Below are 855,986 nucleotides of genomic sequence, written 5' to 3'. Positions count from 1 at the left end.
TCACCTTCAACATGACCACCGATGAAAATGGAGTGATCACCATCACTGGTGTGGATGGCGATGGTAACCCAGTCCTCGACATCACCATGACACCGACCATGAATGAAAATGGCGATGTCACCGTCGTAACGGATGTGAATCAATACCAACCACTCGATGAGAATGATGGCGTAGGTGATACCACCGGTTTGATCACAAATAATGGTGACACTATTTCAGTGGATTTACCGTTAGAAATCGATGACACCGATGGCGACACGTCGACCATTGATATCACGGTGAACTTTAAAGATGGTGAAGATCCAAGTTTTGGTGAAAACACTGAGATTGCTGAAATCACTGAAAACGACGGTGAACAAACGGCCAATGGCAGCATTGAATTTGACCAAGGCAGTGATCACGTTGATGAAATTGTCTTCGATCCCAATCAGCCGTCTTTAGAAGGCATTACCAGTAATGGTGAAGCGACTCACATTGATACCGCGGCCCTAGCAAGCGATCCAAGTACGCTCACCTTATTGGATGCGGATAATAATCCCGTGATGAGTGTGACCATCGATGCCGATGGTCATTACACCGTGACGCAATACCAGCCGATTGACCAAGATGACAGTGACATCACCAAGATTGCGTTGAATGTTTCTGGTACGGATGACGATGGTGATACTGCGAACGGTACCATCAATATCGTGATTCATGATGGCGCTAATGCTGAGAATGTGACTGATACCATTGATGTCATTGAAGGCGATGTTGATACGGGGGCCGTCGATGGTGATGGCAACCCTGTTCAGACCTACCCAGTAGAAGGCCATGGCTCTGTCACGATTGAATCGCCAAGCGATAACTTAGTCGCCGGCTCACTGCGCTTAAGTGAAGCGGGCAAAGCAGCCCTACAAAACGAGATGTCAGAAGTCACCATCAACGATGGCGATCCGGTCACCTTCAACATGACCACCGATGAAAATGGAGTGATCACCATCACTGGTGTGGATGGCGATGGTAACCCAGTCCTCGACATCACCATGACACCGACCATGAATGAAAATGGCGATGTCACCGTCGTGACGGATGTGAATCAATACCAACCACTCGATGAGAATGATGGCGTAGGTGATACCACCGGTTTGATCACAAATAATGGTGACACTATTTCAGTGGATTTACCGTTAGAAATCGATGACACCGATGGCGATACGTCGACCATTGATATCACGGTGAACTTTAAAGATGGTGAAGATCCAAGTTTTGGTGAAAACACTGAGATTGCTGAAATCACTGAAAACGACGGTGAACAAACGGCCAATGGCAGCATTGAATTTGACCAAGGCAGTGATCACGTTGATGAAATTGTCTTCGATCCCAATCAGCCGTCTTTAGAAGGCATTACCAGTAATGGTGAAGCGACTCACATTGATACCGCGGCCCTAGCAAGCGATCCAAGTACGCTCACCTTATTGGATGCGGATAATAATCCCGTGATGAGTGTGACCATCGATGCCGATGGTCATTACACCGTGACGCAATACCAGCCGATTGACCAAGATGATAGCGACATCACCAATATCGAGCTCAATGTCTCGGGGACGGATGACGATGGCGATACCGCGAACGGTACGATCGACATCGTGATTCATGATGGCGCTAATGCTGAAGATGTAAGCGATGAAGTTACCATTGAAGAAGGTGATCTTGAAAACCCAGCTTCAGGTAATGAATACCCAGTGCATGGTGAATCATCCAAGTTAATTCCAACGCCAAATGATGATCTTGACCCAAGTACCTTACAACTTACTGATGAGGCGAAAGTTATACTCTTTGGTGATGGTACCGAAGCGAACCCAGGGGAGCTATCTGAAATCACCTCAGGTGGTCAACCTGTTGATTTTGCACTGCAAGAAAATCCTGATGGCAGCATGAGCATTGTTGGAACCGTTGATGGTGAAAATGCGATCACGATAGGCTTTGAAGTGGTACAAGGTGAAGATGGCGAGTTCTATATCAACACCACTGTCGACCAAGCTTTACCACTGGATGATATCAATAAAGATGGTGATACTTCTGGCTTAATCACCAATGATGGTGATGTGATTTCGATTGATCTTCCATTGGAAATCTCCGACACCGATGGTGATATCTCTAATATCGACATCACCGTTAACCTAGAAGATGGCCAAGATCCGTCCTTTAGTGATGACAGTGAACCCGTTGTTATTAACGAAACAGATTTTGATAATATTGATCCAGATACGGGAGAAGGAAATCAAACTCCAGGTCAATCCACAGGTAAAATCCCAAGCTTTGATATGGGTTCAGATGAAATAGCATCGATGACCTTTGATGACCCTCAAGGTGAAAATTCAGGCTTAGACGATATTACCTACGATGGCGGTAAAGAAACCGACTATAAAGTGGATGGCAATACCATTACCGTCACCGGTGAAAATGATGAACCAATCTTAAGTATTAGCGTTGATACCGAAGGTAATTACACCGTTACGCAATATGAACCTATCGATCAAGATGCAGGGGATGTTGACCTTAATCTTAGTATTACTGCAGTGGATGATGATGGTGATAGCGCTTCGGGCAGCTTTAACATTGTTATTGTTGATCCAGAGGGGACCGATGCTACTGACGAAATCAATATCACTGAAGGTGATAAAGAAAACTGGGCTGATGGAAACGCTTATCCAGTTTCCGGTAGTAGTTCAGTGGTTATTGATTCTACTAGTGATGATCTACGTCCAGATACCTTACATATTGATCCAGAAGTCTCTACAGCTTTGGAAGCTGAACTTGATGGCTTAACCAGTAATGGACAACCGATTGATTTTGAAATTATTACAAATATAGATGGCACCATTACAATAACGGGTACCGCGGGTGGATCAGATATCTTAACGATGACGATGACCCCAACTGTTGATGCAAACGGTAATGCCACAATTACTACTGATGTTATTCAAAATGGTCCAGTTGATCATGAGGATGGCAATGGTGACAGTGAAGGCTATGTTACTAACAATGGTGACACTATCAGTATTGATGTGCCATTAGTGATTGATGATGCCGACGGAACATCAAATAATGTTGACATTACTGTTAATATTGCCGATGGCCAAGATCCGTCGTTTGGTACGGATACAGGAGTCACTCTTGAAGAAGGTTCTGATGGTATTGATTCTGGTAAAGGCCATATAGATGTGGATACGGGCAGTGATGATGTGGAGGATGTGCGTTTTGCCTCAGATCAATCTCAACTTGATGGTATTACGTCAAATGGTCAAACAACATCTGTGGAGCTTAGTGATGATGGTCATACATTAACAATTGTTGATGAGGATGGTAATCCTGTCATGGAAGTGACTATTGACCAAAATGGTGACTATGAGGTTAACCAATCTCAGCCTATTGACCAAATTAGTGAAGATGATGATATTTCAGATATTCCGATCAATGTTGAAGTCGAAGATGCTGACGGAGATGTAGGTAAAGGAACGATCACCATTCATGATACCGATGGCGTAAACGCACAAGGTGGCGGTGAGATTGATGCTGGAATGGTTGAAGGAGACCTTACTCCAGGTTCTGAATCAGAAGGGTATCCGAAAACTGCACAGAGTGGTTCAACTCATGTTGATGCGGGGTCTGATGACTTAGATCCAAGCACAGTACAAGTGGATCCTAATGTAATGGATGACTTGATTACAGAGCTCAACTCTGAAATTACCACAAAAGGTGGTGGTTCAGTTAAGTTCTCATTTGATCCTGAAACCAATACATTAACGGGAGTGGATGCTAGTGGTAACCCTGTTTTTGATTTTCACTTGATTGCAACACCGACTGAAAATGGTGGTGTTGATATTAGTGTTGATATGACGCAATACCAACCAATCGATCATGTGGATGGTGCTGGTGATACTACTGGGTATGTCCATAATGATGGTGACAACATCACCATCAATATCCCAATCCAAATTCAAGATACTGACGGCGATTTCATGGATGAGTCCATTGATTTCAACGGCACCATAAGCGATGGTAACGATATTGAAATCGATAGTGCTGACAGTATTAGCGTTAATGAATCTGATATTGATAAAGGTGGTGATCATCACGCGGGCTCAACACCTGGACAAAATGGCGAGTCAGCAACTGGTACGATTACTATTGATTCAGGTAGTGATTATGTGGATCACTATGAAATCGATGTTGATGCTTTCAATGAAAAAAATTCAGATAGTGAAGGTAATAGCAACATTACTTCGGGCGGTACCGACGTTATTTTAGTTGATAATGGTGATGGTACATATTCAGGTGTGCTGGTCGATGAAAATGGTAACCCAACGGACGATGATGTCTTTAACATCAGCTTTGATAACACTAATGGTAGCTATACCTTTGAAGTGACAGGCGCGATTGATCAGCCACTTGATAATGGCAATGGCGGTCAATCGACCAATATCATCATTCCTATTCATGGTGTTGATGATGATGGTGATAGCAGTAATACGATTGATGTCAATGTCACTGTTAATGATGATGTACCAACTGCAACTGATATTAATGAGGCGGTAGAAGAAGGCGTAGGATTAACCTACCTTGGTGATGTGCTTACTCAAGCTGGTGAGGGGGCGGATGGCGCTCAAGTTACCGCCATTGTAGTTGATGGTGAAGAGATTGCTTTAGATACTTTACCAACAGAGACCGGCCCTGATGGTAATGAATACTATGTTTATGAAGTTCAAGATTCTGACGATAATCATCAAGATTTAGGTACCTTATACGTCTCAGAATCTGGTGACGTTTATTTCGATCCATCAGCTGATTTAGATCATGATGGTAGTGATCTAAAAGAAAACATTCAATTTATCGTTACTGATGGTGATGGAGATACTGATACGGCTGATGTAAATATAGTCGTGACCGATGAAGGTCCAACCATGGAAGTTTCTGGCGGTACAGGCCAAGAAGAAGATGGTCGCCACACGACTGATGTTACAGATAATGTTGATGATAATACCCGCGAAGGGATTGAAATCAATATGACCGTTAATGTCGGTGATATTGATGAACATGAAGCACTTGGTGAAGTGACGATTACCCCTCAAGGTGAAGCTCATGGTGTATTTGAGTTCAATGGTGAGCCGATCACGCCAAATGAAGATGGCTCGATCACAATACCAAATGCAGCGTTTACTCCAATTGATAATGGCGATGGCACATTAAGCTATGAATTAAATGGGATTACATTTGTACCCGATGAAGACTTCTCAACTGTTGATGGTGATTTAGGTTTCAATGTAAGTGTCGAAGTGACTGATGATGATCATCGCGAAGAAATTGCGAATGGTTCATTCAACATCACTGTTGAAGGTATTGCCGATACACCAACATGGGATATGGATAACACTGATCTCTACTATGAAACAAGTGAAGACAGTGACAATGTGAAATTGAATATAGATGTTGATCTGAATGATAACGACGGGTCAGAAACCTTAGAATACCACCTTCAAATAACAGAAGGTGAAGGGGACATTTATGTTGATGGAGAAAAAATAGAGCCGGATGAAAATGGTGTGTATACCATTTCGGCTGATGATATCGATAAAGTGGAAGTTGATCCTGCGGATAACTGGTCAGGTGAAATGAAAATTGATGCTTGGGGAACCAGTACCGAAAGTGGCGATACTGTTGATGGCAAAGAAACAGCCGATTCCTCTCACCAAACGATTATCATCGATGTTACTCCAGATGCAGATGAAGTCAGCATGAGCACGAATAACAATATCAAAGTCGATGAAGATACTGCTATCCACTTGTCGGATGTGATTACTAAAGTGAATACTTCTGTCGATGATGATGGCTCAGAAAGTTACTTTGTGCGTATTTCAGGTTTACCAGAAGGCGCAACAGTATGGGGCGTAGATGATGAAGGGAATCCTGTAGAATTAGAGCCAAATGCAGACGGTTTCTATGTGATTTCTTTCGATGATATTGATGATACTGTCATCATGCCACCGCCACAAAGTAATGAAGATTTTACTTTTACCGTTGATGGAATGTCGGTTGATAACGCCGATCTGAGTGATACAGATCTGAATGATGAAGATATTTGGGCAGGTCAAGATAGTAGTGAAATCAATGTTGATATGCACGGTGTTGTCGATGATCCAACTATTGTTACAAGTGGAGATTGGGAAGTTTCTGACGATGGTAAAACGATCTCAACCACAGTGGATGAAGATGGTGCAGCCACGATAGATTTCAGCTTTATTTCTGGTGAGTACACAAACTCCGATGGGCATGGAGCGGTATCAGAAGATACAGACACATCTGAAAAAGTCACGTTCACAACATTACAAGATATTCCAGAAGGGGTGTACTTTAGCGATGCGGATGGTAATCCGTTAGAACCGACACTCGTTTCAACCAATCCAGACTTATACCAATTTGATGTTAATTCATTGAACGGTATTCAAATTCATACCAATAGCAATAGTGCGGATGATATTGATATTCCGGTACGTGTTGTGGTGACAGAAGATGACGGTGATTCGCAAGAATATGAATATAATATCCATATTAATGTTAATCCTGTCGTTGATGGTGTCGGTAAAGATGAGAACGGCAACTTAGAGGATTACAACACCACATCAAAAGGTAATGAAGATGAACTAATTAAACTGAATTGGGATCCTACGGCGCAGTTTGTCGATAATGACGGCAGTGAACAAGTTGTAGGCTTAACAGTTAATGGATTTGAGAATTATCCTGATGGTTATGCATTAGTGATTGGTGATGAAGTGCTCACCCCTGATGAAAATGGTTCAATTACCTTAACACCAGAACAGCTAGAGGAAGCTCAGGAAAGCGGCTTGTACCTTAGCATGCCCGAAGATGCAGATAGCGATTTACATTTAACCACGGATATCACTATTCGAGATTCAGATACTGAAAACCCAGATGATAACTATGATGAAACCACAATCCATGGGAATTTAGATGTGGATGTTACCGCTGTCGTTGAAGAAGATGGTGATGGTGTAGATGATGGTGGTAAGTTGGTTATTGATGACGCTGACGGTAATGCGATTGCAGATACTGATGGTGATGGGATTCAGGATATATATGAAGACCCAATTGATGAGGGGTCGAATGAAATTCGGTTATCAGTTAACGATATAGTTAATGGTAGTTCAGGCGGTAATAGCTTGGATTGGGTCAATGATGACACTTCAAGTGATGAAGTGATCAATAAAGTGATCATTACCTTCCCAGATGACTTGCCCGATGGTTTCCAAGTTGAAGGCGCGATAAATAACGGTAACGGTTCGTTTACGATTACTGAAGATAAACTCGATGATATTGTGATTAAAGCACCTATTGGGTTCGATGGTGATGTGACTATACACGTCAGTGTTACCATACAAGATCAGGGGGATGATGCTAACTCGGAAAGTGAGACAGTAATTAAAGAAACCGATATAACTCTTCACTTTACCAATGAAAATGATGGCGGTGACGGTACTTATACTCCACCTGCTGCCGGTGATATTGATGATGCAACTCAAGATCAACAAGTCGATGCTTCTGAAGATCAAGAAGGTGGCGTCAATATAGGTGATTTAATTTCAGATGGCTTTGTGATTAGCACTGATGATACTGATGGTGATGGCGTTCCTGATCTGGATAACGATACCACTTCAATCATTATTAATGCCGATGATTTACCTGAAGGTGCCACGATTGATGGTATGGAATATAACGAGCAAACGGGTGAATATGTCATTAGTGTTACCCCGAATGCTGATGGTTCAATAACGTTACCACCAGATGTGATTCTAAACTTACCACCAGATTATGCTGGTGATATCGATATTCCCGTGAAAGTTGTTGAAACTGATAACGATAGTGGCCTGTCCAATGAAGGCTCAATGAATATCACGGTTAATGTTAACCCTGTTGCAGATGCCCCAGAAGTCACCATTACTGGTGGTGGTGATGAAGATAGCCTAATTGAACTAGATTTAAGTACCGTGATAGGCGACCAAAATAATGGTGGTATAAATAATGGTGGTGATGAAGAAATTACAGATGTGACGATTAAACTAGTTGATCCATCACAAGGTGAATTTGTCGACGAGAATGGTGATGTAATTCAACCGGATGCCAATGGTGAAATTCATGTTGACCCTAATGAGCCAATTTATTTCCAACCTGCGCCAGATTTCAGCGGTACTGTTGATGTTATCGTGACAACGGACGTAACTGATACTGCAATGGTTGATGGCGAAGAAGTGAGTAATAGTGGTTCGTTTGAACAGAATGTGAGCTTTGATGTCAATGCCGTGAATGATGATATTGAAATCAATGGTGAAGTCGCCACTGGTGAGAATCCCGTTCAAGTTACAGGTGATGAAGGAACATCGATTTCATTTGGTGATTTCACCGGAAATGTGACTGATATGGATGGCTCAGAAGAGATTATTTCTGTCAGTATTACCGGCGTACCAGATGGCTTCGTGATTGAAGGCGCTAATAATATGGGAGATGGTGTTTGGTCTCTCCCTAATGTGATCAGCGATGATGGCCAAAGTTTTGATTTATCAGATTTGAGTATTCTGCCACCAAATGATTTTAGTGGTGATATTGACCTAACGCTTAAAGTCTACACAACAGATGATAATGGTGATCCTGTTGAGAAAGACGTACCTGTTAATATTCATGTTGATGCTAAAGCGGATGCAGTTAATACAGATGTAGATGCTTCTGTTTCTGGTGATGAAGATTCGGCGAATGGCATAACGATCAATATCAATGCACATGCAGTTGATGATGAAAATAGCGTAACAGATCCGGCAAGTAATGTTCATGAAGGTGCACCAGAGCAAGTTCAAGTAACCATTTCTAATGTGCCTGATGGTGCAACTTTTGGATTCCCGGAAGGCTCAGATGGTGAAATTATTCAAAATCCAGATGGCACTGTCACGATCATTTCCGATGGTTCAGATCTGGATAGCATCATCTTTTATCCACCAGAAGATGGTAATTCCGATAACATGACCGTTGGTGGTGAAGATTGGGACGGAACCCTTGATCTTGCTATCCAAGGTAATGATAACGGTGATACCTCTGGCCCGGTCGAAAACGTCACGGTTGATATTGATATCAAAGCTGAAAATGATGCTGCGGTGAATACGGCTCCGGATAATGTGTCTGCAAGTCAAGATGGTAGTCCGACACTGATCGAAGGTATTCAAATCAGTGATGTGGATTCCGGTGAGGGTAAAGGTGATTATACAGTGAGCTTTAATGCTCAAGGTGGCACACTGGCTTTACCAGAAGGGACAGATACAACGGGTTTAAATATCACTGATGATGGAAACGGCAATTACACCATTGAAGGATCGATTGATGATATCAACGCGGCATTAAGTGGTGGAGTTGTTTATACCCCAAATGAAGGAACTGAAGGCGATCAAACCATTAGTATCACCACAACAGATAATGGTGATGCAGATGGCAATGATAAACAGACAACCATCAGTGAAATTACGGTCAACGATGTTGTAAGTTATGATCCTGAAGAGGTTGCTGATTCCGAGGTGCCGCCAAGCAGCTACAATGCGGTTTATACTGGGCAAAATAATCCACAAGAGCTTCGTAGTCACTTAGCTTCAGCCGCGGCACAAATTAATACAGCGTCAGTGGTACCTTTAACTGCACTTCTATTAGGAGCAGAGGTTGTAGCAAATGAAGGTGAAACCTTAGAGCTAAACCATTTAGGTGGAGCTCAAGTTGTGGATGAGAATAATCAGCCTTTAGGCATGGCTTCAGATGATGGTTCTGTGACATTAACATCAGACCAAGTTGCAGAGGCTTATGTACAGCAGCAAGTTGAGTCAAAGCACACTGAATTTACGGTAGTAACAAAATCTGCGGATAATCGTATTGTTGGTGAGCATAATGTTTCTACGGCGAGCTTTAATACTACGGGGTTAGATTCACAACGCGATGTTTCGAGTCAAAATAATTCATCAGCCTCTGATAATAACGCTGAGAATGTAAAAGCTGCGGCAGTTGGTGACGCTGAACATGCTATAGAAGCTCAAAATGTGTCTGATTTATTAGCTGCAAACCCTGAAATAGTTGAGCAATTAGCCGAGAATGCTGAGCAATTATCAGATGATTTACATGCTATTGTTGATGAAGTTTCAGCGCTTTCTCAAGATAAGCTTGATGAAGCTATCGTAGATAAAGTATCGGAACTTCAACAAGATATGAATGATGCATCAAGCCAAGATTTATCATTAATGGATAACCCATCTGACCATGCAGATGAGCTAACAAGTAACGAGGATAGTGCAAATTATTACGAGCAATCTCAACAAGATGATGAGATTGCTTTAACGAATGAAGATGCACAAGATTTCGATGATGCAAATCAAGATGACGGATTCTTTGATGAAGATGACAGCTTTGATTGGGATCACCTTGCTGCTAATGGTTTAGATGATGAGCTTAATGATGATGCTTCTGGCATGAAAATAGCGGATGATCTTATGACGATTCACAGCGATACTGATTTCGATGTAGCAGACTTACTTGATCAAGACGATCAGAATGACAATTTTGATATGGATAAATTGCTAGGTGACGCAGCGGCATCCTCGGCAGCCGATATTGGTAAGCCGGAAGAAGCATCTGCGGATGATTTAGCGTCTACTCAGCCCCTTGACCAACCAGATGTATCTGGAATGGGAATGGATTTATCAGGGCTTCATGATACAAGTTCAGCAGGGCATATCATTAATGACTTGTTTGATCCAAACCAAATAAAACCTACAGATAGTTAATATCATTTAGGTTTGCAGCCATATTAATAACCCCACAGAGTCGATCTGTGGGGTTATTTTGTATAACGTACAGACAACGAAATAATTTCATACATTCACCGTTATTGATTGAAAAATGTCAGCTCGATCAAACATTCTATAATCTATTTCATTATGATTTTAGCTTTGCAAGTTATGCATTGTACTTAGATGAAAAACGCCATAGGATTGATAAAAATAGAGAGTAGTCATAGGCTTTCATCGAATTTTAAATACCTTCATCGGAGGTTAAACAACAGGGAATCAACCATATGGTTGCAGTTAAAAAACAACAAATTGCACCTCAAGGACCTGAATTTTCAGATCTAATACAGGGTTATTGGCGCTTAGCTAATTGGGGAATGACACCACAAGAGCGTTTAACGTTTCTAAAGCAACATGTTGAACTCGGTGTAACGACGGTTGATCATGCAGATATTTACGGCTATTACGAGTGTGAGCAATTATTTGGCGAAGGTTTAGCATTAGATAAAAGCATGCGTGATCAAATTGAGATAGTCACTAAGTGCGATATCAAATTGTGTGGCAATAAAAATCCTGACTGGAAAGTGAATCACTATAACACCAGTAACAATCACATTGTTGAATCAGTCAATAATTCATTAGCACGCTTACAAGTTGAAAATATTGATGTGTTATTGATTCATCGCCCAGATGCTTTAATGGATGCGGATGAAGTTGCCGAGACATTTTCTGAGCTAAAACAAGCTGGTAAAGTTAAGCACTTTGGTGTATCTAACTTCACCCCCCGTCAATTTGAGTTGCTGCAATCTCGCTTAGATACGCCGTTAGTGACCAACCAGGTTGAAATTAACCCATTAAATTTTGATGTGGTTGATGATGGGACTCTAGATTTACTTCAACAGTTACGTATTAAGCCAATGGCTTGGTCTTGCCTTGCAGGTGGTACTATTTTTAATGGCTTAAAAGAACAACATGTTCGCGTACGTGATGAATTAGAAGCAATACGTGAAGAAGTTGGTGCTGAAAGTATTGATCAAGTTATCTATGCTTGGGTTCGTCGTTTGCCATCTAAGCCTTTACCAATTATTGGTTCTGGTAAAATTGAACGAGTTCAAACTGCGATTGATGCATTAAATATTGAATTAACTCGTGAGCAATGGTTCCGAGTATGGATTGCGTCGAAAGGTCACGGTGTGCCATAAGCCTATATGCTGTGTACTTGTGACGGTACTTATCGCTCTAATACAACTTCAATTGCTTTGCGTATAGCTCTTACGTAAAAAGGAACTTAGCTCGATCTGAGTTCCTTTTTTACGTTTGTTTTTAATCATCGGTTTATGATGATGAAGCAGGTTGGTATGGTAGTCCGGCCTGTTGAATTGATTGACATATCGTCTCACGTATCCATTGATGGCCTTTATCTTGATTGTTTCTTTCATGCCACAGTAACACATAAGCCATTGGCATAAACTCAAATGGTAATGGTAATTGAGTTAATGGGTAGAGCTTAAGCGCATGGCTAGCGAAACTCGAGGGTAGGGTGAAGATCAAATTGGTATGAGCGCATACACTCGCTGCGCCATAAAAATCAGGCACTGTAGCGTTAATTTTACGATGATGGCCTAAATCTGCGAGGTAGTAATCCAATGCCCACCATTCTTTACCTTCGCAACGAACCTGCACATGTGATAGTGCTAAATAATGATCTAATGTCCAGCCGGCATCTTCAATGACTTTTAATATGGGGTGATCATTTTGTACTAAGCAAACTTGTTTATCCCTAAATAAAGTTTGGTGCTCAATCCCTTCGGGTAACTTACCAACACTAAACTCTGACTGAGGATGCAAATCCCGTCCTGCGATTCCAAAATCAATTTGCCCGTGTTGTAAGTCGTTAAATGATTGGCCAGTCCATAGATAAGAATCAAGTTGAATATCGGGTGCTTGATTGAGTAATGAACCAATAAAAGAGGGAATTAAGGTTTCATAGGCGCTTTCTACCATAGAAAAACTAAATTTACGGTGACTCGTCTCAGGGATAAACGTTGGTGGCTGAGTGATTTGGTATAAGTCTTGAAGTACGCTAGGCAACATTTTGGCTAATGCAAGGGCATGAGCAGTCGGCTTTAACCCATGAGAAGTACGCTGAAACAGAGGATCTTCTAGCGTATCGCGTAGACGGTTTAAACTTTTACTTAATGCCGATTGACTTAAATTTAAACGATTCGCCGCACGAGTAACACTTTGTTCTTCAATGAGAACTTGTAAGATTACAAGTAAGTTAAGATCGATTCTTGCTAGTTTATCTAAATTCACTGTTATTCCTTTAGGGAAATTATCTTTGGCTATTATACCATTTCTATTCATAACATCTAAGCGCTACACTATCGGTCTTATCTGATGTGCCAACTTTTACGAGAACTCGATGCAACGTAACTTATTACCTATGTTAATGGCGATGGTGCTACTTAGCCCATTAGCTATCGATATTTATTTACCTTCTCTTCCTACGATGGCTGAGGAATTTTCGGTTTCCAATAGTGAAGTTCAATCCACTTTAATTTTATTTTTGTTTGCAATGGGGTTAGGCCAGATTGTGATTGGTCCGCTTGCAGACCGTTTTGGTCGCCGACCAGTCGCATTGTTTGGGGTCATTCTATATGGGTTGAGTAGTGTTTTGGCGGGCGTAGCACAAGAGTTTGAACTGTTACAAATTGCCCGAGTACTACAAGGGTTAGCGGCTTGCTCGACATCAATTGTAGTATTCAGCGCAGTTCGAGATTGCTACAGCGTAAAAGAAAGCGCCAAAATATACAGTTACCTTAATGGTGCAATTTGTGTCATCCCTGCATTAGCACCAACCCTCGGTGGGGTATTAGCTTTACACTTTGGCTGGCGTTCAACATTTGTATTTATGACTTGTTACGCTATTTTAATTTTATGCATGGTGACTTTCCGTTTTTCTGAAACTCGTCCGTCTCATACGATAAGTGATGGTGCGTTATATCGTTGGGCTCGCTACAAGCCTGTTTTAATGGATCGTCATTTTCTTTTTTATGCCATTTGTTGCATGACAGGTATGGGGGCCATTTTAACGTATGTGTCTTATTCCCCAGTTTGGCTTATTGGACATTTAGGTATGTCTGAATTGGCATTTAGTGGTTTGTTTGGTATCAATGCTCTGATTAACATTGGTGCTTGCTTTGGTGCGCCTTGGGTGATCAAGAAACTCGGTAATCGTCCAACGGTTATCTTTGCTCTATCGCTATTTGTCGTTTCGGCAGCCTTACAATTTGTCGTTCACCAATGGGGACTTACATCACCACTGGCGGCATCTGCAGGATTCATGCTACCAATGGCATTGCTATGTATTGGTTTTGCTTTGCTGCTAGGGCCTGCAACTAGCATGGCATTATCAGGCTTTGGTGAACGAGCAGGAACTGCGGCGGCAATGCTTGGCTTTATTCAAATGAGCGGTGCGTCCTTATTGGCAGGCTTGATTCAACAAACCTCTTTAACGGCTCCTTATGCGGTGATATGTGTTATGGGCGGTGGGGCAATTATATTGTTGACGATAATGTCGATGAAAAGAATGAACGCATGGCATGTCGAACGACTGGCTCACGATTGATGTGCCATGCTTCTCTTTATGAGTGATTGAAAAGCCAGCCTATTGCTGGCTTTTTTGTTATTTAAATTATTTGTGCGACTGAGGCTTATGAAGGATAGTATGGGTATCAAGTGATTAAACTTTAAATTAGAGGTGTACGAATGAAAATCTCAATGTTCAGCACAAAATCTTACGATGAAAGATCATTTCTCCAAGCAAATGAAAATTATGGTTATGAATGTCACTTTTATAATTTTCAGCTTGATCTAAAAACAGCACCAATAGCTGAAGATTCTCAAGTTGTTTGTGCTTTTGTGAATGACGATTTAAGTCGCCCAGTACTAGAGAAGTTGGCAAAGCAAGGTACTAAACTTATTGCAATGCGCTGTGCTGGTTTTGATCGCGTTGATTTAGAAGCAGCAAAAGAATTGGGGTTACAGGTTGTAAGAGTTCCCGCTTATTCTCCAGAGGCGATAGCAGAGCACGCAGTTGGTATGATGATGTGTTTGAATCGTCGTTTTCATAAAGCTTATCAGCGCACTCGTGACGCTAACTTTTCTTTGGAAGGATTAACTGGATTTAATTTTTATAATAAAACGGCTGGGGTCATTGGTACGGGGAAAATTGGTTTAGCCACGATACGTATTTTAAAAGGCTTAGGCATGAATGTTTTATGCTACGACCCATACCCTAGTGATGCCGTAAATGAAATGGGTGCCACTTACTCCTCGCTTGAAGATATTTATCAGCAATCGGATGTGATCACTCTACACTGTCCTTTAACCCCCGAAAACCGCCGACTTTTAAATGCTGAATCATTTAGTAAAATGAAAGATAAGGTGATGATTATTAATACTAGTCGAGGCGGTTTACTTGATTCACAAGATGCCATTGAAGCGCTAAAAGCTGGAAAAATTGGCGCGTTAGGGCTTGATGTATATGACAATGAAAAAGAATTGTTTTTCCAAGACAAATCTAACGACATTATTACCGATGATATTTTTCGTCGTTTGTCAGCTTGTCATAATGTCTTATTCACCGGGCATCAGGCATTTTTAACTGATGAGGCACTAGCCAATATTGCAGACACGACATTAAGTAATATTAAATTGTTCTCACAACAAAAATCTTCCGGTAATGAAGTAATTTAAGCTAGCTATGATTGGCTAAAATTCGGCTAACATTTGTTGAATGTGTAACTTGCGGCTCATCATGCCAATGTTTAAGTTTATGAAAGGGAATTCATGATTAATTATAAAGTAAATGTGCCGATTACCAGTACACAGTTCATTGATCTTTTACAGCAAACGTCGTTAGGTGAACGAAGGCCTCTTGATGATGAACTGACAATTAAAGGCATGTTAGAAAATAGCGATTTGATTGTGACGGCGTGGGAAGGTGAAACCTTGGTTGGTATAGCTCGTTCAATTACTGATTTTTATTATTGTTGTTACTTGTCTGATTTGGCTGTGTCGGAAAATACGCAGACGAAAGGGATTGGTAAGCAGTTAATTATTGAAACATTTAAGTGCTTAAAATCAGGCTGTAAGATGAATTTACTGGCAGCACCGCTTGCTGTGGAATACTATCCACATATTGGCTTTAAACAACATAAAAGCGCTTGGATCTTAAGCGATTTGAGCGAGTTAAATTAACAAAGAGTACGGTTTAATGATTTCTTTGCAAGCTGGATTAATTTACTGCTTAATCTTGAGTTTTGTCACTTTTATTATTTACTGGAAAGATAAACGAGCGTCAATCAACGGTAATTGGCGAACCTCTGAAAAAACATTACATATACTTGCTTTTTTAGGTGGCTGGCCTGGTGCGTTGTTAGCTCAACGTATTTTCCGTCATAAAACCAGTAAGTTTCGTTTTCAGTTTGTATTTTGGCTATTAGTTGTCCTTAATTGTATTGGTACAGTATTGATCCAAAACCCTAATTTTTATATGTAATGTGAATCAACAAGGATTACTACCATGAACTCTGATTATCCTTTAGTTTCTGCAACTTGGCTCTTCGACCATTTTTCCGATGATAATATCGTTGTTCTTGATGCGACCATTCAACATTCTGTGATAGGTGAAGCTTTAGAAATGCCTCGCCAGTATCTGCCTAATTCACAGCTTTTCGATATTGAAAATGTTTTTGTAGATTTAGCCAATCCGCTTCCGAATACCATGCCAAGCCCTGACTTGTTTACAGAGAAAGCCCGTCAGCTAGGTATAAATCAAGATAGCGTGGTGGTGTTATATGATGCCCGAGGTTTATACTCTGCCCCTCGAGGCTGGTGGATTTTCAAAACCATGGGCTTCGAACACGTTTATGTACTCGATGGTGGAGTGTCATTATGGCAATCATTGGGCTATCCATTAGTTGAATCTTATACGGATATCAATAGGCCGATTGGTAATGTGAATGCGAGTTACCAAGCACATAACGTATTTAATGTTGATGATGTGCTAGCGGCTATTTCAAATGATGATATTCAAATTATTGATGTGCGCTCACAAGATCGCTTTTTAGGTAAAGTAGCAGAACCTCGAGAAGGCATGCGTTCTGGGCATATTCCATCGTCAACCAATCTACCTTTTGCTTGTGTACTTGAAGGGCAGCAGTTCAAAAAAGTAGAGACTTTAGATGCGTTGTTTGAGCAATACCTGAGCGCTTCAAAGCAACAAGTGTTTTCTTGTGGATCGGGTTTAACTGCATGTATTGTCCTGATGGCTGCTTACCTTTGTGGCTATACTAATCTAGCCGTATACGATGGTTCTTGGGCTGAGTGGGGCGCAAACCATAATCTACCGATTGAATAAATAATAAGGAACCGTTATGACGAATGTCAGCTATCCAGTAAAAGGCCAATGTCAGTGTGGTAGTGTTAATTTTATATTGAAAGCTGCACCTAAGGCGATCATTGCTTGTCACTGCAAAGAATGTCAGAAACTATCAACCAGTGCGTTTAGTATCACTTGTGTTGTCGATGCAAAGGATATTGATGTTCAAGGTGAACTAAAGCAAACCAGCCGTATTGCAGATAGCGGTAATGAAAACGTCGGTTATTTCTGTTCTGGCTGCGGTAATCGTATTTATCAATTAAACCCAGCAGCGCCTGAGCTGATCAAATTTAAGGCCGCGGAGAGTTTAGATGATACCCAAATGATTGTTCCAGCGATGCATGTATGGACAAGCGAAAAGCAAGATTGGGTTGTGATACCAGATGGTGTTCAGCAATTTGAAAAACAGCGTTAATCGATAATTGGTAAACATTTAATTACCTCTCCTTATCACAATGATAACTTGCATATAGACCAAATAGGTTCGACACTGAAGCCATCCCATCACAACTTAAGGATGATGTTATGGCTTCAGTTCCTTCCAATACTTTTTACCGTACCGAACATGACAGTATGGGTGAGGTAAAAGTCCCTAAAGATGCTTTATATCAGGCTCAAACTCAGCGAGCGGTTGATAACTTTTCAATTAGCTCTTTGACGATGCCGCCTCGTTTTATTCAATCTATCGCCATGATTAAACAAGCTGCTGCCAAGACTAATGAAGAGCTAGGTCTACTTGATAGTGCGATATCTAAAGCGATTCAAGCAAGTTGTCAGACCATCATAGAGGGTGAGTATTTTGAACAATTCCCAATTGATGTTTTTCAAACGGGTTCTGGCACCAGCACTAATATGAACCTAAATGAAGTGATTGCGACCTTATCTAATCAAATTCTCGCGGAAGAAACGAGCCAAGCACAGCGTGTTGGTCCGAACGATCATGTCAATATGGCGCAAAGCAGTAATGATGTGATTCCTTCTGCTATTCAAGTTAGTGCATTAATGGCGATTGAAGATGAATTGATTCCGGCTATGGAGCACCTAAGTCAAGTGTTGGAGGAAAAGGCGTCCGCACTGTCTCATATAGTGAAAACGGGTCGCACTCACTTGATGGATGCGATGCCAGTAACTATGGGGCAGGAGTTATCAGGTTGGAAGATGCAAATTGATAAAGCTCGTGAGCGTATAGAACAACTCTTGCCTGATTTAAAGCAATTGGCACAGGGCGGAACCGCAGTTGGTACAGGAGTCAATGCACCTCAAGAGTTTGCCCAATTATTGACCCAGCACCTTAGTGCAATAACAGGAAAAGCTATCCAACCAAGTGATAATTATTTCTACAATTTAAGCAGCCAAGATACGAGTGTAGCAGTATCTGGTGAGTTAAAAGCTTATGCAGTAGCCTTAATAAAAATATCTAATGATCTACGTTGGATGAATTCAGGACCGCTTGCGGGAATAGGTGAAATCGAGTTGCAAGCTTTACAACCGGGTTCATCCATTATGCCTGGTAAAGTGAATCCCGTTATACCTGAAGCTGTAGCCATGGCAGCGGCGCAAGTGATAGGTAATGACGCAACGGTTACGGTGGCTGGGCAAAGTGGTAATTTTCAATTAAATGTAATGCTACCAGTGATTGCTTATAATTTACTGCAAAGTATTGAACTGCTTATTAATAGTTCGCATAGTTTAGCGGATAAAGCGATTAAAGGTTTTGTAGTGAGAGAAGATAATTTGGGGTTGGCCCTCGCTAAGAACCCAATTTTAGTTACTGCATTAAACCCTATTATTGGTTATGAAAAAGCCGCTCAAATTGCCAAAAAAGCGTATAAAGAAAAGCGTGCGATTATTGATGTGGCAGAACAAGAAACCAAACTATCACGTGAAGAGCTTGAGAGATATCTCGATCCAAGTAAATTAACGAAAGGCGGGATAGTTTGAATCTCGTGGTGTTGTAGTAGGAAGAGAAATAAATTTTAGTTTAGCTATCGATAAAAGAAAGAAGCCACAAAGTCATGTGGCTTCTTTAAGATATTATATCACTGGATTACTCGTAAAGTACTTCAACGCGGCGGTTATGCTCACGACCTTCTGCTGTACTATTATCTGCAATTGGATCTTCTTCACCTTTACCGATAGTGGTAATACGTGATTCTTCGATACCTTGAGATTCTAGGTAGTCAGAAGCAGATTGCGCACGTTTCTCTGATAATTTTTGGTTGTATTCAGCACTACCAGTTGAATCTGTATAACCAATGACATCTACACGCGTTTCAGGGCTTTCTTTTAGATGAGTGACTACTTGATCAAGAGAGCTTTTTGCTTCAGGTGTTAGTTCTGTTGAATCATGTTCAAATGCACCTTTTGAAAGTGTAACGGCTGGAATTGGATCAGCTGGTGGGGCTGGTTCTACAACTGGCTCTGGTTCTGGTTCTTGAGTGGCAACTACTGCGGCTGTCGTTGCTGCTGCAGCTGTTGCCGCGGCACCATTATCGGAACTACCAAAGTAGTAACTTAAGCCAAGAGATAAATAATTTACGTCAGATCTTCCAGTAGTACTATTTTCACCAACGTTATCAAACCATTGGTATTCGCTCCGGATTCTCCAGTTATGGCTAAGTTGATATTCGACACCAGCACCTAACATTAATGACCAGTTTTCATCGCTATCATTATAAGCGCCTGTTTTCTGATCTACATAATTATAAGAAGTACCTACTTTACCGAATAGGTTCCAAGCACTGGTCAGGTTCCAATCTAGTTTAGCTCCGACCTCACCGTTTTGAATTTGAGTTTTATTAACTTCTGAACCTGCTATGTGTTCTTTAGAGTTTCCTAAGTAGTTATAGCCACCCTCTAAAGAGAACCACTCATTAAACTGGTAACCACCATAGACACTACCAGCCCAAGCATCATCATCAATATCGCCGTCATTCTGACTGAAATCGAAATTAGACCAACCTGTTTTTGCGCCAAGGTAAAATTCACCGGCATTTTCTGCAGCGGCATTGACCTGTGGCGACATAAGAAGAGAAAGAGAAATGATCGACGCGACAGAAGGGTAAAGAGAAATCCGTTTAATATTCATATTGGCACCAACTATAAAGTTATTTTGTCCATACAAGCGATCCACAACTTCGATAAAGGAAACTTGGACCATGATTTTGCTAGTGAGTAATTGAAAACTATAAAGTTATCAAAAACCTGCCTACACAATACTGTTGTAAGAATAGTTTATCAATCTATGAGTGTGAAACTTTTGTAAATTTTAAGTGTCGATGATTGGTTTGTTGAATGACAAGTTAGCAGGTTCACTGATTATGCTATGCATCGTTTTAGAATTTGTTTTTGGCCCTATATAATTATTAAATTTCAATGCATTATGTTGTTTTTTGAGTGTTGAGTGATGCGATAAACTATGAGGTTGGATTGACGTGGTATACTTTTTTACTCTGATTTGTCGAAATGTTGCTTTTTTGTGTTAAAAATGAAAACCAATTATTGTGATGTAGATCTCTATTTTTTGGTGATCTCTATCGCATAAAAAGAGAATTTATTGATTCCTAGTAAAAGAATAGAGTGTAGATTTAACAAGATCTAGGTAGAGGTCATAAAGATTCATAAGGAGTATGAAATGCTTAGTTTAGGCTTGGATATCGGTGGAACAAAAATTGAAGCGGTAGTGTTAGCAGAAGATGGCCAAATAATTTATCAACAGCGAATACCGACGCCAACTAACAGTTACACTGAATTCTTATCAACAGTCACCAGTTTTATTAAGAGCATTCAACAAACACTGCAACAGCCTATGACTATTGGTATTGGCCTACCTGGCGCAATAAGTCCTGACAACCAAACCATAAAAAACTGTAATTGCTTAATTTTGAATGGCCAACATTTGGATAAAGATATTGCCGACATAGTTAAACAGCCAGTATTTATCGCTAATGATGCCGATTGTTTTACATTATCGGAAGCTCAAGATGGTGCAGGAGCAGGGTATCCTACCGTCTTTGGCGTCATTATTGGCACGGGGTGCGGTGGTGGTGTCGTCGTTAATGGTCAATTACTTTCAGGACCAAATGCGATTGCTGGAGAATGGGGACATAATACATTGCCACAATACCATCGAGATAATGATGGACTGGCTCAACAATGTTACTGTGGAAAAATTAACTGCATAGAACGTTTTATTTCAGGAACAGGTTTTTCTGAACGCTATAATCAACAGTATGGAACAGAGTATGACTCTGCCGAAATCATGAGTTTAAAACGCGCTGGGAATACTAATGCAGAGCAGCATTATTTATCGTTTATTGATATGTGTGCTCGTAGTTTGGCATCCGTGATCAATGTACTTGATCCACATGTAATTGTTCTTGGTGGTGGTCTGTCGAATGTAGAAGAAATGTACCCAGATATAAGCGATGCCATTGGAACTTATGTTTTTTCGGATGTGTGTAACACGAAGATTGTGAAAGCTAAGTATGGAGATTCAAGTGGTGTAAGAGGGGCATGTTGGTTGCCTAAAATGCATCAGGTTAATATTTAATTGAATTTTACGCTCTGTACTTGAAGTGGTAATTTTGATGCCAGCATTAACTCACTTGGAATCAGTAAATAGCCACTCATTTTTCTTATAGAGTCAGATGGTTAAAGTGAGTGGCTATTTTTTAGAATCAATCGCAGTTGAAGTTACTGAATATTAATCTTCATTGGTTGAGCTGATTTTGTGGATAGATAAATCGGCGCCATTATATTCTTCTTCTTGGCTCAAACGTAAACCTGACAATTTATGAATGGTGCCATAGACTAGTATGGAACCTAATACGGCTATGGTAATACCTAATAGCGTACCGAGAGTTTGAACGATTAAGCTTACACCACCCATTCCACCTAGTGTTGTCTGTCCAAAGATACCGGCAGCAACTCCTCCCCATGCTCCACATACGCCATGCAGCGGCCAAACCCCTAATACATCATCGATTTTGGTTTTGTTTTGCATGAAAGTAAATAACCATACAAAAACTGCGGCGGCTACAACACCCGTTACTAATGCGCCGATTGGATGCATCAAATCTGATCCAGCACAAACCGCCACTAAACCTGCTAGAGGGCCGTTATGGATAAAACCTGGGTCATTTTTACCAAGAACCATAGCGGCTAATATGCCTCCAGCCATAGCCATTAAAGAGTTCATCGCCACTAATCCGCTAATACCGTTAATGCTTTGTGCCGACATGACATTAAAACCAAACCAACCCACACATAGTATCCATGCGCCTAGTGCAAGAAATGGGATGTTAGAAGGGGCAAAGTTAGTATGTTTTCCCGCTCGAATTCGTCCGTTACGCATACCGAGGAATATCACAGCGACTAGTGCAATCCAGCCTCCTACGCCATGTACAACGACCGAGCCTGCAAAATCATGAAAGCCAGTACCAAAGGTGGTTTCAAACCATGCTTGTAGGCCAAAATTGCCATTCCAAATCATGCCTTCAAATAATGGGTACACCAAGCCAACAATAAAAAATGTACCAACCAAAATAGGGTAGAAGCGAGCTCGTTCGGCGATACCACCAGAGACAATTGCCGGAATTGCTGCAGCAAAGGTAAGTAAGAAAAAGAACTTAACTAGCTCGTAACCATTCCCTGCCGAAAGGTTTGGAGCATCAACGAAAAAAGAATGTCCGTAAGCAACCCAATAACCAAAAAAGAAATAAGCAATAGTAGACACACCGAAGTCGGAAAGTATTTTTACTAACGCATTAACTTGGTTCTTATGCCTTACGGTACCCACTTCAAGGAAGGCAAATCCTGCATGCATAAGAAAGACCATTATAGCTCCGAGTAATAAAAATAAAGTATCAGAGCTTTGGGTCAATGCTTGTACTGAGCCATATACTTGAGTGGTGGATTCATCCATGTCTATGTATCTCCTAAAAATGAACGTATTTAACTTTAATTGGGGCTAGCAATGCACAACGGTGAAGAATGGGCACCGTTTTGATGCAATAACTGTTTTGTTAAGCAAGTACTATGCCATTATTAAAAGTATGGTTAATGAGCGGTTTTGTTAGTTTTATTGGTTGAAGTGGTGATAAAACGAAAACAAAGCGCACCAAAATCGATCCTTATGATCAAAATTGGTGCGATTCATTTTGTGTGAGAGGGATTAAGATGGTGCAGTATTATGATGACATTTCGCTTATACGTTGGTAGTAGGTTCCGTTTTGTCTTCTGTATGTTTCGGAAGGTCACCCTGTTGAAGCTTATCTTTTTTCAAAGTTCTATGAAGTAATTGAGTGTAGATTGGCTGTCCACCAAGCAGCTGAGCCATTATGGTGGCACCTAGTGTCGTGATGATTAAAGGCAAAATCAAATGGTAGTTATTAGTCATTTCTATTACCAATAAAATACCAGTAATAGGGGCTCGTACGGTTGCCGCAAAAAGCGCTCCCATGCCGGCAATAGCAAACATACCAGGGTCAATGTTTAAGCTTGGGTCGATGTAAAGCGCAAGTTGCCCAAAGAAAGTACCAAAAAGAGTACCAAGAGCAAGCATGGGTGCGAAAATCCCCCCTGGCGCTCCAGAGCCGAAACAAACTAAGGTAGTCGCAACACGAGCAAAGAATAAAATGAGCAGTAAGCTGATACTGTAATCACCAGTAGTTGCACCAGGAATCAGTTGAATACCACCACCAGTTAATTCTGGGAGATAAAGTAGCAGTAAGCCAAATGTTCCACCGATGACTGTCCCAGTGATTAAGTAACGTTTTCTATCATTACGGTGAATCAGCACAAACATGTCTTGTGACCACGTAACTAAGCGATTGAAAGTGACACCAAAAATACCGAAGATTAAACCTAAGACGAGAAATAACCACAGCGTGTTGAGGTCTGGCGCAATATACTGCGGCATAGTGATAACTGCTGCTTGACCACTAATTGAACGAAATACAATGGTTGCCACTACCGAAGAGATAATAACCGCTTTAATAGAGAGTAGGTTGTATTTAAAGTGAGGACGCATTTCTTCAACCACAAACATGATCCCAGCTAGTGGTGCATTAAACGCCGCAGCCAAACCACCTGCTGCACCACAAGCGAGTAGTGAATGTTGTCCATTTGGATCTTTTAAGCGAAAAATATCAGAAACCATCCGACCAATATTACCGCCCATTTGTACGGTTGGACCTTCACGGCCCAGCACCATACCGGAACCTAAAGCGCCAAGCCCGCCAAAGAATTTAACAGGGAGAACTCTCCACCAACGAACAGGACGGATATCATCCATTGCCCCTTCAATTTCAGGGATCCCTGAACCTGCTGCTTCAGGTGCAAATCGACTTACAAGGTAATAACCGATAAATGCCAACCCAGCACTGACTAAGATGGCTGAAAGCCATAAAGGAAGTAAGGAGTTCATTTCTTGTTTTAGCCAATCAGTACGCGTTTCAGAGACCCAGTGAACGCCAATTTCAAATAAAGAGCCAACTAAGCCTGCCAAAAGCCCCACAACCACAGAAAGCAACAAGATAGATACTGGTGTCTTATCTCTAGTAAGAATGACACCAACAAACTTTTTAGATTTGTATTGTGATAGGGAGTGTCGAAATGATTTTGAATTGGCCATTAGGTTAGATTTTTCCACCATTGCTGAGAAAATGTTGAGTATCTGTTTAGATGAAGAATAGATACATTGAAAATTAAGGTTCCACCTCATTATAAGATGCAATCACAGTATTACATCAAATTGTTACGAAAAGTTATTTTACTTAGATCATTAAAAGTGTACATATTGAAAATAATAATAATTTGACCAAGTTATGAGGAACTGAATTAAGGAGTGATAGAAGATGCTATTTACTCCCTTGTTATTTGATGTTTTTGTGCCATTCTTATAACTAGATAGAAGAGAGTGAAATTTCATTACGGAGGGAATCATCTTCTATCGACGTAACCGGTTACAGAAGGTTATGTGTTTAGATAATGACACAACAATATGGATGTAAAAATTAAATACCAATTGAAATCCTCGACAATGATCATAGCTCAATAACGCTATATGATTCGCATACTCACGATTGAGTCTCGAGGGGAAAAGCGCACTCTACTGGGTGCGCTTTTTGCGTTTATTTATCTGCTTTGATGTTATCTATTGCATCCTGATATAATACGAAAAAATTTAACCGTAAGGTTCACGGAGCAGGACATGACACAAAGAGTGCCAACTAACATCATTACAGGTTTTTTGGGATCAGGGAAAACCACCACCATTTTGCATTTACTTAAAAATAAGCCAAAAGATGAAAATTGGGCAGTTTTAGTCAATGAGTTTGGAGAAGTTGGAATTGATGGTGCGTTGATGACTGACCAAGGCGCGATGATTAAAGAAATTCCAGGTGGATGCATGTGTTGTACTGCAGGGGTTCCTATGTCGGTAGGAATTAATGCGTTACTCCGAACAAAACCGGATCGCTTACTTATTGAACCAACTGGTCTAGGTCACCCTAAAGAAGTTATTGCTAAGTTACTATCTGAGCAATTTATGCCGTATGTGGATTTAAAAGCCACGATAGCACTAGTGGATCCTAGGCACTTGTCACTTGATAAATACACCGAAAATCAAAACTTCAATGATCAACTCGATTCCGCTCAAATTATCATGGCTAATAAAGTCGATCAGGTTGCTGAAAGTGATTTAGCGCAATTGGCGATTTGGTTTGAATCATTTAAGCAAAAGCATAGTGAGAACGCTGAACAGCTGCATTTAGTTACTGCGATTCAAGGGGAGTTAGATCTTTCTCTACTCGATATAGAAAGAATTGCAACTTACCAAGGTGAAGCCGCGCATGGACACCATCACCATCATGATGATCTAGACCCTCAGTTTGGTTTAAAGCCTGGTGAAAAATTTGTCCGTAAAGAGAATAAAGGGCAGGGTTATTACAGCTGTGGTTGGTTATTTGGCGCAGAGTTCACGTTTAATTTTGACCAACTTTTCTCAATGTTATCGGCTTTAACTGCTGAACGAGTCAAAGCAGTAATGAATACCGACCAAGGTTGTTATGCCTTTAATGTATCGAATAGTGTGGTGTCAGTGAATCAAATCAGTTTGGATGGCTTTGAGTCCCGAATTGAAGTTATTGATAGCCAATTAATGCCATGGCAACAATTAGAAGATGTATTGCTTTCTATTGCTGAAGAAAAATAAACAGATAGAAATGTCAAAGTAGGTTGAGCACGATGCAAGATGATATTTTACAAGGTGCGTTACGTACTGAAATGAGAACGGTGACGGCAATGGTAGAAATTTATTGTCGAGCTCATCATCATGCTGACGGCTCCTTATGCCAGAAATGTTGTGATTTGATTGATTATGCCAGAATGCGCTTAGACCGTTGTCCGTATGGTGAAGGCAAACCAACATGTAATAAATGCCCAATTCATTGTTATAAACCAGAGCAAAAAGAAAAAATGCGCTTAGTGATGCGTTACTCTGGTCCGAGAATGTTACTACCTCATCCACTATTGGCCATTCGACATTTATACAAAGAAAGAAAAAAGGCGGTAGGAAAACCTGCCGCCAATCAATCGAACCGTTCTAAGAGATTACAAAAGTAATACCAATCAAATTAATTAAGTGATTAGAGATTGCGTAGAAAAAATCCTTGAGAACAATGCATCAATGTTGATAAGTAGTTGCTCTACAATCCACATTTAAAACGCAGTTATAATCTGACAGTCACCAACTGAAAAAGTGGGTAACTGTCAGATCAGGTCTGAACTATTACATATAATGTTAACGCTTGTTACGCAGGTAGCGTTTACGACGTTCTTCTTTTTTCTTAATTTGCATTTCTTTTTTACGTTCGGCTTCAATTTCCACTTGAATTAATTCCTCAGTAATCATCTCTGGTAACTCAAGGGTGATTTTTCCTAATGTGCCATTACGAAGCTCATGTAACAGAATTTCAGAAGCTTTGTGTAGGTCAATTCGGCCACCAGCGCGTAAAGCACCACGCTTTCGACCAATTGCTTCCATTAATTCAATTTCAGTTTCTGGTAGTTCGTCAATGTTGTAGCGTTCTTTAAGTAGCTCAGGATATTGCTTAGCTAAATACTCAACGGTATAAAAAGCGACTTCATCGTATTCCATTGCAGTATCTTTTACCGCGCCAGTTGCTGCTAGACGGAAACCACTGTGTGGGTTTTCTACCTTAGGCCATAAAATCCCCGGAGTGTCTGAAAGCACTATACCATTTTGCAAGTTAATGCGTTGCTGGCGACGAGTTACTGCAGGTTGGTTACCAGTTTGTGCGATCATGCGTCCCGCTAGGGTATTGATGATTGTCGACTTTCCAACGTTTGGAATGCCCATGATCATAGTACGAATATCTTTGCCAATGGCTTCACGGTGTGGAGCTAACTTACGACACAGCTCCATGATCTTAAACACTTCTTGAGGATTTTCGGTCGTTATCGCCATTGCCTTTACACCTTGCTCTTTCTCAAAGTGCTCGATCCACATTTGAGTCAGTTCTGGATCAGATAAATCGCGTTTATTCAGAACTTTAACGCAAGGTTTATCACCACGCAATTGCGAAATTAGAGGGTTTTCACTCGAAAATGGAATACGCGCATCTAGCACTTCAATAATGACATCAATTTTAGGAATGACTTCTTCGATTTCTTTGCGAGCCTTGTGCATATGGCCCGGAAACCACTGGATTGCGTTATTAACCATTTGAATTTATTAACCTTGTTTTTGAATTTTTTGCGTATCAGGCTCTTTTGGGGTACTTCTGGTGGGATCAAACATAAAAGTGAAATCACCAAAAATGAGAGCAAATAATGAAATGCATTTTAATGGCGCAGAGTATAGCAGGTATGGATATCGGAGAGAAATTAAGTAATAACCATGATTACCACATTAAGTTACCCCTAACTAATCTTTATCCGAACCGCATCTGGTCGCCAATATTCAAACTCACAATCGATCAATTCACCATCTTGCTTGTAATTGATACGCTGAATTTTGAGTACTGGTTGGCCCTCCGCTAGATTTAAGGCATGCGCTACATGGAGTGGGGCTGCGGTGGGGATGACTTCAAACTGAGACTTAGAAGTTTGATAACCATACTTGTTTTGATAGAGAAGTGTTAACGATGAAGTCAGGTTCTCTTCTAAAATCCCTTCAAATAACCTTTCTTTTAAGACGTTTTCAACAAACAAAACGGCGCGTCCATCAATGAAACGCAAACGCTCAATAATGAGAATTGGTTCAGGTTGATTTAAGGCTAACGCTTGTGTGTAATCATCGGTGGCAAATTCTTCATGTACCTTTATCAATTTGGTTTGTGCCGTACGATTCTGGTCGTTCACCATTTGATGAAAGTGGCAGCGAGAGAGTGGGTTATAGATTAGTCGCTCTGGTGAAACATACCAACCACGGCGCTTTTCACGGTAAATCACTCCTTCCGTTTCTAGTGCCACTAATGCATCTTTTATCGTAATTCGGGTCGTATCAAATAAGGTACTTAACTCCCTTTCCGATGGGATTTTTTGTCCTCGTTGTAATTGCCCTAAGTGAATTTTATTTTTTAATTCCGACTTGATTTTGCTGAGTTGAGTCGTAAAGCGGGGCATATTGTTCACTTGTATTGTTGACCTAGTCCATGAGTAATTCCTATTAAATTTAATCACCAAATGTAACAGAAATATGACAAGTTTCGGTGAGACATCCTGAAATGATTCCGTCATATAAAGTCATTAAAACTGTCAAAAAATTAACACAGAATCGTCATTTTCCATCCATAGCATAAATGCTGAATTTACTGACCTAGTCCAGAAGGATGGAAAACATGAAAACCTTAACAAGTCGTTCAATTCAATTTCCTATAAAACATGTTGTGACTGCATTGATCGCGGTGGGGGTATCTTCATCTGCATTTGCGAAAGAAAGTGACATTGATTCATTAGTTGCTGCAGCAAAGAAAGAAGGTGCGGTATATAGCGTCGGAATGCCGGATACTTGGGCAAACTGGAAAGATACTTGGCAAGATTTGAACGAGAAGTATGGCTTAAAGCACCAAGATACAGATATGAGTTCAGCGCAAGAAATTGCCAAGTTTGAAGCGGAAAAGAAAAATGCTACAGCGGATATTGGTGATGTCGGTTTTGCTTTTGCGCGTGTTGCTGTGAAAAAGGGCGTGACCCAACCCTATAAGCCGACGACTTGGGATGAGATTCCTGATTGGGCAAAAGATAAAGACGGTCATTGGGCACTTGCTTATACCGGTACTATTTCTTTTATCTCAAATAATAACCTAGTAAAAGATGCACCGAAAACTTGGGCTGACCTATTAAAAGGCGACTATAAAGTGACGGTAGGCGATGTGGGTGTGGCGGCGCAAGCTAACAATGCGGTATTGGCAGCGGCGTTTGCGAATGGTGGTGATGAAGGTAATTTAAAACCAGCATTGAAGTTTTTCGGTGAGCTGGCGAAACAAGGCCGTTTATCATTTACTGATCCAAGCATTGCGAACCTAGAGAAAGGGGAAGTTGAAGTGGCGATTTTATGGGATTTCAATGCCCTAAACTATCGTGACAAAATTGACCGTGAGCGCTTTACAGTTAGCATTCCTCAAGATGGTTCTATCATTTCTGGTTACACCACTTTGATCAACAAATATGCGAAAAATCCCAATGCAGCTAAGCTTGCCCGTGAATATATCTTTAGTGACCAAGGGCAAATTAATTTAGCAGAAGGCTATGCGCGCCCAATCCGTAGCAATATTACTTTACCTAAATCAGTGCAAGACAAGCTATTACCTAATGAGCAGTATAAAAATGTTCATCCGGTGACTGATTTTGCAGCATGGGAAAAATCAGCACGTAAGTTGCCACGTCAATGGCAGGAAAGTGTCTTGATTAACCAGAAGTAGGGCTCATGAATATGAACAATAAGGTTATCCTTGTTGTTTTAGATGGCCTAAATAACCAAGTAGCCCGTGATTGTATGGGCTACTTAAATGGTCTACTAGAACAACAACGCGCCACATTTTATACCGTACAAAGTGAGCTGCCTTCAATGTCTCGCCCATTGTATGAATGCATTTTAACTGGGGTTCGTCCAGTCGATAGTGGAATTGTTAGCAATCAAATCGTTCGACGCTCACACCATGAATCGATATTTAGCCTGGCAACCTCACAAGGAAAAACCACAGCAGCAGCAGCCTATCACTGGGTTAGTGAGCTGTATAATCGTGCACCTTATGAACCGATAAGAGATCGATTTACTCATGATACGGACCTCAATATCCAACATGGTTGTTTTTATCATTGGGATAACTACCCAGATGAAGCTTTGTTTTTGGATGCTGAGCATTTAAGACAAACTCATCAGCCTGATTTTTTGTTGATCCATCCAATGAATATTGATGATACCGGTCATAAGTTTGGCCTAGACTCTCGTCAATATAGAAACTCAGCACGTCATGCCGACATTATTGTGTCGCACTACATCGATACCTGGTTACAAGATGGTTATCAATTGATCATAACCAGCGATCACGGCATGAATAATGATTTATCTCATGGCGGTATTTTACCTGAAGAAAGAGATGTTCCATTTGTTGTGATAGGGGATGCATTTTCCCATCAAGAGTGCAGGATTAAGCAAACGGATATTTGTGGCAACGTATGTCAGTTATTGGGTATTCAACACGAAAAAGATGTGACGCAAGGATTATTAGCCGTATGAATTCTCCTATTTCACGCTCAACCCTGGTGACTCAACCAAAACCGACAAAACAGTATGTTCGTCTTTGGTTAAATAAGGCCAAACCGGTCGTTTGGCTTATGCCTTTTGCAGTGGTTTTCTACTTATTTCAACTCGCACCTATGTTATGGGTATTAGTGAATAGCTTTATTTATGATGAAGTTTTTGGATTGGATAATTATCTGGAAGTTCTGGATTCTGCATTTATGAGGCAAGCGTTTGGCAATAGCTTATGGTTGTCGATCTGGTCGAGTTTTATTGGACTTTCGATTGCCGCTTTATTGGTATCCTCACTCAGAAAAGTGGGTGGTAGGTTGCGTGATGCGGTTATCGCTTTTACCAACATGAGTAGTAATTTTGCCGGTGTGCCTTTGTCATTTGCTTTCATTATTATTTTAGGTACCAATGGCGCAGTGACTTTATTGCTTAAACAATATGGCTTGCTGGGGGATTTTGACCTGTATGGACAGTGGGGATTGTTAGCAATTTATATCTACTTTCAAATTCCACTCGCGGTGTTACTGCTTTATCCCGCATTTGATGCTTTAAATGATGATTGGCAATCGGCCGCTTCTTTGCTTGGCGCTAATACCTTTCAATATTGGTGTCGGATTGTGCTTCCGGTGTTATCTCCTGCACTGCTCGGAACCTTTATTATTTTAGTTGCCAATGCGATGGGGGCTTACGCCAGCGTCTACGCATTAACCTCGGGTAACTACAATCTGATCACGATTCGCATTGCGAGTTTGGTGTCCGGTGATCTCTTCCTAGAGCCGAACTTAGCGGCTGCCATCTCAGTCATTTTAATGTGTATTTTAGCTTTCATTACGGTGATTAATCAGTGGCTAATTTCAAAAAGTTATTCAGCGAAAAAAGGAAGTAAGTAGTCATGCAAAATATGAATACTCGGTTTCATAAAACGATTATATTCCATAAAGCAGTGGTGTTTAGCATTGTCACCGTCATGATGATCCCGATTTTAGCGACCTTAGTGTATTCTATTTCATCCCGCTGGGGAGCGACCATTTTGCCTGATGGTTTCACTTTCGATTGGTATGTTCAGCTATTGACGGACCCACGTTTTGTTCATGCATTTGGACGTTCGTTATTTATTTGTATTGCAGCGCTTCTTCTGAGTGTGGTGTTGATTTTACCGGCGATTTTTGTGGTGTTTTATTACTTTCCTAAGCTCGATAAGGTAATGAACATTATGATTTTGCTTCCGTTTGCAGTACCGCCAGTGGTGTCTTCAGTGGGCTTGTTGCAATTGTATGCAGATAGTGATTGGTCGTTAGTGGGGACGCCGTGGATTTTAGTAGGTACTTATTTCACCATCGCAGTGCCGTTTATGTATCGGGCAATTGCCAATAGCTTTGAATCGATTCACTTACACGATTTGATGGACGCTGCGCATTTGCTAGGTGCAAGTACCACAAAAGCATTTTTATTGATTATTTTACCGAATTTGAAAAAAGGCTTAATGGCGTCGTTGTTCTTGTCTTTCTCTTTCTTATTAGGTGAGTTTGTTTTTGCCAATATTTTGGTGGGAACACGTTATGAGACTCTGCAAATTTATCTCTTCAATATGCGACAAACCAGCGGTCACTTTACTTCTTCATTAGTTATTACCTATTTCATCTTTATTTTTGTATTGACTTGGTTGGCAAGTCGTTTCAGCCGAGGAGCAACTGTATGAGCTATGTAACTACAAAGCAATTAACCAAGTCATTTGGTGATAATACCGTATTTGAAAATGTTGATTTTACGATTGATCAAGGTGAGTTTATTACGCTTTTAGGGCCTAGTGGCTGTGGAAAATCGACCTTGTTGCGTAGCCTTGCAGGATTGAATCCTGTCGATCAAGGTGAAATTTGGGTCAATGGTGAAAATATTACTCATCAATCACCACAAGAACGTGGCATTGGCATGGTGTTTCAGTCGTATGCTTTATTTCCTAACATGACAGTGGAAAGTAACATCGCTTTTGGGCTAAAAATGAAAAAAGTGCTATCCGATGAAGTTACTAAGCTAGTGAGCAATGTGATTGAACTGGTAGATTTGAAAGGTAAAGAGAAACAGTATCCTCACCAATTATCTGGAGGTCAGCGTCAACGTGTGGCATTAGCACGCGCTTTGGTGGTTAAGCCGAGAATTTTATTGTTGGATGAGCCGTTATCGGCATTGGATGCCAAGATCCGTAAGCATTTACGCCAACAAATTCGAGATATTCAAAAAGAGATGAACCTTACTACAATTTTTGTCACTCACGATCAAGAAGAGGCGATGATCATGTCTGACCGAATTTTTTTGATGAACCAAGGTGAGATAGTGCAAGCAGGTTCGCCAGAAGAAATCTATACCCAACCAGCTAATGAGTTTGTAGCAGGTTTCATGGGCCACTATAACTTGATTGATTCGAGTGGTGCTAAAGCCTTGTTGGATCTCGATACACCAAATAAAGTGGCAATTCGTCCTGAGTCTATTTATGTCAAAGAGGAAGGACGTCAGTATGCTCAGCATATTTCCTCCCCACGACAAGGTGTGATTAAAAGTCATCAGTTGCTAGGCAATATTATTCGCTACCAAGTGGCAGTGGAAGAGTGTGAATTGACGGTCGATCTATTGAACCGTTCATCTGAGCGATTGATACCTGAAGGTAGTTCACTTGAGCTGCTATTTAACCTAAATGAAATTCAACCTGTGGGGGCTCAAAATGACACAACCTTTGTATGTCTTTGATATGGATGAAACCTTAATCGATGCCGATTGCGCTATGTTGTGGAATGCATTTTTAGTCCGCAAAGGCATCATTGCAGAACCAGGTTTTCTTGAACAAGATCAGCGCCTAATGAGGCTGTATGCACAAGGAAAAATGGATATGGAAGATTATCTTGAGTTCTCCATTGCTCCTTTAGCGAGTTTACCGGTTGAAGAGGTGAATAGGCTGGTGGAAGAGTGTGTGTTGGAAGAAATCTTGGTTAAGCAGTTTACTCAATCGAAAGATTTAATTGAACAGCTTAGGCAACAACAAGTTCAGATGGTGATTATTTCCGCTAGCGTGTCGTTTTTAGTTAGTGTTGTCGGGCATCATATTGGGATTGATAATACTTTAGGTATTGACTTGGTGACTAAGCAAGGTTGCTATACCCCTGAGATTTCAGGTATTGCTAGTTATCGTGAAGGTAAAGTACTGAGATTGAAAGAATGGATTGAAAGCCAACCTGAATGCTTTTCTGAGATTCATTTTTATACTGATTCGATCAATGATTTACCCTTATGTGAGTTTGCCGATTATGCGTATTTGGTCAATCCGTGTCCGGCTTTAAAGGCCTATTCTGATCAAGAAAACTGGCAAGTGTTAGAGTGGAGTGTGCGATAGCTTTGAATTCTGCCTCTTAAAGTCACCTAGGTATATGATGTTTAATTTAAGGAATAAAGAGTCGCCTATTCACGACTCTTTATTTTGGGTATATACCCAAGTAACTTCAAGATGCGAGTTTCAGCAAGAATAAAACAAGCTTTAGGCAAGGCAAATTGAATATGATCATAGTGATTCTATCTCTGCTCAATTTAACGCAGCATAAAGCTTGTTTAACTTGCCCTTCGGGAGCTTCATCCAAACCTTTATACTGCGTCAGATTGGTTTGAAAGGTACTCACATTCCATCGCCAATCTTCCTTGCCTAAAGGGTTGGATGATAGCTCTGAATTCTGCACCTTGAAATCACTTGGGTATATTGGAAGTTTGTCTGTGTCAGCTGGTGACACTAACGCAAAATCAACAATGGCAAATGAGTATGTTCCAACATTTTTAGGGTATTACTGCCCAGAAATATTTGCGCAAGCTTTGAGTGGGAAAAAGCGCCCATCACTAACATGTCTATTTCATGGTCCCTTTTATAATCCATCAAAGCATCAAAAACATTGCCTGCTAAAAGTTGAGACTTAACGTCAAAACCATTTTCGATTAACAAATTTTCAGTTTGTTTGAATTTATCTGCTAAATCATTTTGGTTGCTTTTTACTGTCACTAAATGACAAGTAAGGCCATGCAGTAACCCGCCGTCAATGATACGTTTAACGGCTTTATCTGCGGTTTCACGTCCATCATAGGCCAGCATAAAACTTTTAGGCTCGCTAAATTCCTTATTGGTAATGAGGATTGGAGTGTGAGCTTGGCGAATGATTCTTTCAATGTTTGAACCAAGGTTTTTAAACCCTTTATCATGATCTTCACCAGAACGACCAATGACAATTAGCCTAGCTTCGAACTCTAGATCAAGAATGGCTTCTACAATGTGGCTGTAGCGCTGGGTTTGTTCTACTGTTTGGCAACCTTGTTCTGCTGCAACCTGAGAAGCATGAGTTAGCATATCTTTGCCAACTTCTACCGCGAGTTTGTTTCTTTGTTCATCTAGATATGCCATATCTTTTAATAATGAAGAACGTGCACCAAGACCGATGGCACCACTTAAATCTTCACTGCTGGATTGATTCGTCTTTTCAATGGCATGTAACAGTAGTAGCGTTTTATCGAGTTTATTGGCAGCCCAAATCCCACTTTGGCAGACGGAATTTGCATAAGTTGAGCCATCAATACAGGTAATAATCTTATTCATCTTTCTCTCCTTAATGACCAGCCATCAATTTTTCAACTTCTTTGGGATCGTTATGCACACCAAACTTGTCGACAATGGTTTCGGTTGCTTCACTCATGCCAATGATTTCCACTTCAGCACCTTCACGACGGAACTTGATGACTATTTTATCGAGTGATGAGACTGAAGTAATATCCCAAAAGTGAGCATGAGTAAGGTCTATAACCACTTTATCGACCACTTCTTTGAAATCAAATGACTCGGTTAATTGTTCAGAAGAAGCGAAGAACACTTGTCCAATGACTTGATACTTACGTACGCCATCGTCAGTTATGTCAGACTTTACTACCATAAAGCGCCCGATTTTGTTGGCGAAGAAGAGTGTCGCTAATAATACTCCGGCTAGTACCCCCAAGGCTAAATTATGCGTGGCTACAACCACAATAACCGTCACGATCATCACAATATTGGTGGATAGAGGGTGCTTCTTGAGATCTTTAATCGAGCTCCAAGAGAAAGTACCGATAGAAACCATGATCATTACTGCGACAAGGGCAGCCATTGGGATTTGTTTTAACCAGTCATCTAAGAAAACCACCATGATGATCAAAAACACCCCAGCAGAAAATGTAGACAGACGACCACGACCACCTGATTTTATATTGATCATAGACTGACCAATCATTGCACAACCAGCCATTCCGCCCATTAAACCGGCACCAATGTTTGCAATACCTTGGCCTTTACATTCTTGATTGCGGTTACTTTTTGTGTCGGTTAAGTCATCCACAATGGTGGCGGTCATCATAGACTCTAATAAGCCAACGACGGCTAAACCAACAGAATAAGGTAAAACAATTAATAGAGTATCAAGGTTAAGAGGAACATCAGGCCATAAGAAAATAGGCAAAGTATCGGGTAGTTGCCCCATATCGCCTACGGTACGAATATCAATTCCAAAAGAGATTGCAATCGTGGTTAATACCACAATACAAACTAAAGGAGAGGGAATGGTTTTGCCGACAAAAGGTAGGTAAGGGAAAAGGTAAATAATTGCTAAGCCGGCAGCCGTCATTGCATAAACATGCCATGTCACATTAGTGAGTTCAGGCAATTGCGCCATAAAGATTAGAATGGCTAACGCGTTTACAAAACCGGTTACTACAGAGCGGGAAACAAAACGCATTAAGCTACCAAGCTTCAAATAGCCAGCAAAAATCTGCAATATACCTGTTAAAAGTGTTGCTGCTAGTAGGTATTCCAACCCATGTTCTTTAACTAAAGTGACCATGAGTAGTGCCATTGCGCCGGTGGCTGCAGAAATCATACCTGGGCGACCACCTACGATAGCAATAATGACTGATATACAAAAAGAGGCATATAAACCGACTTTAGGGTCAACACCGGCAATAATTGAAAAGGCGATGGCTTCGGGAATTAAGGCTAGTGCGACAACAATACCAGCCAGTAGATCGCCTCGAATGTTCGAGAGCCATTCTACTTTTATTTTTTCAAGCATAGAAATCCTTATTAGGTACTTGTAATACCAAATCCAATACGTAAATGGTCTAAATTAGCGTAGAAAAAAGCTTGATAACAAGGCATAAAATTTCCGTTAGTAGCGATTCTACATACAAATTTTATAACGCTGTTAGCGAGTTTTTTAACAAGCTAAGATGAGCAGTTGCTTGTTGGAGTTGGTATAAATACAGCATGTGAGAAAAGACAGACATGAGTAGTCTTTCTGCGAGCATGGCAGTATGTACAGTTTTTTGAGATGTTATTTGTGTGTAATAGTGGTGACTCTGATATTTATACCAAAGTACCTACCGTGGAAACGGCATAAAAGTGTCACGCGAAAAGTTGTGACTTTTGGGAGGGCGTACGTCTAGGGCGGCGTAACAAGCAAAGTACTTTACCTTATGTATTGCAAATAGTGTTTGGAATATATAACAGTTTTATTAACTAGGGAATAAAAAATTGCCGCAGAGTTCGTAAGGTTTACCTGAATTAAGATATTCGAATATTAATCAAAGCAATGTACTTGCAAAACATCGCAATGTAGATCGGCGGATAAATCTTTTTCAATGCCACCAAAGAAGTGTGTGAGCTTGTTTTTATGGCCGACGATGACAAGTTTGGCTTCAACTTCATCAATTAAATCTTCTAAGTGTTTGATGACTTCTCCCGCAGCAAAGTGAATATTCTTTACTGGATATGGGCTGGATTGGCTTAATTCATGTAATTGTTGAATGCGGTCTAATTCTTTACCTGGATGAAAGTTAAACAGCCCTTCATCTCGATAGAGGTAATGAATATTAAAAATACCTTTTTCAACATAAGCAAGGTGAAGCTCTGCTTGGTTTTGCTTAGCAATAGTTGCGGCTTTAATGACAAGTTGCTTGGCATGTAAGTCATTGGGGTTAATGGCGACCAAAACAGTAGGGTATAGATACATAAGAACTCCGATAAACAAAAAATGGCCAGTGATTAACTGACCATATTAGCAAGGTAAAACCTAGGTTGTAGGCTTAAAGTTTCGCTTTAATCATGTCTTCTAGTTTACCTTGGTCGACAGCAAAAGCACGGATGCCTTCAGCCAGTTTTTCAACGGCCATAGGATCTTGGTTGTGCTCCCACAAAAACTCAGCATGTGTCATTTTCTTTGGTTGAGCTTGAATACTTTGTGCTGGTTTCAGTTTTTGAACGACTTCACCTTGGCTATCTTCCAGTTCTTGCAGCAATTGAGGGCTGATAGTTAAGCGATCGCAGCCTGCAAGCTCTAAAATTTCACCGGTATTACGGAAACTAGCACCCATTACGACGGTTTCGTAGCCATGTTGCTTGTAGTAGTTGTAGATATTAGTGACTGATTTTACACCAGGATCTTCACTTGCTTCAAAATCACGGCCTTCTTTGGCTTTGTGCCAGTCCATAATACGACCAACAAAAGGTGAAATTAAGTAAACACCGGCTTCTGCACAGGCACGAGCTTGAGCGAAAGAGAAGAGTAGAGTGAGGTTACAGTTGATGCCTTCACTTTCCAAAATTTCGGCTGCGCGAATGCCTTCCCAAGTGGAAGCGAGTTTGATTAAAATACGGTCATTTTTAATGCCAGCATCGTTGTACATTTTGATTAGCTGGCGAGCCTTATTCACACTGCCTTCTGTATCGTATGAGAGACGGGCGTCTACTTCAGTTGAAATGCGTCCTGGAATCACTTTTAAGATCTCTTGACCAATAGTCACCGCTAACATGTCACAAGTATCTTGAACTTGTTGGTTTATATCGGTGCTTTGCGCTTTGGCATAAGCGATAGATTGATCAATTAGGCGTGAATAGTCTTCAATTTGCGCAGCTTTTAAAATCAACGATGGGTTAGTGGTGGCATCTTGTGGTTGGTATTTTGCAATGGCATCAATGTCACCAGTGTCTGCAACAACGGTAGTGAGTTCACGAAGCTGTTCTAATTTACTACTCATGTATAACCCTATCTAATAATTGAAATGAAATAACAGAAGAAAAATAACTCAGCTAAGCGACATCAAGGTGGCAAGCTAAAGTTTGAAAGGTGCCTACATTCCTTTGCCAATCTTCCTTGCCTAAAGGTTTGGATGATAGCTCAGAATTCTGCATCTTGAAGTCACTTGGGTATAGGTATTCATAGTCGAAATATAACGAGTCTAAGTCAAACTAAGTGAGTGAAAAAAGATGCCTAGATCTCACTTTATTTTAAGGAAACGATTGCTAACTTTAGATCTTATCTCTTTTCAAAATAGCGTCTTTTTAGCCAAACGATTGCATTTAATCATTACTATTTTTGCGTGTTAATTTGAAAAAATATGCAACAAACATGACGATGTACATTAATTTTCTTCTAAAAATAACTATAGGTCATAAATTGAAATATTTGGTTCTACGAACTTAATAATTAAGATTAAGTTAACTCAAGAGCATAATTTATTGGGGTTGCCTAATCATGTGCTTAAGGTGCATTTGAACAAGCGTGCATTTTGACTGATCGTGAGTTATTGGGAGATAGAAATGAAAAAGTTAGTATTATCAACATTGATAGGTTCAATTCTTTGTGTGAATTTCACCGCTGCTTCTGCTGCACAAAAGCCGGTTAATACACCAGTTGTTGCTGGCTATTTTGCTGATTGGTTTTATAAAAGTGATATTAATCCATACTCTGTACAAGATATTCCTGCGGACAAATTGACACATATTATTTATGCATTCTTATCTATGTGTGGGCCACACACTGGTGCAGGTGAAGCTGTTCAAGCTCAAGTCGCTCAGCAATGTGAAGGAAAAGAACCCTATACGGCAATTATTGTCGATGAAGAAGCTGCACTTGAACATGATTTCGGGAATGTATCTGTCGATGTGGATTACAAAGGCCATTTTTCTCAATTAGCACAACTGAAAGCTAACCACCCAAGTTTGAAGATTCTTCCGTCCTTTGGCGGTTGGACAATGTCAGAACCCTTTCACGAGATGGCTAAGGATAAAAAAGCCATGGATCAATTTGCACGAACAGCCGTAGAGCTTATTGCTCAATATGATTTTTTTGATGGTATCGATTTAGACTGGGAGTATCCAGGGGGCGGTGGTTTAACGACTTCCCCATGGAATCCAGACACCAAATTAAGCGATGAGCAAAAAGAATTAGAAAAAGAAGCCTTTACTTATTTAGTAAAAACTATTCGGGCGGATCTTGATAAGTTAGAAGAAAAAACAAAGCGTGAGTATGAACTATCAATGGCAGTTGGTGTTGGTCCCAAAACAACCCAAATAGATTTTCAGAACGCAGAGCAATATCTGACGAACATGTTCGCTATGACTTATGATTTTCTTGGCGGCTGGGGCCAACAAACTGGCCATTTAACCAATCTACATGCGACTGAACGTAGCTGGTGGGGTATGGGGGCTGATGTTTTTATCAAACAAATGATCGATCAAGGTATTCCCCCTGAAAAATTAGTGATTGGTGCGACATTCTTTGGACGTGGCTGGGAAGGTACTAAGAACTTTAACGGTAAGCTACCTAGTGCAACATTAACCTCAGAGAAAGGGGCAACGTTTGGTACAACGGAGCCTGGGTTTTTCATGTATTGGGATCTGATGAAGAATTACACCAGCGAACAAGGGTACGAACAAGGTTATGATAAAGCGGCTCAAGCACCATATTTATGGAACCCAGAAAGAAAAGTTTTCATTAGTTATGATAACCCTGAATCGATAAAAGCTAAGGCTGCATGGGCTAAAGCTAATAACTTAGCAGGAATTTTTTCATGGGATTTATCGGGCGATACGAAAGACCATGCTTTAGTTAATGCGATGGCTGATGGAATGAATCAATAATAGAAAAATAGTTGCTTGGGTATAAGCGCCATCCAAAAAGCGATAATTGGGTGGCGCTAATTTTATTTATTCAGTGGCATTAATCGCACTAGGTTCATGCTGTAAGTTAATGTAATCTCTCTGCAACATGTACATGCGGATGGCATTTCTATATTGACCATTCATGAAGAACTCCTCAATCAATAACCCTTCACGCTTAAAACCAAAGCTTTCGTACAAGTAAACAGCTTTCTCATTTTCATCTGAAACCTGCAAGTATAGCTTGTTAATATTCAATATTTTAAAAGCGTAATTGACAGCGCGGTCAATGATTGCTCGTGCATAGCCTTTGCCTTGAAAGTGAGGGGCAATGATGATCTGAAACTCAGCCGTTCGGTGGATATAGTTGATTTCAACTAATTCGACTAAGCCAACATGTTCGCGATCGCCATTCTCAGCAATAAAGCGTCGTTCATTCAAATCATGGATATGCTTAACATAAAGGCTTTCTAACTCCATGAAGGATTCATAAGGTTCTTCAAACCAATATGACATCACACTGCGGTTATTGTTAAGACTATGAATAAACCTAAGGTCGTCTTTTTCTAAAGCGCGAATACGGATAGTGTCCGGCATAATAAACTCTTTAATATTCAATGGTAATAGAACCCAATAAGTAGGTTGGCTTGAGTATAAAGGATTCAAATTACTTTGAAGAACGAGAAATATTGCAGTTATTGATAAGAATTATTGCTTGACATTGTGACGGCGTCACAAATGATTTTACAGTGTAAATAGAGTAGTAATAACTCAACACCGATGCCTGTGATACATTAATGATGAGCTATTAGTTGTTGAAAATATTATAGTTATGATGTTCTCTTGTTTTTTATGTGGTTTATACCCAAGTGACTTCAAGATGCAGGATTCAGAGCTATCCTCCAAACCTTTAGGCAAGGAAGATTGGCGAAGGAATGTAGACACCTTTCAAACCAATCTGACGCAGCCTATCTCTTATAAAAAAGAAGAGATTTGGATGAAGCTCCCGAAGGGAAAGTTAAAATAAGCTTTATGCTGCGTTAAATTGAACAGAGATAGAATAACTATGATCATATTCAATTTGCCTTGCCTAAAGCTTGTTTTATTCTTGCTGAAACTCGCATCTTGAAGTTACTTGGGTTTAAGACAGCATCTTATAGAAAAATGTAGTGCCATCTAATTCGCCGGTGGCACTTAAAGCAAAATCAGGGATATATCCTGCTTCGGTATAATTCATGCGTTTGTATAATTCAGAGGCAATATCACCAACTCGGGTATCGAGGATTAATAATCGACGACCAGCTACCAAGGCTTCTTCTTCTAGGTGTGATAGCAAAGCCTTGCTGATTCCATTACCTCTATAATTCGTGTGCACCATTAACTTTTCAACTTCTGCTCGATGTTTAGCGTTTGATTTATTAGCCAGAGACAACTGTACGCAGCCAACTAATTGCTCGTCTTCAAATGCGGCGATTAATAATCGAGTAGTAGGTTTTGCTGTGAGACTAGTTGCCACATCTTGCCAATATTTTTGCGCCGTTTGAGATTCTACAGGAGGCAAAAAACCAACAGATGCACCGCTCGCAACGCAATCTTGCAATAGCGTAATTAGAGCTGGTAAATGCGAGGTGATATCTATTAAAACTTTGGTTTTCATCGTTATTTCCTTATAACAAACTAGGATGGGGTGCTCGATTATTGATGGTTTGGTAGTTGGCTAATTTGATTTAGCATCTCATCAAGTTGGTTAAAGATCTTTTCACCGTCGACACCAATACCATTGTGTTCATATTCATTGGTCATCCATGCTTGACTGTTAGATATATTCGCTAATGTTTCGCGTGAATAATCGAATTCGACATACATATCTTCAACATAAACAGCGCAAGCAATGGGAACCGTATTATTTTTTAGCTGTTCTAAGTTGTAAAGCGCTGGCCAATTTTGTTTTTCAGCTAGTTTGTTTGCCGCTTCTTTTAATGGTTTTAAACATTGCATTTGTTCAAACATCCACGGGTACACCATCTCTCCAGTAAAGAAGAAAGGTTTTCCAGTTTGATAATTGAATTCAGGGTACATTTCTCGAACACGATGTGCCGACCAAGTCGATTCTGTTTTTCCTGAATCATTTTTAGCAAAAGGTTGGCAATAAATCGATTCATGTAAAATGGCATAGATAGGGTTAGTCTGGTAAGCCTGTTCCGCTAGCATGGCATTCAAAAATGCATAGCTTAAAGTTTCTTTCTTATCGACGGTGATAAAAGCACTTTCAAGCAAGTAATACATAGGAAGCGCGGCATGTCCTCGACCTAGATTAATACCGATCATTTGAAACTGCTCTACCGTAAATAGCTGCCCGTTAGGTAAGTAGGTTTCGTGATTGAGTAAGTAATCTGCGATGCGTTGACATAAAGTTTGTGCTTGTGGGAATTGGCGGAAAAAGGTGTTGTTTTTTTGTTTTACTCGTTGGTAGGTTGCTTGGTAAACCTCATCGGCATGGCGAGTTAAAGAGGGAACGCCGCCAGTGATATAAGATTTCAATAAACTATTAGGATAAAGCGATAGATAAGTTAATGAACAAAAACCGCCAAAGCTTTGTCCAAGAATAGCCCACTTTTCTACATTGAAGTGTTTACGTATAGCTTCTGCATCTTTCACGATACTGTCAGCCCTGAAATGACAGAGGTAGTTTGCTTGTTCATCGCTACTCATACTCTCTAGGGTTTGGTGAGTAATCGGGGAGCTTAGTCCTGTACCTCGTTGATCGAGTAACAATACGCGATAGTGCTGGAGTGCGGCTTTTAACCAGCCTGATTGTCCATCGGCTCTAGGTGAAGGAAAGCCAGGCCCCCCTTGAAAATAAACTAACCAAGGTAGATTTTGCGTTTGTCTATCTAAGCTAACTAACTCGCGAGCGTAGACGGTAATAGTCTGGCTTTGCTTATCATCATGCTTGAGCGGAACTTGAAATTGATGTGCTTGATAAAGTATTCCATTATCAACAAATGATGAAGTAAGCTTATGAGGAACAGGCACTAGAATTCTCCTTAATTCAATAAATTGATTGAGCTTATCACCAAGCGTGAAATGAGTTAATCGAAAGCTATTGGAAAAGTAAAATTTTACATCTTGGTTAAGGACAGATGCTTTTCATTCAGGTTAATATTTAGTTATTAATGCATTACTACTGAGAGTTTTTATGTCATCACTTCGTTTACTATTTTCTACTTCAACAAATCCTCTATTTAACTTAGCGGTAGAAGATACCATTTTCCGTTCGATGAGTGCCGATCAAAAGGTGCTATTTCTGTGGCGTAACGACAATACCGTGGTGATTGGTCGAGCGCAGAATCCTTGGAAAGAATGTAATACTCAACGCATGGAAAGAGACGGCATTACTCTAGCTCGTCGACAAAGTGGTGGTGGGGCTGTATTTCATGATCTTGGTAACAGTAACTTTACTTTTATGGCAGGTAAGCCGGGTTATGATAAAACCGTATCTACTCAAATTGTATTAGATGCATTAAAAGCATTAGGCATAGAAGGCAAAGCAACAGGTCGTAATGATCTTGTTGTTGAAACCGAAGAAGGTGAACGTAAGTTCTCAGGTTCAGCTTATAGAGAAACAATGGACCGAGGTTTTCATCATGGTACGATTTTATTAAATGCGGATATGAGTCGCTTAGCCGATTACCTCAATCCAGATCCGAAAAAGCTACAAGCGAAAGGAATTACTTCGGTACGCTCTCGTGTAATTAATCTTAACCAACTCGATGATACTTTAACCCACGACAGTTTATGTGATGCGATCAAACAAGCATTTTTTGATTACTACGGCGAGACAGTAGAGCCAGAGTTTATCTCCGAAGAATCGATGCCTGAGCTCCCTAACTTTGAAGCGACCTTTACTAAGCAACAAGATTGGCATTGGAATTTTGGAAACACTCCTGAATTTAGTCATCATATTGATGAACGTTTCAAATGGGGTGGAGTAGAGCTACATTTTAACGTTAAAAAAGCACACATTGCAGAAGCGCAAGTGTTTACTGACAGTCTAGAACCTGCACCACTTGAAGCATTGCAAAAGTCTTTGATCGGGCAGCTTTATAATGCAGAAGGGATAACGGCCGCTTTGGATGAGGTATCAACCCAGTATCCAAAGAATGTTGAAGAGTTAGCACAAGTAAAAGAGTGGTTGTTAGTTCAGCTTGCTTAAGTTTGTCATAGAGTAGGCTGAGTTTTGATATAAACTCAGCCTACTAAATATGTGATAAAAAACACAAACAAGATTTATTTTCAATAATATGTACGAAATAGGTGTACATCTCTCTCAAACCCTGTAATATCTACCTCGCTCTGTTGATAAGAGTGATTGATGAAACAATTTAGTAAAAGTAGAATCCTCAAATACAGCTTCGTTTTTGTCTTTGTTATTAGATTTTCCCTTCGCTTAATAAACCATTAAATCGTTCAACGCAGCACCCGTCGCATTTAGCGACATCATTTATGAACTGCATTTATTGCACACAAGATAAGGGACATAATATGTCTAAAACAACTGGTATCGTTAAATGGTTTAACGAAGAAAAAGGTTTCGGCTTCATTACTCAAGACAACGGCGGCGCTGACGTATTCGTACATTTCCGTGCTATCGCTTCTGAAGGTTTCAAAACTCTTGCTGAAGGCCAAAAAGTGTCTTTTGAAGTAGAGCAAGGCCAAAAAGGTCTTCAAGCTGCGAACGTTGTTCCTGCTTAATAATTGATTTTTTAGTATAGAGTTTATCTCTAATACTGGAAGATATAATAAACGCTGGCTTTAGTAGTCAGCGTTTGTTTTTATAAGAAGTAACATAAAAATAAAAAGCCAGACGAAGCACATTACTTAACAAGCTGGCAAGGCAAGCCCAAATAACCCATTTATAAACTTCATTGTTTGAAGTGTGAAAAATTAATACTCGACCCTCTGCTTTAGCATCAAGTCCCGTTGTAATTCTGTTCACCGTACTTTCAATAAAAGAAAGTGTCTTCGAAAAGTCGTTTTATCGATATTTCCTAAAATGAAACTCGAACTTAACGTCAAAATAAATAGGTTAATACCGGCTTATGTACTCATCTTTGAGTATTCGATTAGCATCACGGTTTTTCTCTAAATAATTGAGTAATTTCAGTGATGTAATAGATATATACCTAAGAAATTTCAAGATGCTATTTCTAAATGCTGCGTCTTAAGGTTGCTTGGATATAATTAAGAAGGAAAATAACTATGATTCGTTCAAACGGTAGAAAACGTTTTTGGTTCCAACACCAACGTGATCAATCTCAGTCTCAAATGAAAAACAAATAGATTCTCTCTAGGAATCAACTCTCCCATTAGGGAAATGAAGCACAGCACTGATTCAGTGGTGTGCTTTTTTGATCTAAAAGCCATCCAATAACGTATTAATTAAAATGATTAACTAATCTAGCGATAATGTTATGTGGAAGTGGCTATTTATAGGGTTTTTAGCAATAAGTCAGGTAAGTAACGCGCAAATTAACGCGAGTAATTTACAGCTTGTTGGCGAAGCTCGTATGACATACTTGTTTTGGGATATTTATGATGCTCGGTTATACAGTTCATCGGGAGACTATAGTACTCAACGTTTTCCTGTATTACTTTCATTATCTTACCTAAGAGATTTTAAAGCGAAAGATATCGTTAAGGCGACCAATGAGCAGTGGTTACATCTAGGGAAGGACTCTTTAGTCGGTCAATACGATAAAACTTTAATGTCTTTGTGGCCAGATATTAAGCAAGGCGATACTTTAAGTGTACTTGTCGAGAACAACCAGACTTCCGCTTTTTTCTACAACGGTAAAAAGCTTGGTGTGATCCGCGATGCTAGTTTTACCGAATCATTCATTGCGATCTGGCTTTCACCAAAAACCTCCCATCCCAAAGTACGTCAGCAACTCATTGGACAATAATCATCGTCAATCTCAAGGAAGAACGTTATGAATATGAATTTTATGAAGTCATTTTTTGTTATCTGTTTTGCAGTGATGTTATCTAGTTGCTCATCTCCTGACGTTCAATTTTATCAAGACACTCAACCCAAGTTTGATTTTAAGAGTTTTTTCACCGGTAAATTAAAAGCCTACGGCGTTGTACAAGATTATAAAGGCGAACTGACAAGAAAGCTTGTTGTTGATATGGACGCGAGTTGGCAAGGAAATAAAGGCGTTATCGAGGAAGATTTTGTCTATGATGATGGCGAAACTCAAAAACGCATTTGGTATGTCACCCTTAATGATGATGGTTCAATTTCAGGTGAAGCAAGTGATGTAATAGGTATCGCTTCTGGACGTAGCGCCGGCAGCGTCTTTCATTGGAATTATGATGTCGAGATTCCTTATAAAGACGATACGCTCGAAACTCACTTTGATGATTGGATGTATATGGTTACCCCGACACGTTTGATTAATCGCACCAGCATTTCAAAATTTGGCATTGAAGTAGGGCAAGTGACTTTAATCATAGAAAAGTGATATTGATACTATACTCAAGTAACTTCAAGCTGCTGAAATCCGAACCTTGAAGTCACTTGGGCATAGAAATTATGCTAATGCTATTAATTTTGTGACAGAGCTAAGCACTTTTGACAAAAGCTTATTCGTATTATTTTACTCGCCTTCTCTTTTTGTAATACAATAAGATTAATTTAGTGGTTCAGATAAACTTAATCTTAAAATTTATATAAAGAGAGTGATTATGACAGACCAAAAATCTCTTGATGCGATCAGGAAAATCAAACTAGAAAACGATACATCAGCAGGCAACTTAGTTGATTTACTTCCTATTGAAGTTCAAAAACGTGACTTTGATTTATCATTTTTAGATAGCTTGAGTGCTGAGCGTCCACGTCTTTTAGTGCAAGCAAAAGATCTTGCTGAGTTTAAAGCGAAAGTGAAAGCTGATGACTCATATTGCATGTTTAATGACTTTTATAACAATTCTACAGTTAAGTTCTTAGATGTAGAACCTTATGAAGAACCGCAAGCTTATCCAGAAGAAACGGTAGGTAAAGCATCTCTGTGGCGTCCTTATTGGCGTCAAATGTATGTTGATTGCCAAATGGCGATGAATGCAACTCGTAATCTTGCTATTGCAGGTATTGTAAAAGATGATGAAGATCTGATTGCCAAAGCAAAAGCTTGGACACTTAAGCTATCCACTTACGATCCAGATGGCGTGACTTCTCGTGGTTATAATGATGAAGCTGCTTTTCGTGTTATTGCTGCAATGGCTTGGGGTTATGACTGGCTACACGCTTACTTTACAGATGAAGAACGCCAACAAGTTCAGGATGCACTTGTCGTTCGTCTTGATGAGATTATGCATCATTTGAAAGTCACTGTTGATCTACTGAACAACCCATTGAACAGCCACGGTGTACGTTCGATTTCATCTGCCATTATTCCAACTTGTATTGCTTTGTATCACGATCATCCTAAAGCAGGCGAATACATTGCTTACGCACTTGAGTATTATGCAGTTCACTACCCACCATGGGGCGGTGAAGATGGCGGTTGGGCTGAAGGTCCTGACTACTGGAATACCCAAACTGCATTCCTCGGTGAAGCATTCGATTTATTGAAAGCATACTGTGGTGTAGATATGTTCAATAAGACTTTCTACGAAAATACCGGTGATTTCCCATTGTATTGCATGCCGGTTCACTCTAAGCGTGCTAGTTTCTGTGACCAATCATCTATTGGTGATTTTCCTGGTTTGAAACTCGCTTATAACATCAAGCATTATGCTGGTGTAAACCAAAAACCTGAGTATGTTTGGTACTACAACCAACTTAAAGGTCGTGATACAGAAGCGCATACTAAATTCTACAACTTCGGTTGGTGGGACTTTGGCTATGACGATCTTCGTTTTAATATCCTTTGGGATGCACCTGAAGAAAAAGCGCCATCTAATGAGCCATTATTGAAAGTCTTCCCAATCACAGGTTGGGCGGCATTCCATAATAAGATGACCGAGCGTGATAACCATATTCACATGGTCTTCAAATGTTCTCCGTTTGGTTCAATCAGTCACTCACATGCGGATCAAAATGCGTTTACTCTACATGCGTTTGGGGAAACTTTAGCCTCTATTACTGGTTACTATGGTGGTTTTGGTGTGGATATGCACACTAAATGGCGTCGTCATACATTCTCTAAAAACTTACCGTTATTTGGTGGTAAAGGCCAATACGGCGAGAATAAAAATACAGGCTATGAAAATCACCAAGATCGTTACTGTATTGAAGCTGGTGGTAATATTACCGATTACGATACAGAGTCTGATGTTAAATTCGTAGAAGGTGATGCAACAGCATCTTATAAGTATTTTGTTCCTGAAATCGAATCTTATAAGCGTAAGATCTGGTTTGTGAAAGGCAAAGTATTTGTGATGCAAGACAAGGCAACACTTTCTGAAGAAAAAGATATGACTTGGTTAATGCACACTACGTTTACAAATGAAGTGGCAGATAACAGCTTCACTATTCGTGGAGAGATAGCTCATCTTGATGTGAATTTCATCAATGAAAGCGGTGATAATATTCTGTCTGTGAAAAATGTGGAAGGTTTCGGCGATGTTGACCCTGCGGAATATGAAGATCTAGAAATTCATCGTCATGTTGAGGTAGAGTTTAAATCAGCAAAAGAGCACAACATTTTGACTCTTCTTGTTCCAAATAAGAATGAAGGTGAGCAAGTGGAAGTGTCACATAAGCTTAATGGCAATACTTTAGAGCTTACTGTTGATGGTGAAAGTGTTGTTATTACGCTGTAAAGGATAATTAAACCAAAATGATTGAAAACCACCGATATCGAATTAGATACGGTGGTTTTTTTATTTGGCCTTAGCTTGTACTTCAATTAGTTCAAAAATGTATAAAATATGCGTTATATAGCAATTAATGATTGAAGTTCTGTTTTTGTAGGGATAAGTTAACTAGAAGGAAAAGAAATTAATATATTTTAAGCATCAAAGAATTCGAATTGTTTATCGAATCAAAGCTTGAGATACACACAAAACAAGGACAATGTCGTTATGCAAAAAGTAGATGATGTAAGAATCAAACAAGTTAAAGAACTTTTACCGCCAATCGCTGTTTTAGAAAAGTTTCCTGCTACTGACACCTCTAGTGATACGACATTTGAGTCTCGTCAAAGTATTCATAATATTCTTGAAGATAAAGATGACCGCTTACTCGTTGTTATTGGACCATGTTCAATTCATGACACAGAAGCGGCTCTTGAATATGGTAAACGCCTAAAAGTATTACGTGATGAGCTAAAAGACGACCTTGAAGTGGTAATGCGAGTCTATTTTGAAAAGCCACGTACAACGGTAGGCTGGAAAGGGCTTATTAATGACCCATACTTAAATGATAGTTACCAAATCAATGATGGCGTGCGTATGGGACGTAAGCTGCTTCTTGATTTAACTGATAGTGGCATGCCGACGGCGAGTGAGTTTCTAGATATGATTACACCGCAATATGTGGGGGATTTGATCAGTTGGGGCGCAATTGGTGCTCGTACAACCGAATCACAAGTTCACCGTGAGCTTGCATCTGGTCTATCTTGTCCAGTTGGTTTTAAAAATGGCACCGATGGCAACATTAAAATTGCAACAGATGCTTGTAGTTCTGCTGGTGCATCACATCACTTTTTATCAGTCACTAAATATGGTCACTCTGCGATTGTAGAAACTGCAGGTAACCCAGATTGCCATATTATTTTACGTGGTGGCAAAGAGCCAAATTATAGTGCTGAACATGTTGCTGCTGTGAAATCAGAATTAGCAAGTAATGGGTTACGCCAAAAAGTGATGATTGACTTCAGCCACGCAAATAGCTCTAAGCAATTCCAACGTCAAATGGTAGTTGCAACGGATGTCGCCACTCAAATTGCAGGTGGTGAAGATGCTATCTTTGGTGTGATGATCGAAAGCCATTTAAATGAAGGCCGTCAAGATCTGGTTGATGGTAAAGTTGAAAACTACGGTCAAAGTATTACGGATGCGTGTATTGGCTGGGCTGATACTGAAGCAGTATTGCGTCAACTTGCTAAAGCGGTAGCGGATCGTCGTAAGGCGAAGTAATCAGAATTTGAAATAAGATTAGTTAATTGAATAAAATGCCCAGCAACTTGCTGGGCGTTTTTTTAGGTACTTAACCTCAGCTGCGGATAACTAGAAGTCACTCAATACAGCACTTTAGGCGTCTAACTTCGTTAAAATCAACGCAATAGGCCAGCTATTGACTTATGATTTTGCCTTGTTATCCATCCTAAATTGCAGCATTGAGAGAAAGTCATCAATCCTAGATACCTGACAGATATTTTTATCACTTTTATATCAGTGAGTTAGGTTAATTATTGTGACACTCTTATCCGAAGCTGAGGTTACTTACTTTATCTTTAGAACTACTCGCTTAACTAAAAAACGATTTCTGCTCTAAATTGGTTAAAAAGCTCCATGCTACAAAGCGGCTTATCTTCTGCCCTTGTGCCATTTCTACAACGCGAATATTAGTTGCGCTTAATTTTTTCAACTGTTGCTGCAGTAGCGGCACATTTTCTTTCTTGGATACTAGGCTAGTAAACCAACATACCTGCTTAGCAAAATCTTTACTTTCGATGGCCATTTGTTTCAAGAAAGCAATTTCACCACCTTCATAGCACAGCTCATTTTCAGTCCCTGCAAAGTTTAAAACTGGTTGGCTATTTTTTGATAGCGGATCCGCTTTGCCTTTATTGAGGTTATTCACTTTACGTAAGCTGCCTTCACGCGCTTTTTCCAATGACTCGTGAAATGGAGGATTACACATAGTCAAAATGAAATCGTCGTTCGGTTTTATGATGCCGTGGAAAATGCTGCTTGGTTTAGCTTGCTGACGAACTTTCAGTTTATTCGTCAACCTCTTATTAGCCTGAATTAACAGTTGTGCCGTTTTAACTGAAATCGGATCAATATCGCTGGCAACAAAATTCCAGTCATAAAGGCTTGAGCCTAAAATAGGGTAGATGCAGTTTGCGCCTGTGCCGATATCAAGCACCGTATGCTTATGATTGGCAGAACCAGCATTCGGATCGCGCTCGTCATTCTCAACGACAAGTGTATCGGTTTTCTCTTTGGTTACCGCTAATAGGTCGGCAAGATAATGGATATAATCTGCTCTTCCTGGGATTGGTGGGCATAAGTAACCGGGAGGGATTTGCCAGAACTCTAAACCATAATAGGCTTTTAACAGCGCTTCATTGAGTGCTAACACCGCTTTAGGATCGCTAAAACTAATCGAACGTTCACCACGCGGGTTTAGAATAACAAATTCGGTTAATGCCGGGTTTGAGGCTTCTAATTTATCAAAATCATAACGACCACTGTGTAGATTACGTGGATGTAATCCGGTTGGCTTCTTATGCACCGATGATTTAGAACGATGTGATCCTGTTTTATTATTTCTTGGTTTTTGGGTGCTGGACTTATTAGTTTTTTTTGTTGTTTGAGAGTGGCGATTATTTTTGTTATGAGGTCCAGTGGCCATGAGGGCTCCAAGAAGTCGGTAGAATAAAAACGGCGTGAATAATAACTCACTTCGGCATCATACCCAAGTAACTTCCCAGCTAATATGCTCGGATACTGCTTAGCGTAAATCTGTTAGTTTACTTGGTATTTGATCACGGAATGACGCTCTACCAATGTTGGCTCTAATTGAATCACTTGTTGAGGTGCATTTGGATTTTCAAGGCGTGAGAGTAAGGTATCTACCGCGGTTTTTCCTAGCTGATGTTTTGGCTGGTGGATAGTGGTTAAAGATGGGGTGATGTACTTAGTCAATTGGATATCATCATAGCCAATAATGGAAAGATCCTGAGGGATCTTTATACCATCTTGGTTTGCAGCATTAATTAAACCCAATGCCATCATGTCATTACATACGAATAAAGCGCTCGGTAAAGCTCCGCTGTGTTTCAGAGCTTGGTAAGCATCATAACCACCGTCACATTCAAAATTGCCCTGAGCAATCCAGTTTTTATTTAAAGTTAGGTTATTATCCTGTAGCGCTTGTTTAAAACCATCAAAACGCAGTGATGCTTGGCTACGATGTAGTGGGCCGGTGACACAGCCAATGTTGGTATGGCCATTATCTATTAAATGTTGAGTCGCTAAATACCCACCTTTGAAAGAGTTGTCCTGAATTTTATCACTCGCATATTCCATTGGGCCCCAGTCCATAACAACGACAGGAAGGTCTGGATAACGTTCAAAAATTTCAATTTCTTCGCCCTCAAGGGTGGAACACATTAACATTAAGCCATCGACACGCTTTTGTAACAGAGTATCTATAGAGGCTTTCATTCGTTCGCTATCACCTTCGGTATTGCAAAGTATTAAGTTGTAACCTTTTTCATAACAACGCCTTTCAACGCCTTTAAGCACTTCGCCAAAGAAAGGGTTGGTTGAGGTTGTCACTAGCATGCCAACCGTTTTAGTGCACTTCATCTTTAGACTTCGAGCGAGTGCCGATGGCGCGTAATTAAGCTCTTTTGCTGCTTGCTTTACGCGCTTTTCAATATCCTCACTAACAAATCGTGTTTTATTCAAGACATGGCTAACGGTGGACGTTGAAACCTGAGCAAGTCGGGCTATGTCTTTCATTGTTGCCATGTGATAACTCCCTATTGATTGGGTATAAAGATGAAATTAAACTAAAAACTTATCCGTTTCTTGTCGTGTCGGGATGGAGGTTTGTGCCCCAAACCGTGTAACAGAAAGGGCAGCAGCAGCATGTGCAAATTGAATTGCTTGTGTTGTTGTCATGCCTTCCAGTAGTGCAGTAACAAAAGCACCATTAAAGGTATCTCCGGCAGCTGTTGTGTCTATCGCTTTAACTTTAAATCCTTGAATAATTTTACCTTTGCCATTTTCACTTAGCCATACACCTTTAGCGCCTAGTGTAATAATTACGGTTGAGATACCTTTCTCATGAAGATTATTTGCGGCTTTTTGCGCTGAGATATCATCTGTTACTGAAATACCGGTTAAGACTTCAGCTTCAGTTTCATTTGGGGTAATGATATCAATTTCTTTTAGGATTGAGTCGGGTAACGCTTTGGCTGGCGCTGGGTTTAAAACAACTTTGATATCAGAATTAGAATCATATTTAGCCAGTTTAATTGCCGTTTCAATGCCATCTAAAGGGGTTTCAAGTTGCAGCAGTAAATAATTACATTGCTGAATAGGAGCTTTAAAAGAAGAGACAAGCTCTTGGTTCAGAGCATTATTAGCCTCAGGAGAAAGACAGATACTATTCTCTCCCTCATCAGAGACTTGGATCAACGCTACACCTGTGGGAGTAGATGGAATGATAGAAATATAGTCAGTATTGATACCATCTTGTGCAAAACTTTGAATGATATTTTGCCCAAAGGAATCACTTCCTACACAAGCTATAAACCCAATGTCTGCACCTAAACGTGCAGCAGCCACCGCTTGATTGGCACCTTTTCCACCAGGAATAACTTGATAGTTACGTCCCATGAGGGTCTCTCCTGGACGAGGAAAAGAGGGAACTTGAAGTACATGATCGGCATTAATACTACCTAAAACGATCAGCTTGTTCATATATTATCCTTATGGCGATAACGTTTAAATACGAATTGATATGGCTCAAATACGTCATATCAATGAGCATTCATAGTGAAGAAGGTGGGGGCAGTTCCGCCCCCACATTTATACCCATCGTACTTGAAGCTTGACGGCACTCATTCACCCCAATCACATAGAACGAGCTATGCTCATAGGGCTTCATTCATTTGTCGTCTTACTGCAACTTCAATGACTTTGGGTATAGTGATTATTTAGTAATAACTTTAAGTGGAACCGGAATATTTTTTTCAACCGATTCTCCTTTTAAGACTTTGTCTGCAGTTGCAACACCGAGCTCACCAATTAGAGCGGGTTGCTGTGCAATGGTTGCTCCTAACATTCCACGTTTAACTGCGGCAATACCATCATCGGTACCATCAAAGCCAACAATTAAAATATCTTTTCCTGATGCTTGTACTGCACGTAAAGCACCAAGTGCCATTTCATCATTTTGTGCGAATACGGCTTGGACATCACCATTGGCAGCAAGTAGGTTTTCCATTACATTCAAACCTTTACTTCTATCAAAATCAGCAGGCTGGCTAGCAAGAAGATCAAGTTGTGAATTTTTAACTGCATTCATGAAACCTTCACCACGCTCACGAGCAGCTGAAGTACCTGCAATGCCTTCAAGTTGAATGACTTTAGCTTTCTCACCGACCTTTTCAATAATGAATTTACCCGCCATTTCACCGCCTGCAACATTATCAGAAGCAATATGGCTGACAACGTCACCACGACTTGCGCCACGATCGAGTGTTAATACCGGGATCTTTGCACGGTTAGCAATTCGAATCGCGTTAGAAACAGCGTCTGAATCTGTTGGGTTAATGAGTATTGCTTTTACACCTCGAACCGAAAGATCTTCGACATTAGAAAGCTCTTTACTTGGGTCATTTTGCGAATCTAAAACAATCAGATCGTAACCTAGTTCTTTTGCTTTCGCTTCAGCTCCGTCTTTCATGCTCACAAAAAATGGGTTGTTTAGTGTTGATACTACAATAGCCATTGTATCTTGAGCTTGCGCTGCAACCGACATCGTACTGGTTAACATGGCAGCGGAAAGTAGGGTAGTCAGTTTTTTAAGTTTCATTTTGTTATTCCTTTATCGTAGGGGAGCCTATTGCTGGCTCTTGGTGTCGGTAATGACGGTTATTTATTTTTATTATCAACTAATACGGCTAGTAAAATCACGACTGCTTTAGCAATCATCTGGTAATAAGAAGATACATCAAGTAGGTTTAACGCGTTATTTAAGAAACCAATAATCAATGCGCCAATTAAGGTACCCATAATACGGCCACGGCCACCCATTAAACTCGTACCACCAACTACAACAGCAGCAATTGCATCAAGTTCATATCCCATGCCCGCAGTTGGTTGAGCAGAAGATAAACGTGAAGTCACAATTAGGCCGGCAAGGGCAGAAAGTAAGCCACAAATTGCATATACACCAATCTTTACTCGATCGACATTAATGCCAGATAAGCGAGTTGCAGATTCGTTGCCACCTAATGCGTAGACGTAGCGGCCAAAGCGAGTGTGGTTTAATACATACCAAGCGGCGGCAAAAACAAACACCATGAGCCATACTGGAACAGGAATGCCTAGAGTGTAACCAGTACCAAACCAAGCAAAGTTATCGGCGACATCTGTAAAGCCAGTAGAAATTGGGCGGCCATCGGTGTAAACCATTGTGACACCACGTAAAAGTGTCATCGTTACTAATGTCGCAATAAAGGCTTGAACCTTACCCTTGGCGATAATGACACCACTGATACCACCTAAAATAGCACCCGCTAATAAGGCTGTTGGAACGGCAATTAATACAGGGACTTCCATTGCAATTAAACTGGCTGCAAAAGCACCACACAAAGCGAGAACAGAGCCGACACTTAAATCGATACCTGCTGTTAAAATAACCAGAGTCATACCTACCGCAATAATGGCGCTAACGGAAGTTTGTCGCAAAATATTGAGTATGTTATCGACGGTGAAAAAGTTAGGGTTTAAAAACGAAACCACTACGATTAAGAAGATCAAGGCAATGAGCGATTTTTGCTCAATTAACCACTCTTTACTCAATAAAGGTTTTTTTGGTTGTTCTGGTGTATTAGGTTTATTAATCGTGTTGCTGCTCATGCGACGTCCTTACTGATGTTTTTACCGACTGCACAAGCCAGTAGTAATTCTTGGTTAGCTTGCTTGGCGTCAAACTCGCCACTGATTTTGCCTTCATGCATAACTAAAATACGGTCACTCATCCCCAGCACCTCTGGCATTTCTGAAGAAACAAGAATGATACTCATCCCTTCAGCCTTAAATTTGTTGATTAATTGGTAGATTTCTTTTTTGGCACCTACGTCAACACCGCGAGTAGGTTCATCCAAAATCAAAACATTGGGCCGAGTCATCAATCCTTTAGCAATCGCCACTTTCTGTTGGTTACCACCGGATAAGTTTCCGATGATTTGTGCTCGACTCGGCGTTTTAATATTGAAAAGATCAATAAAATCATCCACCGCCATCACTTCACTTTTATGCTGAATTTGGACGCCAGAACTAAAGTGCTGTAGCGCTGAAAGTGTCATGTTATCTTTAACGGAAAGCCCTAGTACCAAGCCATCACCTTTACGATCTTCTGAGATATAAGCGATACCACAAGCAAGCCCTTCTTGAGGTGAGGTAGGGTGAATTTTGTTACCTTCCAGTAAGATGTCTCCAGAATGGTAAGGTAGAGCACCATAGATCATTTTCATCAGTTCAGTCCGACCTGCACCCATTAAGCCTGAAATCCCTAATATTTCTCCTCGTTTGAGTTCGAAATGGATGTCTTCAATACCTTTACCCGTTAACCCTTTGACTGAGAGGCGAATTTCATCAGATTGCACAGCAATGCGTGGATATTGTTCTTCAAGCTTACGACCTACCATCATCTCAATAAGTGCATCTTCATCGGTATCTTTAACTTCGCATTCACCGATGAATTTACCGTCTCGTAATACGGTAATATCGTCACAAATTTCAAAAATCTCTTTTAAACGATGAGAGATATATACAATGCCACATCCTTGAGATCTCAACTCATTAATGACTTTAAATAGAAATTCAGTTTCTTTATCCGTCAGAGCATCAGTCGGTTCATCCATGATGATAACTTTTGATTCAAATGATAAGGCTTTGGCTATTTCAACCATTTGTTGTTCGCCTAAGCTCAATTCGCCCAATAAGGTTTTGGGGCTACGTTTCACGTTTAATCGAGCAAGAAGCTCAGCTGCTTTTTCGTGCATTTGATTCCATAGAATCTTACCAAATGCATTTGTTATTTCTCGACCAAGGAAAATATTTTCAGCAATACTAATCTCGGGAATAAGATTGAGTTCTTGATGAATAATGCTGATTCCAGCTTGTTGTGAATCTCTTGGCCCTTTAAATGCAACTGGTTGATTTTGATAGTGAATGTTTCCGTTATCTAGCGAATAAATGCCAGTTAGCACTTTCATTAGTGTAGATTTACCTGCACCATTTTCACCCATTAATGCCATGACTCGGCCGGGGTAGACGTTAAGGCTTGCTTTATCTAGCGCTTTTACGCCGGGAAAGGCCTTTTCGATTTGGTTTAGCTGTAAAATAGCTTTTGTCATATTCACATCTCGCCTGCTTTATTTTTAGATCAAAAAGTGACACCAGATTGAAAAATCACATTCGCATAAGGAGTACATTCTCCAGTACGAACGATGGCTTTGCTTTGATGAGTTCTTGATTTAAATGCCTCATGGGTGATGTAACTAATGCTGATTTCTTTACCCGTTAATTTCTTTTCTTGCTCAATTCTTTGCAGTAAAGCTTGATGGTGCTCTGGGCTGAATTGTTCAAATTCTTCTGCCAAAATGACGCCTTCAATTTGTGATTCTTTTAAAAATACATCAACAGTTTGAGCAAAAGTCGGGATGCCAAGTGTCAGTGCTAAATCAATACGATGGGTTGTGCTCGGAATAGGCAATCCAGCATCGCAGATGGTAATTTCATCGGTATGCCCCAATGTGGCAGTTAGATGTGACAGCTCAGAATTGAGAAGAGCACTTTTTTTCATATTGATACACCTAGTTTAATTGATAATTCGACATCAGCGAAACGTTTCGATAAGGATAGTGATTGTTTGAAATAATGCATTCTATAGCTCAATATTTTGTGAAATAGATCATCGAAACGTTTCGATGGTTTTGTGTGAAATTGATCAATGTCACAGTTAGCTTCCATGATGACTATAAAAATATACCTTCCGATGAGTGTTCGATATCTTCATGGCTATAAATCTACGATAGGGGTATCAGGGTGAAGAAGAATAGCCACGCACCAAAACACCGCATTCGCGCAGCAGGGATCATTGTTCAGGATGAACATGTTCTGTTGATTAAAGTAAAAGACTTCACTGGTGAATATTGGATCCCACCAGGTGGTGGCTTAGAAGCTTGTGATTTGCATACCAAAGATTGTGTTAAGCGAGAATGTTTGGAAGAAGTTGGGCTCGAAGTACAGGTAGGGGATCTGTTGTGTGTACGAGAGTTCTTAGAAACGACGAAAAATCGCTATAACGCTGAGTTTTTTTATCATATTGAAAGCTATATAGGACAACCACACACTGATAATTTAGCCGGCTTAAATGATGAAGAATTTATTCAATCGGTGGACTGGGTGCCTGTGACGAGTTTGTCCACTATTCGCACATTTCCCACCGATTTATCTGCGGTGATAGAGTTGGTATCACATAAAGTCGCCAGTATTCATCTTGGTAGCTATATTCAAGGTAACAATGAGACTCAAAATCAATTGAAATGAGCACATCAAGCTTGTTTTAACTTGCCCTTCGGGAGCTTCATCCAAGCCTCTTCTTTTTTATAATAGAAAGGCTGCGTCAGATTCGTTTGAAAGGTGATTACATTCCTGTACGAACCTTTCTTGTTTAAAGACTTGGATGATAGCTCTGAATTCTACATCTTGAAGTCACTTGGGTATATAATCTTGGGTATAAGTGCTATTGAACTACAAAGGAAATGCGATGCCTCGTTTTAAATCACGGCTAACGATATCTCTACTTTTGTCATCGTCTTTTTTCTTATCTTCAGCAGTAAGTGCCGCTTCATTCACGGATCCATTAGATGGAGAATTTGATATGAGTGAAGCGATTGCTGAGAATCCATACGCATTCCTGCCAATTCCGATTGTACTCACAGAACCCGCTATTGGTTATGGTGGTGGTTTTATGGGAATGTTTTTGCATGAATCAAAAGAGGCGCGTGACAAAAGAAAAAAATTAGCTTTGGAGTCGGTAGATGGAGGGGTAAATCTCATTCCGCCTAATTTTACTATTGTCGGAGGGGCTGCGACGGAAAATGGCACATGGTTTGTGGGCGGTGCACATCGTCATACTTGGTTAAATGATCGTATTCGTTACCTAGGCGCTGCAGGTTATGCCAATATTAATATGGATATTTATCATGAATTTGATCAAATCCCGGTTGATAAAAACCTTTCTTTTGAAAGCCAAACAGAAGGCTTTGGTGGCGTGCAAAAATTGCAGTTTAAAGTTGCTAATACCAACTTATATCTAGGGTTTTCTCAGCTTTGGTTCCATACCAAAATAGGTGCGAAAGAAGAGATTGCAAATGATATTTTGCAACGTGTATTAGGTGATGATAGTACCTCTTCAGCGCTTGGTTTGATCGCACAATACGACTCACGTAATAACTTGTTTTATCCTACCAGTGGCGGTACGGCTAAAGCCGAGTATTTATGGTATCGCGATGGTTTAGGTAGTGATTATGAATACGATACTTTTACCTTAGATGGGAAGTATTTTATTCCATTATCTAAAACTTGGACGCTCGGGGTTGCGGGTAACTATCAATCATTAACTAATGCTGATCGAAGCCTACCACCACTAGCTCGTCCGTATATTAATTTACGCGGTATTTCTCGTTATCGTTATCAAGGTGACTATGTTCTTACCGCACAGACTCAACTTATGTGGCAAGTCACACCGCGTTGGTCATTGCAAAGTTTTGTGGGGGCCGGGTCGGCAGCAGAAGAGGCTCATGATTTATATGATGATACTGAAGTTGCTTATGGTGCTGGTTTTCGTTATTTGATTGCCCGTCGCTTTGGTTTGAATATCGGGATGGATTTTGCGTTTAGCGACGATGACAACGCATTCTATTTTAATGTTGGTTCAGGGTTTTAGAGATGGATTTTACTCTATTTCGCCCTTATTGGTTGAAAGCTCCTTATAAGTCAAAAATAATCTCGCATCGAATTCTAATTGGTGGTAGTTCGGTTCCATATGACAGCAGAGGGCATAAAAGGCTTTGTTGTGTTCTTTCTCTTTGATGTGTGCCAATTCATGGACGACTAACATTCTCAGTAATGGTTCAGGAGCGTTTTTGAAAATAGAAGCAATCCGAATTTCATTCTTCGCTTTCAATTTTCCGCCATGGTTACGAGAAACAAATGTATGCAAACCCAGAGCATGATTGATGACGTGAATTTTCGGATCGTAAACGACTTTAGAAAGGGGGGATGATTTTTTTAAATAACGGTTTTTTATTGCCATCGTATAGTCGTATAACGATTTTTCGGTTTTCAGGTTGTGCATTTGTGGGTATTTGTTTTCAACCCACATAGCTAACTTATCTTGTTCAATTAGTGTTTTTACCTGAGATAACACCGCATCAGGGTAGCCTTGCAAATATTTGAGATGAGTTATAGACGTCATATTGAATTACTTTCAGTTTGATAGGCTTATTATCAGGCTAGCTAGCAATCTCCAACCTGAATAGAGTTTGCTAGCTAGTCCAATGAGATTTAAGCTTTGAATTGCGCCTTACGTAAACGATTTAAAACAGCCATTACATCTAGCGTTCTCGGCTTGGCTAGGTCACCATTTTTAGGCATGGCTTGATACCAATCTTGGTTTAGTGCGTGATCAAAGATCTTCGATGGATCTTTGCTCCATCCTGGCTGTTGAGAAAGTTGGAACCATAACCAACCAATTGCATTAAGCTCACTGGTCGATTCAATTTGCTCAAGCGCAGAAACATCAATGTGCTCTTTACCAAAACGTAAGGTATGAGTTCCTTTACCTTGGATACGAAATTTTCCTTCCGCTAAGATTTTGGTTAGACAAGTATTATTAAATGAGCGAGCAGGGTGCTGAACAAGTTCACTTTCTGATTCTAGTTGTCGTTGACTAGGGTGTAGCTTAACCACTTCTTTTGCTTTAGCCGTAACATCTAATGCTTGGTAGTCGTGCATTTGAATCACGGTATCGGCTACATCGAAGTAATCACCTGAGCCTCCCATGACAATAATCGAAGAAACACCCTGCTCATCACGCAATTGGCCAATTCGATCAACCAAAGGGGTGATAGGCTCATCGCCTTTACAGACTAATGCTTGCATGCGCTCATCACGGATCATGAAGTTAGTGGCAGAGGTATCTTCATCGATTAACAACGTAGTTGCGCCAGATTCGAGAGATTCTTGTAACCAAGCTGCTTGAGAAGTGGATCCCGAAGCATCTTGAGTTGAGAAATCTGTTGTGTCTTTACCCATAGGCAAATGGTTGATGTAGTTTGATAAATTTAAATGGTGAACACTACGACCATCTTCTGCACGAATCTTCATGGCTTGCGGATCCGTGACAATATATTCACGACCATCTGTTGGAATATGATCGTAGATGGAACGCTCAATCGCCGTCAATAGGGTTGATTTACCGTGGAAACCGCCGCCGACAATTAGCGTTATGCCTTTTGGAATACCTAGACCGCGAATTTTGCCTTTATGAGGCGTGGTTAACTCAATAGCTAGAGATTCAGGAGCCGAAAACGTAACCGCTTCTTTCATTGGTAAATCGCAATCCCCAGATACCCGAGGAAGCACACTACCATCAGCAACAAATGCCACTAGGTTGTTTTCTGCCAGTTGTTTGCGTAGGGCAACTTGATCTTCAACAACTTCACAATGGCGCTTTAATGCATCCATGTTTATTTCACGTGCAATCGTCGCACGGCGGATAAATTTAGGTAGGTGGAAAGTTAATATGTTAATGGCTTTTTTACCGAGAATTTGGCGACCATCGGCAGGCAGATTGACACGGAAACGTAGTTCGATACCTTCTTGGTCAAATACAACGGCAGTGTGATCAAGCACGCTTTGGCCATTAAAGGCAATATCGACGGAAGCTTCTGGTTGCGCAAGTTGTGAAAAGTAACGTGCAATATAATCACGTGCGGCGCGTTGGTAATCTTCGGATTGTTCCAATAACCATTGTAAATCGGTTAAAGACCAAGCTCTGCGAGCACGTAAGCGAGAGGCGGTAGCATGTGGGTCGCCTTGAACGGTATCGATGAAAAGATCGAAATCAGTAAAATCATACTGCCCCTTGATTTGCTGGTAAGCACGGTAGTTTTGCTTTTCGATATTTTTCAGTTTGAAGATCAAGGTATCCATAGAGTTCCGGTATTGCTTTTGATAAGAATAAAACGAATGGGGATTATATACTGAATTGTGGTGTAGATGGAGAGATGTCGCTATCTAGATGAAAAAAAGCCTCCTTTACACCATGACGAAGTATTTAGTGCGGCAAAGGAGGCGTTGAACCATTACTCCCCTTACAGAGTTCGCGGTTCAGAAAAAATTCTAAACTTAAGTTACTTAACCTCAGCTTCGGATAAGAGTGTCACAATAATTAACCTAACACACTGATATAAAAATGATAAAAACATCTGTCAGGCATCTAGGATTGATGACTTTCTCTCAATGCTGCAATTTGGGATGGATAACAAGGCAAAATCATAAGTCAATAGCTGGCCTATTGCGTTGATTTTAACGAAGTTAGACGCCTAAAGTGCTGTATTGAGTGACTTCTAGTTATCCGCAGCTGAGGTTACTTAGGTCTATTGCTTACACATTAAGGCTGTAATGCGGTTAATGCTTCTAGGTCGATATCTTGTTGGTAATCAACATCTTTAATATCGAAACCATTGAGTTGCATAAATTCTTGTTTGTAGCCCTGATAATCACCAATCTCTTTAAAGTTAGTAGCGTTCATTTGGGTCATTAGTTCAGCCACTCTCTGCTGAATACTTGGTTTCATTTCCCAATCATCCATACGGATCAAACGCTCCGCATCAACAGGAATAGTGTTTTGGTTATAAAGCTTATCGGTAAACAAACGTTGCATTTGCTCAATACAAGTTTCGTGGCTACCATCTTCTTTCATCGCTTTGTATAGTGCGATGATATAAGGCGTGAATGTTGGAATAAACACGCTTGCTTTAGTGACGAGCGCTTTACATACCGTGGCATGAGCAGAACCGTTGAAGTTGGCTAATTTAAGGTTTAAAGAGTGGCTTGCTTGATGCAAATCTACTTTAGCCCAACCTAGTGTACCGTCACGGTAGATAGGGTAGTTGGCCTCAGAACCAATGTATGAAAATGCGATAGTTTTACAGCCGTCAGCAATCGATTCAGCATTAATCAGGGTATCGACCCATGATTCCCAATCAGATCCGCCCATCACTTTAATAGTCGATTCGATTTCTTGTTCAGTAGCCGGTTCAATGGTGGTTTCAATCCACTCATCATTTTCAAGTAGCACGGTAGCACCAGTGACGCTGTCACCAATTGGTTTGATGCTCGATAGCCATTTTTCACCTGTTGTTGGGTTTGGACGAATACCCGTTGCTAGGCTGTAAATGATTAAGTCTACTTCACCTTCAAAATAAGTTTCTATTGCTTCAATAACTTGGTCACGTGTTTCTTGTGCAAATGCATCACCAACAATATTGACTGCAATACGACCGGCTTTTTCTGCTTCTTGTTCAAAGAAAACATTGTTATACCAACCGGCTGTGCCTACGCCTTTTTCAGAAGGGCCACGTTCAAACGAAACGCCGATGGTATCAGCATCACTACCGCCAAAGGTGAGAGCAATGCGAGCGGCTAAGCCAAATCCTGATGATGCACCTAAGATGAGAACACGTTTAGGGCCTGCTTTAATTTGTGGGGCAGATTTAGCGAAATTAATTTGTTGTTGGATGGATGCTTCACACCCGTAAGGATGGGCACTGCGAGCGACCACGCCCTTAATGATAGGTTCAATGACCATACGTTATCCTATGTAATCTTATTTGATGATGGATTAATACTAGGATAAGGGCATCAAAGAAGTGAAATATTGAGCTAAAAGGGTATAAAGGTGAATTTTTTAAGGCTAAATAAGAAAAAATTGTTTCAGATCATGAATGATTACCGACAAAAACAGCAAAGCCAGCCTGTATTTTAGCTGACTTTTTGTGAACTATTCACGAGGGAGAAGAGTGTTGGGAATTATATTCACAAAATAGATTGGAGCTGAGACGCCATAAACTGGGCGATCCAAGGTTGAGCATCGGCTTTAGGATGAAGCCCATCTTTCATCATCCATTCTGGTTTGATGATGACATTTTCCAGAAAAAACGGTAGTAAAGGAATGTCTTGCTGCTTGGCTATCTCAGGGTATAAATTAGAAAAAGCTTGAGTGTAACGTTTACCGTAATTCGGTGGCACCATAATTTGCATAAGTGCAACTTGGCTTCCGGCTTGCTTACTTTGTTCGATCAATTGGTTCAAATTTCTTTGAATGGTCGCAGGAGGGAAACCTCTTAATCCATCGTTAGCCCCAAGCTCTATTAATACCCAATCAGGTTGATGTTGTTTTAATAATGAAGGAAGGCGTTGCAGACCATTACCAGTAGTATCTCCTGAAATACTGCCGTTTATTACTTTTGCTTCAATGCCTTTTTGCTGTAATTCTTTTGGTAGTAGTGATGGCCAGCTTTGTTCAATCGGCATTTGATATCCAGCACTTAAACTATCACCTAAGATTAAAATAGTGGTTTTTACCGCAGCTTGTGTGACGGAAGAAAAGCACAGTACTAATAGTAAGGATAACAATCTCATCATGTCTCAATCACCTATAAAAGATCCATCAATAACCAAATTAGCAGAGAACGAAGGTGTAAACTCGAGTGCAGAGCAAACTTCGTCAGCTACCTCACCTGAATTTCATGATTCGAACAAGATAGTGATCCAAGCTCAATCTTTGTCTAAATCAGTCTCTACCGAGAAAGAACATTTAACCATATTAAAAGAGGTTAACCTAGCCATTCGTGCTGGTGAAAGTGTGGCAATTGTCGGAACCTCGGGGGCAGGTAAATCCACTCTGATGACCTTACTAGCAGGTCTGGATGTTCCAAGCCAAGGAGAAGTGAGTTTGCTCGGTAAGCCTTTATCGACTCTAGATGATGAGCAACGCGCCGCATTACGCAGCGATTCTATTGGTTTTGTGTTTCAAAGCTTCCTACTTATTCCAACTTTAACCGCCTTAGAGAACGTCACACTACCTTGCTTGTTAAAAGGTGAGAAAGAAGACATTGAACGAGCAACCCAATTGCTTACTGAAGTCGGCTTAAAAGATCGTTTAACTCATACGCCAAGTCAGCTTTCCGGTGGTGAGCAACAACGTGTGGCTTTAGCTCGCGCCTTTATGATTAAACCGAGTATTTTATTTGCTGATGAACCGACTGGAAACTTAGATCAAGTGACGGCTGCGAAAATTATCGAGCAACTTTTTGAGCTAAATAAAGCGCATAAAACAACGTTGGTTTTAGTGACTCACGATAATGATTTAGCTAAGCGATGTGATCGAATTTTTTACATGCAAGCCGGTGAGCTGGAGGAAAGGGAATGAATCAAGGATCCAAATCATTGCCTAACCGAGAATTGTTAAGGTGGAGCTGGCGTGAAATCAAACAAGGTCAGCTTTGGCCAATTGCGATTGCGCTGACCTTAATTATTGCTTGTGTGTTTGGTTTAGCCGCATTAGCAGATCGTATGGATCAGGTAATAGAAACCCAAGGTAAGAATGCACTCACGGCAGATACGGTATTTCGCTCATCTAATCCTTTACCAGAAAGTTTAGTTGCGCAAACTTCCCAGCAGCAAGTTGAAACCGCGACATTGACACGATTTGCCACCATGGCATTTAGCGATAACAGCATGCAACTAGTGACAGTGAAAGCGGTGGATAGCCAATATCCTTTACGTGGAGAAATGGTGCTGTCAGGCAATTCTACACAAAACGAATCAACGCAAAGCTCACATGTGCAAGCAAATCAATTGTGGCTTGAGCCTAGGGTTATGCAACAGTTGCAAGTTAAAGTGGGTGACAGTGTCACGATAGGCGACGCGGATTTTGAGGTGACAGGAGAAGTTTTACAAGAGCCAGGACTAGCCTTTAACCCATTTCAGCAAATGCCGAGTGTGTATATTCATCAATCAGATGTAGCAAAAACCGGTGCAGTTCAGTTAGGTAGCCGAGTAAGTTTTCGTCTGTTTATTAATGGTGATGCTCAGCAAATCTCTCAAATTAAACAATCGGTTGAGTTGACTCCAAGTGATCGCTGGGTAGATGAAGACTCACAAAGCCGCACCTCCGAAGTGTTTAATAAAACCAAGCAATACTTGTCGTTAACGGTTGCCATTGTCGTCGTAATGGCGGCGATAACACTGGTATTAACTTGTCAGCATTATGTATCGAGCCGACGTCAAACTATCGCGATGCTAAAAAGTTTAGGAGCGCAACGTCCTTGGCTAATTCGTTGGTTAAGTTTACAAATTGGTAGCTTATTCGCCATTGGTATCATATTGGGTTCACTGATTGGCGTATTACTTGAAATGGTATTGCGCATTCCGTTAACGGATGTTTTACCTGATCCTTTACCTAGTTATGGGTTGATGCCGTTTTTGTTATCCGTTGGAACCTGCTTAGCGATTGGTATTCCTGCGTTAGGTATTCCTTTGATTGGATTATTAAACACCTCGGCCGCATCAGTCATGCAACCGAGCCAAGGTAACATTCCTCAAAAAGCATGGTTATTGATTTTATTGCCTTTTGCTTTATTGATGTCGGTTTACGGTAGCAACATGTTAGTTTGGATAGTGCTAGCGAGTATTTTAGTGCTATTTGCGATCCTCGGTGTTATTAGCTTATTTATGGTTAAAGGTTTGCAGCACTTACCTGCATCGCCGGCATTGAAATTAGCATTAAGTCGCATTAACCGTTCTTCTATCGCTAGTGGCATTCAATTTGGCGCACTGGCTTTGTCATTAATGCTGATTGCAATTATTTGGCTAGTACGTAGTGATTTATTAAGTGATTGGCAGCAAACGCTACCTGAAGATGCACCTAATGTGTTTGCGCTTAATATTGCCTCTTATGAAAAAGAACAATATTTACAAGAGATTGATGCTAAGGCGTTAAACCGTTCAGAAGCTTACCCAATCATTCGAGGTCGTTTAAGTGAAATAAATGGTGTCGAAGCGAAAGAGTATGCTGAAGGTGAAGATAAAAGTGATTCGCTACGCCGTGAATTGAATTTCACATGGGCGGAAACCCTGCCAGAACGTAACGATTTATTAGAAGGTGAATGGGGCGAAGCCGGTACAGTTTCTGTTGAATCTGATGTGGCTAATGATCTTGGCTTAAAAATTGGTGATTCCTTAACTTTTGTGATCAGTAGTCAAACCGTCACCGCCAAAGTGAATACCATTCGTAAAGTCCATTGGCGTGAAATGAAGCCAAACTTTTACTTCATTTTCTCATCAGATGTGCTCAAAGACATTCCAGGAACTTGGCTCGTCAGTTTTAAAGCACCAGAAGGGAATAAAGCTCAAACCGATGCTTTCTTAAATAAAATGGCACGCGATTTTCCAACCGTGAGTTTAATGGATATTCGGACTATGGCTGGCAAAATTCAAGTTCTGCTGACGCAAATCGTGTGGTCGATTACCGTACTTGCAGGTTTAGCTGTGATTGCCGGTTTGTTGTTGATATTCACATTATTGCGTTTAAGCCTGTCACAGCGACAAGATGAAATTCGTTTATATCGAACACTTGGAGCGAGTAAAAAGCGCATTAGTAGAACAGTGTGGTATGAATACGGGATTATGGCTTTGATTGCTGGTTTGGTGGCAAGTTTTGGCGCAGAGTCGAGTGTGGCAAGCTTAATGAAATGGGGCTTTGAACTTGATCCTAATTGGCACTTTGCTTTGTGGGTAACGCTTCCATTGCTTGCATTTTTAACTTTAGCACTAGTACTACAAACGTTGATTAAGCAATTACTTATTCCTGTAAATAAAGCTCTATGAATAAAAAATGCAGTTATCCACAAAAACGGTGGATAAATATTGGGATAACTTCATTGTGAAAAATAACCAATCTGCTTGTAAGCCACGACAGGGTTTACTTAGCGGATTTTGGTTATTCACAACATCGATTTTTGGTAAAAGTGAATAGAATCGGTCAAGCAATTTTTTAGATTTTTTTACGCATAAAATTAGCAGAGTTAGAACCAAAGTGGTGTAGGTAAAACCGATCAACAATTTACTTGTATGATAAGGATATTTCCTATTTTTTAACCAGTTGGTAGCACATGTTTAAAATTTAGCTCGAAATATCCGACTAAAGTGGTAGGGTATTACTCGACTCAAATATATTCAGTTCTTTAGCCTTCTTGATCTGGCATAAAGACGTTTGTTGTAGGAATGATTGATTAGCTATGGCTTCTCCACATATTGGTATTATTGGTGGTGGTATTGCAGGGGCAACAGCCGCACTGCACTTTGCTGACCTTGGGCTTCAAGTCTCTATTTTTGAACAAGGAGCAAGTCTTGTGGATGGCCCTCCTATTTGCCATTTGCATGCTGGTGGTAACTTGTATCGTGAGATTTCACAGCAGCAATGTGTGCAACTTCTGAAAGAATCGATTGAAACGGTTAAGTTGTATAAGCACACGATGAATGTTCGCCCAACCGTTATCGCGGTTCCTACCCAAGATAAAGGCCAACCAGAAGATCTACTTCCTCGTTTGCAAGTGATTAAACAGGCTTATCAATCACTGGTTGAACAAGACGCCAGTAATCAAGTGTTGGGTGATCCGCAGCGCTACTTTAAGTTGTATTCACAGCAAGAATTAGAAGCTCTAGCGCAATGTGACGTACCAGAAGTAGACTCTCTTACCGACCAAAGCTTAGATGAATGGATGATCCCATTTGCTAAAAGCGTAGATCTTAATACTTTAAAATTTCCTGTGGTTTTAGTGCAAGAATATGGGCTTAGTGTGTTCCGTTTATCGGCCACTGTGAACCTTGCGTTAGCTCAGCTTCCAAATTGCCAAATTTATACCAATACTCAGGTTATCGGTGTTCAACCGAAAGACAAACAATGGGTCATCAATTATAAATCCAATAATAAGCATTCAACTGAATTGCCTGAAGCGATAACGGTCGATTATTTGATCAATGCCTCTGGCTATCAAACAGGTGTGGTCGATGATTGGGTTAAAGCGCCACGTTCACGTTTAGTGGAATTTAAAGCGGCTTATGTGACTCATTGGCAAGAAGGGAACGCGTTATGGCCTGAAGTGATCTTTCATGGTGAGCGAGGTACACCACAAGGGATGGCACAGTTAACGCCGTATCCAGATGGTTATTTCCAATTACACGGTATGACAGAAGACATCACGTTGTTTGAAGACGGGATAGCGCATTCTACAGATGAAAGTTCTCAGCCTAAATTGCCTGAATACCTCGTTAATAAGATCATTCATGGTTGGAGTAAAGAGCAGCAAACCATCCGAACTAATAAAGCAATAAAACACATGGCGCAATTTATTCCCAGTTTCGCGAGTGCCACTTTAGGTGGTAAACCATTATTTGGCGCACAACAAATTCCCGGAACCGACATTACGTTACGTGCAGCCAGTGTTTCTTTTGCCGGTGATAATTATGCTCGTATGGAAATTGTTAAGGCTTCATCTGCGCTAGAGGCTGCACAACAAATCGAGCAGCAGATGCGAGAGTGTGGATTTTATGACGAACTTCATCTCACCAAACAAAATATTTCCTCACAACTCACTATTGAGCAAGTTATAGAAAAAGCCTGCACATTAGCTGAGCAAAGAAGCTATCCGACGGCGCTGGCTAAAGTGGGTGGAGTTAAATAACGTCACTAGATGATTTTTGGATTAGGTGATCTTTTGTCTCTATTTGGATATTTTTATATAATTAATCTACAATGAGAGTATTCAATTTGTTGTAGGAGGCAAAATGGATACTCAACTAATCGAAAAGAAATCGAGTACCAAAGCGATGGCTACGGCAGGTTTTAAAGCTGCTGAGCAAATCATGGATGGCTGGGGTTGCACGACCAAAGATAAACAAAAGATCATGCGCATAGCACCGTCGACTTATCATAAGTTTAAGGCTAATCCTGAAACTGTTTCTTTGGATAGTGATCAATTGGAACGATTAAGCTACATCGTAAATATGCATGCTAGCCTTCGAATCGTGTTTGATAACCCTGAAAACGTGAAAGGGTTTATGGCGCTAGAAAACCATAATCCATATTTCAATGGAAGATCACCATTGTCGATTATTCGTGATGGTAAGTTTGCGCATATTTATGAGGTGTTTTGTCGTATAGATTCGTTGCGTTCAGGATTATGGGGGTAAACGTGACTTCTGTCGTTCAAGGTTTTCGTCTTATTCCATCTAAATACCCAACGATTAACCTTTTTGATGATGTTGCGAATGAGGATGAATTTGCAGCATTGTATGAACTGCAAGCATTAACCAATCCACGCCTTGCTAATGAGCTTGGGGATATGTCGCTTTTAGATCAAAAGGAAATTCCATTTCATTGTAAAAGAGGCCGCAGTTACGCCATCGCAGCCTTTACCCATATCAATCGAGATGGCTCACGCTTTGCTAATGGCCAACACGGCATGCTTTATATTGCTGATGATGAAAAAACCGCTACACGAGAAGTTCAATTCCACCAAGCAAAGTACTGGAGTAATGTTATTGGTCTCAAATATGACCGCATTATTTTTAGAACTTTGAAGTTTACTTTTGATGATTCAAACTGCGTTGATATAACCGACAAGGCTATGTCTGATTTAATATACGATCCCGATAATTATCTAGCCGCTCAGAAATTTGGCCTAGAGATCTATATGAATAGGGTTGAAACGACCGGCATTAAATATAATTCTGTTCGATCGGATAAAGGAGTTTGTTGGGCTTTGTCTACCCCTTATGTTGTGCAGGATGTTATTCAATGTTCTCACACAGAAATGGTCTGGAATGGTAGTGACATTAAGCATGTAGATAAAATTAAACCGATGAAGCTTTAACTACAATTTCACTTCACTCACCACCGGACAATGATCACTTAAGTGATCATTCAAAGCTTCTTGTCTCGTAAAGGTTATCTGCTGTGTACCTTGTGTATGGTTGGCTTGGCTCACAATGATGTGGTCAATTAGACTAGGATAGCGATAGAGTTGATTGGGCTTACGGTTTGATTTCACTTGACAGATCGCAGGTGTCATTTGAGTTGCTAGTTTTGCTTGGTCATCCAATCCATAGGTTAATTGTTGCCACATCCAGTCGCCTTTAAAAGCTAGGTTGTGGTTAAAATCGCCCATTACAATGAAACTTTCCTGACGGTTTACTCGCCTTGTTAACCATTGATTTAGCTGCTCTGCTTGCTCAGATAATTGTCGACAAGAACGTGAACGTTTTTTCTTAGTGGGGCAGCCACTTTTTAAATGTACCGACAATAAGTGTATATCAGGTTGGTTGGCCTGTTTTAATACAATATAGGCAGCAAAGCGCAGTTTTGAATTCGGTAGTAGTGAAATATCTTCAGGATCAACAATGTTTGCTTGGTTTTCCATTAGCCAGTTTTTAGATATTGCAAATCCAGTATATTGGTTGATATCGGGAAACTGAAGATTGGAATATTGCGGTTTAGCGCGATCGGATAAATAAACTTGGTATTCATGGCCAACTACTTTTTGAATTGCTTCTATAGAGTCGACTTCTTGAAAGGCAAGAATAGCTGGTGAGATTTGATTAAACTTGTTGTTGAGCCTAGAAAAGTCTTCTGAATCTCTTTTACTTTCTTTGATTGAGTGGCTTGGGTTCGTGGTCAGCCATTCTATGTTCCATGTCGCGATATTGAGAGTACCGTCTTTTAATGAAGCTGCTGGAATAGGTAGAGAAACGAGACTAAAAAGCCAAAGATAAGTGAACCATGTCCATTGTATTTTCATTTATAGATCGTCTCTTACAAGTTTCTAATAACCATTTCACTATGAGCCTAAAATTTAACATAGTTAAATAAATATGAGCATTTATTGCACAGATTATTTTTCATTTTGTGAGCAAAAGGACTTGCAAAAAAAGATCTTTTTATTCCTCCGAGATCTATTGATTTAGATCAAGATTGCTTAGCGAAGAAAATCGATAATGACACAACATATTGTGTTTTTCGATTTATTTTTGTCTATATCATGATTGTTTTTAGGAGGCAAGGTTAGGATGAGTCAGTTAATTGTTATAAAAAGGGATGGCTCACAAGCCTTGTTTCAACAAGACAGAATCGTGGCTGCAGTACTGAGTGCAGCAAATAAAGCTGATGAACAATTAAAGGAGTATGCCGAGCAATTAGCCGCTTGTGTTGAGCAGCGTTTAACTGAGACTCAAGCTGACTTTCCTGATGGTATTCATATTCAAGATATCCAAACCATGGTGGAAAACTATTTGATGCAAGGTGAATACAAATCACTAGCACGCCATTATATTGAATATCGTCATGACAGAGATATTGCTCGTGAGAAAACCAGTTCGCTAAATAAAGAAATTGAAGGTCTTATTGAGCAGAACAACACAGACTTGCTCAATGAGAATGCTAATAAAGATGGCAAAGTGATCCCAACCCAGCGTGATTTGTTAGCGGGCATCGTGGCTAAGCATTATGCGAAACAACATATTCTGCCACGTGATATCGTTCATGCTCACGAATCTGGTGATATTCATTATCACGATCTCGATTATGCTCCATTTTTCCCTATGTTTAACTGCATGTTGATTGACCTAGAAGGTATGTTAACGCGCGGTTTCAAAATGGGTAATGCCGAAATTGATACCCCGAAATCAATCTCTACTGCCACGGCTGTTACCGCGCAAATTATCGCGCAAGTTGCTAGCCACATTTATGGTGGTACTACGATTAACCGTATTGATGAGATTCTTGAGCCTTACGTGCTCGCAAGTCACCAAAAGCAATTAAAACTCGCTCAAGAATGGGATATACCTAATCCACAAGAATTTGCTCGAACTCAGACAGAAAAAGAATGTTATGACGCGTTTCAGTCTTTGGAATATGAAGTGAACACCTTGCATACCGCAAATGGGCAAACTCCATTTGTTACCTTTGGTTTTGGCTTAGGGGAATCTTGGGCGAGTAAACTCATTCAACAGTCTATTTTACGTAACCGTATTGCCGGTCTCGGTAAAAATCGCAAAACAGCGGTTTTCCCTAAATTGGTATTTGCAATTCGTGATGGTTTAAACCATAAACCAAGTGATCCAAACTACGACATTAAACAGCTAGCACTTGAGTGTGCGACTAAGCGTATGTACCCAGATATTCTGAACTACGATAAAGTCGTGGAAGTGACCGGTTCATTCAAAACACCGATGGGATGTCGCAGCTTCTTAAATACTTATGAAGAAAATGGTGAGTTAATTCATGATGGCCGGAATAACCTAGGTGTGGTTAGCCTGAACTTGCCTCGTATTGCAATTGAGGCGCAAGGTGATGAAACGCGTTTTTATGAAATATTGAAGACTAAATTAAAACTTGCTCGACGTGCATTAGATACTCGTATTCATCGTTTAGAAAATGTAAAAGCACGTGTTGCCCCAATTCTTTACATGGAAGGGGCATGTGGTGTTCGTTTAAATGCTGATGATAACATTGCGGAGATTTTCAAAAATGGTCGTGCATCAATCTCATTAGGTTATATCGGTGTACATGAAACGGTTGCAGCACTATTTGGTAGCGAAAATCATGTCTACGATGATGAGAATCTGCGCTTAAAAGCACTTAAGATCATCGACTTTATGAAGCAGCATGTTGAAGCTTGGGCAAGCGAAACGGGATATGCATTTAGTTTGTATGGTACGCCAAGTGAAAACTTATGTAATCGTTTCTGTCGTTTAGATGCTAAACAATTCGGTGTAATAGAAGGCGTGACGGATAAAGGTTATTACACCAATAGCTTCCATTTAGATGTACAAAAGAAAGTGACACCGTACGATAAAATCGATTTTGAGATGCCATACCCTGGAATCTCAAGTGGTGGTTTTATTTGTTATGGCGAGTTCCCTAATATGCAGCACAACATTGAAGCGCTAGAGAATGTTTGGGATTACAGCTATAGCCGCGTGCCTTACTATGGCACCAATACTCCAATTGATGAATGTTATGAATGTGGTTATACCGGTGAATTTGAATGTACCAGCAAAGGCTTTACTTGTCCTAAATGTGGTAATCACGATTCAAGTAAAGTGTCAGTAACGCGTCGTGTATGTGGTTATTTAGGTAGTCCAGATGCAAGACCGTTTAATGATGGTAAGCAAGAAGAAGTAAAGCGCCGCGTGAAACATTTATAACTATACTCACTAACTTCAAAAAGACGCAGCATAAACCCTTAAGCTGCGTTTGTTGTTTTAGATGTGTTATACCCATCGCATTAATTATCTAATCATCTAATTACTTTGATTGGTATTATTTTGAATTTGGAAGCGAATGAACATTTCTCAGTATTATTCTGTTGATGTTATTAATGGCCCCGGCACTCGCTGTACTTTGTTTGTGTCTGGATGTGTGCATCAATGCAAAGGCTGTTATAACCAAAGCACATGGTCGTTGAACTCTGGAATCAGGTTTACCCAAGAAAATGAAGATGCGATTATTCGTGACTTGCAGGATACTCGAATATTTCGTCGTGGGTTGTCGTTATCTGGCGGCGACCCTCTGCATCCACAGAATTTATCGGCGGTATTAAAGCTCGTTAAGCGAGTGAAGTTAGAGTGCCCAGACAAAGATATTTGGATGTGGACGGGTTATACCTTAGCTGATTTAACAGAATCACAAAAAGAAATCGTGGATTACATAGATGTCTTGGTAGATGGTAAATTTGAAAAAGAACTGGCTGATCCTAGTTTGCAATGGCGAGGGAGCAGTAACCAAGTTGTGCATTACTTGACGGAAAAGCGCACTACTTGATGATAAAACAAGCATTAAGTGATATTAGAGTTAGAATATCGACGAGAGTTTTAAAATCTCGTCGATTTTTTTTTGTGTGGGTGGTAATTTAAATTTTTATTAACTGATTAGCACAGGGTTGTGTATTCATGCTTTCTCATCTATCCGCTCCGCAGCAAGATCCTATATTGTCATTATCCGTGGCATACCGTAACGATCCTCGTCCAGAAAAAGTAGATTTAGGCATTGGTGTCTATAAAAATAGCCAAGGTCAAACCCCCATAATGGCGGCTATTAAACAGGCACAAACTCAACAAGCTCAAGAACAAACGACCAAAGCGTATGTTGGCTTAGCAGGTTGTGAAGAGTTCAATCAATGTATGGTAGATCTACTGCTTAAAGATACTTCGGCTTATTCTCGTGTTTCGGCGATTCAAACTCCAGGTGCAAGTGGAGCATTGAGAATGCTGGGTGATCTATTGAAAATTGCAGAGCCAGAAACTACGGTGTGGATCAGTAACCCAAGTTATGTCAATCACCGTCCTGTTATGGAAGCGGCCGGTTTGAAAGTGCGTTTCTATCATTATTTCAATCCTGAAACACGTCAGGTGGATTCTACTAGAATGCTTGCAGATCTTGCTCAAGCAGGGCCTAAAGATGTGGTTTTATTGCATGGTTGCTGCCATAACCCAACAGGAGCAGACATCAGCATAGATGATTGGAAAGCGATTACAGAATTGTCCCAGAGAAATGGTTTCACACCGTTTGTGGATATTGCTTATCAAGGTTTTGGTGATGGTTTAGCGCAAGACATTGTTGGCTTACAACACATGGCTAATAATGTAGAAGAAATGTTGATTACAACATCTTGTTCGAAAAACTTTGGACTATATCGTGAACGAACTGGCGCGGCGATTGTTATTGGTAAAAACTTACAAGAAGCTAATAATGCTAAAGGTAAACTACTGACGTTAGCTCGTTCGACTTATACCATGCCGCCAGATCATGGAGCAGCATTAGTGAAAACGGTATTGCAAAATGAGCACCTGACTCAGCAATGGAAGGCCGAATTAGTTGAGATGCAACAACGTTTAGTTGGTTTAAGGCAAGCGCTGTGTCAAGAATTACTGAATAGTCATAAAAATGATCAATTTGAGTTTATAAAGTCACACAAAGGTATGTTCACTGTGTTAGGCTTTTCGCCTGAACAAATGACGCAATTGCGTGAAGAGTATGGAATTTATGGCGTCGGTGATGGCCGTATTAATATTGCAGGTTTGCAAGAAAAAGACATACAATATGTAGCAAATGCGATAAACACTCTGGCTCAATAGGCCATATGTACAAAAATAAAAGGTTATTAAACATGAAAAAATGGGGCTTTTTTCTTCCTGCACTAATGTCTGTTGTTATGGTTGGTTGTTCAACAACGCCTGAACAACCAGCAGATAAACCAGATACAAGCAAAGCTGAAACGACTCAACCGGAAAATGCGGCAACGACTCAGCCAGCAGAAAAGCCAGAGTCAGAGCTTTCGCCTATGGAGAAACACCCAAATGTGAAACCTAAGCCAATGCCGACGGTGAAGCCAAAGCAACCAAAAGCACCTGAAACGGTTTCTGTTGGTGAAAAAAATGCTGACGGCAAATTAATTTTAGGTCAAAAAGAGTGGGTTCATATTGAAGGTTTAGATGTCAATGTGGTTGCACGTATCGATACTGGTGCAACAACGTCCTCAGTCAGTGCGATTGATATCGTTGCTTTTGAGCGTGATGGAAAAAAATGGGTGAAGTTCAAACTTGCTCATGATGGTAAAGAATCAAAAGAATTAGAGCTACCAGTGATATCAACTAAATTTATTCGTCAATCAAGTTCAGATGAAACGTTTGAACGTTATGTGGTTGAAGGCTGGATCAAAGTCGGTGACTTAAAAGTAAAAACCCCATTTACGCTAGCGGATCGTACTCACATGGATTTTGGATTGTTACTCGGTCGTAGTTTCTTCCGTGATGTAGCGATTGTCGATGTTAGCCGTGAATTTGTTCAACCTAAAGTTTCATTAGACGCGAGCAAGTAATCACTGTATTTCATTATTACTTGTGATGACGAGTTCTAAAGCCTCCAGAGTTGGGGGCTTTTTTCTATCTGTGCTATTTATGAGGAAATGAAATGTTTAATCAAATTGATCATATTGCGATTATTTGCTCTGACTATTTAAAGTCTAAGCATTTCTATTCGGAAGTTTTGCAATTTAAGATCATAGAAGAAACTTATCGTGAAACGCGTGATTCTTATAAGTTAGATTTACAAGTTTCTTCTACCACTCAAATAGAACTGTTTTCTTTTCCTAACCCACCAACACGAGTTGACTATCCTGAAGCTTGTGGGTTACGTCATTTAGCTTTTTCTGTCGATGATATCGAGCAATGTATTGCTTATCTTGAGTCACATAATGTGGTGTGTGAACCGATCCGAATGGATGAGCTTACCGGCAAACACTTTACCTTCTTTAAAGATCCTGATGGTCTACCACTAGAACTTTATCAATCTTAAGCACTGGCGGATCTACTATGTTAAAACCGATGCAAGCGTTAATGGTACAGGGTACAACTTCCGATGCAGGAAAAAGCGTGCTGGTGGCAGGGCTATGTCGCGTGTTGATGCGCAAAGGCATTTCAGTTGCCCCATTTAAATCTCAAAATATGGCATTGAATAGTGCGGTAACAAAAGATGGAGGGGAAATTGGTCGAGCACAAGCATTACAAGCTTTTGCTTGTGGTGTTGAGCCTAGTGTCCACATGAATCCCATTCTCTTAAAACCCAATACTGATATGAAAGCGCAGATTATCGTACAAGGTAAAGCGCTACCAACAGAAGCAATTTTGGGCAACCTATCTTATAAAAATTACACCATGCCTTACGTGTTAGATTCTTTCGCCCAACTGAATCAGAAGTTTGATTGTATCTTGATTGAAGGTGCGGGAAGTCCAGCAGAAATTAATCTGCGAGAAAATGATATTGCTAATATGGGGTTTGCAGAAGAAGCCGATGTTCCCGTGATCATTGTGGCAGATATTGATCGAGGTGGTGTGTTTGCGCACTTGTATGGCACGCTTGCGTTATTATCTCAATCAGAGCAAGACCGGGTGATTGGGTTTGTAATCAACCGTTTTCGTGGCGATATTGAACTGTTAAACCCAGGATTAGATTGGTTAGAACAAAAAACAGGTAAGCCAGTGATTGGAGTATTACCGTATTTACATGGTTTAGAGCTTGATGCAGAAGACGCTGTTGATAGCCAACAAACAAAAAATGAGCAAACTAAGCTCACTGTATTTGTGCCAGTTTTACCTCGCATGAGTAATCACACTGATTTTGATATGTTTAAACATCATCCGGAGATTGATTTTCAGTTTCGTTATCAAGGTCAAAGTCTGACGGGAGCAGATCTGATTATTTTACCGGGTAGTAAATCTGTACGTGCCGATCTGGATTTTTTACAGCAACAAGGCTGGCACAAAGAGATTGAAAAGCATTTGCGTTATGGCGGTAAATTAGTCGGTATTTGTGGTGGTTATCAAATGTTGGGGAAAACTATAGCAGATCCTGATGGCATTGAAGGACCCAGTGGGACTGCCGATGGACTAGGTTATTTAGATATAACAACAGAACTCAAACCCCATAAATCATTAATACAAGTAACAGGCACTATATCTTTAATAGAAGGAAAAGTCGCTCCTATTATTGGTTATGAAATTCATGCAGGTGAGACGCTTGTTGATTTACAGCAACCTATATCAATAAACACTGATTCAGGTGGTAAAAAATATGATGGTGCTATATCGGATGATGGTATGATCTTTGGTACTTATTGCCACGGTATCTTTGACGCACCACAAGCCTTTACACATATTGTTGAATGGGCATGGGGAATTGATTTGCAGCCAATTACTAGCCGTGAGCATCAGCAAATCAAATCGCTGGATCGTTTAGCAGATAGTATTGAGCAAGATTTAAATCTCGCCTTACTTTGGCCGGAACTATTTTCTAGATAAAGTGATGTTAAGATTTTTAAGCCATAATGAATATACTCAAGTGAATTCTGCATTTTGAAGTTACTTGGGTATAAACACCAACGTAGAGACTGCCATGAAAAAAATATTCACGAAAAAACCATTCATGAAAAAGTTAGCACTTTGCACTTTAGGCTTATCGGCTTTGTGTTCATCACTCCAAGTGCTTGCGGCTGACATTAATGTTTATGCGGCATCATCAATGACGGATGTCATGAAAGAGTTAGGGCAAAAGTATCAAGCTGAAACTGGTGATACATTAGTACCTGTGTTTGCCGGCTCATCCACCTTAGCACGTCAAATCGAGCAAGGTGCACCGGCCGATGTGTTTATTTCAGCAAACCCGAAATGGATGACTTATCTTGAAGATAAAGGCATGACGACCAACGATCAAGTTATGGATCTGGTAGGTAATAGCCTAGTTTTGATTGGTTCTGAAGAGGTAAAAAATGCGCAAGTCGATGCGGGCACTTTTAAAGAATTACCCAAGTTATTGGGCGAACATCGCTTAGCAGTAGGGGAAACCCAAAGTGTTCCAGCAGGGATGTATGCAAAAGAAAGCTTTGAAAATATGGGCTTATGGTCAGTTTTGTCTTCTAAAATCGCCCCAAGCAGCAATGTTCGTTTAACGATGTCATTAGTTGAACGTGGGGAGGCACCATTTGGTGTTGTTTATAAAACCGATGCATTGATGAGTAAAAAAGTTTCCATTATTCAAACTTTCCCAGAAAGTACCCATTCACCGATTGTTTATCCAGCGGTCGCGTTGAATGATAAAGCGACGAGCCAAGCTTTCTTTAACTTTTTAAAAAGCCAGCAAGCAAGCGACACATTTATAAAGTACGGGTTTACGCCGCTTGTCGCTCATTAATTCGTGGCCCCATGAGCTAACTACTTCAGAATCAATAGAAGGATAACCAGTGATCTTGTCTGATTACGAAATTAGCGCCTTATTACTTAGCTTAAAAGTTTCCTCAATCGCAGTTCTCTGGTTACTGCCTGTTGGGGTTTTCTTTTCCTGGCTGCTTGTTACCAAGGAATTTTGGGGTAAAAAGTTACTCGATAGTTTGATTCACCTCCCTTTAGTTCTTCCTCCGGTTGTGATTGGTTATATGCTCCTTTTAACCATGGGTAGAAAGGGCGTTATTGGGGAATGGTTGTTCGATACCTTTGGTTTAGTGTTTAGTTTTAACTGGAAAGGTGCCGCATTGGCATCGGCAGTCGTGGCTTTACCGTTAATGGTGCGCTCGATTCGATTAAGTCTTATGAATGTTGATCCTAAACTCGAACAAGCTGCTAGAACGCTTGGAGCATCGCCATTTCGAGTATTCATGACAATCACGTTGCCGTTGGTATTACCGGGGGTGATCACCGGTGCGATGCTATCATTTGCTCGTAGTTTAGGGGAGTTTGGCGCCACGATCAGCTTTGTGGCGAACATTCCTAATCAAACACAAACTTTGCCATTGGCGATGTACAACTTTATCCAAACGCCCGGTGCGGAGTTTCAAGCTGCTCGTCTATGTGTTATTTCGATAGTGATTGCGTTGTTATCTTTGCTTTGCTCTGAATGGTTAACTCAAAAAACACAGAAAAGACTAGGCGTTTCTAGTGCTTACAGTACTCGTACCTCCAAGAATGGAGGCCAAGCATGATTGATTTAAATTTTAAGCAGCGTTTTCCTGACTTTGAGTTAGATATCCAAGCTCAGGTACCGAGTTCTGGAATTACCGCTATTTTTGGCCGTTCAGGCGCAGGAAAAACCAGTATCATCAATGCCATTAGTGGATTGAAAAATCCAGATTCTGGATCGATAAGTATTAACCAACGAGTATTGTTTGACTCACAACAAGCTATCAACCTTGCCATTGAAAAACGAGATATAGGTTATGTGTTTCAGGAATCTCGGTTATTTCCTCACTATAAAGTGAAAGGCAATTTACTCTATGGTGTTAAAAATCAGGCTTATTTGGGCAAGAGTGAGTTACCGCGTAACTTTAATCAAGTGGTTGATCTTTTAGGGTTATCTGAATTATTGGATCGTTATCCAGCTGATTTATCGGGTGGCGAAAAACAACGCTGTGCGATAGCGAGAGCCTTGTTGTCAGAGCCCAAAGTATTGTTGATGGATGAGCCATTAGCATCTTTAGATTTGCCGAGAAAAAAAGAAGTAATGCCGTTTTTAGAATCGTTAGCGCAAGAGATTCAAATTCCAATTTTGTATGTTACGCATAGTCTGGATGAGATTCTTCACCTAGCAGACCACATGCTATTAATGGATTCAGGTAGAGTAGTTGATTCTGGCGATATAGAGAGGATGTGGGCATCAAGTGCATTTAAACCTTGGCATGATGAAGCAGATTTGAGCACGATATTTAAAGGTGTCATTAAGCAACATCACCAACGTTATGCACTAACGTATGTAGAAATTGCGCCAAGTTGTGGTGTTTGGATGTCGGGTATTGACGCTAATGTTGATGAATCCGTTAGAATTCGTATTCACGCCAGCGATGTATCGTTAACCTTATCAAAATCAACAGACACATCGATTCGGAACATCCTGCCTGCACAAGTTATAGAACTCGCGCCAGTGACGGACCCTGCGTTGCCTGTTTCGATTTGTTTAGCGATAGGTGAAAGTGAGGTTGAACATTATCTTTGGGCCAATATTACTGCTTGGGCCTATGAAGATTTACAGCTTGAGATCGGGCAGAAGGTATATGCACAAATCAAGGGCGTGAAAATGACTAACAAAGATATGGCAATTCGAAAATAAACAGCACTACAAAAAACTTAATGGCCTGAATGGAAACGTTCAGGCCATTTTTGTATTTGTAAGGTTAAAATACCAGTGGCACGCTTCTTGAATTACTTTTATTAAGTGTTTAACACAAGGAGCAACAACTATGTGGTTATCATTATATTTTTCATCATTAAATGACGTAATGGATGAACATAAGGTCATTTATAGTGCAAGTCCTTATGGTATGCCGGTTGTTGTGCACCATATTGATGCAAATAAGCAGGCAGGGGCTAAAGTTGACTTGCTTGTAAAGTCAGAGACGTTTAATGCGTAAACTCGACCAGCAACTCATTATCTTTAGCGACTTAGACGGCACCTTACTTGATCATAATGATTACAGTATTGATGCCGTTGTTCCTGTTCTCAACAAGTTAACTCAGCGTAGTGTTGATGTTATTCCAACCACTAGCAAAACCTTTTCCGAACTGCAATTCATCATGCCTAAGTTAGGTTTAAATACTCCTTTCATTATTGAGAATGGAGCTGCGGTGTTTATTCCTAAAACGATACTAATGTCTCAGCCTGAAGGTACTGAATCGATTCAAGACTATTGGCAAAAATCCTTTACTCAGCCACGTAGTCACTGGCAAGCATCTATTGAACAAGCTAAACGCCAATTTGAAGGATGCTTTAGTTTGATGACCGAGATGTCGGCAACTGAAGTTGCGGAGCTAACGGGCTTAACTGAAAAAGAAGCACAACGTGCATTGCAACGTAACTATAGTGAGCCGATTAGCTGGCATGGCAGCGTTGAACAAGAACAGTGCTTTATCGAGTTTATGCAGCAGTGTGGTGCAACAGTATTAAAAGGCGGCCGCTTTTTACACATCGGCGGCTGCGCTCAAAAGGGCATCGCAATGGAGTGGCTTATGAATGTTTATCAGAGAGATCTTTTACAACAAACAGGACAACAGAAAGATTGGTTTAGTATCGCGCTAGGGGATAGCGGTAATGATATCAGCATGCTCGAATCAGCGGATATCGCTGTTCGTATTCGTTCAGAGCATCATGACTTTCCGATTCTTTCTCGTGAACAAGGGGTAATTGATAGTGATAGTTATGGCCCAACGGGCTGGGCAGAGTGTATGAGTAAAATCTTAGAACTGAATCAGTAATATAAATATACCCAAGTATGAAGAATATATACCCAAAGCAATTGGAGTTGCAGTGAGGCGACAAGTGAATGAAGCCCCATGAGAATAGCTTGTCTATGTGATTGGGGAGAATGAACGCCGACAACAAAGCTGCAGCTTCAAGTACTACGGGTATAAACAGACTTTAATTTCGCATGGAATGCAGGAGGCATCATGGCTGACTTTTATCAAAACGGTATCGTGACAACATTACACAACTTGTCTGAACGGCCAGTGGAAGAATTGGAAGCAGAGCTCATGTCATTTGCCGACCAACGTTCCATGGGATTGATTCTACCTTCTTTATTTTCAGAGTTAGAAGGCGAGGCGCTTCCAAAAATTGTCGAAGAATTAAAGAGCGTTCCATACTTATCTCAGATAGTAATTGGCCTAGATAGAGCTGATGAAGCGCAATATAAACATGCTTTATCTTTCTTTAAAGATTTACCTCAGCATCACCGCGTTTTGTGGAATGATGGGCCTCGTTTACAAGCTCTAGATAAAGAATTAGCAGCGTTAGGTTTAGCCCCTAAAGAGCTAGGGAAAGGCCGTAATGTCTGGTATTGCATGGGTTATGTTCTGGCTACAGGGAAAGCTGAATCAGTTGCACTGCATGACTGTGACATTGTCACTTATAAACGTGATTTATTGGCACGTTTGATTTACCCCGTTGCCAATCCGCGTTTTAATTATGAATTTTGTAAAGGCTACTACGCACGAGTCGCCAATGGAAAAATGAATGGCCGAGTGGCACGTTTATTGGTGACGCCATTATTAAAAGCGCTTAAACGAGTGACCGACCAAAATGCCTATCTTGATTATATGGATAGCTTTAAATACTCATTAGCAGGTGAGTTTTCATTCCGCCGAGATGTACTGAGTGATATTCGTATCCCAAGCGATTGGGGATTAGAAATCGGTGTGTTGTCAGAAATGCATCGTAACTATGCTAGCAATCGTCTATGCCAGGTTGATATCGCTAAAACTTACGATCACAAGCATCAAGATTTATCTTTAGATTCCACTGATGGTGGATTATCTAAAATGTCGATCGATATTACCAAATCTCTATTTCGTAAACTGGCGACCCAAGGCGAAACCTTTAATACCGAAGGCTTTCGTTCACTTAAAGCCACTTACTACCGCATTGCGCTCGATTTTGTTGAAGCCTACCACAACGATGCCTTAATGAATGGGTTAACGTTGGATGTTCATCTGGAAGAGAAAGCGGTTGAAATGTTTGCCCAAAATATTATGACCGCAGGGCAAAGCTTTTTAGATAACCCTATGGAAACGCCATTTATTCCGAGTTGGAACCGCGTCGTCAGTGCCATGCCTGATGTCATGGAACGATTAAAAGAGGCGGTAGAATTAGATCAACAAGAATTCGGGGGCTAAGTATGACATCATCAAATCTATTAGCGGATAAAATTTGCCATCATTTAGACGTGATCTACCAAGGTATAGAATTACCAATTGAGCATAAAACATTAGCCAATCAACTAATAAGTACCATGCGTCTATCTCCTAATTTAGAAACTGCTATGCCAATGGCGGTATCGCAATCTCTGTGGACTGAGAAAGATACCATCATGATCACCTACGGCGATAGCTTGCTGCAAAGCGGTGAAACGCCTCTGAAAACCTTAAAATCCTTTCTCAATCAATATTGTCAGCCTCACATCAATGGCGTGCATATTCTGCCTTTTTTCCCATATAGCTCAGATGATGGTTTCTCGGTGATTGATTATTCGAGTGTCAATGAAGGCTTGGGCGACTGGGTAGATATTGAAGCGATTTCCAGTGAGTTTAATTTGATGTCAGATTTAGTGATTAACCACTGTTCAGCAAGGAGTGCTTGGTTTCAAAATTTCATGAAGAGCGAAGGTATTGGTCATGATTATTTTTATACCGCTGCACCCGATATTGATACCAAACAAGTAGTGCGGCCCAGAACCTCTGATTTACTCAAAGAAGTGGAAACCGCGCAGGGTACCCAATATGTTTGGTGTACTTTTAGTCATGATCAAGTCGATTTTGATTTCCGTAACCCAGAAGTATTAAAAGCCTTTGTCGAGATCATTCGTCAATATATCGATCATGGTATCCGCACCTTTAGGCTCGATGCAGTGGCCTTTTTATGGAAAGAACTTGGCACGAGCTGTATCAACCTCGATCAAACCCATGAAGTGATCCGTCTATTACGCAGTTTGATTGAACAAGCCTGCCCGCAAGCGATCATTATTACTGAAACCAACATCCCTAACCATGAAAACCTGACTTATTTCGGCAATGCCAATGAAGCGCACGCCATATATAACTTCTCGTTGCCGCCGCTACTGGTGAATACATTAATTACCGGCAACGGCGATCATCTTAAACGTTGGATGATGGGAATGCCTCCCGCACAGCAAGGTACGACTTACTTTAACTTTATTGCCTCACACGATGGAATCGGGCTTAGGCCAGCAGAAGGGTTATTACAAGAAAATGAAATTAACGTATTAGTCAATACCATGCAATCGTTCGGTGGTTTGGTGTCATGGCGTACTACAGAAAATGGTGATCGTAAGCCCTATGAAATTAATATCGCCTTATTTGATGCCCTGCAGGGTACGCAAGCAGGGCCTGATAAGTATGGTATCGACCGCTTTATTTGCGCGCATGCGATCATGTTGGCAATGGAGGGCATTCCGGGGATCTATATTCACAGCTTGCTTGGTACGGGAAATGATTACGATAAAGTGGAGAACACCAATCAAAATCGCTCGATTAACCGTCATCGCTGGGAATTCTCGCAACTGCAAGATCTACTGTCCCAACCACATACTCAACATCATCAGGTATTAAAACGCTTGATGCATTTAATCGAGCTGCGAACTGAGCAAGCCGCTTTCCATCCCAACGCGGTGCAATTTACACTACATCTAGGTGGACAGCTATTTGGTTTCTGGCGTCAAAGCATGGATAGAAGGCAAAGCATTTTCTGTGTCAGTAATATTAGCCTTGAGACTCAGATATTAAACTTAGCTGATATGAACTTGATCCAAACTGATAATTGGAAAGATCTATTAAGTGGACAAGAAATCACAGAATCTTTAGCTTCGATAGAATTAAAACCCTATCAAACCGTTTGGATTGCCAACTACAAATAAAAATCACTTCGCTGCTGTCTATTGTTGTATTTCATTAACTAGGGTAGCGAAGTGATGCTTAGGGTTGTGGTTTATAAACCTTTATTGATGTGCGATAGCTTCTTATTTACGTTAAAAAATTTCGCGTGAACTTTTTGTACGCCAAATTTTTTTAGGCGAGCTGAGTGCATATCTAAATAAGCTTGTGCAGAAGCTTTATCTTCAAATAAGTATATTCCGCCGGCTTCTTTTTGTTCTTGATTTTCAGTCCAAATTTTACTGATAAAACCTGGCTCTTGATTAATTGATTCCGCTAAGTCTTGGAGCGCGTCAGACATGTCATGGCCAAATGGACCTTCAAAAGAAAAATGAACTTGTAGTAGTGTGGTCATAGATATCTCTTTAATAGAGTTGTAGTTAACTAATAGTTTGTATACGCATATATTAATAGCAAGGTATCTTGATGAAATCTACGTTTATAATTGTTTATCTAAAGGGTCTTTACGGATCTTATCTACCCATTGATTAGGTGTTAAACCAAACATTTTTTTAAAGGCAATTGTAAAATTAGCAGGGTGATGATATTGAGCATCATAAGCGGCTTGGGTCACTGTACAATCAGTCAGCTTTAGCTGCTGTTTTGCAAACTCTAATCTTTTCTGTCGTACATAACTTAAAACTGTTAAACCTAATTGTTGTTTAAATTTAGTTTGTAAGCTGCTTACACTTAATGCGCAATTTTTAGCAATTTTATCTAAGCAAAGTTCCTCATTTAAGTGTGCATTAATGTAGTGAAGAATGGATTTCATCTCATCTTGAAAATTATGTGCAACAGGAAGGTTTGAAGTATGAGAACTTTGTTTATTCAATTGCGGAATCATTACTTCAAATAGTTGTTGAATTAACATTTGAGCTTGCAAGTCAAACTGTTGCAAAGGTAAGAAAGCTTTAGGTGGTGAGGTCGAAATTAAGCGTTGAGCGGCCTCTATGATTTCGTCGGTTAATTGAAATGATTGATGGGCCAAATGTTGTGATAAAAAATGATTTAATTGAGATGCTCCAATTGAATTAACTCGTTGTTTGAACCATTTCGGTTCGAGAATAATATTCAATTTTTCTATATGATTATGTTCATTAATGCGTCGATGAAAGGTAGATTCTTGCTTTAAATTGACGACTAATCCAATACCGTTTTGAGTTTGAGAGGATTGAGAAGAAAGATGAAAGGCTTGATTGTCATAACCAAATGCTAGCTCTCCTTCCAATAATAAGGTGAAAATGACACTTGCAGGGGTACTCGACATGGTATTCATTGCCATCCACTCATCCGTTTTCCCACCATGTAATATGAAGCCAGTAGGGGATTGATAAGATAAAAATTTCCCTGTGACTAAAGGGGTTGTGTGGCGCTCCGAAATAACGGCGTCTTGACCATGCTGAGTCACTAGTTGAGTAAAAACCACATGACTAGGTGTCGTTAAACGATGGTTATTATTCTTACCTAGACCCATTATGATCATCCTTCATGATTTCTTATTCCTCATAAATCAAATGCGATTTTGCATAAGTATATTTTCTTCAATTCCTTGGCATTCACTATATCATCATTGCGAATGATTATCATTTGATTGTTTGTCTATAAAGGAATTTTAAACATGGAAACAACATTCAAACTTAAAGCAAAAACTTTGAGTATAGGCATCACCTCCCTTGGATTCAGTTTTATTTATGGCGTTAATGCCGCAGAGATGAAAGAAGTTGATTCTGAGTCTCAAACACATTTTGAAGAAGTCACGGTCTGGGGAGCAAAAGTATCAAGCAGTAGTCAGCAACTAGGTTCGGATGATCTATCCCTTAAACAAGCTGATCATCTTTCTGACTTATTACGTGATATTCCAGGGGTTGACGTGGGTGGTACTCATTCGGTTAACCAACGCATTAATATTCGTGGATTGAATGAATCAGATTTGGATATTCGATTAGATGGTGCTTCACAACATGCCAATATGTTTCATCATATTGGCAACCTAACCATCAACCCAGACATCATTAAGTCTGCCGATATTCAAGTGGGTGCAAACTCGGTGACATCGGGTGGCTTAGGCGGTTCGGTGTATTTTGAAACCAAAGATGCTAAAGATTTACTTCGCTCTGGTGAGCAATACGGTGCAAGGGTATTCGGAGGATATGGCAGTAATGCTTACTCACAAGGCTCTTTAACGGCTTACGGGCTTTTAGGTGATCACTTCGATGGCATGGTCTATGTCTATGGTATTGATCGAGATAATTTTGAAGATGGAAATGGAGATGAAACAATAGGTTCAGACGGTACGATAGGGAATATGCTGGCAAAAATAGGTTGGGATATCAACGACAGCAATCGACTTGAGTTAAGTTACGATTACTATCGAGATAAGGGTGATTATAGTCCACGTCCTGATATGTCAGGTTCGGCTAACCACGGACTTTCTGATCAAACCTTACTACCAACGAAGTATACTCGTAATACGTACACTCTAGGCTATCAAATTAATAATGGTTCTAGATTCCAGCTTGATTCAACACTCTATTATAACCAAACCGAAATTAATCGTGATGAATCCAATATTACAGTAGGTTGGCCTGCTGATCGTTTGACGGATAATACAGCAACAAACACGAACACTGGTGCGAATGTAAAGGCGCAATCTAATTTCACGGTGTTAGGTTTAGAAAACCAGCTCACGTATGGTGGTGAATATAACCAGCAAAAAAGTGAAAGTGAATATGGCAGTAGCTATAACATGAGCGAAAAAATGACAACATCTGCTTTATTTATTGAAGAAAAACTTTATTTAGTTCCAAGTTTTTCTGTGACTGCTGGTTTGCGTTACGACTATAGCCAACGAGATGCAGTAACTGGTGATGATTCATTTGACCAACTGGGTTGGGGCTTAGGTGCTGAATGGGCGGTAACTGAACATTGGACATTTTTTGCCTCATCTCGTAGCTTGTATGAAGCACCAGAATTACTTGAAACCTTTGTGAAATACCAAGATGTAACAACCTTAGATTCGAATGTTAAACCTCAAACTGGCATGAATACCCAAGGTGGTTTTAAATTCCGTTATCAAGCTGGCAAACATTTTGTTGGCTCAAACTTTACAGTATTTAAAACCCAATTAGATGACTACTTGGTACAAGAATATCAATCTTCTACTAGTGGTTATTTAATTACTAATGATGGTGATGCTGAAATCACCGGGTTTGAAGCAAGCGTGAACTATGGTTATGACATGTTCAACTCTAAACTGTCGTATTCGAAGTCTGATAATGAAAATAAAACCAATGACACACCTATATTATTTAATGGGCGTAGTTCTGATATGGGTGACAGCATTGCACTTAATTTAGATTACCTTGCAGTGGATATTGATACTTTGTTTGGATGGTCATCACAATGGGTGCTTGAAGAGGATAATGTACTCTCTGGTACACCAACGAAAGATAGCTACGATGTGCATAATATATACGCACAATGGGTGCCAACTTACGTTGATGGTTTAACTATTACGGTTGGTATAGATAATATCTTCAATGAAGAATATGCCTCACATGCTTCTAGGACTGGTTATGCTCGTGGTATCGATTTAACCGATTATGAGCCGGGTCGAAATTATAAAATCTCAGCTGCATACCAATTTTAAAACAACATAAAACTAAGAGGTAATGATGTATTTCGTTGCCTCTTAATTATTGATATTAAAGAGATAATTATGATGAAGCTATGGGCAAATGTTGAGACAGTGAAAGCAGAAAAGTATCAAACCGTTATGGCTAGACATTTTCAACGAAAAGTTGAGGTGGTATGGAATGAGAATGAAGCCTGTGTGTATTTTCCAACTGGAATAGGGTATTTAACGGTAACGGACAATTTACTTCAAATCCGTTGTGAAAGTGAAACAGAAGAAAAGCTTAAGATAGTTCAATCTGTTTTAGAAAGTCATTTTCATCAATTTACTCACCGAGAAAATTTAGCCTTGGAATGGCATACTTTAAAGTGACGTAACAAATAAATCGATCGTAAACTTATGTTCATTTTGGTTGTTAAAAGGTATCTTAGCGTCTTTATAAAGAAACATGAAACAAGAGGTTTATTGGAATGAGTAAGGCAAAAATCGGCATTGTTACCGTCAGTGATCGTGCGAGCCAAGGTGTGTATGATGATCTTTCTGGGCAAGCGATTATCGATACTTTAAATGAGTACCTGACTTCGGAATGGCAACCGGTTTACCAAATCATCCCAGATGAACAAGACCAAATCGAAGCGATGCTTGCTAAAATGGTTGATGAAGACGGTTGTAGCCTAGTGGTTACCACTGGCGGTACTGGCCCGGCAAAACGTGATGTGACGCCAGAAGCCACAGAAGCGGTGTGTGATCGTATGATGCCTGGTTTCGGTGAGTTAATGCGAGCGGAATCACTCAAATTTGTTCCTACGGCAATATTATCACGTCAAACGGCCGGCCTACGTGGCAGCAGCTTAATTGTAAACTTACCGGGTAAACCAAAATCAATCCGTGAATGTTTAGATGCAGTCTTCCCTGCAATTCCTTATTGCATCGACTTAATGGAAGGGCCATTCCTAGAATGCGATGAAAGCGTAATTAAGCCGTTTAGACCGAAAGCGAAGTAGTACTACGTAATAAAATTACCCTTTGGATTAATAGTAGAAAATCTATTAGTCCAAAGGGCTTTTAGTAAAGCCAAATTTGCTACCAATCACATGCGTATATAGCTCTTTTTTTACCGCACTTCTTAATTTCTTCTTAAACGCATTTCACAATTAACTCGCTAAATCCTGCTCACGCTTTCTACATCGCATAAAATTTGCTAAATGCTTTAAAAAAACATCATTAGAGTATCTTATGATGATAAATGAATTGATTAGCAGTGAACGTGTTGAAATAACCTGTGGGTTTATCCGTGTTTCTTGCTAATACACTGTTATAAAACCAAGGGAGAGACATGGGGAATCCAATAATAGCAAATGATCCAAACAAACATGTGGCGCCTAAGAATTGTGTTACTCCTCGCAATGTGATCTTTTGTGCATATAAAGCTAATTGGTAAGGCAATAGTCTATAAATAGGCTTACTAATTAAGGATATGTGTCATGTATTTCTGGAACATTGAAGCGCTTAAGCGCCGAATAGGTTCAAATCTCTTAAATGAAACTGATAGGTTTATATACGCTTTCATCAATATTATTTTTGGTGTTATTGCGTTTGAATTTTTTTATGTGTTCATGCCGGAAAATCCTTCAATATATGACCGATTAACGTCACTTTTAAATATATTAATAGTCGCGGTGGGTACTTATTTGGCATACAAAGCAAACGGTGCGGCCAAAGGTGAAGATTTCTTAGGGCGTTTTTTTAGTTTGAGTTTCGTCGTAACCATTCGTTTTAGTGTATTGTTAATGCCAGTTCTTATAGTTTTATCTATTTTTGAATCTTTGCTGTCAGGTTACGGCGAAGGTTTTACGAGCAATCTATTACAAGTGCTAGTATTCGCCTTTTGGACTATCTTATTGTATGCAAACATTATTAAGCACATTATCCAAGTTCGCGCCACATAACAAACTACGCAAGGAGATTCGCAAGTTAGCCATTTGTGGTTTGCATTAAGTTCGGTGATTATGGTGTTATGCGATGAGTAGGTTTGTTGCTCACCTTTTAGCAGGGCGTTGTTAGGCTTCAAGGAGTATTTCGATGAAACCTGTAGATATAGGAAAAGCATATGATCAAATTACTCATCTCTGGGAGAGTAATAGATTTAATATGAATAATGGTATCGAACCGCATAAAAGGGCAATAACCTTTACGAAAGAGCGTGGAAATGCCTTAGAAATTGGATGTGGTTGTACAGGACGTTTTATTGAACTTATGAAAATTGAGGGCTTTAAACCCTTTGGTATCGATGTTTCAGAAAAGATGCTTCGTTTGGCTAGCGCTAAACATCCTGATGTTGAGTTTGTCCAAGCAGATATTTGTGAGTACAAGTTACCTGTAAAATATGATTTTATTACTGCTTGGGACAGTATATGGCACATTCCATTAACTGAACAACAAAGTGTTCTAACTAAAATCATAGATAGCTTAAATGTTGGTGGAGTATTTATTTTTTCGTTCGGTGGTACAGCAGAGGCTGGCTCACATACAGATGACTTTATGGGACCTGAGGTCTATTACTCTTCGCTAGGAACGAGTGGCTTTTTGAAGTTGTTCATAGACCTTAAGTGTAATATCAAGCATTTAGAGTTTGACCAATATCCTGAGTTACACACATACCTTATTGTAGAAAAAACCTAATAAGGGCTATGGCGTCAATAGCTAAATTTTAATTCTATTTTCATCCCACATGACGCCATCTCTAGCATCAAATATAAGATGACAACGATCTTTCTCACATAGGCAATAATTGTATCTAAATCTGTAGTAATAAAAGACGTAGCGCCTTATAGCATTTGCGGTGGTAATCCAGCAGTTCACATTAAACAAATGAAATAATCTAAGTTAGGGATATAGATAGTGGATATATTGATTTATATAGTGACAGGATTGATTGTTGGAGCGACTCTGCTTCCTATATCTCGTCATCCACATTGGATTGTTAGAGGAATGGACTTTCCTCGGATGCAGCTCGCAATCTGTGCCGCATTACTGATATTGCTGCAACTGAGCACTCTTAACCATTCTGAGCCTCAAACTTGGTTAATTATCATCACCACAACACTATGTTTGATTTGGCAGCTTTGGTGGATTTTGCCCTATACCAAACTATGGCCAGTTGAAGTTCATGCAAACCAAACCGTCGATGCAACTCGTCAACTTAGTATCTTAACTGCTAATGTGCTGACTCCGAATAGAGATGCCCATAAACTGGTTGAGCTGGTAAATCAATATCAGCCTGATGTACTGGTGACGCTTGAATCGGATCAATGGTGGGAAAACCAATTAGAATGCCTTGAAGCGGATATGCCTGAAACCATGAAGTGTCCCTTGGATAATCTTTATGGCATGCATGTGTATTCGAGATTGCCATTGCATGAGAAAGAAATTGCTTACCTAGTTGAAGATGATATCCCATCGATGCATACGCTTGTAGAGTTGCCGACTGGTGACTTGGTGCGAATGCACTTTCTACACCCAGCGCCGCCAAGCCCCACTGAAAATCCAGAATCAGCAGAGCGTGATGCCGAATTAATCATAGTCGCGCGTAGTGTGGGAGATAGCGATCAGCCAATCATTGTTACCGGTGACTTAAATGATGTTGCATGGTCTCGAACGACCCGTTTATTTCGCAAACTGAGTGGATTACTTGATCCTAGGGTAGGTAGAGGAATGTTTAATACTTTTCATGTGAAATATCCGTTACTTCGCTGGCCGCTAGATCACCTTTTCCACAGTGAGCACTTTACCGTTCAGAGCATCCAAAGATTGCCGTCTATTGGTTCGGATCACTTCCCGTTGTTTTCTCGTTTGGCTTTCACACCGGTTAAAGGTAAAGGGCAAGATGGTTTGAGTGCCGATCAGGATGATAAGGCATTCGCGACGTCGATTACCCAGTCTCAGAATGTTACTAAGGAAGATGTGCCTACACCCGCAATAAAATAGAGTGGTAAGTTAATAGCCATATTTTTGTGCTATGGCTATTAACTTATTCTTATTCGTTATTTTTTTTCACACTAAATAGCAATGCGGGTAGAACCGTTAGGCTATAAATCAGCAAGAACCCAATCGCAATGGTGAGTAAGAAACCAATACTGAACATACCGCGATGATCGGCCAACAGTAATGAACCGAAAGTCACAATGGTCGTGAGCGAGCTTAATATAGCGGCTTTTGGTGTTGAGGATGAATAGAAGGCTTTTACTGAACCTACCTCACGGAAACGTTCCACAATATGAATACCGTTATCTACGCCTAAACCGAAGATCAATGGGATCACTATGATGTTAGCCATGTTAAGTGAAAAACCACTCCAATGGGCGACAGCCATGGTTGATAGGGTTGTCAGCAGTAGTGGAATAAAACTCAGTACTACATCTCTCTTATGCTTCAAAGCAAACAATAACACTAGCGCAATGAGGGCTAATGAATAGCAAGTGGCCTGAATGAAGGCTTGAGTAATAATTTTGCCGACTTGTTGCTCGGCGACTGGGCGTCCAGTGGCATTAGGTGCAACTGCCTGTACTGCATCAATAAACCTATTTAACTGTTTTACATCTCTCATATCGCCAGATGGATAAGCAACTACCAATGCGTAATCTTGATTGTAATAACGCTGAGCAAGCTGTGTTGGAATGTCATCAAGAGTAGCGGGTGACGCTTGCATCATTTGCATAAAACCTTGCTGCATTTGAGCTAAAGGTTGCAGGGCTTGCAGCGAAATCGCCTGATAAATTTCAGGTTCCTTAGCCGTTTTTAACCAATTCAATGTGTGGCTTGAAAGGGCATCTTTATAAGGTGAGGTTTCTAGGTTTTGTGCAAGCTGTATCGGTGTGATGCCTTTAGCTTCAGGCGATGCCGGTCGATTCATCACTTGTGACAATGTCACCAACTTGCTGTTGCGGTCTTGAGGCAAGAAGGAATTAATTGACAGTGCATTGCTGACTTCAGGGAGTTTGGCAAGTTGTTGTTGCCACTGTTGTGCTTGTGCCGGCGTTTTTGCCAACATCATCATTTGGTAGCTTGAAGTTAAGCCTTGTTGCTGGATTTCTTCTAGGGTGTTTACTGATTCTGATTTTGGTGACTTAAGCACTAAGGTTGAGAAATCGAATTTCATTTGGCTAGCACCAATTCCCGTGATTACCAACAATACTAACGCAATTCCAATCACTAATTTATGATGCTCAACTAGCCAATAACCCTCATCGCTATGCTTTTGTTCCATGACTTTTGGTTTGCTTTTGGGGTAGCCAAACAGGAAGAAAAATACTGGGATAACGGTAAAAGTTGCCACTAAGCCCATCAACATGCCTGCGGCAGAAATAATACCGAGTTCGGCAAGCCCAGTATAAGCGGTAGGGGAAAAGCCTAAAAAGCCGATTGCAGAAGTTAAAGCGCATAAACTGAGTGGGGTTAATGTTTCGCGAATAGAGGTGAGTAAGGTGGCTTGGTTATTTGCATGTAAGCCTTGTTCTTCACGAATGCGTAAACAAAAATGAATAGAGAAGTCGACACCTAGACCGATGAACATGACCAAGAACACAATGGAAATCGTATTGTAGTTGCCAACCAGCCATAAACCTAGAGCAAGCGTCCAAACTAAGCCTACAATCACCGCAACATAACTTGCCGCGATAATGCGCAGTGAGCGAATACCAAAGCCTAAAACCACAATTAAGCCAATTAAAGACATAGTGCCGGCTAGTTTTACACTGTGGTTTGCATCTTTAATTTCATCGAAATCTAAGGCGGTTTGTCCTGTTAAGCGAATTTGAACGCTCGACACATCATTATATTGGCGAATAATGTTCTGCGCGGTTTCCATGATGAAGCGGTTAGGCTCTTTTTGAGAGCGATCTGGTTCGGCATTAATCGAAATGATTTGATAGCTTGTGTGTTTATCTTCAGGAAAAAGTAATGAAAACCAGTTTACACCTTGAGTGGTTGTATCTTGCTGATGATTCACTGGTTGGGTTGAATCAGCGACTTGATTCAATGCTTGTATTAATAAACGTGCAGCATTGTCATCCTTGGACTCTATTGCTTGATTAAGCTGAGCCAAGAGTTGTTGAGCCGATAAATCTGGATCGATTTGTGATTGGCTCATGCTAGCGCGTTGTAGTCTTGGCATTAATGAGGTTAGGTTTTGCGTGAAACTTTTAAATTCCTGGTCGGATAAAAACCATAGCGCTTGTTGTTTTAGCCAAGGTAGTGTCGACGGTGCAAATACATCTTTAAAGCTAGGTTGCTTTGAGAAATCGTTGGTTAAGCTTTCGGTGATTTGCTGAACTTGTTGGCGATCATCGCCAGACACTACCACCACAAGAGAGCTTTCCGAGTCACCAAAGGCTTTGGTCGTTTTATCTAGGTTATCTCGCCAAGGGGCATCTTGTTTGACTAAATGATTGAGATCCGAATCAACGGAAAAGTGTTTTTGGCTGTATATCACACTGATATAAGTAGTAATGCAGATAAGTAATAGGCCAATCCAATAAGGCCACGATTGAAGTGTAAATCTTTTTGTATGAGGATCTGAGTTGGAATGCTGAGAAAGAGTCATGGGCTTCATTAGAGGGTCTTTATTGAGAATAAAAGAGTATACAACCTATTTTGAGCGGAGAAAAATTCGTGATGATTATGTGTTTCTATAAGTTATTGATATGGTGATGGTGTTATTGGTGGGGGGTTATGAAGTTAATAGTGAAGACAATAAAAAACGCTGACATCGGTCAGCGTTATTTTTATCAACTATAGAAGCCTTTTGTAATTAAGCTTGTTCTGCAAAGATTTCCATAAAGTCTTTTTTCAAGATAGGGTCACGGCGTGCTTTTTTAAGCTGCTTAACCATATCTTTTACGCAGTTCTGTAACACTTTATCTAGTAGGCTTGCGCGATACTCTTGTTGCTCTTCTTCGGTCATATCGTCACGCATTTTTAGAGTTTCGAACTCTTGCATGAAATCAATAGCGGCAAAAGTTTGGCCGACAGAAATCAAAGCATGGAATTGCTCGAAATTATCTAAAATGTTCTGAGCACTGCCTGGTAGATCATCCCAAACATCACGAACGGCTTCTTCTGAAACCTCATGAATTGAAGTAACCATAGGTACCGCTTGCTCTGGTACTTGCTCGAATTCGATAAGGTGGCGAAGCTCTGGTGAATAAGTGCTTAGATCAATGGCTTCCACTGACTCTTCTGTAACATTTGCTTCTTGTTGTTCTGACATAAGGAAACCTCATTTAATTCTGCACAATCGTGCTGCTAAGCCTGCATTATGGATAAGCTTGCTACGAAGAGCAACTGATCTCAAGTTCATGTGCCCAAGAAGGCGGCAGATTTGAATATTGATCATACTCTGGCTGATCATCATAAGGGTTTTGTAGCAAGATAAATAATGTTTCTACTTCAGAGTAGTCTCCATCTTCTGCTTTATCGATAGCGATTTGAGCGAGATGGTTGCGAAGAATGTATTTAGGGTTGTGAGTTCTCATTTCTTCGCAGCGTTCAGCATCGCTTTGTGTTTCTAGAGTTAGTCGCTGCTGGTATTGCCCTAACCAGATTTTCGCCGCTTCACGATCTAAGACTAAATCGATTACTGGCTGAATGCCTTGGCTATCAAGCATAGAAAGCTGACGGAAAAAACGAGTGTAGTCGACTTTGTTTTTGGCTAGTAGAGCGAACATCTCACCAAATAACTCAGGATCTTGTTCTTGCTTGGTTTGTAATCCAATTTTCTGACGCATCAAACTGCTGAATTCACGATTGAGTTCTGGCTCATAAAGTGCGAGAGCTTCATCTAAATCGCTTCGCTCAATCAATGGTGATAAGGAGTGAGCAAGGGCAGTTAAGTTCCATAATCCAATATTCGGTTGATTGGCGAAGGAGTAACGACCTTGGTAATCAGAATGGTTGCAGATAAAGCTTGGGTCATAGTTATCTAAAAATCCAAATGGACCGAAATCGAAAGTTTGCCCTAGTATCGACATGTTATCGGTATTTAATACTCCATGTGAAAACCCAAAAGCATTCCATTTGGCAAATAATTGAGCGGTAGAAATAACCACTTGTTGTAGCATGGCCACGTAAGGTTTTTCCTGTTGTTGGCATTCGGGAAAATGATTGCTTAAAGTATGTTCAACAAGCTCTTTAAGTTGTTCGTGTTGACCGGTATAAAAGCAATGTTCGAAATGACCAAACCGAATATGACTTTCAGCTAGGCGAATACAAATTGCACCTGTTTCAGTTTTTTCTCGATAAACTAGCGTTTCACTATTGATTAACCCCAGCGCGCGCGTGGTGGGAATACCTAAGTGATGCAAGGCTTCAGAACACAAATATTCACGAATGCTAGAACGAAGAACTGCTCGGCCATCGCCTTGGCGAGAAAAGGGAGTTAAGCCAGCACCTTTGACATGAATGTCGTAGCGACGCCCATCGTTTGCTTTGATTTCTGCCATCAATAAACCTCGACCATCACCTAGATCGGGGTTGTAATAACCAAACTGATGGCCGGCATATTTCATCGCAATAGGTTTAAATTCTTCAGGAAGTGTAATACCTGAGAAAGCATCAAGCATTTCTGCATTAGGCTCAGTGGGTAGTTGGAGTGATTCAGCAAATTCGCTGTTCCAATGAACCCAATGAGGATTGCTTAACTGTGACGGTGTAACCTGTTGGTGTAAGGATTCAGATAATCCATGAAAATGATAACTAAACTGTGCGCTAGACCAAGATGACATAACGGAATCCCCTTTATTTTGTCTAGATAAATTAGCATACTTACTTGGGTATATAACACCGAGAGAAATTAAGGTTAAGCAATACTCTTCACCTCATTGCCCATTTTGATTGAAATGGGAGCCATTAATTTATTATAAGGATTATCAGTGACGTCAGTTTTATCGGCATGGTTTGTTGGTTCTATTATTTATTTTGCCGTGATTTTATCTGCACAAGCTGATGAGGAGATCCGATCTCGAGCCCAGCAAAATTTTGCCACCGCAGTGGTACTAACTGATAGCGATGCGATTCAATTTGGGGTGCAGAATTTTAACCCTAATTCCATTACACCATTTAATAATGATGATATGGGAGACGATGATTCTCTTGATTTGAGGAACAAAGTTGCCGTCACTAGTTTTCCTTATTCTTGGGAGCTAAATAGCCCAAGCCCACAAGTCAAACATGAAATTGCCGTTCGTGCTTCCTATGTCCATTTTGAAAATAAAATATCTCTAGACAGCCGACCTGATTTGCCTGCCGATAGCGACGTTAATGAAGTTTATGATGCTTTCTTTGAATATCGCCTTATCTACAACATTACCGATTCTTGGAATATTAAGTATGGTTTAGGTAATCATTTTATGTATTTCAAAAATAAGCATTCTTATAACAGCCGAGAAAGTGAGCAGTTAAAACCTTTTTTAGATGGTTATGCCTATAATACATCGAGCCGTTCTTATATTGCTGAGCCGAACATTGAGTTGAATTACGAGTTGAACCGAAAATGGGGCTATTGGAAATACACATCATCCTTTAACTACTTTTACGGAAAAGTTTGGGATAAAAAGCGTGAATATGATTTTGGTAACCCGAAAGGTTGGTACATGGTTAATGGCTTAAAAGCGAATTATAACCTAACCAATTGGGATGGATACATACCCTCAGCTTATACTAGCTTTAAGCGTATTGATTTAAAGGGAGATCCTGAGGCTTCCTTTGGTACGGACAACTATTACGAATTTTCGGTAGGGCTACTGCTGACGCCGCCTATATTTAAAGACTACATCGATAATGTCGGAATCGGGATTAATATGAATTACGGTAGTGCCTTAAAAGGTGGAAGTTTGGTTTTATTTTTTAATGAGTAAAGATCGCATAGTCGATATGTTTGGATTAAGCTCCCAAAGGGTAAGTTCAAACAAATGATGTATAGAGAATTATAAAGAGGATAGAGCATTGGGATTTTTGTCGAAGTTATTTGGCGGCAGCAAAGCGCAAGTCAAAAAAGAAGTGGAGCCAATTGAGTACAATGGCTTTTTAATTTATCCAGAACCTGTCGCAGAGGGTGGTCAATTTCGAATCGCTGGACAAATAACCAAAGAAATTGATGGTGAGGTTAAGAGTCATCGCTTTATACGTTCAGATGTATTGTCTTCTGAATCAGATGCTTGTGAATTAATGGTTAAAAAATCAAAAGTGCTTATTGACCAGTCATCGGGTGATGTTTTTTAATCTAATTGAATGTTTAATAGGCATTATATGGTGTATCACAGGAAAGTTTCCTAAACAAATGCATGGCGTGCATATCAGGTATGACCTGTTATTGTGATCAATCTGTTGTTTTTTTACGTCATAAGAGTGAGAATCGTCAAACTTAGAGTTATATGTCATATAAAAATGTTTTTTTATTACATTGAACTTACGGTTACTATCGTTAACGATTATCTATCAGATACGAGGCCTTTACGGAAAGGTCGTGCTCTGAAATAAGTTAATAATGGTGAACTACAAATTTATCGTGCCAATGTTCAAGGAATAGCTATGCAGATTGGTGTACCAAAAGAAATACTCGCAGGTGAAGCGCGAGTTGCTGCCACACCTAAAACGGTTGAGCAGCTTTTAAAACTAGGCTTTACAGTCGCAGTTGAGTCAGGAGCCGGTGCTCTTGCCAGCTTTGACGATTCAGCCTTTGAAGCCGCAGGTGCTTCAATTGTTAATACTGAAGAAGTGTGGAACTCAGGTTTGATCCTGAAGGTAAACGCGCCTCGTATTAATGATGAAACAGGAGTGGATGAGTTTGAACTTATTCAAGAAGGTGCAAGCTTAGTTAGCTTTATCTGGCCTGCTCAAAATGAAGAATTGCTGAATAAACTAGCGACTAAAAATATTAATGTTATGGCGATGGATTCCGTGCCGCGTATTTCTCGCGCGCAATCGCTAGATGCATTGAGTTCAATGGCAAACATCGCGGGTTACCGTGCGGTCGTTGAAGCTGCGCATCAGTTTGGTCGTTTCTTTACTGGACAAATTACCGCTGCAGGTAAAGTGCCACCAGCGAAAGTATTAGTGGCAGGTGCTGGTGTTGCAGGTCTTGCTGCAATCGGTGCTGCTGGTAGCCTAGGTGCTATCGTTCGTGCATTTGATGTGCGTCCTGAAGTAAAAGAGCAAGTCCAGTCAATGGGCGCTGAATTCTTAGAAGTTGATTTCAAAGAAGAATCTGGCTCTGGTGATGGTTACGCGAAAGAAATGTCTGAAGCATTCAACAAAAAGGCTGAAGAGCTTTATGCTGAGCAAGCTAAAGATGTTGATATCATCATCACAACGGCATTAATTCCGGGCCGCCCAGCGCCAAAGCTTATCACCAAAGAAATGGTTGATAGCATGAAAGCAGGTAGCGTGATTGTTGATCTTGCTGCTGCTAATGGCGGTAACTGTGCATACACTGAAGCTGATAAAGTAGTGACAACACCAAACGGTGTAACAATTATTGGTTACACTGACATGGTAGGTCGTTTACCTACTCAATCTTCTCAGTTGTACGGTACAAACCTTGTTAACCTTTTAAAACTGCTTTGCAAAGAGAAAGACGGCAACATCAATATCGACTTTGATGATGTGGTACTTCGTGGTGTGACAGTTGTCAAAGAAGGCGAAGTAACATGGCCTGCGCCACCGATTAAGGTATCAGCGCAACCACAAGCTGCTGCAAAACCTAAAGCTGCACCAGAACCTAAAGTTGAAGAGCCTAAATCACCGTTTAAGAAAGTGGTGGGAATGGTTGTTGCTGCCGGTGCGTTTGCTTGGATTGCAAGTGTTGCTCCTGCTGCGTTTTTAACTCATTTTACCGTGTTTGTTTTAGCCTGTGTCGTCGGTTATTACGTGGTGTGGAATGTTTCACATTCACTGCATACTCCATTGATGTCGGTAACCAATGCTATTTCTGGCATTATCGTTGTCGGTGCATTGTTGCAAATTGGACAAGGTAATACTTTGGTTTCTATCTTGTCTTTCATCGCTGTATTAATTGCGAGCATTAACATTTTTGGTGGCTTTACCGTAACCAAACGTATGCTTGAAATGTTCCGTAAGAAATAGGAGTAACATATGTCTGCAGGATTAGTACAAGCGGCATACATTGTTGCTGCCGTTCTTTTTATCATGAGCCTTGCTGGTTTATCTAAGCAAGATTCTGCTCGCGCTGGTAACTACTACGGTATTACTGGTATGGCGATCGCGTTGATCGCGACGATCTTTGGACCTGAAACTGGTGGTATTACTTGGATCATCATTGCGATGGTTATTGGTGGTGCGATTGGTATTTTCTACGCTAAGAAAGTAGAAATGACTGAAATGCCCGAGCTAGTGGCGATGCTACATAGCTTTGTCGGTATGGCAGCTGTTTTAGTTGGCTACAATAGCTACTTAGACATGGGTACAATGACGTTAAACCATGCTGAACATGTGATTCACCTAGTAGAAGTATTCTTAGGTGTATTCATCGGTACAGTAACCTTTAGTGGCTCTATTGTTGCCTTCTGTAAGCTACGTGGTTTGGTTTCATCTTCTGCGATGAATATTCCTCATAAGCACAAATGGAACTTACTAGCTTTAGTGGCTTCAACTCTGTTAATGATCTACTTCGTTAACAACGATGGCAGCATGTTAGCGTTAATGGTTATGACAGCGATTGCGTTGGTATTTGGCTACCACCTTGTATCATCAATTGGTGGCGCGGATATGCCAGTTGTTGTGTCGATGCTGAACTCATACTCAGGTTGGGCAGCAGCAGCAGCAGGTTTCATGCTAGCAAACGATCTACTTATCGTAACCGGTGCTCTAGTAGGTTCTTCTGGTGCGATTCTGTCTTACATCATGTGTAAAGCAATGAACCGTTCTTTCATCAGCGTTATTGCTGGTGGCTTCGGTGCAGCGCCAACCTCAACATCAAGTGATGAAGAGCAAGGTGAGCACCGTGAAACAACCGCTGAAGATGTGGCTGAAATGCTGAAAGACTCTAAGTCAGTGATCATCACTCCGGGATATGGAATGGCGGTTGCACAAGCTCAGTATCCAGTTTACGAAATTACTGAGAAGCTACGTGCACAAGGTGTTGAAGTTCGTTTTGGTATTCACCCTGTAGCCGGCCGTTTACCGGGTCACATGAACGTATTGTTAGCAGAAGCGAAAGTGCCATACGATATCGTATTAGAAATGGATGAGATCAATGATGATTTCTCTGAAACGGATACGGTTCTAGTTATCGGTGCAAACGATACGGTTAACCCAGCCGCTCAAGAAGATCCAAACAGCCCAATCGCAGGCATGCCTGTATTGGAAGTTTGGAATGCGAAAAACGTAATTGTCTTTAAACGTTCAATGAACACAGGTTATGCCGGTGTACAAAACCCATTGTTCTTTAAAGAAAACACGCAAATGCTGTTTGGTGATGCTAAAGCCAGCGTAGATGCGATTGCGAAAGCGCTGTAATTAATACTATTTGTTAATTAGCAAGCTTCACAATAAAACCAGTTGCTGAAAAGTGACTGGTTTTTTTATGGACCTTTATACTGCGTCAGCTTGGTTTGAAAGGTGCTTACATTCCTTCGCCAACCTTCCTTGCCTAAAGGTTTGGATGATAGCTCTGAATTCTGCATCTTGAAGTCACTTGGATATATTTACAACTAGGATCTTAAAAATGTAACGGCTGCAAGGCTTGTCACAAAATCAAGCCATCGAACGCATAGAACACGGCAATTGTTAATAAAAAGTGGTATTTTCTTTGCCATCTTTTGGTTGTAGTCGTGTCCTGTCTTAAATAAGGTTGGTGCCGTGATCCAGTGGAACACACTTAATTTTCGTCGACGCTTACTGGTTATTATGACGGTATCAGGCTTATTTGAGCTTTTGGTACTGACTGCCGCAGGCTTTAGTTATATTAAACATACTCAACAAAGTGATTTAGCTCAAAAAGCTAAAGAAGTCTCCGTTTTTCTTTCTCGTTCTCCAGAAGTCATTCAATTAATTCAAACTCGTCAAGTGGGTGAGCAGCAGAAGAAAATGCGAGATCTCACAAGATTGATCGGTGCTGCTTATATTGTGGTGGGAGATAAAAACAGCATTCGTCTTATTCATCCATATGATGATAGGCTCGGCAAGCGCATGGTTGGCGGCGACAATCAAAAAGCACTTCAGCAAGGCCTGAGTTATATTTCTTATGCGAAAGGCTCGCTTGGTCATGCTGTTCGAGGTAAATCAGCGGTACTCGATAGTAACGGCAATATAATCGGTATTGTTTCAGTTGGGTATTTATTGGATAACTTACAAAACCGTATTGAACCTTATCTAGCTTTTTTATTGATCACCGCATTACTGGTTTTAACGCTAAATATCACACTCGCTAACTATGCATCAAGACGCTTTCAAAAAGCTATTTTGGGATTTGAACCAGAAGAAATTGCACGTTTGTACGTTGAATTAGATGTTACGCTGAGCACGATTAAAGAAGGGGTGCTTAGCATTGATGCTCACGGAATTTTACGCTCTATCAACCGTAGTGCTTGCGATATTCTGAAACTTAACCGAGATGAAGTCATTAATAAGCCTTTTTCAACAGTGATGCCCGACAGCGACTTAGAGCGTTTATTGGTGCAGCCTAAACCGGATCATAATATTAATTTGTATTTGAATGGTCAGCAGATTATAGCTAACCGCAGTCCAATTTATATTGATGGCCAAGTAGTCGGTGCGGTATCTAGTTTCCGCCGACGCGATGAAATTACCGATCTGACAGAGAAACTTTCTCAAACTCGTGAATATGCCGATTTACTCCGTTCTCAAACGCATGAGCATCGCAATAAGCTCAATACCATTAGTGGCTTATTACAACTTAATGAAATTGAAAAAGTACAGAGCTTGATTGGTAGAGAAACCGAGCATTATCAGCAGCTTATTGAGTTTTTACGTCAAGCGATTGTAGACCCATTAATTGCGGGGTTGTTACTCGGTAAAACCGAGCGAGCAAGAGAATTGGGAATCCATTTACATATCGAAGAAGGTTGTCATTTAGACATATTACCAGTCGAAATAAACGCTGAAGATCTCGTCACTATTCTAGGTAATTTGATTGATAATGCTTTTGACTCTGTGCTTGCAGCAAAAGAGTCTAAACAGTGTAGTGAACCTGCTGTGATGGTCTCTATTAGTGATTATGGCACCGAAGTCATTTTGGAAGTTGAAGATAATGGTCTTGGCTTACCTGATAAATATCGGCCAGAAGAGCTATTTGAAAAGGGGATTTCAAGTAAAGCAAAAACCAATCGTGGTGTTGGATTGTATTTAGTGAATACCATTACTAAAACCTATCATGGTCAGTTCGATATTATTAATGGGCTGCAAGGTGGCGCACGTGTAACGATTTATTTGCCCAAAGATCAGCATTTTTATCGTAATGGTATCAACTCAGGTGAGATTAAATAGGAAGAGGAAATGACTCAAGAAAGTATTCGAGTGTTGATCATTGAAGATGACATTGCCATTGCTGAAGTAAACCATAAATACCTAAGTCAAATAGATGGTTTTGAAGTCGTGGGGATAGCGACTAGCCAGCATGAAGCAGAGATTCAAGTCGACATTCTTAAGCCTCAATTAGTATTATTGGATGTGTATTTACCTGATGGTAATGGGTTAGATATTTTACGTTATTTACGTCAGCAACAGCATCAATGTGACGTTATTTTAATTACTGCTGCTCGCGATGTGGATACTTTGCAACAAGCAATGCGTGGTGGTGTGGTTGACTATCTATTGAAGCCTGTGATTTTTTCTCGTTTGGAGTCAGCTTTAAATAAATATAAACATAGGTTAACTGGTTTTGAGCAAGCATCGAGCTTAGATCAAGGGTTAGTTGATAAGATGCTTCAAACGTCCTCAGTTGATGGTGAAGGTAATTATCATACATTGCGCCTACCAAAAGGCATTGATGGAGTGACGTTAGATAAAATTCGATGTTTGTTTAAGCAAGAATCGGGTCAATTAACCGCAGATGAAGCAGGAGAAAAAATCGGCGCAAGCCGAACCACAGCACGACGTTATTTAGAATATTTGATCACAACCGGTGAATTAGTCGCTGATCTAAACTACGGCACGGTAGGTCGACCGGAGCGAAGCTATAAAAAAGTGATTCGTTGAGTTCAAGGCAGTTAGCTGAATACCAAGGTAAATTGAATAGCAAAGCCACCCATAAAGGGTGGCTTTGATTTATCTATTAATTAGTGAGTTAAATTGATTATTGTGGAGCTTTACTCGACGATGTATCTACTTTACGGCCTTTAAAATATTTCCACGCCATTGTGAGTAATGGTGCGAAAAGAACCAGTACAGCAATAGAGGTAAAGGCAAGAGTAATAGGGCGCTCCCATAAGAAATTTAATTGCCCATCACTGATCATTAAAGCTCTTCGTAAGTTTTCTTCCATCATTCCTCCTAATATAAAACCGAGTAATAATGGGGCGAGTGGGAAGTTAGCCAAACGTAGTGCAATCGCGACCATTGCAATCATGATCATAATGTACACATCTATAGTATTAAACGAAACCAGATATACCCCTGTGATTGAGAAAAACAGAATCATTGGTAGCAGTACAGTGCGAGGTACCATCAATAGTTTTGAAATATAAGGGATCAGCGGCAAATTCAAAATCACTAACACAATATTACCGAAGTACATTGAAATGATCACCGACCAAAAGATATCTGGATTGTCGACAAATAAACGTGGGCCTGGTTGAATGCCATAAGAAATTAAAGCGCCAAGCATAATTGCAGTAGTACCTGAGCCAGGAATACCAAGTGTTAACAGCGGCACAAAGGAACCACTTGATGCTGCATTATTGGCTGATTCAGGTGCAACTAAACCGCGAATACTACCTTTACCAAATTCTTCTTTTTTATCTTTTGGGGCGAGATTACGTTCCATGCCATAACTTAAAAACGCAGCAATAGTTGCGCCAGCGCCAGGTAATACGCCAGTGAAGAAACCAAGAATTGAAGAACGAATAGAAACAGGGGCAGCTTCTTTAAACTCTTCTTTAGAGATCTTCATACTACCCAATTCATTCATTTTTTGGCTTTCTTGTTGGCTAGTATCTTTTGAGGGTTTAAGGATACCCATTAAAGTCTCACCTAGTGCAAAAGTTGCCATCGCCAGTAATAAAAAACTAAAGCCATCGATTAAGTCAGTTGAACCAAAAGTAAAACGTTCGACACCAATGCCTTTGTCGATACCAACGGTAGACAACATTAAACCGAAGATGGTCATCATCCAGGCTTTTATAACTTGTCCTTTACCAGCAAAGGCTGCAACCGCCGACAACCCCAATAGCATTAATGCAAAATAATCGGATGATTGGAAACTAAGTGAAACAGTCGCTAAAGCGGGAGCTGCAACGAGTAACATGATGGCTGATAAAGTACCACCAGTGAAAGAAGAGTAGGCAGCAAGCGCTAGTGCTTTACCTGCTTGGCCTTTTTGCGCCATTGGGTAACCATCAAAAGCGGTCACAACCGTAGAAGAGCAACCCGGTGCGTTAATTAATATTGAAGAGGTCGATCCACCAAACACCGCCCCATAATAAACTCCAGCCATCAAAATTAGTCCTGAAGAAGGATCTAGCCCGTAGCTAATTGGGATCATTAAGGCTATCGCTGAAATTGGCCCAAGGCCAGGTAACATACCGATAAAGGTACCAACAAAACAACCCACGATAACCATGAAGATATTCATAGGCATAACGGCCGTGGATAAACCGATCAAAATTCCATCTAACATGATTTCTATCCTAGAAAAGGTTGAAGATGTACCCAGGTTCTAGATAAATATCTAACCCTTGAGTAAGTAATAAATAAAACGCAAAAGAAAATGGAAACGACGCGCCAAATAAAATCGACTTTTTACGTTCACCAAGGAGATAAAAACCACCAAGCAAGAAGCCACCTGTTGCAATGACAAACCCTAACCAAGTTAAGCCTAAGCCATAAAGTGCCATTAAAATGAGAAATGCAATGAGCAACTTCCAATCAAAATGACTCGCAAGTCCGCGTTTTTCATCAGGTTGAGCAGTTACGAGCAGTAATAGAGATAAAATCGAACCTATTATTGCTAATGCAAAAGGTAAAGTTCGAGCGGTAAAGGGTTCATATTCATCACCAGGAAAAAGCATGATTTCTGTTGTTTGATAGCCATAGCCTAAGCAAAACAAAAGAAATAATAAGGCGCTAATTCGGTCGGTAGAGATAAATTTGGAGAACATAATTCAACTCCAATAATAAAAGAAATAAGAAAGCCGCATTCAACCAGTTAACCACCTACATTAGTAGAGATGCACAATAGTCATCTGTTAGTTAACCAAAGTGTACAAAGGAGAACGTCTTAAAAAATCAAATGCGGCAAATTATGGATGTGCCTAAAGTTATACCAATTGCACTAATTATATGGTCATTCTGCTTGTTAAAAGTCTCGATAACTGCGTTATAAATTTTGATTGTAGAGCAACTACTTATCGAAAATTTATGATTTGTTCCCAAGACTTTTTCCTTCGCAATTTTTGAGCACCTAATTAATTTGATTGGTATTGTGGCGACAATATTATTTTAAAAAGCCTAGCTCACGCATCAGATCACCGATCTGCTGTTCCTGCTCTTCAAGAAAAGCGGTAAATTCAGGACCGGCTTTGTGTTCATCAATCCAACCATTACGGTCACGAACTTCTTGCCACTCTTTAGTTGAATACATCTTAGTTAAAGCCGCATTCCATTGTGCTACTTTTTCTTCACTAATGCCTGGAGAGGCAAAGAAACCACGCCAGTTAGCAAATACCGTAGGGTTACCCATTTCTTTGAGTGTAGGAATATCCGGTGCACTATCTAGGCGTTTAGGAGCAGTAATTGCAATGATGCGAACCTGGCCACTTTTAGATAGCTCAAGCACTTCACCTAAGCCAGTAGAAAGCATTTGGGTTTCACCAGAAAGTAGGGCAGCCATAGCTTTACCGCCTGCATCATAAGCAATATATCGAACCTTACGAGGATCTTGGTTTTCACCTTTAAAGGCAGCTGCGGCAACAAGGTGATCCATACTACCTCGTGCAGATCCTCCTGCGATTTTTAATGAACGGGGATCTTGCTTAAACATTTCTACCGCCTGCTCCCATGTCTTGATATCAGAATCTGAAGCAACCACAAAAGCGGCATAATCGGCAATAGTTTCAGCGACAGGAGTAAGATCTCGGAAAGATTGTGGGAAAATTCCGGATAAAGAACGAACCACAATAGGGGTAGAGTTAACCATTAATGTATCTTGTTGGCGATCTGCGGTTTCAATCATATAAGCGATCGCCTTACCGCCACCGCCACCAGATAGGTTTTGGTATGAAACGTTTTCAACAATACCAGCCTTTCTCAATGCATCACCAGTACTACGGGCAGTCATATCCCAACCGCCACCCGCGCCACCTGGGACAACAAAATGAATTTCTTTTATATCATTGGCAAATGCTGAGGTTGCAAATGCAGCGGATAATAATGTAGCGGTAATCGAAATGCTTAGCTTTTTCATATTTCACGTCCTTATGTTCTTATTGTTATATCCAAATAACTTGCCCTTCGGGATCTTCACCTTGAAGTCATTTGGGTATATGTATTTCTATAATTGATTAACCAGTACTGTCGAGTTATCTGATCACGTGAATGAATTTAGAAGTTAGAAGCCGGTTTTCCTATAATGGGGACTTAAAAAGGATATTGTTACTTATGTCCATTTTGTTCATAAAAGTCACAGCTCATTCCCTTGGCAGGATAGGTTATGTTTATTTGTGAGATAACTTTTAACAAACGTTACATAAACGTTAATAATGACTTAAAAATGACATGGCAGGTGGTTAGAACTGTTTTTTTGTGTAGTATGATACGCCCAGATATTTGTCAGATAGGATGATTACCTTTTGAAATTAACGCGATTTTTAATTTTGTCGATGACAGTGGTAGCGGGAACAGCAAATGCTAATACGCTGCCTGATCGCATCGAGCAATTTAAAACATCGTTTGATAATAACAAAGCGGTAGCAGTCTATGATTTACGAGTGATTCAAACTGATTACCCTACCAGTTTATTATCACCGGATTCGTTAATTCCTCAGACTGCAAAATATCCTCTACAAGATATGCAACGTTTATATAAATTGGCCACGACATGTAAAGGAAAGTACCCATTAAGTCCTTTAGTGACCGACCCTTTAGTTTTTTCTAGAGCTTTGTGTAATGGTACTAATTTACCAGTTAAATGGTTTTTACGTTCTGGACTGATTCATCCTGGTGGGGGGACTTATGCAGCACGCTATGCAGAAGCTCATCCTGAGAGATATGAACAGCTATTACCTTTTATGCATATTAAAGAACGGCCAATAGCGGATGAGAATACTTTATTAGGTCGTTTACAAATAATGCCTTATGATTCGATTTCTGCGTTGATTTCAGGTTCGGAAACCATTCTCGCCGGAAATGAATTTTGGTTACGCAAAGGCATGCAATACTATGTTTTTGATCAAAAGCTGTTAGATAAAAGGTTACAAGAAACCGAATTAATCGCAACTCCAGCGAGCCAAAGTCAACATTGTTACGTAAAAAGTGGCAACGTATGCTGGGACATCAAAAGTAACTCAGATACTTTATTTTACAGTATCTTAGCTTTAGGTATCGTTAATGTTATTTTAATCTGTGGCTGGGGTTACTCACGTTGGCTCAATAAACGTAAAGAGCTGCGTAGTCGGATGTTAGTACTACAAATTTTAACACATGAGCTTAGAACGCCAATTGCAAGTTTGTCCCTTACCGTTGAAGGGTTTCGCCGTGAGTTCGAGCACTTACCGGATACCGTGTACGATGAATTTCGCCGCTTATGTGAAGATACTCGCCGATTACGACAATTGGCTGAAGCGAGCAAAGACTATTTGCAGTCAGATACTCAAACACTTGCAACAGAGTGGATTCCATCACTTGATGAGTGGCTAGAGTATCGCTATGCGCAAGGCGAGTTTAACATTGCTATTGAATTAAATCAGGATCTAGCCGTCAAAGCTAATATTTACTGGCTCGGAACTTGTGTTGATAATTTAGTAAGAAATGCATGTAAATATGGCGTTGACCCTGTGGTATTAAAGGCAACAACGTATTCAAATAAATTGGTTCTTGAGATAATTGACCAAGGACAGTTGACTAAAAAGGACTGGGCGAAACTGCGTAAACCATTCGTGAGCAAAAGCGGATTAGGCTTAGGATTAACTATCGTTGAATCGATGGTTGCACGAATGGGTGGCTCTTTGAGCTTGAGTGGCCCACCGACAACATTTAAATTGGAGATTCCTTGTGAAACAGACACTGCTACTCGTTGAAGATGATCGCAATCTTGCTGATGGCCTATTGGTCAGCTTAGAGCAAGCTGGTTATGAGTGTTTGCATGTTGAACGTGCAGCCGATGTTGCATCCGTATGGGGGAAAGCAGACTTAGTGATTTTAGACCGTCAATTACCCGATGGTGATTCTGTTACTTTCCTAAATGATTGGAAAAATATTAAATCTGTACCTGTTATTTTATTAACAGCCTTAGTTTCGGTTAAAGATAAAGTATCAGGCCTTGATGCTGGTGCAAGTGATTACCTGACTAAACCATTTGCTGAAGCGGAGCTGTTTGCGCGAATTCGTGCACAATTGCGTTCACCAGATGCTGAGGAAGATGGCAACACTATTATAGTAGGTGATATTTTTATCGATAAAACGACTCGCGATGTAAAATTTGGCGAGGAAATGATAGTGATGACTCGTACAGAGTTTGATCTGCTTGTTTTCCTTGCAAGTAATTTAGGTCGAGTGTTTACGCGAGATGAGCTTTTAGATCATGTATGGGGCTATAACCATTTCCCAACAACTCGTACCGTTGATACACATATTTTGCAGTTACGCCAGAAGATACCTAGCATCAAAATAGAAACTTTGCGCGGTGTTGGCTACAAAATGAAAGCTTAATGAGCATATTCTTTTGAAGTTAAAATACTCATTAATTACACTGTCACTTTTCGCCGCTCCTATTTGGGCGGCGAATGACTGGTTTCTTGAACAAACCTCGCTAACCAATGCTCATAAGTTTTTATTAGAAGGGCATCTTGAAGAAAGCTTTGATTCAATGATTCAAGCTTGGCAACAAGAGCCACAAGAGCACATGAAAGGTCATCTTGATCAGCTGTTATTAAAAGCACTTGATAAAGATTGTGGTCGTTCTTTTGACCATTCAAAATTGCCAACATGGTTGAATAAACTTGCTATCCAACGTCAAGTAATACAAAGCCCAGGACGTTTAAGTTATCGATTAGAAATTGATGCTCAAACGGATAGAGAACTCGATCAAATCCTTTTTGTACAATGGCCCGAGCAAGTATTGATGTCTAATGTTGAGGCGCCTGAAAAAATTGATGATAAATATTGGCAATATCGTCAAAAGGTGGATTTAAATGCGCAGTTAGATACCGGACTCTATAAAGTCAAAATAAAAACAAAAGAGGGAGAAGATTGGGAAAGTTGGGTTTTACTTACTCATACAACGAGTAAACAGACAGTCAGATGGAGTTCTAAGGAGTCTTGGGTTGTCGATAAAACTGCTTTGTTGAATAGATACTGTCCATTACCAGTTATGGATGTAGCACTTTATGGTGATGTGGATGGGGACTATGCAGAGGTTTGGAATAAGCAGTATGAATCTGATTATCCTAGCCAAGTTCCTGAAACTAATCTTCCGATTGACCGCTATTTACTGGGGGTTTCTATTACCCATAAACGTTGGCAAGGTGCGATAACTATTGAAGATAAGCAAATAATAAGTAAAGCATTCGATATTTCTGAATAATTCAAAGCCGATTACTCTAAAAGAGAACTAATATGTTTGATGATTTACCAACACTTAGCCATGCTGAGCAACAAGCTGCAGTCGAAGATATACAAAAACTAATGGAACAAGGGATAAGTACTGCTGAAGCAATTAGGATTGTAGCCCAACGAATTCGTAGTGAAAAAAAAGCAGAAAAAGAAGACTGATTTATAGTAATTATAAGGCACTATAACTAAAAGAATTGACAAAAATATAAGAGGGCATTAATTGCCCTCTATTTCATTACACATTAGTACAAACGGTCTTCGAAGTCCTCTGATCGTGGAAGATGCTTATCTCTATGAGATTTACGCTTTGATTTACTTTTTTCAACCAACTCACCGTCATAATCATCGAAATCTCGTCTGTTCTTCTTACCTGACAAACGAGAGCTATCACTCTTTAACCACTTATCCCAGTTGCTCATGTTCCTATCCAACCATCTAACGTCTTAAAGTATTTTCAGACAACTCAAAGATTATGTAATAACAATGTGACAGTAAAACGAAGTTTTTTTGATGTCAGCATGAAAATTATTAATCGTCAGAAGGTGTCCTTAATTCGAATGGAACTTTAGCTAATTGATTGATTAAATTAACTTTATCGTTGTCTTCGTTCCAGCAGAGGTATAAGGACTGTTCCATAACTGGAGAATCTTCAACAATAAATAATTTTCCATCATCAATATGTTTAGATACCACAGGCTCTGGTAAATAAGCCAGGCCCGCATTGGCACTTAAAAACTTAACAATGACATTGCTCGAAGATGCGTGTAACAGAGGTGTTTTTTGTAACTCGGCAATTCTCGCATGCTCAATAGAAAAACGAGTGCTCCAATCTAAGTAAGCTAATGGAATCGAAGGAAGTTGATTAAAGTTTACATCAGGTTGAGTTGAAACTAACTTAAACTCGAAACTCGCAACCTGCTTCAACTTAAATCCTTCTACTTTAGGTGGGTCACCTAATAGTGCCATATCGATACTTTTTTCTAATAGAGCACGTACAATATCTTGACGACTGACTGACTCCATTCTGAATGCGACTTCAGGTAAAGCTTGATGGCTTTCATTTATCCAATCCGAAATACCTCCTAGCTCCCAGACACTAGAGGAGGCCCCCAAGGAAATCTGCTCCATGTAATTCTCACTCAAAGAGACATCTTGCCTAGCTCGCCCCCAGGTTTGTAAGATAGATTCAGCATAGGGTAACAACCTTTCTCCTGCAGGAGTGAGATGAACATTACCTCGTTGACGTGAAAATAGTGGACTACCTAGTTGCGACTCTAATTGGCGTATACGAAAGCTTACCGCTGATTGAGTTAGGTACAAACTTTCTGCCGCACGACCAAAGTGACGCGTCTTTCCTACTTCTAAAAATGTCCTTAATAGCTCTGTATCCAAAGTTCACCTCAAAGGATTTGAAAAAAGTTTAATTCTTTGACTAATATGAAAGACAAGAATATCGCAAAATGATAAAAAAATTTTATTAAATTGAACAAAATCTTTTGTTGTACAGTTAGACAATAAACACCTATTTTCGCTGAAATACAAGTAACACAGTAAAAGAGTTGAAATATGAGAAATCTAGGAAAGTTTTTTGATAATAAACACTTTGCACGCGGCTTTAGTCGCTCTGGTGAATTTACTATTAATGAAGCACAAATCCTCGAGAATTACGGTCGAACTATGCAGGGGCTATTCGAAGGTAACTTGACTCCTGAAGATGATGACGAGAAAGAGTTTATTACCGCTTTTCAACAAGAAGGAGAAGAGGGGATTGTTAATAAATATGTTCAATGCTGGAAGAAGTATTTAAACAAAACTCAGCGTAAACGAACATATACGCTCTGCAGTACAGTAAAAGGTAGTGCGTCATCGTATGACGATGATGATAGTGATTCGGACGATCTATTATTAGATGATTAAAGTCTATAAAAGCTAAATTGAATTTTACGAATAAGCCCACCTAAGAAGGTGGGTTTTTTTGTGCCAATTACAGTTACCCAACAAGTAACACCGTAACTAATAGTGATATTTTTGTGGAAATTAACCCATTGATTTAACTTGTTATTTAATGTTGACTTCAGGAGGGAGTGTTTTTCTGTAGTACTAACTAACATGTTATCCACAAAATGAAAGTGAGCAACCTGTCAAGTGAGGGTTAAAAATTGACTTGTTATTTTATTACACATAAAAGGTCAGCGATCGTGGATATAATTTTAGATAAACCGCTAGGTGACACTGTGACTTATTTTACTGGAATTAAACTATGATGGGTTACACTGTAACGTTTGTTTCATATAAAAATAGCGAATGTGTTAAATTCGCTATTTCAAATTACATTATTTGGCTTGTTCTTTATTTAGATAAGGTTTTTATTGCATTCGTTAATGAAGCCACATCAGCGCCATTTATTACGTAAGTATTTTCAGTTGTCGCTCCATCGGTTGGCATGACAACTAAAGCTGGTGTACCTTTAAAACCAAGTTGAGAAAATAGTTGTAAGTTCTTTTGGTAGCTTTCGGTTGGTTTAAACTCATCGAATGAAACACCTGCATTTTTGGCTTGAGTGTTCACAACTGCTTTAGTTAATTTACCTTCGTTTAAACCACTGGCATAAATACCATTATGATATTGTTCATATGCCTCAGAGCCTTTTTGGGCAAAGATTTCTAATCCCATTTGTGCAGCATATTTTGATGGTTCCCAACGGTTACCAAAAATGGGGGTTTCTTTAAAGATAAAACGTACATCTGGATATTGCTTCTGCAAAGATTCAATGGTTGAAGAGATCCGATAACAGTAAATACATTGGTAGTCAAAGAACTCGATAACATTAACTTTTGCGTTTTTGGGGCCTGTAAAAGGGGTTGTCTTATCGTTAATTAAAGCATTTTTATTCGCTATAACTGCTGATTTTTGAGCGCTTGCTTGTTCTTCTAACTGCTTCTGCTGCAACTTCTGACTTGCTTTAATTAAAAACTCAGGGTGTTCTGCGAGATATTGGGCTGCTATTTCACCAATTCTTGCTTCTTGTTCTGGTGTAAACGTTTCTGTGTTAGCTGCTGTAGCACTATGCGCCACAGTGGCAAGTACAAGAGGTAAAATAAGCTTTTTCATAAAGTTTCCAATTTAAAAATAAGTGTTAGAGACTTTAGAGCCTTGATTTAACAACAAGTTCCGTAATATGAAGGTTTATCGCAATTATTTCCGTAAAATGTAATAACCTCTTAAATCTGAAGTTAACATGACTAACTATTGAAATAGAGTTGATAATGAGTATTGAAACAGTGAAAACTTTGATTTTATAAATTAATCAAGGTATTAGAACTATGAAACCATTCACCATATTTTTTTGTATACTGATTATTAGTCCATCAGTCTTTAGTTACGATGATAGCCAACGGTATAAAGTTGCGAAGTTTTACAAGGAAAAAGCACAGAAAGCCGTAGATAATTCCGCTAAACACTTAAAAGGTGAATGTAGGATCATGTTATCAATGCATCACCTAGATCAAAAATATGCCAAGCTTAAACGAGTTAGAGCTAATGGAAATAGCTTGGTATGTAAGGCCGCAAAGAAAGAATTGAAGAAGTATAAAAACCAAAAGATAGCCTATGATACACCTGAGAAGTTATTACGTTTAACCATCAGCACAGGCCATTAGGTGGTAACTAAAAGGTGATGGATTAAAATTATAGTTATCGTTCTAATAGGCCGCCATGCAATAAAATCTCCACAACCACTTGATAAGTAACCTACAAACTATTGTCGGCGGTATAGTAAAACTAAGATGAAAGTACCATATGTTAACTTTGTTAAAGGTGATATTACTACTTTGCGCCTACAACTTTAGTGCGTATTACGTAGTCTGGCATTATGTTGAAAGCGTGGTCGTCAGTACCATTGCGCAGCACTGGCGACCGCACGAAGTGCGCCTTTAGCATAATGGCCGTAATGCGAACTATCAGCCCACCCGAATTCTAAAGCTACTGCATAGTAATTACATTCTCATAGTGCTCGGAGGACATCCGTCACTAACCGCACCAAAGCTGGGTATGTTAAAAAAATGACATACCAGTTAGATGAAAAAACCTTCATCCTCTAGAATTCTTTTCTCTTTTAAAATGATTTTTATCTCGACCGGACGATTGCGACGCACAAGCGAAAGCTGAGCGCGGAGGAGCAAGGAGGCAGGGAGAGTACACTATCTTTAATAGTGTACTCTTGTCCGGATTTCGGAATTTACTTTAGATCTTCTGGTTTCAATTCTTTTAAGCATTTATCTAGTACGGCCTTTATTACTTCTGGTACCGTTACAGGTTTTTGTGTCTTTATAGTCATATCAACGGCTTTTTTTTCAATCTCTCGCCATCTTTTTTCATCAAGTCTTAGAGTGGGCATTTTGCCTCCTTAATTTCGAGTCACTTCATAACATTGTAACTTCATCACAAGTTATTTGTATCTTTTCTTGCATTGTCACATGTGATGATGTATTAATTTATAATCTAAATCACTTGTGACAAAGTTACCTTTATGATTGATATGCTTAAAATCTCTATACCGTTTAAAGAAGAATATCTTCTTCAAACTCAACAGACGGCTACTGGTCAGTGCGTTCGTTATGTTGATTTGAAGGAATGTTCTTCTCGTGGTGTAGGTCTTGAAGCTAAATCTGTTCATTTTACTGGCAACGAACGCAATGACGGTTTTGAAGTTACTGACTTGCGTCATCCTTATCAGAGTTTAGCTACTTCCTTTACTGGTATGGCGTTTAAGATTTTTCAAGGAACTCCGCTTCGTGATGCTTGTGTAGAGTTAAAAGCGAGTCCGGCCAAAATTATTCAGGGCCATAATGTTTATGGTTCAACGTCAATTTTGAATGGTTCAACTGAAATGATGATGTGCTTGCTTAATGCTTATTCTGATTTCTATAACATGCTAGATATCCCAAACGCTACTTTGGATTGTGTCGATTGCACTTATTCTGCTCGTGTTAAAAATGAAGATATGTCAAAGCAGGTTATTAATCAGCTTAAGAATATTTCAAATAAACAAATGCGATCTAGTGTTCGTAATGAGTATGAGACTACCGCATATTTTTCTAAGAATTCACGCCATGTTGATAGAAAGGTTTATTTAAAATATTTTGAATTCAAAAGACAATTAGATCAATTGCGCTCACTTAAAGAAAAAGGTTCAAAAGAATACGATAAAGTTATTGATGTAATGAGTGACCCTTTTTTAATTAATTATGCTCGCAATCTTGTTAGGTTTGAAGCTAGTGCAAAGCGTAGATATTTAGATGAATTTGAAGTACCTAAAAAATTAATTGATGCTATTAAGTATCAAGTTAAATATGAAAAAGAAAACAAATCCTGTTTAATTAAAGATATATGGTTAAGAGCGTACAGCCCGTTGTTAGATGCGCTTAAGGGGCAAAAGATGAATATATTTAATGATGATGAAGTTTATACAAATTTAAAGTCAATTTATGTAAAAGTAACACCTAAAGGAAATATGTCATATTCAAAGGCCGATAGAGTTTTTCGTTTTTATCGTTCATTGGTATCTGATGGTTACAATGCAGTTAAAGATACCTTTAGTTCTAGTAGTACTTTTTACGATAATTTAAATCTTTTGCTTAAGGCGGGTTTCTCCAAAGCTCAATTACAGAATTTACAAGGCAATGGAAAAGATAATGTCGTTCCATTACTTCAAGTTATTGAAATAGATTTCGCAAATCAGCGACCGTCTGATTATGTAGAGAAAGTAGGGGATATTTCCCGTTTATATGGTTTTGATGAAAATGTAATCCACTTAGTGGCATAAGGAATTAAAAAATGAATCAATTAATTATCGAAGTATTTAAAGAAAATGAAGTGGTAGACGTTCGCGAACTGCCTGCAAATGATAAACGAGCTGCGATGAAATTATATTCTCAAGTTGCATACGCTCATACTGGCGGTAAATTCCCTGTTGAGTTTCGTCTTCCACTTGAGGAAGGGCAACCTGCATACACTGAGGGTAAATATTATTTTACCCAAGATTCTTTCAAGGTTGGACAGTTCGACCGCTTAGAGTTCGACCGTAACTTAAAATTAGTTCCTGTAAATCAGGCTCAACTTAGTAAGGTTTCGTAATGACTTTATTTGCTTTAAAGGATGATGATTTAGTTTGTACTTGTTGTGATTCATCTTCTATCAATTGGCAGTTATTTAGGTCTGATAATGACTGCTCTTTAATTGGTGATATTTCTTGTGAAGATTGCGGTTCAAACGAAGTCCTTGATTTAAAGCGTGTTCGTGAACTAGGAATTTTTGAGAGTCATATATGAAATGTTTGTTAGATGGTCAGGTCACAACTGATACCTATGACACTTGTCAGGGTTATATTTTGCTTGAACCGTCTGACATTCCCCAAACAAACCTTGTGTTTGATAAAGCTCTATATCTGGAAGTTTCTGGGTATCTTTTACTTTCGTTTGTCGTTGGTCATGGAGCTGGCCGAGTCGTACGATGGATGAGCAAACTTTAATTTTTTTATTTATAGGATATTGATATGAAAACTTTTAAAAACATTGCTCTAAAAACTGGTGCTGTAGTTTCTTCTATTGCTGCTTCATCTACTGCGTTCGCTGCTGATTACGCTACTGATATTAATGCTGCGGTTACAGATTCTTCTGCAAACTATACTCTTGTAGTTGCTGGCGTTATTTCGGTTGCTGCAATCGGCTTTGGTGCGGGTCTTCTTATTCGTTGGTTAAATAAGTAAATGATGGGGTCAATGCCTGTAGAAATCATTTTTGGTATCTCATCCTCCATGAGCTTTATTTATGGTTTTGTTTCAGGCATTCAAACACATTAATTTTTAACTATAGGAGAGGGGGCTTAATTGCCCCTTTTTTTGATCTTATGAAATGGATTTTATTATTTTTCGTTTTTGTATTTTCTAATATTTATACGATTCCCGTTAAGGCTGAAACAGTTGATAAAGTAATTTTAAAAGCCCGTTGTACGTTTTATAAAAGTGAACCTGTTTATTTTGATACTTATCTTTCATCCAAACCACATTCATTATGTTTACCCTATTTATCTTCACTTGATACAGAACTTTGTTTGGATAATCCTCAAGTTGTTTCGAATGGCATTTGGTGCAAAGCTACTTCTGCTAATGTGAGAATAGCAGCCTATGACGGTTCTTTTTCTCCTTTTTCTGGTTGTCCTGCTACTCATCCAGTTGAAACTTCTGATGGTCGATGTCAGATTGAACCAACTTTTTGTTCCGATTCATCTATTCAAAAACAATTTCAAAATGAACAATATTCATGTCAATTAAACAATCCTAATAGTTCTTTTTATGAAACTGTTTTTAATTGGTCTTGTGTTGATAATGAGTCAAATAATTCACCTGATGTTAGTACTTCATGTAATTATGATAAAAAAGATTGCATACAGGGTTTAACTTGTGAATCTGAAACTAATCCAGAAACACCTATTTGTAATCCTGAAAATGAAGAGTGTGCTTTACCTCCAGAAACACCGCCTGAAGAAATTCCAGAAGAATCTACTAATCCTGATGATTTAAATTCAAACCCTAATCCTTGTGAATTAGGTATCGATTTATGTAATAACTCTGATACACCTTTCACGGATGACCCTAATCAAAATCCAGATTCATCAAGTCTTAGCGATAACCCAAATTTAACCGAGGGGGATAATGCACTTTACAAAGAAGCGGTTATTACCAATCAACACCTTGAAAATATGAATCATAAAATGAAAGAGTTTATTACTAATTATGATTCCAAATCTGACCAGAACAATAAACTTTATAAAGCTCAACTTGGTCAACAGACAGAAATCAATAAGAAACTTGGTCAACAACTCTCAGGAACTACGCAAACCAATAAGCACTTAGACAATATAGAAAATGAAATGAATAAATCATTTTGTGATAAAAATCCAGAATACCCAGACTGTAATAAAACACCGTTTGGAGATTTGCCGGACTTCACCCAATCGAATCATTTTTCTACTGTCTTTGATTCTTCAAAGTTCGCCGAGTTATCTCAGAAAAAAGATGATTTAACTCAACAGATTCAAGACAAAATAAATCAGTTTAAAACTGACTTAAACATTGCTCCGTCTTTCTCTGGAGGTTCTTATTCTGATGAAAATATAACTCTATCTGGTAGATGGGGGACTGTTAGCACTTCTAATTCATATTGGTCTGATAATTCAAGCTTAATTTCTACCGCAATCATTGCTCTTTGTTCACTGGTTGCCTTTTCAATTATTATCGTAAGGAGACGATAAGATGAAGATCCTTTTTATTCCGTTTTTACTTTTGTTTTTTTCGTCTGGCACTTATGCAGCTACTCCAGAAGAAGAAAACTCAATCATTGGTTATTTTGTTGATATTGGGGATTATGTTGGTGATTTTTTCAGTTATGCCCCTACATTTTTTCAACAAATGTTCGCTTACATCATTGAATATTGCGTGATTATTAAGCTCAAATTACAGCTTGAATCTATTCAATTTGCTTATGGTGTAGCTATTTCACTTATGCAAAATCTTTCCCTCGATTCACTTCTTAATGATGCTTTTTCAGGTCTTTCAACACAGCAAAAAGGCTTGATGAATCAATATGGAATTTTTGTTGGTTTAACCCGAATCGTTGAAGCAATGGTTACTCGATTTGTTCTAGATTTCATGGGGTCTTAATTATGGCTGTTAAAATTCGTCATGGTGCCAATGGTTCTTACAAGTCAGCTACCGCTGTATGGTTTGATTTACTACCTGCGCTTAGAAATGGTCGTGTTGTTGTCACAAACATACAAGGTATGGAAAGTGTTGAAACTATTGAAAAACGTCTAGGTGAGCGATTTCCACCATCAGCCAAAATTATAAAAATCTATTCGCTTACTGAATCTGGCCGTTATATGTGGCAGAACTTCTACAACTGGATGCCTATGGGCGCTTATATGATCATTGATGAATGTCAGGACATATATTCTAAAACGGTCGGCTTTGATATGGCTAAGAATACATATCAAGGTTTGGAAAAGTTTAAAGAGGGTTTGCCTGACTGGTATCCAGATTTTTATAACCGTGTTTTAGAGGCTTATAAACCAGATGAATCAACTATTGATATTGATGATTCAGGGGAAACTTTATTTGATGATAATGGGCTCATTCGATTACCTCCAACGTTTGAAGAATCGATATCAAGACACCGTCACTTTAACTGGGATATTACTTTCGTTACACCCAATATTAAAAAGTTATCTACTGAAGTTCGTTCATGTGCTGAGGTTGCCATACATCATAAATCTAAAGATTCGTTTTTTTTCACAAAGCGCAAACCTAGATTGTATGAACATGACCCAAACGCAACGAGCTTTAACAGTCCAAAGCCTGAAGAGTGTAGACGGGTTAAAGTTCCTCTTGCGGTTCATCTTCTTTATAAATCAACAGTAACGGGCAAAACAACAAAATCAGGACTTGCTTCTAGTCCATTATCAAATTTCAAATTTGTCTTAGTAATGTTGCTAGGGCTTTGTTCAATTCTTTATGTCATTTATGGGGGCATCGATGCGTATCAACGTTATAATTCTGATGATTCAACACAGGATATCAATTCTAATCAAACCGTTAACCAAACTGGCCAAACCAATAACCAAGTTTTACCAATGGATAAAACCGATTCTAAGATACGTAATGTACAGATTGATGATGTTCATGATAGTCGCCTTTTGTCTGAGAGTGGTGAGCCGTTTTTTAATAATCGCAGCGTAAACACTGTTCCTGAACTTTGGCCATTTGATGTTACCAATGTATATGTAGGCGGCATCAGTTTGAAAATAACAGATACAAAAGTGATACCAACAATCGTATTTAAACAAACAATGACTGATGGCTCTGAATCTTATGTTTATAACTCAATGCTAGAAAAGATGGGTTATCAATTTAAGGTTTTAGATTATTGTTTAGTTGAAATGAATACAGCTGGCGTTCGTAAGTTCCTGACGTGTGACATGAGAAAAACACCAAATGATTTTGGCGACCAGGTTAACAATCCAATCACAGACCTGGCTAATTCAATGCAACCAAATAAATCGAGAAATGACTTACCCAATATGGATGCAATTTTACCAATCTAATAGTGCGCATTACGTATATTATGTTAAATGAAATGTGGCTGTATGTGGAATTTTCCATGATTGTTTTATCAAGTGCCTTATTTTGTATTTTTAGGATGATTAACTAAATGGCCCCTTTTGTATACCAAACAGATATCATTATATGCTCGTTTTCAATCTCAATGATGTTTCGAGATAAATCAATTGTGAATGTTTAAAGTTATCCAGTGTATATCTCCATTTAGTGTCGAAATCGACCAACGTGAGTTATCTATGTCTAACCCCGTTTTGATGTTCATTCGTTGTTCTAGTTGATGATTTTTATTATCAAGTATGACATAAGAATTTAAAGCCAAGTCCTGTAACTGTGTTTTCTTTTTACTATCAATTAATTGAACAGAGATCGTAAGCAAATCATCAGTTTCTCTTTCAAAGAGTATTGAAAGCTCTATATCATCGACTTTTATTGTACAACTTTGGTCTATTTGGCATACCGTATCAGTTTTTTTCTGTGGTTGGTGTTGAAATGTTCGCCACGTAAATGCAGTGGCTAATACACTGAATATGATGAGTATTTGTACAAGTCTTGCTTTGGTGAGTTTCTCTGCTGCCATTACAACTTTATCCTATGCAACTTACTTCAAATTTTTACTAATTTACCTATATAACCTGTTCGCATGTCAGGTATAGTAGGCAACGAAAATGTTACTTTTATTGAAAACCATTGTTATCGACTTATTTTTAATCAGTTGATGATATGTGTTTGGGTGACATTACAACACTATTTTCGTGTTGATGCTATGTAGTTAATTATAATATTGGAAGCATTCAAGATGAGCCAAGAACATCAGCTTGAGCATAATTATAACTACACAGTCGTACGTCAATTCACCCTGGTTACCATACTTTGGGGTATTGTTGGTATGAGTGTGGGTGTATTAATTGCCGCTCAATTAGTTTGGCCACAGCTTAACTTTGATACGCCGTGGTTGACGTACAGCCGTTTACGTCCATTACATACAAATGCGGTAATATTTGCGTTTGGTACAAGTGCCCTATTCGCATGTTCTTATTATGTTGTACAAAGAACGTGTAAAACTCGCCTATTCGGTGGTTTGTTAGTTCCGTTTACATTTTGGGGTTGGCAAGCCATTATTTTGGCCGCCGTGATCTCACTACCTTTGGGCTATACAACCAGTAAAGAATATGCAGAACTAGAGTGGCCTATTGATATCGCCATTGCGATTGTTTGGGTTGCTTATGCAATTGTTTTCTTTGGTACTTTAATCAAAAGAAATACATCCCATATTTATGTTGCTAACTGGTTCTTTGGCGGTTTTATACTAACTGTTGCGGTACTGCATATCGTGAATAGTATGGCTATTCCAGTTTCATTAGGTAAATCTTATTCGATTTATTCTGGTGCTGTCGATGCCATGGTTCAATGGTGGTATGGACATAATGCAGTTGGTTTCTTATTAACTGCAGGCTTTTTGGGTATGATGTATTACTTTGTACCAAAACAAGCTGAGCGCCCAGTTTATTCTTACCGTTTATCGATCGTGCACTTCTGGGGTTTAATTTCCCTTTATATTTGGGCCGGTCCACACCACCTTCATTACACTGCTTTACCTGACTGGACTCAGTCATTAGGTATGGTGATGTCTGTGATCTTATTTGTTCCTTCTTGGGGCGGTATGATCAACGGTATTATGACGTTATCTGGTGCTTGGCATAAACTGCGTTACGATCCAATTCTACGCTTCTTGATTGTTTCACTGTCTTTCTACGGTATGTCTACCTTTGAAGGCCCAATGATGGCTATTAAGACGGTTAATGCGTTATCTCACTATACTGACTGGACAATTGGTCACGTGCATTCAGGTGCATTAGGCTGGGTTGCAATGGTTACCATTGGTTCTCTATACCACTTGATTCCTAAGTTATTTGGTCAAGAGCGTATGTACTCAATCAAACTTATCAATGTTCACTTCTGGCTTGCGACTATCGGCACCGTGCTGTATATCGTGGCTATGTGGATTTCAGGTGTAATGCAAGGTTTGATGTGGCGTGCAGTTAATGCTGATGGCACATTAACTTATAGCTTTGTTGAAACAGTTGAAGCTTCTCACCCATTCTACTTAGTTCGTTTTATTGGTGGTGTGATCATTGTATCTGGTATGTTGTTGATGGCTTACAACACATACAAAACTATTTCTGCGCCAAAGGAAAGCTTAAAAGCTATTCCTCAACCGGCTTTATAGGAGGCTATGAATATGAGTTCGAATAAGAATCGCCATTCAATAGTCGAGAAGAACGTCGGTCTATTGGCAATTTTAATGGTTTTTGGTATTAGCTTAGGCGCATTAGTTGAGATCACTCCGCTAATATTCCAAAAGCAAACGACTGAGCCAGTTGAAGATTTAAAAGTATATTCAGCGCTTGAAATGGAAGGACGCGATATCTACATCCGTGAAGGTTGTAGTGTTTGTCACAGTCAGATGATTCGTCCATTCCGTTCGGAAACTGAGCGTTATGGTCACTACTCTGTTGCAGGTGAGTCAGTATGGGAACATCCTTTCTTATGGGGCTCTAAGCGTACTGGCCCTGACCTTGCTCGCGTAGGTGGACGTTATTCTGATGAATGGCATCGTGTCCATTTAATCGACCCTCGTGAAGTGGTGCCAGAATCGATCATGCCGGGCTATCCGTGGTTGGCAGAAAACAAACTAACCGGCGAATATACTCAACAAAAACTTGAGTTGTTCCGTGATGATTTCGGCGTGCCGTACACTGATGAGCAAGTTGCTAATGCGAAAAAAGATGTTGAAGGCAAAACAGAGTTAGATGCTTTAGTTGCCTATCTTCAATCGCTTGGCCACTCGATGAAATAAGGAGAGAGATATGGATATCGTAACCGTTCATAGTATCTGGACCCTTGTTTTATTCATCAGCTTTTGTGGTGTTGTATGGTGGGCTTATGGAAGCAAAAGCCGCCAGTCTCGTTTTGATGAAGCTGCGAATATCATCTTTGATGATGAGCCGCCAGTTGAATCCGATAAAAAACAGGGAGGAATGCAGTAATGACTACATTCTGGAGTGTTTGGATTACCGTAATTACACTGGGCACAATCTTTGGTATTGCGGCTATTTTAATCTGGTGTCTAAAAGATAAAATGGGCGTAGAAGAAGGTGCGGATATGGGGCATGAATACGATGGTATTCGTGAGCTAAACAACCCACTTCCAAAATGGTGGACTTACTTATTCTTCTCAACATTTATCTTTGCTGCTGTTTATTTAGCTTTGTTCCCAGGTTTAGGTAATTACCCTGGCCTTCTAGGTTGGACGAGCTCTGCGCAGCAAGTTAAATCTGTTGAAGAAATGGAAGCATCAATTAAAGCTTCACAAGATAATCAGCAGTTAGATCAATATGCAAAAGAGTTAGATGATGCCGATAAATTTTACGGTGAGTCGTTTAAGCGCCTAGCTTATAACTCTGAAGGTACTGCATACCGTACATTACCTGAAATTGCTTCAGATCCAGACGCCTTACGCGTAGGACAAAATTTATTTTTGCAAAATTGTTCTCAGTGTCATGGATCTGATGCTCGTGGTTTCAAAGGTTTCCCTAATTTAACCGACGATGCTTGGTTGTACGGTGGTGAGCCTGAGGCTATCTTAACTACTATTCGCCATGGTCGTGTAGGTGCGATGCCTGCATGGGGAGAAACATTTGGTGATGATGGTGTACGTGAAGTAGTAAGTTATGTATTGAGCTTATCTGGACGTAAAGTTAACTCACGTGAAGCTGCAGCTGGTAAAGTACGCTTTGCAGCTTGTGCGGCTTGTCATGGTACTGACGGCAAAGGTAACCCAGCATTTGGTGCACCGGATCTGACGGATAATGATTGGCTGTTTGGCGATTCTCGCGCAGATGTCACTGAATCTGTTCAGTATGGTCGTCAAGGTGTGATGCCTGCTTGGAGTAATATCTTAGGTGATGATAAAGTTCACCTTGTTGGTGCTTATGTCTGGAGTTTGAGTAACCAAACTCAATCAGAGCCTGCCCAATAATACATTAAGTGGTTTAACAGCCCCATTTTGGGGCTGTTTTTTCTTATATCTATTTCGTTTTATTTGTGAGAACCCTATGCAACAGCCCTGGTACAAACAATTCTGGCCTTGGTTTTTAATTTTCCTTCCTATGTGTGCTGTCACAGGTAGTTTCGTTACCCTTGGCCTATTCACGAAAAATAGCGTCGATTTGGTTTCTGAAAATTATTATAAAGAAGGAAAAGGAATTAATGTCGATCTGACTAGAATACATGTCGCAAAAGGTTTCAAACTTAATGCTAGTGTCATTTCAACCCCTAGAGGTGTGAGCTTCAAGTTAGATAAAGGAAAGCTCGAGCTTTACCCAGCTTTAAAGGTTTCATTTACTCATCGAACCCTCCCTGATCGTGATTTCGAACGAACTCTTAGTTCTGATGCTAATGGTAATTATCGACTTAGTTTAGATACACCGTTAGAAGGCCCTTGGTTCATTAAACTAGAGCCACATAACCAAGAATGGATTATCCAAGGAAAAGTCGCATTTCCTAGCAAAACACCAACTGTTTTACTTGATTAAGGCGTAAAAATGTCTGCTTGTTCAACGCATCAAGTGTGTTATCACTGTAATGATGATGTACCTACTAATACCAACTTTAACGTTGAAATCCTGGGGCAGCTTCGCCCTATGTGTTGCCCAGGCTGTCAATCTGTTGCACAGACTATCGTAGAGAGTGGTTTAGTTTCTTATTATCAATATCGTACGACTCCTGCTGAAAAAGTAGACCTTGTCCCTGAGCAGCTACAAAAGCTCATCCATTATGATAATGAAGACGTGCAGAAAGAGTTTGTTCGACAGACTGAAGATACATCCGAAGTTACATTGTCACTCGATGGTGTTTCTTGTGCTGCTTGTGCGTGGCTTATTGAAAAGCAGTTAATGGCCTACTCCGGTGTTATTTTAATTCGAGTTAACATCACTACCAATCGGGCAATATTACGTTGGGATGACTCTAAAATTCACTTAAGTGAGTTATTAAAAAACATCCATCAATTAGGATATAAAGCCGCACCATTTGAGCCTAATCAACATGAAGAAAGCTATCATCAAATGATGAAGCAATATCTTTATCGTTTAGGTGTTGCCGGCTTAGCAACAATGCAAGTCATGATGCTTGCTATCGCACTTTATTTTGAAGTGTTCTCAGATCTTGATAGTGAGTTTAAACAGTTTTTAAGAGTTGTCAGTTTGATCTTCGCAACACCAGTACTACTCTATTCAGCTCAACCTTTTTACATCAACGCTTGGCGAAGTTTAAAGGCCAAGACACTAGGTATGGATGTACCTGTATCTATTGCACTTATTTTTGCTTATGTCTCAAGTTTATGGGCTACCTTGGCAGGCAAAGGTGAAGTGTTTTTCGAATCCATTTCCATGTTCACTTTCTTTTTATTAGTTGGTCGTTTTTTAGAGATGCGAGCACGCCGTAAAGCGGCAACCGCCAGCGCAAATTTATTGAAATTAGTACCAGCGATGGCAAGGAAGTTAGATGGCAGCCAGATCCCGGTCCGAAGTTTAGCCATTGGCGATGTGATTCGAGTGTTACCCGGAGAGCATATTCCTGCCGATGGACAGATTGTCGTTGGTGCTACACAAGTTGATGAATCGATGCTAACTGGAGAATCGATACCCGTGTTAAAGCAGCACCATGATTTTGTTTATGCAGGTACGATGAATGTTGGTGAATCCTTTGAATTGGAAGTCACTTGCCACAAGGCCGATTCTGTCATTTCAAATATTGTTAGGTTGCAAGATGAAGCCCAGCTATCAAAACCTAAAATCGCAGAAATTGCCGATCACGTTGCTAAGTATTTTGTTGCGGTCATTCTTGTAATCGCTGGAGCCACTTGGTTGTATTGGCATCAGCATCGACCAGACGAAGCATTTTGGATCATGCTGTCTGTCCTCGTAGCAACTTGTCCGTGTGCCTTATCTCTTGCCACTCCTACCGCAGTGACTTGCTCAACTTCGAAACTGGGAAGCCTAGGTATTTTATTACGTAAAGGCCATGTCTTTGAAACCTTATGCCAAGTGAAGCATATTGTATTGGATAAAACAGGCACTCTGACAGAAGGTAATATTGAGATTAGTGATACAGAGCTTTTAGATAGTCAGTTTACGAACTCTCAAGTATTAGCGATTGCAGCAGCGTTAGAGCAACATGCTAACCACCCAATCTCAAAAGCATTCCAGAAATATTCATCAGGAAAAGTCATAATAGAAAATGTTTCTAATGTTATAGGCTCTGGTGTCTCTGGACAGTATTTAAATGATAATTGGCATATTGGAACTTTACCCTTTGCCTTAAATACTGACGGAAAAGAATTAGAGCAATCACAAGCGTCTTCAGTTTATTTATCTTGTAATCACCGTTTGATTGCACGTTTTGAGTATACCGACCCTATACGTAAAGAAAGCCTCAGTTTTGTTGAGCAATTACAAGAAGCCAATATTGACATCACCCTACTGACAGGAGATTCAAAGTTAAATACTCAAAAAGTTGCTTTAGCTTTGGGGATTACTCAATATCAATGTTCAGCAAAACCTGAGGATAAGTTAGCTTATCTACAGTCTCTTAATAAAAAAGACGTCACATTAATGATCGGTGATGGAATTAATGATGCACCAACTCTAGCGGGAGCTCACCTTTCGGTTGCTATGGGTAGTGGCTCAGATGTGGCAAAATCATCTGCAGATATGGTTCTACTTGGCGATAGACTAGATAAAGTACTTGAAGCTAGAGAGCTTGCCATTCAAACTCGTAGTATTATTCGACAAAATTTAGCTTGGGCGCTAGGCTATAATGCCTTAATTCTTCCATTGGCTGTCATGGGGTTCATTGCTCCTTATTTTGCCGTTATTGGTATGTCTGCAAGTTCTATTATTGTGGTGACCAACTCACTTAGATTGTTGAAGTAATAAGGTTCTTTAAATGGCCAGCTTATATTTGTTAATTCCAATAGCCATCATATTTGTTTGTATCGCCGTCGCTTTGTTTATGTGGGCGGTAAAAACGGATCAATTTGATGATCTCGATCGTCAAGGGCATAGTATTTTATTTGATGACAACGATGATCTTGATGATAAGGTTGTTGAGCCTGTTGAAAAAAAAGATAAGCCCCTATGAGTTCAGATTGGTTAGCGGCTTTTTTAATCGGTTTATTAGGCGCTGGCCACTGCATGGGAATGTGTGGTGGTATCGCTTCTTTAATGAACCTAGGGCAAGTGTCAACAAAGAGACAATGGTTAAATCCTCTTTTTTATAACATGGGTCGCTTATCTAGTTATGCTTTAATTGGAGCGATAATTGGTGGCTCCATTTCAACCATTTCGTCCTACTCTGGAATCAACTCCCCACTCAATTGGTTACGTCTTTTATCTGCTGTATTCATGTTGTTATTGGCTTTATATATTGGGCAATGGTGGAATGGGCTGATATGGATAGAAAAAGTAGGTCAAAAGCTTTGGAAATATATTGCACCATTCGGTCAAAAGCTACTTCCTATTAAGCATCCTATTTACGCTATTCCATTTGGTTTCATTTGGGGATGGCTTCCATGTGGCCTAGTCTATTCTATGCTAACTTGGTCGGCAGCGGCTGGGAATTCTCTAAATGGCGCTTTGATCATGCTGGCATTCGGCTTAGGTACCCTACCATTGATGTTAGCGGTTGGAGTGAGTGCGACTCAGTTCAATCAACTAGTGCAATCTTTGCTTTTTAGACGTCTTGGCGCCGCAGCTTTACTGGCTTACGCCTTATTCCAGTTGTATCAAGGAGTTATCCGCTTACTGTAATATAACTGTTATGTCTGATGATTTTCTGCTGTCCTTTAGTAGTATGGAGTGATAAAATATTGATGTATATCAATTAAAACTGCTCGGTATTTTATGATTTCAGATAACGCAAAAACGAAACGAGTCCAATCAGGTGGCTGTGCCATCCATTGTCAAGACTGCAGTATCAGCCAATTATGTATTCCGTTTTCATTAAATGAAAATGAATTGGATCAACTTGATGAAATTATCGAGCGAAAAAAGCCGGTTCAAAAAGGCCAAGAAATCTTTAAAGCGGGTGATGAACTAAAATCGCTCTATGCAATTCGTTCTGGTACGATAAAAAGTTACACCATCACAGAGCAAGGTGACGAACAAATTACTGCGTTCCATCTGGCTGGTGATTTAGTTGGTTTTGACGCAATTAATAACAATGCTCACCCAAGTTTTGCCCAAGCATTAGAAACTTCAATGGTCTGTGAAATTCCCTATGAAACTTTAGATGAACTTTCAGGACAAATGCCAAAATTGCGCCAGCAAATCATGCGTTTAATGAGTAATGAAATCAAAGGCGATCAAGACATGATCTTGTTATTGTCTAAAAAGAATGCAGAAGAACGTTTAGCTGCATTCTTATATAGTTTATCAACTCGATTCTCACAACGTGGCTTCTCGCCTCGTGAATTCCGTCTAACAATGACTCGTGGAGATATTGGTAACTACCTAGGATTAACGGTTGAAACGATTAGTCGCTTACTTGGCCGTTTCCAAAAGAGCGATATTCTGAGCGTTAAAGGTAAGTACATTACTATCATCGACCATGACGCACTGCAAAAACTGGCTGGTTTTGCTGAAGAATAAAAAATTCGATAATTAATCAATGATTAAGCCGTTAAGTTTTTATACTTAGCGGCTTTTTTCTTTCCAAAATCAAGCTTATGTCACTAATAATTATCTCCAAATTCAGCTAAAGTTAATCTAGTACCAACGGATTTCTTTTGCTGAAAGAATCAAAATCTAGGCATGTTGTACCCTTGGTATACTTTGATCTATCGTAAGATCAAATGAGTTAAGAAAGGGAGAGCTTATTATGAATTCATACAAAAACATTTTGGTGGTAGCTGATGTTAATAATGTTGAACAATCAGCATTAGCGCGTGCATTTCAAATTGTACGAGACCTGCCCAATCCTGCTCCAATCACTTTTTTTCTATCTATTTATGATTTTTCATACGATATGACATCCATGCTATCTTCTGAAGAGCGGGATGCAATGAGACGTGGCGTTATTCAGCAACGTGAAGAATGGATGAAAGAAGTAGCCCAACCTTATTTGAAAGATGACGTTGAACTTAATATTAAAGTTGTTTGGCACCATCGCCCATATGAAGCCATTATTGGTGAAGTGTTTTCTGGTGGCCATGATATTGTCTTAAAAGCCACTCGTCAGCATGATGCTCTTGAGTCGGTATTCTTTACTCCTACAGATTGGCATTTATTACGTAAGTGCCCATGCCCAGTGCTACTTGTTAAAAATCATGATTGGCCTATCAATGGTAATATCATTGCATCTGTTCATGTTGGTTCAGAAAATACCACCCATACCGCTCTTAATGAAAGTATGGTAGACCAAGGATTGAAATTTGCTAAACAACTGAATGCCGAGCTATTTCTTGTTAACTCCTACCCTGTTACACCTGCGAATATTACGGTAGAACTGCCGGAGTTTGATCCGACCTCTTATACTGACGCTGTTCGTGGTTTTCACTTAACGGCAATGAAAGCGTTACGTCAAAAGTATGGTATTGATGAAGAGCATACGAGAGTCAATGAAGGTTTACCAGAGGATGTTATTCCAAAAGCAACCAAAGAGCTTGATGTTGGCTTAGTTATTTTAGGGACAACAGGTAGAACAGGTCTATCTGCTGTATTTATTGGTAATACAGCAGAGAACGTTATTGATAAGATAAATTGTGATGTTTTGGCATTGAAACCAGAAGGCTTTATTAGTCCACTCGATCCCAATTAAATGTTAATTGTAAGCCATTAAATTGGATACCAAACGGCTAGAGCAACCCTTTCGAGTGTTGCTCTTTTGTCATTTGTGGGTATGATACGGCCTTTATTTATGCAGTGTCTATGAGCTTTAATATAGGCACTTGGCAGCACCATCAAGCATCTCTTGAGATCAGTAAAGGCAAATCACCATGAATTCAGATCAAAATACTGTTGAAGAACTTGAGCAAACAGCAAGAAATAAAGCTGAGCAGTATAATTTCAATAAGTTACAGAAGCGTATTCGTCGTAATACAGGTCAAGCTATTGCTGACTTTAATATGATTGAAGATGGCGACCGTATCATGGTGTGTCTCTCTGGCGGTAAAGACAGCTTTACTATGCTAGAGATCCTAATGAGCTTACAAAAAAGTGCGCCTGTCAATTTTGAGCTTGTAGCGGTTAACCTAGACCAAAAGCAACCAGGTTTTCCTGATCATATTTTACCTGCTTACCTTGAATCTCTAGGTATCGAATATAAAATCGTTGAAGAAGATACTTATTCTATCGTTCAAGATAAGATCCCTGAAGGTAAAACGACTTGTTCTCTTTGTTCTCGTTTACGTCGTGGTATCTTATACCGTACAGCTAATGAGATCGGAGCAACCAAAATTGCACTTGGTCATCACCGCGACGATATCTTAGAAACGCTATTTTTAAATATGTTCCATGGCGGGAAAATGAAAGCAATGCCGCCTAAATTAGTGTCGGATAATGGTGAACATGTAGTGATCCGCCCTCTCGCTTATTGCCGTGAAAAAGACATCATTAAGTTTTCTGCGATGCGTGATTATCCTATTATTCCTTGTAATTTATGTGGCTCACAACCTAACCTACAGCGACAAAACATTAAACAAATGCTTAACGAATGGGATAAGCGTTTCCCTGGACGTATTGAGACAATGTTTAAAGCAGTGCAAAATGTAGTCCCTAGCCACTTAGCCGATTATAATTTATTTGATTTTAAATCTATTGACCGAGATTCCGGCGTAATTAATGGCGGTGATATTGGTTTTGATAAAGAAACATTACCTGAAAACTCAGTACCATCAGAAGATGCCATTGAGTTTGATCCTAGCTTACAGCTTGATATAACGAATATTTAATACCAAATCCTGTACTACTAAAATAAAAAGAGCCGAACAATTTTTGATATTGTTCGGCTCTTTTTTATCTTACAAACTACTTCACTGATTAATCTGAGATTGATTACTTTTCGAGTAAAGGCAATACCCTAAAAGTGGTTTGTGGGAGTAATAAGGATTCATTTTTAGAAAGGTCAGCTAAGTTCACTTTAGCTTTTCCGTTATCTATTGAGAACGTATTGCCTTTAGAGGTTTGGATAGCGCTTTGCTTTACTCCATCAAACTCGAATGTGAGACCTATTACTTTAGGTGCAAACCAACTTGAAAACATCCCACCTAAATCATCAAGCATCTTGCTCATTTGTGGCAATAATTGCTCAATATCTTGATAAGAAACTTCACCGGAAAGCGGCTGTTTAGTCATCACAACCATAGAGAAGTCACAGGTTTTGCCTTGCTCTGCATTCACATAGACTAAAGGGCCAACCTGTCTCAAATTGTCATCAAGTGGCACAATAAGTTCTTGAGATGGTGGAATAACAAATTCTTCGTAATGTTTATCTTTTTCCATCCAAGCTTTATCAATTTTACATAAACGTGAAGTTTTATGCTCTTGAAAAAAGAACGCGACTTTTACATCGGGATGACCTTCTTCAAGATTGTTCTTCATCTGTGTATAGAGCTTAGAGTAATTAAAACGATACTGTTGGGCATACGCAGGTAATGATAAAACGGAAGCACATAACGTTGCGACCAATCCAATACGACGAATGTTAACCATTATTTATCCGTCCAAAACTCAGAGTTATGCTTAATCATCGATTGAAGATCATCGACGTAATCTTGTCCACGCTCTGAGTAACTAAGCAAGCCGTTTGTTAACTCTAGTGCCGTTGCTTCAGATTTTAAATCTTGCTCATTGCCGGATAATTTCGCTCTGATATCACGAAGTTCTTTATAAGCATTATTACGGTTCACATTCATAAAATATGCATGAATAGATTCTTGCGGAGAGTCGAATTTCGCCACTTCATGAGTTGCTCCTTCTACACGGTGCAAAGGTACTAAACCACAACCATCCACATAGCACCATTGTCCAAAAAAGTTATTTCCTTCTTGCGCGAAACGTGACGTTCCCCATGCTGATTCATTCGCCGCTTGAGTTAGCACAAGAGCCTGAGGCAAAACATTAACGCGATTTAACATCGTATCTAACCATGCTTCATTAATCCCTGTTTCAGGAATATCTAATTCATAATCTTCAGCAAGTTTCTTTGCCTTTGATGGCACAGATGTTAGATCACCATCTTCAAACTGTTTTTTAATATCCAATAGGTCATGACGCTCTTTCACAACACGATCATTTTCTTTTATAACCCCAGGGCGAAGCGCATCAAAGAATTTTTGTTTTTTTAGTTGGACATCGTCAACCGGCACTGGCGCTTTAGGTACGCTCTCAGTTGTTTGTTCCTTGCTTGTATCAGGTTGCTGATTGTAGTGGTTTTGAAAATAGTAAACGGCCCAAAACGAAAGAATCGCTAAGGTCATAATGATTTTTTTCTTCATGCGTCAAATACCTGTGATTGTTTATTATTGTTATTAGGAGGCGTCCCGTTACCACCTGAGTTGATTACTTTCATTCTAATTCCAAACATATCGCGGTAGATAATGCCTTTAACATGGAAGAAAAATGGCAATACAAGAATAAAGCCTATCCCATAGAAAAGAGCCGCTGCAAAAAACATTACGAGAATCAATGCATAAACGGCCGCGACGGTTAGAAGCTTCTTATTAACCGCACGGAAAGACAGTAATAACGACCGCATAGGTGTCATTCTTTTTTCACACACGAGAAAAACAGAGTTACTAAAAGCCATTGAAATATATAAAGATAGGAAAGGTAAGATTGCCCCAGCTAACCCTTGAAGTATTAACCCCATCAGAGTGACTAGCATCACAGGGATAGTAAAGTGTAACCCTTTAAAAATATGGTTGGTTTTGGTTTTAAAACCAGTGGCGTGGCTCATCGCCATTAAACAAACACCAGCATACAATGGCGCACTGATAATTTCGTAGCTAAAATTGGCTACGATGACAGATTGAATGATACTTTCAATTTGAGTGGAATCTGCACTACCATCAAGTAAAGTAAAGAGGATGCTGGTATCCCCTAGTTGCAACTTTAAAGCAATCATAAAGATCGCTATTTGTAAGATAATTAAAACAACAATTGTCGGTGAAAATGACAAGAAGTTTTTTGTTGTAAGTTGCCAGGCTTCTTTAATGATGTTGGCTGCTTTTAGTTCGTATTGTCCTGATAGTGCGGTATCTATATTACCACCGACATTAAACTCTTTTTCTACTTTATCATTCATAAAACGGGGATCCAGGATCTCTAACTAGCATAATTGTGGCTCATTATACTCAAGACACCCCAATATGCGAGTTTGTGTCTATTTCATTTTGTAAAAGCGTAGATTAATAAACGATTGTTTTAATCTTGCTGAAACTCGCATCTTGAAGTTAGTTGGGTATATATCAGATCTGAATAGAGGATAATTACTCACTTCATGGCAAAAAATGCTATGAATTACACTTAATGGCGACTATGATTCGCCCTCAAATTTTTGTGTCTAACAGCGCTGTTCTTTACTTGGGAGAAATACAGAAATTGAACGTTGAATCTATTCAAACTTCTACCGTTATCCAACTAACTGGTATCAGCAAAAGTTTTGATGGCAAGTCCATCATTGAAAACCTAGATCTTAATGTTAATCATGGTGAGTTCTTAACTATTTTAGGTCCTTCTGGCTGTGGTAAAACAACAGTATTAAGGATGATTGCAGGGTTTGAAACGGTTGATTCTGGCAAGATTCTCCTGGCAAATGAAAATGTCACAGAGCAACCACCCGAGCAAAGGCACGTTAATACCGTATTTCAAAGCTATGCCCTTTTCCCTCACATGACCGTGTTTGAAAATGTTGCTTTCGGCTTGCGTATGCAAAAAGTGGCACAAACAGAAATTGATACGCGGGTTGAAGAAGCACTCAAAATGGTTCGATTAGAATCAATGGCGCAACGCAAGCCTCATCAACTTTCTGGCGGTCAGCAACAGCGTATTGCGATTGCACGAGCCGTAGTGAATAAACCCAAAGTCTTGCTGTTAGATGAATCATTATCCGCTTTAGATTACAAACTTCGTAAGCAAATGCAGTTAGAATTAAAACAACTGCAACGCCAACTTGGCATTACTTTCATTTTCGTTACTCACGATCAAGAAGAAGCCCTTTCAATGTCTGACCGCATTATTGTCATGCGTGATGGAGTCATTGAACAAGATGGTTCACCTCGTGAAATTTATGAAGAGCCGAAAAACCTTTTTGTCGCAAGCTTTATTGGTGAAATTAATACTTTTGAAGCCACAGTAGTAAAGCGTAATGATGAGAAAACAATTACTGCTTTAATTGAAGATATAGAGTGCTCAGTACATTACAAACACCCTGTCCAATCTGGCCAACATCTTAATGTTCTTCTTCGCCCTGAAGATATACGTATTGAAGAGATAAAAGAATCTGAAGATATTGGTATTGTTGGTCATGTAACAGAGCGTACTTATAAAGGTATGACTTTAGATTCTGTCGTTGAACTTGAATCAGGAATGCGCGTCATGGTCAGTGAGTTCTTTAATGAAGACGATCCTGATGTCGATCACTCTATTGGCCAGAAAGTTTCGATTACTTGGGTAGAAAGCTGGGAAGTTGTTTTGCCACAAGATGACGATTCACATACTACCCACGAAAAAACAGAGTAGATGGAAATGAAGAAATTAAATCTTCAAAACAGCATAGTACTTGTGATTGTTTCATGGCTAATGCTGTTTGTCTTTATTCCAAATTTGATGATTATCATTACTAGTTTTTTAACGCGTGATGAAGCCAACCTAATCGAGTTAACGTTTACCTTAAGCAACTATACTCGCTTACTTGATCCACTTTATGCCAAGGTCATGCTGCATTCGTTGTACATGGCCGTTGTCGCAACAGGTTTATGTTTACTAATTGGTTATCCTTTTGCGTATATCGTCGCAAAGATGCCGGCTAAAATTCGCCCATTTATGCTGTTTATGGTCATAGTGCCATTTTGGACCAACTCATTAATTCGTACTTATGGATTAAAAATTGTCTTAGGTACTCAAGGTATTGTGAATAAAAGTTTGATGGCGATTGGCTTAATTGATCACCCTATGCGCATTATGTATACCGAAACAGCTGTGATGATAGGTTTGGTTTATATCTTACTTCCTTTCATGATTTTGCCTTTGTATTCAGCGATTGAAAAGCTTGATCGCACCTATATTGAAGCGGCAAGAGATCTTGGCGCCAATAAATTCCAAACTCTTTTAAAGGTTGTATTACCACTCACTATGCCCGGTATTATTGGAGGCTGTTTATTAGTGCTACTGCCTGCTTTAGGAATGTTCTATGTTTCTGACTTACTAGGTGGTGCGAAGAACTTACTGATTGGTAATGTGATAAAGAGCCAAGTTCTTAATGCCCGCGATTGGCCATTTGGCGCAGCCACGAGTATCGCATTAACCTTAGTCATGGCATTGATGCTATATGCCTACTATCGTGCGGGTAAATTATTAAATAAAAAAGTGGAGTTAGACTGATGAAAAAGTCATTTGGTGGAACTGCAGCCAAGTCTAGCTTTATGAGTTTAGTCTACCTATTTTTATATCTGCCTATTATTGTTTTGATCGTAAACTCATTTAATGCCAGTAAGTTTGGTATTAAATGGGGCGGCTTTACGACAAAGTGGTATAGCGATTTAATGAATAATGACAGCTTAATTCAAGCGGCTGGTCACTCTATTACGGTGGCAGTTTTTTCAGCTACCGCAGCAACCATTATCGGTAGTTTAACGGCTGTCGCGCTGTTTCGATATCAGTTCAAAGGGAAAGGTGCGGTTAACGGCCTACTGTTTGTTGTCATGATGTCGCCTGATATTGTGATGGCGATTTCACTGCTTGCTTTGTTTTTGGTGGTTGGTTTCCAATTAGGGCTAATTACCCTTCTTATCTCACACATTACTTTCTGTCTGCCTTTTGTTGTGGTGACGGTTTACAGTCGCTTAAAAGGCTTCGATGTTAAGATGTTGGAAGCTGCAAAAGATTTAGGTGCCAGTGAGTGGATTATTCTAAAACGCATCATTTTACCTTTAGCTAAGCCTGCGGTTGCCGCAGGTTGGTTACTGAGCTTTACCCTATCACTTGATGACGTAATTATCAGTTCTTTCGTGACTGGGCCAAGCTATGAAATTTTGCCGTTAAAAATTTATTCTATGGTCAAGGTTGGGATTTCGCCAGAAGTTAACGCTCTGGCAACCGTGATGTTAGTAGTCTCTTTAATGTTGGTTATGTGCTCACAAGCTTTAGCTCGAGATAAAGTTAAGTAAAACCAACAGAAGTTGCCGAATAAAAGCCAGCTAAATTGCTGGCTTTTTAATGAGTAAGTAGTGAATAAATACTTTAAAAAACAATTTATATGACTATACTCACACTATTTTGAAGCTAATGACAATTCTGTAAAAGATAAGCATTAGTTAGAGTTTGTTGATCTTTAAAGGCCAACAGACCATAGAGTGTTAATAAATAAAAATTCCATACTGGGGGATATCAATGAAGACATGGTCTAAGTTTTTTGTCGGTGCAGCACTGGCAGCTACATTTACCACAGGTTATGCGCATGCTGAAGATAAAGAACTTTATTTTTATAACTGGTCTGAGTATATCCCAAATGAAGTTTTACAAGACTTCACCAAAGAAACTGGAATTAAAGTCATTTACTCTACTTATGAATCTAATGAGTCAATGTATGCAAAGCTAAAAACACAAGGTAAAGGTTACGATTTAGTCGTTCCATCTACTTACTTTGTATCTAAAATGCGTAAAGAAGGCATGTTGATGAAAATCGACCACGCAAAGCTTTCACATTTTGCTGATTTAGACCCTAACTATTTAAACAAGCCTTTTGATCCTGGCAATGACTACTCTATCCCTTATGTTTGGGGCGCCACTGGCATCGGCATCAACACTGATATGCTAGATAAATCATCAATCAAAAAATGGGATGATTTATGGGATCCGAAATGGGTTGGTCAATTAATGATGATGGATGATCCTCGTGAATTATTCCAAATTGCTCTAACAAAATTAGGCTACTCAGGCAATACCACCGACCCAGAGCAGATTAAGCAAGCTTACCTTGAGTTGAAGAAGTTAATGCCAAATGTATTAGTATTTAACTCAGACTTCCCTGCTAACCCTTATTTAGCAGGTGAAACATCTCTAGGTATGTTGTGGAATGGCTCAGCTTATATGGCTCGTCAAGAAGGCGCTCCAATTCATATTATTTGGCCAGAAAAAGGCACGATCTTCTGGATGGATAGTTTAGCGATTCCTGCTGGTGCGAAAAATACTGAAGCAGCATATAAAATGATCAACTTCTTACTGCGTCCAGAAAATGCGGCCAAAATCGCAATGGAAATAGGTTACCCTACACCGGTGAAAACAGCCTACCCGTTGTTGCCAAAAGAATTTGCTAATGACGAGAATGTCTTCCCACCACAAAAAGTATTAGATTCTGGTGAGTGGCAAGATGATGTAGGTGATGCTAACGTGCTATATGAAGAGTATTTCCAAAAGCTTAAAGTGGATATGAACTAGTCTTTATACTAAAAATTATAAGTAACAAATGAAAACCGCTGAAATGAATAGTTTCAGCGGTTTTTTACATTAATGGAAGCCGAAATCACATGAGTTGGATTAGAGCTTTAATAGTTCATCAACAAGCTTAGGCACTTCAATACTTGCTTTACCATAACGTTTCTCAGCAAATTCGCTTTCTACAGCACTAGGCTCTAGGTTGATTTCAATAGTATGCGCGCCATGCATTTTAGCATCATGAACAAAGCCTGCTGCGGGATAGACGACGCCAGAAGTACCAATAGAGATAAATAAATCGGCCTCTTCAATGGCAGCATAAATTTCAGCCATTTGTAGCGGCATTTCTCCAAACCATACGATGTGTGGCCTGAGTGGGTTTGGAATTTGGCAACAGTGACATAAGTCATGGACACCTAGATCATCGTAATGCTCAATCACTTGGTTCGACTCCGGACAGCGAACTTTAAATAGCTCACCATGCATGTGAATAATATTGTGGTTTCCACCTCTTTCATGCAAGTTGTCGATATTTTGAGTCACAATTGTTACTTTACCATCGAGTTTGCTTTCTAGTTCTGCCAATGCTAAGTGAGCGAGGTTAGGCACTATATGCTGATCTTGAAGCCCTTTACGGCGTTGGTTATAAAAATTTTGTACCAAATCAGGATTGTCGCTATAACCTTCTGGAGTCGCGACATCTTCAATTCTATGATTTTCCCATAACCCATCTTGAGAGCGGAAAGTTTGAATACCAGATTCTGCTGATATACCAGCCCCTGTCAGGACAACAATATTTTGATATGGGAAGTTCATTCGAATCCTTTTGAGGTAATGATTTGTAAACTTGTACTTAGTGCTATCAAGGTTAATTTATCTTGTCTATTGATGTATACCCAAGTAACTTCAAGTTGCGAGTTTCAGCAAGAATAAAACAAGCTGCAGGCAAGGCAAATTGAATATGATCATAGTTATTCTATCTCTGTTCAATTTAACGCAGCATAAAGCTTGTTTTAACTTGCCCTTCGGGAGCACCTTGAAATCACTTGGGTATAATAACAACGACAAGATAAAAAGTTTTGTGCTGGATCTCTATTTAATATGAATTAATACATTTAACGTAAGTTCATCTCACACTAAAATTTCTTTGTCGAAGAACAAGCACTTAATGACAATAACTCATAGAATAAGTTATGATTTGCGTCGCTATTGTTCTATCTTTAATAAGATATACCCAAGTACCTTCAATGTGCGAATTTCAATACTTTGAAGTCATTTGGGTATATGACCTATCAACTACTTATAAGTGATATCTATGGGTAAAATTTACCAATTCTGTTTGGCCTTTTTGTTTTTGTTCTCATTACATGCACATGCGGAATGGGAACCAACACAACAATCACAAGTAGCAAAAATTACACCACAAGCACAAAGCATCTCAGACAAAGTTGCTCAACTGCCCGATCCTTTATTTATGACGGATGCGGATCATGCAATGGTTGATGAGTTACTTTCTACTACCCTTTATCAAATCGACGAAACAACTAAAGATTTTGATGCATCATTAAAAGAATATAGAAAGCAAGGCGGTCAAAAAACTTGGCTTTCGGCACAAGAAGATTATTTATCCCTTCATAGCTTTAATCGCTCCAAGCAAGACTTACTAAAATTGGTCAATAATCGAGTTTATAATAATTTAACTGGTTTTGGTCCATTTGGAGTCACTCAATTCAAAAATGAAATATATATTACCCAGCTAAATGCTCAATATTTACTTTTCTTTCAAATTCAAAGCTTTAAACAATTCATCAAAGACCTAGCAATATCTCCCGTCCCCGTTATTGTCACTATCATCAAGCTTTTTCTTGTTTATTTAATCTTAAATTGGTGGCTTCGTAATAGCCCTGACATGATCAAGCAATTTCGAAAAGCGAAGTTAGACTCACCAACCACTGCGCCACCAATATGGATTCGTTTATTGTGGTATATCAGTAAAGCTAATAAGCCAATTGCTTGGTTAATTGCTATTACGATTTCCTTAGACATTCTTTCTGGTTTACAAAGCCTGCAACACGTTAAGTTTTTAGATATTTTCACTTGGTGGATTTTGGGTGGCTCTATTGCGGTAAAATTCATCTTAGAATTCGTGTACCGTAATAGTCGCAGTACCTCTAAAGATATCATTGCTATTCGACTATCAACTATTCGCTATTATGTTTGGAGTGTCATTGGTGCCGGCGTTTTACTGCAAATCACTCGCACGACTGTCGGTGAAGGCACTATTTATCATTGGGTTTCTAGCTTAATGTTCCTATGGTTTATCTTAATTACCATTGTGGTATTAAGAAAATGGAAGCCATATGTTTTTAGTGACAATAACGTTAACTTAGACTCTCCTATTTGGGCTCAGTGGGCGATTAATCATAAGGACAGTTTTGCTTTATCAACCATTGCCACAGCGATAATGACATTTTGGATTTTAACTCGTCATTTGAAGCAATTCGTGATTTCAAACTTATCGCAATATGCTTTCTTCAGCCAAGCACTTGCCTATTTATTCCGTATTGAAGTGGCTAAACAAAGTGATAATGGTGGTCAAAATACCAACCTACTTCCTTTATCTGGTGACGAAGTTTTCCAATACGTACTACCTGGTCGAGAAGACAGTGAGTTAATTAGCTATGCTTCTGATGAAATTAGGCAACTCTCACGCTATGTATTAACCGATAGCCCTGCAATGTGTGTCGTTTCCGGTGAGCGTGGTATTGGCACCACAACTTTGTTAAAACAGATTCTTTACCGTGTGAATAATGCTGAGCCGATTTATTTAAACTGTCCTAACTCGGGTTACTCAGAGTTAGTGGCTAATTTAGCAGAACAAATCGGTTTAAGCCGCGAATCTAGTGATATTCAACTATTAGCTCATTTACGCAAAAGTGAGACTTGCTATTTATTTGCAGTAGATAATGCACAAAGGCTAGTAAAACCTATGGTTGGTGGGCTTTCTGGCTTGATGAAATTTGCCAATTTAATGCGCCGTTCTAAGAAAAACCACCGCGTATTATTAGCGATTGAAAAATCAAGCTGGCGTTTTGTCGATCGAGCAAGAGGAGAACGTTTATTATTTGATTTAGTCACATTTATGCCTCGTTGGTCTGAATCACAAGTCACTAACTTACTCGATTCGCGCTTAAATCAAGAATTAGAAAATCCTGTGTCATTCGATGATCTAAATCTACCAAAACAATGGGATCAGGATGATATTTCAGAAGAAGAACGTATGCGTCAAGGTTTCTACCGTATTTTGTGGCACTACGCGGATGGTAACCCTACTGTTGCTCTGCGTTTCTTCCGCTTATCTTTACGTAAAGATCAAACAACCGAAAAAGTCGTTGTGCGCCTCTTCCAAGCCCCAGAATCAGAAGAGTTGGAAAAAATGCCAAAGCCTATGCTGGCTATTTTGCGTTCAATTGTGCAACTTGAAGTCTCGACCCCAGAAGAGCTTTCAGAGTGTACTCAGCTTACTATTCCTGAAGTTATTGGTACATTGCGCTATTTTGAAAGCCGCAATTACATTGAATGGTCAGATGATAAAGCGAAGATTTCAGATCATTGGTATCGATACATTACCAACGCCTTGCACCGTCAACATTTATTGGTGAAGTAATATGAAAAAGTTTCTTAGTTTAATCGTCCTATTGATGGTGAGTTCAACTGCTTTCGCTGCAGATGAAACAACGGAACATTTAGATAATATCGTACAATTTACTAGCCTAATTCGTTGGGGCGGTGTCTTTTTCTCCTTCTTTGTGATCTTGGGTTCTTGGATACTATTACGATTTACCAACCGCTTAGTTGAAACCTTTAGTGCCCAATTTGTACAGTACCGAATGGTGCTACAAAAGTTACAGTCATTCTTCCAGTTTTTCGTTTATATGACAGCCGGTTTAGTTGTCTTTATGATTAGCTTTCGGATTAATGATCAAATTCTTACTTTGATTGGTGGTACTTTAGCGGTTTCTATCGGTTTTGCATTGAAAGATCTGGCTGCATCATTCATCGCAGGTTTAACCGTTATGATTGATAGACCTTTCCAAGTTGGTGACCGAGTGACATTTGAAGGGAACTACGGTGATATCATTACCATTGGCCTGCGTTCAGTACGAATGAGAACCCTGACTGATGACATCATCACCATACCAAATAATAAATTTTTAAGTGAAGTGACCATGAGCGGTAACTACGGTGCACTTGATATGCAATGTGTGATCCCCTTTTATATTGGCATGGATCAAGATATCAACTTAGCGCGTGATTTGATTCAAGAAGCCGCCTCATCAAGCCGTTATATTCACCTACCTAAGCCGGTTGTCGTGTTAGTGAACCAAGAAATTGCTGATAATTATATGGCCATAAAACTCACCTGTAAGGCCTATGTGGTTGATACGGTATATGAAAAGTTATTTGAAACCGATATTACTTTGCGCGTAATGAAAGAGTTTAAACACCATAATATTCAGCCACCAATGATTGCTGTACGCTCAACAGTACAGTAGAAATCATTTGGATAAAGCTCCCAAAGGGCAAGTTAAAACAAGCTTTATGCTGCGTTAAATTGAACAGAGATAGAATCTGATTATATTCAATTTGCCTTGCTTAAAGCTTGTTTTATTCTTGCTGAAGCTCGCACCTTGAAGTCACTTGGGTATATAATCCTTCATAATTAATTTCGAGCAGTAATTTCGGTTACTGCTTTTTCATTTAAGGCGCTTTATGTCTCGTACAATTTTATACACATACAAAAATGAAGAAAAAACCTTAGCGTTTAGCTATCGTGATTTTCATTCTATTCATGAAGCGGTTGCCGCTCATGAAGGCATTGATATCCGTGAGTATCTAAAAATGGAGCAATCCATTGAAGCGGTCTCTGATACTAAAACCGTTCGCAACTACCGTGATGCGCATTTTAAAAAGCTTGGTTTCGGCAAAATAACCTTAATGCCGAAAGAGAACATTGGTATTGGTCAGAAGAAGAAAAATAGCTAACCTACCTTCTACATATAAGCTGCGTTTGTATTCTATACCGAATATCACATCACCTGATGATAAAAAGGCTCGATGAAATATCACCAAGCCTTTTTGTTTTAGGTAATTAACCCCTAGTTATTCAAACTTGAAGAGACTAAAGTGCGATTGGCATTATTGAATATTCAAAAATGCAGCACCACGTACACCACCAGAATCACCATGTTTGGCTTTTAAGATATGCGGTACTTTACCTATAGAAAGTAAATGAGGTTGAATACGCTTTGGTATTTCTTCGTAAATTGCTTCAAAGTTTGATAAGCCGCCACCGAGTACCACGACATCTGGATCAAAAGCAGTAAAAATATTACCTAAACAAATTGCCAATAGATCCATAAAGCGTTCAACATGCTCTACCGCTTTAGGCTCTTTTTGCTGATACTGTTTGATAATGTCGATAGCTTTTACATTCTCATCATAGTAGTAGTGGTAAAGCTGCTCAAAACCACGCCCTGATAAGTAGTTGTCGATACAACCTTTTTTATCACAACCACAACCAAATAATGGTGCATCTTTATCTTTGCAACTATCATTCAAGTAGAACCAAGCATCAATTGGCATACGAGTATGGCCTAGCTCGCCAGCAACATGACTCCCACCAGAGACTACGTGACCATTGACAACAATTCCGCCACCAAAACCAGTGCCAAGTATTAGCCCTAAAACACTTTCTTTACCTTGATGCTCTTCATCCCAAGCTTCTGATAACGCAAAGCAATTGGCATCATTTGCCACTTTTACTGGGCGCTCGACCAACGCTTCAAGATCTTTGCGTAAGAACTTTCCTTTCGCAGCAGGAACATTTGAAGTTAAAACGGCCCCATCTTCCACGCTTTCCATCCCCGGAATGCCAATACCAACAGTGCCTCTTAATTCAAACTGCTTATCATATTTAGCGACTAAACCCGCAAGAGTATCTAATAATGCTTGGTAATCTTCTCCAGGTGTAGGTACTCTTTCAGAAGCCACTCTTTCTAACTTCTCGTTAAAAGCACCAAACTCAATTTTTGTGCCACCGACATCAAAACCGTAATACATTAATTCTCTCCATAAATTAAAATATAAAATCAAATAAAATTATGCTCATTATCCATAAACTTGTTGTACAAACTGTGATGGTTACTCAAGTTAGGCTTCTATTGAGTTTAAGTGCGCATTTTTCCGACACGCTTTGATTATCCTGACTCTATACCCAAGTAACTTCAAAGTGCAGAATTCAGAGCTATCATTCAAACCTTGAAGTTACCTGGGTATATACTGCCACCGCATGAACTGATGAGCATTTACTCATTAGCCATTATCCGATAGCATCTTGTTAACCCACAGATATAAAGCGTGTAGAAATGAATAAAGTACTGACTATTCCATTGATGAGTTTACTATTGTTGGCAGGCTGTGCTTCAAGCCCACCGCCTGCACCACCTCTGCCTTCTACACCTGTCGAGAAAACGGAATTCCAACACTTATACCAATCATGGTCTGGCGTCCCATATCAATTTGGCGGAAGTACCAAACGAGGGATAGATTGCTCAGCCTTTATGCAAGTCACCATGTCGACAATTTATCAATTGCACCTTCCTCGTACGACCGAATTACAAAGTCAACAAGGCTACTTTATTCCAGAAGATGAAGCGGCTTTTGGTGATCTTGTATTCTTTAAAACTGGTTGGAACCAACGCCATGTTGGGATGTATATTGGTAATAATCAGTTTATGCATGCATCAACCTCCAAAGGTGTCATTATTTCACGCTTGGATAATCCTTATTGGGCCAGTAAGTTTTGGCAATTTAGGCGTATACCCAAGTGACTTCAAGATGCAGAATTCAGAGCTATCATCCAAGTTCTTAGACAAGGAAGATTTATGCGGAATGTAAACACCTTTCAATTAAATCTGACACGGGCTAAGAGCTTGGATGAAGCTCCCAAAGGGCAAGTTAAAACAAGCTTTATGCTGCGTTAAATTGAACAGAGGTAGAATCACTATGATCATATTCAATTTGCCTTGCCTAAAACTTGTTTTAATCTTGCTGAAACCTCGCATCTTGAGGTTACTTGGGTATATTAGTTCAAATTAAGCTATACCCTTCGAATAACGTCAGTAAATTAAACTAATTTTTGCGAATCAGCTCTCTAATTTAAAAGTTCAACTAAGCTAATGTCATAGACTGATAACTTTCAGGTTCTGGAGGCAACTATGTGGCATGGTATTGCACAACAGCTATCACAAGTACTGGCATTTGAATTTGTCATTCAGGAGCGAGAAAGTCTGCAAGGTGGCGATTGTAATCAGTGTTATATGATCTCAGACGGTCAGCAGCGCTATTTTGTCAAAATTAATGACCGAGAGTACCTACCCAAATTTGAATCAGAAATAGATAATTTATCAAGCCTTCTTCAGACCAGCACCCTATCGGTTCCCCAGCCAGTCACTTGTGGCGTAGTCAAAGATCATGCCTTCTTAATCTTAAATTATCTACCTACCAAACCTCTCACCGCACCAACTGAGCAATACCACCTAGGGCAACAATTAGCTCATCTCCACCTGTGGGGAGAGCAAAAAGAATACGGTTATGATGCCGACACTTATGTTGGTTTAAATCTACAACCTAATGCTTGGCATAAAAAATGGGGAATCTTTTTCTCTGAATGTCGTATTGGTTGGCAATTACAGTTACTAAAAGAAAAAGGGATTGAGTTTGGTGATATTGAAGAAATTGTAACTTTAGTGAAGCAAAGAATAGGAACGCATAACCCGAAACCTTCCCTTTTACATGGAAATTTAAGTGATAATAACTATGCGCTATCAGTCAATGGCGCTATCTGTTACGACCCTTCAAGTTATTGGGGAGATCCAGAGTGTGACCTAGCGATCATCGAAGAGTTTAGTAACCTAGGGTCAGAGTTTTTTGCCGGTTATGAAGATACCTTATCTATCGAGGATGGTTATGATAAACGTCGAGAACTCTACCAACTCTATTACCTCCTTTGTCGATGTAATCAATATGGAGGAGAATACCTCACTCAATGCATATCAAAGATTCAACTAATACAACAAGATTTAATCTAATTTATTGTTAATTCAATAGGTTAATTAACAAATATTAAAAAGGTGATGTGCGTCGTAATAAAATGTCCTTCATGGACTAGAATTACAATTAACTTCAATATGGTCGACTTTTTCTCATATTGTAAATTTTAAAAAATACAACTTCACGCTGAATAGTAGGTTGAATCAGACAGTTTTTGTCCATTACTTTGCACTAATTCAACCTTTTTGCTTTTTTTCAATCATGAACTAACTTAAAGAACTAATATTGAATTATGCCTAAGTGACCTCAAGATGAAGAATTCAGAGCTATCATCTTGAAGTTACTTGCGTATAAACCAGACCAAGTTCACTACTTGATCTATTTATTTTGTAGTTCATTCAGCTTGGCACAAAGACGTAATAGTGAGGAAAGCAATGATAAAATACACTGAAAAAAGAGTACCCTGCCCACATTGCGGACATCAAATCGGTATGACCGTGGATTCATCGAAGGGTGATCAAGATTTTTATGATGACTGTCCTTCATGCAATCATGCTATCCACTTAGAACTTAAAGTTGACAATGCCCAAGTTCATCTCACCGTGGGAGTTGAAGACCATTCAATCTTTTAGTACTTTCAATAGGTTATAAATATCACTATCCCGAATGATTGCTCCCTAATTGTTCGGGATTTTTTATTGCTTTTTTGTTAATTTTTTATCGCTTATTGTATACAACCAGATATAATTCTTTTCCGCCTTTTCACGCAGTTAGGAATTGATATGCACCGTTATCGTAAGGAAGGATCGATCCTTGTTAAGTTAGCAACCCCCGTGCTATTGGCCTCTGTTGCTCAAACCGGTATGGGATTCATCGATACCGTAATGGCAGGTGGCGTCAGTGCTACCGATATGGCTGCAGTAGCAGTTGCTTCTAGTATTTGGCTTCCCTCTATACTATTCGGTATTGGCTTATTATTGGCCTTGGTTCCAGTCGTCGCTCAACTTAATGGCTCAGGACGACAAATAAGAATTGCTCATGAAATTCAGCAAGGTTTCTACTTGTCGTTTTTGGTGGCAATTCCTATCATTTTAGTATTATCACAAACCAAGCATATTCTCGACATCATGCATATTGAACCTGTGATGGCACAGAAAACTAATGGCTATATGTTTGCCATGATTTTTGCGGTTCCCGCTTTTCTACTCTTCCAAACGTTACGTAGTTTGTCTGATGGTTTATCGCTCACCAAACCGGCGATGATTCTTGGGTTCCTAGGTCTTGCGATTAATATCCCATTAAACTGGATTTTTGTTTATGGGAAGTTTGGTATGCCAGCACTCGGTGCGGTGGGTTGCGGAGTGGCAACCGCCATTGTTTACTGGGTTATGTTTTTATTGATGCTTACTTATGTGTTGGTGGCGCAACGCTTTAAGAACATTCATATTTTTAGTGAATTCCATAAGCCTAACTTGCATTCATTAAAGCGCTTATTCCGTTTGGGATTTCCTATCGCTGCTTCATTATTTTTTGAAGTCACCTTATTTGCAGTGATTGCTTTGCTAATTGCACCACTCGGCCCAATTGTCGTTGCCGCTCACCAAGTTGCGATAAACTTTTCAACGTTGATCTTTATGTTACCGATGAGTATTGGTGCAGCTGTCAGTATTCGTGTCGGACATCAACTAGGTGAAAAGAGTGTGGAGGGTGCTAAAATTTCAACGCATGTAGGGCTCTTATTTGGATTTGCGACCGCGCTTATAACCGCCTTGTTAACTGTAGTATTTCGTCATCAAATTATTGATTTATACACAGAAAACCCAGAAGTAACGATTATTGCATTACATCTTTTAATCATGGCGGCTATTTACCAATGTAGTGATGCCATTCAAGTTGTTGCAGCCGGTGCACTACGTGGTTATAAAGATACCAGTTCTATCTTTAGCCGTACCTTAATTTCTTATTGGGGAATAGGCATGCCGGTTGGTTATATTTTAGGAATGACCGATTGGATAACATCGAAACCAATGGGTGTTACTGGCTTTTGGATTGGTATCATTATTGGCTTAACTACTGCGGCGATTTTACTATCACTTCGCTTATTATGGTTACATAAGCAAGAGGATGATGTTCAATTAGAGTTTGCGGGGCGTTAGATCATATAGGAAATTAATTCCATAACTTACTATCATCTTTAACCCATATATTTCAAGGCTCGCGAACTTTCGAGCCTTGAAGTTGAGGTGAATAATGCTCAAGCCCCATCTTGTCTAATATGTACAAAACGTGCAAAGCGAGGCAATCCGCTTTGTGTATAACCATTAAACCGAAAAGTAACTTTAGAGCCTAAAGCCGGTGGATTTTCCCTTAATTCATCGGTGAGGCCACTGCCAATATAAAAACGTTTCCCCTCTTTCCATTCAACGTACAATGATCCCGTTTTTAATGCATTTCTACCTTTACCAAGTTTATAACCAATCACAACCGCTTCATCATCTTGGTAAGATTTTAGCTTTAAGAGATCCTCACTGCGACCATTTTGATAAAGGCTGCTGAACTTCCTTAGCATTAATCCTTCACCATTTTGCCTTTCAATTTGTTCTAACCTCTCAAATAACGCATCACGGGATGGAATAGTTTCATATTCTACTCGGCCTAAATAAGGTGATTTAGCTTTATAAACAGCGTGATTTAGCCATTCACTTCTAAAGGTAAATCGGGCCTTCTCATGAATTACATCAAATGCCATGTAGCGTATATGCTTCCAATCTTCATCATTAGGAACATCATCAAGAACGGTTCGTTGAACTTTAGAAAACTCTCCTCTGCCAGCCCATAATTCACCATCTAATTTGATACTTGGAAAATCTTTAGTAAACCATTTCGGTGCATTAATTGGGTGTCCATTTCGTGTATAAAATTGTTCACCATCCCAGAATGCTCGTATACCGTCTAACTTTTCACTCATGCAGTAATGTAGAAGATTAATATCGTCTTCATACTCATTAGCGAGCATCAGTTGCACTTTGTCGCCATCTTTAATATTAGTCTCCGCATGTATTGCAAATGCAGTCGGTAGGCAAGAGATTGTTAACATAAAAGATAATGGTGTGAAATATTGATTATTCGTCATAAGCCCTCCTCAACTCAGTGTAAGCAGAATGCTTGATTCAAGGCTTTTTAAAACGAAGAAATGCGATTGGCAGGAAACAAAAAAATAACTGAGCATCATATAAGTTACAAATAATAATGATAAACTCATGCACTACATTTAATAGATGAGAGTTTGTAATGATTAAAGCAGCTGTGTTTGATATGGATGGTCTTATGATCGACTCGGAACCTTTTTGGCGACAGGCCCAACTAGAAGTGTTTCCAACCCTTGGGGTTAAGATCAACTTGCAAGATACCATTGATACTACCGGTATTCGTATTGACCAAATTGTTGAGCAATATTTTCGTCAACAGCCATGGGAAACTCACAGCTGTGATGATGTCTGCTCGATGATTTTAAATCGTGTTATTGAATTAGTGAAAGAACATAAACCATTGATGCCAGGATTGTTTCATTCGCTTGAAACATGCCAACAACTAGGCTTGAGAATCGCACTTGCTTCATCTTCTCCTATGGTTCTCATTCAAGCGACATTAGATGCGTTAGAGTTAGATGGTGTGTTTGAAGCCGTATTATCAGCTGAAGGTCTACCTTACGGTAAACCTCACCCTGAGGTTTATTTGAATGCTGCTAACGAATTAGAGGTGTCACCATTAGAGTGTGTCGCGTTAGAAGATTCTTTTACCGGTTTATTGGCAGCTAAAGCCGCACAAATGAAAACTATCGTGATTCCAGATGCGAATCATGCAAACCAACCACGATTTGTAATTGCTGACCATAAACTCAACTCACTTGAAGAAATCACACCTGAGCTATTACAAGCACTGTAAATAACTCTCTCCCGTTGCTATTACTCAGTGACGGGAGCCCCATCGAGCAGTTTAGCCAGTTGCTCTTTTTGCAGTACCCCGACATAGCCCCCACCTTGATCTATCACGGGTAATATCCCCTTATTGCCAAGAACGGTAGGCATAATGGACTCTATGCTTTGCTCTATATCTATAATAACTTGTTGATGATTTTGTTTATTTAATAACTCACTTATGTGATCACTTGGATTCATCATTCCCTCTAACTGGTGTAGCGTGATATTACCAATGTACTTTTGGCTTGATGTCACTACGGCAATTTCTGCTAGAGCTAACTGTTGCATTTGTTTAATAGCTTCACTGACCGTTAACGTTTCTAGTAATGCTTCTTGTGCTAAATAGGCGTGTTTAGCTGTTAACGCTCGGCCTCTATTAATATCTTGAACAAACGATGCAACGTAATCTGTCGCAGGCTTTAATAATATATCGACAGGCTTACCTTGTTGAATGAGCTCACCATCTTTTAAAATTGCGATTCTATCACCTAAGCGAAGAGCTTCATCGAGGTCATGAGTGATGAAAATAATAGTTTTATGTAGTTTCTGTTGTAGATCTTTTAATTGCTGCTGCATTTCACTACGAATAAGTGGATCTAATGCTGAGAATGCTTCATCCATTAATAAAATATCTGGGTCAGTACACAGCGCTCGCGCTAAGCCGACTCTTTGTTGCTGGCCGCCTGACAATTGATTTGGGTACTGGTTTTCATAACCATTAAGTCCGACGACATCGATCCAATGCTGAGCTTTTTCTTTCCAATCTGATTGATTAATACCTTGAATTTTTAACCCATAAGCAACATTTTGAATCACAGTGCGATGTGGTAATAATCCAAAGCGTTGAAATACCATCGACATTTTATGACGACGTAAATCTTGGATTTGCTTTTTATCTAACGAGCAAATATCAATGCCATCAATTTCAATAGTTCCTTCGCTTGGCTCAATAAGACGGTTGAAGTGTCGTATTAAAGTTGATTTGCCAGAGCCGGATAAGCCCATTACAACAAAGGTTTCCCCTCGCTCAATCTCTAAATTAATGTCACTTAACCCAACACTCAGTTGGTAGCGACTCATCAGCTCATCTTTTGACAATCCTTGCTTTAACTTTGTGACGCCGTCACCTGGGTATTCACCAAATACTTTATAAAGATTCGAAATCTTAATATAGGAAGCAGACATTAAGGCTTACCTCCTAAATGCTGTTGAGTACGTTTAGCATAGCTTTGAGTCACACGGTCAAAAATAATTGCCAATGCCACTATCGCCAAACCATTCAATAAACCCAGAGTGAAATATTGATTAGTAATCGATTTTAATACTGGTTGCCCTAACCCTTTCACACCAATCATTGAAGCGATCACAACCATTGCTAATGCCATCATAATTGTTTGGTTAATCCCTGCCATAATATTAGGCATCGCCAACGGAATTTGGACACCAAATAGTCTCTGTAGTCGATTAGCCCCAAAGGCGGTTGATGCTTCGAGTACTTCTTTATCAACTAAACGAATACCTAAATTTGTTAATCTGATCACGGGAGGAATAGCATAGACAACAACAGCAATTAGCCCAGGGACTTTGCCGATTCCAAGTAACATCACAATTGGAATTAAATAAACGAAAGCCGGCATGGTTTGCATCACATCAAGTAGCGGCATGACTATTTTTTGAATACGATTAGAACTCGCCATGGCAATTCCCGTCGGTACGCCGAGAACAATTGCCACAAAGGTTGAGACGAGAATAATACTCATGGTCCGCATAGTATCTTCCCACATACCTAAGTAACCAATAAAAAAGAAAGCCACCATCACACTTAAGGCTAACTTCCAAGAACGGCTCGCACCATAGGAAAGTAAGGCTAATACGGCGATCACCAACCACCATGGCGTCGCAAGTAGCAATTTTTCAAAATGAACTAAAAAAGATAATAGCGGGTCAAAAAAGGATTCAATGACTTCACCATATTGACGGGAAAAATCGCGATACGATCCATCTAAGGTTCTTCTTAGCCATAGTAAGCTATCGCGATCGAGCTCAGGGAATTCAGTTAACCATTGAGGTGTAGACATATCACTTCCATTGTTCTTTACTACAAGCAGATGCAGGTTTCCCTGTATCCGCTAGACAACATATTTATAACTCATCTACCGCAGCTTGAACGGCGGCTTGTGTTTTCTCATCTAACCACTGAGACCAAATATCTTTATGTTTTAACATAAATTCTTCCATCGCCATATCACCATCAGCTTGATTATCTTCCATCCAAGCAAGCATTTGGTTCATTTGCTTATTGGTATAAGAACGATGAGTCAAATATTTCATTGCTTCAGGAGCGCGATTAGCAAAAGATTCAGTGACCACTGTATCCACTTTAGAAGGTGGCCACATGATTGGTTTTGGAGCTGCACATTCCACCTGGGTAATACATTCTTGGTAATGTTTCGCATCAGTACCTTGTCCAAACTCAACTTTGACCATCGGATACTTACCTAAAACGGATGTGGGGGCCCAGTAGTAACCAAACCAAGGCTGTTTTCTATCGTATGCTTTAGCAATGGTAGCTGCTAAAGCCGCACCGGATCCCGGATCGACTTTCTCAAATCCTGATTGGTCAAGATGGAGTGCATCAAAAATGTGTCCGGCTGAAATTTGGCAAGTCCAACCTGCTGGGCAAGTATAAAACGCTGATTTGCTGTCATCTTCTGGATGGGTAAATAACTGTGCATTAGCTTTTACACCTTCAATAGTTGCTAAGCTAGGGTCTTTATCTACCATATATTGTGGCACCCAGAAACCTTCTTCACCACCATCCGATAAACTCTGAACAGCAAAGCGAAGGCGCTTTTCCTTTACGCCACTTTCTAATAATTCTTTCGCTGAGTTACTCCACAATTCGGGAGCAATATCAGGCTCACCTTTTTCAACCATGGAAGTGGTTGTCGGAACCGTGTCGCCAGGCACAAGCTCTACTTCACAATCGTAGGCATTTTCTAATATAAATTTATCGACGTTGGCCATGAAGGTGGCAGAGCTCCAATTCATATCAGCAATCGAGACTGTACCGCATTCAGATGCCACGGCTGACAATGGGAAAGACGAAGCGAGCAAAAGAGAAGACAACCCTAAATGTTTTTTCTTCATATATATTTCCTTATGTTTTTATACCTTTCGTACTTGAAACTGTCGTTTTTATTCATCCTACTGTAATTGTTTAGAGAGTTAACTATCCATATATAAATAGTAGATATAAGACAAAGTTTTGTTGCATTTAATTAAACTATGGGCAATAAAAAAGCAGCTAAAAACTAGCTGCTTTGATCATTAACATCGGAAAAGATTAGACTTTGGGGTCTTCCACTTTACCCTGAGCTTTCATTTCTTCATACCACAAATCATGATGCTCTTTAGCCCACGTTTCATCTACTTCACCTTTTACCATGCCCTCTAAAGCTCCTTCCATCCCGAATAAACCGATGTAAATATGGAAGATAAAACCACAGATCAAGATCAAGGCTGAAATCATATGCGCTAAGTTAGACACATCCATATCTCGGCGACCTTGACCAAATATAGGGAAATCTAAAATAAAGCCACTGATTGCAGCCACAATACCCATAAAAATCAACATCCAAAAGATGATTTTTTCACCAGCATTGGAAAACTCAGCCGATGGATGTGAGCCTTTATGCTTACCAACCATACCGCCCAGTTTTAAGCACCAATCAAGGTCAATTTTCTTAAAGATGCTTTTTCTCCACCATTTAATTAATACTACAACTAATAAGATGAAGAAGATCGGACCGATATAATTATGGTACTGCTTAGCCCCATAAATAATCATTCCCCACGCATCTGTTGATATGATTGGTTTAAGAAAATGTTTTCCCCAAACTAATGTCATACCTGAGAAAGCGAGACTTAAAAAAGTAAACGCCATCGACCAATGCAGCGCTCGATCCACTCTAGACCAGCGTTTAATCGTACGTCCGGTTCGTGGCTTACTTAGTTTAAGTGGCCCGACAATAATGTATGCCAAAGATACCATTGCTAAGCTGCCTAAAACCGCAATAGCGCCCAGAGGTGACATCCACTTTTCTTTTAAGATATACCAAGCCTCACTTGGGTGGCTGACAAGTACATCATGCTCCATTGATTGTGATGTGGTATAACCTTTTTGACCATCTTGAACTTTTTGATAAAACTCATCCCCCGCTAAGCGAGTCATTTCTTTTTCAGCCGTCGTCGCAGGAGCAACACCGGTTTGCTTATTGTCGTTGTTGTTAGCTAAAGCGGTAAAACTCAAGCACAACATCATTACTGTCACTAAAGAAACAGTAAACGTTTTGAATGATTTCATAAACATGACTATCTCCTTAGTTGTGACTACTTGGCTGTGATGCATCATGAGCAAGAGAGTCATCATAAACGACTCCAGTCACATGGCTGCGATCATCTTTACCACCACGATCATGAACTCGTTTCGCCATGACTTGAGCAATCTTATCCGCAGGACCTGCAATTAATGCTTTGGTCGAGCAAAGAGAAGCACACATTGGTAGTTTGCCTTCTGCGATACGGTTAGCACCGTACTTTTCACGCTCTTCTTGTGAACCCGCTTCCGTCTCAGGACCACCGGCACAGAAAGTGCATTTATCCATTTTGCCACGTTCAGCAAACGCACCATGTTGAATAAATTGTGGTGCCCCAAATGGGCAGGCAAACAAGCAATAACCACAACCAATACATAAGTCTTTATTGTGTAGAACAATATTGTCTTCTGTACGATGGAAGCAGTCAGCAGGACATACCGCCATACAAGGCGCGTCATCACAATGCATACATGCCACTGAAATTGACGCTTCGCCAACTTCACCATCATTAATGGTCACAACACGGCGACGTTGAATCCCCCATTCAAGAGCATCATCGTTTTCGTTTTTACAGGCAGTGACACAACCATTACATTCAATGCAGCGCTCCGAGTCACATAAAAACTTCATTTTCGATTTTTTATCTGTCGTAGACATAACCTACCCCTTACGCGTTTGAAGTGCTGGTGGCTTTGCTGATTTTACAAAGCGTCACTTTGGTTTCTTGCATTTGAGTCACAGGGTCATAACCATAAGTGGTTGCCGTGTTTGCTGACTCGCCAATAACGTAAGGATCCGTGCCTTCTGGGTACTTCTCGGTTAAATCCTTGCCTTGGAACTTACCGCCAAAGTGGAATGGAATAAATGCCAGTCCAGGTAGAACACGGTTAGTTACCATCGCCTTCACCTTAATGCGACCTTGTTCAGCGCCTTCCACCCAAACATCATCACCATCTTGAATACTATTGGCTTGTGCTTCTTGTGGGTTAATTTCCACAAACATTTCTTGCTGTAGCTCAGCCAACCAAGGGTTAGATCGGGTTTCTTCACCACCACCTTCGTACTCAACTAAACGGCCAGAGGTCAAAATAATTGGGTACTCTTTTGAATGGTCTTGATCTTGAATGGATTTATACAAAGTCGGTAGACGATAAATCGCATCGTTATCTTCCCACGTTGGATAGTCTGCAATAAGATCACGGCGTGGTGTATACAGTGGTTCGCGGTGCAAGGGCACGCGGTCAGGGAACTGCCATACAATAGTACGCGCTTTACCGTTACCAAATGGAATACAACCATGTTTAATCGCAACACGTTGAATACCACCCGATAGATCAGTCTTCCAGTTTTTACCTTCAGCAGCGGATTTTTCTTCTGCAGTTAAATCATCCCACCAACCAAGTTGCTTCAATAGTTTGTCGGTAAATTCAGGGAAACCATCTTCGATTTCACAATCCTTAGAGAAACTACCATCAGCCAGTAAACTCTTACCTTCAAATTCAACACCAAAGCGAGTACGGAAGTTACCACCGCCGTTAGCAACACTTTTCGATGTATCATAAAGAATGTGGGTTCCCGGATGTTTCAGCTCTGGCGTCCCCCAACATGGCCAAGGTAGACCATAGGTTTCCCCTTTCACTTCACCTGATTCGGCTTCTAGATTCTCATGACTGAATAAATGCCAATTTTGTTGATGGAATTTCAAACGTTCAGGGCTTTGACCTGTATAACCAATTGTCCACATGCCGCGGTTAAATTCACGGGTAATATCTTCAATAACAGGTTGATTATTTTTGATTTCTACATTTCTAAATAGCTCATCAGCAATGCCAAGTTTCTTAGATAGTAGATACATAATTTCGTGATCAGGCTTTGATTCGAACAATGGCTCAATCACTTGATCACGCCATTGAATAGAACGGTTAGAAGCGGTCACAGAACCATAGGTTTCAAATTGAGTCGTTGCAGGAAGTAGATAAACACCGTCAGTACGATCATTAATAACCGCCGCAACGGTTGGATATGGATCAACAATCACCATCATATCCAGCTTCTGCATTGCTTTTGGCATTTCATGTCCACGGGTTTGCGAGTTCACCGCATGCCCCCAGTAGAACATGGCACGAATATTATCGTTTTGCTCAATACGAGCCTTATCTTCTAGGACACCATCTACCCAACGAGAAACCGGAATACCCATGTTATTCATTGGTAATTTTCCGTTGTATTTGCGTTGATCAAAACGGCCTTTTAGCCAGTTATAATCAATACCCCATACTTTTGACCAATGTTGCCATGCGCCTTCTGATAAACCGTAGTAGCCTGGTAAATCGTGAGATAACACACCAAAGTCCGTTGCACCTTGTACGTTGTCGTGACCACGGAAGATATTTGCCCCGCCGCCCGATTTACCCATGTTGCCAAGTGCAAGTTCAAACACACAATAAGCCCGAGTATTGTTATTACCCGTTGTATGTTGAGTACCGCCCATACACCAAACCACGCAACCCGGTTTATGATGAGATAAGGTCTTGGCTGCTTGGTACACTTCCGCTTCTGAAATGCCCGTTACACGCTCAACTTCCGATGGGTTCCACTTCGCGACTTCTTCACGGATTTCATCCATACCGAATACACGTTGATGGATAAACTCTTTGTCTTCCCAACCGTTATTAAAGACGTGCCATAACATGCCCCAAATAAAGGCAACGTCAGTACCTGGACGTAGAGGCACATGTTGATCGGCTTTTGCTACCGTGCGTGTTTTACGAGGATCCGCAACCACGATCTTACAGCCGCGTTCTTTAGCGATAAGAATATGTTGCATCGCAACTGGGTGAGCTTCCGCAGGATTTGAACCAATAAATAGAATCGACTTACAGTTATGCATATCGTTAAATGAATTGGTCATTGCGCCATAGCCCCAAGTGTTGGCAACACCTGCTACTGTGGTTGAGTGACAAATACGTGCTTGGTGATCAACATTATTGGTACCCCACATCGAGGCCATTTTACGGAAAGTATAAGCTTGTTCGTTACTATGCTTTGCTGAGCCTAAAAAATACACCGAGTCAGGGCCAGATTCTTGACGAATTTTTAATGCTTGGTTACCGATTTCTTCAATCGCGGTATCCCATGAAACTCGTTTCCACTTACCACCTTCCAATTTCATTGGATATTTTAAGCGACGTTCACCATGGCCATGTTCACGTAACGCTGCACCTTTAGCACAGTGACCACCGGCATTAAATGGGTGATCAAAAGCCGGCTCTTGACCTGTCCATACACCATTTTGTACTTCTGCATAAATGCCACAACCAACTGAACAGTGAGAACAAATGGTTCTCTTCACTTCAGTTGGTGCTGAGCGGTCCACTTCTTGAGCTTCGGCTTTTTTCATAATGCTTGGGGCAAACATAGATGCGCCCACAACTGCACCACCGGCAGCGATACCGGTGTTTTTCATGAAATTACGACGGCTTAAACCTAATTGGTTCTCGCTTTTCGAGACGCTATCAGAGCGCTTTGTCAGTTTCATTATCGCTACTCCTATAGAGAATCGAAATAATCACGAATGTGTTGCGTTTCGTGATAGCCCTTTTTTAATTTTGGCTGCTCATTATTTTGAGGCTTTTCTACGGCTGATACTTGCGTTGAAATACCAGCTGCCACTACACCACCAACAACCGCGGCAGTAGTGATTCCCTTGAGTAAATCTCGTCGACTTTCGTTGACGCTCTCTTTATTTAGAGATGTTGTCGTTTTCATACATTGCTCCTTGTCGCTGTATTTTCAGCGTTCGGAAACCATTGTTAAATAAGCGATTTGATGAATAGATTCACCAAATAGCTTATGCGCAAATTTAAATTGCTTTTAGTGGCAATTAAGGTCCATGGTTGAACCTGAAGGCTTTCAGAGGTATTACCCTTAAATGCCTATTCTTCAAATATAGAAATACTTAAAGAAAACTTATTCTTATTGCAGACTCGTTATATCAATTTGATGAGATGATTTTTCGGTGTATCGCGCCTGTTCAATTAAGCCAAAATGACGCAGTACTCGAGAAACGGGCAAATAGAATTGAGCCGACTCAGCCTTCTCTATTTCATTACAAAATGAGATAAACCACGGGCAAATATGAGCATTGAAAAACTGTTGCTGAGATTCAAATTCTTCAAATTGCAGCATAGACATCACCTCTAACAGAGCCGAAATACTGTCTTCTGGCTCGCGAATATCTTCTTGTCTTTCAAAGCCCAAACGCTTGAGATCTTGGCGAATGGCAACCAATGGTTTTTCCATCAAGGTGCCGGCAATGTGCCATGAACTAAATGGCACCACCTCACCGCAACCAATGCCAATAAATAAGTCTTGATACTCATCAGCAACTTGTTGCGTTGTCGTTGCCATAGCGGCTTCTTTTAGCTTAAACCAAGCGTTAGTGATCGCATGCTGCTCGCAAGATTCAACTTCTAATTCACTTAACCATTGTAGAATTTCTGATGATGGCGCCTCACGGAATAAGCATGCCAATAAGCCATATATCTCAGCCGTGATCTGCTCTTCTTGAGTATGTTCTTGTTCATCACTTTCTTGTTGACCAATAAAGTCTTGCTGAGCAATATTTTCATTCGACTGTGACATAATTAAATATCCAATTGTTTTGCAGGGTTGGCAGTAAGGTCTGAGAATAGATCTCGCACTCGACAATCTTCACACATCGCAATACGGCGCAGTTTATCTTCACTGGCAAAATGAGAGTGACCGCGTAACTTGTTTTGTAGCATTTCTATCATTGAAGCTGGTGCGAATGCTTTACCACAACTTAAACAATGTGCTGCTGGCTCTTGGTGCAGCGTAATGTCTTGCGTGCGCTGTTGTTTATCCCAGTTAAATCTAGGTTCTAAATTAATCACTTTTTCAGGGCAAGCGCTTTCACATAATCCACATTGAACACAGTCTTGCTCAGTAAATAACAACGCAGGGCTATCACCTTTGGCATGTAAGGCTCGTGTTGGGCATACTGACACACAGCTCATACATAAAGTGCAATTATCAGAATCACAATTCACGCGGCCAAAAGGTGCTCCACTTGGTACTGGCGCAATATTATTCGTGACTAGATTGCTATCCGGCGTGTAGTGTTCAGCCATCAAATCTAAAGCGTTGAACAAACGATCACGCTTCATACCTGATTGAATATTGTTTGTACTGAACAGCAGTGGTTGTTCGATTAATGTCGGTGCACTGTGACGTAAATCTTCCATGTAAAGAATATCAACACGTTGCTTTTCTAGTCCTAGTTGAGCCAGTAAGCTCTGAGCAATTTCAACTTCGGTTTCTAATACACGAATAATGGTGGCTGGCATATGTCTGCTGGCAGCAAACATCACCTGACACGCACCGTGAACCAACGCACTAAACCAAGTATCAATTCCGACACTTGGCAGTTCATCCAAAGTAATTGGAACCACATTGTCAGGTAGCATTCCTAACATCATTAGGTTGTATTTTTCATGACGTTCACTGCAAAACATCACGATTGGATTTTTCCCACCTTCTGTAAAGTACTTAACAAGTACACGTTCAATAAAGGTTTGGGTTTCTTTCGGTTCCGGAAGTGCGTAACTGATGGCTTCAGTCGGACAAGATGTTGCACAAGTACCAACGCCTTGGCATAAATAAGGATTAATTTCGATTTTATGGCCAGTTTTCTCGCTACCTTGGCTAGTTAATGCTCCAGCAGGACAAGCATCGATACAACGAGTACAACCTTTAACGCCTCGAGAACTGTGGGCACATAATTCAGTATTCAAGCGAAAGAATTTAGGCTTATCAAATGTGCCAATAAGATCTGGAATGGTTTCTAATGATTCATCAAGCGTTGGATAACCACGTCCACTTGGGTAGTAACCAGGAACAGGCACTTCTTCCGTCATGATGCCATCAGAGGTTAAGTCTAAAATCACATCAAAATAGTCGTCCCCCGTCACTGCTCGAGCTAAATTATGTGAAATACCTGAGCGAGTAATACGGACGTCAAAGTGACCGAGGAAACCAGAGATTCGTACATTTTGAGAGAAAAAACATTGAGTAGAAGGAATGATCGCTGAGGTTTGAGTTTCAGCGCCAACAATTAATGCCGTCACCGAATTCATTGCATCAAAGTGACCAAATACAGCTTCAACTTCTTGTCGTTCTCCAACAATAAGTAAGTTGCCACGAGACTCGTAGCTCACGGTTGGTGGGATCAAGTTTTTTAGTTCGACCGTATTTTTTAAGGCAAAATTACGAGCTTTACCATTCGTTGTCGCACTTTGTTGTAAAAATGACGTTAACATTGCTCTTCTTCTATTTTATTTTAATCAAAATCAGCTTCAGCATAAAAACACTCGATGATACCCTTTTTATTTATGTGGCTATAAGACAAATAACTCATTATTTGAAATAAAGCTTATTTAGATCAGTGAGATGAGAATTATTATCTTTTAGTTTGCACTTAATGTTAGGAGTGATTAAAAGCTTAGTCTAAATATGGGTATTAAAAGTGAGTATCAGCCTGATTTTTTATTGTCTATACCCACTTTAACTTTAGCGAACCCACCTTCTTCACCTGTACTAGCTGCATTATTTTTATTTACTTCGTGGCTATTTATTTCGGACTTTACGGTTTCTTCCGTTTCGAAAGGCTCTTGTTCACCTTGTCCTAACTCTAGCTTTTCAGGGTCAATGTCCGTCATTTCCAGAGCTTCATCGTCATCGAATACTTCCTCAACACGCTTATGCCAACTACGCAAAGTTTCCGCTACATCTTTAGATAGGCTTTTTACCTTGGTGTAATCCATGTTGTAACTATCAAGTGGATCGATGCCAGAAAATTCATCAGAATGAAATAGAGCGCGAAGCTGCTGTTGTTTTTCCTGTTTTGAAAAACCATCAGCAAATACATGAGCGATAGTAGTAAGTGACGAATCTTGAGTCGTTTCACCCTCACTACCATCGTCTTGAGAGGTCATAGCATTAGGTTGCTGATTAATAGATATACTCGAATCCGTTTTAGGCTCGATAAAGGTTTCAGCATTCGAATTGGCATCAGTCGAATCTACAACATCCTCAGCCTGTGCGGTAAGTTGTGCCCCTACCTCTTGGCTTCCCTCCAAGCTTTCATTCTTTTTGGTTAACCAGCGTTGAAATCGATTAGTTACCATTTGAACGTCCCGCACCTTGACGCTTTTTCTTGCGTACTTCTAATAATTCACCATGCCTACCTATAAAAGCTTCCATCCAAGCTTGAATCGCCAACGGCATATCGATAGACAGCACCAAATAATCAGTATCCATGTAGCAGGCTATTGCTGCTTGTGAGGCAGTTAAGTGTGAAATTTTAGGTGCAGAATTAGTGTCTAGAAACTCTAACGCAAGAAATAGTTTCGGTTGCTTTGAGCTGAGATTAAAACGGTAATCGGTACGCTCATCTTTATACAATTCGAGTAATTGTAGGTAAGGATGAGGTTCAGAGACATTAGGCGTTAAATTGACACCTTGCCATTGCCAAGATTCAGTTTCCCAGCGTCCAATAAGTTTAATCTGTTTTTCTAATAGACAAAGAATCGGCCAGCTGTGAGTTGTTTTTTTCATCAAAATTGAAATCCTTTTTCTGCATGCACGGATTTTGTTCTACGATAATGTAACAATATTTGATATAAATCATTAAACTTACTGATAATAGGGTAATTCACCCATTTATGGGTAGGCGTTAAGATAATTAATTGGTTTATTATTGATTTTAAGCGTATTTTTTTGCTGTCAGAACTGTCATTCATTCCAGTAAGAAGAGTTCCAAACTCTCAAGGAGATCATGTGTCCGAATACCCAAGTATCATCAGAAGCGGTTCTACCCCTGTCCAAACTGAAACCGTAGAAGTATTCGATGAGTATGGCGAAAAACTTACTAAAGAAATCGCCTGTGAGCGCCCTCTTACTGTTTTGTTGAATTGGAAAGAAATTGTAACCTTGATGACATTAGGTTCTCGCCCTGAATCCTTGGTACTTGGATACTTAAAAAACCAAGGTTTCCTTCATGATCCTAAAGCGATTGAGTCTGTCATTATCGATTGGGAAACCCAAAGCGCTGCGATTGTCACCAAAGAAAACACCGACCATTTAGATAAAGCATTAGAGAAGAAGACCGTTACGTCTGGCTGTGGTCAAGGCACCATGTATGGCAATGTAATGGCACAACTGGAAAATTATCAAGTTCCGCAAGTCGCACTTAAACAATCCGATATTTACGACACACTTGAAGCCTTAACCCATTTTAATGAAACCTATAAAAAAGCGGGTGCGGTTCATGGTTGCGCGGTATGTCGTGGTAGCGAAATATTATCCTTTGTTGAAGATGTCGGTCGTCATAATGCGGTGGATACTTTGGCAGGCGAAATGTGGTTAAAACAAGAAAGTGGTGACGATAAAATCTTCTACACTACTGGTCGTCTAACCTCTGAAATGGTCATCAAAGTCGCGCAAATGGGTATTCCTACGTTATTGTCTCGTTCTGGTGTGACCCAAATGGGGCTTGATCTCGCTAAACAATTTGGTATTACGACGATTGCTCGTGCCAAGGGTTTACGCTTTCAAGTCTTTTCCGGTGCAGAAAAAATTGAATTTGATGTAAAAGGGAATCATTAATCCCTTTTATACCCAAGTAGTAAAACGACCCAACCACTAACAATAAGATGGAATTTCTATGAAAATGCGCTTTTGGGCAACCGCCCTACTTTGCTTAGCTACTCTAGTTCCAACCGCTAACGCACAAGATGCAAAAAATATTCGCCTTGCGACGACGACCAGTACGTACCACTCAGGTCTTTTAGACTACCTATTGCCGAAATTTAAAAGTGAGACAGGCTACACCATTGATGTGATTGCCGTTGGTACAGGTAAAGCTTTAAAAATGGGCGAAAATGGTGACGTTGATTTAGTCATGACTCACGCGCCGGGCGCAGAAGCTGAATTCATCAATAAAGGTTTTGGTGTAGATCCCCATCACTTAATGTATAACGATTTCGTGATTGTTGGTCCGAAGAACGATCCCGCTGGCATCAAAGATGAAAAATCAGCAGCTAAAGCATTAAAAACTTTAGCCGATAAAAACATCACTTTTGTTTCTCGTGGTGATGATTCTGGTACTGATAAAAAAGAAAAAGCAATTTGGAAACAAGATAACATTCAACCTAACTTCCCTGCTTACCGTTCAGTCGGCCAAGGTATGGGCCCAACGTTGAACATGGCATCTGAGCTTCAAGGTTACACGTTAACTGACCGCGGCACTTGGATTGCTTATGAAAGTAAACTCGATCTAGAAATCATGGTGGAAGGCGATAAAGCGCTATTTAACCCTTATCAAGTTATTTTGGTTAATCCTGAGCGTTATAAAGGCCTAAACACTAAAGGTGCACGTGATTTCAGTAACTGGCTAATCTCTAAGCATGGTCAACAATTGATCAATGATTACCAATTACAAGGTCAAAAATTATTTACCGCTAGCTACGATGGCAAATAAATAAGCCGGTAAATAAAAAGAGAGAACAGAATGCAGCTTTGGCAAACGACACTCGATGCACTTCAATTATTAGTCAGTTTTGATGCTGACTTATGGAAAGTGGTGTCTGTGTCTTTTTCGGTTTCCTTTAGTGCCATCCTATTGGTTTTAATACCGGCGTTATTATGCGCATTTATTTTGGCCTATTGTGAGTTTCCCGGACGCTGGATGCTGCTTTCTTTTGTTCATACATTACAAGCCGTTCCAACCGTTGTAATCGGCTTACTTCTATATATGACACTATCCCGTGCAGGCCCATTGGGTGACTGGCAAATGCTATTTACCCAAAAAGCGATGATCTTAGGGCAGATGTTAATTAGCTTCCCTATCCTAGTTTCGTTAATGTATGGCGCATTTCAAAACAGCGATAAACGCTCAATAGAAACGTCTTATACTTTAGGTGTCAGTCGGATACGTATTTTAATGACCTTACTGTGGGAAACTCGCTTTCCATTATTTGCAGCGGTTGTGGCCGGTTTTTCTCGGATCATTACCGAAGTCGGCTGTTCCATGATGGTTGGTGGCAATATTCTCAATTCAACTCGCAACATTCCGACGGCAATTGCACTAGAGAGCCAAAAAGGTGCGTTTGCTCAAGGGGTTGCTTTAGGCATGGTTCTATTACTACTTGCCTTAGTGATGAACTTTATTTTAACGTCTGCCAAGGGTCAGGGACATTTACGGGTTTAGCCCCCTTCGTTCTTGAAGTTGTTTGTAAAATGGAATAAACCATGTTGCCATTACAAGTGTCAAATTTATCAATGCAATTCAAGGATAAGGTTCTATTCCATATCCCTAAATTGCAACTTGCTCCCAATGAAGCAGTGTATTTACGTGGCGACAATGGCGTAGGCAAAACCACATTATTAAAAATATTATCCGGCCTTATTGAGCCTACTGCCGGAAGTTTAAGTCATTCCCAATCTTGGTTATCACGTTGGTTCAACCCTAACAAACACGGTATTGTTTATTTACATCAGTCTCCTTATCTATTTGACGATACTGTTTATCAAAATGTTTTATATGCCATCAAATTTGCTAAATTGTCTCGTCAAGAAAAGCGAGCTCGCGTGATTACTGCATTACGAAAAGTGGGTCTTGAAACACTTGCCGATGAGCATGTGTCGGTATTATCTGGCGGAGAAAAGCAACGCATTGCAATGGCACGAGCTTGGATCATCAAACCCGCTATCCTTTTAATGGATGAGCCAAGCTCTAGTCTTGATCTTGAATCTATCTCACGTCTCACCTTATTAGCCAAAGAACTATTAGAAATTGGTTCAAGTTTAGTGATTACCAGCCATCAACAAAATGAACTGACTCAATTATGTTCAAAGCAATGGTGGATAAAAAATCATACTTTGATTGAATCACCGTTATTACAAGTGATTCAAGATTCATCCGAACCAGAGCAACTACATCAAACCACAGTGCTATAAAGAAAGGGTGCTATAAACAAATGATACTAAAACCACAACATATTGATTGGGTGATCCTTGCAGGCGGCCAAGGCTCTCGTATGGGAGGTGTGGACAAAGGTTTAGTCAAACTCAATGATAAACCACTGATTGAATATGTGATTGAAGCGCTGCAACCTCAAACGTCAAGTATCACAATTAATGCGAATCGTAGTCATGAAATTTATCAGCAATATGCTCCAGTGATCGCGGACACTTTCACCGAGTTTCCAGGCCCACTAGGTGGCATCCATGCCGGACTTAATCACCCAGGTGAAAACCAATGGGTCGGTTTTGTTCCTTGTGATAGCCCGAATATTCCCAGTAATCTCGCACAACTTTTTTGTGGTGCATGGCATGAAGAGGCTGATATTTTAGTGGCCCACGATGGCGAGTTTTATCAGCCGGTCTTTACCCTATTTCATCGTCGGATTCTGAATAAATTGCATGCCTTTTTAGAGCGTGGTGAACGTAAAATTATTTTATTTTATGGTAAGTGCAATACGGTCAACGTTGATTTTTCGAATGCAAAAGACACATTCATCAATTTAAATACACCAGAACAGCTTAAGACGTTTTCTCAACGTTATACTTAAGGTGTATACCCATAATTCAAATATAACGAGAAGGTTTTTCTATGACTTCATTTCCGATCCCTGTACTTGGCTTTGCGGCATACAGCGGCACAGGTAAAACTACTCTACTAGAAGCCTTACTGCCTAAACTCACTGCAAAAGGTTTACGAATTGGAGTATTCAAACATGCTCATCATGATTTTGATATTGACCAACCAGGAAAAGACAGTCATAGATTAAGAAAAGCTGGCGCAACACAAATGTTGATTGCTTCACGTAACCGCCACGCTTTAATGACGGAGACACCAGACAAAGAAGCCAATTTTTTCAAATTACTTGAACAGTTTGATCACAATAACCTCGACTTTATTTTAGTAGAAGGCTGTAAGAACCTGTCTTTCCCTAAAATAGAGTTACACCGAGAAGTGATAGGTAAACCTTGGTTACACCCTCATGATGACAACATATTTGCCATTGCTTCCGATAGTGTTGATGTCCAAACCTCTTTACCACATGTTGATATTAATGATCTCGATGCGATTTGTGAATTGGTAGAAACCTTTGTACTAGGTAACACCCTCACCAAACCTTCAACAGCAGCTTCGTGCGATACATTATCCCCTGCTTTTTTATCCGTTGAACAAGGTTTAGATAAGATTTTAAGTACACTAAAGCATCCCAAAACCTGTGAGCAACAGTCTCTATTCAAAGCGCGCTTAAACGTGCTCGGGCAAGATATTATTTCACCGATTAATGTTCCAGCTTATTGCAACTCAGCAATGGATGGTTACGCGCTACGTGGTCAAGATATTTTAGATGGTGTGATTTCTTTTGAAGTTGTCACTGAAATTTTAGCTGGTCGTGGTTATGCCAGTGAAATTCAAAGTGGCCAAGCCGCCAAGATCATGACAGGTGCTCCTATGCCACAAGGTGCCGACACTGTGATCATGCGTGAACAAAGTCAGTTAATTGAAAGCCAATTAGAGGCAAGCAACATAACCAAGCTCGTAAAATTTAATGTCTATAATAATGAATTTAAGCTCGGCCAGAATGTGCGTCAAGCTGGTGAAGATCTCGCTCAAAATAGCATCGTCTTTAACCAAGGTACGCGCATCACTTCACCAGAACTCGGTATGTTATCTTCTTTAGGTATCAGTAACATTCCTGTCTACCCGCAGTTAAAAGTTGCGGTCTTCTCAACGGGTGATGAAGTGCAAGCACCAGGAGAAGTATTAAACGACCACTGCATTTATGATTCGAACCGCTTTACCGTTATGGCACAACTTGAACGACTAGGTTGTGAAGTGATTGATTTAGGCATAATTGAAGATAGCGAGGCTGCGCTAGAATCCACGCTACTCGAAGCCTCGACACAAGCTAATGCGATTATTTCATCTGGTGGCGTTTCAGTTGGTGATGCGGACTTTATCAAAAGTGTTCTTGATAAAATCGGGCAGATTAATTTCTGGCGAATCAATATGCGTCCAGGTCGCCCATTAGCATTCGGCCATATTAATGAAACGCCATTCTTTGGCCTACCAGGCAATCCGGTTGCTGTTATGGTGTCATTCTTAGCCTTTGTGGAACCAGCCCTTCGTCTTATGCAAGGTGAGCAAAATTGGCAGCCTGTTAAATTAAAAGCTGAAACTGAAAATAAAGTATTTTCACGCTTAGGTAGAACCGAATTTACTCGCGGAATTTACCATTTAGATAAATTCGGGCAATTGAAAGTACGTACAACAGGCAAACAAGGCTCGGGTATTTTGCGTTCAATGAGTGAAGCTAATTGCATCATTGAGATCCCACCACATATTGAGTCCGCTAAAGAAGGTGAAATAGTCACTATTTTACCTTTAGAAGGACGCTTATAAGCTCAACGACTCTCCTCAAGGATCAAGATTGTTAATTTTATCCTTGAGGGTGTCTAAAAAACCGGCACGCAGAGCATAAAGTCAGCAAACAGTCGCAAAGCACTGATTTTCTACTTGCAACCACCTCATTGCATGGTTAATATCTTCTGCGTTCAAAACTGAATCAAACATGATTTCAGCAAGAATATTTTGAAATGTGCGTCCGTAGCTCAGTTGGTTAGAGTACCGCCTTGACATGGCGGGGGTCGGTGATTCGAGTTCACTCGGACGCACCATCTCAAAGTGTTTTCACACTGATATATTTGGGTCCGTAGCTCAGTTGGTTAGAGTACTACCTTGACATGGTAGGGGTCGGCGATTCGAGTTCGCCCGGACCCACCAAATATAAACAAAGCCTGCTTATTATGAGCAGGCTTTGTTGTTTCTGCATCTCTATTTTTCTATCTTTAGCTACCCTTTTCTTGATTATCAAGAAGCACCGCTAAGTATGATGTTTAAACATGATTTATACCCAAGTAACTTCAAGATGCGAGTTTCAGCAAGAATAAAACAAGCTTTAGGCAAGACAAATTGAATATGATCATAGCTATTCTATCTCTGTTCAATTTAACGCTGCCTAAAGATTTGGATGATAGCTCTGAATCCTGCATCTTGAAGTCACTTGGGCATATTAGATACCGACCTTAACCGAACAAAAATGCACAGTATCGCTACTGTGCATTATCATTAGATCTTATTTCGTAGTTTCGCTTGGAGATTAGATCTCGAAACGGATACCTACACTGTAGAAGTTTTCATCCGCATCACCGCCGAAACCAGTGTCACGAACACCACCGCCAGCTAAACTACGGCCATTTTCACCATTACGTAATTCATATGTAGTGTAGATTGAAGACATGTTAGTCAATTTGTATTGAACTTCGAATGTGGTGTCTTTTAGTTCTAGCTCATCACCATCATCGTTTTCCAAGCTACGGTAACCCGCACGGAATGCCCAATCATCATTGAAATCATATACCGCTGTAAATTCCATTACTTTATCAGTACTAGTGCCCGCATAGATACCATCTACTTCATCTTGAGAGTACAACGCACCAAGCATTAATTTATTTAAGTAGTAACGAGTACCCACACCCCAAAATTGATATTCAGCATCAGGGTTAAGGTTTGAATCATCTGCTTTAGTTTTTTGGTATGAAATTACTGGCGCCAATGTCCCTGCATCACCCATATCTAAAGTGTAACGTACCGCTGCGTTGTAACCGTAATCTAACGCTGAAGTATCATTACCAAGGATATAAGCTGCTGATACATCAAAATTACCAATAGTATTTTGGTATTGTAGTGTACCGTCTTGACGGAAAACTTGAACAGCCGTTCTATCAACCATGCCAGCTTGACGCGCCATTGATACATCAGATGTTGCGAAAACATCACCGATATCAGTGAACATGATCAAACCAGAGTCAACACGGCCACCTTTAATTGCACCGTATTCGTGTCCATCAATACCTACCCAGACATAACGAGCGGTAAAATCAGATGAGCCAGCGTCTAATGAATTCGCATATTCAGCCGCACCTACTTGGTATTGCGCCATACCGATCACATCAGCATGCTCGTTAATAGTTTGTGCACCACTTAAACCAATACGACCATCAAATACACCGCGAGTGTCTTGATCGTTTGTACCTTTGTTAGTGATGTTAAAACCTAAACGGCTATACAAGTCGATGTGAGAACCATCTTCTGCTTTATAAAGTTCAGCCGCATTCGTTGCAGCAGAAAAAAGTAGTACAGGGATTAGAGTAGACAGTAGTTGCTTTTTCATCATAAAACCTTCGTTAATATGCGCCATAATTTGGCACTGACTATGACAAACTCGTTGTCATCACCATTATTTTTTATCGTAAAATATCAAGGGCTTTACATTTAAGCGATTGATATTGATAAAAATAAAACAACAAGCACCAATAAAAAACAGTTAATAAAAAATCAGTACTTGTTGGAATGCGCTTAACTTAAGTCAAAAGTTTCATTTCAGCCAAGTATTTTTCAAAAAAATGCTCTAAAAGTGATTAGTAGCAAATAAAATCAAGCCGTAAAACACAAAAAGCAACACAAACGACACGCGCTGTTAACATTTTATCGATTGTTAATTTTTATAATGAATTAACACTTTTAGGATGGGATTCAAAGAAAAGGAAATAAGAAAGGTAAATTTTGCGAGCGAAATTACAAAGCTTCCTTTGATTTATACCAAAGTAATTCAATCAAACGGAAAACATAAGAAACTGACACACAAATGCTTGAAGTGATAATGAAGGATGAAGTGGAAATTTAAATTTGTGAGTTATTCCTTATGGATACGAATAATTTCATCACTTACCCACTGCAATAGTTGCTTAATCGCTTTCGATAAAATCTGATTTTGACGTACTACATACCCTAAAGTAGTCGTCGGGAAGTCAGGAAGTGGTGTCACGATAGAGCTAAGGTTCGTTTTTGATGACACAGAGAAAGCTGGCACAATCGCCACTCCAAAACCGGCTTCAGCCCAATCAATCTGAGCATCAACACTTCCTACTTCCATTATTCGGTAATTTGTAAGTTTTAATGTAGGTAATGCTTCGTCAATCAAATCTCGTGTTCGAGTATCATGACCTAAAAGAATAAGTGTCGGTTCACTCTCAAGTCCATTTAAAGCTCCTGCTTTAGGTTCCTTCGCTTCTTGTTGCCATTGTTGTAGGTTATGTCCTAACGCACACCATTTAATCTGCTGCAATTCAGTGAAATGTAACGGTTGGCTTTGCTTTTGAGCAATAACAAAGCCTAGATCGGCTTCAGCATTCTTAACTAATTCTGAAGCTTGCGATGAAGTAGTATTTAGCAAAGTGAAGTCAATCCCCGGAAACTCAGCTTTAAATAATTGAAACGGCTCAATCAACAGTAATCGGGAAATAATATCACTGGCGGCAATGGTCAATGTTCCTCGGTTTAAATCATTAATCGCATTGAGGTCTGCTTGGCAGATTTGTAGCTCTAACAAAGTACGCTGACTACTTTCAAGTAACCGTTGCCCTGCTTGCGTTAAATGAAATGGATTGCGATCGATTAACTTTACACTGGTCGCCTGCTCTAATTGCTTTAGATGTAAACTGACATTCGGCTGAGTCATATGCAGCGCTGTTGCAGCTTTACCAAAGTGTTTATATTCCGCCAAGGTAACAAAAGTTTTTAACCAGTTAATGTCTAACATAATCCCATCCAGTACTTACCATTTCAATTTATATTATATGAGTTTCTTATCAGTACAATAATTATAATTAATTTCTCTTATTATGTAGGTAGGCATAGCATGATGTCTTAACCAAATTAGGAGAACATAATTATGCCGTCTATTGTTGTTGTAGGTGCAAACTGGGGTGATGAAGGTAAAGGCCGTATCGTAGATTTTTTAGCAGGTGAAGCCGCAGCAAGTATTCGTTTCCAAGGTGGAAATAATGCAGGCCACACTGTGGTAAACGATCATGGAACCTTTAAGTTACATCAACTTCCAAGCGGTATTTTTAATCCTAGTTGCATTGCCGTATTAGGTCCTGGCATGGTGATTAGCCCTGCTGCGTTAAGCGAAGAAATTTTGGAAGTTCAAGCCGCTGGCGTAGAAGTGAAACTATGCATTTCGGATCGTGCGACCTTATGTTTACCTTTACACGCATTAGAAGATACCTTAGAAGAACAGCGCTTAGGTGATGCCGCTTACGGCTCCACTCGCCAAGGAATTGCTCCCGCTTATGGTGATCGCGTAATGAAAAAAGGTATTCTAGTGGGATGGTTAAACCAACCAGAAGTTTTACAAGAGCGTATTCAATTCATGCTCGATTGGAAAATGCCGCAACTTAAAGCGCTCTATCCAAGCTGTGACTTTTCTCAAACCGCCAGTGAAATGACTGAGTGGTTACTTGAAGTCACCGAGGCTTGGCGTCCATTTATTTGCAACGTCACCCAACCACTTAAAGCACTACAAGACAAAGATGCCAACCTATTATTTGAAGCACAACTTGGTGCAGGGCGAGATTTAGTCTATGGCGAGTACCCATACACTACTTCGTCAAATGTCACCGCAGCTTATGCTGGCATAGGGAGTGGTTTACCTGCTCTTCGTCCTGAGCGTATTATTGCAGTAGCTAAATCATTCAGTTCCTCCGTTGGCACAGGTACTTTGGTTACGGCAATGGAAGAACAAGATAATTTCCGCGAAAGTGCTAATGAATATGGCGCAGTAACAGGCCGACCTCGTGATATGGGTTACTTCGATGCAGTCGCTACGCGTAACGGTGTTGAACTGCAAGCCGCTACTGAAATAGCCCTCACTAAGATTGATTGCTTATCTGGTATGCAAGATCTTAAAATTTGTATCGCTTACTCAGGTGAACATACAGAGAACCCAATTTGGCCACAAACCGCTGCATTAAGCCCTGTATATGAAAACATGCAAGGTTGGAATGAAGACATTACAGGTTGTCGCAACTTTGCGGATCTACCACAAGCAGCGCAAGATTATGTAATTCGAATTGAACAACTAATGGGCGTACCAGTAAGTATGGTTTCGGTTGGTCCAGAGCGCGATCAAATGATTATCCGCGCATAATCTACAAGTTCATCCTACAATCAAAACGCTGAGAACTCGGCGTTTTGATTATCACCACAGATAACCTATACCCGAGTGACTTCAAGATGCTGCTCCCGAAGGGCAAGCTAAAACAAGCGTTATGCGGGGGGAATAGTCGAACAAATTATTGTCCAACTATTTTTTGTCTTTAAGATTCACATGCAAATATATAATTGCTTTTTCCCGAATTTTTCACTTTGTACATAGCTTGGTCAGCAAGTGTAATCAATTCTTTTGAATCTTGGCTGTTATCTGGATAAAGAGAAATACCAATGCTTGCCGTTACCATTAATAAATGACGATTAAATTCCACAGGCTCTGCAATTGTATCAATCATTCTTTGCGCCACCATTGAAATGCCATCCTTACCAGCCACATCTCTGAGTAAGATTAAAAATTCATCTCCACCTATTCTCGATACCATGTCTTTATCTCGTACACAGTCGATTAATCGAGATGATATAACTTTTAAAAGTTCATCCCCAGCATCGTGACCAAAAGAATCATTGACTGCTTTGAATCCATCAAGATCGACAAATAACACCGCAACTTTACTACCGCTTTGATTGGAATATTTAATGGCATCATTCAAGTATTCCATCACCATGGTTCTGGTTGGTAATCCGGTTAACGTATCATGATTTGCTATATAGCGAATACGTTGCTTGGCTTTTTTGATATCAGTAATATCTTCTTTAACAGCAACATAATGAGTCACATTTCCAGTTGCTTTTACCATAGGGGCAATTGAAGCAAGCTCCCAAAATTGCTCACCATTTTTCTTTTTACTATATAACTGCCCACGCCAGATTTGCCCATTTTCTAAACATTCTAAAACTTCAAGAACATCGGATACCCAAACCTCTTTAGAATGCAGTAGATCAATACTCCCACCAACAAGCTCTTCCTTGTTATAACCAGTTTTCTTTAGTGACGCAGGGTTAGCATATTCAATAATCCAATCATTATTAACTATCATTATTGAAGAAGCTGAATTCTCGATAGCCAAAAGATAAGATTGAACCTTAGATTCAAGAATAAAATACGTTTGCAAAACCAAAGTAATCGCAAGCCCACAAATGATAAAGATACTACTCAGGTACAATAATGTTTCCGCGGCTCCCCCATTAAGTGGAGCTTTACCACTAGGAGCCAGCATTTCCATAACCCCACGCATAATATGAAAAAATGCAAACAAGCCAAAGATTATGGCAACGGGATAGCTAGACTTCCTTCTAATCTTGTTATTATCGGTTAATAATGTAAACACGATAGCAACCGAAACCATTCCAACAAGGAAAGAATATAATACGGTTCTAATGGTTAAGTTAGGGTCAATATAAAAGAAGTAATAAAATAGAATCGCAATTAAACATGTAATCGCTATATCATAAACTACGAATGCTTTTCGTTCGGTAAAAATACGTAAGCCTTGGAAAATAAGCTGTACTCCTAGCACAATTATCGTATTCACCACTACCACAGAATAAAACATATCGATATAGCCACGCATGGCCGTCAACAAACATCCCATGCCAATTAATAATATTCCTAAAGCCCAATGACCAACTCCGGTCGATTTTGGCCTTATTCTCCATAAAATAGCGAATACAACTGCAGCTCCTATTGTGATAAGGCTAACGATGGCGAATAAAGTTCTATTATCAATAAATATCATGGGGAGAGCCGAATAAAGTAAACTTAAGATTTATGTGGTTTCTATTTTACTGGCTTTCATTCATTAAAAAAATAAATGAATCCGCAACAGGCAGTCATACAACATATGAAAGTAAGTGAATAAATACACATTAACTATTTGAAATGCATAAACTTATCTAACGAACAACAAAGAACTAGTACAGTATTCTTTACACTTAAAGTAAAACAAACATTAATTATTTAACTTAGAAATCAATTCACTGACTAATGAAAGAGAAACTATTGTTCAATTAATAGCCAACCAATTAGAAGTCGCCTAATCCAAATAGTACAAAAATATAAGTCGTAAATATTACAATATGATCAAGCAATAGCACGGCCAGTTTGAATTTGTTATATTTCCAGAATATTAAACAACTAACATGTTTCCCTTTCACACACAAATCCTCCACCAAACGTGATCATCATCACGCAACAAGATCATTTTTTGTTACAACTTAGGAAGATCTTTACCAAGTTCTGCTAATCTCCGATTCACTTTGCAAGTTGTACAAAGTATTCATATGGAGATCAGTTCATGACGAACGATAACAACAAAACCAAACGCTCACTTACGAGCAAAATTCTATTCGGCATGTTTGCCGGTATTCTATGTGGATTTTTAATTCGCACCTTCCTATCCGGTAATGAATTCATTGATGCCTATATCGTCAATGGTTTATTCGATGTCGGTGGCAAAATCTTTATTGCTAGCTTAAAAATGCTAGTTATCCCTCTTGTATTTGTATCTTTAGTTTGTGGTACAAGTTCATTAAAAGACATCACTACACTAGGCCGCCTAGGTGGTAAGACCCTTGCTTTTTATATTACGACAACAGCAGTGGCGATCACACTAGCATTAGTAATGGGTATTTTCTTCCAGCCAGGTTCTGGTGCTGATTTAACATCAGCAGCATCATTTAGTACGGCAGAAGCTCCATCGCTAGGTCAAGTTATCGTTAACATGTTCCCTAGCAACCCAATGGCAGCAATGTCCCAAGGTAATACGCTGCAGGTTATCGTATTTGCAGTACTATTCGGTATTGCGATTAGCCTTGCTGGTGAAGCAGGTCAACGCGTAAGTAACTTCTTCAACGACGTAAATGCTGTAATCATGAAACTAGTGACCATTTTAATGGAAGTTGCGCCTTACGGTATCTTCTTCTTAATGGGAAAACTGTTTACAGGACTTGGTTTAGAGGCAATCGGTAACCTAGCCGCTTACTTCTTAGTTCTCGTTGCGGCTTTACTTATTCATGCATTTGTTACTTATAGTGTGTTACTGAAAGTGCTTTCTGGACTAAGCCCTGTTGTATTTTGGAAGAAGATGAAAGATGCCATTATGTTTGCATTTTCAACCGCCTCTTCTAATGCAACGATTCCAGTGACTATGGAAACGGCAACTCATCGTTTAGGTGTGAGTAATAAAATCGCTTCGTTCACTGTACCGCTTGGCGCAACCATCAACATGGATGGTACTGCGATCATGCAAGGTGTTGCGACAGCCTTTATTGCACAAGCATTTAATGTTGACTTAACCCTTGGTGATTATGTCACTGTTATCTTAACGGCAACGTTAGCTTCAGTGGGTACTGCAGGTGTTCCTGGTGTTGGCCTTATCATGCTAGCAATGGTTCTTAACCAAGTTGGTCTACCACTAGAGGGTATTGCACTTATTATGGGTGTTGACCGTCTACTCGATATGATCCGTACCGCAGTTAACATTACCGGTGACAGTGTTGTGACTTGTATCGTTGCGAAATCTGAAAATGAAATGGATGTTGATACTTTCAACAACCCAAATGCAGGTGAAATTGAGCTAGGCTTACGAACTAAAGCTTAATCTTTCCTCTAATGAATAACCCTTAACCGTTATCATGTAGATAAAACTCGGTTAAGGGTTTTTTACTTTTAAAGTTTCACGCCACCAGCAGACTACCGTATTGAGTGATGCTAATCTGAACACTTACCCTCTTTTATCATGGTGCGCTCTTAATGAATCAAGAAGCCAAAGCAACGATAATATTAATCCTAACCACTATTTTTGCCGGATTAGGTTGGATTTTTTCCAAGCAAGCGATTATGGGTCTCCCTCCTTTTGCTTTTATTGGAACACGCTTTGTCGCCGCATCGTTATTCTTACTACCTTTTTGCTATAAACAATTAGTTGCTTTAACTCGCGGGCAAATTATTAATGCTGCGAGTGTTGGCTTATTAATGTCCTGCGCACTACTCACTTGGGTAACCGCTATTTCTGTTACCGATACCTTGGCAGAGGGCGCCTTTATTTCAAGTCTTGCCATGCTGTTTGCACCACTTGTAGGCTGGGCTCTTTTTAAACAAAAACCAATCCGCATGTTTTGGATTTCTTTGCCATTTGCAGTTTTAGGGTTAGGTTTTCTATCTTTATCTAACGGTTATCAGCATTCTCCTAGCCAAATCTGGTTTTTAATATCTGCTGTATTATTAGCCTTTCACTTTAATTTTAATGCTAAATATGCCCAAAGCGTTCCAAGTTTAGCGTTAGCCTGTATTCAACTTTTTGTGGTCGGTACAGTGGGAACTATCGCTTCACTTTCGCTAGAGCAGTGGCCCGATCAAGTCAGCAATGAAACTTGGATGTGGGTAGCATTAAGTACCATTTTAGCCACCAGCTTACGCTATGTAATGCAAACCATAGGACAAAAGCTCACCACATCGGGCAATGCGGCAATTATTATGATCTTAGAGCCGGTGTGGGCAAGTTCATTAAGTGTGGTCTTTTATGGCGATGATATGCCGATAGGAAAAGTAATTGGTTGCGCTCTGATCCTGTGGTCGCTCTTTGTTTACCGAGGTGGCGCTAAATTATTAGAAAGGCGGCAAAAAAGGCTGCCGCCTGAGCCCAACAAAGAATAATTAAGTCTCTATTTACTCGCTTGGGCATAAAAATGGTGAACGGGACCGGATCCTTTACCCACATTAAGCTCATCGGCATGAGTTAATGCATTTGATAAATACTGCTTAGCATGCCCAATCGCCTCTGTTAGATCAAAACCTTGTGCCAAATAAGAAGCGATAGCAGAAGAAAGCGTACACCCTGTTCCGTGAGTATTTTGGGTTGCAATACGTCGATGAGTGTAGACCGCGGTTTGGTTTCTTTGAATAAGCCAATCTCGGCTTTCCTCACCTCTAAAGTGCCCGCCTTTTAATAAAATATCCACCTTATGCAATTCTGAATGGGCTTTTAACTTCTCAATAAAGCCTTCAATTTCACTCTCTGATTTTGGTTCAGGCTCCCCAATCAACAACCCGGCTTCAGGTAAATTCGGTGTGATTAATTCTACTAAAGGAATAAGCTTTTCTTTCAGTGTATTAATTGCGGCAGGTTGAATTAATGGGTCACCGCTAGTGGCAACCATAACTGGATCTAACACTACATTCATTAAGTTATAGTGCGTTAACTTTTCTGCTATTACTTCTATTACATCACTATCGTTCAACATACCAATTTTAACTGCGGCAATATTGATATCAGAACAGATAGAATCGAGTTGCTGACCAATAAATTCAGCTGAAACAGGAAAGATGGCATCTACTCCTTGAGTATTTTGCGCTGTGAGTGCAGTAATAGCAGAACAGGCAAAACTTCCTGTTGCAGAAATAGCTTTAATATCAGCTTGGATACCAGCTCCACCACCAGAGTCCGATCCTGCGATAGTTAGTACATTAGGAATATTAGAAGTGTGTGGCGATGGGAAAGTTGATTGAGACATGCATTACTTCCTTTTAGCGCACAGAAGTAATACACATGTAGAGATAAAAAAAGCTCAACACGTTGGTACTAGTTCCCTACGCTGATGTTAATCAGATCAGGTTCAACGGGTCTCACATAAGTGATCTCAGCCTTTGCTGGCTCCCCGACTAATATGCTTAATGCTTGGATGTTTATGATTTAAACTATACCGAAAGTAATTTGAATTGCAGTTAGGCAACAAATAAATGAGGGCGAATGAACGACGTCTACAAAACTACAACTTCAAGTACAACGGATATAACCAGGCACCAATGATGGCTTTAATGTAGAGTTAACCGTTCAAATTGTAAAGCCATTCACTCAAAACAAGTGATCATGTTCTTATCCCCAAGTAGCTTCAAAGATACAAAATTCAAAGCTATCATTTAGCCTTTAGACAGGAAAGATTGACACAAAAAATATCGACTTGGGTATATATGAAATTTTTCTTATAAAAGAGCTATCTATTCATTAGCATTTACTGTAATCACGATGAGACCAAACCATGCCAGACCTATTGATGTCACAACAATCACTTATTCGAATTAGTGTATTTACTCTAATTCTGGTAAGCATGGCGATTTGGGAAATCAAAAAACCGAAAAAGCGTCTCACTCAACCTAAGCTCTATCGATGGACCAATAATTTAGGTTTGGTATTACTTAACAGCGTTCTATTACCTTTCACTCTTCCATTTCTAGCAATCAGTTTTGCCTATTTAATGCAGAACAACCACGTGGGTTTATTTTATTGGTTTAACATCCCTGCATGGCTAAATGTAGTATGTAGCTTACTCTTATTAGATATCGTGATTTACTGGCAGCACCGTCTATTTCATAAAATCCCACTGCTTTGGCGCTTACACCGCGTGCATCATGCCGACCAAGATATCGACGTCACCACCGGTTCGCGCTTTCATTTCATCGAGATTTGGCTTTCGATGCTAATTAAACTCGCAACAATTGCCTTGTTAGGAATTTCTCCCCTAGCTGTCTTTGTATTTGAAATCATACTCAACGCCAGTGCGATGTTTAACCATAGTAATGTGTCATTGCCTTATCGCATGGATGAGCGTTTAAGAAAATGGATTGTCACACCAGATATGCACCGAGTTCATCATTCTATTCATCGCAATGAAACCGACAGCAACTACGGGTTTTGTTTATCCGTTTGGGATCGTTGGTTTGGTAGTTATATTAGCCAACCGAAAGGTGGCCATGAAAATATGACCATTGGGATTAACTTATTCCGCTCAACCAAAGAACAATCTCTATTAAAGATGTTGTCACAACCGTTTAGAAATAACACAGACGGCTGAGCTTATGTTCATTACTCTCTGAATATGCGAAAACTAAAAGAACCTCAGCCATCGCAATAAAATAAATTCTAATACAAACGTCACACCAAGCCCTGCACAAAAGATAAAGAACGCCAATGGATTATCAACGCCGGGGATTCCACCAACATTTATACCTAATAAACCAGTTAAAAAGCTGACAGGAAGAAATATCGCCGCAATCACAGTAAACAAGTAGGTGTTACGGTTCATCTTCTCGGCTTGTTCTTGTTCAATATCCGCTTTAATTAACTGGATCTGCTCAATATAAAAATCAATCGATTCATTAATTCGAATTACTGTATCTAATGCATTACGCATTTTTAGTTCAACTTCTTCCATTTCTGGATGACCAACATTTAAGAAATCATCGTGTGCGTAGCGTTGAGGCTTCATAAAGCGACGAAGTTTTAATAAACGTTTATGAATTACATGTAAATCACTGTTTTTACCATCACCTTCTTCAATTTCAAATAACTGCTCTTCTACTTCATTCAAGAAACCCGCGATGTTTTGGTTTAAGCCTTCAATAATCGCTAATAATAAACGAGCGGTATTTTTCGGTCCTTTTTGTTCACGTAATGCATTGCGAATGCCGGTAATGGCTTTAGACGATATTTTACGAGTTGAGATTAACGTGCCTTTATGCCAAAGAATGCGCACACTCAACATATCATCTGGCATTGCACCTTCATTTAAGTTCACGCCACGCATAATAAGTAAAAATGATTGATCATCAAAGATCTCAAAACGTGGACGCGTATCATCAGCAAGCAGACTATCGACCACACCACTTTCGAAATCATTATCTAGCAACCATTCACGTAATGCTCCGGCCTCACGCTGACAATGATACCAATGATTCTCTTGTAGCATATCTAACGGATCTTTAGGTTCAACCAATTGCGCTGGTTGGGTAGAAAAATCCCACTGTTCAATCAAAAAGCTATGTGACATATTGCCTGCTCTCACTTTTCTATTTATTTCATGTTATACCCAAGTGACTTCAAGATGCAGAATTCAGAGCTATCATCCAAGTCTTTAAACAAGAAAGATTCGTACAGGAATGTAATCACCTTTCAAACGAATATGACGCAGCCTTTCTATTATAAAAAAGAAGAGGCTTGGATGGAGCTCCCGAAGGGCAAGTTAAAACAAGCTTTATGCGGCGTTAAATTAAATAGAGATAGAATAGCTATGATCATATTCAATTTGCCTTGCCTAAAACTTGTTTTAATCTTGCTGAAACTCGCATCTTGAAGTTACTTGGGTATATTAACGCAGAGGTTACATTAGGCTGCAAGAACTAGATATGCTAAATGCTGGTTAGATGTAAAATTATCGCTAATCACCACCACTATCCACAAAGTAAACAGGTAAGAGATTTATTAATGAAGAAGCTGATTATTCGAAAAATAAAAATAGGCATGTTGTTTGTCATCCCTTTGGTGATCGCGAGCTGGGTGGTTAACGCTGTTGTTCGGTTTATGGATAAAACGGCAAGCTACTTTTTACCTGAAAGCCTACACCAAACTCTAAGCGATATATGGGGTTTTGGGTTAATAGCAGCCATCGTTTTAATGCTCATCGTTGGAATTATTTTTGATGGCAATTTACAGCAGCGTTTCTACACTTGGTTATCAGAAAAAACCATTAACCGTATCCCCGGCTTCGGTATCATTCATAGCTCTACCAAGCAAATTATGGAAGCATTAACGTCAGAGGAATCACCTTTCAAAAAACCTGCATTTAGCCGCTCTTGGTCTGGTCCCAATTCGAAAGAAATCGTATTTGATCTCGGTCCAACTTGGATGATTCCAAATCAAAGTGGTGAAAAGTTTTTAGGCCCAGATGGCGAATTCTATCCAGTACCAGAAGAAGGCTATCGTGTAGTTTTCGTTCCCCAAGCCATTAACTTATCTAATGGTTATGTTCGCTTTGAAAAAGAAGAAGATTTAATTTACGTGCCTCACCTTGCCGTTGAACAATTAACCGCAACATTGGTTTCATGCGGCTTAACCTTACCGAAAAAACCCGATGATGCCCTAGGTAGAGTGCTAAAGAATGAACAAGACATGCAACAAGCACTAAAAGAATGGAAAGAGAAGCAAAGCTCAGAGTCCGTTGAAGTGAGTTAATCATAAAAGCAATAGTGCACACCTTTAACTAAGTCGTGCACTATTGATTAATCAATAAACCGCTTATTGAAACGCAGGACGCTCCGATACCTTGTTATACCAAGTTTGAATATTTGGATAGATATCTAGCGCTTTGATCTCCAACGCTTTCTCACACACAAAACCGACAAAAAGAAACCCTGTAATATCTACAATGCTAAAACGCTCACCAGCAATATATTGATTCTTAGCTAATTGCTTATCTAATTTCGGTAGAAACTCTTCTACACGTAACTTCGCTTCGTTGCCCCATGCTTCGACGCAACGTTCTCGGTCAGCATAAACACCAGATAAATTACGGAAGGCTTGAAAACCCATATGCAGGCCATCAAGTTCTACAATACGCTGCCACATTTCTACTAAACCCTTTTCAGCCGGAGTCGTTCCAAATAGTGATGTATCATTTTGGTGTTCCGCAAAAAAGCGACAGATCGCGATGGTTTCACTAATACAAGTACCATCATCAAGCTCTAACATTGGCACTTTGCCGTTAACACTTTTTTCCAAGTATTCCGATGTTAAGTTTTCCCCTTCACGAACATTAAGCTGAACACGGTCAACTTCTACTCCTAGTTCCTTCAAAAAAATCCCAACACGGCGTGAGCTTGGGTTCGCAGCAAATTCATATATTTTCATTGTGTCTTCCTTTTCTAAACGTTCGTTTAGTTATAATTTAGCGAATAACTAAACGATCAGTCAACAACTTCTTTAACCTCGATTAAATTCTTGCTACATTCGTAACCATCTTAGGCAATAAATAGGCGAGTCGCTTCGTGGCAAGAAGAAGTAATTTTAATAAAGATGAGAAATTAGTAGAGGCAATGCAGCTGTTTTGGCAGCAAGGTTACGCTAATACCTCTATATCGGATCTTGTTGAACACTTAGCCATCAATCGTTTTAGTCTTTATAATACTTTTGGTGATAAGCATGCTTTATATATCAATGCTCTCAACTATTACCTTGAAAACATATCAAAGCCTGCTGCTAAACCGCTTTTTGCCCCCAACGCAAACTTGGAAACGTTAACGGATTTTTTGCTTAATTTTTCTAATCTTCAAAAAAGCCAAAAATTCGGCTGCTTCATTCAAAATGCCCTACTTGAGCACGCTAACCGAGATCAAGATGTTCAAATAACAGGAAAATGCTTATTTGCTTATTTAAGTGATGGGGTGACTAACTGTTTGAATCATGCCAAAGCGCAAGGACAATTGAGTGAAGGTGTAGAAATATCTAGTCTGACAGATTTAATCCTCACTCAAATACAAGGTATGCGAGTCTTAGGAAAAGCTAAGCAATATAACCGATTAGATAATGCAACAAACATGCTGATCAGCATTCTAAAACACAATTAAAAAGGCAGGTGAAACAGCGCTATTACAAGCTCTGCCTCATCTGCCTTCAATTTAATCATTTTGTTAGATTTGAAAAGTGGGTTACCACATCAAATCATCAGGAACCACGAAATCTGCGTACGGATCATCTTCATCTTGCTCTTCTTGAGTCAGGACATTATTCAATACAATGCTTTCTTCATCACGTTGGAAGATTTTGTCTGCCACACTTGCCGGAATAATCGCATAACCCTCTAGGTAACGAGCAATCGCTAAACGACCTTTGGTTAATTGATCTTGCGTTGGCTTATCGACATAAAGCTTTTTCACTAATGAACCATCAGTAAAGTTATACCCGATATCACCGTCTGCAATTTCAATACGGTTCATTTCAATCAATTGCTTCACTTGCGCTTTCAATTCTTTGGTTAATTGCTGTTTTTTCTGCTCAGCATTTAACGCTTTGTCACGCTCAAGTTGCGCTTTTTTATTCGCTTCAACCGCTTCTCTAGCTTCACGAGCTTGAACGCGAGATTTTTTCGATGATTTCTTCGCTTTCTCTAATTTTTTATTACTCACCAAGCCTGCTTTAAGCATTTGCTCTTGTAGTGTCAGTTTTGCCATGATGCTCTCTTTACGACGTAATCTTTGCGGTGATTATACCCAAGTAACTTCAATATGCGAGTTTCAGCAAGATTAAAACAAGTTTTAGGCAAGGCAAATTGAATATGATCATAGTTACTCTATTTCTATTTAATTTAACGCCACATAAAGCTTGTTTTAACTTGCCCTTCGGGAGCTTCATCCAATTCCCTTCTTTTTGATAAGAGAAAGACTGCGTCAGATTCATTTGAAAGGTGATTACATTCCTGCACAAATCTTTCTTGTTTAAAGATTTGGATGATAGCTCTGAATTCTGCGTCTTGAAGTCACTTGGGTATATACCTTTAAAAAGATCCAATTTGCGAGACAGTTATATGTTAGAATCCGCCGTCAACGCATCTCTTATCAATAACAGTGTGAAAATTCCAATGTCAGCCCCCTCTTCGTCTCTTCCTAGCTATCAAGAAATAGAATCACAAGTGGAACAGTGGTTACTTGATGTCGTGATCGGTTTGAACTTATGCCCTTTCGCAGCCAAGCCGCAACGTAATAAGCAAATTAAGATCATGGTTTCGAAAGCTGAAGTTGAAGAAGCATTATTAGAAGATGTTTTCCAAGAATTCACCACGCTCGTTAATACGCCAGTTTCCGAGCTAGAAACCACATTAGTTGTCATTCCTCACATGCTACAAGATTTTGACGACTATAATTTCTTCTTAGATTGGATTGACGCACTGATTAAACAAGAACAATGGGAAGGCACATTCCAGGTGGCAACCTTCCACCCAGATTATTGTTTCGCGGGTGCTGACCCTGATGATGCTGAAAACTTAACTAACCGAGCGCCCTATCCAGTGCTTCATCTTATTCGTGAAGAAAGCATGGAAAAAGCGGTAAAACATTATCCAAACCCAGAAATGATTCCAGATACCAATATCGCTCGGGTAGAAGGCTTAACGGAAGAAGAAAGGCAACAGCTTTTCCCTTACCTTTTTAAAGCCAAGTAGCCTTCCCAGCTATATTTGAGCTGATAACGACACAAATTTAATAAAAGTATAAAAAGATAATCACTATGAAACGAGTAGTCTTATATGTGGCTGACAAATGCCCACACTGTAAAGCCGCTAAAATGTATTTAGATTCAAAAGGCATTAAGTACCGTTTGTGTAATGCCAAGATGCAACGCGGACGCAAAGAGCTTGAAGCGATGGGCGCACGTGGCGTACCTGTTTTGAAGATCGGCGACCGTATGATGGCAGGATGGAACGCCGCCAACTTCGACAAAATTTATAACAGTTAAACCCTATCCCTCGAAAACTGGGGCCGTCTCTTCAACGACCATGGCTTCATATACCGGGTAAACAAATTTATAGAGTAAGCCGATGATGTGCTTGCTCTTCCTTTAAGGAAACCATTTTGACCACAGATTCTCCTACAAACAAAGCACCTTCAAATACTGCTTTTTCTAGCCTTGCATTAGATCCTGCACTAATCGAAAACTTAACCTCTTTGGGTTATGAATCTATGACGCCGATTCAAGCCGATAGCCTACCCTTAATGATTGCTGGCAAAGATGTGATTGGCCAAGGTAAAACCGGCTCAGGCAAAACCGCCGCATTTGGCTTAGGCTTATTAGCCAATTTGAACGTAAAGCGTTTTCGTGTGCAATCTTTAGTACTTTGCCCTACCCGTGAATTAGCAGACCAAGTCGCTAAAGAAATCCGCAAACTGGCGCGTAGCATTCACAACATCAAAGTATTAACGCTTTGTGGCGGCATGCCATTTGGCCCGCAAATTGGTTCACTAGAACATGGCGCACACATTTTAGTGGGTACACCGGGTCGTATTCTTGATCACCTAGATAAAGGCCGTATTGATTTATCAGAACTAAATACCCTAGTGCTTGATGAAGCTGACCGAATGCTAGACATGGGCTTTCAAGATGCATTAGATGCCATCATTGAACAAGCACCAACCCAACGTCAGACTTTACTATTTAGTGCCACTTTCCCACCAGAAATTAAAAAAATTGCGAACCGCATCATGCGCAGCCCTGAGCTTGTGAAGGTAGAAAGCCAGCACACTAACTCAAGCATTTCTCAATTCTTTTATAAAACTAATTCATTTGAAGACCGTTTAAAAGCAACTCAGATACTACTACTACAACACAAACCAGAATCATCTGTGATCTTCTGTAATACCAAGCGTGAAACTCAAGAAGTAGCAGATGAACTGCATTACAAAGGCTTTGATGTGATCGCCCTACACGGTGATTTAGAGCAACGCGACCGCGACCAAGCCCTACTACGTTTTGCTAACAAGAGTGCGTCTATCCTAGTTGCAACCGATGTGGCTGCACGTGGTCTAGATGTTGAAAACCTAGACGCAGTCATCAACTTCCAACTAGCACGTGATGCAGAAGTTCACGTACATCGTATTGGTCGTACGGGCCGTGCTGGCAGTAAAGGTATGGCGTTTAGCCTATTTGCTGAAAAAGAAATGTTTAAAGTTGCTCAAATTGATGAGTACATGGACATTGAAATTTTACCATCGACATTACCTTCAGACAGCGTGTTAACTGACACTCCATTTGAATCAAAAATGGCGACCATACAAATTGATGGTGGCAAAAAACAAAAAGTCCGTGCTGGAGACATTCTAGGTGCTTTAACTGGCGGTGATAATGGCGTAGACGGCAAACGTGTTGGTAAGATCCACTTATTCGACATGCGTGCTTATGTAGCAGTTGAAAAAGGCATTGCCAAACAAGCACTGAAGAAGATTTCAAACGGAAAAATGAAAGGAAAAACTTTCCGTGCTCGTATTATCTAGACGTTAGCAGCAACTAGATTTAAAATGATAAACCTTGCCCTGAAGAGATTCGGGGCAAGGTTTTTTGTACAAAATAACCGGTTAGTTTTTTATTAAGTAACCGGCTAGTTATGTCTTTGAGAAGTTAATAAACCTTACTCTTATTGTTTTTTACACTGATAAAATAAATCTAACGATTCTTTATATACTTCTGTTTTCACATTCATAGCACCAAGCAATGAATGAAATACATAGTCTTGAGATAAGTCATTTCTTTTTTGAAGTTTCTTCATGCAATTTTCATTCAATGACATCCCCTGTTTAAAAGAAGAAGACATCCATAACATCATAGGAACTGTTTTTTGATATTCAGGTGCGATCGCGTATGGCATTCCATGCAAGTAAATACCATTTTCGCCTAATGATTCACCGTGATCAGAAATATAAAAAAGTGCCGTATCATGGTCTTTTTCATCAGATAAAATATCTATTATTTTTGATAAAAACAGGTCAGTGTACATAATTGTATTATCGTAAGTATTAATAATTTGTTGTTTACTACAATTTTCAATATCACTTCTATTGCAAACTGGTGAAAACTCACGCTCCATTTTAGGGTAACGCTTAAAATAAGTTGGTCCATGACTCCCAATAATATGTAAAATAATAACTTGATCTTTTTGTTTTATATCTTTCTTGAGGTCTTTTATTAAAATTTCATCAAAGCAAGTTGAACCATCACACAAATCATTATCTGAATCTCTTGAAATCATGACTTTATTTATATTTTTAGCCACATCTTTATCACCACCGTCGTTGTCCTTCCACAATACGTCAATGCCAACTCTATTTAAAATATCAAGCACATTATCTTGATTATTCGCAATATCATGATCATAGTTATTACGATTTAATGCTGAAAACATACAAGGTACTGATATAGCGGTTGCCGTTCCACATGAACTAACATTTTTAAATGAATAGACTGATTTTTTTTCTGTGTATGGCGTCGTATTACGACTATATCCGTTAGTTGGATAGTTCTGTGCTCGCGCGGTTTCCCCAACAACCATGATTAATAGTTTAGGTTTATGATATAAATTATTATTGGTTACTTTTGCATCTAAACCAATCTCTCTATACACAATAGGATAAGAAAAGTATTCATGTTTAATATATTTATACGTACTATAAATAAATTCATTTGGAATGATCATTCTTTTTAAGTAACTGTTATTTCTTCCAATTGACACATAATCTTTATAAAAGAAGATTGCGACAAAGAAAATAACCACAATGGAAAAAACAAGTAATTTTATCTTATCTAATATAACAAACCACAATGAACGCTCTTTTTTTATGTTTACGAATAAAAGAATTAATGAAGGGATGATACCGAAAGATATGAACCAAATGAAAAATGGCCAGTTAAAATAAGAAAAAGCTTCACTTTTATCTGTTTGAAATATGTTTCTTATCATATCAACATCAAAAAAAACACCATAAGTAAAGCTAGAGTAACTAACGATACTGGATATCAATACAACAGGAACAAATACAACCTTTATCACATAAGGAAACGTAAAAACATTGAATATAATAGTTAGGCATGAAAATAAAAAAAATGGGATAGAAACCAAAAAAAACCAATTAACATACCCTTCTTCAAGCATAATTTTATATACTTTAAAATAAACAGGCATATTTATAACTAAAGCAAAAAAAGCTGCGAGTAGTATCGTTATGTTAAATAGTGATAGATTACCCAAAGAGGATGACTTTTTCATAGATACCAGTATAAGTAGTTTATATGCCACTTATACTAGCCATGAAAAATGTAAATGTATGTCAGTGCTTTGTATGGTTATGTCGACATTAAAAACGAGTATCTACAAAATGAAGATTCGAAATTCAAAAAGATACAACCAACTAATTGAATAACAATAAGTTTAATGAACTCTCACAGCCTTCTCAACAGGTAGGAATAATGTAAACTTAGCACCACCAAAAACACTATTGCTAATTTCAATACGTCCATCATGTAACTTTATGATTTGCTTAACAATGGCCAACCCTAATCCAAAACCTTCATTCTCTTTATTTCTTGACGAATTAGCACTGTAGAAAGCATCAAAAATAAATGGCCAATGTTCCTCTGGGATTCCATCTCCATCATCTTCAACTGTAATATTCCAATATCCATTTTTCACTTGATATGAAAGATATATTGATGAGCGACAATACTTATTTGCATTACCAATCAAGTTATTTATTGCTTGTGTCAAGATATAAGGGTCACAATCTAAATAACCGTTGGGGGTGCTATCGATAACATGAATATTTGATTGGTTATGAGAATTCCATTTAGTAATAATGTTTGATAACCACTCTTCTATCGCTACATTAACGACTTTCAATTTTATATCGGCCCGCTCTACTTTCGCATAATATAACAACTCATTCACCATTGCGTCCATTTCATCAATATCTTCAATAATACTGGTTACTCTTTTCTTTTGTTCTGGTAAAAGGTTACCTTCTTGTAACAGTTCAGCTTGCCATTGAATGCGGAATATAGGTGTTCTCAACTCATGAGCAACTGCATTAGTAAGTGCTTTGTTGGTATATATTAATGATGAAATTTTATCTGCCATATAATTAAAGCTTCGATTTAAAGCTCCTACCTTATCCGCACTTTTTTCTGATACTCGCATATCAAAATTTCCATTAGCAAATGCAAATGTAGCTTTCTCTAAAGAACGGACACGACGGCTAAGAAACCACGTAAAAAGGATACTGTAAAGTGCAAAACCTACAATGAAAAATACCCATAATATGTCATTATCAAATTCAATTGATCGTCGTAACGGAGTATTCATATCAGGACGTAAGCTATAAATATCGTCATCAAGTTTAAAACGAAACCATAGCACTCTATCTGCGTCATGATAGGTATGGCTTTGTGGGGCAGTGTGGAAAAAAAATTGTTGGATATCTTCTGGAAGAGTATTTGGTTTTGTTAAAATCTGTCGTGTTGTTTTTGCGTAATTATTTACAGCAGTTAAGGCTGCCTCTTCTCCTTGATGCCGGTAAATTTCCCCGACTAAACTACGCAGGCCTTCTCCTTCAAAGTCTTCAAGTAAATAATCGTAATCAACATTTAAATCATAAACAATAAAATTATAACCGCCGACAATTAAACATAAATGTAAAACTAGCCCTAAAAAACATTCAAAATAAATGCGACGCATTGGCTTATTCCCATACATCTGAGGCAAAAAGATATCCTTTACCTCGTACTGTAATTATCTTATTTGGTGAAAGTGAGTTATCCCCTAGCTTCTTTCTCAGCAATACTATTTTATTATCTATCGTTCTATCTATACCATCATATTCAATACCACGGATTTTTTTCGTTAATGTCTCTCGTGATACAGGTGTGTCAGCACTCTGAGCCAGTATCCAGAGTAGATCAAACTCACTATCAGTAAACGGTATCAATTGCTGATTATATGTACATTTTTTTCGATTAAAATCTAACTCAAGCTGATTGAAAGAAAGTTTTTTCATTTCGTCTTCATTCTTAGAGTCACGCCTTAATACGGCTCTTAATCGAGCTAATAATACTCGTGGTTTAATCGGCTTGGTAATGAAGTCATCCGCACCGACTTCAAGGGCTGCAACATGATCAAAATCATCATCACTAGCGGTTAACATTACAATTTTTCCCGTATATTCTTTTCGAATACGTCTACAAATGCTGAGGCCATTTTCTCCTGGTAGCATAAGATCTAAAATTACAATGGCAGGATTCAGTTGAACCAATAGCTCCGTAATATGTGAGCCATTTGACAATACATGAACATCGAACTGTTGCTGATTGAAATAGTCTTTCAGCATGCTCTGTAATTTGATGTCATCTTCAACAATGACGAGAGGGATCTTTTTTATCATAAAAATTTCATATGTCTGATACGCATTGAGATAAAAGCATGAATACTTATTCTTAGCAAGTATGGACTTAAAATGCCTCAATGCGCTCAAGAAAATAACTTTTATTCGATTGCTCTGTTTTGATCCACAAAAATCACCTCATTAGTATCAAACCCTCTATCTTGACTCATCTTTATAAATTTTTGCTTTACCGTGTTATCTACGGTTGGAGTCCGGGACAATAACCAAAGGTAATCGTGCTCTGGGCCAGAAACGAATGCGTATTGACCTGCGGGATCTAGATAGAAGATGACGTATGAACCATAGAACGGCCCAAAGAAAGAGACTTTTAAATAGCCTTCATTGGGCTTGTTAACAAAATACGCTTTGCCTTCTGCTTGTTGCCATTCTCCCTCTTCGGTTGAGTAACCACGGTTAATGACTTTAACGCCGCCATCTTCTTTTAATGAGTAGTCAGCGGTGACTTGTGTTAAACCGCGTTCAAAGGAGTGATCGAGACGAGCGATTTCATACCATGTGCCTAGGTATTGGTTTACATCAAACTCTTGAATAGGAGTGACGGATTTCGGCATGCCTAAGCAGCCAGTAAGGAGTAGCGCAGTGAAAAGCGGGAGTACTCTAGAAATGTATTTAGAAAATGTCATACAACGTCCTTGTTTTAGATTCATCCATGACTCTACGAAGCTGGCTTATAATTAGATCAAATTAATGTCCACCAGCTTTTGAGAATACATTAATCACAAATACGCCTAGTAAAATCAGCCCCATACCGAGTATTGCCGGTAGATCCAACTTCTGACCAAAAACCATCCAACCTACTGCGGCAATCAGCACAATGCCGAGACCCGCCCAAATAGCATAAGCAATACCTACCGGAATGGTTTTTAAGGTTAAGGATAAAAAATAAAACGCTGCTACATAGCCAAAAACCACGATTAATGAAGGTATTAGCTTGGTAAAGCCTTCACTGGATTTCATCGCCGAAGTAGCAATAACTTCAGACATAATCGCGACACCTAAAAACAACCATTGCTTCATATATTGCTCCTACATCGATAATGAATATACGCTAACCCATTAAATAAAAAGAAATTTTACCTGATAACCATCTCAACTTCACTAGAATTAATATTCATTATCACTAGTTCAGTACCTTGTTTACTTAAAATTTCAAATAAGTTTGACTAAAGTCTCACTTTATAAATCATCAAAATTTAATAATTTATGTGCTACAAAAATGCAACATTACTAGCATTTAAAACTACACTTTAAAAAACAACAAAGCACCATTCTCCTAATTTTCTAATAGACTTGGTTTTATACATTGTTATCGAGCTTATTTAAGGAAGATCATGAAAGTAGCAATCTTAGGTGGTGGAGTATTGGGCGTCACAACGGCTTGGTATCTGGCAAAGTCGGGTCATGAAGTAACGGTGATAGATAGACAGAACCATGTTGCGGAAGAAACTAGCCATGGCAATGCTGGAATGATATCCCCTGGGTATAGTTCTCCTTGGGCCGCTCCCGGTGTGCCTTTCAAAGCGATTGGTTGGATGATGCAAGATCTTTCTCCTTTTATGATCAACATGAAAGAACTCGATGGTTATACTCTGTCGTGGATGAGCAAAATGTTAGCGAATTGCAATACCAAGAGTTATCAAACCAATAAAGCTCGCATGTTACGTGTCGCTGAATATAGCCGTGATTGTTTTGTCGATCTTCGTAAAGAACTCAATCTTAACTACGATGGACGCCAAAAAGGCACATTGCAGTTATTCCGTAAACAAAAACAAATTGATGTTCTACAAAAAGATATTGCAGTACTAAAACAACTGGGAATACCTCATCAAGCTTTAGATATGCAAGGTTGTATTGAGCATGAACCAGCGTTAGCCAATGTGAAAGATAAATTTGTTGGCGGCCTACGCTTACCAGGTGATGAAACTGGTGATTGTTATAAATTTACTTCCGAGCTCGCTGCGCAATGTGAAGCGCTTGGCGTGACGTTTATGCTCAATACCAATATTGAACATTTAGTTGAATCGAACGGTAAGATTGTTAGCGTGAAAACAGATAAAGGAGTAATAAAAGCCGATACTTTTGTTTGCGCACTAGGCAGCTATTCACCTAAATTGATGAAACCGTTAGGAATTGACCTACCAATTTACCCAATTAAAGGGTATTCACTCACTTTACCGATTGAAGATGAATCCCGTGCTCCTCAATCGACCATTATGGATGAAACTTATAAAGTCGCTGTTACACGTTTTGAAGATCGTATTCGTGTCGGTGGCACCGCAGAAATAGCCTCATTTAATTTAGAACGACCGCTTAAGCGCCGTGCCAGTATTGATTTTGTTATTCAAGATATGTTTCCGGGAGCGGCAGATGTTGCCAAAGCAGAGTTTTGGTGTGGATTACGTCCGATGACACCAGATAGCACACCAATACTCGGTGGAACCAAGTACCCCAATTTATACATGAACACCGGGCATGGTACTTTGGGCTGGACAATGTCGCTTGGCTCTGCCAAATTCGTAGCAGATATTATCAATAACAAACAGCCTGATATTGATCCTGAAGGCTTATCTATTGAGCGTTACTATGGCTAGACCAACCAAAGCAAGCATTGATCTTGCCGCATTTCGACATAATTACCGCGTGGCTAAAGCGCAGTCTCCAAACTCAAAAGCAGTAGCAATCATCAAAGCCGATGCTTATGGCCATGGCGCTGTAAAATTAGCGCACTCTCTATCAGAAGCTGATGCCTTTGGTGTGGCCTGTATTGAAGAAGCAATTGAGCTACGTGAAGCCGGTATCAAGCAGCCAATTCTATTATTAGAAGGTTTTTTTGAAGCGTCAGAGCTTGAGCTTATTCAGCGCCATCATTTATGGACAGCCTTACATAGCCAACATCAAATTGAGGCAATAAAGCGTCAGCCAGAATCTTACAATTTTAATGTCTGGCTAAAACTTGATAGTGGTATGCATCGGTTAGGCTTTTCTCCGCAAGACTACCCCTCTGCCTTTGAACAATTAAGCGAATTACCACAGGTGGATAATATCGTTCACATGACTCATTTTGCATGTGCCGATGAGCTTGATAAGTCGATGACACAAAGCCAACTGAAAACGTGCAAAGCAACTTTGGCTCAATTAAAAACACAAACAAGTAGTTTTGCCAATAGCGCCGCGACCTTAGCCCATCCATCAAGCCATAGTGAGCAATTTAGCGGTTATACTCGACCGGGTATTATGCTGTATGGCGCAGATCCACTTTTACACCCGAACTCAGCTTCAAAACAACTGATTCCGGTAATGACATTGACCTCAAAAATCATCGCAATACGTGAAGTGAAAGCGCAAGAATCCGTTGGTTATGGTGAGCGTTATCGTTGTGAACGTAATATGAAGATAGGCACGGTGGCAATTGGTTATGCCGATGGATATCCAAGACATGCCAAAGACGGCACACCAGTGATGGTTGATGGTATTCGTACTCAACTTGTTGGCCGTGTTTCGATGGACATGCTGACAGTAGACTTAACAGACATCCCAAATGCTGATATCGGCTCTACCGTTGAATTATGGGGTAAGAACGTAAAATCTGCTGAAGTTGCGCACTGTTGCGATACCATTCCTTATACCTTATTTACCGGCATAACTCGCCGAGTATACAAGGAATATAGTGAATAACATTATCTAACATACCCGTTACTTTTCTCTTCCTATCGCTGCGGGTAAAGCTTGCTTGGTGAACTCCATAAAGGCTTTATCCGCCACCGACAAATACCCAGTTTTACGCCAAGCCATTCCTATTTTGAGCGTGATTGGAGGATCAAATGAAATACCTACCACACCTTTTTCTTGTTCAGTCACTAATTTCAATAATGCCCCAATCGCAAAATCTTTCTGTACCACTTTTAAAATCATCGGTATCAAATTAGTTTCAATGGAAATATTCGGTTCAAAGCCATGTTCAATGCATAACTTATCGACCATTTCTCGATGAAAGTACCCTTTCTTAAACATGATTAATTCTTGAGAGAAGAACTCGGTAATAGAAATTGAACGCTTAGTAGCAAACTCATGTTCAGGGCTTACCACCACTAACATTTCATCTTCCACTAATGGTTCAATTGCCAGAGAGTCCGGTACGTTTTCGTTGAGAATCACACCAAGATCCAACTCACCATCGAGTAACATTTTCCGAATCGATTGAGTTCCGGCATCGATAATGGTCAATTTCAAATCAGGATACTGTTGTTTAAATGCCATCAAAATATCAGGAAAGAAGTAAGACCCCATCATACTAGGTACGCCCAATCTCACTTCGCCTTTGATCAAACCTTTCAATTCCTGCATTTCAAGTTCAGCATCATCTAGCTTTTGGAGAATTTCTTTCGCGTGTTTATACAAACGTCCCCCTTCATCCGTTAATTGAGCTCCTTTATCGTGACGGCGTAACAGTGTTAAGCCTATTGAGAGTTCGAGATTTTTCATTGAAACGCTCAATGCTGACTGCGCAACATGTAACACTTCAGAAGCTCGACTGAAACTTTTCATTTCGGCGATGGTGACAAAGTACTTTAATGCTTTGGTATTCATAGGATGGCCGATTCTCTAATGACATTGGGAAACATAAATTCCCATCCAAGTTACTTGGGTATAGATCATAAATAGATAGATACTATTAATTTAATATATTTTATATATATCATCGCTATTGGTAAAATTCTATTATCTACTTCACTAGAGCGCCGTTAATGTCGACTACCTCTTACCAAAATCAAGCTGCCCTATCAGTGAATGACTCGTCATTGAACCAGCCACTAGATAACGACAATCCAAAGACATTGAAAAAAGTCACCTTTGGGCTTTTCATTGGCTCTTTTATTTCATTCTGTAATTTATACTTATTCCAACCTTTACTGCCATTAATTGCTGAACATTATCAAGTCACCGCCGCTCATGTTAACTGGGTATTAGCTGCCGCGACTTTAACATTATCTTTGTCATTACTGCCTTGGGCGATCTATTCTGAAAAAGTCGGTCGGCGCAAAATCATGTTGTTCAGCTTGTATGCCTCACCAGTTGTTGGTTTATGTATTTTATTTTCCGATCAACTTGGGTTACTAATTGCTTCACGGGCTTTAATGGGGATTGCCTTAGCGGGCTATATTTCCGTGGCAGTGGCCTACATGGCAGAAGAGTTTAGTCCTAAAGTCTTTTTACTCGCGGTAGGTTCTTATATTGGTGCCAACTCATTAGGCGGAATTACTGGTAGAATTTATGGCGGTGTCATTGGTGAATGGCTGGGTTGGCAAACGGCCGTGATTGGCATGGCGTTATTCAGTCTTGCCATTGCAATATTGGTTACGCTTTGGGTTCCAGCACAAAAAAACTTTGTCGCCAAACAGACTTCATTGTCTAGTCATTTAAGAGATGCCATTCATCATTTACAGACCCCTAAGCTTTGGTTTGCAATGTTAATTGGCGGGCTAAACTTTGCCTTGTTTGTTAACCTTTATACCGTGATGGGATTTCGCTTAGTCGGTGAACCTTTCTCACTTCCAGTCAGCTTGGTATCGCTTATCTTTCTTTGCTATTTAACGGGAACCTTAACCTCGAAGCTCAGTGGACAATGGAGCTTACGCTTTAAGTCCACCAGCGGCATTGTGTTAGGCACGGTAGTCAGCTTAATCGGAATGCTCACAGCACTCATTCCAAATTTATATGCCATGTTTATTTCGCTTATATTAATCAGTGGTGGTGCGTTTTTCACTCACTCATTAGCATATGGCTGGGTGAGTTCTAAAACACAACAAGCAAAAGCCAGTGCGACGGCTTTATATCTTGTTCATTATTACGCTGGGGGTAGTCTTGGTGGGTTTTACTTAATCTATTGCTGGCAACACGGTGGTTGGAGCATGGTTGCATTAGGCGGCAGCGTGTTATATCTCGCCATTCTCATTCTTGCCTACAAGCTTAACCGTGCGGAAAAATTGAATTGATTCATGACTGAAATAGGTATTGTTTGTTATCATCTGCCGCAACTTTTATTCATGAGGCAATGACATGCAATTTACCCTACTTACGCCGGAACTTTACCAACACTTATATCGTGATATTACTGAGTTCCGTTCAACTTTTGATCTCCCTGTCGCAGACCTAGCCTCTCTAGATGACAAAGCGGATACGTTGCACACTTCTCTTGCGATTGAAGAGCTGACAGAGCTTGCAGAAGCTGACTGTAAAACCGAGCAAGCAGATGCGATTGTTGATACGGTTTACGTTCTAATGGGTCGTTTAGTTCACCGTGGTGACGACCAAGCAATCAGTAATGTCGGTATTAGCTATATCATCGAATTATTACTGCATGTTGCGAAAAACCGTGGCATTGAATTCCTACCATGTTGGGATGAAGTACATTCAAGTAACATGAGTAAAGTATGCCGTAATGAACAAGAATTTACGGAAACTCAAGCTTTCTACTCCAAACAAGGTGTTGAACTTGAGGGCGTACAAAAAGGCGAATACATCATAGCGAAATGCGCTAAAGATGTTGAAATGCAAGGCAAGACGGTTCGTAAAGGTAAAGTTTTGAAATCGGTTTACTACCGCCCTGCGGATTTAGAAAAACTAACTAAATAGCCTGAATTTAAAAGATCGGTTTCAAAAATAAAAAAAAGCCTGTCTCAGGTGAGGCAGGCGTGTGTGTTAAATGCATGACTTTTAATAAAAGCTATCTCTGTTAACACAAGGTAGGACGAGAATGTATCCCTTTCATTAATGCCATTTGTGTGCCAACTTTTTATTACTTCACAATAAAACCATAACCTGTTGTTTTATTTGTATATTTCAATTCGGCTTTTTCTTTATCTCTTTCTATAATCCATATAACACTTTATAGGTAGTCTCTCTTGCACACATTTGGCGTGCTTTGCTCTACAAACGATCACGTGACCGTAAGTCGCTTTACCATATCGAATCACTAATTTGTTTTAGCTAACCTGAACTCTGGATAAGAAAGTCAATTAAAGGTGTATATCAATAAGTTAGTAATTCATTATTACAGTTCATCTATTTTTGATGAATAACTAGGCAAAATCATAAGTCAATAGCTAGTCTATTGCGTTGATTTTAACGACGTTAGGCGCATGCTGTAAGGCTTAAATTATCCAAAGTTCAGGTTAACTAATACGCGATCTTACACACCCACTGGTTAATCACTGCCAAATCATGTAGTCGGCCTGCGAACATAATGACTCACAACTGGACACATCAAAGCCTAGAGTATGAGTTAGGTAAAGAAACAAACTCATTTTGGAAATAAATGAATCACTCCGGCCTTGTCACCCCGCACATGAGCCTAAGTGAAGAAGATGCGAGATCTCACTTTCATGTAAGTTTCATTGATGTGAGAGATTCCAAATAATTCATTCCTCATTTTTGGAGTGACGCTCTGAGGGTAGCTAAAGCTTTCAAACATAGCAGAGATAATGAGGTGAGCTAGCACGATTTTGGACAAAAACGATTTAGGGTTATTGTGCTAAATCATTTATTAGATTAGGTGAAGTATCTTGACACCTTAAACGTTTGTTATATGCCGATTTTCTTTTTAATTTCATCTAGTTCATACAACATTTCATTTTTAATTTTCATTGTTTCAGCATTTGCATAGTTCAAATTAGCGTTATTCAAATACTCTAGCCATACTTTGTAAAAAAAGGTAGAAGGAGATAAAAGTAACCAAACTACCAAAGCTGACATGAAGCCCAAACCAATACCGTCGCCAAAAAGGTATTGATAAATAATAAAAACCACACTGACTATCTCAACAAAACGGCAAACATAATATAGTCGTTTAGGTAATTGAGCACTTTTTTGATTGCGTTCTGCCTCAGCTATCTCTCGTTTCATATTGAGTTCAAATTGTTCATGAAGATCTTTTGAGCTCGGTTTCCACATTTTTCCTCCTTAGGCATATAACGCCTCGTTAAGAGGCAAAAAATTGTTGGCTAAAATTAGCGACGAAGGAGCAAAAGCCAACTGTTTTTTGTCCTTTTAAACGACTTGTTATAGCTATTTATTATGCAGACTGACCTTTTTTATAACCTAGATATTTTCGTCCTAATTCATCAAGGATATACCCTGGAACATCATTACCATTATCGTCTTCAACGTCACCGTTAAATTTGATAAATTTTTGTGCTTCTAATTGTTTTAGAGCAATCGCCACACTTTCTATTTCTAATCCGAGATTTGTCGATATATCTGGGGCAATTTGAACATGCCCCTCTTTTAAACCTGTATGTGCATTAAGGATTTGGTATTCCGTCTCCGTAAGTTCTATTTTACTTGGATCGGCTTTAGGATCAGGTGGTGTTAACTCTGAAAGCTTATAATACAATTCTGAGTTTTCTTCGGTCAGAGTTGAAATATTGCTTTTTAAAGTACGAACTGTATCTTGATTTTCAGAGACAATACTTTTAATTTGTTTCTCTTTATCAACAAGTTCGTTTCTAAGAAGTAATGACTGCTCAACAGTTAACTGCTGCGACATGGATAATGACTGTTTTAAGTTTCGCTGCTTATGTTGCATTTTTTCCCAAACCCAAAATGGAACATAAGCAATTATGGGGTATAGTAAAGCAATCAAAGAACCAAAAACAATTGGATAAGTGAAGTTAATGTGAACATCACTATATTGTTCTGTAAATACTTTTAATTTCGCTTCTATCTTTTGATCAGACATAGCCATGAAAACAATTGATTGCCAATTAAAATAAAGCCAAGAAATAGCTATGCTTCCAAAAAGAGGGCTTGAAATCCTTTCATAAAGGTTAGCTTTTATAGACGTACTTAGTTCCTTGAACATAACTCTCCAAATAGGTATAACAATTTAATAGACGGAAAAAATCCGTATAGTCTTTCCGTCTATCATTCCATTCGTTTTTTCATTCAACAAGCTAAATAGCTAAATTTATTCATAAAGTATGAACTTATCTCATATTCACTCAGCTCGAAATACGGAAATAATCCGTCTAGTTCACCAAAGCCAACTCATGATGAAGAACTGTGAATTTAATCAGTATCTAAAAATCCAATTATTCAAGCTTCAAACTATACAAAATTGACAGCATTTGGCATGAGAAAATATATGGATAAAGCTAATCATTATGGCACTTGTGGGGATACTTTCTAACTCGTTTTGGGGCAAAAATGAGTTCCCCCCTTACCGTCACCCCGCACATGAGCCTAGGCGAAGAAGATGCGGGGTCTTTCTTTTACGTCAGTTTCATTGGTGTGAGAGATCCCAGATAACAGGCTTGAGGATAGCTAACACTTGGATCATTAAGTGATTTTTGAGCAAAAACCGATTTAAGGTAATCAGTCAGATCTAGCTAACAAAACTGACGGGTTACATTCAAACGAGTTCAACTAACCAATATTAAACCATTAATCAAACAATAAATGCGTTTGCCCATCATGCTCAATACGTGTGACCTGGGTGCTAAAAATTTCTGTCATCAACTGACTTGTTAACAACGACTTTGTCTCACCGACTGCCTTCAATACACCCTCTTTGAGAATCAACACTTTATCAGAATGCCTCAAGGTTCTATTTAGATCATGGTTTGCCATCACTACAGTTAACCCCTTGCTCGCCATCACTTTTATCATTTGATACAGCAAGCTTTCTTGACCAACATCTAAAGGCGCTGCAGGTTCATCGAGCAGCAATACTTTCGCATCTGAATTCAAGGTTGGCCATACTTGTAGACATACTCCAGCAAGGCGCACTCTCTGCCATTCTCCACCGGATAAATGATGAATGCTTTTACCTAGCTTGTCAGTAATGCAAAGCTGAGTGGTAATTTCACCAACCGCTTTTTCGACTAAATCATGGTGAGCATCTTTGCTGATCGAGAGCGATAAATATTGAAAAACCGACATATTAAACGCTGGTCGATCTGACTGACATAAATAGGCGCGGATCTTTGCCAGTTCTTTCAAATCATATTGAGCGATTGATTCACCATTGAAAGCGACGGTTCCTTGATGTGAAAGTAAACCAGCTAACACTTCAAGCAAAGTACTCTTACCACTCCCATTTGGGCCAATCACATGAACGATTTCACCAGAGTTCACTTGAAAGCTCATCGGCATCAAACGATTTGATACGCTGAGATCTTTTATATCGAGCATAGGCGTTATTTTATCCATCATTAATTCTGGTCATGCCCACGTAATAACATCCAAATAAACACAGGAGCACCTATAGTCGTTGTCATCACGCCTAAAGGAAGTTCTGCACTCGTGAGTGATACTCTGGCAAGTAAATCAGCCAAAACCAGTAAACTTGCACCACACAATGCAGACATTGGTAATAGATAACGATTCTCGCTGCCAAAAATCAAACGAATAAGATGTGGAACCACTAAGCCAATAAAACTAATTACCCCACCAATGGCGACCGAGCAACCAACCAATATCGACACATAAATAATCAACTTCCAACGTAGTGCAAGCACATCCAAGCCGAGTTGTTTGGCATGTTGCTCACCTGCCATTAATAAATCTAAATCTCGACCTTTAAAACACAGCCAAACGATACAGGGTAACATTATCAAACCTAGTGCCACTTGCGCCCAAGATACTCCGCTAATACTACCCATTAACCAATACATCAGTATTCTAAGGTTAAAATCATCGCTGAAATAAAACGCCCACGTCACAACCGCGCTAGATAAAATCCCTAATGCTACCCCGATCAATAACAAGCGCCCTGTGGTTAAACGCATCGCTTTGGCAAGTGACACAATTAAAAGTGTAAAAACTAACGACCCTAATATCGCGACAGCCATTGAACCTAGTGGTGACATTAGGACAGGAAAAAAGAACAAAGCAATCACCATCGCCAGACTTGCTCCGCCTGAAATGCCAATAATGCCAGGCTCTGCCAGCGGATTGCCTAATAAAACTTGTAAGGTCGCACCAGCCACCGCAAGTGAAGCGCCTAATAAGATAGCGGCAAATAATCTAGGTAGTCGAAGGTTGACGATCACTTGTTGCTGTAAATCAGACATAGGATGAAAAAAAGACAGGGATAAATCGCCAACTGATAAATAGATAGTACTCACGCAGACTAAAAAGATCGTGATTAAAATGAAGGGCAGTTTCCAGCGTTGATGCTTGGTGTAAATTAACTGATTGAATTGCATATGATCATAGTCACTTGAGTATAAATAGCTGTATTTCCAATACCATAACCAGTTACACACCAATTGAAAAGAAAAGTCAGGATATATTTACCTCTATACCCTAGGGTGCAGAATTCAGAGTTACAACTTTAGGTACGAAGGATATTTAGCGAATTCTTTCAACGAGTAATGCCGCTCTCTGGCCGACATCCACTTTATCATTGGCAAACACTAAAGCGTAACCACCAGACTCACAGATCATTGGAACGCCGCCTTGTATTCCATATTCTTGATTTAAATACAGTGGTTCAAAGTTGATTAGTGCTTGTCGTGCGGTGAAGGCTAAATCTGGATGCTGCTTACGGATCTCATCAACCACATCATAAACTGCAATATCTTGATTCATACAATTCACATCATCTAACTTTTCATTTCGATTGAGCAATAAATGCATCCCCGATAAAAATGAGCTAAACACCGAAAGATCATTTTCTCCCAATGCTCTAAGCTGGCCTAATTCGATGGTTAAGCTCTTCGCTTGAAAATACTCACCAGTATACCAACTAAACGCATAACTAGGATGATGGCATAACAAAAAAGCTTGAACATCAGCGTGTTGAGCAAAGTACTTTAATTCTTGGTCAGCGGAGTCGGATTGGTGTCTGGTAGCAGGGCGAATAGCAAAAACAGGATATTGAGAAGGACGAGAGGAACAATGAAGATCTAAGTGCCAGCGTTTTTTTCCAGAAGATCGTTCAAAAAATAACTCGACAACATCTTTTATCTTAGCGGCAATTTCCCCTTCTATACCTCGAACTTGCATATTAGACATTTCAAACAATTGATTAAGGTTTTGCTCTATAAAGCGCTGTTTTTTAATGGTGGCATCAGGATGAGCAAAAATAAACAAACACGGATGGCTGATGCTTACCTCGCCAGATAACACTTGAGAAACCAATTTATCCACCAACTCAATCGGCCCTGTTTCATCACCATGAACCCCTACCGATATTACCGTGGCACTATCACCTTTATACTGAGTTGGCGTGATGCTTAACATACCACGATGGTAAAATCGCAGTACTAAACCATTTTCAACCGTGAGAGTCTGCTGCGGCCACGATAAGTGATGCAAAGTGGTATAAATAAACCCTTTCATCATGAGGTCATGAATTAAAGGATTATCTTTTTGATTATGCTGGTGCTCCATAACCACCTCCGCAAAGCCTACTCTTTAAAGTTTAGACTATATACTTAAGTGGTTGATAGTTTATTCAGCAATTTTAATTAACTTGTCATTGCCCATTAATAGTTTCATCTCTGAAGCAATAGGATCATTGGCAGTGAAAATACAGACTCTTAATTTATTCGCTTTGGCTTTTTCGATTAACCCGGCTAGATGGTGGATATCTTGATATTCTTCTCTGTCTGCATCACGACGGCATAAATCCACAAATTCAAATGGACAATTTGCTGGATACAAAACCAATTCAGATTCTTGCATTAAACGTAGTGCTTTAATCGAAAGGTTTTCGACATCATGATTAAACTGAATCCAATGCAAAACCGACGTCACTTCCACTTTATCTTGCAAGGTATCGAGATATAGAGATTCCAATTGTTCGCGCTTAGTAATAGTTGGAATTTTTGCCGAAGAAAAGAAACGCTCCCAAAACTTACGTCTTTCATCTACCGAAGCTAATGATTCTTTAATGCTGTTACGTTTAGATGCGCCAAAATCTGCCAATAATGATAAGTTCTGCGGCAACATAGACTCTAGTTTTTCACGTAAATAACGAATTAATACCGGTGATGCTCCACCACTGGATACCGCAATTTGAATACGCCCACGGTTGATCATAGAAGGGGTAATAAAGTCACAATAAGGTTTATCATCGACCACATTAACCATGATATTTTTTTGCTTAGCATCGTGATGAACTTGATGATTCAATTGAGGGTTATCTGTCGTTGCCCACACTTGAATATAGTCTTGCAGCATCTCAGATTGGTAAAACGCTTTCACCCAAAGCAAAGCTTGTTGCTCTGATAACGAAAGCAAATGTGGGTGAATATTCGGTGAGACTACCGTAACATTTGCTCCTGCTCTAAGAAGCATATCCACTTTACGACAAGCCACCTCGCCGCCACCGACAACCAGTACGGCTTTCTTGTTTAGATCTAAAAAAACTGGGAAATAACGCATTTAATTCCTTTTTGTGATGTGTCACTCATGCTTGATACTACCAAATTTGTGCACAGAGGAAACATAAGATCTTTATCACAAACAATTTTACTTTGAATTTAGCACCCTCACTTATTGATCAATCCATTAATAAGCACTCTATTAATAATTATATAACGTTCTTTCCCTACTATTCAGAATAAAAGATTAAATGTGACATTGTGGTGCATCATTGCACTATTTACATTGCCATGACATTTATACATTCTAAACTTAATGAAAGATTTGTGATGCAACTCAATCACATAATGGATGTAGTGATTTGTGTATTTCAAATTCTTTCCTACTCTTTAAGAGTAAAACAGGTACGAAGCCTCAATAAAATATAAAGGTGTACCGGAAAATAATTTTAATTAAAACAACATTAGTTTAATCAATCACAGACAAATTCGTTTTCAGTTCAACCTGATTTCAATGGACGTATACAGGAAGGATACACATGCAAAAATCAATTAAACTTCTCGCTTCAGCAGTCGCAGTTTCTGCTGCAATGATGGCTAACTCAGCTTTCGCCGGCACACTGCAAGATGTACAAAAAGCGAATGAACTAAAATGTGGTGTAAGTACTGGCCTTGCTGGCTTTTCAAACCCCAACTCAAAAGGCCAATGGGAAGGTCTGGATGTTGAATATTGTCAAGCGGTTGCTGCAGCAGTATTAGGTGATAAATCTAAAGTAAAATACGTTCCACTAAACGCAAAAGAACGTTTTACTGCCCTACAATCTGGAGAGGTAGATGTTCTATCTCGTAACACAACATGGACACTTCAACGTGATGGCTCACTAGGTCTTAACTTTGTTGGAACGACTTACTACGACGGTCAAGGTTTCATGGTTAAGAAAGACCTTGGCGTTAAAAGCGCGACTGAACTTGATGGCGCATCAGTTTGTGTTCAATCAGGCACTACGACCGAACTGAACCTTGCCGACTACTTCCGTTTAAAAGGTATGGAATATAAGCCTGTTGTCTTTGACACTATGGATCAAACAGCTAAAGGCTTTGATTCTGGACGTTGTGATGTACTGACTTCAGACCAATCTCAACTTTACGGACTACGTTTGAACTTAAAAGATCCAAATTCTGCGACCGTTTTACCTGAAATCATTTCTAAAGAGCCATTAGGCCCAGTTGTACGTCAAGGTGACGACCAGTGGTTTAACGTTACTAAATGGACATTATTTGCCATGATCAATGCTGAAGAATATGGCGTGACTCAAGCAAATGTCGATGAAATGAAAAAATCTAACGATCCAAACGTAAAACGTATTTTAGGTCTTGATGGTCCAAAAGGCGAAGGTCTAGGGCTAAAAGATGACTGGGCTTACCAAATCGTTAAGCAAGTGGGTAACTACGGTGAAATGTTTGAACGTACTGTGGGTCAAGGTTCACCACTTAAAGTAGACCGTGGTGTAAATAAACTTTGGAATGCAGGTGGCTTCCAATACGCACCACCAATTCGTTAATACACATAACTTCATAATACTCTGGACTAGGGCGGTTTCGGCTGCCCTTTTTTTTCAATGATTTTGAGGTTACGCAGTATGAAACCTAATGAATCTGAGAAAGCAGTCAATCAGTCAGCATCTGGTAGCTCCCTTTCTCATCTTATCTATAATCCAAGATTTCGCTCGATTGCTTTTCAGCTTATCACCGTAGCGGTACTTGGTTACTTTTTCTATATCATCATCAACAATACAATCGATAACTTAAACAACCGTGGTATCTCTACAGGTTTTGGGTTCCTCGATCGACAAGCTGGTTTCGGGATCAGTTTGGCGTTAATTGAATATGATGAAACTTATACTTTTGGCCGCACCTTTATTGTCGGTCTACTCAACACGGTTTTAGTTTCTTTTCTCGGTATTATCTTAGCCACTATTCTTGGTTTTACCGTCGGTATTGCCCGTTTATCATCCAACTGGATGGTCAATCGTCTTGCTGCGGTATACATAGAAATTGTTCGAAATGTACCTCCTCTATTGCAAATACTATTCTGGTATTTTGCAGTCCTACAAGCTCTACCTTCTGCAAGGCAAAGCCTCAGCTTAGGCGAGGTTCTATTTCTAAATATACGTGGTTTATATGTACCAAAACCGGTCTTTGAATCCGGCAGTTGGTTAATTGGTGCCGCGGCTATTCTTGCGGTAGTACTTAGTATCGGCGTATACATATGGGCCAAAAATCGGCAAAAAGTGACAGGGTTACAAACGCCCGTTACTAGAATTGTTTTAGGTTTATGTATCGGCTTACCAATTGTTGCCTACTTTATTATGGGGATGCCAATTTCTGCAGACTACCCTGAATTAAAAGGCTTTAACTTTAAAGGTGGCATTACCGTACTACCTGAATTATTCGCTCTATGGCTTGCTCTTGGCATATTTACTTCTGCATTTATTGCTGAAATTGTTCGCTCAGGCATTGAGGCTGTTAGCCATGGTCAAACAGAAGCAGCAACCGCTTTAGGTTTGTCACAATCAAAAACGCTAAAGTTGGTTGTCATTCCACAAGCAATGCGAATCATCGTTCCTCCCCTTACCAGTGAATATTTAAATTTAACTAAAAACTCCTCATTAGCAATGGCAATTGGTTATCCCGATCTTGTCTCGGTTTTTGCCGGAACGACACTCAACCAAACCGGCCAGGCTATTGAAATCATCTTTATGACGATGGGAGTTTACTTAGGACTAAGTTTATTAACGTCATGGCTAATGAACATCTATAACCGCAAAGTTGCGTTAGTAGAAAGATAACAAGCGGAGAATTTAGATGAAAAAGCACCAATTTCTACCTGACCTTCCGCCACCGGCTAATACTGTCGGGCTTATCGGTTGGTTACGCAAAAACTTGTTTAGTACCCCTCTTAATAGCCTTTTGACCTTAGTGATGGCTTATATTGCTGTGACAACAGTTTGGTCAATTGCAGATTGGGGGATCATCAACGCAGACTGGATAGGAACAACTCGAGATGCATGTAGCAGTACAGGCGCATGTTGGGTCTTTATCAGTGTGCGCTGGGATCAGTTCATGTTCGGCTTTTATCCAGCAGCAGAACTGTGGAGACCTAAGCTATTTTACTGGACACTCGCCATTCTTGTTGTCTTGATGGCTTACGAAAAAACGCCAAAACGTTCTTGGATCTTTATCTTTTTTGGTACTGTCTACCCTATTTTAATGGCTGGTCTACTTGAAGGTTCGATGTTTGGTTTGCCAGTTGTTGATACCCATCAATGGGGTGGCTTACTCGTTACTTTGATCCTTTCAACCATAGGTATCGTTCTTTCATTACCTATCGGTGTGATTTTAGCCTTAGGACGACGTTCTAAAATGCCAATTATCAGTAAGTTGAGCGTAGCTTACATTGAGATTTGGCGTGGTGTTCCACTTATTACCGTTTTATTTATGGCTTCGGTCATGTTACCACTCTTTTTCGCTGATGGCGTTCAAACCGATAAACTCATTCGAGCCTTAATCGGTGTAGTTATGTTCTATTCAGCGTATATGGCAGAAGTAGTACGAGGTGGTTTACAAGCAATCCCTAAGGGCCAATACGAGGCAGCCGATTCTCTCGGGTTGTCATATTGGCAAAAAATGGGGTTAATTGTGTTGCCGCAGGCATTAAAAATCACCATTCCATCTATTGTAAATAACTTCTTATCACTACTGAAAGATACCAGTCTTGTTCTCATTATTGGCATGTACGACGTGTTAGGGATCGGCCAGGCTGCGAATAATGACCCTGACTGGTTAGGTTATTCAACTGAAAGTTATGTGTTTGTTGGGTTAGTGTTTTGGGTATTTTGTTTCGGGATTTCCCGCTACTCCATTTACTTAGAAAACAAACTCCACACTGGCCATAAGAGATAAAACCTCTTGGAAGATAGAAGCATTCAAGGAAGTAATTATGACTCAACAACAAGACTACATGATCCAAATTGACAATATGAATAAGTGGTATGGTGAATTCCACGTTCTTAAAAATATCAATTTGAAAGTAACCAAAGGCGAAAAAATCGTTATCTGTGGCCCTTCTGGTTCAGGTAAATCGACTATGATTCGCTGTATTAACCATTTGGAAGAGCATCAAAAAGGCAGAATTAATGTTGGTGGTACAGAGTTAACCGAAGATCTGAAAAACATTGAAGCCATTCGTAAACAAGTTGGTATGTGTTTTCAGCACTTTAATTTATTCCCACATTTAACAGTGTTAGAAAACTGCACCTTAGCGCCTATTTGGGTAAAGAAAATGCCTAAAGCAGAAGCAGAGAAAGTTGCTATGAAGTATTTAGAGCGGGTAAAAATCCCTGATCAAGCAGATAAATACCCAGGACAACTTTCTGGTGGTCAACAGCAACGGGTAGCCATTGCACGTTCATTATGTATGAATCCACAAATCATGCTATTTGATGAGCCTACCTCTGCACTCGATCCTGAAATGGTACGTGAAGTTCTCGACGTAATGGTTGAGCTTGCAGGAGAGGGCATGACAATGCTATGTGTGACGCATGAAATGGGCTTTGCAAAAGAAGTCGCAGACCGTGTGATATTCATGGATGCTGGAGAGATTATTGAAGAAAATAATCCGAAAGAGTTTTTCGAAAATCCTCAGTCGGACCGTACTATAAACTTCCTAAGTCAAATACTGCATCATTAATCCCATCGTTCAAACTCGGGCATACTTGGGGATACACCCATAGTAATTGAAGCACGAAAGGTATAAAATAAAGCCTTAGCAATTCACACTGCTAAGGCTTTTTATCTATCTCTTAAGTCGCTATCTCTAATTCACTAGAGACATTTTCACTAGAGGCACTGAATCTCATCCCAGAACCAATTTGATTGTACTGGCGATTCCCAAACTCCCGGGCCATTTTTGGCAATAAAACACTTATCTTGGTAGATCACTTTTTCACCGTTAGCCACTTGAGTCACACCTGGCTGCCAAACGATATAATTCTCTATCGGAGTAGGCTCTGGTGTTGGTTCCGGTACTGGTTCAGGCTCTGGAGTAGGTTCAACATCACCACCATTTACATCACCGCTCACTAGAGACCAAGGACCACCATTTGTCGGTATATCGCCTTGAGTCCACCATGCTGCTTGATAAATAGCACCTTGGTAGCTCACTTGATCACCGCCAGTATAAACCTTACTCACATCCCATGAATTCACACCATCAACAGGAGGATCAACGGGATCTGGTGATATCGGTTCAAGATCATCAACGACTCTTACTTCTGGCCAACCTGCATGAGAGCCATAAAAATTAGCGACACACTTTTCATAATCTCCCGGGACCAGTGCCGAATATGCTGTTTGGAACCCGACCAGTTCACACTCAAATGAATAACCGCCCGGACGATCAGAGTAGTACTTCCAATTGCCATCCCAGTTGGTGTACAGCACATCCGTAGCACCATTTAAATTCAAGCTTCCATACGGTGTCTGCTGCCAGCAAGTATTGGTTTCATCACTTTCAATAGGAATTTGGAAATGTGCCGCCAAACCTTCCCAGTACCGAATACGGTTTACTGGTTGACCTTTCTCTTTATTTTGCTCACCACATTCAATACCACCATTAATAATATTGATGGTGGTACCAAAACCATATCCTATACCTGCATCAAGTTCGCGCTGAGATGGCTCCCATGTTCTATCAATAACATGCAACATCGCCGGCTTTGGAGCTTGTGGCGTTAAGAAAAACCAAATAGCGGAAGCAAGATTAAGCCATGAGTCCGCAACTAACCCCGGGTTATTCAGTAATACTGTGGCATCACCGTCAAACATCACTTCAGAGAATGCACCATAATTAAAATGATAAGAAAGCTGTTTTGCACCTCGACCAAAATAGCCTTCACCTGCCGCACATGGCCAACGTTTATTTTGCCAATCATCTTGGCCACAACCTGTGGTATACCCTGCTTGACCTTCAGACCACCCCATTTCTCTAACATGCACAAGTGCTTGTTGCCATTCTTCTAGAGCAAGTGGGTTATCGGAACTATTATCTTTGGAAATATGCCCACCCGTTTCCTGTGAAAAATGGGCAAATGCCGTAATAATTGACTTTTTACAAATAGCATCTGAGTCTCGACCATCGGTATACTCACCACAAAATGCAGGAAACTTGCCTATAGCCCGTAAAAAACGAGTATAGGTATATTCCGGTGCTGCCATTTGGGTTAAGAAATCCCAATCAGTTCTAGGGAAAACCCGTTCAACTCGCTTAACATTTTCAGGGTTAGAATTCGCACCAGGTTCAATGCCCTCAACAATAGCATTATCTCTAGTTTCTAACGCCTTAGACCAAATGGCATACATAGGATCTGACGTCTTTTGTTGCTCCATTACTTGTATTTCACTACGATCGACTACATAACCTGTCGGGTTTTCAGGATCCGGTTGAATATTCATACTGGCGTAACTTGGCAAGGTATATAGCGCACCAAGAGCGATGATGAGTGACTTCCGTTTGAACATAGATGTATTCCTTATTTGTTGAGAATCATCTAGAGGTTAGTTCTGATACATGGGACAAAAACAGTATTAGAAATGAGGACATACTCCTTTTGCGACTCAACTAAAAAATCATATGTCGATTGTTGAGTATATAAAGATGTAATTGTGATAGACCCAAGTTGCGAGCATCAGCAACCGATGTAATTGATAAATTAGATACTTCAAACTGCGTCTCAAAAAAACACCAAGATACCATAGGCGTATAGCCGTCACATTTTAGGCTGATTAAAATGCAAATCACTTTACCGATTAGAGATAGGCCTAAAGCAGTATGAGTTTACAGACCCAACGCGCCAAATTACTTTTAAATGTCACATCAGTTAAACACGATGGTTTTATTCAATACTTGTTGTCATCAAAATGCTACGACTTAGAAACTGGATTTTTCTCCGTTACTTGCGACATAGCGAACCTACCATCTCATTGGTATGAAGACATTGATGCAAATGTAGAGTGGCTGATACCAAAGGGCATGAAGAAATATGGACTTGCTCTGCTAAACGATAAAGAAACTCGTCATGTTACTACACAAGATTTTATATTTTGTTCACCCGAGCTCAAATTAGAAGATAATATTGTCGCTATTCTACAATCTATTCCTGCGGCTTTAGATGAATCACTTTTATTTGAATATCTAGGAGTAAATACCTCTACACCACACTATCAAGCTTCATTTTGGCAATCAGCTTTAGGGACATTAGTTGATGGTTCGAAAGGCAAATATGAAGTGGAACTATATGGATTACCTCTCAATAAGCAATCTAAGATAGCTTCTCGGTTTAATAGTTCATCATGGCTAAAAGTAAGTATAGAAACATTATGTGAACGTAAAGAAAGCCAACTTTGTTATGCCGTTTCACGCAATCAGAACGATAAAATTCAATATCTTGCTTTTGATACCGACGAAACCAACAAACTGATAAATTTGCAATGGAAAGAATGCATCAGTAAAGCATTTTTATTTGCCAAGATCCCTCATTCACAAGTGCAGGAAGTGACCTCTGCCTACAAAGATGAGAAGCAAATTAATAAAGTATTGAGAGAGTATTGTCATTGCCATTCCCAATTAGCGGCCTTAGAAGATATGTTACCCTTCTTACAAACCATGGACGATTCTGTCAAACTAGATTGGGTAACACTAAAAGAAGCGTAAACAGGTAAGAGTCATTGATTCTACAAGTACTTATCTTTTCATATCGTGTTACAACTTCACCTGACAGATATGAGAAAATTCCCGTAGAATAAAGTCAAAGGTTATGAAATAAAAACCTTGAAAAAGTGAACTTTAAGCACCATTAATGTACTTAAAGATACTTAGTCTATTTTTAAGTAATCCGATAGCAGTAACCCTGCAATCAAAAAATGGTTATGCTGTCGGTATCAAGTGTATTAACGAGGGAAACTATGAACAGTCCACTAACATCACGCACCGCAAGAAGCGAAAGCGTTGTACAAACCAACCGAGTGTTACGTAACACTTACTTTTTATTGTCTATGACACTACTTTGGTCTGCAGTGGTTGCTGGTGTATCCATGGCGCTAAACCTACCTCGCCCGGGTATCATTCTAATGTTAGTTGGTTTCTATGGTTTGCTTTTCTTAACTGAGAAAAACCGTAACTCTAGCTTAGGCCTTGTATTTGCTTTCTTATTTACAGGTTTCTTAGGTTATAGCCTTGGCCCAATATTGAATATGTACGTTGGCGCTGGAATGGGCGATATTATTGTTACCGCTCTTGGTGGTACGGCTTTATCTTTCATGGCTGCATCCGCTTATGCATTAACGACTAAACGTGATTTATCAGTATTAAATGGCGTTATGATGGCTGGTGCGATTGTATTAATCGTTGGTATGGTTGCAAGCTTCTTCATCCAAATCCCAATGTTCCACCTAGCACTAAGCGCAATGTTTATTCTGTTCTCAACAGGTGCAATATTGCTAACTACACAAAGTATTGTACGTGGTGGCGAGACAAACTATATCTCTGCAACCATTACTCTTTACGTATCTATTTACAACATCTTCATCAGTTTACTAAGCATTTTAGGTATTACTAACCGCGATTAATTTGCCAATCAACTGATAATAAGATCACTCAAAAGCCTGAAAGGAAACTTTCAGGCTTTTTTGTATCTATACCCAAGTGACTTCAAGATGCAGAATTCAGAGCTATCATTAGATCCAGAGTTTGATTACTATTATGATTAGCACCAATAAATATACCCAAGTAGTGTACGCGGCAGGACGGTTCAAATGTATCAATATAATGGCAAGACCATAGAAACAGACAAAGAAGGCTACCTTTTAAACCACACAGATTGGCAAGAAGACCTTGTACCTATGATCGCGGAACAAGAAGGTATTGAACTTACTGATGCCCATTGGGAAGTGATTCTATTTGTGCGCAATTTTTATCTCGAATTCAACACTTCTCCAGCGGTTCGCATGCTAGTTAAAGCAATGGAAAAAGAGCATGGTCCAAAAAAAGGCAATAGCAAATATCTGTTTACCCTATTTCGCAAAGGCCCAGCAAAACAAGCAACAAAACTAGCCGGTTTACCCAAGCCTGCAAAGTGTTTATAAAGAATATTCAGTAACTTCAATAGAGAGGGATTACGCTCAATCACTACAAAATAGCAAAATCCCTTTCAGTAATAAGCGTTGTTTCTACTTCTCTTACAGATTCAACATAAGCTGTCCTTGGACCTTGCTTTAGCCACTCATAAAACTCAGCGACCTTTTGCTCATTGCCACAAGCTAAAACTTCGACATCACCATTATTCATATTTTTAGCATGACCCGTTAACCCAAGAGTTAAGCCATGATGGGCGGTTTGATAGCGAAAGCCCACACCTTGTACCCTACCCGATACTATAAACATTCGATTAGATTGTGTCATAATCCACTCCTTCACTATTAAACATTCAGTTATCAGTTTAGTGATAATGGCGCTAATACAAAACATTTGCCTGTATTCATTTGCTTTCCGCCTCACATTCCATGAAAATAGAACATTCAATTTTTTCAGGCAATTTCTAACTATGTCATCAGCTATCTATCTCGTAAAAGGCAGAGAGAAATCTCTACTTCGTCGCCATCCTTGGGTTTTTTCTCGTGGTATTCAAAAAATCGATGGAAAACCACAATTAGGGGAAACGGTAGATATCTATTCCAACCAAGGGCAATGGTTAGCAAAAGCAGCATTTTCTCCTCAATCACAAATTCGTGCTCGTGTTTGGAGTTTTGAAAAAGAAGAAATTAATACTGACTTCTTTATTAAACGCTTAACTGATGCGCAAAGTATGCGTAATGCGATTATCGAACGTGGTGGTTTAACGGGTTATCGACTCATTGCTGGCGAGTCTGATGGTCTGCCAGGGATCACGATTGATCGTTACCAAGATTTCTTAGTTTGCCAATTACTCAGCGCTGGCGCAGAAGCAAAGCGTGAAGAGCTTATTGAAGCATTAAAAGTGGTCTACCCTACTTGCAGCATCTACGAACGCTCTGATGTATCGGTACGTAAAAAAGAAGGCCTAAAAGAACGCCAAGGCGTATTGCATGGTGACACTCCACCGGATGTCGTTGTCATTGAAGAAAACGGCGTAAAAATCCAAGTAGATATCAAATCAGGCCATAAAACAGGCTTCTACCTAGATCAGCGTGATAGCCGCCAGCTTTCAATGAAATATGTTGATGGAAAAACCGTACTCAACTGTTTCTCTTACACCGGTGGCTTTGGGCTTTATGCATTAAAAGGTAACGCTGCACACGTTGTAAATGCAGATGTGTCACAACCCGCTCTTGATAACGCAAAAGCCAACGCAGAACTCAATGGCTTTGATGTATCGATAGCTGAATTTTTAAATGCTGATGTTTTCAAACTATTACGTGAATACCGTGAGAATGGTACGAAATTTGATGTCGTGATCATGGATCCACCAAAATTTGCCGAATCAAAAGCGCAATTAAATGGTGCTTGTCGCGGTTATAAAGACATCAACATGCTTGCTATGCAGATTCTAAAACCGGGCGGTACATTGCTGACCTATTCATGTTCTGGGCTTATGGAGCAAAATCTGTTTCAGAAGATCTTAGCGGATGCTGCTCTGGATGCTGGTCGTAAAATGCAATTTATTGAACGTTTTGGGCAAGCTGCCGATCACCCAGTAGATAGTGCCTACCCTGAAGGTTTTTACCTTAAAGGATTTGCCTGTCAGGTCATTTAATGGCTATTGTGTATTCATACGCAACATTACTTACAGTATGCCGAACTCATTAATCAATTTATCAAACTCACAGTAGAGAGTAATAACATGTCAAAATTAACATCGGACATTCAAGCTAATCTTGATCTTTTCGTACAAGAAACTCAAGAAATGAAATTGGTTTGGGGACTTAAAAATGAAGATGGCTGGTTAGCTTGTGATTCTTCAGAGTTTGAAAATAGTGAAGTTATGCCATTTTGGTCATCAAAAGAAGATGCTCAAATGCACAATGTTGAAGAATGGTCTGATTTTGAAGTGCTAGAAATCCCATTAGATATTTTTGTTGAAGACTGGTTAATCACTCTTTCAGAAGATGGCGTTCTAATTGGTATTAACTGGAATGCACAACTTGAAGGTAAAGAAGTTGAGCCTAGTGATCTCGCTAAAATGTACCTTTAAATCCAACGCATAACGGTATAGAAGAAGCCCTCCAATCATTGGAGGGCTTCTATTCATTCAAGACTGGAGAACTCTAAACGGATTAAGATTGCTTGGTAATTAATGCAGCTATCACCGCCTCTCGGTTATCCAAATAATCGACTAAACCAGCCTTTCGAAGATCACACGCAGGGCAATCACCACACCCATCGCCAATCACCCCGTTATAACAGGTTAGCGTCTCATTTCTTACGAGATCTAACGCATCAAATTGGTCCGATAATGCCCAGGTTTCCGCTTTATTAAGCCACATTAGAGGAGTATCAATCGTAAATTGACGATCCATACCTAGCACTAAAGACTGATTAATGGACTTCACAAACTCATCACGACAATCTGGGTAGCCAGAAAAATCCGTCTCGCACACACCTGTAATAACACTTTGAGCACCAATTTGATAAGCGTAAATACCCGCAAGTGTTAAAAATAAGATATTCCGACCCGGTACAAATGAATTTGGCAGACCGTTTTCTTGTAGCTCATGCGATACTGGAATGTCATCACGAGTTAACGAGCTTATCGCTAGTTCATTTAATAAACTCACATCCATCACTTTGTGGGCAGCAACGCCTAACTTTTTCGCTAAGGATTGGGCAACTTCAATTTCGAGTTTGTGCCTTTGCCCATAATCAAAAGTAATGGCGTGCACCTCATCAAATTCTTTGAGGGCTTTAACTAGGCAAGTGGTTGAATCTTGTCCACCACTAAAAACGACGACGGCTTTTGATGTCATGAGGATTTCTCTATTGTTTGAGTGTGACTACCAATATACCCAAGTGACTTCAAGATGCAGAATTCAGAGCTACCATCCAACCCTTTAGGCAAGGAAGATTGGTGAAGGAATGTAGGCACCTTTCAAATCAATCTGACACGGCATAAAGGTTTGAATGAAGCTCCCGAAGGGCAAGTTAAAACAAGCTTTATGCTGCGTTAAATTGAACAGATATAGACTGCTATGATCATATTCAATTTGCCTTGCCTATAGCTTGTTTTAATCTTGCTGAAACTCGTATCTTGAAGTTACTTGGGTATACAACTGATTTTAATGATCATGTAAGTTAAAACAAACCAAAGACCACACTGGGTAAAATAACCACTCATTGAACTTTGTACCAACAGTGGGAACCAGAACGGTTGGGTGAATAAAATTACCCCTCCAGTTAACCAGCATATAATTAATTTTATTGTTAAATAAGGCGAATCAAGACGCTGTGTTTTTAACAAGCTTGATAATGAAAGTAATAACGCAAAAGCGACAGCTGCAATATTCGCCAGTTGTATTGAATGAAGCTGATAAGCCAGGAAGCTTAAACCAATAAATGATGCCCACCACAGCGCAGGATGTAACATCACAAGTTTCACTGTTATTGATGGTTTACCTTCCAAACGAATATAATGCCACAATGTAAATAACCCTATTAGATAGCCAAATAAGACATCTGAGGCAAATTGTTCACCAAGAATAACGCTCGATATACCTTGAGTTAATGTCAGGGCAATAACGCCAAATAAGCATCCCCATATAGACTCATAATCATAAATTTTTCGCCATACATGGAAAAGATAGCCAATTAAAACCACACTAAGTGCTGCATGTATACTCGGCGTACTAAAACCAAGTGGATCAGTTAGCTGCAATGAAGGTTGATAAATAAATGGTCGAGGGTACTTTAGGCCAAGTTGAATAAGTAACGTTATCGACACAGTAACGATACCAATAAACGTCAAATGTAGAATCGATTTACCACCAAAGTAATACACTAAGAGCGGCAACAAGAATAAAACCCCAAAAATACTCGATGATAAATTGACTATTTTGAGAGTACCTATCAATGCATTTGATATGGTTTCTGGTAATTGGACAATACTGGATTGAATCGCTTGTATGATCGGTAGTTCAAATTGATGCACTGGTGGTGCTGCACTAATGGCAGAATCAATGTATTGAATTGGCGCATTGGGAATATCATGATTTAATACCTGTTGTGCATACTGCTCAGGATAGCGATATTGTTGTGGATTGATACTGTCGGTATAAGCCAATAGCACCCTATTCACTTCAATACGAAAATCTGGAGCAAACCAAGCAGGTAAAGCATGAAACCCTTGCTCATCGCTTGCAGTAAAAGCGATCACCCCTGAATCTGGAGTACAATGATAAACAACCGCAGTTTCAGTTTGGGTCAGTATCTCTTTAGCAGTGACAACTAAACCCGTTTCTTCCCATGTCTCTCTTTCTGCAGCCTTACGAGAAGTTTCATTGGCAGTAATAGTTCCTCCAGGAAGAGAAAGCTTCTTAGTGAAAACCTCATCGACAAACACAACTTTATCGTCGGCTTTTATATAACATAAAGCTCCTTTAATATGAGGTGACACAACCTCTGTCTTCGTTTCTTCTGATGCTGATACCATAAATGAAGACATAAAAAACAAGATCAGAATTAAATATTTACTCACTCGCTTACCTAATTTGAATACCATTAAATTACCGACTTCCTAAGCCAATGTATATGCGAAGCAAAACCTAACTTGTTATATAAAGATCGTGCAGCTTGATTAAAGTCCCACACTTCAACAAAAATTTGCTGAACACCATAATCAACTAAGGTCTGTTCTATCTTAACCAAAAGTTGTTCTGCTACCCCTGAGTTTCTATACTCAGGTACGACAAATAATTCATCAATGTTACCCATAGGTATCGCTTTACTTACCGTCGAGACTAATTCACAGAAATGACCGGTAACAAAGCCAATAATTGAATCTGAAGCGTCTATCGCGACATACACTAAACATTCTGGAGAGTCTAAATAGCGAGCAATACTTTTTTCTTGTTCAATTTCTTCTGGCGTTTTAAAAAAATCAGGGCATGACTCATGATGATGATGATGAAGCTGAAACATTAGCTCATCCAGTTGAGGTAAATCCTTTTGCAGAGCAGCGCGTATGTGAATAGTCATATCCAGTTAGTTGTTTACTTTAAATGGTAATAAGAATGAACATTCTACTGTATTAAAGTGATTTTGTACTTAGCATGTTACTGATTTTATTTAATTCATCATACCTAGCGTCCAGTTAGAACAATAACTCAACACTTTCTTATTTTTGCGAATTCTATTACAGTGAAACATCGACTTTCAAATGGACTTGATTATGCTTGATTACGCACTTTTATCCGCTTTTATTCCTACCTTTTTCTTTGTGTCAATTACACCGGGAATGTGCATGACATTGGCATTAACATTAGGCATGAGCGTCGGAATTAAACGCACACTTTGGATGATGATTGGAGAGCTTGCAGGTGTCGCTTTAGTGGCAACGTTAGCAGTGATTGGCGTTGCTGCAATAATGCTAAACTACCCTAACTTATTCTTAGCATTAAAATGGATTGGTGGTGCCTATCTTATTTGGATTGGTATCAATATGTGGCTCAATAAAGGCAAAATGTCTCTTAATCTTGACCAACCCTCTCAGCCTACCGATCGCTTAAAGTTAATGAGCCAAGGCTTTATCACTGCCATTGCCAATCCAAAAGGTTGGGCATTTATGATTTCACTCCTACCTCCATTTATTAATGTCGAGAAATCAGTACCTCACCAAATGGTCGTCTTGATTGGCATTATTTTAACAACCGAATTCATTTCAATGATGGCCTACGCAACCGGCGGCAAAAGCCTGCGTTTATTTTTAACCCGTGGAGATAATGTTAAGTTCCTTAATCGTATTGCAGGCACATTGATGATTGGTGTGGGAATCTGGTTAGCACTGATTGATTAATCATATATACCCAAGTGACTTCAAGATGCAGGATTCAGAGCTATCATCCAAACCTTTAGGCAAGGAAGATTGGCGAAGGAATGTAGACACCTTTCAAACCAATCTGACGCAGTATAAAGATTTGGATGAAGCTCCCGAAGGGCAAGTTAAAACAAGCTTTATGCTGCGTTAAATTGAACAGAGATAGAATAACTATGATCATATTCCATTTGCCTTGCCTAAAGCTTGTTTTATTCTTGCTGAAACTCGCATCTTGAAGTTACTTGGGTATATAACTAAATGTCATATCACATACTTAAATTGGCTTTGTGAACTGTATCACACGGTGTAAATTCCTCATTAAATAGATAGTGATATAAATATCACTACTTACATCCTAACTTTTTATTTCAACATTTTAAGGATTTAACTATGTCACTTGCGGTTATCGCTAACTTAGCGGTATTTGTGTGCATCCTTTTCTTTTTATTTCAACAACAAAGAAAATCTAGCACCTTATCTCGCCTCGTTTTACTGGGACTAGTGCTAGGAAGCGCGTATGGTTTACTGATCCATGTCTTTTATGGCGAAGGTAACCCTGTCATCAAAAATACTCTTGATTGGGTAAATGTTGTTGGCAGTGGCTATGTCGGTTTACTCAAAATGGTGATCATGCCATTAGTATTGATTTCAATGATTTCAGCGGTTGTGAAACTCGATAACTCTGGCTCACTTGGAAAAATCAGTGGCTTAACCATTTCAGTACTGCTCTTCACGACTGCTATATCTGCATTAATTGGTATTACTGTCGCTCACCTATTTGGTTTATCTGCGGAAGGCTTATCAGCTGGTGTACGCGAAACAGCTCGCATGAGCGTACTAGAAAACCGTATGGGTAGCGTTGCTGACTTAACCATTCCACAAATGCTAGTGAGCTTTATTCCAACCAACCCGTTTGCAGATTTAACCGGTGCTCGTTCAACTTCTATTATCGCAGTCGTCATCTTCGGTATTTTAGTCGGTATTGCATCTCGCCTGGTAATGAAAGAAAAGAAAGAGCTTGAATCACCAATTCGCACCTTTGTTGAAGCCATTCAGTCAATCGTTATGCGTCTAGTTAAAATGATCATTGCATTAACGCCATATGGTATTGCAGCCCTAATGACCAAAGTGGTTGCGACTTCTAGCCTCAATGATATTTTAAGCTTGATTGGTTTTATCGTTGCGTCTTATGTGGCGATCTTGTTGATGTTTTTTGTACATGGCTTATTAGTTTCTTTGGTTGGCGTTAGTCCTAAAGAATACTTTAAACGAATCTGGCCGGTGCTAACGTTTGCATTTACTTCTCGCAGTTCTGCCGCAACAATTCCATTAAATGTAGAAGCACAAATTACCAAATTAAAAGTACCGCCAGCGATTGCTAACTTATCTGCAACTTTTGGTGCCACTATTGGGCAAAATGGTTGTGCTGGTATCTACCCTGCTATGTTAGCAGTGATGGTTGCACCAACCGTTGGTATTAACCCACTGGATGTGAACTTTATTCTGTCTCTAGTAGCCATTATTACCATCAGTTCATTTGGTATTGCCGGTGTCGGTGGTGGTGCGACTTTTGCAGCATTAATCGTATTACCAGCGATGGGACTACCTGTAGCGATTGCGGCTTTACTTATCTCGATTGAACCATTAATCGATATGGCACGTACTGCTCTTAATGTGAGTGGAGCGATGACCGCTGGTACTATCACTTCTCGTTTATTGGGTGATAAAAAAGAGATCAACAAAGAGTTTGATGAAGTTAACGCTTAGTCTCCGTTCCAACAAACAATTCATAACAAGATAAAATAAACAAAGCCCGCTAGTTACATTCAACTAGCGGGCTTTTTGTTTCTTATACAGATTGATTTGAGAGATGCTTTCCTTCGTCAAACTTCCTTGCCTAAAGGGTTCGATGATAGCTATGAATTTTGCATCTTAAAGTCATTTAGGTATAAATCTATGATTCAATATTAGTCAGCGCAAAAACGTTATGAGATCAGGTTATAAAATTGCCAGTGCTAATTTTGCTAAATTATACGCATCCACATAACCCGAATGCTGTCGCCCTTCCCATTCTATATTCAAGTTTTCTTGCGCCGCTTTATGGCCAATTCTTTTGTCTTTTAATCGGTATTTAATTCTATATAACGTAGCAAGGTTCAAAAATTCTTTAAAGGGAAATTCTAACCCTTTTTCCAAACACTCTTTTCGAAGAATATCATCATCATGTCCCCAAGCTGCATAGATTTTATTAGGGCCACCAAAGTTTTTGATCATAGATTTTAAAACATCTTCCAACGGGCGACCTTGTTTTTGTACCTTGCGTGGCGTAATCCCCGTTAGCTCAAAGCAAAATGCAGAAATTTCATCATGTTCAGGTCGTACGTAATATTGAGCACGCTTAACGATTTCCCCTTTGTTAAGGTCAATTTCGGCTAAGCCCACTTCAATAATTTCTCCAGTCGTGCCGACACCATCGACATTCCAGCAGCACATTTCTAAATCGAAACAGACGACTCTGTTATAGTTCATGTTACATTTTACCCATAAAAATCAAGGGTGAGATTCTACCCAAGTTCCAAGAAATTCTCGACCCCAATTCGTTTACACTGCCAGCAACTAAATCACTAAATTAAGTTTATCTTGTATTTTTTATCCTTTAATACCACAACATTAACTCTAAATCAGTCTCGATAGCACAAAGAATAGTCAACAGTCTTGATATGAGCATGATTCTATAATGGAATTTAACAAGCTTATGTTAAAATATGATCTATTAAAAATACTGGGCTTTCGCTTGTATATTCTGATATTGCCCTAATATGATCACTTAGAATCGAATTTAACCTAGAGATAAAATAATCATGACTTTTGACTTATCGGCAATCCCAATCACTATCGATTTATTCCATGTCATTTTGGCTGCGGCAACACTTCTTTTTCTTTTATTGAGCTTTCGAACTAAAACGATAGAAAAAATCGTCGAAAAACCAGTTGAAAAAATTGTTGAGATTGAAAAACCGGTTGAGAAGATCGTTGAAGTTGAAAAAGTCGTCGAAGTAGAAAAGATCGTTGAGAAAATTGTTGAAGTTGAGTCTAAATTAAAAAGCTCCCCAACAGATTCTGCGCTTCAATTGATGTCTATTTTCCAACAAGAAGCACGCCTTATTGATTTCTTATCAGAAGATTTAACCGGCTTTAGTGATGAAGAAGTCGGCGCTGCCGCACGCGTCATTCATATTGGTGGACAGAAAGTATTAGCGGATCATTTCACTCTTTCTAATATTCGCGCAGAAGACGAAGAATCTCGCATTACCATTGAAGATGGCTTTAATGCGCAAGAAGTTCGTTTAACAGGCAATGTATCAGGTCAAGCACCATTCACAGGTACACTTATTCATAAAGGTTGGAAGGCCGATACCATCACCCTACCTAAGCTATCTGAAAATTACGATGCCAAGGTATTAGCACCAGCAGAGGTTGAGCTGTAATGTCTACTAGTCAATATTTCATCGGTATCGACTTAGGTACTACTCATTGTGTTTTATCTTATTGCCCTATTGGCCTAGATGAACCACAAGTGAAGGTTTTTGCGGTTCCACAATTGATCGCTCAAGGTCAAGTCGACTCGTTAAACCAACTGCCTTCCTTCTTATATCAAGCGCATGAAAGTGAAATGGCTTCAGGTACAAATTCCCTACCTTGGGCAAGCTCCACGGCCAATACGCTCGTCGGCAGCATTGCGCGTAACATGGGCAATAAAACCCCAATGCGCTTGATTGCCAGTGCTAAAAGTTGGTTGTGTCACGGCGGCGTTGATCGTCGTAGTGCTTTTTTGCCACAAGGCAGCGATGATGAAGTGCAAAAAGTATCACCACTGAAAGCCACACAGCTCTATCTAGAACATTTAATGGCCGCTTGGGATCATCAACATCAAGATGCTCCATTACGTGACCAACAAGTGACCATTACCATTCCGGCTTCCTTCGATCCTGCGGCAAAAGAACTCACCGCAGAAGCCGCTCGTAACGCAGGCTTTAAACACGTCACCCTACTTGAAGAGCCACAAGCAGCCATGTATAGCTGGATTGATAGCAACTGTGATGCTTGGCGTGATCAAGTCGAACTGGGAGATTTAGTATTAGTGGTCGATATTGGTGGCGGCACCACCGATTTATCTTTGGTGTCAGTGACCGAGCAAGAAGGCAATTTATCGCTTGAACGTATTGCAGTCGGTGAACACATTCTACTCGGTGGCGATAACATGGATCTCGCCCTTGCCTATCGCTTGAAGATGAATCTTGCTCAGCAAGGAAAACAACTTCAACCATGGCAAGTACAAGCCATGGCGCACCTATGCCGTGACGCCAAAGAAGCTCTGCTCAACGATAAAACATTAACATCGGTGCCGATTGTGGTACCAAGTCGTGGTTCAAAACTACTCGGCAGCACGCTAAAAACAGAATTAACCCAACAGGATCTCGAGCAAACCTTGCTAGAAGGCTTCTTCCCTAAAGTCGCCATCACCGATCACCCTGTTCAATCTGCACGTAGTGCATTAACCCAACTTGGCCTGCCTTACGCGCAAGATGCTGGTATTACGCGCCATATTGCCGCTTTCTTATCTCGTCAAAATCAAGATGAGAACGCGGGTTTTGTTAAACCTAGTAAAGTATTATTCAATGGTGGCGTATTAAAATCACCATTAATTTCAGAGCGTTTACTGAGCATCATTAATGCTTGGTTAACCGAAAACCACAGTGAGCCAACCACAGCCTTAAGTGGTGTCGATCTTGATCTTGCGGTCTCACGTGGTGCCAGTTATTACGGCTATGTCCGACATAATATGGAAAGCGGCAACAGTGGCGTGCGTATTCGTGGTGGTATCGCCAGCAGCTATTATGTCGGAATTGAAAGTGCAATGCCCGCCATTCCAGGTATGGCACCACCAATGGAGGCCATTTGTGTGGCACCATTTGGACTAGAAGAAGGCAGCCATGTTGAGCTTTCTAATCAAGATTTTGGTCTTGTGATTGGTCAGCCGGTGCAATTTCAATTCTACGGTTCAACCACTCGTCGTGATGATGAACTCGGCACACATCTTGATTTTTGGATGCCAGAAGAGTTAGAAGAATTACCCGAAATTCATGTGACTCTCGATGCGAGCAACGGCCGCAATGTCGGTGAAGTCGTGGTGGTCAACCTTGCCGCGACCATTACCGAAATTGGCACGTTAGAACTCGAAGCCGTGGCTAAAGACAACGGTCAAAAATGGCACGTTGAGTTCAGTGTTCGTCAGTAATTCGAACATCACTAATAATTCGATATAGCATTATTAGTGACACCGTCACACCGAGGAGCGCTATCAAGGCACTGATTTCTTAATCTTTTTACAGAAGAAGAATACAGTGCCTTTATTTTAGTCTGGTTAAATCCGCTTTGTTTCACACTATTTCTTTTGGTTCAAATTAAGGAAAAACGCATGTCTTCACAAACAAAACCCAATGCTCGTTATTTAGTTGGTATCGATCTCGGCACCACCAATAGCGTGCTAGCGTATTGTGAAAGGCAAGATGACTTAACTCAAAGCCAAGTTCGTATCTTTGAGATTGATCAACTGATAGGCCCCGGTGAAGTTGTCCGTAAACCCTTATTACCCTCTTTTCGTTTTCATCCTGCCAATGGACAATTTCAAAGCGCAGACATGACTCTACCTTGGGATAGACAACCCATTGAGGGCGAATTAGACCAAGTGATCATTGGTGAATGGGCTCGCGAACTAGGCGCTCAAATTGAAGGCCGACAAGTGTCGAGTGCCAAAAGTTGGTTATCCCATGATGGTGTCGATCGTGAATCGGATATTTTACCTTGGTCGGCAGCGGATAATGTCGATAAAGTATCCCCTTTGCTGGCCAGTGCCAGTTACTTAAATCACATGCGCCAAAGTTGGGATCACCACAATCCAAGCCATAAACTGGCCGATCAAGAAGTGGTGGTCACCATTCCGGCTTCATTTGATGAAACCGCACGTAACCTCACTTTAAAAGCAGCGCAACTGGCCGGTTTATCGCACATTCATTTATTAGAAGAACCACAAGCGGTCTGTTACGACTGGTACAGCCGTCATCTCGATTCAGCGTCACAGCAACTGCAAGATATTCCTTCCATTTTAGTGTGCGACGTGGGTGGTGGTACGACCGATCTCAGCCTAATTGAAGCCGAACATCAACAAGATAAATTATCGCTCAATCGCATTGGGGTTGGCGATCATTTAATGCTTGGAGGTGATAACATCGATCTGGCGTTAGCGCATTTGGCCGAGCAACGTTTAAGCCAAAACAAAAAACTTAATGCCGCGTCATTGATGAAGCTCATTCAACAAACCCGTAAAGTAAAAGAAGATTTACTGCGCCCAGATGCGCCAGAACAAGCAAAAATCTCGATTCTTGGCAGCGGTTCACGCTTAATCGGTGGCACCAAAAGTGCGCCAATCAGCAAACAAGAAATCCATAACATTGTATTAGATGGCTTCTTCCCATTAACCAATAAACAAGAAATGCCATTGCAACGCCGCACTGCGGTGGTTGAATTTGGTTTGCCTTATGCTGCCGATGCCGCGATCAGTCGTCATGTCGCTGAATTTATTCAAAACCATGCTCCCAATGCCCAAACCCCCAGCGCTTTATTATTAAATGGTGGCGTATTTAATAGTGAATTGGTTGAAAGCCGTATGGTCGAGCTATTAAGCCAATGGCATGGTTCGCCTATTACCTTGCTAGATAACCCTAACCCAGATTTATCGGTCGCTTTTGGCGCCGTTGCTTATGCCAAAGCGCGTCATGGCGCACAGCTTAAAATCGGTGGTGGCTCTGCGCGTTCTTACTTCTTACATCTAAAGCAAAAGAATGCCTCTGCTTCCAAAGCGTTATGCGTACTGGCAAAAGGCACTGAAGCTGGGCAAGAAATTCGTTTAAACGGTCGCCAGTTTTTACTCACCCTTGGCGAACCAATCCAAATTGATTTATTAACCTCCACTCAAGAAGCCTTTATCGATGCCAGTGGCGCATTGACGCCTGCGCAAAACAGTTTATTACTCAATGTACAGAGTAACCTTGAACGCGCCGCCTTTAAGCCCTTACCACCTTACATTGCCACATTAGAAGGCAGCCAAGCTCGTGAAACACTACAAGCCAACCAAAAAGATCGCGTTGAAGTGATGCTGGCTTGTCAGCTAACCGAAGTGGGCACCCTCAAAATTGAATGTGTCAGCACCCAAGACGACAGCAAACGTTGGTTACTTGAATTTGATACGCGTAAGCACGAAGAGTTTGAACAAGCGCAAGCCCACCCTCGTTTAGAGCAAGCTAAAGAGTTCATCACCGCTGCCTACTCTGCCAATAAAAAAGCCGACAACGACAAACAAATTAAAACTTTAAGTAAAGATCTAGAAAAGCAATTAGGCAAACGCGAACAATGGGACTTCCCAACATTACGCCAATTGTTTGATACCTTCTCATTAGGTAAAAAACGCCGTCGTCGCTCAAGCGATCATGAAAAACAATGGCTACGTTTGGCAGGCTTTGCGCTACGCCCCGGCTTTGGTGACCCAACCGATGAATGGCGTATTGAACAAACTTGGGCGTTATACCAACAAGGCATTCAGTTTCCATCGCATCAAACTTGGTCGGATTGGTGGATCTTCTGGCGTCGTATTGCCGGTGGGTTAAACCAAGAACAACAAGAAACCATCTTGGCCGATATTGCAAAATACCTACACCCCGGCGCACACCGCAGCAAAGGCACTGGCAAAGAAGCTAGTGAACATGGTTATGAAGCCATGGTGCGTTTATCTGCTTCACTTGAGCATTTAGACAGTGAAGATAAAGTCTTATTATCCAACTGGTTTTTAAACCGTGCGCAAAAAAGTGCCGAACACGTTCAAGCCCACTGGTGGGCACTCGGCCGCCTCGCCTCACGCAGCCAATTGTATGGCAGCCAGCACAACATCGTCCCTGCTGCGCAAGTAAACCAATGGCTATTAAAAATGCTGGAATTGGATTGGAAACAAGAATCCATGATTGGCTTTGCCGCCGTGATGATGAGCCGTAAAACCGGCGATCGCAGCATAGATATTTCAGAAGATATTCGCGCAAAAGTGATCGAAAAACTCACCACCAGCCGCGCAACACCAACTTGGATTGAGCTAGTCAGTGAAGTAAAAGAACTCAGCGAAGATGAATCCAAGAAAGTATTTGGCGATTCAATTCCAGCCGGGTTGCAGATGGTGGGGTGAATTTAAGCGTCATGTTAATGGTGAAAGAGTGTGATTAGCGTTTTTCTTTTTTCTGCTTGTCCCTCATTCAAAAAGCCAGCGACCGATGTCACTGGCTTAGAATGTTTCTTTTTGCATAGGATATAATTTATACCACCGCAGTTTATTCACTCGGTAACCTAGGCGATTATTTATCTACACAGCTATTACCTAAACTAACGGTAACTGAAGCGAATTACTGCTTCTTACCGCCCACTTGAACGTAGTCGATGCCGATAATACGGTTGATGATACCCATAACAGAGCTTGTATCAGAATTTGTTGAACGAATGGTCTCAACCGTTGCACCTTCTGGCACTAATTCCATTGCACGATCTTGCGTGTTACCAGGAACTTGTAAACCAACAATATTAAAGCTTTCAGCGTGCGCAGTGTAAACTTCATCGTTGTGGGTAATACCTGAACAACCTGCTAGAGAAATAACGCCTAAAACACACAATAACTTTTTCATAAAAAATACCTTAAGAATGATTGGAAATTTAGATAGTAAGCCTATGACTTCAACTGCTGACAAAGTGCGAGTTAACGAATAACTGTTTACTTTGCTATTAGTTAGCAGTGCTGTAATGACAAGCCATAAACGACAGTGTCATGATTACCTAGACTCAATAAGTTCATTGGGAGACAGCATCTCCCGAGCGACGTTGAACATTATTCCAGAGGTGTTTTGTAGTTACTGTATGGATTTGTCAGTTGAATCGTTACATAGCCGGATTATTGCATATTTGAATGGTAATGGTGAATACCGCACCCTTTAAGGTTTGGCTCTGGTCAACTTCCACGGTTGCGTTGTGTTGAGCGCAGATCTTATCGACGATAGAAAGCCCCAAACCATGACCACTCTTGACTTTGTTACGTGCTTTATCGCCCACATAAAAGGGTTCGAATAAACGAGCTTGATGTTCTTGTGCCACGCCATCACCATCATCATGTACCGAAATCTGTAGTTGATCTTGATGTACGCTGACTTCAATCGACACCTGTGAACGTGCGAACTTCATTGCGTTACGTACTAGGTTATCTAAGGCTCGGTTAAGCAGCGTTTCATCTGCTAGTATCGAGCTAGGTTGTTTTGGCAGTGATAAGTCGATATTGAGTTCTGTGTCTTTTTTCCAGCGTGTGATCGCGTGTTCAAAAAAGCCTCTTATTTCTAATGGTTGTTGTAGGTTTTTGAGGTCAACACTGTCAAGTTTGGCATAACACAACAGTTCGTCGACCATCTTTTCCATCTCTTCGGTGTCTTCGACAATACTTTCAACGGTGTGTTGCTGCGATTCATTGAGCGGCGTGTCTTTGAGTATTTCTGCTTGCCACTGGATACGAAATATTGGCGTGCGTAACTCGTGAGCAATGGCATTAGTGAGTGATCGGTTACTCTCAATCAAACGATGAATACGGTCAGCCATCAGGTTGAAAGACCTATTTAGTGAGCCAATGGCTATGCCGCTTGAAGTCTCTGATCTTGAAGAAAGATCCCCTTCTGCAAAGCATAAGGTGACGAATTCAAGTTTTTTGACCCGTCTGAAAATAATAACTAGGTGACACAACCCGTATAAGATAAAACTTGCTAGGAAGAACAGCCAAATGAGGTCATCTTCCAGCTCGATTTTTTGCCGAACGAACGCTTCATTATCGGGTAGGTAATGGTAGATATTGTCACTGCCTGTTAGGCGAAACCATAGATCACGTTCATCATCGTGAAAGATAAAGGTATTCGGGTTGGTACTAAAGAACTCTGAAACTGGGCTTGGTATTTCATCATTTGAACTGAACATGACTAGTTTATTTCGTGTGGTTTCGACAAACTGATTTATCGCTTGCTGAGCTTTTTCAAGGCCTTGATTTTTAGCGATGTTTTCTATCAGTTGTTGGTGGGCCATTGCTTCGTAATCTTGCAGTACATATTCGTAGTCGGTATTGAGCTGGTAGACAAATGTTTCGTAGGCAACAAGGCCGGTCATAAAGCAAACTAATAGTCCAAGCAGGGACTCCAAATAAATACGTCGCATATTCGCTCTCTTTCATTACGCTCGTATTGAGCGAGGTTAATGCCAAGCGGTCGAAACAAACAAGTAGCCTTTTCCGCGAATGGTCTGAATTTTCTCTGCTGGTGTGTGATCGTCACCGAGTATCTTTCTTAGACGCACAACCTTGTTATCAATCGTCCGATCTATCCCGTCATACTCAATCCCGCGCAGTGTTTGGGTTAAATAGTCCCGTGATAACGGAGTATCTGGGTTGCTTGCCAACAACCAAAGTAGATCAAACTCACTGTCTGTCAGTGACAAAACTGCACCTGCAAGTTCACACTTCTTGTATGTGTTTTTCAATACAAGTTGATCAAATTGAAGGTTGTCAGAGTCATCGATTGATTGAGCTACCGTTTCTTGACGGCGCAATAGTGAACGAACCCTTGCCAGCAAAACTCTTGGCTTGATTGGCTTGGAGACATAGTCATCAGCCCCAGTTTCTAAACCAGCGACATGATCAAAGTCGTCATCGCTAGCGGTGAGCATCAATATTTTGCCTTTATAGTGCGTACGCGTCTGTCGGCAAATTGTCAGCCCATCGGTTACAGGAAGCATTAAATCTAGCAATACGATGTCAGGTTGTTCGGCAAGGATGGTTTGCGCGGCATTACTGCCATCGCCCAGAACCAAGACATCAAAATCTTGCGCGGCAAAGTAGTCTTGCAACATTTTTTGAAGTTTCAAATCATCTTCCACAATGATCATTTTAGGTTTTGTCATTCCATTCCCAACCTTATCGTGTATTTAGCTTAAACGAGATTATGTGAGTGAGTTTTATTTTTTAATTAGTCGCTATTACATATTGAATTTAATTACTTCACGCAAAATACCTGAGGTGAATAATTAAATACTTTTTAAGCTAGTTCAATGCTGATATGGAATTAATAGAAAAATAAAAAAACAACGTTCAAAAATCTCATACATTCTCGCGACAGATGATTTGGCAGATAAACAACAGAATTTTCCTGTCGTAAGGGCACTCTTGGTATTAACTTTGCTTCTGTACCAGTTTTGGCGAACACTGGATAACGAAAGCAGACTCTAGATAATGCAAAACAAGTTAATGAAACCGTAACACCTCAAGGTTTCGTTAAGTCCGAAGTCGTCAAAAGACAAAAAATATTAGGCAACCCAGAGACCAACAGCCAACAATGACGCGACTTATAAGCCACATTAAATACCCCTCAAAGTACGCCAGCGACTGCATAGATATACAGAAAAAAGAACAAATATAACAAGCAAGCTTTGAGACGAAATTTCTACTACGATCTATTCCTGATAGTGTTAAAATATCCCCATTAGAATTACCGAGAAACTCAATGTTTATCCATCATGTTAATGGTATCGACTGGCTGGTCATTACCGCTTTTGAAGAACTGAAAACGCTATTTATCGAAGAAGCCGGCACGATCCCTTTTTGCTTTTCTACCGTGAGCGAGTTGAGCCTGATTGATCAAGCCAAACGCACTTATGGTTACTTGCCTACATTCAACGGCGTGATCACCGATACCGGCACTTTTCAAAGCCGGGATAATGACGAAGATTTACATCCACAACTTGCCTGTTTAGTTGAGGGGCGTGGGCGCGTGTTTATCTATCATGGCGGCTTTGTGGCGTTTGTGGATGATGAGCACACCTTTATTACCCGAATGGATTGAAATTAATCAGTAAATTGAAAACGGTGAATTGGTATCCCCTCCGTCACCCGCACGTGAGCCTAAGCGGCACTGCAACTTTGTTAACTTTGTCTATTCTTCACTAACTCCGCCATTTCAAGTGATTGTGTATCACGACTCTTGCTTAAGTTATCAATCACACCTTGTTGATTCACAGCGGGTTTATCTTGGCTGACTTTCCATTTTCCTGAAATCGATTCAATCGTAATTTCAACGCCCACAATGGCGGGAAGCATTTTCTCAATATATTGCGTGGGGGCGTCAGCTATAGACCAGGGCTCACTTTGCTCTGCTTCATGTTGAGTGGTTAGATTGCCAAGTAAGTTCAGTTTCCATTCACTGTCATGTATGGCTTTTATCGTGCCTTTTACGTGTACCACCACATAATTCCAAGTAGGAACGGCTCGTCCATTTTCTTTTTTAGTGGGGTAATAATTTGGGGAAATATAGCAATTAGGCCCATGAAAAATAACCGTCACTGACTGGTCATTTTCAAATGCTTTCCAAAGCGAATTGGCTTTGGCGATATGCCCTTGCAGCACATCAACACCATTAACATGATTTAAAATTACTGGCAGATGATCGACTTCGAGACCCGCTTGCGTATTCATCACCAGAGTGGCGAATGGATAGTTTTTAATAATCTGTTTAAGTTGTTCGGTGTCATTTTGTTGATGAATTTTAATATTGTGCATGGTTGTCCATTCTCAGCAAATATCAATACGAAAGTTCAACGACCTCCGTATGAATAATCATAAAAAATAATTCGATATTGAATAAGCTATCTGGTTTTACCACCATGCACAATTTATATAAAAATAGTCTGCAACTAATATATACCCAAGTGACTTCCAGATGCAGAATTCAGAGCTATCAAGCGCCTATTTAGACAAGAAAGATTGCAAAAAAATAAGGAATAAAAGCACCTTTCAAACCAATCTGACGCAGCCTATCTCTTAAAAAGAAGAGGTCTGGGTGAAGCTCCCGAAGAACAAGTAAAAACAGCAAGCCATCTAAATGCCCCTTTCTTTAAGTATCTTCTCTATTTAAAACTCGTACTTCCCGTTGAGGGAATGGAATAACAAATCCATTATCACGCATCGCTTCAAAAATCATGAGTAGAAGATCGCCACCCACTCGGTTTTTACCATCGTCAATCCCGTCCATCCAGAACTCAACAAACATATTGACGCCAGAGTCGCCAAAACCATCAATTTCACAATCTGGCTGTTCTTCAAAGGGAACGCCTTCTCCACTGATCACTTGCTCATGTGATGCCACTGTCACTTTAATAATTTCCACCAGCTTACGTATATCGGTATCATAAGCTACCGAAAAATCGACACGATAACGCTGCTTCTTATTTTTATGAGTCCAATTGGTAAAGCTTTCGGTCACAAACTTTTCATTAGGCACCATGATGTCTTTACCATCATAGGTTTCAAGTGTGGTTGAACGAAGCGTCAATTCACGTACAACCCCGGTACGTCCATCTTCCAACTCAATATAATCATCAATCGAAATAGAGCGATCTAATAAAATGATAATGCCGGAAATAAAGTTGGAGGCGATTGCTTGTAAGCCAAAACCTAACCCCACGCCAAGCGCACCACCAAAGACTGCCAATGCGGTTAAATTAATTCCCATTACCTTGAGAAGTAGCAAAAAGAAAAATACAAATATTGTCACTTCAAACAACTTTGCCGCCACTTCTTTGGTTCTAAAATCGAGCTTTTCTTGACGACGAATCAGCTCTTTTCCTGTCACATTAGAAATTCGCCCAAGCCAGAATAATACTGACCCCAGTAAAACTACCCTCACTACATCATAAAAAGAAATTTGGATTTCACCGACCCCAAGCTTCATCGATTCAAGGATATTTATAATTGGTGTAAGTAAGTTAACTAGGTGGAGGAAAAGTAATGGTATACCAATATAGCGAAACACAAAGCGGATAAAATCGGAACGAACAAAATCATGGGTAACTCGATTACAAATCAATAAGATCGCAATGACTAGTGCAGTATTAATAAGCCAAGAATGCCCCAATAGTTTTTGAACAATTTCGATAGAAAACATCAAAATAAAAACCGTGATAATTGGAAAAACCAAGTTACCAAACTTACTGGAAATTTTACGTAGTTGATTTGCCTCCTCTTGTTTGGCGATCTTAGTTAATGCTGGCACATTTCTGCGAATCATTTTTGCGAAAAAAAAGGAGCAACCAAATACAATCAATACAATAGCCAGTTGGATATAAGTCGCTGTTTGCGCCAATACCTCAAAAACCTGTTGACTCGCCTGCTGTACGACGTCTATGTAATGCTTAAAATCCATTTATTTTCCCTAATTTTGAGTATCACCACGAGGTTAGGTATTTATTACCCTAGCTATACTTAAGTATATGTTTGATTTACAAGACCAAGGACTTATAAAAATAAAAAAGCCTAAGTAGATCTCACTTAAGCTTTCAAATAACTTGGGCTTTCAAATAGAAGGTTTTTCTATATTACCAATTATATAAACCAACTCCACCAGATAAAGGCGGCTAGGAAACCAAATAGATAAATAAACCCAACCCAAGACAGAGCTTTCAGTTTACCCGTAAATTTAAGACTTTCTGGTAAGTTAGTTTTCGTTACTAATTTGTAATTCAAAACGGCAAATACCGGCGTTGTCATAAAGGCTAAAATCATCGCAAAATGCATCATTGCCATTAATGAGGAAGTAAAAAATAGAATAACGATAAAGGAAAGTAAGCTCACAATCACCATCCAGATATTTAAGAAACGTTTCGCTTCACTTGGATGACTTTCTTCTGATTTATTACTCAGTAATAAAGTACTTTCGGTTAACACTCGAGAGTAACCATCGATACAAGTAATGGTACTACCGAAGATACAAAAGAAAGCAATCACCGCAATCAGATAACGAGACCATTCGCCAATAGATGCCGTGTACATGCTGACTAATTGATGTGAGAAACCAATGCCTGATGTTTTAAGCGTTTCACCGCTACCATTAAGTACTAATGCCCCAAGAGATAAGAAAACTATCGCTAAAACGGCCGTACCTATATAACCAACATTAAAATCAAATAATGCTGAGCGCTCCGTCACTTTTTGCTCTTTACTTTGTGATTTTAACCATAATGAATTAAAGCAAGAAATTTCAATTGGTGCAGGCATCCACCCCATCATGATCACAATAAAACCAAAGGCAGCCATAGTCCAAGCTGAAGGGCTTTGATAATCCGCAGGTGCAACTGCGCCATTACTCGCAGCAATCATCACTGCGAGCACAGTGGTTATGACTAACACACCCATGATAACTTTAGATAAAGTACTCAGTGCTTTGAAATGTCCTGCAACCAAAATAGCTAAACATGTGACTACGATACCACCAGCAATGGTAGGGAGAGATAGTGAGATTGGTAAGAAGTACCCCATTAAACTAGCGCTAAACATCAATAATGCGGCTATATTGACGAAGGCTGAAACAAAATTAAGAACATTAAACAGCCACAGGTAACCAATTCCCATTTGATGATACCCTTGAACTAAGCTTTGGCCAGTACCTAACGTATATTGAACGCCAGCTCTAAAAAATGGGTATTTAAAGAAGTTTACTAGCAAGATAAGAGCAGCAAGTTGCCAACCATAAATAGCGCCAGCTTGTGTTGATGACACTAAATGCGAGCCGCCAACAGCCGCAGAAGCCATCATGACTCCAGGGCCAAGTGCTTTGATTAGAGACGTTTTCTTACTGACATCTCCTACCTGAGGAGCTGCAATTGTGGCAGTATTTTCCATATCATGTCCTTAATGAAGCAAGTGAACTGATTGAACATTCAATTCCAAGCTTTTTATTGTTATCGCCTTCCATCGCCATCAGCAATGCTAATAACTCATTTGGCTTTTTTGAGGAGAAATTCGCAGTGTTTCAATCTATTGATAAAAGACTTCACGCTGCTTTCAGAACATTCTGCTAACTTTATGACAAAGAAACAAGGCTTAGAATCACACCAACAGAATCATTGACTACCAAATGCATTAGATTTGGTAATTTACTTCAACCTTATGGTAGTAACAGAATCACTGACTTGTTTTTAACCACAAAAATAATATAAAAAAAAGCTGACCATCAGGCCAGCTTCTTAAATTATTCTTTATCGAACTTAGTTTTAATATAAACCAAGATCTTTTTGCAAATGTGAAGATAATGATGAAGCGTCATAAGCCGAAGTAACTGGCTTTTTGGTTGCTCCAAATAATACGTCCACAATGTGTTTCATCAATCCTTTGATGTTAACCGAGTAGGTTTTTTGATCCATAGATGGTGTTGCAACTGTTTCTAAAATTGCTTGTGTCATCTTTATACTCACTCTAGTTCAACTATCAACTTGAGCGCATAATAAAAGTACAAAAGACCAGTTAACAATGAAAAATAACCAGAATTCGCATTAGTTTTTCTAATTAACAAGCCATTAACACACTGCGATTAATAGAAAAAACTAACGTATTAGAAACCAATGAGTTAGACCAAATACTGAGCAGAGAACTCTGATAAGAACAGTATACTTAACACTTCATTAACTATTATATTTTAATTCGCTACCCATTGAGTCTCGATCAACAATTGATCATATTGCTTAATTCTCGCAGTAAAGATATCACCTTCATGCACCACACCAACACCGCTTGGTGTACCTGTCATGATCACATCGCCATTATTTAATGTGGTATAAGATTTCACTTCACTCAAAATATCATCTGGGGTATACATCATATTCATTACCCCACCGGCTTGCACTCGCAGTCCATTGATCAAAAGTTCTAGTGACAAACCTTGCCAATTACCGCCCTTTAAAGACACAAACTTACTTAACACAGCAGAGCCATCAAATGCTTTAGCACGCTCCCAAGGCAATTGCTTTGCTTTCAATTGAGATTGTAATTCACGCTTAGTGAGATCGAGACCAAAGCCAACTGCATGTATTCCACCATTTTTAATGCTAAAGCAAATCTCACCTTCGTAGTGTAATTGCTCCTGATGAAAGGATGTTAGCTGATTAGTAATTGAGGTACTCGGCTTATTAAATACGACCATTTGATCTGGCATTGCATTGTTTAGCTCTTTGACGTGATCTGCATAATTTCGGCCTACACACACGACCTTTGAAGGCTTCAGCTTTCTATTATCTACCAGTATTGTTGTCATTATTATTCCTTTTATTACCCCTTTAATATTGGGTAGTTTTATACCTTGAAGTCACTTGGGTATAGATTTCCAATTAAACTGACACACGAAAAGAAGAGTCTAATTCACTCATTCCAAGTCCATTACGTTTATGCACTTTTATTTGAACTGGAATACGTTCTTTCATCGCATCTATATGACTGATAACACCAATCATTTTTCCGGATGCGTTTAAGTTATCTAATGCATTTAACGCCATATCTAATGTATCGGCATCCAATGTACCAAAACCTTCATCTAAGAATAAAGAATCAATACTGGTTTTGTGACTGACCAAATCTGACAATGCGAGCGCTAAAGCTAAGCTTACTAAAAAGCTTTCACCACCAGATAAAGTCTTCGTATCTCGGATTGTATCGCCTTGCCATGTATCAATCACCGATAATGACAACCCGTCAGTCGATACATAAGCATTAGACGCTTGGTTATTGTCATTGATTGAAACGCCTGAACGCTGTAGTAAATAACGTCCATGCAGTCGTTCCAGCTGTTTGTTGGCTAAATACACTAGGTTATCTAAAGTAAGCCCTTGAGCAAATTTTCGAAATTTATCACCACTTTTAGAACCAATTAAAGCATGGAGATACTGCCAATCATCATAGTACGATTGCTGTGATTCTATCTGTTTAAATAACTCAACTTGCCCTTCTCGCCTACGTTTATCACTTACTAATTCATGTTCAATTTGTCCAATGCGGTAGGTTTGACTATCTAAGATCTCACTGACTTCTTTCAGGCTTTTCAACACCATTTCGCAATCAGTCGTCATCCACTGAGAAGCCTTTTCATGCTGTTGAATGCGATCCCACTGTTTATTGGCATTATCGACTAAGGCAACGGTTCGCTCTACTTGGTTATTTATCTCTTGTTGCAAGACAATAAGTTTCTGCCGTTCATTGTCATCTAATAATGACTCTTCAAATATTGCCTGGCTTTCAAATGGGCTTTGTGTGAGAGCTTGTTGCCAACCTTCTAGTGCCTTTTTATAAGCTTGAGTTTGTTGTTCAAACTGATTTTGAGTGCTGGCAATCTCACCGGATAATTTTTCTAACTGAACTTGCAAACTATGCCATTGTTGTTGAGCAACTTGATAAGCTTGCTCCGCTTCATCTAATTGTTTTTGGCTCGCTTGTTTTTCTTCTGCAATATTTCGTTTACCAAATAATGCCAATCTCTCTTGTTTCTGATGTGCTAACCATTCAACTTGAGCAGTGAGTGCTTTATTCGTTTCACCTAAAAGCTGTTGTTTCTCTTTTAGAGATTGATTCAACCGAACTTCATCTTGTTGCGCTTGTACAAGTTTATGCGCCAGTTCAATAGATTGCTGCTTATATTGCTGCCATTGTTGCGATGCTTGGCGCTTTTGCTCTAACCACTGATTTAATGGCGAAACATCAATTAGACTACCCTCAAGTAATGAATAGTCAGGCAAGCTATAACTTAAAGCTAGCCATTGATCAGTTAAGGTTTGATAAATTGTCGCTCTATCCTCTTGCATGCTTTGCAATGATTGAAGCTTGGCATCATCTTGTTTTAACAGGGTCAGCTCTTGGTGTCTGAGCGTCTCTAATGAGGTTTTGGCTTTTTCTTGTTGAAAATGACTTAATTGCAGTGCTTCTTTGCAAGCAATCAATTGTTTTTCAGCTTGTTGAAGTTGAGATAACCTCGCTTTGATGGCTTCGATTTGCCTAGGAATGTCGGCTTCATATTGCTGTAATTGTTTTACGTCTTCAATCTCAAACAGCGGTAATGTTTGATTGGTAAAACTTTGCTGCCATTGTTGTTCAATCACGTTCAACTCAGCTTTATCTTGCTGCTGTTTTTGTGTTAATTCTGTTATATGGCGAGCGGTAGAATCTAGTTGCGACCTAGCTTGCATGCCTTGCGTTTCAATCGTCTTTTTTTCTATTTCGGCTCGTTCTTTATCTAGACTGACTTGCGAGCGATTTAGCGCTGTCGAATGATCTAGAGCCGGATGTTCTAACGAACCACATAAAGGACACGCCTCACCCGTTTGTAATTTGGCACGATAATCGGCAAATTGCGTATCCTGATCGATAAGTGTTTTATAGCTGTGTATTTCTGCATCTTTCGCTTTATAAGCCTGACGTAATAATGTGCAATTATCGGTGAGCTGTTGATGCTGTTTATTCTGCTCAACCAATACCTTAGCTTCACGCAAGATAGTTTGCGATAACTTTGACCATGTATCGTGTTTGATTCTTAATTGATAAATAAAATTGCGATGTTGATCTTTTTCTTCTAACTCTTTAGCCAATTGTTCCGTATTTTTTTGTTCATCGGTATTAAGAGATAACCAGGTTTGATTAGCAGCTTGATACAGAGCTTGTTTACCATGAACATCCGCTTGGCATTGGTGAAAGTGTTTTTCTTCTGCTGCGATCGTACTAGCCAGCTTATCTTTTGCTTGTTGTTCAGCTTGAATAGTCTTATTTAGCTCGGCTATTTCACGCCCCTTTTGGGCCATTTGCTCAACTTGCAGCTGCCATGAATTTAGGTGTTGAGAAATCACCTCGTCATTCGCATGCTTATCTAGATACTCACGGCAAGTAGCCTGTTGTTTTTGAACTTGTTCTAGGGCTGATTTAACTTGGTTAAGATCTTGTTGTACGAGATTAAGCTGCTTATTTTCATTTTGGTATTGAGCCGTTAAATCGGTAACTTTGGTCTCTTTTTGCTGTATATCTTGATCGAGAGGTAATACTTGATCATCAATTAATTTGAATAGATTTCTTTGTGATTGTTTTTGTTGCTCCAATGCAACTATTGCCTGATTATAGTTCCGCTGTTTCGATTGTTTCTGCTTTTCAGTCTCTGAGAATTGTTGCTGCTTTTCATTTAATTGAGTGGTAATAGCATCAAGTTGTATTCTGGTCTGTTGCCATTGTTGGAAAGGCTGTTTCAATTTTTCCGCAGGTTCACTTTTCTCAAGTTTATCCAACTGTGTTTGTTCATCTAGCTTTTGTTGATTCACTTTTTCTTGTCGTTGCTTCGCTTCTTGAACGGCCTGTTGGGCTGATTGGTACTGTTGCCACCATTGATGGTGCTCATTCCAAGCTTGTAATGCTTGTTTATTTTTCTGCTGTTGTAACTTAACTTCTTCAAGCTCATTATTCAGCGCTGAAACTTGCTCTAAAGAAAGAAGCTGTACGCCTTTTGCTTGCGATTCCAATGCCACTAACTTTTGTTTCGCGTCCGTAAAGTACTCATGCACTTTCTCTGAAATTTGACCGTAGATCTCCGTGCCCGTTAACTCTTCAAGTAGCTCGGCTCGCTCTGATTCTTTGGCATTTAAAAAAGCGGCAAACTGCCCTTGAGACAGCATCATTGATTTAGTAAAACGTGAAAAATCAAGGCCCGTAATATCTTTTAATAAAATGTCTTTTCGTTTTATTTGAGTAGCCAGCATTTTACCACTTACCACTTCAGCAAGTTCAACCACCGCGGATTGCAAGTTCCCATCTACCTTACCTCGGGAACGGCGCATGCTCCAAAATGCACGATAGGCTTTGCCTTTTACTTCAAATTCAACTTCCGCTAAGCATTCCGCAGTACCGCGAGTCATGATCTCATTGTTTGAAGTAGAGATAAGCCCCAGACGTGGTGTTTGATGGTACAAAGCTAGACACATGGCATCGAGTAAGGTTGTTTTCCCTGCTCCAGTTGGCCCCGTGATTGCAAATAAGCCATTTTCAGCAAAAGGTGATTGAGTGAAGTCGATTTTCCACTCTCCCTTTAGGGAATTTAAATTCTGAAAGCGAACCGTTAAAATTTTCATTATTTCACTTCCTTATTACGATCGTCGCCATGATCACCTTGTTGCTCTAAGACATCGGATACGACTTGCTCAAACTGCTGAATAATTCGTTGTTGCCTAGCCTCTGCCGCTTCTCCTTCAAAAGATTCAAGGCTCATTCGCTTGTGGAAAACATCTTGTGGAGTAAGCTCCGCCAATGTCTCATTTTTCTCTTGAGTAAGTGATTGAGTTTTCTGCGATCGGCTACGACGTAACTGTAATACTTCAACATTGAGATCTTCTGTCATCGCTTGGATTCTAGGTTGCAAATCTGACAAATAATCGTCAATTTCTACATGAATACACAACCAAACCGTTTGCTCAATACCCACAAACTGCTGCAATTGCGACTCTATACTTTCAAGCGATCCTTTTAATGTCGTCATGGATTGAAAAAGTGGAATAGGAAGCGGCTCAATTCGTTTACCATTCTCGTTAAATTCTACTAACACGACTTGTTTATTCGATAACCTTGGTTGGCCTTTTTCTGTGATTTCACTTTCAACCGTTTTCGTTTTTATCTCATCAAAACTTAACGGAATGGGTGATCCGCAATATCGAATAGATTCAGATTTAGCAACAATTTGTGGTCTGTGTATATGACCAAGTGCAATATAATCAACAGGAGGAAAAGCTTTAGCATCGAAAGCTTCGAGTGAACCGATATAAATATCTCGTACAGATTCAGACGTCGTAACACCTAATGCTGTTAAATGCCCCGTTACAATAATGGGCAGTTTACGTTTGAGTGTCTGTTCTTGCTCATTTTGTATTTCTAATGCCTTATCGTGCAATGTTTGATAGTGCTGCTGAATAGCCTCACCCAGTGCTTGTTTTTTTTGAGTACTCGTTTCTCCCGCGACACTTTGCAACACATCTCTCGGTCGGATAAAAGGAACAGCACACAAAATAGCACCAGCTTGTTTACTACGGTCTTCCAGCAAGATCACTTGTTCATCAAGGTTTTCCGTCGTATTCGCAATAACATGGGTATTTAAGCAAGCAAGCAGATCTTTAGATTCATTCAACATTGAAACCGAATCATGATTGCCACCTAAAACAATTAAGGTAGTCTCTAGTTCGCTCAATTTCACGACAAATTGATTGTACATCTCTCGAGCATAACTTGGTGGCGTGCCAGTATCGAAGACATCTCCTGCAATAATAACAACATCAACTTGTTGTGCTTTAACCAACTCAAGTAGCCAATTAATAAAAGCTTGATGCTCATTCTTACGACTTTTTGTAAAAAAATTTTGACCAAGATGCCAATCTGAAGTGTGGATAATTTTCATAATAATATTGAGCGCGCCAAGTTAAAAATGTGATATACCCAAGTAACGTCAAGATACGAGTTTCAGCAATTTTCCTTACCTAAAAGCTTGGATGATAGCTATGAATTCTGCATCTTGACGCCACTTACGTATAGGAATTGTGCCATAAACGCTTGAATAAAAAAGGACAGAGAGAAATTTTCTTACTGGCATAAAAAAAGCTCAGGAAATTTAACCTGAGCTTGTTACAAAAACCATCACAAAAGTAACGGCCAGCTATGCGTAACCACCAATGTGTGTTCTAGTGTTTAGCTGATCAGCGGCCAAACCAAAAGCTAAACGAACACCTGGTATGCGACTAATTTCGTCGCTTTACCAATACACTGCCTGTTAATAGTAGACAATCCATTAAGATTGCTTTTCTATACAACAAGCAACATGTATTCAGTAAAAAGAACTAACCTGTTTATTTATCTATAGATAATCGATTTTTCCGCGGATTTGATAAAGTTTCACACCGAAAATTTACAGCCATTTCATAAGAAATTTGTGATGTAAAAACAACCACTAACTAAAAATCAATCACTACATTTTAAACAGACCGCAATTCTAGCGTTTCTACTGAAGCATGTCATCAAAAGTGTGAATAACATCTATAAAACTGTGAAATTAGAACTAGTTGATACATTTTATCGTGACATAATTTCATTAATATTTGATTTTTATCAACATTATCAATCCATTAAGTCAATTTAATGACATATGTATTCAAGCAGCTGCAAAATGAACAAGTTATAGGCAATAAAAAATGCCCACCGGAGTGAGCACTTCAAAATTAAGCAAGATTATTATTCGAACTAATGGGTTATCGTAATAGTAGATTTAAAGAACTTCTACTTTATCATCAACATAACGTTGGAAAACCGGATTATTAAGCTCTTCTACACTAGCGGGATTCCATAAGTTATTTTTAATTCCTTTAATTACCGTATAGATAACCGCAGTATCAATCGCCGACATCAAAGCAATATTAACGGGTTCATTATTGGTGTAACCCATCTCTACTTCCAACAGATCTTTATAGTCGATGTAGCGAAATGCTCCAGCGCTAACCTCATAAGACAATATGGTTTTGGTCGTAGTAACACTAGATAAAATCTTACCTGTTCTAACATCAACGGATCGTAAGTTTACTGTGATTTGATCTGTTCGGTATTCACCGGAAGCCCCAATACCTAAATAGCGGGCACCTAACCCACCTGTTTTAATATTTGTATCGTAAGCAACAATACCACCTTCAATTAATATGTTGGCCGATTGAAGTGAAGGTAATTGACCTCCTTGATTAAAGGCTTCTCCTTTCGTTTGTGCTGCCCGTATAATTTTTCGTTCCGTAAGCAAATTCTGTAAGCCCTCTCTCTCAAGCGGAGCAAACCAACCTGAATCAATAAGAGACATAGTTAATAACGACGTTGCGCCTTGTGAGACGGCGGTAGAGAAATTACTGTTTGGCTGTGGTCGATACTGACCAGTTTGATCTCTAAAGTTATAAACCGAGACCATAATAATTCCTTGTGGCTTAGGTAGATTAATTAAATCTTTATAAGCCACACCTCGGTACATAAGTTGGGATTCTTCTTCAGCATCAGGAATCGAGATGGAATTTGAACAAGCCGTTAATACCATGACCATGGCGACTACATAAAACTTTTTCATCATGTGATTCTCCATATTAATTACCTAAAGGGTCGCTAACTTGGATCACAGATGATTCTCCGCTGACTTTGTCATAGATGTTCAAAGTCAAGCCACCATTACCATCATCAACTACATTCAAAATAAAATCGTCAGTTTCCAATTGACCACCATCAGACTTTCCTGAACTCACATCATCTAGCAAGTTATTCAGAAGTCGAGATTGTAAAGTTGTTTGTAACCGATCTGCCGCTGTTAAACCCAACTCATCATCAGGCTCATATTGATTAATAGCATTGGCGACATTTAAGAGGTGGGATCCGTTATAAGGATTTCCTCCAAAACTCGGGTTGGTTGGTTGATAAACTAGCTCTGTAGATAGGGCATGAAATCCAGCCATAACAGAGCTAATGAATATAATTGTTTTGAACGTCCTTTTCATAATTACACCTTAAAGCTCATCAGGAGCAAGATCGGTTTTATCTGAGAACTTTCTGTCTAATTTCCACCTTAATAAATAGACGGAAATGTTATCAACGGCTTGTTCTGCCTTAGTTTCAGCTTGTTGTAAGCCAGGTGATAAACTTGTTCTATATATGGGAGTGTTAAAGTGAAAGATGGTAATAATACTGCCCGACAATGCTGTTGGTCTTTCTTTAACACTTAGATTTATCGATAGATTTTCATGTTTATCATTTAATTTTTGAGAGAAGTAAAAGTAAAAGTTTCTCCCCAGTACTGTCATAGTTTGATCAACAATCAATCCATTTATTCCACCTTCTGTATCAGGTAATATGTTGCTTTCTTCTACTTTATTATTACTATCAATAGTGTCATTACCGTTAACTGCTTCGACTTCCGCATTGATTGAAAAGGGAATTGAAATCAATAAGGTACAAATAAATAAGACACTATTAATATTTTTCATACAGCCCCATCAAACTTGTATTTTTTTGCCCACATCAGAGCTTGCAATCTATTTCTTACTTTTATCTTCTTAAATACATGATGCAAATGTGTTTTTACTGTATTTTCACTAACAAATAATTGTTCAGCAATCTGAATATTAGAAGCCCCTACTAATAGTAGCTTTAATATTTCCTCTTCCCGGCAAGTTAAATCTGCAAATGCTCTCGATGAGAACAAATCATTTTCTCTATAATATTCAATTATTTTTTGAGACAATTCATTTGACAAACTAAAACGACCAGACAATACATCACTCAATCCTTTGGTTATATTAGCTAGGCAGTCATCCTTAAAAAACACCCCCACAACATTAGGAAATTGCAAAATAAAAGACACACTAATATCATGGTTATTGTTAATTAAAATCTCTTTGGCTTTTCTTCCTTCTTCATGCATATGATTTAGATAGACTTTAATCATATCGCCTTGAATATATTCCATATCTAGAACAATATGAACAGGCTTAATATTAAATGTGTCAATCAATTCGAGAAAATTATTAAATGTTACTGGTTCTATTTTCCTCTCCAGTTCCCTTTCTAAATTCTCCTTGAGTAAAGAAGACTGTAATGTCTTACTTGTTATCAAGTATAATTTTTCATCCATGCTGCCCTCCATTCCCTTACCTACACAGGCTTCCCTTTATGTTCATACTAGACAAGTAACTTGAAACCTCCTTTAACATCCACAACAAAAAAGATTCCTTTTGATGATTTCTCATTATTGAGAAATATATCGTGAAATATACAAATTTATTTAACAAAGGTTAGGGCAATGTCAAGCCAATGTAAACTTAGGTTCAAAAGTTTTTTACCATAAAAACTTTTGTTCTAGATATTAAATTAAAAAACTCACACTTTAGTTTATAGATTATCTTTTATATTCAACTGTAAGTTTATAGCCACAATCAGAAGCCAATACCATAATCCTTATTAAATAACGCACAAGGATTGGGTATGAAAATCATAAATATACATAGATCATTTTTTTTATACTCCTCGAGTATTTTTCTTTATTTAGCATCATTAAATACAGCCATCGCTAATTTAGATCTTGCTAAAAGCGAACTATCCTTAAAAGATGAATTAGTAACCGAAACAACAAATCAAACAAAATATAACGTTTCTTATATAAATATTTCAGGCGAATCAAATATTGCCTATATAAAGCAATCTAGCGATTTTGATGCTGGAAATACAGCATCAATAACTCAAAAAGGTAATGATAATAAATCATTAATAAAACAAGGAGGTGACGCCAATAGTGCAAGTATTGATCAATACGGGAATAGTAACTTAGCCATCATAATGCAGTCTGGATATGGAAACACAGGTTCGATAATTCAGGATGGTAACGAAAATGAAGCCATATTAAGCCAATCTGGAGTTAGCCTAGAAGGTTCTATCTCCCAGTCAGGCAATGGCAATCTTGCTTACATTGTTGATAGCGGCAACGTAAGTATGTCTGGATACGATATCAATCAATCTGGGCAAAGCAGTTTAATAATAATTAATGGTATGAATAGAAATATCAACATGACACTAAAATAATATAAAGGAATTTATTATGAAAAAGTTAACAATTGCAATTTCAACCATTTTAGCTACCGGATTTAGTGCGCAAGCATTAGCCGTAGATAATACCTCCACAGTAGGGTTATCTGGTGTAGCAAGCACCGTAACCGTCACACAAATCAGTGCAAGTGATAGCAGCGGTAATCTATCTAATGCGCAGGTACATTCAGGCTTTAGCAACCATGCTAATGTATTTCAAGCTGGTACAAAAAGTAGCTCAGATGTGATGATCACTGGTGGTGCTTTTAATGATGCTAATGTTTTACAAGGTGCACTAGGTGCAGATAACTCTGCAACAGTGACTACAGCTAGTTCATATGCAACAAACTCCAATATTAACCAAGGTTCAGCGTCTTCTTCAGGCTTTGTGAGCCTTGCAGCAAGCTCGAACACTGCTGGAATTTCAACCACAAACTCCTCATTTGTAAATTCAACTGTCAACCAAGGTGCTCTTGCTGTTGCTGGAAATTTTGATGTCGCATTAAGCTCAAATACTGCCGATATTTCCACCTCAGATTCAACTGTCGTTAACGCGACAATTAATCAAGGTGCCGTAGCATCAGCTACAGGTTTTGGTGTTGATTTTAGTGTTGTGGGTAACTCAGCAAGCATTTCTACATCTAATTCAGCATATGTGAGCTCCACTATTAACCAAAACAATGTGAATGATGGTTTTTCTAACACGGCTTTAATAAGTGTAAGTGATTCTGGTGGTATTAATTCAGTAGTAAATCAAAATGGCTCAATGAATAATGGTGAAATTGTAGTCACAGGCTCTGGTGGAGTAACTGCTTCAATAGATCAAAATGGTGATATGAACTCTGCTGGTATCAATGCTCATGACGCTTATTTCTCAAGTGCATCAGTTGATCAAGATGGTAATAATAACCAGGGTTATATTGATGCATCTGGTGTATTTAACTATACCAATATTGATCAAGTTGGAGATGGCAACTTTGCAGGTTCAACAACTTCTGGTTGGGGTAACACATCACTAACAACGCAACTAGGTAATGACAATATTGCGTATACAAATGTTAGTGGTGTAGCAAATACATCAACTACTTTACAGATGGGCAATGAAAATATGTCTAACACTACTGTAAGTGGCTGGGGTAACACAGCAACAGTTACTCAATACTAAGACATGAAACACTATTCTACTATTATAGCGGCGCTCTGCGCCGCTCTTTTCTTACCTACTCTACTTTCAGCTGCTGAAAAAAGTATGCTTAAACCGTTCCCAAATTCAGAGCTTAGCTGTCAGTCAAGCACGCAAACTGCAAAACTAATATTAAAAACGACTAACGCCGATATTATACAAGTTAAGATATCGAGTAAAAGTGGAAACTCTATGAGCTCACAAGTCTCTGGTAATTCATCTAATCAATTTCAATTTTCGGCTCCGGATTTACCACTTAATTTAGATCTCACAAGTAGTAACACTACACTATCCTACCAAGTCATTATCCAGAACTCTGAATGTCAAATTATAGAAAAATTGTAAACATAAGATTTTTAAAAAGTATTCAAGTGTAATTGATTGGTTTTAGGTTATCTCAAATAGAAAAACCCTCAGTGGTTAGTTAATCACTGAGGGTTTAGAGCATTTTTTATAAGTTGTATCTGTTAAAACTACTTAGTCCAATCTAAGATAACTTTCCCAGAAAGCCCGCCACGCATGGTGTCGAAGCCCTCTTGGAAATCATCAATTGGGAAATGATGCGTGATAATTGGCGTCAGATCTAAGCCTGATTGAATGAGGCTTGCCATTTTATACCAAGTTTCGAACAAGTTTAGTAAATACATGTTTTTATACTTCATAAACAATGAGTTATAAAAAGATATATTTTATTTAGGGCAGATTTAGGGCTATTTGCTACTTCTGCTGAAAATCCCCTCCCAAATTATCATTCATCTCTCGATTAATTCAAATCTCTCTATATCATCCAAAACATAAACGTGACATTGTAACTGAGATTATACAAAATGAACTATCGCAAAGAACTAGAAAAAGAGTTTAAGAGCACCGCCCCTTATCATCATCGCCACAAAGTATGGGATGATTTCATTACTTGTTTTGCTATTGCCATCCATAATGCATCATTGAAAGATGAAGAACTAGAAAACAAATACCTCCAAATCATCAACCAATATGAGAAAAAAGATCGTTACCAATTCACTAAAATGGCGGGGCTACTAACAGAAGCATTTGAACAAAATGGATTTGGGGATTTACTTGGTGAAATATATATGGCTCTTGAGATCGGTTCAAAGAACTTGGGCCAATTTTTTACGCCCTATTCATTATCTAAAATGTGTGCTCAATTAACACTTGATAAAAAGCTTATTGAATCGCAACGTTATCTCACTGCTAGTGAACCCGCTTGTGGTTCTGGAGGAATGATCGTTGCTTTAGCTGATGCTATGTATTCTGAAGGATATAACCCACAACAGCTACTACTTGCTAACTGTGTCGATGTGGATCAAACCGCAGCCATGATGTGCTATATCCAATTATCACTGTATGGGATCCCTGCTCGTGTAACGATAGGCAATACATTGACAATGAAGTTTTCAAGAACAATATTAACGCCGATGTATCATTTAGGTGGTTGGGTGTTAAAAGAGATGGCAGGTCAGAAACTACCAGCTACAAGTCTCATCAATAATGCCAAAACCATCATTAAGCATTGCTCTGAAAACAATACTGAAATTTGTAAAAATGAAATTATCCAAAAAATTGAAGCTGGTAATGAGTATCAAATAATCACCATAATTGAAAGCGTATCACGTTTATCAATCAATGATGATGTGTATGATTTGATTGCTTGATATGGAGTAACTTTATACGGTTGAATTGCTAATGCTATTCCGTTGTTATTTTTACGGTAACAGTTTGCCCAATGTGAGATTTCATAAATGCTGAGAAACCTTCGCCATTAGTTGCTCCTGACGGAGAACCTTCGGGGGGAACTGTCCAGATGTTCAAATAGGTGGAATTGTCTTCAGCCGAATATGCTAAAGGTCCACTCATAACACCATAACCAGCTACATCGACAGATATACTACCGCTAAAATTACCCAAGAAAGCTAATGCAGCTGCTGAACCGTTAGATGGGTCCTTGTATTCAGACAAGACCATACTGACACAATCCAAACCTATTATCGTGCTTCTAGGTTGGAAATCGCCAATGGCTACGCCACTACTATCACCACTAGACACAAACCCATAAGAGTTAAATATGATAGCTGTGAGATCCTGGCCTAGAGTCCACTGATGAATTGAGCCTGATGTCTCAACTGAAATATTAACTGAATCAGTCTGTGTATATCCACCAAAACCATTAACACGACAATAAAATGAATACGTTCCCGTTGCACTGGGGGTAAATGTATAACTAGCCGCTGTAGCTCCGGAAATGGCCGTATCATCCATGTACCATTGATAGCTAAGAGTAGAACCTAATCCATCTGCCACCACTGATAATATTGCCGTTTGAGTATCATCAATAGTCGTTGCTATTGGTTGTGTAGTAATAGTTGGTTTTTGAGCAACTGTTACGCCATCAACATTTACATTATCAATGGCAATACCATCGATACTCAAATTCAACATTTCTTGATTATCAATAAATAATGCCATGATATTAACTCGTAAATAAATTTAAGGTTGAACCATCTACGGTGTATCTAAAACCACCAAAACCAGAACCAGAGTCAGTGCTGTTCACTGCGGCTGGGATATCTGTAACTTCCAAGTCAGGTAATTGATCGAGTAGCTGACTTAAAAATCCCCTTTTCGTCCCCGTTGCATGCTCAAGAATTAGCTGAGGATTCTCCCCTATTTCATCATCCGAAATAGCGGGTAAATCACTAATAGCAACTGAACCTGTTGGATCAGCTCGCGTAGATTTCTCCAGTAATTGCTTCGTAATAGATAAATCCGTTTTCATATTCGAGATTATCTTCTCAAGCCCTTCAATTTTTTGCTTCAGCTCTTCGCTTGTTATTTCAGTCATAATGTAGTCCTTATTTATTCGGGAATTTCGGTGGTCGCAATAATGCCCAAACCATCACTAGTGGTAAGCCATTTATCATCTTTAGTTTTTAAAATATAAGCCGTATTACCAAAACGTATATCGAGATAAGTACCTGATGGATTAGCTAAGATCTCGAGTACTTTCTTTAGCTGATTTATGGTGAATTCAGAATTTGTCTGTGTGGCGATTAGACCAAGATTTGAGCTTGTCGATAACCACAATCCAGAACTCGTGGTTATCTTAGTTTCCGTTTTTTCAAGATTGGCAATATTAATAATAAGGTGCCGTGGTTTTGGAACTTTATATTCAATCACCACCCCTACACCTAACACTTGTTTAATCAAAAAGGTGTAAGAGTCATAAACACCGGCTTGGCCCATTGCGGTTAGAATAACTATGTAATTTTCGGCAAAAAAATCACGATTAAGGTTTGTCATAATTGGAAACGTACCATTGTCATAAAGCACGTATCCAAAAACTTTAGAGCCAATAACTTCTTTATTCATTTTGACCAATTCATTAATCATCGACTCTTGTTTAGCCGTTAACGTAATGCCATAAAATAGTTGGTCCATTTCATCATCTTTGAATAATTCACTCATGGCCTATTCCTATGTAAAGATAATGTTTGCAATATCGAGTGTCGGGATGAACTTGATGTTATATGGTGATTCGTAAGGTGAGGTTTCCCAAGTAGTACCATCATCCAATGAGTATTCAGTTATAATTTCCGAGGCATATGGTGCATCACGATTAATTTCAAAGTACTTCTCTGGTTCAACATCCATACCAATCCAATAAAACTCATTCCAATTAGCCATAAACTTACTTAATACATCTTCAGGTGTATCGGTTGCTGCGGTTGAATTTCTAGATACCTTCATAGTTATTTTGAAAATCATGTCTTGTTCTGTTTGGGCTACCCATCTATATGTTTCGATACCGCCCTCACTGAGTACAATCGATTGTTCAATATCACCAACCATATACGTACTCGCCACCACACACGTGCTTTCCATGTAAGCAGCTATTTGAAGATTAAGATCATCGTCAGGCGTATAATCAATAGCTACATGCATTTTTCCAGCATTCTCTTCCGTCATTTCTTGCACAGATGAACGCAAACCAAAATTTTCCCGTAACCCGGCAATCAGAGCATTTGGTGTTGTGGTTGGATTGGATATTTTAAGGTTGGTTGTTTGTATAAATTCCGACATTTGCAGAAACGTTTCGGCCATGATGTTATCGGCATACATATCAACCTGAACGGCTGGGTAATAAACCTTATACTCATCACTTGCTAGGAATGTGTTATAAGCTATGTTGTTATACTCAGCACTAGAATTAATAAAGGCGCTATAATAGCGCCCCATGTGTGTGTCAAAATCTTCGGGAATAGCCCCGAGCTCACTGTCCCATTTCATTAATTTATCCCATACATACTTTGCATTGATTGAGAGCCTTGGACACCAGCCAAGGTGTAATCCAGTTTTAAAGTGAACTCCTCGACAGAAACCGAGCTATTCAAAATGATAATCGCCTTTTTTACTGATTCTTCAATAATCCAGGTATTAAACGAGTCAGCACTAAAACTCACTCCGGCCATCTGCCAATATGAGAAATCAAACCCAATATTTTCTGCGTAATACAAGCTTGCCGCTTGAGTTTTAAATTCATTCTCAAACCGCGCAACACTTCGAGCTTTTCCTAAATATCCTGTTAATGAAGTCATAGTTACCTCAGTTTTAAATCTTCTAAATCTTGCTTGATAGATTCGAGTTCGGATTTTGCATCTGGTGCCAATACTTCAATGGTACCGACTGCCGGACCACCCGAACCACCAGTAACCTTTGTGACAACATTTTTACTCGCTATAGCAATAGCCTGCTCTGCAATGCCTATCGCCTTATCGACGATGAATTGTGCATCTAATTGGGTATTAGTAAGATAAATCGAAAACTCATCCCCCATCAGGAGGAAACCATCACTATCTTCTTGGCCAGCAGATACGTTGGTCACATCAGTAGGCTTTAAGGTTTCACCGTCAATATCAACTTCGAGTTGAGTATCACGTATTCGTGCATTAAGTAATTTCATAAAATCCAGCCATAAAAAAGCACCACTTAATTAGATACTAACGATCTAAGTAAGTGGTGCTTATCAAATTGATAAACTATCCCGTATTCCGTAATAATTTACACTGTAGTGATTTTTCCTACTGTCTTAAGTAAACCATCAAATATTTTATCTCGTACATCCTCATTAACTCCATCAGGCAAAGCATTAGCAACAGAATCAATAACCTCTCGTGTCATATCTGAAAACTCTTCCAAGAGGATGTTTAACTCACTAGTTCTAAACGATACCTCTTTTGCTGTATCACCAAAATGCCTAGGTTGAATTTTGGACCACTGTTTTTTTCTACCTTTAGTTGCCTTCAAACTCATCGCCATTTTCAAGTCGCGCTCATTAAGACCACGTCCACCAATTAAAGGATAAGCGGATAGAATGTCATATAACGGAGCTAGAGAATATTTCCCTCCGGCACCAATACTTAATGAAAAGTTTTTAGCATGACCATCGATAGCAGCAAGTAGCCAAAATAAAATTTGACTGCGCATAAAGGTTTTCCTATCTTCTGACTCAGAAGAGTAAGTCAACACCTTCATTATTTCTGCAATACCAATTCCACCATCACTTTCATACTTATTGGCAGGAGACAGGCCATAAACCTGGCAAAAATCTTCGTGCGGAAGCCTTAGAAAAAATTCTTTATTTGAAGCTAATTTTCGGTCAAATCTTTCTACTGCTAAAGCCTTCATTTCATTTGCAATGAGAATGTCACAGTTAGCGGTCGGAATACCAAATGCTTGTGATAACCTCATGCATATGAGTTCATTATCAACACTATTTGATAAATCTAAAGTATGGCTAGATGTTTGAATCTCACCAATCGGTAATTTGATGATATGAGTAGTCGGTGTTAAACCGTGTGGGATATACCACTTATCACCTTGCTTAAGTAATGCTGTTTTTTCCTGGGCACCCGCTATAGATATTCTGAAATCATCTTCTTCTTTTAACATACCTAGTGGCGCGTCATCTAAATAACCTTTAAGGATTTTAGATAAACCATTTTCATCAAGTTCTCTGGCTTCGATAACTTTATGATTAGGGACCGCCTCCGATTCAGAAATTAAAGTAACCGCCCCCACTGCATCGCGGCCAACTTTAGACAATAAATCAAAAGGCTGAGCAGTTTCTGCACCATAACGCGATACAATTCTTTCTCTAATTTTCTGGTTATCTGGTAACAAGTTATCAAAGAAGTTAATCACCTCATTACCAGTATAAGCATCACTTCTTAGCGGCATAGATAAAGATATTGGTCTCGTATTATCTGACTCAATCCACTGCTTATCATAAGTGAATGAGTGTGCACCATTACTAGCTTTGGTAAATAATCCAACTCTCTGACCGTTCATCAATACAATTAAATTACTCACCATTCATCACCAGTGTTAATACTGTTAGAACTAGTTTTTATTGACGTATGTTCTGAGATTAAATGCATATCTAACTTCATAGCGGCTAAAATTTTTAGTATTGTTTCAATTGAAGTTCTATCTGGGTTATTTTCAAATTCAGATATCGTGGCCTGACGCAACCCCACACGAGAGGCAACATCACTTTGTGAAAGCCCTTGCCGCTTTCTGCTATCTTTGACAAATGCAGCGAGTACTTTAGGTGTATTAATAATCATTGCAGACCTCACTATACGGATTTGCGTATAAACCCATTATTATACGCAAATCCGTATAAATCAAGAGTTATACTCAACTCCGTATAATTATACCTCATCAAAGAAAACCCCCTCCCTTAAAAGATCTGGTCGTCAATAACGACAATCTCAAATTAGAGCTTTCAGTAATTACATGTTTGATACCATTTTTTGACTATTCCAGGATGTGGCCAAGTGATTTTTGATACCAATCTTGCTTACTCGAGTAACCGGCCAAGTCGAAATTTGATACCAAAAACGAGAAAACCCACCGAGTGGTGAGTTTTAAATAAACTAAGGTTTAATTTGTGGTTCTTTATTTGGATGATAAATTCTTTCTGAATAGTTACTTTTATCAATAAAACCACACCCCTTTAAGACTCCAATATAAAAAGTTGTCATATATAAAGAAAGAACCAAAATCGATTTAACCATCTCGATACTAAAAACATCTTGGTTGGGTTTAAATGTAAATATTTTTCTTACCAATGAAGCTACGTCAGAGCTGCCAATAAAAAAGCTAATCAAACTAACCAAAACAAAAGCAAAACAATGCCTTTCAAACGCTCGCCCAGACTCTAACTCTTCAATTTTTTTAATTGCTACGTTGTAAGCAATAGAATTATCCTCATCAATAGCGAAATTTACCATTTGGCTAGTCGTTTTATAATCCCCCCTACGTCGAGTAAGTTCTTCATATTGATCAAACCTCAACCAATCAGGCAAGATTAAACCAATGATGGTAAGCGCATTCTTTAAAAAGCCAACAACGAAAGTCATAAATAAACTGAACATACAAAAGAATACAAGAACCTCTCCAACCTTCAGCTTTGAAGATACATACCCCCAATCTAACGAGAGTATGGACATACCTTTGTAATACACAAGGGTGCCATCCAGAAAAAACACAAATGTGGAAAATAGCACAAAGTGGCTAAACTTATCGGCTCTCCCCAAAAACAAACTAATTTGAGACATTACTTTTTCCATTCCATATAACTCCTAATAAAGTAGTATTTGAAGCTATTATGAAAATCACTCAAAAACAATCCCCCCTTTAAACACCCTGGTCGTCAAATCAAACTCCCCATCAATCGCTACAATCTTCAAATCACCAACAGGGTAATGAAGCTGTGGTAAGTGGTTTGCTTCATATCGAAACTGTGCTACAGCTTCAATAGCTCGAACCGGTAAGGCAACCATATCTTCAATTTTCATAACATCACCAGAATACACATTAAGCGTATAACCCACTTCTTCTAGAAAATCAGCCGCACATGAAATAGCTCTAGTTCTTGGCTGAACTACATCAAGAAAAGACTCACCTTCTATCATCTGTGCCGGTGCATTGTCATAACCAGAAAATGTATAGCCATTCGCTGTAATTTTCATTGGAGCTAAACCGGAAGCGTACCAGTGAGGTCTTTCCCAGTAATCGATAGAGAATAGATACCCTTCTTCAATTGTCGCTCTAACTCTCATTACGAATCCCCAAAAGGGCCTGACCACCAGAATACTTCTTAGTGGCGAAAGCCCCATTTGCTTTCACATAAATATCGCCATTTTCATAAACAGGCAAATAAGTATCACGGAACCAAAAAGCCATTTTAAAAGAATCTAAGCCAGAAACTTCAGGTGTATTAAGAACCATGATAGTGATATCGTCATCCGCAACCGTATATTCATTAATGATTTGTGGGATATTTCTCGATATAAAACCGGACACCAAGCCAACGTTATACCAAGTAAAATCTTCCTGAGATAAACCCATTACACTTAAAGAATTCATAAACATTCACGCCCGACGATTAAGTTATAGTGTTAACGGTTATATCCCAAATTTCTGCGGCCTTTTGGGAGAGAGTATGAAACCTGGTAAAGAATTGCTTATCGCCACGCTGTAACTCAATAGATATAACCTGCTCGTTTGAATCAGTTTTTGTCGCTTTGGTCATATTGAGCATAACCCCACCAATCACTACAAGCTCTGGACTAAAGAAGCAAACCCGAGGTAATGCGTCGTCTTGTGAAAATAGATAATTGGCCACCCCCATGATCGCATTAACAAAATCAGTACTACTGCTTTTCAATGTTATCGTAGCTGAATTAACGTTACCTTTTAAAACCGGGATCCCTTTCACCATATCCACGCTTTTCACTACACTCTGTTTGTAACCATCGGGGATCATGCCAATCAAATCTCCCACTAGAGGAACCGGAATGGGAGTGCCTTTACTCAAGTTCCGACTATTAGCGATAATATTCGACATATCCAATAAATCGTCTGGGGTCGGATTACCCATAGCATTTATGCGATAAAGATCTTCTTGTTCTTCTGAAGACAGCATTTCATCAAGATAAAATAAGAATATCGGCGGTGCTTTTTCTGAAATCATAATTACTCACTTAAGTGGACCAGTATCGCCGCGGTTTTTATTGTTCTCAGCCGCTTGTTCAGTTTGCTCTACGAGAGATTTTCTTTTGTATTCTTGGCTTCGATTAAAGTACTCCCACACCGATTCATTTTTTTTCGGCATGGGGGAGTTAGGATCATCATTAGTGAATGAAATTAGGCTTTTTGAAAACTTAGACCATGCTTCTGGATCAAGAGCTGAACCACCTCCTGCATTCCATAAATCAACAGCCTTTTTAACATCAGATTGCACAGCAGTAGATGTATTGGAGTTAACTACTGCTGAACCCGTATTAATTTCTGCTTTAGTTAAATCATCAGCAATAAGTTGCCCTTCAACTTTTATATGCAAATTTTTAAGATTGGCATTTATAACGCTATCTGTGGAGTTATCAGATGTCACAATATCTTCCGCATTATTCTGCTCAGCAACTCCTTTTATATGCTCCTCAAGTAAACTTGCATCATTGGCAAACATACTTTTCATTTGCTCTTCGGACATATTTAAGGATTTCTCAAGCCCCTTAACATCGATGTGCCTACCAGCCATATTATCGACAATATTTTGAAAATTTAATGCTTTCCCATGCTTCATCAAGTCTTGAATTGGCTTCATGAATTTAGAGGCTTTAAGTGCATCTTCATCGCCAAACACGTCATTCATACGTTGCGCGGCTTCTTCTGGCTTTAATTTAGAGGTGGAACCAATGAAATCTAGAAATGCCTTATCAATACCATTTTCATTGGCATCATTTCGAAACTTCTCCATTTCTGGCTTTTCCAATGCACCAACAAAGCCAGACATCAAACCACGAACATCTGAACGATCAAGCCCTGAAGCGACACCAGCAATATCTAATGCAGCGTATTTACCACGTCCAATTCCAAGAGCATCAGCTTCACTATTAATATCGCGGTTTTGTTCATAACGCTCCCTAGCGGTTTGCTTGGTCGCTTCTAAATCTTGAAAAACCTTAGTCGCAGCATCCGTAGCAATCTCTGTAGCTTTCATCACTACATTAGCAGCGATATTACCCACCATTGATGCAGCGGCCCCCTGAAGATGCTTTCCAAGCTTGCTAAAAGTAGACTGCCCTTTTCGCCCGATAGTATCCCAAGCATGATCAAACTCTGCCGTCATTTGCTGAGCAGAACGACGGGCGACGTCATCCATTTTTTGCATTTCTTGCCGCGCTTTATTTTCATCGATTCGTGGAGCAAGAATAAATTCAGAACTGGCCATTGTTGACTGCCTCTTTATGTCCTTTAATTTTTTGATGGGCTTTTTTAAGAATTAAGGCAATGAGCGTACTACCATCAATTTCGGGATTCTTCTCGATAATCTCGGCAGCAAACCCATCACCTGAAAATCGATATTCAGATAGTTCATCGATCTCTTGTTTACTTAAAAAAAAAGCCCTGCGTCTTTTTCAGAAGAGCACCGAAGTAATGATTCAATCACCATTTCACCGATTTCTTTTAATTCAAAGTTATCGATTGAGGAGGCATCAATCGACATACCGTGCTTGTTTTCATGAATAGCCAATAACGCCATCATGTCGGTAGTATCAATCCGAACCACAGTCATCAATTCGATAATGATTTGCCGTTTAGCTTCTATATCAGCTTGTTTGAAGTAAGCTTGGCATTCTTCTACTGTGGTGAATTTCAACTCTCTGAACGTTGCCGCACGATGAAGATGAAAAATAAAACCCACGTATGCCATATAAGCATTCCAAGCACGAGAACCTTTAAACTTAGTGATCATGATGCTACCGCCTTAAATTCATCTTTAAAGTTTTTAGGTGCCGTTTGAATAACCAGAGTTACATCCAAAGTCGACTCACTTTCGTTAGAGGTGCCATTACGAGGATCAGTTTTAATGATGCTTTGTTTAGTCGCCAATGTTCGGCCATTTTTCTTGCTGTACGACGTAAATTTAAAGCGACCTTCTGCCTCCCAAATTTTTGTATAAAGCTCTAAATGTTCTTTGCTCACATTTCGAAGCTTCACATTTAACTCAATTGGCTGAGTAAGTCCTGAAGAAACGACTTCACCATCACCATAACCTTGTGGATCACAAAACATCTGAACCACTTTTTGATTATTTCGGCCAAGTTCAATTACAGAGATGTAGTTATATTCAACATCTTCATAGTTAACCGTGGTTTCCATTTCACCAATAGTAAAAGCGCTCGTAGTCATTACTGAGCCTCCTTAACTTGAATTTGAGCTCGCCAGATTGGATCGGCAATTTTGATTTCAGCCTCACCATCAACAAAATACATCTCATCACTTTTCAAAATGCTGATGTAATTGTTCTTATCAGCATCAAGATAGAAGTACGGATAGCCTTCATATTTTTCGATAACCGCCATTGCAGCTTCTTCGATATTGATCCGCTGTACAGCTGTATCATTAGGCTCATTCACTTGAATATAAGAAGTAATTGCTTCTTGGGTTTCTAACTGAATTAGCTTATTAAGATACGTTTTTGTAATGGCTTCACCGGCACAACCAAAGAACCCAAGTGTTGGCCCATCTGTTCCATCAAGATAGAAAGAAACTCGTTTATCAAATAGTGAACCAGCTTCACCTAATTCTGAAATCGTACTTGCTGGGTTATCCCCATCTAGCACGTAATATTGATTATTTCGCCAGTAGACTTGTGTTAAGAAGTAACCGAATTGCTCATAGGCTCCAGCATAGGAATCATTAGAATCATAAAAAGCAGCATCTGTCTGACTAAGTTCTTCTGCTTTCGTTGAATCACTTGTTGCATAGACTGTGACACCTTTGAAGTCAGCAAAGTTAATCGCTTCTGCATCCTCCAAATCAATATCTTTGGAATGGCATAATGTGAAGTAATTAGTTGGGTCGAATTTAATCGCGGTTTCATCCGCAGGATCTACTTCATCAGATTTAATAAGCAAATAAACCGTATTCAGGCCACCCACCATAAAAAATGGCACTTCTGAATTATCGGTATAATTCTCAAAGCTCGTTTCTTCATAAATTGGAATGACTTTATAGTCACTCGGATCAGTAAAAGTGACTTCATCGAGCACTTCTTTTGATTTGGCTTGTTGCGATTTTGTATTTTTAACTTCTAATAATTCTGACTTAGGGACTTCAGCGCTATTTTGTGAAAGCTTTTTACTTTTTGTCGCTGTTACCGTTAAAGATGAAGATTCGGCAATACTAGTATCATCATCGGTATAGGTTACTTGGGCTGTTCCTGCAGCTACTGCAGTTAAAACGCCATCACTATCAATCGTGGCGATAGTTTCATCATCAACAGACCAGGAACCAGAAGTTGGTAATACCGCACCATCTGGAACTGGAGTAGATATTGAGGCTTGAGCCGTACTTCCAATAACTTGACTTGTTGGGTCAATATCAACAGTGAACCCAGTAAGGTCAGGTGGTGGAGGTGTATAATTACCCTTAACAAGCACTAAGCAATTACTTAAAAAACTGTAATCTACTTTGCTCGCAGACTGTGCTTCCTTGATAGAAACTGCATAGTCAAAAACTAATGTATTACTCATAGTTTACCCACTTAAAATGTTTGATTTTTTCTCGTGTTTTGTCGTGCTCAATTTCACACGCAAAGTAAAAATCTTTAGAAACCGATAAAATGCCCTGAGTACGCCAATCACTTTCAGCTTCCATGCTCACAGCAGAAAGAGACTTAGTACCAGAACTGCGTTTTATGTACTTATCGAATTTACTACCCAACACACCAAAGACCGGTTTATCTCGACCCGTCGCATCAAGTGATAAACGAATCGTGCCAAAAAAGCGGATATGGGATTCAGAGAAATATTGTTCGCGTACATTCAGATATTCGACATACACAACGCTCGCACCCTCATGCATTTCTCCAGCCCAATCAACCGCTTTCATGCCGAAAATATTCATAATTTCTTTATGAAGTTCTTTTCTAAACATATTGAGCCTTTATCGAATTAAAAAACGCGCCGGTATCAACCATCGGCCAATCAAAGTGTTTACCACTAATCGTAGCGTGTGCATTGCTGCCAAAGTCTTTACGCATAATTGGGTTTCTGATTAATGCCCTTGCAGCACTTTCGATTCTTCTGATTTGTTCTGGGGATTGATTGCCGGCATCAAACAGCTTCACCAACTCATTCGTCACTCGGATCACATCTTGGTTAGCAAAGTGATATTCCGCCTTTGAGAACACGCCGTATCGAGTATCAAGATATTCAGCTAACTTGGTTAGTTTAAGGTTAGTTTTCCCCTTGCTCCCTCTCATTACCCTTGATGCTTGTTTACCTTGAAAGGACTTTAACGGTTCATCATGATCTGCTCGTTTAACCACTTTGTTTTTATCCAAAATGCCAATACGAATATGGTGTTGGTTAAAGGATTCCACCTCTTTTTCTAAATCGGTGTAATCAATATCAATATCCATTGTGAACATCAGGAAAGCCCTCCACCAATGACCAGTATTCGAGCTGGCTTAATGACCGGTTGTTTATCCGATAACGAGCAATCATTCGCATCAGCTAACATACGTAATCGGCTTAATGTGTATTTCAAATTGCTATCTTTAGATACACGCTCAAGTAATACGTTTTGAGCAAGCTTGTAACAATCACAATCCGACTCTGGCGTAACTCCAAGCGCATTAGCAAAATCAATTTCATCTTGTGTCATGCTATCGGAATCGGATTGTCGCAATATCAAATCCGTTTTGTTTTGCGCATCTTCTGAGATCATAAATCCCCCATAAAAGACAAAGGGAGCACAAGGCTCCCAATTCGATTATTTACTTTTTAGTTCGTTGCGCTGTCTTAATTGCTCGTGAGGTGGGAGTGGATACCATTTGATAAACGTATGCGCCCTTCGCTTCAATTTCGTTTGAAGCTGATTCATAGGTAAAGAGCGTTTTCATGTGCATTCCATGATCACCTTCTTCTTTGCTATAAATACCCGGCAATGAAGCATGGTGATTCGTAATCGCAGGACGATACGTCAGTGAAATATGCTGACCTGCTTGAAGGTGCATTGGCACTTCTTTCAATACCATTCCACTATAAGCAGATTGAATTTCATTGCGGCCTGTCGTGATAGATGAGCCACTAATAGCAATAGGCTTACGAATCAATGCAGCAACATCGCTTGAATAGCTCATTGTGATATTAGGGTAATCCGCTTCGGTAATGCCCAAAATGCCCATTTCTTGATAAAGCGATTCAATAATCGTAAATACATCAGTAATAGATGAAATTTCAAATACCGTTGAATCTAATTGAATAGATTTTTCGTTATTGAACATTCCAGCATTACCGTACTTACCATGAAAATGCTCATAGTCGTATTGCATTAGCATACGGTTCAGAATACCGGCATTAATATTTACGTCGCTGACATCTTGTAGATTTGAAAGCGAAAATTCGATATGTGAAGGTTGACGATGGTAACCAAATTCCACTGATTTAGCATGCGCTTGCGCTAGCTCAGTAGTTGCCGGAGTCAAAGCTTCTGCAAACTTTTGCTCAGGAAAGTCGCCACTAACATCATATCCAATATGGATAACCGAACCTTGTCGTAACTTACCGTCTGAATAGTTTTGCTCATTAGCAGCCAGACCAGCGGTGTAAGGTGTATAAGTAATCTTATTACTGCCCATTACTTGAGTGTTATATTTACGCTCAACTTTTGATTTGCAGACTAAATTAGTACGCATTAGATATTCCTCGTTATTCTGGTATCAAAAAAGGGCTTACCGGTTATCCAGGTTAAGCCCTTTTGGTATCAAGTATTGTTTGGCCACATTCTGCAGATTGTGACTTTTGGTATCATTTATTTTTTGGCAGTACTTGGTTTGATAGATGCCAATTGTGGATCTTGTGTACTCGTAGTTAATGTAATGGCACCACCATACAAGTTAACTAATGCGCAACCGTGAATTACCTCACCAACCCCATCAAGCCCATTAACGCCAATATCGGCAACTTCACCGTTAATAGTAGTTGAACCGTCCATTCCGGCAGGTACAAGCTCACCGGTAGTGTTATCAACTGCAAAGCCTTCACCTACAACTAAAATCGCATCTTCTTTAACACGTAAACAAACCGCTTCACCAGTTTTGATTACACCAGTTGTTTTAGTCACTTGGTCAATATCACTTACCGAGAAACCGGCAAAAGCAGAACCATCAAATAATTTAACAATCGGATGGCCCGAGTTAGCATCAGAAACAGAAACCGCAACACCAGCAGTTAAAGCGTCAACAAATTGACGCGGTAAAACCACATCACTATTTCCACGAGAACGTGGAGAACCTAAAGGAAATTCACGAGACATTTTCTCACCTATCTAAAATTTAAAATTAAAAAAAGCGACAATAGTCGCCTGGATTATTAAGCCGTAGCTTGTTGCTGCGATACTTGTTGGCCGGTTTTAAAACGAGCCTCATAATTAGCGATTACTTCTTCCCCCTTACCAATCTGAGGAGCACCATTACCACTATCTTCTAGTTTATTTTTGTTAAAAACAGCGCGATTAATGATTGGCCAAGCAATGCCACGATCAATCTCATGAGACTTAAGGCCATCTTTTAAAATATGCTCTTTAACCATCATTCGGTCTTTTTCTTCTAACAGGTCGAGCATTGATTCATTTTTAAAAAACGCTTTTGAGGTTGCAGCTGCTAAACCTTGTGCTCGCTCAATATCATCTTTAGCCCATTTATCTATATCTTCTTTTACTTCTTGTGGATCAAACCAATCAGGGAGCATGTCACTATTATCTTCAATGAACTTATCCCAACTCATCACATACTTAATGGCATCGGACATTTCCGCAGTAGAGGTCGCTTCATCACCTTTCTTCTTCGCTTTATTTTGCATTCGAGAAAGCACGTCATCTTCTTGATTATCATTACTACCAGAACTAGTGCCCTTTAGTAATTCCGCCAACTGTTCTAAATCAGTTTTTTCTTGTTTCTGCACATTTAGCGCTTCCAACAACTTACCAATATCAGTATTTTGATTTTGAGGCTGTTGCTGCTGGTTACCGAGTAATTGCATTAATTGTTGAATACCACCGTTTTGGTTTTGCTGTGGTTGTTGATTACCCGTAAGCACTTGTAGTAATTGTGGATTAAGCGCATTTGATTGCTGGCCTGTAACACCACTTAGAGCGGCAATAAGCTGCTGGGCAGGATCTTGTTGTTGGTTGCCGCCCAATAGAGCCATAAGTGGGTTTTGTTGTGTGTTTTGGTTGCCTGCCATTTGTTGCAGTAAAAGCATTAATAATGGATTCATGATTTACCTCGATTGATTTTATTGATAATTGGTTGGGCATATTGCTGCCCACTTATAAGCTTCATTCCACATTGACAGTTGTACTCAACCCCAAGCCCTAATTTTTCGGCCTGTTTAATTGTCATACGTTGTCCATAATGAAGTGCGTGAGTAGCTCGTTCTTCTTCAGCTGAAGACGGTTGCCATTCGATAATGATTTCATCGGCATACTCAGAGGTTGCTAGTGTTTTTGTTATCTCACTACTTAGTGTGCCGACCATGGTATTTTTTACGTTGGCTGCAAAATCGATATTTTCCTTATTTTTCGATTTCTCTAACCGTTTAATCGTCATATAAGCGTTAGATTTTGCCTCGGTAAGAATTGAATATTTGTTGATGAGCTTTAATTGCTCTCGTTGCATTCCTCCTTGTTCGTTATAGATACGATCAAAATCGATATTGAACCAATCCAATAGCTTTTCTGACATCGAGTATGGATAGATATACATAAAGCCTCACTTAGTCAGTCACCCCCAAATCAGCCAATGGCATAATTGAATCCATGATTTTTCGTTTTTCTTCGTTGCTATACAGTGACGTCATTTCAAGCGAATTCATAAATGCGGATAATTCTGTTAACTGTTCAGTATCAGGCTTAATTTCAAAATCAGCACCGAATACAGATTCAAGAACGCCCCGCAGTATTTGGTTAAAATCAAAAATAGAGGCTTGCCTATTTTGCTTTCTATCGCCTTCACCACTTGTGCTCAATCCACCAGCCAATTGACCATTAACAAACGACATTGGTCGGCCAGTTGCATTACAGATAAGTGAGTAAGCGTATTCCAACTGTTCCTTAGTCGGCTTCATATCGACGGTAGGCATTTTTATGTCGGATTCAGAATCTAAATAAGCTCCCTTGCCTTCTTTCAATGCAAGATTGATTTGCTTTACTTGAGTCTCTACAGCAAGCAGAACCTCTTTATCAGAAATTAAATCACTTAAATCCTTCACCTTAAGAACGACAGAACCACCAATACGAATTAACTTAGCTGCACTGACAATCGCATCAAAAACCATACCGAAATAAGCTTCGAGCAATTCCGTTTTATGAAACTCTTCAAAATCTAGAGTCACCAAGTCCAATTGATTTTCTTTCTGTAAATCTGTTGAGTTGGTTTTCTCTTCAAAATAAAAGGCGTTGGTTCTTCCCTTGAAAGCGCGTTTTCTTAATACAATCTTTTGCTCATCAGCCATCGCTTCAACAATGTAGTGCATCAATCCTCGAAGTAATTTGGGGGAATGTGTGTCATACACGGTTTTAGAAAAATCAGAACTACCAATTTCATCCGGTATAGAAACAATATCGAGAGTCGTATACATGATCCGAGAATAAAGCTCGCGAATAGCGATTTCGATGTAACGGGTTCTTGCTAATGCAAATGGGTCAAACTCCGTTATGACCGGAAGGTTTTCAGGAGACTTAGCTCGAATGAAGTTGTAATAAACCTCAAAGTTAGATTTTTTATCTGGTGGCGATTCAGGGCTACCAGCTTTATTGTCTGGGTCATCATACAAGCCCATTAGTGCCGTCCTCTTATTTTGATTTTGTCAGAAACAATATGCCCCCTCACTGCTGCATTAGTCAGTGAATCTGGTGCATCATCATATTCTGCGTCTTTATTGAATTTCTTATTTTGAGTTAGCCATTCTTGATTCGACCAATTACCCACAAAGCGCAATCGCATTAGTGATAAAAATGCTCCGACACGAAATATCCGATCGTGTTTATTACCTAATGTTGTTCTAGGAATTGCATCTATTCCTCTTACAGCAAAATAATCTTGAGGCGCAGTTCCGACACCGTTGTCCTCGTAGTAAAACTCAGTAACTGGAAATGAATTTATCTTTTCTGCAATTTGGTCAATTGCCCCATTCCATGAATGATGGAAACAAAAGCCCCATGCGAATACATAACCACGTACCTGAGCCATAAAGGTTAAGGCAGTAAAGTCACCACCTTTAAATGATGGGTCCAAGAACGCAACACATGACGGAGGCTCGTCTCCTTCTTCTGCCATAACCACAGGAGTATCAGCGAATGGATAACCGGATATTTTCGGAGACGGTTTACCTAGCCACACATGCGGGTAAGTAATCTCACCTTTTTCATTTTCGGCCTGTTCAAGCAGTTGCGGATCTTGATACCGCTTCGGCAAATCAAAAATATTGATATGCTTGATGACTGTACGCTCACCAAAAGCACGTACTTTGGTTATTACCGGATCTTCTGCAAAGTTAGGGTTCATTGCAAAGAAGAAACGCGCTTCGGTTAAATCAACATCCTCAGCACCAAAAGCTAATCTTAATAAGCGTTCATATTCAGGCGTAAACGAAACATTGCCTGAACGGTTAACGGTAGGGAAAAGCACATCGAGAGATTCTTGGGAAGCATCCTGGGCCTCGTCCATGAAAATCATTCTAACTTTGTGCTTACCCTTGATTTTGTTTACTTGGCTAAAGGCTGTTTTGCCACCTGTGGCCCTTAAACCTGTAAACGCAAATTCAACATTAGTAAGTTTGTTGATCACCTTGTTATTGGTGATTTTGAAATACTGCTCTAGTCCGGCTTGTTTGATTAAATCGGTAACCACCGAGTAAACCGAATCTTCAATCGAGTTTTGGATTTCACGCAAAACAAGAAAAAGTGAATCCCGGTATTTTTCCTCGAACGACTGCTCAAGCATGTAACAGATAATCGCAAAGGTTTTACCTGAACCACGGCCACCTTTTAAGAGAATGTATTTAGCGGCTTCATCACCAAATATCTTTCGATAAATAGGCGGTATGCTGAATTTCTCTTTTGTCTCTAAAAGCATCTTCTTAGAAAACGCTTTTATCATTTTGCGTAAATGCAGAGCTTCTTTTTTACTATTCCGCCTTTCTAGTTTTTCAATCAGGGATTCAACATCAACCTTGCCAAGCATATCGATGACTTCATTAGGTGTTATCTTCTGAGTCATCGTTAACCTCTACATCCATAAATGCCTTAAGTGTATCCCCGAGGTCTTGTGCGATATCGTGAACAGTCAGATCATCTAAATCATCATTTTTGTCATTATTGAGTTTTTCATAATTAAAGGTTCCTGCTTCATGGGCCTTGAGCATGAACTTAAAATGACCGGGGTTTTCTTTTCTTGTCGTTATTGTGGTTTTAACGCCTTTCTTCTCGATAACCTGCATTTCTTTGAAACCGTACATCATGGCTTCATGTGCTTTTTCTTTATAAAGGTCAAAACGAAAATCCATAGCTTGGTTATGTTGTTTTGCAAACTTGTCATCATCTCGTTTGTAAAGCATAACTGCTGGATAAGAGTAACCAGCTATCTCGGCAGCTTTCTTTATCGTTGCTCCCTCACGAATTGCATCAAAATAAGCCTCGTCCCTTTTCTTGCTCCTTTTTGAAGGTCTCCCAGCCATACAACACCAACAGGTATGTGAAAAACGACATACCCCCTCATACCTGTTATAAAAATTATAAAAATACGGAAATAAAAAAGCCCTAGAGGCATACACCTAAAGGGCTAATCAGTAGTTTAACTAGTCATTGGAACTACTTTATTTTTGCTAATTCCATCTGTTTGCGCTCAAGTTTCACTTTAAAATGCTCTAATGAATCCTTCAAAGGTAATTCATCAAAACCATTAGCTTTCGAGAAAAAGCGAACTATTGAATATTTACTGTATTTCGTGAGATTTCGATTTTTTGCTATATCCTTAGATATCGATTCTATTGCCATTTCTAAACCAGCAATTTCTAGCCTTAGAATTTTTTCTTTTTCAGTTTTAGTGACTGTCATAAATTCGCCTTTAAAAACACATAGAAAGGTACAACTCTATTACTCCTTTCTATAGGCTTTTTGTTAATTCTCAGCTTCTTCCTCATCCATGTGTATTTCAACATCACCACAGGCTTGTGCGGCTTTCTTTCCATCCCCTTTAACGAACACCAATATGTTTTGATGTGTTTTACCTAGTTTGCGACTTTGTGAGAATTGCTTACCCACTCTAATAGGTAATGAACCCACTACGTTAACGAGTATCGCTTCATTGTAATAGTTGAACCCGGCATCGATAAAAGCCGAAATAGTGTCAGAAACAAAATTACGATAATTGCCTTTTTTATCCCTAACTTCACCCACTACAAAAACAGCAAACCGGTTATCTTTCAGCATTCGAAAACATGCTTTAATGATTTGCCGATAAGCATCAATGAAACTGTGATAATCCATATTGGATAAATCCCTCACATCATCACTGTATTTCTCTAAATCCGCATAAGGTGGGCAAGAGAAAATCATATCTGCTTTGGTCTTTATGAGGCTTTCTATTTCAACACTATCACCTATGGTCCATTGAGGCTTAGGCTCTATACAAATATCTTCTGCTTGGAGCCGGTTAGCTTCAACTTGTTCAGCTCTTAAATCATTCCCTGAATATGAGCGGTTAACTCGTGAAGCAACTACGCCACGAACAGAGCCTCCCGCAAATGGATCGACAATATGGCCACCCTGAGGACAAAACCATTCATAGCAAATTTCAGCGAGGACTGGATCGAATATGCTCGTCGTCGCTAACTTAGAAAGAGTACAGTGTTCATTTTTGTATTCGTCTATAGTTAATTTCCGACCTAGCTTTTTCTCTATTTGATTTTTTTCTGTATATTGATTGGTAGTTAAAGAGGTAATGCTTAATTTATCATCTCGTCCTAATTCACTTTGAATGCCTAATTCAATCCACGCTCGTTTTCTATCCTGCCACCAGCCAATTCTAGAGTTAAATACACTAAAAGGAGATATTAAGAATCGCTCTGTTAATGAGCCGACCCTCCCATTACTTTCGGTTTCATCCTGTTCAGGTGAATCCATAAATGATAGAAAGTCTTCATCAAAACCGAGTAAATCAATATCGAAATCGGCTTCTTGTAAAAACTCAATTTCCATCGCTAGCAGTTCTTCATCCCAGCCAGCATTTAAAGCAAGTTGGTTATCAGCTAAAACGTACGCTTTCTTTTGTACCGGAGTTAACCCTTTTAGGATATAAACCGGTACCGTCTCGATATTAAGTAGTTCCGCAGCCAGTAAACGACCATGGCCTGCAATAATGCCATTTTCTTCATCTATTAAAATCGGGTTAGTAAAACCAAATTCCTGTATTGATGAAGCGATTTGCTTTACCTGTACATCTGAATGCGTTCTCGCATTGTTGATATATGGGATCAAATCTGAAACTTTTCTATTATCAAACTGGTGGCTCTTTTCCATCTTGCACCTCATTCAGCATGTTTCACTGGATTTAGAAATACAACACTCGGGAAAACCGAGACTACCTAGTTGCAATACTTATATAAAATTCTAAAAACTCGAATATCGATACCGAATTCTTAGAATTTTATAAAAACAAAACCCACTACAGTTATCCGGCCGTAGTGGGCTAATTTTACTTTTCAACGTTTTCTTGTTTTTGCTCTTTGGGTTTATCTGATTCGATAGAGCATGTGTGATCGCCAAAAATAGAATAATTACCAATTCCCTTTTTGCATGTATCTCCATTATTTGAGTTTTGTTCAACGTGATAGTTGGTACAAGCAGCAATACCGAAAGAAGCTAAAGCCCAAACGAGACAAAAGTAAAAATATTGCTTAATCACTCTCACTCCCCTTCGGCTGTATCAGTTCTCCATCCTTGTAACAAACAGAAGATGCACTAAACACACCATCATTAACCGATACGCTGTTATCGCATCGGTCTGCATCTCCCATAATAGAACCACTATCAATTTTGGCATTCGTAACCGTGCAAGCTGTTAATGGTGCAATACACACCGCAATAAGTAGTAACTTTGATTTATTCATTATGCTTTTCCTATAACTAAAATGGCGGGCTTGTTGTCGAGCAATTCCTTTAACTTATCGAATGCTTTTTGACTGCTGACAACAGCCCATTGATTATTTACAACACCAAAAGATTCACCTGGAGCAATACAGCCTTTTAATTCGCTTGGTGTGTTGGCGACATGTATTTCACAAAGAGAGCGAGTGCCACCTTCTTCTGGGGTTTTAGTTACACCCAATTGAGGAGCGCTAAGAATGTAAACATCACCGTGACTAGGACTATCAAAAGGAGAAATGACATAAACTCCTTCTTTAACGCATGAAGCGCCAACCTCGTTATTGTTCCAAGGTTGCTCTACGGTGTTACATATCAAATTACCCTGTACGTCATACCAGTCTGAAAACGTACCGAACCCAAAGTATCGGCGTTTAAGGTGATATACTGGCAATTCAGGCATATTGGCCATCAAGCCATTGCGTGTGATGTTCAGTAATTCCGCAGCTAACTTACCGTTGCTCTTTGATGATCGCTTTATGGCAAAAATATAAATAACTACGATGACAACTAATGAACTGAGTGCGACTGTAGCGACAAACCACAGCTTTACTTCATCCATAGAACCTCCATTAATAAGTAAGTGATACCATTTCTAGGCAGCTCCAGGGCGTGGCCAAATGACTTTTGATACCAAAACCACGAACCTGCAGTTACCGGTAAGGCAAAATTTGATACCAAATTGATATTTTTCAGGCACAAAAAAGCCGACTCATATTGGCCGGCTGTTAATTGAAAAGGATTAATTGTGAGTCAGCCTTTAACTGCTCTATTTGATTGTTTATCTCTCGCTTTATGTCCTTCCATCGATTGAGAGTTGTACCCGCTTTACTAGCTTTATTGTTCTCTTCTTCAAACACTGCGGATAACTGATTGATCATCCCTATATATGATTTTTGCTGATTGGTGACTTCATCGAAAGTCCGAATAACTTGAAGATGAAATTTAGGGCTAATCCACATTGTGTAGTAATAAACCAAGTCTTTGCATACCCACACACCTGGATAAGACCCGCCTTTATTTACTTTATAAGCTAACACCACGTCTGGTGTTAGCTTAATCTCTTGAATTAACTCTTTTGTCAGCTCCACCACTTGCCTTATGCAAATCATTCAATGAAAACAGGCCATCAACAACTCGAACTTCAGTATTTAAAATGGTTAATTTAGTTATCAGAATTTCCTTAAAAAATTAGCTTACGCTTCCCCTAGAAATTGCCGTCGAGCTAGCCCCAATGCATGGCATCGGCATTCTAACGTAAGCTAATTTCTTAAAGAGGCTCTTTATAAACCGAGGGGATCGGCAAATTACAGACATAAAAAAACCGCCAACAAAGGCGGTTCATTCTGTCAATGTTCACATCAGTGTGATGCGAAATTTCTATACTGGCATAATAGTGCGAAAAATTCGGACCGGAAAGGTTTTAATTTTCATTAGAGATAAAAATGCCGATTTGGACATACAAACCGGCCGCATGGGAAGCGCCAGACAAAAATTGCAACATTATCAATAGCTTACCAAAAACCTCAATTACTTGATTTTAAATTGGCCTTTAAGCGTTCCAATAAAACTTTTTTTTGTTCAGTTGATTTAGAGTTTTTTACATTACGCTTTAAAGTATTCATAATTCAACCTCATTGTTATCTACAGAGCTAACTATATTAGCTATAATGGCACCCAGATCATCAGAAAGCAAGGCCTTCATTGGCATATTCGATTTTGAAAATCTAACTAATGTATCTTTATCGCAACTTTCAACAATGTACGATATATCTTCGACTAAATTCAAATGATCACAAATTATAGCAAATCCCAAAGTTGCCCAATCATCTCCATCTTCTACTGCCTGCTGTAATTCAAATATAAGTCTATCTTTATAGGTTTGCTTTGCTTGAAATTGTTCTGAATCACCTTTTGAGAGTATATCAATAAGGGCTCTATTTAATATTGTATAGCGCTTAAAATCAGAACCATCAATAGTCTGGAGCATATCCAACAGAGAAGATGCTTCATCATACATCTCCTCTGTAATTAAATCGACAACAGAGCTTAATACTGGAGAGAAGTCTCGAGGATTACATGTGCACTGATTGGCAGTGCTAAGTAAAGTTGGAAAACTTTCGTAGTTTTTACTCTTAGTCATAGCTGAAACAGCTATATATACTGAGACTAAAGACTTATTCTCTTTGATCGCTTCGATTGAATATGAAATGGCATCTTCGTACTGCTCATCATCATACTTTTTTTGAGCAAGAAGCAGATTAGGGATAGGCATCAATGGCCTTCCATTTGACTCTTTTAAAAGTCTAACAAATTCTTTCATTGAATCCTGTAACGAATCATCTTCTAGCTGAGAGAATGCTTCATTTAATTTCCCTAAAATAGAATCATCTAAGGCTGTAATGGTATCAGACAATTTTTTCCTAATGTTAGTTGCATGCCCTATATCGTCAATCTGACTCATTAACTCGCCATAATTATGTCTAATTATTTCCTGACCTCGATTTAATTTTTTGGGTGTAGAATCGTCACTATCATCCGTAGGTTCATTCTTTTTAAACGTGTGATTAAGTTTCTTAACTAGCGCTGTATACGGATCTGCAACTTCTTGCTGTAATTCACATTCTAAAGCTTCATGGACCTCAGCAAAAAATTCATCAAAGCCATCAATCTCGACTAAATGAAAGTTAGGGAATCGAGTAAGAGCTTTTAGTTGTTCAGATAATGAATCAAAGTTTGTATTTTTTCGTACACACCAATAAACACCATGAGGAAAGTGTTCACCTGTAAATAATAAAGTATTGAGAGTATCCATTACAGAACGGTCATTACCAGCGTAACCCAATACTATCATTCCGAATTCCGTCGCGTATTGTTTAAATTTTTCTCTCATATTGCTTTCAAGCGACTCTAACTCTCTGACTGTATTCTTAATATTATCAAATAAGAAATCACCATGTAACTTAATGATTTTAGGTCGCTCAGATGTCAATCTAACGCTATTAATACTTGAATCATGAGCGCAAACTATCGGTCGAAGGCTATCAGAAAATGTATAACAAGCTTCGTTTACTAAATCATCAAAATTTGTAGTAAATATTGTATTGAAATTCTTTTTCTTTAGTAGATTAACTAAATATATATAACCCCATGATGGCTTAGCATCCACTATGCAACTTTCAACAAACTCTCGCCGTTGGCTCGGCTGATCATAAAGTGTTTCGAATAAAATTGAATACTCTTGAGGTTTGTCATACCAATACTGTTTTTTTATTGGTTCTTTATCTTGATCTTCATAAGAGTACATATTGTTATATGTATTTCTCCAATCCATTATCAAATCCCGAGCAGGCTTCACATTACTAGTTACGCTCGCACCAGCACCAAGAAATAACGTAAAATTGGGATGATGAGAGGCTGTTGTTTTTAGAATGTTAATTAGGTGTTGTTGAGGTTTGAAGGTTGAATCTTTCATGTCACGCTGCTCTATTTATCAATTAAGATTAAAATATATTCTTTTCAAAAGCTTAAGTCATCTACTTTCCTATGCAATTTCATTTTAATAACTTTCCAATGTACAGTGGATAACCTAAGTGAATCCATATTATTTTTTAGCCCTATATTTCAATCTTAGGTTTGAGATTACTGCTATACTTATTAACTTTGATAAAATCATAATGGCTCCTATGAAGTTACCATACTCCAACCTCCTGGATGGCGCAGTCATAATTTAGTTATTGACGCCATACTAGTTTGTATGCGTAACTCTCGCCGCCTACTCGCTAAGTATTGATTCGATTTTAGCTAATAACTTCTTCTTTAGCTGAACATAGTCATCGTAAAATTCTTTAAGTTTGTTGCCATCGATCTTTACTGTGTCTGTTTTATTATCTTTCCACTCAAGGCGTTCGATAGCTTTACTAACATGGCTGATCGCACTTGCTTCTTTTGAAGGAGAAGCGGTAACCCTATTGAAGAACGCTTTTTCACTTTCCATTAAAGTTCTCTTTATATTGATTTCATAGGTAAGAATCACTACAACCTGATGTTTGATAGCTATTTACGCATAGACATAATGACTACTCCACCAGCATTTTTTCTCTCTACTTAACAGTGAGAGTCATACTCGTTACGCAACCATATTCGCTATACATAAATAATAACCAACAGGAAATGCTATACAAGCAGCCATAAAATGGAAAGCAATAAAGCGTCCTCCTAAACCCAATATAATTGTTATGACTGCCCCAATAATTTGGATTATCCAAGAGATTAATCCGTACTTCCAATCCAGAGAATAAGTGATATATAAAGCCGGTAAAAAGGCACATGGGATCGATGCAAACATGAACCATGCAGCTAACTTACTTTTGATTATTAGCGGTGTACATACCCCGCGAGGATCAATAAGATCTCGTCGTAACGCTTCCACCATAACGTTGCCTGCATACACCATTAGTGCAACAGAAAGCAGGCTCGTATTTGTAAACAGCTCCGACATTGCAACTCTCCTTAACATAAAAATGAGCTTACCAATCTTTAAGGGTAAGGTGCCACATTCATTTATTATGAATAATTACACATGACTCGAACGACCAAATATCACCATAAAAACGACAAATATAATCGTTAGAAAAAAAATCATAACCACCAACAAACTGCCTTGTAAGCATAACGGTAGCTGCATGTGCTTCATTAAGTGATAAAGCATAAAGCCAAACCAAATAAGACAAGTAAAATCACTTAAAGCTATTGTAACTTTACTTACAGAGAACTGCCTTGAAGAGAGCCAAATACCTTTCGGCTGTTGGCGTGCACGATATTTAAACAATTCACCTGTGATATCGTCTTCTATGTTAGCGACAATTGATTCCCAGTTTTCTTGCCAGTATTTGCTACCACGGTTAACTAGACTCCAAGCAATAGAGCAAACAAAACCGAAGCAAGCGAGTACAAAGGCGAGAGCTGGATTATTTTTTATTACGGTAGCATAGCCGACAAACGCCGATGCAATAAATCCCCAGAAAAATACTGACCGTTTCCAGAATAGTTCGATTTCAAAGTTACGTGTAGCTAAAGCAACATCATATTCTTTAAGTTTCATCTTTTTTTTAGACACTAGAGCCTCCATTACTTATAAATACAATAGCTTAATTTCGGTACGAAGCCTCTCTGGTTAGATATGCTTAAGGTGTGATAACTGTCTAGAGGTCTTAGTTGGAATGAATTCAATCACATCATAATCAGCAATTTCATTTATTTGAAATGGGTCTTCAGATAAGATCTCATCAAGGGTTTCACGGCTTTCAACATCAGCCAGAATCACGCCCCCCGTCCTAGGCACTTTACGCCCAGAAGCTAAAAAATTTCCCAAAGCATAATGGCGGTCTAAATATTCAATATGGGCATCTAAGTGTTTTTCTATTTCTGTTAGTTCAACTTTATATGTTAAAGATACTACGAACATCTCTCTATCCTTGCTATTTGGACTATAGTCTTATGCTAGCTAATTACTTAACATATTTCTCATAAACTTCAGCCATTTCAACTCCAACCTTTACAGCATAGTCAATGTGACAGTTATAACACTCTGTAGCTCCAACCCTTCGACCAGGCTTCAGTAAGTCATCCCACATGATTTTTGGAAGCAAATAACCTTGCTTTGTTAATTTAACGTTTATCATACTCTCCAATGCCAATGCACCTTCGTTAGAATCTACGTGAAGTGTTACTTTTTGTTCCCAGTCAGTTATTCCTGCATAACCATAATCATTCAATTTTGGTGCACGTTTTAGATTGTTTGATTTACCAACCTTCACCATGTACTCATCACTACGACTACATAAGATATATACATGATAATAATTGTTATATTTTCTTTTCATAATAAACTTAACCATACCGCTATAAACACAAAATCCAACGATAGCACCAAAAATGCCAAGCGTTGGGAATCACTCTTAAATGCTTGTATGGATTTTTAGCAAAAGTAGAGAGGGACTTCTATTGGTTCTATGTTTAGTCTCATACATGATGATTGTACGTACTCACGCCAATATGGCCATACATTAAAGCCAACATTTTTTTTCAGAAAATACTTCTATTTGTTCCTGAGTTAACTTTTCAGGTGACTCGTACTTAGCACAAAAAGTACCTTTAATTTCCACTAGCGGAGTTACGTCTTCATCTTGCTCAATTTCGTCATCGACAAGTCGAATACCAGCTGCAAAATGGAATTGGTACTCCCACGAAGGTGCTAGCCTCCAGTTTCGCGGGTTAGCTGTTTTTGGCGCCATACTCGTTTGTTAGGTGGTATCTAAAGCGTTGGATATACAATTTTTTCGTTTTTATTTCTATATTCGTCAGACCAACAAAGTTTCAACTTGTGCTTTCTTGGTGTTTGCGTATGTACGGATGCCAACAACTCAATAGATGCATGCTTTTCGAGCGACTCATAAGGAAGTTTGCTCCTCAGCTCCGATTCTAGAACTAGTTCATTACCGTCTGGGAATTCTACCGTTACACTTTTGGCTTCGGCATTTCCTTTATTCCAAATTTTCAACCGATACTTATGATTTCCTAACTTAATGATCGATGCACCTAAATCAGCTTTACGCTCATCGATAACTTCTTCGGTTTCTTTAGCTAAGAGCAATTCATTAAGCTTATTCTGAGTTTCAACTAGAGAGTCTTGTCTCTTGTTAAATTGAATCGTTCGCCATGTAGCGTACCCAGACAGCCCCAACGCCAAAAGTGAGATACCGTCACCAAAGTCCATACTGTTAATGTCCCTATCTAATTTTTATATTCTTGTTTCCTTTGAAAGCATTTTTAAGCATTTTTTTCATTTCAGCTTCAACTTGCTTTTTTGCTTCTTTAACAATCTCGTTTTGATTTTCTGCGATTAATTCAGAGTTTTCAGTAACAAGATCTGCACGAGTCAACTGGCGTTCACACTGAACACAAGTAACAAGCCCGTTCTCGTCTTGTTCATCAAAAGAGAAATCTTTACAACCACAAGTTGGACACAACATACTAATTTGCCTATCAAGATTATTGAGTTTCATTTTACCTCCTAAGCACTTAGCCCTTATTAGACGGCAAACTGCTGTATTTTCTGAGCAGCCTTTTCTTGTTTAGTATTCTTACTATACATCAAGTAGATTCTAATCCCATGCATGATAATGAGTATTTATTTGATTACTTTGATGTCAATTGAGAAAAGCGGCAATTTGACATTTAGTCCTCACGCAAACATCCCCGATCAAAGTTGCATGTATAAGCTCAAGTCGTCTATCTTTGTTTTGCTATATTTGTAATTACTAAATTTCAAACAATATTTCAGAGGTCACTATGTCAGGAAAATTCGAACTGTATAAAGACGCTGCTGGGGAATTTCGTTTTCGCTTAAAAGCAGGAAATGGACAAAATATTTTAGCTAGTGAAGGCTATACAACAAAGGCTAGTTGTGAGAATGGTATTGATTCAGTAAAAGCTAATGCACCTGATGATTCTAAATATGAAAGAAAGGAAACCGCAGCAAGAAAGTATATGTTCAATCTAAAAGCTGGTAACCATCAAGTTATAGGTACAAGTCAATCCTATGAAAGTACAGCATCAAGAGATAATGGTATTGAATCAGTTAAAACTAATGCACCAACAGCACCAATTGAATACCTAACATAAATACCCTCATCCATACGTTCAAATGTTATTTCTTTTAGAGTTTTCACTGTGCTCATAGCATCTGCCAAATAGTTCTAACGCCCTAAATAAATGACGCATTGCTGTCAATTTACAAAACACACAAAACTCCATACCGAAAATGCGATGTTTCATATGTCCATTTAAGTTGATAACCATGATTAAATTTTGACCAACTCTGGTTCGTTTGGTGAATAGTGATGATCATAATTGTCCTTTTGATGCTGTAGGTAACGTTCAATATCTTTCAATTCATAAGGCGTATACATTGTTTTTGTTTGTCCAACACCAATCAAATTTACCCAACCAGTAATAATATCCATGTAATCATGAGATACACGATAGATTTTGACCTTTTTATTACTTCTACATTTTAACTTATTTGGATAAACGCTGAATATGGTCAAGTGGGAGTTATAGTATTCAGCTATTCCAAGAGAAAACCCTATTGCTAAATTATGAGATATTGGTAATAAATTGAAATTATTATTCTGATTGAACATTACCACGTTAGGGCTAGTCGTAAAGACAGGTCTTACTTCAGTACTCTCGAACTCATAGCCCGTATGATAAATGCCAGTGATATGAATTTTTGAGAACATTCCATTTCTAAGCCTAGCTAAATAGCCTAGTGAGGGTAGATTTTTAGCTTCAGCTAGCATAGAAAGAAAAAATAAAGCTTTACATTTTTCGTACACTTCCGAATTAGACTCAATCACTCTTAGCATTTTCTTAAAAAGATTCTGAGAATAGAATGGTTGAAGTTCGCTCGGCGGATTAATGATTAGATCTTTAATGCTTTCATAGTTGTTTACCATATCAGGTAAAATATGCCCCAATACATCCTCTTTACCATCCATTTTGTTTTGAGGATTTAAAAAGCCAAGGAACACTTGGATAACCATAAAGTTAACCATCTTTTCCAGTGCGTTGCCTTTTCTACTAACATCAAGCAGTTTGTAGAATTTGTGCTTGTGCACTAATTCATTAAATAGAACAGAGGTATCTTTTTCATATTCAGATAATTCATCCTCTATATCAAATTTCTTTTGAGAGTCGCAATCAACTAGCATAAAACAATCTTTGTTAATTGCTATCGATGATATTGGCAATGAAATTTCTTTAATATCATTCTCGCCCTCATCTGATATGTTGACTCGATGACACCACACTCTTTGCTTATCTTTTGGTGCGTTTGCGGTGTCATCACTACGAAAATTTCTTAAAAACCACTGAGACAACATATGTTGATTTTTCGTATATTGCATATTCCCAACCACTCATAAGCATAACAACTTAATAGATCGAAAAATCCGCTTTTCGGATCCATATAATTTTTTATTTTTGATATTATATCAAATAACTTGCTGATAATAATAAAGTGTTCACTGCATTTTTTGACTAAAGACGAGTAAAAAGCAGAAAAACCCATCTAGTTCCTTAAACTAACCCATAATACCCAACAGTACAGTTAACCAGCATCTAGGACTAACCGAAAGCCAACGCTATATCTCTGATTCAACATCCCTGCGAAAAACTGTTCCATTAGTAACAACGCTGCCCTTACCGTCTTTTCACTGCATTTCGCTTGTTTGGCAACTTGAGATTTATTAATCCCATAAACATAATGCATGATGAAAAAGCCCATTGGACGCTCGTTATCTGGCGAATACATACTTGCTATCATCTTATCAATCACAAGGGCATCTTCATCACACAGGCTATCTCGGTCGTCAGGTTCTATCGGTAAAACGTTCCTCATGCCAGGTGCCTCATTGTACCAACCGCACCCAGTAGAATTACTAGACCAAACGCCCCACATTTCGATAATTTTTCGAACCTGTTTATCTGAATAATGCAGTTTACATTCTTGTTGTTTTGGAAATTTAACCAATGCTTTAAGCTGACTCATAATACTGCTCCCAAGTAGATTCCATGACATCTGATTTTGCTTTGTATTCTTTTTCAATTTGGCAAATATCTTCGATGGTCCAGTTCATTGCTGAATGGTACCGTTCAATTTCTTCAACACGTTTCAAGCCAATTTTTTCAATAAGTGAATCTCGATACTCTGATTTATTAGCCGACTTGAAGCCGTTGCATTCACGACACTGACCGTGACAATTATCTTCATTGAATCGAAGTTCGGGAGCCGCACCAATTGAACGGTAATGCCCCGCATCAAGTTTCCCTATCTCTACATATCGACCACAACTGATACACGGCTTACCGGCATCACGTAAACGTATAAAACGATTAAACTGTATCTGCGCCTGTTCTAGCCGATATGCACGCTTCATGTTTCTCATAAGAACTCCATGTGCTGATAAATGGCGTTCTGCATTTCACTTTCGTCATTAAAGACCTGAAAAAGAGACTTATTCCAAATCACGTTGAAACAGCCTTTGTAAATTTTCTCGAATTGCTCTTGGTCCATGTTGTCAAACGCAATTGACCAAGGACGTTTAATGGCACCACCGTTAGGTAATAACTCAAGGTCGTAAAATCCCGCTTCAATCATCACCTGGTACCGATAATTATCCGGGCACTTATAAGCCTCGGGATCGCAATGCCCTTCACGCTTTTTCTTGATGCTCGACAACACCAAATTCGCAATTTCTACACCGTGACTTTCATACATGCTTTCCATACCGGCTAACTCGCAAAATTTACGAGCGGTTTCATGTGCGATGTAATTCTCTGGCTCACTGATTAAACTCACATCCGGTGACCAGTATTGAAAACCAAGATTCAACAGAGCGAAGAACTTACGATGGTGATCAATCAATCTCGATGCTTTCTTTGATTTTGGTTTTAACGCAACAACTCGCCCTTTCATCGATGTAGCTTGCTCTCTCATTTCTGGCGTTGCGTACTGCAAAAAACCACCAGCAGTGATCACGCCAACAATTTCATCTTTTACTTTTTTGGCCTTAACCGTTTGCACGTTTCTTCTCCCCTAAATAAATTCGAGGCTTCGATAGTTTTTGGCATTTCTTTAATTCTTCAATTTTGGAATCAATCCAAATCTGATCATCATTCGCTGCTTTCAGGTCTTGATAATCTTTCAATGTGATCCCGTATTCATTGACGAAATCATTTAAAAATTTATTTGCGTTATATCGAGCAAGGCGATATTCACCTGCATTGAAGTGTCGCTTGTAAATTTCTTCATAAGTCTCACAAGCAATGAACTGATTTTCCTTATTTAAACGACCCAACTTAGATTTAACGAAAACTAAATCAGATTTGATCCCATGACTTTTTGAGCCGGAATAAAAAAACTTTGGTGTGTAATGAATCATCGTTTTAACCCCAACTTAAATCGTGTTTTAGATATTTCATCCAGTACACGTAAACGGCGTTCTTCGGATTGCTCAAAAGATTCACTATGCTCAAGTGCTAACGGTTCTCTCAGGTATTCATCAATTGATTGCCCTGAATTAACCAAACCACAGACAAATCGATAGTTACGCTTAAAAACACGAAATAAGTCCGCTTCCGTTTTTGTTCTTAAAACCGTGCGATCGATTAAATCGAACATCGCTCGCACCTCTAATGGAATTTCCTCTTGTTGATCTATGATGTAATAACTCAACATCGAAAACGCAGTCTCAATATCGGGTACGTTCTCAGCCGTGCGACACCATGAAATAAACTTGCCGACACTCGGGAAAAAGTCCGATTCAGATTGACGAGCCACTTTAAGGCCTCGCGCTATTTGAGTTTTGCTCGTCACCTTGGCTTCTACTAACGCTTTCATCCAAGTAATCTTCGCTGTTGATAAAGATTCATTGGTTTGAAAGGTATGTCTCCACGCAGGGAACGCAGCTTGGAGCTCGATGAAAATTTTATTAACGAATTCTCGGGTTTCATCCGTAACTACTGGTGATTTGGAGAAATTTATTTTTTGAGGTTTCGGAATCCCCATAGCGTGTACTAGTTTCATATCACAGCTCCCAATTAACGTTATCAGCCCACGATGTATCATTAAAATCTGGTTCATTAGCCGCAGGGCGTGTAAATGTGTTTTTCTGTGCAAAAAGCTTGTCCCACTGCTTCCGTAAGGCTTTAGGGCTTTGTATGTTTTCGGCCCAGAAGTGATGTTCATTGGCAAATTTGAACATTTCACAAATCTCTCGATGAGTAACGTTCAAAGCATTACGCATTAATCGAATATCGTTAGCCCAATTCACAAGCTTTGGTCGTCTAGCGGCTTCGTTGACCTTACGAACCCGTCGGTACATCCAATCAACAGCATCAATATCTTGCTTAGTTCCCCATTTCTCGCCTTTGGGAGTTTGAATACCGGCACCAGGAATAGATTTGATTTTGTCGTCAGAAGAATTCTGCGACGAAGAAAGATCTTTATGTTTATTTTGTAGATCTGTTTCTTTTATAGCTGCGGGTTTTCCGTTGTACGGTTTATCCGGTGTACGGTTTTTCAGTTGTACGGTTGGATTTTTACCGTTGGACGGCTTTTCAGTTGAACGGTTAATTTCACTATCAAAAGCAGGATCATCAGTAACTGAATCATCTGTATCAACTACGCTTTGAGCAGTAGGATAAATTAACCAATCTGTACCTGTGATCAGTCCCTTCTCATCATGTACAGTCTTCTTGGCGATATAACCAAAATTTTGTAATTCTTTAAATAATCTAGTGACCTTATCTCTCCCACACTTAGGCGCTTTTGATTGAACCCAAACTTTGTTTACTTGCCAATTTTCTGGCATAGACAACAGCAATAGAATCAATCCTCTAGCGTCAAAACTAAGACGATCGTCTTGTGCTAATGAATTAGGAATCACGGTGTAATCAGCCTTGATGCTGGCCTTATAAATCGCCATTAGCACACCCCAACAATTTGGAACTGAATAAATTGAAAATAAGCAATCATAACTCTTGACCCTATGCGCATTTTTGTGCACTATTTAGCCACTTAGGGGACCAACCTAAATAGCAGTAAATGAATGCCTCACCAAGTGTGAGGCGTTTTCTTTTTCTGGCTTTCTTCATACTCACGCTGCTTATCTTCAAGTATGTAAATTAGCCCTCGAAAACAATCAACATCATTTCCTGCGATCTTTAATGTTTTAATTTCCCAGCCACCATCACGTCTGATTTCAATTTGAATCGGGGCGGTTATGTTGATCACTTCTGCCACAGGAACTTGAAATTTATCTATATGGCCTATTTTCATTGGATACTCTCCGTATAAAGTGAATCTAAATTCATCATGAATCCCTCAAACATCGCTTGAAATTGAGTTTTCAGTTCATCAATTTGTTTACGTTCCTCTTGATCAATAACACCGTCTTTTCTGGCTTCTTCTATGGTCATATCTAAAAGTCCTTTAACAGCGTTTAACTTAAGTTGACACTCAAACATATCAACCGTGTCGATATCCGGCTCAGGTAAAGCAACCACAACTTGACCTATCGCACTTGCAAAGTATTGAGCGATAGCCGATGAATTAGATTGCACCGTTAATTCCAATAAATGCTCACAAGATAAGTCCTGACCTTTTTTGTTGTATAGACGATTCTTTAGCTGATGAATATTCATGCCTAGAACATCGGCTACATCGTCTAATGTGCCTTTTGAGTCACCACGGCCAAGGCTTGCAGCAATAGCCTTTATCATTTCTCGTTTATTCACTCTCTTAACCCTTAATGTGTGGTTATGCCGTTTTTTCTATTGAGGTATTCTTTAGCTGTTGCTTGGTTAGAGCGATTAGCATTCCACTTTGAAATTTACTTCCCGATAACATTTCAATTTTTTGTGCATAATCCGATTCTCCAGTAATCACTGTTCTTGGCAGGCAATTTTTAGCCTTCCACTTAGAGACCGCTTTTGGTGTAACTTGGCATACCCTTGCAATATTGCTTCCGCCAAGCTCCTCAATGATTTTTTCAATTGTTATTTTCATTTTATTACCCTCAGGTGAACTTTTGGTACATTATAAACATGAACTGATAGTACAGTCAAACCAACATACAATTGTACCTATGGTTCAAAATGATAAATTGCGTGATGATTTTTCAGCTAGGTTAGCGCAAGCCTGTAGTGACGCTGGAATAGATAATCATGGCCGTGGCGTTATTATTGCTAAAAAGCTTGGTGTAACCCCCAAGGCAGTTAGTAAGTGGCTTAACTCTGAATCAATGCCAAGACAAGGAAAAATGGCTGAGCTAGCGAAAATGCTTGGTGTAAGTGTCTATTGGCTCCAATACGGAGAAAGTACTGGAATAGGTAATGTTGACCTTGAACAGAAAATTAACCTTGAATATAAAAACTCATTTCCATTGATTAGTTCTGTTCAAGCTGGGCAATGGTCTGAAATTTGCGACATCATTGATCTATCTGACGCAGAATACCTACCAACAACTGAAAAGGCAGGTAAAGGCTCGTTTTGGCTTACCGTTGAAGGTGAGTCGATGCTGAGTTCCACAGGGGTAAGTTTCCCTCCTGGTACTAGAGTTTTGGTAGACCCAACTATTGAACCTGAAAATGGAAAATTGGTTGTTGCAAAGTTGGTAGATGTAAATGAGGCAACATTCAAGAAACTTATTATAGATAGTGGTCAAAAATTCTTGAAGCCATTAAATGACCGCTTCCCTATCATGTCAATCAACAACAACTGTCGGATTGAAGGCGTCGTTATTGATGCTAAATTAAAATTGATTTAATTTGATACTCTCAAAACAAAGTAAAGATTATTACGTTTAAAATTAATCAGATAAGCAATGAACCATTAAAAAATAAGGTGATGCTATGATGTTTTTTTGGATTATTCTGTCTATTATAGTTGGTTCATTGGCTACCAAATATGGCCGAAGTGGATTTGGTTTCTTTGTGCTAAGCCTACTCCTTTCTCCATTAGTTGGAGGTCTTATTCTTCTTATCGCAGGACGAACTATAGAAAATGAACTAGAACGCGAAGTCATAAAAGAGCGCATGAGAGAATCTGCCTATCAAAAAGTAAATACCGAAGACATGTTGAACAAAGCAACTGAGCAACAAAAGCGCCGAAATGCCAAAGATTGGACAAAAAGCTAAGAGCCTTACATTTCAAATCTCTGCCTCCTTCTAACTAACCGCCCAAGTGGCGGTTTTTTTATACTTTTAATTCTTTAAAAATCAAACATTAAAACAATACCACCTCAAAAATGTACTTTCAGTACTTTACATTACATGTACTTATGGTACATTTTCAACATCAAAGAAAAACACCGCTCTTTAAAAATACGAACAGAAAGCGTGAGCCACGTTTACCAAGCAAGAGAAATACCTTGGTCTTGAGCACAGTGTGCGTTCGTGAGCTAAAGACACGCTAGTTATTGGCATTCATTGAGTGCCAATTTCAAATCATCTAGGTGGGTGCTTTGGAATTTAAATAGGAGATCTTATGGACTACGGTGAATATTACTTACATGAAAATGGGAGCTTAATTTATAAGCCCAGTGGGGGAATTGATTGTACAAGCACTTTTGTAAAACGAGTTTGGAGTGTTAGCGAATTCAAACAAACACCACACACTTTTGTCGAGTGGTTGAAAGAGGCACATATAGCCGGTGCAAACAAAGAAGATGTTATCCGAGTGGCCAATCACAACCATTTATCAAATTATGTATCGAACTGGGAATCTTTAGTATTTAAAGACAATTAAAAGGCCTCCCATTTCTGAGAGGCCCACACCACCCTTTCTTACCGTCGCCAAACAAGCAGAAAGGGTAACAACCGGAGTATATCAAATGATCGAACAAGTTGATAAATATGATATTCCCATTGATAAAAATAGTACTGAGTTCAAAGGGCTTCTTAACGAAAATGTGGAAGCCCTTTTTAATGCCTCAAATTTGGCAAAACTCAGAACCTACCTTTTTGAATATCAAACAGATGAAATCGGAAATCTTAACGATGCAATTCTAACGCTCATTTATGAGGGTAAACCTGAAAAGCTCAATAGCTGTAAAGATTACACGCTTTGGTTTTCTGAAAAACTCGCATCAATGCACGGCGAACTTATAAAAGCTGCTGAACTGCTCGTTTCTAACGATACGGAACAAGAGCTAAGTGAGTTACAACGCTATGACTGAAAAACTAACCCCTAAAAACTATGCGTTGCGAATAGAAAAACTAAAAAAGCTACCTAATCGAGCGGCCATGCATCGCTACTGCAAAACGCATGGCTGGCATGTTGGCCCTATGCGCAATGACCACTTCGACGTTATTTCATCAATTAAAATTCAAGGCTTAAAAGCCGTCTAAGGAGCTATCAATGGCAATTAAATTCTTTATCGCAAAATGTGAACGTAAATCATCAAAACACCCCGAAGGTAACAGCCTTTCTTTTGAGTTTCCGGTAAAAGGTGAAACCCAGGCGGATGCAAAAGAAGCTGCAAAAGTATTGATGGAAAATCAAGATGATAATTTCTCTAAAACTGAATTAACGTATGGTGATTGGTACAAGAACCCACAGCTCCAACGTATTACAGAAGAAGAATTCAACGCCCTATCTATTGATTTAGAAGCCGAAACTAATCAAGTTGAACTACTAGATAACGGCACTTACAGCGATGAAACTTGTGATACCGAAACCTCACAGTTCCTATACCAAAACAACGGCGATAAGTTTAAAGGCACCAAAGTATTTATCCGGCAAGTAAGCAATAACGAATTTGCATACGGCTTTAAGTACATGTGTGATGATTTTGAAAAGCACGAACCTATGACTCGCAACCACTTAGAAGATAATCGTGACGATGCAATTGAAAGTGGGATCACACGATTAAGCGACTTCTTAGATTTCCGCGATGAACAAAACGTAAACGATGAAGAAGCCTCGTTTATTTCGGCTTTATTGGCTCATGACTTTTATCGTGAATTTGAAGAACCCAAAGACATTATCGCTGAAACACTCGACGATGAAAAAGAACTAGGGTCCGTTGAGCAGATCATGGATGCACTATCTGAGCATCGACAGCTACCAGATGCAGTACAAATATATTCTGACTTTCTTGATACTGTTGAAAGCCACATGAATGATATATGGCCTAATGATAAGAGCCCTAAGCTTGTTATCGAGCATATCCAGTCAATGCAAACGGTTGATGCACTTTATCAACGTGATGTTTGTGTCGCTAGCTTTGAGCAATACCTTCCTCAAGCAGATTTACCGCTAACAGAAAAAACCATTGAAGCAAAAAAGAACATTGAAAAAGCTCTCGGAATAACAGCAGCTAATGATTCAGTGTATGAGCCAATAATTAAAGCCGCCTATTACGATGTAAGTGATGAAGTAAATGTTGTTTTGACTACTCACAATTACGGTGACCAAGGTTTTGCATTTGGGTTTGAAGTTAACCCTAAAAATGTAGACCGCATTGGTTGTGCTAAAGAACCCAGCGATGAATTCTTTATTACTGAAAAAGAAGCTATCAAAGCCGCCGGACAAATTGTGGCAAATGAGCTAATGAAGTTCGACACATCATTAAGCCTTTACAAAAAGTTCGCGCACAGTCCATACGTTGAAAGCTTTGAACAGAATGCCGTTATTCTCGGTGAAGAAAATAACGAAATAAAAATGGCAATTCGTAAACGCTTTGATAAACGGCCATCAGCAACAACAAAAGATGCAGAAGTTGAAATGGCTTACGAAGCAATAATGAAGCATGTCCGCGAAGATACCATTTTAGAAAAACTGATGGATGCTCTTGATGATCTTCAATTCTGTAATGCTATGTATTTAGAGCCTAACGTTAAAGATTTTGTAGCTCTGTTTACTCCGTCAATGTTTGCAGAAGAACTAAAAAGCGAGGTAACTAAACTACAACCGACTGTTGAACAAAAGCCAACAACAGAGCCTAAAGCTCAGAAAGTTGAAAAAGAATATTCAGAAGTTAAAGAGCAAGAACCTGTACCTGCCGAAGTTCAAAAAGCCGTAGAAAAAGAGCCAGCAAACGAACCTATTTTATCCGAAGTAGTAACAATTGCAGATTTGCCGGAAGACTATCAAAAGAATCCACATCTAGCTTTATGGATGAAGGGCTTTAAAACCGATTTAAGCTACGCCTCTCCGGATGTAAATGGCCGTCTGTCGATTAAAACTCAATATCGATTGATGAAAGCTACTGAAATCTGGGGGCCAGTAGGAATTGGTTGGGGTTATAAAGTACTTCGTGAATGGATTGATACTGGTGCACCAATTGTAATGAACGGCGAGATCACTAGCCACTTTGAGCAAATTCATAAAATGGAAATTGAGTTCTGGTATATGCACGAAGGGCAAAAAGTGTCACTTACTCAGTATGGCGATACTAGAAAGCTATACCTAGCCCGAGGCGGTTACTTTGTTCACGATGATGAAGTCGAGAAAAAATCGCTTTCTGATGCTTTAGGTAAAGCTATGTCGATGGTTGGTATCTGTGCTGATGTTTACTTGGGAACCTATGACGGTGACCTGATCAACAAAACAGAACAAGTTCAATTTGCAAACCGACAAGTTAGAAGTCTTGAATTTGACGGGCAAGTGGCGGAATCCGCACTTCAAAAAGCAAAAACCTACACAGACAAATTCGAAACCGCACCGTCCTTAGCTGAGATTAAGCGACTAGAAAAGCTAGCGAAAGCAGCGCTAGAAGCCTATCCGGCTCGCGATGAAGATAGTAAACGCAAAAAAGAAAAAGCCATTCAAAGCATCGCTGATAAAGCCCAAAGTGCATTGAATGATTTCAGTAAAGATTTAAAGCAAACCGATAAGGAGCAAGCAAATGGCTAATACGACTGAATCTATGAATGATATCACTCAGCAGGTCCATAACTTGCTTGAAATGGCTAAGGAGCAAGAATGGGATCAACAGACCATTGCCGATAACTTAGCCGGTATTGAATGCAGCATCGATGACAAGTTAATGGCCTATCGTCGTTATATGGATAAGTTAGAAACAGCGGCAAAACTGGCTGAAGCTGAAAAGAAAGTTTATGCAGAGCAAGCCAAGCCATACGCAGATAGAGCCAAAAGTTTAAAAGATGAGCGTACTCGATTGACCTACCCCCTTTTAAGTTTATTCCAGAAGCTAGAAGTGGAAAAAATGAAAGGCGCTTACGGTACATTTTATATAAAAAACAATCCCTCAAAACTTAAATACGATGAAAGTAAATTACCAGAGCGCTTTCGCCGTCGAGAGGTTCGATTTGTACCTGATGAAGAAGCGATTAAAGCCGCATTAGATTCTGGTGAAGTTTTGGACTTTGCTCATTATGAAAGCCAACCTCAACAGGTCGTTTTGAGAAAGTAGTCTATGAAATTATCACAGCTAAAAGTGGAGCCTCAGTTAACTGGGGCTTTTTTACAACACTTAGAAAGTAAAGGATACAAGGTTACGCCCTCTCGTAACCCACAACAGCCATATTGGTTAGCAAACAAACTGACACCTGATATGAACCATATTATCGAGATTGATAAATATGGAAATTGGGTGGTACCAGAAAAGCTATACCAAACAGCCCTTACCTTTCTATGTAAAAAGCCAGGCCAATCAAAATAATTCAATTTTAATAAGCTTTCCCACCTATTTCATTTTGATTGGGTGGGTGTTCTTTTTCAATATTCATATATAAGGAGGCTTCATGCCTAGAGCAGCCGTCATCACATTAAAAAAGCATGCTGAGCATGTTGGTTATTGTGCAAAAACTTTGCGCACTAGGGCTATTGAAGGTTACTACCCACCGCACGTTATGAAAAAAGACAAAGGCGAATGGGTTGTTGATACTGAGGAGTGGGATCGATGGTACAGAAGCAAGCAATAAAGCTACCAACTGGGGTTGAGTTAAACGGGGGATCGCTCCGAATAGTATTTTATCAAAATGGTAAGCGCTACAGAGAAACGCTCGGGATCCCACCAACAAAGCAAAACATCACTTTCGCAAAGCAAAAACGAGAAGCAATACTTTACGAAATTAAAATAGGCAATTTTAACTACGCCTATCATTTCCCAAATTCAAAACATGCAACAGGTAAACCTAGATCACAAGAACTGGGTGAGCTTGCCGAAAAATATCTAGAACACAAACAGCACAATATACGTTCTTCAACTTTTAGAAAGTATTCAACTGTATTACGTACGTTTATTTCTATTTACGGCAGTAAGCGACACTGCAACACCCTATCACCTCGTTCGCTAGAGCAATTCAGAAACGACTTTGCCTCTGGTCGTGCCGCTCGTACGGTAAATCGATATCTAGTTACGATAAAATCATTTTTAACTTGGTTGCACCGAATGGAGTATGTCGATAAAGACTTTTCCGAACACTTATTGCGTGTAAAGGAATATGAATCTGATATTCGCCCATTCTCGATTAATGAATTCAACCAGATCATCGCTTCATTTGCTCAAGAGCAACATCGGAATATATACACTTTATTTGCTTACACTGGGCTTCGTTCTGGTGAGCTATGTGCCTTAGCTTGGGAGGATGTGGACTTTGACAAAAAAACCATTGTTGTTAGGCGATCAACTTATGACAAGCGCGGCCTGAAAACCACAAAAACGGATAAAGATAGAATTGTTGATTTAATGCCACCAGCAATAGAAGCATTAAAATCTCAAATGAAACTAACCTACCTCTATCCCGCTAAAATTTATGATGTAGAACTGCCAGATAAAACCTATAGAAAAGATAGCATCAGGTTTGTATTCAACCCTAAAGCGGTAAGACACCAAAAAGGCAGTGATTACGATTATTACTGTAAGCACGCTCTTGGTAGAACTTGGCGGTTTCATTGTAAGAAGGCGGGAGTTGAGCACCGTAATCAATACCAACTACGGCACACTTACGCCAGTTGGATGATCACTTTTGCTAATGTCAATGTGAGTTACTTGGCCCAACAAATGGGGCACGCCAATATCACGATGATTGCGAAGGTGTATGGAAAATGGCTAACAGAAGCCAACAAAAAAGAATCGAATAGAGCTTGGGAGGAATTAAAAAAAGCCCATCAAATCTAATCAAAATTAACGATTAGAAATTAGGGCTAAATTAGGGCTTTTTTTAGGGCTGTATAGGGCTTTATTTTCCACTTTACTGTTTTTATAAACAGTAATTGAATTTTGGAAATGCCACCCTGTTATATCCTAAAATTATTTTGTCCAATCTAAGATAACTTTCCCAGAAAGCCCGCCACGCATAGTGTCGAAGCCCTCTTGGAAATCATCAACGCTGAAATGATGCGTGATAATTGGAGTAAGATCTAAGCCTGATTGAATGAGGCTAGCCATTTTATACCAAGTTTCGAACATCTCACGACCATAGATTCCTTTAATAACCAAGCCTTTGAAAATGACTTTAGTCCAATCAATCGCCATATCTGAGGGTGGGATGCCCAATAGAGCAACACGACCACCGTGATTCATACCTTCTAGCATTGCATTAAATGCAGATGGTACTCCTGACATTTCTAGGCCAACATCAAAGCCTTCAGTCATGCCAAGCTCAGTCATCACATCTTCTAGCTTTTCTTCTGCTACGTTCACCGCACGAGTTACGCCCATTTTACGTGCTAATTCTAAGCGGTATTCGTTAACGTCAGTAATGACAACATGACGAGCACCAACGTGTTTTGCTACCGCAGCAGCCATGATACCGATTGGGCCTGCACCAGTGATAAGGACATCTTCACCCACTAAATCAAACGATAGTGCAGTGTGAACCGCATTACCAAATGGGTCAAAAATTGAAGCCAAATCATCAGAAATTTCATCAGGAATTTTAAATGCGTTAAAGGCTGGAATCACTAAGTATTCAGAGAACGCACCAGTACGGTTTACACCCACACCAGTTGTATTACGGCATAAGTGAGTACGACCACCACGGCAGTTACGACAGTGACCACACGTGATGTGACCTTCACCTGAAACGCGATCACCCAGTTCGAAGCCTTTTACTTCTTGGCCGATACCAACCACTTCACCTACGTATTCATGACCGACAACCATTGGATAAGGAATCGTATTTTGTGACCACTCATCCCAGTTATAGATATGAACATCCGTGCCACAAATAGCTGTTTTGCGAATTTTGATTAAGATGTCGTTATGACCCATTTCTGGCATATCAACTTCCGTCATCCAAATACCTTCTTCAGGCTTCAACTTCGATAGTGCTTTAATTTTACCCATATTTTTGATGCTAGATATAGCTTGAACTGTCATTTAGATGATCTCCATTTCTTTACCAACCGCGATGAATGCATCAATTGCACGGTCAAGTTGCTCACGGCTATGTGCTGCAGACATTTGTGTACGGATACGTGCCTGACCTTTAGGTACTACTGGGAATGAAAAACCGACAACGTAAATACCTTTTTCTAGTGCACGTTCGGCAAACTCAGCCGCCACTTTTGCATCACCCAGCATGATAGGAATAATCGCGTGATCAGCGCCTGCCATAGTAAAACCAGCTTCCGTCATACGGGTACGGAAATGATCAGCGTTTTCCCACAGTTTAGCGCGAAGATCATTGCTCTCAGCCAGTAAGTCAATGACGCGAATCGATGCCGAAACAATCGCAGGAGCAACAGAGTTTGAGAACAAGTAAGGACGAGAACGTTGACGTAGCCAATCAATCACTTCTTTTTTACCTGAGGTGTAGCCACCTGAAGCACCACCCATTGCTTTACCTAATGTACCGGTAATTAAATCAATACGGCCCATTACGTCATTATATTCATGCGTACCACGGCCATTTTCACCCATAAAGCCTACTGCGTGAGAATCATCTACCATCACTAACGCATTATATTTATCGGCTAAATCACAGATAGCGGTTAAGTTAGCGACTACACCGTCCATTGAAAATACACCGTCAGTTACAATCAGCTTATGACGTGCGCCTGCTTCATCTGCTGCGATCAGTTGTTGCTCTAATTCAGCCATGTCATTGTTAGCATAACGGAAACGTTTCGCTTTACATAAACGTACACCATCAATGATAGATGCATGGTTTAAAGCATCCGAAATAATCGCATCTTCTGCACCAAGAATAGTTTCGAATAAACCCGTGTTTGCATCAAAGCAAGATGTGTAAAGGATAGTATCTTCCATACCTAAAAAATCAGATAGTTTACGCTCTAATTCTTTATGAGCATCTTGTGTACCGCAAATAAAACGAACAGAAGCCATACCAAAACCATGTTCATCCATACCTTGCTTTGCCGCTTCAATCAAATCTGGATGATTAGCCAAGCCTAAGTAATTATTTGCACAGAAGTTCAATACTTCCTCGCCAGTTGAAATAGAAACAGCAGCAGCTTGCGCAGAAGTAATAATACGCTCAGATTTGTACAAACCTTCAGACTTAACATCTTCAATTTGTTGGTTTATTTGGCTGTAGAATGCAGAAGACATGAAATTTCCTTTTTATATTTGTGATTTTTTCAATTAAAAACCTAACATCTATTCTAGTTTATGCCATAAAAGACTATTATCCCCTTTCATGGAAAAACATTAGTGAATTTAATTCACAAATAGACTAGCCGCTTGGAGATGATGGCATGCTTAACTCTCGATTGATTGCTCTTTTGCCCGATTTAGCTACCTTCATATTGGTGGTTAATAAAGGCAGTTTTACTGCGGCAGCAAAAGAATTAGGTGTTACTCCTTCTGCATTAAGCAAGCTCATTACACGGTTAGAAGCATCGCTTTCCGTTAAGCTATTTGACCGAACCACTCGCACGCTACAAATTACTCAATCAGGCCAAAAGATTTATCAACAATCGATAGCCATGGTGAATGCCGCCCAACAAGCGGTCGATATTTCCAATGCAGAACATGAAGCTCCGGTCGGCACTATTACCATCGCAGCACCCAAAGCGTTTTTAAGTATCGTATTGCAGCCGATAGTGACCCCCTTTCTCCAACGTTATCCAAATATTGAACTCAAACTTAAAGTGTCTGATGGGGATATCGATATGCTAGAACAAGGTATCGACATCATGTTTCGCTTAACCGATAAACCATATGAGAACTTAATCTCACGAGAACTCGGTAAAGTAAATTTATCATTATGTGCTAGCCCTGATTATCTGGCTTTAAAAGGTATTCCGATTCACCCAACAGAGCTCAAGTTTCATGACTGTTTATACCTTGGAGAAACCCGAACCGACCATATTTGGGGCTTTGTAAAAGGTAATGAAACGCACACTATTCCCGTGTCAGGGCGTTATGCCGTTAACCACTCACAAATGCGATTAAATGGAGTAAAAGATGGGCTTGGAATTGGTATCTTTCCTGATTTTGTTATTAGAGAAGCCTTGAGTAATGGTGAGGTGATTCAAGTATTAGATGATTGGACGATCAAAGGAAACTATCACGGGGTAATTGCGATGCAATACGCGTCTAGCAAGTACATGCCGACGCGTCTAAAAGTGTTTATTGATTATGCAGTAAAACATTTACCTATATAGGCACGACCTAAATCAACATACTTTCAAATTCAGAGATCGGCTGACGTCCTCGTTTTACTAAAAATGTTAAAAACTGTCTCGGTGTATGTGTGATCACCTGCTCTACTGGCATTTCAATACGGTCAAGTAATTCACTAACCTTTTCAAATTTACCGAGATCATGAGCAAAGTGCGCATCGCTACCAGTCGTGATATAACCACCCGCTTCTTTTACCGCCAAGGCAATTGCTTCACAACGCTGTTCACTGCCCGCTCGACTGCCGCCTTTTAATGAAGAGTTATTCAGCTCAATCGCCACATGGTATTGTTTAGCACACTCAGCAACCGCTTTAAAATCGAAGTCGTATCTCGGATTTCCTAAGTGGCCAAGCGCATCAATACGCCCACTTTTAATCACATTGATCAAAGTTTTTGTATGAACTTCTTTGGTAGAAGGCGCAAATACAGGCTCATGAAAACTCGCGATGACCCAATCTAAATGCTCATCGGTACTAGGGTGAATATCAACCTCACCAGACTCATTGATGATGTTACTTTCCATTCCACGCAGAATAGCCACATCACTTAAAAATCGAGGAAGAATACGTTGGTTATTGAAAAACCAGTAGTGCGGTGCCCCAGGCATAGTTGAAGCGTGGTCAGTGGTGCAGAACATTTTCATACCATGTTGATATGCGCACTCAGCATTCTCGATTAACGTACTATAAGCGTGACCGCTCGCATAAGTATGGGTATGAGTGTCAACCTGTATCTGCATCGTATTTCTCCTTCAGCTGTGATATATACTCAAGTAATTTCAAAGTGCGAGTTTCAGTAAGATTAAAACAAGCTTTACACAGCGTCAGATTCGTTTGAAAAGTATATACATTCCTACGAGAATCTTCCTTGTTTAAAGGCTTAGATGATAGCTCTGAATTCTGCATCTTGAAGTCACTTGGGTATACAATATCATTTTCATGTTGCGGCTGTATTAAAAATCAACCTAAGCTCCTCAAAAGTTTCTATAGAATCAAAACCCATCACTGCTTTAAGTAAGTTTAGTGTCAATTTTTCCATGTAAATTTAAATAATTAATACCAAACAGTGTAAACAGGTGTAATTTATAAGAATAAAGATTGTTTAATTTCTAGCCTCTAACATTGAAAAGGATATTCTTATGTTTAAGTTCACACCTGCATCCTTGATTACTATTGCTATTTTAGGTTTTTCACAGCTTGCTTTCATACCAGCCACCTTAGCAAAAGAGAATTTAAGCCAACAAACATCCACAATTCAAATTACTCGGTATCAAAACGATGCAGATCTTATTAAGCATACCTTTGAAAGCCAACTCTACACGTTGAATGCCAACACTGCGGGACATTACGGGTTAAGAATGTTTCGTCAAACGTTAGATCCTAAGTATTCCGCCGCCGTTTGGTCAGATATGGCAAGAGTCGCTAGCACACTCAATGAAATAGCCACTGAAATAAAAACCCCAAAACAAGCCAAGGCTTACGGAGAGAAAAAATTACAGTACTACAAAACCAAAGGAACGACTCGAACTCAAATGCGCTACGAAGTAACAAAAGATAAACCCGAATATCTTTTCTTAGGTATCGATCTTCTTGGCGCTATGGCTCGCGCAGATGAATATGGTTTAAAACATAAATATGATAAGCATCTACATAATTTAATTCGTCAGTTTGATTTTAAACCTTATGCAACCAACCCTGAGATGATAAAAGCGTGGGCTGCTCAATTAGCCAATCAGGTGTATTGGCTGCGCCAGTTAGATGAGCAAGATGTGGTTGATGATTTTATTAACGCTTTCCAAAAAACCTACCCAGACAACCAAGATAAGCAACTTTCCGATCAACAATATACGAATAAAATTTATGGTTTAACCCATATCATTTTTGCTGCTTCAGAATACTATCAATATCCTATCGACAGCAAAGAGTTTGCATGGATTTATGACTACTTCGATAAAAATATCGAACAAATTTTAACAAGAACAAAAGAAGATGTCGTTGCGGAAGTTGGCATAAGTTATCTACTTGCAGAGAAGTTAGATTCTCCGACCCTTGCGGATACGCAAGCGACCATTGCTCATGCAATTGATATGAAACAAGGAATGATTCCATCCACCGATGGTGATTTCGAATTAAGCAAAGGTGAGCACAGAAACGTGTTGGCAATCATGTTACTTAGCTGGCAAGGAACCAATGCCGCCCCAACCATTTCAGAACAACCAGCAATATTTAGCGATTTACCATATGGTTTAGTTAAGAAGTAATATCATTTCAACACCTCTTTTACTGACAATAGCATACAACCAAGTGAAGAGGTGTTGTTAAAGAATCCAGGAATTAAGAACAAAGAAGCAAAGCATACTTAAAACAGTCGTCGCAATAACATTCTTTGTTTTCCACGCAATAAATGCCGCTAGAATAGCTGCTATCAAGTATGGGTTGTGATAAGAAACCGATAAACGATCATCATGGATAAACACAATCGGTGCCCAAATAGCGGTTAACACTGCCGGGCTAGAGTAACTAAGTAAACGCTGCGCATTGCCATTTAATTTCAGTGGTAGCTTAGGAGAAAGAAACAAATAACGGCTTAAAAACACCACCGCTGTCATCGCCAGAATTGAAAGCAAAATCATGCTTCTTCCTCACTATTTTGATGGGAGCTACCCTTATCTTTAGCATTACTCTCAACCAAATAACCTGAAACCATTGCAAGTAAACTAGCAATAATAAGACTGCCTTCAATTTTCCAATAGCTCAGTAAAACGGATCCGACCAAAGCAACGACAACCGATGTTAAAACAGACCAAGTTTTTATCGTCGGAATAACAATCGCAATAAACGTCGCTGCAACGGCAAACTCGAGTCCCCATTGATTTAAATTGGGAATTTGTTTACCAGCGACAATCCCAATAAAGCTGGCAATATTCCAAACTAGGTAGAAGCTAAACCCCGCGCCTAATGCGTACCAGCGGTTAAACACTTGTTGGGTTTGATGACCACAAACTGCAAATAGTTCATCTGTCAGCAAGAAACCTAGTCCTAAGCGCCATTTAAACGGTAAAGGGCTCAGCTTCTCGCGCATCGACATACTATAAAGAAAGTGGCGAGAAGTGATGAACAGAGTTGTCAGAAGCATAGTCCATAAACCGACTTGAGCATCAAACATTCCCGTTGCAACAAGTTGAGCCGCACCGGCAAATAAAATTGCGGATAATGCCTGAGCTTCAAGTGGCGTTAAGCCGATATCAATCGCATACGATCCCGCCAATAAACCCCAAGGAATAACCGCTAAGCTTAGAGGAGAAATAGCTAAGGTTCCTCGCCATATTTGCGATAAACGAGAAACATCTGAAGAAGCATTATTCATAAATATTAAGAATGCTCATTAGTATCAATAAGAGTTTCAAAACGAGGGTTTCCTCGCAACATTTCAAAATCTGGCTCATCAGAAGCTAATTCTCGAAGAGAAGCACTCGATTCGATCGCTAAAACAAGATCATTAATCGCTTGCTCTTCTGCACCTAATCGAGAGTAGGCACAAGCACGTTGGTATAGCGCATGCCCATTATTATCATCAACTTCGAGTACTCGATTACAAATACTCAATGCCCAGTGGTATTCATTGATTTCCATTGCGGAGTCGGCTTTATGGGTTAAGGCTTCAAGATCACCGGGGCGAATTTTTAAAATTTCATCATAAGTTTCAATTTTTTGCTCTGGCGTTTGAGCACTCTGCGCACGAAGCCACAAATTATGCACTTCATTAATGATTTCAATTTCTCGGTTATTTTCTGTAATGATCCGCGTCTTACGTTTTAAGTCACGCTCTAAGGCGCTAAACTTTTTCTCATAAGACATGGTGATTTCGTTAAGGCGCTTATCGGCCATTTCTTTGGTATTGTGCTTAATCTCTTTTAAAGACTGCCAGCCTACTAATGCCACCAAAGAGGCAACACCTGCGATAATATAGAAAAAGTAGGTTACTGTAATATTGGAATAGTTAAGAGATTTATCTGCAACAGCCAGCTCTCGGTCGGTAATTTGTACCGTCAAACGACGCTCCAAATCTTGCTGCTCGGTCCGTAATGATTTTAGCTCATCGAGGATATAACGTTCCATCAAAGGACGATCGAGCATTTCCGTTTCTGAATATTTTTGCGGTTCATCTGCTAACGCCTTAAATGACAATAATGCTACCAGTACAATCCATAACCACTTCATAATTTCGCCCTATTATATTATCGTTTTTCACCATCAAACCTTAACATAATTACAACGAGATTATAGCTTTATCCCATACATAAATAAGGGATAGAGACAAGATCCTAGTCATGGGTACTTTCTAAACATTGGTCGGCTATCAACTGTAGGAGAAAGGTTTCTCGCTCAATCGACATGCCTTTTTTATCACTTAATTCGATGGTTTTTAAATTGTGCTCTATCGCTTGTTGAATATTTATCCAAACAGGTTTCATACCATTATTGATTTCATGCGATTCAAAACGGGTTTCCCCTAACGCTTCATCAACCTCACAGGTATAGCAATAAGACAACATGTGCATCACATTAGCCCCATCTTTATACCATGGACGAAACTCTTCATAGCAACCAAACGATTCAATATCACGAATATTTTGCGCACCAGTTTCTTCTTGTAGTTCGCGGATCATGCCTTCTATTTTGTCTTCACCAGAATCTAATCCTCCGCCTGGCAAACTGTAATCGTGGTAACGCTCGGTATAAAGTAGAAGAATATTCTCACCTTTCATAACAATCGCCCGTGTTGCTAAGCGCTGAATAACCGATTTAAGTTCTAACTTTTGTACATCTGGATGTACTGTGCTACGTAGTAATTTCATTAACTCTTTGTTCTCTTTAGACGATTAAGTTTATACCCAAGTGACCTCAATATGCAGAATTCATAGCTATCATCCAATATTAAAATCTGCCACAGACTCAATACACATCGCATCATGACGCCAAAATTCAAACGCACAATCGAGTAATCGTCCATCTTGGTTATAACGCATTTTTTCAACAAGCGTTGCAGGGCTACCAGAAGTAGCACGTAAAGCTTGAGCGGTTTCCCCCATTAAAGAAGAAGCGGCAATCCGATAACGAATGCCTTGATATTCTTGATGATAATGCTGACGATATACTTCAATAAGAGATACGCTTAAGTCATGCTCTAGCAAATTAGGAAATAAATCAGGATGGACATAAGTGGTCACAAAGGCCACAGGGCGGTCATCTAAATAACGCACTCGATCAATACAGTAAACATTACTAAAAGGTTTAAGGTTCAGTTGCTTAGAAGCTTGCTTGTTAGCCAACATAGATTTCGCTGTGACTAGCCTTGTTTCCGGTTTACGCTGCTGAGCTAATGCCACTTCAGTAAAACCTGCGGCTTGACTAGGATCGTATATCAACGGCTCTGGAGAGATAAACCAGCCTCTTCGGTCTTCTCGATACACTTTACCTTCGGCTTCGAGTAAAGATAATGCCTCTCTTAAGGTCACCCTAGTGGTAGCAAAAGATTCAGCCAATTGACGTTCTGACGGTAACTTTTGTTTTGGCATTAATAGGCCAGATTCTATTTGCTCTACAACGGCATCTTTAATCTTTACATACTGCATCGGCGGTTGGGTATCCTAAATAACTTTGCTATTGGAACAAATTCTATCATGTTCTGCTTAAGTTGATGGAGCAAGGTTGATGACGAAAACTAAAACGCCCCATACATTAGTATGAGGCGTTCGAACTACGATGAGAGAATAAGTCTATTACTTAGTCACAAGCCATAAAGCGTGGATCATCGCAGGGAAGAAAAATAAGAAACATAATACTACGTTAATCAGTAGATCTTTACCTACCCCACACTTCAAAAATACAGCTACCGGTGGAAGTAATACCGCTAAAATAATTGCAACTAATTTATTATCCATAACTCATCTCCAAAAAATCAATACAGCATTATTATCAGATAGTTAAGTAAAGTTATCTAGTAAAATCAACTTTATTAACAAACTTTTTAAATAATTGACCAACTATGTGTCATCGTGACGCCTGCACCAAGCATTAAACAGACTGAACAATATTTTTCTAATGATTCAGAAACGACTTTTTCTACTTGTTCTTCATCTAATTGCTCACCAGTTAATTCAAAATGAATATTAATCGCGGTAAATACTTTCGGTGCAGTGTCTCGACGCTCAGTAGTCAGCTTAGCAACACAGGTTTTTACATTTTGCCCGGTATTTTTTAAACCATCAACGACATCAACCGAACTGCAACCACCAGCTGCCATCAATACCATTTCCATTGGACTTGGTGCCATTTTACCACCATTACCATCCATCACAATAGAGTGACCAGACTGTGATTCACCAATAAATTGAAAACCATCAACCCATTTTACTTGTGCTTGCATATTGTTCTCTTTTAATAAGTTTAGTATTTCTTAACAATCGTTTGACCAATTGGTGCCAATGAAATAACGGCTAATTTGATGTGCTGGATGCCAAAAGGAATACCGATGATTGTCACGAAACAAGCAAGTGCTGACGCTAAGTGACCCAGTGCGAGCCAAATACCAGCAAAGATAAACCACACAACATTACCAATCATTCCTAAAAAGCCTGTACCAATATCTTCTTTGAAGGTCAGTTCATTTCGCTTAACGGCTTCTTTACCAAACGGAAAGAAGGTAAACGTTCCGATAATAAAGCACGATTTAGCCCAAGGAATACAAATAATCGTTAAAATACAAATCAGGCCAGCTAACCACCAAAGCAGCCCCATGAATACGCCACCCAGTAGAAACCATAAAATATTACCAATCGTGCGCATGTAAAAACCTCGTTATTTATACGTTGAAGCGAACACTCTCTTAGCTCGCTTTAACACATCATTTCAAATTAATACCAACTCCAAAGGGAGTGGTCTAAATGTTAAATTCATTAGCCAGTAAGGACATTGTCTTCTGGGTATTTCAATAAAGTTGGCTTCGGTTTCGCTAACATATATGCCAAAGTCAGAGGACCGATACGGCCAATAATCATGACCACTACCATGATATATTTTCCGGGTTCTGATAACTCTGCTGTTAATCCTGCAGAAACCCCTACCGTTGCAAATGCTGAAATAGTTTCAAACAACACTTTATCAAAACTGGCTTTTTCCGTAAGCATCAATAGAAACATCGAACCAGTTAAAATAATACCGCTGACAACAATGATTGCTAATGCACGGGTTACTTTAGGCCAGCTGACTGTTCTACGAAATAAAACCGCATGTTGTTTCTGCTTTAAAAATGCCCAAGTTGCCACAATTGCTACCACAAACGTAGACACTTTAATGCCACCACCCGTTGATGCAGAACCGGCACCAATCAGCATTAAAACGATCATTATGAGTAGCGCTGGCTGGGTTAACTGACTTATATCAATACTATTAAAACCAGCAGTACGTGCGGTTGCGGATTGGAAAAAAGCCGCTAACCATTGACCACCTTCTGATAAATTTCCCATTGTTGCAGAGTTATTACGCTCTAGTAGCCAAAACATAATAGTGCCAAATAACAATAAAACAGGAGTAGCGGTTAACATGATTTTGGTGTGTAAATTGAAACCACGAAATCCACGACGCCAATTGGCACTGACATCCGTAATGACGGTAAAACCGATACCGCCAATAATAAATAAACCTGCAAGAGGAAAAGTAACCGCTGGATCTGCTACGTAACCCATGATGCTGTCTGAAAATAAAGAAAATCCGGCATTATTAAAAGCGGAAACCGAATGGAACAAGGAATAATACAAACCTTTTCCCCACCCCATCTCAGGTACCCAGGTAAAGGCTAAAATTGCCATACCAATAAGCTCTGCAATACAAGCAAAGATAATAATCTTAATGACCAACTTCTTAAGGTTGATATGTTTACTTTGGCCTAAAGCTTCTTTCGCTACTGCTTGCTGTTTTAAGCTCAAACGGACACCAAATATATACAGAAGAACTGCTGATAACGTCATTTGACCAAGACCACCGATCTGCATCAGTAGCATTAATAATATTTGACCTTCAATGGTAAAGTGCTGCCCAGTATCTACGACCCCTAAACCTGTCACACTAATCGCAGATGTTGCAGTAAAGAGCGCATCGGTAAATGACAAACCAGAAACAGAGAAAACAGGCAATGTCAGCAGAACTGCTGCTGGAATCAAGATAGAAAGAAAGCTACCTAGTATAATTTTAGGTTCAGACCAACCTTTACTCTCACCATCTTGTTTAATGGTAAAGACTGAACCTCGAGTTTCTAATAACTTCATGGTTAGCCTATTACATCGATTTTATTTTATGAGCCATGATATCTTGCGGCCCTACAATGAATAAAATATCGCCCATTTCAAGTGTTGTATCGTATTCTGGTGAATCAATAATTTCAGGCCCACGTTTAATCGCAAGTACCTTCATATCGGGATCTTTACAAAGAGATAAATCACCTAGCTTTTTACCCATATTTTTAAGCGCAATAACAATTTCACTGATTGCCAAACCACTACCAATATCATGGAAATCAAACACTCGACGATCTAGCATTTTACGAGCAACGCGAATCCCCATGTCCCTCTCAGGTAAAATCACATGATCTGCACCAATTTTCTGTAAGATTTTGGCGTGGAATTTATCGTTCGCTTTAACCCAGACGTTTTTGGCTCCTAATTCTTTAACTACTAGAGTCGTTAAAATACTCGCATTCACATCTGAACCAATCGCAACCATTACCATATCATATTCTTCAAGCTTCAATTCTTGGGCGGTTTCTTCATTAGTGCAATTGGCCACAATCGCATTAGCCGCAATAGAGGAGACACCTTTAACTCTTTCTTCATTAATATCTATAGCAAGCACTTCTGCACCGGCACTACATAATTCTTCACATACTGAACGTCCAAAACGTCCTAACCCGATAACTGCAAACTGTTTAATTGAAGATTTCATACTCTGATATAGCCTTTCAAATCACTGAACATTATGTACAGTAGATAAATAATGAAAAAGATCGACAAACCCTACCAACTATTTCTTTAAACACCAACTTATTATTAATCAAAAATCAGAACCTTGCTGTATCTTAACGGCTTTTTTAACCTTCCATCACTAAAATGTTTATAATTTGCTCTAATTAGTCAAACTAACATAAATCAAGCATTATCGCTCAAGGGAACCCATACGGTAGATTAATAGTAAGAGTAGGAATAAACTGGGATTTTTGATAGCGTACACATAGTGATACACACTCGTTTAGCAGGAAATCAGTTTGAAAGCATTCTATGAACATTTTAATACCTTTCTCGCTAACCATTCATACAATTGGGCAACCGACCTACTCACCATTGCCGCTTTTAGCTTTTTTGTTTGGTTAATTTGGCGCTTTGTCTACGCGCGCTTAATGAAAGTAGCCGAAAAGACATCCCTACGATGGGACGATGTCATTATTCACGCCGTTCAAGCACCAATCAGTACACTTATCTGGTGCTGGCCGATGCTAATGGGCATCAGTGTTTTACTTGAAGACTTATTTGATCGTTCAATTTCTTGGCTGTATACCATACAAGGGTTGCTCGGAATCAGTTTAGTGGTTTGGACTCTATTTCGTCTTGTCCGCTATTCAGAAGACGTCATTTTAGAAAACAGTAAACGTGATGAAACGACCGTTCAAGCCTTATCCAAAGTTGTGCGTATTGTCATTTTCATCATTGGTGCAATGACGATATTGCAAACTTTAGGCTTGAGTCTTTCTGGTTTACTTACATTTGGTGGTGTCGGTGGTTTAATCGCAGGTCTTGCAGCTAAAGATTTACTTTCTAATTTCTTTGGCGGAATGATGATCTACCTAGATCGACCTTTTAAAGTTAATGACTGGATCCGCTCTCCAGATAGAAGCATTGAAGGAACAGTAGAAAAAATTGGCTGGCGAATGACAGTAATACGGACCTTCGACCGACGTCCGCTTTATGTTCCCAATGCTATTTTTAGTAATATCGTCGTTGAAAACCCTTCTCGAATGCTAAATCGACAAATCTACGAGACCATTGGGTTACGTTATCAAGATGCCAATAAAGTGAATGACATTATTAAAGAGGTTCGCGATATGGTCACCAATCATCCTGGCATTGATGAACGCCAAACTGTCATTGTAAATTTTGATACTTTTGGTGATTCATCATTAAACTTCTTCATCTACGCCTTAACAAAAACCGTCGCTTGGGTACGCTTCCATGAAGTTAAACAAGATGTGCTATTAAAAGCTTTAGATATTGTCCATAAGCACGGTGCCGATGTGGCCCTTCCTGCGCAAGCATTGCATATGCAGAGTCACTTGAACTACCCGAGCCCAGAAACAACGCAAAACTCAGACGGGGATACAACAGAAAAACCAAAATTTTCAATTAAAATGAAGTAGCTGAACAAAAAATAAAAGCATTCCTTCTCACCCAAATAAGCGAGAAAGAATGCTTTGTTTTCAAGCCGATTCTGTCATCTCCGCAGCTCTAGAACCAAAGTTTCTGCTTAACTAACTTATCCATCACCTGATTCACCGCTTGCTCAGTAACATCTACTATCTGATCAATATCATCTTTAGTTGCGACTAAAGGTGGGGCAAAACCTAGAATATCCCCATGTGGCATAGCACGAGCAATTAAACCTCGATCTAAACAGGCTGCCGCAACCTGTGGCCCAACTTTTAAGCTAGGATCAAATTGAGTGCGATGATATTTATCCGATGAAAACTCCAATCCATGTAACAAGCCAACACCACGGGTGTCTCCAACCATAGGATGATCGACAAACTTAGCATGCATTTGTTGTTGTAAGTATTGTCCAACTACCCGGCTATTTTCCACCAACCCTTCGCGTTCAATAATATCGAGATTGCATAATGCAGCGGCTGCGCCCATAGGATGCCCTGAGTAGGTATAACCATGGCCAATTGCGCCCCATTGATCAGTACCATCTTCCAATACAGACCATACTTTATCGCCAATGATCACACCAGATAAAGGCAAATACGCAGAAGTTAACCCTTTCGCGACCGTCATAAGATCTGGCTTCATTTGGTATAAATCAGAACCAAAGTTTGCACCGAGTCGGCCAAACCCACACACAACTTCATCGGCAATCAATAAGATGTCATATTTATCGAGCACCTTACGAATGGCAGGCCAATAACCGTTTGGTGGTGGTACAATGCCGCCCGTTCCTAATACTGGCTCCGCTATCATTGCAGCCACGGTATCAGGGTCTTCTTTTAAAATCTGTGCTTCGAGTTGATCTGCACATAATTGAGAAAACTCTTCTTCACTCATATTATCCACTTCACGGTGGTAATAATAAGGTGACATAGTGTGCTTAATGCGTTCAAGTGGTAGATCAAAATGCGCATGGAAAATCGGCAAGCCAGTCATAGAGCCGGAAGCTATACTAGAACCATGATACCCACGCTCACGAGAGATAATTTTTTTCTTCTCTGGCTTTCCTCGAGCGTTGTTGTAATACCACACCAGTTTGAGCTGGGTTTCATTCGCATCACTACCCGATAGACCGTAGTAGACTTTGCTCATACCTTCTGGAGCCCATTTTAAAATTCGGTCAGAAAGCTCAATTAATGCTTCATTAGTATGACCAACATAAGTGTGGTAGTACGCCAGTTTTTTCGCTTGTTCATAAATAGCATCGGCCATTTCTTCACGCCCATAACCAATGTTGACGCAATATAAACCGGCAAATCCATCAAGTAGTTCAATACCTTCCGAATCCGTTATTTTCAACCCTTTCGCGCCTGTAATAATACGGCCTGGTAGCTCACCTGCGGCGTACTGCTTCAAATGAGTAGAAGAGTGAAAAATGCTCTCGCGGTCAGTTTTTAAAAGTTGCTCTGTTGATTTAGTCATATCTTTTCTCCTTTTAATTCACTCATTTACTCAAGAACCGCTCGCTGTTGGTAGCTGCCCTAAGCAGCAGTATTTAATCTCACTGAATTCATCAAAGCCGTGGCTACTTCCTTCTCGTCCTAGCCCCGACTGTTTAACACCACCAAATGGGATTGGCCCTCCGGTCATTTTGACAGAGTTAACGCTCACCATCCCAAACTCTAACCCTCGCATGCAGCGCCAAATATTATGAATATTGTGACCATATACATAAGCCGCTAAGCCATATTCAGTATCGTTACTCATTTTGATCACTTGCTCTACATTGTCGTAGGGGATCACACCAGCAACAGGGCAAAAGTTCTCTTCGCGATACACCGCCATATCCGGTGTCACATCTGCAAGTAAGGTAGGAGGGAAAAAGTTCGCTCCCGATAGATGACCTTGATATTGATAAATTAAGCGAGCCCCTTTATCGATGGCATCATTGACTAAACGAGCTGCATTTTGAGCTGCACTAGCCGAAATAAGCGGTCCAAGTGTCACTTTCGGATCAAGCCCATTGCCGACAACGATATTATTCATTGCCTCGGCAAATTTACTTAGAAAGCTGCCATAGTGACGACGTGGTACAAAAATACGATTAGCGGCTAAACAATCTTGTCCTGATGTTTGAAACTTAGCATCGATCGCCGCCTGTACCGCTTGTTCAATATCCATATCATCCAGCACAATAAACGGAGCATTACCACCTAACTCCATACTGCATTTTTTAACCGTATCCGCCGCTTGTTTTAGCAATAATTTCCCTACCGGTGTTGAGCCAGTAAATGACAAAGCTTTAACGATAGGAGAAGCACACAACGTTTTTGAAATCATCGCTGCCTCGCCCGTCACCACGTTAAATACTCCAGCAGGAAAACCACAGCGATCAGCCAACTCTGCTAAAGCAAGAGCCGAAAATGGCGTATCACTCGCAGGCTTAATCACAACGGTACAACCAATGGCTAATGCGGCCGCCGCTTTACGTGTGATCATGGCATTAGGAAAATTCCAAGGTGTAATTAAAGCCGCAACACCAATAGGTTCTCGTAGTGTAGAAAGTTGTGCATTGTTGATATGACTTGGAATGGTATGGCCGTAGCTACGATGTGCTTCTTCAGCAAACCAACGAATAAAGGATGCACCATATTCGACTTCCCCTATGGCTTCAGCTAACGTTTTTCCTTGTTCTACTACCATTAAATATGCCAAATCTTGCTTGGCTTCTAAAATGGCGTAGTACCAATTCATTAGAAGCTCTGCTCGCTGATCGGCACTTAATTTTCGCCAAGGATGAAAAGCATTGTCAGCCGATTCGATGGCTTCTTCAATTTGCTGTTCATTTAACATGCTTATGTAACCAACGGTCTGGTTGTTAGCTGGGTTTTCAACTGCATGAAAGCGATCACCGCATTGCCATTTGCCATTGATATACGCATGATTTCTTACCAGACGAACATCATCCAGTAACGTCATCATTTCGTGCGACGCTTTATGCTCACTATTGCTAGCGTAATTAGCAACATGATGATTAGTTAGATCATTAGTTGAGTAGATACCTCGTTCAGCAAATCCCATGATAACCTCCCGTCCTATGAAAGTATGAGTAGAAGAATTAGCTCATAGTTAAAGGATAAAAAAAGCCGAGTGAGAATGTTTTTGAAGAAAAGAGATTAAGGTAAGTTTTTTTCTGTTGAGTCACCAGAATTCAGAGATTTTTTCTGGTGACATTAAGTTTGCCCAAATGGCTTCAAAATTCGGAATGTAAAGCACCTTTCAAGTAAATTTGACGTAGTCTAAGCGCTTTCAACTGAAGTAGCATTTTGCTTGATGGTTTTTGTCACAATGTAGGTAAAATAACGCTCAATTCCAAGGTCGGAATCAAGCCATAAGTCCATTAAACGTTGGTATTGATCAATATCTTGAGCCTGTACCTTGATGATATAGTCAACCCCACCGCCAGTGGCGTAACAATCTGTGACTTCTGGAGTTTCACACATTAATGATTCAAATCGTTTAAACGCTCTCGAATGATGTTCTTTTAAAGAAACTTCAACCAGAACCGAAGTGCGTTTTAAGATTTGATTAATATTTACTCTAGCTCCATAACCTTCAATAATGCCGGCTTTTTCTAGCTTTTTAACTCGTTCCCAGCATGGGCTAACAGATAAATGAATTTCATCTGCTAATTGTGATTTAGTAATACGCCCATTTTCCTGCAAGATCTGCAGTATTTTCATATCATATTGATCAAGTTGCATCACACCTCCGGAAGGGCAAGTTACTTGGGTATAAACCTAATGTTTAATAAATAGATGTCGCGGATAATCACATAAAGCTTGTGCACCAAATGATGTAATCACAATACTTTCCGTGGTTTCCAATCCCCAACTATCAAACCAAAGGCCGGGCATCAAATGGAACGTCATGCCTTCTTGCAATACCGTGTCATCACCACTGCGTAAGCTCATGGTTCTCTCCCCCCAATCCGGAGGATAACTCAGACCTATCGGATAACCACAACGAGCACCGGCGCGATCAAAACCCGCTTTATCTAAAATAGTCTGCAGTACATTGGCCACATCGGCGCAAGTATTCCCAGGTTTCGCGACATCCATAGCGGCTTCCAAAGCAATAGTTAACGCTTCATCGGCACGTTTAAATTCATCGTTTGGCTCACCTAAAAATATCGTTCGAGATAATGGGCAATGATAACGACGGTGTACTCCAGCCATTTCAATAAAGGTACCTTCCCCTTTATTGAAAGGCTGATCATCCCATGTTAAGTGTGGCGCTGAAGCATCTGCACCAGAAGGTAGCATAGGTACGATTGAAGCATAATCACCAAAGTGTCCTTCATAACCAAGTACGGCTTGACGATTAATCTCTGCAACCAAATGATGCTTAGGTAAACCCGGTTCAATCATTTCAAATGCCACTCGATGCATGTTTTCAACGATTCTCGCGGCGTGATACATATACAATAACTCTTGATCCGATTTCACCGCACGACACCAATTCACTAAACCAGTCGCATCCAATAACTGAGCGTTTGGCAAACTATCTCTCAACCATTCGAATGCTGTCGCACTAAAATAGTAGTTATCCTTTTCAACGCCAATACGCCCACGATCCCATAATTTAGGTGCAAGAACGGCTTTCACCAAATATTCCATCGGGTGTAAATGTGGGTTCATTACATAATAATCAGGATAATAAAAAACGTTCTCGGCAGCCATATAGACAGTACGAAAAGCACCGTTAGCGTCTAAATAACGACCAAACCAAATTGGTTCACCGCTAGTCGATACCACAACGCATTGAGGGACATAGAAAGACCAGCCGTCATATCCAGTTAACCATGCCATATTGGAAGGATCATGAATGATTAATAAATCCAGCTCATTCTCTTCCATTGATTGACGGACTTTAAGTAAGCGTTGTTGATATTCTTCTAACGAAAACTTAAATACAACTCGTTGCATATCCATTCCTCTTTGACAAAAGCAGCGTCTGATTTGCAATTGAAAAACCACAATCCCATCATTTAACACTCAGAGAGCGGTTACATTAGTACCGATCCAAATAAATCGTTATTCGAAACTTACACTGTGAAAAGTTAAGCAACAATCAAGCCATTTATTCACGACTAACATTCCATATCAGATCACCTGACTCAGAATTATTTATTAAAATGCGTTGATTAAAATTAATAACGACTTATTTCGATAGGTCTATCCTGCCTTATGCTGGGTATAACAGTTCAATAATAAAACCGTCATAATTTCAGTATGGTTCAGAGAATAGAATTTGCCTAAAAAATGTATTTCAAAAAAAAACAGACACGCGATGTGTCTGTTTTTACATAGATTTCTATCAATTTTTATAATACTGAAGTTTTAAAATTAGTATTTAACCTGATAACTCAGCATATAAGTGCGGCCTTGACCTTTATAATCAAATACTGATGCTGGACCATAATATGGAGAGTAGAAGCCTTGAGCTCTTTGTCCCCACACCGTGGTGTAATCTTCATCAAACAAGTTTTGAATACCAAAACCTAAGCTGCCCACAGGAAGATTAACAGAAGTCGTTAAGTCAACCGTTGTATAACCGTTCAACTCTCCATCAAAATCATCCGTTAAGTCAAACATCGTATTACTTTGTAATCTTGCCGCGAAAGTATCATCGTACCAACCTAACCATGCACTCGCTTTTGATGCACTGGCATAGTTAACAGATGTTTTGACCCAATCATTATTATCGTCTTTCTCTTCAGTGCGCACTACATGGCCAGAACCACCGATTTGTAAATTACTCGTTACCCAGTAATTCAATTCAGTTTCCAAGCCATAAACACGCTTATCAGAATCTTCAACGGTAACCGAAAGGTTTGAACTGCTGTTCGAAATAACTTTATCTGATAATGAAATATAAGCTGCAGTTTGAATGCTTAATTCACCAATTTGATTACGCATACCCACTTCAAAGCTATTGGTTTTCATACCTTCTAACTCAGTATCAGCAACATTAATGCTATCCACTAAAGTTAAGTGACCATTAGCTTCCGGTTGATAAGTACCATAACCGTAATATTTCGCTGGATCTGCTAAATCAAAGCCTTGCGAAAAGTTTGCCCACACTTGGTTAGCTTGATTAATGTTATAAATGGTCCCTAAATTAAATAAACCAACGTTATAATCTGTACTGCCTCCATCAATACTGTCAGCAGAAGTTGCTTGCCCTAGGGCGATCGCAGTTTGAGCTTTTCCTGAAACAAAGTCATCTATAGTATTATTGATGTATTGATAACGGTAACCTCCCTGAACAGACCAATCATCGGTAATATTAAACTCAGCTTGAATAAAACCAGCAATCGAGGCAACTTCTGTTCCAGGATAACGACCAATTGTGGCATAACTATTATTAACTAGCCCACCAGTAGCTGCACCAGTAACAGGATCAAAGATAGTTTGGCTACTATCTAACGAATCAATATAGCCATCAACACCATACGTTAAATTAAAACGGCCGAAATCTTTTAATAGCGCCATTCTCAAGCTGACCACTTCTGTATCTTGCTCAGAGGCCGCAAGGTAAGCACCGTAGATAAAAGGAATAAATGACATATTCTCTTTACGGTAAGAAGCTTGCACCATTAATTGATGACTCAAAAAGTCTGTATTCAAATAATTAAGATTCAGCATGTAACGTTCAGTGCCGCCTTGCTGATCTGATTCGAATCCTTTACGTACTTCAATCTGACTAGGATCAGCTAATGCAGCAAAGTTTTGGCCATAATAAATGCCATAAGGACTATCTTGTTGGCTATCATAATATTGGGCAAGAATAGAAAGTGTTTGAGTATCGGTTAAATTAATCTCACCAGAAGCCATCAAATCTAAGGTGGTGTTATACTGCAGCGAGCCTTGAGTAGTGTCAGGCACGATAATGTCACCATTACCATCGTATTTACCACCAGCATCATGATAAACCGCAGAAATTCGACCACGTGCTTTTTCATTACCACCACTGATTGATTGCGCAATTTTGCCATCGTAGTCATCACTGTTATTAAAGCCTGAACCACCACTTAAATATGTTTCGCCATGAAGGCCTTCTTGTGTTGCTTTTTTAGTGACGATATTGATCACACCACCGGTTGCCCCAGCCCCGTAAACAGATGTTGCACCTGAAAGCACCTCAATACGTTCAATGTTAAATGGGTCAATAGAATCAAATTGGCGACTAATCGAACGAGATGAATTAAGTGAAACACCATCAATCATCACCAAAGCAGAACGACCACGTAGGTTTTGTCCATAATTAGTACGTCCTTGGCTACCCACATCTAACGATGGTATGGTGGCTGCTAGAATATCTCCTAAACTCTTCCCATTACGTGCTTCTTCTTCAATACGCTCTTGATCGACATACCAAACTGTACCCGGAATATCACTAATACTTTTTGGCGTAGCACTTGCTACGACTACCACGGTATCCATTGATGCGCTTTTCTCTTCGGCCTGAAGGGAAAAACTTGAAACACCTGCTACTGCTAATGCCAAGCTGACCGGTGCTAATTTTTTTGGTGGCAGGCTGAGTCCTTTTAACGTGTTGATTTCCATTTAACTTCGTCTCTCTATACTGTTTTATTAATAAACGCTCATTCATCCTTCTTAGCGGTTACCGCTATAGAAAATCCACCACTTCAATAGAATGCCATTGCTGATAATAAAAATACCAATGATAAGCATTCCTATATCAAGAGATGAATATCCCGCAATATTAACTCTATGGTCAACTTAACGCGGAACTGTGACTACCCTATAATTCAAGCCACAGCTTTAGGTTGAATCAAATATCCAACCTTATACCCAAGTAACTTCAAGATGCAGAATTCACTTGGGTATATCATTTCTCTAATTTAATTCTGTTTTCTTAGCAAATAGATAAAGTACCCACCACCAATCAGTGATGCCAACAACCCCGCAGGAACTTGCCAAGGAAACCAAATATTTCTCCCTAGCCAATCTGCTAATAGCATGATGTTGCTACCTATTACACAGGACAAAAGCATTTGATGTCGTGCGCTATATTGCCCCATTGATTTAGCCATATGTGGTGCTAATAATCCGATGAAACTAAGTGGTCCCACAACAATCACAGCCAACGCAGTAAGCATCGATGCAAACAACATTAAACATTGTCGAACTCGATAGGTATTCAGCCCTAAAGCACTCGCCGTAATGTTGCCTAGCGCCATCAAATCTAGCCAACGGTGACATGTAAATAAGCCAGCCGCTAATAAAATAGTTCCTATAATCAAGAGTAATGAATCTGACCAAGCCACTAAATAAGTAGAACCGGATAACCAAGCCAATAATGCTTTCACTTGCTCGTTACCAGAGGCTAATGAAATTCGAATCAATGAATCTAATAACGCGCTTAATGCCACACCAGTCAATAACATTTTTACCGGGGAAAGCTGGCTCTTACGGCTGAACCACCACACCATAAACATGATAAATAATGCCCCACCACTGCCGAGCAATAACTGCTCAAAACGTGTCACTGAGCCAAACATCAACACGCCCAACACCAAAGCAAAAGCAGCCCCTGAGCTGATGCCTATGACTTCTGGGCTAGACATAGGATTACCAGTAATACGCTGAATAATGCTACCCGCTAGTGCCAATGCAGACCCAGAAAAAATGGCGACCAGCACTCTTGGTATTCTTAAATCTAAAACACTGTACGCAAAGCTCAACTGCCATCCGGATTGACTTTGCCCTAGAAGCAACGACATCAAAGTCAACGCAATTAAAACCAATACTGAAATAACAAATACCGGTAAAAATGCTTGTTCAGAAAACTGCGGATCGGAATCAGGCTGAAACTTTTGCGTGCTTGACCAAGTCTGTTTATTCAATAGCCACAGTAAACACGGTGCACCAATTAGAGCTGTGACTGCGCCAGTTGGTAGTAATTCCCCTGCAACTCCCGCAAAAGGTATGACTAACAGATCAGTTAAAAGTAATAGAACAGCCCCCACTAAAGTACTAAGTAACAATTGAGAAATTAGTCGTCTAGCCCCTAATAATTTGGCAAGACTTGGGGCAACCAAACCAATAAAACTAATAATGCCAACTTCACTCACAATACTTGAGGTAACAAACACAGCGATCACTAAAGCGGCAATCCGCAATAGGCCAACTTTGACACCGATAGATGAGGCAACATCTTCACCGAGCTGTAAAATAGACAATGGGCGCTGAATGATTAACAAGACTAATAATGCAAGCGTAACTTGTGGCAATAAATGAATCACACCATTCCAGTCATTTTGATCCAATGCCCCAGCTCCCCAAATAAACAACCCAGTTAATTGCTGTTCATTAAATAGAATCAACACCATGTTGAGTGAGCCTAAAAACAATGTCACTACCATACCCGCTAACACCATTTGCAGTGGTGCGAAGCCTTTACGAGCGGTCAGTAAAAACACTAAACCTGTCGCCATTAATCCACCAGCAAAAGCTAAGGTTTTCGGTGTTAACCAAAACAAACCACTCAGTTCAACATGCCAAGCAGATAAAGGAAGCAATAATGCAATCGCAACCCCTAACTGAGCACCTGAAGCCACACCTAGCGTTGTTGGTGACGCCAATGGATTTCTTAATACCGTTTGCATTACCGATCCGGCAAGTGCCAAACCTGCACCACATAGCAACGCCATCATCAAACGAGGGAAATAGCTGTAGTGCAAGATAACTTGCTGATAGCTATCTAGATCGGGAAAAAATAAAGCTTGGTAAAACTGATCAAAAGGTAATGAATACGGCATACTAATCTTAATCAATATGCTTAATAGGCCGATGATCAGAGCAATGAAAATCCCATACTTGAACGCACCTAATTTAAAAGATGTTGGGATCGCAACGTCCATCTATTTCGCCTTAGCCTGAGATTCTGTCGTGTTGGTTGTAGTCAAAATTCTGGTGACTTCATCACTGAACTTTTGCGCAGCGAGTAACCCACCGAATGTCCAGACTGGTGGCAACTCATGGGTACGCTGTTCACGCACAAACTTCATGACTTTCCAAATAGGATTACTGTTGAGTAATTTTCTTTCATCACCGGTTAGTGGCCCATAATAGAAAACCTCAGAGTCTTGAAGTGGTGCCAATTGTTGAACCGTTGCGGAACTAAATCCCCAACTATTACCTTGTTGTTGCCAAGCATTGGTTAACCCCATCAACTGAATCGTTTCTCCAGACAAAGAAGTGTTGCCATGAATACGAATATGTTGCTCACCAATAAAGCGGATCAATAACAAAGGAGAAATAGTGGTTTGCGAGGCTTTTATGAATTGTTCGATGTTCAGCTTGTTAGCTTCAATTTTTTTATCAAAATCTGCAATAACCTGTTCTGCTTGCTCACTACGATGTAAAACTTTGCCTAGACTACGTAATTGAGATTTCGCATTTTCTATCGGTTGATGTGAATCTGTATAAATACTCAGCACCATAGTCGGCGCAATGGCATTTAACTTCTGATAAGCCGGGCTCATCGCATCACTCACCAAAATTAAATCCGGTTTCATTTGTGCAAGTAATTCTAAGTTTGGCTCTCTTCTGGAGCCAACGCTTACCACATTTTCTGGTAATTGTGGCGAGACAACCCAAGCTTGATAGCCCTTAACATCTGCGATACCTGTTGGGGTCACACCGAGAGCAAGTAAATGTTCAGTTAATACCCAATCTAATGCCACGACTTTTTGAGGAGCAGAATCAAATGTGACTTCCCCCATTTCATGTTTAAAGCTTTCAGCGTGAGAATTAAACGATGTCCACAAGATTAAAAATGAGACTAACCAGCCTTTCATACAAACTTCCTCTTAAATACATCTATATATGAATGCGCCACTAACGGATATAGCTGATCGCATGACCAGATTCAGGGTGAACAAATAAATCCAGTGGAATCCCGTAGATTTTATGCAAAACATCTTGCCGCATTAACTCATCAGGTGTACCACTGGCTAAAACGTTGCCTGAGTGTAACGCCACCATATGATCACTGAATCTCGCCGCCATATTGATATCATGCAACACCATAATCACAGTTAACCCTAACGATTGGTTTAATTCACGTACTAAGGCTAATAGTTCATATTGATGAGCAACATCTAATGCTGACGTAGGCTCATCCAATAAAATACATTCACTTTTTTGCGCCAGTAGCATCGCCATCCAAGCACGTTGCCTTTCACCGCCAGAAAGCGTTGCCACAAAACGGTCTTGCATATGAGTTAACCCCACTTGCTCAATAGCCTGATTGATATACTCTTCATCTTGAGCACTATAGCGGCCGAACAGCCCTTTCCATGGATAACGCCCAAAACGTACCAACTCGCGGACTTTTACGCCGTCGGTTAACGGAGGGTGTTGCGGTAAATAGGCAACTTTAAGTGCAAACTCCTTGGCAGATAATTCAGACAATGGCTGCTCATCCAATAAAATATGACCTTGGTTGGCTTGCTGCTGCCTTGCTAACATTTTGATCAACGTGGATTTACCACTACCATTGTGACCAAGTAAACTCGTCACTTTACCCTTCTCAAAGCTTAAAGACGTTGGACTTAAAATGGTTTTATTTTGCGTCTCAAACGTAACATCTTGTAATCGAAACATATCCTTAAGCTCACTAAGCAAATCAAACTGCGCAAATAGTAATGATTATCATAACCAGTATCAATACTGTTTTGAATTTATATACACTTCAAGAGCGCTTTTGTGATGTTTTTCTGAATCCTGTCCTAGGGCCTGTTGATAAATATCCATAATACTCAGGGTTAAATAAGTAGAGGGTTGGCGATAGGATCTGCTAATTCTGGCAATGGCCTCTCACTACTATCTCCTAATCCAATTTTAAAACGTACTTTATTAAGACAGATCTTATCTATATGGGTAGTCAATAGATCTAAAGCCTTAAATCGCTCGTTCAATTCAGGGTGCTGAGATTGGTAGGCTTGCAAAGTACTTTTTAGTAATTGATAAAATTCTTGCTCACTGACTCCACTCCTTTCGAGCATTGGAGACACAAAACGCAGTACCGTCACAAAATGGCCAGTGAGTAAATCATGGATAAGATAATGAGCAGGCAAGCGAACAAGGTTGGCTTGAATATCCTGATCAAGTGTCGAAAGCTCAGGATAATCTTGATCGATTAATCGCAAATCGCCATGAAAATCTTTAATCAAGCAACCAACTGGGAAGTGGTTTTCTAAAACCAAAGTGACGTTTTGTCCATGCGCGACAATTCCCACACCATACTTGACCATTAAATGATAAATAGGCACGACTACATGGGTAAACATCGCTTTCAACCAATCTTGCGCCGTTCTATTTGATAAATTAATTAACGCTTCAATACACGGCATACCACTTAAATCTTGTTGCATTAGAGTTGCCATTGAAAGTGGTCTTTGGTGTTCACCAAGTAAGTTTTCTGCACGCTCTCGCCAAATACAGCCCAGCATTTCTTGATAACGGTATGGCCCGTCGATTTTAGATTGATAAGGATGAGGACAATATACGCCACCAATCTCTTGCTGAACTCGCATACCAAGGTCATTTAAAATGGCATCTTTTTTGGCAATATCTGCCAACCAAGCTGAAATACGTGCACCATGAGCAATATACTTGCCAGGGATCCCTCGATAACAAGAGGTATTTAAAATAGTTAATGCTGTTTTTACATCCACATCGACACTAGGCATTTCTGCCGTCAATGTTCTAATTGACTGCTGAGCCAACCACTTCACTGTCGTTGTACCAAGATCGATCAATTTATTTTCAACGAAATACTGTAAAAACTGACTTTTAAGATAACGCTGCAATTGCCATGGATGCACAAGAATAATATCGAACTGGTTTAGCCCTCCTGATGGCAGTTTTTCGAGTAACGAATGCCACTCCTGTTCAGTGACAAAAGAGGCGAACAAGTCCTGAATATTTAAATCGACTTTAAATCCAGACACAGAAATTGATTTATCCACCGCCAAGAAATGCAGTGAAAATGCTTGAGCTGACTCCGGAGAATAACGCTCAAGATCGTGTTCTCCCCACCCTAAACGTCCTTTATTAGCAATTAATTTAGGGTGAGCATTTAAATATTTTTGCCTAGTAATTTCATCACACTGAACAATATCAAAAGCGGTTAATCCTTGTTGAACTTCTAAGCTGCGCAGCTCACTTCTTAACGTCTGTTGAACCTCTTCAAAAAAGCCGGCTAGATTCATATCCGAAATATTGAGTACCGGTTGTAAATCGATTAACAAATCATTTAATAAAGGGATTGCACCATGGCTTGATTGAATTGAATCATTTTCAATGTTGAGCATCCCCCATACTGTTTTTTGTGCTTCAAATCGCCATTGTTGCTCACCGCAGTCAAGTACATAAGTTTGCTTGCTAGATGTATCAGCATTCGGTGTTTGAGCACTCAATGAACCATATTCGGCTAACTGCTCAAAATGAATTTCACTTAATGTTTTACCAATCAAATTACGGTTTGCTTGTTCCCAAAATTTATACGACACGCAGCCTCCTACCACCCAATAACCACAAATAACTCATTGATATTTATTCGTGAAACAAATTTATGTAGCACGGAATAATCACCAAAAATCCCCCTTAATGTATTGACATCCACACTAAAGATCAACAATCATAATGATAATTATTTGCATTATCGTTTAGGTTTATATTTTATGTGGTTATTTGGAGCACTCTTTACTTTAGGAATTAATCAGACACTACTGATCGCACTCCTACCACAAATAGCCGTACTTTTTAACGTCGATGCACAAAGTCATCAATTAGGACTGATCGCGATGGCTATTAATGTGAATTTAATCAGTTATTGGATTGGGTCTGGGTTATGGGGAAAGTACCTCAACCGTATGAGTTTGACGCAAGCCTACTGGATAGCAGGAATTGGATATATTACTTGCCACATTCTTTTCATTGCCGCCCTATTTCATTTATCAAGCCCACAACTTTGGTTAGCAGCATTAAGTCGATTCGGTCTTGGTTTATTCAGCAGTGCGTTTATGCCAATAGGACAAACCTACCTAACTCACAAACATCCTGCCGAATTAAATAACATATCGAAACTCAGTGGCATCGCTACCTTAGGTCGATTACTCGGCCCGACTTTGGTTTTTTTACCAATAGGGTTATCAAATATTCTTTTACTCACACTACTTCCTATTAGCGTGAGTTTATTGTTCATAAAGTGGTTAGCTAAAAACAGTTTAAACCTAACTATCCCCCCCACTGAGACCAAAGCAGTTTCTGCGATAAAGCTCGCTCAGCGATATAAATTAACCTTTTTAACCGCAGGTTTAACCACCATGTTGGTTGCGATATACCAATTAATGCTTGTACCTTATTTAAGTAAGTTAGGATTAAACCCCGAGAACACCTCCATCTACCTTGCTGGCATGATGTTGGCAATCAGCAGCTTGATGGCCATAAACCAAATGTGGATCACGCCTAAATTATTAGCCAGACCAGCACTGATTTGGCACTTCATAAGTTGGCCTCTTGCTTTTTGTGGTTACATTCTCTCGGCTTTTGAACATAGCTTGATAACATTAATAATATTTAGCACGGCACTGACTATTGCGTTATCCAACCTACCGGCCTGGTATTCCAAGCAACTTTTATCTCTGAATAAAAACAGTCCACACACCAGCCAACTCAGTGGCCTCTTAGCACAATCTCATTCTAGCGGTCACCTGATTGGCACTGCATTGGCATCATTAGCGGTCTACCTAAGTATCAACGCGGAGTACCTACTAATTATGTTTATTTCAATATTATTTCTAAGTGCGGTGTTGCTCAAACGTCAACACCTCACCCAAACCTCAACGGCAAATTAACCCGTCCAATTCATGGACCGTCACTGCTTCATATAAAGGAAAAAATATGTCTATCGACCCATTAGCTATTCCAGATAGCGCAGTACAACACACCTCGGATTTAGGATTACAAAGCTTTTTCAATAGTTTTTCGATGGAAACACAAGATTGCCAAGTCGCTCAGCACCACCTTTATATTCCACTTGGTGAACAACAATTAGTCTTACCACTCAGCTATGTATCAACACTCGGCCGTCATCGTTATCAAGGCAATATCTACTTAATTAATAGTGCAGAGATTGATAACAAACACCAAGTAAATTTGAATATAAATGATGCTAACAAAATCGATTTTTCACGTGCAGTATCGTTATTGGTTTCTCATTATTTCCCCAATATAGACGCTAAAACGCATGATCGTTTCTTTAACCGAGTAGGGGAATCAACACGCTATATCAATCGCGCATTGTTAGCACTAGAGCAGCGCTCTCAGCTCGATCTTTCAGCGGATAGTTTCATTCAGTCGGAGCAATCTTTAATTGGTGGACATAGCATGCACCCTGCCCCAAAAAGCTGTGAGCCTTTAACCGAAGAACATCAATATGCATACCTTCCTGAATATGCTCAAAGTTTTGCAATTGAGTGGTTCGCAATCCACCCTAATTACATCGCCTCTCAAACGGAAATACCGCAACTTCTTCATACTTTCAAAGCACTATTGCAAAACAATTTATCTTTGGATGGAAAAACGACTAATCATATACCAACGTTGATTCAACAAGGTTGGTTAGCATTGCCCATGCATCCATTACAAGCTAAAGAATGGAGAAAAAACATTAAAAAGCATGGCTTATCTCAATTTGTTGTAGATTGCCAATTGAGTACGCACGGTTGGACAGCCACCTCATCCACAAGAGCCATTTATCACCCTAAATTAGCATGGATGCTCAAAGTATCTCTGCCAGTTAAGTTAACCAACTCTTTGCGCCTACTCAGTGAAAAAGAAGCAAAACGAGGTGTTCAGTTTAGCCAGATATTACAGACCGCTACCGGTCAAGAGATGCAGCAAAGAATGCCCCAAACTAAGTTTATCCAAGAGCCAATTTGGGCTTCTGTAAAAAATTCAAACGACCAATGTCTAGACTTACCTTTAGTTTGCTTACGAGAAAATATCTTTTACCGTAATCAAGAGTCCCTCATCGAACAACCCAATACCCACCTTCTTGCCACGGCAAATCAAAATATCAATGATAAAAGTCAAGTAGGACAATGGATAAAAAACTACGCGCAAGCAACTCATCAGACATTAGAGATAGCAGCGCGTCAGTGGCTAAATCAATTTATGGATAATGTTATTCAACCGCTATGTATTGCTCGCAGTGACTACGGGATCATTTTTTTAGCACACCAACAAAACATCTTATTGGATATTGAAAATAATCGACCAATCGGTATGAAATATCGAGATTGCCAAGGTATCGGCTTAACGGATATTGCTCTCAAGCAATTTTCCGATCTTTTCGATAATCAAGATCCCGAATATTTTGTACCGCAAGATAAAGTCGACCCTTACCTTTCTTATTATTTGGTTGGAAACACATTACTCAATACCATCGCAGCTATCTGTGCAGATACTCAAATAGAGGAACATGAACTATGGTCTGTTTGCCAACATGCCTTTTCTAAATGGCGTCAAGCACGACCGAAAGACTCAGCCTTCTATGATTATTTGCTCAACTCACCAACCTTGAGATGGAAGCGTAACTTCTTCTGTTTCTTATCTGACTTTAACGAAGCAACCTTACCGGATCCTAGTCAGATTTATTGCGAAATTGACAATCCATTTTATCACTCTCAACCAAAGGCTCGACTGTATAAGCCTCTACCTTCAAGTGACCAGCAATCTCGCAGCATTTGTATAGAATCGTTACAAGTTCTGTCAGAAAACGATCATTCTCATCAACGCTTCGCAATGTATGAATTGGGATTATTACGAGGTGAATTCGATTTAATCTTATCTCAAAACACGATTTATATTGATACTGAATTAGCAGAGCCTATGTTGTGGTGGAGCGCCGCTGAACACGCATTTTATACCAGTAATAAAACCGAGCTACATTGCGGCCATTGGCCTGACTTTGTACTCCCTCACTTAACAGATGGAAAGCTATTACATAAAACCTTTCTTCAAGTGGCACCCATTTGGCACCAACCAGCAAAAATCACAGAGTCGAAACAGAGGCACACAGCGGCCAACGGCATTTCGCATCCCACCCGTCCGCCCAAACCCGTGGGTACCGTCTTTCAGCGTTATTGTTACCACCTAAAACGTACCGTGTCATTTCGCATGATCGACATTAGCCGTGATCTAGACATTTTTCACCAGTGGCATAATCACCCATTAACCTCGCCAATTTGGGAGCTAGAAGGCAGCTTAGAAATGCATTCTCAATACTTGCAAAAATTAGAACAGGATCCACATCAGTTTGCCGTTATCGGAGAGTTTGATGGGGTCGCCTTTGGATATTTTGAAGTCTATTGGTCAGCAGAAGATCGATTAGGTCCTCATTACGAGTGCCAAGACTATGACCGAGGCATACATATTTTAGTCGGAAATTTAGACTACCGAGGTGGTACCTTCTTTGATGCATGGGGGAAGTCTATATTGCATTACTGCTTTTTAGTCGAGCCACAAACTAACAGCATTGTGGGTGAACCAAATGCTAAAAACCATCGAGTAGTCAAAATCACTGAACGGATTGGCATGAAAAAACAATTCGAATTTGATTTTCCGCATAAACGTGCTGCATTGCTGCAATGTCAACGCCAAGACTTTTTTGAAAACATCATCTTTTAATTCCGTCATTGTCAGTGTTGGATTCGACATCAACACTGACAATGCTTAAACCTGTAGGGAACACATCATGAATAATCAACAAGATTTTGATTGCCTTGGAATTGGACTGGGCCCATTTAATTTAAGTATTGCCGCATTAATTGAAGAATCAAAAACTCAGTTACGGACACGATTCTTAGAAAGGAAACCATCATTCAGTTGGCACCCAGGCTTATTACTCAGTGATGCAAAAATGCAGACCTCATTTTTAAAAGACTTAGTCAGTGCCGTCGACCCCACCAGCCCGTACAGTTTTTTGAATTATTTGGTAAAACAACGCAAATTCTATCCATTTTGTGCCTCTGGTCAGTCGGTCATTTCACGATTAGAATTCTCTGACTACCTCGCTTGGACGGCGCATCAACTACCCAACACTCAATTTGACTGTAACATTCAACACGTCGACTATGTTGATGATCAGTTTATCGTTCACTCGGAAACAGAGTGTTACACCAGCAAAGATTTAATCATAGGAACAGGTATGCAACCGCATATACCTGAATGTATCCATGACTTAATCTCAGATCAGTGTTTTCACGCAAGTGAACTGGCTTTACGAGCACCAGACTTAACAGGTAAACGAATTGCAATCATAGGCGGTGGACAAACTGGCGCAGACATATTTCAGCATACCTTTGATCAACAATTCGGCAAACCTGAGCATATCGAATGGATCTCTCGCCGCCCAAATATCGAACAATTAGATGAAGGTTGCTTTACCGATCAATATTTCATGCCTGATTACGTCAATCAGTTTTACCACCTAGACCAAAAGAATAAACATCGTGAAGTCTCCCATCAAAAACTTGCAAGTGACGGTGTCACATCAGATTGTTTAAATGGACTATATCAACGCCTCTATCACGATAAATATGTATTACGAAACCCTAAATGGTGGTCAATTAAGCCTCATCAAAGCTTAATATCAAGTCAATATAGAAATGGAGAATATCAATTAGATATTCAGCATGGTCTTACCCAGCAAGTTGCGACGATAAAAGCTGACGTTGTCATTCTCTGCACTGGCTTTACTCATGACCTTCCAGCTTGTTTAGAGCATTTAAAACCACTAATGATAACCGACCAACATAACCGATTAGTGCTCAGTTCTGATTATTGTTTGCAGTGGAAAGGCATGCAGAACAATCGTATTTACATTGTAAATTCCGGTACCCATAACCATGGCATTGCAGAGCCCCAGCTCAGTTTAGCAGCATGGCGAGCAGCTAAAATTGTTAATAGCCTAAGTCAGAAAACCATTTATGAACTAGCCGAAGAACAAAATATTCTCGATTGGGGATTGGATATTGAGCCCCAGCATAGCTTTGCAAGTGCAAGCTCTATGTGATTGAAATAAATAGAGATCTAGTCTGTGGTTAGATCTCTATTTTTGAACAATAGATTCAATAGAAAGCCATTCCTTACCATATTCTAACTATCCGCAACTCTGACTCGTTATCTGCTTTAAAATTCACGCCATAAAATGACTAAAATCATCTGCTATTAGCCTTACTTAAACTTTATCGATAGTCATATTTGAGCATTATTTAGATGTAAAGTAGAAGCAAGTCTTTTTAAACATCATATTTAAGGACGCTTAGATCTTCTACCAAAGCACCTTGTTTTACAGCTAATGTTTAAATCCCTCTTCAAAACTATGCCTTTAAAGTTTCAAACGTTCATAAATCCACCTATTTCAGAGCCTTTTTATGATTACCTCCACACTTTATAACTTCACAGTGTGACGCTGCTAACAACTCCTACTCACAATGAAAATCTATCATTTGTCTTACAATATACTAAGCGTAATGAATCAAGGAGAGAGTCTATGTTAGATGCCAAATCTATTGTTAAAGATGCAATAGACGTCGTAACCCCATCTATTGAAAAACTTTTCGAAAGAACCAATCGAAAAGAGCTTCATATCGTTGTAATGAATCCTGAACTAAAACCTTGGGAAAGTTCATTCGAAGATGCCATCTTATATGAGAAATCATTAGGTGAACCAGAGTCTTGGACGATTCCTTTTAACCAACTTGCTCGCCAAAAAGCCAAACAAGCTTGGCGAGACTCTGTGGCAAATATTAATACTCAAACACAACACCCTGCTTCAATTCGAGAAGGCGATATCTTGTTCTACGGCTCATTTGTTTACGGCAATATTGTTGTGGCATGTAGTGGCGTAGAGCAATGGTATGACATGTTAATTAGTGGTTGGATTGCCGTCGCAATTGAACAGATCACTATGAGTGAATATCAAAACAATAAAATTTCTAACCCTACACAACCTGTAAGATAAGGAAAGGACTGCCATGAATAACTTATTAAAAAAACTGCTTGTAACCGCTGGAATTATTTTTTCAACCACGGCGATAGCTGCTGACTATCCTAGTAAAAATATTCGTCTTATTGTTCCATTTGGTGCCGGGGGAGGTACTGATGCAGTAGGTCGAACACTCGCTAACTCTGCTAAAGATGTTTTAGGGCAAAATATTACCGTAATGAACCGTACTGGTGGTGCGGGTGCGGTTGGTATGAGCTTTGGCGCTCAACAGCGCCCAGACGGGTATACCCTCACCGTAGTAACTCGTGAAATTGCCTCTCTACCTCAAATGGGGTTGATGCAACATGACGCGAGTGACTTTAAATTAATTCGTATGGTAAACCTTGATCCAGCAGTAGTTCTTGTATCAAAAGATAGCCCATACAACACTATTAACGACCTTATTGCAGAAGCGAAAAAAGAGCCAGGTTCACTAAAATTTGCGTCAACTGCAGCACCAAACTTTTACCTAATGGCACTTGAGAAAAAAGAAGGCATCAAACTAAATGCAATTCCATACAATGGTGCTTCAGAAGCAATTCCTGCGGTACTAGGTAACCACACAGATGTCACTATGGTTACTCCAGGTGAAGCGATTGCTCAATTACGTTCAGGCCAATTAAAAGCATTGGGCGTAATGTCTGCAGAGCGTATTGCTTACCTTCCTGAAGTACCAACTCTAAAAGAGCAAGGTGTAGATGTAGTAACAGGTACATGGCGTGGTATCGGTGCACCAAAAGGCACACCTGATGAAGTGATTGAAACTCTAGGTAAAGCATTTGACCAAGCGATGGCTAGCGACGAATTCAAAGGCTTTATGGAAAAAGGTGCAATGACTATTCATAACCTAAATGCTGAAGAATTCACTCAGTTTGTTGCTGAAGATACTAAAGCACTAGGCGCACTCATTAACGACAAGTAGTAACAACAAAAAATATGGGGCCTGCGGGCTCCATTTTTGAACAATTAACTAATTAAGTTGTAGAGTTTATTATGAAAGATCGAAACCTTATCTTCCCCTTTTTAATGATCTTGATGAGTATTGGTGCATTAATCGTGATCAGCCAATTTGATAAGCCAATGTTCCAAGACGCTAGCGTCGATGCCAAATTTTTCCCTCGCGTCATTTCTATCGGAATAATCATTCTTTCTTCAGTGCTGATTATTCAAAGCATTATGAAAAAAAGTAATGAGGTTTTACCACCAATCTTTTCCAAATTGTCTTTATTTGGAATTGGGTTTTTAGCGTTATATACCGCACTCATTTATTTCATCGGTTATTTAGCCGCTTCTTTCATTGCCTTTACTGGCTACTTAATTGTCTTAAAAATCAAAAAGCCAATGTATTACGTTTTTTCGACTATTTTTGTCTTCTTTGTTTATTACCTATTCAGCGAAATCTTTTTTATCTCTTTGCCTCAAGGCGTATTATTTTAGGAGGCAGTTATGTTAGAGCACTTATTTCACGGTTTAGCAGTTACATTCAGTTTTGAAGTTCTTCCGGTTCTTATTTTTGGTGTTTTAGGTGGTATTATCTTAGGTGCACTACCGGGATTAACCGCAACCATGGGTGTTGCGATTCTTCTACCTTTTACATTCGGAATGGAGCCTACAGCAGCATTAGTGATGCTAATTGGGGTGTATATCGGTGGTATTTATGGCGGTTCAATCGCGGCCATTTTGTTAAAAACACCAGGAACCCCCGCTTCAGCAGCCAGTGTTCTTGATGGCTATACCATGTCTTCCAATGGACAAGCAGCACGAGCACTAAGTATATCTGCCGTTGCATCATTTATTGGTGGGTTAATTAGTACTATCGTTCTGATCGCCATCTCCCCTCTTTTGGCTAAATTTGCCTTAAAATTTAACGCTCCTGAGTACTTTGCTCTCGCGTTATTTGGTTTGACGATTATTGCCAGTGTTTCCTCACAAAACATTCTAAAAGGCTTATTAGCTGGTGCGATTGGCTTATTAATCTCGACCATAGGTTTAGACCCTATTAGTAGTGTGCCACGCTTTACGTTTGGCATGATGGATTTATACAGTGGCGTGAATGTTATTCCAGTTCTGATTGGTTTATTTGCGTTATCTGAAGCGTTAAATCAAATCGAAAAAATCTTGTCGGAAAAGCAAATCAAACCACCTAAATTTGATCGTAAATTGCTCAGTAAAAAAGATTTAAAAGAAATGATGCCGACGGCAGTGAAAAGCGGATTAATGGGGACTACTATTGGTTCGGTGCCGGGTGCTGGTGCAGATATTTCAGCCTTTGTTTGCTACAACGAGGCAAAACGCTCATCAAAAAATCCTGAGGAATTTGGCAAAGGTTCTGTTAAAGGTTTAGCTGCTGCCGAAGCAGGTAACAATGGTGTAACCGGTGGGTCATTAGTACCTCTACTGACTCTAGGTGTTCCTGGTGATGCAGTGGCTGCTGTTCTACTTGGCGCATTAATCATTCAAGGCTTAACACCAGGACCACTGTTGTTTGCTCAAAGTCCAGAAGTGGTTTATGGCGTATTTAGTTCAATGCTAGTTGCGAATATCGTCATGCTTATTGTCGGCCTACTTGGCATTCGCTTCTTCTGCCGAATTATAGAAGTACCTAAGATTTTAATGATTCCGATTATTATTTTCTTATCTATTGTCGGCGCTTACGCTATTAACAACTCAATGTTTGATATTGGTATCGCAATTGGTTTCGGTGTTTTAGGTTTTATCCTCGGTAAATTAGATATCCCATCTTCACCGATATTGCTTGCTATCATCTTAGGGCCAATGGCAGAAACTAACTTACGTAAATCTCTGTTAATGTACGATAATTCATGGTCATTCTTATACGACAGACCCATTGCTCTTGCCTTTATCGTGCTAGCTGTTTTATCGGTTTACTCGACGATGAAGATAAAAAAACGCGCTAATAAAGACGCTTAATTTCATCTACTTCAATCATAAGTAAAACAAAAAGTGCCGAAATCTTATTCAAGGTTTCGGCACTTTTCTTTGAATAACGATCAGCAGTCTTTTGGCTCTACCTGCCCATCACCTTTTTATGTACTAGCCCCACGATCAAACCCCACAGTGTTGCTCCAATACCGAACAAGGTAATACCCGACAAGGTCACTAAAAACGTATATAAAGAGGACTCTCGTAAGCTTTCATCAGAAAAGGCACTTTGCATACACATTAATAAAGTACCAAGTAACGCAAGCCCTGCCAAAATATTTGAAACTTCTTTTGGTAACGCAAGGAAAATCGTTACAACCGCCGTCGCCCATAAGCCAGCAATGACATAAAACATCCCTGCCCACATCGCAGACCGATAACGTTGCCCCTTATCTTCGTCCACCTCTTCATTCATACAAATCGCAGCTGAAATCGCGGCAAGGTTTAAACTAAAACCACCAAACGGCGCTAACAGCATATTAAGAACGCCAGTGCCAATAAACACAGGCTTAACCGGAACTTGATATTGATAACTGCGCATCATGGCAAAGCCGGGTAAGTTCTGTGACAGCATAGTAATAATATAAAGAGGCACGCTTAAATTAAGCATCGCCATTAGATTAAACTCTGGCGTTACCCACACCGGTTTAGCGATATCTAACGAAATACTTTGTCCGACAAATGCACCAGAGAAAATGGCAATCATCACGCCGACAATAAGCAACAACATCATGGCATAACGAGGTAAATAACGCTTCGCGACAAAAAAGGTCATCACCATGAGCCCAAATGTCAGAGGGCTGCTCATCACCGGCGTAAAAGCGTTAAGGCAGAATGGAGTTAAAATAGCCGCCAACATAGCTGTAGCCAATTGAGATGGGATTCTTTCAATTAAGCGACTAAGGGGAGAAATTAAACCTGTAAGCACAATCAACAAGCCTGAAATGATAAAAGCACCAATCACTTCAGATAAAGCATACTGACCTACTACCGCCACCAACATCGCCGCACCAGGTGTTGACCACGACATCAATACCGGCATTTTATAATACCAAGAATAAGCAATCGAACTTATCCCAACCATCAAACCTAATACCAGTAACCAACTGGCAATTTGTAAAGGGTTTGCTCCAGCGGCGGTGGCAGCTTGTATGATGATAACAATCGAGCTGGTATAACCAATTAACACCGCGGTAAAACCAGCAGAAATATGACTAATATTTGTCCACGACTTTAAGTGATCTAACTTTGCATAATTCATCATGTGTACTGACTATTCCTTGTCATTCGTGACTCGATTCGAGCCATCATATCCAAATCTGTCTAATCAAGTAACTCTATCTAGCCACTCTACTTAAGCAAGCAAAACATTAAAGCTGAATACTTTTAAGCTGAGCAATCAACTCTTGAGTAGCCTTACCCTGTGGATGTTGAGTTGACCAAATAAGGTCAATTCCTTGCTTCCATGGCTGTGATTCAAAAGACAATTCGAGTCGCTTCAATTGATTCGAAGAAACAAAATCGTTAACCACTTGAGCAGGCAATGAAGCCCAACCTAGCCCCTGTTGTAACATAGGAATAGTCGAATGTGCGCTTTCCGTTCGCCATACTTGATCAGACACTCGCCATCTTGGCGTATCTTGATTGTATCGGCCTGTGATCAAAAACTGACGATAACGTTCTAACATTTGCCATGTGACTTTGTCTTCCTGTGCCAAAGGATGGTCGACACCAGTTACACACCAAAACTCCAAAGAGCCTAAGCCATAAACTTCAATTTCTCCGGGATATATCAATTCTAACTGCTGTAAAACGGCCAATTGTGCTCGCCCTTCACGGATGAATTCCAACACTTCACTTTCATTCACATGCAGAATTTCTATTTCAACTAATGGATATTGTTGTTCAAAATAAAAAAGCGCCTCAGCAACCGCCTGAGTCATCGCCATTGATTCCACTACTAACGTAATTTTTTCTTCAACTCCCATTTGGTAAGCATCAGCTGCTGATAAAAACACTCCACACTCGTTCAATATCCGTTTAGCGCGTAGTAATAATGCCTCTCCATGTGATGTAAGCTTTGGAGAGCGAGTTGAGCGATCAAACAAACTTAAATTCAGATCATCTTCAAGATTAGCAATAGCGGTACTTATTACCGATTGTGCTTTACCTAAATGCCGTGCTGCGGCTGAGAACGATCCTTGCTCAGCAGCCACAACGAACGCTTGTAATTGATCTATTGAAAATCGCATCTTACCTCTCCGCCTAATCTATTTATTCAGATCTCAACCTATCTAAATAACAGATAGTTATTAATTAGAATATATCTTATTTAGCATTAATAATAGCGATCGTTTGTATTGTTTATTTAGCGATGACTTTAGAGGAAAAAATGCGTACAACGTTTGATAGATTAAGGCACACCATCTGTTTTGAATTGATTGGCCTGATGATTTTGACCTTAGGTGTGGCAAAACTGATTAATATGGATATGACTAAGATAGGTATTTTAGCGGTTGCGTTCTCCATCATCGCAACAGTGTGGAATTACTTCTACAACATATTATTTGATAAGGCGATGCTAAAGCGTACCGGACAACTAAATAAAACTATTGCCATACGAGTGTTTCACGCTTGTTTATTTGAACTAGGGTTACTGGTGATCACACTACCAATGATGGCTTGGTGGTTAGAAATAGGTTTGGTAGAGGCACTAATTTTAGATTTAGGAATGGCGCTATTTTATCTCATCTATGCTTTTATCTATAACTTAGCTTATGACCGAATTTTCCCGATTCCGCAAACCAAGCAAGTAGGCTCTAACGCTTAAGCCGTAAAAAAACTCCAAATAAGGTTTAATGCAATAAAGGTTAATGCAAATTTCAGCACAACATGGAAGTGCTGATTTGATACTTTATCCAATACCTTCTTACCCACAAATGTTCCAGAAAAGCCGACTAAAATCATCAGCCCTATCACGCCAATCCACTGCTGATAGGCAAAACCCAAAATACCAAAAATAACTGCCTTGATAATATGTTGAATTGACATAAAACAAGACATGGTTGCACCGAGCTCACGTCGATCAGGCAGAATGTTCTTAACCGTTGCAATCAAAAATGGCCCCGTTGCGCCAACAAACATCGTCAAAAAGGCAGTAAATGCTCCGATGCCAAGTAACCCTTTTTTCCCTTGTAAGCTCAATTTAATAGGTACCCAACTGCTGATCAAAATGAACACCGCCAAAATGAGTTCTAAATACTTAGTTGGTAGGTTTAAAGCAAGATTACCACCAATTGCCGCTCCAACAACGCTACCAACAAAGAACCAACCTAAATATTGCTTTTGAATATGGCGACGCATCAATATTGCACGCCCAGCATTCGAGCCTAATTGTACAATAGCGTGAACCGGAATAACTGCCGCCGCAGGCATCATAGTGATCATAAAAGCAATTAATGTTGCTCCACCGCCTACTCCAATAATAACATTGAGCATAGACGTCATACCGCTTAAACCAATTAAGGTAAAAAACTGTATTGTACTGAGATCATCAGGTTTTAAGTTAAGGACTATATCAGTAAGAGCTTGCATAAAATCGATTCGGGAAAAGGAACAAGCCGCGATTATATACCTAAGTCGTCCTCAAATGCGATTTGGATATGGGTGTTAACTTTTCAATTTTGTAGCCTAGTAAGTAACGGTATTCATAAACTTACGTACCCACGATAGAATCAACTCAATGACCGATATTCGAGTAACTTATTAAAATTTAAACTAATCTTTTTTCCATATAAAAAAAACGATCATCTTCTTTTACCACAACAAATCCACTACGCTGATATAAATGAAAAGCTGGGCTAACCTTAAACACTTTCAACTTCACTTTTTTACTATCAGATTGCAGTGCTAATCGTTCTACTTCTTTCAATACTGCTGAACCTACACCTTTATTTTGGTAGAAAGAACTGATTTGTAGATCCCTTAAATAACAACTATCTGCTTCAAAAGCTAAGCGAAATGTTCCAACAACCTTACCTTCTGCGACTATGTCCCAATTATCTAAACTTTTAACTTGCTCAACTATCTGTTGTTGCTGCCATTCAACGCCATATTTCTCATAATACGGTGACATGTTTTGATAAGTGAGTTCGGCAGAGAGCGCTACATCGTCAGTAGGTAGATACGAAACATTCATTATTAATTATTCCTCTAATTACCACATCGATCGTTTCAAACCACTCAATTCCAATAAACGTGTCGAGATTTCTTCTACCGATAACGTCGTGGTATTGAGATAAGGGATCGCTTCACGACGAAATAGAGACTCCACCCGGTTCAGCTCTTTTTCACATTGTTGCTGACTGGCATAGTCACTATTGGCGTATCGTTCGTGGCGGATTGCCATTAAACGCTCGGTATCAATAGTTAATCCAAAAGTTTTGAAACGATAAGGTTCGATTTCTTTCGGTAATTTTAGCGCAGCCATATCGTCTTCAATAAACGGATAATTCACCGCTCTAATACCAAATTGCATCGCAAGGTACAAACTGGTTGGGGTTTTCCCACAGCGCGAAACGCCCAATAAAATAATATCAGCTTGGTCTAAGTTATGTAGCGAAACCCCATCATCATGCGCCAATGTGTATTCCACAGCGGCAATGCGATTTTGATAGCTGGCTGCATCTTTTTCGATGCTATGAGAACGATGCAATTGAGGGCTAGGATCTAAACCTAAATCGTGCTTAAGCGGCTCAACGAGTGCATTTAGTACATCGTAAAAATGCGCATTAGCTTGTTCGATAATCGCTTTCACTTCAGGCAAAACAATCGAAAAAAATACCAGCGGTTTTTGCCCCGTTGCTTGATGTTTTTCTTCAATCAGGCCTTTGACATATTCAGCACGCTCAATGGTTTCAACAAAAGGCAGTGTCGTTTGTGAAATTTGCAGAGGAAACTGACCAAGAACAGCATGACCTAACGTTTCAGATGTGATCGCAGTCCCATCCGAGACATAAAATACATCACGAAAATCTTTCTTTATTTCCATAACAAACTGATCCTTAAGATGATTTAATTTAACTCCATTACACAAAATAAATTTGTAAATTTTCACAACTATAATTATACAAAAAGTTCACATATGGTGTAACAAGTGGGGTTCATTGTGAAGTAGCGTTCAAATTAACACCAAAATAAAGGTCGATATTGAGACATAAGGCCATAAATTCGTTACCACATTGAGCAACCATAAACGCACAAACTTGAATTAATCCAAAACAAATAGTCTAGGAGACACGCCGTGGATAAGAATGTGGTTTGGTATGATGCTTTATCAATGAATGATGTTGATAAAGTCGGGGGCAAGAATGCATCTCTTGGTGAGATGGTTGCTAATCTTTCTAACGCAGGGGTCAAGGTGCCGAATGGATTTGCAACTACCTCTTTTGCCTTTAACCAATTTCTAGAAACTAACCAACTTAATGACCGCATTTATCAACTGTTAGACGCACTCGATGTCGACGATGTGAATGCGCTAAAAACCGCAGGTGAAACCATCCGCAACTGGGTACTTGAAGCCCCACTCCCCGTTCAACTTGAAAATGACATTCGTGACTACTATAAAGAGCTCAGCAACGGCGATGATATGCTTTCGGTTGCGGTACGCTCCTCTGCTACTGCTGAAGATTTACCCGATGCATCTTTCGCTGGCCAGCAAGAAACCTTCTTAAACGTTCGTGGTATTGATGCGATTATCGAAGCCACCAAACATGTCTTTGCTTCCTTATTCAATGACCGGGCTATCTCCTACCGTGTCCATCAAGGCTTTGATCATAAAGGTGTAGCATTATCGGCAGGCATTCAACGTATGGTGCGCTCAGATAAAGCAGCCTCGGGCGTTATGTTTACCCTAGATACTGAATCCGGTTTTGACCAAGTAGTTTTTATTACTTCTTCTTGGGGTTTAGGCGAAATGGTGGTGCAAGGTGCGGTTAACCCTGACGAATTCTACGTTCATAAGCCAACTCTACAAGCTGGTAATCCTGCGGTTGTGCGTCGAACCATTGGCTCAAAGCTGATCAAAATGATTTATGCCGAAGGCAAAGAACTCGGCACACAAGTTGAAATCATCGATACTGATGCAACTGAACGCAACCAATATTCATTAACCGATGATGAAATTCAAGAGTTGGCAAAGCAAGCCTTAATCATTGAAAAGCATTATGGTCGACCAATGGATATCGAGTGGGCAAAAGATGGTATTACCGGCGAGTTACTTATCGTTCAAGCTCGTCCAGAAACCGTACGCTCTCGTGATGACCAACAAGTCATGGAGCGTTTCCAACTTAATGCTCAAAGCCAAAGCTTGATTGAAGGACGAGCCATTGGACAACGCATTGGTGCTGGCGTCGTTCGTGTAGTGCAAAGCCTAGATCAAATGGATCAGGTACAAACAGGCGATGTTCTCGTTGCAGATATGACCGATCCTGATTGGGAACCCGTCATGAAGAAAGCTTCTGCGATTGTCACCAACCGTGGTGGGCGTACTTGTCATGCTGCAATCATTGCTCGTGAGCTTGGTATTCCTGCAGTCGTTGGTTGTGGTAATGCCACCAGCAAATTAAAAGACGGACAAACGGTCACCGTTTCATGTGCCCAAGGTGAAACCGGTTATGTATTTGAAGGTGAACTTGATTATGAAATCAAACGCTCTTCGGTAAGTGACCTACCAGATCTACCACTGAAAGTAATGATGAATGTTGGTAACCCGGATCGCGCTTTTGATTTTGCCTGTATTCCCAATGAGGGGGTTGGCCTTGCCAGACTTGAATTCATCATTAATAAAATGATCGGCATTCACCCGAAAGCTTTACTAAATTACGATGAACAATCGGCTGAACTTAAAGCTGAAATCGACCAACGTATTATTGGTTACGCCAACCCAGTTGAATTTTATATTGAGAAACTAACCGAAGGTATTTCAACACTAGCCGCAGCATTCTGGCCTAAGCGCGTAATCGTTCGTATGTCAGATTTCAAATCCAATGAATATCGTAATCTGGTTGGCGGCATCAACTTTGAACCGACCGAAGAAAACCCAATGCTTGGCTTCCGTGGTGCTTCTCGTTATATATCACCAAAATTCCAAGATTGCTTTGCCTTGGAATGTGAAGCGATTAAACGCGTTCGTAATAAAATGGGCCTCAAGAACGTCGAAATCATGATCCCATTTGTGCGTACCACAACCGAAGCTGCATCAGTCATTGATCTACTGGCTAAGTTTGATCTAAAACGAGGAGAAGACGGACTAAAAGTTATTATGATGTGTGAATTACCATCTAATGCAATTTTAGCGGAAGACTTCTTGAAATACTTTGATGGTTTCTCGATTGGTTCAAACGACATGACTCAGTTAACCCTCGGGTTAGACCGAGATTCCGGTGAAATAGCCCATATGTTTGATGAACGAAATGCGGCGGTAAAAGCCATGCTATCAATGGCCATTAAAGCAGCAAATAAAGCAGGAAAATACGTGGGAATATGTGGCCAAGGTCCATCCGATCATGATGATTTAGCACAATGGTTAATGGAGCAAGGCATCGACTCCGTCTCTTTAAATCCAGATACGGTTTTAGAGACTTGGGTACACTTAGGGACCAAAGTACCAAATACTTAAGCGAGATAAATATTTTTTGCTTGAGATCCAATTAACGAGGCCAACATAGCCGAATGCCGCTCAGCGAGTTTGACTGGCATTCGGCTGGCCTCTGTAAGCGGGTTTTATATCTGGTAATTGAATTCTATACGGTGGTCACCTTTAATAAAGTCCGTATTTTCATTCCAATTGGCAAAATAACGTACATTAAAACGAGGAGTAAATTGGTAACTTGCCGCAAATTCATGGGTCATCAAATGGCTTTGATCTTTTCCGTAATAGTTATCCATATAATTGTCAGAACCAGAAATTGTTGTTAACCACATTGGGTTATAATTCAGCCAAATCTTGTCAGTCACCTTAAATTTAGAGTACATACCGACTAAACCATAAGTCCCCATCAAAGAATACCCTTCATCAACACGATTCGAACCTGTTGCTTCAGGATCATCAATCGCATTGTTACCAACCGAAGCACCAATACCCGCCAAAGGATAAAATTGAAAACCAGCCACTTCAGGTAATGCTTGAATCATACTATACGAAATATCAGCACTTTGTTCTGCAACTAAAGGATTAGCCTCAACGTTATAGTTAATATCTAATTGCTGCGCTCGACCATTTTCTAAATTCACGCTGAAGTTTCGCCAGCGAAATGAATCAATCGAATCATCTCGACCAGAGTTACCACTCCAACCTAAGCTTTCACCTAAAATTCCTTTTAGTTCAATAATGTTCATGCCCGCTGTAGAAGCATTCCCAGTATCATAAGTTTGACCTACTTTTAAATTTAGACCTTTATCTGTTACCCCTGCTCCCAATTGAGTAAATACGGCCAATGGATCCGACATGTCTTGTAATTCTGTTTCTTGCTCTTCAGCATTGACATTGAAACCCGTCACTAATAGGGAACATAAAAACAGCAAACGTCGATAAGATTGATTATTACTTTTCATATATACACCAAAGAATTATTGATTCACTAATGAGTATAATCAGTTTACCATTCCCAATAAGAAAGATAAGAAATATGGTATTGCCAAAATGGAAAGACGAATTGACTTAAATCTTTTACAAACGACTCTTTTATTATGCCGCTTAAAGAGCCTAAAACTAGTCGCTTTAAAATTAGGTATGACAGAAAGTGCTATCAGCAAACATGTCAGTAAATTGCAAAACCAATTAGGAAAAACTCTATTTGAGCGCACACCTACTGGTTTAGAGCCTACAGCTTATACAAAAGCAATTTTGCCTAATATTGAACAGTCATTACGTCAGATCAATCAAACCCTGCTACAAGAAAAATTTCAGCCTAATGAATATCGCGATAAACTGTCCATCGCCCTACCAATCACCTTACTTGAATTATATAGCTGTGATATTTTTCAACTTTTAAGAAAGGACTTTCCTAACGCTGAAATATCCATCGTCACATGGGAAATGAATACGATTGACGCGATAGAGTCTGGAGATATTACGTTTGGCATTCATTACTCCAATAAGGACGTGAAAAGTAGTATTTACCAAAAGCCACTCATTAAAGATGAAATCTTATTAGTCATTGGGGAGCAACATTCAGCAACAACATGGGAAGAGGTAAAAGATTGGCCTTTTATCCGATTTCTAAGTTCAGGATGGAATCACCATAAGTTTCATTATTTTGAGTTTTTGAAACAACTTAATATTGAACCTAGTTATTATTCTGAAATAGATAGTGTCTCACTTGCTTGGCAATTATTGCAAAAAGACCGATGTGCATTTTTCACACCCGGCCTTAGTTCACGCCCTCATTGCAAAGTCATAAAACTACCTGATGAATTACAATTTCCACTCACGCTTAGCTCTTCAATGAGACTCACTAACCGAACGAATCCATTACAAATTCACCTACATAACTTATTTTATAAAGCATTGCAGAATAAAGATTCATAATAGTAACTAACCTCAGGTTTGGATAAGAGAGTCTACATAGTGAATTAACCAAATCTGAGGTTAACTAATACTATTAGATAAAAAAACCGAGCATATTTCCTGGCCGGGAAATGCTGCTCGGGTAGGTAGGATTAATACAACTCTTTCCCTTATTACAAGGAGTGAAAGGAGGAGTATTAGTGCACCAAACGGTGCGACCTATACAATGAATCTGTTATCAAGCCATCTACCAATCTCAGTAATTAGCACGACGCGCTTGGGTTAATCTCGCTTCAAGTTGCAAGATATCGTCTCTTGCGAACATATCTTCTAATGTAGACACCAATTTTCTTCTCCAGTTCGGATATTCATCCATTGTTCCTGGAATATTGACTGGTGTATCCATTTCTAACCAATCCTCTAACTGCAAACTGAGTAAAGCACTACTTCCAGTTGCCATATGCACTTGCATTGCTTCACTTAGCGCCTGGTTAATCACTACCTCGCCAGTATGATCTCGCTCTAGTTCAGGTAGATGATTATGTTGTTCTAATGTTTCAATAATATGTCGTCTACGTGACTTTCTATCTTCAAACAATACCTTTAATTGTTCTTCATCTGGGTACAAACCAATCTCACGCCCTAGAGTTAAATCTGCGCTATTCCAAAAGCCCCGTAGTGTCGGCATATCATGAGTGCATAATGCCGTCATAGATTGCTGTTTGTACTGATCCGGTGCGATATATTGTCCATCTTGTTCGGTTTCAAAGAAGAACACTTTGTAAGAATGGATGCCTGCGTCATTGAGTTTTTCAACGATCTCTTCAGGAACCGTCCCTAAATCTTCCCCTATCACCGCACATTGATGACGATGACTTTCTAATGCCAATATCGACATTAAATCATCAACGGGATAGTAGATATACGCGCCATCTTTGGCTGTTTTGCCCTTTGGGATCCACCACAAACGTAATAGCCCTAAAACGTGATCAATTCGTAATGCCCCGCAGTTGCGCATATTAGCACGTAGCAAATCAATAAAGGGTTGATAGGCTAAGGCTTTAAGCTGGTACGGGTTGAGCGGTGGCAAGCCCCAATTTTGTCCTAAAGGCCCAAAGATATCAGGCGGAGCTCCAATACTCACATCTTGGCAAAGGGCACCATGGTCTGCCCAAGTCTCCGCTCCTGAGTCGCACACGCCGACGGCCAAATCGCGATACAACCCTAATGCCATGTCCTTTTGTTCTGCTAATTGTTGTACTTGAGTAAGTTGTTCATCTGCAAGCCATTGCAAGTACATAAATAACTGCACTTTGGATTGGTTATTCTTGATGTAGCTTTGCACTTCCGGGTAGTCGAAATGCTGCAAACTTTCATTAAAAACTGGCCAACCCCAAACTGAATCATCTTGCGCTTTTAAATCAGCATGTAATGCATCAAAAGCGGCTTGATGAAGTAAGCTTTTTCCACCTAATTCAACAAAATTTGCAAAATCTTGAGCGCGTTTTGTTTCCTTATTAACTTCTTTGTCAATAAATGTGGAAAATAGTTCCGGCAAAATAGACATTTTTAATGCAGAGACTTCCGTATAATCGACCCACTCTTTTGCACGATTATCGATTAAGCGCTGCTGGAACCCCACATCCGCTACCATCATCTGCGCTTTTTCACTTTTAGCAAATTCAGGTACCGCTTCCACGTCAATGTACATTACATTAAGCCAACGACGTGATGATGGACTATACGGGCTCGCACCTTCTGGATTCGCTGGAAACAAAGAATGAATTGGATTTAAACCAACAAAATCACCACCACCTTCAGCAATTTTGGCCACTAGGTATTTAAGGTCAGAAAAGTCACCAATCCCCCAGTTTGTTTTTGACGTGACCGAATAAAGCTGAATACTCGGACCCCATAAACGTTTGCCTTCAACTAACTCAGGCTGCTTAAAGCAAGATTGAGGTGTCACAATCAATGACATCACAAATGGCTTATTACGACGCTTACGAAATAATGATAATTGGTGATAACCAAGTGGCAACTGGTCAGATAATGAAAAGATGAGGTAACCTTTTTCAGCGCGATGATCTTCAACAATTTGAGATTCTAAATAGCCTTCAAAACGCTCACCTTGTTCTGTTTCAACTAACCAAGAAAACTCACTCAGTCTTGCTGAAGCATTGATATGCAATTCAACAAGCACTTCTTTGCCAGCATGTACTACTTTCACACTTGGCAGTACATCGACTTTATGACGTTGCTCGGCTTGCTCTAATAAAGTGGATTGGTCTGCAGTGTTATAACCAAGTGCTTGCAGTAGTTCTTCGATGGTTTGTTCGCTAACATAGGCTTCATCGCCCCACGCGCTGATATAGCGGTCAACAATACCTTCTTGAGTCGCTACTTGTTTTAATACTGAATGAGATTGCGCTGAATTTAAGTCTTGCATCGAATGCTCCATAACTTCTTCTTAGAAACATCTGCCTGCGAAATCTTTACCTTCAAAACATGTGCCTTTTAAAACAACTGTCTTTAAAACATGAAGAGTTTCGAGGAGTCGTGTTCATTTTCGTTACATTCAATATTGCCGATTAACATAAAGCGTCACATCCTCCCTTTTAACGGCGTAGAGGGATGAGAGTTAGGGCGTAGCTGAAAGAAAGTTCGAACAAAATGAGATCTATAACCGGATTTACAAGATAAACCTGAGTCAGATCACATCATCTTGCAGATCGCATGGTATGTTAAAGCGAAATATCGGCTTATTATTAAAATTAAAATTGATAAAAACATGAGCTAGATAACAAAAAAACTTACCTATTTTAAGACTATTTTTCAGAGACTCATCGCTGCTATGTGGATACCTTCCAAACTCAATCGACCAGCCCGACTACACAATGCTATTTTGCGCTCTCGCCTACTAGAGGCTTTAGCCCATGCACCTTTCTATAAATTAGTGTTGTTTCGTTCCCCCGCCGGTTACGGCAAAACCACCATGGCAGCACAATGGTTAAACAATCACCCAAACCTAGGTTGGTTTAATATTGATGAAAGTGACAATGACGCCTTTCGCTTTGCTAACTACTTTCTACAAGCATTCAATAAAGCCACCAATGATGCCTGCCCAAATACTCAAGCACTGGCAGAACGTCGTCAATTTGCCAGCTTAACCAGTTTATTTAGCGAACTATTTGCAGAATTTGGCTTTAACGACACACAAACTTATCTCGTACTCGATGATTATCATTTAATTACCAATGATGAGATCCATGAAGGTTTGCGTTTTTTCTTAAAACACATGCCCGACAACATTACCCTAGTCGTGACAAGTCGAACTCATCCGCCACTCAACACTGCTAACTTACGAGTGCGTGATTTATTAATCGAAGTCGATAATGCTTTACTGGCGTTTGATAAAGAAGAAACTGAGCGCTTCTTCCATAAACGCATTACTGATAATCGCTATCAAGCCGATATATTAGAAACGATACGAACTCAAGTTGAAGGTTGGGCATCAGCATTACAATTGATTGCACTACATGCTCAGCAATTCCCCGGCACGTTAGAAAATTCCGCGGTCTCTATTGCCAATTTCAACCAAGATCATATTTGGGACTACTTAGCCGAAGAAGTGTTTGATCAATTAACACCAGAATTGCAAACCTTCTTGCTACAGTGTTCTGTACTGGATATGTTCAACGCAGAATTGATTACCGAATTAACCGGCAGAGATGATGCACTTGCAATGTTGGATTCACTCAATCGCTTTGGATTATTTCTTCATCCAATGGAAGGGGCAGATAACTGGTTCCGTTTCCATAACTTATTTGCTGAATTTTTACGCCACCAGCGTTACACCCAGATTCCAGGACAACGTAGTCAACTACACTACAACGCTGCCAAAGCATGGCTCAAGCAGCAAAGGCCACAAGCTGCCCTCATTCACGCACAAAAAAGTGGTGATCAAATACTGGTGAGCCAAGTCTTATCGGAGCATGGTTGGGATATGTTCAACCACGGTGAGTTACAAATAGTAGAATCCGCAATTAACAATTTAAGCGACGATGTACTTTTTGTCTCACCACGTTTATGTCTGTTACGTGCCTGGTTAGCGCAAAGTCAGCATCGTTATAACCAAGTGCTCGATTTAATTCTTGAAGCTGAAGAAAAGATGGCTGCGCATAATATTGAATTAAGCGATGCTCAAATTGGTGAATTCAAAGCACTATCGGCTCAAGTCGCCATCAATCAAGATAATCCAGCGCTCGCCTTAGAAACTGCCGAGTTTGCATTACAGCAACTGCCTCATTCGAGTTTCCGTAGTCGCATTGTCGCCACCTCAGTCATTGGTGAGGTTTATCATGTGATTGGAGAGCTTGATAAAGCCTTTGAAACCATGCAAAAAACCGAAGTAATGGCACGAGAAGATGGTGTATATCATCAAGCGTTATGGGCGATTTTACAACAAAGTGAAATTCAACTAGCGCGTGGTTATGGGCAAACTGCTTTTGAATTACTCAATAAAGCAGAACGGCTCATTAAAGAGCAGCACTTGCAGCAATTACCTCTTCATGAATTTATGTTGAGAATTAAAGCGCAAATTTTATGGTGTTGGAATCGTTTAGATGAAGCCGAGCAATGTGCCCATCTAGGGTTAGAAATCATGGCACCATTTGAAGATTCTAAATCCTTACATTGTTATTCCATGCTGGCAAGAATTGCCATTTCTCGCGGTGAATTAGATAAAGCCGCCCGCTATTTAGATACCTGTAATCAACTTAAAGCCAATAACCGTTATCATATTGATTGGCGAGCAAATGTTGACCTATCTAACCTACTTTATTGGCAAGCTACTCATAATCAGCCGGCAATTGAGCAATGGTTAAATGCATGCGAAGAACCCCGCTCAGCAGTCAATCACTTTCAACAATTACAATGGCGTAACATTGCCCGTGCGACTTTGTTAGTCGGTGATTTAGAGCGTGCAGAAGATATTTTGACGCGCCTACAGGCTCAAACCTCAAAGCTAAAACTGATAGCCGATAAAAACCGTAATTTAGTGCTCGAAGCCGTACTTGCAGATAAACAAAATCAACCACAAAAAGCTCAACAATCTATTCACGAAGCTTTATCACTGACCAATAGCACCGGCATGATAGGTAACTTTTTATCCAATGCTGAAACCGTCTCCCCATTAATAAAAGCATTAATCAATGATAAAAAGCTTGCCGAACTCGAGATGCACCGAGCGCAAAACCTATTACAATTAATGACCAATAAAGAACGAGTACGATCGGTACATTTTGATGAAGAATTTGTACAAAAACTGCTAACGCTACCAGACTTGCCAGAGCTTATTAGAACGAGCCCGTTAACTCAGCGTGAATGGCAGGTGCTAGGCTTAATTTATGCAGGGCTAAGTAACGATCAAATTGCTGCCGAATTTGATGTTGCGCCCACTACGATCAAAACCCATATTCGTAATCTCTATCAAAAAATGGGATTAGATAACCGGCAACATGCCATTAAAACGGCTGAGCACTTAATTCAATTAATGGGGTTTACAGCCCATTAATAAACACTATCTCGTGCTATAAAGATGTATACTCAAAGTAATTGAAGTTGCAGCGAGGCGACAAGTGATTGAGGCGAATAAACGCCGTCAACAAAGCGACAGCTACAAGTACGAAGGGTACAAAGCCACCTGATTAAGGATGATCTCATGGCCACATTTTTACCCAATAAGTCGCATCACAATAAACCAAAACCAACGTTCACTCTCAGCCCGAATGAACGTTATCTATTCCTGTTGCTCACTGCCATTCTCACGCTTGGAGTAATATGGAAAATTGATGATAGCACCACACAACGTAAAGCCATTATCCCGCTCAAACAACACCAATACTTATTTAATCAAGCCTGTCAGCAAGCACTGAATCAAGGTGCCGATCGTAATGTCTCCTATTGCACCACCGCACAACATTATGACCATGCTTTAATGTTAGCGTTAAAAGATAACCATATTGATTTAAGTGAATCGGTTGAATTGGAAAGCTATTTTCAAACACAATATCGGGGATTTAGAAGAGATTGAAAATCGTGTTATTAGCCATAAAAGCAGCAAAAAGAATACATAGAGATCACCCCACTTCGAGCCTGATCAAGTGTCAGTACTCTCACAACGCCACACTCGATTCATAATAGCCACAATGAATCCACGCTTCAAACAATTCACCGTTCTAGTTTGGTCTGCTTCTACCGCAGTCGTACTTCATAACACTTAATATAAAACCGGCCTCAGAAGCATCTGAAGCCGGTTTTAATGCGTTGATTTTAACGCTGTTAGGCGCGAAAAAATCGATGTTGAGTGACTCTAGTTATTTCAATTTGAGATTACTTACTAAATTTTTTAAATGGTTCATCTATCGGCGTGTTAGCTAAATGATTGGTGTAGTTACTCATCACTTTTTGAGAGATTCCAAGCACAATTTCTAGCAATTGTTGTTTTCCGTAGCCGACTGAGAAAAACTTTTGAACCTGATTATCTTCAATCACACCACGCTGGCGAACCATTTGAAGTGTCGTCTCTCTCAATATTTCTAACTTCTCATTTGCAATAGGCTTTTTATTCACTAAAGCATCGACAAGCTCAGAATCAACATTCATTGAAGCGGCAATCGCGCTATGTGCTGGCACACAATAATGACACTCATGTTCCACATTAATGGTTTGCCATACAACAGTTAGCTCTTCGGCGTCGAAGGATGTTTGTTGAAACAACTCATGAACATCTTGATAAGCTTTCAATAGCGAAGGAGACTCTGCCATCACCGCGTGTAGGTTAGGTAACATTCCAAACGCCTTGATTGAATTACCGATAAGTGGCTTAGCGCCTTCAGGTGCATTCTCTGCAGTATAAAGAGTGAAATCTGCCATGGTTATTCTCCTTCATTTGTTCTTTCGATGATTAAGAAACTTCATACTAGTTGATTTTGAGCGATCGTTCAATATAAAATTGAGCAATCATTCAAAATTAAATATTTCAACCATGGCGAATATAAAAAAGTTTAAACGTGATGAGGTGGTAAAAGCTGCATCGGATCTCTTTTGGAAAAAAGGATTTCATGCAACTTCTACTCGTGATCTTCAAGATTGTACGAATCTTCGACCTGGTAGTATTTATGCCAGTTTTGGATCGAAAGAAGGTTTGTATTGTGAAGCCTTAGAAATGTATGTTGCTAATCTACAAGTTCAATTTGAATCTCATTTAGAAAAGCATGAAAAGTTTCTAGATGGTTTAGAAGCATTTGTTGTCGATATTGTCATTAATCAGCGATGCTCTAATCCTAGTGAAGTGTGTATGTTAATTAAGTCTTCAAGTGAATTTGTCGATGGCTTTGAGCGATTACGTTCACTCACCAGAACTCTTTCCAATGATTTTGAAAAATATCTGATGTTGAAGTTTGAGGGAGCGATTAAAACAGGCGAAGTCACCAACCAAGATCCATTACATTTAGCTCAACTATTTCAAATCCAATTAACTGGTATTCGCGCTTATTCTCACCGTAGTGATGACGACACATTAAGAGCTCTCATCTGCACCATGATGAAAGGCTTTATGGATAAATAGATCAACCATTTTCAACATACCTTGACATCTTTTAACTTAGTTATCATCCAAGCTTCTTCTCTGAATTAAGCGTTCAGGGTAATGGCTTAAAGATAACGTTACAAATTAGTATAACCGAGTATGAATTATCCAGTTAGAGCAAGATGATAATGTGTTAGGATTATCAATATATTCTATGGTTAATAAAATAATGTTATGTCTATTCATTTTGATGATTTATACCTATTTTGCAAAGTAGCTGAAAAAGGAACACTAAAGTCAGTATCAGAGCTTTTAGATATCCCATCACCGACATTAAGTAGAAGAATTTATACTCTTGAAAAGTCGTTAGGTATTAGCTTGTTTAATCGAAATAGAAGAGAACTCACCTTAACCAATGAAGGCGTTATTTACTTTAATACTCTAAGCCCTCAGTTTAAAGATATAGATAGAAGTTTAGAAAGCATTTTACTTTCTTTTGGGAGTGTACAAGGTTGTATTAGAATTTCATTACCTCAGTTTTTGTATGATACTTTTTTGAATGAAATTATAGATAAATTTAGTGACATATACCCTTTAATTAATATTGAGTTACTCATATATTCGGAACAATTTAATATCAACGATCATGCTGATATTGCTTTTATTATTGAAAACACAGCAAGTAAAGTTTTAATTTCTAGACATTTAACAGATTTAGAGCTCGTTCTTGTTAGTTCAGCAGCTTTTAACAATCAAGAAAACCTAACATCACCATTAGATCTCCAAACATTACCTTTCATCTCAGCAACCAAGCCTTACTCTTTTACATTAATAAGCAAAGAAACAGGTAAAGAACATTTAGTTACTTATCCTCAGCCTCGGTTTTTGATAAAAAACTTCAATATGATAAAAAGCTTAGTTATCAATAATAAAGGCATTGCTTTATTGCCAAGAAATTATATTTCGAGTGAATTAGCTTCTGGTCAAATGATACAGTTACTTCCCGAATGGGAAATTAAGGATAGCATTAGTATCAATACCGTTTATAGAACTAGAGATAATTTAACACTCATAGTGCGCACATTTATTGATTTCTTATACCAAAATCAAACTTCTTTATTTACTAATCGTTGATATTTAGGACTACTTGCAAAGTATTGCCCTACTTTCCATAAAATAGTTAAAAAAATCAAAGTAACCAACATATCATAAGAGCGATGAAGATAACTTTCAGGATTGAATCCATGACTTTCAGAGTAGAGAGTAAACGGTATAAATGTAGCTCTTAATAATGAAATCTCATAACTGTAAATAGACTTGAATTTATACTTTGGATTGAAATGTGCATAGATAAACAAAAAGGAGAAGGTTACTATAACTAAAGAAGTCCATAAGATATTGGTTCCTTGTCCTAATAACATAGCATTCATTATCAATCCGATAATACACCCCCCAACTTGAATCGGTATAATAAGACCAATATGTTGTTTTAATTTACTCAAGTTGAATGTTAATAGAGCAGCATTGATAACAACGATACAAAAAATAGCACTTTCTAATGTTACTAACATAAACACCAAATTAACTATTGAAATGATCATTGTTACAATGATGCACTGAAACTGTGTAATAGGGGTCAGTGTTTTTGGTTTTTCAATATCCAATAACGCTATGGTTTTATTCTCCGGAAAAATAGTAAATAAAAACCAAGCTAAGGGGACAACATAGAAAGTGATTTGAACCATACTATAAATAGTATTTTCAACTGGTATCCCTTCTGTTGTTTTTACTAACCCAAAGGAGAAAAAGAAAAATAGAGCCATCAATATAAAACTATTTTCATGATACTTGGCACGAGATATCATAAAGTATACAAATAAGGCACTGACTAGCCACATCATAAAGAATTGATGATAAAATATTTCAGCTATAATCATACCTGCAGTTAAACAAGCTATTTGTTTAATAATGCTAATAAGAATTCTATCTAACTTAAACTTACTCATCGTAACTATAGGAGTCACAATCAATACACTCCACACAGGTGTAGATATATTGAAAATCAGAGCAAATAATACACTTAAACTAAAAAGCAAAGTCGCTCGATAAAAAACTTGTTTTTCAGAAGACAACCACATAATTATCCTTAGTATATATAACGCAATAATGAGATTGTATGCATAACTAATTGACTGAAACTACGCCAAAAAATATTATCTTCTGAGACCACCATGACAGTTGCTTTTGAGCCTGCAATGAGATCGTGACTTTCGTTGCCAATATTAATACGCGCAGGAAAAGATTGAGGTTTTCGTATCCATCGTTCACTGGTATTAGTTGTTGAAGCTTTGCCTATTATCCCAACCCCAGTATCGACAGCATAGTCAATACTATCTATGCGATGTTCAAATACTTGACCAGGAAAGGCATCATAAACAACCAAGACTTTTTGGGAATGAGAAAGGGCTTTGATGCCTTTTTCATTAAAGTTTGCAATTAACCATCCATGCTGATTATCAACGAGTAATAAAGGGCTTGTGTTATTTGAAACATAATCACCAGTTGAAAGTTGTAAATTAGTGACAATACCGGCTTGCTTTGCTTTAACTTTTGTTCTTTCTAGATTTAGCTGAGCTCGTTCTAGGTTCGCTTTCGCTTGTAAATATTGCCCATTACTTTTATTTTCCCCCAATGATGCTTGTGTTTTTTGAAGGTTTGCTTCTGCCAATTCTATTTGAGCGAGAGCCAGTTCACTATCTGTTTTGGATTGTTCAAAATCATCTTCACTGATCTGATGAGCATTAAATAATTTTTTAAAACGCTTAAAATGATGCAAGACTTTATTATATTCAGCATGCTGTATCTTTAAGTTCGCTTTATCTGATTGTAGTTGTGCATTTAATGACTCTATATTTTGTTGTGTAATAATATAATCAGCTTTAGATGAAGCAAGAAGGCTAATGTAATCTTGATCTTCGATAGAAAATAACACATCCCCTTTATTAACCTGTTCGCCATTACTGACATAAACATTTTGAACGATGCCATTAACTTGGGAAGTGACATTTGAAATTCTCTTTTGAATCGTAGCATCCGTTGTGAAGGGAGCCCAAATATCTGAAACAATCAATAAAACAGCCACTAGAAACAAACAAGAAAAAACAATCTTAAAAGAAAAATTTGTTAGCCTTTTTATCAACATATCACCCCCTCAAATAACCCGATAGAATTATTATAGCTAGGTAATTCAGATAAATATATTCCACCTATGGAATTCACAATGTCATTTATGAAATCGTCTCTCTCTTTCCAATTAAAACTGCTTGCCCTGCAATACTGACCTTTAAGATTGAATTCACCTTATTAACAGACACCAAAACTCTCCCAGGTTTATTTATGGCTAGGCCTTGATGCCCCCAATAATGCACTTCTGGCTCACATTCAATTAAATTATGATGAACAAGGTAAGCACCAGCAGGACCATTTGCATTTCCTGTCACAGGATCTTCATCAATGCCAATTGCCGGTGCGAACATGCGGCCAAAAGTGATCGGGGTCTGCTTGCTTCCTTCTAATACGAATGGAAAAAAACCATTACAATCAATCTCGGCACTGATCGCTTTCAATTTCTCTTTATTAGGGGTGAGTCCATCAAGTGTCTTTCGACTCAACATTGGTATCATAACCTTGGAATGACCAGTTGTGGCGATCTGTATTGGTAAGTTAGCAAAATCATTAGCCTTAATACCTAAAGCGATGGCAAGCTCATCCCGTTGCTGTGGAGTAAAAGGAGGTTGAAATTCGACTCGTCCTTGAACCATTGACACCATTAACCCTTCTTTACTGTCTGAAATTGACACAGATAAATTACCCGCTCCTGTTTTGGCAATCAGCGGGTAATCTGATTTACTCCCTAAACTTGCGCGTAAAAAATGAGTCGCAATGGTTGCATGTCCGCATATCGGGACCTCATTTGTTGGAGTAAAATATCGCACATGAATATCATGGCTTTGATCTGTCGGGGATAAAACAAAGGCAGTTTCTGAATAACCTGCAAATGCAGCAATATTTTGCATATCTTGAGTAGTAAGGTGATCGGCATCTAAAACCACCCCAGCTCTATTACCGGTATTCGGTTCTGTGGTAAAAGCATCGACAACATAAACAGTAACCATGGTTCTAATCCTTAATTGTTGATAAAGGGATCTCAGAAATAGCTTCTGCCATCACAAGGAAATCTTGTTTAATCGCAGCAATGCATATCACAGCCCTAGCTGGCAGATGATCACCCATAAAGTCTGCAAAGGCTCGGTCTATCATTGGCCAATATTTTATATCAGTAGAGTAAAAACGAACCAAAGCAATATCATTCAATGTGCCGCCAGCAGCCTGAGTGATCGCGAGGATATTAGTTAAAACTGATCGCGTTTGTCTCCCTACTTCTTGCTCTATATCATTATGCCTTGGAGACAATATAGGTTCAGGAAGTTGAGCTGATACATATAAGGTATTACCAATCATACTTGCTTGACTGTAATGCCCATTTGGTTCTTTAGAGCCAGTCGTGTTAATCAGTTTCATTCTTAAGTCTCCATATTGATTCTGGTATCATTCTACATCCACCGGCTCAATCAAACTTGGATGACTCATCAAATAATCAAGACCTTGTGACGTGAAGCCTTGAACTATCATCCAATGCTTTGTATAAGGTGGACAAACTAAAGGAGTAGAATTGTTGATTCTTTTTACCCAATCAGGATTGCCTAGTGCAGCGCTACCAATGGCAACCAAATCAGCACCACCTTCCAATGCTATCTCTGCATCTATTCCATCATGGATGTTTCCAGCAACCATTAAGGGGATATGCTCTGGTACGGCTTTGCTCAGCTCCGTCAGCAAATCAGAGTTTGGCTTATCTTTAGCGGACTTAAAAGTATCACCCATGGAAAAATGCACATAATCAATCTCCTCATTTGCTAATAAACGAGTAACTGCTAACTGATTATCAAGCTTTATTCCAACAATATTGGCATAACTTTCTGGTGAGAGTCGAACTCCAACTAAAAACTGACGAGGTAACCGAGCTCGAATACCTCTAATGATTTCAATTAAAAATCGAGATCTACTTTTTACGCTTCCTCCCCACTGATCTGTTCGCTTATTCAGTGTAGGATTGAGAAAATTACACAGTAAAAAATTATGTGCAGCATGTAACTCAACACCATGCAAACCTGCGTCATAAGCCCGTTGTGCGGATCGGACAAAGGCTTCTATTAGTTCATAGATATCTTTGTCTTTAAGCTCTGTTACACCAAGATCATAGCGCCCTCCTGGTTGTACCTCACTTGGCCCGACAGGAGCAGCACCATCATTAAGATCAGAGGCCGCTCTTAGTCCACCATGGTGAAGCTGAACTAATACTAGTGCATTATTTTCATTTGCCGTTTTAGCTAAAGTAGAGAAGGCATTTTGTTGAAAAGGTGTCACCAAAGCTGGCTGTCCTAGCCAACAGCGACCGCCAGATAAGACCTGAGTAGCTGCCGTGATAACTAACCCAAATCCTCCACGAATACAGCGAGCGAGCCAATCAAGTTCAGCTTGACTAGGATCTCCTGTTTCTGAGCTCATATTATGTGTGAGAGGAGCCAATATCACTCTGTTTTTTAATCGTACATCGGCCTGCCTAAAGTAAAAATCATCATTTATTTTTTTAAGCATATGTCTTTCAGTCCAATTAATGAGGTTTACCACATCATAGTTAAAACCAGATAAGTTATAATCGAATAAATTGGAAACACTTTAATGCCTGACAGGACATAATGATGAGTCAAAATAAGCTAGATAATCTTTATTTAATGCGTTTATTGGTCAGTATTGTTCAATTTGAATCTTTCACTCTTGCGGCTGACCACTTAGGGATCACTCCCAGTAAAGCATCAAAAGATCTCAAGTATTTAGAACAGAATTTAGGCGTAGTATTACTCAAACGTACAACTCGAAAACTCCATCTCACCGATGCAGGTGAATTAACCTACCATCATGCTGAGCAGATGATCACTCTACACGAACAATTAGTTGATGGGTTACATAGTCGCCGGCATTCTCTCTGCGGAGAGTTGCGCATTACCGCCCCTACATTATGGGGTGAAATAATGTTGACACCTATCTTGCTTAAGTTTCGAGCAACTCATCCCCAAGTTCGTTTAATTGTCGATTTCAGTAACTTCACATCCGATCTACAAAGAGAAAATATCCATGTCGCATTTCGTAGCACAGAGTTAAATAATGAACCTTATATAGCCCGTTTTATTGCTAAAGATGAAATGGTTTTATGTGCGACAAAAACTTACCTTTTGCAATCCCCACCCCTCGTTCATCCAAGCGATCTACAGATGCATCAGTTGCTCACTCGATGTACAAACTATTCACGCTATGAGCAATGGATATTGTTAGATAATGAAAAAGAATTAACCGTAAAAGTGGCTGGAGAACTTTCGTTTAGTCATAAACAAGCTATTTATTCTGCAATGAAGCAAGGACTTGGCATCGCACTATTACCTCGCTACTTAATTGCTAATGACTTAGAGCAAGGGATTGTGAGTGAAGTATTACCAAAGTATCGACCAAAGAGTTCAAACTTCTATGCGGTTTATACACAGCGACGTGCAGAATCCGCTCTAATCACTCACTTTATTGAATATGTCCAGGCCCATTTGTAATGGCGGTGTTGGCGATAAATATCTAAGCACAACCTACCCTAACATAGACAAATCCATTCATGTTAAACGCTTCAAGTTAACACGCTTATCCAAGTGAGCATCACTTACCTAATCGGAACTAATATACGTAGAAAAATGCTCAATGAGAAAGTCTAAAAATAAACGAATCCTTTTAGGCTGATGGTGCCTGCTTAAATAGAGGACATTTAAATCTGCATTTGCGCTTGATGTGAAGGCATTAAAATTTGTCATATAATCGTTCATGATCATAACTAATCGTTCTTGCTTAATGTCTTCTCTCACATCTAATTCTGATTTCAGCGCGATCCCTGCGCCTTGTATCGCCCACTGCCTTATCACCTCACCATCATCAGAAAAACGCTGAGGTACAATAGTGATTGATCTATGATGTTTTTTATCTTCAAAATGCCATGTTTTTAATTCCTCATTACTACGGATCATGGAGAGGCAATCGTGTTCAAGCAAATCTTGAGGACAAGTAGGTGTTCCTTTTTTTAGAAGATAATCAGGAGATGCGCATAACACTCTTCGACTTGATGCAAGCTTACGAGAAATTAAGCGACTATCCGCGAGTTCTCCATAACGAATAACGATATCTAACCCTGATTCTGTAAGGTTAGATAAATTATCATCTAAGTATAAATAAGGAACGACATCAGGGTAGCGTTTCGTGAAGGCTGAAATGATGGGAGAAATATATTGTTTTCCGATATCTCGAGGCGCTGAGATTTTTAAAGAACCACGAATTTCTTTCGTTCCTGTTTGTAATAGAGATTCAGTTTTTCTCACATTTTCAATGATCTCTAGACATGCCTGATGATAAAGGGCGCCAGAATCAGTTAATGATATATGGCGCGTATTTCGATTAAGCAGTTTAACTCTATACCGATCTTCCAATGCTTGTAAGCGAGATGTGACCGTCGCAGCAGAAAGGCCTAATTCTCTCCCCGCAGCAGCAAGACCTTGATTTTTAACAATACTCACGAAGAGTGTCATATCAGCAAACTTGTCCATTTATCCCTCTTTTGAGCACTATTATTTGGCTTATCTGAATAATGAATTCAGTTATTAACCAATTATCAATATCTCTCTAACTAATATAATTATTTCATCGTAACTTATTTGAGAGATAAATCATGGCTAAAGATAAAACTTTATATGTAATCGTTGGAGGAACATCCGGCATTGGTGCTGAATTGGCCCAACAACTAAAAACAGAAGGGCATCAAGTGCATGTTGCGAGCCGTCAAACTGGATTAGATGTGTCTGATGAACATTCTGTGCGTCGTTATTTCGAATCTATTGGCAACTTTGATCATTTAATCATGACAGCAGGTTCATATGCACCATCAGGGAAGGTCCAAGATGTTGAACTAGCACAAGCAAAAGCGGCTTTTGATACCAAATTCTGGGGAGCAATTAATGTTGCCAAACATGCGGCGCAATATATTAAACCAAGTGGTTCAATGACGCTGACATCAGGGGTGTTATCGCGAAAAGTTGTCGCTAACACCTATGTAAAAACGGCTATCAATGCGGCTATTGAAGCAACCACAAAAGTGCTAGCAAAAGAATTAGCCCCCATCCGTGTCAATGTAGTTAGCCCAGGTTTAACGAAAACTGAAGCATATAAAAGCATGAGTGCTACCGATAGAGATGCCATGTATGAACAAGCACAGAATAACCTCCCTGCTGGAAAAGTTGGTGAAGCTAGTGATATTGCCATGGCTTATCTGTTTGCGATTCAAAATACCTATATGACAGGTTCCGTTCTTGATGTTGAAGGCGGTGCTCTATTGGGGTAACCCCATCACACGTAATCATTTTAATTAAACGGTGCATAAGAAGGATCTATGAATAAAGAAAAAATGCCTATCCAAGTGTGGATATTAACTCTATCAGCATTTGCTATTGGAACAGCCGAATTTGTTATTGCCGGTATATTACCTCAAGTTGCTCAATCTTTATCTATTACCGAGGGGCAAGCTGGCTACTTAATTAGTGCTTATGCACTTGCCATTGTGTTTGGTGGTCCGTTACTGACCATTTATTTAGCACAATTTAAAAAAAGAACGGTATTAGCAAGTTTAATGGTCTTGTTTATCATCGGGAACATACTGTCTGCCTTGTCACCCAACTACCCTATTCTTATGATTAGCCGTGTTGTTACAGGTTTAGTCCAAGGTCCTTTTTATGGTATCGGTGCTGTCGTCGCAACAAACTTAGTGTCTAAAAAAATGGCAGGGCGTGCAGTTGGACAAATGTTTGCTGGGTTAACTCTAGCGAACGTTTTAGGTATCCCTATCGGTACCTGGATCGGGATTCAATATGATTGGCACACTACATTTTTAGCTGTCGCGGCATTAGGGGTCATATCCTTATTCTTTATCTTTTTTGCTATTCAATCGCGGGAGATTAGCGAAAGTAAGAATGTGAAAGAGCAATTAGCTGCCTTCAAAAACCCTATGTTGCTTATTAGCCTAGCTATCACTATTTTCACTTGGTCTGGGTTCATGACGCTATATGGTTATATTGCGCCTATCGCTATACATATAACAGGTTTTAGTGAAAGTTCGATGACATGGATCTTTGTGATTATTGGTATTGGATTAATTGCAGGTAATAGCTTAGGAGGACAATCCTCAGACAAGAACTTACAAAAAGCATCAATATTCTGGGCCACCGCTATGATCATGTCACTAATTTTGGTTGGTTGGACCATAGAAAGCAAAACCTTATTTTTAATCAGCGCTTTTTTGTTTGGGATCGCCTCTTTCGCGAATGTGCCGACTATGCAACTTCGAGTGATGAATTACGGTGGTAAAGCTCAAGAGTTAGCAGCAACGGTCAATATCTCTGCGTTTAACTTAGCAAATGCTTTTGGTGGTTTCTTAGGGGGCGTTATTCTTGATAGTAAAATGGGAGGAGCAATGATCCCTTACGCTGCCATTATCGTCCCTTTAATAGGATTACTATTCATAACCAAGATGAATAAAAAAGAAAATAAACAATCTGTATTAGTCCCAAGCTAAAAAATAATTAAAGAAACAGACAAAGTTAGGAACGGTTATTTTACTTTCAATATTTATTAATGACTAACTTAAATAAATTGATAACCAAGGAGGGATTGTCAGAATAATCGACACTCTGGTTTGTGAATTATTTTTCACATTAAAGCTAACCTCTTACAATAAAACCACAAAATTCATTGATCATAATGATGCAGAAATTATAGAAGGAACCTACTAATGAATATCGATAATATGAAGGCAATTGGTTTTAAAGAATCTAAACTTATCCAAGACCCTACAAGTCTTTTTGAATTTGAAATGGCTTTACCACAATTAAACGAGTTTGATCTGTTAGTTAAAATCTCAGCGGTTTCAATTAATCCCGCAGATACAAAAATTCGAATGAGAGCCGCTGCAGATAAAACACTTGAGCAACCTCGAGTTCTTGGTTTTGATGCTGTTGGTGTAGTGGTAGCCGTTGGAAGTAATGCAACGAATTTTCAAGTTGGTGATCGCGTGTTTTATGCTGGTGATGTTACTCGGCCGGGAACAAATTCAGAGTACCATGCTGTAGACTCTCGTATAGTAGCTCTCGCCCCGAAACGTTTAACGGATGCAGAATCAGCTGTACTTCCATTAACTTCTTTAACGGGGTGGGAGGCGATGTTTAATCGTCTAAAAATAACCCCAGATGAACGTAAAACTCTACTAATAATAGGTGGAGCTGGTGGGGTTGGTTCCATCAGCATTCAATTAGCAAAGCAATTGACGAACCTAACAATAATTGCAACTGGCTCACGTCCTGAAAGTCAGGAGTGGATCAAACAAATGGGGGCTGATTATGTAGCAGACCACCATAACTTGATTCACTCTGTAAGAGAGCTAGGTTTTGATACCGTCGATTATATTTTTAATACTGCTGATACTCTAGGTCATTGGGACTCTATGGTGGAACTTATCGCTCCCCAAGGAATGATTTCATCAATTGTAGAATTCGATGGTGGAGTTGATTTAAGTAAACTACAAGGTAAATCAGTTGGATTTATTTGGGAGTTGATGTTTACCCGTTCGATTTATAAAACTGAGGATATGTATAAGCAAGGTGATATTTTGAAACAGGTAGCAAACTTAGTGGATTCAGGTCGACTTGTTTCAACGCTGACGAAAGAAATTTATGGATTCAGCGCCGATACATTAAAAGAAGGACATGCTCTAGTAGAAAGCGGAACCATGATAGGTAAAGTTGCTATTGATTTTGAAGAGTAATTAAATATGTGACAACGTTGTTTGATATTAACACTCTTCAAAAGACCGAAGCCATACTTAACTAATATGCATGAATTAAGGCCTTAAAGCCCAGATAAAAAGTCCCCGATACACTAGGATATATCGGGGGCTATTCGCAGGTTTCCTCTGAACGCCTCAAACAAAATTATTGATTCATTCTTACATACAACCTTTGTTCTAATTGAGATTGATTCGAAATGACTATAAGGCTACACCATATTTAAAAATAACTAAGCCCACTCTATTACCTTCTAATATTGTCAACGTACCGATATCGTCTCACTAGCATTTTTTATGTACTCTGAAACATCTAAATTGCACCAGTATTATACAAACTGCACCAAAAATAACACACCACGTCACGTCATACCTCAATACTAACCTTAAACCTCATTCATTTTCATGATGGCACAATTGTTGCTTTTAATATTACAGGTGAATCATTCGTTTCACATTGATTAAGGAAGACCAACATGAAACTCATTTCAAACAAACTCACTTTAGCCTTATTGGCAACTCTCTTTTCTTTAATGTCTATGTTTGCTCATGCAGACAAGCTCAGTGATATCAAAAAACGTGGTGAATTGATTGTGGCAGTACCACAAGACTTCCCTCCTTTTGGATCCGTTGGTACAGACCTAAAACCACAAGGGTACGATATTGATACGGCGCAATATCTAGCAGAAGCCTTGGACGTAAAGCTAAAACTCATTCCCGTGACTAGTGCAAACCGCATTCCTTACCTACAAACAGATAAAGTCGATCTTGTCATTTCAAGCCTAGGTAAAAACCCTGAGCGAGAAAAAGCCATTGATTTCACAGATGCTTATGCGCCATTTTTCCTTGGTGTATTCGGTGCTTCAGGTGAAGAAGTAAAATCAGCCGAAGAGCTAAAAAGTAAAACCGTCGGTGTAACACGCGGCTCGGTTGAAGATATTGAACTATCTAAAATTGTAGGTTCAGATGTCACCATCAAGCGTTTTGAAGACAACAATGCGACATTATCTGCTTATCTATCAGGTCAAGTTTCATTAATCGCTACAGGTAACTTAGTCATCACTGAAATCGCAACTCGTTATCCAGACAAAGCGCCTGAAACCAAATTCATGCTAAAAAATTCACCTTGCTACATTGGTGTTAAAAAAGGCGAAAAGGATTTTGTTCAGCAGATTAATCAGATCATTGCTAAAGCTAAAACTGATGGCGAGTTCGAAACCCTCTCTCAAAAATGGTTAAAAGCCTCCTTCCCAGTGGAATTAATGTAACGAATTAGGAGGTTTCATGTATCAGCTTGATTTCCAAAGTTTATGGCCATATTTACCTGAGTTTTTCTCTGGAATGTTAACTACTATCGAAATAACCGTTTTATCCACGTGTTTAGGGTTATTACTCGGTACAAGTTTAGCGACAGCAAGAACAAGCAAGACAAAACTACTGTCAGGGTTTGCTGCAAGCTACATTGAAGTGATCAGGAATACGCCTTTTATTGTGCAACTCTTTTTTATCTTCTTTGGGCTACCGACTTTAGGGATCAAGCTATCGGCATGGCAAGCTGGGGTTATTGCAATGGTGATCAACCTCGGCGCCTATAGTGCTGAAATTATTCGTTCAGGCATTCAAGCAACCCCAAAGGGCCAATGGGAAGCTGGAAGAACACTCGGCCTAACAAAACGACAAATATTCATTCGTATCGTGCTACCACCAGCCTTTCAAAAGGTTTATAGCGCAATTGTTAGTCAGTGCATTATTGTAATGTTGGGCTCCGCTGTACTGTCGCAGATTTCAGTGGAAGACCTAACCTTTGCTGCCAACTTTGTACAATCTAGAAGCTTTTTAAGTTTTGAATCCTACATATTAACAGCAACTATTTATCTCTTTTTATCCATAGCCATGCGCCAAGTTTTCTATGGACTAAAACGCATTATGTTTAAAAATCCAGCATTATCATAAGGACTGACTATGACTTCATTTACTGACTGGGACATATTAAGAAACTTATTGTTTGCCGCTCGATGGACACTATTGTTATCTCTTTTGGCTTTTCTTTTAGGTGGATTACTAGGGGCTACATTAACTTTTATTCGTTCATTAAAACGCCCAATGTTTAACTGGATAATTAATATTTATGTCGAAATATTCCAAGGTACACCATTATTAATGCAAATGTTTTTAGCTTTTTTTGGCTTATCACTGATTGGTATCGAAGTCAGTGCATGGACCGCAGCTATTTTATCTTTAACACTCTTTAGTGCCGCATTCCTTCATGACATATGGAGAGGGTGTATTGAGTCACTACCAAAAGGACAATGGGAGGCCTGTCGAACTATTGGATTAACTTATACCCAAACCATGCGCTACGTCATTGTGCCTCAAGCATGGCGGATGGCTATTCCATCCACCGTTGGCTTTTCTGTCCAAATCGTAAAAGGAACCGCGCTAGCTTCCATTATTGGATTTGTCGAACTCACCAAAGCTGGCACCATGCTAAACAATGCAACCTTTCAACCATTTAAAGTTTTCGCCATGGTTGCAATTTTATACTTTGTTATTTGTTTCCCTCTTTCTTTATTTGCTCGTCACTTGGAGTCAAAAAATTATGCCTCTCGTTAGTATTGATAAAGTCCATAAATTTTATGGCGACAACCATGTTTTAAAAGGTGTGGATTTAAAAATTGAGCCAGGTGAGGTGATCTCTATCATTGGGCGAAGTGGGTCTGGAAAAAGTACACTTTTAAGGTGCATTAATGGGCTCGAAGAGTTTCAAGAAGGTGCGATTATTGTCGATAGTCAGGCAGTTGAAAATGACGAACACAAGCTCCGAGAACTTAGTCGTAGTGTGGGTATGGTGTTTCAAAACTTTAACCTTTTCCCTCATATGACAGTTGGCGAAAATGTCATGCTGGCACAAAAGTTAGTATTAAATAAATCAGATAAAGATGCCAAATTGACTGCGCAAGGACTACTGCAAAAAGTAGGGCTCGGGGACAAATTTGATGCTTTCCCGACCAGCTTATCAGGGGGACAGCAACAGCGAGTGGCTATTGCTCGTTCGCTGGCAATGTCACCTAAGGTTTTATTATGCGATGAAATTACCTCTGCGCTCGATCCTGAGCTTGTGGGTGAAGTTCTCAAAGTCCTAGAGCAACTAAAAAAAGAAGGAATGACGCTTATTCTTGTAACTCATGAAATGAATTTTGCACGTGATGTCGGTGATAAAGTCGTGTTTATGAATCAAGGTAAAGTGTGGGAAATGGGCGATAGTAAAAAAATATTCGCTAGCCCGCAGACATCTGAATTACAAAACTTCTTATCTGCCGTGTTATAAACCTATGGAACGTTATATAAACTTAAAGCTTAAAATTCAAGAAGCTTATGGCGATTTCAGTAGTGGGCACACAAAGGTTGCAGATTATATTCAATCGAACCCAGAGCAACTACTCATTCAGTCTACGAATGAAATTGCTCAATATTGTGAGGTTTCAAAAGCAACCGTAAGCCGCTTCGTAAGAAAGCTGGGGTATGAAAACCATCAAGAGCTGAGAAATGAATTATTGAATGTCAGAGAGCAAGGCGTTCCAATGATCATTCAATCAGAGATCAGCAATATCTTACAAGCCGATATTGCTGCGCTCTATAAACTCAATGAACAACTCGAAGAGCTCGATATAACCAACATCGTTGAAGGCATAGCCAAAGCCAGAAAGGTCGTTATCGTAGGTTATAGAAATAACTATCCTGTTGCCTTACATTTTAGACAACAACTGCTGCAATGCAGAAACAATGTCATTGTTGTACCTGTCGCCGGCCAGACTGTAAGTGAAGAGCTCGTTGATATCACAGAAGACGACTTCATCATTTTATTTGGTATTAGGCGTCGCACGAAAAGCTTTAATAGCCTTCTTTCCTACCTAAAGCCCTATAATCATTTATTGATTTCAGACCAATCAGGGCAAAAATATGCCCAACAATGCCGTTACTTTCTGCTATGCCCCATGAATACTCAAGAACCTCTAGACAGCTATTCAACCCCAATGGCTATTGTATCCTTTCTAAGTAACCACATTTACCGGTATTTAGGGCAACAGGCAAATACACAAAGTGTTCTCGTGTCGAATCTATATAGAGAGTTAGACGAATTAGAATAGATAGAGCACAAACTTTATTACCCCGTCAAATCATCTCCCCCGAATAAATGTTACTCCCATCACAATATGAACCTAATATTAAAATTCAATAAATATCCTATTTCATAAAAAACCTCAAAATTAAAATAAACATTAATAAACAACAGCTTAATTAAATTATAACAACAAGAATAAGTGATGAAGGTCACAAAATTAAGCATTGATTTTTTAAATCACAGTCGAATATGGTGATAACCTAGATCAATTATGTGATTTAATTCAAAAAAATAATCCCGATAAAAGCCAAAATTAATACATCAACAGTTAGGAGGGATTATGAAAATAGCAATAGCAATCAGTGGTGGAGATGCCGTTGGTATAAATAACTTCCTATTACAAATAGCGAGACTCACAGAAGCAGAAATATTCCTTTATGACGGAGGAATAAATGGCCTAATAAAAAATAAGGTTAAGAAAACCAATTATTGTGATCTAGTTGATTATGCATCCTCAGCAATGCCGATATTAAAATCAGGAAGAACTAAAAATAAACCCATCGAAGATGAATACATTAAAATAGTGAAAAATCTCAACAAAATTAAAATCGATGCTTTTATATTAGCTGGCGGTGATGGTTCTCTACAGTTTTTAAATAAATTATCTCTTTATGGGATTAATTGCTTCGGTGTAGGAATGACTATCGATAACGATGTGAGTGGTAGTGAATACACCATCGGATTTGCAACAGCTTGTGAGCAAATAAGAATCGAAGTGCAAAAACTTAGAATGACTGGACGAGCACTTCCTAACCGAATTTTTATGATTGAATTACTAGGGGCTTACTCAGGGGAACTGACATTACAATCATCAATAAAGTCCAATGCCGATATTGCATTAATCCCTGAATACCCTATTACGAATGAAGACTTAGCAAATAAAATAAATCAATTACTTAAGGTTCAAAACTCCGTCATTATTCTGTGCTCTGAAGGGTATACCAAAGAATACTTTCCTGGATTTCAAGGTGCCGTTGATACCGTTATTAAAAATATCGAACCACTTGTTTGCACAAGAATTAGAAAAGCGATCATGGGATTTAGTTTACGTTCAGGTGAACCTTGCTGTGAAGAAATATATCAAGGAACCATCATGGCAAAAGAGGTTATCCGATGCCTGGAATCGGGACTTAATAATAAAGCCATAATTATCAATTCTAGTAATAAAGCAATACCTATTGATTTATCAAGTATACAAAGGAGAAAAAAAGAAAAGGAAGATCACTATGTAAAATTAGCTAAAGAACTAAAAATAATCTAATAAAAAAGGATATAACATGATTAAAGTACTTTGTGTCTGTGGATGTGGCTTAGGCTCTAGTTTTGCAATAGAAATGAGCGCAAAAACTGTGTTAAAGAAATTAGGGGTGGATTTCACTATTGATCATACGGATGTATCTGGTGCAAGTGCATTTGACTACGATGTAATTTTAACTCAGAAAACATTTGCTGATGTTTTAAGCTCTGACGCCACAGAGAATCAATCTTCAAAAATAATATCTTTAAATAAGCTAACTGATAAAAAAGAAATAGAAGAAAAACTTACTCCTTTTTTAAAGATGTAATTAAAAATCCTAATAAAAAATAAAACATAGAGGTTTCTATGAACACTTTTTTTAACTTCATAATCCATGACCTATTAGGTCAAGCATCTATATTAATTGCATTTATAGCAATGCTTGGTTTAATACTACAAAAAAAATCCTTTGGTAAAACAGTCGAAGGTACATTTAAAACTTTACTAGGTTTTTTAGTCATGATGGCGGGAATCAATATTATTGTTGAGACCTTGACCTTCTTAAACCAAATATTTACTCATGGTTTTGGCATGACTGGTTACATTACCGATGTAGCTGCCATTGCTGGCCTCGCAAATCGAGAGCTAGGCTCAGAAGTCGCACTCACGCTACTCGTTATTTTCATTACCAATATCATTATTGCTCGCCTAACACCTTGGAAGTACATCTTCCTAACTGGACAGGCGCTTTTATGGATGGCAACGATTGGGGCTGTCATTGGTTACAAAGCAGGTTTAACAGGCCTACCTCTGATTTTAACTGGTGGAATATTTGGTGGGATCATGGCGGTTGTCATGCCTGCAATCGCTCAACCAATTGTAAGAAAGATTACTGAATCGGATGACGTTGCCTTAGGTCACTTCTGCACTATCGGTTATTTAGTACAAGCCGCAGTCGCCAAAGTCGTTGGCAAAAATTCAAAGTCTATTGAAGATATCGAGCTTCCGGATGGTTTCAAATTTTTAAATGATACATATTTATCAATGGCTGTAGTGATGGTTCCTATGTACCTTATTCCAGCAGTTGTAGCTGGCCCAGAATACATCGCACCTATGGCAAATGGCATTAATTACCTTATGTATGCCTTTATGCAATCTATTACCTTTGTTGCAGGCGTGTTTGTTCTATACGCAGGGGTCCGTCTATTGCTGAATGAGCTTGTACCTGCATTCCGTGGGATTGCGATGAAACTTGTGCCAGATGCCAAACCCGCTCTTGATTGCCCAGTGCTCTTTCCATATTCACCAAATGCCGTCATCGTCGGTTTCTTATCGACAACCGTTGGTTCGATTATTGGGATGCTTGTGTTCCCTATGTTTGGTCTCGCGATGATCTTGCCTGGCCTATTGACGAACTTCTTTGCTGGTGGCACCGCAGGTATTTTCGGAAATGCTATGGGAGGTAGAAGAGGTGCGATTATTGGTGGAGTAATCCATGGATTATTTATTACCTTCCTACCTGCAATCTTAATTCCATTACTTGAAAGCTATGGCTTTGTTGGAGTGACCTTTAGCGACTCAGATGTCATATCGACGGGCTTATTACTTGGCAATGCCTTCAACGGAAATTGGACCTTTGTCGTCCTATTCACCGCTTTCATCATCGCCATTACATATTTTGTTCACCGTAGTATCAATAATGAAACTAAACAAAAGGAATTAACAAATGAAACTGTATAACTTCACTGAGTTAAGAGCTATTGCAAAAGAAAGAAAATTCCAAGCTATTGGCTCATTTAATCTTCACTGTTTAGAAATGTTACCAGCATTCTTTAAGGCCGCGAAAGAGACAAACTCACCATTGATGATCCAAATCTCAACCGGGACCGCTCAATTTTTAGGCTATGAGTTGATTGTGGATTCAATTAAGTCTCTTTCCAAAACATTAGATGTGCCAGCTTGTTTACATTTAGATCACTGTTCAAATATTGACGATATTAAAAAAGCAATAGACACAGGCTTCAGCTCTGTTATGTACGATGGCTCACACTTACCTTTAGAAGAGAACATCGCTAATACTAAAATTGTCATCGAATATGCTCATCCTCGAAATGTCACAGTGGAAGGAGAGTTAGGCGCAATTGGTGGTAGTGAAGATGGCAAAGCAGTTGCAGAAAGCGATATCGCATTTACAACACCAGAAGAAGTCCAAGCTTTTGTTGATGGCACAAATGTCGATATGCTAGCGATTTCAATTGGCACAGTACATGGTTCATATACTGCAAAAACCAACATTCAACATGAATTACTAAACCGAATAACTCAGTTAACTAAAACACCACTAGTACTGCATGGAGGCACAGGAGTAAGCGATGAAGACATGCGTTTGGTTGTCGCTAGCGGAATTGAAAAAGTGAACGTAGGTACGGAAATGAATGTTCAGTGGGTAGGTAATGTGCAAAAGACCTGTGCAGAAGGCAAAGTGGATGACAGTGTACGTAAATTCTTAATCCCAGCGAATAATGCGGTACAAGAAGTTCTTAAACAAAAAATTCAGCTGTTCCAATAATTCTAAGCCAACACAGAGTCATAGCTGCCAGTTAATCTGGCAGCTGATTAAGGAATAATTATGTTTAAAATGATCCAATCCATGTTTCAGACAAAACCTAATCCGGCTCAACATGCCTCAAAAGGCGCACCAATCGATGCGTTCACTGCCGAAGAAATTGAGCAAAAAATTCAAGCTTTAGAAGAAAAGTTAAAGCTAGACGAAGCAAGTTTTGACACTCAAAAACAACTCATGATTGAGTACAATAAAGCGCTCAAAGTATTCGCTAAAACGCCAAGCTACAAACATAAAATCGATGATCTGTTTATCAAAATTGATGAGCTTAGAAACGCCACAAGAAAAAATTTTTAGGCCAGATATGAATATAAAAGAATTGTTAATCGAATCAGAAGCCATTCAAATTGGGATCAAAGAGTCCAATTGGGAAGATGTTATCCAATTAGCCGCGAAACCATTAATCAAAAATGGCTATTTAACAGAAGCCTATGCAAAGTCCGTAATTGAAAGTACCCAAAGTAATGGTGCTTATTATGTCTTCGATGAAGGCATAGCCATTCCTCATGCTAGACCCGAGTGTGGGGTGATCAAAAACTGCTTCAGCTTAGTTTTGCTCGAAAAGCCCATCTCATTTAATGGTAGCGTGCCAGCCGATATCATAATCATGTTTGGTGCAACAGATAGCAATGGCCACATAGAACAAGGTATTGGTTCTATCGTTTCCATGTTAGATGACGAGGACAAAATACAAGCTATTAGACAGGTGACTTCCCAACAACAATTACTGGAGTTGATATGAGCGAAAAGACAAACCAAACAGGCAAAACGATTATTTTAGTTAATGGTGTACCGGCCTCTGGCAAAAGTTCTGTCGCACATAACATCGCTAATCATTTTAACCTCACATACCTAGCTATCGATACAATAAAAGAGCCGTTCATGACGACGGTTAAAGATTACAATCGCGAGATAAATCGAGAGCTAGGTAAAGCGGCATACAACGTTATATGGGATATCGTCAAGCAGGCCCCTGAACATCATACTTTTGTAATTGATGCTTGGTTCGGATTCCAACCTAAAGCGCTCCTTATCGAATACTTGAATCAAGCAGGGGTAGAAACCGTTATTGAAGTGTGGAACCAAATATCTGGCTGTACAGCCGCGAAAAGGTATGAAAATAGGATCCCGTACCGTTCGGATAAACACCCAAGGCATGAATATTTACCAGAGTTGGTTACCTTGGCAAATAATGCAAAACCTATGGAAATTGGAAAAACCATAACCATCGACCAAGATAAGCCACTAGATATGGCAGCATTATTCACTAACCTTTCAAAACTTCTCACCTACCCTATTCAACAAAGGGCATAAATGTATAACAGCCTCATATACAGAGGCTGTTATCGTTACTATTCCATTTTTTTTGCTTTACGACCTACCGAAATAGCCAATTATCAACCACACTAAAATATGTCAGTTTAGAGAAAACACTAAAACACTGACGAGACACAAGCTCAACTAAGACTTTTGCACACCTTTATAACCTTAGTTGCTCTGCTTGTTACAAACTCTTGGCTTTAGTTGCAGACCTCCCCACCCTTGCAGCTAAAGCCAATTTTTGATCATGAGTCACGAGGGATCCCGATGACCAATACACATTCAAAAACACTACAGCTTAATCATTCCATTTCCATTCTCAGTAGCGTTAGCAGACATTCTTTTATTAACCACTCCCCTATCAAAAAGGCCTTGCTCACCGTTGTCTGCTTATTTAGTGCTAGCACCTATGCGCAAACCCCTGCTATTTATTCAAGCGAAAGCATTCACCATCCAATTTGGGCTGAGCATGGCATGGTCGCGAGCCAAGAAGAATTGGCTTCAAAAATTGGTGTTGAAATCCTAAAACAAGGTGGCAATGCTGTGGATGCAGGTGTGGCCGTCGGCTTTGCTTTAGCTGTCACACTACCGCGCGCTGGCAATATTGGTGGCGGTGGTTTTATGATGATTTACGATGCGAAAAAGAAACGCACTTTTGCCCTAGATTATCGTGAAATGGCGCCTTCGAAAGCGTATAAAGATATGTACCTTGATGAAAATGGCAATGCAGTTGAAGAACTGTCTCGCTTTCATGGTTTAGCCGTGGGTGTGCCGGGTACAGTAGCTGGTTTAATTACTGCTTTAGAAAACTACGGCAGTATGGATTTAAAAACCGTGATGACCCCAGCCATTAAACTAGCGGAACAAGGTATTATCGTTACTCCTGATTTATATACCTCACTACAAAGTGCCAAAGAACGCCTACAAAAATGGGATAGCAGTAAGCCAGTATTCTTTAAAGATGGCGGTAAATCAGACTACCAAATCGGTGATAAATTCATTCAAACCGATCTCGCAAACTCCTTAAAATTGATTGCAGATAAAGAGCGTGATGGTTTTTATAAAGGCAAAACCGCCAAAGCAATTGCCGATTCCGTTACCGCTGCTGGCGGCTTAATGACAATCGAAGATTTAGCAAGTTACAAAGCGGTGATTCGTGAGCCTGTGATGGGAAATTATCGCGGTTACAGTATTGCTTCCATGCCGCCACCATCATCGGGTGGTATTCATATTATTCAAATCTTAAATATTTTGGAAAACTACCGAATCGGTGAAATGGGCCATAACACAGCAGAAACAATACATGTAATGGCTGAAGCAATGAAACTCGCTTATGCAGACCGTGCAGAATATCTAGGTGATCCCGACTTTGTAAAAGTACCAAGCAAAGGACTGACTAATAAAGACTATGCCCATAGTTTGCAACAACAGATTTCACAAGATAAAGCTCGTCCAGCCAAAGAAATTAAACATGGCCAACCGATGCCATATGAAAGCGATCAAACAACCCACTTCTCTGTCATGGATAAAGATGGCAACGTGATTTCTAACACCTACACTTTAAACTTCTCTTACGGTACTGGCATGGTCGCCAAAGGTACTGGCATTTTACTTAATAACGAGATGGATGATTTTTCTGCCAAGCCAGGTGTGCCGAATGGTTACGGTTTAATTGGCGGTGAGGCCAATGCGGTAGAAGGCGGCAAGCGTCCTCTTTCTTCTATGAGCCCAACCTTAGTGTTTAAAAATGGTAAGCCTATACTGGCAACGGGTAGCCCGGGTGGTAGCCGAATTATTACTACAACCCTACAAATCATCATGAATGTCATAGATCATAATATGAATATCGCCGAAGCGACCCATGCAGTACGTGTTCATCATCAATGGTTGCCTGACGAACTACGTATTGAAAAAGGCTTGAATCAAGACACTATTAAACTGCTACAAGCTAAAGGGCAAAACGTCGTCGAAAAAAGTGCAATGGGGAGTACTCAATCTATTATGCATACTGAAAAAGGATTCTTTGGAGCTTCCGATCCAAGAACGCCAAGCGCATTAACAACCGGATATTAAGGAGTACAGCATGAAAAAATGGACAACAATGATACTGAGCACTCTGGCACTATTAAGCCCAGTTCTCGCTTGGGCGAATGAAGATAACGGCCTAGTACAATTGCAAAGTCAACATAGTGTGCAAGAAACATCAGATAAACTCGTTAACGCCTTAAACTCAAAAGGAATGACCGTTTTTGCACAAGTTGATCACGCTGCTGGTGCAAAGAAAGTCGATATTGAATTACGCCCAACTCAAGTGATCATTTTTGGTAACCCGAAAGTCGGTTCCCCACTCATGATTTGCCAACAATCCGTCGCCATTGATTTACCGCAAAAAGCGCTGATTTCCGAAGATGAAAGCGGAAAGGTTTGGTTAACGTATAACGATCCTAAATACTTAGCTTCACGCCACCAGATCCAAGGTTGTGACGAGGTATTGGATAAAGTATCTAACGCCTTAGCGAACTTTGCTAAAGCGGCAACGCAATAACCTTAACTCTTTTAATCTTAAATATTTTTTGAGGTTTACGGCTCTAAAATAAGCTTATCTTGAATAAAATCTAGAAATAGTGAAATTCTTGACGCTAATGCACTTTGTTTATAATACACCGCTTGTATCGATTCTCTTCGGTTTGGGTGGTGTATGGCATTAGGTAGAACCTCAACTAACGTCCCATCCGCTAATTCTTTATGAATCATGTAATACGACAAGGTGGTAATCCCCATTCCATTAACACACAGCTGTTTTATGACCTCACCACTACTGGCTTTCAATTCAAAATTGAGCACATTATTAGGTTCTTTTAAGTACCAATTATTCAAGTGAGAGGCGTGTGAAAAGCCAATAAGAGTATGTTCGGACAATTGCTGACTATGTGTTGGTGTGCCGTTAACTTGCAAATAATCTGGACTTGCCACCAGCACTAATGGACTTTGTCCTAACACCCTTGAATGCAAGGTTGAATCTTTTAAATCCCCGATTCGAATAGCCACATCGACCTTGTTATCTAATAGATCAACAACCGTATCATTGGTTGTAAGCTCCAACTCTACTTTCGGGTAGCAGGTTCTAAACTCTGGTAATAACGGCCCTAATTGATGGATCATAAAAGCGAATGCGGCATCAATTCTTAACTTACCAACGGGCTCGGTTTGATGGGACAGTAAATGCTGTTGGCCAAGTTCAAGTGTATTTAAAGCCTTTTGCACATATCCTTTAAAAACAGCCCCTTCTTCTGTCATAACTAGCTTCCGAGTCGTACGATTAAATAAGGTGGTATCAAGTTGCTTTTCCAATCTGGCTATCGCTCTTGATAACGTAGCAATTTGAATCCCCTCCTTTACCGAGGCCTTTGAAAAACTTTCACTTTCCGCCACCGCCAGAAAAGCCATTAAATCTTCTGTCTTAATCATTTACGAATGCTCTTTCATATACCGTAATAAGAGAATACATTTATTGCATATCAATCAAAAGTAATTTGTATCTTTTGATATTAATGAAAAGATAATACTCTGATACCATGCTTGTATTCATAAGAAAACAAATAGTAGGAATCCCATGTCAAAGTCTCTTTTTACGCCAATCCAATTCGGTGATTTAACCTTAAACAACCGTATCGTCATGCCACCAATGACTCGCTCTCGCGCTAAAGATGGCTGTGCTAATGCCATGATGGCAGAATATTACGCACAACGCGCAGAAGCAGGACTTATCATTTCTGAAGGCACACAGATCTCACAACTCGGTCAAGGTTATGCGTGGACACCGGGTATTTATTCTCCTGAGCAAGTTCAAGGTTGGAAACTCGTCACTGATGCTGTACACGCAAAAGGCGGTAAAATATTCGCTCAACTTTGGCATGTAGGTCGAGTCACTCATCCAAGTAACACTGGCGGTGTACAACCTATTTCGTCCAGCGAACAAGCCGCTAAAGGCGTAAAAGTATTCATTGATGAAGAAGACCAACCAAACTTTGTCGATACGGTATTGCCAAGAGCAATGACTCATGACGATATTGCACACGTAAAAGCAGAATTCCACCAAGCGGCGTTAAATGCCCTAGAAGCTGGATTTGATGGTGTTGAATTGCACGCGGCAAACGGCTACTTAGTCAATCAATTTATCGATTCAGAAGCCAACCTTCGCGATGATGAATACGGTGGCAGTACTGAAAACCGCCTGCGTTTCCTAGGAGAGGTGGTCGATCAATTGGTTTCGGTCGTGGGTAAAGAGCGCGTCGGTGTCCGTCTTGCCCCATTCACTTGCTTAAATGGCACAGTAGATTCCGATCCTGAAGCGACTTATATCGAAGCGGCGAAATTACTAAACAGCAAAGGCATTGGCTACATCCACATTGCAGAAGTGGATTGGGATGACGCTCCTGATACCCCAATCTCATTTAAGCAAAACCTACGTCAAGCTTTTGAGCAAACCATCATTCTAGCGGGTAAATATAACCCAGAAAAAGCCCAACAAGCTTTAGAGCAAGGTTTTGCCGATATGGTAGCGTTTGGTCGTCCATTTGTGGCAAACCCAGATTTAGTCACTCGAATCAAAAACCAGTACCCACTCGCCGAGCATAACCCAGATACGTTGTTTGGTGGCGCTGAGCAAGGGTTAACCGACTACCCTGTGTATTCTGAAGCTTAAGGGGATCCAATGAACAAACACAATATCGTAATCAACACCCAAGCTTGGTGTGTGGAATCTCAAACCAATCAGTTAAAGCTATCTGACAAAGCGCTTGAGCCTTTAGCGAGTGATGAAGTTCAAATTGAAAATCATGCCATTGGTCTTAATCCCGTTGATTTCAAAGTCATTAACAACGGTGTGTTAAGTGATGGACAAGTAGCGGGCGTTGATGGCGCAGGAATGGTAACCGCTGTCGGTTCAAGTGAGCTTTCTCACCTTATTGGCACTCGTGTGGCTTATCATCAAAACCTGCATTTGAACGGTAGCTTTGCCAAGCACATTAACATTAAAGCAAAGGTGATAATCCCGCTCCCAAACAAAATAAGCTTTGAAGTTGCAGCGAGCCTACCTTGTCCATTGCTCACTGCTTGGCAGGCTGTCGATAAACTGCCAATCAAACCAAATAGGACTGTTTTGGTAAGCGGTGCCTCTGGTGCTGTGGGGCGTTATTTAATTCAGTTATTAAAACACAAAGGATTCAACGTTGTTGCAACGGCAAATCCAAATCGCCACCCACAACTTGAAGAGCTTGGTGCTCAACAATGCTTCTCAATGGACGAAACATTTAGCGACAGAACATTTTTCGCCGTTATAGACACTCGTTCACGAGAAACCGCTAAGCAACTCGCACCAACCTTGCAAGCCAACGGACATCTCGTTTCAATTTTAGGCAGATTAGAAGAGCAACCTCTGTCAGCCTTTGAACGTTGTATCTCGTTGCATGAAATAGCACTAGGTGCCTTACATCAAGAAGGACTAGATAGCGATTGGCAAGAGTTAACTTCAATGGGGACTGAACTTATGAAGCAAATCTCGAACCAACAAATTATACCAAATCCAATTCATGTGATGGATTTTGCAAAACTTGATCTTGCTATTAATGAATTTGAACATCAAAGAAAAGCACTGAAATACGTCATTCAATGCTAAACCTAATACAATTTATACCGTTATAGGGCATCAATAATGTCAAATATAGAAAACATGCAAATCCCAACACTAGGCGCGGGTACATTTCGCCTCAAAGGTCAAGATGCTTATCAATCGGTTGAGATGGCTCTAAAACTTGGTTATCGCCATATCGATACCGCGCAAATTTATGGTAACGAAGCCGAAGTGGGTCAAGCTATCACTGACAGCCAACTTGATCGTTCAGAGCTGTTTTTAACCACCAAAATTTGGATGGATAAATTCGCTCAAGCCGATTTTTTACCAAGTTTAAAAGAGAGTTTACACAAGCTACAAACGGAGTATGTGGATCTGCTTTTGATCCACTGGCCATTAAAAGATGAATCCGTTTCTATGACGGAATACCTAACTGAGCTGAAAAAAGCACAGGATCTCGGCTTAGCCCGTCACATTGGAGTGTCTAACTTCACTACTGCGCAAATGACGCAAGCCATTGAGATTTTAGGTGACGGTAAGATTTTCACGAACCAAGTGGAAGTTCACCCTTACTTGCAAAATCGAGCCGTAGTTGAGTTTTGTCAGCAACACAACATTTTAGTCACCGCCTACATGCCTTTTGCTTACGGTGATGTGCTAAAAGATGATGTTATTTGTGCCATTGCAAAAAATCCTCAAGCAACCCCAGCTCAAGTAGTACTGGCTTGGATTATTCAACAAGGGTTTGTCACCATTCCTTCCAGCACCAAGGAAAAGAACCTAGCGAGTAACTTAGAATATTCAAAAGTGACACTCAGTGAAGATGACATGAAACAGATCGCCACGCTCGATCGTAATCATCGTCTTGCGAACCCAGATTTCGCACCTGAGTGGGATTAATAATAAAAATTTAGTTTTTATAAAAAAACGCCGTAGACTCACATCTACGGCGTGTATACCTCTAATAATTAATGCTTATGAAACAGCAATAACTAACATATCCCTATTAGCTAAAGACATTAATACACCAAGTAATCACAGGGATTGCCACTATATCAATTAGAACTGCTCCGCATAATGGGGCAATGATAAATGCTTTGTGAGAAAACACCTTATATCTATCACACACTGCCCCCATATTCGCGACGGCATTTGGAGTCGCACCTAATCCGTGGCCAACAAAACCAGAACATAATACGGCTGCATCATAGTTTCCACCAAGCAATCTAAACATAACAAAAACCGCAAGCGCTATGATAATTGCTGTTTGAATGAGTAATATCGTACCTAGCGACCAGCCTACATCAGCTAATTGCCAAAGTTTTAAATTCATCATGGCGATAGTTAAGAAAATGCCCAAGCAAAAATCACCAATAACCGTAATGACGTTATCAGGTAGTTTAATAATTGGTTTAATATCATTAATATTTCGAATTACCAGTGCGATAAACATTGCGCCTACATACGATGGTAATATGATACCCAAATGTATTTTTAGCCACGAACTAAAATATAACCCTAATGACATTGTACATAGTAGAATCGCCGTCACTTTTAATAATAAAGCTCCATCAATAATAGGCTCTACAGTTTTAGGTTTTTGCAAAGATTCTAATTCATGTACATCTTCTGATTTAATTTCAATCTTATGATGCTTAATTAACCAACGAGCAACAGGTGCGCCTAACAAACCACCAGCTATCATTCCAAATGTAGCAGCTGCAATCGCAGCCGTTGCGGCTCCCGAGACACCTAATGCTTCTACTTCAGGTCCGAATGCTGCCGCGGCACCAAATCCACCTTCTAATGATACTGTACCTGCCATCAAGCCAAGAAGTGGGTGTTCTCCTAACATACTCGCTAGACCAATCCCGACCGCACCTTGAATAACCGCTAAAACCCAGCACGCAACTAAATAAACTCCTAATGCTTTACCACCTTTTTTAAGTAAGCCTAAACTCCCCCCCAAACCTACTGTAGCAAAAAACGCAATCATCAAAGGGCTCTGTAGAGCTGTATCAAGAATGATTTCCGTGTTACCAAACTCTCTTAGTATTAAAACCAAAATAGCAAAACCAAACCCACCAAGAACGGGAGAAGGGACACAAAACTGACGAAATATTGCCACTTTTCTTTGTGCAAATATTCCAAGCATTAATAATAATGCCGCAAGCGTCGTTGTTGACAGTACATCCAACGATATAGTATTCATAAACTATCCTTAGTATATTTTCCAGTAATATTTATTTGCGAGAGGCCATTAAAGACAAAAGTCGTGCTGCAACTTTCGCCGTTATATTATCTTTATCTAGTTCTGGATTTAATTCTGCAATATCAGCCATTTTGACTTTATTACTATTTAAAATTTGTTTCAGTCCATGCTCTAAAATCGGTAATTCAACACCTCGACTAGCAGGTGCACTCACACCAGGTGCAACATAGGCTGGCAACACATCAAGACAAATCGTTAAATATAAATAATCCACTTCATCAATGGCTTTATTTATTGCTTTTTCGTAAGCACTTAGATCCCAACTATTAATATCTTCATCAAATACTATGCGTGTATTTAACCTTTCGGCTCTTTCAAATAGTGCTTCGGTATTATTATATTTACTGACGCCTAAACAGGTATAATGAAAAGGCATATTTAAGGTTTCACACAATTTAGCGCATTGATAAAATGGGGTTCCAGACGTCGCCTGTTGATCTTCACGCAAATCTAAATGCGCATCAAAATTAATGATGCCGACTTTCGCTTTAGGATGATGCTTTGAAATATGTTGTACAAAACCGCTAAAACTCGCATAACCAATTTCGTGTCCCCCCCCGATTGCACTGAGCGTATTGTCATTATCTAGAATATCGCACACCTTTGTCGCAAATTGTGCTTGAGATTCTTCCAAGTCTTGATACGTATGTATGTCTCCTGCATCGTATAAAGATCGTTCACTAGACCAGGCAAGGTTTGCTACCGCCTTTCTTATCGCTACAGGACCTTCTTTGGCTCCTACTCGACCTTGGTTTCTCTTTACCCCTTCATCTGACGCAAACCCGATAATCGTCGTGCCTTCTTTTTGTCCCTGATAAGGTGCGATCACTTGATGCCATCGTTTTGCTTTAGTACCTTCACCAAGGTCTACTCGTCCATGCCATATATCCATATTTATAGCTTGTTCCTGTTCACCTTTTTTCATATATCTATTCCCGTAATATATGCGCTAACTTCGTTGCCGCATGACATGTCAATTTAATCCATTGCTGCTGATTTTTTTCTGCTCTCACACTCGGAGCCATTAACGAAATCGAACCGTGTAATTTTTTATTTCCTGTAATGATTGGTGCGCTGACACCCCACACTCCTTCATCAATTTCACTATCAGAAGTGGCATAGTTTTGCTCTCGGATCATTTTCAATTCATGCTCGAGAACATCTGCATTTCTTTCTTTGATTACCCGGCGCCGAGCATCTTCACTCAAATATGCCAAAAGTACTTTAGAACTGGCGCCTTTATACATTGGCTGGGATGCCCCTTTTTGATAACAACATCGCAGAGGCTGGGAGCTATCAATCATGTCAATACATAACACCTGTCCTGCAACAGGCATCATCAAGGCCACACTTTCACCTGTATTATTGGCTAATTCATTCATAAGCGGTCTAGCCCACGAGATTAATGTATTTCCTTGTTGGAAACCTTGGCTTAATTGCACAGCCATAGCGCCAGGAACATACAATCCAATCCCCCTTTCTTGCACTAACGACCACTTAGATAAACTGGTTAAGTGTCTATAAATACTTGAAAGTGGAATTCTCGACTGTAAAGACAACTCTTTGGCTGAAATTGGTCCCCGGCTTGATGCGATCAAAGATAATAAAAAAAATGCTTTTTCTGATGCTGGTATATTCATAACCCTCTCCACATTCATCATCACTTCAAACAAAAAATAACGACAATTAGATTCTCATATTTTAAGAATTTCAGTTCTATATTTGTGATCATTTCTTGATAAAGACAATTTCAACACTAAAAAATGATGCTTATTGTCTATTTAACTAATACAAAAACGCCGCAGACTCTCATCTACGGCGTTTTTGTTATTTTAATATTATGTCGTGAAACTTACCCTTTCACCCCACCTGCGGTTAAACCACCTACCAAGAACTTCTGAGCTAGCAAGAACACTATGGTGATTGGCAATGCTGACAACACAGCGGCGGCGGCAAAATCGCCCCATAAGTAGTTTTGTGGGTATAAGTATTGCTGCATACCCACCGCCAAGGTGTAAGAATCAACATCACGAAGCAGTAATGATGCGACGGGTACTTCGGTCACTGCGGCAATAAATGACAAGATAAACACCACCGCAAGAATTGGCACAGATAAAGGCAACAAGACTAAGCGGAATGCTTGCCAAGGGGTTGCGCCATCAAGGGCTGCCGCTTCTTCTAGTGAGTTATCAATCGATTCAAAATAGCCTTTGATTGTCCATACGTGCAGTGCAATACCGCCCATGTAAGCAAACACCACACCGCCGTGAGTGTTGAGGCCTAAGAATGGAACGTAAGTCCCTAGGCGATCAAACAATGCGTACAATGCGACAAGAGCAAGAACCGCTGGGAACATTTGGAAAATCAGCATAGAGCGCAAAATAACGGTTTTGCCTTTAAACTTCATACGAGCAAACGCATAAGCACAGGTAGTCGAAAGCACCACAATACCAATTGCGGTTAAGCCCGCTACTTTTACCGAGTTCCACAGCCATAGCAAGACTGGAAAAGGCGGTTTAGTGACTGTGCCATCAGCATGTACCACATCAAAACCTAGTGCCAGTTTCCAGTGCTCCAAAGAGGGGTTACGTGGAATCAAATCCCCTGCTGCATAGTTACCTTCACGGAAGGAAATCGCAATCACCATTAATAGTGGGAACATCATTAATGCTAAGAAGAACCACATTCCAATATGCGTTGCCCAAACACGGTACTTCAAAGATTTAGGTTGAACCATAGCCATGTTGAATCTCCTTATTCTGTTTCTAACTTAGTGAACTTCATATTCAGTAGCGATAAGCCGCCCACTAATAAGAAGATAAGTGTGGCAATCGCACCGGCTAAACCGAAGTCTTGACCTCCCGCACCTTCAAACGCAATACGGTAGGTGTAGCTCACTAATAAATCAGTATGACCGGCTGGAACACTGGTGCCAATCATATCTGGCGCACCGTTGGTTAATAGTTGAATCAATACAAAGTTGTTGAAGTTAAAGGCAAAGCTAGCAATTAATAACGGCACCATAGGTTTAACTAATAACGGCAGGGTAATTTTCATAAAGTTATCAATCGGGCCTGCGCCATCCATTGCGGATGCTTCATACAAATCATCAGGAATCGCTTTTAACATCCCCATCGCTAAGATCATCATGTATGGGTAACCTAGCCAAGTATTGACAATAATGATCATGGTTTTAGCAAGGAACGGGTCGGTAAACCAAGCGGGGCTTAAGCCAAACAAGCCTTGCAATAGTTGGTTGATCTCACCAAAACTTTGGTTAAATAAGCCTTTGAATATTAAGATAGAAATAAACGCTGGCACCGCATAAGGCAAAATCAATAGCACACGGTAAACGCCACGGCCTTTCAACGCTTCCCAAGAAACAATTTGCGCTAAAACTACGCCCATTGCCAATGTCAGAACCACGGTTGCTGCTGCAAATACTACTGTCCAAACAAAGATTTTAAAGAATGGCCCTTGAATACCTGGGTCACTGAAAATACGAGTGAAATTGTCAAAACCAATATTAACGATGAAGCCTGGAGTGATGTAGTCACCTATAAACTGACCATCTGCATCGACTGGCTGGTAATAACCAATTTCATAGTTTGGTTTTAACACCTGTTCAGTTTGGTTATTCACTAACGTTTCGCCATCAGCATCTAAGCTATAGAGCGGTTTTACTTGAGCAAATTTACGCAAGCCCGACATCACTAACGCTTCACCATCAGGCGTTTGTACTTCAAGTTGGTTTAATACGTTACGGTTTTGGATCACCGCTTTTAATGGTGCTTTTTTGCCAGGAAGTTCTGTCGCAGGGGTTAATTTAAGATGCCCTTCTAGTTTTTCAACCGAACCATCAGACAAAGAGATCGGTTGAGACACGAGCCAGTGATCATCTTGTTTTAAAGCAATCGAATATACGTCGTCATGTTGACGTAGCTCGAAGGTATAACTGTCACCACTTTGAAAGCTCTGCTCAAGTAATACGCCTTGAGTTCGCTGAAAGCTAAGTTGATTGGCGCCACTATAGTTAGTGAATGCCAGCCCTATGGTATAAATCAATGGGAAAATGATGAACAAGATCATACCCGCGACACCAGGGTAGATATAACGATGAGCATAAGTACGCTTACGAGCAAATACGTACACACCCATTGAAGCAAGCACTAGGGTAAGTAAGGCAAAAGCAAACTCACCACGAGCGTACATCAGTACAATCGCATAGCCATTCAAAAGAGTGATCGCTGAAAGTACGAGCGTTTTCAGCCAAGGAAAAGGACGAGGCGCAGAATGTGGCGCTAGACTAGATGACATAATATTCGCTGACATATTAAATTCCGTTTCTGTATCGAATTGACTTTGCGCACTATGCCACAGAGTAAAATTCGAAAGCTTTTGAAACTGCATAAGTGTTAATTCCAATAACTAACACTATTCCTGGGCTAATAAAGGCATAACCCAAACTAAAGCAGACGGATAACTTACAAAATAGAGGGAGGAGAGACTCCCCTCCCTCAATCCTCAAGTGAGGACCATTTGACCTTATTTGGTCATGCGCTCCGCAACGGTATTTAGCGCTTCTTCTACTGATTGACGACCATTAACTACGTTGCCAATCGCCGCTTTCTCTGCGTACCAGAAGGCTGACATTTGAGAAATGTTCGGCATGATTTCGCCTGTTTCTGCGTTCGCCATGGTTGCCGCAATACGTGGATCTTTAGCTAACTCTTCTTGATAAGAGGTTAAAGCAACCGCACCAAGTGGCGTATCATCATTCACAGCTTTCAAACCATCTCGGGTTAGCATGTAGTTTTCAATAAACTCTACCGCTAAATCTTTGTTTGGTGATGCAGAACTGATGCCTGCCGTTAATACACCTACAAATGGTTTTGAAGGATTACCGTTAAACATTGGCAGTTTGGTTACACCGTAGTTAATACCGGCTTTATCAATGTTTGCCCAAGACCAAGGACCATTGATGGTCATTGCTACTTCGCCTTTATTAAAACCAGATTCCGCAATCGTGTAATCGACATCCGGTGAAATCACTTTTTGATCCACTAGGCCTTTCACAAAGCTCATCGCATTTTGCGCACCTTTGTTATTTACACCGACATCTTTCGGGTTGTAAGCACCATTTTCAAACTTAAACGCATAACCACCATCGGAAGCTAATACTGGCCAAGTAAAGAAAGGTTCAGACAAGTTCCACATAATCGCTTTTTTGCCATCTTTTTGTAGTTGCTTATCTAGTGCTGCAATATCTTCCCAATTTTTTGGCGGAGTCTTAACAAGGTCTTTGTTATAAATAAGAGATAGTGACTCTACCGCTACAGGGTAACCGATGTACTTACCTTCATAAGACACCGCATCCCAAGTAAAATCTGCAAATTTCGATTTAAAATCAGACGATGGTTTTACTTCTGCAAGTAAACCTGCTTGAGCATACCCACCAAAACGGTCGTGCGCCCAAAGAACAATATCAGGACCATCGCCAGTAGAAGCTAATTGAGGAAATTTCTCTTCTAGTTTATCTGGGTGGGATACTGTGACTTTAATACCAGTATCTTCTTCAAACTTTTTACCTACTTCAGCAAGGCCGTTGTATCCTTTATCACCATTGATCCAAATGGTAAGTTGACCTTCTTCTATAGCAGCATGCGCGCTAACACCACTTAAGGCTAGACTACATAAAATGGCAGTATTGAGGACTTTTTTCATTTCCATGATCCTTTCTATTGTTCTTATTTAAGTGCTACGGGCGTCGAAACAAAATGTAGGGTTCGTAACACATGACATACCTTTAATAGGCAAGTAGCCACGTTTGGTATGAAAAAATAATGCGATAATTCCCACATACCTACATCCTCCTAACTTCTACGCCCCCCGCTCACAAGCTGACTTTTGTGACCTAGATTCACAATATTTTTTATCTCAAGCGAAAAATAGACAATAAACGTGAGCGGGCGCACATCATACTCCTGTCTACACCGCCAATTTGAATCTCAATAAAAAAGTGTGATCTATGCACTCATCCCCCTGCGTCCACCAAAAATTAAATGTATAGGGATGAGGTTTATTAGTGTGTTTTCGGTAAGATAAGTCCCATAGTCGCTTTTTGCATTACCTAAGAGAATGTAAATAACGCATTAATAATCAACATGTTTGGATAATAAAAAACATTTAACATTCATTATCTAAACATCGAAAATCTATTAGAAGGAAGACCAGATGACGAGTGTGACTCTACGAAAAGTTTGTAAAGCATATGGAGACAACCTCATTTCTAAAGATGTAGATTTGGAGATCCAAGATGGCGAATTTGTGGTCTTTGTCGGTCCATCAGGTTGTGGTAAATCCACCCTACTACGCTGTATTGCAGGTTTAGAAGATATTACTTCTGGTGAGCTTTTCATCGGTGATACCAAAATGAATGATGTCCCCCCTTCTGAGCGTGGTGTCGGCATGGTATTCCAATCTTATGCTTTGTATCCGCATTTAAACTTATTTGACAATATGTCGTTTGGCTTGAAGCTAGCGAAAGAAGATAAAGCAAAAATCAAATCTCGCGTTGATCATGCAGCTGATATTTTACAACTTGGTCACTTACTAGAACGTAAACCTAAAGCCCTTTCAGGTGGTCAACGTCAACGTGTGGCAATTGGTCGTACTTTAGTCGCGCAACCGGAAGTTTTCTTATTAGATGAACCGCTTTCCAACCTAGATGCCGCGCTGCGTGTTCAAATGCGTATTGAACTAGCCAAGCTACACAAGAAGTTGGGCTGCACTATGATTTACGTCACTCACGACCAAGTAGAAGCGATGACGATGGCGGATAAAATCGTAGTACTAGACGGTGGTAGTGTTTCTCAAGTTGGTAAACCATTAGAGCTTTATCACTACCCTGAAAACCGTTTTGTAGCTGGTTTTATTGGCTCACCAAAAATGAACTTCATTAATGTTCAAGTCAAAGAAGTGGAAGCAGAACGCGTAAAAGTAGAACTGGCTAGCCAAGCCTCATTCTGGATCCAAGTCGACGGTACCGATGTACAAGCTGGCGCACGAATGTCATTAGGTGTTCGCCCAGAGCATTTATTGCCAAGTGGCGAAGGTGATGTGGTGATTCAAGGTAAAGTACAAGTGGTCGAAAAACTCGGTAATGAAACTCAAGTTTACTTAAGCCTTGATAATGTCGATGCTGATTTCATCTACCGTGAAAATGACACTTTAGATGTCGATTCTGGCGATACTTTCCAAATCGGTATTCCAGCCCACCGCTGCCACCTATTCCACAGCGACGGTCGCGCGTGTAAACGCTTATTTAAAGAACGTGGCGTGTAAGCAACATTTAATGTCATAGAAGTGCCTTTTGCCCCAAGCTAATGTTTGTTTGGGGCTTTTTTTGTTCTTAAGCTTCTATACCCAAGTAACAATCCTCATGCCTTTACTCACCATCTTTGATATATTGACCACCTCTTTTCATCCTCCCCTCTTTTGGACGTTTTATGAAGCAGTCTGCTGACAACATTTTTACGCGCCTTCCTATCGTTTTTTCTATTGCCATTTTATGTACTCTTTTATGGGGTAGTGCTTATCCGGCGATCAAAACAGGCTATGCATTGTTATCCATTGAGCCGCATGATGTGGCGTCTCAGATGGTGTTTGCAGGGCAGCGTTTCTTCTTGGCAGGCGTGTTTCTATTTATCATTGCGCGTATTCTTAAAAAACCGAGTATGAATATGACGTTGCCGAAATTTAGCCAGCTGGCAGCATTAGGTTTGAGTCAAACCACGTTACAGTACATCTTCTTTTATATTGGTTTGGCGTACACCACTGGCGTAAAGGCTTCAATCATGAACGCAACTGGTACGTTTTTTAGTGTGCTTTTAGCGCATTTTATTTATCAAAATGACCGCTTAACTCACCGTAAAGCTCTAGGTTGTGCAATTGGCTTTCTGGGCGTGTTTATCGTGAACTTTCATACCTCATTGCTTGATTTTCAGTTTAGCTTAGCAGGTGAAGGCTCGATTGTATTAGCAGCCTTCTTCCTCGCTTCTGCATCTATTTACGGTAAGCGTCTATCTCAAAAAATGGATGCGATGCTTATGGCCGCATGGCAACTTGCTATCGGTGGCGCAGCATTACTGGTGATTGGTTACTTGTCTGGTGGTCACAGCGGTGAATTTCATTTATCTAGCGTGCTATTACTGATCTATTTGGCGCTACTGTCTTCCGCCGCCTTTGCGCTTTGGAGTATTCTTTTAAAATATAACCCTGTTGGCATGATCACTATCTTTAACTTTTTGATCCCAATCTTCGGTAGCTTATTGTCTGCCCTATTCTTAAATGAAAGCATTTTAGAGTGGAAGAACCTTATCGCACTAATTCTGGTCTGCTCGGGTATTTATTTGGTGACTCGTAGTAAACGGCAGTAATGAATATATACGTTTGATTTTAAACCATTGATTAGAATATGTATTGGTACTTAAGGGCAAAAAGAACCACATATATTGAAATTTAAGTTTTTTACTTAACAGTTGAGTTTCGGGAAAAAATAACCATTACAAGTTATTCCGTATCACCATAAGGAAAGATCCAGCTGCTGCTATCCATAGTATTGAATAAGCCTTCATATGTTTTACAAAAAACATTTGGTAAACAAGCCCAATAACCAGTAAAGCCTCAAGCAACACTTGACCAGGAAAAATGACAAGTGCGTAAAGCATACCATAGCCAGGTGCCTGTCCATACACTCGACTGTCAGTACTCATCATCATAGATTCAAGATACAGTTCAAAGCATATAAATACGGTATGATTCAATATTAATAGCGCTAACAGTACTTTCATTTATCTCTCTGTTAATTATCCCAAATGACGCCCTACTTAGTAGGGCGTTTAACATTAGTCTTCAATTTTCTCAAAAGCGTACTTGTCTTTTATATTCCGGTTAAAGTATGAGCCGTGAGATGTTGACCAATAGAATGAATCCCAAACTTGAGAGGGAACATTATGATAACGGTATCCACCACCATGCTTAAACCTAATATCTAACAGATCGCTAATTTCCGAATAGCCTATATGAGATATCGCTGAAGAGCTAGACGGGTGCTGCTCAAAAAGAGGCATAGGATATAAGTTGGTTGTAATGGAGCTTACTTTACTAGCAATAACCGATGCCTGACCATGTAAATGTAGATAAGAATCAGCAAGGCTATGGCCCGTTGCATCCAATAGATTGTCAACAGCATCATAGTTTGCAGGGACAGCACCGAGCAAATCCTGAACAGCTGCCATTACAATGTCGTTATTGTTAGTTAGCACACCCACTAAGCTAGGGTTATTATGCCCGAAGTTACCGCCAACAGAACTTGCGGGACTGGCAATACTCATCATACCAAGCATTGGGTAATCAGAAAGCCTGATGCCATTGGGATAGGTATAAGTGTTCACAATCTCATTAACCAAAGCATTTGCGTAGAAATTACCCTGTGAATGACAGATAAGCACAGTACGAGTACAGTCACTTAATAGTGACTTCAATCTAATACTCGCGTTTTGAAAGTCAACTTCCGATTCAATGGCGTGATCGGGAAGATAACTTAATATTTCAATAAGAACTGGTGTGATAATCGACACTTCTTCCGTTGATAACTCCGTAATGAAGCCACCTAGGATAGATGTTAAGACGACATATTCTTGGCTATATTTATCAAGATCTTGGTACTTCTGCTTGGCAACCTCATAAAATTGAGCAATATGTCCTTCATAACGGTTATAAGAACCTTCAACCACTCCATTTTTTCTAAACTGAGTGAGGTAGCTGTCTTGAAAATCATCTAAATCTTTAATATTTGAGACAAATCCACTTGGAGTGGTATACATACCATTCACGTAAAAAAGCTGAAGCTTATCTATGTTACTTTCACACCAGTTATTAGCTTGTGCATTAGGTATAATCCATAATAAAGTCAATATTGATAGTAGTTTTTTCATCTTTATTTCACCAATGTTAAATTTACACAAGGAGTATCTGACGTCTTTATTCCTGACAAATCATTAGAAAGCACATCAAACAGTTTATTTTCTGCACTTCTTTTCTCTAAAGCTCGTTCTAAAGTATTGAAATACAACTTTGTTGGGGAATCAAAGCTAGGATCATTTTTCTTTATTTCAATAAAGCACCTATTAAGAGCAATTAAATTTGAAAATGAATCACTGGCATACTTTTTTGTTATAACCATATCTTCTTTTAGGCTGACTTGTAGCAATGTCTTCCACTCATGACTTGCAGATAGTGCTACATTAACTATTTCTTCATCTGGGTATGATTTTCTAACGGAAATTTCATAGTCGTCACGGATCCCATTGTCATCTGCATCACTTCCTTCAATAGTAGAGTCACCATGTCCTAGTTTTGGCGATTCTTTATCATCAAAATTTATATTTGTTAAATGACGCCAAGCCGATGATGTTTCAGGATACTCATTTTTATTCCACCAACTAGCTAGATAATAATTATCATTAATTACAACCACCTCGCCACCAGTATATATCTCATGACTATTCCAGTAGGTTAACTTCTTCTTATCAATAAAAATCCAACCGTCCCAATTAATATTATTTTCAATCGGCTCTACACCTTTTGTCCAATGAGATGATATATATAATTTTTCACTCCATTCTACAATTTCACCTGACTTATATTCTTGATTTTTATTTCACACATCATAAGCAAATATGTTTGGTGAAAATGATATAGAAAAAAACGCCAACGCAAAAATCACTTTTATTTTATTCATAAACTAATCCCTTTAAAAATATTTGTATTCATTTATCACTGAATGAATAAGTCACTTTGCCTAGAACAGACCCATATATATCAAGTATTCCTATAAGACCTCGGTAATTTAATTATTAAGAAAAGAGATGGGCTAATGCCTCATAGCAACCTACTAAATTAAATTTAAGTCTATTTATAAGGCCTCAAACTTTCATCTAATTAAACCCACACGAATATCACTTTCGGCTTACAATACAAAAAAAACTCATAACAAATATATCAGTTACATTTTGGTTCTAATTAATCTTGATTTCAGATAATAACTGAGACATTCACAGAATGGTGTAGAAGAGAAAATCTACGGTAGATAAATAGGATAGAAGCAACTTAATAGCACCGTTATCTCAACGTTATACTGAGACAAACCACTAAATCATCATTCAATTCATAAAATCCTACTCTGTTCACAAATCCCGATTATTTGAGCTAAAGATCTCATTTTCTAAGGGGGTAATTAGCCTTATCTTGTTTCAAATCGCACTTTGCGAAGCCTTACTTTGCACCAAGTGTGATCCCCGCACTCATCCTTTATTTCTACTCCCCCGACTCCCTTATATCGGGAGGATGTGACTTTGCCTCACTTCTCGCAAAATTGCTTCATCGCTGAATGATTCAAATAAAAGCTCACTAAAAGCCGCCACACATTCAGAGATCCAATCGCTTCACTTGGTTAATCAAACGACCGGTGAACAAGATGAAACAATATAAAGGATTAATAACATGAAAAACCTCAAGGTCTGTTTAACTGCTGCTGCCGTTTCCTCTGCGTTACTTGCTCCTGCTGCAATGGCGGTAGGTGTCGATTTCCATGGTTATATGCGTGCTGGTGCTGGCGTGAGTGCACATGGTGGCGCAAATGAATCATACGAAAGAAATAAAGTCGGTCGTCTTGGTAACGAAGATGATGTCTACGGCGAAGTTCAACTAGATACAACTCCTATTAAAGCCGGTGACAGTGCTGAGTTCATTGTAAGCTCAATGATTGCTTATGGCTCTGATGGTTCAAATGGTTGGGAATCAGCTCGTGATGATGAAGACGGTGCTGATGTCGCACTTGCTCAATTTAACGTTCAAGCAAAAGGCTTATTCGATTTTGATAAAGAAGCAACTCTTTGGGCTGGTAAACGTTACTACCAACGTCAAGATATTCACATTACAGACTTCTACTACTGGAACACATCAGGTGGTGCCGGTGGCGGTATTGAAAATGTCACGGCTGGCCCAGGTAAAATCTCATTTGCGTTCATGCGTGATGACTCTTTAGGTAATGATATTGGTGTCGATTTAGATGGTGATGGCGTTACTGATAAACAAAATTACAACGTTAACAACTTTGATTTACGTTATGCCGACCTAGGTTTATGGCAAGATGCAACATTAGAGCTTGGTGTTAACTACTACATGGTTAACGAAACTGATGAACAAGAAACTTATGACCTTGATACTGAAGATAGCGTAATGGCAACAGCAGTAATCACTCAAGGTAACTTCTTCGGTGGTTTCAACAAAACTGTTTTCCAATTTGCCACTAATGGCGCAGCATCGGGGATGGCTGGTCTAGGTTCTGGTAGCTGGGTCCCTGCCGTTTCAGATGGCGATACTGGCTTCCGTGTCATCAACTTTGGTGTAGTTGATTTAAGCGAGAATTGGGATTTCGGTCACCAAGTGATGTACGCTCAAAGTTCGTACGAAGGTAATAAAAAAGACCATACTTTTGCTAACGTTGTTATGCGTCCAATCTATAACTGGTCTGAAGTAATGAAAACCGAATTTGAAGCAGGTTACTACACAGAAGAAAATCAGTGGGGAACCGATGGTGCTGATAACGAAGGTGCTAAATTCACCGTCGCACAAGCATGGTCTGCTGGCTCTGGTTTCTGGGCTCGCCCTGAAATCCGTGTCTACGCCTCTTACGTTGATGATTTCGAAAACGACAACCGTTTTGGTAACGACCAATCGAATGAATTCTCAGTTGGTATCCAAGCTGAAGCATGGTGGTAAGCCTAAAGGTTTAAGCTAAAACACAGCGCCGGCCAATGTTGCTGGCGTTGTGCGTTTCAATAATTTTTATTATTTATAAAGAGGCATTATGTCTGTATTCACAAATCAATCTGTTACTGCTCAAACAGCAACATCTTCTGCCGATGTGATTTTACATGCCTTTGATTGGCCGTATCAAAAAGTGGCCAGTGAAGCCGAGCGTATTGCTCAACTAGGCTATGATTCTGTTTTAGTTTCTCCAGCGATGACATCGCCCAACCATTCTGAATGGTGGAACCGTTATCAGCCACAAGACTATCGAGTGATTGATAACCCACTGGGCAACACTCATGATTTTATTGCCATGCAACGTGCTTTGTCTGAGCATGGCATTTCACTTTACGTCGATGTGGTGTTTAACCATATGGCCAATGAGTCTCAAGTACGTAGTGACTTAACCTACCCTAATCCACAAACAATGGCAGACTACCAGGCTAATGCAGAACACTTTGAATCACTAAAGCTGTTTGGCGACTTGTCTCAGCCATTGTTTACTGATGAAGATTTTGAACCCGCTTTTCCAATCACTAATTGGTTAGATGCCAACGATGTACAAAAAGGCCGACTCAGTGGCAGTGATACCGATCCTGGTTTGCCAACATTAGCTCCAACTGAAAACGTGGTGACTAATCAACAAGCCTACTTACAAGCATTGAAAAATCTCGGTGTCGCAGGCTTTCGTATTGATGCCGCCAAACACCTTTCGCCTGAACATATCGCGTTAGTTTGGACTGAAGAAGTCTGCCAAGGCGTGAAAATATTTGGTGAGATCATTACTGACGGCGGTGAAGGAAAAGCGGAATATGAAGTATTTTTAAAGCCGTTTATTGAATCAACAACTTTCGATGCGTATGACTTCCCGCTATTCCATCGTTTATTAAATGTGTTCAAACATGATCACAATATGACTTTACTGCTAGATTTGTACCAACAAGGGCAATGCCTAGACGATAAACGCGCGATTACTTTTGCAGTGACACATGATATTCCCAATAACGATGTGTTCCGCAATCAAATGTTATCGCCACAACAAGAGCAATTGGTTTACTGCTACTTACTTGGTTGCAGCGATGGTGCGCCTTTAATCTATACCGATTTAAACACCAGTAACGATCTGGATGCATTAGGCTACCCTAGATGGGAACAAAGCTGGCACGACACTAGTCTTATCAAGATGATTCAGTTTCATAAACAAGTTCATAGCTCACCAGTGCAAGTTCTTGAATCAACCAACGATGTTTTAGTTATTTTGCGAGGAACGGAAGAAAAACCGGTAGGCATCGTCGCGATTAATAAAGGATCTGAAGAATGCCATATCAATCTGCCAACCAATCAAAACCAATTTAATGTCTGGCTCGGTGGCGATGACTTACTACGTCAAACACTAACGTTACCTGCTCAGTCTGGGATTATGTTGTTGGCTTAAATCAAGATTCAAAGCCAGAGTTCTCAGCTTTGGCTTTATTTTAAGCATTACTCTTTATCAAAACTATCCACAACAATCGCCCCCATTGAGGCTGGCATAGCAATCAAAATTAATCGTTTGAATGCTAATAGTGGTTCGGTTTGTAGTGGTAACTTATCTAAAGCAAACAATACTAATGCCACCACAAAAATGGTGAGTAGGTAGGCAATCACAATACGCAGAATAAAAGCTAACATTCGGCGTTTCACATCACTTTGGAATACACTTTGATAGGCAAAAAAACCAAGGAATATTATTGAAATAATAAACAGCATCACTACATTTTCCAGTGGTAGTGTTTTGCTTAAATCCCAGGCTTCTTCCGAAAACGAAATAGGAACTGCCAATGTAAACGCACCAATGATCACTTGGCTGGCATCTTCAAGATTAAAATTCAGTTTCATCAAGCGACTCTTTAGTGATTGCGTCATATGAACTTCCCTTTCATTCTAGTTGGCTTAAGCCACCCACACCACTCGCAGTGCCAATCCAATCAACACGACTCCAGAAATGCGATCAATCCAATGCGCTTTATTACGCAGGGTAGAAAGTAGAAGTTGGCTAGATAACATGAAGGTAATTAAGGTGTACCATAGTCCATCAACGATGAATGGGGTCATAACAATAATCGCTTTGCTGCTGGTTTCTGCGCTTACCGCAACAAACTGACTAAATAACGCTGTAAAGAAAATGGCGATCTTCGGACTAAGAATAGAAATTAAAAAACCTTCTTTGGCAGATTGAGCAATGGAACAACTACGGCCTGACTCTAAACGCTCTGCAATACCACCTTTTGATTGAATAGCATTAAAACCTAACCAAGCTAAATATGCTGCGCCTGCATACGTAATGCCTTTGAACACCAATGGGAATTGATGAAGTAAAATAGCCAAACCAAGAATCGTAAATAGCGCGTACAAACCAATACCAAACGCATGGGCCCAGGCAGTGGCTAAACCATTTTTTCGCCCACCCGCTAAGCTATGTTTCGCGACCATCGCCAAACTTGGCCCCGGTGACATTGCGCCAAGTAAACAGATAAGTAACAGCGAAAGCCAGATTGTTAGTGTCATTGAATCCCTTCACAATATTTAAATATTGAATTTAATGGTTATTCTACTGAAAAAAATCCGTATGATGGTATTCATTTCTTTATATAAAAATTAATTTACCCAAGTAACTTCAAGATGAAGCTCCCGCAGGGCAAGTTAAAAGGAAGCGCTATGAAAATTGCATTAATTGGACTCGGCAGCATTGCACAAAAAGCCTATTTACCTTTTATCACTCAAATTGAAGGCGTCGAATGGGTATTGTGTACACGTAATGCAGATATACTACAGGGATTAGCAACCAAATATAACGTTCGTGAGTATTACAGCGATTATCGTCAACTGATTCATGCTGGGGTTGATGCTGTTATGATCCACAGCGCGACTTCTAGCCATAAAGATATGGCCAGCTTTTTTCTATCTCAACGCATTGCTACTTTTATCGATAAGCCACTGGTTGATAACGGCCATGATTGTGAAGCTTTATATGAGTTAGCTCAGCGTAATAATACGCCGTTATATGTAGGGTTTAATCGTCGCCATATTCCCCTATTCAACCAGCATTTAGTTGGTGTCCAATCTGGAATGCCGCTTAACCCTTTGCACTCATTGCGTTGGGAAAAACATCGCTTTAATCAACCTGGTGATGTTCGTACCTTTATTTTTGATGACTTTATTCACCCGCTCGATAGTGTGAATATTTTTGCTCAAGCCAATATTACCAATATGCATATCGCAACCCAGTGGAGCCATAACCAGCAACTGGCAAGTATTAACGTGCAATGGCAACAACAAGGTAGTTTACTTAATGCCTCGATGAACCGTATGTTTGGTCAAACTCAAGAACGAGTGTCAGCTGATTTTGCTAATCAATCTTATGAGTTCCGTGGTTTTATGGAAGGTACACTGTGGCAAGACGATAACGCTCAACAGTTACAAACCAAAGACTGGATGCCAATGCTTGCCACCAAAGGCTTTGATAACATGGTGCAAGAATGGTTAGGTGTAGTAAAAACCGGTCGTATGCCATCGGCTTTAGTGGAACGAAATATCGCCTCGCATTTATTAGCTGATGCTTTATGCCAACATGTATTAAAGCAACAAACTCGCAAGGTACATTAACCCATATACCCAATCCACAAAAACAAAGAGATCCTATTTTAGGATCTCTTTGTTTATCATTTTGTTGCTTTAAGTAAAGCTTTCGGGCTTTCCCAACAATAAGTATGACATGCGACTTGTGAGCCACAAGGGGCCCTCCAAATAAAGTCGCCATCATCTTGCCCATTCAATGATTGATAGAATGCTTTAGCAGGGTCATTCCCCTTCAATACTTCTAAATAGATCCCCGAATCAGCAAAATGCTTTTGTGCCCAAGTTGCCGCTTCTGCTAGTAAAGCTTTTCCGTATCCTTTACCACGCTGATCTTTATGTACATGCAAGTTATCAATCATCGTACCTTGGTCAAAACTATGATTACCATATAAGCAAACAAAACCACACAAGGCTCCTGCTTCTTCTAACACCAATACCCCTTGATTAAGTGGTGGTTGAGTTAAACGAGTTTGCCACATCGCCATGTGCTCATCTTCCACTCGGTTTTCCAAATAGTCATCATCTAAAAGACCTTGGTAGACTTGCTGCCAACTCGTGGCATGTAATTTGGCTATTTTAGAATAATCCTGAAATTCCGCTTCTCTAACGAACATCCTTGCTCCTTGAGTTTATGTATTACATTATTGTTTTCTCTAATGTATCGAAAAACCAACCAAAGATTGCACTTTTTTACGGATAAATAACAGAATATATGAAGGTGGTAGCAAAGGTAGGTGATATAAAACTCAAAAAGCCAACAGATTACTCTATTGGCCTTTATCTACGAGTGAAAACAGAGGTTTAACTTACCTCAATTAGCTTAGCTACGCTTTGGTTGAGTGTACGTTTTGCCAGCTGCGGCATAAGTTTCTTTCGTTTTTACATCGAACATAATATCGAAGAACCACGCAACGAAACGAATAATATCATCGCCTTCATTCATAATATGCTCAACGTACTCTTGCTCAACGCCGTTATCATCTTCTTGAGTCGTTACATGATAAATACGGTTCTCACCTTCCACTTCTGCTAGTGCAAATTGACCTGATAGCGATTTAGCGGCATCGGCCACGTTGCTGTCGCTGTTCATTTGCAAGAATTTAAGCGCAGTCGGTACTGAATCTAGAGTACATAGGGTTTTTACGAGTGTTTCGAAATCACTTTGTTGCATGTTCTATTAGCCTTGTATTTAGGTCTTTCACTCTTAATCGAGCATCTTGAGGCGGATTCTACACTATACCCAAGTGACTTGGATATATTTCTACGTTGATCAGCAATACAAAGCACAAAGAAATGAATCCTACTTAGTAGTATTCCGTAGAATGCGTAAAAAAGAAAAACCCCGACACTTTCGTATCGGGGTTATAGTCTTACTCGCAGCATTCCTGCTACTATCTATGCTCCATGCATCGAATCCATGATAGTGCTTATCCTAAGCTCATTCCTGCATCGCCTTCCTAACGGTGTCCTTACGCAAATCCTTGCTGCTAATCGTTCCTAATTAGCGCTCATCACTTGTTCCTTGAGCGGTGTTCCTTCCTCAAACTAGAGGTGTCCATTTATCCGTTTCAGCCGCATCCTGCCGCTTAATTTAATCCGTCAAATGTCCTTTGCTTCCTGCTGACCGTTATCCTAACCGTCAAACTTCATCCTGAATAAAACCGTCTTGGTTTTTCTTAAATCCTATGTCGTTTCCTTCCGACACCGATAAGACTACGCTTCTGTTGAGATTCCTCAAGAGACCTAATTCAAAGTTTTTGCTCTTTCTCTAAACAAAAAACACTACAAAACAAAAAAGCCAACTATAACAACAAGTTAAAATTGGCCTTTTCTGATTTTTAGATTGAATAACCGTGATAACTCACATAGCTTGTAAGTGATCTCGCACACGGCCAATCCTATATTTTACTGGGCTTAATTCGCTTTAAAATTACTGCCATTGTTTTTAGGATTACGCTGTGGCGATGCACCTGCTGGCTTACGGTTTGCAGCGGGTTTAGGGCGCGCATTGGCTTGTGGCTTTGCCGCTCCGTCAGTAGATGCTGTAGCCGGTTTTGCATTGCCCGCATGACGACGATTTTTGCTTACTGGTTTATGACCACGGGCATTTTCACCTGAACGTTGACCATCATTATGTTGGAAAGTCTTTTTCGGCTTCTTAGGTTTTTTCGGTTTGATTGGACGAGTATCTAATCTCGATTCCGGCAATTTATTGACTACAGGGAAACCTTCAAGTTCCATACGCGGTAATACTTGCTTGATTAGGCGCTCGATCGAGAATAAGTCATGGGCTTCATCAACACATACTAAAGAAATTGCTTTACCAGTTGCACCCGCACGGCCAGTACGGCCAATACGGTGTACATAGTCTTCAGAGACATGCGGCAAATCAAAGTTCACAACTTGTGGCAATTGCGCGATATCAATACCACGAGCAGCGATATCCGTCGCCACTAAAACGCGTACTTCACCCGTTTTAAAGTTCTCAAGTGCTTTGGTTCGTGCACCTTGGCTTTTATTGCCATGAATGGCGGCCGAAGTCACACCCTTTTCATCTAAGAAACGGCTTAAACGGTTAGCGCCATGTTTGGTTTTACTAAATACCAACACTTGCTGCCAATCATTATCTTGGATCAGTTTAAGCAACATTGGTGCTTTCTTCTTTTGATCCGCAGGATAAATACATTGCTCAACCGTGGTTGCGGTTTGGTTAGCTGGGTTAACCGAAATTTCTACTGGGTTATTCACCAAGCCTTTGGCAAGTTGACGGATCTCATCAGAGAAAGTTGCAGAGAATAATAAATTCTGACGCTTCGCGGGTAAGAAAGACAAGATTTTACGGATATCACGAATAAATCCCATGTCCAGCATACGGTCGGCTTCATCTAATACTAAGACTTCCAATTGAGAAAAACGTACTGCATTTTGATTATATAAATCTAATAGACGACCAGGAGTTGAGACGAGTACATCCACACCTTGTCTTAGTCGCATCATTTGTGGGTTAATTTTTACACCACCAAATACAACCGTTGAGGTTAAGCGAGTATTTTGGCTGTATTGCTCAACATTCTTATGCACCTGAGCCGCTAACTCACGAGTAGGCGTTAAGATTAATGCGCGAACTTGGTTTGGTTTAACACGATCACCCGCTAATAAACGCTCAAGAATTGGCAATGTGAAACCAGCCGTTTTACCCGTACCGGTTTGCGCGGCGGCCATCACATCTTGACCTTCGATAACCGCAGGAATAGCTTTCGCTTGAATTGGTGAAGGTGTCGTATAGCCTTGTTCTTCCACCGCTTTAAGTAAAGGGGCAGAAAGTCCTAAAGAGGAAAAACTCATAAATATTGATCTCGATAAATAGAAAAGCCAATTGGCTTAGAGGTATGAATATCAATATCTTTGTATACCTTATATTTACTTGTTGTAGTGACAAGGTATATGAGAATCTACTCTGCTTTCAGGATTGGTGTCGCTGGAAGTGATATTAATAATCTTGATTGAGCGGCTATTCTGACCGCTTTATCTAAAAGCAGCAACAAATATCGTGACTTTTATCACAGATATACCCAAATGACCTCAAGATGCAAAATTCAGAGCTATCATCCAAGCCTTTAGGCAAGGAAGATTTATGCGGAATGTAAGCACCTTTCAATTAAATCTGACGTAGACTAAGGGCTTGGATGAAGTTCCCGAAGGGCAAGTTAAAACAAGCTTCATGCTGCGTTAAATTGAACAGAGATAAAATAACTATGATCATCTTCAATTTGCCTTGCCTAAAACTTGTTTTAATCTTGCTGAAACTCGCATCTTGAGGTTACTTGGGTATAGTTAGCACCACTTCTCATTTGCATAGAAATCGACCACTCTATTATCAATGGCTATACTTGTACTCTTTATGCGTAACTTTATCCCCAAAAATTGCCGTTTCCCTATTTCACTTTAATTAGAAAGTCGGTATTCTTGCCGCCATTGAATAAATCATGGATTGATAGTGAATAGTTATGCGATGGATTGCGCAATTTTTAAGCATTGTCATTTGAGAGCATAATGAAAGATTCTTCAAAACCAACGGATAACGCCAAGGTAGAAAAAACAAACTACCCACTAAAAACTTACCTTACTTTTATCATTCCATCTTTGATCGGTTTGTTTTTATTCATGGCACCGTTGAGCTATCAAGGCTCATACACAATTCCAGTCGCAATCTTAGCAAAATCTTTACAAGCAGCATTAGCCAATAGCATCGTTCCTATTATTACTCTGGTTATTGCGTTTATGGCTATCGCAACCATTCTCTATAAACTAATCCAGCCTGCGTTTATTAAAAATAATGCCTTTTTACATACGCTAATGACGCCATCTTTAATATGGTTTGTGGTACGTGTTTTGGGTGGTATTGCTGCGGTTATGGCGTTCTATCATGTTGGCCCAGAAATGGTATGGGAAGAAAATACCGGTGGAATGGTATTAAACGGTCTATTACCAACATTATTCTGCGTATTCATTTTCGCCGGTATGCTATTGCCACTTTTACTTAACTTCGGTTTGTTAGAACTATTCGGTACGCTATTGAGTAAAGTAATGCGCCCTATTTTCAATCTACCGGGGCGTTCTGCTATCGACTGTATGGCTTCTTGGCTCGGTGACGGTTCTGTTGGTATCTTACTGACCAGCAAGCAATATGAAGATAAATTTTATACGCAACGCGAAGCGGCAATTGTTGGTACTACCTTCTCTGCAGTATCCATCACTTTCAGCTTAGTGGTTATCGCACAGGTTAATCTTGAGCACTTATTTATTCCATTTTATGGCGCCGTTTGTTTAGCCGGTTTAGTCGCTGCAATTATTTTACCGCGCATTCCACCACTGCGTTGGAAAAAAGACACGTTCATTGATGGCTCTGTACCAGATATGAAAGCGGATGATTTACCAGAAGGACACACTAACTTCTCTTGGGGAATGCACTTAGCACTAACTAAAGCCGATAATGTTGGTGATTTCCATAAAGTACTCATTGAAGGTGTGAAGAATGCCGTTGATATGGTGTTTGGTGTTTTACCAGTTGTGATGGCACTTGGTACCGGCGCTTTAATCATTGCAGAGCACAGCTCACTGTTCGAGATTTTAGGTCAGCCTTTCATTCCATACTTAAAACTACTCGGGCTTCCTGAGGCCGTTGAAGCATCACAAACGATTGTGGTTGGATTTGCGGATATGTTCATCCCAGCAATCTTAGCTGCACCAATCCATAGCGATATGACCCGCTTTGTAATTGCAGCGATGTCGGTCACTCAGCTAATTTACATGTCTGAAGTGGGCGCTCTTCTACTCGGTAGTAAGATCCCAGTAACGCTATTAGAACTATTCGTGATCTTTATTTTACGCACCCTCATTACTCTACCGGTGATTGTTGGCGTTGCGCATTTGATTTTTTAATAGTTCGACTAATCTTACAAACTAAGCTCACAAGATTAGGCACAACAGACAATCACCCAAAGCAAGAAAGCCTGTATAAATTAATTATGCAGGCTTTCATTTTTATTTAATTTTACTTATTTGAAGATCGATTATTTAATCTGAACAGTGGTTACTTAACTTCTAAGCTATCCACATCGATAGTTAAGCTGTTCCAATCTTTATCCACTTCACCACGCAGTACTACGGTATGATCAGTGGTAACGGTGCGGCCGTGCCATTTGTCGTTATCAATTTCTACGGTGATTTCGCCAGTTGAATCAGCAAAAATATAGTCCTCATCACCTAGAGAGCTTTTAATTTTACCGGTTAGCACAACCTTAGTATCATCGCTAGCATCTTTTGCTTCTTTAATCGTTTCAATGATTGCAGTGCCATGACGTGGGCCATCAAAACCACCTTGAGTTGATGTCTGCGTTTTCGCCGCAGGTGCAGGAGATACCACTTCGGCCATCGTAATAGAAGGAACTGACATTAATGCTGCAAGCGAAATTGTTAATAGTGTTTTGTTCATGATTTTTATCCTTATTATTGTAAATTTTCGCTAGCCTGTTGGCTGTATATTGCGTCGATGTGAAACAGTATATTCAGCCAAGTGTGAAAAAAACGTGAAAAACCAATACGCCCTAAAATACAAAAACCTTCGACACTAGGTATGCCTAATATTGTGATGTCAGCTAGTAAACACTACTATCGCCTTAAATAACTTACCGTCATTTTCAGTATCAAACTGCCAATTCATTCGATTGCATACTCGTTCGATAATCACCAAACCGCAGCCATAACCGGAATTGTGCATGTCGTTACCATCATGCTGATTAGTGACGGTTAAAGTTTTATTCGTTAACTCAATGACAATATCATTGATGCTATAACTAAAGGCATTCTTTAATAAGTTTGCCATAACAATATCAATAAAGCTTGATGGCGCATCTACCGCCCCCGGATCCACTTCTTTCAACTGATAGGTGGCATCTTGTTTTGCGAAATGCTCAGACATGTTTTCTAACACAGTATGAATATGCTCAGAAAGTGACTCACGGCTAATATGGTGCGCTTCAATGTCTTCTTTACCTAGCAACAAAAATGCCTCAGTTAAAATCTGCATTTGATTACCGGCATACTCAATACGATTAACGGCCTTAGTTGCTACACGAGGCATATCAGGCACTTTACGTAATAACTCTGTCGAACCTTTGATCACCATAATTGGCGTACGCAGTTCATGTGAAGCAAAGCGGCTAAACTCTTGCTCACGTTGAAAGTAAGAAGTAATTTTGGCTTTATTATCTAATAGCGTATATTCGATACTTTGCGTTTCTTTATATGGTGTATCGACTTTAAAGTCAGGCTTATCCGGTGACATTGACTCAATCTTTTCTTCAATTTGAATCAATGGCCTTGAGAGCAAGCGTACGAAATACAAGCCATAGGCCATCACTGCCATTAGAAAAACGGTACCGACTAAAAAGGTAACAAGATGAAGGTTATCTTCGTATTCATCTAGATAATCATCGGCATCATCTTGGAAAACCACATATAACCAACCACTACCTGATGGATGTTTAGTGACTAAAAAGTGTTTGTCTTCAGGGCCGAGTTGCTCTTCAAAAAAGCCTGGTGTTTGATAAGGTTCTAACCATTCAGGATATTCTTCTTTTGACCAGTAGGTATCAAGTTCTTGAGGATCAGGTTTCGCGGCTTTAAAACCATAACGTCGATAGTTTTTTAAGTATTCTCGGGTTTCTGTTGATAACCTATGTTCAAGGCTAATGACTTCTAGTCGATCTTGAGCAAAATAAATAAGTCCCCAAAATAACAAGAACATCACGCTAGTAAGCACGATAAACGTCATACGAATCTTTTTGAAAAAACTTGGGGCGTTAGTCATCTTTTAATCGATACCCTTGACCATGTAGCGTTTCTAGTCGACTTGATTCAAAGCCTTTATCAAGCGCACTTCTCAAACCATAAATATGACTACGTAATGAATCACTTGATGGACTTTTTTCTCCCCATACCTCATTGATCACCGCATCCTTAGAGACTACCGCAGGTGCATTTTTGAGTAGTAACTTAAAGATAGTACGCTGAATTTTACTTAATTTAATGAGTTGTCCAGAACGAGTGACTTCATTAGTTTGTAAGTTCATGGATAAATCGGCAAAACTTAAATTACCGACATCGAGCCTTGGTCCACGACGATGTAGCGCATGCAAACGTAGGCACAGCTCCTCCATTGCAAAAGGCTTATTTAAGAAGTCATCACCACCAGAGTTAAACGCTTCAATTTTATCATTTAATGTATCTTTGGCAGTTAAAAACAAAATCGGCGTGTTGCAGAATAATTCTTCACGTAGCTTTTTAACCGCACTAATGCCATCCATCTTCGGCATCATGATGTCCATAATGATCACGTCATAATGATTCTCTACAATAAGCTTTAATGCACTTTCTCCGTGATAAGCACAGTCAGCGACGATACCTTCAAGTTCTAAATAGTCCATTATCGTTTCAACAACACTATGCGTATCATCCACAATTAATACTTTCATGACCTTACAAACCTTCCTCTGACTTTATTTATTTTTTCTTCACGTTTGCTTTACGTTTAGCCGATTAAGATACCTACAAATCAATCATTACTACAATACAAATATAAAAAATAAGGTTTATTATGAAAAAGTCTATTTTATGCTTATCAATCGCAACTCTTCTCTCTGCTTGTGGCGGTGGTTCATCAAGTGACAGCAATAATAACACCAACACAACGTCTACCCCTTCACAACTTAATGGCATGGCCACTCAAGTTACTGATACCCATGTCACCATCAATGATTACAAATTAAATGCTCAATCAGCTGAAATCAGCTACGACGACCAAATCATGACGATGCAAGATATTCAGGAAGGTATGCGTATTGAAGTCGAAACCGACCGTTCGGGTAATGCTGAAGAGATTGAAATCGACCCAAATCTTGTCGGTATCATTTCATCTGTCACTGCTGACTCAATTGTGGTCAATGGTGTTACTGTTTCCACTACAGATGTCGCAACAGCATTTACTAAAGGCAACTGGGTATTCGCAAATGGTTACTTCAATGACTCTGGTGAATGGCAATCTGAAGGTGTTTTTTCTGTAACACCGATGCATGAGGCTGAAATTGAGGGCATGGTATCTCAATTAACTGATCACAGTTTCTTTATTGGTCCGACGGAAATTGATTACAGTACAGCTCATGTTGATTTAGATGATGGACAAGCAATTGCTAATGGTGATTGGGTTGAAGTAGAAGGCCGTATGGATGGTACTGTTTTTGTTGCATCTGAAGTAGAAATTGAAAATGATGATCAATACAGTGATATGGAACTAGAAGGCACGATCACTTGGGTAAACAATGAACAAACATCAATCGAACTCAACGGCCGTACTAGCATTACGATCACTACCAACACGGTATTTGATGATGGAAAACAGACAGACCTTATCGAAGGTGCTCGCATTGAAGCTGATTTAATTAGTGGGACTTCGGGCTTAGAAGCGACAAAAATTGAATTTGAAGATGGCTCTGGCTCTCAAACCCAATCTAGTGTTAAGTTTGCACTTTCTGGCACTGCCACGTTAATCACTAATAGCACTTTTTCAATTAATGGTTATGAATTTAATACTGACAACCGTACTAAATTCGAAGACCGTTTAACCATGGCAACCATTGATAATACAGACATTGAAATTGAAGGTGTTGAGTTAACGGATTCGAACAGTAATACAATTTATCTAGTCAAGGAAGTGGAAGCACTAGAAACCAATGATAATGATATTGACCTAGAAGGACTTATTGAGAATGGCATGCTTTGGGGCTATAGCAGTGATAGTTCATATGGTCACGATGGCTCTCGCACTGATGTTGAGTGTACTTTAGTTCACATAAATACTGAAGTTTCTAACTGTCGTGTAGACGACTAAAAGCTCAACTGAACCTTACCAAAATACCAAACTAAAATGGCGCTTAGCAGTTAATCCAAGCCAAGCGCCATTTTTATTTAATTTTATTTAGTATTTATAACTTCTGTAATTCAGCCTTTAACTCTTCAAGCTCTTGCTTATCTTCAGCAATTTTTTGTTTATACTTTTCGACTTTATCAAGCTCCTCGTCTTGAATCGCTTCAGCTAAATCATCTTGATGTTCTGCCAAGTCATCCATTACATTGTCAATGTCATCTTGCAGATCGTCTTTTAATCCATCTACCGTACAGTGATCTTTCACTTCCGTTAACGCTTTTTGTAAACCGGCTTCTTTATTCGAATTATTGTGCTGTTTGGCCAATTCTATTTGTTTTTCAATCTGACAAACTTTTGCTTCACAACCAGATAAACCACTGCACTCTTGTGCAGCCACTGAACCAAAAGACATTAACGCAGCAAAAACTGACATTGCGACAGTAATACGTTTCATAATGTTATCCATAAAATATATATCAAGAAAAAACTATAGCTCATAGTGTTGTTTTATTGACATCAAAATGTCAATTTATTTTATATGGTTATTAATACAAGCACTCACTTATTACCGTCCGGTAGTTGCTCGCATTGCGTCAATACACCTAATTATTTTGAAAGGCTTAACATGCTGTCATCATACTGGCGACCATTTGATGTGCGCTTTTTGGCATTGGTTTTATTTCACTTAAGTATTCGTGTATTTCTTTTGGGGTCAATGTACACCCACGATCAGTAAAGTGCATAATTTTATAAGTAGTGGCGATTTTAGAAATAGTGAACTCATCACGGCCGGGTGAAAACGGAGAGAACATCCAACGTAAATTCGCAACTTGTTCTTGAGTTGCATATTCTTCTTTTGGTTTGAACTGGTAGACGTTTGTCATCATGCTGATCCTTATATCTCTTTTCTCACTGCATAAAAGACCGCAGTGATCTTGCTGTTTATCACTTACCTATAGGCTTATAGTGGTTAGGGTTCAGCGTATCCTGAACAGTATCTTAATGACCTTACCACATAACACTGTTTAAATATACAGTGTTATTTTGCTGTTTGTCTAATATTATTTATCTAGAAAAAACACGATGAATTTCAGAGTAAACTCTGCCACCATTTTCGATTTTCAGACGTAAAAAAGGCCACTTAAATAAGCGGCCATTTCAGAAGAGTTTTATTAATTTACCGGTAGAGCTGATTCACGTCTGTAAATCTTACTGTTGAAAAAACCATAAGTTGATATCTTAGATTTATTTTATTTCAATAACTTACAAAAAAGCAACCATATATTGATATCACTAAAAACAACCATAAGTTGATATTTTTGTGAGATGGTAAATTGGTACTCAAGCATTCTGTAAGAAAATTTCTTACACAAGAATGGTACGAGAGGAGTAAAGTATCATACCAAACAGTCAAGTAACCCTGCTTGAACCGTTTGAGATTAAACGTGACCAACAATAATGATTCATATTAATTGCTACTACCAAGTCTGAATCAAACTACAACTGAGTCTTAAGTATCATACTCGTGTAACTCACTTTTGGACAAAAGTTTGTTAGAGTTTCTACTTAAATTAGCAAAATATAAATAACTTCTACTATGGAAAACTTACTTCAGTCAATGTCCAATGCTAGTAGTTCACATCAGAGTTCAGGCAAGTAGTAACTCTAAAACTAAATATAGTGAATCCTGTTATGCATAGTTAAAATACTTAATGAGTGTTTGTATCGAAAAATAGTATGACTCTCGCCACTTTCATTTTTTAACTTAATCCTAACGTTTAATCTTCAGTACACTTAGATATGAATACGCCACACATGACGTGACAATAAGGCTTAAACCTAATATTTGATGGCTAGTAAATCGTTCATCAAAGAATAGAAATTGCATTAATGCTGAGATCAAGATGTTCAAATAGAAAATTGGAGCGAGCTCAGCTGTCGAAATAGCTTTACGATAGGCGCTAGTTCTGAATAGCTGAGTTCCGATACTCAACCCTCCCATGACTGCTATTAAAATTACGTAAGGAAACAGGCTGATAGGCAAAATTGAAGTACTGCTATCCACCATCAAAAAAGAAACAGGGAGAACAAGGATAGAGGCAACAAGAAAGCTAATCCCATTAATCATTAATGAGTGGGCCTTGATCTTACTTGCGCGATACATAGATACTTGAGAGCAAGCATTAAAAAAACCGGCCAAAAGTCCGAATCCCATTCCCCATTGAAAATCAAATTCTTCTAAGATGCCCGACTGGATAATTAATCCAGTGAATGATACTAAAAGTGTCAAAATAACAGGTAATGATAACTTCACACCATAAAGAACACGTTCAATTAGCGGAATAAATAGCGGACCGGTACTGAACAGCACTGCGAGTTCAATAAGACTCAAATTAACTAAAGCGGAAAAAAAACAGAATTGAGTAAGTGCAATAAACACAGAGCGGCGGCTAATGACTAAAGTCTCTCGTAAACAAGGAACTGAAGCTTTTACCCATAAAGCCGCAACAAGCATAATAGAAGCCGGAATAAATAGCCTAGCAATTAACAATACATTGATAGGCACAATTTCTTCGAGGTACTTAGCGACAAAGCCACTCAAAGATAGACACAGTGTCGATAAAATCATTAACAACAAGGGTGGCATATTGATAAAACTCACAAAAAAAGGCGGTATCAAACCACCTTATAGAATTTAAACACCTTTATTCCTGAGTATGGCAATATTTTCCTCGGATAAATAAGACACACAGCTCGATTGAAGAAGGAAATAGAGTTTTGCGGTTTCTTCAAGTTCTTCAGCATTATCTGCAGCATCTAACAAGTCTTTTCCAGTAACTACTGGGCCATGGTTCGCAAGTAAGTATGCGCGATGATATGGAGCAAGTTTTGCCAACTCTTCACCAATTTTCTTATCACCAGGATTTAAATATTCCACAACAGGTAAACTACCAACCCTCATGACAAAGTAAGGAGTGAACGGTTTAATCGCGTTATCAGTATTTAATCCTTCCTGACAGGACAGTGCCGTCAAGTACGTTGAGTGTAAATGTACAATCGAATTCGCTTCCGGACGATGTTTGTACACCTCAATGTGAAATGAAACTTCTTTGGACGGTTTATCACCCGAAAGATGCTCTCCGTCCAATGTCACAATAGATAGACGCTCAGGGTCCAGTCGGCCAAACGAAGATCCGGTTGGAGTCGCTAATATTTTATTTTGGTTGATCTTCACTGAAATATTGCCAGCACCACCCGTTGCGTATCCGCGATCAAACATAGACTTTGCGAGTGAGACGAGCTGTAAACGTTGTTCATATTCCGTCATAGTAAAATATCCTGTGCTTGCTTGAAGAAATCTTTATTACCGAAATTGCCTGATTTTAAAGCAATATTGATATTGCCGTCCAAACTTGAGACCCACGGCACCCCTGGAGCAATTTCAATTCCAACCTTGAACTTGTTAATATCTAGAGCCTGAGTTACTGTACCTGAGGTCTCACCTCCAGCACTGATGAAGTTCTGATAACCATGCTTGTGAAGCTTTATAACAAGTTGATGAAATAATGCTTCTACTTTGTCAGATACCCCAGATCCGTGACGACTCTGAATTTCCCTCAATTCTTCGCTACCAACAGTCGCGTAAACCATAGGGTAATACAGTTGCTCAGTTTGACTGAGAATCCATTCCTCAATCGCGTCAGCATAATTGTCATCTTGAATACAGCGGTCGACATCGACTTTATAACTTTCTGCAAGTTTCTGATAAGCTGCTACTTGTTGATTAGTCATAACCGAGCATGAACCTGAAAGTACAACGCCTGTATTTTTTCTCTTTGGAACACACCAACCAGTATCTTTCTCTAAAGAACCCCCTCCTTGTAATCCCGCTAGGGCTCCAGCAAGTCCAGAACCGCCAGTCACCAAACGATGTTTCTTACAAAGCTCGGCAATTATGTTCAAATCTCTGTCATTCAAAGCATCACAAACGATACATGAGTATCCTTGAGTCGATAATGATTCAAGGACAGACGATGCATATTCTTCGCCTTCCTGAATACTTTGCCAATTGAGCAACCCTGTCTTTTGGCCCGTTTGCAAGGTCATTAAACGCATGATATTGGAATCTTTCATAGGTGTTATCGGATGATTTTTCATCCCAGATTCATTTAAGAGATGTTGATAAACAAAAAGATTACCTTGATAAACTGTTCTCCCATTTACGGGTAACGCAGGGCAAAGTATCGTACTTTTCACACCTAATTTTTCCATCAATGCTTGTGTTACAGGGCCTATATTTCCTTCAGAAGTACTGTCAAACGTAGAACAATATTTAAAGTAGATCTGCTGACATCCCTGCTTCAATAACCAATCACAGGCCAGCAATGATTGTGATATAGCCAAAGCCTTCTCGCATGAGCGAGTTTTTAAGCTGACCACAATTGCCTCTGCTTCAGGAAGTGGGTCATTGTTAGGTTCAACACCTGACACTTGTAAAACAGATAAGCCATTTTTTACTATGAAACTTGCTGCATCTGTAGCACCAGTAAAATCATCGGCAATCACTCCAATTTTCATTGTTATCTCCCCCTTTCATATGTTGAATAGTGGTAGGTAGTGATCTCTCACTACCTTTATATCCTTTACTTAGTAATAGCTTCACAATGTGCAGAGGCTGCTTTCTTTGCCTTAGCACGCTTGTAAGCTTTTAGTCCCATGGAAGTGACCACAGACATGAACATGACAAGAGTTAAAACAAGAGATATCGGTCGATCAATAAATATGGATAAACTACCTTGACTGATAATGAGAGATTGCAAAAAATTACTTTCAGCCATACCACCTAAGACTAAAGCAAGAACTGTAGCAGCAGGCGAATAGCCATAAACCTTCATACCAAAACCAATGATCCCCATAATCAATAACATCGATGTCTCAATAATGCTGTTATTCATGGCATAGGCGCCGACAACACACAAGATCACAATGACCGGTACAACTAATCTATAAGGTACATCTAGAAATTTCACGAAGATAGGAATAGCCACAATACTCAAGGCTACCAGAATCATATTCCCCATATACATGCTCGCCACTAATCCCCAAACAAGGTCTGGATTAGTATCTATCAACATAGGACCTGGCTGTAACCCCCACATCATCAAAGCACCAAGAAGTACTGCTGTTGCTCCAGAGCCGGGAATTCCTAGTGAAATCAGCGGTACCATAGCGCCTGCAGAAGCAGCGTTATTAGCGGTTTCAGGTGCAACTAAACCTCGCATTTCACCTTTACCAAATTTCTCCGGTTCTTTAGATAGTTTCTTTTCAACTGAATAGGCAAGAATAGAACCTATTGTTGCTCCAGAACCAGGAAGCACCCCCGCTACAAAACCAATTACGGAGCCTCGTAGGAATGTCCATTTTGACTCAATATAATCTTTGGTTGTTGGCCAGAAATCTTTTGAACGAAAGCTGAAGTCTAGCCTTACATTTGAACGCTTGTGTTGACCGGTATAAATACAATGGAGCAATTCACCTATACCGAATAGACCGATGGCCACAGGTACAAAATAAATACCTCCTATTAGCTCTGGAGAACCAAACGTATATCGTTGTGCTCCACTCACTGAGTCAACGCCAACAACAGAAATGACAAAACCAAACAATGCCGATATAACGCCATTTAATCGATTTTCTCCCATCATCGTCGTCAGAAGTAACATACCCAACATAATAATAAGGAAATATTCAGATGGTCCAAACTGTGATGCAAAGTCGGCAAGGATTGGGGCGAAACCACAAATTAATATAACCCCAAGCGTTCCGCCTACAAATGATGCTATAGCCTGCATGACTAATGCGGGGCCTGCACGGCCGTTTTGTGCCAGAGGATAACCATCCAAAGTTGACGCAACTGTAGCCGACTCTCCAGGTGTATTAATCAAAATAGAGGTAATAGTTCCTCCATACATAGAACCATAATAAATCCCTGATAACATGATAATTGCGGTTGTCGGATTTAAACCAAACGTCATAGGAATTAGAATTGCAATTCCAGCTGCAGGACCAAATCCAGGGAAAAGCCCCACTACCATACCAACTAGAGCTCCAATAAGTAGGAACATAATATTGGTTGTAGTAAATGCCACCGATAATCCATAAGACAAATTACCGAATAATTCGTTAATAAACATAATGATACATCTCCATCGATCAATTAAATGCGCCTAGTAATCCATCAGGTAACCCTGCTTGCAACCAAACATCAAAAAGTAGATAAACCGATGTAGGAAAAACAACCGAATAAACAATATTCTGCACAATTTTTCTCGGGTTGAAGTAGCTTAAAAAAACCAAACAAAACAATATCATGGACAAAAATGCGCCTAAGATATTAAAGGTAAAAATAAACAAACTTAAACAGACGACCGCAACCATTGCATCTTTTGCATAGTGTGAATCACGCCCTTTACGTACAATCTCGTTTAATTCTCTATCGGACTTCAGTTTTTGTATAATTCTGAAATCTTTAATAACATTAATAGAAGTTGTAATGATTAACATGACTCCTATAATAAGTGGAAAATAGCCAGGACCAGGTCTATTACTGATGTCATATAAATCAAGCGTAACCAATCCATATACAGTAAAAGCAACAGAAAACACTAACGTTGCAACTGAAAATAAAAATCGCATAATTATCCCTATACAAGCGGTAACTCCTGTTACCGCTTGCCTATCATTTTTACTTAATAGCACCAATCTGGGTTAGTACGCGTTTGAAATTCGAATTTGTATGAGCCAGATTTTTTTCAAAATCATCGCCCCAAACGGTATTCCCAGAAAGACTGTTCGTTGTTAAATATGTTTTCCATTCTTTAGTCGCAACCACTTTCTTTAGTGTTTCAACCCACCATTGCTGAATATCGGAATCGACACCTTTTGGCATCACGATCCCCCTAGGTAAAGCAAATGCAAAATCGTAGCCCTGTTCTTTAAATGTTGGTACATCTGAATAGACCGTACTACGCTGCTCTTCTGAGTATGCTAGTGGACGAAAATTACCGGCTTTAATTTGCCCAGAGACCTCAGATGGGTTGGCTACAATTGCATCAACACTGTGTGATGTAAGAGAGGTAACCATCCCTCCACCATCTTGCGATGGGACATAATCGAATGTAAAACCTGCCTTTTCCGCAAATAAACTGGCGACCACACGTTCGGGGCCGGCAGCTCCGGTTCCACCCATTACTACACGGTTTTTCTTAGCGTACTCAACAAAGTCTTTAGCTGTTTTAAAGTCCGAATCTGCCCTAACAACTAACAACATAGCGTCTTGAGCTAATAGACCAATCGGCGTAAAGTCTTCGAATGTCCAACCTGTATTTGAAATCAGCGGAGTGCCTAGAAAATTACCGCTAGTTGATGTCAAGTGATAAGGGTTTCCTTTTTGTTGAGCAACATAATTAAAACCGACTGCACCACTACCACCAGCTAAGTTATCTACACGAATGTTTTTAGGGTAATAATCATATTTCCTCAGAATATCAACAACCGTTCTTGACATAAGATCGTTACCACCGCCAGGACCAAAGGCAATAGTGTAATTCAAACGTTCTTTAGGATAATCCAGATCCTTAGCAAAACTCGGAGCTGTCGCTAATACAGATAATGTCAATGGCAGAATCGTTAAGTGTTTTAATAATGACATGTTATGTTCCTTATAATGTAGGGTAAGACGTTGTAATTCTTATTTTTTCTTAAGTCTTTATTCTGTTAATTTGTAGTGATAATTTCAGCTACGATATTACTAAACGCTTGGCATCCCAAAGAACCACCAAGATCAGGAGTCCTATAAGAAGGGTTTTCTAATGCTGCATCCACTGCAGAAACAATCGCTTTTGATGCCTTTACAAAGTCCGAACGTTCCTGTTTTTGACCCATCCAGTCAATCAACATAGCAACCGATAAAATCATTGAAACTGGGTTAGCAATATCTTTCCCTGCGATATCAGGCGCAGAACCATGTTGAGCTTGCGCACAGCAAATCTCATCGTTGGCCATAACGGAACCAGCTAGTCCAAGGCTTCCCGACAACTCGCTGGCAAGATCACTAATAATGTCTCCATAAAAGTTAGTCGCCACAAGGACATCAAAGCGTTCTGGATTACGAACTAAATGCGCAGTAGATGCATCGACTAGCAAGTCGTCGCTCTCTACTTCTGGATACTCTTTCGCAACATCCCGAACTGCCTCTAAAAACAGACCATCTGTCATGTGGAAACTGTTTGCTTTATGGATTGCAGTCACTTTTTTACGGCGTGTCATTGCTAGTTCAAAAGCTTTACGTGCAATACGTTCACTGCAATGGCGGGTGATTTTTCGAATTGACAGAGCCATATCTGGAGAGGGTTTTACTTCTCCCCAACCTTCTGTCATGTTGCGATCTGGGTAAAATCCTTCCGTCGCCTCTCGCATTATGACGAGATCTATGGACTTTCCTTCACTCATGTTGGTTGGAAGAAAAGAACGTGAACGTGCAGGACGAACGTTGGCATAAAGGTCTAAACCAATTCGGAAACCAGCAGACACGTTACGGCCACCTTGTTCTGGTTTTGGGTAGTCTGCGTGGGATTGAGTACCAAGAATAATGCCGTCATAGGTTTTGGCTCGATCTAATACTTCTTGACGTAACGTCGTGCCATATTTTTTCAGGCTCTCAAAACCAACATCCTCAAAATCTAGCGTCAGGTTTAGTCCAAATTTATGGTCTGCAGCCTTAAGCACATTGATAGATGCGCTAACAATTTCCGGACCAATACCATCCCCTGGTAAAACGATAAGTTTCATAATATTCCTCTATTAGATCATTGGTTGTTATTTAAAAAGTTGAACACTAGCCTTCAAGTAAATTCTTCAAATGAAGCACTGCACAGTGAGGACTAGATAAAACTGGCTTTCCTGTTGCTTTTTCCAGTTCAGTTTTGGCATACGAAGATGAAAAATGCGCCAACATATAGATAGATTCTGTCGATAGTGCTTTAATCGCTTGAACCACCAATTGGTTGTGCGTATCAATATCTCCGCGGCTTAGTGCAATACGTGACTCAGGCACACACACACAAGTTAATTCAGTAGTAACACCTTGTGATTGAGCTTCTAGGTAGAACTCACTTTCCATACCTTCCATTGCAGGAGCGAATGACCCGATCATAGTTATAGGTGTTTTCATACTTAATGCTTTTTTGAACATCGCCTCATTTGGTTTTAAAACGGGTGTGGATGTTTGAGATGCCACTTGCTCTATTGCCTCTCCAAATGCAGAGCACGTAAACATGATCGCATCAGTGCCTGTTTGCATCGCCATCTCCGTAAGGTCAGCTATTCGACGATATAGGGCAGGCGTGATCTGTTTAGACTTAGCTCGTTCAATACTTAATGACTGATCCCACAAATGGACCAGCTGAGCTTCGGGCCACAGCTCTTGAAAGGCCTTTTTTATCGGCTCAATAGCAATATCTACAGCGTGGATTAAAGTTATTTTTTTCATACACTCGCACTTTGTATTTTGTGTTAACTAAATACACTATTAATTTAAAACTGATGATTGTCAACGAATTGTTAATCAAAAAGATAACTTTAACTTCGTATAGAAATCGAAACACAAAAGAAATATAAACATTAAAATCAAGTGGTTATATGAAATTAAATCATATTAACTTGATTAAGATCACATTATTTTCATGATTAATTGTTTTTTGTAGTTGTTAAATACATCACAATTTAACTTATTCTTCACACTATGAATTCATTGGTATTCACAAAATACAATTTATGGTGGATAATTATTTCGACTTGTATAAGAAGGAAGAATGATCTGGATGACCGTATCAACAAACGATAAGAAAAAGGATTCAGTGTTATTGTTAGCAAACAAAGTGCTTAGCGAAATCACGAAAGAAGGCCTGGCAATAGGAGCACATATAAAAGAAACTAAGTTTTCCAACTTGCTTAAAGTATCCAGAACACCGATAAGGAATGCTTTCGCATACTTAGAAAATGAAGGAGTATTAATAAAGAAACCAAATCAAGGCTATTTTCTTGCTGAGACAACTGACGTCAGGTCATTACTTGACTCACAAGTATTCAACCCAGAAATATCAAATCTCAGCCCGCTTTGTTATCAGATAGGTCAGGCGTATCTAAGTGGAAAGCTAACAAAAAGCTTTACTGAAAATGAACTCATGGCCCGTTATGAGAAAAGCCGAAAAACAGTCCAAGAAGCCCTGATCACATTAGAAAAAGAAGGATGGCTTAGTCGTAGCCTTGGTTACGGTTGGGAGTTTAAAGAATTTATCTCTTCGCCCAAGGCGTATGCTCAGAGTTATCGATTCCGCCAATTGATTGAAACTCAAGCCTTAAGAGAGCCGGATTTTGTTATCAACACGACAAAAATTCAGATGTTGCGTATGTCCCAAATTGAAATTCTAAACAATGACAGCAAACTAGTTTCTGCAGGTGACATGTTTAATGCCGGAGTCTTATTTCATGAAACTTTAGTCTCAATGTCTGGCAATATTTTTCTGCTTGATTCATTAAAACGAATAAACAGGTTACGCCGTTTGATTGAATATAACGTCAATACGAAAAGAGCGATCCCGAGGAAAGAATGCGAAGAGCATTTATCTCTATTGGAGCTAATTGAGAATGGTCAGATGGAAGAAGCCGCAGCATTCTTAGAAAAACATTTAGGTCGTACTGCGGCGGTGAAAGAAAGTATTGCAACCGAGTTGTTTGGATGAATGCATATTTAGAAGTTGTTAGGCATACTTTTGGATAGGGCAAGCTCGTATTGAATAGATATAAACAATTTTCAGCGCTGAATCACAATGGGGCAGAACCTTCCTAGCCCCTCTTATGAACTAGCTAATTTCTGGACACAAAAATGAGTTACAGGTTTCGCTCAATTAGTAGTTAACGAATTAGCAAAGGTATCACAAAACCCCAAGTGGGGTGGCTAAATTCACTATGCCACTACACTTGGAGGAATCACATATTCCTGAACACCAGCGGCTTCCAACAATGCATAGAAGTCTGCGACATTGGCTCTTTTTCCTCTTTGCTGACAATAGGAAAATATCGCCCTTTGTTTCGCACGAAACAGTGCTACAAAAAATGTCGATAACCCTTCTGAATCGCCAGGTCGATAGGACCACCAAGCATTATCATCGATCCCCATGAAAATAGTTGTATCGAATTCCAGCCCCTTGCTTTTATGAATAGTCATTAGCGGAATCTGATTTGTACCTTCAAATTCTTCCAGGAAATTTCCCCAGGAACTCTGGGTATCAACACAGTTTGTAAAAAACTCTTCAAGTGCTGCTAGGTTTATTTCAAGCAGATCTCCAGTAGCGTAACGAGCAAATGTTTTCCGAAGATCATTCAAATCAATAAAGGCAATCATTCGTTCAAAAACGAGGCGAGCATTGTCTGGTGTAAGTGATTGTCGCATCAACTCCTTGAGTTCAGAAATAAATAATGCTAATCGGCGTTCAACCTGTCTCAGTGCTTTTTCATCTTCTGGGGGTGTGTTACGAAGCAGCTGTACATCTGCAGATAAATCTATTTTCACCCGCTCTAGCACGGCTGAGGTTAATACTCTCTTTCCCATCCGACGGAATTCTCTTTTCGCGACTCGCTCTCCTTTTTTTGCTACCAATCGTTCGAAAGGAGTTTTCTTATTGACCCGCTTCCGAAAAGATTCATAAGTTGGGTATTTGTACTTCGTTCCATTACTCAGATTATGCTGACGCAATTTCCTTCGCACGCGCTTGTAGGCGCTTCTTATACGTACTTTCCGTCCAGAGATAACACCTTCTACAGCTTGTTCCATTAAAGCATCAACGAATGTTGGTACTTTAGCTTTACGGTTACCCTTATATTTATTCTTGGGAGCTAAGCTAACTGGATTACAACCAGACGCTCTGAAAACTAACCACCAACGGTATATTGATATCGCACTTGGAATCTTCTTGTCATTTAATCGTTGTAGTGCAACACGATGCGGTTCAATAGTCTTTGGAATAATTTGTTCGCACTTACCGGCTAAATAACGAAGGATACTTAGACGAAAAGTAATCTGTGTGGCTACATCGTCAGGAAATGCTGATATATCTTGATATCTTGATATGTTGATTCGTCGATATCGTTGGTATCAAAACTTCTATCATTCAGTTCAAGTTTTTCTTCCTGAAGTGCTGACTTCCAATGAAAACTCGAAAATGATTTCTTAAGCATAACAACCCAATTCGAATTCAGATTCGAGAGATAGAGGTGTTTCTAAGCTTGCTTGGCGTAAGTTTCGAGAGAGCAGGTCACACAGAATTGGTAATATTTTTCTTCCATTTAAGCCGAGGTGTTGTCCTAAACTCTTTGCGGTTTGGGGCCCATTCAATTTAAGTATAGTAAGGAGAGTTTGATGAAAGTGATTCAGGTCATCTCTTGAAGCATATCGATGCAAAAGCTTAAGATTACCTCATCTAATATTTCTTCCTCTTTAGCCAGCTCTAGCTCCAAACCTAGCTCAAACGCGCCTTGAACTTTTGCTTTCCATCCACATTGAAATTCCTCTTTTGAGCTTTCCATATCGGATTTTACTTCGTACAGCTTAAACACACCGGTATAAAATTGAACTAGAAAGTCTGGAACATAGGTATGGGTCTTGCCATTTAAACAGTATGAAAATCTTATTGGCTGAGAACAGAAACGAACGATACTAGACTCAAAATCAAAATGATAGCAAGCAGCACATTCTAAAAAAGATTCTACTGTAACTCTTTTTCCCATTTTAGCACTAATGTAACGGTGTATGTTTTTCCCGCGCGACTTAGTTAGGTTTCAAGCAGGCGTGTCAAATGCATCTTCAAGTGCAATCAGAGTGGCAGTAGAAGGAGAAGGTAGATCAGACATGATATTGCCTCTTCACAATTTTGTCGTAAACTTACGAAAGTTTAGACCATGAAAAAGCAATATCAAATTATAGTTGTATTAAATATCAATATATGGTTGTATCAACACTTACTCTCTTCCGCAAACCTTATTCTCTTCCATAAACATTGTTTTCTTGCTCTTGAACACGGATAAAAGTAGTTCGTTTGGTTAACTCTTTAAGCTTAGCCGCACCAACGTACGTACAGGTTGACCGTACGCCACCAAGAATATCATTGATGGTGTCATGCACAGTGCCACGGAATGGAATCAATACCGTTTTGCCTTCTGCTGCTCGGTATTTCGCAACACCACCAGAGTGCTTCTTCATAGCAGACTGAGAAGACATGCCATAAAATTTCATGAAGGTTTTGCCATCTTGCTCAATGCGCTCACCGCCTGATTCTTCATGACCCGCTAGCATGCCGCCTAGCATGACGAAATCTGCTCCGCCGCCAAAGGCTTTCGATACATCGCCCGCACATGTACAGCCACCATCACCGATGATCATACCACCTAAACCATGAGCGGCATCGCCACATTCGATAATAGCGGAAAGTTGTGGGTAGCCAACACCAGTTTTAACACGGGTCGTACATACAGAACCTGGGCCGATACCAACTTTAACAATATCTGCTCCAGCTAGAATAAGCTCTTCAACCATATCGCCAGTAACGACGTTACCCGCGCTGATCACTTTATCTGGGAATGCTTCACGAACTTTCATTACGTAGTCAACTAGGTGCTCAGAATAACCATTCGCAATATCAATACAGATAAAGATCAAATCTTCACTCATTGCCATGATGTCTTTGGTTTTTTGAAAATCGTCTTCTGAAGTCCCCGTTGATACCATTGCATTATTTAACACGCTCGCATCATTTGATTCGATAAAACCTTTCCAGTCTTCTACTGAGTAGTGTTTATGGATCGCAGTCATTACACCATGTTCTGCTAACGCTTTCGCCATATCGAAACTACCAACAGAATCCATATTAGCCGCAATAACAGGTACACCTGACCATTGACGTCCGCTGTGCTTGAACGTAAAATCGCGGGTTAAATTTACTTGAGAACGACTTTTTAATGTTGAACGCTTCGGGCGGAATAACACATCTTTAAAGCCTAACTTAAGTTCTTGTTCGATACGCATAATGCAAATTTCCTTAATTACATAAAATGTATGTGCCGATTCTGGTACAGGCAGCCATGTATGTACTGCTTGCGTTATGAATACTTTGGCAGAAGCGTTCATATATTTCGGACACAAAAAAACCGGAGCGTTGGCAGACGCTCCGGTTTTCAGCATTATAGGCTGTGATTTTTTTATTGCTAGTCTGCTATTTTAAATTTTTTTGTGATACCTTACGTCAGATAACAACTCAAAAACTGACTAGTCAGTCAATATCAAAACCAGTAAAATATCTTACTTATTATATATTTATGGAAAAAATGTAAGAATCGCAATCCGAAAAATCACTGCGAAGACTAACAAGCTCACTCCAAACTTATAAAACTTGAATTCATTCACGGTCATGTCAACACGCTTATAGAAAACCGTCACCACCCCTTTCCAATCTTGACTACGTTTTCCATATTCAAATAAGCTGAATAACACACATGCGATCCCAATCAACAAAATCGATTTTTCAATAATAACTAATGCCATTTCCATAACTGCTTCTCCTTTGCTCTATCTGTACTATGAAAGAGTTAAAGAGAAATATCTGTAGTACTTAGGTCGAATTTTTGATGATTTGAGATTTGACACAAAAAAAGAGCCAATCATCGCTGATCGGCCCTAAGAATAATATTATAGCAGTGTCACTAAAAGGTGTTGATTACAGTTGAGCTGATGCTACGTAATCTTCTAATTCTTGAACACTTACTGTAGTGATTAGTTCGTTGTTTGCGTAAAACGCAACAGCATCACCAGTTTTCACACCACGTAGAGTTTTTTGAGTGCCATTTACGTAAGAAATATTCATTTCTAGCGTGTTGTTGTCAATTTTTTGGATAGTTGTGTTTTCAACGTCAGCAACGTTAGCTTGAACTGGAGCACCAGTTAGAGAGCTATCTACTTTATCGTTCACTTTTAACCAAGCTTCAACACTTGTATCAACAAGCGCAGGAGATTTGTTAGTGATGATGTTTTTGCCAGTCCAGAACTCAATTGAGTTGAAGATGAATAAATCGGCTACAGAAGCAATACCGTAAACTGGGCTGAGAAGAAGGAAAACGCCTTCACGCGCATAACGGTTATCAACAGCCATTAAGTTAACTTTAGTTACTAGGCCTGTTACACCCATTTGACCCATACAGCCACTTAGAGTTGTTACGCCAAGAGCTGCTACGATCGCCACTTTCAACTTTTTCATAATATATACTCGCTTTTAATGTTATTAGAAATGCTTAGTAAATTTAGCACACTGCCATGAATAGGATAAACTTTTTTACCTTATTTTTGAACTAAGTAGAGTCAAAACAGCACAAACTTAGCTGTTTAATACCCAAGCCATCCATACCATAAAGGATTTACGGCCAAACATTCAAGGTGCTGATTTTTCTAAGGGTTTACTTAACATAAGACTTCATGGTAAAAATCAAATTTCTGTGTTCGATTGTTTACTTTTCTGTTAACCACTTATTTTTCTATTAACTACATATTTGCTATTCTTGCTGATATACCCAAGTAACCTTAAGATGCAGAATTCATAGCTATCATCTTGAAGTTACTTGGGTATAAAGCACTTAATTAAATGGGTTTTTATCGGTATTAATATGAAATTAAAACACCTGACTCTCTTATTTTTTATCACTCTTTTTTCAGGCTGTGCCGTCTATACCGGATTAAATTACGATGATTTATTTGGTAAAGCACAAGTTCAAGATAGAACCCCAGAATACAACAGTAAAGCTGCCCAGCACTTTGTTAATGAAATAAAGCCAATTTTGGACAATCGCTGTGTGGTTTGCCATGCCTGTTATGATGCGCCTTGTCAGTTAAAATTATCCTCAGTCGAGGGGATTGACCGTGGTGCGAACAAGAGCCTTGTTTATCAAGGGACTCGCCTTACCGCATCAAACCCAACGCGTTTATTTGAAGATGCTCAAACAACCCAACAATGGCGTGATATTGGCTTCCACCCAATTTTGAATGAACGTTCACAAATTCCAGAAGCTAATTTGGAAGCTGGTTTAGTTGCTCGCCTATTAGAACAAAAACAAGCCCACCCATTACCTGACCAAAAACAATTAGAAGGCTTTGATTTTAATATTGATCGTGAACAACAGTGCCCGACCATTGAAAGCTTAGATCAATATCAGGCTGACTACCCAACTTGGGGAATGCCTTATGGAATGCCTGCCTTAAATAATACTGAGCACAATAAATTAATGGCATGGTTATCTAGTGGAGCAACGATGACAGCACATGCACCATTATCTGATGCTCAGCAAGCTGAAGTAAAAAAATGGGAGGCCTTTTTCAATGGTGACTCACTAAAGCAACAACTCACTAGCCGCTATATTTATGAGCATTTGTTTTTATCGCATCTCTATTTTACCGATCACTTAAAAGCCACCAAAGATACACCTATTCAATTTTTTGCTTTGGTGCGTTCAACAACTCCGCCAGGCCAGCCAGTCAACCGTATTGCCACTCGTCGCCCTTACGATGAGCCAAATGTTGATCGTGTTTATTACCGTTTAGTTGCCTATCCTGCGACCATTGTCGATAAAACTCATCAGCCTTACGCACTCAATGATAATAAACTGGATCGTATTCAAGAGCTGTTTATTAAACCAGACTATGACGTAAAAGAGTTGCCTAGCTATAAACCGACAGTGGCAGCCAACCCAATGACCGCTTTTGCTGCCTTACCAGTAGAAGCTCGTTATAACTTCATGCTAGATAACGCGCAAAATACCATTATGAGCTTTATTAAAGGCCCTGTGTGCCGAGGTCAATTAGCGCTTAATGTTATCAATGACCGCTTCTGGGTGTTTTTTGTTAACCCTAAAACTGCCCAATTACCTAATGTTAAAAAGTTTTATTATGACCAAACTGACAATCTCAAATTACCGTCAGAAGAACAAAGCAATGTGGTGCCACTTTATCAATGGGTTGCTTATTCAGAGCAGCAAGCTCGTTATTTAAAAGCCAAAACTCAAGCGATGAATCAGTGGTTCGAAAATGGTACTCATTTAACAACGGATCTTGTTTGGGACGGTGATGGTAAAAATGGTAATGCAGCCTTAACAATATTCCGCCATTTTGATAGTGCCTCAGTCGTGAAAGGCTTAGTAGGTAAACCGCCTAAAACCGCTTGGATTATTGATTATGCGTTATTAGAACGAATTCAATATTTATTAGTCGATGGCTTTGATGTGTACGGTAACTTCGGCCACCAGCTGATGACTCGTATGTTCATGGATTTCTTACGTATGGAAGGTGAAGAGAACTTCTTATCCCTACTGCCAATTAAAGACAGACATGAGTTAATGGAAAGTTGGTATCAAGATCCATCACCACAACTCAGCGCCTTTATTCAACGTGATGTGAAAAAATTTGAGCAACCAACCAGCATTCAATATAAAACCGATAAGCCTCAAGATGAATTATATGCCATGCTGAAAAAACGATTAGAGCCTGTGCTTGGTCATCGTTACGAAATACGAGACACCGGATTATCACCACAAAACGAAGTTATTTTACGTAAAATTGATGACATTAAAGGCAAAGGGTTACGCCAAGTACCACAGCTAGTGACTGTTCTTATCACTACAGACAGTGGTAAAGAGCAAGTATTTACCTTAATTCACAATAATGCTCATACCAATATCTCGAGCTTATTTGACGAAGAAAGTAATCGCGATCTTGAAAATGATGATCTGACGTTTGTGAAAGGTGTAGTGGGCAGTTATCCTGCCGCCTTTATACAATTACAAGAAAAAGACATTGCCGATTTTTATCAAGCTTTATCTAGCATTAAGGAAGATCAGGACTACGTCTCTTTGCTAGATAAATATGGCATCCGACGCAGTGATCCTAATTTTTGGTCTTTCAGCGATAATATCCATAAATGGTATGAAAATGACCAACCGATAGAATCCGGTTTACTCGATTATAACCGCTTCGAAAATCGATAATCCGTCAATAGACACCACATATACCAATCAGGCTTGAAGCGATATTCAAGCCTGTTTTTTTATGCTTGCTCTATGATCTAGATAGGTTAAATCGATTTAAGCCAGAAACTCACGACTAAAGCGAGTAACCAGATCTACCAGCCTTTGCTTTTCCTCATCACTAATAAAACTTGCTTCAATCGCATTGAGAGAAAAAGCCTGTAGTTCTTCTAGTGATACCGGTAGTGCTTCTGCTACTGCCATAAAATTATCCGTCATATAACCACCAAAATAGGCAGGATCATCAGAATTAATCGTTACACACAGTCCCTGTCGCAACAAATCGACAATATTGTGATCACTCATATTCTCAAAGACTTTAAGCTTAGTGTTTGATAGTGGACAAACTGTTAGCGGTGTTCGATCTGCTATTAACTGCTTAACTAAGCCTGAGTCTTCGACACAACGTACTCCGTGATCGACTCGTGATACACCTAATAACTTCATTGCATTATGAATATTGGTTGCCGGTCCTTCTTCACCCGCGTGAGCTACAGTTAAAAAACCATGCCCAATCGCTGCTTCAAATACTTCTTTAAACTTTTCCGGTGGATGGCCTTGTTCAGAAGAGTCGAGCCCAATGCCGATAATCTTATCTTTAAATGGCAAGGCTTGTTTTAAGGTTTCAAAGGCCGAATCTTGATCTAAATGACGTAAAAAACACATTATGATCTGGCTTGATATGCCGAGTTCCTCGCGCCCTTTTTGCATCGCTTTATCAATACCATTAATCACGGTTTCAAAAGCAATACCACGTGCGGTATGTGTTTGTGGATCAAAGAAGATTTCAGTGTGAATCACGTTATCTTGCTTACAACGCAGTAAATAGGCCCAAGTTAAATCAAAGAAATCTTGCTCATAAATCAATACATTGGCGCCTTGATAATAGATATCAAGAAACGACTGCAAATCTTCAAATTGATAAGCAGCTTGCACTTCTTCAGGTGAATTAAATGGAATCTCGACGTTATTACGCTTAGCAAGTTCGAACATGAGATCTGGCTCAAGTGAACCTTCAATATGCAAATGCAATTCGACTTTTGGTAAGCCTTCGATAAATGCGGTTATTTGTGGATTCATTGGTTACATCCTTTTCTATTATAAAAATGAATGCGCAACGATTTTTCTTTTGTTCGGTAAACCTTTGCTCTAAATCGAGTATAGGTGACTTCTATCGATCAAGATAAATTCGATACTCAAATTAATGAGCTTGGAGATCTTCGATTGATAATATTGATACAAAGAGAAAACGATCGCCCGCTTACTCTTCGTAATCAGAATTTGAGGATTCTGGTAGAGACTCTCACACCTAGAACAAGCAGTTCAATCAGTAAGATTATACGAAAGGATTTTAGACTACACTAAGCAGCCTAACTGGTGAGAATTGTGGAATAAAAGTGATGAGAATGCAACCCCATCACTTATTCTAGGGCCTGTTGATCTTTCGTGATGATTTTTGCAGCGAATTGTTGGGTATTTGAACAAGGCAGAGGCTCCGTGGTGTAGCTAGCCTACACGAGGAGCCGATAACGCAGTGCAAATACCCAACAAACGCTGCCCAAAGGGTTCGGCTAAAAGCGTTCTATGCCATAGTTCGTAATAAGACAGGTTAAGTCTCACTTACTTAGAATACTAGGCTACAATCGACTTGCCTTGCCTAAAACGCTTTTATCTCGAACAAAATTTAACCACGAAAGAACAACAGGCCCTAGATAACCAATTCCGTATTAGTGTGCACTATCCCAATATAGATTCATAATACGATTCGCTTTCTGCCAACGTTCTGTTGTTTGCAATTCTTTCAAGCTAAAGCTCTGTTGTTTAAGCAAATTCATCGCTTGTGGTACTTCTACAATTGGTAGGTTATCGAGTACTTCAACTGCTGATAGACGGTTATTACACATCAACACCATATCACAACCTGATTGCATTGATTTCAAAGAGCGTTCAGCTGGCCCACCCATAATCGTGGCTCCTTCCATGTTTAAGTCATCAGAAAATACAATGCCTTTAAAATCAAGTTGATTACGCAATACCTCTTTCAACCAATAAGGAGAACCGCTGGCTGGTTGTTCATCGTAATTTGGATAAACTACATGTGCAGGCATCATAGCGTCGAGTATTCCAGCATCAATCTGAGCTTTAAAAATCGCCATGTCATTTTCAAAAATATCGCTGCGATTATCAAATGGGGTTTCGTAATGAGAATCGACAATTACACCACCATGGCCTGGGAAGTGTTTTCCTGTCGTTGCCATACCGACTTGCTTCATGCCTTTCATATAAGCGGAGCTGTAAGTCAAAATAGTATCGAGGTCTTCACCAAAGGCACGACTACCAATCGCTTTGCATTGAAAAGATTGATCCAGCACAGGTGCAAAACTTAAATCGATATCATGGGCAATCAATTCTGCTGCCATTAACCAACCACCAAGTTCCGCCGCTTCAACGCCATTTTCCATTTCAGCATAAGCTTGCGCAGGCGGAATTTTTGTAAAGCCATCACGGAAACGTTGTACACGGCCACCTTCTTGATCTACACCGATAAGGATAGGACGCTTGGCTGCTTGACGAATAGCATGATTTAACGCGATAAGTTGTTCATTATCATGGTAGTTACGAGCAAATAAGATCACACCACCAACGGTTGGGTGCGCTAAAATTTCTTTATCTTCCGCATCAAGTTCATAGCCTTCAACATCTAACCATAATGGACCCATTGCATTTTCCTTCTCATGTATCGAAATATTGCACCAAAATAATCAACAAACGTGATTTATGGTACTGATTTTAAGGTTTTATACGCTATTCTGACACTAATCATGTATGTTTAAAACTCTGTCTTTATACCCAAGTAGCTCCAAGATGATTAGGTTACGACTCAAAAGGTAAATTATGGAAAAATATATCGGCATTATGTCTGGCACCAGTTTAGATGGCGTGGATACCGCATTAGTTGAAACCGATGGAAAGTCGATCCGTTTACTGGCGAAAGATTTTTTCACTATGCCAGAGGATTTAAAGCAAGACGTGTTAGATGTGTGTATTGGTCAGCAAACCACCTTACTTAAAATTGGTGAGATCGATCATCGCTTAGGTCAAGTGTTTGCCGATGCAGTTGATCAACTCATAGATAAAAACAACTTAAATAGGAACGATATCAAAGCAATTGGTAGTCACGGTCAAACCGTGTTTCATGCACCAGATTCCGCTTATCCTTTTACCATGCAAATTGGTGATGCCAATATTATTGCTACGCAAACTGGCATGACTACCGTTGCAGATTTTCGTCGTAAAGACATGGCATTAGGCGGACAAGGTGCCCCGCTGGTTCCCGCTTTCCATCAAGCACTATTTGATCATCTTGATAACCATATTGTGATTTTAAATATCGGCGGCATTGCCAATATTTCCATCATTGATGGCGATAAGACTTCAGGCTACGATACTGGCCCAGGCAACATGCTGATGGATGCTTGGGTTCAGAGTCGCTTTGGTAAACCTTATGATAAAGATGCAGCTATCGCTCGTTCAGGCAAGGTAGCTCCTCCTCTCCTTAAAGTATTATTGGCCGAAAGCTATTTACAACTTCCGGCCCCCAAAAGCACAGGGCGAGAACTATTTAACCTACCTTGGCTAGAAGACAAATTAACTGGCTTGACTCTGAGCAATGAAGATGTACTTGCCACGCTAGCCGAATTTACTGCCATCACCATTGCTAATGAAGTAAAAGCGCTCACTCAAACAAATTGTACTAATGAACTATTAGCTTGTGGTGGCGGTGCTAATAACCCATTGCTTATGGAAAAATTGCAACAACGGCTTCCCGAATGGCAAATAGGTAATACATTGAAATATGGCATTGATGCCGATTACATGGAAGCAATGGCTTTCGCTTGGCTCGCCCACCAAACGATCAATGGTTTACCGGGTAACTTACCTGCTGCCACTGGAGCTTCACGCCTTGCGGTATTAGGTGCGATCTACTTACCTTCGTAGAGATTCCTAACCAGAGGTTACCTAAGTGAATTTCCGGCGCTGAATTCAACATCAACTAATTTAAAGCCAAAATGTTCTGCATCTTGGCTTTTTTGTGAGATATAGATCACATTTAGACATCACTTCTAGCAATACATCAAAACGTCATATAACAGACACCAATCCTTAACATTCCTATTCTAGAGTACTTCCAACACCAAGAAGACACGTAAGTCTCTAATTTAAAACATAGGATTTAAAACAATGAAAAAAGCAGTTCTAGCCACATCAATTTTAGCAGCAATGGTTTCTACTTCTTCTTTAGCAGCAACCGTTTATAAAGATGATACATCTGAGCTAAAAATTGGCGGCCGTGCAGAAGCACGTTTCAATGTTTCAGATAACAACGAATATGATGATGCAGGATTAAAAACTAACAGCACATTTGACGATAAAAGCCGTGCTCGTGTCAGTATTTCTGGTACTACTCAAATCACAGATGGCCTTTCAGGTTTTGGTAAGTACGAAAATGAAGTTGACGGCTCTGATGGCATCAAAACTCGTTACCTATTCGGTGGTATTGGTACTCAAGCTGGTGATTTTTCTTACGGTAAACAAGATACTGCATTAGTAATGATCACAGACTTCACCGATACCATGGCAACGTTTGGCGCAGATGCCGATGATGCCGTAGCTTTACGTGCAGGTAGCGATAAACAAGAAAATAACTTTGCTTATAAAGGTGAGTTTGGTGGCTTTACACTAGGTGCTAACTACCTTGCTGAGGAAGTGGCAGATTCCGATCAATACGCGATTGCTGGTATGTACTCATTTGATTTTGGACTAGATCTAGGTGTGGGTTATGCTGGCGGAAAAGTAGCAAACCAAGACGCTAACCAAGTAGATATCGGTGTACAATACTCTATTGCAGACTTCACTTTCGGTGCCCTTTATCTAATGAACTTTAGTGATGACGCTACTGGTAACAGCGATGATAATGATGGCTACGAAATTTCAGCTCAATACAAGCTGGATAAGTGGACTTTCGTTGGTGTTTATAACTACGCAACAGAAAACGATGGCGATGATGATGCGGTTGATAACGTTGCTATCGAAGCCGTTTACAAGTTTAACAGTAACCTACGCACTTATGCTGGCTACAAGTTTGAAATGATTGATGACCTAGATGACCAAATCCAAGCGGGTATCCGTTACGATTTCTAATCATTGGTAATCATTACCAAAACTAAAAGGCCTGAAACGATATCTTTCGCTTCAGGCCTTTTCCTATTCAGCTATTCGGCAAATTTAATGCTCTACTCCAACATCATAAGCAAAGCTTGCAGTGGATGTTTAGGCTTCATTCCTTCAAAACGTTTCACTTGACTACGACAAGAATAGCCGGTAACCAAACAACGCTCTTTGTCTAAGCGGTTAATATTTGGCTGCCAGCTTAACTGGTAGATGCCTTGTGACATTTCAAACTTATCCGCTTCATGACCAAAGGTCCCCGCCATGCCACAACAACCGACTGGAATGGTTGTTAACACGCCACCAAAGTGGCTAAAAATTTCACCCCAGTGTTTTTCTGAGTTGGGTAACTTGGTTTTCTCGGTACAATGAGAGAACAAATACCAAGGCTTACCATCGGCTTTTGCCGAATAAACAAATGTCGCGAGATTTGGCTGTAACCATTCATGCACACTCAGAACCTGAAAGTCCCCAGCTTTCTCACCAAGCACTTCACGGTATTCATCTCGATAACAAAGCACGGTTGCAGGATCGACACCAACCATAGGAATATTTAACTCAGCTAACTGATTTAAAAACTCAGCGGTTGAAGTCGCAGTTTTAGTAAATTGCTTTAAGAAGCCTTTTACATGTTGAGCTTTACCATTAGGTTTAAACGGCAACACAATTGGCTTTTTACCAAGCTTCACCGCTAAATCAACAAAATCTGACACGACATCGGCATCATAAAAACTGGTAAACGGATCTTGAACTATCAATAGGTAGTCTTGGCGTTTATCTTCTGACAGCGATTGTAACTGTGACAAACTAAATCGACTGTCCCATTGTTGATTGCCTAAACTCTGTTTTAACGTAGGTAGAGATAATAGCGGTGTATCAATGTACCCGACGGTCTTTTTGGTTAGAGACTGCACCCAGCCCATTCCCAACATACCATTGGTGACTTTTGGCATAGTCGCCATTAGCGGCAATAAACTTTCAATATTACCAACTAGGTAGTCTTTAACTGGACGTTGATAACGAGTGTAATAAACGTTTAAAAAGCGTGAACGGAAAGAAGGTACATCAACATTAATTGGGCATTGACTGGCACAAGCTTTACACGCAAGACAGCCATTTAAAGCATCGAAAACTTCATGCGAAAAGTCATATTCATCTTTCTTTTTCATCGAGTTACGAACACGATCGATCATACTTTTTACCGACGTTGACTGCTGCAATGTCGTTTCTTCTAAATCGAGTATATCTACTCCATTAGCAGTTAACTGACGCAACCATTCACGCACCAAGCCTGCTCGGCCTTTTGGAGAGTGACGACGATCTGCCGTGACCTTCATTGACGGACACATAGGTGAATTAACATCATAGTTAAAGCATAAACCGTTGCCATTACATTCCATGGCTTGTCTAAAACTATCACGCACCGTAACCGGAATTTGGCGATCATAAAAAGCACGCTTGGTATCCGATACTTTCACTAGCTGATCTTGGCTTTCAAGCGGAGTACAAATTTTCCCCGGGTTCATTTTATTGAGCGGATCAAATGCGGCTTTCACTCGGCGTAATTGCGTAAACAATTCATCACCAAAAAATTCAGGACCATATTCCGAGCGGTAACCTTTACCATGCTCGCCCCACATTAAACCACCATATTTAGCGACCAGTTTGACCACTTCATCTGATACCTGATGCATCATTTTTTCTTGTTCAGGGTCGCACAAATCTAAAGCAGGACGAACGTGAAGTACCCCAGCGTCAACATGACCAAACATGCCATAGTTAAGGGATTTTTCATCGAGTAAAGTTCGGAACTCAGCAATAAAATTCGCCAAGTTTTCCGGCGGCACACAAGTATCTTCAGCAAATGCAATCGGCTTGGCTCGCCCTTTGGCACCACCGAGAAGCCCTACCGCTTTTTTGCGCATGTTGTAGATTTTATTGATGCTTTCTAGATCATGACAGACCTGAAAACCAATAATGCCACCATCTTCCGTCTCAAGTTGCTTTTCTAATGTTTCGACTAATGCACGAACTTGAGCTTTCACTTCTTGATCATTTTGACCTGCAAACTCAACAATATTGATACCTTGCATATCTTTGCCCGGTACATCCGTCAACAAATCACTGACGGTATGCCATACAATATCTTGCTTCGCCAAATTCAATACTCTTGAATCCACGGTCTCAACCGATAATGCCTGCGCTTTAACCATTAATGGCGCACTTCTTAATGCAGAATCAAAGGAGTTATATTTAATATTAACTAAAGATCGGGATTTAGGGATCGGCGTTAAATTCAGTTTTGCTTCAGTAATAAAGGCTAATGAACCTTCTGCACCACAAAGCACTCGACCCAGGTCAAATACTCCTGATTCATCTTGATCAAATGACAAGGCATTTTTCAGATCATAACCAGTTAAAAAGCGATTTAATGGCGGGAATTTAGCTTCAATGGCAGCACGGTTTTCACGACACACCACTTCGGTCATTCGATATGCTTTATCGGCAAATGTACCCAATTCAGGTTCACCTTGCGAGCCATCAGTTTCATACATTGAACCATCTGCAAACACAGCTTGTAGCGATAATACATGATCGGAGGTTTTGCCGTATTTTAACGATCCTTGACCAGAAGCATCGGTATTAATCATTCCACCTAATGTTGCTCGGTTACTGGTTGATAAATCTGGCGAGAAAAAATAGCCAAACGAACGAACGGCATCATTAAGCTGATCTTTAACCACACCGGATTGAACACGAACCCAGCCTTCCTTTTCATTAACTTCAAGCACTTTGTTCATATAACGTGACATATCGACCACAATACCTTTGGTCAATGATTGTCCGTTGGTGCCAGTCCCCCCACCACGCGGTGAAAAAGTGATAGTAGCAAATTTGTCTTGTGCGCCTATTTTGCCAATGAGCTGCACATCTTGATTATCTTTTGGTAGCACGACCGCTTGAGGAAGCTGCTGATAAACACTGTTATCGGTCGCGACAGCCAAACGGCTGGCATAAGTTTGCTCGATGTCACCAGTAAAGCCAGATGCCTTTAATTCATTTAAGAAAGCATCAACTAAAGGCTCAACATCGTAACCTTGATTAAGTGATGGTAAGAAAGTTTGAGTTGAAGATGATTGTGAAGATTTACTATTTGCCAACATTGCGCATCATGCCCCTACATCGCTGATCCCTTCAGCTAGAAATGGATTATACCCAAGTGACTTCAGGATGCAGAATTCAGAGCTATCATCCATACCTTTAGACAAGGAAGGTTGGTGAAGGAATCTAAGCACCTTAAAATTACATGGGTATATTTTAAATCACTTCACTTTACCTTATTTCAATCACAGTGAGGAGTAGAAAATGTCTTGCGCAACCGATTTATCATACTAATTTGTTTTGTGATTCCAGTTAAACTGTTGTCCTTTCTTACAAGCCCAAAAAACGGTAGAATACGCGGCTCATTATTTTACCCAGACAATTAGTCTATCAATGAGTACACCGAAGGTAATGGATAAACAAAAAGCCCTTAAGAAAATTGCCAAATGCCTTGAGCTAGGTAATTCAGCCAACGTCAATGAAGCAGCCCAAGCAATCAAGATGGCACATAGGCTGATGCTGAAGTATGGCTTGGATAAGGACGATATTGATTTCATTAAATTGGGTAAAACTCAATCTAGCCATCTGCTGCCTGCAAACATTAGCTCTAACATTTTGCGCGTAATACGTGGGATCAATACTCGTTTCGGTATTGAGGCAGTATTACTCAACCACAAAGGTTTAAAGCGTGTTGAGTTTATTGGTGAAGCTGACCGTGCTATTTTCGCCGCTTTTGCATTTGATATTATTTATCGTGAAATGAATGAACAAACGGGCCAGTTCCGCAATAGTTTCTCAGGCACGGGAACAACAAGTGCTGAAGTGACACGTCGTGTTAATTCTTTCTTATCTGGTTGGATCGAAGGTGCCCTTGAAAAACTGCCTTTAATTGCCCCAGACGATGACTCAGCGAATAAGATTAACGACTACATCGATAAAGAATTTCAAAATGTCGATCGTGAAACGTTCAAACAGCAGTTACGTGAGGCCATGAAAAACTTCACGGCAGACTATGAAGTCGGCTTAAAAAAAGGTCGTCGTGTTTCGGTTAACCGCCCGATTGATGGCGCAACAGAAAAGAAACGCTTATCCAAATAACCTCAATATCTCACCGATTTTCGAGCCTGAATGATCCCTTTAATTCAGGCAATCGATTCCCTGATTTTTATTGTTGAGTATTGTGATCAAATACACATTTAACTCATCAATAACATTCGAAAGTGTCACTTTACTTCGCTACACTTCTTGGCGTTCAAGAATTCTAAGATGTTACGGGAAAATATAAAATGGAAAGTGCTCATGGTACTTGCGACTGGTGCAAACAATTCGTAGGTCAATTAACTAAATTAGAATATATCGATGGGATGAGTCATAACGCTTGTCCAGAATGTCACGACTTTGCTCGAATTGATGTTCGACAGTTTAATCTCGCAGAACAGGCTTTAAGAGACAAACAAGCCAAATTGAAATAAATTATAAGCAAAAGAAAGGCGCTCATCATAAGCGCCTTTTTAGATCCAGTTGATATACCCAAATGACTTCAAGATGCAGAATTCCTAGCTATCATCCAGAACTTTAAGCAAGGAAGATTGGCGAAGGAATATAGACACCTTTCAACATTGATTATGCGTTTTCCGCTTTTTCGCAACCAATGAAACGGTATGCAATAGCACCTAGGATCGCACCTACAATTGGTGCCACCCAGAACAACCAAAGTTGAGAAGTCGCCCAATCACCAACGTAAACAGCAACCGCAGTACTACGTGCAGGGTTTACAGAAGTGTTAGTTACCGGGATAGAAATTAAGTGAATCAATGTTAGGCATAGACCAATCGCGATTGGAGCAAAACCAGCAGGAGCACGTATGTCCGTTGCACCAAGAATCACGATCAAAAACATCATTGTCATCACAACTTCAGTTACTAATGCAGAAGTCATAGAGAAGCCACCTGGTGAATGCTCACCGTAACCATTTGATGCAAAACCAGCCGCAACATCAAAACCAGCTTGACCTGATGCAATTACGTAAAGTACACCCCCAGCAATGATACCACCTGCAACTTGAGCAATGATGTAAGGTAAAAGTTGGTTTGCAGGAAAACGACCACCAGCCCATAGACCAATAGATACCGCTGGGTTTAGGTGACAGCCAGAAATATGACCAATTGCGAAAGCCATAGTTAAAACAGTCAAACCAAAGGCTAGTGAAACGCCCACAAAGCCGATGCCTAGATCAGGAAAAGCTGCTGCTAATACCGCACTACCACAACCACCAAGTACTAGCCAAAACGTACCAAAACATTCTGCTAAATATTTATTCATTTTTTTATTCCTATGAATTTATAGCCTCACAACGTGTAAAGCCATTGGTCTATCTAAGATGAAAGATCTTTTTATTCACCATTAAAAAATTAGTCGTAAATAAAAAAATCGACCACACCATCAGAAAAATCCTACTGTCAAAACTCATTAAATTTCTTTTTTTTTAATAAGTTATGAACACATTAATTTTACACCAGTTTTTTAAATCCACAAATAAAAAGTGACAGGAATCACATTTACTAAGTATTCACTCAATAAATCGCTTGATCTTTCACCAACAAAAAACTACTGTATAAAAACACAGTATGGATATATGGACAGTTTATTATGTTGAATCACAATGCCGTTTTACCTCATCAAGCGTTCACATCTTTTGCACATAATGACGATATTTTTTCAGAAAATAGTTCTCTGTTTTCTCGTTTATCAATGCTTTCTAAAAAACCAAACTGGTTACTGTTTACCGCAGGTGCCACCCTACCAACCAATCAAGAACTACAAAACTTCGGGATTGAAACTCATAAAGTAATAAAAATTAAAGAATCTCATTCGATGACAGAAAAAGACATCATTCTCAAAGCACTCAATGCTAAAAATGCCAGTGCGATTGTAGCGAGTGACAATTTTTCAATCCAAGACAAAGAGGCCCTCAAAAGCCAAGCACGTCAAAGTGGCTGTGAACTCTTCTTTATGGATAGCTCGATTCAACAAACGCTAACTCGACACCTACATTAATTTCTTCTCAAAACACTTGGGTATAGCGATATAAAATTTTGATGACTAAATAGGCTTCGATTTACGCAAGAACATTTTAATGCAAACGTTTGCTTTTTATCTGGATGGAATTAGGTGAGTTCTGTTATTATGCGGCTTTCAGGTGTGAAAGGCATTCATGCCTAGTTCTTAACATACCCAGTTTTAAGCCTAGTAGGAAAATGGAAATGAGCATTGCTAATCAAGTTCTTGCCGTGAATGATGACCTTCCCATTCGTACCGACAAACCAGTACATAGTGGTAAAGTTCGTTCAGTATATTGGTTAACCGAAGCTGACAGCCGTCGCCTAATTAAAGAAAAAGGTTACGATGTAGCCGAGGATGCTCCTTTAGCCATTATGGTAATAAGTGATCGCATCTCTGCATTTGATTGTATTTGGCATGGTGAGGGTGGATTAAAAGGCGTTCCAGGCAAAGGTGCTGCGCTCAATGCAATTTCCAACCATTGGTTTCAACTGTTTAAAGACAACCACCTCGCAGATAGCCATATTCTAGATATTCCCCACCCATTTATTTGGATTGTTCAAAAAGCTAAACCTGTCATGATTGAAGCCATTTGCCGTCAATACATTACAGGATCTATGTGGCGTGCTTATGAAAAAGGTGAGCGTAATTTCTGCGGTATAGCACTACCAGAAGGTTTAGAAAAAGATAAAATTTTACCTGAATTACTGATGACGCCATCAACCAAAGGGATTTTAAAAGGTATTCCAAACGTGCCAGAAGCGGATGATGTCAACATCGCTCGTCAAGATATCGAAGAGAATTTCGCTGCATTTAATTTCTCTAAACAAGAAGATATCGCTCACTATGAAAAGTTACTCAAAGAAGGCTTTAAAGTGATCAGTGATGCGTTAGATAAGGTTGACCAAATCTTCGTCGATACCAAATTTGAATTTGGTTACGTCAATGATGCCGCTGGAAATGAAAAACTCATTTATATGGATGAAGTGGGGACACCTGATTCATCACGTATTTGGGATAAAAATGAATACCAAGCGGGACGTATTGTCGAAAACTCAAAAGAAGGATTCCGCCAATTCTTATTAAACTACTTCCCAGATCCAGATATTCTATTAAATAAAAACCGCATGGATGAACGCTTCGCACTTGCAGAAAATAATGCTCTACCTCAAGAAGAAATCATGAAAATTTCCCAAACGTATTTAGGTATTGCAGAAAAAATCACAGGTAGGAAGATCGAGTTAAGTGACAACCCAAAACAAGAAATCATTGATATCTTAAAGCGTGATTACGATTTGATTGTTTAAATTATTACGCCACAAAAAATCAGGCCTAAGCAAATAATTTCTGCTTAGGCCTTTTTTATCTGCTTCTAAAAGTTTAGCCGCAGCATTTCTTGTACTTTTTACCACTGCCGCATGAACAAGGGTCATTACGATTGGGCGTTTTTTCAAATGTCGTAGGTTTGGGCTTATTCAAAATCGTTTCTAACTCAACAATATTCTCATCTTGAGTAGAGTCGATCTTAATCTCCGCAACTAATTTATTCTCGTTTAAGATTTCTAATACTTCAGCATGACGCGCTTCGGTTTGAACACTTAGCGACAAAGGTAACTCTGCGCTTCCCACTTTTACTTCACGGTTGACGTTATAACCAGACATAACGTGATTTTGGCGCGTATCAATACGGCCTTTAAAGAATAATTTGGACATGGAGTACCACTTAAAATATTGAAGCAACGTGCTTGGCGGCGAGTATACGCTGTTTTACGCAACAACACAGAGCAATTGAATATTAAATAAAATATGACCATTTATATTCTTCAATGCTATCTTAATAGGTAAATGAAAACTAAAGGATAAACTAATGAAACCTTTTTCAACGAAATGGTTAACCGTGCCAATCACTTGCTCACTAGCTTTATTCGTTACCGCATGTAGTCAATCTCCTTCTTTCACCCTCCCTGCACTAGCGAATAGTAATAATAAAGCGGTAGGTACCATCATTTGGCGAGATCTTGCCACCACCGCTCCAGACAAAGTTCAGCCTTTCTACCACAATGTCTTTGGTTGGAACTTTGAAACCGTGAATGATGACTACAGCTTAATTACCTACAAAGGTCAAAACATTGCTGGCATGGCCAAAATGCCAAGCAACAGCAGTACCAATTATTGGCTACCGGTGATCTCAACCAATAATATAGATAACACATTAACCCAATCAGAACAGTCTGGCGGTAAAACCTTAATTAAGAAAACCACCTTGAAAGGACGTGGTGAACTCGCAGTTATTCAAGATCCACAAGGCGCTGTATTTTCCATTTTAAATACCTTTACTGGCGACCCTTCCGCCTTACCTAAACAAGATAGCAATTGGATTTGGCAAGAAATCTGGACCGACAACATTACTCAAAGCCAAAATTTCTATCAAAAACTGGGTAACTATAAAGCAAGCAATAAAAGCTTGTTAGGCCATAGTTATCCATACTTGGCCATTAATGAACAAGCCGCATTTGGATTTGTGAAAAAGCCGAATGCCGATGTACCAACCACTTGGGTTAACTACATTAAGGTATCAGATATCAATGCGACCGTTGAGAAAGTGGAAAGCAATGGTGGTTATGTCTTAATGGCCCCAACAAAAGAAGTACGTAACGGTACAGTCGCAATCATCCGAGACCCAGCGGGTGCCGGCTTTGTTATACAGGAGATGAAATAATGAAAAATATCAAACATATTATTCTTGCGACTGCCGCCGTCTTACTGATCGCCTCTTGTACGCCTTATGCCAGTCTAGACATTGGTGCCCCATTTAAGATTGGCCCTGTTTATGTCAACCCAAGCATTGGTGTAGGTGGCAATTTAAAATAAAACTCAATTAATCTTGAAAGATAGCAAAAACAAAACCTCAATCGTGTTATACCCATGATTGAGGTTTTTATTACTCTATACCCAAGTAACTTTAGAATCGATGACGATCGAAATATCACTGTTTTACATCATGGAAACCACCTGTTACTCCGCTACGCTCAAGATCAACACGTATATCTTTCACCATCTCTCGTGTGACAGGTTCTTGTCTAGCACCCAATTTATCGCGAATAAAACTAATCATATTTGCCATTTCGCCATCACCCGCAATATTATTAAAGCTAGTCATTGGCATGTAGTCTTTATTTGGCTCTAAGTAATCAGGAGATAAGCCTCTCAGCACAACCGCAATCGTGTTATATGGTTCAGAATGAGAGATAATGCCATTTCCTAATAATGCTGGAGCAATACTCGCTCTCCCTTTACCATCAGGGCCATGACATGCTCCACAGGTTTGAACGAAAATTTGGTATTCTTTCGTTTGTTTATCCACTGAAGTAAACCCTGTCGGTTTCAAAGGTTGAACATTAGGGTCAAGTGTATTATTCACATCACCGACTAATAAGTACTCACCTATAGCCAACAAGTCTTCACGTGTCATATGTCGGGTACTATTTTTCACCACATCCGCCATCCCGGCAAAAGCAGTACCTTTAGATGAACGCCCTGTTTGTAAAAAGTCGGCTAAATCCTCTTTTGTCCAACCATGTTCATGTAATTCATTAGCGGTAATATCGGGAGCATTCCAATGATCAATAATATTGCCTTGAAAAGGTTTATCTGATTCTAAAGCCTGAGCAATATTACGAGGTGTATGGCATTCAGCACAATGCCCAAAACTTAATGTTAGGTATTTACCACGTCTCCACTCCTCTGTTTTATCTTGAGAATAAGTGAGTGGTGATTCATCAAAAAACACCGTATTCCATGCCCACATCCCCAAGCGAATATTACTTGGGAACATCATAGTATTCGGCTTGTTAGGAGAGTTCACTGGAGTGAGTGATTGAATATATTCCCATAGCGCACGCATATCCTCCTCAGTGATATATTGGTATGAGGTATACGGCATAGCAGGATAAAGATTGCCATGTTTTGCTACTCCTTTACGTACTGCATCGTCAAAATCTTGATAAGAGTAACGGCCAATCCCCCTTTCTAAGTGGGAAGAAATGTTGGTTGAGTAGACAGTACCAAAAGGCGTCGGAAATGGCAGTCCACCGCCAAAAAGTTCACCATTTTCAGCGGTATGACAAGCAACACAGTCCCCTGCGTAAGCCAAGTATTCACCACGCTCTATTAAGTCAGAGTTAAGCTGTACACGTTTTTGCTCTTGCTCCATGCCTTTGTATTTTACAAAAGCTGCCACCGCAGTAATTTGGGCTTCAGAAAGTTGCTGTGAAAAGCTTGGCATTTCAGAGCTCAAACCTTCACGAATCGTCTCTTCAATACCATCGATTGAGCCTCCATGAACCCAAATATTATCCGATAGATTATAAGCACCAATTTGTTTGTTACCTCGTCCATTATCACCATGACACACGGCACAATTATAAGCATAAACCTCTTTACCTTGCTCTAGCACCACTTCTGCAACCGCAATGGAACGTTCAGCTTCAAAGTTTGCCACATAAGCGGCAACATCTTGTATCTGCTGCTCCGTCAGGACATCTTTCCATCCAACCATAACACCATGTCGGCCTTGAGCAATCGATTGAATAATGCCAGTATCACTCGAGTCATAAATCCATTCATTATCAATTAAATTAGGAAAATGTTTTTGCCCTTGCCCTTCATCACCATGACACGCCGCACAATGATTTAAAAATAAACGCCGGCCATAATCCACAATTTCATCTTGCGCAGCCAACTGAGTGAGTGTCATATCCTCAGCTTGTAATGCAGTTAATTTACGGTCAATAATTTGAGTATCTTGCTGCTGCAATTCATCATCTGAATGCCAATTCATCAACCCTTGCCAGTTCCCCATACCAGGGTACAACACAAAGAAAACCCCACTTGCAATAAAGGCAATTAAATAAGAATAAAGCAGCACCTTCGGCAATTTGGCATCATTTTCAGCAATACCGTCATACACATGTAGCTCTTTATTGGCATCAGCCTCATGATTCTTACGCCAATAATGCCAGATAACATAAATCATAATTGCCATGAAGATGACAGTTAAAACAATGACCCACGCACTCCAAAATGTCGTTAACATATTGCCCCCTTATTCACCTAAGCTCTGTAAATAACTGATTAGTGCATCGGCATGTGTTTTATTTCGTACCTGTAAACGCCCTTTATCAATTTCCTCATCGGTGTAAGGAACTCCAAGTATTCGCAAGGCTTCCATTTTGTCGGCAACATCTTCCCCATCTAACACTTTTTCAAATAACCATGGGTAGGCTGGCATAATGGAAGTAGGTACAACAGAGCGAGGGTCCATTAAATGCAATTGGTGCCATTGGTCTGAATATTTTCGACCTAAGTTGGCCAAATCAGGGCCCGTACGTTTTGAACCCCATAGATTGGGATATTCATAAATATCATCTTCTGCCTTAGTGGCTTCACCATAACGTGCGACCTCTGCCGGTAATGGCCTCACCATTTGTGAGTGACAAGTATGACAACCTTCACTGATGTAAATATCACGTCCAGCAAGTTGTAAAGCACTATACGGTTTCATTTTTGATTTTTCGATCAACTCATCTTTCATAAACAAATCAGGAACGACCCAAGTCAATAATGAAAAACTTGCGACCACGATGACAGAAATAATTAATATCCAAACAGATTGGGTAAAGTCTTTATTTAACATATACTTTCCCCTCGTCTGAATTTTCTAACTCACGTGTTTTAGGACTCTGATTTAGCGCAGAAATGGGCAATGATAAGGTTTTATATAAGTTGTAAATCATGATGATCACACCAACAACAAACAACGCTCCACCAATAAACCTTGCTAACATCCATGGTGCGACAAAATTCATCGAGTCCACAAAACTATAAGCGAGTGAACCATCTGGATGTTGCTTCAACCACATATAACCTTGACCGATTCCGCCAATCCAAAGCGCCACCGCATAAATCGCAATCCCAATATGTGCCAGCCAGAAGTGCCATTTCACTAGGCGTCGTGACCACATTTGCTCACGCCCCCAAAGCCTTGGGATGAAGTAATAAAACACCGCAAAGCCAGACATCGCGACCCAACCTAAAGCGGCAGAGTGAACATGGCCGACAATCCATTCGGTATTATGAGCAATCATGTTAAACCACCGAATAGCGAGTAATGGCCCTTCTAAAGTGGCTAGTGCGTAGTACAAAACCGCAGAGAGAAAGAACAACATCACGTAGTCATGCTTTAATTTTTCTTTATTCGAAAGCAAGGTCATCAGGCTATTGAATGCCCCACCCCAAGACGGCAGCCACAATAATAAAGACATAATAATGCCTAGATTTTGAATCCAATCTGAAACCGAAGAGTAAACAAGATGGTGAGTCCCCGCCCAAGTATAAAAGCCCACTAACCCCCAAAAATGGACGATCGATAAACGATAAGAATAGATCGGACGTTCAGAAACTTTAGGTATAAAGTAATAATTCATACCTATGATGCCGGCTGTTAATAAAAATCCTACCGCATTATGCCCCCACCACCATTGAACAATCGCATCTTGAGTTCCAGCGTAGATAGAATACGATTTCGTCCAATTAACAGGGATTTCTAAATTATTAATAATAAAGATCATCGCGATCACAATAATAAATGCACCGAAAAACCAGTTAGCCACAAAAATATGTTTAACCTTTCTCTTAGCAACCGTACCGAAGAATAAAATGGCATACATCACCCATACCACGGCAATGAGAATATCAATCGGCCACTCTAGCTCGGCATATTCTTTCGATGAGGTAAATCCCAAAGGTAATGTGATTAATGCCAACACTAACACCAACTGCCAACCCCAATAGACCATCCAAGATAAGCTTTTATTAAATAGATCGGTTTTACTGGTACGTTGAACAATATATAAAGACGTTCCCATAAGAATATTAACTACAAAACCAAAAATCACACCGGAAGTATGCAAAGGACGCAACCGTCCAAACTGAATATATTCAGAATTAAAATTTAATACTGGCCAATAAAGTTGTGCAGCGAGCATCAGGCCAACCAACATTCCCAATAGCGCCCAAATTAAGCTGGTTATAATGAAATACTTCACTATTTTCATATCATAAGTGGTTTCCATCATGTACCTCCGTGTTAGATAAGCATCATGCAGTGAAAATAGATGGAGCGTTATTCATTTGTATTAGATGAAGACGTCACTTTGGAGAAAAAATAGCTAATGTCTTGCATGTCTTTTTCTGTCAGGCTATCAGCTTGCTCATACATCACTAATGCTAGACCACCACTACGTTGGCGACGTTGGTAGGCTTTAAGGGTAGTGACTAAATACTCCATTTTCTGGCCTTGCAGATTAGGATAAATATCAATATTTGAAATCCCATCACTACCATGGCAAGTCATGCAAACGGCCGCCTTCTTTTGCCCGACGTTAAATTGCTCATCATCTTGTGCATAAGAAGTAAATGATAAACATCCCACGACTAGCCCGATAATTAATTTAGTCATACCCATAATGAACACTTCCTAACTTTTCATTGTATTTTGAGGAGATATGTACCCTAACGACTTGGGTATAAATAAGAGTAGTTCAAAATTTATATTTTCTTACAGTTATTCACGTAAAAGAGTTTGTTTATAAAAACTTCATTCGGATATCTAAATTGGTGTAGCATAGGGCTTTATTTGACTAACAGAAGAGAGAACCATGAATCCAATTTTGGCTCTGTTAAAAGAAAACAATATTGAAGATGCTCAGATCCGTGAAATTTTTCAAGAGCTGACCACCAACCCATTGGCTGCCATGGCAACAATAAGCCAACTAGGTTTACCACAAGAAAAACTACAAATTCTGATGGCTCAGGTCATGCAAAATCCTGCATTAATTAAAGATGCAGTGGATGAATTGGGCTTGGATTACTCAAAGGTAGAAGAAGCAAAAGAAAAGCTTCAGAAGTAATTTCAAGGTACAGAATTTACTGGCGTATAGGTCATTTAGAAAGGGTCACTATCATTTATAGCGACCCTTTTAATATAAATTGTCTTGTCCTAAAATCTATTGATGCTCGTTTAGATATCAAACATCAAGTTACCCGGTGCGAGAAATGGCCAACGTAAAACCGTCGGTTCGCCTTTATCTCCATCAGCAAAGAAGTAACCGACTTGAGGCACAGCGAACACTTCATCACCACGTTTAAACGATTGTTCATTTAAGGTTTGATGCGATAGTTTCGCTTCCCAAATCTCATTGGTTTCCCAACCCAGTGGTGATAATTCAACTCGCACTTCCGCACCAACAGGGTTCACCGCCACCACTTGACAAGGTAATGATGCTTGACTGTTTGGTTTGGTCGATAAACTCAATTCATGACCACGAATATACAAAGACCCACTCTTTTGAGTACTTTCCGTTTTAGGCGGCAAAATGAAGGCTTCCCCATTTTGCCAGTGTTTATTATCCCATTTAGCTTGGAACTGATTAACGTTACCAAAGAAATCAAACACAAAACGGCTATTTGGGTGAGCGTAAAGCTCTACTGGTGAGTCTACCTGCTCTATTTTACCGTTACTCATTACCACAACACGGTCTGAAAGCTCTAAAGCTTCATCTTGATCGTGGGTAACAAATACACTGGTAAAGCCTAATTCATCATGTAAATTACGCAGCCAACGACGCAGATCTTTACGCACTTTAGCATCCAGTGCGCCAAAAGGTTCATCCAGCAATAACACTTCTGGTTTGGTTGCCAATGCTCGAGCTAAAGCAATACGTTGCTTCTGACCACCGGAAAGTTGCTCAGGGTAACGTCCAGCTAAATGCCCAAGTTGAACTATATCTAATAATTGCTTTACACGTTTATTTATTTCGGCAGTGCTAGGTCGTACTGAACGATCCATAACTTGCAAGCCAAAAGCGACGTTGTCAGCAACCGTCATATGGCGAAATAACGCGTAATTTTGAAATACAAAGCCCACTCGACGGTCACGCACATGAATGTTAGTTACGTCTTTGTCACCAAAATGAATAGAGCCCGTATTGGCATTCTCTAATCCAGCAATAATGCGCAATAACGTGGTTTTACCCGAACCAGACGGCCCCAACAGCCCTATCATTTCACCATTTTCAATATCTAACGAGAGCGGTGAAAGTGCCTCAAATTTACCAAATTGCTTGGAAATATTTTTTAAACGAATACTCATAATTCACCTTGTTGCTTTTGTTGAGACTGCTGACCGTTGATATGATTACGCTCTTGTCGCCATTCAACGATGGCTTTAAAAATCAAAGTCAATAATGCGATAAATGCCAATAAAGATGCACTGGCAAAAGCCGCTTCTGATTGATAATCCTCATACAACAATTGAACATGTAATGGTAATGTGTTGGTTTCACCACGAATATTGCCTGATACCACAGCCACCGCCCCAAACTCACCAACCGCTCGCGCATTGGTCAAAATAACACCATAAATCAATGCCCATTTGATATTGGGTAGTGTTACACGACGAAATAATTGCCACCAAGAAGCCCCTAAAATCACAGCAGCCTCTTCATCCGACTGGCCTTGTTGCTGCATTAAAGGAATCAGCTCTCGCGCCACAAATGGACAAGTCACAAATACAGTCACCAGTAAAATCCCCGGCCAAGCGAACATAATTTGTAAATCATGTTCAAATAACCATTCACCTAACCAACCACTGCTTCCGTATAGCAACAGATATAAAAGGCCAGCTACAACCGGAGATACCGCAAACGGTATATCAATTAAAGTGATTAAAAACTTGCGACCAATAAAGTCAAACCGGGTCACCGACCAAGCGAGCATTACGCCGAAAACCAAATTTATCGGTACGGTTAATAATGCCACAATCAAAGTTAAACCAATCGCATGAAGCGTATCAGGCTCACTCAAGTTATTAAAATAGATAGCAATTCCACTTGCAAAAGCTTGTTGAAAAATACTTATGAGTGGAATAACTAAAAGAATAGCGACGAAAAAAAGCGCAAGAGAAATTAAACTCCATTTGACTAAAGGCTTTTCGCCAACACGTGAAGGCCGAATATGTGAAGATTTGGACATCATATCTCCTTACTTACCATGAATACGGCGTAAATAAGCGCCTTGCCATAGGTTTATGAGCAGTAACAGTGACAATGAAGTAAGAAGAACGACCGAGGCAATAGCACTGGCTGCCGGGAAGTCAAATTCCTGTAAGCGAACAAATATCATTAATGAGGTTATCTCACTCACATATGGCATATTACCTGCGATAAAGATCACCGCTCCGAATTCACCTAGACTACGTGTAAATGATAAAGCAACGCCAACTATCAAAGCTGGACGAATAGAGGGCATAATGACTTTCCAAAACACGGCCCAATCGGATGCGCCAAGTGTTACTCCCGCCTCTTCTTCCTCTTGAGAAATTTCTTCTAAGACTGGCTGAACAGTACGTACAACAAATGGAATACTCGTAAAAGCCATCGCAACAATAATACCTAAAGGGGTATACGCGACTTTAATACCAACATCTTCTAGCAGGCTTCCAATCCATCCATTATTTGAGTACAACGTCGCTAAGGTTATCCCTGCCACTGCAGTTGGTAGTGCAAATGGTAAATCGACTAACGCATCTAAAATACGCTTTCCTGGAAACTGATATCTAACTAATACCCAAGCGAGTAATAAACCTAAGGCGCCATTAAACAACGAAGCAATAAACGCAGCTCCCACCGTAACCTTATAACTTGCCACCACACGAGGGTCGGCAATGACATACCAGTATTCACTGAGTGACATACCTTTGGTTTGCATCACTAATCCAGTTGCAGGAAGTAGGAGAATCAAACTCACAAATAAAAGTGATATGCCTAAACTAATGGCAAAACCCGGCAGTACTCGTTGCTGTTTTGGGCGAGAAAGTGCGTGAGATCCGCTCATAAACCCTCAAAATAATCTATCAAAATGAATGGTTACCCCAAAGCGAGCGGTAACCATATACTAAGAAATGCAGATTAACGACGTTGCAATTGATCGAGTTTCGCGCCATTTCCAAACTGTGTTTTCATTGCATTTTCCCAACCACCTGCAATTTCTTCAACGGTAAGTAGCTCAACTTCAGGGAATCGATCAGCAAATTCAGCTTTTACTTTTTCATCATGGACACGATAGTTAAAGCCGGCCAGCATGCGCTGTGCTTCTTCACTGTATAAATAAGAAAGGTACTCTGTCGCTACTTCTGTTGTTCCATTGCGTTTTGCATTTCGCTCAACAACAGCAACAGGGAATTCTGCTAGGATCGATGTTTTTGGTACAACGACTTCGTAATTATCTTCGCCATATTGCTTACGAATATTGTTCACTTCTGATTCAAACGTGATTAGTACATCACCAATTTGACGCTCAACAAATGATGTTGTTGCCCCACGGCCACCGGTGTCAAATACTGCAACGTTGGCTAGCATTTTCTTTAGAAAGTCGTCTTGCTTTGCTTCATTTTCTTTACCAAATGATTTCTGTGCATAACCAAGCGCAGCTAAATAAGTGTAACGAGCATTACCCGAAGTCTTAGGGTTAGGAAATACTGAAGATACACCTTCTCGAGCCAAGTCACCCCAATCTTGGATATTTTTTGGGTTACCTTTACGAACTAAAAAAGCCGTGGTTGAATAATATGGAGAACTAGCGTTAGGCAATTTACTTTGCCAATCAGCAGGGATCAATTTGCCTTTATCGTGTAATACCTGAACATCGGTCACCTGATTAAAGGTAACAACATCTGCCGATAAACCTTGCAGAATAGAACGAGCTTGAGCAGAAGAACCACCGTGAGATTGTTTGATCTCAACCGTTTGGCCGGTTTTCTCTTGCCAGTGTTTTTCAAAAATTGGGTTATAAGTGGCAAACAATTCACGCGCGATATCATAAGATGAATTCAGAATGGTTTGATCGGCGGCTGATGCGTTAAATGAGCTCGCAATTAATAGCGTTGCAAATGCGGTTTTGATTCGTTTCATTATAGTGATACTCCTGTATATGCCTGAATGGCATCCTTATGGTTCTAGAGTATCTTTATAACTTAATGATAACAAAGGTTAGAAATAGAACTTTTTGGAATATTATCGAACAATAAATTGTTTACAATATTGTTAATCGCTATTGTGTTAGCATCTGAGAACAATAGAAACTAGCTACTGAATTTATTACAGCGCAGAGGGAAGCACGTGTCTGAGAATCCAACTTCTGAATTTCCAACGATCGAGGCTTACGTTGGTCAAACGCCTTTAGTCCGATTACAACGCTTGGTAACTGACAATCAAAGCACGGTATTAGTCAAACTAGAAGGCAACAACCCAGCAGGCTCGGTGAAAGACCGCCCTGCCCTCAATATGATTATCCAAGCAGAAACCCGTGGCACCATAAAACCAGGTGACACTATCATTGAAGCCACCAGCGGGAACACAGGTATTGCATTGGCGATGGCTGCCGCGATTAAAGGCTATAAGATGATTCTCATCATGCCGGATAATTCAACTCAAGAACGTAAAGACTCGATGCGAGCCTATGGGGCAGAACTTATCTTGGTCACTAAAGAACAAGGCATGGAAGGTGCGCGAGATCTAGCACTACAAATGCAAAGAGAAGGTAAAGGCATTGTACTTGATCAGTTTAACAATGCAGATAATCCAGATGCGCACTTTAATTCAACTGGGCCGGAAATATGGCAACAAAGCCATGGGAAAATCACTCACTTTGTTTCAAGCATGGGAACAACCGGTACGATAGTGGGCGTTTCCCGCTATCTTAAGTCGCAAAACCCTGATGTTTGTATTGTTGGATTACAACCCTCGGAGGGGAGTGCCATTCCAGGAATTCGCCGCTGGCCAACAGAATACTTACCAGGTATTTATGATGATTCCACCATAGATCAAGTCATCGATATCGACCAAAAATCAGCAGAAGATACCGCTCGTGCTTTAGCCCGTGAAGAAGGTATTAGTGCTGGTGTTAGCTCTGGTGGTGCCGTTTATGCGGCCATTGAAATAGCTAACAATAATCCTGGCTCAGTAGTCGTTGCTATAGTCTGTGATAGAGGAGACCGCTATTTATCCTCAGGGCTATTTTCTTAATCGTAGATACTCTTGAATATGCACGTCTAGTTTTCTAGCTGATAACACTTATACCCAAACTTCAAGATGTAGGATTCAGAGATACCATCCAAGTTTTTAGACAAGAAAGATTTTCGAAGGGATGTAGGTACCTTTCAAACAAATCTGACGCCGCTTCTCTGTTTAATAAAGAAGGGCTTGGATGAAGCTCCCGAAGGGCAAGTTTAAATAAGCTTTATGCAGCGTTAAGTTGAAGATAGATAAAATAATTATGATCGTATTCAATTCGCTTTGCCTAAAACTTGATTTATACTCCTGCCATCGCACCAAAATTCATCATTTCTGTTTCAAAATCGTGCACAAAAGCTCAACTCTTACTCCCTCCATCTTCAAAAACACAACAAACCCTTTAAAAACAACAGATTAAAAAGCTGGCATGTATTCTGCTTATTAATTAAGTGAATACATGGCAGTATTCGTGAAGCCAGTCGAGTCCCTGATTGGTTCATGTTATTTTCCTTTGAGGTACCTTTCCCACCCAGTGTGGGAAAGGTTTTTTTTGCTTGTTATCTTACTTTCCCTTATCAACAATATTTTTTATCGTAAAAACAAAAACTTTTCACAAGACGCACCAAAATTTTATTGTTAAATTCGCGCCCAACATCACCTTTCACGTTAATTATTTGTTGTAGTCTAAAACTATACCAGTTCCAAGCACTCCTCCCGTGAGTGCGTTTATTCATCAACCTTAGCGATATACAAATGACTAAAAAAATCATTGTAGGATGGCGGGAAATGTTGGCTTTACCTGAGCTTGGCATTGAACAAATCAAAGCAAAAATTGATACCGGTGCTCGCAGTTCTTGCTTGCATACTTTTAAGATTGAACCTTTTGAACAAGATGGCGAGCTTTGGGTTCGCTTTTGGATTCATCCCCAACAAAAGAACGATGAACTCATTAAAGAATGTGTGGCTAAAGTAATCGATCAACGAACAGTAAAAGACTCCGGTGGTCATGAAGAACAACGCTATGTTATCGAAACCATGCTAGCTTTTAATGGTGAGCAGTGGCCAATTGAGGTTACGCTAACCAATAGAGAAAATATGTTATTTAGAATGTTGCTAGGCCGTACGGCAATGCACCATCGTATTATTGTCGACCCTACGGCATCATTTTTAATTGCTTCACCGTTAACTAAGGATCACGATTTATGAAAATCGGAATTTTATCTCGCAACCGCTCTTTGTACTCAACTAAGCGCTTAATTGAAGCTTGTCAGAGCCGTGGCCATGAAGTCAAAGTGATCGATGCTCTACGTTGTTATATGAACATTAACTCAGAGCAACCAGAAATCCACTTTAAAGGTGAAGAACTTAAAGACTTCGACGCTATCGTGCCTCGTATTGGCGCTTCGGTAACCTTTTATGGAACGGCGGTATTACGTCAGTTTGAAATGATGGGGGTTTACCCTGTAAACGAATCGGTAGCAATCACCCGCTCTCGCGACAAATTACGCTCTATGCAATTGTTATCGCGCAAGGGCATTGGTATGCCAATCACAGGTTTTGCCAGCAAACCTGATGATATTAAAGACCTACTTGAAATGGTGGGCGGCGCTCCAGTTGTGATCAAATTACTAGAAGGCACACAGGGTATTGGCGTAGTTCTAGCCGAAACTCGTAAAGCGGCTGAAAGTGTGGTTGAAGCCTTTATGGGGCTAAAAGCCAACATCATGGTGCAAGAATATATTAAAGAAGCCGGTGGCGCAGATATTCGTTGCTTTGTGATTGGTGATAAAGTCATTGCAGCAATGAAACGACAAGCAGGCGAAGGCGAATTCCGCTCTAACCTGCACCGTGGGGGCACTGCTTCATTGGTTCGCATTACACCAGAAGAGCGTAAAACTGCAGTAGCCGCGGCGAAAATAATGGGCTTAAATGTGGCGGGTGTTGATCTCCTTCGTTCTTCTCGTGGGCCTTTAGTTATGGAAGTAAACTCATCACCAGGCCTTGAAGGAATAGAAGCTGCAACAGGTAAGGATGTTGCTGGTATGATCGTTGAATTTATTGAAAAAAATGCGTCTGTAAAAGGAGTAAGAACTCGTGGGCGTGGTTAATTCAGGACGTGGCGAAAAGAAAAGAGTGAGAAAGAACTCACCTTTTAAATTCATGGACCACACCGTGCAAGCCGGTGAAAGAAAAGTATTAGAAATTGAAGCTGCGAAACTTTACACCCACTCACCGTTGTCGATTCCGGTTGAGATCATTCATGGTAAGCAAGCTGGCCCAGTATTAATGGTCAACGCAGCAATTCATGGTGATGAGTTAAATGGTGTAGAGATTGTTCGCCAACTCATTGAAAAAGTGGATGCGAATAAGCTTAAAGGTACCTTAATTGCCGTGCCTATCGTTAACGTATTTGGCTTTATTCATAAATCTCGTTATCTACCCGATCGCCGCGATCTTAACCGCTGCTTTCCGGGTACAGAAAAAGGTTCTTTGGCATCTCGTATTGCCCATACCTTTTTCACAGAGGTAGCCGAAAAAGCCAACTACATTATTGACTTACATACTGGTGCGATACATAGAACGAACCTACCACAAATTCGTGCTTGTTTGGATAATGAAGATACTTTACGTATGGCAAAAGCGTTTGGTACTCCTGTGATTATCGATTCTGCAATACGCGATGGTTCACTTCGTTCAGAAGCTGAAAAGCGTGGTATTCCAGTACTAACGTATGAAGCTGGTGAAGCATTGCGCTTTGAACCGATTGCAATTAACGCTGGGGTTATTGGGGTATTACGCGTTATGCAAGAGCTTGGCATGCATCGCCCAAGTCGTAAGAAGGTGCCCGAATCCGTCACAGCTAAATCCACCAGTTGGATCCGTGCAGATAGTGACGGCATTTTACGCACTATGGTGACCTTAGGAGATCGGGTGAATAAAGGCCAAGTTTTGGCTTACATCAGCTCACCTCTTGGACATGAAGAGATCACCATGCTTGCACCAAAAGATGGTATTGTGATTGGTCAACAAACACTACCATTAGTAAATGAAGGTGATGCTGTCTTTCATCTAGCTTACTTTACCGAAGATAACGATGCGGTAGGAGATACGGTGGAAACCTATATTGGGCAAGTGATTGAACATGTTGAAGCCAAAGATGAACACATCACAACAGGCTTTATTGCCGTACCAGGCAAGTCTGATAACACGTAGTTATTGTTAAGACATATACAATAAAAGAGGCCGAATCATTCAATATTCGGCCTCTTTATGTGTTTCTTAACCTGACTATTCAAGGTGTAAAATTCAGAGCTATTCCCCCTCCGAAGAGCAAGTTAAAGCAAGGTATATGCATCCAGTAAATCAAGCACATCTTGTGTTGAGCCTGTTTCTGCCAAACGAGGAAAAATTAGCTTCACACTATTGTTATGTGTATCTAAGTTCAAATCGGTCATCGCATCTGTGGCTAAGATAACGTTGTAACCTAGTTCCCATGCCTGACGAGCCGTCGACTCCACACCGATACTAGTTGCAACACCGACTATTACCACTTGAGTCACCACGTTCGCTTTCAAATATTCATTCAAATCCGTGTTGGTGAATGCACCCCATGTTTTCTTAGTCACTAAATGATCGCTAGGCTGCACATTTAAACGTGAATCTAGATCTGCCCAATCAGAAGGAAGTTCACCATGTGAAGTCGCTTGCTCGTTACGACCTGGCGCACCACCGGCAACATTCACTAAGACAACCGGTTGCTGTTTTTCACGAAACGCATTAATTAGCTGACAAGATTTTTCTACAATAGGGTCGGTATTATGGCACGTTGGCAATGCTAAAATGCCCTTTTGTAAATCAATAACAATTAATGCTGTTTTAGGGTCAAGCACAGTAATAGGCATACACACTCCGAAAAAATAAGTTCAACCAAGATAGGGTTACATTTTATTACATTCTACCTTATGAATAATATTGTCACTATTTTTATCAACTGCCAGTGCCTGCTTTATTATCAATCTCTTCATTAGGCAAATCGAACACACTGCTATCTAATTCATGTTCAGCAATTGCTTCTTCTATAATCGCTACCAGTTCTTGAGTATGTTCTGGTGCGGATTGCTCTACCGTTGAAAGTAAATCAGCAACCGCATGATTCATATCTGCCGCTTCTCTATCGGCAGCACGCATACTCTCTGTACTTTCAACCACATTATCCACCAGTTGTTGCGTGAACTCTGATAGTTTCTCAGGATGAGATTCAACTAAGGTTTCAATCATACCAATCGATTCGTTGTCATTTGCGCTGGTCATTGCAGCTAGCGAGGCATAAGCTCCTTCAGGCTCTTTATCAAATAACCATTCTGCCAATTTCTCAGCTTGTTGATAGTCTAGTTCACTCACAACTGATACATATTCATCTAATCGTTCCGGGGCACTTAAAGACAAAGAACGATATAGTGCAATAACATCAATCTTATTGAGATCTGGCACTCTTTTAATTAATGGGATTAGCCATTCGGGTTGTACTTGTGACAAGGTCTTTAAATAACGAATTGCATCACAACTTCCTCGTTCTAAATAGACAAGAAACTGCTCAGAGGCACGTTCAAAAAAGATCGAGTGTTCTTGATACTCAACACGAGGATCTAGTTCTTCAGAGATAGAAGATGGAGTATGCATGACAAACTGCTCTTGATCTTCCACTGGGCGAGCTTGCCTAACAGACATACGATATAGAATGAAAATCACCAGCCCAAACTCCAATACAGTTAGTAAAGAAAACAAGGCGTCATTCCCCCAGGTTTTGATCACTAACGAGCCAGAATACGGCCCGACAATACAACCAACGGCATACACGCATAGTAATCCAGAAAGCACAGGAACTAATTGGGTTTTCAATGCACGGTCAAAAGTTTCCGAAATACTCAATGGGTACAAACAGGCAATAATCCCCATCATTATCGCCACAAGAACAAGCGATAAAATAAACGTCGACTGACTTAAACTAAAAGCTAAAAAGAGAGTAGAAAGCAGCAAAATACAGCAAACCGATAAGATCACTTTACGACGTTCAAAACGATCGGATAAATAGCCAATTGGAAGCTGTAATATAATCCCACCAGCGGTTGCCGCCCCCATAAACATCGAAATTTGCAGCTTATCCATGCCAACATCATTGGCGTATAGAGGCAAAATATTCATTACGATGGAATACAGTACACCACACAAAAAGCAAGCCACAAAACCTAGAGGAGAAAGCAAGAAAAGCTCACGGTAAGAGATCGGGGTGAAGGTTTCTATCTTCGGCTCAAAGTGGGAAATAAACACCACTGGACTAATCGAAATACTGAACAATAAACCACAAATGATAAATAAGGTAGCTTCACTTGGTGGCGCAAGCACCAAACCAAATTGCCCTAACGTGATCGCCGCCAAGATCACTACTTGGTTAACCGCCAGAACTTTGCCTCGATTGGATTCTGTTGACACACTGTTATACCAAGTATCGAGCGTCCCCATAGCACAGGCAATACAAAAGCCCATTACCGCGCGCATTACAGACCAGACATAGGTATTAAAATCGAGCCCCATAATCAAAATTGCAGTCGCGGCTAGACTGCCACACATAGCAAAAGTTCGGACTAAACCAATACGACGTAAAATCTTCTTTGCCCATATTGCACCCAACAAAAATCCCACAGAATACAACGATAAGATCACACCAATGGACTGTACATCGACACTCTCATCAGCCAATCGAACAGGAAGCAATAAACCACTTAAACCGTGGCTGATCATTAAAAAGAAAGAACTGATACAGAGCAGTATCAGAGGGCGAATCGCCGCCATTGCACTCATGCTATTCCTTTATACATATCGAGCTGTATTGGCATCATGCCGCTCTAAGGTTGTCAGATAGAATCGTTAATCATCCCATTGATATAAGAGGATTACAAATTGTGAGGGGAGTTTAGTGTTATAGGAGTTAATTGATGAACGTTAATATCGATAAGTAGATATAAAAAATGGGCTAATCAATGGCCCATTTTTAAGACGATTAAATAATTTAATTAAAGTGACTTACAAGTACTCACACAAATAAGCAGTATCGACGGCTACTTGCAAGTCAAATGATGAATCACCAATCACATTAAACGACTCACCGGCTTGATAGGTAACCCATTCTTGCGTATTCGGTAATTTTACCGTCAGTGCGCCTTTAATGACTGTCATTCTTTCTGGTGCAGCTGTACCAAAAGTGTACTCACCAGCCGCCATTACACCGACGCTACTATCACCGTCTTGTTGAGTAAAGCCAAGTGATTTTACATTACCATCAAAGTACGCATTTTCTTTTATCATCTTCATTTCCTTATGAAAGTATAATCAATAAACTGCCCTATGTTGTATACAAACCGAAGCAAGAGCTCAAGCTTTATTTTTTTGATAACGAATCAAAACTATCCATGACTTCTTGAGATTTCATGATGCGGCTATGTCCATAACTATTCGCAGTGACTAAATTGACCCATGGACTACAATTAACTATATCTTGGCTAACGGAGTAATTGGCAAACTTATCTTCAGGATCATGAACAATAATAGTGGCCGACTTTCGGTCTAATAAATGCTGTTGTGGATTAATTTTTTGTAATGGGTACTGGTATTCTTGCTCAAGTTCAGAAATGACTGCATTAAATAATTTCATCGAGAAGCCAGAACGGCTAACGGTTTGCATCAAGTTCTCTAAATAATTTAAAACTGGGGCCACCAGTAATAAAGGAGCCGCTTGAAATTTTTGGTGCTTGGACTCAAGCAATGCCGCGCTTCCCATGCTATGAGCAACCACTCCAACAATCTCATCACACGAGTCTGCCATAACGTCAAGTGCTTCAACAAAAGCAGGCAGATGACCAAACTTTCCTTCACTTTCCCCATGCCCCGCATAATCAAAGGCTAGTGCTGTAAAACCTTGTTGAGCAATATGTTCCATTAATGGATAAAACTGAGAAGTTGAACCTGACCACCCGTGTGTAATTAACCATATTGGTCCACTACCCAATGTGTAAGTAATCAATTGACCTTGCGAACAGGCTACTTTGCCACGGATTAAGCCTTTCGGTTCTGGATTTTTCACCTTTAAACGGACAGGCGTTAACAACAAATTCTTAGCAGTTTTTATCGCATGTTTTCGTGCTAATGTGTGATGTAAACGAGTAGACACATTCACCAAGCTACGTTTTAGACTAAACCGACTTGGGGTATTGAAATAAATTTTATTACTCATCAAATATCCTATATATACCCAAGTGACTTCAAGATACAGAATTCAGAGCTACTATCTAAACCTTTAGGTAGAAAGGTTGGCAAAGGAATGTAAGCACCTTTCAAACCAAGCTGACGCGGCCTATCTCTTATATAAAAAGAGGAGGTTTGGATAAAGCTCCCAAAGGGCAAGTTACTTGGGTATAGAAACTAATAATTACAATGGTCTGCATTATCGCAGAGCCAACTTGGGTTACAAGCCTAACCGCTCGAGAGTGATGATTTTATTATCATGCTGATTCTTTCTCTCATCTAAATGTGGTAAAACACTAACCTCTATACCCAAGTAACTTCAAGATGCGAGTTTCAGCAAGATTAAAACAAGTTTTAGGCAAGGCAAATTGAATATGATCATAGTGATTCTATCTCTATTTAATTTAACGCCGCATAAAGCTTGTTTTAACTTGCCCTTCGGGAGCTTCATCCAAGCCTTTACACTGCGTCAGATTCATTTGAAAGGTGATTACATTCCTGCACGAATCTTTCTTGTTTAAAGACTTGGATGGTAGCTCTGAATTCTGCATCTTGAAGTCACTTGGGTATATTAGCCGCATATTTATGAATGGAGTTGTAATGTCAGGCATCATTGAGCAGTTTATCTTTTCCGCCACTATCACTGGCCCTATTTGCCTAATGTTGTTATTGGGTATTTTACTCAGACGTTTTCAAGTCATTAATGAACCTTTTATCGATACAGCTTCTAAGTTGGTCTTTAAAGTAACTCTACCGGCACTTTTGTTTTTAAGCATTATAAAGTCAGACTCCATCACCGATAACAGTATTCCACTGGTCACGTATGGTGTGCTTGCCAATATTACCTTCTTTTTATTTGCGACTTTTACCGTCAAATGGCTAATCAAAGATAATCATCAACATGGTGTCATTATTCAAGGTGCTTTTCGCTCTAATACCGGCATTATTGGACTTGCTTATGTGGCGAATGCTTATGGAGATCATGGCGTTGCTCTAGCGGCAATTTTTGTGGCTGCGGTCACTGTGTTATATAACATTTTAGCTGTAATTACTTTATCGCCAAGAAACCAACAGCCTGATCTAAACACCTATAAGAATATGTTGATTTCTATTCTCAAAAATCCACTGATTATCGCTATTGTAGTGGCCTTTGTGATTCAAGAGCTAGAAATCCCTATGCCAGATACGGTGCTGCATACTGGGCAATATTTTGCCAACATGACACTCCCCCTTGCCCTTCTCTGTACTGGTGGTTCATTGAATATCAGTGAATTACGCCACGATAAAGCCTCTAATATTGTCTCTAGTAGCTACAAGTTAATTCTTTGTCCGTTACTTATCACATTCGGGGGCTTTTTGTATGGCTTTCGAGGATTAGAGCTTGGCATTATCTTTTTTATGACAGCCGCACCCGCTGCTGCGGCAAGTTATGTAATGGCAAGAGCGATGGGAGGCAATGCCACTTTAGCCGCCAATATCATCGCCTTAACCACAGTAGGCTCTATGGTAACAACCACATTGGGAATTGTAATTTTATCTAGCTTAAAATTAATGTGATTGAGCTAAAGGAACGCCTTCAATAAAACGGCGACGGAAAGTATACACCCACTAAAGCGAGCAACCTGACAGTATTAGGCTGCTCGTTAATTTATCCTAACGCTCCTTACTGTGCACTTTCTAATTGGTGAACAAATTGAGCTACTTGAGGGTTATTTGGTACTAAGCGTTGTAGCTCTTTTGCATATTTCAATGCAGATGCATTATCTTTAAGCTCAATAAAAGACTGAGCAAGCGCATAAGCTAACTCAGGGTTTGCCATAGAGACATTATAAGCTTTCTCTAATGCCCTGACCGCTTCTCTTGGCTGCCCTTGGTCTTTAAGTAGTAATGAATAAGTGTATTGATAATGCTCATTATTTTCAGACAATTGCGCAGCTTTTTCTAATTCGATTAAAGCTAAAGATTTCTGCTGCATACGCACATAACTCATCGCCTTTGCATAATATAGTGACGGATTGTTGGGAGAAATTACGATACCTTGTTCTAATACTTTTTGTGCTAGTACTTCTTGTTTTTTTAATCGGTATACATCAGCTAAATTAACATAAGCAGGCACAAAAATTGGTTCAACATCAATGGCCTTTTTAAAGTTTTTCTCAGCCTCATCAAGACGATTCAAATTCAGCGCCAAATTACCAAGTGCGACATAAGAAAAGCCTCTATCTGACTGATATTCCTGGATCGCTTTATACTCTTCTAATACTTGCTCTAACAGCTTGCGTTCTTTTTGAGTTAAGCTAGCTGATGCCGATAAATTAGGAATAATCGGTGCTAACATCAATGAAGCTTGAGTTCTGACAGAAAGGTTAGAACTTGATAATAGTGGACTTAACAACTCCCATCGCTGAGCAATAGGAAAGTTTTGCGCGGCTTCAATTGCCCCTAGTTGTTTCAATGGCTCATTTTCTTTTACCGCACGTATAATCGCAATTTTGGCATTGCCATCAGGTAAATTAGACATTCTTGACAATGCGGATGCTCGAATAATATCAGGGTATTGCTTATCTTGAGCTATTTTCGATAATTCTGTGCTCGCTGATAAGTGACCATGATCGGCCTGAACAAATACCTGAGCATAATGGTCTTGTTCAAGGTGAGAACTATTCGGGTACCAAGATTTTAATTTTGTTAAGCTCCAACTAGCATCTTTATCTTGATGACAAGCATTACAAGCATTTGGGCTACCTGTAGAAAGTGTAAGGTCAGGCCTTGGTATTTTAAAACTATGATCTCGGCGAGGATCAACCTGCATGTAAGTAGTCGCCGGCATATGGCAGTCTACACACTGATTACCTTGTTTAAATTTAGCATGTCTATGATGCTGATTTGTATCATATTCGGTTGCTGTATGGCACTGGGTGCAAGTTTGATTACCGGGTAGTTTCAACTTCCCTGAATGCGGATTATGGCAGTTAGTACACGTCACCCCTTTTTCATGCATTTTGCTTTGCATAAACGAGCCCCATACATACACTTCATCTGAAATTTGCCCATCAGGATAATACAAATTAGATGTTATTAACGCTGGCATAAACGCGTCAACGATATCTTGTGGCGAGTGTCTATCTTTCAATTGTGAACGGCGGGCATGGCAGGTGGCACAGGTTTCAACTTGCATACTCGGCTGCAAAGCTTGAATGGGCACCATTTCACCTTGCTCATTTTTATGAAATAACGGTGTCTTAGCTTTAATGCTAACCTCATAGCCTTTATTCTTTATGGACTGATCACCTTGTGCCCATTTTAAATGTTGCTTTTCATCACCATGACAAGCATTACAACTCACATTGGAAGCAGTAAATTCTGGTTGATAGGAATGAGTTTGTGGATCATAGTTCTTCTTATAATCTGTAACGTGGCAATCGGCGCACATTTGATTCCAATTTTGACCGTTCTGTGTCCAATGGAAAGTATCATTTGGCGTTTGTTCAGGGTGTAATACAAACCAACGTTGACCGCCTTTTTCTTTGCTTCGTGAATCCCATGCAAAAGGGATAAACTGCCAGCGACCATTACCTGCATCAAAAATATATTGCTGCAATGGCTGAAAACCAAAAGTATAAGTAATATTTAAATGCTGCTTTTTTCCAGCCTCATCAATAAAATCTACCCATAATTTATCTTGATTATCTGTCGAGAATGTTGCCTTGCCATTTAGGTAATCAATTGTTGAACCATCGAATTGCCCTAAACTACTTACACTATTTGCAGGTTCCATCGCGTGAAAATGATCAGATTGTTGCCAGTCTTGCACCTGTTGTTGATGACAACTAACGCATTGTTGTTCCGGCGTTGTTGCATAAGCGGCGCCAAAATATAAACAGGTTAATACTGTAACCAACCTCAAAAACTGCATGTCATCCCTCACTTGCTCACTATGACATCTAGGTAGTGTCGTTATCACTCTACCCATCTGATGAATTCCCCCATAGGTTACTTGGGTATAAAAGATATAACCATTGTTTATTTTACCTTGTTGTATTCTATACCCAAGTAACTTCAAGGTGCGAGTTTCAGCAAGAATAAAACAAGCTTTAAGCAAGACAAATTGAATATGATCATAGTTATTCTATCTCTGTTCAATTTAACGCAACATAAAGCTTATTTTAACTTGCCCTTCGGGAGCTTCATCCAAACCTTTATGCCGCGTCAGATTGGTTTGAAAGGTGTTTACATTCCTTCGCCAATCTTTCTTGCCTAAAGGTTTGGATGATAGCTCTGAATTCTGCACCTTGAAGTCACTTGGGTATAAGTTTGAAAACTAAGTTTTTGCTCTAACCGGAAGCTTTCCCTAAACATAAAATTTATTCGAGATAATTGGTGCCCCATATGACACGATATTATACAAAGCAGCATAAACTTGCCTTAGGACTTGGGATTGTGACTCTCTTGAGTGCGTGCAGCCAACAAACCACCAGCCCGATTGCTCAAAAAATTGATCAAGATATGGTTTTTGTGAAAGGTGGAACATTCACAATGGGATCGAATTCCTCCGAAGCTCCGGAAAGCGATAAACCTGCACATAATGTTAAATTAGATAGCTTTTACATCTCGAAATTTGAAGTTACACAAGCACTTTTTGAATCAGTAATGGGGAGCTCATTAAGCTACTTTCCAAACCCCAATGTTCCAGTTAACAATATTAGCTGGCAACAAGCGAATTATTTTGTTAAACAACTCAATGAATTAACTGGTGAAGACTATCGACTACCCACAGAAGCCGAGTGGGAATACGCAGCAAAAGGTGGGCAAAAAAGTCAAAACTTTACTTATTCAGGTTCAAATAACATTGATGATGTGGCTTGGTACTCAAAAAACTCAAATAATCAAGCTCACCCAGTTGGCTTAAAAAAACCAAATGAACTCGGACTGTATGATATGACGGGCAATGTGGGAGAATTTGTTATTGATGCATTTGATAGTAACTATTACCCAAACAGCCCCACCAATAACCCTAATAATGCCGAAGATACTGATATTGGGTTAGCTCACAAATCAGTGAGAGGTGCGAGCTTTTCATACAATGCTGATGAGTCTCAAAATTATCGACGAGATTTCGCGAGCCAATCTGTACTCATGTCCGATATGGGACTACGTTTAGTTAAAGATGCGGATTAATTCCATCCGCTTTCTTTGCTCATACCTACGGTAGCTTGCAACTGCTGACGTAGCCATTTATGCGCGCTATCGTAGGTTCGGCTAGGGTGCCAAATTGCACAAAAATCAAAATGCTTATGTGCAAATGGCAGTGGTGCAGTTTTTACTTTGAATAAAGTTTGAAAATACTCCACTGTCGACTTAGGCAAAATGCCAATATTATCGCTGCTTTCAATAATCGCAAGCATCTCTACCGCACTCGGCATTCTATGCGTTATTTTTCGTGTCTCTAAATTATCGATATGTTCATTACTCAGTAAGCTTCCTCTCACTTGCCAACGAGAAAGTGCAATATGCTCCTCTTTAAAGAAAGCCTCTTCGCTAATTTGTTCTTGCAATCTAGAGTGATTCATAGAGTAAACAACGCACGCTTCTTCTTTCACCAACAGTTCATGCTTCAATACCGAGCTCGAATGAGGCTCAATATCAATAATTAAGTCATATCTTTGCAACCTCAGATCAGTTTCATAATCTTGAGTGAATAAAGGGTGAACTTCTAAATTAATATTAGGGGCTATTTCCCGAATGTGAGCCAATAGAGTTGTAATCCAATTGAAGCCCACCACTGAAATGCAAGCAATAGAAAACGTTTTATTCGATGCTTTGGGATTAAAATTTCGAGAAGACGTTAATGTACTATTAAAGTTAACTAATGCAGCTTCAAATGCAGGGTATATATCCATTGCAAATGACGTAGGCTCCATACCATTGTTTGAACGGTTAAATAGAGGGTCATCATAAACTTCTCGCAAACGCTTTAATGACTTACTTACCGCTGGCTGGCTGATAGAAAGCCGCTTAGCAGCTTTTGATAAACTCTGCTCTTCGTATATAGCCACAAAAATTGGTATAAGATTCAGCTCTGTTGTTTTCATAATCAGCTTCTATAGTTCAGATAATGTTTATACCCAAGTAACTTGGGTATATTATTGTACTTGAAGCATCTCAGCATAAAAGAATTTACTTAATATCTAAAATATAAATTTAAAACTATTTTATTTTTTCAACCACATTGCTTAAATCTAGAGGGCGAAGCCAAGAGCGATTTTTATACCAATGGCGCTTCTTAGTAATTTTTCGCCAAAACTGCATCCACACGGAAGCAGAATGCTCCTTAACAATAGCCTCGCCTACATCACTAAAATGTAGCTCTTGAGAAAAGCTCTGCTTAGAAGTGGCTTGTCTCCATTTAATATAAAGTAATAAACGTATTTGACCGGTATCTTTATCCCAAATAGAACGACAAAAGCGGACGATTAAAGGAGCGTCATGTTTCTTTAAGTAGCGTTTGAAGCCCAAAACAACCAATACTAATAATAAAGCACTCCCTAACAGAGTAACCATAATTGGCCAATACGCTTTTATAAATGACATCGGTGTATGAGATACCTTAAACGACTTACCTGATAATTTGATCGTTTCAACAGTACCCTTATTTGTATTCCACCACTTCACCGTCAAAGGCGGAAAGGCAACCTCTCCTCCATCTTGAACAATATAAACCACTCGGTCTTGCCTTTTCGAGACGTATTGGCCTCGGTTACTTGTATCCGTTAATTGAGCAGGATCGGCATAAGCTTGATATTGTTCAGAAACCTTTGCCTGCAATGTCTGAGGAAGCAAAATTGATAAAGAATCGTTGGCTTCGATATTAATCGTTCGAGTTATCGCATCCCCCACCTTTAAATCCGGTTTTGTTGTCTCCCAACTTTGAGTGATTTTTGCATCACTTGCGGCAAACCATTGATCTTTCGCCGTCAACTCACCATTTGGTAGATGCGCTTTGAATGACAATTTATCCGTCCACACTGTTCCCTGTATTTTTTTTGCGTCATCACCTGCAATATGTACTGTCACAGGTAACGGAGGTATAGTAAAAGTCCCTGAGCTTTGAGGATATAAAGTTACTTCCCAACGCTGATGAGCCCAAGACTGCCCTTTTTCAGTGGTACTGTAGTTGGTGGCAAATAACTTCCTTTGTTTCGCCACTAAGTTTGGTATATCAATCTTCCCAATTGTCGTTGATCCTAAAAACCAACGAGGTGTACTAATGTCAATGTTTAAAACGACTTGTTCTGTCGTCGCAAAAATTTTATCAGAGTCATCTTTTTCATCACCAATCCAAGTCTTTACATTGACAACATGCCCATCAATTTTATCTACGGACGTATCTTCATCCTGTGCGTAAGCCATTTTCATACTGATGATGACAAAAAGCAGTCCAACAATAGCAAGCATACGAGATAAGTTCATATTCATTATTGCACCTTATTCTTTTCGTCTGTTTCGGCATTATTAGAGCCATTGTCTAGCACTACAGGGCCTTGCTGTAGTTGAAGCATAAACTTACGACTCAAAAAAACCTTAGGATCCGCTTCCACTTTTTTAAGCCATTTGTCAGCAAGTTCGCTGCTACCTAAAATTTGCTCAGCGGTTAATTCCTCTTTCACTGTCTGAAGTTGCGACGCCTCTTCTTTTGCTCCGTCACCAGTTTGAGGCTCATCACCTAACTCTCGACTACTACCTGGCCCATCTGGTGTACCGACCTGACTTTTACTCATTCGGTTCACGTCATCCACAATCCCTTGTATCACATTCAGGTTATGCTCTATATTGCGCCGTAATTCTTCTGATATTCCCTCTTTTTTAGACAATTGAATCAATAGATTTTTAGCCGCGATATATTCACGCTGTCTCGCTAACGCACTGGCCGCATAATAAAGCCCTAAATCGGAATCATCTTCAATAAATTCAGTCTGCGCTAACTTATATTCCATTGCATAATAGTAAGCGATGCCTTTTCTCATTGGATCGTCAAAATGCTTAGCCGCTTCAAGGTAATTTAATTGGTTAAATAACCTTTGACCTTGTTGATCCGGTGTGAGCCATAAATCCATCCAACCTTGAGAAAATTTGTCCCAGATAGTTAACTCGACCGATGGTTTATCTTCATCTGCTTTAAGCGATACTGATGCATGAGCATGTTGTGGTGTGATGCCTGAAAATAATACCGCTACTAAACACCACTGAACTAACCAACCTTTGCGGAACCAAAATAACAGCAAAACAGCAAGCAATATGATCAAAGGGTGACTCATGTCTTTCCATGGCATATCTGATTCACCGTTAATTTGCATATTACGTTCAATCGCATTATTTAAGGTTTGTAGATCGGAGTTATCGACACTAATAGTGATGAGTTTGCCATTCGTTTTATCTACAAGTTCATTCAACGATTTCATATCAATGGGATTATTGGTTTTTACGTCAGGGTTTCCTGCTGCCAAAACCAATAATTGATAGGGTTTATCTTTGAAAAATTGTTGATAAGAATCAATGGCTTTTGGAGTCACTCCATCAGTCACCAGTAATACTGTCCCACCTAAGGTGCCATCTAATAGCTGGTCGATAACAGGTAATGCTTTATCTGCAAACTTCCCTGCTTCAGGCATAATTTCAGGACTAATTGCCGCTAGAAATGGAGCAAAAACATCATTATCTTGTGTTAATGGCATGGCGGTGTGTGCACTACCAGCATAAACGGCTAAGCCTGTTTTTCCTCCTGCGCGCAAATCCAATAAATCTCGAATCTTCTGCTTCGAACGTTCTAAACGGCTCGGAGGTAAATCTTTTTCTAACATAGATTGTGAGTTATCTAATACCACAACCATTGAGGCTTTATCTTCTCCAAAAGGTGATGCTTCTTTTTGCCAGGTTGGACCTGCGCAGACAATCAACCCTATAGCAATACTCAATGAAAGTAATTTCAAAGGTAAATGCTTTCTCCACCCTTTTTCACCTATCGTAAGTGCATCCTGCAAATGCTTAGGCAAAATATTAGAAAACTCAGCTTTTGCTTCATAATGCCACCGTAAAAAGATAATGATAAAAAATGGAATGAAACCCATTAACCACCATGGGCGAATAAAATGAAACTGACTAATGATTTGTTGCCATAAAAGAGAATCAAACATAGCCTCCCTCCTTATTATCTGAGGATAACTGTTTGGAAAGCTTGTGGCTTGAGCGAATTCTCTTTATCGTCATTAATGTAAAAGCGAGTAGATATAAGCACACCACTACCATCACAAAGTAATGCTGTAGAGAAACTTTAGGGCGATACGTCGTACTTTCATATAGCTTAGGTTCAAGTTTATTGATGTCATCATAGGCTTGTTGAAGTGCTACACTATCTTTGGCTTCGAAAGACTGACCACCGGTATCCTTTGCGATACGATCAATGACGTCCATATCTAACGCTTGTTCACCGACCGTATTAGGATCCCCCATAGCAATAACATGAATTCTTACCCCTTTTGCGGCAGCCACTTTTGCGGCATCTTCTGGCTCAACAAAACTTGCAGTATCATTACCATCGGTTAAAACAATCACCACCTTCTGCCTTTCTGGATTATTATTCGGTTGCTTGTCGTCACTTTCGAAGCTCTTAATTGACAAGCCTATTGCATCCCCTAATGCAGTACTTTCTCCGGCCATAGCCACTTGTGTCTGATCCAATAATGTCAACCACGCTTGATGATCGGCAGTAAAAGGCGTTTGAATAAAAGCGGAATCACCGAATAAAATCAAACCAAGTCGGTCACCGTCTCGATGTTTTACAAAGTCCCTTAAAACCGATTTTGCAGCTTCAAGACGATTCACATTTTGGCCTTCTTTATTCTTAAAATCTTGCTCAGACATAGAGCCTGATAAATCAACCGCAACCATGACATCGCGACCAAGGCTTTCTCTCACTTGCGGTTTACCCAACATTTTCGGTTGCGTAAGAGCGATCACAATACAAAGCCAAGATACGCAAAGTATAAGACGCTGCCACCAGCTCGACTTTAATTGAGTCGCCCCTTCCGATGGATCTTCTCCAAGAGATTTTATCAATAAGTTAAAAAAAGGAACTTTTATAGCAGTACGCTTCGTTCGATAGGCAGGGACTAACCAATAAACTAATAAAGGCAAAGGTAATAGCCATAACCACTCAGGAGTAGAAAGCTCAAATGATGAAAACATCATTGAATCTCCTTATTTTGATGGAGTTCCAACCAATTTAAGCAAAATAGCTTTAACTTCTCTTTGTCAGAGTTAACTAAACACGCTTTTTGTGAAGTTAAAGATGACACCCAAGATTGACCTAAAATAGGCTCCAACGTTAAAGGTTGCTTAACGGGAAACTCATTTACAACCTTAATAAAATCATCACCATATAATGCTTGATGCTTTTCATTAAGATGTCCTAATACACGCTTTATTATCACAAAAAGTTTGTATTCGAATTTCGGGTCGTCTAACGATAAACTCTCGGCCACTTTAATCGCTTCTAATCGATAACGATTTTGCCACCATCGGCGAGTATATTGATAAAGGCAATAAACCAAAATAATCAGTGCAACAACACCAACAATCTTCCATCCTAATGTCTGTGGGAACCAACTAACATGATCCGGTAAACCCACCTCATTTAAGTCACGAAGAATATAAGAACCAGGGGGAGCAGGCTGTGTCATATCACACCTCCCATTGCACGCTTAAACTGCTTTATGTGTTCTCCACTCGTATCGAGCTCAATTAATGGCATCTTATTCATTGCCATAATCTTAATTAATTGCTCTCGTTTTAAATTACTCTGAGCTTGCAATGTTTTATTGGCTTCTAAAACTTTATTACTTGTATCTAGGCTTAATTGGTAATGACCATCACCGATTACCCAGTTTTTTTTGGATACGGTTTGAGGGAGCGACTCTTCCATTGGATCAGAAATTAGAACACTTAACACATCATTATGTCGTTGCAAGTGCTGTATATGCTTGATGTCTTGCTCGGTGGTATCATGCCAGTCACTAATAATTACGATGGTGGTGGCTTTCAATTTGAGTTGAGCAATACGTTTGATCCAATCGGAAAATTGCACTTGTGGAACATCAACTGATTCGACAGATAAGGCTTGGTTATATCGAGCTAATAAACGTAATTCTCGTAGCAAATCATTCTGCGAACGCTGGCTTTTTTGATGGACAATATAATTCGGCGTAGCGATATTAAACCCCACACGATCATTATCTTTAAGCACTCGCCAACCCGATAAGCTAGCTATTTCTGCCGCAACAACCGACTTCATGACCTCTGTTGATGAGAAAAACATCCCACTGCGTTGATCAACTGCAAGCAACACGTTTCGATCTTTCTCTTCAGTGTACATGCGCACATGTGGTTTTCCGGTTCGGACTGTCACTTTCCAATCAAGATTTCGAATATCATCACCAAGTTGATAATGTCGAAGCTCTTCAAAATTTAATCCTCGCCCACGGAAACGAGAACTATGGCGTCCAGACATCACAGTTGCCGCTTGCATTTTCGGCAAGAAACTAAACGCATGAACCTGACTCTGTAACTTAACCAATCCGGCAAAGTCACAATAAACTCTAGGGTCAAGAACCTCAGTTGCCATAACGCCTCACTTAGCCAATCGCGACAGTATCTAATAACTCATTAATCACGGCTTGATGCGATACTCCATCAGCTAAGGCTTCGTAAGACAAAACAAAACGATGCCCTAGAACCATAGGGACAACTGCACGAATATCGTCAGGGATAACATGATCTCGGCCAGCCAACCACGCTTGGGCACGAGCACATTTATCTAAAGCTATTGAGGCGCGAGGACTAGAACCGACTTGAATCCAACTTGCTAAAGGAGATTTAGGGTACGTATCCGGATGACGGGTCGCCATAACAAGATTAACAATATAATCTTCAGCCATATCGGAAACTTCAATATTGGCAATTTGCTTTCTGGCTTCAAAAATATTATTCAAGTCAAACTCAAAACTAACATTACTGGAATCGTTATTCTCGGCCATACCTTGTTCTTCTGAGCGAACTAAACGGACTATATCTTTTTCCGCTGACGCTTCTGGATAATCCACATCCACTTTTAATAAAAACCGATCCATTTGTGCTTCAGGAAGTGGATAAGTTCCTTCTTGTTCAATCGGGTTTTGAGTCGCCAACACCATAAATAAGTCAGGAAGTTGGTGCGTTTTATCACCAATCGTGACAGTCCCTTCCGCCATCGCTTCCAACAAGGCTGCTTGCACTTTAGCCGGAGCGCGGTTAATTTCATCGGCTAACACAATGTTGCTAAAGATAGGGCCTGATTGAAAATGTAATTGATGTTTACCATCAACTTCTTGATACAACTCTGTACCTGTAACGTCTGATGGCAGTAAATCTGGAGTAAATTGAATTCGACTAAATTCGGTTTGAAGCGCACTCGCTAACGCTTTAACAGAACGCGTTTTGGCTGTACCTGGCAGCCCTTCTAACAAAATGTGCCCTCCTGTTAATAAACCGAGTACCAACGAGTTAACCACATGAGCTTGGCCAACAACGGAGCATCCTACTTGCTCTTTTAATTCTTGAATGGATTGAAGTGCAGTTGTCATAAATCCCTCATATTGGTGTTGTATAAGTAACAAACAGAAGCTTAAGCTTATGTGAAATATTCACTTTTCACATACCCTATACGCAAATTTGATTACTAATGGTTATAATCATTATTCTTTCACTACTATGAAAGTAAAAAGTGAGGTTATCAGCAAATAATACATAAAAAACAATGATAAACTTACAATATATATCTATAGTTTATTCGTATAGTATTGTTTTTGAAATATGAGCATCTTGCTCATATGGATATTGCTCAGGAGGGGCTATGCATCCGATTTTAAAAAAAACGGTCACGTTAGCAGGGGCGATTGCTTCATTTAATGCTTTCGCTGCCACAGAAAAGCCAAATGTATTGGTAATTATGGGCGATGATATTGGTCAAACCAACATCTCAGCTTATACAATGGGATTAGTTGGTTATAAAACACCAAATATTGATCAAATTGCCAATGATGGTACGATTTTTACTGACTATTACGCAGAACAAAGTTGTACCGCTGGTCGCTCGACATTTATTACAGGTCAAACAACGCTTCGTACCGGACTAGCTAAAGTCGGTTTACCTGGTGCTGATGTAGGTTTGCAAGAACGAGATGTCACCATCGCACAACTTTTAAAACCACTTGGTTATGCAACAGGCCAATTTGGTAAAAACCACTTAGGCGATCGTGACGAATTTTTACCGACAAACCATGGGTTTGACGAATTTTTCGGTAACCTATATCACCTAAATGCGGAAGAAGAGCCTGAGCAACGCAACTATCCGCAAGATCCTGAATTTAGAAAGAAATATGGTCCTCGTGGTGTTATTCACTCTTATGCTGATGGTAAGGTTGAAGATACCGGTCCTCTAACTCGTAAACGAATGGAAACCATTGATGAAGAAACTGTTTCTGCTGCAATGGATTTTATGGAAAAACAAGTTAAAGCGGATAAACCTTTCTTTGTTTGGTGGAATGCTACTCGTATGCACTTCCGAACTCATGTGAAGGATGAACACCGTGATAAACCTGGACTAAACTCTCGTACCGAATATGCAGATGGTATGATTGAGCATGATGGTCAAGTCGGTCAGATACTGAAAAAACTCGATGACCTCGGTGTGGCAGACAATACAATTGTTCTTTACACCACAGACAACGGCCCACATAAAAACACGTGGCCAGATGCCGCTCTTAGCCCATTCCGTAGTGAAAAAGTAACTAACTGGGAAGGTGCTTACCGTGTTCCAGCCATGATCCGCTGGCCTGGTCATATCCAACCAGGAACGGTTGCGAATGGTATTGTCAGTGGCTTAGATTGGTTGCCAACGATTCTTGCTGCAGCAGGTGAGGCAAACGTCAAAGAAGAGCTACTTAAAGGCAAAAAAGTTGCCGATAAAACGTTCAAAGTACACCTTGATGGTTATAACCAACTACCTTACTTAACAGGAAAAGAAAAAGAGTCACCTCGTAAAGAATTCTTTTACTTTAACGACGATGGTCAGCTTGTTGCATTACGCTACGAGAGCTGGAAAATCGTATTCATGGAACAACGTACACCTGGCACACTACAAGTATGGGCTGATCCGTTTACCCCACTACGTACACCGAAGCTATTTAACTTACGTTCAGATCCATATGAGCAAGCAGATATCACCTCTAATACCTATTGGGATTGGGTGCTAGATCATGTTTATCTATATGTTCCTGCACAGGCTTATGTTGCGAAATTCTTACAAACATTTGAAGAATTCCCACCAAGCCAAACTCCAGCTTCATTTAACCTAGACTCGGTTATGAAAAAACTTCAAGAAGCACCGACAACAAAATAATGTTATTTGAATAAAACCAAAAACCAACCATTGAAAATATTAATGGTTGGTTTTTCTTTCTTATTCTTGGAAATTACCGTTTTATCTAATCGTAAAATTTAGTGATTGATCACAAAACCACTTAAAACTTCTCAAGCTAGATGAGCCTTTTATCTAAGTGCTTATCCTTATTGAACTACCAATTTCAAGCCTGATAAATCATTCAAGCCTTTATCAAGCTCAAATATCGACCTCTTTTTATCATCAATAGCTTATCTAAATAACCTCTGGTTATATTTAGTATAAAGCGACAAACCCATGCCCTCTCCATAAAGTAAGCTTTGATACGAAGTTTTTCTATCTAAATTCAATGATATTAATGGAGTCAAAAATGGCACATAAGTTAAGTAAACTAGCAGTAGGTGTGGGGTTACTTGCAAGCTCTACTGCCGCTATGGCCGCGGATAAACCAAATATTCTAGCAATATTTGGTGATGATATAGGTTATTGGAATATTAGTGCATACAACCAAGGCATGATGGGTTATAAAACCCCTAACATTGACCGTATCGCTAATGAAGGTGCGTTATTTACTGATCATTACGGTCAACAATCATGTACGGCTGGTCGTGCTGCGTTTATTACTGGTGAAGAACCTTTCCGTGTTGGTTTATTAACTATCGGTATGCCAGGTTCTAAACAAGGTATTGCTGATTGGACTCCAACCATTGCAGATCTACTAAAAGAACAAGGTTACATGACCGGCCAATTTGGTAAAAACCACCTAGGTGACCAAGATAATCACTTGCCGACAAATCATGGTTTTGATGAGTTCTTTGGTAACTTATATCACTTAAATGCAGAGGAAGAGCCGGAAAGTTACTACTATCCAAAAGATCCTGAGTTCCGTAAAAATTACGGCCCTCGTGGTGTCATCCATTCTTATGCTGACGGTAAAATTGAAGATACTGGCCCAATGACTCGTAAACGCATGGAGCATGCCGATGAAGAGTTCCTTGAGGGTACTATAAACTTTATGGAAAAAGCGGTTAAAGCAGACAAACCATTTTTCATTTGGCATAACTCAACACGCATGCACGTATGGACTCGTCTACAAGAAAAATATCGCGGAGTTACCGGAGTCAGTATTTATGCTGATGGTATGATTGAAGCGGATGACCAAGTTGGTATTTTACTTGATAAACTTGATGAACTAGGCATTGCAGATAACACCATCGTCATCTATACCACAGATAACGGTGCCGAAACCGTTACTTGGCCTGATGGTGGTAACACACCATTCTACGGTGAAAAAGGCACAACTTGGGAAGGTGGTACTCGTGTACCTCAACTTGTTCGTTGGCCTGGTGTGTTAAAACCTGGAACACAAATCAATGATATGATGGCTCACCAGGATTGGCTACCAACCTTATTGGCAGCAGCTGGCGTACCTGATGTAAAAGAGAAACTTGCGAAAGGTTACAAAGCTAATGGTAAAGATTTCCGTGTTCATATCGATGGATACAACTTCTTACCTTACTTCAAAGGTGAAACTGATAAAGCACCACGTGATTCACTATTGTACTTTAGTGCAAATGGTGAGCTAAACGCCATCCGTTGGGAAGATTGGAAACTAAACTTCGCAACAATGGAAGGTGATATCACAAACGCTGTTCGCTTTACTCCAAACTGGCCTCAGATCATTAACCTACGTGCTGACCCATTTGAAAGAGCACCACACGAATCAGGCATGTACACTAAGTGGGCAGCTAAAAACATGTGGTTATTCGTACCAGCACAGAAGATTGTGGGGGATTTTGTAAAAACATTAGATCAGTATCCACATCAGACAGGCATGACAATGAACCCAGGTTCAATTAGTTCTAACTCTCTAAACTTAAATAAAAAATTACAAGATTTAGATAAGCTAAAAGCAGAAGTAGAATCTAAAAAATAAGTCATAACTTTGTTACTAAAAACCGAGTTTAAGTATCCCCTCTTACTTAACTCGGTTTTTTATATCCCTAAGTAACTTCAAGGTATTGAATTCACTTGGAGATATAGCTAACAGTTATAGCCTGTATAACAAGTTATTATTATCAATATTCAGTATGATGATAACAATATTCACGTGAATTAAGGTCTTTATAATGCATATTACACAAGGTCCACAATTTAATGGCAAAGCCTCTAAGCGCATGCATGTTATGGCAAAACCCATTGGCGCAGTTTGTAATATAGACTGTGATTATTGTTATTACCTTAGTAAACAAGACTTACTTGAGTATAAAAAAGGTTGTTCTCCAGAAATGTCTGAAGATGATCTTGAGACTTACATTCGTCAGTATATTGAAGGACAAAATACACCTGAGATTATTTTTTCTTGGCAAGGCGGTGAGCCAACAATGCTCGGCGTGAATTATTTTAAAAAAGTTGTAGAGCTACAAAATAAGTACCGCCCAGAAGGAATACACATATCAAATGATTTGCAAACCAATGGCACTCTACTAAATGATACTTGGTGTGAATTTTTAGCAGAAAATGATTTTTTAGTTGGATTAAGCATCGACGGCCCTGAGTTATTGCATAATGCTTACCGTACCAACCGTGCAGGTAAAGGCACCTTTAAACAAGTAATGAAGGCTGTCGAACTATTACATAAGCATAAGGTAAAATTTGCTACTCTGACCTGTGTGAATAACCTAACTAGCCAAAATGCCCTTGAAGTTTATCGCTTCTTACGAGATGAAGTGAAATCACCACAAATGCAATTCATCCCAATAGTTGAGCAAAAAACATTCCGTTCAACGGCGCCACAAACAAGTGAAAATGCGCAACCTCGACAAGGGGATAAACGATTAATTCCAGGTAATAAAAACTCCATAATGGAACCTTGGTGTGTTTCCGATCATGCATGGGGGAATTTTTTAATCACAGTATTCGATGAATGGATTAATAATGATATTGGCAAAGTCTTTGTTCAATACTTTGAAGCTTGTGTAGAAACTTGGATGGGTCGTAAAAATCCATTATGTACCCTAGGTGAGATCTGCGGTAAAGGTCTTGCAATGGAACCTAATGGTGATGTTTTTGCCTGCGACCATTATGTTTACCCTGAATATAAAATCGGAAATATTCATGATCAAACGATTGAAAAAATGGCTTATAGCGTAAAACAACAAGAGTTTGGTTTTGCTAAGTCTCAAATGTTAACTCAACAGTGTCAACGTTGTGACTACCGGTTTGCTTGCCATGGTGAGTGCCCTAAAAATCGATTTATTAGCACCCATGATGGTGAGCCAGGTTTAAACTATCTATGCGCCGGTTGGCATAAATTTTTCTCTCATATCGATCGTTCATTGTCATACATATTAAGACACCTAGGACATCCTGTAGCACATGGAAAGTTCAGTGATGCAGCACTACATTCACAAATAGCACAACGTGCGGCTGTTCAAACCAAATACTAATAGGATTTTCCATGAAAAAAGCATTACTTATTTTAACGTCTCTATTCTTGGTCTGCCCTGTATCAGCTGCGCCGAATAATGCAGTAGAGCAATCAACGCCAGTCGAACAGCAGCAGACTCCAACAGCCCAAGAGCGAATTCAACAACTTGCTTATACTGCTCAAAATATCAAAGCTTCCAGTGAGGAGCGTGCCGACGCACTACGCCAGCTATCTCGCTTTCCAAATCAAAATTCATTGGTTGCGGTCGCTCGAGCACTAAAAGATAAAGATCCTATCGTGCGTGAAGCTGCTATTGTAGGAGCCGAGCCATATAAAGCAGAGCACCGCTGGTCAATGATATCGCCTTTATTAAAAGATAAAGTGGAAAAGGTTCGTATTACCGCAGCCATGAATTTAGTGCGTGATTTCAGTAATATGGATAAAGCTCAGCAAGCACAATTAGAGCCTGTCGTCAGTGAATTAAAAGCTCATTTAAAAGCACGCTCAGATCAAGATTCTCAACTTTTACTCGCTGATACTTATCGTTGGCATCAAGAATGGCAGAAAGCAGACGAATTATATCGCTCATTATTAGAAGACGATTTGCATAATCCTCAAATTTGGTTGAGTTTAGCCGATAATGAACGAGGTCAAGAGCACAATCAAAAAGCTATTGAAATTTTAGATAAAGCTTTAAAAACGCTTCCTAATAATGCTGATTTACACTATTCAAAGTCATTGGCATTAGTGCGCTTAGGCCAAAAAGAACAAGCATCAAAAGAGATAAAATCGGCAGCTACCTTAGCTAAAGACAATAGTTATTACTGGTATCTTAATGGTGTGTTACAAGAAGAGTTTGATGTAACCGCTTCGACAGCATCTTTTGAAAAAGCCTACTTAATTTCAGGCGCTCCGGAACAGTTGTATGCCGTATGTGATATCTATGCGCGTTACGGTAACCCGAAAGCTCAGCAATGTATTGATGAATTAAGTCAATATGCACCAGAATACGTCATCAAGGAATTAACCAGTAAAATAAAACAATAATTTCTTCGCCTTGCTTATGTAACTTTAGGGTTTATAGTTAAGGCATATGGCATTTATCGCTCATTTAGGTCTGCTGCTTTAGATAAGTACGCAGACCTCTAAAATCAAAGTTAAGGACGCTTTATGAAACGAATATCTTCCTTTTTTCTCCCTTTAGTCATGCTCGCATTTTCTCATTTTTCTCTTGCAAACACGGCCCTAGATCCCCTTCCTTCTTGGAACAACACTGATATAAAAAAGCAGATTGTTGAATATGTTTCCACCGTCACTCAAGAAGGAAATGAGCATTTTATTCCAGTTTCAGACCGTATCGCTACTTTCGATAACGATGGAACTTTATGGGGTGAAAAGCCGGTTTACTTCCAAATTTATTTTGCGATTGACCAAATTAAGGCACAAGCTAAAAATCACCCAGAATGGAAGACGGAAGAACCTTTTGCCTCTGCTATTAAAGGCGATATAGAAGGCATCAGTAAATCCGGTATGGAAGGAATCGCAAAGTTAATCTTAACTTCACACTCAGGTATGACAACACAAGAGTTTGAAGCAACGGTCAAAGAATGGATCAAGACAGCCCGCCACCCGGTAACTAAACGCCCATTCAACAAAATGATCTACCAACCAATGGTAGAGCTTTTGTCTTACCTACAAGATAATAACTTTAAAACTTACATTGTTTCAGCTGGTGGCGTTGAATTTATGCGAGCATGGGCGCCTGAAGCATATAATATTCCTAAAGAGCAGATTTTTGGTTCGTCACTAAAAACAGAATATAAGATTGTTGATGGCAAGCCCGTGATCATGCGTCTACCTGAAATTGGTGTGAATAATGATAAAGCCCAGAAGCCATCAACTATTCAAACTTATATCGGTAAAAAACCTGTAATTGCAGGCGGTAACTCAGATGGTGATTTAGAAATGTTACAATGGACTAAGTCATCCTCTCACCCAACCCTAGCCATTTTAGTACACCACACAGATGACAAACGTGAATGGGCATACGATAAAGATTCATCTGTTGGTCACCTTGAAAAAGCCATGATTCTTGCAGAAAAAGATAAATGGAACGTGGTAGATATGAAGAAAGATTGGAACCAGATCTTCCCTAAATAACCAACAAAGTAAATAACTCAATATTTGGCCACCTTTATACCCAAGGTGGCCGTTTTTTATATGTACTTTGAAACATAAAGACGCTGACCAATACAACACTTTGCTATACACTCTGGCTGAGTATTTGTTTGCAAGGAAGCAAGCCTGATGTTTACAGAATGGGAACCAAATCGAATTTGGTACATTGATAAGCCTTATCGTAAGTTTGGTTTAACGCACATACAACGCATGGTGATCATAAAATTAGACAATGATGAACTCATGCTTATCTCGCCAATTGAATTAACCACCCAATGCCAACTCGCCTTGTCCAAACTAGGTGCGGTAAAATACGTTGTGTCCTCAACACCAAGTTACCACCAGCACTTATCTGATTGGTGGCTTGCCTATTCAAAAGCCTACTTTTTTGCTACTCACTCATTGATTGAGAAAAGAACCGATCTCAACTTTGATGGTGTGCTATCAAAACAAACTCCACCACAATGGCAAGGACAACTCTTTCAAACCGCAATTGGCAATGATGATACACCCAATAAAATGTTGTTTTGTGATCCGGTTAGTCGCACCCTTTTTATCAGTGACAACCTTGTCGCAATACAGCCTCACTTACCAATAGGACAAAAATTAGCATCATTGATTCAAGGTGGAAAACACCAACTTCGCCTGCCTTATCAAGAACGCCGTAAATTCAAAAATAAAGCAATGTTGCGCGTATCGATTCAAGAAGTAATGACTTGGCCATTTGATCGCTTAGTCACCTCCAATGGACTAATGATCGAAAAAGAAGCAAAAGAAGCCTTTTACCAAGCGTTTTGGTGGGCATTTCAGTGAATAAGTGTAAATTCAATTAACTAGAACTTTTCATTTTAAGTAAACCATGCCAACCTACGCGCTAAATTAGGCTATGGGCACATGGTCACTTATTTTGATGGTGTTGATATATGAATTATCTTTGGACTTATCTTAAAGGCATTGCAATGGGTGCGGCCGATGTTGTACCTGGTGTATCTGGTGGCACAATTGCCTTTATTACTGGTATTTATGACACGCTTCTAGGTAGCATTCGTAAAGTGAACCCAAGCTTATTTAGCTTGTGGAAACGTGAAGGCTTTAAAGCGGTATTGACGCATATTAACGCTGGTTTTCTTATTGCATTATTCGGCGGTATTTTAACCAGTATTTTAACTCTAGCGAAGCTAATCTCCTGGCTACTCGTTACCCACCCAATTCCGTTGTGGTCATTTTTCTTCGGTTTGATTTTGATCTCTGTGATTCATATTCTTAAACAAGTTGAAGACCGCCGTTTACACCATGTTATCTTCCTATTGATTGGGGTTGCGTTCGCTTACACCATTACGGTACTGCAACCTTTAGATTTACAACCAACCACTCTGAATTTAATCCTCGCCGGTGCAATCGCAATTTGTGCGATGATCCTTCCGGGGATATCGGGCAGCTTTATACTGTTATTACTTGGAATTTACCCAACAATCTTGACCGCAGTGAAAGAACTTAATATTGGTATTCTAGGGTTATTCTCCATTGGTGCGGTCGTTGGCTTGCTGAGCTTTTCTCACTTGCTTTCATGGCTATTAAACAAACATCGTTCAGCAACGTTGATTTTTTTAACGGGTTTAATGGTTGGAACACTGCCAAAAATCTGGCCTTGGAAGGAAACGATCAGCTGGCGTATTAATTCTCACGGTGAACAAGTGCCTTTAGTAGAGCACAACTTATTACCTCAGCAGTTTGAACAAATTGTTGGTCAGCCATCACAATTTATATTAGCAATTGCTTGTATGCTCGGTGGAATCGCGATTGTTTGGTTGTTAGAAAAAGCCGCTAACAAGAAAGATTAGAACCTGCTACTACAATATTTATTTCAGTCCAAATCGAACATCGCTATCGATTTGGGCTTTTTCAGCGATGAATGTTATTCACTTCAAGAAAGTCACGTTAAGGCCTGTACCTGTTTACTCTCTGTGATAGCATCTTTCAACGCTTTCGTTATGAATACAAATTATGACTCACTTGTTCTCTTTATTTCCTAAAAATCGTACAACATTGATTTGGTTGTTATTAATACCTATTGCTTTACTAGCGGGCTTTTATGCCCCCAATATCATGCATATTATCAACTCAACTAAACAAGTAAACTTACCTCTTGAACCTTCTCAATATTGCGCATTATCAACTCAACAATGTGAGCAAAAAGGCGTTGAGATAACATTAGATACCGACGTCGCTAAGCCTTTAGAAACCACTCATATTAATGTGAATTGGCAAGAGGCTCAGAGTGATAAACTAATACTGACGCTACGAGGGCTGGAAATGGATCTAGGGGTGGTGAAGTTTCCTATATTAAAACAACAAAATGGTCAGTATCAGGGCACAATTGTATTACCCATTTGTACTTATGAGAAGATGACTTGGATAGGCACATTGACTGACCAACAAGGTAATAAAATTTACACCTCAATCAGGATGGAAAAATGAAAAAATCATGGATTTTAATACTGGTATTCGCTTTTGCACTAGGTGTAACGCTAAACTTGTTTTTACAAAAGGACAGCACTCAGACCGAAGCAACAGCTTCAATCACTCTTGAAACCGATGGGGCTGATAACGTAGATATTTTTTCTGCTGATGATCCTCGCATTCGTATTATCTACTTTGGTTTTACACGTTGCCCGGATGTTTGCCCAACTTCGCTTGCGATGCTTGCCGCCGCTTTAAAGCAAATTGAGCCTCAATACTTAGAAGACATTCGCCCAATGTTTATTACGCTTGACCCCGAACGTGATTCTGGTACTGACGCTCAAAAATACGCACACTATTTTCACCCTAGCATTGAAGGTTACTCAGGTTCATTACAAGATATCAGCACTCTTGCTCACCAATATGGGGTTATTTTTCAAAAAACGGAGTTAGCCGATTCTGCACTGACCTATACTATTGATCACAGCTCGTATTTTTATTTTGTAAAGCCTGACGGTTCATTACTCAAGAAAGTCCCTCATACCTTAAATCCTCAACCTCTTATTCTCGCGATTCAACAAATTGAAAAGGAAGACGCGCAATGAAAAAAAACGCTTTAATATTATCTAGCCTACTCATCAGTGGCTATGCATTAGCTCATGATGGATTAGCCTATGATGAGCCTTACGCACGTGCAACACCACCAAATGCGGTAAATAGTGCCGTATTTATGACCGTCGAAAACCACATGAAAGTTGAAAGAGCATTAGTTTCTGCCTCAACAGATGTAGCAGAAAAAACGGAGTTACACACGGTTGAGAAAGATGGTGATCTAATGAAAATGCGTCAAGTGGATCGCATTGTATTGCCAGCAGAAAGTGAAGTTATCTTAAAGCCGGGTAGTTATCACATTATGTTATTAGGTGTGAAGCAACCACTAGTTGAAGGCGAAACTATTTCGGTCAATTTATCTTATGCCAATGGTGAAACTGAAACGCTAGATGTACCAGTTAAAAAAGTCATGGCTGGCATGAAGCCAATGAATAAAGAAGCAAGTGAACACGCGCATCACTAATTATCATGACTAATCAGAGGCACAAAATAGTGAACACCAGATCACAAAGTTTATCTCAATACCCAGTTATTACTCTAACGTTTACTCTATGTGCCTTAATCGCTTTTGCTGCTAATTCAGTACTCGCACGCCTTGCGTTAATCGATAGCAATATCGACCCTCTCAGCTTTACTAGCCTACGGTTATTATCAGGTGCGATCATGTTAGCCGTTTTACTCATGATCACGTCTATATCAAAAAATAAAGCCGTAAAGCTCCCGTCACTTAAAGGCAGTACCATATCGGCAATATTTCTGTTTATCTATGCACTTTGCTTTTCGATTGCTTACCTTTCTATTAGCACTGGGACTGGCGCATTAATATTATTCGGTGCTGTACAAATCACCATGATCATTTACCAATTATTTAAAGGTAGTAAGCTTAAATTGGTCGAATGGATTGGGATATTTTTAGCATTTAGCGGGTTTGTTTACTTAGTGCTACCAAGTTTATCAACACCATCATTTAGTGGATTTTTATTGATGGCAATTTCAGGGGTCGCTTGGGCAGGCTATACCATTAGAGGTAAAGGTAGCCACGACCCTTTAAGTGATACCACAGGAAACTTTATTCGTAGCCTACCGCTCTGTTTACTGGTGGTTTGTTATATTCTAGCGACTCAGCACACCTTGACCAACACAGGGATAGCACTTGCCATTATTTCGGGTGCAATCACTTCTGGGGTGGGATATGCAATTTGGTATATTGCGCTGAAGGGGTTATCTGCTACTCAGGCTGGTGTTGTTCAACTACTAGTACCCGTCATTGCTGCATTAGGAGGCATGATTTTAGTACAAGAACCGATTACAATGTCTTTTGTCTTGGCATCAATAATGATTTTATCAGGCATATTGCTCATAACCCTACAAAAGAAGTAAGACGACAATATGATAAATGCTCGTAATAACGGAGACTACGAGCATAAAGAAGTAACGTTACCGACTAGCTCGCCACTTTTACTTTGATTTTACTGTTATCAATTTCTTTGCCATTTAGCGCAAATCTCGCAGTTTTAGCTTGGTCTAAATCGGGCATGTACACAAAACCAAAGCCTTTCGATTGACCGGTTTCTTGGTCTAAAACAAGGGTACATTCACCCACTTCACCAAATTCTTCAAATAATTTACGCATTTCAATTTCTGTAGTTTGGCGAGCAAGATTGCGGACTAAAAGCTTCATAGCATTTCTCTTTAATGTTGTGTACTGAATTTGATTTTGTATACCAAAAAAACTGATATATCTGTCTCTAATAATGACACATAAAACAAGGTAGGTATGTTTTAATCTTCCTATTCGAGACAATTCATTGTAAAAGGAAGTGAAAGGTAAACTAATATACCCCAGTGACCTCTGGGTATATTCATTCAAGGAATGATAAATGAACATTGGTATCTATATTTATGATAATGCTGAAGTACTGGATTTTTCCGGGCCTTATGAAGTATTTACGACTGCGAATCGCGTATGTAGCCCCTCTCCATTTAATGCTTTTTTGATTGCAGAAAATTTGCAGCCGGTAAAAGCTCGCTCTGGATTTAACGTTCTACCGCATTATGATATTTCAAACCATCCCAAATTAGATACCTTAATCGTAGTAGGTGGTGATCACACTCAAGAGATCAATAATGAATTAGCTATTGATTGGATTTCTAAGCAAGGTCAAACTGTTCCTTTAATCACTTCAGTATGCACTGGTGCCTTTTTACTGGCTAAAGCTGGCATTCTACAAACTCATAAAGCAACTACGCACTGGGAAGATATTGCAGACTTACGCCAACAATTTCCTCTCCTAGAGGTATTGGAAAATGTTCGTTGGGTACAAGATGGTAACCGAATTAGCTCTGGTGGGATCTCTGCGGGTATTGATATGAGCTTATTTATTGTCAGCGAGTTAACTAGTATTGAAACTGCTGAAGCTACAGCCAAGCAGATGGAATTTCGCTGGCAACGCAATTAACTCTATCCTAGTAGTCATTGTTATAAGCGGAAAGTACTCTAGGCGTAGGTGGAAAATTTGACTTTAAATTCAATAAAAAGCCCCTGTGGCTAGGGTCTATTGACCTTCGCGTCACAAGGGCTAATTCTATTTAACTATCTTGAGTTTATACAATACTAAGCTGCTTTTTCTTTATCAGACTCTTTCTCTGATTTTACGCCATCGATAAACTCTTCATGCAGCGTACAAATTGCCGACTCGTAATTCTCATCATCAACCACAAATTGCACATCAACATTACGCATCGATGAGTGCGCTGCTCGTGGTGTAATATCTTGATTCATCAATGAAATCATACCGTGACTTAACGCCTTATTAGTGTCAATTGATGCACCTATGACTGAAATCAACGCTACCATCTTGCCGGTAATCTTGGCATTCGGGAACGCTTTTTCGGCACGAGACAGCACTTTATTTTTACTCTTAGAATTACCACTTAAATAATAAGTAATTGAGTTTGCGTTCATTTCTTTACCAACAAGTTGGACACGTTCATCATTAATGATTTCCATTAATTCATAACCAACGTTATCGGCTTGTCCTACCATTGCTTGATCAAAGATATGTAATGCAAAAACTTTGTTACGGCCTGCAATAATCTCAACTTTATCCGTATTTCCGGCATAGCTGTGTGGATTGAAAGCATGAGAAATCAAAGTACCTTTATGCTCTGGCTCAAAGGTATTTTTAATCACAAGCTCAATACCACTACGGCGTAAACCTGACGCTGCATTCGGGTGAATCGCTTCCATACCTAAGTTGGCTAATTGGTCAGCAACATCATAGTTAGTTTGCCCCATTGGACGCACTTTTTCTGGTCCTACAATCCTTGGGTCAGCGGTACTCAAGTGATACTCTTTATGAATAACTGCTTGTTGAGCTTTTGATAATACCGCTAAACGACTAAACGTCATTTCACTATAACCACGGTCATAGGTTTTCATTAAACCTTCCGAGCAATACACATAACCTGTAACAATCGGCAACTCTTTGCTCATATCGATATCTTGAAGGGCATTTTCAATTACCGTATCAAGATTACCAGACACATCTTTACCTTCGTTTTGCTGTTCATCTAAATCCCAACCTGATAAATCAACAAACTTAGCATTAATATCAAGAGTTTTTAGCTTCAAGCAAGTATTGTATGCACTATGTGCTTCACCGATGGAAGATAAAAACTCTCGGATTTGCGGCAAATAATGCTGCATTGAAAACTGTCCATATTGGCAAGTTTCCATAATATTATTAATACAGTTGGTCGCTTTAGCGATGCGGTCTTTGATAAAATTATCGGCACGACGACGACTGATTGGATCAGCAAACATGTTTTCGTTGATCAGCAACATACGCTGCTCAAGTTCTTCCATTGCATCGACCCAAGCATCATCACGATCAGCAACTAAACGATAAATACCCGGTTTACCCGTACGCTTACATTCTAATAATGCATCGGTAATACCACCGTAGGCAGATACTACAAACATACGGTTATATGGGTTTTCTGGGCGCAGTAGAATGTTATCAAGAACAGCATCAAAGGCTGACATGGAAGTACCGCCAATTTTTTCAACGGTATGATTTGCAGTTTTATTATTGGCAGTGTGGCTTCTATTTGAAGAAGTCAAAATAAGCTCCTATGAGTAAATAATTTAAAATTCTATAATCTATTCGATTAATACGTATCTAAAGGCTTTAGCCCAGAATCCCGATCGAACTACGCTAAGCGTAGCGATCGAGAAACGAGTTAAGAATTAATCAACTAATGGATAAACACCATTTTCATCATGGGTTTCCGCGCCAGTGATCGGCGGATTAAACACACAAGCCATGACCATATCAGCATCTTTGTATGCACGTAATTGGTGTTCATCGTGCTTGTCTAAGATGTATAAAGTACCTGGTTTAATTGGATACGTTTCACCACCAATTACTTCAATCTCACCTTCGCCAGAAATACAGTAAACCGACTCTAAGTGGTTTTTGTAATGAATGTGTGTATCCGTGCCAGCATAGATGTTTGTAATGTGGAACGAGAAGCCCATTTTGTCGTCACGCAACAACATACGTACACTTTCCCACGTATCTGCGACTACTCGACGTTCACTGTTTCGGCATTCTTCTAATGTTCTTACAATCATGTTTTATCCTTTTATTAATGCATTTAGGTATTCATTGGGCCCGTATATAGAGCCTCGGTTTACTTCGAAGCCCTACTTTGGAATTCGCGACTATTAAGACGCTTTACGAGTCACCTTAGCGGAAATTTTCTCAACCGCTTTCTCGAAAATATGAATACCTTGCTCGAGTTCTGACTCACTTACTGTCAATGGACAGAAGAATTTCACAACTTCATCATTTGGACCTGCAGTCTCAATCACCATGCCATTTTCAAAACATTCGCTGGTGATCATGTCTGAGATATCGCCATTTTTACACTCAATACCCTGCATCAAACCTCGGCCTTTAATGCCTTCAAATAGGTTTGAATACTGCTTCAAGGCTTTTTGTAATGATTTATTTAATTGCTCAGCACGCTCTTTAATGTGCGTTTCAAACTCATCATTGTGCCAGTAGGTATCGATCGCTTCTGCTGCCGTTACAAACGCATGGTTATTACCACGGAACGTACCGTTATGCTCACCTGGAGCCCATTGATCGAGTTCAGGTTTCATCAACGTAATTGCCATTGGTAAACCGTAACCACCAATTGACTTAGACAATGTCACCATATCGGGTTTAATACCTGATGGTTCAAAGCTAAAGAAAGTACCGGTACGGCCACAGCCGGCTTGAATGTCATCAACAATCAATAAAATATCGTTGGTTTTACAGATTTTTTCTAAACGCTGTAACCATTTATCAGATGCGGCATTTAATCCACCCTCACCTTGTACAACCTCAACAAGTACTGCGGCAGGTTTATCCAAACCACCTGAATTATCATCAAGCATAGTTTCAAATAACGCCAAACCATCAATATCAGCATAACCCTCATAAGGAATTCGAGTCACACCCGAAAGTGGCATAGCTGCACCTCCGCGGTGATGCTGATTACCTGTTGCCGCTAGCGCACCGTAAGACACGCCGTGGAAACCATTAGTAAAAGCGACGATATTAGTACGAGCTTTCACTTTACGAGCCAACTTCATAGCGGCTTCAACTGCATTGGTACCTGTTGGTCCAGTAAACTGAACTTTATATTCCAGATCACGTGGTTTTAAAATCTTGTCATTAAAGCTTTCTAAGAAATGACCTTTTGCTTTTGAATGCATATCTAAACCATGGGTTAAACCATCTTGGTCGATATAATCAAGCAATGCTTTTTTGAGAACAGGGTTGTTGTGGCCATAGTTCAACGAACCTGCACCGGCAAGAAAATCTAAGTAGCGATCTCCGTCTTCGGTATGAAGCCAGCAACCTTTCGCCGATGAAAATACTACCGGGAAATTATTGGCATAACATTGAACGTTTGATTCGTGCTTTTTAAAGATATTCATGTCTGATCCTGTCTATCATCCTATGTGTGTATCTCGATTGAGCGAATTCCCAACCAAGAATTTTTAAATTTTGTGTTAGTTGGTATTAGCTCATAGCAAGCGGTATATGAAATAAATACTCACTATCATGCTCACCATCAAAATGATTTTCTTTGTCTAAGAAAACACTTACGCGTCCTTCTTCACCATCTTCTCGCTCAAGTTTTCGGAATAAGTTCCAAGAACCATGATTGTCTTTAGTAATCGTCGTCTCAATTGCAGCAACGCCAGCAACACACTCACGCGCTAATAACGATTTAATCATTCGATACGCTAATCCACAGCCACGGCTATTTTCCGCAACCGCTACCTGCCAAATAAAAAGAACAGGTCGATTAGGGTGACTTGATGGTTTGAGATAAGCGGAAACAAAACCTGCTATTTCACCATCTTTTTCAGCTAATACGCATGTATCACTAAAGTGTGAGGCCTGCAAAAAATTGCAGTAGGCAGAATTTGTATCCAAAGGAGGACACGACTCAATCAAAGCATTTACTTGATTGCCGTCGCTTATTTCGGGTTTTCTAAATGTTAACTCATCCTGAGTTGTGGTCACTTTTTCGGGGTGTGCTACCCACGGTGCCGTAATCATCTTAGCCCTATTTTTTATTTGTACACTGTTTCTTTACTCGAACAATCCAGCTGCCGATAAAGAAGCTCAGTGGCGATTAATTTTTAGTAGTGCTCGTTGTTAAAATCGACAACAATTATTTAGTGCACTAATCAATTTCGTTTTAAATAATAACGTACTCGATTATTTTATCAACCCCTTATTCCTTAAGTGAATATACAAATACCACTCAAGACATTGATTTTAAATAAAATAATAGGAATGTGAATATTTTAAATAACCACAAAACACCTTTAGTGGTGTAAGCAATATTTCAGCAAAAAATCACATGAATGTCATATCAACTAACTACGCTTCATCGCACGAAGACTGACAATAGAAACTTCACTTAAAAAAATGAGCTCAATGAGAGAGGCATTTTTAGCGGCTAAATGTGACTGGAAAGAAAGACGAAGAGTACAGCGTGATCAAGCGCTCAAATTAAGAGATAAGAACGAAGTGATCGTGCTATTTTTTTACCTGTAATTAAATTATGCTGTTATGAGCATTTCATTTATTTTTATTGAACATTTAGGATGTTAATAATGAAGAAAACCATTCGAACAATGCCAGCACACAAAAATATCGCCCTGGTTGCTCACGATCACTACAAGCCAGAGCTGCTTCGTTGGGTTGTCGAAAATAAAGAGAAACTACAAAGCCACTTTCTTTATGCGACCGGCACAACAGGGAATATGTTAAGTCGCGAAACTGGGCTTGCGATCAAGAGCTTAATCAGTGGTCCTATGGGGGGAGATCAACAGCTTGGCGCTCTCATTTCTGAAGGGAAAATAGATATGATGATTTTCTTCTGGGACCCTCTCAATGCAGTGCCCCACGATCCAGATGTTAAAGCGTTACTACGCATTGCATCAGTTTGGAACATTCCAGTAGCAACGAACCGTGCGACCGCAAAATTTCTATTCAATTCAGTATTATTAGAGCAAGAAGTCGATATTGAAATCCCTGACTATCAAGCTTATTTGAATGAGCGTCTTTGACGTTTGCTAACTCTCATAACCAAGCAAATATTTTTGCTTGGTTATGAGCTGTATTAAAATCACTTTAAAACTAAACTTTCAAGCTGAAAAGCTTTCCAATAAAGGGCATCCAAACGTTTCTGTAAGATAGCAAATTCTTTGGCTGCTCTTTCGTTATCACCAGATTTAAGTAATCGTTCTATATATCCAATACGAGCATAGATTGGCGACAAGCTTTTACCCACTTTAGTCACCGTACTCATTTCACTTTTTAAGCTATTTAAGTTACTTTTCTGAATACCTAAATTGACATTTGAAAGTTGGGTTCGTACTGAATCAAATTTATCGACCATCTCGTTAACTGCTTCAATACTCTCCTTTCGCTCTACCAACCACTGTTGCCTTAATAGAGCAACCTGCTCCTCATCACCAAGCAAAAACTCAAGCTTTTTTATGTTTTCATTTTGTCTGTTCGGAGTTTCACCTAACCAAGTTAATGACTGATTTTCCATATTGGAAATATAATGATTTAGCTCTTCTCTTTGTTCTTGATCTAATGGCTTCTCTGGTAAAGTAATCGACTGAATATAGTGATTCGGATCTAATCGACTGGTTGGCAATAAAAATTGATAAACTATAAAAGAGACAAGCAGTAAGAATAAAACATAATGATGCCATTTCACTGCCACCTTTTGTTCACTAAGTGGTCGAACTGAGGCGATTTTTTCTTTACTTCTATATTGAATCTCTAATCGGTCAATATGTTCAAAAATTATATAAGCAATGCCATCCATATTTGCTACATATTCAGGTTGTGTTTCTGTAAGGATTTGATCTATTTGCTCACAATAACGCTCACATCGATACAAGTCTCGAAGCTTTTCATAGTTAGGTTTAAGCAGCTTGATTTCTTTAATAGTACAACTATTAACCCAGTCAATAAGCTCTTTTCGTTTATTGGCATTTTTTAAATCTTTTGAAGATAAAATTAGCGAATATAAAAGTAACTCTAAACCGTTAGCCAGCCCCACTATGCCATTAAGTTTCGTTGTAGCTACCGTATAGTAACAACATAACAATAAATCAATTCCCGATTTTTCAGCAACCAAGGTACACTTTGTTTTAACAACCTCCCAATCTGTCCCACCTGAAAATGGAGAATTTTGCTTATTTATTTCCGATTTTACATCATCATAAATATGACTTTTTCTAAGAGTACTTGAATCGCTAACAAGGTTAAAAATACGGTTTTCAATATATATACAGCTCGACATAATCCACATCCAAAGAAATCAGAGTGAGGCTTCCCTCACCCTCTTTTAGTCAAATAAATACTAAAGATTTATTAATTCGTTAATATAAATTTTCAGATAGCTTGAATGACTTAAATAAATTATTAGTAAATGGATTACTATCATTATTCGAATTCAACCGATATACCATACTTCCATTATCAACTGAGAATTTATAATCCACTGACTTCGAGCTAGCAGAAACAACTCTTGCTTGATCCAATAAGCGGAAAAAAGACCAAGAGCCTTGAGTCGTGATACTTCTCGGGGAGTATCCCGTCTGTGTTGGCACTAATGTCACTTTTGACGAAGCAGTCTCTCTTAATGAATTAGGCCAAATCAGCTCAACTACATCCCTCTGACCATGACTATAGGTCAGATACTGACCATCAACATCAATCGCACTTCGTCGCTTATTACCACTAAGGATTATTGGTTGTAATGAGAACTCAATATCCAAAACGCCTTTTCGGTTGAAAAATGCTTCCTGTATTTTCTTTGCTTTAGCCAACTCATCAATAACTTGCTGATTAACGATAGACTTATTGCCACTTTCAGCATCATCAGTAAATACATTTTCATTAAGAAATAAATCTAGTTGCTCCTTATAAAAAGTATTCAATATTCCATTTGGCGCAAAAAAAGCTTCAAAATCAGACAGTGACACCTCTTTTTTGGCCGTTAATAATAATGGATATTTTCCTGCTAATTTTTCTTGATAAGGCTGGTATACATCTTCTTTCCAACGAACCTCTAAGTAGCGAATCGCTTCTTTCTTTACCACATACCAGCTTTGATCTGATAACGTTTTCATCATCTGATTCAGAGGACTTGGTAAGCCACTAGACACACGGCGTAATGTATAAATAGGATCTATACTCTGCAATGTCACCCGTTCTTTTGTGGCAGTTAAAGCAGACATTCCTACATTCGGAGAATCTTGCATTGCTTTAAGGTAATCACGTAATTGTCCAACGACATCCAACACTTCTGTTATATAGGCTGGATTATCACCACTAGGATAACTCAGTGCATTTAATTCAGAAAAAGGCTCATCAATCTTAGAGGCTACTTTAAATTTAGGACTTTTCAATAAAGCGTCTTTTGCAGCCTTATCACCCTCGGAGTCTGAAGACCTAAATAAATGCGTATTAGTATCAACCGTTCTCAGAAGTCTCTGGATTGGTTCTAGATTCCCCATAATATTATCAACAACCGTTACCGCCTCATTGATATCATTAAACTTTTTAATATTAATGTTATTTAAAGCATGACGCCAAGTACTGGTGTAATCTGCAATATATAGATTACGGATTTTTTCCCTTAAAACTCGCTTATCTTCTTCACTAAATTCTGCCGTTGAAGATTGGCCTAGTACCCAACTATCAATTAAAGCTAACTTAGAAACAGACTCAGATTGAGGCATAAAGTAATCATCAAAGCCTTCTTTAGTAAGCAATTTAGGAATATAAAGAGACTGATCACTTCTTTTTCCGTTTTTATACACAATATCAAAAACAGGCCCAATTAGATTACGTATATTGACTGCAGGACCCAATAAACTTTGTGCACTTAATTTTAAATTACGGTACACCCTTTCTTCATTCGGCATACGACCTAATTCATTCTGAATTCGACTAACCAACAAATCATAAGGGCGCATCAATTGATCAGCTAATTCATTACCATTGCTTCGATCTGCTGCGAGATCAGTATGCTCCATTGCATAATCAAGATGAGCCAGCAATTGCTTTTGTACTTTTTGTTGACCAAAGAATTGACGCTGCCAATATTTTGAAAAATAATCTAAGACAAATTCTGAGTGTCGGCCACTCGCGTCTACCATCATTCGGTAAACCCTCAATACAGCTAACTTTTGCTCATCAGATTGGGCCTGGTTCAAATCATTAATCATATCAGCCATGAGTAGTGGCAAAAATTTATACTCGAGTAGATTTAAGTAGGTTTCTTCCACCTTAGGGCCAATTGTGTGCCCTTGATAGAGCCCTAAATCCGATACATATTCCAATTTATTACGGAAAAAACCAAACTCTAATGTCGCTTCACGAATCTTATTTAAAGGTTCTAACATATCTTTCTGTGACAACATCCCACTATTACCAGAAATGAGCACCTGATATTCATGAACCTTCTGTAAAACTCTATCTGCTTGAGTAACATTTATTGAATAGTATCTCTGCCAAGCAGTAATCAATAATAGGCTCGCAACACTACAAGCCACCACTGAAGTATATATAATTCTTTTCTTCTTTTTAGCGACTTTAAAATTATCAGAGGCTAGCCCAGCTTCGGGATAAATGATTTTATTAAATAGCTTTTGAGTAAAATATATTGTCGAGTTTTTTGCATGTTGTGCACTATTGATAGCATGTCGCAGTCCATAACGACGAGATGTCGCATTATCAAAAGCATTAATAGCTACACCCTGTTGAAATACCGAATTAAAGTAGACACCACGAACTAAAGCTGATGTTGAAAATTGATCGCTTCCCAGTGTTTCTTCTAATAGTCGGTAAATCGTATCTTGTAAGCCTGCTAATTGACGAGAAAAACTATAAACGGCACTGCGGTCTTCGCTATCAGTCAGGCTCACCATAATATGAGGGATAGCTTCATTAATACGTGTAATAAATTCATTATAACTAACGGTGTACTCGGTTAACCAATGATCTAGGTCATCCACTGAATCTAATGAGAAAGTGAAACCAAGAACTTCTTCACGTTTTTCTTTAGTGTAATTACGAAAGAAAGGTTCAAAACCGTGTAACAAATCAAACTTAGTAAAAGAGACGTACACTGGAAGCCGAGTCGATAATGTTTCCATTAATTCACGTAAACGAGTACGTAGTAAATTAGCGTAAGCTTTACGCTCCGACTCTGTTGATTTGGCTAAATGTGCAATATCAACAGCTAAAACAATGCCATTTAATGGCCTACGATTCCGTGTTTTTTCTAACCAGCGAGTAAAGTGGATCCATAAACGTCGTGATAACTCGGGATCTACATCATTTCCTAGGCCACCCTGAGTTAATAATTCACCATCAGGATCAATTAATACTGATTCATCTCCAATCCACCAATCAAAACTATATGGGTTTTCACTTTTAAGATGAGAAGCTCGCATCACCGACGAAAAAACAAAGTTTTGCCCTGAACGATTAATTAAACTGGTTTTGCCTGCATTCTCTAAACCAAGCACTAAATACCAAGGAAGCGAGTAAAGATAATTACTCTTGCTTAGATTCGTCTTCATCGTCTGCATTACTTGGTTTAATTCTAACTCTTGGCGCTCTTCAAATTGAATCAGAGGATCAGTTTTCAATTCAAGCGCTCGTTTCTCTTCATCTCTTATCCGTACCAATTTTCTCCATTGCCATACTCCCCATAAGGAGCAGCAAATTAATGAAAATAATACACAAGCAACGGTTCGAGCTGTGAGAGAAGATAATGGTTGGCTCTTATCGATCGTTAACCAAGGTCCCATCCACCAGATTGCAATATTAATGAGGACGAAAAGGCTAAATAATAAGATTGGCATTGCTGCTGTTAGTGCTGGCTTAAGCTTTTGACCAATCCCTGTTATCATTTTCCACATATAATCACTACCTTAATTATTTAATATTATTAATACGCTTAAGCTTTTCTACGAGTGATGGTTCCCAATCACTAAGACTCATAGACATAAATTGCTCATATAAACCGCGGTATTGTTCATTTGCCACCGCAGTTAATTTGCTCTCTTCCAACAAATCTGCTAGCAAACATTGCCAATAAAACTTGTCTCTTGGATCTACAGCGTTTTCCAGGCCATCATTAACACTTGATATGGCAACAGTGACACCCGCTTCTTTTGCAATCTGTTTAATTTGCAGATAATTCTCTTGCCAATTACTTACGCTACCTTGAGATTGAGATTTCGCAGAAGATTCAATCCATTGCTGAGTTTCGTCAGAAATAAAAGGGGTTCCATCTTTAAATTTTAGCTTCAGCAGCTTAGGTAATCTCAAAATGAACTGTTTCGTCTCATCTTGTATCGCAGCAGCCCATTCAGGTTTCTCGATAGATTCGGCAATCTTGGCGCTTAAATACTGCCCATCAATCCAGTAAGGTGCCAAAGTTAAGCTATTTTCAACTTTGCGCCATAACGCAAGATCAGGATGAGACATTCCATCGGTGTACTCTTTTAAGCGCTCGCTTTGCATTCCACGCAACTGTGTTTCACCTAAATTGTTATGCTCCGGTGGGGAGTCAATATTTCCCCACACAGCATATCGTCGTGTCCGAATAGAAAGCGAAGTGCCATGCTCTTGTTCAGATAAAAAATCAGATACTTTTAAAAGTGTCTGCTTCACTAACTGACTACTGGAAGAATCAAACGTTAATGGGTTATTTGCTTGAAGGTTCACAACAGTGGAATGATCGACACCAAAAGTTTCAACAGTAGAACTTTTCGGCTGGTCAGAAAGTGAAGAACTTTCAGCTCCCTCTTTGAGCTTAGTTTTAATCCTTTGCACAAAAAACCGTACAGAATCAGAATCTAAGTCATTTTTTATCGCAGCTGTATGCCAATCAGTAAGCGCTTGCAGCAATAAATCTCTCCCTCCCGCATCAAAAAGAGAGAAATCATATTTATCGGCAAGTAAATCAAACCTCTGCAAAAGTAAACTAAAGAATTTACGACGGGGTAATTTCCCTCTTTCTCCTGGAGAGGGGTAACTATCACTCCAGAATTCACGCATGAAATCACCAAAAATGAACAAAGAGAGAGTTAGCCTTTCTGGAGTTGCTTGATGATGTAAACACTGTATAAGGTGAATAAGTAACTTAATATCTTTTGTTTTCTCTTTAAAAATCTGAAGAATACTTTTTTCAACCTTATTCCATTGCACGGAAGCATGTGATAAAGATCCAACCTTCATCATTTGTTCATCGATAAACTCATATAATGGGTCATCGTATAAACGCTCACCTACATGAGATTCTTTAGATATTGGCGTTATAATAGTTTGACGATATTCTGTGATGTTCATATATCCCTTACCAACCACAGCTTTTACGTAATGGAATTAATACTTTTGACAAATTTTCAGTATTAAATTTAAGGCCATTAATTGACTCTATATCTGAGCTTAAATCTAAACTCGAAGATAGCGATATACTCTTCATCATACCAATAGCAAAAACGCCTCTAGAACTACTGATAACAAAACCAGAATCATCAGTTTTCCATAAACTAGATTTAAAGGTATTAGCAGATACATTCACTCTTGCTTGTTCAATATTTTTATGAAGCAATAGATCCAAATGACTAATATTATTAATACAACTCATCATTAGAACTGCATTTTGTCCATCTTCACTATGATTCACAGCGGGTAAAGTCACCCAAATATCAGAGCTCGTTTTTCCATTTCCGTTTGAGATTAAAGGGAACATGTCTCCTTTTATTCTGCTCTGCTCTACTGCCATCCCCCGAGACCAGGCTTCTGGCTTAACTTCTTTTAATGAGGTTATTTCAGGTAAAGATGTATTGAAAATACGATCAAAACAATCTAAACGCTCCAGCCGAGCCGTGATACTAGTACATGCTTTAGCTTCATTTAAAATCAAACGTTGTTCAGCACGAACATCATTAACAAAAAACAACTGAAACAAAATCAAAGTAAAAATAACGGTGTTAAATTGATAATTCATCAAGAAATCTCCAGCTTTTGGCATTTATAAGTCAGAGTTCTAAGAGGGATACCTAAACTTTTTGCTGCTTTCGTTTTATTCCCTGAATGTTTATTTAATCGCTCTTGAATAACTTTAAATTCAAAATCATCAAGGATCTCGGTTAAATTACCAATATGATTAACACTTTCGTTAAAATCGAATAACGACAATGCATTTGAGTTATCTGAAATATAGGATAGAGCAATTGGCTGCCCATCCTCTACTTGAGAGCAAGATAATTCAATCATACTTTTTAGCTCTCTAACATTACCAGAGAAATCCATTTTCTTTAGATATTCCAAAGACTGCTTTGTTAGGAACCCCACATCCCTTTGATAGCTTTCATTATATTGATCAATAAAATATTCACTCAATAACTCAAGATCTTCTTTTCTATCCTTTAATGCTGGAAGTAATATCGGACATTGCATTAATCTATAATATAAATCTGGGCGAAATTCCTTTGACTTCACTTTCTCTTTTAAATTTATATGGGTTGCAGAAATCAGTCTAAAATTTGATGTTAGTTCTTTCTTTCCCCCTAAAGGACGAAAGCTTTTTGTCTCAAGTACACGCAATAACTTAGATTGAAGGTGCGTTGGCATATCTCCAATTTCATCAAGAAATAATGAACCACCATCTGCCTGCTCAATCAAACCTGCATGGTAAGAATTGGCACCAGAAAATGCTCCCTTTTCATAACCGAATAACTCACTTTCCAATAAATTTTCAGGTATTGCGGAACAATTAATCGCGACAAATTGACCTTTGTTATAATCGGATATTTGGTGAATCGCTTTTGCAGCAACTTCCTTTCCTGTCCCCGTTTCACCATGGATCATAACCGACAATGGTGATTCAGCCGCCACTACAATTTTCTTTTTTACATCTAACATTGCCGAAGAATTACCAATCAATGACGTAGACAAGCTTAATAATTTTTTCCCCCGCTGGTTCACCTGCCTTTCTGTCGTCAATGTTTCAGATAAGCTTTCTTTTTCTAAACCTACCTTTTTAAGATCTTTCAATAACTCCCATTGTGTTGCATATGCTTCAATATACAATTTAAATTCAGGCGCTACGGCTACTTGCCCTAACTTAATCGCATCACCAAATATGACTATTAAAGAAGGACTTGATTCTTTAGCGCATGGTAACGGATAAATTAAACATGTCTCTCCATTACCTAATGAAGATATCAATATTTTAAAGTCTTGATTGTTTTGCCAGTAAGCAAGATCAGATTGAGGTATAAGCTTATGCCTACCTTCTTGCAACACATGAGAAAAAGGGACATCAAAATCCAGGACTGACCAGCTAAAAATATCATTATTCTCACTTTGATAAATCAATTCTCTACCACTGTCGCTTAATTCAATCGTTAAACACTTAGTTATATCCAACGTTTTTGTGAATGAATTAATAAAAGTATTTGATAGCGTCTTAGCATCTCTCAACTTCATTAATTCTGTTATAGAGATTAACCATGAGTTCATCTTATTCAACCTCACCAATAAACTCGCCATCTTGTACTGACATCGAAATATGAGAAATCGTTTCTTTGTCGACTAATTTATTTAACAATGCTAATGAGATTGGTGGTAATAATTGACCATCAATGATCGCCTCTAACATACGTGCCCCATTTTCAGAACGGTTAGCACGACTTAATATTTCATCAAACAATTCATCTGCAATAGTGACTCTCGCCCCATAGCGTTGCTTAAATAAATTCTCTAAACGCGATAATTTACCTCTAATAATTTCAGAAAGTACTGTTCGCGATAGAGGAAAATATGGGATTGTTTCCATTCTCGCCAATAATGCTGGTTTGAAGAATGCAGCAAGTTCCGGATATAACTTTTGTTCTAACACTTCAGGTTGATCGGCATAGTCGACAATCGTCTGATAACCTAAGTTTGAAGTGAGAAAAAACACCACATTCTGACAATCAATTAGACGCCCCTCACCATCGGCCAGTTCACCTTTATCAAAAGCTTGATAGAAGATATTTAGAACCTCTGGATGCGCTTTCTCGACTTCATCGAGTAATACAACTGAATATGGCATCTTACGAATTGATTCGGTTAAAATCCCACCTTCACCGTAACCTACATAACCAGGGGGGGAACCAATTAATCGTGATACGGTATGCTTCTCTTGGTATTCAGACATGTTAATTGTGGTTAGAAATTGCTTTCCGCCATAAAGTTGCTTAGCTAACTGGACCACGGTTTCCGTTTTACCAACCCCACTAGGACCAACAAGCAAGAAAGCACCTTTCGGGCGCCCTGCTCGCCTTAAATCTGCTCGAGCGGTGAGTAAATGCTTATGTACCTGCTTAATTGCCGTATCTTGGCCTTTAATGGTTTCCCCCAAAATATCGACAAGGTGAGTAATTTTATACAGCTCGTCTGAATTCATTTGGTTAACAGGAACACCCGTCCAGTCAGCGACCACTTCTGCAATTTGTTGAGACGTGACATGCGGATGAACTAAACGGTCATCATGCTCAATAAGGTCTAACTGCTGGTATTTTTGATTAAGACTTGCTTTTAACTCTATAAGTTCTTCAGCGAGTAACTCTTCCGAAGAAATAAGCTGTGTGCGTATTGATAAAATGTCATTAACTAGTTCTTGCTGAGTCTGCCATTTATTTTCTAATTCGCTTTTCTCAACATTTTCAATTTCTTGTTGCGCTAGGAGCTCATTGAGGCGGTCTTGATCCGGCTTTTGTCCTAAATAAATTGAACGTTCAATCATCTCAATTTCAAGCTTTCTTTGATGAGCAAGTGTGGCAAGAGCAGAAATTCGTTTCGGTGGAACCGCTAAGTTAATTGCAATTCGAGCACATGCAGTATCCAACACATCAATCGCTTTATCTGGCAATTGACGGCCCGAAATATAGCGAGCAGATAGTTCAGCTGCCGCTTTTAATGCATCATCAGTAATTAATACTTGGTGTGACTTTTCATAAACAGAATTTAGTCCACGTAAAATATCAACCGCTTGGTCAATGGTAGGCTCATCCAACTTAACCAATTGAAAGCGTCGAGTTAAGGCTGGATCTTTTTCAAAATACTTTTTATATTCTTTCCATGTCGTAGCAGCAATAGCACTGAGCTCACCACGTGCAAGAGCAGGCTTTAGTAAATTAGCCGCATCACTTCCTCCTTCTTGATTACCCGAACCAATCAAAGTATGTGCTTCATCAATAAAAATGATAATAGGTTTACTCGATTTTTTCACATCTTCAATAACACCTTGAAGACGTTTTTCAAATTCACCTTTAACCGAAGCACCGGCTTGCAATAAGCCTAAATCCAAAGACCATAAATCAACATTTTTTAACTGCTCAGGAACCTGTCCACTAATAATACGTAACGCCATACCTTCAATAATTGCACTTTTACCTACCCCTGCGTCTCCAACAACAATTGGGCTGTTCTTACGACGTCGACATAGAATATCAATCATCAAATTAAGCTCTTCATCCCGGCATAACACCGGATCTAACTCACCATTGCGAGCCGATTCAGAGACATTTTTGCAATATCGAGATAAATAATCCGAAGTGGATGAAGTGGCCGATGATGATGTATTACCTGATTGTGGTGAAACTGTTTCTGTTTCACCCGAGTTAACTAAAAGCACATCGAAATCTTTTTTTAAGGTCTCTCTATTAATCGCTTCAAACACAGGAATAGTATTCAGTGCTAGGTATCGGTCTTTACGTAAAAGCGCGGCTAAAAATATCGCACCAGAGCGCAACTGATGTTGATTTAACTCAGTAGTAGAAAGTAGCCAAGCTTCTTGTAGTAATTCCACTAAAAGAGGAGAAAAGGCTGGATAAGTATCTAGTCCACTTTCTGTGTGGTAGCTTAAACTGAGCTTTTCTTTTAAAGATAAACTATCAATATTGGCTTGCTTTAAAAGCACTCGTAAATCAGAAATAGGGTTATCAAGTAGAACATTAAAAAGATGCTCGACCGTGATTTCAGAGCTCTGCTTTTCAATACATAAAGAAGCCGCCTGTTCTAAAGCGAATTTGGTTTGTTCATTTAACTTAGAAATGAGTGTCGATAATTCAACTCGTAGCATAATGATACCTTTAAAGTAACTGATTCAATTGGGTTAATACATCGGCTGACTTATTATTTAGTACGTATAAATACCCAGAAAAAACAACGCACAAGCCCATAAGAAACATCACAAAAACAGACCAAACTGGAATTTGTCGACCTAATTTATATTTAGAGTGAACAACATGCTCTGTTGCTTTAGAAAGAGAGCTAGGCTCTGAATCGTTAAGCGATTTTAATAACTCATGTAGCTTAATAATCACCCTTTCTCGCTCAGCAAAGCCATTTGAAACGACCTTGTACTTACCTTCAAAACCCAAGTTCAAGCAATGAAAAATAAATTCCAAAAGATCTTTATATCTAACAGGATCATTTTCTAAACGAGTCAAAATAGAAAAAACCTTCTCCCCTCCCCATGTTTCATCATGAAAACGAGAAAGCAGTGAATGTTGCGCCCAAATACTTTTTGTTCCCCATGACGTGCCCATTACCGACTCATCAAGAAAAGTGCACAATACATATCGGTAAGCCATAATGACCGAATGCTCATAGCCATTTTCTGCTAACTCCATTTCAATCGCTGTCACTTCTTTAACCACTTGATGGTAAATATTGGCAATAGACGCGCATTCCGATAACTGCTTAACTCTGAGTGCTAAACCAAATAATGGAGTAGCAACATCAATCAATAAATTTGGATTATCACCACGTAAGGGAAACCAAAAGTCTTGATCTCGGTCTATATTCTCGCTCCCCTCATACAGCAACTCATCCACTGCAACATTGGTATTATTGGTTTTCATCATTAGCTCCTAATTGCCCAAAATTGCAGGTCAAGATCTTCAAATGCTCCTGCTACATGAAATGCAAACCCGGTTGAATGTTTTAAGCTTTCCCATGCAGGGCTGGTTTTATCAAGCTGGTAGTAGGTGTAACCGGCGTGATACGGTAATTGACGCGGAGCAACCGGCAATGCGTTAAGAGGAACGCCAGGTAATTGAAGAGAAATAAGCTCTCGTATTTTTTCAACAGATGACACTTTAGTTTGCTGAATAAATAAACGGCGTAACTCATCAATTGGCATCCTTGCCTTCACCGCAATAATAAATTCGGCTTCTTCAATTAATTGAGGGTCTTGTACTGGCGCGACCATCAAACCGTATTGGCGCTTATGCAATTGTATTGAAACCGCTCTTGGCTCAAGCACAATACTTAAACTCTGGCGCAAATGGTGCACCACAGGCCAAAACGATTCCGCAGGGTTATCATGGTTATAAGCTGAGATTGAAGGTGGTAATCGGCTTTCGTTGGTAAACGTTGCTAATTCCCCTGCAATAGAGCTTAAACATTCAAATAATCGTTCAGGGTGCAAACCTCTTAATTCAGATAAATGCTGTAACTTTGGCTGAATTTTATTTAACGCCTGCAGTAGCATAAAATCAGACACATCTGCCACACCACCTTGTGTAGGCGATGAAATTTGTTGAGCAATATTCTTAGCTCTTTCGCGTATAAGACCTGCGATTTCACCTACAACACGGTGTAAACCGGCGTGACAGAGCACGTTGGTATGGCAAGGAATAAAACTCTCATCAAGCATAATGCTGCCATCTGGTCTTTTTTCTCGAATCCGAGCGATAGCCATTGATGCATAAGAGGTTCTGTCTTCCTTTTCTAGCATCAATTGAATTTTAAGCGGAGCAACACTAACAGGCGTTGAGCTCCCCTGTATTGAGTGAATATCTCGCTGTTCTTGAACTCTCTGCTGATAACGCCCAGTTCCTTTTTCTTCTGGCCAATCAACTTCTAACAAAGAATCACTGCGTAAAGGGATCGCTAAATAAATGATTTGATTCGCTAAGCTGGCGTCTTCTATATCAAGAGGATCAGGTAACAAGTCTTCCTGTGGAATACAAAATATTGAGCCATCGGGCATAATGCCAACCGCTCTCTCGATCGCGATTCGACCAAACGCCAAATACTCAGGATTAAGAGATAGCTCCGTTACCCCGTATAAGTATGGGCTCACAGCCTTTGAGCGTTCATCCGCATAATACTCAAGATAACGTTGCTGTTGCTGAAAGTGTTGAGGCTTCATAAAAAGCCCTTCGCTCCAAATAACACGGTTACGTGTAAACATGAATTACTCTACCTTTTCTAAGATGACTTCGTAGTCACGGAAATAAACTAATAAATGATATAAATGATCTTTATTTATTATTTTTACAGTTTTTTTCCATTCACTATTATCGGGGTCTGAAAAGTGGACAACTACGCCGATATAATTAGTCTCATCACTAATTTCAAAATCACTTATAAATTTAAATTGACCGGGCGTTAAAGCGTAGTCATAGCTTTTTACAAAGTTGCTTTTGAGCGCTTTTTTAAAGTCATCTCGAATTTGATGATAATCGGTCGATAACAACATTGAATCATCAACAAGCTCGAAGACTTGTATCTCAACAGGAGATGCAACCCCTTCTACATTTGGGTTTACGCCATGATCTGCAAACATGCTAATAGTGATTTTTGTCGGTTCTGGCTCTGGTTTTGGATCAGAGCTACATCCCGATAAAAAGACCCACATGGCTAGTGTGGAAAGAATAAACTTCATGCTTATTTCTCCAATTGCATCTCTCGGATCCGGCGGTCATAAGACTGTTCAAATATTTCCCAAAATAATTTATCAAAGCCTCGTTGGCGGTTTGAGGTTAGCTCTGAAAAATAATTCTGATACATATTCCATGCCCAGGACTCGGGAGTATTAACATCCGTATCACCTGTACGTTTATAACTATTAAAACGTTTAAGTAATACTTCTGGAGAAAAAGCCATTAAAATATGCTGCAGTGCTTCTGATGTTGCTTCCTGCATGGCTTGATTGTGATTGCGAATATTGTTAAGGCTTTCCTCAATCGCGGCAGGAGGAGATAAATGCACCATGCTTTTCTTATTATCAAACAAAGTTCTCATCGTCTCGGTATAGTTAAGACCAAGTCTTAATGGGTTATCCTCAATAGGCTGTAAGTTACGATTAATCACACCAAAGCGTCCATTTTCTACCTGGCTATGAATATTCAAGATCCCCTGAATACACGCTTTTAGACTCTCACCAAGCTCTTCTCCCAATTTATGGACATCTTCTATTCCAGAACTATTACCTACTTGAAGTTCTAACCCACTTAGCAATGGTCCCATGACTAAATGACTATTCACCTCAGTGCTTTTATCCTGCATCGAAGTTTGAGCTAATTCTTTCTCTAAAATTTCTAGGTTATTCTCATCCATATTAAAGCTCTCAATATTTTTCGGGTTGTCTAAAATAGAGTCACTACTTCCATCAATATAATTTTCTGAATTCAAGTCCATTTTTTTCTTTCGACCAAAACCCAATATTCTTTTCAATCTCATTGAGGACGTCAGTTCAAACTCACTATCCGCTTGAGGTGTAATGTCGGATTCTTTTTTAGTTTCATTTTTATTAATTAAAAACTCCAAGTCATTGCCAACATTATCATCAGATTCTTTACTGACACGCTTTTCTCTATCTAGCTCTTTAATAGGATCAAGAAATTTCTCATCGTCATGTTTTACTTTTTCTTTATTGGGACCGACACCTATGGACACTTCATCATCTAATAATATATTTCTACTTTTATTAATAAACTCTTCCAATGAATGACTATCTGACAATTCGTCATCTTCGGTTAACTTAACTCGAATATAATAATCTCCAACCCTTAGAACATCTTTATGTTGCAATTTGGCTTCATTATCGGAACCTAATGGCATATCCGAATCATTAATATAGGTATGTCCGCACAAGTCTTTTACACAGTAAACGTTATCGATATAGAAAATTTCAAAATGATTTTCATAAATATTATTTTCATCATCATATAGCGTCCAAACAGAGTTATCATTCGAGCCAACAATGCCACCGTTAATATCAAAGGTATGGCTAGGATTCAAACCTGGCTGTAATATTTTTACATTAGAAACAGTTAAAAATAATTTGTTACTTCCTAGAGTCATTTTATTGTCTTCCTTGAATTAACACGCTGCCATTTCTATTACTTTCACCTAAGAAAGAGGTCCACCCCAAAGACATACCTGATGAGCTATTGATCTTTTTTAATGCCTCGCCATCCATAACCAGTTCGATATCATAAGCAAGCTGATCCCGAACTATGAATTCAATGAGCTTTCTTAATGGTTCAAAATTTTCTCCTGATGGCAAAAACTCAGAAAATTTCTCTTTGGTTAAATGAGAAATACAAATCGTAAATTTCCCACTAGCATCTTCAATAAAGCTACCTAATACGGTATCTACCCCTAAGGTCATATTTTGCTTTCCTAAAAACCCTCTTTGCTCTTGCGAAATTCTGACGTCACGTATATTCCACTCTTTAATCTCAACTTTCGATAAATCAAAGCAATGTGCAATAATTCCTTCAACAACTTGAGGTGACCGGCTTCGGCTTGCTAATAACCCAGAATAAGAAAGCATCTTGCTCCAGTTAATCGGTGTATCTCCTCGCAAAGACACATCAGACAATCCAACTAAAGCAAAAACTTGAGATGAAAAATCATCTTCTGCTCCAGGTCTAAAACGTACGTGATATCGATATTTCCGCCAAAGTCGATAAGATAAATTTACAATTCTATTATTAAAAAAATCAAAAAATGGTCTGCGAAGACCGCCAGGATCCTCATTAACAAGTTGTTCCAATATATAACCGGGAAGTGGTGATGCTCCGCCAGATAAACCAAGAAAGTTAGTCTCTAAACTCAACTTTCCATCGGGAAAATAGGTTAATTTAGTAATATCTGAAGGAGAAAAACCCAAACTAGGATTACCAGAAAAAGAGAGTCGACATTCCCTTTCCCAATCACTTTCTTCAGGTATATTTCCTTCAAATAAATGAAGTAACTCAATTAATTGATAAAAATTAAAGTCATGCACAGATTCTGATAATCGATGCACTTCTAATTTAGCTAAATCAGTGGTTGCATCCCTACCTGTAAATTCCATGTATATTTCTCATTATTGTCCGTATTAATTACTGTTAATTGATGAAAAGAATTAATACTTGCATATAAAGCAAAAAATCGACTGAGTACGGTTCCAAATAAGTAAAGCTCACCTTCAGAAGAAAATGCACTTTGATTAAGATATAGCACTGACTCTAAACCTCGAACTGATCGACCGCGTATAATTTTATCAATAGGATTTGATTCAATTTTTTCAATTCCATCCAAACGCCTTTGACTTATCTTTTCTGCTTGTCTATCGACCAAAGCTTTAAAGTCATAGGCTTGGAAAATACTGCACAGCGCATCTTTAGATAATAGAGATAAATAATTAAGTGATAAATTTGAAATCAATGTCCATAGTAAACTTCCATCAAGTACAGGCCTTAATGTCTGTGTGGGGATTGTGATATTCTCAAAAGATGCAAATATTGGTGATGTATTCGTCGGTTGATCAATATCTCCGATGCTTAACTCAATAGGTAATAATCTATTGGTGCAAGTCAGCTTTATTGATACAGTTTCATTATATTGAATGGCTTGCTGCTCATCGCTACGAACAAAAGACAACCAATTATCAAATCCATCATTGCGAAGACTATCCCTAACTCTTACTCGATAGTAATTTGCAGAACGATGATTCGTTCGCTCAATTTCATGCTGAAAACTTTCAAAAGCTGAATATTTTCTTCGCTGTCCTCTAATTCTTCCTTGCGCTTCTTCTTTCGTTTCCAACCAGCCATAAACTTCATTAACACTAAACACTTCATAATGAGAAGTAAGGCGACTAGATGGTGTGATTTTGTACTCTGTTGATTTGCCGGTTAAATCAATAGGATCTGCATCATGTTCAAAAAGATTAATTACCGGTGAACAATACAATTGAAAATGATCATTCGTTACTCGAACATCAGCAGGTAAGGTTTTTGAAAAAGCGATTTTCAGCTTAAAACCATCTACAATATTTTTAGGTAATGCTTTACCTAAGTCATTTAAATCAAAGAAATAAAACGCATCTTGAAAAGTTAGATATTCTTGTAATATCCGATATCCTGAATAAGCATTCTTTGGATACGGTAGTAACCCATCATCGTCAGAAAAACCCACAGAATTCAACGATTCTAGAGGTATATTAAAATCCACACCTTTCGCTTCAACCGTAATGGAATCAATATAATGGTTGAGCCATAAGTAAATCATTTGCGAACTATATTGATCCGACCCTAGAAAAAACCGGATACTAGATAAGTTAATATCACCTAAACTCATCGTTCCCTGAAGTTGGAAATCAAGTTCAATTGTCGTCGCTTTACGCGTGTGATGAGGAATCACTTTTTCTATCGTCATTGGATAAATAGTGAAATCACGACAAGTCTTAAACTGGCATTGTGTACCATTCACCTCTCGGCTGTTAATACTCGTACCTGAAGAGATAACTTGACCATCAGTTAAGTTTTTTTTAGGGCAGAATTTAACGATAGACATACTAGGGATAGGCCTTAAATAATTAGGCCAAAGCATGTTAATAATAGAATGCGTAAATTCAGGAAAATCATCTTCAACTTTTTCACGTAAACGCGCTGTTAGAAAAGCAAAACCTTCTAATAGTCGTTCAACGTCTGGGTCAGTATTTTGACCATGTAAAAAACGTGATAATTGAGGATATATATCGGTGAAATTTTTTCCTTGCTCTTTTAAAAAAGTAAGCTCTTCCCGAAAATATTTATCATGTGCCATTATTAAAACACTCTATATTTTTTATTCTGATCTAACATTAAATCAAGCTTAACTTTTTTATGTATAGCTTCGTGATCAAGCTCAGCTAAAATATTAAAACGCAAAGAAAATGCATCAAAGTTATCAAGTGATGTATACACTGAAATATTCTTTAATCTTGGTTCATATATATCTAAACACTTTTTTATGGCTAATCTGATTGTCATAGAAAGATCGGTAACTTCTAACGTCGCATCATTAAAATCGATTAACCCTAACTGCGGACTACTTTGAGAATCCCCCATTCTAGTATTTAAAATATTTGAAATATTATTCCTAATAGAGTTAAGTATCTCACTTAAATTTGGCGCCTGAATAATATTTAGAGGCTTAGCATCAGCTTCCAAACGCTCAAGGAAACTGATACCAAACGCACTGTCTTCTGGTGCTATATATGCCATTACTACGCTTGATCCAGACGACCAACGAGAGATAGCTCAAAGCTCGCTCCCATATACTTAAAGTGAGGTCTAACAGACATAGAAACCTGATACCATCCTGGGTTTCCTTCAACATCTGAAACTTCAATTTTTGCTGCTCGTAGTGGGCGACGACTACGTACATCGGCTGGTGGATTTTCTTGGTCTGCTACGTATTGCTTAATCCAACCATTAAGTTCACGTTCTAAATCCTGACGTTCTTTCCAAGAACCAATCTGCTCACGTTGTAATACTTTAATATAGTGAGCTAAACGGTTAATAATCATCATATAAGGTAACTGTGTACCTAGCTTGTAGTTAGTCTCCGCTTCTTTCCCTTCTTTAGTATTTGGGAAAATTTTAGGTTTTTGAATTGAGTTAGCAGAGAAAAATGTCGCATTATCACTACCTTTTCTCATCGTCAGTGATATGAATCCCTCTTCAGCTAGTTCAAACTCTTTGCGATCCGTCACTAGCACTTCTGTTGGGATCTTAGCTTGTAGCGCTCCCATTGATTCAAAGACGTGAACAGGTAAATCTTCAACCGCACCACCACTTTGGGGACCAATAACATTTGGACACCAACGGTATTTAGCAAAACTATCTGTTAAGCGACTAGCAAAAGCAAAAGCAGTATTACCCCATAAATAATGAGTATGAGATGCCGTTACACTTTCTTTATAATTAAATGATTTTATCGGATTCTCTGTTGGGTCATAAGGTACTCGCAACAAAAACCTTGGAGCAGTTAAACCAATATAACGAGAATCTTCTGAATCACGTAATGAACGCCACTTCGTATATTTCGGGCTTTCAAAAATTGATTTTAAGTCTTTTAAATTTGGTAATTCTTCGAAAGAATCGATGCCAAAGAACTCAGGACTGACACTAGAAATAAATGGGGCATGAGACATAGCCCCAATGGATCCCATATATTGTAATAAGCGCATGTCTGGTGTTGATGGTGTAAATGCAAAATTACCAATTATCGCGCCAGTTGGTTCTCCGCCAAACTGACCATAGCCAGAAGAGTAAACATGCTTGTACAATCCAGATTGAGTAGTTTCTGGGGAGAACTCAAAATCTTCTAGTAGTTCTTCTTTAGTCGCATGCAAAAGATCTATTTTATTGTTTTCTCTGAAGTCAGTTCGGTCAACAAGCAGCTTTAAACCTTTCCATGATGATTCCATCTGTTGGAATTTCTCGTTATGAAGAATCTCATCCATTTGAGAACTGATTTTCTTATCCAGTTCGACCAACATCTGATCCACTAATGATTTATTAACTGGCTCTTCTGTACGTTTTGCGCTCACAAGGTTTTCAATAAAAGCTGCAATACCTTTTTTGGCAATATCATAGCCTTCTTCATTTGGAGTAATACGAGTTTTCGCCATTACTTCATCTAATAAACTAGCGCGTTCTAATGTTGTATTATCAAGAACCTGTTCAACTGTAGACATAATCTTTCCCTAATTAATTGCTTTATATAATTGATTAAACGTCTTTATTAGAATTATCAACAAGCTCTAATTCAGAAAGTAATCGATTACGATCTTCTTCAGAACCTAGCAGCTCTTGCATACGCTCACGGAATGCAGGAATATTTCCTAAAGGACCTTTTAATGCAACAAGAGCCTCACGTAATTCAATTAGCTTATTTACTTCTGGAACCTGGGAAGCGATAGCATCAGGAGAAAAATCTTCAAGTGATTTAAACTGTAAAAAAACTGATAAATCATCCCCTTTTTCAGAGGATAATTTATTATCCACCGAAGTATTAATACTGAGATTACTTTCTCGCATTACTGATTGAAAATTATCTTTATTGATAGAAATTGCTTTTCTTTCTTCAATTGAAGTTTCCTCTGAATGCCCTTTAAAATCACCGACAACTAGAGTTTTAAATGGTAATTCAATTTCAGACTGAGCATCGCCAGTAGCTGGAATATATTTGATATTAATTCTTTCTTTAGGAGCAACACTTCCTTCCTTTGACATAATAACCTCTAAAATAATGTTTAAATAAACAACCACAACCGTAGCACAACAGATAATGGCGAATATTATGTATTATTTTAATCAAGATGAAAGTTAAAAAAAATGCTTTGAGATTAATATCAAAAACTAAATGCAAGTGAATGAAAAATTTATATTAATTAATAATTAATAAGAAAATAACGGTAGTAATAAGATCACAAAAACAGATTAATTTAAATAACATTAATGTCATTAAGCGATAATTACAGGTGATATAATTAAATTATTTTTTTAAAACACAAAAACAAATTAAACTATATTAAAATTGAGAATATATGAGTTAGCTTAAAAGTCAGACATAAAAAAAGAGAGCCTAAGCTCTCTTTTTCTTAATCTTAAAGGCTGGTTCTAATTAAAGAGCAGCTTTTGCTTTTTCAACTAGTACTGCGAAAGCAGCTTTGTCGAATACAGCGATATCAGCAAGGATCTTACGATCGATCTCAATAGATGCTTTCTTAAGACCGTTGATGAAACGGCTGTAAGATAGACCATTTTGACGAGCAGCAGCGTTAATACGAGCGATCCATAGTTGACGGAACGTACGCTTTTTATTGCGACGGTCACGGTATGCGTATTGACCAGCTTTTGTAACTGCTTGGAAAGCTACGCGGTAAACACGTGAACGTGCTCCGTAGTAACCTTTAGCTTGCTTTAGAACTTTCTTATGACGTGCACGAGCTTGTACACCACGTTTTACGCGAGGCATTATGCTTCTCCTAAACTATTTGATTAAACTAAAAAATTAAGCGTATGGAAGCATACGAACAACACCAGCGACTTCACATTTTGGAAGGATGGCATTTGGACGAAGCTGACGCTTGTTTTTAGTAGTACGTTTAGTCAGGATGTGACGTTTAGTTGCGTGCTTGAATTTAAAGCCGCCACCAGTTTTTTTGAAACGCTTCGCAGCGCCTCGGTTTGTTTTCATCTTAGGCATGATGAATAACTCCGCATTGTATGTATTAATCGTTCTACGTGCTAAATAAATAGCTTTAAAGACGCAGTGTTAATAAACATATCGGTTAATATTATGTAATTAGGGCGAATAAAACCCCATCATTCACTGGATAACAGCGAACGATGAGGCTGTATTACTTGTAAGGCCGTTAATTACTTCTTTTTAGGGGCTAGCATCATGATCATTTGACGACCTTCTATACGCGTTGGGAAAGATTCAACCACTGCTAACTCTTCAGTGTCGGCTTTCAAACGGTTTAGAACGTCAACGCCAATTTCTTGATGCGCCATTTCACGGCCACGGAAGCGAATAGTTACTTTCACTTTGTTGCCGTCTTCAAGGAAACCAGTCAGGTTGCGTAGTTTTACCTGATAGTCTCCGATATCAGTCCCAGGACGGAATTTAATTTCCTTAATCTGGATCTGTTTTTGCTTCTTCTTCTGCTCTTTAGCAGCTTTGCTCTTCTCAAAGAGGAATTTACCATAATCCATCACACGACAGACAGGTGGTTCAGCGTTTGGACTGATTTCTACCAGATCCATACCAGCTTCAAGAGCCGCTTCCATAGCTTCATTGATTGAAACAACACCTACGGCTTCGCCGTCTGCACCTGTTAAGCGTACTTCTTTAACGCCACGAATTTCATCGTTTAAACGATGCTGGTTTTGCTTGGCCGGTTGTTGGCCTTTTCTTCCGCCTTTAATAGGTTATTCCTCCAGATTGAGCTTACGGCTTGAAACATCGGCTTGAAGATAAGAAATGAAATCTTCAACTTTGAATTTACCGAGGTCCTTACCTTTACGTGTACGTACCGCAATTTCGCCAGCTTCCATTTCTTGGTCGCCACAAACGATCATGTAAGGTACACGCTTTAAAGTATGTTCGCGGATTTTAAAGCCAATCTTCTCATTTCTCAAGTCCGCTTTTACTTTAAAGCCAGATTTTTGCAGTTTTTGTGCAACTTGTTGCACATAATCCGCTTGTTTATCTGTGATTCCGGTAATAACTGCTTGTTCAGGCGCTAACCAAGTTGGGAAGAAACCGGCATATTCTTCGATTAAAATACCGATGAAACGTTCTAGTGAACCTAAAATTGCACGGTGAATCATAACTGGAACTAAACGTTCGTTGTTTTCACCAACATAAGTTGCACCTAAACGGCCTGGTAAATTGAAATCAAGCTGAACCGTACCACATTGCCATGCACGATCTAAGCAATCGTATAAAGTGAATTCAATCTTAGGTCCATAGAACGCACCCTCACCTTCTTGGATTTCGTATGGAATGTCCATTGACTCCAATGCCAGTTTTAGATCGCTTTCTGACTTATCCCAAATTTCATCACTACCAACACGCTGTTCAGGGCGAGTTGATAGCTTCACAACAATATTTTCAAAACCGAATGTGTTGTATACATCGTAAACCATCTTAATGCACTGCTTCACTTCATCTTGAATTTGATCTTCTGTACAGAAAATATGTGCATCATCTTGAGTAAAACCACGAACACGCATAATGCCGTGTAAAGCACCTGATGGCTCGTTACGGTGACATGAACCAAACTCAGCCATACGTAATGGTAAATCACGGTAAGACTTCAAACCTTGGTTAAAAATTTGCACGTGACCTGGACAGTTCATAGGTTTAATCGCGTATTCACGATTTTCAGAAGAAGTGGTAAACATCGCATCTGCGTATTTATCCCAGTGACCAGAACGTTCCCAAAGTACACGGTCCATCATTAGTGGGCCTTTTACTTCTTGGTAGTCGTATTCTGTTAACTTCTCACGTACGAACACTTCCAATTCACGGAAAATAGACCAACCATTGTGATGCCAGAATACCATACCGGGTGCTTCTTGCTGCATATGGAATAAATCTAAGTGTTTACCAATTTTACGGTGGTCACGTTTCGCGGCTTCTTCTAAACGAACAAGGTGCTCTTTTAATTGTTTTTTATCTGCAAATGCTGTGCCGTAGATACGTTGCAACATTTTATTGTCGCTGTTACCACGCCAGTATGCACCAGCCACATTTAATAAAGTAAAATGTTGGCAGAAGCTCATATTTGGTACGTGTGGCCCACGACACATATCAATGTATTCTTCATGATGATATAGACCCGGGCGATCGTCACGTGCCACATTCTCATCTAAAATTTCGATTTTGTAACTTTCACCACGTGATTCAAAGGTATCACGCGCTTCTTGCCAACTAACGTTCTTCTTGATGACTTGATATTTGGTTTTCGCAAGTTCTTTCATGCGCTTTTCAATCGCATCTAAATCTTCTTGCGTTAAAGAGTGCTCAAGATCGATGTCGTAATAGAAACCTTTATCGATCGTTGGACCAATCGCCATTTTCGCTTCAGGGAAAAGTTGCTTAATTGCATGGCCAAGCAAGTGAGCACATGAGTGGCGAATGATTTCTAAACCATCTTCATCTTTAGCAGTGATGATTTCTAAGCTCGCATCATTTTCAATAAGGTCACACGCGTCAACACGGTTACCATCAACACGGCCAGCGATGGTTGCTTTCGCAAGACCAGGACCGATTGATAAAGCCACATCCATCGTTGAGACAGCGTTGTCGAATTGGCGAGTACTGCCATCAGGAAGAGTAATTACAGGCATGATATATCCTATTTTCAGTGGTGCCACATACCAAGTAGCACATGATAAATTTAAACCCATTTATTAAACAATAGGTTACGTTGTATTTATTACTCACACTTTAAAAATTGGTACTCATTTGGGTACTCATTAATTTTGTGCAAATAAGCAAGGTTGGACATTTTAAAGAAATTCACTGGAATTGAAAGATTTCAACGCAAAATAATATCCATTGGCTAAAGTTAAGAAGTAGGTCTGTTACTTGACACACCTTTCAATGTTGCGATCTATCCGCAACGATGCCATTTGCCGTGGAATTTATAGTCAAGGAAAGCGGTGAGGAATTACATTATGGTCAGCGCTAAAGATTTTGCCTCGTGGTTAAAGGATAAATTTATAAATGAGGTACATGGAGTCACGCTAACTCGGCGTGATATAAACCAACTGACCGGACGTCAGGGCTTTAGCCTTGGGTTTGTACATGATACTCATTATGAGTTGATGCAATATGGTATTGCTTTTGTCACCGATACGGCTCGTGAAAACTTTTATCTCATCCCAGTCAATGATTGCAAACACTGGCGCTCCGCACTTGAAAGCCAATTTGAAAAAGAGCTTTATTGCAATATTTACCCTATTGAACGATCTTCTGGTTAAGTTTTAATCTGCTAACCTCATAACATATAAAAGAAAATTAATTTATTTTCACTGGACTGACCAATTATGTCCGTTTGTCATATATAATCTCGGCTGTTTTTTCTATTAGTAGTGAATTATGTTTCTAACACCTTATTTCTCAACTCAAGATAGTGCTTTCCAATTTACCCGTCAGCAAGCAAGTCATTTTGCTAAAAAAGTAGCGGGTGACTTTAACCCTATTCATGATGAAGACAGCAAACGTTTTTGTGTCCCTGGCGACCTTTTATTTGCTGTTTTATTACAGCAAGAAGGCATTAGCCAAAAAATGAGCTTCCGCTTTTCTGGCATGGTCTCTGATGGTGTTGCTTTACATATAGAAGAGAAAGGGCCTCAAGACAGCGCTTTAGTTGATGAAAATGGTAAAGAATACCTACTCATGCATCACGAAGGTCAAAAAAGCCAAGACCAAAACTTTATTGAACATGTCGTCACAAACTACGTTCAGTTTTCTGGTATGAATTTTCCACACATCATGGTTCCCCTAATGGAAGAAGAGCAGATGATGATTAATACTCAACGCCCTCTCGTGATCTACGAAAGTATGGATGTTGAGTTCTGCCGATTAGACCTATCTCATCCAGAAGTTGAATTTACTGGTGCGACGTTTGATGTAACCGGGAAACGCGGTGTAGTGACCTTAAACTTCGCTTTTAAAGAAGATGGTGAAGTGGTTGGCAAAGGCGTAAAAAAAATGATTGCAAGCGGATTGAAGCCTTACCAGCAAGAAGATATTGATGAATTTGTAAATCGCTTTAATGCATGTAAAGCTGCTTTTACTGCCGAATATAATTCATAATTTTTTCAGCTCAGCAGCTACCTCTTGCTACTGCCTATACCCAAAGTAATTGGAGTTGCAGTGAGACGACAAGTGAATTAAGCCCCATGAGCATAGCTCGCCTATGTGAGTGGGGTTAATGAACGCCGTCAACAAAGCTGCAGCTTCAAGTACGAAGGGTATATATCAACGTTTTAATGGTTTCACTAGGCTATCTAACCCTTCCACTTTTAATGCTAAGCATAATTTTAATAAATCCCCTAGCTCCCCTTTAGGAAATTCTGCTTTATTTTGAAACCACAACAGATATTCTTCAGGCAAATCAATCAACATGCGCCCTGCATATTTACCAAATGGCATTGGCATACGAGCCAACTTTATCAAGTTTTCTTTTTCTAACACTGTGTATTCCATCTATGGTTATGTATACCCAAGTGACTTCAAGATGCTTAAAAAACAAACGCCTGCGACTAAAGGCAGGCGTTTATTCTGTCGAGCAACTCAAAACAGATTAATGCACAGGACGTGCTTCATCATCATTAAACTTGCCAAAGTGCTCTTCAAGAACTTCAGGCGTTAGCTTACCTTCTGCTTCTAGTTGCTTAAGTTTTGCAACAACTGCTTTTTGCTCTTCAATACTTGGTAATGGCGTTTCTAGAGCTTCCGTCATCTCTGCCGACATTTGCTCTAGCTCTTTTTCAATATCATTACTCATGATCTAATTCCCAAAGTTACAATTTATAAAATCAATTGTATTAATTCTAACGGCTTTGCCTTACAACTGCCAGAAAACCAGCTTGAAATGACAGTAACAAACCTTATATATACCTTACTTCTAACTTAAGCTCTGATATTATGACGAAAAATCAAACATCTAAATTAAATCTCTTATTTTTAGTTTTTAACTAGGGAGAACTTTTTCATTCTCTAGCGGTCATAAAGCTTCAAGTTACAAATTGTCACACTCGTCATTCAACGACTTTTCATAAACATATCAGGAGATATTTTGACCATGCATTCGGACACTTTTGCCCAGCTCCAGCAATATTTGAACTCTCAAGTGATTGGCCAAAATGAACTAGTTAAACAATTATTAGTAGCACTACTTGCTGACGGACACATTCTAGTTGAAGGTCCCCCAGGGCTTGCTAAAACCCGTGCAGTTAAAGTATTAGCCGATTGTATTGAAGGCGATTTTCACCGAGTACAATTTACTCCCGATCTTTTACCAGCCGACTTAACCGGTACGGATATCTTCCGCCCTGAAACAGGAGAATTTACCTTCCAAGCTGGGCCGATATTTAACTCATTAATATTGGCCGATGAAATTAACCGCGCACCAGCCAAAGTACAAGCTGCAATGTTAGAAGCAATGGCGGAAAAGCAAATTACGGTTGGACGTGAATCTTATAAATTACCTGACTTGTTCTTAGTAATGGCGACCCAAAACCCGATTGAACAAGAAGGAACTTACCCTCTTCCTGAAGCACAGCTAGACCGTTTCTTGCTTCACCTTGAAGTAGACTACCCAAATGCTGAAAGTGAATTGGATATCTTGCGCCTTAACCGCGGCGAAGCTCAAGGCCAACTTGCAAATCAACCGGTCAAATTATCTCAGCAAACCATTTTTGATGCTCGACAAGCCGCACTTTCGATCCACATGGCAGAAAATGTTGAGCAATACATTATTCGTTTGATCATGGCTACGCGTCAGCCATCACAATACAATCCATTGTTAGCAGAATGGTTACAAATGGGAGTCAGCCCACGAGCCACCATTGCTCTTGATCGTTGTTCTCGTGCGCATGCTTGGCTTGCAGGTCGTGATTTTGTTAGCCCTGAAGATGTTCAAGCAATGGCCTTCCCTGTTCTACGTCATCGTCTATTACTCAGTTATCAGGCACAAGCTGAAGGCATAACCTCTAATCGTGTGATCGCAGAATTACTCGCACAGGTTGGCAGTGCATGATGGAGCAAAAGTTACCCCCTTTTGCCACGGGCGTAGAATTAAGCTTAAAAGAATTGCTGTACTACAAAAGCCATACGGTACATTGGCAACCGCCAAGTAAAAGCCTGTGGTCACAACTGAACGGCAGTCATACTAGTCGCCAAAAAGGTCGTGGTATGAATTTCTCAGAAGTTCGCCAATATCAAGCGGGTGATGATATTCGCTCAATAGATTGGCGAGTCACGGCTCGTACTGGAAAAGCGCATACTAAGCTGTTTACCGAAGAACGCGAACAGCCCGTGATCTTATATTTAGACCTTAGTCCTAGCATGCGTTTTGGCTCTCAACTGTTATTTAAAACCGTTCAATGTGCGCACCTCGCGAGTTTATTAAGCTGGCTTGCGGTAAAGCAAAAAGATCGTATTGGCGCGCTAATTGATATGGGAGACCGGCTGATTGAGTTAAAACCGACCGCTCGTCAACAAGGTGCGTTGCATATAAGTCATCAATTGGTTCAGCTAAATAATGAGGCAATTAAACAACTTCAAGCCCAGCAACAAACCAATACAAAACCGGCTGAAGAATTACCATTCCAGCAAGTACTTCAAACTCTGCATCGCATGTGTCCCAAAGGCAGTGATATTGTTTTTATCAGTGATTTTAAACGGTTAAATCTAGACGGAAAACCACTGTTGAACCAACTAAGACAACATAACCGATTGCAATTTATTCATATATTTGATCCTCTTGAGATGGGCAGCACCGATTTTCGTGGCAGTGAATATGTTAGCAACGGCGAACAAACTCGTTGGTTGAATTTCGGGCAAAAAAATACCCGAACACAACTAAAAAACCGCTATATTGAACACCTCAATCAAATAGAGAAGATCGGTAAAAGCCTCGCGATTCCAATGCGTTCTTTATCATGCTCAGAACCTTTATTATCTCAACTAGGTGCGTCTTCATCATCAGCACCAATTTCAGGAAATATCAATGAATAACGCTCCTTTATCTGCGATATCACAAGCTCAACCGACTTTATCTGAGTCGGGATCTCAAACGCTTCCTTTAGCACCATTACATCTACCGGCAGAGCCTGGTTTATGGCCTATTGCTTGGGGATGGTGGGCTTGCGCGGCTATCCTCATCTTGGCGATCATCATTGCATTAACTATCGCCTCTCGTTATAAAAAGCGACGTTTAGCAAAAAAGGCCGCACTACGGCTGTTGGCGCAAAATAGCAATAAACAACAAGGCCAGAAAAAAGTCGCTACCGCCAATGACCTACTTCGCCAAGTCTGTTTGTCTTACTATCCAAGACCGATGCTTGCCAGTTTACACGGTGAACGCTGGTACACTTTTTTAGATGAGCAACATCCATCAAATAAAAACAATTTCCAGGCTAACCAACAAGATTGGCAAACGGCTTTATATAAAAAACAAGAAGTTTCTCAAGAGCTTGCAGACCAATTGTATAAACAAGTAGAAGAGTGGATCACTCAATCGCTTCCGCCAAGCAAAAAGAAAATCAAAGCCGCTCAACAAGCATTTAAGCAATCGGCGACTGATCTTAATGACGGTGTAGTTTCAGCCGTTCGTCCTGCTAACCAATCACCAAAAGCACGACAAGCACCAAAGTCATTAATTGAAAAAGAGCGAATTCTCAACAAACTTGAATCAAAAATTCAAAACCCAACAGATAAAGGTTCCAAAGACGATGTTTGAATTTCATTGGGTGTGGGTGTTTCTCGCCTTACCACTGCCTTTGATTGTGTACTTCTTTGCCCCTGCTCACCAACCTAGAGCGGCCATTGTTTTACCTACCCTGCCAACAGAAGGCATTGTTCAACAAAAACAACATATTGCCCTTAAAGCTCTCGCTATCATTATCTGGCTATTATTAGTCACAGCGGCAGCAAGGCCAGTATGGTATGGCAAGCCTGTCGAATTTCAGCCGAAACATCGCGATATGATGCTAGTTGTCGACTTATCCGGTTCGATGGCACAAGAAGATATGAATTCGCCTTCAGGCTATATCGACCGCTTAACGGCTGTAAAACAAGTATTAACTGATTTCATTACCAAGCGAAAAGGGGATCGCTTGGGGTTGGTTCTATTTGCCGATCATGCCTATTTGCAAACACCACTGACGCTAGATCGCACCACCGTATTACAACAATTAAATCGTGCTCAGTTAAATATGATAGGTACTCAGACCGCAATTGGTGAAGGCTTAGGCATTGCGACTAAAACTTTTATCAAAAGTGAAGCTGAGCAACGTGTAATCGTACTACTCAGTGATGGCAGTAACACCGCAGGTGTAATTGATCCAATTGAAGCGGCTAATATCGCCAAAGAAAATCACGCCATCATTTATACCGTTGGCGTCGGTGCTGGTGAGTTACAAGTCGATAGCTTCTTTGGTAGCCGTACGGTGAATACTGCTCAAGACTTAGATGAAAAAACGCTTACTCAAATTGCACAAATGACTGGCGGTCAATATTTCCGCGCTCGCGATCAAAAAGAGTTGAACGAAATTTACAACACCATCAACCAATTACAACCCGTCAGTAATGCAACTCAATCCTGGCGGCCGCAAACTGAGTGGTTCACTTACCCGCTTGCTTTAGCGTTGATTCTGTCATTTATCCTTGCCGTATTAAGGAGACGACATGTCTGATTTCCAATTCCTTAACCCTATTTGGTTATACACTATCATTCCGGCCATATTACTTAGCGTATGGTTGTATCGAAAACCGAAAACCACGAGCTTAATAGCCAACCATTTAAGTCAACAATTGGGGCTAAACCAAGCCAAAACACACAGCTCAGTAGTAGGTGTATTACTATCTGCTTGGTTGATTACCATCATCGCTCTAGCAGGCCCAAGCTTTCAGAAACAGCAGGTTCCGAGCTTTGCCGTGAACAATGCGCGAGTGATTGTAATGGACATGACTTTATCTATGTATGCCACCGATCTTGCCCCCAACCGCTTAACTCAAGCTCGCTACAAGGTCATGGATTTACTGCCAGCATTAAAAGAAGGCACCACAGGGCTAGTCGCCTACTCGGCCGATGGTTATATGATCAGCCCATTAACTCATGATGCCAACACACTGAAGAATTTAATTCTAAACTTATCTCCCGATATCATGCCAAACCATGGTAGTAACGCCGGTGCTGGAGTGAAAAAAGCCATTGATATGTTAACTCAAGCTGGCCACCAACAAGGTGACATTATTTTAGTTGCTGATGGATTAAGCTCTGCTGAATCAGAAAACATCGCAACCCAACTCAAAGGCACCAATTGGAACTTATCGGTGATGTCGGTTGGCACTGCACAAGGCGCACCTATTCGTCTGCCAAATGGTGATATGTTTACCCATGATGGTGTCACCGTTGTTGCGAAAGCTGATATCAATGCGCTGCAATCATTAGCTCAAGCAAATCACGGTGTTTATACTGCACTTCGTAGCGATGATGCCGATATTCAAATACTTACCCAAGCCCTCAATCATGTGGAATTAAAAACCAGCAAACAAAACAAAGAATCGCCAGAGTTGGAAGTACATATTAATAATGGTTTTTGGCTATTACCCATCTTGCTTATTTTTGCTCTTGGCGCATTTCGCCGTGGTGGAATTTTCAGCCTAGCGCTATTAATCAGCCTACCTTTGTTGCAACCTCAACATGCTTTCGCGGCACAAGAAGCCCAGCCAAAGGCGATGCCTGAATCTGATGTTGAACTGTCATCGGTATTTAAAACCCCAGACCAGCAAGGCTACCAATCTTATCAAACCAAAGATTATGCCAAAGCAGCGGCTCAATTTAAAAATCGAGCATGGCAAGGTGCCGCACAATATCAGGCTGGTAATTACCAAGCGGCAATTCAATCTCTGCAAGGTTTACAAGATGAAGACTCTCGCTACAACTTAGCCAACGCACAAGCCCAAGCCGGCCAGCTAGAGCAAGCTAAACAAGGTTATGAAAATATTTTAAAAACCAATCCAAATCATGTTGATGCGAAAAAAAACCTAGAGATTGTTAACAAAGCTCTACAGCAACAGCAGGAAAATCAACACCAGGAAAATCAACAACAAAACCAAGACGATAAAAATAGCAAACCAGACAATAAGCAAAACAACGACCAAAGCTCTCAAGATCAGCCGTCTAAAGATCAAAAGTCACAAGATAAACAAAATCAACAATCGAAAGGAAACAACGCTCAAGATAATTCGTCACAAAGCGATCAATCACAAAACAAATCAACTCAAAGCCAGAATAAAGATTCTCAACAAAATCAGAATCAATCTGAGCAAAGCAAACAAGACCATAAGAATAAAGAGCAGAAAAGTAACTCTCAGCAAAGCAGTGAAGAAAACTCTAAACAACAAGAGCAAGCCCAACAGCAATCAAAACAAAAAGATGAGCAGCAAAAACAGCAAGCGATGGCAGCAAGTCAGCAAGATAAAAACAACCCAACGAGTAATACGATCGACGTTGACCCAAAACTCAATAAGCTAGAACAGATTCCAGATGATGCAAGGCGTTTATTACAGGCTCAAATGGCACTTGAAGCCCAGCAAAATCCGCAACCAAAATCTAACGGTCAGCAATGGTAATTCGACTAATGGAAAACACAATGTATTCAATTTTTTCTCAACTATTGTCTCAACTAAGCGCCTCAAAACTAAAGTGTGCTTACCATAAACAATTCGCCCTATTTAGCATTGTTTTAATGTCACTTGCGATAAGCCAAAGTGTATTTGCCAATGATATACAGGCGACCGCTTCCGTCTCACAAACCCGTTTAAGTACCAATGAAGTATTTAACTTGCAAGTCGCGTATATGGGTGCGGCTCACCGAGAAGATTTCGACCCAAGCGCACTAGATAAAGACTTCACTCAAGGCACTGTACAATTTGGTTCATCACGTTACAGCATCAATGGCAAAGTCACATTAAGAAGCGAATGGAACATCAGCCTTGCGACTAATAAATCCGGTAACGTGATCATTCCAAGCTTTGAAATTAATGGCGTTAAAACCGATCCTATTACCTTACATGTAAGCAAAGATCCAAGCACACCAAAACAAAGCGACCTAATTAGCTTTGATGACAGCATTTCCAAAACCACTTTATACCCAAAAGAGATGGCAACTTTCACTTCTCGCTTATTAGTGAAAACCGACCCACGTGGTTTGCAAAACACCAAACTCACACCACCTTCAGGTGATGGCTTAAACATCGAGCCTGTCGGCCAACCTAACCAATATCAAAAGATCATTAATGGCATCGAAACTACCGTAGTAGAACAAGACTATCGAGTGACTGCCGAACAATCTGGAACACATAAGCTTATTCCCACTCGCCTACAAGCTTCTGTGATTAGTGTCAGTCGCACAACCGGGGCCCGTCGTATTGTACCGGTCGATGTGCAATCAGACCCGATCACCTTAACAGTGAAAGAAAAGCCAACTTCGTATCAAGGCGCATGGTTACCTACCCAATCACTAACATTGCAACAAGGCTGGCAAGACAGTGAAGGTAACATGCTAGATTCATCTAACGAGATAGAAGCAAAAGTTGGTCAACCTATTACCCGAATTATCACCTTAGTCGTACAAGATGTTAGCGCAGAAAGTTTGCCTGACATTAAAATTGACTATCCAAATTCGGTGCGTGTATACAGCGAAAAACCAAAGTTTGGCCAAGATAAATCTGGTAATACTGTCATGACATTAAAGCAAGTTATCATGCCGAAAAAATCTGGTGAGATTACATTACCATCGGTTAGTGTACCTTGGTGGAACTCAAAAGCTAACCAAGCAGAAACCGCCAAAGTAAATGGTATAACTCTAAAAGCTAAAGTTGATGAAAATGCTCCACCAACATCACAAACGATAAACGTACAGCCAGAAAGTACTGCGAACGCAATCGAAAGTGATAAATCGACTGAACCTCAAACCACATCGACTGCCAATATAACTAACGCGAGTTTTTGGCCATATACTACAGCCCTATTTGCCATTTTATGGCTTATAACACTGGCATTATTAGTACAGCAAAAGCGTAAACAACCTCAAGCAACAGCTGAGGAAATAACGCCAAGCAAAGTACAACCAAATAGCTTCGTTGATTCAATTAAGTCCAAAGATGGTGCAAAAATTCAAAGTACTTTTACTCAGTGGCAAGCTCAAAATCCAGATATAGCAGCTGATATCAAACACAGTATTCAGTTAGAGATCAACGCATTGATGGCAAGCTTATATAGCGCTCAACAGCAAGATTATGACACTCAAACCTTGCTGAAATTAATCAAGCAAGCAGAAAAGCAAAGCAAGAAAAAACCAAATAACAAACAAGATGAGATCGCTAAGCTGTAGATAAAACTAAGCAAAGCCAGAAATCAAACACCCCATTGATATTTGAACAATGGGGTGTTTTTTATTGTGAAGCTATAGGTTGGGGTTGTGCTGTAATATAAGCTTTATAATCATACTTCAAAGATTGAAACCAACTTGAAACATAAATGAATCGATCCGGCCCTGTCATCTCGCACATGAGCCTAAGCAAGAAGATGCGGGATCTCGCTTTCATGTATGTTTCATTAGTGTAAGAGATTCCGGATAATTCGTTCCTCATTTCCAGAATGACAGGTTTTAGAATAGTCAAAACCTAGAGTATGACTTAGATAAAGAAACAAACTCGTTTTGGACATTTTTGAGTTATCGATTAGATCTTACTAATTTAGTAAATTACGGATTAGTTGATGTATGGGAAAGTAACGCCAGGCTCACAGGAGACAAAAGCGAAGCTTTTGGCTTCCTGTGCAGCTTTTTGTTAGGCTTTTAGTTAATTCTCGTCCAGAACGTCATGTTTACAGATTCTTTTTCAAGAAGATCTAAGTATTTTAGTGCCACTGCGTTACCTAGCCATTGCTGACAATACTCCTCAGCTTTTTCCTGCGAACAGGCAATGGCCACATCTGCATAGATACCATCAGTTCCACGAACCAGAAAGTGGAGGATGAGCTCCTCTTGCCGGCTAAGAAACTCGGATTCTACTTGATTCGACAGCTCTACTAATTTTGCTTCTGTCACGCCTTCTTTAAGTCTGAACGTCGCAAACTCCATGCCGCCAATGCTATCCATATTGCCATTCTTTATCATGTCAGTGCCTCTTTTATTGGATTGAATACCAACTGTAAGGCATTACTACTGACACCACCGTGTCAGTCAATAGACGAACTTCTGCATGCAATGTATGCTGACAAAGAAACATCTTCAGGCAAAATACCAGCCTGTTTACCGAGCTCTATTTTGGTTATGCGGTCAACTCTGAGGTCTCTATAATCGCCACGTAGTTCACACCAGCAGCCTAGTGTCCATTTACCGCCCCAATAAAACAGCCCCAGAGGAAATACTGTTCTTTCCGTCACAGCCTCCGAGAGCGATTTATAAGTGATCCTCAGCCAACATCCTGATGCTATAGCTGCATGGACTTTTCCCCACACCAGATATACCTCGGATTGACGGTGGTTTGCTAACACTCTAATCACTCTGTCTTCATGAGCAATCATCTGTGATTCATTCGGCAATGCAGCTTCAATTTTGGACAAGAGAGAATGCGCTGACGCAGCAAATTTCTCTCCAGTCAAAGATGCAGTGAGGCTCACTCCCACAATCAGAGCTTCCAGCTCACCCGACGACAATTGTAAAGGAGGCAATTCAAACCCCTCTGACAAGCGGTATCCAACACCAGGCTCACCATAAATGGGTATTCCAGCTAGAGATAAATCGTCAACATAGCGATAAATAGTTCTCTCAGATACCGTCAAACGCTCAGCCAATTGTTTTGCAGTAATTGGTTGGTTCCTACGCAGAATATTGGTTAGCTGAAAAAGTCTATCAGATTTTCGCACAATCTATCCTTGCCAACTTTGGCAGCCTAACAGTGTATTAGCAATAAACTAGGGTAAACCCCAATAGTTTTTATACACGATCGCTGCTAATCAACTCATTTATTGCCATAAGATACTCTAATAATGTTTTTTTAAAAGTATTTAGCCTATTTTAGGCGATGGAGAAAGCGATAACTGGGTTTAGCAAGCCAGTTGTGACAGGGGTGAACCGTCAATATTTATACATTATCTTTAATTAACAATACGTTATAGTGAAGTCTATCAAATCACATCTAAGCATAAGTTCTCGCTTTCACACAAAATCGCTTATTACTCAAAAAATTGAATTATAACTGTATAAACACACAGAACGAGACAGAAGGGCGATTTACCTCAGGGAAGGATACGTTAATATATTGAGAAAGATTCCAATCCTAACTAAGAATGGGGCAAAGGTGAGCCAGCACTGATCTGGCTGACTCGAAGAGGGACAAAACTGTTAAATCATGCGGCATCACTAAGACGGAGGCTTTCGTAATAGTCTTCCGCCAGAGCGGTCATTTTGAACTCAGCATCTACTCCAGCGATCTTTTCAACGGCATCTTTAATTTCCTCTAGATCGACACTGAAAAACTCCTTGCGAAGGTTAACTGCATTAACACGTTGAGAATGAAATTCACGATGCAAAGCTGTTTCGAGTGCAGGTGCATCATCAGTATAAATCATGGCATGTACGTCAAATGGGAATGGTACACTGGCATCACCAAGCTCTTTAACTCTGTCCATAGGCTCTAGCCTGCGCGTTAAACCTATCTTGTAAACATCTTCGCCAAAGGAACCAATGTTACTTATCACATACACATGGCCCTTACGAGTTTGTTCCGCCATACTCTTAGCACGCTCTTCTTTGGCTTCCGCTTCGGCCAATTGCTGCTCTAGAATGGCTATTCTTTGTTCCATTTCACTACGTTCTTGTTCATTAGCTTGAGCAAGCTCTTGCTGAGCTTTTTCAAGAAGATTTCGATACATTTTTTCTTCTTTCTCAGCTTCAGCAATAGCTTTTTCAAACTCCTTTATTGCTCTCTGCTCTTCACGAATTTGCTCTTTGATGAGCTTCTGCTCGGCAATTTCTTCCTGTTTCTTCAGGGTATATTGATACTGGAGCTTACATTCTTCGAATTTTAGTTCGATGTAGTCAATATCAAAGCCACACTCCAGTGTCGCAGCCAACTTTTCTAGATTGTTTGCTAGTTTCTCGATTCGTTCCAGCGTACGACCAAATGAACTTGGAGAAACCTTGCCAATAAGCATGTCACATTCAATATTGAACGCAGTTAACATTAGCTTAACTTGACCATTGAGGATTTTTTTATTCAAAGACTTATCATTAGAAATAACGGTCGTTTCTGGGAAAGTGACTGCGGTCTTCGTTTTAATCATGTCTTTTTGTTGCTGCCGTATGTCTTTGATCTCTTCAGAATAGCGAGTTGATGTTTCGTAGAGGTATTGTGGCATTTCAAAATGACCATGAGCAGTATATTCATCGAGTCGTGAATACAAGTCTATCCCACCCATTATCTCGTTCAGATTTAGCTCGCCTTTTTCAATATTGGCATTAAGTTCATTTAGAGAGTTTTGGGCCGTATCAAGAAACTGTTGCTGTTCTAAAATACTAACTTTAAGAGAGTCATCTTGTCCTTTCAAAGCTTGTAGGTCGGCAGTTTCAGAGTTAATTTTGGAAAGTGTCTGCTTTGCTATCTCAGTAGTTTGCTGTAGTGATTCATTTGCTTTCTTTAATGTCTCGTGCTCTTCTTTGGATTTCGTTAACGCTTCATCAATTGAATTGTACTGTCCAAGTTTTTTATCCGCAGAGCGTTTCGTCACTATATAGGTCAGCAAAACTGCTAACAAAGATATGACTGCTAATATCAATAAATTATTATCCATTGTTTACCTTAAAACCTCTTGTATGAATTGCTTTCTAAGGGCGGCTCGTTCTTCACAGCGATCTTGGTATTCTTCATTTGCATTTGATAGCGCAATTTTAAATGCTTGCTTTGCTGCGGATTGTTGCTGTCTTACTTGCCGCTTTAATTCTCGCTGAGCTTCACGCACACCTCTTTCATGCTCTCTAAGTGCTTGAGCTTCAGCTCGTTGCCGAGCTTTCTCTCTACGCTGAGCTTCGCGGGCGGCTTGTTTGTTGACCCTATCTATAGCTTTAACAACCTTTATAGCCGTCCTTAAACCACTTCCTTGTCTGGCCAATGCATTTCTCCTCTGAGCAAATTAAAATTATGCTTCCGATGCTAGCACAACAAAATTGGAAAGGTTGTTATTGAAATCAAACAGATTGCATAAAGTCTATAGCTATGAAAGTGCTAAGGTTCCAAATATCTATATTTCTCACAGGCAGATTATCCCCTTGCTCTGTATTAGAAAAAATATTTCAAATGATGGTATGAAGAGTAATGGTTCATGCAGTCGCTGACTCACTTTGGGGAATGAATGAGTTTAAGACCTATCCAGTCAAGTCGTCATGACGGAAACCAGGAACGTGATTGGGGAGGCGTTACATCTTTAGATAATTAAATGGTTAGCCAAGTCAGATCTTTCATTCTGGCAAAAGAAGATCTGACCCGATTTTATTCATTTTAGCCGAACAACTTACTCCAAATACTTGGATTACGTTTGTCATGATATTCAACACGAAGATCATCGACTTGGCGTAATTCTTCCTTGGCTTGCTCAAATTCGCCAGCATCAAGATGCGTCTCGACGCTATCTAGTGTCGTGGTTAATTTATTAAAGCCTTCCAAGTACAATTGTTGTTTTTCTGGAGAGTAAGTGCCTTGTTTAGCTTGATTTACTAGTACAGTCAGCTTTTCAACAGGCGCTTTCATTTCGTCAATATTCTGCGCTTTTGCGGCGTGATTGAATTCAATTTTCATTTCTTTCATCGTCGCTTTCAGGTCAACCCCAGAAGCATACACATTAGCGGTCAATAATAAGGCGATAAACGGAATTAACTTTTTCATTTACAGTTTTCCTAGTATTTAAATGCGACTTGCAGTGTAACGAAAGCCGTCAGTTAAGCACAAGTAGAAGTTACGGTTAGAGAAAATAAGCTACTACTTCGCATACTTAGTTAACTTAAATCTTCCCCAAACCTTCTCAATAACAACAACGCTCAGCACACTAATGATGGCGGCGAGGCAAGTTGAGGCAAAGACATCTTGTGGCCAATGCATTCCTAATAACATACGGCTGGTTCCCATGCTTAAGCCCCATAAAAACACCATTATATTTAAGCTTGTTGCGCCAGAAAGAAGCAAATAATAACTGGCGATTAAAGTTAAAGTAATCGCAAAGATAGTGTGACCAGAAGGAAAAGCAAAGCCTACTTCATGTACCCAGTGATGTTGCAAGCTATTAGACACATTAAGTGGTGGATTAGTGTTTAATTGTTGAGGATCGGATTCACTGCGGTATTGCTGCAATGCTAATTCAACATTTGCACTGCGTTGTTTGTCTTCTTGTTGATAGAAAGTACTTAAATTAATAGGAGAATTAGCTTGCTGACTAAGCCAAGTAAAATTTGGTCTTGGTTCTTCAAAATATGATTTCAAACCATGATTAAGCACAAAGCTAATCGTTAAGCCAAACAAAGTGGCAAGTACCATTTTTTGCCAATGAAGTTTGTTCATAAACTTAAAGCTAAACGCCCAAAATACAACGACGGTTAAGATTGCGTATGGAGCCGTGCCTGTTGAGGTAAGCGCATAAAGTAAACTTGCTAGCCAACCCGATAAGTCTATCCAAGGAAACACTTGTTGGCCTGTTAGCAGTAACCAACTAGGAACGACCGCTAAACCTAACCAAATGAAGACTAAACGAACATATACTGGATATTGAGATACCACATCAACCTCTTAATTAAAAAATGTTTTATCGCAAACTGACACATTACCAGTCGAATAAAGTAAAAAAACAAACAACTTTAAATGAATGATTTTCCCATATTATTGACTAGACTTAGATCTAAAAGTTTAATTTTTTCTCGTAGAATAACGGCTTCTATGTTACAAGATATGTCTTTAATCCCTTTCCAGTTTTCCTGTTAAAATGAATACATCAACTCAAGATGGTCTAGCTAACCCACAGAGATTAGGCGCTATTATTACTATTGCTCTTGGCATCACAATGGCAGTACTTGATGGCGCTATTGCCAATGTTGCTCTACCAACTATTGCATCCGATCTTAATGCTAGCCCTGCCGAATCTATCTGGGTGGTCAACGCATATCAAATTGCCATTATAATCTCATTGTTATCTATGTCATTTATCGGTGACATGGTCGGTTTTCGTCGTGTATATCAAGTAGGTTTAGGGGTATTTTGTTGCACCTCTCTATTTTGTGCTCTATCAACGTCACTCGAAATGCTGACCTTCGCTCGTGTATTACAAGGGCTTGGTGGCGCAGCTATTATGAGTGTGAATGTTGCCTTGATCCGGCTGATTTATCCCAAACGATTTTTGGGACGAGGAATGGGGATTAACTCATTTATTGTCGCTGTTTCGGCAGCAGCCGGACCAACAGTAGCCGCCGCCATTCTTTCTATTGCATCGTGGAAATGGTTATTTTTAGTCAATGTTCCTATAGGTATTATTGCACTGTTTTTTGCAATTAAATTCCTACCCCCTAACCAAGAAAAATCCGCTGGGCAACGTTTTGATATTCCAAGTGCCATTATGAATGCACTGACTTTCGGTTTATTAATTTCAGCGATTAGTGGCTTTTCACAAGGTCAATCTGCCACCTTAATCACAGCTGAATTACTTGCCGTTGCGGTTATTGGCTTCTTCTTTATCCGTCGTCAATTAACCCTTACCGTTCCATTGTTACCGATCGACTTATTGAGAATTCCTATTTTTTCACTTTCGATGTGTACCTCTATTTGTTCCTTCTGTGCCCAAATGCTTGCAATGGTCTCATTACCTTTCTTTTTACAATCAGTACTAGGTAGAACCGAAGTTGAAACGGGATTATTACTAACGCCTTGGCCACTCGCCACTATGGTGATGGCACCATTATCAGGTTATTTAATTGAACGTGTTCACGCAGGGTTATTAGGTGGGATTGGTATGGCAATTATGGCGCTTGGTTTATTCATCTTGGTAATGCTGCCGGCAAGTCCAACCGACTTAAATATTATCGTACCAATGATATTATGTGGTGCCGGTTTTGGCTTATTTCAATCTCCAAATAACCACACCATTATTTCATCTGCACCGCGTAATCGTAGTGGTGGCGCCAGTGGCATGCTGGGTACGGCACGCTTGTTTGGTCAAAGCACAGGTGCAGCATTAGTGGCATTAATGTTTAATATGTTCCACGATAACGGGACCCATGCTTCTTTAATTTTAGCGGCAAGTTTTGCCACTGTTGCAGCCATTGTCAGTAGTTTAAGAATGACGCAGCCTAAAGCGAGTAGCGAGTAGCGAGTAGCGAGTAGCGAGTAGCGAGTAGCGAGTAGCGAGTAGCGAGTAAATTATCTACCGTTGCTCGTAATTGGAAAAATATCGAATTACGAGCAACGAAAATAAAACAGATTAACGACTAATCCAAACTGCTTCTTGTTCCACCTTCACTTGCCAAGTTTTCACCTGGATTTCCGGCTGTTCGACACATTGCCCATTCTGTAAATCAAAATGTTGCTTATACAAAGGCGATGCCACACACGGTGTACCTTTAACATCACCGACAATACCTCGGCTCAGCACAAAAGCTTTACCAATTGGATCCCAATTATCAATCGCAAACACTTGTTCAGACGTTTGTTTTTGATCTGATGGTAAATAAAATAAAGCAACTTGCTGATCGTCCACCATGGCGCCTGTACCTAAGTAAGCATTCAATTGATTTAATTCACATACTTTATGCCACATAATTAAGCTCCTACTTTTTCTGGTTGTTTCTCATCCATGCTAACCATCAATTCCGATTGTGTAGCTGTCGCATCAATAAAGGTTGCAGGAATACGTTGTTCACGAATTCGTTGATAAGTCATCGGTACACCATACTCTCCTTCTTCTTTATTAATAAATGGACGGAATTTGGCTCGTTTAAGTGGGTTCTCAACCGCAGTTTTCCATTCACATTGGTAGGTATCGACCACTAACTGCATTTGTTCTTCTAAAGCCTCTCCTAAACCTAAAGAGTCTTCGAGCACGACCTGTTGTAAATATTCAAGACCACCTTCTAGGTTTTCTAGCCATACCGAAGTACGTTGCAATCTGTCGGCCGTTTTAACGTAGAACATTAACACTCGGTCGATATATTGGATCAATTGCTCCTTGGTTAGATCGACAGCAAATAAATCAGCATGACGTGGTCGCATACCACCATTACCACACACATATAAGTTCCAACCATTTTCAGTAGCGATCACACCAATATCTTTACTTTGAGCTTCGGCACATTCGCGAGTACACCCTGAAACTGCCATTTTGATTTTATGTGGTGAACGCAAACCTTTGTAACGATTCTCAAGTTCAATCGCCAGGCCAATAGAATCATCAACACCGTAACGACACCAAGTAGAACCGACACAAGATTTCACAGTACGTAATGATTTACCGTAGGCATGGCCAGTTTCAAAACCCGCTTTAATCAGTTCTTCCCAAATATCCGGTAATTGCCCCATTTGCGCACCGAATAAGTCAACACGTTGACCACCGGTGATCTTGGTATAAAGATCATATTTCTTGGCAACCTCCCCTAATGCGATCAGCTTATCTGGGGTAATTTCTCCACCAGCGATACGCGGAACAATCGAGTAAGAACCATCTTTTTGTAGATTGGCCATGAAAGCATCGTTGGAGTCTTGCAAGCTATGATGGATAGGATCCAAAATATGTTCATTCCAAAGTGATGCAAAGATAGAAGCCGCTGTCGGTTTACACAAATCACAACCTAGCCCGTGGCCATGTTCGGAAAGTAAAGTATTGAAGTCTTTAATTTCTTCCACTTGGCATAAATGGAAAAGTTCTTGGCGAGAATATTCAAAGTGCTCACAAACATGGTTGTTGACTTCCATTCCCATGTTAGCCAATTCATTATCCAGCACAGTTTTAACCATGTTGCTACAACCACCACAACCACTACCTGCTTTAGTACAAGATTTCAGTGAAGCTAAGTCATGACTGCCCGCATGGATAGCTTCTACCAAGTCACCTTTAGTTACGTTATGGCAAGAGCAAATCAGCGCGTTATCTGAAACCTCACCTGACAACATCGATGTATCAAATAATAAGTGAGCGGCATGATCTGGTAGTGGCGTATCATTAAGGTAGCATTGCAACAAAGCGTCGTAATCGGTGTTATCACCAACCAAAATAGCGCCTAATAATTTATCCCCCTTCGCATTAACCACCAGCTTTTTATAACTGCCTGCAACCGTGTCTTGCAGTACCATCTCTTGTGCACCTTGGGTGATCATTTGTGCATCACCAATCGAAGCGACATCAACACCAAGCAGCTTTAATTTAGTGCTCATATCCGCACCTTTAAAGCTTTGTGTTGGGATAGCAAACGCTTGTAATAAGCTGCCACAAGCTACACGTGCCATTTGATAGCCAGGCGCAACCAAACCAAAAATCTTTTGTTCCCACAAAGCACATTCACCAATGGCATAAATGTTGGGATCATTAGTCTGGCAATCATCATTAATCACAATGCCGCCACGCTCACCAATTGCCAATCCTGCCTGACGCGCTAAGGCATCTTGTGGACGAATACCAGCGGAAAAAACCAGTACATCCACTTCAATATATTCGCCATTTTTAAAATTCAAACGATGTTTCGCGGTTTCACCATCGGTAATCGAGGTAGTCGCAGTATCCAAATGAACATGTAAACCGAGCGCTTTAATTTTCTCTTCCAACACCCCACTGGCTCCAGCATCTAACTGGACTGGCATGAGTCTTGGTGCAAACTCAATGACATGAGTATCTACTCCTAACAAACGCAATGCATTGGCAGCTTCAAGTCCAAGTAAACCGCCACCAATCACTGCACCAGAACTCGACTTTTCACAGGCTTGGCGAATTTCAGTTAAATCATCCAGCGTTCGATAAACAAAACATTGCTCACGATCATTCCCTTCAATCGGCGGCACAAAAGGATAAGAACCGGTTGATAGTACTAGTTTGTCATACGCCAACACATCTTCATCATCCATCACTAACCGTTGATTACTGGTATCAAGTGTGGTGACTTTGCTACCTAAAATTAAACGAATACCATTTTGTTGGTACCATTCTTCACTACTTAGTAATAAATCTTGGTGACTTTGACCGGAAAATACTGATGATAAATGAACACGATCATAAGCAACAAAGCGCTCTTCACCAATCACGGTAATGGTGTAATGCTCGGTGGCATTGGCTTCCACTAAACGTTCAACAAGGTGATGCCCAACCATACCATTACCAACGATAACCAAGTTTTGCTTACTGCTTGGCGAACGACTCATTAAATTATTCATGGCATACTCCTTATGCGCGTTTAATATCAGAGGCGAAGGTCACTTTCGCACTGTTTGGTTTAGAGGACGTTGGTTTAGATGGTGTTGAAGCGGGCGGCTCGGATTGAGGTGTTGGGTGCAATTGCTTCTCATATAAGAACTTCAATACCGACTGGCGATAGCCTTGATATTGTGGATCGTTGGCTAATTCCACACGGTTTCTTGGACGATCTAACTGAATATCCAATACTTCCCCTATGGTGGCAGATGGGCCGTTAGTCATCATGACAATCTTGTCAGACAGCAATACTGCCTCATCCACATCGTGAGTAATCATAATGATGGTGTTGCCTAGATCAGCTTGAATTTTCATTAATGAATCTTGTAAATGAGCACGAGTTAATGCATCTAGTGCGCCAAAAGGTTCATCCATCAATAGTACTTTCGGTTGCAAAGCTAACGCACGGGCAATCCCCACACGTTGCTTCATACCACCAGAAATCTCATCTGGTTTTTTATCTGCCGCATGCTGCATTTGAATAAGGGACAAATAGTGGTCAGTTTGCTCTTTGATCCACGCTTTTCCTTTCTGTTGTTTATGAGCAATTTGTTTTACTGCTAGTTCCACATTTTGATAAACAGTAAGCCAAGGCAATAGTGAGTGGTTTTGAAACACCACTGCGCGTTCTGGCCCCGGGCCATCGACTTCGCGGCTATCCACAATTACGCCACCATCGGTTGGCAGAGTCAGACCCGCCACTAAATTAAGTACGGTAGATTTACCGCAACCAGAGTGCCCAATCAGTGACACGAATTCGCCTTTTTTAATCGTTAAATCCACCCCTTTTAGTGCGATAAACTCGCCTTTAGGTGTTGGGAATCGCATGCCTAGTCGGGTTAACTCGACCATCGGGCGGTAGTATTTATTCTCCGGAAGAATTTCGTCTTCTTTTAACTGCTCATTGATTTTTAATGCTTCCGCTACATTCATCTTATTTTCTCCATCCTGAAGATTATTGTTAAAACATGTTGGTGGTTAAATGACACAGAGTTATCTCAATTCTTGTTTCTTATCCCATGAGATTTTTTTCTGTAGTAACAACATGCCCTTATCGAACAGTAGGCCAATAAAACCAATCACAATTACCGCCACCATGATGCGGCCTAATGAATCTGAACTACCATTTTGAAATTCATCCCATACAAACTTTCCTAAGCCTGGGTTTTGCGCCAGCATTTCCGCTGCAATCAATACCATCCAAGCAATACCAATCGACAAACGTAAACCAGTAAAAATCATCGGAACCGCAGAAGGCAAAACAATGGTTTTTACATGTTGCCACCAAGACAAACGCAGTACTTTGCTCACATTCAGCAGATCCTTATCAACACTGTTTACCCCAACGGTAGTGTTAATCAATGTTGGCCAAATACAACACAGGCATACCGTCAATAATGAGTTGATGAAAGCTTTATCAAACATAGGTTCATCGCTCACATAAGTCGCACTCACCACCATAGTGATAATTGGTAACCAAGCTAATGGTGAAACCGGTTTAAGTAGTTGAATCACAGGGTTAAACGCTTGGTATAAAGATTGATTTAGCCCTAACACTATTCCAACAGGGATCGCAATCACCGTTGCCAACAAGAAGCCCGCAGCAACTGTCAATAAACTGGTAGCAATTTGATCAAAGAACGTTGCTTTACCGGTATAAGGTCGAATACGTACTTCAGCAGTCGGATCTTTGGCAAGCTTGGCTTCATTACGTGCGTCTTGACGATCATAAAAAGCCTGCTCTTTCTCACGACTAGCAAAATGCTCATCCACTAAACCAGAAAACTGCTGAGCTGTTTCATAAGGCCCTGGCAAGGTTCCTAGCGATGTTTGCACTTGTTTAGCGGCTAAGCTCCACATTAAAAGGAACACCACAATCCCCACGACAGGTAGTAACCACTTTTTCGCTTGAGAAATCGAAGCCTGGCTTGAGTTGTATGGCAATAATGAAAAAACATTGTTCTTCTTTTTGGGTGATATGACTGCTGAATTCGACATAACTTTTCTTCCTTGAATTTCTTTTAGATTCTTATCGCTACTGATTAACCTATATAGATAATTAGCCCCAGCGGCAGATAACTAGATGGTTTCTTTATCTTTCAGACCGATTGAGAACTTTTCTAAATAGGCATTAGGGTGCTTACCATCGAAGGTAATGTTGTCGATAAAATGTTTTTGAGGCGCTTTAAAGCCATCGCTGGAGTTAAGTTCAGGGAAATCAGAGGCTTTAAACGTACCATCATCAATTAATGATTGAGCTGCTTGCTTATAGATATCTGGACGATAGACTTTTTTCGCGATATCCATGTACCAAGAATCCGGTTTATATTCAGAAATTTGCCCCCAACGACGCATTTGTGTCAGCGTCCAAACGGCATCACTGTAATATGGGTAAGTCGCGTTATGACGGAAGAAGACGTTGAAATCAGGGATTTCACGCTTGTCGCCTTTTTCATATTCAAAGGTGCCCGTCATTGAGTTGGCAATGACTGCTTTATCGGCTCCGACGTATTCGCTACGTGCCAAAATGCCAACCGCTTCGTGACGATTTTTGTTGTTTTCTTCATCTAACCAATAAGCTGCTCGGATCATAGCGCGAACCACTCGTAAGTGAGTATTTGGGTATTTTTCTGCCCATTGTTTTGAAACGCCGAAGACTTTCTCAGGGTTGTTCTGCCAGATCTCATAATCAGTCACCACAGGAACACCAATGCCTTTAAATACCGCTTGTTGGTTCCAAGGTTCACCTACGCTGTAACCATGAATCGTACCGGCTTCCATCGTGGCTGGCATTTGTGGCGGCGGCGTCACGCTAAGCAAAGCATCTGCTTGTAATGTTCCGCTGTTATCTCCTTTATCCGGTGCATAAAAACCAGGGTTAATCCCCCCAGCGGCCAACCAATAGCGCAATTCATAGTTGTGAGTTGAGACAGGGAAAACCATCCCCATTTTGAAAGGCTTACCTTCACTGTTGTATTGCTGGATCACAGGCTTTAATGAGTCCGCTTTAATCGGGTGAGCTATTTTCCCATCGGCATCTTTTGCTAAGCTTGGTTTCATTTGCTCCCAAACATCATTTGAAACGGTGATGGCATTACCGTTTAAATCCATGCTAAAAGCGGTGATGATATCGGCTTTGGTGCCGATACCAATAGTTGCACCAATCGGTTGACCAGCAAGCATATGTGCGCCATCAAGCTCACCATCGATCACTCGGTCAAGTAATACTTTCCAGTTGGCTTGAGATTGCAATGATACATACAAGCCTTCATCTTCGAAGTAATGCTTTTCATACGCGACAGCAAGTGGCGCCATATCGGTTAACTTAATAAAACCAAAGGTTAGATCTTCTTTTTCTGGCTCTCCAATCGTCACTTTAGCTTGTGTGATCGGGCTAAAAGCGAGTGAAACTCCAACGGCAAGCAATGAAAGTGTTTTCTTCATGTACGACTCCCTGTCTACATTTTGTCAATAAAAAAGGCGCTACCGATCCTAAGATCGCTAGCGCCTTTGCTATGTATTCGTTGATGATTGACCTACCGCCATTGATAGCTCACTTCATCGATTTTTTAACTTCTATTTTTGTTATAAGTAAAACAATTCAATTTGCATGCCAACTTAAAGTATTTATATTTTTCATATAGTTATGCAATACCACAACGACTATCAATCATTTTTGATTTTTTATGGTGCAAGTTTGCACTAGTTATATCCATATAATTTGTGCATGTTTTATCCCCAAGTGCCTTGGGGATAGATTAAAGGCTAATATTTTCTAATGTTGCAATAAGGTTTTTAGCCACCTGACCCAAGGTTTGGCTATTTTTCATCGCGGATGTACGAAGGGCCTGATAGGCTTGCTGTTCATCTAAATGATGCAGCTTCATTAACAAACCTTTGGCTTGATCAACGTATTTTCGGTCTTCTAACTTTTGGTGTAATTTTTGGATTGTTTGGGTTTGTTTGATCTCATTTAATCGTACATTTTTCGCATATTGAACCCATCCCACCAAGCTTCCTTCCGTCGAGAGAGGCAATAATACATAGCTATTTCCCCCAACAAGATAATGAGCATCATCGTGATTAAGTTGTTGAGTTAACAATAAAAGAGGAATTGATTTTTTATCGGCGAATTCGATGACACACACAAGCTCAGCACAAGGTTTTTGCCAAGCCATGATAAGACAAGCACTAGGTTGGTTTTGCACCCGTTCAGGAAGTTGCTTCAATGAGCATGCTGTAATATCTTCAAAATCTTGTGCCAGTTGAGCACACAATTTTACCTGCTGTTCAGTGTTATCACAGCAGATAATCAATGGTGTGTTTTTCGTAATTAATAAAGATTGGGAATCGAATAAAGATTGAGCCATGACGTTGCATCCTTGCAATAGTCTAATATCAATCTTTAATACAAAGCAACATACATGCCTATCACATAAAAAACTGCTGAAAAAACAACAAAATAACCCTAAAGTGGTAGGTTTGCATTTTCTTTTAATTCAGCCATTAACTCATCACGTAAGGCAACCACTTCCCCCACAACAATAAGCGCTGGTGTTAGCCCTTTTAAACTTATCGCCAGCATGGGTAATTCATCTAAAGTTGTAATATACGTTGTTTCCTTGGCACTGCACCCATTACCGATAATGGCTACTGGAGTATTTGAAGTTAAACCTGAAGATAGTAAGCCTTGTTGAATAGATTGTGCCTGTTCAAGCCCCATATAAAAGACCACAGTTTGCCCCGAACTCACCAAGCCTGACCATGAATTGAATGCTCCCTCCATAATGCGCCCTGTCACTAAAGTCACACTGCGAGAGACGCCACGATGAGTCAGCGGAATTTTCGCAGAAGCAGCACAACCTATCGCAGCGGTAATACCGGGAATCACATCATATTGAATACCTTGCTCAATCAAAGCCAAGGCTTCTTCACCACCACGACCAAAGATAAAAGGATCGCCGCCTTTTAAGCGAACCACTCGCTTACCCTGCTCAGCTTGTTCAATCAAGATCTGATTTATTTCATCTTGCTTTAAACTTGGTTGACCACAACGTTTACCTACATAAATTTGTTCACAATGCTCAGGAATTAAGTCTAGAATGTCATGACCAACCAAGCGGTCAAACACCACCACATCGGCTTTTTGAATAGCTTGATAAGCTTTAATGGTCAATAGTTCTGGATCGTTAGGCCCTGCCCCCACCAAAAGCACTTTTCCCTTTTTATCTGCACCCGATGGTTGAGCTTTTTCCATCGTTAAATGACGAATGTCTTTCGGTATTTTAAACCTTTCGATAGAGTGATTTATCTTACGACTATGCTTTATAATTTGATTGTTCATCGTACACTTCCTTGTGTAATTCTAAGCTCTATTGACCTTCCGTCTATTGAGCTTTGGTTTATTCACTTCAACTGAGGTTTATTGGGTTATCGATACAACATCAATCGATTGAGATAAGTAACCTTTGACTTCTGGAAGACATGAACCACAATTTTTGCCACAACTTAATATATTTTGTAGCTCTCTTAGCCCCATATTTGGCGCTTGTTCCAACTGTTCGAGAATATCTTGTTCAGTCACTCGAAAACAGCTACACACCAATTTACTCACCTGCCCGCCTTTGGCACTCAATACAGATAACAAGCCACCTAGATTAAATTTTTCTCTAATAAAAGGTTGCAATGCTTCGGCTTGCAATTCTATCGGCTGACTTGAAATCATCACCATGCCGATCACCGTTTTAGACACCAAGACCACGACTAACCATGAATTTTGTTGATCTAATATTAAATACTGACTATTTGGATATTGTCGTTGAACAAGGCGTTGAATCTCCGACTTGGTGATTGCGTTAGTATCGGCAAACCGCCATACCCCTTGTTGGTACAAAGCATTGGAACGTGTTTGGTTAAAGTCTACATGTTGCAAGCTTTTATAAGACCAATTTACTTCTGAATGTTCACCATCACTAAAATCCAACCCGACAGATAATCCATAATGGCTAACAGGGAAAGCGGTAATACTCACACGTTGTGATTTAAATGCTGGTTGACCAGAATGAGGATCAGCTAAGCTAGCTAAGCTAGTATTGACTTGGCTTTTCCCCCCAAACTGTCCTGCCCAATGCATCGACATAAAAGCTTGATCTTGGGTCAATCCTGCATCAACGGCCAAACGAGCGACTAAGTGATTTTCTTGATTAGTCCTACTATTCAGATTTTGAATATTGGTCCAATTATTAATACTCACTAGGGTACCTACGGGCAATTGAGCTTGCTCTGCAGCAATCGGGTTGAGATAGAGAGTAGGCTCCAACTCACTGGCAGCTAAATGGCTAATATGCCCAGTACGGGTCATGGTATGCCATTGGTCTCGTTGACGACCACTATTCATCCACCAAACATTTTCACTGTGATGAGTTGTGTTGATCTCATCGGCAAGTACCAAGTTCGCTTTGCCATTTTTGGTTGGAAAAACCAATGTTTGGCTTTGCTTATCTTGTAACACAGGCTGACCATTTAAAGGCCAAGCTTGGGGTTGCCAATTGGCATACTCTTCATCACTAAGTTGACTTAAGCTGGATAAATCGAATTTAAAATGACTATCTCGGTTGATACCAGAAAGTGCCGCATATTCCCGAAAGACATCTGCTGCAGATTCAAACTCAAAGCCAGAGGTCACACCGAATTTTTGGCATAACGTTTTACCCACTTCAGATAACATCCACCAATCTGGTTTGGCTTCTCCAGGTGGTGTGGCAAATTGTCGCTGTCTGGTCAAGCAACGCTCGGAGTTGGTCACCATGCCTTGCTTCTCTCCCCAACCGGCAGCAGGCAAAAGTACATCGGCAAATTTAGCTGTATCAGTATGAGACGTAATATCAGATACCACCACATAATCACACACAGCTAAAGCGCGTCTTACTTGCTCAGAATTCGGCATGGAAACGGCGGGATTGGTCGCTATGATCCACAAGAATTTGATCTCACCTTGTTCAACCGCGTTAAATAAATCGATGGCTTTTAAGCCTGGTGAGGTCGCAATATTTGGTGCTTGCCAGAACTGTTCAACTTGCTGAATGGATTCATCGTCAAAACCGCGATGTACCGCCAATTGATTGGCCAGTCCACCGACTTCACGACCTCCCATCGCATTAGGTTGCCCCGTAATTGAAAATGGTCCACTTCCTTGAACACCAATTTTCCCGGTGACCAAATGTGCATTAATGATGCAGTTGGCTTTATCGGTACCGGATTCAGATTGATTCACTCCTTGGCAAAATAGCGTCATTGCGGTTGGTGATTGGGCAAACCATTGATAAAAGGTTTTAATTAAAACAGGGTCTAGCTTTAGTTGTTGACTAATAACATCAATAGAGTGATTTGACTCTGATAGAGCGGATTTGAGCGCATCAAAGCCATTAACATATTGATCAATAAATGACTCTTGAATAACTTCATTTTGAATAAGGTAATGCAAGAGTCCATTAAATAATGGCACATCACCGTCATTTTCAATTTGTAAGTGTAAGTCGGCTTGTTCTGCAGTAATGGTTTTACGCGGATCGATCACCACTAATTTCACATTGGAATTGGCTTCTCTGGCTTGCTGGATACGGCGAAATAAAATCGGATGCGTCCAAGCGGTATTTGCCCCAACAATCACAATGAGATCAGTATGATCAATATCTTCATAACTGACTGGCACGATATCTTCCCCAAAAGCGCGAACGTGAGCGGCAACCGCTGAAGACATGCATAAACGTGAGTTGGTATCAATATTGGCACTACCGACAAAGCCTTTCATCAGCTTATTAGCAACATAGTAGTCTTCTGTTAATAACTGACCAGATACATACATACCTACCGCTTGAGATCCGTATTTTTCGATAGTGCGGTGCAATTTATCTGCAATATCTTCAATCGCATTCGACCACCCTATTTGCTCACCTTTAATTCTTGGGTAAAGTAAGCGAGATGGCATATCCAAGCTTTCCACCAACGCTGAACCTTTAACACACAAAGCGCCTTTATTCGCAGGGTGGGTTTGATCGCCTACAATCTGTTTTTTATGATTGATTTCTACGCCACAACCCACTCCACAATACGGACAAGCTGATTTGATGCATTCCTTTGCCATACGTTCCCTTACCATAAGAGCCCCTCTCGTCCAGAACCCCTGAAATAACTCGGATACAAAACGAAAAACGCCTCTTAGATCGTCATCACTAAAGTGAATCCAAATCTAAGAGGCGTCTTTGCCTGTTGCGAATCAGGTTTTCTGAATATCAAATGTTATTCATTGATTATATAGATGCGAATATCATGCCAAATTAGGGGTAATTATTAACCATTTGTTTTAATTGAAAATTTCAGTTAACTAGCAAAGGTTACTTTGATTCTTGCACCTTTATGGTTCATTAAAAGTAAAAAATACCCCAAAGAAGGTAACTTCAATGGGGTATTGCTGTTCTTAACTATTAACTATTATGTTCACTCATAAAGGCATTATGTTGAGCATACAAACTCGACACGATATCACTAGAGCTCGCGCCATCCTCAAGGCCAAGGCTTTGAGTACTGATATTGTCTAAGACTATCACTTGCTCCCCACCTTTATCAGTACTAACGGTTAAGTTAATTTTGCCATCATCTTCTGACGCGGTAATGTGCGAAAGAATCTCATCCATTTGAGCTTTAGAAGCATCTTTATTTGAGAATAAATCGAGAAGATCGAGCTTATCTATACTTAACTCAAAATCTTTGACCACATCAATCGCAGGCGAAGCATGAGTACCAATGTCTTGCGAACGCCACGCGAAAATATCTGCCGCTCCATCACCTGAACCATTTTGCTCTCCGCCCCATAGCTCATCGTTACCTGCACCACCGATAAGAATATCGGAGCCTCCCGCACCGACTAAAATGTCATTACCTAAGCCACCAATCAATGTGTCATGACCTTCGGTACCAATTAAAGTTTCATCGCTATCATCACCTACAACCACCGAGTGTTCTGCTGCATTGTTAGCTTGCAGTACATCTTGTTCATCTGGCTCAATAGTCACATTTACAGCAACTGGCTGAGATTCTGAAATTAATTCGTCATTTTCAACATTTTGAGAAACCGCTTCTACCGTTAAGTTATGCTGGCCTTCATCTAAACCAGACAAGTAAGCGCTACTTAAATCTTGCGAAGCAATAATCCAAGAACCGTCATCTTGTTGTTCACCCAGTGCTTGCCCTGATGCATCAACAACTTTGCCTGAATCTAGATGATCAATTTTTATAAATTCCGCTTCAAAAGCTTGAACATGTTCACTTAACAAACCTAGTAATGGAATTAAAGCTAATTGCGCCGCAGTTGAGGATACATTTGGTACCATCATTCGCGAACTAACAAAACTTGCCATCATGGCCGCAGCAGGAGCTATTGATACACTAATATCATCAGTATCCGTTAGTTCACCGCCCGTTCCCGTATTTCCATTATCACTGGTGGTCATGGTAATTGTGGCATCACCTGCTGTTTCAGGGATATATTCAATACCGCCGCTTAATAACTCATTAATTGCTTCTAAGGAACCGGTAAGAATTAGCTGACCAGAATCATTACCATCGATTGTAACGCTGCCAGAATATTCATCAGGCACTGATAATAAACCATTACCTGTTGCCAAGGTTACCGTCATCTGGCCACCTTCTGGCGCGTCTACATCAGAAATAGCAAGCCCTTCAATTAAGATTGGGTCACCTTCAACTGCATCGATTACTTCTGTTGGTACGGTATTTTCAGGCGTATCATTAACAGGCGTAACATCAACCGAAATAGTTACTTGCTCACTTAGTGATTCTTCTGCAACAACACCATTATCAACAGCCCGGATATCAAGCTCGAGCTGACCATCCCAATTATTATTATTCGCATCACCAGGATTAAAGATAAGGCTATCTAAAGTTCCTGAATCCGTAACAATAGTCCAAGTCCCATCACCATTATCAGTAATCGTACCACTTACTCCTTCAGGGAATGAAAAACTTGCCCCCATACCGACCGGAACATTGCTGATCGTGATTTGGATATTTTCTGGGCCATTTTCATTAATAATCGCAGAGCTTTTCCCTGCACCTTCACTAGAAGAATCGTAGGAGTTAGTATTATCCACCGTCGAAATACCCAACTCTAATACGATGTCACCATTTTCGGTACCTGATGCTGATGTCACGACTTGGGTGTCAATTTCATCTGCAACTGGTAATATTTCTACTACAATACTTTTTTCAATCGCAACGATTTCATCTAAAGAGTCTTCTTTCGTATAAACAATAAAGCCAACTTCAATGGTTCCACTGAAATTTTTGGGTGGGATAAGTGTTAATCCATCAAGGCTATATTCTTGCTTGCCCGTGGCATCAGTGATTGTCCAAGTACCATCACCATTGTTGACTGCACCATTAACAACAAATCCTTCAGGAATGCCCGTTAAGATAATAGAAACAATCTGTTCTGAACCGTCGATATCTTGTAAAGTGACCGATCCAGCGGCAAGCGAGATACCTCCTGCAGTATCTTCGTTACCTTGAATATTACCCCCTGTGCTCGATTCCACTAACACATCATCGTTCACCGCAATAATATCAATGCTAACGGTCGCTTCATCGGTTGTTCTGGTATCGGTTTCAGTTCTATTACCATCCAGGTCAAAGGTCGCAGTATCGGTAATCACACCACTGACAGTAAAGTCAACTTGACCACTAAAATCTTCTGCTGGCATAAATTGCACGCTGGATAACTCTTCAGGTGCAAGGGTTAATTCACTGACTAAATTTCCTTCAGCATCCAACAAGTAACCCATTGATGGATCAACCTGTATCGTCATTGATACAACCGTTTCTAGTCCTTCTTCTATAGTATTTCTTGTATCACCAAAACTCACATTAGAAAAATCTAAAATAATGGTTGCATCTTCATAAGCAACATCTTGATAAGTGGTTTCAGTTTCACCAGATTCACTGATCGGTTGTTTATTTTCATCCAGACCTTGGCTCTCGACAACACCTATATCTAGGCTAACCCCGATATCAGCCACAGGAGAAACATTCACGGTAATGGTTTGAGTCGCTTGTTTTACATCACCACTTTCAGTATCAGTACTGACGTATTTAATATCAAACTGGAAGTCCCCCGCATAATCCGCTGGTGGAACTAAACCAAGACTACTTAAATTAACCGATCCATCAGCATTTAGCGTGGCTTCATAGACATATTGTCCCGTTTCGAAATCATATTCAGCCCCAGTAATCGTCGCTCCAGCAGGTAGATCAGCTGAATCAATAACGACTGTCATAACATCATTCGGAATTTCACTTTCGCCATCATTATTTTGGTCATCAGTAGATACTGAAATGGCATCATTATTAATAATTTGTGAACCTAAATTGATACCTTGATCTTCAGTACCAATCACCACGGTGTCTTCCACTATAATTTCAGCCGCAAGGTCTAATGAATCATTAGTGTTATTTGAAAAATCTAAGGTGATTTCACCAGTAATAGAGACTTCTTCGCTAATATCACCTTCATTGTTATCCCCTTCATCAACAACTTTTGCGATAACTTTAATGTTCACAGTATCAGTAAATCCAGCAGGTGCTTGAATCTGAATATTATCTAGATTGCCCTCTTTAACCGTCCAACTACCGTCACCGTTATTCACAGCCCCCACGACAACAAAACCTTGACCTTCTGGCAGGTTTATCGCAGAGAAATCAATGACTAGTTCGGTAATGACCTCATCACTGGATAGATCATTTTCAGCAAACATAATGGTTCCATCACCATCACTGCTTAAATCAACCACACCATTTTCATCGCAAACCACCGTACCTAAATCGTCGATGATACCATCACCATTTTCATCAAGGCCGGTACTAATAACAATTTTTCCTGCCCCAGTTTCAGATGTATATGGATCATTTTCACCAACATCTTCCACTACAGCTTCTACATCGACGACCAATGTCCCGGTTATATTTTCTTTTATTGCATCATCAGCATCATCGTTATCGCCTACATCATCTGCATCATTTTGCTTAACAGTGATATTGGTCGTGAGTTCAAAATCTTTATCTGAATTCTGCGGCATGGAAATTTTCAATTCAGCGCCACTCTCTAATTGCGCTAAATAAGCATCTAAATTCAGCGAACCATCTGGTTCAAAAAATAATTGCGTTTGAGCATCACCTTCAACGATATAAATCGAGTAACCATCAGTGTCTTCACCATCAGGGAGCATAAGGGTAAATGACGCCACATATTCTTGATTGTCGGTAAAAGTCGGCTTCCAATTTAAAGTCACTAACTGATCTTCAAATCCCTTAGATTCTGATGTATAGGTATCACCTAAATCAATAACAGGCTCCACATGGATAACAATGTCTTTTTCATAAACGGCACTATCACCATCGGCTTCAGTGACAACGATAGAAGCGGTTAATTCGATATCTTCAGCGCTATTTAATGGTGGCTCAATCTGAATGTTATTCAGGCTATCCAATTCTACTTGATAAATAGGTTGACCATTTTCATCCTGACCAACGTAAGTCAGCTCCAAAGCTTCACCGTTACTGATTACGATTAAGCCCTCTGGAATACCTGAAAGTACCACTGACAATGTTTCTGAATCATCGCCTTCTAAGGCATCAACGCTTTCACCTGAAATGATGTCAAAATCAAATGTCGCGACACCATCTTCTGGAATGGTAATCTCGACCCCATCACTGGTTTGATCATCAGGATTTAAGTTAATTGGTGTCCATCCGCTACCATCATTAATAGTAATAATAGGTTCATCAGCCACTCCTTTAACAGAAATACTGATATCTTTACTGATGGTTATATATTCATCATTATCCGTGGCAGTAGTGGTACCTTCAAAGCTAGTATTATCTTTCACAATACCTTCAATAGTTAAGGTGAAATCGCCACTACTTTCAGGTGCAGGTAGGAACTCTAATTGCGCTAATTCACTATATAAAATTTCATAGCTTCCATCGGTTTCCAATGAAATAGGTTCACCATTCAGTAATAGCTGAGACCCTGTAGGAAGGTTACTAATACGTACGTATAAGGTTTCAGAACCATCTGTAGCATCGGAAGGATGGTTTAAAGTGATATGGTCAGCAAGATTAATGGCCACATCTTCATCAGATTCCACTCGAGTCACTTGTAGAGTTAAGTCTTTATCAGCAATAGGCTCAACACGTACAATAATGTCTTTTATCTCAGAGTTAGCCGTTTCTTTGCCAGAAACTGCGGTTCCTTGTTCTTCACTTTGCGCCATAGCTTGTAACTTGATATCACCACTGAAGTCTTTATTTGGCGTCACTTTCAAGCTAGCAATATCGTCTGCTGAAATACGATATTGTCCATTTCCTAGATCTTCTAATCCGGTTCCGGACAAACTACCATTGATATTTCCCTCTTCATCAGCTTGTATGCTGATAATGTAGAATAAATCTTCAGATCCATCGCCATCATTTAAATCTGCTACTAGGCCGTCAATGGCAATACTAGTATCTTCCTCACCAATATATTCAGTAACGGTTGAGTCATTCCAAATTGGGATATCAGCGATACCATCAACAGAAATCGTAAGCTCACCGGTGATGGCTTGATCATCAAGACCCTCTCGAGAAATGATTGCATCGACAGTAAAGGTAATGCCATCTGTTGAATAATCTTTATTTGGTACAAAGGTAACACCTGAAATAGAGACAATATTATCCACGGTAGATATTGCACCACTTGGAATTGTCACTTTGCCATCAGTAATCACAAGAAGTGCCCCATCATAGTAGAAAGCGCCTTCAGTACCATCAGGAATCGTAATGGTTAAAGAACCGTCGACTAATGCCTCTTCTTTATCAACATCACCTAAATCAATTTCCACCAAAATTTCAATACCATCGGTTAAATGAGGCGTATTTTCGGTATTATCAAAACTATCTAATGTTTGGCCGTCTTCTTCCTGACCGCGAGTAGTCTCAGGGAAAATAAAAATTGGGTCTTGATCTCGTAACTCCAATGAAATAACAGATGAATCTTCATCTTTATCGCTATCTACAACTCGGGCGATAATATCAACACTGAGATCTTCATTTTCATTGTTTAAGTTTTCATCTGCAACAAAAGTCAGTTTGCCATTTGCGTCGACAGTCAACATACCTAATAACTGACCGGTCCCCCCATCAGCAACCGATTCATCATAAATAGGAACATTTTCAAATGGTGCTTTGTGCTCTTCTGCCTCTTCCCCCATAGAATCGATAAAGGTAAGGTAAATTTCAGCAATATCATCCGCCCCCTCTGCCGCTTGAGTCATAAAGGCAGAGCCACCAGAGCCTTCTGTTATTGATACGGAAATATCTTGAATATCTGGCACATCATCGTTTACCGTAACGGTAATAGTATTCGATGCATCGTAATCATTAATATCACTGGTACTCGGTACTCTATCGCCATCTTTATCGACAGCGTAAATAGGTAACTGAATATTTAATTGAGTGCCAACAGTAGGATCTAACTCATCAGGCGCATCATGGTCGAGTGCACCAGTTATCGTAAAGCTGTAACTACCATCAGGAGAGAAAGTAACAATAAAGACTTCCCTATCACCTGCGACACCACTAAATGTGCCATCAGCATTTTCTCTTAAGATAACGTCTTGGCCTAATGAAGTTAAACCTGGGTTTAATGCAGCAAATAAGCTTGGGTCGATACCAAAGCCCGCAATTTCATCACTCCCAAGCGCGATATTCATTTGTCCTGAGGCGGTTTCTGAACCACTATCGGGATTCGAACCTTGATGATTTTCGCCACCAGCATCAATGGCTGATTCATCAACCGTTACACCTGAGTCAGTTGTAAATGACGGGTCAATACCATCGGTAATGCTCAAATCGACATTAACGGCATTATCAAGATAATCACCATCGGTATCTTGTACTTGTACCGGTAAGTTAATATGAATTTCAGTGTCATTCACGGTTACCCAGCCAGAGTCACTAGCGGAAAGAGTCTGAACCTGACCTTCATCATCATGTGAATGATCTAGGGGTAGGTGCTGAGTCATGCTAACACTAATGTTGACACCGCCGTTCCCATCACTCTCTGCACTCAATACAATAGTGAGAACATCATCACCATTCACTTTCCCCACCAACGTAGCGGTACTTGGGTCAAAGGTGAAGACAATTGGCTGCCCACCTGAAGTTAAATCAGCCTGTAGTTCAGTGATAAGTTGGTTAAGATCTGAAGGCTTAATTCCAACAGTAGTTGGATCGAGGTTTTCCACTCCAGAAGAAACATTTATTCCAGTCACCTCCCCACTGACAGGATAACCACCAGTATTGGGTACATCAGAATCCTGTGGCGATAGATCTCCTTCAGTAATCGCAATGGTTCCCGTTCCGCCACCTTGCGCATTAGCACCATCAGTAACAGAGAACACCAACGAACCATCCGCGGTATCACCATCGGTATCCGTTGCGATAACCTCTAAATCTATTTGCGTAAGCTCACTATCATCCTGATCGATTGGACCATAAACGGTTACCGAATAGGCACCAGTATCATCTAAGGTGACTTCAATTAATTTGTTTCCATCACTATCATATAAAGTAGCGGTATCTACCAGTACAGGATCTTCATCTTCAGGACTAAGATTTTTTACATCAAATATCCATTCAGTTGACTTACCATTGGAAGTGATAACCAACTCAGGTAGATTTCCGTTCTCATCTAGTTGGTCAAGTGAAAATCGAATAGTTTCAATATCATCCGAACCAACTGCGACAGTCACTTGGCCATCTGAATTTGTTACACCACTATCTGTTGATTCATTCAAGATAATATTAGAGGTGTCTTCATTAAATTGAGGATCACTACCATCAGCAATATTGATAGTAATGGTAACATTATTGCTCTGGTCACCATCATGATCGGTAGCAACTACATCCAACGTAATACTTGTAATATCACCATCATCATTACTTTGCTCTAACGGCTCATATTGTTCGACTTGGTAAGAGCCATCCGTTCCCGTTAAAGTAACCTCTAATACTAGAACTTTATTACTTGCGTCATGCGACCCGTCAGGATCTAACAAATAATAATAACTCGCACCAGTATCTGAAATATCAACGTAGACCGCTTGGTTATTGGCCTTTAGCCCGGTATCAACGGCTGTATCACCTTGTGCGACAAATTGTATAGAAGCAATCGTATCACTACCAATGTCGATAGGAACTTGGCCAGTATAAATTTGAGGATCATCTATGCCGACATCAGCTTCGGTAATGTCCATAGTTGTACTGGTTAATTCCGGAGCATCACCATCGGTAAATGAAACGCTAATATCAATTGGAGTCTCGGTTAAACCGTCACTGCCAACCAGCTTATCGCCATCGGTATCGGTGATTTGAATCGGAACCTCAAAGGTGATTGAATCGGCATCAACATGGTCGAGTGGTTGTTTTTGGTCTAACGACATCACAACCGTTACACTACCATCTGCGTTTAATGTTGGGGTGAAGGTCAAAATGAAGATCACCTCTCCATCTTCTGTCGTTCCGGTAACAGTGATAACACCTTCATCATTCACAACTAAGGTATCATCGACCCTAACGACACGCCCATCGGAGGTTAAAGCTAATCCATCTATACTTGCTTGAAAAGAAGAATAATCATCAATAGTAAGTGATGTCGGATCAAGATCATCATTACTTGCTGCAATGGTAAAGGTCCCTGTTCCTTTAGGGTTTCCTGGATATATCAGACTTTGCCCGTTATCGTTCAGATCACCTTCATTAACGGTAATGCTTTTATCACCCGTTACATCAGAAGCATTAGGATCGGTTCCATCTTTAATGATAATTGTTATTGAGGATCCAGCGGTGTCGCCATCCATATCGGTGGCAATAACATCAAGATCAAAGGTTGAAGAATTGGTATCTTCAGGCTGATCGATAGGCTCAAATTGCTGAATGGTATAACTGCCATCTTTTGCATCATTATTAAAAATAATTTCTAAAACGGGTACATCTTCTCCGCCGAACTCTGCAGGCACAAAGATTAAAATTCTTCCATCAACCGATTGATCAATTCGAGTGTCTTTGCCGTTGGAGGTAATATCAAACAAAGCTTGTGCTTGAGCGTCAGTAAGGTTGAATGTGATAGCATCAATTTGATCACTGTTAGTATCAAGATCTAAACTTTTAGAAATAACACCTGTCGTACTATCCGCTTCACTACTCACTTCACCATCAGTTAACTCAGTTGCTTGAGATGGCACATTAAATTCAGGATCATCCCCATCGTTAATGGTCACGACGACATCAACCGGTGTTGGGTTGCCATTGGCATCCACTAGAACATCACCATCCGCATCTTGAATTTGCACCGGAATAGTAATGTTTAAAACATCATCAACAATACTGACATAACCACCGGAGGTATCGACGTGATCCAACGGATGATTTTGAGTCACAGAAATATCGACATCAACATTCCCGTTAGCATTTTCTGTTGGCGTCAAAACAATCGACAATACTTCCTCGGTCGTATCAACCAAAGTGGCACTAATGGTAATTTCACCGGTAGTGTCATCTCTTGAAATCGTGATCGTTAGATCACTACCATTAGAAGTTAATGCTTCAAGCTCTGTTTGCAGCGTATCGAGTACCGTTTCTTCAATTACAAAAGTCGATGCAATTAATTTATCGGTTACTTGGTTGAGAGTGAAAGATCCAGTTTTTTCAATAGGATAAGTATCTGGAGACAAGTCCCCTTCAGTGATATCAACTTTCGCACCTGTGCCAGTTGGATCTTGACCATCGATAATGTCGATCAACGCTTGGGTTGACTCGCTGGTATCGCCATCTTTATCAATCGCTATTACATCTAAAGCGAGATGAATCGTATCATCGGTTGAATTGTCTTGCTCAAGAGGCGCAGTTTGTACTACATCAAATGTGCCATCATTGTTCATAGTAATGGTCAGGATCGGATTAGTTGTCGTACCCTCGATATACAAATAGATGACATTACCATCAATCTCGACATCGGTATTTTGACCATTACTGGTTAACCCTTCTAAAGTATCTTGCGTGACGTTCCACTCAAAACGGTCTATTGCATCCGAGCCAACATCTAACGTCACATTACCAGAAGCAGTACCACCCGTTGCGGTTTCGTTGATGACAGCTAAATCACCTGCACTGATAACAGGAAGATCACCATCATTAATGGTGACGGTCACATTCGCAGGGTCGGTTAAGTTATCCCCATCAGCATCTTGAATTTGGACAGGAATGTTGATGGTCAGTGAGTCACCATCCACATTGACATAAGTGCCAGTGCTCGCAATATGGTCAAGAGGTAGCGTTTGTGTCGCGGATATATCTACCACAACATTACCTGTTCCATCTTCATTTGGCGTCAAAGTAATCGAGAACACTTCATCACTACTACCGGTTAAGTTACCAGTAATAGTAATGACGCCAGTGGTTGCATCCACATCGATGGTAATATCCAGAGCAGTGCCACCAGATGTTAATCCACTAAGTTCATTTTTTAATGGCCCTTCAAGTGTTCCAAAAACATCCCCCACAGCCGTTGGGTCAATCGATAACGTCGACGCCACTAATTTATCTGTGGTTTGATTAAGTGTGAAACTGGTTGCCGGGGAACTAACTGGGTACCCATCAGGAGAAAGGTCAGCCTCATCAATGATCACCGTGGTATCAACACCGGTAGGATCCGCACCATCAATAATGTTAACCACTAATGTACCGGAATTACTCGGGTCACCATCTTTATCAATCGCATTTAATTCTAGATTTAGATTAATTTGATCGCTTTCAGCATTATCTTGCTCTAATGGTGCGGTTTGAACAATCTCGTAGCTACCATCAGTATTAACCGTAATGGTCAAAATAGGGTCGCTTTCCGCGGTACCACTTGCGAGATAAACAATGATCTGATTGCCATCAATTTCGAAATCAGTATCGGCACCGTTTGATTTTAAGCCAGCTAATGTTGCTGCATCGGTGCCTGCAACAAACTCAAACCGGTCGATATAATCTGAGCCTAAATCAATGGCGATATTACCCGTTGTGCCACCACCGGATGCAGTTTCAGTATATTCAGCGGCATCACCAACGGTAATGATAGGCGCAACATTATCTTGAACGGTGACGGTGACTTCTACCGGATTAGTTAAGTAATCACCATCTGTATCTTGAAGTTGTACTGGCGCTTTAATCACAATCTCATCAGCTGTGACGGTTACATAGCCGTTAGAACTTGTTGCGGCAATATGATCTAATGGAATGGTTTGGTTCCACGTTAATGTTACGGTCGCATCGTTACCGTCAGTCACACTATTGACCGCCGATAAAGATAGAGTCACAACCACATTACCATTTAATGTTCCTTCAATTGCGCCTGTCTCTGCATTCACTGCAAAAACAATATCATCTACGCCATTATTGGTTGTGATCACTTCATTTAAATCAGCGAGTAACTCAGTTAAATAAGACGAATCTTGTGGATCAAATGTCACTGAGCTTGGGTCAAGACGATCATCACCCGCATCGACATTAAAACTCGTCGAGCCTGAATTAGCACCTGCAGGATCTAAGTCCGGCTCTAAGAAAGTCAATGATGCTGTTCCACCACCAGTGGCATCAGCACCATCTAAGATGGTAATAACCGCAGTCCCATCGGCAATATCACCATCAAAATCGGTCGCGCGAACCAACGCGTCAATCGTAATGGAAGCAGAATTATCTGTACCTTCTGAGATAATTTGATCAAGCGGGCCAGTTAAAGTCACTTCATAGGTTCCGTCAAGTTGAATCACAATTGATAAAACTTGATTACCTTCACTATCGGTAAGCGTTAAAGTATTGCCATTAACGTCAACCGTTGTATCTAAACCATTACTGGTAATACCATCAAAGCTTATTTGTTGATCAGCAGGTAAAAACACTAATGTTTCAATATTATCGGAACCAACGGTAAGTGGAACCTCACCGGTTTGGGTATCGATATTTTCTTGCAACTCTGTCCCTGCATCTTGAGCAAAGGTTGGGTTGATTCCATCAATAATATCGATATTGGCTTGGCCTAAATTACTTTGATCACCATCTTTATCGAACGCTGTCACATCTAATTGCAGATGAATCGTATCGTCTGGGTTATTTGCTTGCTCTAATGCCGCAGTTTGCGTCACTTCAAAAGTGCCATCATTTTGAATCGTGATAGTTAGGATAGGATTGGCTTGATTACCTGGGGTATACACAATAATTTCGTTCCCAGTCACTAGGTATTCAGTGGCAATACCATTCGTCATCAAACCTTCTAACGTAGGCTGATCGGCATTAAATTCAAAGCGTTCAATGACATCAGAACCTGCATCTAAAGTGACTGAACCTTCAGCATAGCCACCTGCTGAGGTTTCAGTAAATTCAGCTAAATCACCAACACTTAATTGCGGAGCATCACCATCTGAAATAGTCACTTCAACATTAACGGGTGTCTCTAATAATGATCCATCACTGTCTTCTACTTGAATTTGAGTATCAATAATGATGTTCTCGCCATCAACGCTAACAAAGCCAGAACTATTACCGCTATCTAAATGATCTAGAGGTTGGTATTGAGTGACCTCCACTGTAACCAAAGTACCTTCAAATAAAACCGTACCATTAATATCAATGGATAGAACAAGATTACCGCCAGCATCCCGCCCTTCAATAACAGTTTCATCACCACTTTTAAAACCAAAACTAATCGGCTCACCATTGGCTGTCGTCAGTTCAGTACTTAATTCATTAATCAGATCGTTAACTTGTGTTTTATCAAATTGGACAGAATCAGCAATTAATCGATCTGTTCCTGGTGTAACACCAATACTGGTTCGCCCAACAACAGGATATTCATTAGGCTGAGTATCGGCCTCAATAATCGATATTTCACCTGTTTCGCCACCAGTAGGAACATTACCATCAGTAACATTAATTTTAATCATACCGGGAGCTGTGTCACCATCATCATCGGTTGCCGTAATATTAAAACCAACAACATATCGGTTTAAATTAACACTACCTTGGTCAAATGGTTTAAACAAAGTTGCGGTATAAGATCCATCATTGTTAACCTCTAAAGTAAAGACTAGTTGCCCAACTATGTTATAAACGCTCAGCAACTGACCATCGACTTCATAATAAGTTGGAAAACTTTGACTGGTTGCTCCCTCCAGTAGTGGTTGATTAGCATCAATTTGAATGGAAGAAATTTTATCCGAACCAATATCTAGAGGTATTTGGCCACTTTGGGCGACACCTAAATCTGTTTCTTCATCAATAGATACGCCAGGGTCTCTACCAAACTGCTCAACTACACCATCATTAATATTTACATCAACTAAAATTGGCGAATTCAGCTCATTACCACCTATGTCTTGGCCTTGAATCTCGACATTAATCGAAATTTGATCATTTAGGTTCGACACTAGCCCAGTAGAGTTGTCAGACGGTACGTGATCTAATGGCTTGGCTAGATTGACTTCAATATCAACTTGAACGTCACGTCCATCTGGTGATGATGCCGTTAGTTTAATCGTAAGGTAAGTCTCACCATCCAATCGCCCTATAATTGAGTTAGTCTCTTCATCAAACACAAAAGAAAGCGCTTGACCACCAGAGGTCAGTTCAGTATTTAATTCTTGTAATAATGTCTCTAGAGATTGAGGCTGAAAGGTAAAAGTATCCGGTTGCAGTGCGAGGGTACGTGACTCAACCAAAATAGACTGCTGCATAATAACTGGATAACCGAGGTTATTACTGTACCCTAAAGGTTGCAAATCCGCCTCGGTTAAAGAAATCGATGTACTGATGCCCCCAGGCGCTTTCACGATAGGAATCCCATCATCAGCACTATCTTGTGACAATTCTTCATCAAAGAAGCCAACCGTATCGTAACCCGCTTTGGTTAATACCGCATCATTATCATAGTTAACTTCTACAAAACCGGTTGATGCTGTTTCAATAACCGAGAATGCTTGAGCTTGAGCCTCTTCCGAATTCTGTTCATCTTCTACATCATTATCTGTCTCATTATTTGATTCTTCACTCTGAGAAGGAGGTGGCATATGAGCACGAATAATCGCGATATCTTCTGGGGTTAATTGAGAGTTTTTTAAGTCATCGAGGTTGACCCCTTGCGCTGAGCTTATCTGAGCAATCGTAATCGCTCCTGCATCATTGGTCGTTACACAAGAAATACAATCAATTTCAACGACTTGAGATTCCGATGGAGTATTAACAATATATCTCGCATTCGGGTTAGCCCAGATAGAATCAGAGTTTGAGAGTTGATATTCGCCATTTATCTGAGTTAATGGTTTAGAGTGGCTTCCTACAAACACTTCACCACTGACAACATCAATTGTTGCTTGATTTGAACTCATCACATCCATACTACTGATTCCACTTTCAGATTAAATAACGAATACATAATAAAAATTTTAGGCTTCACATTGATATATCGAAGAATAAATACACTATCCTTAATCGATATCTGTTCATTGCATCTACTACTATACCAAGCCATCACAAACCTACTCATTCACCATAAAAATACATTGGCAATAATTGATAGAAAATAATTACAAGTAATTGATAAACTTATATGAAATGACTTTACCTACACACTAATGAAACATAATATATACATAAAAGCACAACACAACTCACAATCTCACATTTTCATATTCTTTTACTTAGATAGTATAGGAAAACCTTATTGTCTCGATGTCATTTATTGTAAGCAAACCCTTAAAAATCAGGTTTTATTACAAAAATTTAACAAAAAGAGCAAAAAGAATAAGATCAGTATTTACGCTTTTACCAATTGAATTGAAACGGACTTTCTATGAAGCAGAAATCGACATCAGTATCAAAAGAACATATGGACTTTGTCGATGATAAATCCACGGCTTTGCTGCTCAATACCCCCAAAAGTGCACGCATTATTTTGTGGATCATCGCTGCTTTCTTTATCCTTGCGATAGTCTGGGTATCAATTGCCAAAATAGATAAAGTCACAACAGGCTCAGGCAAAGTGATTCCCTCTTCTCAAATGCAAGTGGTACAAAATTTAGAAGGTGGGATAGTCAAAGAAATGCTGGTTAAAGAGGGGCAGTCAGTAGAAAAAGGTCAAAAACTGCTACTTATCGATGACACACTGTTTCAATCAAACTACCGAGAAAAGAGTCAAGATCTCGCGAGCTTAAAAGCCGATAGCATCCGTCTACGTCAAATCATCAAAAGTATCATCATTAATAATGACGCAGCCCGTTGGCAGGAAAAAGTTCAACTACAAATCGGCCCTCTCTCCTTTGACAGAGAGTTTTCAGAAAAGCATCCAAATTTAATTGCTCAACAACAAAATGAATATCGCGATGTCATGGCCAACTTACAAAACCAACTCAATGTGACAGGCCAACAAATTAGACAAAAGCAGCAGGAACAAAATGAGACTAGAACTCGTATCAGTATTCTTGCTAGCAACTATCAAATCATTCAACGTGAATACGGAATGACGAAGCCGTTAGCTGACGAAGGGGTGGTGCCTGAAATTGAAATATTACAATTACAACGTTCAATGAATGACAGCCGGAGAGAGCTCACTTCCGCACGCATGAAATTACCAGTTATCGAATCAGAAATTCAAGAAACCACCTACAAATACACCAACATCGCCTCAGACTTTGTGGCTAAAAATCAGCAAGAACTCAGCGATGTCAGTAATAAGCTATCAAGTATGGCGGAATCGCAAATCGGTTTAGAAGATAAAGTCAGTCGAACAATTGTTACGTCACCAGTCAAAGGTACCATTCAAAAAATTCATATCAATACTGTTGGTGGTGTGATTCAACCGGGAATGGATTTGATTGAAATTGTCCCAACAGAAGATACCTTGTTAATTGAAACTAAAATCGCGCCTCAAGATATTGGCTTTTTACATCCTGGCCTTAAAGCTATTGTGAAATTTACTGCTTATGATTTTACCAACTATGGTGGACTGACAGGCACATTAGAAACTATCAGTGCAGACACAATACAAGATGAAGAAGGCAATAGTTTTTACCAAGTCAGAATTCGCACCGAACAAAGTCAGCTTAAAGATGCCAATGGTGAAGATTTGCCAATTATTCCCGGCATGACGGCTTCAACCGATATTATTACCGGTAAACGTACTATTTTAGATTACTTATTAAAGCCAATCCTCAAAGCACAACAAACGGCACTGAGAGAATAATCATGAAAGATCCCTTATTATCATCATTGATTTACATCAGCCACTACTATGGGCAACCTCATTCAGAGCCGTCTGTTGTCAGTGATCTGCCGCTAACCGATGGTAAGTTAACTCCATCACTGTTTATCCGTGCCGCAGAAAAAGCTGGTTTAGTTGCTAAGGCTGCGCAACTTCCTCTATTAGAAATTTCGCCTATGTTGCTACCCGTCATAGCATTGCTAAAAGATGGCAGCAATTGTGTGATTCTTAGCATTGATCGTGAAGCCAACGAAGCCGAAATTGTTCTTCCTCAATCAGAAGGCATTGCTCACTCCATCAGTATTGAAGAATTACAACAACAGTACACTGGGCAACTTTTTCTAGTCAAAAAGCGCTTTCGTTATGATGAACGTTCTCCAGAAATACTCAAAACCCGCGAAGGGCACTGGTTTTGGAGCACATTGTGGGAATCCAAAAATATCTATCGTGATGTGCTACTTGCCTCTATTTTGATCAATATTTTTGCTATCGCTACCCCACTATTTACTCGTTTGGTGTATGACAAAATAGTGCCTAACCTCGCTTTTGAGTCTCTATGGGTGCTATCCAGCGGTGTCTTTCTGATCTTTATATTTGATCTCGCTTTAAAACTAGTCCGTTCTTATTTTATTGATATTGCAGGTAAAAAGTCTGATCTACTGATCTCATCAAAACTGTTTAATCGCGTGGTTGGCGTGCGTATGGAAGCGAAACCGGCCTCTGTCGGTGCATTTGCTCGTCATTTGCAAGAATTCGAGTCGATTCGTGAATTTTTAACTTCTGCTACCGTCGGTGCACTCATCGATCTTCCGTTTGCTCTGCTCTTTCTATTTGTGATTTATCTGGTTGCAGGACCTCTTGCCCTAGTTCCTTTAGTGGCTGTCATTATTTTGGCGGTGTACAGCTTCTTAATCCAGGCCCCATTAAGACGTTCCATTGAAGAAGGCTCCAAACTATCATCTCAAAAACACGCTAATTTAATCGAAAGCCTCCACAAACTAGAAACCCTGAAAACTTTCAACGCACAAAGCCAGTTTCAATATCGTTGGGAAGAATCTGTCGCTCACATGTCTAACTGGGGCATCAAAACTCGCCGCATTACTGATTCAGTACAAAGCACCGCTGGTTTTCTACAGCAATTTGTATCGGTCTCAATGATTATTGCCGGAGTTTACCTAATTGCAGATGGTCAACTCACGATGGGAGGCTTAATCGCTGCAACCATGCTAAGTGGCCGCGCTGTTGGCCCATTAGTGCAACTGTCTATGCTATCGACCCGTTATAACCAAGCCAAATCAGCGATGACCATTATTGAGCAAGTGATGGATATGCCAATGGAACAAGAACAAGGCAAACGCTATATACATCGCCCGCAACTGCAAGGCAAAGTACAATTTGATAACGTCAGTTTTCACTACCCTAACAGCAAAACCTACGCCCTAAAAGATATCAACTTCACCATTGAACCGGGTGAAAAAGTCGCAATTATTGGCCGAATTGGCTCTGGAAAATCCAGTCTACAACGCTTAATGATGGGGCTATATAAAGCAACGGATGGATCGGTAAAACTGGATAACCTAGATATCAACCAACTGCATTATAGTGATGTCAGAACCAATATTGGCTGTGTACCACAAGACTGCGCACTATTTTTTGGATCTATTCGTGAAAATATCACCCTAGGCCGTAGCCACATTACCGATGAACAAGTATTAACAGCTGCTGAGCGTGCAGGTGTCACCGACTTTACGCAACATGATGAGTCAGGGTTAGATAAGCAAGTAGGAGAAGGTGGCGCTGCACTGTCTGGTGGTCAAAAACAAGCCATTACAATTGCCAGAGCGTGGTTAACTAAACCGCCAGTATTACTAATGGATGAGCCTACCAGTCAAATGGATAACCGCTCTGAAAGCTTGATTAAGCAACAAATCAAAAAACTCTCGCCTACAGAAACATTAATCTTAATTACACACAAAGCCGAGATGCTTGATTTGGTCGATCGATTGATTGTTCTTGATAGAGGACACCTTGTCGCTGATGGCCCGAAAGAAGAAGTATTAAAGCGGATCACTGGTGCAAAAACCGGCTAGGCTAAGGTTAATTGGCTGCTAGGCTTCGCTTTCTGTTTGGCATGCTGGTAGTTGGTACTCAAATGGTTGCCCACATAAACTCCCTTGTGGGCCGAGTTTATCGAGTACTCTGCCAATTTCTGTCATTGCAAGCCAACGGTTTTCACACCATAGTGGCGATAACAAAGTCGGCCTTCTTGCCGCAGCGGATACTCGGTGATAAATAATATCTGCAGGAGTTCGACGAATAATCTCCGCTGCCACCTCAACGTAATCATCCATGTCAGGGGCATCTAAGCGCCCAACTTGCCATGCTTTTGCCATCGTGCTCCCTTCCACGATATGCAGTGGATGCAGTTTCAAACCATCAGTACCTACCTCCAATACCTTCTCAAAAGTATCAAAATAATCGGTTCTTGTTTCTTTAGGTAAGCCAATAATTAAATGGGTGCAAACCTTAATACCTAATGCTCTCGCGCGCTTGGTAATTTCCTCATAACAAGCAAAATTATGACCACGATTAATTCGCTTTAATGTCCTCTCATTGGCAGTTTGCAACCCGAGCTCCAACCAAATTTCATAACCTTGTTCAACATAACCACTTAATAAATCTAGTACAGCATCTGGTACACAATCAGGTCGAGTACCGACGCACAACCCAACCATATCAGCAGATTTTAATGCTTCTTCATACATGGCTTTGAGGGTTTGAACTTCAGCGTAGGTATTGGTGTAGGCTTGGAAATAAGCAAGATATTTTTTGGCTCGTTTGACTTCACCTGCGCGATCAGTCAGCTGAATATTAATAGGTTGAATTTGAACATTTTCATCAACAAAAGAAGAGACATTACAAAATGTGCAGCCACCACGGCCAATCGTACCGTCACGGTTTGGGCAGCTAAACCCACCATGTAAAGTGAGCTTATGCACTTTTTCGCCATAGCGACGCTGTAAATCTTGTCCTATGGTGTTGACTAACTCATGCAGTTGCATCATACCCTCTGTTAATGTCCAAAACCTATACCCAAAGTAATTGGAGTGCAATGAGGCGAATGAAGGCCATCAAACAAAGCGCACCTTCAAGTACGAAGGGTATAAAAACTGAGAAGTATAATGAAGCCACTAAAAGCAAGCTTTACGTTACATCAAGAAAAAGCTTATTGAACCACTTCCAATGAATCGGCATCAATAGACGTATTATTCCAATCTTTTTCTACTTCACCGCGAATGATGATGGTGTTATCTGGTGTCACTGTGCGGCCAAACCAAAGATCATCATCGATCTCAACCGAAATTTCACCTGTCGCATCTTGGAACATGTAATCTTCATCACCTAGAGACATTGTTAAATTACCCGTTAACTCAACTTTAGTATCATCGCTGGCATTAAGAGAGCTAATTACATCACGAATAATACGTTTTGATTTAGTTGGACCTTGGAAACCACCTTTACTTTGCTGAGCAACAGGGGTTCCATCAGCCGTCACAAGATGGTTTTCTGCTAATACAGGTGCTGCAGCGAAACTTAATGCACACACTAATAATAATTTTTTCATTCAAAATCCCCTTAATAAACTGGTTAAAGCGCTTTTCACACTTTCAATGACATTATCTTGCATCAACAAGCGTGAAGGGAATGTGAAAATTCTGACATAAGCAAAACTGATAAAAATTGAATTCCCATCATTAAAATCTTGATGTTTGAACTGTAATATCTTTGTGCAACAATTAAACAAGTCATGGAAGAAGGAAAGTGAATGGATCCAATATCACAAGGCGTATTAGGTTCGGCTGCAGCCTTACTGGTGTCGAACAAACAAAACCGAAGACATGCAGCAAAAGTGGGCTGTGTGGCGGGCTTAGCGCCTGATTTAGATGTGCTAATAAAATCGAGTAGTGACCCATTGTTGGCATTGGAGTTTCATCGCCAATTTACCCATTCACTTTTCTTTATTCCATTTGGCGGTTTGATTATAGCCTTGTTGCTTTGGGCTATCGTCTACCGGCAAATTCCGTTTAAGCAAACTTTTCTATTTGCCACCATTGGCTATGCGACACATGGATTACTCGATGCTTTAACCACTTACGGTACCCAACTACTCTGGCCATTTTCGAACCAACGAATTGCATGGGACGTGATTGGTATCATCGATCCACTAGTCACGATTCCTTTACTGATTGCAATCATCATCACCTGTATCACCAAATCAAAAAAATGGATGATTATAGGTGCTAGTTTCTTTGCCATCTATATCAGTTTTGGCGCTCTACAACATCATAGAGCTCTAGAAGCGACTCAACAGATTGCCAATAAAACTATGCATTCCGTCACTCGTATTAAAGCAATGCCTACCATAGGAAATTTATTAGTCTGGCGTACGCTTTACCAAGCTAACGATCGCTATTACGTGAATGCAATTCGAGTTTCATTACTAGGTAAAACGACAGTTTACCCAGGTCAATCAATTGCAAAGCTCGACATTGATAAAAGCTATTCAACTATCGACAGTAATTCCATTCAATTTCAAGATATAGCTAGGTTCAATTGGTTTAGTGATGGTTGGCTCGTGCTCGATCAAAACAATCCATTAATGATTGGCGATATCCGCTATGCGACCCAAGTCAATGGTATCGAACCACTGTGGGGAATTAAACTCAGACCACAGCAGCAAAACCAACATATTCAATATCAAAGTAACACGGGAAATGGGAAAAGAGAGTTAATACCTATCGATATGATGTTTGATTAGACAAAAAGAGCTCAAGTTACGACAGTGGTAACTTGAGCTCCATTTTTAATCATCAGCCTATCATAAATACTAAATCAATAGGTTTAAAACACCTTATTACGTTCTTTTTTATTATTGTACAAGCTGACATCTGCTCGTTTAAATGCGCTATCAAACCCTTCATCTGGTGATTTCTCACTGTATCCATAAGAAACTTTGATTGTTAATCCATCTTCATTAAATGGCGTTTCTTCAATTTTATTCTTTAATTTAACGGCTAATTGCCTCGTCATATCAAAACTTGCCTTAAAGAACACTACACAGAATTCATCACCACCTAATCGAATACATAAGTCAGTATCTCGAGTATTATTATTTAAGGTATTCGCAATATGCTTTAATGCCTGGTCTCCAACATCATGTCCATAAGTATCATTGATTGGTTTAAACTTATCAGCATCAAATAAAATAATCGTGACAGAATCTTCTTTCGGCCTCTCGCTCAAAGCCTGGTCAATAATTCTTCTATTATAAAGCCCTGTTAATTCATCGGTTACTGCCTGAGCATGAAGAAAAGATTGTTTCCTACGATGCATTTCAATGTAAAGATAGGCCCCGCTAATCACGATAAGCATCAAAATAAAAATAAGCGAACGCTCAAGTAATCGGTGCATAAAATAAGTAGGTGACACCGTAAGCTTAATATCAGCAATATCCAAAATATTGAATGTTTTGCTTAATGTTAAAATATCACGATTAACAGAACCATTAGCCACCTGTAATGGGTACTCACTGCTCGAAAATTGAATAGTCACACTAGCATATTTTTTCAATAATTCTGGTAAGTTATTTAATGAATAAAAGTAATCCAGTGGAATATCGATGCCCATATCGCCAATATGCTCGTCATTAAACTCGACGGGAGATATTACAGATATAACTTCTTGCTTATTTACCCCATCTTTATAAGAGTTAGTCACATAAAATCCATATTGGCTTATTTGTTGACTGACTCTTTCCTTCGTTCCTGCACGCGATGTGTACAGACTAGGTGTGATGTCTGCAATTCTATTGTTTATTTGATCATAATCACTATCAGCCATTGAGTAGCTATATTTATACTGATAGTTAATATAAAACTGATCATTACTCAATAATAATGGGGTACTACGGCTCCAAATTTTATCTAAATAAGGAAAAATAAAATTTTCGTCGAGCAACTCACGATGTGGGTAGCCACTACCAATTAAAGTACCATTCAACAGTAAACCTCGGTCACTCGAACGACTAAATCGATAAATATCCGTTTCTTTATCATACTCAATAGGCACAACATCATTATCGAAAGTATCAGGCTGAGAAGAGAGAGTATTTAGAAGGATATCTTTATTTTCAATCGCCCTTTTACCCGTAAGTAAAAGTGATTTTTTTACATTATCTAAAAAAAGATCGACATCATTACTAGCATCCTTCCAAGTGTTATACCCATTCGCTATCAATAATATAAACAAAGCAAAGGCATTAAGCTTGAGAACCGATAAGTATTTCGTATTGTGTATATTTTTCATAAGGTCTCAAAATAAACCGTTAACAATTACATTGGAGATCAATTCCGGCAGACTAATACCAATAAACACTAAGGCCATAGAATATGAGTAATATAAGCACTTTCTAAGCCTATTTAGAAAACTAAGCTATTTTTGTTTTGATAAGAATTGATGAAGTTGAACTGAGGATATTTTACAGTGTAAATAGATTAAAAATATTTCACATTGTCGATAAAGCGTGTAAGGGAAACCTGAAAATTAAGACGAATGACAAAACCCTACCTTCATTCAATTTTTTCGAACAACTTGATGTATTTCTCATACTCAACAGATTGCAACTTCTTCACTAAGATTAAGCCATTCCTTATTCATTAAGCCTGAGGTCATTATGTCTCAAACTCAATTTCGTGAAGTTCGCTTAGTAATGCAATCCCAACCCACATCCGATGGAGATGGCGTTAAGATCCAACGTGTTGCGGGCTTTAATAACAAGTACTTTTCACCATTTTTAATGATGGATGAATTAAAAGCCGACGATAAAAAAGACTATGTTGGCGGTTTTCCCCCTCATCCACACCGTGGCATTGAAACCCTCACCTATATGATGAATGGGCACTTTCAACACAAAGACCACATGGGTAATGTAGGTGAATTACGTAGCGGTGGTGCTCAATGGATGGCGGCGGGACAAGGTGTTATCCATAGTGAAATGCCAATTATGGAAGAAGGTCAATTGCATGGTTTTCAAATTTGGATAAATCAACCCGCACGCGACAAAATGCAGCCAGCCAAGTATTTTGACTTTCAACCTGAGAGTATTACTGAAAAATCGATTTCTGAAGGTAATTTACTGCGCTTATTAGCGGGTGATTTAAAGGTAAACAATCAACCTATACAAGGTCCACTGACGGATACCGGTGTACCAGTTAGTGTTGCTGATTGGAAAGCTGAAGAAAATTGTGAAATATCATTAACAATTCCGAGCCAACATAATTCGATGATTTATGTGTATAAAGGTGCGGTAACGGTTTCTGGTAAATCTCTACAACAATCGGATTTTGCGATACTTCCTGCTTCGAATAAGCAAGGTGAAAGACTAGATGAAATAAGATTGCACGCCAATAGTGATAGCGGTTTGCTAATTTTTGTGGGTGAACCAATCAATGAACCTGTTGTGCACTACGGTCCATTTGTTATGAATACGATGGATGAGATAAACCAAGCAATTAATGATTACCAATCCGGCAAGTTTCATCAATATTAAGGTTTAATTCACAGAAATTTTATGTTCATAAACTGTGAACTAGATCTATAATTTTTAATACTCATCGTGATTGAAGTAACAGCTAACAACACTACGACTTCTATTGCACTGAGTATATTGCGCTTCTGATTCGCATCAGCCCGTAAGGGATATAATAAGCCACTCCCTGCTTTCCCCTAATAGCAGGGATTTTTTTATCTTAAATATATACCCAAGTAATTAGCCTCAGATTTAGATAACCTATGCAATTGGGTGAGTGCATGTCTACAATAAAACTGCAGCTTTAAGTATCACAGCTATAGCAATCTAAAAGCCAAATTTTCATCTAAAATATTACGTCACTAAATTACATACGGGTAAGGCATTCATAATGTGAATTATTTTACACGTCAAATTAATTAATAAAACATGACGTAGATCACTTATATAATTACAGATACGTATATTAAGTTCATTTTAGTGATTTACCTCACAATAAATATCACCATCACCCCTGCATAAAATGTGATACATATCACCATTTACTTGAGTGGAAATTCCAAAATTGCATTTTGTAACAAAATTACAACCAAATTTTGCAATGTGGATCGCATAGAAATAAGAAAAATGACACCCGATAGAGACACCGATCACAAAAAACCCGTTGTCAGTTCATTAATTAATTTGTGTGGTAAATTGATTGGGTACTAAGCAATCAATGCGGTTTTCGCGAACCGTTCACAACAACAAAATAATTAAGAACATCAAACGGGAGTCGTTATGATATCACCTGATGCTAAGATCAAGATACAAAATTTTGGTCGTTTCCTCTCTAACATGGTTATGCCCAACATAGGTGCGTTTATCGCATGGGGCTTTATTACTGCCTTATTCATTCCAACTGGCTGGTTTCCAAACGAGACCTTAGCCTCTATGGTTGGCCCGATGATTACTTACCTGCTTCCCTTATTGATAGGTTATACCGGTGGTAAACTTGTCGGTGGTGAGCGTGGTGCAGTTGTCGGTGCAATCACAACAATGGGTGTAATCGTTGGAACCGATATTCCAATGTTCATGGGGGCAATGATTGTTGGTCCTATGGGCGGTTGGGCAATTAAAGCCTTTGATAAGCGCGTAGAAGGTAAAATTAAAAGTGGCTTTGAAATGTTGGTTAACAACTTCTCAGCCGGCATTATTGGGATGATATGCGCCATCATTGCTTTCATGTTAATTGGCCCATTCGTTAAAGTGCTCTCGGGTGTATTAGCAGCAGGTGTTCACTTCTTAGTCGATGCCCACTTATTACCGCTGACCTCTATTTTCGTTGAGCCTGCAAAAATTCTCTTCTTAAATAATGCGATCAACCACGGTATTTTCTCACCACTCGGTATTCAGCAAGCAGCCGAAACCGGTCAGTCTATTTTCTTCTTAATTGAATCTAACCCAGGCCCTGGTTTAGGTATTCTTTTGGCTTATATGTTTTTTGGAAAAGGTACGGCAAAACAAACTGCCGGTGGCGCCTCGATCATCCACTTCTTCGGTGGTATCCATGAAATCTATTTCCCATACATTTTAATGAATCCTCGTTTAATTCTCGCCGCCATTGCGGGTGGAATGACGGGCGTATTTGTTCTCACTCTCTTTGATGCAGGTATCGTTTCTCCTGCTTCTCCTGGCTCTATCTTCGCTATTTTATTAATGGCACCGAAAAGCTCAATGCTAGGCGTTCTGTGTTCTATCTTTGCCGCCACGGCCGTGTCATTTACCGTCGCAGCATTACTAATGAAATCACAACGCACAACGGAAGAAGATGGTGATGAAACTGCCTTAGATAAAGCCACTGCTGATATGCAAAGCATGAAAGCTTCAGCCAAAGGTGAAAGTGCAGCAGTCAACCAAAACAACAAAATTGATATGGCAAATGTTCGTAGCATTATTGTCGCTTGTGATGCTGGTATGGGATCAAGTGCAATGGGTGCCAGCCTGTTACGCAAAAAAATTCAACAAGCGGGCTTAGACATTCAAGTGACCAACCTTGCCATTAATAGTTTACAAGAAGGAGTTGATATCGTGATCACTCATAAAGATTTAACAGAACGTGCTCGTAAACATGTACCTAATGCATTCCACATTTCATTGGTTAACTTCTTAGATAGCGAAATGTACAACCAATTAGTGACCAAGCTATTAGCTGAGCAACGTCCAGAAGCTGCCAACGATAATCAAGCGATGAAAGTATCTATACTTGCAGCAAATGACGAGAGTTTTGAAGAACAAGCACCTTCTGTGTTTAATATTGAACGTAAAAATATTCATTTAAGTTTATCTGCAAGTAATAAAGAAGAAGCTATCCGTTTCGCTGGCAACCAGTTAGTTGAACTTGGCTATGCTGAACCTGAATATGTCGATGCCATGTTTGAGCGTGAAAAGCTAGTACCAACTTATCTTGGTGAATCTATTGCCGTACCTCACGGTACCGTTGAAGCGAAAGACCGTGTTATCAAAACCGGTATCGTCATCTGCCAATACCCTGGTGGTGTGCAATTTGGTGAAGACGAAGATGAAATAGCCAAACTTGTTATCGGCATAGCAGCTAAAAATGACGAACACATTCAAGTAATCACTACGATAACCAATGCGTTAGATGACCCTGATGCCATTGAAAGATTAACGACGACAACTGATGTCGAAGAAGTATTGGAAATCTTACAAGGTAATCAAGCAGCATAACTCTGTATGATTCGAGGTCAGCGTGCCCTTATGCATCTGGCCTCACCCTAACAAGCTTTATTTTTATCGTAGGAATTTATTATGAAAAATGCAGTTCACTTTGGTGCTGGTAATATTGGTCGAGGATTCATAGGAAAGCTTTTAGCAGACGCAGATGTTCAAGTGACTTTTGCTGATGTCAATGCACCGCTTGTCGACCAAATCAGTCATAAACAAGAATATAAAGTTAAAGTCGTAGGTTCGAAATGCCAAATCGATACCGTTAATCATGTTACTGCCGTTAATTCAGCTAGTGATGATGTTATTGAACGTATCATTCACACTGACCTTGTTACGACTGCTGTTGGCCCTAATGTACTTGATATTATTGCCAAAACTATCGCAACAGGTATCACTAAACGCTTTGAAGCAGGTAATCTAAAACCTTTAAATATCATCGCTTGTGAAAATATGATTAGAGGCACAACCCATCTAAAAGGTGAAGTCTATAAATATCTGTCCCCTGATCTGCATACTCAAGCTGATACCTTAATTGGATTTGTCGACTCTGCCGTTGATCGAATTGTACCACCAGCAGAAGCGGCAAATGATGACCCACTTGAAGTTACGGTAGAAAGCTTTAGCGAATGGATTGTCGATGAAAGCCAATTTAAAGGCGAAATTCCTGATATCGCAGGAATGGAAAAAACCAATAACTTAATGGCTTTTGTGGAACGTAAGTTATTCACACTCAACACTGGCCATTGTATCACCGCGTATTTAGGGTGCTTAAAAGGCCATCGAACTATCCGTGAAGCTATTGAAGACCCTGAGATTTACTTTGATGTAAAACAAGCGATGCATGAAAGTGGTGAAGTATTAATTCAACGCTACCAGTTTGATCGTGAAATGCATGGGGCTTATATCCAAAAAATATTAGACCGTTTTGCTAACCCTTACCTTGTTGACGAAGTTGACCGTGTAGGCCGACAACCTATTCGTAAATTAAGCGAAAATGATCGCTTAATAAAACCACTACTTGGCACCATCGAATATGGGACAGAAAACACAACTTTATTGAAAGGAATTGCAGCGGCTTGTAAATATCGTAATGATAACGACCCTCAGGCAATTGAATTACAAAAATCTATTCAAGATCAAGGTATTAAAAAAACATTAGCGCATTATACCGGGCTAAATGAAAACAGTATCGAAGTACAAAAAATCGAAAGTCTTTACTTACAACTTTAATTCTAATCATCACGGGGGCTTCTCTGCCCCCCTTAATTTAGATGGTCTAATGAGCGAAAAATTAAACGAAACAGAAATATTGGAACGATTAAACCAAGCACCTACGGTGAGAGGCTTCTTTATCCAAACCGTAGAAATACTGGATGAGTCTATCGATGCTCTCATCAAACGTATTTTTCGTAAGGATAATTTTGCCGTGCAATCCGTTGTCGGGCCTTTATTACAAGATTCTGGCCCTCTAGGCGATCTCGCGGTTCGTTTAAAACTATTGTTTGGTTTAGGTGTATTGCCCGATGCTATTTATCACGATATTGAAGATCTCATTATTTTGCGCAATAAACTCAATAATGACGGTTCTGAATATGAATTTACCGACCCATTGATCATCAATAGTATTAAGTCACTTAACCTCATAGAAAAAATGACAATGGTACCTTTAAATATTACCGAACCCGATGGTGATATCGACCTAAGTTTTTATCGCATGCAACTACAACGTCAGCAGCAAGTGATCAAATCCGGCCTATCACTAGCCATTGTCGATATTTGTAGTGAATTAACAAAAGACAGCCCATTCTAAAAGCATTTCTCGAATCGATTATACTTGTGTGACTATATCGTATTAAATCGAGCCAAGAGCACCAATACAGTTCGACTAATTTCAATCAATTCAAAAAACACTTCAGGCGACCACTCAAATTTTCTGAATGAACACCAATTGATAGGGAGTTTAAGTGGAGTTAGAGATTTATTTTGGTTTTAACTCAAATCACAAAAGCGATGTTTGAAAATACAAACATCGCTTTTTTATTATCTGAGGTTACTTGAGTATATATAATGAATTATTACAACTCATCACCATAAATATCAAAATTAAAGTATTGATCGGCGATCTTATCGTAGGTTCCGTTAGAACGGATCTCGGCAATCGCTTTATTAAAGGCTTCTGCTAATGCCTTATCTTGCTTACGTAGTGCCAAAGCGGTGCCCTCACCTACATATGCTTTATCTGTTACTGGCTCTCCGGCTAATTCAAACCCTTTACCAAGTGGCTTATCAAGGAAGGCTAATTGCAGTTGGTCAGCATTACTGAACGCCACATCCAAACGACCATTGTCCAAATCAAGATACACTTCATCTTGGCCTTTATAACGTTTGATATTAGCCACATCACCAAACTTCTCGGTTACGTAGTTATCATGAATAGTGCCTAGTTGAACACCAATATTTTTACCGGTAAGCCCGGCTTTATCCATATTGTATCCGGCATCGATTTTGGCCACAAAGCGTGCTGGTGTTTGGTAGTATTTGTTGGTAAATAAAACGCGCTTTTTACGTTCTTCAGTAATGCGCATTGACGCCATGATCACATCAGCTTTTCTTGCAAGTAGCGCAGGAATTAAGCCATCCCAATCTTGAGAAATCCACACGCACTTAAAATTAGCTTCTTTACACAGAGCCTCGGCAATTTCAATATCAAAACCGGTAGGTTCACCATCTTCATTTTTATAGTTAAAAGGTGGGTAGGTAAAATCCGAGGCAAGACGTACCACTTTTTTGTCTGCAGCATGAACCGTTCCGACTATCATTGCGCAGCATACTGCCGCAAGCGTTATTAACTTTTTCATCATAAATCCTTTTATTTATATACCCAAATGACTTAAGTATATTCTTTTAGTACTTGTAGTGTTTTATTCATACTGCTGGCGGAGCCAATTGAAATTCTAACGCATCCTTTCACCGTTGACTCATTAGCAGGACTACGTGCCACAATCCCCTTATTAAGAAGATACTCGTAAAAATTATTACTGCCTTTAAAACGAATGAGAACAAAATTGGTACACGATGGATAGACTTTATCCACGATTGAAAGTTGACTGACTTCATAGCTAAACCAATCTCGTATCTCAATTAAGCTATCCGTTTGTGCCTTCATCTGTATTAAACCAGCTGAATCTAGTGCTTTTAGTGCAATCTCCGCACTCGGATCGGCAATAGGATATGGCGCAACTAAGCGCGCGACATAACTCATCACGCTTTGATCGGCAATTAAAAAACCCACACGAATGGCAGCTAAACCAAATGCTTTTGATAAAGTGCGAACAACGATTAAATGCGGGTATTGCGCCATTAGATGCAACACACTGGTCTGTGGTGCAAACTCAATATAAGCTTCATCCACCACAACCAGGGACTGATCTTTTGTACTCTCAAGTAAAGCCAACAAGTCTTGCGAATATAAAGTATTACCCGTTGGATTATTCGGTGAACATAAAAACACAATACTGGTATTTTCAAGCTCAGCTTCAATTTGAGGTAAGTTGAGTTGGAATTCAGCCGTCAATGGTACGACTGCCGTTTTCACACCCATTGAATCCGCACAGAATTCATACATGCCATAGGTTGGCGGACAAACCAGAATTTGATCATTACCTGGCTGACAGAAAGCTCGTACTAATAAATCAATTGCTTCATCTGCACCACGTACTGCCATAATTTCAACATTCGCATTAAGTCGACCATCTTCATTTTTACTGTCTAGTTGAAATTGTTCACAGTAATCACGGTAAGCTGCTGCGATATCAAACGGTAAAAAGTCTGGGTAACGATTATAATGGCTATTTACACCCTGTTTCTCATCACCATACTGACAACATGTTTCTAATTCATTGGCATTCAGCCACAGGTGATCTTGTTTATTAGTCATGCCACGCGCAATACGTCTTGCCGATTGATAAGGTATGAGTTTTTTTACCGACTCTGGAACCAACTTATCTGCTAATGATGTCATACGTCTCTCTCGCCATGCATAATAAAAACAAAAATCACAATAAATTTAACTTTAAATTCTAAATTTGAGCATAAATAATCAATTAAAGTTATATCTTGATTCTATACAAACAAGGCTTGCAATAAGAAACGAAAAGTAAGCATACTAGCCATGATAAAAAATCATACCTAGTTTCAATACTTGAGAGTGTTTGATTTTATTACGATTGATCAACAAGGAACGATCATGCCAACTCGACTACCTTCGACTAAAGCACTATACGCATTTGTAGTAACCGCTGAAGAACTCAACTTCACCTCAGCAGCAAATCGACTTAACCTCACACAAGGTGCAGTTAGCCGACAAATCTCATCGTTAGAGCAACAATTGGATGTCGCCTTGTTTCATCGACACGCACGAGGCTTATCACTTACATCCAAAGGTGCAGAGTTTCTGCCGTTGGTTGAACATACGCTTAACCACTTACAACGTTCAATCGAGCATATCGCTCATGACAAACGTAAAATAAAGCTCAAAGTCCCAAGTTGCATTACTTCATGGCTATTACCCAAACTAATGAACTTTCAGCAGCAGAACCCCGAGATCGATGTTGAACTCACCTCGACTATTAAACACAGTGTCAACTTTGCGAGCGAACCTTTCGATGCAGCAATTGGCTATGGCGATCTCGACACTTTTACTCAACAAGACCAACAACTGCATTACCATTTATTATTTGAAGAGATCTTGACCCCTGTTTGTGCTCCAACCTTGTTAGGTGAGCATCTATCACTACAAGTAAACCTACTAAAACAACAAACATGGTTACACGCCACACCAGAAAAATCGGATTGGAAGTTATGGTTAAACGCATGGGCAGCCGAACAAAAGCAACCCGAGTGGACAGCATTGGAAGGAAAAAAGAATCAACATTTTGCTACATTAGACCTTTCAGTTAATGCTGCAATGCAAGGCTTTGGAATCGCGATTGGTGATACAATGCTTGCTCAAGCTGACATAGAGCTGGGTAGGCTTATCGCACCTTGTCAGCTCAACGTTCGATCAGGAAAAGGCTATTACTTTATACGCCCGAAATCGCAAATAAATAACAATATCGAGTGTTTAATGGATGAATTATTAAAATAGCTTACCGTCTAAAAAATAAAGTCGGAATGACCAAGATTATCCACCATCCCATCGAAAGCAAAGCAGTCGCTAAGATAAAGCCGGAGACATTCACCGAAAAATTGAAAGCAGCAAGCATCCATTGTTGATGGAATAGGTTGAAGTAAAAAGACAATACCCATAGCACAGCGACAACAATCAAAACCATCACCGAGCCTTTTAGTGCATTATTAAAATCCCCACGGCTAGGAATACAGTGAAAACAAATTAAGCAAGCAAGAAGTAGAGTTAATGCATGTTGGCGAGAAGATAAAGCACTATCAATAAAGGTGTCTATTACATAAGCACAGTAGTGCAAAGCGGCTGTGGAAACGGTATACACATTCGCGACATCAACGTTCAAAATAAAAGGTCGAATGGTTGGCATTACTAAGAAATGCTGCAATAGCACAATCACTGAAAATCCCGCTAGTAATGGTGCAATTGCAATAAAAAAGACCCCTATTGATTGGTAGAGTGAACGTTGATTCCAATTGTGATTGACATAACCAAGCCGGCCATCTTTCCCCATTTGAAACCAACTAATTTTATGGACCTTATGACCAAAGATTAACGCCACTAATGCATGTGATGCTTCATGAATTGGCGTTCCAACCATAGCAGACAGATAAAATAATCCTTTAGACAATGGGGTTTTGATCACTCTTTCCCCTAGTGATTTCATCAAAACTTGTTGTAAACCAATAACAAATACCACTACGGCCAAAAATACAGCTAGACCAATCATATCCTTTCACTTTCTAAATAGTAAAACGTCATTCTATCGTAGAATTTTGGCTAAGTAACCTTACTACGGCAACCACATTGATCCGACTTAACAATATAAATTATTCGCATGCATCAATTAGTTATGATGTTAATAAGCATAAAAAATGGTGTGTTGACTATACCAACACACCATTGTTACTTTTCAATTCTAAATGATTCAATCACTAATCATCATCAACAAACACATGCCCTTCTAGAGAATAAGGATCATTTTGATGCTCTTTCATTTGCATCGAATGGCCGCGTATTTTTTTCAACGTTTTCTCTAATTGACTTGCTTGTTGGTAATCTCCTTCGGCATACGCAATGTAGATTTGATGTTCGAGATCTTCAATACGATCTTGGTCTGTCATAACATCCTCCTGCTAACTATTTGATTTTAAGTAACACTATTAAATCAGAGCTAATTAGCTTTCCATCAAAGTGTAGACCATTATGAAAAATGCATTAAATGTAGTTCTCAACACTAGCAACAATGGCATGATCATGTTAAAAACCTGCTAAAAATTAAGGTTACATAATATTTTACCAAAAAAGCATGTTACAATTTGAAACATTTATAGCGATGTAAAATATCCTATGCAGCATAAACAATTAATTATTACAAATAAATCAATGACTCAAATAAAGCTTCGCTACTAGGGTGACAATAATCAATGCCACATACCATACTCACTCCAAAGGCAGTTAAAAAACTACTGATAACTTTTCTTGCTCCTTTACCTATCGTTGCGTTCATTTGCTATGTAAGTAATTCCTCCTCATTAAAGCAACACTTACAAACCATTAGCCAATCTTATGTTCACCAAATTGAAGAAATTGTTGATGAACTAAGAGATGAAAACTACCAAGCCTTGTATGACGCAACAACCTGCCGACAAATTCAAAAAGATTTATTATTTGAAGCTTTTTTAAGAGAAATGCTGATTGTTGAAGAAGGCAGAGTCACCTGCTCGTCAAAAAGATCGGAAGATGAAATTTTTCAAATAAAACATAAATTCTCTGAATCTAAGCTTAATACTGGAGAGTATTTATTTGATATTTCATATGAAGATGGCCCGGTTCGTAGTTTATTAATTATTGATCAAGATAAAAATAATCTGCATCGTTCAGCTATTTCAATTGTCGATCAGAGCTATATCGATGTTCGATTAGGACTAAAAGATGATGATCGAATCGCACAATCTGTTATGACCGTTTCTGGTAACACTTATCCATCAAATACACATTTAAAACCAAGCCAGTTTCTTACGATGGAACAATCAAAACATTTAAATATCCAAGTTACCATTGAGCCGAGTAACAAGTTAATAAATGAGCTATATACCAACACCCTATTAGTCACCATTCCTATTTCATTGTTTTTGTCCATATTCTGGCACCTATTCAGCTATTGGTATCAAACCAGAGGTTCACTAGCCGAAAAGATAAAAAAAGCATTAATCAATAATGAGTTTTTCCTTGTTTACCAACCCCTTGTTGATAGCTCCACTTCTAAAATAAAAGGGGTAGAGGCATTGATTCGTTGGAGTCACCCTCGGTCTGGCTTTATTGGACCTGATGTGTTTATTCCCGTTGCTGAGCAACATGGGCTTATTAATAATATTACTGATTTTGTATTCGAACGCACTCTGGTAGATTGGAAAACACATACCACCAACAATTTACATATCAGTATCAATGTTCCACCTAGCTACCTGTCTCAAAACTCATGTCTAGAAAAGTTAACATTACTTGCCAGCCGCTATAAAGAGCAAGGGCTTAAATTAGGTATTGAAATAACTGAGCGACAATTGCTTGATAAGTCTGACCGGGCAATACTCACTGACATAAAAAAACTGGGAATAGATGTATCTATTGATGATTTTGGTACAGGTTATACTTCTTTATCCGTGTTAGAAGATACCGAGTTTGATTACCTAAAAATTGATCGCTGTTTTATCAACACTATAGGTATAAAGTCGATTAATTCTCCAGTTTTAAACAGCATCATTAACCTTGCCAATAACATGAATGTGTTAATGGTTGCTGAAGGTGTCGAAACCAAAGAACAAGCGGATTACCTAAAAGATCATGGTGTTCAACTATTACAAGGCTATTTTTTCTATAAGCCGATGTCATTTGAAGAGATAGCCACACTCCTAGAAAATAATTAATGAATTATAGGAATAGGTCTAATTCCTTCCTTTTACTAATCGATGCAAAAGTTCAATGATATAGTCACGACACTGATTTGAATTGAACGCAAACAAGGAAGGTAGATGGAACTGTCATTAGAAATCATGGCATTACTTGTCGGTGTAGCGGCATTAGCCGGTTTTATTGATGCAATGGCAGGTGGTGGTGGCTTATTGACCGTACCAGCATTGCTCGCGGCGGGTATTCCTCCCGCTCAAGCTTTAGCCACCAATAAACTGCAAAGCTCATTTGGTAGTTTCTCCGCCAGTTTATATTTTATTCGTAGCGGTACCGTAAAACTACAAACCATGTGGCTACCGATTGCTTGTACATTTATCGGATCCGCACTCGGCGCAGAAGCTGTCCAAGTGATTAAACCCGATCTATTAATGAGCATTATTCCTATCGTGCTAATTGCCATCTCAGGTTACTTTCTATTCTCTAAATCCGTAACACCACACCCCGATGATAAACCTAAACTTTCTGAGGCAGCATTCGCGCTAATCATCGGGACTAGTGTCGGCTTCTATGATGGATTTTTAGGACCAGGCACTGGCTCTATATTTGCCGTGTGTTTCGTGGCAATTGGTCGCTATAGCCTAGTCGCCGCCACTGCCCGTACTAAAATTCTTAATTTCACTTCTAATATTGCTGCTTTATCGTTTTTCATTATGGCCGGATTACCTATTTGGGAATTGGGGCTAACAATGGCAGTGGGTAATTTTCTTGGTGCACGTTTAGGAGCAAAAGTGGTACTTGGTAATGGACAAAAAATTATTCGTCCATTGGTCATTATTATGTCAATGACCATGGCACTTAAGCTTCTGTGGGAACAGCATCAGCAATGGCTGTTATCAATGCTTTAACTCGCTCATTACGATAAGTATTTGGCCTGCAACATAAGTGTACCGGGCGAAATAGCGGTTTTAGAACATCAAAACTAAAGCAATATTTCGTCTCAATCTTTAATGCTTTGACTATTGATAGTGGCACCAAAGCTGGCGCGACACCACCTAATGCTAGTTGCGCCGCTGCAGTATAGGAATCCATCTCCATCAATGCCGAAATACCGAGTTGAGATAACACGTCAAATTGGTAACGGTTCGCAGGGTTCGATAAATCATTAGTGATGATTTGTTGTGGCAAGGCTTGTAGGGGTTGTCGGCTAACCAACACAAAGGGCTCATCGCACAAGCGCAGTACCTCAAGGCCATGCTTCGAGGGAATTTCACCGGCACAAAAACCGATGGTCGCTTTACCCGACTGGACTCGTTCGACAATTCTTGGAGTATGGTGGGTACTGATGTGTATCGATGAGTCCTGCTCAAAATATCTTCCCATCATGCTAGATAAGTATCCAGCCACCAAGGTCTCTGAACAATCTAAATAAATGACTGTGTCATCATTTAAAGTATGTTGCTCATAGATTCGGCCTTGCAACTCATGGAAAGTGGGTTTGACACTGGCAATCAATTCTTTTGCCGCAGGTGTTAAACGTACATGCCGTCCATCTGGCACAATCAGCTTCTTACCTAACTTCTTTTCTAGCAAAGCGATGCGCTTACTCACCGCCGACTGGCTAATATACAGCTGACTACCAACTCGACTCATGGTTTTTTCATGACTCAAAACCAACAGGGTTTCAATACCTTCAAGTAACATAAAAATTAATGCTTATTGGGAATAGATAAGAAAATAATAACTCAATAAATGATGATCTACGATATCAATCTAAGTCAAAACACGATCAGAATAAATCCTACCGAGTTGATTCAAAAAATCAGAATTCAAGACTGGATGGCCTTTCACGGAAACAGACAATACGATATCAACCGCAGGTAATGGTGGCATATTCGGTAATACTTTGACGTTACCGCCAATACTTAATTTTCCCATTGCACCTATAGCTAAGCCACTTTGAACTAATCCTCGCTGCGCAGAAGCAGTATTGCAGCATGCAAGTAACTGGTAACTGATACCTCGTTTGGTTAAGCCATCAATTGCAGCAGCGTGGTATTTACAATCACTTTGGAATAAAGCTAAAGGAAGGGGTTCAGCTAAATTTAATTGATAACCGTGAGCGGCAATCCAAACACCTTGATCGGAAGTTAACCAATACCCTTCTTCTGTATTGGGTTGCCTAGTTAAAATTGCGGCGTCAAGTTTTCCATCATCAAGCCATTGCCTTAACGTCACACTGGGTTCACTATAGATATGCACTGAACACTTAGGCTCGGCTGCATAAATAGCGGCCATAAATGCAGGTAATACGGTGTCGTTATAATCTTCTGGACAACCAAGCATTAGCGAACGTTTACCTTTATTTGATTTCAACTGCTGTAACGCTTGATCGTGCATTGTTACTAATTGCTTAGCATGATTACTCAAACTGAGGCCAACTTCTGTCAAGACTAAATTCCGCCCTTCCTTAATAAATAGGCTCGAACCAGTTTCTTCTTCTAGTTTTCTCATTTGTGCACTCAAAGCAGATTGAGTACGATTAATTTGTTTCGCCGCACGTGTAAAACTGCCCGTTTCGACAAAGGCCAATAAGCTGCGAAGTGCGTCAATATCCATTTGATCTACCTAATTAATCCATCAATATTTTTAATATCTGCTATCAAAACTATCCGTTCGTTATCAAAGAAGCAATCATTTACAGTAAATCCACATAAGGACATATACCCAAGTAACTTCAAGGTGCAGAATTCACTTGCATATAACCATAAAAAAGGAACAAATATGCAGATTTATATCGGTAACCAAAATTACTCCAGTTGGTCACTACGCGGCTGGCTTATCTTCGCTCAATATAATCTTGAAGTAGAAGTAATAAAATTACCTCTCTTTAAGCCAGAGTTTTATCAAACCCTCAAAGCAATCACCCCGACCACTAAAGTCCCAACCTTAGTAGATAGCAACATCACCGTTTGGGATTCTCTGGCGATTTTAGAATATATCAATGAATGCTATCTCAATGGACAAGCATGGCCAAATGATCCTAGTCATAGAGCAAAAGCACGCGCACTTGCTTGTGAAATGCACTCGGGTTTTACTGCGTTACGCAATGAAATGCCAATGAACTGCCGAGCAACAAGACGAATAAAATTATCAGAAACCGCACGCCATGAAATAGAAAGAATAGACCAAATGTGGTCACAACAAATGAGCGAATTTCCTGAAGAATGGTTATTTGGAGAATGGTCTATCACCGATGCAATGTATGCACCTATCGCACTGCGTTTCCAAACTTACCAAATCTCTCTTTCTGATCTGGCGAGCCAATATCAGAAAAAAGTCATCAATAGCCCAGCGATACAACGTTGGTTAAATGAAGCCAGTTTAGAAACCGACATCGTACAAGAAGATGAAGCCGGAGATGAAGTTTAATCCAATCTAACTTTGAAATCACTTGGGTATAGATAAAATCATGCTTTTTTAATTACTCTAGTAAAAAAGTATGATTTTATATCTATCTTTAAATGAAAAACCGAGTGAACGTTAGTAAAATAAGAACTAAAGTTTAATATAAAAAAGACAATTAGCACTTTAGTTTTACAATACACTATAAAATAAAAACTTTAGTTTATTTTTAATAAAAAATAGCAAAAAACATATCCCCCTGATAATTGATAATCACGGCATTTATTCTATACATAATGAGTAATTAATTATTATGAAGGAAAAATGATGAAAAACATGGATGTCATGCTACTCTCCACTAGCTGTATTCAGAGTCAATTAATGAAAGAATTATTATCTGAATCGTTAGGGCCATCAGTCAGCCTGGTTAATCAACAAACCTTGACTTATCATGACTGGAACCGACCTGCACTCATCTTAGTCGATCTCGCCAACTTACCCGATTCAAGCCAACCGTGGGAAGAGTATCTACGTAGCATGAAAGACCATATCAGCACCGTTCTTCTTAATACCCAAGAAAGTATTTCTGCTCAAAAATTGTTACAGTGGCCGAATGTATACGGCTACTTTTCTCATTATGAAGACCAAGAAACACTCATTAAAGGCTTGGCAAAAGTATTAGAAGGTGAATACTGGATCCCACATTCTATGTTAATCGAAATGTTACTTTATCTTCAGTCGATAAAACCAATAACAACGACTTCAATTGAGCTAACAAGCCGAGAAATTGATGTTCTCAATTTATTATCTAATAACAAAAGTAACACCGAAATAGCGAATGAACTCTTTGTAAGTGAACACACAATAAAATCTCATTTATATAAAGCATTTAAAAAAATCAATGTAAAAAACCGAATGCAAGCCAAAAGGTGGGCACGTTGCAACCTTCCTTTATATGAAAATTAAATAAATATTAATAGAGTTTTCTTTATTTAATAGATAAGAAAAATGTTGCAAATTTATATAACATAAAAATGGTTAAAAAGTAGGGCAAGAAAATTTTAACGAAACTCTACCGCGAGTGGTTCCAACTGAACAAACATCCCATCAACAGAATTTTTATCATCAATATAAACCATTTGCGATTTATATTGGTCGCTATAGAAGTTAAGCTCATATTGCCCTTTAGGGATCATATCAACTTCAAACTCGCCTGCTGTACCAGTATAAAATGGAAAACTTCGACTACCATCTTCAGAGACAAACTCACCGACAACATCGACAAGTGGCTCACCATGAACTTTTAACTGGCCAGTGACGAGCAACCCTTTAATCATCTCTAAATTAACACTTGAACCTCTGCGTAAACCTCCTTGTACAACGAATTCGGAAAACTCTAACTCTTGGTCAAATGCTAACTCTCGGGTATTCACTTCGATTAAGCGCTCTCGACGATTACTCACTTCTGTAATTAAAGATGTCGAACCACCTTGTTCTTTCGGCACAATAGCAACACGGCCATAATCATTTTTCACTAAACGGTAATCATCACTCTCATCTTCTAGGCTCACAATGGTAAATCCAGAACTGACTGGCGATGTCCAAACAATGTCTGTTCCAGAAAAAGCCACTCCAGTTTCCAACCCGACACTACCCACTCTCGTCCGATTCTCTGCATCAATTTCATTGGTAGAACTGAGACGAATATTTCCGTTTAAGTAGTCACCATATTTTTTATAATAAAGGTCAGCGCCATCATATTCATGATCGCGAAAATTCGCCGTACCTCGCCAACTTTGGTCAATACCATAGCGATAGAAAGACAAGGCATTTTCACTGTGCTCTTTATTTGAATCATAACGAGATGACACGCTAAAACGCTGATTAAATAAGCTGATTGGTATATTCGCGGAAATGGTAAAACTCTCTTCACTATCACCATAGGTCTCTTTCCAGCGCAGATTTACCCCTAGAGTCAAGTAGTCCCATAAACGATAACTAGTATTCAAAGCTAGAGAGTTTTCAACGTTCTCATTATCATCAAAACGTGAATAGCCATTAAAAGACATGTAACCATTAGTGATTGGGAGATTTAACCCCGTACTAAAGCGGATATATTGCTGAGTTTGATAGCCAATAATTGGTTCTTGGTAACTATACTCATAACTGATATTGGTATTATTCAACGCACCCCAAGCCGTTTCAGGTAAATAATAGCTCACTTTTCCCTTATAAAGATCACTTTCCTCGGTTTGCTTTAGTCCTGTTTCTAAGGTCAGAAAGTCATCCCACACGGCGAAGTTATGCAGCAAGTTATAATCTTGCACATCTTGCTGCCATTCCACTTTAGGAGAAATTGTCCACCAATCGGTCAAGCCATATGACAATACCATCTGCGCGGCTGGTACTTCATCATTAAGTTCCTTGATCCCTTCAGCGTTGTAACTCTGTACATAACCTGCTGTCCATTGGGTTTCCAGCGTTCCTCCTAGTAAAATCTCAGGAACATTAACTAAGTTATAAAACTGCACCACTTCTGATCCACCTTGGTCGATATAACTCACTTCAACTTCATTTACCCCATTATCAATAGGTAGATCACGCAGATTATATTGACCTGGTGCGAGACGAATGCGACGAAAATCTTCACCGTTAATTCGAATGGTGACAATGGAGGTTGACTCTAAAACAATCGGAACAGAGTTAGGCCGGTAGTAGTCACGTAAATATTGCGGTTGGTAAGAATAGGAAAGTCCGAAGATATCACCTGGGTTGAGCTGCTGAATTTGAGTATCAGAATAATAATCTCCCACTTGAAGAAAACCGTAGTTATTCGGCAAGTCATACATTAACCGAGAAGCATCACGCTGAACTTTCACTTCCTCATTGATACTGTTACGAGAAAATGTATGACCGTCTTCAAAGGTTAAAGGACCTATGGCAATACCAGTTCGTAATGCTAAGCTGTCGGAATATTGCGATGTATCATCAAGATTATGAGTATGGGAATAATAAAGATTAAACACCCCACTAACAGGACTAGGTTCGATTCTACGAACGTGTTTTGCATACTCTTTTTTAGACGAATAGCCACCAAACGGAATATCGATTTCTTCAAGTTGTTCTGCAGGAATATCAATCGTAATAATTAACATATCCTCATCGAAATTGGCACTCCATCCTAGCTTTTGCATGTCACTAGAGACAATTCGCGCATCCATAAACTCTTTAACTAACTTGGTTTTAATACTGTCTAGCACGATAGGAGACACTTTATCGACAAACTCACCACTATCGAGTTGCCAATCAGAAATATTCTCATTAGATAAATAAGCGGTAATTTGTACTCGTTTGGTCGGTAGATCAACATCAATCGGCATTGGAATTCTTTCTTCAGCCCACGCGGTTAGTGGCCCTCCAAATGCAAACATTAGCGTGATAACTGACCAAAGTTTCATTAGTCAAATTCAAGAATATCAATTGAATTCACTTGGCTTGGGGCAATACCTGGCTTGATCGGCAGCACCAGGTTAGATTTGGCTAACATATTAATTGTTGGCAGTGTCTCTTTGTAAGTCACTTCCCCACTTGAACCTTGATTAAACACTAAACCCCAGTTACTTAGCACTGTATGCTTATTACCTAAGTTTTGAATAGATACTTTGCCAGCATCCATCGTAGCAACAATGTTATGCTCAGCTTTTTCTGGTGTGACATACACGGAAGTGACAAATCGATAATTAAATTTCATTCCTTCTTGTTCACCCACGATAATGGGCTCAAAAATCACCCGATAAGATCGTTCGTTTTGTAATGCTTTTTTCCCTAAATACATTACTTTAATTCTTTTTGCTTGTTGTGGGTTTAATATGATTTTACTTGGGAAAATACGCAGTTCTTTCGTTTCTTCATTCACCTCATTACCGGTTGAATCCATCGTTCTGTAATATGTTTTAACTAAGTAGGTTTGCTGCTCACCAGATTTATTTTCAATGGTATAACTAGATACTGGTTTCTTTATATCTATATCCATTGAAAGCGGCGTGATCATGACATTAGCTAAAGCTGATATGGAAAATAGCGAAGTAATAATAAAAAGTATTATTTTAAACATAGTGCAACCTTAAATAATAAAGAGGAGGAAGCCCCCCTCTTTTTATTTTATAAAACTATAGAGCGACAAGAGAAAAGGTAATAGTTTCTGTGTAGTGGCCACTACCTGCATTATCAAACGCACCTGCAGCAGTTTCTAAAGTAAGTTTAAATTGTTGTTCCCCAGGCTCATAGTCTGAAGTAAACACTCCATTCATATTCGCACCACCGGTATAAGTAAATGATGCATTGCTAACTTGAAGTTTCGGTCCATTCTTAACCGATGGAGTTAGTGTATAAGGGATCGTATCACCGCCATCACTATTAAATAAACCACCTTGAGCTAAGCTAACATCGATGTTATAACCATCATTAGAGTTACACTTTACCGCCCCACTGATACTTTGAGGGTTTTTATCAGTAATATTATTCAGCTCTAGTATTTTATTATGTCCAGAACTTAATTCTGCAATTTCACCAAGAGATGTGTCCGCATCACCGGTTGCCAGTAAACCAATATTACAAACTAATGGCACCGCATGAGTAAGGGTCACTGACGCAGTTTCATTACCGTCGGCCAATGCATTAGATGACGCTGCAGCTAAGCTGAGCATCGCAACTGTTATTGCTGTTTTTTTCATAATAATTCCTTTTACCGTTCAACGGATGTTTTCATTAAAATTGACGTGACATTGACAATCACTCATTTAATTTAGTCGAACAAATAAAAAAGCAAGTATGAAATAAAAGGGAATAAACCATGAGATATTTATTAAACATTCACTCCATTATTCATTGGTAATAAAAAACCAATAAAACATGAAAAGTAATATTTTATAACTAATTAATAGTGAATTAAGGTATGGGATTTTTATGAATTAGTATCATGGGATAAGAAATGAAAAGGCCAAGAACCTTATTCAATTCTTGGCCTTAAATTTGACATGAAATTAGATCTAAAGTTTATTTACAGTCCGCTTTAATTACTGCCACTAAACGATCGACTGCTACAACTAACTCCTCCGTCGTCGCATTGGTAAAGTTCAAGCGAAGTGCTGGCGTCACCTTCTCACCTTGCTTGTAAAATACAGAACTAGGAACCACAGCGACTTTATTTTTCAAAGCCGCTTTTGCCAAAGTAAAGTCATCGCACTCTGGTAAGGTTAACCAAATAAACATACCACCTTCTACTGGATGAAAGTGACAACCTTGGGGCAATTTAGCGGTCAGTTGATCAGCCAAACATTGGTAACGCTCTTGATAAATATCCCGCAACGTTTCTAAGTGCGTAGGAAAGTCTTGATGATTTAACAAATCAAGCAATACCGCTTGCATTGGAATACTTGAATGCAAATCAGCGCATTGCTTTACTTTCACAAGCGGTGCAATCCACTCAGCTTTACCGGTTACAACGCCCATACGCATGCCTGGTGCAGCAATTTTTGAATAAGAACGCAGTACTAATGCACTTTCTGGGCAGAAGCTAGACACAAGTGGCAACATCTCTCCCATAAAACGCAGTTCACGATATGGCACATCTTCCACTAACGTCACATCATATTGTTGACACAATTTCGCTACTTTTTGACGAACTTCCAAACTCCACGACACACCAGTCGGGTTATGAAAATCAGGCACGGCATAAAACAATTTTGGCGCTTGTTCAGCAAAACACGCTTCTAACTCGGCAAGGTTTGGGCCATCTGCTTGTTGTGACACACTAATCACATTGGCTTGTGCTAAACCAAATACTTGCAATGCACCTAGATAGCTTGGCGCTTCCATTACCACTTTGTCATTTGAATTCACAAACGCACGCGCGATTAAATCCAGAGCTTGTTGAGAGCCCGTACAAACTAATGATTCATGATGTTCAGGAAGTAAAAACTGAGTACGAAAATAATCAAGCAATGGGCCATAACCAGCAGTTTGACCATATTGGAACAGCGCAGGTTTTTGCGGCAATGAAGTCAACGACTCATCCATTAAGGAAATCGGGAAAGTATTTCCGTCCGGTAATCCGCCAGCCAAAGAAATAACGCCTTCTGCTTGAGCGTCCATTAGAATTTCACGAATATAAGAAGGTTGGATTTGCTGTAATGCTTGAGTAAGTTCCATGTTCCAGCTCAGACTATTATTAGATTCGTCCATTGTACGCCTTCTTCACATCTCGGCAATATCATAAATACAAATTATCCGCTTCAGAATTAAATCTACTGCTTTACTGTCAGTACTCATTCCAGTCAATAGACAAGATACAAAAATGCCCAGTATTTCCACTGGGCATTGTAAAGAATGAGCGCTTAATTAACGTTTAAACTTCTCAGCTAGTAGGTTATCTAAACCAATACGGCCAGAACCTGAAACCAGTAGAGAAACCGCAATTGCTAATAACGCTAAACCAAACTCGTAGCCACCGTTGGCGAGGAATAAACCGTTACTAATATGCACTGACAAGATCGCCACCAGCATAGTAAACGCCACCACAAATGCTGATGGACGAGTCAGTAAACCAATCAATAAAAACAGGCCACCAAAGAACTCACCAGAACCGGCTAAGAATGCCATTAACACACCCGGCTCTAAGCCCAATGACGACATAAACTGACCAGTCCCTTCTAGGCCGCCGCCGCCAAACCAGCCGAATAATTTTTGCGAGCCATGCGCCATTAAGGTAATGCCAGTCGGTACACGTAAGATAAGTGGCGCGTAGCTTGCTGGAGATTGAAGTACTTTTTGAATAACTGACATGATGATTTCCTTTCGAATGATCTGACTAAAATAGTGGTAAAAAATAACCTTGTTAAACATATTGCTGTAATAAAAAATATTGTTGCGTTAGCAATCGAAGCTAGTGCCACAAATACGATTCCATTGATAAAGCGTGATGCTGGATCCCGCCTTTCAAGACAGAAAAGTCATCATTTATTTGGCTTGCCCCTAATGCCACCAGCAAAGGCAAATAATGCTCATGTGTTGGATGGGCGCGGAAAAAATCTTGTTGTAACTGAGGCGCGCTCATTAATGCTTTACCATCTCGGTTAGTCATTTGCTCACGCACCCATTGTTCAAACCTCACTACGTAATCAGCGGCTTGATTTGAATCTCTCACAATGTCGCCTAAGTTATGAGTAATCGAACCTGAACCGATAATCGCCACACCTTGCTCACGCAGTTGACTTAAGGTTTGCCCTAATCGATACACATCTTCACCGCTCGAGTATGAATTGATCGACACTTGAATCACCGGAATATCGGCCTTTGGCACTAGATGCATTAAAGGTACCCACGCGCCGTGATCTAAGCCCCGCTCAGCCTGCAACTGCACGTTAAAGCCGGCCTGCTCTAGCTGCTGTTCAATCTCAAGCGCTAAACTTGGATTGCCTGCCACCGGATATTGCAATTGGTATAACTCAGTTGGAAAGCCGCCAAAATCATGAATCGTTTGTGGTGCATTATCAGACGTCACGCCGGTATAGCCGTTGGTCATCCAATGCGCCGACACCACCACAATCGCTTTTACTGCGTTAAATTCGCTTTGGTGCTGATCTAGTAATTCACGGGCATGACTAGCTTCAATGGCAAACATTGGCGAACCATGTCCTACAAACATCACTGGTGCTAATTTCATAACCGCTCCTCATTACCTAGATTTGTTCACCGGAATCCATCGTGACTAACGCGCCTATTCGCTGCTCAGCTTGATTATGTTTCCGTTTCCGCTTCATTAATATGAAGTTTGCATCTATTGCGTTTTATTGACAATACGACTAATAATGAACGCATTGTTTAGATATTTTTAACAGTGGTAATAAAAAGGCCCAGCTCATGGATAAATTGAACGTAATGAATAGCTTTGTGTTCGTGGCAGAAAAAGGCTCTTACACCGCAGCTGCGCAGCATTTAGGCAGGACCAAAGCATTAATGAGTACCCATGTTTCTCAACTTGAAAATGCGTTAGAAGTTCGGCTCATCCACCGTTCCACCCGCGGGTTACAACTCACCGATGCCGGACGAGCCTATTACGAGCAAGCCAAACGAATTTTAGATGATATTTCGATGGTGGAAGTTGGGCTAAAAAGCGATCAACAACAAGTCGCGGGGCGATTACGCATCAGCGCACCGACCACTTTTGGCGAATGTGTTTTGATGCCTTTTGTGGCGCAATTTATTAAGCAACATCCGGATCTCAATATCGATGTAGTGCTCAATGATCGCTTTGTGGATTTGGTGTCGGAAGGCTACGATCTGGCGATTCGCATTGGCCACCTACAAGATTCTGATTTAATTGCGGTATCGGTTGGCCACATGACATTGAAAGTCTGCGCCTCACCTCAGTTTATTGCGCAATATGGCTTGCCTAATCATCCGCATCAATTATCGAACCTGCCAGCTGTATTTGATAGCAACTACAAAGGTCCCAAACTCAGACAATGCTTTAAACAAGGCGAAACTTTTAGCTTTCCGATCCAAGCGACCATTTCGGTCAATAATGCGCTTGCTTCAGCGACCTTAGCGGCCAATGCCAATCTGCTTACCATCAGCCCTGATTTTGCGGTGGATCCTTATATAAAGTCGGGAAAACTCAGTCAATTATTACCAGATTACGATTTCGGCGCTTACCCAGTTAACGTGGTATACAGCCATAGAAAATATCTACAACACAAGGTTAATGTGTTTAATCAAGCGCTCAAAGCCTACATGGCTCAATCATATCCGACACAAAGATCGTGAATCATAAAGCTCTTAAACCATAAACCTCGTGATACCGCATACCTTAAGTTAAAATGAGGTTTCAAGAAGAAGGAATATTCAACATGGACATGAGTGTGGGCCAAGTGGCGAAGCGTGCTGGGATTAGCGTGGCAACCTTACATTTTTATGAACAAAAAGGGCTTATCTACAGTAGCCGTAATGCAGGCAACCAGCGACGCTACCCAAGGCAAATTCTGCGCCGGATTGCCGTGATCAAAGCGGCGCAAAATGTTGGCCTGACTTTGCAAGAAATCGCAGACCAGCTTGCTTATTTACCCAAGCATCGCGCGCCGAAAAAAGACGAATGGGAAACCTTAGCCAACCATTGGCAGCAACAACTGACACAAAAGATCCAGCAATTGCAAACGCTGCAAACTCAACTCGGCAGTTGCATTAATTGCGGTTGTTTATCATTAGATAGCTGCGCGCTGTATAATCCAGAAGACAGCAAACCTGTGACTCAGGCGGGCGCAAAACTAAGTATCATCCCAACGACATCTGAATGAATATAAATACAAACACTTATGGCGAAAGCGAAAGTTAATCCAAACCACATCATCATTGCCCTGCCGTCACTGATCCATCGCATCGGTGGAGACCATAACGCGCAAGCCAAACAATTAGCGCATCACCTAGGTTGTGAATTAAAACGCATCCGCCGTTCACGCAATTGGCAAATCATTGGTGAAAGAGACAACCTGCAAACCTTTCAAAACACGCTTCAGCATGAATCGGAGCTAAAGTTCCAATACCTGATCAGCAAGCTGCAACAAGGCTTAGCTCAGCCAGATGACAAGCTTGATTCGAAAGCCGAGCAATTAGCCACCTTAATTAAGCAGCAACCAGATATCACGTTAAGTGAATTAATGGAAAAGACCCATTGCACGTTAGTCGAAGCCCGATTAGCTAGAGAAACGGTAGAAGGGTTTTAGTCAATGAACAAAATAAATAACGCCACCATCCATATTCGACACTATCAAGTCAGTGATGCCCAAATCTTACGTCAGTTGTTTTTCAACACCGTTAGGCTGGTTAACACCAAAGATTACACTCAAGCGCAAGTTACGGCATGGGCACCGAGTGATTATGACGAGCAAGTTTGGGCCCAGCATATGCAAACACTCAACCCCTTGGTTGCAGAGATAGATGGGAAGATTGTTGGTTATGCCGATTTGCAATCTGACGGGCTGATTGATCATTTCTTCTGCCATCATCAGTATCAAGGTTGTGGTGTGGGAAAAGCACTGATGCAATCTATTTTAGAGCTTGCTAAGCAACGAAATATCCATACGCTGTATTCTCATGTCAGCAAAACAGCAAAACCGTTTTTTGAGCGATTGGGATTTGTAGTCGAGAAAAAACAAGAAGTTGAAGTGAGAGAACAAGTACTGACCAATTTTAAAATGAAGAAATCAGTACTCGACAGCTGATGATATCACTTACTGTAAATATAAACGCTTCAAATAAACCAGAAGTATTTAACCTCAGCTTCGGATAAGAGTGTCACAATAATATACCCAAGTAACTCACTGATATACAAAAGATAAAAATATCTGTCAGGCATCTAGGATTGATGACTTTCTCTCAATGCTGCAATTTGGGATGGATAACAAGGCAAAATCATAAGTCAATAGCTGGCCTATTGCGTTGATTTTAACGAAGTTAGACGCCTAAAGTGCTGTATTGAGTGACTTCTAGTTATCCGCAGCTGAGGTTATTTATATTTTAATTTTCCTTACGATTCTCACGCTTATGCTTAGGCACATAATTTAAAATAGAAATCGGCACTTCTTTGTTTGGCGTAAAGCCTTCCACCGTTTGACGTTTAATCAAATGCCCAAGGCGACTTTCAATCATACATAGGTTTTTAAAGTCATCACGAGAGACCAATGATACCGCCTCGCCTTTGGCGCCTGCGCGGCCAGTACGGCCAATTCGGTGTACATACTCATCGGCGGGGAACGGCATATCGTAGTTAATCACACACGGTAGATCCTCGATATCAATACCACGCGCCGCAACACCTGTCGCCACTAAATATTTCACTTTACCTTGTTTAAACTCTTCTAATACTCGCGCGCGAGATGCTTGATTACGACCACTGTGGATAGCTTCTGCTGCAATGCCACGTTTTTCTAATTGAGAAACTAACTTTGCCGCACCATGTTTGGTACCGATAAATATCAATACTTGAGACCAATCTCGCTCAGTCAATAAATAACTCAACAAGGCTGACTTTCTATCTTTATCAACCGTAATTAGATACTGGTTAATCGAGTCTTTCGATGCTTGATGTTTCGCAATCACGATTTCTTCAGGATCGCTAATTGCCGTGCGGGCTAACTCTCGCACAGGGTTAGAAAGCGTTGCCGAAAATAACAAGTTCTGAATGTTTTCCGGTAGGCGCGCTAAGATCTTATTAATATCTTCAATAAAGCCCATGTCTAACATGCGATCAGCTTCATCTAACACCAACATTTCCACTTCATCAAAATGCACAGAATGCTGACCGTATAAATCGATCAAACGGCCTGGGGTTGCTACCAGAATATCTACTCCATCGATTAACGCTTGTTTCTGTGGTGCGTAATCTACCCCGCCGAACATCGCCATTGATTTAAGATTCAAATGCTTACCATAAGCTTTTATATTTTCATCAACTTGGATAGCAAGTTCGCGAGTAGGCACTAGAATTAAAGCTCGAATACGTTTTTTACGCTGAGTTTGACCTGCACTTAATCGCTGTAATATTGGCAATACAAAACTGGCGGTTTTACCGGTACCGGTTTGGGCAGCAGCGATTAAGTTTTGTCCATCGAGAATGATAGGAATTGCTTTACGTTGTATTTCGGTTGCTTGCTCGTAACCTTGCTCAGCAACCGCTTGCTGGATCAAAGGGCTTAATTCTAATGTTGAAAATGACATTCAGTTTCTCAAAATGTGAAATAGATGCCCTATTGTAGCTAATTTATACCAACATCAATAACCAATATCACAAATAAAAAAGCTGTACTCATTTAACCTTTGAATTAATAAGGAAATACCTATTAATAGAATCGGTAATATCGATTAGTCAGGTTCTGTTATTTGGCGTAAGTTTTTAGTTAACAAAACGTTATTACAATTAAACCCCACAGGGAGACACACTATGTCTAGTGAATCAAAATGCCCGTTTCACAACAGTGGCAACACAGCTGCAACAGGAACTCAAAATAAAGATTGGTGGCCTAACCAACTTGACCTTTCAATCCTTCATCAACAAGGCCAAAAATCTGACCCTATGGATCCAGATTTTGATTATGAAAAAGAATTTCTAAGCCTAGACCTTAAGGCTGTTAAAAAAGACCTGCACGACTTAATGACCGATTCTCAAGATTGGTGGCCAGCTGACTTCGGCCATTATGGTCCATTATTCATTCGTATGGCGTGGCATAGTGCAGGTACTTACCGCGTACAAGATGGTCGCGGCGGCGGCGGTACGGGTCAACAACGTTTTGCGCCTCTCAATAGCTGGCCAGATAACGTTAACCTTGATAAAGCTCGTCGTCTGATTTGGCCTATCAAGCAAAAATATGGCAAAAAAATCTCTTGGGCTGACTTATTTATCCTAACGGGTAACGTTGCACTAGAATCAATGGGCTTTAAAACCTTTGGCTTTGCTGGCGGTCGTAAAGACGTTTGGGAACCAGAGCAAGACGTATACTGGGGCCAAGAAACTACATGGCTTGAAGATGACAAACGCTACACTGGCGACCGTGATCTAGACGATCCACTTGCAGCAGTACAAATGGGTTTGATCTACGTGAATCCAGAAGGGCCAGGCGGTAAACCCGATCCGTTACTTGCCGCTAAAGACATCCGCGATACTTTTGCTCGTATGGCAATGGACGATGAAGAAACCGTTGCGCTTATCGCAGGTGGTCACACCTTCGGTAAAACACACGGTGCAGGCGATGCAGCGAATGTCGGTGCGGATCCAGAAGCGGCCGATATCGAAGCACAAGGCTTTGGTTGGCACAACAAATTTGGTACCGGTGTCGCTGGTGATGCCATTGGTTCTGGCCTTGAAGTAACTTGGACTCAGACACCAACTAAATGGAGCTACTACTTCCTAGATAACCTATTCAAATATGAATGGGATCTTGTGAAAAGCCCTGCAGGTGCATGGCAATGGGTTGCAAAAACCGATGATGCGAGTGTTCCAGATGCATTTGAAGCCGGTAAAAAGCATAAACCAACTATGCTAACCACTGACTTGTCGCTACGCTTCGATCCTGAGTATGAAAAAATCTCACGTCGCTTCCTAGCCAACCCTCTTGAATTCCAAGAAGCATTTGCTCGTGCATGGTTTAAACTAACGCACCGCGACATGGGGCCAAAAGCACGTTACTTAGGCCAAGAAGTACCAGCAGAAGATTTGATTTGGCAAGATCCAATCCCAGAAGTAAAACACCCTCTGATTGATAAAGCCGATGAAGCAGATCTGAAAAAACAAGTTCTAGCATCTGGCCTATCGATTTCTGAGCTTGCAAGCACGGCTTGGGCAGCAGCATCTAGCTTCCGTGGCTCAGACATGCGTGGTGGTGTAAACGGTGCTCGTATCCGTCTTGCTCCGCAAAAAGATTGGGAAGTGAACCAACCGGAACAACTGGCTAAAGTGCTCGCTAAACTGGAAGAAGTTCAAGAGCAATTCAACCAAACAACAACCGGTGGTAAACAAGTATCTCTGGCTGATTTGATTGTTCTCGCCGGTAACGTTGCCGTAGAACAAGCAGCGAAAAATGCTGGTGTAACCGTTGAAGTACCGTTCCACGCAGGCCGTGCCGATGCCACTCAAGAGCAAACTGAAGTGGAATCATTCGAATACTTGAACCCAATTGCCGATGGTTTCCGCAACTACGACAGCGGTAAAACTAAAGCCCCTGCTGAGTTCCAGTTAATCGACAAAGCACAACTTCTTACTCTAAGCGCGCCAGAAATGACGGTACTTATCGGTGGTCTGCGTGTTCTAGGCACCAACTACGGTCAAACCGAGTACGGCGTGTTTACCGATAAAGAAGAAACATTAAGCAATGACTTCTTCGTGAACTTGCTTGACATGTCAACAGAGTGGAAAGCCACAGGCGACGATAAAAAACTGTACCAAGGTACTGATCGTAAGTCTGGTGAAGTGAAATGGAAAGCCACCCGTGCTGACCTTGTCTTCGGTTCAAACTCTCAGCTACGTGCAGTGGTAGAAGTTTACGCTTGCTCTGACGCTAAAGAGAAGTTCGTAAAAGACTTCGTGAAAACTTGGACTAAAGTAATGGAACTGGATCGCTTTGACCTGAAATAAGCCCTTAAATAAGGCAAAGAAATCCTAATCTAAGATGATGAAATCCCCAGCTCATTGAGTTGGGGATTTTTGTTTATCTTGTTTTTATACACCCATTCCACCAACATGAAATTCATTCATGATCAATATTAAGTTATCCCATTTTCTTTCATACACACATATCAGTATAACAACCATATCGCTTATCAATTTTCGGCCTCAAGCCATGTGTGCAATCAATGAATGCAGACTCTAATAAATGGATGTAAATGTTATGAACAAAGACTTCAACTTCAAAATTAGTCGTATTCGCTTTGATGAAAACTATCGCCCTTCAGACAATACTCGTATTACCACAAATTTTGCCAACTTGGCACGTGGTGAAAGCCGCGAAAGTAATTTGCGTAATGCACTCAAAATGATGAACAACCGCTTTAACGCGCTCGCAAACTGGGATAACCCAACTCACGACCGTTATTCTGTTGAGATTGATATCGTATCGGTTGATATTGATTTAGAAGGTAATGGACACACTTTCCCATCAATTGAAGTTTTGCAAACACACATCGTTGATAACAAAACCAAGCAACGCATTGAAGGGATTGTAGGAAATAACTTTTCTTCTTATGTAAGAGATTATGATTTTAGCGTATTACTACTCGAACATAACAAAAACCAGGCTCAGTTTAGTATCCCAGACAACTTTGGTCAGCTGCATGGCAATATATTTAAGAGCTTTGTAAATTCAGAAACATACAAAGAAAACTTTCACAAATCACCGGTAATCTGTCTAAGTGTTTCTGACAATAAAGTATATAAGCGAAGCGGAAATCAGCACCCTATTTTAGGCTTTGAATATCAACCTAATGAGTCTTCATTAACCGAACAATACTTCAAGAAGATGGGTCTGCAAGTACGCTACTTTATGCCACCTAATACTGTTGCCCCACTGGCTTTCTATTTCTTTGGTGATTTACTCAATGACTACAGCAATTTAGAGCTAATAGGCACCATCAGCACCATGGAAACTTTCCAAAAAATCTATCGCCCTGAAATTTATAACGCCAATGCAGTCGCTGGTACGAGTTACCAACCTAATTTAAAAAACGAAGATCATTCACTGACACAAATTATTTATGACCGTGAAGAGCGTAGCCAGCTTGCTAAAGAACAGGGTAAATTCACTCATGAGAATTTCATCAAGCCATATCACTCTCTATTAGAACAGTGGTCAAACAACTGCACGCTTTAAATTAACAAGGTTTTATACCCAAAATAATTGGCATTGCAGTCAACAAAGCTGCAGTTTCAGCTGTATACCCAAGGAATTAATTATGAAAATACTATTACCAACATCAACCGCGGGCAGCTTACCGAAGCCAACATGGCTGGCAGAACCTGAAACCTTATGGTCTCCTTGGAAGTTACAAGGGGAAGAACTCATCAACGGTAAACAAGATGCTCTACGCGTATCACTACAAGAACAACAATCGGCAGGAGTGGATATTGTCAGCGATGGCGAACAAACACGACAACACTTTGTCACTACCTTTATCGAACATCTTAATGGTGTAGATTTTCAAAATCGTAAAACCGTAAAAATCAGAGACCGCTATGAAGCCAGTGTACCCAGCGTTGTTGGCCCGGTTTCTCGCCAAAAGTCAGTTTTCGTAGAAGATGCAAAATTCTTACGCCAGCAAACTGACCAACCGATAAAATGGGCGCTACCTGGCCCAATGACTATGATTGATACCCTCTATGATGCTCATTATCAAAGCCGAGAGAAGTTGGCTTGGGAGTTCGCTAAAATTCTCAATGAAGAGGCAAAAGAATTAGAAGCTGCTGGCGTAGATATTATCCAGTTTGACGAGCCTGCATTTAACGTCTTTTTTGATGAAGTAAACGACTGGGGTATTGCTTGTTTAGAGCGCGCAATCGAAGGGTTGAAATGTGAAACAGCGGTGCATATTTGTTACGGCTATGGCATTAAAGCTAACACTGATTGGAAAAAAACACTCGGTACCGAATGGCGACAATACGAAGAAGTGTTCCCTAAATTGCAGCAATCTAATATCGATATTATTTCTTTAGAATGCCACAACTCTCACGTGCCAATTGAGCTACTGGAATTAATCCGTGGCAAGAAAGTTATGGTTGGGGCAATTGATGTCGCGACAGACAACATTGAAACACCGGAAGAAATAGCCGACACATTAAGAAAAGCGCTTCAATATGTTGATGCCGACAAATTATACCCTTGTACCAATTGTGGTATGGCACCACTATCTAGACACGTCGCAAGAGAAAAATTACAAGCATTGCATGCTGGTGCAGAAATCATTCGTAAAGAGTTAGCTAACAAATAACTATCGCTACATTTAAGCCTACTGAGAGACCCATTGATTAAAAATCCAATGGGTCTCTGATTTTATTTATCCCCTCATCTGCTCACCTTACAGCGCGTTTGTTGGCCCTAAAGAAACGCAACCGTAAAATAAAAAACAAGAGGGCTAACAATGAGTCCTTTTGTTTACACTTATTCAAAAACCCTACGGCAGCAATTGATTAATTACTTTCAACACACCGGCTTCTTGATTACTCGGCGCAATAAAGCGAGCTAGCTTTTTGACTTCAGGGTGAGCATTTTTCATCGCATACGAATAATAACTTTCTTTCAGCATTTCCACATCATTGAAGTAATCACCAAAGCTCATAGTTTGCTCATAAGTAAAACCAAGTGTGTTTTGCAGATGTTTTATCGCTGCTCCTTTTGAAGCCTCAGCATTCATCACATCCAACCAAATTTTGCCGCTAACCACAACTTGATGAGTTTCACCAAAATGCTTATCGATAGTTGGAAATACTAATTCTTCAGTACCATCAAAATGACAAATAGCAACTTTAATAAAGTCATCGTCTACCGTTAAGACATCTTCTACTGATTCACGGCGGTGGTAATATTTGGCGAACTCTTTTAAAGCTTGCGGATCTTGAGTTTCAATATAGGCAGAACGTTTACCGCATAATACTAAATGTGCACCATCAATACTCCGGGCTGCTTGAACAATTACTTCAATTTCAGAACGTTCGATAATGCAACTATACAACTCTTGTTCTTTATGCATCACTAAAGTGCCATTCTCAGCAATGAAATACATATGATCTTTTAATGGTGCAAAGGTTTCCACTAAGCTGTAATACTGACGGCCAGAAGCCGCGGCAAACATGATTCCGTTAGCTTCTAGCTTTTCGTACATTTCATAAAACTTAGGGTCTAGTTGGCTGTTTTCATCCAACAAGGTGCCATCCATATCAGAGGCAATAAACTTAATATCTGGTCGGGTCATAAACCGCTCACTTTTATATAAAACGTATACCCAGTAACTTCAAGGTGCGAGTTTCAGCAAGTTAAAACCTTTATGTATCGTCAGATTGGTTTGAAAGGTAGCTACATTCCTTCGCCAATCTTCCTTGCCTAAAGGTCTGGATGATAGCTCTGAATTCTGCATCTTGAAGTCACTAGGGTATAGATAATGAGGAATTAACTTACTAGTTCAACATCGGATTTAGGTACACAGCAACAAGCCAACACTTTACCTTCATCAATTTCCCCAGGAAATAATGCTGGCATGTCAGGCTGATCTACCTTGCCAGATTCCAGTGTCATTTTGCAGCTGCCACAAAAACCAGAACGGCAGCTGTTTGCAACGGGAACTCCGGCTTTTTCAGCTTGTTCTAGTAAGGTCGATTGGTTATCCCCTTCAAATAAATTGCCATCAATACTAATAGTCACTTTTTTAACCGGCTCTACTTCAACCGCATCTTGACTGGTATCGACATAGAATTCTTTTTGTTTGGTTTCTAGTACTTCAACCACATCACCTGCGCGGATCATACCTTCATTTTTAGCGACTACATTTTGACCAAAGAAAATACCACCCGCTTCATCTGCACGGAATTTAGATAAGGTATTAAGCGGCTCGTTCTTTTCGCTGCGCATGGCTGTTTTTGGATTCACGGTAGTCAACACGCAACGCATGCAAGGTTTGACGATTTCAAACTCGACTTCGCCAATTCGAATGCGTTTCCAACCATCTTCAGCAAACGCTTCGGTATCAGAAACCACAATATTAGGGCGAAATTGCGCCATCGAATGTTGCACGGGGCCACGTTCATTTAATTCATCAAGAGAAGCCTGGCTGATCAGCAATAATGGATAACCATCGGCAAAGCTAACATTGGTTTGAATTTTTTCACGTTGGCGATTGGATTGTTCACCAGTAAACAGTAGTTGAACCGGTTTACCAATAATAAAGCTAAACCACTGATTGGCTTTTTCGTGAGTGCTATAAGAAGAAAAAGTGTCTGACCAAACGGTGCATTCTACTTCTGCCATATCGAATTCATCAAAACGCAGAACCAGTGGCTCTTTCGCTTCTGGGTAAGTAAGTACCAACCCACATGGATGCAGTGCTGCTTTTATTCGAACCATTTGGTGATGCTCTCGTGCCGTCACCATACGACCGGTCGAATCTGCCACCATAAAGCGACGGTCAAAGCTTAGACCTTGTTTTTCAACCCATGCTGATGACAGCTCAACACCAGTAATAGACTTAACTGGATAAACATTAATAGTATCTAATATTGCATCTTGCATTGGCTCTAATCCTAATGTGGCTTCTATTTTGGCGAGTTTTTTCTCTAATTCTGATTGCCTGCACTCCGACTGGCTCATCCTCTCTTCCCTTATTGATTTTATTTTCAATAAGAGTATCAGACTTGACCTTGTCTCGATAAGAGATAAATGAAGAAAATAAGATGAAAAATAGGGGTAGTTAGTCTATTATTTCGCCCCACACGAAAGCGTTTGCTTTTTTTAATTGCAACTGATTGATGAGGTGGGAAACCATGACAACTTTGACCATTACACGCCCGGATGATTGGCATGTTCACTTACGCGATGGTGACGCACTAGCCAATACCGTGAAAGACATTAGCCGCTACAATGGTCGTGCGTTAATCATGCCAAATACTGTTCCACCTGTAACCAACCTACAAATGGCGCTTGATTATCGCAAACGTATCATGGCACATAACCACAGCGACACATTTGAGCCGTTAATGGCACTCTATCTTACTGACAACACGACTCCTGAAGATATTCGTGAAGCTCATGCCTCTGGCAAAGTTGTCGCCTGTAAACTTTACCCCGCTGGAGCGACTACTAACTCCGATTCTGGGGTAACCGATGCCAAGAAAATCTACCCTGTATTAGAAGCGATGGCAGAAATTGGCATGTTGCTGTTGATCCACGGCGAAGTGACCACTCACGATGTTGATATCTTCGACCGTGAAAAGACATTTTTAGACACCGTACTTGCACCAATCGTTAATGACTTCCCACACCTTAAAATCGTGTTAGAGCACATCACTACTCGTGAAGCAGTTGAATTTGTTAGAAAGGCAGGAGATCACGTCGCAGCGACCATCACCGCTCATCACTTATTATTTAACCGCAACCATATGTTAGTTGGTGGTATTCGTCCCCACTTCTATTGCTTACCCATTTTAAAGCGTGGTACTCATCAACAAGCCTTAATTGAAGCGGCCACTTCTGGATCGAAAAAGTTCTTCTTAGGAACAGATTCTGCGCCACACGCACAAGGTAGGAAAGAAACCGCTTGTGGCTGTGCTGGCTCTTACACCGCTCATGCTGCGGTTGAACTATATGCTGAAGTATTTGATAAAGAAGGCAAGCTAGAAAACTTAGAAGCATTTGCCAGCCACAATGGCCCTGATTTTTACGGCATTGCTCGTAATACCGATAATATCACGCTTGAAAAATCGAGCTGGAATGTTCCGGCAACCATGCCGTTTGGTGAAGACGTTGTTGTGCCAATTCGTGCGAACGAGCAAATCGAATGGCAAGTTAAGTAACGTTATATCCAAACAAATTGAAATGACCCTTTAAAGTTGAACAACCAACATTGAGGGTCAGTTCAATTGTTCAACTACTCGGGGTCTATTTATTATCAATGGTGTTATTTAATCGATAACCTTTGTATTTAAAGTAGCATCAATAATTAAAGCAACATCGATAAAAACTGCTGTAATCTTGGATGCTCTGGATTATCGAAAAAGTCATCCGGGCTAGCATCAACCAATAACTCACCATCTTGCATGAACAACACTCGATCAGCCACTTCACGAGCAAAGCCCATTTCGTGAGTCACGACTACCATCGTCATCCCTTCATTGGCTAAGCTTTTCATTACCTCCAATACTTCCCCTACCATTTCAGGGTCAAGCGCAGAAGTTGGTTCATCAAACAACATGATATGAGGGTTCATCGCTAATGCACGAGCAATGGCTACACGTTGTTGTTGTCCGCCTGATAAATGGTTGGGGTAATTAGTCATACGTTCAGCAAGGCCAACTTTAGCCATTAGTTCTTTAGCATCCGCTTCAACATCTTTACGTTTGCGCTTTGATACAACCATCGGTGCTAGCATGACGTTTTCAAGTGCAGTTTTATGTGGAAACAAATTAAAACTCTGAAATACCATCCCGACATTTTCACGCAAGGTATTAATATTAGTTGAACGTGCGTACATATCGACACCATCAATCACGATCGAGCCATCACTAATCGTCTCAAGCTGATTAATGGCACGCAAAAATGTGGACTTCCCTGAGCCAGATGGCCCAACAATCACCACCACTTCGCCACGCTTTACGGTTGCAGAAACATTTTTTAATGCATGACATCCATTTGGGTACACTTTATTGATTTTTTCAGCCACGATCATTGGTTCACCTTGCGCTGTTGATGGCGAAGATGACTGAGATGAATGGCTTGGATTAGAATTAATCACTGACTGATAACCTCTTTTCTAATGCTTGAATACCCCAAGATAAACTACCCGTTAGCAGCAAATATAATAAAGCGACAGTGATCCACACCTCAAACGGTGCAAAGGTACCACTTACTACTTCTCGACCAGCTTTAGTCAAATCAGTAATGGCAATTACGGATACCAAAGAAGAGTCTTTAATCAAATTAATAAACTGTCCTGCTAATGGTGGAAGCACTTGCTTAAAAGCTTGAGGCAGGATGACATACGTCATTGACTGTGGATAGGTCATCCCCAATGAACGCGATGCTTCCATTTGACCTTTGTGGATGCCTTGAATACCAGCACGGATAATTTCAGCCACATACGAAGCCGTAAACATTGAGAGAGCTACAACACCGGAAGTGAAACGATCAAGATCGAGTACAGTGCCGATAAAGAAATACACAATAAAGATTTGAACTAATAGTGGTGTACCACGGATCAATTCAATATAACTAACAGCAAGTTTGCGTAATGCGATATTGCTAGAAAGCCTCATTAATGCAAGAAACATCCCTATCACAATCGCAAATACTAGTGAGATCACAGACAGTTGTATGGTAACAATCACACCTTTACTTAAAGTGCCCAGTTTCCATTGGCTTTTTTCAGCCAGAGTATCGCCTTCAAACACTAAGTCGCCTTCTGCAACTTTAAGATTTTTAAATTGCGATAAATCCATCAACTCATCACCGGAAACCGATTGTAGAATTAATATGCCTTCAGAGTTTTTAACAATATCACCATCAAGAGGAGCATTGATGATCTCTGGTTGAGTATCAATGATATAGGGAACGACACGTTCCCAGTTCCAATTGTAATTAATTCTAGACGTGGATAAATAGATGAGAGTAAAGAGCGCCGCAATGATGCCGACAAAAACAAGATTCCAAAAAACCGTATTGGGTTTAGACTGCATAGTAATCCTTTGAATAACAACGTAAAAGATAGATACAAAACAGCCAGAATATAGCGTTCACTATTTCTGGCTGTTATGCAGTTTTTTACTGAACTTTATCTAACCAAGAAGCAGACTTAAACCATTTGTCATAAATGCGATCGTAAGTACCATCGCCTTTAATTTGATTTAAGTAGTTATTCAAAAAGTTAAGGAAATCTGGATCGCCTTGACGAACCGCAAAGCCTAGAGGTTCAAAAGTAAATGGCTTATCTAAATGAACCACTTCGCCTTTATGTTGCGCGGTATAGATTGCATTAAATGGTAGGTCATAAATAAAGGCATCAGCTTTACCATTAGACACTTCAAGTGCGGCATCTGCAGTCGTTTCAAACTTGTTTTGTTTAGCATTTGGTAAGAAACGCTCAGCTGCAATAATACCTGTAGTACCTAATTTAGTCGCAATGGTATATTTTTCGTCATTCAGATCACGGTAGCTAGTAATACTACCGGCATGCTTAGCGTTTAGAAGAACACTTTGACCAATCACTACGTAAGGTTGAGTAAAGTTAACCTGCATATTACGCTTAGCCGTGATAGTCATGCCGCCCATGATAACATCACATTTATTCGTTAGAAGGGCTGGGATTATGCCATCCCAAGACGTGTTCACCGGTGTGAATTTCACATCAATTGCTTTCGCGAGCATTTTGCCTAAATCAACATCAAAGCCAATAAATTCACCATTTTTAGCTTTCATTTCAAAAGGCATATAACCAGCATCAAAACAAACACGAAGCTCGCCTGATTTAGCAATATTTTGCAAGGTGGTATCAGCTAACGTTGAAGTAGCCGTAAACAAAGTAGCTGAAAGAACAGCCGCTTGGAGTAATTTTTTCATAAAACATCCATATCATTATTATATTTATCGCTGCATCCCGCAGCCTATCGAAAAGACAAAGCCTGCCTTTCTTAGCTCATTTATAGCAAAGTTGTCATTTACATTAAACCGTTGATCTTTAAAAAACTTTCATAGTGTTTTAAAGAACCTATTCAAAATGAACCTAATTCACTGATATTTCTATAATTAACAATAAATAAGAAAAATGTGATGTAACCACACATTCTATGACCGGGCGTCATCGCGACCCAAATTATCAAGGGCTATAAATCCCATCACAAGCTTCGATTAACTTGTCCGCTAATAACTTACTTTGCTGACTCAATTGCTTTTGAGCATGTAAGATTAACTCCAGCGGTGGTACATCAGGCAAACCATCTTTGGCATCTAAGACTTGATGGAACGGTGTCACTAGACGTGTAGGTAGTAATGAGATGCCAAGGCCAGCTTCTACCGCACAGCCTACCCCAGATAGGCTACTAGTGATGTAAGACATTCTCCAACGTTTCCCTAGCGAATCAAAGGTATGCGCCATTTCACTGCGATACAGCCCAGTGCTTGGCAAGCCCACCAGTGGTACACTAACTTTTTGTAAATTATTAAACCCTTTACCATCTATCCAAGTTAACGACTCTTGCCATTTAGCGATCCCTTCAGCTTGGCCTAGGCGATGTTTGACGAGAGCTAAATCCAATTCATTATTTTGAAACTGTGTCCAAATTTCGCTACACATTCCGCTTTTTACTTCCAAACGTACCTCAGGAAAAGCTTGAGAAAATAACGATAATGTCGGAACTAATTCATGGGTGGCAAAATCTTCCGGCACGCCTAGTTTAATGGGCCTTTGCTCTGCCGTACTCACAGTTTCTGCAATCGCTTCTTCCATCATAGTAAGAATTCGACGAGCATGGCTCACAATACGTTCACCTTCAATAGTAGGTGTCGCGTAGCGCTTTTTGCGTACTAATAGTTCACAATCAAGTTGCGTTTCGAGCTTGCGGATCTGTTGGCTAATTGTCGATTGAGTTAAATGGGTACTGTCGGCGGCACGAGTAAAACTTCCGGTATCAACAACCGCGACTAAACTACGTAATAGTACCGGATCTAATGTTGTATTCATATTTTCTCCCACTTGCTGACTCATCGAATTCACTCATCACATTAAACTAGTGGATTATCCACTAATAGTAATTAAATTATTTAATTTTTAAATTACTAATGTGAGGCGCATAATAAATCTACAATCAAAGTAATTGGAGTTGCAGTAAAGCGCCAAGTGAATGAACGCCAGCAACAAAACTGCAGCTTCCAATACAATGACTATATTCCCCCTCTTGTATGAAGGACCACAAGAATGACCAATAAACACACTTATTACTCTCCGCAGGGAGGCTTGCCGCCTCAAACTCAACTATTATCTGATCGTGCGGTACTTACCGATGCCTATGCCATTATTCCCAAAGGCGTATATAGCGATATCGTGACCAGTTTTTTACCATTTTGGGAAGGCATGCGTATGTGGGTGATCGCTCGCCCACTTAGCGGTTTTTCAGAAACTTTTTCTCAATATATCGTCGAGATTGAATCCGGTGGCGGTTCCAATAAGCCTGAACTTGACCCTGCTGCTCAAGGTGTATTGTTTGTGGTTGCCGGTGAAATGGAACTGACTATTGAAGGTGAAAAGCATCATATGACCGAAGGCGGTTACGCTTACCTGCCACCAAAATGTAATTGGACGGTACACAACATTGGAAATGAACCTGTCCGTTTTCACTGGGTGCGTAAAGCTTACCAATACGTAGAAGGGTTAGACGTGCCAGAAGCATTCGTCACCAATGAAAATGACATCGAGCCAATTCCGATGCCTGAAACCGATGATGCATGGGCGACAACACGTTTTGTTGATTCAACCGATATGCGCCACGATATGCACGTTAATATTGTAACCTTCCAACCAGGCGGCGTGATCCCATTTGATGAAACGCATGTGATGGAGCATGGCTTATATGTTCTAGAAGGCAAAGCGGTTTATCACTTAAATCAACAATGGGTTGAAGTGGAAGCTGGCGATTTCATGTGGCTTCGAGCTTTCTGCCCACAATCTTGTTATGCCGGTGGCCCTGGTCCGTTCCGCTACTTGCTGTATAAAGACGTAAACCGCCACATGCCGTTTATTCGTCCAACCAACTAAGTGGTTAACGAAAGACATAAAAAAACCTAGCTCACTTTATAGGCGAGCTAGGTTTCCTTCGTTGTGTATCACTTATGTCATGTACAGCTGCTGTTATGTATTAGGGGGGAATTACATAATAGAGCCTAATTAGTATCAGCTTTTTCGGCATGAATAAAAACAGAAGATTTGCCTTAAATTTCTTTCCTTATTTCCGCACTATGGTGCTCTATCCCTTGAATACTAAAGCCAATTTCCCTTTCTTGATATACCACATCAAGTTGATAACCATTTAACCTACATAGGTTATTAACTATCGATAAGCCTAAACCATAGCGATCGTTAGAAGTTCTGGATTGATCCGCTTGATACATGGGCTCCAATAACTGAGCAATATCCTGTTCAGTCAATACTGTGCATACCTGATTTCGAACTTCTAACACTAAGTTTGATTGTTTTGTTACTAGAGAGATTGTGATTTGGGAGCCTTCGGGGCTATAAAATAATGCGTTATCAATTAAATTCTGCAATATCGTATGTAATGAAAATGAATCTCCAAATATCAATGGTTTATCAATTAATATTTGGATACGGTTATCAGCATCAGAATACTTAAAGGTCAGCTCTGTTATCACTTCACTAATCAACTGATATAAATCGATCGCTTCTAATTCAATCTGAATAGTCGCTGATGAGGTCTTTTGCAATAACAATAAGTTATCAACAATTTTTTTCATCCTTTGGGCAATTTTGAGCATATCTTGCTTATAGGTTGCACCAATACGCTCATCTTCAGGATAACGAATATATATCTCACTCAAACTCATAATTTCTGCGATGGGTGTCTTTAATTCGTGGGCAATATCACCCGTTAAGCGCTTTTCATTTTGCAAAAATACTTGATTCGCCTTAATAAAAGCATTCAGTTCTTTCCGAATCGGTTCAATCTCATCAAACTGCAAGTCAGGCTCAGGCAGCTCTGTCACCGAACTTTGATCAATACCAATTTTCTTAATTTGAGCGTTCATGGTTTGCAGTGGTTTCAAACCTTTATCAACGATACGTATTGCAATGTAACGCATCACAACAATAGAAATAAAAAATGTCACGATCAACAAAATATCAATCAATACCAACATACTCTCTGAAGAGCGACTCGATTGATATAAGGCTAAATAGGCAGGATGTTCATGGGTGGCTGACAATTGCTCCGATTCAGGTAAAAAATAGGAAATAAATGCTCTTCCCTCTTCCCCGTTTGGCAAAGTGACATCGAGTAATTGATTCGTGTTTAGCGGTAAAGATAACTGAAGCAGGTCTATTTGAGGATATTGGACTAGCGACTTGGAACGTTTAAAGCTACCGCTACTAGACCATAGCTGATAAAAGTGAACGTCTTCATCTTCTTGAAATTCAGAAAGGTGTTCATCATCAAAACTTAAGCGATCACCAGAAACCTTAACTAAAGATTTCATATAATTGGCTTTATTGATCAAAGATTTATCAAATTGCTTATCCACCCAGCTATCTAAGCTTAAATCAACGGATAGATAAACAGCAAAGATGATGATGCCAAATACTAAAGAAATAGAATTAACTAAATTGCGTTTAATCGAGGATGTCTGTGACTGCTTATACATTAGAGCGTCTCTTCAACAAAATAGCCAAAGCCACGCTTATTTTTAACCGGTAGGACACCACCTAGAGCTCTGACCTTTTTTCGTACTGAAGACAAATGAGATTCAATCGTATTTTTCGATAAATAATCAAAGCTCCCTACCACAGATTCGCTGATCATCTCGACATTTAGTACTCGTCCTTTAGCGGAAAATAAACACTCCATAATTTTAAATTCATTCCGAGTCAGTTCAACCTCCTGCCCTTGATAACTGAAGCGTTTCGTTTCAAGATCTAAACAAAAACCACCAACTTGGTGATTATTTCCTTTCTGAAGCAGTTGACCTCTACGTAATAAAGCTAAAATTCGGGCATGCAATTCTTCAAATGAAAATGGCTTGGTTAAATAATCATCTGCGCCTTGCATTAGGCCATCAATTTTATCCTGAGCTAGTGTCTTCGCTGACAAGATAAGAACCTTGGTTTGAATCCCTTTCTGGCGTAGAGAACGCAAAATACTCATACCATCCACATTCGGTAACATTAAATCTAAAACAATCAAATCATACTGATGATTCATGGCCATGCTTAAACCAACAGAGCCATCACCCGTTTCATCAACCGTAAAACCAAGATTATTTAACCCAACGCTCAATCCTCGGCGCAATGCTTCAGAGTCTTCAATGATCAATACTTTCATCTTTTATTTACTCTTCTCTACCCAAGCCAGATCTTATGTCATTCACGCTATCAAAATAGTGGGTAAACAATCACGCCCCACACCATCGCAGACATAATAATGCTTAATGTGACGAGGGCTGAACCAACATTTTTCGCCACACCAGATAAAGTGTGGTATTCCAAACCAACCCTATCAACGACCGCTTCAATAGCGGTATTAACCATTTCCGCAAATAACACAAACATCATAGATAAAATTAAACACACCGATTGCACAGCGCTAATATCAAGATAGCAAGCCAAAACGGTTAATGGGATGAATAGCACTAATTCTTGCTGAAATGCCGCCTCATTCTTTAGCATCCACTTCAAGCCATTAAAACTATGCTTTAAGGTAAAAATGATGCGCATAATACCGGTTCGTTTTACAACAACTTTTTCATTCATCTTTATTGGTAACTCTATTAAATTTTATACGTGACAGTTAGAAAATAAATCTAAACTTGTTTGTTTTTCTTTAGTATCTACGCCATATAACCCAATCAAACTATGAAAAAAGTTATCATGTGTGTAGCGAAGTTTCTGAGCTTCTTCTTTTACACAAGACCTATCAATCTGCTTTTGCTTTGCATATTGCTCCGGAAGCCATAACAACCAAGGAACCGTTTTCTGCTCTTTTGGCGCAATAGCATAGGGCGTACCATGTAAATATAAACCATTTTCGCCTAGTGATTCACCATGATCAGATACATACATCATCGCAACATTATAGTCTTGGGCATGCTCTTGTAGTTGCTTGATCACCTGCGCTAAAAAGAAGTCAGTATATACCAGAGTATTATCATAAACATTGGTAATTTCTTGGTCGGTACATTGATCAATATCTTTCCTATTGCACCATGGAGCAAACTTGGCAAGTTTTGGAGGAAACCGCTGAAAATAAGTTGGGCCATGACTACCTATAGTATGTAAAACAATTAACTTATCTTTATGATCTTTTTTGATAAATTGCTCGGCTGGCTTCAACATCACTTGATCATAACAAGTATTACCATTACATAAATCACGGTCACTTTTTGCATCAATATTAATCAATTTAGTATTATGAGCTACACCCTTATCACCACCATCGTTATCAATCCATAAGGTTTCAACATTGGCTTTAGCAATAATATCAATCGCATTATCTTGCGCATTGGCCTTCGCTTTATTGTAATCGGTACGATTCATATTCGAAAACATGCACGGCACTGATAGTGCGGTATAAGTACCACATGACGACACATCGTTAAATGAAATCAAGTCTAGATCTTTAGTGTATGGCTGTGTATCGCGAGAATAACCATTGTCAGAAAAATTCATCGCACGAGCCGTTTCCCCCAATACCATCACTACTAATGTCGGTTTACCATTTTCTGTCGACTTTAACTGAGCATCATCTCCGAGAGAAGTATAAGGCAAAGGTTTAACCAAATAGTTACGCTTAATATATTTATACGTATCATATACATGCGCTGGAATGATCATTTTATTCAAGTACTTATTATTACGACCAACTGATGCGTAATCTTTATAAGTAGTAATCGCAATCACAGTGATAAACATACAAGAAAGTAAAATTAGTATCACTCTAGTCACCAACTCACGGAAAATTGATGAGTTAAATTCAACCTTAACCCAGACTAATAACAAGGTAGGAATAACACCAAAAATTAAAAAATAGAGCACCGAACGAACATTAAGATAAAATAATGCTTCTGACACATTGGTTTCCACCACGTTTTCAATCATGGATGTATCAAATAGAACATGAAACTCTTGTATGGAATACAGTGCAAGAGCAGAACTTAAGAATAAAAACCCATACCATGGCTTAAGAATCAATGGCAGTGTTAAAATCGAAAAAACAATAATAAAAGCAAAGAAAAGCACAAAAGGTCCGGTATAAGGAAACCAAATGTCTGGTACATTTTTACCAAGTTCAAAAACCTTTGAAACGATAGGGTAGTTTAAAATGAACCCAAAATAAAAAGATACAATAATAATAAAAGTACTTGTTTTTATTTTAGGACGAAACGCACTATCAAAGGTAAAAACTCGAAATAAAAGAGACATCATTTAAAAAACCTTGTTTAATTAACAGACATGAATAAAGATTTATACCAAAGCACTACTCTGTAACCATTACTGGAACATGCTCAATAACATCAGTGTTATACCAATCATAAAAATTTAAAGATCGTCCATTAATGACCCCATAGGTCTCTAAACTTGTATGAGTATACAACCCAATACATTTAACACCTGAAGCATCAGCCAAATGCAAAGGCCCTGTATCACAAGAAATAAAAGTATCTACATTTTCAAGGAAACTCGCCAATAAACGCAGGTCATTGTTTTTATATATTAATGATTCATTTGACAATGGCTTATTGACATCATCACTAAGAATTTCAACCCACTGAATTGGTTCTATAGATTCTTTTTCAAATTTAATCAGTATGTTTTTCCATTGCTGATCAGATAGTTTTTTCTTTCCTCTTGCTCCTCTGAAAAAAGCGACTAACTTCTTATCCCCATCATAAACTGAAGATCTTTCTCTTATACCAAATAAATCTTCACGCTCACTAAAAACCAATTTATGACAAGTATTGACTAACCCTTCGCCTGTTAAATTATTAATAATAAAAGTCTTATTAAATGCCATATGCGAATATTCAAGATCATCTTTAAATGTATGGGTAAAACATACATTTCTATTTTCACTGTCGGATGAAACTTTGTTTTTAGCAGGTAATACTGAAGCTATAAAACTATCCTCAGCAGAAGAATAAGGCACTAGCATTAAATCAACACTTCTTCTCTTTAAAGATTTCATTAACTTTAGGAAATTCCCTAACTTTGAGAATGAGAAGTTAGAAACTAGAATTTCATCTACACCGATATTTTCAAAAATCGACTGTTGCCATGATTGAGATAATAATAAAGTTATTTTTGCATTCGGATAAGAAGATCTCACCTGCTTAACAAAAGGGATTAAAAATAAAATATTTCCTATTCTCTTGTTATTTCTGATGATCAATATTGAATTCACATCTTTCTTTTGTAGGATATGAGATTGATTTTGGCTGTTATCCATAAATAATCGATATAGCCATGGTTCCAGTGTCGCCATTTTACGTCGACGATATCGATCAAAATTCCGTAACCATGTTTTAACGCTCATACTGCACCTACTTCAATTCACTTCAATAGCCACCACTTTAAAAAACGAAGCTGAAGATTGACTGAAGATGCACTGAAACTTAGCGCAAGAAGAAACCATCACATATACCCAAGTAACTTCAAGATGCGAGTTTCAGCAAGAATAAAACAAGCTTTAGGCAAGGTAAATTGAATATGATCATAGTTATTCTATCTCTATTTAATTTAACGCCGCATAAAGCTTGTTTTAACTTGCCCTTCGGGAGCTTCATTCAAACCTTTATGCCGCGTCAGATTGGTTTGAAAGGTGCCTACATTCCTTCGCCAATCTTCCTTGCCTAAAGGTTTGGATGATAGCTCTGAATTCTGCATATTGAAGTCACTTGGGTATATTTGCCAATTTATACTGAAAGTGTATGCTGGAATTGTTGATCTTTAGCCGGATACCCAAGAATAAACAGGGAGATGCAGATGAAAGAGATACCACTCGGATTTGTTACTGGCACTATTATTAAACGAATAGACTGGGCTGAGCATTTATTCTCACTTCGTGTACAAGCCCCTATCAATGCCTTTCCTACTCCAGCATTCACCGCTGGCCAATTCAGCAAGCTTGCCGTACTCAATGAACAAGATGAGTGGGTAAGACGTGCTTATTCTATGGTCAACAAACCAAGCTTAAGTGGAAATAACATTGAAATGGAGTTTTTAGTTATCGAAATTCCAGATGGTAAACTTACCCCATTACTTGAGCATAAGCAGGTTGGTGATGAAATATTAGTCGGTACACTTCCCGCAGGTTTTATGACAATTGATGAAGTACCTGAAGGACCGAAAGATTTATGGATGCTATCAACCGGCACGGGCATCGGACCATATTTATCTATTTTAGAAGAAGTAGAGCAGTGTCAGCGCTTCGAGCATTTAATTTTAGTGCATGCAGTACGCACCAAAGAAGAATTAGTCTATAAAGAGAAGATTATGGAGCTGATGAAAACGTATCAAGGTAAGCTACGTTACGTGCCGATTGTCTCTCGGGAAGAGGTTTCAGGTACATTATCAGGACGAATTCCACAAAGGCTACAAGATGGCTCTCTTGCCAAAGCCGCACATGTTAAGCCAAGCATTGAGAAGAGTTTCTTCTACTTATGCGGTAACCCAAACATGGTGCATGACACTAGAGATTGCTTACAACAAATGGGTTATAAAAAACATCTACGTCGTGAAACGGGCCAATTTAGCTTTGAGAATTATTGGTAATTAACTTAACCCGATTAAGCAGTAGACAGTCCAATCTACTGCTTATTCTTTTGCTTTAATAATACTTGGTATTCTTTGCGGTCAAATTCTTGATCATACTTGGCGATGTCGTTATATACCTGAGTATTGAGTATATAGTCAGGGTACAAATGTTCGGGAATATGATTGGTAAAAGAGTCTCGATATTTATCCTCTATTTTCATTGTCATCTTCGAAACATCATCAAATACAATGCCACTGAGAGATTTCATGTCCCTGCGCCATTTTAAAGCCGTAGTAAGCCGCTAACTCTATACTTAAACGCCTTTCTGTGCGGCGGTCAAATGTGAGGTATCAAATGCTTGAAAGTGAATTTCTCGCTCACCTAATTCAGGCTCGAGTGCAATTGTGAACGCTTGGCCTAACTTAGGATAGGTTTTATAAAATAGACCCGTTGCGTTATCTGCTGTATCTCTTACATGAGCAAGATCAATAAAGCCGCGACATCCCCAGGTTGAGGTTGTGAGGTTTCCGTCCATGAGTAGGTTGAGCATCCTGACAAAAGTATTGTCACCCATAAGGCTGCCATACTCTGTTTTTTATTTGAATAACATTACTTTATTCACCCTAGCTACTTATTGTTTTTTCTGATTATGATATTGCAGGATAAAGGCTTTGAGTAATCGATTCACGGTGTCAGGCTTCTCTAATAAAATATTATGTGCAGAATCGGTCACAATATATAAAGGCCCTTTTGATTGCTTAGATAACAACATCCCGCTTTCTAAAGGGAAAATTCTGTCATTTTCTCCCCAAATCACTTGAACTGGTGGAAGATTTTTATTCGCAATCTTAGACACAAACTCTTCACGCGAATCTATTAAGTGATCGAGCATATAAACCTTTTGCTCTGAGTTGCTAGCAAAATACTTTTCGTAGAACCCATCCATGGTAAAGGCTGGTACATGTAATGGAGCCTCACTAGTCGCATTCATTAAGCGCTTCAAATCTGCATCATTTTTAGGCACAAATAAGTCACTCGGTTTTTCAATATCAAAACGAGCTAATAACGCATCAAGATCTTGTTGATCAAACGCTCCTCCCGGGCTAGAAATGAATGTTGCTGTACTCGCTAAATCATAATTGGCTAATAAACCGTATACGATAAAACCACCATAAGAATGTCCAACGATATGAATATTACCGTCAAGATCGAGGTTTTTTAATAAATCAGCAATCGCCGTGACTTGATCTTCTAAAGTTGGTTGAAGATCACTGGTTGACTCGCCATACCACAATATATCCGGCACAATTACACGATATTGATTACCCAGTGCTTGCATAGTAGATTGCCAGTTAGATAGCCCATCACCACCGACACCGTGAATCAAGACTACCGTATCTTCACTAGCAATTTGGTTATCCCAATAATGCACTTGAGTATGATGCTCATCATCACTCAAAATAAGCGTATGCTCTGTAAAACCTTCATCAGAAACGTTAGAAGCAAGATGATTCACGTATAAATTTGTTGTCGTACTACAAGCAGTCAACAATAAACTTGCTGCCGCTAACCAGACCTTTTTCATAATTATATCCAAATGACTTCGTTAATTTTCAAACCCAAGCTTATATACCCAAATGACTTCAAGAAGATGCCACATTCTAAGCTATCATCCAAACCTTCAAACAAAGAAGATTAACAAAGCAATAAAGCCTTCGTTAAAAATGTTCTCACTGTCATTTATGTTTCAAATTACTGTAACACAACTGTCATATTTCAACCCTAAAGTGGCTTTCGTCAACTCAACGACTTAACGGCATGAAGCCATAAAGGAAATGAAAGTATGAAAAAGACAGTAATCAGCGCTCTTGCCATTCTAAGCGCGCTAACAGTAAACCCAGTATCAGCCAAAGAAACTATCTCAGCGGTAGGTTCAAGTAGTGTTACTCCGTTAATGGAAGTCTTTGCTGAAACATACATGAAAACCAATTCTGATGTATTTATTGAAGTTCAAGGTCCCGGTTCTTCGGCTGGTATTAAAGCGGCGAAAAACAATTCCGCTGACCTTGGTATGTCTTCTCGCGATTTAAAAGCAGAAGAAAAAGAGCCTACATTAAAAGAAGAAGTCGTTGCACGTGACGGTATCGCCGTTGTTGTTAACCCAAAAAATACATTAAAGGGTTTAACTTCTGAGCAAATTACAAAAATTTATAAAGGCGAAATCACTAACTGGAAAGACGTTGGCGGTGAAGACAAGCCTATCGTAGCCATTACACGTGATACAGCTTCTGGTACTCGTGGCGCATTTGAAGACATCATGGATCTAAAAATGAAAGTAAACGATATGAAAGTATCGGCTATTTCTCAACGTGCTCAAGTTGCTAACGGTAACGGTGGCTTAAAAACAATGGTTGCAAGCAACCCTTACGCTATCGGCTATATCTCTTTAGGTACAGTTGATGACTCGGTTCACCCTCTTGCAGTAGATGGCGTTGAAGCAAGTGTTGATAACGTTAAGAACGGCTCTTACAAAGTGGCTCGTCCTTTCCTAGTGCTTTACCACGAAGGTCGTCCAACACCAACAGCACAAAAATTCCTAGACTGGATGCTAACGAAAGACGCTCAAAAGTTAGTAACAGCACAGGGCTACATTGATATCCACTAAGTAACATCTTTAACTTTAATTGCTCAGCTCGCAAGGGCTGAGCTTATTTTCCATCTCGGAATGTCTTAAAACATTTTTCGATATGTGAGTTTTATTATGACCATCGCCACTTATAGTGACAAAACAACAGATAGTGACAAGCTTATGAATACTGTCGCAAACTCAAAAAGCCATACCTCAGCAAACAATGGTAACCTCCGTCAGAAAAAAGGCATCGATTGGAAAGAGAAAATTTTCCACGGCCTATTTTTAGGTAGTGCCATTATAGGTATCGTTTCTCTTGCCCTAATCGCTTATTTCATCATTGCTGAAAGTATTCCTGCATTTAAAGCTGTGGGCGTTTCAGGCATTGTACTAGGTGATAACTGGCTGCCACCGGCCTTATATGGTGTCTACACCATGATCGTCGCATCAGTAGTGTCAACCTTTGGTGCCGTCCTTGTTGGTGTTCCAGTTGGCCTATTAACTGCTATTTTTATTGCCGAAATTGCTCCTAAACGTGTCGCCGATGTCATTCGTCCTGCAGTTGAATTATTAGCGGGTATTCCATCAGTAGTATACGGTTTCTTTGGCCTAGTGATCATTGTGCCACTGATTCAGCAAATCTTTGAAGTTCCAGCGGGTAACACTATTCTTGCCGGTATTATTGTTCTTGGTGTGATGATTCTACCGACGGTAATTACGGTTTCAGAAACCTCTATCCGCGCGGTACCCCATGCTTATAAAGAAGGTTCACTAGCACTTGGGGCGTCAAAGACGTTCACCATTTTTAAAATCCTCTTACCTGCTGCTCGTTCAGGCATCATGACAGGTGTCATCCTCGGTATTGCTCGCGCTTTAGGTGAAACCATGGCCATTATCATGGTGATGGGAAACGCCCCCGCAATGCCTGAAGGTATCCTTGATTCAGCTCGAACTTTAACCGCGAACATTGCTATTGAAATGTCGTACGCAAGTGGTATTCACGCTAACGCACTTTATGCAACGGGTGTGGTGTTATTGGTTTTCATCATGATTTTAAATGCTGCTCTTCTGTACCTTAACCGTCAGAAAGCGAGGTAAGCACTATGAATTTCGCAAAAGACTCAGAATTACTCAAACTGAAAAAACAACGTCAAAATAAAGATCTTATTTTAAATATTTTCATCTGGATCTCTGCAGGCTTAACCGTTGGTTTTTTGTTCTGGATTATCTGGTACATCTTATCCAATGGCCTACAGCATGTAGATTGGAACTTCATCACCGATGACTACACTCGCACGGGTGAAGAACACGGTATTTTCCCGATGATCGTGTCGACTATTTATATGGTGATTGCTTCTATTGCAGTCGCAGCCCCACTCGGCATTATGACAGCGATTTACTTAACCGAATACGCCAAACCGGGTAGTAAATTGGTTAAAGTGATCCGTTTTTGTACCGAATCATTAGCCGGTATTCCATCGATCATCTTTGGTCTATTTGGTATGACGTTCTTCGTTGCTGTAATGGGATTTGGTTTCTCAATCTTGTCTGGTGCTCTCACGCTCAGCATTTTGATTCTACCAGTGATTATTCGTACAACCGAAGAAGCATTAATGGCGGTATCACAAACCTACCGTGAAGGTTCTTACGGCCTTGGTGCTTCAAAAATTTACACTATCTGGCGCTTAATTTTGCCAAGTGCAATGCCAGGTATTTTAACGTCGGTCATTCTAAGTATTGGTCGTGTCATTGGTGAATCAGCTCCGGTTTTCTTAACCGCAGGCATGGTTGCTCGCATTCCAGAATCGCTACTTGATTCGGGGCGTACGTTAACCGTTCACCTATATAAATTAACGACAGAGCTATTTACGGTCGATGAATGGAACCAAGCTTACGGCACTGCTACCGTTTTGATTGTACTGGTTCTTATCATCAATATGTTGACCAAGTTAATCGCTAGTCGCATCAATAAAGCGAACTACTGATTCACACAAATATAATTTATAAGCTCGTTATTGACTAACACGCATTAAACCTTAAATGAATGATAAGTAGTGGCTCGATGACAACATCAGCGGCTACCACGACAAAGAGATATGACAATGAATAAATTCAACATCGAAAACCTAGATCTTTTTTACGGCGACAACCAAGCACTTAAAAGCATTAACTTACCAATTCCACAAAAGAAAGTAACCGCATTAATTGGTCCTTCTGGCTGTGGTAAATCTACTCTATTACGTTGCTTAAACCGCATGAACGACTTAATTGCGGGAGTGAAGATCACCGGAAAAGTGACCATGGATGATAACGATATTTATGGCAATATCGATGTATCAGACCTACGTATCAAAGTTGGAATGGTATTCCAAAAGCCGAATCCATTCCCAATGAGCATTTATGAAAACGTAGCTTACGGTTTGCGTGCTCAAGGAATCAAAGACAAAAAGCACATTGATTCTGTAGTAGAGAAATCTCTACGTGGGGCCGCTTTATGGGATGAAGTAAAAGACCGTTTGAAATCACATGCATTTGGCCTGTCTGGTGGTCAACAACAACGTCTATGTATAGCTCGTACTATTGCGATGCAACCTGATGTGATTTTAATGGATGAACCGACATCAGCCCTTGATCCAATTGCTACACATAAAATTGAAGAATTAATGGAATCTCTTAAAAAAGAATTCACCATTGTTATCGTGACTCACTCAATGCAGCAAGCTCGTCGTATTTCAGACCGCACGGCCTTCTTCTTAATGGGTGAGCTAGTTGAGCATGATGAAACACAAATCATCTTCAGCAACCCGAGAGATGACCGCACACAAGGTTATGTAAACGGCGACTTTGGCTAATAAGTCTTTCCAACCAATTAAAGAGCTAGGTTAACGCAAAGCCTAGCTCAATAAATAACTATAAAAAAGCGATGGAATGTTTGCCCCTTACTGAGGGGCTTTTTTGTTTACTCAGCGATCAGAGTGAAAATATAATTGTGAGCCGCTTTTGATTCTCGATGAGTTGGTCTTTTCGAGACAATACCTCTGTATTAATACAGCTTTTTATCTTTCGATATTCATGAAGAGCAAAGCCTACCGTAATAATAAGGGTCACAAACACACTCAAAATAATTATTTCTATTTATCTTTCATTTTTGCCAATTGGTCTAATTGAATATTATTCTTCTCTAGTAATTCTTCTAATGCTGGAAATAATTCACCGAAGTTTTCTTCTAATGTTTCACGTACCGTATCGACCAACACTTGAGTACTACGTTCAATTTCGATATTCAATTTTGAACCGGCTTGCTTCAATTCAAAAGTCGTCATTCGGCGAGTTTCAGGGATCAACCAAACATCAAACCAGCCTTGTTTTTTATCAACATCGGAAATGGTTAAGCTCGCGCCATTAATCGCAATATAACCTTTAGGGAAGATATAACGTAGCCATTGTGCTTCTACACCAATACGAATGCGGTAGTTTTCTTGGATATGTTCAACACTCACCACTTGAGCGCAAAAGTCGACATGGCCAGAAAGTGGATGTCCGCCGATCTCAGCACCATCTTTCGCGGCTCGTTCAGCATTGACAGTATCGTTTTCTACCACTTCACTTAGTGTGGTAATTTGCAGACTTTTTAGCATCACATCAAAACGCAGAATGGTAGCGCTTACTATTTCAGTAACCGTTAGACAAACTCCATCGATTGCAACGCTAGCGCCAATTTCAATCTCGTGACAAAAGCCTTCTGGGAAAGCGATATCAAAGCTACGAATACCTTGATGATCAGTGACTTTTTTCAGTGTTGCAACGGCTTGAACAATACCTGTAAACATAAAACATCCAGCATTAAACGAAAGGGCTGACTATATTGTCAAAATTGTAGCTTGATACCAAGACAAAGAAGTTATTAATCTCGACCATAAGTATCTAGGTACAACACAGTCGCAGCCGTTCTTGATGCAACATTGAGCTTTTTCAATAGGCTTTTCATGTGCACTTTTACTGTCGATTCTGAGATAAATAGATGATCGGCAATTTGCTTATTACGATAACCTTTAGCGACTTCTTGTAAAATTTGCATTTCACGATCGGTTAATTGGTCCATCAAATTATCGCGTTCACCACGTGTCTCTAAGTGTTCTTTTACTAGTTTGCTATAAACCGGTTCACCTTGCTGCGCTTGCTTTAATAACTCGATCAATTCTTCAGGTTCACTGTCTTTTAATAAATAGCCATCCGCTTGAGCTTTAACTAATGCGTCAATATCCGCTGGGTTATCAGATACCGTTAAAATAATAATCTGACTATCGATATTTTCTTTGCGCATTGCTTTTAAAGTATCTAAACCCGACATGCCCTTCATGTTTAAGTCTAACAAAATAATATCGGGCTCGAGTTCATTGGCAAGTGCGATGGCATCGACACCATTACTAGCTTCCCCCACTACTTCAAAGCAGCTTTCTAAATTTAGTAATTGGCCAATACCACGACGCATTAATGGGTGATCATCGACTAATAAAACTTTTGATACTGTGTTTGTCATCGGTTACCTACATATTGTTATTATTGGAGGTTTAATACTTTCTATTATTTATACCCAAATGACTTTAAGAGGGTTCATTGGCTCCTAAGGTCATTTTTAAACGTACTAGACAGCCTTTACCTAACATCGACTCAATATGATGTTCAGCACCTAGTCTAGAGGCTCGCTCTTGCATAATACTTAAACCATAATGATTCGGTTTAGGTTGGTTAACATCAAAGCCCTGTCCATTGTCTTCAACCTTGATATGAATATCACTGTTATCTTGGTAGCAATACACATTCACCTGACTAGCGTGAGAGTGTTTAATCGCATTCAACACGGCTTCACGTATATATTGTAGAAGATGGACCTGTTGTTGAGCATCTAATTCCATCGAAAGTAGTTGATTATCTACGTTCAAAGATGCTTTGGTTTGCGCTTGTAATGGCTGCAATAATTGCTTTAATGCTTCGCCAAAATGCGCATCTTCAATTTTTAAACGGAAAGTGCTGAGCAATTCTCGAAGTTGTGTGTAAGCTTGAGCAAGCACCTCATCGACTTCTTTTATTATACCGGTGGCAACTTCACAACGTTTCGCACATAAATCTTGGTTTAAATTACGTTTCAATAAAGTAATTTGAATTTTCAGGTAAGACAGTGATTGTGCCAGTGAATCATGTAATTCTCTCGCAATAGTGGCACGTTCTTGCATCAAAATAAGCTGCTCAGTCTGTTTTTGATTATGGCTAAAATACAGAGCACGCGCCATAATGCGACCTAAGTTCTCCATTAATAACTGATCAATCTGACCTGATGTTTGCTGCCACTCCAGTAGCCCTAAAGGCATCGCTTGCTCTTCGAGTGGAAAGTTTCTCCATTCAACATTATCTTGTTGCTGGCCCGCGATCAGCTCAATACCTCCACCTTCTTTTTCATCGATCAATAAACGGCATGCTTGAATACCATCCACTTTTTCGAAAGCATCCAATACCGATTGAAAGTCTTGAATCGTTAATCGAGAACTCGATAAAGCTTCCGAGCTATCGTATAAAATTTTCAAAGCATCATTTGCTTGTTGTAATTCATGAGTCTTTTTATCAACGGCAGCTTCTAAGCCTTGATAAAGTAATGCTAATTCTCTTGCCATTGATTGATAACAATGCCCTAATACATCGAGTTCAGTATCAGAATTAATATCAAGTTGAATAGTAAAGTTTTTATCTTGGATAGATTGGCTGGCGATGACTAAGTCTTCCAACGGCTTTACAATTTTATTGCGCACAAAACGCATGATCAGCATGGTAACAATAAAAATAAGTAATAAGCATCCCGCTCCCGCAAACGCAAAAGCTTTTAGCTTATTTTCAGAAAATCGCTGTAAGTTCAAAACAAAAATATCAAGTTGATCAACTAGAGCTTCAACGGCTGTTAAATAATCGGCTTCTCTACCTGTTTTGATATCAATCGAAAGACTGTGCCAGCGATTTTGGATCGAAAGATATTGATACTTAATTTCGTTTGGAACAAGCGGATTATCTAGCGATTTCATAACCGGTGAATTTAATGATTGTTCTAGCATTTGGCTGTGCTGTTGCAACTTATTGGAATCGGTTTTTATATCATAGGCTAACCGATAACTTTGCATACGTAGTGAACCCGCCACATTAATAATTTCGGCATCTTTCAAACTATAAGTAATCGTAAAAATCGCAACAATAATAGCTACGATGACAAAGATTAAAATGGAAATAAGCCCTTTTGCGATCGTCGAAGCAATTGGCTTTTGTGGAGCAAAATAATGTTCAGAATGACGAACCCGATTCACACTTTATCCTATAATTAATAAGCAAATAAATGATGACTTTTGCAGCGAAGATCAACGGACCTTAATGTAGGAATTTTTTGATTTTACTTGAATCCTTAAGAATGTGTGAAGTTTATACAGGACTAAAATTGATCTAAAACAATTCACACCCCCAAATACCTCTTTGGGGGTATTTCAGCTTGACCTATAAAAACTACAATTTTATGTGGTGAAATAAATATTTAGCAGTGTTTGTTTTTTAATCAGGCTGTCGGCACTTTAAAAAGGTAATGAGTGTGTCTAATTCTCAAATTAATATTTCAAGACGACAGTTATTTACTCGCCGAAAAGATGCAGATAAACCCAATTTGCCTTGGGTAAAAAATCAGCTTTTTACCGATGTATGTACTCAGTGTGGCAAATGTAGCAATGCTTGTCCGGAAAAGATCATTAAATCTTCGGATGGTGGCTTTCCAAGAGTGGATTTCCATCAAGGTGAGTGTACTTTTTGCTACCAGTGTGCCGAGGTTTGTCCTGAGCCATTATTTCACCCGAAAACCGAACCCGCATGGCAAGTTAAGGCTGATATTAGTGATGCTTGCCTAGCTAAAAGAAATGTTGATTGTCGCAGTTGTGGTGATAGTTGTGAACCTCAAGCTATTCGCTTTAAGCTCGCAGTCGGTGTAGTAGCTCAACCACAGATAGACATAGATAGTTGTACCGGTTGTGGCGCATGTGTATCGGTTTGCCCGACCAATGCGATTACAATCAAAAACTTATAGCAATACACATAAATATTATAGAGAGCACTAATGTCGCTTAACGAAGTTCATATATCAAGCTTAGTCGTTCATGTTGTACCAGAGCATTTAGCTTCCACAAAAACGACTATCGAGTCTTTTGATGGAACCGAAATATACGGCGAAAGTGAAGAAGGGAAATTGGTTGTAGTGATTGAAACCGAGAATCAAGGTTACATCACCGACACCATTGATGCGATCAACCAACTTGATCACGTCTTAAGCACCGCATTGGTTTTTCATCAAATCGAAGACAATCTCGATGATGAAACAGAAATAACGGAATAATAACTATTAAGTACTTAATTATTTTAAGTAAAACACTGGATTAAAAACCCGAGGGTGATGTATGAAAATGACAAGACGTGCGTTTGTTAAAGCAAACGCAGCCGCTTCCGCCGCCGCTGTCGCAGGGATAACCCTCCCCGCTTCTGCTACTAATCTGATCGTAAGCTCAGATGAAACGGCCATCAAATGGGATAAAGCACCATGCCGCTTTTGTGGTACTGGTTGTTCTGTTTTAGTTGGTACTCAAAATGGCCGCGTTGTGGCGACACAAGGTGACCCTGAAGCACCAGTAAACAAAGGCCTGAACTGCATTAAAGGCTACTTCTTATCAAAAATCATGTACGGTAAAGACCGTTTAAATACGCCATTACTGCGTATGAAAGATGGTAAATTTGATAAAAATGGTGAATTTGCTCCTGTTTCTTGGGATCAAGCTTTCGATGTCATGGCTGAGAAGTTCAAAAAAGCCCTTAAAGAAAAAGGCCCAACCAGCGTAGGTATGTTTGGCTCTGGTCAATGGACTGTCATGGAAGGTTACGCCGCTTCTAAATTAATGAAAGCAGGTTTCCGCTCAAATAATATCGACCCGAATGCTCGTCACTGCATGGCTTCTGCGGTAGTTGGTTTCATGCGTACTTTCGGTATTGATGAACCAATGGGTTGTTATGATGACTTCGAACATGCCGATTCTTTCGTACTTTGGGGTTCAAATATGGCAGAAATGCACCCAGTACTTTGGACTCGCATTACTGACCGTCGTTTAAGTCACCCACATGTGAAAGTAAACGTCCTTTCAACTTACTATCACCGTTCTTTTGAATTAGCTGATCGCGGCATGGTTTTCCACCCTCAATCAGACCTTGCGATTGCTAACTTCATTGCTAACTACATCATCCAAAACGATGCCGTTAACTGGGATTTCGTAAATAAGCACACCCACTTTAAACAAGCTGCAACCGATATCGGTTACGGCTTGCGTGATGACGATCCTCTACAGCAAAAAGCGAAAAACCCAAACTCAGGCAACATGTCTGATATCAGCTTTGAAGCCTACAAACAATCAGTAGCTCCATACACAGTAGAAAAAGCGTCTGAAATGTCAGGTGTACTACCAGAAGATCTGATTGAATTGGCGAAACAATATGCTGATCCAAAAACCAAAGTCATGTCACTTTGGACTATGGGTATGAACCAACATACTCGTGGCGTTTGGATGCAAAGCTTAGTGTACAACCTACACTTACTAACTGGTAAAATCTCAGAACCAGGTAACAGCCCGTTCTCACTAACTGGTCAGCCATCGGCGTGTGGTACTGCTCGTGAAGTGGGTACTTTTGCGCACCGCCTACCTGCAGACATGGTTGTTGCTAACCCTAAACACCGTGCAATTGCAGAGAAAATTTGGAAACTACCAGAAGGTACTATTCCACCAAAACCTGGCTTCCACGCAGTACAGCAAGATCGCATGTTGAATGATGGCGTACTCAATGCTTACTGGGTAATGTGTAACAACAACATGCAAGCCGGTCCAAACATCAACACTGAACGTCTTCCTGGTTACCGTAACCCTGATAACTTCATTGTATGTTCAGACCCATACCCAACGGTAACGGCACAAGCATCGGATCTGATTCTTCCAACGGCTATGTGGATAGAAAAAGAAGGTGCTTACGGTAACGCAGAACGTCGTACTCAAGCTTGGTACCAACAAGTATCGCCAGTTGAAGGAGCTAAATCTGACCTTTGGCAAATCATGGAATTCTCAAAACGTTTCAAAATTGAAGAAGTGTGGCCAGAAGACCTGATGGCGAAAGCACCAGAACTTCGCGGCAAAACCATGTACGACATTTTATTCCGCAACGGTAATGTAGATAAGTTCCCGCTAGAAGAAGCACAGGAACTTAACGATGATGCGAAGTCAGCTGGTTTCTACGTACAGAAAGGCCTATTTGAAGAATACGCTGAATTTGGGCGTGGCCACGGTCATGACTTAGCACCATACGATGTTTACCACACAGTACGTGGTCTACGTTGGCCGGTGGTCGATGGTAAAGAAACATTATGGCGCTTTAACCCAGAATATGACCCATACGCAAAACGCGCTGGTCGTGACTTCTATGGCAAACCAGATGGTAAGGCTCTGATCATTTCAGCACCTTACGAAGCGCCACCAGAAGTGCCAAATGAAGAGTTCGACTTATGGCTATGTACTGGCCGTGTTCTTGAGCACTGGCACACCGGCACCATGACACGTCGTGTACCTGAACTTTATAAAGCAGTTCCTGATGCGCATTGCTTCATCCACCCAGATGATGCAGAGGCTCGTAACTTACGCCGAGGGGATGAAGTACTTATTCAATCACCACGTGGTGAAGTACGTGCTCGTGTTGAAACTCGTGGTCGTAACCGTCCGCCACAAGGCTTGGTTTTCGTACCGTTCTTTGATGCTCGTATCCTAGTCAACAAATTGATTTTAGATGCGACCGACCCACTATCTAAACAGACTGACTTTAAGAAATGTCCTGTGAAGATCACGAAAGTTGGCAGTGTTTAACACTAGTTTAAGCACGAGCAATAAGAAATGAAGGTCACTCAGCTGATACCTGAGTGACCAACAAAGAATCGGAGAAGATTATGAAAAAAATCATCATGGCATTGATCGCCGCAAGCGCATTGATCATGGGTGCCGTACAAGCTGAAGATGGTGACACTATTACCCCAGCAGCAACTAACCCAGGTGGTATTGGTGGCGTTGAATCATTACGTGGTAATGCTGAACTTGAAGTAACACGCCCTGCTGACGACTTTAAACGTTTTCCTAAAGACCACAAAGTCGATAGCAATTATGTGTATCAGCCACCATTGATTCCACATACTATTCGTAACTACGAAGTATCACTAAACGCGAACAAATGTCTTGCTTGTCATAGCTGGAAAAACGCTAAAGACATGGGCGCGACCAAAATTAGTGTAACGCACTACGTAAACCGTCAAGACGCGGTATTGTCTGACGTATCACCTCGTCGTTACTTCTGTTTGCAGTGTCACGTACCACAAGCAGATGCAAAACCGTTAGTTGAAAACAAATATGAGCCAGTAGACTCATTAAAATAAACGCTACCGCCTAGGTGGGCTTTAACATCGATGTGATGTAAAAGCAGACCTAGGCCAAAAGAGAGACGATTATGAAAATCTTAAAAAACTTTTGGAAGCGTTTATCCACCCCAAGTAAAGCTGCGGCAGGTATTATCCTGTTTATGGGCTTTATGGGTGGTTTACTCTTCTGGGGTGCATTTAACACCGGTATGGAAGCGACCAACACAGAAGAATTTTGTTCTGGTTGTCACGCCCCTATCGTAAAAGAGATCCGTGAAACCATTCACTACTCTAACCGCTCTGGTGTTCGTGCCATTTGTTCTGACTGCCATGTACCACACCAATGGACAGATAAGATAGTACGTAAAGTTCAAGCATCAAAAGAACTACTTTTCCATTTTATCGGCACCATTGATACGGAAGAGAAATTCAAAGAGCGCCGTGGCCACCTTGCTCACCGTGAGTGGCAGAGGATGAAGGATAACGACTCGAAAGAATGTCGTAACTGTCACCAGTTTAACTACATGGACTTCTCTGAACAGGGGCCTCGTGCAATCAAACAGCACTCTACTGCCCTAGCTGATGGTGATAAAACTTGTGTTGATTGCCATAAAGGTATCGCACACAAATTACCTGATATGAGAGATGTAGAAGGCTGGCAATAAGCCACCAGATGAAAGGAGAAAGGTTTATGGGTACTCTAGAATACGTTGTCTGGCATATCTTAGGTTACGCAGCAATGCCTGCGATTATCCTAGGTGGGTTTGTTGCCGTGGCGGCAATTTGCATCGCGATTTTGTCTTTTACTAAAGATAAGCAAATAGACTAACCTGCACTTTATTCGTTCGCTATATCCAAAGTCATTGGAATTACAGTCAACAAAGTTGCAGCTTAAAGTTAAATCGCCTGAATAATCGATTATTCAGGCGATTTTTTTATGCTTTCAAAAACCGGTTACTCATCTACATGGAATCACTTGGGTATATTCCTTTGTTATACCTCATGTATCTCGGTATGATTAACAACAATAGGACAGCCTCTCGCTACTCCGCCCTTCTTTACCACTTTCAAACAAGGAACGATTTATGACAAATATCGCTTTTATCACGGGTGCAACGTCTGGATTTGGCCGAGCGGCAGCACGTCGTTTTGCTCAAGATGGTTGGTCTCTAGTTTTGTCTGGACGTCGCATGGAACGTTTAATCGAATTGAAAGAAGAGCTAAACAATGTACCTGTGCATATAATCCAATTAGACGTTCGTGATGATCAAGCAGTTAAAACTGCCGTTACTGAACTGCCTGCTGAGTTTGCTCAAATCAAAGTGTTGATTAATAATGCCGGTCTTGCACTCGCGCCACAAAGTGCAGAAAAAGTAGATCTCAAAGATTGGCATACTATGATCGATACCAACATTACTGGTTTAGTCAATGTAACTCATGCCTTACTTCCAACCCTAATTAAAACAGGTGCAGGTTCGAGTGTGATTAACATTGGTTCAATTGCGGGAGAATGGCCATACCCTGGCAGCCATGTTTACGGTGCAAGCAAAGCCTTTGTAAAACAATTTAGCTATAACTTACGTTGTGATTTATTAGGCACCGGAGTTCGTGTTACTGATATTGCCCCAGGTATGGCAGAAACAGAATTCACTTTAGTTCGCACCAAAGGCGATCAACAAGCATCGGATAATCTTTATAAAACGACCACGCCACTAAGCGCTGAAGATATTGCTGAGCAAATGTTCTATGTCGCCACATTACCAGATCATATCAACATCAACCGACTAGAAGTCATGCCAACTCGTCAAGCTTGGTCTCCGTTTGCGGTTGATCGTGATTAATAGCATTACCAATCAATAATTAAGCAACGCATCTAAAAAGCTTCCTGTCAATTGGAAGCTTTTTTATTGGACTACCCTCAGACTACTTATAGTAACTTTTCAATATCTTCCGCAAGCTCTTCTGCCAAATAGGTTGGCGAATAACGCTCAACGACTTTTCCTTCTCCATCGACAAGAAATTTAGTGAAGTTCCACTTGAGTTCCCCATCATCAAATACTTGGCCAATTGAGGTTAACTTTTCAAGCAAACCTTCTGAAGCATCATTAGATTTATCATCATGGCGCTGCATTTTTAAGTGCTTAAACAGTGGATCGGCATCCGGGCCATTGACTTCAATTTTGGCAAAGTTGGTAAAACTCACTCCATAGTTCACCTGACAGAAATCCATAATACCCTGATCATCTTCTGGCGATTGCTCCAAAAACTGATTACAAGGAAAGCCCAGAACTTCAAATTCTTTACCTTTATAGGCTTGATGTAGCTTTTCCAAACCTTCTAGTTGCGGTGTTAAACCACACTTGGTCGCAATATTAACAATCAATAATGTCTTCCCGTGATATTTAGACAAGCTCACTAATTCACCCGACACAGCTCTTACTTTAAAGTCATGTACATTCATCTTAATCACTCCTTAATTTATGCCCTAGATTTTTAACTACTCTTTAGTACTACCACTTTAGGGTAGTTTGAGATCAGAATTGATTTGAATCAGTATTCTTGGTCACGATTTCGCCATGATAGCCTCAGTTAATTTATTTTTATGGGCGAAATATATATGAATAAGATCAAACTCGTCATCATCGGTAACGGTATGGTTGGCCACCGCTTTATCGAAGATATTGTCGAAAAAGGCGATTTAGACCAATACCACATTACTGCTTTTTGTGAAGAACCACGTGTCGCTTATGACCGAGTTCACTTATCTTCTTATTTTTCTCATCATACTGCCGATGAACTTTCTTTAGTAAAAGAAGGGTTCTATCAAAAACACGGTATCAATGTCTTAATCGGCGAACGTGCCATTAATATTAGCCGTGAAAACAAAACTGTGTACTCAAGTTCTGGTCGTGAAGTTCAATATGACAAATTGATCATGGCCACAGGCTCTTACCCATTCGTACCACCAATTAAAGGTAATGAAAGCAAAGACTGCTTTGTTTACCGTACCATTGAAGATTTAAAATCGATAGAAGCAACGGCTAAAAAAAGCAAAAGCGGTGCGGTAATCGGTGGTGGTTTACTTGGTCTTGAAGCAGCAGGCGCATTAAAAGCACTCGGCGTTGAAACCCATGTGATCGAATTCGCCCCTGTATTAATGGCAGAACAACTTGATCTACAAGGCGGCTTAAAACTACGCAATAAAATCGAACGTATGGGCGTACAAGTTCATACCAGCAAAAATACATTAGAGATCTTACCTCAAGGTGACAGCGCCCGTAACACCATGAAGTTTGCCGATGGCACTGATTTAGAAGTCGACTTTATCGTGTTCTCTGCAGGTATTCGCCCACAAGATCGCCTATCTCGCCAAGCAGAATTAGAAATCGGCCCACGCGGCGGTATTGCCATTAATGATAACTGTCAAACTTCCGATCCAGACATCTATGCGATTGGTGAATGTGCATCTTGGAATGGTGTGTTCTTTGGTCTTGTGGCTCCTGGTTACAAGATGGCGCAAGTCGCGGTTGACCATCTACTAGGCAATACCGAAAGCCAATTTACTGGCGCTGATATGAGTGCCAAGCTGAAATTACTTGGTGTAAAAGTAGGTAGCATCGGTGATGCAAATGGCCGTACCCCAAACTGCAAAAGCTTTGTTTACCAAAACGATGAAGAAGACGTATATAAACGTTTAATCGTATCGGCAGACAACAAAAAGCTTCTCGGTGCAGTATTAGTTGGTGATACCTCAGATTACGGTAACTTACTACAGCTGCACTTAAATGATATGGATCTACCTGAGCATCCAGATACTTTAATTCTTCCTGCTCATGCAGGCGCAGAGAAGCCATCAATGGGTGCCGATGCGTTGCCAGACTCTGCAGTAATCTGCTCTTGTTTTGATGTCACTAAGGGCAAAATCGCTCAAGCGGTCGCCGAAGGTCATACTACGCTCGGTGACATTAAAATGGTCACTAAAGCAGGTACCGGTTGTGGCGGCTGTGTGCCAATGATCACGCAAGTACTTAATGCTGAGCTAGCAAAAGCGGGGATTGAAGTTAAAAATCATATCTGTGAACATTTCGAATATTCTCGCCAAGAGCTATTCCACCTATGCCGCATTGAAGGCATTCGTTCATTCGATCAGTTGCTGGAAAAACACGGCCACGGTTATGGCTGTGAAGTATGTAAACCAACGGTAGGCTCGATCTTAGCATCTTGCTGGGGCGACCACGTACTTAAACCACAGCACGTTGGCTTGCAAGATACCAATGATAACTTCCTTGGCAACATGCAAAAAGATGGTACCTATTCTGTTATTCCTCGTATGGCGGGCGGTGAAGTCACACCACAAGCACTTGCTGCATTAGCTGACGTAGCTGCAGAATATAACCTCTACACCAAAATCACTGGCGCACAACGTATTGGTTTATTTGGTGCGCAAAAAGATGATTTACCTGAAATCTGGAAGAAATTAATTGCGGCTGGTTATGAAACCGGTCAAGCCTATGCCAAAGCACTGCGTATGGCAAAAACCTGTGTCGGCAGCACCTGGTGTCGTTTCGGCGTACAAGATAGTGTTGGCTTAGGCTCTTACCTAGAAAACCGCTACAAGGGCATTCGTACTCCACACAAAATGAAGTTTGGTGTATCCGGCTGTACCCGTGAATGTGCCGAAGCTCAAGGCAAGGATTTAGGTATTATAGCAACCGATGCAGGCTGGAATATGTATGTGTGTGGTAACGGAGGTATGAACCCTCGTCACGGTGACCTACTGGCTTCAGATTTAGACAAAGAAACCTTAATTAAATACGTCGACCGTTTTATGATGTTCTACATCCGTACCGCCGATAAATTACAACGTACTTCTGTCTGGTTAGAAAACCTAGAAGGTGGCGTTGACTACCTACGTAAAGTGATTGTCGATGACACCTTAGGCATCAATGAACAGCTTGAAAAAGACGTGCAAACACTAGTCGACAGCTACACCTGTGAGTGGACTGACACCATTAATGATGAAAGCCAGTTAACTCGCTTCGCGCACTTCATCAACAGCGATGCGCGCGATGAAAACGTGGTATTTGTTCCAGAGCGTGAACAACACCGTCCAGCGACATTTACTGAGAAACACCCGCACTTACGTGGTGACATCCTACACACCGATCTAAACGATAAAAAAGTAACGGAGGAAGCGTAATGAGCACTCAAAAAAGCAATCAAAAGCCAAGTTGGGTAAAAGTCTGTGCGCTCAACGACATTACGCCAAAAACTGGGGTTTGCGCCCTAGTCAACGGTAAGCAAGTTGCAATCTTCCGTCCACGTTTTGATGAGCAACTATTTGCCATCAATAACATGGATCCATTCGCTCAATCTAACGTGCTATCTCGCGGTTTAATCTGTGAACACGATGGTGAGCTTTGGGTTGCTAGCCCACTGAAAAAACAGCGTTTCAACCTAGAAACCGGTCGTTGCCTTGAAGATGAAACCATGGGCGTAGAAGCCTATGAGATTCGCGTGAAAGGTAATGAGATTGAGGTGAAAGCGTAAAAGTTCCTGGTTCCTGGTTCCTGGTTCCTGGTTCCTGGTTCCTGGTTCCTGGTTCCTGGTTCCTGGTTCCTGGTTCCTGGTTCCTGGTTCCTGGTTCCTGGTTCCTGGTTCCTGGAAGATAGCTTTCCGTGACAGCCATATTAAAGCAAACGCAAATGTCTATTTATTACGGTAACTATTCAGCGACAACCGCCTAGGAACTAGGGACCAGGGCCTAGAAACCTCTTTAATCAAGTTTCCATACCCATAGCGATTCACGTTCACATTCGAATCGCTATCAGTATTTAAACTTTAATTTTAACTTTTGTAGGAAACCATTATGTATACAGACACCATTAAAAAGTGCTCTAACAACGCAGCTCGTATCGTCAAGCTTGCCGACAATAACCCATTAGGTTTTTGGATTAGCTCAGCAATGGCAGGCGCTTATGTTGGTATCGGCATTATTTTAATTTTCACTTTCGGAAATCTTGTTGATCCTGCTATTCGCCCTTTAGTCATGGGCGCAACCTTTGGTATTGCTTTAACCTTAGTAATTATTGCAGGCTCAGAACTTTTTACTGGTCACACGATGTTTTTGGCATTTGGTGCATTAACAGGCCAAATTTCTTGGAAAGATAACGCTCGCATTTTGCCACAAACTTGGTTAGGTAACTTGATCGGCTCTGTTTTTGTTGCTTATTTATTTTTCCTAGCTGGTGGTGGCAATATTCTCCCTGATGCTTCAAGCTTTTTACACAAAGCTGCATTAGGTAAAGCAAGCGCACCTGCAAGTGTACTCTTCTTTAAAGGCATTCTATGTAACTGGTTAGTATGCCTAGCAATTTGGATGTGCCAACGTGTTGAAGGTACAAGTAAATTTATTGCGATCTGGTGGTGTTTATTAGCATTTATCGGCGCAGGTTTTGAGCACTCAATTGCTAATATGACAATTTTTGCTCTATCCTACTTTGGCAACCATAGTGATGCGTTAACGATGGCTGGTATTGGCCACAACCTATTATGGGTGTCTTTAGGTAACATCGTATCAGGCGCATTATTCATGGGCTTGGGTTACTGGATTTCGACACCAAAAGCGGAACGTCCGGTTTTTGATCAAGAAGAAATCGAAAACCTGCAGGAAGTAAAAGCGTAAGTTACAGTTCCTAGGTTCCTAGGCTACTAGTCCCTAGTTTCTAGAAAAAGCAATCCTCTTAATACACAGGTTAAGAATAATAAAGTGGTTAGGATTTTTCGAAAAACTAACCACTTCTCCTTAGCCTTAAACCTAGGGACTAGGAACCAGGAACTTTCCCCCCTACCATCACTGTATATACAACGTCCGAGGCCTTACATGTCTTTATCATCTACAACATCAAAGCCATTCGTTTCCCTTGTTGGCGCAGGTCCGGGCGATCCTGACCTACTGACAATGAAAGCTTATCGTCTGATTCAATCGGCAGATGTAGTGGTTTATGACCGGTTAGTTTCTGAAGAAATCATGGCACTAGTGACCCCAGATGCTGAACGACTATTTGTTGGAAAAAAGCTTAATCATCATTGTGTTCCACAAGATCAAATCAACCAAATATTGGTCGACAAAGCTCTGGAAAATAAGCATGTAGTACGTTTGAAAGGGGGCGATCCATTTATCTTTGGTCGTGGTGGTGAAGAATTAGAAACTCTCGTCGAAAATGGTGTCGAATTTGAAGTAGTACCGGGGATTACTGCTGCATCAGGCTGTAGTGCTTATGCTGGGATCCCGCTCACTCATCGCAATCATGCACAAAGCGTGCAGTTTATTACAGGGCATTTAAAGAAAGAAGGTCAAGATATTCAATGGGCGAGTTTAGCTCAGAATAATCATACCCTAGTCTTTTATATGGGACTCAAACAAGCACCAGTGATTCGCCAAAACTTAATAGCAAATGGACTATCACTTGAAACTCCATGTGCAATTGTAGAACGAGGCACTACCCCTAAACAACGTGTTTTAACTGGCACACTAAAAGAGTTAGAGTCATTAGCGAATCAAGCCATCAGCCCTTCACTCATCATTGTCGGCAGCGTGGTTTCATTACACCATCAGCTACATTGGTTTAAATCATAATGCTGAATGGGAATAATAATTAAGGTCTAGAAAAGATTCGGATGGGCTAACCTGGTACATATCTTTGGACGGTGTCTTGTAAATTAAACTGACAACCTGATGAGACTGCTTGTTATCTCCAAGTAAGAATTGAAAATAATGAGCTAAGCTACAATATGTCGAGCTATGTTTTGTATCTTGTACTATTTTATCTTTTTCAAAATATGGTCTGTGTACGCCAACATAGGCTTCTTGATAAACATAGCGTGGTTCACCAGACATTAAAGTGATAAAGCAAGCAGAGTAACAATAGGTTTCTACAGCCGTTTTAAGTTTCGACTGCTTAATAATTTTACCAATTTTAATCGCCTCATTAACTGAGCCACCTAGAGATTGAAGTAAGATATATTGAACATTCTCATGAGTGGCGATAAAATTTTCAAATCGCTTTGATTCGCCAGATTTAATGGCACCATTTAAGCTAATAATATCTCGGCCTTGAGCATGAAAAGCTTTATAGGTTGCTGCAAATGAAAAGTTAATCGATACCATGAATATGAATAAAGCAGAACCAATAATGGTATAACGGGAAGAAAAACGAAACACAACTTACTCAATAAAATTAAACAACTTCCCTATTATCGACATCAATCTTACTCTCCTAAGCAGATACGATGAATAAGTGTACAAGGAAGCCTCTGTTCGATTATTGACCTGTATCAGGCATGTAGGAATAATCTTAAATTCCTACGAAACAATCAGCTTTTCTTTGGTAGCTTTACTCAGTTTTTTAATGCGAATTTCTTCTTTAAGTGCCGCGCTTTTATCTACCACTTGTTGTGACCAGACCAATGATAAAGGCCCTTTACCTCTTAAATACTTAGCACCTTTCCCAACTTGATGCTGCTCAAACCGACGTTCCAGATCATTGGTAATACCACAATAGAGCGTCTTGGTTCGAGTACGAATTAAATACACGAACCAAGGTTTTTCTGTTAATTGAGAAGAAGTAGCTGGCATATCTTAATCAACAATCAAGGCTTTCAGTTCTTCAATTTGCGCTTTTAATTCAGCGACTTGTTGTTCTAAAGTACTAATACGTTCTTCATACTGGTTCTGACTAGAAGATACCGCTACTGGCGCGATTGCCTCATAGGATTCAACATCAACCTCACCACAGAACAAATGCTGATAACGTGACTCACGTTTACCCGGTTCACGTGGTAATTTCACCACTAAAGCACCTTCTTCGCGCGATGCCATTTTCTCCAATAACGCTTCAACTTGTTTCACATCGGTAAATTCACATAGACGATTGGTTCGAGTACGTATTTCTCCGGGCGTTTGCGCACCACGTAATAGCATGCAGCATACGATGCCACGTTCTTGATCTGTTAATTTCAAGGAACCAAATTCCGTATTACAAAAACGATGACGAAATTTAGAAACGCGACTATTGAAACCACTTTCATCTGTCATTAAGCGACGGTCAATTAAAGCTTGTGCGGCATCCATCACTTCCGCTTCGCTCAACGCCATCACAGGATCACGGTTGCTTTTTTGATTACAAGCGGTAGTGAGACTATTTAAGGTTAGTGGGTAGTAATCAGGAGTCGTCACTTCTTTTTCAATTAAACAACCAATGATTCTGGCTTCAATTGGGGTGAGTTCTATATTCATCTTGTTTATTCCTTGAGTTTGTGACCCATAAATCAGTGATCCCAGCGATAAGGGCGATAGATCTGGCGGCCATTATCCACCACGACAACAATTTGACTTCGATTTAAATCTAAATCTATTCGTTGCATCATCTTACGTGACTTTAAGTAGGCTTTCTGAAACCGCTGCTGCGCAGTATTTTTGCCAGAAAATTCAGTCACGGCTGGCTCTTTATTGTTTGCTGTTGAATTATTCTCTGTCATTCTTAATCAGATTATCTATATTTAGATCAACATATTGGTTTTGTATGTGAATAAATCAAGGCTGCACTTCACTCAACTAAGATTTAGCATACCAAAACATCATAATTGATGGATTTTTCATCAAGCGTGTATCAATAAATTCAATTCATCACAATGTAAGACTAAGCTTTTAAACTTATCCTTATATATCCAAGTGACTTCAAGATGCAGAATTCAGAGCTATCATCCAAACCTTTAGGCAAGAAAGATTGGCGAAGGAATGTAGGCACCTTTCAAACCAATCTGACGCGGCATAAAGGTTTGAATGAAGCTCCCGAAGGGCAAGTTAAAACAAGCTTTATGCCGCGTTAAATTGAACAGAGATAGAATAACTATGATCATGTCCAATTTGCCTTGCCTAAAGCTTGTTTTATTCTTGCTGAAACTCGCACCTTGAAGTTACTTGGATATATTTTTTGATCTTAACTCTGTTTTGTCTGTTAGGTATATGGTTTAATTTGGAAAGTTAATTAATCATCATGAATTAGGAAGAAACTATGGCTAACGTATTTGAAATCGTAAACCAAGCTCGTCGCAAGAATAAACTTAAACGTGAAATTCTTGATAATGAAAAGAAAATTCGTGACAACCGTAAACGTGTTGATTTGCTAGATAATCTACTTGATTACATTCACGCTGGAATGACACACGAAGAAATCGTTGAAATCATCAAGAATATGAAAGCAGATTATGAAGATCGTGTTGATGATCACATCATCAAAGGTGCTGAAATTTCTAAGCAACGCCGTGAAATCAGCCGCAAAATCCGCGAACTGACTGAAGCGGATAAACTACAGCACACAAGCGCAAAAAAATAAGTGGTTCTTTAATCATATACACCCATGTGAATTCTGCATTTTGAAACCACTTGAGCATAAAAGGTCTCGATTACGGGGCCTTTGTTTCGTTAATGGAGATTTAATTTTACCGCGCTTTATGTGAAATCACTTAAATCTACAAGGAAATAATAATGACCCTGAAACGTGTACTTTTAAAACCAATCACACTTTGTGTCCTACTCGGCTTAAGTTCTTCCGCTTTCGCTAATGTTGTCATTAATATCCCTTCTGAAGTCGATGTATTAGCCGCCAATGGACAGGAAGCAGAGATTGAAGGTGGTTTGTTCTCAAGCACTAAATCGCTCACTTTACCGGATGGTGAAAACCAAATCGTCTTCCGCTACAACCCAGTATTCAAACAAGGCAACGATCAAACGACCGTTACGACTGACGCTATTATCACTAAATTTACTGCATCAGATACTGAGTTAAATTTTGACCTTCCCAAATACCGTAATGCCGATCTTGCACGAGACTTTGACCGTAACCCAAATTGGAAATTAGTTGATGAAAATGGCAATACTATTGAAGTGAAGCAAGATAAGTTGTTAAAACCGGGTGTTCAACTTGGCCGTAACTACGATCAAGAATCCGTTGCTTACAATAAAACAGGTGGTGTCGCCGCTATCGCACCAGCAACCGCAGCAGTGGCTACAACAGCCACAGTTGAAGCATCGGCAGCAGCACCACAAATGCCGGCTAACAGCCAATACAAAACCACTGAAGAGCAAATGCTGCACTATTGGTATGAGAAAGCTGATAAAGAAACCAAGCAACGTTTCTTACAGTCGATTATTCAAGCGAAGTAATCTCGGTATAACCAAAGGTCTGTTGATAACATTTAAACAAGAAGGGCTTATCTACTTTTAATTAGAAATAGTAGATAAGCCCTTCTTTTATTTGATTAATTAAAAACCTTACTCGTCATCAACAACCGGCTTCTTTTTCTTCTTAATCATGAAGACTTGTTCACCGACATCGACATTCTTATAGAAGCTCTTATCGCGTTTCACTGGCTTCTTGACGGTATTGGACTTCTTAGTCACTTTCTTCGCACTCGTCGCGCCTTTCTTCACAAAAGGTTTGCGTGGCTTAATACCTTTAAATTTACCTTTCAAACCGTCAAGCACAGAAAAGGTAAGATCTTGCTGTAAGTAAGTTTCGACATTCTTAAAGCTCACCCAATCTTTTGGGCCAACCAGTGAGATCGCAGTACCTTTATTGCCGGCACGACCAGTACGACCAACACGGTGTACGTATTCTTCAGTATGTTTTGGCATATCAAAGTTGATGACATGCGTTACGTTAGCGATATCGAGACCACGAGAGGCAATATCGGTCGTCACAAGAATCTTATGAACAGCTCGCTCAAACTGGCTCATAATGCTATTACGCTGAGTCTGATTTAACCCACCACTTAACGCCACTGCTTTAAGCTTCTTCTCATTTAGCTTAATGGTCAAACGCTCGGTATCACTACGGGTTGCAGTGAAGATAATCACTTGCTTGTATTCCGCTTCTTCAAGAAGTCGGTCAAGAATCGCTTCTTTATGATCTAGGTGATCACAAAGATAAAATGACTGGTCGATATCTTTATGTTCTTCAGCAGATAAACCAATTGAGATGCGTTTTGGATCGCTGAGCATTTCATTCGATAGGCCGCTGACTTCAGCGTGATCAAGTGTTGCTGAAAACATTAATGTCTGGCGACGACGGTGTTTAGCCGCATTATGAATACGACGTAATTCTGGAGCAAAACCAAGGTCTAGCATGCGGTCTGCTTCATCTAAAATCAGTGTTTCAACACCTTCTAAATATAAAGAGCGATGTTCAAGGTGATCGGCTAAACGGCCAGGTGTTGCCACAATAAATTTAGGGTATTTACGTAGTGCTTTCACTTGATCGTTAAAGTTTTCGCCACCAACAATCAAAGTACCTGTATAAGAAAGCCCACCAAGCATGGCTTTAAGCTCACCAAATACTTGTTTCGCGAGTTCACGGGTCGGAGCCAAAATCACACCACGTGGATCTTTCGCAGAAAGGGCTTTGGTTTTTAACGCTTTATGTAGCATAGGCAAAACAAAGGCTAATGTTTTACCTGAACCCGTCTTGGATGAAGCCAATAAGTCTTTACCTGCAATCGCAACTGGGATCGCTTGACGCTGAATATCCGTTGCTTGTGCAAAATTGTAGTGTTGTAGGTTTTTTAGTAGACGATTATCTAAACCAAGATCTTTAAACTGCAAAGGGGTGCTCCAAAAGAAATAAAAATAAACTCATGTGCATAATAGCATAAGGCTTCCGCCGCTCCCTCATACTTTATGATCAAGTGACGTTATATCCCGTCATTTAATTCTCAATTCATTTAACTTAACCTCAGGCTAGGATAAGAGAGTCTACATAGTTAACTAACTCACTTTATTTCGGACTTTTAGTCGACGCGCCACCAACTCTACTCCAGGCTTATAACGTTTCGCAGAAGCATTAAGAGCAAGCTCTAACGCGCTATCAGCAATGGTTTCAAAACGTTGAGATAAAGAATTGATTTTAATAGGTAAAAAATCTAATAAACGATTATCACCATAAGTGGCAACTTTAACTTTACTCATCAATTCTGGATATTCAAATAACACATCAAGCACACCTTCAAGCAAAGTATATGACGTTGTAATTATCGCGTCAGGCATAGTGTCCTGGTCTAGCCATTTTTGCATTGCAGATCGACCCGCTTGAGAATTAAACAGCGCACCATACTCAACATAAGTCTTCAACGGCTTATTATGTTGACGAATTGCCGCTTCAAATCCGAGTTGTCGCTCTCTAGATATATTCAAATCTGGTAAGGCACCAATTAATCCCACCGAGGCAACATCATCAAATAATACCGAAGAGGTTAAACTCAAAGCGCCTTCAAAATCTTCACTGATCACGCAACTAAAATATTCATCATCTAATGGTCGGTCGAGTGCAATGACAGGAATTCCACGCTTTTGAATACTACTATAAAACTCATTGGCATTAGGAATGGAGCTTGCAACAAATAACGCATCGATTCGGCGGCTGACTAAAGCATTAACCACTGACTTTTCGGTTTCAGGGTCATCATCAGAACTGCCAATCAAAATTTGATAACCCGCCTGACGAGAGTTAAATTCCAATAATTTAGCAAGGCGCGCATAACTGCTGTTTTCTAAATCAGGGATCACAAGACCAAATGAGCGGCTTTGCCCTGCACGTAAAGAAGAAGCCGCATGATCCGGCTGATATTGATGTTCTTCAACTATCGCCATCACTTTTTGCTGAGTCTTCTGGCTAATCCGATATTTGGTTGCCTTGCCATTAATGACATAACTGGCGGTGGTTTTTGATACGCCTGCCAGTTTGGCTATTTCATCAAGTGTCATTTGGTTAACCCCTTTCACTCACGGTTCTGTGCACTGGATCAAAAATCTATAGTTCCGATCATTATGTTATTTGAATTATAAGCTGAATCGATTCAGTATAAAAGCTGAAAGGATTCAGCAAATTTGAAGTCTAGTCACATTAACTAAAAAATCTCTTATCTACTAAACTGAATAAGTAGAATTTTTACCCCTAATTAAAGACGAGATCATGATTCGCTGAATTTTTTTACTAAATTGCTGAAACGATTCAGCTGCATATAATTAGAGAACAAGAATATCACCATGTTGATAGTACTCGTTCCCAAACCAATAGAGGCACGACAATGCTTATTTTAACACCTCAAGAAGTAACGCTTGCTCAAACAGCATCAAACAAGACCGCAGCAATTAAAAATATTGCAGCCACATTAACTCAGCAAGGTTATGTGGAATCAGGGTATGTTGAAGGTATGCTCACTCGTGAAGAACAATCTTCAACCTTTCTAGGTAATGGTATCGCCATTCCACACGGTACTACAGATACACGTGGCCTAGTACAAAAAACCGGTGTCAGTGTCCATCACTTTCCAGAAGGTGTGGATTGGGGAAATGGTACGGTTTATGTCGCGATTGGCATTGCCGCAAAATCTGACGAACACTTGGGCATCTTAAAACAACTGACCAAAGTACTTTCTGCAGATGGTGTTGAGGCGGCACTAAAAGATGCTAAAACTGAGCAAGACATCATTAATGTATTAAATGGCCAAACTCAGTTAATGGCAGATTTCGACGCTTCATTAATCCAATTGAAATTTCCGGCCAGTGATATGCTACAAATGACGGCCGTTGCCGGTGGCCTACTTCGCAATACGGGTTGTACAACTGATGAATACATCTCTGAGATCATCACCAAAACACCAACTGATTTAGGTAACGGTCTGTGGTTAATCAGCGGTGGTGCCGGTGTTAATCGTTCTGCGATGTCATTGGTTTCAACCGCTAATGATTGTGAATTTGAAGGTAAACCAGTCAAAGGGTTAATTGCCTTTGCAGCTTGCAATGCGAGCCATAAGCCACTGTTGTATAAACTGACTCAATTGATCCTAGCTAAGCGTCAAAATGAGATTTTAGACGGCAATATCAATCAACTGCTTGAGCTATTCGACTTATCTGAAAAAGCACCAGAAATTAGCAAAGAAGCCGCAAATACCGCGACATTTAAAATCAAAAACACCCACGGTTTACACGCTCGCCCTGGTGCTATGTTAGTAGCTGAAGCGAAAAAGTTTGAATCTGCAATTCGCGTTAAAAACTTAGATGGCGAAGGCGGCAGTGTGAATGCCAAAAGCTTAATGAAAGTTATCGCTTTAGGCGTAAAACATGGCCACCGTCTACAATTTACTGCCGATGGCGCTGATGCAGAGTTAGCACTTACTTCGATTGGTAAAGCAATTGAATCAGGCCTTGGTGAAGGCTAAGGAAATCATTATGTCAGCAAAAAAAGTTGTCACCATTACCCTAAACCCAGCGCTTGATCTGACTGGTCACTTAGCTGATAACCTTAATGTAGGCAGTGTTAGCTTAGTATCGAGCAGTACGTTACACCCAGCCGGTAAAGGGGTAAACGTTGCGAAAGTACTTTCTGATTTAGGTGCCGATGTCACGGTTACTGGCTTTTTAGGTGCCAATAACCAAGAAGCATTCTGTCAATTATTTAAAGAGATTAACGCCAGTGACCGTTTTATTCGCGTCTCTGGTGCTACTCGCATCAATGTTAAATTAGTCGATAAAGCCAGTGAGGTAAGTGACATTAACTTCCCAGGTGTCGAAGTCGATCAAACCGCCATTGAAGCTTTCGAAGCCACCCTTGATGAGCTTGCCCAAGATCATGATTACTTTGTGATGGCAGGTAGCCTACCCCGCGGCATTAGCCCAGAACTTTGTACCAAGTGGATTGAATCGCTACATCAAAAAGGCAAAAAAGTGATTTTTGATAGTAGTCGTCAAGCACTAAAAGCAGGTTTGAATTCTCATCCGTGGTTGATTAAACCTAATGATGAAGAACTTTCAGAGCTGATTGGAAAAGAGCTACATAGCATCGAAGATTGCCAACAAGCCGCGCAAACTTTGGAATCAAAAGGCATCGACAACATTGTGGTATCCATGGGCTCTAAAGGCGTGATGTGGTTAAACCAAGGTCAGTGGCTACAAGCTAAACCGCCAAAAATGGAAGTGGTGAGCACAGTCGGTGCTGGTGATACTTTGGTTGCCGGACTGACGTGGGGCCACTTGAATCAAGATTTAGATAAAGACAATTGGCCACAAGAAAAAGTTTTAAGCTTTGCGACTGCATTGTCTGCACTCGCTGTCACTCAAATTGGCGTTGGAGTAACTGACATTACTTCTGTGAACAACCTACAACAAAAAATTCGCACTGAAGCGAACTCTCGCATATAGAAGAGCTAAGGATATCCTATGAATATTGCCATTATAACTGCCTGCCCTAGTGGCGTTGCCAACAGCATTATCGCCGCTGGTGTACTAGAACAAGCAACCAAGACGTTAAACTGGAATTCAAGCATTGAATGCCAATCTTCTTTCGTTCCTGGTACCGAGTTAACTCAAGAACAAATTGATAGCGCTGAAGTGATCGTCATTGCAGCCAATACTACCGTTGATACGACGCGATTTGTCGGCAAGAAAGTGTACCAAGGCGATATCAACTCTAGCCTTAATGATGCACAAGCTTGGCTTGAAAATGCCGTTAAGCAAGCCACGCTTTTAGAGCAAGCTTCAACCCCAGTTGCAGACTCATTAGCTAACTCAAAAACAGCCAAGATCGTCGCGATTACCGCTTGCCCAACCGGCGTTGCTCATACCTTTATGGCAGCTGAAGCACTAGAAGAAACAGGTGCCAAGCTTGGTCACCAAATTAAAGTCGAAACACGTGGTTCAGTTGGCGCAAAAAACCAACTAACAGAGCAAGATATCGCAGAAGCGGATCTGGTGATCATTGCAGCCGATATTGAAGTTCCACTCGATCGATTTGCAGGCAAGCCTCTGTATAAAACCAGTACCGGCTTAGCCTTAAAGAAAACCGAACAAGAATTTACTAAAGCATTTGAACAAGCAACACCATATCAAGCAGGCCAACAATCAAGTTCTTCTAGCGCTTCTTCAGAAGAAAAAGCAGGTGTTTACAAACATTTAATGACTGGTGTTTCTCACATGCTGCCATTAGTGGTTGCCGGTGGTTTGGCTATCGCACTTTCATTTGTGTTCGGTATCGAAGCCTTTAAAGAAGAAGGTACACTAGCTGCAGCCTTAATGACCATTGGTGGTGGTTCAGCCTTTGCATTAATGATCCCTGTTCTTGCTGGTTTCATTGCGTTCTCAATTGCCGACCGCCCAGGTTTAGCACCAGGTTTAATCGGTGGCATGCTGGCTAGTTCAACAGGCGCAGGCTTCATCGGCGGTATCATTGCCGGTTTCCTAGCGGGTTACGCAGCTAAATTTATTGCCGAAAAAGTGAAACTGCCGCAATCAATGGAAGCGTTAAAACCAATTCTTATCATTCCATTATTAGCGAGCTTATTTACTGGTCTTGTGATGATCTACGTCGTCGGTGGCCCAGTTTCAGGCATCATGACCGCAATGACCGAGTTCCTAAATAACATGGGTTCAGCGAACGCAGTACTACTTGGTATTATCCTTGGCTGCATGATGTGTTTCGACCTAGGTGGCCCAATCAACAAAGCAGCTTACACATTTGGTGTTGGTCTATTAGCATCGCAAACTTACGCGCCAATGGCGGCGGTAATGGCTGCAGGTATGGTTCCAGCGCTTGGTATGGGTCTAGCAACATTCTTAGCTAAAGATAAATTTGTTCAAACGGAGCGAGAAGCTGGTAAAGCATCCTTTGTTCTTGGTCTGTGCTTTATCTCAGAAGGTGCGATTCCATTTGCCGCGAAAGATCCAATGCGCGTTATTCCTAGCTGTATGGCAGGCGGTGCATTAACGGGCGCTCTATCAATGCTATTTGGCGCAAAACTAATGGCACCACACGGCGGTTTGTTTGTACTGTTGATTCCTAATGCGATTTCGCCAGTGCTTTTATACCTTGTGGCAATTATTGCTGGCACGGTAGTAACCGGTGTGACTTATGCCTTCTTGAAAAACAAGGCTGAAGCTAAGGCTGTGGCTGCTTAATTGATTAGTTGCTTAACTGCTTGGCTTAAATTCTAAACGTCACTTTACAGTGTAAACCGCGAGTCATATTGCATGGCTCGCGGTTTTTTCATTCACCGCTAAGTATCACCGACTAGCATTGCATTGGTAATCTAAAATCAAACCAGTACAATTAGTGGGATTGTCTTACTTGAGCCATTACCATGACTTGCTTTACGCCCTTTTCAACTGATATTTCTCATATCGCTTTACCTGAAACTTTCACCTTTCCATTTTGTTACGAGCCACATCCGTTAAGCCAAGTTGCTGCCGAACAGCTACAACAGCACTTAGAATCGCAAACCGATTGGCAACATGACTTTGGTTTTGAAGAAAGTAGCAATGAGGCCGGTAAAATGTTTGGGGTACTAGTGGTAAAAAACACTCAAGGAAAACTTGGGTTTGTATCGGCATTTTCTGGAAAACTGGCTGATAAAAATCACCTGCCCCATTTTGTACCACCGGTTTTTGACATGCTTACTGAAGGCAGCTTCTTCCTTGAAGGCACCGCACCTATTAATGTGATGAACCATCAAATCAAACAGCTTGAAGCAGATCCTGAACTCGCCTTACTTCAACAAACCATTCGTGATTTTAAGCAGCAAGCTCAACAAGAAATGGAAGCATTACGCCTTGCCATTATCGAAAGTCGTAAGCAAAGAAAAGCATTAAGAAAGCAAGCGGAATTACACTTTCAAAATCAATCATTAAATGACGAAGCTCTTCAAGCTATCTTTACCGATTTAAGCCGACAAAGCGTGGCAGAAAAAGCACAGCAAAAGAATTTAAAAGCACATTGGCAGCAGCAAATAGAAGAAGTAGAACAACAGCTACAACAAAAAATAGCTGTGATCGAACAATTAAAACAAGAGCGTAAACAACAATCGGCCAAGCTTCAGCAAAAGCTATTTTCTCAGTACCAATTTCTCAACCAAGAAAAGAAATCCAAATCACTGCTGGATATTTTTAAAGACAACACTAACCCAATACCACCAGCTGGCTCTGGCGAATGTGCTGCGCCTAAACTTCTACAGTATGCTTTCGCGCAACGCTTTACACCTATCTGTCTAGCCGAATTTTGGTGGGGAGCATCGCCAAAATCAGAAATTCGTCAACATAAGAAGTTTTACCCTGCTTGCCAAAGTAAATGCCAACCGATCCTTTCTCACATGCTAGAAGGTATTGAGCTCGACGATAACCCTCTACTTAAGAATCACGCCGAAGGCCAAGAAATCAACATCATCTACCAAGATGAAGCTATTGTCGTCGTCAACAAACCAGCCGAGTTTTTATCGGTACCCGGTGTCAATGTAAAGGATTCAGTCTACACTCGCCTACAAGCACTCTACCCTGATGTCGAAGGCCCGTTTGTGCTGCACCGCTTAGATATGTCGACTTCGGGTTTACTGGTTTTTGCACTCACCAAGCGAGCCAATAAAAGCCTACAAAAACAATTTATTACCCGTAGTGTTGAAAAAAGATATGTTGCATTACTAGATGGAAAATTAGCAGGGGAAAATGGTGGTATTGATTTACCACTACGTGGTGACTTAGAAGACAGACCAAGACAAATGGTGTGTTTTGAACATGGCAAACCAGCGGAAACGCATTGGCAATTAATCGAAACCCTGACTATTAATGACCAAGAAAAAAGTAAAGTATATCTCTACCCGAAAACCGGCCGAACCCATCAGCTACGTGTCCATTGCGCCCATCAAGATGGTTTAAAGATGCCTATTATTGGTGACGACCTATATGGAGAAAAAGCCAACCGTCTGCATTTACATGCGCAACGATTAGCTTTTGAGCATCCTTACACTAAGAAAAAAATGGTGTTTGAGGTGAATGCTGAGTTTTAATCTTATTTGTCTCAATAAAAAACGCTCATCTGAAACCATCAAATGAGCGTTTTTATTCATCTACATTCTATCAATTAAATGAGAGGGTAAAAGTATCATGGCCTGTGTATTTACTACCACCAGTGCGGATAAAGAAGTTACCTTTCGCTTCTGGATCGCCATCGGTATAACCATCGTGATAAACCACAGCAGTATAATCAATAGAGTTTAAACCTTGAGAAGCAAGTAGTTCACCCAATACTTCGTCAGAGAAAATATTCATTTTTAAATATTTTCCTTCTTCTGAACCATAAGCTAATTCTTGGAAGTGACGACCATCTTCATTAACTGCTTGTTGAAAAGCAATACGGGCTTCTTCATTATTTGGCATCAAATACACATTAGCAAACATTCCACCGCTCACAGAGTCTCCTGTACTTGTCATAGTAAAGCTAAAGTTTTCAAACACACTTAATGAACTACTACTTGGCATCAGGTAGTAGAACCACACCGATTGACCATTAGCCGTCACCGAGATCTCGTCAGGATTTCCATAACCACTGATCGTCGCTCCAGTTTGAGTTGCAGTAGTAAAAAATGGCGCACTGTTACTCAGCATATAAAAAGGTTCAAAAGAATAATGAGATAAAACAACTTTATCACCATTACCTGTGTATGAAGAGCCACCGATACGAACAAAGAAATTACCTTTGGCTTCTACATCACCATCAAATTCTTCTGGAGCATCATAAAATGGTAGAACGTTGAAATCAGAGCTTGCTAGACCTGTGTCCTTAAAAACACTTCGTAAAAGTTGCTGATTTGGTACCGTTAACACATACACATACCGGCCATCAGGCATAGCACTCCACTTAGGCTTGCGCACTGGAGCGCCAGGTTCAGAAGGAAGAGCGTCTAGTAAATTTAACTTATCTTCACTCAAATCAGGCACAGAAGTTAGATAAACATTAGCAAAGGTATTTGGCGCTGGATCATTACCATTTTCATCTTTTGCAAAGAACATGAAATCCGCAAAATCCGTTAATGGTTGTTCACGATCAATTGGCGTATACGCCCAAACCGAATCGCCACCAGTGGTAATCTCTACTTCTGCGTTTTCTTTTACTTCAACTGCTGCATTAGTTACCGCTGCAGTTGTCATAAATGGTGCACTATCAAGAGTTAATTGATGTACAGGGTTAAAACCATAGCGAGTTAAGTAGATACTTTGGCTATCGGTGTAACCTGAATCACCAAAGCGTACAAAGAAGTTACCACGAGCTTCTGGGTCACCATCACCTACTTTGCCTTCCGTTTCGGTAGCAGGGAAACCTAAGCTATCAAAATATGGAATGGCTATAAAATCAGATAAACTTAGGCCTTTTGATTTCAACAAGCTAGATAGGCTCTGACCACTATCAACGGTTAAGACGAAAATATTACCTTCCCCTTGTCCCCATTGAGTGTTGCGAATATCTGCTGAATACGATACAACCGCTTGTGCTTCAATTTTATCAACAACATCCAATGATGAAGGCTTCACATAAATATTGGCAAAAATCCCTCCACTAACATTGGCGTCATTTTCTTCATGAGCACTAAACAAGAAATCACCAAACTCTTCTAATGGCGTTTCTTGATCAATTTGACTATACATCCACACTGAATCGCCGTTGGTTTCAACTAATGCATTCCCATAAGGCAAAATAGTGACATTTGCATCAGTTTGAGTCGCAGATGTCACAAACTTACCGCCTTCTTCCATCAATTGATAAGTAGGCTCAAAGCTAAAGCGATTTAACGTAATCTCATCATAGCCTGTGTAATTTGAATCACCAAAGCGTAAGAAGAAGTTACCTTTGGCTTCGTAGTCACCATCTGTACCGGTCCCAGCAGGTGCATCGTGATAAACAGGGACAATAAACTTAGATTTATCGATATTATTCATAACCAATAAATCATTGAGTGATTCGCCTTGATATAAACGAATCTCAACGTATTTGATTGGATCATCTAATCCCTCGGGCCCATAGCTTTTCAGTTTAAAGTGGCGAGAATCATTCACGGCTGCCGTTTCAAACTCAGTCATGCCATCAGTATCAGGTACTACCAGCATATAAAGGTTCATAAAGACTTGTGCATCACTAGTTGCATCAAAAGAAACATCAGGGAAATCAGTAAGAGATTGTTCTTGCGTCATTGGAAGGTAGACCCATACTGAGTCGCCATTGGCTTGGGTCGTCATCACACCTTGCTCAACAACAGGTTGCTCAGTGGCACCTACAACCGTTAATTGCTTATCGTAACTACGGAGGTTAACGAAATAGTTTTTATCGAGTGGTGATATATCCGAGTTATCACCCACACCATCGCCGTCCGTATCTGCGGTTTCAGTTGAATCAGTAGGGAAAGCATCAGCATTGTTGCCTACACCATCACCATCGGTATCAAACCACTCGTTTTTATCATTCGGGAAAATATCAGAGTTGTCCCCATAGCCGTCATTATCTGAATCTGTTGTTTCAAACTGATCTAGAGGAAACGCATCAAGATTATCACCAACACCATCACCGTCCGTATCTTTCGTTTCATTCGCATCTTCAGGGAAAGCGTCAGCGTTATCGCCCACACCATCTTTATCAGTATCTAGCCATTCCTTTGCATCTTCAGGAAAGATATCTGCATTATCTCCAACACCATCACCGTCTGTATCTTGAGTTTCAGTTGCATCCTCTGGAAAAGCATCAGCGTTATCGCCTACACTGTCTTCATCGGTATCAACCCATTCGGTTGCATCATTTGGAAATGCATCAAAAATATCAGCTACATCATCGCCATCACTATCGGTCACTACATCCGAATCTTGAGTAAATATTGGTTCTTCAGACTCAAATGACTTATCAGGATCTTGTTTAATTTCAGCCACTTTCTTTTTAATAAAAGCATTAACTGCCGCTGCTTTTTTACTAAAATTATTCTTGTTACTTGTATCTTTAGCAGCCTCTTCTAATCCATCCGCTGATTCAGGAAATACATTGGCAGCAACCAAGTTCTGAGAAACATAAACCATATCAGTATGACCTTTCTCAATAAAGTCACCCAATAGCTCATCTTCAGATAACCCTAACTGAGAAGAAATAGTAGCGATCGCTTTTTGTTTTTTCTGTTCAATCTGTTCAGCAGAATCGCCATCTGATGCACTTTGCTTGATAAGAATATCAACTAATGTAGAAAGAGGAGTAACAGCAGATTCACCAGGAGGAGCTGACATTACATAAGCTTTTTCAACAGCCGTACCATTAGGATTCTCATCCGTAATAGTATCTTCATCGACTGTCTCACCTTTTATTGCTTGCACAATAACTGAGTATTGCTCTGGATTATCAATACCTGTGGTATCTAAGTCCGCTTTACCACCATTTCCAGTATTTGCAGATGGCTCACCTATGTCTAATTTAAAGTTACCATTAAGGTCTAGCCACACTTGTGCGCCTCTCAAATAACCATCAATTGCAGTCACGCTATAACTTGAGCTTTCTGCACCTCCATTATCTGCCGTATTACTGTCGCTATCATTACAAGCGGTTAGACCTGTTAGCATTAAAGCAACAGCAATCGCCGATTTTTTGTTCATACCTATATCCTTACATTTATTATTGATATACCTATCACCAATCCATCAACAAGATAAATACGTCAGGAAACTGTCAAATGTAAGTCAAATCTTACAAAAAATATCATTATTGAGACTACGATCATGAAAAAACATATTTTCATTGATCTTTAACACGATCATCATCTAGCAATAAAAATGAAATAACGAAACAAGCATTAAGGTGGGGAGTACTTAAAATAATGGAGGGCTGTTAGGCTAAAATTTCCTCTTAGTTCAGCTTATTATTTGGTTGCAGAATGGCGAAATAATTAATATACCCAAGTGACTTCAAGATACAGAATTCACTTGGGTATAAATGATAATAAAAAAACCAGTAACCTTTATGGCTACTGGTTTTCTAACTTAAGAATGAAATATTAACCGCGATAATAACGCTGAGGTACAAACGGCATTTTTTCGACTGTCATGGGCAGCTTTTTACCACGCACGTCAGCAAAAACTTCAGTGCCAATTGCAGCAAATTCAGTGGCAACATAGGCCATTGATACCGGCTTACCTGCGGTAGGTCCGGCAGTACCACTGGTAGCAATGCCAATTTCATTATCTTGCGCATCAAACAGCTTACAACCTTCACGAACAGGTGCTTTGGTTTGTCCAACTAAACCAACTCGCTTACGAACAACATCTTTCGTTTCAATTTGCTTTAAGATGATATCTGCACCAGGAAAACCTCCCGCACGCTCACCATCGGCGCGACGTGGTTTGCTGATACCCCACAACAAACTCGCTTCAACAGGTGTAGTCGTCGTATCAAGATCATGACCATATAAGCACAAGCCACACTCTAGGCGTAGTGAGTCACGCGCACCTAGACCAATCCATTCGACTTCTTCACAAGCAGTCAATTTATTCGCCAATTCTGCCGCTTTATCGCTAGGAACCGAAATTTCGTAACCATCTTCACCGGTGTAACCTGAACGACTTACAATGCATTTCAAACCATCGATATCGATCTGTTGCACATCCATAAACAGCATATCAGCGACTTGTGGTTGAAAACGCGCTAATACCTCTGCCGCTTTAGGACCTTGCAGCGCCAACAATGCACGATCTTCAATCACTTCAAGCTCTACACCTTGCGGTAAGTTCGCTTGCAGATGAGCAATATCTTGCGCTTTACACGCTGCATTGACTACCACAAAAAGATGATCATCAAGGTTCGCCACCATGAGATCATCCATGATGCCGCCTTGTTCATTGGTAAAGAACGCATAGCGCTGTTTACCCGATGGAAGATCGATAATATCAACCGGTACGAGTGCTTCTAACGCCGCCGCAGCACCTTGTCCTTTTAAGCGTAATTGCCCCATATGGGATACATCAAAAAGACCTGCTGCATCACGAGTATGCAAGTGTTCTTTTTTTACGCCAAGCGGATATTGAACAGGCATATCGTAACCTGCAAATGGCACCATTTTCGCGCCAGCTTCAAGGTGAACTGCATGTAACGGCGTTTTCAAACATGTTTCTTGATCGGTCATTTATCCTCCATCGGGCTTTCGCCTACTGCACCACTGATCGATTAATCAGCGGTTTCTTTGATAGTGACATCTTTCCCTGAGAAATAGTCACGAGTTAATTTAAATACCACAGGGCTTAGTAATACCAACGCAATTAAGTTTGGAATGGCCATCATTGCATTCATGGTATCGGCCAGTAACCAAATAAAGTTTAATGAGCTCATCGCACCGACTGGTACAGCAAGCACCCACACAATACGGAACGGTTTAATCGCTTTGGCGCCAAATAGGAACTGGACACATTTCTCACAATAGAAGCTCCAACCTAAAATGGTAGTGAAAGCAAAAATAGCCAACGCAATAGCCACGATCACATTACCAAATGAGAAAGTGCTACCAAATGCGCTTGACGTTAGCGATGCACCTGTTTCACCCGACATCCATTCGCCAGACAAAATGATCGCAAAACCAGTAATTGAACATACAATAATGGTATCAATGAAAGTACCAAGCATCGCAACCAAGCCTTGTTTCACTGGGTTCTTGGTTTTCGCGGCGGCATGAGCAATCGGAGCTGAACCTAAACCAGCTTCATTGGAGAACACACCACGAGCCACACCAAAACGAATCGCCGCCCAAACTGCTGCACCAGCAAAACCACCTTGCGCAGCCACTGGGCTAAAGGCACTTTCTATGATCAAAGCAAACGCAGCTGGAATATCTGAGATATGGGCAACCATTACGCCTAGACCTGCGACAATATAAAACAGCGCCATTAAAGGTACCAACTTACCGGCTACCTCAGAAATACGTTTAATACCGCCGATTAATACCAACCCAACTAAAACCATCAAAATAATGCCAGTGATCACAGGGGAAACACCAAAGTTGCTATCTAATGCATCTGCAACCGAGTTTGCTTGTACACCATTACCAATACCAAAACCGGCAATCGCACCAAAAATAGCGAATAGAGTTCCGAGCCATGCCCATTTTTTAGATAAGCCGTTTTTGATGTAATACATCGGGCCACCGACATAATTTCCATGCTCATCTTTTTCACGATACGTTACCGCACATACCGCTTCCGAATACTTGGTTGCCATACCGACTAACGCAGTACACCACATCCAAAACAAAGCCCCGGGACCACCAAGCGCAATTGCCGTTGCTACGCCTGCAATATTACCGGTACCAATGGTGGCAGAAAGTGAGGTCATTAAAGCATTAAATGGCGTAATGTCCCCTTCCGATGAGCTGGTACGCCCATTCCATAACAACTTAAAACCTTGCGGCAGCTTTAAAATTGGCATGAATCTTAGTCCGAGCATTAAAAATAGCCCAACCCCTAAAATCATGACCAACATAGGGACGCCCCAGACGACCCCATTAACAGCAGAAATAAAATTGGTTAACGCTTCCATGTGAAGTCCTTTCTTTTATGATTATTCACTTATGCTCACTTATATCCACAAGACTTGAGTATATAAGAGCACAAATCGAACCAGAGCCATGCAAAAACCACTCCATAGTGCATGCTCTAAACGAGTTCATCATAAGCTTGAAAAAACGATCGTATCTAGTAAGAATCATAAAAGTGTGAAAAAACACTCAATTTTGTAACAAATAAACAACATTATGCTTATTTAGCCGTAACCCATAGTATTAATGCGTCGTCATCACTGACTGAAATTAAGGTATGCCCCATACTGGCATCGTAGTACACGCTATCACCTTGTTTTAATTCAACGGGTTCATAAAATTCACAATAAAAGCGAACCTCGCCTTCCAACACTAATAAGAACTCTTCACCATCGTGACGGATCCATTCCTGATAATCATCAAAACTGCGTGAACGAATTCGGCTTTTGAACGGTACCATTTTCTTATTGGACAATTGAGTTGCCAATAATTCATGCTCATAAGTAGTGGTTGGATGCGGCTTACCTTCACCAGCTAAAGTGATATCACGTCGACCAACTGCACTGGTTTGTTTTGGCGGCTCAAAAATTTGTGGAATCGGCATATCCAGACCAGTGGCAAGCTTTTGCAAAGCCTGAAAAGTCGGAGAAATTTGCTCGTTTTCAATTTTAGATAACGTCGAACGCGCCAACCCTGTACGCTTACTTGCCTCTTCTAACGTTAGTCCCATTTGTAAACGGATATCTTTTAAACGCTGTCCCAAATTCAATGGCGTTAAGGTTTGCTCAGGATCGTCTGATTGAAACGTCATCTGCTTATTTGTTAGTTCACTGTTTACACTCACCGATATCCCCTATCGTGTATTATTCCTTTCTCGTTACTCTAACTGGGTTTTATCAAGAACTAGGTGTCATCAAGCTTAATTCCACCAGGCCAAGCAAACGATTGCTCAAACAGTCTACCGATTCAAAATATCAGATTAAAGGGAAACTATTCCCTAAAAGGTGCTATAGGTAACAAAAATAGAAATCTTGTTTCTTATAGGAAACTTTTGGTTGAATAATCGACCGGTGAAAAGTATGTTATTGGTAATCGCATACAAGAATGGTAAAGGCTTGAAAGGAAAATTTATCCCCTAGCTTCTACCCACAGTAATTGGAGTGCACTCAACAAACTGCAACTTCAAGTACGAAGAGTAGCCATTCTTTTTAAATACACATTCAATGACTACACTAAGATCGCTTTCGTTTTTTTAACCCAAAAGCAAACGATTGCGTAATAAATCATTGATTAGAAAAACTTTCTATTTTTAGGAGCAATTAAAATGGACATGACTCTAAAATTTACCGAAAGCCACGAATGGGTTCGTGATAATGGTGACGGTACGGTAACCATCGGTATTTCTGAACACGCTCAAGAAATGCTAGGCGATGTGGTTTTTGTTGATCTACCAGAAGTTGGTGACACTATCGATGCTGGTGATAGTTTTTCTTTAGTGGAGTCAGTGAAAGCAGCATCTGACATTTATGCTCCTGTAACGGGTGAAATCGTTGAAATTAATGAAGAACTAGAAGACAGCCCAGAACTTATCAATAGTGAGTCTTATGAGGGCGGCTGGATTGTTAAAGTGAAACTAGATGACGCATCTGAATTAGATAACTTGCAAGCAGCAGAAGATTATCTGGCAAGTATTGAAGAAGACTAAAGGCAGTTGCGAGATGCGAGTACGCTTCGCTCCGAGTTTCGAGAAAAAGCAAACTAACTTATAGCGGTTGAAAACGTCATCCTGAAAAGCGACATAGAAGCGCAGTTCAGGATCTCCGACAGCGAATGATGTATTGGCTAGATAGTCACTCGCCTTAGGAGATTCCGTATCTTCTTCGCCTAGGCTCATGTACGGAATGACGTCGTTCTGTTTCGCTTTTTCTAGGAACTAGGAACCAGTAACTAGGGACTTCTCTTCAATTCACCATTCAAAAAGTCAGCTAATTTAGATTCGCTGGCTTTTACTTTAATTCAGGTATCACCATGACAAATCTAATCAATGATTTATGTAACAGCCAAGAGTTTATTGGTCGACACAATGGACCAAACTCTAATGATCAACAAACCATGCTCGACATCATTAACTCACTAAGTGATAGCAAAGCAGATTCTCTTGATCAATTAATTGAACAAACCGTTCCAGCAAATATTCGTTTGCAAGCGCCAATGAACTTAAGTGCGCCAATGAGCGAAGCAGATATGCTGACGAAAATGAAGGACATCGCACAACTTAACAAGGTGCAACGTACTTTTATCGGCCAAGGCTACTACAACACCTTCACGCCAAACGTTATTCTGCGTAATGTGCTTGAAAATCCAGGCTGGTATACTGCTTACACTCCTTACCAACCAGAAATTTCTCAAGGTCGTTTAGAGTCTCTACTTAACTACCAACAAATGGTAATCGACCTAACAGGCATGGACATTGCCAACGCTTCTCTATTGGATGAAGCTACCGCAGCCGGTGAAGCCCTGACTCTTTGTAAACGTGCAGGCAAGAGCAAAAGTAATGTGTTCTTTGTGGCTGATGACGTACACCCTCAAACTATTGAAGTCGTCAAAACACGTGCTGAATTTATTGGTTTTGAAGTCATGATTGGCAATGTCGATAACCTACCTCAACAAGATATCTTTGGTGCGCTACTGCAATACCCAAGCACCACCGGTGAAGTACGTGATTTAACCGATATAATCGCAGCGGCTCAAGCCAATAAAACACTGGTGACGGTTGCCACTGATCTCCTCGCTTCAACTTTATTAAAACCTGCTGGTGAAATGGGCGCTGATGTGGTGATTGGTAGTGCGCAACGTTTCGGCGTTCCAGTTGGATACGGCGGTCCACACGCAGCCTTTATGGCAACACGTGAAAAACACAAACGTACTATGCCTGGCCGAGTGATCGGTGTATCCATCGATAGCAAAGGCAAGCAAGCATTACGTATGGCAATGCAAACTCGTGAGCAACATATCCGCCGCGAAAAAGCGACCTCGAATATTTGTACTGCTCAAGCACTACTTGCCAATATGGCTTCTTTCTACGCGGTTTATCATGGCGCAGAAGGCTTACGCACTATCGCACGTCGTACTCACCACTTTACTGCGATTCTTGCTGCTGGCTTGCAATCAGCAGGTCATAAACTGGTACACGAGACTTTCTTCGATACCATCACCATTGATACCCAAGAACAAACCGAGCGTTTATATCAAGCGGCGCAACATGCAGGTATTAACCTACGTAAGCTACCGTCACAAATTGGCATTAGCCTAGATGAAACGACCAAAGCGGAAGATATCGAAGCACTATTTACCGTGTTCTCGGTAGAAGGCAACGTTGAAACATTCTCCAATGATATTGCTGCTAATGAATTCAGCGCAATTCCTACTGCTTGCCAACGTACATCCGAGTTCTTAACTCACCCAGTATTCAATACCCATCGTAGTGAAACACAAATGATGCGTTACTTGAAAAAACTGGAAAACAAAGATTTCTCATTAACGCACGGCATGATCCCACTGGGTAGTTGCACCATGAAACTCAATGCTGCCGCAGAGATGATCCCTGTCACTTGGCCAGAGTTTGGTTCAATTCACCCCTTTGCACCATTAGATCAAGCTGCCGGCTACACTGCCCTTGCCGATTCTTTGAAAAAGCAATTATGTGAAATCACAGGCTACGATGAGTTTTCTCTACAACCTAACTCAGGTGCTTCTGGTGAATATGCGGGCTTAATCGCGATTCAACGCTATCACCAAAGCCGTGGTGAAGGTCATCGTAATGTTTGTTTAATTCCAAGTTCCGCACACGGTACTAACCCAGCAACCGCTTCTATGGTTTCGATGAAAGTAGTTGTCGTGATGTGTGATGAATACGGCAACATCGATATGCAAGATCTTGCTGCAAAAATCGACAAACACCACAGCGAACTTTCCAGCATTATGATCACTTACCCATCGACACACGGTGTGTATGAAGAACAAGTGCAAAAAGTGTGTGACATGGTCCATGCGGCAGGCGGTCAAGTTTACCTAGATGGTGCAAACATGAACGCACAAGTTGGTTTAACCAACCCAGGCGTGATTGGTGGTGATGTTTCTCACTTGAACCTACACAAAACCTTCTGCATTCCACACGGTGGTGGCGGTCCAGGCATGGGTCCAATTGGTGTAAAATCACATCTTGCTCCTTTCCTACCAGGGCACATTGAAAATGGCGTCGAAGGGAAAGAGTACGCGGTATCAGCAGCAGACCTAGGCAGTGCATCTATTCTGCCAATCTCATGGGCTTATATCACCATGATGGGTGGCACAGGCTTAACCGAAGCCACTAAGATCGCTATCTTAAACGCGAACTACATCATGGAACGCCTGCGTCCACACTACCCAGTACTTTACCGCGGACACAATGGCCGCGTGGCACACGAATGTATTATTGATATTCGCCCACTAAAAGAAGCCACAGGCATTAGCGAAGAAGACATTGCAAAACGCTTAATGGATTACGGTTTCCACGCACCAACCATGTCATTCCCTGTCGCTGGTACCTTAATGGTTGAACCAACTGAATCGGAAGACAAAGCCGAGCTAGATCGCTTCTGTGACGCCATGATCGCCATCCGCCAAGAAATGGACAAAGTTCAGCAAGGTGAATGGCCGCTCGACAACAACCCATTAGTCAACGCGCCACACACTCAAGCAGACTTAATGAGCGATACTTGGGATCACCCATACACCCGTGAAGAAGCTTGCTTCCCATCGGCACAAGCAAAAGATGCCAAATACTGGCCAACCGTTAACCGTGTCGATAACGTCTACGGCGATCGTAACTTGATTTGCTCATGTCCGAGTATTGAGAGTTATCAGTAAAGAGTTATGAAAAGCTGAAATGAGAAAGCGAGTACTGTGAAGTGCTCGCTTTTTTGTTGGGAGATCTTTCAACACTTATTACAACACCCACTCCAACTGCTGCAACTTATGCTCAACCAACAAATCATCAGGGGCTATCTTCTTAGCGACTTCTAAAAGCTTCAGTGCATCTTGTGGGTTTTCTTGTTGATGCTTAGTCGCAATATCAACCAGTGGCTGTATATCAATAGTCTTCTTATGCTCTTTGACGTGCGCTTTTTTTTCATCAATTAACACATTATGTGCGGTGCTCAATAAACCTAAACGATGGGAAGAGTTTGCATTGGCTTTATTGAGGCTATCGTAATAATCCTCTTTTAGGCGCAAGGTTTTAGTTTGATGGCGAAACTGGGCAATATCGATTTGTTGATGGCGAATAAAATCCACCGCGACTTGCTTATAAAAACCAAACCTATTGAGGTAAGTAGCGTGAGTGCCGTGCCCCATACCGAACACTCTTAAATGCGTCAATTCTGGGTAGCGTTTAGCATGTAGGCGATCGATTTTATTGGTTGGATCATAAATGATGTAGCCTTGTGCATCACCAAGATCTAAATCGTGGTAATCCCCTTGCCAATCAAATTGTTGGGCAATTTCGGTACTGCTCCTATCATCCCAAGGCACGAGAGCTTTATTTTTTGTACTGACAGGATGAAACAACAATACTTGGTCCAATTGCAGCAATTTTGAGAATGCGCCGATGGCAAAACCACCACGGCTTAGCCCGTAACCTAGGCGAGACTCAAACGGTGCTAATAAGGTAGATAATTGTTCTAGGAAGAAAATTAAATTACGGCTACGAAACCAATTACTTTTTCCTAGATGCTGAAAAGAGATGATATTGACATTTTGCTTTTGGGCAAGGCTGTAACCCCAAGGCGCAAAGTCTGAGTGTAAATCTTGTTGCTGTAGATTGGTGCCAGCAGGCGAGAAGGTGAACAACAATGGTTTATTTAAATCGACAAACTCATATTTAACAAAAACATCATCTAGTAAATCTTCCCCTGTTATTGGTAGCCTCGCTTGTTGCTCTTGTTTATCAAGCGCAGACCATTCATCCAACCAATACAGTAACTTCATTTATCCTCCATCTAAACTGCCTTAATCAAGCAATTGTTTTAAATTCATTTGTGTCGTACTTCCCCGTATAAGGGCGTTCAATCCTCTTTTAAAAACTGGATTTTGACTTGTTCATTAAATTGAGAAATATTTATACCCAAGTAACTTCAAGGTGCGAGTTTCAGCAAGAATAAAACAAGCTTTAGGCAAGGCAAATTGAATATGATCATAGTTATTCTATCTCTGTTCAATTTAACGCAGCATAAAGCTTGTTTTAACTTGCCCTTCGGGAGCTTCATCCAAACCTTTATGCTGCGTCAGATTGGTTTGAAAGGTAACTACATTCCTTCACCAATTTTTCTTGCCTAAAGGTTTGGATGAGAGCTCTGAATTCTGCACTTTGAAGTCACTTGGGTATATCATCTGATGATGAATAAATTGCTCGACCATCTGATTATAAAAATCTCGTCTGTCTAAATTATTCGGGTGGACGCCGTGCCCCATTCCCACCACGGTAAAGTGAGTCAGTTCTGGGTAACGTTCAGCATGAAGCTTATCGATGTCATTGGTTGGGTCATAAATAATATAACCCTGAGCATTACCTAGGTCACGATCATGATAATCACCTTGCCAATCAAACTGTTGAGCGAGCTTGGTACTAGAGCGATCATCCCACGGCACTAATGATTGATTTTTGGTACTGACTGGGTAGAACAATAAGACGTGGTCAAGTTTCAGCAAATTGGCAAAAGCACCTATCGCAAAACCACCACGGCTTAAGCCATAACCTAATCGAAGCTTGAAAGGTGTGAGTAACATCGAAAGTTGCTCAAGGAAATAAATCAAATTAGGGCTACGGAACCAATTGCAGATCCCAAGATGCTGAAAAGCAATCACATTCATTTGATATTGTTGTGCAAGTTCATAGCCCCAAGGCGAGAAGTTGTCGTGCAAATCTCGCTCTTTCACATCCGTGCCAGAAGGAGAAAAGGTAAACAATAGCGGCTTGTTTAAATCCACCAGCTGATAGCGGACAAACACATCATCAAGTTGGCTACTTCCAGAGAGAGGAAGACGAGATTGCTGTTCATTTTCGGGAAGGGATACCCATTCATCCAACTTATACAGTAATTTCATTTATCCCTCTCACGAATTTGATGCGCGCGCACCTTAACAAAAAAGAGGGGGAGATGTAAAACGGCGTGGAAAATTGAACAGGAGTTATAAAATAAAAAAACGAGCACTTCACTTGAAATACTCGCTATATGTAATGGCTACTTATATTAAGCTTTACAACGTCTTAATCACATCATCGATAGCCAGTCGAGCTTTCGGTAAGCCGTGATTATAATCTTCGCCATCTTTGTGGTAACCAACCGCGATGGCAACTTCACAAATATGACCATCAAGTTCTGCGGCAAATTCTTCACCGATTAGTGCAGAATCAACACCTTCCATTGGAGTCGAATCAATCCCCAAACGAGCCAAAGTATGTAGTAGGTTACCTAGTGCAAGATACATTTGAGCTTTAGACCAATGGCCGTTAAAACCTGATTCATCGGTATTGGCATCAACGAAGGCATAAGCACCCATAAATTGATCGTACATCTCTGCTGGTAAATGACCAGATGTCACTTCAGCATCAACGCGTTTGGCAAACTTTTCTTTGGTAAAGTTTGGATCGTACGCCAAAAGAATGGTATGTGAGGCCGCTTTCGCATGTGGTTGGTTAAACTGATGCATATTGGCAAACGTATCGTGAAAGCGAAGTTTGGCTTCATCCGTTTCCAAAACAAGGAACTTCCATGGTTGAGAATTAATCGATGATGCCGATAAACGAATCGCTTCTTTAATGATAGCCATATCTTCTTGAGAGATACGCTTCTCTTCATCATATTTTTTGGCAGTATAACGGTTATTAAGATCTATGATTATTGGATGAGACATCTTGATACCTTCTTTCAATACAATGTAGATTACAGCGCTAAGGGAAAAATCAACCAATGCGCTAACGTTGAAAGCAATCATACGTAAAAATTTAAAATTGATAATAGAGCAATTAGTTGAATTACTTTATAGATTTTATTGAAAATGATTACTCCCAATATGTCGGATGGCCAAAGTAATCGATAAAATAATCTATAAAAGCACGGACTTTAAGAGGAGTTAATCGAGAACTTGGGTAAACAGCCCAGATATTCGCGTCCATATCCAATGGATAATCTTGTAAAATTTCGACTAAATCGCCAGATTCTATCTGCTGATATACGCTCCATAATGAGTTAATCGATATTCCAAGGCCATTTATCGTGGCATCACGCATTGCATCGCCATTATCGGTTCTAAGCCGGCCTGAAGTATGTACGTTGAACAGCCCACTGTCTGTTTTAAACGGCCAGTTATCCATGCCCATCAAATTAATACAATTATGATTAGCGAGATCTTGTGGTTTTTTTGGGGTTCCAAACTCTTGTAAATACTCAGGAGAAGCGACAACTATGCGTCGGTCTTGAGCTAACTTTCTGGCGATCAATGTAGAATCTTTTAATTCTGCCACCCGTATCGCGACATCAAATCCTCCCTCTACCATATCTATGATCGAATCTGAAAAGCGAAAATCTACCGTAATATCAGGGTATTTAGACATGAACCCTTTCAAAGCAGGAATCAAGTGTATACGACCAAATGAGGCAGGAGCAGTCACACGCAAGGTACCAGTCGGGTTATTATTTCCAGCACCCACTGCTCCACGTGCGGCTTCAACGGAGGCAAGCACTTCTTCAGCATAAGGAAGAAAAGCTAATCCTTCTTCAGTTAAAGAAACTTTACGAGTGGTTCTATGAACTAAGCGAACGCCTAAGCCTTCCTCGAGTTTATTAATATACGAACTAGCCACTGCCGGTGATAAACCTAGTTCATGCCCTGCCTTGCTAATACTCTGGCTTGACGCTAAACGAACAAGCAGCTTTAGGTGTTCTATATTCATCTCTAATTCAATGCCGTCTATTCATGGCTAATCATGACTTTATTTTATCGTAAATATTGAACTTGTAGTGTATGAATAAACTAAAAAACGAGCGCTCCATTTGAAGTGCTCGTTTTTGTTTTATTCTAAATTAAATACTCGATTAAAACGCAGGCTCAATCGTGCCTTTAAAGGTAGTTTGGATAAAATCACGAATCGGTTGTGATTGATAAATTTCCACAAACTTCTTATATGTGGTGTTATCCTTATCTGCTGCACGAGAAGCAATAACCATTACTGCTAATTCAGCATCTTTTGCTTCAAAGTAGATACCTTGCTCTTTCGGATCTAAACCAGATGACATCACATAATTCATGGTAATCACAGAAGCATCCGCATCCGACAGGGTTCTAGGCAATTGCGCGGCATCCATTTCGATAAATTCGAGCTGCTTAGGGTTTTCAATAATATCGTAAACGGTCGCTTTCGAGCCTAAACCTGGTTTTAAGGTGATAAGATCTGCCTCAGCTAAAAGCAACAAAGCTCGACCACTGTTGGTTGGATCATTTGGAATAGTAATGGTCGCTTTTTGCGGTAAATCAGACAAATTTTGATACTTATCGGAATACACGCCCATGCGCATCAAAATTGAACGACCAATAGAAACTAAGTTTGCTTTCTTATTGTTATCATTAAAGTTATTTAAAAAAGGTTGATGCTGATAACTGTTTAAATCAATACTGCCATCGACCAACGCCGCATCCGGTGTGATGTAATCAGAAAAGGTCACTACTTCCACTTTTAACCCTTGCTTAGCTGCCTCTTCTGCAACCGCTTCAACAACTTGAGCGTGAGGGCCAACCGTGGCACCTACTCTAATGACTTCCGTTTTTTCTTCTTGTCCGCAAGCGGTTAGTCCTAATGCTAAAGGAAAAAGTAGTGCAAGCTTGGTAATAGTTTTCTTAATTGTCATAAATATCCCTTTAAATAAAAATAGCCGTATAGACATCTATAAACAGACTACCTCAACCGAAGCCGGAAACATAATGATTAAAAGTATGCTAGGTATAACGAATGGTTATATCACGGTGAATTATTTAAGAACGCGCCTCATCCAAGTACTTTATGAAAAACGATCTTACCTTCACCTTCATTATTTCCAGTTTCATACCCAATGATTTGATAGCCACTAGATATTAATAAATGCAGCATATTCGGATAACGGTTCATCGATTTAACAGCTATCGCGTTATAGCCAGATTGCTGCACCCATTGTTCTTGATATTGACGCAATGCAGTGGCGATGCCTTGATTGCGGTAGTCTGGAATAACGCCTCCTAACCAGCTATAAAATTCATCCGAACTTAGTTGATACCCGACCTTGTAACCAACCAACTCACCTTTTAATTTGGCAATCAGAATAAGGTGAGGTTTATCGGCTAAGCGAGACTCAAGTTTGTCTTTGGTCGTACGGCCATCAAATTCTGGAATCTGCTGATTGATAAAGAGAATGTCGTCAATAGTGCCTTGTTCTATGATCATCTCATTTTCCTATTTGCTTTATACGGTTTACCAAGCAGACTTTTTAGAAGCAACGATAAAATAAATAATACCAATTCAGATAGTGCTAAAACCATTAACCCAAAAATCGCACCAATACTGATCGCTTCAGCATTGAGAATCACTTTGTACTCATAATGATTCCAAACATCTTGGCGGATCTCGGAAATAGGGCTGACGAAAACCTGTAAATAAGGGCTATAGCGTGATTGATGAAAATTACTTTGTGCTTGGGTGAGCATTTGGTTTCTGGCAACGAGAGTTTTAATGCTTTTTCCACCCGCTACAATCACTGGATCTTGGTTACGAGCGTAATGTTTAAGTAGTTGCTCTAAGCTACCGTTAAAATATTGATCAGCATCATCTTGAAACTGAGATAAACCTTGAGAGGACTCAGCCACTCTAGCATCTAAGTTTTGTCCATATTGACTAACAAAACCGGGAATTTGCACCCCAATTAGCACACCAAATATCAATACTGCGAGCTTAAGATAATCTATGATCTTTTTCATTGAACACTCCATGTCATCAGGCACATTACAGATAGAAGATCTAACGAGAATACATGACGAAAAGGAAAAGCATAATGGTTTATACGCAAGTGACCTTTAAAGTTCAATCTACCTCCAAAGTTCAATTTATTTTTAAAGTTTAAAATTTTATTATAAAAGAACTAACCAAGAGGAACTGTATATGAACAAAAAGCCGACTCGTACAGAAGCCATGCAAATCATCATTGATGAAGCAAAAACAACTTTTCCTTTATATGAAGAAGATACCTTTGTTTGCGGTACTGAAGGTAACTGTATTGGTTGTCCTAAAAAGTTAATGGAACTGGTTGATTCTGAACTGTCGTATTGGGAAAGTGCGCTAAAGCGCGGCGTCACTCCGCAGTTTGATGAAATTCGCCGTTTTGGCAAGCTATGTAAAAATGTTAAACGCGGTTTAGTACGTAACAATATCCTCTAAAACCCTCCTTCCTTTTATACACTTGAATTTTATCCATAGTGTTCTAAGTTTTAGTTAAGCAAAATTTTTCAATCATCACTAAATTCAGCGACTAAATAGCTGATATTGGGCTATTTGCCTTAATTACCACAAAAAAAATGTGTAGTGTACTTAACATTTTTTGACCAAAAACTGTAAAAACCCAAGCAAATTGAATGTTTAAATTTGTTAGATCACTCAACATATTGGGATAAAACTGCATCAAAATCGTGATCGTGATCACATCAACAAAGAACCCACATTTTTTTCATGTGTTTGGCCCAAAATGTTTATGAAAAGATGATTAAGTAAAACCTAAGATAAAACATCGTTATGAACGACATCACCAAGGAAAGGAGAGCAAATGTTTACTCGAAATAGCTTCAAAAAGCTTGCTACCGTATCTTGCATTGCCGCAAGTATTGGGTTTTCAAGTTTTGCTAGTGCCGATACGTGGCGTTATGCCCATGAAGAATATGAAAATGATGTTCAAGATATTTATGCTCAACAATTTAAAAAATACATCGAAGATAACTCTGATCATACTCTGAAAGTTTATCGTTTTGGTGAGCTTGGTGAATCGGATGACATTATGGAGCAAACACAAAGTGGTATTTTGCAGTTTGTTAACCAATCACCCGGCTTCACTGGTTCATTGATACCAGAGGCACAAATTTTCTTTATTCCTTACCTAATGCCTACTGATATTCAAGCCGTTATTAAATTCTTTGGTAGCAGTAAAGCGATCAATGAAGACTTCCCTAAACTCTATGCAGAACAAGGTCTAGAGCTACTAAAAATGTACCCAGAAGGTGAAATGGTTTTAACAACCGATGAACCTATCACCTCTCCTGATGAACTAAAAGGCAAGAAAATCCGTGTAATGACAAACCCTCTATTGTCATCAACTTATGAAGCCTTTGGTGCGACACCTACTCCGCTTCCTTGGGGTGAAGTATACGGCGCACTACAAACGAATATGATTCAAGGTCAAGAAAACCCTATCTTCTGGATTGAATCAGGTGGTTTATATGAAGTATCACCAAATCTAATTTTTACTCATCACGGTTGGTTTACAACCGCTTCAATGGCGAATAAGAAATTCTATGATGGCTTATCAGATGAAGATAAAGATTTGATCCAAAAAGCTTCAGATTACGCTTATGACGGAACCATTAAGCACATTACTGGTTTAGCGGAAAAATCACTTAAACAAATCCAGTCTAAAAGCGACAAAGTAACCGTTACTCGTTTGACCGATGAGCAACTTGCTAAATTTAAAGCAAGAGCCCCTCAAGTTGAAAAAACGTTTATTGAAATGACAGGTGAAGGTGGCCAAGCCTTACTGGATCAATTCAAGGCTGATTTAAAAGCTTCACAATAATAATTAGCGTTAACTAAGGTTAATTAACCTCAGTTACGGATAATTAAAGTAGGACTGAGCACCGAGTCACTTTGCCACACAAGAGTCTTCGGTGCTCTTTATTGAAGGAAGCACTATGCCTAATTCAGATAGGTTAGATTACCACTCCGAACTGCCCGGTTTTTTGGGTACCCTCGATAACTTTCTAAGCAAAATAGAAGCCGTGATGCTCGCGACAGGCGTATTGCTCATGGCTTTAAATACTTGCATCAATGTCGTTGCTCGATTCGTCTTTGGCGAAGGATTATTCTTTGCTGGAGAAATTAATCGAATATTGATTATTCTTATTACATTTGCCGGAATTGGCTTTGCAGCTCGCTTAGGGCGTCATATTCGCATGTCAGCATTTTTTGATATGTTGCCTGATAATGGCCGAAAATTTTTGATGATCCTTATTTCACTTATCACAGCCATCATTATGTTCGCCTTAACTTACTTTTCTTTTCAATACGTTGTAAGCGTTTATGAGCGAGGCCGAATACTGCCTGCACTAGGGTTTGAAATTTGGTGGATTTATATTTGGGTACCATTGGGTTTTGCTATTACCGGTGTTCAATACTTACTCACTGCATTGAAAAATCTCACTAGTAAAAAAGTTTACTTATCAAGTGGTGTCGTTGATGGCTACACCGATCATGAACAAGACCTATAAAGGCACTATTTTATGGCACTGACTTTAATGCTCATCATGTTGGTACTGCTATTAATTGGCTTTCCAATGATGATTCCTCTCACTGCAGCAGCTCTAACGGGCTTTTATATGATGTTTGGCGGTATGAGCCAAATGGATACCTTTATTCAGCAAGTACTTGGAGGTATTCGCCCTGCTTCTCTGATCGCGGTTCCCATGTTTATTCTTGCCGCCGATATTATGACGCGCGGACAATCAGCACATCGACTCATCAATATGGTGATGACTTTTATTGGACACATTAAAGGTGGGTTAGCCATTAGTACCGCAGCTTCTTGTACTTTATTTGGTGCGGTTTCTGGTTCTACCCAAGCAACGGTAGTTGCCGTCGGCTCAGCACTGCGCCCTAAATTACTAAAAGCTGGCTATAGTGATTCCTTTTCATTAGCTCTTATTATCAATGCCAGTGATATTGCATTTTTAATTCCACCAAGTATCGGCATGATTATTTATGGCGTGATTTCAGAGACTTCAATTGCAGAGTTATTTATTGCAGGTATTGGCCCAGGCTTAATGATCTTGCTGTTCTTCTCAATTTATTGCTACATCTACGCTACTGTCAAAAAAGTACCTACCGAAGAGAAAGCTAGTTGGAGTGAAAGGTTAACCGCCTCCAAACGTGCTATTTGGCCATTAATGTTCCCAATAATTATTGTAGGTGGGATTTATGGCGGTGTGTTTAGCCCAACAGAAGCCGCAGCGGTGTGTGTTCTATATGCCATCATTTTAGAGTTTGTTATTTTCCGCTCGCTCACTACGCAAGATATCTATGTGATTGCTAAATCAACAGGGTTAATTACAGCAGTGGTCTTTATACTCGTTGGGGTCGGCAGTGGATTTTCATGGATCATTTCTTTTGCGCAAGTACCGCAAACCATTTTAGATGCTATTGGAATAGATCAAATGGGGCCACTTGGCGTATTAGCTTCTATTTCCATCGCCTTTTTCGTGGCTTGTATGTTTGTTGATCCTATCGTGGTGATCTTAGTATTAACACCAATCTTTGCACCAGCGATTGCAGCCACAGGACTCGACCCAGTTCACGTCGGTATCATTATTACTCTGCAAGTCGCTATTGGCTCAGCCACCCCACCGTTTGGCTGTGACATATTTACAGCGATTGCCATCTTTAAACGACCTTATTGGGAAGTGATACGTGGTACTGGACCATTTATCTTTATCTTATTGTTATCAGCAGCTTTGCTCATTTTCTTCCCAAGCATTGCACTGTTTTTAAGAGATATCGCCTTTGCGGAATAATCAACCTCAGCTGCGGATAACTAGAAGTCACTCAATACAGCACTTTAGGCGTCTAACTTCGTTAAAATCAACGCAATAGGCCAGCTATTGACTTATGATTTTGCCTTGTTATCCATCCCAAATTGCAGCATTGAGAGAAAGTCATCAACCCTAGATGTCTGACAGATGTTTTTATCATTTTGTATATCAGTGGGTTGGGTTAATTATTGTGACACTCTTATCCGAAGCTGAGGTTAATCAATTCAACTAATTGAAAATTGAGATACAAAAAGGCCTCACGCTATATCAATAACGTGAGGCCTTTGTTTTATTTGAACACTTTATCGAAGAATGAGCTTCTATGGTTTAAGCAACCGATAACTCAATCGCAATATTGCCGCGTGTTGCATTTGAGTATGGGCAAACCTCATGCGCTTTGTTTACTAATTCTTGAGCGGTCGCTTTATCAAGATCACCAACATTGACTTCTAGCTTCACTGCAATACCAAACCCGCCTTCAATTGGGCCAATTGATACTTCAGAATTAATATGCGTATCTTGTGGTAGTGCCACTTTTGCCTGCCCTGCTACCAATTTTAATGCACCGATAAAGCATGCTGCGTAGCCAGCCGCAAATAATTGCTCAGGGTTAGTACCTTGACCATCATCACCGCCTAAACCTTTTGGTGTTGAAAGAGCCACATCCAAACGACCATCATCTGATTTTGCTGAACCTTCACGTCCACCTGTTGCAGTCGCTTTAGCGGTATAAGCAACACTTTGTAATTCTTTCATGTTTTGTTCCTTTTTGGTTGAGCGAAAAATATCAAGAAAAATACTTTGTACGCAAAATACTAGAACGTTAAAACGTTAATTGCAAATATTTTGTGTGCAAACTAAAATGACAATAAGCACAAAATGAGAATAGACATGAAACATCCCCAACTCAAACTCGACAACCAAATCTGCCATCGTTTATATATGGCCTCTAATGGGCTCACTCGCACCTACCGTGACTCATTAACCGAACTCAATCTAACCTACCCACAATATGTTGTAATGATGGCGCTATGGGAAAAAGATGGCATTAGCATTACCGACCTGCTTGAGAAGACTGCAATTGATGGCAGTGCCATGACGCAAATTCTCAAAAAAATGGAAGATAAACAGCTATTAAGCATAGTGAAAGATCAACACGATAAACGTAAACGTGTCGTTAAATTGAGTGACGAGGGAGAGAGTTTGCAATCAAAAGCCGCGAAAATACCGGAACGTATTCGATGCCAATTTCCAAGTTTAAATGATAAAGAAGCCGACCAATTAATTAGTCTTTTAGATAGAGTGATCAAAGATTTAAACTGATTTAACGTAAAAATAATTTAGCACAATCACCGACTTACTTCTCTTTGGTAAGTTGGTGATTCTATTTCTTGTCCTACCTCATTATTTAATTAACTTTACACTTCTTGCTCTTGATTTCTTACTTCTGCTCTATATAGTAATCGCAATGATAATAGTTATCGATTACATAAAGGATAAGAAATGAAGTGTTTCAACAAATCTAGTTTGATAGCCTCCGCTTTCATCTCAATCGCAACGTTAAGCTCAGTTTCAGTAAGTGCTAAATCTGTCACGGTTAATCATATTATGGGCTCAACCACACTTGAGTCATCACCACAGCGCGTGGTAGTGATTGGCACTGGCGCACTTGATGCCGTTGATGCACTTAAAATAAAACCGGTGGCGGTTTCAAAAGGAACCGCTTTACCTGATTATCTTGATCAATATAACGCTGATAATATCGCTTCTTCTGGTACCATTTTTGAGCCTGATTTTGAAACTATTTATACCCAGAAGCCCGATCTTATTATTGTTGGTCCACGCAGTTCTAAACACTTCAAAGAGCTTTCTAAAATCGCTCCTACCTTTGTCTTTGCTGTAGAAAATGGCTCTGATTACTGGCAAAACACTCAAACTCTCTGGAATGATTTAGGCGTAATTTTTGATAAACAAGAATTAGTAAATCAGAAAATTGATGTTTTAAACCAACGCTTTAAAGCGATTAAGTCTTATAACCAAAGCCATAATATGGATGCATTAATGCTAATGAGCTCTGGTGGTAATGTGACATCATTTGGTGAAGGATCGCGTTTTTCCGTTTTATATAAAGACTTTGGGTTTAAGCCAACCATCGCAGTCAAAGATAAAAAATCAGAAAAAACCGGCGGTCATGGTCAATTAGTTTCTTACGAACTGGTTAGCCAAGAAAACCCATCTACATTATTAATTTTAGATCGCGACAAGTTAGTCAATAAAGGTAAAAGTACCACTCGCCAAGACTTTGATAATGAACTAGTTAAGTCGACTAATGCCTATAAGAACAATCGTATGATCTATTTAGACATTCCAGCTTGGTATGTGGCTAGTTCTGGCATTACGGCAACAGAAACTATGGTTAGCGATATTGAGTCATTAACCAAATAATCAAAGCTTGAGGTTGTTGTGGCTAAATTGCTGTTAATTTTAGTCTGCCTAAGTCTATCTTCACTATTTGTTGGGGTGGGTAACGTCTCGTTAGCCCACCTTATTTCAGGTGATGCAAATGCTTGGCAATTATTTCTCACCAGTCGTGTGCCACGCTTACTGGCGGTTTTATTAGCCGGCGGTGGTTTAAGCATTGCAGGCCTTATTATGCAGCAAATCAGCCAGAACCGATTTGCAGCGCCTTCCACATCCGGCACCATAGAATGTGCCATGCTAGGGTTTGTTTTGAGCCTAGTGATTTTTGGCAATGGCGATCAACTCTGGCTAATCTTTGCCACTTCCATGATCGGCACCCTCTTTTTTGTCCAATTGATTCAACGTATTCAATTTAAAAACGTCGTTTTTGTACCTCTCATTGGCATCATTTTCGGCAATATTGTCTCTTCAATGGCCACTTTCATTGCCTACAAATACGATGCACTACAAAACTTGTCTGGTTGGGCCGTAGCTAACTTTGCCAACATTTTGGCAGGTAACTTTGAGCTGCTCTATATCGCCATTCCAGTCGCTATTTTTAGTTACCTTTACGCAACTCGAATATCCGCTGTTGGTATGGGTAAAGATTTTGCCATTAATCTAGGTTTAAATTATCAGCAAGTGATGACCATCGGTGTCGCTCTGGTTTCTATCATGTCGGCTTCAGTAGTCATGATCGTCGGTCAACTGCCCTTTCTTGGCTTAATCGTACCTAACCTAGTTAATCGTTTTTATGGCGATAACCTACGTAAGAACATTCCTCGAACTGCAATATTGGGCGCTATTTTAGTGCTGGCTTGTGATGTGGTCGGACGCATTATTATCTTCCCTTACGAGATCCCAATTTCTATGGTGATTAGTTTATTAGGTGGCAGCGTGTTTATTTTATTAGTGTTAAAAGGAATGAAACATGAGCACTAAATTATTAAATAAGCCTGTGCTTAAAAACAAAAGGAATTCTTTTACTCACAAGGGTTTATGGTCAAGTGATAAATCTAAAATCGTTGCTTTGGCATTACTCAGTTTAGTCATGGCTGCTCTGTTTATCGGCTATGGTTTAACCGCAGATAACTACCAATATTTCCTATCTCGTCGAGTGCCTAAAGTACTTGCAATGGTGATTGCTGGATTTGCGATTGGCATTGCGTCGTTTTGCTTTCAAACCATCACCAACAACCGCATTTTAACGCCAAGTATCATGGGGTTTGATTCACTTTACTTATTGATTCAAGTCTTAGTGGTTACTATGTTTGGTGGCTTAAGCGTAATGATGACTAACCATGTAATTAACTTTTCAATCTCCGTGGTTATGATGATGGGCTTTTCTCTGGTTTTATTTCTGATGTATTTCCGCTATTCCGCCAATAATATTATCTCACTACTGCTATTAGGGGTGATTTTTGGACAGTTATTTCAAAGTGGATCTTCATTTTTAACCATGCTGATGGACCCAGATGAATTTGCCAATGTTCAAGCCAGTATGTTTGCTAGCTTCAATAATATTGATACCGAACCGGTTTACTGGACTATCCCTATATTAGCTATCGTATCTATCTGGTTGTTTAAGCTACATCGCACGCTCGATGTGTATTTACTCGATCAAGATAATGCCACCAGCTTAGGCGTAGATATCAAACGCACTACCCGAACAGTATTGCTGCTGTCATCGATATTAATTGCCATTTCCACCGCTTTAATTGGACCAATCATGTTCTTTGGTTTACTGATCACCAACTTGACACGTGAATGGCTAAAAACTTACCAACATAAGTACTTACTTACTGCCTGTGGCCTGATGTCTGTAGCAACGTTACTTACAGGGCAATGGGTTATTGAAAAAGCATTCGGCTTTGAAACCACCTTAAGTGTGGTGATTAATTTTGTTGGTGGGATCTATTTCTTATTCCTGCTATTACGCAACAAAGTGGTATAATCCTGATGATTGAATTAAAACAACTAACCAAACGCTTTGGCGAACATCCTGTGGTACAAAATGCCAGTGCAGAATTTGCCAAAGGAAAAGTCACCGCGATTATTGGCCCTAATGGCGCAGGGAAAAGTACCCTACTTTCGATGGCAGGAAGACTACTAAAACGTGATGAAGGCGAAGTTTGGATTGATGGCAAAGAACTGGTGGAGTGGGATACCAAAGCCCTCGCCAAACGTTTATCAGTACTACGTCAAGCCAATAGCTTTAGCTTACGCTTTACAGTACGCGAGCTGATTTCTTTTGGTCGCTTTCCCTATTGTCAGGGCAACTTAAAAGACATCGATCATCAAGCAATTGATAAGGCAATTGACTACCTTGACCTTACTTTAATTCAAGATAAATACCTCGATGAACTCAGTGGGGGTCAACGACAATTGGCTTTTATTGCCATGGTTATCGCGCAAGACACTGACTATATCTTTTTAGATGAACCGCTGAATAATCTTGATATCAAACATTCACTGCAAATCATGGCAACCATTCGTCGACTCGCCCATGAACTCAATAAAGCAGTGGTGATTGTCATCCATGATATCAACTTTGCTTCTTGTTATTCCGACACCATTATTGCCCTGAAAAAAGGCGAAATTGTCGCAAAAGGCAGCGTCAATCAGGTCATCGACGCCTCTGTGTTATCTGAAATCTACGAAACACCATTTAATGTCATTGAAGTCGACGGCAACCGTATGTGTTTATATTTTTCATGATCAGATGTTTTATTGTTAACACTTCTAGGCTCTAGCCATTCTTTCGGAGTGTTGTCATTAAGCGCTTTAATCAAAGTTTGAACTCTTAATGGCAAGACTCCTGCGGCAAAATAACACACGACTGGGCGTGCTGCGCTATACCAATCGGGCATACAAAGCTCTATGTTTCCCGGGTGTGCTTTTAGATAATTATTAGCAACCCAAGTAGGCAATAAACCAATACCATATCCCGATGCAATAGAGTCTATCTGTAGCAATAAGTTATCACTAGTTAAACGACTTATCGGAGGCATTGCCATACAGTGTTCTTGGCCATTAGATAAATAAATCGTATTACTGCTGTCACACTCAAATGGCAGCCATTGATGACGGCTTAGCTGATTTGGGTGAGTAGGCGCACCCTTTTTTTCAATATAGCTAGGTGATGCATATAGACCGAATTGCCAGTAGCCCAAGGTTTTCTTACGCCATGTACCGGGCAAGTCTTGTTCACCAATTGATAACACAATGTCCGGTTCATTTTGAAAATATTCATCACGAGCTTCAGTAAACAAGCGGATGTTCACTTGTGAGTGCTCGTCGAGGAATTGATGACATTGTGCGCGTAACCACCCACGAATCAAACTCGGTGGAGCTATCATGGTTACTTCACCACTGACGCTTTGCTTTAGTGATTGCAAAGCATTCTGTGACTCTTCCGCCATTGTAAGTAAGCGCTCACAATATTCAGCAAACACTTCTCCTGCACGAGTCAACATTAAGCGAGAACCTTGCTTGATAAATAAAGCTTGCCCTAGCTCTGTCTCTAGCTGTGCTAAGCGACGGCTAATCGTTGATTTTGGCTGATTTAATGCTTTAGCAGCAGCGGTCACACTGTGGTAGCGACTTAACGCAGCAAAGGCTCGAATTCCCTGTAGTTCGGTTTTCATAGCTCTCCTAACTGATATCCCATATTTGGAACAGCCTGTTCCATACATTGATCTATTCAATAGCTGCCAAGATGGCAATAATCGCAAATGAATTTAAGAATCATTATCATTTAAAGGAATAATAATGTCTAGCTATCGTTTACCGCTTTCCACTTTAGCGGGATCAATTTTACTGGCCACACAAGCACACGCTGCTCAACCTACAAAAACCGAAACTATGGTAGTCACTGCCTCTGGTTATGAACAAGCTGAAATCACCGCGCCAGCGAGTATCAGTGTGATCACTCGTGATGAATTAGAAAATAAATACTATCGCGATGTGACAGATGCACTTAAAACCGTTCCAGGGGTAACCATTACCGGTGGTGGCGATAATAAAGACATTAGTATTCGTGGCATGGGGTCAGCCTATACCTTGATTTTGGTTGATGGTAAGCGTCAATCTTCTCGTCAAACTCGTCCTAATAGTGATGGCCCAGGCATCGAACAAGGCTGGTTGCCACCTTTAGAAGCGATTGAACGTATTGAAGTGATCCGCGGCCCTATGTCGACACTTTATGGATCTGATGCAATTGGTGGTGTTATCAACGTGATCACCCGTAAAGATGCTCAGCAATGGCATGGTAATGTTCAACTTGGTACTACGATTCAAGAAAACCGTGATTCTGGTGATGAACGTAGCGCTAACTTCTACTTAACTGGCCCACTTACTGATAAATTAACCGCCCAATTTAATGGCCAAACGACTGTCCGTGATGAGGACAACATTACCAATGGTTATGAAGATAAAGATTTAAATAGCTTTAATTCAAAGTTAATTTACCAACTAAATGACGACCATGATTTTTCTCTTGAAGCAGGTATTAGTGAGCAATCTCGTGCTGGCACAGTAGGAAAATCAGTACCAACAACAGGTTGTCGTAATGGTTGTGTTGATACTCTAGATGAATATAAACGTACTAATTACGCTATCACCCATGACGGTAATTGGGGCGTGGTCGGACAATCGAATACGTATCTACAATATGAAGACTCGGAAAATAAAAGCCGAGAAATGGAAAGCATGAACACTGTGTTCAAAACTAGCCTTGTCACACCAATTTATTCTCATACTTTGACATCTGGCTTTGAATACACTTATGAACAACTCGAAGATTACACATCTAATAGCTCTTCAGATTTAACTAAACTAAATAATTATCGCTATGCATTCTTCTTAGAAGATGAGTGGGCGATTGTTGAATCATTCAGCTTAACACTTGGTGCTCGTTTAGATAACGATGAAAAATATGGTACTCATATCAGCCCACGCGCCTACGGTGTCTGGAGCATGACACCAAACTGGGTACTAAAAGGTGGTGTGTCTACTGGTTATCGCGCGCCAAGTCTACGTGAAACATCAGATGAATGGGCACAAGTCAGTGGCGGCGGCGATATCTACGGTAACTCAGATTTGACACCTGAAACCTCTGTAAACCAAGAAATCAGCTTAAACTATCAATCTGATTTTGGTTTAACATCTTCTGTCACGCTCTTCTACAACGACTTTAAAGATAAGATCACGCGTGTTTCTTGCCCATCATGTGGCCCAGTTAATGCTTGGGGAAGCACTGCAACACAAAAAGTGAATGTCGATAAAGCAACCACGCAAGGTGTTGAAGTTGCTTTAGGCACCCCATTAGGTGAAAGTGTCTTCTGGAACGCAAGTTATACCTTAAATGATTCTGAGCAAAAATCAGGTGATTACAAAGGCCAGCCTTTAGTCCAGCTGCCAAAACACTTATTTAGTACCGATCTTTCTTGGCAAGCAACCTCTGATTTAGAAGCTTGGACACAAGTGACTTATCACGGTGAAGAAATGGAGCCTATCACTGGTCCATCTCAAAGTAGCTTAGAAGCCCCTTCTTATACATTCTGGGATATGGGTGTTAGTTATCACTTAACCAGCAATGTATCGGTTAATGCCGCCGTTTATAACCTACTTGATCAAGAAATCACTTACGATGAATACGGTTATGTAGAAGATGGTCGTCGTTACTGGGTAGGAATGAATGTAGGCTTTTAATTGAATGAATAAACTTTACTGTTAATAGAGCAAAAGAATGCTCGTAAAAAGGCGCCAATCGATGAGCTTGATTGGCGCTTTTTTTGAGGATTACATTAGAGTGAATTGGTTTTGGGCAGAAATGAGCTAGAACTATGAACTAACAAGCTTCTGTCTGATTAGGAAAAGTATGTTGATGCCTTGATCGTTTGTTAGTTGCACAATGCGCACTGAATTTTTTGTTTATTTTCAGTGATATATTCTATGTCATCTAGATAGGCTTGAAGATGACCTTGCTCTATATTTTCAGCAAAGGATTCATTGCCATTTTCGGCTTCACTACGCATGAAGGATATTAAAGCCTGTAATCGCTGAACCATAGCTTCAGCTAATTGCTCTCTTTCTAATTCAGTTGCACCATAACTATCACAGAACAACTTAGCCCTAACCACCTACTCTGAGATTGTACCTAGCTTATCACTGCTGTCAGTTTTGAAAGGAGACCAACAATAAACCGAATATGCTAAATCCCATATTCTTGGTGCTGGGTGCGCCGTGTCGAAGTCAAACACACCAACAACTGTATTTTCTAATAGAGCAACATTGTATGGGGCAAAGTCACCATGACAGATAACCTCGAATGGCTCTCTCGGGTCTAACATCCATCGGTGTGCATTAACATCAATTTGCTCCAAGAGTGAAACTGTTGAGTCATGTATTTTACGTAATAATTGACCCGCAGACATGAGTGCATCGTTTGTTGCGATTGCGCCAACTAGCGGGTAATTGCAGGTATTACCTGCAACAAAACTTAAGATTTCTTGGTTTCGATTAATACCTAGAAACTTTGGAAGTCCATCTATCTTTTCTCGCTCAAAATGCTTCAAAATAAGATGAATTGTGGAACTCCATGACTGAAGAGGTCGATAGACGACTTCACCATCTCGATATATTGAAGATTCTCTTCCGCCAGATAACTCTTCCACGATACCTCCCTGTGCAACTAACAATTTAACATACGGAAAAAACCATATGGCCTTTCCGTCTATCATTCCATTCGTTTTTTCATTCAACAAACTAAATAACTAAGTTTATTAATAAAGTAGGACTTACCTCATGCTTACTCGGCATAAAATACGGAAATAATCCGTATAATTCACCAAAACCAACTCATGATGAAGAGCGGTGGATTTACTCAGTATATGAAACTAAGCGATAACGGAGTTGTATCTCTGCTTCATGCATGCCTAGTTTTCTAACTAAACATCCAATTATTCTAATTTCAAACCATGCAGAATTGGCAACATTTAGCATGATAGAACATATCATTGTAGCCCTTGTAGGGTTACTGGCTAACTCAGTTTGGGGCATAATAAATAAGCTCCACACACCAACCCTCCCCCCCTCCCTTGGCTGTAAATCTGAATGCCAAGTATTTTTCACTGGTAAAGGGAGGGAGTTATTTGTGCTCTCTTACAGTTTAATCGTATTAACCTTCATTACTAATCACAAACCCACAACTCATCCACCGCTCTCTCACCCTCTTTGTTCCCTTTCGCTTTAAAAACAACCATTACATCCATAACAATTATTATTTTTAATAAATATTTTACGAACCTTTATTTAACTGAAAAATAACAAGTTTATATCAATAAACACAAATCCCAGCAAACAAATCTCAATATATTGATTTGAGGTCTAAACATTTTATGTGTAGCATTATTGTTAATTAACCGTTCAATAAAAAATAAATGGATTCGAAATATGCCTAAAGTTGGAATGCCTGATATTAGAAAACCCCAGCTTGTAAAAGCCACGATGGCGGTAATTGAAAGAGTGGGTTTGCATAGTGCGAGCATTTCGCTCATCAGTAAAGAAGCTGGCGTATCCACAGGTATCATTAACCATTATTTCGGCGGTAAACACGGGTTACTTGAAGAAACAATGCGAGCGATTTTAAGAGAGCTCTCCGACACGGTAAAAACCAAATTAAGCGGCTTACCAAACCATGCTCATCAACAGCGCATTATTGGCATTGTGAATGCTAACTTTGAGGGCTTTCAAGCTGAAAACAAAGTAGCAAAAACATGGTTGGCATTCTGGTCTTATTCTATGCATGACGCCCAATTAAAAAGGCTTCAACGTGTCAACGAGCAGCGTTTGCTTTCACATTTAAGAATTGAATTAAAAGCGCTACTTCCCGATGAGCAAGCCAGTTTAGTTGCTCATGGAATTGCATCTCTAATCGATGGAATTTGGTTGCGTGGCACCTTAAATCCAGAGGGTATTGATGCCGAAAAAGCGCGAGAAATCATCAATGACTACCTCGATAAACAACTCGCTTTTTACAATCAATCTTCACTTTAAATTACATCATTAGGCTTTTATATGACCACAAAAACTCTATACATCCACGGCCAATTAACTACCGCAACATCCGGTGAAACCTTCCATAGCATTAATCCTGCCAATGGTGAAGTGATCGCTGAAATCGGCCAAGCCTCACAAGATGATCTTAATAAAGCGATAGCATCAGCGAAGCAAGGTTTTCAAATATGGTCCCAAATAAGCGCTGTAGAGCGTAGTCGGATTTTATTAAAAGCGGTTAAAATCCTTAGAGTACGAAACGATGAGCTGGCCGCTTTAGAGGTAAGTGATACTGGTAAGCCACTGCAAGAAGCACTGGAAGTCGATATTACCACTGGCGCTGACGTGATTGAATATTACGCCAATCTCGTTCCAAGCCTACAAGGTGAACAACAACCACTTAGTGATGAACAATTTTTTTATACTCGCCGTGAACCTTTAGGCATTTGTGCTGGTATTGGCGCTTGGAACTACCCAATTCAAATCGCCATGTGGAAATCCGCTCCTGCGCTAGCTGCAGGTAACGCGATGATCTTCAAGCCTTCAGAAGAAACACCGCTTTCCGCTTTAAAGCTGGCGGAAATATTTACCGAAGCAGGCGTACCAGATGGTGTATTTAATGTTATCCAAGGTGATTACCGCGCAGGTCAAATGTTAACGGCTCACCCAGATATCGCTAAAGTCTCCTTCACTGGTGAATCAGGTACAGGTAAAGCCGTCATGGGTGACAGTGCCAAGACTTTGAAATCAGTCACTATGGAGCTAGGTGGTAAATCACCTTTAGTGATCTTTGACGATGCAAAACTTGAGCAAGCGGTATCTGCTGCCATGGTAGCGAACTTTTATACTCAAGGTGAAGTGTGTACCAATGGCACTCGAGTCTTTGTACATCAATCTATCTACCAAGATTTCATTACACAATTAAAACAGCGCACCGAGAAAATGATTGTTGGTGATCCGATGGACATCAACACTCAAGTCGGAGCATTAATCTCTAAACAGCATTTAGACAAAGTACTGGGCGCAATTGAAACCGCCAAACACAGTGGCGCTAAATTGCTCACTGGCGGCCATCAAGTGACCAAAGATGGATTAGATAAAGGTAACTTTGTCGCTCCGACGGTGTTTATCGATTGTGAAGATGACATGGCGCATGTTCAACAAGAAATTTTTGGCCCTGTTATGTCTGTTCTACCCTTTAGTGATGAAGATGAAGTAATCGCTCGCGCCAATGCAACTGACTACGGACTTGCTGCGGGTGTGTTCACGCAAAACCTATCACGTGCTCACCGCGTTATTCATCAACTAGAAGCGGGAATTTGTTGGATAAATACTTGGGGAGATTCCCCTGCAGAAATGCCTGTTGGCGGTTATAAGCACTCGGGTATTGGCCGAGAAAATGGTACCGAAACCCTACGTCACTATACGCAAACCAAAAGTGTGTTTGTCCACCTTGGTGACTTCGAAAGCCCTTATGAATAAGGCGAGTGTTTTATCTATCGTTGAGAAATCACTCACGAGTCTTTAAACCGATACGTTCTTAAACGGAAGCGGAGAATCAATTTTATGCAACAACGCTACGATTATATTATCGTCGGCGCGGGTTCGGCCGGCTGTGTATTAGCCGATCGACTTAGCGAATCTGGTGAACATAACGTTTTACTATTAGAAGCTGGTGGCAGTGATAAAAGCATTTTCATTCAAATGCCCACCGCACTTTCTTATCCGATGAACAGTGATAAGTACGCTTGGCAATTTGAAACCAAAGCAGAATCAGGTCTTGATGGACGCCAACTACACTGCCCACGTGGAAAAGTACTTGGTGGTAGCTCTTCTATTAACGGTATGGTCTATGTGCGTGGTCATGCTTGTGATTTTGACCAATGGGAAGAATCCGGCGCACAAGGGTGGAATTATCAAAATTGTTTACCTTATTTTCGTAAAGCGGAAAGCTGGTTCGAAGGTGCTAATGACTATCGTGGCGGCGACGGTCCTGTAGGAACCTGCAACGGTAATAACATGGAGCGTAATCCGTTATACCAAGCATTTATAGATGCAGGAAAAGAAGCTGGCTATCCCGAAACCCAAGACTACAACGCCTACCAGCAAGAAGGCTTTGGCCCTATGCATATGACGGTTGATGGTGGTGTGCGAGCGTCTACTTCTAATGCTTATTTACGCCGAGCACTTAAACGTTCCAACCTAACTCTATTAACCGGAATCATCGCTCATAAAGTGATACTCGAAGGCAAAACAGCCCGCGGTGTAGAGTACGAAAAATCAGGAAAAATAGTGCAGGTTTATGCGGAGCAAGAAGTGATCTCAAGTGCCGGCTCTATTGGTTCTGTGCAACTGTTGCAATTATCAGGTATCGGTAATCAAAAAACATTAAAGCAAGCAAACGTAGAATTAAAACACCACTTACCTGGTGTTGGTGAAAACCTGCAAGATCATTTAGAAGTTTACTTTCAATATGAGTGTAAACAGCCTATCACGTTAAATAGCAAGCTTGGTTTAGTCAGCAAAGGCTTAATTGGTACCGAGTGGATCTTAAAACGTACCGGCTTAGGTGCCACCAATCACTTTGAGTCTTGTGCTTTTATTCGCTCGCGTAAAGGATTGAAATGGCCGAATATTCAATACCATTTCTTACCTGCTGCCATGCGTTATGATGGTCAAGCTGCATTTGATGGCCATGGTTTTCAAGTTCATGTTGGTCCGAATAAGCCTAAAAGCCGTGGTCGGGTCGCCATTGAATCCAATGACCCTCATGCTAAGCCTAGTATCGAATTTAATTACATTTCAACCGAGCAAGATCGCCAAGATTGGCGTGACTGTATTCGCCTCACTCGTGAAATTTTAGCTCAACCTGCGATGGATAGTTTCCGAGGAACAGAGATCCAACCCGGTATTGATAAACAGTCCGATCAGGCAATTGATCAATGGGTGAAAGAGAACGTAGAAAGTGCTTATCACCCATCCTGTACCTGCAAAATGGGTGCAAATAATGATCCTATGGCCGTCGTTGATGAAGAGTGCCGCGTATTTGGGATTAACAACCTACGAGTCGTCGACTCCTCTGTTTTCCCTGTGATCCCTAACGGCAACTTAAATGCGCCAACCATTATGGTGGCAGAACGTGCCGCGGATATGATCTTAGGCCGACCTTTACTAACTCCCGGTAATGTTGCGGTTTGGGTTGATCCAAATTGGCAACACACTCAACGCAGCCAACAGCCGGTACGCGCTTTACCACTGGCCGAATAATTAATAGCAAGTCACTGATTACAAGGAATGATTATGTCACTTAAAAAAACAGCACTATTTACGTTAGGACTTACCAGCCTAGCCACTTTTAACGCCTACGCAAATCAATGTGAAACCGTACGTTTCTCAGATGTTGGTTGGACCGATATCACAGCAACCACAGCCGTTACCAGTCAATTATTACAAGGCATGGGCTACCAAACCGAAACAGAATTACTTTCGGTTCCTGTCACTTACTCTTCAATGGCAAATGGCGATATCGATGTTTTTCTCGGTAACTGGATGCCAACGATGGAAAATGACATCAAGAAATATCGAGAATCAGGAAAAGTGGAAACCGTTCGTGCCAATCTAGAAGGCGCAAAATACACATTGGCAGTACCTAAGTATGTGTACGATGCCGGAGTGAAAACCTTTGCTGATATCGCTAAAAATGCCGACAAGTTTAATGATCGAATTTACGGTATCGAACCTGGTAATGATGGCAACCGCCTACTGCAAAGCATGATTGACCAAGATGCATTTGGGCTAAAAGACTTCCGCTTAGTCGAATCTAGTGAAGCGGGTATGGTTTCTCAGGTCACCCGTGCGGTACGTCGTAACCAATGGATTGTTTACCTAGGTTGGGCTCCACACCCGATGAACAGTAAAGTTGAGATGAAGTACCTTGCCGGTGGCGATGACTTCTTTGGCCCTAACTATGGTGGGGCTAGCGTACACACTAACGTACGCCAAGATTACTTAACCCAGTGTCCAAATGTCGGCAACCTATTAACCGATCTTAAATTCAGTCTAGAAATGGAAAACCAGATCATGAATTCGATCCTAAACCAAAACAAAAAGCCGGCTATTGCGGCTCGTGAATGGTTAAACCAACACCCTGAACAAATCCAAACTTGGCTTAAAAATGTCAAAACCCTTGATGGCCAACCTGCAGCACCAGCAGTGATCGCTTATCTCAAACAACCAGTTAAGTAATTAGTAAACGCAACACTCTTTTTATATTTTCAATTGGACTGGCGGGTGTAGGCTCGCCAGATAAGGCAATACTGTGAATTTTATTACCGATCATAAAATCCCACTCGGACATTGGATGGAAATTGTTGTCGATTGGCTAACGATCAACGCTGCAACACTTTTCGATGCAATTTCTATCTTTCTTGAAACCATCATAATGAGCCTAGTCAGTGTTTTTCAATGGCTACCACCAGCGGTTCCTATTGTGGTAACCGCTGCACTGGCTTGGTATCTACACCGTAAATTATCTTTAGTGGTATTCATCATTGCTTCACTATTGCTGATTTTAAATATGGGCTATTGGCAAGAAATGCTGGAAACCTTTGTCCTCGTCTTTGCGGCGACAACGATTTCCGTATTAATTGGCGTCCCACTAGGCATAATGGCTGCGCATCGCCCTTGGTTATATACCTTAATGCGACCTATTTTAGATTTAATGCAAACTGTACCAACCTTTGTTTACTTAATCCCAACCTTAGTATTATTTGGGTTGGGTATCGTGCCGGGGCTGATTTCGACCATTATATTTGCTATCGCAGCGCCTATCCGCTTGACCTATCTAGGTATTATTAAAGTACCAGAAGAACTAGTTGAAGCCGGTAAAGCATTTGGTGCCAGCCGAATGAAGCTCTTGTTTAAAGTCGAGTTACCTGCTGCGCTACCAAGCATTATGGCCGGCGTCACTCAATGCATTATGTTATCACTTTCTATGGTCGTGGTTGCGGCACTCGTTGGTGCCGATGGCTTAGGTAAACCGGTAATTCGAGCGTTAAATACCGTTAATATTTCTCAAGGATTTGAAGCTGGATTAGCAATTGTTCTGGTCGCCATCATTCTTGATCGTTTATGTAAAACACCAAACCAAGCTAAAGAGGGATAATCATGGATGCCATTACAATTAACAACCTTGATGTGATATTTGGTGACAACCCAAACAAAGCGATCGAATTGCTCGACAAAGGTGAATCTCGCCAAAATATTATTGACCAAACCGGCCAAGTCGTCGGGGTCGATGGCGTCAATATCAGTATTAAAGAAGGTGAAATTTGTGTTCTGATGGGGCTATCAGGATCAGGTAAATCTAGCTTACTACGCGCAGTGAATGGTCTTAATACTATTTCGCGTGGTTCATTAGAAATCAAAGATGGTGACACTCTCGTTGATCTCGCCAATTGCGATAACTCAACTCTACGCCATTTGCGAACTCATCGAGTCTCAATGGTATTCCAAAAGTTTGCCCTAATGCCTTGGTTAACGGTACTTGATAACGTTGCTTTTGGTTTAGAAATGAAAGGAATGAGCAAATCCGATCGCCGTAAAAAAGCACTAGAACAATTGGAAATGGTGAGCCTAGCGGAATGGGCAGATAAACATCCACACGAGCTATCTGGTGGTATGCAGCAACGTGTCGGCCTCGCGCGCGCTTTCGCTATGGATACCGATATCCTATTAATGGATGAACCCTTTTCAGCATTAGATCCATTAATCCGTGCTCAATTACAAGATGAGTTACTCGAACTACAGAAAAAATTGAATAAAACCATCTTATTTGTCAGCCATGATTTAGATGAAGCCCTCAAGATTGGCAATAACATTGCGATTATGGAATCAGGTCGTTTGATTCAACACGGTACGCCAGAAGAAATCGTCTTAGCACCTAAAACTCAATACGTTAAAGATTTTGTGGCGCACACGAACCCACTTAACGTACTAAAAGGTCGATCTTTAATGCAGCCGACCCACGATCTTAAATCAGATGATAACCGTATTCAGCTATGTGCTAATACCGGTATCTGGATAGAAAAACTGACCTCAGGATCGAGTTTAGAGAGCCTAACCATCAACAGTACTGAGTCATTAACGCTAGTAGAATGGGAAAAAATTCAAGATTTATCAGCGATTGAATCTAATATGCTAATAATGGCAAGCCCGGAAATTAGTATGCGAGATGCAATTGAACTCAAAAATCGCACCTCTCATCCCGTTTTAATGGTTGAACATGGCAAACTAGTTGGAGTATTGAACGACAGCGAATTTTATAATGCTTTATTAGGTAATTATCAAAGCTTCGAACAAGGCTCAAATGCCGCTTAAACCGCTGATAAAACCAACCTACTAGATAAAACTCTCGTATCAGCGAGAGTTTTTATCTGAACAACAGCTTACTTCTGCAATAGCAAATACGTCAAAATATCTACCACCTGTTGTGGTGTTGTCGCCCATGCTTGTGCACTAGCATCCACCTCTTTTAATGGGTGAATGATATCTTCACTGTGTAAGGTAATATAAGGCTTATCCAACGCTGCGCAATAACCCGCATCGAAGGCCGCATTCCACTGTTTGTACTTATCACCAAAACGAATAATAGCTAAATCACATTGCTTAATTTGGTTTTGAATTCGAATGGCGTTCACTTTGGCTGACTTATGATCTCGCCAAAATGCGTTCGATTCCTCCCCTAGTCCATCACCCGCGGCATCACTACTTTCATGATCAGTCACTGCAGAGCTAAATGTGATATCCAATCCTTTATTTTCACAGCCTTTAATAATTTGATCTCGCCAATCTGTATGTATTTCACCAGATAAATAAACATTCCAAGTCATAATTACTCTCTACTTTTATTTACTATTTCTCTCAATAACGTCACAACGTATAACAGATACATGCTCGACAATATCAGCAACATACTTGCGGCTATGAGCATAATGCGCCGTTTCTTTATGCTCATTTAAGGCTTGTTCATCACGGTACACTTCATAAATATAAAAATGGTGATCATTTGTTTGGTCTTCCAACACATCAAACACATAACAACCTTCCTCATTTAAAACTGAGGCCTTAGCATTCTCTTTCATTGCTGATAAATATTGTTCCCGATATCCAGCTTTTACTTCATTTTTTACAAAAATACAGAACATAACTTCCTCCTTGATTCGCAAAATCCACTTTATTGTATACAATAAATTATACAAAGTCATTTCAAGGAGGATATATGCAAAGACCAAAAAAATTTAATGGATTAAGACATCTAGCATTAAAGGTGAAAAACTTTGAAGAATGTGTTGATTTTTACCATCGAATAATGGGAATGGATATTCTGCGACAAGCCAATGACAACTTAATTTACTTAAGCTGTGGAAATGACAATTTATCGTTGTCACGGGCCCAATCACCACAAGAGGCTGGTCATCATAATCTTGATCATTTTGGCTTTGTAGTGGATAGCAAACAAGAACTACAACAGTGGTATGAGTTTTTACAATCTCAAGGCGTTCCGCTGCTCGATACTCCTCACGATCACTCTGATGGTGCTCGTAGTTTTCACTGTACTGATCCTGCTGGTAACGTAGTCCAACCGATTTATCACCCTGCAATTTCAGGACAAGTTTTCAAGTGTGCTTAAAATTAAAGGGATAAATTTTAATGATTTAATCGAATATCATTTGTTGAATGGTATTCGACTGTTTTAAACAACAATCCACTAAACTTTCAATATTATTATTAATTTGCTTCCTTCGATAATACATATAAATTGGCCATGAAAGTTGTGACTCTTTTATTGGGATACACGCACAGTTTGACTCTGAAATAAACTTGATACATCTAGGTACAATAGATATCCCTAAGCCAGAAGAAACAGATGTCACTAAATGCCTCATATTTTCTGGATGAAAAGCTACATTTGGTGAAAACTCATAACCTTGACACAACACTTGGATATGGTTGTACATTTCAAGCCAACTCGCTTTCTTAAATAAAATAAACTTCTCATGTTTCAATTGCGAAATAGAAATTTCAGAGCATTTTGACAGAGGATGGTTAAGTGGCAAAATGACGACTGGTTCATCTTGATATAACTCTTTCACAACAAATTCATGACCATCAATATCAGATAAACGACGTGTAAAACCAATATCAATGTTGTTTTCAATTAATGCTATTCGTTGCTCTTCAACTGACATCTCATACAGTTGAGTATTTATATTTTCATGATCAGCCAAATATTCCCCAATCAAATTTGGTAGAAAAAATGAACACGCAGTTGCCAGATAACCAATACGAATCGATTGCTCTGCAGGCCTATCGGCTTCAATAACTAGTTGCTTTACCTTTTTATCATTTTCAATAATTTTTATCGCTTCCGGTAATAGAACTTTTCCTGCGGCGGTCAACTCAACAAGATGGGTTGTTCTATTAAATAGTTTAACACCTATCTCGCCTTCTAAATCTGATATATGCCTAGAAACCGTTGGTTGAACACTATTCAACTCTTTCGCCGCTAATGAAAAGTTTTTAATTCTGGCAACCGTTAAGAAGGTTCTTAATGTCTTGATGTCCATTTCTTGCTCATTCGATAAATGCATTATTGTTATACAATAATATCATTTCCATGAATTGATAAGCCCTCTTATAGTGGAATGAGCTTCAAGTCCCATACTTGTTGCTAGTGATATAAATAAATAACAAACAAGTTATCGCTTACCTTACATCAACAGGGATAAAAACAATGGATATCAATATCTTAATAGTACTTGTGTACTTCGCTTTCCTCATAGGCTTAGGTTGGGTTTTTAGAAGCGCAACGAGTAATACTAGTGATTACTTCCGCGGAGGTGGTCATGTTTTGTGGTGGATGGTTGGTTCAAGCGCATTCATGATGGCTTTAAGTGCTATGACATTTACAGGCTTGATGGGTAAAGCTCTAACCAGTGGTATGTCTGTTGCTATCGTCTTTTTTGCCAATGCCTTAGGCTATTTCGTCAACTACTTATTCTTTGCAGCTAAAGCTCGCCAAATGCGTGTTATCAGCCCTCTTCAAGGAGCAAGAATGCGGCTGGGGAAAACCAATGAACAAGTATTCACCTGGGCAAATGTTCCTTTAAGTGTTCTACAGGCGGCTATTTGGTTAAATGGCTTAGCCGTTTTCACCAGTGCGGTAATCGGTGTCCCTCTAGAAGAAACCATTATTGGTGCCGGCTTGGTAGTACTATTCATGTCACTTGTTGGCGGAAGTTGGGCGGTTATTGCCTCTGACTTTATGCAAATGCTCATCATTACTGTCATGACGTTTATCGCAGCTCTTGTAGCCGTGTGGAAATCTGGTGGTGTTACTAACCTTTTAGAAGTGGGGCTACCAACACAGCAACTCGTTGGTGAAGGCTATAGCCATGCTTATTTATTCGTTGGCTGGTTCATTTGTATTTTTGTGAAACAGTTCTTTAGTACCAACAATATGGTTGATTCATATCGTTTCATTGCTTCAAAAGATACCAAAAATGCTCGTAAAGCGGCTTTATTAGCTTGTTCACTTATGATCATTGGTCCTTTAATGTGGTTCCTCCCTGCATGGTTTGTTGCTGGACATTATCCAGATACAAGCACTTGGGGATTAGAAGGCCTTGGTAAAAACACTGCTGATGCAACCTACTATATGTTTGTACACAAAGAAATGCCTCTAGGTATGGTTGGTTTAATGCTAGCGGCCATGTTTGCTGCCACCATGTCGTCAATGGATTCGGCTCTAAACCGTAACGCAGGTATTATCTTAAAAAGCGTTTATGAACCGTACTTCTGTAAAGATTCTAGTGAACAGAACTTGATGAGAGTGAGCAAATTACTCACCGCTGTTTTTGGCATTGTCATTATTATTTCAGCATTATTCCTATCATCACTAAAAGAGTTTGGTCTATTCGATTTAATGATGTTAGTTGGCACTCTAGTTGGCTTTCCGCTACTTATCCCATCAATTATGTGTTTCTTTGTTAGAAAAACACCTGATTGGGCTGGATGGGGAACGATTGTAGTCGGTATGTGTGTATCAGCTTTCATTGCTTTTGGGGTGACACCAGAAATGATGCAACACTTATTAGGCTTAAATGACCCATTGAGTGCTCGTGAATTTGCTGAAATGAAATCGGTCACATTAGGGGTAATTGGACACATGTCTATCACTCTACCTTTCTTTGTACTGTCTCAATTCTTCTACAAAGAACCATCACCAGAACGCGCCAAAGAGATCGAGCAATTCTTTACCAATATCGATACAGAAGTTGTTGTAGAAGATACGCTTGAAAGCATCAAAGCGGATAACAAACAACATGAAATTCTTGGGAAAATGTTGATTTATGCAGGCATATTCTTAGCTCTTCTGATGTTTATTCCAAACCCACTATGGGGAAGAGCGCTCTTTGTATTACTCGCTATCGTGATTGGTGGTATAGGCGTGTTACTGCTAAAAACACGAAGAAATGAATCTAGCTCTGAGCTGAAAAAGCCTCAAACAGCATAAATGACTGTCAATCGAATACAGCAACTAAAAAGGTAGGAATAACATTCCTACCTTCCGTGGAGAAACTATGTCGGTTCAAAAAAAGTATGGTGGTGAACTTACAAGCGACGAATTTAGAAAGTTCACGTTGTATACCACTCAAAGCAATAATCAAAAAGACGATAATACTCGAGCGCAAATTTTAGGATTTACCAATGAAAATGTTCGTTTAGCGCCTGGTGCTATTGTGCGTATTGGTGAAAACCAAATCGGTTCTCATTCATATGTAGGACTTTACAGCTATATCAATGGCGATGTGACTATTGGTCAGCATGTCTTAGTTGGGCCTCATGTATCTATTGTGGCATCTAATCACTTATATGATCCAACCACCGATTATTTCAGCGCTCGCTCTGATGAAGTGAAAGGTAAAGTCACGATTGAAGATGGCGTGTGGCTTACGACAGGGGTTGTTATTACTCCAGGGGTAACAGTTGGGCGCTGTTCTTTAATATGTGCAAATTCAGTGGTTACAAATAACGTACCTCCCTATGCCATCATGGCTGGCTCTCCAGCCAAACAAATTGGTGAGATTTGTAAAGAAACCGGCAAATACAATTGGTTTAATAAGGAGAATTAAGATGTTAACGTTAAATCGCACTCATGACTTTCAAGTCTTTACTACTCCGAAAAATCAATCTGTGAGCCCAACAAACCCTCCTCGATTTAACTGGCCACAAACTCATTTTGAAGATGTTTTTACTGTTGAATTATACTCAATACATCAAGATCAAACATGGCGATGGAAAGAGATTCAATCACCATTTCAGTTACCTTTAATTTTATTAAATGGTGAGTATCAATGGCGATTAATTGATAAGCATGATAATCCTACAGAGTGGATGACATTTGATATCACCGAGCAATCAACTAGTTATCTTCCTCCTAGTGCAAAGCAACTGTTTAATCTATGCCAAGATAAACAACAATGGTTAATGTACTTTGATGAAGACATTGAAACTTTACGTATTTCATCTTGGTCTGCTCATGACAAATTAAAAAAGACTGCTGAACAAGCCGATGTTGATGCTATTACTTACCCAACTCATTACCGTCGGGGTGAAGAAGAAGGTAAACGTACTGCGATAACCAATGTTAGGAAGTGGATAGATAGAGATCTTATTTCGCTCGCTCTACTGTATAAAATTTGGAATGACCAAGATTCAGGCAAAAAAGCGGCTGAAATTTTATGTCGTATTGCGGAGTGGAGCCCTGAAGGGCCAGCATCATTATTACGTCCATGCCCTTGGGGTGATGAAGTCGGTTTATCTTTATCTCGCAACTTATACCTTGCTTATCATTGGCTATCACCGTTACTAACTGCAGATGAAAAAGATTTCATCAGACCAATGCTAATTCGTATTGCACATCAAATGGAAATACGTTTAGAGCAAGATAAATTCAAGCAATTTCCTGGTCATTCACATACTTCAAGGCTACCGGGTTACCTTGGTATCGCAGCATTGGCATTATTCAAAGAATACGATGAAAGTACTTGTGAACGTTGGTTAGACTACTCATTGATGATCTATCAATGTGTCTTGCCTTTTTACGGTGGTGAAGATGGTAGCTGGGCTGAAGGACCTTTTTATTCATCATCATATACCAAATGGCAGCATCCATTTTTCTTATCAGTAGAACGAATTAGTGATTTCTCATTTTATGAGCATCCTTTTTATAAAAACTACCACCAGTTCGCACAAGATTTTGTCGTTCCTAATCATACAATCCACCCATTTGGTGATGGATTTTGGTGCCAAAGAACAGGGCAAGAATGGCCGGGATTCTTTGCACAAAATCCATTACGTATTTATGCGGAACGTTTTGGTGATCAAGGATCTAGAGAACAAGCTAATAAGCTTGAAAACAATATTGAAACGTATTTCTTACACTTATTAGATATCATTCCAACCATTAAACAATATCAATTTTTAACTAAAACAGGTGTTAAAGCCCCTGCTAAACAAAAGAATTTTTATCATCATTATTATGAATTTGCTGGTTTAGGAAAAGCGGCACAAAATAATTTAAGTCTATATTTCAGAGCAAGCCAATTTGGTAATAGTTCCCACCGTCACGCTGATCAGGGCAATATTGCTTTAATATATAAAGAAGATAATGTTTTGATACCAAGTGGTAGTTATGGATACCGTTTTGGTAGTCAACATCACGCTAAATGGACAAGAACAACCAAAGCTCACAACTTACCGTTAATTGAACATCAAGGACAAAAACTTGATACTGAAGATGCTATCGCTCGTGTCATAAAACAAGAAGCAGGAAAGAATTGGTATAGCGTTCAAATCGATTTAACGAAAGCATACTCTTCGTTAAAGCAGTTTATTCGAACCTTAATCGTTATAGATGGCTATGGTGTTATCACTTTGGATAATATTCATTGTGAGCAAGAGCAATCTCTACAATGGCGATTACACACAGAGTGCCAACCAACACAAAATGAAAGCCATACGGTTTTACGAGGAAAACATAAGGATTATCAATTAACGCTGCATAATCAAGCTCATGTTATTCCAAATATCACACATGGCTATCAACAGGAAGCGAGCCAAAACGTTGTTATATCTGATGCCACACAAGATGTTTATCATCTAGAGTGGAAATTAGAGCGCAAGGAAAAGCACTTTATTGCAGCAAGCTGTTTACTCCGCCCTCTGTCTTTGCAGCAAGAGAAAGAGCAGCTCACAATCTCTACTCTAGATAATACGTTCTTATTTGACACCAACAGTTTGATGTTATCAGTCAAGAACGATGCTTTAGAGAATGCTTAATCATTTCTATTAAGGTATTAAATAAGGTTGGCAATCCTCGCCAACCTTATTATTTTTTTCAATTATATTTCAAGGATACGTTCTTACACTCAAGTAACCACAAGGTACTGGAGTGTATTACTTATCGATGAAATACAAATCTTTCGAGTAAATACGCCCTTCCGCATTGTGCATTGGATAGCCGCCTAGCTTTGGATCGACTAAGCGTGATTGCATAAAGTAGTAAATCGGTGCAATCGGCATATCTTGCGCCAACATTTGTTCCGCTTGATCGTAGTATTGGTTACGCTCTTTCAAATCAACGGCTGATTGAGCCTTAGCCAACGCTTCATCATATTTAGGGTTTACATAAGATGGGAAGTTTTTATCGTTATCAGAGCCTAATAAGGTTAAGAACGTCGAGGCTTCATTGTAATCTCCACACCAAGAAGCACGCATGATATCGAAGTTACGTTCTTGACGCGCTGCTAGGTAAGATTTCCATTCTTGGTTATCGAGCGTCACTTCCATGCCTAAATTCTTTTTCAACATAGAGGCAATCGCCACTGCAATCGCTTTATGGTTTTCACTGGTGTTGTAAAGTAAATCGGCTTTTAGTGGATTATTGTGGTCATAGCCAGCCTCTTTTAATAACTTAGCCGCTTCTTGATCACGTTGTTGCTGAGTCCACTGACTATATTCAGGTTGCGTCGCTTTAAAGTTAGCAACATCTTGATGGGCAAAAGTATAAGCGGGTACATTACCTTTGGTGACGCCATTAGCAATTACATCACGCATAATGGTATAGGAAATCGCTTTACGTACTCTAGGATCGTCAAATGGCTTACGCTTGGTGTTTAGAGCGTAGTAGTAAGTACACAACAGCGGTGTAATTTTATATGCATCTGGATGTTCCTGTTTTAACTTGTCTACCATCGCAACCGGTACATCAGAAGTAATATCAACCTCTCCAGTCATATAACGGTTCATTGCCGCGGTTTGGCTTTCAAATGGAATATACGTCACTTTGTTAATGACAGTATCTTTGTTATCCCAGTAATTAGGGTTTCTATCCATTTCCAAACGCTCATTGATCACCCAATTAGTTAATTGATAAGCACCATTGGAAACCATATTTTCAGGCTTAGTCCAATTCTCACCATATTTTTCAACCGCTTTTTGATTAATCGGCATCATCACAGTATGCGCAGTCATGGCCACAAAATACGGTACAGGCTTATCTAATTGAAATTGTAAGGTATGTTCATCTAACGCTTTAACACCTAATTTTTCAACAGGTTGCTTACCATCAATGATCGCTTCTGCATTGTTAATACCTGTCAGTTTTAAATACCAAGCATTTGGTGAGGCAAATTTCGGATCGACCGCGGTGTGCAAGCTATACACAAAGTCTTGCGCAGTAACAGGCTCGCCATTCGACCATTTGGCATCTTGGCGTAAATGAAAAGTGTAAGTTTGGTTATCTTTGGTTTCCCAGCTTTCTGCCACACCAGGAACCACACTACCATCTTGATTTTGAATCACTAATCCTTCAAACAAATCACGCAGAATATGCATCTCAGGTATGCCTTCTGCTTTTAATGGATTTAACGTTGCCGCTTCTGCATCGTTACCACGCACCAATTCTTGTTTTTTAGCCAACGTCACATCATCCGGCACTTGAGCTGCAAGGCTGTAGGTAGGTAAAAGTACGGCTGAAAGGGTTAATGCTAAAACTGAAGGTTTAAAAGAGAGCATGAGACTTCCTTGTAAATGAAGAAGTAATGATAAAAAAAGATACTAATAACTATAACGTTAACTATCGTTTTAACCCATATTTTTATTACGATTTTATACTTTCTATGTGAACCTAATTCGGTAATACTGCTTAATAATGAATATACCCAAAGTGATTGGGGTGAGTGAACGCGGCCAACAAAGCTGCAACTTCAAGTAAGACGGGTATAAACTAATCTAGATTAGGAAGATCGTATGGCAGTCTCTCTTCGACCTCGTGAACTACGAGCTCAATTTCAATTAAAACCCACTATCTATGGCCATTCTGTACTAGGGTCACCACTGGTATATTTTCCTGCCCAAATCCAAAATAAAGAAACCGGGCTCATTATTGCGGGAACTCATGGAGATGAAACAGCATCCATTGTTAGCCTTTCATGTGCGCTTCGTTCAATAGAATCTGGTCAGCTTCGTCATCATGTTGTGCTCAGTATGAACCCTGACGGTAATCAATTGGGTACTCGCGCTAATGCTAATGGGGTGGATTTGAATCGCAACTTTGCCAGCAAAAATTGGCAAGCTGGTGGCACGGTATATCGTTGGAGCACCCAAGAGCCGGAGCGAGATGTTGCAGTTGAAACAGGAGATAAAGGAAATTCAGAGCCCGAGACCGCGGCTTTATGTCAATTAATTGAAGAGCTAAATCCTGCATGGGTAACCTCATTCCATGAGCCATTAGCTTGCATTGACGATCCAAGCTTTTCACCTTTAGCGCATTGGTTATCTCAAAAAATGAATTTACCTATGGTCAAAGATGTTGGCTACGACACACCAGGATCTTTTGGTTCTTGGTGTGCTGAGAAAGATTTATTGTGCGTGACGGTAGAGTTGCCACCCGTTTCTGCAGACTATGCCTGTGAGCACTATTTGGATGTAATTATAGAATTGTTGATGAAACCACTTTCTAGCTAATGGTCGAGCTTACTTTTTATATAAAAATCAATTCGGTCAAGGACAGCTATCAGGTTCTCTCTAACTTGATGGTTTGTAAATCGAATAACCTCTATTCGGTTATTACTAAAATACTGAGTTCTTGCTTTATCGTGCTGAGTGCCGTTTTCGTCATAGTGACTGTCGCCATCAATTTCAATAACGAGATTAAGTACAGGGCAGTAGAAATCTGCGATATAAGGCCCTATTCCATGTTGCCGTCTAAATTTCACTCCTAGTTGATTACTTCTAATATAAAACCACAGCATTTTTTCTGCTGGGGTTAAGTTGTTTCTAAGTTTTGTACGGTATGCTTTCGTTCTTTGTAAGTTATAAATCTTTCCCATGCAACCCCCTCCAACTCCCCCTTATATTGACTCAATATGCCAAGTCACCTCATCGCTCAAGGGGGAGAGATAGTCCGTATCACTGGTAATAAAGTCTATAAAATCCACACACAGGGAAGGTTTAATTTAGTGTGATTTATTACGCCAAAGAAAGTTCTCCCCCTTTTTCACTGAATCCATGTAAGAGAAAATGCCAACATAAGGGGGAGTTAGAGAGGGTTGCTAACAATGAACCATTCTTACCCCCACAATTCAGGACTCATCACCTTCATTGTAGAAACATCAAATTCAAAGCCTTGAAGATGATCTTGGGCCAACGCTAGTCCGCATCACTGGTGATAAATTCTATAAAATCCACACAAAGGGAAGGTTTAATTTAGTGTGATTTATTACGCCAAAGAAAGTTCTCCCCCTTTTTCACTGAATCCATGTAAGAGAAAATGCCAACATAAGGGGGAGTTAGAGGGGGTTGCTAACAATGAACCACTCTTACCCCCACAATTCAGGACTCATCACCTTCATTGTAGAAACATCAAATTCAAAGCCTTGAAGATAATCTTGGGCCAACGCTAGTCCGCATCACTGGTGATAAATTCTATAAAATCCACACAAAGGGAAGGTTTAATTTAGTGTGATTTATTACGCCAAAGAAAGTTCTCCCCCTTTTTCACTGAATCCATGTAAGAGAAAATGCCAACATAAGGGGGAGTTAGAGGGGGTTGCTAACAATGAACCATTCTTACCCCCACAGTTCAGGACTCATCACCTTCATTGTAGAAACATCAAATTCAAAGCCTTGCGGATGATCTTGAGCTAATAATAATGGGCCATCAAGATCAACGATTTGTGCACCTTGAGCCACTACATAAGCCGGTGCCATACCCAATGATGAGCCAACCATGCAACCTACCATAACTTTGATACCGTGCTCGATGGCGGACTGTTTCAACTTAAGTGCTTCGGTTAATCCACCAGTTTTATCAAGCTTAATGTTAACCATATCATAGCGCCCCACCAGCTTAGCTAAGCTTGAAACCCCGTGACATGATTCATCAGCACATAAGGTAATTGGGCGCGCTAACCCATCAAGCCAGTGATCTTTATCGGCAGGAAATGGTTGCTCAATCATCGCTACATTCAATGCTTTAAGCTGTGGGATCATGGCGTTATACAATTCAACATCCCAACCTTCATTAGCATCGACAATGATCATCGCATTCGGGGCGTAACGCCTTACTGCCGACACGCGCTCAATGTCGCCTTCTCCTGCTAATTTTAATTTCAGCACAGGACGAGCTTGATTTACTTTCGCATCTGCGCCCATTTTTTCAGGACTAGCCAAAGATAAAGTAAACGCTGTGGTTAACTCATAAGGCTCTATCTCAAGCAACTGCCATATGGTTTTCTGTTGCTGTTTACAGTGTAAATCCCACCAAGCGCAATCTAGGGCATTACGTGCTGCGCCAGCAGGCAATAATTGTTGAATATCTTGTGCTGAATCAACTTGTGATAACTGGTTAGCAATACTTTCTAGATCGGCCATGACTTGCTCAATCGACTCGCCATAGCGCGCATAAGGTACACACTCACCTCGGCCAACATGCCCTTGTTGCTCTAAGGTCACCACCACCACATCAGCATGAGTTTTCGAACCGCGAGAAATAGTAAATGCGCCATTGATTGGCCATGATTGAGTAGAAATCGTCATTTTCATATTACACATCCACATGCTCGTCATAACCAATATTGCACAAGGCTGAAAATGCTTGTTCAACTGATTCAGGAATTTCTTGAGCGGCAAAAAAGCCTTGTTTGGGATACGTTTTAAGACGCTGAATTTCACCGACCATAAGGTTTATCACTTCAGAAGAAGGATGCAGATCGCTGCAATAATCGAGAAATTCAAGTTGAGGAGAACTTACTTGTGATTGAACGTGTGGCCAAAGTTGCAGACAAGTCGCCAAAGCACGTCGTTCCATATAAGGCTTTTGCACTAAAGTCACACTGTTGAGGCTAATCCCTTTAGATTGTAATAATTGTTGTGTGAAACGAAAGTTCTCACCAGTGTTGGTCGATTGGTCTTCAAGTAAAACAGCATGACGAGGAACACCACAATCCATGGCAATTTTAGCAAAAGTTTCCGCTTCAGAATGCTCAAACAATCCATCGGTCATACGACCTTTGCCACCTGAAATAATCAATAACGGTGCGATACCTTGATGATAAAGCTCAGCGGCTCGCTCACCAACACGTAAATCAGAACTGCCTAGAAGTAATAAAGCATCCGTTTTTTGAAGAGATTGATCGAGTTTTAAGTACTGCCAAACCGATAAAGCATGATCGTAATAACGCGTCATTGTGCACTTCCATTTTAGATATAGAGTGATAATGACTTACTGTACTTGAGTTTTTGTCTGCGAGTAAGGGCTAGTGAAAGAAAAGTATTCGGGTATAAAAAGTCGACTGAACGAGTAAAATTCTCAATGGGTTGAATCTAACGAATACACGGCATTTTGATGATTACAATAACGGCATAAACACACACGGTCCATTTTATGGTAAGGTACGCCGCTGAAAAGCTGATTGATCAACTCATTGAATTTTTGGAATTTGTTTTTTAATGACATATCATCTTCCGTTCGCTTACGTAATACGGCTTTGTGTTGAGTATCGCGGCAGCATGATTGACAAAATAAAACAGGCATAAAATCTCCAATAATCGGACTCTAGAACAAAAAAACAAAACCATTATTTAACATACTAAATCCTACTTTTGTTCAGACGTCATAAAATTGAAAACTCCATGTCAATAATTCAATCAAGATCAAACTTTACTAACGACTAGAGCTACTCATGACACAACTTTTGTTACTTCAAAACACAAGTAACATGCTATGTGATCATTTGTCTTAATTGCTCTAAATGATGTCTATCAGCGTCATTTATTGTCTATGCTCAATAACGCAGTGTACATTTCACTTCTTAAGTTTTATTTTTTTAGAGGCAGTATATGAATACAGTTTATCCTGTGAATTCTATCGAGTCTTTTTTGCTCGCGATCTTCGTGTTGCTACTCGGTCATTTTATTAATTCCAAGGTGCCATTTTTATCTAAATATAAAGTCCCTGAGCCGATTGTCGGTGGCTTGGTCGTGGCAATTATTAGTACAATTCTACATTTCCAAAACATCACACTAGAATTTGATCTACCACTAGAACACACCTTAATGTTGCTATTCTTTACTACAGTTGGCTTATCAGCAAGCTACACTCAATTGCTAAAAGGTGGTAAAAAAGTCTTTATTTTCCTTGCTCTTGCATCAGTCTATATCATTATTCAAAATGCAGTAGGCGTTGGCTTGGCAGAAGCCTTGGGGATCAACCCACTACTTGGTTTAGTTGCCGGTTCTATTACGTTATCTGGTGGACATGGTACTGGCGCAGCATGGGCAAGCACTTTCCAAAATACCTATGGCATTAACACGCTTGAATTTGCAATGGCTGCTGCGACCTTTGGCTTAATTGTCGGCGGCATCATTGGTGGGCCAGTCGCACAACGACGTATCCAGAAACACAACCTAGTATCGGAATACGGTGCTGGTGATACGCACCATGATAACTTCCCTGATGTCGTAACTTATAACGATCGTGAAGAAGATAAAGTTTCCGCTTACCGTGTGATTGAAACCTTATTTACTATGCTGGTTTGTGTGGTTGGAGCGGTTTATGTTGAGCAATGGGTAAGCACTTTTGAAATCAGTTGGTTAAAAATACCAGATTTTGTATATGCCCTATTCTTAGGTGTCATTATCACCAATATTTTTGAAGTATCAGGTAAGTACAAACTCAATACAGATACCGTTGATATTCTCGGAACCGTATCTTTATCTCTATTCTTAGCCATGGCATTAATGAGTTTACAATTGTGGGAAATCTTTTCACTCGCCATCCCACTGCTGGTTATTTTATGTGTGCAAACCGTTATTTTAGCTGTCTTTGCTTACAACATAACTTTCCGTGTTATGGGCTCAAACTATGATGCCGCGGTGATCACTGGTGGGCATTGCGGCTTTGGTCTTGGTGCCACACCAACTGCGGTTATGAACATGGGCTCAATCGTGACGCACTACGGACCTTCACCACAAGCTTTTATGGTAGTACCAATTGTCGGTGCATTTTTCATCGATATTGTGAATTTAATTATTATTCAAGGTTACTTGTCATTTATTGGTTAGTGGCTAAAGGTTTAATGAAACATCCTGAACTGCGAATATCAGACTAAATACTCTGTGCCGCAGTTCAGGTTAATTCAGTCTCCGTACTGATCTCGATTGTGAACAAGCATAGTTTTGATAAAAGTTGTGTTGAGGAAAAATAGTGACTGAACAAAAAACGGTTTCACCACAAAAAATATTTATGAGTGTCGCCCTTGTCATTGCGCTAGGCTCATTAGAAAAAAGTATTGTCACAACACCACTGCCGATCATCGGTGAACAATTAAATGCCGGCAATGCATTAACTTGGGTAGTCACTGCTTATTTGTTAGCGGCAACCGCAGTATTACCAGTTTACGGCAAACTCAGTGATATCTTAGGCCGAGTGAAAATGCTGTATATCGGCATCACTTTATTTGTCCTCGGTTCGGCAGCATGTGGTTTTGCTCAAGATTTACCAACCTTAATCATTGCTCGCATCATTCAAGGGATCGGAGGGGGTGGTTTAATTGCCCTTGCCTTTACCGTAATAGCCGACTGTATTCCAGCACGTGAAGTAGGTAAATACCAAGGCTTCATTTCAATGGTCTACGCGGTTTCAAGTATCGCTGGGCCATTGCTAGGTGGCTATTTTGCCGAACACCTTTCTTGGCGCTGGGTATTTTGGATTAATATTCCACTTGGATTAATAGCCGTATTTTTAATTCGCCGTAACCTGTCGCACCTAAATAAAAAGCGTGATTCCAAATTTGATTGGCTAGGCGCGATGATGTTGATGGTTTGCTCCACCAGCTTATTGCTTTTACTTTCTCCCGAAGCCGAGCTTCCTATTAGCTGGACTGGTGGTGCATTTTTAGCTGCAATACTAATATTAATTTTGGTCGAACGTCGCGTTTCTGACCCAATGCTTCCTGCACGTTTAGCCAAATTACCCAACTATTTGGTTTGCATCTTATTGATTTTATGCTCACAGTTACTAATGTTTGCAATTTTGGTGTACCTACCAATGCAAATGCAGTGGCAACGTGGTTTATCGGCTTCAGCCAGTGGCGAAATCATGGTGATATTTATGTTCAGTATCACTGCAGGCGCATACTGCGGAGGCAAGCTAGTCAATAAGTCAGGTGAAACTAAACGCTACGCAGTGTTTGGCTTTTTGCTAGCAGCAATTAGTTTTGCAATGATCCAACAACATTTTTATCCAGCTGTGGCGCTCGGTTTAGCAGGAATCGGCATCGGATTTACTCTGCCTGCAATTGGTGTGGTCGTGCAAAATGTATTGCCAGCCAAAGATCGTGGTATTGGTATGTCATTGTTTAACTTTGGTCGTGAATTAGGCGGGGCTATCGGGGTAGCAGCGTGTTCTACCGTGTTTCAACTCAGCTTACATCATGATGGTGTCGCCCAACAAAATAGCCTTGCGGAATATAGCCCTCAAGCCTTAGCCTCAGGTTTTACTGCAATTTATTTATTAATGGCGATCATGGCGGTGATTTCTATGCTGATCACACTAGTCGCATTAAAGAAACAAACATTAGCGACAGAAATTACCCGAGATTAATGGAATGAGAAAATAACCTCACTCCCAAACTAGATAAAATAAAACAAAGGTCTGTAATCATGAATAAAGTTTCAGATATTTTTAATCCTGAAGATTGGCAAGAAGTTGAAGGTTTTTCATTTGAAGATATTACTTACCATCGTGCAGTTGATGCAGGAGTAGTCCGTATCGCCTTTAACCGCCCAGAATGTCGCAACGCATTTCGCCCTAAAACCGTCGATGAGCTTTTTTGTGCGCTGGAGCATGCTCGCATGTGGAGCGATGTAGGTTGTGTATTGCTAACCGGCAATGGCCCTAGTGCTCGCGATGGCGGTTGGGCATTCTGTTCAGGTGGCGATCAACGTATTCGTGGTAAAGATGGCTACAAATATGAAGGCATGCCTCAAGATCAAATCGATCCTGCCAAGCTTGGCCGTTTACACATATTAGAAGTACAACGTCTGATCCGCTTTATGCCAAAAGCGGTAATCGCCGTTGTACCTGGCTGGGCAGCAGGTGGCGGACATTCTTTACACGTAGTGTGTGATATGACTATCGCATCAGAAGAACACGCGGTATTTAAACAAACTGACCTAGATGTGGCGAGCTTTGACTCTGGCTACGGTTCTGCGTACTTAGCAAAAATGGTTGGCCAGAAAAAAGCCCGTGAAATCTTCTTCCTAGGTTTAGACTACAGCGCACAAGATGCCTTTGACATGGGGATGGTCAACAAAGTAGTTCCGCATGCAGATCTTGAAAAAGAAGCACTTGAGTGGGGTAAGATCATTTGCCAAAAATCACCAACCGCATTGCGCATGATGAAATTTGGTTTAAACATGACAGACGATGGCATGGTGGGACAGCAATTGTTTGCAGGAGAAGCCACTCGCCTTGCTTACGGCACTGATGAAGCGCGCGAAGGCCGTGATTCATTCTTGGAGAAACGTCCAAAAGACTTCTCTAAATTCCCATATCACTATTAATTCTTTTAGTGAATAGGCCCTAGATAAAACAACGCCCTGAGCTTAACCAAAGTTCAGGGCGTTTTTATATCTGTTGATGCTGGTAGACGCATAGGTGCACGCAATGCTTTTAACTGATTTTTGGACAAAAACGCGTTAGAACTGGTGCTCTATAGCGTTTCTGTCAGATTAGGAAAAATATCTTGAAGCCTTAAATGTTAGCTGAATTTACATCTCAGAACCGAGCTGTTGAATATAGAGTTTCATAAACTGAACTCGTCTTGCTGCTTCTTGCTTAGCAGAAGATGTGTGCATTTGCTCTGCCAATTTAAATAGCTTCACTTGAAAGTGATCTAATGTAAATGACTTGTCATCAAGTCCACGATGTTTAGCATATGGATCTTCACTGTGATATAAGCTAGCACCAAAGCTAGAACTTACCTGCAAGCATCGTGAAACACCTATGGCTCCAAGTGCATCTAATCTATCTGCATCTTGTACAATTTGCGCTTCAATTGTTGTAGGCTTGATTCCTGCGCTGAAGCTATGCGCTATTATCGCGTGTTTGATTGCTTTTAACTTCTCAACGGGATAATTGATAGAACGCAGGAACTGATCTGCTTTTTCTGCCGCAACCGCAGAGCTTGATGCTCGCTCTGGGTGATTTTTGGGAAAGGTGAAGCAATCATGTAAATAAGCGGCAGGCAAAACGATTAGCAGATCAGCTTGTTCTTTTTGGCAGAGTTTCCTCGCTGTTTGCACGACCCTAAGCACATGATTTAGATCGTGTGCTGGATCTTGAATCATCTCTACGCTGATAAAACGTTCAAACTCAGATTCGTATTTTTCTAACACCTGTTATTCCTTGCATAGGTGACTACAGTTAACGCTTATTAGATGAAAAACTGCCATATTTAATGACCAGAATTTGCCTGTTGAGTCTTCCCACTATACATCAAATAGATTCTAACCCTATGTATGATAATGAGTATTTATTTGATTACTTTATGTAAGTAGATGAAGTAAATCCCCTACTCTACACATATTCATAGCTTATTTTTACGATAATCTCTTGGCGACATGCCATATATTTTCCGAAAGCGATGAGTGAAATTATAAGGATCGGGATAACCTAAACGATGGGCGATCATGGTAATACTCCAATCTCGATGATGAAGAAGATCGACGGCTTTCTCCATTCTTAATTGGATCAATTTTTGACTGGGAGAGCACTGATACAGCTGTTTTGAAATTCGATTAAGTTGCTCCTCACTCAAAAAGCTTTTCTGAGCAATCTCTTTGACCGTCCAAGGTAAATGTAATTGCGACTCTACTTGATTAAATACACTTTGCACTCGCATTGCTGCATTAGATGGTTGGCGATCGGTTGAACCCATCATAACCCGAGATAATTCACTGAGTAACAATTGTCGAAACGTTGCCCTTCCATGAATTTCTTGATGAGTTAAATTAAGTAGTGACCATACCGATTCGCAAAGCTGGGTGGGTTCAACCCTCTGTTTACTGTGTTGAACTTGCTGCCACTTTTCGGTGGGGGGTAATAAGATCCACGCCATTTTCCAATAAGGGTTATCAGCTAACTCAAAGCGAAATGGCAAACCTTGAGGCAAAACGGTCACAGTATTTGGTTGAATGTGGTAAACGCCATCAACCGTCGATAAGCAACCGCCCCCTTCTAAGGTAAATAAAATGGTATGGATCTCTGGCTCTCGGCGCTCTACCGAATAACCTTGTGAAAACTCTCCTAAACCTGCCATCGAAATTTCTTCACTCATTAACTCAGGGATCTCTGAGGAAACAATAAAGCGTTCTTTACAAGCTTCAGCCAAGTACACATCATCCTGCCACTGACGATTGGGCAACTCTTGAACAATGACGGATTTGCACAGGTTTTTCGAGATTTCAAACATGTTGGTTCACCCAAGGCTCTTTTATATTTGCGACTTACTTTGAGGATCGCCTTATGCCCATTCAACCACACTCTTGCACTCAAACCAATCCACCGACGTCATACTTGCCGCCGAAGTTGTTTTCTCGTGCGTTAAAGTTGGCTTTTCCTGTTGCGCTACAAAGTGCTTTGGTGGCTATTTTAGCACTCGCGGATGTCTTGATGGTGAGTGATTTTGGACAAAGCGCAACCGCCGCGGTAGGCATCGCTTCGCGTTGGCATTTTGTAGCGATTATGATCATGGCGGCACTAGCGACCGCAACCGGTACTCTCGTGTCTCAATACTGGGGACGTGATGATAAAGAAACAGCCAAAACCGTCACGATGCAATCGCTCAAGTTCGGCTCCATCATTATGATTCCAGTCACGATCTTGATGGTGGGTTTCGGATCGCAGATCATGCGATTGCAAACCGACGATATTCAAGTGATCCAACAAGGCGCTGATTACTTATTGTATAGCTTACCCTTGTTAATGCTGACTCATTGGGTGATCACAGCAGAAGCCAGTTTACGATCTAGTGGTAATGCAGTCTTGCCACTGATTTTAGCGGCAATCACTATTGCGATTAACATTGCTCTTAACTTGTGGTTAATTCACGGAGGCTTCGGGGTTCCGGCAATGGGCGTAGCAGGCGCTGCGCTGTCAACCACCATTGCTCGTGTGGTTCAGGTATTACTTATTTATGGAGTATTAACGTTCCAACAACATTGGTTAATCATCAGCGACTATCAAAAGAAGAATGCGCGCTTGTGGCAGTCTTATAAACGCTTAGCAATTCCAAACGCTTGTAATGCGGTTTTGTGGGCATTTGGCACCTTAACTTACCAAATGATCTATGGCCATATGGGAACAACTGAACTGGCGGTTTACAGTATGATTGGTCCATTTGAAGGCTTATGTTATGCCATTTTTATGGGAATTTCGGTCGCCTGCTCGGTACTACTAGGTCAATCATTAGGGCGTGATGAGTATTTACAAGCACAAGCCATGTCAAAGTTTTTTATAAAATGTATTCTAGCAATGGGGGTCGTGGCTTGCGGCATTATGTTATTGCAACGAAATAATGTGATTGCCTTTTTAGATCTCGATAGCCCCAATTTTAGCGGTATCGCCGATCCAGCTTTTGTCGTGATGAGCTTTGCTATTATTATCCGTATGCTCAACATGTTGATCATCAACGGCATATTACGCGCTGGTGGCGAAAACCATTTCTGTTTACGTATGGATTTCATCGCGATGTGGATGGTCGGTATTCCGCTTACTGCTTATGGGGCTTTTATAGCTGAATTGAGTTTTGCTTGGGTATATTTGTTAATGATTTCTGAAGAGATTGTCAAACTGAGCCTTTGCTTTACTCGTTATCTAAAACGTAAATGGCTAAATAACCTAACCATTCAAACCGTCTAGTAGAAACTCAGATAACTAGAGTCACTCAACACCGCTCTTTGTATAGTGTGAAAAAAGTAAACATAACTGATAATCAAATCGCAAAAAGCCAAGGTGTACTCTATTACGCCTTGGCTTTATCAAATAACTGCGCCATGGTGTGCTCATTAATTAAACACTTCATAATATAAACTTCTCATGAAAAAAATCGCCTTTATTATCTTACTTGGATTAGCACTTTGGCAGTTTTTTTATCAATCCGCCCCGAAAAATAATGCCGACTACAAACCTCAAATCGCGGATTTTTTCGAGATGGGTAGTACTTCAAAACAAAACCGCTCCTCACAACAAGGCTTTGCTTGTGATAGCCGACAAATGTGTAATGAAATGTCGACCCAAGAAGAAGCCGCTTATTTCTATCAACATTGCCCGAATCAACAACTACAACTGGATAACGATGGTACCCCTTGCGGTAAGTTCTTCGACCAATTTTAATCATAACTACAAAAACACCGAGCAATTAAGGCTCGGTGTTTAATTATAAAATGCTGATGTCTTAAGCTTCTAATTCAGCGTTGTGGTAGACCTGTTGAACGTCATCACAATCGTCTAGCATGTCTAAAAACTTCTGGAATTTAACCGCATCATCACCCGTTACTGGCGTATGGTTTTGCGGAACAAACGTAATTTCTTCAACATCAACAACAAGGTCTGGGTATTCTTCGTTTAATGCAGTTTTCGCTTTGAAGAATTCAGTATGAGGAGCGAAAACAGTAATAACGCCATCTTCTAGCTCAATGTCTGTTACATCGACGTCTTGCATCATTAATGCTTCTAATACGGCTTCTTCGTCTTCACCTTTAAACTGGAATACCGCTTGGTGATCAAACATGTGAGCAACCGTACCAGGACTACCAATTTTAGCGCCAGTTTTCACAAAACATTGGCGAACATCTTGGAAGGTACGGTTACCGTTATCCGTTAAACAGTCAACGATGACACTTGCACCACCAGGAGCAAAACCTTCATAGCGTGCTGGTTGGAAATCTTCACCGCCACCGCCATTTGCTTTATCTAATGCTTTTTCGATAACGTGAGCAGGTACGTTGTCTTTTTTCGCTTTAGCAATAAGGTGCTTTAGCGAAAGGTTCATATCAGGGTCTGAACCACCATTTTTAGCGGCAACGTAAATTTCTTTACCGTATTTAGAATAAACTTTAATTTTTGCGCCAGCTGTTTTTGCCATTGAGGCCTTGCGCACTTCAAAACTTCTTCCCATGGGAATGTTCTCTCTGATTCAATTTAACGCGTTATATTCATCATAAGAGTTTGCGTATCACTATTACCATTCAAGCAAACTGGCAATATATCTCTTATGAATACCGACAACGAATTCGCGATTTAAGCGACACTCATTATCCGTTTGTATTTTTGGACTGCTTGTTCGAAGAATCTACGTTCATCTTCATTACGAATTTTTTCAGCTTCGGTTAGCAATAATTCAGGCCCTGCTTTCGCTTGCTTTAACTGCCAAACCGCATACGAAGCTTGCTTATCCAATTCGATTTTATTTTTCTCAGTTGGTGGCAACAAAGATAAATTTATAGACATTAAAATGGCCTATGCTCAAGAGTCGTTAGTCACAGGAATATACCATAGCAGGGAGCAAATGATAAAAAGATATTCATCGGTTTACAGTGTAAATTTGAGATATTTAGCGGCAAGCAATTCAAATAGCTAACTAAGCAAACCATATTGCTATACCCATACGTCAAAAACAGAAAATAAAAAGACAGAATGAATAAACACCCTGTCTTTATAAACTAATCTTTGTCGTTAACCCCAGCAGAGTTTAACTAATCGTGTTAATGAAGTAAGCCAAGCTCTCGCGCTTCTTCTAGCGTTAGACCACTTTCGCGTATCTCTTTTAACATTTCAATTCGACGTCTCGCTTCTGCACTTTTCATTTGCTTCGGCGTCGCTTGAGAATTCGAATTCTCATTATTATCCCAACTTGTTGCAATTCCAGTCATGTCATCATGATCAATTGAATTAATCGACATAAATACCTCCAGAAAACCATGCGGAAACAAAGTGGATATTAAGCAAACTAATGTCCACTTGTTAAGTAAATAAAATACAGAGTGTGACTAAACTCAGAGTTCAGAAACAAGTTGCGTTTTCTATTCCATTTGCCGCTTTTGTTTCTATTGAACTGGGTGTAACGTCAGAGATCTCACCACTCTAAAAACGACTGTTTCACCAGTCACATTTAGGAATAAAACCTTCACTTATATCCAAGTAACTTTAAGGTGAAATTCACGTCTAGAAGTTACTTGGATATAATAATAAATAGCAGATTGGCGCATTTTAGGTGATTTTTTTTTACTGGCAAGCTCAAAATTCAAAATTTTTTCCCTCCAAAGCAAGCACCCTCAAAGTAAAGCAACTACAATCAAATCTATAGCTTTAAGACTGAAGAAAGAGGCTAGTAATGGAAATCAGCACTTGGTTATTTCGCCTTCAATGTCACCAACAAGATACGGGCAGTCATAATATTTCAGAGTTAGTTTCTCTTATCCACTCCCCTCCTCCACAACTTTGGTCGGAATCGGATCTATTATCAGAGACGCATATTAAAGCGATCACGTTTTGGCTTGATGGTTGTTTAAAGTTATTTCGTTATTTTGCTGGGCTTGAACATCACCAGTTAGCTTACCAGTACATTCAATTAGCTTATGCACGCTTACAAAGCATAACCGCCAATCCACATACACAAGTCGAACTAAGGTATTGGGGAGCGGCTTATCTCGATCAATTGACGGTAATGATGTTGGAGTTTTGCCAAGGACAGCCAGAGTGGCAACAAGAAAGTTATCAACTCATAGAGCTGCATATTGCTTTTATGACACCATTAGGTGAGTTAAATATGAAAAATAGGGATCAACGTTGTCTGTAGAACCACTACTAACAGAAATTTTATGCCTTGTTATCAAGCTTTTCTCTACGCTAATTTAGACCATTTATTTACTGGAATTGGTATTAGCTGGTCCATAGCACTTGATCATAGTTCCGAAAGCATGAATAAGTACGCACCTTGATCATGCTTTCGCATTTATACCTAAGTTTTTGAATTAAATAGATTAAGAAACGTTTGCCATTTCATCTAATGCACGCATCACTGTTTCATCCAGATGACCATCAAACACTTGCTTGCAAACTTTACGTCGAACAGCAAGCCCAGCAATTAACCTTTCAATTGAAAGATGCTTCGACTTGGTTTCCTGATTAAATAACTCAATGGTTTTGCTTAAAGTCTCATAAGGCAATACCTCTTCACCAACTCGAAGCCAATCGAGCTTACTCATAAGCTCGTCACACTCTTCTTTGATAGAAGCGAATGGATGACCAGTCATTGCTGATAAAGCCGTTATACTGCGTTCTAAGGCTTGTGGAGAGGTATATTTAGATAGAGTGATCGTTAATTCATCCGCATTGATCTCTACAAGATGCTTTTTAAGCTTCACTCTACGACCTAGGCGGCCTTTTGGCGAAGGATCTTTACGTTGGATCGGTTCAAATTCACCATCAATAATTTCCGCTAATTCTTGCAGCTTTTGCTTAGACACTAATTCGTGGCGTAGTGGATTTGGCAGCGTTGGGGCCATATTTCGTTTACCCGCATTGGTGGTGCGGGCACGAGAAAATCTCAACACTTCTTCAGCGTCACAACGGATATTAATCTGATAATCTTGAACTTTTCCTTTGTCCATGATGGTGGTGATCGTTAGGTGATAGCCCCATAAATTGACCACAAAAAGATCTTCTGTCGTTTTGCCTTCCGACAATTTTCTTAATTCACGAATAAGATCCATCGAAAAACGACGCCATTCAATGTTACGAGCGAGTTTCTGATTAATCTCGCTGAGCAGCATAGATTCAGTTAAACGACGTACTAGACGGCTTCTAAAGAAGGTATACAGTTGGAAAACAAGCGTATGTTGCTTCAGAATTTCTGGTGGGAATAAGAAAAAGTAGTCTTTCGTCAGCAATTCTTCAAAAAATGAAGGTTCCCAAACTAAAATATATAAATTGGGTTTGATACGAATTTCACCAGAGGCATTTTCTGTCGGAGCTTCATCTGAAGCCGTAATTGTACGAGCAATAAAGCGAAAGCGATCACTCTTAAATCCTTCCGGCATATTTTCACTGAGCCAACGTCCAGTTAATTCATGCAATTGAAAATCAGTAAATTCAATACGGTCAATACTGTCTCGGATTGAATCCCGCGCAGGGCCACTGTCTTTTTTACCACGTAAAGACAAAATATCAGTGATATACAAAGGGGTTTTATTTGGCATCTGTTTGGCATTCATATGGTAATCATCTTGGTGATGATCATGATATTGAACGGTCAGTGTAAACAGAGCAAACAAGGTCATGAGATCATCAACTGTCATAATATTTTTTGATGATCGAGTTTCAATGATTGCACGTGTCCCAGAAATAGAAACCATTGATTTTTGATAATTTTTTCTTGTTCTCGGTGGTGCTAAAGCTTGATCAATAATACCAGCCCAATTGGTCGGTGAAACCACGAATTGATCCGCTTCATCACGCATTGTTGGTGGCATATATAAACCATGTTCATTGAGTAACTGGCGGTTTACTTGAGTTTGTGCCAGTGCTTTAGAACGTTTTTGTTTTTCCGTTTGGCGAGTGGAATCTGTTTTTAAGCTAGTAGAACCAAGTACAGAAATTAATTGATTTGGATTTACGAAGGTATGGAGCATTGTTTTACCAGCAAGACCTTCTTCAAATCGAACTGGAGTTTGACCAAATAAACCGATAGATACGGCAGCTCTTAATCGTTGTTGAATTGCAGCGCGAGTTAACTGTCCATCAGTGGCTTCAATTAGTTCAGTTGTAGAAACTAAACCATCTTTGCTCGATAAACCTTTAAGAGAAATTAAATTTAGTAGCTCGACAATGCTTTTGGTGACACCTTTGAAATGTTGATATTGCTCAATCCAGTCGATAGTGTGTTCTGAGATTTGAAATAAGTGACCATCTTTGTGATTTCGAGGTAGTTTGATCAAGATCTTTTCTTGGGTTGGCATATCAATTCCATTTGTCATTGGATGTAAATCTCATATAGTTCCAAAAGAATAAATAAAAAAGATCAAAAAAGAAAGAAAAAAATGCTTTTCTTTAAATAACTGATCTTTATGTTTATTTGATCTTAAATGGTTATATGATCTTATGATCTGGCTGAAGTTTTCCTTTTAAGTTACTGAATATAAGAAACTTATTTTTTTCTTGTTTGAAAGCATGATCATAGAAGATTCAGAACGATGATCATTACTCAATTGAAAGCATGATCAATTTTATACAGAAGCATGATCATTAATTTAATGAAGCATGATCAAATAAATAGTGAAACGATGATCATCGGTCATAGACATGTTATCCACAGATCATAACTGCTGATTTATTTAAAAATGGGAAAATAGTCTCTTTTTCACTTTTTATTGCATATGGAACGATGATCAAGAAGGAAGCTCTAGGGGTCATCGTTCCTTTATTATTATTGCTTTTCTTTACCACTAGAAAGAATGATCAAGGCTATTAGTTGTTGATTGATGGTAATAAAGCGTGTTTTTCGATAAAAAATGTCACTTCAATTTACATTCAATGTAATCTATACAAGGCTTTTCATGCTTCCGAGGCTTAATTGTACTTGATCATTGATCCGAAAGTGATCTTTGTATGAATCAAATTGAATTGACACTCTATTCCTTGATCATGTTTCCATAAGACTCATTTTCCTTACATCATTGGCCGATTAAAGTTGGAATTATCGCTGTTTTTCAATATCTAAGATTTTGAATGGGTATTTGAAGTTATTTCTGTATCGGTTATGGAACGATGATCAAGGATATTCTATTAATTTGACTTGAATTTAAGCTCATTCTTCATTCATTTTTCTAACGATTAATGAAAAGTTTATCGCTTTGAAAACTTTAATTTGGACGGTTTTGTTGCAAATTTTTTACCTATATAGAGGCCAATCCAAGTTTAATACTCCGTTTCAAGAATGCTTACAAGCTGAAATTGGTGTATTTTCTGTATATATATGGCTATAACAAAGCAATTTATTCATTTTTGTATCGTAAAATTATGTTGATTCTTGTTTTAGATTCTTCGTTTATTTTTATCTTGCCCTACCCTCTTATTTTCAAACTATTTTTTATAATATTGATTTATTATTATTTTGATTTGACATTGACCGTAATTTTATCGATTTAATTAATCGTTCCGAGGGAAATAGTATTTACATTGTAAATAGGTGACATTGTAACAGTTAAAAAGTTTTTAAATTTTAGGGTAAAGTATGGAGAAAAATATGTGAGAAAATGCACGTTTTTGTTTGTTATTGCAAATAAATGACAATTTTGCATTGAATTTATCATTACACTAAATGTGCAGCTAATCATTGTTTTTGTTGTTTTTTGTTGTACAATGATTTTTAGATCAAGTTAATTGGGCAAACTTATGAAAAGAGAACAGACGATTCAAAATCTGGAACGACTTGCTGAACAAACAAAACAAGTGCAAGCAGATCGTATCGAGATTGTTTTAGAAGAACGTAAAGATGAGCATTTCCCTGCTATGTCTAAAGCTTTAATGGAAACTCGTTCTGGGTTGACCCGTCGTAAGTTAGACGAAGCGATTGCGAAAATGGAAGCGGAAGGTCATCAATTTACTAAAAATAATGCTAACCATTATTCAATTACACTGAGTGAAGCACACCAGTTAATGGATGCTGCTGGCGTTGATATGTTCTATCAGCGTAAGAAAAACGCAGGTAATAAGCCTTGGATCGTCAATGTGCAGAACCAAAAAGGTGGCACAGGTAAATCAATGTCTGCAGTACATCTTGCGGCGTGTTTAGCATTGAACTTGGATAAGCGTTATCGAATTTGTTTAATTGATTTAGATCCGCAAGGTTCATTACGTTTGTTCCTTAACCCACAAATTAGCGTTGATGACCACGAAGAAATCTATTCTGCAGTCGATGTTATGCTAGATAACGTTCCGGAAGGGGTAGAGGTCGATACAGAGTTTTTACGCAAAAATGTATTATTACCGACCCAATATCCGAACTTAAAAACTATTTCAGCGTTTCCAGAAGATGCAATGTTTAACGCAGAAGCTTGGCAGCATTTATCACAAAATCAATCATTAGATATTGTAAAGTTATTAAAAGAAAAATTGATTGATAAGATTGCTGATGATTTCGATATTATCATGATGGATACCGGCCCGCACGTTGATCCATTAGTTTGGAATGCAATGTATGCATCTAATGCTTTATTAATTCCTTGTGCTGCTAAACGCTTAGATTGGGCATCAACGGTCAACTTTTTCCAGCATTTGCCGACAGTGTATGAAATGTTTCCTGAAGATTGGCAAGGCTTAGAGTTTGTCCGTCTAATGCCTACCATGTTTGAAGATGATAATAAAAAACAAGTTTCGGTATTAACGGAAATGAATTACCTCCTTGCTGAACAAGTGATGATGGCAACCATTCCACGTAGTCGTGCATTTGAAACTTGTGCCGATACTTACAGCACGGTCTTTGATTTAACTGCCGGTGATTTTGAAGGTGGTAAGAAAACCTTAGCTACAGCACAAGATGCTATTCAAAAAAGCGCACTAGAATTAGAGCGTGTAATGCATAGCCATTGGGCGTCATTAAACCAGGGGGATAAATAATGGCGATTAAAACTTCTGAATTGAATGCTAAATTATTTGGTAAGGCAAATAAGCGCCGTGCGACTTCTCCTGTGGAAGCTCAAGCCGCTGTAAAAGAAAAAGCACAAGTGATTGAATTGGCGATTGCTGGCCAAGATTTAGTCGCTTTTGAGTTGATGTCTGTGCCTGCCTCTGAAATCGAGAGCCAAACGGTAGTGTTTGCTGAGAATTCACGTGAACAATCATTTTTAAATGAGCATGCTTTATCTGATATTTTAGTTACTTTAAAAGAACGTGGACAGCAATATCCTGCCGTTGGTCGACGTAATGCTGAAGGTAAAATTGAAGTCTTAGATGGTAGCCGCCGTCGTATGTCGTGTATTTTGGCGCAGAAAGATTTTCTGATCTATGTTGCCGACGATATTCAATCTGACCACGCTAAGTTTTTATCTGATGTAGCAAATGCGCATAAGCCGTTGTCGTTATATGAACGTGGCCGTGAGATGCAAGCGAAACTCGACTCAGGTACTGCTGAAGATCAAAAAGCATTAGCTCAAATGTTTCAATGCAGTGAAGCCTTAGTGAGTGGGGCGCTTAAAGCCGCCGCATTACCATTAGAGTTACTACAAGCGTATCCTAATGTGAGTGATGTAGGTCGTCCGACTATCGTAAAACTGCATAAACAATACTTTTCATTACCTCAAAAGTCACAAGAAATGTTACTTGAGAAGTGTCGAAAAGAGCACGGAGCTATTTGGCAACAGTCACAATCTCAAGGTGTTGCACGCTTAACTAAAGAAGTATCAAGCCAGCTGGAAGCGTGGATTGAAGAATTACTACCTAGTAAAAAAGAGCCTGCTTCTGATAAAGTTGAGTTAGTGAAAGGGCGTGTTAGTTATACTCGCAAAGGCGCTAACTTATCGCTTTCTCTGAAAAAAGTGGATGATGAAGTGATGCAAGATATCTTAGCCTATGTGCAAGGTAAATTAGCCTAGTAAGCTTTCATCCAAGTAACCCTGGGTGTATCACTGGTCTCCTTAATTAAGCCGCCATTTGTGCGGCTTTTTTTGTCTCTGTGATATGCTTATACCCAAGTAACTTCAAAATGCGAATTTCAACAAGAATAAAACAAGCTTTAGGCAAGGCAAATTGAATATGATCATAGTTATTCTATCTCAGGTCAATTTAACGCAGCATAAAGCTTGTTTTAACTTGCCCTTCGGGAGCTCCATTAAAACCTCTTCTTTTTTATAAGAGCAAGGCCGAGTCAGATTGGTTTGAAAGGTGCTTTTCCTTCGCCAATCTTTTTTGCCTAAAGGTTTGGATGATAGCTCTGAATTCTGCACTTTGAAGTCACTTGGGTATATACCAATTACACTATTAATTTTAAATTTAGAAATAAGTATGTCAGCACTTAACTACCTTACTACCTTGTCTTCTAAGCTGCGTCTAGTTAATCAGCGCGTTGCGGTGCAACTACAGTTAAATGATGCCGATGTGCATCAATTGCTAATGCGGTTTATCGAGCATCAGAAGATTGATATCACCAGAACCGCTTGGCTTGGTGGAAATCAATCTTTGCTAGGCTGTCCACACTATACGTTTAAACAAGGTCAACGTTTACTTGGACAAGAGGTAGAGTTGCTGGTTGTGGATTTTAGCCCAGTTGGTGGTAATAGCTTTGATGCCAACAGCTTTAATGCAGCACTGGGGGCGTTGGTCGGTGGTGGCATTCTTTTTATAGTGAATTTCCAATCGTTAACGGATTCATATCAAACTCAGTGGCTTAAACAACATTTTAATCGTTGGCCGTGTATTGAGAATCTTTCGACTAATGATTTATCGCTTGATTATGTAGAGTTAAATTTATCCTCCGCAAATGTTAATCAATATGATCAGCAGGTAGAGGCTGTGGCCGCAATTGAAAAAGTCGTGACAGGCCATCGTCGCCGACCATTGGTTTTAAATGCCAATCGTGGCCGAGGAAAAACTGCCAGTCTAGGCATGGCTGCGGCAAATTTAATGTCGCAACAAGTGATGAAAATAGTCATTACTGCACCGTCTATAAATGCGCTAAATCCTTTGTTTGAATTTGCTGATAAAACGATTGGTCAATTCACTTGGTTATCTCAAACACGTACCGAATGGCACCTTTCTAATGGTTCTCAGTTACACTTTATAGCACCTGATGAATTGAATATTTCAGAAGTAGATGCGGATCTAGTTTTAGTTGATGAAGCGGCAGCCTTGCCTTTACCTATGCTAAAAAATTTCGTGAAGCGTTTTCATCGTTTAGTTTTTAGTTCCACTATTCACGGTTACGAAGGCTGTGGGCGAGGATTTTCGATTAAGTTCATGCAATGGCTGAATCGACATCGTCCTGGTTGGAAACATATAGAGTTAACTCAACCTATTCGTTGGTCTGAGAATGATCCATTAGAAAGTTGGTCATTTGAGACATTTTTACTTAATGCTGATGATGGTGTTTCTGACTTTAATCTTAATATCAACGATATTAATGCCGAGTCATTAGAGCTTTCTCAAATAGAGCTCAACTTGGTATCTAAACAACAGCTGATCAAGAATGCTGAACTATTTCGTTCTATTTTTGGTTTACTAGTGACGGCACACTATCAAACGACGCCCAATGATGTGATGCAAGTTTTAGCGTCTGACGAGATTCAGGTTTATCAGATTACTTATCAACCCATTGTCTCTAAATCTGAGGATGCTTTAGACAAACCTAAAGTGATAGGTTGTTTGTTGGTAAACATAGAAGGTGGATTAGATTCCCAATTGATTAAGGATATTCAGCTAGGAGTACGTCGACCAAAAGGTCACCTAGCTGCAGCGTATCTGACTAATCATCTAGCGATCGATCAACCAGCAGAACAAATATCAGCTCGGATTATGCGTATTGCAGTAGATCCAATTTGGCAAGGATATGGGGTAGGGAGTTTTGCTCTACAGAAATTACAGCAACAGTTAACATTAGTTGATGTCGCAAGTTCCGTTGATTTTATCTCAGTGAGTTTTGGCGCAACGGCTGAACTGATAAATTTCTGGAAAAAGTCTTTTCAGCTAGTTTCAATCGGTACACGTCGAGATCACGCTAGCGGCTGTTATTCTGTTTTTATGGTACAAGCATTATCTGAGCGAGCTAAGCATTGGGTTGAGCCAGCCACTTTAAGTTGTCTCGATAACATTCAACGTGTCCTCCCTCTGCAATATCAAGATATTGAGCACGAGACATTAGCAAGCTTATTGTTTCAGCCGAAAGAGGTTTTTGCGCAATTTTCGCTTTCACCTATGCTGTCTAATTTTGCTTTAGGGGGGAATAGCTTTGAATCGGTTGTTCCTTGGTATTGTCAGTTTGTCATCGAATATTTATCACAAGTGAATCCATTTTCTGAAGTTACTCTACAACAAAATAAAATAGGGGACGATGGCATATCGGTTGTGATTGATAAGGTGCTGCTTTTTCATTCTTGGCAAGCGGTAGCGGCAAAGCATAACCTGGCGGGTCGAAAACAAGTTGAACAACAATTACGGCGTTGGTTGCTGCAATTTACAGTGTAAATCTGTTATCACTCATGAACTCGATTTACACTGTAAACTGGCTTGTTTTAACTTGCCCTTCGGGAGCTTCATCCAAGTCCTTAGCCTGCGTTAGATTTACTTAAAAGGTGTTTACATTCCGCATAAATCTTCCTTGTCTAAAGACTTGGATGATAGCTCTGAATTCTGCATCTTGAAGTCACTTGGATACAAACTCTCTCTAACAGGGTTATTCGTTATCAATCACGAGCCTTGAATTCACCTGATGTTAAGCGCAAAATAATAAAAAATAGAATTAGGGAAAATACATGAAACTTTCTGATATGCGTCGTGAGTATGCGATGGATGCTTTAAAGCGTTCTGACTTGGCTGACAATCCTGTTGACCAATTTAACTTATGGTTAGAACAAGCAATAAAAGCAGAATTGACTGATCCTACTGCAATGACAGTTGCAACGGTTGATGAGCATGGTCAGCCTTTTCAGCGAATCGTATTATTAAAAAATGTCGATGATGATGGTTTTGTTTTTTATACCAACTTAGGTAGTCGTAAAGCTCAACACTTAGAGTGCAACCAAAAAATCAGTTTACACTTTCCTTGGCATCCTATGGAAAGGCAAGTCCACATTACCGGACACGTGGAAAAGCTCACCGCAGTGGAAAATATGAAGTACTTCACTTCACGGCCAAAAGAAAGCCAGCTAGCGGCTTGGGCGAGTAAGCAAAGTAGTCGTATTTCTGCCCGTAGCGTTTTAGAGGGCAAATACATGGAATTGAAAGCCAAATTTGCGGAAGGGAAAATTCCGGTTCCGACTTTTTGGGGAGGCTACCGAGTAAAAGTGGATACTATTGAGTTTTGGCAAGGCGGTGAGCATCGGTTACATGACCGTTTTGTGTATAGCAAGCAAGATACCTCTACTACTGATTGGGATATTTCTCGTTTAGCGCCTTAATTATTTAGTCCTATATTGAATGACATTTGACCGTAAAATAGACGTTCTTGATCATCGTTTCGGAACAATGATCAAGAAGCTTTTCTACTCAATGAGTATGATTCAAGGATGAAGGTTTGTTATGCCTACTTATGATGAATTTTACCAAGCGCCACCGAGACCTGCACAAGTTATCACCTTGCCAAGCCACATGGCACACCATCATCATGACTATACGCAGATAGTGATTGGGCTTTCAGGTAGAGCTGAATTTGATGTTGAAGGTGAAGTTAATTTAATTGGCCCTGGGCAAGGTTGTATTGTACGAGCGTCTTCGGAGCATCGTTTTGGCGGAATTGGCTCTTCTGATATCTTAGTACTCAATTTTTTAGATACCTTGAATATTGATTCTCAAGTTGCCCACTTATTAGAAGACTTATTATCTGAAGAAGTATACTTTCAACTGGATTTTGAAATTCAGCAGTTGATTCAAATGTTGGTTCGAGAAATTAAGGCTAGCCCTGAAGATATGTTACTGTGCCGAGCCTGCCAAGATACCATCATTGCTTTATTGCACCGCCACATTAAGAAATTTGAAATGTATAAAAAAGGTCATAGGCTAAATATGGACTTGCTTGATAGGTATATATTGCAACACCTATCGAGCAAAATAACGGTAGCCGATTTGTCAGCATGTGCATTTCTTGGAGAAAGTCAGTTTCATTTATTATTCAAAGCTCAAGTCGGAATGACACCACATCAATATGTCCTCACCAAACGAATTGAAGAATCTAAGCGTTTAATTAAAGAAGGTCAGTATAGCTTTGGTCATATTGCTGAAGTGGTTGGCTTTTCTGCTCAAAGTGTTTTCACCCATAGCTTTACACGAATGGTTGGTATGTCACCTTCTCAGTATCGACAAGATTATTAAACCTCTCCTTGATAAAAAATCGTATGGATTTCCCTTCACCAATGAATTTATTGAATTTTTGTGATCATGTTGGTTTTTTGTTTCATAAAATACTTTTTGTAAAATAAAACGGAGTTTAAAGCAATCACAAACGGATTTTTCCTCTTACACTTCAGATCTACTTGGGTATAGTTCCGAATTTGTATGAGGAAAATGTATGTTTACTGCTGCAGATGTATTGAAAGCGGAGTTTAATGATCAAGCTTTAAACCAACTATGGTCTTTGATTTCTCCTTTATATATGGTTGATGAATCAATTTGGCTTAAAGAATTATTGCCTTTAGCGCAGCCAAGCGATGAAGAAAAGCTGGCGATTGAAAATCAAACTACCGATTTGATTAAATCTATTCGCGCGGATAAAAAAGCCGTTCAAATGATCGATGCTTTATTGCTTGAATACAGTCTAGATACCCACGAAGGTATTTTATTAATGTGTTTAGCTGAAGCGCTTATGCGGATTCCTGATGCGGCTACAGCAGATGCATTGATTCGTGACAAATTAAGTGTTGCTGATTGGAAGTCTCACCTTAAAAATTCCGACTCTGTGTTTGTTAATGCCTCGACGTGGGGATTGATGCTGACCGGTAAAGTCGTCGGTTTAAAAGAATCGGAAGCGCAAAGTCCAACCCAAGGTTTGAATCGCCTAGTCAACAAAATGTCTGAACCTGTTATTCGTAAAGCGATGCATCAAGCGATGAAAATTATGGGTCATCAATTTGTGCTAGGCCGTAATATTGCGGAAGCACAAAAAAATGGTAAAAACATGCGTGAAAAGGGCTACACCTATTCGTATGACATGTTAGGTGAAGCGGCGTTAACTACTCAAGATGCTCAAAAATACTTTAATGATTATTTAATGGCAATCAAAGCGGTTGGTAATGATAAATTTGATCATTCAGTGAGCCCAGCCCCTTCGGTTTCAATCAAATTATCGGCGTTACATCCTCGCTACGAAGTTGCCAATAAAGAACGCGTGATGAATGAGCTATATGCCACCGTGGAGCAACTTATTTTACAAGCTCGACAACTTGGCGTGGCTTTAACCATTGATGCGGAAGAAGCCGACCGCCTTGAAATGTCCCTCGAGTTATTTGAAAAGCTTTATCGCAGTGAATCTGCAAAAGGGTGGGGCAAGTTTGGTTTGGTGATTCAAGCTTATTCTAAACGCGCACTACCTGTTTTAGTCTGGTTAAATGCACTTGCTAAAGAACAAGGCGACCTCATTCCACTACGTTTGGTAAAAGGTGCGTATTGGGATAGTGAAATTAAGTGGTCTCAACAAGCCGGCTATTCAAACTACCCAGTTTACACTCGTAAAGAAGCCACAGATGTTGCTTATCTTGCGTGTGCACGTTTCTTATTAAGTGAACATGTACGTGGCAATATTTTTCCACAATTTGCTAGCCACAATGCTCATACGGTTACGGCTATTGCGACAATGGCGGAACATAAAGATTACGAATTCCAGCGCCTACATGGTATGGGGGATTCTTTGTATGAACATGCGATGAAAGCGTTTAAGCAATCCGTCAGAATCTATGCACCAGTAGGTAGCCACAAAGATTTATTACCTTATCTAGTCCGTCGTTTACTTGAAAATGGGGCTAATAGTTCGTTTGTTCATCGCTTGGTTGATGCTCGTTGCCCAATTGAAACTCTCAATCAACATCCGGTTGAAACTTTGACCGCACATCAGGAATATCACAATACGGCGATTCCACTACCACCAGCGATATTTAATGAGAGAAAAAATTCTTATGGCGTCAATATTGATATCCAAAGTGAGCTAGAGCCATTTGAAGCACAAGTTGAACATTGGCTTGCTCAAACATGGCAAGGTGGTCCTATCATTGCTGGCCAAAAATATTTCGAAAGCATGATCAAGGATACAGAAAGTGCCGATGCGCAGGTGCAATTAATTACAGCGCCTTATGATAGAAAGATCCCTGTTGGATCTGTGGTTCATGCGAGCCTTGATCATGTTTCCGTCGCAATTGAAGCTGCTCAATCATGCTTCCATGAATGGAACAAGGTTAGTTATCAAGAACGTGGCGAAAAATTAGACCGTTTGGCGGATCTTTTAGAAGATCACTTGCCAGAATTGGTTGCCATTTGCCATAAGGAAGCGGGTAAAACCATCCATGATTCTATTGATGAAGTACGTGAAGCTGTCGATTTTTGTCGTTTTTACAGTAAACAAGATGCCATTTTTGAGCCTAATAAACAGTTAGGGTTTGATGGGGTAGAGCGCACGATTTACCGTGAAGGTTGTGGGGTATTTGTGTGTATTAGCCCATGGAACTTCCCTCTAGCAATTTTCTTAGGGCAAATTACTGCCGCACTTGCGAGTGGTAATACTGTTATTGCAAAACCAGCTGAGCAAACTAGCTTAATTGCAACACGAGCCGTTGAGTTAATGCTTGAAGCGGGGATTCCATCTGGTGCAATTCAATTGTTAACCGGGCAAGGTTCTGAAATTGGTCCTGTATTAACATCTCATCCTGCGATTGCTGGTGTGGCATTTACAGGCTCAACACCAACAGCACAGCGAATTAACGCCACGCTTGCTCAACGTGATGCTGAGCCTGTGCCATTTATTGCTGAAACCGGTGGTCAAAATGCCATGATAGTTGATAGTACCGCTTTACCTGAGCAAGTGGTTCGTGACGTTTTGCGTTCCGCTTTTGCTTCGGCAGGTCAACGTTGTTCTGCGTTACGTGTGCTTTACGTACAAGAAGATATCGCAGATCGAATTATTGAATTAATCAAAGGTGCAATGGCAGAACTATCGGTTGGTTTACCTTACTTACATAAAACCGATGTTGGGCCTGTAATTGATACAGCGGCGAAAGAGAAACTTATTGCACACATCAATGAAATGAAGAAAACCCAAAAGCTGGTGACAGAGCTGACCTTATCAGCAGAGTGCCAAGCGGGAGATTTTGTCTCACCAACCGCATTTGAAATTGATGATATTCGTGTGCTGACGGAAGAAAAATTCGGGCCACTGTTACATATCATCCGCTTTAAAGCCGATAAATTGCCACAAGTGGTTAAAGATATTAACCAAACCGGATTTGGTTTAACTATGGGCGTACATAGTCGTAATGAAACCACTTATCGTTGGATTGAGAAACAAGCGCGTGTCGGAAACTGCTATATCAATCGCGACCAAGTTGGAGCTGTAGTTGGAGTTCAACCATTTGGTGGACAAGGATTATCTGGCACTGGCCCTAAAGCTGGCGGCCCGCACTATTTATACCGTTTTTCTAAAGTGGCGATGTCCACTGAAACTGAATCTATTTAGGAGAGTACTATGCAAACTATTACTCGTTTTTCTGAAGTAACGTTCTTTGATGCAAATACCGCTTGGGAACAGTGGAATTTGACAGAATATACTTTTAAAAGTGAATGTTTACGTTCAGTTTCTCGCAACTTGGAAGAAACGCAACCGGCATTAAGTGCTGTGATGAATTTTCACTTACAACAAGCTAATGAACGTTTATCTGAGCCTAAATTAATGCCAGGACCCACCGGTGAAACCAATGAGCTATATACGGCGGGTAGAGGCATTTGTGCATTAATTGTAGAACCAGGAATGCCTTGGGTTGCAGTCATTGCCCCATTCACGGCTGCTTTAATTGCTGGCAATGCCGTATTGATTTGTTGTGATGATAAAGCACTGAATCAATGCCTTGAAAATGCAATAAGCAATGTATTGCCGGCACATTTAGTACATATCGTGGCGTATGATTCTTATCAATCGGTGATTGAAGCGGATATTCGACTTACTGCTTTTGTTGGGAGGACTAAAACGCAAAGGTCAATAAACGCAGATTTAGCCCACAAGAAAGGTGCAATTGTTCCTTTTATTGCAGAAACGCTTGCAGATGAAAACACTCAAGATAGATGTGATTCACTAAGTTTAGTACAAGCTCATGATCCTAGCTTTGTTCTACGTTTTATTACTGAGCGAACTCGCACTATTAACATAACTGCCGTCGGAGGAAACGCGACTCTGCTAGAGTTAGGAAATCAACATTAAATATATGTGATACTTGAGTTAAAACTGATTCTTATTATTATAACTATCAATTATTTAGTATCATAACTGTCTACTACACAACAAAAAGCCCCTCAGGATAGAGGGGCTAATCATATAAAAGGTATAATTATGATTGAAAATAGTTTTGCTATTACTAGCACATTTTTCGGATACCTCGTCTTAATGCTTGCCATTGGCTATGTAGCATATAAACGTACTTCAAGTTCAACCGATTACTTCCTTGGAGGAAGAACCCTTGGTCCTTGGCCGGCTGCATTATCAGCCGGTGCATCAGATATGAGTGGTTGGTTATTGTTGGGGGTTCCTGGGTATGCTTATGCTTCGGGATTAGAGGCGACTTGGATTTGTGGTGGCCTACTTGTCGGGACTTGGCTTAACTGGTTGGTGAGTGCCAAGCGTCTTCGTACCTACAGTATTACAACGGATGCGATCACTATTCCTGATTTCTTATCTCGTCGCTTTCTAGATAATTCAAAACTTATTCAAACCATTTCCGCTTTCTTTATTTTATTGTTTTTCTTGTTCTACACCAGTTCTGGTTTAGTGGCAGGCGGTAAATTGTTTGAAACAGTATTTGGCCTTGATTATAAAATTGCGGTTATCATTGGTACGGTTTGTGTCATCTCATACACCTTGTTTGGCGGTTTCCTTGCGGTAGCTTGGACCGACTTAGTGCAAGGCTTATTGATGTCTGCAGCACTACTGATTGTTCCCATTGCGGCAATGAGTGGCGGTTTTACGCAAGTTGATATCGACCTGAATAATATTAATCCTGAATTGCTAAACATGTGGACATCCGCGCAAGGGGAGCCATTAACGGCAATTGCGATTATTTCTCTCGTTGCATGGGGCCTAGGTTACTTTGGTCAACCACATATTTTGGCGCGTTTTAAAGCCACTCGTAGCAATAAAGATTTAACAACGGCTCGTCGCATCGCGGTGATATGGACTGCGCTATCAATGGCAGGTGCAATTATGGTTGGTCTGGTTGGCTTAATTTATGTTAATGGACACCCAACACTTGCAATTGAAGATGGTGAAAAGATCTTCATGATTCTGGTGAATGCTATTTTCCATCCAGTGATGGCTGGTATCTTACTTGCGGCTATTTTAGCGGCAATCATGAGTACTGCTGATTCTCAGTTATTGGTGTCTTCTTCAGCACTTGCTGAGGATTTCTACAAGCAAGTATTTAAGAAAGATGCGACGCCTGAACAAGTGGTTGTCGTTGGTCGTATCGCGGTTATCGGCGTTTCTGTATTTGCTTTGGTGCTTGCGATGAATCCTGAAAGCTCGGTATTGGGCTTAGTGTCTTATGCATGGGCTGGTTTTGGTGCGGCATTTGGTCCAGCTATTGTACTGAGCTTGTACTGGTCTAAGATGAACCGTAATGGCGCACTAGCGGGTATTATTATTGGTGGTGCGACCATCGTTATTTGGAAGCAATTAACCGGTGGTTGGTTCGATGTTTATGAAATTGTACCAGGCGTCATTTTCTCTACCATTTCGATTGTTGCGGTGAGCTTATTAACTGGTGGTCCAAGTGAAGAAGTTATTCAGCAGTACAAAAAATATCAGCGCCAATTAGAAGAATTAGATTAATCTATTTCTGACAATTTGACGGTAATTTAGCCCTCATTGTTTAAGCAATGGGGGCTTTTACCTTTATACCCAAGTAACTTCAAGATGAGAGTTTCAGCAAGAATAAAACAAGCTTTAGGCAAGGCAAATTGAATATGATCATAGTGATTCTATCTCTGTTCAATTTAACGTAGCATAGAGCTTGTTTTAACTTGCCCTTCGGGAGCTTCATTCAAACCTTTATGCCGCGTCAGATTGGTTTGAAAGGTGCCTACATTCCTGTGCCAATCTTCCTTGCCTAAAAGTTTGGATGATAGCTCTGAATTCTGCACCTTGAAGTCACTTGGGTATAGATGTCTATCGTGATTTTAGTCATGAAAATAACCACATAAGGCAGCATCTAATGACAGTGAAAAAAAATTAAACTACTTAGATCAAGTTTTTAAAAATAACCCTATACAACGATGAAAAACCCGAGTATCTTTAAACACGGCCTGTAACGGACCTATTTATTTGAAATTTGCTTTAGAAGTCTTCGCAACACCTGATATACCAGTTAAGTGTCATGAAGTGCCTCCTTTTAAGTATCCTCACTTAAGTAACTCTATTCCCGGCTATAACACGCAACAAGCGTAATTGATTAGTAAAAAATATTTATAGGATTTACCCATGTCTAAGACAACTGGTACAGTTAAGTGGTTTAACGAAGAGAAAGGTTTCGGTTTCATCACTCAAGAGAATGGCGGCGCAGACGTATTTGTTCACTTCCGTGCTATCACAGGTGAAGGTTTCCGCACTCTAGCTGAAGGCCAAAAAGTAGCGTTTGAAGTTGAGCAAGGTCAAAAAGGCCCTCAAGCTGCAAACGTTGAAGTACTATAATTAAGTACTTATAACGAATTAAAAAAAGCCGCACTTGTTGCGGCTTTTTTGTTGCCAATTTTTCCTAAGTTTAAGATCTTTGAGTAATGCCAATGACTGAATCAGCGAACCAAGTTTACCATCAACATGATTTCTCCTCTCAAGATCTCAGTTATGAAGTGTTTAAAAAATGCCATTTTTATCAGTGTAATTTTTCTCATTCTGATTTGTCCGATGCACAATTTATTGATTGTGTTTTTATTGAATCTGGAGATGTCATTGGTTGCAATTTTGCCTACGCTAAACTGAACGATGCTAGTTTTAAGCATTGTAACTTGAGCATGTCTAATTTTGATGGTGCTTCGGCTTTTGGGGTTGAAATGCGTCATTGTATGTTGAAAGGTGCAAGCTTTGTTCGTACTTTGTTTGCCAATCATATTACTCACAATACTTATTTCTGTTCGGCCTATATTACCCAGTGTGATTTGTCTTACTCAAACTTAGAAAATCAACGCTTAGAAAAATGCGACTTGTTTGAAAACCGTTGGCGTGGTGCTAATCTACAAAGCGTTTCGTTTGAAGGCTCTGATCTGAGTCGAGGTGAGTTTTCTAGCGAACAATGGAGTCAAGCAAACTGGAAAAGCTGCAACCTTGCACATGTTGAACTTGAAGGCTTAGACATTCGTACTGTGAACTTAAAAGGTGTGATGATTTGTCAGTGGCAACAAGAAATGTTGCTTGAACATTTGGGTGTGATCACCATTCCAGATTAAATATACCCAAGTAACTTCAGGGAGATGAAATTCGCATCTTGAAGTTACTTAGATATACAGTTTACAGTGTAAATTAACTCAATAATAACAATGGTTAGGAAACAATATGTCGTCTGATTTTTATGGCTCTAGTGCCAGTTATGCACGTAAAGAAAGTGGTTATCGAGAAAAGGCTTTAAAGCTTTATCCTTGGATTTGTGGCAACTGTGCTCGCGAATTTGTGTACTCTAATTTGCGCGAATTGACAGTGCACCACAAAGACCATGATCATACTAATAACCCAGAAGATGGCAGTAATTGGGAATTGCTTTGCTTGTATTGCCATGACCACGAGCACTCTAAATATTTGGAGCATGATTTATATGGTTCGGCTGATTCAACTCCAAAAGAAGATGAGCACCAAGCTGCAACTCATAATCCATTTGCTAACTTGAAAGATTTACTGAAAAAGTAATTAAGATGAACGGTTATGATTAGCGATCGGTTATCCATTCGTTCTTACATTAGTCAATCACGCCAACATAAGCATGACTATCACCAAATTGTACTGCCATTGCAAGGCGTGATTGAAATGCAAGTTGGGGAGTTTGATGGAAAAGTCAGTGTTGGCGATGCTATCGTTATTCACGCTGGTTTGAATCATGCTTTTTCTGCCGATGAAGCTGCGCGTTTTTTAGTGGTCGATCTCAGTCAATTACCTTCGAGTTTGTGCCGTAGTCTAACCCCAAAGTTTTTATTATCTCCAGCGATTCTCGCTTATGTGCAGTTTTGTGGGTTGCAATTAATGAGCAAAACAGATGCTCACTTAGAGAGTGAGATGTGCTGTATGTTATTACAACTGTTAGAGCAACAAGGACCGCAGCTTAGAATTGATCCTCGTATTGCGAATGTCGTCAGTGAAATACAGCAAGATATTAGTCAAAACTGGTCAGTTGAACGACTGGCAAAGCTGTCCTTTTTAAGCCCTACACAATTTAAAACCGTATTTAAGTCTAATTTAGGCGAAACTAGTCAACAGTTTGTATTACAGCTTCGAATGGAAAAAGCCAAAGCGCTATTAACGCATACCGATCTTCCTGTGCAATTGATCGGAGAAAAAGTCGGCTTTTCCAACCCCTCAGCATTTACTCGTCGTTTTAGCCAGTTTTTTGGCCAGCCACCTAAATCGTATCGATAACCATCATTTTAGTCATAAAGACCGTCTGATCAGCACATTTTATCTACCAATGATTCTTATACTGAAAACTCACTTGGGTAAAGTTATGGATTCAAAAGGTTAAAAATGCAAAGGATTGAAAATTTACGTTCACCTGTTCGCTTTGAAACGGCAGCCCCTTTGCTGTTCTTACTGATGTGGAGTAGTGGGGCGGTAATGGTGAAAATGGGGCTAATAGATGCGTCACCTTGGACGTTTCTATTCCTACGAGCAATGGCTACTTTCCTATTCTCCACCATTGTATTACTAGTGGTGAAACCTAAATTAAAGTTTGAATTATTTCGTCATGATAAAGCTTCGGTTATCGCGGTATTAAAAGTCGGTTTCTTTTTACAGTTTGCCTACTTGAGTACTTATATTTTGTCGATTGACGCCGGGATATCACCAGGGTTGATTACCATGATATTAGGCTTTCAGCCGCTTATCACACCATTTCTTGCGAAAGAAAGTATGTCGAAACAAGGTTATGCTTTGTTAGCGCTTGGCTTTATCGGCTTATGTATCGCGGTTTTAGGTGCAAAAGGGATCGATGCTTCACATGTGATAGGTTTGTTGTTTGCTTTGCTGGCTTTAATATCGTTAACCTTTGGCACCATCAAGCAAAAAGGTATCAATATGAATATTGAAAGTATGGTGGTCTACCAAAACTTATTCACTTTATTGTTATTTAGCGTGGTTGCTTTATGTACTGACTGGCAAGTTGAATGGACCAATGAGCTGTTTATTTCGTTATTTTGGATGAGTATTGTGGTCTCCGTTGGCGCGGTGATGTTGTTGCTTTATATGCTTAAGCGAGGCAGTGCCAGTCAAGTGAGTGTGTTGTTTTATTGCATACCTCTTTTGGCCATTATGTTTGACTATTTGATCTTTGGTGAACAGCTGAGTGGTATTACTATGGTTGGTATTGTCGTAGTGGTGGTCGCGGTGTATTGGTTTCAAAAACTAAAACCAGTTCAAGCTGATGCAAATAAATGCACAAAATAACAATTGAATAGAAAGTGGGTTGATGTTTTTATATACAAAATATTGATAAAAAGGAGTTTCTGATGGATTTGTGGCACGGATTAGTTTTAATTACCTCTATTCATTTATTAGCCGCCGCTTCTCCCGGGCCGGATTTCATACTGGTTTCGCAACAAACTATATCAAATGGTAAAAAAGCAGGTCTGTTGTGTAGTGTTGGTATTGCACTAGGTCTATCGATTCATATTCTCTATTCTGCTTTTGGTTTAGCGGCAATTATTGCTAATTCAGCAAGTTTACTTTGGGTGATTAAAGTACTCGGTGGTGGTTATTTGATCTATCTAGGTTGGCAGGGACTAAAAGCGAAAGCCGCATTACCTGATGAAGTTGAGTTGCCAGTAGTGAAAGTACAGTCTGCTAAAAAGATGATTGGAATGGGGTTTTTGTGTAATGCACTTAACCCTAAAGCGCCGATTTATTTCGTGTCTTTATTCACTTTAGTACTGTCAGCGGATATGCCGATCTATCAAATTGCGATTTATGGTGTATGGATTATGCTTTTACAGTTTGCATGGTTCTCTTTGATTGTGACGTTATTATCTCGCCCGGCAATTAATAAGAAGTTTAAGCAATGTGGTCACTGGATAGATCGAGTACTTGGTGGCGCGATGGTTGCACTAGGCATTAAGTTGATGATTACTCGAAGTTAACTAAAATGAAAAAGGAGCTCATATTGAGCTCCTTTTTGCGTTCTTAGTTAATGAAGTTATTAATCAACAAGCTTCATTTCTTGAATAATATCAGAGGCAATTTCCGGTTTAGTACTTGTCGGAGTCGCATGTAGCTCTGCTTTCAATTGGCCTTTACGGTTTTTAAGCCCTGTTTCTAATTTTTTAACCGCAGCTGCAATTGCTGGATACATCACTTTGTCTTCAGCTTTAGCTGAGATGCGAACGCCTTCATAGTTGGTGAAGGTTTCAACTTGGTGTTCATTATGCTGTTTCGTGATAATAATGTCGCAGCTGATTAAGTCGGGGAAGTGTGAAGATATTTTATCGAATTTTCCTTCAATCTCAGTACGTGAGTCTTCACTGAGAGAAACATGATGCGTTTGGATGTTTATTTTCATACACAATACCTTCTGTTGAAGAACTTTAAACTTAAAAAGTTCGATTCGGATGTCTATCCCTAAGTGAAAAGGCGAATAGCTTTATTGTCATTAAACGCGCCGTTTTCGCTCTCCACTTTTATTGAAGCTAACAAACTTTATGACAATAAGCAAAGAGGTTTGTTCCTATTTTTAAGTTTAGCAACAAAATCAATTTTCGTTAGAACATCCCAATTTTCTTTTCGGAAACAAATGTCCTTCCCTTCACATAAATGACGTTGAATTGTTGTGTTAATTTGCAACTTAATGGTTTTTATTGTTAATGCTTTTTTACTTTGATGTGTTTAGTAAATTCTTTTGTTTCAAAGTCTTACAAATGTTTTATGAGAATAAGATATCTAATGAATCCATGTTGGAGGAATTGGATTAAGATGGGGGGATTGTATTTGGTCATTCACTATGAATGACCAATTTGGGATATATTTAAAAACAAGAAGTCAGTGAGAAAAATATGAAGCTTAGACCTGAGATAATGATTTCTTCATTAGATTTAGATCGGTTATACGATTTGCTTGAATCAATACCGAGAAATAGTGTTCCAGGCGTTACTGAGTTAGAAAAAGAGCTTAACCGTGCGGTTGTGGTTGCGCCAAATGAGATTCCACCAACTATTGTTACGATGAACTCAACCGTTCAGTTTCGTGTCGAGTCGACGAATAAAGATTTTGAACTTACTTTAGTGTATCCGAAAGACGTAGATGGTGATGGCAAGACGATTTCAGTCCTTGCGCCTGTTGGCAGTGCATTACTCGGCCTTTCGGTTGGAGAGGAAATTGAGTGGCCAAAACCAGGTGGTGGTAGCCTAATAGTAAAAATTATGAAAATCACCTATCAGCCAGAGCGTATGGGTGAATATCAACTTTAATTTACAAGCTTGAACGAGCTTGCCTATTGTAAAAAGAAAAGCTGTATTGATGAGAGTCAATACAGCTTTTTTGTGGTCGTTACGCTACAGAAAGGGTCTTTTTGCTTTGATAGATCTCTTTTTTACGGCGTTTTTCTGCTTTTGCCATGATAAACCACATGCTAAAGGTAAACAGGGATACACACAGTAAGATCAAACTGGCAATTGCGTTAATCTCAGGTTTCACCCCTAAACGTACCGAGGAGAAAATTTCCATCGGTAGTGTCGTTGACCCCGGTCCTGATACAAAGCTTGCTAATACTAAATCGTCGAGTGATAAAGCAAACGCCATCATGCCACCAGCGACTAATGATGGTGCGATCATTGGAATGGTAATCTGCATAAATACCTTCCAAGGCTTTGCACCTAAATCCATCGCCGCTTCTTCCATTGATATATCAAGCTCACGCAAGCGAGATGAGACTAAGATGGCCACATACGAACTGGTGAATGTAGTATGGGCTATCCAAATCGTCATCATGCCGCGTTCTACTGGCCAACCGATTAGATTATTCATTGCTACAAATAGCAGTAGCAATGAAAGGCCAGTGATCACTTCAGGCATCACTAATGGCGCGGTAACCATACCACCCAGTAATGATTTACCGTGAAAGCGAGGAATTCGCGTTAGTACAAAAGCAGCCACAGTGCCTAATGCAACCGCAGAAATAGCGGTGTAAAAAGCGATTTTTAATGAGCGAAATACAGAGCCCATTAGCTGCGTATTTTCCCACAGCGAGCCATACCATTGAGTTGACCATCCACCCCAGACTGTCACTAGTTTGGAGGCGTTAAATGAATAAATCACCATGATAACTAGCGGCAAGTAAATGAAGATTAAGCCTATTAGCAACATTAGATTTGCAAAACCAAAACGTTTCATCGTTATTCCTAAACAATTCGTACTTAACTTAACCTTGGAGTTCTTTGGCTTGAGTGCGATTAAAGAACATAATTGGGATCATAAGAACCACCAACATAATCACGGCTAACGCGGCCGCCACAGGCCAATCTCGGTTATTGAAGAACTCTTGCCACAAGACTTTACCTATCATCAAAGTATCTGGACCCCCTAATAGTTCTGGTATTACAAACTCACCGACAACGGGAATAAACACCAACATACAGCCTGCAATAATCCCACCTTTAGAGAGAGGTACAGTGATCTGCCAGAAGGTGGATACATTACGGCAACCTAAATCTGATGCTGCTTCTAATAAACTGTGGTCATGTTTTGCTAGGTTGGCGTACAGTGGTAACACCATAAATGGCAAGTATGAATACACAATACCGATGTAGACTGCGAGATCGGTATTCAAGATATGCAACGGCTCACTAATTATGCCTAGGTGCATTAAGAAGCCATTTAATAACCCGTTGTTACTTAAAATACCCATCCACGCATACACTCGGATCAAAATAGCCGTCCAAGTTGGCATCATGATCAGTAACAACAAAATGGTTTGCGTTTCCTTTTTTGCTTTAGAAATCGCATATGCCATTGGGTAGCCAATTATTAAGCAAGCCAAGGTACTGATCAGCGCCATTTTCAGTGAGCTGAGATAAGCGGCTAAATACAATTCATCAGCACTGATCAGCAAGTAGTTACCCATATTGAGCAAAATAATCAGCTGTTCATCAGCCCAACTAAGTAGTTCCGTATAGGGCGGTATGGCTACATCGGCTTGTGAAAAGCTAATCTTAAGTACGATCACAAACGGCAATAAAAAGAAAATAAACAGCCAAAAGAATGGAATTCCAATGACCATTTTACGTCCTAGTTGTTGGATGCATTTATTCATTGCAGAACCACACCACTGTCATCTTCCCAATACAAGTACACTTCATCTTCCCAAGTTGGGCGTTTGACGTGACGCACTGCGTTAGCAATAAACGCTTGAACAATTTTTCCTGAAGGCAATTGGATGTGGTACATCGAAGAGCCACCTAAATAAGCAATGTCGTACACTTTCCCGGTAGTCCAGTTAAAATCAGGGTGGATCAAATCCTCAGGTAAAGTGGTACTGATTAATAATTTTTCAGGGCGCAATGCATAAGTCACTTTTTTGTTTTCAGCTTGAGTACTAATACCATGACCGACATAAATTGGTTGTGGTAAATCGACACATGCAATGGTGGCATGGTCTTGTTCATCTTCAACTAACATGCCATCAAATAGGTTTACATTGCCGATAAATTCACACACTAAGCGGTTGACTGGCGTTTCGTAAATGTCCATTGGGCTACCAATTTGCTCAATACAACCTAAATGCATGATGGCAACGCGTTGCGCCATTGTCATTGCTTCTTCTTGATCGTGGGTTACCATTACGCAAGTCACGCCGACACGCTCGATGATCTCAACCAGTTCTAACTGCATTTGAGAGCGTAGTTTTTTATCCAGAGCTCCCATTGGTTCATCTAATAACAGTAGCTTTGGACGCTTGGCTAATGAACGAGCCAATGCCACACGTTGACGTTGGCCACCTGATAACTGATGTGGTTTGCGTTTTGCGTATTGCGTCATATGAACCAGTTTCAACATCTCAGCCACACGTGCTTTGATTTCTTCTTTTGGTAGTGAGTCTTGTTTTAAACCAAAAGCAATATTTTGCTCAACACTCATATGTGGAAATAGCGCATATGACTGGAACATCATATTAATTGGCCGATCATAAGGTGCCATGTCAGTAATATCGATACCGTCTAAAATAATACGACCTTCAGTTGGCTTTTCAAAACCCGCTAGCATACGAAGCAAGGTTGATTTACCTGAACCTGAACCACCTAGTAGAGCAAAGATTTCACCTTTATTTATGGTGAGCGACACGTTATCGACCGCGAGTGTGTCGTCAAATTGTTTGCTTACACGGTCAATTTTTACCAAGATTTCTTTTGGTTTTGATTGACGCTCTAATGCTTTTTTGTAGGCACTGGAAGTGATGGCCATTTCAATTCTCTTTAAATTTTTTAAAAATAAAAAGGCGTCCTAGTTTGGACGCCTTAATCACACTTAAACTCAAGTATGTGTTTCGGCGCTATCGACCAGTTTTGATCTTGGTCCAAGTACGTGTCATGACACGTTGAGTTTTGGCGGGTAGATCGCTGATCGTGTATATGTTTTTCAGTGTTGCTTCATCAGGGTAAATCCCAGCATTATTACTAATGTCTTGGTTTACAAATGGCGTTGCAGCTTGGTTACCGTTGGCTGCGCTGACTTCATTGGTAATGTTGGCAATCACTTCTGGTGTCATTAAATAGTTCAAAAATACATGAGCGGCTTGAACATTTTTGGCATCGGCTGGAATTGCCATCATGTCAAAGTAACTGCCTGCACCTTCTTTCGGGATCACGTATTCAATTTTGTTGCCATTATTCGCTTCGTTGGCACGATCACGAGCAATGAATAAGTCATTTGAATAACCCACAGCGACACAAATATCGCCATTCGCTAAATCAGAAATATATTTAGACGAGTGGAAGTAACTGATGTTTTCACGAATAGACAAAAACAATGCCTCAGCTTGTTTGATGTCTTCCGGTTTTTGTGTGCCAGTATCTAACCCCAAATAATTCAATGCTGCTGGTAACATCTCTGTCGGGGAATCCAAAAATGACACACCACAGGTCTTCAGTTTTTCCATGTACTGCGGGTTAAACACTAAATCCCAGGAATCGGTTGGCATATCTTCACCGAGTACTTTCTGTACTTTATCGGCGTTGTAAGCAAAACCGATGGTGCCCCATAAATAAGGCATCGCGTATAAATTACCAGGATCACTTGGTGATAGTGCATTCAATAATTCTGGGTTGAGGTTTTTCCAGTTAGGTAACTGAGAGCGATCTAACTTTTGGAAAACACCTGCGCGAATTTGTTTGGCTAAAAAGTTATTTGATGGCACTACCACGTCATAACCTGAACGGCCTGCAAGGAGTTTGGCTTCCAGTACTTCGTTGCTATCAAATACGTCGTATACCACTTTAATGCCGGTTTGTTTTTCAAAATCGCTAATCGTGTTTGGTGCGATGTAGCTGCTCCAGTTATAAACGTGTAGCACTTGCTCATCTTGAGCGTAAGTTTTGCTTGAAGTAAATAAAGCCGCAGACGAGAACAAGGTTGTTACTGTCATTGATGCAGCGAACACAGTCTTTTTGAAAGACACTGAAGTTTTAATAAACATAGTAGGTCCCAAATAATGGATCGGTTGATCCAATGGTTAGCTCACCAACCTAGCTTATAGCCAGCATTCCTTTTGATTTTAGCCTTGGGAGATCACTGATTTGAGTCAGGTTGAACATAAGTTAATTTATTCAATATGACGTTTTCTGAGTTGGATGTATGAAGGGGAAAATCATCCAAACTCGTAGATTTGCAACCTGCGCCCATTAACCTTGCGTTAACGAATAGCGACACTAAACAGACTGTTTACACTGTAAATGTTAACAGTTGAGTGTGGCGGTTGGTACTTTCTTGCGAAGAACAGGGGCGATAATAAAACGAATTTTCAAATAGTAAATCAGAATAATTTTATGGTTTCGATAAGATTTGTTTGTTGTAGAAATGAAGATGTTTTTTAATTTTTGCAGTCATTTCTGAAGGAAATATTAAGGTTACGAGTGTGATTGTTTTTTAACGGCATAAACTTGATTTATCTATGATGGAATTCGGTCGAGATAAGATAGGCATCTTTAGTAAGGTAATGTTATTGTTTCATTATTGTAATGGCAGAGATATATACATTCCTACGCGAATCATCCTTGTTTAAAGGTTAGATGATGGCTCTGAATTCTGCATCTTGAAGTCACTTGGGTATATAGGGAGAGACAATGCTAGTCACCAAATACTATATTGCGGGCAGTATTCTATTTTATGTATTGGCCTTGCTGTGTCCTAATTTTTGGCTGTCGATTCCTCTTGCTTGGATTGCTTTATCTTTGTCGGTTGTCAGTATCGCTTATCTATGCAACTTCCCTCATTTATTTCGTAAAAAGCCAAACGGGGTGATCCCTAATGGTATTCAGCTAGTGCTTGCGCCTTTTTTGATTGGTGCACATTATTATAATTATTGGGCGCGAACTCATGATTCGGTGGCCCCTATTCAACGCATTGATCCTCAGTTGTACTTAGCTCGTCGACTATTTACCAAAGATTTAAAAGAGTTAAAAGCACAAGGTATTACTAGCATTTTAGATATCACCGCTGAATTTCATGGACTACAAAGCCGCAAAGCGAGTCGTGATTTTGAATATTTCAATTTGCCAGTGCTTGATCATAAAGTGCCATCAAAACGGAAGTTATTAAAAGCATTAGATTGGATGGATGTTCAACTCGCTGACTCCAAGAAAATAGTGGTGCATTGTGCATTAGGTCGTGGGCGTTCGGTGTTTGTATTAGCTGCCTATTTATTGCGTCGTTACCCAAGAATGACTATTGAAGAGGTAATGAAAAAAATTCAATCGATTCGTAGCACAGCTAATCTCAATAAGGAACAAATGAAAATGTTAAGGCAACTTGATAAGCAACAAGCATTAGTTTCTGAGCAGACCGTGTGGCTGATTGTGAACCCGGTTTCTGGTGGAGGAAAGTGGGGCACTTATCAAAATGAAATTCTGGAGAAATTTAAAGCTAAATATCAAGTGGAAGTACGAGAGACCACGCCTGAGATCTCAGCAACCGAACTGACTAAAGAAGCGATTAACTCTGGAGCTTCTTTGATCGTCGCAGGTGGTGGTGATGGCACGGTAACAGAAGTAGCAAGTCAATTAGTCCATAGAGATATTGTCCTTGGTATTCTACCATTGGGTACCGCCAATGCCTTGTGTCATGTGCTCTATGGTATTGAGAATAAAATTATTCCAGTTGAAACGGCATGTGGCGCGATTCTAAATGGCGAAGTGACTCAAGTGGATACCGCTTTATGTAACAGCGATTTAATGTTGTTGGTTTCCGGCATTGGTTTTGAACAGCAAATGATTGAATACGCTGAGCGTGAAGAGAAAAATAATGATGGTCAATTGGCTTACTTAAAAGGTTTGTGGAGTGCGATTGCCAATAATGAAACGTTAACAATCCGTATTGCTTTAGATAAACAAGCGCCACAAGAATTAGATGTGAGTAGTTTAGTTGTCGCTAATGCTGCTCCTTTTACTACGCTACTTGCACAAGGTGGGGGAGAGCCGGATTTACAAGATGGTATTTTGGATGTTACCTACATGCCCAGCCATCAAAGTGTTGCCGGACGCTTATTATCACTATCTGAATTGGCTATCTCAGGTTTACTACCTACGGCAGAACCGATAGGGTTTGTGCATAAGCAAGCTAAAGAAGTCACTATATCCAGTGAAGTAACTTTTAAATATGTGATTGATGGTGAACTGTATGAAGCTGAAAAATTGAGCATTCGTATTCAACCTCGTTCATTGAATGTGATGGTACCACGTTGGTTTAATGAGCAATAATATCAATTAAATGGTCTCTTAATTAGAGCCATGGTGTAGGGAGTAATGTGGTTTGGCCTAGTTATTCCCATCTGTGTGATTTATTATCTCACCCAACTTATTTCTTTGTATGAGAACTTTTTAATATGTCTAACCACTCACCAGTGCTTGGTGCCTCGTGGATGCTAGTTGCTGGCTTGTCTTTTGCTGTGGTTAACAGTGCTGCCCAATACATCAGTATTACTTTTTCTATTCCTTCGACCACGGTTGCTCTGCTTCAATACGCTATCGCACTGGTGGCCATCATGCCTTACTTAAAAACATTAGGCATTCGCCGCTCTCTTTATACCAAACATTTTGGCTGGCATGCCTTTCGAGTCTTTTTGTCTGTTATCGGGATTCAACTTTGGTTTTGGGCGTTGGCGTATCCAGTTCCTATTTGGCAAGGTATTGCATTGTTAATGACTTCACCACTGTTTGCGACCGTCGGTTCTGGGATATTACTAAAAGAAAATGTGGGTTGGGCGCGCTGGATGGCGACTTTAGCCGGTTTTGGCGGGGCCATGATCATATTAGAGCCTTGGTCAGACGCATTTAGCTGGGCAACATTATTGCCTGTCGGAGCAGCTTTTTTCTGGGCCTGTTATTCATTGATGGTGAAGAAAATGTCGGTTAACGATTCACCGTCTACCATGGTAGTTTACCTGCTGATTTTACTCACGCCTTTTAATATCTTATTGGCATTACCTGAATGGTCTACTCCAACCGGTTGGATTGTTTGGGGGCTATTGATTGGTGCTGGCGTAATGACAGCGTTAGCGCAATGGGCGATTGTTAAAGCTTATGCCGTGGCAGATGCCTCTTTTGTGCAACCATTTGATTTAGCAAAATTGCCGTTTAATGTCTTTTTAGGTTGGCTTGTGTTTGGGTGGATCCCGACAGGCAATTTATGGATAGGCGCTGCAATTATGATGGCTTCGATCGTGTTTATTACTCAGTGGGAGAGACGTAAGTAAATCAACTTATCCTAAGTACTCTATAACGCAAGTGATGGTAGTTAATCGCTTGCGTTATCATTTATATGTAATCGAAATTTGTCATTCATATTATCTGTGATCAAAATCGCTTCTTTTGACCTATTCCTTCTTTACTCTCCCTTCTTCATTTTTTAACTGAATATCTTCTTATGTCGACATTATTTGCTATTTCACTGACCACTGGATTGCTTTCAGGCATTTGGGGTTGGGTGTCCATTTCTTTGGGTCTGTTGTCTTGGGCTGGCTTTCTCGGTTGTACCAGCTACTTTGCTTCGCCGATTCAAGGCTTGAGAGGTTTAGGTGTGAGCGTACTGACGAACCTATCTGGCGTGATTTGGGCGCTAATCATTATTCATGGTTCGCAATGGTTAGGTAGCGATGTCATTGGTTATATTTTGACAGCATTGGTTTCTTTTTTTATGTGCATTCAAGTGCAGAAACTCTGGTTGAGTTTTATCCCCGGAACCTTCATTGGCGCATGTGCCACCTTTGCCGCTGATGGAAATTGGCAGTTGGTTATTCCTTCACTTTTAATTGGTGGAATATTCGGTTACAGCATGAAACTAAGTGGTTTATGGTTACAGGAGAGAAGCGGAGTAAGCTTGAAACCAAAAGTGATAGAAGAAAAATGAAAGGGGCGATTTTTGTTGCATCATTTCTACGGTATTTTCTGCACTTAATGGTTTCCGTCGGTCATGGTGTTTAGTGGTTAAATTGTTTTGTTATTTTCCATCTAAAAAGGTGTTTATACGTGCCAACATTTTAGTGAATTTACATCAGTTAAAGTTATTGTGTTTAAGTTAGGAAATTAATAGTTTTTAATGAAGATTCACTGCTGTTTTTATCGCCAATTATTGGTTTTTCTTTTATAATCCAAGCACTTTTGTATAGTGAAAAATCATAAAAATAAAAGGATTTAGCATGAAACCGTTTTGGTTGGGTGTCGGTGTATTATTGCCGTTGTTGTCGGCATGTGATGCCAACTCCAGCATTCAAATTAGTAGCGATAAAATTTCGGCTCAGCAAGCACAAACCATTAAAGATAACATTAACACTCAATACCCTAATGCTAGCAATGATGACAGGCAGCAAATCGCCGATGTGGCGGTAAAAGCGATTGAAAATTTAGTGTTTGTGGAAGGGGGAAGCTTTGAAATGGGCGATTTTAAAGCCCCGTGTGAAATTCCAAGCAGAAGAAGAGAGCGTATAGATTGGTCGCCTAACAATGAGTGTTATGCCTCGCTAACCAGTACGTTATCTGGTGGTATGCATTTACATGAAGTTACTCTGGATTCTTATTCGATTGCGAAATTTGAAGCGACATTTCCAGATATGGAAGTGATGCGTAGAGTAAATAATTTTCCAGTTGCAGAGCAGCAGCTTGATGGTACTTCATTCGTTAGAGGAAGTGACGAATTTGAAACGTATCTCGAAAAAAATAAACAATCAGCAGCTTCTACCAAGAGCTGGCAAGAAGCCAAAGATTATTGTTTATGGTTAGGTCAAGTCACCGCTTTACCGTTTGATTTGCCGACCGAAGCGCAATGGGAATACGCGGCGCGTAGTCGTGGCCAACATTATTATTTTGCCACCAATAATGGTTATCGTCAGTTGAGTGAGGGGAACTACTACGATCCTAAAACGGGTTATATGGTGGATTACACCGAGGATGAGGTAAATGCTTCGACAAATATAACAAATGTTGACACTTTCCCGCCGAATCCATTAGGGGTGTACGGTATGAGCAATCAGGTTAGTGAGTGGGTTAATGATTGGTATGCTAAAGATTATTATTTATACTCGCCAGAGCATAATCCGCAAGGGCCAGAAACAGGCACGGAAAAGGTACAGCGGGATGGTGATGGAACCACAATGACATTTTCTCGTTTACATTCATATGGTTATGATTTTTATTACCTTGGTGCTAGCTTTCGTTGCGCGTTACAACAAAAACATTCCGCTACGTAATAGCGGGTAATAAAAAATCCCACCTAACATAATGTGAGGTGAGACTTTAGTTTTCTTATTTAATTAAAACCACTTAGTTATACATATCGACCATTTTGGGGTGTTCTGCCTATGCTAGCTAATTGCACTCCTACTTGATTGCGTTTCATATCAAAACGGTTGCCAGTGTAAGGGGTAAAGGGTCTAGTTGTGCCCTTGATCTGTGCCAGTTTAGTTAGCTTATCTTCTTGTGCTAAGTTGTGTACCCAGTCGTTAAATTCTTGCTGTTGTGCATAGTCTAAAATAGCATTTAAACGAGCAAGGTTATTAAACAAAGATTTATCGCTATTTTGTTTTTTCCCTTCTGGGTTGATTCTGGCTAATACTTCTTCAAACTTGCGCCAACTGTATATGCTATTGCCCAGTAGGTAACAAATTGCCCGTTCTTGGTCTTTTTCCCAGCTGTCATAAAAGGTTTCAGCTAAAGTATCGAGCATCATGCCGATGGTTTCTGGTTGCAGTTTATCAGGGGTAATACCCGACCATGCTTGTTTATTTATAATGTGTCGCGCCAGTATTTCGGCTTCTATTTGTTGCGATTGTCGCCTATTCCACCAAATATTCACTTTAGTAGACCCTGCTAGAATTGCATTTTTCCATGCTTGAGCTGGGTTTGATACGATAGTGACCAGATTAGTGGCAAATGCCATATAGCTAGATTGTGTTAGGTATTCATACATATCATTATTTACATTATCTAGTTGACGATAATCCACATATTGCAGTCCATCCCAGATCACCTGAGCGAGCTCCCATATTTGTTCAAAGTTGACTGTAGCACCAAAGCCACCACTGCCCCCTGCACCCCAAACAATGCGGCCATTGCAATATAAAATCAGCTGGCCATCATCTAAGATAATTTGAAAATCCCCACCAAAACCTGCGCCGACAGATAGGTTTCCTTCAGCTTTTAATTTAGCCAGTTCAGAAAAACTTAACGTAGTTTCTTTTTCTGGATGCTGCCATTCAAGTCCCCCTGAAAGTTCACCCCCAACTTGTGCCCCCACAAAACCTTCAGCTTTTACACCCACTTGACCGGTGGCTTGGTTGACGCCCATACCAACCGATGGTGCTAGCAATATGCTATGGCCAGCTGGTTGTTGGCTATTTTGTGAGCCTTGATTACTCACGCCTGCTGAGCCACTGACCATAGCGCCAGCAAAGCAACTGAGCTTGGCAGTACAGTTAGTACGAAAGCGACCAAAGGAATAGTTCATGGTCTGTTTGTTGGCATCGGTGTAGCTAAGTGATATCGGAAAGCCCGCCTCATAAGGCAGGTATGAAGTAAACTCTACCGAGGCTTCTGCTAGTGAATAGGCGGCCTCTGCTTTAACCCCAATATCAACATTGCCTTTACTCGGCTCAAAGGTGGATTTCACCGCCGCACTGGCACCCCAGCGTAGGAGTTGTGCTTCGGCGCTCGTAGCAAAGCGAGTATCACCATCTTCATTTAAAATATAATGACTGGCTTTCCATTCACCGCTATTCCCCCCTTCGGCTTTCCATTCTTTAAAGACCAATTCGATTTCTGGGTTTTCGATCTTCTTGGTGATGCCGTCTTTAATGTCTTTGATAATGGCATCTTTAAATGCACCCACGTTTCCATCTCGTAACTTGGACAGCATGGTTTGTGTGGTGGTTCTTTTTCGCCAATAGGTTTGCTCGCGCTCTAAAAACTCTGCGCGCACATAAACAAACTGATTTTGGCGTACCGAAAAAACTTCAACAATATGCTTACTAGCTGGTTTAGTGGTTAAGGTTTTACTATGAGTAAAATTCTCTAGTGTGACTGCACTTGTCGCTGGCTTTTGGGGGTTAGTTGTTGGTTCTGCTAATTGCTCATAATAGGTAATTTCTTTTTCAATCGATTGTAGAACTCGAGCCTTTACATCATCAACTGAGCTTTCATCTTTAAGAAAAGGGGGGCGATAGCTAGACACAAAACGTCGGCGTTGTTCAAGTTCTTTTAATTTAGCCTCAACACGTTTTGGGTTGTCATCTTGTGGTGCAGAGGCGGCTTGTGTTTCATTTTTTGGTTGCTCGACAGCAATCGCGCCCGCATTTGCCGCATCAATCGCCCATTGTTTTTTCTTATTGATGTGCTCAAGGTGATCTTGTTCACTGGCGGTTTGTGCATCCGGTGCTTGTTCTAAGACTCGCTGAAAACCTTCGATAAGCTGCTGAGTGTAAGACGCTTCTTCTTCTAAATATTGCTGTGCTTTTTCATCCAAACAATAATATTGCTTGCCTTGCTCTTTGGTAACAAACAACACATTTTTAATGTCCGTACCCTCACATTGTGGAGGCGCTTCTAAAGAGCCTACATTGCATAACGGACGTTTAGGCTCGAGAGGTGCAACCGGGCTGATTGGTTGATTGGTTTCTGCCGTGACTGGCTGTGGCAACCTGATGATATCGCCAATTTGAATCAAATCTGGATTAGGTTGATATTTAGGATTAAGTGCCAGTATTTGGTTAAAATCGACTTGTTGTTGAATGGCGATAGCCAGCAAAGTATCACCATCTTTGACGGTATAAGTTTGGCTCATGCTAATACCTCATGAGATTGAATTTGTTGCATAATATCTGTCATTTTATTGAGCTGAGTGGGGGGCATTTTCCATGAACCTAGTTGTTTAGGAACGATCTCTGGATCGGACCAGTGCGCTTGAAACCATTGGTTGTGATGCCAATAAACCGCATTAATTGGATAGAAGAAATGTTGTCGTTCTTCGTCACTTAAAGCCCCGATAAATGCCAACATAGTTCTTGGTTCATAGTATCGAAGAAAAGTGGGAGTAGCGTTTTTATAGATGGTTAATCTATTACGTAACAGATCGGCAATATGATTTTGTTGAACATGTGAAGGTGCGACAAGTATGCAACCTAAAGGGGCTTGCTCAAATTGAGTTAACCATTTGGTTTGCAGTTCCGGGTAGGAAGTAATATTAACAACCACAGGGCCAAGCTCTAAGTGTTGATAGTGAGTACCACTGAAAAGTGATTCGCTATAAGGCTCACTGAGTTGGTGTTGGTTGATATGTTGGTATAGTTCCACTTTCCAATTCGGCATTAATGATGATTCAATTAATGCGTAGATCATCTTGGATGTATTTGAGGAAATACCGTCTAATGAAGCATTATCCAATTCTTGGATTCTCCAATCAGGATTTAACCATGAATTTTGCATATTCCCCCCACACCACAGTTACAAAGTTCCGTCATTAAGCTGCCAGAATCGACCATTTCAGCGAGTATGTTCGGAGTAATTGAAGCGGGCGGTGTGCTTTCTACAACCGGTGATTTTACCCCATTCGGCAAGGCTGGCATCGCGCCACTAAATCCACTACCACTACCTGCGCTACCACCTGAATTAATGTTGACGCCAGCTCCTACTAAATGAACTCCTGCGGCATCGACTTTAACAAAGCTAGCACCGGCTTTAAGAGTAATTTCTGCTCCGGCTTCGATTACTACTTTGTTCCCTGATTTCACGTGGATTTCATTGGCAGCTTGATTGACGATGACCGAACCTGATTTGATTTGCAGGTTACCGTCAACTACAAAGGTTTGATCTTTAGCGACTTTGCTACGGCTTTCGCCCTCTATCGTGAGGTTGTGATTGTTTTTGATCTGAGTGAACTGGTCATTTTCAACCGTTAAATGCTGGTCGTGATTTACATCGGTGATGTGGTCGTTGAGAGTTTCGGATTTAAAGTCCTTTTGCGCGTGAACATACACTTGCTCTGAGCCAGATTGGTCTTCAAAGCTGATTTCGTTAAAGCCTTCACCTTGGTGAGATTCACTGCGCCATACGGTTTTGGTTTTATTACCCGGCAGTGTGTAAGGCGGCAGGTTTTGTGCGTTGAACGCACGGCCTGTGACAATCGGTTGGTCTGGGTCGCCATTTAAAAACGAAACAATGACTTCATGGCCAATTCTTGGAATGGCGATTTGTCCGTATTGACTACCAGCCCAGCCTTGTGAGACTTGGATCCAACATGAACTATGTTCATTGCCATTGGAATATCTATCCCACGGAAAATGCAGTTTCACTCGACCATATTCATCGCAGAAGATTTCTTCACCCTCTGGGCCAACCACGTAAGCGGTCATGGGACCGTCAACTTGTGGGCGAGTCATCTGTGGCATGCGCCAGGTTTTATCCGCTGGAATGGCGTCAAACTGGTTGGCGTAAGTCGTCGGTTTGCCGCCTGCGGATTCTTCAAGTGCTTGCGGTTGGTCGCCTTGATGAGTGCTGGCGATTATTAGCCAGTTTTTATTAAAGTTGTCATCACTGTGTTCGCTTAATTCAAACTTGGCGCCGCTTTGTAACTGTGGCTCATTACCTTTGCCTTTGGCGGTATGAGCATGGCGTCGCAAGCTATCTAGACGTAGTTGATTGAATTCTTTACCAACTGCGTCATCTTTAAAGCGCCCCGGCGCGTCAAAGTGTTGATAGGTATCACGCTGATAGTCCATATCATTGGCGACGGCCTGCTGACTAAAGGTGTATTGCGGTTTTTTAAAGCTGCTGTCACCACTATGCGCTTCACTGACTTCAAACTGAGTCGTCTTGCTGAATTCTTTTATATACGGCGTTGAACTAATGCCACTGGCCATCACGTTATAAGGCACTGGTGAGTCTAGAGAAGTAATGAGTTGAGAGTCATCCGTGAACAAGACATTGTGTTTACCTTTGAACTGCTCAATGTGATAAACCATGCCTTCTTCAGCGGCAAGGCGATTAATGAACTCAAGGTCAGTTTCACGGTATTGCATGCAAAACTCACGCTGCTTTGGCGTGCGAGTTAGCGCAAAGGCAAAGTTCTGAATGTCCATTTCTTTAAATAAGGTGGTGATGATATCGGACGCAGAAATGGATTGAAAGATACGGCTGTTATGGCGTAAGGATAAACGCTCAATTTCAGGCACGAGAGTTAAAGCATAAAAGGTATGGTGATGACCGGTTTCGCCTTGAGTAAAGTTACGCACAATACCGTTAATTCGTTGCACTACTTCGCCGTCACGATGCATGACAAGCTCGGCTTTTTTGTCCACCATGTCTAAGGCAGTGAAATCCGGCCGGCGACTAGCAAGTTGGATGTCATAACGAAAACCATGGCACCAAGTACCATCAGCGTGCTGAACGGAAGAAAAGTTATCTTGCCCTTGGTAGCTTCTTACCACTAAATCTTCATCATTGATGCCATCGACGAGAATACTAAAGTGTAGCGTTGCCATAGATAAACCTGTTCGTTAAATTTGAAATTCAATAGTGGTCATTTATGTGATTGGATTGAGCACTATGTTTGGAACGGGATTAAGCAATAATTGCGCCATTTTTATTTTGCATTTAAATCAACAGGTTATTTTTTATGTCTTTTTAAGTTAAGCAAAAACTTGCCAGTGGTACGGCAAGTTTTTGCCTAGTAGATGTATGGTGGTTTTTATCAAAAAATCAGATTAACGTAGCTAGTGCCGCCTAGGTCATAGTTTTAAATTTTTTCAAACAAAACTTGACCTGTTAATGACATGCTATTTGCCAGATTTTGTCATTTTGGTAAGCAGTTTTTATCGGTTATGGATTTACAGAAGTAATGGAATATACAGAGCAAGACAGAGACGCAATTTATCATTTATGGATGTCACAAAAAGCCAAGCGGCATTTAACACAAATGGATATGGCAAAGCGTTTAGGGATGACGATCAGTGAGTTTTCTGAAGTGATCCGTGGCAAAGGAGAGATTAGTAAAAGCTTTGTAAGTCGTTTTTTTCAGCAACTAGATATTGAACCGCATACGATTTTACCTTCACTTAAAAACCAGATCGCGCCAGAGAATGCGGTGGTGTATTTGCAAAACCGAATTAGCATTGATGGCGAAATTCAAAATGTACAAATTGATGGTAACCAAGTGATCATTGACTACTGCTGCAAGGTTGCCAAACTTAATTGATATGCTAATGAAATAAACGCCTAGCCAATCATTGTGATCGACTAGGCGTTTAATTAAGGCTTCAAGCTTAGCGCTTTATCAATATCTTCGGCGCTATGACGCTCTTCAATGGCTTCCCAAGCTTCGCCCATCGGTTTATTGACGATACGGCCACGTTGAACAGCAGGACGCTCTAATACCGCTTTTGCCCAACGCTGAACATGAGTGTAACTTTCAACGTCTAAAAATTCAGCGGCATTATAAGCATTACCTAGTACCAAGTTGCCATACCATGGCCAAATGGCGATATCAGCAATGCTGTATTCTTCACCGGCAATGTAAGTATTATTAGCGAGTTGCTTATCGAGTACATCTAGTTGGCGTTTCGCTTCCATAGTAAAGCGATTGATAGGGTACTCATATTTCTCAGGTGCATAGTGATAGAAGTGGCCGAAACCACCGCCTAAATATGGCGCAGAACCTTGTAGCCAGAATAGCCAGTTTAATACTTTAGTTCGATCTTCAATGTTACTTGGAATGAACTGGCTGAATTTCTCGGCAAGATAAAGCAGGATAGAACCCGACTCAAAAACATTGATTGGTGAATCACCACTACGATCAACTAATGCTGGAATTTTGGAGTTCGGATTTACTTCAACAAAACCAGAAGAAAATTGATCACTGTCGCCAATCTTAATTAGAAAAGCATCATATTCAGCTTCAGTCACGCCTTTTGCTAGCAGCTCTTCAAGTAAAATCGTAACTTTTTGGCCGTTTGGAGTACCCATAGAATATAGTTGGATTGGGTGCTCACCGATAGGTAACTCACGCTCAAATCGCGCACCAGCTTCTGGGCGGTTAATACTACCCCAAGTACCGCCTTGTTGTTCGTTGGTCCAAACTTTCGGTGGAATATATTCGTTTGTCATCATCTTCCCTTTTGTTGAGTTTACTCACTATATACCCAAGTAACTTCAAGATGCGAGTTTCAGCAAGAATAAAACAAGCTTTAGGTAAGGCAAATTGAACATGATCATAGTTATTCTATCTCTGTTCAATTTAACGCAGCATAAAGCTTGTTTTAACTTGCCCTTCGGGAGCTTCATCCAAACCTTTATGCAGCGTCAGATTGGTTTGAAAGGTGCCTACATTCCTTCGCCAACCTCCCTTGCCTAAAGGTTTGGATGATAGCTCTGAATTCTGCATCTTGAAGTCACTTGGGTATATATTAGATATTAGGCCGTTTATTTAGATTAAAAGGATAGACAGACTTTTTCCGTGATTTTGTTCAGATCTCTTAGTTATTAAAAAGAGAGTTTTTATATATCGTTGCGTTTAAGAATCAAATTAGGATTTGGACAGTTATTGAGATAAAAGTTAGTGTGAATTGGGTCGACTACTCCGGGATAATCATTTTGATATTTTTCCATATCACGAATGATTTGAAAGTGTAGATGCGATGCCCAACCGCCATTTTCATGTGATTCACCAATCGTTGCGAACGCTTCACCAGCTTTAATGAATTGTCCGCACTGGAGGATACTTAATGATGATGTTGCTAAATGACCATAAAGCGTGTGAAAGACATAGCCTTCTAATTCGTGGCGTAAAATGATTGTTGGACCATAATCCCCTTGTTGCTGGTGGTTGGCAAATCCAAAAACTTCACCATCTAAGGGGGAAAAAACGCAATTTCCAGCAGGTATACCAAGATCAATACCAATATGTAGCGTACGAGATTCATTACCTGAAAAGTTATCGGTGTCTTGATAAATCATACGTTGTTCTGCATAACGGCCAATTTCCACTACCGCACCGGTTTCAGTAACCAATCTTTTTATTTCTGCGGAAAAGTCATGCTGTTCATTTACTTTAGTCCAGATATCACTACTTGGTGACAGGTCGACAATCAACCCTTTACCAAACTGATATTTACTATCCAAAATAGGATGAAATTGATGGTTTCTAAGTACAGATTCAAAAGTCATGATGACGATTTTGCCTCTTGTAATTTGATTGATGATTGACGTGGCACTAGTATCATCGCTGTGACATAGCCAAGCGCAGCGATAAAGGTGGGTAGCATTAAATCAATATTAACGAAAATAGCGGTAAGGTAGCCTGTTAGAGTCCATGCCAAGCCAACCATAGCACTTGATAACGCCATGGCCCAACCTTGATCACCATCACTGGCACGATCTGATAGTGCTGTAATATATAAAGGAAACGAAGACGCTACCATTATCGATGTCCAGATCATTGCGATAACATGAGTTACTGGCGTTGGTGTGATCGCCAGTAAAATCATGCCTATGCTCGCACCGCATAATACAGACTTTAGAGCGCGAGTGAGTGGCATCCAAGTAAGTAACAATCGTGGAATAAACAATAAAGATGCAATCATCACGATGCCAATCGCTAACATGAAATATTGGTAAAACTCACCTTCTACTGCCAATTGCCATTTTTGCGGCAGAATAAAAGAGATATTTTGGAAATATAAACTCCAACTGAATTGGCAAATAAATACGATGGCTAAACAAGGTAACAACCCTTTTTGACTTCGTGATAATGGCGTCGCTAATGAGAATGGATTTTCTTGCTTCAATATTGTTTGTTTTGGTATTTGGATGATATGTAGCAAAATAAAACAAACGATAGCAATCAATAAACAAGCATAGAAGGGGGCTTGAGGACCATATAGAGCAGTAAGTTTACTACCTAGTGCTGGGCCAAAAGACATTGCCGCTGTCATTACTACCGCCACAAAACTCATTAAGGTCGCTTTAGTTTTACCTTGACTATTATCAGCCAAAATCGCCTGAGCAATAGGTTGGCTAGCTGAGCCTAAACTGTTGATCATATTACCTGCAAACAACAATGCAACTGAACCCGCAATAATCGCATACACCGGCATCACAAAGCCGATAGCGGCTACCACTAAGCATAATGTCATCACAAACTTACGGCTGTAACGATCAGCAAAACGGGCGATAAATGGCGTAAAAAACATCGAAATAAAAGGCGCGGCTGACATGACTGTACCAAATAAAGTTCGTCTATCTTCTAGTGGCATCGCTTGAGCAATTGCTAGAGAGTGATCAGTTAAAAATAAATTCACATAAGCCGGAATGGTAATAAAGAATCCCGCCGACCCTAGAAAGATAATGAAATATAAAGCGAAAAGGGTGGCTTTAGGTAGTTGAGGTAAATCGGTACTAGTTGTGGACGTCATGGTTATCTCCAAAATTGTCTGAGTATTTTACTCGGGTATTTTGACAATGGGAATAGGAGTGGTGAATCTAGTTATGTTCCATTGATATGCTATTTTTGGTACTCCGTTGTTCAGATTATGAATAGCAGAACTACTCTTAAGTGGTAGTTAAACTCACACCAATCTTAATGCGCATCAAAGAAATAATAAGGGGAGGTTTTACTATAGGGATATCATAAACCTGAGGTTAGTAAATGGTGTGGTTGTGACAATAATAGAATCTCTGACCTTGATGCTTGCTTTGGTGTATAGCGTTAGCCTTTTATATTCTAGTGGGAAAAAGTTAGGCGCTAGTATCACCTTTGGCATTTTGGTGTTAGCGAGCATGGCTTCACTCTATTGGCCATTGATGTTATCACTTAGCTTGGCAGTCATCGTGATGGTGCTTGTACACCGATATCAATCTGAAGCTGTACAGGCCAATTCCCGCCCCAATATTTTACGTCGTTTTTGCCAACACGCGATGGCCTTGTCATTTTTTTTAGTTGCGATTCAATACACGCTCCACACTGCTTTATTAACGGCACAAATCTCCCCTAGTTTTTTGCGTCCTGATGTTGTGGATGCTTTCTTACCGATAGCTGCTGCCATTGAGTTAAAAGCGATTGTGAGTCTTGGCTTCTGGGATCAAGCTCACCCTGCAGGAGCGGTGATGTTATTTACGGTACTCATTACTGGCATAGTATGTAAACGAGCATTTTGTGGATGGATCTGTCCACTCGGGTTGGTCGGAGAATACTTATATCAGTGGCGTATAAAGTGGATTGCAAAACCTTATCCTGTTCCCAAGTGGTTAGATTGGCCACTGAGGATGATAAAGTATTTATTATTGGCCTTTTTTGCTTTTATTTCTTTAGGGATGCACCCTTCTAATATTCCTTATTATCTCAATGGTAACTACCACAAGATTGCTGATATCAAGACAGCTTGGTTGTTTGTGAATCCAGGTGTGATTACCCTTAGTGTGCTAACCGTTATGTTACTACTTGCAGCGTGGCGTCAGAGAGCATTTTGTCGTTATTTCTGCCCTTATGGCGCATTACTTGGGATTGTTAGCGTTATTAGTCCATTTAAGATTCGTCGTAATACTACGCATTGCTTAAATGAACGTGGTGATCTCAATTGTGATAAGTGTACTCGTGCTTGCCCTTCAAATATTATTATTCATACCGCCAACACGATTCGTACGGATGAATGCCAAGCTTGTATGCGTTGTGTGAGTGCTTGCCCTAAAAAAGAGGCATTAGGGTTTCGTGCGCGTAATGGGTGGCAATTGTCGAGTAAGCAGTTGCTTGGGCTTGTGCTAACTATCATGTTTGCCATTCCATTATTCGCATTCTTAGCCGGTTTTTGGCATAGCCAAACGCCAAACGAAGTGCGCATGCAATTGATTCAAGTGATGGATTACATTAGTTATTAAATTCAATTGTTTTCGATCTAGGTGTATTTCCTGAGCCGATGAAAAACTAAAAAAATGGCTAACTGATCATTCAGTTAGCCATTTGTCTTTCTAGGGGGAAGAAACCTAAGCTTGGCTAGATTGCGCGGCTGCTTGCGCTTCGTCTGCGCGACATACTGCGGCAGTGAATACCACGTCTGTAGAGCTGTTTAGGCCAGTTTCCGCTGAATCTTGAATAACACCAATGATAAAGCCTACACCGACAACTTGCATTGCGATGTCGTTTGAAATACCAAACAAGCTACATGCTAGTGGGATAAGCAACAGAGAGCCACCGGCAACGCCAGATGCGCCACAAGCCGAAACAGCTGCGACTAGGCTTAGTAATACTGCGGTTGGTAGGTCAACTTGAATACCAAGTGTATTTACTGCAGCAAGCGTTAATACGGTAATCGTAATCGCTGCACCGCCCATGTTAATGGTTGCACCTAGTGGGATAGATACCGAGTAAGTGTCTTCATTCAATTTTAGCTTTTCACACAGCGCCATGTTGACTGGGATGTTTGCAGCACTTGAGCGAGTGAAGAATGCCGTTACACCACTTTCACGTAAGCATTGGAATACCAACGGATATGGGTTTTGTTTCGTTTTTAGGTAAACAAGTAATGGATTCACTACTAAAGCAATAATTGCCATTGAACCAAGTAAAACCGCTAATAGTTGAGCGTAGCCTGCAATAGCACTAAAGCCTGTCGTTGCAAATGTGGTCGCAACAAGACCGAAGATACCAATTGGCGCAAGACGAATGATAAAGCGAACAACGGCAGAAACACCGTGGCTGATATCGCTGAACATATCTTTGGTTGCTGTATTCGCATGACGAAGTGCTAAACCTAAACCAACAGACCAAGCAAGAATGCCGATGTAGTTAGCGTTAACTAATGCGTTTACTGGGTTATCAACAATTTTAAATAGTAGAGTATTTAATACTTCACCAATGCCTTCTGGAGGTGTCGTGCCTGTTGCTGCATTTACTAAGGTAAGCGATGTTGGGAAAGCAAAGCTCATTAGTACCGCAGTTAGCGCCGCTAAAAATGTACCGATAAGGTAAAGAGTAATCACTGGACGCATATTACTGCTAGAGTCTTTTTTCTGGCTAGCAATAGATGCTGCAACCAAAACGAAAACTAGAATAGGTGCGATGGCTTTTAGTGCGCCTACGAATAGGCTACCAAAAATAGACATACTGGTTGCTGTTGAAGGAGAGATCATAGCAAGTGCAACACCTGCAATAATACCTACTAAAATTTGCAGCACCAAATTGCCGTTGGCCAATCGATAAATCAATGAGTTGTTGTTTTGCATATTTAAGCCTGTTTTATGTTTTATTGTCAGTCAAAAATCCTGTTTGACTGGCCTAGTAGCTTCTAGGCGGAACCATCATAGCTTCTGTAGTGAATCTGTCTACTAGAAAGCGAGAATATCAGTACAAGAATTAACAATTGGTGCATTTTAGTGTGCATATATATTGTTAAATAAATGTTGCGCAGGTTTATAGCACACTAAATGAACGTGAGAAAAACTTTTTTGTTGGTTTTGTGTTCACAGTTTGAATATTGATACTGTTTGTTTCTTGAACAAATTTAAAACTCTAACTAGCTTTAGATATAACTAAGTAACTTTCCAAGCTTAGAAAAGCCGTACCCGTTATGAATGTATACAAAATATAGCGTGGTGTGGTGCCAATTTTGCCTGATGACACTATCACCATGACTCCATGTTGCTTAAACATGTTGGAGCTTATGCTCACTTAGGTGTATCTGTGTGCTTTTTGCTCCTGAATAACAATAAAAATATTGCAAGGACGAGGGGGCATCTTGATTCGATCATGGACTAATGTTGTTGCTTATTTTATCGCAGATTCTAGCGATAGATACTTTTCTCTGTGTCTAGTGGCTCGTACGCTTATCGGGATGTTGTTGTTTGTGCCGATGATTGCCACTCCTGCCGAAACGCGACTTAACCTCACCCAAGGGGTCACCGAAATCAGTGGCAAGGTGTATGACTTACATATGCTGATTTTTTATATTTGCTGCGCAATTGGTGTGGTGGTGTTTGGTGTGATGTTTTATTCAATCATTCGTCATCGAAAATCTCGTGGCGTCAAAGCTGCACATTTTCACGAAAGTACCAAAGTCGAAATTATTTGGACGATCATCCCAATCATTATCCTCGTGTTGATGGCGATTCCTGCTACTAAAACGTTAATTGCGATGGAGGATACTTCGCAAGATGATCTCACTATTACCGTCACTGGTTCGCAGTGGAAATGGCATTACCGTTATTTCAACCATGATGTGGCGTTTTATAGCTTTCTTACTACTTCTCAAAAACAAATCGAAGGCAGTGAACAAAAAGGCGAGCATTATTTACTTGAAGTTGATAATCCGCTGGTGGTGCCAATTAATCGTAAGATACGTTTTCTTATGACGTCTGATGATGTGATTCACTCATGGTGGGTGCCTGATTTTGCGGTGAAGAAAGACGCGGTTCCCGGCTTTATTAATGAAGCTTGGACCAAAATTGATAAACCGGGCATTTATCGTGGTCAATGTGCGGAGCTATGTGGCCGTAACCATGGCTTCATGCCGATAGTGGTACAAGCTTTACCGGAAGATGAGTTTGATACTTGGTTAGCTAAACAAGAACAAATGGCTGCCGCCAAAAAAGCGGAACAAGAAAAAGCCCTGGGTAAAACTTTGAGCATGGATGAATTAATGGCGTTAGGTGAAAAAGTCTATAACGATCGTTGCTCCGTTTGTCATCAGGTTAACGGTGAGGGTATGGCGAATGTATTCCCTGCGATGAAAGGCAGCCCAATCGCAACTGGAGATCTATTGTCGCACATTGATATTGTCATCAATGGTAAAGCCGGCACGGCAATGCAGGCGTTCGCGAATCAACTAAATGAAGAGGAATTGGCGGCCGTTGTAACGTATGAACGTAATGCGTGGGGTAATGATACTGGCGACGCTGTGCAAGCTTCAGACATAAAGCAAGTGCTTACTAATGGTACTTTACCAGATAAAAGTAACGACCAAGCAAATATGGCAAGCACGTCTACACCTGAACCAAATACCATGACAGAGACAAGTACTGCATCAAACAGTAAGGCACCATCAGAGACTATGGATAGTCAACCGGAGGCACAATGAACCCTTCACCTTCTTATCAAGATACGTCAACCAATACTGCTGATAATATTGAAATCGAGCACGATCACCATGGGCCAGCTAAAGGCATAAAACGTTGGATTTATTCTACTAACCATAAAGACATCGGTACGCTGTATTTATGGTTCAGTTTGATCATGTTCTTCACTGGTGGTGCGATGGCCATGGTCATTCGGGCGGAGTTATTTCAACCGGGACTACAATTGGTTGACCCGCACTTTTTTAATCAAATGACGACCGTTCATGGTTTGATTATGGTGTTTGGCGCAGTGATGCCGGCTTTTACTGGCTTAGCAAACTGGATGATCCCAATGATGATTGGCGCGCCCGATATGGCATTGCCTCGCATGAACAACTTGAGCTTTTGGATCCTCCCTTTTGCCTTTTTGATTTTGCTGGGATCGTTGTTTATGCCTGGTGGTGGGCCTGATTTTGGTTGGACTTTTTACGCACCACTTTCTACCACCTTCAGTTCAGATAGCACGGCATTGTTTGTCTTTTCTGTGCATATCATGGGTATCAGCTCGATCATGGGAGCTATTAATGTGATCGTGACGATAGTGAATATGCGCGCACCAGGCATGGATTGGATGAAACTACCAATGTTTGTTTGGACTTGGCTGATCACTGCGTTCTTATTAATTGCTGTAATGCCAGTCTTAGCTGGTGCGGTTACTATGGTGCTAACCGATAAATACTTTGGAACGAGCTTCTTTGATGCGGCAGGTGGTGGCGATCCGGTGATGTTCCAACATATCTTTTGGTTCTTTGGTCACCCAGAAGTGTATATTATGATTTTGCCGTCATTCGGCATTATTTCAGCGATTATTCCAGCATTTAGTGGTAAGAAACTCTTTGGCTATCATTCGATGGTGTATGCCACTTGTTCTATTGCTTTATTGTCATTCTTAGTTTGGGCACATCACATGTTTACGACGGGGATGCCAGTGTTTGCTGAAATCTTCTTTATGTATTGCACCATGTTGATTGCGGTGCCTACAGGAGTAAAAGTCTTTAACTGGGTGGCGACCATGTGGCGAGGCGCCTTAACCTTTGAAACGCCAATGCTGTTTGCTATTGCGTTTATTGTGCTGTTTACCATTGGTGGATTTTCTGGATTGATGTTGGCGATAGTGCCGGCAGATTTCCAATATCACGATACTTACTTTGTGGTGGCGCATTTTCATTATGTACTAGTGACAGGGGCTGTGTTCTCAATTATGGCGGCAGCCTATTATTGGTTGCCTAAATGGACAGGCCACATGTACAACCAAACCTTGAGCTTGTGGCATTTCTGGTTATCGATTATCTCGGTCAATATTCTTTTCTTCCCGATGCACTTTTTAGGCTTGGCTGGTATGCCGCGTCGAATTCCTGATTATGCTATTCAATTTGCTGATGTGAATCAGATCGTGTCGATTGGAGGGTTTACTTTTGGGTTGTCTCAGTTGCTGTTCTTAGCGGTCGTGATTAAGTGTATTCGAGGCGGCGAAGCGGCCGTTGCTAAGCCTTGGGAGCGAGCCGAAGGATTGGAGTGGACAGTACCAAGTCCAGCACCTCACCACACATTCTCAACACCTCCAAAGGTTGATTAATCGAAAGTAGGATGAGATATGTCGAATCGAGCATCTAACAGCAGCCCTAAACATAATGAAAACCCCAAAAGCAATAGCAAGCTAATTGGCTATTTGCTGTTGAGTGTTGTGGGTATGTTTGGCTTTGGTTTCGCCCTAGTTCCTCTATACGACATTATGTGTGAGCAGCTTGGGATTAATGGCAAAACCAATACTGAGGCAGCCAGTTCGCAAGGCATCCAAGTTGATACATCTCGATTAGTACGAGTGCAATTTATGTCTCAGGTTAGTCCTAATATGCCGTGGAAATTTGAGCCTGCGCAAGTGCAGATGGATGTTCATCCCGGTCAAGTGACTAGAACCAGTTACCGAGCTGTGAATAATTCGAATGTAACAATGATTGGGCAAGCAGTACCTTCGGTTGCACCGGGATTGGCGGCAACCCACTTTAATAAAATTGAATGCTTTTGTTTTAATCATCAGCCATTGCAAGCGAATACAGAAGCGGAATTACCGGTGATTTTTTATGTGGATAAAGACTTACCCAGTTCAGTTAACCGGTTAACGCTTTCTTATACTTTGTATGATATTACGGAAAGTAGTAAATCATCCTCTCAGCCAGAACCTCAATTAACACTTAAGCCAGTAGAAGATGTAACACAGGAACAAAATAAAAACGCCATGCAAAGTCTGAGCAAGGGAGCGCCGGAGTTGCTCGCTCAATCATCCCATTCATCGCCAAATGAGCTGAATTAGCTTGTTTTAAGGAGGGCCCACATGAAGGAGATCCAGATGAATAAGTCGAATCCATTACCTCAATCGTCTGCCATAGAGTCAGAAGTTAGGCGGTCAGTCTCAGGTCAAGCATCACCTTCTAGTCGCCAACCGGCCTCTCATCAACCAGAGATTTATTATGTTCCATCAGAAAGTAATTGGCCGATTGTTGGTGCCTTTGCCCTATTTTTGATTGCGGTGGGGGCGGGGCTTTATATGCAACCGAAAGGTATGTTGAGCCACTTTGGTGGGTTCGTATTACTGGCTGGGCTTATTGTGTTGGTTATCATGTTGGTAGGCTGGTTTCGTAATGTCATCCAAGAATCAATGTCGGGTTTATATTCACATCAAATTGAACGCTCTTTTCGTCAAGGCATGAGCTGGTTTATTTTCTCCGAAGTAATGTTTTTCGCTGCCTTCTTTGGTGCACTATTCTACGCCAGAATGATCGCTGTGCCTTGGCTTGGTGGGGCATCCAACAACCTAATGACCAACGAAGTCTTGTGGCCAACTTTTGAAGCTATTTGGCCTTTGGTGAAAACACCAAGTGGGGTCGAAACTCAAGCTATGCCGTGGCAAGGCTTACCTTTGATGAATACCATTATCTTACTGACTTCTTCGATTACATTGCACTTTTCACAATTGAGCTTAGAAAAAAATCAACGTACCGCTCTGATTATATGGTTAGAAATTACCATTGTGTTAGCGGCCGCTTTCTTGTTTTATCAAGCCGAAGAATATATTCATGCTTACCAAGAAATGAACCTTACGCTGCAATCTGGCATTTATGGTAATACCTTCTTCTTATTAACCGGATTTCATGGATTACACGTCACCCTAGGTACTATCTTTCTAATCGTTCTTTTAGCAAGAATTGCCTTTAGTCATTTTACCCCTCGTGATCACTTTGCTTTTCAAGCTGGGAGTTGGTATTGGCATTTTGTCGATGTGGTATGGCTGTGTTTGTTTATCTTTGTCTATGTTTTATGAGGGGCAAGGTTTTAGTTCCTAGGTTTTGCTTGTTCATGCTGATTAATAAGGGCGATCGTTGGGGGAGATTAACCCTGACGTTAAGCCAATTAACAGCACCATAATCACAATCACGGAGATGAAAAGTCGTTTACCAAGAAACCGACTCATAGGCACCGAATTGGGGTCTTCTCGGTCGTATTTCACCATTGAGTATAAAGCTCTGCCGAGGTTAAAAATGACGAACAACAGCAGAAGCACTAGCGTTAATTTGAATAAGAAAACGAGTGTCATAACAACTCCTGTGTCGAAGTGGGGAATAAAAAAGATCAGTTTATTGTTATTAACAATGGTCGTGTTTGCAGTGATGGTCAAATTAGGCTTTTGGCAATTAGATCGGGGTAACCAAAAATTGGCTTTGGAGCAGAAATTACAGTTAAGAGCGGATGCTACACCCATTGCGATCGAAGACTGGAAAATAAGTTTGAATGAAGAATTTACGGGAGTGAAGTTGTCGCTAAGGGTTGCGCCATTAACTGATGATTTAAAGGTGCAACGAGTGTATTGGGATAATCAAACTTGGCAGGGCAAAGTCGGTTATCTGGTTTTTCAGCCAGTGCGTTTATTGGCCAATGACCCTCAATCTGATTTTGAGGCTGTTGGGTTGATTGAATTGGGTTTTATACCTGCTGGTCGTGATAGGCAAATACTACCCAAAGTCACCGAGCTTGATACGACACAACCAATGATTGGCCGATTATATCGAAAACAAGTAAACCCAATGAGCCAAGGCTTGATGCCTGAAATGATGGAAATAACCGATAGTCTAGGGTTAAGAATTCAAAACTTATCGCTTGAAGACTTACCTCAGCACTTGTTTTCAGATAGGCAGCTGAGCTTATTTTCTTATGTGATTCAGCCAATGCGACCTTTACTTTTCATGGATGATTCGAGGTTAACAGAAAATAATGGATTAAAAGTTAGTGAGCACCTACCTCACCCTTGGCAGCCACTACCCATGCAATCTAAGCGTCATTTTGGATATGCAGTGCAATGGTTTTCGATGGCGGCAGTATTGTTGGGGTTAGCACTGTGCTTTGCTTATCGGCAAAGTAAGCCATCAAAACATGTGGAAAAAAAGAGTAGGAATCGTAATCACTTACAGTAATTTTAGGTCAAGATGGGTGTATATATGCATGATAAAAAACATGAAACAGCATTGAATCAATCATCGCTAGCAACAATGGCTTACTCTCCTCGTTCAGGGAAAAAAGTATTGCTTCTCATGTTGCTGATTTTTGCCCTACCAGTGATTGCTGCAAAATTGATTTTATCGATGAACTGGTATCAGTCAGGCGTAACCAATCATGGTGTATTGATTGATTCACAGCTGCACTACCAAGATTTAGGGCTAACAAACCCTGCGAGGCATACCTGGCAAATGGCGTATTTATTGCCGCAAGATTGTGCTGAAATTTGTCAGCAACAATTGCATTTATTAAAGCAAAGCCATATTGCACTAGGTAAAGATCAACCGAGAGTCATGCCAGTGGTGATTGCGGCTAATGAAAAAGACTTAACTAGATTACAAGATAGCGGCTTTGTGCTGTTAGCGGCGCCAGAGCTTTGGGGGCAGCTAGAGATGAAAAGCTTTGCAGGACAAGATTTTGTATTGATTGATCCGCTCGGTCAATGGGTGATGCGCTATCCCACGGCGATTAACCAGGATGAATTATCTGATGAGCTTAAAGGACTATTAGCTGATTTACGCAAACTATTAAAGCTATCACGAGTCGGTTAACCGTAGTGAGATTAAATTATACCAATCGCAATAAGTAACTGCTCACCTTAGCTTGTTAAAAAACTCGCTAACTACGTTATAAAATTTGTATGTAGAATTACTACTAACAAAATTTTATGCCTTGTTATCAAGCTTTTTTCCTACGCTAGTTTAGACCATTTACTTATATTGATTGGTATTCGGAGGCGATATGGATTACCCAGCATTGTTAAGCAAATTGATTCGGCTCAGTATTGGCCTCACTTTGGTGGTAATAGTGTTAGGCGCTTATACCCGAATTTCTGATGCGGGACTTGGTTGTCCTGATTGGCCTGGTTGTTACGGTCAGCTCAATGTACCAATGAAAAATGATGAAATTATGCGAGCTTCTGCACTGTTTCCTGGGCATACCATTGAGCCTTATAAAGCTTGGCTTGAGATGATCCATCGCTATGTTGCGGGTAGCTTAGGTTTATTGATTGCGGCAATTTTGGTAGTGAGCTTCAAAGTGCCAAATATTCCGAAAGCTTGGCCTAGTGCTTTAGCTTTGTTGGTCGTGTTCCAAGCTGCGCTAGGTATGTGGACAGTGACCTTAAAACTGATGCCAATTATTGTGGTACTTCATTTATTTGGTGGCTTTGCCTTACTCAGTTTGTTATTGGTATTTTATTTGGTTAGTCGAGCTTATTGTCAGCGGCAAAATAACAAAGTAATAAACGATGGATGCCAATCGCAAGAGAACTTGAGTTATCAAGGCTTACATTCCGCTTCTTCATTACAAAAAATGGGTTGGTTATCACTTAGCGTACTCATTGTACAAATCTTTTTAGGAGGCTGGACGTCATCTAATTACGCAGCTTTAGTTTGTACCTCTCTGCCATTGTGTGAAGGCGATTGGTGGCAAGCGTTTAATTTAAGTGGGGCATTTACTATTTTTCAGCATCCATTATTGATGAATGGTAATAGCTACGAGTTTGGTGTTTTAGATTATGGTTCACGGATGACGATTCATTTGGTGCATCGCTTTGGAGCCATTATTAGCGCTATCACTTTATTGTTTTTTGCTTGGCAACTGGTTCGCTTTTCATCGAGTCGTACGCTTAATCGAGCTGCTTGGAGTTTAGTCGGTTTGGTTGTGCTGCAAATTAGTTTAGGAATTGCCAATGTTGTGATGCATCTACCTGTTATTTTAGCCGTTGGTCACAATTTAGTCGCAGCGCTGCTATTGTTAAATATAGTATTTATATGTACTCAGTTACGTTTGTCTTATCGACCAAAAGTAATAGGGCAAGCGACAAATCATATTCAAATGAGAATGATCACTAAGCCTAGTCACAATACTGAACAATCAAAACTATCAAAATAACTACTAGGCTTGATTTGAACGTTAGGAGGTCATGATGCCGAAGTCTAATGTAATTCCTTTCCCGCCAAAGCAAGAGCCTGTGCGGGGTAGCCATCCTATTTCGGTGAAACTTTCAGGTCATCACTCCGCAATCCCTTCTATTCCCGATGATTCAACCTCTGACCCAAGATCTTTTTCTGAGCATGTTCGCCAGCGTACCAAATCTTATTGGTTGGCTCAGTGGCGTTTGTATTACTCGCTAACCAAACCCAAAGTTGTGATGTTAATGCTACTTACTGCTTTGGTAGGAATGTGTTTATCACTTGATGGAAAATTACCTCTGCAACCATTAGTACTAGGGTTACTTGGCATTGGTTTAATGGCGGGGTCTGCGGCGGCCTTGAATCATTTAATTGATCGTAGAATTGATGGGTTAATGGCTCGCACTAAAAATCGTCCTTTGCCATCGGGACAATTACAAAACTGGAAAGTCGCTTTATTTGCCAGTGTCATTGGGATTGTCGGTTTTGGGGTATTGTACTCTGGTGTCAATGGGTTAACCGCTTGGCTGACTTGTGCCAGTTTAGTGGGTTATGCAGTGATTTATACTTTGTACCTGAAACGCGCTACGCCGCAAAATATTGTCATTGCAGGTATTGCCGGTGCGATGCCGCCATTATTAGGGTGGACAGCCATGACTAATGAGCTTCATCCTCACGCTTGGCTATTAGTTATGATCATTTTCATTTGGACGCCACCACATTTTTGGGCACTAGCGATTCACCGTAAAGATGAGTATGCAAAAGCCGAAATACCAATGCTTCCGGTTACGCACGGTGTAGAATTCACTAAAACTAGCGTGCTGCTTTACACTATATTATTGATGATGATTTGTGCCTTGCCAGTGTTATTTGGCATGAGTGGGGTACTGTATGCAATAGCTTCAACTGTGTTATCTCTTGGCTTTGTCTATAAAGCATGTGAGTTGAAATACTTTCCGAAACCGAACAGCGCAATGCAAACCTTCAAGTTTTCTATTTATCATTTGATGGGGCTATTTGTTGCCTTATTGGTCGATCATTATGTGCTAGTTGGTTAATTTTCATAATCTGATACTTAGGCGTTTTTTAAAAGATCGGTTAACATTGAAGTTACTTTTAATTTCAACTTCTTAAGGAATAATAATGAAGAGCTTTGGTTCTGGCTTTAATAACTTTTTTGTCGGTTTATTCAGTGGGCTACTATTGCCTATTGTGATCATTATGGTCTTGCTATTTTTAACGGTCGACAAGATCACAAGCTTTGCTGAAAATGAAGCTATTGCACCGTTATATCAACGTGGTGAACAAACGTTAGATAAAATGGATGCTTTATTAACGACCCTAGATAGCAAAGTTGATAATGCTAATCTACAAGATGTTAAATTACTTGCCCCATTAAAAGATGCCAACTTATTCCCTGAATTAAAGCAAATTGCGAGTACCGTTTCTAAGCTTCGCGATGCTTCTGATGCGGAAAAACAAGAGATGCTTGAGAATTTAAAAGTTAAGCTAAAAACGACGCTACAAGAGAAATTCCCAGAAGATAAAGCCCAGCAGTTGGCGGATAATCTAGCGGGTATTGCCGATGTATTAGCTAGCAAAAAAGAAGCTTTGTTGGAAAATAACGAACAGCTGCTTGAGAAAAAAGATGAGCTAGTTGAACAAGCGCAAGAGACGAAAGAGCAAATTCAAGAAAAAATGGAAGATGTTCAGCAAGAGAATTAATTTCCTTCTTACTAGATAAAATGAAAGCCTGCTATTCATTTTATAGCAGGCTTTTTTGATTGCATTTAGCGACAAGTCCTCACTTTCTGCCATGCAGACCAGCTTTTATCTTGTGGTTTTTCATTATACGACCACCACTTTGCTTGCCATTCAAAACCTGCATAATTGACGCTTTGAGCTTGGCTATAAGACGTATCTTTCATCCATTCTATGGATTCACATCGTTTTGGAAGTGCTTGCGGATTTTCCATCCAATTCACTAACTCTAAGTGGCTAACAATACGCACCTCTTGTTTTGAAAGTGCATAATCAAGAAATGCTTCAATTGCTTGGCGACGCTCTTTTGCGGTAGAGACGGTTGGTGTCCATTGATCGATTTGATCATCATATTGAGTCGAGTGTCCAAGAAATGTCATTGGGGCTTTGTTGCCAGCAAGGCGCATATCGAGGTTATATTTTAAAATGGCTAATACTTCTGGGCCACTAAGTTGTGCCATGTAAAACAAGTTGTAATCACCCGCTTCAATTTTTCCAGACTGCACATCAAACCAACTCATTTTTTGTTGTATTTTGTCTCTTAATGAATAATCAATGCCGTATTGCTTCACGACTTCATCATCTGGCACGGTTAACGCATAAACGGGTACTTCCCATAGCCCTGCATGTTGAGTGGTTGGTGGTTTTATTCCCCAACTAGCCGCAAGGTCGGCACCAGGGCTGCCGTTATCTAGGGTATAAGGCCAGTATTGATTCCCTGCATGGTGGCTTGATTCATAACCTTCAGCAATACTGGCATCGTATTTGAAGCCGTTCTGATTTAGGGTCGTAAATAAGGCATCGTTGTACTCTAAATAAGGCGACCGAAAGCCAACGGCATTGGCATCGATCCCTTCAGCATCGGATGGAAACTCAGGAGCGATTTGAGTAAATGGTTTGCTCATGGCCTTCTGGCAATCATTAATTTGCTGTTGCCATTGCGCGGCAGTAAATTCCAAACCATGTAAATGATTGAGAGTGTGGTTTGCCATTTCATGCCCGAGTAAATTAGCTTGATACCAGGTTTCTTTGACATGGCCAGCATTGGTGCCTTGTTCGTTTGCCGCCGTTATTGCTTCACAAGTATTAAAAAAGGTTGTGTGAATAGGAGAGCCATCAAAGGTGGCTGCATTACCATGTCCAGCTGGATTTGTACGTTTTCCCCACTGTTCAAGTACCCAGTTTTGTCCATCCACCAAGGTATTGTCATCAAATGCGATGGCGATAAATTGTGGCGCATTTTCAATTGCAATACTGCCTGGTGGAAGTTGAGAAGGGGCTTGGTTGGCCGCATGGCTATAAAATGAAATAGCAGCCAGTCCTAAGCTTAAAGTAAACCCTTGTTTAAGCATCGTTTTCTCCTTTTTTAATATACCCGTCGTACTTGAAGCTGCAGTTTTGTTGCCGGCGTTCATTCGCCCCAATCACATAGGCGAGCTATGCTCATGGGGCCTCATTCACTTGTCGCCTCACTGCAACTTCAATTACTTTGGGTATATATTCAATATCAAGAATAGGAGGAAGGAAAATAACGTGTGTAAAGACTGCGACTAATGGAATCAATATTGAATTTACAATGTAAATAAGCGATTTGTAGATTGCTTTAATGGCATCGAAATATTCCGTTTAGAACTGTACTTTTTTTAGAACATCATCGGCGCAATTGAGAGCACTAATAGCCCCGCCATTGAATAATTAAACCACTTCACTCGTAGTGGGCTATTAAGCCAAATTTGCAGTTTTTGCCCTGCATAAATCCATAACGTGGCTGATGGCATATTCACTAGTCCAAACATCAGAGAAACAATTAACACGCCTTGCCAGTTATTGAGGGTGTTATAGACACTGACTGCGGTGATCGCCATTGTCCATGCTTTGGGATTGATCCATTGAAAATTGACCGCAGCGAAAAAACTCATTGGTTGATATTCAGTATTTTGAGAGCCGGGTTGTGCGCGAGCAATTTTTAATGCCAAATAAAATAAATAGACAATACAAGCTATGTTCAGCACTTGGTGTAATACAGGATATAATTGAAAGAGGCTCATTAACCCAACCCCGACCAGCAGTACCATAAAACTAAATCCAAACACGACGCCGAGCATGTGTGGAACGGTGCGCAGAAAGCCAATGTTAGCGCCAGATGTCATCAACATAATGTTGTTAGGTCCGGGTGAAGCGGTTGACACTAGAACAAAAGTAAATAATGCGAGTAGTTGTTGAATATCCATTGCTTAGCTTCCATTTTGTTTGACAGTTCCTTGTATATTATTGGGTTTTTAGCTACATTTTATGTCTATTTAATGTGCTATATAAATAAAATGAGCAATAAAATTAAATTATGGATAGGTTTGACGAAAGAATATTGCAAGAGCTTCAGGCTGATGGCCGATTATCGAATGTTGAGCTATCGGAGCGAATTGGTCTATCGCCTTCTGCGACATTAAGACGGGTGCAAGAGTTAGAGCGTCAAGGTGTGATAAGTGGATATCGAGCGATACTCAACTCGGATAAATTGGGCATCGGGTTTATTGCTTATGTCACTATCGGATTATCGGATCATAGCCAAAAGTCACAGCGTGGATTTGAGCAAGAAGTGATGATGGCACAAGAAGTTACCGAATGTCATAACATCACCGGTGCGAATGAATATTTGTTACGCGTGGAAACTAAAGATCTCACTCGTTATAAACGCTTCCATTCTGAAGTACTGGGCGAGATCCCACAGGTGAATACCATCACAACGCTAGTAGTGATGGACACGCCGAAAGATACTCGTTAAGAGTGAGTCCACAGTATATATCCAAGTGACTTCAATATGCAGAATTCAGAGCTATCATCCAAACCTTTAGGTAAGGAAGATTGGCGAAGGAAGGCACCTTTCAAACTAATCTGTATAAATGGATTAATTAGGTTGCGTTTGGGTAGTGGCTTGCGAGCGTCGACTTAGCACCAATACCGTCATCATGAGCATCGCAGTACAGCAATAAAAAATGCCAAGATCGTTTTGGCTTGAAACAAAATTGCGTACTAAGAATTCTCCAAAAAAGCCGGCAATACACATTTGAATGGACCCGGATAATGCAGATACTGCACCAACTCGATTTGGATGTGGCTCTAATAATAGTGACATCGAAATTGGAAAGCTCATGCCTTGTGCGACAGTTAACAAGGTAAATGCGCTGATTAAATGAAAGCCGGATAAAGGCATAGCAAGTAGCCAAACACCTGCAATCACCATTAAACTAAATGCGATGCACAACAAGCGAGCTTGCGAGAAATACTTATGCAGGCGGTTAACCATGACGCTACCAACTAATAATCCTGCTGATGGAATGATCATCGCTTCACCGTAATCAGATACCGTCATACCAAGTTGTTTTTGCAGTAAGAAAGGTAAAACAGACAGTGAGACAACCGCGCCTAAATAGCTGATCCAATTATAACTAGCACTTGAAATAACTTGCTTACAGGTAATGAGTTCACCATAACCCTTTAATACTTTTATCGGATTAAAGCGGCTTTTAGGGTAGGGTAACGTTTCTGGTAGCACTTTCCAGCCGAGTGTAACAATGGCAATTAAATACATCAGTACAGCACTAAACACGCTTTGCCAACCAAAATGGTAGGCGACCCAGCCACCAAACACTGGCGAAATGATCGGTAAAATAGAAGCGGTAATAGAGAGATAAGATAACGCTTTGGTTAAATCAGGACCGTTATAACTATCGCGTAATACACTACGGCCTAGTACCGATGCACTACCGGCGCCTAGACCTTGCAGAAAACGTCCAAATAATAAAGCTTCAAAGCTGGTCGCCCATAACACACAAATCAAAGTACCTAAAAGATAAACGCCTTGTCCTGCTAGAAATACTGGGCGCCGACCTATGGCATCGGATAATGGCCCATAAAATAGTTGTGACAAGCCAAAGCTAATTAAAAAGAAGGTCACGATAGACTGAACTTGCGCCTGAGAAACCGCTAAATCATGGCTGATTAAAGGCAAAGAGGGCAGATAAATGCTTACACCAACTTGACCCGTTGCGATGATCATCATCGCGAGTAGAAGAGGCGTTTTTTTAAAAGCATTTATCGTTTCTGTTTTCATGCTATCCCCTAGCGTCACTTAATTATGCTAGTGTACTTTGGTGAATATAAAATGATAATAGACTCTATAGGAAAGGGATTGAGTCTATTAGGGAAACAATGGTGTGAGAGATGGATTGGATTGAATCGGTAAAAACTTATATTCGAGTGGTTGAAGAAGGCAGTTTTAATCAGGCTGCTCGTCGTTTGAATACCACCACTTCAGCGGTAAGTAAGCGCATACATTTTTTAGAAGAGCGAATCGGTGTGCAGCTGCTCAAACGGACGACTCGTTCATTAAGCCAAACAGAAGCGGGCGCGATGTTTTATCATCGCGGAAAAGCGCAGGTTGAGCAATGGCAATCTCTGGTCGATGAAACTCGTTCTATTAACCAAACTCCAACTGGGTTATTGAGAGTTGGCGCAACGCTCGCGCTAGGTTCTAAATTTTTTATGCGCTATGTTGATGACTTTTTACATCAATATCCACACATTAAAGTGCAATTAATCACCACACTTCCCGGTCAACTGCCGGAACTTAGCTTTGATATTTACATTGGTCGTGAAATTGAAAACCTTGATACCCTCAGTTTTCGTGCTGCACCATTAATTGACTACCAATCTGGCTTCTATGCTGCACCAAGTTATTTAAAGCAATATGGTGAGCCGCAGACTATTGCTGATTTAATCCATCACAATATGTTAATTTGGGGCGAAAAAGTCGATAGAGAAGTGCGATTAACAACCTTAGGTGAACGCAGCAAAAAAGTACGCTTAACCGGTAACTTTTCGACGACCAATCCAGAAGCGTTATTTCATAGTGCCAAGCGGGGAATGGGAATTATTTTATCCAACCAAGTAATGCTGCAAGAAGAAATTGAACGTGGTGAGTTGGTTCGAATATTGCCGAATGTCACGTCAGATCATACTCGTGTATATGCCTACTATCCTAAATTGGATTATGAACATACCCGCACTCAGTTGTTTGTGGAGTATTTGAAGCAGCGTTTAGAAAGCGAAAAAGATGTGAAAGTGGTGTAGGTCGGATAGTGCCATATTCAGATAAAAAATAGGGCGGAATCAGTCAGCCCTATTTTAACATTGGAACATCACAGGCTTAGTGTGCTTTCTTTGGCCCGTTACGTACAATATCTTTACCGTTATCAAATACGTCTTGAGTGACCCAGCGACCAAGTAATAGCTGGTGCTTATCATCTAAAACCGCAACAAATGGGCGACCATTACTATTATTGGTTGCTAATGCCACGCCAGTGACATTTTCAAGCCCAAGGCCCCCGTTTTCTACTAAGCGCAGGAACGCTTCCAAATCGTCTAGGGTCTCAATTATTAGGTTATCGTCAATCATTATTTTTACTCTATTAACTCGTTATGCTCGTAGGATAACAGTTATAAGAAGATCGATAAATATACCCAAGTGACTTCAAGTTGCTGAAACTCGCAACTTGAAGTTACTTGGGTATATATGACTAGAATCACCACTGGATAAACCTCCACCATGAACGGTGGTCATATATTTTGGTGAACGTATTCTTGTTTTTGATTATGGATTTATTTTGAGATAGTTGACTAAAATGTGTACCAAGCGCAGTATAAATTTTATATTTTCAGCTCGTAAGATCTTGTAAAAGGAACCTGTGGACATGGATGTCACATTAACCAGTATTTTTATTACCGTAGCGCTCGCACACTTTTTGGCGTTATTAAGCCCTGGTCCCGATTTTGTATTAGTCGTAAAAAGTGCCATTCGTAATAAGGGTCGTAATGCTATTGGTGTCGCTTTTGGAATTGCGATTGCCAATGCTGTTTATATCGGATTATGCCTCATTGGGGTTGGTTCGATCTTGGCTGCTTCTGTTCCTATCATGATTACACTTAAAGTGGTTGGCGGTTGCTTTCTTATTTATCTCGCTTATAAAGCTTTGAGAGCAAGAAAGAGCGCGTATCAAAATTTAGACATTGTCGATGACTCAGAAATAGAATCGACAGGTAGTACATTCTGGTTTGAATTCTTTACAGGTTTTATGTCGGGTATTTTAAATCCTAAAAATCTATTGTTTTACTTGAGCTTGTTTACGGTTGTTTTAACTAATGATGTGAGTTTTAGTTTTAAGCTCGGTTTAGGTATTTGGATGACAGTTATCGTTTTTGCATGGGATGCTGCGGTGATCTATTTTCTGTCGGTTCCTCGAGTAAGAAAGCGCTTCACCAAAATGGCGTATTATATTGATAAACTGACAGGTGCTTTATTAGGGATTATTGGCGTGACTATTGTGAAATCTGCGATGGTGCGTTAATCCGCATTACTCGAACCTTAAAGTTGACCGATGCAGGTGACACAGCTTGGGGTCAATTTAAATAGAGAAGTGGCCGCTCTTTGATTAATGCTGCGCTGGCAGGTTGTGGTTTAATTCGAGTCCCGAAGCTGTATTGCCAAGCCGAGATAGAGCAGAAAAAGCTAGTAGAAGTGATGCCTGAGTGGAAAATCCCCGACGTTAACCTTTCCGTGATTTATCATAAAGATCGCTATAAACCTAAACGGTTACAAGCGTTGCTAAAGCACTTTCAACAGCAGTTTTTAAAAATGAGTTAATATCCATTATTATCACCTGAATATCCATATAGTGAGAAAATTATAATGTCATTACCTGCTTGTCCAAATTGTCAGTCTGAATATGTTTATCAAGATCAGAATCACCTTATTTGTCCTGAATGTGCCTATGAATGGAACCCGCAAGAAGAATTAGATAATGCCTTTACAGTAAAGGATGCGAACGGAACGCTATTAGAAGAAGGCGATAAGATCACGTTAATTAAAGACTTAAAAGTGACTGGTACTTCGCAAGTATTAAAGATCGGTACCAAAGGCGTGATCCGCCGTGTTATTGAAGGCAAAGATCATGAGTTGGATTGTAAGTTGCAAGGCATTGGTGAAATGTTGGTATCGGGTAAGTATGTAAAGAAAGCTTGATGTACGGGTCACTAATTTTCTATTGCAACGCTTTGCTATTGAGCGATACCATGCAATTCTGTTGTTTAGTAAAGATTCCCTTATGTCTGATGAAAAACTTGCTCTCGAGTGGATGCGCCAACAAGCTCGTAAAATTGATCCATACGTAGTCAACCCATCATTTGATGAATGTGTTGAGTTGATCGATCCCGCCTTTAAAAAAGGAAAGAGCGTTGCCCAACTGAAGTACTTATTGTCTGAAGCCGATCGCCGAGCGGGAGCAGCTGAACGTAAACATGCCGCCTTAAAATACGCCAAAGAAAAGAACCCTAATGCCGGACAAGTGTTGCGTCTGCAAAGCAAGCTTCAACAAGTTCAATTGGCGTTAAAATTGGCGACTGGTGATAGCAATATGACGATTTCTCAATTCTGTGCTGAGTATGATGTGACAAAGAAAGACGGCAGTGCTGCTTGGCATGAGACTTTAGTTAAACTGAGCAAGAAAAAGTAATGTTATTAGAAAGAAACATTATCTATTAGTTTACGTTCGTTCTTTTAAGGTAAATAGAATGAGACTGACAAAATATAAATTTTTGAAATATATATTACTTATTGGTTTTTTTTCTTTTTCAGTCTTAGGCTATTTGGCATGGCATTCATATCGTTCGCTCACGTTTATGGATCAAAGCTTGAATTGGTTTTGGCTTGATAATCAGCTGATTAGTCTAGATAACACGGCAATACAAAGTGCTCGTGAGAATCATTCGAAACAACTCATTTATCGTCAAGTTTATACGCATGACCAGTTCGTTGTTTTTCTCAATACTACTAATAATGGATATTTTCTTTTTACCTTTGTAAAAAAAATACCGTGTAATTCTTCAAGCCCTTATCAGGCACTACTTAGTATTAATGGTAAAAACAGTGAGACGGTGACGTTTACATGTAACTCTTCTGATACTGCGGTCTATCGAGTTGCAAGAAAAAAGTTTGAACAAATGCAATTAACCAATAGGGATCTTTACTTTAATCTAGATTTGAATAAGTGGGATTTTAACGCACTAAAAAAAGATGATTACATACAGCATAACTACCGTTTTTTTCAGAAACATAGCACTAAAACCGTCTATCCATGGAATCGAGATTAGTGCTACTAAGATAAGTTGTGCTGCTTATTGATTACTGAATTAAGCCATTAATATCGCCTGCAATTCACCTAATGAACTCACGGTGTAGTGTGGATTTATACCATCGGTTGCTGCTGTACCGTGTGGGTTCAACCAACAGGTTTCAATCCCAAAATTGATACCGCCAAGAATATCCGAATATAGGTTATCACCTACCATCAACACTTTTGATTTACACGGATTATCCGCACGTTGTAGAGCATGTTCAAAGATGATGCTATCAGGCTTTGCTGTGCCTACTTCTTCTGAAATGATCACTTGATCTATGTAGATATCCATTCCGGTTCGAGCCAATCGAATCGCTTGTAAATCAGTAAAGCCATTCGTAATGATGCCAACCTTGGCTTTGCCCTTAAGCGCTTCCATTAACTCTTTGGCTCCAGGTAGAACAGAACAAATATCAGCCATTGCCTCTAAAAATGCTGAGTTCAATTCTGCTGGCGTTGTGTTTAGCCTTTGCGCCCATGAATCAAAACGAGTGTGCTTGAGTTGGTCTGCCGTGATATCGCCATTTTGATAATCAACCCAAAGCGGTTTATTCACTTCTTGATAAGTGGCAAAATCTTGCTCTGTAAAGTTGACGCCTTTACGAGAAAACATCAGTTGCATGCCTTTGAACGCATCAAAATGGAAAAGGGTTTCGTCGGCGTCAAAGAAAATCCAGTCGTACTTCATGGTTACTCCTGTGAGCTAAAGTATGCCCATTGTATTTGGAGTTGAAGCTTTGTTGCTGGCGTTCATTGTTTCACTGCAACTCCAATTACTTTGGGTATAGATGTATATAAAATTAGCGCCTAAAGGGTGAATTGTTAACTACTCGGCGTACCTTGATGGTGCGCAATATTACCTACTTCCAATAGCGGTGCTACATCAAGATCAGCGGCATTCATCATTTTTGAAATACGTTGGACTGATGAAAGCAGTAGCGATTGTTCCCATGAGTCGAGATTTTGGAAGCGCTGAATAAAGTGATCTTGCAACGGTAGCGGCGCTTTTTCTAGCAGCTCTGCCCCTTCTTCGGTTAAGTAGGCATGCACTTTACGCTTATCAAGCTGGCTGCGCTGGCGCTGAACTAAACCACGTTTTTCGATGCGATCAATAATGGTCGTCGCGGTCGCTTGGCTCATATTGGTGTTCATGGATAACTGACGGATCGTTACTTCACCTGAATCACGAATTGAACGCATGAGTAGGAGTTGTGGCCCAGTTAAACCAAGCTCTTTATTTAGTTGTCGTGAATGTAGATCGATCGCGCGAATAATTTGTCGAATGGCGATGAGAACTTCTTCGTGTTTATCCATATTATTGCCCCTATTTTGGAGAGCAGAAAATACATTAATTCCTCATTAGCGAAAAGGATTAATTACGTTAATTCCCAAAGTAATTGGAATCGTAGTGGGCGATAAGTTATGAATTGTTTATCGCCTTAACGTCTTACGAATAGATGTTTATTTCCTTGCTCTAGTTATTGCCTAAAAGAAAAGCTGCCAAAAGTGGCAGCTTGATAGATTACCGTTTGAGTAATGATTATTTAGCGGCTGCTTTTGCTTCGGCTATCCAAGCATCAAATTGTTTTTGGTGTGCTTTGATCCAGCCATTAGCATGAGCTTCAATATCTGCTGGTTTATTTTGACCTTTTTGCATCATTAAGTTTTCAGCACTGATATCGTTGATGTTCAACTTCATAATAGCAAACAGTTTTGCTGCTGCTGGGTTATCTTGTGCGAATTGTTTGTTAGCAATGATGTGCATAGCATTCATTTGGAAGCCGTAGTTCTTACCATTTGGTAGTGTCGTGTCTACATCGCTACGATCACCCGGTAGAGATGAATGAGGTACTTCTAACCATACAACATCTTTGCCCGGAACCAATACGCCACTCACCCAATAAGGCGTCCATGTGTAATAAAGAATCGACTCACCATTTTTGTAGCGAGAAATGGTATCGGCGATGATCGCTGCGTAGTTACCTTGGTTGTTATCTATGCTGTCTTCTAAACCAAAATCTTTCATTTGGTGAGCGACAACCGCTTCACAACCCCAACCTGGATTACAGCCAGTTAAGTCAGCTTTACCATTACCATTAGTATCAAATAGTTTCGCTAGTTTTGGATCTTTTAATTGACCAATATTAGTAATGCCATATTTATCGGCGGTCTTTTTATCAATTAAGTAACCTTGCGCCGCACCTGTGACATAAGTACCTTCACGATAGAACTTATCATCGCCACCGGCTTGCTTGTATTTGTCATCATGTAATGGGGCCCAGTTAACCGCGAGGTAGGTTGCATCACCATTGGCAATTGAGGTGTAGCCTACGTTGTAATCCACTTCTTTGATTGGTTTTACATCGTAGCCAAGTTTTTCAAGTGCTTTATCAATGATCAGAGTTTGGAAGGTTTCCTCTGCAACTGTCGATTGAATCGGTTGCACACTCACGCCTTCACCAGGTAGGGTTTCAGCATTGACGGCAAACGAAGTTGCAGAAGCCAATAGGGTCATCGTAAGTAAAGTTTTCATCCGTGTTGTTTTCATCATTTCTCCTGTTTTTTCTTTTTTACGCTTGTTTATGAACGCTGGAACATTCGTTGCTCCAGCGGTGGAGCTGAATTTAAAAGGGGACTAGGAAGTTTTAATATCACCAGATTTTGGTTTCTCTTTGATTAACCGATAAATCAATGATGCAGGACCAGTTTCATACCAACGGGTTTTCTTATCGCGTGAGGCGACTCCAATGGTTTGGGTTAGGCGGTCTAGCAAGATGGCAAGAATAACAATTCCTAAACCACCGACTGCGGCAAGACCCATATCTAATCGTCCGATACCACGTAATACCATTTGACCTAAACCACCAACGGCAATCATGGATGCAATTACTACCATTGAAAGCGATAACATTAAGGTTTGGTTTACACCAGCCATAATGGTTGGCGTTGCCAGTGGTAATTGAATGCGGTACAGCATTTGCTTTGGACTTGCACCGAATGAGTGACCAGCTTCGATGAGCTCTTCGGGTACTTGTTGAATACCGAGAATGGTCAAGCGGACGATTGGCGGTAGGGCGAAAATAATGGTCACGACTACGCCTGGTACGTTACCGATACCAAATAGCATTACGATTGGTACTAGGTATACAAAGGCTGGTGTTGTTTGCATAGCATCAAGTATTGGCCTAATGACTCTGGCCGCTGATTGACTGCGGGCTAACCATATACCCATGGGGAGGCCGATTAATAAGCAGAAAAAGACTGATGTTAGAACCAGAGCCAATGTCACCATCGCTTCCGACCAGGCACCGATAAATCCAATAATGGCAAGTGAGACTAAGGTTGCAAATCCCATTTTTTTACCGGCAAGTTGCCAAGCGATTAGTACGAGTAATGCGATCATGATTAGCGATGGTGTTGATACCAAGGCGGTTTGAAATGAGGTTAAAATAAAATCAATAGGTACTCGAATGGCTTGGAAAACAGGGCGACCATGCATGACTAACCAATTAAGGCCACTTTCAACCCAGTGATCGAATGGGATCACGGCATCTTTAAATGGATGGGCCCAATCAATAGGTTGGTCTATAGGCTGAGTTGGCGCGTTACTCAGCCATGAGCTGGTACTTTCAGCAGAGCTGGCAGTTGACCACGGATCACTTGATGTTGTTGAGGCAGCTGAAGCCCACGGATCAGCGGCTTGCGCTGCACTTACGGTTGTTTCAGTTGTCATAATAATTACTCTCTATCTAAAGTTTGAAGCAGACGGGTCTTAGTAATAACCCCGTGATATGTCCCGTCGCTATCGATGACAGGCACTGCATAAGGTACTTCTGCAACTTGACTGATCAGTTCGCTAACAGGGGTATCAGCATGTAAAGAAACGGTGTTGTCTAATAGCGCAGAGCTAAGAGGCCGTTTTTCTTTGTAGGCTGCTTTTAGAGAGTCTTGTGACACTATTCCTGAGTATTTATTGGCTTTATCAACCACGACACCATAATCGCGATCATGATCCGATAGAATCTGCAGTGCTGCTGCAGGGCCATCGGTTTCACCTTTTTTAAATACTGCGGCAGGTTTTTTACGCGCAATATCTTTGGCTGAATATACATCAGCAACGTTTACACCACTAAAGAAGGATTCCACGTAATCATTGGCTGGGTTTTGCAGTATTTCGTCGGGCGTACCGACTTGTACTACCACACCGTTTTGCATGATGGCAATACGATCACCAATACGCATTGCTTCATCTAAATCATGTGAGATAAATACAATAGTGCGTCGGTCATCATTTTGTAGACGAATAAGCTCATCTTGCATTTCCGTACGGATCAGGGGATCGAGTGCTGAGAATGCTTCATCCATTAATAGAATATCCGGGTCGGTTGCTAATGCGCGAGCAAGGCCAACACGTTGCTTCATACCACCTGAAAGTTCATCTGGATAAGAGTCTGATTGGTTTTCTAACCCTACTCGTGCAAGTGCATTACGTGCGGCATCATTACGTTTATCCAAATCAACGCCAGCAAGTTCTAAGCCAAAAGCAGCGTTTTCAATAACGCTCATGTGTGGCATTAGGGCGAAGTTTTGGAAAACCATACTGATGTTATTGCGTCGTACATTACGTAATTCTTCATCCGAAATAACCGCAATGTCTTTGCCGTTTAAATATACATGGCCACGGGTGGGTTCAATTAGGCGATTTAGTAGTCGAACTAAGGTGGATTTACCTGAGCCAGAAAGGCCCATGATGACGAATATCTCTCCTTCGTTAATCGAGAGTGAAACATCTTTTACCCCAACAGTGAGGCCAGTTTTTTCAAAAATTTCATCTTTATCTAAACCTTTATCGATGAGAGCAAAGGCTTCATCGGGTGTTTCGCCAAACACTTTATAGAGGTTTTTTACTTCTAATTTTGTTGTCATTATTTAGCATCCTTGGCTATTTTTTTGCAAAACTAATACACGAATGCTTTGCAAACTGTTTAGTACCCTAAACAATTTGTCATGGAATTGCAAAAGTTAGACAGGGCGCACATGTTGATGTAATTAACAAAATTGTGATTATTGTAGAGTGTTTTACATACAAAAACCCTTAAACCAATAAGTGTAAGTGTTTGAAGTTTAAGGTTATGAGTACAGAATGCTGAGCTTAATATTTTCGATGTTTATGCGATTAGAATTTTAAATGTCGAGGCTGAAATTATTTTTGAAAAATATGATTTAGGTTCTGAAAGGTGATTGCATTCCTTCACCAATTTTCCTGCCTAAAGGTTTGTATGATAGCTCTGAATTCTGCATCTTGAAGCCACTTGGGTATACTAATACTTTTATCAATCCGTTATTCTGCCATCAAACTATTTTAGCGAGTTGTCTATTTTTTGAATTTTAAAAGTTCGTTATTTTTAATTATTAATTAGGAGCAGTAGTCATGGGCACAATTGAGCGCCAACAAACGAATCACAGAATGAGTAAAATTGTTGTGCATAACGAGACGGTTTATCTCTGTGGTCAAGTGGGTGTTGCAGGAACGAGTGTGGCGGAGCAAACCGCGGAAGCATTACGTCGTGTGGAAACTTTATTGTTAGAAGCGGGATCCGATAAGCAGCATGTACTACAAACGATTGTTTGGCTTGCGGATATGGCAGATTTTCAAGAGATGAATGCCGTCTGGGATCAGTTTTTTGATGAAGGCTTCGCACCAGCTCGTGCGTGTGGTGAAGCGAAATTGGCTCGTCCAGAGTTAAAAGTGGAGTTGATAGTGACAGCGGCATTAAAGAAAGATTAAATAATGAGCAAAACTATATAAATAAAAACGCACGTCGATTTTGATATCGGCGTGCGTTTTGTTTTGGTTTTATTTATCTATTTGCGTTTATACCCTTCGTACTTGAAGCTGCAGCTTTGTTGTCGGCGTTCACTCGCCCCAATCACATAGACAAGCTATGCTCATGGGGAGTCATGCACTTGTCGCCTCACTGCAACTCCAATTACTTTGAGTATAGGCTTATAGAGTACAGACTTTTGTCCAGTCAGCGTTGTTACCTGGCTCTGATGATGTCCACCAGTTTGCTTGATATACCACACCGTCGTTGATGACTTTATCACCTTGGTTAGCGTGGCTTGGGTTACCTTGCCAGTCGGTTTGAGGGAAGTCAGGGTAGGTAACCAGTCCTGCGCTATCACAAGTTCCGTCACCGTTACCATTATCGCCGCCACCTGTGCTTGATGAAATATCACCTAAAGGCAGTTCTGGATGTTCAAATTTAAAGCCATAGTCCAGCCCATTAATATTTACGGTGTAGTTCGCAGGGCCCGAAATCGGTAGGTAGTACACCATATCCAATTCATAAGACTCGCCGGCAGGTAAGACTTTCCAAGAAGGAAGTGTGAAGGCAACGCGATGCATATCACCATCTAGACCTCCAACGTTATCCGCACGGGTATGGCCTGAGCTAATTACAGCTAAGCCACCACCAGATTGGTCTTTGGCATTATCTGGCGCAGAGGTTGGGATATCAAATTGGAACTCAGTACCACCAGGAAGCTCTTGCCCCGTGTTGTTGGTAAAAGTGATTTTCGGATTTACTGGGAAGTTTTGATCGCCTACTTTAAATCCGCCAATGCTGACTGAAATATCTACGACTTGATCAGGCATTGCTCCAGTTGCAACTTTGTTACCGTAAGGCGTGGCAGACTTAAACTCATCATAGATAGTTTTCGTCATGGTATTACCCATGTGGTATTCACCGTTACCAGATGCACAAGCTTGTTCCGTTGGATCGACACTTGTACGGTTGCCATTTTCATCGAGTACATAACAGCTGTAGTCACCCGCAAGTTCCCAGAACATGATACCGCCAATACCTTGGTCGATAACGTATTGTGCTTTGGTAGTGATAGACTCTTTATCTTCAGTTGATAGGAAAACTTTCTTTTCTTCGTTCCATAACCAAGGTGCAACCGCAACATCATCGTAATGACGAGTATAAGTACCCGTTAATACATCACTAGGATCATTTTGTGGATCTAAACCATATGCATCAGCGTAAGAACCCCAGATGCCTTTCTCTAGGTTTTTCGCATGCCACATTGGGTTAGAGCCTGCGCCCATTTCATTGCCTTTCGGATCCGTATCGTGCCACATGTTGTCGATACCAACAGCGCCATGGCCACAGTTGTTCTTCTCGCCTTCACCTGTGCCTTCTGCACATTCTGATTGATTCGGTAGTGCAGCTCGACCCCATAAACCGTTATCGCCACCAGTGACACCTTGCCAACCACGAGTGTAATAAGGGACACCAATATTAATTCGGCCGGCAGGCATAGAGCCACGGAAATAATGGTAAGCCCAGTCAGTATTTAGATAGCCGATACCACCATAAGCGGCAGTTCCATAAACATTCCATTGTGCAAGTTCAGAATCTTTACCTGTGTCGTATAGTGCAGCATTGTGACCAACGTGATCATTCCAAGCACCGTGTAAGTCGTAAGACATGATATTGACGTAATCAAGATATTTCGTCACATCAAAGGTTTCCATACCGCGTAGTAGGTAACCAGATGATGGTGCTGCAATTGTTAACATGTAGTAGTTGCCATCTGCTTCTGATGCGCGGTCAACTTTCTCACGTAATACTTTCATGAGCTCTTGGTATGATGCCCATAGGTATTCACGGCGTGGTTCCATGAAGTCTTTGTCATAAGGGTTACCAGCGCCTGCCATTGAAGTTGGATATTCGTAGTCAATATCTAACCCATCAAATTTGTATTTACGCATTAATTCAACCGCAGAATCTGCAAATTTTTCAATCGCAGCATGGTTGATTGAACCATCAGCATTGGTGGTCATAGTGTAGAAACCACCGTCAGCAACGCGTGAACCGTCAGTAGCAAAGTGACCACCGGTTTCCGCCCAGCCACCAATAGAGATTAAGGTTTTTACGCCATAACGTTCTTTATAAGTTGCTAATGCACCAAAGTGGCCTTTAAAACCGAGCTCAGGATCAACATCGACACCTGGCCAAGTTTTACCGACCGCAGCGTTTTCAGGATCGTTAACGTCACCAATATTAACGTTACCGTCAGAACCAATGCTGACGAATGCGTAGTTAATGTGAGTCAATTGCTCCCAAGGAATATCTTTTACCAAGTAAGCGGCTTGATCGTTATCGCCCGAGCGCCAGCTTGTGAAGTAACCGATAACACGACGAGGGTGATCGGCACCCATTAATTCACGACCTTCTTCATCGTAAGCATTACAATAAGGGACATTCACGCCTTCGGTTTGATATAGACCATCTGGGTGACAAGTTGCAGCAACCGGTTGATCACTTGTAACTTTTAAGCTTGTCGCAACAGAGTCTGTGGTTGCGCCTTCATTATCTGTCGCTTTAGCAAAAATAGAAACAGAGCCTGTTTGAGTCGTCGTGTAGTTAAGAGTGTATGGAGAAGATGCGACGGTTCCAACTAAGCTGCCATCAACATAAAAGTCGACTTTATCTACAGTGCCATCTGAGTCAGCGGCGGTGGCACTTAATGTCACCACTTCACCAACGGTTACGCTGCTACTAGAAAGTGCGACAGAAACACTTGGTGCTTGGTTGACATCAGTTTGAGACGTTTGTACTTCGAGAGATACCGAGCTCTGAGTACTTTGAGCGCCTTCATTATCGTAGGCAATTGAACTAAAAGAGTGTGTACCTGCAACTGCTGTCCAAGTAGCTGAGAATGGTGCATTGGTTGATTGCCCAATAACCTCTCCATCAACTAAGAAATCCACACGAGCAATCGTGCCATCACTATCTGTTGCGTTGGCCGTCAATGTCACTTCATCGCCTTCAATGAGAGAAGCGCTCGCCGCTGGAGACGTGAGATCAACCGTTGGAGATTTATTGGTCACAGTATCAGTACTACAAGAATCGACGAGAGCCCAAGCTCCCCACTCTCCAGCCTCTTTAGGGCTATTACCTTGTGTCCAATACTTTGCACTATAGGCATTATTATCTTGTTGTACTTGGTCACCACCATTGTAAATCGTACTGGCATCCCAAGAGTCTAATGATCCGCAATCGACAGCGGCGTAGCTGTTAAACGCCATTAAGCATGAAGCGGTTAATGCACTTAGCCTAAAGGCATTTTTCCCTAAGCTATTTCGATTTATAGCCATAATCAATTATCCTTAACTTGTTGTTATAAAATTAAATTTTCAATTTTACTGGAGGTGGGAACTTTTGTTCTCCTGCGAAACAACTGTAGGATAAATAGCGTAATACACACTTATATTTTGTGAGAACTCGATACCGACTCGAAAAAATCCTTAAATTGTATGTAACGAGACATTGAAAATTGCTTTTGAGGACAAGTTTTGACTTATCTTGACATTTAAGTTTTTTGATATAAATCACTTTTAATCAATGTGTTAAGAGTTTTTAGGCTGGTGGGTGATAATAAATCTTGAAGGTGTCAATGGATGGTATCAATAAGCGATTTTAATTTTATATATAAATCAATGGTTAACATGTGTTCTGCTCTCATTAACTGAAAGGCAGGCGAAAGTATTGATAGTTAATTTACATATTGAAATATGTAAATTTTAAAGGTGTTTTTAGAATGTTGAAGATGAAAAAACGCATGGTATTGTTTCTTTTTTGAGCGATTGGTTTTTGTTTTTACTGTTTGGGTGAAAAGTGACCATTTGTTGGGTTTTTGTGGCTAACTTGTCGTTATAATCGGTAAATTTCATTTAAATTCATTGTTTGGTGTTTTTTCTATTTTTATATTCATGTGATGACTGAGGTAGTGGATTTGTATTTTTCTGTTGGATGCTGTTGGTGTTTTATGTGATTTAGATCAGCATCTTGCTGTAATTTTTATCATCATTACATTGGGGTGAATACGGGTTATGCATGTGTAAGTGATGAGAATCTATAGCTTTAATAAATAAATCACTTCGGTTGCACTTATGGCATAAATCTATACCCTTAGGCGGCTAAATTTCACTGCGCTTAGGTTGTATTCTATTTATTAGAGTTAAGCTACTAGCAGTTAAAGATACGCTGCCTGTTTGGAAAGGATGACATCGGGTGTAAATACATCTTTGCAATGCAAAGCTCTTTAGAACTTTATGGTTGTTTTGCAAAGAAAATTGGAGTCAGAATGTCTGATTTAACCAACTCGATAAAATCTCCCTCCGCGACTTATAATCCTGAAACTCAAGAACCTGTATCTACTTCAGATAAATTAGGCCTGAATAATCCTGTACTTTGGTATAGCGGTGGCTTTATTGCGCTTTTCGTCGTATTAGCGTTGTTCGATGGTGAAGTATTGTCTCACTTAGTGAATGTCGGTTTCGCTTGGTCGGTAAAAGTGTTTGGTCCATTTTGGCAAATTTTACTGCTTCTTACTTTTCTTATTGGTTTAGCTCTCGTGATTGGGCGTACAGGGCGAGTCGTTTTGGGCGGTATTGATTCTCCTGAATTACCCAATTTTCGCTGGATGGCGATATTATTTTGTACTCTGCTAGCTGGTGGTGGGGTCTTTTGGGCTGCTGCTGAACCGATTGCTCACTTTGTGAGTGCGCCACCAATCTATGGTGCGACTGATGATGTTCAACAGCGTGCGATAAATGCACTTTCTCAAGCTTTTATGCATTGGGGATTTTTAGCTTGGGCAATTGTCGGTAGTTTAACGACGATAGTGGTCATGCACTTACACTATGATAAAGGTCTACCGCTTAAGCCAAGAATTTTGCTTTATCCAGTCCTTGGAGAGCGAGCATTAAAGGGGCATTTAGGCGCTTTAATTGACGCATGCTGCATTATTGCAGTAGCTGCCGGTACAATTGGGCCGATTGGCTTTTTGGGATTGCAAATTAGCTATGCATTGAATTTGTTATTTGCAGTGCCTGATGGCTTTACCACTCAAATGATCATCGTATTATTTGCGATTGTACTTTATACCTTATCGGCTTTAAGTGGCTTGGATAAAGGCATGCAAATGTTGAGTCGCTATAATGTAATTTTAGCAGCGGCATTGATGCTTTATATTCTTGTTTTTGGCCCAACTAACTTCATCTTCAACGGTTACATTCAAGGTGTTGGTACCATGATTGATAACTTTATTCCAATGGCGACGTATCGTGGTGATGAAGCTTGGCTCAGTGGCTGGACAGTTTTCTTTTGGGGTTGGTTCTTAGGTTATGGTCCTATGATGGCGATTTTTATTGCCCGTATCTCTCGTGGGCGCTCTATCCGTGAACTGATTGGAACTATTAGTGTGATTGCGCCTTTAGCAACTTGTTTCTGGTTTACGATCATAGGTGGCAGTGGTCTAGCATTTGAAATTGCTAATCCTGGTAGTATCAGTGGGGCATTTGAAGGCTTTAATCTTCCCGGTGCACTATTTGCTATTACTCAACAATTTCCATTGCCGACGTTGATTTCGATTTTGTTCATTGTTTTAACAACTGTCTTTATCATCACCACTGGTGACTCAATGACTTATACCATTAGTGTCGTTGTGAGTGGTGATACAGAGCCAAATGCCTTTATTCGTACCTTCTGGGGTGTGATGATGGGTGTAACAGCCTTGATTTTGATTTCATTAGGTTCAGGTGGGATTTCTGCGCTGCAATCTTTCATTGTGATCACTGCCGTGCCAGTATCGTTTATTTTGTTGCCATCTCTCTGGAATGCGCCACAAATTGCGATGAAAATGGCGAAGCAGCAAGGTTATTAGTTATAATAGCTTTAATTCCAACTCATTAAAAATGCCAGTCAGAGAACACTCTGACTGGCATTTTTTCGTTATTGGTTTAGTTTTTTATTTGTTATCCTACTTAAAATTATTCTTTTCACTCAATACTAATAAATGCCTAACTGCTTCCATGTGCTGTGGATATCCTTCAAACTCTTGCTGCTTTGCTGGTGTCATTTGGTATAAATCATCTGGCAACTTCCAATATAAAATCGAAGTATAAAGCATTTCGGTTAGAGGCTTATACACCTCTATTTCATAAGTCATCGCTAATTGTTCACGCGCAGTTTCACGATGAGCTTGATCGTTAATGGGTTGCGAAAGTGTTTGAATTGCATCTTGATAAAGCTGGCTTTGCTGCAATTTCTCCATCACAGGTGGGTTGTTTTTTGCCTGTTCTTTAAGAGAGATATGGATGAGGTTGAGCCAGTTTTCTTGTGTAAGGTCGTAATCTGATATTTCATCAAACTGGTGATTAATTTTCTTCTCAATGACTTTTTGAGACTGTTTCAATACCTTTCTCACTTCTTGAAATGGAAGTAAGTACTCACGTGCCAGTTCAACGATTAACTTATGAAAACCGCCATTAGGTAGATGAAGGTTAGCTTTAAAAGTGGCGATGGCTTGTTGTTGAGGCGTGAGAGTAAGTTCAGTCATGGTGTTAGTCTTATCAGTAATATTTAGTCGGTATTATGCCATGTTTATATTATGGAGTTGAGATTAATGATGAGCACTGATGGAGTGATTTATTTTATAGTGCTGCGGATTTAGCTAATTTCATGATCACTTTCACCAATCTAGTGCATCATTTCAACGCTCTCATAAGCCTTCCGAGTAATATCACCTTTTTGGTGAACTGTTCGAAAATTACGCACCATAACTGACCGTTTGTATATTGTTCACTTGGGGATCTATATTTATTTGTTTGTAAAATAACGAATTTATTTGTCTGGCATGCTCTTTGCTCTATTGAAAATACCACCAATACATAATTGGTTATTTATCAAGGAGTGATATCTATCATGCAAAATAAAACGCATAACAAATCTCTTAAAACCCGTCTAAAACTGTTGGCTGGTACAGCGGCAATTAGTGCCTGTGCTTTTACCGTTCAAGCAGCCGATACCATTAAAGTCGGTGTGCTTCATTCTCTTTCTGGCACTATGGCGATCAGTGAAACCACGTTAAAAGATACTGTTTTAATGCTGATTGAAGAACAGAATAAGAAGGGCGGTGTATTAGGCAAACAGCTTGAACCTGTAGTGGTTGACCCTGCATCAAACTGGCCTATGTACGCTGAAAAAGCTCGTGAGTTAATTGAAAAAGATAAAGTTGCCGTTACGTTTGGTGGCTGGACTTCTGCTTCACGCAAAGCCATGCTGCCCGTGTTTGAGCAAAACGACAGTATTTTGTTCTACCCAGTACAATATGAAGGTCAAGAGTCTTCGAAAAATATCTTCTATACCGGTGCTGCGCCAAATCAACAAGCGATTCCTGCGGTTGATTACTTAATTGATGAACTTGGCGTACAGCGTTTTGTGCTTGCAGGTACTGATTATGTTTACCCACGTACTACTAATAAAATCTTAGCCGCTTACCTTAAAAGTAAAGGTGTAGCGGAGGCCGATGTGATGGTGAATTACACCCCATTTGGCCATTCTGATTGGCAGTCCATTGTTTCTAATATTAAGAAATTCGGTTCAGAAGGTAAGAAAACCGCGGTGGTTTCTACTATTAATGGTGATGCTAACGTACCTTTCTATAAAGAATTAGCCGCGCAAGGTGTATCTTCAGAAGATATTCCAGTGATTGCCTTCTCGGTAGGTGAAGAAGAGCTTTCTGGTATGGATACGTCGGCACTAGTTGGTCACTTGGCGGCGTGGAACTACTTCATGAGTGTCGATTCAGAAGCGAACGATACTTTCATTGATACATGGCACAAGTACATTAAAGATGACTCTCGTGTAACCAATGACCCAATGGAAGCGACTTATATCGGCTTTAACTTATGGGTAAAAGCGGTTGAGAAAGCAGGTACGACTGATACCGATAAAGTAAGTGAAGCTATTATTGGTTTATCGACGCCAAATTTAACTGGCGGTACGGCAACTATGCTTCCTAACCACCATATTACTAAGCCGGTTGTGATTGGTGAGATCCAAGATAACGGCCAATTTGATGTGGTATGGGAAACGGAACAAGAAGTGAAAGGCGATGCATGGTCTGATTTCTTACCAACTTCTGCTAACCTAATCTCTGATTGGACTAAGCCAGTTATGTGTGGCAGCTACAACACGCAAACTAAAGCATGTTTAGGTGGTGAAGCCAAATAAACCTTTAGCCTCATTGAGTTTTATACGCTCAATGAGGCTTTTTTGTTGGGGGAACCGGGAACCGTTTCAAAAATAACGGATATTTTACTGCCATATTTTTGATTGCCATGGATGGGACATAATGACAATAAAACAATATCTACTTAGAAAATTACCGTCTCAAATATCATTATTCATTAGCTTTACGCTGATGCTGTATTTGAGTTTATTTAGTGCGCTTTCGCTTGCGCAAACACCTTCTATTCAATCGCTTGCTGATGTGCAGGTTGCCTTGTTATCGAAAAAAGGTTCGGTAAAACAAGAAGCAATTGAATGGCTATCACAATCTTCGGATGCAGAAATTGCTAAGAAAGTGTTAACGCCTTGGCTTGAAGGAAATTTATATTATTTAAAATCAGATGAAAGTTTATTTGTTATTAACGATTTAGATAAAGGTCAACAAGCTCAAAAGTTGCTTTCAGATGATGTTATCACTGTTGAAAATAAACGTGACTTTGCAAAGGTAAGAACCAATAACTCATTGCGTTCTGATATTCGTGATGTACTGGCGCGTATTGATATTTCAGCGAGTAATGCTGATGTACGTTTGTCTGCGGTGAATAGTTTACTAGGCACGACGACCCCGAAGACTATTGAAAAAATATCTCAACAGTTACAAGTAGAAAGTGATCGTGATGTTCGCAAGAGTTTAGAGTTGGCACTAGCGATGAATCAGCTCAAAACCAGCACCAATACTGCAGAACAAATTGATGCGATTGAGGTCATTAGTGAGTCTAAACAGCAGGAGGTTTACGGAGCGCTATCTCAAGTTATTAATAGTGATGCTGATGAGAAAGTGATTGAATCGGCACAACTGGCGCTAAACCAATATAAACAAACCCAAAGCTTTTACGGTGGAATTGAAACCGTCTTTTTTGGCTTAAGTTTAGGTTCGGTGCTGGTACTGGCGGGTATTGGACTTGCGATCACTTTTGGCGTGATGGGTGTGATCAATATGGCGCATGGTGAATTGATCATGATCGGCGCTTATACCACTTATGTGATTCAACAATTAATGCCGAATAATATTGGGGCCGCGTTGCTTCTTTCTATTCCAGCGGCTTTTGTTGTATCCGGGCTAGTGGGAATTGCGATTGAGCGTACGGTGATTCGTCGTCTGTATGGTCGTCCGCTTGAAACTCTACTTGCTACTTTTGGTATCAGCCTTATTTTACAACAAGCGGTTCGCAGTATTTTCTCTCCTTTAAACCGCTCGGTAAGTACACCTGATTGGATGGCTGGCGCATTAGAGCTTAACCCTATGTTATCCCTGACTTATAACCGTCTATACATCATTATTTTCTGCTTCATGGTATTTCTTGGTTTAGTGGCCATTCTCAAAAAAACACCGTTGGGTTTGCAAGTGAGGGCGGTTTCGCAGAACCGATCTATGGCTCGCTCTATGGGGGTTCGTTCTGAACGTGTGGATGCTATGACCTTTGGTTTAGGCTCTGGCATTGCAGGTATTGCCGGAGTGGCACTTTCTCAATTGACTAACGTCGGACCAAACATGGGGCAAAACTACATTATCGACTCCTTTATGGTGGTGGTATTTGGTGGGGTAGGCAACTTGTGGGGCACTCTAGTGGCAGGGTTAAGTTTAGGTTTATTCAATAAGATCTTAGAGCCTTGGGCTGGTGCAGTTCTCGCCAAAATCTTAGTTCTGGTTTTCATTATTTTATTTATTCAAAAGCGCCCGAAAGGTTTGTTCCCTCAACGTGGTCGTGCGGCAGAATAAGGAGGCGTTATGACGAGTGTAGTAGCAACTAATTCAATGAGTAGTACGTCGAACTTTGCAAGCCGTCGTTCTTTTATTGCTTCAGATACAGGCGGAAAAATCACGATTGTATTTTTATTGGCGCTTGCAATTGTGGTGCCATTTTTAAACCTAGTGGTCCCAGAAAGTAACCCCTTTCATGTGAGTTCATTTACCGTGACTCAAATGGGGAAATATCTGTCTTATGCGCTGGTGGCGCTGGCGGTTGATCTTATCTGGGGCTATTTAGGAATTTTAAGTTTAGGGCATGGCGCTTTCTTTGCGTTAGGCGGTTATGCGATGGGGATGTATCTCACTCGTGAAATTGGCGATCGTGGTGTTTATGGTAACCCTTTATTACCAGACTTCATGGTATCGCTTAACTGGCAAGAACTGCCTTGGTTCTGGCATGGGTTTGATAACTTTGCTTTTGCCGCAATGATGATCATGTTGGTTCCGGGCGTATTGGCATTTGTCTTTGGCTACCTAGCGTTTCGATCTCGTGTTTCTGGTGTTTACTTATCGATCATGACCCAAGCACTGACCTACGCGTTAATGCTGGCCTTCTCACGTAATGAAATGGGGTTTGGTGGTAGTAGTGGCTTGACGGGGTTTAAAGATGTACTTGGTTTCAGCCTAGAACAAGACACAACCAAAGTAGGTTTGTTAGTAACAACAATTGCCGCGCTGATCATAGGGTACTTGATTTGCCGTTTAGTCGTAGCAAGTCGTTTGGGGCGGGTAGCCATCGCGATTCGTGATGCAGAATTACGTACCCGCTTTACTGGATATGATGTCGATAGCATCAAACTGTGGGTGTTTGTCCTTTCTGCAGTGTTAGCCGGGGTTGCTGGTGCGTTATATGTGACTCAAGCCGGTAGTACTAGCGCCGCACAATTCGCCCCAATTAACTCGATTGAAATTGTAGTGTGGGTAGCATTAGGAGGGCGTGCCACCTTATTTGGCGCAATTGTCGGTGCGTTGATTATTAACTACGCCAAGAGTTGGTTTACGGTGGAATTCCCAGAGGTCTGGTTATTTGCATTAGGGGGAATTTTTGTTCTTGCCACCATGTATTTGCCAAAAGGCGTGATGGGCGCTTTATCAGAAAAATGGGCAAAAAAATCGAGCCAACAAGATAAGCAATCGACACAGGAGAGTCATTCATGAGCGCACTAGAATCGGTCGTCACACCAATTAAAAAAGTTGGCGAAGGTTTTGAGAAATTTACCCGTCGCGATGAAGTGTTCGATTTTCTCAAACCGGTTAACCATCCATTGATTGATACTAGACACAACATCATGTTGTACATGGAAGGAGTATCTGTTTCCTTTGATGGTTTTAAAGCGATTAATGACTTAAACCTGTATATCAAGCAAGGAGAATTGCGATGCATCATAGGGCCAAACGGCGCAGGAAAAACCACCATGATGGACATCATTACTGGCAAGACTCGGCCAGATCAGGGTCAAGTATGGTTAGGTTCAAAGACGAACTTGTTGACTATGTCAGAGGCAGAAATCGCCAACGCGGGTGTGGGGCGTAAATTCCAGCAGCCTACTGTGTTTGAGAGCTTAACTGTGTGGAATAATTTGGAGCTTGCGATGACCGGCACTCGTTCGGTTTGGTCAACGTTTACTGCTAAGTTAACGGGCGAACAAAGTGATGAGATTGATGGTGTTCTCTCTTTGATAGGCCTTGAACAATGTCGAAATTTGCTAGCTGGCGTGCTTTCTCATGGTCAAAAACAATGGTTAGAAATCGGCATGTTATTGATGCAAAAACCGAAACTTTTGTTAGTTGATGAGCCAGTTACAGGCATGACTCATCAAGAAATGGATCGAACCGCAGAATTACTGAAATCTCTTGCAGGTAAACACTCCGTGGTTGTGGTTGAACATGATATGGAGTTTGTCCGTTCGATTGCCGATCAAGTCACCGTTCTGCATCAAGGTCATGTGTTGGCGGAAGGTAATATGGATCAAATTCAGTCGCACCCTGAAGTAAAGCGCGTCTACTTGGGAGAATAAGGATGTTAAAAGTACAAGGTGTAAACCAATTCTATGGTGAGAGTCATATCCTGTGGGATCTCGATGTTGAGGTTGAAAAAGGCAAATGTACTGTATTGATGGGGCGTAATGGGGTAGGAAAAACAACCTTATTGCAATGCATTATGGGGCTGAATCCAATCAAGAGTGGAGATATTGTGTTTAAAGGCGAAAGCATTAAAAAAGCTTCAACCGAACAACGTCCTCATTTAGGCATTGGCTATGTTCCGCAAGGCCGACAAATTTTTCCAATGTTAACGGTACAAGAAAATTTAGAAATCGGCTTACCTATTCGTAAGCGTGGCGATCGTAAAATTCCTGATTTTATCTTTGAACTATTCCCCGTGCTAAAGGAAATGTTGCATCGTCGAGGAGGTGACTTATCTGGTGGTCAACAGCAGCAACTGTCGATTGGCCGAGCGTTAGTCGTTGAACCGGATTTATTGATTTTGGATGAACCAACCGAGGGCATTCAACCGAATATTGTCCAAGAGATCGGTGATATTATTAAACTGCTAAATGATAAGCATGGTTTAACGGTATTACTGGTCGAACAAAAACTGCCATTTGCTCGCAAAGTAGGCCATAACTTCTGTTTGCTTGACCGAGGCAAAGCGGTTGCTAAGGGGCAAATGGAAGCCTTGAATGAGCAGTTGATAAAAGAGCATTTAACGGTGTAGAAACGCCATCAGTAAAGACCAAAGCCCTTCATAGGATATTAGAAAAGATCTAATGTCTGGTGAAGGGTTTTTGTTATTTGATTGAGAAGTAGAGTTAAAGAGAATTCGTTACGCTAAATTTTATTTCAAATCGTGTGAATTTTATGTTTCTCAAAATAATAAAAGTCTATATATTTCGCTCAAATATAAGGTCGCATGTTTATAGTGCTGACCAGTTTCTTATCCATCATAGTCAACATTCATGATGGTGATAACAGTCTATAACGTAAGGAATCTACTATGGCTGTAGAGCACAATATTGAACCTTTATCTCACGCGCAAAATACCGTAAATACATCAATGACCTCTAGCTGGTTTTCTCATAGTTCGGACTTATTGATCCAATATAGCATTAATATTTTTTTAGCACTGTGCATCCTATTAGTCGGAACCTTTTTAGTGAAGTTTATTCATAAAGGTGTGGTCAATTTGTTGGAAACAAAAAGTGTTGACTCTGCTGTCGTACAATTTATTAGTAGCTTTATACGTTATGCCTTGTTAGTGATGGTATTTATTGCGGCACTAAATAGCATTGGGGTTGCGATGACTGGGGTGATCGCTGTACTGGCTTCTGCCAGTCTTGCCGTTGGTCTTGCTTTAAAGGGCTCGCTTTCTAACTTTGCCTCTGGTGTGTTAATTGTGCTATTTCGTCCATTTAAAAGTAAAGATTTCATTGAAGTCGGAAAGGTTTCAGGTACAGTCCAGGCGATTGAAATCTTCCATACAGTTTTAACTACTGGCGATAATAAAATGGTCGCGATACCAAATCGTTTAGTAATGTCTCAACCAATAGTAAACTTTTCGAAACATAAGATTCGCCGTATCAATTTTGAAATTCGCGTGTCGTATGACGCTGACTTGCAAAAAACGAAGCAAGTGCTCGCCGGTGTTCTTAAATCGGAAGAGCGTATTCTTTCTTTGCCAGCTCCAACTATTGGTGTATTAGCCCTCGCCAACTCTTCAATTAATATTGCGGTGCGTCCTTGGGTAAAATCAGAAGAATACTGGAAAGTGTACTACGATACTTTGCAAGCGATAAAAGAAGAATTAGACAAAGAAGGCATTCAAATTCCATTTCCTCAAATGGATATACATATTAAATAATGGTAAATATTCTTGGTGGTAAAGCCAGCGTGACTAACTAGACTTAATTGACTAGACCATGACCATAAATGAATGCAAAAAATGATATTGTCAGTTGATAAAAAGTGTATATCGCTCTTGGTTAAGTGCGTAGATATTCTCGATCAGAAATCAAATAAGGATATGTTATGACGAACAAAAATGCTGTCTATGCTGCGTTGATTTGTGGCTTATTATTGAGTGGGTGTGCGAGTACAGGGTCAGATTCTAACGCTAAATCTCAAACGAATACAGAGGCAGCCAAGACCGATTGTTCTGCTTCTGGCCAGAAGAGTTATGAAATGGCAGATGGTACAATTATTTGTTATTAACCTCCTATCATTAAAGCTGTAATTTAATAGTGATGTGGCAATCACGGTCACATCACATGGTTCAATCAAGGATAAAATTGATTATGCACCAACATGAAAAGTTAAATTATGTCGAACTTGCGGCGAAAGACTTACTGGTCACGAAAGCTTTCTTTCAATCGGTTTTCGGATGGGAGTTTGTTGACTATGGTCCAGACTATACTGCGTTTTCTAATCAAGGTTTAGACGGCGGTTTTTATCGCGAATCTTTAGCGAGTCAAACCAGTAATGGCGCGGCATTATTGATATTTTACAGTCAAGATATTGAAGCGACCTGTCGTAAAGTAGAGAAGTATGGGGGCAAAATCATTAAGCCGATTTTTGAATTTCCTGGTGGTTGCCGCTTTCATTTTGAAGAACCAAGCGGTAATGAATTTGCGGTTTGGTCGGAAGGGTGTTAAGTCAAGTTGGTTCCCCCCTTCCTTACCGTGAAAGTACTACCTTAAGGCGCATATTTTTCGAATACTTCCTGCTCTGTCATCTCAGCGGTGCGTTCAGAAAAGCTATAAAATGTTGGTTTTTTATCGATAAAAATTTGCTCATTAAAGGTTAAGTTCTCGAGATCTTGAAATAGGCCAATAGGTAGTGTGTATAAATTGGCGTGGATCAGTTTGTAGTACAAGTGAGTACCACATTGTTTGCAAAAACCGCGTTCCGCCCAATCTGATGATTTGAAGCTTTGAATAAATTCTCCCCCTTCAATTTGCACTCCATCTTCACAATGAAATCCCATAAAAGGCCCACCACCCCATCGCCTACACATCCCACAATGACATACTTCAAAGCTTTGTTTATCTTTGGTAGTCAGAGTCACGCTGCCACATAAGCAAGTTCCCTGCATTTTTCTTTCCTCATTAGTATTAAATCGTGCTTTTAGTATAGAAAAATTTCCGCAAGTTAAATGGTTACTTTCTGAATGTTAAATCGTTAGGGCGGCATAGTTATTGCTTGAATAAAATGATAGACGGCAATAAATGGAAGTCATACCAATGGAAGCGGTAGAAGAATTAAATATGGCGGGAGTCGCGCAAACACCACCAATAAATACATTGAATCGAAGCGATGGTTGGAAAGCAGAATTAACGCTTGGGTTTACCGACCGAGGCGACAAAACTGTAGTCGGGCACAAAACCCAACTAGGGCCACTTGCTATCCAAAGGCCACTCTACCCGGAAGGTGACGTATGCCATATTTACCTACTTCATCCTCCTGGCGGGGTAGTTGGCGGCGATGAGCTGCTCATTAAAGCGACTGCTTACCCTGGGGCCCATGCTCTCGTTACAACGCCTGGAGCCACAAAGTTTTATCGTTCTGAGGGCAAAGTAGCACGCCAAAAACAAATCTTAACCGCTAAGTCAGGCAGTTGCTTGGAATGGCTACCTCAAGAAAATATTTTCTTTCCTACTGGGCAAGTTCGAGTTGATACCGAAATTTACCTTGAGACTGATGCACTATTTATGGGATGGGAGCTGCACTGTTTTGGTCGACCTGCACTAAATGAGTGCTTCGAGGCCGGGAGAGTGTGGGGTAAGACACAAGTTTTTGTTGATGGAAAAAATATTCTCACTGAAAACGTGCAATTGCTCGGAGGGGATAAATCAATATTAAACAGTGGTTTACAGTCTTTCCCTATGATGGGGAGTTTGTTTATTACCGCCCAATCGGAAGATGACCTTGAAATGGTACAGGATTTGCTTCGTGACTATGCACCAAATAATGAATTGGTAATTGGTGCGACTCAAATAGAACAGTTAATCGTGGTTCGAGCATTAGGAAAATGGACCGAGCCCATGTTGGAAGTTTTCGCATTGATTTGGCAACAATTTCGCCATCAATGGTTTGGCTATGTGCCTGAGCCACCAAGGATTTGGGCAACGTAGGAACTAGGTTTCTAGGTGCTAGTCCCTAGTTTCTAGGCGTTAGCACTTTAGCTTTACCCTACTGTATTAGTAGTCCAAATCATCATTTGAAAGATTAAAAGATTAAAAGATTAAAAGTTGTTATGCGAAAAGATTTCCGCAACAAAGAAATTCTAGGGACTAGGAACTCGTAACTAGCACCCTTTACGGAGTAAAAGATGGAACTGACCCCAAGAGAAAAAGACAAATTGCTGATATTTTGTGCTGGTATGTTAGCGCAGCAGCGCAAAGATAAAGGTTTAAAGCTTAATTACCCAGAATCAGTGGCGTTGATTAGTAGTGCAATTTTAGAAGGTGCGCGTGAAGGTAAAACGGTTGCCGAATTGATGAATTTTGGTCGCACCATTTTATCGGTTAATGATGTGATGGAAGGTGTACCGTCGATGATTCCGGATGTTCAAGTAGAAGCCACTTTTCCTGATGGCACTAAGCTTATCACCGTGCATGATCCGATAGTGTAAGGAGCAATCATGAAAACCAGTAATGCGAATCCTAATGCTTTTATCCCCGGTCAACTTGTTTCAGGAAAAGGTGAGATTGAGCTGAATGCCGGTCGCCAAACCATCAAAATTAAGGTCGAAAATTTAGGTGACCGCCCTGTTCAAATTGGCTCTCATTATCACTTTTATGAAGTTAACGATGCTTTGAAATTTGATCGAGAATCGGCCAAAGGCTTTAGGCTAAATATTCCCGCAGGAACCGCGACTCGTTTTGAACCCGGGCAGTCACGTACCGTTGAACTGGTGGAATATGCTGGTAAGCGAGAAGTGTATGGATTTAAAGGCCGAGTAATGGGCTCTCTTGATTGATATTGAAAAATAAACGGTTCGCTAAAAGGATTTAATAGCATGGCAAAAATTTCAAAAAGAGCCTACGCCGAGATGTTTGGGCCAACGACTGGCGATAGATTACGACTTGCTGATACCGAGCTATGGCTCGAGGTAGAAAAAGATTACACGGTTTACGGCGACGAAGTGAAATTTGGTGGCGGTAAAGTGATTCGTGATGGAATGGGACAAAGCCAACTAGCGTCTGAATTTACTCCTGATCTTGTTTTAACCAATGCAGTAATTTTGGATCACTGGGGCGTAGTGAAAGCCGATATTGGCGTAAAAGATGGTCGTATTTGTGGTATAGGGAAAGCCGGTAATCCAGATGTTCAACCGAATGTTGATATTATCATTGGCCCGGGTACTGAAATTATTGCGGCAGAAGGTTCAATTGTTACCGCTGGCGGTATTGATTCACACATTCACTACATCTGCCCACAACAAATTGAAGAAGCGCTGACCTCTGGCGTAACAACCATGATTGGTGGTGGAACCGGCCCCGCAACGGGAACCAATGCCACGACATGTACTCCTGGCCCCTGGAATATGCACCGAATGCTAGAAGCGTTAGATGAATTTCCAATGAACTTTGGTTTACTCGGTAAAGGGAATGCGAGCTTGCCTGAAGGCTTAATTGAGCAAGTGGAAGCTGGCGCAATTGGATTAAAATTGCATGAAGATTGGGGGACGACTCCAGCTTCGATTGATATGTGTTTAACGGTTGCTGATCAAACCGATATTCAAGTAGCAATTCATACCGATACGTTGAATGAATCTGGTTTTGTTGAATCGACTCTTGAAGCAATTGGCGATCGCGTGATTCACACTTATCACACCGAAGGCGCGGGTGGTGGTCATGCACCAGATATTATTCGGGCCTGTGGTGAATCAAATATTTTGCCGTCTTCGACCAACCCAACTCGCCCTTACACTATTAATACGGTCGATGAGCATTTAGATATGTTGATGGTATGTCACCATTTATCTCCGTCGATTGCCGAAGATGTGGCGTTTGCTGAATCTCGTATTCGTCGTGAAACCATTGCAGCAGAAGATATTTTGCATGACCTTGGTGCTTTTTCGATGATTTCATCGGATTCTCAAGCGATGGGACGAGTCGGTGAAGTGATCTTACGGACATGGCAAACCGCTCATAAAATGAAAGTACAACGCGGTTCATTAAAAGAAGATCAACAAGCCTTTGATGCTCAAGTAGAAAAGTTTGGTCATGAAGCGCCAAGTGATAATTTCCGTTTGCGTCGATATGTTGCGAAATACACGATAAATCCAGCAATTACACATGGTATAGGTCACGAAGTAGGTTCAATAGAGGTAGGTAAGTTAGCCGATCTTGTATTATGGAAACCGGCTTTCTTTGGTGTAAAGCCAAGCGCAATTATCAAAGGCGGCATGATCGCAATGGCACCAATGGGGGATCCGAATGCCTCTATACCCACGCCTCAACCTGTTCATTATCGTTCTATGTTTGGTAGCTACGGCAAAGCCTCGAAAAAAACTTCTATGTTATTTGTTTCCCAACTGGCGCAAGACAAAGACATTGCGGGTCAATTAGGGCTGGGTAGTTTAATTGGTGTGGCCAAAAACTGCCGCACAATTTCAAAGGCTGATATGAAACTCAATGATTGGCAACCAAAGATTGAAGTCGATTCTCAAACCTATGAAGTAAAAGCGGATGGGGAGCTTTTAACTTGTGAGCCTGCGGATATATTGCCAATGGCGCAAAGATATTTTCTTTTTTAGTTAACGTATCTCGAAGGCTCGGACGCTTCGCTGCTAGTAACTCGAAAAATCAGTGTCTTAAGGAGTGCTGAGTCATCCTGAAAAGCGACGTAGGAGCGCAATTCAGGATCTCCTACAGCGATTGAGTAAGTCATATGTGGTAGGAGACTCCGTATCTTCTTCGCTTAGGCTCATGTACGGAATAACGTACTTTTTCGACGAGTCGTTGATAGTCACTCAATACTGAACACGATTCCTTACGAGACACCAATAATTGGATAAAAATCATGATTGAATTAACAAAAATCGTCACAGATAGCACTCAAATTGCTGATTTGAATGTGGATGGTGTATTGAGCCTTCCTATTAATTGCCGCATTAAAAGTCGTTTAAAAGTTTCACTTGAAGATGGACGTGATGCGGGGTTGTTTTTACCTCGCGGTAATATTTTACGTGGTGGTCAGTTATTGCAAAGTGAATGTGGATTATTGATTGAAGTGACCGCAGCGCCTGAAACTGTTTCTAGCGTGTATTGCGAAGATGCGTTATTGCTTAACCGAGTGACTTATCACTTAGGTAATCGCCACGTTCCTCTACAAATTTCAGATGGTTGGGTGCGTTACCAACATGATCATGTGTTAGATGACATGGTGATAGGCCTTGGTGCCAAAGTGACCGTAGAACAAGCAGAATTTGAGCCTGAAGATGGCGCTTATGGTGGTCGTTCGGGTGGGCACCACCATCATGATCACTCTCATTGATACACTCAAGTTACTTGAGTATATAACTTGAAATCGAATTTAAAAATAGAACAAACAAAAAGGATATTTGCCATGAAATTAGTTCGCTTACTCACACTTACTTCTGTTTTTGCTGCTCCTGCAGCGTTTGCACATGTTGGTCATATGCATGATCACGGCTCAAGCAATGCTTTTTTTGAAGGTTTTATACATCCACTAACCGGACTTGATCATTTAGTGATGTTATTGGGTTTAGGCATGTTAATTAGCCACTTTACGGCGAGTAAATCAAGTTCACTGGCTAAACCTACTTTATTTATTGCAGCGCTGGTTAGCTTAACGGTTGGGCTTGCAGCGGGAAGTCTATTTGGCGCAATTAGTGGTGTGGAGTTAATGATTGCCGCATCTATTTTTGTGGTTGCATTGGGGATATGGAATACTTTTTCAGCGCGTGAATCTTTAACTCAAGGTTTAGTTATTGCTTCTGTTGGCTTGGTATTCTTCCACGGTTTTGCTCATGGCGTAGAAGCAACAGGCGGGCTAGTCGGATTTGGCGCAGGCATGTTAGCCGCAGCGTTTGGTATCCTGTTTACCGGTGAACGTATCGCGTATTTCTTATCAACTAAGTGGTTAGGTGCTGGTATTGCTGTTTCTGGCGCAGCACTAATGATGGCGTCTTAATTGTTTATGACCGATGTAATTACGACGGATTTATTGTCGGCCTCTAATCAATTAAATAAGATTGGAGATTCGTTTCATCATAGCCACTCTGACGTGTCTTGCTTTCGTCTATTTCAGCTAATAAGTCCTTCTTTACCGATTGGCGGCTTTACCTATTCACAAGGTTTGGAATGGGCGGTTGAAGCTGGCTGGGTGAGTAATCAAGCTAAGTTAATGGATTGGCTTGAAATGATGATCAATAACAGCTTAGTGACGTTAGAGCTGCCGATTTTAGCTAAATTCTATCAGGCATTGGAAATCGATGATGATGTGAGTATTGAATATTGGAGTCAGTATTTATATTCGTGTCGAGAAACCAGCGAACTTCGTGCAGAAGAGCTGCAACGAGGCAAGGCACTTTTTACTTTACTAAAGCAGCTTGATTTGCCGATTAAAGGTGAATGGCAGCCAGAAGATGATCCGAAAGCGGCGATGCAAAACCAATTGCTAGGATTTTGTGTCGCAGCAAAAGCGTGGGGGATTTCTCTACACAGTTTGCAACAAGGCTACTTGTGGAGCTGGGCGGAAAACATTGTGATGGCAGGGGTAAAGTTAGTGCCACTTGGACAAACTGCTGGTCAAAAATCGTTAATTGCTCTATCAGAATGGTTGCCTCAAGCGATAAAAAAAGCCAATCAAATTCAAGATGACGATATTGGTAGTTTTACGCCTGCCGTGGCCATTGCCAGTAGTCGTCATGAAATTCAGTATACAAGGTTATTCCGTTCTTAATTTTCACCATCAATAGAATGGAAACCTGACAAAACAAGGAAGATAAAATGTCTCAACCAAGTAACCAAAGCGAAAGCTATAAACAACCATTACGTATTGGAATAGGCGGTCCGGTCGGATCAGGTAAAACGGCATTGTTAGAAGTATTGTGTAAAGCCATTCGTGAGCGTTTGAATATTGCGGTAGTGACCAATGATATTTACACACAAGAAGATGCCAAAATACTCACTCGCGCAGAAGCGTTAGATGCCGACCGTATTATTGGTGTCGAAACAGGAGGCTGCCCACATACTGCGATCCGTGAAGATGCTTCAATGAACCTTGCCGCAGTTGAAGAGCTCGCGAAGCGTCATAAAAACCTGGATGTGGTGTTTGTGGAAAGTGGTGGGGATAATTTAAGTGCGACTTTTAGCCCTGAACTTGCTGATTTAACTATTTATGTGATTGATGTAGCTGAAGGGGAAAAGATCCCTCGTAAAGGTGGTCCAGGTATTACTCGTTCAGATTTATTAGTGATTAATAAAATTGACTTAGCACCGTATGTTGGTGCGTCATTAGAGGTGATGGAATCTGATACTCAGCGTATGCGCCCAACTAAACCTTATGTGTTTACGAACTTAAAAGAGAGTGTCGGGCTCGATACTATAATCGACTTTATTATTACTGAAGGCATGCTGAAGCCGAAATATTAACCGCGATTACTCGAAGTACAGATTGAAAGTAAACTAAGCTTAGTGGCAATTTGGCTACTAAGCTTTTTTATTGTTAATCAGTTATTGGGTTCCTAATTGACTAATTGATTGATCTTTAACAAATATAGACCGAATGGCGGTTGTTATTTACGGGTTAAATTCGCTTTTTATGTAATATTACGTTACATTTGCCGCCATATTTTTGAACTTTTCAATTTTAAATGGTCTGTTATAACATATCATTTTTATCGAGTTGATATTTAGCCGGCTCTTGAGGTCGATTCACACAACTCCCTACTCTGGGAACTATAGAAACTAAATCTTATGTCTAAACAAAAATTTGCAGAACTTCGCCAGCATCCTAAGTTTTCATTGATGCTTATACTTGGTGTGGCTTTTGTCGTGTTACTTATTATTGTTTTAATTGCCGAACCGGGTGATGGGCGCAAATCAGTTCCTATGGATATGGACAAAATCTTATCAGATGACGCCAAAGCGGTTGCCGCCACTAAGCCTGTTTATGTGGATGAAAATGTTCCACTTTATTCATATGAAATTCAAGATGGTGACAATTTAAGTAGTATCTTCGTTCGTCTTGGAGTTCCATATGGTGACATGCTTAGTGTTATGGATACTGACCAAAACCACTTAACATTAGATACTTTAAGGCCGGGTGATATCTTAAAAATTTGGATGGATGAAGATCTAGAACATTTAACTAAATTAGAAGTTGAATTTACTTTAGCTGATCGTGTGGTATTTACTCGTAATGATGATGAAAGTTATACCTTCCAAGAAGTGAATCTACCGGGTGTATGGAAAACATATCCATTGGTAGGTGAAATCCAAGGTAGTTTCTCTACTTCCGTTTATAAATATGGCATTTCAGGTGCGGAAACGGCACAGATTACCCAGCTATTAAAAGATAAACTGAATTTTGCTCGAGATTTACGTGCGGGTGATAAATTTGAGATCTTACAAAAACGTCAATTTATTAATGGCGTTGCAACTGGTAACCGTGAGATTGATGCGATCCGTATTTATAACCGTGGTAATGTGATTAGTGCTTATCTGCATGCCGATGGCCAATATTATGATCGTCATGGAGATAGCTTACAGCGAGCATTTTTACGTTGGCCAGTACGACAACACTACCGTATTAGCTCACCTTTTGATGCAAATCGTTTGCACCCAGTAACCCATCGCCATGCTCCGCATAATGGCGCTGATATTGCTTGCCCTACTGGTACCGATATTCTGGCAGCAGGAGATGGTATTGTAACGTTAACGACTAACCACCCATACGCAGGTAAATATGTAGTGGTTCAACATGGTTCGACTTACCGTACTCGCTATTTACACCTAAGCAAAATTCTTGTTCGTCAAGGTCAGGTGGTTCATCGTGGGCAAGTGATTGCAAAATCTGGTGCTACAGGACGTGTAACCGGGCCACACTTACATTATGAATTCATTATTCGTAACCGCCCAGTGAATTTCTTAACCGCGAAGATCCCGATGGCTACATCGATTTCTAAAGAAGAGAAAGCCGCGTTTGAAGAACACGTGAAAGCGGTTAATGCACAGTTTGAACAAGTAGCGCTTAAGAATTCTGACAAGCAAACTATTGCTAGTAATTAATCGTATCTAATAATAGAATTAGCTTGTTGACTAAAGAGTAAGTGTTTTCTGCACTTGCTCTTTTTTATTGTATTGAATCAAGGATGAGCGATGAATCATGTAGAAAACTCTCAAGAAGATAATCTTGAAATTAAGCAGCCTCAAACTTGGAAAACGCCACAAACTTTTTTGATGCTTATTTCAATAGTGGTTCCGATTGCCTTTGCTAGTTGGATGGCATTATTAAATAACTTCGTGGTAGAGAAGGCGGCTTTCACAGGTGCAGATATAGGCTTGCTACAAAGTGTACGTGAAATTCCAGGCTTTTTAGCCTTTACCGTGGTCTTCGTATTGCTGTTCATTCGTGAGCAAAAGTTTATGATCGTCGCGCTTGCCATGCTATCGATTGGTGTGGCTATCACCGGCTTTTTTCCTTCAGTACTTGGTCTGTTAATGACGACCTTATTGATGTCTATAGGTTTCCACTACTTCGAAACCTTAAAGCAATCGCTATCTTTACAATGGCTGAGTAAAGAAGAAGCGCCAGAGTTTTTAGGTAAGTTAATTTCGGTGGGCGCTCTTGCATCATTACTGACTTACGGCGCATTGTGGGTCATGTTAGAAATTTTGAAGTTTGATTATTGGCATGTGTATTTAATCACTGGCAGCTTGGCATTAAGTGTGACTGTCTTTATGTGGTTATCATTTCCACAATTTGAAGCAACAACCATTCAGCATAAAAACTTAATTTTAAGAAAGCGTTATTGGTTGTATTACGCGCTTACTTTTATGAGTGGAGCTAGGCGTCAAATCTTTACCGTGTTTGCCGGTTTTTTGATGGTAGAAAAATTTCACTACTCGGCGGCTGATATTACATTACTCTTTTTAATCAACTATGCGTTTAACTTTCTGTTTGCTAAGAAAATTGGTCAATTCATTGGCGTTGTGGGTGAAAGAAAGGCGCTGATTTTTGAATATTGTGGATTAATTGGTGTGTTTGTTGGATATGCGTTAGTAGAAAACTCACATATTGCTGCGGGTTTGTACGTGGTCGATCATTTATTCTTTGCACTAGCATTAGCGGTTAAAACCTATTTACAGAAAATTGCTGATCCACAAGATATGGCATCTACCGCTGGAGTTTCGTTTACCATCAATCATATTGCTGCGGTAGTGATCCCGGTGACATTTGGTTTACTGTGGCTACATTCACCTGCGGCGGTGTTTTATATTGGTGCCGGAATGGCTGCAGTATCTTTGATTTTATCTTGTAATATTCCGCGTATGCCGAAGCCGGGTAATGAAGTGTGCCGCTTTAAATGGGGAAGTGAAGTAGCTGAAAAATAACCTACTTTAGACTTTCTTAAACGAGGCAATGTGATCTAAGCGGATCCGTTGCCTCGTTTTATTTTTATCGGTGAGTTCTACTTCGAGCCATTCTCCTGTTTCTTTTTCTAAATAGACATTAATGGCTGAGGCGACAAGTATACGATTGTCATGTAAATGAATTTCAAGCTTATCATGATGCATACAGGCAACCTCAAACTCATCGTACCGTGAGCAAGCTATCGGCTGGTATTTTATCTCGTCGTTCATACTCGCTCGCTTATACTAACTTCAGTTGAGTCTATACCCAAGTGACTTAGGAATGCCTGTACAAGCTTAGTCTTTAAATGCACTAGGTGTGAAAGTATTCGCTTTTGGACGAACCACCACAGTACCGGCAATCTTGTCATGAAACCCTTGTTTCTTACTATCGAAACCGACCCAGATAAAGCCCAGCATAAATAAGAAAGTCGATACAAAGTAGCCTAAGTAACGAATAACTGATTGAACGGTGGTCAAACGTTGTCCGGTTTTCGCATCGACAACTTGTGCTTTGATCAGCATTTTACCTGGTGTTGCGCCGCGGAATTTCCAAAATAGCACTGTGATAATGAGAAGCGGAATGTAGTTCCACCAAGTATCAGATAGCATGGTACCGGCCCATGAAGTGGTGTAGGAAGAGTAAGAGTAGTGCTCTGTTTGAGTGGTAACGCTTTGTTGATAAGACTCTAATCCTGGTAGTGCAATGAGTATTAAGGCAATTGAATACAGGATATTATCAATGATACTGGCCCCAACACGTGACCAAAACCCAACATATTCGTACTCCATTAACGTGTCGCTTAATTCAAATTTTTTCATAACTTATCCAGTTTGTTTTTATTATCTATGCAGTTTTTGTTAAGCCGCGCTAACAATAGCTGAAATCACACCAATAAGACCACCAAATACGCCGCCCCAAACAACAAGCCAACCTAAATGTTGTTGAATCATAGTCTTAACGATTTCTTTGACCATCTTAGGAGTTAATTCGTTCAATCGTTGATCAATAATATTCTCAATATTGGCTTGGATATCCTCCATCATCGACGGTTGCTCTAACTGCTCTTTTAATGCTTGCTTCACTTGGTCACTTTGACTGATTTCAATCATAGATTCTTGCATTTTCTCAATGAAAGGTTGTTTCAGTGGTTGAAGCGCTTCCGCTCCACCCAGCATTGCTAACATTCCGCCAAAAGAAGAATGGCTGATCACTTCTACTAAAGAGTTAAAGCTAGGCTCTAAATTGATTTTCTGTATGACGGGCTTTAAGTCTAACGATGCGTTGCTTGTCAATTCTTGGCTTAAGAACTTATCGATGTTTTGGTTTGTAAAAAACTGCATCATCATGAGATTTTTAATCGCTGCTTTAAACTCTTCAAAACGAGCTGGGATAATGCCTGAGCCATACAACCCCGGTACTTTTTCGAACAACATGTGAATGGCTAGCCAGTTAGTTACCGCGCCTGAAAAGGCAAATAAGCCAGCATAGAGGACAATGGTGTTTTGTGTCTGATAACCAATCGCTAATAAAACAATTGAAATAAGGTTGGTAATAAAGCTTTTGTTCATAGTGATTTTCTTGCTTCGATATATATATAAAATTAAGGCACAAAAAAGGATGATAAACGTGAGTAGTATCATCCTTCGACGGTCACTGAGTATATGGTTTGCTTAAAACTCTTTAGGAGCAAAGCCAGTCATTTCTTCTAATTTTAACTCTTTACCAATTTTGGTCAAAGGGTGGACGATAACAAGGCCTTTTACTGATTTTTTCAGTTTTCCTTGGTCGGCTTTCTCTTCTTTGGTTAATGCACGACTAAAAGGCATCGCGAGTAAGGCTTTACGTTCTTTATTTAAATCGTAGCTTTTTTTGTGGTTAAGCTGAGCGATTTTTTTGCTGAGTTGATTAATTTCAGTTTCAAATTGATAAATCATCGCGTTATCTGCTCGCTTTTGAGCAGCTTCAAGTTTATGGCGGCACTTATCGAGTCGATTATTCAGTTGTTGTAGTTCATTTTGTTGGCTCATGTGTTCACCATATACTCTAAAATTAAATCAGTGGAGTGCGTCAAATTACGCGAGGGCGGAGTATAGCACAGCGCCTGCCTTTAGATAACTTACTTATTGGATTTGGTATTATTTATCAAAAAAAGGTTTTTCAATACCTAGCTTAACCATGAATAAATATTTTATCTTTCGATAGATATTAGAATATTTTACTAGAATATTCTTAGAATCAATAACCGTAGTATCGCCCCAATAGGAGAGCGTATGAATACCATCAGAAAAGGGTTCAACAGGCATTAGATCTTTGAAGTGCAGCTCTTGATATTCAGTTGGTGAAATCGCTGTTATTTTCATTATTTGTAAACTACCACCATAAGTCTGTTGGCAGTTTTGTCCTACACGGTAGTACTGACCATTGTCTTCGATGATTGGGCCGCCATTTCGACCATTCCTAATATCATTTGCGATAGGAGATAAAGGGTGTAATTGGTACTCACCGAGTAATGTATCAGAGTAGAACAATAGCTGCTTGAAAGGGGCATCAGAGGTGGAGGTAAACAAATAGAAAACGTGGTTTATTTTTTTGATATTGGAGTCGATATACTTTCCATCGTTAAGTAACGTTTTATGTTTGACGAATTTTGAACCATTAAATTGGTAGAGCGTGATTTCATTCAAATCGGATGTTTCGACAATACAATAAATGTCGCCGGCTTCTTCGAAGATGAATGGGTATGATTTATGTCCGGTGATGGTGTTTATATCATTAAAGAAAGGATAGCGTTTTCCTTCTAAATCCACGCATTCAATTTTTCCATTACCATGGGAGTAATCAAAAATTTCATAAGCAATAAAGCGTTTTTCACCGATCATGAAAATGAATGGATCTGCCTCGAAATCTTTTTCGGTAAAGTTGAACCATTGGATATCAAATGCTTTCAGGCCGTGTTCAATAATGGATATCGGATTTTGTTGTATTAATCCCATTCGCCAAAAATCTTGAGTTGTAAATTTGCTTAATAGTGATTTCAAAACAGGATCCTGTGTTTAAAGAGGACTAATTAAATATGTCTATTATTGTACACTTTAGAATAAGGATTAATCTATGTTACGCGTGTAAATTATACCTATAAAACTAGAGTTTATGTGGCGCTCTATTGTTAAATAGCATTTCATGATGACCAGAAATAGACTATACCCAAGTGACTTCAAGATGCAGGATTCAGAGCTATCATCCAAACCTTTAGGCAAGGAAGATTGGCGAAGGAATGTAGACACCTTTCAAACCAATCTGACGCAGTATAAAGATTTGGATGAAGCTCCCGAAGGGCAAGTTAAAACAAGCTTTATGCGGCGTTAAATTGAGTAGAGATAGAATAACTATGATCATATTCAATTTGCCTTGCCTAAAGCTTGTTTTATTTTTGCTGAAACTCGCATCTTGAAGTTATTTGGGTATATAATATCGAACATAAATTGCACATTTATGTCCGATAATCTGTCTGGTCAATGGTACTGTAATGAACCTATTTAAATTATCAATGAAAACGGTGTTAATTACCTTGATTCCACCTTTCATGTTTTTATTTTTTAATACTGCTTGTGCTAGTACTATTGATTATTCTCCAGTCGAAAGTGACCAAATTCTTGTGAACCCAGATATAGGGATCGTTGATCACCAAACGATTAACATCAAAGATAATCCCTATTGGAATATTCCAAGTTATCCTGAGACTTCTGTTGTGTATTTTCGCTGGTATTGGGAAGAATTAGAACCGGAAAAAGGGGAATATAACTTCCAACTTATCGACCAAACTATTCAAGATGCCGCAAAACTGAATAAGAAAGTGGTTATTCGCTTTATGACTCTGGCTGGTAAAGATGAAACTTACTATGCTGGTGCACCACGGCAGTATAAGAAGGTGCTCGGAATTCCGTGTTGGTTGAAGCAACAATTAGACCCAGAAACTCAAGATTTTTGCGCTGACGATAATAGTTTTGTCCCTGATTACCATGACCCCATTTTTCAGAATCATTTAAATAACTTTCTTCAAGCAATGGGCGCTCGGTATAACTCGAATCCTAATTTGTTACGTTTAGATGTTGGTTTAGTTGGTACTTGGGGGGAAGGACACCTGTACTCTCATACCGCCGATAACGCTTCAACGTTGGGAGCGAATGGTTACACGGCAGAAAACTTGCAGGCTTATATTGATATGATGAAAGCTGCGTTTCCTAATACAATGTTAACCATTGATTTAGGGACAACCGATGATGATTTCTCTGGTATGGCGACTCGTCAAGGCTTAGGTTGGCGTGCGGATTGCTTCGGTGATTGGACACCTGGTTGGAACCATATGCAAGATGCTTACCCTCAAACGTTGTCGCATATCGAAAACACTTCCGATCCTTTAATTCTATCCCGTTGGAAACACGCCCCGGTCGATTTTGAGATTTGCTATACCATGCAAGAGTGGGCACAACAGCCGAATGTGTATACTCAAGAAAAGGTAATTAAAACCTTTGATAAGGCACTTGATTTACACGCTTCACTTTTTAACCTTAAATCGAGTGAGATCCCACCTGTATATCAGCAAGCATTGGATGAGTTTAGAAAAAAACTTGGTTACAGGTTAGTGCTAAAGCATCTCACTGTGCAAAGTAAATTCAGAGCGGGTAGCTTTATTGCTATTCAGTCTGATTGGGTTAATAAAGGCAGTGCGCCAAGTTATACTAACTATCCGGTAGTGTGGCGCTTAGTTGATAGTCAGGACAATGTAGTAGCTTATTTTCAAGCTAATAACGATATCACTCAATGGCTACCGGCAGAGCATAATGGTGATGCACCTACCGTCTATAGTTTAGCGAATAAATTCAGATTACCGGAGACTCTGAAGCCGGGAAAATACCAACTAGAAGTTGGTTTGGTAAGCCTAGGATCACGCAATGCTAAAATAAAAATTGCGATCGATAACGAAAATAGTAATAACTGGTATCGATTGATCAATGTCGATATTAAATGATTCAATGTTAATAATTATAAAAATAAGGGATTTTATTTTGGTGGGAAATAATGAATCATAACGTTGTTAAAGTTTATAAAGATAGCTTCACCTCTGTGATGAGGCTTTTTGATTTCGTTGCTATAAATTTAACATACATAGGTTTGTTATGTATTAGCGAGAAAACAATTTCTATTTTAGATATTGCTGTTGCTCTAGTAATTGCTTTTATGTTTTTATCAATTGGAACCTTTACAGGGTTTTATGATCTCTCTATTCACGATAAAAAAAGAAAAATCATATTAAAGCTTACCTTCAACTCAATTTGTTTAGTGGCGATTTTGTGGGCTTTACGTCATGCACTTGAAACTCTCCCGGGAATGGCTGATGTGTTAGCAAAAGAAAGCATCGTCCATAGTGAATATTTATGGTCCTATCTGATTATCTTAGCCAGTCGTCTTGTTCTAACAAGAGTACAAGTATCAAAGCCGAGAATTGCGATTCTTGGGATGACACCAATTGGGCTGTCGGTTGAAAAGGGTTTAGTAGCGAAATATGGTTCTTCTATCGTACATAATATCTCTTACTTTGATGAAAGAGCTGAGAATCGATTTGGGTATATAACGAGAGGAAGTTATCAAGGGAAGATTGATGACCTACTTACCATCGCGAAAAATAATGAAGTAGATGAAATCTACATTGCTTTGCCTATGGTTGCTCGAGATCGTATTAGAAATTTCTTGCGTATTTTGTCTGATAGTACGGTGGATATAATGATAGTCCCTGATTTATATAGCTACCATCTATCGAGTGCTCAGCTAAGAGACGTTGGTGGGGTGCAGTCTTTTAGTGTGTTTACTTCTCCATTTGAAGGCTTAGGAGGCATTATTAAAAGGGTTATTGATATTCTTGTCGGTAGCTTAATCACTCTCATGATATTACCTGTGATGGCTTGTGTTGCACTAGGGGTGAAATTAAGTTCTCCTGGTCCGGTATTATTCAAGCAAGATAGATATGGCTTAGGTGGCAAAAAGATTAAAGTTTGGAAATTCCGTTCAATGAAAGTGATGGAAAATGATGCTGTTGTTACTCAAGCAACGAAAGGTGATCCTCGAGTGACTAAATTTGGCTCATTTATTCGCAGAACCTCTTTAGATGAATTACCTCAATTTTTTAATGTTCTACAAGGGACGATGTCAATTGTCGGGCCTAGACCTCATGCGGTTTCTCATAATGAAGAGTATCGAAAAATCGTTGATAACTATATGATTCGTCACAAAGTGAAACCGGGCATCACTGGGCTTGCTCAAATTAAAGGCTATCGAGGTGAAACGGATACTGTCGATAAGATGGTCAAGCGTGTTGAATACGATATTCGCTATATGCAAAATTGGACACCCATGTATGACTTTAAAATTATCTTTTTGACTATTTTTAAAGGTTTTGTCAGCGAAACGGCTTATTAAAGGTTTGCTATGAGGGTGAGCAGTAGCATCGCTTTATTACAGAAAAAGCAATGGTATGCACTGCTACTGCTTTTTTTTACTATGCCGTCGTTTGCCGAGTTTTCCTCTAACACTCATATTGATTGGCTAGGTTTAGAGTACCAAAGCAACCTAACGGCAGAGTATGGGTACAATGATAATGTATTTTATCAAGAGCATTACCAAGTTATTGGCTCGGACTATGTTGCAGTAAAACCGGAGCTATCGATTGCTGGTAAGCGAAACACCAAAGATTTTTACCTGTTTTATCAAGGTGATTACCGGAAGTATAACGATCAGCAAGTTGAAGACGATAGCTACAATGACCATTTTTTCTATGGCACTTTTGACTGGGAATTGGGTATCCGCCATCACCTCAATTTGAGCGCAAGTTATAAGTTAGGTCATGAAGCTCGTGGCTCTGGTGCGACAAAAGGTTTTTATTTTTACTCAGATGGTTCCTCTGACAAACAAGCTACCTTTAGTGATTTTAATATTACTCATGAACTAAATACGCAGAGCAGTAATTTAGCTGCCCAATATACTTATGGGGCAAAAGGCGGGAAAGGGAATTTAATCTTTGAACTTCAAAGAAATGAGTTGGATTACGATGTATTGGATAGTTACGATCCGGTATTTCAGGACTATTTAAAAAATGAAGAATCAGTCGAAACGAGAGCGAGTATTGACTTCCGCCATCAGGTTACAGGGCACACTCGATTTGACTACACCTTAATGTATAAGACTTTTGATTACCTCGATCCTGAACGAGATAACGATGAGTATATTGCTCTCTTTTCTTTTATCAGTCAGTTCACAGGAAAATCTAAGGTAGAAGCTCGGGTTTACTATTTAGACAATAAACTGGCAAGCAGTAGCAGTTCTAGTGTCAACTGGAGTGTAATGTATCAATGGAAGCCAGTAAATTACTCAACCTTTATTGTAAAATCATCGAGTGAAGCAAAAGAAAACGATAATACTGGGGACTATATTCAGTCTTATCAAAATAGCGTGACTTGGACGCATGAGTTCTTAGGCCACGTATCGAGTGATATTACATATAATCATATAAACGATGAATATCAGATCAAAGATAATAAAGAACAATATGACTACTTAGACTTCCGTTTAGGCTATCTATTTCGACCCAATGTGGAGTTAAGTCTTTTATATCGTTATATATTGTTTACAAGTGATGATCGTACCGATCCAGTATATATGGCGGGATCTGAGTATAAAAGAGACTTAGGTTATGAGCAAAATGAAGTGTCCTTATCACTTAAAGTGGGAATTTAATATGAAGAAAATATACCTTTTGCTTAGTGTGCTTGTGATGAGTTTTATGGCTAACGTTACTCTTGCAGAAGAGCCTAAAAGTGATAGTAATCGTTACCTATTAGGGATGGGCGATCAGATCCAAATTCTCGTTTATAACGAGGCCGATTTGTCGATGAAGATACGAATTGATGAAAGCGGTAAAATTATGTACCCCTTAATCGGTGAATTGCAATTAGAAGGCAAAACACCTACTCAAGTTGCGAATGAAATCCAAGCACGCCTAAAAGATGGTTATGTGAATAACCCTATGGTCACGGTAATTATGTTGGAATTTGGACCCATTTACGTTTCAGGAGAAGTAAAAACACCGGGTAGTTATGAATATCAGCCGGGTTTTACTCTAGAAAAAACCATTGCAGTAGCGGGTGGATTCACTGACCGAGCGGATAGGGATGATATCAATGTTCGTCGCGCTAATGGCACATTATTGGAAGATGTCACCGAAACTGAAGTGATATATCCTGGAGATGTCGTTATTGTTGGGCAAAGCTTTTTCTAAATTAGGTTGTTTAAATGAATTCATTGTTTGTGGAAGACGGAAATAAGTTGGAAAGCATTATTGATTTTTCTCGTTTGTTTAAAGCTATAAAAACAAATTGGTGGAAAATTACGCTTTTCGCTGTGTTGATGACAGGATTGTCTATTCCGCTTGTGTTAATGATGACTCCAAAATATGAGTCCTATGCATCTATTTTATTGAAAGCAGAATTAATTAATTCAACGACGTTTGAAAAAACAGTCGATTTTGATTCGACTCGCGGACAGTATTACGAGACTCAATATGAGCTTTTAAAGTCTCGTCGTGTTGTTGAGAAAGTTGTCGAGGATTTAAAATTATATGAAAAGCCTGAATTTATTGATGGCCTTGATATTAATAGTCATTCCATAGAGCAACGTAAAGAAAAAAGTATTAAGTATGTCTTTGAGCATATGAGTATTCTACCAATCAGAAAGACTCAATTGGTGAGCATTGGTTTTGAAGCAAAAAATGCTCAATATGCAGCCGATGTTGCTAACGGTATTGTAAAAGTATTTATTGATTTTTCTATTGAGGATAATAATCAGGCAAATTCAAAGGTAATCGCTTTTCTGCAACAACAGGTTGATGATACTCATGCTCAATTAAAGCAAAAAGAAAAAGATTTGAATGCTTTTTTGAAGCGTGAAAATCTGATTAATTTTTATGGTGTAGATGGCCTGCCATCGAAAAAGTTAACTTTGTTGTCTGAAGATTTAGCCACAGCAAGAGCACAGCGAATCAGTATTGAATCCCTTTATAATATCGTTCGTAAATATCAAAAGGGTGATTTAATTGATCTTATGTCTATTCCTGATGTTTCTCGTCATCCAAATATTGAAAATATACGGCAAATGCTAACCGATCAGAGAACGGTATTATCTGATTTAGAAAAGAGATACGGTCCTAAACATGAACGAGTGATTCAAGCTCGCGCACAACTAGTGATCTTAGAAAACCAATCAAATCAACTAATCAAAGAAATAGCAGAAGGCATTAAAGATCAATATAACGCTGCTGTATTTAAAGAAAAACAATTACAAGCGGAAGTTGATAAAAATGCACAAGGATTTCATTTATTAGGAGTCCAAAAAACGCAATATGACAATATGATGGATGATATTGCTCATACTCGTTCTTTATATAACAAGTTACTGCAGCGTTTGAATGAGACGAAAGTGAATAACCAATTTACAGAGTCAACTACTAAGTCGATTGACGCTGCTATGGTTCCTAAAAACCCAACTAAGCCCAATAAGTCACTATTAATTATTGTCGTTGCTATCATGTCGTTATTAATTGCGGTGATGTTGGTCGTTATTGTTGCTGCATTAAATAACAAGATCATGACGGTCAGGGACATTGGCAAGCGTCTAGGGTTGAATGTATTGGGAGAGTTTAAGTGCTATAAACCCGAAACCAAAGATATGTTAAAAATGACGGTAAAAGATGCGCTTGAAAATAGCGTTAAATATCCTGCTTTAGAAGCCGCATCTTTGGGGGTACGTAGTCAGCTTTTATTGCTCAAGAGTGAGGCTCAAGTTATAGCGGTAACATCGTCAACTCAAGCAGAAGGTAAATCCTTGATATCAAGCTTAATTGCTAAGTCAATGGCGATTGATTTTAAAGTGTTGTTGATTGATATGAATCTAAGGCAACCAAGCTTAACTCAATCATTTGGTGTTGAAGATGAGAAAGGATTAATTGACGCCTTATATGGCGATAACTCGATGAAGAGCCTTATAACCACACAACCTTGGTTTGATTTCCTACCTATGGGGAGCTTATCTCGCTCACCACTAGTGGTGTTAACCAATCAAAAGTTATCTGAGCTATATCAAGATTTACGTCAAGAGTATGACTACATTATTGTTGATACCCCTGCTATTTCAGATCATAAAGATACGGTTTTAATTAGCCAATTGGTTGATGCTGGGATATTAGTCATCGAGTCAAATTATAACTCTGCCAATATTTTACTTGAAGGTTTAGAGCAGCTAAAAGATATCCAAATGTTAGGTGGTGTTCTTAATAAGGTTGATGATAAGCATTTAGAGCTAAACGAAAATTTAAACTTGCCTACGGTTGAGGATATTATTCTATGAGTTTGATTAAAGGTGCTTCCATTATTGGGGCGTCTTCTGTGATATCTCAAGCGTTTGGGGCGTTTACTATTTTGTTGATGTCCTCTCAATTTGGAATGGCAGATGTCGGTAATTATGCTCTGACACTCAGTATTGTGATGATTGGTACCCAAGTTTCACTATATGGTTCTCATTTTTTACTACCTAAAGTGGAACAGAATGAAGTGGGAAAGGCGGTGATTTTTTGCATGTTGCAGTCATGGTGTGTGAGTGCAGTTTATGTGTTTGGAGTGAGCTTTTTCTTTTCCCTTCCAGTGGTGTCGGTATACCTGTTAACCGTCAGTTATTCCATGATGATTATATCTGAATATATGTTTTTACGTCATAAGGCATTCAATACCTTGGCAATACAACGTATCTCAGTACCATTAGTGGTTTTCCTTTCTTTGCTCGCTTCACCTAAAGTGGACTATTTTTATTATATTTGGGCATGTTCTCATTTGGTTTTAATTTCTACTTGGCTGTATAAAGGGATGGATTTTAGTTACTTTTCTAAACAAGATTTTAAGTACAGAACTCAAAAACTATTTTTCTCTAAATATAAAGATCATTTATCCCGAATCGGGACTGCCGAGGTTGTGGCAAATGCAAGTTTGCAATTACCTACTGTACTGATTAATTACTGGTTTAGCCCGCTTGTGGCTGGTTACTTTGCGGTGGTAAATCGCTTCTGTTTATCGCCAGTTTTGATACTGGGTCAATCTGTTAGAAATTATACTTTTTCTAAATGGTCAGAAGACTTTCGTAATAAAACATTTAATTACGTCGAGTTTAAGCAAGTTCGTCTATTTCTTGTGTCAATAGCCGCAATGACTGTCGCTGGAATCTATTTTGTATATCCTCTAGTGACGGAATACTTTGGTAATCATCAATGGATACAATCAGTAGAAACCTCGCGCTTGATGCTACCTTACGTATTTGCCATGCTCGCCTTTGTGCCATTAACGGTAGTAGAGCTGATCTTTGGTACCCCAAGCTCGTTTTTACGCATTCAATGTGAACAGTTATTGATTGTCCTCTTAGCATTTGTGTTATTGCCATTTTTCCATAAAGATTACGCATTATCACTGTTAGCTTTCACAACGTTGACGGCTGGCCGATACTTTATGGTTTATCTCAAGATCAATAAAAATGCGACTAAATTGCGTGACGGGATTTGTGAGAAATGAATACAGGACTTTTTTTTCAAGTCTATGTATTTATAACGCTAATATTTAGCGGCACAGCTCAGTATTTCACGGAAGTACAGGCCTTTCTTTGGTTACCTTTTATCATGACGATGGGAATGGTGGCCTTATTACCGTTGCTGACACGTTACAACTTTAAACCGCTCGATCACTTAGAAATTTCTATTCTCATTTTATTTTTAGGGTTCTTTTGCTTGGCTTTAATACCGTCCATTATTCAAGTCGGAATTAAAGCAACCATTGTTGGTATTAAAAATGGCATTGGTATTTCTTTGTTATTACCTTGTTTGTTTTTAGGTTTTTGTCGTGAGTCGCAACTGTATAGAATTTGTCAAAAATTATATTGGGTGTTTTATGCTCAAATACCACTAGTACTTTATCAGTTTATCGTGGTAGTTCCTGCTCGTGTTGCTGCACAAGGCCCGATGGACAAATTTGATTCGGTAGTGGGCACTTTTGGTGGAAGTATGATTGCGGGGGGGAATGGTGCCTCCATGGGGTTATTCTGCTTACTTATTATGCTGATGAAAGTATCTGAATTTAAAAATGGAGCAACTACATTATTTTCGGCTACTGTACATGTTGTGATAGGGCTGAGTATTTGTACCTTAGCTGAAGTTAAATTCGCTATATTATTAGCTCCCATTTTTTTCCTTTATGTCTATGTTAGTTCAAGCTACATAAAAGAAGTTCGAGTAATTAGTACAAAAACAATATTATTTCTATTCTTAGGCGCGGTTATATTATTGTTAATCATCATTGTTGTTTCGACATTAACTTATGCTACTCAATACCAAGCCAATATGGGGGTATTTGATATGTTTTTAGATAGTACTAAATATATTTTTGATCCAACACTTGTTGTGGCGGGGCTTGATGGAAATTTAGATGAGCTAGGTCGATTGACCGCGTTGTATTTTTGGGGGCAGCATTCAGATGCGCATGGAATCGTTAGTCAGTTGTTCGGTTATGGGTTAAATAGCTCTAATGCTGGTGGGGCTGATCCTGGTTTTTTAGCGAAACATTTTAATTTAGGTCTAGGGTCAACTGCGATTGCTATTTTTTTATGGGAAATAGGCTTGATTGGTACAGCATTGCTTATATTAGTTGTTTATTTGATTTTTAAATATTCGAAGCCCCAGCCATATTTTTCAGTTAAGGACCTTTCGGTTGCTGATATTAAGTTACTTTCTTATCAATCCGCTTTTAGGGCATTTATTATTGTTGGTTTTATTACTTTACCTTATTCCCCATTATTGGCCTTAATCCCCGTTTTTCAGTTCCAGTTCTATTTTGCACTAGGTGCCATTTTGATTATTAGGAAAGCCACATTGACAAAATTAGAGACTTATTATGCTTAAAACTATCAACAAGGAGTTGGCTTTAAGTTCAGCCTTAATGATGAGACTGTTTATTGTTAACTTCCATCTGGTGTCATTGTTTTACCTAAAAGGGATATTTAAAAAAGTCTTTGCCGTTAAATCAGATATCGCAGCTAATTCAATTGTGGCAGACAACCCCGCTAGAGTGTTTAAGGAGTCTAAGCATGAATAAGAAAATTAAGGTAATCAATTTTGTACCAGAAGAGTTGCCATCTTATCGTCCTGATGTTGATGTGCTGTATTCAAAAGAGCTTCCAAAACAAGGTGTCGATACTACGATCGTAGGTATGCCAGATAAAGAAACACTTCATTTAGAAGATGACAGTACTCGACTATTAACCAGTAAGAAGACCAGTAATCGCCATTTAGATTCATTAGTTTATTTCTTTAATGCTATCAAACTTACCTTTCATGCCAAGAAAGCGGGTTTTAGGCTTATTCAGGTTCGCGACATGGTTTGGGTTGGGCTTGTGTGCATGTTAATTGCTAAGTTAATCAAGTTGCCGACCACCTATTGGGTTTCTTTTCTTTATGCTGAAAGTCGAACTATGCGAGCTAAAGATAAAAGTGAAAATATTCCTAGTTGGAAACGGCCAATTATTTTAGCTAGAGGCTTACTGGAAGAATTTATTCTTTATCGCATTATCCTACCGCATTCTGATCGAGTGTATGTGCAAAGTGACTTCATGTTTAACTATATGAAAGGAAAGGGCATCGATCCTGACAGTATGGTTGTCGTTCCGATGGGAGTGGACTTCGATAAAATAGAGAGTTTATCAAATACCCAAGTCAAGCATATCGAGCGTTGGGGAAATGCTCCCGTTGTAGGCTATTTAGGTAGTTTAGATCGTTTACGAAAATTAGAAGTGATTATAGAAGCATTTAAGCAAGCTAAAGAAGCTGTACCGGACTTAAAGTTACTCTTTGTAGGTGATTCTGAAGTGACGATGGACCGAGAATTCCTTCAAAAAACAGCTGATGAACTAGGTTTAACGGAAGACTTTTATATAACCGGCTGGGTCAAAACCGAAGAAGCGTGGGCTTATCTTAAAGGAGTTGATATGGTGATCGGCTTTATGAACCGTGGCTTATTATTAGATGTATCTACGCCAACCAAAGCGATGGAATACATGGCATTGAAAAAGCCAATGATTTGTAATGATTCGCCAGATCAACAGTTTGTCATTGAGCAATCAAGTTGTGGAAGAGTGACCGATGGTTCAAGCCAAGCTTATGCGGCAGCTATGATTGAACTAGCACAAAAACCCATGTCTGATGATGAATTAGAAGCGGGTTATCAATACATTAAAAGTAACCGCTCTTATGCTTTTATTGGGCATCAAGTGGCTGCAGATATTAAATATATTATACAACAACAAAATTCTTAGTGGCTGGTGATGTAATGAAAGTACTGTTTGTTAATAAATTCTTTTTTCCTCATGGTGGTGCAGAGACCGTTTTCTTTCAAGAGAGAGAAATGGTGAAAACGGAAGGTCACCAGGTGATGGATTTTTCTATGCAACATGAGAAAAATCTGCCATCAAAACAAGCTGAATTTTTTGTTGAAAATGTTGATTACCATGGCAAGCATTCAATCTTCAATAGTTTAAAAGTGGCCTTTAACTTTATACATAATCAGTATGCTTGTGATCAAATTGAAAAGCTGATTAAACAAGAGAAGCCAGATATTGTTCATTTTCATAATATCTACCACCAGATCACTCCGTCAGTTATAAAAGTAGCAAAAGACTTAGGGTGTAAGACTGTGTTAACCGCACATGATTACCGTTCAGTTTGCCCTAATTACGGAATGTTAGCCGCTGGAAAAACGGTGGATCTAGAGAAAATATCGGGCCGTTATCTCAGCTTGTTCAAATACCAATGGCAAGACGGTTCTTGGCCGAGAAGCTTTTTATTATCATTGGAAACCCTTTTTCATCGTATTAAAAAAACGTATGAAAGCTTAGATGCATTTATTGCGCCTTCCGAATTTATGAAAGCCATGCTTTTACATCAAATACCTTCAGCGAATATAAATATAATCCCAAATGGTATTGACACTTCTACTACTGAAATAGGTGAGGATGGCGGATATTTTCTTTATTGTGGGCGATTAATTGAAGAAAAAGGTATAGAAACTCTTGCCAAAGCACATCAGAAGTTGAGTGCAGATAGTCCATTAAAAGTATTGGGTACTGGCCCTTTGTTTGAACACATTGAACAGCAATATAAAAATGTTGAACTGTTAGGTTTTCAAACTGGAGAGACTCTACTTAATCTTATAAAAAATGCTAAAGCGGTTATTGTGCCTTCGGAAGTGAATGAGAACTGCTCGATGTCAGTGCTTGAAGCTATGAGTTATGGCAAACCAGTGATTGGTGCCAATATTGGTGGTATTCCAGAACAAATTATTGATGGTGAGACAGGTTACTTATTTGAAGCCGGTAATGCTGATGAGCTTGCTAATAAAATGCAATTACTGGCGGATGATGAAAGCCTTGTCAGGGAAATGGGTCAAAAAGCACGCGCAAGACTGTTAGAAAAGTACTCATTAGAAAAACATAAAACCGATCTTATGGATCTATACACTTCGTTACTGGCTCAATAGTTTATGCCAGTCATCGTGATTAAGTGTGAGCAATTAAACGGGGCTTTATTGTGAATAAATCAATTTTGGTATTGGGAACACGTGGTATCCCTGACCTTCTTGGAGGGGTTGAGTCACACTGTCAGTCCTTGTATCCATTACTGGTTGATAAATATGGTCTAGATATCACCGTAACTGCCCGTAAACCCTATGTTTCTTATAGTGAAAGCGTTTACCAAGGCGTTAAACTCAAAGCCTTGCCGACACTAAAGAATAAGTCTCTTGAAGCGCCTGTCCACTCATTGCTGGCTGCGCTTTATGCGGTAAAAAGCAAAGCGGATATTGTTCATGTGCATGCAATCGGCCCGGGTTTAGTTACTCCGTTATTACGCTTATTTGGTAAGAAAGTGGTGTTTACTCATCACAGCCAAAATTATGACCACCAGAAATGGGGCAAGTTAGCGAAGTTTATCCTACGATTAGGTGAAAAATTTGCCATGACCTTTGCCACCGAAGTGATTGTGATTTCAGACTTCATGCAAGACTTAATGAAAGAAAAATATGGCCGTGATAACTGCCATCTCATCTTTAATGGTGTTAATCCGCCACAGTTGCCCGAACAAAACAAAGTGGCTGAATATTTATCAAAATACGGTTTGCAATCGAAAGACTATGTCGTGGCAGTTGGTCGGTTCTCTCAAGAGAAGGGCTTAGACGTTTTATTAGAAGCCTACAAGCGTAGTGGGATCAATAAAAAGTTAGTCTTGGTCGGTGATAATGATCACCCGACGGATTACAGTGAATCGTTAAAAGAATCTGCTCGAAATACTAAAGGTGTGGTGTTGACCGGTTTTTTATCAGGTGATGAATTACAAAGTATCTTTTCACAAGCAGATACCTTCGTTCTCCCCTCATTCAGTGAAGGTTTACCTATTGCCCTATTAGAAGCGATGTCTTTTTCTTTGCCGGTTATTGTTAGTGATATTTCAGCTAATAAAGCCGTTCACCTACCTGATAGTTGTTATTTCCCGACTGGTGACAGCCAACGATTAGCCAAGATGTTGAGAGAAAAAGTTGGTCAAGCTCCGGTGTCTTACGATGAATATCTCAAAAGGTATGATTGGGATTTAATAGCGCAGCAAACTTATGATGTTTACTTGCTTGCGGCTGGTGAAAAGTAGAGTCGACAATTCTTTTGATAAAGTTATATAGCATTGATTGTTGTAAAGAGGCGATAAGCGTGGAGCAAAAGTATACCGAAGAACAGCGTCAGGTGATTTCTCGTGTGATGCGAGCAATACCTCAAGAGGTTCTTGATAGCTTTGATAGTAAGCAACGAGACGCGATTGAAATGGCCGTTGCCGTTAATAATGTAAGAAATGACCACTACGTTGATTTTCGGCCAGTGATCGGTGTTGGTCGTTGGCGTTATTATGCCGTCTTTTTATTAGGTAAGGATCGTCGTAAGACTTCAAGTCGTTCAAGTACTTTATCTATGGTACTTAAGTCATTGTTTATTCTTGCGAGTGTTTTTGTTCTATTTTCATTTGCTGTTTTAGTGATGTATTTAATTAAGTCTGCATTGGGTATTGATATCTTTCAGCATTTTTCTTTTGGTGTATGGGATTATTTCCAAAGTCATTTTAATTAAATTTAATCAGTTGTATACCCGTCATACTTGAAGCTGTAGCTTTGTTGTCGGCGTTCATTCGACTCACTGCAACTCCAATTACTTTGGGTATATGCGCTATAGGTTTTAATGTTTGTGTTTAAAAGAAAATTATTTAATCCGATTTTTGTCATTTATATGGCTATCGCTTTGGTTATTTCGGGTTGTGGAAACAATGAATATCCATGGCAACAAAATACAGTGACTAGTGATAATCGTGAACAGTATGCGATGGAAAATCCATTTGATTATATTGTTAATAGTGACGATCCTAATGCGCCACAATGGAATCAAAATCTCAATAATGGGATAGGGGGCTATGAACCAAAACCGACAGATAATCGTGAGCAAATCGTACTTGGCCCTGAGCAACTTAATATTGCTGCTGGTGAAAGCCAAAGCTATGAAAATAAAATTATTTATATCAGGGCGACCGATGACCAGATTCATGATTTGAACATCGAAGGTTCTTTGAGCTTTACAAACTGTTTACTGCTGTGGGACCAAAATGTTGAAGAGCAACTTAGGTTTAAAGTAACGGGTCAATTAGATATAACGGACTCCTATGCCTTTTCACATACTGGAAGCTGGGTTGCTTGGGATTTCTTGGGGAATAGTGTGATTCAATTTGACCACTTCCAAGGTACGCCGTGGATAACCATTAATGGGCCAGTGACGTATTCTGCCGTTAATTATTCAACTGTACATATGACAATTTTAAACTCTGTAAATGGGGCAGATATACATGTCGATCAATCACATAGTATTTGGTTAGAAATGTATCCAATGTCAGGTGATAGCACCATTGAGCTGGCCAAAAACCGAGTTTGGAGCGATTTGAATTTAGATGACATGTGGTTGAACACGACCTTTGATATCACAGATTCTTATATTTACGAACAAGATATCGCACTAAAGCAGGAAGTGAATTTAACGATTGAGAATGCGATCGATGGTTTTGGATTAGGGTGGGAAATTAATCCTGACTCTTTTGATTCATCAATGACAGATCATAGTTGTAGTTTAGATGCGCTAGGAAATCCAACAGGTCGTGCAGAGGCGGAAGTCGTAGAAGATAAAACATGGACTTGTGGGAATAGTTCATTAACGTTACATAACTCAAAAGTGTCTACAGCATGGCCTGACTTAGAAGGCGATGTCGACTTAACCATAACGAATTCTTATCTTGTTGATCCAAGAATGTATGGCCGTAATATAAGCCCACTTGGTGTTTATACGATTAAGAATTCGACAGCAGAAGCTCCTATGGCGATTTCGGGTGGGCAAATGTATTTAGAAAATGTGAAGATACTTAACACACTGAATGCTGTTGGATCAGGTAGTGTAATTAAGGGTTATAAGGTAACTAGCTTTGATCCAAATACACCTTATACACTTAATGAAAGTGATGGTGGAGTGTATCAAGAACTTGATGCACTGCTTTAGTTGCTGGCACTTAGGTGATGATACTCAAACGATAAATTTTCGCCTCTATTTACAAAAAAGCTCCACCTCTCTGGCTTGAATTCTGTAGCCTGAGAAGCGGAGCTTTTTAACAATAGGAGATTATAATTGATGGGAATTAGCTTACCCCGTCGCCTCATCCACCAAATATAAAATCGATTGATAAGGCACTCCGCTGTGGTGCGACAGACCAATTTCACAAGTTAAACTATTACTAAAGCCTCGCCTGCAATGCACGGGAACTTGTTCTTTAAGTGGGGCGAGCGCCGCGGCATTAAGCTCTGGGGTGTTAAATCCTTTATCGCCAGCCCAGCCACAACATTGAATATGCTCAGGTATGATCACCTTCTTGGCGCAGCGTTGTGCGAGTTCTACCATGATGTTTTCTAACCCTAGTGTGCGTGTACTACAAGTTACATGCAGCATGATGGTTTCATTAATCGGTTCAAAGTTCAGGTGAGGCGTGACGTGTCTCATGACAAATTCAGAAGGTTCAAACAAGTGTAGTGGCTTAGTAAATTGCGCCAAGCTTTGTTTAACACACGGACTAGTATCCATTAGAATAGGGTATAAGCCTTGGTGGCTCGCCTGCCATAAGCTGTCTTCTAAATCTTTTGCTTTACTGTCGCCTAATTGGTTTAACCCTTTGCTCTTATAAGGCATACCGCAGCATTGATTATCCAAATCTTTAGGGAGAATAATATCGAAACCCGCTTTGGTGATCAGAGACATCGTGACTTCGGTCAGTGCTTGCTGAGTATGGTTTGATGTAGAGGTTCGGCTGATACATGATGGAAAATAAACCACTTTACGATGTTGAACATCGGCGATTTTAAATCGATCTTGTTGCGCTTGTTTTTGAGTATCCATCGGTAATTTATGGTGGTTCGCGTTTGGAATCTCTGGTAGCCATAAAGGCAGACGCTGACCACTTAATCGACGAGTACCATTGGCGACTTTGGATATCAGATCATTGGGCAGTAACTTAGAAATAATATGATTAATAGTTAGCCCATGTTTAACCAGTTTTGTTGAGGTACTGAAATGTTTATGAGTCCAATGAGCAATGAGAGGCGCTTTATCTGTGTGTCGCTCGGATCGTAATTTCTTTATTAAATCACCCGTATTTATCCCAACTGGGCAACGTTGTTCGCATAGCCCTGTAGCTGCGCACGTTTCAATGCCTTGGTAGTTAAACAGTTTTTCCAGCTCAGGTGCAGTGGCTTTTCCATCTCGCTTTTGTTGCTGTAATTCTCGATATAGCACAATGCGCTGGCGCGGCGACAAGCTTAAAGTACGGGAAGGACAAACCGGCTCACAAAAGCCACATTCAATGCAGCGGTCAACTAACTCATCCGCTTTCGGCATAGGTTTGAGATCGCTTAAGTGGGCATGAGGGTTATCATTAATAATTACACCAGGATTCAGCAAACCTTGAGGATCAAATAACTGCTTAATTTCTTGCATTAAGCGATAACCTTGTTGGCCCCATTCAAGCTCCACATAGGGTGCCATATTACGGCCAGTGCCGTGTTCTGCCTTGAGTGAGCCTTGGTACTTCACTGCAACCAGTTGAGTGACTTCATCCATAAATTGACCGTAGCGATCAATTTCTGTTTGAGCTTCAAATCCTTGAGTAAACACAAAGTGCAAGTTGCCATCCAATGCATGTCCGAAAATAATGCCTTCAGAGTACTCATATTTTTCAAATAACTGCTGAAGTTCTCGAACGCCTTGCGCTAAGTGCTCAACCGGAAAAGCCACATCTTCAATAATGACAGTTGTGCCCGTTTCTCTTATTGCTCCTACCGCGGGGAATAAACCTTTACGGATATCCCATAAGCCTGCAACAGTGTTAGGATCGGAGGTAAATGGAACTGACTCAATAATGTCAAATGAAGCAACACGATCTAAAATGGTATCGCATTGTTGTTGTAATTTTTCTTGATCGTTGGCGTGAGATTCAATCAATAATGCTGCGGCTTCTAAGTTTAGATCTTGAATAAACTTAGGCATACCTGGTTTATTAGCCACCGAACGTAAAGATCGCCCATCCATCATTTCAACCGCCGCAACAGGAGAATTAGAGAGAACGGTTACCGCTTGGCTCGCTTGTTCAATATTTTCAAATACCAGCAGGGCAGAGGCTTTATTTGCATGTTCTTCTACCGTGTTGTAAGTGATTTCAGCAATAAAGCCTAATGTCCCTTCAGAGCCTATCATCAAGTGTTGAATAATTTGGATTGGATCACTGAAATCGACTAAAGCATTAATTGAGTATCCCGTGGTATTTTTCAAACGGTATTTGTGCTGAATAAGGTGTGCTAGCTCGTGATTGGCTTTAGTCTCTTGAGCAAGTGCGCCAATCTTACTGATAAATGCTGCATTCGACTTTTTAAAAGTTTTAATACTACTTGGGTTACCAGTGTCTAAAATTGAGCCATTGGCAAATACAATTTTCATGCTTTCTAGCGTTTGATAAGAGTTTTGCGCGGTGCCACAACACATGCCACTGGAATTGTTGGCCGCGATACCACCAATTTTACAGGCATTGATAGAAGCCGGGTCGGGGCCTATTTTACGAGAGAAAGGTGCTAGATATTTATTAGCATCGGCACCAATTACCCCCGGTTGTAGCGTGATCTTTTGGCCATTATCGTGAATCTGATGGGTACGCCAACTATCCGTTAAAGTGATTAAGACAGAATCAGAAACCGCTTGGCCAGATAAACTGGTACCTGCGGCGCGAAACGTGAAGGGCAGCTCCAGCGTTCGACAGCAACGCATGGCATACAGCACTTCTTCTAAATCTTTTAATCTCAACACCAACTTAGGCACTAAGCGATAAAAACTGGCATCGGTGCCATAGGCAAGGCATTTATCTTGCTGAGTAATAATGCGTTCGCTATCAATGCGTTTAACTAATGCGTGCTCAAGTTGAGAATAGATACCCATGCTTCCTGCTTTATTATCAATATATTAACGAGGTTGTGAGCAAGTATAGGGTGTGACGGAAACTAACAAAAGTGATAGTGACAGAATTTGTCGGAATAGATCGTGTAAAACAAAAAAGGCAACGAGCGCTACCTTTTGCTAGGGTGAGATTACATTACAGCGTAATCACAACCTCTTTTGCTGATAAGCGCGATTTAGGCAGCTTAGCGTTGTAGTCTTCTTCTGGGTTGTGGTAACCAATCGCCAAAGCAACGTGGCACTCGTAACCGTCTAACTCTGCAGCAAATTCTTTATTAATAAGCTCTGAATCGATACCTTCCATTGTGGTTGAGTCGATACCTAAGCGAGCCAATATATGAAGAGCATTACCTAGGGCAATATAAGTCTGAGATTTAGTCCACTCATCGTTGTAGCCTTGATCATTGGTATTTAAGTCAACGAATGCGAAAGCACCGAACGCTTGCTCTTTTTCTTCGGCTTTATTACGGCCATCCGTAATTCCTTGGTCGATAACTTTTTCGTAATCGGCTTTACTGTATTGCAGCTTATGAGCAAACAAAATGATGTGAGATGCGCTAGTGGCATGCGGTTGGTTAAACTGAAATTTATTGGCGAATGTATCGTGGAAACGTTGTTTCGCTGCATCGGATTCTAATACAACAAATTTCCAAGGCTGAGAGTTAATTGACGACGCCGATAAACGGATCGCATCCATCAGGGTTTTCATATCTTCTTGAGAGATTTTTTTGCTAGCGTCATAACGTTTAGCCGTATAGCGAGATTCTAGATCTTTGATAATTGGGTGAGTCATTATTTTTATTCCTAATGCAAGCAGCAAGCGAAAGTGCTTTGAAGTTATTTGGGTATATATGGTGACTATATCAAGAGTGATCAAGATCACAGTAAGAATTATTTGAGCAGTCTGTTCGAAAAACTTGTTCAAGTGAATGATTTTCATTGTATGTTTTATGAGCGTTTAAACAGGAAAGGTATTTAAATCACTCAAATTGAAATGAAAATCGGCTATTCTCTAATAACAAACTTTAAAGTAGGGATTGCTTATGACGATGTATTCTTCCTCCCTCAGCTTATCAAGCGACAAGCTATATCACCCTGCTGAACTCGAACAGCTGCCTTGTAAATCGACCAAAGATATTCCACCGATTGATGAAATCGTCGGTCAAGAACGCGCGCAAAAAGCGGTGGAATTTGCGATGTCGATTAAAGACAAGGGCTACAACATATATGCGACTGGGCAAAATGGCCTAGGTAAGCGCACCATGATTTTACGCTATTTAAACCGACATCAACCGGATGATATGCAAGTGTTTGACTGGTGTTATGTCGCCAACTTTGAAGATATCCGACAGCCGAAAGTACTTAAACTGCCAAGCGGTATCGGCAAAGCCTTTCGTCAAGATATGGAAAAACTACTGGCGAAGCTGGTCAAAGCGATTCCGTTGGCGTTTGATAATGAAGTGTATTTCACGCGCTCGGAAAAGTTGAAAAATCAGCTTAATCAAAAACAGCAATCGGCGCTTGAAGAAATCAGCAAGATAGCGAAAGAGAAAGGGGTAAGTCTTACCATTACCTTGCAAGGTGACTATGAGTTTATCGCCATGCAAAATGAAGAAGAAGTCCATACTGAAGAAAGCTTTCTGGAATTAAGTAAAAAAGATCAGGAAAAATTCCACAGTACAATTGATGCGTTAGAAATTCAGTTGCGCGGCATGATCCGTCAGCTGACTGAATGGGAAGAAGCGTTTAGCGAAAAGATGAAAAAGCTTAACGATGAAACTGCGCTCGAAGTGTTTTCTCATCTGATCAAAGCACTGAAAAAAAGTTATTCTAAGTACCCAGAAATTAAGCAGTATTTAACCGATTTACAAAAAGATATTGTTGAAAATGTCGATCAGTTCTTACAAGAATCGAACGAACAAAATGAGATAGCTTCGGCTTCTTTAGATAGCAAATTACCGCGTCGTTATTCAATTAATGTCTTAGTCAGCCAAGCCAAAGATTCGTTTCCAATCATAGTCGAAGACAACCCGAATTATCATTCACTATTTGGTTGCGTGGAAACCGCGACGTTCAAAGGCACCGTGTTTACCGATTTCTCGTTAATTCGTGCCGGTAGTATGCACAAAGCTAATGGCGGTGTATTGCTGATGGATGCGATTAAGGTACTTGAACAACCTTATGTGTGGGATGGCATTAAACGAGCATTGCGTGCCCGTCAGTTGAGCTTAACGTCTCTGGAAAAAGAGGTTACGTTAACCGGCGCGGTTTCGTTAGATCCAGAGCCTATACCGCTAGATGTGAAAATCATTCTGTTTGGTGATTATCGTACCTATCAATTGCTGCAGCATTACGATCCAGAGTTCAGCGAACTGTTCCGGGTTACGGCTGATTTTGAAGATGAAATGAAGCGTACCCCCGAAGCAGAAATGCATTATGCGCGCTTTATTTCCAGCATTGTGCATGACAACAACATGCTGCATTGTGATAAAAAAGCGATTGCTAAGATTATTGAACACAGCTCACGTAACGCAGGTGATCAGAATAAGTTGTCACTTCATTCAGCACATATAGCCAACCTATTGCGTGAGTCTAACTATGTGGCACGAGGCGCTAAATCGAGCCTGATTAGAGCTTCGCATGTTGAGCAAGCCTTGAATAACCAACAAATGCGCGTGAGTCGTTTACAAGATAACGTGATGGAAACTTTCACCAATGGCACTACTTTGATCAAAACTGAAGGTAGTGCGGTTGGTCAGGTGAATGCGTTGTCGGTGTTATCAACCAGCGACCACATGTTCGGCGCACCCAATCGTATTACCGCTACCACAGCATTTGGTGATGGTGATATTTTAGATATTGAACGCAATGTTGACCTTGGTGGCAGTATTCACTCTAAAGGTGTGATGATTTTATCTGCCTACCTAGCTTCTATCCTTGGCCGCAATGCCAAAATCCCACTGACTACTCATATCACTTTTGAGCAATCTTATGGTGGTGTCGATGGAGACAGTGCCTCGATGGCGGAAGTGTGTGCGATTGTTTCTGCATTTTCGAAACTCCCATTAAGGCAAGATATCGCGATTACAGGCTCGATGAATCAGTTTGGTGAGTCGCAGCCAATTGGTGGAGTGAATGAAAAGATCGAAGGCTTCTTTGATGTTTGTGCGATTAAGGGTAGAAGCTCAACTCAAGGGGTGATCATTCCACAATCGAATGTACACAACTTGATGTTGCGTAAAGATATTGTTGAAGCAGTACACAAAGGCGAATTTCATATTTGGGCAATTGAGCATGTTACTCAAGCCTTGTCGATTTTCACCGGAATAGAAGCCGGAGAGTTGGAAGATGATTTCACCTATCCTGTGGGCAGTATTTTTGGCATTACTCAAGCCAAGCTCAATGCACTAAGAAAATAATACGGCACAAACATTGACCTTCTAGTAACGGGAAGCTTTATCATTTGATCCGGTTAATTGGTAAAGCTTTTATTTTGTGGAGGACAAACCAATGGGATGTTGTAATCAAGCACCAAATGGTGGCGGTGACTTAAAAGTGGCTATGAAAGTTTTTGGGATCATTGCGTTAGTGGTTCTCGTACTGGTGATTATTTTTGGTTAATAAGAAACTAAATTGATGATTAAAAAGGAAGAGTTTTAATGCGAGACTCATTACGAGAGAAGGTTATTGCGGTTTGTAAGAAAAAAATAGAACAGAAAGGCGATAATGTCGGCGTGTCATTTTATGCTTTCTTTGCCAATAAGAATGATAATCCAGAGCTTTTAATGGAAGCCGCTACTTGGTGGATTCAAACTCATCAGTTGGATCATTTCGAGAAAGCCACCAAGATAATTGAGATGGTGAGAGCGGGGAAGTAGTTTTATTACTTCTCGCTTATCTCACTATCACGGCAAATCTAAGGTATCAATACAAACTTCCCAAAGTGGTTCTTTTGTAAAAACTCAGTCTGTGCTTGAGCGATTTGTTTAAGAGGGAAGGTTTTCGCAACTAGTGGCTTAATTTCGTTTTTCTCTATGTATTGAACTAGGTTAGGGAATACGGGTTCATCCCATGCGGTTGTTCCAATTAGAGTGATGTCTTTTAGGTATAACTTTCGAAGGTCGATGTTGACAACTGGCCCGGCGATAGCTCCTGATGTTGCAAGGCGTCCACCGCGTTTAAGTATTGTTAATTGTAATCCAAAGTTTTCACCAGCCACATTATCGATGACGACATCGACACTGTTTTCCCCTAGAGCCTTAATGAGGTTGTCATTACGGTCTAAAATCTTATCAGCACCTAACGTTTGCACCGATGCGTGGTTAGCTTTTGAAGCCACAGCAAAAACAGTTGCACCACGACGCTTAACCAGTTGAACGGCTGCTGAACCAACGCCACCAGAAGCTCCCATGACTAAAACGGTATCCGATTCTTTCACGTTAGCTCTATGTAGCATGTTCTCCGCAGTGCCGTACGCACAAGGTATGCTAGCAAGTTGCTCATCATTCCATTGAGATTGAACCGGAAAAACTTCACTTGCCGGTACTTTTACATATTCGGCAAAGGCACCATCAAAATCCGATGCCATCCAGATGTTGTCGAAATCGTAAAAGCCGCTAGTTCTCATGCAAGATCTGACTATGACACGTTGATCGATAAGATTTTTGTGTATGTCGTTTGCAGTATCAACCACAATACCGCAGCAATCCGTTCCTTGAATTAGAGGGAAAGGGGTTTCTTTACTCCAGCCGCCATCTTTTAAAGCATTAAAGTCGCCTTGGTCGGCCATGTCATTGGTTGAGGTGTTTACATCGCCAGAGTACCAGCCCATTCGAGTATTAATCTCAGTATTGTTGACTCCGGCAGCAAGCACTTTGATTAAAACCTCTCCATCGGAAAGTTCAGGAATCGCTACGTCCTGATAGACAAGTTTATCGAGACCGCCTTGCTCCATTGTTACAACGGCTTTCATCGTTTTATCTTGTTTCATCTCTTTAGTCCTTTAGATAAATTTGCAATATAATGTTGAGTTGATAATCTGGGTATAGTGATCACTATACTTTCATTGTGAGGCATAAATGTCAAAGAAAGATGACTTACTCCAATCTGCAGAGATCTTGTTTTATCAAGAGGGCTTTCATCGAACGGGTGTCGCCAAAATAGCCGAACAGGCTAATACTACTCAGCGCACGCTGTATAAGCACTTTGCGACTAAAGAGGCGTTGATTTTGGCGATTATGGAGCAAAGAGAGCTTAGATATTGGCAAGAGATTAAGCGGTTGGATGAGACTCATTCGCAAGGTAGATGGTCGTTAGTGCCGTTTTATGCACTAAAAGATTGGTTTGAGAAGCAAAACCATGGTGGCTGTTTTTATTTAAATGCCTTGTCTGAATACCAAGGAAAAGATGAAGAGATCGTCCAATATGTTCGAGATTACAAGCAGAGGCGAGAAGATGACTTAGTTAATCGGCTGGAAAAAGATGGAATACTTCAACCCGATTTAGCTTCGCTGTTGATGTTAATTTATGAAGGTATTACCGCTTCTTCTGCACTTGGCATTTCAGAGTCGACTTGGGAAAAGATTTTCGAACATATTTCACAATTGCTTATAATTAAGTGATCGCTATCAAACAAAAAAGCTCAAACTTCATCTGAAATTTGAGCTTTTATTATCGAGTTAACCGTAGCTGAATGGGTTATCTATCAACTACCATCTAAAGATAATTCAGCAATTCGGTCTTCGGTTTTCAGTTTTGTCTTACTGTCTAGAATGAAAACGCGAGCCGGTTCAATTTTCTGAACATCAACTAAATAAGCTTTGATTGCGCGTGCGCGTTCTACTGCGAGGCTACCGAGTTCATCATGGTTAACTTCTTGTGCATCGACCAGTTGATTATACATGCTGGCATTGAGTGCTTGCTCTAAAACGTCATCGTCAATATCTTGTTGGTTGGTTTCTGCTTTTAATTGTTCTTCCACTTTATCTTCTTCCGTACCAATACGGATATTGAATTGGGCCTTAAAAAGATCTTCTAAAGCATCTGATAAATCACTATCAGCAGGGAAGTTATCGGCAGTTAAATTTTCTGGAATTGCATCATCACCACTTTCTTTAAGTAGTAAGGTTTGCAGTTTTTGCTCCGCAATCGCTCTGGTATCTTCAGCTTCTTGAACGGACCCCACAATGCTGAGTTGTAGTTTTGGTCTTTCTTGTAGTGCTTTAGCAACGATATCTAGCTTGCCTTGTTGTTCTTCGGTAATCGTGGCTTTACCTGCATCAAAGAGAATGTGATTTAGTTCTTCATCACTGCCAGCAAGGCCTGCAATCATCGAAAAAGGTGAGGTAACCGCTTTGGTGATGACGTTGGCAAATGCTCCCCATATCACATTACCAAAACTAAAGTCTGGATTGTTAACATCACCGGTCACTTGAACACCTAAATCAATTACGCCGTTGCGATCTTGCAGTAGTGCAATGGCTAATGATAACGGTAGGCTAGTCGCGAGATCTGAATTACTTGGTTCGCCCAGTTTTAGTTGGTCAATCACCATGTGGTTTTCACCAATTAAATGATTGTTTTCTAGTTGATATTTTAGATCAAGAGATAGCTGACCTTTATCAATGTAATAACCTGCATAAGTGCCTGAATATGGATTTACCGAGGTCAGTTCCACGCTTTTAAAGATCAAATCCAAGTCTAAATATGGGTTTTTAATTAATGGGTTAATATCACCTTTTAAAGTAACGGGTGCGTATTTATTGATTTTACCGTTTAAGTCTACGCTTGCTTTGGTGCCTGGAGTTGATGATAGGTGTTTAATCGAACCATTAAGTGACTCAATTCCAGAGGCAAAGCTTGGTGTTAATGAGTAGTCAGCAAAATAAGCTGAGCCATTACTGATATTAATGCTGCCAATATCTACAGAGTAGGGCTTGCTGTTTGGGGTACTTGACTTGCTTTGTGATGTCGAAGCTGGTTGAGGTTTGACTAAGCTGCCAATATTGGTGCGCTGTTGCTTATCGATCAATACTTTGCTGTAAAGAGATTTAACATTAATCGAATTGATTTTGATGCTCTTTTGGGCGAGATCGAAGTATAAGTTATTCACCGCCATATTTGACCATTTGATCAATGGTTGATATTCCAATTTATCACGTACTAACAGGCTTGTAATATTCACTTTCCCAGCATAGTTTGCATGGCCTTGGGTGTCCGCGCTGAATTGACCTTTGGTTGATAATTTACCATCTTGCAAACGCGCATTAAGGTATGGGTCGATATAGGCTTGGAATTGACTTAGTTCTAGTTGATCTAGGTTGATATCACCATTAAAGGTTAGATCTTTGGCATTGATTTTACCTTGGCTAGCAAAACTACCTCGAGTGTGATCAAGTGGACTTTTTATCCATGAGTTTACTTCTAAATTAATTTTGTAATCAATCGGCTGTGAGAGATCGCTAATGATATTGCTGGCTTCGATGTTGAAAGGGTTGATGCGCCAATGTACACCATTGCTGACCATTTTCTCGTTGATATTAATGTCGTTATTGATCATGGCGAATTTGTGTAAACGTACAATCCAACCTGTGTCGTTTTGATTGGGTTGCTTGGTGACCGTTACGCTTGGTTGTCCCACTTCTTCTGGCTCATTTCCTTCTGTATCCGCCGCTTTTACACTCACAGTAGGTTTTGGCGCTTCTTGTTTTGGTGTAAATAAGCGTTGTAGGTCAAGTCCTTGCTTATCGAATAGTGCATCAATCCACAATCCATCAAAGGTAAGTGAACCGATATCAACCGTATGTTCTTTATTAGTAAGGGCGATAGCATCTAATGTTAAGCGTGGCAGTTTGATTCTGTCTTTTTCACCGTCAGTGAAATGGAGATCTAATAGTTCAAAACGACCATTGCTGGTGGAATAGTCAAAACGTGTTGGTTCGTTTTTAGCTTGGAATTCAGTTGAGAAGTTGAATTTACCGTTAGTTAGTTTGGCATCCAGTTGCTTTTCGGCAAATGGCCAGAAATTCGATAATGTAATATTGTTCATGCCCAATTTACCTTCGATGGCAAAAGGTTCAAATTGGAACTTACCTTCAAGATCTAACGAACCGTTATCTGCGCCTGTGACATTGATGGCGAAATGGTTTTCTTGACTTGAATCGGTCGATTGGCTCTCGTTGCTTTTTACAATCGTTTCGGCTTGAGAATCTAATTGTGGTAAACGAATGTTTAAGCCTTGGTATTTTAAATGTGCGCCAGTTGGATTATCGATAAAATCGAATTGGCCATTGGTAAGTTGAATATCACGCGCATGGATTGGAGGAAGGCTAGTAGAAGACTTATCGGTATCTTTAGTTTCTTCTGTTGGTTTTGAAGCTTGAGCAACAGAATCGATAATATCGGTAAAGTTGAAGTTACCAAGGTTATCGACACGTACCATGTTCACATTAGGTTGTTGTAAATAAAGGTGTTCTAAGCTTGGAGTGAGGTGCAGCACACTACGCCAGAAGCCAATTTGTAGATCTAGGCGCTCAAAGCTGACAAAAGATTGGCTATCATCCGCTTCTTTAATTTCAAAACCATCGACTCTAAAGCGTAATAAAAATGGGTTGATGCGGACTTTTTCAATAATCACTTGTCTGCCAAGTAATTCGGAAAGTGTGGTTGGTACTTTTGATTGAGCCACTGCAGGGACCACTAACCCCAATATCAGAGCATAAGTCGTATAAGCTATGCCTAAATAGGACGTAATTCGAATAGAACGAGGGGCTTGTTTAAATCGAGAACAAGCGGTTTTGACAAAGCTGAGCATACGGGGTGTGTATCCTATTACGATCCAATTTCAAAGGGCAGGTATGAAGCGACAAAATGTATTTTCAAATGACGGTTTGAAGAGTGACTATTATATCGCTCAATTGATAATAACAAAGGTGTATTTGTAGGTTTTTTCCTAGTCAAGTGTCAAATTTCTGTTACACCGATAGGTTAAATGACAGGGTTTGATTAATTATGTTGGGAGACGGTTAAATGACGTCTTTTTGTAGGTTTAAATAACCCCAAGAAGTTTACTCTCGAATCTTGGGATTATTTTGAGGGCTATGTTTACAGAAATGGTGGTTAGTTCAGTTGAATCGCACCAATAAAGCAATCACTTTTACAAAGGCCACAACCTGTGCACTTGGTTGTATCGATAATTGGAATTTGGCTGTCTTTCCATTCTAACGCTTGGCTTGAGCAAGATGACGCACATGACTCACAATAGCCGTAAAGGTTGATGCAAGTTTCAGATGCTTTTGCTCGCAGCCCGGTATCTTGCTGTTTATTAGATAAAGCAATCGTTGGACAAGCGACTTGGCATTTACCACACAAGGTACAATGAGAATATTCGACATCTAACGTTGGAAAGCCATTGTCCATACGAATAACAGACTCTGGGCAAACTTTTTCACATTCGCCACATTGATTGCATAATCGAGTGAAAATATCTTCATCGACCGCATTAGGTGGACGTGGCACAGTTCGTTGCACTTTTTCTGCAATCTGTCCCGCTTGATAGCTGCGTTTCGCCATGCCAGTAAATAAGGCTCGGCGGCTGGGTTGCGGTTCTTGTGTCTTATTTTTACGTTCAATCATTGGCTTATACCCAAGTAACTTGCCCTTTGAGAGCTTCATCCAAGCCTTTACACTGCGTCAGATTCGTTTGAAAGGTACATACATTACTGCGCAACCTTAAAGTAAATCTGTCTTGGTTTAACGGGTAGGTTAAAAGCCGTTTGTAGATCACTTAATAAGGTTTGCGTAAGTGAAATAGCTTGTGCATAAGCTGGCTCGTTAATCAATGCTTTAACCTGTTTCAAGTAATGAGGAGCCCAAGGTAATAGGTGATGACCTAGTAACTCTTCTAGTTCTGGTGAGAGTTGAGCAGTGGTTTGATTTTCAAGTAATGCCCCTAATGTCATTAGCATTAAGCCAATATGATCGAGTGGATCGTTGTTGTGAGTCTCAAACTCAAAACCTTGCTGCACTAAAAACTGCTTATATTCCGCCGTAGATTCACCAAATAGCACACACTCACGATCTAAATATACCGATCCCCAAGGTGGTGCTGGCATATCACCAATACCTGAAAAAAATTCATCATGCGCCATATTTAGCGCATTAATATCAGCACGGTTAAATTGGTCAAGTACGTTTTGGAACGTTTTAATCAAAGAGCTGCTTTCTTGTGATTCAACTTGTAAAGCTAAGACTCTGTCTAAACCATTGTCACTAAATTCACTTGGTCGGAAATAGATTAACGCGCCAAGAATTTTAGTGATTAATGCAGATTCTGTGTAAAAACTCGTCATTTTAAATTGTGCTCAACGTTTTATTCTAAGTGGCACGTAATATACGTTGAATAGAGTCAGTAGACTTTGATTTAGAACAAGGTACTACTATAGGGGTAGGTTCATAATCGCGGCCATCACTCGAAGCATAAAATGAGGAAAAGTCGTGTCAGTTAATAATAAACAGACAAATAAGAACGACGCATTCGCAGTCACACGTCGTGGCTTTGTAAAAGGTAGTGCCGCGTTAGGTGCCTTAGCAACGGTAACTAGTGGCTTAACATTACCGTTTAGCAAGAAAGCGCTTGCGATTGAAGCTCCAGCGAAACCAGATGAAAAAATTGTATGGTCGGCATGTACCGTAAACTGTGGTAGCCGTTGTCCATTGCGTATGCATGTGGTCGATGGGGAAATTAAATGGGTTGAAACCGATAACACCGGTCTAGACAAATTCAATGATCACCACCAAGTGCGTGCCTGTTTACGTGGCCGTTCAATGCGTCGCCGTGTTTATAATCCTGATCGTTTGAAATACCCACTAAAACGTGTAGGTAAACGTGGTGAAGGTAAATTCAAACGCATTAGCTGGGATGAAGCGCTTGATACCATTGCAAGCAGTCTGAATGATACGATCAAAAATTACGGTAACGATGCTATTTACCTGAACTACGGTACAGGCACATTAGGTGGCACCGTGACGAAAAGTTGGGATCCAGGTGCGACGTTGATCGCGCGTTTAATGAATCTCAACGGTGGCTACTTAAACCATTATGGTGACTATTCAACCGCAGCGATCGCGCGTATGGGCGATTTCTTCTACGGCGGCTGGATGGATAATAACAGCATTGATGATATCCAAAATGCTGACTTAGCGGTGTTCTTTGGTAATAACCCAGCAGAAACTCGTATGTCTGGCGGTGGTCAAGTGCATAACTTGGTTGAAGCGCAGCAAAAAAATAACACTCGCACCATCATCATTGACCCTCGTTATACAGATACTGCAGGCGGTCGTGAAGATCAATGGGTTCCATTGCGTCACGGTACTGATGCCGCATTATGTGCTGCTCTGGCGCATGTGATCATTACTGAAGGCAAAGCAGACGAAGACTTCTTAAACACTTATTGTGTCGGTTATGACGCCAGCACTTTGCCGGCTTCAGCACCTAAAAATGCGAGCTACAAAGATTACATTTTAGGTAATGGTAACGATAAAACCGCCAAAACACCTGAGTGGGCGGCACCGATCACTGGGATTCCTGCGGAAGACATTATCAAGTTAGGTCGTGAGATCGGCAACGCAAACCGTGTTTACATTACTCAAGGTTGGGGCTTACAGCGTGCCGCCAGTGGTGAGCAAGCTTGTAAAGCGATTGGTATGTTATCACTGCTTCGTGGCCAAGTGGGTCTACAAGGTGGTGGTACGGGTATGCGTGAAGGCAACCATGGTTACCCATTCCAACGTTTCCCTCGTGTTGAGAACCCAGTGAAAGCGTCTATCCCAATGTTCTTGTGGACGGATGCGATTTACCGCGCTCATGAAATGACCGACAAAACTGACGGCATTCGTGGAGTTGAGCGTCTACAAAACCCAATCAAGTTCATTTGGAACTATGCGGGTAACTGTATTATCAACCAACACTCTGACATCAACCGTACGCATCAGATCCTACAAGATGAAAAAGCGTGTGAAATGATTGTGGTGATTGATAACCACATGACCTCTTCTGCTAAATACGCCGATATTATCCTGCCGGACTGTACCACGTCTGAGCAATCGGATTTCTGTATGGATGGTGCCGCAGGTTCTATGCCGTACTTCATTTTTGCTAGCCAAGCGATTAAACCGCGTTTCGAGTGTCGCCCAATTTACGACATGATGTCGGATCTGGCGAAGCGTTTAGGCTTGGAGCAAGAGTTCACAGAAGGCCGCACGCAAGAAGAGTGGCTGCAATGGATGTACGAGCAAACCGTTAAGCAAAATAATGATCCTGATTTACCGGATTATGATGCGATGCGTAAACAAGGTATCTATAAGAAGCAATTTGAGCGTCCACATGTGGCGTATGAAGACTTCCGTAAAGATCCAAAAGCCAATCCATTAGCCACGCCGTCTGGGAAAATCGAGATTTACTCAGAACAATTGGCTGAGATTGCAAAAGAATGGGTACTAGGAGACGATGAATACATCACTCCAATTGCTGAATACCATCCAACTTTTGATGGTTGGGATTCACCAAAACGTAAACAATTCCCTCTACAAATGACGGGTTTCCACTACAAAGCTCGCGCGCACTCCACTTACGGTAACGTAGAGTTGTTGAAAGCGGCTGCGCCTCAGGAAATTTGGATGAACCCAATTGATGCAGAATCTCGTGGCATCAAGAACGGCGATTTAGTGTTAGTCACCAGTGAATTTGGTCAATTGCAAGTGTGTGCCAAAGTGACACCACGCATTATTCCAAATACCACGGCATTGGGTGAAGGCGCATGGTATGCCCCTAACCGCGATGGTACGGACATGAACGGTTCTATCAACGTGTTGACGACGGCTCGTCCAACGCCTTTAGCAAAAGGAAATCCATCACACACTAACCTTGTAGAAATTAAGCTATTGAAAAGCATGGGAGTAAAAGCATGAGTGTAGCAGCATCGACTGGAGTCAAGAAACAATACGGTTTCTATATTGATTCAAGCAAATGTACAGGCTGCAAAACTTGCCAGCTTTCGTGCAAAGACAATAAAGACTTGGATGTGAAACGTAATTTCCGTCGTATCTATGAATACGTTGGTGGTAATTGGTCTGAGAACAACGGCGTTTATCGTCAAGATGTGTACTCTTACTACTTATCGATTGCGTGTAACCATTGTTCAAATCCGGCTTGTACCAAAGTATGTCCATCAGGTGCCATGCATAAGCGTGATGAAGATGGCTTGGTTGTGGTCAACGAAGATGTTTGTATTGGTTGTAAATATTGCCACATGGCTTGTCCATACGGCGCACCACAATACAGCGAAGAAAAAGGTCACATGACCAAATGTGATGGTTGTCATGAGCGCGTTGCTGAAGGTTTGATGCCAATCTGTGTCGATTCATGCCCATTACGTGCGATTGAATTTGGTGACATTAACGAGTTACGTGCTAAATACGGTAACAACGCCGATTGTGCGCCATTACCTGACTCTCGTTTAACCAGCCCGAACTTGATCGTTAAGTTAAACCCCAATGCTAAGCCATTAGGCGATACCTCTGGCTTCTTACAAAATCCGAAGGAGGTAATCTAATGCATTTTGTTGAATTACCATTAGTGGTCTTTACTGTCTTAGCTCAGTGTGCAGTTGGCGCTTATTTATTGATCACGACCCGTTTAGCCTGTGTGAACGATGAAGCCAAACTCAATGATATTGCAATCAAAAGCCTATTTTTTGTATTAGGTTTTATGGCGATTGGTTTTGGTGCGTCGACTTCTCACTTAGGGAGCCCGTTACGTGCATTTAACTCATTAAACCGTGTTGGTGCTTCTGGGTTATCTAACGAGATCTTAACCGGTTCTTTGTTCTTTGGTTTAGCCGGAATGTACTGGCTTGCCGAAGTCCTTACCGCGTTAGGTAAAGCGTGGTTTGGCAAAACCATCCGTACTGCTTTACGTTATCTTGGTGCGATTTCTGGTGTGATTTTTATGGCCGCTATGATTAAGGTGTACCTAATCAATACCGTGCCGTTATGGGATACCATTTATACGCCACTGAACTTCACCTTTACCGTGATCACGGCGGGGCTACTGTTTGGTTACGTGTTGTTGAATGCGTTCAATGGCAGCACCATTAAAGCCAATAAAATCATTGCTATCGTGGGCATCCTATTAATTGCGGTTCATTACATTGTGTTGATTGCACAAGTACTTGATTTCTCAACCGTGGTGACGTCTGTGCATCAAGGTGTGACCGAGTTACAAGCTCACTCAAGCATGATCATGACGCAATGTGTATTGATGTTGATTGCTGCAGTTTTGTGGGCGGTTTCTGCTCATCAAACTAATAATAAAGTGCGTTTTTATAGCATTTTGGCGGTTGTTGCACTGATCGCTGCGGAAATCTTCAGTCGCGCGGTGTTCTATGGTTTGCACTTCACTTATGGTTTGATTTAATTACAAATTCTCTACAGTGAAATATAAGAACAGGCCCCTGAAACTGTAAAGTTTCAGGGGTTTTTAAGATAGTCAGCAGTAGAAAGCGACAACATTCTTGATGATCGTAAAGTCACCGTCAGTATTGGTGCTTCCGTTATTGTTAGTGGTGATGAAAAGCGTGGCCTAGTGAAGCGTGTCGATGAGGCGCTGTATAAAGCCAAAGAAAATGGACGTAATTGTTCTCATTTTGTATAGATTAGTCATTAACATTCGTTAGTATACCGTCAAAAATTCAGAGCCTAAGTTAGGGGTGTGAAAGAATTTTTATCTCCCTAATTTTATATTGAGAAGTTCTAGTTTCTGTAAATCGAGGCCAGACAAGGGCTGTAGAAGCATCAAAAAATAGTTCACAATTTCTTGTTCAAATTTTTAGATGATCTAGTGCAGGTTTATGCAATTTATTGTGATGGAAATCACGCTATTATTAGTTTCGTAAATAAATTCAATCAAGAATTTGTTTTAAGAAAGGAGCTAATTATGAAATTATTATCTACAACACTGCTTGCCACTTCTTTAGTGATCAGTTCAGCAGCAATAGCTTCTACTTCGAACGGAATGAATCTCAGTGTGAGTTCTCTCACTGGCGATCAAGCGGTAGTTAAGGTAACCCAGGATGGTGAACCGTTAGCAAACTACCCAGTAGAAATTAAAGGTTTTGGCGCTAAACAAGCAATGACCGATGAGAATGGTGTGCTTGTGGTGAGTAACGTAGCCGGATCCGGTATGAATTATGTTTTCACGGTTCAAGATAAGCAAGGCAACGAAATTTCAGAAGATGCATTTTTAGCGAATAAACGTCGTTAATATTGTATTGATGCATTAATTAAAAGTGACAGCGATAAAATGCCGCTAATAAGTTAGCGGCATTTCTGTTTTTATACCCAAGTGCTTTATTTTATACTCAAGTGACTTAGGGGATTAAGCTCGATTAGGAGGCCGTTTGTGCTTTTAGCTCAACCGTTTCTTCTTGCTCTGCTTGTGCAACCGGCTCACATTTATCGACAAACCAACCCATGTAAGAACATAGAATTGTCATGAAGATACAAATAAAGCTTAACCACATGAAAGGTGCATAAGAGAGAGTCGCCACACCTAAAATACTTGCCATGTAGATACCGTTATCACTCCAAGGCACCATGCCTGAAGTTAATGTGCCACCAAACTCGGCATTACGAGAAAGGTTTTTACGTTGATAGCCTAAACGGTCATAGTTCTTGGCACAAATCTTAGGCGTCAGAATCAAAGACACATACATCGCCGAGCCAAATACGTTACCCATAAAGGCTGTTGCAATGGTACTTGATGCAAGAGAACCGGCGCTTTGAATGCGTTTTTCGAACAGTTTGGCTACCGTTTCTAATAGACCGACCTTATCAAGTAGTCCGCCAAAACCTAGGCCAAATATAATCACAGCCACCGAACCTAGCATTGAAGACATACCACCACGGTTTAAGATTGCATCAATAAAATCAACGCCAGAGCTAATGCTGTAAGGTGCCCATGCTGTATTGAACGCAGTAAGGAAATCAATATCTTGCACATAGACTGCCCATACAATACCCAGTAGTGAGCCAAAGCTAATCACAGGGAATGAAGGCATACGCATCGCCAGTAAACCAAGCACAATAATCACTGGCACAAAGGAGAGTGGGGTAATAGTAAATTGCTGCTCCATAGCTATGATCACACCTTGAACTTGAGACATGTCAACTTTGCCAGCGTAGTGAAAGCCAAATGCGGTAAACAGCACACCAGTAATGATATAGCTGATTAATGCAATTGGAAGCATGCCTTTGATGTGCTCCATGACTTCTACGTTGGACATTGAAGATGCCAAGATCACAGAGTCAGAAAGTGGCGACATCTTATCACCAAAGTAACAGCCAGAAAGTACTGCACCAGCGGTAATAGGAGCAGGAACGCCTAGACCTTGTCCGATCCCCATCATTGCAATACCGGCAGTACCTGCCGAGCCCCAAGAGGTTCCCGTAGCAAGAGCGGTTAATGAACAGATGATCATAGTTGCTAAAAGGAAAATAGAAGGGTGAATAGCTTTCAGACCATAATAAATAATGGTTGGAACGATACCACCAGAAATCCAAGTACCGACAAGTGCACCAACGGCCAATAAGATCAGAACAGCGCCTAAGCCGTTTGAAATTCCGTCTAAAGCCGATTTTTCTAAGTCTTTGTATTTATGGCCAAGATAGATACCTAAACCGATGATGATAAACCAACCAATATAAAGTGCGAGTTGGATCGGAAGGTTTAATTTAGCGGTAAAAGAGAATGCCAGTAATAAGAACAGCCCTAGAGAAATAAAGACTTGTGTCAAACTGGGTAAGCGCGTTGGCTGATACGTCATTGTCGCCTCTAATTAATGTTATACATTTGGAATGGTATACCCGTCGTGTTTAAAACTGCAGTTTTGTTACCAGTGTTCATTCACTTGTCGCCTCACTGCCACTCCAATTACTTTGGGTATAAATTCCTACCGGTCTCAAAAAAGATGCCGATAATTTTAAAGGTCTGCACTTTACATGAAGTTTCTGAATATATCGAAAATAACCAATAATAATGTGATTTTAATCTGCCAAATTTAGTTTTATTGATATTTACTGTTGTTTATTTGCTCATTTTTGAAGTTTTTGTTAATTAGGTGATATGTTTTTGTTTTTAAAGACGAGGGGGAAATGTTATTGGTTTCACGGTACTAGGCTAGTCTATTAATTCAATGATAAAGTTACTTGGGTTAGGGTTAATTAAAGAAGGTACAACATGGCTGGTTTAAGTTTATTAACGTTATTAGATGATATTGCATCAGTGTTAGATGATGTTGCCGTTATGTCTAAAGTGGCCGCTAAAAAAACAGCCGGTGTACTTGGTGATGACTTAGCGTTAAATGCCCAGCAAGTGACGGGTGTACGAGCAGAACGAGAAATTCCTGTGGTATGGGGCGTAGCGAAAGGCTCTTTTCGTAATAAATTGATTTTAGTGCCATCGGCATTGATTGTAAGTGCGTTAGCCCCTTGGTTGATCATGCCGGTTTTACTGCTTGGTGGTTTATATCTTTGTTATGAAGGCGCAGAAAAAGTTTTCGAAAAGTATTTGCCGCACCATCATACCGAACAAGAGAACGCAGAAGCAGTCCCACAAGACCTAGTGGCCTACGAGAAAAAGAAAATTAAAGGCGCAATACGCACAGACTTTATTCTTTCATTAGAAATTATCGTGATTGCTTTAGGTATTGTTCAGGGACACCCACAACTGACGCAAATTGTCGTGGTGAGTTTAATTGCTTTTATTATGACGTGCGGGGTTTACGGTTTAGTGGCAGGGATTGTCAAGCTTGATGATTTAGGTTTTTACTTACAACGTAAAAGTGAAGGTCAAGGCCTCATGAATTCAATTGGTAATGTTCTCGTTGCCACCGCACCTAAGTTAATGAAAGTATTAACCGTAGTCGGAACAGTCGCAATGTTTTTAGTCGGTGGTGGCATAATCGAACATACCATTCCAGCGGTTCATCATTTGACAGGTGAGATGATTCAATCTGTTGTTAACTTGCCAGTTATAGGTTCAGTATTACCATTTGTTACGACTGGTATACTTGGTCTGGCTGCTGGCGCAGTATTAGTGGGAGTGTTTACTTTACTTGGTAAGGTAAAAGAGAGCATCACAAGTTAGTTATACCTAACTGAAGTACTTGATTATAGAGTCTACAAACCTGTAAATACCAACTATTCTTATTAGATAGGTTCTAGGTTTAGGAGGGCGTGATGAAAGGAGTAATTACGCCTGATTTTAGCTATTGGAAAGCTGCCGTCTTATTATTGATTATAACGGTATTAGGTTGCAGTACTTCGCTTTCACAACCTCCGAGTACTCAAGTAAACTCACTTTCTCAAAACGCATTACCGCAAATCTCTCTAACACAATCTGATTTACTTATCCCTAGTTCCTTAATTTCACCAAAAATTGAAGAAATGCAAGCTGTAAAGCGTCACTGTCAGCTGCTCGACACAGCTCTCGACTTTCCAATTTATTGTGCACTGGATGCCCAATCAGACGCTTATCAACTTCGATTGTTTTTTAATCATTACGATAGTTCTCAGCAATATTTTCTAGTGTTATCTCATGGGATCATCTCACCATACTGTCGTGCAGTGAATCTACACAAAGTTGAAGGTAGCGTGATGATAACTATCTTTGCAACCCAAATTCAGCGCCAGTACGATTGCCGCAAAAAGCAATGGCAAGATTGGCAACCAACCTCAAAGCCAACCCATTCACCATTTGTGGTGTTTTTAAAGCAATGCCAAACGTGGGATGAAGAGCATCCAGACGTTTTTCATTGCAATGTTGATTGGTATGAGTACGTGCCGATATTGGTGTTTACTTTTGCTGATATGCAATCAGTCAGTGAGCTAAGCACGGGACAAACGAATACTTTCATTCAATCGTTCTGTCAGTCTGGTTTAAAAGAGTTTGGAGATGCTTTGTATTTACTTGAGGTGCCAAGCTTCAATTTAGCAAAAATGAAGCATTGTGGTTCACAAGCCGAAACAGAATGGTTTTCGATGGACTCTGAAACAGGGCCAACTGCGGCAAATAATGTGATTTAGGGGAAAGCGGGAAAGGGTATAAACTATCAGCCGAGTGATAAACCCCACTCGGCTAACAACAAACTAATTTACGCTTGTGCGATCTCTTGCTCTAAATATTGAATGATGTCATTCGACTCATACATCCAGGTCACTTCGCCTTCTTTTTCAATACGTAAACAAGGTACTTTCACACGACCACCGCCGTCTTGCAGTGTTTGACGATGTGGTTCGGTTTTGGCATCTCTTAATTCGATATTTAAGCTATTGCGTTTCATTGCACGGCGAACCTTGACACAAAATGGACAAGCATCAAATTGGTAAAGTGCGAGTTGTTGAGTGCGCTCATTGATAACTTGTTGAGCTTCTGGGGTACGCTTTACGCCGCGTGGTGAAAAGATAAAGTTGAGTAATAAAATGATGCGACCAAGGATCCAGCGAATAACGGCCATGTTAGTGTCCTTTTGATGATGTTGGGGAGTGGGCGGCATAATAAAGCAAGTGTTGGATATTCAAAAGTGAATACCGAAAACTTGTGTTACAAGGCACAAAAAAAGCTGACCGATATATCGTTCAGCTTTTCAATGTATTACCTAAGTCACTTGGGTATATAAACTTACAGCGCTTTAATGTAATCAATAATGGCGTCTGATTCGTACATCCAAGTTACTTCGCCGGCTTTCTCGATACGCAGACATGGCACTTGTCCTTTACCACCACCGTTGATTTGTTCTTCACGGTAGTCTGGGTTTTTACGAGTATCACGTAGCTCAAGATCTACACCTAGTTCGACCATTGCACGACGTACCTTTTGACAAAATGGGCAAGTTTCGAAGTGGTATAGGGCTAGTCCTTGAGTATTTTTCGCAGTCATCATTTTCTCCTAAGATATTAAATTTTAATATTACTTAACCCAATCAAATCGATATAGGCACTATTACATTTATATTTGGTTGATAGTTCATCTTCCGCTTTAAACTTAGACACGCCTTGGTCGCGAGAAATTTCAGCTAACCTGTTATTGACTAAGGCTTTATAAGTTTCACCATGGCTATACCATTGAGTTTCATAATTTTTAATTAAATAAGCACCGATTTTATAGCTGTCTTCGGTATGAAGGTAACTGCACACAAAATAGCGAGTGACATCTGAGTCAGAGAGCCTTTCATCGGTGTTGGCGTGGCTAGAAAAAGCCAGCATAAAAGAAAAACTAATAGCGAAAAGTCGAACCATCAATGAGCGAAGCATCCGTGTTCCTTAATATAAAATGAGTTCATCGGGTATCTAGATTCATCATAACAAACAAGTGAATTAAAAAACCATTACCGACTTACATTACGTCGTTATTCTTGCAACGTTTCCCAGCTAATTTCACATTGCTTATCATCACTTGATATATAAGCCGTATTGCCCGACAACATTACCCCTAAATCTAAGGTTCTGGCAGTCATTTGACTGAATGCTTGAATACCTTGATGCTCTAGTCGCACGATAGTGGCATTTAGCTGAGCAAATTTAGATTCATTTTGTTTCCACCACACATCTGATTTGGTATTAAAGCTATATACTTTTACCTGTTTGGCAAGGCGCGTGGCTTTTTTGATGCGCTCTGGATCGGGTTCACCAGCTTCAATCCAAAGCTCAATTTGATCATCTAACGTCTTTAGCCAAATATCGGGCTCTTCAATACTTGATAGGCCTTTGGTGAATTGAAGATCTTGGCTAGCATTAAGACAAAATGCGACGAGACGAGCCATCATACGCTCTTCACTTTCTGAAGGGTGCTGTGCGATAGTCAGGTTAAAAGAATCATAGTAATCACGATTCATATCAGTAAGTGCGATGCGGAACTTGTATATAGTGGGTTTTAAAGCCATGAGAAATCAACATTAAGGAAAAGTGTAGTATACGCAAGTAACTTCAAGATGCGAGTTTCAGCAAAAATAAAAGAAATACTTAAGCAGATTGAATATTTCGTCAACCACCAAGGATTCAAATGTCATCGTTAAACCCTTTAGATATACAGCAGCGTCATTTCCATATCACTTGTCCGGTAGGCTTTGATTATAACTTTATGCTCGATTTTCTTAGCCCGCGTATTATCGAAGGTGTAGAGTGTGTCACTCAAGGAAAATATGTTCGTAGTTTCCGTTTTGAAAAGCCGACAGTGGGTGATATCAAACATTATGTGAATGGTTATTTTGAAGTGGGATACCAAGCGACAAAAAACACACTAGCAGTAAAAGTTGTGTGTGATGATGAGTATGGTTTTGATGAAGTTCAGCAACGTGTACGTTTTATGTTTGACCTTGATACCAATATGCAAGTGATCGATCAACAGTTGCAATCTGATCCAGTGTTACAGCGAGGATTTGTTGATAATCGAGTTCCCCGCATGCCTAAAGCGTTTGATTCTTTTGAGTTTTGCATACGTGCGATTTTAGGCCAACAAGTATCGGTTAAAGCGGCAACGACCTTAGCCAAGCGCATCGCACATTCTACTCAATTAACGACGCCAGAAAGCTTTCCCGTAGGCATCGACTTCTTTTTTCCTCAGTGTGATGATTTACTTAACCATAGTTTTGATGGTCTAGGGTTAACCTCATCTCGGATCTCTACCTTACAAGTGGTGATTCGTGCGCTAAAAAATGACACGATATCTTTGGATAAGGCGCAAGTCTTTGAAGATTTTTTTGAGCAATGGATTGCACTAAAAGGCGTTGGACCTTGGACGGCAAATTATTTGGCAATGCGTGGTTTAGGCATTCAAGATAGTTTTCCTGATAAAGATCTCGGGGTATTAAAAGCGTTAGCAACAGAAAATAAATACCCAGTGAGAAAAGCCGTATTACAGCAAGCAAAAGCGTGGCAACCATATCGAGCTTACGCTACATTATGTCTATGGAATGGATTAGGGCATTAACTCAATGGCAACCAAAACTAATAATACTTGGTACTACCAAACCTTTGCTACACAAGCTTGTGATGTCACTTTAGTGGGCAGTAGCGATGGCTTACATATATTGCATCTAGAAACGGGAGCCGGAAAAAAAGATGGCTTTCAGATTGAAGCCGATTGGATAGAAGATGTAACGCGCTTTACTGATGTGAGAGAACAAGTGATTGAATACTTTGCAGGCAAGCGAGTAGAGTTTGATTTTACAACGCCATTAAAGCCCCTAGGAACGGATTTTCAACAAAGTGTTTGGCATGCGTTGAACCAAATTCAAACGGGTAGTACATGTCGTTATATGGATATCGCACAACAGATTAATAATCCCAAAGCGGTACGTGCGGTTGGTGCGGCAATAGGGCGTAACCCCATTCCACTTATTATTCCGTGTCATCGAGTTGTGGGAGCCGATGGTAGCTTGACTGGTTTTGCACATGGGTTAGAGATGAAGCGAATGCTGCTTAATCTTGAGGGTTGTAAAGTGGCCTAGTAACTAGTATTACGCATAAAAATTAAAGCCACTAACGATTAGATAATCAGTCGTTAGTGGCTTTTTAGTTTAGATCTTTCGTTAGTTATTTTTTGCTGATTGATGTTTTTTGGGCAACAAGGCTAAGAAATTATCTCGAGCAACCTTATTGGCGGTCTCTGCCGGCAAAGCATCAAGGAAAACGTCAAAATCACTGGCGAGTTTGGGTAGTGAGTCAAATTGTCCAACCACATCCGAACCGATAAAGAACCTGTCTGGGTAGGACTCGACTAATTTAATCCAATGGACATCTGGTTTCCCATTTTCATCAAGCAAATAGTCATCTAATAAGCTCCAAGACATATCAATATAAAGATTAGGGTATGTTTTGACCATACGGCTAATTTCTTTATATAAGAACTGCATATGAATTCGGCGATTAATGGATAAGCTAGTGCCAGCATGAGCCCATATAAAGCGTGTCTTAGGGTTCATTTTTACCGCGCTTTCCATTTCTGGTAGGAATATAGGGCTTTTAACTCGTGTTGAGGTGATGTTTGAATGCAGCATGATTGGTAAGTCATGTTTAGCGGCTAAGCGATACACCCTCATTAATGCTGGACTGTCTGCGCGTGCCGTTTCACCATAAGTTAAGGCGGTGAGATCATCATGGCGAGTAAAAACTTCTCCAATACCTTGCCAAAAATCTGGTCGCCACTTTAACATTAATTCAATGTGATCAACTGCATTCATATCGGTTGGATTGAAGCCAGTTAGAAAAGGGTGGAAACGAGATTGTTGTTCTTTGGGTAATGATTCAACGGCTCTTGCGACGATTTCATCTGTTGCGCTATACCAATAAACTTTAGCGTCATCTCCCATATAGTAAGGTGGACGCTGAGGCTCATCTTTATGCCATTTCTTTACTAAGCTAATGCCAGAAATCATCGCATGATCGATATTGCCTTCGTCCATTTTAGCGAGCAATTTCGTCATGCCTTCGCTTTCTTGAAAAAAGTTAACGTAATGCAAGTGACCATCAGTGTAGTGGTAATCTCTTTGGTCTGCCGCCCATAAAGGATTGCTAATAAGAGTGGCTGCGGCAGCTAAAGTGGCTAACCAAGGTTTCATACTATCTCCTGGTTCTTGATAAATTGACATTATGAGATTGAATAGGCTGATAATTTTGTGTGTATTCTTATTCAATCATTAAATAATAGGCTATTTAGTGTTCATATTGCCTTTGAAATGACGGAAAAAATAGGACATTAATAAAATTGAATAGTTTCATTAAATGTTTTGAGTACTAACTATTTTTTGGGAAGACATGTTTTTGCTATTCATTTTAAAGTTTCTAGATATATACCCAAGTAACTTCAAGATGCGAGTTTCAGCAAGAATAAAACAAGCTTTAGGCAAGGCAAATTGAATATGACCATAGTGATTCTATCTCTGTTCAATTTAACGTAGCATAGAGCTTGTTTTAACTTGTCCTTCGGGAGCTTCATTCAAACCTTTATGCCGCGTCAGATTGGTTTGAAAGGTGCCTACATTCCTTCGCCAATCTTCCTTGCCTAAAGGTTTGGATGATAGCTCTGAATTCTGCATATTGAAGTCACTTGGGTATAGAAGATATGATTAATAATTCAAAGCGATACTCGATTAACCATAAAAATCAAGCCTTGAGTGAGATGATCATTCAAGGCTTGATTGTTTTAAATCATATCGTGTTGATTAAGCGAGAATTAATAAATTAATCCATAGCGCTAGAACACACATAAATGAAGCCCAGAATGCTAGCATGCGATGCCTAACGTTGTTGGTACCAAGGTGAATGTAGCTGTGTAGATAGCGGAAAACCACAAATAACCACGCAACAATAACGCCAAAGTTACTATCAATTTGTAGGCTTATATACAAAGTACACACTACATAAAATAGCACTGGCATTTCAAACAAATTGGCAAGGTGTCGATTGGTTTTAATCACCATCTCTGGCAGGTTTTCCCCTTGCATCAGCTGGAAATATTTCACACTGACTTGTTTGGTCTTCACGCTATTGAGACGAACTTTCAGTGTCACACAGCCAACAATAAAAATCAGCAACACCATCGCTGCCATTGGATAAAGCATAAATATTTCCTTGTGAGTTTTTATTTAACTTCAGGTTTTGGATAAAAGAGATTTAGAACAACTTAACCAATACGTAGCGTATGGCATTTTGGATCGCTTTGCTTGCTATCTTTTTATCATTTCCGCATTTAAAGAAATGTTATCTGCCAGAAATGAACAAAACCCACAGACTTAAATCTGTGGGTTTTGTGTATTCAGCTTTTAAACAACTCTAAATCTAGAGTAGTGGAAAGTTTAGATTAGCTGCATCGTGGTAATGCAGGTTCTAGCTTTATCCTCAGTGCTTAATACTTCTGTGCTAGTTTTACCCTTATAAGTAAAGGTCACCTCTAAGTTTTTACGATCTTTTGGCATCCATAAATCAATGAAACCGTCTTTTTGCGTGGTGACCTGACCGTATTTCAGTACTTTCTTATTATCTAAGTCGACCACTTTGATCATCATGGTTTTTTCAACCATTTCACCTTGGCAGCCTGTTGGTACGTGGTAGCCACATGGATGAGTTTGGTTTTCATAAGGCGCAATAGATAATAAATGCTGATCTTTGGTTGGGATCTGAATTTGGCTGTCATCATCAAATTTTGCCACGATCACATCGGGCATCACTTGAATCGATGCCGTGCCTTTACCGTGATATTCATGCGCTTTTTCTAGCGCTTGTGGGGCCGTTAATCCTTCAAATTTATCAGCTTCATTTGCCAAAGTTGAAAAAGATAAAGTCGCGGCGAATGCGCCAGTTAAAAGCGTAGTGACTGTTAAACGTAGATTCATTGTATTCTCCTAATATTCCCGTTTTGGGGAGTATTTATTCAAAAGTTAAGTTTTTAATCGTGTTGATGTTTTGAATTAAAACCAAACAGATTGAATAGGAGGACGTGACAAATTAGGCAGAGTTAAAAAGGGGATAGATTCGGTATGATCGTTATATTCTGAAGCAGCCGATGAGTTGCTTTTAATCTCCAGAGATGTTGGCAAAGTAGCATAAATTGGCGCACAAGAGGCGCAGTGATCATCGCTATGTTTGGCAAAATCAGAACACGGGAAGTCAGCGACTAAGCCCGTTTTAGACATATTGGCACAAGGTGAAGCGTGATGTTGAGAATCAGATTCAACCGCTGTGGTGTGTGTCATGTTCTGAGCGGCGACTTGAGTCATTTGAGTCGCAGATATTGGCGTGGCAACACTCACACTTGAAAACACAAGGGTTATCAATAATATAACCGAATGTTGAAGTTTAGAGTGAAGTCCAGCTAAACAGAATTTAGTGAAAAACATAGTGAACAGGCGACTCGCTATAATGCATATAAATAAGTTTCAATGAATAAGTGACAATTATAAAGCTTCCCACTAGGGGAAGGTCAAGCATCGGGAGGCTAGAATTGAAAGGCTATATCTGAAACTTACTTTTATCGCCAATATCAAAGTGAAATGGTTGTCTAAACTTGGCAATACCAATGGTAAACAACAACACAGAAGATAGACCAGTAGCGAGATAAAAAACCGGCAACCAAATTGGCAGTGCAAAGCAAATCCAGAATAGAATTAATACCAGTGGTGTAATTCGAATCAGCCGAATACGGAAGCAATAATATTCTTTAATTGAAAGTCCACACCATACAGCAAGGCTTGCTCCAACGGCAACCGGCGTAAATAGATTCGCGATTAATAAGCAAACCGAAAATAAGGCGCTACTTTGAATAAACCAGCGAATGGTTTTGTCATAAAGATGTACACAAGCACTGGCAATTAATGCACTAACAATTAGTAGTGGAACGCCATATCGTTCAAGCCCAAAGCCTAACAAAGCAATTGCAATGGCTGACAATAAAAAGCACGAGCGATAAACCGCCACGGTGGCATAGTCGATGCGATCGAGTTTTTCTTCAAAATGAATGTCAGCCATAGCCTATTTCCTATTAAATAATTGGTGAATGTTGTTTATTGAAAAAACAAGCTACTGTGCCAGTATGTAGTCTAAAGCACCCGTAATGGCTGCCACTTGAGCGCGATTACATTCATCGTCAGTGACTTTCGGGCTGTCTGGATACACCTCGGTGGTAGTGCAATATTGGCAATCAGTGAAACCTGCACATAAGCCTAGTTTGACTAATGGGTAATTAATCACGCCATCTTGTGTAACATCTGAGCCGATGATCTGGTTGTTCTCATCTGCCGGGGCAATGTGCGTCACTTTACGTACTGAATCAATGACCGCTTTTTGTAAGGCATTATCGTCTTTTTCAGTATCGCCTACGGTGTAGAAACCATCTGGAATTGAGCCTTTTACATATTCAATGCCATCACGCGCTGCCAGTGCTGGGCGAAATTCTAATTCATCAGTATCAGTGGTTTCATGTAGATCAATATGCGCCAAAATGGATACGCCAAGATCGGCGACCATTTTCATAACCGCGGCAGATTCTTGCGCAGGGCTGTTCGTCACAAAGTTACGGTTTGGATCAAGTGCATCTGGGTTCCAGCGATTAATCGTTTCATAACCCCAAGGGCTGACACATGGCGCAATGACAATATTGAATTTATCTTGATAACGTGCCGCTTTGGTTTGAGCAAACAACAAAGCACCATGAACGCCACTGGTTTCATAACCATGTACCCCGCCGGTAATTAAAATCGTTGGGTTGGCGTCATTCCAAGCTTTCGATTTCAAAACAAATAGAGGGTAGCGAGATTCACCGACAGGGTTATTGTCGTATTGTAATTGACCATATTGAGTCACCTCAAAATCATTACTTAAAGACTGGATTTTGGGCACGATTTCTTCAGAGTAAGAGCGTTTGATGGTGGTTTGTTCAAGCCATTGACGTTTTTCTATGTCGCCCCACGATTGGCCTGGAGTACCAATTGGAAATGTATTGGTCGTGTTCATGATATGTCCTTAGGTTAGATTTTCTATAAACATCCAGAAAACAGTATGGAAAACCGGATCTTACTTCTACACTATTTACGTTGTCTTATTTTTGAATAGGTTCGCTATTATGAAGAAACGCCTGATTATTGTGATTACTTTGCTCGTGCTAACAGGCTGCTCAACTCAGTTTTTTTATAATCGACTTGATTGGTTAGCCACACAATATCTCGACCGTTATTTATCGCTTAATGATGCGCAAGAAAACATGGTAAAGCAATCGGTGATTGACGTTCGTCAGTGGCATCGAGATCAAGAATTGCCTAAGTATATCGAACATATTGATAGGCTACTTACTTTACAACCAAAAGAAATTACGCCAAAACAAGTCGAGATGGAATTCTTTCTTTTAAAAGGTTTTTCTGCTGAAGTTGCTCAAAAAGCCATGCCGGAAATGTATGAGCTGTTTATGACGCTCGATCAAGATCAGGCTGATGAATTATTTGCTTCTTTAGATGAAAAATACCGTGATGAATTTTCTGATTACAAAGATTTATCAGAATATGAAATGCATGAAAAATCTGCTGAACGAATGACTGAAGCTTTGGAGACTTGGCTAGGGGGGTTATCTGATCAACAAAAACAATGGGTTCAGCAGTGGAGCTTAGATCGCCCAGCAATGGCAAAAGACTGGTTCTTGCAACAACAAACCAATAAAGCCGAATTACAGGTGCTATTTTTACAACGCAACTCCTCTCTTGAATTCAAACAAAAATTCTTGAATACAACGCTAAACCCCGAGCAACTTTATACGGCTGAATTTACTGACAAGGTAATGCGCAATCGTCAGGTGACATTTCAAATGGTGAGTCAAGTCATCCAAGCTATGTCGGATGAACAGCTTGAACATTACCATGAAAAATTACGTGATTGGCGTGAGACATTTACCGAGCTAGTGTCAGAGTCTTAACGTGATAACTTCCTCGCTGGTTAATCAAATAGGCGGAATAAACTTGTTTCTTGTCACATATTTTTAATCAAAGAGATCATATTATTGCGCTTGATTGATAAGTCGATCAGCACTTTTAACTAACAACTCTTATTATTAAAAATTCACACCGGAGTGTTTCATGAATTTTGTTCGTCACCCTATTTCGTTTTCTGTTCTGGTCGGGATGATCAGTATAGCTAACCCTGCCTTTGCCGATACCATTAAGCTTCGTGTCGTCGAAACCACCGACATTCACGCCAATATTATGGATTACGATTACTACAAAGATAAGCCATCGGCTCAAATTGGCTTAGTACGAGCTGCGACTGTTGTTAAGCAAGCGCGTGCAGAAGTGACGAATAGTGTGCTGATCGATAATGGTGACTTAATTCAAGGTAGTCCAATGGGCGATTATGTCGCGGCCAAAGGGTTAGAATCTGGTGATGTACATCCCGCTTATAAGGCAATGAATCTACTTAATTATGATGTGGCAAACTTTGGGAACCATGAATTTAACTACGGTTTAGACTTTCTTGCTGAAGCGACTAATGACGCAAAATTCCCTTATGTAAATGCCAATATTGTCGATGCTAAATCTGGTAAAAATTATTTTAATCCTTACGTGATTAAGGACTATCAATTTAAAGATACTGATGGTAAATCGCATGATATTAAGGTGGGTTATATTGGATTTGTACCACCACAAATTATGGTGTGGGATAAGAAAAACCTAACTGGTAAAGTTCAAGTTAACGATATTAAACAAACTGCTGAAGTCTTTATTCCTAAAATGAGATCCGAAGGTGCTGACGTGATTGTCGCGATCCCTCATTCTGGTATCTCAACTGAAAAGTATCAACAAGGCGCAGAAAATTCGGTCTATTACTTAACAAAAGTGAAGGGTATTGATGCCATTACCTTTGGCCATGCTCATGCGGTTTTCCCAAGTAAAGACTTTGCGAATGTAGAAGGGGCCGATATTGTAAAAGGCACGATTAATGGAATTCCATCAGTAATGCCCGGCCGCTGGGGGAGTCACGTTGGGGTCATTGATTTAGTGCTAGAGCAAAAAGACGGTAAATGGGGCGTTGCTGATGGTAAAGCAGTCGCGCGTCCAATTTATGATGCGAATAAACAAAAATCGTTGGCGGCAGAGGATGCCGAAATTAAACAGGCAATAAACAGCGACCACCAAGCAACGCGTAAGTTTGTTAATCAGCCTATCGGTAAAGCTAATGATGTGATGTATAGCTTTTTATCATTAGTACAAGACGATCCTACGGTTCAAATTGTTAATCTCGCGCAGAAAGATTACGTAGAACGCTTTATCCAAGGCGATCCTAACTTAGATGGTTTGCCAGTACTTGCCGCCGCCGCACCATTTAAAGCGGGTGGACGCAAAAATGATCCTTCAAACTTTACTGAGGTTGAAGCCGGTCAGTTAACGTTCCGTAATGCGGCAGATTTATATTTATACCCAAATACTTTGGTTGCGATGAAGGTATCAGGTGAAGAAGTACAAGAATGGTTGGAGTGTTCGGCCGGACAATTTAACCAAATAAATCCAAATAGCGACAAAGTTCAGTCTTTGATCAACTGGGATGAATTCCGCACCTATAATTTTGATGTTATCGATGGCGTGAACTATCAAATCGATATCACTCAACCAGCAAGATACGATGCCAATTGTCAGCTTATCAATAAAGATTCACATCGCATTGTTGGGTTAACCTACCAAGGTAAACCGATTAATCCAAAGCAAACCTTTATTGTGGCAACCAATAACTACCGCGCCTACAGTGGTACGTTTGCAGGAACAGGTGCCGATCACGTGGCCTTTGATTCACCAGATGAAAACCGCACCATTTTAGCAGACTACATTTCTCGTGTGAGCAAACAAAAAGGTGAAGTGACACCCAGTGCGGATAACAATTGGTCATTTGCTCCGATTAAGACAAGTGCAGACTTGAAAATCCAGTTTGAAACTTCACCAAGCGATGTGGCGACTAAGTTCATTAAAGACAAAGCGCAGTATCCAATGAGAAAAGTCAGCAAAGATGATGTCGGTTTTGCGGTGTATCAGATTGATTTGAAAAGGTAATGACCAAAATTAAATTGTAGAAATATAACAACGAAGCCCACCCAAGATCGGTGGGCTTTTACTTGCTCATCAATCTTTTTAGACAATAGATCTTGAAGTCTAATTGTTATGTTATAACATATCCAAAAATTCAATCGGGCCATCTGTGTCTCTTAAATTTAAGATCCGATGAATCATAGATGGTTAACTGAAAGCATAAAATAGATGAGCTTTGGAGTGGGTAAATGAATCAGAAAAAAATTTCCGTGACGGTTTTATCGGGATTTCTTGGTGCGGGAAAAACGACAGTACTTAGCCATATCCTCAATAATCGCGAAGGTAAGCGAGTCGCGGTGATTGTGAACGATATGAGCGAAATTAATATTGATTCCGCAACAGTAAAAAATGAAGTATCACTAAACCATAAAGAAGAAAAGCTGGTGGAAATGAGCAATGGTTGTATTTGCTGCACCTTGCGAGAAGATCTACTTGTGGAAGTTTCACAACTAGCTAAAGAAGGTCGATTTGATAATTTAGTCATTGAATCAACCGGTATTTCTGAGCCGCTTCCTGTTGCGGAAACCTTTACTTTTGCTGACGAAAATGGCGTATCGCTTTCTGATATCGCGACCTTAGATACGATGGTGACAGTGGTCGATGGCGTAAACTTCCTGCGTGACTACGATGCCGCGCAATCTCTCCAAGAAACCGGACAACATTTAGGCGAGGAAGACCACCGCAGTGTTTCAGACTTGCTGATAGATCAAGTTGAGTTCGCCGATGTTATTTTGATCAGCAAAGCCGACCTTGCAAAGGCTGATGAGATTAAGCGTTTGGAGGCGATTCTTAAAACCTTAAATACTCACGCACGTATTATTGCTATCCAAAATGGGCAAGTGAATATTTCTGATGTATTGGATACCGAGTTGTTTAACTTTGAACGTGCGGAACAAGCAGCAGGCTGGCTTAAAGAGTTGAGAGGTGAGCACATTCCCGAGACGGAAGAATATGGTATTAGCAGCTTTAGTTATCATGCCCGCCGTCCATTCCATCCTGAAAAATTTCATCAGCTTTTGCATCACCTTTCTCGTTTTGGAAAATTGATTCGTTCTAAAGGTTACTTCTGGTTAGCCTCCCGTCCTGATTTTGCTGGGCAGTGGAACCAAGCTGGTGGTATTGCCGATTATGGTTTTGCCGGACTGTTTTGGAGTGCGATTCCTAAGGAACAATGGCCGACCGACCCTGAATCTATAGCCGCCATTGAAGAAAATTGGATTGAGTCGTTTGGTGATATGCGCCAAGAATTGGTGTTCATTGGGCAAGGGCTCGACAAAGCGGCATTACTACAAGCATTAGAGGATTGTTTGTTAACGCAAGAAGAAGTACTAGCAGGGAAAGAGTTTTGGCAAACCTTAGCAGACCCATTTGCTGCTTGGGAGACGGAAGAATGAGTTTAGAAATAGTCGAAAGCCCTGCGCCTGTTGATTCAATATCCTCGTCATTGATAGATAATACACCGAGCATATTGACCGATATCTATCAGCCTGAATCGAATATTGCGATATGGCAACGCACGCTTCCAAAGCAGATGATGCAAGATATCGATCAAATGCTCCAAGACGATAAACCTTTACCATTGGTTCAAAGTCTGACGCCAGATAATACGGCAGATTGGGTTTGCACTCGATTAGAAGATTATGCGTGTGCCCAAGCATTGGGTGAAGATATTGCTTTGATTGTCGATATGTTCTGTTGCTTGTTTGATTTAAAAGAAGTGGGGTTGAGACTGACTCGCCTAGATAGCCCAATGTGTCCTAAATTTCACGTTGATCATGTGCCTTGTCGACTAGTTACAACTTATGTTGGTCCGGCAACGGAATGGCTTGAGAATAAAGGGGTTGATCGTACCAAGCTTGGTGCAGGAAGCCTTGGCCAACCTGATCATCTATCGGGTTTGTACCGTAATGAAAATTCGATTCAAAAAGTGCAAGTAGGTGATGTTGCTTTGCTAAAAGGGAGTGGTTGGGAAGGTAATGAGGATAACGGGCTCATTCATCGTTCCCCTGCAGTAGAACCAAATGAGCGACGCTTATTGCTTACATTGGATTTTATCTAATAGGAGGGCTTGATAGGTTATGCCAGTAATATTGATAAAAAATGTGCGAGTGATGAATGAAAGCACCATTACCGAAGCAAGTGTAGGTATTGTTGCTTAACGAATTGCAATGATAGTCAGTAAGGCACTTATTAGTGCAATACATTTGTCGTTTAATCGTTAATTTATATTTTCCACTAACCATACCAATTTCAGATAATAAATAAGGAAGTAATTATGTTAAGAAGAAACCCGACAGGTCACATGCCACAAGTATCGGCAACTGCATTCATTGACCCTACGGCGATCATTTGTGGAAAAGTTATTGTTGAAGATAACGTATTTATTGGCCCTTATGCAGTAATCCGAGCCGATGAGGTGAATGACGAGGGGGATATGGAAGCGATTGTCATCAAATGTGATACTAATATTCAAGATGGTGTCGTGATCCATTCTAAAGCAGGAGCTGCGGTGACTATTGGAGAACGATCATCTATTGCTCATCGCTCTATTATTCATGGCCCATGTGAAGTTTGTGATGATGTTTTTATTGGTTTTAATTCAGTTGTATTTAATAGTGTGATTGGTAGTGGATGTGTTATTCGCCACAACTGTGTAGTGGATGGGCTTGATTTACCAGAAAACTTCCACGTACCGCCAATGACGAATATTGGTGCGCAATTTGATTTAGAAAGCATTTCGAAAGTACCGCCGGAATACTCAGCATTTTCAGAGTCTGTGGTATCGGCCAATCATGAACTGGTACAAGGGTATCGGAGAATTGCAAATGAGCTTTAAATAAGGCTCTCATTGCAGGAGTGCCAGCTATTATTACTGGCTTTTTAGGTAGGAAAAACTTCAGCTATTAAGTATTGGTTAATAAGCTCATTAATGAATTCTGGGTAATATAAAAACGTGCCAACCCGCCGGCACGTTTTTATTTATGCACTGACAGCTAAGGCATTCCCAATGCATTTGGCAACCACAGTGATACTGCGGGTATGTAGGTAATAATCATCAAGAATACCAACAAGATCATTAACCATGGTAGAGCGGCTCGGATGGTGGCGCTAAGTGGCATCCCGGTGACCGCGGAGGTGACAAATAAATTCAAGCCTACGGGGGGCGTGATTAAGCCTATTTCCATGTTGACCACCATGATGATGCCGAAGTGAATTGGGTCGATGCCAAGTTCGACTGCGATGGGAAAGAGAATGGGCGCAAGGATTAAGATAATCGCTGAGGGTTCCATAAAGTTACCCGCCAGCAATAAAATAATGTTAACCAATAATAAGAACATCCAGGGTGATAACCCGAGGTTAATCATCCAAGCGGCAATGGTTTGAGGGATTTGTTCTGTAGTAAGAACAAATGCAAATAGCATCGCATTAGCAATGATAAACATCAGCATCACAGTCAGTTTAGCTGCTTCCAGTAATACGTTCGGGCACTGTTTGATGGTAATGTCTTTATATACAAACAACGCAATAAACCCAGCATATACGGCAGCAACGGCAGCCGCTTCTGTGGGGGTAAACATTCCACTGTATATCCCACCTAAAATGATCACCATTAACAGTAATCCCCACGCTGCTTGACGAGCACTAGATAACCATTCTTTTAAGCTAGCTCTTGGCATAGCGGGGAGATTTTTCTTACGTGCAATAATGTAGATGGCGACCATCAAACCTAACCCGAGTAAGGTACCGGGAATAACGCCTGCCATAAAGAGCTTACCAACCGAGCTTTCCGTAGCGGCTGCGTACACTACCATCACAATCGAAGGCGGAATTAATATGCCTAAGGTGCCGGCATTACATACAATCCCAGCGCCGAACTCTTTCGGATAGCCAGAGCGAACCATACCAGCAATTGCTATTGAGCCGACCGCGGCAACGGTAGCGGGTGATGAACCAGAAAGTGCGGCAAATAGCATACACGCCATAACTGCTGCAATCGCCAGACCGCCTCGGATGTGTCCCACGCTAGAGTTAGCAAAATCGATGAGTCTTTTCGCCACACCGCCACTGGTCATAAATGCTCCAGAAAGCAAGAAGAAAGGAATGGCGAGCAGAGTGTAGTGTTCAGAGGTTTCAAACAGCTTGATAACTAAAGAACGAATCGAATCTTGGCTAAAAAATAAGATACTTAATGCACCGGATAAGCCTAAAGAAATGGCGATAGGTACACCAATAAACATCAGTAGGAATAAGCTAAAAAACAGAAAAAGAATCGTCATTATGGTTTGCCCTTATCCTGCTGTGCTGGCTTTGTTTGGTCGCTTGATTGTGATTCTTCTGGCATCATGGCCATCGCATGTTTCATGGCGTCTTTGGTTTCATCAGCAATGCCTAGCCCTAGTTGTAAGCCGCGTAGAATACGAATGAAAATTTCAAAAAAACGAATCCAAAGCAGGGCAAATCCAACAGGTACTACTGCACCGATATACCATACTTTAATGCCAATTTTTTCCAGATCTTCAGCGTAAATATCGGCGTGGAATAAGGTGCTCACCCAGTCATAGCTGGCGTAGGTCATCATGGCTGCGTAGGTTAAACAAGCAAGACAAGCGATAATTCCAATTACTTTCTGTTTGCGAGTAGAAAGTAGATTGACCACTACATCGACCCCAATATGTCCGCCAATTCTCACGCCGTAAGACATACCAATAAAGATTAACCAACCGAATAAAGCTTTAGTTAATGCCGTACTCCATGTCATTTCTTGGGCCAAGCCTATAAAGAAATCACCGATCGATAAAAAAGCATTACTGGTGGCTGACCATTCCAGAGCATAGAACCAATCAGATAGATCATAAAAAGGGGTGTAAAGGTTATTAAGCACGACATAAGTAAATGTCACTAAGGTCATGGCGGCTAAGAGGAAGGCAACGAGGCCCTCCTCTAACTTTGACCATAAATGATGAACAGCATTCATTGGCTGGCCTTTTATTTTAAATGAATTCGATGATTAATTACCGACAGCAAGGGCGGCTTCAATTACATCTGAGCCAATATCGTCTTCAAACTTATCCCAAACTGGTTTCATTGCTTTGACCCATTCAGCACGTTCTTCTGGTTTAAGCTGAATAATTTCAGAGGTGCCAGCATCGATAATCGCTTGCTTAGCAGTTTGGTTTAACTCGCCCGCTTTAGAGTTAACGTGTTCAGTTACTTCATCCAAAATGTTGGATAATTGATCACGAATATCATCCGGTAGGCCATTCCAAAACTCGGTATTGGTGATCAACATGTAATCTAATACACCGTGGTTAGACTCAGTGATGTAGTCTTGGACTTCGTTGAATTTTTGCGAGTAGATATTTGACCACGGATTTTCCGCACCGTTAACTACACCGGTTTGTAAGCCTTGGTAGACTTCGGCAAAACTCATTTTTCTTGGGTTAGCGCGAATAGCTTTAAATTGTTCATCTAGCACATCAGATGCTTGCACACGGAACTTAAGACCTCGTGCATCACGCGGGACATGTAGAGGTTTATTAGCAGAAAGCTGTTTCATACCGTTGTGCCAGTAACCAAGCCCGGTGATGTTGTGATTTTCCATCGATTTGAGCAATGACTTACCAGTATCGCTTTGTTGGAATTTATCAACCGCGCTAATATCTTGGAATAAGAAGGGTAGATCATAGACTTGCAGTTTCTTAGTATACTGCCCGAACTTGGCTAAAGAAGGTGCGATAAACTGAACATCGCCAAGCAGTAGGGCTTCCATTTCTTTACCATCACCATATAAAGAGGAGTTGGCATAAACTTGTACTTCGACTTTGCCTTTTAAGCGTTCTTCGACCAGTTGTTTAAACAGTAATGCACCTTGCCCTTTGGGAGTGCTGTCGGCGACCACGTGTGAAAATTTGATCACAATTGGATCGGCAGCATTGGCAGAAAATGCGAATAACATTGAGGTAGAAACAAGTGAAGCCGTACAGATAAATGTCCGGCCGATTCGAGTTTTACGTAGTAAGGAAAACATAATTAACCCTCTTCCATTTTGAGTAATTGTTATTAATAATTTAGCTATTAAAGCCTAATGCGTTATTTCAAAAGTGCTTATTCGACCTTTGGCTAACAGGTCGCTTGAGTAGATGATTTATGTTTGAAGTGAGGGAATGGTCACGTTTGTACTTGGGTATATATCCTTCCTTTACCGACTTTTACTTTTCTTTACACCCCCTGCTCTATGCTGATCGCGAAAGAATCGGTATAACTTAGCTATGTCTTCTTTACATTCCTTTTGCTGATGAAAATTAAAACACGCTGGATTCTTATTGTTGCTATTCCTCTGATTGGAGCAGCAGGTTGGTTTTATTATGGTAAGTCTGAGACTGCACCAGTGTATGCCACCGAAAAAGTACAACGAGGTGATATTGAAAATACCGTGCTAGCCAATGGCATGTTGCAAGCAGCTAAGTTGGTGAATGTCGGTGCTCAAGTTTCGGGGCAAATTCAGAAACTGGCGGTGTCACTAGGAGATGAGATTAAAGAAGGGGATTTGATTGCTCAGATTGATAGCCTGACCCAGCAAAATAATCTTAAAGAATCACAAGCATCTTTGGATAGCCTGAATGCGCAATATCGAGCAAAGCAGGCACAAATCAAGCAAGCGCAATATGAATACAAACGTCAGAAGGGTATGTTAGCAGCAGAGGCTAGTTCTCGTGCTGATTACGAAAGCGCAGAAGCGACGCTGGCGATCTACCAAGCCGATTTAGCCCAATTAACTGCCGAAATCGAGAAAGCAAAAATTAATGTTGATAGCGCCGAGGTGGATCTAGGCTACACCACCATCAGTGCACCGATGGATGGAACGGTTGTTTATACCTCAGTTGAAACTGGCCAGACGGTTAACGCCAACCAAACCACTCCTACCATTATTGAGCTCGCCCAGCTTGATACCATGACTATTAAAGCGCAAATCTCCGAAGCGGATGTGATTCACGTTCAACCGGGTCAAACCGCGTATTTCAGTATTTTGGGTCAGCCGAATAAAAAATACCAAGGCACATTACGTGCGATTGAACCGGGGCCGACTATTATGACCGGCGATGATAGCCAATTAACGGTGACGGATTCAGATGCTATTTATTACAACGCCCTATTTGATGTGAAAAATCCGAAAGGGGTGTTGCGTATTGGGATGACGGCACAGGTGTCAATCATTCTTAATGAATCTAAAGGTGCGTTATTAGTCCCCGCTCAAGTGTTGAAAAAAGCGAAAGGCAAAGATCGGTTTATGGTGCCAGTTTTAGAAAATAATAAAGTGGTTCGCAAGCCTGTTACGGTGGGCATTAATAATAAAGTGAACGCGGAGATATTATCAGGTCTTGAAGAAGGTGATGAAGTTATTGTCGGTATGCCATCTGCTACAACTGGCACTAAAGGCCGTAAACCACCGATGAGATTTTAACCATGACTCAACCATTGTTAAAAATTGAAGAATTATCGCGCAGTTTCGTAAGTGGTGAAGAATCATTAACGGTACTCAAACAAGTTAACCTTGAGATCCAACAAGGTGAGATGGTGGCTATCGTCGGCGCGTCGGGCTCTGGTAAATCGACGTTAATGAATATTTTAGGTTGCTTAGATCAGCCAACAGAAGGTCAGTATTGGATAAATGGTCAAGACACTTCGACCATGGATTCAGATCAACTTGCCGAGCTTCGACGTGAATATTTTGGCTTTATTTTTCAGCGCTATCACTTGCTAAGTGATTTAACGGCAACGGGGAATGTTGAAGTGCCAGCCGTTTATGCTGGGGTGTCTCATGTACAACGTAGTGAACGTGCAGAACAGTTATTAACGCGCTTAGGACTCGGTGAGCGTTTAACTCACAAGCCCAGTCAATTAAGTGGAGGGCAACAGCAGCGTGTTAGTGTGGCACGAGCGTTGATGAATGGCGGTGATGTGATTCTGGCCGATGAACCTACAGGGGCATTGGATAGCCAAAGTGGTAAAGACATGATGGCACTGCTAAAAGAGCTGCATCAGATGGGGCATACCATTATTTTAGTCACACACGATATGGATGTGGCCCACTTTGCAGATCGCATTATTGAAATTAAAGACGGAGAGATCATCGCTGATACGGTAAATGTCAGCCAAGATCCGAATATTCAAGACTCGGAACCTCAAACGAAAGCAACTCAAGATACAAGCCATCCGAGTTTAAATATGCGAGGAAATTCCGCATCACATTGGTGGCATTGGGATAGCTTAATAGATGCCCTAAAAATGGCGCTATTGGCGATGACTAGCCATAAAATGCGTACTTTTCTAACTATGCTGGGAATTATTATTGGCATTGCATCGGTTGTCTCTGTTGTTGCGCTTGGTAACGGTACACAAAAACAAATCTTATCTAATATCGCTTCAATGGGAACCAATACCATTGATATTCGACCGGGCACGGGGTTTGGTGATCGTCGTTCTGGCCGAGTCAGAACATTAACAGGCAGCGATGCTGAAGCTTTGGCGCATTTATCTTATGTCGATAGTGTGACGCCATCACTCAATAAAAACCTAACGATTCGTTATGACAATGAAGCGGTTACCGCGACTGTCGAAGGGGTTGGCCCTGATTTTTTCCGTGTTAAAGGTTATGAATTGGCGTATGGACAATTTTGGGGAGATGACAGTATTGACTCTTTAGCACAAGAAGCGGTGATTGATGATAATACTCGCAAAGAGCTATTTCCTGATACCAATGCCGTGGGCAAAGTGATTTTTTTAGGTCGTTTACCCGTTCGAATTGTTGGTGTTACTGAGGCGAAAGAAAGCGCCTTTGGTAATAGTGATAGTTTAAAAGTATGGGTGCCTTATACCACTATGTCGGGTCGTATGATGGGGCAACGTTATCTGAATAGTATTACGGTTCGAATTGATGAAGATGCTCCAAGTACCGCGGCGGAGCAAGGCATTATTGATTTGCTAAAAATGCGTCATGGAACAGAAGATTTCTTCACTATTAATACTGATACCATCCGTCAAAATATTGAGAAAACGACGGCGACAATGACGCTGCTGATTTCTGCCATTGCGGTGATTTCATTGGTGGTGGGTGGCATTGGTGTAATGAACATTATGCTGGTGTCAGTGACCGAACGAACTAAAGAAATTGGCGTGCGTATGGCAGTCGGTGCAAGGCAAATTGATATCTTACGTCAGTTCTTAATTGAAGCCGTTTTAGTTTGTTTATGTGGTGGTATTGCGGGGATAGGATTAGCGTTTGGTTTTGGTAGTTTGTTAAGTTCTTTTGGCGGAGGCTTCCAAATGATTTACTCCGTTACCTCCATTGTTTCAGCCTTTGTGTGCTCTACTTTAATTGGCATTGTATTCGGCTTTTTACCGGCGAGAAATGCTGCCAAGCTTGACCCTGTCGATGCGTTATCTCGAGATTAATGATGATGAATAGAAAAATAATTAGCTTAATGTTAAGCGCGATGGTCTTGAGTGGTTGCGGAACATTAACTCGGACCGATTATCAAGCGCCGCCAGTACAAGTACCGGAAGCGTGGCAGCAAAAGCATCTTGCGCAGGATGTGAAAGTCGATCCGTGGTGGTACGCGTTTAACGATCCCATCCTCAATCAGTTTATTGATCAAGCGTTGATCACCAATAATGATTTAACCCTTGCGACCTTCACAGTAAAAAAGGCTCGTCTACAAATGGGTTTAGCTGATGATGATTTGTATCCCCAGTTAAGCTCAACTACCTCTGCTGGTGTATCGAAACCGTTAGATGGCGGTGATTCAACCGACAGCTATAGCACTAATTTATCGGTCAGTTATGAATTAGATTTGTGGGGGAAAATCTCTGCCGATACCGATCAAGCCAAATGGGCCGCAATGGCAAGCCTTGAAGATCGCGAGAGTACCGCGCAAAGTTTGGTGGCCACTACGGCATCACTTTATTGGCAAATTGGATATTTAAAGCAGCGTATAGCATTAAGTGAAACGGATGTAGCCGACGCACAAAAAACCTTAGATTTGATTACTCGCCAATATCAATTAGGCGCTGTGACCAAGCTTGATGTTCTGGAAGCTAAACGTAGTCTTGCTAGTTTACAAGCACAGCAAAGTCAGTTTAATCAACAGTTAGTGGAGGCAAACAATGCTTTTGCGATTTTGTTTAATCAACCACCACTTGATATGACAAAAACCGTCAAGCAATTACCCGATATTACTTTACCAGAAGTGTCATCAGGTGTTCCGGCGGATTTATTGATCAGAAGGCCGGATGTTAAAGCGGCGATTTATGAGATTAAATCTAGCCTCGCCAGTAAAGATTCTGCTGATTTGGAATATTTACCGACTTTAACGCTTACAGGCGCTTTAGGGGGTTCATCACAAGAATTAAAAGAATTGTTATCTAACCCGATTGGCAGTCTAGGGGCAGATTTAACGTTGCCATTTTTGCAATGGAATGATATGCAAAACAACCAAGATATTGCGGATGTAGATTATCAATCTTCGATAGTCAGCTATCGCCAGGTGTTGTATTCGGCGTTTCAGGATGTAGAAAATGCGCTGTCTGCTCGTGAGCAGTTAAGTTATCAACAAGATCGCTTGCAAGAGCAATACGATGCCGCGGAGCAAGCTGAACGGATCTATATTTCGCGCTATAAATATGGATCAATCACCATAATGGATTTACTCGATTCTCAAGAAAACACACGAGATGCTAAAGCGTCGTTGTTAGAAAATCGTTACAATCAATTTGTCGCTCAAGTAGCCCTGTATCAAGCACTAGGTGGGCAAGATGTTGCACCCAATATAGATGCCTATCAAAATGATGATTCGGATATTTAGATTGTGCGATAGAATGCGAAAGTAGAGTCATAATCAAAAGCAGTTTAGAGAGGGAAGCATGAAGTTAGGTTTTATTGGCTATGGAAAAAGTACGAACCGTTACCATATGCCATTTGTAGAGGCTTCTGGTCAATTTGATATTGTGGGGTTTTATACACGAGGCTCTAAATCATTTGAGATGCCATACCAAGCCAAAGCTGAGCCGCAACGCTTTGATGATATTGAACAATTATTAAAAAGTGATGTAGAAGCGATCAGTGTGACAACACCGCCAAGTACTCATTATCAATTTGCGAAACAATGTATTTTGGCGGGTAAGCATGTGATTGTTGAAAAGCCATTTTGCAATACGTTAGCGGAAGCTAAAGAGCTTTATCAATTAGCGGAACAACATAAAGTTAAAATCACGCCGTATCAAAATCGCCGTTATGACAGTGACTTTCTTACGATTAAGAAGATCTTACAACGTCAAGATCTTGGTAAGGTGATGGAGATAGAATCAAATCACACTCACTACCGACCAGATGGTGCTGATAATCAAGGTGATAAATATGCTGGCAGTGTATATGGCCATGCGGTGCATTTTATCGACCAAGTTGTCAGCCTTTACGGTGAGCCAGACAGCATTATTTATGATGTGTGTAATCAAAAGAATTTTTACATTGGTGAAGGTTTAACCTATTCGGATACGGTGCCAGAAGACTATTATGATATTAAGCTGATTTACGGCAATTTACGCATTCGTGTACGTCATTCTCAGTTAATCGTTAAGCATCCGCCACGCTGGATTATTAATGGTACAGAAGCAACGGTAGAGAAGTACGATATTGACCAGCAAGAAAGAGATTTAAAGCAAGGAATCTTTTTAGACTCACCAACCTTTGGTCATGATACGCCTGAAAGCCTATGCAAAATCCACTTTAAAAATAGAATAGAAGAAGTGCCTGCAGACTACCAACACTACACTCAATTCTATAATGACTTTAAAGATTGGGTTGATGGTAAACGACTAAGCCCACCCGTTGAGAAAAATGAAGCTCTTGTGGTTATGCATATTTTAGAAACGATCGCCAATAAAGCTGCATATGTGCCTTTAAACCTGCAAGATTAAGTTAAATATCCTTATTGTTTTAGGTATATTTCACTAATACAAAACCGCCAATAGATTATTTATTGGCGGTTTTTTTGTGGTTGCTTGGGTAGTAGTTGCTTGGGTATATGACCAGGCAACTTTTTACGTAGTAGTACGCAAAAAGTTGCCTGACTTTCTTTTTTGTTAAAGCTTAATTTGTTGATTTTGTTGGTTATATAAAGTGGCATATTAATTGCTCATACCGTTGGTGTTACTCGAGGGAATTAATTGACCTCATTAATTTACAGCAACGAAAAAAGGATATTAGTAATGCCAACTCCATGTTATTTATCAATCAAAGGCGCGACTCAAGGCAACATCACTGCTGGCGCATGTACTGCTGATTCTATTGGTGATTCTTATGTAGAAGGCCATGAGGATGAGATGCTGGTTCAACATGTTGACCACACTGTCACGATTCCAACCGATCCACAATCTGGTCAACCTTCAGGTCAACGTGTTCACAAACCATTCAAATTCACCGTTGCTTTAAACAAAGCGGTTCCGCTGATGTACAACGCATTAACGTCGGGTGAAAAGCTAG

General features: G+C 40.0%; 787 protein-coding genes, 2 tRNA genes, 4 pseudogenes and 2 riboswitches. Of the genes and pseudogenes, 393 read left to right on the top strand and 400 right to left on the bottom strand.

Translation table 11 applies throughout. The annotated features are described in order from the left end of the window. Positions 1 to 32: 32 nt before the first annotated feature. Positions 33 to 10,865 (top strand): hypothetical protein, encoded by a 10,833-nt coding sequence (locus QQJ93_RS05620; protein ID WP_284186042.1) that lies wholly within the window; start codon positions 33 to 35, stop codon positions 10,863 to 10,865. Positions 10,866 to 11,155: 290 nt separating this feature from the next. Further along, positions 11,156 to 12,070 carry an aldo/keto reductase gene (locus QQJ93_RS05615; protein WP_089124498.1) on the top strand — a complete coding sequence of 305 codons (915 nt, stop codon included), beginning with the start codon at positions 11,156 to 11,158 and terminating at the stop codon, positions 12,068 to 12,070. A 133-nt stretch (positions 12,071 to 12,203) separates the two neighbouring features. Here QQJ93_RS05615 and QQJ93_RS05610 read toward each other — a convergent pair whose 3' ends face one another. After that, the gene (locus QQJ93_RS05610) at positions 12,204 to 13,184 is read right to left on the bottom strand and encodes a LysR family transcriptional regulator (protein ID WP_089124497.1); all 981 of its coding nucleotides are present in this window, start codon (positions 13,182 to 13,184) and stop codon (positions 12,204 to 12,206) included. Between the two features lie 109 nt (positions 13,185 to 13,293). On the opposite strand from QQJ93_RS05610, the gene QQJ93_RS05605 reads away from it, so the two are divergent. The 7 genes from QQJ93_RS05605 (at position 13,294) to QQJ93_RS05575 (ending at position 19,257) form a co-directional block, all read left to right on the top strand. Continuing rightward, the gene (locus tag QQJ93_RS05605; RefSeq protein WP_089124496.1) at positions 13,294 to 14,499 is read left to right on the top strand and encodes a multidrug effflux MFS transporter; all 1,206 of its coding nucleotides are present in this window, start codon (positions 13,294 to 13,296) and stop codon (positions 14,497 to 14,499) included. A 140-nt stretch (positions 14,500 to 14,639) separates the two neighbouring features. Next, positions 14,640 to 15,629 (top strand): 2-hydroxyacid dehydrogenase, encoded by a 990-nt coding sequence (locus QQJ93_RS05600; protein WP_089124495.1) that lies wholly within the window; start codon positions 14,640 to 14,642, stop codon positions 15,627 to 15,629. 93 nt (positions 15,630 to 15,722) lie between these two features. Beyond that, positions 15,723 to 16,133: a GNAT family N-acetyltransferase gene (locus QQJ93_RS05595; RefSeq protein ID WP_089124494.1), complete on the top strand. Its 411-nt coding sequence runs from the start codon at positions 15,723 to 15,725 to the stop codon at positions 16,131 to 16,133. A gap of 16 nt (positions 16,134 to 16,149) precedes the next feature. Next, a complete protein-coding gene (locus QQJ93_RS05590) occupies positions 16,150 to 16,434 on the top strand; it encodes a DUF1294 domain-containing protein (protein ID WP_089124493.1) in 285 nt (94 codons plus the stop codon). Positions 16,435 to 16,458: 24 nt separating this feature from the next. Then, positions 16,459 to 17,295 (top strand): sulfurtransferase, encoded by an 837-nt coding sequence (locus QQJ93_RS05585; protein ID WP_089124492.1) that lies wholly within the window; start codon positions 16,459 to 16,461, stop codon positions 17,293 to 17,295. A 16-nt stretch (positions 17,296 to 17,311) separates the two neighbouring features. After that, positions 17,312 to 17,731: a GFA family protein gene (locus QQJ93_RS05580; protein ID WP_089124491.1), complete on the top strand. Its 420-nt coding sequence runs from the start codon at positions 17,312 to 17,314 to the stop codon at positions 17,729 to 17,731. A 110-nt stretch (positions 17,732 to 17,841) separates the two neighbouring features. Then, positions 17,842 to 19,257: a class II fumarate hydratase gene (locus QQJ93_RS05575; RefSeq protein ID WP_089124490.1), complete on the top strand. Its 1,416-nt coding sequence runs from the start codon at positions 17,842 to 17,844 to the stop codon at positions 19,255 to 19,257. A gap of 106 nt (positions 19,258 to 19,363) precedes the next feature. On the opposite strand, the gene QQJ93_RS05570 is transcribed toward QQJ93_RS05575, so the two are convergent. Beyond that, on the bottom strand, positions 19,364 to 20,404 hold the full coding sequence (locus QQJ93_RS05570; RefSeq protein WP_272158852.1) for an OmpA family protein: 1,041 nt from the start codon (positions 20,402 to 20,404) through the stop codon (positions 19,364 to 19,366). A 546-nt stretch (positions 20,405 to 20,950) separates the two neighbouring features. On the opposite strand from QQJ93_RS05570, the gene QQJ93_RS05565 reads away from it, so the two are divergent. After that, positions 20,951 to 21,868 (top strand): ROK family protein, encoded by a 918-nt coding sequence (locus tag QQJ93_RS05565; protein WP_089124488.1) that lies wholly within the window; start codon positions 20,951 to 20,953, stop codon positions 21,866 to 21,868. A 153-nt stretch (positions 21,869 to 22,021) separates the two neighbouring features. Here the strand turns inward: QQJ93_RS05565 and QQJ93_RS05560 are convergent, their stop codons facing one another. Beyond that, positions 22,022 to 23,242 (bottom strand): ammonium transporter, encoded by a 1,221-nt coding sequence (locus tag QQJ93_RS05560; protein ID WP_089124487.1) that lies wholly within the window; start codon positions 23,240 to 23,242, stop codon positions 22,022 to 22,024. 282 nt (positions 23,243 to 23,524) lie between these two features. After that, the gene (gene clcA, locus QQJ93_RS05555) at positions 23,525 to 24,952 is read right to left on the bottom strand and encodes a H(+)/Cl(-) exchange transporter ClcA (RefSeq protein ID WP_089124486.1); all 1,428 of its coding nucleotides are present in this window, start codon (positions 24,950 to 24,952) and stop codon (positions 23,525 to 23,527) included. Between the two features lie 579 nt (positions 24,953 to 25,531). Here clcA and QQJ93_RS05550 point away from each other — a divergent pair. Continuing rightward, on the top strand, positions 25,532 to 26,533 hold the full coding sequence (locus tag QQJ93_RS05550) for a CobW family GTP-binding protein (protein WP_089124485.1): 1,002 nt from the start codon (positions 25,532 to 25,534) through the stop codon (positions 26,531 to 26,533). A gap of 32 nt (positions 26,534 to 26,565) precedes the next feature. Continuing rightward, on the top strand, positions 26,566 to 26,943 hold the full coding sequence (locus QQJ93_RS05545; RefSeq protein WP_089124484.1) for a nitrous oxide-stimulated promoter family protein: 378 nt from the start codon (positions 26,566 to 26,568) through the stop codon (positions 26,941 to 26,943). Positions 26,944 to 27,121: 178 nt separating this feature from the next. Here the strand turns inward: QQJ93_RS05545 and ylqF are convergent, their stop codons facing one another. Together ylqF and QQJ93_RS05535 are read right to left on the bottom strand one after the other, a co-directional pair. Further along, entirely contained in the window at positions 27,122 to 28,066 is a 945-nt protein-coding gene (gene ylqF, locus QQJ93_RS05540; protein ID WP_089124483.1) for a ribosome biogenesis GTPase YlqF, read from the bottom strand. Between the two features lie 197 nt (positions 28,067 to 28,263). After that, positions 28,264 to 28,968: a UTRA domain-containing protein gene (locus tag QQJ93_RS05535; RefSeq protein WP_089124482.1), complete on the bottom strand. Its 705-nt coding sequence runs from the start codon at positions 28,966 to 28,968 to the stop codon at positions 28,264 to 28,266. Between the two features lie 215 nt (positions 28,969 to 29,183). Here QQJ93_RS05535 and QQJ93_RS05530 point away from each other — a divergent pair, with 215 nt between their 5' ends. Genes QQJ93_RS05530 through QQJ93_RS05505 form a run of 6 tightly spaced genes read left to right on the top strand, consistent with a single transcriptional unit; the run spans position 29,184 to position 34,481 of the window. Continuing rightward, entirely contained in the window at positions 29,184 to 30,266 is a 1,083-nt protein-coding gene (locus QQJ93_RS05530) for an ABC transporter substrate-binding protein (RefSeq protein WP_089124481.1), read from the top strand. Positions 30,267 to 30,277: 11 nt separating this feature from the next. Further along, complete coding sequence (locus QQJ93_RS05525; protein WP_089124567.1) at positions 30,278 to 31,084, top strand: alkaline phosphatase family protein; 807 nt, start codon at positions 30,278 to 30,280, stop codon at positions 31,082 to 31,084. Further along, entirely contained in the window at positions 31,081 to 31,989 is a 909-nt protein-coding gene (locus tag QQJ93_RS05520; RefSeq protein ID WP_089124480.1) for an ABC transporter permease, read from the top strand. The genes QQJ93_RS05525 and QQJ93_RS05520 overlap by 4 nt, the downstream gene beginning before the upstream one ends. 2 nt (positions 31,990 to 31,991) lie before the next feature. Further along, positions 31,992 to 32,798: an ABC transporter permease gene (locus tag QQJ93_RS05515; RefSeq protein ID WP_089124479.1), complete on the top strand. Its 807-nt coding sequence runs from the start codon at positions 31,992 to 31,994 to the stop codon at positions 32,796 to 32,798. Further along, on the top strand, positions 32,795 to 33,841 hold the full coding sequence (locus tag QQJ93_RS05510) for an ABC transporter ATP-binding protein (protein ID WP_089124478.1): 1,047 nt from the start codon (positions 32,795 to 32,797) through the stop codon (positions 33,839 to 33,841). The genes QQJ93_RS05515 and QQJ93_RS05510 overlap by 4 nt, the downstream gene beginning before the upstream one ends. Continuing rightward, the gene (locus QQJ93_RS05505) at positions 33,816 to 34,481 is read left to right on the top strand and encodes an HAD family hydrolase (protein ID WP_089124477.1); all 666 of its coding nucleotides are present in this window, start codon (positions 33,816 to 33,818) and stop codon (positions 34,479 to 34,481) included. Before QQJ93_RS05510 ends, QQJ93_RS05505 begins: the two co-directional genes overlap by 26 nt. Before the next feature lie 387 nt (positions 34,482 to 34,868). On the opposite strand, the gene QQJ93_RS05500 is transcribed toward QQJ93_RS05505, so the two are convergent. The 4 genes from QQJ93_RS05500 to tal all read right to left on the bottom strand — a co-directional run bounded on the left by QQJ93_RS05500 (position 34,869) and on the right by tal (position 39,181). Further along, positions 34,869 to 35,720 (bottom strand): universal stress protein, encoded by an 852-nt coding sequence (locus QQJ93_RS05500; protein WP_089124475.1) that lies wholly within the window; start codon positions 35,718 to 35,720, stop codon positions 34,869 to 34,871. A gap of 10 nt (positions 35,721 to 35,730) precedes the next feature. Next, positions 35,731 to 37,218: a SulP family inorganic anion transporter gene (locus QQJ93_RS05495; protein ID WP_089124474.1), complete on the bottom strand. Its 1,488-nt coding sequence runs from the start codon at positions 37,216 to 37,218 to the stop codon at positions 35,731 to 35,733. A gap of 507 nt (positions 37,219 to 37,725) precedes the next feature. Then, a complete protein-coding gene (locus tag QQJ93_RS05490) occupies positions 37,726 to 38,157 on the bottom strand; it encodes a universal stress protein (protein ID WP_089124473.1) in 432 nt (143 codons plus the stop codon). 73 nt (positions 38,158 to 38,230) lie between these two features. Continuing rightward, the gene (tal, locus tag QQJ93_RS05485) at positions 38,231 to 39,181 is read right to left on the bottom strand and encodes a transaldolase (RefSeq protein WP_089124472.1); all 951 of its coding nucleotides are present in this window, start codon (positions 39,179 to 39,181) and stop codon (positions 38,231 to 38,233) included. Between the two features lie 562 nt (positions 39,182 to 39,743). On the opposite strand from tal, the gene QQJ93_RS05480 reads away from it, so the two are divergent. Further along, complete coding sequence (locus QQJ93_RS05480) at positions 39,744 to 41,066, top strand: glycoside hydrolase family 18 protein (protein WP_089124471.1); 1,323 nt, start codon at positions 39,744 to 39,746, stop codon at positions 41,064 to 41,066. A 66-nt stretch (positions 41,067 to 41,132) separates the two neighbouring features. On the opposite strand, the gene speG is transcribed toward QQJ93_RS05480, so the two are convergent. The 3 genes from speG to QQJ93_RS05465 form a co-directional block, all read right to left on the bottom strand. After that, positions 41,133 to 41,681 (bottom strand): spermidine N1-acetyltransferase, encoded by a 549-nt coding sequence (gene speG, locus QQJ93_RS05475; protein ID WP_089124470.1) that lies wholly within the window; start codon positions 41,679 to 41,681, stop codon positions 41,133 to 41,135. Positions 41,682 to 42,225: 544 nt separating this feature from the next. Then, positions 42,226 to 42,741 carry a GNAT family N-acetyltransferase gene (locus QQJ93_RS05470; protein WP_089124469.1) on the bottom strand — a complete coding sequence of 172 codons (516 nt, stop codon included), beginning with the start codon at positions 42,739 to 42,741 and terminating at the stop codon, positions 42,226 to 42,228. 38 nt (positions 42,742 to 42,779) lie between these two features. Continuing rightward, positions 42,780 to 44,120, bottom strand: coding sequence for an alpha/beta fold hydrolase (locus tag QQJ93_RS05465; RefSeq protein ID WP_089124468.1), 1,341 nt, complete (start codon positions 44,118 to 44,120; stop codon positions 42,780 to 42,782). A gap of 163 nt (positions 44,121 to 44,283) precedes the next feature. Here QQJ93_RS05465 and lplA point away from each other — a divergent pair, with 163 nt between their 5' ends. From lplA to aroG, 6 genes are all read left to right on the top strand, one after another. Next, positions 44,284 to 45,300, top strand: a complete 1,017-nt coding sequence (gene lplA, locus QQJ93_RS05460) for a lipoate--protein ligase (RefSeq protein WP_089124467.1) — start codon at positions 44,284 to 44,286, stop codon at positions 45,298 to 45,300. Positions 45,301 to 45,629: 329 nt separating this feature from the next. Continuing rightward, positions 45,630 to 45,839: a transcription antiterminator/RNA stability regulator CspE gene (cspE, locus tag QQJ93_RS05455; protein WP_017025742.1), complete on the top strand. Its 210-nt coding sequence runs from the start codon at positions 45,630 to 45,632 to the stop codon at positions 45,837 to 45,839. A gap of 719 nt (positions 45,840 to 46,558) precedes the next feature. Then, positions 46,559 to 47,050 (top strand): chalcone isomerase family protein, encoded by a 492-nt coding sequence (locus tag QQJ93_RS05450; protein ID WP_089124466.1) that lies wholly within the window; start codon positions 46,559 to 46,561, stop codon positions 47,048 to 47,050. Between the two features lie 27 nt (positions 47,051 to 47,077). After that, a complete protein-coding gene (locus tag QQJ93_RS05445) occupies positions 47,078 to 47,611 on the top strand; it encodes a DUF3833 domain-containing protein (protein ID WP_089124465.1) in 534 nt (177 codons plus the stop codon). 223 nt (positions 47,612 to 47,834) lie between these two features. Continuing rightward, positions 47,835 to 49,913 (top strand): DUF4962 domain-containing protein, encoded by a 2,079-nt coding sequence (locus QQJ93_RS05440; protein ID WP_089124464.1) that lies wholly within the window; start codon positions 47,835 to 47,837, stop codon positions 49,911 to 49,913. A 261-nt stretch (positions 49,914 to 50,174) separates the two neighbouring features. Further along, positions 50,175 to 51,230 (top strand): 3-deoxy-7-phosphoheptulonate synthase AroG, encoded by a 1,056-nt coding sequence (aroG, locus tag QQJ93_RS05435; protein WP_089124463.1) that lies wholly within the window; start codon positions 50,175 to 50,177, stop codon positions 51,228 to 51,230. 331 nt (positions 51,231 to 51,561) lie between these two features. Here the strand turns inward: aroG and rlmF are convergent, their stop codons facing one another. The 7 genes from rlmF to rbsD all read right to left on the bottom strand — a co-directional run bounded on the left by rlmF (position 51,562) and on the right by rbsD (position 58,872). After that, entirely contained in the window at positions 51,562 to 52,674 is a 1,113-nt protein-coding gene (rlmF, locus tag QQJ93_RS05430; RefSeq protein WP_089124462.1) for a 23S rRNA (adenine(1618)-N(6))-methyltransferase RlmF, read from the bottom strand. Positions 52,675 to 52,787: 113 nt separating this feature from the next. Then, a complete protein-coding gene (locus QQJ93_RS05425; protein WP_089124461.1) occupies positions 52,788 to 53,798 on the bottom strand; it encodes a substrate-binding domain-containing protein in 1,011 nt (336 codons plus the stop codon). Between the two features lie 36 nt (positions 53,799 to 53,834). Then, positions 53,835 to 54,755, bottom strand: coding sequence for a ribokinase (gene rbsK / locus QQJ93_RS05420; RefSeq protein WP_089124460.1), 921 nt, complete (start codon positions 54,753 to 54,755; stop codon positions 53,835 to 53,837). Between the two features lie 232 nt (positions 54,756 to 54,987). After that, positions 54,988 to 55,872 (bottom strand): ribose ABC transporter substrate-binding protein RbsB, encoded by an 885-nt coding sequence (rbsB, locus tag QQJ93_RS05415; RefSeq protein WP_089124459.1) that lies wholly within the window; start codon positions 55,870 to 55,872, stop codon positions 54,988 to 54,990. Positions 55,873 to 55,931: 59 nt separating this feature from the next. Next, positions 55,932 to 56,921: a ribose ABC transporter permease gene (gene rbsC, locus QQJ93_RS05410; protein WP_089124458.1), complete on the bottom strand. Its 990-nt coding sequence runs from the start codon at positions 56,919 to 56,921 to the stop codon at positions 55,932 to 55,934. Further along, positions 56,918 to 58,423, bottom strand: a complete 1,506-nt coding sequence (gene rbsA / locus QQJ93_RS05405; protein WP_089124457.1) for a ribose ABC transporter ATP-binding protein RbsA — start codon at positions 58,421 to 58,423, stop codon at positions 56,918 to 56,920. Before rbsA ends, rbsC begins: the two co-directional genes overlap by 4 nt. 29 nt (positions 58,424 to 58,452) lie before the next feature. After that, complete coding sequence (gene rbsD / locus QQJ93_RS05400; RefSeq protein WP_089124456.1) at positions 58,453 to 58,872, bottom strand: D-ribose pyranase; 420 nt, start codon at positions 58,870 to 58,872, stop codon at positions 58,453 to 58,455. 242 nt (positions 58,873 to 59,114) lie between these two features. Between rbsD and QQJ93_RS05395 the strand changes: the two genes are divergently transcribed. Both QQJ93_RS05395 and QQJ93_RS05390 read left to right on the top strand, forming a co-directional pair. Beyond that, positions 59,115 to 59,618 (top strand): NUDIX domain-containing protein, encoded by a 504-nt coding sequence (locus tag QQJ93_RS05395; protein ID WP_089124455.1) that lies wholly within the window; start codon positions 59,115 to 59,117, stop codon positions 59,616 to 59,618. Between the two features lie 220 nt (positions 59,619 to 59,838). Further along, a complete protein-coding gene (locus tag QQJ93_RS05390) occupies positions 59,839 to 61,020 on the top strand; it encodes a BamA/TamA family outer membrane protein (RefSeq protein ID WP_089124454.1) in 1,182 nt (393 codons plus the stop codon). A gap of 9 nt (positions 61,021 to 61,029) precedes the next feature. Here QQJ93_RS05390 and QQJ93_RS05385 read toward each other — a convergent pair whose 3' ends face one another. The 4 genes from QQJ93_RS05385 to tesA form a co-directional block, all read right to left on the bottom strand. Beyond that, a complete protein-coding gene (locus tag QQJ93_RS05385) occupies positions 61,030 to 61,551 on the bottom strand; it encodes a YgjP-like metallopeptidase domain-containing protein (RefSeq protein WP_179949229.1) in 522 nt (173 codons plus the stop codon). 89 nt (positions 61,552 to 61,640) lie between these two features. Further along, positions 61,641 to 63,290, bottom strand: a complete 1,650-nt coding sequence (locus QQJ93_RS05380) for an ABC-ATPase domain-containing protein (RefSeq protein WP_089124453.1) — start codon at positions 63,288 to 63,290, stop codon at positions 61,641 to 61,643. A 460-nt stretch (positions 63,291 to 63,750) separates the two neighbouring features. Beyond that, positions 63,751 to 64,950, bottom strand: a complete 1,200-nt coding sequence (gene fabV / locus QQJ93_RS05375) for an enoyl-ACP reductase FabV (protein ID WP_089124452.1) — start codon at positions 64,948 to 64,950, stop codon at positions 63,751 to 63,753. 227 nt (positions 64,951 to 65,177) lie between these two features. Beyond that, the gene (gene tesA / locus QQJ93_RS05370; protein WP_089124451.1) at positions 65,178 to 65,786 is read right to left on the bottom strand and encodes a multifunctional acyl-CoA thioesterase I/protease I/lysophospholipase L1; all 609 of its coding nucleotides are present in this window, start codon (positions 65,784 to 65,786) and stop codon (positions 65,178 to 65,180) included. On the opposite strand from tesA, the gene QQJ93_RS05365 reads away from it, so the two are divergent. The 5 genes from QQJ93_RS05365 (at position 65,785) to QQJ93_RS05345 (ending at position 72,079) form a co-directional block, all read left to right on the top strand. Beyond that, on the top strand, positions 65,785 to 66,573 hold the full coding sequence (locus QQJ93_RS05365) for an ABC transporter ATP-binding protein (RefSeq protein WP_089124450.1): 789 nt from the start codon (positions 65,785 to 65,787) through the stop codon (positions 66,571 to 66,573). The genes tesA and QQJ93_RS05365 overlap by 2 nt on opposite strands. Next, positions 66,570 to 69,032 carry an ABC transporter permease gene (locus QQJ93_RS05360; RefSeq protein ID WP_089124449.1) on the top strand — a complete coding sequence of 821 codons (2,463 nt, stop codon included), beginning with the start codon at positions 66,570 to 66,572 and terminating at the stop codon, positions 69,030 to 69,032. The genes QQJ93_RS05365 and QQJ93_RS05360 overlap by 4 nt, the downstream gene beginning before the upstream one ends. A 410-nt stretch (positions 69,033 to 69,442) precedes the next feature. Next, positions 69,443 to 70,888, top strand: coding sequence for an FAD-dependent oxidoreductase (locus QQJ93_RS05355; protein WP_089124448.1), 1,446 nt, complete (start codon positions 69,443 to 69,445; stop codon positions 70,886 to 70,888). A 103-nt stretch (positions 70,889 to 70,991) separates the two neighbouring features. Further along, positions 70,992 to 71,396 carry an antitoxin Xre-like helix-turn-helix domain-containing protein gene (locus QQJ93_RS05350; RefSeq protein WP_089124447.1) on the top strand — a complete coding sequence of 135 codons (405 nt, stop codon included), beginning with the start codon at positions 70,992 to 70,994 and terminating at the stop codon, positions 71,394 to 71,396. A 2-nt stretch (positions 71,397 to 71,398) separates the two neighbouring features. After that, positions 71,399 to 72,079 carry an RES family NAD+ phosphorylase gene (locus QQJ93_RS05345; protein WP_284186041.1) on the top strand — a complete coding sequence of 227 codons (681 nt, stop codon included), beginning with the start codon at positions 71,399 to 71,401 and terminating at the stop codon, positions 72,077 to 72,079. Here the strand turns inward: QQJ93_RS05345 and QQJ93_RS05340 are convergent, their stop codons facing one another. Beyond that, positions 72,080 to 73,003 (bottom strand): endonuclease/exonuclease/phosphatase family protein, encoded by a 924-nt coding sequence (locus QQJ93_RS05340; protein ID WP_089124445.1) that lies wholly within the window; start codon positions 73,001 to 73,003, stop codon positions 72,080 to 72,082. Between the two features lie 268 nt (positions 73,004 to 73,271). Here QQJ93_RS05340 and nrdD point away from each other — a divergent pair, with 268 nt between their 5' ends. The 13 genes from nrdD (at position 73,272) to QQJ93_RS05275 (ending at position 87,169) form a co-directional block, all read left to right on the top strand. Further along, positions 73,272 to 75,410, top strand: coding sequence for an anaerobic ribonucleoside-triphosphate reductase (gene nrdD, locus QQJ93_RS05335; protein WP_089124444.1), 2,139 nt, complete (start codon positions 73,272 to 73,274; stop codon positions 75,408 to 75,410). Positions 75,411 to 75,546: 136 nt separating this feature from the next. Beyond that, positions 75,547 to 76,026: an anaerobic ribonucleoside-triphosphate reductase-activating protein gene (nrdG, locus tag QQJ93_RS05330; protein ID WP_089124443.1), complete on the top strand. Its 480-nt coding sequence runs from the start codon at positions 75,547 to 75,549 to the stop codon at positions 76,024 to 76,026. 128 nt (positions 76,027 to 76,154) lie between these two features. After that, entirely contained in the window at positions 76,155 to 77,339 is a 1,185-nt protein-coding gene (locus tag QQJ93_RS05325; RefSeq protein WP_089124442.1) for an amino acid aminotransferase, read from the top strand. A 32-nt stretch (positions 77,340 to 77,371) separates the two neighbouring features. Next, complete coding sequence (locus tag QQJ93_RS05320) at positions 77,372 to 78,082, top strand: ATP-dependent zinc protease family protein (RefSeq protein ID WP_089124441.1); 711 nt, start codon at positions 77,372 to 77,374, stop codon at positions 78,080 to 78,082. Positions 78,083 to 78,174: 92 nt separating this feature from the next. Then, complete coding sequence (gloA2, locus tag QQJ93_RS05315; protein ID WP_089124440.1) at positions 78,175 to 78,558, top strand: SMU1112c/YaeR family gloxylase I-like metalloprotein; 384 nt, start codon at positions 78,175 to 78,177, stop codon at positions 78,556 to 78,558. Between the two features lie 17 nt (positions 78,559 to 78,575). After that, on the top strand, positions 78,576 to 80,060 hold the full coding sequence (locus QQJ93_RS05310; RefSeq protein ID WP_089124439.1) for a cobyric acid synthase: 1,485 nt from the start codon (positions 78,576 to 78,578) through the stop codon (positions 80,058 to 80,060). Positions 80,061 to 80,154: 94 nt separating this feature from the next. Further along, positions 80,155 to 80,949, top strand: a complete 795-nt coding sequence (modA, locus tag QQJ93_RS05305; RefSeq protein WP_284186040.1) for a molybdate ABC transporter substrate-binding protein — start codon at positions 80,155 to 80,157, stop codon at positions 80,947 to 80,949. Between the two features lie 52 nt (positions 80,950 to 81,001). Then, on the top strand, positions 81,002 to 81,733 hold the full coding sequence (gene modB, locus QQJ93_RS05300) for a molybdate ABC transporter permease subunit (protein WP_089124564.1): 732 nt from the start codon (positions 81,002 to 81,004) through the stop codon (positions 81,731 to 81,733). After that, a complete protein-coding gene (gene modC, locus QQJ93_RS05295) occupies positions 81,730 to 82,854 on the top strand; it encodes a molybdenum ABC transporter ATP-binding protein ModC (RefSeq protein ID WP_089124438.1) in 1,125 nt (374 codons plus the stop codon). The genes modB and modC overlap by 4 nt, the downstream gene beginning before the upstream one ends. 130 nt (positions 82,855 to 82,984) lie before the next feature. Further along, positions 82,985 to 83,155: a hypothetical protein gene (locus QQJ93_RS05290; RefSeq protein WP_160117517.1), complete on the top strand. Its 171-nt coding sequence runs from the start codon at positions 82,985 to 82,987 to the stop codon at positions 83,153 to 83,155. Beyond that, the gene (locus QQJ93_RS05285) at positions 83,148 to 83,996 is read left to right on the top strand and encodes an HAD-IIB family hydrolase (RefSeq protein WP_089124437.1); all 849 of its coding nucleotides are present in this window, start codon (positions 83,148 to 83,150) and stop codon (positions 83,994 to 83,996) included. The genes QQJ93_RS05290 and QQJ93_RS05285 overlap by 8 nt, the downstream gene beginning before the upstream one ends. Positions 83,997 to 84,188: 192 nt before the next feature. Further along, on the top strand, positions 84,189 to 85,412 hold the full coding sequence (locus tag QQJ93_RS05280) for a glycosyltransferase family protein (RefSeq protein ID WP_089124436.1): 1,224 nt from the start codon (positions 84,189 to 84,191) through the stop codon (positions 85,410 to 85,412). A 2-nt stretch (positions 85,413 to 85,414) separates the two neighbouring features. Continuing rightward, the gene (locus tag QQJ93_RS05275; protein ID WP_089124435.1) at positions 85,415 to 87,169 is read left to right on the top strand and encodes a sugar phosphorylase; all 1,755 of its coding nucleotides are present in this window, start codon (positions 85,415 to 85,417) and stop codon (positions 87,167 to 87,169) included. Between the two features lie 71 nt (positions 87,170 to 87,240). On the opposite strand, the gene QQJ93_RS05270 is transcribed toward QQJ93_RS05275, so the two are convergent. Together QQJ93_RS05270 and QQJ93_RS05265 are read right to left on the bottom strand one after the other, a co-directional pair. Next, positions 87,241 to 87,540, bottom strand: a complete 300-nt coding sequence (locus QQJ93_RS05270; protein WP_089124434.1) for a monooxygenase — start codon at positions 87,538 to 87,540, stop codon at positions 87,241 to 87,243. Positions 87,541 to 87,624: 84 nt separating this feature from the next. Then, positions 87,625 to 88,659, bottom strand: a complete 1,035-nt coding sequence (locus QQJ93_RS05265) for a helix-turn-helix transcriptional regulator (protein ID WP_160117516.1) — start codon at positions 88,657 to 88,659, stop codon at positions 87,625 to 87,627. 237 nt (positions 88,660 to 88,896) lie between these two features. On the opposite strand from QQJ93_RS05265, the gene QQJ93_RS05260 reads away from it, so the two are divergent. The 6 genes from QQJ93_RS05260 to QQJ93_RS05235 all read left to right on the top strand — a co-directional run bounded on the left by QQJ93_RS05260 (position 88,897) and on the right by QQJ93_RS05235 (position 94,806). Next, positions 88,897 to 90,834 (top strand): TonB-dependent siderophore receptor, encoded by a 1,938-nt coding sequence (locus QQJ93_RS05260; protein WP_089124563.1) that lies wholly within the window; start codon positions 88,897 to 88,899, stop codon positions 90,832 to 90,834. Between the two features lie 69 nt (positions 90,835 to 90,903). After that, a complete protein-coding gene (locus tag QQJ93_RS05255; RefSeq protein WP_089124432.1) occupies positions 90,904 to 91,191 on the top strand; it encodes a DUF2218 domain-containing protein in 288 nt (95 codons plus the stop codon). A gap of 98 nt (positions 91,192 to 91,289) precedes the next feature. Next, a complete protein-coding gene (mog, locus tag QQJ93_RS05250) occupies positions 91,290 to 91,823 on the top strand; it encodes a molybdopterin adenylyltransferase (RefSeq protein WP_089124431.1) in 534 nt (177 codons plus the stop codon). Between the two features lie 480 nt (positions 91,824 to 92,303). Then, on the top strand, positions 92,304 to 92,768 hold the full coding sequence (locus QQJ93_RS05245; RefSeq protein ID WP_089124430.1) for a hypothetical protein: 465 nt from the start codon (positions 92,304 to 92,306) through the stop codon (positions 92,766 to 92,768). 133 nt (positions 92,769 to 92,901) lie between these two features. Next, positions 92,902 to 93,501 carry a class I SAM-dependent methyltransferase gene (locus QQJ93_RS05240; protein WP_089124429.1) on the top strand — a complete coding sequence of 200 codons (600 nt, stop codon included), beginning with the start codon at positions 92,902 to 92,904 and terminating at the stop codon, positions 93,499 to 93,501. A 219-nt stretch (positions 93,502 to 93,720) separates the two neighbouring features. Then, positions 93,721 to 94,806 carry an endonuclease/exonuclease/phosphatase family protein gene (locus QQJ93_RS05235; protein ID WP_284186039.1) on the top strand — a complete coding sequence of 362 codons (1,086 nt, stop codon included), beginning with the start codon at positions 93,721 to 93,723 and terminating at the stop codon, positions 94,804 to 94,806. Between the two features lie 49 nt (positions 94,807 to 94,855). Here the strand turns inward: QQJ93_RS05235 and QQJ93_RS05230 are convergent, their stop codons facing one another. The 3 genes from QQJ93_RS05230 to QQJ93_RS05220 form a co-directional block, all read right to left on the bottom strand. Next, a complete protein-coding gene (locus QQJ93_RS05230; RefSeq protein ID WP_089124427.1) occupies positions 94,856 to 97,429 on the bottom strand; it encodes an MMPL family transporter in 2,574 nt (857 codons plus the stop codon). Between the two features lie 198 nt (positions 97,430 to 97,627). After that, the gene (locus QQJ93_RS05225) at positions 97,628 to 98,086 is read right to left on the bottom strand and encodes a DUF3069 domain-containing protein (RefSeq protein ID WP_089124426.1); all 459 of its coding nucleotides are present in this window, start codon (positions 98,084 to 98,086) and stop codon (positions 97,628 to 97,630) included. Positions 98,087 to 98,147: 61 nt separating this feature from the next. Further along, entirely contained in the window at positions 98,148 to 99,599 is a 1,452-nt protein-coding gene (locus QQJ93_RS05220; protein WP_089124425.1) for a protein adenylyltransferase SelO, read from the bottom strand. Between the two features lie 147 nt (positions 99,600 to 99,746). Here QQJ93_RS05220 and QQJ93_RS05215 point away from each other — a divergent pair, with 147 nt between their 5' ends. The 6 genes from QQJ93_RS05215 (at position 99,747) to QQJ93_RS05190 (ending at position 107,049) form a co-directional block, all read left to right on the top strand. Next, positions 99,747 to 100,730, top strand: coding sequence for a Solitary outer membrane autotransporter beta-barrel domain (locus QQJ93_RS05215; RefSeq protein ID WP_089124424.1), 984 nt, complete (start codon positions 99,747 to 99,749; stop codon positions 100,728 to 100,730). Between the two features lie 88 nt (positions 100,731 to 100,818). Beyond that, the gene (locus QQJ93_RS05210; protein ID WP_089124423.1) at positions 100,819 to 101,094 is read left to right on the top strand and encodes an HlyU family transcriptional regulator; all 276 of its coding nucleotides are present in this window, start codon (positions 100,819 to 100,821) and stop codon (positions 101,092 to 101,094) included. A gap of 309 nt (positions 101,095 to 101,403) precedes the next feature. Next, on the top strand, positions 101,404 to 102,957 hold the full coding sequence (pntA, locus tag QQJ93_RS05205; protein ID WP_089124422.1) for a Re/Si-specific NAD(P)(+) transhydrogenase subunit alpha: 1,554 nt from the start codon (positions 101,404 to 101,406) through the stop codon (positions 102,955 to 102,957). Between the two features lie 9 nt (positions 102,958 to 102,966). Next, on the top strand, positions 102,967 to 104,349 hold the full coding sequence (pntB, locus tag QQJ93_RS05200; protein WP_089124421.1) for a Re/Si-specific NAD(P)(+) transhydrogenase subunit beta: 1,383 nt from the start codon (positions 102,967 to 102,969) through the stop codon (positions 104,347 to 104,349). 345 nt (positions 104,350 to 104,694) lie between these two features. Further along, positions 104,695 to 106,338, top strand: a complete 1,644-nt coding sequence (locus QQJ93_RS05195) for an ATP-binding protein (RefSeq protein WP_089124562.1) — start codon at positions 104,695 to 104,697, stop codon at positions 106,336 to 106,338. A 9-nt stretch (positions 106,339 to 106,347) separates the two neighbouring features. Beyond that, the gene (locus QQJ93_RS05190; RefSeq protein ID WP_089124420.1) at positions 106,348 to 107,049 is read left to right on the top strand and encodes a response regulator; all 702 of its coding nucleotides are present in this window, start codon (positions 106,348 to 106,350) and stop codon (positions 107,047 to 107,049) included. A 97-nt stretch (positions 107,050 to 107,146) separates the two neighbouring features. On the opposite strand, the gene QQJ93_RS05185 is transcribed toward QQJ93_RS05190, so the two are convergent. The 3 genes from QQJ93_RS05185 to QQJ93_RS05175 all read right to left on the bottom strand — a co-directional run bounded on the left by QQJ93_RS05185 (position 107,147) and on the right by QQJ93_RS05175 (position 110,473). Beyond that, complete coding sequence (locus QQJ93_RS05185; RefSeq protein ID WP_089124419.1) at positions 107,147 to 108,688, bottom strand: tripartite tricarboxylate transporter permease; 1,542 nt, start codon at positions 108,686 to 108,688, stop codon at positions 107,147 to 107,149. Between the two features lie 10 nt (positions 108,689 to 108,698). Next, positions 108,699 to 109,169, bottom strand: coding sequence for a tripartite tricarboxylate transporter TctB family protein (locus QQJ93_RS05180; RefSeq protein ID WP_089124418.1), 471 nt, complete (start codon positions 109,167 to 109,169; stop codon positions 108,699 to 108,701). Between the two features lie 335 nt (positions 109,170 to 109,504). Continuing rightward, a complete protein-coding gene (locus QQJ93_RS05175) occupies positions 109,505 to 110,473 on the bottom strand; it encodes a tripartite tricarboxylate transporter substrate binding protein (protein WP_089124417.1) in 969 nt (322 codons plus the stop codon). A gap of 415 nt (positions 110,474 to 110,888) precedes the next feature. On the opposite strand from QQJ93_RS05175, the gene vxrA reads away from it, so the two are divergent. Genes vxrA through QQJ93_RS05155 form a run of 4 tightly spaced genes read left to right on the top strand, consistent with a single transcriptional unit; the run spans position 110,889 to position 113,997 of the window. After that, positions 110,889 to 112,304 (top strand): sensor histidine kinase VxrA, encoded by a 1,416-nt coding sequence (gene vxrA / locus QQJ93_RS05170; protein ID WP_089124561.1) that lies wholly within the window; start codon positions 110,889 to 110,891, stop codon positions 112,302 to 112,304. Next, positions 112,279 to 112,935, top strand: coding sequence for a response regulator transcription factor VxrB (gene vxrB / locus QQJ93_RS05165; RefSeq protein ID WP_089124416.1), 657 nt, complete (start codon positions 112,279 to 112,281; stop codon positions 112,933 to 112,935). Before vxrA ends, vxrB begins: the two co-directional genes overlap by 26 nt. 13 nt (positions 112,936 to 112,948) lie before the next feature. Next, a complete protein-coding gene (locus QQJ93_RS05160; protein ID WP_160117515.1) occupies positions 112,949 to 113,809 on the top strand; it encodes a DUF2861 family protein in 861 nt (286 codons plus the stop codon). Between the two features lie 32 nt (positions 113,810 to 113,841). Further along, positions 113,842 to 113,997 carry a YoaH family protein gene (locus QQJ93_RS05155; RefSeq protein WP_089124414.1) on the top strand — a complete coding sequence of 52 codons (156 nt, stop codon included), beginning with the start codon at positions 113,842 to 113,844 and terminating at the stop codon, positions 113,995 to 113,997. An 83-nt stretch (positions 113,998 to 114,080) separates the two neighbouring features. Here the strand turns inward: QQJ93_RS05155 and QQJ93_RS05150 are convergent, their stop codons facing one another. Then, entirely contained in the window at positions 114,081 to 114,257 is a 177-nt protein-coding gene (locus QQJ93_RS05150; protein WP_160117514.1) for a hypothetical protein, read from the bottom strand. A 109-nt stretch (positions 114,258 to 114,366) separates the two neighbouring features. After that, positions 114,367 to 115,230, bottom strand: coding sequence for an HTH-type transcriptional regulator HdfR (hdfR, locus tag QQJ93_RS05145; protein WP_089124413.1), 864 nt, complete (start codon positions 115,228 to 115,230; stop codon positions 114,367 to 114,369). Positions 115,231 to 115,404: 174 nt separating this feature from the next. On the opposite strand from hdfR, the gene QQJ93_RS05140 reads away from it, so the two are divergent. Continuing rightward, positions 115,405 to 115,755: a MaoP family protein gene (locus tag QQJ93_RS05140; RefSeq protein ID WP_089124412.1), complete on the top strand. Its 351-nt coding sequence runs from the start codon at positions 115,405 to 115,407 to the stop codon at positions 115,753 to 115,755. 432 nt (positions 115,756 to 116,187) lie between these two features. Here QQJ93_RS05140 and QQJ93_RS05135 read toward each other — a convergent pair whose 3' ends face one another. After that, on the bottom strand, positions 116,188 to 116,949 hold the full coding sequence (locus QQJ93_RS05135; RefSeq protein ID WP_089124411.1) for a DsbA family protein: 762 nt from the start codon (positions 116,947 to 116,949) through the stop codon (positions 116,188 to 116,190). Positions 116,950 to 117,161: 212 nt separating this feature from the next. Here QQJ93_RS05135 and QQJ93_RS05130 point away from each other — a divergent pair, with 212 nt between their 5' ends. Continuing rightward, positions 117,162 to 117,497, top strand: coding sequence for a hypothetical protein (locus tag QQJ93_RS05130; RefSeq protein ID WP_089124410.1), 336 nt, complete (start codon positions 117,162 to 117,164; stop codon positions 117,495 to 117,497). 578 nt (positions 117,498 to 118,075) lie between these two features. Here QQJ93_RS05130 and QQJ93_RS05125 read toward each other — a convergent pair. After that, positions 118,076 to 118,234 (bottom strand): hypothetical protein, encoded by a 159-nt coding sequence (locus QQJ93_RS05125; RefSeq protein ID WP_160117513.1) that lies wholly within the window; start codon positions 118,232 to 118,234, stop codon positions 118,076 to 118,078. A 132-nt stretch (positions 118,235 to 118,366) separates the two neighbouring features. On the opposite strand from QQJ93_RS05125, the gene QQJ93_RS05120 reads away from it, so the two are divergent. The 7 genes from QQJ93_RS05120 to QQJ93_RS05090 all read left to right on the top strand — a co-directional run bounded on the left by QQJ93_RS05120 (position 118,367) and on the right by QQJ93_RS05090 (position 123,996). Next, positions 118,367 to 119,662 carry a phage/plasmid replication protein, II/X family gene (locus tag QQJ93_RS05120; RefSeq protein ID WP_089124409.1) on the top strand — a complete coding sequence of 432 codons (1,296 nt, stop codon included), beginning with the start codon at positions 118,367 to 118,369 and terminating at the stop codon, positions 119,660 to 119,662. 11 nt (positions 119,663 to 119,673) lie between these two features. Next, a complete protein-coding gene (locus QQJ93_RS05115) occupies positions 119,674 to 119,973 on the top strand; it encodes a single-stranded DNA-binding protein (protein ID WP_089124408.1) in 300 nt (99 codons plus the stop codon). Continuing rightward, positions 119,973 to 120,167, top strand: a complete 195-nt coding sequence (locus QQJ93_RS05110; RefSeq protein ID WP_089124407.1) for a hypothetical protein — start codon at positions 119,973 to 119,975, stop codon at positions 120,165 to 120,167. The genes QQJ93_RS05115 and QQJ93_RS05110 overlap by 1 nt, the downstream gene beginning before the upstream one ends. A gap of 224 nt (positions 120,168 to 120,391) precedes the next feature. After that, positions 120,392 to 120,604: a hypothetical protein gene (locus QQJ93_RS05105; RefSeq protein ID WP_089124405.1), complete on the top strand. Its 213-nt coding sequence runs from the start codon at positions 120,392 to 120,394 to the stop codon at positions 120,602 to 120,604. 140 nt (positions 120,605 to 120,744) lie between these two features. Then, positions 120,745 to 122,148 (top strand): hypothetical protein, encoded by a 1,404-nt coding sequence (locus tag QQJ93_RS05100; RefSeq protein ID WP_089124404.1) that lies wholly within the window; start codon positions 120,745 to 120,747, stop codon positions 122,146 to 122,148. 1 nt (position 122,149) lies between these two features. Further along, the gene (locus QQJ93_RS05095; protein ID WP_089124403.1) at positions 122,150 to 122,557 is read left to right on the top strand and encodes a DUF2523 family protein; all 408 of its coding nucleotides are present in this window, start codon (positions 122,150 to 122,152) and stop codon (positions 122,555 to 122,557) included. A gap of 2 nt (positions 122,558 to 122,559) precedes the next feature. Then, entirely contained in the window at positions 122,560 to 123,996 is a 1,437-nt protein-coding gene (locus QQJ93_RS05090; RefSeq protein ID WP_089124402.1) for a zonular occludens toxin domain-containing protein, read from the top strand. A 179-nt stretch (positions 123,997 to 124,175) separates the two neighbouring features. Here the strand turns inward: QQJ93_RS05090 and QQJ93_RS05085 are convergent, their stop codons facing one another. Next, positions 124,176 to 124,589: a hypothetical protein gene (locus tag QQJ93_RS05085; RefSeq protein WP_089124401.1), complete on the bottom strand. Its 414-nt coding sequence runs from the start codon at positions 124,587 to 124,589 to the stop codon at positions 124,176 to 124,178. A 219-nt stretch (positions 124,590 to 124,808) separates the two neighbouring features. On the opposite strand from QQJ93_RS05085, the gene ccoN (QQJ93_RS05080) reads away from it, so the two are divergent. The 11 genes from ccoN (QQJ93_RS05080) to ttcA all read left to right on the top strand — a co-directional run bounded on the left by ccoN (QQJ93_RS05080) (position 124,809) and on the right by ttcA (position 135,023). After that, positions 124,809 to 126,239, top strand: a complete 1,431-nt coding sequence (ccoN, locus tag QQJ93_RS05080) for a cytochrome-c oxidase, cbb3-type subunit I (RefSeq protein ID WP_089124400.1) — start codon at positions 124,809 to 124,811, stop codon at positions 126,237 to 126,239. A gap of 12 nt (positions 126,240 to 126,251) precedes the next feature. Beyond that, a complete protein-coding gene (gene ccoO / locus QQJ93_RS05075; protein WP_089124399.1) occupies positions 126,252 to 126,869 on the top strand; it encodes a cytochrome-c oxidase, cbb3-type subunit II in 618 nt (205 codons plus the stop codon). 10 nt (positions 126,870 to 126,879) lie between these two features. Next, positions 126,880 to 127,059, top strand: a complete 180-nt coding sequence (locus QQJ93_RS05070) for a cbb3-type cytochrome oxidase subunit 3 (RefSeq protein ID WP_089124398.1) — start codon at positions 126,880 to 126,882, stop codon at positions 127,057 to 127,059. Continuing rightward, positions 127,059 to 128,051, top strand: a complete 993-nt coding sequence (gene ccoP, locus QQJ93_RS05065) for a cytochrome-c oxidase, cbb3-type subunit III (RefSeq protein ID WP_089124397.1) — start codon at positions 127,059 to 127,061, stop codon at positions 128,049 to 128,051. Before QQJ93_RS05070 ends, ccoP (QQJ93_RS05065) begins: the two co-directional genes overlap by 1 nt. Before the next feature lie 76 nt (positions 128,052 to 128,127). Continuing rightward, complete coding sequence (locus tag QQJ93_RS05060; protein ID WP_089124396.1) at positions 128,128 to 128,607, top strand: FixH family protein; 480 nt, start codon at positions 128,128 to 128,130, stop codon at positions 128,605 to 128,607. 9 nt (positions 128,608 to 128,616) lie between these two features. Then, positions 128,617 to 131,007 carry a heavy metal translocating P-type ATPase gene (locus tag QQJ93_RS05055; RefSeq protein ID WP_089124395.1) on the top strand — a complete coding sequence of 797 codons (2,391 nt, stop codon included), beginning with the start codon at positions 128,617 to 128,619 and terminating at the stop codon, positions 131,005 to 131,007. A gap of 13 nt (positions 131,008 to 131,020) precedes the next feature. Beyond that, positions 131,021 to 131,215: a cbb3-type cytochrome oxidase assembly protein CcoS gene (ccoS, locus tag QQJ93_RS05050; protein ID WP_089124394.1), complete on the top strand. Its 195-nt coding sequence runs from the start codon at positions 131,021 to 131,023 to the stop codon at positions 131,213 to 131,215. Next, positions 131,212 to 131,883, top strand: a complete 672-nt coding sequence (locus QQJ93_RS05045) for a sulfite exporter TauE/SafE family protein (RefSeq protein ID WP_089124393.1) — start codon at positions 131,212 to 131,214, stop codon at positions 131,881 to 131,883. Before ccoS ends, QQJ93_RS05045 begins: the two co-directional genes overlap by 4 nt. A 93-nt stretch (positions 131,884 to 131,976) precedes the next feature. After that, the gene (gene fnr / locus QQJ93_RS05040; protein ID WP_089124392.1) at positions 131,977 to 132,723 is read left to right on the top strand and encodes a fumarate/nitrate reduction transcriptional regulator Fnr; all 747 of its coding nucleotides are present in this window, start codon (positions 131,977 to 131,979) and stop codon (positions 132,721 to 132,723) included. Between the two features lie 229 nt (positions 132,724 to 132,952). After that, on the top strand, positions 132,953 to 133,891 hold the full coding sequence (gene uspE / locus QQJ93_RS05035) for a universal stress protein UspE (RefSeq protein ID WP_089124391.1): 939 nt from the start codon (positions 132,953 to 132,955) through the stop codon (positions 133,889 to 133,891). 178 nt (positions 133,892 to 134,069) lie between these two features. Next, positions 134,070 to 135,023, top strand: coding sequence for a tRNA 2-thiocytidine(32) synthetase TtcA (gene ttcA, locus QQJ93_RS05030; protein WP_089124390.1), 954 nt, complete (start codon positions 134,070 to 134,072; stop codon positions 135,021 to 135,023). A gap of 103 nt (positions 135,024 to 135,126) precedes the next feature. Here ttcA and QQJ93_RS05025 read toward each other — a convergent pair whose 3' ends face one another. Genes QQJ93_RS05025 through QQJ93_RS05015 form a run of 3 tightly spaced genes read right to left on the bottom strand, consistent with a single transcriptional unit; the run spans position 135,127 to position 137,377 of the window. Next, positions 135,127 to 135,783: a DUF2987 domain-containing protein gene (locus QQJ93_RS05025; protein WP_089124389.1), complete on the bottom strand. Its 657-nt coding sequence runs from the start codon at positions 135,781 to 135,783 to the stop codon at positions 135,127 to 135,129. Further along, on the bottom strand, positions 135,783 to 136,568 hold the full coding sequence (locus QQJ93_RS05020) for a glucosaminidase domain-containing protein (RefSeq protein WP_089124388.1): 786 nt from the start codon (positions 136,566 to 136,568) through the stop codon (positions 135,783 to 135,785). The genes QQJ93_RS05025 and QQJ93_RS05020 overlap by 1 nt, the downstream gene beginning before the upstream one ends. Then, the gene (locus QQJ93_RS05015) at positions 136,565 to 137,377 is read right to left on the bottom strand and encodes a DUF2189 domain-containing protein (RefSeq protein WP_089124387.1); all 813 of its coding nucleotides are present in this window, start codon (positions 137,375 to 137,377) and stop codon (positions 136,565 to 136,567) included. The genes QQJ93_RS05020 and QQJ93_RS05015 overlap by 4 nt, the downstream gene beginning before the upstream one ends. 278 nt (positions 137,378 to 137,655) lie before the next feature. On the opposite strand from QQJ93_RS05015, the gene potA (QQJ93_RS05010) reads away from it, so the two are divergent. From potA (QQJ93_RS05010) to QQJ93_RS04995, 4 genes are all read left to right on the top strand, one after another. After that, positions 137,656 to 138,813 carry a spermidine/putrescine ABC transporter ATP-binding protein PotA gene (gene potA / locus QQJ93_RS05010; RefSeq protein ID WP_431313587.1) on the top strand — a complete coding sequence of 386 codons (1,158 nt, stop codon included), beginning with the start codon at positions 137,656 to 137,658 and terminating at the stop codon, positions 138,811 to 138,813. Continuing rightward, positions 138,814 to 139,674 (top strand): spermidine/putrescine ABC transporter permease PotB, encoded by an 861-nt coding sequence (gene potB, locus QQJ93_RS05005; RefSeq protein ID WP_089124386.1) that lies wholly within the window; start codon positions 138,814 to 138,816, stop codon positions 139,672 to 139,674. Further along, positions 139,674 to 140,459: a spermidine/putrescine ABC transporter permease PotC gene (gene potC / locus QQJ93_RS05000; protein WP_089124385.1), complete on the top strand. Its 786-nt coding sequence runs from the start codon at positions 139,674 to 139,676 to the stop codon at positions 140,457 to 140,459. The genes potB and potC overlap by 1 nt, the downstream gene beginning before the upstream one ends. A 223-nt stretch (positions 140,460 to 140,682) precedes the next feature. After that, a complete protein-coding gene (locus QQJ93_RS04995) occupies positions 140,683 to 141,729 on the top strand; it encodes an extracellular solute-binding protein (RefSeq protein WP_089124384.1) in 1,047 nt (348 codons plus the stop codon). Positions 141,730 to 141,828: 99 nt separating this feature from the next. Here the strand turns inward: QQJ93_RS04995 and cobB are convergent, their stop codons facing one another. Next, complete coding sequence (gene cobB / locus QQJ93_RS04990) at positions 141,829 to 142,542, bottom strand: Sir2 family NAD+-dependent deacetylase (protein ID WP_089124383.1); 714 nt, start codon at positions 142,540 to 142,542, stop codon at positions 141,829 to 141,831. Between the two features lie 499 nt (positions 142,543 to 143,041). Here cobB and QQJ93_RS04985 point away from each other — a divergent pair, with 499 nt between their 5' ends. The 3 genes from QQJ93_RS04985 to QQJ93_RS04975 all read left to right on the top strand — a co-directional run bounded on the left by QQJ93_RS04985 (position 143,042) and on the right by QQJ93_RS04975 (position 146,772). Next, on the top strand, positions 143,042 to 145,393 hold the full coding sequence (locus QQJ93_RS04985) for an ATP-binding protein (RefSeq protein WP_089124382.1): 2,352 nt from the start codon (positions 143,042 to 143,044) through the stop codon (positions 145,391 to 145,393). Position 145,394: 1 nt separating this feature from the next. Then, a complete protein-coding gene (locus QQJ93_RS04980) occupies positions 145,395 to 146,282 on the top strand; it encodes a mechanosensitive ion channel family protein (protein WP_089124381.1) in 888 nt (295 codons plus the stop codon). 217 nt (positions 146,283 to 146,499) lie between these two features. Beyond that, positions 146,500 to 146,772: a DUF2960 family protein gene (locus tag QQJ93_RS04975; RefSeq protein ID WP_027695310.1), complete on the top strand. Its 273-nt coding sequence runs from the start codon at positions 146,500 to 146,502 to the stop codon at positions 146,770 to 146,772. A gap of 153 nt (positions 146,773 to 146,925) precedes the next feature. Here QQJ93_RS04975 and nagK read toward each other — a convergent pair whose 3' ends face one another. Further along, positions 146,926 to 147,849: an N-acetylglucosamine kinase gene (gene nagK, locus QQJ93_RS04970; protein ID WP_089124380.1), complete on the bottom strand. Its 924-nt coding sequence runs from the start codon at positions 147,847 to 147,849 to the stop codon at positions 146,926 to 146,928. A gap of 305 nt (positions 147,850 to 148,154) precedes the next feature. On the opposite strand from nagK, the gene QQJ93_RS04965 reads away from it, so the two are divergent. The 4 genes from QQJ93_RS04965 to QQJ93_RS04950 all read left to right on the top strand — a co-directional run bounded on the left by QQJ93_RS04965 (position 148,155) and on the right by QQJ93_RS04950 (position 151,997). Then, the gene (locus tag QQJ93_RS04965; protein ID WP_089124379.1) at positions 148,155 to 148,619 is read left to right on the top strand and encodes a C40 family peptidase; all 465 of its coding nucleotides are present in this window, start codon (positions 148,155 to 148,157) and stop codon (positions 148,617 to 148,619) included. Between the two features lie 387 nt (positions 148,620 to 149,006). Next, a complete protein-coding gene (locus tag QQJ93_RS04960; protein WP_089124378.1) occupies positions 149,007 to 149,879 on the top strand; it encodes a fructosamine kinase family protein in 873 nt (290 codons plus the stop codon). Positions 149,880 to 150,275: 396 nt separating this feature from the next. Continuing rightward, positions 150,276 to 150,473, top strand: a complete 198-nt coding sequence (locus QQJ93_RS04955; protein ID WP_089124377.1) for a CPXCG motif-containing cysteine-rich protein — start codon at positions 150,276 to 150,278, stop codon at positions 150,471 to 150,473. Positions 150,474 to 150,623: 150 nt separating this feature from the next. Beyond that, positions 150,624 to 151,997, top strand: a complete 1,374-nt coding sequence (locus tag QQJ93_RS04950; RefSeq protein ID WP_089124376.1) for an MATE family efflux transporter — start codon at positions 150,624 to 150,626, stop codon at positions 151,995 to 151,997. A gap of 98 nt (positions 151,998 to 152,095) precedes the next feature. Here the strand turns inward: QQJ93_RS04950 and QQJ93_RS04945 are convergent, their stop codons facing one another. Beyond that, positions 152,096 to 152,974: a DNA ligase gene (locus tag QQJ93_RS04945; RefSeq protein ID WP_089124375.1), complete on the bottom strand. Its 879-nt coding sequence runs from the start codon at positions 152,972 to 152,974 to the stop codon at positions 152,096 to 152,098. Between the two features lie 158 nt (positions 152,975 to 153,132). On the opposite strand from QQJ93_RS04945, the gene hxpB reads away from it, so the two are divergent. Continuing rightward, positions 153,133 to 153,786, top strand: a complete 654-nt coding sequence (gene hxpB, locus QQJ93_RS04940; protein WP_089124374.1) for a hexitol phosphatase HxpB — start codon at positions 153,133 to 153,135, stop codon at positions 153,784 to 153,786. A gap of 20 nt (positions 153,787 to 153,806) precedes the next feature. Here hxpB and QQJ93_RS04935 read toward each other — a convergent pair whose 3' ends face one another. The 11 genes and pseudogenes from QQJ93_RS04935 to QQJ93_RS04885 all read right to left on the bottom strand — a co-directional run bounded on the left by QQJ93_RS04935 (position 153,807) and on the right by QQJ93_RS04885 (position 165,838). Continuing rightward, positions 153,807 to 155,006 (bottom strand): quaternary amine ABC transporter ATP-binding protein, encoded by a 1,200-nt coding sequence (locus tag QQJ93_RS04935; protein WP_089124373.1) that lies wholly within the window; start codon positions 155,004 to 155,006, stop codon positions 153,807 to 153,809. Continuing rightward, on the bottom strand, positions 155,006 to 155,899 hold the full coding sequence (locus QQJ93_RS04930) for an ABC transporter permease (protein WP_089124372.1): 894 nt from the start codon (positions 155,897 to 155,899) through the stop codon (positions 155,006 to 155,008). Before QQJ93_RS04930 ends, QQJ93_RS04935 begins: the two co-directional genes overlap by 1 nt. Positions 155,900 to 155,963: 64 nt before the next feature. Beyond that, a complete protein-coding gene (locus tag QQJ93_RS04925) occupies positions 155,964 to 156,971 on the bottom strand; it encodes an ABC transporter substrate-binding protein (RefSeq protein ID WP_089124371.1) in 1,008 nt (335 codons plus the stop codon). 196 nt (positions 156,972 to 157,167) lie between these two features. After that, a pseudogene (locus tag QQJ93_RS04920) lies at positions 157,168 to 158,067 on the bottom strand (formate dehydrogenase subunit gamma); the annotation flags it as partial. A 136-nt stretch (positions 158,068 to 158,203) separates the two neighbouring features. Next, entirely contained in the window at positions 158,204 to 158,857 is a 654-nt protein-coding gene (gene fdh3B, locus QQJ93_RS04915) for a formate dehydrogenase FDH3 subunit beta (RefSeq protein ID WP_089124370.1), read from the bottom strand. Positions 158,858 to 158,867: 10 nt separating this feature from the next. Next, entirely contained in the window at positions 158,868 to 161,738 is a 2,871-nt protein-coding gene (locus tag QQJ93_RS04910; protein WP_089124369.1) for a molybdopterin-dependent oxidoreductase, read from the bottom strand. 11 nt (positions 161,739 to 161,749) lie between these two features. Then, a complete protein-coding gene (locus tag QQJ93_RS04905; protein WP_089124368.1) occupies positions 161,750 to 161,968 on the bottom strand; it encodes a twin-arginine translocation signal domain-containing protein in 219 nt (72 codons plus the stop codon). Between the two features lie 207 nt (positions 161,969 to 162,175). Continuing rightward, positions 162,176 to 162,844: a TorD/DmsD family molecular chaperone gene (locus tag QQJ93_RS04900; RefSeq protein WP_089124367.1), complete on the bottom strand. Its 669-nt coding sequence runs from the start codon at positions 162,842 to 162,844 to the stop codon at positions 162,176 to 162,178. A 2-nt stretch (positions 162,845 to 162,846) separates the two neighbouring features. Next, the gene (locus tag QQJ93_RS04895; protein ID WP_089124366.1) at positions 162,847 to 164,541 is read right to left on the bottom strand and encodes a 4Fe-4S dicluster domain-containing protein; all 1,695 of its coding nucleotides are present in this window, start codon (positions 164,539 to 164,541) and stop codon (positions 162,847 to 162,849) included. A gap of 213 nt (positions 164,542 to 164,754) precedes the next feature. Then, the gene (locus QQJ93_RS04890) at positions 164,755 to 165,408 is read right to left on the bottom strand and encodes a DUF3306 domain-containing protein (protein WP_089124365.1); all 654 of its coding nucleotides are present in this window, start codon (positions 165,406 to 165,408) and stop codon (positions 164,755 to 164,757) included. Then, on the bottom strand, positions 165,398 to 165,838 hold the full coding sequence (locus tag QQJ93_RS04885) for a DUF3305 domain-containing protein (RefSeq protein WP_089124364.1): 441 nt from the start codon (positions 165,836 to 165,838) through the stop codon (positions 165,398 to 165,400). The genes QQJ93_RS04890 and QQJ93_RS04885 overlap by 11 nt, the downstream gene beginning before the upstream one ends. Before the next feature lie 222 nt (positions 165,839 to 166,060). Here QQJ93_RS04885 and QQJ93_RS04880 point away from each other — a divergent pair, with 222 nt between their 5' ends. The 8 genes from QQJ93_RS04880 to QQJ93_RS04845 all read left to right on the top strand — a co-directional run bounded on the left by QQJ93_RS04880 (position 166,061) and on the right by QQJ93_RS04845 (position 172,085). After that, entirely contained in the window at positions 166,061 to 166,888 is an 828-nt protein-coding gene (locus QQJ93_RS04880; RefSeq protein ID WP_089124363.1) for a formate dehydrogenase accessory sulfurtransferase FdhD, read from the top strand. A gap of 58 nt (positions 166,889 to 166,946) precedes the next feature. Next, positions 166,947 to 167,762 (top strand): ABC transporter substrate-binding protein, encoded by an 816-nt coding sequence (locus tag QQJ93_RS04875; protein ID WP_431313583.1) that lies wholly within the window; start codon positions 166,947 to 166,949, stop codon positions 167,760 to 167,762. A gap of 30 nt (positions 167,763 to 167,792) precedes the next feature. Then, positions 167,793 to 168,491, top strand: coding sequence for an ABC transporter permease (locus QQJ93_RS04870; RefSeq protein ID WP_089124362.1), 699 nt, complete (start codon positions 167,793 to 167,795; stop codon positions 168,489 to 168,491). A 41-nt stretch (positions 168,492 to 168,532) separates the two neighbouring features. Beyond that, positions 168,533 to 169,240, top strand: a complete 708-nt coding sequence (locus QQJ93_RS04865; RefSeq protein ID WP_284186036.1) for an energy-coupling factor ABC transporter ATP-binding protein — start codon at positions 168,533 to 168,535, stop codon at positions 169,238 to 169,240. A 23-nt stretch (positions 169,241 to 169,263) separates the two neighbouring features. After that, entirely contained in the window at positions 169,264 to 169,854 is a 591-nt protein-coding gene (gene mobA / locus QQJ93_RS04860) for a molybdenum cofactor guanylyltransferase MobA (protein ID WP_431313586.1), read from the top strand. Between the two features lie 41 nt (positions 169,855 to 169,895). Then, positions 169,896 to 171,704 carry a bifunctional molybdopterin-guanine dinucleotide biosynthesis adaptor protein MobB/molybdopterin molybdotransferase MoeA gene (locus tag QQJ93_RS04855; RefSeq protein ID WP_089124360.1) on the top strand — a complete coding sequence of 603 codons (1,809 nt, stop codon included), beginning with the start codon at positions 169,896 to 169,898 and terminating at the stop codon, positions 171,702 to 171,704. 198 nt (positions 171,705 to 171,902) lie between these two features. Then, positions 171,903 to 171,979: transfer RNA gene (locus tag QQJ93_RS04850), tRNA-Val, on the top strand. Positions 171,980 to 172,008: 29 nt separating this feature from the next. Next, positions 172,009 to 172,085, top strand: a tRNA-Val gene (locus QQJ93_RS04845). Positions 172,086 to 172,461: 376 nt separating this feature from the next. Here the strand turns inward: QQJ93_RS04845 and QQJ93_RS04840 are convergent. Together QQJ93_RS04840 and QQJ93_RS04835 are read right to left on the bottom strand one after the other, a co-directional pair. After that, positions 172,462 to 173,535 (bottom strand): porin, encoded by a 1,074-nt coding sequence (locus tag QQJ93_RS04840; protein ID WP_089124556.1) that lies wholly within the window; start codon positions 173,533 to 173,535, stop codon positions 172,462 to 172,464. Between the two features lie 522 nt (positions 173,536 to 174,057). Continuing rightward, positions 174,058 to 174,963, bottom strand: coding sequence for a LysR family transcriptional regulator (locus QQJ93_RS04835; protein ID WP_089124359.1), 906 nt, complete (start codon positions 174,961 to 174,963; stop codon positions 174,058 to 174,060). A 132-nt stretch (positions 174,964 to 175,095) separates the two neighbouring features. Here QQJ93_RS04835 and QQJ93_RS04830 point away from each other — a divergent pair, with 132 nt between their 5' ends. Continuing rightward, positions 175,096 to 176,355 carry an adenylosuccinate synthase gene (locus tag QQJ93_RS04830; RefSeq protein ID WP_089124358.1) on the top strand — a complete coding sequence of 420 codons (1,260 nt, stop codon included), beginning with the start codon at positions 175,096 to 175,098 and terminating at the stop codon, positions 176,353 to 176,355. A 169-nt stretch (positions 176,356 to 176,524) separates the two neighbouring features. On the opposite strand, the gene QQJ93_RS04825 is transcribed toward QQJ93_RS04830, so the two are convergent. Beyond that, on the bottom strand, positions 176,525 to 178,054 hold the full coding sequence (locus tag QQJ93_RS04825) for a sensor domain-containing diguanylate cyclase (RefSeq protein WP_089124357.1): 1,530 nt from the start codon (positions 178,052 to 178,054) through the stop codon (positions 176,525 to 176,527). A 558-nt stretch (positions 178,055 to 178,612) separates the two neighbouring features. On the opposite strand from QQJ93_RS04825, the gene QQJ93_RS04820 reads away from it, so the two are divergent. After that, the gene (locus QQJ93_RS04820) at positions 178,613 to 179,917 is read left to right on the top strand and encodes a dicarboxylate/amino acid:cation symporter (RefSeq protein ID WP_089124356.1); all 1,305 of its coding nucleotides are present in this window, start codon (positions 178,613 to 178,615) and stop codon (positions 179,915 to 179,917) included. 152 nt (positions 179,918 to 180,069) lie between these two features. Then, a complete protein-coding gene (locus tag QQJ93_RS04815) occupies positions 180,070 to 180,972 on the top strand; it encodes a DMT family transporter (RefSeq protein WP_089124355.1) in 903 nt (300 codons plus the stop codon). 8 nt (positions 180,973 to 180,980) lie between these two features. Here the strand turns inward: QQJ93_RS04815 and thiD are convergent, their stop codons facing one another. After that, positions 180,981 to 181,829 (bottom strand): bifunctional hydroxymethylpyrimidine kinase/phosphomethylpyrimidine kinase, encoded by an 849-nt coding sequence (gene thiD, locus QQJ93_RS04810; protein ID WP_089124354.1) that lies wholly within the window; start codon positions 181,827 to 181,829, stop codon positions 180,981 to 180,983. A 56-nt stretch (positions 181,830 to 181,885) separates the two neighbouring features. Continuing rightward, positions 181,886 to 181,986, bottom strand: a riboswitch (TPP riboswitch). A 383-nt stretch (positions 181,987 to 182,369) separates the two neighbouring features. Between thiD and QQJ93_RS04805 the strand changes: the two genes are divergently transcribed. Next, positions 182,370 to 183,167 (top strand): sterol desaturase family protein, encoded by a 798-nt coding sequence (locus tag QQJ93_RS04805; RefSeq protein WP_089124555.1) that lies wholly within the window; start codon positions 182,370 to 182,372, stop codon positions 183,165 to 183,167. A gap of 33 nt (positions 183,168 to 183,200) precedes the next feature. Here QQJ93_RS04805 and QQJ93_RS04800 read toward each other — a convergent pair whose 3' ends face one another. Continuing rightward, positions 183,201 to 184,142, bottom strand: a complete 942-nt coding sequence (locus QQJ93_RS04800; RefSeq protein ID WP_089124353.1) for a zinc transporter ZntB — start codon at positions 184,140 to 184,142, stop codon at positions 183,201 to 183,203. A 434-nt stretch (positions 184,143 to 184,576) separates the two neighbouring features. On the opposite strand from QQJ93_RS04800, the gene QQJ93_RS04795 reads away from it, so the two are divergent. After that, positions 184,577 to 185,323 carry a DUF502 domain-containing protein gene (locus tag QQJ93_RS04795; protein WP_160117512.1) on the top strand — a complete coding sequence of 249 codons (747 nt, stop codon included), beginning with the start codon at positions 184,577 to 184,579 and terminating at the stop codon, positions 185,321 to 185,323. A gap of 63 nt (positions 185,324 to 185,386) precedes the next feature. Here QQJ93_RS04795 and QQJ93_RS04790 read toward each other — a convergent pair whose 3' ends face one another. Next, the gene (locus QQJ93_RS04790; RefSeq protein WP_089124350.1) at positions 185,387 to 185,998 is read right to left on the bottom strand and encodes a glutathione S-transferase family protein; all 612 of its coding nucleotides are present in this window, start codon (positions 185,996 to 185,998) and stop codon (positions 185,387 to 185,389) included. A gap of 137 nt (positions 185,999 to 186,135) precedes the next feature. Here QQJ93_RS04790 and QQJ93_RS04785 point away from each other — a divergent pair, with 137 nt between their 5' ends. Continuing rightward, positions 186,136 to 186,714: a TetR/AcrR family transcriptional regulator gene (locus QQJ93_RS04785; RefSeq protein ID WP_089124349.1), complete on the top strand. Its 579-nt coding sequence runs from the start codon at positions 186,136 to 186,138 to the stop codon at positions 186,712 to 186,714. Between the two features lie 81 nt (positions 186,715 to 186,795). On the opposite strand, the gene QQJ93_RS04780 is transcribed toward QQJ93_RS04785, so the two are convergent. After that, positions 186,796 to 187,317: a DUF2058 domain-containing protein gene (locus QQJ93_RS04780; RefSeq protein ID WP_089124348.1), complete on the bottom strand. Its 522-nt coding sequence runs from the start codon at positions 187,315 to 187,317 to the stop codon at positions 186,796 to 186,798. Positions 187,318 to 187,724: 407 nt separating this feature from the next. Here QQJ93_RS04780 and QQJ93_RS04775 point away from each other — a divergent pair, with 407 nt between their 5' ends. The 3 genes from QQJ93_RS04775 (at position 187,725) to dbpA (ending at position 190,128) form a co-directional block, all read left to right on the top strand. Then, the gene (locus QQJ93_RS04775; RefSeq protein WP_089124554.1) at positions 187,725 to 188,303 is read left to right on the top strand and encodes a DUF1415 domain-containing protein; all 579 of its coding nucleotides are present in this window, start codon (positions 187,725 to 187,727) and stop codon (positions 188,301 to 188,303) included. Between the two features lie 65 nt (positions 188,304 to 188,368). Continuing rightward, positions 188,369 to 188,596: a glutaredoxin family protein gene (locus QQJ93_RS04770; RefSeq protein WP_089124347.1), complete on the top strand. Its 228-nt coding sequence runs from the start codon at positions 188,369 to 188,371 to the stop codon at positions 188,594 to 188,596. A 116-nt stretch (positions 188,597 to 188,712) separates the two neighbouring features. After that, entirely contained in the window at positions 188,713 to 190,128 is a 1,416-nt protein-coding gene (dbpA, locus tag QQJ93_RS04765; protein ID WP_089124346.1) for an ATP-dependent RNA helicase DbpA, read from the top strand. Positions 190,129 to 190,268: 140 nt separating this feature from the next. Here dbpA and QQJ93_RS04760 read toward each other — a convergent pair whose 3' ends face one another. From QQJ93_RS04760 to QQJ93_RS04740, 5 genes are all read right to left on the bottom strand, one after another. Then, positions 190,269 to 191,894, bottom strand: coding sequence for a phosphoethanolamine transferase (locus QQJ93_RS04760; RefSeq protein WP_089124345.1), 1,626 nt, complete (start codon positions 191,892 to 191,894; stop codon positions 190,269 to 190,271). A 162-nt stretch (positions 191,895 to 192,056) separates the two neighbouring features. Next, the gene (locus tag QQJ93_RS04755; RefSeq protein ID WP_089124553.1) at positions 192,057 to 193,358 is read right to left on the bottom strand and encodes a sensor histidine kinase; all 1,302 of its coding nucleotides are present in this window, start codon (positions 193,356 to 193,358) and stop codon (positions 192,057 to 192,059) included. A gap of 4 nt (positions 193,359 to 193,362) precedes the next feature. After that, positions 193,363 to 194,061, bottom strand: coding sequence for a response regulator (locus QQJ93_RS04750; protein ID WP_089124344.1), 699 nt, complete (start codon positions 194,059 to 194,061; stop codon positions 193,363 to 193,365). Between the two features lie 101 nt (positions 194,062 to 194,162). Next, complete coding sequence (locus QQJ93_RS04745) at positions 194,163 to 194,687, bottom strand: lipocalin family protein (RefSeq protein WP_431313585.1); 525 nt, start codon at positions 194,685 to 194,687, stop codon at positions 194,163 to 194,165. Positions 194,688 to 194,766: 79 nt separating this feature from the next. Further along, positions 194,767 to 195,099 (bottom strand): SMR family transporter, encoded by a 333-nt coding sequence (locus QQJ93_RS04740; protein ID WP_089124342.1) that lies wholly within the window; start codon positions 195,097 to 195,099, stop codon positions 194,767 to 194,769. Between the two features lie 314 nt (positions 195,100 to 195,413). On the opposite strand from QQJ93_RS04740, the gene QQJ93_RS04735 reads away from it, so the two are divergent. Both QQJ93_RS04735 and alr read left to right on the top strand, forming a co-directional pair. After that, positions 195,414 to 196,673: a D-amino acid dehydrogenase gene (locus QQJ93_RS04735; protein WP_089124341.1), complete on the top strand. Its 1,260-nt coding sequence runs from the start codon at positions 195,414 to 195,416 to the stop codon at positions 196,671 to 196,673. Further along, positions 196,666 to 197,757 (top strand): alanine racemase, encoded by a 1,092-nt coding sequence (gene alr / locus QQJ93_RS04730; RefSeq protein WP_089124340.1) that lies wholly within the window; start codon positions 196,666 to 196,668, stop codon positions 197,755 to 197,757. The genes QQJ93_RS04735 and alr overlap by 8 nt, the downstream gene beginning before the upstream one ends. 18 nt (positions 197,758 to 197,775) lie before the next feature. Here the strand turns inward: alr and QQJ93_RS04725 are convergent, their stop codons facing one another. Continuing rightward, positions 197,776 to 198,669 carry a LysR family transcriptional regulator gene (locus QQJ93_RS04725; protein WP_089124339.1) on the bottom strand — a complete coding sequence of 298 codons (894 nt, stop codon included), beginning with the start codon at positions 198,667 to 198,669 and terminating at the stop codon, positions 197,776 to 197,778. A gap of 158 nt (positions 198,670 to 198,827) precedes the next feature. Here QQJ93_RS04725 and QQJ93_RS04720 point away from each other — a divergent pair, with 158 nt between their 5' ends. Continuing rightward, a complete protein-coding gene (locus tag QQJ93_RS04720) occupies positions 198,828 to 200,075 on the top strand; it encodes an MFS transporter (protein WP_089124338.1) in 1,248 nt (415 codons plus the stop codon). 64 nt (positions 200,076 to 200,139) lie between these two features. Continuing rightward, positions 200,140 to 200,715: a nucleoside triphosphate pyrophosphohydrolase family protein gene (locus QQJ93_RS04715; protein ID WP_089124337.1), complete on the top strand. Its 576-nt coding sequence runs from the start codon at positions 200,140 to 200,142 to the stop codon at positions 200,713 to 200,715. Positions 200,716 to 201,663: 948 nt separating this feature from the next. Here QQJ93_RS04715 and QQJ93_RS04710 read toward each other — a convergent pair. From QQJ93_RS04710 to QQJ93_RS04685, 6 genes are all read right to left on the bottom strand, one after another. Next, complete coding sequence (locus QQJ93_RS04710; protein WP_145981762.1) at positions 201,664 to 201,984, bottom strand: hypothetical protein; 321 nt, start codon at positions 201,982 to 201,984, stop codon at positions 201,664 to 201,666. 169 nt (positions 201,985 to 202,153) lie between these two features. Next, positions 202,154 to 202,942, bottom strand: a complete 789-nt coding sequence (locus tag QQJ93_RS04705) for a hypothetical protein (protein WP_089124335.1) — start codon at positions 202,940 to 202,942, stop codon at positions 202,154 to 202,156. Between the two features lie 581 nt (positions 202,943 to 203,523). Beyond that, positions 203,524 to 204,273 carry a vitamin B12 ABC transporter ATP-binding protein BtuD gene (gene btuD, locus QQJ93_RS04700; protein ID WP_089124552.1) on the bottom strand — a complete coding sequence of 250 codons (750 nt, stop codon included), beginning with the start codon at positions 204,271 to 204,273 and terminating at the stop codon, positions 203,524 to 203,526. A 20-nt stretch (positions 204,274 to 204,293) separates the two neighbouring features. Continuing rightward, positions 204,294 to 205,289 carry a vitamin B12 ABC transporter permease BtuC gene (gene btuC / locus QQJ93_RS04695; RefSeq protein ID WP_089124334.1) on the bottom strand — a complete coding sequence of 332 codons (996 nt, stop codon included), beginning with the start codon at positions 205,287 to 205,289 and terminating at the stop codon, positions 204,294 to 204,296. A 145-nt stretch (positions 205,290 to 205,434) separates the two neighbouring features. Then, positions 205,435 to 206,478 (bottom strand): succinylglutamate desuccinylase, encoded by a 1,044-nt coding sequence (locus QQJ93_RS04690; protein ID WP_089124333.1) that lies wholly within the window; start codon positions 206,476 to 206,478, stop codon positions 205,435 to 205,437. A 60-nt stretch (positions 206,479 to 206,538) separates the two neighbouring features. After that, positions 206,539 to 207,474, bottom strand: a complete 936-nt coding sequence (locus QQJ93_RS04685) for a siroheme synthase (protein WP_089124332.1) — start codon at positions 207,472 to 207,474, stop codon at positions 206,539 to 206,541. A 478-nt stretch (positions 207,475 to 207,952) separates the two neighbouring features. On the opposite strand from QQJ93_RS04685, the gene QQJ93_RS04680 reads away from it, so the two are divergent. The 4 genes from QQJ93_RS04680 to QQJ93_RS04665 all read left to right on the top strand — a co-directional run bounded on the left by QQJ93_RS04680 (position 207,953) and on the right by QQJ93_RS04665 (position 212,163). Further along, positions 207,953 to 208,975 carry an amino acid ABC transporter substrate-binding protein gene (locus QQJ93_RS04680; protein WP_089124331.1) on the top strand — a complete coding sequence of 341 codons (1,023 nt, stop codon included), beginning with the start codon at positions 207,953 to 207,955 and terminating at the stop codon, positions 208,973 to 208,975. A 78-nt stretch (positions 208,976 to 209,053) separates the two neighbouring features. Continuing rightward, complete coding sequence (locus QQJ93_RS04675) at positions 209,054 to 210,262, top strand: amino acid ABC transporter permease (RefSeq protein ID WP_089124330.1); 1,209 nt, start codon at positions 209,054 to 209,056, stop codon at positions 210,260 to 210,262. A gap of 16 nt (positions 210,263 to 210,278) precedes the next feature. Continuing rightward, complete coding sequence (locus QQJ93_RS04670) at positions 210,279 to 211,376, top strand: amino acid ABC transporter permease (RefSeq protein ID WP_089124329.1); 1,098 nt, start codon at positions 210,279 to 210,281, stop codon at positions 211,374 to 211,376. Between the two features lie 37 nt (positions 211,377 to 211,413). Then, positions 211,414 to 212,163, top strand: a complete 750-nt coding sequence (locus QQJ93_RS04665) for an amino acid ABC transporter ATP-binding protein (protein WP_089124328.1) — start codon at positions 211,414 to 211,416, stop codon at positions 212,161 to 212,163. Between the two features lie 149 nt (positions 212,164 to 212,312). Here QQJ93_RS04665 and QQJ93_RS04660 read toward each other — a convergent pair whose 3' ends face one another. Beyond that, entirely contained in the window at positions 212,313 to 213,992 is a 1,680-nt protein-coding gene (locus QQJ93_RS04660) for a chitinase (RefSeq protein WP_089124327.1), read from the bottom strand. A gap of 310 nt (positions 213,993 to 214,302) precedes the next feature. On the opposite strand from QQJ93_RS04660, the gene QQJ93_RS04655 reads away from it, so the two are divergent. The 3 genes from QQJ93_RS04655 to QQJ93_RS04645 all read left to right on the top strand — a co-directional run bounded on the left by QQJ93_RS04655 (position 214,303) and on the right by QQJ93_RS04645 (position 216,614). Continuing rightward, positions 214,303 to 215,184, top strand: coding sequence for a hypothetical protein (locus QQJ93_RS04655; protein ID WP_089124326.1), 882 nt, complete (start codon positions 214,303 to 214,305; stop codon positions 215,182 to 215,184). A 251-nt stretch (positions 215,185 to 215,435) separates the two neighbouring features. Beyond that, complete coding sequence (locus tag QQJ93_RS04650) at positions 215,436 to 216,098, top strand: Bax inhibitor-1/YccA family protein (protein WP_089124325.1); 663 nt, start codon at positions 215,436 to 215,438, stop codon at positions 216,096 to 216,098. A gap of 186 nt (positions 216,099 to 216,284) precedes the next feature. After that, complete coding sequence (locus QQJ93_RS04645) at positions 216,285 to 216,614, top strand: TusE/DsrC/DsvC family sulfur relay protein (RefSeq protein ID WP_089124324.1); 330 nt, start codon at positions 216,285 to 216,287, stop codon at positions 216,612 to 216,614. Positions 216,615 to 216,657: 43 nt separating this feature from the next. Here QQJ93_RS04645 and yccX read toward each other — a convergent pair whose 3' ends face one another. Beyond that, on the bottom strand, positions 216,658 to 216,930 hold the full coding sequence (gene yccX, locus QQJ93_RS04640; RefSeq protein ID WP_089124323.1) for an acylphosphatase: 273 nt from the start codon (positions 216,928 to 216,930) through the stop codon (positions 216,658 to 216,660). Between the two features lie 142 nt (positions 216,931 to 217,072). Here yccX and QQJ93_RS04635 point away from each other — a divergent pair, with 142 nt between their 5' ends. Both QQJ93_RS04635 and QQJ93_RS04630 read left to right on the top strand, forming a co-directional pair. Beyond that, a complete protein-coding gene (locus QQJ93_RS04635; RefSeq protein WP_089124322.1) occupies positions 217,073 to 218,260 on the top strand; it encodes a class I SAM-dependent methyltransferase in 1,188 nt (395 codons plus the stop codon). An 87-nt stretch (positions 218,261 to 218,347) separates the two neighbouring features. Further along, the gene (locus tag QQJ93_RS04630; RefSeq protein WP_089124321.1) at positions 218,348 to 218,698 is read left to right on the top strand and encodes a DUF2750 domain-containing protein; all 351 of its coding nucleotides are present in this window, start codon (positions 218,348 to 218,350) and stop codon (positions 218,696 to 218,698) included. Between the two features lie 82 nt (positions 218,699 to 218,780). On the opposite strand, the gene queC is transcribed toward QQJ93_RS04630, so the two are convergent. The 3 genes from queC to QQJ93_RS04615 form a co-directional block, all read right to left on the bottom strand. Further along, positions 218,781 to 219,470: a 7-cyano-7-deazaguanine synthase QueC gene (gene queC, locus QQJ93_RS04625; protein WP_089124320.1), complete on the bottom strand. Its 690-nt coding sequence runs from the start codon at positions 219,468 to 219,470 to the stop codon at positions 218,781 to 218,783. Positions 219,471 to 219,757: 287 nt separating this feature from the next. Then, a complete protein-coding gene (locus QQJ93_RS04620) occupies positions 219,758 to 221,194 on the bottom strand; it encodes a bifunctional NUDIX hydrolase/phosphatase PAP2 family protein (RefSeq protein ID WP_160117511.1) in 1,437 nt (478 codons plus the stop codon). A 23-nt stretch (positions 221,195 to 221,217) separates the two neighbouring features. Then, complete coding sequence (locus tag QQJ93_RS04615; RefSeq protein WP_089124318.1) at positions 221,218 to 221,694, bottom strand: GNAT family N-acetyltransferase; 477 nt, start codon at positions 221,692 to 221,694, stop codon at positions 221,218 to 221,220. A 193-nt stretch (positions 221,695 to 221,887) separates the two neighbouring features. Between QQJ93_RS04615 and QQJ93_RS04610 the strand changes: the two genes are divergently transcribed. Next, a complete protein-coding gene (locus QQJ93_RS04610; RefSeq protein WP_089124317.1) occupies positions 221,888 to 222,511 on the top strand; it encodes a LysE family translocator in 624 nt (207 codons plus the stop codon). A gap of 411 nt (positions 222,512 to 222,922) precedes the next feature. Next, on the top strand, positions 222,923 to 224,299 hold the full coding sequence (locus QQJ93_RS04605) for an L-cystine transporter (RefSeq protein ID WP_089124316.1): 1,377 nt from the start codon (positions 222,923 to 222,925) through the stop codon (positions 224,297 to 224,299). Positions 224,300 to 224,530: 231 nt separating this feature from the next. Here QQJ93_RS04605 and QQJ93_RS04600 read toward each other — a convergent pair whose 3' ends face one another. Further along, positions 224,531 to 225,061 carry a 3'-5' exonuclease gene (locus QQJ93_RS04600; protein WP_027696514.1) on the bottom strand — a complete coding sequence of 177 codons (531 nt, stop codon included), beginning with the start codon at positions 225,059 to 225,061 and terminating at the stop codon, positions 224,531 to 224,533. Between the two features lie 332 nt (positions 225,062 to 225,393). Here QQJ93_RS04600 and QQJ93_RS04595 point away from each other — a divergent pair, with 332 nt between their 5' ends. The 3 genes from QQJ93_RS04595 to QQJ93_RS04585 all read left to right on the top strand — a co-directional run bounded on the left by QQJ93_RS04595 (position 225,394) and on the right by QQJ93_RS04585 (position 230,822). Beyond that, positions 225,394 to 226,020 (top strand): DUF2760 domain-containing protein, encoded by a 627-nt coding sequence (locus QQJ93_RS04595; protein WP_089124315.1) that lies wholly within the window; start codon positions 225,394 to 225,396, stop codon positions 226,018 to 226,020. Continuing rightward, positions 226,020 to 227,831 carry an Hsp70 family protein gene (locus QQJ93_RS04590; protein ID WP_089124314.1) on the top strand — a complete coding sequence of 604 codons (1,812 nt, stop codon included), beginning with the start codon at positions 226,020 to 226,022 and terminating at the stop codon, positions 227,829 to 227,831. Before QQJ93_RS04595 ends, QQJ93_RS04590 begins: the two co-directional genes overlap by 1 nt. Before the next feature lie 180 nt (positions 227,832 to 228,011). Continuing rightward, entirely contained in the window at positions 228,012 to 230,822 is a 2,811-nt protein-coding gene (locus tag QQJ93_RS04585; protein WP_089124313.1) for an Hsp70 family protein, read from the top strand. A gap of 214 nt (positions 230,823 to 231,036) precedes the next feature. On the opposite strand, the gene QQJ93_RS04580 is transcribed toward QQJ93_RS04585, so the two are convergent. The 3 genes from QQJ93_RS04580 to QQJ93_RS04570 all read right to left on the bottom strand — a co-directional run bounded on the left by QQJ93_RS04580 (position 231,037) and on the right by QQJ93_RS04570 (position 233,611). Beyond that, a complete protein-coding gene (locus QQJ93_RS04580; protein ID WP_089124312.1) occupies positions 231,037 to 231,312 on the bottom strand; it encodes a hypothetical protein in 276 nt (91 codons plus the stop codon). A 250-nt stretch (positions 231,313 to 231,562) separates the two neighbouring features. Beyond that, positions 231,563 to 232,870 (bottom strand): sensor histidine kinase, encoded by a 1,308-nt coding sequence (locus QQJ93_RS04575; RefSeq protein ID WP_089124311.1) that lies wholly within the window; start codon positions 232,868 to 232,870, stop codon positions 231,563 to 231,565. A 36-nt stretch (positions 232,871 to 232,906) separates the two neighbouring features. Next, positions 232,907 to 233,611, bottom strand: a complete 705-nt coding sequence (locus tag QQJ93_RS04570; protein ID WP_089124310.1) for a response regulator — start codon at positions 233,609 to 233,611, stop codon at positions 232,907 to 232,909. Positions 233,612 to 234,210: 599 nt separating this feature from the next. Between QQJ93_RS04570 and QQJ93_RS04565 the strand changes: the two genes are divergently transcribed. Continuing rightward, positions 234,211 to 234,549, top strand: coding sequence for a cytosolic protein (locus QQJ93_RS04565; protein ID WP_089124309.1), 339 nt, complete (start codon positions 234,211 to 234,213; stop codon positions 234,547 to 234,549). 80 nt (positions 234,550 to 234,629) lie between these two features. Here the strand turns inward: QQJ93_RS04565 and QQJ93_RS04560 are convergent, their stop codons facing one another. The 11 genes from QQJ93_RS04560 to QQJ93_RS04510 all read right to left on the bottom strand — a co-directional run bounded on the left by QQJ93_RS04560 (position 234,630) and on the right by QQJ93_RS04510 (position 248,187). Further along, entirely contained in the window at positions 234,630 to 235,262 is a 633-nt protein-coding gene (locus QQJ93_RS04560; RefSeq protein WP_089124308.1) for an FMN-binding negative transcriptional regulator, read from the bottom strand. 334 nt (positions 235,263 to 235,596) lie between these two features. Continuing rightward, positions 235,597 to 236,904 carry a mechanosensitive ion channel family protein gene (locus QQJ93_RS04555; protein WP_089124307.1) on the bottom strand — a complete coding sequence of 436 codons (1,308 nt, stop codon included), beginning with the start codon at positions 236,902 to 236,904 and terminating at the stop codon, positions 235,597 to 235,599. A gap of 179 nt (positions 236,905 to 237,083) precedes the next feature. Continuing rightward, the gene (locus tag QQJ93_RS04550) at positions 237,084 to 238,379 is read right to left on the bottom strand and encodes an NRAMP family divalent metal transporter (protein WP_089124306.1); all 1,296 of its coding nucleotides are present in this window, start codon (positions 238,377 to 238,379) and stop codon (positions 237,084 to 237,086) included. 371 nt (positions 238,380 to 238,750) lie between these two features. Further along, complete coding sequence (locus QQJ93_RS04545; protein WP_089124305.1) at positions 238,751 to 238,939, bottom strand: hypothetical protein; 189 nt, start codon at positions 238,937 to 238,939, stop codon at positions 238,751 to 238,753. A 233-nt stretch (positions 238,940 to 239,172) separates the two neighbouring features. Continuing rightward, entirely contained in the window at positions 239,173 to 239,787 is a 615-nt protein-coding gene (locus tag QQJ93_RS04540) for a fumarylacetoacetate hydrolase family protein (protein ID WP_089124304.1), read from the bottom strand. Positions 239,788 to 239,860: 73 nt separating this feature from the next. Continuing rightward, on the bottom strand, positions 239,861 to 243,625 hold the full coding sequence (locus tag QQJ93_RS04535) for an SbcC/MukB-like Walker B domain-containing protein (protein WP_089124303.1): 3,765 nt from the start codon (positions 243,623 to 243,625) through the stop codon (positions 239,861 to 239,863). Continuing rightward, positions 243,625 to 244,938 (bottom strand): exonuclease subunit SbcD, encoded by a 1,314-nt coding sequence (gene sbcD / locus QQJ93_RS04530; RefSeq protein WP_089124302.1) that lies wholly within the window; start codon positions 244,936 to 244,938, stop codon positions 243,625 to 243,627. The genes QQJ93_RS04535 and sbcD overlap by 1 nt, the downstream gene beginning before the upstream one ends. An 861-nt stretch (positions 244,939 to 245,799) precedes the next feature. Beyond that, complete coding sequence (locus QQJ93_RS04525; RefSeq protein ID WP_089124551.1) at positions 245,800 to 246,633, bottom strand: CsgG/HfaB family protein; 834 nt, start codon at positions 246,631 to 246,633, stop codon at positions 245,800 to 245,802. A gap of 16 nt (positions 246,634 to 246,649) precedes the next feature. Continuing rightward, complete coding sequence (locus QQJ93_RS04520) at positions 246,650 to 247,054, bottom strand: curli assembly protein CsgF (RefSeq protein ID WP_089124301.1); 405 nt, start codon at positions 247,052 to 247,054, stop codon at positions 246,650 to 246,652. Between the two features lie 9 nt (positions 247,055 to 247,063). Then, the gene (locus tag QQJ93_RS04515) at positions 247,064 to 247,540 is read right to left on the bottom strand and encodes a curli production assembly/transport protein CsgE (protein ID WP_089124300.1); all 477 of its coding nucleotides are present in this window, start codon (positions 247,538 to 247,540) and stop codon (positions 247,064 to 247,066) included. Further along, entirely contained in the window at positions 247,537 to 248,187 is a 651-nt protein-coding gene (locus QQJ93_RS04510) for a LuxR C-terminal-related transcriptional regulator (RefSeq protein WP_160117510.1), read from the bottom strand. The genes QQJ93_RS04515 and QQJ93_RS04510 overlap by 4 nt, the downstream gene beginning before the upstream one ends. A gap of 350 nt (positions 248,188 to 248,537) precedes the next feature. On the opposite strand from QQJ93_RS04510, the gene QQJ93_RS04505 reads away from it, so the two are divergent. Together QQJ93_RS04505 and QQJ93_RS04500 are read left to right on the top strand one after the other, a co-directional pair. Next, positions 248,538 to 249,131 carry a curlin subunit CsgB gene (locus QQJ93_RS04505; protein ID WP_089124298.1) on the top strand — a complete coding sequence of 198 codons (594 nt, stop codon included), beginning with the start codon at positions 248,538 to 248,540 and terminating at the stop codon, positions 249,129 to 249,131. Between the two features lie 16 nt (positions 249,132 to 249,147). After that, positions 249,148 to 250,299, top strand: coding sequence for an autotransporter outer membrane beta-barrel domain-containing protein (locus QQJ93_RS04500; RefSeq protein WP_089124297.1), 1,152 nt, complete (start codon positions 249,148 to 249,150; stop codon positions 250,297 to 250,299). A gap of 491 nt (positions 250,300 to 250,790) precedes the next feature. Here the strand turns inward: QQJ93_RS04500 and QQJ93_RS04495 are convergent. After that, positions 250,791 to 250,952, bottom strand: a pseudogene (locus QQJ93_RS04495) (L-threonine 3-dehydrogenase); the annotation flags it as partial. 192 nt (positions 250,953 to 251,144) lie between these two features. Here QQJ93_RS04495 and QQJ93_RS04490 point away from each other — a divergent pair. Continuing rightward, a complete protein-coding gene (locus QQJ93_RS04490) occupies positions 251,145 to 251,990 on the top strand; it encodes an N-6 DNA methylase (RefSeq protein ID WP_089124295.1) in 846 nt (281 codons plus the stop codon). 34 nt (positions 251,991 to 252,024) lie between these two features. On the opposite strand, the gene QQJ93_RS04485 is transcribed toward QQJ93_RS04490, so the two are convergent. The 41 genes from QQJ93_RS04485 to QQJ93_RS04285 form a co-directional block, all read right to left on the bottom strand. Then, positions 252,025 to 252,801: an immunoglobulin domain-containing protein gene (locus tag QQJ93_RS04485; RefSeq protein WP_089124294.1), complete on the bottom strand. Its 777-nt coding sequence runs from the start codon at positions 252,799 to 252,801 to the stop codon at positions 252,025 to 252,027. 4 nt (positions 252,802 to 252,805) lie between these two features. Next, entirely contained in the window at positions 252,806 to 253,177 is a 372-nt protein-coding gene (locus QQJ93_RS04480; RefSeq protein WP_089124293.1) for a hypothetical protein, read from the bottom strand. A gap of 14 nt (positions 253,178 to 253,191) precedes the next feature. Further along, positions 253,192 to 253,800 (bottom strand): hypothetical protein, encoded by a 609-nt coding sequence (locus QQJ93_RS04475; protein WP_089124292.1) that lies wholly within the window; start codon positions 253,798 to 253,800, stop codon positions 253,192 to 253,194. A gap of 9 nt (positions 253,801 to 253,809) precedes the next feature. Next, a complete protein-coding gene (locus QQJ93_RS04470; protein ID WP_089124291.1) occupies positions 253,810 to 254,622 on the bottom strand; it encodes a hypothetical protein in 813 nt (270 codons plus the stop codon). Further along, positions 254,622 to 254,930 carry a hypothetical protein gene (locus QQJ93_RS04465; protein WP_089124290.1) on the bottom strand — a complete coding sequence of 103 codons (309 nt, stop codon included), beginning with the start codon at positions 254,928 to 254,930 and terminating at the stop codon, positions 254,622 to 254,624. The genes QQJ93_RS04470 and QQJ93_RS04465 overlap by 1 nt, the downstream gene beginning before the upstream one ends. Before the next feature lie 2 nt (positions 254,931 to 254,932). Beyond that, the gene (locus tag QQJ93_RS04460; RefSeq protein ID WP_089124289.1) at positions 254,933 to 255,295 is read right to left on the bottom strand and encodes a hypothetical protein; all 363 of its coding nucleotides are present in this window, start codon (positions 255,293 to 255,295) and stop codon (positions 254,933 to 254,935) included. A 98-nt stretch (positions 255,296 to 255,393) separates the two neighbouring features. After that, a complete protein-coding gene (locus tag QQJ93_RS04455; RefSeq protein WP_089124288.1) occupies positions 255,394 to 256,707 on the bottom strand; it encodes a type II toxin-antitoxin system HipA family toxin in 1,314 nt (437 codons plus the stop codon). Next, positions 256,701 to 256,961: a helix-turn-helix domain-containing protein gene (locus tag QQJ93_RS04450; RefSeq protein WP_089124287.1), complete on the bottom strand. Its 261-nt coding sequence runs from the start codon at positions 256,959 to 256,961 to the stop codon at positions 256,701 to 256,703. Before QQJ93_RS04450 ends, QQJ93_RS04455 begins: the two co-directional genes overlap by 7 nt. Before the next feature lie 312 nt (positions 256,962 to 257,273). Next, on the bottom strand, positions 257,274 to 257,969 hold the full coding sequence (locus tag QQJ93_RS04445; RefSeq protein ID WP_089124286.1) for a hypothetical protein: 696 nt from the start codon (positions 257,967 to 257,969) through the stop codon (positions 257,274 to 257,276). Between the two features lie 45 nt (positions 257,970 to 258,014). Beyond that, positions 258,015 to 258,461: a hypothetical protein gene (locus QQJ93_RS04440; RefSeq protein WP_089124285.1), complete on the bottom strand. Its 447-nt coding sequence runs from the start codon at positions 258,459 to 258,461 to the stop codon at positions 258,015 to 258,017. Continuing rightward, positions 258,451 to 258,768 (bottom strand): hypothetical protein, encoded by a 318-nt coding sequence (locus QQJ93_RS04435; protein ID WP_089124284.1) that lies wholly within the window; start codon positions 258,766 to 258,768, stop codon positions 258,451 to 258,453. The genes QQJ93_RS04440 and QQJ93_RS04435 overlap by 11 nt, the downstream gene beginning before the upstream one ends. 19 nt (positions 258,769 to 258,787) lie before the next feature. Next, positions 258,788 to 259,375 (bottom strand): hypothetical protein, encoded by a 588-nt coding sequence (locus tag QQJ93_RS04430; protein ID WP_089124283.1) that lies wholly within the window; start codon positions 259,373 to 259,375, stop codon positions 258,788 to 258,790. Positions 259,376 to 259,381: 6 nt separating this feature from the next. Beyond that, a complete protein-coding gene (locus tag QQJ93_RS04425; RefSeq protein ID WP_089124282.1) occupies positions 259,382 to 260,635 on the bottom strand; it encodes a hypothetical protein in 1,254 nt (417 codons plus the stop codon). A gap of 162 nt (positions 260,636 to 260,797) precedes the next feature. Next, positions 260,798 to 261,160, bottom strand: coding sequence for a hypothetical protein (locus QQJ93_RS04420; RefSeq protein WP_089124281.1), 363 nt, complete (start codon positions 261,158 to 261,160; stop codon positions 260,798 to 260,800). Then, entirely contained in the window at positions 261,157 to 261,597 is a 441-nt protein-coding gene (locus tag QQJ93_RS04415; RefSeq protein WP_089124280.1) for a hypothetical protein, read from the bottom strand. Before QQJ93_RS04415 ends, QQJ93_RS04420 begins: the two co-directional genes overlap by 4 nt. Continuing rightward, a complete protein-coding gene (locus QQJ93_RS04410; protein ID WP_089124279.1) occupies positions 261,597 to 262,943 on the bottom strand; it encodes an Ig-like domain-containing protein in 1,347 nt (448 codons plus the stop codon). The genes QQJ93_RS04415 and QQJ93_RS04410 overlap by 1 nt, the downstream gene beginning before the upstream one ends. Continuing rightward, positions 262,936 to 263,346, bottom strand: coding sequence for a hypothetical protein (locus tag QQJ93_RS04405; protein ID WP_089124278.1), 411 nt, complete (start codon positions 263,344 to 263,346; stop codon positions 262,936 to 262,938). Before QQJ93_RS04405 ends, QQJ93_RS04410 begins: the two co-directional genes overlap by 8 nt. Further along, positions 263,339 to 263,842: a hypothetical protein gene (locus tag QQJ93_RS04400; RefSeq protein ID WP_089124277.1), complete on the bottom strand. Its 504-nt coding sequence runs from the start codon at positions 263,840 to 263,842 to the stop codon at positions 263,339 to 263,341. Before QQJ93_RS04400 ends, QQJ93_RS04405 begins: the two co-directional genes overlap by 8 nt. Next, entirely contained in the window at positions 263,842 to 264,141 is a 300-nt protein-coding gene (locus tag QQJ93_RS04395) for a hypothetical protein (protein ID WP_089124276.1), read from the bottom strand. The genes QQJ93_RS04400 and QQJ93_RS04395 overlap by 1 nt, the downstream gene beginning before the upstream one ends. 49 nt (positions 264,142 to 264,190) lie before the next feature. Next, the gene (locus QQJ93_RS04390; RefSeq protein ID WP_089124275.1) at positions 264,191 to 265,111 is read right to left on the bottom strand and encodes a hypothetical protein; all 921 of its coding nucleotides are present in this window, start codon (positions 265,109 to 265,111) and stop codon (positions 264,191 to 264,193) included. A 116-nt stretch (positions 265,112 to 265,227) separates the two neighbouring features. Next, entirely contained in the window at positions 265,228 to 265,731 is a 504-nt protein-coding gene (locus QQJ93_RS04385; RefSeq protein ID WP_089124274.1) for a hypothetical protein, read from the bottom strand. A 56-nt stretch (positions 265,732 to 265,787) separates the two neighbouring features. Beyond that, the gene (locus QQJ93_RS04380) at positions 265,788 to 266,693 is read right to left on the bottom strand and encodes a hypothetical protein (protein ID WP_089124273.1); all 906 of its coding nucleotides are present in this window, start codon (positions 266,691 to 266,693) and stop codon (positions 265,788 to 265,790) included. Further along, positions 266,690 to 267,181, bottom strand: coding sequence for a hypothetical protein (locus tag QQJ93_RS04375; protein WP_089124272.1), 492 nt, complete (start codon positions 267,179 to 267,181; stop codon positions 266,690 to 266,692). Before QQJ93_RS04375 ends, QQJ93_RS04380 begins: the two co-directional genes overlap by 4 nt. 10 nt (positions 267,182 to 267,191) lie before the next feature. Then, positions 267,192 to 268,256 carry a hypothetical protein gene (locus tag QQJ93_RS04370; RefSeq protein WP_089124271.1) on the bottom strand — a complete coding sequence of 355 codons (1,065 nt, stop codon included), beginning with the start codon at positions 268,254 to 268,256 and terminating at the stop codon, positions 267,192 to 267,194. Beyond that, complete coding sequence (locus QQJ93_RS04365) at positions 268,256 to 269,695, bottom strand: phage terminase large subunit (protein WP_089124270.1); 1,440 nt, start codon at positions 269,693 to 269,695, stop codon at positions 268,256 to 268,258. Before QQJ93_RS04365 ends, QQJ93_RS04370 begins: the two co-directional genes overlap by 1 nt. Beyond that, positions 269,673 to 270,152, bottom strand: coding sequence for a hypothetical protein (locus tag QQJ93_RS04360; RefSeq protein ID WP_089124269.1), 480 nt, complete (start codon positions 270,150 to 270,152; stop codon positions 269,673 to 269,675). Before QQJ93_RS04360 ends, QQJ93_RS04365 begins: the two co-directional genes overlap by 23 nt. A 133-nt stretch (positions 270,153 to 270,285) precedes the next feature. Beyond that, positions 270,286 to 270,531: a hypothetical protein gene (locus tag QQJ93_RS04355; RefSeq protein WP_089124268.1), complete on the bottom strand. Its 246-nt coding sequence runs from the start codon at positions 270,529 to 270,531 to the stop codon at positions 270,286 to 270,288. 63 nt (positions 270,532 to 270,594) lie between these two features. After that, entirely contained in the window at positions 270,595 to 271,995 is a 1,401-nt protein-coding gene (locus QQJ93_RS04350) for a DNA methyltransferase (protein ID WP_089124267.1), read from the bottom strand. 175 nt (positions 271,996 to 272,170) lie between these two features. After that, entirely contained in the window at positions 272,171 to 272,380 is a 210-nt protein-coding gene (locus QQJ93_RS04345; protein WP_089124266.1) for a hypothetical protein, read from the bottom strand. Beyond that, on the bottom strand, positions 272,373 to 272,585 hold the full coding sequence (locus QQJ93_RS04340; protein ID WP_089124265.1) for a hypothetical protein: 213 nt from the start codon (positions 272,583 to 272,585) through the stop codon (positions 272,373 to 272,375). The genes QQJ93_RS04345 and QQJ93_RS04340 overlap by 8 nt, the downstream gene beginning before the upstream one ends. Beyond that, positions 272,585 to 273,181, bottom strand: a complete 597-nt coding sequence (locus QQJ93_RS04335; protein WP_284186035.1) for a DUF5675 family protein — start codon at positions 273,179 to 273,181, stop codon at positions 272,585 to 272,587. The genes QQJ93_RS04340 and QQJ93_RS04335 overlap by 1 nt, the downstream gene beginning before the upstream one ends. A gap of 166 nt (positions 273,182 to 273,347) precedes the next feature. Further along, a complete protein-coding gene (locus QQJ93_RS04330) occupies positions 273,348 to 273,710 on the bottom strand; it encodes a KilA-N domain-containing protein (protein ID WP_284186034.1) in 363 nt (120 codons plus the stop codon). Positions 273,711 to 274,240: 530 nt separating this feature from the next. Next, positions 274,241 to 276,094 carry an SIR2 family protein gene (locus QQJ93_RS04325; protein ID WP_089124264.1) on the bottom strand — a complete coding sequence of 618 codons (1,854 nt, stop codon included), beginning with the start codon at positions 276,092 to 276,094 and terminating at the stop codon, positions 274,241 to 274,243. A gap of 300 nt (positions 276,095 to 276,394) precedes the next feature. Beyond that, positions 276,395 to 276,616, bottom strand: a complete 222-nt coding sequence (locus tag QQJ93_RS04320) for a hypothetical protein (RefSeq protein ID WP_089124263.1) — start codon at positions 276,614 to 276,616, stop codon at positions 276,395 to 276,397. Between the two features lie 132 nt (positions 276,617 to 276,748). Beyond that, positions 276,749 to 277,120 (bottom strand): hypothetical protein, encoded by a 372-nt coding sequence (locus tag QQJ93_RS04315; protein WP_089124262.1) that lies wholly within the window; start codon positions 277,118 to 277,120, stop codon positions 276,749 to 276,751. A gap of 75 nt (positions 277,121 to 277,195) precedes the next feature. Further along, positions 277,196 to 277,738: a RipA family octameric membrane protein gene (locus tag QQJ93_RS04310; protein WP_089124261.1), complete on the bottom strand. Its 543-nt coding sequence runs from the start codon at positions 277,736 to 277,738 to the stop codon at positions 277,196 to 277,198. A 57-nt stretch (positions 277,739 to 277,795) separates the two neighbouring features. Next, positions 277,796 to 278,086 (bottom strand): YciI family protein, encoded by a 291-nt coding sequence (locus QQJ93_RS04305; protein ID WP_089124260.1) that lies wholly within the window; start codon positions 278,084 to 278,086, stop codon positions 277,796 to 277,798. A 43-nt stretch (positions 278,087 to 278,129) separates the two neighbouring features. Further along, positions 278,130 to 278,504, bottom strand: coding sequence for a hypothetical protein (locus QQJ93_RS04300; protein ID WP_145981761.1), 375 nt, complete (start codon positions 278,502 to 278,504; stop codon positions 278,130 to 278,132). Positions 278,505 to 278,687: 183 nt separating this feature from the next. Beyond that, positions 278,688 to 278,915 (bottom strand): hypothetical protein, encoded by a 228-nt coding sequence (locus QQJ93_RS04295; protein WP_089124258.1) that lies wholly within the window; start codon positions 278,913 to 278,915, stop codon positions 278,688 to 278,690. A gap of 20 nt (positions 278,916 to 278,935) precedes the next feature. Next, positions 278,936 to 279,397 carry a hypothetical protein gene (locus QQJ93_RS04290; RefSeq protein WP_089124257.1) on the bottom strand — a complete coding sequence of 154 codons (462 nt, stop codon included), beginning with the start codon at positions 279,395 to 279,397 and terminating at the stop codon, positions 278,936 to 278,938. 13 nt (positions 279,398 to 279,410) lie between these two features. Beyond that, complete coding sequence (locus tag QQJ93_RS04285) at positions 279,411 to 279,686, bottom strand: ECs_2282 family putative zinc-binding protein (protein WP_089124256.1); 276 nt, start codon at positions 279,684 to 279,686, stop codon at positions 279,411 to 279,413. 286 nt (positions 279,687 to 279,972) lie between these two features. On the opposite strand from QQJ93_RS04285, the gene QQJ93_RS04280 reads away from it, so the two are divergent. Beyond that, positions 279,973 to 280,305: a YegP family protein gene (locus QQJ93_RS04280; protein ID WP_089124255.1), complete on the top strand. Its 333-nt coding sequence runs from the start codon at positions 279,973 to 279,975 to the stop codon at positions 280,303 to 280,305. A 179-nt stretch (positions 280,306 to 280,484) separates the two neighbouring features. Here QQJ93_RS04280 and QQJ93_RS04275 read toward each other — a convergent pair whose 3' ends face one another. From QQJ93_RS04275 to QQJ93_RS04230, 10 genes are all read right to left on the bottom strand, one after another. Continuing rightward, entirely contained in the window at positions 280,485 to 281,591 is a 1,107-nt protein-coding gene (locus tag QQJ93_RS04275) for a DUF4238 domain-containing protein (protein WP_089124254.1), read from the bottom strand. A 203-nt stretch (positions 281,592 to 281,794) separates the two neighbouring features. Beyond that, positions 281,795 to 282,235: an antiterminator Q family protein gene (locus QQJ93_RS04270; RefSeq protein ID WP_160117509.1), complete on the bottom strand. Its 441-nt coding sequence runs from the start codon at positions 282,233 to 282,235 to the stop codon at positions 281,795 to 281,797. Next, positions 282,222 to 282,632, bottom strand: coding sequence for a recombination protein NinG (locus QQJ93_RS04265; RefSeq protein WP_089124252.1), 411 nt, complete (start codon positions 282,630 to 282,632; stop codon positions 282,222 to 282,224). Before QQJ93_RS04265 ends, QQJ93_RS04270 begins: the two co-directional genes overlap by 14 nt. After that, on the bottom strand, positions 282,629 to 283,270 hold the full coding sequence (locus tag QQJ93_RS04260) for a DUF1367 family protein (protein WP_089124251.1): 642 nt from the start codon (positions 283,268 to 283,270) through the stop codon (positions 282,629 to 282,631). The genes QQJ93_RS04265 and QQJ93_RS04260 overlap by 4 nt, the downstream gene beginning before the upstream one ends. Then, positions 283,257 to 283,628 (bottom strand): hypothetical protein, encoded by a 372-nt coding sequence (locus QQJ93_RS04255; RefSeq protein ID WP_089124250.1) that lies wholly within the window; start codon positions 283,626 to 283,628, stop codon positions 283,257 to 283,259. Before QQJ93_RS04255 ends, QQJ93_RS04260 begins: the two co-directional genes overlap by 14 nt. Then, a complete protein-coding gene (locus tag QQJ93_RS04250) occupies positions 283,625 to 284,272 on the bottom strand; it encodes a replication protein P (RefSeq protein ID WP_160117508.1) in 648 nt (215 codons plus the stop codon). The genes QQJ93_RS04255 and QQJ93_RS04250 overlap by 4 nt, the downstream gene beginning before the upstream one ends. 1 nt (position 284,273) lies before the next feature. Beyond that, positions 284,274 to 285,173, bottom strand: coding sequence for a hypothetical protein (locus tag QQJ93_RS04245; protein WP_160117507.1), 900 nt, complete (start codon positions 285,171 to 285,173; stop codon positions 284,274 to 284,276). A 128-nt stretch (positions 285,174 to 285,301) separates the two neighbouring features. After that, on the bottom strand, positions 285,302 to 285,526 hold the full coding sequence (locus tag QQJ93_RS04240; RefSeq protein WP_089124248.1) for a hypothetical protein: 225 nt from the start codon (positions 285,524 to 285,526) through the stop codon (positions 285,302 to 285,304). Then, entirely contained in the window at positions 285,523 to 285,984 is a 462-nt protein-coding gene (locus QQJ93_RS04235; protein ID WP_284186033.1) for a YmfL family putative regulatory protein, read from the bottom strand. The genes QQJ93_RS04240 and QQJ93_RS04235 overlap by 4 nt, the downstream gene beginning before the upstream one ends. 22 nt (positions 285,985 to 286,006) lie before the next feature. Continuing rightward, positions 286,007 to 286,255, bottom strand: coding sequence for a Cro/Cl family transcriptional regulator (locus tag QQJ93_RS04230; RefSeq protein WP_089124247.1), 249 nt, complete (start codon positions 286,253 to 286,255; stop codon positions 286,007 to 286,009). On the opposite strand from QQJ93_RS04230, the gene QQJ93_RS04225 reads away from it, so the two are divergent. The 10 genes from QQJ93_RS04225 (at position 286,230) to QQJ93_RS04180 (ending at position 293,336) form a co-directional block, all read left to right on the top strand. Next, entirely contained in the window at positions 286,230 to 287,015 is a 786-nt protein-coding gene (locus QQJ93_RS04225) for a LexA family protein (protein WP_284186032.1), read from the top strand. The genes QQJ93_RS04230 and QQJ93_RS04225 overlap by 26 nt on opposite strands. Before the next feature lie 85 nt (positions 287,016 to 287,100). Continuing rightward, positions 287,101 to 287,385: a zinc ribbon domain-containing protein gene (locus tag QQJ93_RS04220; RefSeq protein WP_089124246.1), complete on the top strand. Its 285-nt coding sequence runs from the start codon at positions 287,101 to 287,103 to the stop codon at positions 287,383 to 287,385. Positions 287,386 to 287,734: 349 nt separating this feature from the next. After that, a complete protein-coding gene (locus tag QQJ93_RS04215; protein ID WP_089124245.1) occupies positions 287,735 to 287,995 on the top strand; it encodes a hypothetical protein in 261 nt (86 codons plus the stop codon). A gap of 85 nt (positions 287,996 to 288,080) precedes the next feature. After that, positions 288,081 to 288,425, top strand: a complete 345-nt coding sequence (locus tag QQJ93_RS04210) for a hypothetical protein (RefSeq protein WP_089124244.1) — start codon at positions 288,081 to 288,083, stop codon at positions 288,423 to 288,425. Continuing rightward, positions 288,418 to 288,597, top strand: a complete 180-nt coding sequence (locus QQJ93_RS04205; RefSeq protein ID WP_089124243.1) for a hypothetical protein — start codon at positions 288,418 to 288,420, stop codon at positions 288,595 to 288,597. The genes QQJ93_RS04210 and QQJ93_RS04205 overlap by 8 nt, the downstream gene beginning before the upstream one ends. Before the next feature lie 10 nt (positions 288,598 to 288,607). Further along, the gene (locus tag QQJ93_RS04200; protein ID WP_089124242.1) at positions 288,608 to 291,106 is read left to right on the top strand and encodes a hypothetical protein; all 2,499 of its coding nucleotides are present in this window, start codon (positions 288,608 to 288,610) and stop codon (positions 291,104 to 291,106) included. After that, positions 291,099 to 291,626: a siphovirus Gp157 family protein gene (locus QQJ93_RS04195; RefSeq protein WP_089124241.1), complete on the top strand. Its 528-nt coding sequence runs from the start codon at positions 291,099 to 291,101 to the stop codon at positions 291,624 to 291,626. Before QQJ93_RS04200 ends, QQJ93_RS04195 begins: the two co-directional genes overlap by 8 nt. Before the next feature lie 3 nt (positions 291,627 to 291,629). Beyond that, entirely contained in the window at positions 291,630 to 291,875 is a 246-nt protein-coding gene (locus tag QQJ93_RS04190) for a hypothetical protein (protein ID WP_089124240.1), read from the top strand. 82 nt (positions 291,876 to 291,957) lie between these two features. Next, complete coding sequence (locus QQJ93_RS04185; RefSeq protein ID WP_089124239.1) at positions 291,958 to 292,137, top strand: hypothetical protein; 180 nt, start codon at positions 291,958 to 291,960, stop codon at positions 292,135 to 292,137. Further along, positions 292,116 to 293,336, top strand: coding sequence for a tyrosine-type recombinase/integrase (locus QQJ93_RS04180; protein WP_089124238.1), 1,221 nt, complete (start codon positions 292,116 to 292,118; stop codon positions 293,334 to 293,336). The genes QQJ93_RS04185 and QQJ93_RS04180 overlap by 22 nt, the downstream gene beginning before the upstream one ends. Positions 293,337 to 293,468: 132 nt before the next feature. Here the strand turns inward: QQJ93_RS04180 and tdh are convergent, their stop codons facing one another. Both tdh and QQJ93_RS04170 read right to left on the bottom strand, forming a co-directional pair. Further along, positions 293,469 to 294,506: an L-threonine 3-dehydrogenase gene (gene tdh, locus QQJ93_RS04175; RefSeq protein ID WP_089124547.1), complete on the bottom strand. Its 1,038-nt coding sequence runs from the start codon at positions 294,504 to 294,506 to the stop codon at positions 293,469 to 293,471. Between the two features lie 33 nt (positions 294,507 to 294,539). Next, positions 294,540 to 295,733, bottom strand: a complete 1,194-nt coding sequence (locus QQJ93_RS04170) for a glycine C-acetyltransferase (protein ID WP_089124237.1) — start codon at positions 295,731 to 295,733, stop codon at positions 294,540 to 294,542. 146 nt (positions 295,734 to 295,879) lie between these two features. On the opposite strand from QQJ93_RS04170, the gene QQJ93_RS04165 reads away from it, so the two are divergent. Further along, positions 295,880 to 296,791 (top strand): LysR family transcriptional regulator, encoded by a 912-nt coding sequence (locus QQJ93_RS04165; RefSeq protein ID WP_089124236.1) that lies wholly within the window; start codon positions 295,880 to 295,882, stop codon positions 296,789 to 296,791. A 7-nt stretch (positions 296,792 to 296,798) separates the two neighbouring features. On the opposite strand, the gene QQJ93_RS04160 is transcribed toward QQJ93_RS04165, so the two are convergent. Next, positions 296,799 to 297,548, bottom strand: coding sequence for a phosphatase (locus QQJ93_RS04160; protein WP_089124235.1), 750 nt, complete (start codon positions 297,546 to 297,548; stop codon positions 296,799 to 296,801). Between the two features lie 399 nt (positions 297,549 to 297,947). Here QQJ93_RS04160 and QQJ93_RS04155 point away from each other — a divergent pair, with 399 nt between their 5' ends. Then, positions 297,948 to 299,069, top strand: coding sequence for a DUF3541 domain-containing protein (locus tag QQJ93_RS04155; protein WP_089124234.1), 1,122 nt, complete (start codon positions 297,948 to 297,950; stop codon positions 299,067 to 299,069). Positions 299,070 to 299,126: 57 nt separating this feature from the next. Here QQJ93_RS04155 and QQJ93_RS04150 read toward each other — a convergent pair whose 3' ends face one another. The 10 genes from QQJ93_RS04150 to QQJ93_RS04105 all read right to left on the bottom strand — a co-directional run bounded on the left by QQJ93_RS04150 (position 299,127) and on the right by QQJ93_RS04105 (position 305,808). Further along, positions 299,127 to 299,441: an AzlD domain-containing protein gene (locus QQJ93_RS04150; RefSeq protein WP_089124233.1), complete on the bottom strand. Its 315-nt coding sequence runs from the start codon at positions 299,439 to 299,441 to the stop codon at positions 299,127 to 299,129. After that, positions 299,438 to 300,175, bottom strand: coding sequence for an AzlC family ABC transporter permease (locus QQJ93_RS04145; protein WP_089124232.1), 738 nt, complete (start codon positions 300,173 to 300,175; stop codon positions 299,438 to 299,440). Before QQJ93_RS04145 ends, QQJ93_RS04150 begins: the two co-directional genes overlap by 4 nt. A gap of 5 nt (positions 300,176 to 300,180) precedes the next feature. After that, positions 300,181 to 301,029: a tetratricopeptide repeat protein gene (locus tag QQJ93_RS04140; protein ID WP_089124231.1), complete on the bottom strand. Its 849-nt coding sequence runs from the start codon at positions 301,027 to 301,029 to the stop codon at positions 300,181 to 300,183. Between the two features lie 104 nt (positions 301,030 to 301,133). Further along, the gene (locus QQJ93_RS04135; RefSeq protein ID WP_089124230.1) at positions 301,134 to 301,667 is read right to left on the bottom strand and encodes an NUDIX hydrolase; all 534 of its coding nucleotides are present in this window, start codon (positions 301,665 to 301,667) and stop codon (positions 301,134 to 301,136) included. Between the two features lie 69 nt (positions 301,668 to 301,736). Further along, the gene (phnR, locus tag QQJ93_RS04130) at positions 301,737 to 302,444 is read right to left on the bottom strand and encodes a phosphonate utilization transcriptional regulator PhnR (RefSeq protein WP_089124229.1); all 708 of its coding nucleotides are present in this window, start codon (positions 302,442 to 302,444) and stop codon (positions 301,737 to 301,739) included. Positions 302,445 to 302,591: 147 nt separating this feature from the next. Beyond that, complete coding sequence (locus QQJ93_RS04125; protein ID WP_089124228.1) at positions 302,592 to 302,753, bottom strand: YqaE/Pmp3 family membrane protein; 162 nt, start codon at positions 302,751 to 302,753, stop codon at positions 302,592 to 302,594. 86 nt (positions 302,754 to 302,839) lie between these two features. Beyond that, on the bottom strand, positions 302,840 to 303,238 hold the full coding sequence (locus tag QQJ93_RS04120) for an OsmC family protein (protein ID WP_089124227.1): 399 nt from the start codon (positions 303,236 to 303,238) through the stop codon (positions 302,840 to 302,842). Between the two features lie 20 nt (positions 303,239 to 303,258). Then, on the bottom strand, positions 303,259 to 303,657 hold the full coding sequence (locus tag QQJ93_RS04115) for a YccF domain-containing protein (RefSeq protein WP_089124226.1): 399 nt from the start codon (positions 303,655 to 303,657) through the stop codon (positions 303,259 to 303,261). 110 nt (positions 303,658 to 303,767) lie between these two features. Continuing rightward, complete coding sequence (locus QQJ93_RS04110) at positions 303,768 to 305,135, bottom strand: TrkH family potassium uptake protein (RefSeq protein WP_089124225.1); 1,368 nt, start codon at positions 305,133 to 305,135, stop codon at positions 303,768 to 303,770. A 10-nt stretch (positions 305,136 to 305,145) separates the two neighbouring features. After that, positions 305,146 to 305,808 (bottom strand): potassium channel family protein, encoded by a 663-nt coding sequence (locus QQJ93_RS04105; protein WP_089124224.1) that lies wholly within the window; start codon positions 305,806 to 305,808, stop codon positions 305,146 to 305,148. 319 nt (positions 305,809 to 306,127) lie between these two features. Between QQJ93_RS04105 and QQJ93_RS04100 the strand changes: the two genes are divergently transcribed. Further along, a complete protein-coding gene (locus tag QQJ93_RS04100) occupies positions 306,128 to 307,273 on the top strand; it encodes a mechanosensitive ion channel family protein (protein ID WP_089124223.1) in 1,146 nt (381 codons plus the stop codon). An 88-nt stretch (positions 307,274 to 307,361) separates the two neighbouring features. Here QQJ93_RS04100 and QQJ93_RS04095 read toward each other — a convergent pair whose 3' ends face one another. The 9 genes from QQJ93_RS04095 to QQJ93_RS04055 all read right to left on the bottom strand — a co-directional run bounded on the left by QQJ93_RS04095 (position 307,362) and on the right by QQJ93_RS04055 (position 320,889). Beyond that, positions 307,362 to 308,762 carry an aspartate aminotransferase family protein gene (locus tag QQJ93_RS04095; RefSeq protein WP_089124222.1) on the bottom strand — a complete coding sequence of 467 codons (1,401 nt, stop codon included), beginning with the start codon at positions 308,760 to 308,762 and terminating at the stop codon, positions 307,362 to 307,364. Positions 308,763 to 308,792: 30 nt separating this feature from the next. Continuing rightward, on the bottom strand, positions 308,793 to 310,262 hold the full coding sequence (locus QQJ93_RS04090; RefSeq protein ID WP_284186046.1) for an NAD-dependent succinate-semialdehyde dehydrogenase: 1,470 nt from the start codon (positions 310,260 to 310,262) through the stop codon (positions 308,793 to 308,795). A gap of 317 nt (positions 310,263 to 310,579) precedes the next feature. Next, entirely contained in the window at positions 310,580 to 311,044 is a 465-nt protein-coding gene (locus QQJ93_RS04085) for an Lrp/AsnC family transcriptional regulator (RefSeq protein WP_089124220.1), read from the bottom strand. Between the two features lie 36 nt (positions 311,045 to 311,080). Then, entirely contained in the window at positions 311,081 to 312,268 is a 1,188-nt protein-coding gene (locus QQJ93_RS04080) for a M24 family metallopeptidase (protein WP_089124219.1), read from the bottom strand. Between the two features lie 420 nt (positions 312,269 to 312,688). Beyond that, positions 312,689 to 314,911: a TonB-dependent receptor gene (locus tag QQJ93_RS04075; RefSeq protein WP_089124218.1), complete on the bottom strand. Its 2,223-nt coding sequence runs from the start codon at positions 314,909 to 314,911 to the stop codon at positions 312,689 to 312,691. Positions 314,912 to 315,210: 299 nt separating this feature from the next. After that, on the bottom strand, positions 315,211 to 317,232 hold the full coding sequence (gene fhuB, locus QQJ93_RS04070) for a Fe(3+)-hydroxamate ABC transporter permease FhuB (protein WP_089124217.1): 2,022 nt from the start codon (positions 317,230 to 317,232) through the stop codon (positions 315,211 to 315,213). Next, positions 317,233 to 318,171, bottom strand: a complete 939-nt coding sequence (locus QQJ93_RS04065) for an ABC transporter substrate-binding protein (protein WP_089124216.1) — start codon at positions 318,169 to 318,171, stop codon at positions 317,233 to 317,235. Positions 318,172 to 318,211: 40 nt separating this feature from the next. Then, entirely contained in the window at positions 318,212 to 318,979 is a 768-nt protein-coding gene (locus tag QQJ93_RS04060; protein ID WP_089124215.1) for an ABC transporter ATP-binding protein, read from the bottom strand. 161 nt (positions 318,980 to 319,140) lie between these two features. Next, positions 319,141 to 320,889, bottom strand: coding sequence for an IucA/IucC family protein (locus QQJ93_RS04055; RefSeq protein WP_089124214.1), 1,749 nt, complete (start codon positions 320,887 to 320,889; stop codon positions 319,141 to 319,143). Positions 320,890 to 321,060: 171 nt separating this feature from the next. Here QQJ93_RS04055 and QQJ93_RS04050 point away from each other — a divergent pair, with 171 nt between their 5' ends. From QQJ93_RS04050 to QQJ93_RS04020, 7 genes are all read left to right on the top strand, one after another. Beyond that, the gene (locus QQJ93_RS04050) at positions 321,061 to 322,236 is read left to right on the top strand and encodes an MFS transporter (protein ID WP_089124213.1); all 1,176 of its coding nucleotides are present in this window, start codon (positions 321,061 to 321,063) and stop codon (positions 322,234 to 322,236) included. A gap of 46 nt (positions 322,237 to 322,282) precedes the next feature. After that, positions 322,283 to 325,072 carry a GNAT family N-acetyltransferase gene (locus QQJ93_RS04045; protein WP_089124212.1) on the top strand — a complete coding sequence of 930 codons (2,790 nt, stop codon included), beginning with the start codon at positions 322,283 to 322,285 and terminating at the stop codon, positions 325,070 to 325,072. A 67-nt stretch (positions 325,073 to 325,139) separates the two neighbouring features. Beyond that, complete coding sequence (locus QQJ93_RS04040) at positions 325,140 to 326,459, top strand: lysine N(6)-hydroxylase/L-ornithine N(5)-oxygenase family protein (protein WP_089124211.1); 1,320 nt, start codon at positions 325,140 to 325,142, stop codon at positions 326,457 to 326,459. A gap of 480 nt (positions 326,460 to 326,939) precedes the next feature. Next, positions 326,940 to 327,410, top strand: a complete 471-nt coding sequence (locus QQJ93_RS04035; protein WP_089124210.1) for a hypothetical protein — start codon at positions 326,940 to 326,942, stop codon at positions 327,408 to 327,410. Between the two features lie 13 nt (positions 327,411 to 327,423). Continuing rightward, on the top strand, positions 327,424 to 328,356 hold the full coding sequence (locus QQJ93_RS04030; RefSeq protein ID WP_089124209.1) for a tripartite tricarboxylate transporter substrate binding protein: 933 nt from the start codon (positions 327,424 to 327,426) through the stop codon (positions 328,354 to 328,356). Between the two features lie 71 nt (positions 328,357 to 328,427). Beyond that, positions 328,428 to 328,871 (top strand): tripartite tricarboxylate transporter TctB family protein, encoded by a 444-nt coding sequence (locus QQJ93_RS04025; protein WP_089124208.1) that lies wholly within the window; start codon positions 328,428 to 328,430, stop codon positions 328,869 to 328,871. A gap of 9 nt (positions 328,872 to 328,880) precedes the next feature. Continuing rightward, a complete protein-coding gene (locus QQJ93_RS04020) occupies positions 328,881 to 330,365 on the top strand; it encodes a tripartite tricarboxylate transporter permease (protein ID WP_089124207.1) in 1,485 nt (494 codons plus the stop codon). A gap of 97 nt (positions 330,366 to 330,462) precedes the next feature. Here the strand turns inward: QQJ93_RS04020 and QQJ93_RS04015 are convergent, their stop codons facing one another. Next, positions 330,463 to 331,638, bottom strand: coding sequence for a benzoate/H(+) symporter BenE family transporter (locus tag QQJ93_RS04015; protein WP_089124546.1), 1,176 nt, complete (start codon positions 331,636 to 331,638; stop codon positions 330,463 to 330,465). A 109-nt stretch (positions 331,639 to 331,747) separates the two neighbouring features. Next, entirely contained in the window at positions 331,748 to 332,629 is an 882-nt protein-coding gene (locus QQJ93_RS04010; RefSeq protein WP_089124206.1) for a LysR family transcriptional regulator, read from the bottom strand. Between the two features lie 140 nt (positions 332,630 to 332,769). On the opposite strand from QQJ93_RS04010, the gene QQJ93_RS04005 reads away from it, so the two are divergent. Continuing rightward, positions 332,770 to 333,207 carry a PACE efflux transporter gene (locus QQJ93_RS04005; RefSeq protein WP_089124205.1) on the top strand — a complete coding sequence of 146 codons (438 nt, stop codon included), beginning with the start codon at positions 332,770 to 332,772 and terminating at the stop codon, positions 333,205 to 333,207. On the opposite strand, the gene QQJ93_RS04000 is transcribed toward QQJ93_RS04005, so the two are convergent. The 3 genes from QQJ93_RS04000 to ppsR form a co-directional block, all read right to left on the bottom strand. Continuing rightward, positions 333,204 to 333,971: a sulfite exporter TauE/SafE family protein gene (locus QQJ93_RS04000; RefSeq protein WP_089124204.1), complete on the bottom strand. Its 768-nt coding sequence runs from the start codon at positions 333,969 to 333,971 to the stop codon at positions 333,204 to 333,206. The two genes, QQJ93_RS04005 and QQJ93_RS04000, sit on opposite strands and share 4 nt — an antisense overlap. Before the next feature lie 178 nt (positions 333,972 to 334,149). Further along, the gene (locus QQJ93_RS03995; RefSeq protein WP_089124203.1) at positions 334,150 to 334,575 is read right to left on the bottom strand and encodes a GNAT family N-acetyltransferase; all 426 of its coding nucleotides are present in this window, start codon (positions 334,573 to 334,575) and stop codon (positions 334,150 to 334,152) included. Positions 334,576 to 334,593: 18 nt separating this feature from the next. Then, positions 334,594 to 335,427, bottom strand: a complete 834-nt coding sequence (gene ppsR, locus QQJ93_RS03990; protein ID WP_089124202.1) for a posphoenolpyruvate synthetase regulatory kinase/phosphorylase PpsR — start codon at positions 335,425 to 335,427, stop codon at positions 334,594 to 334,596. A 252-nt stretch (positions 335,428 to 335,679) separates the two neighbouring features. On the opposite strand from ppsR, the gene ppsA reads away from it, so the two are divergent. Then, positions 335,680 to 338,055 (top strand): phosphoenolpyruvate synthase, encoded by a 2,376-nt coding sequence (gene ppsA, locus QQJ93_RS03985; protein WP_089124201.1) that lies wholly within the window; start codon positions 335,680 to 335,682, stop codon positions 338,053 to 338,055. Positions 338,056 to 338,159: 104 nt separating this feature from the next. Here the strand turns inward: ppsA and QQJ93_RS03980 are convergent, their stop codons facing one another. After that, complete coding sequence (locus QQJ93_RS03980; protein ID WP_089124200.1) at positions 338,160 to 338,990, bottom strand: hypothetical protein; 831 nt, start codon at positions 338,988 to 338,990, stop codon at positions 338,160 to 338,162. A gap of 88 nt (positions 338,991 to 339,078) precedes the next feature. Here QQJ93_RS03980 and QQJ93_RS03975 point away from each other — a divergent pair, with 88 nt between their 5' ends. After that, a complete protein-coding gene (locus QQJ93_RS03975) occupies positions 339,079 to 339,966 on the top strand; it encodes a LysR family transcriptional regulator (protein ID WP_089124199.1) in 888 nt (295 codons plus the stop codon). 235 nt (positions 339,967 to 340,201) lie between these two features. Here the strand turns inward: QQJ93_RS03975 and malQ are convergent, their stop codons facing one another. Beyond that, complete coding sequence (malQ, locus tag QQJ93_RS03970) at positions 340,202 to 342,394, bottom strand: 4-alpha-glucanotransferase (protein WP_089124198.1); 2,193 nt, start codon at positions 342,392 to 342,394, stop codon at positions 340,202 to 340,204. 405 nt (positions 342,395 to 342,799) lie between these two features. Here malQ and malT point away from each other — a divergent pair, with 405 nt between their 5' ends. Further along, on the top strand, positions 342,800 to 345,520 hold the full coding sequence (gene malT / locus QQJ93_RS03965) for an HTH-type transcriptional regulator MalT (RefSeq protein WP_089124197.1): 2,721 nt from the start codon (positions 342,800 to 342,802) through the stop codon (positions 345,518 to 345,520). 147 nt (positions 345,521 to 345,667) lie between these two features. Beyond that, the gene (locus QQJ93_RS03960; protein ID WP_089124196.1) at positions 345,668 to 346,039 is read left to right on the top strand and encodes a hypothetical protein; all 372 of its coding nucleotides are present in this window, start codon (positions 345,668 to 345,670) and stop codon (positions 346,037 to 346,039) included. Positions 346,040 to 346,338: 299 nt separating this feature from the next. On the opposite strand, the gene QQJ93_RS03955 is transcribed toward QQJ93_RS03960, so the two are convergent. Continuing rightward, entirely contained in the window at positions 346,339 to 346,881 is a 543-nt protein-coding gene (locus QQJ93_RS03955; protein ID WP_089124195.1) for a carboxymuconolactone decarboxylase family protein, read from the bottom strand. Positions 346,882 to 346,993: 112 nt separating this feature from the next. Between QQJ93_RS03955 and QQJ93_RS03950 the strand changes: the two genes are divergently transcribed. Together QQJ93_RS03950 and QQJ93_RS03945 are read left to right on the top strand one after the other, a co-directional pair. Next, entirely contained in the window at positions 346,994 to 347,575 is a 582-nt protein-coding gene (locus QQJ93_RS03950) for a TetR/AcrR family transcriptional regulator (protein ID WP_089124194.1), read from the top strand. Positions 347,576 to 347,770: 195 nt separating this feature from the next. Further along, entirely contained in the window at positions 347,771 to 348,670 is a 900-nt protein-coding gene (locus tag QQJ93_RS03945; protein ID WP_089124193.1) for a LysR family transcriptional regulator, read from the top strand. Here the strand turns inward: QQJ93_RS03945 and QQJ93_RS03940 are convergent. The 5 genes from QQJ93_RS03940 to QQJ93_RS03920 form a co-directional block, all read right to left on the bottom strand. Next, positions 348,643 to 349,674 carry a hypothetical protein gene (locus QQJ93_RS03940; protein WP_089124192.1) on the bottom strand — a complete coding sequence of 344 codons (1,032 nt, stop codon included), beginning with the start codon at positions 349,672 to 349,674 and terminating at the stop codon, positions 348,643 to 348,645. The two genes, QQJ93_RS03945 and QQJ93_RS03940, sit on opposite strands and share 28 nt — an antisense overlap. A gap of 8 nt (positions 349,675 to 349,682) precedes the next feature. Further along, positions 349,683 to 350,738 carry an HlyD family secretion protein gene (locus QQJ93_RS03935; RefSeq protein ID WP_089124191.1) on the bottom strand — a complete coding sequence of 352 codons (1,056 nt, stop codon included), beginning with the start codon at positions 350,736 to 350,738 and terminating at the stop codon, positions 349,683 to 349,685. An 85-nt stretch (positions 350,739 to 350,823) separates the two neighbouring features. Continuing rightward, on the bottom strand, positions 350,824 to 351,711 hold the full coding sequence (locus QQJ93_RS03930) for a PhzF family isomerase (protein ID WP_089124190.1): 888 nt from the start codon (positions 351,709 to 351,711) through the stop codon (positions 350,824 to 350,826). A gap of 4 nt (positions 351,712 to 351,715) precedes the next feature. Then, a complete protein-coding gene (locus QQJ93_RS03925) occupies positions 351,716 to 352,117 on the bottom strand; it encodes a RidA family protein (protein ID WP_089124189.1) in 402 nt (133 codons plus the stop codon). A 27-nt stretch (positions 352,118 to 352,144) separates the two neighbouring features. Next, positions 352,145 to 353,254: an oxidoreductase gene (locus QQJ93_RS03920; RefSeq protein ID WP_089124188.1), complete on the bottom strand. Its 1,110-nt coding sequence runs from the start codon at positions 353,252 to 353,254 to the stop codon at positions 352,145 to 352,147. A gap of 104 nt (positions 353,255 to 353,358) precedes the next feature. Here QQJ93_RS03920 and QQJ93_RS03915 point away from each other — a divergent pair, with 104 nt between their 5' ends. After that, positions 353,359 to 354,255 carry a LysR family transcriptional regulator gene (locus tag QQJ93_RS03915; RefSeq protein WP_089124187.1) on the top strand — a complete coding sequence of 299 codons (897 nt, stop codon included), beginning with the start codon at positions 353,359 to 353,361 and terminating at the stop codon, positions 354,253 to 354,255. 108 nt (positions 354,256 to 354,363) lie between these two features. Here the strand turns inward: QQJ93_RS03915 and QQJ93_RS03910 are convergent, their stop codons facing one another. Beyond that, positions 354,364 to 355,290, bottom strand: coding sequence for a LysR family transcriptional regulator (locus QQJ93_RS03910; RefSeq protein WP_089124186.1), 927 nt, complete (start codon positions 355,288 to 355,290; stop codon positions 354,364 to 354,366). 122 nt (positions 355,291 to 355,412) lie between these two features. On the opposite strand from QQJ93_RS03910, the gene QQJ93_RS03905 reads away from it, so the two are divergent. The 17 genes from QQJ93_RS03905 (at position 355,413) to QQJ93_RS03825 (ending at position 370,479) form a co-directional block, all read left to right on the top strand. Beyond that, positions 355,413 to 356,081 (top strand): SDR family oxidoreductase, encoded by a 669-nt coding sequence (locus QQJ93_RS03905; RefSeq protein ID WP_089124185.1) that lies wholly within the window; start codon positions 355,413 to 355,415, stop codon positions 356,079 to 356,081. A gap of 48 nt (positions 356,082 to 356,129) precedes the next feature. Then, entirely contained in the window at positions 356,130 to 357,308 is a 1,179-nt protein-coding gene (locus QQJ93_RS03900; protein ID WP_089124184.1) for an MFS transporter, read from the top strand. A 216-nt stretch (positions 357,309 to 357,524) separates the two neighbouring features. Continuing rightward, on the top strand, positions 357,525 to 358,553 hold the full coding sequence (locus QQJ93_RS03895; RefSeq protein WP_089124183.1) for a zinc-binding alcohol dehydrogenase family protein: 1,029 nt from the start codon (positions 357,525 to 357,527) through the stop codon (positions 358,551 to 358,553). 494 nt (positions 358,554 to 359,047) lie between these two features. After that, positions 359,048 to 359,839, top strand: a complete 792-nt coding sequence (locus QQJ93_RS03890; protein WP_089124182.1) for a transporter substrate-binding domain-containing protein — start codon at positions 359,048 to 359,050, stop codon at positions 359,837 to 359,839. 16 nt (positions 359,840 to 359,855) lie between these two features. Next, entirely contained in the window at positions 359,856 to 360,524 is a 669-nt protein-coding gene (locus tag QQJ93_RS03885; RefSeq protein WP_089124181.1) for an amino acid ABC transporter permease, read from the top strand. A 9-nt stretch (positions 360,525 to 360,533) separates the two neighbouring features. Further along, the gene (locus QQJ93_RS03880) at positions 360,534 to 361,184 is read left to right on the top strand and encodes an amino acid ABC transporter permease (RefSeq protein ID WP_089124180.1); all 651 of its coding nucleotides are present in this window, start codon (positions 360,534 to 360,536) and stop codon (positions 361,182 to 361,184) included. Further along, positions 361,171 to 361,899, top strand: coding sequence for an amino acid ABC transporter ATP-binding protein (locus tag QQJ93_RS03875; RefSeq protein ID WP_089124179.1), 729 nt, complete (start codon positions 361,171 to 361,173; stop codon positions 361,897 to 361,899). The genes QQJ93_RS03880 and QQJ93_RS03875 overlap by 14 nt, the downstream gene beginning before the upstream one ends. Positions 361,900 to 361,903: 4 nt before the next feature. Further along, complete coding sequence (locus tag QQJ93_RS03870; RefSeq protein ID WP_089124178.1) at positions 361,904 to 362,719, top strand: MurR/RpiR family transcriptional regulator; 816 nt, start codon at positions 361,904 to 361,906, stop codon at positions 362,717 to 362,719. Between the two features lie 315 nt (positions 362,720 to 363,034). Beyond that, positions 363,035 to 364,015, top strand: coding sequence for a 6-phosphofructokinase (locus QQJ93_RS03865; RefSeq protein ID WP_089124177.1), 981 nt, complete (start codon positions 363,035 to 363,037; stop codon positions 364,013 to 364,015). A 16-nt stretch (positions 364,016 to 364,031) separates the two neighbouring features. Further along, positions 364,032 to 364,319, top strand: a complete 288-nt coding sequence (locus tag QQJ93_RS03860; protein WP_089124176.1) for a PTS sugar transporter subunit IIB — start codon at positions 364,032 to 364,034, stop codon at positions 364,317 to 364,319. Between the two features lie 38 nt (positions 364,320 to 364,357). Further along, a complete protein-coding gene (locus QQJ93_RS03855) occupies positions 364,358 to 365,731 on the top strand; it encodes a PTS sugar transporter subunit IIC (RefSeq protein ID WP_089124175.1) in 1,374 nt (457 codons plus the stop codon). Continuing rightward, entirely contained in the window at positions 365,718 to 366,560 is an 843-nt protein-coding gene (locus tag QQJ93_RS03850) for a class II fructose-bisphosphate aldolase (RefSeq protein WP_089124174.1), read from the top strand. Before QQJ93_RS03855 ends, QQJ93_RS03850 begins: the two co-directional genes overlap by 14 nt. A gap of 60 nt (positions 366,561 to 366,620) precedes the next feature. Continuing rightward, complete coding sequence (locus tag QQJ93_RS03845) at positions 366,621 to 366,911, top strand: hypothetical protein (RefSeq protein WP_089124173.1); 291 nt, start codon at positions 366,621 to 366,623, stop codon at positions 366,909 to 366,911. A 7-nt stretch (positions 366,912 to 366,918) separates the two neighbouring features. Next, entirely contained in the window at positions 366,919 to 367,356 is a 438-nt protein-coding gene (locus tag QQJ93_RS03840) for a PTS sugar transporter subunit IIA (protein WP_089124172.1), read from the top strand. Further along, positions 367,353 to 367,928 carry a P-loop nucleotide/nucleoside kinase family protein gene (locus tag QQJ93_RS03835; RefSeq protein WP_089124171.1) on the top strand — a complete coding sequence of 192 codons (576 nt, stop codon included), beginning with the start codon at positions 367,353 to 367,355 and terminating at the stop codon, positions 367,926 to 367,928. The genes QQJ93_RS03840 and QQJ93_RS03835 overlap by 4 nt, the downstream gene beginning before the upstream one ends. A 273-nt stretch (positions 367,929 to 368,201) precedes the next feature. Continuing rightward, positions 368,202 to 370,007: a gamma-glutamyltransferase gene (ggt, locus tag QQJ93_RS03830; protein ID WP_284186031.1), complete on the top strand. Its 1,806-nt coding sequence runs from the start codon at positions 368,202 to 368,204 to the stop codon at positions 370,005 to 370,007. A 10-nt stretch (positions 370,008 to 370,017) separates the two neighbouring features. Continuing rightward, positions 370,018 to 370,479, top strand: coding sequence for a DUF302 domain-containing protein (locus QQJ93_RS03825; RefSeq protein ID WP_089124170.1), 462 nt, complete (start codon positions 370,018 to 370,020; stop codon positions 370,477 to 370,479). A gap of 35 nt (positions 370,480 to 370,514) precedes the next feature. On the opposite strand, the gene QQJ93_RS03820 is transcribed toward QQJ93_RS03825, so the two are convergent. Beyond that, positions 370,515 to 371,402, bottom strand: coding sequence for a LysR family transcriptional regulator (locus QQJ93_RS03820; protein ID WP_089124169.1), 888 nt, complete (start codon positions 371,400 to 371,402; stop codon positions 370,515 to 370,517). Between the two features lie 145 nt (positions 371,403 to 371,547). Between QQJ93_RS03820 and QQJ93_RS03815 the strand changes: the two genes are divergently transcribed. From QQJ93_RS03815 to dkgB, 3 genes are read left to right on the top strand one after another with little or no spacing between them, the layout of a single operon-like run. After that, a complete protein-coding gene (locus tag QQJ93_RS03815; protein ID WP_089124168.1) occupies positions 371,548 to 372,639 on the top strand; it encodes an alkene reductase in 1,092 nt (363 codons plus the stop codon). 9 nt (positions 372,640 to 372,648) lie between these two features. Continuing rightward, positions 372,649 to 373,611: an alcohol dehydrogenase catalytic domain-containing protein gene (locus QQJ93_RS03810; protein WP_089124167.1), complete on the top strand. Its 963-nt coding sequence runs from the start codon at positions 372,649 to 372,651 to the stop codon at positions 373,609 to 373,611. Positions 373,612 to 373,665: 54 nt separating this feature from the next. After that, the gene (dkgB, locus tag QQJ93_RS03805) at positions 373,666 to 374,466 is read left to right on the top strand and encodes a 2,5-didehydrogluconate reductase DkgB (RefSeq protein WP_089124544.1); all 801 of its coding nucleotides are present in this window, start codon (positions 373,666 to 373,668) and stop codon (positions 374,464 to 374,466) included. Between the two features lie 106 nt (positions 374,467 to 374,572). On the opposite strand, the gene gltS (QQJ93_RS03800) is transcribed toward dkgB, so the two are convergent. The 6 genes from gltS (QQJ93_RS03800) to malE form a co-directional block, all read right to left on the bottom strand. Continuing rightward, positions 374,573 to 375,778, bottom strand: a complete 1,206-nt coding sequence (gltS, locus tag QQJ93_RS03800; RefSeq protein WP_089124166.1) for a sodium/glutamate symporter — start codon at positions 375,776 to 375,778, stop codon at positions 374,573 to 374,575. A 31-nt stretch (positions 375,779 to 375,809) separates the two neighbouring features. Further along, positions 375,810 to 376,763 carry a formimidoylglutamase gene (hutG, locus tag QQJ93_RS03795; RefSeq protein ID WP_089124165.1) on the bottom strand — a complete coding sequence of 318 codons (954 nt, stop codon included), beginning with the start codon at positions 376,761 to 376,763 and terminating at the stop codon, positions 375,810 to 375,812. A gap of 4 nt (positions 376,764 to 376,767) precedes the next feature. After that, entirely contained in the window at positions 376,768 to 377,478 is a 711-nt protein-coding gene (locus tag QQJ93_RS03790; RefSeq protein ID WP_089124164.1) for an IclR family transcriptional regulator, read from the bottom strand. A 212-nt stretch (positions 377,479 to 377,690) separates the two neighbouring features. Continuing rightward, a complete protein-coding gene (gene malG, locus QQJ93_RS03785) occupies positions 377,691 to 378,581 on the bottom strand; it encodes a maltose ABC transporter permease MalG (RefSeq protein ID WP_089124163.1) in 891 nt (296 codons plus the stop codon). Positions 378,582 to 378,592: 11 nt separating this feature from the next. Then, on the bottom strand, positions 378,593 to 380,170 hold the full coding sequence (gene malF, locus QQJ93_RS03780; protein WP_162497290.1) for a maltose ABC transporter permease MalF: 1,578 nt from the start codon (positions 380,168 to 380,170) through the stop codon (positions 378,593 to 378,595). A gap of 213 nt (positions 380,171 to 380,383) precedes the next feature. After that, complete coding sequence (gene malE, locus QQJ93_RS03775; protein ID WP_089124161.1) at positions 380,384 to 381,562, bottom strand: maltose/maltodextrin ABC transporter substrate-binding protein MalE; 1,179 nt, start codon at positions 381,560 to 381,562, stop codon at positions 380,384 to 380,386. A gap of 510 nt (positions 381,563 to 382,072) precedes the next feature. On the opposite strand from malE, the gene malK reads away from it, so the two are divergent. Beyond that, a complete protein-coding gene (gene malK, locus QQJ93_RS03770; protein ID WP_089124160.1) occupies positions 382,073 to 383,182 on the top strand; it encodes a maltose/maltodextrin ABC transporter ATP-binding protein MalK in 1,110 nt (369 codons plus the stop codon). A 164-nt stretch (positions 383,183 to 383,346) separates the two neighbouring features. Continuing rightward, positions 383,347 to 384,276, top strand: coding sequence for a DMT family transporter (locus QQJ93_RS03765; RefSeq protein ID WP_089124159.1), 930 nt, complete (start codon positions 383,347 to 383,349; stop codon positions 384,274 to 384,276). Positions 384,277 to 384,402: 126 nt separating this feature from the next. Here QQJ93_RS03765 and QQJ93_RS03760 read toward each other — a convergent pair whose 3' ends face one another. Genes QQJ93_RS03760 through QQJ93_RS03750 form a run of 3 tightly spaced genes read right to left on the bottom strand, consistent with a single transcriptional unit; the run spans position 384,403 to position 386,378 of the window. Further along, complete coding sequence (locus QQJ93_RS03760; RefSeq protein WP_089124158.1) at positions 384,403 to 384,690, bottom strand: hypothetical protein; 288 nt, start codon at positions 384,688 to 384,690, stop codon at positions 384,403 to 384,405. Positions 384,691 to 384,744: 54 nt separating this feature from the next. Next, positions 384,745 to 385,836 carry a KTSC domain-containing protein gene (locus tag QQJ93_RS03755; protein ID WP_089124157.1) on the bottom strand — a complete coding sequence of 364 codons (1,092 nt, stop codon included), beginning with the start codon at positions 385,834 to 385,836 and terminating at the stop codon, positions 384,745 to 384,747. 2 nt (positions 385,837 to 385,838) lie between these two features. Continuing rightward, complete coding sequence (locus QQJ93_RS03750; RefSeq protein WP_089124156.1) at positions 385,839 to 386,378, bottom strand: hypothetical protein; 540 nt, start codon at positions 386,376 to 386,378, stop codon at positions 385,839 to 385,841. Positions 386,379 to 387,403: 1,025 nt separating this feature from the next. Between QQJ93_RS03750 and lamB the strand changes: the two genes are divergently transcribed. Beyond that, complete coding sequence (lamB, locus tag QQJ93_RS03745) at positions 387,404 to 388,684, top strand: maltoporin LamB (protein WP_089124155.1); 1,281 nt, start codon at positions 387,404 to 387,406, stop codon at positions 388,682 to 388,684. Between the two features lie 88 nt (positions 388,685 to 388,772). Beyond that, on the top strand, positions 388,773 to 390,149 hold the full coding sequence (locus QQJ93_RS03740; RefSeq protein ID WP_089124154.1) for an alpha-amylase family glycosyl hydrolase: 1,377 nt from the start codon (positions 388,773 to 388,775) through the stop codon (positions 390,147 to 390,149). A 47-nt stretch (positions 390,150 to 390,196) separates the two neighbouring features. Here QQJ93_RS03740 and QQJ93_RS03735 read toward each other — a convergent pair whose 3' ends face one another. Both QQJ93_RS03735 and QQJ93_RS03730 read right to left on the bottom strand, forming a co-directional pair. Continuing rightward, complete coding sequence (locus tag QQJ93_RS03735) at positions 390,197 to 390,592, bottom strand: DUF2391 family protein (RefSeq protein ID WP_089124543.1); 396 nt, start codon at positions 390,590 to 390,592, stop codon at positions 390,197 to 390,199. Positions 390,593 to 390,646: 54 nt separating this feature from the next. Then, positions 390,647 to 391,261: a LysE family translocator gene (locus QQJ93_RS03730; protein WP_089124153.1), complete on the bottom strand. Its 615-nt coding sequence runs from the start codon at positions 391,259 to 391,261 to the stop codon at positions 390,647 to 390,649. Between the two features lie 150 nt (positions 391,262 to 391,411). On the opposite strand from QQJ93_RS03730, the gene QQJ93_RS03725 reads away from it, so the two are divergent. Beyond that, positions 391,412 to 392,359 carry a Gfo/Idh/MocA family protein gene (locus QQJ93_RS03725; protein ID WP_089124152.1) on the top strand — a complete coding sequence of 316 codons (948 nt, stop codon included), beginning with the start codon at positions 391,412 to 391,414 and terminating at the stop codon, positions 392,357 to 392,359. A gap of 56 nt (positions 392,360 to 392,415) precedes the next feature. Here the strand turns inward: QQJ93_RS03725 and QQJ93_RS03720 are convergent, their stop codons facing one another. The 3 genes from QQJ93_RS03720 to QQJ93_RS03710 form a co-directional block, all read right to left on the bottom strand. Then, positions 392,416 to 392,946: a GNAT family N-acetyltransferase gene (locus QQJ93_RS03720; RefSeq protein ID WP_089124151.1), complete on the bottom strand. Its 531-nt coding sequence runs from the start codon at positions 392,944 to 392,946 to the stop codon at positions 392,416 to 392,418. A 206-nt stretch (positions 392,947 to 393,152) separates the two neighbouring features. Continuing rightward, the gene (locus QQJ93_RS03715; protein WP_089124150.1) at positions 393,153 to 393,503 is read right to left on the bottom strand and encodes a hypothetical protein; all 351 of its coding nucleotides are present in this window, start codon (positions 393,501 to 393,503) and stop codon (positions 393,153 to 393,155) included. 743 nt (positions 393,504 to 394,246) lie between these two features. Next, entirely contained in the window at positions 394,247 to 395,677 is a 1,431-nt protein-coding gene (locus tag QQJ93_RS03710) for a DEAD/DEAH box helicase (RefSeq protein ID WP_089124149.1), read from the bottom strand. A 708-nt stretch (positions 395,678 to 396,385) separates the two neighbouring features. Between QQJ93_RS03710 and QQJ93_RS03705 the strand changes: the two genes are divergently transcribed. Then, entirely contained in the window at positions 396,386 to 397,774 is a 1,389-nt protein-coding gene (locus QQJ93_RS03705; RefSeq protein WP_089124148.1) for a YjiH family protein, read from the top strand. A 151-nt stretch (positions 397,775 to 397,925) separates the two neighbouring features. Here the strand turns inward: QQJ93_RS03705 and QQJ93_RS03700 are convergent, their stop codons facing one another. The 3 genes from QQJ93_RS03700 to QQJ93_RS03690 form a co-directional block, all read right to left on the bottom strand. Then, a complete protein-coding gene (locus QQJ93_RS03700; protein ID WP_089124147.1) occupies positions 397,926 to 398,327 on the bottom strand; it encodes a YgiW/YdeI family stress tolerance OB fold protein in 402 nt (133 codons plus the stop codon). A 159-nt stretch (positions 398,328 to 398,486) separates the two neighbouring features. Further along, positions 398,487 to 399,668, bottom strand: coding sequence for a sensor histidine kinase (locus QQJ93_RS03695; protein ID WP_284186030.1), 1,182 nt, complete (start codon positions 399,666 to 399,668; stop codon positions 398,487 to 398,489). A gap of 28 nt (positions 399,669 to 399,696) precedes the next feature. After that, the gene (locus tag QQJ93_RS03690) at positions 399,697 to 400,368 is read right to left on the bottom strand and encodes a response regulator transcription factor (protein WP_089124145.1); all 672 of its coding nucleotides are present in this window, start codon (positions 400,366 to 400,368) and stop codon (positions 399,697 to 399,699) included. A 122-nt stretch (positions 400,369 to 400,490) separates the two neighbouring features. On the opposite strand from QQJ93_RS03690, the gene QQJ93_RS03685 reads away from it, so the two are divergent. Beyond that, positions 400,491 to 401,780, top strand: coding sequence for a DUF5666 domain-containing protein (locus tag QQJ93_RS03685; RefSeq protein WP_089124144.1), 1,290 nt, complete (start codon positions 400,491 to 400,493; stop codon positions 401,778 to 401,780). A 94-nt stretch (positions 401,781 to 401,874) separates the two neighbouring features. Here QQJ93_RS03685 and QQJ93_RS03680 read toward each other — a convergent pair whose 3' ends face one another. The 10 genes from QQJ93_RS03680 to QQJ93_RS03635 all read right to left on the bottom strand — a co-directional run bounded on the left by QQJ93_RS03680 (position 401,875) and on the right by QQJ93_RS03635 (position 411,366). Further along, positions 401,875 to 402,270: a DUF1090 domain-containing protein gene (locus tag QQJ93_RS03680; RefSeq protein WP_160117506.1), complete on the bottom strand. Its 396-nt coding sequence runs from the start codon at positions 402,268 to 402,270 to the stop codon at positions 401,875 to 401,877. A gap of 166 nt (positions 402,271 to 402,436) precedes the next feature. Beyond that, positions 402,437 to 402,703, bottom strand: a complete 267-nt coding sequence (locus QQJ93_RS03675; protein WP_119297246.1) for a hypothetical protein — start codon at positions 402,701 to 402,703, stop codon at positions 402,437 to 402,439. 884 nt (positions 402,704 to 403,587) lie between these two features. Further along, positions 403,588 to 404,463: a DMT family transporter gene (locus QQJ93_RS03670; protein ID WP_089124141.1), complete on the bottom strand. Its 876-nt coding sequence runs from the start codon at positions 404,461 to 404,463 to the stop codon at positions 403,588 to 403,590. Between the two features lie 48 nt (positions 404,464 to 404,511). Beyond that, a complete protein-coding gene (gene otnC, locus QQJ93_RS03665) occupies positions 404,512 to 405,144 on the bottom strand; it encodes a 3-oxo-tetronate 4-phosphate decarboxylase (RefSeq protein ID WP_089124140.1) in 633 nt (210 codons plus the stop codon). After that, positions 405,141 to 406,394 (bottom strand): 3-oxo-tetronate kinase, encoded by a 1,254-nt coding sequence (otnK, locus tag QQJ93_RS03660; RefSeq protein WP_089124139.1) that lies wholly within the window; start codon positions 406,392 to 406,394, stop codon positions 405,141 to 405,143. The genes otnC and otnK overlap by 4 nt, the downstream gene beginning before the upstream one ends. A 65-nt stretch (positions 406,395 to 406,459) precedes the next feature. Then, entirely contained in the window at positions 406,460 to 408,010 is a 1,551-nt protein-coding gene (locus QQJ93_RS03655) for a tripartite tricarboxylate transporter permease (RefSeq protein WP_089124138.1), read from the bottom strand. Between the two features lie 19 nt (positions 408,011 to 408,029). After that, a complete protein-coding gene (locus QQJ93_RS03650) occupies positions 408,030 to 408,512 on the bottom strand; it encodes a tripartite tricarboxylate transporter TctB family protein (protein WP_089124137.1) in 483 nt (160 codons plus the stop codon). A gap of 49 nt (positions 408,513 to 408,561) precedes the next feature. After that, positions 408,562 to 409,527, bottom strand: coding sequence for a Bug family tripartite tricarboxylate transporter substrate binding protein (locus QQJ93_RS03645; RefSeq protein WP_089124136.1), 966 nt, complete (start codon positions 409,525 to 409,527; stop codon positions 408,562 to 408,564). 65 nt (positions 409,528 to 409,592) lie between these two features. Next, positions 409,593 to 410,666, bottom strand: a complete 1,074-nt coding sequence (locus tag QQJ93_RS03640) for an isocitrate/isopropylmalate dehydrogenase family protein (RefSeq protein WP_089124135.1) — start codon at positions 410,664 to 410,666, stop codon at positions 409,593 to 409,595. Positions 410,667 to 410,712: 46 nt separating this feature from the next. Further along, positions 410,713 to 411,366, bottom strand: coding sequence for an aspartate/glutamate racemase family protein (locus tag QQJ93_RS03635; protein WP_089124134.1), 654 nt, complete (start codon positions 411,364 to 411,366; stop codon positions 410,713 to 410,715). Between the two features lie 322 nt (positions 411,367 to 411,688). Between QQJ93_RS03635 and QQJ93_RS03630 the strand changes: the two genes are divergently transcribed. Then, positions 411,689 to 412,618: a GntR family transcriptional regulator gene (locus QQJ93_RS03630; RefSeq protein ID WP_089124133.1), complete on the top strand. Its 930-nt coding sequence runs from the start codon at positions 411,689 to 411,691 to the stop codon at positions 412,616 to 412,618. A 224-nt stretch (positions 412,619 to 412,842) separates the two neighbouring features. Here QQJ93_RS03630 and QQJ93_RS03625 read toward each other — a convergent pair whose 3' ends face one another. The 5 genes from QQJ93_RS03625 to QQJ93_RS03605 form a co-directional block, all read right to left on the bottom strand. After that, positions 412,843 to 413,709: a 3'-5' exonuclease gene (locus tag QQJ93_RS03625; protein WP_089124132.1), complete on the bottom strand. Its 867-nt coding sequence runs from the start codon at positions 413,707 to 413,709 to the stop codon at positions 412,843 to 412,845. A 596-nt stretch (positions 413,710 to 414,305) separates the two neighbouring features. Next, the gene (locus QQJ93_RS03620; protein WP_284186029.1) at positions 414,306 to 414,662 is read right to left on the bottom strand and encodes a TnsA endonuclease N-terminal domain-containing protein; all 357 of its coding nucleotides are present in this window, start codon (positions 414,660 to 414,662) and stop codon (positions 414,306 to 414,308) included. Positions 414,663 to 414,912: 250 nt separating this feature from the next. Further along, entirely contained in the window at positions 414,913 to 415,956 is a 1,044-nt protein-coding gene (locus QQJ93_RS03615; protein WP_089124131.1) for a GMP reductase, read from the bottom strand. 288 nt (positions 415,957 to 416,244) lie between these two features. Further along, the gene (locus QQJ93_RS03610) at positions 416,245 to 416,478 is read right to left on the bottom strand and encodes a hypothetical protein (RefSeq protein WP_089124130.1); all 234 of its coding nucleotides are present in this window, start codon (positions 416,476 to 416,478) and stop codon (positions 416,245 to 416,247) included. Positions 416,479 to 416,644: 166 nt separating this feature from the next. Further along, on the bottom strand, positions 416,645 to 417,181 hold the full coding sequence (locus tag QQJ93_RS03605; RefSeq protein ID WP_089124129.1) for a DUF3332 domain-containing protein: 537 nt from the start codon (positions 417,179 to 417,181) through the stop codon (positions 416,645 to 416,647). Positions 417,182 to 417,584: 403 nt separating this feature from the next. On the opposite strand from QQJ93_RS03605, the gene QQJ93_RS03600 reads away from it, so the two are divergent. Next, complete coding sequence (locus QQJ93_RS03600; protein WP_089124128.1) at positions 417,585 to 419,954, top strand: fatty acid cis/trans isomerase; 2,370 nt, start codon at positions 417,585 to 417,587, stop codon at positions 419,952 to 419,954. Positions 419,955 to 420,050: 96 nt separating this feature from the next. Here the strand turns inward: QQJ93_RS03600 and QQJ93_RS03595 are convergent, their stop codons facing one another. Together QQJ93_RS03595 and nagZ are read right to left on the bottom strand one after the other, a co-directional pair. Then, positions 420,051 to 421,073 (bottom strand): adenosine deaminase, encoded by a 1,023-nt coding sequence (locus QQJ93_RS03595; protein WP_416376239.1) that lies wholly within the window; start codon positions 421,071 to 421,073, stop codon positions 420,051 to 420,053. Positions 421,074 to 421,244: 171 nt separating this feature from the next. Continuing rightward, positions 421,245 to 421,357: riboswitch (purine riboswitch) on the bottom strand. A gap of 363 nt (positions 421,358 to 421,720) precedes the next feature. Then, the gene (nagZ, locus tag QQJ93_RS03590; protein WP_089124127.1) at positions 421,721 to 422,713 is read right to left on the bottom strand and encodes a beta-N-acetylhexosaminidase; all 993 of its coding nucleotides are present in this window, start codon (positions 422,711 to 422,713) and stop codon (positions 421,721 to 421,723) included. A gap of 175 nt (positions 422,714 to 422,888) precedes the next feature. On the opposite strand from nagZ, the gene QQJ93_RS03585 reads away from it, so the two are divergent. Beyond that, complete coding sequence (locus QQJ93_RS03585) at positions 422,889 to 423,992, top strand: anhydro-N-acetylmuramic acid kinase (protein ID WP_089124126.1); 1,104 nt, start codon at positions 422,889 to 422,891, stop codon at positions 423,990 to 423,992. A 243-nt stretch (positions 423,993 to 424,235) separates the two neighbouring features. Beyond that, on the top strand, positions 424,236 to 425,195 hold the full coding sequence (locus QQJ93_RS03580) for a porin (protein ID WP_089124125.1): 960 nt from the start codon (positions 424,236 to 424,238) through the stop codon (positions 425,193 to 425,195). A 92-nt stretch (positions 425,196 to 425,287) separates the two neighbouring features. Here QQJ93_RS03580 and ydiJ read toward each other — a convergent pair whose 3' ends face one another. Beyond that, complete coding sequence (gene ydiJ / locus QQJ93_RS03575; protein WP_089124124.1) at positions 425,288 to 428,386, bottom strand: D-2-hydroxyglutarate dehydrogenase YdiJ; 3,099 nt, start codon at positions 428,384 to 428,386, stop codon at positions 425,288 to 425,290. 349 nt (positions 428,387 to 428,735) lie between these two features. Here ydiJ and QQJ93_RS03570 point away from each other — a divergent pair, with 349 nt between their 5' ends. Further along, complete coding sequence (locus QQJ93_RS03570; RefSeq protein WP_089124123.1) at positions 428,736 to 429,422, top strand: DUF2786 domain-containing protein; 687 nt, start codon at positions 428,736 to 428,738, stop codon at positions 429,420 to 429,422. Between the two features lie 188 nt (positions 429,423 to 429,610). Next, positions 429,611 to 429,796 carry a hypothetical protein gene (locus tag QQJ93_RS03565; RefSeq protein ID WP_089124122.1) on the top strand — a complete coding sequence of 62 codons (186 nt, stop codon included), beginning with the start codon at positions 429,611 to 429,613 and terminating at the stop codon, positions 429,794 to 429,796. A 151-nt stretch (positions 429,797 to 429,947) separates the two neighbouring features. Here QQJ93_RS03565 and aqpZ read toward each other — a convergent pair whose 3' ends face one another. Beyond that, on the bottom strand, positions 429,948 to 430,646 hold the full coding sequence (gene aqpZ / locus QQJ93_RS03560) for an aquaporin Z (protein WP_089124121.1): 699 nt from the start codon (positions 430,644 to 430,646) through the stop codon (positions 429,948 to 429,950). Between the two features lie 327 nt (positions 430,647 to 430,973). On the opposite strand from aqpZ, the gene QQJ93_RS03555 reads away from it, so the two are divergent. Both QQJ93_RS03555 and QQJ93_RS03550 read left to right on the top strand, forming a co-directional pair. Then, complete coding sequence (locus QQJ93_RS03555) at positions 430,974 to 431,381, top strand: SulA-like leucine-rich domain-containing protein (RefSeq protein ID WP_089124120.1); 408 nt, start codon at positions 430,974 to 430,976, stop codon at positions 431,379 to 431,381. Between the two features lie 206 nt (positions 431,382 to 431,587). Further along, positions 431,588 to 432,691 (top strand): phosphoribosylaminoimidazolesuccinocarboxamide synthase, encoded by a 1,104-nt coding sequence (locus tag QQJ93_RS03550; RefSeq protein ID WP_089124119.1) that lies wholly within the window; start codon positions 431,588 to 431,590, stop codon positions 432,689 to 432,691. Positions 432,692 to 432,764: 73 nt separating this feature from the next. On the opposite strand, the gene QQJ93_RS03545 is transcribed toward QQJ93_RS03550, so the two are convergent. After that, entirely contained in the window at positions 432,765 to 433,097 is a 333-nt protein-coding gene (locus QQJ93_RS03545; RefSeq protein WP_089124118.1) for a PBPRA1643 family SWIM/SEC-C metal-binding motif protein, read from the bottom strand. 154 nt (positions 433,098 to 433,251) lie between these two features. On the opposite strand from QQJ93_RS03545, the gene QQJ93_RS03540 reads away from it, so the two are divergent. Together QQJ93_RS03540 and QQJ93_RS03535 are read left to right on the top strand one after the other, a co-directional pair. Further along, entirely contained in the window at positions 433,252 to 434,103 is an 852-nt protein-coding gene (locus tag QQJ93_RS03540) for a VOC family protein (RefSeq protein WP_089124117.1), read from the top strand. Then, positions 434,103 to 434,255, top strand: a complete 153-nt coding sequence (locus tag QQJ93_RS03535) for a hypothetical protein (protein ID WP_170143422.1) — start codon at positions 434,103 to 434,105, stop codon at positions 434,253 to 434,255. The genes QQJ93_RS03540 and QQJ93_RS03535 overlap by 1 nt, the downstream gene beginning before the upstream one ends. 115 nt (positions 434,256 to 434,370) lie before the next feature. Here the strand turns inward: QQJ93_RS03535 and ccoP (QQJ93_RS03530) are convergent, their stop codons facing one another. The 4 genes from ccoP (QQJ93_RS03530) to QQJ93_RS03515 are packed head-to-tail and all read right to left on the bottom strand — an operon-like array spanning position 434,371 to position 438,903. Continuing rightward, a complete protein-coding gene (gene ccoP, locus QQJ93_RS03530; RefSeq protein WP_089124116.1) occupies positions 434,371 to 436,479 on the bottom strand; it encodes a cytochrome-c oxidase, cbb3-type subunit III in 2,109 nt (702 codons plus the stop codon). Between the two features lie 9 nt (positions 436,480 to 436,488). Beyond that, the gene (ccoO, locus tag QQJ93_RS03525; protein ID WP_089124115.1) at positions 436,489 to 437,079 is read right to left on the bottom strand and encodes a cytochrome-c oxidase, cbb3-type subunit II; all 591 of its coding nucleotides are present in this window, start codon (positions 437,077 to 437,079) and stop codon (positions 436,489 to 436,491) included. Next, a complete protein-coding gene (gene ccoN, locus QQJ93_RS03520) occupies positions 437,069 to 438,517 on the bottom strand; it encodes a cytochrome-c oxidase, cbb3-type subunit I (RefSeq protein ID WP_244943792.1) in 1,449 nt (482 codons plus the stop codon). The genes ccoO (QQJ93_RS03525) and ccoN (QQJ93_RS03520) overlap by 11 nt, the downstream gene beginning before the upstream one ends. Positions 438,518 to 438,567: 50 nt before the next feature. Continuing rightward, complete coding sequence (locus QQJ93_RS03515; RefSeq protein ID WP_089124541.1) at positions 438,568 to 438,903, bottom strand: c-type cytochrome; 336 nt, start codon at positions 438,901 to 438,903, stop codon at positions 438,568 to 438,570. A 199-nt stretch (positions 438,904 to 439,102) separates the two neighbouring features. Between QQJ93_RS03515 and QQJ93_RS03510 the strand changes: the two genes are divergently transcribed. Continuing rightward, entirely contained in the window at positions 439,103 to 439,354 is a 252-nt protein-coding gene (locus QQJ93_RS03510) for a DUF2999 family protein (RefSeq protein ID WP_089124114.1), read from the top strand. Positions 439,355 to 439,464: 110 nt separating this feature from the next. Here QQJ93_RS03510 and QQJ93_RS03505 read toward each other — a convergent pair whose 3' ends face one another. The 4 genes from QQJ93_RS03505 to cysP form a co-directional block, all read right to left on the bottom strand. Then, positions 439,465 to 440,595: a sulfate/molybdate ABC transporter ATP-binding protein gene (locus QQJ93_RS03505; RefSeq protein WP_089124113.1), complete on the bottom strand. Its 1,131-nt coding sequence runs from the start codon at positions 440,593 to 440,595 to the stop codon at positions 439,465 to 439,467. After that, positions 440,592 to 441,476 (bottom strand): sulfate ABC transporter permease subunit CysW, encoded by an 885-nt coding sequence (gene cysW, locus QQJ93_RS03500; protein ID WP_089124112.1) that lies wholly within the window; start codon positions 441,474 to 441,476, stop codon positions 440,592 to 440,594. The genes QQJ93_RS03505 and cysW overlap by 4 nt, the downstream gene beginning before the upstream one ends. Before the next feature lie 9 nt (positions 441,477 to 441,485). Then, a complete protein-coding gene (gene cysT, locus QQJ93_RS03495) occupies positions 441,486 to 442,337 on the bottom strand; it encodes a sulfate/thiosulfate ABC transporter permease CysT (protein WP_089124111.1) in 852 nt (283 codons plus the stop codon). 74 nt (positions 442,338 to 442,411) lie between these two features. Further along, positions 442,412 to 443,413, bottom strand: a complete 1,002-nt coding sequence (cysP, locus tag QQJ93_RS03490; RefSeq protein WP_089124110.1) for a thiosulfate ABC transporter substrate-binding protein CysP — start codon at positions 443,411 to 443,413, stop codon at positions 442,412 to 442,414. Between the two features lie 207 nt (positions 443,414 to 443,620). Here cysP and cysM point away from each other — a divergent pair, with 207 nt between their 5' ends. The 4 genes from cysM (at position 443,621) to QQJ93_RS03470 (ending at position 447,727) form a co-directional block, all read left to right on the top strand. Continuing rightward, complete coding sequence (gene cysM, locus QQJ93_RS03485; RefSeq protein WP_089124109.1) at positions 443,621 to 444,526, top strand: cysteine synthase CysM; 906 nt, start codon at positions 443,621 to 443,623, stop codon at positions 444,524 to 444,526. 741 nt (positions 444,527 to 445,267) lie between these two features. Next, entirely contained in the window at positions 445,268 to 445,720 is a 453-nt protein-coding gene (locus QQJ93_RS03480) for an ATP-dependent zinc protease family protein (RefSeq protein WP_089124108.1), read from the top strand. Then, the gene (rimK, locus tag QQJ93_RS03475; protein ID WP_089124107.1) at positions 445,717 to 446,622 is read left to right on the top strand and encodes a 30S ribosomal protein S6--L-glutamate ligase; all 906 of its coding nucleotides are present in this window, start codon (positions 445,717 to 445,719) and stop codon (positions 446,620 to 446,622) included. Before QQJ93_RS03480 ends, rimK begins: the two co-directional genes overlap by 4 nt. A gap of 52 nt (positions 446,623 to 446,674) precedes the next feature. Then, positions 446,675 to 447,727 carry a succinylglutamate desuccinylase/aspartoacylase family protein gene (locus QQJ93_RS03470; RefSeq protein WP_089124540.1) on the top strand — a complete coding sequence of 351 codons (1,053 nt, stop codon included), beginning with the start codon at positions 446,675 to 446,677 and terminating at the stop codon, positions 447,725 to 447,727. Positions 447,728 to 447,849: 122 nt separating this feature from the next. Here QQJ93_RS03470 and QQJ93_RS03465 read toward each other — a convergent pair whose 3' ends face one another. The 4 genes from QQJ93_RS03465 to QQJ93_RS03450 all read right to left on the bottom strand — a co-directional run bounded on the left by QQJ93_RS03465 (position 447,850) and on the right by QQJ93_RS03450 (position 451,802). Then, positions 447,850 to 448,416, bottom strand: coding sequence for an isochorismatase family protein (locus QQJ93_RS03465; protein ID WP_089124106.1), 567 nt, complete (start codon positions 448,414 to 448,416; stop codon positions 447,850 to 447,852). A gap of 85 nt (positions 448,417 to 448,501) precedes the next feature. Then, positions 448,502 to 450,373: an MFS transporter gene (locus tag QQJ93_RS03460; protein ID WP_089124105.1), complete on the bottom strand. Its 1,872-nt coding sequence runs from the start codon at positions 450,371 to 450,373 to the stop codon at positions 448,502 to 448,504. 222 nt (positions 450,374 to 450,595) lie between these two features. After that, the gene (gene ppnP, locus QQJ93_RS03455) at positions 450,596 to 450,877 is read right to left on the bottom strand and encodes a pyrimidine/purine nucleoside phosphorylase (RefSeq protein WP_089124104.1); all 282 of its coding nucleotides are present in this window, start codon (positions 450,875 to 450,877) and stop codon (positions 450,596 to 450,598) included. A gap of 73 nt (positions 450,878 to 450,950) precedes the next feature. Further along, the gene (locus tag QQJ93_RS03450) at positions 450,951 to 451,802 is read right to left on the bottom strand and encodes an alpha/beta hydrolase (RefSeq protein ID WP_089124103.1); all 852 of its coding nucleotides are present in this window, start codon (positions 451,800 to 451,802) and stop codon (positions 450,951 to 450,953) included. Between the two features lie 611 nt (positions 451,803 to 452,413). On the opposite strand from QQJ93_RS03450, the gene QQJ93_RS03445 reads away from it, so the two are divergent. Further along, positions 452,414 to 453,370: an AEC family transporter gene (locus QQJ93_RS03445; RefSeq protein WP_089124101.1), complete on the top strand. Its 957-nt coding sequence runs from the start codon at positions 452,414 to 452,416 to the stop codon at positions 453,368 to 453,370. A gap of 106 nt (positions 453,371 to 453,476) precedes the next feature. Here QQJ93_RS03445 and QQJ93_RS03440 read toward each other — a convergent pair whose 3' ends face one another. Then, on the bottom strand, positions 453,477 to 455,786 hold the full coding sequence (locus tag QQJ93_RS03440; protein WP_284186028.1) for a tetratricopeptide repeat protein: 2,310 nt from the start codon (positions 455,784 to 455,786) through the stop codon (positions 453,477 to 453,479). A 416-nt stretch (positions 455,787 to 456,202) separates the two neighbouring features. Between QQJ93_RS03440 and QQJ93_RS03435 the strand changes: the two genes are divergently transcribed. Beyond that, a complete protein-coding gene (locus tag QQJ93_RS03435; RefSeq protein WP_089124100.1) occupies positions 456,203 to 456,991 on the top strand; it encodes a formylglycine-generating enzyme family protein in 789 nt (262 codons plus the stop codon). Here the strand turns inward: QQJ93_RS03435 and QQJ93_RS03430 are convergent. The 7 genes from QQJ93_RS03430 to QQJ93_RS03400 form a co-directional block, all read right to left on the bottom strand. Continuing rightward, entirely contained in the window at positions 456,988 to 457,905 is a 918-nt protein-coding gene (locus tag QQJ93_RS03430) for a LysR family transcriptional regulator (RefSeq protein WP_089124099.1), read from the bottom strand. The genes QQJ93_RS03435 and QQJ93_RS03430 overlap by 4 nt on opposite strands. Before the next feature lie 115 nt (positions 457,906 to 458,020). Further along, complete coding sequence (locus tag QQJ93_RS03425; RefSeq protein WP_089124098.1) at positions 458,021 to 459,289, bottom strand: BatD family protein; 1,269 nt, start codon at positions 459,287 to 459,289, stop codon at positions 458,021 to 458,023. Next, positions 459,289 to 461,004: a VWA domain-containing protein gene (locus QQJ93_RS03420; protein ID WP_089124097.1), complete on the bottom strand. Its 1,716-nt coding sequence runs from the start codon at positions 461,002 to 461,004 to the stop codon at positions 459,289 to 459,291. Before QQJ93_RS03420 ends, QQJ93_RS03425 begins: the two co-directional genes overlap by 1 nt. Further along, positions 460,997 to 462,058, bottom strand: coding sequence for a VWA domain-containing protein (locus QQJ93_RS03415; RefSeq protein ID WP_089124096.1), 1,062 nt, complete (start codon positions 462,056 to 462,058; stop codon positions 460,997 to 460,999). Before QQJ93_RS03415 ends, QQJ93_RS03420 begins: the two co-directional genes overlap by 8 nt. Next, positions 462,055 to 462,549: a DUF4381 domain-containing protein gene (locus QQJ93_RS03410; protein ID WP_089124095.1), complete on the bottom strand. Its 495-nt coding sequence runs from the start codon at positions 462,547 to 462,549 to the stop codon at positions 462,055 to 462,057. Before QQJ93_RS03410 ends, QQJ93_RS03415 begins: the two co-directional genes overlap by 4 nt. Beyond that, positions 462,546 to 463,490, bottom strand: coding sequence for a DUF58 domain-containing protein (locus QQJ93_RS03405; protein WP_170143421.1), 945 nt, complete (start codon positions 463,488 to 463,490; stop codon positions 462,546 to 462,548). Before QQJ93_RS03405 ends, QQJ93_RS03410 begins: the two co-directional genes overlap by 4 nt. A gap of 10 nt (positions 463,491 to 463,500) precedes the next feature. Beyond that, complete coding sequence (locus QQJ93_RS03400) at positions 463,501 to 464,487, bottom strand: AAA family ATPase (RefSeq protein WP_089124094.1); 987 nt, start codon at positions 464,485 to 464,487, stop codon at positions 463,501 to 463,503. A gap of 269 nt (positions 464,488 to 464,756) precedes the next feature. On the opposite strand from QQJ93_RS03400, the gene QQJ93_RS03395 reads away from it, so the two are divergent. The 11 genes from QQJ93_RS03395 to QQJ93_RS03345 all read left to right on the top strand — a co-directional run bounded on the left by QQJ93_RS03395 (position 464,757) and on the right by QQJ93_RS03345 (position 476,364). Further along, positions 464,757 to 466,304, top strand: a complete 1,548-nt coding sequence (locus QQJ93_RS03395; RefSeq protein WP_089124093.1) for an arylsulfatase — start codon at positions 464,757 to 464,759, stop codon at positions 466,302 to 466,304. 370 nt (positions 466,305 to 466,674) lie between these two features. Next, positions 466,675 to 468,240 (top strand): arylsulfatase, encoded by a 1,566-nt coding sequence (locus QQJ93_RS03390; RefSeq protein WP_089124092.1) that lies wholly within the window; start codon positions 466,675 to 466,677, stop codon positions 468,238 to 468,240. Between the two features lie 193 nt (positions 468,241 to 468,433). Then, complete coding sequence (locus tag QQJ93_RS03385; protein ID WP_089124091.1) at positions 468,434 to 469,753, top strand: anaerobic sulfatase maturase; 1,320 nt, start codon at positions 468,434 to 468,436, stop codon at positions 469,751 to 469,753. Positions 469,754 to 469,764: 11 nt separating this feature from the next. Further along, positions 469,765 to 470,781, top strand: a complete 1,017-nt coding sequence (locus QQJ93_RS03380) for a tetratricopeptide repeat protein (protein WP_089124090.1) — start codon at positions 469,765 to 469,767, stop codon at positions 470,779 to 470,781. A 123-nt stretch (positions 470,782 to 470,904) separates the two neighbouring features. Continuing rightward, positions 470,905 to 471,894, top strand: a complete 990-nt coding sequence (locus QQJ93_RS03375) for an HAD family hydrolase (protein ID WP_089124089.1) — start codon at positions 470,905 to 470,907, stop codon at positions 471,892 to 471,894. 147 nt (positions 471,895 to 472,041) lie between these two features. Then, on the top strand, positions 472,042 to 472,725 hold the full coding sequence (locus QQJ93_RS03370) for a hypothetical protein (RefSeq protein ID WP_089124088.1): 684 nt from the start codon (positions 472,042 to 472,044) through the stop codon (positions 472,723 to 472,725). Positions 472,726 to 472,835: 110 nt separating this feature from the next. Further along, positions 472,836 to 473,753, top strand: a complete 918-nt coding sequence (locus QQJ93_RS03365; RefSeq protein WP_089124087.1) for a polyprenyl-phosphate transporter — start codon at positions 472,836 to 472,838, stop codon at positions 473,751 to 473,753. A gap of 163 nt (positions 473,754 to 473,916) precedes the next feature. Next, entirely contained in the window at positions 473,917 to 474,390 is a 474-nt protein-coding gene (locus tag QQJ93_RS03360; protein WP_089124086.1) for a hypothetical protein, read from the top strand. Continuing rightward, a complete protein-coding gene (locus tag QQJ93_RS03355) occupies positions 474,387 to 474,977 on the top strand; it encodes an SCO family protein (RefSeq protein WP_089124085.1) in 591 nt (196 codons plus the stop codon). The genes QQJ93_RS03360 and QQJ93_RS03355 overlap by 4 nt, the downstream gene beginning before the upstream one ends. Beyond that, positions 474,974 to 475,447, top strand: coding sequence for a copper chaperone PCu(A)C (locus QQJ93_RS03350; protein WP_089124084.1), 474 nt, complete (start codon positions 474,974 to 474,976; stop codon positions 475,445 to 475,447). Before QQJ93_RS03355 ends, QQJ93_RS03350 begins: the two co-directional genes overlap by 4 nt. Positions 475,448 to 475,476: 29 nt before the next feature. After that, positions 475,477 to 476,364, top strand: a complete 888-nt coding sequence (locus tag QQJ93_RS03345; RefSeq protein ID WP_284186027.1) for a DMT family transporter — start codon at positions 475,477 to 475,479, stop codon at positions 476,362 to 476,364. A gap of 64 nt (positions 476,365 to 476,428) precedes the next feature. Here QQJ93_RS03345 and QQJ93_RS03340 read toward each other — a convergent pair whose 3' ends face one another. After that, entirely contained in the window at positions 476,429 to 476,665 is a 237-nt protein-coding gene (locus tag QQJ93_RS03340) for an RNA recognition motif domain-containing protein (RefSeq protein ID WP_089124082.1), read from the bottom strand. A 199-nt stretch (positions 476,666 to 476,864) separates the two neighbouring features. Between QQJ93_RS03340 and QQJ93_RS03335 the strand changes: the two genes are divergently transcribed. Continuing rightward, positions 476,865 to 477,443 (top strand): DJ-1/PfpI family protein, encoded by a 579-nt coding sequence (locus tag QQJ93_RS03335; protein WP_089124081.1) that lies wholly within the window; start codon positions 476,865 to 476,867, stop codon positions 477,441 to 477,443. A 155-nt stretch (positions 477,444 to 477,598) separates the two neighbouring features. On the opposite strand, the gene QQJ93_RS03330 is transcribed toward QQJ93_RS03335, so the two are convergent. The 4 genes from QQJ93_RS03330 to ectA form a co-directional block, all read right to left on the bottom strand. Further along, on the bottom strand, positions 477,599 to 479,110 hold the full coding sequence (locus tag QQJ93_RS03330; protein WP_089124080.1) for an aspartate kinase: 1,512 nt from the start codon (positions 479,108 to 479,110) through the stop codon (positions 477,599 to 477,601). 126 nt (positions 479,111 to 479,236) lie between these two features. Then, positions 479,237 to 479,623 (bottom strand): ectoine synthase, encoded by a 387-nt coding sequence (locus tag QQJ93_RS03325; RefSeq protein WP_089124079.1) that lies wholly within the window; start codon positions 479,621 to 479,623, stop codon positions 479,237 to 479,239. A gap of 93 nt (positions 479,624 to 479,716) precedes the next feature. Then, positions 479,717 to 480,982 (bottom strand): diaminobutyrate--2-oxoglutarate transaminase, encoded by a 1,266-nt coding sequence (gene ectB, locus QQJ93_RS03320; protein ID WP_089124078.1) that lies wholly within the window; start codon positions 480,980 to 480,982, stop codon positions 479,717 to 479,719. Between the two features lie 85 nt (positions 480,983 to 481,067). Continuing rightward, positions 481,068 to 481,613: a diaminobutyrate acetyltransferase gene (ectA, locus tag QQJ93_RS03315; RefSeq protein WP_089124077.1), complete on the bottom strand. Its 546-nt coding sequence runs from the start codon at positions 481,611 to 481,613 to the stop codon at positions 481,068 to 481,070. 563 nt (positions 481,614 to 482,176) lie between these two features. Here ectA and QQJ93_RS03310 point away from each other — a divergent pair. After that, on the top strand, positions 482,177 to 482,632 hold the full coding sequence (locus QQJ93_RS03310) for a methylglyoxal synthase (RefSeq protein ID WP_027695694.1): 456 nt from the start codon (positions 482,177 to 482,179) through the stop codon (positions 482,630 to 482,632). A 59-nt stretch (positions 482,633 to 482,691) separates the two neighbouring features. Here the strand turns inward: QQJ93_RS03310 and QQJ93_RS03305 are convergent, their stop codons facing one another. The 19 genes from QQJ93_RS03305 to thrS all read right to left on the bottom strand — a co-directional run bounded on the left by QQJ93_RS03305 (position 482,692) and on the right by thrS (position 506,578). Then, positions 482,692 to 483,885 (bottom strand): type VI secretion system ImpA family N-terminal domain-containing protein, encoded by a 1,194-nt coding sequence (locus QQJ93_RS03305; protein WP_160117504.1) that lies wholly within the window; start codon positions 483,883 to 483,885, stop codon positions 482,692 to 482,694. 79 nt (positions 483,886 to 483,964) lie between these two features. Further along, the gene (gene tssM, locus QQJ93_RS03300) at positions 483,965 to 487,519 is read right to left on the bottom strand and encodes a type VI secretion system membrane subunit TssM (RefSeq protein ID WP_089124075.1); all 3,555 of its coding nucleotides are present in this window, start codon (positions 487,517 to 487,519) and stop codon (positions 483,965 to 483,967) included. Between the two features lie 16 nt (positions 487,520 to 487,535). Next, on the bottom strand, positions 487,536 to 488,954 hold the full coding sequence (gene tssA / locus QQJ93_RS03295) for a type VI secretion system protein TssA (RefSeq protein ID WP_089124074.1): 1,419 nt from the start codon (positions 488,952 to 488,954) through the stop codon (positions 487,536 to 487,538). Positions 488,955 to 488,961: 7 nt separating this feature from the next. Next, positions 488,962 to 489,618 carry a type VI secretion system-associated protein VasI gene (gene vasI, locus QQJ93_RS03290; protein WP_160117503.1) on the bottom strand — a complete coding sequence of 219 codons (657 nt, stop codon included), beginning with the start codon at positions 489,616 to 489,618 and terminating at the stop codon, positions 488,962 to 488,964. After that, on the bottom strand, positions 489,618 to 491,135 hold the full coding sequence (locus tag QQJ93_RS03285) for a sigma-54 interaction domain-containing protein (RefSeq protein WP_160117502.1): 1,518 nt from the start codon (positions 491,133 to 491,135) through the stop codon (positions 489,618 to 489,620). Before QQJ93_RS03285 ends, vasI begins: the two co-directional genes overlap by 1 nt. Position 491,136: 1 nt before the next feature. Continuing rightward, positions 491,137 to 493,740, bottom strand: coding sequence for a type VI secretion system ATPase TssH (gene tssH, locus QQJ93_RS03280; protein WP_089124071.1), 2,604 nt, complete (start codon positions 493,738 to 493,740; stop codon positions 491,137 to 491,139). A gap of 10 nt (positions 493,741 to 493,750) precedes the next feature. After that, a complete protein-coding gene (gene icmH, locus QQJ93_RS03275; RefSeq protein WP_089124070.1) occupies positions 493,751 to 494,524 on the bottom strand; it encodes a type IVB secretion system protein IcmH/DotU in 774 nt (257 codons plus the stop codon). Positions 494,525 to 494,526: 2 nt separating this feature from the next. After that, the gene (gene tssK / locus QQJ93_RS03270) at positions 494,527 to 495,861 is read right to left on the bottom strand and encodes a type VI secretion system baseplate subunit TssK (RefSeq protein WP_089124069.1); all 1,335 of its coding nucleotides are present in this window, start codon (positions 495,859 to 495,861) and stop codon (positions 494,527 to 494,529) included. A 3-nt stretch (positions 495,862 to 495,864) separates the two neighbouring features. Beyond that, positions 495,865 to 496,335, bottom strand: coding sequence for a type VI secretion system lipoprotein TssJ (gene tssJ / locus QQJ93_RS03265; protein ID WP_089124068.1), 471 nt, complete (start codon positions 496,333 to 496,335; stop codon positions 495,865 to 495,867). A gap of 2 nt (positions 496,336 to 496,337) precedes the next feature. Continuing rightward, complete coding sequence (tagH, locus tag QQJ93_RS03260; protein ID WP_089124067.1) at positions 496,338 to 497,756, bottom strand: type VI secretion system-associated FHA domain protein TagH; 1,419 nt, start codon at positions 497,754 to 497,756, stop codon at positions 496,338 to 496,340. Position 497,757: 1 nt separating this feature from the next. After that, entirely contained in the window at positions 497,758 to 498,756 is a 999-nt protein-coding gene (gene tssG, locus QQJ93_RS03255) for a type VI secretion system baseplate subunit TssG (RefSeq protein WP_089124066.1), read from the bottom strand. Further along, positions 498,720 to 500,492, bottom strand: coding sequence for a type VI secretion system baseplate subunit TssF (gene tssF, locus QQJ93_RS03250; RefSeq protein WP_089124065.1), 1,773 nt, complete (start codon positions 500,490 to 500,492; stop codon positions 498,720 to 498,722). The genes tssG and tssF overlap by 37 nt, the downstream gene beginning before the upstream one ends. A 2-nt stretch (positions 500,493 to 500,494) precedes the next feature. Beyond that, positions 500,495 to 500,932 carry a type VI secretion system baseplate subunit TssE gene (tssE, locus tag QQJ93_RS03245; protein WP_089124064.1) on the bottom strand — a complete coding sequence of 146 codons (438 nt, stop codon included), beginning with the start codon at positions 500,930 to 500,932 and terminating at the stop codon, positions 500,495 to 500,497. A gap of 2 nt (positions 500,933 to 500,934) precedes the next feature. Continuing rightward, the gene (gene tssC / locus QQJ93_RS03240; RefSeq protein WP_162497289.1) at positions 500,935 to 502,410 is read right to left on the bottom strand and encodes a type VI secretion system contractile sheath large subunit; all 1,476 of its coding nucleotides are present in this window, start codon (positions 502,408 to 502,410) and stop codon (positions 500,935 to 500,937) included. Between the two features lie 34 nt (positions 502,411 to 502,444). Continuing rightward, positions 502,445 to 502,948 carry a type VI secretion system contractile sheath small subunit gene (gene tssB / locus QQJ93_RS03235; protein WP_089124062.1) on the bottom strand — a complete coding sequence of 168 codons (504 nt, stop codon included), beginning with the start codon at positions 502,946 to 502,948 and terminating at the stop codon, positions 502,445 to 502,447. A gap of 391 nt (positions 502,949 to 503,339) precedes the next feature. Next, complete coding sequence (gene rplT, locus QQJ93_RS03230) at positions 503,340 to 503,693, bottom strand: 50S ribosomal protein L20 (protein WP_027695678.1); 354 nt, start codon at positions 503,691 to 503,693, stop codon at positions 503,340 to 503,342. Positions 503,694 to 503,729: 36 nt separating this feature from the next. Beyond that, positions 503,730 to 503,924 (bottom strand): 50S ribosomal protein L35, encoded by a 195-nt coding sequence (gene rpmI / locus QQJ93_RS03225; RefSeq protein ID WP_027695677.1) that lies wholly within the window; start codon positions 503,922 to 503,924, stop codon positions 503,730 to 503,732. Between the two features lie 173 nt (positions 503,925 to 504,097). Then, on the bottom strand, positions 504,098 to 504,649 hold the full coding sequence (gene infC / locus QQJ93_RS03220) for a translation initiation factor IF-3 (RefSeq protein WP_089124061.1): 552 nt from the start codon (positions 504,647 to 504,649) through the stop codon (positions 504,098 to 504,100). Positions 504,650 to 504,652: 3 nt separating this feature from the next. Next, positions 504,653 to 506,578, bottom strand: a complete 1,926-nt coding sequence (gene thrS, locus QQJ93_RS03215) for a threonine--tRNA ligase (protein WP_089124060.1) — start codon at positions 506,576 to 506,578, stop codon at positions 504,653 to 504,655. 330 nt (positions 506,579 to 506,908) lie between these two features. Between thrS and QQJ93_RS03210 the strand changes: the two genes are divergently transcribed. Together QQJ93_RS03210 and QQJ93_RS03205 are read left to right on the top strand one after the other, a co-directional pair. Beyond that, positions 506,909 to 507,214, top strand: a complete 306-nt coding sequence (locus QQJ93_RS03210) for a hypothetical protein (RefSeq protein WP_089124059.1) — start codon at positions 506,909 to 506,911, stop codon at positions 507,212 to 507,214. Positions 507,215 to 507,332: 118 nt separating this feature from the next. Then, entirely contained in the window at positions 507,333 to 508,052 is a 720-nt protein-coding gene (locus QQJ93_RS03205; RefSeq protein WP_089124058.1) for a DUF3581 domain-containing protein, read from the top strand. A gap of 165 nt (positions 508,053 to 508,217) precedes the next feature. Here the strand turns inward: QQJ93_RS03205 and QQJ93_RS03200 are convergent, their stop codons facing one another. Together QQJ93_RS03200 and QQJ93_RS03195 are read right to left on the bottom strand one after the other, a co-directional pair. After that, a complete protein-coding gene (locus QQJ93_RS03200; protein WP_027695672.1) occupies positions 508,218 to 508,433 on the bottom strand; it encodes a DUF3820 family protein in 216 nt (71 codons plus the stop codon). Positions 508,434 to 508,542: 109 nt separating this feature from the next. Further along, on the bottom strand, positions 508,543 to 508,746 hold the full coding sequence (locus QQJ93_RS03195; RefSeq protein WP_089124057.1) for a restriction endonuclease subunit S domain-containing protein: 204 nt from the start codon (positions 508,744 to 508,746) through the stop codon (positions 508,543 to 508,545). 297 nt (positions 508,747 to 509,043) lie between these two features. Between QQJ93_RS03195 and QQJ93_RS03190 the strand changes: the two genes are divergently transcribed. From QQJ93_RS03190 to QQJ93_RS03165, 6 genes are read left to right on the top strand one after another with little or no spacing between them, the layout of a single operon-like run. Then, positions 509,044 to 510,000 (top strand): AAA family ATPase, encoded by a 957-nt coding sequence (locus tag QQJ93_RS03190; protein WP_089124056.1) that lies wholly within the window; start codon positions 509,044 to 509,046, stop codon positions 509,998 to 510,000. Next, the gene (locus tag QQJ93_RS03185) at positions 510,000 to 510,980 is read left to right on the top strand and encodes a DUF58 domain-containing protein (protein ID WP_089124055.1); all 981 of its coding nucleotides are present in this window, start codon (positions 510,000 to 510,002) and stop codon (positions 510,978 to 510,980) included. Before QQJ93_RS03190 ends, QQJ93_RS03185 begins: the two co-directional genes overlap by 1 nt. Next, positions 510,973 to 511,704 carry a DUF4381 domain-containing protein gene (locus tag QQJ93_RS03180; protein WP_089124054.1) on the top strand — a complete coding sequence of 244 codons (732 nt, stop codon included), beginning with the start codon at positions 510,973 to 510,975 and terminating at the stop codon, positions 511,702 to 511,704. Before QQJ93_RS03185 ends, QQJ93_RS03180 begins: the two co-directional genes overlap by 8 nt. Further along, positions 511,697 to 512,659: a vWA domain-containing protein gene (locus tag QQJ93_RS03175; RefSeq protein ID WP_089124053.1), complete on the top strand. Its 963-nt coding sequence runs from the start codon at positions 511,697 to 511,699 to the stop codon at positions 512,657 to 512,659. Before QQJ93_RS03180 ends, QQJ93_RS03175 begins: the two co-directional genes overlap by 8 nt. Then, positions 512,652 to 514,601: a vWA domain-containing protein gene (locus QQJ93_RS03170; RefSeq protein WP_089124052.1), complete on the top strand. Its 1,950-nt coding sequence runs from the start codon at positions 512,652 to 512,654 to the stop codon at positions 514,599 to 514,601. The genes QQJ93_RS03175 and QQJ93_RS03170 overlap by 8 nt, the downstream gene beginning before the upstream one ends. A 20-nt stretch (positions 514,602 to 514,621) precedes the next feature. Continuing rightward, positions 514,622 to 516,364: a BatD family protein gene (locus tag QQJ93_RS03165; protein ID WP_160117501.1), complete on the top strand. Its 1,743-nt coding sequence runs from the start codon at positions 514,622 to 514,624 to the stop codon at positions 516,362 to 516,364. Positions 516,365 to 516,829: 465 nt separating this feature from the next. Here QQJ93_RS03165 and QQJ93_RS03160 read toward each other — a convergent pair whose 3' ends face one another. The 6 genes from QQJ93_RS03160 to QQJ93_RS03135 form a co-directional block, all read right to left on the bottom strand. Continuing rightward, positions 516,830 to 517,150 carry a hypothetical protein gene (locus QQJ93_RS03160; RefSeq protein ID WP_089124050.1) on the bottom strand — a complete coding sequence of 107 codons (321 nt, stop codon included), beginning with the start codon at positions 517,148 to 517,150 and terminating at the stop codon, positions 516,830 to 516,832. A 62-nt stretch (positions 517,151 to 517,212) separates the two neighbouring features. Beyond that, on the bottom strand, positions 517,213 to 517,902 hold the full coding sequence (locus QQJ93_RS03155; RefSeq protein WP_089124049.1) for a helix-turn-helix transcriptional regulator: 690 nt from the start codon (positions 517,900 to 517,902) through the stop codon (positions 517,213 to 517,215). 483 nt (positions 517,903 to 518,385) lie between these two features. Then, positions 518,386 to 519,828 carry an SNIPE associated domain-containing protein gene (locus tag QQJ93_RS03150; protein WP_089124048.1) on the bottom strand — a complete coding sequence of 481 codons (1,443 nt, stop codon included), beginning with the start codon at positions 519,826 to 519,828 and terminating at the stop codon, positions 518,386 to 518,388. 3 nt (positions 519,829 to 519,831) lie between these two features. Further along, the gene (locus QQJ93_RS03145) at positions 519,832 to 520,146 is read right to left on the bottom strand and encodes a hypothetical protein (protein ID WP_089124047.1); all 315 of its coding nucleotides are present in this window, start codon (positions 520,144 to 520,146) and stop codon (positions 519,832 to 519,834) included. Between the two features lie 386 nt (positions 520,147 to 520,532). After that, the gene (locus tag QQJ93_RS03140) at positions 520,533 to 520,916 is read right to left on the bottom strand and encodes a cytochrome b562 (protein WP_089124046.1); all 384 of its coding nucleotides are present in this window, start codon (positions 520,914 to 520,916) and stop codon (positions 520,533 to 520,535) included. Positions 520,917 to 521,009: 93 nt separating this feature from the next. After that, the gene (locus QQJ93_RS03135; RefSeq protein ID WP_089124045.1) at positions 521,010 to 521,801 is read right to left on the bottom strand and encodes a phosphatase PAP2 family protein; all 792 of its coding nucleotides are present in this window, start codon (positions 521,799 to 521,801) and stop codon (positions 521,010 to 521,012) included. A 202-nt stretch (positions 521,802 to 522,003) separates the two neighbouring features. Here QQJ93_RS03135 and QQJ93_RS03130 point away from each other — a divergent pair, with 202 nt between their 5' ends. Further along, positions 522,004 to 523,380 (top strand): MFS transporter, encoded by a 1,377-nt coding sequence (locus QQJ93_RS03130; RefSeq protein ID WP_089124044.1) that lies wholly within the window; start codon positions 522,004 to 522,006, stop codon positions 523,378 to 523,380. Positions 523,381 to 523,491: 111 nt separating this feature from the next. On the opposite strand, the gene nirD (QQJ93_RS03125) is transcribed toward QQJ93_RS03130, so the two are convergent. The 9 genes from nirD (QQJ93_RS03125) to QQJ93_RS03085 all read right to left on the bottom strand — a co-directional run bounded on the left by nirD (QQJ93_RS03125) (position 523,492) and on the right by QQJ93_RS03085 (position 549,002). Further along, positions 523,492 to 523,827, bottom strand: a complete 336-nt coding sequence (nirD, locus tag QQJ93_RS03125; protein ID WP_089124043.1) for a nitrite reductase small subunit NirD — start codon at positions 523,825 to 523,827, stop codon at positions 523,492 to 523,494. Positions 523,828 to 523,829: 2 nt separating this feature from the next. Then, positions 523,830 to 526,427 carry a nitrite reductase large subunit NirB gene (gene nirB / locus QQJ93_RS03120; RefSeq protein WP_089124042.1) on the bottom strand — a complete coding sequence of 866 codons (2,598 nt, stop codon included), beginning with the start codon at positions 526,425 to 526,427 and terminating at the stop codon, positions 523,830 to 523,832. A 10-nt stretch (positions 526,428 to 526,437) separates the two neighbouring features. Continuing rightward, positions 526,438 to 527,316: an ABC transporter ATP-binding protein gene (locus tag QQJ93_RS03115; RefSeq protein WP_089124537.1), complete on the bottom strand. Its 879-nt coding sequence runs from the start codon at positions 527,314 to 527,316 to the stop codon at positions 526,438 to 526,440. 141 nt (positions 527,317 to 527,457) lie between these two features. After that, the gene (locus tag QQJ93_RS03110) at positions 527,458 to 528,462 is read right to left on the bottom strand and encodes an ABC transporter permease (protein ID WP_162497288.1); all 1,005 of its coding nucleotides are present in this window, start codon (positions 528,460 to 528,462) and stop codon (positions 527,458 to 527,460) included. Between the two features lie 81 nt (positions 528,463 to 528,543). Beyond that, positions 528,544 to 529,908, bottom strand: coding sequence for a CmpA/NrtA family ABC transporter substrate-binding protein (locus QQJ93_RS03105; protein ID WP_089124041.1), 1,365 nt, complete (start codon positions 529,906 to 529,908; stop codon positions 528,544 to 528,546). Positions 529,909 to 530,222: 314 nt separating this feature from the next. Next, positions 530,223 to 530,834, bottom strand: coding sequence for an ANTAR domain-containing response regulator (locus tag QQJ93_RS03100; RefSeq protein ID WP_089124040.1), 612 nt, complete (start codon positions 530,832 to 530,834; stop codon positions 530,223 to 530,225). A 98-nt stretch (positions 530,835 to 530,932) separates the two neighbouring features. Beyond that, on the bottom strand, positions 530,933 to 531,808 hold the full coding sequence (gene cobA, locus QQJ93_RS03095) for a uroporphyrinogen-III C-methyltransferase (protein WP_089124039.1): 876 nt from the start codon (positions 531,806 to 531,808) through the stop codon (positions 530,933 to 530,935). Between the two features lie 78 nt (positions 531,809 to 531,886). Further along, complete coding sequence (locus tag QQJ93_RS03090) at positions 531,887 to 534,607, bottom strand: molybdopterin-dependent oxidoreductase (RefSeq protein WP_089124038.1); 2,721 nt, start codon at positions 534,605 to 534,607, stop codon at positions 531,887 to 531,889. Between the two features lie 340 nt (positions 534,608 to 534,947). Continuing rightward, the gene (locus tag QQJ93_RS03085) at positions 534,948 to 549,002 is read right to left on the bottom strand and encodes a T1SS-143 repeat domain-containing protein (protein ID WP_145981760.1); all 14,055 of its coding nucleotides are present in this window, start codon (positions 549,000 to 549,002) and stop codon (positions 534,948 to 534,950) included. 464 nt (positions 549,003 to 549,466) lie between these two features. Here QQJ93_RS03085 and QQJ93_RS03080 point away from each other — a divergent pair, with 464 nt between their 5' ends. Further along, on the top strand, positions 549,467 to 550,855 hold the full coding sequence (locus QQJ93_RS03080; protein ID WP_089124036.1) for an HlyD family type I secretion periplasmic adaptor subunit: 1,389 nt from the start codon (positions 549,467 to 549,469) through the stop codon (positions 550,853 to 550,855). Between the two features lie 2 nt (positions 550,856 to 550,857). Further along, entirely contained in the window at positions 550,858 to 552,963 is a 2,106-nt protein-coding gene (locus QQJ93_RS03075; RefSeq protein WP_089124035.1) for a type I secretion system permease/ATPase, read from the top strand. A gap of 18 nt (positions 552,964 to 552,981) precedes the next feature. Here the strand turns inward: QQJ93_RS03075 and mnmL are convergent, their stop codons facing one another. After that, the gene (gene mnmL, locus QQJ93_RS03070; protein WP_089124034.1) at positions 552,982 to 553,935 is read right to left on the bottom strand and encodes a tRNA modification radical SAM protein MnmL/YtqA; all 954 of its coding nucleotides are present in this window, start codon (positions 553,933 to 553,935) and stop codon (positions 552,982 to 552,984) included. Positions 553,936 to 554,099: 164 nt separating this feature from the next. Beyond that, entirely contained in the window at positions 554,100 to 554,498 is a 399-nt protein-coding gene (locus tag QQJ93_RS03065) for a YgiW/YdeI family stress tolerance OB fold protein (RefSeq protein WP_089124033.1), read from the bottom strand. 201 nt (positions 554,499 to 554,699) lie between these two features. On the opposite strand from QQJ93_RS03065, the gene QQJ93_RS03060 reads away from it, so the two are divergent. After that, positions 554,700 to 555,692, top strand: coding sequence for a metal-dependent hydrolase (locus QQJ93_RS03060; RefSeq protein ID WP_089124032.1), 993 nt, complete (start codon positions 554,700 to 554,702; stop codon positions 555,690 to 555,692). 83 nt (positions 555,693 to 555,775) lie between these two features. On the opposite strand, the gene QQJ93_RS03055 is transcribed toward QQJ93_RS03060, so the two are convergent. Beyond that, positions 555,776 to 557,239 carry a GGDEF domain-containing protein gene (locus QQJ93_RS03055; protein WP_089124031.1) on the bottom strand — a complete coding sequence of 488 codons (1,464 nt, stop codon included), beginning with the start codon at positions 557,237 to 557,239 and terminating at the stop codon, positions 555,776 to 555,778. 367 nt (positions 557,240 to 557,606) lie between these two features. Here QQJ93_RS03055 and QQJ93_RS03050 point away from each other — a divergent pair, with 367 nt between their 5' ends. The 4 genes from QQJ93_RS03050 to QQJ93_RS03035 all read left to right on the top strand — a co-directional run bounded on the left by QQJ93_RS03050 (position 557,607) and on the right by QQJ93_RS03035 (position 563,001). After that, positions 557,607 to 558,482: a pirin family protein gene (locus tag QQJ93_RS03050; RefSeq protein WP_089124030.1), complete on the top strand. Its 876-nt coding sequence runs from the start codon at positions 557,607 to 557,609 to the stop codon at positions 558,480 to 558,482. A gap of 759 nt (positions 558,483 to 559,241) precedes the next feature. Then, positions 559,242 to 561,191 (top strand): PTS mannitol transporter subunit IICBA, encoded by a 1,950-nt coding sequence (locus QQJ93_RS03045; RefSeq protein ID WP_089124029.1) that lies wholly within the window; start codon positions 559,242 to 559,244, stop codon positions 561,189 to 561,191. A gap of 81 nt (positions 561,192 to 561,272) precedes the next feature. After that, complete coding sequence (locus QQJ93_RS03040; RefSeq protein ID WP_089124028.1) at positions 561,273 to 562,421, top strand: mannitol-1-phosphate 5-dehydrogenase; 1,149 nt, start codon at positions 561,273 to 561,275, stop codon at positions 562,419 to 562,421. A 49-nt stretch (positions 562,422 to 562,470) separates the two neighbouring features. Next, entirely contained in the window at positions 562,471 to 563,001 is a 531-nt protein-coding gene (locus QQJ93_RS03035; RefSeq protein ID WP_089124027.1) for an MltR family transcriptional regulator, read from the top strand. Between the two features lie 265 nt (positions 563,002 to 563,266). Here the strand turns inward: QQJ93_RS03035 and QQJ93_RS03030 are convergent, their stop codons facing one another. Both QQJ93_RS03030 and hisC read right to left on the bottom strand, forming a co-directional pair. After that, on the bottom strand, positions 563,267 to 564,049 hold the full coding sequence (locus QQJ93_RS03030) for an ABC transporter substrate-binding protein (protein ID WP_089124026.1): 783 nt from the start codon (positions 564,047 to 564,049) through the stop codon (positions 563,267 to 563,269). Positions 564,050 to 564,081: 32 nt separating this feature from the next. Beyond that, positions 564,082 to 565,212 (bottom strand): histidinol-phosphate transaminase, encoded by a 1,131-nt coding sequence (gene hisC, locus QQJ93_RS03025; protein WP_089124025.1) that lies wholly within the window; start codon positions 565,210 to 565,212, stop codon positions 564,082 to 564,084. A 225-nt stretch (positions 565,213 to 565,437) separates the two neighbouring features. On the opposite strand from hisC, the gene QQJ93_RS03020 reads away from it, so the two are divergent. Further along, positions 565,438 to 566,337 carry a LysR substrate-binding domain-containing protein gene (locus QQJ93_RS03020; protein ID WP_089124024.1) on the top strand — a complete coding sequence of 300 codons (900 nt, stop codon included), beginning with the start codon at positions 565,438 to 565,440 and terminating at the stop codon, positions 566,335 to 566,337. Position 566,338: 1 nt separating this feature from the next. Here the strand turns inward: QQJ93_RS03020 and QQJ93_RS03015 are convergent, their stop codons facing one another. Beyond that, positions 566,339 to 567,103 carry a hypothetical protein gene (locus tag QQJ93_RS03015; RefSeq protein WP_089124023.1) on the bottom strand — a complete coding sequence of 255 codons (765 nt, stop codon included), beginning with the start codon at positions 567,101 to 567,103 and terminating at the stop codon, positions 566,339 to 566,341. A gap of 205 nt (positions 567,104 to 567,308) precedes the next feature. Beyond that, positions 567,309 to 567,497 carry a hypothetical protein gene (locus tag QQJ93_RS03010; protein ID WP_089124022.1) on the bottom strand — a complete coding sequence of 63 codons (189 nt, stop codon included), beginning with the start codon at positions 567,495 to 567,497 and terminating at the stop codon, positions 567,309 to 567,311. Between the two features lie 303 nt (positions 567,498 to 567,800). Between QQJ93_RS03010 and QQJ93_RS03005 the strand changes: the two genes are divergently transcribed. Together QQJ93_RS03005 and QQJ93_RS03000 are read left to right on the top strand one after the other, a co-directional pair. Continuing rightward, positions 567,801 to 569,300 (top strand): EAL domain-containing protein, encoded by a 1,500-nt coding sequence (locus QQJ93_RS03005; protein WP_089124021.1) that lies wholly within the window; start codon positions 567,801 to 567,803, stop codon positions 569,298 to 569,300. 105 nt (positions 569,301 to 569,405) lie between these two features. After that, positions 569,406 to 570,188, top strand: a complete 783-nt coding sequence (locus QQJ93_RS03000) for a TSUP family transporter (protein ID WP_089124020.1) — start codon at positions 569,406 to 569,408, stop codon at positions 570,186 to 570,188. On the opposite strand, the gene QQJ93_RS02995 is transcribed toward QQJ93_RS03000, so the two are convergent. Further along, on the bottom strand, positions 570,139 to 570,984 hold the full coding sequence (locus QQJ93_RS02995) for a LysR family transcriptional regulator (RefSeq protein WP_089124019.1): 846 nt from the start codon (positions 570,982 to 570,984) through the stop codon (positions 570,139 to 570,141). The genes QQJ93_RS03000 and QQJ93_RS02995 overlap by 50 nt on opposite strands. Positions 570,985 to 571,053: 69 nt before the next feature. Next, positions 571,054 to 571,899, bottom strand: coding sequence for a LysR family transcriptional regulator (locus tag QQJ93_RS02990; protein WP_089124018.1), 846 nt, complete (start codon positions 571,897 to 571,899; stop codon positions 571,054 to 571,056). A gap of 165 nt (positions 571,900 to 572,064) precedes the next feature. Here QQJ93_RS02990 and QQJ93_RS02985 point away from each other — a divergent pair, with 165 nt between their 5' ends. Together QQJ93_RS02985 and QQJ93_RS02980 are read left to right on the top strand one after the other, a co-directional pair. Then, positions 572,065 to 572,712 carry a glutathione S-transferase family protein gene (locus QQJ93_RS02985; protein ID WP_089124017.1) on the top strand — a complete coding sequence of 216 codons (648 nt, stop codon included), beginning with the start codon at positions 572,065 to 572,067 and terminating at the stop codon, positions 572,710 to 572,712. Between the two features lie 300 nt (positions 572,713 to 573,012). Next, positions 573,013 to 573,651, top strand: coding sequence for a LuxR C-terminal-related transcriptional regulator (locus QQJ93_RS02980; protein WP_284186026.1), 639 nt, complete (start codon positions 573,013 to 573,015; stop codon positions 573,649 to 573,651). A 95-nt stretch (positions 573,652 to 573,746) separates the two neighbouring features. Here QQJ93_RS02980 and QQJ93_RS02975 read toward each other — a convergent pair whose 3' ends face one another. The 6 genes from QQJ93_RS02975 to QQJ93_RS02950 all read right to left on the bottom strand — a co-directional run bounded on the left by QQJ93_RS02975 (position 573,747) and on the right by QQJ93_RS02950 (position 580,408). Continuing rightward, a complete protein-coding gene (locus tag QQJ93_RS02975) occupies positions 573,747 to 576,143 on the bottom strand; it encodes a fimbria/pilus outer membrane usher protein (RefSeq protein ID WP_089124015.1) in 2,397 nt (798 codons plus the stop codon). Next, complete coding sequence (locus QQJ93_RS02970) at positions 576,143 to 576,799, bottom strand: fimbria/pilus periplasmic chaperone (protein WP_089124014.1); 657 nt, start codon at positions 576,797 to 576,799, stop codon at positions 576,143 to 576,145. The genes QQJ93_RS02975 and QQJ93_RS02970 overlap by 1 nt, the downstream gene beginning before the upstream one ends. Before the next feature lie 55 nt (positions 576,800 to 576,854). After that, positions 576,855 to 577,418 (bottom strand): hypothetical protein, encoded by a 564-nt coding sequence (locus QQJ93_RS02965; RefSeq protein ID WP_089124013.1) that lies wholly within the window; start codon positions 577,416 to 577,418, stop codon positions 576,855 to 576,857. A 322-nt stretch (positions 577,419 to 577,740) separates the two neighbouring features. Beyond that, a complete protein-coding gene (locus tag QQJ93_RS02960) occupies positions 577,741 to 578,895 on the bottom strand; it encodes an aminotransferase-like domain-containing protein (RefSeq protein WP_089124535.1) in 1,155 nt (384 codons plus the stop codon). A 189-nt stretch (positions 578,896 to 579,084) separates the two neighbouring features. Continuing rightward, positions 579,085 to 579,528, bottom strand: a complete 444-nt coding sequence (locus QQJ93_RS02955) for a DoxX family protein (protein ID WP_416376240.1) — start codon at positions 579,526 to 579,528, stop codon at positions 579,085 to 579,087. Positions 579,529 to 579,628: 100 nt separating this feature from the next. Continuing rightward, a complete protein-coding gene (locus tag QQJ93_RS02950) occupies positions 579,629 to 580,408 on the bottom strand; it encodes a DODA-type extradiol aromatic ring-opening family dioxygenase (protein ID WP_089124012.1) in 780 nt (259 codons plus the stop codon). 197 nt (positions 580,409 to 580,605) lie between these two features. Between QQJ93_RS02950 and QQJ93_RS02945 the strand changes: the two genes are divergently transcribed. The 4 genes from QQJ93_RS02945 (at position 580,606) to QQJ93_RS02930 (ending at position 582,962) form a co-directional block, all read left to right on the top strand. Then, a complete protein-coding gene (locus QQJ93_RS02945; protein WP_089124011.1) occupies positions 580,606 to 581,511 on the top strand; it encodes a LysR family transcriptional regulator in 906 nt (301 codons plus the stop codon). Between the two features lie 83 nt (positions 581,512 to 581,594). Continuing rightward, positions 581,595 to 582,038, top strand: a complete 444-nt coding sequence (gene soxR / locus QQJ93_RS02940; RefSeq protein ID WP_089124010.1) for a redox-sensitive transcriptional activator SoxR — start codon at positions 581,595 to 581,597, stop codon at positions 582,036 to 582,038. Positions 582,039 to 582,056: 18 nt separating this feature from the next. Beyond that, entirely contained in the window at positions 582,057 to 582,464 is a 408-nt protein-coding gene (locus QQJ93_RS02935) for a ribosome recycling factor family protein (protein WP_089124009.1), read from the top strand. A 3-nt stretch (positions 582,465 to 582,467) separates the two neighbouring features. Next, positions 582,468 to 582,962, top strand: coding sequence for a GNAT family N-acetyltransferase (locus QQJ93_RS02930; protein WP_089124008.1), 495 nt, complete (start codon positions 582,468 to 582,470; stop codon positions 582,960 to 582,962). A 295-nt stretch (positions 582,963 to 583,257) separates the two neighbouring features. On the opposite strand, the gene QQJ93_RS02925 is transcribed toward QQJ93_RS02930, so the two are convergent. Next, positions 583,258 to 584,457 carry a DEAD/DEAH box helicase gene (locus QQJ93_RS02925; RefSeq protein WP_089124007.1) on the bottom strand — a complete coding sequence of 400 codons (1,200 nt, stop codon included), beginning with the start codon at positions 584,455 to 584,457 and terminating at the stop codon, positions 583,258 to 583,260. A 223-nt stretch (positions 584,458 to 584,680) separates the two neighbouring features. On the opposite strand from QQJ93_RS02925, the gene katG reads away from it, so the two are divergent. From katG to QQJ93_RS02910, 3 genes are all read left to right on the top strand, one after another. Beyond that, positions 584,681 to 586,867, top strand: coding sequence for a catalase/peroxidase HPI (gene katG / locus QQJ93_RS02920; protein ID WP_089124006.1), 2,187 nt, complete (start codon positions 584,681 to 584,683; stop codon positions 586,865 to 586,867). Between the two features lie 253 nt (positions 586,868 to 587,120). After that, entirely contained in the window at positions 587,121 to 588,098 is a 978-nt protein-coding gene (locus QQJ93_RS02915; protein ID WP_089124005.1) for a DUF1852 domain-containing protein, read from the top strand. A gap of 82 nt (positions 588,099 to 588,180) precedes the next feature. After that, entirely contained in the window at positions 588,181 to 589,212 is a 1,032-nt protein-coding gene (locus QQJ93_RS02910) for a methionine synthase (protein WP_089124004.1), read from the top strand. Between the two features lie 183 nt (positions 589,213 to 589,395). On the opposite strand, the gene QQJ93_RS02905 is transcribed toward QQJ93_RS02910, so the two are convergent. Next, complete coding sequence (locus tag QQJ93_RS02905) at positions 589,396 to 590,193, bottom strand: Cof-type HAD-IIB family hydrolase (protein ID WP_089124003.1); 798 nt, start codon at positions 590,191 to 590,193, stop codon at positions 589,396 to 589,398. A gap of 194 nt (positions 590,194 to 590,387) precedes the next feature. Further along, the gene (locus QQJ93_RS02900) at positions 590,388 to 591,503 is read right to left on the bottom strand and encodes a YcbX family protein (RefSeq protein WP_089124533.1); all 1,116 of its coding nucleotides are present in this window, start codon (positions 591,501 to 591,503) and stop codon (positions 590,388 to 590,390) included. Between the two features lie 251 nt (positions 591,504 to 591,754). Here QQJ93_RS02900 and pyrC point away from each other — a divergent pair, with 251 nt between their 5' ends. Beyond that, entirely contained in the window at positions 591,755 to 592,783 is a 1,029-nt protein-coding gene (gene pyrC, locus QQJ93_RS02895; protein WP_089124002.1) for a dihydroorotase, read from the top strand. Between the two features lie 146 nt (positions 592,784 to 592,929). Here pyrC and QQJ93_RS02890 read toward each other — a convergent pair whose 3' ends face one another. The 4 genes from QQJ93_RS02890 to QQJ93_RS02875 form a co-directional block, all read right to left on the bottom strand. Next, the gene (locus QQJ93_RS02890; RefSeq protein ID WP_089124532.1) at positions 592,930 to 593,655 is read right to left on the bottom strand and encodes an amino acid ABC transporter ATP-binding protein; all 726 of its coding nucleotides are present in this window, start codon (positions 593,653 to 593,655) and stop codon (positions 592,930 to 592,932) included. A gap of 58 nt (positions 593,656 to 593,713) precedes the next feature. Continuing rightward, positions 593,714 to 594,661 (bottom strand): amino acid ABC transporter permease, encoded by a 948-nt coding sequence (locus tag QQJ93_RS02885; protein WP_089124001.1) that lies wholly within the window; start codon positions 594,659 to 594,661, stop codon positions 593,714 to 593,716. Positions 594,662 to 594,746: 85 nt separating this feature from the next. Beyond that, the gene (locus QQJ93_RS02880) at positions 594,747 to 595,541 is read right to left on the bottom strand and encodes a transporter substrate-binding domain-containing protein (RefSeq protein ID WP_089124000.1); all 795 of its coding nucleotides are present in this window, start codon (positions 595,539 to 595,541) and stop codon (positions 594,747 to 594,749) included. A gap of 256 nt (positions 595,542 to 595,797) precedes the next feature. Beyond that, positions 595,798 to 596,661 carry a LysR family transcriptional regulator gene (locus tag QQJ93_RS02875; RefSeq protein ID WP_089123999.1) on the bottom strand — a complete coding sequence of 288 codons (864 nt, stop codon included), beginning with the start codon at positions 596,659 to 596,661 and terminating at the stop codon, positions 595,798 to 595,800. Between the two features lie 234 nt (positions 596,662 to 596,895). On the opposite strand from QQJ93_RS02875, the gene QQJ93_RS02870 reads away from it, so the two are divergent. Beyond that, positions 596,896 to 597,732 (top strand): bifunctional allantoicase/(S)-ureidoglycine aminohydrolase, encoded by an 837-nt coding sequence (locus tag QQJ93_RS02870; protein WP_089123998.1) that lies wholly within the window; start codon positions 596,896 to 596,898, stop codon positions 597,730 to 597,732. 173 nt (positions 597,733 to 597,905) lie between these two features. On the opposite strand, the gene QQJ93_RS02865 is transcribed toward QQJ93_RS02870, so the two are convergent. The 5 genes from QQJ93_RS02865 to QQJ93_RS02845 are packed head-to-tail and all read right to left on the bottom strand — an operon-like array spanning position 597,906 to position 603,235. Continuing rightward, on the bottom strand, positions 597,906 to 599,351 hold the full coding sequence (locus tag QQJ93_RS02865) for a sensor histidine kinase (protein ID WP_089123997.1): 1,446 nt from the start codon (positions 599,349 to 599,351) through the stop codon (positions 597,906 to 597,908). Beyond that, positions 599,351 to 600,028, bottom strand: a complete 678-nt coding sequence (locus tag QQJ93_RS02860) for a response regulator transcription factor (protein ID WP_089123996.1) — start codon at positions 600,026 to 600,028, stop codon at positions 599,351 to 599,353. The genes QQJ93_RS02865 and QQJ93_RS02860 overlap by 1 nt, the downstream gene beginning before the upstream one ends. A 50-nt stretch (positions 600,029 to 600,078) precedes the next feature. Continuing rightward, the gene (locus QQJ93_RS02855) at positions 600,079 to 600,456 is read right to left on the bottom strand and encodes a diacylglycerol kinase (RefSeq protein ID WP_089123995.1); all 378 of its coding nucleotides are present in this window, start codon (positions 600,454 to 600,456) and stop codon (positions 600,079 to 600,081) included. 24 nt (positions 600,457 to 600,480) lie between these two features. After that, positions 600,481 to 602,127 (bottom strand): phosphoethanolamine transferase, encoded by a 1,647-nt coding sequence (locus tag QQJ93_RS02850; RefSeq protein WP_348542211.1) that lies wholly within the window; start codon positions 602,125 to 602,127, stop codon positions 600,481 to 600,483. A gap of 52 nt (positions 602,128 to 602,179) precedes the next feature. Beyond that, on the bottom strand, positions 602,180 to 603,235 hold the full coding sequence (locus tag QQJ93_RS02845) for a glycosyltransferase family 9 protein (protein ID WP_089123994.1): 1,056 nt from the start codon (positions 603,233 to 603,235) through the stop codon (positions 602,180 to 602,182). Between the two features lie 173 nt (positions 603,236 to 603,408). Between QQJ93_RS02845 and QQJ93_RS02840 the strand changes: the two genes are divergently transcribed. Continuing rightward, positions 603,409 to 603,555 (top strand): hypothetical protein, encoded by a 147-nt coding sequence (locus QQJ93_RS02840; protein ID WP_284186025.1) that lies wholly within the window; start codon positions 603,409 to 603,411, stop codon positions 603,553 to 603,555. Positions 603,556 to 603,684: 129 nt separating this feature from the next. Continuing rightward, positions 603,685 to 604,473, top strand: a complete 789-nt coding sequence (locus tag QQJ93_RS02835) for a ferredoxin--NADP reductase (protein WP_089123993.1) — start codon at positions 603,685 to 603,687, stop codon at positions 604,471 to 604,473. A gap of 35 nt (positions 604,474 to 604,508) precedes the next feature. Here QQJ93_RS02835 and QQJ93_RS02830 read toward each other — a convergent pair whose 3' ends face one another. The 3 genes from QQJ93_RS02830 to QQJ93_RS02820 are packed head-to-tail and all read right to left on the bottom strand — an operon-like array spanning position 604,509 to position 606,041. After that, on the bottom strand, positions 604,509 to 604,724 hold the full coding sequence (locus QQJ93_RS02830) for a hypothetical protein (protein WP_089123992.1): 216 nt from the start codon (positions 604,722 to 604,724) through the stop codon (positions 604,509 to 604,511). A gap of 45 nt (positions 604,725 to 604,769) precedes the next feature. Continuing rightward, on the bottom strand, positions 604,770 to 605,030 hold the full coding sequence (locus tag QQJ93_RS02825; RefSeq protein ID WP_089123991.1) for a DUF4056 domain-containing protein: 261 nt from the start codon (positions 605,028 to 605,030) through the stop codon (positions 604,770 to 604,772). Positions 605,031 to 605,087: 57 nt separating this feature from the next. Further along, a complete protein-coding gene (locus QQJ93_RS02820) occupies positions 605,088 to 606,041 on the bottom strand; it encodes an alpha/beta fold hydrolase (RefSeq protein ID WP_089123990.1) in 954 nt (317 codons plus the stop codon). A 258-nt stretch (positions 606,042 to 606,299) separates the two neighbouring features. Here QQJ93_RS02820 and QQJ93_RS02815 point away from each other — a divergent pair, with 258 nt between their 5' ends. The 4 genes from QQJ93_RS02815 to pstB all read left to right on the top strand — a co-directional run bounded on the left by QQJ93_RS02815 (position 606,300) and on the right by pstB (position 609,937). Then, positions 606,300 to 607,121 (top strand): phosphate ABC transporter substrate-binding protein, encoded by an 822-nt coding sequence (locus tag QQJ93_RS02815; protein ID WP_089123989.1) that lies wholly within the window; start codon positions 606,300 to 606,302, stop codon positions 607,119 to 607,121. A gap of 96 nt (positions 607,122 to 607,217) precedes the next feature. After that, positions 607,218 to 608,183 (top strand): phosphate ABC transporter permease subunit PstC, encoded by a 966-nt coding sequence (gene pstC, locus QQJ93_RS02810; RefSeq protein ID WP_089123988.1) that lies wholly within the window; start codon positions 607,218 to 607,220, stop codon positions 608,181 to 608,183. Positions 608,184 to 608,188: 5 nt separating this feature from the next. Continuing rightward, complete coding sequence (gene pstA / locus QQJ93_RS02805) at positions 608,189 to 609,070, top strand: phosphate ABC transporter permease PstA (RefSeq protein ID WP_089123987.1); 882 nt, start codon at positions 608,189 to 608,191, stop codon at positions 609,068 to 609,070. 117 nt (positions 609,071 to 609,187) lie between these two features. After that, positions 609,188 to 609,937, top strand: coding sequence for a phosphate ABC transporter ATP-binding protein PstB (gene pstB / locus QQJ93_RS02800; protein WP_089123986.1), 750 nt, complete (start codon positions 609,188 to 609,190; stop codon positions 609,935 to 609,937). Between the two features lie 279 nt (positions 609,938 to 610,216). On the opposite strand, the gene QQJ93_RS02795 is transcribed toward pstB, so the two are convergent. The 3 genes from QQJ93_RS02795 to narQ form a co-directional block, all read right to left on the bottom strand. Beyond that, entirely contained in the window at positions 610,217 to 610,915 is a 699-nt protein-coding gene (locus QQJ93_RS02795; RefSeq protein ID WP_089123985.1) for a riboflavin synthase subunit alpha, read from the bottom strand. A 74-nt stretch (positions 610,916 to 610,989) separates the two neighbouring features. Continuing rightward, entirely contained in the window at positions 610,990 to 611,625 is a 636-nt protein-coding gene (locus QQJ93_RS02790; RefSeq protein ID WP_089123984.1) for a response regulator, read from the bottom strand. Positions 611,626 to 611,689: 64 nt separating this feature from the next. Then, positions 611,690 to 613,432: a nitrate/nitrite two-component system sensor histidine kinase NarQ gene (gene narQ, locus QQJ93_RS02785; RefSeq protein ID WP_089123983.1), complete on the bottom strand. Its 1,743-nt coding sequence runs from the start codon at positions 613,430 to 613,432 to the stop codon at positions 611,690 to 611,692. A 275-nt stretch (positions 613,433 to 613,707) separates the two neighbouring features. Between narQ and napF the strand changes: the two genes are divergently transcribed. The 7 genes from napF (at position 613,708) to QQJ93_RS02750 (ending at position 619,436) form a co-directional block, all read left to right on the top strand. Then, positions 613,708 to 614,193, top strand: coding sequence for a ferredoxin-type protein NapF (gene napF, locus QQJ93_RS02780; protein ID WP_244943774.1), 486 nt, complete (start codon positions 613,708 to 613,710; stop codon positions 614,191 to 614,193). Between the two features lie 30 nt (positions 614,194 to 614,223). Then, positions 614,224 to 614,499, top strand: coding sequence for a chaperone NapD (locus tag QQJ93_RS02775; protein WP_089123981.1), 276 nt, complete (start codon positions 614,224 to 614,226; stop codon positions 614,497 to 614,499). A 61-nt stretch (positions 614,500 to 614,560) separates the two neighbouring features. Next, positions 614,561 to 617,053: a periplasmic nitrate reductase subunit alpha gene (gene napA / locus QQJ93_RS02770; RefSeq protein WP_089123980.1), complete on the top strand. Its 2,493-nt coding sequence runs from the start codon at positions 614,561 to 614,563 to the stop codon at positions 617,051 to 617,053. 80 nt (positions 617,054 to 617,133) lie between these two features. Then, complete coding sequence (locus QQJ93_RS02765) at positions 617,134 to 617,613, top strand: nitrate reductase cytochrome c-type subunit (protein ID WP_089123979.1); 480 nt, start codon at positions 617,134 to 617,136, stop codon at positions 617,611 to 617,613. Positions 617,614 to 617,684: 71 nt separating this feature from the next. Then, positions 617,685 to 618,260 (top strand): NapC/NirT family cytochrome c, encoded by a 576-nt coding sequence (locus QQJ93_RS02760; protein WP_089123978.1) that lies wholly within the window; start codon positions 617,685 to 617,687, stop codon positions 618,258 to 618,260. A gap of 26 nt (positions 618,261 to 618,286) precedes the next feature. Beyond that, positions 618,287 to 618,424 (top strand): TIGR02808 family protein, encoded by a 138-nt coding sequence (locus tag QQJ93_RS02755; RefSeq protein WP_089123977.1) that lies wholly within the window; start codon positions 618,287 to 618,289, stop codon positions 618,422 to 618,424. A gap of 256 nt (positions 618,425 to 618,680) precedes the next feature. Continuing rightward, a complete protein-coding gene (locus QQJ93_RS02750; protein WP_089123976.1) occupies positions 618,681 to 619,436 on the top strand; it encodes an SDR family NAD(P)-dependent oxidoreductase in 756 nt (251 codons plus the stop codon). An 86-nt stretch (positions 619,437 to 619,522) separates the two neighbouring features. On the opposite strand, the gene QQJ93_RS02745 is transcribed toward QQJ93_RS02750, so the two are convergent. Next, on the bottom strand, positions 619,523 to 620,056 hold the full coding sequence (locus QQJ93_RS02745) for a glutathione peroxidase (RefSeq protein ID WP_089123975.1): 534 nt from the start codon (positions 620,054 to 620,056) through the stop codon (positions 619,523 to 619,525). 156 nt (positions 620,057 to 620,212) lie between these two features. Between QQJ93_RS02745 and nirB (QQJ93_RS02740) the strand changes: the two genes are divergently transcribed. From nirB (QQJ93_RS02740) to cobA (QQJ93_RS02725), 4 genes are all read left to right on the top strand, one after another. Next, positions 620,213 to 622,795 (top strand): nitrite reductase large subunit NirB, encoded by a 2,583-nt coding sequence (gene nirB, locus QQJ93_RS02740; RefSeq protein ID WP_089123974.1) that lies wholly within the window; start codon positions 620,213 to 620,215, stop codon positions 622,793 to 622,795. Then, the gene (nirD, locus tag QQJ93_RS02735) at positions 622,795 to 623,145 is read left to right on the top strand and encodes a nitrite reductase small subunit NirD (RefSeq protein ID WP_089123973.1); all 351 of its coding nucleotides are present in this window, start codon (positions 622,795 to 622,797) and stop codon (positions 623,143 to 623,145) included. The genes nirB (QQJ93_RS02740) and nirD (QQJ93_RS02735) overlap by 1 nt, the downstream gene beginning before the upstream one ends. Before the next feature lie 319 nt (positions 623,146 to 623,464). Continuing rightward, positions 623,465 to 624,280, top strand: coding sequence for a nitrite transporter NirC (gene nirC, locus QQJ93_RS02730; protein WP_089123972.1), 816 nt, complete (start codon positions 623,465 to 623,467; stop codon positions 624,278 to 624,280). A 198-nt stretch (positions 624,281 to 624,478) separates the two neighbouring features. Beyond that, a complete protein-coding gene (cobA, locus tag QQJ93_RS02725) occupies positions 624,479 to 625,234 on the top strand; it encodes a uroporphyrinogen-III C-methyltransferase (protein WP_089123971.1) in 756 nt (251 codons plus the stop codon). Here the strand turns inward: cobA (QQJ93_RS02725) and QQJ93_RS02720 are convergent. The 4 genes from QQJ93_RS02720 to QQJ93_RS02705 all read right to left on the bottom strand — a co-directional run bounded on the left by QQJ93_RS02720 (position 625,229) and on the right by QQJ93_RS02705 (position 627,093). Next, a complete protein-coding gene (locus QQJ93_RS02720) occupies positions 625,229 to 625,819 on the bottom strand; it encodes a hypothetical protein (protein WP_089123970.1) in 591 nt (196 codons plus the stop codon). The two genes, cobA (QQJ93_RS02725) and QQJ93_RS02720, sit on opposite strands and share 6 nt — an antisense overlap. A 141-nt stretch (positions 625,820 to 625,960) precedes the next feature. After that, entirely contained in the window at positions 625,961 to 626,233 is a 273-nt protein-coding gene (locus tag QQJ93_RS02715; RefSeq protein ID WP_089123969.1) for a GIY-YIG nuclease family protein, read from the bottom strand. Positions 626,234 to 626,236: 3 nt separating this feature from the next. Further along, positions 626,237 to 626,893, bottom strand: coding sequence for a YceH family protein (locus QQJ93_RS02710; protein ID WP_089123968.1), 657 nt, complete (start codon positions 626,891 to 626,893; stop codon positions 626,237 to 626,239). 32 nt (positions 626,894 to 626,925) lie between these two features. After that, complete coding sequence (locus QQJ93_RS02705) at positions 626,926 to 627,093, bottom strand: hypothetical protein (protein ID WP_186294830.1); 168 nt, start codon at positions 627,091 to 627,093, stop codon at positions 626,926 to 626,928. A 578-nt stretch (positions 627,094 to 627,671) separates the two neighbouring features. Between QQJ93_RS02705 and QQJ93_RS02700 the strand changes: the two genes are divergently transcribed. Further along, positions 627,672 to 627,992 (top strand): DUF496 family protein, encoded by a 321-nt coding sequence (locus QQJ93_RS02700; protein WP_089123966.1) that lies wholly within the window; start codon positions 627,672 to 627,674, stop codon positions 627,990 to 627,992. 152 nt (positions 627,993 to 628,144) lie between these two features. Beyond that, the gene (locus QQJ93_RS02695) at positions 628,145 to 628,822 is read left to right on the top strand and encodes a DUF2057 family protein (RefSeq protein ID WP_089123965.1); all 678 of its coding nucleotides are present in this window, start codon (positions 628,145 to 628,147) and stop codon (positions 628,820 to 628,822) included. A gap of 108 nt (positions 628,823 to 628,930) precedes the next feature. On the opposite strand, the gene QQJ93_RS02690 is transcribed toward QQJ93_RS02695, so the two are convergent. Further along, on the bottom strand, positions 628,931 to 630,259 hold the full coding sequence (locus tag QQJ93_RS02690) for a DEAD/DEAH box helicase (protein ID WP_089123964.1): 1,329 nt from the start codon (positions 630,257 to 630,259) through the stop codon (positions 628,931 to 628,933). A gap of 162 nt (positions 630,260 to 630,421) precedes the next feature. Next, positions 630,422 to 631,417, bottom strand: a complete 996-nt coding sequence (gene cra / locus QQJ93_RS02685) for a catabolite repressor/activator (RefSeq protein WP_089123963.1) — start codon at positions 631,415 to 631,417, stop codon at positions 630,422 to 630,424. Between the two features lie 323 nt (positions 631,418 to 631,740). On the opposite strand from cra, the gene fruB reads away from it, so the two are divergent. From fruB to QQJ93_RS02665, 4 genes are all read left to right on the top strand, one after another. Further along, positions 631,741 to 632,874: a fused PTS fructose transporter subunit IIA/HPr protein gene (fruB, locus tag QQJ93_RS02680; protein ID WP_089123962.1), complete on the top strand. Its 1,134-nt coding sequence runs from the start codon at positions 631,741 to 631,743 to the stop codon at positions 632,872 to 632,874. A gap of 10 nt (positions 632,875 to 632,884) precedes the next feature. Then, the gene (gene pfkB, locus QQJ93_RS02675; protein ID WP_089123961.1) at positions 632,885 to 633,853 is read left to right on the top strand and encodes a 1-phosphofructokinase; all 969 of its coding nucleotides are present in this window, start codon (positions 632,885 to 632,887) and stop codon (positions 633,851 to 633,853) included. A gap of 18 nt (positions 633,854 to 633,871) precedes the next feature. After that, a complete protein-coding gene (fruA, locus tag QQJ93_RS02670; RefSeq protein ID WP_089123960.1) occupies positions 633,872 to 635,605 on the top strand; it encodes a PTS fructose transporter subunit IIBC in 1,734 nt (577 codons plus the stop codon). Positions 635,606 to 635,787: 182 nt separating this feature from the next. Further along, positions 635,788 to 637,482, top strand: a complete 1,695-nt coding sequence (locus QQJ93_RS02665; protein WP_089123959.1) for an RluA family pseudouridine synthase — start codon at positions 635,788 to 635,790, stop codon at positions 637,480 to 637,482. A 70-nt stretch (positions 637,483 to 637,552) separates the two neighbouring features. Here QQJ93_RS02665 and QQJ93_RS02660 read toward each other — a convergent pair whose 3' ends face one another. The 4 genes from QQJ93_RS02660 to QQJ93_RS02645 form a co-directional block, all read right to left on the bottom strand. Further along, the gene (locus tag QQJ93_RS02660) at positions 637,553 to 641,095 is read right to left on the bottom strand and encodes a hypothetical protein (RefSeq protein WP_089123958.1); all 3,543 of its coding nucleotides are present in this window, start codon (positions 641,093 to 641,095) and stop codon (positions 637,553 to 637,555) included. A gap of 398 nt (positions 641,096 to 641,493) precedes the next feature. Next, positions 641,494 to 642,618: a glycine cleavage system aminomethyltransferase GcvT gene (gcvT, locus tag QQJ93_RS02655; protein ID WP_089123957.1), complete on the bottom strand. Its 1,125-nt coding sequence runs from the start codon at positions 642,616 to 642,618 to the stop codon at positions 641,494 to 641,496. Between the two features lie 41 nt (positions 642,619 to 642,659). Continuing rightward, a complete protein-coding gene (locus QQJ93_RS02650) occupies positions 642,660 to 644,021 on the bottom strand; it encodes an alanine/glycine:cation symporter family protein (RefSeq protein WP_089123956.1) in 1,362 nt (453 codons plus the stop codon). Between the two features lie 218 nt (positions 644,022 to 644,239). After that, complete coding sequence (locus QQJ93_RS02645) at positions 644,240 to 644,830, bottom strand: helix-turn-helix domain-containing protein (RefSeq protein WP_089124530.1); 591 nt, start codon at positions 644,828 to 644,830, stop codon at positions 644,240 to 644,242. Between the two features lie 513 nt (positions 644,831 to 645,343). Between QQJ93_RS02645 and gcvH the strand changes: the two genes are divergently transcribed. Both gcvH and gcvP read left to right on the top strand, forming a co-directional pair. After that, positions 645,344 to 645,724: a glycine cleavage system protein GcvH gene (gcvH, locus tag QQJ93_RS02640; protein ID WP_089123955.1), complete on the top strand. Its 381-nt coding sequence runs from the start codon at positions 645,344 to 645,346 to the stop codon at positions 645,722 to 645,724. A 323-nt stretch (positions 645,725 to 646,047) separates the two neighbouring features. Then, positions 646,048 to 648,927, top strand: coding sequence for an aminomethyl-transferring glycine dehydrogenase (gene gcvP / locus QQJ93_RS02635; RefSeq protein ID WP_089123954.1), 2,880 nt, complete (start codon positions 646,048 to 646,050; stop codon positions 648,925 to 648,927). 78 nt (positions 648,928 to 649,005) lie between these two features. On the opposite strand, the gene QQJ93_RS02630 is transcribed toward gcvP, so the two are convergent. From QQJ93_RS02630 to QQJ93_RS02600, 7 genes are all read right to left on the bottom strand, one after another. Next, positions 649,006 to 650,046: a cytosolic protein gene (locus tag QQJ93_RS02630; protein ID WP_089123953.1), complete on the bottom strand. Its 1,041-nt coding sequence runs from the start codon at positions 650,044 to 650,046 to the stop codon at positions 649,006 to 649,008. A gap of 327 nt (positions 650,047 to 650,373) precedes the next feature. Then, a complete protein-coding gene (locus tag QQJ93_RS02625; protein ID WP_284186024.1) occupies positions 650,374 to 651,162 on the bottom strand; it encodes a cytosolic protein in 789 nt (262 codons plus the stop codon). Between the two features lie 153 nt (positions 651,163 to 651,315). Continuing rightward, positions 651,316 to 651,972 (bottom strand): NAD(P)H-dependent oxidoreductase, encoded by a 657-nt coding sequence (locus tag QQJ93_RS02620; RefSeq protein ID WP_089123952.1) that lies wholly within the window; start codon positions 651,970 to 651,972, stop codon positions 651,316 to 651,318. Positions 651,973 to 652,120: 148 nt separating this feature from the next. Beyond that, positions 652,121 to 653,011, bottom strand: coding sequence for a LysR family transcriptional regulator (locus QQJ93_RS02615; RefSeq protein ID WP_089123951.1), 891 nt, complete (start codon positions 653,009 to 653,011; stop codon positions 652,121 to 652,123). A 142-nt stretch (positions 653,012 to 653,153) separates the two neighbouring features. Then, complete coding sequence (locus QQJ93_RS02610) at positions 653,154 to 653,963, bottom strand: MetQ/NlpA family ABC transporter substrate-binding protein (protein WP_089123950.1); 810 nt, start codon at positions 653,961 to 653,963, stop codon at positions 653,154 to 653,156. Positions 653,964 to 654,100: 137 nt separating this feature from the next. After that, positions 654,101 to 654,532: a GNAT family N-acetyltransferase gene (locus tag QQJ93_RS02605; protein WP_089123949.1), complete on the bottom strand. Its 432-nt coding sequence runs from the start codon at positions 654,530 to 654,532 to the stop codon at positions 654,101 to 654,103. After that, positions 654,529 to 655,062 (bottom strand): DUF2937 family protein, encoded by a 534-nt coding sequence (locus tag QQJ93_RS02600; protein WP_160117500.1) that lies wholly within the window; start codon positions 655,060 to 655,062, stop codon positions 654,529 to 654,531. Before QQJ93_RS02600 ends, QQJ93_RS02605 begins: the two co-directional genes overlap by 4 nt. A 181-nt stretch (positions 655,063 to 655,243) precedes the next feature. On the opposite strand from QQJ93_RS02600, the gene QQJ93_RS02595 reads away from it, so the two are divergent. The 4 genes from QQJ93_RS02595 to QQJ93_RS02580 all read left to right on the top strand — a co-directional run bounded on the left by QQJ93_RS02595 (position 655,244) and on the right by QQJ93_RS02580 (position 658,911). Next, on the top strand, positions 655,244 to 655,519 hold the full coding sequence (locus tag QQJ93_RS02595) for a hypothetical protein (RefSeq protein ID WP_089123947.1): 276 nt from the start codon (positions 655,244 to 655,246) through the stop codon (positions 655,517 to 655,519). Positions 655,520 to 655,901: 382 nt separating this feature from the next. Then, positions 655,902 to 656,921, top strand: coding sequence for a TRAP transporter substrate-binding protein (locus tag QQJ93_RS02590; RefSeq protein ID WP_089123946.1), 1,020 nt, complete (start codon positions 655,902 to 655,904; stop codon positions 656,919 to 656,921). A 115-nt stretch (positions 656,922 to 657,036) separates the two neighbouring features. Beyond that, on the top strand, positions 657,037 to 657,612 hold the full coding sequence (locus QQJ93_RS02585; RefSeq protein ID WP_089123945.1) for a TRAP transporter small permease: 576 nt from the start codon (positions 657,037 to 657,039) through the stop codon (positions 657,610 to 657,612). 12 nt (positions 657,613 to 657,624) lie between these two features. Beyond that, positions 657,625 to 658,911, top strand: coding sequence for a TRAP transporter large permease (locus tag QQJ93_RS02580; protein WP_089123944.1), 1,287 nt, complete (start codon positions 657,625 to 657,627; stop codon positions 658,909 to 658,911). A gap of 345 nt (positions 658,912 to 659,256) precedes the next feature. Here the strand turns inward: QQJ93_RS02580 and QQJ93_RS02575 are convergent, their stop codons facing one another. Next, positions 659,257 to 659,685, bottom strand: a complete 429-nt coding sequence (locus QQJ93_RS02575) for an organic hydroperoxide resistance protein (RefSeq protein ID WP_089123943.1) — start codon at positions 659,683 to 659,685, stop codon at positions 659,257 to 659,259. A 135-nt stretch (positions 659,686 to 659,820) separates the two neighbouring features. Between QQJ93_RS02575 and QQJ93_RS02570 the strand changes: the two genes are divergently transcribed. From QQJ93_RS02570 to vctC, 5 genes are all read left to right on the top strand, one after another. Next, entirely contained in the window at positions 659,821 to 660,252 is a 432-nt protein-coding gene (locus tag QQJ93_RS02570; protein ID WP_089123942.1) for a MarR family winged helix-turn-helix transcriptional regulator, read from the top strand. Between the two features lie 180 nt (positions 660,253 to 660,432). After that, positions 660,433 to 661,374 (top strand): siderophore ABC transporter substrate-binding protein, encoded by a 942-nt coding sequence (locus QQJ93_RS02565; protein ID WP_089123941.1) that lies wholly within the window; start codon positions 660,433 to 660,435, stop codon positions 661,372 to 661,374. 18 nt (positions 661,375 to 661,392) lie between these two features. Then, positions 661,393 to 662,331, top strand: coding sequence for an iron chelate uptake ABC transporter permease subunit VctD (gene vctD / locus QQJ93_RS02560; RefSeq protein ID WP_089123940.1), 939 nt, complete (start codon positions 661,393 to 661,395; stop codon positions 662,329 to 662,331). Positions 662,332 to 662,440: 109 nt separating this feature from the next. Then, entirely contained in the window at positions 662,441 to 663,343 is a 903-nt protein-coding gene (locus QQJ93_RS02555) for an iron chelate uptake ABC transporter family permease subunit (protein ID WP_284186044.1), read from the top strand. A 5-nt stretch (positions 663,344 to 663,348) separates the two neighbouring features. Further along, the gene (gene vctC / locus QQJ93_RS02550; protein ID WP_089123938.1) at positions 663,349 to 664,107 is read left to right on the top strand and encodes an iron chelate ABC transporter ATP-binding protein VctC; all 759 of its coding nucleotides are present in this window, start codon (positions 663,349 to 663,351) and stop codon (positions 664,105 to 664,107) included. Here the strand turns inward: vctC and QQJ93_RS02545 are convergent. Next, positions 664,044 to 665,036, bottom strand: coding sequence for a LysR family transcriptional regulator (locus QQJ93_RS02545; RefSeq protein ID WP_160117499.1), 993 nt, complete (start codon positions 665,034 to 665,036; stop codon positions 664,044 to 664,046). The two genes, vctC and QQJ93_RS02545, sit on opposite strands and share 64 nt — an antisense overlap. A gap of 124 nt (positions 665,037 to 665,160) precedes the next feature. Here QQJ93_RS02545 and QQJ93_RS02540 point away from each other — a divergent pair, with 124 nt between their 5' ends. Further along, positions 665,161 to 667,101, top strand: coding sequence for a ligand-gated channel protein (locus QQJ93_RS02540; RefSeq protein WP_089123936.1), 1,941 nt, complete (start codon positions 665,161 to 665,163; stop codon positions 667,099 to 667,101). 191 nt (positions 667,102 to 667,292) lie between these two features. On the opposite strand, the pseudogene QQJ93_RS02535 reads toward QQJ93_RS02540, so the two are convergent. Continuing rightward, positions 667,293 to 668,066: pseudogene (locus QQJ93_RS02535) on the bottom strand (phosphotransferase). Positions 668,067 to 668,844: 778 nt separating this feature from the next. Here QQJ93_RS02535 and betI point away from each other — a divergent pair. The 6 genes from betI (at position 668,845) to choV (ending at position 675,825) form a co-directional block, all read left to right on the top strand. Next, positions 668,845 to 669,447, top strand: a complete 603-nt coding sequence (betI, locus tag QQJ93_RS02530) for a transcriptional regulator BetI (RefSeq protein WP_089123935.1) — start codon at positions 668,845 to 668,847, stop codon at positions 669,445 to 669,447. 21 nt (positions 669,448 to 669,468) lie between these two features. Beyond that, entirely contained in the window at positions 669,469 to 670,929 is a 1,461-nt protein-coding gene (gene betB / locus QQJ93_RS02525) for a betaine-aldehyde dehydrogenase (RefSeq protein WP_089123934.1), read from the top strand. Between the two features lie 84 nt (positions 670,930 to 671,013). Beyond that, positions 671,014 to 672,714, top strand: a complete 1,701-nt coding sequence (gene betA / locus QQJ93_RS02520; RefSeq protein ID WP_089123933.1) for a choline dehydrogenase — start codon at positions 671,014 to 671,016, stop codon at positions 672,712 to 672,714. Positions 672,715 to 672,747: 33 nt separating this feature from the next. Next, positions 672,748 to 673,692 carry a choline ABC transporter substrate-binding protein gene (locus QQJ93_RS02515; RefSeq protein WP_089123932.1) on the top strand — a complete coding sequence of 315 codons (945 nt, stop codon included), beginning with the start codon at positions 672,748 to 672,750 and terminating at the stop codon, positions 673,690 to 673,692. Between the two features lie 73 nt (positions 673,693 to 673,765). Continuing rightward, complete coding sequence (gene choW / locus QQJ93_RS02510; protein WP_089123931.1) at positions 673,766 to 674,611, top strand: choline ABC transporter permease subunit; 846 nt, start codon at positions 673,766 to 673,768, stop codon at positions 674,609 to 674,611. A 2-nt stretch (positions 674,612 to 674,613) separates the two neighbouring features. Further along, on the top strand, positions 674,614 to 675,825 hold the full coding sequence (choV, locus tag QQJ93_RS02505) for a choline ABC transporter ATP-binding protein (RefSeq protein WP_089123930.1): 1,212 nt from the start codon (positions 674,614 to 674,616) through the stop codon (positions 675,823 to 675,825). 68 nt (positions 675,826 to 675,893) lie between these two features. On the opposite strand, the gene QQJ93_RS02500 is transcribed toward choV, so the two are convergent. Together QQJ93_RS02500 and QQJ93_RS02495 are read right to left on the bottom strand one after the other, a co-directional pair. Continuing rightward, positions 675,894 to 676,337, bottom strand: coding sequence for a YtoQ family protein (locus QQJ93_RS02500; RefSeq protein WP_089123929.1), 444 nt, complete (start codon positions 676,335 to 676,337; stop codon positions 675,894 to 675,896). Between the two features lie 15 nt (positions 676,338 to 676,352). Further along, positions 676,353 to 676,652, bottom strand: coding sequence for a putative quinol monooxygenase (locus QQJ93_RS02495; RefSeq protein WP_089123928.1), 300 nt, complete (start codon positions 676,650 to 676,652; stop codon positions 676,353 to 676,355). Positions 676,653 to 676,726: 74 nt separating this feature from the next. On the opposite strand from QQJ93_RS02495, the gene QQJ93_RS02490 reads away from it, so the two are divergent. Further along, entirely contained in the window at positions 676,727 to 677,137 is a 411-nt protein-coding gene (locus QQJ93_RS02490) for a VOC family protein (protein ID WP_089123927.1), read from the top strand. Between the two features lie 25 nt (positions 677,138 to 677,162). Here QQJ93_RS02490 and QQJ93_RS02485 read toward each other — a convergent pair whose 3' ends face one another. Further along, complete coding sequence (locus tag QQJ93_RS02485; RefSeq protein ID WP_089124529.1) at positions 677,163 to 678,074, bottom strand: LysR family transcriptional regulator; 912 nt, start codon at positions 678,072 to 678,074, stop codon at positions 677,163 to 677,165. 167 nt (positions 678,075 to 678,241) lie between these two features. Here QQJ93_RS02485 and QQJ93_RS02480 point away from each other — a divergent pair, with 167 nt between their 5' ends. From QQJ93_RS02480 to QQJ93_RS02470, 3 genes are all read left to right on the top strand, one after another. Beyond that, positions 678,242 to 680,023, top strand: a complete 1,782-nt coding sequence (locus QQJ93_RS02480) for a sodium:solute symporter family transporter (protein WP_089123926.1) — start codon at positions 678,242 to 678,244, stop codon at positions 680,021 to 680,023. A gap of 67 nt (positions 680,024 to 680,090) precedes the next feature. Beyond that, positions 680,091 to 680,642: an acyltransferase gene (locus QQJ93_RS02475; RefSeq protein WP_089123925.1), complete on the top strand. Its 552-nt coding sequence runs from the start codon at positions 680,091 to 680,093 to the stop codon at positions 680,640 to 680,642. Position 680,643: 1 nt separating this feature from the next. Next, complete coding sequence (locus QQJ93_RS02470; RefSeq protein ID WP_089123924.1) at positions 680,644 to 682,851, top strand: heparinase II/III domain-containing protein; 2,208 nt, start codon at positions 680,644 to 680,646, stop codon at positions 682,849 to 682,851. Positions 682,852 to 682,968: 117 nt separating this feature from the next. Here the strand turns inward: QQJ93_RS02470 and QQJ93_RS02465 are convergent, their stop codons facing one another. Beyond that, on the bottom strand, positions 682,969 to 684,588 hold the full coding sequence (locus tag QQJ93_RS02465) for a peptide ABC transporter substrate-binding protein (protein WP_089123923.1): 1,620 nt from the start codon (positions 684,586 to 684,588) through the stop codon (positions 682,969 to 682,971). A 234-nt stretch (positions 684,589 to 684,822) separates the two neighbouring features. Here QQJ93_RS02465 and mpaA point away from each other — a divergent pair, with 234 nt between their 5' ends. Next, positions 684,823 to 685,539: a murein tripeptide amidase MpaA gene (gene mpaA, locus QQJ93_RS02460; RefSeq protein WP_089123922.1), complete on the top strand. Its 717-nt coding sequence runs from the start codon at positions 684,823 to 684,825 to the stop codon at positions 685,537 to 685,539. Here the strand turns inward: mpaA and QQJ93_RS02455 are convergent. From QQJ93_RS02455 to QQJ93_RS02440, 4 genes are all read right to left on the bottom strand, one after another. Further along, a complete protein-coding gene (locus tag QQJ93_RS02455; protein WP_089123921.1) occupies positions 685,536 to 685,904 on the bottom strand; it encodes an endonuclease domain-containing protein in 369 nt (122 codons plus the stop codon). The two genes, mpaA and QQJ93_RS02455, sit on opposite strands and share 4 nt — an antisense overlap. Before the next feature lie 739 nt (positions 685,905 to 686,643). Next, positions 686,644 to 687,618, bottom strand: a complete 975-nt coding sequence (gene dgcA / locus QQJ93_RS02450; RefSeq protein WP_089123920.1) for an N-acetyl-D-Glu racemase DgcA — start codon at positions 687,616 to 687,618, stop codon at positions 686,644 to 686,646. 1 nt (position 687,619) lies between these two features. Next, entirely contained in the window at positions 687,620 to 688,261 is a 642-nt protein-coding gene (locus QQJ93_RS02445; protein ID WP_089123919.1) for a YdcF family protein, read from the bottom strand. A 123-nt stretch (positions 688,262 to 688,384) separates the two neighbouring features. Next, positions 688,385 to 688,609: a hypothetical protein gene (locus QQJ93_RS02440; RefSeq protein ID WP_089123918.1), complete on the bottom strand. Its 225-nt coding sequence runs from the start codon at positions 688,607 to 688,609 to the stop codon at positions 688,385 to 688,387. Between the two features lie 305 nt (positions 688,610 to 688,914). On the opposite strand from QQJ93_RS02440, the gene gltS (QQJ93_RS02435) reads away from it, so the two are divergent. The 3 genes from gltS (QQJ93_RS02435) to QQJ93_RS02425 all read left to right on the top strand — a co-directional run bounded on the left by gltS (QQJ93_RS02435) (position 688,915) and on the right by QQJ93_RS02425 (position 692,640). Beyond that, complete coding sequence (gene gltS / locus QQJ93_RS02435; RefSeq protein ID WP_089123917.1) at positions 688,915 to 690,138, top strand: sodium/glutamate symporter; 1,224 nt, start codon at positions 688,915 to 688,917, stop codon at positions 690,136 to 690,138. 181 nt (positions 690,139 to 690,319) lie between these two features. Beyond that, positions 690,320 to 691,678, top strand: a complete 1,359-nt coding sequence (locus tag QQJ93_RS02430) for an MDR family MFS transporter (RefSeq protein WP_089124528.1) — start codon at positions 690,320 to 690,322, stop codon at positions 691,676 to 691,678. A 59-nt stretch (positions 691,679 to 691,737) separates the two neighbouring features. Beyond that, positions 691,738 to 692,640, top strand: coding sequence for a 1,4-dihydroxy-2-naphthoyl-CoA synthase (locus tag QQJ93_RS02425; protein ID WP_284186023.1), 903 nt, complete (start codon positions 691,738 to 691,740; stop codon positions 692,638 to 692,640). Positions 692,641 to 692,847: 207 nt separating this feature from the next. Here QQJ93_RS02425 and QQJ93_RS02420 read toward each other — a convergent pair whose 3' ends face one another. Together QQJ93_RS02420 and QQJ93_RS02415 are read right to left on the bottom strand one after the other, a co-directional pair. Next, complete coding sequence (locus QQJ93_RS02420) at positions 692,848 to 693,474, bottom strand: HD domain-containing protein (protein WP_179949231.1); 627 nt, start codon at positions 693,472 to 693,474, stop codon at positions 692,848 to 692,850. A 191-nt stretch (positions 693,475 to 693,665) separates the two neighbouring features. Next, positions 693,666 to 694,550, bottom strand: a complete 885-nt coding sequence (locus QQJ93_RS02415) for a helix-turn-helix transcriptional regulator (protein WP_089123915.1) — start codon at positions 694,548 to 694,550, stop codon at positions 693,666 to 693,668. A 53-nt stretch (positions 694,551 to 694,603) separates the two neighbouring features. Here QQJ93_RS02415 and QQJ93_RS02410 point away from each other — a divergent pair, with 53 nt between their 5' ends. Together QQJ93_RS02410 and QQJ93_RS02405 are read left to right on the top strand one after the other, a co-directional pair. Beyond that, positions 694,604 to 695,998 (top strand): MATE family efflux transporter, encoded by a 1,395-nt coding sequence (locus QQJ93_RS02410; RefSeq protein WP_089123914.1) that lies wholly within the window; start codon positions 694,604 to 694,606, stop codon positions 695,996 to 695,998. Between the two features lie 177 nt (positions 695,999 to 696,175). Next, positions 696,176 to 696,472, top strand: coding sequence for a hypothetical protein (locus QQJ93_RS02405; RefSeq protein WP_089123913.1), 297 nt, complete (start codon positions 696,176 to 696,178; stop codon positions 696,470 to 696,472). 61 nt (positions 696,473 to 696,533) lie between these two features. Here the strand turns inward: QQJ93_RS02405 and QQJ93_RS02400 are convergent, their stop codons facing one another. From QQJ93_RS02400 to QQJ93_RS02390, 3 genes are all read right to left on the bottom strand, one after another. Further along, the gene (locus tag QQJ93_RS02400) at positions 696,534 to 697,256 is read right to left on the bottom strand and encodes a YebC/PmpR family DNA-binding transcriptional regulator (protein ID WP_089123912.1); all 723 of its coding nucleotides are present in this window, start codon (positions 697,254 to 697,256) and stop codon (positions 696,534 to 696,536) included. 122 nt (positions 697,257 to 697,378) lie between these two features. Further along, complete coding sequence (locus tag QQJ93_RS02395; protein ID WP_089123911.1) at positions 697,379 to 697,588, bottom strand: DUF3283 family protein; 210 nt, start codon at positions 697,586 to 697,588, stop codon at positions 697,379 to 697,381. A 254-nt stretch (positions 697,589 to 697,842) separates the two neighbouring features. Beyond that, entirely contained in the window at positions 697,843 to 698,040 is a 198-nt protein-coding gene (locus tag QQJ93_RS02390) for a hypothetical protein (protein WP_089123910.1), read from the bottom strand. A 431-nt stretch (positions 698,041 to 698,471) separates the two neighbouring features. Here QQJ93_RS02390 and QQJ93_RS02385 point away from each other — a divergent pair, with 431 nt between their 5' ends. Continuing rightward, the gene (locus QQJ93_RS02385; protein WP_089123909.1) at positions 698,472 to 698,936 is read left to right on the top strand and encodes a hypothetical protein; all 465 of its coding nucleotides are present in this window, start codon (positions 698,472 to 698,474) and stop codon (positions 698,934 to 698,936) included. 184 nt (positions 698,937 to 699,120) lie between these two features. Here QQJ93_RS02385 and QQJ93_RS02380 read toward each other — a convergent pair whose 3' ends face one another. Beyond that, positions 699,121 to 701,097, bottom strand: coding sequence for a replication initiator protein RctB domain-containing protein (locus tag QQJ93_RS02380; RefSeq protein WP_089123908.1), 1,977 nt, complete (start codon positions 701,095 to 701,097; stop codon positions 699,121 to 699,123). Between the two features lie 1,435 nt (positions 701,098 to 702,532). Here QQJ93_RS02380 and QQJ93_RS02375 point away from each other — a divergent pair. From QQJ93_RS02375 to QQJ93_RS02310, 14 genes are all read left to right on the top strand, one after another. Continuing rightward, positions 702,533 to 703,756, top strand: coding sequence for an AAA family ATPase (locus QQJ93_RS02375; RefSeq protein WP_089123907.1), 1,224 nt, complete (start codon positions 702,533 to 702,535; stop codon positions 703,754 to 703,756). Beyond that, positions 703,756 to 704,730, top strand: coding sequence for a ParB/RepB/Spo0J family partition protein (locus QQJ93_RS02370; protein WP_089123906.1), 975 nt, complete (start codon positions 703,756 to 703,758; stop codon positions 704,728 to 704,730). Before QQJ93_RS02375 ends, QQJ93_RS02370 begins: the two co-directional genes overlap by 1 nt. Positions 704,731 to 705,139: 409 nt before the next feature. Next, a complete protein-coding gene (locus QQJ93_RS02365) occupies positions 705,140 to 707,314 on the top strand; it encodes a tRNA(Met) cytidine acetyltransferase TmcA domain-containing protein (RefSeq protein WP_089123905.1) in 2,175 nt (724 codons plus the stop codon). A 287-nt stretch (positions 707,315 to 707,601) separates the two neighbouring features. Then, the gene (pdxH, locus tag QQJ93_RS02360; protein ID WP_089123904.1) at positions 707,602 to 708,246 is read left to right on the top strand and encodes a pyridoxamine 5'-phosphate oxidase; all 645 of its coding nucleotides are present in this window, start codon (positions 707,602 to 707,604) and stop codon (positions 708,244 to 708,246) included. Positions 708,247 to 708,367: 121 nt separating this feature from the next. Continuing rightward, positions 708,368 to 709,156 carry a helix-turn-helix transcriptional regulator gene (locus tag QQJ93_RS02355; RefSeq protein WP_089123903.1) on the top strand — a complete coding sequence of 263 codons (789 nt, stop codon included), beginning with the start codon at positions 708,368 to 708,370 and terminating at the stop codon, positions 709,154 to 709,156. 196 nt (positions 709,157 to 709,352) lie between these two features. Continuing rightward, entirely contained in the window at positions 709,353 to 712,502 is a 3,150-nt protein-coding gene (putA, locus tag QQJ93_RS02350; protein ID WP_089123902.1) for a bifunctional proline dehydrogenase/L-glutamate gamma-semialdehyde dehydrogenase PutA, read from the top strand. A gap of 9 nt (positions 712,503 to 712,511) precedes the next feature. Next, entirely contained in the window at positions 712,512 to 713,240 is a 729-nt protein-coding gene (locus QQJ93_RS02345) for a 1-pyrroline-5-carboxylate dehydrogenase (RefSeq protein WP_089123901.1), read from the top strand. Between the two features lie 129 nt (positions 713,241 to 713,369). Further along, on the top strand, positions 713,370 to 714,863 hold the full coding sequence (putP, locus tag QQJ93_RS02340) for a sodium/proline symporter PutP (RefSeq protein WP_179949230.1): 1,494 nt from the start codon (positions 713,370 to 713,372) through the stop codon (positions 714,861 to 714,863). A gap of 648 nt (positions 714,864 to 715,511) precedes the next feature. Beyond that, positions 715,512 to 715,721, top strand: coding sequence for a transcription antiterminator/RNA stability regulator CspE (cspE, locus tag QQJ93_RS02335; RefSeq protein WP_017025474.1), 210 nt, complete (start codon positions 715,512 to 715,514; stop codon positions 715,719 to 715,721). A 92-nt stretch (positions 715,722 to 715,813) separates the two neighbouring features. Then, entirely contained in the window at positions 715,814 to 716,473 is a 660-nt protein-coding gene (locus QQJ93_RS02330) for a Qnr family pentapeptide repeat protein (RefSeq protein WP_089124525.1), read from the top strand. A gap of 106 nt (positions 716,474 to 716,579) precedes the next feature. Beyond that, positions 716,580 to 716,927: a YajD family HNH nuclease gene (locus tag QQJ93_RS02325; RefSeq protein ID WP_027695504.1), complete on the top strand. Its 348-nt coding sequence runs from the start codon at positions 716,580 to 716,582 to the stop codon at positions 716,925 to 716,927. 15 nt (positions 716,928 to 716,942) lie between these two features. Continuing rightward, complete coding sequence (locus QQJ93_RS02320; RefSeq protein WP_089123900.1) at positions 716,943 to 717,650, top strand: AraC family transcriptional regulator; 708 nt, start codon at positions 716,943 to 716,945, stop codon at positions 717,648 to 717,650. A 105-nt stretch (positions 717,651 to 717,755) separates the two neighbouring features. Continuing rightward, positions 717,756 to 718,673, top strand: a complete 918-nt coding sequence (locus QQJ93_RS02315; protein ID WP_089123899.1) for a DMT family transporter — start codon at positions 717,756 to 717,758, stop codon at positions 718,671 to 718,673. Positions 718,674 to 718,735: 62 nt separating this feature from the next. Beyond that, positions 718,736 to 719,362 (top strand): LysE family translocator, encoded by a 627-nt coding sequence (locus QQJ93_RS02310; protein WP_089123898.1) that lies wholly within the window; start codon positions 718,736 to 718,738, stop codon positions 719,360 to 719,362. Between the two features lie 59 nt (positions 719,363 to 719,421). Here QQJ93_RS02310 and hpf read toward each other — a convergent pair whose 3' ends face one another. After that, a complete protein-coding gene (hpf, locus tag QQJ93_RS02305) occupies positions 719,422 to 719,781 on the bottom strand; it encodes a ribosome hibernation-promoting factor, HPF/YfiA family (protein ID WP_089123897.1) in 360 nt (119 codons plus the stop codon). Between the two features lie 490 nt (positions 719,782 to 720,271). Between hpf and rnk the strand changes: the two genes are divergently transcribed. After that, positions 720,272 to 720,685 (top strand): nucleoside diphosphate kinase regulator, encoded by a 414-nt coding sequence (rnk, locus tag QQJ93_RS02300; RefSeq protein WP_089123896.1) that lies wholly within the window; start codon positions 720,272 to 720,274, stop codon positions 720,683 to 720,685. A gap of 79 nt (positions 720,686 to 720,764) precedes the next feature. On the opposite strand, the gene QQJ93_RS02295 is transcribed toward rnk, so the two are convergent. The 4 genes from QQJ93_RS02295 to QQJ93_RS02280 form a co-directional block, all read right to left on the bottom strand. Further along, positions 720,765 to 721,607 (bottom strand): ABC transporter permease subunit, encoded by an 843-nt coding sequence (locus QQJ93_RS02295; RefSeq protein WP_089123895.1) that lies wholly within the window; start codon positions 721,605 to 721,607, stop codon positions 720,765 to 720,767. Positions 721,608 to 721,635: 28 nt separating this feature from the next. Next, complete coding sequence (locus tag QQJ93_RS02290; RefSeq protein WP_089123894.1) at positions 721,636 to 722,526, bottom strand: ABC transporter permease subunit; 891 nt, start codon at positions 722,524 to 722,526, stop codon at positions 721,636 to 721,638. After that, entirely contained in the window at positions 722,523 to 723,674 is a 1,152-nt protein-coding gene (gene potA / locus QQJ93_RS02285; RefSeq protein WP_089123893.1) for a polyamine ABC transporter ATP-binding protein, read from the bottom strand. Before potA (QQJ93_RS02285) ends, QQJ93_RS02290 begins: the two co-directional genes overlap by 4 nt. 88 nt (positions 723,675 to 723,762) lie before the next feature. After that, positions 723,763 to 724,854, bottom strand: coding sequence for a polyamine ABC transporter substrate-binding protein (locus QQJ93_RS02280; protein ID WP_089124524.1), 1,092 nt, complete (start codon positions 724,852 to 724,854; stop codon positions 723,763 to 723,765). A gap of 697 nt (positions 724,855 to 725,551) precedes the next feature. On the opposite strand from QQJ93_RS02280, the gene QQJ93_RS02275 reads away from it, so the two are divergent. The 4 genes from QQJ93_RS02275 to QQJ93_RS02260 all read left to right on the top strand — a co-directional run bounded on the left by QQJ93_RS02275 (position 725,552) and on the right by QQJ93_RS02260 (position 730,167). Then, positions 725,552 to 727,183 (top strand): diacylglycerol kinase family protein, encoded by a 1,632-nt coding sequence (locus QQJ93_RS02275; protein ID WP_089123892.1) that lies wholly within the window; start codon positions 725,552 to 725,554, stop codon positions 727,181 to 727,183. 125 nt (positions 727,184 to 727,308) lie between these two features. After that, positions 727,309 to 728,178 carry a DMT family transporter gene (locus QQJ93_RS02270; protein ID WP_089123891.1) on the top strand — a complete coding sequence of 290 codons (870 nt, stop codon included), beginning with the start codon at positions 727,309 to 727,311 and terminating at the stop codon, positions 728,176 to 728,178. Between the two features lie 170 nt (positions 728,179 to 728,348). Then, complete coding sequence (locus QQJ93_RS02265; RefSeq protein ID WP_089123890.1) at positions 728,349 to 728,831, top strand: DUF1097 domain-containing protein; 483 nt, start codon at positions 728,349 to 728,351, stop codon at positions 728,829 to 728,831. A gap of 289 nt (positions 728,832 to 729,120) precedes the next feature. Further along, positions 729,121 to 730,167: a formylglycine-generating enzyme family protein gene (locus QQJ93_RS02260; protein WP_089123889.1), complete on the top strand. Its 1,047-nt coding sequence runs from the start codon at positions 729,121 to 729,123 to the stop codon at positions 730,165 to 730,167. Between the two features lie 77 nt (positions 730,168 to 730,244). Here the strand turns inward: QQJ93_RS02260 and QQJ93_RS02255 are convergent, their stop codons facing one another. From QQJ93_RS02255 to QQJ93_RS02245, 3 genes are read right to left on the bottom strand one after another with little or no spacing between them, the layout of a single operon-like run. Beyond that, positions 730,245 to 732,755: a LysM peptidoglycan-binding domain-containing protein gene (locus tag QQJ93_RS02255; RefSeq protein WP_089123888.1), complete on the bottom strand. Its 2,511-nt coding sequence runs from the start codon at positions 732,753 to 732,755 to the stop codon at positions 730,245 to 730,247. Further along, positions 732,752 to 733,396 carry a DUF4123 domain-containing protein gene (locus QQJ93_RS02250; protein WP_089123887.1) on the bottom strand — a complete coding sequence of 215 codons (645 nt, stop codon included), beginning with the start codon at positions 733,394 to 733,396 and terminating at the stop codon, positions 732,752 to 732,754. Before QQJ93_RS02250 ends, QQJ93_RS02255 begins: the two co-directional genes overlap by 4 nt. Next, complete coding sequence (locus QQJ93_RS02245; RefSeq protein WP_089123886.1) at positions 733,378 to 735,450, bottom strand: type VI secretion system Vgr family protein; 2,073 nt, start codon at positions 735,448 to 735,450, stop codon at positions 733,378 to 733,380. The genes QQJ93_RS02250 and QQJ93_RS02245 overlap by 19 nt, the downstream gene beginning before the upstream one ends. Before the next feature lie 356 nt (positions 735,451 to 735,806). Between QQJ93_RS02245 and QQJ93_RS02240 the strand changes: the two genes are divergently transcribed. After that, on the top strand, positions 735,807 to 736,163 hold the full coding sequence (locus QQJ93_RS02240) for a helix-turn-helix domain-containing protein (RefSeq protein WP_089123885.1): 357 nt from the start codon (positions 735,807 to 735,809) through the stop codon (positions 736,161 to 736,163). A 53-nt stretch (positions 736,164 to 736,216) separates the two neighbouring features. Here the strand turns inward: QQJ93_RS02240 and yghU are convergent, their stop codons facing one another. Beyond that, positions 736,217 to 737,071 carry a glutathione-dependent disulfide-bond oxidoreductase gene (gene yghU / locus QQJ93_RS02235; protein ID WP_089123884.1) on the bottom strand — a complete coding sequence of 285 codons (855 nt, stop codon included), beginning with the start codon at positions 737,069 to 737,071 and terminating at the stop codon, positions 736,217 to 736,219. Between the two features lie 100 nt (positions 737,072 to 737,171). On the opposite strand from yghU, the gene QQJ93_RS02230 reads away from it, so the two are divergent. Further along, complete coding sequence (locus tag QQJ93_RS02230) at positions 737,172 to 737,318, top strand: hypothetical protein (RefSeq protein WP_284186021.1); 147 nt, start codon at positions 737,172 to 737,174, stop codon at positions 737,316 to 737,318. A gap of 143 nt (positions 737,319 to 737,461) precedes the next feature. Here the strand turns inward: QQJ93_RS02230 and QQJ93_RS02225 are convergent, their stop codons facing one another. After that, positions 737,462 to 738,130, bottom strand: a complete 669-nt coding sequence (locus QQJ93_RS02225) for a peptidoglycan DD-metalloendopeptidase family protein (RefSeq protein ID WP_089123883.1) — start codon at positions 738,128 to 738,130, stop codon at positions 737,462 to 737,464. Next, entirely contained in the window at positions 738,127 to 739,377 is a 1,251-nt protein-coding gene (locus QQJ93_RS02220) for an MFS transporter (protein ID WP_089123882.1), read from the bottom strand. Before QQJ93_RS02220 ends, QQJ93_RS02225 begins: the two co-directional genes overlap by 4 nt. A gap of 244 nt (positions 739,378 to 739,621) precedes the next feature. Between QQJ93_RS02220 and QQJ93_RS02215 the strand changes: the two genes are divergently transcribed. Further along, on the top strand, positions 739,622 to 740,836 hold the full coding sequence (locus QQJ93_RS02215; protein ID WP_089123881.1) for a 4Fe-4S binding protein: 1,215 nt from the start codon (positions 739,622 to 739,624) through the stop codon (positions 740,834 to 740,836). Between the two features lie 105 nt (positions 740,837 to 740,941). Here the strand turns inward: QQJ93_RS02215 and sstT are convergent, their stop codons facing one another. Next, entirely contained in the window at positions 740,942 to 742,180 is a 1,239-nt protein-coding gene (gene sstT / locus QQJ93_RS02210; RefSeq protein WP_089123880.1) for a serine/threonine transporter SstT, read from the bottom strand. Between the two features lie 608 nt (positions 742,181 to 742,788). On the opposite strand from sstT, the gene coxB reads away from it, so the two are divergent. The 4 genes and pseudogenes from coxB (at position 742,789) to QQJ93_RS02190 (ending at position 747,386) form a co-directional block, all read left to right on the top strand. Further along, positions 742,789 to 744,030, top strand: coding sequence for a cytochrome c oxidase subunit II (gene coxB, locus QQJ93_RS02205; protein WP_089124523.1), 1,242 nt, complete (start codon positions 742,789 to 742,791; stop codon positions 744,028 to 744,030). Between the two features lie 50 nt (positions 744,031 to 744,080). Continuing rightward, positions 744,081 to 745,643: pseudogene (gene ctaD / locus QQJ93_RS02200) on the top strand (cytochrome c oxidase subunit I); the annotation flags it as partial. An 18-nt stretch (positions 745,644 to 745,661) separates the two neighbouring features. Beyond that, positions 745,662 to 746,378: a cytochrome c oxidase assembly protein gene (locus QQJ93_RS02195; RefSeq protein ID WP_089123878.1), complete on the top strand. Its 717-nt coding sequence runs from the start codon at positions 745,662 to 745,664 to the stop codon at positions 746,376 to 746,378. Between the two features lie 36 nt (positions 746,379 to 746,414). Further along, positions 746,415 to 747,386 (top strand): cytochrome c oxidase subunit 3, encoded by a 972-nt coding sequence (locus QQJ93_RS02190; RefSeq protein ID WP_089123877.1) that lies wholly within the window; start codon positions 746,415 to 746,417, stop codon positions 747,384 to 747,386. 42 nt (positions 747,387 to 747,428) lie between these two features. Here QQJ93_RS02190 and QQJ93_RS02185 read toward each other — a convergent pair whose 3' ends face one another. Next, positions 747,429 to 747,659 (bottom strand): DUF2909 domain-containing protein, encoded by a 231-nt coding sequence (locus tag QQJ93_RS02185; RefSeq protein ID WP_089123876.1) that lies wholly within the window; start codon positions 747,657 to 747,659, stop codon positions 747,429 to 747,431. Here QQJ93_RS02185 and QQJ93_RS02180 point away from each other — a divergent pair. The 5 genes from QQJ93_RS02180 to QQJ93_RS02160 all read left to right on the top strand — a co-directional run bounded on the left by QQJ93_RS02180 (position 747,604) and on the right by QQJ93_RS02160 (position 752,256). Continuing rightward, positions 747,604 to 748,533: an SURF1 family protein gene (locus QQJ93_RS02180; protein ID WP_089123875.1), complete on the top strand. Its 930-nt coding sequence runs from the start codon at positions 747,604 to 747,606 to the stop codon at positions 748,531 to 748,533. The genes QQJ93_RS02185 and QQJ93_RS02180 overlap by 56 nt on opposite strands. 24 nt (positions 748,534 to 748,557) lie before the next feature. Next, on the top strand, positions 748,558 to 749,166 hold the full coding sequence (locus QQJ93_RS02175) for a hypothetical protein (RefSeq protein WP_244943742.1): 609 nt from the start codon (positions 748,558 to 748,560) through the stop codon (positions 749,164 to 749,166). 190 nt (positions 749,167 to 749,356) lie between these two features. Further along, positions 749,357 to 750,511, top strand: coding sequence for a COX15/CtaA family protein (locus QQJ93_RS02170; protein WP_089123874.1), 1,155 nt, complete (start codon positions 749,357 to 749,359; stop codon positions 750,509 to 750,511). A 34-nt stretch (positions 750,512 to 750,545) separates the two neighbouring features. Continuing rightward, complete coding sequence (cyoE, locus tag QQJ93_RS02165) at positions 750,546 to 751,589, top strand: heme o synthase (RefSeq protein ID WP_089123873.1); 1,044 nt, start codon at positions 750,546 to 750,548, stop codon at positions 751,587 to 751,589. A gap of 85 nt (positions 751,590 to 751,674) precedes the next feature. Continuing rightward, positions 751,675 to 752,256: a hypothetical protein gene (locus tag QQJ93_RS02160; protein WP_089123872.1), complete on the top strand. Its 582-nt coding sequence runs from the start codon at positions 751,675 to 751,677 to the stop codon at positions 752,254 to 752,256. Positions 752,257 to 752,321: 65 nt separating this feature from the next. Here the strand turns inward: QQJ93_RS02160 and QQJ93_RS02155 are convergent, their stop codons facing one another. Both QQJ93_RS02155 and QQJ93_RS02150 read right to left on the bottom strand, forming a co-directional pair. Then, positions 752,322 to 753,644: a polysaccharide deacetylase family protein gene (locus QQJ93_RS02155; RefSeq protein WP_089123871.1), complete on the bottom strand. Its 1,323-nt coding sequence runs from the start codon at positions 753,642 to 753,644 to the stop codon at positions 752,322 to 752,324. Between the two features lie 291 nt (positions 753,645 to 753,935). Beyond that, positions 753,936 to 754,523 carry a LysE family translocator gene (locus QQJ93_RS02150; protein ID WP_089123869.1) on the bottom strand — a complete coding sequence of 196 codons (588 nt, stop codon included), beginning with the start codon at positions 754,521 to 754,523 and terminating at the stop codon, positions 753,936 to 753,938. 110 nt (positions 754,524 to 754,633) lie between these two features. On the opposite strand from QQJ93_RS02150, the gene QQJ93_RS02145 reads away from it, so the two are divergent. Beyond that, the gene (locus QQJ93_RS02145; RefSeq protein WP_089123868.1) at positions 754,634 to 755,074 is read left to right on the top strand and encodes an Lrp/AsnC family transcriptional regulator; all 441 of its coding nucleotides are present in this window, start codon (positions 754,634 to 754,636) and stop codon (positions 755,072 to 755,074) included. 123 nt (positions 755,075 to 755,197) lie between these two features. Here QQJ93_RS02145 and QQJ93_RS02140 read toward each other — a convergent pair whose 3' ends face one another. Then, positions 755,198 to 756,403, bottom strand: coding sequence for a multidrug effflux MFS transporter (locus tag QQJ93_RS02140; protein WP_089123867.1), 1,206 nt, complete (start codon positions 756,401 to 756,403; stop codon positions 755,198 to 755,200). Positions 756,404 to 756,513: 110 nt separating this feature from the next. On the opposite strand from QQJ93_RS02140, the gene QQJ93_RS02135 reads away from it, so the two are divergent. Beyond that, positions 756,514 to 757,422 carry a LysR family transcriptional regulator gene (locus QQJ93_RS02135; RefSeq protein WP_089123866.1) on the top strand — a complete coding sequence of 303 codons (909 nt, stop codon included), beginning with the start codon at positions 756,514 to 756,516 and terminating at the stop codon, positions 757,420 to 757,422. 76 nt (positions 757,423 to 757,498) lie between these two features. On the opposite strand, the gene QQJ93_RS02130 is transcribed toward QQJ93_RS02135, so the two are convergent. Continuing rightward, on the bottom strand, positions 757,499 to 757,747 hold the full coding sequence (locus QQJ93_RS02130; RefSeq protein WP_089123865.1) for a hypothetical protein: 249 nt from the start codon (positions 757,745 to 757,747) through the stop codon (positions 757,499 to 757,501). A gap of 295 nt (positions 757,748 to 758,042) precedes the next feature. Between QQJ93_RS02130 and QQJ93_RS02125 the strand changes: the two genes are divergently transcribed. From QQJ93_RS02125 to QQJ93_RS02105, 5 genes are all read left to right on the top strand, one after another. Then, positions 758,043 to 758,696 (top strand): LysE family translocator, encoded by a 654-nt coding sequence (locus QQJ93_RS02125; protein WP_089123864.1) that lies wholly within the window; start codon positions 758,043 to 758,045, stop codon positions 758,694 to 758,696. A gap of 80 nt (positions 758,697 to 758,776) precedes the next feature. Next, entirely contained in the window at positions 758,777 to 758,992 is a 216-nt protein-coding gene (locus QQJ93_RS02120) for a LysR substrate-binding domain-containing protein (RefSeq protein ID WP_089123863.1), read from the top strand. Positions 758,993 to 759,037: 45 nt separating this feature from the next. After that, positions 759,038 to 759,370 (top strand): zinc ribbon domain-containing protein YjdM, encoded by a 333-nt coding sequence (locus tag QQJ93_RS02115; RefSeq protein ID WP_089123862.1) that lies wholly within the window; start codon positions 759,038 to 759,040, stop codon positions 759,368 to 759,370. A gap of 82 nt (positions 759,371 to 759,452) precedes the next feature. Beyond that, entirely contained in the window at positions 759,453 to 759,860 is a 408-nt protein-coding gene (locus QQJ93_RS02110; RefSeq protein ID WP_089123861.1) for a hypothetical protein, read from the top strand. Positions 759,861 to 759,918: 58 nt separating this feature from the next. Further along, on the top strand, positions 759,919 to 760,497 hold the full coding sequence (locus QQJ93_RS02105; RefSeq protein WP_244943752.1) for a hypothetical protein: 579 nt from the start codon (positions 759,919 to 759,921) through the stop codon (positions 760,495 to 760,497). Positions 760,498 to 760,536: 39 nt separating this feature from the next. Here the strand turns inward: QQJ93_RS02105 and yjjG are convergent, their stop codons facing one another. The 5 genes from yjjG to proV all read right to left on the bottom strand — a co-directional run bounded on the left by yjjG (position 760,537) and on the right by proV (position 765,449). Then, on the bottom strand, positions 760,537 to 761,211 hold the full coding sequence (gene yjjG, locus QQJ93_RS02100; protein WP_089123860.1) for a pyrimidine 5'-nucleotidase: 675 nt from the start codon (positions 761,209 to 761,211) through the stop codon (positions 760,537 to 760,539). Between the two features lie 134 nt (positions 761,212 to 761,345). Further along, the gene (locus QQJ93_RS02095) at positions 761,346 to 761,837 is read right to left on the bottom strand and encodes a MarR family winged helix-turn-helix transcriptional regulator (RefSeq protein WP_089123859.1); all 492 of its coding nucleotides are present in this window, start codon (positions 761,835 to 761,837) and stop codon (positions 761,346 to 761,348) included. 226 nt (positions 761,838 to 762,063) lie between these two features. Next, positions 762,064 to 763,056, bottom strand: a complete 993-nt coding sequence (proX, locus tag QQJ93_RS02090) for a glycine betaine/L-proline ABC transporter substrate-binding protein ProX (RefSeq protein ID WP_431313584.1) — start codon at positions 763,054 to 763,056, stop codon at positions 762,064 to 762,066. A gap of 102 nt (positions 763,057 to 763,158) precedes the next feature. Then, positions 763,159 to 764,256, bottom strand: coding sequence for a glycine betaine/L-proline ABC transporter permease ProW (gene proW, locus QQJ93_RS02085; protein ID WP_089123857.1), 1,098 nt, complete (start codon positions 764,254 to 764,256; stop codon positions 763,159 to 763,161). 5 nt (positions 764,257 to 764,261) lie between these two features. After that, complete coding sequence (gene proV / locus QQJ93_RS02080; protein ID WP_089123856.1) at positions 764,262 to 765,449, bottom strand: glycine betaine/L-proline ABC transporter ATP-binding protein ProV; 1,188 nt, start codon at positions 765,447 to 765,449, stop codon at positions 764,262 to 764,264. Positions 765,450 to 765,954: 505 nt separating this feature from the next. On the opposite strand from proV, the gene QQJ93_RS02075 reads away from it, so the two are divergent. After that, complete coding sequence (locus QQJ93_RS02075; RefSeq protein ID WP_089123855.1) at positions 765,955 to 766,311, top strand: RidA family protein; 357 nt, start codon at positions 765,955 to 765,957, stop codon at positions 766,309 to 766,311. A 219-nt stretch (positions 766,312 to 766,530) separates the two neighbouring features. Here the strand turns inward: QQJ93_RS02075 and QQJ93_RS02070 are convergent, their stop codons facing one another. After that, on the bottom strand, positions 766,531 to 769,692 hold the full coding sequence (locus tag QQJ93_RS02070) for a chitinase C-terminal domain-containing protein (protein WP_089123853.1): 3,162 nt from the start codon (positions 769,690 to 769,692) through the stop codon (positions 766,531 to 766,533). A gap of 989 nt (positions 769,693 to 770,681) precedes the next feature. Between QQJ93_RS02070 and QQJ93_RS02065 the strand changes: the two genes are divergently transcribed. Then, complete coding sequence (locus tag QQJ93_RS02065; RefSeq protein ID WP_089124520.1) at positions 770,682 to 772,262, top strand: BCCT family transporter; 1,581 nt, start codon at positions 770,682 to 770,684, stop codon at positions 772,260 to 772,262. 96 nt (positions 772,263 to 772,358) lie between these two features. Here the strand turns inward: QQJ93_RS02065 and QQJ93_RS02060 are convergent, their stop codons facing one another. Then, positions 772,359 to 772,937: a hypothetical protein gene (locus QQJ93_RS02060; protein WP_089123852.1), complete on the bottom strand. Its 579-nt coding sequence runs from the start codon at positions 772,935 to 772,937 to the stop codon at positions 772,359 to 772,361. A 365-nt stretch (positions 772,938 to 773,302) separates the two neighbouring features. Between QQJ93_RS02060 and urtA the strand changes: the two genes are divergently transcribed. From urtA to QQJ93_RS02020, 8 genes are all read left to right on the top strand, one after another. Continuing rightward, positions 773,303 to 774,613 carry an urea ABC transporter substrate-binding protein gene (gene urtA / locus QQJ93_RS02055; protein WP_089123851.1) on the top strand — a complete coding sequence of 437 codons (1,311 nt, stop codon included), beginning with the start codon at positions 773,303 to 773,305 and terminating at the stop codon, positions 774,611 to 774,613. A 121-nt stretch (positions 774,614 to 774,734) separates the two neighbouring features. Next, positions 774,735 to 776,390 carry an urea ABC transporter permease subunit UrtB gene (urtB, locus tag QQJ93_RS02050; protein WP_089123850.1) on the top strand — a complete coding sequence of 552 codons (1,656 nt, stop codon included), beginning with the start codon at positions 774,735 to 774,737 and terminating at the stop codon, positions 776,388 to 776,390. 36 nt (positions 776,391 to 776,426) lie between these two features. Then, entirely contained in the window at positions 776,427 to 777,578 is a 1,152-nt protein-coding gene (gene urtC / locus QQJ93_RS02045) for an urea ABC transporter permease subunit UrtC (protein ID WP_089124519.1), read from the top strand. Next, positions 777,575 to 778,438, top strand: a complete 864-nt coding sequence (urtD, locus tag QQJ93_RS02040) for an urea ABC transporter ATP-binding protein UrtD (RefSeq protein WP_089123849.1) — start codon at positions 777,575 to 777,577, stop codon at positions 778,436 to 778,438. The genes urtC and urtD overlap by 4 nt, the downstream gene beginning before the upstream one ends. Before the next feature lie 2 nt (positions 778,439 to 778,440). Then, the gene (urtE, locus tag QQJ93_RS02035; RefSeq protein WP_089123848.1) at positions 778,441 to 779,136 is read left to right on the top strand and encodes an urea ABC transporter ATP-binding subunit UrtE; all 696 of its coding nucleotides are present in this window, start codon (positions 778,441 to 778,443) and stop codon (positions 779,134 to 779,136) included. A 279-nt stretch (positions 779,137 to 779,415) separates the two neighbouring features. Continuing rightward, entirely contained in the window at positions 779,416 to 780,279 is an 864-nt protein-coding gene (locus QQJ93_RS02030) for a mechanosensitive ion channel domain-containing protein (RefSeq protein ID WP_089123847.1), read from the top strand. Positions 780,280 to 780,446: 167 nt separating this feature from the next. Continuing rightward, a complete protein-coding gene (locus tag QQJ93_RS02025; protein ID WP_089123846.1) occupies positions 780,447 to 780,629 on the top strand; it encodes a hypothetical protein in 183 nt (60 codons plus the stop codon). A gap of 83 nt (positions 780,630 to 780,712) precedes the next feature. After that, entirely contained in the window at positions 780,713 to 781,069 is a 357-nt protein-coding gene (locus QQJ93_RS02020) for a VOC family protein (RefSeq protein WP_089123845.1), read from the top strand. 41 nt (positions 781,070 to 781,110) lie between these two features. On the opposite strand, the gene QQJ93_RS02015 is transcribed toward QQJ93_RS02020, so the two are convergent. Further along, on the bottom strand, positions 781,111 to 781,509 hold the full coding sequence (locus tag QQJ93_RS02015; protein WP_089123844.1) for a GFA family protein: 399 nt from the start codon (positions 781,507 to 781,509) through the stop codon (positions 781,111 to 781,113). 148 nt (positions 781,510 to 781,657) lie between these two features. Here QQJ93_RS02015 and QQJ93_RS02010 point away from each other — a divergent pair, with 148 nt between their 5' ends. The 10 genes from QQJ93_RS02010 to QQJ93_RS01965 all read left to right on the top strand — a co-directional run bounded on the left by QQJ93_RS02010 (position 781,658) and on the right by QQJ93_RS01965 (position 791,005). After that, positions 781,658 to 782,548: an urease accessory protein UreD gene (locus tag QQJ93_RS02010; protein ID WP_089123843.1), complete on the top strand. Its 891-nt coding sequence runs from the start codon at positions 781,658 to 781,660 to the stop codon at positions 782,546 to 782,548. A 197-nt stretch (positions 782,549 to 782,745) separates the two neighbouring features. After that, positions 782,746 to 783,048 (top strand): urease subunit gamma, encoded by a 303-nt coding sequence (ureA, locus tag QQJ93_RS02005; protein ID WP_089123842.1) that lies wholly within the window; start codon positions 782,746 to 782,748, stop codon positions 783,046 to 783,048. Between the two features lie 9 nt (positions 783,049 to 783,057). Beyond that, on the top strand, positions 783,058 to 783,396 hold the full coding sequence (locus QQJ93_RS02000) for an urease subunit beta (protein WP_089123841.1): 339 nt from the start codon (positions 783,058 to 783,060) through the stop codon (positions 783,394 to 783,396). Between the two features lie 39 nt (positions 783,397 to 783,435). Continuing rightward, the gene (gene ureC, locus QQJ93_RS01995; RefSeq protein ID WP_089123840.1) at positions 783,436 to 785,178 is read left to right on the top strand and encodes an urease subunit alpha; all 1,743 of its coding nucleotides are present in this window, start codon (positions 783,436 to 783,438) and stop codon (positions 785,176 to 785,178) included. A gap of 266 nt (positions 785,179 to 785,444) precedes the next feature. Continuing rightward, positions 785,445 to 785,918: an urease accessory protein UreE gene (gene ureE, locus QQJ93_RS01990; RefSeq protein ID WP_089123839.1), complete on the top strand. Its 474-nt coding sequence runs from the start codon at positions 785,445 to 785,447 to the stop codon at positions 785,916 to 785,918. A 72-nt stretch (positions 785,919 to 785,990) separates the two neighbouring features. Then, entirely contained in the window at positions 785,991 to 786,578 is a 588-nt protein-coding gene (locus QQJ93_RS01985) for a HupE/UreJ family protein (protein ID WP_089123838.1), read from the top strand. Between the two features lie 6 nt (positions 786,579 to 786,584). After that, positions 786,585 to 787,349 (top strand): urease accessory protein UreF, encoded by a 765-nt coding sequence (locus QQJ93_RS01980; protein WP_089124518.1) that lies wholly within the window; start codon positions 786,585 to 786,587, stop codon positions 787,347 to 787,349. A gap of 47 nt (positions 787,350 to 787,396) precedes the next feature. Beyond that, a complete protein-coding gene (gene ureG, locus QQJ93_RS01975) occupies positions 787,397 to 788,041 on the top strand; it encodes an urease accessory protein UreG (RefSeq protein ID WP_089123837.1) in 645 nt (214 codons plus the stop codon). A 324-nt stretch (positions 788,042 to 788,365) separates the two neighbouring features. Beyond that, positions 788,366 to 789,679, top strand: a complete 1,314-nt coding sequence (locus QQJ93_RS01970; RefSeq protein WP_089123836.1) for a peptidoglycan DD-metalloendopeptidase family protein — start codon at positions 788,366 to 788,368, stop codon at positions 789,677 to 789,679. Between the two features lie 90 nt (positions 789,680 to 789,769). Then, positions 789,770 to 791,005 (top strand): MFS transporter, encoded by a 1,236-nt coding sequence (locus QQJ93_RS01965; RefSeq protein ID WP_089123835.1) that lies wholly within the window; start codon positions 789,770 to 789,772, stop codon positions 791,003 to 791,005. Positions 791,006 to 791,011: 6 nt separating this feature from the next. On the opposite strand, the gene QQJ93_RS01960 is transcribed toward QQJ93_RS01965, so the two are convergent. From QQJ93_RS01960 to QQJ93_RS01935, 6 genes are all read right to left on the bottom strand, one after another. Further along, a complete protein-coding gene (locus QQJ93_RS01960; protein WP_089123834.1) occupies positions 791,012 to 791,254 on the bottom strand; it encodes a Rho-binding antiterminator in 243 nt (80 codons plus the stop codon). A gap of 66 nt (positions 791,255 to 791,320) precedes the next feature. Further along, entirely contained in the window at positions 791,321 to 791,845 is a 525-nt protein-coding gene (locus QQJ93_RS01955; RefSeq protein WP_244943758.1) for an RDD family protein, read from the bottom strand. A gap of 39 nt (positions 791,846 to 791,884) precedes the next feature. Further along, the gene (locus QQJ93_RS01950; protein WP_089123833.1) at positions 791,885 to 792,595 is read right to left on the bottom strand and encodes a DUF445 family protein; all 711 of its coding nucleotides are present in this window, start codon (positions 792,593 to 792,595) and stop codon (positions 791,885 to 791,887) included. A 102-nt stretch (positions 792,596 to 792,697) separates the two neighbouring features. Then, entirely contained in the window at positions 792,698 to 793,054 is a 357-nt protein-coding gene (locus tag QQJ93_RS01945) for a YibL family ribosome-associated protein (RefSeq protein WP_089123832.1), read from the bottom strand. A gap of 108 nt (positions 793,055 to 793,162) precedes the next feature. Continuing rightward, positions 793,163 to 794,065: a glucosamine inositolphosphorylceramide transferase family protein gene (locus QQJ93_RS01940; RefSeq protein WP_089123831.1), complete on the bottom strand. Its 903-nt coding sequence runs from the start codon at positions 794,063 to 794,065 to the stop codon at positions 793,163 to 793,165. Positions 794,066 to 794,276: 211 nt separating this feature from the next. Beyond that, positions 794,277 to 794,423, bottom strand: a complete 147-nt coding sequence (locus tag QQJ93_RS01935; RefSeq protein ID WP_284186020.1) for a hypothetical protein — start codon at positions 794,421 to 794,423, stop codon at positions 794,277 to 794,279. Between the two features lie 130 nt (positions 794,424 to 794,553). Between QQJ93_RS01935 and QQJ93_RS01930 the strand changes: the two genes are divergently transcribed. The 13 genes from QQJ93_RS01930 (at position 794,554) to QQJ93_RS01870 (ending at position 809,789) form a co-directional block, all read left to right on the top strand. Continuing rightward, positions 794,554 to 796,056, top strand: a complete 1,503-nt coding sequence (locus QQJ93_RS01930) for a DUF4832 domain-containing protein (RefSeq protein WP_284186019.1) — start codon at positions 794,554 to 794,556, stop codon at positions 796,054 to 796,056. A 50-nt stretch (positions 796,057 to 796,106) separates the two neighbouring features. Continuing rightward, on the top strand, positions 796,107 to 797,501 hold the full coding sequence (locus tag QQJ93_RS01925) for an undecaprenyl-phosphate glucose phosphotransferase (protein ID WP_089123829.1): 1,395 nt from the start codon (positions 796,107 to 796,109) through the stop codon (positions 797,499 to 797,501). Positions 797,502 to 797,516: 15 nt separating this feature from the next. Further along, a complete protein-coding gene (locus tag QQJ93_RS01920) occupies positions 797,517 to 798,815 on the top strand; it encodes a porin family protein (protein ID WP_160117523.1) in 1,299 nt (432 codons plus the stop codon). A 1-nt stretch (position 798,816) separates the two neighbouring features. Beyond that, positions 798,817 to 799,356 carry a polysaccharide biosynthesis/export family protein gene (locus QQJ93_RS01915; RefSeq protein ID WP_089123827.1) on the top strand — a complete coding sequence of 180 codons (540 nt, stop codon included), beginning with the start codon at positions 798,817 to 798,819 and terminating at the stop codon, positions 799,354 to 799,356. A gap of 14 nt (positions 799,357 to 799,370) precedes the next feature. Further along, the gene (locus tag QQJ93_RS01910; RefSeq protein ID WP_089123826.1) at positions 799,371 to 801,479 is read left to right on the top strand and encodes a GumC family protein; all 2,109 of its coding nucleotides are present in this window, start codon (positions 799,371 to 799,373) and stop codon (positions 801,477 to 801,479) included. Continuing rightward, on the top strand, positions 801,476 to 802,687 hold the full coding sequence (locus tag QQJ93_RS01905) for a lipopolysaccharide biosynthesis protein (RefSeq protein ID WP_089123825.1): 1,212 nt from the start codon (positions 801,476 to 801,478) through the stop codon (positions 802,685 to 802,687). Before QQJ93_RS01910 ends, QQJ93_RS01905 begins: the two co-directional genes overlap by 4 nt. Continuing rightward, positions 802,684 to 804,066 (top strand): capsular biosynthesis protein, encoded by a 1,383-nt coding sequence (locus tag QQJ93_RS01900; RefSeq protein WP_089123824.1) that lies wholly within the window; start codon positions 802,684 to 802,686, stop codon positions 804,064 to 804,066. The genes QQJ93_RS01905 and QQJ93_RS01900 overlap by 4 nt, the downstream gene beginning before the upstream one ends. Beyond that, positions 804,059 to 804,259, top strand: coding sequence for a hypothetical protein (locus QQJ93_RS01895; protein ID WP_089123823.1), 201 nt, complete (start codon positions 804,059 to 804,061; stop codon positions 804,257 to 804,259). The genes QQJ93_RS01900 and QQJ93_RS01895 overlap by 8 nt, the downstream gene beginning before the upstream one ends. Next, positions 804,252 to 805,475 carry a glycosyltransferase gene (locus QQJ93_RS01890; RefSeq protein WP_089123822.1) on the top strand — a complete coding sequence of 408 codons (1,224 nt, stop codon included), beginning with the start codon at positions 804,252 to 804,254 and terminating at the stop codon, positions 805,473 to 805,475. Before QQJ93_RS01895 ends, QQJ93_RS01890 begins: the two co-directional genes overlap by 8 nt. A 14-nt stretch (positions 805,476 to 805,489) precedes the next feature. Beyond that, positions 805,490 to 806,695, top strand: a complete 1,206-nt coding sequence (locus QQJ93_RS01885; RefSeq protein WP_089123821.1) for a glycosyltransferase family 4 protein — start codon at positions 805,490 to 805,492, stop codon at positions 806,693 to 806,695. 50 nt (positions 806,696 to 806,745) lie between these two features. Continuing rightward, entirely contained in the window at positions 806,746 to 807,855 is a 1,110-nt protein-coding gene (locus QQJ93_RS01880; protein ID WP_089123820.1) for a glycosyltransferase family 4 protein, read from the top strand. A gap of 59 nt (positions 807,856 to 807,914) precedes the next feature. Further along, a complete protein-coding gene (locus QQJ93_RS01875; RefSeq protein WP_089123819.1) occupies positions 807,915 to 808,325 on the top strand; it encodes a hypothetical protein in 411 nt (136 codons plus the stop codon). A 114-nt stretch (positions 808,326 to 808,439) separates the two neighbouring features. Beyond that, positions 808,440 to 809,789 (top strand): hypothetical protein, encoded by a 1,350-nt coding sequence (locus QQJ93_RS01870; protein WP_145981764.1) that lies wholly within the window; start codon positions 808,440 to 808,442, stop codon positions 809,787 to 809,789. A 141-nt stretch (positions 809,790 to 809,930) separates the two neighbouring features. On the opposite strand, the gene QQJ93_RS01865 is transcribed toward QQJ93_RS01870, so the two are convergent. After that, the gene (locus QQJ93_RS01865) at positions 809,931 to 812,762 is read right to left on the bottom strand and encodes an FAD-binding and (Fe-S)-binding domain-containing protein (protein ID WP_089123817.1); all 2,832 of its coding nucleotides are present in this window, start codon (positions 812,760 to 812,762) and stop codon (positions 809,931 to 809,933) included. A gap of 154 nt (positions 812,763 to 812,916) precedes the next feature. Continuing rightward, positions 812,917 to 813,573: a nitroreductase family protein gene (locus QQJ93_RS01860; protein ID WP_089123816.1), complete on the bottom strand. Its 657-nt coding sequence runs from the start codon at positions 813,571 to 813,573 to the stop codon at positions 812,917 to 812,919. A 256-nt stretch (positions 813,574 to 813,829) separates the two neighbouring features. On the opposite strand from QQJ93_RS01860, the gene QQJ93_RS01855 reads away from it, so the two are divergent. Next, on the top strand, positions 813,830 to 816,199 hold the full coding sequence (locus QQJ93_RS01855; protein ID WP_089124515.1) for a Lon protease family protein: 2,370 nt from the start codon (positions 813,830 to 813,832) through the stop codon (positions 816,197 to 816,199). 240 nt (positions 816,200 to 816,439) lie between these two features. Beyond that, complete coding sequence (locus QQJ93_RS01850; RefSeq protein ID WP_089123815.1) at positions 816,440 to 816,658, top strand: DUF6500 family protein; 219 nt, start codon at positions 816,440 to 816,442, stop codon at positions 816,656 to 816,658. A gap of 38 nt (positions 816,659 to 816,696) precedes the next feature. Here QQJ93_RS01850 and QQJ93_RS01845 read toward each other — a convergent pair whose 3' ends face one another. Next, positions 816,697 to 817,770 (bottom strand): alcohol dehydrogenase family protein, encoded by a 1,074-nt coding sequence (locus QQJ93_RS01845; RefSeq protein WP_284186018.1) that lies wholly within the window; start codon positions 817,768 to 817,770, stop codon positions 816,697 to 816,699. An 88-nt stretch (positions 817,771 to 817,858) separates the two neighbouring features. Here QQJ93_RS01845 and QQJ93_RS01840 point away from each other — a divergent pair, with 88 nt between their 5' ends. Further along, positions 817,859 to 818,401: a TetR/AcrR family transcriptional regulator gene (locus QQJ93_RS01840; protein ID WP_089123814.1), complete on the top strand. Its 543-nt coding sequence runs from the start codon at positions 817,859 to 817,861 to the stop codon at positions 818,399 to 818,401. 83 nt (positions 818,402 to 818,484) lie between these two features. Here QQJ93_RS01840 and QQJ93_RS01835 read toward each other — a convergent pair whose 3' ends face one another. The 3 genes from QQJ93_RS01835 to QQJ93_RS01825 all read right to left on the bottom strand — a co-directional run bounded on the left by QQJ93_RS01835 (position 818,485) and on the right by QQJ93_RS01825 (position 823,129). Further along, a complete protein-coding gene (locus QQJ93_RS01835) occupies positions 818,485 to 821,592 on the bottom strand; it encodes a DUF748 domain-containing protein (protein ID WP_089123813.1) in 3,108 nt (1,035 codons plus the stop codon). 305 nt (positions 821,593 to 821,897) lie between these two features. Then, positions 821,898 to 822,413, bottom strand: coding sequence for a 4Fe-4S binding protein (locus QQJ93_RS01830; RefSeq protein WP_089124513.1), 516 nt, complete (start codon positions 822,411 to 822,413; stop codon positions 821,898 to 821,900). An 83-nt stretch (positions 822,414 to 822,496) separates the two neighbouring features. Further along, positions 822,497 to 823,129 (bottom strand): molecular chaperone TorD family protein, encoded by a 633-nt coding sequence (locus QQJ93_RS01825; protein WP_089123812.1) that lies wholly within the window; start codon positions 823,127 to 823,129, stop codon positions 822,497 to 822,499. A gap of 145 nt (positions 823,130 to 823,274) precedes the next feature. Between QQJ93_RS01825 and QQJ93_RS01820 the strand changes: the two genes are divergently transcribed. From QQJ93_RS01820 to QQJ93_RS01805, 5 genes are all read left to right on the top strand, one after another. Continuing rightward, positions 823,275 to 825,746 (top strand): DmsA/YnfE/YnfF family dimethyl sulfoxide reductase, encoded by a 2,472-nt coding sequence (locus QQJ93_RS01820; protein WP_089123811.1) that lies wholly within the window; start codon positions 823,275 to 823,277, stop codon positions 825,744 to 825,746. Then, complete coding sequence (locus QQJ93_RS01815; RefSeq protein WP_086980693.1) at positions 825,743 to 826,390, top strand: DMSO/selenate family reductase complex B subunit; 648 nt, start codon at positions 825,743 to 825,745, stop codon at positions 826,388 to 826,390. Before QQJ93_RS01820 ends, QQJ93_RS01815 begins: the two co-directional genes overlap by 4 nt. Continuing rightward, complete coding sequence (locus tag QQJ93_RS01810) at positions 826,390 to 827,253, top strand: dimethyl sulfoxide reductase anchor subunit family protein (protein ID WP_086980694.1); 864 nt, start codon at positions 826,390 to 826,392, stop codon at positions 827,251 to 827,253. The genes QQJ93_RS01815 and QQJ93_RS01810 overlap by 1 nt, the downstream gene beginning before the upstream one ends. Before the next feature lie 93 nt (positions 827,254 to 827,346). Further along, positions 827,347 to 827,490, top strand: coding sequence for a diguanylate cyclase domain-containing protein (locus QQJ93_RS16440; protein ID WP_089124512.1), 144 nt, complete (start codon positions 827,347 to 827,349; stop codon positions 827,488 to 827,490). A gap of 282 nt (positions 827,491 to 827,772) precedes the next feature. Beyond that, positions 827,773 to 828,099, top strand: a complete 327-nt coding sequence (locus QQJ93_RS01805; protein ID WP_089123810.1) for a hypothetical protein — start codon at positions 827,773 to 827,775, stop codon at positions 828,097 to 828,099. A gap of 124 nt (positions 828,100 to 828,223) precedes the next feature. Here QQJ93_RS01805 and nhaC read toward each other — a convergent pair whose 3' ends face one another. After that, the gene (nhaC, locus tag QQJ93_RS01800; protein ID WP_089123809.1) at positions 828,224 to 829,660 is read right to left on the bottom strand and encodes a Na+/H+ antiporter NhaC; all 1,437 of its coding nucleotides are present in this window, start codon (positions 829,658 to 829,660) and stop codon (positions 828,224 to 828,226) included. Positions 829,661 to 830,073: 413 nt separating this feature from the next. Between nhaC and QQJ93_RS01795 the strand changes: the two genes are divergently transcribed. Both QQJ93_RS01795 and QQJ93_RS01790 read left to right on the top strand, forming a co-directional pair. Then, the gene (locus tag QQJ93_RS01795; protein ID WP_089123808.1) at positions 830,074 to 830,982 is read left to right on the top strand and encodes a DUF808 domain-containing protein; all 909 of its coding nucleotides are present in this window, start codon (positions 830,074 to 830,076) and stop codon (positions 830,980 to 830,982) included. Positions 830,983 to 831,074: 92 nt separating this feature from the next. Beyond that, positions 831,075 to 831,920: a hypothetical protein gene (locus tag QQJ93_RS01790; RefSeq protein WP_089123807.1), complete on the top strand. Its 846-nt coding sequence runs from the start codon at positions 831,075 to 831,077 to the stop codon at positions 831,918 to 831,920. A 68-nt stretch (positions 831,921 to 831,988) separates the two neighbouring features. Here QQJ93_RS01790 and QQJ93_RS01785 read toward each other — a convergent pair whose 3' ends face one another. From QQJ93_RS01785 to QQJ93_RS01770, 4 genes are all read right to left on the bottom strand, one after another. Next, entirely contained in the window at positions 831,989 to 832,351 is a 363-nt protein-coding gene (locus tag QQJ93_RS01785) for a glutathione S-transferase N-terminal domain-containing protein (RefSeq protein WP_089123806.1), read from the bottom strand. 164 nt (positions 832,352 to 832,515) lie between these two features. Next, a complete protein-coding gene (locus QQJ93_RS01780; RefSeq protein WP_089123805.1) occupies positions 832,516 to 832,773 on the bottom strand; it encodes a glutathione S-transferase N-terminal domain-containing protein in 258 nt (85 codons plus the stop codon). Positions 832,774 to 832,790: 17 nt separating this feature from the next. Beyond that, positions 832,791 to 833,147 (bottom strand): hypothetical protein, encoded by a 357-nt coding sequence (locus tag QQJ93_RS01775; protein ID WP_089123804.1) that lies wholly within the window; start codon positions 833,145 to 833,147, stop codon positions 832,791 to 832,793. A gap of 95 nt (positions 833,148 to 833,242) precedes the next feature. Further along, on the bottom strand, positions 833,243 to 833,776 hold the full coding sequence (locus QQJ93_RS01770; protein WP_089123803.1) for a YaeQ family protein: 534 nt from the start codon (positions 833,774 to 833,776) through the stop codon (positions 833,243 to 833,245). A 119-nt stretch (positions 833,777 to 833,895) separates the two neighbouring features. Here QQJ93_RS01770 and QQJ93_RS01765 point away from each other — a divergent pair, with 119 nt between their 5' ends. Further along, the gene (locus tag QQJ93_RS01765) at positions 833,896 to 834,822 is read left to right on the top strand and encodes an AlkA N-terminal domain-containing protein (RefSeq protein WP_089123802.1); all 927 of its coding nucleotides are present in this window, start codon (positions 833,896 to 833,898) and stop codon (positions 834,820 to 834,822) included. Between the two features lie 4 nt (positions 834,823 to 834,826). After that, positions 834,827 to 835,342 (top strand): methylated-DNA--[protein]-cysteine S-methyltransferase, encoded by a 516-nt coding sequence (locus QQJ93_RS01760; RefSeq protein WP_089123801.1) that lies wholly within the window; start codon positions 834,827 to 834,829, stop codon positions 835,340 to 835,342. Between the two features lie 81 nt (positions 835,343 to 835,423). Here the strand turns inward: QQJ93_RS01760 and QQJ93_RS01755 are convergent, their stop codons facing one another. The 6 genes from QQJ93_RS01755 to QQJ93_RS01730 form a co-directional block, all read right to left on the bottom strand. Beyond that, the gene (locus tag QQJ93_RS01755; RefSeq protein ID WP_089123800.1) at positions 835,424 to 836,452 is read right to left on the bottom strand and encodes an amidohydrolase family protein; all 1,029 of its coding nucleotides are present in this window, start codon (positions 836,450 to 836,452) and stop codon (positions 835,424 to 835,426) included. Positions 836,453 to 837,055: 603 nt separating this feature from the next. Further along, positions 837,056 to 837,454, bottom strand: a complete 399-nt coding sequence (locus QQJ93_RS01750) for an MAPEG family protein (protein ID WP_089123799.1) — start codon at positions 837,452 to 837,454, stop codon at positions 837,056 to 837,058. Positions 837,455 to 837,688: 234 nt separating this feature from the next. Beyond that, positions 837,689 to 838,225 (bottom strand): CueP family metal-binding protein, encoded by a 537-nt coding sequence (locus tag QQJ93_RS01745; RefSeq protein ID WP_089123798.1) that lies wholly within the window; start codon positions 838,223 to 838,225, stop codon positions 837,689 to 837,691. A 75-nt stretch (positions 838,226 to 838,300) separates the two neighbouring features. After that, positions 838,301 to 838,654, bottom strand: coding sequence for a hypothetical protein (locus QQJ93_RS01740; RefSeq protein ID WP_089123797.1), 354 nt, complete (start codon positions 838,652 to 838,654; stop codon positions 838,301 to 838,303). A gap of 187 nt (positions 838,655 to 838,841) precedes the next feature. Further along, positions 838,842 to 839,357: a DUF2301 domain-containing membrane protein gene (locus QQJ93_RS01735; protein ID WP_089123796.1), complete on the bottom strand. Its 516-nt coding sequence runs from the start codon at positions 839,355 to 839,357 to the stop codon at positions 838,842 to 838,844. Between the two features lie 51 nt (positions 839,358 to 839,408). Then, on the bottom strand, positions 839,409 to 840,341 hold the full coding sequence (locus QQJ93_RS01730) for a M14 family metallopeptidase (protein WP_089123795.1): 933 nt from the start codon (positions 840,339 to 840,341) through the stop codon (positions 839,409 to 839,411). Positions 840,342 to 840,450: 109 nt separating this feature from the next. Between QQJ93_RS01730 and QQJ93_RS01725 the strand changes: the two genes are divergently transcribed. The 5 genes from QQJ93_RS01725 (at position 840,451) to QQJ93_RS01705 (ending at position 846,284) form a co-directional block, all read left to right on the top strand. Then, positions 840,451 to 841,290, top strand: a complete 840-nt coding sequence (locus QQJ93_RS01725) for a DUF6279 family lipoprotein (RefSeq protein WP_089123794.1) — start codon at positions 840,451 to 840,453, stop codon at positions 841,288 to 841,290. 160 nt (positions 841,291 to 841,450) lie between these two features. Beyond that, the gene (cpdB, locus tag QQJ93_RS01720; RefSeq protein ID WP_089123793.1) at positions 841,451 to 843,412 is read left to right on the top strand and encodes a 2',3'-cyclic-nucleotide 2'-phosphodiesterase; all 1,962 of its coding nucleotides are present in this window, start codon (positions 841,451 to 841,453) and stop codon (positions 843,410 to 843,412) included. A 224-nt stretch (positions 843,413 to 843,636) separates the two neighbouring features. Further along, positions 843,637 to 844,842 (top strand): zinc metallochaperone GTPase ZigA, encoded by a 1,206-nt coding sequence (zigA, locus tag QQJ93_RS01715; RefSeq protein ID WP_089123792.1) that lies wholly within the window; start codon positions 843,637 to 843,639, stop codon positions 844,840 to 844,842. Then, positions 844,839 to 845,507: a DUF1826 domain-containing protein gene (locus QQJ93_RS01710; protein ID WP_089123791.1), complete on the top strand. Its 669-nt coding sequence runs from the start codon at positions 844,839 to 844,841 to the stop codon at positions 845,505 to 845,507. The genes zigA and QQJ93_RS01710 overlap by 4 nt, the downstream gene beginning before the upstream one ends. Positions 845,508 to 845,723: 216 nt before the next feature. After that, positions 845,724 to 846,284, top strand: a complete 561-nt coding sequence (locus QQJ93_RS01705; RefSeq protein WP_089123790.1) for an LbetaH domain-containing protein — start codon at positions 845,724 to 845,726, stop codon at positions 846,282 to 846,284. A 157-nt stretch (positions 846,285 to 846,441) separates the two neighbouring features. Here QQJ93_RS01705 and dctM read toward each other — a convergent pair whose 3' ends face one another. From dctM to QQJ93_RS01690, 3 genes are read right to left on the bottom strand one after another with little or no spacing between them, the layout of a single operon-like run. Further along, positions 846,442 to 847,725: a C4-dicarboxylate TRAP transporter large permease protein DctM gene (gene dctM, locus QQJ93_RS01700; RefSeq protein WP_089123789.1), complete on the bottom strand. Its 1,284-nt coding sequence runs from the start codon at positions 847,723 to 847,725 to the stop codon at positions 846,442 to 846,444. After that, on the bottom strand, positions 847,725 to 848,423 hold the full coding sequence (locus QQJ93_RS01695; protein WP_089123788.1) for a TRAP transporter small permease: 699 nt from the start codon (positions 848,421 to 848,423) through the stop codon (positions 847,725 to 847,727). The genes dctM and QQJ93_RS01695 overlap by 1 nt, the downstream gene beginning before the upstream one ends. A gap of 33 nt (positions 848,424 to 848,456) precedes the next feature. Further along, positions 848,457 to 849,404: a TRAP transporter substrate-binding protein gene (locus QQJ93_RS01690; RefSeq protein ID WP_089124511.1), complete on the bottom strand. Its 948-nt coding sequence runs from the start codon at positions 849,402 to 849,404 to the stop codon at positions 848,457 to 848,459. Positions 849,405 to 849,743: 339 nt separating this feature from the next. Between QQJ93_RS01690 and QQJ93_RS01685 the strand changes: the two genes are divergently transcribed. The 5 genes from QQJ93_RS01685 to tssD all read left to right on the top strand — a co-directional run. Then, complete coding sequence (locus tag QQJ93_RS01685) at positions 849,744 to 850,910, top strand: efflux RND transporter periplasmic adaptor subunit (RefSeq protein WP_089123787.1); 1,167 nt, start codon at positions 849,744 to 849,746, stop codon at positions 850,908 to 850,910. Positions 850,911 to 850,912: 2 nt separating this feature from the next. Continuing rightward, the gene (locus QQJ93_RS01680) at positions 850,913 to 852,901 is read left to right on the top strand and encodes a MacB family efflux pump subunit (RefSeq protein ID WP_089123786.1); all 1,989 of its coding nucleotides are present in this window, start codon (positions 850,913 to 850,915) and stop codon (positions 852,899 to 852,901) included. Then, positions 852,901 to 854,310, top strand: coding sequence for an efflux transporter outer membrane subunit (locus tag QQJ93_RS01675; protein WP_089123785.1), 1,410 nt, complete (start codon positions 852,901 to 852,903; stop codon positions 854,308 to 854,310). Before QQJ93_RS01680 ends, QQJ93_RS01675 begins: the two co-directional genes overlap by 1 nt. A gap of 58 nt (positions 854,311 to 854,368) precedes the next feature. Further along, positions 854,369 to 855,421: a Gfo/Idh/MocA family oxidoreductase gene (locus QQJ93_RS01670; RefSeq protein ID WP_089123784.1), complete on the top strand. Its 1,053-nt coding sequence runs from the start codon at positions 854,369 to 854,371 to the stop codon at positions 855,419 to 855,421. 291 nt (positions 855,422 to 855,712) lie between these two features. Continuing rightward, on the top strand, positions 855,713 to 855,986 hold a 274-nt coding region (gene tssD / locus QQJ93_RS01665), incomplete at its 3' end, for a type VI secretion system tube protein TssD (protein ID WP_284186017.1).

This window comes from Vibrio algivorus, from assembly GCF_030161215.1.
GTDB classification, from domain to species: Bacteria; Pseudomonadota; Gammaproteobacteria; order Enterobacterales; family Vibrionaceae; genus Vibrio; species Vibrio algivorus.
Note: the sequence above shows the minus strand (reverse complement) of the source record. Positions and strands in the feature narration are given on the sequence as shown.

What these genes read in the sequence shown, in the direction of transcription:
- QQJ93_RS05615 (WP_089124498.1), top strand. Translation starts at nt 11,156, where the DNA reads ATGGTTGCAGTTAAAAAACAACAAATTGCACCTCAAGGACCTGAATTT.
- QQJ93_RS05605 (WP_089124496.1), top strand. Translation starts at nt 13,294, where the DNA reads ATGCAACGTAACTTATTACCTATGTTAATGGCGATGGTGCTACTTAGC.
- QQJ93_RS05600 (WP_089124495.1), top strand. Translation starts at nt 14,640, where the DNA reads ATGAAAATCTCAATGTTCAGCACAAAATCTTACGATGAAAGATCATTT.
- QQJ93_RS05595 (WP_089124494.1), top strand. Translation starts at nt 15,723, where the DNA reads ATGATTAATTATAAAGTAAATGTGCCGATTACCAGTACACAGTTCATT.
- QQJ93_RS05590 (WP_089124493.1), top strand. Translation starts at nt 16,150, where the DNA reads ATGATTTCTTTGCAAGCTGGATTAATTTACTGCTTAATCTTGAGTTTT.
- QQJ93_RS05585 (WP_089124492.1), top strand. Translation starts at nt 16,459, where the DNA reads ATGAACTCTGATTATCCTTTAGTTTCTGCAACTTGGCTCTTCGACCAT.
- QQJ93_RS05580 (WP_089124491.1), top strand. Translation starts at nt 17,312, where the DNA reads ATGACGAATGTCAGCTATCCAGTAAAAGGCCAATGTCAGTGTGGTAGT.
- QQJ93_RS05575 (WP_089124490.1), top strand. Translation starts at nt 17,842, where the DNA reads ATGGCTTCAGTTCCTTCCAATACTTTTTACCGTACCGAACATGACAGT.
- QQJ93_RS05570 (WP_272158852.1), bottom strand. Translation starts at nt 20,404, where the DNA reads ATGAATATTAAACGGATTTCTCTTTACCCTTCTGTCGCGTCGATCATT.
- QQJ93_RS05565 (WP_089124488.1), top strand. Translation starts at nt 20,951, where the DNA reads ATGCTTAGTTTAGGCTTGGATATCGGTGGAACAAAAATTGAAGCGGTA.
- QQJ93_RS05560 (WP_089124487.1), bottom strand. Translation starts at nt 23,242, where the DNA reads ATGGATGAATCCACCACTCAAGTATATGGCTCAGTACAAGCATTGACC.
- clcA (WP_089124486.1), bottom strand. Translation starts at nt 24,952, where the DNA reads ATGGCCAATTCAAAATCATTTCGACACTCCCTATCACAATACAAATCT.
- QQJ93_RS05550 (WP_089124485.1), top strand. Translation starts at nt 25,532, where the DNA reads ATGACACAAAGAGTGCCAACTAACATCATTACAGGTTTTTTGGGATCA.
- QQJ93_RS05545 (WP_089124484.1), top strand. Translation starts at nt 26,566, where the DNA reads ATGCAAGATGATATTTTACAAGGTGCGTTACGTACTGAAATGAGAACG.
- ylqF (WP_089124483.1), bottom strand. Translation starts at nt 28,066, where the DNA reads ATGGTTAATAACGCAATCCAGTGGTTTCCGGGCCATATGCACAAGGCT.
- QQJ93_RS05535 (WP_089124482.1), bottom strand. Translation starts at nt 28,968, where the DNA reads ATGCCCCGCTTTACGACTCAACTCAGCAAAATCAAGTCGGAATTAAAA.
- QQJ93_RS05530 (WP_089124481.1), top strand. Translation starts at nt 29,184, where the DNA reads ATGAAAACCTTAACAAGTCGTTCAATTCAATTTCCTATAAAACATGTT.
- QQJ93_RS05525 (WP_089124567.1), top strand. Translation starts at nt 30,278, where the DNA reads ATGAACAATAAGGTTATCCTTGTTGTTTTAGATGGCCTAAATAACCAA.
- QQJ93_RS05520 (WP_089124480.1), top strand. Translation starts at nt 31,081, where the DNA reads ATGAATTCTCCTATTTCACGCTCAACCCTGGTGACTCAACCAAAACCG.
- QQJ93_RS05515 (WP_089124479.1), top strand. Translation starts at nt 31,992, where the DNA reads ATGCAAAATATGAATACTCGGTTTCATAAAACGATTATATTCCATAAA.
- QQJ93_RS05510 (WP_089124478.1), top strand. Translation starts at nt 32,795, where the DNA reads ATGAGCTATGTAACTACAAAGCAATTAACCAAGTCATTTGGTGATAAT.
- QQJ93_RS05505 (WP_089124477.1), top strand. Translation starts at nt 33,816, where the DNA reads ATGACACAACCTTTGTATGTCTTTGATATGGATGAAACCTTAATCGAT.
- QQJ93_RS05500 (WP_089124475.1), bottom strand. Translation starts at nt 35,720, where the DNA reads ATGAATAAGATTATTACCTGTATTGATGGCTCAACTTATGCAAATTCC.
- QQJ93_RS05495 (WP_089124474.1), bottom strand. Translation starts at nt 37,218, where the DNA reads ATGCTTGAAAAAATAAAAGTAGAATGGCTCTCGAACATTCGAGGCGAT.
- QQJ93_RS05490 (WP_089124473.1), bottom strand. Translation starts at nt 38,157, where the DNA reads ATGTATCTATACCCTACTGTTTTGGTCGCCATTAACCCCAATGACTTA.
- tal (WP_089124472.1), bottom strand. Translation starts at nt 39,181, where the DNA reads ATGAGTAGTAAATTAGAACAGCTTCGTGAACTCACTACCGTTGTTGCA.
- QQJ93_RS05480 (WP_089124471.1), top strand. Translation starts at nt 39,744, where the DNA reads ATGAAAAAGTTAGTATTATCAACATTGATAGGTTCAATTCTTTGTGTG.
- speG (WP_089124470.1), bottom strand. Translation starts at nt 41,681, where the DNA reads ATGCCGGACACTATCCGTATTCGCGCTTTAGAAAAAGACGACCTTAGG.
- QQJ93_RS05470 (WP_089124469.1), bottom strand. Translation starts at nt 42,741, where the DNA reads ATGAAAACCAAAGTTTTAATAGATATCACCTCGCATTTACCAGCTCTA.
- lplA (WP_089124467.1), top strand. Translation starts at nt 44,284, where the DNA reads ATGTCATCACTTCGTTTACTATTTTCTACTTCAACAAATCCTCTATTT.
- cspE (WP_017025742.1), top strand. Translation starts at nt 45,630, where the DNA reads ATGTCTAAAACAACTGGTATCGTTAAATGGTTTAACGAAGAAAAAGGT.
- QQJ93_RS05450 (WP_089124466.1), top strand. Translation starts at nt 46,559, where the DNA reads ATGTGGAAGTGGCTATTTATAGGGTTTTTAGCAATAAGTCAGGTAAGT.
- QQJ93_RS05445 (WP_089124465.1), top strand. Translation starts at nt 47,078, where the DNA reads ATGAATATGAATTTTATGAAGTCATTTTTTGTTATCTGTTTTGCAGTG.
- QQJ93_RS05440 (WP_089124464.1), top strand. Translation starts at nt 47,835, where the DNA reads ATGACAGACCAAAAATCTCTTGATGCGATCAGGAAAATCAAACTAGAA.
- aroG (WP_089124463.1), top strand. Translation starts at nt 50,175, where the DNA reads ATGCAAAAAGTAGATGATGTAAGAATCAAACAAGTTAAAGAACTTTTA.
- rlmF (WP_089124462.1), bottom strand. Translation starts at nt 52,674, where the DNA reads ATGGCCACTGGACCTCATAACAAAAATAATCGCCACTCTCAAACAACA.
- QQJ93_RS05425 (WP_089124461.1), bottom strand. Translation starts at nt 53,798, where the DNA reads ATGGCAACAATGAAAGACATAGCCCGACTTGCTCAGGTTTCAACGTCC.
- rbsK (WP_089124460.1), bottom strand. Translation starts at nt 54,755, where the DNA reads ATGAACAAGCTGATCGTTTTAGGTAGTATTAATGCCGATCATGTACTT.
- rbsB (WP_089124459.1), bottom strand. Translation starts at nt 55,872, where the DNA reads ATGAAACTTAAAAAACTGACTACCCTACTTTCCGCTGCCATGTTAACC.
- rbsC (WP_089124458.1), bottom strand. Translation starts at nt 56,921, where the DNA reads ATGAGCAGCAACACGATTAATAAACCTAATACACCAGAACAACCAAAA.
- rbsA (WP_089124457.1), bottom strand. Translation starts at nt 58,423, where the DNA reads ATGACAAAAGCTATTTTACAGCTAAACCAAATCGAAAAGGCCTTTCCC.
- rbsD (WP_089124456.1), bottom strand. Translation starts at nt 58,872, where the DNA reads ATGAAAAAAAGTGCTCTTCTCAATTCTGAGCTGTCACATCTAACTGCC.
- QQJ93_RS05390 (WP_089124454.1), top strand. Translation starts at nt 59,839, where the DNA reads ATGCCTCGTTTTAAATCACGGCTAACGATATCTCTACTTTTGTCATCG.
- QQJ93_RS05385 (WP_179949229.1), bottom strand. Translation starts at nt 61,551, where the DNA reads ATGACGTCTATAACTCATCTCAAATATTTGCAAGGCTACCCTGATGCG.
- QQJ93_RS05380 (WP_089124453.1), bottom strand. Translation starts at nt 63,290, where the DNA reads ATGGATACCTTGATCTTCAAACTGAAAAATATCGAAAAGCAAAACTAC.
- fabV (WP_089124452.1), bottom strand. Translation starts at nt 64,950, where the DNA reads ATGGTCATTGAACCTATCATTAAGGGCGTGGTCGCTCGCAGTGCCCAT.
- QQJ93_RS05365 (WP_089124450.1), top strand. Translation starts at nt 65,785, where the DNA reads ATGTCTCAATCACCTATAAAAGATCCATCAATAACCAAATTAGCAGAG.
- tesA (WP_089124451.1), bottom strand. Translation starts at nt 65,786, where the DNA reads ATGATGAGATTGTTATCCTTACTATTAGTACTGTGCTTTTCTTCCGTC.
- QQJ93_RS05360 (WP_089124449.1), top strand. Translation starts at nt 66,570, where the DNA reads ATGAATCAAGGATCCAAATCATTGCCTAACCGAGAATTGTTAAGGTGG.
- QQJ93_RS05355 (WP_089124448.1), top strand. Translation starts at nt 69,443, where the DNA reads ATGGCTTCTCCACATATTGGTATTATTGGTGGTGGTATTGCAGGGGCA.
- QQJ93_RS05350 (WP_089124447.1), top strand. Translation starts at nt 70,992, where the DNA reads ATGGATACTCAACTAATCGAAAAGAAATCGAGTACCAAAGCGATGGCT.
- QQJ93_RS05340 (WP_089124445.1), bottom strand. Translation starts at nt 73,003, where the DNA reads ATGAAAATACAATGGACATGGTTCACTTATCTTTGGCTTTTTAGTCTC.
- nrdD (WP_089124444.1), top strand. Translation starts at nt 73,272, where the DNA reads ATGAGTCAGTTAATTGTTATAAAAAGGGATGGCTCACAAGCCTTGTTT.
- nrdG (WP_089124443.1), top strand. Translation starts at nt 75,547, where the DNA reads ATGAACATTTCTCAGTATTATTCTGTTGATGTTATTAATGGCCCCGGC.
- QQJ93_RS05325 (WP_089124442.1), top strand. Translation starts at nt 76,155, where the DNA reads ATGCTTTCTCATCTATCCGCTCCGCAGCAAGATCCTATATTGTCATTA.
- QQJ93_RS05320 (WP_089124441.1), top strand. Translation starts at nt 77,372, where the DNA reads ATGAAAAAATGGGGCTTTTTTCTTCCTGCACTAATGTCTGTTGTTATG.
- gloA2 (WP_089124440.1), top strand. Translation starts at nt 78,175, where the DNA reads ATGTTTAATCAAATTGATCATATTGCGATTATTTGCTCTGACTATTTA.
- QQJ93_RS05310 (WP_089124439.1), top strand. Translation starts at nt 78,576, where the DNA reads ATGTTAAAACCGATGCAAGCGTTAATGGTACAGGGTACAACTTCCGAT.
- modA (WP_284186040.1), top strand. Translation starts at nt 80,155, where the DNA reads ATGAAAAAAATATTCACGAAAAAACCATTCATGAAAAAGTTAGCACTT.
- modC (WP_089124438.1), top strand. Translation starts at nt 81,730, where the DNA reads ATGATTGATTTAAATTTTAAGCAGCGTTTTCCTGACTTTGAGTTAGAT.
- QQJ93_RS05290 (WP_160117517.1), top strand. Translation starts at nt 82,985, where the DNA reads ATGTGGTTATCATTATATTTTTCATCATTAAATGACGTAATGGATGAA.
- QQJ93_RS05285 (WP_089124437.1), top strand. Translation starts at nt 83,148, where the DNA reads ATGCGTAAACTCGACCAGCAACTCATTATCTTTAGCGACTTAGACGGC.
- QQJ93_RS05280 (WP_089124436.1), top strand. Translation starts at nt 84,189, where the DNA reads ATGGCTGACTTTTATCAAAACGGTATCGTGACAACATTACACAACTTG.
- QQJ93_RS05275 (WP_089124435.1), top strand. Translation starts at nt 85,415, where the DNA reads ATGACATCATCAAATCTATTAGCGGATAAAATTTGCCATCATTTAGAC.
- QQJ93_RS05270 (WP_089124434.1), bottom strand. Translation starts at nt 87,540, where the DNA reads ATGACCACACTACTACAAGTTCATTTTTCTTTTGAAGGTCCATTTGGC.
- QQJ93_RS05265 (WP_160117516.1), bottom strand. Translation starts at nt 88,659, where the DNA reads ATGGGTCTAGGTAAGAATAATAACCATCGTTTAACGACACCTAGTCAT.
- QQJ93_RS05260 (WP_089124563.1), top strand. Translation starts at nt 88,897, where the DNA reads ATGAAAGAAGTTGATTCTGAGTCTCAAACACATTTTGAAGAAGTCACG.
- QQJ93_RS05255 (WP_089124432.1), top strand. Translation starts at nt 90,904, where the DNA reads ATGATGAAGCTATGGGCAAATGTTGAGACAGTGAAAGCAGAAAAGTAT.
- mog (WP_089124431.1), top strand. Translation starts at nt 91,290, where the DNA reads ATGAGTAAGGCAAAAATCGGCATTGTTACCGTCAGTGATCGTGCGAGC.
- QQJ93_RS05245 (WP_089124430.1), top strand. Translation starts at nt 92,304, where the DNA reads ATGTATTTCTGGAACATTGAAGCGCTTAAGCGCCGAATAGGTTCAAAT.
- QQJ93_RS05240 (WP_089124429.1), top strand. Translation starts at nt 92,902, where the DNA reads ATGAAACCTGTAGATATAGGAAAAGCATATGATCAAATTACTCATCTC.
- QQJ93_RS05230 (WP_089124427.1), bottom strand. Translation starts at nt 97,429, where the DNA reads ATGAAGCCCATGACTCTTTCTCAGCATTCCAACTCAGATCCTCATACA.
- QQJ93_RS05225 (WP_089124426.1), bottom strand. Translation starts at nt 98,086, where the DNA reads ATGTCAGAACAACAAGAAGCAAATGTTACAGAAGAGTCAGTGGAAGCC.
- QQJ93_RS05220 (WP_089124425.1), bottom strand. Translation starts at nt 99,599, where the DNA reads ATGTCATCTTGGTCTAGCGCACAGTTTAGTTATCATTTTCATGGATTA.
- pntA (WP_089124422.1), top strand. Translation starts at nt 101,404, where the DNA reads ATGCAGATTGGTGTACCAAAAGAAATACTCGCAGGTGAAGCGCGAGTT.
- pntB (WP_089124421.1), top strand. Translation starts at nt 102,967, where the DNA reads ATGTCTGCAGGATTAGTACAAGCGGCATACATTGTTGCTGCCGTTCTT.
- QQJ93_RS05190 (WP_089124420.1), top strand. Translation starts at nt 106,348, where the DNA reads ATGACTCAAGAAAGTATTCGAGTGTTGATCATTGAAGATGACATTGCC.
- QQJ93_RS05185 (WP_089124419.1), bottom strand. Translation starts at nt 108,688, where the DNA reads ATGTTAGATGGAATTTTGATCGGTTTATCCACGGCCGTTATGCCTATG.
- QQJ93_RS05180 (WP_089124418.1), bottom strand. Translation starts at nt 109,169, where the DNA reads ATGTTCTCCAAATTTATCTCTACCGACCGAATTAGCGCCTTATTATTT.
- QQJ93_RS05175 (WP_089124417.1), bottom strand. Translation starts at nt 110,473, where the DNA reads ATGAAAAAGCTAAGCATTTCGATTACCGCTACATTATTATCCGCTGCA.
- vxrA (WP_089124561.1), top strand. Translation starts at nt 110,889, where the DNA reads ATGACAGTGGTAGCGGGAACAGCAAATGCTAATACGCTGCCTGATCGC.
- QQJ93_RS05155 (WP_089124414.1), top strand. Translation starts at nt 113,842, where the DNA reads ATGTTTGATGATTTACCAACACTTAGCCATGCTGAGCAACAAGCTGCA.
- QQJ93_RS05150 (WP_160117514.1), bottom strand. Translation starts at nt 114,257, where the DNA reads ATGAGCAACTGGGATAAGTGGTTAAAGAGTGATAGCTCTCGTTTGTCA.
- QQJ93_RS05140 (WP_089124412.1), top strand. Translation starts at nt 115,405, where the DNA reads ATGAGAAATCTAGGAAAGTTTTTTGATAATAAACACTTTGCACGCGGC.
- QQJ93_RS05135 (WP_089124411.1), bottom strand. Translation starts at nt 116,949, where the DNA reads ATGAAAAAGCTTATTTTACCTCTTGTACTTGCCACTGTGGCGCATAGT.
- QQJ93_RS05130 (WP_089124410.1), top strand. Translation starts at nt 117,162, where the DNA reads ATGAAACCATTCACCATATTTTTTTGTATACTGATTATTAGTCCATCA.
- QQJ93_RS05125 (WP_160117513.1), bottom strand. Translation starts at nt 118,234, where the DNA reads ATGCCCACTCTAAGACTTGATGAAAAAAGATGGCGAGAGATTGAAAAA.
- QQJ93_RS05120 (WP_089124409.1), top strand. Translation starts at nt 118,367, where the DNA reads ATGATTGATATGCTTAAAATCTCTATACCGTTTAAAGAAGAATATCTT.
- QQJ93_RS05115 (WP_089124408.1), top strand. Translation starts at nt 119,674, where the DNA reads ATGAATCAATTAATTATCGAAGTATTTAAAGAAAATGAAGTGGTAGAC.
- QQJ93_RS05110 (WP_089124407.1), top strand. Translation starts at nt 119,973, where the DNA reads ATGACTTTATTTGCTTTAAAGGATGATGATTTAGTTTGTACTTGTTGT.
- QQJ93_RS05105 (WP_089124405.1), top strand. Translation starts at nt 120,392, where the DNA reads ATGAAAACTTTTAAAAACATTGCTCTAAAAACTGGTGCTGTAGTTTCT.
- QQJ93_RS05100 (WP_089124404.1), top strand. Translation starts at nt 120,745, where the DNA reads ATGAAATGGATTTTATTATTTTTCGTTTTTGTATTTTCTAATATTTAT.
- QQJ93_RS05095 (WP_089124403.1), top strand. Translation starts at nt 122,150, where the DNA reads ATGAAGATCCTTTTTATTCCGTTTTTACTTTTGTTTTTTTCGTCTGGC.
- QQJ93_RS05090 (WP_089124402.1), top strand. Translation starts at nt 122,560, where the DNA reads ATGGCTGTTAAAATTCGTCATGGTGCCAATGGTTCTTACAAGTCAGCT.
- QQJ93_RS05085 (WP_089124401.1), bottom strand. Translation starts at nt 124,589, where the DNA reads ATGGCAGCAGAGAAACTCACCAAAGCAAGACTTGTACAAATACTCATC.
- ccoN (WP_089124400.1), top strand. Translation starts at nt 124,809, where the DNA reads ATGAGCCAAGAACATCAGCTTGAGCATAATTATAACTACACAGTCGTA.
- ccoO (WP_089124399.1), top strand. Translation starts at nt 126,252, where the DNA reads ATGAGTTCGAATAAGAATCGCCATTCAATAGTCGAGAAGAACGTCGGT.
- QQJ93_RS05070 (WP_089124398.1), top strand. Translation starts at nt 126,880, where the DNA reads ATGGATATCGTAACCGTTCATAGTATCTGGACCCTTGTTTTATTCATC.
- ccoP (WP_089124397.1), top strand. Translation starts at nt 127,059, where the DNA reads ATGACTACATTCTGGAGTGTTTGGATTACCGTAATTACACTGGGCACA.
- QQJ93_RS05060 (WP_089124396.1), top strand. Translation starts at nt 128,128, where the DNA reads ATGCAACAGCCCTGGTACAAACAATTCTGGCCTTGGTTTTTAATTTTC.
- QQJ93_RS05055 (WP_089124395.1), top strand. Translation starts at nt 128,617, where the DNA reads ATGTCTGCTTGTTCAACGCATCAAGTGTGTTATCACTGTAATGATGAT.
- ccoS (WP_089124394.1), top strand. Translation starts at nt 131,021, where the DNA reads ATGGCCAGCTTATATTTGTTAATTCCAATAGCCATCATATTTGTTTGT.
- QQJ93_RS05045 (WP_089124393.1), top strand. Translation starts at nt 131,212, where the DNA reads ATGAGTTCAGATTGGTTAGCGGCTTTTTTAATCGGTTTATTAGGCGCT.
- fnr (WP_089124392.1), top strand. Translation starts at nt 131,977, where the DNA reads ATGATTTCAGATAACGCAAAAACGAAACGAGTCCAATCAGGTGGCTGT.
- uspE (WP_089124391.1), top strand. Translation starts at nt 132,953, where the DNA reads ATGAATTCATACAAAAACATTTTGGTGGTAGCTGATGTTAATAATGTT.
- ttcA (WP_089124390.1), top strand. Translation starts at nt 134,070, where the DNA reads ATGAATTCAGATCAAAATACTGTTGAAGAACTTGAGCAAACAGCAAGA.
- QQJ93_RS05025 (WP_089124389.1), bottom strand. Translation starts at nt 135,783, where the DNA reads ATGGTTAACATTCGTCGTATTGGATTGGTCGCAACGTTATGTGCTTCC.
- QQJ93_RS05020 (WP_089124388.1), bottom strand. Translation starts at nt 136,568, where the DNA reads ATGAAGAAAAAAATCATTATGACCTTAGCGATTCTTTCGTTTTGGGCC.
- QQJ93_RS05015 (WP_089124387.1), bottom strand. Translation starts at nt 137,377, where the DNA reads ATGAATGATAAAGTAGAAAAAGAGTTTAATGTCGGTGGTAATATAGAT.
- potB (WP_089124386.1), top strand. Translation starts at nt 138,814, where the DNA reads ATGGAAATGAAGAAATTAAATCTTCAAAACAGCATAGTACTTGTGATT.
- potC (WP_089124385.1), top strand. Translation starts at nt 139,674, where the DNA reads ATGAAAAAGTCATTTGGTGGAACTGCAGCCAAGTCTAGCTTTATGAGT.
- QQJ93_RS04995 (WP_089124384.1), top strand. Translation starts at nt 140,683, where the DNA reads ATGAAGACATGGTCTAAGTTTTTTGTCGGTGCAGCACTGGCAGCTACA.
- cobB (WP_089124383.1), bottom strand. Translation starts at nt 142,542, where the DNA reads ATGAACTTCCCATATCAAAATATTGTTGTCCTGACAGGGGCTGGTATA.
- QQJ93_RS04985 (WP_089124382.1), top strand. Translation starts at nt 143,042, where the DNA reads ATGGGTAAAATTTACCAATTCTGTTTGGCCTTTTTGTTTTTGTTCTCA.
- QQJ93_RS04980 (WP_089124381.1), top strand. Translation starts at nt 145,395, where the DNA reads ATGAAAAAGTTTCTTAGTTTAATCGTCCTATTGATGGTGAGTTCAACT.
- QQJ93_RS04975 (WP_027695310.1), top strand. Translation starts at nt 146,500, where the DNA reads ATGTCTCGTACAATTTTATACACATACAAAAATGAAGAAAAAACCTTA.
- nagK (WP_089124380.1), bottom strand. Translation starts at nt 147,849, where the DNA reads ATGTATTACGGTTTTGATGTCGGTGGCACAAAAATTGAGTTTGGTGCT.
- QQJ93_RS04965 (WP_089124379.1), top strand. Translation starts at nt 148,155, where the DNA reads ATGAATAAAGTACTGACTATTCCATTGATGAGTTTACTATTGTTGGCA.
- QQJ93_RS04960 (WP_089124378.1), top strand. Translation starts at nt 149,007, where the DNA reads ATGTGGCATGGTATTGCACAACAGCTATCACAAGTACTGGCATTTGAA.
- QQJ93_RS04955 (WP_089124377.1), top strand. Translation starts at nt 150,276, where the DNA reads ATGATAAAATACACTGAAAAAAGAGTACCCTGCCCACATTGCGGACAT.
- QQJ93_RS04950 (WP_089124376.1), top strand. Translation starts at nt 150,624, where the DNA reads ATGCACCGTTATCGTAAGGAAGGATCGATCCTTGTTAAGTTAGCAACC.
- QQJ93_RS04945 (WP_089124375.1), bottom strand. Translation starts at nt 152,974, where the DNA reads ATGACGAATAATCAATATTTCACACCATTATCTTTTATGTTAACAATC.
- hxpB (WP_089124374.1), top strand. Translation starts at nt 153,133, where the DNA reads ATGATTAAAGCAGCTGTGTTTGATATGGATGGTCTTATGATCGACTCG.
- QQJ93_RS04935 (WP_089124373.1), bottom strand. Translation starts at nt 155,006, where the DNA reads ATGTCTGCTTCCTATATTAAGATTTCGAATCTTTATAAAGTATTTGGT.
- QQJ93_RS04930 (WP_089124372.1), bottom strand. Translation starts at nt 155,899, where the DNA reads ATGTCTACACCTCAATGGTTAACTGAATTCCCTGAGCTCGATCGCGAT.
- QQJ93_RS04925 (WP_089124371.1), bottom strand. Translation starts at nt 156,971, where the DNA reads ATGAAGAAAAAACATTTAGGGTTGTCTTCTCTTTTGCTCGCTTCGTCT.
- fdh3B (WP_089124370.1), bottom strand. Translation starts at nt 158,857, where the DNA reads ATGTCTACGACAGATAAAAAATCGAAAATGAAGTTTTTATGTGACTCG.
- QQJ93_RS04910 (WP_089124369.1), bottom strand. Translation starts at nt 161,738, where the DNA reads ATGAAACTGACAAAGCGCTCTGATAGCGTCTCGAAAAGCGAGAACCAA.
- QQJ93_RS04905 (WP_089124368.1), bottom strand. Translation starts at nt 161,968, where the DNA reads ATGAAAACGACAACATCTCTAAATAAAGAGAGCGTCAACGAAAGTCGA.
- QQJ93_RS04900 (WP_089124367.1), bottom strand. Translation starts at nt 162,844, where the DNA reads ATGTCACAGTCGAATGAAAATATTGCTCAGCAAGACTTTATTGGTCAA.
- QQJ93_RS04895 (WP_089124366.1), bottom strand. Translation starts at nt 164,541, where the DNA reads ATGTTAACGTCATTTTTACAACAAAGTGCGACAACGAATGGTAAAGCT.
- QQJ93_RS04890 (WP_089124365.1), bottom strand. Translation starts at nt 165,408, where the DNA reads ATGGTAACTAATCGATTTCAACGCTGGTTAACCAAAAAGAATGAAAGC.
- QQJ93_RS04885 (WP_089124364.1), bottom strand. Translation starts at nt 165,838, where the DNA reads ATGAAAAAAACAACTCACAGCTGGCCGATTCTTTGTCTATTAGAAAAA.
- QQJ93_RS04875 (WP_431313583.1), top strand. Translation starts at nt 166,947, where the DNA reads ATGAAAATGCGCTTTTGGGCAACCGCCCTACTTTGCTTAGCTACTCTA.
- QQJ93_RS04870 (WP_089124362.1), top strand. Translation starts at nt 167,793, where the DNA reads ATGCAGCTTTGGCAAACGACACTCGATGCACTTCAATTATTAGTCAGT.
- QQJ93_RS04865 (WP_284186036.1), top strand. Translation starts at nt 168,533, where the DNA reads ATGTTGCCATTACAAGTGTCAAATTTATCAATGCAATTCAAGGATAAG.
- QQJ93_RS04855 (WP_089124360.1), top strand. Translation starts at nt 169,896, where the DNA reads ATGACTTCATTTCCGATCCCTGTACTTGGCTTTGCGGCATACAGCGGC.
- QQJ93_RS04840 (WP_089124556.1), bottom strand. Translation starts at nt 173,535, where the DNA reads ATGAAAAAGCAACTACTGTCTACTCTAATCCCTGTACTACTTTTTTCT.
- QQJ93_RS04835 (WP_089124359.1), bottom strand. Translation starts at nt 174,963, where the DNA reads ATGTTAGACATTAACTGGTTAAAAACTTTTGTTACCTTGGCGGAATAT.
- QQJ93_RS04830 (WP_089124358.1), top strand. Translation starts at nt 175,096, where the DNA reads ATGCCGTCTATTGTTGTTGTAGGTGCAAACTGGGGTGATGAAGGTAAA.
- QQJ93_RS04825 (WP_089124357.1), bottom strand. Translation starts at nt 178,054, where the DNA reads ATGATATTTATTGATAATAGAACTTTATTCGCCATCGTTAGCCTTATC.
- QQJ93_RS04820 (WP_089124356.1), top strand. Translation starts at nt 178,613, where the DNA reads ATGACGAACGATAACAACAAAACCAAACGCTCACTTACGAGCAAAATT.
- QQJ93_RS04815 (WP_089124355.1), top strand. Translation starts at nt 180,070, where the DNA reads ATGAATCAAGAAGCCAAAGCAACGATAATATTAATCCTAACCACTATT.
- thiD (WP_089124354.1), bottom strand. Translation starts at nt 181,829, where the DNA reads ATGTCTCAATCAACTTTCCCATCGCCACACACTTCTAATATTCCTAAT.
- QQJ93_RS04805 (WP_089124555.1), top strand. Translation starts at nt 182,370, where the DNA reads ATGTCACAACAATCACTTATTCGAATTAGTGTATTTACTCTAATTCTG.
- QQJ93_RS04800 (WP_089124353.1), bottom strand. Translation starts at nt 184,142, where the DNA reads ATGTCACATAGCTTTTTGATTGAACAGTGGGATTTTTCTACCCAACCA.
- QQJ93_RS04795 (WP_160117512.1), top strand. Translation starts at nt 184,577, where the DNA reads ATGAAGAAGCTGATTATTCGAAAAATAAAAATAGGCATGTTGTTTGTC.
- QQJ93_RS04790 (WP_089124350.1), bottom strand. Translation starts at nt 185,998, where the DNA reads ATGAAAATATATGAATTTGCTGCGAACCCAAGCTCACGCCGTGTTGGG.
- QQJ93_RS04780 (WP_089124348.1), bottom strand. Translation starts at nt 187,317, where the DNA reads ATGGCAAAACTGACACTACAAGAGCAAATGCTTAAAGCAGGCTTGGTG.
- QQJ93_RS04775 (WP_089124554.1), top strand. Translation starts at nt 187,725, where the DNA reads ATGTCAGCCCCCTCTTCGTCTCTTCCTAGCTATCAAGAAATAGAATCA.
- QQJ93_RS04770 (WP_089124347.1), top strand. Translation starts at nt 188,369, where the DNA reads ATGAAACGAGTAGTCTTATATGTGGCTGACAAATGCCCACACTGTAAA.
- QQJ93_RS04760 (WP_089124345.1), bottom strand. Translation starts at nt 191,894, where the DNA reads ATGAAAAAGTCATCCTCTTTGGGTAATCTATCACTATTTAACATAACG.
- QQJ93_RS04755 (WP_089124553.1), bottom strand. Translation starts at nt 193,358, where the DNA reads ATGCGTCGCATTTATTTTGAATGTTTTTTAGGGCTAGTTTTACATTTA.
- QQJ93_RS04750 (WP_089124344.1), bottom strand. Translation starts at nt 194,061, where the DNA reads ATGATAAAAAAGATCCCTCTCGTCATTGTTGAAGATGACATCAAATTA.
- QQJ93_RS04740 (WP_089124342.1), bottom strand. Translation starts at nt 195,099, where the DNA reads ATGAAGCAATGGTTGTTTTTAGGTGTCGCGATTATGTCTGAAGTTATT.
- QQJ93_RS04735 (WP_089124341.1), top strand. Translation starts at nt 195,414, where the DNA reads ATGAAAGTAGCAATCTTAGGTGGTGGAGTATTGGGCGTCACAACGGCT.
- alr (WP_089124340.1), top strand. Translation starts at nt 196,666, where the DNA reads ATGGCTAGACCAACCAAAGCAAGCATTGATCTTGCCGCATTTCGACAT.
- QQJ93_RS04725 (WP_089124339.1), bottom strand. Translation starts at nt 198,669, where the DNA reads ATGAATACCAAAGCATTAAAGTACTTTGTCACCATCGCCGAAATGAAA.
- QQJ93_RS04720 (WP_089124338.1), top strand. Translation starts at nt 198,828, where the DNA reads ATGTCGACTACCTCTTACCAAAATCAAGCTGCCCTATCAGTGAATGAC.
- QQJ93_RS04715 (WP_089124337.1), top strand. Translation starts at nt 200,140, where the DNA reads ATGCAATTTACCCTACTTACGCCGGAACTTTACCAACACTTATATCGT.
- QQJ93_RS04710 (WP_145981762.1), bottom strand. Translation starts at nt 201,984, where the DNA reads ATGAAACGAGAGATAGCTGAGGCAGAACGCAATCAAAAAAGTGCTCAA.
- QQJ93_RS04705 (WP_089124335.1), bottom strand. Translation starts at nt 202,942, where the DNA reads ATGTTCAAGGAACTAAGTACGTCTATAAAAGCTAACCTTTATGAAAGG.
- btuD (WP_089124552.1), bottom strand. Translation starts at nt 204,273, where the DNA reads ATGCTCGATATAAAAGATCTCAGCGTATCAAATCGTTTGATGCCGATG.
- btuC (WP_089124334.1), bottom strand. Translation starts at nt 205,289, where the DNA reads ATGCAATTCAATCAGTTAATTTACACCAAGCATCAACGCTGGAAACTG.
- QQJ93_RS04690 (WP_089124333.1), bottom strand. Translation starts at nt 206,478, where the DNA reads ATGGAGCACCAGCATAATCAAAAAGATAATCCTTTAATTCATGACCTC.
- QQJ93_RS04685 (WP_089124332.1), bottom strand. Translation starts at nt 207,474, where the DNA reads ATGCGTTATTTCCCAGTTTTTTTAGATCTAAACAAGAAAGCCGTACTG.
- QQJ93_RS04680 (WP_089124331.1), top strand. Translation starts at nt 207,953, where the DNA reads ATGCAAAAATCAATTAAACTTCTCGCTTCAGCAGTCGCAGTTTCTGCT.
- QQJ93_RS04675 (WP_089124330.1), top strand. Translation starts at nt 209,054, where the DNA reads ATGAAACCTAATGAATCTGAGAAAGCAGTCAATCAGTCAGCATCTGGT.
- QQJ93_RS04670 (WP_089124329.1), top strand. Translation starts at nt 210,279, where the DNA reads ATGAAAAAGCACCAATTTCTACCTGACCTTCCGCCACCGGCTAATACT.
- QQJ93_RS04665 (WP_089124328.1), top strand. Translation starts at nt 211,414, where the DNA reads ATGACTCAACAACAAGACTACATGATCCAAATTGACAATATGAATAAG.
- QQJ93_RS04660 (WP_089124327.1), bottom strand. Translation starts at nt 213,992, where the DNA reads ATGTTCAAACGGAAGTCACTCATCATCGCTCTTGGTGCGCTATATACC.
- QQJ93_RS04655 (WP_089124326.1), top strand. Translation starts at nt 214,303, where the DNA reads ATGAGTTTACAGACCCAACGCGCCAAATTACTTTTAAATGTCACATCA.
- QQJ93_RS04650 (WP_089124325.1), top strand. Translation starts at nt 215,436, where the DNA reads ATGAACAGTCCACTAACATCACGCACCGCAAGAAGCGAAAGCGTTGTA.
- QQJ93_RS04645 (WP_089124324.1), top strand. Translation starts at nt 216,285, where the DNA reads ATGTATCAATATAATGGCAAGACCATAGAAACAGACAAAGAAGGCTAC.
- yccX (WP_089124323.1), bottom strand. Translation starts at nt 216,930, where the DNA reads ATGACACAATCTAATCGAATGTTTATAGTATCGGGTAGGGTACAAGGT.
- QQJ93_RS04635 (WP_089124322.1), top strand. Translation starts at nt 217,073, where the DNA reads ATGTCATCAGCTATCTATCTCGTAAAAGGCAGAGAGAAATCTCTACTT.
- QQJ93_RS04630 (WP_089124321.1), top strand. Translation starts at nt 218,348, where the DNA reads ATGTCAAAATTAACATCGGACATTCAAGCTAATCTTGATCTTTTCGTA.
- queC (WP_089124320.1), bottom strand. Translation starts at nt 219,470, where the DNA reads ATGACATCAAAAGCCGTCGTCGTTTTTAGTGGTGGACAAGATTCAACC.
- QQJ93_RS04615 (WP_089124318.1), bottom strand. Translation starts at nt 221,694, where the DNA reads ATGACTATTCACATACGCGCTGCTCTGCAAAAGGATTTACCTCAACTG.
- QQJ93_RS04610 (WP_089124317.1), top strand. Translation starts at nt 221,888, where the DNA reads ATGCTTGATTACGCACTTTTATCCGCTTTTATTCCTACCTTTTTCTTT.
- QQJ93_RS04605 (WP_089124316.1), top strand. Translation starts at nt 222,923, where the DNA reads ATGTCACTTGCGGTTATCGCTAACTTAGCGGTATTTGTGTGCATCCTT.
- QQJ93_RS04600 (WP_027696514.1), bottom strand. Translation starts at nt 225,061, where the DNA reads ATGAACTATAACAGAGTCGTCTGTTTCGATTTAGAAATGTGCTGCTGG.
- QQJ93_RS04595 (WP_089124315.1), top strand. Translation starts at nt 225,394, where the DNA reads ATGACTTTTGACTTATCGGCAATCCCAATCACTATCGATTTATTCCAT.
- QQJ93_RS04590 (WP_089124314.1), top strand. Translation starts at nt 226,020, where the DNA reads ATGTCTACTAGTCAATATTTCATCGGTATCGACTTAGGTACTACTCAT.
- QQJ93_RS04585 (WP_089124313.1), top strand. Translation starts at nt 228,012, where the DNA reads ATGTCTTCACAAACAAAACCCAATGCTCGTTATTTAGTTGGTATCGAT.
- QQJ93_RS04580 (WP_089124312.1), bottom strand. Translation starts at nt 231,312, where the DNA reads ATGAAAAAGTTATTGTGTGTTTTAGGCGTTATTTCTCTAGCAGGTTGT.
- QQJ93_RS04575 (WP_089124311.1), bottom strand. Translation starts at nt 232,870, where the DNA reads ATGCGACGTATTTATTTGGAGTCCCTGCTTGGACTATTAGTTTGCTTT.
- QQJ93_RS04570 (WP_089124310.1), bottom strand. Translation starts at nt 233,611, where the DNA reads ATGACAAAACCTAAAATGATCATTGTGGAAGATGATTTGAAACTTCAA.
- QQJ93_RS04565 (WP_089124309.1), top strand. Translation starts at nt 234,211, where the DNA reads ATGTTTATCCATCATGTTAATGGTATCGACTGGCTGGTCATTACCGCT.
- QQJ93_RS04560 (WP_089124308.1), bottom strand. Translation starts at nt 235,262, where the DNA reads ATGCACAATATTAAAATTCATCAACAAAATGACACCGAACAACTTAAA.
- QQJ93_RS04555 (WP_089124307.1), bottom strand. Translation starts at nt 236,904, where the DNA reads ATGGATTTTAAGCATTACATAGACGTCGTACAGCAGGCGAGTCAACAG.
- QQJ93_RS04550 (WP_089124306.1), bottom strand. Translation starts at nt 238,379, where the DNA reads ATGGAAAATACTGCCACAATTGCAGCTCCTCAGGTAGGAGATGTCAGT.
- QQJ93_RS04545 (WP_089124305.1), bottom strand. Translation starts at nt 238,939, where the DNA reads ATGACACAAGCAATTTTAGAAACAGTTGCAACACCATCTATGGATCAA.
- QQJ93_RS04540 (WP_089124304.1), bottom strand. Translation starts at nt 239,787, where the DNA reads ATGACAACAATACTGGTAGATAATAGAAAGCTGAAGCCTTCAAAGGTC.
- QQJ93_RS04535 (WP_089124303.1), bottom strand. Translation starts at nt 243,625, where the DNA reads ATGAAAATTTTAACGGTTCGCTTTCAGAATTTAAATTCCCTAAAGGGA.
- sbcD (WP_089124302.1), bottom strand. Translation starts at nt 244,938, where the DNA reads ATGAAAATTATCCACACTTCAGATTGGCATCTTGGTCAAAATTTTTTT.
- QQJ93_RS04525 (WP_089124551.1), bottom strand. Translation starts at nt 246,633, where the DNA reads ATGAAAAAGTTTTATGTAGTCGCCATGGTCATGGTATTAACGGCTTGT.
- QQJ93_RS04520 (WP_089124301.1), bottom strand. Translation starts at nt 247,054, where the DNA reads ATGAAAAGGACGTTCAAAACAATTATATTCATTAGCTCTGTTATGGCT.
- QQJ93_RS04515 (WP_089124300.1), bottom strand. Translation starts at nt 247,540, where the DNA reads ATGAAAAATATTAATAGTGTCTTATTTATTTGTACCTTATTGATTTCA.
- QQJ93_RS04510 (WP_160117510.1), bottom strand. Translation starts at nt 248,187, where the DNA reads ATGGATGAAAAATTATACTTGATAACAAGTAAGACATTACAGTCTTCT.
- QQJ93_RS04505 (WP_089124298.1), top strand. Translation starts at nt 248,538, where the DNA reads ATGAAAATCATAAATATACATAGATCATTTTTTTTATACTCCTCGAGT.
- QQJ93_RS04500 (WP_089124297.1), top strand. Translation starts at nt 249,148, where the DNA reads ATGAAAAAGTTAACAATTGCAATTTCAACCATTTTAGCTACCGGATTT.
- QQJ93_RS04490 (WP_089124295.1), top strand. Translation starts at nt 251,145, where the DNA reads ATGAACTATCGCAAAGAACTAGAAAAAGAGTTTAAGAGCACCGCCCCT.
- QQJ93_RS04485 (WP_089124294.1), bottom strand. Translation starts at nt 252,801, where the DNA reads ATGGCATTATTTATTGATAATCAAGAAATGTTGAATTTGAGTATCGAT.
- QQJ93_RS04480 (WP_089124293.1), bottom strand. Translation starts at nt 253,177, where the DNA reads ATGACTGAAATAACAAGCGAAGAGCTGAAGCAAAAAATTGAAGGGCTT.
- QQJ93_RS04475 (WP_089124292.1), bottom strand. Translation starts at nt 253,800, where the DNA reads ATGAGTGAATTATTCAAAGATGATGAAATGGACCAACTATTTTATGGC.
- QQJ93_RS04470 (WP_089124291.1), bottom strand. Translation starts at nt 254,622, where the DNA reads ATGAAATGGGACAGTGAGCTCGGGGCTATTCCCGAAGATTTTGACACA.
- QQJ93_RS04465 (WP_089124290.1), bottom strand. Translation starts at nt 254,930, where the DNA reads ATGACTTCATTAACAGGATATTTAGGAAAAGCTCGAAGTGTTGCGCGG.
- QQJ93_RS04460 (WP_089124289.1), bottom strand. Translation starts at nt 255,295, where the DNA reads ATGAAATTACTTAATGCACGAATACGTGATACTCAACTCGAAGTTGAT.
- QQJ93_RS04455 (WP_089124288.1), bottom strand. Translation starts at nt 256,707, where the DNA reads ATGGTGAGTAATTTAATTGTATTGATGAACGGTCAGAGAGTTGGATTA.
- QQJ93_RS04450 (WP_089124287.1), bottom strand. Translation starts at nt 256,961, where the DNA reads ATGATTATTAATACACCTAAAGTACTCGCTGCATTTGTCAAAGATAGC.
- QQJ93_RS04445 (WP_089124286.1), bottom strand. Translation starts at nt 257,969, where the DNA reads ATGGAAAAAGTAATGTCTCAAATTAGTTTGTTTTTGGGGAGAGCCGAT.
- QQJ93_RS04440 (WP_089124285.1), bottom strand. Translation starts at nt 258,461, where the DNA reads ATGAGAGTTAGAGCGACAATTGAAGAAGGGTATCTATTCTCTATCGAT.
- QQJ93_RS04435 (WP_089124284.1), bottom strand. Translation starts at nt 258,768, where the DNA reads ATGAATTCTTTAAGTGTAATGGGTTTATCTCAGGAAGATTTTACTTGG.
- QQJ93_RS04430 (WP_089124283.1), bottom strand. Translation starts at nt 259,375, where the DNA reads ATGATTTCAGAAAAAGCACCGCCGATATTCTTATTTTATCTTGATGAA.
- QQJ93_RS04425 (WP_089124282.1), bottom strand. Translation starts at nt 260,635, where the DNA reads ATGGCCAGTTCTGAATTTATTCTTGCTCCACGAATCGATGAAAATAAA.
- QQJ93_RS04420 (WP_089124281.1), bottom strand. Translation starts at nt 261,160, where the DNA reads ATGATCACTAAGTTTAAAGGTTCTCGTGCTTGGAATGCTTATATGGCA.
- QQJ93_RS04415 (WP_089124280.1), bottom strand. Translation starts at nt 261,597, where the DNA reads ATGACTACGAGCGCTTTTACTATTGGTGAAATGGAAACCACGGTTAAC.
- QQJ93_RS04410 (WP_089124279.1), bottom strand. Translation starts at nt 262,943, where the DNA reads ATGAGTAATACATTAGTTTTTGACTATGCAGTTTCTATCAAGGAAGCA.
- QQJ93_RS04405 (WP_089124278.1), bottom strand. Translation starts at nt 263,346, where the DNA reads ATGTTTAGAAAAGAACTTCATAAAGAAATTATGAATATTTTCGGCATG.
- QQJ93_RS04400 (WP_089124277.1), bottom strand. Translation starts at nt 263,842, where the DNA reads ATGTTCACAATGGATATTGATATTGATTACACCGATTTAGAAAAAGAG.
- QQJ93_RS04395 (WP_089124276.1), bottom strand. Translation starts at nt 264,141, where the DNA reads ATGATCTCAGAAGATGCGCAAAACAAAACGGATTTGATATTGCGACAA.
- QQJ93_RS04390 (WP_089124275.1), bottom strand. Translation starts at nt 265,111, where the DNA reads ATGCGTACTAATTTAGTCTGCAAATCAAAAGTTGAGCGTAAATATAAC.
- QQJ93_RS04385 (WP_089124274.1), bottom strand. Translation starts at nt 265,731, where the DNA reads ATGTCTCGTGAATTTCCTTTAGGTTCTCCACGTTCTCGTGGAAATAGT.
- QQJ93_RS04380 (WP_089124273.1), bottom strand. Translation starts at nt 266,693, where the DNA reads ATGAATCCATTATTAATGCTTTTACTGCAACAAATGGCAGGCAACCAA.
- QQJ93_RS04375 (WP_089124272.1), bottom strand. Translation starts at nt 267,181, where the DNA reads ATGTATATCTATCCATACTCGATGTCAGAAAAGCTATTGGATTGGTTC.
- QQJ93_RS04370 (WP_089124271.1), bottom strand. Translation starts at nt 268,256, where the DNA reads ATGGGCTTGTATGATGACCCAGACAATAAAGCTGGTAGCCCTGAATCG.
- QQJ93_RS04365 (WP_089124270.1), bottom strand. Translation starts at nt 269,695, where the DNA reads ATGACTCAGAAGATAACACCTAATGAAGTCATCGATATGCTTGGCAAG.
- QQJ93_RS04360 (WP_089124269.1), bottom strand. Translation starts at nt 270,152, where the DNA reads ATGGCTGGGAGACCTTCAAAAAGGAGCAAGAAAAGGGACGAGGCTTAT.
- QQJ93_RS04355 (WP_089124268.1), bottom strand. Translation starts at nt 270,531, where the DNA reads ATGACAGTCACTAAAACTGAAAAAGAAAAAATTCTAAGGCTAGAAATT.
- QQJ93_RS04350 (WP_089124267.1), bottom strand. Translation starts at nt 271,995, where the DNA reads ATGGAAAAGAGCCACCAGTTTGATAATAGAAAAGTTTCAGATTTGATC.
- QQJ93_RS04340 (WP_089124265.1), bottom strand. Translation starts at nt 272,585, where the DNA reads ATGAATAAATCAAAGTTACTACTTATTGCGGTGTGTATTGCACCATTA.
- QQJ93_RS04335 (WP_284186035.1), bottom strand. Translation starts at nt 273,181, where the DNA reads ATGGATGAAGTAAAGCTGTGGTTTGTCGCTACAGTCGCACTCAGTTCA.
- QQJ93_RS04325 (WP_089124264.1), bottom strand. Translation starts at nt 276,094, where the DNA reads ATGAAAGATTCAACCTTCAAACCTCAACAACACCTAATTAACATTCTA.
- QQJ93_RS04320 (WP_089124263.1), bottom strand. Translation starts at nt 276,616, where the DNA reads ATGGAAAGTGAAAAAGCGTTCTTCAATAGGGTTACCGCTTCTCCTTCA.
- QQJ93_RS04315 (WP_089124262.1), bottom strand. Translation starts at nt 277,120, where the DNA reads ATGTCGGAGCTGTTTACAAATACGAGCCTGCTTTCTGTTGCACTAATG.
- QQJ93_RS04305 (WP_089124260.1), bottom strand. Translation starts at nt 278,086, where the DNA reads ATGTTCGTAGTATCTTTAACATATAAAGTTGAACTAACAGAAATAGAA.
- QQJ93_RS04300 (WP_145981761.1), bottom strand. Translation starts at nt 278,504, where the DNA reads ATGAAAAGAAAATATAACAATTATTATCATGTATATATCTTATGTAGT.
- QQJ93_RS04295 (WP_089124258.1), bottom strand. Translation starts at nt 278,915, where the DNA reads ATGGCGCCAAAAACAGCTAACCCGCGAAACTGGAGGCTAGCACCTTCG.
- QQJ93_RS04290 (WP_089124257.1), bottom strand. Translation starts at nt 279,397, where the DNA reads ATGGACTTTGGTGACGGTATCTCACTTTTGGCGTTGGGGCTGTCTGGG.
- QQJ93_RS04285 (WP_089124256.1), bottom strand. Translation starts at nt 279,686, where the DNA reads ATGAAACTCAATAATCTTGATAGGCAAATTAGTATGTTGTGTCCAACT.
- QQJ93_RS04280 (WP_089124255.1), top strand. Translation starts at nt 279,973, where the DNA reads ATGTCAGGAAAATTCGAACTGTATAAAGACGCTGCTGGGGAATTTCGT.
- QQJ93_RS04275 (WP_089124254.1), bottom strand. Translation starts at nt 281,591, where the DNA reads ATGCAATATACGAAAAATCAACATATGTTGTCTCAGTGGTTTTTAAGA.
- QQJ93_RS04270 (WP_160117509.1), bottom strand. Translation starts at nt 282,235, where the DNA reads ATGAGTCAGCTTAAAGCATTGGTTAAATTTCCAAAACAACAAGAATGT.
- QQJ93_RS04265 (WP_089124252.1), bottom strand. Translation starts at nt 282,632, where the DNA reads ATGAGAAACATGAAGCGTGCATATCGGCTAGAACAGGCGCAGATACAG.
- QQJ93_RS04255 (WP_089124250.1), bottom strand. Translation starts at nt 283,628, where the DNA reads ATGATTCATTACACACCAAAGTTTTTTTATTCCGGCTCAAAAAGTCAT.
- QQJ93_RS04250 (WP_160117508.1), bottom strand. Translation starts at nt 284,272, where the DNA reads ATGAAACTAGTACACGCTATGGGGATTCCGAAACCTCAAAAAATAAAT.
- QQJ93_RS04245 (WP_160117507.1), bottom strand. Translation starts at nt 285,173, where the DNA reads ATGGCGATTTATAAGGCCAGCATCAAGGCTGATTACACCGTGATTCCT.
- QQJ93_RS04240 (WP_089124248.1), bottom strand. Translation starts at nt 285,526, where the DNA reads ATGAAAATAGGCCATATAGATAAATTTCAAGTTCCTGTGGCAGAAGTG.
- QQJ93_RS04225 (WP_284186032.1), top strand. Translation starts at nt 286,230, where the DNA reads ATGATTTTTTCAATTGTTATTTTCATTTTATTACCCTCAGGTGAACTT.
- QQJ93_RS04230 (WP_089124247.1), bottom strand. Translation starts at nt 286,255, where the DNA reads ATGAAAATAACAATTGAAAAAATCATTGAGGAGCTTGGCGGAAGCAAT.
- QQJ93_RS04220 (WP_089124246.1), top strand. Translation starts at nt 287,101, where the DNA reads ATGATGTTTTTTTGGATTATTCTGTCTATTATAGTTGGTTCATTGGCT.
- QQJ93_RS04215 (WP_089124245.1), top strand. Translation starts at nt 287,735, where the DNA reads ATGGACTACGGTGAATATTACTTACATGAAAATGGGAGCTTAATTTAT.
- QQJ93_RS04210 (WP_089124244.1), top strand. Translation starts at nt 288,081, where the DNA reads ATGATCGAACAAGTTGATAAATATGATATTCCCATTGATAAAAATAGT.
- QQJ93_RS04205 (WP_089124243.1), top strand. Translation starts at nt 288,418, where the DNA reads ATGACTGAAAAACTAACCCCTAAAAACTATGCGTTGCGAATAGAAAAA.
- QQJ93_RS04200 (WP_089124242.1), top strand. Translation starts at nt 288,608, where the DNA reads ATGGCAATTAAATTCTTTATCGCAAAATGTGAACGTAAATCATCAAAA.
- QQJ93_RS04195 (WP_089124241.1), top strand. Translation starts at nt 291,099, where the DNA reads ATGGCTAATACGACTGAATCTATGAATGATATCACTCAGCAGGTCCAT.
- QQJ93_RS04190 (WP_089124240.1), top strand. Translation starts at nt 291,630, where the DNA reads ATGAAATTATCACAGCTAAAAGTGGAGCCTCAGTTAACTGGGGCTTTT.
- QQJ93_RS04185 (WP_089124239.1), top strand. Translation starts at nt 291,958, where the DNA reads ATGCCTAGAGCAGCCGTCATCACATTAAAAAAGCATGCTGAGCATGTT.
- QQJ93_RS04180 (WP_089124238.1), top strand. Translation starts at nt 292,116, where the DNA reads ATGGTACAGAAGCAAGCAATAAAGCTACCAACTGGGGTTGAGTTAAAC.
- tdh (WP_089124547.1), bottom strand. Translation starts at nt 294,506, where the DNA reads ATGGGTAAAATTAAAGCACTATCGAAGTTGAAGCCTGAAGAAGGTATT.
- QQJ93_RS04170 (WP_089124237.1), bottom strand. Translation starts at nt 295,733, where the DNA reads ATGTCTTCTGCATTCTACAGCCAAATAAACCAACAAATTGAAGATGTT.
- QQJ93_RS04165 (WP_089124236.1), top strand. Translation starts at nt 295,880, where the DNA reads ATGCTTAACTCTCGATTGATTGCTCTTTTGCCCGATTTAGCTACCTTC.
- QQJ93_RS04160 (WP_089124235.1), bottom strand. Translation starts at nt 297,548, where the DNA reads ATGCAGATACAGGTTGACACTCATACCCATACTTATGCGAGCGGTCAC.
- QQJ93_RS04155 (WP_089124234.1), top strand. Translation starts at nt 297,948, where the DNA reads ATGTTTAAGTTCACACCTGCATCCTTGATTACTATTGCTATTTTAGGT.
- QQJ93_RS04150 (WP_089124233.1), bottom strand. Translation starts at nt 299,441, where the DNA reads ATGATTTTGCTTTCAATTCTGGCGATGACAGCGGTGGTGTTTTTAAGC.
- QQJ93_RS04145 (WP_089124232.1), bottom strand. Translation starts at nt 300,175, where the DNA reads ATGAATAATGCTTCTTCAGATGTTTCTCGTTTATCGCAAATATGGCGA.
- QQJ93_RS04140 (WP_089124231.1), bottom strand. Translation starts at nt 301,029, where the DNA reads ATGAAGTGGTTATGGATTGTACTGGTAGCATTATTGTCATTTAAGGCG.
- QQJ93_RS04135 (WP_089124230.1), bottom strand. Translation starts at nt 301,667, where the DNA reads ATGAAATTACTACGTAGCACAGTACATCCAGATGTACAAAAGTTAGAA.
- phnR (WP_089124229.1), bottom strand. Translation starts at nt 302,444, where the DNA reads ATGCAGTATGTAAAGATTAAAGATGCCGTTGTAGAGCAAATAGAATCT.
- QQJ93_RS04125 (WP_089124228.1), bottom strand. Translation starts at nt 302,753, where the DNA reads ATGGATAATAAATTAGTTGCAATTATTTTAGCGGTATTACTTCCACCG.
- QQJ93_RS04120 (WP_089124227.1), bottom strand. Translation starts at nt 303,238, where the DNA reads ATGCAAGCACAAGTAAAATGGGTTGATGGTTTTCAATTTATTGGTGAA.
- QQJ93_RS04115 (WP_089124226.1), bottom strand. Translation starts at nt 303,657, where the DNA reads ATGCGCACGATTGGTAATATTTTATGGTTTCTACTGGGTGGCGTATTC.
- QQJ93_RS04110 (WP_089124225.1), bottom strand. Translation starts at nt 305,135, where the DNA reads ATGAAGTTATTAGAAACTCGAGGTTCAGTCTTTACCATTAAACAAGAT.
- QQJ93_RS04105 (WP_089124224.1), bottom strand. Translation starts at nt 305,808, where the DNA reads ATGAAATCTTCAATTAAACAGTTTGCAGTTATCGGGTTAGGACGTTTT.
- QQJ93_RS04095 (WP_089124222.1), bottom strand. Translation starts at nt 308,762, where the DNA reads ATGACTAAATCAACAGAGCAACTTTTAAAAACTGACCGCGAGAGCATT.
- QQJ93_RS04090 (WP_284186046.1), bottom strand. Translation starts at nt 310,262, where the DNA reads ATGATGACGTTACTGGATGATGTTCGTCTGGTAAGAAATCATGCGTAT.
- QQJ93_RS04085 (WP_089124220.1), bottom strand. Translation starts at nt 311,044, where the DNA reads ATGCAACTTGATCAATATGATATGAAAATACTGCAGATCTTGCAGGAA.
- QQJ93_RS04080 (WP_089124219.1), bottom strand. Translation starts at nt 312,268, where the DNA reads ATGCAACGAGTTGTATTTAAGTTTTCGTTAGAAGAATATCAACAACGC.
- QQJ93_RS04075 (WP_089124218.1), bottom strand. Translation starts at nt 314,911, where the DNA reads ATGGAAATCAACACGTTAAAAGGACTCAGCCTGCCACCAAAAAAATTA.
- fhuB (WP_089124217.1), bottom strand. Translation starts at nt 317,232, where the DNA reads ATGGACGTTGCGATCCCAACATCTTTTAAATTAGGTGCGTTCAAGTAT.
- QQJ93_RS04065 (WP_089124216.1), bottom strand. Translation starts at nt 318,171, where the DNA reads ATGAAAGGCTGGTTAGTCTCATTTTTAATCTTGTGGACATCGTTTAAT.
- QQJ93_RS04060 (WP_089124215.1), bottom strand. Translation starts at nt 318,979, where the DNA reads ATGTTTCGATTACAAGATGTTACGTTTGAGACGCAAAATAAAACCATT.
- QQJ93_RS04050 (WP_089124213.1), top strand. Translation starts at nt 321,061, where the DNA reads ATGTGGTTATTTGGAGCACTCTTTACTTTAGGAATTAATCAGACACTA.
- QQJ93_RS04045 (WP_089124212.1), top strand. Translation starts at nt 322,283, where the DNA reads ATGTCTATCGACCCATTAGCTATTCCAGATAGCGCAGTACAACACACC.
- QQJ93_RS04040 (WP_089124211.1), top strand. Translation starts at nt 325,140, where the DNA reads ATGAATAATCAACAAGATTTTGATTGCCTTGGAATTGGACTGGGCCCA.
- QQJ93_RS04035 (WP_089124210.1), top strand. Translation starts at nt 326,940, where the DNA reads ATGTTAGATGCCAAATCTATTGTTAAAGATGCAATAGACGTCGTAACC.
- QQJ93_RS04030 (WP_089124209.1), top strand. Translation starts at nt 327,424, where the DNA reads ATGAATAACTTATTAAAAAAACTGCTTGTAACCGCTGGAATTATTTTT.
- QQJ93_RS04025 (WP_089124208.1), top strand. Translation starts at nt 328,428, where the DNA reads ATGAAAGATCGAAACCTTATCTTCCCCTTTTTAATGATCTTGATGAGT.
- QQJ93_RS04020 (WP_089124207.1), top strand. Translation starts at nt 328,881, where the DNA reads ATGTTAGAGCACTTATTTCACGGTTTAGCAGTTACATTCAGTTTTGAA.
- QQJ93_RS04015 (WP_089124546.1), bottom strand. Translation starts at nt 331,638, where the DNA reads ATGAATTATGCAAAGTTAGATCACTTAAAGTCGTGGACAAATATTAGT.
- QQJ93_RS04010 (WP_089124206.1), bottom strand. Translation starts at nt 332,629, where the DNA reads ATGCGATTTTCAATAGATCAATTACAAGCGTTCGTTGTGGCTGCTGAG.
- QQJ93_RS04005 (WP_089124205.1), top strand. Translation starts at nt 332,770, where the DNA reads ATGCGTACAACGTTTGATAGATTAAGGCACACCATCTGTTTTGAATTG.
- QQJ93_RS04000 (WP_089124204.1), bottom strand. Translation starts at nt 333,971, where the DNA reads ATGCAAGCTCTTACTGATATAGTCCTTAACTTAAAACCTGATGATCTC.
- QQJ93_RS03995 (WP_089124203.1), bottom strand. Translation starts at nt 334,575, where the DNA reads ATGAATGTTTCGTATCTACCTACTGACGATGTAGCGCTCTCTGCCGAA.
- ppsR (WP_089124202.1), bottom strand. Translation starts at nt 335,427, where the DNA reads ATGGAAATAAAGAAAGATTTTCGTGATGTATTTTATGTCTCGGATGGG.
- QQJ93_RS03980 (WP_089124200.1), bottom strand. Translation starts at nt 338,990, where the DNA reads ATGAAAAGTAATAATCAATCTTATCGACGTTTGCTGTTTTTATGTTCC.
- QQJ93_RS03975 (WP_089124199.1), top strand. Translation starts at nt 339,079, where the DNA reads ATGGAAAGACGAATTGACTTAAATCTTTTACAAACGACTCTTTTATTA.
- malQ (WP_089124198.1), bottom strand. Translation starts at nt 342,394, where the DNA reads ATGCAAGACTTAAATTCAGCGCAATCTCATTCAGTATTAAAACAAGTA.
- malT (WP_089124197.1), top strand. Translation starts at nt 342,800, where the DNA reads ATGTGGATACCTTCCAAACTCAATCGACCAGCCCGACTACACAATGCT.
- QQJ93_RS03960 (WP_089124196.1), top strand. Translation starts at nt 345,668, where the DNA reads ATGGCCACATTTTTACCCAATAAGTCGCATCACAATAAACCAAAACCA.
- QQJ93_RS03955 (WP_089124195.1), bottom strand. Translation starts at nt 346,881, where the DNA reads ATGGCAGATTTCACTCTTTATACTGCAGAGAATGCACCTGAAGGCGCT.
- QQJ93_RS03950 (WP_089124194.1), top strand. Translation starts at nt 346,994, where the DNA reads ATGGCGAATATAAAAAAGTTTAAACGTGATGAGGTGGTAAAAGCTGCA.
- QQJ93_RS03945 (WP_089124193.1), top strand. Translation starts at nt 347,771, where the DNA reads ATGTCTATTCATTTTGATGATTTATACCTATTTTGCAAAGTAGCTGAA.
- QQJ93_RS03940 (WP_089124192.1), bottom strand. Translation starts at nt 349,674, where the DNA reads ATGTGGTTGTCTTCTGAAAAACAAGTTTTTTATCGAGCGACTTTGCTT.
- QQJ93_RS03935 (WP_089124191.1), bottom strand. Translation starts at nt 350,738, where the DNA reads ATGTTGATAAAAAGGCTAACAAATTTTTCTTTTAAGATTGTTTTTTCT.
- QQJ93_RS03930 (WP_089124190.1), bottom strand. Translation starts at nt 351,711, where the DNA reads ATGGTTACTGTTTATGTTGTCGATGCTTTTACCACAGAACCGAATACC.
- QQJ93_RS03925 (WP_089124189.1), bottom strand. Translation starts at nt 352,117, where the DNA reads ATGAAACTGATTAACACGACTGGCTCTAAAGAACCAAATGGGCATTAC.
- QQJ93_RS03920 (WP_089124188.1), bottom strand. Translation starts at nt 353,254, where the DNA reads ATGCTTAAAAAAATAAATGATGATTTTTACTTTAGGCAGGCCGATGTA.
- QQJ93_RS03915 (WP_089124187.1), top strand. Translation starts at nt 353,359, where the DNA reads ATGAGTCAAAATAAGCTAGATAATCTTTATTTAATGCGTTTATTGGTC.
- QQJ93_RS03910 (WP_089124186.1), bottom strand. Translation starts at nt 355,290, where the DNA reads ATGGACAAGTTTGCTGATATGACACTCTTCGTGAGTATTGTTAAAAAT.
- QQJ93_RS03905 (WP_089124185.1), top strand. Translation starts at nt 355,413, where the DNA reads ATGGCTAAAGATAAAACTTTATATGTAATCGTTGGAGGAACATCCGGC.
- QQJ93_RS03900 (WP_089124184.1), top strand. Translation starts at nt 356,130, where the DNA reads ATGAATAAAGAAAAAATGCCTATCCAAGTGTGGATATTAACTCTATCA.
- QQJ93_RS03895 (WP_089124183.1), top strand. Translation starts at nt 357,525, where the DNA reads ATGAATATCGATAATATGAAGGCAATTGGTTTTAAAGAATCTAAACTT.
- QQJ93_RS03890 (WP_089124182.1), top strand. Translation starts at nt 359,048, where the DNA reads ATGAAACTCATTTCAAACAAACTCACTTTAGCCTTATTGGCAACTCTC.
- QQJ93_RS03885 (WP_089124181.1), top strand. Translation starts at nt 359,856, where the DNA reads ATGTATCAGCTTGATTTCCAAAGTTTATGGCCATATTTACCTGAGTTT.
- QQJ93_RS03880 (WP_089124180.1), top strand. Translation starts at nt 360,534, where the DNA reads ATGACTTCATTTACTGACTGGGACATATTAAGAAACTTATTGTTTGCC.
- QQJ93_RS03875 (WP_089124179.1), top strand. Translation starts at nt 361,171, where the DNA reads ATGCCTCTCGTTAGTATTGATAAAGTCCATAAATTTTATGGCGACAAC.
- QQJ93_RS03870 (WP_089124178.1), top strand. Translation starts at nt 361,904, where the DNA reads ATGGAACGTTATATAAACTTAAAGCTTAAAATTCAAGAAGCTTATGGC.
- QQJ93_RS03865 (WP_089124177.1), top strand. Translation starts at nt 363,035, where the DNA reads ATGAAAATAGCAATAGCAATCAGTGGTGGAGATGCCGTTGGTATAAAT.
- QQJ93_RS03860 (WP_089124176.1), top strand. Translation starts at nt 364,032, where the DNA reads ATGATTAAAGTACTTTGTGTCTGTGGATGTGGCTTAGGCTCTAGTTTT.
- QQJ93_RS03855 (WP_089124175.1), top strand. Translation starts at nt 364,358, where the DNA reads ATGAACACTTTTTTTAACTTCATAATCCATGACCTATTAGGTCAAGCA.
- QQJ93_RS03850 (WP_089124174.1), top strand. Translation starts at nt 365,718, where the DNA reads ATGAAACTGTATAACTTCACTGAGTTAAGAGCTATTGCAAAAGAAAGA.
- QQJ93_RS03845 (WP_089124173.1), top strand. Translation starts at nt 366,621, where the DNA reads ATGTTTAAAATGATCCAATCCATGTTTCAGACAAAACCTAATCCGGCT.
- QQJ93_RS03840 (WP_089124172.1), top strand. Translation starts at nt 366,919, where the DNA reads ATGAATATAAAAGAATTGTTAATCGAATCAGAAGCCATTCAAATTGGG.
- QQJ93_RS03835 (WP_089124171.1), top strand. Translation starts at nt 367,353, where the DNA reads ATGAGCGAAAAGACAAACCAAACAGGCAAAACGATTATTTTAGTTAAT.
- ggt (WP_284186031.1), top strand. Translation starts at nt 368,202, where the DNA reads ATGACCAATACACATTCAAAAACACTACAGCTTAATCATTCCATTTCC.
- QQJ93_RS03825 (WP_089124170.1), top strand. Translation starts at nt 370,018, where the DNA reads ATGAAAAAATGGACAACAATGATACTGAGCACTCTGGCACTATTAAGC.
- QQJ93_RS03820 (WP_089124169.1), bottom strand. Translation starts at nt 371,402, where the DNA reads ATGATTAAGACAGAAGATTTAATGGCTTTTCTGGCGGTGGCGGAAAGT.
- QQJ93_RS03815 (WP_089124168.1), top strand. Translation starts at nt 371,548, where the DNA reads ATGTCAAAGTCTCTTTTTACGCCAATCCAATTCGGTGATTTAACCTTA.
- QQJ93_RS03810 (WP_089124167.1), top strand. Translation starts at nt 372,649, where the DNA reads ATGAACAAACACAATATCGTAATCAACACCCAAGCTTGGTGTGTGGAA.
- dkgB (WP_089124544.1), top strand. Translation starts at nt 373,666, where the DNA reads ATGCAAATCCCAACACTAGGCGCGGGTACATTTCGCCTCAAAGGTCAA.
- gltS (WP_089124166.1), bottom strand. Translation starts at nt 375,778, where the DNA reads ATGAATACTATATCGTTGGATGTACTGTCAACAACGACGCTTGCGGCA.
- hutG (WP_089124165.1), bottom strand. Translation starts at nt 376,763, where the DNA reads ATGAAAAAAGGTGAACAGGAACAAGCTATAAATATGGATATATGGCAT.
- QQJ93_RS03790 (WP_089124164.1), bottom strand. Translation starts at nt 377,478, where the DNA reads ATGAATATACCAGCATCAGAAAAAGCATTTTTTTTATTATCTTTGATC.
- malG (WP_089124163.1), bottom strand. Translation starts at nt 378,581, where the DNA reads ATGGCTATGGTTCAACCTAAATCTTTGAAGTACCGTGTTTGGGCAACG.
- malF (WP_162497290.1), bottom strand. Translation starts at nt 380,170, where the DNA reads ATGTCAGCGAATATTATGTCATCTAGTCTAGCGCCACATTCTGCGCCT.
- malE (WP_089124161.1), bottom strand. Translation starts at nt 381,562, where the DNA reads ATGAAAAAAGTCCTCAATACTGCCATTTTATGTAGTCTAGCCTTAAGT.
- malK (WP_089124160.1), top strand. Translation starts at nt 382,073, where the DNA reads ATGACGAGTGTGACTCTACGAAAAGTTTGTAAAGCATATGGAGACAAC.
- QQJ93_RS03765 (WP_089124159.1), top strand. Translation starts at nt 383,347, where the DNA reads ATGAAGCAGTCTGCTGACAACATTTTTACGCGCCTTCCTATCGTTTTT.
- QQJ93_RS03760 (WP_089124158.1), bottom strand. Translation starts at nt 384,690, where the DNA reads ATGAAAGTACTGTTAGCGCTATTAATATTGAATCATACCGTATTTATA.
- QQJ93_RS03755 (WP_089124157.1), bottom strand. Translation starts at nt 385,836, where the DNA reads ATGAAAAAACTACTATCAATATTGACTTTATTATGGATTATACCTAAT.
- lamB (WP_089124155.1), top strand. Translation starts at nt 387,404, where the DNA reads ATGAAAAACCTCAAGGTCTGTTTAACTGCTGCTGCCGTTTCCTCTGCG.
- QQJ93_RS03740 (WP_089124154.1), top strand. Translation starts at nt 388,773, where the DNA reads ATGTCTGTATTCACAAATCAATCTGTTACTGCTCAAACAGCAACATCT.
- QQJ93_RS03735 (WP_089124543.1), bottom strand. Translation starts at nt 390,592, where the DNA reads ATGAAACTGAATTTTAATCTTGAAGATGCCAGCCAAGTGATCATTGGT.
- QQJ93_RS03730 (WP_089124153.1), bottom strand. Translation starts at nt 391,261, where the DNA reads ATGACACTAACAATCTGGCTTTCGCTGTTACTTATCTGTTTACTTGGC.
- QQJ93_RS03725 (WP_089124152.1), top strand. Translation starts at nt 391,412, where the DNA reads ATGAAAATTGCATTAATTGGACTCGGCAGCATTGCACAAAAAGCCTAT.
- QQJ93_RS03720 (WP_089124151.1), bottom strand. Translation starts at nt 392,946, where the DNA reads ATGTTCGTTAGAGAAGCGGAATTTCAGGATTATTCTAAAATAGCCAAA.
- QQJ93_RS03715 (WP_089124150.1), bottom strand. Translation starts at nt 393,503, where the DNA reads ATGCAACAAAGTGATTTCGAAACACTCGTAAAAACCCTATGTACTCTA.
- QQJ93_RS03710 (WP_089124149.1), bottom strand. Translation starts at nt 395,677, where the DNA reads ATGAGTTTTTCCTCTTTAGGACTTTCTGCCCCTTTACTTAAAGCGGTG.
- QQJ93_RS03705 (WP_089124148.1), top strand. Translation starts at nt 396,386, where the DNA reads ATGAAAGATTCTTCAAAACCAACGGATAACGCCAAGGTAGAAAAAACA.
- QQJ93_RS03700 (WP_089124147.1), bottom strand. Translation starts at nt 398,327, where the DNA reads ATGAACAAAACACTATTAACAATTTCGCTTGCAGCATTAATGTCAGTT.
- QQJ93_RS03695 (WP_284186030.1), bottom strand. Translation starts at nt 399,668, where the DNA reads ATGACGTTTATCGTGCTTACTAGCGTGATGTTCTTGTTATTTTGGGGA.
- QQJ93_RS03690 (WP_089124145.1), bottom strand. Translation starts at nt 400,368, where the DNA reads ATGAAAGTATTAATTGTGGATGATACGCATAGTGTTGTTGAAACGATA.
- QQJ93_RS03685 (WP_089124144.1), top strand. Translation starts at nt 400,491, where the DNA reads ATGAAAAAGTCTATTTTATGCTTATCAATCGCAACTCTTCTCTCTGCT.
- QQJ93_RS03680 (WP_160117506.1), bottom strand. Translation starts at nt 402,270, where the DNA reads ATGAAACGTATTACTGTCGCAATGTCAGTTTTTGCTGCGTTAATGTCT.
- QQJ93_RS03675 (WP_119297246.1), bottom strand. Translation starts at nt 402,703, where the DNA reads ATGATGACAAACGTCTACCAGTTCAAACCAAAAGAAGAATATGCAACT.
- QQJ93_RS03670 (WP_089124141.1), bottom strand. Translation starts at nt 404,463, where the DNA reads ATGCCACCCTTGTTGTTAATGATTTTATCGACACTGTGTCTATCTTTG.
- otnC (WP_089124140.1), bottom strand. Translation starts at nt 405,144, where the DNA reads ATGACGGAATATGAACAACGTTTACAGCTCGTCTCACTCGCAAAGTCT.
- otnK (WP_089124139.1), bottom strand. Translation starts at nt 406,394, where the DNA reads ATGAAAATTGGAGTGATTGCCGATGATTTTACTGGTGCTACAGATGCA.
- QQJ93_RS03655 (WP_089124138.1), bottom strand. Translation starts at nt 408,010, where the DNA reads ATGTTTATTAACGAATTATTCGGTAATTTGTCTTATGGATTATCGGTG.
- QQJ93_RS03650 (WP_089124137.1), bottom strand. Translation starts at nt 408,512, where the DNA reads ATGCGATTTTTATTTTCAGTTGCAACGTTAGTGTTTTCTGTTGCTTTT.
- QQJ93_RS03645 (WP_089124136.1), bottom strand. Translation starts at nt 409,527, where the DNA reads ATGTCATTATTAAAACACTTAACGATTCTGCCATTGACATTATCTGTA.
- QQJ93_RS03640 (WP_089124135.1), bottom strand. Translation starts at nt 410,666, where the DNA reads ATGAAACTTATCGTTTTACCAGGGGATGGTATTGGTCCGGAAATTGTT.
- QQJ93_RS03635 (WP_089124134.1), bottom strand. Translation starts at nt 411,366, where the DNA reads ATGAAAAAAATAACTTTAATCCACGCTGTAGATATTGCTATTGAGCCG.
- QQJ93_RS03630 (WP_089124133.1), top strand. Translation starts at nt 411,689, where the DNA reads ATGATCTGGATGACCGTATCAACAAACGATAAGAAAAAGGATTCAGTG.
- QQJ93_RS03625 (WP_089124132.1), bottom strand. Translation starts at nt 413,709, where the DNA reads ATGGAACAAGCTGTAGAAGGTGTTATCTCTGGACGGAAAGTACGTATA.
- QQJ93_RS03620 (WP_284186029.1), bottom strand. Translation starts at nt 414,662, where the DNA reads ATGGGAAAAAGAGTTACAGTAGAATCTTTTTTAGAATGTGCTGCTTGC.
- QQJ93_RS03615 (WP_089124131.1), bottom strand. Translation starts at nt 415,956, where the DNA reads ATGCGTATCGAACAAGAACTTAAGTTAGGCTTTAAAGATGTGTTATTC.
- QQJ93_RS03610 (WP_089124130.1), bottom strand. Translation starts at nt 416,478, where the DNA reads ATGGAAATGGCATTAGTTATTATTGAAAAATCGATTTTGTTGATTGGG.
- QQJ93_RS03605 (WP_089124129.1), bottom strand. Translation starts at nt 417,181, where the DNA reads ATGAAAAAGTTGAAAGTGGCGATCGTAGCAGCTCTTGGCGTAACAACT.
- QQJ93_RS03600 (WP_089124128.1), top strand. Translation starts at nt 417,585, where the DNA reads ATGAAATTAAAACACCTGACTCTCTTATTTTTTATCACTCTTTTTTCA.
- QQJ93_RS03595 (WP_416376239.1), bottom strand. Translation starts at nt 421,073, where the DNA reads ATGAATCCACAAATAACCGCATTTATCGAAGGCTTACCAAAAGTCGAA.
- nagZ (WP_089124127.1), bottom strand. Translation starts at nt 422,713, where the DNA reads ATGGGTCCATTATGGTTAGATGTTGAAGGCTATGAACTTGATGCGGAA.
- QQJ93_RS03585 (WP_089124126.1), top strand. Translation starts at nt 422,889, where the DNA reads ATGGAAAAATATATCGGCATTATGTCTGGCACCAGTTTAGATGGCGTG.
- QQJ93_RS03580 (WP_089124125.1), top strand. Translation starts at nt 424,236, where the DNA reads ATGAAAAAAGCAGTTCTAGCCACATCAATTTTAGCAGCAATGGTTTCT.
- ydiJ (WP_089124124.1), bottom strand. Translation starts at nt 428,386, where the DNA reads ATGTTGGCAAATAGTAAATCTTCACAATCATCTTCAACTCAAACTTTC.
- QQJ93_RS03570 (WP_089124123.1), top strand. Translation starts at nt 428,736, where the DNA reads ATGGATAAACAAAAAGCCCTTAAGAAAATTGCCAAATGCCTTGAGCTA.
- QQJ93_RS03565 (WP_089124122.1), top strand. Translation starts at nt 429,611, where the DNA reads ATGGAAAGTGCTCATGGTACTTGCGACTGGTGCAAACAATTCGTAGGT.
- aqpZ (WP_089124121.1), bottom strand. Translation starts at nt 430,646, where the DNA reads ATGAATAAATATTTAGCAGAATGTTTTGGTACGTTTTGGCTAGTACTT.
- QQJ93_RS03555 (WP_089124120.1), top strand. Translation starts at nt 430,974, where the DNA reads ATGTTGAATCACAATGCCGTTTTACCTCATCAAGCGTTCACATCTTTT.
- QQJ93_RS03550 (WP_089124119.1), top strand. Translation starts at nt 431,588, where the DNA reads ATGAGCATTGCTAATCAAGTTCTTGCCGTGAATGATGACCTTCCCATT.
- QQJ93_RS03545 (WP_089124118.1), bottom strand. Translation starts at nt 433,097, where the DNA reads ATGTCCAAATTATTCTTTAAAGGCCGTATTGATACGCGCCAAAATCAC.
- QQJ93_RS03540 (WP_089124117.1), top strand. Translation starts at nt 433,252, where the DNA reads ATGAAACCTTTTTCAACGAAATGGTTAACCGTGCCAATCACTTGCTCA.
- QQJ93_RS03535 (WP_170143422.1), top strand. Translation starts at nt 434,103, where the DNA reads ATGAAAAATATCAAACATATTATTCTTGCGACTGCCGCCGTCTTACTG.
- ccoP (WP_089124116.1), bottom strand. Translation starts at nt 436,479, where the DNA reads ATGTTAACGACATTTTGGAGTGCGTGGGTCATTGTTTTAACTGTCATC.
- ccoO (WP_089124115.1), bottom strand. Translation starts at nt 437,079, where the DNA reads ATGTTAAATAAAGACTTTACCCAATCTGTTTGGATATTAATTATTTCT.
- ccoN (WP_244943792.1), bottom strand. Translation starts at nt 438,517, where the DNA reads ATGGAAACCACTTATGATATGAAAATAGTGAAGTATTTCATTATAACC.
- QQJ93_RS03515 (WP_089124541.1), bottom strand. Translation starts at nt 438,903, where the DNA reads ATGACTAAATTAATTATCGGGCTAGTCGTGGGATGTTTATCATTTACT.
- QQJ93_RS03510 (WP_089124114.1), top strand. Translation starts at nt 439,103, where the DNA reads ATGAATCCAATTTTGGCTCTGTTAAAAGAAAACAATATTGAAGATGCT.
- QQJ93_RS03505 (WP_089124113.1), bottom strand. Translation starts at nt 440,595, where the DNA reads ATGAGTATTCGTTTAAAAAATATTTCCAAGCAATTTGGTAAATTTGAG.
- cysW (WP_089124112.1), bottom strand. Translation starts at nt 441,476, where the DNA reads ATGTCCAAATCTTCACATATTCGGCCTTCACGTGTTGGCGAAAAGCCT.
- cysT (WP_089124111.1), bottom strand. Translation starts at nt 442,337, where the DNA reads ATGAGCGGATCTCACGCACTTTCTCGCCCAAAACAGCAACGAGTACTG.
- cysP (WP_089124110.1), bottom strand. Translation starts at nt 443,413, where the DNA reads ATGAAACGAATCAAAACCGCATTTGCAACGCTATTAATTGCGAGCTCA.
- QQJ93_RS03480 (WP_089124108.1), top strand. Translation starts at nt 445,268, where the DNA reads ATGACTAAAAAAATCATTGTAGGATGGCGGGAAATGTTGGCTTTACCT.
- rimK (WP_089124107.1), top strand. Translation starts at nt 445,717, where the DNA reads ATGAAAATCGGAATTTTATCTCGCAACCGCTCTTTGTACTCAACTAAG.
- QQJ93_RS03470 (WP_089124540.1), top strand. Translation starts at nt 446,675, where the DNA reads ATGGACCACACCGTGCAAGCCGGTGAAAGAAAAGTATTAGAAATTGAA.
- QQJ93_RS03465 (WP_089124106.1), bottom strand. Translation starts at nt 448,416, where the DNA reads ATGCCTATTACTGTGCTTGACCCTAAAACAGCATTAATTGTTATTGAT.
- QQJ93_RS03460 (WP_089124105.1), bottom strand. Translation starts at nt 450,373, where the DNA reads ATGAGTGCAATGGCGGCGATTCGCCCTCTGATACTGCTCTGTATCAGT.
- ppnP (WP_089124104.1), bottom strand. Translation starts at nt 450,877, where the DNA reads ATGATAAAAGAAAATGCGTACTTTGATGGTAATGTAAAATCACTTGGC.
- QQJ93_RS03450 (WP_089124103.1), bottom strand. Translation starts at nt 451,802, where the DNA reads ATGAGTAATAAAATTTATTTCAATACCCCAAGTCGGTTTAGTCTAAAA.
- QQJ93_RS03445 (WP_089124101.1), top strand. Translation starts at nt 452,414, where the DNA reads ATGTCAGGCATCATTGAGCAGTTTATCTTTTCCGCCACTATCACTGGC.
- QQJ93_RS03440 (WP_284186028.1), bottom strand. Translation starts at nt 455,786, where the DNA reads ATGGGTAGAGTGATAACGACACTACCTAGATGTCATAGTGAGCAAGTG.
- QQJ93_RS03435 (WP_089124100.1), top strand. Translation starts at nt 456,203, where the DNA reads ATGACACGATATTATACAAAGCAGCATAAACTTGCCTTAGGACTTGGG.
- QQJ93_RS03430 (WP_089124099.1), bottom strand. Translation starts at nt 457,905, where the DNA reads ATGAAAACAACAGAGCTGAATCTTATACCAATTTTTGTGGCTATATAC.
- QQJ93_RS03425 (WP_089124098.1), bottom strand. Translation starts at nt 459,289, where the DNA reads ATGAATATGAACTTATCTCGTATGCTTGCTATTGTTGGACTGCTTTTT.
- QQJ93_RS03420 (WP_089124097.1), bottom strand. Translation starts at nt 461,004, where the DNA reads ATGTTTGATTCTCTTTTATGGCAACAAATCATTAGTCAGTTTCATTTT.
- QQJ93_RS03415 (WP_089124096.1), bottom strand. Translation starts at nt 462,058, where the DNA reads ATGATGTTTTCATCATTTGAGCTTTCTACTCCTGAGTGGTTATGGCTA.
- QQJ93_RS03410 (WP_089124095.1), bottom strand. Translation starts at nt 462,549, where the DNA reads ATGACACAGCCTGCTCCCCCTGGTTCTTATATTCTTCGTGACTTAAAT.
- QQJ93_RS03405 (WP_170143421.1), bottom strand. Translation starts at nt 463,490, where the DNA reads ATGGCAACTGAGGTTCTTGACCCTAGAGTTTATTGTGACTTTGCCGGA.
- QQJ93_RS03400 (WP_089124094.1), bottom strand. Translation starts at nt 464,487, where the DNA reads ATGACAACTGCACTTCAATCCATTCAAGAATTAAAAGAGCAAGTAGGA.
- QQJ93_RS03395 (WP_089124093.1), top strand. Translation starts at nt 464,757, where the DNA reads ATGCATCCGATTTTAAAAAAAACGGTCACGTTAGCAGGGGCGATTGCT.
- QQJ93_RS03390 (WP_089124092.1), top strand. Translation starts at nt 466,675, where the DNA reads ATGGCACATAAGTTAAGTAAACTAGCAGTAGGTGTGGGGTTACTTGCA.
- QQJ93_RS03385 (WP_089124091.1), top strand. Translation starts at nt 468,434, where the DNA reads ATGCATATTACACAAGGTCCACAATTTAATGGCAAAGCCTCTAAGCGC.
- QQJ93_RS03380 (WP_089124090.1), top strand. Translation starts at nt 469,765, where the DNA reads ATGAAAAAAGCATTACTTATTTTAACGTCTCTATTCTTGGTCTGCCCT.
- QQJ93_RS03375 (WP_089124089.1), top strand. Translation starts at nt 470,905, where the DNA reads ATGAAACGAATATCTTCCTTTTTTCTCCCTTTAGTCATGCTCGCATTT.
- QQJ93_RS03370 (WP_089124088.1), top strand. Translation starts at nt 472,042, where the DNA reads ATGTTTACAGAATGGGAACCAAATCGAATTTGGTACATTGATAAGCCT.
- QQJ93_RS03365 (WP_089124087.1), top strand. Translation starts at nt 472,836, where the DNA reads ATGAATTATCTTTGGACTTATCTTAAAGGCATTGCAATGGGTGCGGCC.
- QQJ93_RS03360 (WP_089124086.1), top strand. Translation starts at nt 473,917, where the DNA reads ATGACTCACTTGTTCTCTTTATTTCCTAAAAATCGTACAACATTGATT.
- QQJ93_RS03355 (WP_089124085.1), top strand. Translation starts at nt 474,387, where the DNA reads ATGAAAAAATCATGGATTTTAATACTGGTATTCGCTTTTGCACTAGGT.
- QQJ93_RS03350 (WP_089124084.1), top strand. Translation starts at nt 474,974, where the DNA reads ATGAAAAAAAACGCTTTAATATTATCTAGCCTACTCATCAGTGGCTAT.
- QQJ93_RS03340 (WP_089124082.1), bottom strand. Translation starts at nt 476,665, where the DNA reads ATGAAGCTTTTAGTCCGCAATCTTGCTCGCCAAACTACAGAAATTGAA.
- QQJ93_RS03335 (WP_089124081.1), top strand. Translation starts at nt 476,865, where the DNA reads ATGAACATTGGTATCTATATTTATGATAATGCTGAAGTACTGGATTTT.
- QQJ93_RS03325 (WP_089124079.1), bottom strand. Translation starts at nt 479,623, where the DNA reads ATGATTGTAAGAACATTAGAAGAATGCCGAAACAGTGAACGTCGAGTA.
- ectB (WP_089124078.1), bottom strand. Translation starts at nt 480,982, where the DNA reads ATGAATATCTTTAAAAAGCACGAATCAAACGTTCAATGTTATGCCAAT.
- ectA (WP_089124077.1), bottom strand. Translation starts at nt 481,613, where the DNA reads ATGATTACGGCACCGTGGGTAGCACACCCCGAAAAAGTGACCACAACT.
- QQJ93_RS03310 (WP_027695694.1), top strand. Translation starts at nt 482,177, where the DNA reads ATGAAGAAAACCATTCGAACAATGCCAGCACACAAAAATATCGCCCTG.
- QQJ93_RS03305 (WP_160117504.1), bottom strand. Translation starts at nt 483,885, where the DNA reads ATGTCGAGCTGTATATATATTGAAAACCGTATTTTTAACCTTGTTAGC.
- tssM (WP_089124075.1), bottom strand. Translation starts at nt 487,519, where the DNA reads ATGTGGAAAATGATAACAGGGATTGGTCAAAAGCTTAAGCCAGCACTA.
- tssA (WP_089124074.1), bottom strand. Translation starts at nt 488,954, where the DNA reads ATGAACATCACAGAATATCGTCAAACTATTATAACGCCAATATCTAAA.
- vasI (WP_160117503.1), bottom strand. Translation starts at nt 489,618, where the DNA reads ATGAATTATCAATTTAACACCGTTATTTTTACTTTGATTTTGTTTCAG.
- QQJ93_RS03285 (WP_160117502.1), bottom strand. Translation starts at nt 491,135, where the DNA reads ATGAACTCATGGTTAATCTCTATAACAGAATTAATGAAGTTGAGAGAT.
- tssH (WP_089124071.1), bottom strand. Translation starts at nt 493,740, where the DNA reads ATGCTACGAGTTGAATTATCGACACTCATTTCTAAGTTAAATGAACAA.
- icmH (WP_089124070.1), bottom strand. Translation starts at nt 494,524, where the DNA reads ATGAAAACCAATAATACCAATGTTGCAGTGGATGAGTTGCTGTATGAG.
- tssK (WP_089124069.1), bottom strand. Translation starts at nt 495,861, where the DNA reads ATGTTTACACGTAACCGTGTTATTTGGAGCGAAGGGCTTTTTATGAAG.
- tssJ (WP_089124068.1), bottom strand. Translation starts at nt 496,335, where the DNA reads ATGAAGTTTATTCTTTCCACACTAGCCATGTGGGTCTTTTTATCGGGA.
- tagH (WP_089124067.1), bottom strand. Translation starts at nt 497,756, where the DNA reads ATGACTCTAGGAAGTAACAAATTATTTTTAACTGTTTCTAATGTAAAA.
- tssG (WP_089124066.1), bottom strand. Translation starts at nt 498,756, where the DNA reads ATGGAATTTACAGGTAGGGATGCAACCACTGATTTAGCTAAATTAGAA.
- tssF (WP_089124065.1), bottom strand. Translation starts at nt 500,492, where the DNA reads ATGGCACATGATAAATATTTTCGGGAAGAGCTTACTTTTTTAAAAGAG.
- tssE (WP_089124064.1), bottom strand. Translation starts at nt 500,932, where the DNA reads ATGGCATATATAGCACCAGAAGACAGTGCGTTTGGTATCAGTTTCCTT.
- tssC (WP_162497289.1), bottom strand. Translation starts at nt 502,410, where the DNA reads ATGTCTACAGTTGAACAGGTTCTTGATAATACAACATTAGAACGCGCT.
- tssB (WP_089124062.1), bottom strand. Translation starts at nt 502,948, where the DNA reads ATGTCAAAGGAAGGAAGTGTTGCTCCTAAAGAAAGAATTAATATCAAA.
- rplT (WP_027695678.1), bottom strand. Translation starts at nt 503,693, where the DNA reads ATGCCTCGCGTAAAACGTGGTGTACAAGCTCGTGCACGTCATAAGAAA.
- rpmI (WP_027695677.1), bottom strand. Translation starts at nt 503,924, where the DNA reads ATGCCTAAGATGAAAACAAACCGAGGCGCTGCGAAGCGTTTCAAAAAA.
- thrS (WP_089124060.1), bottom strand. Translation starts at nt 506,578, where the DNA reads ATGCCTGTAATTACTCTTCCTGATGGCAGTACTCGCCAATTCGACAAC.
- QQJ93_RS03210 (WP_089124059.1), top strand. Translation starts at nt 506,909, where the DNA reads ATGGTCAGCGCTAAAGATTTTGCCTCGTGGTTAAAGGATAAATTTATA.
- QQJ93_RS03205 (WP_089124058.1), top strand. Translation starts at nt 507,333, where the DNA reads ATGTTTCTAACACCTTATTTCTCAACTCAAGATAGTGCTTTCCAATTT.
- QQJ93_RS03195 (WP_089124057.1), bottom strand. Translation starts at nt 508,746, where the DNA reads ATGAGTAATGATATTGAAAAAGAGCTAGAGCAAATGTCGGCAGAGATG.
- QQJ93_RS03190 (WP_089124056.1), top strand. Translation starts at nt 509,044, where the DNA reads ATGCATTCGGACACTTTTGCCCAGCTCCAGCAATATTTGAACTCTCAA.
- QQJ93_RS03185 (WP_089124055.1), top strand. Translation starts at nt 510,000, where the DNA reads ATGGAGCAAAAGTTACCCCCTTTTGCCACGGGCGTAGAATTAAGCTTA.
- QQJ93_RS03180 (WP_089124054.1), top strand. Translation starts at nt 510,973, where the DNA reads ATGAATAACGCTCCTTTATCTGCGATATCACAAGCTCAACCGACTTTA.
- QQJ93_RS03175 (WP_089124053.1), top strand. Translation starts at nt 511,697, where the DNA reads ATGTTTGAATTTCATTGGGTGTGGGTGTTTCTCGCCTTACCACTGCCT.
- QQJ93_RS03170 (WP_089124052.1), top strand. Translation starts at nt 512,652, where the DNA reads ATGTCTGATTTCCAATTCCTTAACCCTATTTGGTTATACACTATCATT.
- QQJ93_RS03165 (WP_160117501.1), top strand. Translation starts at nt 514,622, where the DNA reads ATGTATTCAATTTTTTCTCAACTATTGTCTCAACTAAGCGCCTCAAAA.
- QQJ93_RS03160 (WP_089124050.1), bottom strand. Translation starts at nt 517,150, where the DNA reads ATGATAAAGAATGGCAATATGGATAGCATTGGCGGCATGGAGTTTGCG.
- QQJ93_RS03150 (WP_089124048.1), bottom strand. Translation starts at nt 519,828, where the DNA reads ATGGATAATAATTTATTGATATTAGCAGTCATATCTTTGTTAGCAGTT.
- QQJ93_RS03140 (WP_089124046.1), bottom strand. Translation starts at nt 520,916, where the DNA reads ATGAAAAAGTTAATTCCGTTTATCGCCTTATTATTGACCGCTAATGTG.
- QQJ93_RS03130 (WP_089124044.1), top strand. Translation starts at nt 522,004, where the DNA reads ATGAATACATCAACTCAAGATGGTCTAGCTAACCCACAGAGATTAGGC.
- nirD (WP_089124043.1), bottom strand. Translation starts at nt 523,827, where the DNA reads ATGTGGCATAAAGTATGTGAATTAAATCAATTGAATGCTTACTTAGGT.
- nirB (WP_089124042.1), bottom strand. Translation starts at nt 526,427, where the DNA reads ATGAATAATTTAATGAGTCGTTCGCCAAGCAGTAAGCAAAACTTGGTT.
- QQJ93_RS03115 (WP_089124537.1), bottom strand. Translation starts at nt 527,316, where the DNA reads ATGGTCGAGTTAACCCGACTAGGCATGCGATTCCCAACACCTAAAGGC.
- QQJ93_RS03110 (WP_162497288.1), bottom strand. Translation starts at nt 528,462, where the DNA reads ATGTCGAATTCAGCAGTCATATCACCCAAAAAGAAGAACAATGTTTTT.
- QQJ93_RS03105 (WP_089124041.1), bottom strand. Translation starts at nt 529,908, where the DNA reads ATGAAGAAAACACTTTCATTGCTTGCCGTTGGAGTTTCACTCGCTTTT.
- QQJ93_RS03100 (WP_089124040.1), bottom strand. Translation starts at nt 530,834, where the DNA reads ATGGCTCAATCTTTATTCGATTCCCAATCTTTATTAATTACGAAAAAC.
- cobA (WP_089124039.1), bottom strand. Translation starts at nt 531,808, where the DNA reads ATGAACAATCAAATTATAAAGCATAGTCGTAAGATAAATCACTCTATC.
- QQJ93_RS03090 (WP_089124038.1), bottom strand. Translation starts at nt 534,607, where the DNA reads ATGGCAAAGGAATGCATCAAATCAGCTTGTCCGTATTGTGGAGTGGGT.
- QQJ93_RS03085 (WP_145981760.1), bottom strand. Translation starts at nt 549,002, where the DNA reads ATGAGTTCAAATCAAGCAACAATTGATGTTGTCAGTGGTGAAGTGTTT.
- QQJ93_RS03080 (WP_089124036.1), top strand. Translation starts at nt 549,467, where the DNA reads ATGAAGCAGAAATCGACATCAGTATCAAAAGAACATATGGACTTTGTC.
- QQJ93_RS03075 (WP_089124035.1), top strand. Translation starts at nt 550,858, where the DNA reads ATGAAAGATCCCTTATTATCATCATTGATTTACATCAGCCACTACTAT.
- mnmL (WP_089124034.1), bottom strand. Translation starts at nt 553,935, where the DNA reads ATGCAACTGCATGAGTTAGTCAACACCATAGGACAAGATTTACAGCGT.
- QQJ93_RS03065 (WP_089124033.1), bottom strand. Translation starts at nt 554,498, where the DNA reads ATGAAAAAATTATTATTAGTGTGTGCATTAAGTTTCGCTGCAGCACCT.
- QQJ93_RS03060 (WP_089124032.1), top strand. Translation starts at nt 554,700, where the DNA reads ATGGATCCAATATCACAAGGCGTATTAGGTTCGGCTGCAGCCTTACTG.
- QQJ93_RS03055 (WP_089124031.1), bottom strand. Translation starts at nt 557,239, where the DNA reads ATGAAAAATATACACAATACGAAATACTTATCGGTTCTCAAGCTTAAT.
- QQJ93_RS03050 (WP_089124030.1), top strand. Translation starts at nt 557,607, where the DNA reads ATGTCTCAAACTCAATTTCGTGAAGTTCGCTTAGTAATGCAATCCCAA.
- QQJ93_RS03045 (WP_089124029.1), top strand. Translation starts at nt 559,242, where the DNA reads ATGATATCACCTGATGCTAAGATCAAGATACAAAATTTTGGTCGTTTC.
- QQJ93_RS03040 (WP_089124028.1), top strand. Translation starts at nt 561,273, where the DNA reads ATGAAAAATGCAGTTCACTTTGGTGCTGGTAATATTGGTCGAGGATTC.
- QQJ93_RS03035 (WP_089124027.1), top strand. Translation starts at nt 562,471, where the DNA reads ATGAGCGAAAAATTAAACGAAACAGAAATATTGGAACGATTAAACCAA.
- QQJ93_RS03030 (WP_089124026.1), bottom strand. Translation starts at nt 564,049, where the DNA reads ATGAAAAAGTTAATAACGCTTGCGGCAGTATGCTGCGCAATGATAGTC.
- hisC (WP_089124025.1), bottom strand. Translation starts at nt 565,212, where the DNA reads ATGACATCATTAGCAGATAAGTTGGTTCCAGAGTCGGTAAAAAAACTC.
- QQJ93_RS03020 (WP_089124024.1), top strand. Translation starts at nt 565,438, where the DNA reads ATGCCAACTCGACTACCTTCGACTAAAGCACTATACGCATTTGTAGTA.
- QQJ93_RS03015 (WP_089124023.1), bottom strand. Translation starts at nt 567,103, where the DNA reads ATGATTGGTCTAGCTGTATTTTTGGCCGTAGTGGTATTTGTTATTGGT.
- QQJ93_RS03010 (WP_089124022.1), bottom strand. Translation starts at nt 567,497, where the DNA reads ATGACAGACCAAGATCGTATTGAAGATCTCGAACATCAAATCTACATT.
- QQJ93_RS03005 (WP_089124021.1), top strand. Translation starts at nt 567,801, where the DNA reads ATGCCACATACCATACTCACTCCAAAGGCAGTTAAAAAACTACTGATA.
- QQJ93_RS03000 (WP_089124020.1), top strand. Translation starts at nt 569,406, where the DNA reads ATGGAACTGTCATTAGAAATCATGGCATTACTTGTCGGTGTAGCGGCA.
- QQJ93_RS02995 (WP_089124019.1), bottom strand. Translation starts at nt 570,984, where the DNA reads ATGTTACTTGAAGGTATTGAAACCCTGTTGGTTTTGAGTCATGAAAAA.
- QQJ93_RS02990 (WP_089124018.1), bottom strand. Translation starts at nt 571,899, where the DNA reads ATGGATATTGACGCACTTCGCAGCTTATTGGCCTTTGTCGAAACGGGC.
- QQJ93_RS02985 (WP_089124017.1), top strand. Translation starts at nt 572,065, where the DNA reads ATGCAGATTTATATCGGTAACCAAAATTACTCCAGTTGGTCACTACGC.
- QQJ93_RS02980 (WP_284186026.1), top strand. Translation starts at nt 573,013, where the DNA reads ATGAAAAACATGGATGTCATGCTACTCTCCACTAGCTGTATTCAGAGT.
- QQJ93_RS02975 (WP_089124015.1), bottom strand. Translation starts at nt 576,143, where the DNA reads ATGAAACTTTGGTCAGTTATCACGCTAATGTTTGCATTTGGAGGGCCA.
- QQJ93_RS02970 (WP_089124014.1), bottom strand. Translation starts at nt 576,799, where the DNA reads ATGTTTAAAATAATACTTTTTATTATTACTTCGCTATTTTCCATATCA.
- QQJ93_RS02965 (WP_089124013.1), bottom strand. Translation starts at nt 577,418, where the DNA reads ATGAAAAAAACAGCAATAACAGTTGCGATGCTCAGCTTAGCTGCAGCG.
- QQJ93_RS02960 (WP_089124535.1), bottom strand. Translation starts at nt 578,895, where the DNA reads ATGGAACTTACTCAAGCATTACAGCAAATCCAACCTTCTTATATTCGT.
- QQJ93_RS02955 (WP_416376240.1), bottom strand. Translation starts at nt 579,528, where the DNA reads ATGTCAGTTATTCAAAAAGTACTTCAATCTCCAGCAAGCTACGCGCCA.
- QQJ93_RS02950 (WP_089124012.1), bottom strand. Translation starts at nt 580,408, where the DNA reads ATGAAATTAGCACCAGTGATGTTTGTAGGACATGGTTCGCCAATGTTT.
- QQJ93_RS02945 (WP_089124011.1), top strand. Translation starts at nt 580,606, where the DNA reads ATGGATAAATTGAACGTAATGAATAGCTTTGTGTTCGTGGCAGAAAAA.
- soxR (WP_089124010.1), top strand. Translation starts at nt 581,595, where the DNA reads ATGGACATGAGTGTGGGCCAAGTGGCGAAGCGTGCTGGGATTAGCGTG.
- QQJ93_RS02935 (WP_089124009.1), top strand. Translation starts at nt 582,057, where the DNA reads ATGGCGAAAGCGAAAGTTAATCCAAACCACATCATCATTGCCCTGCCG.
- QQJ93_RS02930 (WP_089124008.1), top strand. Translation starts at nt 582,468, where the DNA reads ATGAACAAAATAAATAACGCCACCATCCATATTCGACACTATCAAGTC.
- QQJ93_RS02925 (WP_089124007.1), bottom strand. Translation starts at nt 584,457, where the DNA reads ATGTCATTTTCAACATTAGAATTAAGCCCTTTGATCCAGCAAGCGGTT.
- katG (WP_089124006.1), top strand. Translation starts at nt 584,681, where the DNA reads ATGTCTAGTGAATCAAAATGCCCGTTTCACAACAGTGGCAACACAGCT.
- QQJ93_RS02915 (WP_089124005.1), top strand. Translation starts at nt 587,121, where the DNA reads ATGAACAAAGACTTCAACTTCAAAATTAGTCGTATTCGCTTTGATGAA.
- QQJ93_RS02910 (WP_089124004.1), top strand. Translation starts at nt 588,181, where the DNA reads ATGAAAATACTATTACCAACATCAACCGCGGGCAGCTTACCGAAGCCA.
- QQJ93_RS02905 (WP_089124003.1), bottom strand. Translation starts at nt 590,193, where the DNA reads ATGACCCGACCAGATATTAAGTTTATTGCCTCTGATATGGATGGCACC.
- QQJ93_RS02900 (WP_089124533.1), bottom strand. Translation starts at nt 591,503, where the DNA reads ATGCAAGATGCAATATTAGATACTATTAATGTTTATCCAGTTAAGTCT.
- pyrC (WP_089124002.1), top strand. Translation starts at nt 591,755, where the DNA reads ATGACAACTTTGACCATTACACGCCCGGATGATTGGCATGTTCACTTA.
- QQJ93_RS02890 (WP_089124532.1), bottom strand. Translation starts at nt 593,655, where the DNA reads ATGATCGTGGCTGAAAAAATCAATAAAGTGTACCCAAATGGATGTCAT.
- QQJ93_RS02885 (WP_089124001.1), bottom strand. Translation starts at nt 594,661, where the DNA reads ATGCAGTCTAAACCCAATACGGTTTTTTGGAATCTTGTTTTTGTCGGC.
- QQJ93_RS02880 (WP_089124000.1), bottom strand. Translation starts at nt 595,541, where the DNA reads ATGAAAAAATTACTCCAAGCGGCTGTTCTTTCAGCTACTTTGTTTACG.
- QQJ93_RS02875 (WP_089123999.1), bottom strand. Translation starts at nt 596,661, where the DNA reads ATGAATACAACATTAGATCCGGTACTATTACGTAGTTTAGTCGCGGTT.
- QQJ93_RS02870 (WP_089123998.1), top strand. Translation starts at nt 596,896, where the DNA reads ATGACCAATAAACACACTTATTACTCTCCGCAGGGAGGCTTGCCGCCT.
- QQJ93_RS02865 (WP_089123997.1), bottom strand. Translation starts at nt 599,351, where the DNA reads ATGTATAAGCAGTCACAGACATCCTCGATTAAACGCAATTTAGTTAAT.
- QQJ93_RS02860 (WP_089123996.1), bottom strand. Translation starts at nt 600,028, where the DNA reads ATGAAAGTATTGATCATTGAAGACTCTGAAGCATTGCGCCGAGGATTG.
- QQJ93_RS02855 (WP_089123995.1), bottom strand. Translation starts at nt 600,456, where the DNA reads ATGAATGAAAAAGTTGTTGTAAAACGAACCGGTATTATGCGCATCATT.
- QQJ93_RS02850 (WP_348542211.1), bottom strand. Translation starts at nt 602,127, where the DNA reads ATGATGTCTCTTTTATTTCGAGTTTTTACCTTTGATAGTGCGTTTCGT.
- QQJ93_RS02845 (WP_089123994.1), bottom strand. Translation starts at nt 603,235, where the DNA reads ATGAGCGTTAAAACATGGTTACGGAATTTTGATCGATATCGTCGACGT.
- QQJ93_RS02840 (WP_284186025.1), top strand. Translation starts at nt 603,409, where the DNA reads ATGATCATAGTTATTCTATCTCTATTTAATTTAACGCCGCATAAAGCT.
- QQJ93_RS02835 (WP_089123993.1), top strand. Translation starts at nt 603,685, where the DNA reads ATGAAAGAGATACCACTCGGATTTGTTACTGGCACTATTATTAAACGA.
- QQJ93_RS02830 (WP_089123992.1), bottom strand. Translation starts at nt 604,724, where the DNA reads ATGAAATCTCTCAGTGGCATTGTATTTGATGATGTTTCGAAGATGACA.
- QQJ93_RS02825 (WP_089123991.1), bottom strand. Translation starts at nt 605,030, where the DNA reads ATGGGTGACAATACTTTTGTCAGGATGCTCAACCTACTCATGGACGGA.
- QQJ93_RS02820 (WP_089123990.1), bottom strand. Translation starts at nt 606,041, where the DNA reads ATGAAAAAGGTCTGGTTAGCGGCAGCAAGTTTATTGTTGACTGCTTGT.
- QQJ93_RS02815 (WP_089123989.1), top strand. Translation starts at nt 606,300, where the DNA reads ATGAAAAAGACAGTAATCAGCGCTCTTGCCATTCTAAGCGCGCTAACA.
- pstC (WP_089123988.1), top strand. Translation starts at nt 607,218, where the DNA reads ATGACCATCGCCACTTATAGTGACAAAACAACAGATAGTGACAAGCTT.
- pstA (WP_089123987.1), top strand. Translation starts at nt 608,189, where the DNA reads ATGAATTTCGCAAAAGACTCAGAATTACTCAAACTGAAAAAACAACGT.
- pstB (WP_089123986.1), top strand. Translation starts at nt 609,188, where the DNA reads ATGAATAAATTCAACATCGAAAACCTAGATCTTTTTTACGGCGACAAC.
- QQJ93_RS02795 (WP_089123985.1), bottom strand. Translation starts at nt 610,915, where the DNA reads ATGTTTACAGGTATTGTTCAAGCCGTTGCAACACTGAAAAAAGTCACT.
- QQJ93_RS02790 (WP_089123984.1), bottom strand. Translation starts at nt 611,625, where the DNA reads ATGACAAACACAGTATCAAAAGTTTTATTAGTCGATGATCACCCATTA.
- QQJ93_RS02775 (WP_089123981.1), top strand. Translation starts at nt 614,224, where the DNA reads ATGTCGCTTAACGAAGTTCATATATCAAGCTTAGTCGTTCATGTTGTA.
- napA (WP_089123980.1), top strand. Translation starts at nt 614,561, where the DNA reads ATGAAAATGACAAGACGTGCGTTTGTTAAAGCAAACGCAGCCGCTTCC.
- QQJ93_RS02765 (WP_089123979.1), top strand. Translation starts at nt 617,134, where the DNA reads ATGAAAAAAATCATCATGGCATTGATCGCCGCAAGCGCATTGATCATG.
- QQJ93_RS02760 (WP_089123978.1), top strand. Translation starts at nt 617,685, where the DNA reads ATGAAAATCTTAAAAAACTTTTGGAAGCGTTTATCCACCCCAAGTAAA.
- QQJ93_RS02755 (WP_089123977.1), top strand. Translation starts at nt 618,287, where the DNA reads ATGGGTACTCTAGAATACGTTGTCTGGCATATCTTAGGTTACGCAGCA.
- QQJ93_RS02750 (WP_089123976.1), top strand. Translation starts at nt 618,681, where the DNA reads ATGACAAATATCGCTTTTATCACGGGTGCAACGTCTGGATTTGGCCGA.
- QQJ93_RS02745 (WP_089123975.1), bottom strand. Translation starts at nt 620,056, where the DNA reads ATGAATGTACATGACTTTAAAGTAAGAGCTGTGTCGGGTGAATTAGTG.
- nirB (WP_089123974.1), top strand. Translation starts at nt 620,213, where the DNA reads ATGAATAAGATCAAACTCGTCATCATCGGTAACGGTATGGTTGGCCAC.
- nirD (WP_089123973.1), top strand. Translation starts at nt 622,795, where the DNA reads ATGAGCACTCAAAAAAGCAATCAAAAGCCAAGTTGGGTAAAAGTCTGT.
- nirC (WP_089123972.1), top strand. Translation starts at nt 623,465, where the DNA reads ATGTATACAGACACCATTAAAAAGTGCTCTAACAACGCAGCTCGTATC.
- cobA (WP_089123971.1), top strand. Translation starts at nt 624,479, where the DNA reads ATGTCTTTATCATCTACAACATCAAAGCCATTCGTTTCCCTTGTTGGC.
- QQJ93_RS02715 (WP_089123969.1), bottom strand. Translation starts at nt 626,233, where the DNA reads ATGCCAGCTACTTCTTCTCAATTAACAGAAAAACCTTGGTTCGTGTAT.
- QQJ93_RS02710 (WP_089123968.1), bottom strand. Translation starts at nt 626,893, where the DNA reads ATGAATATAGAACTCACCCCAATTGAAGCCAGAATCATTGGTTGTTTA.
- QQJ93_RS02700 (WP_089123966.1), top strand. Translation starts at nt 627,672, where the DNA reads ATGGCTAACGTATTTGAAATCGTAAACCAAGCTCGTCGCAAGAATAAA.
- QQJ93_RS02695 (WP_089123965.1), top strand. Translation starts at nt 628,145, where the DNA reads ATGACCCTGAAACGTGTACTTTTAAAACCAATCACACTTTGTGTCCTA.
- cra (WP_089123963.1), bottom strand. Translation starts at nt 631,417, where the DNA reads ATGACACTTGATGAAATAGCCAAACTGGCAGGCGTATCAAAAACCACC.
- fruB (WP_089123962.1), top strand. Translation starts at nt 631,741, where the DNA reads ATGCTTATTTTAACACCTCAAGAAGTAACGCTTGCTCAAACAGCATCA.
- pfkB (WP_089123961.1), top strand. Translation starts at nt 632,885, where the DNA reads ATGTCAGCAAAAAAAGTTGTCACCATTACCCTAAACCCAGCGCTTGAT.
- fruA (WP_089123960.1), top strand. Translation starts at nt 633,872, where the DNA reads ATGAATATTGCCATTATAACTGCCTGCCCTAGTGGCGTTGCCAACAGC.
- QQJ93_RS02665 (WP_089123959.1), top strand. Translation starts at nt 635,788, where the DNA reads ATGACTTGCTTTACGCCCTTTTCAACTGATATTTCTCATATCGCTTTA.
- QQJ93_RS02660 (WP_089123958.1), bottom strand. Translation starts at nt 641,095, where the DNA reads ATGAACAAAAAATCGGCGATTGCTGTTGCTTTAATGCTAACAGGTCTA.
- gcvT (WP_089123957.1), bottom strand. Translation starts at nt 642,618, where the DNA reads ATGACCGATCAAGAAACATGTTTGAAAACGCCGTTACATGCAGTTCAC.
- QQJ93_RS02650 (WP_089123956.1), bottom strand. Translation starts at nt 644,021, where the DNA reads ATGGAAGCGTTAACCAATTTTATTTCTGCTGTTAATGGGGTCGTCTGG.
- QQJ93_RS02645 (WP_089124530.1), bottom strand. Translation starts at nt 644,830, where the DNA reads ATGACGTTTCAATCAGACGATCCTGAGCAAACCTTAACGCCATTGAAT.
- gcvH (WP_089123955.1), top strand. Translation starts at nt 645,344, where the DNA reads ATGGACATGACTCTAAAATTTACCGAAAGCCACGAATGGGTTCGTGAT.
- gcvP (WP_089123954.1), top strand. Translation starts at nt 646,048, where the DNA reads ATGACAAATCTAATCAATGATTTATGTAACAGCCAAGAGTTTATTGGT.
- QQJ93_RS02630 (WP_089123953.1), bottom strand. Translation starts at nt 650,046, where the DNA reads ATGAAGTTACTGTATTGGTTGGATGAATGGTCTGCGCTTGATAAACAA.
- QQJ93_RS02625 (WP_284186024.1), bottom strand. Translation starts at nt 651,162, where the DNA reads ATGAAATTACTGTATAAGTTGGATGAATGGGTATCCCTTCCCGAAAAT.
- QQJ93_RS02620 (WP_089123952.1), bottom strand. Translation starts at nt 651,972, where the DNA reads ATGTCTCATCCAATAATCATAGATCTTAATAACCGTTATACTGCCAAA.
- QQJ93_RS02615 (WP_089123951.1), bottom strand. Translation starts at nt 653,011, where the DNA reads ATGAATATAGAACACCTAAAGCTGCTTGTTCGTTTAGCGTCAAGCCAG.
- QQJ93_RS02610 (WP_089123950.1), bottom strand. Translation starts at nt 653,963, where the DNA reads ATGACAATTAAGAAAACTATTACCAAGCTTGCACTACTTTTTCCTTTA.
- QQJ93_RS02605 (WP_089123949.1), bottom strand. Translation starts at nt 654,532, where the DNA reads ATGATCATAGAACAAGGCACTATTGACGACATTCTCTTTATCAATCAG.
- QQJ93_RS02600 (WP_160117500.1), bottom strand. Translation starts at nt 655,062, where the DNA reads ATGAAAAAGATCATAGATTATCTTAAGCTCGCAGTATTGATATTTGGT.
- QQJ93_RS02595 (WP_089123947.1), top strand. Translation starts at nt 655,244, where the DNA reads ATGAACAAAAAGCCGACTCGTACAGAAGCCATGCAAATCATCATTGAT.
- QQJ93_RS02590 (WP_089123946.1), top strand. Translation starts at nt 655,902, where the DNA reads ATGTTTACTCGAAATAGCTTCAAAAAGCTTGCTACCGTATCTTGCATT.
- QQJ93_RS02585 (WP_089123945.1), top strand. Translation starts at nt 657,037, where the DNA reads ATGCCTAATTCAGATAGGTTAGATTACCACTCCGAACTGCCCGGTTTT.
- QQJ93_RS02580 (WP_089123944.1), top strand. Translation starts at nt 657,625, where the DNA reads ATGGCACTGACTTTAATGCTCATCATGTTGGTACTGCTATTAATTGGC.
- QQJ93_RS02575 (WP_089123943.1), bottom strand. Translation starts at nt 659,685, where the DNA reads ATGAAAGAATTACAAAGTGTTGCTTATACCGCTAAAGCGACTGCAACA.
- QQJ93_RS02570 (WP_089123942.1), top strand. Translation starts at nt 659,821, where the DNA reads ATGAAACATCCCCAACTCAAACTCGACAACCAAATCTGCCATCGTTTA.
- QQJ93_RS02565 (WP_089123941.1), top strand. Translation starts at nt 660,433, where the DNA reads ATGAAGTGTTTCAACAAATCTAGTTTGATAGCCTCCGCTTTCATCTCA.
- QQJ93_RS02555 (WP_284186044.1), top strand. Translation starts at nt 662,441, where the DNA reads ATGGCTGCTCTGTTTATCGGCTATGGTTTAACCGCAGATAACTACCAA.
- vctC (WP_089123938.1), top strand. Translation starts at nt 663,349, where the DNA reads ATGATTGAATTAAAACAACTAACCAAACGCTTTGGCGAACATCCTGTG.
- QQJ93_RS02545 (WP_160117499.1), bottom strand. Translation starts at nt 665,036, where the DNA reads ATGAAAACCGAACTACAGGGAATTCGAGCCTTTGCTGCGTTAAGTCGC.
- QQJ93_RS02540 (WP_089123936.1), top strand. Translation starts at nt 665,161, where the DNA reads ATGTCTAGCTATCGTTTACCGCTTTCCACTTTAGCGGGATCAATTTTA.
- betI (WP_089123935.1), top strand. Translation starts at nt 668,845, where the DNA reads ATGCCTAAAGTTGGAATGCCTGATATTAGAAAACCCCAGCTTGTAAAA.
- betB (WP_089123934.1), top strand. Translation starts at nt 669,469, where the DNA reads ATGACCACAAAAACTCTATACATCCACGGCCAATTAACTACCGCAACA.
- betA (WP_089123933.1), top strand. Translation starts at nt 671,014, where the DNA reads ATGCAACAACGCTACGATTATATTATCGTCGGCGCGGGTTCGGCCGGC.
- QQJ93_RS02515 (WP_089123932.1), top strand. Translation starts at nt 672,748, where the DNA reads ATGTCACTTAAAAAAACAGCACTATTTACGTTAGGACTTACCAGCCTA.
- choV (WP_089123930.1), top strand. Translation starts at nt 674,614, where the DNA reads ATGGATGCCATTACAATTAACAACCTTGATGTGATATTTGGTGACAAC.
- QQJ93_RS02500 (WP_089123929.1), bottom strand. Translation starts at nt 676,337, where the DNA reads ATGACTTGGAATGTTTATTTATCTGGTGAAATACATACAGATTGGCGA.
- QQJ93_RS02495 (WP_089123928.1), bottom strand. Translation starts at nt 676,652, where the DNA reads ATGTTCTGTATTTTTGTAAAAAATGAAGTAAAAGCTGGATATCGGGAA.
- QQJ93_RS02490 (WP_089123927.1), top strand. Translation starts at nt 676,727, where the DNA reads ATGCAAAGACCAAAAAAATTTAATGGATTAAGACATCTAGCATTAAAG.
- QQJ93_RS02485 (WP_089124529.1), bottom strand. Translation starts at nt 678,074, where the DNA reads ATGGACATCAAGACATTAAGAACCTTCTTAACGGTTGCCAGAATTAAA.
- QQJ93_RS02480 (WP_089123926.1), top strand. Translation starts at nt 678,242, where the DNA reads ATGGATATCAATATCTTAATAGTACTTGTGTACTTCGCTTTCCTCATA.
- QQJ93_RS02475 (WP_089123925.1), top strand. Translation starts at nt 680,091, where the DNA reads ATGTCGGTTCAAAAAAAGTATGGTGGTGAACTTACAAGCGACGAATTT.
- QQJ93_RS02470 (WP_089123924.1), top strand. Translation starts at nt 680,644, where the DNA reads ATGTTAACGTTAAATCGCACTCATGACTTTCAAGTCTTTACTACTCCG.
- QQJ93_RS02465 (WP_089123923.1), bottom strand. Translation starts at nt 684,588, where the DNA reads ATGCTCTCTTTTAAACCTTCAGTTTTAGCATTAACCCTTTCAGCCGTA.
- mpaA (WP_089123922.1), top strand. Translation starts at nt 684,823, where the DNA reads ATGGCAGTCTCTCTTCGACCTCGTGAACTACGAGCTCAATTTCAATTA.
- QQJ93_RS02455 (WP_089123921.1), bottom strand. Translation starts at nt 685,904, where the DNA reads ATGGGAAAGATTTATAACTTACAAAGAACGAAAGCATACCGTACAAAA.
- dgcA (WP_089123920.1), bottom strand. Translation starts at nt 687,618, where the DNA reads ATGAAAATGACGATTTCTACTCAATCATGGCCAATCAATGGCGCATTT.
- QQJ93_RS02445 (WP_089123919.1), bottom strand. Translation starts at nt 688,261, where the DNA reads ATGACGCGTTATTACGATCATGCTTTATCGGTTTGGCAGTACTTAAAA.
- QQJ93_RS02440 (WP_089123918.1), bottom strand. Translation starts at nt 688,609, where the DNA reads ATGCCTGTTTTATTTTGTCAATCATGCTGCCGCGATACTCAACACAAA.
- gltS (WP_089123917.1), top strand. Translation starts at nt 688,915, where the DNA reads ATGAATACAGTTTATCCTGTGAATTCTATCGAGTCTTTTTTGCTCGCG.
- QQJ93_RS02430 (WP_089124528.1), top strand. Translation starts at nt 690,320, where the DNA reads ATGAGTGTCGCCCTTGTCATTGCGCTAGGCTCATTAGAAAAAAGTATT.
- QQJ93_RS02425 (WP_284186023.1), top strand. Translation starts at nt 691,738, where the DNA reads ATGAATAAAGTTTCAGATATTTTTAATCCTGAAGATTGGCAAGAAGTT.
- QQJ93_RS02415 (WP_089123915.1), bottom strand. Translation starts at nt 694,550, where the DNA reads ATGTTTGAAATCTCGAAAAACCTGTGCAAATCCGTCATTGTTCAAGAG.
- QQJ93_RS02410 (WP_089123914.1), top strand. Translation starts at nt 694,604, where the DNA reads ATGCCCATTCAACCACACTCTTGCACTCAAACCAATCCACCGACGTCA.
- QQJ93_RS02405 (WP_089123913.1), top strand. Translation starts at nt 696,176, where the DNA reads ATGAAAAAAATCGCCTTTATTATCTTACTTGGATTAGCACTTTGGCAG.
- QQJ93_RS02400 (WP_089123912.1), bottom strand. Translation starts at nt 697,256, where the DNA reads ATGGGAAGAAGTTTTGAAGTGCGCAAGGCCTCAATGGCAAAAACAGCT.
- QQJ93_RS02395 (WP_089123911.1), bottom strand. Translation starts at nt 697,588, where the DNA reads ATGTCTATAAATTTATCTTTGTTGCCACCAACTGAGAAAAATAAAATC.
- QQJ93_RS02390 (WP_089123910.1), bottom strand. Translation starts at nt 698,040, where the DNA reads ATGTCGATTAATTCAATTGATCATGATGACATGACTGGAATTGCAACA.
- QQJ93_RS02385 (WP_089123909.1), top strand. Translation starts at nt 698,472, where the DNA reads ATGGAAATCAGCACTTGGTTATTTCGCCTTCAATGTCACCAACAAGAT.
- QQJ93_RS02380 (WP_089123908.1), bottom strand. Translation starts at nt 701,097, where the DNA reads ATGCCAACCCAAGAAAAGATCTTGATCAAACTACCTCGAAATCACAAA.
- QQJ93_RS02375 (WP_089123907.1), top strand. Translation starts at nt 702,533, where the DNA reads ATGAAAAGAGAACAGACGATTCAAAATCTGGAACGACTTGCTGAACAA.
- QQJ93_RS02370 (WP_089123906.1), top strand. Translation starts at nt 703,756, where the DNA reads ATGGCGATTAAAACTTCTGAATTGAATGCTAAATTATTTGGTAAGGCA.
- QQJ93_RS02365 (WP_089123905.1), top strand. Translation starts at nt 705,140, where the DNA reads ATGTCAGCACTTAACTACCTTACTACCTTGTCTTCTAAGCTGCGTCTA.
- pdxH (WP_089123904.1), top strand. Translation starts at nt 707,602, where the DNA reads ATGAAACTTTCTGATATGCGTCGTGAGTATGCGATGGATGCTTTAAAG.
- QQJ93_RS02355 (WP_089123903.1), top strand. Translation starts at nt 708,368, where the DNA reads ATGCCTACTTATGATGAATTTTACCAAGCGCCACCGAGACCTGCACAA.
- putA (WP_089123902.1), top strand. Translation starts at nt 709,353, where the DNA reads ATGTTTACTGCTGCAGATGTATTGAAAGCGGAGTTTAATGATCAAGCT.
- QQJ93_RS02345 (WP_089123901.1), top strand. Translation starts at nt 712,512, where the DNA reads ATGCAAACTATTACTCGTTTTTCTGAAGTAACGTTCTTTGATGCAAAT.
- putP (WP_179949230.1), top strand. Translation starts at nt 713,370, where the DNA reads ATGATTGAAAATAGTTTTGCTATTACTAGCACATTTTTCGGATACCTC.
- cspE (WP_017025474.1), top strand. Translation starts at nt 715,512, where the DNA reads ATGTCTAAGACAACTGGTACAGTTAAGTGGTTTAACGAAGAGAAAGGT.
- QQJ93_RS02330 (WP_089124525.1), top strand. Translation starts at nt 715,814, where the DNA reads ATGACTGAATCAGCGAACCAAGTTTACCATCAACATGATTTCTCCTCT.
- QQJ93_RS02325 (WP_027695504.1), top strand. Translation starts at nt 716,580, where the DNA reads ATGTCGTCTGATTTTTATGGCTCTAGTGCCAGTTATGCACGTAAAGAA.
- QQJ93_RS02320 (WP_089123900.1), top strand. Translation starts at nt 716,943, where the DNA reads ATGATTAGCGATCGGTTATCCATTCGTTCTTACATTAGTCAATCACGC.
- QQJ93_RS02315 (WP_089123899.1), top strand. Translation starts at nt 717,756, where the DNA reads ATGCAAAGGATTGAAAATTTACGTTCACCTGTTCGCTTTGAAACGGCA.
- QQJ93_RS02310 (WP_089123898.1), top strand. Translation starts at nt 718,736, where the DNA reads ATGGATTTGTGGCACGGATTAGTTTTAATTACCTCTATTCATTTATTA.
- hpf (WP_089123897.1), bottom strand. Translation starts at nt 719,781, where the DNA reads ATGAAAATAAACATCCAAACGCATCATGTTTCTCTCAGTGAAGACTCA.
- rnk (WP_089123896.1), top strand. Translation starts at nt 720,272, where the DNA reads ATGAAGCTTAGACCTGAGATAATGATTTCTTCATTAGATTTAGATCGG.
- QQJ93_RS02295 (WP_089123895.1), bottom strand. Translation starts at nt 721,607, where the DNA reads ATGAAACGTTTTGGTTTTGCAAATCTAATGTTGCTAATAGGCTTAATC.
- QQJ93_RS02290 (WP_089123894.1), bottom strand. Translation starts at nt 722,526, where the DNA reads ATGAATAAATGCATCCAACAACTAGGACGTAAAATGGTCATTGGAATT.
- potA (WP_089123893.1), bottom strand. Translation starts at nt 723,674, where the DNA reads ATGGCCATCACTTCCAGTGCCTACAAAAAAGCATTAGAGCGTCAATCA.
- QQJ93_RS02280 (WP_089124524.1), bottom strand. Translation starts at nt 724,854, where the DNA reads ATGACAGTAACAACCTTGTTCTCGTCTGCGGCTTTATTTACTTCAAGC.
- QQJ93_RS02275 (WP_089123892.1), top strand. Translation starts at nt 725,552, where the DNA reads ATGCTAGTCACCAAATACTATATTGCGGGCAGTATTCTATTTTATGTA.
- QQJ93_RS02270 (WP_089123891.1), top strand. Translation starts at nt 727,309, where the DNA reads ATGTCTAACCACTCACCAGTGCTTGGTGCCTCGTGGATGCTAGTTGCT.
- QQJ93_RS02265 (WP_089123890.1), top strand. Translation starts at nt 728,349, where the DNA reads ATGTCGACATTATTTGCTATTTCACTGACCACTGGATTGCTTTCAGGC.
- QQJ93_RS02260 (WP_089123889.1), top strand. Translation starts at nt 729,121, where the DNA reads ATGAAACCGTTTTGGTTGGGTGTCGGTGTATTATTGCCGTTGTTGTCG.
- QQJ93_RS02255 (WP_089123888.1), bottom strand. Translation starts at nt 732,755, where the DNA reads ATGAGCCAAACTTATACCGTCAAAGATGGTGATACTTTGCTGGCTATC.
- QQJ93_RS02250 (WP_089123887.1), bottom strand. Translation starts at nt 733,396, where the DNA reads ATGCAAAATTCATGGTTAAATCCTGATTGGAGAATCCAAGAATTGGAT.
- QQJ93_RS02245 (WP_089123886.1), bottom strand. Translation starts at nt 735,450, where the DNA reads ATGGCAACGCTACACTTTAGTATTCTCGTCGATGGCATCAATGATGAA.
- QQJ93_RS02240 (WP_089123885.1), top strand. Translation starts at nt 735,807, where the DNA reads ATGGAATATACAGAGCAAGACAGAGACGCAATTTATCATTTATGGATG.
- yghU (WP_089123884.1), bottom strand. Translation starts at nt 737,071, where the DNA reads ATGACAAACGAATATATTCCACCGAAAGTTTGGACCAACGAACAACAA.
- QQJ93_RS02230 (WP_284186021.1), top strand. Translation starts at nt 737,172, where the DNA reads ATGATCATAGTTATTCTATCTCTGTTCAATTTAACGCAGCATAAAGCT.
- QQJ93_RS02225 (WP_089123883.1), bottom strand. Translation starts at nt 738,130, where the DNA reads ATGACTTTTGAATCTGTACTTAGAAACCATCAATTTCATCCTATTTTG.
- QQJ93_RS02220 (WP_089123882.1), bottom strand. Translation starts at nt 739,377, where the DNA reads ATGACGTCCACAACTAGTACCGATTTACCTCAACTACCTAAAGCCACC.
- sstT (WP_089123880.1), bottom strand. Translation starts at nt 742,180, where the DNA reads ATGCAAAACAACAACTCATTGATTTATCGATTGGCCAACGGCAATTTG.
- coxB (WP_089124523.1), top strand. Translation starts at nt 742,789, where the DNA reads ATGTTGTTGTTTGTGCCGATGATTGCCACTCCTGCCGAAACGCGACTT.
- QQJ93_RS02195 (WP_089123878.1), top strand. Translation starts at nt 745,662, where the DNA reads ATGTCGAATCGAGCATCTAACAGCAGCCCTAAACATAATGAAAACCCC.
- QQJ93_RS02190 (WP_089123877.1), top strand. Translation starts at nt 746,415, where the DNA reads ATGAATAAGTCGAATCCATTACCTCAATCGTCTGCCATAGAGTCAGAA.
- QQJ93_RS02180 (WP_089123875.1), top strand. Translation starts at nt 747,604, where the DNA reads ATGACGAACAACAGCAGAAGCACTAGCGTTAATTTGAATAAGAAAACG.
- QQJ93_RS02185 (WP_089123876.1), bottom strand. Translation starts at nt 747,659, where the DNA reads ATGACACTCGTTTTCTTATTCAAATTAACGCTAGTGCTTCTGCTGTTG.
- QQJ93_RS02175 (WP_244943742.1), top strand. Translation starts at nt 748,558, where the DNA reads ATGCATGATAAAAAACATGAAACAGCATTGAATCAATCATCGCTAGCA.
- QQJ93_RS02170 (WP_089123874.1), top strand. Translation starts at nt 749,357, where the DNA reads ATGGATTACCCAGCATTGTTAAGCAAATTGATTCGGCTCAGTATTGGC.
- cyoE (WP_089123873.1), top strand. Translation starts at nt 750,546, where the DNA reads ATGCCGAAGTCTAATGTAATTCCTTTCCCGCCAAAGCAAGAGCCTGTG.
- QQJ93_RS02160 (WP_089123872.1), top strand. Translation starts at nt 751,675, where the DNA reads ATGAAGAGCTTTGGTTCTGGCTTTAATAACTTTTTTGTCGGTTTATTC.
- QQJ93_RS02155 (WP_089123871.1), bottom strand. Translation starts at nt 753,644, where the DNA reads ATGCTTAAACAAGGGTTTACTTTAAGCTTAGGACTGGCTGCTATTTCA.
- QQJ93_RS02150 (WP_089123869.1), bottom strand. Translation starts at nt 754,523, where the DNA reads ATGGATATTCAACAACTACTCGCATTATTTACTTTTGTTCTAGTGTCA.
- QQJ93_RS02145 (WP_089123868.1), top strand. Translation starts at nt 754,634, where the DNA reads ATGGATAGGTTTGACGAAAGAATATTGCAAGAGCTTCAGGCTGATGGC.
- QQJ93_RS02140 (WP_089123867.1), bottom strand. Translation starts at nt 756,403, where the DNA reads ATGAAAACAGAAACGATAAATGCTTTTAAAAAAACGCCTCTTCTACTC.
- QQJ93_RS02135 (WP_089123866.1), top strand. Translation starts at nt 756,514, where the DNA reads ATGGATTGGATTGAATCGGTAAAAACTTATATTCGAGTGGTTGAAGAA.
- QQJ93_RS02130 (WP_089123865.1), bottom strand. Translation starts at nt 757,747, where the DNA reads ATGATTGACGATAACCTAATAATTGAGACCCTAGACGATTTGGAAGCG.
- QQJ93_RS02125 (WP_089123864.1), top strand. Translation starts at nt 758,043, where the DNA reads ATGGATGTCACATTAACCAGTATTTTTATTACCGTAGCGCTCGCACAC.
- QQJ93_RS02115 (WP_089123862.1), top strand. Translation starts at nt 759,038, where the DNA reads ATGTCATTACCTGCTTGTCCAAATTGTCAGTCTGAATATGTTTATCAA.
- QQJ93_RS02110 (WP_089123861.1), top strand. Translation starts at nt 759,453, where the DNA reads ATGTCTGATGAAAAACTTGCTCTCGAGTGGATGCGCCAACAAGCTCGT.
- QQJ93_RS02105 (WP_244943752.1), top strand. Translation starts at nt 759,919, where the DNA reads ATGAGACTGACAAAATATAAATTTTTGAAATATATATTACTTATTGGT.
- yjjG (WP_089123860.1), bottom strand. Translation starts at nt 761,211, where the DNA reads ATGAAGTACGACTGGATTTTCTTTGACGCCGACGAAACCCTTTTCCAT.
- QQJ93_RS02095 (WP_089123859.1), bottom strand. Translation starts at nt 761,837, where the DNA reads ATGGATAAACACGAAGAAGTTCTCATCGCCATTCGACAAATTATTCGC.
- proX (WP_431313584.1), bottom strand. Translation starts at nt 763,056, where the DNA reads ATGAAAACTTTACTTACGATGACCCTATTGGCTTCTGCAACTTCGTTT.
- proW (WP_089123857.1), bottom strand. Translation starts at nt 764,256, where the DNA reads ATGACAACTGAAACAACCGTAAGTGCAGCGCAAGCCGCTGATCCGTGG.
- proV (WP_089123856.1), bottom strand. Translation starts at nt 765,449, where the DNA reads ATGACAACAAAATTAGAAGTAAAAAACCTCTATAAAGTGTTTGGCGAA.
- QQJ93_RS02075 (WP_089123855.1), top strand. Translation starts at nt 765,955, where the DNA reads ATGGGCACAATTGAGCGCCAACAAACGAATCACAGAATGAGTAAAATT.
- QQJ93_RS02070 (WP_089123853.1), bottom strand. Translation starts at nt 769,692, where the DNA reads ATGGCTATAAATCGAAATAGCTTAGGGAAAAATGCCTTTAGGCTAAGT.
- QQJ93_RS02065 (WP_089124520.1), top strand. Translation starts at nt 770,682, where the DNA reads ATGTCTGATTTAACCAACTCGATAAAATCTCCCTCCGCGACTTATAAT.
- QQJ93_RS02060 (WP_089123852.1), bottom strand. Translation starts at nt 772,937, where the DNA reads ATGACTGAACTTACTCTCACGCCTCAACAACAAGCCATCGCCACTTTT.
- urtA (WP_089123851.1), top strand. Translation starts at nt 773,303, where the DNA reads ATGCAAAATAAAACGCATAACAAATCTCTTAAAACCCGTCTAAAACTG.
- urtB (WP_089123850.1), top strand. Translation starts at nt 774,735, where the DNA reads ATGACAATAAAACAATATCTACTTAGAAAATTACCGTCTCAAATATCA.
- urtC (WP_089124519.1), top strand. Translation starts at nt 776,427, where the DNA reads ATGAGTAGTACGTCGAACTTTGCAAGCCGTCGTTCTTTTATTGCTTCA.
- urtD (WP_089123849.1), top strand. Translation starts at nt 777,575, where the DNA reads ATGAGCGCACTAGAATCGGTCGTCACACCAATTAAAAAAGTTGGCGAA.
- urtE (WP_089123848.1), top strand. Translation starts at nt 778,441, where the DNA reads ATGTTAAAAGTACAAGGTGTAAACCAATTCTATGGTGAGAGTCATATC.
- QQJ93_RS02030 (WP_089123847.1), top strand. Translation starts at nt 779,416, where the DNA reads ATGGCTGTAGAGCACAATATTGAACCTTTATCTCACGCGCAAAATACC.
- QQJ93_RS02025 (WP_089123846.1), top strand. Translation starts at nt 780,447, where the DNA reads ATGACGAACAAAAATGCTGTCTATGCTGCGTTGATTTGTGGCTTATTA.
- QQJ93_RS02020 (WP_089123845.1), top strand. Translation starts at nt 780,713, where the DNA reads ATGCACCAACATGAAAAGTTAAATTATGTCGAACTTGCGGCGAAAGAC.
- QQJ93_RS02015 (WP_089123844.1), bottom strand. Translation starts at nt 781,509, where the DNA reads ATGCAGGGAACTTGCTTATGTGGCAGCGTGACTCTGACTACCAAAGAT.
- QQJ93_RS02010 (WP_089123843.1), top strand. Translation starts at nt 781,658, where the DNA reads ATGGAAGCGGTAGAAGAATTAAATATGGCGGGAGTCGCGCAAACACCA.
- ureA (WP_089123842.1), top strand. Translation starts at nt 782,746, where the DNA reads ATGGAACTGACCCCAAGAGAAAAAGACAAATTGCTGATATTTTGTGCT.
- QQJ93_RS02000 (WP_089123841.1), top strand. Translation starts at nt 783,058, where the DNA reads ATGAAAACCAGTAATGCGAATCCTAATGCTTTTATCCCCGGTCAACTT.
- ureC (WP_089123840.1), top strand. Translation starts at nt 783,436, where the DNA reads ATGGCAAAAATTTCAAAAAGAGCCTACGCCGAGATGTTTGGGCCAACG.
- ureE (WP_089123839.1), top strand. Translation starts at nt 785,445, where the DNA reads ATGATTGAATTAACAAAAATCGTCACAGATAGCACTCAAATTGCTGAT.
- QQJ93_RS01985 (WP_089123838.1), top strand. Translation starts at nt 785,991, where the DNA reads ATGAAATTAGTTCGCTTACTCACACTTACTTCTGTTTTTGCTGCTCCT.
- QQJ93_RS01980 (WP_089124518.1), top strand. Translation starts at nt 786,585, where the DNA reads ATGACCGATGTAATTACGACGGATTTATTGTCGGCCTCTAATCAATTA.
- ureG (WP_089123837.1), top strand. Translation starts at nt 787,397, where the DNA reads ATGTCTCAACCAAGTAACCAAAGCGAAAGCTATAAACAACCATTACGT.
- QQJ93_RS01970 (WP_089123836.1), top strand. Translation starts at nt 788,366, where the DNA reads ATGTCTAAACAAAAATTTGCAGAACTTCGCCAGCATCCTAAGTTTTCA.
- QQJ93_RS01965 (WP_089123835.1), top strand. Translation starts at nt 789,770, where the DNA reads ATGAATCATGTAGAAAACTCTCAAGAAGATAATCTTGAAATTAAGCAG.
- QQJ93_RS01960 (WP_089123834.1), bottom strand. Translation starts at nt 791,254, where the DNA reads ATGAACGACGAGATAAAATACCAGCCGATAGCTTGCTCACGGTACGAT.
- QQJ93_RS01955 (WP_244943758.1), bottom strand. Translation starts at nt 791,845, where the DNA reads ATGAAAAAATTTGAATTAAGCGACACGTTAATGGAGTACGAATATGTT.
- QQJ93_RS01950 (WP_089123833.1), bottom strand. Translation starts at nt 792,595, where the DNA reads ATGAACAAAAGCTTTATTACCAACCTTATTTCAATTGTTTTATTAGCG.
- QQJ93_RS01945 (WP_089123832.1), bottom strand. Translation starts at nt 793,054, where the DNA reads ATGAGCCAACAAAATGAACTACAACAACTGAATAATCGACTCGATAAG.
- QQJ93_RS01935 (WP_284186020.1), bottom strand. Translation starts at nt 794,423, where the DNA reads ATGATCATAGTTATTCTATCTCTACTCAATTTAACGCCGCATAAAGCT.
- QQJ93_RS01930 (WP_284186019.1), top strand. Translation starts at nt 794,554, where the DNA reads ATGAACCTATTTAAATTATCAATGAAAACGGTGTTAATTACCTTGATT.
- QQJ93_RS01925 (WP_089123829.1), top strand. Translation starts at nt 796,107, where the DNA reads ATGAATCATAACGTTGTTAAAGTTTATAAAGATAGCTTCACCTCTGTG.
- QQJ93_RS01915 (WP_089123827.1), top strand. Translation starts at nt 798,817, where the DNA reads ATGAAGAAAATATACCTTTTGCTTAGTGTGCTTGTGATGAGTTTTATG.
- QQJ93_RS01910 (WP_089123826.1), top strand. Translation starts at nt 799,371, where the DNA reads ATGAATTCATTGTTTGTGGAAGACGGAAATAAGTTGGAAAGCATTATT.
- QQJ93_RS01905 (WP_089123825.1), top strand. Translation starts at nt 801,476, where the DNA reads ATGAGTTTGATTAAAGGTGCTTCCATTATTGGGGCGTCTTCTGTGATA.
- QQJ93_RS01900 (WP_089123824.1), top strand. Translation starts at nt 802,684, where the DNA reads ATGAATACAGGACTTTTTTTTCAAGTCTATGTATTTATAACGCTAATA.
- QQJ93_RS01895 (WP_089123823.1), top strand. Translation starts at nt 804,059, where the DNA reads ATGCTTAAAACTATCAACAAGGAGTTGGCTTTAAGTTCAGCCTTAATG.
- QQJ93_RS01890 (WP_089123822.1), top strand. Translation starts at nt 804,252, where the DNA reads ATGAATAAGAAAATTAAGGTAATCAATTTTGTACCAGAAGAGTTGCCA.
- QQJ93_RS01885 (WP_089123821.1), top strand. Translation starts at nt 805,490, where the DNA reads ATGAAAGTACTGTTTGTTAATAAATTCTTTTTTCCTCATGGTGGTGCA.
- QQJ93_RS01865 (WP_089123817.1), bottom strand. Translation starts at nt 812,762, where the DNA reads ATGGGTATCTATTCTCAACTTGAGCACGCATTAGTTAAACGCATTGAT.
- QQJ93_RS01860 (WP_089123816.1), bottom strand. Translation starts at nt 813,573, where the DNA reads ATGACTCACCCAATTATCAAAGATCTAGAATCTCGCTATACGGCTAAA.
- QQJ93_RS01855 (WP_089124515.1), top strand. Translation starts at nt 813,830, where the DNA reads ATGTATTCTTCCTCCCTCAGCTTATCAAGCGACAAGCTATATCACCCT.
- QQJ93_RS01850 (WP_089123815.1), top strand. Translation starts at nt 816,440, where the DNA reads ATGCGAGACTCATTACGAGAGAAGGTTATTGCGGTTTGTAAGAAAAAA.
- QQJ93_RS01845 (WP_284186018.1), bottom strand. Translation starts at nt 817,770, where the DNA reads ATGAAACAAGATAAAACGATGAAAGCCGTTGTAACAATGGAGCAAGGC.
- QQJ93_RS01840 (WP_089123814.1), top strand. Translation starts at nt 817,859, where the DNA reads ATGTCAAAGAAAGATGACTTACTCCAATCTGCAGAGATCTTGTTTTAT.
- QQJ93_RS01835 (WP_089123813.1), bottom strand. Translation starts at nt 821,592, where the DNA reads ATGCTCAGCTTTGTCAAAACCGCTTGTTCTCGATTTAAACAAGCCCCT.
- QQJ93_RS01830 (WP_089124513.1), bottom strand. Translation starts at nt 822,413, where the DNA reads ATGATTGAACGTAAAAATAAGACACAAGAACCGCAACCCAGCCGCCGA.
- QQJ93_RS01825 (WP_089123812.1), bottom strand. Translation starts at nt 823,129, where the DNA reads ATGACGAGTTTTTACACAGAATCTGCATTAATCACTAAAATTCTTGGC.
- QQJ93_RS01815 (WP_086980693.1), top strand. Translation starts at nt 825,743, where the DNA reads ATGAGTGTAGCAGCATCGACTGGAGTCAAGAAACAATACGGTTTCTAT.
- QQJ93_RS01810 (WP_086980694.1), top strand. Translation starts at nt 826,390, where the DNA reads ATGCATTTTGTTGAATTACCATTAGTGGTCTTTACTGTCTTAGCTCAG.
- QQJ93_RS01805 (WP_089123810.1), top strand. Translation starts at nt 827,773, where the DNA reads ATGAAATTATTATCTACAACACTGCTTGCCACTTCTTTAGTGATCAGT.
- nhaC (WP_089123809.1), bottom strand. Translation starts at nt 829,660, where the DNA reads ATGACGTATCAGCCAACGCGCTTACCCAGTTTGACACAAGTCTTTATT.
- QQJ93_RS01795 (WP_089123808.1), top strand. Translation starts at nt 830,074, where the DNA reads ATGGCTGGTTTAAGTTTATTAACGTTATTAGATGATATTGCATCAGTG.
- QQJ93_RS01790 (WP_089123807.1), top strand. Translation starts at nt 831,075, where the DNA reads ATGAAAGGAGTAATTACGCCTGATTTTAGCTATTGGAAAGCTGCCGTC.
- QQJ93_RS01785 (WP_089123806.1), bottom strand. Translation starts at nt 832,351, where the DNA reads ATGGCCGTTATTCGCTGGATCCTTGGTCGCATCATTTTATTACTCAAC.
- QQJ93_RS01780 (WP_089123805.1), bottom strand. Translation starts at nt 832,773, where the DNA reads ATGACTGCGAAAAATACTCAAGGACTAGCCCTATACCACTTCGAAACT.
- QQJ93_RS01775 (WP_089123804.1), bottom strand. Translation starts at nt 833,147, where the DNA reads ATGCTTCGCTCATTGATGGTTCGACTTTTCGCTATTAGTTTTTCTTTT.
- QQJ93_RS01770 (WP_089123803.1), bottom strand. Translation starts at nt 833,776, where the DNA reads ATGGCTTTAAAACCCACTATATACAAGTTCCGCATCGCACTTACTGAT.
- QQJ93_RS01765 (WP_089123802.1), top strand. Translation starts at nt 833,896, where the DNA reads ATGTCATCGTTAAACCCTTTAGATATACAGCAGCGTCATTTCCATATC.
- QQJ93_RS01760 (WP_089123801.1), top strand. Translation starts at nt 834,827, where the DNA reads ATGGCAACCAAAACTAATAATACTTGGTACTACCAAACCTTTGCTACA.
- QQJ93_RS01755 (WP_089123800.1), bottom strand. Translation starts at nt 836,452, where the DNA reads ATGAAACCTTGGTTAGCCACTTTAGCTGCCGCAGCCACTCTTATTAGC.
- QQJ93_RS01750 (WP_089123799.1), bottom strand. Translation starts at nt 837,454, where the DNA reads ATGCTTTATCCAATGGCAGCGATGGTGTTGCTGATTTTTATTGTTGGC.
- QQJ93_RS01745 (WP_089123798.1), bottom strand. Translation starts at nt 838,225, where the DNA reads ATGAATCTACGTTTAACAGTCACTACGCTTTTAACTGGCGCATTCGCC.
- QQJ93_RS01735 (WP_089123796.1), bottom strand. Translation starts at nt 839,357, where the DNA reads ATGGCTGACATTCATTTTGAAGAAAAACTCGATCGCATCGACTATGCC.
- QQJ93_RS01730 (WP_089123795.1), bottom strand. Translation starts at nt 840,341, where the DNA reads ATGAACACGACCAATACATTTCCAATTGGTACTCCAGGCCAATCGTGG.
- QQJ93_RS01725 (WP_089123794.1), top strand. Translation starts at nt 840,451, where the DNA reads ATGAAGAAACGCCTGATTATTGTGATTACTTTGCTCGTGCTAACAGGC.
- cpdB (WP_089123793.1), top strand. Translation starts at nt 841,451, where the DNA reads ATGAATTTTGTTCGTCACCCTATTTCGTTTTCTGTTCTGGTCGGGATG.
- zigA (WP_089123792.1), top strand. Translation starts at nt 843,637, where the DNA reads ATGAATCAGAAAAAAATTTCCGTGACGGTTTTATCGGGATTTCTTGGT.
- QQJ93_RS01710 (WP_089123791.1), top strand. Translation starts at nt 844,839, where the DNA reads ATGAGTTTAGAAATAGTCGAAAGCCCTGCGCCTGTTGATTCAATATCC.
- QQJ93_RS01705 (WP_089123790.1), top strand. Translation starts at nt 845,724, where the DNA reads ATGTTAAGAAGAAACCCGACAGGTCACATGCCACAAGTATCGGCAACT.
- dctM (WP_089123789.1), bottom strand. Translation starts at nt 847,725, where the DNA reads ATGACGATTCTTTTTCTGTTTTTTAGCTTATTCCTACTGATGTTTATT.
- QQJ93_RS01695 (WP_089123788.1), bottom strand. Translation starts at nt 848,423, where the DNA reads ATGAATGCTGTTCATCATTTATGGTCAAAGTTAGAGGAGGGCCTCGTT.
- QQJ93_RS01690 (WP_089124511.1), bottom strand. Translation starts at nt 849,404, where the DNA reads ATGTTATTCGCATTTTCTGCCAATGCTGCCGATCCAATTGTGATCAAA.
- QQJ93_RS01685 (WP_089123787.1), top strand. Translation starts at nt 849,744, where the DNA reads ATGAAAATTAAAACACGCTGGATTCTTATTGTTGCTATTCCTCTGATT.
- QQJ93_RS01680 (WP_089123786.1), top strand. Translation starts at nt 850,913, where the DNA reads ATGACTCAACCATTGTTAAAAATTGAAGAATTATCGCGCAGTTTCGTA.
- QQJ93_RS01675 (WP_089123785.1), top strand. Translation starts at nt 852,901, where the DNA reads ATGATGATGAATAGAAAAATAATTAGCTTAATGTTAAGCGCGATGGTC.
- QQJ93_RS01670 (WP_089123784.1), top strand. Translation starts at nt 854,369, where the DNA reads ATGAAGTTAGGTTTTATTGGCTATGGAAAAAGTACGAACCGTTACCAT.